878 protein-coding genes, 6 tRNA genes and 12 pseudogenes (2 of these 896 cut by a window edge) are annotated in these 885,396 nt (G+C 63.1%); 454 read left to right on the forward strand and 442 right to left on the reverse strand.

The window, feature by feature from the left end; translation table 11 throughout:
• The 4 genes from AC0NIL_RS10915 to AC0NIL_RS10930 all read right to left on the reverse strand — a co-directional run.
• A protein-coding gene (locus AC0NIL_RS10915; RefSeq protein ID WP_473573577.1) for a hypothetical protein crosses the window boundary here: on the reverse strand, window positions 1–857 show its 5' portion. Its footprint begins 289 nt before the window's first position; 857 of the gene's 1,146 nt are visible here — the first part of the coding sequence; the start codon lies at window positions 855–857; its stop codon lies off the left edge, out of view.
• A 31-nt stretch (window positions 858–888) separates the two neighbouring features.
• Window positions 889–1,977 carry a hypothetical protein gene (locus tag AC0NIL_RS10920; protein WP_473573576.1) on the reverse strand — a complete coding sequence of 363 codons (1,089 nt, stop codon included), beginning with the start codon at window positions 1,975–1,977 and terminating at the stop codon, window positions 889–891.
• 311 nt (window positions 1,978–2,288) lie between these two features.
• Window positions 2,289–2,678, reverse strand: coding sequence for a c-type cytochrome (locus AC0NIL_RS10925; protein ID WP_473573575.1), 390 nt, complete (start codon window positions 2,676–2,678; stop codon window positions 2,289–2,291).
• 89 nt (window positions 2,679–2,767) lie between these two features.
• The gene (locus AC0NIL_RS10930) at window positions 2,768–3,379 is read right to left on the reverse strand and encodes a thymidine kinase (RefSeq protein ID WP_013529955.1); all 612 of its coding nucleotides are present in this window, start codon (window positions 3,377–3,379) and stop codon (window positions 2,768–2,770) included.
• A 237-nt stretch (window positions 3,380–3,616) separates the two neighbouring features.
• On the opposite strand from AC0NIL_RS10930, the gene AC0NIL_RS10935 reads away from it, so the two are divergent.
• The 3 genes from AC0NIL_RS10935 to choV all read left to right on the forward strand — a co-directional run bounded on the left by AC0NIL_RS10935 (window position 3,617) and on the right by choV (window position 6,719).
• Entirely contained in the window at window positions 3,617–4,552 is a 936-nt protein-coding gene (locus tag AC0NIL_RS10935) for a choline ABC transporter substrate-binding protein (RefSeq protein WP_013529956.1), read from the forward strand.
• A 134-nt stretch (window positions 4,553–4,686) separates the two neighbouring features.
• Window positions 4,687–5,541, forward strand: a complete 855-nt coding sequence (choW, locus tag AC0NIL_RS10940) for a choline ABC transporter permease subunit (protein ID WP_013529957.1) — start codon at window positions 4,687–4,689, stop codon at window positions 5,539–5,541.
• Window positions 5,538–6,719 carry a choline ABC transporter ATP-binding protein gene (gene choV, locus AC0NIL_RS10945; protein ID WP_024504539.1) on the forward strand — a complete coding sequence of 394 codons (1,182 nt, stop codon included), beginning with the start codon at window positions 5,538–5,540 and terminating at the stop codon, window positions 6,717–6,719. The genes choW and choV overlap by 4 nt, the downstream gene beginning before the upstream one ends.
• Window positions 6,720–6,771: 52 nt before the next feature.
• Here choV and AC0NIL_RS10950 read toward each other — a convergent pair whose 3' ends face one another.
• Together AC0NIL_RS10950 and AC0NIL_RS10955 are read right to left on the reverse strand one after the other, a co-directional pair.
• Window positions 6,772–8,178, reverse strand: coding sequence for an ATP-binding protein (locus tag AC0NIL_RS10950; protein WP_024504540.1), 1,407 nt, complete (start codon window positions 8,176–8,178; stop codon window positions 6,772–6,774).
• Complete coding sequence (locus AC0NIL_RS10955; protein WP_013529960.1) at window positions 8,175–8,891, reverse strand: response regulator; 717 nt, start codon at window positions 8,889–8,891, stop codon at window positions 8,175–8,177. Before AC0NIL_RS10955 ends, AC0NIL_RS10950 begins: the two co-directional genes overlap by 4 nt.
• 253 nt (window positions 8,892–9,144) lie before the next feature.
• Between AC0NIL_RS10955 and AC0NIL_RS10960 the strand changes: the two genes are divergently transcribed.
• From AC0NIL_RS10960 to clpS, 4 genes are all read left to right on the forward strand, one after another.
• Window positions 9,145–9,447, forward strand: a complete 303-nt coding sequence (locus AC0NIL_RS10960) for a hypothetical protein (protein WP_024504541.1) — start codon at window positions 9,145–9,147, stop codon at window positions 9,445–9,447.
• 39 nt (window positions 9,448–9,486) lie between these two features.
• The gene (locus AC0NIL_RS10965; protein WP_013529962.1) at window positions 9,487–9,720 is read left to right on the forward strand and encodes a hypothetical protein; all 234 of its coding nucleotides are present in this window, start codon (window positions 9,487–9,489) and stop codon (window positions 9,718–9,720) included.
• A 215-nt stretch (window positions 9,721–9,935) separates the two neighbouring features.
• Window positions 9,936–10,301, forward strand: coding sequence for a hypothetical protein (locus AC0NIL_RS10970; protein WP_013529963.1), 366 nt, complete (start codon window positions 9,936–9,938; stop codon window positions 10,299–10,301).
• 139 nt (window positions 10,302–10,440) lie between these two features.
• Complete coding sequence (gene clpS, locus AC0NIL_RS10975; protein WP_224621525.1) at window positions 10,441–10,746, forward strand: ATP-dependent Clp protease adapter ClpS; 306 nt, start codon at window positions 10,441–10,443, stop codon at window positions 10,744–10,746.
• A 54-nt stretch (window positions 10,747–10,800) separates the two neighbouring features.
• Here the strand turns inward: clpS and AC0NIL_RS10980 are convergent, their stop codons facing one another.
• The 4 genes from AC0NIL_RS10980 to AC0NIL_RS10995 all read right to left on the reverse strand — a co-directional run bounded on the left by AC0NIL_RS10980 (window position 10,801) and on the right by AC0NIL_RS10995 (window position 17,728).
• Complete coding sequence (locus AC0NIL_RS10980) at window positions 10,801–12,879, reverse strand: membrane protein (RefSeq protein WP_027162170.1); 2,079 nt, start codon at window positions 12,877–12,879, stop codon at window positions 10,801–10,803.
• A 63-nt stretch (window positions 12,880–12,942) separates the two neighbouring features.
• Complete coding sequence (locus AC0NIL_RS10985) at window positions 12,943–15,765, reverse strand: DUF4159 domain-containing protein (RefSeq protein ID WP_473573574.1); 2,823 nt, start codon at window positions 15,763–15,765, stop codon at window positions 12,943–12,945.
• Window positions 15,762–16,724: a DUF58 domain-containing protein gene (locus tag AC0NIL_RS10990; protein WP_013529967.1), complete on the reverse strand. Its 963-nt coding sequence runs from the start codon at window positions 16,722–16,724 to the stop codon at window positions 15,762–15,764. Before AC0NIL_RS10990 ends, AC0NIL_RS10985 begins: the two co-directional genes overlap by 4 nt.
• Window positions 16,724–17,728: an AAA family ATPase gene (locus AC0NIL_RS10995; RefSeq protein ID WP_013529968.1), complete on the reverse strand. Its 1,005-nt coding sequence runs from the start codon at window positions 17,726–17,728 to the stop codon at window positions 16,724–16,726. The genes AC0NIL_RS10990 and AC0NIL_RS10995 overlap by 1 nt, the downstream gene beginning before the upstream one ends.
• 154 nt (window positions 17,729–17,882) lie before the next feature.
• Between AC0NIL_RS10995 and AC0NIL_RS11000 the strand changes: the two genes are divergently transcribed.
• Genes AC0NIL_RS11000 through AC0NIL_RS11010 form a run of 3 tightly spaced genes read left to right on the forward strand, consistent with a single transcriptional unit; the run spans window position 17,883 to window position 20,409 of the window.
• Window positions 17,883–18,512 (forward strand): DUF1285 domain-containing protein, encoded by a 630-nt coding sequence (locus AC0NIL_RS11000; RefSeq protein ID WP_473573573.1) that lies wholly within the window; start codon window positions 17,883–17,885, stop codon window positions 18,510–18,512.
• The gene (locus AC0NIL_RS11005) at window positions 18,512–19,147 is read left to right on the forward strand and encodes a CoA pyrophosphatase (RefSeq protein ID WP_027162168.1); all 636 of its coding nucleotides are present in this window, start codon (window positions 18,512–18,514) and stop codon (window positions 19,145–19,147) included. The genes AC0NIL_RS11000 and AC0NIL_RS11005 overlap by 1 nt, the downstream gene beginning before the upstream one ends.
• Entirely contained in the window at window positions 19,144–20,409 is a 1,266-nt protein-coding gene (locus AC0NIL_RS11010) for a CCA tRNA nucleotidyltransferase (protein WP_337123830.1), read from the forward strand. The genes AC0NIL_RS11005 and AC0NIL_RS11010 overlap by 4 nt, the downstream gene beginning before the upstream one ends.
• A gap of 1 nt (window position 20,410) precedes the next feature.
• Here the strand turns inward: AC0NIL_RS11010 and AC0NIL_RS11015 are convergent, their stop codons facing one another.
• The 3 genes from AC0NIL_RS11015 to hemF form a co-directional block, all read right to left on the reverse strand.
• The gene (locus AC0NIL_RS11015; RefSeq protein ID WP_013529972.1) at window positions 20,411–20,596 is read right to left on the reverse strand and encodes a DUF1059 domain-containing protein; all 186 of its coding nucleotides are present in this window, start codon (window positions 20,594–20,596) and stop codon (window positions 20,411–20,413) included.
• A 233-nt stretch (window positions 20,597–20,829) separates the two neighbouring features.
• A complete protein-coding gene (locus tag AC0NIL_RS11020; RefSeq protein WP_013529973.1) occupies window positions 20,830–21,090 on the reverse strand; it encodes a DUF1344 domain-containing protein in 261 nt (86 codons plus the stop codon).
• 311 nt (window positions 21,091–21,401) lie between these two features.
• Window positions 21,402–22,316, reverse strand: coding sequence for an oxygen-dependent coproporphyrinogen oxidase (hemF, locus tag AC0NIL_RS11025; protein ID WP_473573572.1), 915 nt, complete (start codon window positions 22,314–22,316; stop codon window positions 21,402–21,404).
• Between the two features lie 114 nt (window positions 22,317–22,430).
• On the opposite strand from hemF, the gene AC0NIL_RS11030 reads away from it, so the two are divergent.
• The gene (locus AC0NIL_RS11030) at window positions 22,431–22,688 is read left to right on the forward strand and encodes a hypothetical protein (RefSeq protein ID WP_013529975.1); all 258 of its coding nucleotides are present in this window, start codon (window positions 22,431–22,433) and stop codon (window positions 22,686–22,688) included.
• Between the two features lie 102 nt (window positions 22,689–22,790).
• Here AC0NIL_RS11030 and soxR read toward each other — a convergent pair whose 3' ends face one another.
• Both soxR and AC0NIL_RS11040 read right to left on the reverse strand, forming a co-directional pair.
• Window positions 22,791–23,264 (reverse strand): redox-sensitive transcriptional activator SoxR, encoded by a 474-nt coding sequence (gene soxR / locus AC0NIL_RS11035; protein WP_013529976.1) that lies wholly within the window; start codon window positions 23,262–23,264, stop codon window positions 22,791–22,793.
• A gap of 132 nt (window positions 23,265–23,396) precedes the next feature.
• Window positions 23,397–23,855: a tRNA (cytidine(34)-2'-O)-methyltransferase gene (locus AC0NIL_RS11040; protein WP_127365779.1), complete on the reverse strand. Its 459-nt coding sequence runs from the start codon at window positions 23,853–23,855 to the stop codon at window positions 23,397–23,399.
• Between the two features lie 443 nt (window positions 23,856–24,298).
• Between AC0NIL_RS11040 and AC0NIL_RS11045 the strand changes: the two genes are divergently transcribed.
• Genes AC0NIL_RS11045 through AC0NIL_RS11065 form a run of 5 tightly spaced genes read left to right on the forward strand, consistent with a single transcriptional unit; the run spans window position 24,299 to window position 29,301 of the window.
• Complete coding sequence (locus AC0NIL_RS11045; RefSeq protein ID WP_013529978.1) at window positions 24,299–24,694, forward strand: hypothetical protein; 396 nt, start codon at window positions 24,299–24,301, stop codon at window positions 24,692–24,694.
• A gap of 29 nt (window positions 24,695–24,723) precedes the next feature.
• Window positions 24,724–26,610, forward strand: a complete 1,887-nt coding sequence (locus tag AC0NIL_RS11050; RefSeq protein ID WP_473573571.1) for an ABC transporter ATP-binding protein — start codon at window positions 24,724–24,726, stop codon at window positions 26,608–26,610.
• 10 nt (window positions 26,611–26,620) lie between these two features.
• Window positions 26,621–28,504, forward strand: coding sequence for an ABC transporter ATP-binding protein (locus AC0NIL_RS11055; protein WP_473573570.1), 1,884 nt, complete (start codon window positions 26,621–26,623; stop codon window positions 28,502–28,504).
• Between the two features lie 4 nt (window positions 28,505–28,508).
• Window positions 28,509–28,988, forward strand: coding sequence for a GNAT family N-acetyltransferase (locus tag AC0NIL_RS11060; protein ID WP_473573569.1), 480 nt, complete (start codon window positions 28,509–28,511; stop codon window positions 28,986–28,988).
• Window position 28,989: 1 nt separating this feature from the next.
• A complete protein-coding gene (locus AC0NIL_RS11065) occupies window positions 28,990–29,301 on the forward strand; it encodes a DUF6665 family protein (RefSeq protein WP_473573568.1) in 312 nt (103 codons plus the stop codon).
• Between the two features lie 3 nt (window positions 29,302–29,304).
• Here AC0NIL_RS11065 and AC0NIL_RS11070 read toward each other — a convergent pair whose 3' ends face one another.
• Complete coding sequence (locus AC0NIL_RS11070) at window positions 29,305–29,649, reverse strand: cupin domain-containing protein (protein ID WP_127385022.1); 345 nt, start codon at window positions 29,647–29,649, stop codon at window positions 29,305–29,307.
• A 374-nt stretch (window positions 29,650–30,023) separates the two neighbouring features.
• On the opposite strand from AC0NIL_RS11070, the gene petA reads away from it, so the two are divergent.
• From petA to AC0NIL_RS11100, 6 genes are all read left to right on the forward strand, one after another.
• Window positions 30,024–30,524, forward strand: coding sequence for a ubiquinol-cytochrome c reductase iron-sulfur subunit (petA, locus tag AC0NIL_RS11075; RefSeq protein ID WP_244483027.1), 501 nt, complete (start codon window positions 30,024–30,026; stop codon window positions 30,522–30,524).
• 17 nt (window positions 30,525–30,541) lie between these two features.
• Complete coding sequence (locus tag AC0NIL_RS11080) at window positions 30,542–31,843, forward strand: cytochrome b (RefSeq protein ID WP_473573567.1); 1,302 nt, start codon at window positions 30,542–30,544, stop codon at window positions 31,841–31,843.
• A 27-nt stretch (window positions 31,844–31,870) separates the two neighbouring features.
• Window positions 31,871–32,743 carry a cytochrome c1 gene (locus tag AC0NIL_RS11085; protein ID WP_013529986.1) on the forward strand — a complete coding sequence of 291 codons (873 nt, stop codon included), beginning with the start codon at window positions 31,871–31,873 and terminating at the stop codon, window positions 32,741–32,743.
• A 127-nt stretch (window positions 32,744–32,870) separates the two neighbouring features.
• A complete protein-coding gene (locus tag AC0NIL_RS11090; protein WP_013529987.1) occupies window positions 32,871–33,566 on the forward strand; it encodes an acid phosphatase in 696 nt (231 codons plus the stop codon).
• Window positions 33,567–33,740: 174 nt separating this feature from the next.
• On the forward strand, window positions 33,741–34,886 hold the full coding sequence (locus AC0NIL_RS11095; RefSeq protein WP_473573566.1) for an alpha-hydroxy acid oxidase: 1,146 nt from the start codon (window positions 33,741–33,743) through the stop codon (window positions 34,884–34,886).
• A gap of 9 nt (window positions 34,887–34,895) precedes the next feature.
• The gene (locus AC0NIL_RS11100) at window positions 34,896–35,441 is read left to right on the forward strand and encodes an adenine phosphoribosyltransferase (RefSeq protein WP_013529989.1); all 546 of its coding nucleotides are present in this window, start codon (window positions 34,896–34,898) and stop codon (window positions 35,439–35,441) included.
• A 165-nt stretch (window positions 35,442–35,606) separates the two neighbouring features.
• On the opposite strand, the gene AC0NIL_RS11105 is transcribed toward AC0NIL_RS11100, so the two are convergent.
• From AC0NIL_RS11105 to AC0NIL_RS11135, 7 genes are all read right to left on the reverse strand, one after another.
• Entirely contained in the window at window positions 35,607–36,077 is a 471-nt protein-coding gene (locus AC0NIL_RS11105) for a MaoC family dehydratase (protein ID WP_063168842.1), read from the reverse strand.
• Window positions 36,074–36,550, reverse strand: a complete 477-nt coding sequence (locus AC0NIL_RS11110; protein ID WP_224621482.1) for a MaoC family dehydratase — start codon at window positions 36,548–36,550, stop codon at window positions 36,074–36,076. Before AC0NIL_RS11110 ends, AC0NIL_RS11105 begins: the two co-directional genes overlap by 4 nt.
• A gap of 123 nt (window positions 36,551–36,673) precedes the next feature.
• The gene (gene corA, locus AC0NIL_RS11115) at window positions 36,674–37,648 is read right to left on the reverse strand and encodes a magnesium/cobalt transporter CorA (RefSeq protein ID WP_275952427.1); all 975 of its coding nucleotides are present in this window, start codon (window positions 37,646–37,648) and stop codon (window positions 36,674–36,676) included.
• Window positions 37,649–37,887: 239 nt separating this feature from the next.
• Window positions 37,888–38,991 (reverse strand): redox-regulated ATPase YchF, encoded by a 1,104-nt coding sequence (gene ychF, locus AC0NIL_RS11120; RefSeq protein ID WP_024505635.1) that lies wholly within the window; start codon window positions 38,989–38,991, stop codon window positions 37,888–37,890.
• A gap of 88 nt (window positions 38,992–39,079) precedes the next feature.
• Window positions 39,080–39,805: an aminoacyl-tRNA hydrolase gene (gene pth / locus AC0NIL_RS11125; RefSeq protein ID WP_027162157.1), complete on the reverse strand. Its 726-nt coding sequence runs from the start codon at window positions 39,803–39,805 to the stop codon at window positions 39,080–39,082.
• A gap of 23 nt (window positions 39,806–39,828) precedes the next feature.
• Window positions 39,829–40,470: a 50S ribosomal protein L25/general stress protein Ctc gene (locus tag AC0NIL_RS11130; protein WP_013529995.1), complete on the reverse strand. Its 642-nt coding sequence runs from the start codon at window positions 40,468–40,470 to the stop codon at window positions 39,829–39,831.
• 249 nt (window positions 40,471–40,719) lie between these two features.
• Window positions 40,720–41,754: a methyltransferase gene (locus tag AC0NIL_RS11135; RefSeq protein ID WP_013529996.1), complete on the reverse strand. Its 1,035-nt coding sequence runs from the start codon at window positions 41,752–41,754 to the stop codon at window positions 40,720–40,722.
• 295 nt (window positions 41,755–42,049) lie between these two features.
• Between AC0NIL_RS11135 and AC0NIL_RS11140 the strand changes: the two genes are divergently transcribed.
• Complete coding sequence (locus AC0NIL_RS11140; RefSeq protein ID WP_032808605.1) at window positions 42,050–44,056, forward strand: putative bifunctional diguanylate cyclase/phosphodiesterase; 2,007 nt, start codon at window positions 42,050–42,052, stop codon at window positions 44,054–44,056.
• Between the two features lie 43 nt (window positions 44,057–44,099).
• Here AC0NIL_RS11140 and AC0NIL_RS11145 read toward each other — a convergent pair whose 3' ends face one another.
• Window positions 44,100–44,528, reverse strand: a complete 429-nt coding sequence (locus AC0NIL_RS11145) for a MarR family winged helix-turn-helix transcriptional regulator (protein WP_013529998.1) — start codon at window positions 44,526–44,528, stop codon at window positions 44,100–44,102.
• Window positions 44,529–44,679: 151 nt separating this feature from the next.
• Between AC0NIL_RS11145 and AC0NIL_RS11150 the strand changes: the two genes are divergently transcribed.
• Window positions 44,680–45,537: an alpha/beta fold hydrolase gene (locus tag AC0NIL_RS11150; RefSeq protein WP_275952428.1), complete on the forward strand. Its 858-nt coding sequence runs from the start codon at window positions 44,680–44,682 to the stop codon at window positions 45,535–45,537.
• A gap of 68 nt (window positions 45,538–45,605) precedes the next feature.
• Here AC0NIL_RS11150 and AC0NIL_RS11155 read toward each other — a convergent pair whose 3' ends face one another.
• Window positions 45,606–46,847 (reverse strand): MFS transporter, encoded by a 1,242-nt coding sequence (locus tag AC0NIL_RS11155; protein ID WP_063170320.1) that lies wholly within the window; start codon window positions 46,845–46,847, stop codon window positions 45,606–45,608.
• Between the two features lie 151 nt (window positions 46,848–46,998).
• Here AC0NIL_RS11155 and AC0NIL_RS11160 point away from each other — a divergent pair, with 151 nt between their 5' ends.
• Window positions 46,999–47,883 carry an AraC family transcriptional regulator gene (locus AC0NIL_RS11160; protein ID WP_013530001.1) on the forward strand — a complete coding sequence of 295 codons (885 nt, stop codon included), beginning with the start codon at window positions 46,999–47,001 and terminating at the stop codon, window positions 47,881–47,883.
• A gap of 12 nt (window positions 47,884–47,895) precedes the next feature.
• Here the strand turns inward: AC0NIL_RS11160 and AC0NIL_RS11165 are convergent, their stop codons facing one another.
• The 6 genes from AC0NIL_RS11165 to lgt form a co-directional block, all read right to left on the reverse strand.
• Window positions 47,896–48,831, reverse strand: a complete 936-nt coding sequence (locus tag AC0NIL_RS11165) for a ribose-phosphate pyrophosphokinase (protein ID WP_013530002.1) — start codon at window positions 48,829–48,831, stop codon at window positions 47,896–47,898.
• Window positions 48,832–49,068: 237 nt separating this feature from the next.
• Window positions 49,069–49,698 carry a hypothetical protein gene (locus AC0NIL_RS11170; protein WP_063168841.1) on the reverse strand — a complete coding sequence of 210 codons (630 nt, stop codon included), beginning with the start codon at window positions 49,696–49,698 and terminating at the stop codon, window positions 49,069–49,071.
• 43 nt (window positions 49,699–49,741) lie between these two features.
• The gene (locus tag AC0NIL_RS11175) at window positions 49,742–50,893 is read right to left on the reverse strand and encodes a M24 family metallopeptidase (protein ID WP_013530004.1); all 1,152 of its coding nucleotides are present in this window, start codon (window positions 50,891–50,893) and stop codon (window positions 49,742–49,744) included.
• Window positions 50,893–51,687, reverse strand: a complete 795-nt coding sequence (gene pgeF, locus AC0NIL_RS11180) for a peptidoglycan editing factor PgeF (RefSeq protein WP_063172937.1) — start codon at window positions 51,685–51,687, stop codon at window positions 50,893–50,895. The genes AC0NIL_RS11175 and pgeF overlap by 1 nt, the downstream gene beginning before the upstream one ends.
• Window positions 51,688–51,792: 105 nt before the next feature.
• Window positions 51,793–52,881, reverse strand: a complete 1,089-nt coding sequence (locus AC0NIL_RS11185; RefSeq protein WP_027162150.1) for a class I SAM-dependent methyltransferase — start codon at window positions 52,879–52,881, stop codon at window positions 51,793–51,795.
• A complete protein-coding gene (lgt, locus tag AC0NIL_RS11190; protein WP_013530007.1) occupies window positions 52,878–53,732 on the reverse strand; it encodes a prolipoprotein diacylglyceryl transferase in 855 nt (284 codons plus the stop codon). The genes AC0NIL_RS11185 and lgt overlap by 4 nt, the downstream gene beginning before the upstream one ends.
• Window positions 53,733–53,901: 169 nt before the next feature.
• On the opposite strand from lgt, the gene AC0NIL_RS11195 reads away from it, so the two are divergent.
• From AC0NIL_RS11195 to AC0NIL_RS11205, 3 genes are all read left to right on the forward strand, one after another.
• Window positions 53,902–54,204 carry an accessory factor UbiK family protein gene (locus AC0NIL_RS11195; protein WP_063168840.1) on the forward strand — a complete coding sequence of 101 codons (303 nt, stop codon included), beginning with the start codon at window positions 53,902–53,904 and terminating at the stop codon, window positions 54,202–54,204.
• A 344-nt stretch (window positions 54,205–54,548) separates the two neighbouring features.
• Window positions 54,549–55,049: a type III secretion system chaperone family protein gene (locus AC0NIL_RS11200; RefSeq protein WP_013530009.1), complete on the forward strand. Its 501-nt coding sequence runs from the start codon at window positions 54,549–54,551 to the stop codon at window positions 55,047–55,049.
• A gap of 27 nt (window positions 55,050–55,076) precedes the next feature.
• Window positions 55,077–55,436 carry a tRNA-binding protein gene (locus AC0NIL_RS11205; protein ID WP_473573565.1) on the forward strand — a complete coding sequence of 120 codons (360 nt, stop codon included), beginning with the start codon at window positions 55,077–55,079 and terminating at the stop codon, window positions 55,434–55,436.
• A 115-nt stretch (window positions 55,437–55,551) separates the two neighbouring features.
• Here the strand turns inward: AC0NIL_RS11205 and AC0NIL_RS11210 are convergent, their stop codons facing one another.
• The 5 genes from AC0NIL_RS11210 to AC0NIL_RS11230 form a co-directional block, all read right to left on the reverse strand.
• On the reverse strand, window positions 55,552–57,126 hold the full coding sequence (locus AC0NIL_RS11210; RefSeq protein WP_275952429.1) for a hypothetical protein: 1,575 nt from the start codon (window positions 57,124–57,126) through the stop codon (window positions 55,552–55,554).
• 288 nt (window positions 57,127–57,414) lie between these two features.
• A complete protein-coding gene (locus AC0NIL_RS11215) occupies window positions 57,415–58,437 on the reverse strand; it encodes a glycosyltransferase family 4 protein (protein ID WP_027162148.1) in 1,023 nt (340 codons plus the stop codon).
• A gap of 220 nt (window positions 58,438–58,657) precedes the next feature.
• Window positions 58,658–60,073: an ATP-binding protein gene (locus AC0NIL_RS11220; protein ID WP_013530013.1), complete on the reverse strand. Its 1,416-nt coding sequence runs from the start codon at window positions 60,071–60,073 to the stop codon at window positions 58,658–58,660.
• A gap of 49 nt (window positions 60,074–60,122) precedes the next feature.
• Window positions 60,123–60,842 carry a response regulator gene (locus tag AC0NIL_RS11225; RefSeq protein WP_013530014.1) on the reverse strand — a complete coding sequence of 240 codons (720 nt, stop codon included), beginning with the start codon at window positions 60,840–60,842 and terminating at the stop codon, window positions 60,123–60,125.
• On the reverse strand, window positions 60,829–61,362 hold the full coding sequence (locus tag AC0NIL_RS11230; protein WP_024505623.1) for a MarR family winged helix-turn-helix transcriptional regulator: 534 nt from the start codon (window positions 61,360–61,362) through the stop codon (window positions 60,829–60,831). Before AC0NIL_RS11230 ends, AC0NIL_RS11225 begins: the two co-directional genes overlap by 14 nt.
• A gap of 246 nt (window positions 61,363–61,608) precedes the next feature.
• Here AC0NIL_RS11230 and AC0NIL_RS11235 point away from each other — a divergent pair, with 246 nt between their 5' ends.
• The 3 genes from AC0NIL_RS11235 (at window position 61,609) to AC0NIL_RS11245 (ending at window position 63,741) form a co-directional block, all read left to right on the forward strand.
• Window positions 61,609–62,502 carry a branched-chain amino acid aminotransferase gene (locus AC0NIL_RS11235; protein ID WP_013530016.1) on the forward strand — a complete coding sequence of 298 codons (894 nt, stop codon included), beginning with the start codon at window positions 61,609–61,611 and terminating at the stop codon, window positions 62,500–62,502.
• A 145-nt stretch (window positions 62,503–62,647) separates the two neighbouring features.
• Window positions 62,648–62,965: a hypothetical protein gene (locus AC0NIL_RS11240; RefSeq protein WP_013530017.1), complete on the forward strand. Its 318-nt coding sequence runs from the start codon at window positions 62,648–62,650 to the stop codon at window positions 62,963–62,965.
• Window positions 62,966–63,102: 137 nt separating this feature from the next.
• Window positions 63,103–63,741 carry an MBL fold metallo-hydrolase gene (locus AC0NIL_RS11245; RefSeq protein WP_063168837.1) on the forward strand — a complete coding sequence of 213 codons (639 nt, stop codon included), beginning with the start codon at window positions 63,103–63,105 and terminating at the stop codon, window positions 63,739–63,741.
• 127 nt (window positions 63,742–63,868) lie between these two features.
• Here the strand turns inward: AC0NIL_RS11245 and AC0NIL_RS11250 are convergent, their stop codons facing one another.
• From AC0NIL_RS11250 to AC0NIL_RS11260, 3 genes are all read right to left on the reverse strand, one after another.
• Entirely contained in the window at window positions 63,869–64,300 is a 432-nt protein-coding gene (locus AC0NIL_RS11250; protein WP_013530019.1) for a BA14K family protein, read from the reverse strand.
• Between the two features lie 183 nt (window positions 64,301–64,483).
• Window positions 64,484–64,696, reverse strand: a complete 213-nt coding sequence (locus AC0NIL_RS11255; protein ID WP_013530020.1) for a cold-shock protein — start codon at window positions 64,694–64,696, stop codon at window positions 64,484–64,486.
• Window positions 64,697–65,016: 320 nt separating this feature from the next.
• The gene (locus tag AC0NIL_RS11260; protein ID WP_006202520.1) at window positions 65,017–65,229 is read right to left on the reverse strand and encodes a cold-shock protein; all 213 of its coding nucleotides are present in this window, start codon (window positions 65,227–65,229) and stop codon (window positions 65,017–65,019) included.
• A gap of 501 nt (window positions 65,230–65,730) precedes the next feature.
• Here AC0NIL_RS11260 and AC0NIL_RS11265 point away from each other — a divergent pair.
• Window positions 65,731–66,150, forward strand: a complete 420-nt coding sequence (locus AC0NIL_RS11265; RefSeq protein WP_013530021.1) for a Kazal-type serine protease inhibitor domain-containing protein — start codon at window positions 65,731–65,733, stop codon at window positions 66,148–66,150.
• 45 nt (window positions 66,151–66,195) lie between these two features.
• Here the strand turns inward: AC0NIL_RS11265 and AC0NIL_RS11270 are convergent.
• A pseudogene (locus tag AC0NIL_RS11270) lies at window positions 66,196–66,621 on the reverse strand (EAL domain-containing protein); the annotation flags it as partial.
• A 195-nt stretch (window positions 66,622–66,816) separates the two neighbouring features.
• On the opposite strand from AC0NIL_RS11270, the gene AC0NIL_RS11275 reads away from it, so the two are divergent.
• Window positions 66,817–68,439 carry a tetratricopeptide repeat-containing sulfotransferase family protein gene (locus AC0NIL_RS11275; RefSeq protein WP_244514230.1) on the forward strand — a complete coding sequence of 541 codons (1,623 nt, stop codon included), beginning with the start codon at window positions 66,817–66,819 and terminating at the stop codon, window positions 68,437–68,439.
• A 145-nt stretch (window positions 68,440–68,584) separates the two neighbouring features.
• Here the strand turns inward: AC0NIL_RS11275 and AC0NIL_RS11280 are convergent, their stop codons facing one another.
• Together AC0NIL_RS11280 and AC0NIL_RS11285 are read right to left on the reverse strand one after the other, a co-directional pair.
• Window positions 68,585–68,938, reverse strand: coding sequence for a DUF1428 domain-containing protein (locus AC0NIL_RS11280; RefSeq protein ID WP_224675182.1), 354 nt, complete (start codon window positions 68,936–68,938; stop codon window positions 68,585–68,587).
• A gap of 74 nt (window positions 68,939–69,012) precedes the next feature.
• The gene (locus tag AC0NIL_RS11285) at window positions 69,013–69,441 is read right to left on the reverse strand and encodes a VOC family protein (RefSeq protein WP_013530024.1); all 429 of its coding nucleotides are present in this window, start codon (window positions 69,439–69,441) and stop codon (window positions 69,013–69,015) included.
• Window positions 69,442–69,678: 237 nt separating this feature from the next.
• Here AC0NIL_RS11285 and AC0NIL_RS11290 point away from each other — a divergent pair, with 237 nt between their 5' ends.
• On the forward strand, window positions 69,679–70,293 hold the full coding sequence (locus tag AC0NIL_RS11290; protein WP_275952434.1) for a glutathione S-transferase family protein: 615 nt from the start codon (window positions 69,679–69,681) through the stop codon (window positions 70,291–70,293).
• 16 nt (window positions 70,294–70,309) lie between these two features.
• On the opposite strand, the gene AC0NIL_RS11295 is transcribed toward AC0NIL_RS11290, so the two are convergent.
• The 9 genes and pseudogenes from AC0NIL_RS11295 to AC0NIL_RS11335 all read right to left on the reverse strand — a co-directional run bounded on the left by AC0NIL_RS11295 (window position 70,310) and on the right by AC0NIL_RS11335 (window position 80,817).
• Entirely contained in the window at window positions 70,310–70,468 is a 159-nt protein-coding gene (locus tag AC0NIL_RS11295) for a hypothetical protein (protein ID WP_013530026.1), read from the reverse strand.
• A gap of 143 nt (window positions 70,469–70,611) precedes the next feature.
• On the reverse strand, window positions 70,612–70,911 hold the full coding sequence (locus AC0NIL_RS11300; RefSeq protein WP_027039367.1) for a HigA family addiction module antitoxin: 300 nt from the start codon (window positions 70,909–70,911) through the stop codon (window positions 70,612–70,614).
• Window positions 70,912–70,923: 12 nt separating this feature from the next.
• A pseudogene (locus AC0NIL_RS11305) lies at window positions 70,924–71,202 on the reverse strand (type II toxin-antitoxin system RelE/ParE family toxin).
• Window positions 71,203–71,330: 128 nt separating this feature from the next.
• Complete coding sequence (locus AC0NIL_RS11310; RefSeq protein ID WP_063172929.1) at window positions 71,331–72,857, reverse strand: ABC-F family ATP-binding cassette domain-containing protein; 1,527 nt, start codon at window positions 72,855–72,857, stop codon at window positions 71,331–71,333.
• A gap of 294 nt (window positions 72,858–73,151) precedes the next feature.
• Window positions 73,152–73,631 (reverse strand): hypothetical protein, encoded by a 480-nt coding sequence (locus AC0NIL_RS11315; RefSeq protein ID WP_164919876.1) that lies wholly within the window; start codon window positions 73,629–73,631, stop codon window positions 73,152–73,154.
• 183 nt (window positions 73,632–73,814) lie between these two features.
• Window positions 73,815–74,150 (reverse strand): hypothetical protein, encoded by a 336-nt coding sequence (locus tag AC0NIL_RS11320; protein WP_013530030.1) that lies wholly within the window; start codon window positions 74,148–74,150, stop codon window positions 73,815–73,817.
• Window positions 74,151–74,213: 63 nt separating this feature from the next.
• Window positions 74,214–77,384, reverse strand: coding sequence for an excinuclease ABC subunit UvrB (uvrB, locus tag AC0NIL_RS11325; RefSeq protein WP_027162143.1), 3,171 nt, complete (start codon window positions 77,382–77,384; stop codon window positions 74,214–74,216).
• Between the two features lie 125 nt (window positions 77,385–77,509).
• Window positions 77,510–79,114, reverse strand: a complete 1,605-nt coding sequence (locus tag AC0NIL_RS11330) for a DUF2778 domain-containing protein (RefSeq protein ID WP_027162142.1) — start codon at window positions 79,112–79,114, stop codon at window positions 77,510–77,512.
• A 437-nt stretch (window positions 79,115–79,551) separates the two neighbouring features.
• Window positions 79,552–80,817 carry a hypothetical protein gene (locus tag AC0NIL_RS11335; RefSeq protein WP_127384777.1) on the reverse strand — a complete coding sequence of 422 codons (1,266 nt, stop codon included), beginning with the start codon at window positions 80,815–80,817 and terminating at the stop codon, window positions 79,552–79,554.
• Between the two features lie 107 nt (window positions 80,818–80,924).
• On the opposite strand from AC0NIL_RS11335, the gene AC0NIL_RS11340 reads away from it, so the two are divergent.
• Entirely contained in the window at window positions 80,925–81,980 is a 1,056-nt protein-coding gene (locus AC0NIL_RS11340; protein ID WP_473573563.1) for a CapA family protein, read from the forward strand.
• Window positions 81,981–82,063: 83 nt separating this feature from the next.
• Window positions 82,064–83,014 carry a DUF3137 domain-containing protein gene (locus tag AC0NIL_RS11345; protein WP_164747158.1) on the forward strand — a complete coding sequence of 317 codons (951 nt, stop codon included), beginning with the start codon at window positions 82,064–82,066 and terminating at the stop codon, window positions 83,012–83,014.
• A gap of 13 nt (window positions 83,015–83,027) precedes the next feature.
• Here the strand turns inward: AC0NIL_RS11345 and AC0NIL_RS11350 are convergent, their stop codons facing one another.
• Entirely contained in the window at window positions 83,028–83,522 is a 495-nt protein-coding gene (locus tag AC0NIL_RS11350; protein ID WP_473573593.1) for a YegJ family protein, read from the reverse strand.
• Between the two features lie 13 nt (window positions 83,523–83,535).
• On the opposite strand from AC0NIL_RS11350, the gene AC0NIL_RS11355 reads away from it, so the two are divergent.
• The 5 genes from AC0NIL_RS11355 to AC0NIL_RS11375 all read left to right on the forward strand — a co-directional run bounded on the left by AC0NIL_RS11355 (window position 83,536) and on the right by AC0NIL_RS11375 (window position 87,288).
• Entirely contained in the window at window positions 83,536–83,676 is a 141-nt protein-coding gene (locus AC0NIL_RS11355) for a hypothetical protein (protein WP_224621472.1), read from the forward strand.
• Between the two features lie 290 nt (window positions 83,677–83,966).
• A complete protein-coding gene (locus AC0NIL_RS11360; RefSeq protein ID WP_027162139.1) occupies window positions 83,967–84,209 on the forward strand; it encodes a DUF1344 domain-containing protein in 243 nt (80 codons plus the stop codon).
• A gap of 187 nt (window positions 84,210–84,396) precedes the next feature.
• Window positions 84,397–86,019, forward strand: a complete 1,623-nt coding sequence (locus tag AC0NIL_RS11365; RefSeq protein WP_473573562.1) for an FAD-binding oxidoreductase — start codon at window positions 84,397–84,399, stop codon at window positions 86,017–86,019.
• Window positions 86,020–86,036: 17 nt separating this feature from the next.
• A complete protein-coding gene (locus AC0NIL_RS11370; protein WP_473573561.1) occupies window positions 86,037–86,669 on the forward strand; it encodes a hypothetical protein in 633 nt (210 codons plus the stop codon).
• A gap of 88 nt (window positions 86,670–86,757) precedes the next feature.
• Window positions 86,758–87,288: a dihydrofolate reductase family protein gene (locus tag AC0NIL_RS11375; protein ID WP_224675173.1), complete on the forward strand. Its 531-nt coding sequence runs from the start codon at window positions 86,758–86,760 to the stop codon at window positions 87,286–87,288.
• Between the two features lie 33 nt (window positions 87,289–87,321).
• On the opposite strand, the gene AC0NIL_RS11380 is transcribed toward AC0NIL_RS11375, so the two are convergent.
• From AC0NIL_RS11380 to AC0NIL_RS11390, 3 genes are all read right to left on the reverse strand, one after another.
• Window positions 87,322–87,843, reverse strand: coding sequence for a hypothetical protein (locus AC0NIL_RS11380; RefSeq protein WP_473573560.1), 522 nt, complete (start codon window positions 87,841–87,843; stop codon window positions 87,322–87,324).
• Between the two features lie 150 nt (window positions 87,844–87,993).
• Window positions 87,994–89,124, reverse strand: coding sequence for a hypothetical protein (locus AC0NIL_RS11385; protein WP_473573559.1), 1,131 nt, complete (start codon window positions 89,122–89,124; stop codon window positions 87,994–87,996).
• 6 nt (window positions 89,125–89,130) lie between these two features.
• Window positions 89,131–89,565 (reverse strand): hypothetical protein, encoded by a 435-nt coding sequence (locus AC0NIL_RS11390; RefSeq protein ID WP_473573558.1) that lies wholly within the window; start codon window positions 89,563–89,565, stop codon window positions 89,131–89,133.
• A gap of 858 nt (window positions 89,566–90,423) precedes the next feature.
• Between AC0NIL_RS11390 and AC0NIL_RS11395 the strand changes: the two genes are divergently transcribed.
• Window positions 90,424–91,362 carry a diacylglycerol/lipid kinase family protein gene (locus AC0NIL_RS11395; RefSeq protein ID WP_275952439.1) on the forward strand — a complete coding sequence of 313 codons (939 nt, stop codon included), beginning with the start codon at window positions 90,424–90,426 and terminating at the stop codon, window positions 91,360–91,362.
• A 79-nt stretch (window positions 91,363–91,441) separates the two neighbouring features.
• Here the strand turns inward: AC0NIL_RS11395 and AC0NIL_RS11400 are convergent, their stop codons facing one another.
• From AC0NIL_RS11400 to AC0NIL_RS11410, 3 genes are read right to left on the reverse strand one after another with little or no spacing between them, the layout of a single operon-like run.
• Window positions 91,442–92,359 carry an NAD(P)-dependent oxidoreductase gene (locus AC0NIL_RS11400; protein ID WP_275952440.1) on the reverse strand — a complete coding sequence of 306 codons (918 nt, stop codon included), beginning with the start codon at window positions 92,357–92,359 and terminating at the stop codon, window positions 91,442–91,444.
• On the reverse strand, window positions 92,356–93,567 hold the full coding sequence (locus AC0NIL_RS11405; RefSeq protein ID WP_224675170.1) for a mandelate racemase/muconate lactonizing enzyme family protein: 1,212 nt from the start codon (window positions 93,565–93,567) through the stop codon (window positions 92,356–92,358). The genes AC0NIL_RS11400 and AC0NIL_RS11405 overlap by 4 nt, the downstream gene beginning before the upstream one ends.
• Window positions 93,564–95,180, reverse strand: a complete 1,617-nt coding sequence (locus AC0NIL_RS11410) for a GMC family oxidoreductase (RefSeq protein ID WP_473573557.1) — start codon at window positions 95,178–95,180, stop codon at window positions 93,564–93,566. The genes AC0NIL_RS11405 and AC0NIL_RS11410 overlap by 4 nt, the downstream gene beginning before the upstream one ends.
• Window positions 95,181–95,418: 238 nt before the next feature.
• Between AC0NIL_RS11410 and AC0NIL_RS11415 the strand changes: the two genes are divergently transcribed.
• Together AC0NIL_RS11415 and AC0NIL_RS11420 are read left to right on the forward strand one after the other, a co-directional pair.
• Window positions 95,419–96,360, forward strand: coding sequence for a phosphoribosylaminoimidazolesuccinocarboxamide synthase (locus AC0NIL_RS11415; protein WP_275952442.1), 942 nt, complete (start codon window positions 95,419–95,421; stop codon window positions 96,358–96,360).
• A 369-nt stretch (window positions 96,361–96,729) separates the two neighbouring features.
• The gene (locus AC0NIL_RS11420) at window positions 96,730–97,125 is read left to right on the forward strand and encodes an acyl-CoA thioesterase (RefSeq protein ID WP_013530049.1); all 396 of its coding nucleotides are present in this window, start codon (window positions 96,730–96,732) and stop codon (window positions 97,123–97,125) included.
• A 14-nt stretch (window positions 97,126–97,139) separates the two neighbouring features.
• Here AC0NIL_RS11420 and AC0NIL_RS11425 read toward each other — a convergent pair whose 3' ends face one another.
• From AC0NIL_RS11425 to AC0NIL_RS11440, 4 genes are all read right to left on the reverse strand, one after another.
• Window positions 97,140–100,922: an autotransporter domain-containing protein gene (locus AC0NIL_RS11425; RefSeq protein WP_473573556.1), complete on the reverse strand. Its 3,783-nt coding sequence runs from the start codon at window positions 100,920–100,922 to the stop codon at window positions 97,140–97,142.
• A 116-nt stretch (window positions 100,923–101,038) separates the two neighbouring features.
• Entirely contained in the window at window positions 101,039–102,793 is a 1,755-nt protein-coding gene (locus AC0NIL_RS11430; protein WP_164755432.1) for a sensor histidine kinase, read from the reverse strand.
• A 50-nt stretch (window positions 102,794–102,843) separates the two neighbouring features.
• Entirely contained in the window at window positions 102,844–103,581 is a 738-nt protein-coding gene (locus AC0NIL_RS11435; protein WP_275952445.1) for a response regulator transcription factor, read from the reverse strand.
• A 574-nt stretch (window positions 103,582–104,155) separates the two neighbouring features.
• Window positions 104,156–104,524 (reverse strand): winged helix-turn-helix transcriptional regulator, encoded by a 369-nt coding sequence (locus tag AC0NIL_RS11440; protein ID WP_024504168.1) that lies wholly within the window; start codon window positions 104,522–104,524, stop codon window positions 104,156–104,158.
• A gap of 89 nt (window positions 104,525–104,613) precedes the next feature.
• Between AC0NIL_RS11440 and AC0NIL_RS11445 the strand changes: the two genes are divergently transcribed.
• Entirely contained in the window at window positions 104,614–105,219 is a 606-nt protein-coding gene (locus AC0NIL_RS11445; protein WP_473573555.1) for an NADPH-dependent FMN reductase, read from the forward strand.
• A gap of 60 nt (window positions 105,220–105,279) precedes the next feature.
• On the opposite strand, the gene AC0NIL_RS11450 is transcribed toward AC0NIL_RS11445, so the two are convergent.
• Window positions 105,280–106,176 (reverse strand): MBL fold metallo-hydrolase, encoded by an 897-nt coding sequence (locus AC0NIL_RS11450; RefSeq protein ID WP_473575084.1) that lies wholly within the window; start codon window positions 106,174–106,176, stop codon window positions 105,280–105,282.
• Window positions 106,177–106,368: 192 nt separating this feature from the next.
• Between AC0NIL_RS11450 and AC0NIL_RS11455 the strand changes: the two genes are divergently transcribed.
• Entirely contained in the window at window positions 106,369–107,295 is a 927-nt protein-coding gene (locus tag AC0NIL_RS11455) for a DMT family transporter (RefSeq protein ID WP_127366204.1), read from the forward strand.
• A 10-nt stretch (window positions 107,296–107,305) separates the two neighbouring features.
• Here the strand turns inward: AC0NIL_RS11455 and AC0NIL_RS11460 are convergent, their stop codons facing one another.
• Complete coding sequence (locus AC0NIL_RS11460; protein WP_473573554.1) at window positions 107,306–108,214, reverse strand: alpha/beta fold hydrolase; 909 nt, start codon at window positions 108,212–108,214, stop codon at window positions 107,306–107,308.
• Between the two features lie 118 nt (window positions 108,215–108,332).
• On the opposite strand from AC0NIL_RS11460, the gene AC0NIL_RS11465 reads away from it, so the two are divergent.
• Window positions 108,333–108,929, forward strand: a complete 597-nt coding sequence (locus AC0NIL_RS11465; RefSeq protein ID WP_473573553.1) for a CGNR zinc finger domain-containing protein — start codon at window positions 108,333–108,335, stop codon at window positions 108,927–108,929.
• Window positions 108,930–108,983: 54 nt separating this feature from the next.
• On the opposite strand, the gene AC0NIL_RS11470 is transcribed toward AC0NIL_RS11465, so the two are convergent.
• Entirely contained in the window at window positions 108,984–110,492 is a 1,509-nt protein-coding gene (locus tag AC0NIL_RS11470) for a winged helix-turn-helix domain-containing tetratricopeptide repeat protein (RefSeq protein WP_275952448.1), read from the reverse strand.
• A gap of 139 nt (window positions 110,493–110,631) precedes the next feature.
• On the opposite strand from AC0NIL_RS11470, the gene AC0NIL_RS11475 reads away from it, so the two are divergent.
• Window positions 110,632–110,874 (forward strand): DUF1127 domain-containing protein, encoded by a 243-nt coding sequence (locus AC0NIL_RS11475; RefSeq protein ID WP_127366201.1) that lies wholly within the window; start codon window positions 110,632–110,634, stop codon window positions 110,872–110,874.
• A 28-nt stretch (window positions 110,875–110,902) separates the two neighbouring features.
• On the opposite strand, the gene AC0NIL_RS11480 is transcribed toward AC0NIL_RS11475, so the two are convergent.
• Both AC0NIL_RS11480 and AC0NIL_RS11485 read right to left on the reverse strand, forming a co-directional pair.
• On the reverse strand, window positions 110,903–112,213 hold the full coding sequence (locus AC0NIL_RS11480; protein ID WP_024504164.1) for a hemolysin family protein: 1,311 nt from the start codon (window positions 112,211–112,213) through the stop codon (window positions 110,903–110,905).
• A 75-nt stretch (window positions 112,214–112,288) separates the two neighbouring features.
• A complete protein-coding gene (locus AC0NIL_RS11485) occupies window positions 112,289–113,203 on the reverse strand; it encodes a LysR family transcriptional regulator (RefSeq protein WP_027162120.1) in 915 nt (304 codons plus the stop codon).
• A gap of 127 nt (window positions 113,204–113,330) precedes the next feature.
• Here AC0NIL_RS11485 and AC0NIL_RS11490 point away from each other — a divergent pair, with 127 nt between their 5' ends.
• Window positions 113,331–114,353, forward strand: coding sequence for a zinc-dependent alcohol dehydrogenase family protein (locus AC0NIL_RS11490; protein WP_275952449.1), 1,023 nt, complete (start codon window positions 113,331–113,333; stop codon window positions 114,351–114,353).
• An 11-nt stretch (window positions 114,354–114,364) separates the two neighbouring features.
• Here the strand turns inward: AC0NIL_RS11490 and AC0NIL_RS11495 are convergent, their stop codons facing one another.
• The 4 genes from AC0NIL_RS11495 to AC0NIL_RS11510 form a co-directional block, all read right to left on the reverse strand.
• Window positions 114,365–115,072: an LssY C-terminal domain-containing protein gene (locus AC0NIL_RS11495; RefSeq protein WP_063168816.1), complete on the reverse strand. Its 708-nt coding sequence runs from the start codon at window positions 115,070–115,072 to the stop codon at window positions 114,365–114,367.
• Window positions 115,073–115,146: 74 nt separating this feature from the next.
• Window positions 115,147–115,953, reverse strand: a complete 807-nt coding sequence (locus AC0NIL_RS11500) for an extensin-like domain-containing protein (RefSeq protein WP_027162117.1) — start codon at window positions 115,951–115,953, stop codon at window positions 115,147–115,149.
• A 116-nt stretch (window positions 115,954–116,069) separates the two neighbouring features.
• Window positions 116,070–117,209 carry an extensin-like domain-containing protein gene (locus AC0NIL_RS11505; protein ID WP_473542508.1) on the reverse strand — a complete coding sequence of 380 codons (1,140 nt, stop codon included), beginning with the start codon at window positions 117,207–117,209 and terminating at the stop codon, window positions 116,070–116,072.
• Window positions 117,210–117,341: 132 nt separating this feature from the next.
• On the reverse strand, window positions 117,342–117,767 hold the full coding sequence (locus tag AC0NIL_RS11510; RefSeq protein WP_013530064.1) for a DUF3775 domain-containing protein: 426 nt from the start codon (window positions 117,765–117,767) through the stop codon (window positions 117,342–117,344).
• 143 nt (window positions 117,768–117,910) lie between these two features.
• Between AC0NIL_RS11510 and AC0NIL_RS11515 the strand changes: the two genes are divergently transcribed.
• Together AC0NIL_RS11515 and greA are read left to right on the forward strand one after the other, a co-directional pair.
• On the forward strand, window positions 117,911–118,444 hold the full coding sequence (locus AC0NIL_RS11515) for a tetratricopeptide repeat protein (RefSeq protein WP_024504159.1): 534 nt from the start codon (window positions 117,911–117,913) through the stop codon (window positions 118,442–118,444).
• Between the two features lie 271 nt (window positions 118,445–118,715).
• Window positions 118,716–119,189, forward strand: a complete 474-nt coding sequence (gene greA, locus AC0NIL_RS11520) for a transcription elongation factor GreA (RefSeq protein ID WP_013530066.1) — start codon at window positions 118,716–118,718, stop codon at window positions 119,187–119,189.
• A 239-nt stretch (window positions 119,190–119,428) separates the two neighbouring features.
• On the opposite strand, the gene waaC is transcribed toward greA, so the two are convergent.
• From waaC to rfaD, 3 genes are read right to left on the reverse strand one after another with little or no spacing between them, the layout of a single operon-like run.
• Window positions 119,429–120,403: a lipopolysaccharide heptosyltransferase I gene (waaC, locus tag AC0NIL_RS11525; RefSeq protein WP_337121383.1), complete on the reverse strand. Its 975-nt coding sequence runs from the start codon at window positions 120,401–120,403 to the stop codon at window positions 119,429–119,431.
• On the reverse strand, window positions 120,400–121,407 hold the full coding sequence (gene waaF / locus AC0NIL_RS11530) for a lipopolysaccharide heptosyltransferase II (protein WP_473542393.1): 1,008 nt from the start codon (window positions 121,405–121,407) through the stop codon (window positions 120,400–120,402). The genes waaC and waaF overlap by 4 nt, the downstream gene beginning before the upstream one ends.
• Window positions 121,380–122,336 (reverse strand): ADP-glyceromanno-heptose 6-epimerase, encoded by a 957-nt coding sequence (gene rfaD / locus AC0NIL_RS11535; RefSeq protein ID WP_063170316.1) that lies wholly within the window; start codon window positions 122,334–122,336, stop codon window positions 121,380–121,382. Before rfaD ends, waaF begins: the two co-directional genes overlap by 28 nt.
• On the opposite strand from rfaD, the gene AC0NIL_RS11540 reads away from it, so the two are divergent.
• The 6 genes from AC0NIL_RS11540 (at window position 122,308) to AC0NIL_RS11565 (ending at window position 126,661) form a co-directional block, all read left to right on the forward strand.
• Window positions 122,308–122,721: a type II toxin-antitoxin system Phd/YefM family antitoxin gene (locus AC0NIL_RS11540; RefSeq protein WP_224675156.1), complete on the forward strand. Its 414-nt coding sequence runs from the start codon at window positions 122,308–122,310 to the stop codon at window positions 122,719–122,721. The two genes, rfaD and AC0NIL_RS11540, sit on opposite strands and share 29 nt — an antisense overlap.
• On the forward strand, window positions 122,714–123,127 hold the full coding sequence (locus AC0NIL_RS11545) for a hypothetical protein (protein ID WP_236382885.1): 414 nt from the start codon (window positions 122,714–122,716) through the stop codon (window positions 123,125–123,127). The genes AC0NIL_RS11540 and AC0NIL_RS11545 overlap by 8 nt, the downstream gene beginning before the upstream one ends.
• Before the next feature lie 36 nt (window positions 123,128–123,163).
• Window positions 123,164–123,796 (forward strand): LysE family translocator, encoded by a 633-nt coding sequence (locus AC0NIL_RS11550; protein ID WP_473573552.1) that lies wholly within the window; start codon window positions 123,164–123,166, stop codon window positions 123,794–123,796.
• 139 nt (window positions 123,797–123,935) lie between these two features.
• Window positions 123,936–125,429: a D-glycero-beta-D-manno-heptose-7-phosphate kinase gene (gene rfaE1 / locus AC0NIL_RS11555; RefSeq protein WP_473573551.1), complete on the forward strand. Its 1,494-nt coding sequence runs from the start codon at window positions 123,936–123,938 to the stop codon at window positions 125,427–125,429.
• Window positions 125,430–125,436: 7 nt separating this feature from the next.
• Window positions 125,437–126,009, forward strand: a complete 573-nt coding sequence (locus tag AC0NIL_RS11560; protein WP_024504153.1) for a D-sedoheptulose-7-phosphate isomerase — start codon at window positions 125,437–125,439, stop codon at window positions 126,007–126,009.
• Window positions 126,002–126,661, forward strand: a complete 660-nt coding sequence (locus tag AC0NIL_RS11565; protein WP_027162110.1) for an HAD family hydrolase — start codon at window positions 126,002–126,004, stop codon at window positions 126,659–126,661. Before AC0NIL_RS11560 ends, AC0NIL_RS11565 begins: the two co-directional genes overlap by 8 nt.
• 4 nt (window positions 126,662–126,665) lie before the next feature.
• Here the strand turns inward: AC0NIL_RS11565 and AC0NIL_RS11570 are convergent, their stop codons facing one another.
• Together AC0NIL_RS11570 and AC0NIL_RS11575 are read right to left on the reverse strand one after the other, a co-directional pair.
• The gene (locus AC0NIL_RS11570) at window positions 126,666–127,460 is read right to left on the reverse strand and encodes a glycosyltransferase family 2 protein (RefSeq protein ID WP_027162109.1); all 795 of its coding nucleotides are present in this window, start codon (window positions 127,458–127,460) and stop codon (window positions 126,666–126,668) included.
• A gap of 252 nt (window positions 127,461–127,712) precedes the next feature.
• The gene (locus AC0NIL_RS11575; RefSeq protein WP_023809735.1) at window positions 127,713–128,192 is read right to left on the reverse strand and encodes an Lrp/AsnC family transcriptional regulator; all 480 of its coding nucleotides are present in this window, start codon (window positions 128,190–128,192) and stop codon (window positions 127,713–127,715) included.
• Window positions 128,193–128,441: 249 nt separating this feature from the next.
• Here AC0NIL_RS11575 and trxB point away from each other — a divergent pair, with 249 nt between their 5' ends.
• Window positions 128,442–129,416 (forward strand): thioredoxin-disulfide reductase, encoded by a 975-nt coding sequence (trxB, locus tag AC0NIL_RS11580; protein WP_013530078.1) that lies wholly within the window; start codon window positions 128,442–128,444, stop codon window positions 129,414–129,416.
• A gap of 79 nt (window positions 129,417–129,495) precedes the next feature.
• Window positions 129,496–130,392: a LysR family transcriptional regulator gene (locus tag AC0NIL_RS11585; protein WP_013530079.1), complete on the forward strand. Its 897-nt coding sequence runs from the start codon at window positions 129,496–129,498 to the stop codon at window positions 130,390–130,392.
• A gap of 66 nt (window positions 130,393–130,458) precedes the next feature.
• Here AC0NIL_RS11585 and AC0NIL_RS11590 read toward each other — a convergent pair whose 3' ends face one another.
• Both AC0NIL_RS11590 and AC0NIL_RS11595 read right to left on the reverse strand, forming a co-directional pair.
• Complete coding sequence (locus tag AC0NIL_RS11590) at window positions 130,459–130,956, reverse strand: methyltransferase family protein (protein WP_013530080.1); 498 nt, start codon at window positions 130,954–130,956, stop codon at window positions 130,459–130,461.
• A gap of 721 nt (window positions 130,957–131,677) precedes the next feature.
• A complete protein-coding gene (locus AC0NIL_RS11595; protein WP_013530081.1) occupies window positions 131,678–133,729 on the reverse strand; it encodes an elongation factor G in 2,052 nt (683 codons plus the stop codon).
• Window positions 133,730–134,039: 310 nt separating this feature from the next.
• On the opposite strand from AC0NIL_RS11595, the gene AC0NIL_RS11600 reads away from it, so the two are divergent.
• Both AC0NIL_RS11600 and AC0NIL_RS11605 read left to right on the forward strand, forming a co-directional pair.
• A complete protein-coding gene (locus AC0NIL_RS11600; protein WP_064994525.1) occupies window positions 134,040–134,435 on the forward strand; it encodes a (R)-mandelonitrile lyase in 396 nt (131 codons plus the stop codon).
• Between the two features lie 178 nt (window positions 134,436–134,613).
• Window positions 134,614–136,131, forward strand: a complete 1,518-nt coding sequence (locus AC0NIL_RS11605; protein WP_275952456.1) for an MFS transporter — start codon at window positions 134,614–134,616, stop codon at window positions 136,129–136,131.
• A gap of 59 nt (window positions 136,132–136,190) precedes the next feature.
• Here AC0NIL_RS11605 and AC0NIL_RS11610 read toward each other — a convergent pair whose 3' ends face one another.
• Window positions 136,191–137,393, reverse strand: coding sequence for a pyridoxal phosphate-dependent aminotransferase (locus tag AC0NIL_RS11610; RefSeq protein WP_473573550.1), 1,203 nt, complete (start codon window positions 137,391–137,393; stop codon window positions 136,191–136,193).
• Window positions 137,394–137,600: 207 nt separating this feature from the next.
• Here AC0NIL_RS11610 and AC0NIL_RS11615 point away from each other — a divergent pair, with 207 nt between their 5' ends.
• The 3 genes from AC0NIL_RS11615 (at window position 137,601) to AC0NIL_RS11625 (ending at window position 140,060) form a co-directional block, all read left to right on the forward strand.
• Window positions 137,601–138,494, forward strand: coding sequence for an EAL domain-containing protein (locus AC0NIL_RS11615; RefSeq protein ID WP_224675152.1), 894 nt, complete (start codon window positions 137,601–137,603; stop codon window positions 138,492–138,494).
• Window positions 138,491–139,339 carry an EAL domain-containing protein gene (locus tag AC0NIL_RS11620; RefSeq protein ID WP_027162105.1) on the forward strand — a complete coding sequence of 283 codons (849 nt, stop codon included), beginning with the start codon at window positions 138,491–138,493 and terminating at the stop codon, window positions 139,337–139,339. The genes AC0NIL_RS11615 and AC0NIL_RS11620 overlap by 4 nt, the downstream gene beginning before the upstream one ends.
• A 112-nt stretch (window positions 139,340–139,451) precedes the next feature.
• Entirely contained in the window at window positions 139,452–140,060 is a 609-nt protein-coding gene (locus AC0NIL_RS11625) for a glutathione S-transferase family protein (RefSeq protein ID WP_013530087.1), read from the forward strand.
• A gap of 19 nt (window positions 140,061–140,079) precedes the next feature.
• On the opposite strand, the pseudogene AC0NIL_RS11630 reads toward AC0NIL_RS11625, so the two are convergent.
• From AC0NIL_RS11630 to AC0NIL_RS11640, 3 genes and pseudogenes are all read right to left on the reverse strand, one after another.
• A pseudogene (locus AC0NIL_RS11630) lies at window positions 140,080–140,333 on the reverse strand (type II toxin-antitoxin system RelE family toxin).
• 41 nt (window positions 140,334–140,374) lie between these two features.
• On the reverse strand, window positions 140,375–140,530 hold the full coding sequence (locus AC0NIL_RS11635; RefSeq protein WP_473573549.1) for a hypothetical protein: 156 nt from the start codon (window positions 140,528–140,530) through the stop codon (window positions 140,375–140,377).
• 271 nt (window positions 140,531–140,801) lie between these two features.
• Window positions 140,802–141,014 (reverse strand): cold-shock protein, encoded by a 213-nt coding sequence (locus AC0NIL_RS11640; protein ID WP_010910991.1) that lies wholly within the window; start codon window positions 141,012–141,014, stop codon window positions 140,802–140,804.
• A gap of 274 nt (window positions 141,015–141,288) precedes the next feature.
• On the opposite strand from AC0NIL_RS11640, the gene AC0NIL_RS11645 reads away from it, so the two are divergent.
• On the forward strand, window positions 141,289–141,618 hold the full coding sequence (locus AC0NIL_RS11645; RefSeq protein WP_027162103.1) for a hypothetical protein: 330 nt from the start codon (window positions 141,289–141,291) through the stop codon (window positions 141,616–141,618).
• A gap of 26 nt (window positions 141,619–141,644) precedes the next feature.
• Here the strand turns inward: AC0NIL_RS11645 and AC0NIL_RS11650 are convergent, their stop codons facing one another.
• Entirely contained in the window at window positions 141,645–142,535 is an 891-nt protein-coding gene (locus tag AC0NIL_RS11650) for a LysR substrate-binding domain-containing protein (protein WP_473573548.1), read from the reverse strand.
• A gap of 149 nt (window positions 142,536–142,684) precedes the next feature.
• On the opposite strand from AC0NIL_RS11650, the gene AC0NIL_RS11655 reads away from it, so the two are divergent.
• The 3 genes from AC0NIL_RS11655 to AC0NIL_RS11665 are packed head-to-tail and all read left to right on the forward strand — an operon-like array spanning window position 142,685 to window position 144,493.
• Entirely contained in the window at window positions 142,685–143,587 is a 903-nt protein-coding gene (locus AC0NIL_RS11655) for an MBL fold metallo-hydrolase (protein WP_063172900.1), read from the forward strand.
• A gap of 1 nt (window position 143,588) precedes the next feature.
• Window positions 143,589–143,978, forward strand: a complete 390-nt coding sequence (locus AC0NIL_RS11660) for a nuclear transport factor 2 family protein (RefSeq protein WP_013530093.1) — start codon at window positions 143,589–143,591, stop codon at window positions 143,976–143,978.
• 26 nt (window positions 143,979–144,004) lie between these two features.
• Window positions 144,005–144,493 (forward strand): nuclear transport factor 2 family protein, encoded by a 489-nt coding sequence (locus tag AC0NIL_RS11665; RefSeq protein ID WP_013530094.1) that lies wholly within the window; start codon window positions 144,005–144,007, stop codon window positions 144,491–144,493.
• A gap of 30 nt (window positions 144,494–144,523) precedes the next feature.
• On the opposite strand, the gene AC0NIL_RS11670 is transcribed toward AC0NIL_RS11665, so the two are convergent.
• On the reverse strand, window positions 144,524–145,093 hold the full coding sequence (locus tag AC0NIL_RS11670; RefSeq protein ID WP_013530095.1) for a methylated-DNA--[protein]-cysteine S-methyltransferase: 570 nt from the start codon (window positions 145,091–145,093) through the stop codon (window positions 144,524–144,526).
• Window positions 145,094–145,274: 181 nt separating this feature from the next.
• On the opposite strand from AC0NIL_RS11670, the gene AC0NIL_RS11675 reads away from it, so the two are divergent.
• The 5 genes from AC0NIL_RS11675 to AC0NIL_RS11695 all read left to right on the forward strand — a co-directional run bounded on the left by AC0NIL_RS11675 (window position 145,275) and on the right by AC0NIL_RS11695 (window position 150,063).
• Entirely contained in the window at window positions 145,275–146,180 is a 906-nt protein-coding gene (locus AC0NIL_RS11675; protein ID WP_013530096.1) for a lytic transglycosylase domain-containing protein, read from the forward strand.
• Between the two features lie 5 nt (window positions 146,181–146,185).
• Window positions 146,186–146,674: a GNAT family N-acetyltransferase gene (locus tag AC0NIL_RS11680; protein ID WP_473573547.1), complete on the forward strand. Its 489-nt coding sequence runs from the start codon at window positions 146,186–146,188 to the stop codon at window positions 146,672–146,674.
• A 284-nt stretch (window positions 146,675–146,958) separates the two neighbouring features.
• A complete protein-coding gene (locus AC0NIL_RS11685; protein ID WP_473573546.1) occupies window positions 146,959–148,227 on the forward strand; it encodes an ABC transporter substrate-binding protein in 1,269 nt (422 codons plus the stop codon).
• 46 nt (window positions 148,228–148,273) lie between these two features.
• The gene (locus AC0NIL_RS11690; RefSeq protein WP_473573545.1) at window positions 148,274–149,251 is read left to right on the forward strand and encodes a carbohydrate ABC transporter permease; all 978 of its coding nucleotides are present in this window, start codon (window positions 148,274–148,276) and stop codon (window positions 149,249–149,251) included.
• Complete coding sequence (locus AC0NIL_RS11695; RefSeq protein ID WP_473573544.1) at window positions 149,239–150,063, forward strand: carbohydrate ABC transporter permease; 825 nt, start codon at window positions 149,239–149,241, stop codon at window positions 150,061–150,063. Before AC0NIL_RS11690 ends, AC0NIL_RS11695 begins: the two co-directional genes overlap by 13 nt.
• 28 nt (window positions 150,064–150,091) lie before the next feature.
• Here AC0NIL_RS11695 and AC0NIL_RS11700 read toward each other — a convergent pair whose 3' ends face one another.
• The gene (locus AC0NIL_RS11700) at window positions 150,092–150,427 is read right to left on the reverse strand and encodes a hypothetical protein (RefSeq protein WP_013530101.1); all 336 of its coding nucleotides are present in this window, start codon (window positions 150,425–150,427) and stop codon (window positions 150,092–150,094) included.
• Between the two features lie 145 nt (window positions 150,428–150,572).
• Between AC0NIL_RS11700 and AC0NIL_RS11705 the strand changes: the two genes are divergently transcribed.
• Window positions 150,573–151,316: a DUF899 family protein gene (locus tag AC0NIL_RS11705; RefSeq protein WP_473573543.1), complete on the forward strand. Its 744-nt coding sequence runs from the start codon at window positions 150,573–150,575 to the stop codon at window positions 151,314–151,316.
• A gap of 133 nt (window positions 151,317–151,449) precedes the next feature.
• Window positions 151,450–152,004, forward strand: a complete 555-nt coding sequence (locus AC0NIL_RS11710) for a DUF4142 domain-containing protein (protein ID WP_473573542.1) — start codon at window positions 151,450–151,452, stop codon at window positions 152,002–152,004.
• A 160-nt stretch (window positions 152,005–152,164) separates the two neighbouring features.
• Here AC0NIL_RS11710 and AC0NIL_RS11715 read toward each other — a convergent pair whose 3' ends face one another.
• Window positions 152,165–152,485 (reverse strand): DUF1476 domain-containing protein, encoded by a 321-nt coding sequence (locus AC0NIL_RS11715; RefSeq protein ID WP_473573541.1) that lies wholly within the window; start codon window positions 152,483–152,485, stop codon window positions 152,165–152,167.
• A gap of 211 nt (window positions 152,486–152,696) precedes the next feature.
• Here AC0NIL_RS11715 and AC0NIL_RS11720 point away from each other — a divergent pair, with 211 nt between their 5' ends.
• The 5 genes from AC0NIL_RS11720 to AC0NIL_RS11740 all read left to right on the forward strand — a co-directional run bounded on the left by AC0NIL_RS11720 (window position 152,697) and on the right by AC0NIL_RS11740 (window position 155,617).
• Window positions 152,697–153,080 (forward strand): DUF6152 family protein, encoded by a 384-nt coding sequence (locus AC0NIL_RS11720; protein ID WP_063172893.1) that lies wholly within the window; start codon window positions 152,697–152,699, stop codon window positions 153,078–153,080.
• Window positions 153,081–153,542 carry a hypothetical protein gene (locus AC0NIL_RS11725; RefSeq protein ID WP_473573540.1) on the forward strand — a complete coding sequence of 154 codons (462 nt, stop codon included), beginning with the start codon at window positions 153,081–153,083 and terminating at the stop codon, window positions 153,540–153,542.
• Window positions 153,543–153,766: 224 nt separating this feature from the next.
• Entirely contained in the window at window positions 153,767–154,159 is a 393-nt protein-coding gene (locus tag AC0NIL_RS11730; protein WP_063172891.1) for a Rid family hydrolase, read from the forward strand.
• 172 nt (window positions 154,160–154,331) lie between these two features.
• Window positions 154,332–155,030, forward strand: a complete 699-nt coding sequence (locus tag AC0NIL_RS11735) for a DUF5343 domain-containing protein (protein ID WP_473573539.1) — start codon at window positions 154,332–154,334, stop codon at window positions 155,028–155,030.
• Window positions 155,027–155,617, forward strand: coding sequence for a Swt1 family HEPN domain-containing protein (locus AC0NIL_RS11740; RefSeq protein ID WP_127368183.1), 591 nt, complete (start codon window positions 155,027–155,029; stop codon window positions 155,615–155,617). Before AC0NIL_RS11735 ends, AC0NIL_RS11740 begins: the two co-directional genes overlap by 4 nt.
• 4 nt (window positions 155,618–155,621) lie before the next feature.
• On the opposite strand, the gene carB is transcribed toward AC0NIL_RS11740, so the two are convergent.
• The 4 genes from carB to AC0NIL_RS11760 all read right to left on the reverse strand — a co-directional run bounded on the left by carB (window position 155,622) and on the right by AC0NIL_RS11760 (window position 161,651).
• Entirely contained in the window at window positions 155,622–159,128 is a 3,507-nt protein-coding gene (gene carB / locus AC0NIL_RS11745; protein ID WP_473573538.1) for a carbamoyl-phosphate synthase large subunit, read from the reverse strand.
• Window positions 159,129–159,430: 302 nt separating this feature from the next.
• Complete coding sequence (locus AC0NIL_RS11750; RefSeq protein WP_473574084.1) at window positions 159,431–160,333, reverse strand: SH3 domain-containing protein; 903 nt, start codon at window positions 160,331–160,333, stop codon at window positions 159,431–159,433.
• Between the two features lie 122 nt (window positions 160,334–160,455).
• Entirely contained in the window at window positions 160,456–161,220 is a 765-nt protein-coding gene (locus AC0NIL_RS11755) for a metallophosphoesterase family protein (RefSeq protein ID WP_473574083.1), read from the reverse strand.
• 68 nt (window positions 161,221–161,288) lie between these two features.
• Window positions 161,289–161,651 (reverse strand): ArsR/SmtB family transcription factor, encoded by a 363-nt coding sequence (locus tag AC0NIL_RS11760; RefSeq protein WP_013530112.1) that lies wholly within the window; start codon window positions 161,649–161,651, stop codon window positions 161,289–161,291.
• Between the two features lie 208 nt (window positions 161,652–161,859).
• On the opposite strand from AC0NIL_RS11760, the gene AC0NIL_RS11765 reads away from it, so the two are divergent.
• Window positions 161,860–163,038, forward strand: coding sequence for an MFS transporter (locus tag AC0NIL_RS11765; protein ID WP_013530113.1), 1,179 nt, complete (start codon window positions 161,860–161,862; stop codon window positions 163,036–163,038).
• Window positions 163,039–163,059: 21 nt separating this feature from the next.
• Here AC0NIL_RS11765 and AC0NIL_RS11770 read toward each other — a convergent pair whose 3' ends face one another.
• A complete protein-coding gene (locus AC0NIL_RS11770) occupies window positions 163,060–163,518 on the reverse strand; it encodes a MarR family winged helix-turn-helix transcriptional regulator (protein ID WP_024504123.1) in 459 nt (152 codons plus the stop codon).
• A 210-nt stretch (window positions 163,519–163,728) separates the two neighbouring features.
• Here AC0NIL_RS11770 and AC0NIL_RS11775 point away from each other — a divergent pair, with 210 nt between their 5' ends.
• Complete coding sequence (locus AC0NIL_RS11775; protein WP_013530115.1) at window positions 163,729–164,523, forward strand: SDR family NAD(P)-dependent oxidoreductase; 795 nt, start codon at window positions 163,729–163,731, stop codon at window positions 164,521–164,523.
• 233 nt (window positions 164,524–164,756) lie between these two features.
• Here the strand turns inward: AC0NIL_RS11775 and AC0NIL_RS11780 are convergent, their stop codons facing one another.
• Complete coding sequence (locus tag AC0NIL_RS11780; RefSeq protein ID WP_473574082.1) at window positions 164,757–165,356, reverse strand: LysE family translocator; 600 nt, start codon at window positions 165,354–165,356, stop codon at window positions 164,757–164,759.
• A gap of 98 nt (window positions 165,357–165,454) precedes the next feature.
• On the opposite strand from AC0NIL_RS11780, the gene AC0NIL_RS11785 reads away from it, so the two are divergent.
• Entirely contained in the window at window positions 165,455–166,324 is an 870-nt protein-coding gene (locus AC0NIL_RS11785) for a LysR family transcriptional regulator (protein WP_024504120.1), read from the forward strand.
• Window positions 166,325–166,435: 111 nt separating this feature from the next.
• On the opposite strand, the gene AC0NIL_RS11790 is transcribed toward AC0NIL_RS11785, so the two are convergent.
• The 3 genes from AC0NIL_RS11790 to AC0NIL_RS11800 all read right to left on the reverse strand — a co-directional run bounded on the left by AC0NIL_RS11790 (window position 166,436) and on the right by AC0NIL_RS11800 (window position 169,489).
• A complete protein-coding gene (locus AC0NIL_RS11790) occupies window positions 166,436–167,086 on the reverse strand; it encodes a dihydrofolate reductase family protein (protein ID WP_473574081.1) in 651 nt (216 codons plus the stop codon).
• 102 nt (window positions 167,087–167,188) lie between these two features.
• Entirely contained in the window at window positions 167,189–168,037 is an 849-nt protein-coding gene (locus AC0NIL_RS11795) for a protein-L-isoaspartate O-methyltransferase family protein (protein WP_164919884.1), read from the reverse strand.
• A gap of 87 nt (window positions 168,038–168,124) precedes the next feature.
• Window positions 168,125–169,489, reverse strand: a complete 1,365-nt coding sequence (locus tag AC0NIL_RS11800; RefSeq protein ID WP_013530120.1) for an Nramp family divalent metal transporter — start codon at window positions 169,487–169,489, stop codon at window positions 168,125–168,127.
• A 235-nt stretch (window positions 169,490–169,724) separates the two neighbouring features.
• On the opposite strand from AC0NIL_RS11800, the gene mntR reads away from it, so the two are divergent.
• From mntR to AC0NIL_RS11825, 5 genes are all read left to right on the forward strand, one after another.
• Entirely contained in the window at window positions 169,725–170,174 is a 450-nt protein-coding gene (gene mntR, locus AC0NIL_RS11805) for a manganese-binding transcriptional regulator MntR (RefSeq protein WP_024504117.1), read from the forward strand.
• Window positions 170,175–170,263: 89 nt separating this feature from the next.
• Entirely contained in the window at window positions 170,264–170,452 is a 189-nt protein-coding gene (locus AC0NIL_RS11810; RefSeq protein ID WP_013530122.1) for a hypothetical protein, read from the forward strand.
• A 198-nt stretch (window positions 170,453–170,650) separates the two neighbouring features.
• Entirely contained in the window at window positions 170,651–171,571 is a 921-nt protein-coding gene (gene ypfJ / locus AC0NIL_RS11815) for a KPN_02809 family neutral zinc metallopeptidase (protein WP_013530123.1), read from the forward strand.
• Between the two features lie 156 nt (window positions 171,572–171,727).
• Complete coding sequence (locus AC0NIL_RS11820; protein ID WP_027162079.1) at window positions 171,728–172,993, forward strand: TCR/Tet family MFS transporter; 1,266 nt, start codon at window positions 171,728–171,730, stop codon at window positions 172,991–172,993.
• Window positions 172,990–173,907 (forward strand): aldo/keto reductase, encoded by a 918-nt coding sequence (locus AC0NIL_RS11825; RefSeq protein ID WP_063172883.1) that lies wholly within the window; start codon window positions 172,990–172,992, stop codon window positions 173,905–173,907. The genes AC0NIL_RS11820 and AC0NIL_RS11825 overlap by 4 nt, the downstream gene beginning before the upstream one ends.
• Before the next feature lie 176 nt (window positions 173,908–174,083).
• Here AC0NIL_RS11825 and AC0NIL_RS11830 read toward each other — a convergent pair whose 3' ends face one another.
• Together AC0NIL_RS11830 and carA are read right to left on the reverse strand one after the other, a co-directional pair.
• Window positions 174,084–174,275 carry a hypothetical protein gene (locus tag AC0NIL_RS11830; RefSeq protein ID WP_063172882.1) on the reverse strand — a complete coding sequence of 64 codons (192 nt, stop codon included), beginning with the start codon at window positions 174,273–174,275 and terminating at the stop codon, window positions 174,084–174,086.
• Between the two features lie 42 nt (window positions 174,276–174,317).
• Window positions 174,318–175,535, reverse strand: coding sequence for a glutamine-hydrolyzing carbamoyl-phosphate synthase small subunit (gene carA, locus AC0NIL_RS11835; RefSeq protein WP_013530125.1), 1,218 nt, complete (start codon window positions 175,533–175,535; stop codon window positions 174,318–174,320).
• Between the two features lie 276 nt (window positions 175,536–175,811).
• Here carA and AC0NIL_RS11840 point away from each other — a divergent pair, with 276 nt between their 5' ends.
• Both AC0NIL_RS11840 and AC0NIL_RS11845 read left to right on the forward strand, forming a co-directional pair.
• Window positions 175,812–176,261, forward strand: coding sequence for a GatB/YqeY domain-containing protein (locus AC0NIL_RS11840; protein ID WP_473574080.1), 450 nt, complete (start codon window positions 175,812–175,814; stop codon window positions 176,259–176,261).
• Between the two features lie 127 nt (window positions 176,262–176,388).
• Complete coding sequence (locus AC0NIL_RS11845) at window positions 176,389–176,679, forward strand: hypothetical protein (RefSeq protein ID WP_275952469.1); 291 nt, start codon at window positions 176,389–176,391, stop codon at window positions 176,677–176,679.
• Window positions 176,680–176,740: 61 nt separating this feature from the next.
• Here the strand turns inward: AC0NIL_RS11845 and AC0NIL_RS11850 are convergent, their stop codons facing one another.
• Window positions 176,741–177,313 carry a TetR/AcrR family transcriptional regulator gene (locus AC0NIL_RS11850; protein WP_275952470.1) on the reverse strand — a complete coding sequence of 191 codons (573 nt, stop codon included), beginning with the start codon at window positions 177,311–177,313 and terminating at the stop codon, window positions 176,741–176,743.
• A gap of 136 nt (window positions 177,314–177,449) precedes the next feature.
• On the opposite strand from AC0NIL_RS11850, the gene AC0NIL_RS11855 reads away from it, so the two are divergent.
• The gene (locus tag AC0NIL_RS11855) at window positions 177,450–178,154 is read left to right on the forward strand and encodes a DUF4336 domain-containing protein (RefSeq protein WP_275952471.1); all 705 of its coding nucleotides are present in this window, start codon (window positions 177,450–177,452) and stop codon (window positions 178,152–178,154) included.
• Here AC0NIL_RS11855 and AC0NIL_RS11860 read toward each other — a convergent pair.
• A complete protein-coding gene (locus AC0NIL_RS11860; protein WP_275952472.1) occupies window positions 178,117–179,082 on the reverse strand; it encodes a LysR family transcriptional regulator in 966 nt (321 codons plus the stop codon). The two genes, AC0NIL_RS11855 and AC0NIL_RS11860, sit on opposite strands and share 38 nt — an antisense overlap.
• 101 nt (window positions 179,083–179,183) lie before the next feature.
• On the opposite strand from AC0NIL_RS11860, the gene AC0NIL_RS11865 reads away from it, so the two are divergent.
• The 3 genes from AC0NIL_RS11865 (at window position 179,184) to AC0NIL_RS11875 (ending at window position 180,779) form a co-directional block, all read left to right on the forward strand.
• The gene (locus AC0NIL_RS11865) at window positions 179,184–180,086 is read left to right on the forward strand and encodes an alpha/beta fold hydrolase (protein ID WP_224620598.1); all 903 of its coding nucleotides are present in this window, start codon (window positions 179,184–179,186) and stop codon (window positions 180,084–180,086) included.
• A 174-nt stretch (window positions 180,087–180,260) separates the two neighbouring features.
• The gene (locus tag AC0NIL_RS11870) at window positions 180,261–180,506 is read left to right on the forward strand and encodes a hypothetical protein (protein ID WP_224620597.1); all 246 of its coding nucleotides are present in this window, start codon (window positions 180,261–180,263) and stop codon (window positions 180,504–180,506) included.
• A gap of 57 nt (window positions 180,507–180,563) precedes the next feature.
• A complete protein-coding gene (locus tag AC0NIL_RS11875) occupies window positions 180,564–180,779 on the forward strand; it encodes a hypothetical protein (RefSeq protein WP_013530133.1) in 216 nt (71 codons plus the stop codon).
• 62 nt (window positions 180,780–180,841) lie between these two features.
• On the opposite strand, the gene AC0NIL_RS11880 is transcribed toward AC0NIL_RS11875, so the two are convergent.
• Entirely contained in the window at window positions 180,842–181,282 is a 441-nt protein-coding gene (locus AC0NIL_RS11880; RefSeq protein WP_027162072.1) for a DUF2267 domain-containing protein, read from the reverse strand.
• 224 nt (window positions 181,283–181,506) lie between these two features.
• On the opposite strand from AC0NIL_RS11880, the gene AC0NIL_RS11885 reads away from it, so the two are divergent.
• Window positions 181,507–182,199: a hypothetical protein gene (locus AC0NIL_RS11885; RefSeq protein WP_473574079.1), complete on the forward strand. Its 693-nt coding sequence runs from the start codon at window positions 181,507–181,509 to the stop codon at window positions 182,197–182,199.
• A gap of 33 nt (window positions 182,200–182,232) precedes the next feature.
• Here the strand turns inward: AC0NIL_RS11885 and AC0NIL_RS11890 are convergent, their stop codons facing one another.
• From AC0NIL_RS11890 to AC0NIL_RS11900, 3 genes are all read right to left on the reverse strand, one after another.
• Window positions 182,233–183,150: an NADP-dependent oxidoreductase gene (locus AC0NIL_RS11890; RefSeq protein WP_013530136.1), complete on the reverse strand. Its 918-nt coding sequence runs from the start codon at window positions 183,148–183,150 to the stop codon at window positions 182,233–182,235.
• Between the two features lie 212 nt (window positions 183,151–183,362).
• Window positions 183,363–183,719 (reverse strand): SPW repeat protein, encoded by a 357-nt coding sequence (locus tag AC0NIL_RS11895; protein ID WP_027162069.1) that lies wholly within the window; start codon window positions 183,717–183,719, stop codon window positions 183,363–183,365.
• A 579-nt stretch (window positions 183,720–184,298) separates the two neighbouring features.
• The gene (locus AC0NIL_RS11900) at window positions 184,299–185,276 is read right to left on the reverse strand and encodes a murein L,D-transpeptidase catalytic domain family protein (RefSeq protein WP_224674923.1); all 978 of its coding nucleotides are present in this window, start codon (window positions 185,274–185,276) and stop codon (window positions 184,299–184,301) included.
• A 583-nt stretch (window positions 185,277–185,859) separates the two neighbouring features.
• Between AC0NIL_RS11900 and AC0NIL_RS11905 the strand changes: the two genes are divergently transcribed.
• Window positions 185,860–186,573 carry a DNA helicase gene (locus AC0NIL_RS11905; RefSeq protein WP_013530139.1) on the forward strand — a complete coding sequence of 238 codons (714 nt, stop codon included), beginning with the start codon at window positions 185,860–185,862 and terminating at the stop codon, window positions 186,571–186,573.
• A 20-nt stretch (window positions 186,574–186,593) separates the two neighbouring features.
• On the opposite strand, the gene AC0NIL_RS11910 is transcribed toward AC0NIL_RS11905, so the two are convergent.
• Complete coding sequence (locus tag AC0NIL_RS11910) at window positions 186,594–187,547, reverse strand: hydrogen peroxide-inducible genes activator (RefSeq protein ID WP_224674924.1); 954 nt, start codon at window positions 187,545–187,547, stop codon at window positions 186,594–186,596.
• Window positions 187,548–187,812: 265 nt separating this feature from the next.
• Here AC0NIL_RS11910 and katG point away from each other — a divergent pair, with 265 nt between their 5' ends.
• Entirely contained in the window at window positions 187,813–190,008 is a 2,196-nt protein-coding gene (gene katG / locus AC0NIL_RS11915) for a catalase/peroxidase HPI (protein ID WP_224674925.1), read from the forward strand.
• Between the two features lie 182 nt (window positions 190,009–190,190).
• Window positions 190,191–190,748 (forward strand): GNAT family N-acetyltransferase, encoded by a 558-nt coding sequence (locus AC0NIL_RS11920; protein WP_473574078.1) that lies wholly within the window; start codon window positions 190,191–190,193, stop codon window positions 190,746–190,748.
• 8 nt (window positions 190,749–190,756) lie between these two features.
• Here the strand turns inward: AC0NIL_RS11920 and AC0NIL_RS11925 are convergent, their stop codons facing one another.
• A complete protein-coding gene (locus AC0NIL_RS11925; RefSeq protein WP_013530143.1) occupies window positions 190,757–191,173 on the reverse strand; it encodes a MerR family transcriptional regulator in 417 nt (138 codons plus the stop codon).
• Window positions 191,174–191,278: 105 nt separating this feature from the next.
• On the opposite strand from AC0NIL_RS11925, the gene AC0NIL_RS11930 reads away from it, so the two are divergent.
• Window positions 191,279–193,492, forward strand: a complete 2,214-nt coding sequence (locus tag AC0NIL_RS11930) for a heavy metal translocating P-type ATPase (RefSeq protein WP_473574077.1) — start codon at window positions 191,279–191,281, stop codon at window positions 193,490–193,492.
• Between the two features lie 61 nt (window positions 193,493–193,553).
• Here AC0NIL_RS11930 and AC0NIL_RS11935 read toward each other — a convergent pair whose 3' ends face one another.
• Window positions 193,554–194,738 carry an MFS transporter gene (locus tag AC0NIL_RS11935; protein ID WP_024505485.1) on the reverse strand — a complete coding sequence of 395 codons (1,185 nt, stop codon included), beginning with the start codon at window positions 194,736–194,738 and terminating at the stop codon, window positions 193,554–193,556.
• A gap of 278 nt (window positions 194,739–195,016) precedes the next feature.
• Window positions 195,017–196,681, reverse strand: coding sequence for a Na/Pi cotransporter family protein (locus tag AC0NIL_RS11940; protein ID WP_013530146.1), 1,665 nt, complete (start codon window positions 196,679–196,681; stop codon window positions 195,017–195,019).
• Window positions 196,682–197,068: 387 nt separating this feature from the next.
• Here AC0NIL_RS11940 and AC0NIL_RS11945 point away from each other — a divergent pair, with 387 nt between their 5' ends.
• From AC0NIL_RS11945 to AC0NIL_RS11975, 7 genes are all read left to right on the forward strand, one after another.
• The gene (locus AC0NIL_RS11945) at window positions 197,069–197,440 is read left to right on the forward strand and encodes an RcnB family protein (protein WP_013530147.1); all 372 of its coding nucleotides are present in this window, start codon (window positions 197,069–197,071) and stop codon (window positions 197,438–197,440) included.
• 141 nt (window positions 197,441–197,581) lie between these two features.
• Entirely contained in the window at window positions 197,582–199,519 is a 1,938-nt protein-coding gene (dnaG, locus tag AC0NIL_RS11950) for a DNA primase (protein ID WP_473574076.1), read from the forward strand.
• A 426-nt stretch (window positions 199,520–199,945) separates the two neighbouring features.
• Window positions 199,946–201,967, forward strand: a complete 2,022-nt coding sequence (gene rpoD, locus AC0NIL_RS11955) for an RNA polymerase sigma factor RpoD (protein ID WP_013530149.1) — start codon at window positions 199,946–199,948, stop codon at window positions 201,965–201,967.
• Window positions 201,968–202,148: 181 nt separating this feature from the next.
• Window positions 202,149–202,442: a GYD domain-containing protein gene (locus AC0NIL_RS11960; RefSeq protein ID WP_013530150.1), complete on the forward strand. Its 294-nt coding sequence runs from the start codon at window positions 202,149–202,151 to the stop codon at window positions 202,440–202,442.
• A gap of 131 nt (window positions 202,443–202,573) precedes the next feature.
• A complete protein-coding gene (locus AC0NIL_RS11965; RefSeq protein WP_027162060.1) occupies window positions 202,574–202,942 on the forward strand; it encodes a thiol-disulfide oxidoreductase DCC family protein in 369 nt (122 codons plus the stop codon).
• Window positions 202,943–203,101: 159 nt separating this feature from the next.
• The gene (locus AC0NIL_RS11970) at window positions 203,102–203,797 is read left to right on the forward strand and encodes a PadR family transcriptional regulator (protein ID WP_013530152.1); all 696 of its coding nucleotides are present in this window, start codon (window positions 203,102–203,104) and stop codon (window positions 203,795–203,797) included.
• A 111-nt stretch (window positions 203,798–203,908) separates the two neighbouring features.
• Complete coding sequence (locus AC0NIL_RS11975; RefSeq protein ID WP_024505488.1) at window positions 203,909–204,208, forward strand: HlyU family transcriptional regulator; 300 nt, start codon at window positions 203,909–203,911, stop codon at window positions 204,206–204,208.
• A gap of 147 nt (window positions 204,209–204,355) precedes the next feature.
• On the opposite strand, the gene AC0NIL_RS11980 is transcribed toward AC0NIL_RS11975, so the two are convergent.
• The gene (locus AC0NIL_RS11980) at window positions 204,356–205,126 is read right to left on the reverse strand and encodes a COG3904 family protein (RefSeq protein WP_224674928.1); all 771 of its coding nucleotides are present in this window, start codon (window positions 205,124–205,126) and stop codon (window positions 204,356–204,358) included.
• On the opposite strand from AC0NIL_RS11980, the gene AC0NIL_RS11985 reads away from it, so the two are divergent.
• Entirely contained in the window at window positions 205,116–205,388 is a 273-nt protein-coding gene (locus tag AC0NIL_RS11985) for a hypothetical protein (protein WP_145923780.1), read from the forward strand. The two genes, AC0NIL_RS11980 and AC0NIL_RS11985, sit on opposite strands and share 11 nt — an antisense overlap.
• A 48-nt stretch (window positions 205,389–205,436) precedes the next feature.
• On the opposite strand, the gene AC0NIL_RS11990 is transcribed toward AC0NIL_RS11985, so the two are convergent.
• The 6 genes from AC0NIL_RS11990 to AC0NIL_RS12015 all read right to left on the reverse strand — a co-directional run bounded on the left by AC0NIL_RS11990 (window position 205,437) and on the right by AC0NIL_RS12015 (window position 209,305).
• Window positions 205,437–205,646: a hypothetical protein gene (locus tag AC0NIL_RS11990; protein WP_013530154.1), complete on the reverse strand. Its 210-nt coding sequence runs from the start codon at window positions 205,644–205,646 to the stop codon at window positions 205,437–205,439.
• 92 nt (window positions 205,647–205,738) lie between these two features.
• Window positions 205,739–206,374: an outer-membrane lipoprotein carrier protein LolA gene (locus tag AC0NIL_RS11995; protein WP_063168774.1), complete on the reverse strand. Its 636-nt coding sequence runs from the start codon at window positions 206,372–206,374 to the stop codon at window positions 205,739–205,741.
• 56 nt (window positions 206,375–206,430) lie between these two features.
• Entirely contained in the window at window positions 206,431–206,694 is a 264-nt protein-coding gene (locus AC0NIL_RS12000) for a YMGG-like glycine zipper-containing protein (RefSeq protein ID WP_013530156.1), read from the reverse strand.
• Window positions 206,695–206,812: 118 nt separating this feature from the next.
• The gene (locus AC0NIL_RS12005) at window positions 206,813–207,421 is read right to left on the reverse strand and encodes a hypothetical protein (protein ID WP_224674929.1); all 609 of its coding nucleotides are present in this window, start codon (window positions 207,419–207,421) and stop codon (window positions 206,813–206,815) included.
• A 96-nt stretch (window positions 207,422–207,517) separates the two neighbouring features.
• Entirely contained in the window at window positions 207,518–208,720 is a 1,203-nt protein-coding gene (locus AC0NIL_RS12010; protein WP_027162053.1) for an MFS transporter, read from the reverse strand.
• Window positions 208,721–208,846: 126 nt separating this feature from the next.
• Window positions 208,847–209,305 (reverse strand): Lrp/AsnC family transcriptional regulator, encoded by a 459-nt coding sequence (locus AC0NIL_RS12015; RefSeq protein WP_063168771.1) that lies wholly within the window; start codon window positions 209,303–209,305, stop codon window positions 208,847–208,849.
• 170 nt (window positions 209,306–209,475) lie between these two features.
• On the opposite strand from AC0NIL_RS12015, the gene AC0NIL_RS12020 reads away from it, so the two are divergent.
• Together AC0NIL_RS12020 and AC0NIL_RS12025 are read left to right on the forward strand one after the other, a co-directional pair.
• The gene (locus AC0NIL_RS12020; protein ID WP_224674931.1) at window positions 209,476–210,210 is read left to right on the forward strand and encodes an AzlC family ABC transporter permease; all 735 of its coding nucleotides are present in this window, start codon (window positions 209,476–209,478) and stop codon (window positions 210,208–210,210) included.
• On the forward strand, window positions 210,207–210,506 hold the full coding sequence (locus tag AC0NIL_RS12025) for an AzlD family protein (RefSeq protein WP_473574075.1): 300 nt from the start codon (window positions 210,207–210,209) through the stop codon (window positions 210,504–210,506). The genes AC0NIL_RS12020 and AC0NIL_RS12025 overlap by 4 nt, the downstream gene beginning before the upstream one ends.
• A gap of 54 nt (window positions 210,507–210,560) precedes the next feature.
• On the opposite strand, the gene AC0NIL_RS12030 is transcribed toward AC0NIL_RS12025, so the two are convergent.
• Complete coding sequence (locus AC0NIL_RS12030) at window positions 210,561–211,196, reverse strand: FMN-dependent NADH-azoreductase (RefSeq protein ID WP_224674932.1); 636 nt, start codon at window positions 211,194–211,196, stop codon at window positions 210,561–210,563.
• A 113-nt stretch (window positions 211,197–211,309) separates the two neighbouring features.
• Here AC0NIL_RS12030 and AC0NIL_RS12035 point away from each other — a divergent pair, with 113 nt between their 5' ends.
• Window positions 211,310–212,266 (forward strand): LysR family transcriptional regulator, encoded by a 957-nt coding sequence (locus AC0NIL_RS12035; protein WP_024505493.1) that lies wholly within the window; start codon window positions 211,310–211,312, stop codon window positions 212,264–212,266.
• Here AC0NIL_RS12035 and AC0NIL_RS12040 read toward each other — a convergent pair.
• On the reverse strand, window positions 212,199–212,825 hold the full coding sequence (locus AC0NIL_RS12040; protein WP_024505494.1) for a TetR/AcrR family transcriptional regulator: 627 nt from the start codon (window positions 212,823–212,825) through the stop codon (window positions 212,199–212,201). The genes AC0NIL_RS12035 and AC0NIL_RS12040 overlap by 68 nt on opposite strands.
• A gap of 66 nt (window positions 212,826–212,891) precedes the next feature.
• Between AC0NIL_RS12040 and AC0NIL_RS12045 the strand changes: the two genes are divergently transcribed.
• Window positions 212,892–213,317: a VOC family protein gene (locus tag AC0NIL_RS12045; protein WP_224674933.1), complete on the forward strand. Its 426-nt coding sequence runs from the start codon at window positions 212,892–212,894 to the stop codon at window positions 213,315–213,317.
• A 9-nt stretch (window positions 213,318–213,326) separates the two neighbouring features.
• On the opposite strand, the gene AC0NIL_RS12050 is transcribed toward AC0NIL_RS12045, so the two are convergent.
• Entirely contained in the window at window positions 213,327–214,277 is a 951-nt protein-coding gene (locus AC0NIL_RS12050; protein WP_013530167.1) for a S1C family serine protease, read from the reverse strand.
• Between the two features lie 226 nt (window positions 214,278–214,503).
• On the opposite strand from AC0NIL_RS12050, the gene AC0NIL_RS12055 reads away from it, so the two are divergent.
• From AC0NIL_RS12055 to AC0NIL_RS12065, 3 genes are all read left to right on the forward strand, one after another.
• A complete protein-coding gene (locus AC0NIL_RS12055) occupies window positions 214,504–215,376 on the forward strand; it encodes a S1C family serine protease (protein ID WP_127369560.1) in 873 nt (290 codons plus the stop codon).
• A gap of 8 nt (window positions 215,377–215,384) precedes the next feature.
• The gene (locus AC0NIL_RS12060; protein ID WP_024505497.1) at window positions 215,385–216,014 is read left to right on the forward strand and encodes a helix-turn-helix transcriptional regulator; all 630 of its coding nucleotides are present in this window, start codon (window positions 215,385–215,387) and stop codon (window positions 216,012–216,014) included.
• Between the two features lie 110 nt (window positions 216,015–216,124).
• Window positions 216,125–216,991 carry an SDR family oxidoreductase gene (locus tag AC0NIL_RS12065; protein WP_013530170.1) on the forward strand — a complete coding sequence of 289 codons (867 nt, stop codon included), beginning with the start codon at window positions 216,125–216,127 and terminating at the stop codon, window positions 216,989–216,991.
• A gap of 133 nt (window positions 216,992–217,124) precedes the next feature.
• Here the strand turns inward: AC0NIL_RS12065 and AC0NIL_RS12070 are convergent, their stop codons facing one another.
• Both AC0NIL_RS12070 and AC0NIL_RS12075 read right to left on the reverse strand, forming a co-directional pair.
• Window positions 217,125–217,640 (reverse strand): TIGR00645 family protein, encoded by a 516-nt coding sequence (locus AC0NIL_RS12070; protein WP_013530171.1) that lies wholly within the window; start codon window positions 217,638–217,640, stop codon window positions 217,125–217,127.
• A 305-nt stretch (window positions 217,641–217,945) separates the two neighbouring features.
• Complete coding sequence (locus AC0NIL_RS12075; protein WP_474048636.1) at window positions 217,946–220,177, reverse strand: OmpA family protein; 2,232 nt, start codon at window positions 220,175–220,177, stop codon at window positions 217,946–217,948.
• A 197-nt stretch (window positions 220,178–220,374) separates the two neighbouring features.
• On the opposite strand from AC0NIL_RS12075, the gene AC0NIL_RS12080 reads away from it, so the two are divergent.
• Window positions 220,375–220,821, forward strand: a complete 447-nt coding sequence (locus tag AC0NIL_RS12080) for a YcgN family cysteine cluster protein (RefSeq protein ID WP_013530173.1) — start codon at window positions 220,375–220,377, stop codon at window positions 220,819–220,821.
• 256 nt (window positions 220,822–221,077) lie between these two features.
• Window positions 221,078–221,434, forward strand: a complete 357-nt coding sequence (locus AC0NIL_RS12085) for a hypothetical protein (protein WP_013530174.1) — start codon at window positions 221,078–221,080, stop codon at window positions 221,432–221,434.
• A 213-nt stretch (window positions 221,435–221,647) separates the two neighbouring features.
• On the opposite strand, the gene AC0NIL_RS12090 is transcribed toward AC0NIL_RS12085, so the two are convergent.
• A complete protein-coding gene (locus AC0NIL_RS12090) occupies window positions 221,648–222,361 on the reverse strand; it encodes an SIMPL domain-containing protein (protein ID WP_013530175.1) in 714 nt (237 codons plus the stop codon).
• A 134-nt stretch (window positions 222,362–222,495) separates the two neighbouring features.
• Between AC0NIL_RS12090 and AC0NIL_RS12095 the strand changes: the two genes are divergently transcribed.
• Window positions 222,496–222,571 (forward strand) — tRNA-Ile (locus AC0NIL_RS12095).
• A 128-nt stretch (window positions 222,572–222,699) separates the two neighbouring features.
• Here the strand turns inward: AC0NIL_RS12095 and AC0NIL_RS12100 are convergent.
• The 4 genes and pseudogenes from AC0NIL_RS12100 to AC0NIL_RS12115 form a co-directional block, all read right to left on the reverse strand.
• Window positions 222,700–223,890: a tyrosine-type recombinase/integrase gene (locus AC0NIL_RS12100; protein WP_473572442.1), complete on the reverse strand. Its 1,191-nt coding sequence runs from the start codon at window positions 223,888–223,890 to the stop codon at window positions 222,700–222,702.
• A gap of 16 nt (window positions 223,891–223,906) precedes the next feature.
• On the reverse strand, window positions 223,907–224,116 hold the full coding sequence (locus AC0NIL_RS12105; protein WP_473572441.1) for a helix-turn-helix domain-containing protein: 210 nt from the start codon (window positions 224,114–224,116) through the stop codon (window positions 223,907–223,909).
• A gap of 71 nt (window positions 224,117–224,187) precedes the next feature.
• Window positions 224,188–224,433 carry a helix-turn-helix transcriptional regulator gene (locus tag AC0NIL_RS12110; protein WP_027047251.1) on the reverse strand — a complete coding sequence of 82 codons (246 nt, stop codon included), beginning with the start codon at window positions 224,431–224,433 and terminating at the stop codon, window positions 224,188–224,190.
• A gap of 763 nt (window positions 224,434–225,196) precedes the next feature.
• A pseudogene (locus tag AC0NIL_RS12115) lies at window positions 225,197–225,369 on the reverse strand (transposase); the annotation flags it as partial.
• 698 nt (window positions 225,370–226,067) lie between these two features.
• Here AC0NIL_RS12115 and trxA point away from each other — a divergent pair.
• The 3 genes from trxA (at window position 226,068) to AC0NIL_RS12130 (ending at window position 232,455) form a co-directional block, all read left to right on the forward strand.
• Window positions 226,068–226,388, forward strand: coding sequence for a thioredoxin (trxA, locus tag AC0NIL_RS12120; RefSeq protein WP_151046549.1), 321 nt, complete (start codon window positions 226,068–226,070; stop codon window positions 226,386–226,388).
• Window positions 226,389–226,686: 298 nt separating this feature from the next.
• The gene (locus tag AC0NIL_RS12125) at window positions 226,687–231,741 is read left to right on the forward strand and encodes a shikimate kinase (protein ID WP_473572440.1); all 5,055 of its coding nucleotides are present in this window, start codon (window positions 226,687–226,689) and stop codon (window positions 231,739–231,741) included.
• A gap of 132 nt (window positions 231,742–231,873) precedes the next feature.
• Entirely contained in the window at window positions 231,874–232,455 is a 582-nt protein-coding gene (locus AC0NIL_RS12130) for a DUF192 domain-containing protein (RefSeq protein WP_473572439.1), read from the forward strand.
• A 219-nt stretch (window positions 232,456–232,674) separates the two neighbouring features.
• On the opposite strand, the pseudogene AC0NIL_RS12135 reads toward AC0NIL_RS12130, so the two are convergent.
• From AC0NIL_RS12135 to AC0NIL_RS12150, 4 genes and pseudogenes are all read right to left on the reverse strand, one after another.
• Window positions 232,675–233,066, reverse strand: a pseudogene (locus AC0NIL_RS12135) (Tn3 family transposase).
• Window positions 233,067–233,184: 118 nt separating this feature from the next.
• Window positions 233,185–234,465: a tyrosine-type recombinase/integrase gene (locus tag AC0NIL_RS12140; protein WP_473572437.1), complete on the reverse strand. Its 1,281-nt coding sequence runs from the start codon at window positions 234,463–234,465 to the stop codon at window positions 233,185–233,187.
• 211 nt (window positions 234,466–234,676) lie between these two features.
• Window positions 234,677–234,752, reverse strand: a tRNA-Phe gene (locus AC0NIL_RS12145).
• Between the two features lie 319 nt (window positions 234,753–235,071).
• The gene (locus AC0NIL_RS12150; protein ID WP_024504770.1) at window positions 235,072–235,965 is read right to left on the reverse strand and encodes a helix-turn-helix domain-containing protein; all 894 of its coding nucleotides are present in this window, start codon (window positions 235,963–235,965) and stop codon (window positions 235,072–235,074) included.
• An 85-nt stretch (window positions 235,966–236,050) separates the two neighbouring features.
• On the opposite strand from AC0NIL_RS12150, the gene AC0NIL_RS12155 reads away from it, so the two are divergent.
• From AC0NIL_RS12155 to AC0NIL_RS12175, 5 genes are all read left to right on the forward strand, one after another.
• Window positions 236,051–237,322 (forward strand): extracellular solute-binding protein, encoded by a 1,272-nt coding sequence (locus tag AC0NIL_RS12155; RefSeq protein WP_024504771.1) that lies wholly within the window; start codon window positions 236,051–236,053, stop codon window positions 237,320–237,322.
• Between the two features lie 207 nt (window positions 237,323–237,529).
• Entirely contained in the window at window positions 237,530–238,390 is an 861-nt protein-coding gene (locus tag AC0NIL_RS12160) for a carbohydrate ABC transporter permease (RefSeq protein ID WP_013530184.1), read from the forward strand.
• Complete coding sequence (locus AC0NIL_RS12165; protein WP_013530185.1) at window positions 238,387–239,223, forward strand: carbohydrate ABC transporter permease; 837 nt, start codon at window positions 238,387–238,389, stop codon at window positions 239,221–239,223. Before AC0NIL_RS12160 ends, AC0NIL_RS12165 begins: the two co-directional genes overlap by 4 nt.
• Window positions 239,224–239,231: 8 nt before the next feature.
• Complete coding sequence (locus AC0NIL_RS12170; protein ID WP_275954027.1) at window positions 239,232–240,326, forward strand: ABC transporter ATP-binding protein; 1,095 nt, start codon at window positions 239,232–239,234, stop codon at window positions 240,324–240,326.
• Window positions 240,327–240,361: 35 nt separating this feature from the next.
• Window positions 240,362–242,389 carry an aldo/keto reductase gene (locus AC0NIL_RS12175; protein ID WP_275954026.1) on the forward strand — a complete coding sequence of 676 codons (2,028 nt, stop codon included), beginning with the start codon at window positions 240,362–240,364 and terminating at the stop codon, window positions 242,387–242,389.
• 27 nt (window positions 242,390–242,416) lie between these two features.
• Here AC0NIL_RS12175 and AC0NIL_RS12180 read toward each other — a convergent pair whose 3' ends face one another.
• Window positions 242,417–243,292: an AraC family transcriptional regulator gene (locus AC0NIL_RS12180; protein WP_013530188.1), complete on the reverse strand. Its 876-nt coding sequence runs from the start codon at window positions 243,290–243,292 to the stop codon at window positions 242,417–242,419.
• A 247-nt stretch (window positions 243,293–243,539) separates the two neighbouring features.
• On the opposite strand from AC0NIL_RS12180, the gene melA (AC0NIL_RS12185) reads away from it, so the two are divergent.
• From melA (AC0NIL_RS12185) to melA (AC0NIL_RS12210), 6 genes are all read left to right on the forward strand, one after another.
• Entirely contained in the window at window positions 243,540–245,006 is a 1,467-nt protein-coding gene (gene melA, locus AC0NIL_RS12185) for an alpha-glucosidase/alpha-galactosidase (protein ID WP_063172851.1), read from the forward strand.
• A gap of 146 nt (window positions 245,007–245,152) precedes the next feature.
• Window positions 245,153–247,237 (forward strand): ABC transporter substrate-binding protein, encoded by a 2,085-nt coding sequence (locus AC0NIL_RS12190; protein WP_013530190.1) that lies wholly within the window; start codon window positions 245,153–245,155, stop codon window positions 247,235–247,237.
• Between the two features lie 111 nt (window positions 247,238–247,348).
• On the forward strand, window positions 247,349–248,356 hold the full coding sequence (locus AC0NIL_RS12195; RefSeq protein WP_275954025.1) for an ABC transporter permease: 1,008 nt from the start codon (window positions 247,349–247,351) through the stop codon (window positions 248,354–248,356).
• Window position 248,357: 1 nt separating this feature from the next.
• Window positions 248,358–249,497, forward strand: coding sequence for an ABC transporter permease (locus tag AC0NIL_RS12200; protein WP_064994576.1), 1,140 nt, complete (start codon window positions 248,358–248,360; stop codon window positions 249,495–249,497).
• A 9-nt stretch (window positions 249,498–249,506) separates the two neighbouring features.
• The gene (locus AC0NIL_RS12205; RefSeq protein ID WP_275954024.1) at window positions 249,507–251,174 is read left to right on the forward strand and encodes an ABC transporter ATP-binding protein; all 1,668 of its coding nucleotides are present in this window, start codon (window positions 249,507–249,509) and stop codon (window positions 251,172–251,174) included.
• Between the two features lie 19 nt (window positions 251,175–251,193).
• Window positions 251,194–252,564, forward strand: a complete 1,371-nt coding sequence (gene melA / locus AC0NIL_RS12210; RefSeq protein ID WP_473572435.1) for an alpha-galactosidase — start codon at window positions 251,194–251,196, stop codon at window positions 252,562–252,564.
• A 5-nt stretch (window positions 252,565–252,569) separates the two neighbouring features.
• Here the strand turns inward: melA (AC0NIL_RS12210) and yacG are convergent, their stop codons facing one another.
• The 9 genes from yacG to AC0NIL_RS12255 form a co-directional block, all read right to left on the reverse strand.
• Entirely contained in the window at window positions 252,570–252,767 is a 198-nt protein-coding gene (gene yacG, locus AC0NIL_RS12215; RefSeq protein WP_013530195.1) for a DNA gyrase inhibitor YacG, read from the reverse strand.
• Window positions 252,764–253,393, reverse strand: coding sequence for a Maf-like protein (locus AC0NIL_RS12220; protein WP_013530196.1), 630 nt, complete (start codon window positions 253,391–253,393; stop codon window positions 252,764–252,766). Before AC0NIL_RS12220 ends, yacG begins: the two co-directional genes overlap by 4 nt.
• Before the next feature lie 21 nt (window positions 253,394–253,414).
• Window positions 253,415–253,633: a translation initiation factor IF-1 gene (gene infA / locus AC0NIL_RS12225; protein ID WP_006200926.1), complete on the reverse strand. Its 219-nt coding sequence runs from the start codon at window positions 253,631–253,633 to the stop codon at window positions 253,415–253,417.
• A gap of 87 nt (window positions 253,634–253,720) precedes the next feature.
• Complete coding sequence (locus AC0NIL_RS12230; protein WP_024504779.1) at window positions 253,721–254,131, reverse strand: arsenate-mycothiol transferase ArsC; 411 nt, start codon at window positions 254,129–254,131, stop codon at window positions 253,721–253,723.
• 47 nt (window positions 254,132–254,178) lie between these two features.
• Complete coding sequence (locus tag AC0NIL_RS12235) at window positions 254,179–254,664, reverse strand: UPF0262 family protein (RefSeq protein WP_013530198.1); 486 nt, start codon at window positions 254,662–254,664, stop codon at window positions 254,179–254,181.
• 6 nt (window positions 254,665–254,670) lie between these two features.
• Window positions 254,671–255,963 (reverse strand): histidinol dehydrogenase, encoded by a 1,293-nt coding sequence (hisD, locus tag AC0NIL_RS12240; protein WP_275954015.1) that lies wholly within the window; start codon window positions 255,961–255,963, stop codon window positions 254,671–254,673.
• Window positions 255,964–255,970: 7 nt separating this feature from the next.
• Entirely contained in the window at window positions 255,971–256,405 is a 435-nt protein-coding gene (locus AC0NIL_RS12245; RefSeq protein WP_013530200.1) for a DUF2948 family protein, read from the reverse strand.
• Between the two features lie 205 nt (window positions 256,406–256,610).
• Window positions 256,611–257,903, reverse strand: a complete 1,293-nt coding sequence (gene murA / locus AC0NIL_RS12250) for a UDP-N-acetylglucosamine 1-carboxyvinyltransferase (protein ID WP_013530201.1) — start codon at window positions 257,901–257,903, stop codon at window positions 256,611–256,613.
• A 130-nt stretch (window positions 257,904–258,033) separates the two neighbouring features.
• Window positions 258,034–258,294 (reverse strand): hypothetical protein, encoded by a 261-nt coding sequence (locus tag AC0NIL_RS12255; protein WP_024504781.1) that lies wholly within the window; start codon window positions 258,292–258,294, stop codon window positions 258,034–258,036.
• 94 nt (window positions 258,295–258,388) lie between these two features.
• Here AC0NIL_RS12255 and AC0NIL_RS12260 point away from each other — a divergent pair.
• Window positions 258,389–258,463: transfer RNA gene (locus AC0NIL_RS12260), tRNA-Thr, on the forward strand.
• 320 nt (window positions 258,464–258,783) lie between these two features.
• Window positions 258,784–260,358: a peptidoglycan L,D-endopeptidase MepK gene (locus tag AC0NIL_RS12265; protein WP_473572434.1), complete on the forward strand. Its 1,575-nt coding sequence runs from the start codon at window positions 258,784–258,786 to the stop codon at window positions 260,356–260,358.
• Window positions 260,359–260,663: 305 nt separating this feature from the next.
• Here the strand turns inward: AC0NIL_RS12265 and AC0NIL_RS12270 are convergent, their stop codons facing one another.
• The 3 genes from AC0NIL_RS12270 to AC0NIL_RS12280 form a co-directional block, all read right to left on the reverse strand.
• On the reverse strand, window positions 260,664–261,188 hold the full coding sequence (locus AC0NIL_RS12270) for an OsmC family protein (RefSeq protein ID WP_013530204.1): 525 nt from the start codon (window positions 261,186–261,188) through the stop codon (window positions 260,664–260,666).
• Between the two features lie 110 nt (window positions 261,189–261,298).
• Window positions 261,299–261,835: a carboxymuconolactone decarboxylase family protein gene (locus tag AC0NIL_RS12275; protein ID WP_024504783.1), complete on the reverse strand. Its 537-nt coding sequence runs from the start codon at window positions 261,833–261,835 to the stop codon at window positions 261,299–261,301.
• An 87-nt stretch (window positions 261,836–261,922) separates the two neighbouring features.
• Window positions 261,923–262,960 carry an RNA polymerase sigma factor gene (locus tag AC0NIL_RS12280; RefSeq protein WP_473572431.1) on the reverse strand — a complete coding sequence of 346 codons (1,038 nt, stop codon included), beginning with the start codon at window positions 262,958–262,960 and terminating at the stop codon, window positions 261,923–261,925.
• A 271-nt stretch (window positions 262,961–263,231) separates the two neighbouring features.
• Between AC0NIL_RS12280 and AC0NIL_RS12285 the strand changes: the two genes are divergently transcribed.
• Window positions 263,232–264,137: a MurR/RpiR family transcriptional regulator gene (locus tag AC0NIL_RS12285; protein WP_013530207.1), complete on the forward strand. Its 906-nt coding sequence runs from the start codon at window positions 263,232–263,234 to the stop codon at window positions 264,135–264,137.
• 57 nt (window positions 264,138–264,194) lie between these two features.
• Window positions 264,195–265,511, forward strand: coding sequence for a M20 family metallopeptidase (locus AC0NIL_RS12290; RefSeq protein ID WP_063170048.1), 1,317 nt, complete (start codon window positions 264,195–264,197; stop codon window positions 265,509–265,511).
• Window positions 265,512–265,535: 24 nt separating this feature from the next.
• On the opposite strand, the gene AC0NIL_RS12295 is transcribed toward AC0NIL_RS12290, so the two are convergent.
• Genes AC0NIL_RS12295 through AC0NIL_RS12315 form a run of 5 tightly spaced genes read right to left on the reverse strand, consistent with a single transcriptional unit; the run spans window position 265,536 to window position 270,159 of the window.
• Window positions 265,536–266,570, reverse strand: a complete 1,035-nt coding sequence (locus AC0NIL_RS12295) for a branched-chain amino acid ABC transporter permease (protein WP_027162307.1) — start codon at window positions 266,568–266,570, stop codon at window positions 265,536–265,538.
• Complete coding sequence (locus AC0NIL_RS12300; RefSeq protein WP_063170049.1) at window positions 266,567–267,442, reverse strand: branched-chain amino acid ABC transporter permease; 876 nt, start codon at window positions 267,440–267,442, stop codon at window positions 266,567–266,569. The genes AC0NIL_RS12295 and AC0NIL_RS12300 overlap by 4 nt, the downstream gene beginning before the upstream one ends.
• Before the next feature lie 12 nt (window positions 267,443–267,454).
• Complete coding sequence (locus AC0NIL_RS12305) at window positions 267,455–268,168, reverse strand: ABC transporter ATP-binding protein (protein ID WP_473572429.1); 714 nt, start codon at window positions 268,166–268,168, stop codon at window positions 267,455–267,457.
• Window positions 268,165–268,902, reverse strand: a complete 738-nt coding sequence (locus tag AC0NIL_RS12310; RefSeq protein ID WP_473572427.1) for an ABC transporter ATP-binding protein — start codon at window positions 268,900–268,902, stop codon at window positions 268,165–268,167. Before AC0NIL_RS12310 ends, AC0NIL_RS12305 begins: the two co-directional genes overlap by 4 nt.
• A gap of 3 nt (window positions 268,903–268,905) precedes the next feature.
• Window positions 268,906–270,159, reverse strand: a complete 1,254-nt coding sequence (locus tag AC0NIL_RS12315) for an ABC transporter substrate-binding protein (RefSeq protein ID WP_027035742.1) — start codon at window positions 270,157–270,159, stop codon at window positions 268,906–268,908.
• A 190-nt stretch (window positions 270,160–270,349) separates the two neighbouring features.
• Here AC0NIL_RS12315 and AC0NIL_RS12320 point away from each other — a divergent pair, with 190 nt between their 5' ends.
• Both AC0NIL_RS12320 and metH read left to right on the forward strand, forming a co-directional pair.
• On the forward strand, window positions 270,350–271,168 hold the full coding sequence (locus AC0NIL_RS12320) for an alpha/beta fold hydrolase (protein ID WP_473572425.1): 819 nt from the start codon (window positions 270,350–270,352) through the stop codon (window positions 271,166–271,168).
• Between the two features lie 130 nt (window positions 271,169–271,298).
• On the forward strand, window positions 271,299–275,108 hold the full coding sequence (gene metH, locus AC0NIL_RS12325) for a methionine synthase (RefSeq protein WP_473572423.1): 3,810 nt from the start codon (window positions 271,299–271,301) through the stop codon (window positions 275,106–275,108).
• Window positions 275,109–275,193: 85 nt separating this feature from the next.
• Here the strand turns inward: metH and AC0NIL_RS12330 are convergent, their stop codons facing one another.
• The gene (locus AC0NIL_RS12330; RefSeq protein WP_013530216.1) at window positions 275,194–275,598 is read right to left on the reverse strand and encodes a VOC family protein; all 405 of its coding nucleotides are present in this window, start codon (window positions 275,596–275,598) and stop codon (window positions 275,194–275,196) included.
• A gap of 102 nt (window positions 275,599–275,700) precedes the next feature.
• Here AC0NIL_RS12330 and AC0NIL_RS12335 point away from each other — a divergent pair, with 102 nt between their 5' ends.
• Both AC0NIL_RS12335 and AC0NIL_RS12340 read left to right on the forward strand, forming a co-directional pair.
• A complete protein-coding gene (locus AC0NIL_RS12335; protein WP_024504795.1) occupies window positions 275,701–276,333 on the forward strand; it encodes a TetR/AcrR family transcriptional regulator in 633 nt (210 codons plus the stop codon).
• Between the two features lie 164 nt (window positions 276,334–276,497).
• Window positions 276,498–277,892 carry a multicopper oxidase family protein gene (locus AC0NIL_RS12340; protein ID WP_473572421.1) on the forward strand — a complete coding sequence of 465 codons (1,395 nt, stop codon included), beginning with the start codon at window positions 276,498–276,500 and terminating at the stop codon, window positions 277,890–277,892.
• Window positions 277,893–277,928: 36 nt separating this feature from the next.
• Here AC0NIL_RS12340 and AC0NIL_RS12345 read toward each other — a convergent pair whose 3' ends face one another.
• The 3 genes from AC0NIL_RS12345 to AC0NIL_RS12355 all read right to left on the reverse strand — a co-directional run bounded on the left by AC0NIL_RS12345 (window position 277,929) and on the right by AC0NIL_RS12355 (window position 280,223).
• Window positions 277,929–278,216 carry a PTS sugar transporter subunit IIB gene (locus AC0NIL_RS12345; protein ID WP_023809203.1) on the reverse strand — a complete coding sequence of 96 codons (288 nt, stop codon included), beginning with the start codon at window positions 278,214–278,216 and terminating at the stop codon, window positions 277,929–277,931.
• 19 nt (window positions 278,217–278,235) lie between these two features.
• Window positions 278,236–278,697 carry a PTS sugar transporter subunit IIA gene (locus AC0NIL_RS12350; RefSeq protein ID WP_027162299.1) on the reverse strand — a complete coding sequence of 154 codons (462 nt, stop codon included), beginning with the start codon at window positions 278,695–278,697 and terminating at the stop codon, window positions 278,236–278,238.
• A 119-nt stretch (window positions 278,698–278,816) separates the two neighbouring features.
• A complete protein-coding gene (locus tag AC0NIL_RS12355; RefSeq protein ID WP_013530221.1) occupies window positions 278,817–280,223 on the reverse strand; it encodes a PTS galactitol transporter subunit IIC in 1,407 nt (468 codons plus the stop codon).
• A gap of 339 nt (window positions 280,224–280,562) precedes the next feature.
• Between AC0NIL_RS12355 and AC0NIL_RS12360 the strand changes: the two genes are divergently transcribed.
• Window positions 280,563–281,879 carry an NAD(P)H-dependent oxidoreductase gene (locus tag AC0NIL_RS12360; RefSeq protein ID WP_127384497.1) on the forward strand — a complete coding sequence of 439 codons (1,317 nt, stop codon included), beginning with the start codon at window positions 280,563–280,565 and terminating at the stop codon, window positions 281,877–281,879.
• Between the two features lie 4 nt (window positions 281,880–281,883).
• Here the strand turns inward: AC0NIL_RS12360 and proC are convergent, their stop codons facing one another.
• Genes proC through AC0NIL_RS12375 form a run of 3 tightly spaced genes read right to left on the reverse strand, consistent with a single transcriptional unit; the run spans window position 281,884 to window position 285,061 of the window.
• Window positions 281,884–282,699 (reverse strand): pyrroline-5-carboxylate reductase, encoded by an 816-nt coding sequence (gene proC / locus AC0NIL_RS12365; RefSeq protein ID WP_473572419.1) that lies wholly within the window; start codon window positions 282,697–282,699, stop codon window positions 281,884–281,886.
• A 60-nt stretch (window positions 282,700–282,759) separates the two neighbouring features.
• Window positions 282,760–284,094 carry an O-antigen ligase family protein gene (locus tag AC0NIL_RS12370; RefSeq protein WP_027162296.1) on the reverse strand — a complete coding sequence of 445 codons (1,335 nt, stop codon included), beginning with the start codon at window positions 284,092–284,094 and terminating at the stop codon, window positions 282,760–282,762.
• On the reverse strand, window positions 284,063–285,061 hold the full coding sequence (locus tag AC0NIL_RS12375; protein WP_027162295.1) for a glycosyltransferase family 2 protein: 999 nt from the start codon (window positions 285,059–285,061) through the stop codon (window positions 284,063–284,065). The genes AC0NIL_RS12370 and AC0NIL_RS12375 overlap by 32 nt, the downstream gene beginning before the upstream one ends.
• Window positions 285,062–285,233: 172 nt before the next feature.
• On the opposite strand from AC0NIL_RS12375, the gene AC0NIL_RS12380 reads away from it, so the two are divergent.
• Genes AC0NIL_RS12380 through AC0NIL_RS12390 form a run of 3 tightly spaced genes read left to right on the forward strand, consistent with a single transcriptional unit; the run spans window position 285,234 to window position 288,117 of the window.
• The gene (locus AC0NIL_RS12380; RefSeq protein WP_275953977.1) at window positions 285,234–286,406 is read left to right on the forward strand and encodes a glycosyltransferase family 4 protein; all 1,173 of its coding nucleotides are present in this window, start codon (window positions 285,234–285,236) and stop codon (window positions 286,404–286,406) included.
• The gene (locus AC0NIL_RS12385; RefSeq protein WP_063170060.1) at window positions 286,403–287,197 is read left to right on the forward strand and encodes a WecB/TagA/CpsF family glycosyltransferase; all 795 of its coding nucleotides are present in this window, start codon (window positions 286,403–286,405) and stop codon (window positions 287,195–287,197) included. The genes AC0NIL_RS12380 and AC0NIL_RS12385 overlap by 4 nt, the downstream gene beginning before the upstream one ends.
• Complete coding sequence (locus tag AC0NIL_RS12390) at window positions 287,194–288,117, forward strand: DUF6492 family protein (protein WP_063172833.1); 924 nt, start codon at window positions 287,194–287,196, stop codon at window positions 288,115–288,117. The genes AC0NIL_RS12385 and AC0NIL_RS12390 overlap by 4 nt, the downstream gene beginning before the upstream one ends.
• 80 nt (window positions 288,118–288,197) lie before the next feature.
• Here the strand turns inward: AC0NIL_RS12390 and AC0NIL_RS12395 are convergent, their stop codons facing one another.
• Window positions 288,198–289,493 carry a lipopolysaccharide biosynthesis protein gene (locus AC0NIL_RS12395; protein WP_063172832.1) on the reverse strand — a complete coding sequence of 432 codons (1,296 nt, stop codon included), beginning with the start codon at window positions 289,491–289,493 and terminating at the stop codon, window positions 288,198–288,200.
• 198 nt (window positions 289,494–289,691) lie between these two features.
• Here AC0NIL_RS12395 and AC0NIL_RS12400 point away from each other — a divergent pair, with 198 nt between their 5' ends.
• The 4 genes from AC0NIL_RS12400 to AC0NIL_RS12415 all read left to right on the forward strand — a co-directional run bounded on the left by AC0NIL_RS12400 (window position 289,692) and on the right by AC0NIL_RS12415 (window position 296,377).
• Complete coding sequence (locus AC0NIL_RS12400) at window positions 289,692–292,235, forward strand: GumC family protein (protein ID WP_275953976.1); 2,544 nt, start codon at window positions 289,692–289,694, stop codon at window positions 292,233–292,235.
• A gap of 180 nt (window positions 292,236–292,415) precedes the next feature.
• Window positions 292,416–293,315, forward strand: a complete 900-nt coding sequence (gene folD / locus AC0NIL_RS12405) for a bifunctional methylenetetrahydrofolate dehydrogenase/methenyltetrahydrofolate cyclohydrolase FolD (RefSeq protein ID WP_013530231.1) — start codon at window positions 292,416–292,418, stop codon at window positions 293,313–293,315.
• A gap of 56 nt (window positions 293,316–293,371) precedes the next feature.
• Window positions 293,372–294,334: a GlxA family transcriptional regulator gene (locus AC0NIL_RS12410; RefSeq protein WP_013530232.1), complete on the forward strand. Its 963-nt coding sequence runs from the start codon at window positions 293,372–293,374 to the stop codon at window positions 294,332–294,334.
• A gap of 378 nt (window positions 294,335–294,712) precedes the next feature.
• Window positions 294,713–296,377 (forward strand): vWA domain-containing protein, encoded by a 1,665-nt coding sequence (locus tag AC0NIL_RS12415; protein ID WP_063172830.1) that lies wholly within the window; start codon window positions 294,713–294,715, stop codon window positions 296,375–296,377.
• Between the two features lie 68 nt (window positions 296,378–296,445).
• Here AC0NIL_RS12415 and edd read toward each other — a convergent pair whose 3' ends face one another.
• The 3 genes from edd to zwf all read right to left on the reverse strand — a co-directional run bounded on the left by edd (window position 296,446) and on the right by zwf (window position 300,509).
• Window positions 296,446–298,269, reverse strand: coding sequence for a phosphogluconate dehydratase (gene edd, locus AC0NIL_RS12420; protein ID WP_473572415.1), 1,824 nt, complete (start codon window positions 298,267–298,269; stop codon window positions 296,446–296,448).
• 72 nt (window positions 298,270–298,341) lie between these two features.
• Window positions 298,342–299,058, reverse strand: a complete 717-nt coding sequence (gene pgl / locus AC0NIL_RS12425) for a 6-phosphogluconolactonase (protein WP_027162288.1) — start codon at window positions 299,056–299,058, stop codon at window positions 298,342–298,344.
• Complete coding sequence (zwf, locus tag AC0NIL_RS12430) at window positions 299,040–300,509, reverse strand: glucose-6-phosphate dehydrogenase (protein WP_013530236.1); 1,470 nt, start codon at window positions 300,507–300,509, stop codon at window positions 299,040–299,042. Before zwf ends, pgl begins: the two co-directional genes overlap by 19 nt.
• 315 nt (window positions 300,510–300,824) lie before the next feature.
• Here zwf and AC0NIL_RS12435 point away from each other — a divergent pair, with 315 nt between their 5' ends.
• Entirely contained in the window at window positions 300,825–301,571 is a 747-nt protein-coding gene (locus AC0NIL_RS12435; RefSeq protein WP_027162287.1) for an SDR family oxidoreductase, read from the forward strand.
• A gap of 93 nt (window positions 301,572–301,664) precedes the next feature.
• Here AC0NIL_RS12435 and AC0NIL_RS12440 read toward each other — a convergent pair whose 3' ends face one another.
• From AC0NIL_RS12440 to AC0NIL_RS12455, 4 genes are all read right to left on the reverse strand, one after another.
• Window positions 301,665–302,516, reverse strand: coding sequence for an SH3 domain-containing protein (locus AC0NIL_RS12440; protein WP_275953974.1), 852 nt, complete (start codon window positions 302,514–302,516; stop codon window positions 301,665–301,667).
• Between the two features lie 262 nt (window positions 302,517–302,778).
• Entirely contained in the window at window positions 302,779–304,065 is a 1,287-nt protein-coding gene (locus AC0NIL_RS12445) for an NAD(P)/FAD-dependent oxidoreductase (protein ID WP_275953973.1), read from the reverse strand.
• Between the two features lie 96 nt (window positions 304,066–304,161).
• The gene (locus AC0NIL_RS12450; RefSeq protein ID WP_063170070.1) at window positions 304,162–304,530 is read right to left on the reverse strand and encodes a four helix bundle protein; all 369 of its coding nucleotides are present in this window, start codon (window positions 304,528–304,530) and stop codon (window positions 304,162–304,164) included.
• A 54-nt stretch (window positions 304,531–304,584) separates the two neighbouring features.
• Complete coding sequence (locus AC0NIL_RS12455; RefSeq protein ID WP_027035719.1) at window positions 304,585–306,021, reverse strand: glutamine synthetase family protein; 1,437 nt, start codon at window positions 306,019–306,021, stop codon at window positions 304,585–304,587.
• Between the two features lie 145 nt (window positions 306,022–306,166).
• On the opposite strand from AC0NIL_RS12455, the gene AC0NIL_RS12460 reads away from it, so the two are divergent.
• Window positions 306,167–306,880 (forward strand): HAD family hydrolase, encoded by a 714-nt coding sequence (locus tag AC0NIL_RS12460; RefSeq protein ID WP_013530243.1) that lies wholly within the window; start codon window positions 306,167–306,169, stop codon window positions 306,878–306,880.
• Window positions 306,881–306,962: 82 nt separating this feature from the next.
• Here the strand turns inward: AC0NIL_RS12460 and AC0NIL_RS12465 are convergent, their stop codons facing one another.
• From AC0NIL_RS12465 to aceA, 3 genes are all read right to left on the reverse strand, one after another.
• Complete coding sequence (locus AC0NIL_RS12465) at window positions 306,963–307,367, reverse strand: ANTAR domain-containing protein (protein ID WP_245265430.1); 405 nt, start codon at window positions 307,365–307,367, stop codon at window positions 306,963–306,965.
• Window positions 307,368–307,645: 278 nt separating this feature from the next.
• Window positions 307,646–307,888, reverse strand: coding sequence for an SMc00767 family acetate metabolism repressor (locus AC0NIL_RS12470; RefSeq protein ID WP_006202762.1), 243 nt, complete (start codon window positions 307,886–307,888; stop codon window positions 307,646–307,648).
• A gap of 58 nt (window positions 307,889–307,946) precedes the next feature.
• Entirely contained in the window at window positions 307,947–309,236 is a 1,290-nt protein-coding gene (gene aceA / locus AC0NIL_RS12475; RefSeq protein ID WP_275953972.1) for an isocitrate lyase, read from the reverse strand.
• A 228-nt stretch (window positions 309,237–309,464) separates the two neighbouring features.
• On the opposite strand from aceA, the gene AC0NIL_RS12480 reads away from it, so the two are divergent.
• The 6 genes from AC0NIL_RS12480 to AC0NIL_RS12505 all read left to right on the forward strand — a co-directional run bounded on the left by AC0NIL_RS12480 (window position 309,465) and on the right by AC0NIL_RS12505 (window position 316,477).
• The gene (locus AC0NIL_RS12480; RefSeq protein ID WP_275953971.1) at window positions 309,465–310,907 is read left to right on the forward strand and encodes a helix-turn-helix domain-containing protein; all 1,443 of its coding nucleotides are present in this window, start codon (window positions 309,465–309,467) and stop codon (window positions 310,905–310,907) included.
• A 150-nt stretch (window positions 310,908–311,057) separates the two neighbouring features.
• Entirely contained in the window at window positions 311,058–312,008 is a 951-nt protein-coding gene (locus AC0NIL_RS12485) for a DMT family transporter (RefSeq protein WP_013530247.1), read from the forward strand.
• 340 nt (window positions 312,009–312,348) lie between these two features.
• The gene (locus AC0NIL_RS12490) at window positions 312,349–313,446 is read left to right on the forward strand and encodes a polyamine ABC transporter substrate-binding protein (protein WP_013530248.1); all 1,098 of its coding nucleotides are present in this window, start codon (window positions 312,349–312,351) and stop codon (window positions 313,444–313,446) included.
• Window positions 313,447–313,530: 84 nt separating this feature from the next.
• Window positions 313,531–314,670 carry an ABC transporter ATP-binding protein gene (locus tag AC0NIL_RS12495; protein WP_013530249.1) on the forward strand — a complete coding sequence of 380 codons (1,140 nt, stop codon included), beginning with the start codon at window positions 313,531–313,533 and terminating at the stop codon, window positions 314,668–314,670.
• A 9-nt stretch (window positions 314,671–314,679) separates the two neighbouring features.
• Complete coding sequence (locus tag AC0NIL_RS12500) at window positions 314,680–315,654, forward strand: ABC transporter permease subunit (RefSeq protein ID WP_063170075.1); 975 nt, start codon at window positions 314,680–314,682, stop codon at window positions 315,652–315,654.
• A gap of 4 nt (window positions 315,655–315,658) precedes the next feature.
• Window positions 315,659–316,477, forward strand: a complete 819-nt coding sequence (locus tag AC0NIL_RS12505; protein ID WP_013530251.1) for an ABC transporter permease — start codon at window positions 315,659–315,661, stop codon at window positions 316,475–316,477.
• 23 nt (window positions 316,478–316,500) lie between these two features.
• Here AC0NIL_RS12505 and AC0NIL_RS12510 read toward each other — a convergent pair whose 3' ends face one another.
• Complete coding sequence (locus tag AC0NIL_RS12510) at window positions 316,501–318,354, reverse strand: AsmA family protein (RefSeq protein WP_275953969.1); 1,854 nt, start codon at window positions 318,352–318,354, stop codon at window positions 316,501–316,503.
• 253 nt (window positions 318,355–318,607) lie between these two features.
• On the opposite strand from AC0NIL_RS12510, the gene AC0NIL_RS12515 reads away from it, so the two are divergent.
• The gene (locus tag AC0NIL_RS12515; RefSeq protein ID WP_275953968.1) at window positions 318,608–320,566 is read left to right on the forward strand and encodes an acetoacetate--CoA ligase; all 1,959 of its coding nucleotides are present in this window, start codon (window positions 318,608–318,610) and stop codon (window positions 320,564–320,566) included.
• A gap of 325 nt (window positions 320,567–320,891) precedes the next feature.
• Here AC0NIL_RS12515 and AC0NIL_RS12520 read toward each other — a convergent pair whose 3' ends face one another.
• The gene (locus AC0NIL_RS12520) at window positions 320,892–324,674 is read right to left on the reverse strand and encodes a PAS domain S-box protein (RefSeq protein WP_473572460.1); all 3,783 of its coding nucleotides are present in this window, start codon (window positions 324,672–324,674) and stop codon (window positions 320,892–320,894) included.
• A gap of 248 nt (window positions 324,675–324,922) precedes the next feature.
• On the opposite strand from AC0NIL_RS12520, the gene AC0NIL_RS12525 reads away from it, so the two are divergent.
• Together AC0NIL_RS12525 and AC0NIL_RS12530 are read left to right on the forward strand one after the other, a co-directional pair.
• Entirely contained in the window at window positions 324,923–325,381 is a 459-nt protein-coding gene (locus tag AC0NIL_RS12525; protein WP_275953967.1) for a phasin, read from the forward strand.
• 369 nt (window positions 325,382–325,750) lie between these two features.
• Window positions 325,751–325,827 (forward strand) — tRNA-His (locus tag AC0NIL_RS12530).
• Between the two features lie 413 nt (window positions 325,828–326,240).
• Here the strand turns inward: AC0NIL_RS12530 and lhgO are convergent.
• The gene (gene lhgO / locus AC0NIL_RS12535; RefSeq protein WP_198032110.1) at window positions 326,241–327,431 is read right to left on the reverse strand and encodes an L-2-hydroxyglutarate oxidase; all 1,191 of its coding nucleotides are present in this window, start codon (window positions 327,429–327,431) and stop codon (window positions 326,241–326,243) included.
• Between the two features lie 26 nt (window positions 327,432–327,457).
• The gene (locus AC0NIL_RS12540; RefSeq protein WP_064994603.1) at window positions 327,458–328,144 is read right to left on the reverse strand and encodes an ABC transporter ATP-binding protein; all 687 of its coding nucleotides are present in this window, start codon (window positions 328,142–328,144) and stop codon (window positions 327,458–327,460) included.
• 81 nt (window positions 328,145–328,225) lie between these two features.
• Here AC0NIL_RS12540 and AC0NIL_RS12545 point away from each other — a divergent pair, with 81 nt between their 5' ends.
• Window positions 328,226–329,572 (forward strand): NAD(P)/FAD-dependent oxidoreductase, encoded by a 1,347-nt coding sequence (locus AC0NIL_RS12545; protein WP_473572412.1) that lies wholly within the window; start codon window positions 328,226–328,228, stop codon window positions 329,570–329,572.
• A 56-nt stretch (window positions 329,573–329,628) separates the two neighbouring features.
• Here the strand turns inward: AC0NIL_RS12545 and AC0NIL_RS12550 are convergent, their stop codons facing one another.
• From AC0NIL_RS12550 to AC0NIL_RS12600, 11 genes are all read right to left on the reverse strand, one after another.
• Window positions 329,629–330,897: a D-tagatose-bisphosphate aldolase, class II, non-catalytic subunit gene (locus tag AC0NIL_RS12550; protein WP_473572411.1), complete on the reverse strand. Its 1,269-nt coding sequence runs from the start codon at window positions 330,895–330,897 to the stop codon at window positions 329,629–329,631.
• Window positions 330,897–331,883, reverse strand: coding sequence for a tagatose kinase (locus AC0NIL_RS12555; RefSeq protein WP_473572410.1), 987 nt, complete (start codon window positions 331,881–331,883; stop codon window positions 330,897–330,899). The genes AC0NIL_RS12550 and AC0NIL_RS12555 overlap by 1 nt, the downstream gene beginning before the upstream one ends.
• A gap of 37 nt (window positions 331,884–331,920) precedes the next feature.
• Window positions 331,921–333,138: an ROK family transcriptional regulator gene (locus tag AC0NIL_RS12560; RefSeq protein WP_337122733.1), complete on the reverse strand. Its 1,218-nt coding sequence runs from the start codon at window positions 333,136–333,138 to the stop codon at window positions 331,921–331,923.
• Between the two features lie 171 nt (window positions 333,139–333,309).
• A complete protein-coding gene (locus AC0NIL_RS12565; RefSeq protein ID WP_013530261.1) occupies window positions 333,310–334,323 on the reverse strand; it encodes a substrate-binding domain-containing protein in 1,014 nt (337 codons plus the stop codon).
• A gap of 44 nt (window positions 334,324–334,367) precedes the next feature.
• Window positions 334,368–335,336, reverse strand: a complete 969-nt coding sequence (locus tag AC0NIL_RS12570) for an ABC transporter permease (RefSeq protein WP_063172820.1) — start codon at window positions 335,334–335,336, stop codon at window positions 334,368–334,370.
• A gap of 31 nt (window positions 335,337–335,367) precedes the next feature.
• Window positions 335,368–336,891 (reverse strand): sugar ABC transporter ATP-binding protein, encoded by a 1,524-nt coding sequence (locus AC0NIL_RS12575; RefSeq protein WP_337122732.1) that lies wholly within the window; start codon window positions 336,889–336,891, stop codon window positions 335,368–335,370.
• A 61-nt stretch (window positions 336,892–336,952) separates the two neighbouring features.
• Window positions 336,953–337,840: a sugar phosphate isomerase/epimerase family protein gene (locus AC0NIL_RS12580; protein ID WP_473572408.1), complete on the reverse strand. Its 888-nt coding sequence runs from the start codon at window positions 337,838–337,840 to the stop codon at window positions 336,953–336,955.
• Between the two features lie 416 nt (window positions 337,841–338,256).
• The gene (locus tag AC0NIL_RS12585; protein WP_473572458.1) at window positions 338,257–338,886 is read right to left on the reverse strand and encodes an HAD family hydrolase; all 630 of its coding nucleotides are present in this window, start codon (window positions 338,884–338,886) and stop codon (window positions 338,257–338,259) included.
• The gene (locus AC0NIL_RS12590; RefSeq protein WP_275953962.1) at window positions 338,886–340,406 is read right to left on the reverse strand and encodes an FGGY-family carbohydrate kinase; all 1,521 of its coding nucleotides are present in this window, start codon (window positions 340,404–340,406) and stop codon (window positions 338,886–338,888) included. The genes AC0NIL_RS12585 and AC0NIL_RS12590 overlap by 1 nt, the downstream gene beginning before the upstream one ends.
• Window positions 340,407–340,569: 163 nt before the next feature.
• Window positions 340,570–341,370: a BtpA/SgcQ family protein gene (locus AC0NIL_RS12595; protein ID WP_024502261.1), complete on the reverse strand. Its 801-nt coding sequence runs from the start codon at window positions 341,368–341,370 to the stop codon at window positions 340,570–340,572.
• Between the two features lie 39 nt (window positions 341,371–341,409).
• The gene (locus tag AC0NIL_RS12600; protein WP_013530268.1) at window positions 341,410–342,270 is read right to left on the reverse strand and encodes a DeoR/GlpR family DNA-binding transcription regulator; all 861 of its coding nucleotides are present in this window, start codon (window positions 342,268–342,270) and stop codon (window positions 341,410–341,412) included.
• A 166-nt stretch (window positions 342,271–342,436) separates the two neighbouring features.
• On the opposite strand from AC0NIL_RS12600, the gene AC0NIL_RS12605 reads away from it, so the two are divergent.
• The 6 genes from AC0NIL_RS12605 to AC0NIL_RS12630 all read left to right on the forward strand — a co-directional run bounded on the left by AC0NIL_RS12605 (window position 342,437) and on the right by AC0NIL_RS12630 (window position 348,419).
• Entirely contained in the window at window positions 342,437–343,237 is an 801-nt protein-coding gene (locus tag AC0NIL_RS12605) for an SDR family NAD(P)-dependent oxidoreductase (protein WP_024502263.1), read from the forward strand.
• Between the two features lie 175 nt (window positions 343,238–343,412).
• Complete coding sequence (locus AC0NIL_RS12610; RefSeq protein ID WP_063170085.1) at window positions 343,413–344,588, forward strand: ABC transporter ATP-binding protein; 1,176 nt, start codon at window positions 343,413–343,415, stop codon at window positions 344,586–344,588.
• Entirely contained in the window at window positions 344,585–345,415 is an 831-nt protein-coding gene (locus AC0NIL_RS12615; protein ID WP_013530271.1) for a carbohydrate ABC transporter permease, read from the forward strand. Before AC0NIL_RS12610 ends, AC0NIL_RS12615 begins: the two co-directional genes overlap by 4 nt.
• Window positions 345,416–345,510: 95 nt before the next feature.
• Window positions 345,511–346,806 (forward strand): ABC transporter substrate-binding protein, encoded by a 1,296-nt coding sequence (locus tag AC0NIL_RS12620; protein ID WP_473572406.1) that lies wholly within the window; start codon window positions 345,511–345,513, stop codon window positions 346,804–346,806.
• A 69-nt stretch (window positions 346,807–346,875) separates the two neighbouring features.
• Window positions 346,876–347,826: a carbohydrate ABC transporter permease gene (locus AC0NIL_RS12625; protein ID WP_473575002.1), complete on the forward strand. Its 951-nt coding sequence runs from the start codon at window positions 346,876–346,878 to the stop codon at window positions 347,824–347,826.
• A gap of 59 nt (window positions 347,827–347,885) precedes the next feature.
• Window positions 347,886–348,419: a hypothetical protein gene (locus AC0NIL_RS12630; RefSeq protein ID WP_473572404.1), complete on the forward strand. Its 534-nt coding sequence runs from the start codon at window positions 347,886–347,888 to the stop codon at window positions 348,417–348,419.
• A 15-nt stretch (window positions 348,420–348,434) separates the two neighbouring features.
• Here the strand turns inward: AC0NIL_RS12630 and AC0NIL_RS12635 are convergent, their stop codons facing one another.
• From AC0NIL_RS12635 to AC0NIL_RS12680, 10 genes are all read right to left on the reverse strand, one after another.
• Window positions 348,435–349,025, reverse strand: coding sequence for a hypothetical protein (locus AC0NIL_RS12635; RefSeq protein ID WP_473572403.1), 591 nt, complete (start codon window positions 349,023–349,025; stop codon window positions 348,435–348,437).
• Window positions 349,022–349,612, reverse strand: coding sequence for a L,D-transpeptidase (locus AC0NIL_RS12640; RefSeq protein WP_473572401.1), 591 nt, complete (start codon window positions 349,610–349,612; stop codon window positions 349,022–349,024). The genes AC0NIL_RS12635 and AC0NIL_RS12640 overlap by 4 nt, the downstream gene beginning before the upstream one ends.
• Complete coding sequence (locus tag AC0NIL_RS12645; protein WP_473572400.1) at window positions 349,596–350,759, reverse strand: CpaE/TadZ family protein; 1,164 nt, start codon at window positions 350,757–350,759, stop codon at window positions 349,596–349,598. Before AC0NIL_RS12645 ends, AC0NIL_RS12640 begins: the two co-directional genes overlap by 17 nt.
• Complete coding sequence (locus AC0NIL_RS12650; RefSeq protein WP_473572398.1) at window positions 350,756–351,391, reverse strand: TadE/TadG family type IV pilus assembly protein; 636 nt, start codon at window positions 351,389–351,391, stop codon at window positions 350,756–350,758. Before AC0NIL_RS12650 ends, AC0NIL_RS12645 begins: the two co-directional genes overlap by 4 nt.
• Window positions 351,385–351,879 (reverse strand): TadE/TadG family type IV pilus assembly protein, encoded by a 495-nt coding sequence (locus AC0NIL_RS12655; RefSeq protein ID WP_473572396.1) that lies wholly within the window; start codon window positions 351,877–351,879, stop codon window positions 351,385–351,387. The genes AC0NIL_RS12650 and AC0NIL_RS12655 overlap by 7 nt, the downstream gene beginning before the upstream one ends.
• Before the next feature lie 7 nt (window positions 351,880–351,886).
• Window positions 351,887–353,410 (reverse strand): TadE/TadG family type IV pilus assembly protein, encoded by a 1,524-nt coding sequence (locus AC0NIL_RS12660; protein WP_473572394.1) that lies wholly within the window; start codon window positions 353,408–353,410, stop codon window positions 351,887–351,889.
• 71 nt (window positions 353,411–353,481) lie between these two features.
• The gene (locus AC0NIL_RS12665) at window positions 353,482–353,754 is read right to left on the reverse strand and encodes a hypothetical protein (protein ID WP_473572392.1); all 273 of its coding nucleotides are present in this window, start codon (window positions 353,752–353,754) and stop codon (window positions 353,482–353,484) included.
• 4 nt (window positions 353,755–353,758) lie between these two features.
• Window positions 353,759–355,204 carry a type II and III secretion system protein family protein gene (locus AC0NIL_RS12670; RefSeq protein WP_473572390.1) on the reverse strand — a complete coding sequence of 482 codons (1,446 nt, stop codon included), beginning with the start codon at window positions 355,202–355,204 and terminating at the stop codon, window positions 353,759–353,761.
• Between the two features lie 51 nt (window positions 355,205–355,255).
• Window positions 355,256–356,278 carry a Flp pilus assembly protein CpaB gene (gene cpaB / locus AC0NIL_RS12675; RefSeq protein WP_473572389.1) on the reverse strand — a complete coding sequence of 341 codons (1,023 nt, stop codon included), beginning with the start codon at window positions 356,276–356,278 and terminating at the stop codon, window positions 355,256–355,258.
• 89 nt (window positions 356,279–356,367) lie between these two features.
• Complete coding sequence (locus tag AC0NIL_RS12680) at window positions 356,368–356,580, reverse strand: Flp family type IVb pilin (RefSeq protein ID WP_473572387.1); 213 nt, start codon at window positions 356,578–356,580, stop codon at window positions 356,368–356,370.
• A gap of 529 nt (window positions 356,581–357,109) precedes the next feature.
• On the opposite strand from AC0NIL_RS12680, the gene AC0NIL_RS12685 reads away from it, so the two are divergent.
• From AC0NIL_RS12685 to AC0NIL_RS12705, 5 genes are read left to right on the forward strand one after another with little or no spacing between them, the layout of a single operon-like run.
• On the forward strand, window positions 357,110–358,498 hold the full coding sequence (locus AC0NIL_RS12685) for a CpaF family protein (RefSeq protein WP_473572385.1): 1,389 nt from the start codon (window positions 357,110–357,112) through the stop codon (window positions 358,496–358,498).
• Window positions 358,498–359,469: a type II secretion system F family protein gene (locus AC0NIL_RS12690; RefSeq protein WP_473572383.1), complete on the forward strand. Its 972-nt coding sequence runs from the start codon at window positions 358,498–358,500 to the stop codon at window positions 359,467–359,469. The genes AC0NIL_RS12685 and AC0NIL_RS12690 overlap by 1 nt, the downstream gene beginning before the upstream one ends.
• Window positions 359,470–359,487: 18 nt before the next feature.
• On the forward strand, window positions 359,488–360,438 hold the full coding sequence (locus AC0NIL_RS12695; RefSeq protein WP_473572381.1) for a type II secretion system F family protein: 951 nt from the start codon (window positions 359,488–359,490) through the stop codon (window positions 360,436–360,438).
• A 51-nt stretch (window positions 360,439–360,489) separates the two neighbouring features.
• Window positions 360,490–361,032, forward strand: a complete 543-nt coding sequence (locus AC0NIL_RS12700) for a tetratricopeptide repeat protein (protein WP_064994625.1) — start codon at window positions 360,490–360,492, stop codon at window positions 361,030–361,032.
• 1 nt (window position 361,033) lies between these two features.
• The gene (locus tag AC0NIL_RS12705; protein ID WP_473572380.1) at window positions 361,034–361,573 is read left to right on the forward strand and encodes a prepilin peptidase; all 540 of its coding nucleotides are present in this window, start codon (window positions 361,034–361,036) and stop codon (window positions 361,571–361,573) included.
• Window positions 361,574–361,760: 187 nt separating this feature from the next.
• Here the strand turns inward: AC0NIL_RS12705 and AC0NIL_RS12710 are convergent, their stop codons facing one another.
• From AC0NIL_RS12710 to AC0NIL_RS12735, 6 genes are all read right to left on the reverse strand, one after another.
• Entirely contained in the window at window positions 361,761–362,696 is a 936-nt protein-coding gene (locus tag AC0NIL_RS12710; protein WP_013530291.1) for a nucleoside hydrolase, read from the reverse strand.
• 8 nt (window positions 362,697–362,704) lie between these two features.
• Window positions 362,705–363,718, reverse strand: a complete 1,014-nt coding sequence (locus AC0NIL_RS12715; protein WP_082826727.1) for a nucleoside hydrolase — start codon at window positions 363,716–363,718, stop codon at window positions 362,705–362,707.
• Between the two features lie 11 nt (window positions 363,719–363,729).
• A complete protein-coding gene (locus tag AC0NIL_RS12720) occupies window positions 363,730–364,716 on the reverse strand; it encodes an ABC transporter permease (protein ID WP_013530293.1) in 987 nt (328 codons plus the stop codon).
• Complete coding sequence (locus tag AC0NIL_RS12725; protein ID WP_082826652.1) at window positions 364,704–365,744, reverse strand: ABC transporter permease; 1,041 nt, start codon at window positions 365,742–365,744, stop codon at window positions 364,704–364,706. Before AC0NIL_RS12725 ends, AC0NIL_RS12720 begins: the two co-directional genes overlap by 13 nt.
• Window positions 365,741–367,318, reverse strand: coding sequence for an ABC transporter ATP-binding protein (locus AC0NIL_RS12730; RefSeq protein ID WP_063170102.1), 1,578 nt, complete (start codon window positions 367,316–367,318; stop codon window positions 365,741–365,743). The genes AC0NIL_RS12725 and AC0NIL_RS12730 overlap by 4 nt, the downstream gene beginning before the upstream one ends.
• A gap of 88 nt (window positions 367,319–367,406) precedes the next feature.
• Window positions 367,407–368,411, reverse strand: a complete 1,005-nt coding sequence (locus tag AC0NIL_RS12735) for a BMP family lipoprotein (protein ID WP_013530296.1) — start codon at window positions 368,409–368,411, stop codon at window positions 367,407–367,409.
• 253 nt (window positions 368,412–368,664) lie between these two features.
• Between AC0NIL_RS12735 and AC0NIL_RS12740 the strand changes: the two genes are divergently transcribed.
• Window positions 368,665–369,249, forward strand: a complete 585-nt coding sequence (locus tag AC0NIL_RS12740; protein ID WP_063170103.1) for an amino acid synthesis family protein — start codon at window positions 368,665–368,667, stop codon at window positions 369,247–369,249.
• The gene (locus AC0NIL_RS12745) at window positions 369,246–369,830 is read left to right on the forward strand and encodes an amino acid synthesis family protein (RefSeq protein ID WP_063170104.1); all 585 of its coding nucleotides are present in this window, start codon (window positions 369,246–369,248) and stop codon (window positions 369,828–369,830) included. The genes AC0NIL_RS12740 and AC0NIL_RS12745 overlap by 4 nt, the downstream gene beginning before the upstream one ends.
• A gap of 3 nt (window positions 369,831–369,833) precedes the next feature.
• Here AC0NIL_RS12745 and AC0NIL_RS12750 read toward each other — a convergent pair whose 3' ends face one another.
• The 3 genes from AC0NIL_RS12750 to AC0NIL_RS12760 are packed head-to-tail and all read right to left on the reverse strand — an operon-like array spanning window position 369,834 to window position 372,316.
• Window positions 369,834–371,027, reverse strand: coding sequence for an amidohydrolase family protein (locus tag AC0NIL_RS12750; protein WP_063170105.1), 1,194 nt, complete (start codon window positions 371,025–371,027; stop codon window positions 369,834–369,836).
• A 44-nt stretch (window positions 371,028–371,071) separates the two neighbouring features.
• Window positions 371,072–371,623 (reverse strand): MarR family winged helix-turn-helix transcriptional regulator, encoded by a 552-nt coding sequence (locus AC0NIL_RS12755; protein WP_024502291.1) that lies wholly within the window; start codon window positions 371,621–371,623, stop codon window positions 371,072–371,074.
• A 48-nt stretch (window positions 371,624–371,671) separates the two neighbouring features.
• Entirely contained in the window at window positions 371,672–372,316 is a 645-nt protein-coding gene (locus AC0NIL_RS12760; RefSeq protein ID WP_024502292.1) for a cysteine hydrolase family protein, read from the reverse strand.
• Between the two features lie 232 nt (window positions 372,317–372,548).
• Between AC0NIL_RS12760 and AC0NIL_RS12765 the strand changes: the two genes are divergently transcribed.
• Window positions 372,549–373,403, forward strand: a complete 855-nt coding sequence (locus AC0NIL_RS12765; protein ID WP_024502293.1) for an NAD-dependent epimerase/dehydratase family protein — start codon at window positions 372,549–372,551, stop codon at window positions 373,401–373,403.
• Entirely contained in the window at window positions 373,400–374,206 is an 807-nt protein-coding gene (locus tag AC0NIL_RS12770) for an SDR family NAD(P)-dependent oxidoreductase (RefSeq protein ID WP_024502294.1), read from the forward strand. Before AC0NIL_RS12765 ends, AC0NIL_RS12770 begins: the two co-directional genes overlap by 4 nt.
• 107 nt (window positions 374,207–374,313) lie before the next feature.
• On the opposite strand, the gene AC0NIL_RS12775 is transcribed toward AC0NIL_RS12770, so the two are convergent.
• Window positions 374,314–375,099 carry an SDR family NAD(P)-dependent oxidoreductase gene (locus AC0NIL_RS12775; protein WP_063170106.1) on the reverse strand — a complete coding sequence of 262 codons (786 nt, stop codon included), beginning with the start codon at window positions 375,097–375,099 and terminating at the stop codon, window positions 374,314–374,316.
• A gap of 99 nt (window positions 375,100–375,198) precedes the next feature.
• Here AC0NIL_RS12775 and uxuA point away from each other — a divergent pair, with 99 nt between their 5' ends.
• The 4 genes from uxuA to AC0NIL_RS12795 all read left to right on the forward strand — a co-directional run bounded on the left by uxuA (window position 375,199) and on the right by AC0NIL_RS12795 (window position 380,422).
• A complete protein-coding gene (gene uxuA, locus AC0NIL_RS12780) occupies window positions 375,199–376,383 on the forward strand; it encodes a mannonate dehydratase (RefSeq protein WP_063170107.1) in 1,185 nt (394 codons plus the stop codon).
• 316 nt (window positions 376,384–376,699) lie between these two features.
• Entirely contained in the window at window positions 376,700–377,719 is a 1,020-nt protein-coding gene (locus AC0NIL_RS12785; RefSeq protein WP_013530313.1) for an isopenicillin N synthase family dioxygenase, read from the forward strand.
• A 335-nt stretch (window positions 377,720–378,054) separates the two neighbouring features.
• The gene (locus AC0NIL_RS12790; protein ID WP_063170108.1) at window positions 378,055–379,377 is read left to right on the forward strand and encodes an LLM class flavin-dependent oxidoreductase; all 1,323 of its coding nucleotides are present in this window, start codon (window positions 378,055–378,057) and stop codon (window positions 379,375–379,377) included.
• A gap of 25 nt (window positions 379,378–379,402) precedes the next feature.
• Window positions 379,403–380,422 carry an NADP-dependent oxidoreductase gene (locus tag AC0NIL_RS12795; RefSeq protein ID WP_024502301.1) on the forward strand — a complete coding sequence of 340 codons (1,020 nt, stop codon included), beginning with the start codon at window positions 379,403–379,405 and terminating at the stop codon, window positions 380,420–380,422.
• A 186-nt stretch (window positions 380,423–380,608) separates the two neighbouring features.
• On the opposite strand, the gene AC0NIL_RS12800 is transcribed toward AC0NIL_RS12795, so the two are convergent.
• The 4 genes from AC0NIL_RS12800 to AC0NIL_RS12815 are packed head-to-tail and all read right to left on the reverse strand — an operon-like array spanning window position 380,609 to window position 384,277.
• Window positions 380,609–381,376 (reverse strand): N-formylglutamate amidohydrolase, encoded by a 768-nt coding sequence (locus AC0NIL_RS12800; RefSeq protein WP_024502302.1) that lies wholly within the window; start codon window positions 381,374–381,376, stop codon window positions 380,609–380,611.
• Complete coding sequence (locus AC0NIL_RS12805) at window positions 381,376–382,698, reverse strand: type I glutamate--ammonia ligase (RefSeq protein WP_013530317.1); 1,323 nt, start codon at window positions 382,696–382,698, stop codon at window positions 381,376–381,378. Before AC0NIL_RS12805 ends, AC0NIL_RS12800 begins: the two co-directional genes overlap by 1 nt.
• Window positions 382,695–383,342 carry a cysteine hydrolase family protein gene (locus AC0NIL_RS12810; protein WP_013530318.1) on the reverse strand — a complete coding sequence of 216 codons (648 nt, stop codon included), beginning with the start codon at window positions 383,340–383,342 and terminating at the stop codon, window positions 382,695–382,697. Before AC0NIL_RS12810 ends, AC0NIL_RS12805 begins: the two co-directional genes overlap by 4 nt.
• A complete protein-coding gene (locus tag AC0NIL_RS12815; protein ID WP_063170109.1) occupies window positions 383,339–384,277 on the reverse strand; it encodes a MurR/RpiR family transcriptional regulator in 939 nt (312 codons plus the stop codon). The genes AC0NIL_RS12810 and AC0NIL_RS12815 overlap by 4 nt, the downstream gene beginning before the upstream one ends.
• Window positions 384,278–384,422: 145 nt before the next feature.
• On the opposite strand from AC0NIL_RS12815, the gene AC0NIL_RS12820 reads away from it, so the two are divergent.
• The 7 genes from AC0NIL_RS12820 to AC0NIL_RS12850 are packed head-to-tail and all read left to right on the forward strand — an operon-like array spanning window position 384,423 to window position 391,959.
• Window positions 384,423–385,589, forward strand: coding sequence for an NAD(P)/FAD-dependent oxidoreductase (locus AC0NIL_RS12820; protein WP_473572373.1), 1,167 nt, complete (start codon window positions 384,423–384,425; stop codon window positions 385,587–385,589).
• Window positions 385,589–387,445: a branched-chain amino acid ABC transporter ATP-binding protein/permease gene (locus tag AC0NIL_RS12825; RefSeq protein WP_275953940.1), complete on the forward strand. Its 1,857-nt coding sequence runs from the start codon at window positions 385,589–385,591 to the stop codon at window positions 387,443–387,445. The genes AC0NIL_RS12820 and AC0NIL_RS12825 overlap by 1 nt, the downstream gene beginning before the upstream one ends.
• Before the next feature lie 41 nt (window positions 387,446–387,486).
• Window positions 387,487–388,653, forward strand: a complete 1,167-nt coding sequence (locus AC0NIL_RS12830) for an ABC transporter substrate-binding protein (protein WP_275953939.1) — start codon at window positions 387,487–387,489, stop codon at window positions 388,651–388,653.
• Between the two features lie 4 nt (window positions 388,654–388,657).
• Window positions 388,658–389,362 carry an ABC transporter ATP-binding protein gene (locus AC0NIL_RS12835; RefSeq protein WP_275953938.1) on the forward strand — a complete coding sequence of 235 codons (705 nt, stop codon included), beginning with the start codon at window positions 388,658–388,660 and terminating at the stop codon, window positions 389,360–389,362.
• A gap of 5 nt (window positions 389,363–389,367) precedes the next feature.
• Window positions 389,368–390,249, forward strand: coding sequence for a branched-chain amino acid ABC transporter permease (locus tag AC0NIL_RS12840; RefSeq protein WP_027035600.1), 882 nt, complete (start codon window positions 389,368–389,370; stop codon window positions 390,247–390,249).
• A 4-nt stretch (window positions 390,250–390,253) separates the two neighbouring features.
• Complete coding sequence (locus AC0NIL_RS12845) at window positions 390,254–390,883, forward strand: FMN-binding negative transcriptional regulator (protein ID WP_063170114.1); 630 nt, start codon at window positions 390,254–390,256, stop codon at window positions 390,881–390,883.
• A 29-nt stretch (window positions 390,884–390,912) separates the two neighbouring features.
• Window positions 390,913–391,959, forward strand: a complete 1,047-nt coding sequence (locus tag AC0NIL_RS12850; RefSeq protein WP_063170115.1) for an ornithine cyclodeaminase — start codon at window positions 390,913–390,915, stop codon at window positions 391,957–391,959.
• A 12-nt stretch (window positions 391,960–391,971) separates the two neighbouring features.
• Here the strand turns inward: AC0NIL_RS12850 and AC0NIL_RS12855 are convergent, their stop codons facing one another.
• The 4 genes from AC0NIL_RS12855 to AC0NIL_RS12870 form a co-directional block, all read right to left on the reverse strand.
• A complete protein-coding gene (locus tag AC0NIL_RS12855) occupies window positions 391,972–393,075 on the reverse strand; it encodes an alcohol dehydrogenase family protein (protein ID WP_063170116.1) in 1,104 nt (367 codons plus the stop codon).
• Between the two features lie 8 nt (window positions 393,076–393,083).
• Window positions 393,084–394,463 (reverse strand): aspartate aminotransferase family protein, encoded by a 1,380-nt coding sequence (locus AC0NIL_RS12860; protein WP_063170117.1) that lies wholly within the window; start codon window positions 394,461–394,463, stop codon window positions 393,084–393,086.
• A 32-nt stretch (window positions 394,464–394,495) separates the two neighbouring features.
• Window positions 394,496–395,989, reverse strand: coding sequence for an NAD-dependent succinate-semialdehyde dehydrogenase (locus AC0NIL_RS12865; protein ID WP_063170118.1), 1,494 nt, complete (start codon window positions 395,987–395,989; stop codon window positions 394,496–394,498).
• A gap of 130 nt (window positions 395,990–396,119) precedes the next feature.
• Window positions 396,120–396,611: an Lrp/AsnC family transcriptional regulator gene (locus tag AC0NIL_RS12870; RefSeq protein WP_013530324.1), complete on the reverse strand. Its 492-nt coding sequence runs from the start codon at window positions 396,609–396,611 to the stop codon at window positions 396,120–396,122.
• 82 nt (window positions 396,612–396,693) lie between these two features.
• Between AC0NIL_RS12870 and ehuR the strand changes: the two genes are divergently transcribed.
• From ehuR to AC0NIL_RS12925, 11 genes are all read left to right on the forward strand, one after another.
• A complete protein-coding gene (gene ehuR, locus AC0NIL_RS12875) occupies window positions 396,694–398,079 on the forward strand; it encodes a MocR-like ectoine utilization transcription factor EhuR (RefSeq protein ID WP_013530325.1) in 1,386 nt (461 codons plus the stop codon).
• 126 nt (window positions 398,080–398,205) lie between these two features.
• Complete coding sequence (gene ehuA, locus AC0NIL_RS12880; protein WP_027162225.1) at window positions 398,206–398,997, forward strand: ectoine/hydroxyectoine ABC transporter ATP-binding protein EhuA; 792 nt, start codon at window positions 398,206–398,208, stop codon at window positions 398,995–398,997.
• A gap of 87 nt (window positions 398,998–399,084) precedes the next feature.
• Window positions 399,085–399,936 carry an ectoine/hydroxyectoine ABC transporter substrate-binding protein EhuB gene (ehuB, locus tag AC0NIL_RS12885; RefSeq protein WP_013530327.1) on the forward strand — a complete coding sequence of 284 codons (852 nt, stop codon included), beginning with the start codon at window positions 399,085–399,087 and terminating at the stop codon, window positions 399,934–399,936.
• 157 nt (window positions 399,937–400,093) lie between these two features.
• On the forward strand, window positions 400,094–400,753 hold the full coding sequence (ehuC, locus tag AC0NIL_RS12890; RefSeq protein WP_013530328.1) for an ectoine/hydroxyectoine ABC transporter permease subunit EhuC: 660 nt from the start codon (window positions 400,094–400,096) through the stop codon (window positions 400,751–400,753).
• Between the two features lie 34 nt (window positions 400,754–400,787).
• Window positions 400,788–401,447 (forward strand): ectoine/hydroxyectoine ABC transporter permease subunit EhuD, encoded by a 660-nt coding sequence (gene ehuD / locus AC0NIL_RS12895; RefSeq protein ID WP_013530329.1) that lies wholly within the window; start codon window positions 400,788–400,790, stop codon window positions 401,445–401,447.
• A 3-nt stretch (window positions 401,448–401,450) separates the two neighbouring features.
• Window positions 401,451–402,227 (forward strand): ectoine utilization protein EutA, encoded by a 777-nt coding sequence (gene eutA, locus AC0NIL_RS12900; RefSeq protein ID WP_063170120.1) that lies wholly within the window; start codon window positions 401,451–401,453, stop codon window positions 402,225–402,227.
• Between the two features lie 9 nt (window positions 402,228–402,236).
• Window positions 402,237–403,229: a hydroxyectoine utilization dehydratase EutB gene (gene eutB / locus AC0NIL_RS12905; protein ID WP_164745816.1), complete on the forward strand. Its 993-nt coding sequence runs from the start codon at window positions 402,237–402,239 to the stop codon at window positions 403,227–403,229.
• Window positions 403,226–404,218: an ectoine utilization protein EutC gene (eutC, locus tag AC0NIL_RS12910; protein WP_473572367.1), complete on the forward strand. Its 993-nt coding sequence runs from the start codon at window positions 403,226–403,228 to the stop codon at window positions 404,216–404,218. The genes eutB and eutC overlap by 4 nt, the downstream gene beginning before the upstream one ends.
• A 129-nt stretch (window positions 404,219–404,347) precedes the next feature.
• On the forward strand, window positions 404,348–405,526 hold the full coding sequence (doeA, locus tag AC0NIL_RS12915) for an ectoine hydrolase DoeA (RefSeq protein ID WP_063170122.1): 1,179 nt from the start codon (window positions 404,348–404,350) through the stop codon (window positions 405,524–405,526).
• A 5-nt stretch (window positions 405,527–405,531) separates the two neighbouring features.
• Window positions 405,532–406,530, forward strand: coding sequence for a N(2)-acetyl-L-2,4-diaminobutanoate deacetylase DoeB (doeB, locus tag AC0NIL_RS12920; protein WP_024502317.1), 999 nt, complete (start codon window positions 405,532–405,534; stop codon window positions 406,528–406,530).
• 471 nt (window positions 406,531–407,001) lie between these two features.
• Complete coding sequence (locus AC0NIL_RS12925; protein ID WP_013530335.1) at window positions 407,002–407,256, forward strand: DUF768 domain-containing protein; 255 nt, start codon at window positions 407,002–407,004, stop codon at window positions 407,254–407,256.
• 70 nt (window positions 407,257–407,326) lie between these two features.
• On the opposite strand, the gene AC0NIL_RS12930 is transcribed toward AC0NIL_RS12925, so the two are convergent.
• From AC0NIL_RS12930 to AC0NIL_RS12940, 3 genes are all read right to left on the reverse strand, one after another.
• The gene (locus tag AC0NIL_RS12930; protein ID WP_063170123.1) at window positions 407,327–408,445 is read right to left on the reverse strand and encodes a DmpA family aminopeptidase; all 1,119 of its coding nucleotides are present in this window, start codon (window positions 408,443–408,445) and stop codon (window positions 407,327–407,329) included.
• A 4-nt stretch (window positions 408,446–408,449) separates the two neighbouring features.
• Window positions 408,450–410,081 (reverse strand): exodeoxyribonuclease VII large subunit, encoded by a 1,632-nt coding sequence (gene xseA / locus AC0NIL_RS12935; RefSeq protein ID WP_063172775.1) that lies wholly within the window; start codon window positions 410,079–410,081, stop codon window positions 408,450–408,452.
• Window positions 410,082–410,164: 83 nt separating this feature from the next.
• A complete protein-coding gene (locus tag AC0NIL_RS12940; RefSeq protein ID WP_013530338.1) occupies window positions 410,165–411,121 on the reverse strand; it encodes a LysR substrate-binding domain-containing protein in 957 nt (318 codons plus the stop codon).
• Window positions 411,122–411,299: 178 nt separating this feature from the next.
• On the opposite strand from AC0NIL_RS12940, the gene AC0NIL_RS12945 reads away from it, so the two are divergent.
• Window positions 411,300–411,590: a DUF1127 domain-containing protein gene (locus tag AC0NIL_RS12945; protein ID WP_013530339.1), complete on the forward strand. Its 291-nt coding sequence runs from the start codon at window positions 411,300–411,302 to the stop codon at window positions 411,588–411,590.
• A gap of 160 nt (window positions 411,591–411,750) precedes the next feature.
• Here the strand turns inward: AC0NIL_RS12945 and AC0NIL_RS12950 are convergent, their stop codons facing one another.
• The 4 genes from AC0NIL_RS12950 to AC0NIL_RS12965 form a co-directional block, all read right to left on the reverse strand.
• Complete coding sequence (locus AC0NIL_RS12950; protein ID WP_024502320.1) at window positions 411,751–412,797, reverse strand: DUF937 domain-containing protein; 1,047 nt, start codon at window positions 412,795–412,797, stop codon at window positions 411,751–411,753.
• 100 nt (window positions 412,798–412,897) lie between these two features.
• Window positions 412,898–414,271: a glutamate--cysteine ligase gene (locus tag AC0NIL_RS12955; RefSeq protein ID WP_013530341.1), complete on the reverse strand. Its 1,374-nt coding sequence runs from the start codon at window positions 414,269–414,271 to the stop codon at window positions 412,898–412,900.
• A 144-nt stretch (window positions 414,272–414,415) separates the two neighbouring features.
• The gene (locus AC0NIL_RS12960; protein ID WP_013530342.1) at window positions 414,416–415,150 is read right to left on the reverse strand and encodes a 16S rRNA (uracil(1498)-N(3))-methyltransferase; all 735 of its coding nucleotides are present in this window, start codon (window positions 415,148–415,150) and stop codon (window positions 414,416–414,418) included.
• Window positions 415,151–415,181: 31 nt separating this feature from the next.
• Window positions 415,182–415,829 (reverse strand): hypothetical protein, encoded by a 648-nt coding sequence (locus AC0NIL_RS12965; protein ID WP_224675444.1) that lies wholly within the window; start codon window positions 415,827–415,829, stop codon window positions 415,182–415,184.
• 88 nt (window positions 415,830–415,917) lie between these two features.
• Between AC0NIL_RS12965 and AC0NIL_RS12970 the strand changes: the two genes are divergently transcribed.
• Together AC0NIL_RS12970 and AC0NIL_RS12975 are read left to right on the forward strand one after the other, a co-directional pair.
• Entirely contained in the window at window positions 415,918–416,616 is a 699-nt protein-coding gene (locus AC0NIL_RS12970; RefSeq protein ID WP_473572363.1) for a type 1 glutamine amidotransferase, read from the forward strand.
• Window positions 416,617–416,909: 293 nt separating this feature from the next.
• On the forward strand, window positions 416,910–417,041 hold the full coding sequence (locus tag AC0NIL_RS12975) for a hypothetical protein (RefSeq protein ID WP_013893872.1): 132 nt from the start codon (window positions 416,910–416,912) through the stop codon (window positions 417,039–417,041).
• A gap of 38 nt (window positions 417,042–417,079) precedes the next feature.
• Here AC0NIL_RS12975 and AC0NIL_RS12980 read toward each other — a convergent pair whose 3' ends face one another.
• Genes AC0NIL_RS12980 through AC0NIL_RS12990 form a run of 3 tightly spaced genes read right to left on the reverse strand, consistent with a single transcriptional unit; the run spans window position 417,080 to window position 419,849 of the window.
• Window positions 417,080–417,853, reverse strand: coding sequence for a metallophosphoesterase (locus AC0NIL_RS12980; protein WP_063172771.1), 774 nt, complete (start codon window positions 417,851–417,853; stop codon window positions 417,080–417,082).
• 27 nt (window positions 417,854–417,880) lie between these two features.
• Window positions 417,881–419,026, reverse strand: coding sequence for an alpha-hydroxy acid oxidase (locus AC0NIL_RS12985; protein ID WP_013530347.1), 1,146 nt, complete (start codon window positions 419,024–419,026; stop codon window positions 417,881–417,883).
• A 19-nt stretch (window positions 419,027–419,045) separates the two neighbouring features.
• The gene (locus tag AC0NIL_RS12990; RefSeq protein WP_032808722.1) at window positions 419,046–419,849 is read right to left on the reverse strand and encodes an FCD domain-containing protein; all 804 of its coding nucleotides are present in this window, start codon (window positions 419,847–419,849) and stop codon (window positions 419,046–419,048) included.
• 206 nt (window positions 419,850–420,055) lie between these two features.
• On the opposite strand from AC0NIL_RS12990, the gene AC0NIL_RS12995 reads away from it, so the two are divergent.
• The 4 genes from AC0NIL_RS12995 (at window position 420,056) to glcF (ending at window position 425,768) form a co-directional block, all read left to right on the forward strand.
• On the forward strand, window positions 420,056–421,378 hold the full coding sequence (locus AC0NIL_RS12995; RefSeq protein ID WP_013530349.1) for a DUF3422 family protein: 1,323 nt from the start codon (window positions 420,056–420,058) through the stop codon (window positions 421,376–421,378).
• A 128-nt stretch (window positions 421,379–421,506) separates the two neighbouring features.
• Window positions 421,507–423,003 carry an FAD-linked oxidase C-terminal domain-containing protein gene (locus AC0NIL_RS13000; RefSeq protein ID WP_064994790.1) on the forward strand — a complete coding sequence of 499 codons (1,497 nt, stop codon included), beginning with the start codon at window positions 421,507–421,509 and terminating at the stop codon, window positions 423,001–423,003.
• Window positions 423,004–423,226: 223 nt separating this feature from the next.
• The gene (locus AC0NIL_RS13005) at window positions 423,227–424,432 is read left to right on the forward strand and encodes an FAD-binding protein (protein WP_473572361.1); all 1,206 of its coding nucleotides are present in this window, start codon (window positions 423,227–423,229) and stop codon (window positions 424,430–424,432) included.
• A gap of 10 nt (window positions 424,433–424,442) precedes the next feature.
• Window positions 424,443–425,768, forward strand: a complete 1,326-nt coding sequence (gene glcF, locus AC0NIL_RS13010; protein WP_473572360.1) for a glycolate oxidase subunit GlcF — start codon at window positions 424,443–424,445, stop codon at window positions 425,766–425,768.
• Window positions 425,769–425,786: 18 nt separating this feature from the next.
• Here the strand turns inward: glcF and AC0NIL_RS13015 are convergent, their stop codons facing one another.
• Both AC0NIL_RS13015 and AC0NIL_RS13020 read right to left on the reverse strand, forming a co-directional pair.
• Window positions 425,787–426,707: a bifunctional 5,10-methylenetetrahydrofolate dehydrogenase/5,10-methenyltetrahydrofolate cyclohydrolase gene (locus AC0NIL_RS13015; protein ID WP_473572358.1), complete on the reverse strand. Its 921-nt coding sequence runs from the start codon at window positions 426,705–426,707 to the stop codon at window positions 425,787–425,789.
• A 260-nt stretch (window positions 426,708–426,967) separates the two neighbouring features.
• Window positions 426,968–427,705 carry a L,D-transpeptidase gene (locus AC0NIL_RS13020; protein ID WP_127371127.1) on the reverse strand — a complete coding sequence of 246 codons (738 nt, stop codon included), beginning with the start codon at window positions 427,703–427,705 and terminating at the stop codon, window positions 426,968–426,970.
• 214 nt (window positions 427,706–427,919) lie between these two features.
• Between AC0NIL_RS13020 and AC0NIL_RS13025 the strand changes: the two genes are divergently transcribed.
• Window positions 427,920–428,558, forward strand: a complete 639-nt coding sequence (locus tag AC0NIL_RS13025) for a DNA-3-methyladenine glycosylase I (protein ID WP_127385346.1) — start codon at window positions 427,920–427,922, stop codon at window positions 428,556–428,558.
• Window positions 428,559–428,560: 2 nt separating this feature from the next.
• Here AC0NIL_RS13025 and AC0NIL_RS13030 read toward each other — a convergent pair whose 3' ends face one another.
• Window positions 428,561–428,812: a hypothetical protein gene (locus AC0NIL_RS13030; protein WP_024502332.1), complete on the reverse strand. Its 252-nt coding sequence runs from the start codon at window positions 428,810–428,812 to the stop codon at window positions 428,561–428,563.
• Between the two features lie 247 nt (window positions 428,813–429,059).
• Between AC0NIL_RS13030 and hisS the strand changes: the two genes are divergently transcribed.
• The 5 genes from hisS (at window position 429,060) to AC0NIL_RS13055 (ending at window position 435,716) form a co-directional block, all read left to right on the forward strand.
• On the forward strand, window positions 429,060–430,562 hold the full coding sequence (hisS, locus tag AC0NIL_RS13035) for a histidine--tRNA ligase (protein WP_473572355.1): 1,503 nt from the start codon (window positions 429,060–429,062) through the stop codon (window positions 430,560–430,562).
• A gap of 60 nt (window positions 430,563–430,622) precedes the next feature.
• A complete protein-coding gene (locus AC0NIL_RS13040; protein WP_027160985.1) occupies window positions 430,623–431,744 on the forward strand; it encodes an ATP phosphoribosyltransferase regulatory subunit in 1,122 nt (373 codons plus the stop codon).
• The gene (hisG, locus tag AC0NIL_RS13045) at window positions 431,741–432,439 is read left to right on the forward strand and encodes an ATP phosphoribosyltransferase (RefSeq protein ID WP_275953932.1); all 699 of its coding nucleotides are present in this window, start codon (window positions 431,741–431,743) and stop codon (window positions 432,437–432,439) included. Before AC0NIL_RS13040 ends, hisG begins: the two co-directional genes overlap by 4 nt.
• Window positions 432,440–432,770: 331 nt before the next feature.
• Window positions 432,771–434,543, forward strand: coding sequence for an AMP-binding protein (locus tag AC0NIL_RS13050; protein ID WP_275953931.1), 1,773 nt, complete (start codon window positions 432,771–432,773; stop codon window positions 434,541–434,543).
• A gap of 69 nt (window positions 434,544–434,612) precedes the next feature.
• Window positions 434,613–435,716, forward strand: coding sequence for a calcium:cation antiporter (locus AC0NIL_RS13055; RefSeq protein WP_275953930.1), 1,104 nt, complete (start codon window positions 434,613–434,615; stop codon window positions 435,714–435,716).
• A gap of 199 nt (window positions 435,717–435,915) precedes the next feature.
• On the opposite strand, the gene AC0NIL_RS13060 is transcribed toward AC0NIL_RS13055, so the two are convergent.
• The 6 genes from AC0NIL_RS13060 to AC0NIL_RS13085 form a co-directional block, all read right to left on the reverse strand.
• Window positions 435,916–437,322, reverse strand: coding sequence for a M24 family metallopeptidase (locus AC0NIL_RS13060; RefSeq protein ID WP_275953929.1), 1,407 nt, complete (start codon window positions 437,320–437,322; stop codon window positions 435,916–435,918).
• A gap of 33 nt (window positions 437,323–437,355) precedes the next feature.
• A complete protein-coding gene (locus tag AC0NIL_RS13065; RefSeq protein WP_275953928.1) occupies window positions 437,356–438,243 on the reverse strand; it encodes an ABC transporter substrate-binding protein in 888 nt (295 codons plus the stop codon).
• 33 nt (window positions 438,244–438,276) lie between these two features.
• Window positions 438,277–439,101: an ABC transporter permease gene (locus AC0NIL_RS13070; RefSeq protein ID WP_473572351.1), complete on the reverse strand. Its 825-nt coding sequence runs from the start codon at window positions 439,099–439,101 to the stop codon at window positions 438,277–438,279.
• Window positions 439,098–440,117 (reverse strand): ABC transporter permease, encoded by a 1,020-nt coding sequence (locus AC0NIL_RS13075; protein ID WP_275953926.1) that lies wholly within the window; start codon window positions 440,115–440,117, stop codon window positions 439,098–439,100. The genes AC0NIL_RS13070 and AC0NIL_RS13075 overlap by 4 nt, the downstream gene beginning before the upstream one ends.
• Window positions 440,114–441,175: an ABC transporter ATP-binding protein gene (locus tag AC0NIL_RS13080; protein WP_473572349.1), complete on the reverse strand. Its 1,062-nt coding sequence runs from the start codon at window positions 441,173–441,175 to the stop codon at window positions 440,114–440,116. The genes AC0NIL_RS13075 and AC0NIL_RS13080 overlap by 4 nt, the downstream gene beginning before the upstream one ends.
• A gap of 128 nt (window positions 441,176–441,303) precedes the next feature.
• Window positions 441,304–442,440: an extracellular solute-binding protein gene (locus AC0NIL_RS13085; RefSeq protein ID WP_275953925.1), complete on the reverse strand. Its 1,137-nt coding sequence runs from the start codon at window positions 442,438–442,440 to the stop codon at window positions 441,304–441,306.
• A gap of 331 nt (window positions 442,441–442,771) precedes the next feature.
• On the opposite strand from AC0NIL_RS13085, the gene AC0NIL_RS13090 reads away from it, so the two are divergent.
• Window positions 442,772–443,506, forward strand: a complete 735-nt coding sequence (locus AC0NIL_RS13090) for an aspartate/glutamate racemase family protein (protein ID WP_063172757.1) — start codon at window positions 442,772–442,774, stop codon at window positions 443,504–443,506.
• Window positions 443,507–443,649: 143 nt separating this feature from the next.
• Window positions 443,650–444,372: a GntR family transcriptional regulator gene (locus AC0NIL_RS13095; protein ID WP_063172756.1), complete on the forward strand. Its 723-nt coding sequence runs from the start codon at window positions 443,650–443,652 to the stop codon at window positions 444,370–444,372.
• Between the two features lie 229 nt (window positions 444,373–444,601).
• Here AC0NIL_RS13095 and AC0NIL_RS13100 read toward each other — a convergent pair whose 3' ends face one another.
• Complete coding sequence (locus AC0NIL_RS13100; RefSeq protein WP_013530368.1) at window positions 444,602–445,279, reverse strand: MIP family channel protein; 678 nt, start codon at window positions 445,277–445,279, stop codon at window positions 444,602–444,604.
• Between the two features lie 181 nt (window positions 445,280–445,460).
• Here AC0NIL_RS13100 and AC0NIL_RS13105 point away from each other — a divergent pair, with 181 nt between their 5' ends.
• The 5 genes from AC0NIL_RS13105 (at window position 445,461) to AC0NIL_RS13125 (ending at window position 451,340) form a co-directional block, all read left to right on the forward strand.
• Window positions 445,461–446,750, forward strand: coding sequence for an RsmB/NOP family class I SAM-dependent RNA methyltransferase (locus AC0NIL_RS13105; RefSeq protein WP_473572347.1), 1,290 nt, complete (start codon window positions 445,461–445,463; stop codon window positions 446,748–446,750).
• Window positions 446,751–446,890: 140 nt separating this feature from the next.
• Complete coding sequence (locus AC0NIL_RS13110) at window positions 446,891–447,349, forward strand: PaaI family thioesterase (protein WP_013530371.1); 459 nt, start codon at window positions 446,891–446,893, stop codon at window positions 447,347–447,349.
• Between the two features lie 141 nt (window positions 447,350–447,490).
• Window positions 447,491–448,159, forward strand: a complete 669-nt coding sequence (locus tag AC0NIL_RS13115) for a 5'-methylthioadenosine/S-adenosylhomocysteine nucleosidase (RefSeq protein ID WP_013530372.1) — start codon at window positions 447,491–447,493, stop codon at window positions 448,157–448,159.
• A 48-nt stretch (window positions 448,160–448,207) separates the two neighbouring features.
• On the forward strand, window positions 448,208–449,770 hold the full coding sequence (guaA, locus tag AC0NIL_RS13120) for a glutamine-hydrolyzing GMP synthase (RefSeq protein WP_063170137.1): 1,563 nt from the start codon (window positions 448,208–448,210) through the stop codon (window positions 449,768–449,770).
• A 316-nt stretch (window positions 449,771–450,086) separates the two neighbouring features.
• A complete protein-coding gene (locus AC0NIL_RS13125) occupies window positions 450,087–451,340 on the forward strand; it encodes a tyrosine-type recombinase/integrase (RefSeq protein ID WP_473572345.1) in 1,254 nt (417 codons plus the stop codon).
• Here the strand turns inward: AC0NIL_RS13125 and AC0NIL_RS13130 are convergent.
• On the reverse strand, window positions 451,321–451,689 hold the full coding sequence (locus AC0NIL_RS13130; protein ID WP_473575004.1) for a helix-turn-helix transcriptional regulator: 369 nt from the start codon (window positions 451,687–451,689) through the stop codon (window positions 451,321–451,323). The genes AC0NIL_RS13125 and AC0NIL_RS13130 overlap by 20 nt on opposite strands.
• 862 nt (window positions 451,690–452,551) lie before the next feature.
• On the opposite strand from AC0NIL_RS13130, the gene AC0NIL_RS13135 reads away from it, so the two are divergent.
• The 5 genes from AC0NIL_RS13135 to AC0NIL_RS13155 all read left to right on the forward strand — a co-directional run bounded on the left by AC0NIL_RS13135 (window position 452,552) and on the right by AC0NIL_RS13155 (window position 458,024).
• Window positions 452,552–453,949 (forward strand): hypothetical protein, encoded by a 1,398-nt coding sequence (locus tag AC0NIL_RS13135; protein ID WP_473572343.1) that lies wholly within the window; start codon window positions 452,552–452,554, stop codon window positions 453,947–453,949.
• Between the two features lie 93 nt (window positions 453,950–454,042).
• On the forward strand, window positions 454,043–454,201 hold the full coding sequence (locus tag AC0NIL_RS13140) for a hypothetical protein (RefSeq protein ID WP_473572341.1): 159 nt from the start codon (window positions 454,043–454,045) through the stop codon (window positions 454,199–454,201).
• A gap of 11 nt (window positions 454,202–454,212) precedes the next feature.
• A complete protein-coding gene (locus tag AC0NIL_RS13145; RefSeq protein WP_473572455.1) occupies window positions 454,213–455,622 on the forward strand; it encodes an anti-phage deoxyguanosine triphosphatase in 1,410 nt (469 codons plus the stop codon).
• A 901-nt stretch (window positions 455,623–456,523) separates the two neighbouring features.
• The gene (locus AC0NIL_RS13150) at window positions 456,524–457,840 is read left to right on the forward strand and encodes a hypothetical protein (protein WP_473572339.1); all 1,317 of its coding nucleotides are present in this window, start codon (window positions 456,524–456,526) and stop codon (window positions 457,838–457,840) included.
• Window positions 457,827–458,024, forward strand: a complete 198-nt coding sequence (locus AC0NIL_RS13155; protein ID WP_473572338.1) for a hypothetical protein — start codon at window positions 457,827–457,829, stop codon at window positions 458,022–458,024. The genes AC0NIL_RS13150 and AC0NIL_RS13155 overlap by 14 nt, the downstream gene beginning before the upstream one ends.
• A 131-nt stretch (window positions 458,025–458,155) precedes the next feature.
• Here the strand turns inward: AC0NIL_RS13155 and AC0NIL_RS13160 are convergent, their stop codons facing one another.
• The gene (locus AC0NIL_RS13160) at window positions 458,156–458,476 is read right to left on the reverse strand and encodes a helix-turn-helix domain-containing protein (protein WP_473572336.1); all 321 of its coding nucleotides are present in this window, start codon (window positions 458,474–458,476) and stop codon (window positions 458,156–458,158) included.
• A 134-nt stretch (window positions 458,477–458,610) separates the two neighbouring features.
• On the opposite strand from AC0NIL_RS13160, the gene AC0NIL_RS13165 reads away from it, so the two are divergent.
• The 4 genes from AC0NIL_RS13165 to AC0NIL_RS13180 are packed head-to-tail and all read left to right on the forward strand — an operon-like array spanning window position 458,611 to window position 460,683.
• Complete coding sequence (locus AC0NIL_RS13165) at window positions 458,611–458,850, forward strand: DUF2188 domain-containing protein (RefSeq protein ID WP_473572335.1); 240 nt, start codon at window positions 458,611–458,613, stop codon at window positions 458,848–458,850.
• A 16-nt stretch (window positions 458,851–458,866) separates the two neighbouring features.
• Entirely contained in the window at window positions 458,867–459,136 is a 270-nt protein-coding gene (locus tag AC0NIL_RS13170) for a multiubiquitin domain-containing protein (protein ID WP_473572333.1), read from the forward strand.
• Window positions 459,111–460,289: a ThiF family adenylyltransferase gene (locus AC0NIL_RS13175; protein ID WP_473572332.1), complete on the forward strand. Its 1,179-nt coding sequence runs from the start codon at window positions 459,111–459,113 to the stop codon at window positions 460,287–460,289. The genes AC0NIL_RS13170 and AC0NIL_RS13175 overlap by 26 nt, the downstream gene beginning before the upstream one ends.
• The gene (locus AC0NIL_RS13180) at window positions 460,282–460,683 is read left to right on the forward strand and encodes a ubiquitination-like system serine protease family protein (protein ID WP_473572331.1); all 402 of its coding nucleotides are present in this window, start codon (window positions 460,282–460,284) and stop codon (window positions 460,681–460,683) included. The genes AC0NIL_RS13175 and AC0NIL_RS13180 overlap by 8 nt, the downstream gene beginning before the upstream one ends.
• Window positions 460,684–461,001: 318 nt before the next feature.
• Here AC0NIL_RS13180 and AC0NIL_RS13185 read toward each other — a convergent pair.
• The 8 genes and pseudogenes from AC0NIL_RS13185 to AC0NIL_RS13220 form a co-directional block, all read right to left on the reverse strand.
• Window positions 461,002–462,190, reverse strand: a pseudogene (locus tag AC0NIL_RS13185) (helix-turn-helix domain-containing protein).
• Window positions 462,191–462,322: 132 nt separating this feature from the next.
• Window positions 462,323–462,605 (reverse strand): annotated as a pseudogene (locus tag AC0NIL_RS13190) (tyrosine-type recombinase/integrase); the annotation flags it as partial.
• Between the two features lie 82 nt (window positions 462,606–462,687).
• Complete coding sequence (locus tag AC0NIL_RS13195) at window positions 462,688–463,050, reverse strand: AraC family ligand binding domain-containing protein (protein ID WP_164747152.1); 363 nt, start codon at window positions 463,048–463,050, stop codon at window positions 462,688–462,690.
• A gap of 2 nt (window positions 463,051–463,052) precedes the next feature.
• Complete coding sequence (locus AC0NIL_RS13200) at window positions 463,053–464,486, reverse strand: NAD(P)/FAD-dependent oxidoreductase (protein WP_127385397.1); 1,434 nt, start codon at window positions 464,484–464,486, stop codon at window positions 463,053–463,055.
• On the reverse strand, window positions 464,486–465,664 hold the full coding sequence (locus AC0NIL_RS13205) for a M20 aminoacylase family protein (RefSeq protein WP_063168762.1): 1,179 nt from the start codon (window positions 465,662–465,664) through the stop codon (window positions 464,486–464,488). Before AC0NIL_RS13205 ends, AC0NIL_RS13200 begins: the two co-directional genes overlap by 1 nt.
• Window positions 465,661–466,470 carry an ABC transporter permease gene (locus AC0NIL_RS13210; RefSeq protein WP_082826529.1) on the reverse strand — a complete coding sequence of 270 codons (810 nt, stop codon included), beginning with the start codon at window positions 466,468–466,470 and terminating at the stop codon, window positions 465,661–465,663. The genes AC0NIL_RS13205 and AC0NIL_RS13210 overlap by 4 nt, the downstream gene beginning before the upstream one ends.
• Window positions 466,467–467,642: an ABC transporter permease gene (locus AC0NIL_RS13215; protein WP_473572327.1), complete on the reverse strand. Its 1,176-nt coding sequence runs from the start codon at window positions 467,640–467,642 to the stop codon at window positions 466,467–466,469. The genes AC0NIL_RS13210 and AC0NIL_RS13215 overlap by 4 nt, the downstream gene beginning before the upstream one ends.
• 55 nt (window positions 467,643–467,697) lie before the next feature.
• On the reverse strand, window positions 467,698–468,753 hold the full coding sequence (locus AC0NIL_RS13220; RefSeq protein ID WP_473572326.1) for an ABC transporter substrate-binding protein: 1,056 nt from the start codon (window positions 468,751–468,753) through the stop codon (window positions 467,698–467,700).
• 121 nt (window positions 468,754–468,874) lie between these two features.
• On the opposite strand from AC0NIL_RS13220, the gene AC0NIL_RS13225 reads away from it, so the two are divergent.
• Genes AC0NIL_RS13225 through AC0NIL_RS13245 form a run of 5 tightly spaced genes read left to right on the forward strand, consistent with a single transcriptional unit; the run spans window position 468,875 to window position 473,461 of the window.
• The gene (locus AC0NIL_RS13225; protein WP_127368868.1) at window positions 468,875–470,209 is read left to right on the forward strand and encodes an aspartate aminotransferase family protein; all 1,335 of its coding nucleotides are present in this window, start codon (window positions 468,875–468,877) and stop codon (window positions 470,207–470,209) included.
• Window positions 470,209–470,946, forward strand: a complete 738-nt coding sequence (locus tag AC0NIL_RS13230) for a GntR family transcriptional regulator (protein WP_063168757.1) — start codon at window positions 470,209–470,211, stop codon at window positions 470,944–470,946. Before AC0NIL_RS13225 ends, AC0NIL_RS13230 begins: the two co-directional genes overlap by 1 nt.
• Complete coding sequence (locus tag AC0NIL_RS13235) at window positions 470,946–472,052, forward strand: ABC transporter ATP-binding protein (protein WP_063168756.1); 1,107 nt, start codon at window positions 470,946–470,948, stop codon at window positions 472,050–472,052. The genes AC0NIL_RS13230 and AC0NIL_RS13235 overlap by 1 nt, the downstream gene beginning before the upstream one ends.
• Before the next feature lie 31 nt (window positions 472,053–472,083).
• Window positions 472,084–473,019 carry a 3,5-dioxohexanoate:acetyl-CoA acetone transferase gene (kce, locus tag AC0NIL_RS13240; protein ID WP_063168755.1) on the forward strand — a complete coding sequence of 312 codons (936 nt, stop codon included), beginning with the start codon at window positions 472,084–472,086 and terminating at the stop codon, window positions 473,017–473,019.
• A complete protein-coding gene (locus AC0NIL_RS13245; RefSeq protein WP_473572324.1) occupies window positions 473,003–473,461 on the forward strand; it encodes an acyl-CoA thioesterase in 459 nt (152 codons plus the stop codon). The genes kce and AC0NIL_RS13245 overlap by 17 nt, the downstream gene beginning before the upstream one ends.
• A gap of 66 nt (window positions 473,462–473,527) precedes the next feature.
• Here the strand turns inward: AC0NIL_RS13245 and AC0NIL_RS13250 are convergent, their stop codons facing one another.
• The gene (locus AC0NIL_RS13250) at window positions 473,528–474,097 is read right to left on the reverse strand and encodes a helix-turn-helix domain-containing protein (RefSeq protein ID WP_127368492.1); all 570 of its coding nucleotides are present in this window, start codon (window positions 474,095–474,097) and stop codon (window positions 473,528–473,530) included.
• Window positions 474,098–474,287: 190 nt separating this feature from the next.
• On the opposite strand from AC0NIL_RS13250, the gene AC0NIL_RS13255 reads away from it, so the two are divergent.
• The 5 genes from AC0NIL_RS13255 (at window position 474,288) to AC0NIL_RS13275 (ending at window position 479,641) form a co-directional block, all read left to right on the forward strand.
• On the forward strand, window positions 474,288–475,304 hold the full coding sequence (locus AC0NIL_RS13255; RefSeq protein WP_474048687.1) for an arginase family protein: 1,017 nt from the start codon (window positions 474,288–474,290) through the stop codon (window positions 475,302–475,304).
• A gap of 207 nt (window positions 475,305–475,511) precedes the next feature.
• A complete protein-coding gene (locus AC0NIL_RS13260; RefSeq protein WP_473572320.1) occupies window positions 475,512–475,955 on the forward strand; it encodes a transporter substrate-binding domain-containing protein in 444 nt (147 codons plus the stop codon).
• A gap of 14 nt (window positions 475,956–475,969) precedes the next feature.
• The gene (locus AC0NIL_RS13265; protein ID WP_473572318.1) at window positions 475,970–476,308 is read left to right on the forward strand and encodes a type 2 periplasmic-binding domain-containing protein; all 339 of its coding nucleotides are present in this window, start codon (window positions 475,970–475,972) and stop codon (window positions 476,306–476,308) included.
• A gap of 21 nt (window positions 476,309–476,329) precedes the next feature.
• Window positions 476,330–477,052 (forward strand): amino acid ABC transporter permease, encoded by a 723-nt coding sequence (locus AC0NIL_RS13270; RefSeq protein ID WP_063168752.1) that lies wholly within the window; start codon window positions 476,330–476,332, stop codon window positions 477,050–477,052.
• A 123-nt stretch (window positions 477,053–477,175) separates the two neighbouring features.
• Window positions 477,176–479,641 (forward strand): GcvT family protein, encoded by a 2,466-nt coding sequence (locus tag AC0NIL_RS13275; protein ID WP_473572315.1) that lies wholly within the window; start codon window positions 477,176–477,178, stop codon window positions 479,639–479,641.
• A gap of 195 nt (window positions 479,642–479,836) precedes the next feature.
• Here AC0NIL_RS13275 and AC0NIL_RS13280 read toward each other — a convergent pair whose 3' ends face one another.
• The 7 genes from AC0NIL_RS13280 to AC0NIL_RS13310 form a co-directional block, all read right to left on the reverse strand.
• Complete coding sequence (locus AC0NIL_RS13280) at window positions 479,837–481,126, reverse strand: NAD(P)/FAD-dependent oxidoreductase (protein WP_473572313.1); 1,290 nt, start codon at window positions 481,124–481,126, stop codon at window positions 479,837–479,839.
• Entirely contained in the window at window positions 481,119–481,868 is a 750-nt protein-coding gene (locus AC0NIL_RS13285; protein WP_473572312.1) for an ABC transporter ATP-binding protein, read from the reverse strand. The genes AC0NIL_RS13280 and AC0NIL_RS13285 overlap by 8 nt, the downstream gene beginning before the upstream one ends.
• Window positions 481,792–482,622, reverse strand: coding sequence for an ABC transporter ATP-binding protein (locus tag AC0NIL_RS13290; protein WP_063168748.1), 831 nt, complete (start codon window positions 482,620–482,622; stop codon window positions 481,792–481,794). The genes AC0NIL_RS13285 and AC0NIL_RS13290 overlap by 77 nt, the downstream gene beginning before the upstream one ends.
• The gene (locus tag AC0NIL_RS13295) at window positions 482,619–483,614 is read right to left on the reverse strand and encodes a branched-chain amino acid ABC transporter permease (RefSeq protein WP_024504006.1); all 996 of its coding nucleotides are present in this window, start codon (window positions 483,612–483,614) and stop codon (window positions 482,619–482,621) included. Before AC0NIL_RS13295 ends, AC0NIL_RS13290 begins: the two co-directional genes overlap by 4 nt.
• Window positions 483,614–484,564 (reverse strand): branched-chain amino acid ABC transporter permease, encoded by a 951-nt coding sequence (locus AC0NIL_RS13300; protein ID WP_224620706.1) that lies wholly within the window; start codon window positions 484,562–484,564, stop codon window positions 483,614–483,616. Before AC0NIL_RS13300 ends, AC0NIL_RS13295 begins: the two co-directional genes overlap by 1 nt.
• Window positions 484,565–484,714: 150 nt before the next feature.
• A complete protein-coding gene (locus AC0NIL_RS13305; RefSeq protein ID WP_164752001.1) occupies window positions 484,715–485,830 on the reverse strand; it encodes a branched-chain amino acid ABC transporter substrate-binding protein in 1,116 nt (371 codons plus the stop codon).
• Between the two features lie 138 nt (window positions 485,831–485,968).
• Window positions 485,969–486,742 carry a GntR family transcriptional regulator gene (locus AC0NIL_RS13310; protein WP_473572308.1) on the reverse strand — a complete coding sequence of 258 codons (774 nt, stop codon included), beginning with the start codon at window positions 486,740–486,742 and terminating at the stop codon, window positions 485,969–485,971.
• Window positions 486,743–486,852: 110 nt separating this feature from the next.
• Between AC0NIL_RS13310 and AC0NIL_RS13315 the strand changes: the two genes are divergently transcribed.
• On the forward strand, window positions 486,853–487,605 hold the full coding sequence (locus AC0NIL_RS13315; protein WP_473572307.1) for a pyrroline-5-carboxylate reductase family protein: 753 nt from the start codon (window positions 486,853–486,855) through the stop codon (window positions 487,603–487,605).
• 28 nt (window positions 487,606–487,633) lie between these two features.
• On the opposite strand, the gene AC0NIL_RS13320 is transcribed toward AC0NIL_RS13315, so the two are convergent.
• The 7 genes from AC0NIL_RS13320 to AC0NIL_RS13350 form a co-directional block, all read right to left on the reverse strand.
• A complete protein-coding gene (locus tag AC0NIL_RS13320; RefSeq protein WP_473572305.1) occupies window positions 487,634–488,383 on the reverse strand; it encodes an SDR family oxidoreductase in 750 nt (249 codons plus the stop codon).
• 87 nt (window positions 488,384–488,470) lie between these two features.
• Window positions 488,471–489,397 (reverse strand): 3-hydroxyacyl-CoA dehydrogenase NAD-binding domain-containing protein, encoded by a 927-nt coding sequence (locus AC0NIL_RS13325; RefSeq protein ID WP_473572303.1) that lies wholly within the window; start codon window positions 489,395–489,397, stop codon window positions 488,471–488,473.
• Entirely contained in the window at window positions 489,394–490,263 is an 870-nt protein-coding gene (locus tag AC0NIL_RS13330; protein WP_473572301.1) for a hypothetical protein, read from the reverse strand. Before AC0NIL_RS13330 ends, AC0NIL_RS13325 begins: the two co-directional genes overlap by 4 nt.
• Window position 490,264: 1 nt before the next feature.
• Window positions 490,265–490,588, reverse strand: coding sequence for an NIPSNAP family protein (locus AC0NIL_RS13335; RefSeq protein ID WP_063168741.1), 324 nt, complete (start codon window positions 490,586–490,588; stop codon window positions 490,265–490,267).
• 63 nt (window positions 490,589–490,651) lie between these two features.
• Window positions 490,652–491,968, reverse strand: a complete 1,317-nt coding sequence (locus AC0NIL_RS13340) for an acetoin dehydrogenase dihydrolipoyllysine-residue acetyltransferase subunit (protein WP_473572300.1) — start codon at window positions 491,966–491,968, stop codon at window positions 490,652–490,654.
• Between the two features lie 14 nt (window positions 491,969–491,982).
• Entirely contained in the window at window positions 491,983–492,957 is a 975-nt protein-coding gene (locus AC0NIL_RS13345; RefSeq protein ID WP_473572298.1) for an alpha-ketoacid dehydrogenase subunit beta, read from the reverse strand.
• A 1-nt stretch (window position 492,958) separates the two neighbouring features.
• Entirely contained in the window at window positions 492,959–493,930 is a 972-nt protein-coding gene (locus tag AC0NIL_RS13350) for a thiamine pyrophosphate-dependent dehydrogenase E1 component subunit alpha (RefSeq protein ID WP_158515799.1), read from the reverse strand.
• A 103-nt stretch (window positions 493,931–494,033) separates the two neighbouring features.
• Here AC0NIL_RS13350 and AC0NIL_RS13355 point away from each other — a divergent pair, with 103 nt between their 5' ends.
• Window positions 494,034–494,780 (forward strand): SDR family oxidoreductase, encoded by a 747-nt coding sequence (locus AC0NIL_RS13355; protein WP_473572296.1) that lies wholly within the window; start codon window positions 494,034–494,036, stop codon window positions 494,778–494,780.
• Window positions 494,781–494,820: 40 nt separating this feature from the next.
• Here the strand turns inward: AC0NIL_RS13355 and AC0NIL_RS13360 are convergent, their stop codons facing one another.
• From AC0NIL_RS13360 to AC0NIL_RS13375, 4 genes are read right to left on the reverse strand one after another with little or no spacing between them, the layout of a single operon-like run.
• Complete coding sequence (locus AC0NIL_RS13360) at window positions 494,821–496,560, reverse strand: cobalamin-dependent protein (RefSeq protein ID WP_127369683.1); 1,740 nt, start codon at window positions 496,558–496,560, stop codon at window positions 494,821–494,823.
• A gap of 4 nt (window positions 496,561–496,564) precedes the next feature.
• Window positions 496,565–497,362 (reverse strand): alpha/beta fold hydrolase, encoded by a 798-nt coding sequence (locus AC0NIL_RS13365; RefSeq protein ID WP_473572294.1) that lies wholly within the window; start codon window positions 497,360–497,362, stop codon window positions 496,565–496,567.
• On the reverse strand, window positions 497,362–498,138 hold the full coding sequence (locus AC0NIL_RS13370) for an aspartate dehydrogenase (protein ID WP_473572292.1): 777 nt from the start codon (window positions 498,136–498,138) through the stop codon (window positions 497,362–497,364). Before AC0NIL_RS13370 ends, AC0NIL_RS13365 begins: the two co-directional genes overlap by 1 nt.
• 11 nt (window positions 498,139–498,149) lie before the next feature.
• Window positions 498,150–498,686, reverse strand: coding sequence for a cupin domain-containing protein (locus AC0NIL_RS13375; RefSeq protein ID WP_127370337.1), 537 nt, complete (start codon window positions 498,684–498,686; stop codon window positions 498,150–498,152).
• A 150-nt stretch (window positions 498,687–498,836) separates the two neighbouring features.
• Here AC0NIL_RS13375 and AC0NIL_RS13380 point away from each other — a divergent pair, with 150 nt between their 5' ends.
• Window positions 498,837–500,441 (forward strand): FAD-dependent oxidoreductase, encoded by a 1,605-nt coding sequence (locus AC0NIL_RS13380; protein ID WP_473572290.1) that lies wholly within the window; start codon window positions 498,837–498,839, stop codon window positions 500,439–500,441.
• Between the two features lie 226 nt (window positions 500,442–500,667).
• On the opposite strand, the gene AC0NIL_RS13385 is transcribed toward AC0NIL_RS13380, so the two are convergent.
• From AC0NIL_RS13385 to AC0NIL_RS13470, 18 genes are all read right to left on the reverse strand, one after another.
• A complete protein-coding gene (locus AC0NIL_RS13385) occupies window positions 500,668–501,480 on the reverse strand; it encodes an NAD-dependent epimerase/dehydratase family protein (RefSeq protein WP_127368980.1) in 813 nt (270 codons plus the stop codon).
• Between the two features lie 3 nt (window positions 501,481–501,483).
• Window positions 501,484–502,686, reverse strand: coding sequence for a pyridoxal phosphate-dependent aminotransferase (locus AC0NIL_RS13390; RefSeq protein WP_024503266.1), 1,203 nt, complete (start codon window positions 502,684–502,686; stop codon window positions 501,484–501,486).
• Window positions 502,683–504,302 (reverse strand): hydantoinase B/oxoprolinase family protein, encoded by a 1,620-nt coding sequence (locus AC0NIL_RS13395; RefSeq protein ID WP_024503265.1) that lies wholly within the window; start codon window positions 504,300–504,302, stop codon window positions 502,683–502,685. Before AC0NIL_RS13395 ends, AC0NIL_RS13390 begins: the two co-directional genes overlap by 4 nt.
• Entirely contained in the window at window positions 504,299–506,395 is a 2,097-nt protein-coding gene (locus AC0NIL_RS13400) for a hydantoinase/oxoprolinase family protein (RefSeq protein WP_473572287.1), read from the reverse strand. The genes AC0NIL_RS13395 and AC0NIL_RS13400 overlap by 4 nt, the downstream gene beginning before the upstream one ends.
• Window positions 506,392–508,062: a thiamine pyrophosphate-binding protein gene (locus tag AC0NIL_RS13405; RefSeq protein WP_473572285.1), complete on the reverse strand. Its 1,671-nt coding sequence runs from the start codon at window positions 508,060–508,062 to the stop codon at window positions 506,392–506,394. Before AC0NIL_RS13405 ends, AC0NIL_RS13400 begins: the two co-directional genes overlap by 4 nt.
• 98 nt (window positions 508,063–508,160) lie before the next feature.
• Complete coding sequence (locus AC0NIL_RS13410; protein WP_064992568.1) at window positions 508,161–509,585, reverse strand: FAD-binding oxidoreductase; 1,425 nt, start codon at window positions 509,583–509,585, stop codon at window positions 508,161–508,163.
• 60 nt (window positions 509,586–509,645) lie between these two features.
• The gene (locus AC0NIL_RS13415) at window positions 509,646–510,404 is read right to left on the reverse strand and encodes an amino acid ABC transporter ATP-binding protein (protein WP_027161621.1); all 759 of its coding nucleotides are present in this window, start codon (window positions 510,402–510,404) and stop codon (window positions 509,646–509,648) included.
• 12 nt (window positions 510,405–510,416) lie between these two features.
• Entirely contained in the window at window positions 510,417–511,496 is a 1,080-nt protein-coding gene (locus AC0NIL_RS13420; protein WP_064992567.1) for an amino acid ABC transporter permease, read from the reverse strand.
• 3 nt (window positions 511,497–511,499) lie between these two features.
• A complete protein-coding gene (locus tag AC0NIL_RS13425; protein ID WP_013530399.1) occupies window positions 511,500–512,663 on the reverse strand; it encodes an ABC transporter permease subunit in 1,164 nt (387 codons plus the stop codon).
• A 79-nt stretch (window positions 512,664–512,742) separates the two neighbouring features.
• Window positions 512,743–513,777 carry an amino acid ABC transporter substrate-binding protein gene (locus tag AC0NIL_RS13430; RefSeq protein WP_013530400.1) on the reverse strand — a complete coding sequence of 345 codons (1,035 nt, stop codon included), beginning with the start codon at window positions 513,775–513,777 and terminating at the stop codon, window positions 512,743–512,745.
• 86 nt (window positions 513,778–513,863) lie between these two features.
• Entirely contained in the window at window positions 513,864–514,814 is a 951-nt protein-coding gene (locus AC0NIL_RS13435; protein ID WP_013530401.1) for a LysR substrate-binding domain-containing protein, read from the reverse strand.
• Between the two features lie 70 nt (window positions 514,815–514,884).
• On the reverse strand, window positions 514,885–515,634 hold the full coding sequence (locus AC0NIL_RS13440; protein WP_473572283.1) for an SDR family NAD(P)-dependent oxidoreductase: 750 nt from the start codon (window positions 515,632–515,634) through the stop codon (window positions 514,885–514,887).
• Window positions 515,635–515,646: 12 nt separating this feature from the next.
• Window positions 515,647–516,357 (reverse strand): SDR family oxidoreductase, encoded by a 711-nt coding sequence (locus tag AC0NIL_RS13445; protein WP_013530403.1) that lies wholly within the window; start codon window positions 516,355–516,357, stop codon window positions 515,647–515,649.
• A 286-nt stretch (window positions 516,358–516,643) separates the two neighbouring features.
• Complete coding sequence (locus AC0NIL_RS13450; protein ID WP_473572281.1) at window positions 516,644–517,432, reverse strand: FadR/GntR family transcriptional regulator; 789 nt, start codon at window positions 517,430–517,432, stop codon at window positions 516,644–516,646.
• Window positions 517,433–517,482: 50 nt separating this feature from the next.
• Window positions 517,483–517,830 carry a RidA family protein gene (locus tag AC0NIL_RS13455; protein ID WP_013530405.1) on the reverse strand — a complete coding sequence of 116 codons (348 nt, stop codon included), beginning with the start codon at window positions 517,828–517,830 and terminating at the stop codon, window positions 517,483–517,485.
• A gap of 95 nt (window positions 517,831–517,925) precedes the next feature.
• Window positions 517,926–518,732, reverse strand: a complete 807-nt coding sequence (locus tag AC0NIL_RS13460) for an SDR family NAD(P)-dependent oxidoreductase (protein WP_473572279.1) — start codon at window positions 518,730–518,732, stop codon at window positions 517,926–517,928.
• On the reverse strand, window positions 518,725–519,537 hold the full coding sequence (locus tag AC0NIL_RS13465; protein ID WP_013530407.1) for a shikimate dehydrogenase family protein: 813 nt from the start codon (window positions 519,535–519,537) through the stop codon (window positions 518,725–518,727). Before AC0NIL_RS13465 ends, AC0NIL_RS13460 begins: the two co-directional genes overlap by 8 nt.
• Before the next feature lie 5 nt (window positions 519,538–519,542).
• Window positions 519,543–520,433, reverse strand: coding sequence for a 2-hydroxy-3-oxopropionate reductase (locus AC0NIL_RS13470; RefSeq protein WP_473572277.1), 891 nt, complete (start codon window positions 520,431–520,433; stop codon window positions 519,543–519,545).
• A 118-nt stretch (window positions 520,434–520,551) separates the two neighbouring features.
• Here AC0NIL_RS13470 and AC0NIL_RS13475 point away from each other — a divergent pair, with 118 nt between their 5' ends.
• Together AC0NIL_RS13475 and AC0NIL_RS13480 are read left to right on the forward strand one after the other, a co-directional pair.
• Window positions 520,552–521,316 carry an HpcH/HpaI aldolase family protein gene (locus AC0NIL_RS13475; protein ID WP_473572275.1) on the forward strand — a complete coding sequence of 255 codons (765 nt, stop codon included), beginning with the start codon at window positions 520,552–520,554 and terminating at the stop codon, window positions 521,314–521,316.
• 15 nt (window positions 521,317–521,331) lie between these two features.
• Complete coding sequence (locus tag AC0NIL_RS13480) at window positions 521,332–522,549, forward strand: NAD(P)/FAD-dependent oxidoreductase (protein WP_013530410.1); 1,218 nt, start codon at window positions 521,332–521,334, stop codon at window positions 522,547–522,549.
• Window positions 522,550–522,728: 179 nt separating this feature from the next.
• Here the strand turns inward: AC0NIL_RS13480 and AC0NIL_RS13485 are convergent, their stop codons facing one another.
• The 8 genes from AC0NIL_RS13485 to AC0NIL_RS13520 all read right to left on the reverse strand — a co-directional run bounded on the left by AC0NIL_RS13485 (window position 522,729) and on the right by AC0NIL_RS13520 (window position 532,003).
• Window positions 522,729–523,460: an ABC transporter permease gene (locus AC0NIL_RS13485; RefSeq protein ID WP_063170307.1), complete on the reverse strand. Its 732-nt coding sequence runs from the start codon at window positions 523,458–523,460 to the stop codon at window positions 522,729–522,731.
• Between the two features lie 5 nt (window positions 523,461–523,465).
• Complete coding sequence (locus tag AC0NIL_RS13490) at window positions 523,466–524,173, reverse strand: ABC transporter permease (protein ID WP_063168719.1); 708 nt, start codon at window positions 524,171–524,173, stop codon at window positions 523,466–523,468.
• 77 nt (window positions 524,174–524,250) lie between these two features.
• Window positions 524,251–525,048: a transporter substrate-binding domain-containing protein gene (locus tag AC0NIL_RS13495; RefSeq protein WP_224674940.1), complete on the reverse strand. Its 798-nt coding sequence runs from the start codon at window positions 525,046–525,048 to the stop codon at window positions 524,251–524,253.
• Between the two features lie 71 nt (window positions 525,049–525,119).
• Entirely contained in the window at window positions 525,120–527,084 is a 1,965-nt protein-coding gene (locus AC0NIL_RS13500) for a DUF2817 domain-containing protein (protein WP_473572452.1), read from the reverse strand.
• 67 nt (window positions 527,085–527,151) lie between these two features.
• Entirely contained in the window at window positions 527,152–528,678 is a 1,527-nt protein-coding gene (locus AC0NIL_RS13505) for an FAD-binding oxidoreductase (protein WP_473572273.1), read from the reverse strand.
• A complete protein-coding gene (locus tag AC0NIL_RS13510; RefSeq protein ID WP_473572271.1) occupies window positions 528,675–529,796 on the reverse strand; it encodes an aminotransferase class I/II-fold pyridoxal phosphate-dependent enzyme in 1,122 nt (373 codons plus the stop codon). The genes AC0NIL_RS13505 and AC0NIL_RS13510 overlap by 4 nt, the downstream gene beginning before the upstream one ends.
• Before the next feature lie 42 nt (window positions 529,797–529,838).
• A complete protein-coding gene (locus tag AC0NIL_RS13515) occupies window positions 529,839–530,966 on the reverse strand; it encodes a 2Fe-2S iron-sulfur cluster-binding protein (protein ID WP_473572270.1) in 1,128 nt (375 codons plus the stop codon).
• Window positions 530,963–532,003: an aromatic ring-hydroxylating dioxygenase subunit alpha gene (locus AC0NIL_RS13520; protein WP_013530418.1), complete on the reverse strand. Its 1,041-nt coding sequence runs from the start codon at window positions 532,001–532,003 to the stop codon at window positions 530,963–530,965. The genes AC0NIL_RS13515 and AC0NIL_RS13520 overlap by 4 nt, the downstream gene beginning before the upstream one ends.
• Window positions 532,004–532,125: 122 nt before the next feature.
• On the opposite strand from AC0NIL_RS13520, the gene AC0NIL_RS13525 reads away from it, so the two are divergent.
• Complete coding sequence (locus tag AC0NIL_RS13525; protein ID WP_013530419.1) at window positions 532,126–533,043, forward strand: LysR substrate-binding domain-containing protein; 918 nt, start codon at window positions 532,126–532,128, stop codon at window positions 533,041–533,043.
• A gap of 400 nt (window positions 533,044–533,443) precedes the next feature.
• On the opposite strand, the gene AC0NIL_RS13530 is transcribed toward AC0NIL_RS13525, so the two are convergent.
• Window positions 533,444–534,841 (reverse strand): YcaO-like family protein, encoded by a 1,398-nt coding sequence (locus AC0NIL_RS13530; protein WP_127371106.1) that lies wholly within the window; start codon window positions 534,839–534,841, stop codon window positions 533,444–533,446.
• A 165-nt stretch (window positions 534,842–535,006) separates the two neighbouring features.
• On the opposite strand from AC0NIL_RS13530, the gene AC0NIL_RS13535 reads away from it, so the two are divergent.
• Complete coding sequence (locus AC0NIL_RS13535; RefSeq protein ID WP_473572267.1) at window positions 535,007–536,917, forward strand: hypothetical protein; 1,911 nt, start codon at window positions 535,007–535,009, stop codon at window positions 536,915–536,917.
• A 35-nt stretch (window positions 536,918–536,952) separates the two neighbouring features.
• Here the strand turns inward: AC0NIL_RS13535 and AC0NIL_RS13540 are convergent, their stop codons facing one another.
• The 6 genes from AC0NIL_RS13540 to AC0NIL_RS13565 form a co-directional block, all read right to left on the reverse strand.
• Entirely contained in the window at window positions 536,953–537,354 is a 402-nt protein-coding gene (locus tag AC0NIL_RS13540) for a hypothetical protein (RefSeq protein WP_013530422.1), read from the reverse strand.
• A gap of 54 nt (window positions 537,355–537,408) precedes the next feature.
• Window positions 537,409–539,076, reverse strand: coding sequence for a peroxidase family protein (locus AC0NIL_RS13545; RefSeq protein ID WP_473572265.1), 1,668 nt, complete (start codon window positions 539,074–539,076; stop codon window positions 537,409–537,411).
• Window positions 539,077–539,212: 136 nt separating this feature from the next.
• On the reverse strand, window positions 539,213–540,088 hold the full coding sequence (locus tag AC0NIL_RS13550) for a DMT family transporter (RefSeq protein ID WP_164755109.1): 876 nt from the start codon (window positions 540,086–540,088) through the stop codon (window positions 539,213–539,215).
• A 138-nt stretch (window positions 540,089–540,226) separates the two neighbouring features.
• A complete protein-coding gene (locus tag AC0NIL_RS13555; RefSeq protein WP_063172726.1) occupies window positions 540,227–540,925 on the reverse strand; it encodes an LOG family protein in 699 nt (232 codons plus the stop codon).
• Between the two features lie 38 nt (window positions 540,926–540,963).
• Entirely contained in the window at window positions 540,964–541,734 is a 771-nt protein-coding gene (locus AC0NIL_RS13560) for a hypothetical protein (protein ID WP_473572262.1), read from the reverse strand.
• Between the two features lie 362 nt (window positions 541,735–542,096).
• Complete coding sequence (locus AC0NIL_RS13565) at window positions 542,097–542,237, reverse strand: hypothetical protein (protein ID WP_473572260.1); 141 nt, start codon at window positions 542,235–542,237, stop codon at window positions 542,097–542,099.
• A 347-nt stretch (window positions 542,238–542,584) separates the two neighbouring features.
• On the opposite strand from AC0NIL_RS13565, the gene AC0NIL_RS13570 reads away from it, so the two are divergent.
• Window positions 542,585–542,782 (forward strand): hypothetical protein, encoded by a 198-nt coding sequence (locus AC0NIL_RS13570; protein ID WP_013530427.1) that lies wholly within the window; start codon window positions 542,585–542,587, stop codon window positions 542,780–542,782.
• 145 nt (window positions 542,783–542,927) lie between these two features.
• On the opposite strand, the gene AC0NIL_RS13575 is transcribed toward AC0NIL_RS13570, so the two are convergent.
• Window positions 542,928–543,446 (reverse strand): YciE/YciF ferroxidase family protein, encoded by a 519-nt coding sequence (locus tag AC0NIL_RS13575; protein WP_013530428.1) that lies wholly within the window; start codon window positions 543,444–543,446, stop codon window positions 542,928–542,930.
• A gap of 406 nt (window positions 543,447–543,852) precedes the next feature.
• Between AC0NIL_RS13575 and AC0NIL_RS13580 the strand changes: the two genes are divergently transcribed.
• Window positions 543,853–545,451, forward strand: a complete 1,599-nt coding sequence (locus AC0NIL_RS13580) for a GMC family oxidoreductase (RefSeq protein WP_474048696.1) — start codon at window positions 543,853–543,855, stop codon at window positions 545,449–545,451.
• Between the two features lie 37 nt (window positions 545,452–545,488).
• Here the strand turns inward: AC0NIL_RS13580 and AC0NIL_RS13585 are convergent, their stop codons facing one another.
• The 3 genes from AC0NIL_RS13585 to AC0NIL_RS13595 form a co-directional block, all read right to left on the reverse strand.
• Complete coding sequence (locus tag AC0NIL_RS13585) at window positions 545,489–546,799, reverse strand: aldehyde dehydrogenase family protein (RefSeq protein ID WP_474048697.1); 1,311 nt, start codon at window positions 546,797–546,799, stop codon at window positions 545,489–545,491.
• A 103-nt stretch (window positions 546,800–546,902) separates the two neighbouring features.
• Complete coding sequence (locus AC0NIL_RS13590) at window positions 546,903–547,235, reverse strand: pyridoxal-phosphate dependent enzyme (RefSeq protein WP_224674946.1); 333 nt, start codon at window positions 547,233–547,235, stop codon at window positions 546,903–546,905.
• A complete protein-coding gene (locus AC0NIL_RS13595) occupies window positions 547,225–548,292 on the reverse strand; it encodes a succinylglutamate desuccinylase/aspartoacylase family protein (RefSeq protein WP_473572255.1) in 1,068 nt (355 codons plus the stop codon). Before AC0NIL_RS13595 ends, AC0NIL_RS13590 begins: the two co-directional genes overlap by 11 nt.
• Window positions 548,293–548,422: 130 nt before the next feature.
• On the opposite strand from AC0NIL_RS13595, the gene AC0NIL_RS13600 reads away from it, so the two are divergent.
• The 15 genes from AC0NIL_RS13600 to AC0NIL_RS13670 all read left to right on the forward strand — a co-directional run bounded on the left by AC0NIL_RS13600 (window position 548,423) and on the right by AC0NIL_RS13670 (window position 565,037).
• Window positions 548,423–549,208, forward strand: coding sequence for an IclR family transcriptional regulator (locus AC0NIL_RS13600; protein WP_013530438.1), 786 nt, complete (start codon window positions 548,423–548,425; stop codon window positions 549,206–549,208).
• 130 nt (window positions 549,209–549,338) lie between these two features.
• The gene (locus tag AC0NIL_RS13605) at window positions 549,339–550,088 is read left to right on the forward strand and encodes a GntR family transcriptional regulator (RefSeq protein ID WP_473572253.1); all 750 of its coding nucleotides are present in this window, start codon (window positions 549,339–549,341) and stop codon (window positions 550,086–550,088) included.
• A gap of 131 nt (window positions 550,089–550,219) precedes the next feature.
• Complete coding sequence (locus AC0NIL_RS13610; RefSeq protein WP_474048783.1) at window positions 550,220–551,689, forward strand: putative N-acetylmannosamine-6-phosphate 2-epimerase; 1,470 nt, start codon at window positions 550,220–550,222, stop codon at window positions 551,687–551,689.
• A gap of 82 nt (window positions 551,690–551,771) precedes the next feature.
• Window positions 551,772–553,067, forward strand: coding sequence for an ABC transporter substrate-binding protein (locus AC0NIL_RS13615; RefSeq protein WP_473572249.1), 1,296 nt, complete (start codon window positions 551,772–551,774; stop codon window positions 553,065–553,067).
• 55 nt (window positions 553,068–553,122) lie between these two features.
• The gene (locus tag AC0NIL_RS13620; protein WP_473572247.1) at window positions 553,123–553,989 is read left to right on the forward strand and encodes a carbohydrate ABC transporter permease; all 867 of its coding nucleotides are present in this window, start codon (window positions 553,123–553,125) and stop codon (window positions 553,987–553,989) included.
• A gap of 2 nt (window positions 553,990–553,991) precedes the next feature.
• The gene (locus AC0NIL_RS13625) at window positions 553,992–554,813 is read left to right on the forward strand and encodes a carbohydrate ABC transporter permease (protein WP_473572245.1); all 822 of its coding nucleotides are present in this window, start codon (window positions 553,992–553,994) and stop codon (window positions 554,811–554,813) included.
• A gap of 502 nt (window positions 554,814–555,315) precedes the next feature.
• Window positions 555,316–556,305 (forward strand): ABC transporter substrate-binding protein, encoded by a 990-nt coding sequence (locus AC0NIL_RS13630; protein WP_013530444.1) that lies wholly within the window; start codon window positions 555,316–555,318, stop codon window positions 556,303–556,305.
• Window positions 556,306–556,453: 148 nt separating this feature from the next.
• Window positions 556,454–557,320: an ABC transporter permease gene (locus AC0NIL_RS13635; RefSeq protein ID WP_473572243.1), complete on the forward strand. Its 867-nt coding sequence runs from the start codon at window positions 556,454–556,456 to the stop codon at window positions 557,318–557,320.
• 13 nt (window positions 557,321–557,333) lie between these two features.
• Window positions 557,334–558,137 (forward strand): ABC transporter ATP-binding protein, encoded by an 804-nt coding sequence (locus AC0NIL_RS13640; protein ID WP_013530446.1) that lies wholly within the window; start codon window positions 557,334–557,336, stop codon window positions 558,135–558,137.
• Window positions 558,138–558,232: 95 nt separating this feature from the next.
• Entirely contained in the window at window positions 558,233–559,837 is a 1,605-nt protein-coding gene (locus tag AC0NIL_RS13645; RefSeq protein WP_473572242.1) for a GMC family oxidoreductase, read from the forward strand.
• Window positions 559,838–559,989: 152 nt separating this feature from the next.
• Window positions 559,990–561,264, forward strand: coding sequence for a flavin-containing monooxygenase (locus AC0NIL_RS13650; protein ID WP_473572240.1), 1,275 nt, complete (start codon window positions 559,990–559,992; stop codon window positions 561,262–561,264).
• 56 nt (window positions 561,265–561,320) lie between these two features.
• Complete coding sequence (locus AC0NIL_RS13655; RefSeq protein WP_013530449.1) at window positions 561,321–561,737, forward strand: RidA family protein; 417 nt, start codon at window positions 561,321–561,323, stop codon at window positions 561,735–561,737.
• 5 nt (window positions 561,738–561,742) lie between these two features.
• Complete coding sequence (locus AC0NIL_RS13660) at window positions 561,743–562,417, forward strand: DUF1028 domain-containing protein (RefSeq protein ID WP_013530450.1); 675 nt, start codon at window positions 561,743–561,745, stop codon at window positions 562,415–562,417.
• Between the two features lie 21 nt (window positions 562,418–562,438).
• On the forward strand, window positions 562,439–563,929 hold the full coding sequence (locus AC0NIL_RS13665; protein ID WP_024503970.1) for an aldehyde dehydrogenase: 1,491 nt from the start codon (window positions 562,439–562,441) through the stop codon (window positions 563,927–563,929).
• Window positions 563,930–564,080: 151 nt separating this feature from the next.
• A complete protein-coding gene (locus AC0NIL_RS13670; RefSeq protein WP_275952517.1) occupies window positions 564,081–565,037 on the forward strand; it encodes a LysR family transcriptional regulator in 957 nt (318 codons plus the stop codon).
• Window positions 565,038–565,044: 7 nt separating this feature from the next.
• Here AC0NIL_RS13670 and argE read toward each other — a convergent pair whose 3' ends face one another.
• Window positions 565,045–566,205, reverse strand: a complete 1,161-nt coding sequence (gene argE, locus AC0NIL_RS13675; protein WP_275952518.1) for an acetylornithine deacetylase — start codon at window positions 566,203–566,205, stop codon at window positions 565,045–565,047.
• A gap of 276 nt (window positions 566,206–566,481) precedes the next feature.
• Here argE and AC0NIL_RS13680 point away from each other — a divergent pair, with 276 nt between their 5' ends.
• From AC0NIL_RS13680 to AC0NIL_RS13725, 10 genes are all read left to right on the forward strand, one after another.
• Window positions 566,482–568,551: an oxidoreductase gene (locus AC0NIL_RS13680; RefSeq protein ID WP_024503968.1), complete on the forward strand. Its 2,070-nt coding sequence runs from the start codon at window positions 566,482–566,484 to the stop codon at window positions 568,549–568,551.
• A gap of 83 nt (window positions 568,552–568,634) precedes the next feature.
• Window positions 568,635–569,237, forward strand: coding sequence for an ANTAR domain-containing response regulator (locus AC0NIL_RS13685; RefSeq protein WP_013530455.1), 603 nt, complete (start codon window positions 568,635–568,637; stop codon window positions 569,235–569,237).
• A gap of 2 nt (window positions 569,238–569,239) precedes the next feature.
• Entirely contained in the window at window positions 569,240–570,478 is a 1,239-nt protein-coding gene (locus AC0NIL_RS13690) for a CmpA/NrtA family ABC transporter substrate-binding protein (RefSeq protein ID WP_275953153.1), read from the forward strand.
• A gap of 356 nt (window positions 570,479–570,834) precedes the next feature.
• Window positions 570,835–572,151, forward strand: coding sequence for a CmpA/NrtA family ABC transporter substrate-binding protein (locus tag AC0NIL_RS13695; RefSeq protein WP_013530457.1), 1,317 nt, complete (start codon window positions 570,835–570,837; stop codon window positions 572,149–572,151).
• 65 nt (window positions 572,152–572,216) lie between these two features.
• Window positions 572,217–573,107, forward strand: a complete 891-nt coding sequence (gene ntrB / locus AC0NIL_RS13700) for a nitrate ABC transporter permease (protein ID WP_013530458.1) — start codon at window positions 572,217–572,219, stop codon at window positions 573,105–573,107.
• Window positions 573,108–573,118: 11 nt separating this feature from the next.
• Window positions 573,119–573,916: an ABC transporter ATP-binding protein gene (locus tag AC0NIL_RS13705; RefSeq protein ID WP_013530459.1), complete on the forward strand. Its 798-nt coding sequence runs from the start codon at window positions 573,119–573,121 to the stop codon at window positions 573,914–573,916.
• A 4-nt stretch (window positions 573,917–573,920) separates the two neighbouring features.
• Window positions 573,921–576,371 (forward strand): nitrite reductase large subunit NirB, encoded by a 2,451-nt coding sequence (gene nirB, locus AC0NIL_RS13710; RefSeq protein WP_275952519.1) that lies wholly within the window; start codon window positions 573,921–573,923, stop codon window positions 576,369–576,371.
• 5 nt (window positions 576,372–576,376) lie between these two features.
• Window positions 576,377–576,706, forward strand: coding sequence for a nitrite reductase small subunit NirD (gene nirD / locus AC0NIL_RS13715; RefSeq protein ID WP_224674961.1), 330 nt, complete (start codon window positions 576,377–576,379; stop codon window positions 576,704–576,706).
• A 4-nt stretch (window positions 576,707–576,710) separates the two neighbouring features.
• A complete protein-coding gene (locus AC0NIL_RS13720) occupies window positions 576,711–579,572 on the forward strand; it encodes a nitrate reductase (protein WP_473572236.1) in 2,862 nt (953 codons plus the stop codon).
• Window positions 579,573–579,672: 100 nt separating this feature from the next.
• Window positions 579,673–579,939, forward strand: coding sequence for a BrnA antitoxin family protein (locus AC0NIL_RS13725; protein ID WP_024503962.1), 267 nt, complete (start codon window positions 579,673–579,675; stop codon window positions 579,937–579,939).
• Between the two features lie 17 nt (window positions 579,940–579,956).
• On the opposite strand, the gene AC0NIL_RS13730 is transcribed toward AC0NIL_RS13725, so the two are convergent.
• From AC0NIL_RS13730 to AC0NIL_RS13770, 9 genes are all read right to left on the reverse strand, one after another.
• A complete protein-coding gene (locus AC0NIL_RS13730) occupies window positions 579,957–580,313 on the reverse strand; it encodes a cupin domain-containing protein (RefSeq protein ID WP_473572234.1) in 357 nt (118 codons plus the stop codon).
• A gap of 55 nt (window positions 580,314–580,368) precedes the next feature.
• Window positions 580,369–581,751: an NAD(P)/FAD-dependent oxidoreductase gene (locus tag AC0NIL_RS13735; RefSeq protein WP_473572233.1), complete on the reverse strand. Its 1,383-nt coding sequence runs from the start codon at window positions 581,749–581,751 to the stop codon at window positions 580,369–580,371.
• A gap of 28 nt (window positions 581,752–581,779) precedes the next feature.
• Window positions 581,780–582,889 carry an ABC transporter ATP-binding protein gene (locus AC0NIL_RS13740; RefSeq protein WP_024503959.1) on the reverse strand — a complete coding sequence of 370 codons (1,110 nt, stop codon included), beginning with the start codon at window positions 582,887–582,889 and terminating at the stop codon, window positions 581,780–581,782.
• Between the two features lies 1 nt (window position 582,890).
• Window positions 582,891–583,679, reverse strand: coding sequence for an ABC transporter permease (locus tag AC0NIL_RS13745; protein WP_027160917.1), 789 nt, complete (start codon window positions 583,677–583,679; stop codon window positions 582,891–582,893).
• Window positions 583,676–584,584 carry an ABC transporter permease gene (locus tag AC0NIL_RS13750; protein WP_473572232.1) on the reverse strand — a complete coding sequence of 303 codons (909 nt, stop codon included), beginning with the start codon at window positions 584,582–584,584 and terminating at the stop codon, window positions 583,676–583,678. The genes AC0NIL_RS13745 and AC0NIL_RS13750 overlap by 4 nt, the downstream gene beginning before the upstream one ends.
• 24 nt (window positions 584,585–584,608) lie before the next feature.
• Window positions 584,609–585,688, reverse strand: coding sequence for an extracellular solute-binding protein (locus AC0NIL_RS13755; RefSeq protein WP_023809407.1), 1,080 nt, complete (start codon window positions 585,686–585,688; stop codon window positions 584,609–584,611).
• A 3-nt stretch (window positions 585,689–585,691) separates the two neighbouring features.
• Complete coding sequence (locus AC0NIL_RS13760) at window positions 585,692–586,384, reverse strand: helix-turn-helix domain-containing protein (protein WP_024503956.1); 693 nt, start codon at window positions 586,382–586,384, stop codon at window positions 585,692–585,694.
• 133 nt (window positions 586,385–586,517) lie between these two features.
• Window positions 586,518–587,612, reverse strand: coding sequence for an ROK family transcriptional regulator (locus AC0NIL_RS13765; protein WP_013530471.1), 1,095 nt, complete (start codon window positions 587,610–587,612; stop codon window positions 586,518–586,520).
• Window positions 587,613–587,669: 57 nt separating this feature from the next.
• Window positions 587,670–588,320 carry an SGNH/GDSL hydrolase family protein gene (locus AC0NIL_RS13770; protein WP_064992538.1) on the reverse strand — a complete coding sequence of 217 codons (651 nt, stop codon included), beginning with the start codon at window positions 588,318–588,320 and terminating at the stop codon, window positions 587,670–587,672.
• A 353-nt stretch (window positions 588,321–588,673) separates the two neighbouring features.
• On the opposite strand from AC0NIL_RS13770, the gene AC0NIL_RS13775 reads away from it, so the two are divergent.
• From AC0NIL_RS13775 to AC0NIL_RS13795, 5 genes are all read left to right on the forward strand, one after another.
• The gene (locus AC0NIL_RS13775; RefSeq protein WP_395316698.1) at window positions 588,674–589,720 is read left to right on the forward strand and encodes a substrate-binding domain-containing protein; all 1,047 of its coding nucleotides are present in this window, start codon (window positions 588,674–588,676) and stop codon (window positions 589,718–589,720) included.
• An 81-nt stretch (window positions 589,721–589,801) separates the two neighbouring features.
• Window positions 589,802–591,313: a sugar ABC transporter ATP-binding protein gene (locus AC0NIL_RS13780; protein ID WP_473572230.1), complete on the forward strand. Its 1,512-nt coding sequence runs from the start codon at window positions 589,802–589,804 to the stop codon at window positions 591,311–591,313.
• Window positions 591,314–591,322: 9 nt separating this feature from the next.
• Window positions 591,323–592,285 (forward strand): ABC transporter permease, encoded by a 963-nt coding sequence (locus AC0NIL_RS13785; protein ID WP_013530475.1) that lies wholly within the window; start codon window positions 591,323–591,325, stop codon window positions 592,283–592,285.
• A 3-nt stretch (window positions 592,286–592,288) separates the two neighbouring features.
• The gene (locus AC0NIL_RS13790) at window positions 592,289–593,242 is read left to right on the forward strand and encodes an ABC transporter permease (RefSeq protein ID WP_013530476.1); all 954 of its coding nucleotides are present in this window, start codon (window positions 592,289–592,291) and stop codon (window positions 593,240–593,242) included.
• 90 nt (window positions 593,243–593,332) lie between these two features.
• Complete coding sequence (locus tag AC0NIL_RS13795) at window positions 593,333–594,016, forward strand: SGNH/GDSL hydrolase family protein (RefSeq protein ID WP_473572228.1); 684 nt, start codon at window positions 593,333–593,335, stop codon at window positions 594,014–594,016.
• A 147-nt stretch (window positions 594,017–594,163) separates the two neighbouring features.
• Here the strand turns inward: AC0NIL_RS13795 and AC0NIL_RS13800 are convergent, their stop codons facing one another.
• Window positions 594,164–594,532 (reverse strand): hypothetical protein, encoded by a 369-nt coding sequence (locus tag AC0NIL_RS13800; protein ID WP_275952528.1) that lies wholly within the window; start codon window positions 594,530–594,532, stop codon window positions 594,164–594,166.
• Window positions 594,533–594,637: 105 nt separating this feature from the next.
• Complete coding sequence (locus AC0NIL_RS13805) at window positions 594,638–595,741, reverse strand: histidinol-phosphate transaminase (RefSeq protein WP_473572226.1); 1,104 nt, start codon at window positions 595,739–595,741, stop codon at window positions 594,638–594,640.
• A 130-nt stretch (window positions 595,742–595,871) separates the two neighbouring features.
• Here AC0NIL_RS13805 and AC0NIL_RS13810 point away from each other — a divergent pair, with 130 nt between their 5' ends.
• From AC0NIL_RS13810 to AC0NIL_RS13845, 8 genes are all read left to right on the forward strand, one after another.
• A complete protein-coding gene (locus AC0NIL_RS13810) occupies window positions 595,872–596,645 on the forward strand; it encodes an SDR family NAD(P)-dependent oxidoreductase (protein WP_275952530.1) in 774 nt (257 codons plus the stop codon).
• 207 nt (window positions 596,646–596,852) lie between these two features.
• A complete protein-coding gene (gene hisD / locus AC0NIL_RS13815; RefSeq protein WP_024503949.1) occupies window positions 596,853–598,175 on the forward strand; it encodes a histidinol dehydrogenase in 1,323 nt (440 codons plus the stop codon).
• 15 nt (window positions 598,176–598,190) lie between these two features.
• Entirely contained in the window at window positions 598,191–599,216 is a 1,026-nt protein-coding gene (locus AC0NIL_RS13820) for a zinc-dependent alcohol dehydrogenase (RefSeq protein ID WP_275952532.1), read from the forward strand.
• Between the two features lie 32 nt (window positions 599,217–599,248).
• Window positions 599,249–599,980 carry a histidine utilization repressor gene (hutC, locus tag AC0NIL_RS13825; protein WP_027160906.1) on the forward strand — a complete coding sequence of 244 codons (732 nt, stop codon included), beginning with the start codon at window positions 599,249–599,251 and terminating at the stop codon, window positions 599,978–599,980.
• Window positions 599,981–600,009: 29 nt separating this feature from the next.
• Entirely contained in the window at window positions 600,010–601,308 is a 1,299-nt protein-coding gene (locus AC0NIL_RS13830; protein WP_473572449.1) for a hypothetical protein, read from the forward strand.
• A 200-nt stretch (window positions 601,309–601,508) separates the two neighbouring features.
• Window positions 601,509–602,516, forward strand: coding sequence for an ABC transporter substrate-binding protein (locus AC0NIL_RS13835; RefSeq protein WP_013530486.1), 1,008 nt, complete (start codon window positions 601,509–601,511; stop codon window positions 602,514–602,516).
• A 28-nt stretch (window positions 602,517–602,544) separates the two neighbouring features.
• Window positions 602,545–603,393 (forward strand): ABC transporter permease, encoded by an 849-nt coding sequence (locus AC0NIL_RS13840; protein ID WP_013530487.1) that lies wholly within the window; start codon window positions 602,545–602,547, stop codon window positions 603,391–603,393.
• Window positions 603,394–603,403: 10 nt separating this feature from the next.
• Window positions 603,404–604,183, forward strand: a complete 780-nt coding sequence (locus AC0NIL_RS13845; protein WP_063168688.1) for an ABC transporter ATP-binding protein — start codon at window positions 603,404–603,406, stop codon at window positions 604,181–604,183.
• Between the two features lie 26 nt (window positions 604,184–604,209).
• On the opposite strand, the gene AC0NIL_RS13850 is transcribed toward AC0NIL_RS13845, so the two are convergent.
• The 4 genes from AC0NIL_RS13850 to AC0NIL_RS13865 form a co-directional block, all read right to left on the reverse strand.
• Window positions 604,210–606,102 (reverse strand): ABC transporter ATP-binding protein, encoded by a 1,893-nt coding sequence (locus AC0NIL_RS13850; protein WP_473572224.1) that lies wholly within the window; start codon window positions 606,100–606,102, stop codon window positions 604,210–604,212.
• A complete protein-coding gene (locus AC0NIL_RS13855; RefSeq protein ID WP_275952534.1) occupies window positions 606,102–607,961 on the reverse strand; it encodes an ABC transporter ATP-binding protein in 1,860 nt (619 codons plus the stop codon). The genes AC0NIL_RS13850 and AC0NIL_RS13855 overlap by 1 nt, the downstream gene beginning before the upstream one ends.
• A 291-nt stretch (window positions 607,962–608,252) precedes the next feature.
• The gene (locus AC0NIL_RS13860) at window positions 608,253–608,693 is read right to left on the reverse strand and encodes a cupin domain-containing protein (RefSeq protein ID WP_245459329.1); all 441 of its coding nucleotides are present in this window, start codon (window positions 608,691–608,693) and stop codon (window positions 608,253–608,255) included.
• A 168-nt stretch (window positions 608,694–608,861) separates the two neighbouring features.
• Window positions 608,862–610,670, reverse strand: a complete 1,809-nt coding sequence (locus AC0NIL_RS13865) for a dipeptide ABC transporter ATP-binding protein (protein ID WP_275952535.1) — start codon at window positions 610,668–610,670, stop codon at window positions 608,862–608,864.
• Between the two features lie 191 nt (window positions 610,671–610,861).
• On the opposite strand from AC0NIL_RS13865, the gene AC0NIL_RS13870 reads away from it, so the two are divergent.
• From AC0NIL_RS13870 to AC0NIL_RS13910, 9 genes are all read left to right on the forward strand, one after another.
• Window positions 610,862–612,220, forward strand: coding sequence for an LLM class flavin-dependent oxidoreductase (locus tag AC0NIL_RS13870; protein ID WP_024503940.1), 1,359 nt, complete (start codon window positions 610,862–610,864; stop codon window positions 612,218–612,220).
• A gap of 14 nt (window positions 612,221–612,234) precedes the next feature.
• Window positions 612,235–613,011 carry a DUF427 domain-containing protein gene (locus AC0NIL_RS13875; RefSeq protein WP_024503939.1) on the forward strand — a complete coding sequence of 259 codons (777 nt, stop codon included), beginning with the start codon at window positions 612,235–612,237 and terminating at the stop codon, window positions 613,009–613,011.
• Between the two features lie 34 nt (window positions 613,012–613,045).
• Complete coding sequence (locus AC0NIL_RS13880; protein WP_275952536.1) at window positions 613,046–614,683, forward strand: ABC transporter substrate-binding protein; 1,638 nt, start codon at window positions 613,046–613,048, stop codon at window positions 614,681–614,683.
• 7 nt (window positions 614,684–614,690) lie between these two features.
• A complete protein-coding gene (locus tag AC0NIL_RS13885) occupies window positions 614,691–615,650 on the forward strand; it encodes an ABC transporter permease (RefSeq protein WP_473572222.1) in 960 nt (319 codons plus the stop codon).
• A complete protein-coding gene (locus tag AC0NIL_RS13890) occupies window positions 615,647–616,534 on the forward strand; it encodes an ABC transporter permease (RefSeq protein WP_473572220.1) in 888 nt (295 codons plus the stop codon). The genes AC0NIL_RS13885 and AC0NIL_RS13890 overlap by 4 nt, the downstream gene beginning before the upstream one ends.
• A 69-nt stretch (window positions 616,535–616,603) precedes the next feature.
• Window positions 616,604–617,626 (forward strand): LLM class flavin-dependent oxidoreductase, encoded by a 1,023-nt coding sequence (locus AC0NIL_RS13895; protein WP_224675031.1) that lies wholly within the window; start codon window positions 616,604–616,606, stop codon window positions 617,624–617,626.
• A 41-nt stretch (window positions 617,627–617,667) separates the two neighbouring features.
• A complete protein-coding gene (locus tag AC0NIL_RS13900) occupies window positions 617,668–618,315 on the forward strand; it encodes a ThuA domain-containing protein (protein ID WP_013530499.1) in 648 nt (215 codons plus the stop codon).
• Window positions 618,316–618,341: 26 nt separating this feature from the next.
• Window positions 618,342–618,719 (forward strand): hypothetical protein, encoded by a 378-nt coding sequence (locus AC0NIL_RS13905; RefSeq protein ID WP_224674977.1) that lies wholly within the window; start codon window positions 618,342–618,344, stop codon window positions 618,717–618,719.
• A 94-nt stretch (window positions 618,720–618,813) separates the two neighbouring features.
• Window positions 618,814–619,227: a hypothetical protein gene (locus AC0NIL_RS13910; protein WP_063168681.1), complete on the forward strand. Its 414-nt coding sequence runs from the start codon at window positions 618,814–618,816 to the stop codon at window positions 619,225–619,227.
• A 10-nt stretch (window positions 619,228–619,237) separates the two neighbouring features.
• On the opposite strand, the gene AC0NIL_RS13915 is transcribed toward AC0NIL_RS13910, so the two are convergent.
• Entirely contained in the window at window positions 619,238–621,262 is a 2,025-nt protein-coding gene (locus AC0NIL_RS13915; protein WP_275952539.1) for an amidase, read from the reverse strand.
• Window positions 621,263–621,405: 143 nt separating this feature from the next.
• Between AC0NIL_RS13915 and AC0NIL_RS13920 the strand changes: the two genes are divergently transcribed.
• Window positions 621,406–621,681 (forward strand): hypothetical protein, encoded by a 276-nt coding sequence (locus tag AC0NIL_RS13920; protein WP_013530503.1) that lies wholly within the window; start codon window positions 621,406–621,408, stop codon window positions 621,679–621,681.
• Window positions 621,682–621,748: 67 nt separating this feature from the next.
• Here AC0NIL_RS13920 and AC0NIL_RS13925 read toward each other — a convergent pair whose 3' ends face one another.
• A complete protein-coding gene (locus AC0NIL_RS13925) occupies window positions 621,749–622,738 on the reverse strand; it encodes a Gfo/Idh/MocA family protein (RefSeq protein ID WP_275952540.1) in 990 nt (329 codons plus the stop codon).
• Between the two features lie 203 nt (window positions 622,739–622,941).
• On the opposite strand from AC0NIL_RS13925, the gene AC0NIL_RS13930 reads away from it, so the two are divergent.
• From AC0NIL_RS13930 to AC0NIL_RS13945, 4 genes are all read left to right on the forward strand, one after another.
• Window positions 622,942–623,175, forward strand: a complete 234-nt coding sequence (locus tag AC0NIL_RS13930; protein WP_013530508.1) for a hypothetical protein — start codon at window positions 622,942–622,944, stop codon at window positions 623,173–623,175.
• 120 nt (window positions 623,176–623,295) lie between these two features.
• Window positions 623,296–623,493, forward strand: coding sequence for a hypothetical protein (locus AC0NIL_RS13935; RefSeq protein WP_013530509.1), 198 nt, complete (start codon window positions 623,296–623,298; stop codon window positions 623,491–623,493).
• 395 nt (window positions 623,494–623,888) lie between these two features.
• Window positions 623,889–624,572, forward strand: a complete 684-nt coding sequence (locus AC0NIL_RS13940; RefSeq protein WP_156949269.1) for a hypothetical protein — start codon at window positions 623,889–623,891, stop codon at window positions 624,570–624,572.
• Window positions 624,562–626,145, forward strand: coding sequence for a GH3 family acyl-acid amido synthetase (locus AC0NIL_RS13945; protein WP_275952541.1), 1,584 nt, complete (start codon window positions 624,562–624,564; stop codon window positions 626,143–626,145). Before AC0NIL_RS13940 ends, AC0NIL_RS13945 begins: the two co-directional genes overlap by 11 nt.
• 71 nt (window positions 626,146–626,216) lie before the next feature.
• Here AC0NIL_RS13945 and AC0NIL_RS13950 read toward each other — a convergent pair whose 3' ends face one another.
• Complete coding sequence (locus tag AC0NIL_RS13950) at window positions 626,217–627,419, reverse strand: cytochrome P450 (RefSeq protein WP_275952542.1); 1,203 nt, start codon at window positions 627,417–627,419, stop codon at window positions 626,217–626,219.
• Between the two features lie 74 nt (window positions 627,420–627,493).
• Here AC0NIL_RS13950 and AC0NIL_RS13955 point away from each other — a divergent pair, with 74 nt between their 5' ends.
• From AC0NIL_RS13955 to AC0NIL_RS13965, 3 genes are all read left to right on the forward strand, one after another.
• Window positions 627,494–628,555: a hypothetical protein gene (locus AC0NIL_RS13955; RefSeq protein WP_275952543.1), complete on the forward strand. Its 1,062-nt coding sequence runs from the start codon at window positions 627,494–627,496 to the stop codon at window positions 628,553–628,555.
• A gap of 208 nt (window positions 628,556–628,763) precedes the next feature.
• A complete protein-coding gene (locus tag AC0NIL_RS13960) occupies window positions 628,764–629,522 on the forward strand; it encodes an SDR family NAD(P)-dependent oxidoreductase (RefSeq protein WP_063168676.1) in 759 nt (252 codons plus the stop codon).
• Window positions 629,519–630,454 (forward strand): sigma-70 family RNA polymerase sigma factor, encoded by a 936-nt coding sequence (locus AC0NIL_RS13965; protein ID WP_013530511.1) that lies wholly within the window; start codon window positions 629,519–629,521, stop codon window positions 630,452–630,454. Before AC0NIL_RS13960 ends, AC0NIL_RS13965 begins: the two co-directional genes overlap by 4 nt.
• Before the next feature lie 118 nt (window positions 630,455–630,572).
• Here AC0NIL_RS13965 and AC0NIL_RS13970 read toward each other — a convergent pair whose 3' ends face one another.
• Window positions 630,573–631,142, reverse strand: coding sequence for a TetR/AcrR family transcriptional regulator (locus tag AC0NIL_RS13970; protein WP_013530512.1), 570 nt, complete (start codon window positions 631,140–631,142; stop codon window positions 630,573–630,575).
• Window positions 631,143–631,245: 103 nt separating this feature from the next.
• On the opposite strand from AC0NIL_RS13970, the gene AC0NIL_RS13975 reads away from it, so the two are divergent.
• Together AC0NIL_RS13975 and AC0NIL_RS13980 are read left to right on the forward strand one after the other, a co-directional pair.
• Complete coding sequence (locus tag AC0NIL_RS13975; RefSeq protein ID WP_127368836.1) at window positions 631,246–632,061, forward strand: oxidoreductase; 816 nt, start codon at window positions 631,246–631,248, stop codon at window positions 632,059–632,061.
• Window positions 632,062–632,126: 65 nt separating this feature from the next.
• Window positions 632,127–633,128 carry an NADP-dependent oxidoreductase gene (locus tag AC0NIL_RS13980; protein WP_024503923.1) on the forward strand — a complete coding sequence of 334 codons (1,002 nt, stop codon included), beginning with the start codon at window positions 632,127–632,129 and terminating at the stop codon, window positions 633,126–633,128.
• Between the two features lie 20 nt (window positions 633,129–633,148).
• Here the strand turns inward: AC0NIL_RS13980 and AC0NIL_RS13985 are convergent.
• The 3 genes and pseudogenes from AC0NIL_RS13985 to AC0NIL_RS13995 all read right to left on the reverse strand — a co-directional run bounded on the left by AC0NIL_RS13985 (window position 633,149) and on the right by AC0NIL_RS13995 (window position 635,410).
• A pseudogene (locus tag AC0NIL_RS13985) lies at window positions 633,149–633,621 on the reverse strand (VOC family protein).
• A 43-nt stretch (window positions 633,622–633,664) separates the two neighbouring features.
• Window positions 633,665–634,813 carry an amidohydrolase gene (locus AC0NIL_RS13990; protein WP_013530516.1) on the reverse strand — a complete coding sequence of 383 codons (1,149 nt, stop codon included), beginning with the start codon at window positions 634,811–634,813 and terminating at the stop codon, window positions 633,665–633,667.
• A gap of 153 nt (window positions 634,814–634,966) precedes the next feature.
• Window positions 634,967–635,410, reverse strand: a complete 444-nt coding sequence (locus tag AC0NIL_RS13995; protein WP_013530517.1) for an SRPBCC family protein — start codon at window positions 635,408–635,410, stop codon at window positions 634,967–634,969.
• A 435-nt stretch (window positions 635,411–635,845) separates the two neighbouring features.
• Here AC0NIL_RS13995 and AC0NIL_RS14000 point away from each other — a divergent pair, with 435 nt between their 5' ends.
• A complete protein-coding gene (locus tag AC0NIL_RS14000; protein ID WP_013530518.1) occupies window positions 635,846–635,989 on the forward strand; it encodes a hypothetical protein in 144 nt (47 codons plus the stop codon).
• A gap of 97 nt (window positions 635,990–636,086) precedes the next feature.
• Here AC0NIL_RS14000 and AC0NIL_RS14005 read toward each other — a convergent pair whose 3' ends face one another.
• Window positions 636,087–636,779 carry a DUF2270 domain-containing protein gene (locus tag AC0NIL_RS14005; RefSeq protein ID WP_013530519.1) on the reverse strand — a complete coding sequence of 231 codons (693 nt, stop codon included), beginning with the start codon at window positions 636,777–636,779 and terminating at the stop codon, window positions 636,087–636,089.
• A 475-nt stretch (window positions 636,780–637,254) separates the two neighbouring features.
• On the opposite strand from AC0NIL_RS14005, the gene AC0NIL_RS14010 reads away from it, so the two are divergent.
• The 3 genes from AC0NIL_RS14010 to AC0NIL_RS14020 all read left to right on the forward strand — a co-directional run bounded on the left by AC0NIL_RS14010 (window position 637,255) and on the right by AC0NIL_RS14020 (window position 639,981).
• Complete coding sequence (locus AC0NIL_RS14010; protein ID WP_013530520.1) at window positions 637,255–637,776, forward strand: Hsp20/alpha crystallin family protein; 522 nt, start codon at window positions 637,255–637,257, stop codon at window positions 637,774–637,776.
• Window positions 637,777–637,898: 122 nt separating this feature from the next.
• The gene (locus AC0NIL_RS14015) at window positions 637,899–638,633 is read left to right on the forward strand and encodes a gamma-glutamylcyclotransferase (protein ID WP_063172682.1); all 735 of its coding nucleotides are present in this window, start codon (window positions 637,899–637,901) and stop codon (window positions 638,631–638,633) included.
• Between the two features lie 196 nt (window positions 638,634–638,829).
• Window positions 638,830–639,981 carry an acyltransferase family protein gene (locus AC0NIL_RS14020; protein ID WP_063168671.1) on the forward strand — a complete coding sequence of 384 codons (1,152 nt, stop codon included), beginning with the start codon at window positions 638,830–638,832 and terminating at the stop codon, window positions 639,979–639,981.
• On the opposite strand, the gene AC0NIL_RS14025 is transcribed toward AC0NIL_RS14020, so the two are convergent.
• The 5 genes from AC0NIL_RS14025 to AC0NIL_RS14045 form a co-directional block, all read right to left on the reverse strand.
• On the reverse strand, window positions 639,968–641,947 hold the full coding sequence (locus AC0NIL_RS14025) for a glycoside hydrolase family 127 protein (protein ID WP_473572215.1): 1,980 nt from the start codon (window positions 641,945–641,947) through the stop codon (window positions 639,968–639,970). The genes AC0NIL_RS14020 and AC0NIL_RS14025 overlap by 14 nt on opposite strands.
• Window positions 641,948–641,961: 14 nt before the next feature.
• A complete protein-coding gene (locus AC0NIL_RS14030; protein ID WP_013530524.1) occupies window positions 641,962–642,819 on the reverse strand; it encodes a carbohydrate ABC transporter permease in 858 nt (285 codons plus the stop codon).
• On the reverse strand, window positions 642,819–643,742 hold the full coding sequence (locus AC0NIL_RS14035; protein WP_024503911.1) for a carbohydrate ABC transporter permease: 924 nt from the start codon (window positions 643,740–643,742) through the stop codon (window positions 642,819–642,821). The genes AC0NIL_RS14030 and AC0NIL_RS14035 overlap by 1 nt, the downstream gene beginning before the upstream one ends.
• Window positions 643,743–644,016: 274 nt before the next feature.
• Window positions 644,017–645,264, reverse strand: coding sequence for an ABC transporter substrate-binding protein (locus AC0NIL_RS14040; RefSeq protein ID WP_013530526.1), 1,248 nt, complete (start codon window positions 645,262–645,264; stop codon window positions 644,017–644,019).
• A 63-nt stretch (window positions 645,265–645,327) separates the two neighbouring features.
• Window positions 645,328–646,371, reverse strand: coding sequence for a LacI family DNA-binding transcriptional regulator (locus AC0NIL_RS14045; RefSeq protein ID WP_275952548.1), 1,044 nt, complete (start codon window positions 646,369–646,371; stop codon window positions 645,328–645,330).
• A gap of 458 nt (window positions 646,372–646,829) precedes the next feature.
• Here AC0NIL_RS14045 and AC0NIL_RS14050 point away from each other — a divergent pair.
• From AC0NIL_RS14050 to AC0NIL_RS14065, 4 genes are all read left to right on the forward strand, one after another.
• Window positions 646,830–646,905: transfer RNA gene (locus AC0NIL_RS14050), tRNA-Cys, on the forward strand.
• A gap of 202 nt (window positions 646,906–647,107) precedes the next feature.
• Window positions 647,108–647,311 (forward strand): hypothetical protein, encoded by a 204-nt coding sequence (locus tag AC0NIL_RS14055; RefSeq protein ID WP_027160879.1) that lies wholly within the window; start codon window positions 647,108–647,110, stop codon window positions 647,309–647,311.
• A 5-nt stretch (window positions 647,312–647,316) separates the two neighbouring features.
• Window positions 647,317–647,508 carry a hypothetical protein gene (locus tag AC0NIL_RS14060; protein WP_027160878.1) on the forward strand — a complete coding sequence of 64 codons (192 nt, stop codon included), beginning with the start codon at window positions 647,317–647,319 and terminating at the stop codon, window positions 647,506–647,508.
• A gap of 53 nt (window positions 647,509–647,561) precedes the next feature.
• A complete protein-coding gene (locus AC0NIL_RS14065) occupies window positions 647,562–647,783 on the forward strand; it encodes a DUF6500 family protein (RefSeq protein WP_127367757.1) in 222 nt (73 codons plus the stop codon).
• 31 nt (window positions 647,784–647,814) lie between these two features.
• On the opposite strand, the gene AC0NIL_RS14070 is transcribed toward AC0NIL_RS14065, so the two are convergent.
• Window positions 647,815–648,081, reverse strand: a complete 267-nt coding sequence (locus tag AC0NIL_RS14070) for a DUF1488 family protein (RefSeq protein WP_013530531.1) — start codon at window positions 648,079–648,081, stop codon at window positions 647,815–647,817.
• Complete coding sequence (locus AC0NIL_RS14075) at window positions 648,078–648,326, reverse strand: hypothetical protein (protein ID WP_275952549.1); 249 nt, start codon at window positions 648,324–648,326, stop codon at window positions 648,078–648,080. Before AC0NIL_RS14075 ends, AC0NIL_RS14070 begins: the two co-directional genes overlap by 4 nt.
• Before the next feature lie 250 nt (window positions 648,327–648,576).
• On the opposite strand from AC0NIL_RS14075, the gene AC0NIL_RS14080 reads away from it, so the two are divergent.
• From AC0NIL_RS14080 to AC0NIL_RS14090, 3 genes are all read left to right on the forward strand, one after another.
• Window positions 648,577–648,939, forward strand: coding sequence for a co-chaperone GroES (locus AC0NIL_RS14080; protein WP_275952550.1), 363 nt, complete (start codon window positions 648,577–648,579; stop codon window positions 648,937–648,939).
• 33 nt (window positions 648,940–648,972) lie between these two features.
• Entirely contained in the window at window positions 648,973–650,604 is a 1,632-nt protein-coding gene (gene groL / locus AC0NIL_RS14085) for a chaperonin GroEL (protein WP_013530534.1), read from the forward strand.
• 250 nt (window positions 650,605–650,854) lie between these two features.
• A complete protein-coding gene (locus tag AC0NIL_RS14090) occupies window positions 650,855–651,352 on the forward strand; it encodes a GAF domain-containing protein (RefSeq protein ID WP_013530535.1) in 498 nt (165 codons plus the stop codon).
• Here the strand turns inward: AC0NIL_RS14090 and AC0NIL_RS14095 are convergent, their stop codons facing one another.
• From AC0NIL_RS14095 to AC0NIL_RS14110, 4 genes are all read right to left on the reverse strand, one after another.
• Complete coding sequence (locus AC0NIL_RS14095; protein ID WP_473572213.1) at window positions 651,353–652,411, reverse strand: YeiH family protein; 1,059 nt, start codon at window positions 652,409–652,411, stop codon at window positions 651,353–651,355.
• 141 nt (window positions 652,412–652,552) lie between these two features.
• Complete coding sequence (locus AC0NIL_RS14100; protein ID WP_024501791.1) at window positions 652,553–652,930, reverse strand: ester cyclase; 378 nt, start codon at window positions 652,928–652,930, stop codon at window positions 652,553–652,555.
• Window positions 652,931–653,039: 109 nt separating this feature from the next.
• Window positions 653,040–654,485: a sensor histidine kinase gene (locus tag AC0NIL_RS14105; RefSeq protein WP_013530540.1), complete on the reverse strand. Its 1,446-nt coding sequence runs from the start codon at window positions 654,483–654,485 to the stop codon at window positions 653,040–653,042.
• Window positions 654,486–654,606: 121 nt separating this feature from the next.
• A complete protein-coding gene (locus AC0NIL_RS14110) occupies window positions 654,607–655,506 on the reverse strand; it encodes a LysR family transcriptional regulator (protein WP_063172673.1) in 900 nt (299 codons plus the stop codon).
• A gap of 151 nt (window positions 655,507–655,657) precedes the next feature.
• On the opposite strand from AC0NIL_RS14110, the pseudogene AC0NIL_RS14115 reads away from it, so the two are divergent.
• Both AC0NIL_RS14115 and AC0NIL_RS14120 read left to right on the forward strand, forming a co-directional pair.
• Window positions 655,658–656,054, forward strand: a pseudogene (locus AC0NIL_RS14115) ((R)-mandelonitrile lyase).
• A 14-nt stretch (window positions 656,055–656,068) separates the two neighbouring features.
• Entirely contained in the window at window positions 656,069–656,353 is a 285-nt protein-coding gene (locus AC0NIL_RS14120) for a hypothetical protein (protein ID WP_063172672.1), read from the forward strand.
• A gap of 97 nt (window positions 656,354–656,450) precedes the next feature.
• Here AC0NIL_RS14120 and AC0NIL_RS14125 read toward each other — a convergent pair whose 3' ends face one another.
• Window positions 656,451–657,041 (reverse strand): cation efflux transmembrane domain-containing protein, encoded by a 591-nt coding sequence (locus AC0NIL_RS14125; RefSeq protein WP_063172671.1) that lies wholly within the window; start codon window positions 657,039–657,041, stop codon window positions 656,451–656,453.
• Window positions 657,042–657,358: 317 nt separating this feature from the next.
• Here AC0NIL_RS14125 and AC0NIL_RS14130 point away from each other — a divergent pair, with 317 nt between their 5' ends.
• From AC0NIL_RS14130 to arsK, 11 genes are all read left to right on the forward strand, one after another.
• Window positions 657,359–657,838, forward strand: coding sequence for a GNAT family N-acetyltransferase (locus AC0NIL_RS14130; protein WP_013530544.1), 480 nt, complete (start codon window positions 657,359–657,361; stop codon window positions 657,836–657,838).
• Window positions 657,839–657,853: 15 nt separating this feature from the next.
• Window positions 657,854–658,237 carry an ACT domain-containing protein gene (locus AC0NIL_RS14135; RefSeq protein WP_063172670.1) on the forward strand — a complete coding sequence of 128 codons (384 nt, stop codon included), beginning with the start codon at window positions 657,854–657,856 and terminating at the stop codon, window positions 658,235–658,237.
• Window positions 658,238–658,397: 160 nt separating this feature from the next.
• The gene (locus AC0NIL_RS14140; protein WP_473572210.1) at window positions 658,398–659,831 is read left to right on the forward strand and encodes an aldehyde dehydrogenase family protein; all 1,434 of its coding nucleotides are present in this window, start codon (window positions 658,398–658,400) and stop codon (window positions 659,829–659,831) included.
• Window positions 659,832–659,974: 143 nt separating this feature from the next.
• The gene (locus tag AC0NIL_RS14145) at window positions 659,975–660,397 is read left to right on the forward strand and encodes an antitoxin Xre/MbcA/ParS toxin-binding domain-containing protein (protein WP_473572209.1); all 423 of its coding nucleotides are present in this window, start codon (window positions 659,975–659,977) and stop codon (window positions 660,395–660,397) included.
• The gene (locus tag AC0NIL_RS14150) at window positions 660,391–661,092 is read left to right on the forward strand and encodes an RES family NAD+ phosphorylase (RefSeq protein ID WP_473572207.1); all 702 of its coding nucleotides are present in this window, start codon (window positions 660,391–660,393) and stop codon (window positions 661,090–661,092) included. Before AC0NIL_RS14145 ends, AC0NIL_RS14150 begins: the two co-directional genes overlap by 7 nt.
• Window positions 661,093–661,162: 70 nt before the next feature.
• Window positions 661,163–661,495, forward strand: coding sequence for an ArsR/SmtB family transcription factor (locus AC0NIL_RS14155; RefSeq protein WP_013530549.1), 333 nt, complete (start codon window positions 661,163–661,165; stop codon window positions 661,493–661,495).
• Between the two features lie 47 nt (window positions 661,496–661,542).
• Window positions 661,543–662,652, forward strand: a complete 1,110-nt coding sequence (gene arsB / locus AC0NIL_RS14160; protein ID WP_473572205.1) for an ACR3 family arsenite efflux transporter — start codon at window positions 661,543–661,545, stop codon at window positions 662,650–662,652.
• Window positions 662,649–663,071, forward strand: a complete 423-nt coding sequence (gene arsC / locus AC0NIL_RS14165; RefSeq protein ID WP_063172667.1) for an arsenate reductase (glutaredoxin) — start codon at window positions 662,649–662,651, stop codon at window positions 663,069–663,071. Before arsB ends, arsC begins: the two co-directional genes overlap by 4 nt.
• 63 nt (window positions 663,072–663,134) lie before the next feature.
• Window positions 663,135–663,455, forward strand: a complete 321-nt coding sequence (locus AC0NIL_RS14170; RefSeq protein ID WP_013530552.1) for an ArsR/SmtB family transcription factor — start codon at window positions 663,135–663,137, stop codon at window positions 663,453–663,455.
• A gap of 44 nt (window positions 663,456–663,499) precedes the next feature.
• A complete protein-coding gene (locus AC0NIL_RS14175) occupies window positions 663,500–664,921 on the forward strand; it encodes an NAD(P)-binding domain-containing protein (RefSeq protein ID WP_474048720.1) in 1,422 nt (473 codons plus the stop codon).
• Window positions 664,914–666,158, forward strand: coding sequence for an arsenite efflux MFS transporter ArsK (arsK, locus tag AC0NIL_RS14180; RefSeq protein ID WP_473572203.1), 1,245 nt, complete (start codon window positions 664,914–664,916; stop codon window positions 666,156–666,158). Before AC0NIL_RS14175 ends, arsK begins: the two co-directional genes overlap by 8 nt.
• Window positions 666,159–666,168: 10 nt before the next feature.
• Here arsK and AC0NIL_RS14185 read toward each other — a convergent pair whose 3' ends face one another.
• The 7 genes from AC0NIL_RS14185 to AC0NIL_RS14215 all read right to left on the reverse strand — a co-directional run bounded on the left by AC0NIL_RS14185 (window position 666,169) and on the right by AC0NIL_RS14215 (window position 671,983).
• Entirely contained in the window at window positions 666,169–666,927 is a 759-nt protein-coding gene (locus AC0NIL_RS14185; RefSeq protein WP_081714189.1) for an amino acid ABC transporter ATP-binding protein, read from the reverse strand.
• Window positions 666,928–666,953: 26 nt separating this feature from the next.
• On the reverse strand, window positions 666,954–667,628 hold the full coding sequence (locus tag AC0NIL_RS14190) for an amino acid ABC transporter permease (protein WP_127368920.1): 675 nt from the start codon (window positions 667,626–667,628) through the stop codon (window positions 666,954–666,956).
• A complete protein-coding gene (locus AC0NIL_RS14195) occupies window positions 667,625–668,296 on the reverse strand; it encodes an amino acid ABC transporter permease (RefSeq protein WP_013530557.1) in 672 nt (223 codons plus the stop codon). The genes AC0NIL_RS14190 and AC0NIL_RS14195 overlap by 4 nt, the downstream gene beginning before the upstream one ends.
• A gap of 105 nt (window positions 668,297–668,401) precedes the next feature.
• Window positions 668,402–669,208 (reverse strand): ABC transporter substrate-binding protein, encoded by an 807-nt coding sequence (locus tag AC0NIL_RS14200; protein ID WP_013530558.1) that lies wholly within the window; start codon window positions 669,206–669,208, stop codon window positions 668,402–668,404.
• Between the two features lie 110 nt (window positions 669,209–669,318).
• Window positions 669,319–670,482 (reverse strand): saccharopine dehydrogenase family protein, encoded by a 1,164-nt coding sequence (locus AC0NIL_RS14205; protein ID WP_275952555.1) that lies wholly within the window; start codon window positions 670,480–670,482, stop codon window positions 669,319–669,321.
• A complete protein-coding gene (locus AC0NIL_RS14210; RefSeq protein WP_024501775.1) occupies window positions 670,479–670,979 on the reverse strand; it encodes an Lrp/AsnC family transcriptional regulator in 501 nt (166 codons plus the stop codon). Before AC0NIL_RS14210 ends, AC0NIL_RS14205 begins: the two co-directional genes overlap by 4 nt.
• A gap of 131 nt (window positions 670,980–671,110) precedes the next feature.
• Complete coding sequence (locus tag AC0NIL_RS14215) at window positions 671,111–671,983, reverse strand: LysR substrate-binding domain-containing protein (RefSeq protein WP_275952556.1); 873 nt, start codon at window positions 671,981–671,983, stop codon at window positions 671,111–671,113.
• 137 nt (window positions 671,984–672,120) lie between these two features.
• On the opposite strand from AC0NIL_RS14215, the gene AC0NIL_RS14220 reads away from it, so the two are divergent.
• Window positions 672,121–672,327 (forward strand): hypothetical protein, encoded by a 207-nt coding sequence (locus AC0NIL_RS14220; protein WP_275952557.1) that lies wholly within the window; start codon window positions 672,121–672,123, stop codon window positions 672,325–672,327.
• Between the two features lie 21 nt (window positions 672,328–672,348).
• Window positions 672,349–673,098, forward strand: a complete 750-nt coding sequence (locus tag AC0NIL_RS14225) for a sulfite exporter TauE/SafE family protein (protein ID WP_473572199.1) — start codon at window positions 672,349–672,351, stop codon at window positions 673,096–673,098.
• A 35-nt stretch (window positions 673,099–673,133) separates the two neighbouring features.
• Here the strand turns inward: AC0NIL_RS14225 and AC0NIL_RS14230 are convergent, their stop codons facing one another.
• From AC0NIL_RS14230 to AC0NIL_RS14240, 3 genes are all read right to left on the reverse strand, one after another.
• Complete coding sequence (locus AC0NIL_RS14230) at window positions 673,134–673,628, reverse strand: GNAT family N-acetyltransferase (RefSeq protein WP_275952559.1); 495 nt, start codon at window positions 673,626–673,628, stop codon at window positions 673,134–673,136.
• Window positions 673,625–673,915 carry a type II toxin-antitoxin system TacA family antitoxin gene (locus AC0NIL_RS14235; protein ID WP_013530564.1) on the reverse strand — a complete coding sequence of 97 codons (291 nt, stop codon included), beginning with the start codon at window positions 673,913–673,915 and terminating at the stop codon, window positions 673,625–673,627. Before AC0NIL_RS14235 ends, AC0NIL_RS14230 begins: the two co-directional genes overlap by 4 nt.
• A gap of 85 nt (window positions 673,916–674,000) precedes the next feature.
• Complete coding sequence (locus AC0NIL_RS14240) at window positions 674,001–674,450, reverse strand: universal stress protein (RefSeq protein ID WP_473572198.1); 450 nt, start codon at window positions 674,448–674,450, stop codon at window positions 674,001–674,003.
• A gap of 207 nt (window positions 674,451–674,657) precedes the next feature.
• Between AC0NIL_RS14240 and AC0NIL_RS14245 the strand changes: the two genes are divergently transcribed.
• A complete protein-coding gene (locus tag AC0NIL_RS14245) occupies window positions 674,658–675,239 on the forward strand; it encodes a histidine phosphatase family protein (RefSeq protein ID WP_275952560.1) in 582 nt (193 codons plus the stop codon).
• A gap of 29 nt (window positions 675,240–675,268) precedes the next feature.
• Here AC0NIL_RS14245 and AC0NIL_RS14250 read toward each other — a convergent pair whose 3' ends face one another.
• Window positions 675,269–675,670, reverse strand: coding sequence for a VOC family protein (locus AC0NIL_RS14250; protein ID WP_013530567.1), 402 nt, complete (start codon window positions 675,668–675,670; stop codon window positions 675,269–675,271).
• Between the two features lie 120 nt (window positions 675,671–675,790).
• Window positions 675,791–676,543 carry a pseudouridine synthase gene (locus AC0NIL_RS14255; RefSeq protein WP_275952561.1) on the reverse strand — a complete coding sequence of 251 codons (753 nt, stop codon included), beginning with the start codon at window positions 676,541–676,543 and terminating at the stop codon, window positions 675,791–675,793.
• A gap of 158 nt (window positions 676,544–676,701) precedes the next feature.
• On the opposite strand from AC0NIL_RS14255, the gene AC0NIL_RS14260 reads away from it, so the two are divergent.
• Complete coding sequence (locus AC0NIL_RS14260) at window positions 676,702–677,148, forward strand: SRPBCC family protein (protein ID WP_063168649.1); 447 nt, start codon at window positions 676,702–676,704, stop codon at window positions 677,146–677,148.
• A gap of 41 nt (window positions 677,149–677,189) precedes the next feature.
• On the opposite strand, the gene AC0NIL_RS14265 is transcribed toward AC0NIL_RS14260, so the two are convergent.
• The gene (locus AC0NIL_RS14265) at window positions 677,190–678,032 is read right to left on the reverse strand and encodes a helix-turn-helix transcriptional regulator (protein ID WP_032898616.1); all 843 of its coding nucleotides are present in this window, start codon (window positions 678,030–678,032) and stop codon (window positions 677,190–677,192) included.
• A gap of 78 nt (window positions 678,033–678,110) precedes the next feature.
• Here AC0NIL_RS14265 and AC0NIL_RS14270 point away from each other — a divergent pair, with 78 nt between their 5' ends.
• The gene (locus tag AC0NIL_RS14270; RefSeq protein WP_024501766.1) at window positions 678,111–678,995 is read left to right on the forward strand and encodes an SDR family oxidoreductase; all 885 of its coding nucleotides are present in this window, start codon (window positions 678,111–678,113) and stop codon (window positions 678,993–678,995) included.
• Between the two features lie 112 nt (window positions 678,996–679,107).
• Here the strand turns inward: AC0NIL_RS14270 and AC0NIL_RS14275 are convergent, their stop codons facing one another.
• Window positions 679,108–679,809, reverse strand: a complete 702-nt coding sequence (locus AC0NIL_RS14275; protein WP_013530572.1) for a RibD family protein — start codon at window positions 679,807–679,809, stop codon at window positions 679,108–679,110.
• A gap of 56 nt (window positions 679,810–679,865) precedes the next feature.
• Here AC0NIL_RS14275 and AC0NIL_RS14280 point away from each other — a divergent pair, with 56 nt between their 5' ends.
• The 5 genes from AC0NIL_RS14280 (at window position 679,866) to AC0NIL_RS14300 (ending at window position 686,154) form a co-directional block, all read left to right on the forward strand.
• Window positions 679,866–680,498 carry a dienelactone hydrolase family protein gene (locus AC0NIL_RS14280; RefSeq protein WP_411970106.1) on the forward strand — a complete coding sequence of 211 codons (633 nt, stop codon included), beginning with the start codon at window positions 679,866–679,868 and terminating at the stop codon, window positions 680,496–680,498.
• 307 nt (window positions 680,499–680,805) lie between these two features.
• Complete coding sequence (locus AC0NIL_RS14285; protein WP_013530574.1) at window positions 680,806–681,753, forward strand: substrate-binding domain-containing protein; 948 nt, start codon at window positions 680,806–680,808, stop codon at window positions 681,751–681,753.
• Window positions 681,754–681,996: 243 nt separating this feature from the next.
• Entirely contained in the window at window positions 681,997–683,565 is a 1,569-nt protein-coding gene (locus AC0NIL_RS14290; RefSeq protein ID WP_275952562.1) for a sugar ABC transporter ATP-binding protein, read from the forward strand.
• On the forward strand, window positions 683,562–684,578 hold the full coding sequence (locus tag AC0NIL_RS14295) for an ABC transporter permease (protein ID WP_013530576.1): 1,017 nt from the start codon (window positions 683,562–683,564) through the stop codon (window positions 684,576–684,578). Before AC0NIL_RS14290 ends, AC0NIL_RS14295 begins: the two co-directional genes overlap by 4 nt.
• Before the next feature lie 286 nt (window positions 684,579–684,864).
• A complete protein-coding gene (locus AC0NIL_RS14300; protein WP_473572194.1) occupies window positions 684,865–686,154 on the forward strand; it encodes a hypothetical protein in 1,290 nt (429 codons plus the stop codon).
• A 27-nt stretch (window positions 686,155–686,181) separates the two neighbouring features.
• Here the strand turns inward: AC0NIL_RS14300 and AC0NIL_RS14305 are convergent, their stop codons facing one another.
• The 4 genes from AC0NIL_RS14305 to AC0NIL_RS14320 all read right to left on the reverse strand — a co-directional run bounded on the left by AC0NIL_RS14305 (window position 686,182) and on the right by AC0NIL_RS14320 (window position 688,415).
• The gene (locus tag AC0NIL_RS14305; RefSeq protein ID WP_473572193.1) at window positions 686,182–686,751 is read right to left on the reverse strand and encodes a hypothetical protein; all 570 of its coding nucleotides are present in this window, start codon (window positions 686,749–686,751) and stop codon (window positions 686,182–686,184) included.
• A complete protein-coding gene (locus tag AC0NIL_RS14310; protein ID WP_063168643.1) occupies window positions 686,748–687,377 on the reverse strand; it encodes a hypothetical protein in 630 nt (209 codons plus the stop codon). Before AC0NIL_RS14310 ends, AC0NIL_RS14305 begins: the two co-directional genes overlap by 4 nt.
• Window positions 687,374–687,955, reverse strand: coding sequence for a hypothetical protein (locus AC0NIL_RS14315; protein ID WP_024501759.1), 582 nt, complete (start codon window positions 687,953–687,955; stop codon window positions 687,374–687,376). Before AC0NIL_RS14315 ends, AC0NIL_RS14310 begins: the two co-directional genes overlap by 4 nt.
• Window positions 687,956–688,046: 91 nt before the next feature.
• Window positions 688,047–688,415 (reverse strand): hypothetical protein, encoded by a 369-nt coding sequence (locus AC0NIL_RS14320; protein ID WP_473572191.1) that lies wholly within the window; start codon window positions 688,413–688,415, stop codon window positions 688,047–688,049.
• Between the two features lie 187 nt (window positions 688,416–688,602).
• On the opposite strand from AC0NIL_RS14320, the gene AC0NIL_RS14325 reads away from it, so the two are divergent.
• The gene (locus tag AC0NIL_RS14325; protein ID WP_275952567.1) at window positions 688,603–688,905 is read left to right on the forward strand and encodes a hypothetical protein; all 303 of its coding nucleotides are present in this window, start codon (window positions 688,603–688,605) and stop codon (window positions 688,903–688,905) included.
• Between the two features lie 64 nt (window positions 688,906–688,969).
• On the opposite strand, the gene AC0NIL_RS14330 is transcribed toward AC0NIL_RS14325, so the two are convergent.
• Entirely contained in the window at window positions 688,970–689,674 is a 705-nt protein-coding gene (locus AC0NIL_RS14330) for an XRE family transcriptional regulator (RefSeq protein ID WP_013530583.1), read from the reverse strand.
• 309 nt (window positions 689,675–689,983) lie between these two features.
• Between AC0NIL_RS14330 and AC0NIL_RS14335 the strand changes: the two genes are divergently transcribed.
• Together AC0NIL_RS14335 and AC0NIL_RS14340 are read left to right on the forward strand one after the other, a co-directional pair.
• Window positions 689,984–690,133 carry a hypothetical protein gene (locus AC0NIL_RS14335; protein ID WP_473572190.1) on the forward strand — a complete coding sequence of 50 codons (150 nt, stop codon included), beginning with the start codon at window positions 689,984–689,986 and terminating at the stop codon, window positions 690,131–690,133.
• 112 nt (window positions 690,134–690,245) lie between these two features.
• Window positions 690,246–690,914, forward strand: a complete 669-nt coding sequence (locus tag AC0NIL_RS14340) for a GcrA cell cycle regulator (protein ID WP_063170293.1) — start codon at window positions 690,246–690,248, stop codon at window positions 690,912–690,914.
• Window positions 690,915–691,163: 249 nt separating this feature from the next.
• On the opposite strand, the gene AC0NIL_RS14345 is transcribed toward AC0NIL_RS14340, so the two are convergent.
• Complete coding sequence (locus tag AC0NIL_RS14345) at window positions 691,164–691,472, reverse strand: DUF982 domain-containing protein (protein ID WP_032898671.1); 309 nt, start codon at window positions 691,470–691,472, stop codon at window positions 691,164–691,166.
• 108 nt (window positions 691,473–691,580) lie between these two features.
• Window positions 691,581–691,862 carry a DUF982 domain-containing protein gene (locus AC0NIL_RS14350; RefSeq protein ID WP_473572189.1) on the reverse strand — a complete coding sequence of 94 codons (282 nt, stop codon included), beginning with the start codon at window positions 691,860–691,862 and terminating at the stop codon, window positions 691,581–691,583.
• A gap of 251 nt (window positions 691,863–692,113) precedes the next feature.
• Here AC0NIL_RS14350 and AC0NIL_RS14355 point away from each other — a divergent pair, with 251 nt between their 5' ends.
• Window positions 692,114–692,716 carry a DUF6456 domain-containing protein gene (locus AC0NIL_RS14355; RefSeq protein WP_127370037.1) on the forward strand — a complete coding sequence of 201 codons (603 nt, stop codon included), beginning with the start codon at window positions 692,114–692,116 and terminating at the stop codon, window positions 692,714–692,716.
• 55 nt (window positions 692,717–692,771) lie between these two features.
• On the opposite strand, the gene AC0NIL_RS14360 is transcribed toward AC0NIL_RS14355, so the two are convergent.
• The 4 genes from AC0NIL_RS14360 to AC0NIL_RS14375 all read right to left on the reverse strand — a co-directional run bounded on the left by AC0NIL_RS14360 (window position 692,772) and on the right by AC0NIL_RS14375 (window position 696,579).
• Window positions 692,772–693,077: a hypothetical protein gene (locus AC0NIL_RS14360; protein WP_027160843.1), complete on the reverse strand. Its 306-nt coding sequence runs from the start codon at window positions 693,075–693,077 to the stop codon at window positions 692,772–692,774.
• Between the two features lie 111 nt (window positions 693,078–693,188).
• Window positions 693,189–695,159 carry an acyltransferase family protein gene (locus AC0NIL_RS14365; protein ID WP_064994078.1) on the reverse strand — a complete coding sequence of 657 codons (1,971 nt, stop codon included), beginning with the start codon at window positions 695,157–695,159 and terminating at the stop codon, window positions 693,189–693,191.
• A gap of 217 nt (window positions 695,160–695,376) precedes the next feature.
• Complete coding sequence (locus AC0NIL_RS14370) at window positions 695,377–695,670, reverse strand: hypothetical protein (RefSeq protein ID WP_013530594.1); 294 nt, start codon at window positions 695,668–695,670, stop codon at window positions 695,377–695,379.
• A 162-nt stretch (window positions 695,671–695,832) separates the two neighbouring features.
• Window positions 695,833–696,579 carry a helix-turn-helix domain-containing protein gene (locus AC0NIL_RS14375; protein ID WP_127367426.1) on the reverse strand — a complete coding sequence of 249 codons (747 nt, stop codon included), beginning with the start codon at window positions 696,577–696,579 and terminating at the stop codon, window positions 695,833–695,835.
• Window positions 696,580–696,807: 228 nt separating this feature from the next.
• On the opposite strand from AC0NIL_RS14375, the gene AC0NIL_RS14380 reads away from it, so the two are divergent.
• Window positions 696,808–697,095 carry a hypothetical protein gene (locus tag AC0NIL_RS14380; RefSeq protein WP_473572187.1) on the forward strand — a complete coding sequence of 96 codons (288 nt, stop codon included), beginning with the start codon at window positions 696,808–696,810 and terminating at the stop codon, window positions 697,093–697,095.
• Here AC0NIL_RS14380 and AC0NIL_RS14385 read toward each other — a convergent pair whose 3' ends face one another.
• Window positions 697,096–697,839, reverse strand: coding sequence for a Crp/Fnr family transcriptional regulator (locus AC0NIL_RS14385; RefSeq protein WP_224621894.1), 744 nt, complete (start codon window positions 697,837–697,839; stop codon window positions 697,096–697,098).
• A 519-nt stretch (window positions 697,840–698,358) separates the two neighbouring features.
• On the opposite strand from AC0NIL_RS14385, the gene AC0NIL_RS14390 reads away from it, so the two are divergent.
• Entirely contained in the window at window positions 698,359–698,601 is a 243-nt protein-coding gene (locus tag AC0NIL_RS14390) for a hypothetical protein (protein ID WP_198032077.1), read from the forward strand.
• Window positions 698,598–698,804 carry a hypothetical protein gene (locus AC0NIL_RS14395; protein ID WP_473572185.1) on the forward strand — a complete coding sequence of 69 codons (207 nt, stop codon included), beginning with the start codon at window positions 698,598–698,600 and terminating at the stop codon, window positions 698,802–698,804. Before AC0NIL_RS14390 ends, AC0NIL_RS14395 begins: the two co-directional genes overlap by 4 nt.
• A gap of 80 nt (window positions 698,805–698,884) precedes the next feature.
• Here AC0NIL_RS14395 and AC0NIL_RS14400 read toward each other — a convergent pair whose 3' ends face one another.
• From AC0NIL_RS14400 to AC0NIL_RS14415, 4 genes are all read right to left on the reverse strand, one after another.
• A complete protein-coding gene (locus AC0NIL_RS14400; RefSeq protein WP_013530600.1) occupies window positions 698,885–699,004 on the reverse strand; it encodes a hypothetical protein in 120 nt (39 codons plus the stop codon).
• A 109-nt stretch (window positions 699,005–699,113) separates the two neighbouring features.
• Window positions 699,114–700,145, reverse strand: a complete 1,032-nt coding sequence (locus tag AC0NIL_RS14405) for a hydroxyacid dehydrogenase (RefSeq protein ID WP_063168637.1) — start codon at window positions 700,143–700,145, stop codon at window positions 699,114–699,116.
• Window positions 700,146–700,569: 424 nt separating this feature from the next.
• On the reverse strand, window positions 700,570–701,760 hold the full coding sequence (locus AC0NIL_RS14410) for an FAD-dependent oxidoreductase (protein WP_473572184.1): 1,191 nt from the start codon (window positions 701,758–701,760) through the stop codon (window positions 700,570–700,572).
• 118 nt (window positions 701,761–701,878) lie between these two features.
• On the reverse strand, window positions 701,879–703,375 hold the full coding sequence (locus AC0NIL_RS14415; RefSeq protein ID WP_473572183.1) for a glucosamine inositolphosphorylceramide transferase family protein: 1,497 nt from the start codon (window positions 703,373–703,375) through the stop codon (window positions 701,879–701,881).
• A gap of 250 nt (window positions 703,376–703,625) precedes the next feature.
• Here AC0NIL_RS14415 and AC0NIL_RS14420 point away from each other — a divergent pair, with 250 nt between their 5' ends.
• Together AC0NIL_RS14420 and AC0NIL_RS14425 are read left to right on the forward strand one after the other, a co-directional pair.
• Window positions 703,626–705,728: a GumC family protein gene (locus tag AC0NIL_RS14420; RefSeq protein WP_063168635.1), complete on the forward strand. Its 2,103-nt coding sequence runs from the start codon at window positions 703,626–703,628 to the stop codon at window positions 705,726–705,728.
• A gap of 1 nt (window position 705,729) precedes the next feature.
• Entirely contained in the window at window positions 705,730–707,076 is a 1,347-nt protein-coding gene (locus AC0NIL_RS14425) for a VpsF family polysaccharide biosynthesis protein (protein WP_013530605.1), read from the forward strand.
• On the opposite strand, the gene AC0NIL_RS14430 is transcribed toward AC0NIL_RS14425, so the two are convergent.
• Window positions 707,039–708,301 (reverse strand): glycoside hydrolase family 5 protein, encoded by a 1,263-nt coding sequence (locus AC0NIL_RS14430; RefSeq protein WP_224621891.1) that lies wholly within the window; start codon window positions 708,299–708,301, stop codon window positions 707,039–707,041. The two genes, AC0NIL_RS14425 and AC0NIL_RS14430, sit on opposite strands and share 38 nt — an antisense overlap.
• A complete protein-coding gene (locus tag AC0NIL_RS14435) occupies window positions 708,298–709,467 on the reverse strand; it encodes a DUF1972 domain-containing protein (protein ID WP_064993987.1) in 1,170 nt (389 codons plus the stop codon). The genes AC0NIL_RS14430 and AC0NIL_RS14435 overlap by 4 nt, the downstream gene beginning before the upstream one ends.
• A 336-nt stretch (window positions 709,468–709,803) precedes the next feature.
• Between AC0NIL_RS14435 and AC0NIL_RS14440 the strand changes: the two genes are divergently transcribed.
• The 11 genes from AC0NIL_RS14440 (at window position 709,804) to AC0NIL_RS14490 (ending at window position 723,085) form a co-directional block, all read left to right on the forward strand.
• Window positions 709,804–710,973, forward strand: a complete 1,170-nt coding sequence (locus tag AC0NIL_RS14440) for a glycosyltransferase (RefSeq protein ID WP_473572180.1) — start codon at window positions 709,804–709,806, stop codon at window positions 710,971–710,973.
• The gene (locus tag AC0NIL_RS14445) at window positions 710,970–712,277 is read left to right on the forward strand and encodes an MATE family efflux transporter (protein WP_473572179.1); all 1,308 of its coding nucleotides are present in this window, start codon (window positions 710,970–710,972) and stop codon (window positions 712,275–712,277) included. Before AC0NIL_RS14440 ends, AC0NIL_RS14445 begins: the two co-directional genes overlap by 4 nt.
• Before the next feature lie 8 nt (window positions 712,278–712,285).
• Window positions 712,286–713,515: a GNAT family N-acetyltransferase gene (locus AC0NIL_RS14450; protein WP_013530610.1), complete on the forward strand. Its 1,230-nt coding sequence runs from the start codon at window positions 712,286–712,288 to the stop codon at window positions 713,513–713,515.
• Between the two features lie 12 nt (window positions 713,516–713,527).
• Entirely contained in the window at window positions 713,528–714,751 is a 1,224-nt protein-coding gene (locus AC0NIL_RS14455) for a GNAT family N-acetyltransferase (protein ID WP_275952579.1), read from the forward strand.
• Window positions 714,752–714,851: 100 nt separating this feature from the next.
• Entirely contained in the window at window positions 714,852–716,033 is a 1,182-nt protein-coding gene (locus AC0NIL_RS14460) for a glycosyltransferase family 9 protein (RefSeq protein WP_346016425.1), read from the forward strand.
• A gap of 224 nt (window positions 716,034–716,257) precedes the next feature.
• Complete coding sequence (locus AC0NIL_RS14465; protein ID WP_027160830.1) at window positions 716,258–716,482, forward strand: hypothetical protein; 225 nt, start codon at window positions 716,258–716,260, stop codon at window positions 716,480–716,482.
• A 45-nt stretch (window positions 716,483–716,527) separates the two neighbouring features.
• Window positions 716,528–719,020 carry a DNA ligase D gene (gene ligD, locus AC0NIL_RS14470; RefSeq protein WP_275952580.1) on the forward strand — a complete coding sequence of 831 codons (2,493 nt, stop codon included), beginning with the start codon at window positions 716,528–716,530 and terminating at the stop codon, window positions 719,018–719,020.
• Between the two features lie 419 nt (window positions 719,021–719,439).
• Window positions 719,440–720,345 carry a non-homologous end joining protein Ku gene (gene ku, locus AC0NIL_RS14475; RefSeq protein ID WP_024501732.1) on the forward strand — a complete coding sequence of 302 codons (906 nt, stop codon included), beginning with the start codon at window positions 719,440–719,442 and terminating at the stop codon, window positions 720,343–720,345.
• A complete protein-coding gene (locus AC0NIL_RS14480) occupies window positions 720,342–721,457 on the forward strand; it encodes a tetratricopeptide repeat protein (RefSeq protein WP_275952582.1) in 1,116 nt (371 codons plus the stop codon). The genes ku and AC0NIL_RS14480 overlap by 4 nt, the downstream gene beginning before the upstream one ends.
• A gap of 208 nt (window positions 721,458–721,665) precedes the next feature.
• The gene (locus tag AC0NIL_RS14485) at window positions 721,666–722,310 is read left to right on the forward strand and encodes an alpha/beta hydrolase family protein (RefSeq protein ID WP_275952583.1); all 645 of its coding nucleotides are present in this window, start codon (window positions 721,666–721,668) and stop codon (window positions 722,308–722,310) included.
• Window positions 722,311–722,314: 4 nt separating this feature from the next.
• Complete coding sequence (locus AC0NIL_RS14490; RefSeq protein WP_013530618.1) at window positions 722,315–723,085, forward strand: exodeoxyribonuclease III; 771 nt, start codon at window positions 722,315–722,317, stop codon at window positions 723,083–723,085.
• An 11-nt stretch (window positions 723,086–723,096) separates the two neighbouring features.
• On the opposite strand, the gene AC0NIL_RS14495 is transcribed toward AC0NIL_RS14490, so the two are convergent.
• Entirely contained in the window at window positions 723,097–723,240 is a 144-nt protein-coding gene (locus tag AC0NIL_RS14495) for a hypothetical protein (RefSeq protein ID WP_013530619.1), read from the reverse strand.
• A gap of 38 nt (window positions 723,241–723,278) precedes the next feature.
• Between AC0NIL_RS14495 and AC0NIL_RS14500 the strand changes: the two genes are divergently transcribed.
• Window positions 723,279–724,475 carry a hypothetical protein gene (locus AC0NIL_RS14500; protein ID WP_473572176.1) on the forward strand — a complete coding sequence of 399 codons (1,197 nt, stop codon included), beginning with the start codon at window positions 723,279–723,281 and terminating at the stop codon, window positions 724,473–724,475.
• 34 nt (window positions 724,476–724,509) lie between these two features.
• Here the strand turns inward: AC0NIL_RS14500 and AC0NIL_RS14505 are convergent, their stop codons facing one another.
• On the reverse strand, window positions 724,510–724,605 hold the full coding sequence (locus tag AC0NIL_RS14505) for a putative RiPP precursor (RefSeq protein WP_127255804.1): 96 nt from the start codon (window positions 724,603–724,605) through the stop codon (window positions 724,510–724,512).
• 204 nt (window positions 724,606–724,809) lie between these two features.
• Window positions 724,810–724,899: a hypothetical protein gene (locus AC0NIL_RS14510; protein WP_081714185.1), complete on the reverse strand. Its 90-nt coding sequence runs from the start codon at window positions 724,897–724,899 to the stop codon at window positions 724,810–724,812.
• Between the two features lie 35 nt (window positions 724,900–724,934).
• Here AC0NIL_RS14510 and AC0NIL_RS14515 point away from each other — a divergent pair, with 35 nt between their 5' ends.
• Both AC0NIL_RS14515 and AC0NIL_RS14520 read left to right on the forward strand, forming a co-directional pair.
• Window positions 724,935–725,138: a hypothetical protein gene (locus AC0NIL_RS14515; RefSeq protein ID WP_024501727.1), complete on the forward strand. Its 204-nt coding sequence runs from the start codon at window positions 724,935–724,937 to the stop codon at window positions 725,136–725,138.
• A gap of 111 nt (window positions 725,139–725,249) precedes the next feature.
• Window positions 725,250–725,801 (forward strand): isochorismatase family protein, encoded by a 552-nt coding sequence (locus AC0NIL_RS14520; RefSeq protein WP_275952585.1) that lies wholly within the window; start codon window positions 725,250–725,252, stop codon window positions 725,799–725,801.
• 303 nt (window positions 725,802–726,104) lie between these two features.
• Here the strand turns inward: AC0NIL_RS14520 and AC0NIL_RS14525 are convergent, their stop codons facing one another.
• The 3 genes from AC0NIL_RS14525 to AC0NIL_RS14535 all read right to left on the reverse strand — a co-directional run bounded on the left by AC0NIL_RS14525 (window position 726,105) and on the right by AC0NIL_RS14535 (window position 727,946).
• The gene (locus AC0NIL_RS14525) at window positions 726,105–726,317 is read right to left on the reverse strand and encodes a hypothetical protein (protein ID WP_013530624.1); all 213 of its coding nucleotides are present in this window, start codon (window positions 726,315–726,317) and stop codon (window positions 726,105–726,107) included.
• Window positions 726,318–726,394: 77 nt separating this feature from the next.
• A complete protein-coding gene (locus tag AC0NIL_RS14530) occupies window positions 726,395–726,694 on the reverse strand; it encodes a DUF1236 domain-containing protein (protein ID WP_013530625.1) in 300 nt (99 codons plus the stop codon).
• A gap of 964 nt (window positions 726,695–727,658) precedes the next feature.
• Entirely contained in the window at window positions 727,659–727,946 is a 288-nt protein-coding gene (locus AC0NIL_RS14535) for a hypothetical protein (protein WP_275952586.1), read from the reverse strand.
• Between the two features lie 327 nt (window positions 727,947–728,273).
• Here AC0NIL_RS14535 and AC0NIL_RS14540 point away from each other — a divergent pair, with 327 nt between their 5' ends.
• Together AC0NIL_RS14540 and AC0NIL_RS14545 are read left to right on the forward strand one after the other, a co-directional pair.
• Window positions 728,274–728,492 (forward strand): exopolysaccharide production repressor protein, encoded by a 219-nt coding sequence (locus AC0NIL_RS14540; RefSeq protein WP_224674556.1) that lies wholly within the window; start codon window positions 728,274–728,276, stop codon window positions 728,490–728,492.
• Window positions 728,493–729,111: 619 nt separating this feature from the next.
• Window positions 729,112–729,414 (forward strand): DUF1236 domain-containing protein, encoded by a 303-nt coding sequence (locus AC0NIL_RS14545; protein ID WP_013530629.1) that lies wholly within the window; start codon window positions 729,112–729,114, stop codon window positions 729,412–729,414.
• An 84-nt stretch (window positions 729,415–729,498) separates the two neighbouring features.
• Here the strand turns inward: AC0NIL_RS14545 and yghU are convergent, their stop codons facing one another.
• Entirely contained in the window at window positions 729,499–730,365 is an 867-nt protein-coding gene (gene yghU, locus AC0NIL_RS14550; RefSeq protein ID WP_013530630.1) for a glutathione-dependent disulfide-bond oxidoreductase, read from the reverse strand.
• 195 nt (window positions 730,366–730,560) lie between these two features.
• On the opposite strand from yghU, the gene AC0NIL_RS14555 reads away from it, so the two are divergent.
• Both AC0NIL_RS14555 and AC0NIL_RS14560 read left to right on the forward strand, forming a co-directional pair.
• Entirely contained in the window at window positions 730,561–731,466 is a 906-nt protein-coding gene (locus AC0NIL_RS14555) for a S1C family serine protease (protein WP_013530631.1), read from the forward strand.
• A 15-nt stretch (window positions 731,467–731,481) separates the two neighbouring features.
• Window positions 731,482–732,456: a LysR family transcriptional regulator gene (locus AC0NIL_RS14560; RefSeq protein ID WP_275952587.1), complete on the forward strand. Its 975-nt coding sequence runs from the start codon at window positions 731,482–731,484 to the stop codon at window positions 732,454–732,456.
• A 16-nt stretch (window positions 732,457–732,472) separates the two neighbouring features.
• On the opposite strand, the gene AC0NIL_RS14565 is transcribed toward AC0NIL_RS14560, so the two are convergent.
• On the reverse strand, window positions 732,473–733,201 hold the full coding sequence (locus tag AC0NIL_RS14565; protein WP_275952588.1) for an SDR family oxidoreductase: 729 nt from the start codon (window positions 733,199–733,201) through the stop codon (window positions 732,473–732,475).
• Between the two features lie 129 nt (window positions 733,202–733,330).
• A complete protein-coding gene (locus tag AC0NIL_RS14570) occupies window positions 733,331–733,792 on the reverse strand; it encodes a MarR family winged helix-turn-helix transcriptional regulator (RefSeq protein WP_275952589.1) in 462 nt (153 codons plus the stop codon).
• Between the two features lie 65 nt (window positions 733,793–733,857).
• On the opposite strand from AC0NIL_RS14570, the gene AC0NIL_RS14575 reads away from it, so the two are divergent.
• Window positions 733,858–734,331 (forward strand): cupin domain-containing protein, encoded by a 474-nt coding sequence (locus tag AC0NIL_RS14575; protein ID WP_027160820.1) that lies wholly within the window; start codon window positions 733,858–733,860, stop codon window positions 734,329–734,331.
• A gap of 21 nt (window positions 734,332–734,352) precedes the next feature.
• On the opposite strand, the gene AC0NIL_RS14580 is transcribed toward AC0NIL_RS14575, so the two are convergent.
• Complete coding sequence (locus AC0NIL_RS14580; protein ID WP_275952590.1) at window positions 734,353–734,964, reverse strand: hypothetical protein; 612 nt, start codon at window positions 734,962–734,964, stop codon at window positions 734,353–734,355.
• A gap of 264 nt (window positions 734,965–735,228) precedes the next feature.
• Here AC0NIL_RS14580 and AC0NIL_RS14585 point away from each other — a divergent pair, with 264 nt between their 5' ends.
• Together AC0NIL_RS14585 and AC0NIL_RS14590 are read left to right on the forward strand one after the other, a co-directional pair.
• Window positions 735,229–735,828, forward strand: coding sequence for a YdeI/OmpD-associated family protein (locus AC0NIL_RS14585; protein WP_275952591.1), 600 nt, complete (start codon window positions 735,229–735,231; stop codon window positions 735,826–735,828).
• A 240-nt stretch (window positions 735,829–736,068) separates the two neighbouring features.
• Window positions 736,069–737,202, forward strand: coding sequence for a transporter substrate-binding domain-containing protein (locus AC0NIL_RS14590; protein ID WP_275952592.1), 1,134 nt, complete (start codon window positions 736,069–736,071; stop codon window positions 737,200–737,202).
• Window positions 737,203–737,292: 90 nt separating this feature from the next.
• On the opposite strand, the gene AC0NIL_RS14595 is transcribed toward AC0NIL_RS14590, so the two are convergent.
• Window positions 737,293–737,580 carry a hypothetical protein gene (locus AC0NIL_RS14595; RefSeq protein WP_275952593.1) on the reverse strand — a complete coding sequence of 96 codons (288 nt, stop codon included), beginning with the start codon at window positions 737,578–737,580 and terminating at the stop codon, window positions 737,293–737,295.
• A 282-nt stretch (window positions 737,581–737,862) separates the two neighbouring features.
• Between AC0NIL_RS14595 and abc-f the strand changes: the two genes are divergently transcribed.
• The gene (gene abc-f / locus AC0NIL_RS14600; RefSeq protein ID WP_473540409.1) at window positions 737,863–739,485 is read left to right on the forward strand and encodes a ribosomal protection-like ABC-F family protein; all 1,623 of its coding nucleotides are present in this window, start codon (window positions 737,863–737,865) and stop codon (window positions 739,483–739,485) included.
• A 3-nt stretch (window positions 739,486–739,488) separates the two neighbouring features.
• On the opposite strand, the gene AC0NIL_RS14605 is transcribed toward abc-f, so the two are convergent.
• Window positions 739,489–739,929, reverse strand: coding sequence for a lipid-binding SYLF domain-containing protein (locus tag AC0NIL_RS14605; RefSeq protein WP_024501715.1), 441 nt, complete (start codon window positions 739,927–739,929; stop codon window positions 739,489–739,491).
• A gap of 257 nt (window positions 739,930–740,186) precedes the next feature.
• Between AC0NIL_RS14605 and AC0NIL_RS14610 the strand changes: the two genes are divergently transcribed.
• From AC0NIL_RS14610 to AC0NIL_RS14625, 4 genes are all read left to right on the forward strand, one after another.
• Complete coding sequence (locus AC0NIL_RS14610; protein ID WP_024501714.1) at window positions 740,187–740,543, forward strand: hypothetical protein; 357 nt, start codon at window positions 740,187–740,189, stop codon at window positions 740,541–740,543.
• Window positions 740,544–740,575: 32 nt separating this feature from the next.
• On the forward strand, window positions 740,576–740,722 hold the full coding sequence (locus tag AC0NIL_RS14615; protein ID WP_263499075.1) for a hypothetical protein: 147 nt from the start codon (window positions 740,576–740,578) through the stop codon (window positions 740,720–740,722).
• Window positions 740,723–740,996: 274 nt separating this feature from the next.
• On the forward strand, window positions 740,997–741,986 hold the full coding sequence (locus AC0NIL_RS14620; protein WP_013530643.1) for a TAXI family TRAP transporter solute-binding subunit: 990 nt from the start codon (window positions 740,997–740,999) through the stop codon (window positions 741,984–741,986).
• 86 nt (window positions 741,987–742,072) lie between these two features.
• Window positions 742,073–744,130 (forward strand): TRAP transporter permease, encoded by a 2,058-nt coding sequence (locus AC0NIL_RS14625; protein ID WP_224674550.1) that lies wholly within the window; start codon window positions 742,073–742,075, stop codon window positions 744,128–744,130.
• A 306-nt stretch (window positions 744,131–744,436) separates the two neighbouring features.
• On the opposite strand, the gene AC0NIL_RS14630 is transcribed toward AC0NIL_RS14625, so the two are convergent.
• The 5 genes from AC0NIL_RS14630 to AC0NIL_RS14650 form a co-directional block, all read right to left on the reverse strand.
• Window positions 744,437–744,682: a MoaD/ThiS family protein gene (locus AC0NIL_RS14630; RefSeq protein WP_013530645.1), complete on the reverse strand. Its 246-nt coding sequence runs from the start codon at window positions 744,680–744,682 to the stop codon at window positions 744,437–744,439.
• Entirely contained in the window at window positions 744,670–746,940 is a 2,271-nt protein-coding gene (locus tag AC0NIL_RS14635; protein ID WP_013530646.1) for a xanthine dehydrogenase family protein molybdopterin-binding subunit, read from the reverse strand. The genes AC0NIL_RS14630 and AC0NIL_RS14635 overlap by 13 nt, the downstream gene beginning before the upstream one ends.
• 1 nt (window position 746,941) lies before the next feature.
• Window positions 746,942–747,418 carry a (2Fe-2S)-binding protein gene (locus AC0NIL_RS14640; RefSeq protein WP_275952595.1) on the reverse strand — a complete coding sequence of 159 codons (477 nt, stop codon included), beginning with the start codon at window positions 747,416–747,418 and terminating at the stop codon, window positions 746,942–746,944.
• Window positions 747,418–748,278: an FAD binding domain-containing protein gene (locus AC0NIL_RS14645; protein WP_027160812.1), complete on the reverse strand. Its 861-nt coding sequence runs from the start codon at window positions 748,276–748,278 to the stop codon at window positions 747,418–747,420. Before AC0NIL_RS14645 ends, AC0NIL_RS14640 begins: the two co-directional genes overlap by 1 nt.
• Window positions 748,279–748,461: 183 nt before the next feature.
• Complete coding sequence (locus AC0NIL_RS14650; RefSeq protein ID WP_275952596.1) at window positions 748,462–749,487, reverse strand: GlxA family transcriptional regulator; 1,026 nt, start codon at window positions 749,485–749,487, stop codon at window positions 748,462–748,464.
• 252 nt (window positions 749,488–749,739) lie between these two features.
• On the opposite strand from AC0NIL_RS14650, the gene AC0NIL_RS14655 reads away from it, so the two are divergent.
• Window positions 749,740–750,966: a flavin-dependent oxidoreductase gene (locus AC0NIL_RS14655; protein WP_275952597.1), complete on the forward strand. Its 1,227-nt coding sequence runs from the start codon at window positions 749,740–749,742 to the stop codon at window positions 750,964–750,966.
• A gap of 23 nt (window positions 750,967–750,989) precedes the next feature.
• Here the strand turns inward: AC0NIL_RS14655 and AC0NIL_RS14660 are convergent, their stop codons facing one another.
• Window positions 750,990–751,883, reverse strand: coding sequence for a LysR family transcriptional regulator (locus AC0NIL_RS14660; RefSeq protein WP_275952598.1), 894 nt, complete (start codon window positions 751,881–751,883; stop codon window positions 750,990–750,992).
• A 103-nt stretch (window positions 751,884–751,986) separates the two neighbouring features.
• Between AC0NIL_RS14660 and AC0NIL_RS14665 the strand changes: the two genes are divergently transcribed.
• Window positions 751,987–752,724: an SDR family oxidoreductase gene (locus AC0NIL_RS14665; RefSeq protein ID WP_024501705.1), complete on the forward strand. Its 738-nt coding sequence runs from the start codon at window positions 751,987–751,989 to the stop codon at window positions 752,722–752,724.
• Between the two features lie 69 nt (window positions 752,725–752,793).
• Window positions 752,794–753,006: a tautomerase family protein gene (locus tag AC0NIL_RS14670; RefSeq protein WP_013530653.1), complete on the forward strand. Its 213-nt coding sequence runs from the start codon at window positions 752,794–752,796 to the stop codon at window positions 753,004–753,006.
• A gap of 52 nt (window positions 753,007–753,058) precedes the next feature.
• Here AC0NIL_RS14670 and AC0NIL_RS14675 read toward each other — a convergent pair whose 3' ends face one another.
• Window positions 753,059–753,970, reverse strand: a complete 912-nt coding sequence (locus AC0NIL_RS14675; protein WP_013530654.1) for a transcriptional regulator GcvA — start codon at window positions 753,968–753,970, stop codon at window positions 753,059–753,061.
• Between the two features lie 217 nt (window positions 753,971–754,187).
• Here AC0NIL_RS14675 and AC0NIL_RS14680 point away from each other — a divergent pair, with 217 nt between their 5' ends.
• The 3 genes from AC0NIL_RS14680 to AC0NIL_RS14690 all read left to right on the forward strand — a co-directional run bounded on the left by AC0NIL_RS14680 (window position 754,188) and on the right by AC0NIL_RS14690 (window position 756,955).
• Complete coding sequence (locus AC0NIL_RS14680; protein WP_013530655.1) at window positions 754,188–754,370, forward strand: YjiS-like domain-containing protein; 183 nt, start codon at window positions 754,188–754,190, stop codon at window positions 754,368–754,370.
• Window positions 754,367–755,257, forward strand: a complete 891-nt coding sequence (locus AC0NIL_RS14685; RefSeq protein WP_275952599.1) for an NmrA family NAD(P)-binding protein — start codon at window positions 754,367–754,369, stop codon at window positions 755,255–755,257. The genes AC0NIL_RS14680 and AC0NIL_RS14685 overlap by 4 nt, the downstream gene beginning before the upstream one ends.
• A gap of 141 nt (window positions 755,258–755,398) precedes the next feature.
• Window positions 755,399–756,955, forward strand: coding sequence for a serine hydrolase (locus tag AC0NIL_RS14690; RefSeq protein WP_275952600.1), 1,557 nt, complete (start codon window positions 755,399–755,401; stop codon window positions 756,953–756,955).
• A gap of 28 nt (window positions 756,956–756,983) precedes the next feature.
• On the opposite strand, the gene AC0NIL_RS14695 is transcribed toward AC0NIL_RS14690, so the two are convergent.
• The gene (locus AC0NIL_RS14695) at window positions 756,984–757,919 is read right to left on the reverse strand and encodes a hypothetical protein (RefSeq protein WP_275952601.1); all 936 of its coding nucleotides are present in this window, start codon (window positions 757,917–757,919) and stop codon (window positions 756,984–756,986) included.
• Window positions 757,920–758,078: 159 nt separating this feature from the next.
• Here AC0NIL_RS14695 and AC0NIL_RS14700 point away from each other — a divergent pair, with 159 nt between their 5' ends.
• The gene (locus AC0NIL_RS14700; RefSeq protein WP_275952602.1) at window positions 758,079–759,191 is read left to right on the forward strand and encodes a KamA family radical SAM protein; all 1,113 of its coding nucleotides are present in this window, start codon (window positions 758,079–758,081) and stop codon (window positions 759,189–759,191) included.
• A gap of 9 nt (window positions 759,192–759,200) precedes the next feature.
• Here the strand turns inward: AC0NIL_RS14700 and AC0NIL_RS14705 are convergent, their stop codons facing one another.
• From AC0NIL_RS14705 to AC0NIL_RS14715, 3 genes are read right to left on the reverse strand one after another with little or no spacing between them, the layout of a single operon-like run.
• A complete protein-coding gene (locus AC0NIL_RS14705; RefSeq protein WP_275952603.1) occupies window positions 759,201–759,806 on the reverse strand; it encodes a 4'-phosphopantetheinyl transferase family protein in 606 nt (201 codons plus the stop codon).
• A 47-nt stretch (window positions 759,807–759,853) separates the two neighbouring features.
• A complete protein-coding gene (locus AC0NIL_RS14710; RefSeq protein ID WP_198032076.1) occupies window positions 759,854–760,303 on the reverse strand; it encodes a GNAT family N-acetyltransferase in 450 nt (149 codons plus the stop codon).
• On the reverse strand, window positions 760,300–764,412 hold the full coding sequence (locus tag AC0NIL_RS14715; RefSeq protein ID WP_473572169.1) for a Pls/PosA family non-ribosomal peptide synthetase: 4,113 nt from the start codon (window positions 764,410–764,412) through the stop codon (window positions 760,300–760,302). The genes AC0NIL_RS14710 and AC0NIL_RS14715 overlap by 4 nt, the downstream gene beginning before the upstream one ends.
• A 249-nt stretch (window positions 764,413–764,661) precedes the next feature.
• On the opposite strand from AC0NIL_RS14715, the gene AC0NIL_RS14720 reads away from it, so the two are divergent.
• The 3 genes from AC0NIL_RS14720 to AC0NIL_RS14730 all read left to right on the forward strand — a co-directional run bounded on the left by AC0NIL_RS14720 (window position 764,662) and on the right by AC0NIL_RS14730 (window position 766,487).
• Window positions 764,662–765,267, forward strand: a complete 606-nt coding sequence (locus AC0NIL_RS14720; RefSeq protein WP_473572167.1) for a BA14K family protein — start codon at window positions 764,662–764,664, stop codon at window positions 765,265–765,267.
• 97 nt (window positions 765,268–765,364) lie between these two features.
• Window positions 765,365–765,706 (forward strand): DUF2934 domain-containing protein, encoded by a 342-nt coding sequence (locus tag AC0NIL_RS14725; protein WP_024501694.1) that lies wholly within the window; start codon window positions 765,365–765,367, stop codon window positions 765,704–765,706.
• Between the two features lie 631 nt (window positions 765,707–766,337).
• Window positions 766,338–766,487, forward strand: a complete 150-nt coding sequence (locus tag AC0NIL_RS14730) for a hypothetical protein (RefSeq protein WP_086081318.1) — start codon at window positions 766,338–766,340, stop codon at window positions 766,485–766,487.
• A gap of 83 nt (window positions 766,488–766,570) precedes the next feature.
• Here AC0NIL_RS14730 and AC0NIL_RS14735 read toward each other — a convergent pair whose 3' ends face one another.
• The gene (locus AC0NIL_RS14735; RefSeq protein ID WP_473572165.1) at window positions 766,571–767,521 is read right to left on the reverse strand and encodes a DMT family transporter; all 951 of its coding nucleotides are present in this window, start codon (window positions 767,519–767,521) and stop codon (window positions 766,571–766,573) included.
• A gap of 162 nt (window positions 767,522–767,683) precedes the next feature.
• Here AC0NIL_RS14735 and AC0NIL_RS14740 point away from each other — a divergent pair, with 162 nt between their 5' ends.
• Window positions 767,684–767,833: a hypothetical protein gene (locus tag AC0NIL_RS14740; protein ID WP_473572164.1), complete on the forward strand. Its 150-nt coding sequence runs from the start codon at window positions 767,684–767,686 to the stop codon at window positions 767,831–767,833.
• 149 nt (window positions 767,834–767,982) lie between these two features.
• On the opposite strand, the gene AC0NIL_RS14745 is transcribed toward AC0NIL_RS14740, so the two are convergent.
• The 4 genes from AC0NIL_RS14745 to dsr1 all read right to left on the reverse strand — a co-directional run bounded on the left by AC0NIL_RS14745 (window position 767,983) and on the right by dsr1 (window position 773,853).
• Window positions 767,983–768,633 carry a hypothetical protein gene (locus tag AC0NIL_RS14745; protein WP_473572162.1) on the reverse strand — a complete coding sequence of 217 codons (651 nt, stop codon included), beginning with the start codon at window positions 768,631–768,633 and terminating at the stop codon, window positions 767,983–767,985.
• A gap of 3 nt (window positions 768,634–768,636) precedes the next feature.
• Window positions 768,637–769,584, reverse strand: a complete 948-nt coding sequence (locus AC0NIL_RS14750; RefSeq protein ID WP_473572160.1) for an MvdC/MvdD family ATP grasp protein — start codon at window positions 769,582–769,584, stop codon at window positions 768,637–768,639.
• Entirely contained in the window at window positions 769,585–769,926 is a 342-nt protein-coding gene (locus AC0NIL_RS14755) for a hypothetical protein (protein WP_473572159.1), read from the reverse strand.
• Window positions 769,927–770,097: 171 nt separating this feature from the next.
• A complete protein-coding gene (gene dsr1, locus AC0NIL_RS14760; protein ID WP_473572158.1) occupies window positions 770,098–773,853 on the reverse strand; it encodes an anti-phage defense-associated sirtuin Dsr1 in 3,756 nt (1,251 codons plus the stop codon).
• Window positions 773,854–774,207: 354 nt separating this feature from the next.
• On the opposite strand from dsr1, the gene minC reads away from it, so the two are divergent.
• The 4 genes from minC to AC0NIL_RS14780 all read left to right on the forward strand — a co-directional run bounded on the left by minC (window position 774,208) and on the right by AC0NIL_RS14780 (window position 777,997).
• Window positions 774,208–775,008: a septum site-determining protein MinC gene (gene minC, locus AC0NIL_RS14765; protein ID WP_473572157.1), complete on the forward strand. Its 801-nt coding sequence runs from the start codon at window positions 774,208–774,210 to the stop codon at window positions 775,006–775,008.
• 67 nt (window positions 775,009–775,075) lie between these two features.
• Window positions 775,076–775,891 carry a septum site-determining protein MinD gene (gene minD, locus AC0NIL_RS14770; RefSeq protein ID WP_013530671.1) on the forward strand — a complete coding sequence of 272 codons (816 nt, stop codon included), beginning with the start codon at window positions 775,076–775,078 and terminating at the stop codon, window positions 775,889–775,891.
• Window positions 775,888–776,160, forward strand: coding sequence for a cell division topological specificity factor MinE (minE, locus tag AC0NIL_RS14775; RefSeq protein WP_024501686.1), 273 nt, complete (start codon window positions 775,888–775,890; stop codon window positions 776,158–776,160). The genes minD and minE overlap by 4 nt, the downstream gene beginning before the upstream one ends.
• A 370-nt stretch (window positions 776,161–776,530) precedes the next feature.
• Entirely contained in the window at window positions 776,531–777,997 is a 1,467-nt protein-coding gene (locus AC0NIL_RS14780; RefSeq protein ID WP_275952612.1) for a coiled-coil domain-containing protein, read from the forward strand.
• Between the two features lie 287 nt (window positions 777,998–778,284).
• Here AC0NIL_RS14780 and AC0NIL_RS14785 read toward each other — a convergent pair whose 3' ends face one another.
• The 6 genes from AC0NIL_RS14785 to AC0NIL_RS14810 form a co-directional block, all read right to left on the reverse strand.
• On the reverse strand, window positions 778,285–780,069 hold the full coding sequence (locus tag AC0NIL_RS14785) for an ABC transporter ATP-binding protein (protein WP_275952613.1): 1,785 nt from the start codon (window positions 780,067–780,069) through the stop codon (window positions 778,285–778,287).
• A 9-nt stretch (window positions 780,070–780,078) separates the two neighbouring features.
• A complete protein-coding gene (locus AC0NIL_RS14790) occupies window positions 780,079–781,113 on the reverse strand; it encodes a glycosyltransferase family 2 protein (RefSeq protein WP_473572154.1) in 1,035 nt (344 codons plus the stop codon).
• 3 nt (window positions 781,114–781,116) lie between these two features.
• A complete protein-coding gene (locus AC0NIL_RS14795) occupies window positions 781,117–782,223 on the reverse strand; it encodes a glycosyltransferase family 2 protein (RefSeq protein ID WP_275952615.1) in 1,107 nt (368 codons plus the stop codon).
• Window positions 782,220–783,389 (reverse strand): acyltransferase family protein, encoded by a 1,170-nt coding sequence (locus AC0NIL_RS14800; RefSeq protein ID WP_024501681.1) that lies wholly within the window; start codon window positions 783,387–783,389, stop codon window positions 782,220–782,222. The genes AC0NIL_RS14795 and AC0NIL_RS14800 overlap by 4 nt, the downstream gene beginning before the upstream one ends.
• Before the next feature lie 571 nt (window positions 783,390–783,960).
• Window positions 783,961–785,202 carry an ATP-binding protein gene (locus tag AC0NIL_RS14805; protein ID WP_473572152.1) on the reverse strand — a complete coding sequence of 414 codons (1,242 nt, stop codon included), beginning with the start codon at window positions 785,200–785,202 and terminating at the stop codon, window positions 783,961–783,963.
• Window positions 785,199–785,927 (reverse strand): response regulator, encoded by a 729-nt coding sequence (locus AC0NIL_RS14810; RefSeq protein WP_275952617.1) that lies wholly within the window; start codon window positions 785,925–785,927, stop codon window positions 785,199–785,201. The genes AC0NIL_RS14805 and AC0NIL_RS14810 overlap by 4 nt, the downstream gene beginning before the upstream one ends.
• A gap of 239 nt (window positions 785,928–786,166) precedes the next feature.
• Here AC0NIL_RS14810 and AC0NIL_RS14815 point away from each other — a divergent pair, with 239 nt between their 5' ends.
• The 15 genes from AC0NIL_RS14815 to AC0NIL_RS14885 all read left to right on the forward strand — a co-directional run bounded on the left by AC0NIL_RS14815 (window position 786,167) and on the right by AC0NIL_RS14885 (window position 803,994).
• Complete coding sequence (locus tag AC0NIL_RS14815) at window positions 786,167–786,847, forward strand: hypothetical protein (protein WP_275952618.1); 681 nt, start codon at window positions 786,167–786,169, stop codon at window positions 786,845–786,847.
• 160 nt (window positions 786,848–787,007) lie between these two features.
• Window positions 787,008–787,214, forward strand: a complete 207-nt coding sequence (locus AC0NIL_RS14820) for a hypothetical protein (RefSeq protein ID WP_275952619.1) — start codon at window positions 787,008–787,010, stop codon at window positions 787,212–787,214.
• Between the two features lie 245 nt (window positions 787,215–787,459).
• Window positions 787,460–788,731, forward strand: coding sequence for an efflux RND transporter periplasmic adaptor subunit (locus AC0NIL_RS14825; protein WP_275952620.1), 1,272 nt, complete (start codon window positions 787,460–787,462; stop codon window positions 788,729–788,731).
• A 3-nt stretch (window positions 788,732–788,734) separates the two neighbouring features.
• Window positions 788,735–791,878: an efflux RND transporter permease subunit gene (locus AC0NIL_RS14830; protein ID WP_275952621.1), complete on the forward strand. Its 3,144-nt coding sequence runs from the start codon at window positions 788,735–788,737 to the stop codon at window positions 791,876–791,878.
• Window positions 791,879–791,890: 12 nt separating this feature from the next.
• Window positions 791,891–793,381 (forward strand): efflux transporter outer membrane subunit, encoded by a 1,491-nt coding sequence (locus AC0NIL_RS14835; RefSeq protein WP_275952622.1) that lies wholly within the window; start codon window positions 791,891–791,893, stop codon window positions 793,379–793,381.
• A 143-nt stretch (window positions 793,382–793,524) separates the two neighbouring features.
• Window positions 793,525–794,610 (forward strand): sensor histidine kinase, encoded by a 1,086-nt coding sequence (locus tag AC0NIL_RS14840; protein ID WP_275952623.1) that lies wholly within the window; start codon window positions 793,525–793,527, stop codon window positions 794,608–794,610.
• A gap of 226 nt (window positions 794,611–794,836) precedes the next feature.
• On the forward strand, window positions 794,837–795,967 hold the full coding sequence (locus tag AC0NIL_RS14845) for an ROK family transcriptional regulator (RefSeq protein WP_275952624.1): 1,131 nt from the start codon (window positions 794,837–794,839) through the stop codon (window positions 795,965–795,967).
• Window positions 795,964–796,767, forward strand: a complete 804-nt coding sequence (locus tag AC0NIL_RS14850) for an ABC transporter permease (protein ID WP_275952625.1) — start codon at window positions 795,964–795,966, stop codon at window positions 796,765–796,767. The genes AC0NIL_RS14845 and AC0NIL_RS14850 overlap by 4 nt, the downstream gene beginning before the upstream one ends.
• A gap of 11 nt (window positions 796,768–796,778) precedes the next feature.
• Window positions 796,779–797,537 (forward strand): ABC transporter ATP-binding protein, encoded by a 759-nt coding sequence (locus AC0NIL_RS14855; RefSeq protein WP_032898659.1) that lies wholly within the window; start codon window positions 796,779–796,781, stop codon window positions 797,535–797,537.
• Between the two features lie 27 nt (window positions 797,538–797,564).
• The gene (locus AC0NIL_RS14860; RefSeq protein ID WP_473572446.1) at window positions 797,565–798,533 is read left to right on the forward strand and encodes an aliphatic sulfonate ABC transporter substrate-binding protein; all 969 of its coding nucleotides are present in this window, start codon (window positions 797,565–797,567) and stop codon (window positions 798,531–798,533) included.
• 91 nt (window positions 798,534–798,624) lie between these two features.
• On the forward strand, window positions 798,625–800,121 hold the full coding sequence (locus tag AC0NIL_RS14865) for a sulfatase (protein WP_275952627.1): 1,497 nt from the start codon (window positions 798,625–798,627) through the stop codon (window positions 800,119–800,121).
• Window positions 800,122–800,247: 126 nt separating this feature from the next.
• On the forward strand, window positions 800,248–801,129 hold the full coding sequence (locus AC0NIL_RS14870; RefSeq protein WP_275952628.1) for an EamA family transporter: 882 nt from the start codon (window positions 800,248–800,250) through the stop codon (window positions 801,127–801,129).
• Window positions 801,130–801,334: 205 nt separating this feature from the next.
• Window positions 801,335–802,294 carry an AraC family transcriptional regulator gene (locus AC0NIL_RS14875; protein WP_024501671.1) on the forward strand — a complete coding sequence of 320 codons (960 nt, stop codon included), beginning with the start codon at window positions 801,335–801,337 and terminating at the stop codon, window positions 802,292–802,294.
• Between the two features lie 216 nt (window positions 802,295–802,510).
• Window positions 802,511–803,206 (forward strand): outer membrane protein, encoded by a 696-nt coding sequence (locus AC0NIL_RS14880; RefSeq protein ID WP_275952629.1) that lies wholly within the window; start codon window positions 802,511–802,513, stop codon window positions 803,204–803,206.
• Window positions 803,207–803,277: 71 nt separating this feature from the next.
• A complete protein-coding gene (locus AC0NIL_RS14885; RefSeq protein ID WP_224674522.1) occupies window positions 803,278–803,994 on the forward strand; it encodes an outer membrane protein in 717 nt (238 codons plus the stop codon).
• A 69-nt stretch (window positions 803,995–804,063) separates the two neighbouring features.
• Here the strand turns inward: AC0NIL_RS14885 and AC0NIL_RS14890 are convergent, their stop codons facing one another.
• The 6 genes from AC0NIL_RS14890 to AC0NIL_RS14915 all read right to left on the reverse strand — a co-directional run bounded on the left by AC0NIL_RS14890 (window position 804,064) and on the right by AC0NIL_RS14915 (window position 811,850).
• Window positions 804,064–806,361 (reverse strand): xanthine dehydrogenase family protein molybdopterin-binding subunit, encoded by a 2,298-nt coding sequence (locus AC0NIL_RS14890; RefSeq protein ID WP_473572149.1) that lies wholly within the window; start codon window positions 806,359–806,361, stop codon window positions 804,064–804,066.
• Window positions 806,358–807,341 (reverse strand): FAD binding domain-containing protein, encoded by a 984-nt coding sequence (locus AC0NIL_RS14895; protein WP_275952631.1) that lies wholly within the window; start codon window positions 807,339–807,341, stop codon window positions 806,358–806,360. The genes AC0NIL_RS14890 and AC0NIL_RS14895 overlap by 4 nt, the downstream gene beginning before the upstream one ends.
• Window positions 807,338–807,817: a (2Fe-2S)-binding protein gene (locus AC0NIL_RS14900; RefSeq protein WP_275952632.1), complete on the reverse strand. Its 480-nt coding sequence runs from the start codon at window positions 807,815–807,817 to the stop codon at window positions 807,338–807,340. Before AC0NIL_RS14900 ends, AC0NIL_RS14895 begins: the two co-directional genes overlap by 4 nt.
• 232 nt (window positions 807,818–808,049) lie before the next feature.
• A complete protein-coding gene (locus AC0NIL_RS14905; protein ID WP_275952633.1) occupies window positions 808,050–810,308 on the reverse strand; it encodes a xanthine dehydrogenase family protein molybdopterin-binding subunit in 2,259 nt (752 codons plus the stop codon).
• Window positions 810,298–811,356, reverse strand: coding sequence for an FAD binding domain-containing protein (locus tag AC0NIL_RS14910; RefSeq protein WP_063168585.1), 1,059 nt, complete (start codon window positions 811,354–811,356; stop codon window positions 810,298–810,300). The genes AC0NIL_RS14905 and AC0NIL_RS14910 overlap by 11 nt, the downstream gene beginning before the upstream one ends.
• A complete protein-coding gene (locus AC0NIL_RS14915; protein ID WP_013530705.1) occupies window positions 811,353–811,850 on the reverse strand; it encodes a (2Fe-2S)-binding protein in 498 nt (165 codons plus the stop codon). The genes AC0NIL_RS14910 and AC0NIL_RS14915 overlap by 4 nt, the downstream gene beginning before the upstream one ends.
• Window positions 811,851–812,137: 287 nt before the next feature.
• Between AC0NIL_RS14915 and AC0NIL_RS14920 the strand changes: the two genes are divergently transcribed.
• On the forward strand, window positions 812,138–812,758 hold the full coding sequence (locus AC0NIL_RS14920) for a TetR/AcrR family transcriptional regulator (RefSeq protein ID WP_024501664.1): 621 nt from the start codon (window positions 812,138–812,140) through the stop codon (window positions 812,756–812,758).
• Window positions 812,759–812,814: 56 nt separating this feature from the next.
• Window positions 812,815–813,813, forward strand: coding sequence for a bestrophin family protein (locus AC0NIL_RS14925; protein WP_063168584.1), 999 nt, complete (start codon window positions 812,815–812,817; stop codon window positions 813,811–813,813).
• 62 nt (window positions 813,814–813,875) lie between these two features.
• Here AC0NIL_RS14925 and AC0NIL_RS14930 read toward each other — a convergent pair whose 3' ends face one another.
• The 3 genes from AC0NIL_RS14930 to AC0NIL_RS14940 form a co-directional block, all read right to left on the reverse strand.
• Window positions 813,876–814,880 carry a zinc-dependent alcohol dehydrogenase family protein gene (locus AC0NIL_RS14930; RefSeq protein ID WP_013530708.1) on the reverse strand — a complete coding sequence of 335 codons (1,005 nt, stop codon included), beginning with the start codon at window positions 814,878–814,880 and terminating at the stop codon, window positions 813,876–813,878.
• 40 nt (window positions 814,881–814,920) lie between these two features.
• A complete protein-coding gene (locus tag AC0NIL_RS14935) occupies window positions 814,921–815,181 on the reverse strand; it encodes a hypothetical protein (RefSeq protein WP_024501661.1) in 261 nt (86 codons plus the stop codon).
• Window positions 815,182–815,263: 82 nt separating this feature from the next.
• The gene (locus tag AC0NIL_RS14940) at window positions 815,264–816,016 is read right to left on the reverse strand and encodes a DUF899 domain-containing protein (RefSeq protein ID WP_013530710.1); all 753 of its coding nucleotides are present in this window, start codon (window positions 816,014–816,016) and stop codon (window positions 815,264–815,266) included.
• 300 nt (window positions 816,017–816,316) lie between these two features.
• Between AC0NIL_RS14940 and AC0NIL_RS14945 the strand changes: the two genes are divergently transcribed.
• The 3 genes from AC0NIL_RS14945 to AC0NIL_RS14955 all read left to right on the forward strand — a co-directional run bounded on the left by AC0NIL_RS14945 (window position 816,317) and on the right by AC0NIL_RS14955 (window position 819,195).
• The gene (locus tag AC0NIL_RS14945; RefSeq protein WP_127385327.1) at window positions 816,317–817,537 is read left to right on the forward strand and encodes a helix-turn-helix domain-containing protein; all 1,221 of its coding nucleotides are present in this window, start codon (window positions 816,317–816,319) and stop codon (window positions 817,535–817,537) included.
• A gap of 33 nt (window positions 817,538–817,570) precedes the next feature.
• Window positions 817,571–818,203, forward strand: coding sequence for a Vgb family protein (locus AC0NIL_RS14950; protein ID WP_024501659.1), 633 nt, complete (start codon window positions 817,571–817,573; stop codon window positions 818,201–818,203).
• Window positions 818,204–818,346: 143 nt separating this feature from the next.
• Window positions 818,347–819,195 (forward strand): aldo/keto reductase, encoded by an 849-nt coding sequence (locus AC0NIL_RS14955; protein ID WP_473572146.1) that lies wholly within the window; start codon window positions 818,347–818,349, stop codon window positions 819,193–819,195.
• A gap of 96 nt (window positions 819,196–819,291) precedes the next feature.
• On the opposite strand, the gene AC0NIL_RS14960 is transcribed toward AC0NIL_RS14955, so the two are convergent.
• The gene (locus tag AC0NIL_RS14960) at window positions 819,292–819,597 is read right to left on the reverse strand and encodes a hypothetical protein (RefSeq protein ID WP_013530714.1); all 306 of its coding nucleotides are present in this window, start codon (window positions 819,595–819,597) and stop codon (window positions 819,292–819,294) included.
• Window positions 819,598–819,805: 208 nt separating this feature from the next.
• Here AC0NIL_RS14960 and AC0NIL_RS14965 point away from each other — a divergent pair, with 208 nt between their 5' ends.
• Window positions 819,806–821,308: an ATP-binding protein gene (locus AC0NIL_RS14965; protein ID WP_013530715.1), complete on the forward strand. Its 1,503-nt coding sequence runs from the start codon at window positions 819,806–819,808 to the stop codon at window positions 821,306–821,308.
• 133 nt (window positions 821,309–821,441) lie between these two features.
• Here the strand turns inward: AC0NIL_RS14965 and AC0NIL_RS14970 are convergent, their stop codons facing one another.
• Both AC0NIL_RS14970 and AC0NIL_RS14975 read right to left on the reverse strand, forming a co-directional pair.
• Window positions 821,442–822,224, reverse strand: coding sequence for an SDR family oxidoreductase (locus tag AC0NIL_RS14970; protein ID WP_063172588.1), 783 nt, complete (start codon window positions 822,222–822,224; stop codon window positions 821,442–821,444).
• A 163-nt stretch (window positions 822,225–822,387) separates the two neighbouring features.
• On the reverse strand, window positions 822,388–822,666 hold the full coding sequence (locus AC0NIL_RS14975) for an usg protein (RefSeq protein ID WP_084015824.1): 279 nt from the start codon (window positions 822,664–822,666) through the stop codon (window positions 822,388–822,390).
• Between the two features lie 336 nt (window positions 822,667–823,002).
• On the opposite strand from AC0NIL_RS14975, the gene groES reads away from it, so the two are divergent.
• From groES to AC0NIL_RS15030, 11 genes and pseudogenes are all read left to right on the forward strand, one after another.
• Entirely contained in the window at window positions 823,003–823,317 is a 315-nt protein-coding gene (groES, locus tag AC0NIL_RS14980; RefSeq protein ID WP_013530718.1) for a co-chaperone GroES, read from the forward strand.
• Window positions 823,318–823,372: 55 nt separating this feature from the next.
• Window positions 823,373–825,004 carry a chaperonin GroEL gene (gene groL, locus AC0NIL_RS14985; protein WP_024501656.1) on the forward strand — a complete coding sequence of 544 codons (1,632 nt, stop codon included), beginning with the start codon at window positions 823,373–823,375 and terminating at the stop codon, window positions 825,002–825,004.
• A gap of 70 nt (window positions 825,005–825,074) precedes the next feature.
• Window positions 825,075–825,299 carry a hypothetical protein gene (locus tag AC0NIL_RS14990; RefSeq protein ID WP_473572144.1) on the forward strand — a complete coding sequence of 75 codons (225 nt, stop codon included), beginning with the start codon at window positions 825,075–825,077 and terminating at the stop codon, window positions 825,297–825,299.
• 98 nt (window positions 825,300–825,397) lie between these two features.
• Window positions 825,398–825,691: a DUF982 domain-containing protein gene (locus AC0NIL_RS14995; RefSeq protein WP_013530721.1), complete on the forward strand. Its 294-nt coding sequence runs from the start codon at window positions 825,398–825,400 to the stop codon at window positions 825,689–825,691.
• Between the two features lie 337 nt (window positions 825,692–826,028).
• Window positions 826,029–826,914: pseudogene (locus tag AC0NIL_RS15000) on the forward strand (helix-turn-helix domain-containing protein).
• A 248-nt stretch (window positions 826,915–827,162) separates the two neighbouring features.
• On the forward strand, window positions 827,163–828,251 hold the full coding sequence (locus tag AC0NIL_RS15005; protein ID WP_013530723.1) for an ABC transporter substrate-binding protein: 1,089 nt from the start codon (window positions 827,163–827,165) through the stop codon (window positions 828,249–828,251).
• 96 nt (window positions 828,252–828,347) lie between these two features.
• Window positions 828,348–829,169, forward strand: a complete 822-nt coding sequence (locus AC0NIL_RS15010; RefSeq protein ID WP_024501653.1) for an ATP-binding cassette domain-containing protein — start codon at window positions 828,348–828,350, stop codon at window positions 829,167–829,169.
• Entirely contained in the window at window positions 829,166–830,425 is a 1,260-nt protein-coding gene (locus tag AC0NIL_RS15015; RefSeq protein WP_024501652.1) for a sugar ABC transporter permease, read from the forward strand. The genes AC0NIL_RS15010 and AC0NIL_RS15015 overlap by 4 nt, the downstream gene beginning before the upstream one ends.
• Before the next feature lie 22 nt (window positions 830,426–830,447).
• Entirely contained in the window at window positions 830,448–831,176 is a 729-nt protein-coding gene (locus AC0NIL_RS15020; RefSeq protein ID WP_473540362.1) for an SDR family oxidoreductase, read from the forward strand.
• 141 nt (window positions 831,177–831,317) lie between these two features.
• The gene (locus AC0NIL_RS15025) at window positions 831,318–832,919 is read left to right on the forward strand and encodes an FGGY-family carbohydrate kinase (protein WP_473572143.1); all 1,602 of its coding nucleotides are present in this window, start codon (window positions 831,318–831,320) and stop codon (window positions 832,917–832,919) included.
• A gap of 140 nt (window positions 832,920–833,059) precedes the next feature.
• Window positions 833,060–834,091 (forward strand): cupin domain-containing protein, encoded by a 1,032-nt coding sequence (locus tag AC0NIL_RS15030; RefSeq protein ID WP_473572142.1) that lies wholly within the window; start codon window positions 833,060–833,062, stop codon window positions 834,089–834,091.
• 9 nt (window positions 834,092–834,100) lie between these two features.
• Here AC0NIL_RS15030 and dinB read toward each other — a convergent pair whose 3' ends face one another.
• Both dinB and AC0NIL_RS15040 read right to left on the reverse strand, forming a co-directional pair.
• On the reverse strand, window positions 834,101–835,348 hold the full coding sequence (gene dinB / locus AC0NIL_RS15035; RefSeq protein ID WP_473572140.1) for a DNA polymerase IV: 1,248 nt from the start codon (window positions 835,346–835,348) through the stop codon (window positions 834,101–834,103).
• A gap of 121 nt (window positions 835,349–835,469) precedes the next feature.
• On the reverse strand, window positions 835,470–835,886 hold the full coding sequence (locus tag AC0NIL_RS15040; RefSeq protein ID WP_473572139.1) for a winged helix-turn-helix transcriptional regulator: 417 nt from the start codon (window positions 835,884–835,886) through the stop codon (window positions 835,470–835,472).
• 103 nt (window positions 835,887–835,989) lie between these two features.
• Between AC0NIL_RS15040 and AC0NIL_RS15045 the strand changes: the two genes are divergently transcribed.
• Window positions 835,990–836,589: a dihydrofolate reductase family protein gene (locus tag AC0NIL_RS15045; RefSeq protein WP_027160767.1), complete on the forward strand. Its 600-nt coding sequence runs from the start codon at window positions 835,990–835,992 to the stop codon at window positions 836,587–836,589.
• A gap of 24 nt (window positions 836,590–836,613) precedes the next feature.
• On the opposite strand, the gene AC0NIL_RS15050 is transcribed toward AC0NIL_RS15045, so the two are convergent.
• From AC0NIL_RS15050 to ada, 4 genes and pseudogenes are all read right to left on the reverse strand, one after another.
• The gene (locus AC0NIL_RS15050) at window positions 836,614–837,357 is read right to left on the reverse strand and encodes a 2OG-Fe(II) oxygenase (protein WP_473572137.1); all 744 of its coding nucleotides are present in this window, start codon (window positions 837,355–837,357) and stop codon (window positions 836,614–836,616) included.
• Window positions 837,354–837,908: a methylated-DNA--[protein]-cysteine S-methyltransferase gene (locus AC0NIL_RS15055; protein ID WP_027160765.1), complete on the reverse strand. Its 555-nt coding sequence runs from the start codon at window positions 837,906–837,908 to the stop codon at window positions 837,354–837,356. The genes AC0NIL_RS15050 and AC0NIL_RS15055 overlap by 4 nt, the downstream gene beginning before the upstream one ends.
• 151 nt (window positions 837,909–838,059) lie before the next feature.
• Window positions 838,060–838,287, reverse strand: coding sequence for a hypothetical protein (locus tag AC0NIL_RS15060; protein WP_024501644.1), 228 nt, complete (start codon window positions 838,285–838,287; stop codon window positions 838,060–838,062).
• Between the two features lie 12 nt (window positions 838,288–838,299).
• A pseudogene (gene ada / locus AC0NIL_RS15065) lies at window positions 838,300–839,410 on the reverse strand (bifunctional DNA-binding transcriptional regulator/O6-methylguanine-DNA methyltransferase Ada).
• A 130-nt stretch (window positions 839,411–839,540) separates the two neighbouring features.
• Between ada and AC0NIL_RS15070 the strand changes: the two are divergent.
• Entirely contained in the window at window positions 839,541–839,837 is a 297-nt protein-coding gene (locus AC0NIL_RS15070) for a type II toxin-antitoxin system HigB family toxin (RefSeq protein WP_013530736.1), read from the forward strand.
• Window positions 839,837–840,235, forward strand: coding sequence for a helix-turn-helix domain-containing protein (locus tag AC0NIL_RS15075; protein ID WP_024501642.1), 399 nt, complete (start codon window positions 839,837–839,839; stop codon window positions 840,233–840,235). The genes AC0NIL_RS15070 and AC0NIL_RS15075 overlap by 1 nt, the downstream gene beginning before the upstream one ends.
• Before the next feature lie 15 nt (window positions 840,236–840,250).
• Here AC0NIL_RS15075 and AC0NIL_RS15080 read toward each other — a convergent pair whose 3' ends face one another.
• Window positions 840,251–840,943 carry a winged helix-turn-helix transcriptional regulator gene (locus AC0NIL_RS15080; RefSeq protein WP_024501641.1) on the reverse strand — a complete coding sequence of 231 codons (693 nt, stop codon included), beginning with the start codon at window positions 840,941–840,943 and terminating at the stop codon, window positions 840,251–840,253.
• Between the two features lie 176 nt (window positions 840,944–841,119).
• Between AC0NIL_RS15080 and AC0NIL_RS15085 the strand changes: the two genes are divergently transcribed.
• Together AC0NIL_RS15085 and AC0NIL_RS15090 are read left to right on the forward strand one after the other, a co-directional pair.
• Window positions 841,120–841,446, forward strand: a complete 327-nt coding sequence (locus AC0NIL_RS15085; protein ID WP_013530739.1) for a DUF1330 domain-containing protein — start codon at window positions 841,120–841,122, stop codon at window positions 841,444–841,446.
• 121 nt (window positions 841,447–841,567) lie between these two features.
• Window positions 841,568–842,104 carry a hypothetical protein gene (locus AC0NIL_RS15090; RefSeq protein WP_174564969.1) on the forward strand — a complete coding sequence of 179 codons (537 nt, stop codon included), beginning with the start codon at window positions 841,568–841,570 and terminating at the stop codon, window positions 842,102–842,104.
• Between the two features lie 60 nt (window positions 842,105–842,164).
• Here AC0NIL_RS15090 and AC0NIL_RS15095 read toward each other — a convergent pair whose 3' ends face one another.
• Entirely contained in the window at window positions 842,165–842,614 is a 450-nt protein-coding gene (locus tag AC0NIL_RS15095; protein ID WP_473572134.1) for an ester cyclase, read from the reverse strand.
• Between the two features lie 255 nt (window positions 842,615–842,869).
• Here AC0NIL_RS15095 and AC0NIL_RS15100 point away from each other — a divergent pair, with 255 nt between their 5' ends.
• Window positions 842,870–842,971 carry a putative RiPP precursor gene (locus AC0NIL_RS15100; RefSeq protein ID WP_473572132.1) on the forward strand — a complete coding sequence of 34 codons (102 nt, stop codon included), beginning with the start codon at window positions 842,870–842,872 and terminating at the stop codon, window positions 842,969–842,971.
• Window positions 842,972–843,109: 138 nt separating this feature from the next.
• Window positions 843,110–845,227: an EAL domain-containing protein gene (locus AC0NIL_RS15105; RefSeq protein ID WP_473572130.1), complete on the forward strand. Its 2,118-nt coding sequence runs from the start codon at window positions 843,110–843,112 to the stop codon at window positions 845,225–845,227.
• A gap of 54 nt (window positions 845,228–845,281) precedes the next feature.
• Here the strand turns inward: AC0NIL_RS15105 and AC0NIL_RS15110 are convergent, their stop codons facing one another.
• Window positions 845,282–845,476 carry a hypothetical protein gene (locus AC0NIL_RS15110; protein WP_024501638.1) on the reverse strand — a complete coding sequence of 65 codons (195 nt, stop codon included), beginning with the start codon at window positions 845,474–845,476 and terminating at the stop codon, window positions 845,282–845,284.
• A gap of 207 nt (window positions 845,477–845,683) precedes the next feature.
• Here AC0NIL_RS15110 and AC0NIL_RS15115 point away from each other — a divergent pair, with 207 nt between their 5' ends.
• Window positions 845,684–846,415 (forward strand): 3-keto-5-aminohexanoate cleavage protein, encoded by a 732-nt coding sequence (locus tag AC0NIL_RS15115; protein WP_127369119.1) that lies wholly within the window; start codon window positions 845,684–845,686, stop codon window positions 846,413–846,415.
• Window positions 846,416–846,450: 35 nt separating this feature from the next.
• On the opposite strand, the gene AC0NIL_RS15120 is transcribed toward AC0NIL_RS15115, so the two are convergent.
• Entirely contained in the window at window positions 846,451–847,353 is a 903-nt protein-coding gene (locus AC0NIL_RS15120; protein WP_473572129.1) for a LysR substrate-binding domain-containing protein, read from the reverse strand.
• A gap of 127 nt (window positions 847,354–847,480) precedes the next feature.
• Here AC0NIL_RS15120 and AC0NIL_RS15125 point away from each other — a divergent pair, with 127 nt between their 5' ends.
• Together AC0NIL_RS15125 and AC0NIL_RS15130 are read left to right on the forward strand one after the other, a co-directional pair.
• Window positions 847,481–848,185, forward strand: coding sequence for an SDR family oxidoreductase (locus AC0NIL_RS15125; protein ID WP_024501629.1), 705 nt, complete (start codon window positions 847,481–847,483; stop codon window positions 848,183–848,185).
• A gap of 49 nt (window positions 848,186–848,234) precedes the next feature.
• Entirely contained in the window at window positions 848,235–849,293 is a 1,059-nt protein-coding gene (locus tag AC0NIL_RS15130; RefSeq protein ID WP_064993918.1) for a Gfo/Idh/MocA family protein, read from the forward strand.
• A gap of 273 nt (window positions 849,294–849,566) precedes the next feature.
• Here the strand turns inward: AC0NIL_RS15130 and AC0NIL_RS15135 are convergent, their stop codons facing one another.
• Window positions 849,567–850,166 carry a DUF922 domain-containing Zn-dependent protease gene (locus AC0NIL_RS15135; protein WP_275952647.1) on the reverse strand — a complete coding sequence of 200 codons (600 nt, stop codon included), beginning with the start codon at window positions 850,164–850,166 and terminating at the stop codon, window positions 849,567–849,569.
• A 118-nt stretch (window positions 850,167–850,284) separates the two neighbouring features.
• Here AC0NIL_RS15135 and AC0NIL_RS15140 point away from each other — a divergent pair, with 118 nt between their 5' ends.
• Window positions 850,285–850,779, forward strand: coding sequence for a hypothetical protein (locus tag AC0NIL_RS15140; RefSeq protein WP_224621167.1), 495 nt, complete (start codon window positions 850,285–850,287; stop codon window positions 850,777–850,779).
• Window positions 850,780–850,850: 71 nt separating this feature from the next.
• On the opposite strand, the gene pdxR is transcribed toward AC0NIL_RS15140, so the two are convergent.
• Entirely contained in the window at window positions 850,851–852,287 is a 1,437-nt protein-coding gene (gene pdxR / locus AC0NIL_RS15145) for a MocR-like pyridoxine biosynthesis transcription factor PdxR (RefSeq protein ID WP_473572127.1), read from the reverse strand.
• 35 nt (window positions 852,288–852,322) lie between these two features.
• Here pdxR and AC0NIL_RS15150 point away from each other — a divergent pair, with 35 nt between their 5' ends.
• From AC0NIL_RS15150 to AC0NIL_RS15160, 3 genes are all read left to right on the forward strand, one after another.
• Window positions 852,323–853,075, forward strand: a complete 753-nt coding sequence (locus AC0NIL_RS15150) for a pyridoxamine 5'-phosphate oxidase family protein (RefSeq protein WP_063168570.1) — start codon at window positions 852,323–852,325, stop codon at window positions 853,073–853,075.
• Between the two features lie 64 nt (window positions 853,076–853,139).
• Window positions 853,140–853,592, forward strand: coding sequence for a GNAT family N-acetyltransferase (locus AC0NIL_RS15155; RefSeq protein ID WP_275953156.1), 453 nt, complete (start codon window positions 853,140–853,142; stop codon window positions 853,590–853,592).
• A 176-nt stretch (window positions 853,593–853,768) separates the two neighbouring features.
• Window positions 853,769–854,968, forward strand: a complete 1,200-nt coding sequence (locus AC0NIL_RS15160) for an aminotransferase-like domain-containing protein (RefSeq protein WP_032807972.1) — start codon at window positions 853,769–853,771, stop codon at window positions 854,966–854,968.
• On the opposite strand, the gene AC0NIL_RS15165 is transcribed toward AC0NIL_RS15160, so the two are convergent.
• Window positions 854,945–855,247, reverse strand: a complete 303-nt coding sequence (locus AC0NIL_RS15165) for a hypothetical protein (RefSeq protein WP_275952649.1) — start codon at window positions 855,245–855,247, stop codon at window positions 854,945–854,947. The two genes, AC0NIL_RS15160 and AC0NIL_RS15165, sit on opposite strands and share 24 nt — an antisense overlap.
• A gap of 318 nt (window positions 855,248–855,565) precedes the next feature.
• Between AC0NIL_RS15165 and AC0NIL_RS15170 the strand changes: the two genes are divergently transcribed.
• The 6 genes from AC0NIL_RS15170 (at window position 855,566) to AC0NIL_RS15195 (ending at window position 861,361) form a co-directional block, all read left to right on the forward strand.
• Complete coding sequence (locus AC0NIL_RS15170; protein WP_275952650.1) at window positions 855,566–855,994, forward strand: VOC family protein; 429 nt, start codon at window positions 855,566–855,568, stop codon at window positions 855,992–855,994.
• A gap of 188 nt (window positions 855,995–856,182) precedes the next feature.
• Window positions 856,183–856,698, forward strand: coding sequence for a hypothetical protein (locus tag AC0NIL_RS15175; RefSeq protein WP_013530757.1), 516 nt, complete (start codon window positions 856,183–856,185; stop codon window positions 856,696–856,698).
• Window positions 856,699–856,931: 233 nt separating this feature from the next.
• Window positions 856,932–857,549: a C39 family peptidase gene (locus AC0NIL_RS15180; RefSeq protein WP_024501618.1), complete on the forward strand. Its 618-nt coding sequence runs from the start codon at window positions 856,932–856,934 to the stop codon at window positions 857,547–857,549.
• A 24-nt stretch (window positions 857,550–857,573) separates the two neighbouring features.
• Window positions 857,574–858,662: a D-alanine--D-alanine ligase family protein gene (locus tag AC0NIL_RS15185; RefSeq protein WP_473572125.1), complete on the forward strand. Its 1,089-nt coding sequence runs from the start codon at window positions 857,574–857,576 to the stop codon at window positions 858,660–858,662.
• Window positions 858,663–858,814: 152 nt separating this feature from the next.
• The gene (locus AC0NIL_RS15190; protein ID WP_275952652.1) at window positions 858,815–860,800 is read left to right on the forward strand and encodes an AI-2E family transporter; all 1,986 of its coding nucleotides are present in this window, start codon (window positions 858,815–858,817) and stop codon (window positions 860,798–860,800) included.
• Between the two features lie 246 nt (window positions 860,801–861,046).
• Window positions 861,047–861,361 (forward strand): GNAT family N-acetyltransferase, encoded by a 315-nt coding sequence (locus AC0NIL_RS15195; RefSeq protein WP_473572123.1) that lies wholly within the window; start codon window positions 861,047–861,049, stop codon window positions 861,359–861,361.
• Window positions 861,362–861,418: 57 nt separating this feature from the next.
• On the opposite strand, the gene AC0NIL_RS15200 is transcribed toward AC0NIL_RS15195, so the two are convergent.
• The 4 genes from AC0NIL_RS15200 to AC0NIL_RS15215 form a co-directional block, all read right to left on the reverse strand.
• On the reverse strand, window positions 861,419–862,420 hold the full coding sequence (locus AC0NIL_RS15200; RefSeq protein WP_127388351.1) for an aldo/keto reductase: 1,002 nt from the start codon (window positions 862,418–862,420) through the stop codon (window positions 861,419–861,421).
• 98 nt (window positions 862,421–862,518) lie between these two features.
• Window positions 862,519–862,764, reverse strand: coding sequence for a DUF982 domain-containing protein (locus AC0NIL_RS15205; protein ID WP_013530762.1), 246 nt, complete (start codon window positions 862,762–862,764; stop codon window positions 862,519–862,521).
• Window positions 862,765–862,894: 130 nt separating this feature from the next.
• The gene (locus AC0NIL_RS15210; RefSeq protein ID WP_473572121.1) at window positions 862,895–863,074 is read right to left on the reverse strand and encodes a hypothetical protein; all 180 of its coding nucleotides are present in this window, start codon (window positions 863,072–863,074) and stop codon (window positions 862,895–862,897) included.
• 110 nt (window positions 863,075–863,184) lie between these two features.
• Window positions 863,185–864,069, reverse strand: a complete 885-nt coding sequence (locus AC0NIL_RS15215; RefSeq protein WP_013530764.1) for a LysR family transcriptional regulator — start codon at window positions 864,067–864,069, stop codon at window positions 863,185–863,187.
• Window positions 864,070–864,172: 103 nt separating this feature from the next.
• Between AC0NIL_RS15215 and AC0NIL_RS15220 the strand changes: the two genes are divergently transcribed.
• A complete protein-coding gene (locus tag AC0NIL_RS15220) occupies window positions 864,173–865,042 on the forward strand; it encodes an SDR family oxidoreductase (RefSeq protein ID WP_473572119.1) in 870 nt (289 codons plus the stop codon).
• Window positions 865,043–865,122: 80 nt separating this feature from the next.
• On the opposite strand, the gene AC0NIL_RS15225 is transcribed toward AC0NIL_RS15220, so the two are convergent.
• Complete coding sequence (locus AC0NIL_RS15225; RefSeq protein WP_013530766.1) at window positions 865,123–865,440, reverse strand: hypothetical protein; 318 nt, start codon at window positions 865,438–865,440, stop codon at window positions 865,123–865,125.
• Window positions 865,441–865,718: 278 nt separating this feature from the next.
• Here AC0NIL_RS15225 and AC0NIL_RS15230 point away from each other — a divergent pair, with 278 nt between their 5' ends.
• Window positions 865,719–865,961, forward strand: coding sequence for a hypothetical protein (locus AC0NIL_RS15230; RefSeq protein WP_013530767.1), 243 nt, complete (start codon window positions 865,719–865,721; stop codon window positions 865,959–865,961).
• A gap of 91 nt (window positions 865,962–866,052) precedes the next feature.
• Here AC0NIL_RS15230 and AC0NIL_RS15235 read toward each other — a convergent pair whose 3' ends face one another.
• The 4 genes from AC0NIL_RS15235 to AC0NIL_RS15250 form a co-directional block, all read right to left on the reverse strand.
• Complete coding sequence (locus AC0NIL_RS15235; protein WP_013530768.1) at window positions 866,053–866,259, reverse strand: hypothetical protein; 207 nt, start codon at window positions 866,257–866,259, stop codon at window positions 866,053–866,055.
• Window positions 866,260–866,456: 197 nt separating this feature from the next.
• Window positions 866,457–866,642 carry a hypothetical protein gene (locus tag AC0NIL_RS15240; RefSeq protein WP_013530769.1) on the reverse strand — a complete coding sequence of 62 codons (186 nt, stop codon included), beginning with the start codon at window positions 866,640–866,642 and terminating at the stop codon, window positions 866,457–866,459.
• Between the two features lie 317 nt (window positions 866,643–866,959).
• A tRNA-Gln gene (locus AC0NIL_RS15245) sits at window positions 866,960–867,033 on the reverse strand.
• A gap of 84 nt (window positions 867,034–867,117) precedes the next feature.
• Window positions 867,118–867,411, reverse strand: a complete 294-nt coding sequence (locus AC0NIL_RS15250) for a hypothetical protein (RefSeq protein WP_063172570.1) — start codon at window positions 867,409–867,411, stop codon at window positions 867,118–867,120.
• 545 nt (window positions 867,412–867,956) lie between these two features.
• On the opposite strand from AC0NIL_RS15250, the gene AC0NIL_RS15255 reads away from it, so the two are divergent.
• Window positions 867,957–869,024, forward strand: a complete 1,068-nt coding sequence (locus tag AC0NIL_RS15255; RefSeq protein ID WP_013530772.1) for a sensor histidine kinase — start codon at window positions 867,957–867,959, stop codon at window positions 869,022–869,024.
• 33 nt (window positions 869,025–869,057) lie between these two features.
• Here AC0NIL_RS15255 and AC0NIL_RS15260 read toward each other — a convergent pair whose 3' ends face one another.
• The 3 genes from AC0NIL_RS15260 to AC0NIL_RS15270 form a co-directional block, all read right to left on the reverse strand.
• Window positions 869,058–869,774 (reverse strand): helix-turn-helix transcriptional regulator, encoded by a 717-nt coding sequence (locus AC0NIL_RS15260; RefSeq protein ID WP_224621165.1) that lies wholly within the window; start codon window positions 869,772–869,774, stop codon window positions 869,058–869,060.
• Between the two features lie 45 nt (window positions 869,775–869,819).
• On the reverse strand, window positions 869,820–870,752 hold the full coding sequence (locus AC0NIL_RS15265) for an NAD(P)-dependent alcohol dehydrogenase (RefSeq protein WP_473572117.1): 933 nt from the start codon (window positions 870,750–870,752) through the stop codon (window positions 869,820–869,822).
• Between the two features lie 102 nt (window positions 870,753–870,854).
• Window positions 870,855–871,517, reverse strand: a complete 663-nt coding sequence (locus AC0NIL_RS15270; RefSeq protein ID WP_473572116.1) for a nuclear transport factor 2 family protein — start codon at window positions 871,515–871,517, stop codon at window positions 870,855–870,857.
• Between AC0NIL_RS15270 and AC0NIL_RS15275 the strand changes: the two genes are divergently transcribed.
• Window positions 871,516–872,064: an MgtC/SapB family protein gene (locus AC0NIL_RS15275; RefSeq protein ID WP_473572115.1), complete on the forward strand. Its 549-nt coding sequence runs from the start codon at window positions 871,516–871,518 to the stop codon at window positions 872,062–872,064. The two genes, AC0NIL_RS15270 and AC0NIL_RS15275, sit on opposite strands and share 2 nt — an antisense overlap.
• Here the strand turns inward: AC0NIL_RS15275 and AC0NIL_RS15280 are convergent.
• Window positions 872,044–872,982 carry an alpha/beta fold hydrolase gene (locus tag AC0NIL_RS15280; protein WP_473572113.1) on the reverse strand — a complete coding sequence of 313 codons (939 nt, stop codon included), beginning with the start codon at window positions 872,980–872,982 and terminating at the stop codon, window positions 872,044–872,046. The genes AC0NIL_RS15275 and AC0NIL_RS15280 overlap by 21 nt on opposite strands.
• A 146-nt stretch (window positions 872,983–873,128) precedes the next feature.
• Here AC0NIL_RS15280 and AC0NIL_RS15285 point away from each other — a divergent pair, with 146 nt between their 5' ends.
• Both AC0NIL_RS15285 and AC0NIL_RS15290 read left to right on the forward strand, forming a co-directional pair.
• Window positions 873,129–873,437, forward strand: coding sequence for a hypothetical protein (locus AC0NIL_RS15285; RefSeq protein WP_013530773.1), 309 nt, complete (start codon window positions 873,129–873,131; stop codon window positions 873,435–873,437).
• Between the two features lie 91 nt (window positions 873,438–873,528).
• The gene (locus tag AC0NIL_RS15290) at window positions 873,529–873,663 is read left to right on the forward strand and encodes a hypothetical protein (protein ID WP_263484935.1); all 135 of its coding nucleotides are present in this window, start codon (window positions 873,529–873,531) and stop codon (window positions 873,661–873,663) included.
• A 42-nt stretch (window positions 873,664–873,705) separates the two neighbouring features.
• On the opposite strand, the gene AC0NIL_RS15295 is transcribed toward AC0NIL_RS15290, so the two are convergent.
• The 5 genes from AC0NIL_RS15295 to AC0NIL_RS15315 form a co-directional block, all read right to left on the reverse strand.
• A complete protein-coding gene (locus tag AC0NIL_RS15295; RefSeq protein ID WP_013530774.1) occupies window positions 873,706–873,951 on the reverse strand; it encodes a DUF982 domain-containing protein in 246 nt (81 codons plus the stop codon).
• A 13-nt stretch (window positions 873,952–873,964) separates the two neighbouring features.
• Complete coding sequence (locus tag AC0NIL_RS15300) at window positions 873,965–874,201, reverse strand: DUF982 domain-containing protein (protein ID WP_013530775.1); 237 nt, start codon at window positions 874,199–874,201, stop codon at window positions 873,965–873,967.
• Window positions 874,202–874,295: 94 nt separating this feature from the next.
• Entirely contained in the window at window positions 874,296–874,739 is a 444-nt protein-coding gene (locus AC0NIL_RS15305) for a GFA family protein (protein ID WP_473572111.1), read from the reverse strand.
• A 171-nt stretch (window positions 874,740–874,910) separates the two neighbouring features.
• Entirely contained in the window at window positions 874,911–875,090 is a 180-nt protein-coding gene (locus AC0NIL_RS15310; protein WP_013530777.1) for a DUF3606 domain-containing protein, read from the reverse strand.
• Window positions 875,091–875,581: 491 nt separating this feature from the next.
• The gene (locus AC0NIL_RS15315) at window positions 875,582–875,773 is read right to left on the reverse strand and encodes a hypothetical protein (protein WP_013530778.1); all 192 of its coding nucleotides are present in this window, start codon (window positions 875,771–875,773) and stop codon (window positions 875,582–875,584) included.
• Between the two features lie 199 nt (window positions 875,774–875,972).
• On the opposite strand from AC0NIL_RS15315, the gene AC0NIL_RS15320 reads away from it, so the two are divergent.
• The gene (locus AC0NIL_RS15320) at window positions 875,973–876,401 is read left to right on the forward strand and encodes a DoxX family protein (protein WP_473572109.1); all 429 of its coding nucleotides are present in this window, start codon (window positions 875,973–875,975) and stop codon (window positions 876,399–876,401) included.
• 49 nt (window positions 876,402–876,450) lie between these two features.
• Here AC0NIL_RS15320 and AC0NIL_RS15325 read toward each other — a convergent pair whose 3' ends face one another.
• Window positions 876,451–876,756 (reverse strand): hypothetical protein, encoded by a 306-nt coding sequence (locus tag AC0NIL_RS15325; RefSeq protein WP_013530780.1) that lies wholly within the window; start codon window positions 876,754–876,756, stop codon window positions 876,451–876,453.
• A 73-nt stretch (window positions 876,757–876,829) separates the two neighbouring features.
• The gene (locus AC0NIL_RS15330) at window positions 876,830–877,099 is read right to left on the reverse strand and encodes a hypothetical protein (protein WP_063168562.1); all 270 of its coding nucleotides are present in this window, start codon (window positions 877,097–877,099) and stop codon (window positions 876,830–876,832) included.
• Between the two features lie 365 nt (window positions 877,100–877,464).
• Between AC0NIL_RS15330 and AC0NIL_RS15335 the strand changes: the two genes are divergently transcribed.
• From AC0NIL_RS15335 to AC0NIL_RS15350, 4 genes are all read left to right on the forward strand, one after another.
• The gene (locus tag AC0NIL_RS15335) at window positions 877,465–877,659 is read left to right on the forward strand and encodes a hypothetical protein (RefSeq protein ID WP_337121667.1); all 195 of its coding nucleotides are present in this window, start codon (window positions 877,465–877,467) and stop codon (window positions 877,657–877,659) included.
• Between the two features lie 318 nt (window positions 877,660–877,977).
• A complete protein-coding gene (locus AC0NIL_RS15340) occupies window positions 877,978–878,385 on the forward strand; it encodes a hypothetical protein (RefSeq protein ID WP_473572107.1) in 408 nt (135 codons plus the stop codon).
• Window positions 878,378–878,803, forward strand: a complete 426-nt coding sequence (locus tag AC0NIL_RS15345) for a hypothetical protein (protein WP_224675499.1) — start codon at window positions 878,378–878,380, stop codon at window positions 878,801–878,803. The genes AC0NIL_RS15340 and AC0NIL_RS15345 overlap by 8 nt, the downstream gene beginning before the upstream one ends.
• Window positions 878,724–879,419 carry a terminase large subunit domain-containing protein gene (locus AC0NIL_RS15350; RefSeq protein WP_245459088.1) on the forward strand — a complete coding sequence of 232 codons (696 nt, stop codon included), beginning with the start codon at window positions 878,724–878,726 and terminating at the stop codon, window positions 879,417–879,419. The genes AC0NIL_RS15345 and AC0NIL_RS15350 overlap by 80 nt, the downstream gene beginning before the upstream one ends.
• A gap of 235 nt (window positions 879,420–879,654) precedes the next feature.
• Here the strand turns inward: AC0NIL_RS15350 and AC0NIL_RS15355 are convergent, their stop codons facing one another.
• Entirely contained in the window at window positions 879,655–879,918 is a 264-nt protein-coding gene (locus tag AC0NIL_RS15355) for a hypothetical protein (RefSeq protein WP_063172565.1), read from the reverse strand.
• A 246-nt stretch (window positions 879,919–880,164) separates the two neighbouring features.
• Between AC0NIL_RS15355 and AC0NIL_RS15360 the strand changes: the two genes are divergently transcribed.
• From AC0NIL_RS15360 to AC0NIL_RS15380, 5 genes and pseudogenes are all read left to right on the forward strand, one after another.
• Window positions 880,165–881,280 (forward strand): phage terminase large subunit family protein, encoded by a 1,116-nt coding sequence (locus tag AC0NIL_RS15360; RefSeq protein WP_473572105.1) that lies wholly within the window; start codon window positions 880,165–880,167, stop codon window positions 881,278–881,280.
• On the forward strand, window positions 881,277–881,492 hold the full coding sequence (locus AC0NIL_RS15365; protein WP_063168557.1) for a hypothetical protein: 216 nt from the start codon (window positions 881,277–881,279) through the stop codon (window positions 881,490–881,492). Before AC0NIL_RS15360 ends, AC0NIL_RS15365 begins: the two co-directional genes overlap by 4 nt.
• 218 nt (window positions 881,493–881,710) lie before the next feature.
• Complete coding sequence (locus AC0NIL_RS15370) at window positions 881,711–881,896, forward strand: hypothetical protein (protein WP_063168556.1); 186 nt, start codon at window positions 881,711–881,713, stop codon at window positions 881,894–881,896.
• Window positions 881,896–882,218 (forward strand): annotated as a pseudogene (locus tag AC0NIL_RS15375) (hypothetical protein). Before AC0NIL_RS15370 ends, AC0NIL_RS15375 begins: the two are co-directional and overlap by 1 nt.
• 363 nt (window positions 882,219–882,581) lie before the next feature.
• A complete protein-coding gene (locus tag AC0NIL_RS15380) occupies window positions 882,582–882,896 on the forward strand; it encodes a hypothetical protein (protein WP_013530790.1) in 315 nt (104 codons plus the stop codon).
• 85 nt (window positions 882,897–882,981) lie between these two features.
• Here the strand turns inward: AC0NIL_RS15380 and AC0NIL_RS15385 are convergent, their stop codons facing one another.
• Window positions 882,982–883,689, reverse strand: coding sequence for a hypothetical protein (locus tag AC0NIL_RS15385; RefSeq protein ID WP_224675513.1), 708 nt, complete (start codon window positions 883,687–883,689; stop codon window positions 882,982–882,984).
• 299 nt (window positions 883,690–883,988) lie between these two features.
• Here AC0NIL_RS15385 and AC0NIL_RS15390 point away from each other — a divergent pair, with 299 nt between their 5' ends.
• Window positions 883,989–885,396 carry the 5' portion of a glycosyltransferase family 39 protein gene (locus tag AC0NIL_RS15390; protein WP_013530792.1) on the forward strand. The gene runs 140 nt beyond the window's last position, so the window shows 1,408 of its 1,548 coding nt (coding positions 1–1,408); it begins with the start codon at window positions 883,989–883,991; its stop codon lies beyond the right edge, outside the window.

The raw sequence follows: 885,396 nt of genomic DNA on the forward strand, positions 1-885,396 counted from the left end.
CGCACCTTGGCCAGAACCTCGGTCACCGTCGAATTGTTGTCGGTAATCCCCACCGAATAGAACGGGCCGAGCACGACGCGGCGCAGCTGCTTGGGGTGCAGCGGTTCGAAATCCTTGTCGAGGTTGACCGCGATGGTCGCCGGCGACAGCGTATAGGCGGAGTTCTTCTCGGTGAAATCGTCGAAACGATGGGCAAGCTCGGGATTGAGCAGGCCGTCGACCGGCAGCGGAATGTCGACCGTCTCGTTGAGTTTGCCGTTTCTGTCGACAAGCTGGCGGATCATCGCGTCGGAAGAATCCTCCACCGTCACCATGTAGACCAGAGGCAGGTTGGCGCTGCCGTCGAACGTCGCCCAATGGACGAGATAATAGGGCCGTCCCGTCTTCGGATTGACCGAGACTTTGGCGGTTTGCGCCAGCGTGAAGGGACCGAAGGTGTTCTCGCTTTTCACGTCCTCGAGATAGAGCCGCTCGGCCATCGATTTCTGCAGCGCCTCGGGGAATTCCTTGTGGCGCAGGATGAAGTCGGCCATTTCCTCGCGCAATTCGCCGGCGAGCGGGATGTTGGCAAGCCGCGCGTCGGCCTGGCGGCGGTCGTTTTCCAGTTCGAGCAGGTTCTGGAACACCGGGAATCCGCTTTCGGCCCGCGAAATGCGGAACGTATCCATGAAGCCCAGCCGGTTGCGCCAGCAGGAAAACGACTTGTCGAGCCGGGCGATGTATTCGGCGACGATCTTGGCGACGATGCCGTGCCGGTAAAGCGGCGAGCGATCGTCGCGCATGAACACTTCAAGGCCGCTCAGCGCGGCCGTGATGGCGGAGAAATATCGTGCCGCCGCTTCGTTTTCGGGGGTCATGCCTGTGCGCTCGCGGGCAGTCCTATCACCCCTAAGACTGCACGTAGTTTGCCGAATTGTGCTTCTTCAGCACCTCGTTGAAGCGGCGGGCAAAGGCATCGTCGGCCAGCTTCTTGCGGCGCTGGATGTCGGCGGTGGCGACCATGTTCTTCTCGTGCATCTCGAGTAGGTCGCCGATGTGTTTTTGCGAAGCAGCACCGATGCCGGCCATGGTTTCCTCGGCGGTGTTGTCGACCTGGCTGCCCAGCGTGTTGATCTTGTGGGCGACGTCCTGCTGGGCGGCGGTCTTCAGCGAATCTTCCAGCGCCTTGTAGAGCACGATGCGCTGCTCGGTATCGATGGTCAGCTTGTTGATCAGCGTCGATTGCGCGGCGATCTGGTTGTTGAGCGAATCGACGAAGGTCTGGAACATCGAGGTGTAGCGCTCGAGCGTCTGGCTCTCGGCCAGCAGCTCCTGCTCCTTGGCCTGCTTTTCGTTGTATTCCGTCGCCAGCTTGGAGCGTTCGCCTTCGAGCTGCGTGCGGTCCTTCTGGCTGGTCGAAGCGGCGATCTTGTTTTCGATGTCGAGCAGCATCGGGTTGAGCTCCTCGATGCGCTTCTGCACGGCTTCGAGGTTGGTCATGGTGGTCTTGCGGCGCTCGATCACCTGCGACAGGCTGGTTTCCGAGGTCTTGTAGCGCTGGTCGAGGACCTCTTTCTGCGCCTTCAATATGCCGACGATGGTGTCGGATTTGACCAGCAGTTCCTGCAGGTTGCCCGCCAGCGACATGTTGCGGACGCGGTCGGTGCGCATGCGCTGCTTGCTCTGGCTGGAGAAGATACCGATGAATTTTTCCCAGCCGGTGTAGTTCTTCATGCTCTCGAACTCGGAGCCGAAGACGTTGGTGGCGTCCTCCAGGCCGATGATCAGGTCGGCAATGTTGCCTTCCATCACCTTTTGCTGCTTCAGCACATCCTCGATGCGGGCGTTCTCGAGGTCGAAATTGGCGTCGCCGATCTTCTTGTCCGATGTGGCGAGCGTATCAAGCATGGTGCCGGACTGCTCGATCTTGGAGCGCATGTCCTGCACGACCTGCTTGGTCTTGGCAATTTCGGCGTCGAAATTCTGCAATGTCGCCATTGGGGCCTCCCGCTTCGGCATGACGTCGCTGGTCGCGAACAGCGGCGAATATATGTGGGGCATCGGGGGATTGAAAGACGTGAAGACAAGGGCGGCGTGAAAACAAAAGAATCCATCAGGGTCTTGAAAACCAGTGAAGGCGGGGGCCTGGCGTGATTAGCTTGCCTGCCAGCCGTAGTTCAGCTGTCATTGAACTTTCATGCGGCAAGCCGATGGCGCACGGATGCCTTTGTATTCGGCAAATCACTGAAGCAATCGCGGCCGCGATATGCGACGGGAAAGCCGGTTTTACAGAGCTGACGAACAGCGGATCAGGGCTTGGGATCGGCCTTCAGATAGGCGATGACATTGGCGATGTCGTCGTCATTGGTCAGGCCGCCGAAGGCCATCTTGTTGCCCGGCACCTTCAGCTTTGGGGCCTTGAGATACTCGGCGAGATTGGCTTCATCCCAGACCAGGCCGGCGGCGCCGGCACTCTTCATCGCCTCGGAATAGTGGTCAAGAAAGCTCTCGGCGCTGCCGGCGGTGCGGCCAACGACGCCCAACAGATGCGGACCGACCTTGTCGCGGTCGGTGGCTGCGTCATGGCAGGCCATGCATCGGTTGAAGACCTTCTTGCCCAGGGCAGGATCACCGCCGGCATGGGCTACGAGCGAGCTGGCAAGGAGAAGGATACTGGCGAACGAAGCGGCTCGAAGCATGGCTGACCCCGGGGAGCTCTGGCTGGCTGCGTTATAGTACCGAGGCCTTAAGAAACGCTGCATAGGACCGGGGTCAAGGCCGCCGACCGTCAGCCCTTGATAAAGCCGATGAAGTCGTCTGGCGCGGCGCGGCCCATCTCTTCCTCCCAGTGGCGGCGGCAGAGCGAGACATAGACATCCTTGCCGATCGCCACCTGCTCGCCCTGGCGCGCCACCTTGCCATCGGGGCCGAGGCGCACGACCATCGTCGCCTTGCGGCCGCATCGGCAGATGGTGCGCACTTCGCGCAAATCGTCGGCGATGGCCAGCAGCGCGCGCGAGCCAGAAAACAGCTTGCCCTGGAAATCGGTGCGCAGGCCGTAGCACATGACCGGGATGTTCAGCCGGTCGGCGATGCGGGCGAGCTGCCAGACCTGCTCTTCCTCGAGGAACTGCGCCTCGTCGACGAAGACGCAATGCACCGACGTATGCGCGTGATGAGCGGCGACTCGGGCGAACAGATCGTCGCCGTCGCGAAACATCTCGGCTTCCGTCTCCAGGCCTATGCGCGACGAGATCAGGCCTGTATCGCCCTTGCGGTAGTGGCCGGCGACGAACAGCATCGTGCCCATGCCGCGCTCGCGGTAATTGTAAGAGGCCTGCAAGAGCATCGTCGTCTTGCCGGCGTTCATCGTCGCGTAGTGGAAGTAAAGCTTGGCCATGCCGCTCTTTTAAGCCGACTTGGCCTGACACGGGGAGGGGCCAGAGCGGCATTCCCCTGAAAAAGCCGGCTGGCCAGACAAAAGCGCCTGATGTGTCGCTGATTGGCCAGCCCGCGCCGTTGATCGTGATTGTCTTAATGCTTGAAACCACACCAGAATGGTGTTTGGCTGACGAAACAAGGCGGGCATAGAAACCGTAGCTACGCTTCGCCAAAGAATCACAATGGGAGACTGTCTATGTCGCGTATGAACTCTTTCGTCGCCGGCCTCGGCCTGGCGGCTTTTTTGTCAACCAGCGCTGCCTACGCCGGTGATCCGGCAAGCTGCAAGGCGGTGCGCCTTTCCGACGTCGGCTGGACCGACATCCAGGCGACGACCGGCGTCGCCTCCGTGCTGCTGACCGCGCTCGGCTATGAGCCGCAAACGATCCAGCTGTCGGTGCCGGTGACCATGGCGTCGCTGAAGAACAAGGATCTCGACGTGTTCCTCGGCAACTGGATGCCGTCGATGACCAACGACATCAAGGACTATACAGCCGACGGTTCGGTCGAGACGATCAGCACCAACCTGACCGGCGCCGGCTACGGCATCGTCGTGCCGACCTATGTCGCCGACGCCGGCGTCAAATCGCTGACCGATATCGGCAAGTTCAAGGACAAGTTCAACGGCAAGATCTATGGCATCGAGGCCGGCAATGACGGCAACCGCATCATCCTCGACATGATCAAGAACCCGAAGGACAATCTCGAAGGCTTCGAGCTGGTCGAATCCTCGGAAGCCGGCATGCTGACGCAGGCCGAGCAGTCGATGAAGAACAATGAATGGATCGCCTTCCTCGGCTGGACGCCGCATCCGGTGATGGGCGCCATGAAGATCACCTATCTCGACGGCATGGGCGACAGCGGCTTCGGCGCCGCCACCGTCTACACCAATGTGCGCAAGGGCTACACCACCGAATGCCCGAACGCCGGCAAGTTCATCGCCAACCTGAAGTTCAACCTGGACATGGAAGGCGAGATGATGGACGCGATCCTCAAGGGCGGCGACGCCAATACGGTTGCAACCGACTGGCTGAAGAAGCACCCGGATGCCGTTGCCCCGTGGATAGCCGGCGTGACTACCTTCGACGGCGGTGACGCTGCCGCCGCCATCAAGACCGCGCTCGGAAGCTGAGCCGACTGAATTCGGCAAAGCCGAACCAGGAAGGGCAGCCATCTTAGAAAAGGCTGCCCTTTTTCATATCCTGTGACAAGATGACGACGGTCGAGGCCGAGGGGCAGGGCGGTCTCCTGCACGAGAGGGGCGATATGGATCCGATTTCGAAATTCATGGTCGATCACAAGATTCCGATCGGCGCCTGGGGAAAGGCCTTCTTCGGTTTCCTCACCGACAATTTCGACACTGTGTTCAGGGCCTTTTCGAATGGCCTCAATTTCCTGCTGGATGGGCTGGTCGGCATCCTCTTGATGGTGCCGCCGGTGCTGCTGGCGCTGATCATCGCTGTTATCGCCTGGCTGCTGCAACGCTCGCGACCGCTTGCCATCGGCGTCTTTCTCGGCCTGATCTTCATCATCAACCAGAACCTTTGGAAGCAGACGGTGCAGACGCTGGTGCTGGTCGTCGCGGCCGCTGCCATGGCCATGGCCATCGGCGTGCCGCTCGGCATCTGGGCAGCGCACAAGCCGAAGGTCTACCGCGTCATGCTGCCGGTGCTCGACCTGATGCAGACGCTGCCGACCTTCGTCTACCTGATCCCGGTGCTGACGCTGTTCGGCCTCGGCAACGCGCCCGGCCTCATCGTCACCATCATCTTCGTCATTCCGACCGCGGTCCGGCTCACGCATCTGGGCGTCGTCTCGGTGCCGAAGTCGATCGTCGAGGCCGGCGAGGCTTTCGGCGCCACCAAGAGCCAGCTGCTGTGGAAGGTGGAACTGCCGTCGGCGCTGCCCACCATCATGGCCGGCCTGACGCAATCGATCATGCTGTCGCTGTCGATGGTGGTGTTTGCCGCATTGATCGGCGCCGGCGGGCTCGGCACCGAGATCAACCGGGCGCTCGGCTCGCGCCGCATCGACCTCGGGCTTGAGGCGGGGCTTGCCATCGTCGTTTTGGCCATCGTGCTCGACCGGATGACCCGCATCGCCGTTGGAGGCAAGAAATGACCGTCGCCGTCGATTTCAGGAACGTCGATATCGTCTTCGGCGCCGACCAGGCCGGATCGCTGAAGATGATCGACGCCGGCGCCAGCCGCGCCGAGATCCTCGAAAAGACCGGCAATGTACTGGGCTGCGCCGGCGCCAGCCTGACCGTGAACGAGGGCGAGATCTCCGTTCTGATGGGCCTCTCCGGTTCGGGCAAGTCGACATTGCTGCGGGCGGTCAACCGGCTCAACGTGGTGTCGCGCGGCCAGGTGCTGGTCAAGGATGGCGACAAGACCGTCGATGTCGTCACCTGCGACGAGGCGACCTTGCGGCGCCTGCGCCAGAAACAGGTGGCGATGGTGTTCCAGCAGTTCGGCCTTTTGCCCTGGCGCACGGTGGAGGAGAATGTCGGTCTCGGCCTCGAACTGGCCGGCGTCCCGGAAGCCGAACGCAAGGAGCGCGTCCAACGCCAGCTCAAGCTGGTCAATCTCGACCAGTGGTCGAAGAAATATGCGCATGAGCTTTCGGGCGGCATGCAGCAGCGCGTCGGCCTGGCGCGGGCCTTCGCCACCGAGGCGCCGATCCTGTTGATGGATGAGCCGTTCTCGGCGCTCGACCCGCTCATCCGCACCAAGCTGCAGGACGAATTGCTGCAGCTGCAGGCTGAATTGAAGAAGACCATCATCTTCGTCAGCCACGACCTCGAGGAGGCGCTGAAGATCGGCTCCCACATCACCATCATGGAGGGTGGGCGCATCGTGCAAACCGGCGCGCCCGAAGACATCGTGCTGCGGCCCGCCAACGACTATGTCCGAGACTTCATCGCCAATGTGAACCCGCTGTCGGTGCTGACCGCCTGGAACGTGATGCGCGACCGTCGCGATCTGGAGCACGGCAAGGACGGCTGGGTCTGGCTCGACCGCCGCAAGACGACGCGCTTCAAGATCGACGATCACGGGCTGGTGGCGGCGGCTGAACGCGACGGCAAGCCGGCGGTCTGGGTGTCGTGCGCCGACGTTGAAGGCCAATCCGAGGAAGCCGCGCAAGTGTTCTGGGCCAACCCGGGCACCTCGCTGAAAACCGTCATGCTGGCCATGCACCGTTCGCAGACCGCTCCGGTAGCGCTGTTTGACGACCAGTCGCGCTTCGTCGGCGCCATCGGCATTCGCGACGTGCTGAGCGCGGTGTTGCGGCGGTAGTTTCTCCGGAATCCAACGGCGGCGAGGCGCGGCGACCGGGCGCGCCTTGTTTTTATGCCGCCAGCGGCAGGCGCAGTTGCGTCAGCAGGCCGCCGCCGGGATTGTTGGACAGGCGGATCTCGCCACCTGCGGCGCGCGCGATGTTGCGGGCAATGGTCAGGCCGAGACCAAGACCGCCGGTCTGGCGGTTGCGCGATTGTTCGAGGCGCACGAACGAGCCGAACACGGCGTCGATCTGCGCCTGCGGTATGCCAGGCCCTTCATCGCGGATGGTGAGCAGGATCATGTCCTCCGACCGGCGCAGCGAAAGATGCGCCTTCTTGCCGTAGGTGACCGCGTTCTGCACCAGATTGGTGACGCAGCGCTTGAGCGCGACCGGCCGCGCCATGCAGATCAGCCCGCGCGAACGGGTCTCGTCGTCGAACGATACGTCGTCATAGCCGTCGGCGATCGATTCCACGAGCGACCAGAAATCGATGCGTTCGTTCTTTTCCTCGGTCACTTCGAAGGTGGCAAAGTCGATCACCGAACTGGCAATGCTCTCGACATCGGCGAGATCGTGGGCCAGCGCCTCGCGGACCGCCGATTTGCGCAACAGCTCCAGGCGCAGGCGCATCCTGGTCATCGGCGTGCGCAGGTCATGCGCCAGTGCCGCCGCCAGATGTTCGCGGTCCTCGACATATTCGCGCAATCTCGCCTGCATGGCATTGATCGCCTTGGCGGCGGCACGCACCTCGCGGCTGCCGCTCTCGGCGATCGGCGGGCTCTTCAGATCCTTGCCGATCCGGTTCACGGCGGTTTCCATCATCCGGTAGGGCGCCGTCAGCCGGCGCAGCGACCAGATCGACATGATCACCACCAGCCCTGCGATCAGCGAATAGAGCGGCAGGCTGTCGAAGCTCAGGATCGGGCCGACGGGCGTGATCGGTTCGGTGAAATTCAGCCATTGGCCGTCGGCGAAGCGCAGCGATGCCGTCAGCTTGTCGCTCTGGGCGAAGTCGGCGGCCAGCACCAGAAGGTCGCGCTCGACCTGGCCGATGTCGGGTCCTGGCGTCGTGCCGTCCGCGTCGTCGGCCTCGCGCGTCGCCGGATCGCGGCGCACGCGTGCATCGGTGATGCCGAATTTGGACAGCCGGCCGACGAGGATGTCTTCGAGTTCGGCCAGTTCGTCATCGCCGGCGATCGACGAAGTGACCGCCGGCGTGTCCGAAACGGTGAGCGCGTAGGTGGAGTTGAACAGGCCGGTCGCCGTCGCCTTGCGCTCGTCCGGACTGGCGTCATGCATGAGCTGCACCAGCGAGAAGGCACGGTCGTTGAGCCGGTAGAGGTCGACGACGTCGTTGGCGGCAGCGCGGTCGCGCGAGACGATGTAGAGGGTCGCGACCTGGCTGATCAGCAGGCCGGCAATGACGATCAGCAGCACCCAGACAGGCAAGGTCTGCGGCAGGAAACGTCTCATTCGGAGGTCGTCTCGGGCAGGAACTGGTAGCCGCCGCTGCGTACGGTCAGGATCAGCTTGGGCGTCTTCGGGTCGTCCTCCATCTTGCGCCGCAACCGGCTGACCAGGATGTCGATGCTGCGGTCGAAGGAATAGTCGCTGTCGCCGCCGGACAGTTCGATGAGCTGGTCGCGGGTCAGCACACGCTGCGCACTCTTGACGAAGGTCTGCAGCAGGTTGAATTCGGCCATGGTCAGCTCGACCCTGACATCGTCGGGTGCGATCAGCCGGCGCCGGGCACAGTCCATCGTCCAGCCGGCGAAGCGGTAGATCTGCTTGGTGGTGGCGCGCTTCGGCTCGGCGGCGCCATTGCGCCTGAGCACGGCCCGGATGCGCGCCAAAAGCTCGCGCGGGTCGAAGGGCTTGGGCACATAGTCGTCGGCGCCCATTTCCAGGCCGACGACGCGGTCGGTCGTCTCGGTGACGGCGGTCAGCATGATGATCGGCGTCGAATACTGGGCGCGCAGGTCGCGGCACAGCTCCAGCCCGCTTTTGCCGGGCAGCATCACGTCGAGGACGATGAGGTCCACCTGGACGCGCCGCAGGATGGTCTCCATCTCGATGCCGTCGGCGGCAACCGAGGTGTGCAGGCCCCGCTTCTGGAAGAATTCCTGCAGCAGGTCGCGGATGCCCTTATCGTCGTCGACGATCAGTATGTGTGCATCGGATTTCACAGCAGCCCTGTCATTGTTGCCAAGCCCTTCTGTCTTTGATTGCCAAGCCCTTCGGTCGCAACCCACACGATAGAATTCAGGCCATATGTTGGCCAGTGGCTATGATGGGGTTCACACCGGCTTTCTCAGACACACTCCAGAAACAAAATTCTACAGTTCAGAAAAACTCCTGAAAAATTTCAAAGGCATAACTGATCTCGTGGCGGTCAGGTCATCGGCTGCGACGCTAGTCTCCGGGTTTACGGATAAACCGATGCCAAGGTTGTCGATCAGTTTGTTGGGTGCGTTGCTGGGCTTCTGCCTGGTCACTGCCGCTGTCGGACAATCGGACGCAAAGGCGACGCTCACAACCCGGAGCGAACGGTGCGCCAATCTCAGCCACCAATTTGATGAAGCCCTCGAAACCCATGCCACGGCAACGCAGGTCACCGCGGCAAAGGCACTTCAGAGAAAGGGCAACCGGTACTGCGCCGCCAAGAAACAGGCACAGGGCATCCGGATGCTCGCCAATGCTTTGAAGCTGCTTGGAGTGACGCCGAACGACCCGGTTCAGTAACGCTCCGAAACTTGACCCGCATAAAAAGGAAACGAAGCCATGAAAAAGTCCATCCTCTCCGCAACCGGTCTCGCCGTCGCTCTCGCTTTCGCGATGCCGGCTCTCGGCAACGCCGCCGCCACCACGACCGCTGCTCCGGCTGCTTCGACGACCACCGCTCCGGCGACTGCCGCTCCGGCCAAGGCTGCTCCCAAGAAGGTCGTCAAGAAGACCGTCAAGAAGCACAAGAAGGCTGCTGAGAAGGCCGTCAAGAAGGACGCCCCGAAGACCTGATAAGGTCCGGCATAAAATGCCGGCCTGTTGACCAAGGCCGCTCCAGCTGGTTTCGGTTGGAGCGGCCTTCTTCCTGTCCGAGCCGCTGAAGCCCTGACATTGGCGATGCAGCGGTCGATGGGTTCAACTGATCTTTGGCGAAGTCTGGCACCGGCAGCTTCCGCCTTGACTGACACTTAACCCGTTTGCAACGCCGGCCGTGTAGGACAATCCGCATGAAGAAGCGGCTTTCGTCCATTTTGCGCTCGATGGTGATCGGCGGTCTGGTTGCCACCGGCCTCGCCAGAGTGCTTATCCTGTTCACCGCCAGCCCGGTCCCCGATCCGGCCAGCGGACGCACCGAGCCTTCGCTGTTCGCGCCGGCGATTTCCACCAACTGGGACTACATAACGCCGGCACAGACCTGGCTGCTGGTCGTGCTGACCGGCGCGACGTTGATCTGCGTCGCCGCGTGGCCGATCGCGACCTGGCTGGAACGCCGGGCGGATGCCGGCGGAAACCGTTTTCGGTCCGATATACCGCCCGCTGCGGCCGTGCGGCAGATTCCCGGCCGTCGCATGTTCGGCCGCCAAGGCCGTTGAACGGCAACCGACACCTTCCCACATGATTGTGAATGGCCGCGTCGGCGGACACCGGTTTCGCGCGTCGATCAAAATGGACGACCGGTTTCACCGGTGCCAGAATGGCGGTCACATCGCTTACGCAAAACTGTCGGTTCCGATGCCCGAAATCACCACAAAACCGCGTACCCAGATCAAGCCGCAAGTCGAACGGCCAAAACTCTACAAGGTCATCCTCATCAACGACGATTTCACGCCGCGCGAATTCGTGGTGACGGTGCTGAAGGGCGAGTTCAAACTCAGCGAGGACCAAGCGCACCGGGTGATGATCACTGCGCATCGGCGTGGCGTCTGCGTCGTCGCCGTGTTCACCAAGGATGTCGCCGAGACCAAGGCGACGCGCGCCACCGAAGCCGGCAAGGCCAAGGGCTATCCGCTGATGTTCACGACGGAGCCGGAGGAGTAGAGCAGGGGGCTTTCCCTTCTCCCACAACAAGGGAGAAGGAAAAAGAGCGCCGCGCTACCGTCCCTCGCGGTACCACATCGAACCCATTGCCAGAAGCAGCAGGCCGAGGCCGAGGAAGCCGCCGAACAGCGGCACGCGCGAGACGGCTTTGAGCACGCTGTCGTCTGTCGTGCGCAGGCCGATCCAGTCGCTGCCGGATGCGGCACCAGCCGAGCGCACCGGCACGATGGAAGGCAGCGTCACGTCGCTGCCAAGGGCTGTGGAAGACGCCAGCCGGCGCACGCTGCCGCCGGTGGCTTCCGCCGGCGCCTTCAGCCGGTTTTCGGTGGAAATGACGTCGGCGAATTCCGGTGCGTTGACCGGCCCGACATGGGCGAGCGCGGTGAGGTCGCCATTGGCGACCTGGTAGAGCCCGATCTCGCTGGTCTCGACGCTGCCGAGGAAGACCCCGGGCTCGGCTTTGTCGAGCTTGACGGTCAAGGTTTTGCCGGACGGGGTGATGATCTGCGCGGCGCCGGGATCGTCGGCCATCGTCTGGCGGCGGATTTCCAGCACCATGCCACGACCATCGGCGGTCAGCCGCTCCTCCTCGAGCTCCGGCTCCTTCATCAGCCAGTGCGCGATGCGCCGATAAAGCTGGACATGCGGGCCGCCGCCCTCGAAGCCGCGCGCCCACAGCCAGCCCTGATCGGACAGCAGCATGCCGACGCGGCCTTCTCCCTTGCGGTCGAGCAGCAGCAGCGGCCGGTTGTCGGCGCCCTTCATGACCACTTCGCCTTCCGGGTTCTGCACGCCTATGGTGCGGAACCAGCGGCTCCAGTGCGGCGGCTCGGTGGCCGAGCCATCGAGCCCACGCGTCACCGGATGGCGCTGGCCGAGTTCGGTGAGGCGCGGATAGAAGGCCTTGTCGACAACTTCGCCGGTCGGCATCGCCGGCAGGGCGGCCATCAGCGGCGTGCGCGCGATCGAGCTTTCGCCGGCATATTCGGGGCCGGCCGCGATCAGCAGCGCGCCGCCCTTTTCGACATATTCGGAGATGTAGTCGTAATAGAGGATCGGCAGCACGTCGCGGTGCTGGTAGCGGTCGAAGATGATGAGGTCGAAATCCTTGATCTTCTCGACGAACAGTTCGCGGGTCGGGAAGGCGATAAGCGACAATTCGTTGATCGGCGTGCCATCCTGCTTTTCCGGCGGCCGCAGGATGGTGAAATGGACAAGATCGACCGAGGCGTCGGATTTCAGCAGGTTGCGCCAGGTGCGCTCACCGGCATGCGGCTCGCCGGAGACGAGCAGCACACGCAGGTTCTCGCGAATGCCGTCGATCAGTGCGATGGCGCGGTTGTTGGTGTCGGTCAGTTCGCCCGGCTCGCGATCGATGGCGAGTTCGACGATGTTGCGGCCGGCACCCGGAATGGTGACCTGCAGCGGCATGGCCTGGCCAACGGTGGCGTGCTCGACGGCGACCTGCTCGCCATTGACCGAGACGCGCACATCGACTGGGCCAGTCTCGTTTTCGGTCGAGATGACGCGGTAGGTCATGTCGAGCGGCTTGCCAACAAGGCCGAAGCGCGGCGCGTTCTCGAAGCGGATGCGGCGGTCCTTTTCGTGGTCGTTGCCGGTGATCAGCGCATGCAGCGGGGCGTTGAAATCTGGCGCGCCCGGCGGCGCGTCATGGACCTCGCCATCGGTGATCATGATCGCGCCGCCGATGCGTGACGGCGGCACGTCGCGGAAGGCGCCTTCAAGCGCGCCGAACAGCCGTGTCTCGGTGCGCTCTTCGGCGGCCTCGGATTTGCCGGCCTCGACGACCCGCACGTCGAACTGCTTGAAGCGGCCAAGCCGCTGCTGCAGCCCGGCCAGCGCCTCGTCGGTCTGCTTGGTGCGATCGCCGATATCCTGGCTCTGGCTGCGGTCGACGACGAGGGCGACAACGCTTTTCAGCGGCTCGCGCTCCTCGTTGAGGAACACCGGGTTGAACAAAGCGGCGGCGAGCGCCAAAAGGGCGATGAAGCGGAAGACCGAGCCGCGCTGGCGAAACCACAGGCCGACAAGCGCCAGCAGCGCCAGCGGCACCAGCGCCAAGGCCAACAGGGGCCAGGAGATCAGCGGTTCGAAGGAAATCGACCAGTTCATTCCTTACCCTCCTCTTTTTGGGGAGGGTTTATCCGCGACCGGAGGGCACCAAACAAACTCATCTTACTGCCCCAGCCGTTCGAGCAGTATGGGCACGTGCACCTGGTCGGATTTGTAGTTGCCGGTCAGCATGTACATCATGATGTTGACGCCGGCGCGCAGCGCGTAGACGCGCTGCATCGGGTCCGCCGGTACGGTCGGCAGCAGCGGATCGCCATTCTCGTCGACTGCCCAGGCGCCGGCAAAATCATTGGCGGTGATCATGATAGGCGAGACGCCGTCGCCGGTGCGCACCGGCCGGTTCTCGGCATTGCTGGCGTCGAGCGACGCCTCGACCCACAGTGGGCTGCCGGCGAAGCGGCCGGGGAATTCGGGCAGGATGAAGAAGGATTTGGTCAGCACGTGGTCGGACGGCACCGGCTCCAGCGGCGGCACGTTGAGGTTGCCGAGGATGTCGCGCAGCCGCTCCGTCGCCGGGCTGATCGAATCGGCGCCGATGCCGTTGGCGAACTGGTCGCGGGTGTCGAACAGCACCGTGCCGCCCTGCTGCATATAGGCGTCGATGCGGGCGATGGCGGCCTGGCTCGGCATCGGGGCGGCCGGATCGATCGGCCAGTAGATCAAAGGATAGAACGACAGCTCGTCCTTCGAAATGTCGACACCGGCTGGTGCGCCCGGTTCAAGGGCCGTCTTTTCAACCAGGAAGCGGGTCAGGCCCTCGAGCCCGGCACGGCTGATCGAATCGTCGCCCGGCACACCGGTCAGCACATAGGCGATGCGGGTCTTCGAAATCGCCTCGATGGCAATTTCGTCACCCGGCTTGGCGTCGTCGGCGCGGGCAAGGTCGGCATGACCGAACAAGCTACCCAGCGCAATCAGGACCGCGGCGGTGGTTGCCATGGCACCGGCGCGGCGCGGTCGGCGTGAGAACAGGCCGCCCATCCAGAACACTGCCAGCGTATCGAGCAGCATCAGCACCAGGGCGGCCGCGACCAGCGCGCCCTTCAAATTGCGCGATTCGTCAAAGGCATACTGGATCGAGGTGACGGGAACAGTGATTTGCGGGCGCACCAGCGGGGCCAGCGTGCTGTCGGCTTCAAGCAGATTATGGGCAAACACACCCGTCTCGGAACCATAAAGGCCGGGCGGGTTTTCAAAAGTCACCGGCAGCGCGCCGGCGCCCGGTACAAGCGGCCGTGCATCCGGCGTCGGCGGCACCAGCGAGCCGTCGGCTGCAATCATGCGATAGGGCGCCAGCGACGCCGCGGCGGCTTCGGCATTGGCGATGGCCGCGCCCTGGTTGCGCGACAGCTGCACGATGCGGCGCAGCATCTCGACGAAGCTGCCGGAGATCGGCAGGTTCGACCAGGTTGCCTCAGGGGTGACGTGGAACAGCACCAGCGTGCCCTTGCCTTTCTTCAATCCGGTGACCAGCGGCGTGCCGTCGGCAAGGGCCGCCCAGGTGCGCTCGACGATATCGGGTGTCGGCTCGGCCAGCACCTGTCTGCTGACAGTGACCTCGGTCGGCGGCGCCAGATCGGCGAACGGGCCGGCCTTGGGGAATTCGGTGACAGGCTGCGGCGACGTCCATGACAGCGCGCCGCCGAGCGAACGCTCGCCGGTGCGCAGGCGGACCGGCAGCAAATCGTCGTCATCGCCTGCGGTGGCCAGCCGCGAACCGGCGAAACGCACCAGCGTGCCGCCATTGTCGACCCAATCGACAAGTCTCTGCCGGACCTGTCCGGGAATGGTGCCGATATCGGCCATGACAATCATCGCGGGCTTCTGGTCGAGGATCTGCGGGATGGCGTCGGCGAGGTCGGCGCTGGAGGGTTCGACCAGATCGGCGAAGGGCTGCAGCGCCCGCCTGATGTAGTAGAGCGGCGACAAAAGCGGCTGCGCCTGGTCGGCCTCGGCCTGCGACAGCAGCCCGACGCGGCGACGCTTGGAGCTTTCGTCGAGGACGCGCACCGCACCGGCCTGCCGCTCGCCGTCGAGCGCGATCGAAGCGAAGTCGTTGCGCAATTCGAACGGCACCGCCATGGTGCCGGTGGCGGTGGTTTCGCCAGGCGAAAAGGTCAGCGTCGCATCGGCGATGCGGCGGCCCTTGTCGTCGAAGGCGCCGGCGGTGACCTGCGCCGGGGCAGGGTCGCCCGGCGCGCGGATGGCGGTCAGCGCAAAGCCGTCGACCTGGTTGTCGGCGGCGGTCAGGCCCGTCAGCGACAGCCTGTCGGCGGTTGCCCAGACGACACGGGCGGCATTTTTCGACAAAAGCGTGTTGAAGGCGGCTTCATCGCCTTTTGCCGCCAGGCCGTCGGCAAGCACGGCGACACTGGCCCCGGGCAAGGTCTCCAGCACGCCGGCGACGCGGGTATAGACGGCCGGCCGGTCGGTCGGGATCGGCCGCGGCTTGGCGGCGCGCAGCCGGTCAAGGGCGGTGGCGGCATCGAACGGGCCGATCTCGGCATTGGCCTTTTCGGCAGTGAAGGCGATGACGACCGGCACGCCGTTGGAGCCGGCGTCGTTGATCAGCCGCTCGGCGGTGGCGACGCGTTTGCCCCAGTCGGCGGCACTTGCCCAGTCATTGTCGATGACCAGGGCAAGGGCGGCTCCCTCGGCCGGCAGCTTTTCGCGCGGATTGAAGACCGGGTCGGCCAATGCCGCGACGATGAGGGCCGCCATCAAGAGCCTGAGCAGCGTCAGCCACCACGGACTCTGCTGCGGCGTCTCCTCGCGCTTCAGCACGCGCGCCAGGATCTTCAGCGGCGGGAAGATCTCGGTCTGCGGCTTGGGCGGCGTCAGCCTGAGCAGCCACCAGATCACCGGCAGTGCCAGCAGGCCCCACAGCACCATGGGGGCGCCAAAGGAGAGCGGCAGCCAACTCATGCGACAGCCTTTCCTGGCCGATCGCCACCAGCGATGCCTGCACGACCGCCAGCGGTCGGCCTGACCGAGGGGCCATCAGTGGTCATCGCCATGTGCAGCCGCACCAGCGCGTCGGAGGCGAGCCGATCGGTGTGGTTGACGGTAAAGCTCCAGCCAAGCCGCTTGCACCAGGCGGCCAGTTCGTGGCGGCGGGCGGTGTAGAGCAGGCGATACTCATCACCCAGCATTTCGGCGCGGCCGGCGGTCAGCTTGTCGCCGGTCTCGGGATCGGTGAATTCGGTGCGGCCGGCATAGGGGAAGGTCTCCTCGGCCGGGTCGGCGACCTCGATCAGGTGGGCACGCACGCCGTGGCGGGCCAGCACGTCGAGCCAGGCCATCGTCTCCTCGACAGGATCGAGGAAGTCGCTGACGATGACGATGTCGCAGAAGCGCCTGATGTCGGACAGGTCGGGTTTTGCCGGCAGCTCGCCGGCATGCATCAACTGGGCGGCAATGCGTTCGGCGCCGTTGCGGGCGGTGAACGGGTCGGTGAGGCCCGGCCAGGCGATGCGTTCGCCGCTGCGCGACAACAGCTCGGCCATGGCCAGCGCCAGCACCAGCGCGCGCGATTGCTTGGAAACGCTGGCGCCTGTCGATTTGTAGAGCATCGACGGCGAGGGGTCGGCCCACAGCCAGACGGTATGGGCGGCTTCCCATTCGCGGTCGCGCACATAGGTGTGATCGTCGCGGGCCGAGCGGCGCCAGTCGATGCGCGAGGAATCACCCTCGACGTAGGGGCGGAACTGCCAGAAATTTTCACCGATGCCGCGCTTGCGGCGGCCGTGCCAGCCGGCGATCACGGTGTTGACGATGCGCCGCGCCTCGACCAGCAGGTCTGGCACAAGCGAGGCCCGCAACCGGCCACGGGCGAGCGCGTCGCGCGTCGCTGCCGGAGCCTGGACCTCGCCGATGCGCGGCATCAAATCCCTTTCACGAGTTTCGCCACCACGTCACGCACGCTGGTGCCTTCGGCGCGGGCGGCGAAGGTCAGCGCCATGCGATGCTGCAGCACCGGCTCGGCCAGCGCACGGACGTCGTCGACCGAGGGCGCCAGCCGTCCGTCGTAAAGCGCGCGCGCCCTTGTGCACAGCATCAGCGCCTGGCTGGCGCGCGGGCCGGGACCCCAGGCGACGTTCTTGTCGGTCTCGGCATTGCCTTGGCCGGGACGCGCCGAGCGCACCAGCGTCAGGATCGCCTCGACGACGCTTTCAGGCACCGGCATGCGGCGGATCAGCGTCTGGATCTCCTTCAGCCGCACCGGCTGCAGCACGTTTTGCGCTTTCGCGTCCTCGATGCCGGTGGTTTCCAGAAGGATGCGGCGCTCCGCCTCGATTTCGGGATAGAGGATGTCCACCTGCATCAGGAAGCGGTCAAGCTGTGCCTCGGGCAGCGGATAGGTGCCCTCCTGCTCCAGCGGGTTCTGGGTTGCCAGCACGTGGAAGGGCGCCGGCAGGTCATGGCGGGCGCCGGCAATGGTGACGTGGTATTCCTGCATGGCCTGCAGCAGCGCCGACTGGGTGCGCGGCGACGCGCGATTGATCTCGTCGGCCATCAGCAGCTGGGCGAAGATCGGCCCGGAGATGAAGCGGAAGGAGCGTTTTCCGGTCTCGTCCTGCTCCATCACTTCGGAGCCGAGGATGTCGGACGGCATCAGATCCGGCGTGAACTGGATGCGACGCGAATCGAGGCCGAGCACGATGCCAAGTGTTTCGACCAGCTTGGTTTTGGCGAGACCCGGCACCCCGACCAGCAGCGCATGGCCACCGGCCAGCAGCGCCACCAGCGTGCGCTCGACGACGCTTTCCTGCCCGAAGATGACCCGGCCGACCCCGTCGCGGATCCGGGAGATGTCGGCAAGCGCCTTTTCGGCCTCGGCGATCATGTCCTTTTCGCTGATCGGGCTTTCCTTGACCATCACGCTCATGCCGCATCGATCCTTGTGGTTGGAATACCATGGCTGGAACAACGGCTGCACCATACCATAAGTTGCCGCGATTCGGCCTCGCGTGGCGCCTACATCGAAACTTAAATCACAGACTTAGGCTGACAAGCGGAACAACAGTGACTATTTCGTGACCATGACGGGACCCTTGGGACATCGTGAAGAAAGCCTGACTGATGCCACCGAGGTGCGTGGTCTCGAGGCGCTGATCTCGCGCGCCGCCCGTGCCGGCAAGGGCGCGGCACCTGTCGAACGCTGGAATCCCGACTTCTGCGGCGATCTGGACATGGAGATCAAGGCCGACGGCACCTGGTTCTATCTGGGCACGCCGATCGGGCGCATGCCGCTGGTGCAGCTTTTCTCCTCGGTGCTGCGCAAGGACGCCGATGGCAGGACCTATCTGGTGACACCGGTGGAAAAGGTCGGCATCCGCGTCGCCGATGCGCCGTTCATCGCCGTCGAAATGGACGTTTCGGGCAGCGGCGAGGCGCAGACAATCACCTTCCGCACCAATGTCGGCGACGTCGTCGAAGCCGGGCCGCAACGGCCGCTGCGGTTTGTCGACGAGAACGAGACCGGCGGGTTGAAGCCCTATGTGCTGGTGCGTGGCCGTCTGGAGGCGCTGGTGGCGCGGCCGGTGATGTATGAACTGGTCGGGCATGGCGAGGAGATCGAAATCGACGGCGAGACGATGTTCGCGGTGCGCTCCAAGGGCGCCGTGTTCTCGATCATGCCGGCGGACCAGTTGAAGCGGTTGAGCGCGTGATGGACCAGGCGACGCCGGCGCCGTTTTCATCCGCGGATTTTCGCGCGCGCTTTGCCGTGCAGCCCGATGCGCATGCAGGCGACGACGACTATGGCGACCATCGCTTCAACCCCGGCCATCCGCGCCTCAACCAGGGCAAGGCGCTGCGCAATGCCGCGGTGCTGATCCCGGTGGTCGATCATGAGGGCGATGCGACGGTTCTTCTGACCAAACGGGCCGAAAAGCTGCGCAGCCATTCGGGGCAGGTGGCCTTTCCCGGCGGCACTATCGATCCGACCGATCCGAGCCCTGAGGCGGCGGCGCTGCGCGAGACCTTCGAGGAGATCGGGCTTGGCCGAGATCGCATCGAGATCATCGGCCGCATGCCCGACTATGTCGCCGGCAGCGGCTACCGCATCGCCCCGGTGCTTGGCATCGTGCGGCCCGGTTTCCAACTGACGCTCAACGCAGACGAGGTCGATGCCGCTTTCGAAGTGCCGCTGCGCTTCCTGATGGACCCGGCCAACCACAAGCGCGACAGCCGTATGTGGAACGATCTCGAATGGTTCTTCTACGACATGCCTTACGGCGACCGGCGCATCTGGGGCGTCACCGCCGGCATCATTCGTACTCTCTATGAAAGGCTCTATGCGTGAGTGTCTCGATCGCGGGCAGGGCCGATTGGCTCACCGACAAGCATCTGCAGCGCCTGCTGTTCGCACTGGCCGAAGGCGGTGAAGAGGCGCGAGTCGCCGGCGGCGCGGTGCGCAACACACTGATGGGCCAGCCGGTCGCCGACATCGACATCGCCACCACCTGCTTGCCGCAGGAAACCCTCCGCCGCGCCGAAGCGGAAGGGTTCAAGGCGGTGCCAACCGGTATCGAGCATGGGACAATCACCGTGGTTGCCGGTGGAAAGCCCTATGAAATCACCACCTTGCGCGCCGATATCGAAACCGACGGGCGGCGCGCGAAAGTGTCGTTCGGGCGCGACTGGAAGCTCGATGCCGAGCGGCGCGACTTCACCATCAACGCGCTCTATGCCGTGGCCGATGGCAAGGTGGTCGACCTGGTCGGCGGCATTGCCGACATCGAGGCGCGCCGGCTGCGATTCATCGGCGACCCGGAAGCGCGCATTCGCGAAGACTACCTGCGCATCCTGCGCTTCTTCCGCTTCTTCGCCTGGTACGGCGACGGACGGCCGGACGCCGAGGGGCTGAAAGCCTGCGCCCGTCTGAAGGAAGGGCTGGCCCAGCTTTCGTCCGAGCGAATCTGGTCGGAACTGAAGAAACTTTTGTCGGCGCCCGATCCGTCACGGGCGCTGCTTTGGATGCGGCAGGCAGGTGTCTTGACCGCGGCGCTGCCGGAAAGCGAGAAATGGGGCATCGATGCCATCCATGGGTTGGCCAAGGCCGGCAAGGATCTGGGCTGGGCACCCGACCCGCTGCTCAGACTGGAAGCGATCGTGCCGCCCGATGCCGCTCGCATGAAGTCGCTCGCCGAGCGGCTCAAACTCTCGACCGCCGAAGCGGATCGCCTGCGCCACTGGGCGCTCGCCACCGCCGTCGAGCCGAAGACGACCGAGGGCGAACTGGCAAAAAGGCTCTATCGCGGCGACCGGCAGGGGTTTGTCGACCGTCTGCGGCTGTCGCTTGCGGCAGCCAGGATGCGCGCCGTCGAGGACAATGAGGCGCTGCTCGAAGCCGGTGGCTTTTCGCGCCTGCTTGGCTTCGCCACCAAATGGGAAGAGCCGTTGTTTCCGCTGAAAGGTGCCGATCTGACGGCGCTCGGCGCAATTCCAGGCCCGAAACTCGGCGAAATCCTCAGGAATCTCGAAGCGGAATGGGTCGAAGCCGGGTTTGCCCCTGATCGCGACGCGCTCCTCAAGCGCGCCGCCGAAGCCTTGCAGGCCGGGTAGATCAGGCCGCGTCGCGGGTCTTTTCGATGCGCGAACGGATCGCCTCGATCATCGTCTCGCGGATGACCGTCTCGCCATGTGTCTCGCGCATGTGCTCGACGGCACGGCGCATGACCTCGGCTTCCTCGTCGGCACGTGTGTGCCAGTCACAGCCGGGCACGAGCGACCCGCAGTGAAATTCCTTCATGAGATTTCTCCTTTTCCTCCGTGGAGCCTGGTCGAGGCTCCGGCACTTTTTTTGGCTCATGTCCGGTTCCAGGGTTGAAACCGCGGACCGCGAACGGGTGAGAAGCATAACACAGATGGGGTGGTATTGGTTGCCGTCAACGGCAAAAGGGCGGAGCAGCATCGCTCCGCCCTCTAAACACTACCCCGAAACAGGGCCAGACATCGTCTCGTCCCGTTTTGGCGGGCAGGCCTTCACTTGGCGATCTTGACAGCCTCGGCAATCTTTTTCTTGCCGCTCATGTCCCATGAGACACGGACCTTTTCACCGACCTGCAGGCCAGGATCCTTGAAGGTCTTGGGAAGCGTAAAAGACGATCCATCGTCGAGGACCAGGCTCATGGCCGTCGTGTCAAAGGTCTTGATCGTCCCGGTGGTGTGCTTGACGGCGGCGAACGCCACCGAACCGGAAGCGAGAAGGGCAGCGGCGGCCGCCGAAACAATGATCTTGCGCATTGCGAAGTACTCCTGGAAAGGCGGGTATCTTTTTGACGAAGATGTCCCGCGTCGTCTTGGGCCGTCCGGTCGCGTCGGGTCGCGGCTCGCTTTGTCATGACGCAATTCCGGTCGGAAAGCCGTTTCGCACTTTCCTGAACTTGCGCGCAGGCGAACCGCCGGCGCTTCCCGACCCCGCGCCACAAATAGACCAGTCTTTTCAAGAACCTATTAGACGAAAAAGAAATTTTTCGCCGCACCGTGTGCCACATTCCATGCCCATTTCGAGCGAATGGGACATCAATGCGGCTCACGTCGGGCTCACCATTTTGTTACGGCCAGCGGACCTCGGGCGGCAGGCTGGAGAGGATGGCGGCGACATTGCCGCCGGTCTTCAGTCCGAATATGGTGCCGCGATCGTGAAGCAGATTGAATTCGACGTAGCGGCCGCGGCGGATGAGCTGTTCGTCACGGTCGCCATCAGTCCAGTTCTCGTTGAAGTTGGCGCGCACAAGGTGGCCGTAGACGACGAGAAAAGCGCGGCCGACATCCTGGACGAAGTTGAAATCGGCATTCCAGCCGCCCTTGTCCTCACCCGAATGCAGCCAGTCGAAGAAGATGCCACCGGTGCCGCGCGGCTCGTTGCGGTGCGACAGATAGAAGTACTCGTCGCACCAGGCCTTGAATTTTGGGTAATCGGCCACCGCGACATTCTTCTCGCAAGCGAATTGCATGGCGCGGTGGAAGGCGACCGTGTCGGGGTCGTCCTGGGTGCGGCGGCGATCGAGCACCGGTGTCAGATCGGCACCGCCGCCGAACCATTGGCTGGATGTGACCACCATGCGCGTGTTCATGTGCACGGCCGGAACGTTGGGATTCCATGGGTGCGCGATCAGCGAAATGCCGGATGCCCAGAAGCGCGGGTCTTCCTCTGCACCGGGCATCTGCTTCCTGAATTCGGGTGAGAACTCGCCATGGACGGTCGATGTGTGGACGCCGACCTTTTCGAAGACGCGACCGTGCATCATCGACATGGTGCCGCCGCCGCCGCGCCCCTCGTCACGTTCCCATGACGTCTTTTCGAAGTGGCCGGGCGACCACGAGGCCAGCGGCCCGCCAAGATCCTGCTCGATCTGCTCGAAGGTGGCGCAGATGCGTTCGCGCAGCGCCTCGAACCAGAGGCGCGCCTTCATCTTCTTCTGTTCGATGTCGGCGGGCAGGCCCGCCGGTATTTCTGGTCGTTCCAAATGCCGTCTCCGGTTGGGGCGGCGAGTCCCACAAATGACTCGTCTTTTGCCGGCGCGATCCCTAATCTCTTAGGGGACAGGGTCAAGTGTCATTACGGTGCAAGGAGTTGTTTCGTGCGCACCCCGGCAAGACCGCCGCTGGATGGCCTAAAGAAAAGGCTCGACCAAAGCCGTGCCGAGCGCGTGCGTATGCCGCGCGACGGTTTCCTGCGCGAGACCTTCGTGCTGCCACGCTCCGATGCCCGGCTCAAGGCCAAGGAATGGTTCGAGCGCTTTCCCAAGCAGGCCTACTGGACCGAGATCGAAAGCTGGTTCGAGCGGCCGGGCGACCTGATCGAGTTCACCATCAGGCGGTTGCCTGCGGCCGACTAGGATTTCGTCGTCCCGTTTACGGGGAGAGGGTGCCGGCAGGCAGGTGAGGGGCTGCGCGAACCTCTCAATGCTGGCGCCGCCCCTCATCCGCCTTCACTGCGTTCAGGCACCTTCTCCCCGTGAACGGGGAGAAGGAAGAGCGACCAGCCTCCTTGCCCCCGTTCCCTCGCGTGCCAGCCGGTCACCCTTGTTGCGCAGCGGGCATTTGTCGATCGACATGCAGCCGCAGCCGATGCAGTCGGTCAGCCCGTCGCGAAGTTTCTTCAACTGGGCGATCTTGTGATCGAGCCCGTCGCGCCAGGCGGTCGACAAAAGGTTCCAGTCGTCGCGCGTCGGCGTGCGGCTTTCGGGCAGTGATTCAAGTGCGGCACCGATTTCGGCCAGCGAGATGCCGACCTCCTGTGCAACCTTGATGATCGCCACGCGCCGCAGCACGTCGCGGCCGTAGCGGCGCTGGTTGCCCGACGTGCGGTGGCTGCGGATCAAGCCGCGGGCCTCGTAGAAATGCAGCGCCGACACCGCCACCCCGCTGCGCATGGCCACCTGGCCAACCGTTAATTCCGTTACAGGCGCCATGTCTGATTTTCCGTCCCGATTTTTCTGCTTGACCTCAAGTCAAGTTGAGCTTGTAGCGAAGAAACCCTGGATGTGCAAACGAAGGAGAAGGCGATGTGCGCCTGGGTCGAGATGTCGGGAGACGGAGTGCCGTTATCCGAGTTGCCGGATGGCTTCGCCCACCACCATGGCGACGGAGAGCGCCACGTTGATGCTGCGCGCCGTACCCTGCATGGGGATGGTCAGGCGCGCATTCGCCGCCTGATGGACAGGATCCGGCACGCCTGCGGATTCGCGGCCGAACAGGAGGACGTCACCGTCCGCGAAGCTGAAGCTGGTGTAGGCCGTCGTGGCTTTGGTCGACAGCAGCACCAGCCGGTGCGAACCAGCCTTGCGCCATTCCTCGAAGGCGTGCCAGTCGACATGCCGGGTCAGGGCAGCCATTTCGAGGTAGTCCATGCCGGCTCGCTTGAGCGCCTTGTCGGAGAGCGGAAATCCGGCCGGTTCGATGATGTCGACACCAAGTCCGAGGCACGCGGCGAAGCGCAGGATTGTTCCGGTGTTGCCGGCAATGTCAGGCTGGTAGAGCGCGATGCGGAGACGACGGTTCATTTCCGCGTCCTTCTAATAAGTGGCGGATCGGCCACAGCGGCTTGGCGGTTTTGGAAATTGCTGGACCTGCGGGTGGCCATTTTCTGCGAAGTCGGGTATACAACCAGCATTGTCAACCCGAACCGATGGAGGGGTAATTCATGATGACCATGCACATCCAGCGCCCCTCTCGTGGGCTTACCTGCCTGCCGGCGGTTTCGGTACGACGATTCTCCTGACTCTCTAAGACTTGATCGCACCGATTCCCGCCGAAACGATTTTTCGGCTCTCGAAGGAATCCTGCGATGTTTTTCAAAAAGTCAAAAGGGCTGAACGCCCCAACTGAAGCTGTCCGGACCGACACTCGTCATGTCCGGACCGATGCAATGCGTGCCTCCGGGCGAATGCCGGCGGACGATATTGCTTCGCCTTTTTATCTCGATTTTCACACGGAGGACGGACCGATGTTCGATCCCTACAGAATACCGGGCTCGAGGAGCCTGCATATCCACCGACTGCCGACCTGGGCGCTGCTGATCGGCGACACCTATTCGTCGGCGGTTCACGCCGAGGTTCGCCGCCGGCCGCATCGCGGCATGCTGCCGGATGTCGATTTTTCGCGCGCGGTTCCCGATCCCGGGCGGCCGTCGCTGGTGCGCCGGATCATCCGGCTGATCCGGCCTGGCGCGAAAAACCGGGCTGGCGGCACCGTGTCGTCAGGATCGTCTGGCGCAGCTGTCGGCGAAAAGCCCGCGAGCCCCTATATTGCGCGAAGCATTGCCGACGGTCCGGGTGATTCCGGACCGTCGGCACTCGACGCCATGGGTTCCGGGGACTTCGTACGCTCACGTGCCGCGTAAGCGGCAAACACATTTCACAGGCATGACCTATGTTGTTGTTTAGCTGGTTTGAAAAAAGGCTCGATCCGTTCCCCGCGGCGGAACCGGTCGAGCCGCCCAAGACGCTGGTTGCCTTCTGCGTGCATTATACGCGCGGCGCCTGGCCCTATATCCTTTTCGACGCAGTGCTGGTGACGGCCATCGCGATCGCGGAAGTGTGGATGTTCGGCTTCCTCGGCCGCATCGTCGACTGGCTGTCGGGGCAGAATCGCGAAACCTTCCTGCAGACGGAAGCCTGGAAGCTTGCCGGCATGGCCTTCATCGTGCTGTTCGCACTGCCGGGCACCGTATGGCTGCATTCGCTCCTCAACCAGCAAACGCTGATGGGCAACTATCCCATGCGCATCCGCTGGCAGGTGCACCGCTATCTGCTCAAGCAGTCGATGAGTTTCTACCAGGACGAGTTCGCCGGCCGCATCGCGACCAAGCTGATGCAGACGGCTCTCGCCGTGCGCGAATGCGTCATCAAGGTGATCGACGTCCTGAATTACGTTATCGTCTACTTCCTCGGCATGCTGCTCATCGTCGGCTCGGCCGACTGGCGGCTGGCCGCGCCGCTCGGCGTCTGGCTGGTCGGCTATATCCTTTTGCTGCGGTTTTTCATTCCCCGGCTGGGCAAGGTCGGCGAGGAACAGGCCAATGCGCGCTCGATCATGACGGGCCGGGTCGTCGACAGCTACTCAAACATCCAGACGGTCAAGCTGTTCAGCCATGCACGCCGCGAAGCGTCATTCGCCAAAGACGGTATGTCCGGCTTTCTCGAAACGGTCTACCGGTCGATGCGCCTGGTGACAGTGCTTTTCGGCTCGCTCTACATACTGAACGCGCTGCTCTTGTTCTCGGTGACCGCGATGGCGCTGTGGCTGTGGCTGGGGCAAGCAGTGACGATCGGCGCGGTCGCCGTGGTCATCGGCCTTGTGCTCAGGTTGTGGGGCATGTCGCAATGGATCATGTGGGAAATGTCGGGCCTGTTCGAGAACATCGGCACGGTGCAGGACGGTATCGCCTCGATCTCGCTGCCGCGCCTTGTCGAGGACCGGCCGGACGCGAAGGAGATCAGCGTCTCCAGGGGTGAGATCCGCTTCGAGGACATTCGCTTCCACTACGGCAAGCAGAAGGGTGTGATCGAGGGCCTGTCGCTGGCGGTGAAGCCGGGCGAGAAGGTCGGCATCGTCGGCCGTTCCGGCGCCGGCAAGTCGACGCTGGTCAACCTGTTGCTGCGCTTCTACGACCTCGAAGCCGGGCAGATATTGGTCGATGGCCAGGAAATCGCCGCTGTGAAGCAGGATTCGCTTCGTGCGCAGATCGGCATGGTCACGCAGGACACCTCGCTGCTGCATCGTTCGGTGCGCGAGAACATCCTTTATGGCCGGCCCGATGCAACCGACGAGATGCTTGTCGAGGCGGCGCGGCGCGCCGAGGCGCTGGACTTCATATCAGGGCTTTCGGATGCCAGCGACCGCAAGGGCTTCGATGCCCATGTCGGTGACCGCGGCGTCAAATTGTCCGGTGGCCAGCGGCAACGCGTCGCCATTGCTCGCGTTATGTTGAAGGATGCACCTATACTTATCCTTGACGAAGCGACCTCGGCGCTTGATTCCGAAGCCGAGGCGGCGATCCAGGAGAATCTCTACAAGCTCATGCAAGGCAAGACCGTCATCGCCATCGCGCACCGGCTGTCGACCATCGCGGCGATGGACAGGCTGGTGGTGATGGACAAGGGCCGTGTCATCGAGGAAGGTTCGCACGAAGAACTCGTCGCCAAGGGCGGGCTCTACGCGCAGCTCTGGCAGCGCCAGTCGGGCGGGTTCCTGCTTGAGGACGGTCCCGCCGACGCCGCCAACGACGCACTTGCAAAGAGGCAAGCCGCAGAATGATGGCCGCCGCATGATGACAGCCGTCTATCGCTGGTTCGAGAACTGGGTCTATCCGTTCAGGGAGCCGGCGAATCTTCGGCCACCGATCAGTGTCGGCGGCTTTCTCTGGCACTATGTCGGCCAGGCGAAGTTCGCCTTCTTCGCCATGCTGGTCATCGGCGGCATCGCGCCGCTGGTCGAGGCCGGCCTGTTCTACTTCGTCGGGCGGCTGGTCGATATTCTCGACCAGCTTCCCGCCGAGCGCAGCTGGCACGCACTGTGGGCCGCCGCCGGCCCTGAACTGGTTTTCATGGCCGTGGTGGTGCTGGTCATCCGCACCGTCGTCGTCGGCTTGTCGGCGCTGGTCGACGAACAGACGATCACGCCGGGCTTCTACAATCTGGTGCGCTGGCAGGCGCACCGGCATGTCTCGCGCCAGTCCTACGCCTTTTTCCAGAACGATTTCGCCGGCCGCATCGCGACGAAGGTCTGGCAGGCGGGCCAGGCGACCGGCGACTTGATGGAAAGCTTCATCGAGGTCGTCTGGTTTATGATCGTCTACACGGTGACGACGCTGGCGCTGGTCGCAGGCCTCGATCTCAGGCTGGCGGTTCTGGTGGTGATCTGGATTTCCGCCTTCGGCTGGCTGGCCAAGCTCTATTTGCCGGCAATCCGCAAGCATGCCGAGGAAACAGCCGAGGCCGGCTCGATGATCACCGGCCGCATCGTCGATTCCTATTCCAACGTGCAGACGCTGAAACTGTTCTCGGCCGATGGCGACGACCGCTACATCAGGAACGGTTTCGACATCTATCTCGACGCATTGCGCCCGTTCACCCGCCGGCTGACCGGCGTGCGCATGGCGCTGACCACGCTGTCAGGCATCATGATCACGGCGATCGGCTGCTTTGCCGTCTATCTCTGGGTCGAGGGCTCGATCACCGTCGGCGCGGTCGCCTTCACCCTGTCGCTGGTGCTGCGGCTCAACATGCTGCTCGGCCGGCTGATGATGCAGCTCAACAGCATCTTGCGAAACCTCGGCGTGCTGGAGAACTCCAAGGCGCTGATTTCGCAGCCGCTCGGCCTCACCGATGCGCCCGACGCCAAGGAACTCGTCGTGGCAGGCGGCCGTATCGCGGTGAAGAACGTCGAGTTCCACTACGGCAAAGGTTTCGGCGTGCTGAACGGCATCGACCTTGTCGTCAGGCCAGGCGAGAAGGTAGGGCTGGTCGGACCGTCCGGCGCCGGCAAGACGACCCTCGCCAATCTGATCCTGCGCCTCTACGATCTCGAGAGCGGGTCGATCACCATCGATGGCCAGGATGTCGCCAAAGTTACGCAGAATTCGCTGCGCGCCAATATCGGCGTCGTCAGCCAGGACACGGCGCTGTTCCACCGTTCGCTGCGCGACAACATCAAGCTCGGCATGCCTGACGCGACCGATGAGGAGGTGATCGCGGCGGCGAAAAAGGCCGAGGCGCACGAGTTCATCCTGACCTTGCGCGACAACAGGGACCGCGCCGGCTACGAGGCGTTTGTCGGCGAGCGCGGCGTCAAGCTGTCGGGAGGCCAGCGCCAGCGCGTGGCGATCGCCCGCGTCTTCCTCAAGGATGCGCCGATCCTGATTCTCGATGAGGCGACCTCGGCACTCGATTCCGACATCGAGGCGGCGATCCAGGAGAATCTGACGCGGCTGATGGAAAACAAGACGGTCATCGCTATCGCCCACCGGCTGTCGACGATCGCAGCACTCGATCGTCTGGTGGTGCTCGACGGCGGCCGCATTGTCGAGCAAGGCACGCATGACCAATTGGTGGCGCTCGACGGGCTCTATGCGCGGCTGTGGAAGCGGCAGTCCGGCGGTTTTCTCTATCACGAGGACAGCGTGCTCGAAGAGACGCGCCCGGCGGAGTAGCTCCATGGGTGGATCGACAGGCGCCATCCCAGAGGTCGGCTACGTGCTCAAGCGGCTTCGGCCGACCATGCCGGCCTTCGACACGCTGAAGGAAGAGAGCCGGCTGGAAGGCTACTGGATGCTGGTGCGCCTGGCTGATGGCTGGGCAAGCGGCCGCAACAAGTTCCTGAAGCGCGGCGAGGCGCTGTACGGAGCCTGGCAAAGCCGGGAACTCGTCGGCGTGTGTGGGCTGAACATCGATCCTTATTTCGAGGGCAGGGACCACGGCCGGGTCCGGCACCTGTTCGTCAGTGCGCGCCACCGTCACACCGGCTTTGGCCGGATGCTGGTCGAGACCGTTATCGACAGGGCACGTCACCATTTCGCCGTGCTGAACACCCGCGCGCCGCAAGAAGCCTTCGGTTTCTATGAACGGCTTGGCTTTCAGCGCGTGGCAGGCGAAGAGTTCGTCACACACCGCATGGTTTTCGGGAAAGGAGGCTGAAATGTCCTTGCGTCCGCCATCTCATCTTGCCGGCGGCTCGGCCGCCGAAGCCGCCTTCGACGCACTCGGCCATGAAATATTGGCGGAAAAGGCGGCAGCACTTGGCCGCGCCGGCCAGCGGGTAGAGGAAACGCTGGCCAGGCTGCGCGACAATGCCGACGAGCAACTGCGCCCCCTTCTGCTCAAGGATGCCGCCGAGGCGGTGCATGGCTATTTCATCCAGCGCGAGCTGTGCGGCTTGCGCAAGCACGATGCCGTCATTCGTGAATACAACATCCCGAAAGCGGTGCTGGCCAGGCTCGGCGCGAAATAGGGATCACTCCAGCCATTCGGTGATGAAGCTGCCATTCTCGTGGATGTCGGTCGTTTCCAGCGGGCCTGGGCCGAGATTAGTGAATTTGTGCGGCGTATTGGGGGGCACGATCAGGATCTGGCCGGCGGATGCCTCGATCTCCTGGTCGCCGACGGTGAACAGGCCGGCGCCCTGGCGGATGATGAAGATCTCCGCGTAGGGATGCGTGTGCAGCCGTGGACCGCCGCCGACATCAGGCAGATAGTTGAAGATCAGGCAGGAGTTGGAGCCGTAGGCGCCACATTGCAACTCGCCCTTCCAATGGTCGGAGCGAACGGCCCAGGTGTCGCGGTCTATGACGTGTGCCATGATGACAAGGATAGACCCGGCTGGGGCCTTGTGTCGAGCCGAACAAGGGCGTCGGATTTGCGGTTGTTTCCCGGTTGTTTAGTGATGGTTGGCGGCTATCCGGCGTCGTGTTGACCGGCGGCGGATTTTGTCCCCGCGACAATCTGCCCTTGTGCCTTCACCCGTCTGGACAAAAACGGGCTTCACGCATAAACCGAAGTCCAAATGCCGGAGGAATTCGCAAGCCTGTTCGCCATGCGCTGTCGGGTTGGCGTAATTGAGCGGGGAACAAGGCTCAACCACCGGCACGGAAGAGGCGAAAGGATCAGGCACCCGTGAGCGCAACCGACACCCAGGATCCCAACCGTCGTGATTTTCTCTACGTCGCCACCGGCATGGCCGCAGTGGTCGGCGCGGGTGCTTTCGCGTGGCCGTTCATCGACCAGATGCGCCCTGACGCCTCGACGCTGGCGCTCGCCTCGGTCGAAGTCGACGTCGCCTCGCTGACGCCGGGCATGTCGCTGATCGTCAAATGGCGCGGCAAGCCGGTCGTGGTCCGCAACCGCACCGAACAGGAAATGAAGGACGGCGAGGCGGTCAAGCTGGCCGATCTCAAGGATCCGATCGCCCGCAACGCCAATCTCCCGGCCGACGCACCGGCGACCGACGCCAATCGCACCACGCCCGGCAAGGAAGCCTGGATGGTGATGGTTCAGGTCTGCACGCATCTCGGCTGCATTCCGCTTGGCCAGGAAGGCGATTTCGGCGGCTGGTTCTGCCCTTGCCACGGTTCGCAATACGACACCGCCGGCCGCATCCGCAAAGGCCCGGCGCCGGAGAACATGGCGGTTCCGGTATTCAAGTTCATTTCCGATACCAAGATCCTTATCGGTTGAGGCAGGGGGATATTTCGATGAGCGAGGGACACTCGACCTATACGCCCAAAACCGGTCTCGGACGCTGGTTCGACGCCCGCATGCCGCTGCCGCGGCTGGTCTATGACAGCTTCGTTGCCTATCCGGTGCCGCGCAACCTCAACTATGCATGGACCTTTGGCGGCATCCTGTCGATCATGCTGGTGGCGCAGATCCTGACCGGCATCGTGCTGGCCATGCATTACACGGCCGACACCAATCTGGCCTTCGGCTCGGTCGAGAAGATCATGCGCGACGTGAATTCGGGCTGGCTGCTGCGCTACATGCATTCGAACGGCGCCTCGTTCTTCTTCGTCGCCGTCTACATCCACATCTTCCGTGGCCTCTATTACGGCTCCTACAAGGCGCCGCGCGAACTGCTGTGGATCCTCGGCTGCATCATCTATCTCCTGATGATGGCGACCGGCTTCATGGGCTACGTGCTGCCGTGGGGCCAGATGAGCTTCTGGGGCGCCACCGTCATCACCGGCTTCTTCAGCGCCATTCCGCTGGTCGGCGACTGGATCCAGCAGCTGCTGCTCGGCGGCTTTGCCGTCGACAACCCGACGCTGAACCGTTTCTTTGCGCTGCACTATCTGTTGCCGTTCATGATCGCCGGCGTTGTCGTGCTGCACATCTGGGCGCTGCATGTCGTCGGCCAGTCGAACCCGACGGGCATCGAGGTCAAGTCGAAGACCGACACCGTGGCCTTCACCCCCTACGCGACCATCAAGGACGCGTTCGGCATGATCGTGTTCCTGTTCTTCTTCGCCTATTTCGTCTTCTACCTGCCGAACTATCTCGGCCATCCCGACAACTACATCGTCGCCAACCCGCTGAAGACGCCGGCCCACATCGTGCCCGAATGGTACTTCCTGCCGTTCTACGCGATCCTGCGCGCCATCACCTTCAATGTCGGGCCGATCAACTCCAAGCTCGGCGGCGTGCTATGCATGTTCGGCGCCATCGTCATGTTGTTTCTGGTGCCGTGGCTCGACACTTCGAAGGTGCGCTCGGCGGTTTACCGCCCTTGGTACAAGCTGTTCTTCTGGCTGTTCGTGGCCGATGCCATCCTGCTTGGCTGGCTGGGCTCGCAGCCGGCGGAAGGCAGCTATGTGTTCATGGCGCAGATGGCGACATTGTTCTACTTCGCCTTCTTCCTGATCGCGCTGCCGGTGCTCGGCCTGATTGAGACGCCGCGACGGGTGCCGAACTCGATCACCGAGGCGGTGCTCGAGAAGAACAAGGGCGGCAGCGGACATCCGGCGGGCGCTACGGCGGCTCCGGAAACCAAAGGCTGAGCGGTAGAGAATCTAAGGGGATTTGGCATGAAAAAGATTCTCACCTCGCTGGCGCTGATCGGCCTTGTGGCCGTCGCCGCTGGGGCCGCGGGCACTCGGGCGATCGCCGCCGAAGAGGCACACAATGTGGCCAATCCGACGCATTTCCCGATCGACGAGCCGAAGGAAATGGACTGGAGTTTCACTGGCCCATTCGGCACCTATGACAAGGCGCAGCTGCAGCGCGGCCTCAAGGTCTACAAGGAAGTCTGCTCGGCCTGCCATTCGATGAACCTGGTGGCGTTCCGCACGCTGTCGGACCTCGGCTATTCCGATGCGCAGATCAAGACGCTGTCGGCCGAGTACACCATCCACGACGGTCCCAACGATGCCGGCGACATGTTCGACCGTCCCGGCAAGCCGTCCGACCACTTCCCGCCGCCCTTCGCCAATGAGGAAGCCGCCGCTGCCTCCAATGGCGGTGCTGCTCCGCCAGACATGTCCCTGCTGGCCAAGGCTCGCGGTGTCGAACGCGGTTTTCCGCAGTTCGTCTTCGATATCTTTACTCAGTACGACGCGGGCGGCCCCGACTATATCCACTCGCTGCTGACCGGCTACGACCAGACGCCGCCGGCCGGCATGGTCATCCCGGAAGGCACCCACTACAATCCGTACTTCATGTCCGGCGTGTCGCTGAAGATGCCCAAGCCGCTCTCCGATGGTCAGGTGACCTATGATGACGGAGCGCCGCAGACCATCGACCAGTATTCCCGCGACGTCTCCGCCTTCCTGGCATGGGCGGCCGAGCCGCATATGGAAGACCGCAAGAAGACCGGTTTTCGCGTTCTGGTGTTCCTGCTTTTGTTCGGCGCGCTGGTCTATCTCACCAAGCGCAAGGTGTGGGAAGGCGTGGCGCATTAAGCCACACGATCAAGTGATCACGAAGGGCGCCGAGAGGCGCCCTTTTGCATTTCCAGAAGCCGGCCATGTCACATGGCCGTCACCGCATCCGGCGATCCTGTGCTGCTCTCATCAAAGGATCGCACCCATGAAAAGATACGCATCGCTCGCGGCAGGCCTGTTGCTGCTCATCGTCGGCTCGGCCGCGCAAGCGGAAGACGCCCAGCCTTTCGTCACCAACAAGGATGTCGACCTGACGATGATCCTGCCGCCGCCGCCGGCAAACGATTCGGCGCAGACCAAGGCCGAACTCGGCGAGGTGCTGATGCTGCAGGTGACACGCACGCCCGAGATGGTAGCCAGCGCCGTCGCCGATGCCGACGAGAATGTCTGGCGCTTCGCCAACGTCATGGGGCCGAAATTCAACAAGGAAACGCTGCCCAAATTCAGCGCCTTCTTCGACCGCGTCGTGGCCACCGAAGGCGCCGTCGTCGATCCGGCCAAGGATATCTGGAAGCGCCCGCGTCCGCACCAGCTCAGCGACCTCGTCAAGCCGGCGGTCAAGCTGTCGAGTTCGGGTTCCTGGCCGTCCGGCCACGCCACCGTCGGCACCATGATGGGCATCATCCTGTCCGATATGGTTCCGGAAAAGCGCGCCGAGATCATGGCGCGTGCGGCCGAATACGCCCACAACCGCGAGGTCGGCGGCATCCACTATGCGTCCGACGTCGAGATGGGCAGGATTTCCGGCAGCGTCATCGCCGCGGTCCTGCTCAACCGGGACGACTTCAAGGCCGAATATGAAGTGGCCAGGGCCGAGCTTCGTTCGGATCTCGGCATGTAATCTTCGTCAATCGGATCAGACCAGAAAGGGGCGCTTCGGCGTCCCTTTTTGCTCATGGCCATGTCCGAAGGGCGGTTCGAAAAATAGTCCGTTGGCACGCCGACAACAGGTTGATATTCGATGCATCGAACGGTGGCGAGAAACTTGTCCCGCCATGGCCTTTGGAATTCGATGATGCGGCTCAGCGACTGTCACAACTTTTCCGATTTCCGCCGCATGGCGCAGCAGCGGCTGCCGGGACCGATCTTCAACTACATCGACGGCGCGGCGGACGACGAGGTCACCTATCGCCGCAACACCGAAAGCTTCGAGACCTGCGACCTCGTTCCCAACGTGCTGCGCGGGGTGAGCGTGGTCGACATGTCGGTGACGGTCATGGGCCAGAAGCTGGCGATGCCGTTCTATTGCTCGCCGACCGCCTTGCAGCGCCTGTTCCATCACCAGGGCGAGCGCGCGGTCGCCAAGGCCGCCGCCAAATACGGCACGATGTTCGGCGTGTCGTCGCTGGGCACTGTCAGCCTCGAGGAGGCGCGCAGCATCAGCAGCGGCCCGCAGGTCTACCAGTTCTATTTCCATCGGGATCGCGGTCTTAACCGGGCGATGATGCAGCGCGCAAAGGCGGTCGGCGTCGAGGTGATGATGCTGACCGTCGACAGCATCACCGGGGGAAACCGCGAGCGCGACAAACGAACCGGCTTTGCCATTCCCTTCAAGCTCAACCTTACCGGAATGGCGCAGTTCGCGCTCAAGCCGGCCTGGGCGATCAACTATTTCATCCATGAGGGCTTCAAGCTGCCGCAGCTCGACGAGCATGTCGACATGGGCGGCGGCACGATGTCGATCAGCCGTTACTTCACCGAGATGCTCGATCCGTCGATGACATGGGACGATGTCGCCGAGATGGTCAAGCTCTGGTCCGGTCCGTTCTGCCTCAAGGGCGTCATGTCGGTGGAGGATGCCAAACGCGCTGTCGACATCGGCTGCAGCGGCATCGTGCTGTCGAACCATGGCGGGCGGCAGCTGGATGGCTCGCGGGCGGCGTTCGACCAGCTTGCCGAGATCGTCGATGCCGTTGGCGACAGGATCGACGTCATCATGGATGGCGGTGTGCAGCGCGGCACACACGTGCTGAAAGCGCTGTCGCTCGGCGCCAAGGCCGTCGGCGTCGGCCGCTACTATCTGTTTCCGCTCGCGGCGGCCGGCCAGCCCGGCGTGGAACGGGCGCTCGAACAGATGCGGGTCGAGATCGAACGCGGCATGAAGCTGATGGGCTGCAGCTCGATCGAACAATTGTCGCGCAACAACCTCCGTTTCAGGTAATCTCGCCCCATGAAATCCTCGCTCGAAGACACGCTGCTTGCCGCGATCCGCACCATTCCGGACTATCCCAAGCCCGGCATCCTGTTTCGCGACATCACCACGCTGCTTGGCAATGCGCGCGCCTTCCGCCGCGCCATCGACGAACTGGTGCATCCCTATGCCGGCCAGAAGATCGACAAGATCGCCGGCATCGAGGCGCGCGGCTTTATCCTTGGTGGCGCCGTCGCCCATCAGCTCTCGGCCGGTTTCGTGCCGATCCGCAAGAAGGGCAAGCTGCCCTACGAGACGGTGCGCGTCGCCTACAGCCTGGAATACGGGCTGGACGAAATGGAGATGCACAAGGACGGTGTTGCTCCGGGCGAGAAAGTGATCCTGGTCGACGATCTGATCGCCACCGGCGGCACGGCTGAAGCGGCGGTCAAGCTGCTGCGCCAGATAGGTGCCGACATCCTCGCCGCCTGTTTCGTCATCGACCTGCCGGACCTCGGCGGCCGTGCCAAGCTGGAGGCGCTTGGCGTGCCGGTGCGGACGCTGATTGGGTTCGAGGGGCATTGAGGGGCAGTTCTTCCTTCTCCCCTTGTGGGAGAAGGTGGATCGGCGCGCAGCGCCGAGACGGTTGAGGGGTGGGTGACGGAGTGCCGTCGGCGCCAAGCTGGAGCACCCCTCATCCGACCGAGCTTCGCTCGGCCACCTTCTCCCACAGGGGGAGAAGGAAGAAACCTACTCCACCTTCACCAGCACGGCGCTTTCGAACTCGAGCACCTTGGCGCCGGTCGAATCGAAAGCTTCCGAACGCAGCGCCAGCAGCCGCCAGCCGGGGCGTGAGGCAATCGGGCGGTGCGACAGCGCGGTGCGCGTGAAGGTGATGGTTTGCCCGGCATAGACCGGCTTGAGCCATTTCAGGTTCTTGAAGCCAGGCGAGGGGCCGAATTCCGGCACCGGACCGGGGCCGCTCCACGCAGCGATCTCGGCGTCCATGCGGTTTTCGAGATTGAGTTTCATCCAGGTGGCGGCGGTGTGCCAGCCGGATGCGCAGAGCCCGCCGAGCACGCTTTTCTTCGCGGCCTCCTCGTCGGTATGGAAGATCTGCGGGTCGTATTTGCGGGCGAAGGCCTTGATCGCCTCGGGCTCGAATGTGTGCGAGCCGAGCGTCACCGTGGTGCCGATACGAAAGAACTCGTCCAGTGTCATGCTTGGCTCCCCGCGGCATCGCGCGTGAGGAACATGACGGAGTTCTCGAGCTCGAAGACGCTTTCGCCGCGCTGGTTGAACAGTTCGCTGCGCATTGTAACGAAGCCGAGTTGCGGCTTCGATTTGGACAGGCGCTTGGCAACGACCACCAGGGTGCCGGTCAGTTGATCGCCGGCCAGGACCGGCTTCTTCCATTTGACCTGATCGACGCCGGGCGCGCCCTGGCAGGTCGAGTCCAACAGGAAGGCATCGCACAGCATGCGCATGAACATGGCGCAGGTGTGCCAGCCCGACGCCGCCAGCCCACCGAGGATGCTGGCCTTGCCGGCTTCCTCGTCGAGATGCATCGGCTGCGGGTCGAATTCTCCGGCGAATTCGACGATCTCAGCGGCACTCACGAGCTTCGAGCCGAGGTCGATCGATGCACCCTCGATGAAGTCCTCATAGGCCCATGTTTTTATCTCTGCGGTCATGGTCTGGAATCCGGCTTGTCGACCCACGATCCCCAGGATCGGGGTTTCCGGATGCAGGCCGGCGTTCATTTGGTCAAGCGATTTCTACTGCGCCAGCCTGTGGCAGCCGATCGACAGGCCCACTCAGAGCCAGCCGCGGCGGCGGAAATACCAGAAGGGCAGGATCGCCGACAGCACCATCATGGCGATGGCGAAGGGATAGCCAAGTTCCCATTTCAACTCGGGGATGGCGTCGAAATTCATGCCGTAGATCGAGGCGACCAAAGTCGGCGGCAGGAAGATGACGGCGGCGACCGAAAAGATCTTGATGATGGCGTTCTGCTCGATCGAGATCATGCCGAGCGTCGCGTCGAGCAGGAAAGAGATCTTCTGCGATAGGAAGGTGGCGTGGTCGGCGAGTGACAGCACGTCGCGGGACAGCGTCTTGATGCGCGCCTTGGTGTCCTTGCTCATCTTGGTGCGGGTCGAGGCATGGGCGAAAAAGCCCGCCAGGCGCTGCAGCGAGATCAGGCTGTCGCGGATCGAAGACGCGATGTCCTCCTTGCGGCCGATGGCTTTCAACAATTCCTGGAAGTCGCGATTGCGCTTGGAAACCTTGGTCGATCGCGCCTCGAAGATATCGCGCGAGATCGCCTCGATGTCACGGCCGGCACGCTCCAGAATGTCGGCGAGACGGTCGACGATCGCCTCCAGCAAGCCGATCAGGATGGTGTCGCCGCTGGTGCAGCCGGTCGCCACCTTCTCGGCGCGCTGCGGAAAGGTCTTGAAGGCCTTCGGCTCATGGTAGCGCACAGTGATCAACCTTGTGCCGGCGAGCACGAAGGTGACCGGCGACATCAAGGGATCGTCGACCTCGGTCTGCGCGGGCAGGGTTGCGGTCATGAAGTAGGCGCCGTCCTCGACATAGAGGCGGCTCGAAATCTCGATCTCCTCCATCTCCTCGCGCGTCGGAATGGCAACGCCGAGCCAGCTCTCGATCGTCGCTTCCTCTTCCTTTGTCGGGTTGAAGAGGTCCGCCCAGACGATGGTCTCGCTGTTTGCCAGGAGATCGTCGACGACGCGCAGGCGATCATTGTCCACGACGAAGGCCTTGATCATCGCCGGATTCCCTTGCTGGGGCCAAAGGGTGCGTTCGGATTGACGCGTCGTGTTGGATTGCACGGTTCCCGGCGCCAGCGCCGACCGTGCGTCTGCCGCTTAGACCTGTGACGTGACAAAATCAAGACAAGTGGCTGTCCCGGGCGGCCCGCCGGATGGCCGCCGGCCGAGTCGGAAAATCACGCCTGAAAGTTTCGTCGGTTACCCCGTCGGATGTCTGGATGCTCGATAGACCAGCCTCAGGTGTTGAATTTGAACAGCAGGATGTCGCCGTCCTGGACGACATATTCCTTGCCTTCGTCGCGGGCCTTGCCGGCTTCCTTGGCCGCCACTTCGCCGCCCAGTGTGACGAAGTCATTGTAGGCGATGGTCTGGGCGCGGATGAAGCCGCGCTCGAAATCGGTGTGGATGACGCCGGCGGCCTGGGGGGCCTTGTCGCCCTTATGGATGGTCCAGGCGCGCGTCTCCTTCGGCCCGACGGTGAAGTAGGTGATGAGGTGCAACAGATCGTAGCCGGCGCGGATGACCTTGTTGAGGCCGGGCTCGTCGAGGCCGAGCGAGGACAGGAATTCCATTTCTTCCTCATCGGAGAGCTGTGCGACCTCGGCTTCGATAGCGGCCGAGATCACCACGGTGCCGGCGCCCTGGGCGGTCGCCATCTTTTCCACGGCCCTGGTGTGCTCGTTGCCGGTGGCTGCGTCGGCCTCGGCGACGTTGCAGACATAGAGCACGGGATGCGAGGTCAGAAGGTTCAGGCCCTGCAGGATGCGCAAATCTTCGGCCGAAATATCCTTGAGCAGGATGCGGGTCGGCTTGCCGGCCTGCAGCAGTTCGAGCGCTGCCTCCATCATCGGCAGCACTGACGTCGCTTCCTTGTCCTTGCTGCCGGCGCGCTTGCGGAATTGCACGATGCGGCGCTCGAGGCTGTCGAGGTCGGCGAGCATCAGCTCGGTTTCGACCGTCTCGGCATCGGCCACCGGGTCGATGCGGCCCTCGACATGGGTAATGTCGTCATCCTCGAAGCAGCGCAGCACATGCACGATGGCGTCGACCTCGCGGATGTTGGCGAGGAACTGGTTGCCCAGCCCTTCGCCCTTCGAGGCGCCGCGCACCAGACCGGCAATGTCGACGAAGGAGATGCGGGTCGGGATGATCTCCTTTGACTTGCCAATCGCCGCGATCTTCTGCAGGCGCGGATCGGGCACCGCGACCTCGCCGGTATTCGGTTCGATGGTGCAGAACGGATAGTTGGCGGCCTGCGCCGCAGCTGTTCTGGTCAACGCGTTGAAAAGCGTCGACTTGCCGACGTTGGGCAAGCCAACGATGCCGCATTTGAAACCCATTTTGTCCGGTCCTATCGGGAAATAGAAATTTGATCAGGGCTATGGCGATAGGGGTGATCAACGTCAAGCCCTTCGGTTCCCTTGATGCTCAGTCCTTGCCGCCGAACAGCTTCTTCAGCATGGCGGCCATCGGACCGCTTTCCGGCAGCTTGGCCAGGGGCTGTTGGGGCCGTGCCTGGCGGACGTGACTTTGCTGCTTCTGCGCCGGCTGCTTAGGTGCCGATTTTTCGGGCTCCGGCCCGGCCTTGCCCTGGACGGCGAGACTGGCTTTGTTCATGAAGCCGGATTCGTCGCCTTTGGCGATCATGGCGGCGTTGTCGGCGATCGCGTCGAGCAGCGGGTCAAGCCATTCGCGGTCGGCCTTGTCGAAATCGCCGAGCACATGGTGCTGGACCATTTCCTTGACGCCTGGATGGCCGACGCCGATGCGTACGCGGCGATAGGCGTTGCCGACATGGCCATCGATCGAACGGATGCCGTTATGGCCGCCGGCACCGCCGCCGGTCTTTATGCGCAGCTTGCCTTCGGCAAGATCGATCTCGTCATAGAAGACGGTGAGCGCGGAAAGCTCGAGTTTGTAGAAGCGCAGCGCTTCGCCGACCGACTGGCCGGACAGGTTCATGAAGGTCTGCGGCTTGATCAGGACGACTTTTTCGCCGCCGAGCGAGCCCTCGGCGATCAGGCCCTGAAATTTCTTCGACCAGGGCGAAAAGGAATGGCGGCGGGCGATTGCGTCCGCCGCCATGAAACCGACATTGTGCCGATTGCCGGCGTATTTCGCGCCCGGATTGCCGAGACCTGCAAACAGCAGCATCGCCTGCTCCGGGCGTGAAAGAGTTACTTCTCTTCGGCGGCAGGAGCCGCTTCAGGTGCAGCCGCTTCAGCCGTCTCTTCCGTCTCCGGCTTCATCGCCGACGAACCGGCAATGGTCGCGATGGTGAAGTCGCGGTCGGAGATCACAGGCTTGACCCCAGCCGGCAGCTTGACCGCCGAGATGTGGATCGAATCGCCAATGTTGGCGCCGGTGAGATCGACGGTGATGAATTCCGGGATCGCATTGGCCGGGCAGTGGAACTCGACTTCGTGACGCACGATGTTGAGCACGCCGCCGCGCTTGATGCCGGGCGACTTGTCCTCGTTGATGAAGTGGACAGGCACGTCGACATTGACTTCGGTGTCCTTGCCGATGCGCAGGAAGTCGACATGGACAGGGAAATCCTTGACCGGGTCGAGCTGGAAGTCCTTCGGCAGGACCTGGATCTTCTTGCCGTCGACATCGATCGTGGCGATCGTGGTCAGGAACCCGCCGCCATGGATCTTGTAGTAGATGTCCTTGTAGGTGAGCGCGATAGCCAGGGGAGGCTGCTTGTCACCATAAATTACTGCAGGCACTTTACCGTTGCGGCGAACTGCACGGGCGGACCCCTTACCGACCTGTTCGCGTGCTTCGGCCTTGAGCTCGTAAGTGTCGTGGCTCATGGCATTTCCTTTCGGTTTGTTCTGGAGCGCTCACGGTGGGCAGAGTGCCTGGACCGTAAACGTCGAAAGCCGACATACCCATGCATGATCTGGTCCGAAAACCGGAATCCACTTTTCGGGATCATGCGGGAAGGCGGCCTTCCGCCGCGTTGCCTCCAAGGGTGTCTACGCGGGTGGCGGCTCTATAGCGGAAGGCGGCCGGAGGTGCAAGCCAAAGGCACGACCGGCCTGGTGCAGCCCAGACGGCCGCTATCCGCGCTTTTCGATGACGGCATAGAGCACGTTGCGGTTCTCGCCGAAGAATACCTGCGCCTCGACGGTGTTGCGGTCGACGCTGGCATTGACGATGTTCCACATATCGACCTCCGATCGCAGCAGCAACACCCAGTCCATGAACGTCTCCCGATACCCCGCGTCGGGGGTGCCCTCGGCGTAGTTGGCGAACAGGAATGTTCCGTTCGGCTTCAACATCTGCAGGCAGGTCTTCGTGAGTTTCACCGCGACGTTGTGGGCGAGGTAGTCGTAAAGGCCGGAGGCGTAGATGAAGTCGAATTTGCCGAGCTTGTGGCCCCGCGTGAGCACGGTTCGCACCGAGCCGTCGATGGCTTCGACGGCGGTGCCCTGGAAGTCGCGCGAGATCAGCCCAACGCTCTGGGGATCCTGGTCGAGCGCAACCCAGCGCTTGAGACGGCCCTCCGTCAGGGCGACCGAACGATTGGCTTCCCGCAAATGGCCGGCCGCGATCGCCAGAACCTCGGTTTCCGGTCCGTTCTTGGCCGCGATCTCGTCGACATATCGGGTCAGGAGGTCGCGTCGTTCCCGGGCCGCGACGCATGACGGTACGTTCTGGGTATGGCTATAGAGTGCTTTGCCGACCTCCGAGGCGTTCGCCACGCTCTCTGCCACGTGCGGATCACAATAGATGTAGTCGAGCAACTGCGCGTCGCCGGAATAGCCCCTGGGTTTGGTGAAGGACCAGTGCGTCAGTGGATCCTCGAGAAAATACTTCAGGATCGGATGGTTCTGCGCGACCGGTATCAACGCATGCCAGACGTCGGGATGAACCTTGGAATGCAGGCCATTGAGGAAGGACAGCAAGCGGCCGACGATCTCGGCCGGGTTCTTGTCCTGTTCGACCTGCTGCTGTGTCGCGTGGAGAATGAGGGCAAGCTCCGCGCGCGCGGTTTCGAACGCTTCGCCATGATGCTCGATCTTTCCCCGAGGCAGCGTGCCGGCGAGCATCTCGGCAGTAATCAAGCTTTTGCCATCAAGAACGGTCTGCACGCCATCACTCCATAGTTAACAGTCGGTTAACTTATTGCGTAGAATGCTCCCTTTGCCAATGTCGGGCCGACGGCATTTTAGGTTTATGATTAATTTCCCGCCAACCATGTTCGTTGGTTAATCAGCTTCCGAGCCGGATTCCGGGTTCGAGTTAACGGAAACTTGTCTTGCGCGATTGCATTTGTTTGCCCGGCGTTCGCAATCGCCGTCGCGTCCCAAGGAGCCGGCCCGCGTGGGGGCAGAAGCTGGAAATGAGTTCGGAAAACAAAATCCCTTTCAAAAGGGGTCGATTGTGATGAACGAACACGTGTCATCCGCATTGGCCGATACGGTTGATGCGGAGCCGTACGAGCCGCGCTACGAACTGGGGGCCGACGAACTTCGCGCCCTCTACCGCACCGAAGCCCGGGCGACGCGAAGAGGGGAAGCCAGGCCAGGGCTTTGGATCGCAGTTGCGATCTATCTCTTGTTTTCGGCAACGGATCTGCTGCTGATCCCGGATGTGGCCGCCTATACGATCACGGCGCGCTTCGCGGTCGGCTTGAGCGCGCTTTTGATCCTGGAAGCGCAGCTTCGCCACGGCGTCGGGACGGAATGGCTCGACGTGACCTGCGCCGGGGCCATCATCTTTGGCTATGTTGGTTGGCTGTGTCCGGCGATTATGGGCGCGGACAAGGAAAGCGTCTCTTACTATATGGTCTTTGGGACCATATTCATGATGAGCGCCAATCTCTTCTTTACATTCAATTTCAAGCTTTCTATCGTAACCTCGACAATAATCTTATGTATACTTTATATCGTAAATTACTTTGTTCCCTCAACTCTCATATACAAAATGGTATTTGGGGCTTTCTATGTTTCTTGTTTCACGTTCACCTCATATGTGAACTGGAAACTGAATGAGGAACGCTACAACGTCTTCCTGAACGCCCTGGAAGCCAAGATCCAGCACAATGAGGCGACCGAACGCGGCAAGGCCCTGCTGAGGTTGTCGCGGACCGATCCGCTCACGGGTCTGGAGAACCGGCGCGCGATCGACGAGAAGCTGCGAGACTACTGGAACGATTGGCAAAAGGTCGGCACCAGCTTTGGGGCGATCCTCATCGACGTGGACTTCTTCAAGAAGTTCAATGACTGCTACGGCCATCAGGAAGGCGACCGCTGCCTGATCCATGTCGCCAATGCCCTTAGCGATATGATCAAACAGTATAATGGCTCCATCGGCCGCTATGGCGGCGAAGAGTTCATCGTCCTGGCTCGCATGGAGAAAAAGGAGCAGATCCTGGACATTGCGGAAGCCATTTGCAGCACGGTGGAGAACCTGGCTCTGACGCACGAACTGCGGCGCGACGGCGTCTCGATCGTAACGGTAAGCGTTGGCGCCGCATTCACCCGGACGCAGACCGGGGCCAAGCTGGAGAAAATCATTCACGAGGCCGATCGCGCTCTCTATCTGGCAAAAGCCGGCGGCCGAAATTGTGCCCGGCTGTTCGATCCAACCGACCCGCAAAGCAGTGACGAGAGCGAGAACATTGCGGCTTTGCTGAAGATCGCGATCGGCCAGAATCTCGTTTCACTCGTTTACCAGCCTATCCAGGATGTCAAATCGGACCGGGTTGAAGCGGTGGAGGCTCTGATGCGCCTCAAGATGCTCGACGGCACATCGGTTCCGCCGAGCCTGTTCATTCCGGTCGCCGAACGGACCGGTGCGATCCTGGAACTCGGGCGCTGGGCGATAAGGACAGTGTGCGCCGAACTGCTGGCGGACGACCACGTCCGTGTCGTCAGTGTCAACGTCTCCCCGATCCAGCTCAAGACACCGGGCTTCGCGACGTCGGTCGCGACAATTCTGGGCGAGACCGGTGTCGCAGGCAGCAGGCTGGCCTTCGAGATCACCGAAGGGCTGGAGATGGAGATGCACTCCGACATCCTGCGCTGCATCAGCGATCTGAAGCTGCTCGGGATCAAGATCTGGCTTGATGATTTCGGGACCGGCTTTGCGGGCCTTTCGTGGCTTCGCCTGATCGATTTCGATACGGTGAAGATCGATCGCTCGTTTCTGCATGACTGCAGCTCCCCGAGCGGCAAGGCGATGCTGCAGGACATTATCACCCTGGTTCGAAATCGCGGCCACAAAATCCTGGTCGAAGGGGTGGAGACAGACGAGCAGATGGCCCTCATGCGCGAATTCGGCATAGACAAGATCCAGGGCTTCCATGTCGGCCGTCCCGCTCCCGCCGTCAGTTTCCAGGCAAAGCGAGCCATGCGCAAACGGCCATTTGCCGTGCTTAAGTCCGCATGATGGTGGCCTCTTCCGACGTTTGGCTAGCCGTCGTCAAGCCGTGCTAGCGGTCGCCGGTCAACGCGGCGCGTAACGCCTGGATCTGCCGGTTCAGCGCATCGAGCTCAGTCAGCGTCATGCCCGAGCGTTCGACCAAGGCTTCGTTCAGGCAGTTGCATTGGACAAGCAGTGCGCGCCCGGCTGATGTCAGATCGACCTGCACCTGGCGTTCGTCGGTCTGGCTGCGCTGGCGGGTCACCAGCCCGGCCTGCTCCATTCGCTTCACCAGCGGCGTGACGGTGCTCGATTCCAAAGCGAGCCGATGGGCGATGGTGCCGACCGACATGCCGTCGGCCTCTCCAAGCGCGTTCAACACCAGGTACTGCGGATAGGTGATGCCCATCTCGTCCAGCATCGGCTTGTAGGTGCGGTTGATCGCCATGCTGGTGGCATAGAGCGTGAAACAGAGCTGATTGTCCAACGGGAGAGGCACGGCGCATTCCTTTTGCCAATGTGGGCATCATTTCGATACCACGAAAAATGATATCGCGATACCTATTTTTGTGGACAAGGGTTTTAGGCCGCGTTAGCTATGTCGTTATCGCGATATTGTTTATCGCGAAAATAACCAGAAGGAGATTGAGATGACCTCGCAAACCAAACCCAGCTCCGGCAGCGGTACGATCACCACCAAGGACGGAACGCAGATTTACTACAAGGACTGGGGGACCGGGCAGCCTGTCGTCTTTCATCACGGCTGGCCGTTGAGCAGCGACGATTGGGACGCCCAGATGCTGTTCTTCGTGTCACAGGGCTACCGTGTCATTGCCCATGATCGCCGAGGCCATGGCCGCTCGACCCAGACGGATATCGGCAACGAGATGGACACCTATGCCGCCGACGTCGCGGAACTCGCAGCCCATCTGGACCTCAAGAACGCCATCCATGTCGGCCATTCGACCGGCGGCGGCGAAGTGGCGCGTTATGTCGCCAAGTATGGCGCCGGCGGCCGTGTCGCCAAGGCGGTGCTGATCGGCGCGGTGCCGCCAATCATGCTCAAGACTGCCGCCAATCCCGGCGGCCTGCCGATCGAAGTGTTCGACGGCTTCCGCTCCGCGCAGGCAGCCAATCGCGCCCAGTTCTTCCGCGACGTTCCATCAGGTCCGTTCTACGGCTTCAACCGCCCGGGCGCAGAGGTATCGCAGGGCGTCATCGACAATTGGTGGCGCCAGGGCATGATGGGCGGCACCAAGGCGCATTATGATTGCATCAAGGCCTTTTCGGAAACCGACTTCACCGAGGATCTGAAGGCGATCGACGTGCCTGTGCTGGTCATGCACGGCGACGACGACCAGATCGTTCCCATCGCGGACTCGGCGCTGCTGACGATCAAGCTGCTCAAGAAGGGCGAGCTCAAGGTCTACAAGGGCTTCCCGCACGGCATGGCCACGACCCATGCAGACATCGTCAACGCCGACCTGCTGGCCTTCTTCAAAGCATAGGCCGTTGGAACGAAAAAAGCACCCGCCGTCCGGCGGGTGCTTTTCCTTGCGTGGGTTTCAGGCCTGATCTAGGCGGCCGCCTGCGCCTTGCGCGCTTCCTTCATGTTGGGCAGGAACACGGTCAGCAATCCAAGGAACGGCAAATAGGAGCAGATCTGGAAGACGAAATCGATGCCCTTCATGTCGGCGACGACGCCGAGCACGGCCGCCGCGATGCCGCCCATGCCGAAGGCGAAGCCGAAGAAGATGCCGGCGATCATGCCGACGCGGCCCGGCACGAGCTCCTGCGCAAAGACGACAATGTTGGAGAAGGCCGAGGAGAGGATCAGCCCGATCAGCACCGTCAGCACCATCGTCCATTCCAGATTGGCGTAGGGCAGGGCGAGCGTGAAGGGCAGCACGCCGACGATGGAGAACCAGATCATCGCCTTTTGCCCATAGCGGTCGCCGAACGGGCCGCCGAGCAGGATGCCCAGCGCCGAGGCACCGAGAAACAGGAACAGCATGACTTGGCTCATCTGCACAGAAACGCCGAACTTATGCATGGAATAGAAGGTGTAGTAGCTGGCGAGGCTGGCGATGTAGGCATTCTTGCTCAGAACCAGCAGTGTCAGCACGATCAATGCATTCATCACCTTGCGGCGCGGGAAGGGCGAAACGAAGCTCGCCGCCTTGCGGGTGCCCTGCGCGGCACGCAGCCGGCTGTACCAGCCGCCGACCTGCCACAAAACGATGATGCCGATCAGCGAGCCGACGGCGAACCAGGAAATGCTGGTCTGGCCGAACGGCACGACGATGAAGGCCGCCAGCAGCGGCCCCATGGACTGGCCGAAATTGCCGCCCACCTGGAACAGCGACTGCGCCAGGCCGAAGCGGCCGCCGGAAGCGAAGCGGGCGATGCGCGAGGATTCCGGGTGGAAGATCGCCGAGCCGATGCCGATCAGCGAGGCGCCGATCAGCAGCAGCGAATAATGCCCGGCATAGGCGAGCACGATCAGGCCGATCAGCGACGACGCCATGCCATAGGGCAGCGAATAGGGCATCGGCCGCTTGTCGGTGATCATGCCGATCAGCGGCTGCAGCAAGGATGCGGTCACCTGGAAAGTGAAGGTTAACAAGCCGATCTGCCAGAAATCGAGGCCATAATTCTCTTTCAGGAGCGGGTAAATGGCCGATAGCAGCGACTGCATGATGTCGTTGATGCAGTGGCAGAAGCTCACCGCCAGGATGACGGTGAAGGCCGTCGCCTGGGCTGAGGCGTGACTGGCGCTCGCCGGTGGGGCGACGCTGGCTGCTGTCGTATCGGTCAAGGTAGGCTCCGTGGTCTTTTTGGCGGGCACGCCCGCAGGCAACTGGCGGACGCTCCTTGCGGCCATCCTAGGGACGGTGCCTTATAAGCCGCTTGCGAGACGACTTCTTTCGTGGTTTGGTCCAATAGTTTCGCAAGTGGGCCATAACTAGATGCCGCACGGCAAAGAAGTCTTTCACGCTGGCAATGCCAATCTCGGCCAGTTGCACGAGAGCCGCTGGCAGTGGCTTGAGCAAGTGGCCGGGCCGGCGGTGGCATTGCCGACCGAATATCCTGACGGCTACCGCGTGCCACAGCACCGCCACAGCCGCAGCCAGCTCTTGCATGCGCTTGTCGGTGTGGTGCTGGTGACGACCCGCTACGGGCGCTGGATGGTGCCGCCCGACCACGCGATGTGGATTCCAGCCGGCACCGAGCATTCCGTCGAGATGCTGGGCGACGTCTCGATGCGTTCGGTTTATGTCATGCCACAGGCGATCCCCGGGCTGCCCGAAGGCTTGCGCGTCGTCGGCGTCACCGACCTGATGCACAGCCTGATCGTGGAATCGGAGAAGCTCCCGCAAGGCGGCGTTCTGGAAGGACGCGGTGGGCTGATCATGAACCTTTTGCTGCACGAAATCCCGACCTTGCCGGAACGGCCTCTTGGGCTACCATTTCCGTCGGATCCAAGATTGTCGGCGCTGTGCCGACGCTTCGTCGCAGCACCGTCGCCGCATGCGACCATCGACGAGTGGGCCGATGCAGCCGGCATGAGCCGCCGTTCCTTCACGCGCGCCTTCCAGCGCCAGACCGGCCTGTCGCTGTCGACATGGCGCCAGCAGGCCTGCCTGTTCGCGGCGCTGCCCAGGCTGGCGGACGGCGAGCCGATCACCAGGGTGGCGCTTGATCTCGGCTATGACAGCGTGCCGGCCTTCATCACCATGTTCAAGCGCATGCTGGGGACCTCGCCGCGCGGCTATATGCGCGGCGCACGCGAGAACGTCGAGGTCGCTCGTCGCCTGATCGGCCCGGTTCGGTTGGAAAGCTCCGCGCCTTAAGGGCAGGCGGGTTTAGTCGAACAGGCTGGACACCGATTCCTCAGTCGCCGTGCGCGAGATGGCTTCGCCCATCAGGTCGGCGATCGAGATGACGCGGATGTTGGGCGCGTCGAGCACGCCCTGGGTCGGCTGGATGGAATCGGTGATCACCAGTTCCTGCAGCTTCGAGCCGCTGATGCGGGCAACGGCACCGCCCGACAGCACGCCGTGGGTGATGTAGGCGGTGACGCTGGTGGCGCCGTTGGCCAGCAGTGCATCGGCGGCATTGCACAGCGTGCCGCCGGAATCGACGATGTCGTCGATCAGCAGGCAATCCTTGCCGGCGACCGCGCCGATGATGTTCATCACTTCCGATTCGCCCGGCCGTTCGCGGCGCTTGTCGACGATGGCCAGTTGCGCATCGAAGCGCTTGGCCAGCGCACGAGCGCGGACCACGCCGCCAATGTCGGGCGAAACCACCACGACGTTGCCGAGTTGCTTGTATTTGGCCTTCACGTCGCGGGCCATGACCGGCACGGAAAACAGATTGTCGGTCGGGATGTCGAAGAAGCCCTGGATCTGGCCGGCATGCAGGTCGAGCGTCAGAACGCGGTCGACGCCGGCGCGGGTGATCATGTTGGCAACCAGCTTGGCCGAGATCGGCGTGCGGCCGGAGGCGCGGCGGTCCTGCCTGGCGTAGCCGAAATAAGGGATGACCGCCGTGATGCGCTTGGCCGAGGAGCGCATGAAGGCATCGATCATGATGAGCAGTTCCATCAAATGATCGTTGGTCGGAAACGAGGTCGACTGCAGGATGAAGACATCTTCGCCGCGCACGTTTTCCTGGATTTCGACGAAGATTTCCTGGTCGGCGAAGCGCCTGACCGTGGCTTTGCCCAGCGGGACATTGAGGTACCGGGCGACTGCTTCGGCCAGCACCCTGTTGGAATTGCCCGCGAAGAGTTTCATGCACGGTTCCTGGTGGAGGATGATGAGGCCTGACGGACTCGCTTGCGCCCTTTAACCGGGCTTTTAGCGGCCCGCGCTGGTATTGCAAGCGCCGAGATCGGGAATCCGCCGGCTAAACTCAAGAAAGCTCCGCGCCATCGCCGGACTGCAACACGGAGCAGGGGATTTGTGCTGGTTCTTCTTCTCATTGGGCATCGGATTTTCCCAAAACCGTCTCCACTTTGGGGTCCGATGCCTCTAGCCCGCCTTGCCGCCGAGCCAGGCGGCGAACTGGTCGATGGTCTGGTCGGCGATCGCCTGCATGGTGGCCGGCGAGATCCCCTTCCAGCTGTCGCCGCCCGCGCTGGCGCCGGAATTGACCGACGGAGCCTTCTGCTGGCCATTGATGCGGTGCAGCCGGTTGCCAGCGGGGTCATAGACGTCCCAGACATAGATGACGGTGGTGTCGGCGCCTTCCGACATCGTCGAGAAATAGCCCTTCAGCACATGTGTCACGGTCTGGTCGGCGCTGCCGGCGAGAGTGATGCCGCGCTGCCTGGCACGGGTCTGCAACTCCGCCGTCAGAGGTGTCGCAGCTTCCACCGAAGCGCCTACGATCGGCGCGATCTGCAAGCGGGTCTTCGACAGGATGGCAGCGCTTTGGGCCGATGTGACCGGTGCGGCGGCGGTTGCGGGAGCGCCAGACGTGCTGGTGGCGGGTCCGGCCGGAACCGTTGCCGCCGTGTTGCCTGACGTTGCGGGCAGCGTCTGGGTCGACGTCGCCGGCGGGGTGATCGCCGACGGTTCGAGCACGTCCTTTGCGTTGGTGCAGGCGGCAAGAGCCAATGCCACAAGCAATGACACGGTCGTCACATGCGATCGTCTCATTTGCCTTCTAACTCCTTGGCGAAGAACGCCTCCCACTGTGGATTCACTTTACGATCAAGTCGAGATCATGGCGGGACAGCGGCCTGGGCTGGGATTCGGTGGTCAGGTAGGTGCGGCCAAGCGTCATCGCCGTCTCGGTGTCGGAGTCCATGATGATCATATGGGCGAACAGCGTCATGTTGGGCGCGATCGGTTCGGGATTGCCCTGGTAGAACATCGGCATGTCCATCCAGGACGGGGTGAAGCGGGCGCCGACCGAATAGCCGCAGGCGTTCAGCCGGTGCTTGGTCAGGCCGTGTGCCTCCATGGTGCGGGCATGCGCATCGAAGACGTCGCCGAAGCTGTTGCCCGGCATCATCGCCTTCTCGACAGCCAGGAGTGCTGCGCGGGCGGCGTCGAACAGTTCCTGATGGCGCTTCGACACCTTGCCGGTCAGCACCGTGCGCATCATCGGCGCATGGTAGTGGTTGAAGACGCCGGCCCATTCGAGCGTCAGCTGGTCGTTCTTGGTGAGCTTGCGGCGGCCGGCCTTGTAGCGGCACAGCAGCGCATCGACGCCGGAGCCGATGATGAACTCGTTGGCCGGATAGTCGCCGCCGCCGGCGAAGATCGCGCCCTGCATGGCGGCCAGGATCAGAGCTTCGTCGCCGCCTTGCTTGATCAGCGGCAGTGCCGCGTCGAGCGCATCGTCGGAGAGATTGGCGGCCTTCTCGGCCTTGGCTATCTCGGCCGGGCTCTTGAACAGGCGCAGCCGGCCGACAATGCCGGACGCATCGGCGATCTGGCCGAAGGTCTGCAACTGCTCGTCCAGGCGGCGGCCGTTGAAGGCGGTCAGGCCGTGGGTGTCGTATTCGACGCCGATGCGGGCGCCGAGCAGGTCGAGTTCGTTGAGCAGATTGCGCAGGTCGACCGCGGGATTGGCGCCGTTGCGGTCGGTCCACAAGACGATGTTGTCGATAATCGAGGTCTGACGTGCCTGGCGCAGGTCGGCCGAGCGGGTCAGAAGCACCATCGAACCGTCGGCCTTGACCACCAGGCACTGGAAGAAGCAGAAGCCGAACGTGTCGTAGCCGGTCAGCCAATACATGCTTTCCTGCGCGAACAGCAGGATGGCGTCGAGCTTCTTTTCGGCCATCTCGATGATCAGCCGGTCGCGCCGCGCGTCAAATTCAGATCGTTCAAAATGCAGCGCCATTATTCCCTCTCCAAGACAATTGCCGAAACCTGCCGGCCGTAATCGGGCTCCTTGCGATGCGTGGTGCGCCGATAGGAGTAGAACAGGCCTTCCTCGGCGTAAGTGCAGCGGTCTAGGCCCTCAGCCGTCACGCCTGCCTTGGCCAGCCGGTCAACCGTGTAGCGGTTGAGGTCGAACATCGCATGGCCGGCATTGGCGGACGGAGCGAAATAGAGGATGTTTTCGGCGTCGGCTTCGACAAAGCGGGCGACGAATTCCGGGCCGACCTCGTAGTTTCGCGGGCCGATGGAGGGGCCTAGCACGGCGACGATGTTTTGGCGCCGGGCGCCGAGGCTTTCCATCGCCAGGATGGTGTTTTCTAGCACGCCGGTGAACGCGCCTTTCCAGCCGGCATGCGCAGCGCCGATGATGCGCGCCTGCGCATCAGCGAACAGCACGGGACCGCAATCGGCGGTCGAGGCGCCGATGGCGATGCCCGGCCGGTCGGTGACGATGGCGTCCGCCTTGGGGCGCTCGCCGGCAAAGGGCTCCCTGGCAATGACGACATCGGGCGAATGGATTTGCCAGGCGGTCAACAGATGGCTTGCCGGCACGCCCATCCAGGCAGCGACACGGGCGCGGTTCTCGGCAACCAGCGCCTGGTCGTCATCCGATCCGGTGCCGATGTTGAGGCCCTGATAGATGCCGCCGGAAACACCGCCGACGCGGGTGAAATAGCCGTGGCGGATGCCTTGTGCCTGCGCCTTGTCCAGCAGCGGCGACCGAACGGGATCCGGTTTGGTCTGATTCAGCATGCGGGCGTTGTTGTCCGTGTGGGCGGTTTCGTCAAGAAGAAGGTGCTTGGTCGAGAACAGGCTGCAAAGCGCGGACGGGAGATTGGGAGGGGCGGCGGTAAAAAGTCAATCCGCCTCGGCAAAGGGCCGAACCGCCACGCCGCGAGGCAGCACCGCAAGCACCTTGAACAGCTCGCCCATGGCTTGCGGCCCGGCGAGGCGCTCGACGTCGCCGGCGATCCTTTCGCGCGCCGCCTGACCGGCATCGGCGCCAAGGCGGCCGGCGCGCTCGAGGATGCCCATGCCGAGCAGGAAGTCGCCCTGTGTCGTCAGATGGGCTTCGAGGCCATGTGCACGCGCGATCGCGGCAAGGGCGGCGAAATCGACGTGGGACGTGAGGTCGGCCTCACCGGGATTGGCCAGCACATCTTCGTGATCGTGGCTGCGCAAGGCCTGCAGCGTGTCCCCGACACCCGGCTGGAAATGGCCGTAATCGAGAAACAGGCCGGCGCCGCCATGCCTGGATATGCGCTCGGCGATTGTTGCCATCAGCGCGGTGCGGGCAGGTGCCACTTCGGCGATCGCGCCTTGCGGCGCGTGAGCGGCATCGGCGGGCAGCAGCGTCGGGTCGACCGAGCCGGCGCCGGCGAAGAAGCAAAGGTCGTTGGTCTCGTCGAGGCCGACCATGCGCTCGCGCCAGCCGGCGCCGGCGCGGATGAACTGGCGGATGGGAACGGCGTCGAACAGTTCGTTGCCGACGATGAACAGCGATTGTTGCGGCAAGGTCTCGATGGTTTCGTGCCAGCCAACCGCGAAGGGTGTGACGCCAAGCGTCTTTTTTTGCACCTCGGTCAGGCGCGGGCTTGTCTCGATCATGGCGAAGGTGGCGCCGTTGGCCAGGTCAGGATCGAGCCGCGACAGCGTGCGCAGCATGTCCTTCATCAGCGTGCCGCGGCCGGGTCCGATCTCGGCGATGGTGGCCGACCGCGACCGGCCGCCCGCCAGCCAGGCTTGATAAAGCCACACGGCGACCAGTTCGCCGAACATCTGGCTGATTTCCGGCGCGGTGATGAAGTCGCCGCCCGCACCAAAGGGCTCGCGCGTCGTGTAGTAGCCGTCCGCCGGGTCGAACAGGCAGAGCGCCATGTACTCGTTGACGGGAAGCGGCCCCAGGGCCTCGATCAGGTCGACGATGCGGGTCTTCAGCCGTGTCATGCCGGCTGCGGCTGTGCCACCGGCTTGGCGGTCAGCATCGCCCAGATGCCGGCCAACACCATCGGCGACGACAGGATCATGCCCATGGTCAACCAGTTGGTGCCGAGGAGATAGCCGAGCTGCTGGTCGGGTTCGCGGAAGAACTCGACGAAGATACGCGACAGGCCGTAGCCGCAGATGAAGGCGCCGCCGACGAAGCGCGGCGTCTTCAGCCTGAGGCGCGAATGGGTGAGGATGCGCAGCACGAGGAACAGCACCACGCCCTCCAGAAGCGCCTCGTAAAGCTGGCTCGGATGACGGGCAAACGGCCCGCCATTGGGGAATTCGAACGCCCAGGGCACGTCGGTTGGCCGGCCCCACAGCTCGGAATTGATGAAGTTGGCGACGCGCACCAGGCCAAGGCCGACCGGCACGCCGGCCGCCACGACATCGAACAGCGACCAGGTGCGGATGCCGCGCTTGATGGAAAACAGCGTCATGGCGAGGATGACGCCGAGCAGGCCGCCATGGAACGACATGCCGCCCTGCCACACGGCGAAGATATCGAGCGGGTGCGCGATGTAGCGCGCCAGATCATAGAAGAGCACATAGCCGGTGCGGCCTCCGAGCACGACGCCGATGGCCGCCCAGACGATGAAATCGTCGAGATCCTCCGGCTTCATCGGCAGGACGCCGTTCGGCCACAGCCTGGCATTGGCGGCGAGCCGCTTGGCATACCACCAGGCGAACAGGATGCCGACGATATAGCCGACGCCATACCAGTGCACCGCCAGCGGCCCGATCTGGATGAGGATCGGGTTGATGTTGGGGAAGGGCAGGGAGGCCAGCGGCAGCAGGAAATATTCGTTCAACGGGGAACTCTCGATTGCGAACGTGTTTCGGCGCGGACCATGCGGCAGGGTTTTGGCAGGGTCAAGGCAAGGTGGGCGCACTCGACTTGATGCCGCAGCAAGGTGCAACAAGCTTGCATTCGACGCGCGGCGCCACTACGTCAATTTTGTGCAAGCGCGAGGATTTGCCATGTCGACCGGACCGAACCGCATTCTCGATGAATTCGCCAAGCTGATGACCGACGCCGCCGGCGCCGCCCAGGGCGTGCGCCGTGAGGTGGAGACCGCCTTCAAGGGGCAGGCCGAGCGCATTCTCAACACGATGGACGTGGTGCAGCGCGAAGAGTTCGAAGCCGCGCGCGAGATGGCCGCCAAAGCGCGGGAAGAGAATACCCGCCTTGCCGCCCGCATCGAGGCGCTCGAGGCGAAGCTTGCAGAACTGGCCGGCGACGCCACATCAGCGACGGCCGCCAAGCCGCGCACAAAAAAATAATCGTTAAACTTTTCCACATAGCCCGATCCTGAAAAGCGCTTTGCCGTGAATCGCTTAACGGCATTGCATGAATCTTTGTGACAGCGGCTTTCCACATGCGAATGACGCAGTGCGAAAAATTGGGCTGTTCACGCGACTCCCGATCAATAGACTGAATTTGTTGCATGATTCGGAGCAGGATCATGCGACCGGGCGGTGGGGTCCGGTCTGGGGTCTTTGCGTCGAGAAGTCGTCTTTGCGCGAGGAAAGTCCTGGCCGTCCGAGTTCTAGACAAGATTGTTCGTTGTGTGTGCCCTCCCGCGGAGCGTGTGGCGGCGCTCGTACAGAACGACAGGAAGCATTCCATGGAACTTCTCGAACTCGAATTCTCCCGCGAAATCCATCCGGTGGATGTTATCGAGCAGGTGGCCCACAACAACGACTGGTCTTTCGAGCGGGCCGGCGACGACGAGATTTCGATCTCGGTTGCCGGAAGCTGGACCGACTATCACGTCTCCTTTTCGTGGATGGAGGATTTCGAGGCGCTGCACCTGGCCTGCGCCTTCGATATCAAGGTGCCGGAGACCCGCACGCTGGAAGTGATGCGGCTCTTGTCGCTGATCAACGAGCAGATGCTGTTTGGCCATTTCGACCTCTGGGAGCAGGAGGGCGCGATCATGTTCCGCCAGTCGCTGCTGCTGGCCGGCGGGGTCGAGCCGTCGAGCCAGCAGGTCGAAGTGTTGCTGTCGTCGGCGCTGGAAGCCTGCGAATGCTATTTCCAGGCATTCCAGTTCGTCGTCTGGTCGGGAACCTCGGCCAAGGATGCCCTGGCCGGTGTGCTGTTCGAGACCTACGGCAACGCCTGAGTCCCCGTTAAGGCAGACAAGACCAAGATGAGTTCGAACACCGAGCGCAAGCCCGAGATCAGTTCTGCCGATTTCGATCGTGTCGACATCCGCGCCGGCACGATCGTCGAGGCCGAGCCGTTTCCCGAGGCGCGCAAGCCCGCGTTCAAGCTGAAGATCGATTTCGGCGCCGGCATCGGTATCAAGAAATCGTCGGCGCAGATCACCAAATACTATACACCGGAGACGCTGATCGGCCGGCAGGTGTTCGCGGTGGTCAATTTCCCGCCGCGCCAGATCGGTCCATTCATGTCGGAAGTGCTCACTCTCGGCTTTCCCGACGAAGAGGGCGCCGTGGTGCTCGGCGCGATCGAGCGTAAGGTGCCGGATGGCGGGCGGTTGTTTTAGGGTCTCAACTGGGGATCGGAATCCCCCGCGAACCGGGATGGATTGATAATCCTTTCGGCAGATGCTTCAGCATGAATTTCATGCCATGTCGTGACAGGAGTGTCGCGCGTGGACATCATCCGCTTTTCCTGTCCGCGTCGACCAATTTCCTTATTCTGTAAAATTTGAACTGTTTGCCTTCGGCGATTAATTCAAGGTTGCCGTGTCGTGGCGGGCTGCGCTCCGGCGCGATTACCAGCAGATAGTCAAAGTCACGGGTCCAATGCGCTGCATACGCTGCCTCGACCGGTGGTAAAGCACCGGCGGCGTAGGCCTCCAGCTCAGACATCGGGATAGGCCCGCCTTGCGGTACGGTCAGGTTTGCCACTTCCGGCCGGGGCCTCACCGGCTGTTTTCCCGGATAGGTGAACAGCGTTGGCATCAGTGCATTGCGTGTGACTACAGCCAACGCGGCAGCATTGTACATTGGATAAAGGAGCAGATTCGTTGGCGGGTCGTCTGGGAGGCCATTCTGGCCGGTAAGGATTCGCGAACCCATTGGAATGGCGTCGAACGCGGTCATAAGGGCACGATATTCGCCGCGGCACGACAATTGGGCCCAGATCGCGATGCCACTGTTTGCAAGCCCGGCGCCAAACGCCAGCGCGACGAGAAGTGTTCCACGCGAGCCTTGCGGACGCTTGATCGTGACGAAGGCTGGCAGGATCAGAACAAGCGCCAGAAGGACGCGCCCGTCGACAAAGGCCGTGTCCGCAACGCGAAACGGCATGAGAATGAACAGGCACAAGAGCCCAAAGCCTATCCAGCAGCCGACGCGAGAGACCGCCACCATCCTGTGCTTCACCGCAAGGTAACTGAGAATGACCAGCACCACGGTCACGGCTGAGGAAGTGTATCTGCTGAAGCCGTTGACTTGAACCAGCGCCAACAATTTCGCCGACAGGGCCCATTCGGTTCCTTCGCCACCCACTTTGCCGCCGTAGGCGAGCGCCAGGGCGCCAACTGCGACGACCGGAGCAGCCATTCCGGCAACCAGCAAGATCGTGCGTTTCCAATTCTCAATATGGTCTGGCCAGCGGGAGAGTTCGTACAGCCCCACCACAATGCCATACAGGCCGAGGGCAAATAGGTGAGAGATATACAGAACCACGACGAAGACGGCGTGGATCGCAAGGCGCAGCGGCAAAGGTCTTTCCGCAAGCCAAATCCAAACCGCGATGGACCAAAGAACGATCCCGAGTCCAAATTCAAAATTCACGAATCCGAAAGCGAAAGGCATGGCGTAGAGGAAGAGCGAAGCGACGAAGCCGCTGAGGATCACACGCCCCTGTGCGGCCGCTCCGACGGCCATTGCCCCGCTGACGACCAGCATTTGCGAGACTAGATAGAAAAGCTTTGATGCCAGCTCGATCCCGATCAAGCGCCCAGCGAACGGGACGACGAGATCCATGGCTAGATTAGGGTAGGGTGCCCACGCGGCTTCATAGTAGGGATGGGCTTCGGGCGTACCGGCGCGCATCAGGATCGACATTCTTGCGAGATGATTTGGATAGTCTGCCATAGCGGGTATGTCGACGAGCAGTACGGGCAAGAAAGCCACCACCAGCAGAACTATCAGCAAGGTACCTTCGGGCCTGATGAAATGGTTCGTGTAACTGTTGATTTTGTTGCTGACTGTTGCTTCGAGCATGCCGCAATGTAGGTAGAAATGGTAAATTTTGAGTCGCCGACAATTGCCAAGGATTCTCCATGTCGTTGGGAGGGCGAGATGACGGCGCGGCTCAAGTATGGATGACTACGCAGCCCTGAACTGCGTTGTCAATCTGACTTGGTCATGGCTTCGAAGTCGCACAATACGTCATGCCGAACATCCCTTTGAAACAAGGTGCCGTGGCAGACTAACGGTTGATTGTGCGTCGCCGCGCTTTGTCATCCGTGGCGGTGTGTCAGCTTCGCCCTTGGATAACGAAAAGCACGATCAGGCCGCCAGCTTTCGCGGTGTGCCCAGTGCTTCCTCGACCGTGTCGAGGAACATTTCCGCACAGGCCTTCCAGCTGTAGCGCATGGCGCGTTCGCGGGCCTCGGCACGGTCGACGTTGAGCGCGGCGAGTGAGGCCTCGCGCAAATCGTTGGAGACCGCGCCGCCAAAACCATCGCCGACAATGTCGATCGGCCCGGTCACCGGATAGGCGGCAACCGGCGTGCCGCTGGCCAGTGCCTCGATGATGACGTTGCCGAACGTGTCGGTGCGGCTCGGGAAGACGAAGACGTCGGCCGAGGCATAGATCTCGGCCAGTTCGTCGTTGGGGCGATGGCCGAGGAAATGCGCTTGCGGATATTTCGCCTTCAGCCTGGCAAGCTCGGGGCCTTCGCCGACGATCACCTTGCTGCCGGGCAGGTCGAGGTCGAGGAAAGCACCCAGGTTCTTTTCGATGGCGACGCGGCCGACGCAGAGGAAGATCGGGCCGGGGAAGCCGAGGTCCTTCTTCCTGTCCGGGCGGAAATGGTCGGTGTCGACGCCGCGCGTCCATGGCCGCAGCTTGGTGAAGCCGCGCGCGGAAAGGTCGTCGGCGAGCGACTGGGTGGCGACCAGCGTGCCCTGGCCGGAATTATGGAAATCGCGCAGCCAGCGATAGGCCCAGCTTTCCGGCACCGGCAGGCGGGCGCTGAGATATTCGGGAAAGCGCGTGTGATAGCTGGTGGTGAATGGACGGCCGGCATTGCGGCAATAGCGCCGCGCCATGATGCCCAGCGGTCCTTCGGTGACGATGTGGATGTGGTCGGCCTTGCCGGCGTCGATCAGGCGCGCGACATGGCCGGGCGTGGTCAGCGCCAGCCTGATGTCGGGATAGGTCGGCAAGGGCAGGGTGCGAAAGATATTGGGCGTCAGGAAATCCACCGCGACGTCGAAGGACTTCAGCGTCTCGGTGAGCCGCTCCAGCGTGTGGACGACGCCGTTGACCTGCGGGCGCCAGGCATCGGTGACCATCAGTATGCGCATGGCGGCCCTTTGCTTGAAAGGTCGACGGTTGCCTTGAGACGATGCCGGAACGGCGACCAGCCTGCTGCTCTCGCTTCGCTCCAGCGCACCCGGACAGGTACGGGGTCGAAGTGAGGCGGCAAGGCCGAATCAATTGAGGTCGCGCGCTTCATGCGCGCTCTTGATCATGGTTTCATGACGGGCGGATGAAGCCGTTTCCACTTTTCGGAATCGTGCCCGGTTATGCCGGAACCTTGATGATGGCGCGCAGTCCGCCGAGCGGGCTGTCTTCAAGAGTGATGTCTCCGCCATGGGAGCGGGCGATGTCGCGGGCGATCGACAGGCCGAGCCCGGTGCCGCTGGCATCGAGGTTGCGGGCCTCGTCGAGCCGCACGAAAGGCTTGAACACGTCTTCGCGTCGATCGGCGGGAATGCCCGGACCATCGTCATCGATGGTGACCAGCAGCGAGCCGCGGCCATGGGTGGCGTTGACCTCCACCGTCTTGGCATAGCGGAAGGCGTTGCCGATGACGTTGGACATCAGCCGGGCAAAGGCATTGGGCCGCACATGCACATCGTGATCGCCGGCAAGCGTCGTCGACAGCTTACGCTTGCGCAGCCTGGCTTCCTCGTCGAGCTTTTCGAAATAGGCCTCGAGATCGAACCGTCCGGCGTCTTCCGAAGCTTCGCCGCGGGCAAAGGACAGATAGCCTTCGAGCATCGACTGCATGTCGTCGATGTCCTGGTCGAGCGCTGCCTTGGTCTCGGCCTTGCCGCCGGAAAGCGCCAGCTGCAGCTTGAAGCGAGTGAGGATGGTTCTGAGGTCATGGCTGACGCCGGTCAGCATGGCGGTGCGCTGTTCGATCTGGCGTTCGATGCGCTCGCGCATCTGCATGAAGGCAAAGCCGGCGCGGCGAACCTCCTCGGCGCCGCGCGGCCGGAAATCGCGCGGCATCGGCCGGCCTTTGCCAAAGCTTTCGGCGGCTTCGGCAAGCATCAGGATCGGCCGGATCTGGTTGCGCAGGAAGGGAATGGCGATCATCAGCAGCACCAGCGAGGTGCCGACCATCCAGATCAGGAAGATGTGGGTGTTCGAGGCATAGGCCTGGCTGCGGCGCACGAAGACGCGCAGCACCTTGCCCTCGAGCTGCACGCGCACCTCGACGATGTTGGAGTTGCCGACCGTGTCGATCCAGAACGGGCGGTTGATCTGGCGGGTGATCTCGGACGAGAGAACATCATCCAAAATCGAGAAAAACGGCTTTGGACCGGGCGCGGGGAGTGGGTCGGGCGGCAAGAGGTCGACCTTCAGCTGCATGCGGTCCTGGGCGATGCGGATTATGTTGGTGTAGTCGGCATCGCGCGGATAGGTCTCGATCAGGTCGATGATGGCGGCGATGTCGCGCACGGTGGCCTGCGACAGGCGCTGCGTCACGGTTGCCCAGTGACGTTCCATGAAGACGAAGGCGACGACCGATTGCAGCAGGATCATCGGCGCGATGACGATGATCAGCGAGCGGGCATAGAGCCGCTTGGGCATATAGAGCGAGACGAGGCGCCAGAAGCGGTTCCAGGCGCGCGGCACCGCCTTCAGCGTCCGCGCGGCGCGTGCGCTCAAGCCGCCATTGCCCGGCTGTTCCAGTTCCGTGGTTGCCATTCGCTCTTTTCGCTTGCCCGCAGCCGTTCAGCCGGCCGCAGGCGGCATTCTATTCCACGCTGAGCCGATACCCAATACCGCGTACGGTCTGCAGCCAGACCGGATTGGACGGATCGCGCTCGATCTTGCGGCGCAGCCGGTTGATCTGGACGTCGATGGTGCGCTCGCCGACTTCCGAATCGTCGCCGACAAGCTCGTGGCGGGGTATCGTCTCGCCCGCCCGCGCGGCGAAGATCGCCAGGATCTCCTGCTCGCGATCGGTCAGCTTCAACGCCTCGCCGCCACGCTTCAATTCGCGCCGGGCGATCTGGAAGGTATAGGGGCCGAAGACCAACTGCTCGACCTTGGGCGTGGTCGCCGGGCCACCGCGGCGCAGGATGTTGTTGATGCGCAGGATCAGCTCGCGCGGATCGAACGGCTTTGGCAGATAGTCGTCGGCGCCAGCCTCCAGCCCTGAGATGCGGCTGTCGGTCTCCGACAGCGCTGTGAGCATCAGGATCGGTACGTTCTTTTCGGCCCGCAGCGACTTGGTCAGGTCGACGCCCGTCTCGCCGGGCATCATGACGTCCAGCACCAGAAGGTCGAAGTCGAGGCCGGCAAGCTTGCGCCTGGCTTCGCCGGCATTGCCGGCAACGGTGACGCGAAAGCCATTTTCGGTCAGATACTGCTTGAGAAGATTGCGGATGCGGGTGTCGTCGTCGACGACAAGCAGATGCGGCGCGTCGTCGTCCGGCGCGGCCGCGTGATCGACCCGTTCAGTGCTCTCCATGGCTTTTCCCTGACATTTTTGCGGACCCAACGTCGATCTGCGCCCTCAGTTCCGGATTGACCATCGCTTCGAGGAACCGTTCCACCAAGGTCCGTTCGGTTACTCCGGAATCCCCCAATGCAGCATGGATGCGGCGCGACTGTGGCCGCGCCAGCGCCAGCGCCAGCGCACGGCCCTTGGCTGTCGGATAAAGTTCGCGCTGGCGGCGGTCGCGCGGACCTTGCAACTGCACGATATGGTCGGTGTCGATCAGTTGCTTGAGCACACGGGCCAGGCTCTGCTTGGTGATCTTCAGCACGTCGAGCAGTTCGGCGACCGTCAGGCCCGGCCTGCGGTTGACGAAATGCAGCACCCGGTGGTGGGCCCGGCCGAAGCCGTAATCGGCCAGGATCTGGTCCGGATCGGAGGTGAAGTCGCGATAGGCAAAGAAGAGCAGCTCGATGATGGCGAAGTCGATGCCGTCCTCGACCGACATTGCGGTCCTGATCGGTTTTCCGGCGGCTGGGCTTCGATCCGTCATTATTTCTCCGTGGGAAAGAGAGATTATGTCAGTACTATTGACGTAATTTCCCTGCAATGGTAATTTTTGACAAGCTTTTGGGCGGATTGCGAACGAAAAGGCAAGGGAAGCCGGTTTTTCCGGAATTTCCTAAGTTTGCCAGAGCGCAATTATCCGCCTACGCTCCACCATAAAAGCCGCTTTGGGCGGCCGACACGAAACACACAACGATACAACTATCCGGGCTGCCGCCCGTGGGAGGTTACCATGGCATCCGTTCCCTTCGATCAACTCGATGGCTTCATCTGGATGAACGGCGAATTCGTCCAATGGGGTGACGCCAAGATCCATGTGCTGACGCACGGGCTGCATTACGCCAGCGCTGTTTTCGAGGGAGAGCGCGCCTATGGCGGCGAGATCTTCAAGCTCAACGAACACACCGAGCGCCTGCATGAATCGGCACGCCTGCTCGGTTTCAAGATCCCGTATTCGGTGGCCGAACTCAACGACGCCTCTTCCACGCTTCTCAAGAAGCAGGGTTTCCAGGACGCCTATGTCCGGCCGATCGCCTGGCGCGGCAGTGAGCAGATGGGCGTCTCGGCGCAGAACAACCGCATCAACTGCGCCATCGCCATCTGGCAATGGCCAAGCTATTTCGATCCTGCGCAGAAGCTGAAAGGCATCCGTCTCGATGTGGCGGAATGGCGCCGGCCCGACCCGCGCACCGCGCCTTCCAAGTCGAAGGCCGCCGGGCTCTACATGATCTGCACCATGTCCAAGCACGCCGCCGAGGCCAAGGGCTATGCCGACGCCATGATGCTCGACTGGCGTGGCCAGGTCGCCGAAGCGACCGGAGCCAACATCTTCTTCGTCAAGGACGGCAAGATCCACACACCCAAGCCCGACTGCTTCCTCGACGGCATCACCCGCCGCACGGTCATCGGGTTGGCCAAGGATCGCGGCCTGGAGGTAATTGAACGCGCCATCCTGCCGGAAGAGCTGGAAAGCTTCGAGCAGTGCTTCCTGACCGGGACGGCAGCGGAAGTGACGCCGGTTTCGGAGATCGGGCCTTACCGATTCGAGGTCGGCGAAATAGCCAAGAATCTTATGAATGACTATTCTGCGGCCGTTCAGCCCAAGCACGCGATCGCCGCAGAATAACGAAAGCCACAGCTTTTTTAAGAAGTAGGGGCGGTTTTCGGGCCGCCCCTTTTATTTCAGCGTTTCTGCATTTGACTTTCGTCCAATTCGGCGTCTCATGATGGTGTCGGCCCGGGAGGCTGACAGCTATGGAGGGACTAATCATATGGACATGAACACGCTTCTTCCGATCATCATACAGGTGATTACTGGCATCATCGGTGGTCAGGCGGTCGGTGCGGCGCTCAAGACGGCGGCGATGGGTCAGCTTCCCAAAATCCTGGGCGGAGCCATTGGCGGCGTCGGTGGTGCGGCGATCCTCGGCAGCCTGCTGGGTGGCGGTGCGGTCGATCCGGCGGCTGCGGCAGCAGCAACGAGCGGTCTCGGCAGCGCGCTGAACCTGCAGAACATCGTCGGCGGCGCCGGCGGCGGCGCGATCCTGACCGCCATTCTCGGCGCGGTCATGGGCGCCATGAAGAAGTAAGCAGGCCGTTTCGGTCTTTTCAAATGGGCGGCTTCGGCCGCCCATTTCCGTTTTGGGGCTACTGACTGTTCGTCTTTCGAGGGTGGACGCCCTTTGTCCGCGCCTCTACATCACCCGTGAACATCGAAAGGACGATCATGGGTCAGCTCAATGCCGGCATCGTGCCGGTCACACCGTTCCAGCAGAATTGCACCATCCTGTTCGACATGGATGACAAGCATGGCGTCGTCGTCGATCCGGGCGGCGATATCGACAAGGTACTGGCGGTGCTGAAGGACAATGCGATCTCAGCCGGAGCTATCTGGATAACGCATGGCCACATCGACCATGCCGGCGGTGCAATGGAGTTGAAGGAGGCGCTCGGCGTCGAGATCATCGGTCCGCATGAGGCCGACAAGTCGCTGCTCGACAATCTGGAAAACCAGGGCAAGCGCTACGGCATCGCCGGAGCGCGCAACTGCGTGCCCGACCGGTTCCTGGCCGAAGGCGAGACCGTGTCGTTCGGCGGCCATGTGTTCGAGGTGCTGCACTGCCCCGGCCATGCGCCCGGTCACGTCGTCTACTACAACCGCGCAGCCAAGTTCGCCCATGTCGGCGACGTGCTGTTCCGCGGCTCGGTCGGCCGCACCGACCTGCCGGGCGGCGACCACACGGCGCTGATCGCTTCGATCAAGGACAAGCTCCTGCCGCTCGGCGACGACATCGGCTTCATCTGTGGCCACGGTGCCGGCGGACGTTTTGGCGAGGAGAGGCGGACCAATCCTTTTTTGACTTGAACCAGGCTCGGAACCGTAGCTGTTTTTCATCAGCCTCAAGCAGACCGTTGACATTGTAGAGACCACAACAAAAAAGCGCTGGCCTTGCGGTCAGCGCTTTTCTGTTTTGGGGCAGGGAAGCCCTTGGTTAGTTGGCAGTGCAGAAATGCTGTTCGCCGTCATTGCCGGTGAACGTGCCGGTACGGGAATTGAAGCTGCGGTAGCGGTCCGAGCAATATTCGTACCAGTCACGCGTCCACGGTTCGGCATAACGATTGGCGTAGACCACCCGCGGCTCCGCATAATAGCGGCGGACCGGGGCCGGGCGCACCACGACGTCACGATCGTAGTAACCGTCATCGTAGTAGCGGTCAGCGTCGGGCGGCGGGCGGTCATTGGCCAATGCGCCACCGATCAGCGCCCCGGCCGCGAGGCCGAGCACGCCGGCGGCAATGGCATCGCCATTGCCGTGATGGCCATGATGACGGCGCCAGTCGCGCGCATTGGCGGCGGGCAAGGCCGTGAGCGTGGTGGCGGCCACGGCAGCGGCCAGGACGGCGGTTTTGAAAATTCGGTTCATGTCGGTCTCCTTCGTTCCGGCCCGTGCAGTTTCGGGGATGCGGTCCGGCTTTACCGAAGACTAATATGCGACCGTGGCTGAACGGGGGCTGAACGGATTTTAACGTGTTTATTCAAAACGGACGTCAAAAATCACAGGCTCTCAAGGGAGCGATCTGCCCGGGAGCGCCGGTTCGAAGCCGGCTCAGCCGACCGACAGGTTGACGGCCTTGGGACCCTTGCCGCGCTTATCCGGCTCGGTATCGAACGACACTTTCTGCCCATCCTCGAGGCCGGGAAGACCGGACGCCTGCACAGCTGAAATATGGACGAAAACATCCTTCGCGCCATCATCGGGCGTGATGAAGCCGAAGCCCTTGGCATGATTGAAGAATTTGACGGTGCCGGTCTGCGGCATGGGAAGCTCCTTTGTCCCATAAACTCCAGTCTCGGGCCGGCAAATGCCCGAGTGGAAATTTGTCCTTTATTTTAGCGTCATCGGCAAGAGAAAGTTTTGCGGGCGTCTAAAGCACGTTGCGGCATGCTTCGGGTCTTTGTTTTTATGCAAGTCGTTGCCCAGAACCCGGCCGCTTGGGCGACATCACTGGCCCGCGCCTTCGATAAGGAAAAGGCGCGACGAAGATCGCCGCGCCTTTCAAAATTCAGATCCCTCTCCAGGCCAGGTGCAGGCATGGAGCCTCCGTCGCACGTCTGAGTGACATGCGGCGCGCCGATGGCTCAGGCTGCGCGGAGGTTGACGGCCTTGGGGCCCTTGCCCATGCGGTCCGGCTCGACGTCGAAGGTGACCTTCTGGCCGTCAACGAGCGTGCGCAAGCCGGAAGCTTCGATCGCGGAGATATGGACGAACACATCCTTGGCGCCACCATCGGGCGTGATGAAACCGAAGCCTTTGGTCGCGTTGAAGAATTTAACGGTGCCGGTCTGGGCCATTGGGGAAACTCCTTCACCCGTTCAGTCTTTGGTGGTCCCGCCCGCCGCCTGGCGCAAAGGGCAGTTCCCGGTGGTTGCTTCGGCAGTCATGCATTGGCGCATGGTCAAACCCCCCGCCGAAAACGGGGCCGTCAGAGATTCACAGTATCGGGGAAAGGTCGTCCAAAACGTTCCGCTCTCCGGGTCGCAAATGCCCGAACACGGAATTTATCGCACGGAAACGTGATGGTTGCAAGATACCGCCGCGGGCCGCCGTACTGGCGCGTCCCGACGCATCAATCGACTGACCTGAGCATCGATGGGCTCGGCATAGGCTTGCTTGCCGGCCGGGTCATCGGCCAGAACCGGGCCACGAATGGGCCAGATGTCGAGGTGGCCGAGGAAGTCGACGCCGCCTACAGCCCCAGCGCGTTTCCGACTGAAAGGGCTGCAAACGGGGATTGCATTTGGCAAGGGAATGGCGAGGATCGGCAACCGGGGACGCGATCGTGGGAGATCATCATGAAATATCTGGCGGCAATCTTTTCGCGGCAGGGTTTTGTCATCCTGTTGCTGTCGGCACTTCTTGCCGCCTGCACCGTCGTCGTCGATGACGGACCAGGGCCGCGTCCGCGTCCGCCCCGGCCGGAACCGCAATATTGCAGCAAGCAGTACGAGCCGGTCTGTGCCCGGCGCGGCGGCGATCGCCAGACCTTCGCCAATGCCTGTCTTGCCGACCGGGCCGGCTACCGCATCGTGCGCGACGGTCCGTGCCGCGACGGTGGCGGCGGTGGCGGCGGCGGCGGTGGTGAAGAGCAGACGTTCTGCACCCGCGAATATGCGCCGGTGTGCGCGCGCCGGCATGGCGAGATGCGCACCTTCCCCAATTCCTGCGAAGCCCGTGCCGCGGACTATCGCGTCGTTGGCGACGGGCCGTGCTGAGAACGCTGCGCCTCGTTGAGGAAGACAATCATCAAGCCGTCGGTTTCACCGGCGACAGTCGGCGACGAACTCGGACGCGGGCATGGGTCTGGCAAACAGCCGGCCCTGGCCGTAGTCGACGTCGCGCGCCGCGAGGTAGTCGGCCTGCGCCTGCGTTTCCCCGCCTTCGGCAACGATCTTCAGCTTTAGTGTCTTGGCCATGTCGATGATATGCGCGGTGACGGAATTGGTGGCGGAATTCGTGCTGATCGTATCGATGAACGATTTGTCGATTAGGAGCGCATCGAGCGGCAGCCCCTCGAGATAGGACAGGCTGGAGTAGCCGGTGCCGAAGTCGTCGATTGCCACTGCGTGGCCAAGTTCGCGGGCACGAACGAGCGTTGAGCGGGCCGAGTTGATATCGATGAACGCGCGCTCCGTGGCCTCGAGCCAGATTTGCTGGGGCCGGATCGCGGTGTGCTGATTTGATCTTTCCGCACCGACGAAAGGACGAGACAGCAAGCGAAGCCTTGAACCTGCGGCGCCGATGGCCTAGATCGCCACAGGCGGATAAAACACGGCAGGTTTCCCATCAACAGAGATCAAAGACGAGCGGCGGGTGCGGGAGCCAGGTCTGGCGCAGGCGGACAGCCGCCGCTGGGCCTCGACCAGTATGTGCAGCAGGCGTTGCAACTGCATCAGGCCGGGCGCCGGCAAGAGGCTGAGACGATCTACCGGCAGGTGCTGGCGCGTCAGCCCAAGCACGCGGCCGCGGCGCATTTCCTGGGACTGCTGCTCCACCAGACCGGGCGCAGCGAAGAAGGGCTGGATCTCATCGAACGGTCGGTGAGCCTGCAGCCGACGAATCCCGATTTCCTCAACAATTTCGGTACGGTGATGCGCGACCTCGGCCGCCCTGCTGCGGCCATCGATTTCTTCCGCGGCGCAGTGGATCTGCGGCCGGACCAACTCGCGGCGCGCGACAATCTCGGCTCATCGCTGAAACAGGTCGGCCAGTTCGAAGAGGCCGAAGAGATTTATCGCGGCACGGTTGCACGCAACCCATTTCATGTGCGCGCCCGCATCGGGCTTGCCGAAACCCTGCAGGAAGCCGGGCGGCTGGATGAGGCGCTGGCTGCCTTCCGCGAAGCGCTGGCGATCCGACCCAAGGATGCCGACCTGCTGCACGGGCTCGGCGTCGGGTTGATGGAAAAGGGCAAGCTCGACGAGGCGGCCGACCTGTTCCGGCAGGCGTTGGCGATCAACCCCGCCATGGCCACAGCCTGGCTGATGCTGACGCAGGTCAAGCGCCAGAAGGAGCGCGACAGCGAGCTTGGGGGCATGGAAGCCCAGCATGCCAAGGCGCCGCAGGACAGCCTAGCGCGCATGCAACTGTCCTTCGGACTCGGCAAGGCGAATGACGATCTCAGGGATTATGGCCGGGCCTTCGACTATTTCGCCGAGGGCAATGCGATCCGCCGCAAAGGCATCGACTACGACCAGGCCAGGACGCGGGCCGAGTTCGAGGCGATGAAGGCCACCTTCGATGCCGGCTTCTTCGAGAAGCACAGGCCCAGCTCAATCAGCGACGACACGCCGATCTTCATTGTCGGCATGCCGCGTTCGGGCACGACGCTGGTCGAGCAGATCATCGCCAGCCATCCGCAGGTCTATGGCGCAGGCGAGCTCAGCATCTTGAAGAAGGCGGTCGGCAGGCAGTTCCCGGCGACTATGCCGGGTGGCTTCCCATGGGGCGTATCGGATACGGGCGATTCGGATTTTGCCGAGGCAGGCCAAGCCTATCTCGACATGCTCCATGCCCGCTATCCGAACATGCGCCACGTCACCGACAAAATGCCGGGCAACTTCCTGCTTGTCGGCTTCATCCACATGATGATGCCGAAGGCCAGGATCATCCACTGCGCGCGCGATGCGGCGGCCACCTGCCTGTCGATCTACAAGGTGCATTTCCGCGGTGACAGCCATCGCTATGGCTACGATCTCGGCGAGCTCGCCGATTTCCACAATCTCTACACCGACATCATGAAGCATTGGCACACGGTGCTGCCAGGCGTCGTGCACGATGTACGCTACGAGGATTTTGTCGCCGACCAGGAAGGCCAGACGCGGGCATTGATCGCCCATCTCGGCCTGCCCTGGGACGACGCGGCACTATCGTTCCACGAGACCGACCGACCGGTGCGCACGGCTTCAGCCGCACAGGTGCGCCAGCCGATGTATCAGGGATCGGTCGATCTATGGAAGCGCTATGGTGACCGGCTGAAGCCGCTTCTGGACAGGCTGGATTAGCGCAACGCTCTCTAGCTGATCGTGGCCTTAGAGATTGGCCTAAGCACCCGCGTCGTCATCCTAAGGCCTTCGCGACGGAGCTTCGCTCCTGCTTCGTCCTAGGATGACGAAGCTGAGGGGCTTCTGCCAATCTGCTACCGGCTGCTCAAAGCTCTATGAATGGCTTGAAGCCACCGAAGATCATGCGCTTCCCGTCGAACGGCATGTCCGCCCAATCGGCCTTCAGGCGCGGATCTGCCATCACTTTGGCCATGACGGCATCGCGGCTCTCCCGCGACTCATAGACGGCCCAGGCGAAGACGACGATCTCGTCGTCCTTGGCCTGCACGGCGCGTGGGAACGAAGTGACCTCGCCATAGGGCACGTCGTCGCCGATGCATTCGACATAGCCGAGCGCGCCGTGTTCCATCCATATAGGGCCTGCGAGGTTGGCCAGCCTCTTGTAGTCATCGAGATTTACCTTGGGCACGGCAAGCACGAAGCCATCGACATAGGACATTGTGGGTCTCCTCCTGGAAGTTCACAATCCCTCACCGACGCCAGCCGGTGAGGGACTTCGCCATTTGCGATAGATCAGGCTTTCTTGACCGGCGCGTTCATCGCCCATTCGACGCCGAACGGGTCGCGCATATTGCCCCACTGGTCACCCCAGAACATGATCTGGAGCGGCACGGCGACTTCGCAACCCGCATCGACGGCGCGCTTCCACCAGGCTTCGATGTCGTCGCTGCCGAGGTGAAGCTGCATGGTGTAACCCTGCGGCTTGACGGCAGGCATGCCGTTTTCGGGATAGAAGTCGGAGAGCATCAGCGTCGAGCCGTTGATGTGGAGGTGGATGTGCATGGTGCGGCCTTTTTCGTCCGCCGGATAGGCAAAGACCTGCTCGGCACCAAAGGCCTTCTTGTAGAATTCGGCAGCCTTGAAGGCGCCATCCAGCTGCAGATAGGGGGTCAATCCGCCGAGCACTTTGGCCGCGGGCTGAACGGGGGTCTGATCGGTCATCTGTTGTTCCTCTTTGCGTTTGGCCTTGCGAGCCAAAGGACGGATGAGGTGCCGGCGTTCCTACATGGCCGGCAGATTTTTTTGGCCGACCGGCCCTGGACAGTCCACGCAGCCGCAGTTGGACGAGAGGCGTGAAACGAACTTGCGTCGACCGCGCCCAATCAGAGCGCAATTCTCTCGGCTCGCAGGCTAGAACAGATGGATCAGGCGAACGCCTCTTCAAATCCTGGGACGACAATGATCCTCTACTATCAGACCCACTCACCCTTCGCGCGCAAGGCGCTCGTCTTCGCCCACGAGGTTGGCATTGCCGATCGGCTGGAGGTCATTCATCACGAGACCAGTCCGACCTTGCGCAATGCCCGCGTCTACACCGAAAACCCGCTCGGCAAAGTGCCGGTGCTGTTGCGGCCCGACGCGTCGCCGATCTTCGATTCCGATGTCATCTGCGCCTATCTCGACACGCTGCATGACGGTCGCAAGCTGCTGCCGCACGACGGCGAGGCGCGCTGGCAGGCATTGCGGTTGCAGGCGGTCGCCCAGGGCCTGGCGCAGACGGGTATAGCCTTGCGCTGGGAGACGGAAAGGAGACCCGAAAAGTTGCGCTATGGTGCTCTCGCCGACGGATACCGGGAAAAGATCGAGGCGAGCTACGACTGGATCGAGAGCACGCTGGACGACGAGGCGCCGCTCCATATCGGCCACATCGCCTTGGCCACCACGCTGTCCTGGATGGCGTTCCGTCACCTTCCGCCTTTTCGCTCACGGGCACTGCTGACGCGCTGGTTCGAGGCTTTCGAAAAACGCGTATCGATGCAGGCGACGCCGCTTTCGGGCGATACGCATGACTGACTGGCGCCCCGCGAGGTCAGGGGCGGCGGCCGTTTTGCGCATCGAAGACGTCCGGAAACCCGATATCCTTGCGCAGCGAGGCAGGCAGTGAACGCAGGACGCGTTCGCTGCGGTGACGAGCGCGCGCTGCCGCATACCGGGTTGCGATGCGACCGATGGACGAAAGAACCGACATGATAATTCTCCCTGGGTTGGGCCGGCATCATCGTGTCGGCATCCCAAGGACGCGACGGGCTGAGGCTATCCGACAGACCGTCGAGATTTTTTATCGCTAGCTCCGTAGCCTGCTTGAAGCGGGTTGTTGCTAACGCGATTACTTCAGGCCGCGGTTTGTAGACGTTCGATTGTTTCAAGATCGGCCTTCTTCGCCTCTCCCTCTACGGCGAGGTCGTAGCTCGCCTGCATATTCATCCAGAACTGCGGCGTGGTTCCGAAGAACTTCGCAAGGCGCAAAGCGGTGTCGGGCGTTACCGGTGTCGTCTCGCTGGCCAGGCGCTCGATGCGTGTGCGGGGCACATGCAGCTTTTTGGCCAGCGTGTAAGGCTTCAGATTGAGCGGCACGAGATATTCCTCACGGAGAATTTCTCCGGGATGGATAGGTGGGTTGATGTTCAGCATTTTGAACCCTCTTCAATGATAGTCGGTGATTTCAACATCCTCCGCTTGCCCTTCCACCCACCTAAAGCAGAGGCGGAATTGATCGTTGATGCGGATCGAATGCTGGCCCGCACGGTTACCTTTCAGCGGCTCCTGTTGCCGGGAGGCGTCTTCAGATTCGACAGTTCGGCGGCGTTGTCGATCATGAACAGCTTCCGCTGGGCTGAGCGGACAAAGGTCCGATGGGAAGCCCTTCGAAGCCTTGCCGTTCGAAACGGCTTCGCTGGTCTTGTCTTTGGAGGAGCTTATCACCTTGCCGACCCGAGTGGCGTACCATGGCATGATACGCTTCGGAAGTCAAGAAGACGTCTCGTAACATGATACGAAACTCCGGCCTGCGCTCGACAGGCCGGAACTTCATCGGCAGTTTTGTTCACCGATTAGCCAGCGCCCTCCGCCACCGAGCGGAAGAAATCCTCTGGGTCTTCGACTTCGGTCAGCCGCCGTTTCTCGATCAGCCAGAAGCGGTTGCCGATGGCGCGGATGAAGGAGCGGTCGTGCGAGGCGAGCACACAGCTTGCCTGATGTGCCAGCAGTTCCGCTTCCAGGGCTTCCTGGCCGTCGATGTCGAGATGGTTGGTCGGCTCGTCCAGCAGATAGAAGTTGGGATTGGCGAGCCTCAGCGCCAGCATCATCAGCCGCGCCTTCTGGCCGCCGGACAGCGCACCGATCTTTTTCTCCTGCATCTCGATGACCACGCCGGCGCCTGCCAGCAGCGAGCGGGCACGCTGCTCGCCGACATCGTAGCGGCGCGAGACCAGCATCAGCGGCGTGTCGTCGCCGCTGATGCCCGACAGCGCCTGGTCGCTGTAGCCTAGCACCGTCGACGGCGTCACCTTCACATTCGGCACCGTGTCCGGTTCGACAATGGCATTGCGGATCAGGGTGACGAAGCGCGACTTGCCGACGCCGTTGCGGCCGAGCAGCACGATGCGGTCGCCCTGGCAGATATGGCGCTTGCCGGTTCGAAACAGCGGGGTGCCGTCGGGTGTTTCCACAGCCGCGTCGTCGAGCGTGATCAGCACCTTGGCGTGGGTGCCGCGATTGGCCAGTTTTATGGCACCCGCCGACTTTTCGCGGTGCGCCGGTGCGGCCGCTTCTTCCAGTTTTTCGGCCCGCAGGTTGAGCTGCTTGGTCTTCACCGTCAAAAGGTCGCTGCCCGAATTGATGCCGATGTTGTTGAGCTTGGCCGCCTGCCGGCGCAATTGCTGCGCCACCTTCATGTCGCGCTGGAACTTGCGCTCGGTCGAAGCATCGACCTCGTCGAGCGCCTGCCTGGCGCGGGAGTAGGGCAGGGCAAACACCGGCGACTGTTCCGGGCGCAGGAATAGGGTCCGGTTGGTGGTGGCGTCGAGGAAGGCGCGGTCGTGGCTGGCGATGACGACGGGCACCTCGCGCGGCAGCGTGTTCAGCCAGGTTTCGAGCTGGCTGATGCGGACAAGGTCGAGATGGTTGGTCGGCTCGTCGAGTAACAGCACGTCCGGATCGGTGACCCAGACGCGTGCGATTAGCGCAAGCCTCTGCCAGCCGCCACTTAGCGCCTGCATTGGCCGCTCGCGCATCGGCTCGGGCACGTCGAGTGAATCCAGAACCACGTCGACACGCCACATCTCGCTTTCGGCCTGCTCGGACGGCAAGGCATCCGCCACCACCTGCCGGAACGTACGGGTGAGAAGGGCCTGGGCAACCGACTGTTCGACATGACCGACGCGCAGGCCGCGCGTGCGGGTGATGTCACCGGAGGTCGGCTCAATCTCGCCGGTCAGGCATTTCAGCAAAGTCGACTTGCCGCGGCCATTGGCGGCGACAATGCCGAGCCGGTCGCCGGTGCCGATGGTGAGGTCGAGATTGGCAAACAGCGGCGCACTCATGGTGACGCCGAGGGATTTGAGGCTGATCAGGGCCATTTTGATTTCTCTGGTCTTGCCGGAGCTACTCCGGTCCACTTTGACGGTGCGCTTTCCGGCCATCAGGCTCGGCATTACGCACCACGAAGGGCAGACCAAAAAATCGAAGCGGGAAAAACCCGGACCGTCCCTGGTCAGCCCTGCAAGCAAGCTCGCAGGGCAGAAATCGGGCCACGCTGACGATGGTGACGATGAAACGTAAACACGTGAGCCCTCCTTTCGAGACGTTCGAGTGTGGGGAGCGATTACACCAAAGGCGGGGCGGATGGCAAGTAGATGCTCTGCGGGCAGGCCTTAATCTCGCGGGCGGATTACCCAGTCACCCTTAGTTCGCTGGATTTCCTGCGGTGTCAGGAAGTGAAACTCCATCAGGATCGGTTCTTCCGGTCCCTTGAAGAAATGAAGCTCGGCGTGGGGGAGCACGAGCCGGCGGACAGTTTCAGATACGCTTTCCACCTTATATTCCTCGGCTTGCAGTCCTAGACCTGCGAGGAGCGTCCTGGCGGCCGAAATCGTCATTGCCGGGCCAAAGCCATCGAGATCGATTTGGCTGTTGCCGCTCCATTTCAAAGGCAAAGGCTTGGGGACATCAGGCATGTGCCAAAGTTTGATGCTGATGCGATGGACGCGTGCTCGATTGCGCCTGGTCAAAATGTCGATTTCCAGATCGCCATAACCTAGAAGAAAGCCGCACGGCTGATCCTGATAGACATATAGCCATTTAGGAAAGCCAAGATGTTTCTGGACCCGACCGAGATCAGCTCCGGCCCGCAAAGGCGTGTCCTTGCTGCCTAAGATTAGGGGGAGGATATGGAGTTTGCCTCGCTGTCGCATCGATCAAACCTTGGTTGGCTGGATATCCCGTCGCGGGAGCATATTCCGCCTGCCCTGACCATTGTGCTACCCAGCTGATTGGGCCCAGCGGATTAATTGAGCTTCACAGGTCAAGGGGCCGGATCAGACAGGTCTCAAGTAGCCGCCGCTTAGTCCATATTCTTTGTTGAGATCGAGTAGGAAATGCCCGAACACCGCGCTTCTGCCGAGATCGACAACGATCACAAGCAGGGCGTTGAACCTGCCGGTGCCAATCAAAACTTGATCAAACCGGTTTTGAACGTCCCGGTAAACATAATGGACGTCGTTCAAATAGGGCACGCCGACTTCGTCCAGATTTAGCGCGTCGACATAGGACCATATGTCTACGACAGCATTCGCCGTCGCGGTGATATTCGTCATCGGCTCGGCAAAGCAAGCCTTGAACTCCTCTTCATCAAGTCTGCGAACGACGACCATCACTCATTCTAAGCGGCGGCATCTGAAATCCGCAACCGATCGCAGGCTCGATGCTGCAGCTTCCTACCGTCCCGGCCGTCCCGTCTTCCCCGGCCGGCGTTTGTCGCGGCGGGCGTCGCCTGGATCCTCGTATGAGCCGATGCCGGCGCGCTGGCGAACGATTGGCTTAGCGGAATCGTCGCGTTCCTTCGCGCCTGTCCTGCCGGGCATCTCCCCCACTTGGGGGGAGATTGACTGCGGCTTGGCCGGCACTTTTCCTTCGACCGGCTTTTCCGTCCGCCGTACAGTCATTTCATCGAGCGAGTTCTTCTTGAACAGTGGCTTGGTGACGTCGCCGGGAATGCCGAAGTCGGAGCCGTGCGCCTCTTCGGCCGACTGTTTCTTGAACAGCGAGCGTGACACCGCGCCGGCCGGCGTCGGCATGTCGGTACCTGGACCCATGTCGTCGATCGAGGGTTTCGAAAACAGCGGCTTTTTCACCGGCACAGTGCCATCGGCGCCCATCTCGTCGAGATCAGGCTTGCGGAAGAGGTTGGGCCGGGCAGCCTTGGCTGCCTCTTCGGCGGCACGCGCTGCGTCGAGCTTGCGAAAACGCTCCTGTTCCTCTGCTGTACGATGTTTGGCCACGCCCTTGTTGTGCTTGCCCTTTTCGCGGCCGGAGGCCGGGCTTTCCATGTCGGCGTATTTGGCCAGCGGGTCTTCGGAGATGGACAGTTCCATCTCACGCAGGCGCTTGATTTCGTCGCGGATGCGGGCCGCCTTCTCGAAGTCGAGATTGGCCGCGGCATCGCGCATCTGCTTTTCCATCGCGTCGAGATGGGCCTTGAGGTTGTTGCCCATCATGGCGCCGGCACCGTCGGTGAACTGCGAGATATCGGCGCGGACGTGGTCCTTCTCGTAGACCGAATCGAGAATGTCGGAGATGCGCGACTTGACCGATTCCGGTGTGATGCCGTTGGCCGCGTTCCACTCCATCTGCTTTTCGCGGCGACGGTTGGTTTCGGCCATCGCCCGTTCCATCGAGCCGGTCACCTGGTCGGCATAGAGGATGACCTTGCCGTCGACGTTTCTGGCGGCGCGCCCGATGGTCTGGATCAGCGAGGTTTCCGATCGCAGGAAACCTTCCTTGTCGGCGTCGAGAATGGCGACGAAGCCGCATTCGGGAATGTCGAGGCCTTCGCGCAGAAGATTGATCCCGACCAGCACGTCGAAGGCGCCGAGGCGCAGATCGCGCAGGATCTCGATGCGCTCCAGCGTATCGATGTCGGAGTGCATGTAGCGGACGCGGATGCCCTGTTCATGCAGATACTCGGTCAAATCCTCGGCCATGCGCTTGGTCAGCACGGTGACCAAGGTGCGGTAGCCGGCCTTGGTGGTATCGCGAATCTCGCCGACGACATCGTCGACCTGGCTCTTGGCCGGGCGGACCTCGACCGGCGGATCGATCAGGCCGGTCGGACGGATGACCTGCTCGGCGAAGACGCCGCCGGCCTGTTCCATCTCCCAGGCGCCAGGGGTCGCCGAGACCGCGACCGAAAGCGGACGCATGGCATCCCACTCCTCGAAGCGCAGCGGCCGGTTGTCCATGCAGGACGGCAGACGGAAGCCGTATTCGGCCAGCGTCGCCTTGCGGCGAAAGTCGCCGCGATACATGCCGCCGATCTGCGGCACGGTGACATGGCTTTCGTCGATGAAGACCAGCGCGTTGTCGGGGATGTACTCAAACAGCGTCGGCGGCGGATCGCCCGGCTGGCGGCCGGTGAGATAGCGCGAATAGTTCTCGATGCCGGCGCACGAGCCGGTGGCTTCCAGCATTTCGAGGTCGAAGCGGCAGCGCTGTTCCAGCCGCTGTGCCTCAAGCAGGCGGCCGGCCCGCTCCAGTTCGACCAGCCGGTGCTTGAGCTCTTCCTTGATCGACTTGATCGCCTGGTTCAGCGTCGGGCGCGGCGTCACATAGTGCGAATTGGCGTAGATCTTGACGCTTTTCAGCTCGCCGGTCTTCTGGCCGGTCAGCGGGTCGAATTCGGTGATCTGCTCGATCTCGTCGCCGAACATCGAGATGCGCCAGGCGCGGTCTTCCAGGTGGGCCGGGAAGATTTCGATGGTGTCGCCGCGCACGCGGAACGAGCCGCGGACAAAGTTGATGTCCTGCCGCTTGTACTGCTGGGCGACGAGATCGGCGAGCAGCGCGCGCTGGTCGAGCCGGTCGCCGATCTGCATCTGGAAGGTCATCGCCGTATAGGTTTCGACCGAGCCTATACCGTAGATGCAGGACACAGAGGCGACGATGATGACGTCGTCGCGCTCAAGCAGCGAACGCGTCGCCGAGTGGCGCATGCGGTCGATCTGCTCGTTGATCGAGGATTCCTTCTCGATGAAAGTGTCGGTGCGCGGGACGTAGGCTTCCGGCTGGTAATAATCGTAGTAGGAGACGAAATACTCGACGGCGTTTTCCGGGAAGAATTTCTTGAACTCGGAATAGAGCTGCGCGGCAAGCGTCTTGTTCGGCGCCAAGATCAAGGCAGGCCGCTGCGTCTCCTCGATCACCTTGGCCATGGTGAAGGTTTTTCCTGAGCCGGTGACGCCGAGCAGCACCTGGGTGCGGTCGTGGTTATCGACGCCTTCGACCAGATCCTTGATCGCGGTCGGCTGGTCGCCGGCCGGCTCGAACTCCGACACCATCTTGATGGCGATGCCGCCTTCGGATTTTTCGGGGCGGGCAGGGCGGTGCGGCGTCCACAGCACGCCGTCCTTGTGCAGCGGATTGCCGGATTCGATTAGCGCCGACAGTGCCGCCACCGTCGCGGTGACGCTGCCCGAGGCCATGGTCTCGGCGTCCTCCAGCGAAATGTCGAGGCCGGCGACCGGATTGAGCCCGGCTGCCGTGCGCTCCCTGGCTGACGCCGCGCCACCCATCGAGGTGCCGCGCGAACTGCGCCCCGGCGAGCTTGAGCGCTCGGGTATCTTCTTCGACGGCTTCGGCGATTTGCCGCCGTCACCCTTGGCGACAAGACGTCCTTCGTTTTCGGCTTCCTGCTCGATCTGCTCGGCCCAATCCGCGATCGAACCGGTCAGCGGCGTGCCAGAGAGTTCCGGCTGCGGCATCTCGGCGAAGCCGCCTTTGTGCAGCGGCTCGGAGGCGTCGAGGAAATCGGTCAGCGGGCTGCGCCGCTTCGGCGCGGCGCGGTCGTCGTTCGCCGTCGGCGGCGTTTTCTGATCGGGAGATTTGGCCATGTCCCGAATATGGGATTTCCTGGCCAAAATGGAAAGAGCGCGGTGGGGAGAGGCGTGCCGGACAGCGCTGCTCCTGACAGCAGGCTGTCAGCAGCAGCGGGAAGGCGCCCGAAAGCCTCTTGTCGTTACACGCCCCTGGCGGCTGATGCGACCTGCGTCGCCGACCCGTTCAGGCGCGGCACCACGACGAGGCGTTTGATTTTGCCCTTCTTGAAAGCGGCGAGGAAGCGCGCATAGTCCTTGAAGGCGACGCAGCCGCTCGACTGGGCGTAGCGGCCCCGGAGCAGGTAGGTATGGGCCAGCAGGCCGTTGCGATTGTATTTGTTGCGGCCATCGACCGGTGTCAGGCGCAAGGCCTCCACTCCGTGGAAGCGCGACTCGCGCATCGACAGATTGTAGGTGTTGGGCGGCGTCGGTCCGCGATTCTTCTGGTCGGCATAACGCGGCTGGTCCGCCATGGCGCCGATGCCTGAATGCGCCTCGAGCCTCGAGCCGTCAGGCATGTAGACGGTCGCGCTGCTGATGTCGTACACGGCGACGCCATTGCCGGCTCCGCTCCTGGCGGCTGGCGAGTTGAAGAGGTTCCTGAACGCCTTGCCAAGGCCGCCCGAGGGCGTGTCGGGCTTGGCATAGGCCAGCACATCGCCGCCATCGGCCGGCCGGCCTTGCCGCGTCGGTTTTGCCGGCTGGGCCTGCTGGACCGTCTCGCGTGCCGGCTTCGGCTGCTGAACGGATTTCGGCTGCTGGACGGACTTAGGCTCCTGCTGGACCACTTTGGGCTGCGGCGCGTCGAATTGCGGACGCCGGGTCGGCAACGGCACGTCGTCGGTCAGAGCGTCCGGCAGGGAGGCGGCATCGCCGGGTTGATCCTGCTGGGTTTCGACGGGTGAAACCACGACATCGGCTGACGATTCCTCGATCGGCAGCGGTGAGGCGAACGCCTCGTCATCGGCCGGCAGGGACTGCACCAGAGCAAGCGCCAACTGCGAATTGTCCGGCGTACCGGATTGGGCAAAGCCCATCGGAGGCGGTGCGGTCTGAACGACCACCGAGTCGGTATCCAGCCGGGCGAAACGTTCGGCCGCCGGAACTGGCATGCTATCGGACAGGCTGGCTGTGACCTGGACGGAGGGCACCAACGACGCCTCGGCAATTCGCGGTGCGACTGTGGAGATCACCGGGCGGGTGTTGGCACTGGCGGCAGGCTTTCCGGCGTCGGCAAAGGCAGCGGCCAGCTTCATCGGCGAAAGCGACGCTTCCATGCGTTCGAAGCGCTCCTGCGCCTTCGACTTCACGGCGGCGGGCATCGGCTTTGCCTGCGCTACAAGACGTTCGGATTTTTCCGCCCGCGCGCTTACCCTGGCCAGCTTGAAACAGCTGGCGCCGCACTGCACCGAATGATCATGCAGGGCCTGAGTGCCGCCATTGGCGTTGGCCAGCACGAAGGGTGCTTTCAAAAAGTGCTGCTTCAGCGGATCGGCAAGTGCGAGCGATCCCGGTGTCGACAGTGTCTGGGGCAGGCCAACCGAAGTTGCCGATAGAGAGGCGCCGACGGAACTGAGGCCAGCCATGGTGCCGATCAACCAAAGGCCGATGGCGGTGCTGACGCAAGGCAGCGCGACCCAGCGGGCCACCCGGCCAGCGTTGAAGGAAGGGGAACGTGGAGCATCGACGAACTCGCCGCCCTCACGCTGTCCCCGGTTTTTTTTGTGTGTACTCAACAACGCCATGCAACCAATCTCGCTTCAATCGGTTTCCCCGTACGTGGCCTTGAGAGCCGCGACGACCATTCTGTGAGTGATCCCAGGTGGTCCCCGACGCGTTTGCCGCGTCTGTAGTTGGTTGCCGATTGCTTCAAAATATGGACAAAGTTGGTTAATCAATTCCTCTCAAAACCAACGACGAGATGTGGATTTTGGCCAAATCAGCCTTCGTCCACGGCCAGGAAAGTGGTGTTGTCGCCCTTCCGACCTGGTTTTGCTGCCTGTTTTTGGCGGCCGAGTCAAGCAAAACAGCCACTGCTAATTTTTACGCAGCGCCTCCGCGCGGTGTATGCAGCGAACCGACTGTCGGCAGACCTGCCTACAAAAGGCGCGCGTGTTTCCGGTAAAACTGTTGCCTGCCATGCTAGATTTCTCGCGGGAAGGCGGCCTCAAACGGCCCACCCTCAGTTGAACCAAAGCGCAAACGTCAAAAACCCGCCGCCGCCGAACTGGCGCTGGATCTGGTCGAAATCGTCGCTGGTCGCGAGCTCGCCGCTTTCGAGGTAGGGCGCGATGGCCGGGCCGGTGATCGACAGCACGAGATCGAAGTTTTTTGGCTCGTCGAAGAAGCGCTTCATGTTGATGCCAAGCCCAGTACTGGCGGTGACGCGGAAATGCGGCAGCAGCTTGCGGCCCTCCAGGAGATCCTCGGCCATGGTCAAGGCGGCGAGCCAGGCCTGGACCTGCTCCTCGCCGACTTCGAGGCCGGTGAGCGGGTTCTCGCCCTTCTGCTGCGGTCCAGGCAGCCATTCGCGGTCATTGTCAGTCTCGGCGCGGATCGCCTTCCAGTCCTCGCGCGACAGCCGGATCATTTCCAGCAGGTGGCGGCGCGCTGCTTGCCGGCGCTCCGGTTCGATCACCGGCCAGTTGACGAGATGCACCATCGAGATGAAATCGGCGATGCGCCATTCCGAGGAGAAGATGCTCGAGCCCATGTCGCCGGCCGGCGGCACCAGAATATCCTGCAGCGGCAATTTGGCGCGCGGGAACAGCATGTGAAACGAGCCGTCGAAGGTGCTCCTGAAATCATGCGCCAGCCAGAAATCGGCCTGCGCCATCAGGAACTCGGCATAGCCCTGCAGCCAGTAGCCGTCGGCGCGGTCGAAGCGGAAGGTGAGCGTGGGGGCGGCGGCGTCCGACGAGATACCGCCGCGCGAGAGTGAGGCGATGATCGCCGCCATGCTCTCGTCCGGCGCGATGGTGCCGTCCTCGTTGAGGTCGATGCCGGCATGGGTGAGATCGATGACCATGCCGATATCGGCATCGGGCGGCACCGAGGCAAACGTGGCTGCGGATTTCTCCAGCCGGTCACGGAAGCCGACCAGGATGGCGCGGAACTGCTCGTAAGTGAGCGGCTCGGGATTGGGATTGTCGGGCACCGGCAACCGCATCAGCGGCAGCATGAAGGATTGCGGGCTTTCGAAACCATGACGGTGCAGGCCGGTGGCCAGGATCTCCAGTGCGGTAAAGAACTCGCCCGCCCCGGCCGCATAGGCGGATGCCGGGTCTTTTGGCGCGGCAGCCTCCAGCGTCGAGAGAGCGGTGTCGCGCGCGGCCACGGTCTTCGCCTCAAACAATGTGGTTGCCGCTTCTGGCATTGCCGCCGACGCGGAAGACAGCGGCAGGAGCAGAATGAAAGCGGATGTCAGCAGGCCTGCCAGTCGTGTCATCTTTTCCCCCCAATGTTTGTCGCGCAGTGCAAACATACACCATTTGCAGCGCCGCGCTTCAACCCGCCCGGCGGACGGTCTACACAGGGCAAACAATTGGGCATCGCGTGTCGAATTATCCGTTTTCCTACAAGCTGTCCTGGCTGCCGCGTTTCCTGAAGCCGTCATTGGCCGGCGACGCTCAAGACTTTGCGCCGATGGCCGGGACGCTGATGGATCCACCGCCGAAGCAAGCGGTGCGGCTTGCCTTTGTCGGCGACATCTCGGCGGTGGCCAACCGCAGCGCGCCGGATTGCGATCCGGCGATCAAGGCGCTGCTCGGCGCTGCCGATCTGGTGATCGGCAATTGCGAAAGCCCTGTTGTGGACAGGCCAAGCGCGGTGCTGGGCACAAGGCTCGGCACGCATCATGCGATGAGCGAGCCGTTCCTGGCCGAGGCGCTGACGGCGGTTGGTGTTGCGCGCGAAAAACTCGTGCTGTCGCTGGCCAACAACCATGTGCTGGATCAGGGCATCGCCGGTTTCGACGAGACAATCGCGGCGTTGCTGCGGCTCGGCATCCGCACGATCGGCCTGGCCGACGGTCCGGTTGTGCCGATTCAGGTTGGATCGCTTGATATCGGCTTCGCCGCCTTCACGCTGTGGCGGAACGCCGATGAAAAACTGTTTGCCGGGCGCGTTTCGATGGACAGCGATCCGGCGAGCTGGCCACCCGCTGGCTTGGACCTTCTCTGCGCCGTGCCGCATTGGGACTGGGAGTTCCGACATTTTCCGCGCGACGGGACGCGAGCGCTGGCCAGGCGGCTGGCCGGGCAGGGCGCCGGGCTGATCGCGGGCCATCATGCCCATGTCGTGCAGCCGGTGGAAAAGATTGACGGGACGATCGTCGCCTATGGGCTCGGCGATTTCCTCGGTACCGCCTTTGCCCGGCAGCCATGGCCGGGCCGCATCGGCTCTATCCTCGTTGTCGATGTCAGTGCCGATGCCGGGACGCGCGGCAGGATCGCGTCTTACCGGATGCATCCCTTCATGCGCCTGCGCGCTGGCGACCACGAGCGGCTGGTGTTGGTGGAGGCTTTGGAGGGCCGAATGCGTGACAGGGTCGCGGAGCGACTGAAAGCGATCTTTCCTTCTCCACCAACCGATGAAGGCGTTCCCGCTTAACCATCTGGCGGCCCTTGCAAAACCAACTATCATGCTCCCGCAGAGGCAGGCTTGCGGGGGTAGCGGTGGAATCAGCGGATTTCATGCCGAGCGAAACGGTCATCGCCGGCATCCGGAAAGACATCGAGGCCTATGAAGCGGCGAGGGCTTCGGCGGTCCGGCAGGTGCGCTGGCGGGTGCCGGTGTTCGTGGGGCTGGTGCTGGTGGCCGTGGTGCTGGTCGCCTGGCTGTTCAACAAGGTCGCCGACCCCAACGAGCAATGGGTCTCGACGCCGCATGTATTTCTCTATGTGATCGGCTTCGCGGCTTCGATCCTGCTCTATTTCCAGGCCAGGAAACCGGCGACGCGGCTGCAGCAATCGTTCCGCGAGACGCTGCTGCCGATCATCTTCGGCTTCATCGCCGACATGCGCTACCAGCATGGCGTGACGCCGAATTCCTTCGACCGGTTGCCGCGCACGGCGGTTGGTCCGTTCAACCGGCAGGCGTTCGACGACATCGTGGCGGGCCGCTATGAGGGGTTTCCGTTCGAGCTGTACGAGGCGCATCTGCGGGAAGGGTCGGGCAAAGGCTCCTCGACCGCCTTCCAGGGCGTCATCGTCGCTTTCGAGACCATCGCGCCGTTTCCCGGCATATTGGTGGCGACGCGGCGGACCAACGCGGTGATCAGCTTCTTTCGCGGCATATTCGCCAGCAAGCTGCAAGAGCTGTCCAGCGGCGACGCTTTGCTCGACGCCGCCTACGAGTTCCGCACCGACAATCTCGGGGCGGCACAGCCATTGGTGAGCGGCCGGCTGGCGCAGGCGCTGAAATGGCTTGGCGAAACCTGGCCGGACGACCCAGCCCGCGTCGCGCTCAACGGCAGCGATGGTTTCCTGCTGTTGCCGCAGACGAAGAACTTCTTCGAGCTGCCGGATATTTCGGTGCCGCTGGACTACAGCAGGCATGTCGCGCCGATGATATCAGACATGGGCGCGATGCTGGCGACGGCGGCACTTGTGCGCAAGATCGGCGCGAAGGACGAAGCGGGTTGATCGGGCTGCGCTTTCAGCACTCGAAGCCGTATTTGTCACGCATGTAGTCCGCCTCTTCTTTCGACATTTTGTTGAACATGACGCACACGGTGAAGCTGCCGACCTGACGTCCGCCGCGTGTGTATCCCCAGTCGGAAATATCGTCCCTGGTGAATTCTATGTTCTGGCCGAGGACGACGTTGTGCACTTCCTCCGGCTGGTTTGCCAATATGCCGACAAATCCGGTTTCGGTGCGGCGGAACGGTATGACCCAGAAGTGTTCGGTGACGTTGCCGTCCCGTACCTTGACCTTCAATTTGAACCTCTCTGTGACGGCGGGAGGCGCCTCGGACAGTGCCAGGAAGTCGTCCAGGCTGGCGAGCGCCTGCGCGGTCGCCGCTGCCATCTCTGGGTCGCCGGGAGTGAAGATAATTGTTTTGTCGTCGCCCGGATCCGTGGCTTGTGCGCCGGCCAATCCTGGAGCAAGCGCCAGCATCAGGGACATCGCAGTCCGGACTGCAAGCTTCATGGAAGGCCCCTTCATGTCAACGGTCGACACCATCCCGCATTCGACGTCGGTTTGCAACCGTAGCGCGAGTTTGATCAGCGTTGGCGTGGCGGTTTTTGAACTGATCCGCGAAACAAAATGTGTATCGACGATCGGTCAGCGCTCTGTTTCGTGATGCCGCCCGAGATGGATTGCGGCGGCTGCGTGGTGATCGAAAGCCGCCCGTCACAATCGGCCAAGTGACTCTTTTCGCGGACAGAAGTGCGTTCATTGGGGGAGCCGAAGCGGCCTGAAATGATCTCGGTCGCAGATAATGTGTCGGAATTAAGCCTATGATATTGTTTGCGAAAATTCACCCAATGTGATTTGCGGAGGGTACGCTTTCCGTCCAGTTTCAGGCCGTCCGGTGCTGTCGTTTCCCAAGGCGGCGGTCCGGAAAAGTGAAACAGCACGGAGTGCTTACCAATGAAGAAGACCCTCGCAACCAGCGCTGCTCTGCTCGCCTTCCTCGGCACCGCTTATGCCGCGACCGTTCAGGGCACCATCCAGGCCGTCGATCCGACGACCAAGTCGATCACCCTCGACGACGGCAAGATCTACCAGCTGTCGCCCGAAGCGACGATCGGGAAACTGAAGGTCGGCGCCAAGGTGGCGGTGACCGTCGATGACAAGACCGGCATCGTGACGTCGATCAAGAAGGCCTCGTAAGGCGTCAGCGTCGTTCGTCGGCAGACCTGCTGACGCAATTTCAGACCCTGTTCCATTCTGGCCGGTCCTCAGGGGACCGGCCATTTCGTGCCCTCCACCCTCGACGCCAGGCAAACCGCCGTCCCGGCGGCGCCGCTATGGTTTTTGCCAAAGAGCCGCGCTATCCCTTGGCCAGCGGGGGATAGTCATGGCCGACGAGCAAAAAGGGTTTCGCCTGTCGCGGCGATTGCTGCTGGGTGCGGCTGTCGTCGGCGGCGCGGTGCTGTGGGGCGGCAACACGGTGGCGCGGCTGGCACGCGGACCTTCGGGGCCGAAGAACGCAGGACGGATAGCCGATATAGACGGCTTCGCGCTGCCTCTGAAGCCGCTGGACAATGCGCCGGCCTTCGATGCGTCACTGCCCTGGTCGGCAAAGGGTGGTGACATCAACGATGCCAGCGGCCTGTCGATGACGCCGGTCTACGGCGTGGTCGAGGTCAGCGGGGACGAGCACATCGCCAAGGCCCTGGCCTTCGCTCGTGCCAATGGGCTGAAAATATCGCTGGCCGCCATCCGCCATTCCATGGGCGGGCATGCCTTCGACGACAACGCGCTTGTGCTCGACCTCAGAAAGTTCAACAGGGTCACCGTCGATGCGGCGGCCAAGACCATGACCTTGCAGCCGGGCGCGCGCTGGCATGACATCCAGAACCTTCTGCATCCGCACTTCGCGGTGAAGGCGATGCAGTCGACCGACATCTTCTCGGTCGGCGGTTCGCTGTCGGTCAATGCGCATGGCATGGACCACCAGGCGGGTTCGGTGGCGGGCTCGATCCGCTCGATGCGGGTGATGCTGGCCGACGGTTCGGTGACGACCTGCTCGCCGACCGAGAACACCGATCTGTTCCGCCACGTCGTCGGCGGTTACGGCCTGTTCGGCGTGGTGCTGGAGGCGACGCTCGATATCGTCGACAACGCCGTCTACCGCACCTCGCGCGAAATCATCAAATCGGACGATTTTCCGGAATTCTTCGCCAAGGTGCTGGAGCCGAACAAGGATATCGGCCTGTTCTACGGCCATCTGTCGACGGCGCCCGGCAATTTCCTCGAGGACATGATCGTCTACCGTTACGACAAGGTGGCCGAGCGGCCGCCGGCCGATCAGCCCGAGATCGGCGAACCGGGATCGGTCGGGTTGAAGCGGGTGATCATCAACCTGGCGAAATGGGGCAGCCTGTTCCAGGAATTGAAGTGGTTCACCGAAAAGACACTGGAGCCGAAATTCGAAAGCTGCACGGTGGCGCGCACCTCGGCCATGGCCGAGGGCGAGGCCTGTCTCGTCACCCGCAACAACCCGATGCACGATTCGGTGCCCTATCTGTTCAACGATCAGATGGAAGAGACCGACATCCTGCACGAATATTTTATTCCGCGTGCCGCCTATGTCGAATTCATCGCGGAAGCGCGCGAGATCCTGCGCAACCAGACGCTGCCGGTGCTCAATGCTTCGGTGCGCATCGTCCACAGGGAGGATGTGGCGCTGACCTACGCGCCGGAGCCGGCCTATTCGCTGGTGCTCTACGTCAACCAGCCGACCGATGCCGACGGCAATGCCAGGATGCGGGCGCTGACGCGGGCGCTGATCGACGTGACGATCAAGCATGGCGGGCGCTTCTTCCTGCCTTACCAGCTGCATTATACGGCCAGGCAGTTGCTGGCCTCCTATCCCGAACTGCCGGCCTTCCTGGCGGCGAAGCGGCAGCATGACCCAACGGAACTGTTTTCCTCGACCTTCTACCGTGCCATCAAGGCGCTGAGCGGGGTGTCGTAAGAAGCAGGAGAACAGCCATGCGGATGGTATCGGCGGCGGCACTCACCCTCATCGCGCTGTGCGCCGGACCGGCCGGAGGCGAGGATCTCAAGGCCTTCAAGCTGACCATCGACGGCGTGACGGTCGATATCGATCCCGGCGAGAGCGCCGATGTGACGCTGCCCGGCGGCAAGCAGAGCAAGGTGACGCTCGAGCGCAACGACTTCGCTACCTTTTCCGGCAGCGATTTTTCCTTCGTCCACCCCAGCGGCATTTCGGTGACCAAGACCGATCTCGGCGATGACATCACGCAGTATCTGATGGCCTCGGCGCTGGGCACGATCGTCGTCGTGCAGGAATATGGCGCCATGAATCCGGTGTCGCTCAACCAATTGATGCTGCAGGAGATGACCAGGGAATCGGTGCAGGCCGGCGCCAAGCTGACGCAGGGGCCGACCACGCGCAAACTCGCCGACGGCAAGGAATTGACCGGGATCCGGGCCGAGGTGAAGACACGCACCGACACCGCCGATTTCGAGATCGTCGGCTTCGGCCTGGCCGATCGGGGGCTGCTGTTCATCACCCGCATTGCCGGCGAGGATGCAGCGACCGAAAAGCCGCTTGTCGAGAAGTTCTGGCAGAGCCTGAAAGTCAGGTTCAGGCCGGACTAGGATCGTGTCTCAGTTTGGATTTCGGCTGGGGTTTTGCGTAACGGCGGCTCAAGTTATTCTGAAGACCCCGGGTTGGAGATCCTGCAGCATGGCGAAGCTCATTTTCAGAATGAACCAGTCACTCGACGGTTATGTCGACCACCAGAAAATGCCGTCGGGCCCGACGATCTTTCGTCACTGGATAGAGCAAGTGCGCAATTTGAGCGGCAGTGTGTACGGGCGCGGCATGTACGAGGTCATGCGCTATTGGGACGAAGACCATGCTGAGTGGAGTGCGGAGGCGCATGAATTCGCGGCGGCGTGGCGGAGCCAACCGAAGTGGGTTGTGTCGCGCTCTCTGAAGTCGGTCGGCCCCAACGCAACACTTGTCGCGGATGACGTCGAGGCGGTGATACGCGGGCTTAAGGCTGAGCTCGTCGGGGAGATTTCAGTTTCTGGACCAGGCCTGGCACGAAGCCTGACCGACCTTGGTCTTGTCGATGCGTACCAACTCTACCTCCATCCGTTCGTGCTTGGTCATGGCAAACCATTCTTCGCCGGCCCCCGGCCGCCGCTTCGCTTTGTGGCCAGCGATTTGATTGGCGACGACGTGATCAGGTTGACCTATGTGCCTGCCTGATCACGCGGTCGTCGAACTGAGACGCCAGCGGGCCTACAGCCCCTTCGGCATCAGGCCAGCCAGCCAGTTCACAGAGCGCTTCGCGGCGTCGGCGGTTGCCGAGGCGGCGCGGCCGAGATCGGTCTTGACCACGGCGTAGCCGTTCTTGGTGCGATAGAGCACACCGGTTCCGCCATCGACCACCTGTTCATAGGCAACGGGCCGGGCGGCGTCGGCTTCCATGGCGGTCGTCGGCGAACCGACCGAGACGCTCGGCCGGTGGCTGAGTTCCGGCGGCAGCGGGCTTTCGGTTCTGACGACCCGGCTGGCGGGCTTCAATTCCGGGCGCGATGCGGTCTCGGCCAGCTGCGAGGAGGACGACGAACCCTTCGTGCGGCAAATGCCGGAGACGAGCGGATAGTTGAAATTGCGCTCGTGCAGCATCTGGCTCTTCATCGCGGCTTCGCACTCGGCGACGGTCGACCATTTGGCCGGCGTCTCGCCGATATATTCGCAAAGCTTGGCGTCGCAGTCGCAGCCGACAATGGTCATGGCGACAAGGGCGGTCTTGATCACGGTCTTGTCCCTTCGAGATGCCCCCCGGCAGCCCTTCCATTTCTTCCCATTCCTTCGCGCGCGAACAAGGCGGGATTTGGCCGCGATTGTGGAATGGGCGTGGCGGAGGCCAGGAAATGCCTAATCTTGGCCGGGCGTGACCGAAAGGCCTCAGTAATCGTAGACGTGTTCGAGCCTGGCGCCGGACTTGACCAGCGCCGGCAGCACGAGATGCAGCTTACGCACGGCGACGACCATGCCGGTGCGGCGCGTGGATTGATCGGCCGGCAGCGGATAGCTGAACAGGATGCGCATGCCTTCGGGAACGGCGATCGTATCGGTGGAGAGCACCGTGACCATGATCTCGTCATTGCCGCCGATCTCGACGAAGGAGACGCCCTTGTCGATCAGGCGCGGGATCATTTCGGTGAAGACCTGATAGCGCCTGGTGACGAAGACGGTGCCGTCAGCGCCCATGTCGCGTTCGAGCAAGGTGTCGGGCTCGTTGCGCGTGGCTTCGCCGACGGGTCCCTTGGCCCAGACATGGATGTCGAGCAAGGCGGGGTCCATCGTGGCAGCGAGGGCCTTTTTTATCAGGTCGGCATAGCCCTGCTTGATGGTGTCGGCGAGGCCGAACGCCAGCTTGCGTTCGCTGGTGCGGATCGAGCTGTCGCCCGGCGCCGGCTGCACGGCAAACAGGCCGGCACGCTTGTCGGCATACGGGAACTGATACCAGGGCACCTGGTCGAGAAACGCGGCATAGTCCGCCGCGACCTTGGCCTGATAAATGTCGGCGGCAGTGCGCTTGGCCGTCGTCGCCTCGGTGATGCGGCCGACCGTGTTCTCATAGGCCCACTGCAATATATGCTCGATCGAGTGGCTGGTGCCGATGATGACCAGCATCTGGTGGTTGGCGTAGTTGAACTTGTAGGGAGCGCTGGCGCGGATCACCATGGCGTAGTCCTGCCAGAAGCGGCCGATATAGGACCAGTAGGGGAAGCCGCTCGGCTGGTCCTTGTCGACGAAGCCGGCATATTCGCGTGCGGCGTAGACGATCGCCCATTCCGGATAGGTGAGGAAGGTCGATTCCTCCGGCCGCTGGTAACCCGGAATCTCGGCGCGGACCTTGTCGGCCAGCGCCTTGGGCGGGGCGCCGTCGGCAATGCCGGGCAGCGGCGTCTTCTCGAGCGACGACGTCGTCAGGAAGCCGTAGCTCAGCCCGGCGATCGGGATGAGGATGACGACGACGATCAGCCAGAGGATCGTCTTGATGATGCGCTTCAGCCAGCGGAACAGGAACATGCCTGGTCAGGCCGTGGCGAAGTGGTCGTGTACGCGCCTGGCCAGCCGGAAGCCGACATAGACGGCCAAGCCGCCAATGACGATGTGCGGCAGGTTGGCGAAGAAGCGGGCCGGGAATTCGATATCGTTGAGGGAGCGGAAGCCGTTGATGAAGATACCGGCATCGAGGCAGCCGGAACCGGTGACCAGCCCGAGCACGCCGTCGAAAAGGTAGACCGAGCCGAACAGCTTGAAATAGAACACTGCCTGGCGGTGCGAGATGAAGGCGGCGGCCAGCGCCCAGACGCCGGAGAAGGCGTGCAGCAGATCATCGTACCATTGCAGCGAGAACAGGCCGAACAGATTGCCGTCGGCATCGTTGAAGGCCGGTATGTAGCCGATGGCGACGACGCCGAAGAACAGGAAGGCATAGGCAACGGCAAGCTTCTGGACGAGCGTCATGAAGTATCCCCCTTCTACGAGCCCATTTGTAAACGCTACTCTGCCGGCCGCCTGACGCGGTTTTCTGCGCTTCCGATGCTCACGGACCCAAAGGTCCGCTGCGCTTCGGTTCTCGAAAACCACGCCATCCGACTCGGCAGAGCGCGTTTTCAAACGGGCTCTGACCAGGCGATACTAACCGATTTTAGCGCGTGGAGAAGCGGCGCTCGCAAGATCGCCGCCAAAGGGCATCGGGAGGCCAAAAGACAGTCGGCGCCGGGATTTCTCCCAGCGCCTCCCTGTCAGATCAGGACACGGTCGCGGCAGCAACTTCCGTAAAGTCGTCGCGCCTTGCCGGCCTTGATTTTGACGGTCCTGCCAGTCCGCCGCCCGAGAGCAGCGTCCGTTCGGGACCACGCCGGTCTCCACCCTTGCGAGCTTTGCCCTGCGCACCATCGAAGGTTTTTGCCGTCCTTCATGGCAGCATCGGTCCGCCGTAGGCGTTGGCACGCTTTCCGCGGCCCCGTAGGTCTCGGCTCCGTCCCTCGAAACAGGCAAGCCTGCTCTCGCTTCGGGCCGTACGGGCCTCAGGAAATCCGCCTTTCACTTCGCCTTTCGGCTTGATGATCGGTAGCCGCCTGAGATGGGTTTAACGTACGCCGAGTAAGGGTCCTGGGGAATGGCCGCTGCCCTGTGGATAGCGGGATTACCGGGGATCGTTAGCCACAAATCGGGGAATTCGAGCGCCGGCTGCTTTAGACAGCCCGCCCGCTTTTTTGCGTACGAGCCGACAGCGCCCCTTGCTCCGCCGGTGGTCGCGGGCTTCAATGCCGGCAAAGGATCGGACCTGCATGTCCGGCGCCGGGGAGGGCGGGTATTTTGAAAGTCGGAGTGGTTCTCAACCCGATTGCCGGTGGCGGCCGGCTGAAACGGCATTGGCCTGATGTTGCCGTGTCGCTGAAAAAGCATTTCGGCGAATTCGAGCTGCGCGAAACGCAGGCCGAAGGCGATGCCGAAAGGCTGGCAATCGATCTCGCAATGATTGGCTTCGATCTGGTGATTGCGGCCGGCGGTGACGGCACCGCCAGCGAAGTGGCCGACGGGCTTCTGCAGGCGGCCCAGGAGAGCGGCCGGATCACTGAACTTGGCCTGTTGCCGTGCGGCACCGGCATCGATTTCGCGCGCGGGCTCGGCCTGCCGAAAGAGGTGGATGCCGTGCTGAAGCGGTTGGCCGAAGCCAAGGGCCGCAAGGTCGATGCCGGGCGCATCGGCTACATCGACGATCACGGCGCGCTGGCCAGCCGGCACTTCATCAACATCGCCAGTCTGGGACTTTCCGGCGCCACCGACCGCGCCGTCAATGCCGACAAGCGCAAGGGCAGGATGTCGGCCAAGGCACTGTTCCTGTGGCGCACCGTGGTGGAGTTCATCCGCTACCGTTTTCAGGACGTCAGGATCACGGTCGACGACGGCGCACCCGTCGAAGCGCGCATGGCGCTGGTGGCGGTCGCCAATGGAAAGTTCTTCGGCGGCGGCATGATGATCGCGCCGGATGCCGAAATCACCGACGGGCAGTTCGACATCGTCATCCTGCGCGCCGCCGGCAAGCTGAAGCTGATCTGGGACATCCGGCTGCTCTATGGCGGCCGGCACCGCAACCATCCGGCGATCACCATCCTGCGCGGCAGGAAAGTGGTGGTCGAGCCGCTCGGCGATGCGTCAGAGAATGGCGCCCTGGTCGATATAGACGGCGAGTCGCCGGGACGCATACCCGCGACCTTCGAGATCCTGCCGGGTGCATTGACGCTCAGAGACTGAATCAAGCCGTTGACAGATTGATTCAGATGAATCCGCCCATCAATCCAACGTCCTGAAATCGCTTGGTAACTGGCTGATGTCAGAGTTCCAGCTTGGCCGGAAACCCGGGCGCGCGCAGGTCGGTATCGACGGCATCCTCGAGCAATTTGACGATCTGGGTGGACCAGGCGCTGCCGCCATATTCCTGTTTGCCCATCTGGAAAATCTCACTCACAAGCGGCGCCAGTTGGAGCGGCAGTCTGAATTCCCTGCCCATCGCCAGCGCGAAGCCGAGGTCCTTCAGCGCCAGGTCCATGGTGAAGCCGATGTCGTAGGAGCCGTTGAGGATGAGCTGGCTTTCGGTCTCGTGGACGAAGCTGTTGCCGGAGGAGGCTGAGATGGCATGGTAGGACTGGGCGAGGTCGAGCCCGCCCTGTTTCGCCAGCATCAGCGCCTCGCCGGCGGCGACGAGATGGATGAAGGCGAGCATGTTGGTGATCACCTTGATCACCGCCGCCGAGCCGACCGGACCCATCAGGAACGACTTTGCGCACATCGCCTCGATGGCCGGCCGATGACGTTCGTAGAGCGCTGGATCGCCGCCGACCAGCGCGGTGATCTTGCCAGCCGCCGCCAGATGCACGCCACCGGTGACCGGGCATTCCAGCGTCTCGACGCCCCTGGCCGAGGCGAGGGCCGCAAGGCGAAGAATCTCGTCGCGGCCGTTGGTCGACATCTCGATCCAGGTGCCGCCCTTGGGAAGGCCCTCCAGCAATCCGCCGGGTCCGGCCAGCACCGCTTCGCTGACCTTGGGCGAAGGCAGGCACGTGATGGCATTGCCGGCCCGGGCGGCGGCCTCGGCCGGGCTGCTCGCGGCAGTGGCGCCGAGCGCCACCAGGCGCTCGACGGCGGCGGGATCGCGGTCGAAGACGGTGACGGCAAAGCCGTTGCGGATCAGGCTGGCGGCAAGGTTGCCGCCGAGATGGCCAAGGCCGATGAAGGCGTAGCTCTCGCTCACGGCATCAGCGGGGTCTGCATCATCTGCAGATGCAGGTCCTTGCCCGTATAGGGATGCGCGTCGCAGACCGCTTCGTTCAATTCGACGCCGAGGCCGGGCTCCCTCGAGGGGATGACATTGCCGTCCTGCCACTCGATCTTCTTCTTCAAGAGCGTGGCATGGAAACCGTCCCACTGCTTCAGCGATTCCAGGATGAGGAAGTTGGGCAGTGTCACCGCCAGCTGGATGTTGGCCGCACCGACGATCGGCCCGCAATAGCAGTGAGGGGCGACCTGGATGTGGTAGGCCTCGGCCATCGCCGCGATCTTCTTGGTTTCGAGAATGCCGCCGGAGCGGCCAAGGTCCGGCTGCAGGATGGTCGCGGCGCGGTTCTCGATGACGCGGGCGAACTCGAACTTGGTGGTCAGCCGTTCGCCGGTGGCGATCGGGATCGAGGTCGCGCGGGCCACTTGCGCCATGACTTCGGGCATGTCAGGCGGCACCGGCTCCTCGAACCACAAGGGATCATAGGGCTCGATGGCGCGCGCCATGCGCAGCGCGCCGGACGCTGTGAACTGGCCGTGCGTGCCAAACAGGATGTCGGCGCGGGTGCCGACCGCCTCGCGGATCGCCTTGATCATGCGGGTGGACAGGTCGATATCGACAAGACGCGGCTGGTGGCCGTCGAAGGCGGTGTAGGGGCCGGCCGGGTCCAGTTTGACGGCGTTGAACCCCTGTTCGACATATTCGAGCGCGCAGGCGGCGGCGAGATCGGGGTCGTTGTAGACGTTCTTGCCGTGCGCATCCTCGGAGTGGACGCTGCCGGTGTGCGGATAAAGATAGGTGTAGGAACGCAGCGTTTCGTGCACCTGGCCGCCGAGCAGTTTGTAGACCGGCTTGTCGGCCTCCTTGCCGATGATGTCCCAGCAGGCCATTTCCAGCGCCGAGAAGCAGCCCATGCCTGACACGTCGGGCCGCTGGGTGAAGCCGGACGAATAGGCGCGGCGGAAGAAGTTCTCGATGTCGTGCGGATCGCGGCCGACGAGATAGCGCTCGGCCATGTCCTCGACCATCCGGGCGGTAACATGGGCGGAGAAGGTGGCGTTGTAGGCCTCGCCATAGCCGACCACGCCGCCATCGGTGGTCAACTTGACGAAGATGAAATACTTGCCGCCGATGCCGGGCGGCGGATTGTCGACAACCCAGGTCTTGACGTCGGTGATCTTCATTTTTGGTCCTCCAGAACCAGTTCGGCGCCCTTCCAACCGGTCATGATCGAGGCGGCGTTGGTGTTGCCGGTGATGTTGTCGGGGAAGATGGAGGCGTCGATGACGCGCAGGCCGTCGATGCCGTGCACCTTGAGACGCGGGTCGACGACGGCGCGCGCCGGATCGGGCCCCATGCGGCAGGTCGAGACCGGATGATAGACGGTGCCCGAGCGCTTCCTGAAATCCTGAATCAGGTCTGCATCGGAAGTGATTGACGGGCCTGGCAAAACCTCTTCCTCGATGATCTCGGCCATGGCAGGCATCGAGGCGATCTTGCGGACGAATTTCACCGCCGCCAGCATCTCCTCGACATCGGCATTGGTGGAGTAGGCATTGGCCGTTATCCTGGGGTACTCGCGCGGGTTGGCCGAGCGGATCATGATCTCGCCACGGCTCGACGGGCGGCAGTTGGACAGGCCGATGGAAAAGCCCGGCCATGGGTCCGGCGTCAGGATCGGGCGCTCGCCGCTTTTGGGAATGACGGTCGAGAACGCCTGGAAATAGAGCTGCATGTTGGGCCGCGTCGCCGCCGGGTCGGTGCGGAAGAAGCCACCGGCATTGTTCATCGACAGCGACAGCGGGCCCGAACGGGTCAGGATATATTGCATGCCGACCAGCAGCTTGCCCCACCAGGGACGCAGCGTCTGGTTGAGCGTCGGCAGCTTGCCCTTGAAGGTGTAGTTGATGCCGACATGATCCTGCAGATGCGCGCCGACATTCTCGTTGGCGTGGACCATCCGGATGCCCAGGCCTTTCAGCAGCGCGGAAGGCCCGACGCCGGACAGCTGCAGCAATTGCGGCGAGTTGACCGAGCCGCCCGACAGGATGACTTCGCGACCGGCACGCGCCGACTTCGTCTCGCCGTTCTGCTGGTATTCGACACCGACGGCGCGCCTGCCCTCGAACAGCACCCTGGTCGCCAGCGCCTTCATCTCGACGCGGACGTTGGCGCGCTTCATCGCCGGGCGCAGGAAAGCGCGCGCCGCCGACATGCGGCGGCCGTTGCGGGTCGAGATCTGGTAGACGCCGACGCCTTCCTGGGCAGCGCCGTTGAAATCCGGGTTGAGGGGCAGGCCGGCCTGCTGGCCGGCGGCGAGATAGCGTTTGGTCAGCGGGTGGACGGCGCCCGAACAGTCTGTGACATGCAGCGGGCCGCCGACGCCGCGCCATTGGTCCGCGCCGGCCTGGTTGTCCTCGAGCGCCTTGAAGGCGGGCAGCAGATCGTCATAGCCCCAGCCGGGATTGCCGGCGGCGGCCCAGGCATCGAAATCCTCGCGCGCGCCCCTGATCCAGACCATGGCGTTGATCGAGCTCGAACCGCCGAGCAGCTTGCCGCGCGGCCAGTGGTCGGCATTGCCGGCGAGCCCCGGGTCTGGCTCGGCCTTGTAGTTCCAGTTGACGCCGGGATCGAAGAAGGTCTTGCCGTAGCCGAGCGGCATCTGCACGTAGAAGCGGCGGTCGCTGCCGCCGGCCTCCAGCACCAGCACCGAGAAGCGCCCCGAGGCCGACAGTTTTTCAGCCAGGACCGAGCCGGCCGAGCCGGAGCCGACGATGATGAAATCATAGGTCTGCATGATGGAAATGGGAGGCTCCGAAAAATTGGCTGCAGCCTAGACGCGACGGCATTCCGAAGTCGCCGCGCCATCCGGCATCAGTTGTGAAAAAAGCGACCGTCGAACCGATCAGGTTTGCGGGGATTCCCGACAATCGCGCTTGATAACTATCGTCCCGACAGCCTATGCGATGGCACTATCTTGGCGCATAACTTTTCGGAATTATGCTCTGGCCACTCTGCGGAAGGCAGGAAATCATATGCGGACCCTCCCTGACGCGTTCATTCCCGAACTGCCGGGCCACTACAGCGGCAAGGTCCGCGAAAACTACGATCTGGCGGATGGCCGGCGCATCATCATCGCCACCGACCGGCTCAGTGCCTTCGACATCATCCTGACCTCGATCCCCTACAAGGGAGAGATACTGACCCAGACGGCGCGCTACTGGTTCGAGGAAACCGCCGATATCTGTCCGAACCATGTTCTCGAATACCCCGACCCGAACGTCGTCGTCGGCACGAGGCTCGACATCCTGCCGGTCGAGATCGTCGTGCGCGGCTATCTGGCGGGAACCACCAGCACCTCGATCCTGACGCGCTACAAGCGCGGCGACCGCGACATGTACGGTATCCGCCTGCCGGACGGTCTGCGCGACAATGAAAAGCTGGCCGAGCCGATCATCACGCCGACCAGCAAGGCCGCGCATGGCGGCCATGACGAGCCGCTGTCGAAAGCCGAGATCCTCGAACAGGGTCTTCTCACGCAGGCGCAGTGGGACACCGTGTCCGGCTACGCTTTGCGGCTGTTCGCCCGCGGCCAGCAGCGCGCCACCGAGCGCGGCCTGATCCTGGCGGACACGAAGTACGAATTCGGCACCGACAGGAACGGGACCATCATTCTTGCCGATGAAATCCACACCCCGGACAGCAGCCGGTACTGGATCGCATCGAGCTACGAACAGGCGCTCGCCGACGGCAGCCGGCCGGAGAGTTTTGACAAGGATTTCGTCCGGTCGTGGGTCTCGGCGCGCTGCAACCCCTACAGCGACCCGATACCTGAGATACCGGCCGAGATCGTCGAACAGGCGTCGCATGTCTATGCGCAGGCCTATGAGGCGATCACCGGCAAGGAGTTCTCTCCGGACCTTTCCGGGAACAGCGTGCTCGATCGCATTCGCACGAACCTCAGGCGCTATTTCTGATCGATCTTCGCCGGGTGATGCGAACTGCCGTCCCATGGCCATGCCCAGGGTCTACGAACTCGGGGTTAACCGGTCCTCGGAAACCTTCGCCGGTGTGTTGGCTGACGGAGCAAACGAAAAAACCGCCTGTGCGGCGGGTCACTGGCGCAAATCAGCACCATAGGCAAAAAATGTACCATAGCTGAGGGCACCCAGTCAAGAAAAAATTCCTATCGTGAAAAAGCTGCCCGGCAAAAGGCTGCCGACACCGCGCGCCGGCTGTCGCAGGTCTTTTGCCAGTCCGAGCCTGTGGCCATGCCGTGGCTCGTTGACCTTCTGGCGCCGTGACGATACGGGATCGAGGGCAGCCAGTCTCGAAGGATTTCTCGCATGGTGCACTACGCTGAAGGACGGCCGCTTGGCGATCTGACGCTGCGCACCCTGGCCATGCCTTCGGACGCCAATGCGGCGGGCGACATCTTCGGCGGCTGGGTGATGGCGCAGATGGATCTGGCCTGCGGCATCCGCGCCGCCGAGCGCGCCAAGGGCCGCGTCGTGACGGCGGCGGTGAAAGAGATGTCGTTCGCCAAGCCGATGAAGATCGGCGACACGCTGTGCATCTACACGCATGTCGAGCGCGTCGGCCGCACCTCGATGACGCTCAAGGTCGAAGCCTGGGCGCAGCGCTACCTCTCCGACCTGATGGAGAAGGTCACCCATGCCGATTTCGTCATGGTGGCGCTGGATGGCGAGGGCAAGCCGAAAGCGGTTCCCGCCGAAGGCTGACGCAAGCCGAAAAATCAGAACCGCACTTCCATCGTGGCGCGGACGCCCTGGTCGGCCGCCTTCTTCCCGAACTGACCGGAGTAGCTGATCCCCAGCGTGGTGCTGTCGGCGATCCGGAAATCGAGCCCGGCCCCGACGATGGCTGTATCCCTAGCGATCGGCACGCCGGCAATGGTGAAGAGGTCGCCACCGGCGAAGGCCATGTCTGCGGTCGGCGTGGTGTCGCCGAAGGCATGACGCCAGCCGAGCGTACCCTGCGCGGTTGCTTGCATTCCGCCGAGGTCGAAGCCGGCCGAGGCCCGCAAGCCGAGCGTGGTGAAGGTGGTCTCGGTGGTCGAGGCAGCGGATGTGAGTGCGGCGGCGCCCCCCTTTTCCGTGAAGCTGTCGGTGTGGAGGTTGACATAGGCGAGACTGGCGAAGGGCTCGAAGGCAGCCATGCGCGTCTCGAGGCGATAGCCGGCCTCACCGAAGACCTGCGCGGTGCCGGCATCGTATTTCGCCGTCAGCGCATCGACGAAGCCTGGAACGACGACGTTGCGGCTGGTGTCGATCCGGTTCCAGCTGTAGGCGACGCCGCCGCGCAGGCCGAGGCCGTCCCACTGTCTACCGCCATAAAGGCTGATGTGATAGGTGTCGCTGGAGCCGGAAGAGGCATGATCGTCGACGTCGAAACTGGCGTGGCTGTAGCCGGTCAGCAGGCCGACCCGCCAGGCTTCGCCGATCACGGTGTCGGCGCCGGCGAGGAAGCCGCCGGTGGAGCGGTCGAGGCCGGCGGCATTGCCGTCGCCGCTCGCCGTGCCCCAGGAGCCGAAAGCCTGCCCCCACACGACGAAACGGCTGGTGTCAGCCTCGACCAGCTCCGGGCCGCCCTCGCCATAAGCCATCACTGGCATGGCGGGAGCGGCGACGTCGCCCATGGCCGCCCGGACGCGGGCGGTTGCGGCATCGGCGACGAAGCGGCTGTCCTCGATCAGCATCCCCTTGGCTGAGGCATGAACCTCGCCCGACGCGGCATCCAGCGCCAGGCGCGCTGCGTCCTTGTCGGTCATGAGCAGCATGGCCCATGCAAGCGCATTGCCTTCGCCCAGCCGATCGAGGGCTCCGGCGGTCGCGAACTGGTTGCGGGTGGTGGCGACGTTGGCGACCGCGACGTCGTTGCGCGCCAAGGCGAGGGTGATGTCGTTGCCGTCGCCGCCCTTGTAGTTGATGAGATGGTCGAGGAAGAGAAGGTCGTTGAGGTTGCCGACGGAGGCGAAGGTGCCGGCGACATCGGCAGCGCCATTGTTCTGGATGATCGTGTACGGCCCGTTGCGCAGGTTCCAGCTCTCGGCTGTCGCCGGCGTCAGGACCAGGTTGAGCGTGGCGCCTGATATGTCGACCGTGCCGCCGACGATCAGCCTGTCGGCGCCGGATGGGGTCGCCTCGACCTCCAGGACGCCATGATTGACATAGTTGCCGCCGACCGCCTGGACGCCGATGGAATTGCCGACGCCGTGCGTGCCGAGGATGGTGACATTGCCGCCCATGGTGCCGATGCCGCCAAGGCGCGCGCCGGAATCCACCGTGACATCGCCGGCGAGGCTCGCTGTGCCATGGCTGGCGTCGCCCACCACCAGCGTTCCCATGTCGACGGTAGTCAGGCCCGCATAGCTGTTCTGTCCGTTGAGCGTCAGCTTGCCCGCGCCGGTCTTGGTCAGAGAGCCGTTTCCGGAAATGGTGCCGCCGATGACGTCGTCATGACCGAGCGCGCCGAGCGAAAGCTGCGGCGCCAGCTGTGAATCGTCGATTAGTATGGCCCCGTCGCCAGACAGCGAACCGACATCGAGCACGGAGTCCTGGTTGCGGAAGCGAACCAGCACGCTGCCGCCGGCGCCGTTGAGGATGGTTGCATCAGCCGCCTGCGATGCCTGCTGGAAATCGAGCGTGCCGCCGGCCTCGTTGACCAGCGTCGCCGTTCCGCCGTCCGAATGTCCGTAGAAAATGGTCGAGCCGCCATTCCGGTTGGTTATCGTGGCGTCCCCGGCGGAGGAAGATACATTGCTTGAGTAATCGTCGTCGAAGGTCGTCCTGCTGAAATAATACGGTATGCCCAGGCCGTCATTGACGATGGTAGCATTGGCGGCGCTTGCTCCTGTGAAGGTGACCGAGCCGCCGCCCTGGTTGATGATGCTGGCCGTGCCGGCATCGGTTCCGGTGCTGAAATTGAGCCCGCCAGTGCCGTCCTTCGCCAGAATGATGGTGGCCGCGCCGGCGGTCGCATTGCGCAGGAAGTTGAGGTCGCCCAACCCGACGGTGATCGAGAGATCCTCGGCACTGACCGGATTGGCGGCGTCGTTGCCCGAGAAATAGAGCTTGGCCCATCCCCCGCTTCCGTTGGAGTTTATGGCGACCAGTCCGTCGCCGAGCGCGCCTGTCGCCGTCACGACAAGGCCGCCGCCGCGCACCGCCGTGCCGCCCGAATAGCTGTTGGCGCTGTTCAGCGTCAGCATGCCGGCGCTGGTCTTGGCGAGTTGCCCGTCACCCGAAACGACGCCGTCGAGGATGAGGTTCTTGCCGGCGCCGACATCGAACGTGCCGCCGCTTGCGCCGAGGATTATCTGGCGCTCCAGCGTGAAGTTGAGCGGATTGCCGGTCACCTGCAGCGCGCCGCCGTTCAAGGTCAGGGCGCCCGAGACATCGCCCAGCGACCAGTCGCCGCCGATCCTCAATGTGCCCTGGTCGACGGTCCACGACGTCACCGCGCTGGTGCTGCCGGTCAAGGTCCATGTGCCGTTGCCGGTCTTTTCGTAGATGCCGAAACCCTGGTATTGCTGTCCGACGCCTGAGACGTCGAAGCTGCTGTCGACGTTCCCGCCGAGCCTCAACGTGTCGGCCGCGCTGAAGGCCTCCACAGTGCCGCTGATCGCCGAGCCGGCCCGCAGCTCCAGCGTATTGACGCCGCCGCTGAACCGGATCGCATCAGCCTGGGGGCCGTTGCCGTCGATCGAGAATCCACCGGCGATGGTGCCGCTGTTGGTCACGGTGAGGCCAGCCCCGGCAATGCCGACCCCTCCGGATCCGGCAAGGTAGCGTTGATCGGAATAGCCGCTGGCGCCACCTGTGCCGCCCTGCACGGTGCCGCTGTTGTCGATCGTGCCGCCACTCGACATGACGATGCCGCTGCCACCACCACCGCCGGTGCCACGCGAATAGCCGCCACCACCGCCACCACCACCCGCAATGGTGCCTCTGTTGATCAAGGCAATATGGGCTCCAGAGAACATGGCGCCGCTGCCGCCGTCGCCTCCGCCGCCGCTATCGGCAACACCGGCACCGCCGCCGCCGCCGCCGCCGCCAACGATACGACCGCCGCTGTTGGCGAGAGAAGCATCGTCTACGGATGAGGCGACGCCATTGCCGCCATTGCCGCCGACACCTCCGTTGCTGCCGCCGCCACCGCCACCGCCGCCCGTGATGAAGCCGCCATCGTTGATCAGGGTGGCAGCGGAACTGCCGACGCCACCGTCGGCACCGTCGACGCCGACGGTTCCGCCGGAACCGCCGGAACCGGCCACACTGCCATTGCTGCCGCTGCTGCCGCCGTCGCCCAAAACTCCCCCGGTGCCGCCGGTTCCGGCTGCGCCTGCGCCGCTCCCGCTACCACCCTGGCCGCCGCCCCGGCCCGCGGAGTTGGTCGCGCCATGTCCGCCAGCACCGTCGGCCATGGCGGGGCTCCAGGCCAGGGGGGCCAGGAGGCAGGTCGCGAGAGCGGTCGAGCGCAGCAGGCTTCGCTTCGAGACGATGGCAATTCCTGTCAAGGCCAAGCTCCCCAGATCAGCACCGACGCAGTCGTGCATGTCCCCGGGCATAGCACCCGAGACCAAGGGCGGGTATCGTTGAAACTAGCTATGCCCGCCGCGCCGGGATCGGCCGGTCAGGCCGCGGGCACATGCAAGGCCAGCACGGTTTCGCCGCGCCGCGACCGCGTGTCGAGCGTACCGCCCAGCCGTCCGGCCCGTGCCCGCATCGAGCGCAGGCCGGTGCCCGGGACGGGCGCTTGCGAGGCGGCATCGAAGCCGACGCCATTGTCGTTTATGGCCAGGCTCAGCGTCTCGCCGCGCCGGTGCAGGTCGATGACGACGCGGCTTGCCTGGCTGTGCTTGAGCACGTTGGTCAGGCCTTCCTGCAGGATGCGGACGAGATCGAGGCTTCGCGCGAGCGACAGGTGGCAGTCCTCCAGCCCGGTCAGGTTCCACACGCAATCGATGTCGCGGCTTTCGCATGCCAGCGTGTGGCGGCGGCGCAGCGGCGCGATCCACTCGGCCAGCGACTGGCCGCCCGTCTGGTCGTCGGCGGCGGTGTCGATGATGACCCGCAACTCGTCGCGCAGTTCCTTGAGGACGGACAGGAAGCGATCGGCCGGCAGGTTCTGCGGCGCATGCTCCAGCATGGCGATCGAATTGACCAGGGTGCCGCCCATGCCATCGTGCAGATTGTGGGAAAGGGAGACGCGCTCGGCCAGCCTGGTGTTGGCCAGGGTGACCTCATGCTGCTGATGCAGCGTGAGGCCGAGTTCTTCCCTGGCGGTTTCGATCTTGGCCGTGAGCTCATCGTTGAACCCCTCGATGCGGCGCATATTGGCGACGAAGTTCCAGGCCAGCACCAGCGCCATGCCGACCATCTGAAAGTGGGATGTCAGCGTGACGTAGTAGACATTGCCAAGAAGGATGCCGAGATAGGTCATCAGGTCATGCAGGATGGCCACGATGGTAAGCGCGTTGACGATGTGAAGGACGATGTGGTCCAGCCGATTGCTGCGCCAGGTCAGGCCGATCGACAGGAAACAGGCGCCGATGTAAAGCAGCGACCAGAACAAGGCCAGCAGGTTGAGCATCGGGCCGAGTTGGGAATGCGGCGTGGCAAACAGGGCCGCGGCGCCGATCGCCAGCGCGGCCCACAGCACGGCTTCCCCCCTGGGAAAGCGGCGCTCGGCAAAGCGGATGACAAACAGCACGAAGGCGGCGGCCATGACCATGAAGGAGAGCATGATAAAACGCTGCCAGGTGTCGGTCGCCCCGAACGGCCAGGGGCTCGTCACCACGAAATTGAGCGAATAGCAAAACCACGCAATCGTCATCAGGGCGAACCAGCCATAGGCCTTCAAGCTTCGGCGCAGCAGCCAGACGACGAAGAAAAAGGTGCCAAGCGCCGCGGTGACGCCGAGATAGAAGACCGGCAGTTCGCGGCGAATCCAGAATTGCTGGACAAAATGGGCACGCGTCGCCGAAGGCGGGCCGATCAGGACCGGACCAAGGCCTGGCTGGTACGGCGCTAGGCCCGAGACCCTGATCAGCAGCGTGTTGGTGCCGGCATGCAGGACCGGGGAAGCGAGCTGCCAGTAGCGGGGCACGTTCCATGAGCGCGTCAACGGCTCGACGAGGAATTCGTCGCGGCCGAGTTCCGCGCCGTTGACAGAGATCGATCCGGCCAGTGTCCAGTAGTTCAGCGCGAGGCCTAGCGGCTCGGCCGCGTCGGGCCTGTCGAAGGTGAGGCGATACCAGACCACGCCGTCGAAACCGGGCCAGCGCGTCGCCCAGTCATCGGGCAAGGTCACGCTGGTCCAGCCGGCGGCCGGCGGCGCGGCGGCGTCCCAGCCGGATCGAACGGCCTCGATCGTCTTGAACGGCACGGCCCCGTCGGCGCCGAGGGCGATGCCGCCCGGCGCGAGGAGCAGGAATATCAGGGCAAGAAGCCTTGCGACCGCGCCTCGAAAATCGCTTCCGTCCGGGATTTGACCGACAGCTTCTTGTAGATGTTGCGAATGTGGCATTCGACCGTGAACCTGGAAAGGGAAAGGACCCCCGAAATCTCTCGATTGGTAAGCCCCTTGGCAACGAGGTTGAGGATCTCGACCTCGCGCGGCGTCAAGGGAGGCGGCGGCGCAAGCGCGGGCTTGCCGCGCCCCGGCCTGTCGGTGGAGGAACGGGCGCGCCCGGATGACGCCGGCGCCGACACCAGTTCCAGGATGCGCCGGGCGATGAAGGGATCGATCGGCGCGCCGCCGCGAATGGTGCTGCGGATCGAAAGTGACAGCTCGACGTCGTCGCGCTCCTTCAAGAGATAGCCGGTCGCTCCGGCATGCAGGGCTTCGAGGATGGTGTTTTCGTTGCTCCAGGCCGAGATGACGAGAATCGGCAGCGCCGCGTCGTGCTCGTGCAGGGAGCCGATGAGGTCGATGCCGTTGCCATCGGGCAGGCCGACATCGACCAGCGTCATGGCGAAGGGTTGGTCGACGAGCAGGGCCTTGGCCTGCGCGATCGACCCGGCGAAAAACAGCTCCTCCTGAGCGTAGCCAAGGCCCCTCAGGATCGAGCGCAACCGCACCTGCATCATCGGCTCGTCCTCGACGACAAGCAGCGGGCTCGGCAGCAGTGCTTCCGATGGCAGGTCGATGGCGGGATGTTCCTTGGACGACATGAACCTCGACGCGAATGGCGGCTTTCACCTGTAGCAGCCGGGCGGAAAATACCCAACCGATCGTACCCAGTCTGCCATGGATCGGTTGCCGCCGACATAGCTGGGATCAGGTAGAGCGAGCCGGGTATGGCCGTTTGTAACAGGGGCCATGTGGCGGACCTGTTTCGTGACATCCAACGGTTGCCTCCATGCCCGATCCTGCTGCAATCGGAGGAGAGACAATGCGTCAACATCTGCTGAACGGTTGGCTCGTGGCGGCCCTGGTCGCGACGACCTGCCTGCTCGGCGTGACCGCTTACGCGGAGGTGAAGGAAGACATCTCGCGCGTCGCCTGCACGCGTGGAGGACAGGCTCCTGGCGAGCGGGGCGCACGGTGTGATACCTGTGCCGCCGCGCGATGTGATGTGCGCGCATCAGGAGCCTGAGCGGCAGCCGTCAGGGGACCGCATGAGCGGCAAACCGCCAGCCAAAACGGCGCTTGCATTCGGGCACAATCCGCGCAGCCGAGATAGAATTTCCGATCAGACAAGCCGGATGTTGCGTGCGGGGTTGAATCCCTTGCGGCGAAAGGGTTTCAGACGCGGGCGCCGTCGAATTTTTCGCGCGCCGCCTTGACGCGCATGGTGTTGGCGCGCGCCCATTCGCTCAGTGCGCTGACGGGGATCAGCAGCTCGTGGCCGAGCTCGGTCAGCTCATAATCGACGCGCGGCGGAATGGTTGGAAACACGGTGCGGGTGACGAAGCCGTCACGCTCCAGCCCGCGCAAGGTGGTGGTCAGCATCTTCTGCGAGATGCCGCCGACGGCAGCGCGCAATTCGTTGAAACGCAGCGGTCCGTCGCCCAGCTTGCCGACGACCAGAACGGTCCATTTGTCGCCGACGCGCTGCAGGATTTCCGAGATGGCGCGGCAGTCTTCGGAGCGGTGTGGGTGCCTCGGTAACAAAAAAGTGCCTTCTTGTGCATCGCGTTTGCAGTATCTCATATAGCGCAGGTATCCAAATGATACCAGTACTTCGTGCAAGGAGAGCCCTTATGTCCAAACCCAAAATTGCCATCGTCGTCGGATCGACGCGCGCCGCTCGTTTCGCCGATGTGCCAACCCATTGGATCGCCAAGATCGCCAAGTCGCATGCCGACATCGATGTCGAGATCGTCGACCTTCGCGACTTCCCGCTGCCGTTCTTCGACGAAGTCGCATCCTCCGCATGGGCGCCGTCGCAGAACGAAGTGGCACAGCGCTGGCAGAAGAAGGTCGCCGAATTCGACGGCTTCATCTTCACCGCCGCCGAATACAATCATGGCCCGACCGCCGTGCTGAAGAATGCCATCGACTACGCCGCCAATGAATGGAACAAGAAGCCGGCCGGCTTCGTCGGCTATGGCAGCGTCGGTGGCGCTCGCGCCGTCGAACAGCTCCGCCTTCATGCCGTCGAATTGCAGATGGCGCCGGTCAAGTCGGCCGTCCATATCGCCTGGGGCGATTTCCTCGCCGTCCGCCAGGGCGAGAAGAAGCTGGAAGACCTCGAGCATCTGAACCAGGCCGCCACGGCGCTGGTCAACGACGTTGCCTGGTGGGCCAAGGTGCTCAAGGCAGCGCGTCAGGCCGACGCCGTCGCCGAGGAAGTCAAGGCGGCCTGACCGCCGGTTCGATTTATCCTCCCAAGGATCCGGGGCGGCGCTTGCGCCGCCCTTTTTCAATTATAGCGGCTCAAACCGAAAGCTGGCGCCGGATCGGACGACGCGGCCGATACCGGGCGAATCCAGATGCGCGCCGGCGACGAAACAATGATCGTCGGCAGCAAGCGCCAGCAACCGCAACCGGCTTTCGCGCGCCTGGTCCTGATCGGCATCGAATTCCCACGTCACCTCAGGTCGATCGAACTGGAGCGATGGGACGTGAACGGTGTCGCCCCAAATCAGAATGCGTTCGCCACCGCTCGAAACACGAAAGCAGCTGTGTCCCGCTTCATGGCCATGAGCGTCGACAATGTCGACATGTGTCCCGATACGGTCTCCGGCCTCGAAGGGTTCCGCCATGCCGTGAAATCGTTCGAGCCGCGCTTCGGCGCGAAAAAAGCCGAGTTCTTCCCCGGGAACGAGCAAGCGCGCCAGGCGCGGGAAAGCGTCGCGGCCGTCGGCAAGCACAAGACCATGGATGTGGTCGAGATGGGTGTGGGTGAAACAGACGGCACGGACTCGTCCGGCATCGATGCCAGCTTCGTCCAGCGCCTCGGGAAGTCGGCCCATGGTGGGATGCCAGGCGTTCGAGGCACCGGTATCGATCAGGATGATTCCGTCTCCATCGTCAATCGCGAAGGCATTGACGGACAGTCTGAGTTGACCACCAACCAACGCCACTTGTTGCGGCAATTCATCGCCAAATGGCTTGTCGCCGGGTTGCCGAAGCCGTCCGATCGGCATGTCGACATAGCCATCGCGCAAGGAGGTGATGCGCAAGTCACCAAGATCGTAGGTCTGATAAAGGTCGCCCGAAGCCATGCGGTGCATTTTTTCCGATCCGTTCTGCAGACAACCGGCAACATGCGACGGGCCAGCTGCGTCGGCAACCCGCCCCGTCAATTCGATCTGTGCCATGGGTGCGTGCGTCGCCTGCCGTGGCCGGATGATGCAGTCGGCGAGGCGGTCCGTTTCGTTCAACTCGCCGGCATGGTGCTGATACCCTGATGTCACGATAGCCTCGGCCCAATCGGGGTTGGACTGCTACATCGACCGGGCTGCCATCTGGTCGCGCCCTTTGCCCTGATATATCCGGCTGCGATCCGTCACATGAGTGAAGCCGTGAAGACATCCAGCCTGACCGGCGCCGTTTCCCCGATGATCCCGGTGCTCGTATGCGCGCTTGCGATCTTCCTGCTGTCCGGGATGGATGCGGCGATGAAGATCCTGGTCATCGCGGTCGGGGTCTACAACACCTTGCTGTGGCGCAGCATGGTCGCGGCCGTGGTCGCGGGCGCAGCCTGGTTGGCGGGACCACGCTTAAAGCCGACCATTCCGGTGCTGAGGCTGCATGCGCTGCGTGCCGCAATTGTCGGCGTCGTGCTGATATCCTTCTTCTGGGGCTTGGCCAGGCTGCCGCTCGCGGAGGCGATCGGGCTCAGCTTCGTGGCGCCCTTGTTTGCGCTGTTTCTCGCCGCGCTGCTGCTGGGCGAACGGATCCGACGCCAGGCTGTCTGGGCATCGTTGGCCGGCATCGCCGGCGTCGCCATCATCATGGCCGGCCAGTTCGGGCAGGCAGACTATTCGCAGGACGCCATGCTCGGCACGGCAGCGGTGCTCGTGTCGACGGTGTTCTACGGATACAATCTGATCCTCGCCCGGCAACAGGCGCAGTTGGCCAAGCCGATCGAGATCATGCTGTTCCAGAACCTTTGCGTTGCCATCCTGCTCGGCCTCGCGGCACCCTGGCTTGCCGTCGCCCTGCCGAGCGATCTTTGGCTTCCTTTGGCCGGGGTGACGGTGCTGTCGCTCGCCGGGCAATTCCTGATGAGTTGGTCCTACGCCCGCGCCGAAGCGCAATATCTGATCCCGACGGAATACTCGGCCTTCATCTGGGCGGTCGCGCTTGGCTGGTTCTTCTTCGGCGAGGAGGCGACCTGGACCACGCTGACGGGAGCGTGCCTGATCGTCGCCGGCTGCCTGATCGCCGCGCGGGCCAATCCCAGGCTTGCCGAGCCCATCGAAGTGACGGTTTGAACGTCGACGTTCAACGCCCCGCAGGATCGCGAAATACCCCAGTCTCCACCTCGTGCATGAAGTGAGCGATGAGAGCCGCGCATTGGCGATGATGCGTTTCGAGAAGCATGTGCCCGCTCTCAAAGACATGGATTTCGACGGCGTCGAGATCGCGGCTGTAGGCCATGATCTCGTCCAGCGCGAAGAAGGCGTCGTGGCGCCCCCACAGCACCAGGCATGCTGGCTTTTGGTCGCGGAGATAGGCCTGGATGGCCGGGAAGCGCGCGATGTGCGAACCATAATCGGTGAAGAGTTCGAACTGAATGTCGGTGTTGCCGGGCCTCGCCAGGCGCTCCGTATCGAGATACCAACCCTCGGGCGGAAACAACACTTTCAGACGCTCGGGGAGACCACCGATATACTGATTTCGGGTCCCCTCGAAATTCATCCAGTCCGGCAGTCTGGCGCGGTTTTCTTCAGTCGGTTCGGCGAAGAACGCCTTCGGCGCGTCCCATTCCGGTCCCAGCCCCTCGTCATGAGCGTTGCTGTCCTGGGCGATCAGGCCGAGGATGCGATCCGGACGCCGTGTGGCGAGATGATAGCCGACGGGCGTGCCGAAGTCAGTGATGTGGAGGAAGAATCGCTGGAGGCCGAGGGCCTCGATGAAGGCTTCGATCGTGCTGGCCAGGTTGTCGAACGTGTAGTCATAGGCATCGATGGAAGGGGCGGACGAAAAGCCGAAACCGGGCAGATCCGGCGCCACCACATAGGCTGTCTCCGCCAGCGGTTCGATGACATTGCGATAGACGTGCGACGAAGTCGGATATCCGTGCAGCAGCAGGATTGCCGGTCTGCCGGGATCGCCGGCATGACGGTAGAAGATGTCGAGGCCGTCGACATTGATGGTTTCGTGGCGGGTCTTGTAACGATTGCTGCACATCCTCTCCCTCCCAGGGGTTCCGCGCCGATCTGGCGACGCGCTGGCTTTGACACCACGTATCCGTATGATAGTGGTTACATCATGTAACCGTATAATCCGGTTAATGAGGTTATGTTCCATGGGCGATGCATACACCGAATGGGTACCGGATCACTTCATAGGCGGGCATCCCGCTTTGGACCTGTCGAACGCCGTGTTCGACCGGCGGGCGCCGGCAGCAGACAATGAACTCTTCAAGTCCGTCCGGGATGTTGCGAACTGGTTCAGCGCCTCAGGGCTTGCCGACGATCGCCAGGCGCAGGCCGTTGCCGAGATAGCGGATGGGCGGTTCGTGGAAGGGGTCCGCGAAATGCGGGAGGCGTCATTTCAGGTTTTCGATCCAATCGCCGCGGGCAAACCGTCTGCGGTCGAACCGCTCGGCGCGTTGTTCTCGCGCACGGCAAGCTCGCTTGCCGCCGGGTCTATCGAGCTGGATGGCACCAGGCCGGAGCTTGCCCTTGGCCGGTGGCGCGATCCGGACGCCGTCACCGCGTTGCTGGCCATGCTGTCCATCCAAGCGTTCTTCACCCTGCCGCGCGACAGGCTGCATTCCTGCCCTCGCTGTGGCTGGCTTTTCCTCGATACGTCGCGAGGTGGCAAGCGGCGCTGGTGCAGCATGCGCACCTGCGGCAACCGCGAGAAGGTGTCGCGCCACCGAGATCATACCGACGTCTAGACTGGGTTAGCGCACCACGTCGCCTTTGCTGCGGGTGGGCCGGATGCCGGCGCGTCACTCCGGAAGACCGGCCTTGCGAAAACCATCGACGAAATGCTCGAGCGTAGCGGCGTCGCGGAATGGCTCGGTCGTCGCCCAGTGATGGGTTGTGAAATGCGGGTTGCCGACGAGGAACAGTTCAGCCTCTGCGCGCGCCTCGTCGAGCCGGCCGAGTTGGGCCATGCTTGCCGCCAGGAAACGGCGTGAGCTTGTGCGATAGGTCTCGTCACGGCGCAACGTCTCGATAGCGGCTTGGTAGTCGCGCGCCGCATATTGCGCCTGGCCGAGCGTCAGATAGTACCAGCTCGCCGGAAACGGGTTCAGCCGGAACGCCTTGCCGATGTGCTCGAGGCCCTCTTCGACCCGTCCGGCCAGGACCGCGATGTCGGACAATGCCGCCCAGGTGTCGGCCTCGTTCGGGTCGAGCTCGATCGCTTTGGCGAATTCCGCATCCGCTTCAGTGAAGCTGCGCTCATAAGCAAGCAGATAAGCCAGGATCCAGCGACAACCGGCGTCGTTGGGATCGATCGCCACCGCCTTGCGCGCCAGCTCCAGGGCAACGCTGCGGGCAGCCTCGGTTGGTCCGCCCCAATGCACCTGTCCCATCCAGTGGTTCATGGCAAGCCAACGATAGGGCTCGGCATAATCAGGATCGAGCGACACCGCGCGCGTCAGCATCAGATGCGCTTCCTGCGCCATCTGCGGCGAGTCGTCGATCAGCTTTCGCGCCCGCACGCAGAGGTCGTAGGCCTCCAGATTTCGCGGCCGATTGCGCGGCGGCGGCGCGCGCAGCCGGCCAAGCAGCGCTTCCACGATCTTGGCTGTCACCTCGTCTTGAACGGCAAAGATATCCTCCAGGCCGCGATCGAAGCGTTCCGCCCACAGATGATCGCCACTCATGGCGTCGACCAGCTGTGCGTTGATGCGCACGCGCCCCGCGGCGCGTCTTGCACTGCCTTCCAACAGGTAGCGCACGCCAAGATCCCCGGCGATCTCGCGCACGTCCATCGCTTTTCCCTTGTAGGCAAAGGTCGAGTTGCGGGCGATGACGAACAGGCCGGAGATTCTGGACAGGTCGGTGATCAGGTCTTCCGTCAACCCATCCACGAAGGGATCCTGCTCGGGATCGTTGCTGAAATTGACGAAGGGCAGCACGGCTATCGACGGTTTGTCGGGCAGCGGCAAGGGTTTTCGCCTGGCCTCGCCCAGCTGTTCGACGGCCCCCGTGAAACGGTAGCCGACGCGCGGAACGGTGGATATCCATTCGCCGTTGTCGCCGACGGGGTCAAGCAGCTTGCGCAGCTGCGCGATCTGGACGGTGAGATTGCCTTCCTCGACGGCCGTGCCCGGCCACGCGGCGTCCATCAGTTCGGCTTTTCCGAGGATTTCGCCGGGCCGCCCGACGAGTGCCGCAAGCAGGCTCAGCCCGCGATAGCCGACGGCAACGGGGACATCGTTCCGAAGCAGCGTTCCCGCACGCGGATCAAGCACGAACGGACCAAAGGCAAAACGCGATCCCTGCATAGGCGCATCTATAGGGCCGCTCTGGCTCGTTTGGAAGTTTTGGGAACTATTTGGGAGGGCTTAATTACGGCGCCGTCCGTATCGCGCAGAATTCAACCTCATCGAGAGCCCCAGGCCCTCAAACCATATGGAGGTTGCCATGACCAATACCCTCACTTGTGCAGCGCGGCCGGGAACGCCCGTGCGGCCGGCATCGCGCCGGCTCCTGAAGACCCTGCGAAGCATCATCGCGAGCTGGCACGATCGGACCTGGCGCGAGCGCATACGCTTTCGCTGGCAGCTCAGGCAAATGTCGAAGGACAATCCGCATCTGATCGACGATATCGGCCTGACGATACAGCAGGTCGAGGAAGAGATCGCCAAGTCCTTCTGGGAACGATAGAGCGAAATGCCGCAAATCGCGTCGACCGTCAGCGCACCGCCTCGCGAGGGGCGCCGGCCAGGCGGGTGGCGATCAGCTTGTCGATGCGGCGGCCGTCGAGATCGACCACCTCGAAGCGCCAGCCCTGCGCGTCGACGCACTCGCCAGTCGCCGGCAGATGGTGCATGTGCGACAGCACATAGCCGGCGACGGTTTCGTAATCGCGGTTTTCCGGCAGGTCGATGCCGAGAATGTCGGCCATCTCGTCGGCCTGCATGTAGCCGGCGAGCAGCCACGAGCCGTCCTCGCGCTTGACCGCGTTTTCCTCGTCGCCGGCGTCGGTGTCGGCGCGGAACACGCCGGTGATGGCTTCCAGAATGTCGGCCGGGGTGACGATGCCTTCGAAATGGCCGTATTCGTCATGCACCAGCGCCATCGGCACGTCGGATTCCTTTAGCTTCTGCAGCACATCGAGCGCGTCGGCCTGGTCGTAGACGATGGGGGCTGCGCGCACATGCCTGCGCGGATCGAGCACGCGGCCGGCAAGCAGTGCGGCCAGCACATCACGCGTCTGGACGACGCCGACCATGACGTCGACGCCGCCGTCGCCTGCCGGCAGGCGCGAATGCTGGGTTTCCATGAGCAGCTTGCGGATGGCCGCCTCGTCGGATTGCAGATTGATCCAGTCGACTTCGGTGCGCGGCGTCATCACCGCGCGCACGGCGCGGTCGCCAAGCCGCATGACGCCGGCGATCATGCGCCGCTCGTCGGATTCGATGGTGCCGTGATGCTCGGCCTCGGCGACCAGCATCTTGATCTCCTCGTCGGTGACCTTTTCCTCGCTTTCGCCGCGCTGGCCGAGCAGCCACAATATGGTGCGGCCGGAGAAGTCGAGCAGGAAGACCAGCGGCGCCGAGACCGTGGCGAGGATGGTCATCGCCGGAGCGACCCTGGCTGCGACCCGCTCGGGATCACGCAACGCGATCTGCTTGGGCACCAGCTCGCCGACGATCAGCGAGAAATAGGTGATGATAGCAACGACGATGCCGACGCCTAGCGGGTCGGCGACAGTCTCGCGGATGCCGGTCGAAGCCAGGAACTGCGCCAGCCGTTCGCCGAGCGTGGCGCCGGAAAAGGCGCCGGAGAGGACGCCGACCAAGGTGATGCCGATCTGCACCGAGGACAGGAACTTGCCGGGATTTGAGCCAAGATCAAGGGCGCGGCCGGCGCCATTGGTGCCGCGGTCGATCATCGCTTTCAGCCTGGCCGGGCGCGACGAGACGATGGCGAGCTCGGACATCGACAAAAGGCCGTTCACGCAGATGAGGACGACCACGATAGCGATTTCGACGTATAACATGAGCGGTCAATAGCATTGTGGCGCGGTCTTCGAAAATAGTCCGGCGTGATTTTTGAGAAATGACCGGTATTTCGCTCACGCGGCATCCCAGGGCGGCGCCGAAAAATGTTCGACGAGGGCGTCGACGACAACCCGCACCTTTGGCGTGAGCGCGCGCGTCACCGGCCAGACGGCATGCACGACGATGTTCTCGACCAGGCATTCCGACAGCACCATTTCGAGATCGCCGCTTTTGAGGCTGTCGGCGGCCAGCCATGTCGGCAGGAAGGCGATGCCGCAGCCGGCGAGCGCCGCATCCAGCATCGGTTCGCCATGGCCGAGAACGAGCCGCGCCTTGGGCACGAAGGTTGCGAGGTGGCCGTCGGAATGTCTGATCACCCAGGGGCGGACGATGCCCTCGCGACCGTAGCCAATGACGCTGTGATCGGCGAGATCCTCGACCGATTGCGGCCGGCCATGCCTGTCGAGATAGTCGCGAGCCGCGCATATGGCCGAGCGCTGAGCGTAGAGGCGCCTGGCCGCTAGCGACAGGCTGTCATCGAGTTCGCCCATGCGGATCGCCAGGTCGATGCCCTCCTCGATCAGGTCGACGCGGCGGTCATTGAAGGAGACTTCCACCGTCAGGTCCGGAAATTTCCTCGAAATCTCGAACAGCACCGGGGCGACGCAACGTCGGCCGAAGGCCAGCGGCACGTCGACCCGAAGCCGGCCAGACGGGACCTGCCGACGCGAGGCGAGCAGCGACTGTGCGGCTTCGATCTCGGCCAGGGCCCGGACGCAGGCTTCATAGTAGCTGATGCCTTCGCTGGTCGGACTGAGACTGCGGGTGGTGCGGTTCAGCAAGCGAACGCCGAGCCTCTGCTCCAGCTGCGCGATCGATTTGCCGATCGCCGACTTCGTCACATGCAGCCGCTCGCCGGCGCTAGTGAAGCTGCCGGCCTCCACCGCCTGAACAAACGCAACGGTGCCTTGCAGGTCGGCCGTTTCCATGGCAATTTCCTATTGTCGACTTTTAGTCCGCAATCAGTGTCAAATTATACCGCACGGAAGCACTATTTTCTATAGTCGAAAGGCATAAATGTCTCGCCTGGCATCAATGCACGGAGCGCGAGACGACATGAGCACCCCAATCAACAGATCCTGGCAGATGAGCGGTTTTGGCCTGTCGAGGCTAAGCCAGGTGGAAGGCAAGGTGGCCGAGCCAGGGCCGCACGATTTGCTGGTGCGGACCAAGGCCGTATCGCTCAACTACAAGGACAAGATGATCGTGGACGGCGTGCTGATCCCCGACCTTGCCTTTCCCTTCGTGCCGACATCCGACGCGGTGGGCGAAGTGGTGGCCGTCGGCAGTGCGGTCAGCCGCTTTCAGGTCGGCCAGCGCGTGCTTGGCCAGGTGATCGCCGATTGGCCGGATGGCGACGCACCGCCGGTGCTGCATAAGCACACGCTGGGGTCGTCGCTGTCGGGCATGCTTTCCGATCATGTCATCTTCGGCGAGGACGCCGCGGTGCTGGCGCCGCCGTCGCTCGGCGACATCGAGGCCGCGACATTGCCGATCGCGGCGCTGACGGCCTGGTTCGCCATGGCCGAGGCGACCAAACCGGTGCCGGGTCAGACCATTCTGATCCAGGGCACCGGCGGCGTGTCGCTGTTTGCGCTGCAGTTCGCCACTGCGTTCGGCCTGCGCGCCATCGTCACCTCAAGCAGCGATGAAAAGCTTGAGCGGGCGAGAAAGCTTGGCGCCTGGCAAGGGATCAACTACCGCACGCAACCGGCCTGGGACGATGCCGCGCGTGAGCTGACGAACGGGCTGGGCGTGAACCACGTGCTGGAAATGGTCGGCGGCGACAATGCACGGCGATCTCTGAACGCGCTGGCCGCCGACGGCCGGCTGTCGATCATCGGCCTGCTGGGCGCGATGGAGCTCAGCTTTCCCATCCTGCCCTTCATGCGCAACCGCATCACCGTGCAGGGCCTGTCGATCGGCCATCGCCGTGCTTTCGAGCGCATGAATCAGGCGATCGAGGCGCTGGCGATCAAGCCGGTCATCGACAAGGTCTTTGGCTTCGATGAGGTGCCGCAGGCCTTGCAACATCTGGAGAAAGGGCCGTTCGGCAAGATCGTGATCACCACGACCTGACTTTTGCGATGTCATGGCAACTGCTTCAACACGCCGACAATTGCCTCGCCGTCCGTAAAATAGGGATCGCCGCCGCCATTGCGTCCCGCCTTGGTGGCGCCGACGCCCGATATGTCGCTGGTCGAGAGCAGCATGCCGGCAGTGGCCAGGTCGCGCATCAGGAAATCGCGCTCGGCGTCGATGTCGGGGCCGATATGGTGGGTGACGGCGCCGGTGTCGTGGCTGAAGCCGACGCCGCGATCGAAGCTGGCCGAGCCCAGCCACAGCGGCCGGCCATCGTCGCCGCTTGCATCGGTCTGCCAGAAGCGGACATGATGCCGTCGATCGGCGCTGATGCCCTCCGGCTTTTCGAAGGCGAGATCCTGGGCACGGCCATCGAACAGCAGCCTGCTGACCGGCGCATCGGGATAGGGGTGGTCGAACAGCACGCTTTCACCGATCTCGATCGCGGTCTTCAGGGTGACGGCGTCGGCGGTGTCCCAGCCGGCAACGGCAAAGGCGTGGACCACCTCCTTCTGCGTGCCGACAAGGCCGACATTGATCGGGTCGCCCGGAATGCCTTGCGGCGTGTGCGTCAGCATCTCGAAGCGATGCGTGCGAAAACCTCGATCGCGGAACGTCCAGAATTCCGGTGCGGCGAAATAGGCGAGCGCCAGATACGCGGCCAACAAGGTCGCCGCCCAGATCATAATGCGTCGCCGAACGCTTCGTTGACCCATGAATGCCGCTCAAATGTTCCTGCATCACATTAGGCGTTGTCATGGCATTCAGGCAAAGGATACCCGGCACCGATCTAACGGCAGGCGCGATAACCGTTCTTGCGGTTCTTGATGTCGAAATGAAAATGGTTGCGGTGGTCGTAATTGTAGCCGGGGCCGAGCACGGTGGTGAAGTACTGGCAGCCGTCGGCGCGCACATTGTTGAGGAAGCCACGGGTGCGGAAGGCGAACAGGCCGGGCTTGCGCACGTCGATGTCGTCGCCATTGTTGAGCTCGATGCTCATGACGTCGAGCGCATTGCCCTTGCCGTGTTCGGACAGGACGCCTTCGCCGGCAATCCGGCGGCAGGAATAGCTGGAGCCCTGGTGTATGGTCCTGACGCCGGAGAAATAACGCCAGCGGGCGGAGGGAACGAGTTCGTTCTTCGTCCAGCCGGCAAAGGTAGCTGCCATGTCGCAGGTCAGGGTTGCGGCGGGTTTCATCTGGATGTTGCCGATGGCCGAGACCTTGACCGGATAATCGATGCCGCACTGGCCTTCATGGATCGGCGCCAGATCGGTGTAGGCGACATCGAGGCGCTTCAATTGCTGACGGCAGTCGGTTTCGCTGGCCGGCATCTGCTCGACGGGCGACATCGGCTCGTCCATGCGCGGATAAGCGGCCTGCGTCATGTACGGATTGGAAGGGACAAGCTTCTGCATGCCGGCATATTGCGGCACGGCAGCCGTCTGCGCGCCGACGTCGACGGCCGGCTGCAGCGACAGCACACTGCCGGTGTTGCAGGCGGAAAGCGCCGCCAGCGCCAGACCGGCGGTCAGCATTGCTGCATATTTTGACTGGCGCGCGGTGGCGAAAAACACGGCCCGAAATTTGCCGGCCATTGGCGGAATCCCGTTGATGGATATCCGGCATTTTAACGATCAAGGGTAAAGGAAAACTCAGCGTCCGCGTTCATGCCTGCGGCCGAATTGCGGCACGCGGCCTGGATCAGCCATGATCACTGGCAGAACGTTCCGCCATGACGGCGCGGTTCGAGATCGAGATGGAAATGCAGGGAATGATCGGCGTCGGCGCCTGGGCCGAGCACCGTCTTGAAGGGTCCGCAGGCGGCCTTGCGAACATTGTTGAGGAATTTGGCGTCTTTCTCCGGCGGCGCCGGGCCGACCTCGATCTTCTTGCCGTCCGACAGCGTGAAGCTGGCGATGTCGAGCGCGTTGCCGAACGCGTGTTCCGACAGTTTTCGTGTGCCGTTGCGTGGCCGGCAGACAAAAGCCGATGCCTGGCCGATCGATTTCAGGTCCGCACCGAATTCGGCCTTTGCCGCCGGCTGGATGACATCGGCGGCAAAACGCGCCGTCGCCTCGGCCATCTTGCAGTTGAGCTCGGTGCCTGGGGCAATCGCGATCGACTTTCCAAGGGTCTTCAGCACGATGGGGTAGGGAATCGAACAGCCGATTTCGGGCTGGCTTTCCGCCTTGTGCTCTTCGAATTCGACGCCGAGCGTCTTTAGCCGTTCGCGGCATGCGACTTCCTCGGCCGGCATTTTTTCATCTGGCACGTCGGCCGAGCGCGGATCGGGCAGCATCTTCTCCTCGTCCGCGTCCGCCGGCTTTTGCGGTGGCTGCGGGGCGACGGTTGGCGGCTGGGCCTCGGGTTCTGCAATGTCAGGCTTTCGTGTCGGCGTTGGCGCGACGTCCGGCGGCTCCGGCTCGTTTTCCCCGGTTGATGGCTCCGGAGCCAATGGCTCGGGACGTGCCTGCTTTTCCTGGCGGGATTTTTCTTCCTTGAAACGGTCGGGCGCTTCCGCGGCCTTCGGCCCTACGCGCTTTTGCTCCTCGGTCTTTGCAGCTTCAGCCTTTGGTGCGTCCGCCGGGCGTGGTTCGGGCACCGGAATGCCGGGTTGGGTTATCGGAGTGCCGGGTTCGGGCACGGGCACGGGAACATCGGCAGGCGAGGGCAGCGATGTCTGCGTTTTCTGCTGTGTCTGCTTTGGCGTGACCTGCCGGTGGCGCCGTGGTTTCAAACGCTTTCCGCCCCTTGGTTTCAGGGGCTGGTCGGCTCGTGGTGTCAGCGGCTGCTCGACCCGCGGCGTCGGGGGCTTATGATGCCGATGGCGATGTCTCGCCTCGACCGGCATCACCAGCAAGGCCGTGACGGCCACGGTCAACGCAATCCTGCATATTCGGGAAAAGACGATCGACCCCATCGCCCTCAACGGCGCCGACGCAAGGTGGTTGCCTTGGCCGCATCACGAACGGTAACCGCTCCGTTACGCACCGATCGCTTCCAGCCCTTCCTCCAGCCAGTCGGCGAGCAGCGGCATGCCAAGCAGGTATTTCGCGGTGCGCTTGTTGGCGCGTTCGCGCGCGGCGGCCAGCGCGTCCGCCCATTCGGTGGCGTCGTAGTCGCCGCGACCGACCCAGGCCAACGCGATCAGCTCGGCTGCTTCATCGACATTGAGGTCGTTGATCAGCTCGCGCAGCTCCTCTTCGGTCAGGTTCTCGGAGCTTTCCTCGGCAAGGCCGTCATGGTGATGGTTGACATGGGACTCGCCGTCGAGTTCGACCTCGTGCTCGGCGCCATCGGCATAGTCTTCATTGACGGCCGCACTCAGTGCCTTGGCCTTGAGGATGAACAGGCGCACCGTGTCGGGGCCGATCGAAAGCTCCCAGTCCTTTTCAAGCCGCCGCTGCAAGGGCCGTCTCCCTCAGGTCGTTTGCCGGATGATAGCGGATTTGCGGCATCCGTCACCTGATGTTCTCCCGCCCGCATTTTTCCGGGATGAAACGCAAGCCGACCGGCGTTAGTATTGCATTCTCACCCCTCCAGGAGGTTTCGATGCATAAAAGAATGCTGATCCAGGCTGCGACCGCGCTTCTCGCGCTGCAGTTCCTCGCTGTTCCCGTGTACGCCGCCGGCAGCGGCGGCAGTGACGAAACCGTCACCCAGTGCAAGAAGGGCCAGGTCTGGGACAAGAAGAAGAAAAAGTGCGTCGCGCCCCAGGAAGGCATGCTCGACGACGACAGCATCTATGATGCAGGCCACGCGCTGGCGATGGCCGGGCGCTATGACGAGGCGATTGCCGTGCTCAGCCTCGCCGCCAACAAGCAGGATCCGCGCATCCTCAACTATCTCGGCTATTCGCACCGCCATTCCGGCCGCGTCACCGTCGGCCTCGGCTATTACGAGGAAGCGCTGCGCATCGATCCGAACTACACGCTGGTGCGCGAATATCTCGGCGAAGCGCATCTGCAGATCGGCGATCTGGCCGGCGCCCAGCAGCAGTTGATGGAAATCGAGAAGCGGACCGGCAAGGGTTCGCGTGAATATGGCATGCTGGCCGAGCAGATCGACCATTTCATGAGAAGCTGAAAAGATCCCAGGGCTCTTCCAAGCGGCCGCGAGCGATCGCGGCCGTTTTTTGTTGCCCCCGGTCTCATTCATCGCCCCCGACTGATGAAAACGGGGATGATTTTAGCAAAACCGATTTTTGGGCGTGAAAAACCCGCTGACATTGCTATATTCAGGGAAATTGCGGTGAAACGGTTCCGTAAGCTCGAGGCTGCCGGACCCGTTTTCTTTTTGTACCCATCGACAAGGCTTTCCCCGATACGCGGGGGTGGCAGCAGGAAAGGCAGGCATCATGAACAAGGTCCCGATGACAGGCGAGGGGTTCGCGTCATTGAAGGAAGAACTGCGCTGGCGCCAGCAGGAAGAGCGGCCGCGCATCATCGAGGCGATCTCCGAAGCGCGCTCGCATGGCGACCTGTCCGAAAATGCCGAATATCATGCCGCCAAAGAGGCGCAGAGCCTCAACGAGGGCCGCGTCAACGAGCTTGAAGATTATATTGCGCGCGCCGAGGTGATCGACGTCAGCAAGCTCAGCGGCGACAAGATCAAGTTCGGCGCCACCGTGGTGCTGGTCGACGAGGACACCGAGGAAAAGAAGACCTACCGGATCGTCGGCGACCAGGAGGCGGACGTGAAGTCCGGCCGCATCTCGATCTCCTCGCCGATCGCGCGTGCGCTCATCGGCAAGGAAGTCGGCGATGCCATCGAGGTCAACGCGCCTGGCGGCGCCAGGGGGTATGAGATCGTCCAGGTGCAGTTCATCTAGGACCTTTGATAATTCTACTCTGGCGGCCGACTACAGCGCCGCGCGTCCTCTCGGACGCGCAAAGGACGCTGTAGGATTTTCAGTTAGCGCATGATCCCTTTCCGAAAATCAATTACGATTTTCGGGGGCATGCGCGGGCGGTTTTCTGCGCTTCCGGTGCTCACGTACTTTAAGTACGCGCCGCTCCGGTTCTCGAAGAACCACGCTATTCGACTCGCCAGAGCGAATTCTGAAAGGTCCTATGCCGGCGCTTGTAGTTTAAGTGCCAATAGCTTTTCTGCTTCCGCCACTACCTGCACCGGCACAACACGCCCCCCATGCGAGGCCAGCAGTGTCGATGCGTAGCGTCCGCGCGGGCCGGTCAGACCCGGCTCTGTTGCCAGGAAAATTGCGACCGTCGGCAGGCCAAAGGCACTGGCAAGATGGGTCAGCCCGGTGTCGGCGCCGATAACCAGCGTCGAGCCGCCGATAGTCGCGGCGATTTCGGACAGCGGCGATTTCGGTACCACGATCGTTGACGGCACGGCGCCTGCGATTGCCTCGGCCACGGTTTTCTCACGCTCGTTCGACCAGGTCGTGACCGGCGTCATCCCCCGCTCAATCAGGAGGCGGGCGGTTCCGATCCAGTCTTCGGCCGGCCATTTCTTGTCTTCGCGGCTGGTTCCGTGCAGCAGGAAGGCGGTTTTTCCAGAAGTGCCCGCCAGGGTGCCGGCGGGCGGCACGATGCCGGAGTCCAGCGTCGAAAGATCGGGCTGATAGGCGAGCGCCAGGCCAAACAACCGCCGCGTCCGTTCGATGGCGTGGAGATCGCGCGGGACGGCATACGTGGCATCGTAGAACAGCGTCGCCGAGGGTTCGCGCGCGCTCGAACGGTCGAAGCCGGCAATGGGTGAGCCCGCCTGTCTTGCCACCAGGGCCGATTTCAGCAGGCCTTGCGCGTCGATGACCAGATCGTAGCGGCAATTGCGCAAGGTGCGGCGCAGGGCGGCCGCCTCGCGCCAGGTGGCGCCGTCAAGCAGCGCCTTGCGCCAGCGCCGGATCGCCACCGTATGAATCTTGTCGATCGCCGGGTGAAGCGCGACGATTCCGGCGAATGCCTCTTCGACGCACCAGTCGAAGGTCAGGTCCGGGCGGTGGCGACGGGCATCCTCGACCGCCGGAAAGGTGTGGATGACATCGCCCATCGACGACGTCTTGACGATCAGCACCTTCATGCCGCGGCCGGAATTTCCAGCAGCCGGTCCGCCGCTGCCGCGACCTGGCCGACTTCCAGCGTCTTCAGGCAGTTGAGGTGGCCGAGCGGACAGACCTTCTGGTGGCAGGGCGAGCACGACAGGCCGAGCCAGACCAGCTCGCGGCGCTCCGCCAGCGGTGGCGTGTTTTCGGGCGAGGTCGAGCCGTAGACGGCGACGATCGGCGTGCCGACGGCGGCCGCGACATGCATCAGTCCGCTGTCATTGGACACAGCCAGCCTGGCGGCGGATATCAGGTCGATGGCGTCCTCCAGCCGCGTCTGTCCGGCGAGGTCGACGACGCCGGGGGCCAGGGCTGCGATCTCCGCCGTCACGTCGCGGTCGTTCTTCGAGCCGAACAGCGCAACCTTCAAGCCTTTGCCCATGAAACCGCTGGCAAGCCCGGCATAGCTTTCGCTGGGCCAGCGCTTGGCAGGGCCGAATTCCGCACCGGGCATCAGGGCCACGAATTTCTGCGGCGCCAGCCCGAAACGGCCGAGCAGGTCGACCTGGTTTTTCGTGTCCACGCTAAGCCGTGGCGCCCGGAAACTGCCGCCTTGGGCAAGGCCGAAATAGGCCTGCGCGGTGCGTCGTTTGATGCTGTCGGGCAATGGCACGATGTCGGTCAGCAGGCCATAGCGCATCTCGCGCAGATTGCCGACACGGCGCGGAATGCGGGCAAAGAACGGAATCAGCGCCGACTTCCAGCTGCCCGGCAGGATATAGGCCATGTCGTAGCGGCCGCGCAGCAGGCGGCCGAAGCGGCGGCGATGGGTGAATTCGAGCGCGCCGGGTTTGAGCGGAAAATCGATCTGCTGGCGGATTTCGGGCATGCGCTTGACCAGGGGTGCTGCCCAGGCCGGAGCCAGCACATCGATGGCGGCGTTGGGATGCAACTCCTTCAGCGCCGAAAACAGGCACTGCGCCATCACCATGTCGCCCACCCAGCGTGGGCCGATCACGAGGATCGTTGGGCTTTCAGCCATTCGACATAGTCTCTGACACCGGTTTCCACTGTCCGGAATTGACCATTGTAACCGGCCGCGCGCAAACGGGACATATCAGCTTGCGTAAAGCTCTGGTAGCTGCCCTTGAGATGGTCGGGAAAGGGGATGAATTCAATCTCCCCTTTACCCAACGTGTCGATCACCGTTTCGGCGATGGCGCGGAAGGGCTGGGCACGGCCGGTGCCGCAATTGAAGATGCCGCTTGAGCCCCGTTTCCACAGCCACAGATTGACGTCGGCGACATCGCCGACATGGATGAAGTCACGGCTTTGTTCGCCGGGTCCGAACCCGTCATAGGCGCCGAACAGTTTCGGGTTCTCGCCTCGCTCGACCTGGTTGAACAGATGGAAGGCGACGGAGGCCATGGCGCCCTTGTGCGCTTCGCGCGGGCCATAGACGTTGAAGTAGCGCAAGCCCACGACCTGTGAATGGTCGGCCTGCCCGGCGAACACGGTTCGCCTGACATAGTCGTCGAACAGCTTCTTGGAATAGGCGTATACGTTGAGCGGCCGTTCCAACGCGGGATCCTCGAGGAACTCCGAGCCGCCGCCATAGACGGAAGCCGAGGAGGCATAAAGGAAAGGCACGCGCAAACTCTGGCTTGCATGCAGCAACCGTTTCGAGAAGGCGTAATTCACCTCCATCATGAATTTGCCGTTCCACTCGGTGGTGGTCGAGCAGGCGCCCTGGTGGAACACGGCCTCGATGCGGCCGAGCGAGCCGGCCTCCATGCGGGGCAGGAAATCGTCCTTGTCGAGATAGTCGGCGATCTTGAGATCGGCAAGATTGACGATCTTGTGACCGTCGGTAAGGTCGTCGACGACGAGGATGTCGTCATGCCCTTCGGCATTCAGCGCGGCGACGATGTTGGAGCCGATCATGCCGGCGCCGCCCGTGACGATGATCATGAAGGACCTCTGGTTGCTTGCGATTCCGGTCCTTATAGGGGAGGCTAGCCGGGCTGTCGACAAAGCCAGGTGCATGCGCCTGTCCTGCCATTTTATGCGCTTGTCTGTTTTGTCCATTTTGTCTATTATGGACAAAACAGGGTATCCCATGAAAAACTATCCGTCGACCGATCTGAAACAGAATCTTGGAGATGTGCTTGCAGCTGCCAGCCAGCAGCCGGTCTCCATCACTCGCCACAACAAGCCGAGATACGTCCTGATGAGCATCGAGGCCTACGAAGCGCGCTTCGGCAACGACAGCCGCCGCGTCTACGCTGCGAAGGACGCCCCGACCGAACATGTCGAGATGCTCGAGGAGTACGCCGCGGAATTGGACCGTGATTAAACCCGCTGCTGCGGACGTCTGGCGATATCCATATCTTTGGCATCGCCAACACGGAGACGGCGAGACCGAAGGCCGGAAGTCACGGCCTGTGGCCTTTGTGGCTGTCCTTCCTGGGAAAGCCGGGGGTACCAACCTCTTCATACTTGCAATCACTTCCACACAGCCGGGTCGTGATCGCGTTGCAGTCAGCATCCCGGAAATTGAACGCCACCGTGCGGGCCTCGATCCTATGCCCCTTTGGGTCATGGTCGATGAGTACAATCATGATATCCTGGAAGCGTCGGCCTATTTCGAGCCGGGTGCGCGAATTGGCGCGTTCAGCCCGTCATTTCACAAGAAAATTATGTTCGCTTTTACTGCGGTTGTCCGCACGGGTCAGTCCAAAGCAATCCCGCGCGCGGACTGAATCGACAGGGCAGAGCACGATCGTGAGGGACCAAAAATGCCATCGACCGAACTGCTCATCGCGTTTTTCGCCACCACGGCGATCTTCGCCTACATTCCAGGCCCGGCCATGCTCTATGCCGCCGCGCAGACGATGGCGCGCGGCCGCTGGTCCGGCCTGACGGCGGCGCTGGGCATTCATCTGGGCGGCTACGTGCATGTTTTCGCCGCGGCCGCCGGGCTGTCGGTGCTGTTTCATGCCGTGCCGACGCTCTACCTGGCGGTCAAGCTGGTCGGTGCGCTCTATCTGATCTGGCTTGGCATCTCGCTGTTTCGCAAGCGCGCGGACGGCGATGCGGGGCTGCCCGCGATCGAGCGCAAATCGGCGCGGCGCGCCTTTTTCGAGAGCATCACCGTCGAGGTGCTCAATCCGAAGACAGCGATCTTCTTCATGGCGTTCCTGCCGCAATTCATCGACGCCTCGGCGGCGTTTCCGGTCTGGCTGCAGTTCGTCGTGCTCGGCACGATAGTCAATCTGATGTTCTCCTCGGCCGATATCGTCTGCGTGTTCCTGGCGGGCGCCGTGATCGGCCGCCTGCGGCGTTCGAGCCGCGCGCAGCGGCTGATGCAGCGGGCGGGAGGGGCGGTGCTGGTCGGCCTGGGCGTCCATGTTGCCCTGCAGAAGAGCTGACGCATCGGACAGTCGCGGGTCATGTCCTGACGTTGCGCTGCGTGGATTTGCGGTATATCGGCAGGCATGAACGATCCGGCCCGTAAATTGACAATTTCATCACGATTGAGATTTGCCTCACCCTCGCGTTGCCAGTGACATGATCAAGCACAATCCGCTTTCTCCAGAACCATTGCACCGCGCCATTGCGCGGTTCGGCCAAGCCACCGTGCTGGTGGTCGGCGACTTCATCCTCGATCGTTTCGTCAACGGCGTCATCGAGCGGATCTCGCCGGAAGCGCCGATCCCGGTGCTGCATGGGCGCGGCGAGACCTCGACCATGGGGGGCGCCGGCAATGTCGTGGCCAACATCGTTTCGCTCGGCGCTGCCGCTGTCCCCGTTTCCGTAATCGGCGCCGATCTGGCGGGCGACAGTCTGGTGCGGATGCTGCGGGAACTTGGCGCCGATACGGCGGGCCTCGCGCAGGAGCCTGGTCGCATGACATCGTCCAAAAGCCGCTTCAGCGCGCTCAACCAGCAGGTGCTGCGTTTCGATGAAGAGGAGATCAAGCCGCTCGGCGCCGCGGAGCGAGCCGGCCTGATCCGGCATTTCCGCGCCGCGCTGGCGCACGCCGACATCGTCATCCTGTCCGATTACGGCAAGGGCATCCTGCTCGACGGCGTCGCCGGCGACTTGATCGCCATCTGCCGCGAGGCTGGAAAGCCGGTGCTGGTCGACCCGAAGGGCCGCGATTACGCGCGCTATGCCGGGGCGACCGCCATCACCCCCAACCGCAAGGAACTCGGCGAGGCCGTCGGCCATGCGGTGTTCGCCGATGACGAGATCGTGGCTGCCGCGCGCCAGCTGATTTCGGCACATGGTTTCGATTTCGTCGTTGCGACGCGCAGCGAAAAGGGCATGAGCGTGGTCGGCCCCGACGAGGCGCGCCACATCGCCACTCAGGCGCGCGAAGTGTTCGACGTTTCGGGCGCCGGCGATACGGTGATCGCGAGCTTCGCGCTGGCGCTGGCCGTAGGCGCCGATACGGTCATGGCCGCTTCGATCGCCAATGCCGCTGGTGGCGTCGTTGTGGGAAAACGCGGCACAGCGCGGCTGACGGTCGAGGAACTCACCGGTGCGCTGTTCCGTTCACATGGGCCGACCGCCCACAAGGACGCCATCCTCGACGCCACATCGGCCGCCCGCATGGTGGCGGCGTGGAAGGAAGAGGGCCTGAGCGTCGGCTTCACCAATGGTTGCTTCGACATCCTGCATGCCGGCCATGTCAGCTTGCTGCACGCGGCGCGAAGCCAGTGCGACCGGCTGGTGCTCGGCCTCAACAGCGATGCCTCGGTGCGGCGCCTGAAGGGCGCCGGCCGGCCGGTCAACAACCAGCACGACCGCGCCTGCGTGCTGGCAGCACTCGCCTCGGTCGACGCGGTCGTGGTGTTTGAGGAAGATACGCCGCTGGCGCTGATCGAAGCGCTGCTGCCCGACATACTGGTCAAGGGCGCCGATTACACGGTCGATACCGTGGTCGGCGCCGATGTGGTGCAGAAGGCCGGCGGACGCGTCGTGCTGGTCGATCTCGTCGCTGGAAAGAGCACCACCAACACCATTGGCAAATTGCGCGCCGGCGGCACCACAAACTGAGGGTTTCATGTCCGACTTGAACGATTACCTTGTCCGCTCGGCGGCTGCCATATCAGCCATGGTCGAACGGGACCTGACCGGTGAGATGGAGCGGGCAGCGAGCGCGGTGGTGACGGCGCTTTCGTCGGGGAAGGCCTTGCTCATCGCCGGCAATGGCGGCTCGGCCAGCGACGCCATCCACATTGCCGGCGAACTGGTCGGCCGCTTTCTCAAGGAGCGCAAGGCCTACAATGTCATCGCGCTGCCGGCCAATGCAGCGGTGCTGACCGCCTGGGGCAACGACTATGGCTTCGACACGGTGTTTTCGCGCCAGGTCGAGGCGCATGGCGCGGCCGGCGGCGTGCTTCTGGCAATCTCGACCAGCGGCAATTCGCCGAGCATCCTCGCCGCCGCCGAACAGGCACGGAGGATGGACATGACGGTGATCGGCATGACCGGCGATACCGGCGGCAAGCTGAAACCTCTGTCCGATATCCTGCTCAACGTTCCGTCGACCTCGACGCCGATCATCCAGCAGGGGCATCTGTGCCTTTATCATCATCTGTGCGAGGTGGTCGAAGCGCGCCTCAGCAATGGCTGATCCCACGACCTCTGGCCGCTATCCGCTGGCTGAGCCGGGCCTGTGGGTCGAGCAGGTCGGCTCAAAGGTGTTCGCCGCCGGCTCGCCGGCGCTGTTCCTCGATCGCGACGGCACCATCAATATCGATACGGGCTATCCGGATGATCCTGCCGAAATGGTGCTGCGCGCGGATATAGCCGCGGTGATAGCCGCCGCCAACGGGGCCGGCATTCCCGTCATCGTCGTCACCAACCAGTCCGGCATCGCGCGCGGCTATTTCGGCTGGAGCGATTTCGCCGCCGTCAATGGCCGCGTGCTCGAACTGCTACGCGCCGACAATGCGTTCGTCGACATGGTCCTTGCCTGCGCCTATCACGAGGCGGGCTCCGGCCCGCTCGCGGCCGCAGATCATCCGATGCGCAAGCCCAATCCGGGCATGCTGCTGGAGGCGGCCAGGCGCCTCGGGCTCGATCTGCGGCGTTCGCTGATCGTCGGCGACAAGGAGGCCGACATGGAGGCGGGACAACGCGCCGGCCTCTCGCAGGGCTGGCTGGTAGACGGGCAAGCGGCTGTCCGACGGGGCTTCACAATTCGGCCTTGGTGCGACCGCGCGGACTTCGACGGCCTGCTCGCCGCAATAGCTGCACTTGGGGCCGCCTCGGGCGCGCCCTAACGGTTTATACCCGATCGTTGTCCCGCCAGGCTTCATAGAGCTTGGCCTCGGTGGCGAACGAATACACCATCACCAGCATCGAATAGACGAACCCGTGCCGGCCGCACAGGAAGTAGCGCTTGGCCAGGTAAAACTTCAGGAAGTTGCCAAGCGGCGACAGCACCAGTCTTATCAGGCCAGGCTTCTTGGCTCGTTCGACCAGCGTGGCGACCTTGAGGCTGGAGTAGGTGTTGGCTCTCGCCAGATCCTCGGCAATAGTCATTTCGCGGCGATGCAGCAGCACGCCATTTTCTATGGTGCCGGTTTCGCCCGGCACCTCGAACGACTCATGGACCCGCAGATTGAGGTCCATGGTCGCCTTGTCGCGCCGGAAAAGACGCAGCAGCCTGTTGTGAAGCACCCAGCGGTGCGCATAACCATAACCCTTCAGCTTGTCGCGGCGCCTGATGTACCATCCGTCGAAAGCATCGTTCCCAAGCTGCGTCACACTCGTGATCGACTGCCTGAGAACGTCATCGATGGCCTCGTCGGCTTCAATCGAAAGGCACCACGGTTGGGTGGCCTGATCGAGCGCGAATTGCCGCTGACGAGGAAAGCCCGGCCAATCATTGTGAAACAGCCTTATCGGGTAGCCCTTGGCGATGAACGCATTGACGACGTCCAGAGTGCTGTCCGTCGAGCCTGAATCGACGACGATGATCTCGGCGCAGAAGTCGACGCTCTCCAGGCATTCGCCGATCATGTCGGCCTCGTTCATACAGATGACCAGCGCCGAAACCGGGCTAGAAAATCGAGTCATCGTCCCACCCCACGGCACACTGTTCTCGGAATTGGGCTGCCCTGCGCCACCTGTATTATGCAATCCCGAAAGCGCTATGCGCTTTTCCCAGGAAAACCGTTACACACTTTTTCTGGAATTGCTCTAGGAAACCAGCAAGGCGGCTACGGCAGGACATCCGGCTTCACAGAAGTGCCTATCGAACGCCAAAGCGGCGCTGATATGGCGAGGCGTTCAAGCCGCATCGGCGAAAGCCGGTTGCGGTTCACCGGCTCAAGGCTGTGCGAACGAGACCAAGCCTTCGTCCTTGACCCGGCGGATGGTGAGCGCTGTGCGCACCGTGTCGACATTCGGGGTCGAGGTCAGTTCCTCGATGACGAAGGTCTGGAAGGCGCCGAGGTCGCTCGCCACGCAATGCAGGAGGAAATCGGATTCGCCCGACACCATCCAGGCGTCGCGTACGATCGGCCAGCCGCGGGTGCGCTCGGCAAAGATGCGCAGCTCGGCATCGGCTTGATGATGCAGGCCGACCAGGCAGAAGGCAACGACATCAAGGCCGAGCGCTGGTGCGTTGAGCAGAGCGCGGTAGCCACGGATGATGCCGGCTTCCTCCAGGCGCTTGACGCGGCGCAGGCATGGCGGTGCCGAAATGCCGACGCGGTTCGACAGTTCGACATTGGTCATGCGGCCGTCGCCCTGCAATTCGCGCAGGATCTTCCAGTCGATGGCGTCGAGGTCGGCCTTGAGCGGCATGGGGGCTCTCGATCCTGAGGGGCAATACGCAAGAATCTTGCGTGATTTTGTAATTAAACGACTTCGCTGTCCATTCCATCCTTCGCCCGGAATATTTCGCGGGATCCGCAGGCGACAGGGTGTGACAAAGCTTTCCGGGGACGAACTCCAACTTGCCTTGCTGGCGTCGTGGGCAACACTTACATTACGCGCGACAATGATCGAGTTTTCCATGCCGCAATTGCCGGCAGCCCTCCGCAGAGGCTTTAGATGACCACCAAGCACGCGCCCGTTCTCATCATCGGTTCCGGCCCGGCCGGCTATACGGCGGCGGTCTACGCCGCCCGCGCCATGCTGAAGCCGATGCTGGTCGCCGGCCTGCAGCAGGGCGGGCAGTTGATGATCACCACCGATGTCGAGAACTATCCCGGCTTCGCCGACCCGATCCAGGGTCCGTGGCTGATGGAGCAGATGCTGAAACAGGCCGAGCATGTCGGCACCGACATCATCAACGACATCATCACCGAGGTCGACCTCAACGTGCGACCGTTCCGTGCCAAGGGCGATTCCGGCACCACCTACACCGCCGACGCGCTGATCATCGCGACCGGCGCGCAAGCGAAATGGCTGGGCATCCCGACCGAGCAGGACTTTATGGGTTTTGGAGTCTCGGCCTGCGCCACCTGTGACGGCTTCTTCTACCGGGGTAAGGATGTCGCGGTGATCGGCGGCGGCAATTCGGCGGTGGAAGAGGCGCTCTATCTGTCCAATCTCGCCAAGAGCGTGACGGTCATCCACAGGCGCAGCGATTTTCGCGCCGAACGTATCCTGCGCGAGCGGCTTCTGAAGAAGGACAATGTCCGCGTCATCTGGGACACGATCGTCGACGAGATCACCGGTCGGCCCGGCAAGACGCCGCTGCCGCCCTCGGTCGAAGGGCTGAAGCTCAAGCATGCGGTGACCGGCGAGGTGTCGCACCTCAAGATCGACGGCGTGTTCGTGGCCATCGGCCATGCGCCGGCGGTTGAACTGTTCGCCGGCAAGCTCAAGCAGAAGCCGAACGGCTATCTGTGGACGGCGCCGGATTCGACCCGCACCGATGTGCCGGGCGTGTTCGCGGCCGGCGATGTGACCGACGATATCTACCGCCAGGCGGTGACGGCAGCGGGGCTTGGCTGCATGGCCGCACTCGAGGCGGAGAAGTATCTGGCCGGCATCGAAGTGCATCGCGAAGCGGCCGAGTAGAGAGTTCAGAGAGCGGCTTAGAAACGCCGTGTAAAAGCCTGATTTTTCATTCAGACGCCAAAACAGAACGAGGGGAATCATGGCGTTGGACTGGGACAAGCTACGCGTGTTTCACGCTGCGGCGGAGGCGGGGTCGTTTACCCATGCGGCCGAGACATTGCATCTGTCACAATCGGCGATCTCGCGGCAGGTCAGCGCGCTCGAGCATGATGTCGGCGTGCCGCTGTTCAACCGCCACGCCCGCGGGCTGGTGTTGACCGAGCAGGGTGAGATGCTGTTTCGCACGGCGCATGACGTGCTGATGAAGCTGGAGACCATCAAGTCCCGGCTGACCGAGACCAAGGATCGCCCGTCGGGCGTGCTGCGGGTAACGACGACGGTGGGGCTGGGCGCCGGCTGGCTAACCGAGCGGGTGCAGGAATTCATCGAACTCTATCCTGAAATCAGCCTGCAGTTGATCCTCGCCAACGAGGAGCTCGATCTCACCATGCGCCAGGCCGATTGCGCCATTCGGCTGCGCCAGCCGCAGCAGCCGGACCTGATCCAGCGCCGCCTGTTCACCGTGCATTTCCACCTCTACGCGGCCCCATCCTATGTCGCCAAGCATGGCAGGCCGTCTTCCGTCGCCGAGCTGAAGGCCCATCGCATCGTCACCTTCGGCGTGCCGGTGCCGTCGCATCTGTCGGAGCTGAACTGGCTGGAAACGGTCGGTGATTTCGAAGGCGGGCAAAGGGTGCCGACGCTGCAGATCAACGACATATTGTCGATCAAGCGGGCGGTGCAGGGCGGTGCCGGTATCGCCATGCTGCCCGACTATGTGATCAGCAAGGACTCCGACCTCGTGCAGCTGCTGCCGGAGACCGAGGTGCCGTCTTTCGACACCTATTTTGCCTATCCGGACGCGATGAAGAACCAGGCCAAGCTGCACGTGTTCCGGGACTTTATCATCGCCAAGGCGAGAAGCTGGTCATTCTAAGGACATGTCGATTGCCTGGCCCGACCTGAGCCTCAACATGCCCTGAGACGGCGCTGCCGGTTTCACCTACCCCCGCCAGGGCGACAGTCGAGGCAACCAGCCCGGTACGTTGCGGCGGTAGGCGTCGTATTCGGCGCCGTACCGGTGAGCCAAAGTCGGCTCCTCGTAGAACCGCACGAAAGAGCCCATGGCGATCGCGCCGATGACCGCATAAGCGGCCAGCGTCCAGCTCGAGAACAGCAATGCCTGGCCGAGGATGATCGACAGCACGGCGACATACATCGGGTTGCGGACATGACGGTAGATGCCGCCGATCACCAGCCTCTCGGTTGGCGCGACCGGAGCGGGCGTGCCGAGGCCCTCAAGCGCGAATCGACCGAAGGCATGCAGCAGTGCTGCGATCGCGACGGCGATCAGAAGCCCGCCGGCAGGGACAAAGCCCGGCAGACCAGACCACGGCAAGCCCCAGCGATCGGTCAACAGCCAGGGCACCAGCCCGGCAACCACGCAGGGCGCCGCGATGAAGAAGGCCGCACTGCCGGCGATCGCCGAAAACGTCCGCATTGGCTGCTTCCTCCCCGATTGCCTTAGAAATGCACGCCTGCTGCCTGCTTCCACATCATTGCCCGGTTTTGGCATTTTGAGCCGAAAGCCAGCCGAGATCGGCGATTCTGTAGTTGCAATTGCCCGATTCGGCGGCCCATTTCGACGATTCTGCTGGTCCTATTGGCTTCTGGAATGGGTTAGACCACAGCCTGCGTCTTTTTGCATGCATGTGTTGCAAAATAGATGCTTGTTTCTTGGGCATGATGAGCACATATATAGATCATCTCCTGGGCGCGTTCTCCTCCCATTAGCGCCCTCGAGTGTTCCCCTCTGGAGGTTAGCCTTAACAGGCACTCCAATCAAACTCAGCCGGATCTTCATTGATCCGGCTTTTTTGTTGCCTGTGCTCTGCTGGGCCGGCAAAAAATTCCATCACAATTGCCACGTAACGGTGACATGTAACCTCTGGTAACATAGCCCGGGCGCCCGCGACCTGCTATGTGGATCATAGGACGCGGTGTGGTTCGGACGGGAGATGGGGGCATCACTCGTACGGCCCGGGCTCAGGCGGCTACCGCGTCCGAACCGTTTTTCCGCCGAACTCGGCGGCACCAAATGCGGCGGACCTGCCGTTTTACCTCCCAAGGAAACGGTCCGCGAACAAAACGACGTCCGGTCCCCGCCGGACGTCGTTTTCTTTTGTCCCCCTCGAATCAGGTTCGAGAGGAACGCTACGCCATCAGGCAGCCTTGCCGTTGGTGTTCATCGCCTCGTCGGCCAGACGGCCGGTGAGTTCGGCCATGTGGTCGAAGACGGCACGGTAGCTGGCGACGCCCGCGGTCGCCGAGCGCAACTCGATGATCAGGTCGCCGATCTCGGCTTGCGGCATGGTTGCCTCGACGACATCCCATCCTGGCCAGCCAGGCCGCGCGTCGTAGCCGAGTATCTGGCCGCGCCGTTGCGGGATGAGAGCGATGATCTTCGAGGTGGCGTCGGAGGGTGTGACGATCTCGACCTTCATCACAGGCTCCAGGAGCACCGGCAAGCACGCGGCCATGCCTTCCTTCATTGCCAGCCTGGCCGCCATTTGGAAGGCCATGTCGGAGGAATCGACCGCATGGTAGGAGCCGTCCGACAGGTTGACTGCGACATCCACGACCGGAAAGCCCAGCGGCCCGGATTTCAGATAGTCGCGCACCCCGGTCTCGACCGACTGGATGTAGGTCTTGGGCACGACGCCGCCGGTGATGGTGTCGGTGAACTGGAAGCCGGAGCCGCGCGGCAGCGGCTTGATCTCGATCACCACGTCACCGAACTGGCCATGTCCGCCGGACTGTTTCTTGTGACGGCCGCGCTGTTGCGCCGATTTGCGGATCGTCTCGCGATAGGGCACCGCCGGCGGATGGCCTTCGACCGGTATCTGGTTCTTGCCTTCCAGCCGCTCGCGCACCACGCGCAGATGCATCTCGCCATGGCCCGACAGCACGGTTTCAGCCGAGTCCTGGTTGTGGCGCAGGCTGAGCGAGGGGTCCTCCTCGGCCAGCCGCTGGATGGCAGCCGACATCTTCACTTCGTCCTTGCGCTCCTTGGGACGGAGCGCGAAGGCGAAGACCGGCTGCGGCGGCTCGAACTGGACGAGCGGCTTGATGCCGCCCTTGGCCGAACTCAGCGTCTGGCCGGTCTTGACCTCGTCCAGCTTGCCCAGCGCGACCGTATCGCCGGCCTTTGCGATGGAGAGCTTGGACTGGTCCTTGCCGAGCATCCGGTAGATGCCGGAAACCTTGGCCGTGTCGCCGCCGGGCAGCCAGAGTTCGGAACCGTCGACGACCTGGCCGGAGAGGATGCGCGACACCGACAGCTTGCCGCCATGCGAGGTGTGGATAGTCTTCATCACCTGGACCAGGGTAGCCGCGCCGTCGGGTGCACCGAGCCGCTTGCGGGTCGCCTCGATGTCAGGCGCGTCGTGGCGGATCGCCTTCAGGAGACGCAGCACGCCGTTGCCTTTCTCGGCGGTGCCGATCAGCACCGGGGTCACCGCGCCGTCGCGCAGGTCGGCGGCGAGATCGTCGAAGATCGCGTCCTTTGGCGGTTCGATCTCCTCGAGCAGCTGTTCCATCAACTGGTCATCATGGTCGGCCAGCGTCTCCAGCATCGAGAAACGCGCTTCGAGCTCGCGCGCCTTCTCGTCGCCGGGAATCTGCGCCACCTCGCTTTCGGCATATTCGCGATAGATGTAGGCGCGCTCCAGCGCCAGGTCGATCGAACCAATGACGACGCCGTCCTTGCGCAGCGGAATCTGGCGCAGCAGCAATGGCACGGCACTGGCCGGCTGCAGCATCTTCAGCGTGTCGCGCACGCCGGTGATTGCCTTGTCGACCTTGTTGAGAAACAGGATACGCGGCACGCCAAGATCGTCGAGCTTGCGCATGATCAGTTGCAGGGCAGGGATCTTCTTTTCATCGGCCTCGGCCACGACCACTGCGAGGTCGCAGGCGGCCAGCACCGGTTCGGCTTCGAAAGAGAATTCGATGGAGCCGGGACAGTCGACGAAGGTGATCTGCTCGCCCATGAATTCGGTGGTGGCGATCGTCGCCTCGACGCTCATGGCGTGGGCGCGCGCCTCGGGCGAATGATCCGAAACGGTGTTGCCTGATGAAACGGGATTTTGTCGGGGAATTGAGCCCGTACGGGCCAATATGGCTTCGAGAAGTGTCGTCTTACCGCTTGCGAAGGGACCGACTATGGCAATGCATTTCGGTCCCGTGCGTCGTCCTCCGGCGCGAGTACCCATGACTGACCTCCACTCAGGCGTTTCCCGTAGGACCGACTGGCATGCATGGTTCAGGCGTGGTCAATCGGTCCTGAGCGGCGGCCGGCCTGTTCGACCGTCGCGGGCGGGGTTCTTTTCAAGTCCACCTGCCCAAAGCCATCGTCCCACTTGTTTGCCGGCAGGGCAAGGAAAATAGAAATCCTTTGCTCGGCCGTGGACCCGTGCTGGCCATATAGGGGGCTGGCAGCCGGAAGCTGTTGCACGTCGGCCGATATCGGCGGAAACTGAAGCAGGCGACCCGTCGCCCGCTGTTTTGAAGGACCATCGACCCATGAAGATCATTGCCTGCGGCAGCGTGCCGACCGTCATCGCGCCGGAAAAATACTTCACCGGCCGGGTGCTGCAGACGCCGATCATCGAGAAAGAGGCGCCGGCGCGGCTGCGAGCCACGCTGGTCAGCTTCGAGCCGGGCGCGCGCACCCACTGGCATACGCATCCGCTTGGCCAGACGCTCTACGTGACGGTGGGCGCCGGGCTTGCCCAGACGTGGGGCGGCCCGGTCCAGCAGATCAGGGCGGGCGACGTCATCTCGTTCGCGCCTGGCGAAAAACACTGGCATGGCGCGGCGCCGAAATCGGCGATGACGCATATCGCCATGCAGGAGGCGCTCGACGGCGTCCATGCCGACTGGCTGGAAGCGGTGACATCGGAACAATATGACGGCTGAATGCTCAGTCCGCAGGAACCCGGCTTCTATTCAGCCGCGATATTATTAGAAGAGGGCGACTCGCGGCGAGTCTCGTACCATGGCGCAGGCCATACTCAATCGCCGGATCGACAGCGCCATGTCGCCCGTTCAACTGACCGTCGGTCAGTAATTTGCGAAACTCACGTCCGGACTAGCCATGTCAAAGCACCGTTTGCCCCTGGTCGCCGCTGTCTATCTTGGTTCGTTCGTGGCTCTGCTCGACGTCAGCATCGTCAATGTCGCGCTGCCGACCATCCAGCAGGCGTTGCAAACCGATTTCGGCGGCCTGCAATGGGTGGTCGACGCCTACACGCTGTGCCTGTCGGCCTTCATGCTGTCGTCCGGCCTGATCGGCGACCGCTATGGCCGCAAGCGCTCATGGCTGGCCGGCGTCGGCATCTTCGTGGCCGGCTCGCTGATCTGCGCCGTCGCGCCCAATTTGTCGGTGCTGCTGGCTGGCCGGGTCGTACAGGGCATCGCCGGCTCGCTGCTCATTCCAGGCGCGCTGTCGATCCTGACGCAAGCCTTTCCCGATGCGCGCCAGCGCGCCGGCGTCATTGGCGGCTGGGCGTCGTTCGCCGCCATCTCTCTGCTCGTTGGTCCCGTCCTCGGTGGCATCCTGGTCGAGACCGTCGGCTGGCAAAGCATCTTCCTGATCAACCTGCCGCTTGGTCTGATCACGATCGCGCTCGGTGCTGCTTCGATCAACGAGACGGCGCATCCCGAACATGCCCATCTCGATCTCGTCGGCCTGGCTCTCAGCATCCTGTGGCTGGGGGCGCTGACCTTTGGCCTGATCTCGGCCGGCGAGAATGGTTGGGGCGAGCCAAGGACGGTCACGGCGCTCATCGCAGGGGTCGTCGGCCTGGCTGCTTTCCTCGGCTTCGAGGCGCGCACGGCACGGCCGATGCTGCCGCTTGGCCTGTTCCGTGACGTCCGCTTTGCCGTCGCCAATGTCGCTTCGTTCGCGCTCGGCTTCACCTCCTATTCCAGCGTCTTCTTCTTCTCGATGTTCCTGCAGCAGGTGCAGGGCTGGTCGCCGACGCAGACCGGCCTGCGCATGGCGCCGGCCTTCATCGTCCAGATCGTGGTGTCGCCGTGGATCGGCAGGCTGAGCGCGCGCTATGGTCACTCCGCGCTGATGACCATCGGCTATGTTGCTATCGGCCTGTCCATGCTCGGCATGTGCTGGGCCGGTCCTTCGACGTCCTACGCGACGCTGTGCCTTCTGTTCGCCATCGGCGGCCTCGGCAATGCGCTTGCAATCCCGACCGGCAGCGCTGCCGCCATGTCCTATGCGCCGCGCGAACGCTCGGGCATGGTGTCGGCGGTCATCAATGCCACCCGCCAGAGCGGTCTTGCCATCGGCATCGCCTTGCTCGGCGCCTTGATGAGCATGCGGGCAACCAACCTTTTGACCGGGTATCTCGGCGATGCCGGTGTCGCCAACGCGGAAGCGGTCGCCCGTGCTGCAATTTCGCGGCATGATTTCGCAACCGATGCGGCGATGGGCGAAAGCGGCGTGCATGAACTCTATGCTGCCGCCTATGCCGGCGGCTTCCATGCCGCCATGCTGACGGCAGCGATCGGCGCGTTCCTCACCGCCGCACTGCTGGTTGCCGTGCTGGCGCCGGCCGAGGCGCGCTCGGCCAAAGAGACCAAGCACGAGGCGTGAGGCTGACGGCCCATTGAAAACCGGCAGTGAAGCCGGGTTCTGCGTTCAAAGCGCGCCGCTCAGGTCAGCGAAGCCGTAAAGCGCTGGATGCGCGTGCAGGCTTCCTCCAGAAGCGTCTCCGAGGTGGCGTAGGAGATGCGGAAGTTGGGGCCGAGGCCGAAGGCCGAGCCGAACACCACCGCGACGCCCTCGGCTTCGAGCAATTCCGAGCAGAAGGTTTCGTCGGTGTCGATCGGCTTGCCGGCCTTGGTCTTCTTGCCGATCAACTGGGCGCAGGAGGGATAGACATAGAAGGCCCCTTCCGGCGACGGACAGGTGATGCCGCGCGCCTGGTTGAGCATCGAGATGACGAGGTCGCGACGGCCTTGAAAGATCGCCTTGTTTTTGGCGATGAAATCCTGCGGGCCATTCAGCGCCTCGACGGATGCCCATTGCGCGATGGTGCAGGCGCCCGATGTCTGCTGACCCTGGATCATGTCCATCGCCTTGATCAGTTGGACCGGGCCCGCCGCATAACCGATGCGCCAGCCGGTCATTGCATAGGCTTTCGACACGCCGTTCATGGTCAGCGTGCGCTCGTAGAGCTTAGGCTCGACCTCGGCGATGGTCCTGAAGACGAAATCGCCATAGGTCAGGTGCTCGTACATGTCGTCGGTCAGCGTCCAGACATGCGGATGCTTCAACAGCACGTCGGCCAGCGCGCGCAGTTCGGCCTCGGTATAGGCGGCACCCGACGGGTTCGACGGCGAGTTCATCAGCAGCCATTTGGTCTTCGGCGTGATCGCCTTTTTCAGCACGGAAGCGGTCAGTTTGAAGCCGTTGTCGATCGAGGTGTCGGCAAACACGGAGGTGCCGCCGCAGATCGCCACCATCTCGGGGTAGCTGACCCAGTAGGGGCGAGGAATGATGACCTCGTCGCCGGGGTTCAGCGTCGCCATGAAGGCGTTGAACAGGATCTGCTTGCCGCCCGTACCGACGATGGTCTGCTCGGGCTTGTAGTCGAGATTGTTCTCGCGCTTAAACTTTTTTGCGATCGCCTCGCGCAGCGGCACGATGCCCGAAACCGGCGGATACTTGGTTTCGCCGCGGCGGATCGCCTCGATTGCCGCATTCTTGATGTTGTCGGGCGTGTCGAAATCCGGTTCGCCGGCGCCGAGGCCAATAATGTCACGGCCGGCATTTTTCAGCTCGCGCGCTTTCTGCGTGACCGCGATGGTGGCGGAAGGCTTCACGCGCGAAAGGGTGTCGGCAAGAAAGGCCATGAGCTTGACGTCTCCATGGAAGATCGGCGCGGCCAGGAGCGACCGCGGCGCTTCTCATGTCGCATGATTTCGCGCAACGCAAGCATTGTCGGCTGATCCAGGTCTCAAGGAGCTGTGATCGGACCAGTGGTCGGCAACAATAAATTCATTAACGAGCGGTAGAGGCTTGAGTGGCAGGATCGCAGACCAATTGCGGAGCGAGGAACCGTGTCGCGCAGCGTCGGGCTTGCCCACATCATCCGTCAGGACGACGGCACCTCCACCGGTGTCTGGGGCATCTACACGTTGCAAAGCGCTTTCCAGCCGATCTTCGCCTTCAAGGAAGGCAAGCTGTCGGTGGTCGCGTTCGAAGGGCTGATCCGACCGTTCCGCGACGGCGAGCCACAATCGCCGATGAATTTCTTCTCGACCTGTCCGGCCGCCGACCGGCTGCATATCGAGGCGCTGACCAGGACGCTGCATCTTCTCAACGCCGGTGCCTGCCTGCCGCGGGAAGCGTCGATCTTTGTCAATTTCGACCCGTCGGTGTTCACCGAACGCACTGTTGCCGACGCTGCCTTGCGCGAGATGCGGCTCGTGCTGCACGAGGCCGGCATCGACCCGCGTCGCGTCGTCTGCGAGGTGACCGAGCAGCGGTCGGCGTCGCAGGAAGCCTTGCACGGCTTCGTCGCGGCACTGAGAGCCAACGGTTTCCGCATCGCCGTCGACGACTATGGCGCCGACGATTCCGACATCAACCGGGTCAAGGAGTTGAAGCCGGATATCGTCAAGTTCGATGCCTACTGGATCACGCAGCTGATGGAGTCCGGCGCCGGCTTCGCGTTGCTGACCACCATGGTGAAGAACTTCGAGGAGCAAGGCATCCATACGGTGTTCGAAGGCATCGAGGAGGGCTGGCAACTGGAGCTCGCCGAGAAATCGGGTGCGTCGATGGTGCAAGGTTTCGTGCTGGCGCGGCCCGAATTGGCGCCGACCAGCTTTGGCGTCTTCGACAAGGCCGGGCAGGCGCCTGTCGCTGCTGCCGTCGACACGTCGGCTGCTGCCGTGGCAACGGCTTCGGCGCGGCCGGTCAAGGCCTTCGGGCGCCGCGTCGCGACATGAGAGGTGATCGGCGGCGCAATGTCGGCGATGCGATCCGGGTCGACGAAGTCGGCATCGAATACGGCATGTATGGCGAGTTCCGGCTGCGCAGCGCCTATCAGCCGATTTTCGCGCCGCGCGGCCGGTTCCTTCACGCGGTCGCGGCCGAAGCCCTGATCGAGCCGCACCGTGCGGGCCGCCCCGGCGCGCCAAAGATGTTCTTCGAAAGCGTTGCCGTCTCGGACCGGCTGTTTGTGGAAACCATGTGCCGGGCGCTGCATCTCAGGAATTTTCGCAACATCGGCGTCGACGGGCTCGACCTGTTCTTCAACTACAATCCGTTGATCAACGACCATGCCGGGCGGGCACTGGCCGAGATTCGCCTGATGACCAGGCATCTCGGCGAGTTCGGCCTGGCGCCGGCCATGCTGGTCTGCGAAATCACCGAACAGGCGGCGGACGACGCGCTTCTCGCGCGGCTGGTGCGCGAAATGCGGCGCGACGGCATCCGCATCGCCATCGATGATTTCGGCACCGGGCACTCGACCGAGGAGCGGGTGAGCCTGCTCAAGCCCGACATCGTCAAGATCGATGGCACCTGGTTCGCGGAGTTCTGTCGCCACGCTGCCGCTGAACGGTTCTTCCGCCCGCTGGTTTCCAGCTTGCATGACCGCGGCGCCAAGGTGCTGGTCGAAGGCATCGAGCAGCCCACCCATCTGCGCGTCGCGCTCGAAGGCGGCGTCGACCTGCTGCAGGGTTTTCTCCTCGCCCGCCCAGCCTTGGCGGGGACCGTTTTCGAGGAAGAGCCACTGAACATCGACACGCTGCTGGGTACCGGCGGCAATGTCGTCCCGCTGTTCGGCTAGGGGCGCCACTATTCACACATCAGCGGCGCTGATCGTCGCGACAAAACAAATCATTGGTTGAGTCCGCCGCCGCTGCGATAATCGCGCGGAGAGAGTGCTCGGGGGAACAGCCATGATACTTTACGGCATGATCGACAGCGGCAATTGTTACAAGCCGCGCCTGCTGATGGCGAAGCTTGGCCTGGCCTTCACCAACGTCGAGGTGAGTTCGCACACAGGCGACACACGCAAAGCCGACTTTGTCGCCAAGAACCCGAACGCCATGGTGCCGCTGCTCGAGTTCGACGATGGCCGGCGGCTGGCCGAATCCAACGCCATCCTGCTCTATCTCGCCGAAGGCACACGCTTCCTGCCGGCGGACAGGTATGAGCGTGGGCTCGCGTATCAATGGCTGTTCTTCGAACAATACAGCCACGAGCCCTACATCGCCGTGCGCAAGGCGCTGCTGACCTTTCCCGAACGTGCTGGGGATGCGACCCCGGAGCGGCTGGCGGTGACGCTGGAGCGCGGCAACAAGGCGCTCGGCGTGATGAACAGGCATCTGGAAAACAATGCCTTCTTCGCCGGCAGCGCGCTCAGCGTCGCCGACATCGCGCTCTATGCCTATACGCATACGGCGGAGCAGGGCGGTTTCCAGCTCGACGCCTATCCGGCGGTGTCGGCATGGCTTGGCCGCGTGGAAGCGGATCCGGGGCATGTGCCGATCGAGTGGGTGGGGTAGCCTTCTCCTCCTGGAGGGGCTATTTCAACAAATGGTCGTAGTCGGCGTGGGTGCCGACCCAGAACCAGATCACATCTTCATTGTTGCGTATGGCAACAGCCCGATAGTTTTCGTCAACTCGCGCCGACCAATAGCGACCGACCTGTTTGAAATGCAGTGAGGGATGAAAAGGATCGAACGCAGTCGGGCAAAACGCCTGTCCGCCTTTGCTCTGATTGACGATGGCAGTTTTTCATAAGCCTCCCAGAACGATGGAGAGGCGACGTGGTTCACAGAGGCCGCGTCCGACCAGCGCGATGGTCAGCCAGCGCCTGTTAGGCAAGCCTGTCCAAACGGCCCGCCTTCGCGTCGGCTTCCATCTGCCGGTCCCACATATCCGCCTGGAGCGCCTCGAACCAGGCGGCAAACGCCTTCAGTTCCTCGGGGCTCAGTTTGGCGACGGATTTTTCGATCTGCTCAAGTTTGGTCATGGCCGAATGGTACCACTACTGGGCTAAAAGTACCACAAGTTGGAACCATAGTGCGGGCTGCGCCACCTAACCCAGACAGCAAAAAAGGCGGGATAAATCCCGCCTTCCCATGCTTGGTAGCCTGATCGGGAGCGTCCGGTCCGGGCTGGCAGCTATCTGCTGATCCAGCTTGTCGGGTCTTTCCGCTCCAGCGCGCTTCTCGCGCGACTGTCAGTACATCCGTGACTTGCCGCGCGCCCCGAACTCTCGCCCGGCGCGCGCTATCGCAAAATCAGGCTGCCTTGCTCAGAGATCCAGCGGACGACTTGCCAGTGCGGCGGTCCTGCTCGATCTCGAAGTTGATCTTCTGGCCTTCGACCAGGGTCGACAGTCCAGCACGCTCGACAGCGGAGATGTGGACGAATACGTCCGCGCCGCCCGCGTCAGGCTGAATGAAGCCGAAGCCCTTGGTGGCGTTGAACCACTTGACCGTTCCAGTTGCCATTTAGATAGTCCTTCACATTTGCTTTAGATTGACCGGACCGAGGTCCAGCCGGTGTGCATCGAGATTTTGGAGATAGACGTCAGCAAACGCGATTATCGCGAGGCCCGGATCGATCGGCCGAAATATCAATGGAAGGCATATAGGCTGCTTTCGCACAAAAAACAAGACTGTGTGAGAAAGCCGTGATCAGGGCGCTGCCCAATGGCCGCCCCAATCGCGTGAGAGCGTCACGACGGATCGCGACGTCCCTGGGCGGCGGATCAGGGAGAGGACCATGAAAACCATTCTGCTTGCCGCCTGCCTGACGCTTGTCGCCGCTCAGGCTCAGGCGATCTCGCGCTACGACCCGACGCGTATGAGCTGCGGCAAGGTTCAGGCGACGATCGCCCGGCAGGGGGCGGTCATCCTGCGCTACCAGTCGAAGCGGGTGCCGGGACTGCCGCTCTACGACCGCTATGTGCAGAGCCAGCGATTCTGCAGCATGGGCGAGGTGAGGACACGAGCCTACGTACCGAGCGCCGACACAAAGTCCTGCCCGGTCTACAACTGCAAGCGGCCGGATAACGACCGGCATTTCCGCCGGCGGTTCTTCCATAACAACTAGCGCTTGTCGACCGGCAGCCATTGCTCTCAATCCCGGATATGCTCCGTGAGCATGGATACGAATTGCGTCACCTTTTGCGGGCGAAAGCGCGCCGCCGGATAGACCACGTGAATGCCGCCGGAGGGCAGCGCCCAGTCGGGGAGCACGTGGACGAGGCGCCCCTGCGATAGATAGTCGACGACCAGATAGTCCGGCAGAACTGCCAGTCCGCCGCCGGCGAGCGTCGCTTCCAGTACGGCGGGCGTCGAGTTGATGGAGAACGCCTCGCGCAGGGTGATGGTGCGCGGCTCGGAATCGCCTCGGGTGAAGTTCCAGGTGAACGGCTTGCGAAGCACGGCATTGGCAACGAGCGGCAAGGAAGAAAGATCTTCCGGCTTGTCCACCCTGATCCCGGCCGCGAAATCCCGCGACGCGACCAGGATTTGCCGGAAGGTGCCGATGCGTCGCGCCTGCTGGCTGGAGTCATCCAGCCAGCCAACCCGGATGGACAGGTCGATCTTGTTGCCGATCAAGTCAATTATGGCATCGGAAATGACCAGTTCGACGCCGCAGGCCGGAAATCTCTGGCGAAAGCGGGCGGCGATCGGGGCCAGCACGATCGCGCCATAGTCATTGGACGCGGAAACACGCAGCACACCGGCCACCTCGGCGTTGGCCTCGCCAACCTCGGCGACCGCTTCTTCGACATCCCGCAGGATCAGAACGCCGCGTGCATGCAGAAGACGGCCTGCTTCCGTCGGCTCGACCCTTCGCGTCGTGCGCACGAGAAGCGTGGTCCGCAGCTCAGCCTCGAGGCGAGCGACTTGTTGGCTGACGACTGTTTTCGTGATGCCAAGCCGCTCGGCCGCGCGGGTAAAGGAACCTGCGTCGACCACGGTGGCAAAATAGGCGAGGCGATTGAGGTTTATCGATTCCACCACGAAGGCTCATTGTAAGCTTTCAACATACAGTTTGTATTATTACGGCCAATTTATTGATTAATCCAGAGGGCTTACCGTGCCGTCTACCGTCCGCCCTGCGGGCCCGTAGCCGCACCCGATCCCCTTTCATTCAACGGAGATATTCCATGTTCACGAGGAGACAGATCATGAAGACCTCATTGGCCCTCGGCGCAACCGCCGTTTTCGCGCCCATCGACAGCGGCCAGGCCGCCGGCGCCAAGCTTGGCTGGAAACACTTCCCGGCGGGTCCAAACGGTTTCTTCCGTGCGCCGGTGCTGCTGTCGGGGCCGAGCGAAGCCCTGTTGATCGACGGCGGCTTCACCTATCCGGACGGCAAGGCGCTCGCCGATGCCATCAAGGCCACCGGCAAGAAGCTGACCTCCATCTATGTCACTCAGTCCGATCCCGATTACTACTTCGGCCTGAAGCCGGTGCGGGACGCCTTCCCTGAGGCAAAAGTCATCGCTGCCTCCGCCACGCTGGAAGCCATCAAGGGCAATGTGGAGAAGAAGCTCGCCGTCTGGGGTCCGCAACTGAAGGAAAATGGTCCGCAGGCGCTGTCCGACATCGTTCTCCCCGAGGCATTCGACGGCGCAACGCTGACCGTCGATGGCCAGACCGTAGAGATCGTCAATGCGGAGGAAGGATTGGCCAACCGCCGCTATCTGTTCGTGCCGTCGCTCAATGCCGTTTTCGGCGGGGTGATGATCTTCTCGGGCGTTCACGTCTGGACCGCCGACACGCAGACCAGGGAAAGCCGCGCCGCCTGGATCAAGACGCTGGACGCGATTGCCGCCCGCAAGCCCGCTGTCGTGGTGCCCGGCCACATGGCCCCCGATGCCGCGATCGGTCCTTCGGCGGTGGAGTTCACCAAGTCCTATCTCCTCACCTTCGAGGAAGAACTGGACAAGGCGGCAGACAGCGCCGCGTTGAAGGCCGCCATGGAGACCCGCTTCCCCGGCCTCGGTATGGGCGTCGCCCTCGATGTCGGATCCAAGGTCGCCAAGGGCGAGATGAAGTGGGGCTGACATGGCGACGAACCTCGATTTGATCCGTGGAACCTACGAGGGAACTTCCGAGGAGAACGGCCGCAATCTGCTGGCCGTTCTTTCCGCCGACATCGAATGGACCGAGGCGGAAGGATTCCCCTATGCCGGCACCTATGTCGGCATCGAGGCCCTGATGCAGGGGGTCTTCAAGCGGCTCGGCTCGGAGTGGATCGGATACCACGCCGACGTGCACAGCTTCATTGCCGATGGCGACCGGGTGGCGGCCTTCGGCGTGTATTCCGGTACATACAAGGCGACGGGAAAATCCATGACGGCCCCCTTCGCTCATCTCTACGAACTGCGGGACGGCAAGATCATCCGCATGCGGCAGTATGTCGATACGGTGCTCGTTGCGCGCGCACTGGCCTGACACCGAAGCAACCGAGGGAGACATCCGTGCTGCAACTTAAATCCTTCGCGGCGGCCGCTTTCGCGGTCGCGGCGCTCACCGCCGCGGCGCATGCGGGAAACACCAAGCCGGTCAAGCAGGTGCTGCAACAGCATGAATTGACTCAAAAAAACAGGACGCTTGTCCTGAAAGCCTATCAGGCGCTGTTCGGCGACCATGACCTTGCCGCGCTGGACCGCTATTGGGCCGAGGCTTACATTCAGCATAACCCGACGATGACGGATGGCCGAGACTCGGTCAAAAAGCTTCTCGAAAGCATGGGTGTCGCCAATTGGCCAAAACAAAAAGTCGACTTCAAGCGGGTGATCGCCGAAGGCGACCTCGTCATGACCCAGGTCGTTCAACCGAAGGCAGGCAACATGCCGGAGACCGTCATCGTGGACATTTTTCGCGTTGAAAACGGCAAGATCGCCGAGCATTGGGACGTGATGCAGCCGGTGCCCGCCAACCCGGTCAATAAGCGACCGATGTACTGATCCAGGCCTTCTGCCAACGCCGGCCGCCGCTCAAAACCCGAACGATACCTGCGCCGGGGGCGGCGGGCCGACGCGCACGCCTTCCATGGCCAGCATCTTCTCCTTGGTGACCGAGCCGCCCGGCGCCGAGAAGCCGCCGATCTTGCCGCCGGCGGCAAGGATGCGATGGCAAGGGATGACCAGCGGCACCGGATTGGCGCCAAGGGCGGCCCCGGTTTCGCGGGCGAGCCCGGCATGGCCGGCGGTCTTGGCCAGCTCGCCATAGGTGGTGGTTTCGCCGAAGGAGAGTTTTCGCGCCGCGTCGTAAATGGCGAGGCGGAAATCGTCGACGCCGTCGAGATCGACCGGTACGGCGGAGAAATCGACATCCTCGCCCGCCGCATAGGCCTTGATCGCTGCGATCAGCTCGACCACCCATGGCGGCTGCGCCGTGGAAGCGGAAACGCCACCGTGACGCAGCAGGCGCCGTTCCACCGCTTCGCGGCTGCGTTCGGGCAGGCAGAGCCGGATCAGGCCCTTTTCGCTCCAGGCAATGCCCATGAAACCGATCACTGTTTCTAACACTGCGTGGCCGGCCGTGATCGAAGCTGTCGTGACCATGATGCGTTCCTTCCCGCAAAGTGGCGAAATCCGGGATTCGTCCCAGTACATATCCGGAACAATATGGCATCGCCGCCCGCGTCTCGCCACCCGAAAACCACCTGATCGCCCCGATTGCCCGGCCTGAATCGCTGGTGTAAGGGATTTCTTAACAACCCGACAAACCGGACCCGAGCGCGGCTTGCCAGCAAAACTCAACCTTATCGCGATCGGCGTGATCCTGGCCGCCGCCGGCATCAGCGGCTGCACGTCGACCTCGCAGATGAAGTCCGCGCCTGCTCTCACCGAAACAGCGACCGCCGCCGGCGCTGATGCCGGCTTCACCGTGCCTCTGCCGGAGACGGTTTCGGTGCTGCCGGAATCATCGGGGATCGCCCCCGTTCAGACGGCCGAGCTGCCGCCCGATCCCGCCGCACAGCCGGCTGCGGCGACCGCCGCTTTTGCCGGATCGACACCGGCGGCACCAGCCGTGCCTGCGGTTATGACCGCCAATGCCTGGCAGGCGCCGCCGCCGGCAAATGCGAACGAACCGGTCAAGGCGGCCGAGACTTATACGACCGCGGGGCTGATCGTGCCGGCAACCGCCAAGGGCGACCGCATGCCCGGCGTCCAGCAGGTCGCCTATGTCGTGCCGCAGAACCCGGCGGCCCTGGTCCAGTTTCCGGCAGGGCCCGTGCAAGAAGAACACGCGACGGGCGTGCGTGGCGATGTCGAGCGGCTGATCGAGAAATATGCGGCGATCTACCAGGTGCCGGTGGACCTGGTGCGCCATGTCGTCAACCGCGAGAGCACCTTCAACCCGAAAGCCTACAACAACGGCCATTGGGGACTGATGCAGATCAAGCACGCGACGGCACGCGGCATGGGCTATGACGGACCGGCCAAGGGACTGTTCGACGCCGAAACCAATCTAAAATACGCGGTCAAATATCTGCGCGGCGCCTGGCTGGTGGCCGGCGGCAACGCCAAGAAGGCCGACTGGCTCTATCAGACCGGCTATTATTACGACGCCAAGCGCAAGGGCCTGCTCGAGGCGACCGGCCTTGGCCGCGACCGCCAGCGCCGTCGCCTGCAACCCGACGCCTGAGCGCGATGCCTGAACCGCGCCCGCCGGCCCTGAACGACATCCGGCTGCGCAAGATCCTCGACGAGACGCTGGTTCCGCCGCACTGGCCCGACGGCTTTGTCATGCGCAGTTTCGAGCCTGGTGACGCGCTCGCCCTGCATGCGCTTTTGACAGAAGTGTTCGATGACGGCGCCGATGGTCCGTTCGACGAGTGGTGGCCGCGTATCGCGGACGATCCCGAATTCGACCCGGCGCTGTGCTTCCTCGTCATCGACGCCAAGGGCCGGCTGGCGGCGGCGGCGCTGTGCTGGACCCGCGCCTTCGTCAAGGATCTTGCCGTTCATCCCGAGGCGCGCGGCAAGGGTGTTGCCGAAGCGCTGATGTGGCACGCCTTCGCCGTTTTTCGCGAACGCGGCGCCGACCATGTCGACCTCAAGACCAACACGGTCGAGAATCCCGCCGCCGTCCGGCTCTATGAGCGGCTGGGTATGATGCCTGTCGCCTGGGAAGGCTAGGGTGTGCTGATATTCAGGTGATGCCGGCCCGCAAATGATGGCTTCCTGCGCTTCCGGTGCTCACGTACCCAAAAGTACGCTCCGCTCCGGTTCTCGGAAACCACCATTTTCGACTCGGCCTGACCTGAATCTCAACACCCCCTGATGGGTGTCGCCTCACGCAGGAACGGCGCGATTTGGGAACCCAAAGCGCCGCTTCGCATTCAATGGGAGGTGAGGGCCTGACAAGCTGCCGGCGCGCGGGAGGATTTTCTGTGGCCGGCCGCGGAGGGACGTCCATCACCATGAAGTTTTCTCACGCATTCCTGGCGCTCGGCATCGCCGCCATGCTGGTTGGTACGCCGGCGCGGGCCGTCGAGCTGTCGATGGTGTCGGGCGATACCGGCGACGGCATCAAGGTGCTGCGCGAGATCCTCGACCGTTACGAGAAAGACAGCGGCAACAAGGTCAACATCGTCGTCATGCCGACGTCCGGGACCGACCAGTTCGGCCAGTACCGGCTGTGGCTTGCCGCCGGAAACAGCGACATCGACGTCTACCAGACGGACGTGATCTGGGCGCCGCAGCTCGCCAGCCAGCTCGTCGATTTGACCGCAGCGACCAGGGACATCGTGGCCGAGCATTTCCCGTCGATCATCCGGTCGCAGACCGTCAACGGCAAGCTGGTCGCCTTGCCGATCTTCACCGATGCGCCGGCGCTCTACTACCGCAAGGATCTCCTCGACAAATATGGCGCCAAGGTGCCGGCCACCTGGAAGGAACTGGCGGACACCGCCAGGCTGGTCATGGATAAGGAACGTGCAGCCGGCAATCGGGATATCTGGGGCTTCGTCTTTCAGGGCAACGCCTATGAGGGGCTGACCTGCGACGCGCTCGAATGGGTGATGTCGAATGGCGGCGGCCAGATCATCGAGCCGGACGGCTCCATCTCCATCAGCAATCCAAAAGCGGCGGCGGTGCTCGATATGGTCAAGGGCTGGGTTGGGACCATCGCGCCGCCCGGCGTGCTCGCCTACCAGGAAGAGGAATCGCGCGGCGTCTGGCAGACCGGCAACGCGGTGTTCATGCGCAACTGGCCCTATGCCTATGCGCTCGGCAACGGCGAGGGCTCGCCGATCAAGGGCAAGTTCGACGTGGCGCCGCTGCCGGCCGGCACCGGCGAAGGCGCCCGACCGGTCGCGACGTTGGGTGGCTGGAACCTCGCGGTCTCCAAATATTCGAAGCATCCGGATGCCGCGATCGAGCTGGTCAAGTTCATTGCCTCGCCCGCGATGCAGAAATACCGCGCGCTGAAGACGTCCAATCTGCCGACCATCCAGGCGCTGTATGACGATGCCGACATCGCCAGGCAACACCCGATTATTCCGCGCTGGAAGCAGATCTTTCTCAATGCGGTGCCGCGCCCCTCGGCCGCCACCAGGATCAAATACAACGAGGCGTCGAGCCAGTTCTGGAACGCCGTTCACAACACGCTCTCGGGCGACGGCACTGCCGCCGACAATCTAGCCGACCTCGAAGCGACGCTGACCAAGCTGAAGGGCCGAGGCTGGTGACGATACCGGGACAGCCGGCCGGCGGGACCGCAGCGAGCGGAGCGAGATGACAGGGATGAAACCGGAAACAGCCAAGGCCGCGCACGCGCCGTTGAGGGCACAGCGCGTTCGCTCGGCGTGGCTTTTCCTGGCGCCAATGCTTCTGGTGCTCGCCGCGGCGGCCGGCTGGCCGCTTGCCCGCACGGTCTATTTCAGCTTCACCGACGCCTCGCTGGCCGATCTCGACGCGCGCCAATGGGTCGGCTTCGCCAATTACTTTTCGGTACTTCACATGCCAAGCGGCCGGACCCTCTATGACGGGTTGCTGGTCGACCCTGTCTGGTGGCGTGCCGTCTGGAACACGGTGCGCTTCACCGTGATTTCGGTGACCTGCGAGACCATCCTCGGCACCATCGTTGCCCTGGTTCTCAACGCCGAATTCAGAGGCCGCGGCATCGTCAGGGCGGCGATCCTGATCCCCTGGGCGATCCCGACGATCGTCTCGGCGAAGATGTGGCAATGGATGCTCAACGACCAGTTCGGCATCATCAATGTGGTGCTGCTCAATCTTGGCCTGATCAGCACCAAGATCGCCTGGACGGCCAACGCCGACACCGCGATGGCGGCGGTCCTCATCGTCGATATCTGGAAGGCGACGCCATTCATGACGCTGCTCATCCTGGCCGCGCTGCAGATGCTGCCGAGGGAGATCATCGAGGTCGCCAGGCTCGACGGCGCCAACCCCTGGCAGATCTTCTGGCGGGTGACCTTGCCGCTGATCCGCCCCGCGCTGTTGGTGGCGGTGATCTTCCGCGCGCTCGATGCACTGCGCATCTTCGACCTGATCTATGTGCTGACGCCCAACAATGTGCACACCAAGTCGATGTCGGTGTTCGCCCGCGAGAACCTGTTCGAGTTCGACAAGTTCGCCTATGGCTCCGCCGCCTCGACCCTGCTCTTCCTCATTCTCGCTCTGCTTACCATCGTCACCATCCGGATCGGCCGGATCAGCCTGGACGGGGGACCGCTGAGATGTGGATCGTAAAGCGCACGGCCTTTTACCTGCTGGTCGCGGTCATCGTCTTCGTCGCGGTGTTCCCGTTCTATTACGCGATCGTCACCAGCCTGAAATCCGGGACCGATCTGTTCCGGGCTGATCTGTGGCCAACGACGATCAGTTTCGCCAATTACCGGAACGTGCTGATCGAGGGCGCCTTCGTGCGCAACCTCGCGAACTCGCTCTTCGTCTCCGGCGCAGTCGTCGCGCTGTCGCTGTTGCTCGGCGTCACATCAGCCTACGCGCTGGCGCGCATTCGATTCCGCGGCCGCTCGGCCCTGCTGTTCATCATCCTGTCGGTGTCGATGTTCCCGCAGGTGGCGCTGCTGGCCGGGCTGTTCGAACTGGTCCGCATCTTCGGCCTCTACAATTCGCTGTTCGCGCTGATCTTCTCCTACATGATCTTCACCTTGCCGTTCACCGTCTGGGTGCTCACCACCTTCGTCCGCGACCTGCCGGTCGAGGTCGAGGAGGCGGCGATCCTCGACGGCGCGACGCCGTGGATCATCGTCACCCGGGTCTTCCTGCCGCTGATGTGGCCGGCGCTGGCGACCACCGGACTGCTGGCCTTCATCGGTGCGTGGAACGAGTTCCTGTTTGCCCTGACCTTCACCTCCAACAACGTACAGCGGACCGTGCCGGTGGCGATCGCGCTGCTCTCCGGCAACTCGCAGTTCGAGATCCCGTGGGGCAACATCATGGCCGCCTCGGTGATCGTCACGGTGCCGCTGGTGGTGCTGGTGCTGATCTTCCAGCGCAAGATCGTCTCCGGCCTGACCGCCGGCGGTGTGAAGGGGTGAGGAGCGGTCAGCGTAGTGCGGACCGTTGTCAGATGTCCGGCGCGTTGCCGATCTTCTGCTTGAGATCAAGCGCCCAGGTGCGGCCTTCATCGCCGCCCCACAGCAGCCAGGCGATGTAGCCGGCCGAAGGGTTCTGCTCATTGCCGTAGTTCCTGCCGCGCTTGTCGACCTCGTGGCGGGCGAAATAGCTGACCATGCGGCGAATGGTGGAGGGCGCGAGCTTTTCCCGGTTTTTCAGTTCGGTGGCGCGGGCGACGCCGATCTCGGTGCCGCCGCGGCCGAATTCTCCGCGCAGTCTGAGGCCCTTGGCGGCATTGTCGGCCACCACTTGCGGGCAGCGCAGATCGATCTCGTCGTCGTGCATTTCGTCCCCCGGATCACGCTGCCCGAACAGGGATTACGACATATCACCATGCGCAATAAATGTCGGAGCCGATCACCGCCAAACGTCCTTGGGTCGCAGAGCAACCGCGCCGGGACGCCGGCGCCGCGACTTGAAGGAGCCGATCATGATCACCTTTCCCAACGAATCCGCGAAATACCGCACCGCGCGCGAAAAATTGCTGAAGAAGGAAATCGAGCTGCGCCGCGCCATGGAAGAGGTCGCCGAGGCCCGGCGCGCGCTGCCGCCGGGCGGGCTGATCCGCCAGGACTATGAATTCGACGCACTGGATGCCCACGGCAAGCCCGCGAAGACAAGGCTGTCGGAGCTGTTCGCGCCCGGCAAGGACAGCCTGATCCTCTACAACATGATGTTCCCGCGCCACCCGCAGGAGAAGCGCGATGTGGCGACCAGCGGCGGCACGGCGAAGCTCGCCCGACCGGACCAGCCATGTCCGTCCTGCACGGCATTGCTCGATCAGTTCGACGGCGCGGTCGGGCATCTCCAGGCGGCCGGCTTCAATTTCGCGGTGGTGGGCAAGACCGCGCTCGAAAACCTGGTCACGCTCGGTCGAGATCGGGGCTGGCGCAACATGCGGCTGGTGTCTTCGGCGGCCAACAGCTTCAAGCGCGACTACAATGCGGAGGCGGCCGACGGCTCACAGATCCCGCTGCTGTCAGTGTTTCACCGCGACGGCGACGGCATACGCCATTTCTGGAGTTCGGAACTGGATTTCGCACCGACGGAGCCCGGTCAGGATCCGCGTGGCCTCGGCACCTGCGAAACGCTGTGGAACCTGATGGATTTCACGCCTGAAGGCCGCCCGAACTGGAACGAGCAGCTGCAATATGGCGAGGCTTGCTGCCACTGAAAGGCAGCTCTGGTCAGCCGCCGCGGTTCGGGTAATCGAGGCGACACGCGCAGGCTTCTTCCTCATGACCTGCAACCGGAGTGCCCAAGCGACGTTGGATTGTCCGAGGGACAATGCCAACCGGAGACATGCCATGAAGACGCTTACCATTCTGACCGCAGCAGCATTGCTTGCCGGCGCGCCCGCCTTTGCCCAGTCGAACACGACCGCCACGACCACGCCGCTCGCCGCCACGACGAAGGTCGACACTTCGACCTTCATCAAGACGGTGCCGAGCGCCAATGAGTTCGAGATCGAGTCCAGCAAACTCGCCGAGCAACAGGCAACCGACGCCGACGTCAAGGCGTTCGCCAAACAGATGATCGCCGATCACACCAAGGCCGGCGAGGAATTCAAGGCGGCGCTTGCCCAGGGCCAGACAACCTCGGCCACCGCACCGTCCGGTCCGGCCCTGCAGCCCAAGGAGCAAAAGATGCTCGATGAGCTGAAGGGCGCCAGCGGCGATCAGTTCCAGGCCAAATACATCGAGATGCAGACCAACGCCCACAAGGAGGCCGTCGCGCTGTTCAGCGGCTATGCGAAATCCGGCGACGACCCGGCAATGAAGGAATTCGCCAAGAAAACCCTGCCGACGCTGCAGATGCACGAAAAACACGTGAAGGAACTGGCCGCCGCGCATCAGGGGTGAGGGCGGTTCACTATGGCGCCCCCTCTGTCCTGCCCGGCAGGACAGAGGGGGCGCCGTAGAGCGCTACGATGGAAGCCAGCCCGCTTGGCCAACCAACACCACAATGTGGCCCTGTGCCTTAAGCACGGCACGCCCTATACCGATCAAGGCTGAGCGATGCTCAGGTCGATCTGATCTGCTCGACCGCGGTCACCAGCAGGGTTTCCATGGCGGTGCGTATCTGGCCATCCGACTGGGCGATGCCCGCCGCGTCGAAGTCGGCGCGGACCTTGCGGAACACATCGTTGTCGCCTGCCTCTTCGAAATCCGCGTGCACGACTTCCTTGGCATAGGCGTCGGCGTCAGCACCGGATTTGCCGAGCTGTTCGGCGGCCCACAGGCCGAGCAGCTTGTTGCGGCGCGCCATGGCCCTGAACTTCGTTTCCTCGTCCATCGCAAACTTCTTTTCGAAGCCTTCCTGACGGTCTCTCATGCTGCTCATGTTCGCCTCGTTTCCGATGGGAGTCCGATCTTCAGCCCAGGGGAAGAACGGCCAGGAAAGAGAGAGTGGCGCGCATGGGTGTCATTAACAAGGCGTCATGCCGGCGATTGGGCGGGCGCTTGGCGGTCCGGTCTTTCGCTCGATATGATTTGACGTTGCCGCGCCGTGTCCTACTCTCAAGTGCCTGCGGGATGAACCGAGGAGACGAGCGATGCAGTTCAAGGCAATTCGCAGCGTCGCGCTGACGGCGGCCGTGATGCTTGCCGCCGGCACCGCGGCCTATGCCCATCACGGCTGGTCGTGGACACAGGATGGGTTTTTCGAACTCAAGGGCAAGATCACGGCCATCTATATCGGCAATCCGCACGCCACGCTGGATGTCGACGCGGAGGGTGAGGCCTGGCGGGTGGAGATGGCGCCGCCATCACGCACGATCGCCGCCGGCTTCACGGAGGAGGTGGCCAAGGTCGGCGACGAGGTGACCGCGATCGGCAACCGCTCGCTCGAGGCGACCGAAAAGCGCATGAAAGCGGTGCGCGTCATCGTCGGCGGCAAGACGTATGACGTTTATCCCGACCGTGTGCCGCCGGCCTAGATGACGGAGCTTCTCGCCGGCATCGAGCAACTCGCCTTGGCGCGGTGGCTGAAGGCTTCCTTCGTCGCCTATCCCATAGTCAATGCGCTCCACATCATGTCGATCGGTGCGCTGCTGACCAGCGTCGTTCTCATGGACCTCAGGATCTGCGGCGCCTTCCGTTCGCTGCCGCAAGCCGCATTCGTCGCGCTGCTGCGCCGCATTGCATTAAGTGCGTTCGCGGGTGCGCTCGTCACAGGCTCGCTGCTGTTTTCGGTCAAGGCGGGCACCTATGCGGCGATGCCGGTTTTCCTCGCCAAGATGGCACTCATCCTTCTCGCCGGCGGCAACTTCCTCGCCTTCATGCGCTTGCGCCGCGCAACAGGCGGTGGCGAGCCGGCAGGCGGAACCGCTCTCGCCGTGCTCTCGATGCTGCTGTGGACGTCCGTGCTTTTCGCCGGACGGTTCATTGGTTTTCTTTAGCGCCGCATCTTCCTTCTCCCCCTGTGGGAGAAGGTGGCCTCGCGAAGCGAGGTCGGATGAGGGGTGTTCCAGGAAACGCCGACGTCTCACTCCGCTGGAACACCCCTCAACCGTCTCGGCGCTAACGCGCCGATCCACCTTCTCCCACAAGGGGAGAAGGGAAGAACGGCGCTGGCGTTCCGCCAGTGCGGGGATAAGCTCCCTGCAAACAAGGGAGATTTGCCATGAAGAAAGAAATCATCGAAGTGCCGGTCATGTCGGACAAGGTGCGGGCGCTCGGCCTGCCCTGTTCGACGGCGGTCAAGGCCAACGGCTTCGTGTTCATCTCGGCGACGCCGCCGGTGGACATGGTGACCGGCGAGATGGTGCGCGGCGACATCGAGGTGCAGACCGAGGCGTCGCTGAAGGCGCTGAAGCATTGCCTGGAAGCGGCCGGCACCTCGCTCGACAATGTGGTGATGGTGCGCATCTACGCCGTCAATTCCGGCTTCTACAACGCCATCAACCGGGTTTATGCGAGGTACTTTAGCGTCAACCCGCCGGCGCGCAGTTTTGTGCCTGTGGCGTCTTGGCCGATGGAGTTTGATATCGAGATCGAGTGTGTGGCTGTGGCTTGAGGGGCTTCACCAATACGGCGTGGGCGATTCGCCAAGAAGATGCTGCAGGCACTCAATATGTACAAAAAACAGATGAAGGAGCTGCCGGTGTCGGGCGCAGCGATAGAGTGGCCGGAGGATTGCATGTAATGCCAGTCAGTTTATAATATTTCGAATAGGGCAGGAGGGGAAAGTGGCAGAAAAAGAAACTGGTTCAAACGCAGCCGTGGCCGCTGTGAAAGACGAAAAGAAGGCAGTACCCAATCGAGAGATACCCGGAAACATGCCATACACGTCTAGTGTTGGCGTGTTTAAAAGGGCGATTCAGAAAATACCTGTCAGCGAGAGACCGCCAAAATTTAATAGAGACTTCCTGAACACTGTATTTGAGATAACTGGTGGAAGTTCAATACCAGTTATACCTATTTTGAAAAGGGTTGGATTCTTAACTAGTGATGGCACACCTACCAACTACTACTCTGAATTTCAAACTGACGGAGGCAGGGCTTCAGCTGCACTCCACGCGTTGAAGACGGGCTTTTCCGAAATTTTTAAACGGAATCAGTACGCGCACAAGGCCGATCGCGACAAGATTATCGACGCAATCGTCAGCATCACTGGGCTAAATCGTGCGGACAAAGTTGTTGGCTATATTTACGGTACTTTCAGTGCGTTCCAAGAGTATGCGCAAGGAGCTGATGAGAATAAGGCTGCTGCCGTAAACGCCCCCGCGAACTCAGATTCGATGAGTTCTACACCGGATCGCATTAGCGCCCCTCAGCTAAGCCTTAACGGTATCTCATATCAGATTAATTTGGTTCTACCTGCGACTACAAACATAGAAATATACAACACAGTATTTCGAAGCATCAGGGAAAACCTGATAAAATGATAGACCTTCATAAATTGGAGCTATACATTCTGAAATGCGCTGTAATCCAGGCGGAAGTGGAGAAATTTGATCAGGCTGACGGCTCTCCCTTAGGCATGAATCGTACGGATGCTGCTGCGGTTTACGACGAGCACCTGGCGCAATTTTCTAGGGAGAGCCGTTCTCGTGCTTCGAAGATGGCATCATACTATGAATTATTCTATCTCGTAGAGAACGAGATTAGAAGAATAATCCAAGAGACATTAGAGGAATCTTATGGCCGATCCTGGTGGGATACTTGTGTCGATCAGGTGATTAAAGACGAGGTTGATAAGAATCGTAAAAGAGAACTGGAGCTGGCTCTCTCGATCCGCTCCGAGCGGGAAATAGACTATACTACTTTTGGACAGCTTGGGGACATAATAAGAAAAAACTGGGCGAATTTCGCCGGCATCATGAGTAACCAACCAGCCCTATCAAGGGTACTGCATCAGCTTAACGTGTTACGTGGTACGATCGCCCATTGTGGTTTTTTGGCCGAAGACGAAGTCGACCGTCTTCATCTTACTATCAAAGACTGGTTTCGGGTGATGGCAGGCCCACGCTAGCTCCTCACGCAAAATACTCCTGCAGCGGCCGCACTTCCAAACTCCCCGCCTTCAGCGCCGCAATAGCCTCCGCCACCGCGGCCGCTCCCGACAGCGTCGTATAATACGGCACCTTCTGCATCAGCGTGGCACGGCGGAGCGACTTGGAGTCCGACACCGCCTTCTGGCCATCCGTGGTGTTGAAGACGATCTGGACCTGGCGGTTGCGGATGGCGTCTTCGATGTGGGGGCGGCCTTCCAGGACCTTGTTGATTTTTTGGGCGTCGACGCCGTTTTCGGCGAGGAAGCGGGCGGTGCCTGAGGTCGCCAGCACCTTGAAGCCGAGGCCGGCGAGGCGCTTGACCGCCGGCAGGATGCCTTTCTTGTCCTCGTCGCGCACCGAGACGAACAGCGTGCCGGAGCGCGGCAGGTCGACGCCGGCGCCCAACTGGCTCTTGGCGAAGGCCAGCGCAAAATCGCGGTCGAGGCCCATGACCTCGCCGGTCGAGCGCATTTCCGGGCCGAGCAGGATGTCGACGCCGGGGAAGCGGGCGAAGGGGAACACGGCTTCCTTGACCGCGATGTGGCCGGGGTTCCTGGGATCAGGCATCGCGCCGTAATGGGCGAAGGCGTCTTCCAGTTTTTCGCCGGCCATGATGCGGGCGGCGATTTTCGCGATCGGCCGGCCGATGGTCTTGGCGACGAACGGCACGGTGCGTGACGCGCGCGGGTTGACCTCCAGCACATAGACCGTGCCGTCCTTGATCGCGTATTGCACGTTCATCAGGCCGCCGACATTGAGCGCGCGGGCAAGGGCTGCCGTCTGGCGCTCCAGCTCGTCGACCAGTTCGGAAGGCAGCGAGTGCACCGGCAGCGAGCAGGCACTGTCGCCCGAATGGATGCCGGCTTCCTCGATGTGTTCCAGAATGCCGGAGACGAAGGTCGACTTGCCGTCGCAGAGGCAGTCGACATCGACCTCGATGGCGCCACTGAGATAGGTGTCGAACAGCAGCGGGTTCTTGCCCAGCAGCGTGTTGATCTGGCCGGTCTTGTCGTTGGGGTATTTCTGCTTGATGTCCTCCGGCACCAGGCCGGGCACGGTGTCGAGCAGGTAGGTCTGCAGCATGCCCTCGTCATGAATGATCTGCATGGCGCGGCCGCCCAGCACATAGGACGGGCGCACCACCAGCGGGAAGCCGAGCTCGCCGGCAACCAGGCGGGCCTGCTCGACCGAATAGGCGATGCCGTTCTTCGGCTGGCTGAGGTTCAGCTTGTGCAGCAGCTTCTGGAAGCGGTCGCGGTCTTCGGCGAGATCGATCATGTCGGGCGAGGTGCCGAGGATCGGGATGCCGGCCTTCTCCAGCGCATCGGCGAGCTTCAGCGGCGTCTGGCCGCCGAACTGCACGATGACGCCGACCAGCTCGCCCGACGCCTGTTCGGCGCGCAGGATCTCCAGCACGTCTTCCGCCGTCAGGGGCTCGAAATAGAGCCGGTCTGAGGTGTCATAGTCGGTCGAGACCGTCTCGGGGTTGCAGTTGATCATGATCGCCTCATAGCCGGCATCGCGCAGCGCGAAGGCGGCGTGGCAGCAGCAATAGTCGAACTCGATGCCCTGGCCGATGCGGTTCGGCCCGCCGCCGAGGATGACGACCTTCTTGCGCGACGAGACCTGCGCCTCGTTGGCCAGCGCGCCGGCGAACGGCACTTCATAGGTCGAGTACATGTAGGCGGTGGGCGAGGCGAACTCGGCCGCACAAGTGTCGATGCGTTTATAAACAGGATGAACGTCGAGCTTTTCGCGAGCTTTCTGAATCACTTCGGCGTCGGTCTTCGTCAGCGACGCGAGGCGGGCATCGGAGAAGCCCATGGCCTTCAGCATGCGCAGATTGACGGCATCCTCGGGAATGCCGTGCTCGCGGATGCGGGCTTCCATGGCGACGATGCCGGCGATCTGTTCGAGGAACCACGGGTCGATCTTGCACATGGCGTGCACGTCCTCCAACGAGGTGCCCATGCGGATCGCCTGCGCCACCATGCGCAGCCGGTCGGGCGTCGGCGTGCCGAGCGCTGCACGAATGGCGTTGCGGTCGTCGGCATGGTTGGCGGAACCGAGGCCCCCATGGCTGAGACCGGGGATCTCGATCTCGTCCAGACCAGTCAGGCCGGTTTCCAGTCCACGCAGCGCCTTCTGGAGCGATTCCTGGAAGGTGCGGCCGATGGCCATGACTTCGCCCACCGACTTCATGGCGGTGGTCAGCACCGGCTCGGCGCCGGGGAATTTCTCGAAGGCAAAGCGCGGGATCTTGGTGACGACGTAATCGATCGACGGCTCGAAGGAGGCCGGCGTGGCGCCGCCGGTGATGTCGTTCTCCAGCTCGTCCAGCGTATAGCCGACGGCGAGTTTTGCCGCGATCTTGGCGATCGGGAAGCCGGTCGCCTTGGAGGCAAGTGCTGACGAGCGCGAGACGCGCGGGTTCATCTCGATCACCACCAGGCGGCCATCGGCCGGGTTGACGGCGAACTGCACGTTGGAGCCGCCGGTCTCGACGCCGATCTCGCGCAGCACGGCGATCGAGGCGTTGCGCATCATCTGGTATTCTTTGTCGGTCAAAGTCAGGGCAGGAGCGACGGTGATCGAGTCGCCGGTGTGCACGCCCATCGGGTCGATGTTCTCGATCGAGCAGACGATGATGCAATTGTCCGCTCTGTCGCGGACGACCTCCATCTCATACTCCTTCCAGCCGAGCACGCTCTCCTCGATCAGCACTTCGGTGGTCGGCGAGGCGTCGAGGCCGGACTGGACGATCTCGTAGAATTCGGCCCTGTTGTAGGCGATGCCGCCGCCGGTGCCGCCCATGGTGAAGGACGGGCGGATGATGGCCGGCAGGCCGACATGGTCGAGCGCCTGGGCGGCGATCGCCATGCCATGGCTGATATAGCGCTGCTTGCGGTCGCCTTCGCCGAGGTTCCAGCGGGTTTCCAGCGCATCGAGCGCGGCGTCGAGATCGGCCGGCTGCTCGGCCTTGAGCGCCGCGCGCTCGGCCTCATGCGTCTTGCGGTCGGTGTTCTTGACGTCGGTGGCGTTGGCCAGCATCGACTTCGGCGTTTCCAGGCCGATCTTCTTCATCGCCTCGCGAAACAGCGCGCGGTCCTCGGCCTTGTCGATGGCGGTAGCATCGGCGCCGATCATCTCGACATTGTAGCGCTCGAGCACGCCCATGCGGCGCAGCGACAGAGCGGTGTTGAGCGCGGTCTGGCCGCCCATGGTCGGCAGCAGCGCGTCGGGCCGCTCCTTGGCGATGATCTTGGCCACCACTTCAGGCGTGATCGGCTCGATATAGGTGGCGTCGGCCAGTTCCGGATCGGTCATGATGGTGGCCGGGTTGGAATTGACCAGGATAACGCGGAAGCCTTCCTCCTTCAGCGCCTTGCAGGCCTGGGTGCCGGAATAGTCGAATTCGCAGGCCTGGCCGATGACGATGGGGCCGGCCCCGATGATCAGGATCGACTTGATGTCAGTGCGTCTTGGCATGTCAAAGGTCCGTTCGGCGGGCGGCTTGCACAAAAAACCGGGACGGGAAGACCCGGCCGGTTGTGCTCGCGATTCTGGTATCAGGCTAGGAGGGCCTTATAGGGAAGAGTTTTGACTGATGTAACCCCGAAAATGCGAGGTAGGGGAATAGGGGAATAGGGGAATAGGGGAATAGGGGAATAGGGGAATAGGGGAATAGGGGAATAGGGGAATAGGGGAATAGGGGAATAGGGGAATAGGGTGGGTTCGAGAGAATTCCAAACATACTCCCTTTTTCCCCTGCTCCCTTACTCCCCTGAATTCTAATTCCCCAGCGCCAACTGATCCGTGATCTCAAACCGCTCCGAGACGCCGACACGGATCATGTTGAGGCTGCCTTCCCTGGTGAAGCGGAAGTCGCCGGGCGCGTCGGAACCGGCCGGCTGGCCGGCACGGAAGGAGATGATGCGCGTGCCGCCGTCGGGCCAGGTCACAGTGATGTTCGCCTTGTCGGCGCTGTGCACCACGCTGACCTTGCAGCGCTCCATCGGCTGGCCGACATAGCGGGCGCAGGGAATCTCGGGGCCAGAAGCCGGCGTCGGAGCGGAATCAAGCGGGACGTCAGGCGCCGCCAGCGCCAGTAGGTACGCATCCTGCATGGCGGCGTGGCCGATTTCCTCTGGCGATTTCGGCGTGCTTTCTGCTGCCGGACCGGCGCCGCCAAGCCGCGCCGTCAGGTCGGGCGGTGCGACCTGAGGGCTGTTGGCCGAGCCGATGGCCTGCGATTTATCTGGCGCCGAGGCCTGCTCGGCCCCACTGCCGGTGGAGGCAACCACCGGCGCACCGGCCGGTCTTGGCTCACCTTCGACATAGGGGTTCGGATTGAGGGGGATGAGATAGCGCGCCGGCGCCCAGCCGCTCAGCTTCTCCTTGCCCGTGCTCTCGACCTTGCACCATTTGTAGCCGTTGATGTCGTTGCAGCCGAGATTGGTGACCATGTCGCCACTGCTCAGCCGCGCCTCGACCGTGGCGACCGGCGATGCGGTGGTGCGGACCTTGAGAAGGTCGTCCGGCGCCAGGCCGGTGACGACGGAGATGACGAGCTCCGGCGCCGCTTGGGCCATCTCTTCAGCCATAGCGGGGGCAATCACCGGCCACGCCGTCATCAGCAGCGGAGCAGCAATCAGCGCATGGAGGATTGTTCGGAGCGTAACTGTGCGCCTCATCGTTTGGCCGTGCGCTGATACCGTGCCGCGGCGGATCGAGCCCGCTGCAAGCCCGGCCGGTTTTATAAGGGACGACGCGGCGCTATGTAAGCCCGAAAATCGGGCCGCCGTTTCGCCAGCCTTCAGCCGGGCAGGGCCATGAACCCGGTTCTGAGCGCGTGAGCCCATTCCGGCCGGTCCGCTTGTTCGGCCTGCCTGGCGGCCGCCTCGTGGTCGTAGTCGACGGCGATGGCCTCGAAGCCGTCGGGCTGGCCGTTGCTGCCCGAGGTGACGATGCCGTAGCGCGCATGCGGCGAGCCCTGCTCGGAGACATGCGCCGGCGGCGTGGAATCGTCATAGGCAGGGCAGCCGATGCTGCCCGGATTGAAGATGACGGGACCGTCGGGGACGCGGATCAGTTCCGCGCGGTGGCTGTGGCCGCACAGCGCGACGCGGCAAGCCGGGTCGAGCGCCTTCAGCCGCCGCCGGATCGCCGTCAGCGGCGCGCGCACCAGCTGGCCATTGACGATGGTATCAGTGAGATATTTCTCGTCATGGTCGGGACGGGCGTGGAAAGCGATGATTCCGGGTGCGATCTCCAGCGTCAACGGCTGGGCGAACAGCACCTGGCACTGTGCCTCGGTCAGCCGCTCCTGCGCATAGACGTCGGAGGGCCACATGGTGTCATCAGCGGGGTCGGCGGCAACACGGCGGTCGTGGTTGCCGCGCACCGTCGGCAGGTTCAGCGCCTGCAGCCGTTCCATCGTTTCGCGCGGCCATAGCGGGCCGGAAACGCTGTCGCCGAGATTGACGGTCAGCTCGGCGCCGCCGCGCCGGCGCAGGTCGTCAAGCACGGCGTCGAGCGCCAGCACATTGCCGTGGATGTCGGCGAGGACGGCGATGCGCATTTCGGGAAGCTCCTGTGTGACGCCGCTTTTCCTTTTCCCCACGTTCGTGGGCGAAGAACCCAAGTCCTTCAGGGTCGGGCGTGCACTTCGATATCGTGGCCGCCAACCGCCGGCAGTGCGGGATCGTCGCCGGCGGCGGCGATGACGCTGTCGAGCAGGCCGGGGAAGCGGGCGTCGAGATCGGCCCGGCGCAGTGTGATCATGCGGTTGGTGCCGACCACCTCGGCGCGGGTGACGCCGGCCTCGCGCAATTTGGCGAGGTGGTAGCTCAGATTGGTCTTCGAGCCGAAATCGAGGAACTGGCTGCAGTTCAGCGGCACGCCCTGCTTGCTGGCGAGATAGCGCACGATGGCAAGCCGCGTCGGGTCGCCGAGCACGCCAAGCACGATCGGCAGGCTGATCTGGTCCGTATTGGGGTGTGGCAAGGTCATGGCTCGAAACTAAGCACAGTCGGGTCCGATTTCAACGCATCCATCATTGTTGGCTCCACGTGGCCTTTCTCCGTCTCGCGCGAACCCCGCCCGGCCTGTGCTGACACAGGGCTGTCAGGAAGGTTCAGCTATTTTTCCCTGGCTTCATTGACATGATGCCCTGTTATGTCCAATTGTTCAATAACTTTTGAACTAAGGACATCCCGCCATGGACAAGCGCCTCTTCTGGCTCGCGCTCGGATCGTTCACGATCTCGACCGAAGGCTTCGTCATCTCCAGCCTTCTGCCCGACATCGCGGCGGATGCCGGCATCTCCATTCCGCTGGCCGGCACGCTGATTACCGCCTTCGCGCTCGCCTATGCGGTCGGCACGCCGATCCTGGCGACGCTGACCGGCGAATGGGACCGGCGCCGCGTCATCCTGTGGACGCTGGTGTTCTTCGTCATCGGCAACATCGCCGCCGCCTTGAGTTCCTCCTTCGAACTGCTTCTGGTCGCGCGCATCGTCATGGCGCTGTCGTCGGGCCTGTTCGCCGCAACCGCGCAAGGCACGGCGGTGGCGCTGGTCGATGATCATCACCGGGCGCGTGCCATCGCCGTCGTCGTCGGCGGCACCACTGTGGCCGTTGCGCTCGGTGCGCCGCTCGGCGCGCTCGTTGCCACCGTCGCCGGCTGGCGCGGCACCTTCTTTGCCATCGCCGGCCTTGGCGCGCTTGCAGGCGCGATCCTGTGGTACCGGCTGCCGCAGGGCATCGTTGGCACCAGGCTGCCCTTGAAGCGCAGGCTGGCGGCAGCGCTGCGTCCAGGCGTGATGCCGATCCTGTTGACGACAGTGCTGGCGCTGATCGGCGCCTTCACCGTCTTTGCCTATGTCGCGCCGCTTGCCATCGAGGGCGGCGGTCTCAGCCAGATCGCGCTGCCCGGCATGCTGCTCGCCTTCGGCGTCGGCGCCGTCATCGGCAACATTGGCGGCGGCCAGGCCGCCGACCGGTTCGGCGCGACCCGCACCGTCGGCTGGTCGCTGGCGCTGAGTGCAGCCATGCTGGTCTTATTGTCGGTCATCCCGACCTTCCTGCCGCACCATATTGCCGGGCCGGCGCTGATGGCGATGATGGTGCCGTGGGGCATCGTCGGCTGGGCGTTCCCGCCGGCGCAGGCGAGCCGCATCATCAAGCTGGCGCCCGATGCCGCCCCGATCGTGCTGTCGCTCAACGCCTCGGCGCTCTATCTCGGCGTGGCGCTGGGTGCCGTGGTCGGTGGTGCCGTGCTGCGCTACGGCGCGCCGGCCGATCTCGGCCTGGTCGCCGCGATCTTCCCGATCGTCGGGCTTGGCGTCGTGGTCGCCGGCCGCTGGGCGGCTCGGCCTGTAGAAATGCCTGCCGAGTAGAGTCTTTGGCAAACGCTGGCCTTAGGGCGTGGCCGGCGGCAGATCAAAATCCAGCGCGGCGATCTCATCCAGAGCCGCGCGCAAATCTTCGGCCTTGTCCTTGCCGACGACATCCTCGAAACGCTGCTGGGCGATTTGCCACAGTTTCATCGCTTCCTCGATCTTGTCCAGGCCCTTTGGCGTCAGTCGTACACGCTTGACGCGGCGGTCCTCCGGGTCGGCGAAGGTCTCGACATAGCCGTCGCGGATCAGCGGTTTCAGCGTATGGCCGAGCGCCGACAGGTCCATGATCAGCGACGTGGCGATGGCGCCCATCGCCGGCTCATCGCCCATATGGATCTGGTAAAGCAGGCCCTGCTGCGTCGCCTTGAGGCCTGACGGCTCCACCACATCATCATAAAACTTGCCGAGCTTGCGCGCCGCGCGGCGCAGGGCGGCGTTGTTGCAGAGCGTGAGGCCGGGCAGGCTGTCCTTTGACATGATGGTCCCTGGCGCCGGGGAATGAGGCCCGGCTGCTCCCCTCAAATAATCCCCGCCCGTCTCATTGACAAGATAGTGGCATATGCCTACTTCACGATTAGTGGTATATGCCACTAAATCAGATCAAGCGGCTTTCCGACAGCGCGGCAGATGCCACGGTGCCGGGGGTCATTCGAAACGAACAAGATCAGTTGAAGAAGGAACAGGACAATGAGTGGACAGGGCAACAAGGGCACGGCGGTCGTCACCGGTGCTTCGTCGGGCATCGGCGCGGTCTATGCCGACCGGCTGGCGGGGCAGGGCTACGATCTGGTGCTGGTGGCGCGGCGCGCCGACCGGCTGGAGGAACTGGCCGGGAAGCTGCGCCAGACCTATAGCCGCAAGGTCGGCGTGATCAGCGCCGATCTTGCAAACGACGATGATGTGCGCCGCGTCGAGCAAGCTGTAACAGCCGACGAGAGCATCACACTGCTGGTCAACAATGCCGGCATCGGCGGCCAGGCCGTCGTGGCCACCGCCGATGTCGACGCGGCCGAGCGCATGATCAAGGTCAACACCATCGCCTTGACGCGTCTAACCCGCGCCGTGCTGCCGGGGCTTTTGGCACGCAACCGCGGCGGCATCGTCAACATCGCCTCGGTGCTCGCCTTCGACACCTCCTTCGGCGGCATCTACAGCGGCACCAAAGCTTATGTGGTCAACTTCACCGAAGCCCTGCACCGTGAGGTCGAGGGCACCAATGTGAAGGTGCAGGTGGTGCTGCCGGGCGCGACCCGGACCGATTTCTGGGAACTTGCCGGCACCGATATCGCAAACGTTCCGAAGGAGATCATCATGACCGCCGACGACATGGTCGATGCCGCACTTGTCGGCTTGGCCAAAGGCGAGGCGGTCACCGTGCCCGCGCTTGCCGATGCGGCCAAGCTCGACACATTCCTCGGCGCCCGGCAAGCCTTCTACGGCAGCCTGCACGCCGACAAGCCGGCGGCGCGTTACGGGGTTTGACGGTTGAGAGGCTGGTTCGCTTTGCGAACCAGGACCCCAGCCCGCTGCTTCGCAGCGACTTGCCGGGGCGAGCCACGGGTCTGCCCGCCTTCGGACCCCCACAAGGGGGAAGGTTAGGGGCGCGCGCCACCCTCCTTGAGGCTTGGAAAAGGCGCGCTCCCTACCTCCCCCTTGTGGGGAGGTCGGACCGAAGGCCCGGGTGGGGGGCTGGCGCGGGTTTTGGCTTGAGCGCTTTACACCGACCGCCACATCGGAATGATCGAGGCGGCCAGCACCAGCGCCAGCACGACGTTGAGCGCGCGCCATTGCCACTCGGTCTTGAGCAGCCGCGCCAGCACCATGCCGGCCACGCACCACAGTGAAAGCGAGGCGGCGGCCGCGAGGCCGAAAGTGGCGCCGAGCAGCAGCGCGAGCTGCATCGGTCCGCTGGCCAATGCCGCGAACGACGCCGCGGCGCCCAGTCCCATCGCCCATCCCTTCGGGTTCATCCATTGAATGCCGGCGCCGCCGAGAAAGCTGTTCGGCCTGGCCATGGTTACATCCAGATTAGGCGGTCCGCCGCGGCCGATCTTGATCGCCAGCCAGACGAGATAAAGTGAGCCGGTGACCTTCATCGCCAGTTGCAGCGAGGGCACGGCGAGCAGCAGGCCGGCGAGCCCGGCGGCGGCGGCGCTCGTCACCGTGGCGAGGCCGGCGGCGCTGCCGATCAGCAGGGGTACGGAACGGCGAAAGCCGAACTGTGCGCCCGATGCCGTCGACAGGGTCGTGGCGATGCCGGGCGTGGTGGTGGCGACGATGGCAAACAGGATGAGCGGGAAAATGGGCTCGAGCATGCGGCGTCCTCGGTGGGAGGGCTGCCATCGTAGCTGCGCACGAACTTCAGTAAATGCAATGTTTGCTATGGTTGACATTAGCAAGCATAATGCCAACCATGATCCGAAATCTCGACATGGCGCTGATCCGCACCTTTATCACCGTCGCCGACAAGGCCAGCATGACAGCGGCGGCCAATGCACTGCACCTGACGCAAGGTGCTGTCAGCCAGCAGGTCAAACGGCTGGAGGAGGCGTTCGGCTCGAGCCTCTTCGAGCGCGACCGGCGCGGCTTGCGGCTGACGCGCGCCGGTGAACAGCTGTTCGGCAGGGGCAAGCGGCTGCTGGCCTTGAATGACGAGATTTGGGCCGAAATGGCTGGGACACCGGTGGCCGGCCAGGTGCGGCTCGGCGTGCCCTACGACCTTGTCGGCACCTTGCTGGCGCCGGTGCTGAAGACCTATGCCGAGACCTATCCGCAGGTCGAGATATCGCTGGTCTGCGCCTCGTCGCCAGAATTGACTGCTGCCCTTGCGGCCGGGACCATCGACCTTGCCGTGATCGAGGAATGCGCCGGCCCGTCGGCCGGCGAATGCCTCGTCGTTGACCGGCTGGTCTGGGTCGGTGCCAAGGGCGGCGTTGCCCGCGCCAAGCGGCCGCTGCCGGTGTCGATCGTCGCCGACACCTGCGCTTTCCGGCCGGCTGTGCTGGCGGCGCTCGGTGAGCATGGGCTGGAGTGGCGCACCGTGTTCGAGAACGGCAACATCGACGCGACGACCGCGACGGTGCGCTCCGACCTCGCCGTCACCACCTGGCTGGCCTCCACGGTGCCAGCCGATCTCGACATATTGCCATCGGAGTCCGGCCTGCCGCCGCTGCCGAATTTTGCCATCAACCTGCATCTGCCGAGGCATGGGGTAGGGCCCGCGGCGCAGGAATTCGCACGGCATATACGGGAAGGGCTGGCGCGGCGACCAGTCGCTGCTTGAAGCTTCTCAGAACTTGGGTTCCTCTCCCCCGTCGATCGGGGAGAGGTGTCGAGCGAAGCTCGACGGAGTGGGGGTCGATCTTTCATCGTGGGGCGAGGAACCCAGGTCCTGCTACTTCCAGTTCTTCCGCCGCTCGAGCTCGGCTTCCGACGGCTCTCCCGTGACAAACGACCCGACCTTGACCTCGCCCGCGCGTTCGTAGGTCGCCATGATGACGCCGGTGCCGGTTGCCTGCGACTTAATGAGCTTGAAGGCGGCCGGGATCGCGCTGTCGCCGAACAGCCGCTTGCCGTTACCCAGCAACAGCGGGAAGACCATCAGCCGGATCTCGTCGATCAGCCCGTTGGCGAGCAGCGTTTGGATCAGGTTGCCCGATCCCTGGATGAGCAGGTCGGGTCCATCCTCCTGCTTGAGGCGGCGCAACTCCGCAACGATATCAGGCCCGAGCGATTGCGTGTTCTGCCAGGTGAGGGTGTTGGGCCGATGCGTCGCGACATATTTGGTCGCAGGGTTGAAGGCATCCGCGATCGGATCTTTCTGATATGGCCAGTAGGCGGCGAAGATATCGTAGGTCCTGCGGCCGAGAAGCAGGGCGAAAGGCTTGGAGAACAGTTCATCCATCGCCGCGCCCCCCGCCTCGTCGAAGTAATGGAAGGTCCAGCCGCCGAACTTGAAGCCGCCGACCGGATCCTCTTGCGGGCCGCCGGGCGCCTGCATGACGCCGTCGAGGCTGATGAATGTCGCAGAGATGATCTTTCTCATTCCAATGCTCCCGTTCTTCGGTCCACGCCGTCGTGGCGGACTTCAGCCCAAGGACGGGCGACGAGCCACCGGTCCGACAGGACAGGACGAAATTTTGGAAAATCACCGTTGCTTGCGAGGCTCGGTGTGGAGATTTTCCGACGAGAACCAGACATCGCCTGATATGGCGGTGGCGGTGTCGTCCGGCGCCCTGTCCTGCGCCAGCCAGATCGAGCGGCTGCGCGCGGCCTGCTCGCCGGTGGGGATCATCGCCGCGGGGTCCGCGACCGAGGCGCCGACACAGGGAATGAACCACGACCGCATGAACGGATCGCAGGCGAAGCCTTTTTGCGTGCGTGTCACCATCACCGCCAGCGGGACGCGCTCGGCCGGCCGCCAGGGAAAGATCATGCGGCCGCCTGGCCGCAGCGCCTTCAGCCATCCGGCCGGGGGCGCTGCGACCCCGGCATTGACATAGATGATGTCGGATGGCGGCAGGGGCGTCGTCACGGCATCGCCATGTACCACCGTCGCATTGCCATAGGCTTCGAGATTTTGACGCGCCAGATCGGCCAGCTTCTCGTCGAGTTCGAAAGCGGTGACGATGCCGCCTGGCGAAACCAGCCGGGCCAGCACGGCGGTGTAGTAGCCGGTGCCGGCGCCGATATGGCAAACCGCCTCACCGGGTTTCGGTTCAAGCTTTCCAATCCACATGGCGTGCAGGAATGGCTCGCCATTGTTGATGCCCTTGTCGTCGTCGAGCGCCACCAGCACGTTCTGATAGATATGAGCCGGATCGGCGCTCGGTGTTGTGACCTTGCCGTTGCCGGCGACGACCGTCCACGGCCCGGGACCGAGAAACGCTTCGCGCGGCACGTCGGCGAAAGCCGCTTCCAGACGTGGGTCGGGCGAGCCGGCATTGGCGGCCAGCAGCCGCGCGTAGAATTTCCTGATGTCTTCGATCCGGGTCATGATGCCGGAAAACATAGCGCGGATTGCCGATTTGTCGCGAGGCTGCCCCCTGCGCAGAGGGCAGCCGGTTTCCAGGCGAAGCGGAACTCAGCCGACCCCGAACATGGTGTCGTAGAGCAGCTTGAAGTTGAGCACCAGGATGATCGCGGCGACCACCCAGGCAAGGGCTGCGACGCCGCGCGGAATGGCGAGATTGCCCATCTTCTTCTTGTCGGAGACGAACTGCACCAGCGGGACGACCGCGAAGGGCAGTTGCATCGACAGGATGACCTGGCTGAACACCAGCAACTGGCCGGTGCCCTTTTCGCCATAGAGCGCGGTGACGACCACCACCGGGATAATGGCGAGGCCGCGCGTCAGCAGCCGGCGTGCCCAGTTGGGGATGCGCAGGCGCAGGAAGCCTTCCATAACAATCTGGCCGGCGAGCGTGGCCGTCACCGTCGAGTTCAGGCCGGAAGCCAGCAGCGCCACCGCGAACAGGATCGAGGCGATGCCGAGGCCGAGCAGCGGCGACAGCAGCTCGAAGGCCTGGCCGATCTCTGCGACGTCCTGGTGGCCGGTGTTGTGAAAGGCGACCGCGGACACGATCAGGATCGAGGCGTTGACGAACAAAGCCAGCATCAGGGCGATGGTCGAGTCCGTCGTTGCCCATTTGATGGCGTCGCGCTTGCCCTTGTCGGTGCGTTCATAGGCGCGGGTCTGCACGATCGAGGAGTGCAGATAGAGATTATGCGGCATGACGGTGGCGCCGATGATGCCGATGGCGATGTAGAGCATCGCCGGATTGGTGACGATTTCCGACGACGGCACGAACATGGCATGCAGGATCGAACCGGCCGGCGGGGCGGCGACGAAGATCTGGATGGCGAAGCAGCTGAAGATGATGATCAAAAGCGCGATGACGAAGGCTTCGAGATAGCGAAACCCCTTGTTCATCAGGAGCAGCACGAGGAAGGCATCGAGCGCCGTCAGCATGGCGCCGCCGATCAGCGGAATGCCGAACAGAAGCTGCAATGCGATCGCGGTGCCGATGACTTCGGCCAGGTCGCAGGCGATGATGGCCAGCTCGCAGGCGATCCACAGCACGAAGTTCACCGGCCGGGGATAATAGGCCCGGCAGGCTTGGGCGAGATCGCGGCCGGTGGCGATGCCGAGCCGTGCCGCCAGCGCCTGCAAAAGGATCGCCATCAGGTTGGACAGCATGATGATGAACAGCAGCGTGTAACCGAACTGGGCGCCGCCGGCGAGGTCGGTCGCCCAGTTGCCGGGGTCCATATAGCCGACCGAGACCATGTAGCCGGGACCCATGAAGGCGAACAGGCGACGGAACCAGACGCCCGAGTTCGGCACGGCGATAGAGGAATTGACTTCGCGCAGGCTGGGCTGCTCGTCCTCGTCGGGCCTGGCGAACCGCCATGAGGAACGGGAGGCTGTGGCTTCGGCTTCAGACATGAAGGAGGGCTTTCCGCGAGACTGGACGATGTTGGCTTAAGCTATGCCATGGCTCAACATTATGCAATATGCTATATTTCATTGTCGTTGCTTTTTATCCGGCTGGCGGTCATCGGGTGAAACGGCAATCGGAAGCCCCGGTTGCACCTGTTGCGGAATGCAAATAAACGGCCTGAAGAATCAGAGCCCGTGCTATGAAAGCATGGATGGCAAATAGTCCTGGGAGGAGCGCGTATTGGTGCTGAAGAACAGACCAGTTCCGCGCGAGCCGCTGCTCGACGCCGAAATTCATTCGGAGGGCTTCCGGCAGCAGCGCGAAGCGCGCCGCAGTGCGTTGGTCGAGGATTATGTCGAACTGATCGCCGACCTGATCGAAGACGGCAACGAGGCGCGTCAGGTCGACATCGCCGCACGGCTCGGTGTCGCGCAGCCGACAGTGGCCAAGATGCTGACCAGGCTGTGCGCCGACGGTCTGGTGTCGAGAAAACCCTATCGTGGCGTGTTCCTGACCGAAGCCGGCCGCAAAGTCGCGGAGGAAAGCCGCATCCGCCACCAGACGGTGGAAGCTTTCTTGCGCTCGCTCGGTGTCAGTGCGGAGACGGCGCGCATCGATGCCGAGGGCATCGAGCACCATGTCAGCGCCGAGACGCTGGAAGCCTTCCGCAAGGCGATGACGGCGCGCTGAGCGCCAGAGTTCCCGCGTCGCCGGAACCGTCGCACGCCAGACACGTTTGCACCAGATCCGTGCGATTGGCGCGCGAAAGGGAGGAAACGATGGGCATCGAACAAACGCCGGCGGCAAAGGGCAAGCAGGCAGCCGAGGGACTGAAACAGGCGGCGGCCAGGGATGAGCGCAAGACCGAAGCCGAAACCGGCCATCCGCTGAAAAAGGGCGCGGCGCGTTTCGAGGAGCGTTCGAAGAGCTCCGACGGCAAGAGCGCCGGCGCCAAGCAGGAAGATTAGCTCTCTGTCGGGCTTACGTGATCGGCGTAGGCCACGGGGACGATTGCAACGCCGAGCCGCTCGCCACAACGAACTTGGCCGCAAGGCGACCCGTGTGGCCAAAAAGGCCATCGAAAAATGCTGTGACTTGGCGCAACCATTGGGATAATTGTCTGGTGCCCCGGAGCAACGGGGAGGTTTGCTGCACGAGGAGTTGCCATGCTCTGGAAGGGCCGTCGTCAGAGTGACAATATCGAGGACGACCGCAGCGACAGCGGCGGCGGCGGACTCGGCGGCGGCGGTGGCCAGTTCCGCATTCCGATCGGCGGCCGTACCGGTGGCGGCGGCAGCATCTTCCTCGTCATCCTGGTGGTGCTGGCCGGATGGTATTTCGGCTTCGATCCTTCGACGATCCTGGGTGGCGGCGACGGCGGCCTGCTGCCGGGCGGCGGCGGCCAGATCACCGACAACAGCGGCCAGGACAACGGTGCCACACCGGCCAATGACGAGATGAAGCAGTTCGTGGCGACCGTGCTGGCCGAGACCGAGGACACCTGGACCGGCATCTTCAAGTCGCAGGGATTGACCTACGAGGATCCCAAGCTGGTGCTGTTTTCCGGCCAGGTCCGTTCGGCCTGCGGCTTTGCCTCCGCGGCGGCCGGACCGTTCTATTGTCCCGGCGACCACAAGGTCTATCTGGACATGACCTTCTTCCAGCAACTCGACCAGCAGTTCGGCGCTTCGGGCGAATTTGCCCGCGCCTATGTGATCGCGCATGAAATCGGCCATCATGTGCAGAACCTGACCGGCATCATGTCCAAGTTCAACCAGATGCGGCAGAGCATGGGCGAGGTCGAGGCCAACCAGATGTCGGTGCGAATCGAGCTTCAGGCCGACTGCTTTGCCGGTGTGTGGGCCCACTACACCGGACAGAAAGGCATATTGGAGCAGGGCGACATCGAAAGCGCGCTGAACGCCGCCAAGCAGATCGGCGACGACACGCTGCAGAAGAAGATGCAGGGCTATGTCGTGCCGGAAAGCTTCAACCACGGCACCTCGCAGCAGCGGCAGACCTGGCTGGCGCGTGGTTACAAGAGCGGCAAGCTGTCGGATTGCAACACGCTGAGTGGGCCGATCTGACCAGACCGTTGTCGAGCTTCACCTGCCGGCGATGCTGCCGTCAGGTGGTGTCAGGATGAATAGATTCGGCCTGTTCCTGCATTGTTCCTTTCCGCGAGCTCGCCTATAAGGTGCGTCCGCCTGCGCCTGAGGGCGAGCAGAGGAGCTTGATCCTGCATGATCGACCCCAAAACCGCCAGACGGGGCCTTGCGCTCGTCTTCACCACGCTGCTGCTCGACATTATCGGCTTCGGCATGATCATGCCGGTGCTGCCGGCCTATCTCCGGGAATTGACCGGGGTCAGCATCAGCGGCGCGGCGATCGAAGGCGGCTGGCTGTTCTTCGTCTATGCGGCGATGCAGTTCTTCTTCGCGCCGATCATGGGCGGCTTGAGCGACCGGTTCGGGCGGCGGCCGATCCTGCTCGCATCGGTGCTGACCTTCTCCATCGACAATCTGATCTGCGCCGTCGCCTGGTCCTACCCGATGCTGTTCATCGGGCGCGTGCTGGCCGGCATTTCGGGCGCCAGCTATTCGACGACATCGGCCTTCATCGCCGACATCTCGAACGATGACAATCGGGCTAAGAATTTCGGCCTGCTCGGCATCGCATTTGGCGTCGGCTTCGTCATCGGGCCGGTTCTGGGCGGGCTGCTCGGCACGTTCGGGCCGCGCGTGCCGTTCTATTTCGCCGCCGGGCTCGCCTTCGTTAATTTCCTCATCGCGTTGTTTTTCCTGCCGGAAACGCTCGATGACAAGCACCGCCGCCGCTTCGAGTGGAAACGCGCCAACCCGGTCGGCACGCTTCTGCAGATGCGCCAATATCAAGGCATCGGCTGGATCGGGCTTGTCTTCTTCCTGATGACGCTCGGGCATATGATGTATCCGGCGGTCTGGTCGTTCGTCTCCAGCTACCGCTATGGCTGGAGCGAGCAGCAGATCGGCTTCTCGCTCGGCGCCTTTGGCCTGTGCGGCGCGATCGTCATGGCGACGGTGCTGCCGCGCGTCATCCCTAGGCTTGGCGAGTGGAAGACCGCAGTCATCGGCCTGACATTCACGGCAGCCAGCGCCTTCGGCTACGCCTTCGCGTCGCAAGGCTGGATGATCTATGCGGTGATCGTCGTCGGCTGCCTGGAAGCGCTGGCCGACCCGCCGCTGAGGAGCCTCGCCGCCGCCAAGGTGCCGCCTTCGGCGCAAGGCGAACTGCAGGGCGCGATGACCTCGATCTTCTCGATCACCTCGATCATCACGCCGCTGCTCTACACGGCGATCTTTTCCTGGTTCACCGGGCCAAGCGCGCCGGTGACCTTCGGCGGCGCGCCCTATCTGCTGGGAGCGTGCTTCCTGACGCTGGCGGTCATCGTCTTTGTGACGAAAGTTGCGAGGCCGGCAGCGCGCACGAATGTCGCCACCGATGTCGCTGAGGATGGAGCACAGGTGTGAGTCACAGCCGCATTGCGCTCACCAGGGATGGACCATCGCTGTCGCGACTGGTCTTCGGCGCCTCGCGGCTGCTCGGCAGCGCCGCCCGCCCGGATGCCGATCATGTCGCACGGCTGATCGGCACCGCCGTCGATCTCGGACTGACCAGCTTTGACCATGCCGACATCTATGGGCACTATGAGGTTGAAGCGGCCTTCGGCGCCGGGCTGGCGCGCTGGAAAGGCAAGCGCGACGGCATCGAGTTGATCTCGAAGTGCGATATCATGAAGAAAGCGCCAAGCCGGCCGGACAACCGGCTGAAGCATTACGATACCAGTGCCACCCATATCGCAGCCTCCGTCGACCGCTCGCTCGCCAATCTCGGCACCGACTATCTCGACCTGTTGCTGCTGCACCGGCCAGACCCGCTGATGGATGGCGACGAGACGGCGGCAGCCCTTGCCGGGCTGGTCACATCGGGCAGAGTGCGGACGATCGGCGTCTCCAATTTCACGCCGTCGCAGTTCGATTTGCTGGCCTCGCGGATGCCGTTCGCGCTCGCCACCAACCAGATCGAGATGTCGGTGCTGAAGACATCAGCGCTGACCGATGGCAGCCTCGACCACGCGCAGCGCCTTGCCTATGCGCCGATGATCTGGTCGCCGCTCGGGGGCGGCTCGCTGTTCACCTGCAAGGAGGGGCGCGAGGCGCGGGTGCGGACAGCGCTTGCCGAGGTGGCAGCGGAAATCGGTGCCGGCGATCTGGCTGCCGTCGCGATCGCCTGGCTACTGCGCCATCCGGCCCGATTGGTGCCGGTGCTGGGTTCGATGAAGCCGGAAAGGCTGGCGGCCATGGTCAGGGCGCTGGACATCGTGCTCGACCGCCAGCAATGGTTCGCCATCTTGGAGGCCAGCGAAGGTCGGCCGGTGGCGTGAGGGCGAGGCTTGTGCCGCTTGGAGATCTGCCTGCGGCGCTATCGACCATTCGCTTTGCGGAGTCCGCCGTGAATGACGACGGGAGGCAGGTCTCAGCCAAATGTCGAAGTCACGCGATTTGCCTTCGAATGATCAAAGCTTCCTCGTCGAGGATTTAATGCTCAATTCAATCCATTTCACTCGGAATGCCGAATATTGATCTGCGCCAGTTCGGCGTGCGTGAGCCGGCCCCGCAAAATCTCCATGGTCGCGTCAGCGGGCAGTGCTTTTTCGGTTTTCAGCTGAGCCTTGCGTTCGTCGTAGATCGCCACATCTGCGGCGTCTTCAAGGGCTTCTTCAGCGGCATGCAGGTCCGTATTCTTACGCATGTCTTTGCCCCCAAAACTGCGCCGCGCCGTCGCGGCGGTCCGCTAAGCCCGTTCGGCCAGCAATTCCTCACCGCGCTTTTCGCGGATCAAATTGACGAAGCGGCGGAACAGGTAGTGCGAATCCTGCGGGCCGGGCGAAGCCTCGGGGTGATGCTGGACCGAGAACACCGGCCGGCCGGTCAGCGTGATGCCGCAATTCGAACCGTCGAACAGCGAGACGTGGGTTTCCTCGACGCCTGATGGCAGCGAGTCGGCATCCACGGCAAAGCCGTGGTTCATCGAGACGATCTCGACCTTGCCGGTGGTGTGGTCCTTGACCGGATGGTTGGCGCCGTGATGGCCCTGGTGCATCTTGGCGGTCTTGCCGCCCAGCGCCAGCGCCAGCATCTGGTGGCCAAGGCAGATGCCGAACACCGGGATGTCGGTCTTCAGCAGATCCCGGATGACCGGAACGGCATAGTCGCCGGTGGCTTCCGGGTCGCCGGGGCCGTTGGAGAGAAAAATGCCGTCCGGCTGCATGGCGAGGATTTCCTCGGCGCCGGACTTGGCCGGCACCACGGTGACCTTGGCGCCGAGGCCGGCGAGCAGGCGCAAGATGTTGCGTTTGACGCCGTAGTCGATGGCGACGACGTGCATTGTCGGTTCGATCTGTTCGCCAAAGCCTTCGTTCCACACCCAGGGCGTCTCGCGCCAGACCGAGGACTGGCCCGAGGTGACCTCCTTGGCGAGATCCAGCCCGATCAGGCCCGACCATGCGGCGGCGCGGCGCTTCAGATCGTCGATGTCGAACACGCCATCGGGCGCATGCGCGATGACGGCGTTGGGCATGCCCTTTTCACGGATCAGCGCGGTGAGCGCGCGGGTGTCGATGCCCGACAAAGCGACGATGCCGCGCTTCTTCAGCCACTGGTCGAGACCAGTGCCGGCACGGTAGTTGGACGGGTTGGTGACATCGGCCTTGAACACGGCGCCGACGGCGCCGGCGCGGGCGACCGGATTGAGATCCTCGATGTCCTCGTCATTGGTGCCGATGTTGCCGATATGCGGGAAGGTGAAGGTGACGATCTGGCCGGCATAGGACGGATCGGTGAGGATTTCCTGATAGCCGGTCAGCGCCGTGTTGAAGCAGACTTCGGCGACAGCGGAGCCGGTGGCGCCGAGACCGCGACCTTCGATGACGGTGCCGTCGGCCAGCACCAGAAGGGCGGTCGGCTTTTCCGTGGCCCAAGCGGGGGTCAAGGCGGGCGTCATCTCGGCCATGCGGCACTCCTGTCAGGCCGCGCGCTGCAACCGGCCCGGCGGGCCATCTGCGCGGCAAACGGCGCGAAGCGGCGATTTCGCGGCTTCCACGCAGTCAAATTTCCGTTCATGCAAGGCCCAGTACATAGGGGAAGGGGGCAGGGCGGTCAATGATCATGCGAAATGCCGCCATATTTTATTTCGCCTAGCAAAATCAGTGGCTTGCCTCGGCACATCAGAGTTTGCCTTGGCTCGCCCGCGGCGCTATTGTCCGCGCCGATCGAAGGAGAATGCACCATGCGCGGCAAAATCGCCGAATCCCTGAAGAGCGCGATGAAGGCGCAGGACAAGCACCGGCTGCCGACATTGCGGCTGATCCAGGCCGCCATTCACGACCGCGACATTGCCAATCGCGGGTCAGGCAAGGAGCCGGCCAGCGACGAGGAGATCCTGCAGATCCTGGCCAAGATGGTGAAGCAGCGCGAGGAATCGGCCAAAGCCTTCGATGACGGCAAGCGGCCGGAACTGGCCGCGCAGGAGCGCGGCGAGATGGAGATCATCCGCACCTTCCTGCCGACGCAACTGGACGATGCGGCGGTAACCGCGGCGGCGGGCGAGGCGATCGCCGCGACCGGTGCGGCCAGCCAGAAGGACATGGGCAAGGTGATTGCCGCGCTGAAACAGAAATATGCCGGCCAGATGGATTTCGGCAAGGCGAGCGGCATCGTCAAGGGTCTGCTGCAGTAGGGTGCTGCTCATCTCGTCGCTTGGGTGGCCGACCGGGCGGAATCCAGATCCGTCCGGAATCCAAGTCCAGGAATTGGAACCCGGATAGCGCCGAGATGTTTATCCGTCATGCAACTGGAGAGATGCCATGACTGAGAACGAAACCCGCTATGAAACCGGTGCGACGAAATATCCGGCAAAGACCGATGCCGACGCTTCCGATGAATTCTCCCAGGATGCGGCCGCCAACGAGAAGCCTGCCGGCGGAATAGGGCTCACCCGCCGGATGGGCGAAGTGGAAGACCGCACCCGCCAGTCGGAGGGACAAAACCCGCCAAGACAAGTCACGCCGAGCGCCGCAACCGAAAAGACGTCCGGGGCCGGCCCCGCTATCGCGGAGCGTTCAAAGGACGCCAAGGCTCCGAAGAGCGGCCAATGAAGCGAAGGCCGGGAGCACTCCTGCGGCGCTTTGGAGATCGGCGGACAAGTGGTTCGCGTAGTTAGCGTTTGCCGATCCCTTCAACGACGATGCGGATGAGGTGCCTGATCTCGTCCTCGCTGAATGACCCGGCCGAAAGCGCCGAAAGCATCGCCTGGCCGTATATTCCAAGCAGGACCAGCGCCATGAAATTGGCATCGTCATCCCTGCGAATGACACCTTGCCGTTGGCCGAGCACCAGAAGGTCCCGGACCAGGCGCTGGAATGAGGGCCGGTCGGGCGGCGGCTGTAGGGACGGACGCTCGGCGGGGGCAAGAGCCAGCCTGGCAAGCGAGGGATTGGCCAGGCACCAGCCGGCGCTGTCGAGAAAGACTGTCTCGAGCATGACGAATACCTCTTCGTTCGCCGCCATGCGGGCGCGGTAGGCGGCATCGCCCGCCTCCACGCGGGCGATGAGCCGCAACGCGATTTCTTCTTTCGAACTGAACAGATTGTAGACCGTTTTGCGGGTCAAGCCGGCGCGCGTCGCGATCTCCTCGACCGAGGTGTTGGCAAACCCCATCTCCCGAAACGCCAGTTCGGCGGCATCGAGGATGAGGCTTCGCGACCGTTCGGTCCGCTTTGGGGTTGTCATTTTTATACCCTAGTGTAAATTTACACATATGTAAATTTTTGCTGCGTGACCGCCGCATTGCGGCAGCCGCCAATCCCGCGAAGGGTCGACCGTGGCGCATCGGAATTCAAGCGGCTCTATGGGAAGCAATGTGCAAATGGCTGGTAGTCTCAAGGAATTCGGCCTTGGGATCTGGATTGCGGATGATCCGATCGTCACGGCGGCCGCCGGCTTTCACTATCCCACGCGTATGGCCGTTATCGGATTGTCCGGGGGCGGTTTGTTCATCTGGTCACCGGTAGAGCTCACGAACGAGCTGCGTGCCGATGTAGACGCTCTGGGCGTGGTGCGCTTCCTGATCCCGCCCAATTCGCTTCACCACGTGTTTCTCGCTGACTGGCAGCGCGGCTATCCCGATGCCAAGGTCTATGCGCCACCCGGCCTGCGGGAAAAGCGCCGAGATATCCTCTTCTGCGGCGAGCTCGGCGATACGCCTGCCGCCGACTGGGCGGACGATCTCGACCAGGTCGTCGTGCGCGGCAACAGGATCACCACCGAGATTGTCTTCTTCCACCGCGCAAGCAGGACAGTGTTGTTCACCGATCTGATCCAGCATTTCCACGCCGGATGGTTCAAGGGCTGGCGGGCGCTCGTAGCCCGGCTGGATCTGATGGTGGCCGCAGAGCCCTCAGTGCCGCGAAAATTCCGCGCCGGCTTTACCGACCGGCGCGCCGCGCGTGCCGCTCTTCAACGCATACTGGCATGGCCGGCCGAAAGAGTGCTGATGGCGCACGGCGAACCAGTGACGGAGGACGCTCAAACGTTCATCCGTCGCGCTTTTCGCTGGCTGGTTGGCCGCTGACTTCCTCGGCGGATTTCGGCGCTTCGAGCACACGGCGCAATGCCGGCGCTTCCTGCTGGATATGATCCCACAGCCGGTTCGCGATCGGCCCATGCGGCCGGTCGCGGCGGCGCGCCACCACCAGTTCGTCGGTGCGGCCCGGCAGATGACGGCCGGCAATGGAGTGCAGGCGTCCGTCCTGCAGTTCTTCCTCGATCAGGAAGCGGGGCAGGTGGCCCCAGCCAAGGCCCTGCAGGATGATCTCCTTCTTCATGCCCTGGTCGGCGACGAGGCATTGCGGCGCGCCTTCGATCAGCGAATAGTTTTGTTGTGGCGAATGGCGGGCGCTGTCGCGCATGACGCATTGGGTGAGTGCCTGCATCTGGTCCGGGGTGATCGGCTGCTCGATACGCTGAGGCAGAAAGCCCGGCGCCACCACGGGAATGAAGGACACCTTGCACAAATCGACCCATTCCACCCGCGCATTGCCCTTGTCGACCCAGTGCAGGATCAGGTCGGCTTCGTCGTCGAAGAGACGCTCCCATGGGCCGCCCACCGCTTCGAAATGCAGATGCAGGCGCGTGCCGGGCAACTGTGCGAAGAATCGCCCGAGCATGCCCAGCACCTGCGGGCGCGGGCACAGGTCGCCGATCACCACATGGATCTCGCTTTCCTCACCCATCGCCAACTGGGCGGCATGGACGCGCAAACCGTCCAGCTCGCGCAGCAGCGATAGCGCTCGGCGGTGGAACGACAGCCCGGCCTCGGTCGGACGCACGCGATAGCCGCTGCGATCCAAAAGGACGAGGCCGAGCTGTCGCTCCAGCTTGGCGACGGCGGCGAACACCGCGGGGTGCGAGCGATACAGCATGGCCGCCGCAGGCTGAAAACCGCCGGTGCGGACCACCGCATCGAAGCATTGCAGATCGTGCAGGGTGAATTCGGCCATGTCAGTTTTTGTTACAGAGATTGTCTTATCTTTGTAATATCAACAAAATCGCTCCACAGCTAGGCTCTGTCTCGTTCAACGTTCCAGAAGGAATCTTCATCATGAATGAGCTGAATTTCGTCACAACGGGCGACGGCACGCGCATCGCCTACCGCTTCGACGGCGAGGCAAGCAAGCCGGTGCTGGTGCTGTCGAATTCCATCGGCACCACGCTGCACATGTGGGATGGGCAGGTCGGCGAATTGTCGAAGCATTTTCGTGTCCTGCGCTACGACTTTCGCGGCCATGGCGGATCGAGCGTTCCGGTCGGCGCCTATTCGCTGGACCGGCTTGGCCGCGACGTCATCGAGTTGCTCGATGCGCTCGACCTGCAACGTGTACATTTCCTTGGCCTGTCGCTCGGCGGGTTCGTCGCGCAGTGGCTCGGCATCCACGCGCCCGAGCGGATCGACCGGCTGATCCTGAGCAACACCTCGTCGCATCTGGCGCCGGCAAGCTATTTCGACGAGCGGATCGCTGCGGTGCGCCAGGCGCCGGACATGTCGGAAACCGCCGAGACGTTCCTGAGCAACTGGTTCCCCGCGTCGCTGGTTGCCGCCAACGAGCCTGTGGTCGAAGACTTTCGCGCCATGCTGCTGGCTATCGACCGGCAGGGCCTGGCGGGTCTGTTCGCGGCGGTTCGCGACGCGGACCTTCGCCGCACCGTGGCACTGATACCCCGGCCGACGCTGGTGATCGCCGGTCGGCACGACACGGTGACGGCAGCCAGCCACAGCGAGCTGATCGCCGCGACGGTGCCCGGCGCGAAGCTGGTTGTGCTGCCTGCGGTCCATCTGTCGAACATCGAATATCCGGCAGAGTTCATCCAGGCTGTCATCGATTTCTGCGCGGAGCCGAGTGCCGCGACGGCAAAGGCATCCGGCACCAGCCCGGCGGTTGCCGTGCGTTCAAAGGACGCTGCGGTTCACAAGGGCGGGCGCCAGCCGGAGCCTGCGTCAATGTGAGCGCCGGGCCGAGCCGAGCCATCTGGCGAGAAGCTTTTCAACGCCTTTCGGAACGATCCCGTCACCTTGCCATTATCAGCACGAAGGCAGGCTCGGCCAGGCAAACGCCGACCTTAGAGACGGTCGGCGACGCACCACTTTCGGGCGCCGACACGAACACGCCGGAGGAAAGCGATGACTGGACGCAAAACCCACGATCAACAAATTCGCATCATTGAAGAGCGGGAAAACACAAAAAACGCCGGCAAGGATTTTGATGCCGAGGCGGATCTGAAACGATCAGCGGCGGAACGCGAAGCACTGCGCAAGGGAGCGGACATGAGGACCGATACACCGGACCTCGTCGATCCAGACGACCGCAACATGCTTCGCGGCAAGAATCAGGAAAGCGCCCATCACAAGAACCCTGCCGACGACTAAAGCGCGTCACGGACCAGCAACGCTCCTGGAACATTCGTCATAGATTGGAGGCAGCCCATGGCACGCGGCAGCAAGAAGCACATCGGAGCAGGTTCACAAGGAAAGGGTTCCGGCACAGGCGCCATGACCGTGACGCCAAAAGACAAGCTCGAAGAAAACAAGGTTCTGTCCAATCGCGACAAGGCACAGCATTCCAAAGAACGCGGTTTGGACTCCAGGCAGGTCGCGACCGAGCAGCATCAGGATCATGCCGCCAACCGTTTGCGGGACTGACGCCCGACAGGGGCGCCAGCCTCGGCCTGGCTGTCCGGGGAGCCGTCAGATTCGTACCATCTCTATTTGACACCGAGGCTTTCGGGCCAGAGCGCCTGGATTTCCTTCGGCAGCGCATCGCGCACCTTAGCCGATTGGCCAAGATCAACATGCCGTGCAAGAACTCGGAATACCGAGCGTGCTGCATCCTCGGGATCGACGGGGCGGATCGATTTCAATTCCTCGCCGATGTGCTGCGAGAAGTTTTCCAGGGAGCGCGTTTTGTCCGGCTCGGCTGCGGGCCGGTAGTGGTCGTAATAGGCGCCGCGCACCAGGAGCGGCAGTTCCGCCCCAAGTTTGGCCGCAAGCCCGATCTGCAGCCTGTCCCTTACGGTCCGCAGGACCGCGCCCAATATGTGCCATGCAATTCGCCGATCCGGACCATGATCGTCCATGATCTCGTCGAGCCAGATGTTGGTTGTCTGCAGCGTCCTGTCAAAGACATCCAAACCGGTAGCGCTCATCATCGCCTCCTCATCAAATTCATGTCTGGTTTCGAAACGATGCTCAGGGACAATCGTTTCGCTATCTGTCGACAAAATTGGCTCGGCCTGTGATCCGGCTCTGCCCCGGGATCCACGGTAGCGGTCTTGGTTGCGCCGGAACCCCGTCCGAAGCAGTTCGTTCCTGGGTGGGCGGCGTTGAGGAGCTGGTTGGGGGGAGCGCGTCCTGCAACGGGTTTTTTGCGATGCCTGCAAGGAAGACAAAAATCACTGAAGGCGAGAACCGACAGCAACTCCTGCAGATGATGACGACGGAGCATTTGGTGCTGGGGACCGCCAGGGCGGCGACTATTCAGGAGGCGAATCAGCGCGCAAATTTGTTCCTGACTTCGGTATCCAGCGCCACGATCGCCCTTGCTTTCGTGGCCCAGGTGACGAGGATGGGGCTTCCTTTCATGCTGTTCAGCCTGATCCTGTTGCCGTGCCTCTACTTCATTGGGCTGGTGACATTCGTCAGGGCTGTGCAGGTGGCCATCGAAGACATGGTCCACGCCCGCGGCATGGCACGCATCAGGCACTGCTACACCGAGCTCACCCCTTCGATGGCGCGCTATCTGGTTCACTCCACCCATGACAACCAAACGGCTCTGCTGGCCGATGTCGGCCTCAAGCCAAGGCCCTGGCAAGCGTTCGCCGGAACCGCAGGGATGGTGAATGTCGTCAACGGTGCCATCGCCGGTGTCTTTGCCGGCGTGATGCTCAAGGTTGTCGTTGGCTCGATGGTCAGTCTCGCCGTGACTGTCGGCATTCTAGCTTTTGCGGTGAGCAACTGGTGCCTGTGGCAACATCACAGGCGCAGTTGGGCAAGCGCGGAACACAAGCTGAAGGTGCTGTTTCCAAACGTGCCGGACAGCGACGGCGAGGCGAGGATCGGATAACCCGTTCGAGAGGGGCAGGAGCATCAACTCGCGCTAGGCGGAAACCTCAAGCACGATCTTGCCACGCACATGCTCATTTTCCAGCCGTTCTTCCGCTTTGGCGACCTCTCCAAGCGGGTAGGTGGCTTGCACGAAGGGGGTGACCTTGCCGGCCTCGATGAGGCGGCCGATCTCGGCAAGATGCGCCGCATTCGGCTCGGCCAGGTAGGAGACGCCACGCGCCCGACGCAAGTTTGCCTTTTCCTGCGACGGTTGGGAAAGCGTGGAAACGAGCGTCCCGCCAGGCTTGAGCACCTCCCAGGAGCGCTCCTGCGTGTCGCCCGCGACAAGATCGAACACCAGGTCGACCGCATCGACGACCTCTTCGAAACGCTGATTCTTGTAGTCGACCGTCTGATCGGCGCCAAGCTCACGCACGAAAACGACGTCCTCGGCGGAAACGGTTGTCGCGACGAACGCGCCCGCGGCCTTGGCCAGCTGGATCGCCAGATGACCGACGCCGCCGGCGCCGCCATGGATGAGAACCCGTTGTCCGGATTTGAGGCCGCCATGATCGAAAAGGCCTTGCCATGCGGTGATGCCGGCAAGCGGCACCGCCGCGGCTTCGACATGGCTTAGACGATCCGGTTTGGCAGCCGCCTCCGTCGCCTTGACCACGACATATTCGGCATTGCCGCCCCGGTCATGACCAAGCATCGCAAACAACGGGTCGCCCTTCTTCAACGTATGCGCTCGCGTACCGCATATTTCCACCGTGCCGGATACGTCGCGCCCGAGCGTGACCGGCAGGGTCTCGCTCACCGACCCTTCGCGGGTCTTGTAGTCGATCGGATTGACGCTTGCGGCGCGGACCCTGAGCACAACCTCGTCGTCAAGCGGCTGAGGCGAGGGGACCTGATCGATCGAAAGGACCTCAGGTCCGCCAAAAGCGTGGATGCGGATTGCTTTCATGTCGGCATACCTCCTGTTGTCTGGCTTTCGGCGACGCTGTCTGCAGGGCTGTCGTCAGCGGCTGTGCAGCCGAGGTTGCGGCGGCAGGCACGCTGGCCTCCCAGGGGGCCACCGTCAGATGATTTTCCTCCATCATCGGCGACCCAGCGGGATGCCAATTTGTCGGCGGCCAATCCGTCACGATCAGGCCGCCGCAAGGACGCCCAGTCCTGCTAGGCCGTAGACTGCGTCGGCGGGTTCTGGTTCATCATCCACAGCTCGATCGCAGCCAGAACCGCGACCAGAACGCCGATTACAACATGCACGCCCATGGCTGTGGTTGCCTGGAATCCAAGCACCCAGGGAGACACAACTACCCAAAGACCCACAACGAGGTTTAGCCATTCCTCCCAGACAGCAAAGGCGAAGAGGGCGGCAACCGAAAGCACGACAATCACGATGCCGCTGCCCATGGCATTCTGGGACTGTGTCCCCGCCGCGAAGGCGAATATCCATGGAGAGAAGAAGAGAATTGCTCCGAGGACCAGATTTGCTACGTCACAGAGCTTGGCGTTTGACCATTGGTTCATGATTTTCTCCATCAAGCGTGCTCTCCACGCTTCCGAAGCTCAATCGGCGGCCTTGAAACCGTCGGTCACATGGCGGCAAGGCTACAACCAGACTTGCTGGCTTTCTAACTGGAGAGCAGGCCGTTGGTTCCAACCAATCGGCCTGGCACGGCACCGGGAACTCTCCTCGCCGGGAGCATTCAGCCACTCCCGATCCGTTCGCGACATACAACGCGGCGGGAAGGTGCGAGGCGCAGTCGATTACCCATGTGATCGCCTCTCGATCATAGTCGTCACCCGGAGCGCCAGTCCTCGAAGAAGACGTTCAATGTAAGCGTGATGTGTTCGCGTTCTGGCAGCCTTCTGTGCCGCTTCCTTCCTGCCGCGGGTACCCTTGGTCCGGCGGCGGCCGCCCGCGCCATGGGCGCGCGTTGTCTCTGGGGACCATCGCGCCGAGGTTACAAATGAACCTATCCCAGCCTTTGGCTACCGACATCGACGACGCGCGGGGAGTCAGACGCTGCCAAACCTCGGAGATCGGGATCGATACCGGTTCACGACGGCTGATCAATGCGCATGGTTCGCATGCCGAAGCGGACGTCACGGCTGCGTGCAAATCGGCACTGGCTGCGGCGGCGGTGCCGGATGATCCTTCCTGTATTGGGCGATGATCGGCTCGAGGGTCTTTCGCGGCCAGAATTTCGGTGTGCCGATTTCCTTCAGGCAGGACGCGTTCCAATAGGTGCCCGGCTGTGAATGGTTGGCTGCGACCGCGGCGATGTCGCGCGATTCCGGGTAGATGTAGAGCGTCGTCGGATTGTCCTTGACCATCGGGATAATCTGCTGCGCATCCGCCGGCGACCAACTGGTGCAGCCATTGCTGCGACCGCCGGCATAATCCACCAGCTTGCCGAACGGTACGAAGCCGTCATGGTCGGCATGCGAGCTGTTCGGATTTTTGCGCAGGCACAGGCCGTGCAGCACCTGGGCCGCGTGGCCGCCGATCACCCGCTGCCTGGCGTTCGCGGCTTCGCCTTCGCCGTCGAACTGGATGAAGGTGCGCTGGAAAGCCACGTCCCGTTTCGCACCAGTGCGGTAATAACCCTTGAACGAGGTTTTCGCCTCGCGGGTCATATAGGCGCCGCCGGCCGTCAACGATGAATCCATCGCATTGCCGAAGTTCCTAGCGCACCGCTTGCCGTTCGAAAAATCGACGACGCCCTTCAGATTCCGCCCGCTGCCATGACCCGACGAAATCGCGCGGAAGGACTCGCTGGCCTCGCAGATGACGTAGTAGCGGCGGCCGAGCACGCCATTGCCCAGATCGCTGGGGCGTGTGGCATCCATGGCGAAGTAGCAGGGGTTCTTGACGGCCCCTTGGGCGACCTTCTTCCGATAAAGCGCGCGGGCACGTTCGAGGACAATTTGTGAGATCTGGCCGTCGCTGTTGCCGACATGGGCCTGCAGCCAGGCCGGAACGTCAGATGATGCGGCAAAAGATCGAGCCGACACCGTCACGGCGATGACGGCGACGAAAAAGCTGGCGACGACGCCCAGACAAACAGATCTCAACCGCACCGGATCAATTCTCCTGTCGAAGCGAATGGCTATTTCTTGCGGTATTGCCGCGAGAATCGATCATAGATGGCCTCGCATTATCAGGCGAAACACATCTTGTTTAGCGTGCCCGCATGAAGATCCGTAAAGCAGGTCGATGCATGCAAACGCCTACGCCGACATGCTGGCTCCAGGCTTGCGGCGGACGTCTTCGCATCCTTGAAGCAGGGCAACGAACTCGGGTTGGCGGGTTCCTTCGAGCTCGTCGGCGCGTTGGCTGACGGAGCATCAAACGAAAAACCCGCCTGTGCGGCGGGCCATTGGCGCAAATCAGCACCATGGACAAATATGTACCATAGCTGAGTGCAGGGAGTCAAGAAAAAATTCCTATCGCGAAAAGCCGCGAGTTCGGAACCTGATCTCTTGAGTTCCGCGATTTTCGATACGCAGGGATTGAGCTATCATCTGATTCTGGCGTGGCTCACGCCTCCTCCCTCCGCCGGGAAAGCATCATCCATGCAGGGCTCTCTCATCACCGAACCAACTGTTCGAGCGCTTGGCATAAGGAGGGGTTGCGAAAACGGCTCGCACCAGGAGGTTTGTCATGAAGCTGTCCGCGCCCATCTATCATCTGAAGCGTCAAGCCAGGCTGTTGTCCCGCGAGGCCAAAATTCCGCTCCACGAAGCGCTTGATCGCGTTGCAGTACGGGAAGGCTTCGCCAGTTGGAGCCTGCTTGCGGCCAAGGCAGCCGGGGCGGCGCCTGCCGGCACACTGTTTGCGCAACTTGCGCCCGGCGATCTGGTCCTGGTGGGTGCACGACCCGGCCACGGCAAGACGCTGATGAGTCTCGAACTGGCAATCGAAGCCATGAAGTCCGGCAGTCGGGGCGTGTTCTTCACGCTGGAGTATACGCAGCGGGATGTGCTCGACCGGTTTCGAGCCATCGGGGCAGACCCGGTGCAGTTCAACGACCGGTTCGTGTTCGACAATTCCGACGCCATCAGCGCCGACTACATCGTCAAGGCATTGGGCTCGGCGCCGCGCGGCACGCTGGTGGTGATCGACTATCTGCAACTGCTCGACCAGAAGCGGCAAAATCCGGAGCTGATGGCGCAGGTTCGCACGCTGAAAGCGTTTGCCGGCGACAGGGGATTGATCCTCGTCTTCATCTCGCAGATCGACCGGTCCTACGACCCGGCGCAGAAGCCGGTTCCCGATATCGGCGATGTGCGGTTGCCGAACCCTCTGGATCTGTCGCTGTTCAACAAGACCTGCTTCCTGAACAAGGGCGAGATCCGGTTCCACGCGGCAGGCTGACGATCGGGTCAGCCAAGCCTTCATTGGGCGGCTGCCGGCAGATTCACGGGCTGCGCAAGCAATGCCGAGCCGTGCTGCGCCCGCAACGTATCGGCCGCCTGGCGAACCACTTCGGATATAAGCATCAGCTGTTTGGCGATCGGGCTTGTCTTGCGCCAGATCATGCCGATCGTCCGCGACGGTTGGGGGTTGGCAAAGTGGGCGACAGACACCGCCGCCGAGCGCGTCTCCACCGGCACGGCCATTTCGGGAATCAAGGTGACGCCGACACCGGCGCCGACCATTTGCACCAGGGTCGACAGCGAGCTGCCGTCCAGCAACTCCCTTGGCCGCGCCGAATGCATGTTGCAGAACGACAGCGCCTGATCGCGAAAACAATGGCCTTCCTCCAGCAGAAGCAGCCGCATCTCGCGCAGCATTTCGCGGTTGGGGACCGACTTTCCCTCGTCCTCGCCGGGCCGGACCAGCACGAAGTTCTCGGCAAACAGCACGATTTCCGTCAGCGAGGGTTCCGACACCGGCAAGGCGACGATGGCCGCGTCGAGCCGGCCGTCGGCCAGTTCCTGGATCAGCTTCTGCGTTTGCGTTTCGCGCACGTGGATATCGAGCCCGTCATGCATGCGGGCGAGGTTGCCGATGATGGCAGGCAGGAGGTAGGGTGCGATCGTCGGGATCACGCCGATGCGCAACCGTCCCACCAGCCGGTCGCGCGAGGCGCGGGCCAGATCCGTCAGCTCATCCACCGAGCGCAGGATGTCGCGGACGCGCAAGGCGAATTCCTCGCCGAAATTGGTCAGCCGGACCTGGCGTGGGCCTCTTTGGAAAAGCTCCGTGCCCAGCGTTTCCTCCAACTCCCGGATCTGCACCGAGATGGCGGGCTGCGAGATCGAGCAGGCATCGGCGGCGCGGCCGAAATGATTGTGCCGGGCCAGCGCCTCGAAATAACGCAGCTGCTTCAGCGTCAGGTTTGTCATAATGTCATCTTATCGCTGCAATCAGGAAATCCAACTTAAATTAATCAAGCGGCTTTGCTATAGGAGTCGTAACGAAGATGAGGAGCAGCCGGGACCGCCTGGTGAGGCGCATGCCCGCAGCAACAGGACATCCAACATATTCGGTCGCGTATCGGGCTCAGGTCATCGCGCCAGCCATGAAACGGACCGCCTACAGGGACATTTTTGTGTCCCTGTTCACGCAGCAGTTGAACAGCTCAACTCAGCCACGATCGGAGAGAAGAACATGGACGCACAGACCGATGATCCCAGTGCCGGCAAATGCCCCGTTGCGCACGGATCCTCCAGCAGGACGAACCGTGACTGGTGGCCGAACCAACTGGACCTTGGCGTTCTGCATCAGCAGTCGAACCTTTCGGACCCGATGGGCGAAGAGTTCGACTATGCCGAGGAATTCAAGTCGCTCGATCTCGATGCGGTGATCAAGGACCTGCACCAGGTGATGACGGATTCGCAGGATTGGTGGCCGGCCGACTTCGGCCATTACGGGCCGCTGTTCATCCGCATGGCCTGGCACAGTGCCGGCACCTACCGCATCGGCGACGGCCGTGGCGGCGCCGGGGCCGGCCAGCAGCGTTTTGCTCCGCTCAACAGCTGGCCGGACAATGCCAATCTCGACAAGGCGCGCCGGCTGCTGTGGCCGGTCAAGCAGAAATATGGGCGCAAGATCTCCTGGGCCGACCTGCTGATCCTCACCGGCAACGTCGCGCTGGAATCGATGGGCTTCAAGACCTTCGGTTTTGCTGGCGGCCGCGCCGACGTCTGGGAACCCGAACAGGACGTCGATTGGGGTTCGGAAACCAAGTGGCTCGACGACAAGCGCTACTCCGGCGACCGCGAACTCCAGGGCCATCTCGGCGCCGTCCAGATGGGTCTGATCTATGTCAATCCGGAAGGGCCGAACGGCAAGCCGGATCCGCTGGCCTCGGCACGCGATATTCGCGAGACGTTCGGCCGCATGGCCATGAACGACGAGGAGACCGTGGCGCTGATCGCCGGCGGCCACACCTTCGGCAAAACCCACGGCGCCGGCGATGCCTCGCTTGTGGGTGCGGAGCCGGAAGGCGCCGGCATCGAGGCGCAGGGCCTCGGCTGGTCGAGCAAGCATGCCACGGGCATCGCCGGCGATGCCATCACCTCGGGCCTCGAGGTGACCTGGACCACGACGCCGACCAAGTGGAGCAACAACTTCTTCGACAATCTGTTCAACTTCGAATGGGAGCTGACCACGAGCCCGGCGGGCGCGCATCAGTGGACGCCGAAGGGCGGCGCCGGCGCCGGAACCGTGCCGGATGCCCACGATCCGTCCAAGCGCCGCGCGCCTGCCATGCTGACGACCGATCTCGCGCTGCGGGTCGATCCGGCCTACGAGAAGATCTCGCGGCGCTTCCATGAGCATCCGGACCAGTTCGCCGACGCGTTTGCCCGCGCATGGTTCAAGCTGACCCATCGCGACATGGGGCCGGTCGTTCGCTATCTCGGCCCGCTCGTGCCGAAGGAAGAGCTGATCTGGCAGGATCCGATCCCCGCGGTCGACCACGAACTGGTCGGCGAGCAGGACATTGCGTCGCTGAAGGCGAAGATCCTGGCATCGGGCCTGTCGGTTTCCGAATTGGTCTCGACGGCGTGGGCCTCGGCCTCGACGTTCCGCAATTCCGACAAGCGCGGTGGTGCCAATGGTGCACGCATCCGGCTGGCGCCGCAGAAGGATTGGGAGGTCAACCAGCCGGCGGAACTGTCGAAGGTGCTGGCCAGGCTGGAAGCCATCCAGAAGGAGTTCAACGCGGCACAGACCGGCGGGAAAAAGATCTCGCTGGCCGACCTCATCGTTCTCGGCGGTGTCGCCGCTGTCGAGAAGGCGGCGAAGGATGGCGGCCACGAGGCCAAGGTGCCGTTCACGCCCGGTCGCATGGATGCTTCACAGGAACAGACGGATGTCCATTCCTTTGCCGCGCTCGAGCCGAAAGTCGATGGCTTCCGCAACTATGTCAGGGGCAAGCAGCCGATGTCGGTCGAAGCCATGCTGGTCGACCGGGCGCAATTGCTGTCGCTGACCGCACCCGAAATGACGGTGCTGGTCGGCGGTCTTCGTGTGCTCGGCGCCAACACGGCCAACTCGAAGCACGGCGTGTTCACAGACCGGCCGGGTACGTTGACCAACGACTTCTTCGTCAACCTGCTCAGCATGAACACGATCTGGGATCCGGCCGCCGGCTCCGACGAAGTCTACGAGGCGCGTGACCGCAAGACCAAGGCGGTCAAGTGGACCGGCACCCGTGCCGACCTGATCTTCGGCTCGCACGCCCAATTGCGCGCGCTTGCCGAGGTCTACGGGTCGGCGGACGCCAAGGCGAAATTCACCAGGGATTTCATTGCGGCATGGACCAAGGTGATGAACGCCGACCGCTTCGACATCGCCTGAGATCGCTAAAGGTGCTCCGGCGCGGCCGCGCCGGATCGCCGGTCCTCCCAAGGACACAACGCCAGGGCCGCGTTTCCAGTGATGGGAGCGCGGCCTCTGTCGTATAGGGCCGCGCTTTGGTGGACCGTGCCTCCCTGGTCAAGCATGCTATTTTGTGGGCATCGCGTCTGCACCGGTGCACCATGATCGAAATCGTCAAACCCGCGCTCGAACATCTGCCGTCCTACAAGGCGGCACTCGAACGCGGCTGGTCGCCGGACAATGTGCGATTGCTGGAAGCGACGCGCGAGCAGCTTGCGGCAATCGAAAGGGATCCCGTGGCTTTTCTCGCCGACCTCGATGATCCCCAGGCCGGGGGCGGTCCGATCACCTTGCCCGACGGCAAAAAGGTGCCGCGCCTGCCGGGCTTCCGCCGCTCGATCTGGGACGGCGAGGCGTCGGGCTCGATCGGCTTTCGCTGGCAGAAGGGCACGTCGGACCTGCCGCCGCATGTGCTCGGCCATATCGGCTATGCGGTGGTGCCGTGGAAGCGGCGGCGCGGCTACGCTACACAGGCGCTGCGCCTGATGCTGGAGGAGGCGAGGGCGGTCGGCCTGACTCACGTCGAGATCACCGCCAAACCGGGCAATCCGGCCTCGCACAAGGTGATCCTGGCCAATGGCGGCAAGCTCGTCGAACGCTTTTTCGAGGACGCCGCCTATGGCGGAGCAGAAAGCTTGCGGTTCCGGATCGAGCTGTAGGATGTATCTCAACCATGCTCATCGGCGCACAGCGCATGATCCGACAGCGCGCGGATGACGTAGCAATCGCCGACCGTCTGGCCATTGCAGCACGTGGCGATGCGTTCGAGCTCGGCCTCGAGCCGCTTCAACTGGGCAATCTTTTCCCGCACCGAGATCAGTTGCTCCTCTGCGATCTTGTCGGCGTGGCCGCAGGGTTGCTCGGGGTGGCCGCTCAAATCGATCAGAGAGCGGATGTCCTCGACGGCGAAACCGAGATCGCGGGCGTGGCGGATGAAGGCCAACCGCTCCAGCTCCTGCCTGGAATAGCGGCGCTGGTTGCCTTCCGAGCGCTCGGGTGCGGCAACAAGGCCCATCTGCTCGTAGTAGCGGATGGTCGGCACCTTGACCCCGGTGCGGCGCGAGAGATCACCGATCGAAAACATGAATTGCCTCTTGAAGCTCTAGTGACTAGAGCAATTACAGTGCCTGACATCAGCGTTCAAGACCCATGCGGCGACGCCGCGCGGGCAAGACAGACAGGTGATGTGATGACGGCGCCCTTCGACCAGGTAAAAATCAGGCAGACGCGGTTCAAGATCGGCGGCATGGATTGCGCCTCTTGCGCAACCAAGATCGATACGGCGGTGCGTCGCCTAGACGGCGTCGCCGATGTCTCGGTTTCGGTGACCGGTGCCAGCATGACGGTCAGCCATGGCGGCGCGTTGCCGGAAGACAAGGTGCTGCAGCAGGTGGCTCGGCTCGGCTACGGCATCGTCAGGGCCGAGGCACATGTATCGCCGATGTCAAACAAGGCGCACGCCGATCACGTCCACAATGACCATGAAGGCCACGATCATGCGATCCACGATCCCGATCCCGATCATGGCCATTCCGAGACGGGGCAGGCGTGGTGGCGTTCCCGCCGGGCGGTGCTGACGCTCGCCTGCGCGGCAGCGCTTCTCGCCGCATACGGCATCGGCCATCTGTTCCCGGTGGCGGAACGCGGGGTGTTCCTGGCCGCGCTGTTGGTCGGCCTGGTGCCGATCGCACGGCGCGCGCTGATGGCGGCATTGGCCGGCACGCCGTTTTCGATCGAGATGCTGATGACCATCGCGGCGATAGGCGCCGTGATGATCGGTGCCACTGAAGAGGCCGCCGCCGTGGTGGTGCTCTTCCTGATCGGCGAGCTTCTGGAGGGTGTCGCCGCCGGCCGGGCGCGGGCGAGCATCCAGGGACTTGCCGATCTGGTGCCGAAGACGGCCTTGGTCGAGCGCGCAGGCGGCACATCGGAGTGTCCCGCCGAAGACCTTGCGGTCGGCGACATCATCCTGGTGCGGCCGGGCGACCGCATCCCGGCCGATGGCGAGATCATCGAGGGCGCGAGCGAAATCGACGAGGCGCCGGTGACCGGCGAGAGCACGCCGAAGCGCAAGGGCGTTGCGGACGCCGTCTTTGCCGGCACGATCAGCACCGATGGCGTGCTCAAGGTGCGGGTGACGGCGGCCGCTTCCGACAACACCATCGCCCGAATCGTGCGGCTGGTGGAGGAGGCGCAGGAGGCCAAGGCGCCGACAGAGCGCTTCATCGATCGCTTCTCGCGCACCTACACGCCGGCGGTGCTGGCGGTCGGTGCGCTGGTGGCATTGTTGCCGCCGCTGCTTGCCGGCGGCGACTGGAACGAATGGATCTACAAGGGCCTTGCGATCCTGCTGATCGGCTGCCCGTGCGCGCTGGTCATCTCGACCCCGGCGGCGATCGCCGCGGGCCTGGCGACCGGTGCGCGGCGTGGCCTGTTGATGAAAGGCGGTGCGGTGCTGGAAGGCTTTCGCCGGATCACGGCGGTCGCCTTCGACAAGACCGGTACGCTGACCGCAGGCAAGCCTGTCGTCACCGACATCGTGGCGTATGGAAGGGATGAACGCACCGTGCTGGCGCTGGCGGCAGCACTGGAGCAGGGCTCCAGCCATCCGTTGGCGATGGCGATCCTGGACCGGGCCAAGGCCGACAAGGCGCCGGTGCCGCCGGCTCTCGCAGCGAAGGCAATCTCGGGCAAGGGTGTCGAGGGCAGCGTTGGCGGCGTCGCCGTCTTCCTCGGCTCCGGCCAGGCGGCGGGCGAACGCGCCGACATGACGCAAGCGCAGCGCCTCGCCGTCGACAGCTTCAACGGCCAGGGCAAGACGGTGTCAGTGCTCGTCGCCGATGGCGTGGTGGCCGGGCTGATTGCCATGCGCGACGAGCCGCGGCCGGATGCTGCGGCCGGGATCGCGGCGCTGAAGGCCGAGAGCATCCGCGCAGTGATGCTGACCGGCGACAACCGCCGCACGGCGCAAGCCATCGCCGCTTCGCTCGGCATCGAGGCGCGGGCGGAGCTGTTGCCCCAGGACAAGCAGCGCATCGTCGGCGAATTGCAGCGCGAGGGTTTCAAGGTTGCCAAGGTCGGCGACGGCATCAACGACGCGCCGGCGCTCGCGGCCGCCGATATCGGCATTGCCATGGGCGGCGGCACCGACATGGCGCTGGAGACCGCGGACGCGGCGATCCTGCACGGCCGCGTCATGGACGTCGCGCGTATGGTGAAACTGTCGCGGGCGGTGATGGCCAATATCGGCCAGAACATCACCGTGGCGCTGGGGCTGAAGGCGGTGTTCCTGGTCACCACCATTTTGGGCATCACCGGCCTGTGGCCGGCGATCCTGGCCGATACCGGCGCGACCGTGCTGGTCACCGCCAACGCCATGCGCCTGCTGCGCTGGCGCGGGTGAAGTGTTTTTGGTTGATCACGATCTTTTCGGAAAACCGGCGTCCACTTTTCCGGATCGTGATCTACTCGGCTGGGGCTGTCAGCGGCGGCGTGGCGTTGCTGCGCCCTTCCCAGACATAAGAGGCGAGCGCCACTGCCACGGCGACCAGCATGGCGATGGCGCCGAGCAGCGGCAGGCTGCGGTAGCCATAGCCGCTGTTCAGCATCGCGGCGCCCAACGAAGCGGCCAGCGCGATGCCGACATTGAAGCCGGACGGAATGAGCGACGAAGCGAGGTTGGAAGCATCTGCCGTCCAGGCCAGGATGCGGGTCTGGATCGGCGTGCCGATGGCGAAGTTGAGACCGCCCCAGATGACGATCGCCACAACCATCGGCAGGGGATAGGGGCTGACGGCATAGATGACGCCAAGCGTCACCGCCTGCAGGGCCAGCATGGTGATCAATGACGGCATCAGCTTCCAGTCGGAGAGCTTGCCGCCGAGGAAGACGCCAAGGGTTGCGCCGACGCCGTTGAGCAGCAGCACCCACGGCACCAGGTTCTCGTCGAGACCGGTGACTTCCAGCAGTGTCGGGGTGATGTAGGTGAACAGGCCGAACTGGCCGATCATCAGCATCAGCATCAGGATCAGCGATGTCCAGACCTGCTGGCGGGCCAGCACGCGGACCTCGCGGGCGAAACCGGCGGGCTTGGCCGATGAGCCGGTGGTGCGCGGCAAAAGGGCTGCCATGGCAAGCGTTGCCGCGACACCCAGCGCGCACATCACCCAGAAAGTCGCACGCCAGCCCCAGATGTTGCCGATCGCGGTGCCGGCCGGCACGCCGATGACGTTGGAGACGGTGAGGCCGGACAGGATGACGGCGACAGCCATGCCGCGCTGGTCCTCGCGCACGAGACCGACGGCGACGACCATGGCGACGCCGAAATAGGCGCCATGCGCGACCGCCACGGCAATGCGCAACAGAAGCATCGAGGTGAAATCGGGCGCCAGCGCGCAAGCCGCCTGGCCAATGGTGAAGGCGATGGCGAGGCCTAGCAGCAGGCTCTTGCGCGACAATGACTTGGTGGCGAGCGCCAGCAGCGGGCCGCCGATGGCGATGCCGCCGGCATAGCCGGAGACGAGATAGCCGGCGGAGGGAACCGAGACGCCCAGGCCTTGCGCCACCTGCGGCAGCACGCCGGCAATGACGAATTCGGTGGTGCCGAAGGCAAAGGCGGCGATGAACAGGGCGATGAGCGGAAGCGACATGGGGAAGCCTTAGCTGGAAGCGCCTCAAACCACGGATGGGCTTTGCGGGCAATCCAGAAATTTTTGTCGCGAGTTTAGGTTTTCTTCAGTGGGGGCGAGGCGGTGAAGCGCCAATCTCCCCCTTGTGGGGGAGATGGCCGGGGTAAAGGAAGCGCGCGAACCTATCCAAGCGCGCTCCCTTCCTCTCCCCCGACCGACGGGGTAGAGGAAGGGCGCGATCTTATTTCAACTAGCGCCCTTCCTCTCTCTCCGGAGGCCTCGTGGGGGATTGCTATTCTTCAGCTCGCCTTCAACCGCGACCCCGTCAGCAGGCCGCGCTCTTCAAGCACCGGATAGGCCATCGAGGCCAGCAGCGAATTGATCTGCTTCAGGTCGCGGATGGTGTCGAGATGGATCGAGCTGGTTTCGACGCTCTTGGCGGTGCCGTCGCGCAGCCGCACGAAATGGCTGGCGCTGGTTTCCTTTTCGCGGTCGCGCAGCCGGTCCTTTTCCAGCACCAGCTGGCGGGCGGTCTCGGGATCGCGCGACACCAGAACGTTGAAGGCAAGCCGCGCATTGGCCAGAACCGAGCCATGGAAGGCGCACAGCTCGGCCCAGCCCTCGTCGGTGAATTCCAGTCCGCGCTCGAACTTCTTCTTCACATGCACCAGCATGTTGCGCACGATGATGTCGCCGACCTGCTCGAGCTTGACGCAGGCGCCGATCAGTTCCTGGCAGCGCAGCGCCTCGTCCTCGGTCAGCGGGTTCCTGGTCAGTTTGGCGAGGTAGAGCTTGATCGCGGCGTGCTTGCGGTCGACGCGGTCGTCGAGTGCGGCCAGCGCCTTGATCTTGTCGGCGTCGGCACTTTCATAGAGTTCGATGATACGCTTGAGCATGATCTCGATCGTCTCGCAGACCCGCACCACCTCGCGGGTGGCATTGGCCAGCGCCTGGCTCGGCACGTCGAGCGCGCTTTCGTTGAGTGCGGACAGCTCGACGACGTCAAGCGAGGCGGCCGGCACGGGCTTGGTGCCAAGTGCGACGATCTTCTCCGAAGCGCGGTAGACGAAGCCTGCCAGCGGCAGACCGGCGAGCAGGATCAGCACATTGAACAGGATGTGGGCATTGACGATCTGGTCCGCCGCCGTCGAACCGAGAAAGGCGAAGTGCGGCCTGAAGATCATGACCAGGATCAGCATGACCAGCGAGCCAAGCCCGCGCATCAGGAGATTGCCGATCGGCACGACGCGCACCTCGGGGCTCGACGAACGGGTCAGCATCGGCGCGATGATCGAGGAGCCGAGGTTGACGCCAAGGATGAGAACGACGCCAAGTTCGGGCGTGATCAGGCCACGGCCTGCCAGCGTCGCCATCAACAGCACCGCCGCGATGCTCGACTGGAACAGCCAGGTGATCAGTGCCGCCAGCAGATAGGCGGTGATGGAATCGGTCGAGAAGTAGTTGATGATGACCGGCATGAGCTGGCTGTTGCGCAGGGGCTCCGATGCCTGGCCGATCATCTCCAGCGACAGGATCAGAAGGCCGATGCCGACCAGGATGCGGCCGGACTGGCGCCAGTCGCGCCGCTCGGTGGCCATGAACATGACCGTGCCGGTGATCAGGCACAGCGGCACCAGCAAGGTGAGGTCGAAGGTCAGCAGCTTGACCACCAGCGCCGATCCGATTTCGGCGCCGCGCACCGCCAATTGCCCCGCGGCGCCCGAGACGATGCCAGAGCCGGCGAAGGAGCCGACCAGCAGCGTGACGGCGGTGGAGCTCTGCAGGGCGATGGCAAGGCCGGTGCCGGCCAGCACCGCCATGATCGGATTGCGCATGGTGGCGCGGAGGCGATGGCGCAGCACGTCGCCATAGGCGCGTTCAACGCCGGTCTTCACCATGCGGGTGGCAAACAGCATCAGCGCCACGGCGCCGGCCAGATGCAGAAGGACGACGGACCCGCTCATTTCGTCCCCCGCATGCAAACAGGGCGCCCGCCCTGTTTTGCGTGGCGATCAGAAGGAAAAACGAGGGAACGAATCATGTTCATGGCGGTGACTTATAATAGCTCGAATATTTTAGCCGGATAATAAAATCTTGTCGATTTCAAGGGCCGTTGCCGCGCGACAGGCGGTGTCGGAGAATGGACGGACGCGCAAATGGTTGCATTGCGGGGCGGGCGCGAAGCGGCGGATAGGCCGAGTTTGCGGTGCGACTGGCTCCTGCCTTTGCGATCATGTTCAGCTTCCTTGGGTAAATCAAGGAATCCATTACATAATTGTAATGCGTGCGTTCAGTTTCGGTTCATCGATGGGCAGCTACTGCTTCGATATCGACAACCAAGGAGACTTCTCATGAAACGCATCGTCCTTTCCGCACTCGCTTTCTCGATGCTGGCCGCTACGTCGCTCACCGGCCAGGCCGCACCGCTGAATGCGCCGAACGCGCCGCAGTCGAACTACAGCCAGGTCGACTGGCAGAAGCCCGGCCACCACAGCGATGTGAGGAAGCGCGTTTACAAGAAGAAGGTCGTCGTCGTGAAGCGCAACAACTGGCGGCATGGCCAGAAATATTCCGGCTGGAAGCGCCATCAGCCGATCCGCGACTATGGCCGCTACGGCCTGCATCGCCCCGGCCGCGGCCAGGAATGGATCCGCGTCGGCAACGACTATGTGCTGGTCGGCATCCTCTCCGGCGTCATCTTCGGCGCGCTTGCCGCGCATTAATCGGCACCTTGCCGGACATTGAAAAGGGAGGCGGCCCGCTACGGCCGCCTTTCTTTTTGCCTGTGGAAACCGGGTATGGCCCGCATTAAGGGTCGTCGGATTTCGCGGGCGTGATTATATAATCGGGAAACGAGTTCCCCGATGCGCTTTCCACCCGCCTTCCTCGACGAGATACGCGACCGCGTGCCGATTTCATCGGTGATCGGCCAGCGAGTCGTGTGGGACCGCAAGAAGACCAACGCGCCGCGCGGCGACTATTGGGCCTGCTGCCCGTTCCATGGCGAGAAGAGCCCTTCCTTCCACTGCGAGGACAAGAAGGGCCGCTACCACTGTTTCGGCTGTTCGGTCTCGGGCGATCATTTCAAGTTCCTCACCGAACTGGACGGGATGAGCTTTCCCGAGGCGGTCGAGAAGATCGCCGACATGGCCGGGGTGCCGATGCCGGTCCGCGACGCGCAGGAGGAGCGGCGCGAAAAGGAACGCGCCAGCCTGACCGACGTCATGGAGATGGCGACCGCCTTCTTCCAGGAACGGCTGCAGGGACCGGAAGGCGCCAAGGCGCGTGCCTATCTGCGCGACCGCGGCCTGACGCCGGCGACGCAGCAATCGTTCCGGCTCGGTTTTGCGCCCGACAGCCGCAATGCGCTGAAGGAGCATCTCGCCGCCAGGGGCGTGCCGAAAGCCGATATCGAGGCCTGCGGACTGGTGCGCCACGGCGACGACATCCCGGTTTCCTATGACTGGTTCCGCGACCGCATCATGTTTCCGATCCCGGATTCCAGGGGGAAGATCATCGCCTTTGGCGGCCGCGCGCTGCAGCCCGATGCGCTGGCCAAATACATGAACTCGCCCGACACCGAGCTCTTCCACAAGGGCAACGTGCTTTATAATTTCGCCCGCGCCCGCAAGGCCTTGGCCAAGGGCGGCACGGTCATCGCCGTCGAAGGCTATATGGATGTCATCGCGCTGGCGCAGGCCGGCTTCGAGAATGTCGTGGCGCCGCTCGGCACCGCGCTTACCGAGAACCAGCTCGAGCTGCTGTGGCGCATGGCGCCGGAGCCGATGTTATGCTTCGACGGCGACAAGGCCGGGTTGAAGGCCGCGTGGCGGGCCGCCGACATGGCGCTGCCGTCGGTGCAGGCCGGCCGCTCGGCGCGTTTCGCGCTGCTGCCGGAAGGCAAGGATCCCGACGATCTGGTCAAGGCCGAAGGACCGGATGCGTTTCGTAGCGTTCTGGCCGAGGCGCGGCCGCTGGTCGACCTTTTATGGATGCGTGAGACGGCGGGCGGCGTCTTCGATACGCCGGAGCGGCGGGCCGAGCTCGAGAAGACGCTGCGCGAACTGACCAGCCGCATCCGCGATGAAAGTCTCCGCTACCATTATCAACAGGAGATGCGCGAGCGCGTGTTGAGCTTCTTCGGCTCTCAGCGCAGTGGGCGTCAGGATGGCGGCCGGCCAGGTCAGCGCGGCCAGGGCAAGGCAGCCGCTCCCGGCGGGCAGTTCGCCAAGAGCGGTGGCGGCCGCATTGCGATCACCGAAAGTCTCGGCCAGTCGGCTTTGGTCAAACGCGGCGGCGAGGGGATGTCGGTGCGCGAGGCGACGATCATCGTCGCATTGGTCAACCATCCGGCACTGATCGACGAGAATTTCGCCCATATCGAGTTTCTCGATCTTGCCAACTCCGATCTGAGGCGGCTGCATGCGGCAATCCTCGATGCAATGGCGCATGACATGGCCAATGACCGGCAGGCGGTGATTGCGACGATCGAACGCGCCGGCTGCGCCGAGATCTGGGAGCGGGCCGTCGGGTTGATCCGGCGGATGCGGCAATGGCCGGCGCTGGAGACCGCCGCCCTCGAAGATGCCCGCGATGCTTTCAGCCAGGCGCTGCACTTGCAGCGCAGCGCGCGCACCTTACATAAGGAACTGAAACAGGCGGAAGCGGCGCTCGCCACCGATCCCACAGACGAAAACTACCGGCACCTGATCGAAATTCAGGCGCAATTCCAGGATGTGCAAGCCACGGAAGCGCTGATCGAAGGGTTTGGCGTCTCCTCGGGCAGGGCAGGGCGAGCTTAGTTGGAAGCGAGTGAATTGAGAAAGCGTCGTTGCGCGTCGAAATGGCGCGTAACGGGCTAAGTCGGGTAATTGATTCGCTTTTTTCATGCGAATCATGCGAGAGGCGCTTGACCTTCTGGCAGATTGGCGGAATCAGGACGATTCGAAACGTTAACCCGAACCCGCGTCGACGGGAAATAAGCGATGTGAGGTACTGGTCACTGGACAGGCAGCCCGCCTGCCACAGATATCAGGGTTAATCTGGACTTAATGGATGTCGCCCAAAAAGGGGAAACCCGGTTTTGGGGCAACGACATACACCAAACGAAACGAGTTGATGCAGTTACTGGCCCGGTGAAGCGCGTTTCATAAGCGAGCGCATCCGATTTGACTGGTCCGACAGCTTACGCGGCTTTGAAGTTCGGCCGCTAGGAGAAGATAAAGACTATGGCGACAAAGGAAAAGGAAGAGGTCGAAACCGAACGCGAAGGCGCCACCGATGGCCCTCTGCTCGACCTTTCCGATGATGCTGTCAAGAAGATGATCAAGGCCGCCAAGAAGCGCGGCTATGTCACCATGGACGAGCTGAATTCGGTGCTGCCCTCAGAGGAAGTGACCTCCGAGCAGATCGAGGACACGATGGCGATGCTGTCCGACATGGGCATCAACGTGGTCGAGGACGACGAGCAGGGCGAGGAGCCCGAGGCCGCCGACACCGCGGCCGATGCCGAGGAAGACGCCAACGAGCTGGCTGAGCAGACCGGCACCGCGGTCGCCGCCACCACCACCAAGAAAGAACCGACCGATCGCACCGACGATCCGGTGCGCATGTATCTGCGCGAGATGGGCTCGGTGGAGCTTTTGTCGCGCGAGGGCGAAATTGCCATCGCCAAACGCATCGAGGCCGGCCGCGAGACGATGATCGCGGGTCTGTGCGAAAGCCCGCTGACCTTCCAGGCCATCATCATCTGGCGCGACGAACTCAACGAATCCAAGATCCTGCTGCGTGAGATCATCGATCTCGAAGCCACCTATGCCGGCCCCGAGGCCAAGCAGGCGCCGGTGGTCGAGCGCGTCGAGGAAGCTAAAGTCGAGGACAAGCCCCGCCGTTCGCGCGACGACGAAGACGACATCACCAATGTCGGCGCCGATACGCGTGGGCTGACGGATGACGACGACGAAGACGAGGACGAAGCGAGCCTGTCGCTGGCCGCGATGGAAGCGGAACTCCGCCCGCAGGTGATGGAGACGCTCGACGTTATCGCCGACACCTACAAAAAGCTGCGCAAGCTGCAGGACCAGCAGGTCGAGAACCGTCTGGCCGCGGCCGGCACGCTGTCGCCCAGCCAGGATCGCCGGCTGAAGGAGCTCAAGGACCAGCTGATCAAGGCGGTGAAGTCGCTGTCGCTCAACACGGCGCGCATCGAGGCGCTGGTCGAGCAGCTCTACGACATCAACAAGCGCCTGGTGCAGAACGAAGGCAAGCTGCTCAGGCTCGCCGAAAGCTACGGCGTGCGTCGCGAAGAGTTCCTGAAGGAATATCAGGGTTCCGAGCTCGACCCGAACTGGACGCGCTCGATCGGCAACCTGACCTCGCGCGGCTGGAAGGAATTCACCAAGAACGAGAAGGATGCGATCAAGGACCTGCGCGCCGAGATCCAGAACCTCGCCACCGAAACGGCGATCTCGATCCTGGAATTCCGCAAGATCGTCAACCAGGTGCAGAAGGGCGAGCGCGAAGCGGCGATCGCCAAGAAGGAAATGGTCGAGGCCAATCTGCGCCTCGTCATCTCCATCGCCAAAAAATACACCAATCGCGGCCTGCAGTTCCTCGACCTGATCCAGGAAGGCAATATCGGCCTGATGAAGGCGGTCGACAAATTCGAATACCGCCGCGGTTACAAGTTCTCGACCTACGCGACATGGTGGATCCGGCAGGCGATCACGCGTTCGATCGCCGATCAGGCGCGCACCATCCGCATTCCGGTGCACATGATCGAAACGATCAACAAGATCGTGCGCACCTCGCGTCAGATGCTGCACGAGATCGGCCGCGAGCCGACGCCGGAAGAACTGGCCGAAAAGCTTGCCATGCCGCTCGAAAAGGTACGCAAGGTCTTGAAGATCGCCAAGGAGCCGATCTCGCTCGAAACGCCGGTCGGCGACGAGGAGGATTCGCATCTGGGCGATTTCATCGAGGACAAGATGGCGATCCTGCCGATCGACGCGGCGATCCAGGCCAATTTGCGCGAGACCACCACGCGCGTGCTGGCCTCGCTGACGCCGCGCGAGGAGCGCGTGCTCAGAATGCGCTTCGGCATCGGCATGAACACCGACCACACGCTGGAAGAAGTCGGCCAGCAGTTCTCGGTTACCCGCGAGCGTATCCGCCAGATCGAAGCCAAGGCGCTGCGCAAGCTCAAGCACCCGAGCAGGTCGCGCAAGCTGCGCAGCTTCCTGGATAGCTGAGACTTACCGATGCAAAGAGTTCAAGGGCGCCGATGGCGCCCTTTTTTGTTTGTGGGGCGCACTCTTGCGGGCCAGGCCCTTCGGGAGGATAATTTCGCTGTCGGATGCATTTCTGGGCGATAAGCCGGATGCCCGCCCCGGCGAAGCCGCCGTGCTCCGTGGCCCCGGAGGGAGGTGTGCCATGACAAGCTACATCGTGCTGATGAACTGGACGGAGCAGGGTGCCAGAAACGTGCGCGAGTCACCGAAGCGGCTCGACGCCGCCAGAAAGCAGCTGGGAGACATGGGCGGATCGTTCAAGGCGTTCTACCTGACCATGGGCGAATACGACATGGTGGCGGTGGTCGAAGCGCCCGACGACGCGGTGCTGGCGCGCTTCTCGCTGATGCTGGCGGCGGCCGGCAATGTCAGGACGCGGACGCTGAAGGCCTTTCCCGAATTAGCCTACCGCGAGATCGTCACCTCGCTCGGATAAAGCCCGTAGCGGAAGGGCCGGACCGGCTGGCCCGATACATTCTCCTTCGCGCGAGCGACCGAGCGACGTCTTGACGGCGCCCGATCGTTCGTGGTCCTTCAAGTTTGCGCTACCAACCAAATGCCGGAACTATGCTGACCGTCTGGTACAATACGCGCTGCCCGGTCTGCGATGCCGGGATCAGCAGGCAGAAGCGGCGGCTGATCGAAGCGATCAAGGCTGGGCGGATCAAGTTCCGAGACATCAATCTTGAACCGGCAGCGCTAGCCGGATTTGGCGCGTCGCTTGAGGATATCCGCCGCCGGCTGCACGCCACCGATGCCGAGGGCCGACTGCTGGTCGGCGCCGATGTCGCCATCGCGGTATGGAAGGTCACGCCGGGCGAGGGCTGGTTGGCGACGCTGTTCGGCAATCCGGTTGCCTTGCCGCTGACACGCTTTGCCTACGATCGCTTTGCCGATCTTCTCTATGCCTGGAACCGGCGCATGGGGCGCTGGTAGCCGAATTTATCGGTGGCCGCCGTTCGCAACGAAGCGGCCGAGACTGGAAAATCGAGCCCGCTGGTGCTGCATTCAGATACATCGTAAGATATATCTTGACTCCATCGATTGACTTGCCTAATTAAGATATATCGTAAGATACAACTCAAGGAGCAATCAATGCACAAACACAATCATTTCGGGCGCGGTCATTTCGGCGAGCGCATGTTCATGCACATGGCCGGCAAATTCGGTGGCAGAGGGGGCGGCGGCTTTGGCCCGTTCGGCCACGGCGGCCGTGGTGGCGGGCGCGGCGGTCCGGGCGACATGTTCCGCGCCGGACGCATGCTGGCCGACGGCGACCTCAAGCTGATCACGCTGTCGCTGCTGGCCGAAGCGCCGCGTCACGGCTACGACATCATCAAGGCCCTGGAAGAGCGCACCAGCGGCATCTACAGCCCGAGCCCGGGCGTGGTCTACCCGACGCTGACCTTCCTGGAAGAGGCCGGCTATGCCGCCTCCGCCGCCGACGGCAACAAGAAGGTGTTTTCGATCACCGAGGCGGGCCAGGCGCATCTCGCCGACAACCGCGAGATGATCGACGGCGTGCTCGACCATCTCGAACGCTTCGGCCGCAAAATGGCCAAGGCGCGCGACTGGTTCGGCTGGAACGACGAGAGCGAAGAGGGCGGGCGTCGTGGCGGCCGCGGTGGCCGCGGGGATCGTTCGGAAGCGCGCGACGAATTCCGCGCAGTCCGTCACCGGCTGCGCGCGGCTCTGGGCGACTTCGTCGACGCCCCGGCCGACAAGCAGGCCGAGGCCATCGCCATCCTCGAAGCCGCCGCCGAGGCGCTGGAAGCGCTGTCGCACAAGTAAGCTCGTCCGCCGATGGGACGCCGCCCTTGCCCGCTGGGCCAAGGACCGATAGTGAAATTCATCCCGCGTCACTCTACATGGTGCGGGATGAATGCTGTTGGAGGAAGTCCGATGTCTTTTCTGAAGCGTCTTTTCGGCGGTGGCGGCGGCGGAACCCAGACGGCTGAGCCGACGAGTGCAGCGCCAGCCAAGCAGGTCGAGCACAAGGGCTTTCTGATCAGCGCCACGCCCTACAAGGCCGATGGCCAGTACCAGACCTGCGGCGTCGTCTCCAAGGAGATCGACGGCGTGGTGAAGGAACACAAATTCATCCGCGCCGACCGCTTTGCCGGGCTCGACGACGCCGTCGACATCTCGATCAAGAAGGGCATCCAACTGGTCGACGAGCAGGGCGATCGGGTTTTTGGATAGGCAGGACCGGTCGAGGCGAAAATCTTCGGCATCTCGCAATGAGCCCAACCGATCAGCGTGAAGATGCTGTCAAGCGTGTTAGGAACGCCAAACAAGGCCTGGTCTCCGCAATGCCATCAAAGCCGGCTCACTCTACAGGCCGCCTTGCTATGGCAGTAAATGCATGAGTTCGTCCGGCATTGTGGTAACCGCCGGCACTGGAGTAGCCGCCGGCGTGGGATCGGCCGGATCGGCAACATTCGTTCCACCGATGACGTAGCCCGGTTCTTCCGAGTACGAGTAGACTTTCGTTATGATGCCTGATTTGAGCGCTTCAGCGTCCCAGACGTTATAAAGGCCCTGCGGCGTTGCCAGCCCCATCATGGCGAACACATCGGCGCTGTTGACGCCCATTTCGTCGAAATAGTCGGACAGCAACTGCTTCAGCGCCGGATCAGGCACCGTCGAAATCTCATCAAGGCTTCTTCTGCCGTTGTGCATTCGGGGTGTCTTCCGGCCGTTCGTTATCTGATGGACGGCGATCCGGGCATTGGCAGCTGCGGCGCGGACCTGGCCCCCAGCCAAGGCCCATGGGCAGGCCGAGAAACAGTACGCCCCACCAGAATGAACTTCCCCTTCCGACCAGCCGTTCCTGACCATCTTTTGCGGACAGCGTGGCACCAGCATCGGGCAGCCGTTCAACTGCGTCCTGCCTATCGCAGTTTCGAGGCCGGCGGCGCGGATCATGTGTCCCATTTCGAGCGCCGCATCCACGTTCCCGCCGCCAGACTGAAACACGACAGGAAGCCTTTCTCCCTTCAGTTTCCGCAGAAATTTCTCAAATTGCTTGGCGGTATCAGGTTTTATTATGCCCTCGGCAGATATCCATTGGACGCAGTTGACGTTGCAATCGCCGTTCCGAACCAGAATGAAGTTCATCGGCCATTCTTCGGGCGCTTTCTGCTTTGCGACGGCCGATGCAGTTGCAGTCAAGGCGACAAAGGCGATCAAGCAAAAGGTTACCAGCGGACCCAGGCGAGTTGTCACGATGAAAAGCCCCACTTACCGACGAATAACTACTATCGCCTTAGGTCTGTCTGATACAACCTTCTTTAACTCTCCGCTCGACGACGCCGTGGACATCTCGATCAAGGAGGGCATCCAGTTGGTCGACGAGCAGGGCGATCGGATTTTTGGGTAGGCAGGACCACCTCTCCGCTGGAGGTCGCAGATCGCGACCGCCAGCGGGTCAATTCGTCCTGGCGGGATCGATCGTCATCAGGCGTGCCCTTGCCTCGATCAGGTGCCTTTGCGCGGCCCTTATCCGGCTGCACAATGCCAAATTGAGGGCGACGCCACCTTCCTCATCCAGCAAGTCGTTCGCGCACTTCAAAGAGTGCTCAGCTCTCCTTATACGCAGTCTGGCTTTGGCCGCTTCCATGCTGTGAATTTCAATCATTGCGCCGCGTCCTTTGCGGTTCCGGTCCCTTCATGGACTAAACCGCTGGTGATCGCATTGGTTCCGGCCAGGGAATATGCCCGCGGCTTCGGCTATTTCGTTGTCGTGTTGAATTCACGGTTTGCCGTGTAATCGATCACGAAGGTGCCCTCGGGAGCGCGAACGCCCTGCTTCACATTTGATATAGTCACCGTTGTGGTAAGTCCCTTCTCGTCGGTGAGGCTCCATCTGCGCAGATCGAGAGATTTACTGTCGAACACCATGGAGATGCTCGAATTGCCGAAGGTCGATCTGTCGGCCAGCTTGACGGTAACTTGGGCGCCATCGTCCCTGATGCTTTTCACGCGATTGCCGGAGAAGTCGACCTTATTGTCGAGCAGCAGCTTAAGCGGCGTCTTCGAGAGAGCATAAAGCCGCGATGTCTTCAGCTTTCTGTTATAAACCACCAGGGATTTGCCATCTGCAATCACGCTGATCCCTGATTGGCCTGCATAGTTGAATCGGATCTTGCCGGGGCGTTGTAGAAAAAACCTGCCACGGGTCCTCTCCGCATTTGGACCCGACTGGACGAAGTCCCCGGACATGGACTTTACCGATGAGAGGTGATCGGCAATCGTCTTGCCATCAACAGGCGCGGCGGAGATCGCGGCGGTGGATGCCGCATACATCGCGGCAGCGCTGGCAACGGCGAACCAGCAACCCAGCAGTACTTTGATCCGATAGCCCATCGCTTATCCCACCTCCGGAGCAGGCGCGTGATCGAAAGAGATCACGCGCCTCCAGGTCAGTAACCCTCCGGGCATCGTGCAACGTAAACCCGGCCATACTGATCGCGATATCTGCACTGGCCGGCTTCGCTGGCGTGCCCGATGACGGCCCCGGCTATCGCGCCAACCGCACCGCCAACAACCGCCCCTTGCACAGGATCGCCGGCCACCGCGGCGCCTACCGCTGCGCCACCCAAGCCGCCGACGGCAGCGCCTTGTTCTGTACGGGAGCACGCCGAGAGCGGAATGAGCAGGCTCAAAATGAGCAGCGTCTTTTTCATTGGTTCTCTCCTGGGCTACTATTAGCCAAAGCTTAAATGCTCAAGAAAGCTTTTCGATCCATCGTGGGTTGCCTGTCCGTCAAGCGCCGGGCCGTGGCGGACCCGTGTGCCCTCCGGCTCAAACGCCTGCAATCGCCAAAAGCCAGGCCAGGATATCGAGCAGCAGAAACAGCAGCGCAATCTGCAGCGCCACCCGCAGCCGCTGGATAATTCGCCAGTTGCCGGCCATGTCCGCTTTGATGCGAAGCGCAAGCGCGCGGCGCATGGCCGACATCGTCGTCGGCCTGTCGCCGTCGACATATTGATCAAGCAACTCTTCGGGATCGAAGCGGAATGTGTATTGGTGGTAGGGCCAAAGCATGAAGACGATCAGCCCGCCAATGCCGAACAGCAGGGCCACCGCAATCCAGTCCCAAGGCCCGAGCCCGTTGGAAAGGGCCGCACCGCCAAGCAACGAGTTTGCGAAGGCGGTGGCGAAGACAAGGCTGCCGGCGCGGCTGCTCATGTTCTCCACAAGGGTTTGCTGTTGCGTGAGACCTCTCACTGCTTCCTGATAAATGAATGCAAGACGCGGATCGTCGTCGGCAACAGCGCTTGCGGCAATTCTGTTGCTTTCGCTTCCACTCGGATGTTCGACCATCAGGGTGTCCTCTCTGGCGTGGACTGGATGCGCGAGCTCAGTCGAGATCGCTTGGTGCAAACGTTGCCCGTAAACTGCCTCGCGCAAGGGGGAACGGATGAAACAGGGGACAGGATCCGCAGTGAACCGAACGGGCCAGGCTGATTGCGCGCCCGGCCAGCAAGGTGTGGAAATCGACGCGGACTAAGCCGGCTGCAACTCCCTGCGCGGCAGCGGCGGAAACGCGATGGCGATGCCGACCGCCCCGAGCCCGATAAGAGCCGAGCCGATGAACAGCCAGGAATAGTTGGCGTAGGCGTCGAACACCATGCCGCCGGCAAGCGGGCCCAGCGCCATGCCGAGGCTGGACAGCATGGTGGCGGCGCCGAACACGGTGCCGAGGATGCGCTGGCCGAAATATTCGCGCGCCAGCACCGCATAGAGCGGCATGACGCCGCCATAGGTGGCACCGAAGATAACGGCCAGCATGTAGAACTGCTCAAGCCGGCTGATCGAGAGATAGGCGGCAATGACGATCGCCTGGATCGCCAGGCCCGCGATCAGCACCGGCTTGACGCCCAGCCGGTCGGCCAGCACGCCGTAGAAGAGCCGGCCGCCGAGGCCTGCCAGGCCTTCGACACTGTAGATCGAGACCGCTGCCATGGGGGCGACGCCACACAGCATGGCATAGCTGACCATATGGAAGATCGGGCCGGAATGCGCCGCACAGCAGGCAAAGAAGGTCAGCCCCAGCACGATGAACTGCGGTGAGCGCAGCGCCTTGCCGACCGTCAGGCCGGCGCCTTCGGCAACCGGCGCGGAGCCGGTATCGGCCATGACGGGCTTCGGTGGTTGGCGCACCAGCAGCACCGCCGGCAACAGCAATACCCAGGCGGTAATGCCGATGTCGAACATGGCGGTGCGCCAGTCATAGGCGGAGATCAGCCAGCGGGCGAAGGGCGAAATCGTCATCGGCGCCACGCCCATGCCGGCCGAGACCAGCGAGACGGCGAGGCTGCGGTTGGTGTCGAACCAGCCTGTGGTCAGCGCGATCATCGGCGCGAAAAAGGCGCTTGCCGCGAGGCCGACCAGCACGCCATAGGTAATCTGGAAGCTCAGCAGCGAACCGGCCCGGCTGGCCAGCACCAGCGCCAGCCCGAGCAGAACCGCGCCGGTCATCACGACGATGCGGGCGCCAAAACGGTCCGATATCGCGCCCCAGGCGAAGCCGCCAAGGCCCATCACCAGGAAGTTGAGCGTCATGGCGCTCGAAATGCCGGCGCGCGACCAGTTGGTGTCGATCGCCATCGGCTCGAGAAAGATCGCCAGCGAAAACATCGTCCCGATGGCGACACAGGACATCAGCGCGCCAGCCGCGACGATGACCCAACGATAGGAAAAGCTCATTCAAATCTCCCATGCCAGAGGGCAGCGCTCAGCGCTGCTTGCATCCGAAGGACGCCGGCAGCGAGGCTGATCCTACAATCCGGTTGCATTTTTTATCCAGTCTGGCCCGACGCAGTTTTCAGCAGATCAGACCGGCAGTTCCGACGTGTATTTGATCGTCTGGCTTGGGACGTCGGTCTTGACGTTCTGCACGCCCTTGATGCGGCTCAGATGCTCCGACTGGAAGCGGCGGTAGTCGTCGATGCCGGCCGCCACTACGCGCACCATGGCGTCGCAATCGCCGAGCATCAGATAGCACTCCATCACCTGCGGCAGCTTGGCGACTTCGGTGGCGAAATGCTCGATCGTGTCCTCGTCCTGCGTCTTCAGCCAGATACGGGTGAAGAAGGTCAGACCCTTGCCGATGCTGGCCGGGTTGAGCACGGCGACGTAGCGGTCGATGACACCGGCTTCCTCCAGCAGCTTCACGCGACGCAGGCAAGGCGATGGCGACAGCCCGACCTCATTGGCCAGATCATTGTTGGCCATGCGGCCGTCGCGCTGCAGCGCCCGCAGAATCCGCTTGTCGATCTCATCCAGCTTCATGGCTACAGATTCCATCTATTCGAAAATTTGTAACATAAAATGCCAGAATTGGGCGAAATACAACAATCTCCGCAACCAAATTGCGGACCGATTTCGGTATGTTTGCTGCCGACATCAGTTGATTTCAAACGCAGGGAAGCGGCGGCCGCGAGGTCAGCCGATGAAGACACATGAGCATTTCACAGGCAGTCGAGACGGTGGCAGATGGTTCGAAATCCGAATTCCGCCGTGGCGTGGCGTCCTGCGCGCCGGTGCTGTTCGGCACCATCCCTTATGCGCTGGTGCTTGGCGCCCAGGCCACGCAGAAAGGCTTGAGCACGGTCGAACTGTCTGCCATGACAGGGCTGAACTTCGCCGGCGGTTCGGAGTTCGCGGCGATCCAGTTGTGGACGTCGCCGCCGCACATCGTGCTCATCGTCGCCATCACCTTCCTGGTCAACAGCCGTCACCTGCTGATGGGTGCGGCACTGGCGCCGTTCCTGCGCGACCTGCCACGGCGCAAGGTGTTTCCGGCGCTTTTCCTTATGTGCGATGAAAGCTGGGCGCTGGGCTTGGCCGATGCCAAACAGCGTACTGCTGCCGGCATTACGCCGGCCTTTAGCCCGCGCTACTATATGGGCGCGGCGCTGGCGATGTATCTCACCTGGGTGGCCTTCACCACGCTGGGTGCCTTGCTCGGTCCGATGCTCGGCCATGTCGAGACCTATGGTTTTGACATGGCGTTCCCGGCTGTCTTCCTGGTGCTGATGCGCGGCATGTGGACGGGTATGGCGGCGGCGCGGCCCTGGCTGGTCAGCCTGGTCGTTGCAGCACTGGTCTATCTCTTCGTTCCCGGTGCCTGGTATGTCGCCGCCGGCGCCATGTCGGGTCTGGTCGCGGCCTGGCTGATGGCGGGTGATGCATGATCGATGCAACGACCCTTTTCACCATCGTGCTGATGGCCGGCGTCACTTACCTGACGCGGATCGGCGGCTATGTCGTCCTGCGCAACCGCACGCTGGGCGCCCGTGCCACGGCTGTGATGGAAGCTGCGCCCGGCTGCGTGCTGATCTCTGTCATCGCACCGGCCTTTGTGTCGCGGAATCCTGCCGACCTTTTAGCGCTGGCCATTACCTTGGTCGCAGCCACGCGATTTTCCATGCTGCCGACCGTGCTGGTCGGGGTCAGCGCCGCTGGTCTGCTGAGGCACCTCATCGGCTAGAACGCAAAAGGCAGGCGCGAACGCCTGCCTTCGATGCGGACAAATCTCGGCTGTTTACGCGGCAGCCGCGACACCCTGGCTGGCGGCCACAACGGCGTCAACCTTGGCGGTCGCCTTGGCGAGCGCTGCTGTCACCGCGTCAGGACCCATGCCAACGCCTTCGATGCGGATGACATCGACATCGGTCATGCCGAGGAAGCCGAGCACGCCACGCAGGTAGGGAATGGCGTGATCGAACTGCACGGCCGCACCTTCCGAATAGATGCCGCCGGAAGCTAGCACGATATAGACCTTCTTGCCGGTGACCAGACCCTTGGGGCCGTTCTCGCCATAGGAAAAGCTCTTGCCGGAGCGGGAGATGTGGTCGACCCATGACTTCAGGGTCGAGGAGATGTTGAAGTTGATGAAGCCGGTGGCCAGGATCACCGTGTCGGCGGCGAACAGCTCGTCGAGCACGACATCGGAGACGCCGACGACTTCAGCCTGGCGCGGGGTGCGCGCTTCGGCCGGGGTATAGATGCCCGTCGCATAGTCGGCATCGATGTGCGGCAACGGATTGGCGACGAGGTCGCGCACGACGAGCGTGTTCGACGGATCGGCGGCGACGAGCTTTTCGGCGAATTCGGTGGCGATGCGGGTCGAATGCGAGGCAGCGCCGCGCGGGCTCGAAGTGACAAGAAGAATGGACATTTTGGGCTCTCTCCAGCGGTTGGAATGATTTGTCCCGCCAGATATGGGGCTTTCGATCCATTCAATAAACTGGTATATTTTCTATACGATCCATCCATAAATTGGATATAACGATGCAACCCAACCCGACGCTCGATCAACTTCAGATCTTTGTGACAGTCGCCGAAGCCGGCAGCTTCTCGGCCGCCGGCCGCAAGCTCAACCGGGCACAGTCCGTCATCAGCTACGGCATCGCCAATCTCGAGGCGCAGCTTGGGCTGAAACTGTTCGAGCGCGAGGGCACGCGCGAGCCGCAATTGACGGAGATCGGCCGGGCGATGCTGGAGGACGCACGGCGCATGATCGGCGTGCTGCAGCGCATCCGCTCGCGCGTCGACGGCCACCACCAGGGGCTCGAGGCCGAGGTCGCGCTGTCGGTCGACGCGACGCTGCCGTCACCGGTGCTGGTTCGGGTGCTGAAGGCATTCGAGGCGCAGTTTCCGACCGTGATGCTGCGGCTGCACATCGGCACGCTCGGCCTGATTCCCGACCATGTCGTCAGCGGGCAGGCCGACCTTGGCATTGGCGGCCTGCTGGGCGATGTCGACGTGAACCTTGTGCGCATCGGCTTCATGTCGATCGTGCTGGCCGCCGCGCCCACCCACCCGCTGGCCTTGCTGCCGAAACCGGTGGCGATCGAGGATGCACGCGAACACACCCAACTTGTCGTCACCGACCAGTCGGAGCGCACCAAGGGGCGCGACTTCGGCGTCTATGCCTACCGTACCTGGCGGCTGACGGATGTCCGCACCAAGCATATGCTGATGCGCGAGGGGCTGGGCTGGGGCGGGCTGCCGCGCTGGCTGATATCAGACGACCTAGCGAGCGGCCGGCTGGTCGAGATCGACCTCGAATCCTTCAGGGAGGTGAGTTCGCCGCTGTTTGCCATGCATCGCAGCGATCGCAGCCCGAAGCCGGCGGCGGCCTGGCTGATCGACCAGTTCAAGCGCCAGCTCGGCTGCTTCAACGAGTTCGAGCCGGGCGAGGTGCCGGATGAGGAGCACGAGACAGCCCATCGATCAGCGCCATGAGCACGGCGCGGTAATCTTGCGCTGAGGCGCCGGCCTCGATGGCCAGGGCGGCACGGTCGAAGGCGGAGCCGAGCAGTGCGGTCAGCGCGTCGGCCGGCAATCTCGTCATCGTCTGCGCCCGCATCGCCGCGACCAGCCCTTCGCGCAGAGAGCGGTTGCCGTGGCGATTGTCGATCGCGTCCATGGCGGCGCGGCCAAGCACGGCCGGGCCGTCGAGCAGCAGCAGCCGCGTGCGTCCGGGCGCGCGCATGGCGGCGAGATAGGCGTCGGAGCCGGCAATCAGCGCGTCATGGGCAAACAGCGATGGCGGCGAGGCGCGCTCGATCTCCTCGGCGACCGCTGCCGCCTCCTGCTCGACCACGGCAGCAAACAGTGCCTGCTTGTCGGCAAAATGATGGTAGAGCGCGCCGCGCGTCACGCCGGCGGCGGCGACGATCTCCGGCGTGCCGGTCTCGGAATAGGATTTCTCCGTGAACAGCTTTCGCGCCGCGGCAATCAGGTGGGCGCGCGTCGCTTCGGTGCGGTCGCGGTTGGAACGACGCGCGAAATCGTGTTGCATACATGCAGCCTGTATGTTAATTCGGTTTACATGCAGACTGTATGTTAATTGACGGGAGAAGGAAAGATGAAGACCACGAGCTATTACCCGGTGCTGATGACCGGCGACGTCGCCGGCACGGCGGCCTTTTATGTGAAGCATTTCCGCTTCCAGCCCCTGTTCGAAAGCGACTGGTATGTGCATCTGCAATCGGGGGAGGACAGAAGAGTCAATCTCGGCATCGTCCAGGGCGGCCATGAGACCATCCCGGAAGAGGGGCGGGGCCGCGCTTCGGGCCTGCTGATCAATTTCGAGGTTCGCGACCCGGACGCTGTCTATGAGCGCGTCGTCGCCGCCGGCCTGCCGATCCTGCGCTCGCTGCGCGACGAGCCCTTCGGCCAGCGCCATTTCATCACCAAGGACCCCAATGGCGTGCTGATCGACGTCATCAAGCCGATCCCGCCGAGCGAGGCGTTTCTGGCGCAGTATGCGGAAGGGGTGGCGGGAGCCTGAGCGCCCGCCTCAACTGGCCCTTGCCACCGGCGTCACCGTCACCTGGCTGACACCGGTGCGGCGCACGACGGTGCACAGCGTCTCGCGGCCGATGCGTTCGGCGTCGAGCATGCGCACCAGGTCGTCGACGCCGGTGACAGGACGGCCGTCGATGGCGGCGATGATGTCGCCTTCTTTCAGGCCGGCCTTGGCCGCCGGGCCGTCCTTTTCGACGCTGCGCAGGCGAACCGCCGTGCTGGTCGAGACTTGCGACAACAAGGCGGCGCGGCGCGGCAAACTGGCAGTGTCGGCCGAGACGCCGATGAAGGCGCGGCGGACACGGCCGAAGCGGATGATCTCCGAAATGACGAAATTGGCGGTGTTGGAGGCGACCGCGAAGGCGATGCCCTGCGCGCCATGGATCATGGCGGTGTTGACGCCGATCACCTCGCCGGCCGACGAAACCAGCGGCCCGCCGGAATTGCCGGGGTTGAGCGCTGCGTCGGTCTGGATGACGTCGTCGATCAGCCGGCCGGTCGAGGCGCGCATGGAGCGGCCGAGCGCCGAGACGACGCCGGAGGTGACGGTCCATTCAAAGCCGAGCGGATTGCCGATGGCGATGGCGATCTGGCCGCGCCGCAGCCGCTTGGAATCGGCGAGCGGTGCGACATCGGCAAAGCTGCCGTCGGCGCGCACCAGCGCGATGTCGGTGTCGGGATCGCGGCCGAGCACGCGGCCTTCGCGGGAGGCGCCGTCCGGCATCGAGACGCGCACTGTCCTGGCATCGCCGACGACGTGGAAATTGGTGACGACCAGTCCGTCCGGCGCGATGACGAAGCCGGAGCCGTGGCCGCCCTGGCCGCCGACGCGTTCGATGCGGCAGACGGCCGGGCCGATGCGGTCGACGGCGTCCGCAACGGTCGTCGAATATGCGTCGAGCAATGTATCGTCAGGTTCGAATTTGGCTGCGGCGAGGGCCATGGAAGGGCTCCGTATTTTCGGGCGAAAGGATGATTTTTTTCCTGTGCGTGTCGTTGTCCCAAAACCGCTGAGCACTTTTGGGCGACACGCACTATATGTGCGGAGCGGCTGGAACCGCCGCGACCTGACCAGATGGCCAGTCAAACCGGCAACTAGCCGTCAGGCGAGTACCTCTGAACGCGCTGTCGAGCGATATCTGGGGCATGGATGAACCCAGGAGACCAATATGAGCGATTTCAATCTGAGTGCGTTTTCGCAAGCCATCGCCGATCTCGCCGCCCAGGCGGCACCGGCAACGGCTGGCTTCGCCACGCATCATCACCGCACGGCAAGCGCCTTCCACTGGCGTGACGGTTATTTCGTCACCGCCGAGGAGGCTGTCGAGGCCGGCGAGGAGATCGAACTGACGCTGGCCTCGGGTGAGGCGGTGAAGGCAGAACTGGTCGGCCGCGATCCGTCGACTGGCGTTGCCCTGCTGAAGCCGGCTACGGCCATCAACGCCGTGCCGTTGGCCAGGGCTGACGCGGTGCGGCCAGGCAACATTGCCATCGCCATCGGCAATAGCAACGGGTCGGCTCTGGCCGTTTCGGGCTCGGTAGGCGAAGTCGGTCCGGCCTGGCGCTCGATGCGCGGCGGCACCATCGACCGGCGCATCAATCTGGCCGTCGGTGCCGGCGGCCGTTTCGAGGGCGGCCCGGTTCTCGACGCCAAGGGTGCGCTGATCGGCATGCTGCTGTTCGGGCCGCGCCACCGGGCGCTGGTCATGCCTTACGAGACGATCGAGCGGGCGGTTGCGACGCTGCGCGAAAAGGGCCATGTCGCGCGCGGTTATCTCGGCGCCGGCCTGCATCCGGTACGCGACCGCGACGCGCATGGCGCGATGGTGATGAGCCTCGATGACGATGGTCCCGCCAAGGCCGCCGGTCTCTCTCTCGGCGATATCATCGTGGCGTGGAACGGTGAGGCGGTGCATGGCCCGCGCGACCTGATCCGCAGGCTCGGACCAGACAGTGCGGGCGCTTCGGTGACGCTCGGCGTGGTGCGCGGCGGCGAACAGCGCGATGTCGGGCTGACCATCGGCGAAAAGCCGCTGAGCTGAGGGCATCCATGGACACGCTCACCAGCGACCGGATCATGCATGACGGTGCCGTCTCGCGGCGGCTGGTGGTGCTGATTGCGCTTGGCGATGCGTCGCGCGCCGAGCGCCTGGCGGCCTCGCTGGCCGCGAGCGATGACCTGCTGCCGGTGGTGGCCGGCAGGGCTGACGTCGCCATCGTTGACGACAGCAGCGGCGGTGCTGTGCCGGCCGCCATTCCCCGGGTTCTTCTATCGGGAGGCGCCAATGGCGAACGGCCCGCGGGCGAGGTGTTGGCCGTCCTCGAAACGGGCGCGGACGATTTGTTGATCGCTGCGGCGGCGCGGCTGGCGGCGGCCGGCTATCGGGTATCGGGCGAGCGCAGAACCGGACGCCATGAGGATTTCCATACTGGCGATGGCGAGCCGTTCGAAGATGAAGCCTCCGACGAGCATGCCGTCCGTCCTTCGCTGTCGCCGCGCGAGGCGGAAGTGCTGGCGCTGCTGGCCGAGGGCGCACCCAACAAGGTGATCGCGCGGCGGCTGAACATTTCCGTGCACACCGCGAAGTTCCATGTCGCCGCAATCCTGATCAAGCTCGGTGCCGCCAACCGCACCGACGCGATTGCCACTGCGATGCGGCAGGGGCTGGTGCTGGTATAGTCATAAACCCTACGCTGCGTAACGCGGTGTCCGGCGTGTAGGGTCTTGCGCTGTGGTCGCCCGCCGCGCAAAGCTTGGCGTCTGACGTGTTGCAAGGGAGGCGCAAGGAAATGTCGCTCAAGGGAAAGACGCTGTTCATCTCCGGCGGATCGCGCGGCATCGGGCTGGCGATCGCGCTGCGCGCGGCGCGCGACGGCGCCAATGTGACGATCGCGGCCAAAACCGCCGAACCGCATCCGAAGCTGCCCGGCACAATCTATAGCGCGGCAGAAGAGATCGAGCAGGCCGGCGGCAAGGCGCTGCCCGTGCTGTGCGACATCCGTGAAGAGGCACAGGTGGCCGAGGCGGTCGCCAGGACCGTGGAAAAGTTCGGCGGCATCGATATCTGCGTCAACAATGCCAGCGCCATCCAGCTCACCGGCACGCTGGAAACCGACATGAAGCGCTACGACCTGATGCATCAGATCAACACGCGCGGCACCTTCCTGGTGTCCAAAATGTGCATTCCGCACCTGAAGTTGGCCAGCAATCCTCACATCCTGAATCTGGCACCGCCGCTCGACATGAAGGCCAAGTGGTTCAAGAACCATGTCGCCTACACGATGGCCAAGTTCGGCATGTCGATGTGCACGCTGGGCATGAGCGCCGAGTTCGCCAAGGACGGCATCGCCGTCAATTCACTGTGGCCGATTTCGACCATCGACACGGCAGCCGTGCGCAATCTGCTGGGCGGCGCGACGGTGGCGGCAATGAGCCGTTTGCCCGACATCATGGCCGATGCTGCGCATGCCATCTTCATGCGGCCGGCGCGCGAAGCGACTGGCAACTTCTACATCGACGAAGAGGTGCTGCGCGCCGAGGGCGTCAGCGATTTCTCGATCTATGCGCCTGATGCGACCGGGCCGCTGGCCGGCGACTTTTTTGTCCCCGACGAGGTGTTTGCCCGCACGGACAGCAAGATCAGGAATATTTACTAGAGCTCTTTGTTTTGACGCGACGGGCGTCGAGCCAAGCCCTTCGCCACCCGCAGAGTCATGGGAAAGCCCTGCTCGAACAAGGCGGTAGGGCATCGTTCCTGCGGGATTGATTCAACGTCCGGCAGGCGCAGGCTCACGCCTCGTCCTTCTTGCCTTTGCTCAGGCCCATCAGCCGGTCGATATAGGCGAGCATGAGCGCCGAGACGACGAAGGCGAGATGGATGATGGTCAGCCACATCAACTGGTCGGTCGTGTAGGACGATGAGTTCAAGAACACCTGCAAGAGGTGGATCGACGAGATGGCGACGATGGTCGAGGCAACCTTGACCTTCAGCGAACCGACATCGATGGTGCCCAGCCAGTGCACACCGCCGTCCTGGTCGTCGAAGCGGCTGACGAAATTCTCGTAGCCCGAGATGATGACCATCACCACCAGCGAGGCAACCAGCGCGGCATCGATCAGGCCGAGCATCTTCAGGATGGTGTCGGTGTCACCGAGCGTGAACGCCAGGCTAATGAACTCATAGAGCTTCTTGCCGAAGGACAGCGCATAGACGGCCAATGCCAGGGCCAGGCCTATATAGAAAACGACGAGCAGCCAGCGTGAAGCGAGAATGATCGATTCGATGGCGAGTTCGAGACGCTTCATGGGATGATTCCGGCTGGTTATCTCTCAGACAATGGCTGTATTCGACGAGGCCGCCACCGTTTGCAAGACAAAAAACCCCGCCGAACAAGGTCCGGCGGGGCTCAATGCGTCCCGCTGGAGTCGGGACGGGGCAGGGAACGCCCAGCACCGAATCTGGGGTGGCTGCGCTCGCGATTCAATGAGCCGTGTCTAACGCCCGTACAATTCTTCTTGAACCCCGCACATCCATCCACCCCCGGCTGTGCCGGGGGTGGATGCTTCTCTTGCCGATTCCACAAACCGGGTCATGATTTTGAAATCATGACCTAATTGTTGCTGGCGACCGGTGCCACCAGCGAGGTGATGCGGCGGATGGCGACGCGGCGGTTCTCGCGGTTGGGCGCCGCCGTGTTGACCTTCAGATACTCCTCGCCATAGCCCTGTGTCGTCAGGTTTTCCGGCGGGATGCCGAAGGCATTGGTCAGAGCCTCCGCCACCGCTTCCGCGCGGCGATCGGAAAGAGCGAGGTTAGCCTCCGGTGTGCCGACCGCGTCGGTGTGACCTTCGATCAGGAAGGTCTCGGCCGGGTTCTTCTTCAACAGCTTCTCCATGGCGGTCGCTACGCCCTCGAGCTTCTGCACCTCGGTGTCGGAGATGGAGGCCGAACCGAATTCGAAGTTGAGCGTGTCGAGATCGACGCGACGTGCGATGTCGCGCACGCGGGCCGAACGCTTGACCTCGTCGATCGAATAGAGGCGCTGGACCTTCTCGACCGGGGGCTGTTCGAGGAACTCGTAGTAGTCATCGGGGCTCTCGACGTCCTCGGAATCGAGGATGTATTCCCGGCGCGGGATGGTCAGCCGCATCGGCGGCAGGTCGTCGCCGGGATCACGCCAGTCGCTGTCATCTTGATAGTGCCGCTCGTCGACATAGCTCAGCACATATTCGCGTCCATCCGGCGCGATGCGCGAACGCTGGATAACGTCGCCATAGCGGTTGCGGATGGTGACGATCCGGACACCGTTGTCACGCTCGACGATTTCCCGGGTGCGATCGCCCGACAGATCCTCATAGTAGACTTCTTTGGCACCGCGGGTGACGCGCGGGGCGTCATTGCTCTGGACAAATGTCTGGTTGTTGAACTGCAGGATGACGCGATCGCCGAGTTTCCTGACGACGTCGACGCCTTTCGGACGCCGACGATCGCGGGCGATCTCATCGGGCGCACGCTCTACGCGCGTACCCTTCTCCTCGGTCACCGGGACGATCTTCTCGGGCTTGATCTCCTGCTGTGCGGCCCTGTCGTCGGTGGGCGGCGGACCCTGGTCGATGGGAGCAGCCACCGGCTTGCGGCCCTGATCGCCACCTTGCTGGGCATTTTGTCCGCCATTCTGCTGCTCGCCATCCTGCTGAGCATTCTTGTCGCCACGTTTGCGGCCGCCGCCCCTGCGCTCGGCGTCCTTCTGGCTGTCCAGGATGGGAGCGGCGTTTGGATCGGTCGGTGCTTCGCCCTGCACCGGGTTTTCGCCCTGTGCCGGTGCTGCCGTCTGACCATTGGCCGGTTGTTCGCCGGTGGCGGGTTGTTCGGCCGTCGCCGGCTGCTCGCCAACAGGTTTCCTGCCGTGCTTCTTCGTCGTGTCCTGGGGCTGCTCGCCTTGGGCCGCCGGCTGCTCGCCGGCAGGGGCCGTCGCCTCTCCAGCGGGAGCTTCCTTCGGCGCCGGGGCGACTTCAGGTTGGGCTTGCTGATCCTGCTTGTTCTTCTTGCGCGGCTGGGCCTGCTCGCCGGGCTGATTGTCGTTGGCCGGCGCGACCTGTTCGGCCGGCGTCTGCTCAGTCTGCTGCTGCTGATCACGCTTCTTTCTGCGCGGCTGCTGTTCCCCTGCGGGTGCTGCCTGTTCGGCCGGCGCCTGCTCGGTCTGCTGCTGCTGGTCACGCTTCTTTCTGCGCGGCTGCTGTTCCCCTGCGGGTGCTGCCTGTTCGGCCGGCGCCTGCTCGGTCTGCTGCTGCTGGTCACGCTTCTTTCTGCGCGGCTGCTGTTCCTCTGCGGGTGCTGCCTGTTCGGCCGGCGCCTGCTCGGTCTCCTGCTGCTGATCACGCTTCTTCCTGCGCGGCTGCTGTTCTTCGGCGGGAGCGGCCTGTTCGGCGGGCGCCTGCTCGGCCTGCTGCTGCTGATCACGCTTCTTCCTGCGCGGCTGCTGTTCCTCGGCGGGAGCGGCCTGTTCGGCGGGCGCCTGCTCGGCCTGCTGCTGCTGGTCGCGCTTCTTCCGGCGTGGCTGCTGCTCCTCGGCGGGCTGCTCGCTCTGGGCAGGCGCGGCCTGCTGTTCAGGCTCGGCCTTCTTGCGCTCGTGTTTCTGTTCGGGTTCCGCCTGCTGCTTCTGCGCGCAGGCCTCGGCCGATTCGCCCTCGGCGCATGCTGCTTGCGCCAGGATGAATGGGGTTGCCGTGCGCTGGGCAAGACCGGACGCGACACTTCCCTGAAGCGGGAACGCGCCCAACGGCGCGGATGCCATCAACAGGCCAAGTGCGGTGCCTGCCAGAATCCGTGGTTGGCGTTTCATCGAAATTCTCCTTGTGGGGTCCCATCCTTGCCGAAACCGATCTTGTGCCGATTGGTTCCAGTCTGGCACGGATAGAGGCCGTACGGGGCGATTGACCGACCTTTTGAAGGCAACTTCATGTCATTCACCTAGCGATAGCCGCAATTGCGACCATTGCCGCGCTTGACCTTGCCCGCGGCCGGGGCCACATCCGGGAAATGGAAACGCCATTCTGGAAAACCAAGGCGCTGGAGGCGATGAGCCCGGCCGAGTGGGAATCGCTGTGCGACGGCTGCGGTAAATGCTGCCTGTCAAAGCTTGAGGACGAGGACACCGGCGAGATCTACTGGACCAGCGTCGGCTGTCGGCTGTTCGACGCCGAGACCTGCCGCTGTTCGGACTACGCCAACCGGCTGGCGCGCGTTCCCGACTGCGTCGGGCTGACGCCGCAGAATGTGCGAACCATCAGTTGGCTGCCCAGTACCTGTGCCTATCGGCTGGTTGCCGAGGGCCGCGACCTCTACTGGTGGCACCGGCTGGTGTCTGGCAGCGCCGAGACCGTGCATGAAGCCGGCATCTCGATGCGCGGCCGGGTCAAGGCGAGTGAAACCGATCTTGCCGAGCCGGAAGACTATTTTGACTATGTGCTGGACGAGGAGCCGTAGGACCAGCCGCGGCGAGCAACAGCCCTACGTTCGAAGGCATTTGGCCAATCCGCGGGGGGTCGGAATCGGGCGCCGATTCAGGCATTCCGGCCTTCACCAAGGGCTGGGGAGGATGGCGAATGGCCGGAACTTTCCTTTTCCCGCCATATGAACCGGAGATGAACGGCAGGTTCGTAAAGAGTTCAGACAGGCAGGCGCATTCTCCCCCCATCGGTTCACGAGGACGGGCGAAGGCCCGCAAAAAGGAGAGAAGACGATGTTCAACACGATCAAGACGGCAGCCCTTTCGGCCCTGGTCGGTCTCGGCACGCTGGCGGCCGTTCCCGCCCACGCCGACAGCCTCTATCTCGGCTTCGGCAACAACAACGACCCGCGTTTCGGCGTCTATACCGGTGACGACGGTTATCGCCATCGCCGTGATGAACGCCGCGGCGACTGGCGCCGTGGCTGTTCGCCGGACCGCGCCCTCGACAAGGCCGAACGCATGGGCCTCCACCGGGTCCGGATCGTCGACGTCAACCGGCGGACGGTGAAGGTGGCGGGCCGTCAGGACGGCGACCGTGTCGTGGTGGTGTTCGCCAACGAGCGCGGCTGCCCGGTTATCTATCGCTGAGGTTCGACAATTAAGGCCGACCCCTCTTTGAGGGTCAGCCTGGCAGCATGATCTTTAGCAAGATCAGCTGGGACTAGCGGAGCCCCTTTCCGTTTGAAGGGTGTGGCTCGAAAAAACCCCGCGGGAGCAATCCCGCGGGGTTTTTCATGCGCGCTATTGGCTGGTGATGCATCGGTGGCTGGGCAAGACCCAGCCACGGATCCTCAGAGCCGCTTACTTCAGTTCGAAGGTGACGGTCACCTGGACATTGTAGGAATTCTCGCCGGCCTGCACGGGAGCCGCGCCACCCGCCGCGGCATCGAAGGCCTTGGCGTTGATCGGCATCGGCGCCGGCGCAATGTTCTGATCTGATATCTCGAGCACCCGGCCGAGGCTGGCGCCTGCGGCCTCCGCCAGCGTCTTGGCCTTGGCCATGGCGTTGGCGACCGCCTTCTTGCGCGCCTCGGTGACCGTGGCTGCCGGGTTGTCATTGGTGAAGGCGATGCCGCCACCCTGGTTGACGCCGAGCGACACCGCCTTGTCGAGGATCTCGCCGGTCTTGTCGACATCGCGCACCCGCACCGAAAGCGTGTTGGTCACCTGATAGGCGACGAGTTCGGCTTCCTGGCTGCCGTCCGGCTTGTTGGTGTAGTTGTAGCGCGGGTTGATCTGGATGCCGGCGGTCTGCAGGTCCCGGTCCTTGATGCCGGCGGACTTCATCGCCGCGATCACGGCGGCCATGGCGTCATTGTTGGCGTCGAGCGCGGCGCGCGCGGTCTTGGCCTCGCGCATGACGCTCAGCGTCAGGACCGCCAGATCGGGGGCCACGGTTGCTTCGCCTTCGCCCGACACGATGATGCGGGGCGGCGTCGGCAGATCGGTGGCTCCAGCCATCGCCGGAAAAGCGATTGCAGCGGCGAGCGCGAGAGGCAAAAGATGTCTGGTCATGAAAATCTCCTTGGTCTGCGATCAAGTCGCAGACGTCGCGTAGAGCGCGATTATGGGTTGATTTGGGCGATCTGGGGAAGCCCGTCGGGAAAGCCTTGTGCCGCGATGCGAAAAACATTAATCCAGCCCGCGTGGGGCCTGTAGCTCAATGGTTAGAGCCGGCGGCTCATAACCGCTTGGTTGGGGGTTCGAGTCCCTCCGGGCCCACCATAACATTTGATTTTGTTGAGGAAAATTGCCCTTTGCCCACGCCTTGCCCACGCTTTGCCCACGGCACTTTGGCAGCAAAAAAATCCTCTTAACGGGCGCGCTTGGAACAGTTCGCGATTCTTCGTGCTTCATTGTGAGCCGACGATGCTCAAATTGGCCCGCCGCTTCGCCTGATCGCGCTTTTCTTCGCGCTGGTTTATCGCTCTAGCAATGTCGACGGCAATGCGCTTCTTGTTCGCCTCACGGACGTATTCGTCGGTCACCGTCATCGACGAATGTCCCATCGCCTCCATTATGGCACGCGCTTGGATGTTGCACTCGGCGAGGTAGGTTCCAAACGTGCGGCGCAGGCCATGAAGCGTATAGCCATCCGGTATTCCAGCCTGCCGGGTCCAATGCCGCATCATGCCGGTTAGGCTCTTTTCCGAGAAAGTGCTGCCATAAGCAGTCTTTAAAACGGTGCCGCCTTTCGATCGGTCGAGAGGTTCAAGCGCGGCTGCCAGCTTGTCTACGACCGGAATGAACATCTCTCGACCCCCGTGGCGATTGCGGTTTTTCTTCTGCCGAAAGTCAAAGGCTTCGATCAACACCAGCGAGCCGTCGAACAGCTCGATCTCCTCGCTCACCAGATCGCACCATTCAAGAGCGGCGATATCGCCGCGCCGATTGCCGAGCCAGAAACCGAGTGCGTAGCAGGTCCGAGCAGGCGTACCGATTGGATGCCGCTCTTCGTACTTTTCTCTGATCCCGATTGGCCAGGCCGGGTTCTTGGTGGACCTGGGCACGCGTACACGAATGGAGAGCGATGGGTCGTCCTGCGGCTTGATCCATTTCTCCACTTGGATTGCCACCCACAGCAGTTTTTTGATCGCGACGAGAAGGTGCTTGGCAACCGTCCGGTTGGCAAGAAAGATGCCCTCGATTATCGCGCGCAGACGATCGGCATCGAGATGTTCCACCGGGGTATCGCGCCACGTCAGTGGATAGTCAGGGTCGACCTGCATCTCAAGGAAGCGTTCAATGAGCCGCAGGTTCTTCCGCTGCGTCGCCTCGTCCAAGTCCAGCCATTCCATGGTACTTTCGAGTCGCCGTGCTGCATGCCCAAAAGTACGCGGCAAGGCGCGCCCCGGCATGTTGATAATTTCCGCGCTGCCAGCACGACCTTCAACGGCACGCCGGTAGGCGATCTCAAACGCTTCGTCGCCGGGCTGGCCGGGTAAGGTTATTTGCCGAGCATGGCGATTAGCTCGGAAGCGCCAGTACTCCTTGCCACTGACGAGGCGCGAAGATGCTCCAGGGTAGTCAGGATGTTTGGCCATTGAATTAGTGTCCGCGCTACAAGTCCTCGCGTTGGGGCTTCTGCAACAAGTCCTCACTTTTCATGGCAGCACGCAGCAGGACTGGGTAAGGAAAGCCTCTGCCTTGCTCTATGCCTTCAAAGGTGCGCTTCGGTATTCCCAGCACCTTGGCGGCGGCTTCGGCAGTGAACCCTTCCTTGGCCCGCCATGCCTTCACATCTCGCGCAAGTTTCTCATTCTCGTTCACGTCATCCCTTCCGCGCCGGCCATCATCATACTACGCCTGCAGCGCATACGCAATCAGCGTAGTTGCTATCGTTATTCTACGTCCCGTTTGCTTCGTTGCAACAGCTCTTGAAGGCCGCTATCTTTGTCCGGTAACGAGGTGAAAGCGATGTCCAGGGCTACACGATCCCAGACAGCGCGGCTGTTGATGCGCTTGGGCTTCGGCATGCGCCCATCGGCAACCATCTCGTCAAAAAGCGTCGATCCGACACCGATGTAACGAGCTGCTTCCTCACGAGATAGCCCTCGTGGGGCATACGAGATTGCGTCACTCTTCATGGACGCTGCCTCGGTCCTGATATTCCGGGCGTGGTGGTATCGAAGCACAAAGCCACATCCTAGTTGCCATTAGCGGGAGATCGTGTTGGCGTAAAATAAGAAGGGCCTCGTTAAGCGGAAGCGGCCTGAGTAGTTCGTTCGGCGTGAACTGGCAGCAACGTGTGAATGGGGGCATCCCGGCAGGGTAGCAATCCGTGCGGCCAGTCGGCGGGGCGGCATTTCGCTGAGCTGGCGATTGGTGAGCCACTACTCAGACGTCGCATTCGAGGCCGAAAGCTGACAGGCATATCGGACGTTGAGGTCGTCAATCTCGCAACACCCTGGCGAATTTTTTTTGGTCGAGACTGGGCTGGTACAGTCAGTCTGGCTATGGCGCTTACGCCGCACGAACTTCACAGCTGATGTGTCAACTTGCTTCCCCGTCGTTGATGGAGGAGGTAGTTGTGGCCAAGATTGCGCGGATCGCATGGGTAGTCATGACTAAGCCCGGCGCAAGCTAGGAACGGCGAAATCCGGCCTTTAGCTGATCCCGTTTGTTCCAGACTGCGAGGCTCGTGAAAGTGATGATGAGACAGTCGATCGGCGCGCCGTAAGCCCTGTGCAAAAAAGCAGGTTGTGAGCCCGGACCATTTATCTGGGAACGGCACGCGCGGATCTCATCATGGCCCGACCGCAACAGCTGCCCACTTGCGAGAGGCCGGATACATTTGTGCAGACTGCATCGTCCTGATCGAAACGACCCTTGCACGGGCGGGGCGGGTCATACATTTTTTGAAAGCAGCTCGCGAAGGGCGGCCGCGTCGAGCATCTGCTCGGCCAGAAGCTTCTTCAGCTTCGCGTTCACCTCTTTCAAGCCCTCAGCCGCTTCGCCTCGGAAACTTCCATGCCGCCGAATTTGGTCTTCCAATTGTAGATCGTCGCTTCCGAGATCCCATGCTAGCGAGCTAGGTCCAGCATGTCCGATCTTCCCACATTACGATTGTAACCCGTTTCGACGTTGACGCTTCAGAACTTTGGATCTTCATTAAAGGACACGCTCCAATCAGCGCATTCGATATTGAACGGAGGTCCATTTGCCGCTCCGAAAACTTACATCATCTCACTCGGGGCTCAGTCAAAGTGGAAACAGCGTTCGGCTATCACGTTCGAAGGCCAGACTGGCCGACTGCCGGAGCCAAAGCCGATTACTCAGCAAGTCGCCGCATCCGCTACGCCATTGCAGTGCGAGCAGAAGGGAGAAGAGATCGAGGGCACAAGCAACGGCGGGTATTTTGCCGCTAATGAAGCAGATACTTTCCCACCGGATCCCATTGCTCTCGGTCACGGCGAGAATATCTCGATCTTGCCGATCAGGATCAGTGTCGGGTCCAACATGAAGCCGGAACTTCAACTCCGTAGAGGAAGCGCAAACTGAACCGGCCGATGAGAAGGCAGTAAGGCAACGGCGCGAGCGCGAGGTCGAAGACCATACGTTCGAGGGCGCAAAAGCCTGTCAGATAGAACCTGTGCTGAAGCCGGAAGAAGGCGAGGCCGTGGCGCTCCCTATGTCCCAAAGAGCGTCGGGTTGATAATTGAAGATTCTGCACCGCACCGTCACATGTGGTTCAACATCTTCTTCGGTCAAAGGAGCAGCCATGGCTACCGTGAAAGTCGATATCAATAACTTCCAGTCGGAAGTTCTGGAATCCGCAGCACCCGTCGTCGTCGATTTCTGGGCCGAATGGTGCGATCCCTGCAAGATGATTGCTCCGAGCCTCGAGGAAATCTCCGTCGAGATGGAAGGCAAGATCAAGGTCGCCAAGCTTAACATCGATGAAAACCCAGAACTCGCCGCCCAATTGGGCGTGCGCTCCATTCCGACGCTCGCGATCTTCAAGGGCGGCGAAGTGGCCGATTTCTCGGTCGGCGCCAAACCGAAGACAGCTCTTTTGGACTGGATTTCGAACGCTGCCTGATCGATATCGCTCAATCTGTACCGCAATGAAAAACCGTAGATCCGCCCCGTAAAGCGGTAGGGTTCATAGCGATTTATGGGGCGTTTTGTACAGTGCTCAGCTCTTTGAGCTTCAGCCTGATGCCGGAGCCATCGAGTGGCGAAGAAGTTTTTCATTGCGGCGTTGTCGAGGCAGTTGCCGCTGCGTGAATGCTGCGGCTTTCAAGCATGCCGTTGCCGGGTCGCGTGACCGCACTCAAACCAATGATGCCTGTTGTTGACAGGCTTTAGGCGATGCGTTTTGCTGGATCGGAGAGGGAATGGGCAGCACCGGAGAGTTGGTCGGACAAGCAGGGCGTCCTGATAGCGAAGGAGGCCCGCACCGCATCTCCGACGCAATGTCGGACCAGCAGAAGGCGCGCGAAGCGACGCTTTCCATCGCCGGCGCGGTGGCTGCCCGCGACGGCAATCTCGACGGATATTCGGATTCGGAGTTGGCCGATTGGGTGAACCGCTTCAGGAGATGGCCGGACCAGCAGAAGACGCGTGAAGCGACGGTTGCCATCGCCGGCGCGGTGGTTGCCCGCGCCGGCAATCTCGACGGATTCTCGAATCAAGAATTGGCCAATCTGGTGAACGGTTTCGGCAAGTGGCCGGAAGAAGAAAAAGCACGCAAGGCGATCGTTGCCATCGCCGGCGAGCTCGGTTCCAAGGGCCGTCGCTTCAGTACTTTCAGCACGCCTGCGCTAGTCAGGGTCGCCAACGGTCTGTCGCGGTGTATCGAGGAGGGAGAGACCGTCGGCGAGGTCGCCGAACCCGCCTTCCTGAAGGACCGGCTGAAGCTGCTGGCGCACTACCTCCAAGCAGCCGAGGATCGGCTGCCGCAGGCTGATGTCCATGCCATCGCGAGTATATTCAAGGCGTTGGGCAATGCGCAGTTGTTGGACGATCTCGGTGCGCTGGCACGGCCGGGGCTGGACAGGCTCGAGGTGTTACGTGCCGCTCCCGAGTTTAAGCTCGACAACAACCTGGAGACGATGGGGAATCTTTGCGCCTCCCTGCTGCCACTAGCTCGCAGCCCGAAGCCGGTGTTGCGCTGGCACCGCACGTCGGCGCTGAACCTGCTCAACGCCATCCAGCCGGTGGTGGAACACAAGATCGATGCCCATCTCAAACTAGGCCAGGCCGAGCGCACCAGCGGCGCCAATGCAAGCCGCTGCTCGGCGCTTTCGATCTATCAGGTGCTCAAGACCCGGGCGGTGCTGGAGAGGCACTACCGGCTGCCCTATGTCGACGGCGACAAGCTCGCCTTGCAGGCCAGGCAGCAAGAGCTGCACGGCAAGACCAGGCAGATCCTGGACAGTGCCCGCGCCCTCATCTACGCCGACCTTTCCTACAGGAGCTGGAGCGTGATCGCCGAGATCGAGGCGAAGGAGCCGTTCGAAGCGCTCGACACCTTCATGGCGCAGAACGCATCGATGATCCAGGCCCAGCATACAGCCGCCAGCTTCGATGTCCATCGGGTCCTTCAGGCCATGGACCACGAGCCGAGACCGCCGCAAGGCGATGCCGGACTGATGCGGCTGCCGGTGGTCGACATCCAAGGCCGGCCGCTGAGCAGCGAAGCCGAGCTGCGTTATTCCATTTTCCACCGCTTGACCTCGGGCGCGGTGAAGGTGGTGGCGGTGCAGCTAAACGGAACTCCGACTGCCGCCATGCTGACACGCACGTTCACCGTGGAGGGCGTGCCCTACCGCATGGACCTGTTCGGCGGCAGCAAACTGAAGCCGCCGAAAAAGAGCCTGAACCAGCTTGCCTCTCAGCTGCCCTTGGCGGCCGAAGAGGCCCCAAGCGCTAAACTTTTGGCGATCCCCTATGCCGAGACGGCTCCGGGTACGGCCTTTGAGCAGCTGTCGCGGGACTGGGCGCCGTTCAAGGAAGCCTATTACTATACCCAGCGCCGCGGATTTGCTGCGCCGCCGGGCATCCCCGACATTGGCCCGCATGATTATGCGCTGGAAGGGTGCTTCAAGCTGTCCCTTCTGCCCGACCGCCCCGCAGGCGCAGTGCATCCCTTCCGGTTCGAGGGGCGAGACGGCGAGATCGCCTTGCGGCCGCATGACGGCTGCGGCTTCATCAGGGCCTCACTGGCCGAGCGCATGCCGTCCATTGCCCGGGCTCGCCACGACGCTCCCGAGCGGATGCCCGCCTTTGCCGATAAAAGGCAATCGGCGGTACCGCCCTCGGCGCTGCAACATTATCCGCGCAGCGTCGAGGTGGCACAGGAGACCCGCGAGAAGGCTCTGGCTTGGCTCGAAACCCATCAAAGCCTCACCGCCGAGCAGCTGTTCCGGACGGTCACGGGCGGGCATATCGAAGGTTCGGGCGCTATCGCCGTGCCGTCCAGCGACGAATGCCTGCATGTGCCGACGGGCAAGAGCAAGACCTTGACCCGTGACGCTGGCGTGCTTGTCGGACGCTCCCCCTATGACAAGCCCGACCTGCGCCCGTTCGCCGCCGACCGGGTCAGGTCGGCGCGCGATGGCGATCGAACCGCGGCGTTCCTGGATCGGTGCGTGGCCTTCCAATACAGCTTCAACGTCGCGCACAGGTCGGGGGCTGGGCTTGCCGCCGACGATCCGACCTTCTTTGCCAAAGGCATCTTGATCGTTGTGCCCGACGAAATGTGGCCGGCGGACTTCGCCGAGCGCGGGGTGGTGATGTCTGCCGAGGACGTAAAGTGCCATTCGCGCTGGCTGGAGGAAAAGGACCGGGTCACGGCCGACACTGCGCTCGAGTGCGTCGGCATCCTGCAGGCGACGGAGGTGTTCGCGCCCGGCTCTTTGGTTGCAGTTCCGTGCGCCGAACAAAAAATGCTCGACGGCGATTTTGACGGCGACGCCGTCGTCATCATCGGCGACCGGCCTCGCCTTTACGAGCATGTGCGCCAGTTCGACGCGCAGCTGCAGGCGCGCGGCATCACCTCGATGAAGCCGCCGAAGTCGCACACGCCGGCCATTGAGAAAGGCGGCTACCAGTTCAGCCGGTCCAAGCAGATCCTGTCGGCCACCGGGCCGGTGCTGGAGACCTACAGCTGCCTGCAGCGCAACATGCTGGCGCAGCCGCTGGAGGCGCAACGCTGGTTTGCCGAGCGTGCCATCTTCGGCACCTACGAGGGCATTCATCAAGAGCTCAAGGCCGACATTCGCGCACTGTTGCAGGAAGATCGGCCGGATGGCCAGGCCCTCCATGAGCTCATCGCCAGGGCGGGGGAAGACAGCAAGGACGCCAAGCATCCGGTGGCCCGCGAACTGGCCGCGTTGCTAGTGGCCGAGCTCAAGGACTGGAACCTGCAGCTCAATAGCGAGCAGGCTCATGAGCAGTCGGACGTCAAGCAGCAGTTAGCGCGATCCGTGGCCTCAACCGGCGCGAAGCCTGCCGTCAGCGCCGACGTCGGCGCGCTCTTCCCGAAACTCAGAGAATCCTATCCGGCAACCGCTGACGCCAGGAAGCGCATCGACTTCCTGCTCAACCGCTACCAGCCGCGCATTTATCCGCGGCCCGACGGCTACAAACCGGACGATCTGCATGAAAGCGCCATCAATCTGTTGAGCGTCGGCATCAAGGTCGGCACGGACGCCTACAAGTCCGATACCGGTGCGCTGGTGTTCAAACAGAAAACCGCCGAATTGCAGCGGCTCTTGGAGGGGAGGCCGGGCTTCAAGGCGGCGCCCTATGTCAAGGCGCAGGCGGCAAAGCTCCACCAGGGCCGGTTCGACGTCGATCGCAGCCTGGCGCATCTGGAGGACAACCCCACTCTGGCGGCCTCGGTCATGGAGGCCTCGATCAGACTCGCCGTCGAAACCCGCATTCTGCCCAGCGCCATAGCAATCTCGGCCGACGACGACCCCGCCAGCAGGATAACGCTGAGCAGCGAACAGGCCCTGGAGCGCGCCAGGCTCGAAGCCGCCCCCGCCGAAGCGCAAGAAAGCGCGATTACCGAAACTGTGCATGCGGTTGCCGAGCTTTTGCGGCAGGACGGCATTGAGGTGAAGGTGCAGCATCTTGACCAACGGTCGGGCGGGCAGGGCTGGATAGCCGACGAGTTGACCGGCCAGAGCGTGAGCGCGGCGCCAGAGACCCAACTGGTCACCAATGCCGTGCGCCATGTCTTCGAGATCCCAGACGAGGCTTTTACACGCGCCTTCAGGAAAGCGGCACTGGCCTTCGAGGAGCGGGACTGCAGCGAGGTCGAGACCACCAACTGGTTCACCAAGATGGACACGCGGCGGTTACGCGGCGTTCACACGGCGTTCAGAACCGCGCAGAACTATCGCTTCGAGGTCGAGTTCCATACGCCGGCCAGTTACCGGGCCGAGCTCGCCCAGCGCGCGCAGAGCGAATGCAAGCCGGTCCCCATTCCCCGTGGTGCCTTTGAGATATTACAGTGGGGCTCGTCAGGAGACAGCAGGTCGAGGGTGGCAGGGACCTCCAGGCCGCGCGGCGTCGCAAGACAACAGGATAGGGTCGCTCGATCGCCGAAAGCCGGCGAGATCCGCGCGGCCCTCGGCACGCAGCCGGTAGTGTTCGTCGGCATGCCGGCGAGCGGCAAGGGGAGCATCGGCGCCCAGCTTGCCAAGGAGTTGGGGTTGGACTTTCTCGACATCGATAAGCGTATCGCCGCCGCGCACGGCGATTTGATAGAGATGTTCGCCGAGCACGGCGAGGGGCACTTCAGGGACCTGGAGGCCGAGGAGCTCGCCAAGTGCCTGGAGAGAGGACCCGTCGTCATCGCAACCGGCAGTGGCTGCTTTGCCGAGGAGTCGAATCGAGCCCTGATCCTTAATAAGGCGCGCTCGATCTGGCTCGACACCGACCTGAAAGAGCTCAAGAAGCGCCTCACGAAAGACGACAGCCAGCCGCTGCTGCAAGGCGAAAACCGCGAGGAGAAGGTTGACCAGCTGTACGAAAAGTGCAGTCCGTTGTACCAAAAGGCCGATATCAGATTGCCCCTGGTCCCTCCCTTTCAAAAAGACAAGAAGGACGCGCGCATTTGCGTGGACATACTCTACGATCTCCTGTGCAGCAACAGAGAAGCCGCGCTGCCAGCTGCCGAGATATCACATGTCCCCGGTTCTTCCGGCACCGCCACCAGCATGTCCCCAACAGCACAGTGCATGCACGATGATCATCCCAATTGCGGGGAGGGCGTCGCGGAAACCATCCAGGCGCCGGCGGCACCTTTGAGTGAAGCGGAACGGCCGCCGCCCCTCGACTCCACCGCCGCCCCGCAGCCTTTGCTAGCCGGCAGTAACGCACGAGCGGATTTAGCGTCTTCCCCGAGAAGCAGAGAACGCTCAAGTCGAGGTCGATAAGCTTTCGGCGGCAACAATCAGGGTCCTTTCGCAGGTTTGGTGCAGGGGGTGGGTTAGCGCCGAATGCTAACAAAAGGGAATCGCATGCATAAAGTCGTCAGAAGTAGGACGATTTCCGGCCGAGGATTCTGAATGACTTACAGGAACTGGCTGACAACGGGCGTAGTCTGCGCCGCGATCGCCTTTGTCATTGCCGCAGGCGCTTTCTTCCATTCGCAGCGACCGGCTTGCCGGGCGATGATCCTTGCCGTCGACCCGCAGCCGCTGGTCGCGGTGACGAAAGGCGGCGAACGCTCTTTCTCCGTCGAAATCGCCGACACCTCGGCCGAGCTCGAGGCCGGCCTGATGTTTCGCCAGGAGATGGCCGACGATCATGGCATGCTGTTCGTGTTCGAGGAGCCTCGGGATGTCAGCTTCTGGATGAAGAACACGCCGATGCCGCTCGACCTGATCTTTGTCGGTCAGGACGGCAGGATCCGGGCGATCAAGCAAGGCGAGCCGCAATCCGAGGCGATGATCTCGCCCGGCGAGCCGGTTCGCTTCGTGCTCGAGCTCAAGGCAGGCACGGCAGCCAGGAGCGGCATCGCGGACGGCGATTTGTTACGTCACCCGGCAATCGGCACTGCGCACAACTCAACGCGCAGGATCGATCGCAGATGCAGTTTTTCTCCCATGACGGGGTCGGAACAAGAACTTTTCCCAGCGACACGCTAAGATCGAACGGAGCATGAACGTCATGCGGCGTGGCGTAACCGAGCCGGGGTCTGAGCGACCGGAAGCCTTCAGGCCGCTGATGTTCTGTATCCCAGGTGTAGATGCCGGTCAGATTGATGTGTTCCCAGCTCAGCGGCGAGACGTGATTGAGCAGCTGATCCGGAGTCTCGCGATGCATTTCTCGCAAGCGGGTGACGGCCCGTTCGATATAGACCGTGTTCAATTCACGATCGCGCTAACGAGGCCGGAGGCGCGGAAGGCCTGGCTTTCGAATGATCGGTCGCGGATTTCGCCGCGCTCGTGGAAGAAGACGGCGCGCTTCAGCTTATGCGCAGCTTCGCCCTTGTTGAGCCCAGCTCGGCAGTGCCGATGCAATATCGGACTTGAGTACCATTCGAACATGAAGAGCGAGCGCTCGATCTGACCGAGTTCCCGTAGCGCCCTTGCGAGCTGGACGCGGACAGTTTCCTCGGGATCGTAGACGGCACCACGGACCGCGTGGTGATCGACGCCGCCAGATGGAGCAGATCGTCCCATTGGTCGAGAATCAGAGTGGTGTTGATCGGCGCCCCGATGTGGTTCGACAGCGCCGGATATGCATCGCCCTTCATCTGGAACTTCCGATCTTTAAGTTGCGCAGCCGCGGTGCGAACCGCTTGCCGATCAGAGCGAACAGCCCGACGACGGTGGCGGGATGACCTACGCCGATCTGGTCGTGCGGTTGGAGATTCATCTCGGTGATTGGTGTGCCGTCGCTGTTGGGTTCAAAGTGGACGGTCGCGATGGTGTATGAACGGCAGGCTTGCCGCGTCGCCCGATCGAGTTCACTAGCGCGCTTTTGCTCTCGAGTTCATCCAAATAATCTGCCCACCACTGCATCATCTTGACACGCTCTTCCCAATGCTCAGCCCGGGCGTATGCACGACGAACGTCGTTGTTTTCGATGTGGGCCAGTTGCCGCTCTATGGCATCCGAATGCCAATTTCCGCATTCGTTTAGCAGAGTCGATGCCGTTGCTCGAAAACCGTGCGCGGTAGCTTCCTCTTTGCCATAGCCCATACGGCGAAGGGCGGCGTTAAGCGTGTTGTCGGAAATCGGGCGCGAACCCGATCGAACACTGGGAAATAACAGCGATCCACCACCGGAGATTTCTCTAAGTGAGGTCAGGACGCTGACCGCCTGCCTGGAAAGAGGTACACGGTGCGGCCTTCGCATCTTCATGCGTCCTTCAGGGATGCTCCACACCGATCTTTCAAAATCGAACTCGTCCCATCCGGCCGCGCGCAGCTCGCCGGGGCGGGGAAACAGCAGGGCCATCAGCTTCAGGGCGGCTCGGGTTGTTGGCTGTCCATCAAACGCATTGATCGCCCTCAGCAAGCCTCCCAAGGCCTTAGGATCGGTAACTGCGGCACGCGGCGTGACCGTCGGACCGACGAGTGCCCCCCTCAGGGCGATCGTCGGATCTACATCGGCGCGTGCGGTTGCGATTGCATATCGAAACACGCTGCCGATGGTGGAGCGCAGTCGTCTAGCCGACTCGTATCGACCGCGAACCTCCACGCTGCGGAGAGCGGCAAGAATTGTGGCCGGATCAATCTCCCTTATGCTTTTGTCCCCAAATGTTGGATAGGCAAAGTCGAGCAACCATTTGACCTTGGTGATGGTCCGATCGGCACGTCCCTCCTTCTTCAGCTTGTCGACATAGTCCTCCGCGATTGAGCGAAAGGTGTCCTCTGCCGAAGCCTTTTGCGACTTGCGCTCCTGTGCGGGGTCGATGCCACGTAGGAGAAGACGTTTGGCGGTATCGCGCGCCTCGCGTGCCTCAGCGAGGGAGATGAGGGGATAGCTGCCCAATGCCAGAAGCTTCTGCTTGCCCCCAAAACGATAGGCGAGGCGCCATAGCCGAGATCCGGTCGGCTGCACCCAAAGCTGGAGCCCGCCACCATCAGAAAATTTCACGAGCTTGGAAGCGGGTCGGGCATTTCGGCATTTCACGTCTGACAGTGCCATTTTCGGGAGCTCCATTTGGCTGCATCGATACCATCAGGATCTCCAATACCACCGAAAATACCAGCCCTCCGCCTCGTTGGACCAACTACGCCGAAATTCCACAAAACACGACCAACCGCGCCTTGCGTGCGAAATCACCAGGGATTTCAGATATTTGCCGAGACAAAAGCGTAGATGCTTCGGCGAAAGAGACTGTCGGGAGAAGGGGGGATGGTGCCCAGAGGCGGATTCGAACCACCGACACGCGGATTTTCAGTCCGCTGCTCTACCAACTGAGCTATCTGGGCCTGTTCCGGCAAACGAAAACTCGCAGGCCGGAATTCATCGAGGCGCCGTGGGCGCCCCTTGAAAGCGCGTGGGTTATAGCACGGGAATTCGGCCTGTCCAGCGCCTAGGTGGCGATTTCAGGCAGGAAAAGCGATGCCGTGCGGTGCCCCGGTTTCCATGCTGCTTGCAGGCCGGAATGGCGCACGGCATGGCACGATCCGGCCTTCGCCATTCTTGTCCGTGCCGCTATTGCAGGCTGAAACGCCGTGACATGTCTTTTAGCCGGCGGTCGAGGCGCAGCAATGCTCGCGGCACTGGGCGCCCGCAAGTCGCCATCGCCTATCTGGCGCCGGTCACGCCGCGCCGAAAATCGGAAGGCGACATGCCGGCGAGCTTGCGGAACGACTTGTTGAAGGCGCTGAGCGAGCCGAAACCCGAATCCATGGCGACACGCAGCACATTGGCGTCCTGATGCATCAAAAGCGCCTGCGCATAGCTCAGCCGCAACAGGTTCACATACTCATTGAGCGTCATGCCGGTGGATTTCTTGAACAGGCTCATGGCGTATTTGGGATGGATGTCGGCGGCCGCGGCGATGTTCACGCAATCGATGTCATAGAGGAAGTTTTCGGCGATGAAATCGCACATGCGTCCGACATTCCGCGACGATTGCTGGTCAAAGGGGCTGCCTGTTTCCTGGTCGGTCGGAGTTGCGGATACCAGCCGATAGGGCTCGAACCGCACTCGCTCCAGCCGCAGCAGCAATTCGTTGACGGCATGTTCGGCCTTGGCCTGGTCGCCGGACCGGGCGTAGCGGTTCCAGCGCTCGAAATTATGGTTGTCGGACTGGTCGGTGGCTGATGTCACCAGTGTTGCGCCCGTCATCAGCCGATGCCTTATATCCGTGGGCAGGTGCAGCCGGAAGAAATGCACCAGCGGCAGATGCGCTCCGGCATAGATGGCGTCGTCGGACAAATCGTCCATCTGGTGCGGCAGGCCACCCCAGAACAGGCACATCTCGCCGGCCGAAAGCGAAATCTCGTGGTCGTTCATGCGGTAATGCACGCTGCCGCGCACGATGAAATTAACCTCGACTTGGGCGTGCCAATGCGGCTTGAGCATCACCAACGGATTGGTGTGAAACATCTGCAGGAGCAGCGGCAGGCCTTCCACGCTGCTGGCCCCAGGCTGGTAGAACGGCCGTTCAGGCATCTTACTTTCCGCCAATTTCATATTCCCTTTGACGGCGACAGGCCTTGCCCGGTGCATAATCTAGCCACGCTCACAGTGAGAGAGCAAATGAAATGGGAGGATTTCAATGCGCATCACAATGACCTGCGCCGCGCTCGCGCTTGCCCTGGGCTCAGCCCCGGCCTTCGCGCAATCCGGCGAAATCACCATCTGGAGCTGGAATGTCGCGGCTTCATCGCTGAAAGCGACCATTGCCGGCTTCAACAAGCAATTTCCCGACGTCAAGGTCACGGTCCAGGATCTCGGCAACCAGCCGACTTACGACAAGTCGATCGCCGGCTGCGCCGCCGGCGGCGTCGGGCTGCCTGATGTCGTCACCATCGAGAACGGCGAGGCCGAGAATTACTGGAGCCAGTTCCCCGACTGCTTCGTCGACCTGCATACGCTCGGTTACACAGCCGACGACCAGAAAAAATTCCCCGATTTCAAGCGCACCGAGTTGGAAGTGGGCGACAAGGCCTACGCGATGCCGTGGGATTCCGGCCCGGTGGCCGCCTTTTATCGCCGCGATTTCTACGAAAAGGCCGGCGTCGATCCGGCTTCGATCAAGACCTGGGACGATTTCGTCGCCGCCGGCAAGAAAATCCAGTCCGCCAATCCTGGCGTCTCGATGACCAATGCCGATTTCAACGGCGACTCGGAATTCTTCCGCATGATCTCCAACGAACAGGGCTGCGCCTATTTCTCCGAGGACGGACAATCGATCACGGTCAACCAGCCCAAATGCGTCGATGCCATGACCAAGGTCAAGGAGATGAAGGACGCCGGCATCATCTCGTCGGCCGACTGGGGCACCAAGATCACCAACAACACCGCCGGCACCGTCGCCACCCAGATCTATGGCGGCTGGTATGAGGGCACCATTCGCACCGAATCTGCCGGCGAAAACGGCAAATGGGGCGTCTATCTGATGCCGAGCCTCACCGCCGACGGGCCGCGCGCCGCCAATCTCGGCGGGTCCTCGCTGGCCATCACCTCGGCTTCCAAGAACAAGGAGGCTGCCTACGCCTATCTGAAATACACGCTCGGAACCAATGAAGGCCAGATCACGATGCTGAAGGAGTTCGGCCTGGTACCGTCCCTGGTCTCGGCGCTCGACGATCCCTATGTCGCGCAAGGCCTGTCTTACTGGGGCGGCCAGGCGGTATGGAAGGACATTCTCGGCACCTTGCCGAAGGTTGTTCCGAGCCGCGGCACGCAGTTCCAGAGCGACGCCGAAATCATCGTCCGCGCCGTGCAGACCAAGTATCTGGCCGGCGGCTATCCTGACGCCAAGGCGGCGCTCGACGATGCCGCAAGCCAGATCGCGGCGGCGACCGGACTGCCCGTCAAATCTTGATTACCGCTTCTCCTTCTCCCCTTGTGGGAGAAGGTGGATCGGCGCGATAGCGCCGAGACGGATGACGGGTGCTCCAGCGGAGTGAGACGTTTGCGTTCCCTGGAACACCCCCTCATCCGTCGCCTTCGGCGACACCTTCTCCCACAAGGGGAGAAGGGAAGACCCAGGCAACGGCGTGAAACAACAAGCGGTAGAAGGAGGAGCAAGATGCGCAATCGTAACGCCACGGCCTATCGCTTCCTCACGCCCTATCTGCTGATCTTCGCGATCTTCTGGGTGTGGCCGATCATCAGCTCCTTCATGATCTCCTTCCAGGCGACGCGCACCGTGCCGTGGCGGTTCGCTCCGAGCTTCAACTGGGGCCGGTTGATCGGCGATCCGGCCTTCTTCAACGCCCTGAAGAACACGCTGCTCATCCTGGTCATCCAGGTGCCGGTGATGATCTCGCTGGCGCTCGTCATGGCGGTGCTTTTGAACTCGCCGCTCTTGAAGGCGCGTGGCCTCTACCGCTTCGCCTTCTTCGCCCCGGTCGTGGTCGGCGAGGTTGCCTATTCGGCGGTGTTCCGGCTGATGTTCAACCTCGATTTCGGCATCATCAACAAGCTCCTGAACAGCGTCGGCCTGCCCAAGATCGACTGGTTCTCCAACGTCACGCCGGCGATGGCGCTGATCATGATCGCGGTGACCTGGCGCTGGGCCGGTTACAACGCCATCATCCTGCTCGCCGGCATGCAGTCCATTCCCGAAGACGTCTACGAGGCGGCGACGCTCGACCGCGTCAGCAAGCTCAAGCAGTTCTTCTACATCACCCTGCCGCTGCTGAAGCCGGTCATCGTGTTCTGTCTCGTGCTGTCGATCATCGGCACCATGCAGCTGTTCACCGAGCCGTTCCTGATCACCGAGCGCGGCGGGCCGGGCGGCGGCACGGAGACGCTTGGCCTGCTGCTTTACCGCCAGGGCTTTCGGTCGCTCAACTTCGGCTACGCCTCGGCCGTCGCCTACACCATGGCCGGGCTGGCGATCGCCATCACGCTGGCGCAGCTGTGGCTGACGAGGGAACCGAAATGAGTTCGCGCTCCTCCGCCAGGCTGGGACGCAGCATCGCTCTGCATCTGTTCCTGACGCCGCTGGCGCTGATCTGGCTGTTTCCGCTGTGGATGATGGTGGTGTTCTCGACCATGCCCGACAACGGCATCTTCAGCCCCGGCATCGAGCTTTTGCCGCACGGCAATTTCATCGACAATTTCAACAATCTGCAGCGCGACACGAACTTCGTCGGCGCCATCGGCATTTCGGTCTCGGTGGCGGTGACCTACACCATCCTGTCGGTGCTGCTGACGTCGATGGCCGGCTGGGCGCTGGCCCGATACCAGTTCTTCGGCAAGGGCGCGGTTGTCGCCATCATACTGGGCACCATAACACTGCCCTATGCGGTCGTGCTGATCCCGCAGTTCATCATGGTGGCGCGCGACTTCAAGCTCGCCAACACCTGGGTGGCGCTGATCGTTCCGCCGCTGTTCAATTCGCTCGGCGTGCTGTTCATGCGGCAGAGTTTTTCGATGATGCCGGACGACCTCTTCGATGCGGCGCGCGTCGAGGGCGTGAAGGAGTGGCGCATCTTCCTCTTTGTCGCGCTGCCTTTGGCGCGGCCGATGCTGGCCGCACTCGCCATCATCCTGTTCCTCGCCTCCTGGAACAATTATCTGTGGCCGCTTTTGATCAACAGCCAGCCCGGTTCGATGACGGCGCCGGTGGCGCTCGGCACGCTGATCGGCCTCACCAAGGTGTCATGGGGCGGCATCATGGCGGGCGCTGTAATGCTGACGGTGCCGATGCTGGTCGTCTTCGTGCTGCTGCAGCGCCATTTCATCGCCGGCATTGCCGCCGGCGCGGTCAAGTAAGGGGCAGCATGGCAACGGTCACGCTCACCAATGTCGTCAAGCGCTTCGGCGTCTTCGAGGTCGTCCATGGCGCCAGCATGGACATCAAGGACGGCGAGTTCGTCGTCTTTGTCGGCCCCTCCGGCTGCGGAAAATCGACGCTGCTCAGGATGATCGCCGGGCTCGAGGACATCAGCGGCGGCGAGATCGCCATCGGCGGCAAGGTGGTCAATGATGTCGAGGCGGCCGACCGCGGCATCGCCATGGTGTTCCAGTCCTACGCGCTGTATCCGCATATGAGCGTCGAACAGAACCTCTCTTTCGGCCTGCGCATGACCGGCAATCCAAAAGCCGACACCGAACGGCGGGTGAAGCGGGCGGCCGAGATCCTGCGCATCAGCGAATTGATGGACAGACGCCCGAAAAAACTCTCAGGCGGTCAGCGCCAGCGCGTCGCCATCGGCCGCGCCATCGTGCGCGAACCGCAGGTGTTCCTGTTCGATGAGCCGCTCTCCAATCTCGACGCCGAATTGCGCGTCCAGATGCGCGTCGAGATCTCCCGGCTTCACAAGGAACTGGGCACGACAATGATCTATGTCACCCACGACCAGACCGAGGCGATGACGCTCGCCGACAGGATCGTCGTGATGCGCGCCGGCCATATCGAGCAGATCGGCCGGCCACTCGATCTCTACGACAACCCCGACAATCAGTTCGTCGCCGGCTTTGTCGGCTCGCCGAAGATGAATTTCATCAAAGGCCGGGTTGTCGGGCACGATGTACGTGGCGTCGTGGTCGAACTGGCGGGCCAGGAGAAGACCCGCATCACGCAACCGCTGACTGGCACTGCGCCCGAAATAGGCAGCCCAAAAATCGGCAGCAAGGTCATTGTCGGTGTGCGGCCCGAACATTTCGGCAATGCCGGAGAAGGCGACGCCGACCTTGTGGTTGCCATCGACGTGATCGAGCACCTGGGCGGCACAAGTTTCCTCTATGCCAGAACGGCCAACGGTGACGACGTGGTGATCCAGCGCGACGCGGCAAAGGTCCCCGACACGTCCGAGATCACCGTTTCCATCCGCAAATCCTACCTGTTCGACGAAAAAGGACTGCGGCTGCGCTGACCGCCAGCCCTTCCCAGCCTTCAAGGAGAATGACAATGACCGCAACCACGCCCATTCGCTGGGGCATTCTCGGCCCGGGCAGCATCGCCCAGTCCTTTGCCGGTGGCGTGGCCGCTTCGGACACCGGCAAGCTGGTCGCCATCGGCGCACGCAATCCCGCCAAGCCGGGGCTTGCCGAGCGTTTTCCCGGTGCCCGTATCCTCGACGGCTACGACGCGCTGCTCGCCGACCCCGACATCGACGCCGTCTACATTTCGATACCGCATCCAGGCCATGCGCAATGGGCGATCAAGGCGGCCGAGGCCGGAAAGCATGTGCTGTGCGAAAAGCCGCTGGCGCTGACCGCCTTCGAGGCCGACGCCATGATGCATGCCGCGCGCAAGGCCGGCACATTCCTCGGCGAAGCCTTCATGTACCGGTTGCACCCGCAGACCAAGAAGCTGGTGGAGCTGATCAGGTCCGGCGTCATCGGCGAGATCAGGATGATCAAGTCGAGCTTCGGTTTCGCCATGCCGGGCTTCATGCCGCAGCACCGGCTCTATGCCAACGATCTCGCCGGCGGCGGTATTCTCGATGTCGGCGGCTATCCCGTCTCGATGGTCCGGCTGATTGCCGGTGCGGCCGTCGGAAAGCCCTTCAGCGAGCCAGACAAGGTGGTAGGCACCGCCCATCTGGGCCAGTCCGGCGTCGACGAATGGGCCTCCGCGCTGCTGCATTTCCCCGGCGGCATTGTCGCCGAAGTCTCCTGCAGCATCTCGCTCAGCCAGGACAATGTGCTGCGCATCCTGGGCACAAGGGGCCGCATCGAAGTGCCGGACTTCTGGTTCGCCGGCGGCAACCGCGATGTCGGTCTCGGCCGGATAGACGTCATCGCCTCCGATGGTACGCGCCAGACCATCAGCGTCGACGAGAAGCGCCATGTCTATTCCTTCGAGGTCGACGCAGCCGGCGAGGCGATCCGCGCCGGCGGCCAAGAATTCGCCTGGCCGGGCATGGCGTGGGCGGAAAGCCTCGGCACCTTGCGTGTGCTGGACAAATGGCGGGCGGCAGCCGGCCTCGAATACGGTATCGAGAAGGCCGAGCAACGCACCAACACCATCTCCGGCCGGCCTTTGCGGTCCGGCGGCACGGCGATCGCCAAGCGCACCATTCCTGGCCTGTCGAAACCGGCATCGGTGGTGGCGCTCGGCTTCGAGGATTTCCGCACGTTTTCCTCAGGTTCGATCCTGCTCGATGCCTTTTTCGAGGCCGGCGGCAATCTCTTCGATACCGGCTATGTCTATGGCGGCGGCTATACCGAGAAGCTGCTTGGCGAATGGTTGAAAAACCGTGGCGTGCGCGCGAAATCGGTGGTCATCGCCAAGGGCGCGCACTCGCCGCTGTGCTATCCTGATGTGATCGGCAAGCAGCTCGACCAGACGCTCGAACGCCTGCAGACCGATCATGTCGATGTCTACTTCATGCACCGCGACAATCCGGATGTGCCGGTCGGCGAATTCGTCGATGCGATGGATCGCGAGGTCAAGGCCGGCCGCATCCGCGGCCCGTTCGGCGGTTCGAACTGGACGATGGAACGCCTGGATGAGGCAATTGCCTACGCCGAACGCACCGGCAAGCAAAAGCCCGGTGCGCTGTCCAACAATTTCTCGCTGGCCGAAATGCTGGAGCCGATCTGGGCTGGCTGCGTCACGTCCTCCACGGATGCGTGGAAGGCCTGGCTGACATCCAGGCAGATGCCGAATTTCGCCTGGTCGAGCCAGGGGCGCGGCTTCTTCACCGATCGGGCGGGTCGCGACAAGCAAGACAATGAGGAGCTGGTGCGGGTCTGGTACTCCGAGCGGAATTTCGGCCGCCGCGACCGGGCGATCGAACTTGCCGCGAGACTGGGCAAGAGCCCGATCCATATTGCGCTGGCCTATGTGCTCGCTCAGCCCTTCCCCTCCATCCCGCTGATCGGGCCACGCACGTTGGATGAACTGGACGACAGCCTGCGCGCTCTCGACATCACGCTTTCGCAAGCCGATCTCGAATGGCTGGACGGCGGCAGCCTGCGCGCTGCCTAGTTGGCTGCCTGTTTAACCGTGGCGGCGTCAGGCCTCGTCATCGAACGCCCTGACGCCGCGCCTGGCCGGAGTCCGCAAATTCGCGTACATGCCTGTGGTGCGGAACTGGCTCGGTGTGATGCCGTAGCAGCGGCGGAAGACCTTTGAAAAATAGTTCGCTTCCTCGAAGCCGCATAGGATGGCGACCTCCTTCACCGGCAAAAAATCCGCTTTGGTCAGCAGCTTCGCCGCGCGTTGCAGGCGCTGCTGCAGCACGAACTCGGCCGGAGGCAGGCCTTCGCTCTCGGCGAAACAGCGTGAGAAATGGGCTCGGCTGAGGCCGCTGATCTGGACCAGGTCCGCCACCGGCAGCGGCTTGTCGAGATTGGCGTTGATGTGATCGATGACCGGCTGCATGGCGCTTAGTTTTTCGGCGAAGGCATGGGAACCGAAGACATCGTCATAGAGCGCCATCGCAGCCTCGTAGGCTATCGCGGAAGCAGCACCCGGCGAAGCGGCGCCTTTGATCAGGCGCAGGCTGCAATCGGCAAGATGATCGATTGTCGCCGGCTGCAGCCGAAATACAGGACCCGAGACGCTGAGGATCGACTTGTGGATGCGCAGCGCTTCCTCGCCGTTCATCGAAATCCAGAAATATTCCCAGCGCTCATCTCCAGCCAGCCAGTAGCGGTGGTTGTGCGGCACCAGCACCAGCAATGTGTCGTTCTTCTGCAAGCGGTAGTTGCGGTTTTCGTAGCGCAGCCGGCCAGTCCCGCTGATCGTGTGCTGGAGCACGGTGAACGGTGTCTGACCGCGCTTGCGGCCGTCCCAGTCGTAGATTTCGTCCTCGCGCACTTCGTAGCCCGTGCTCGTCGGCATGGCGTGCAGGCGCTGGCGGCCGCGCGGCAGCGAGATCGTGCGCATGGACTGTCCGTGTTCTATCAAATTATGCAGCACAAAATTACCCCTGAAAGCATAATCCTTCTCTGGTCGCGCTCGCGAATAAGCGCATAATCCCCATCGAAAAGCGAGAGAGATCCGCAGTCAAGGAGCGGACAGGGAGGTTGGCGAGCCGGATTCCGGCTTGTCCTGCATACATGTCGCGGCATGTGGCTAGAGCCTCCCATTGTCATTCCTTGCCTGCAATTTAAAATGGAATGAGGTGCGGCTGATGAGTTTCAAAATCGCTATCATCGGTGCCGGCAGCGTCGGCTTCACCAAGAAATTGTTCACCGACATCCTGTGCGTGCCCGAATTCAAGGACATCGAATTCGCGCTGACCGACGTCAGCGAGCACAATCTTCAGATGATCAAGGCGATCCTCGACAGGATCGTCCAGGCAAACAGGTTGCCGACCAGGGTGACGGCGACCACCGACCGCCGCAAGGCGCTCGAAGGCGCTCGCTACGTCATCAGCTGCGTGCGGGTCGGCGGCCTCGAAGCCTATGCCGACGATATCCGCATTCCCTTGAAATACGGCATCGACCAGTGCGTCGGCGATACGATCTGTGCCGGCGGCATTCTCTATGGCCAGCGCAACATTCCGGTGATCCTGGATTTCTGCAAGGATATACGCGAGGTCGCCGAGACGAACGTCAAATTCCTGAACTACGCCAACCCGATGGCGATGAACACCTGGGCGGCGATCGAATACGGCAAGGTCGACACTGTCGGGCTCTGTCACGGCGTCCAGCACGGCGCCGAGCAGATCGCCGAGGTGCTTGGCGCGAAGTCCACGCAGGAGCTCGACTATGTCTGTTCCGGCATCAACCACCAGACCTGGTTCATCGATCTGCGCCTCAACGGCCGCCCCATTGGCAAGGATGAACTGGTGGCCGCTTTCGAGGCGCATCCGGTCTATTCCAGGCAGGAGAAGCTGCGCATCGACGTCCTGAAGCGCTTCGGCGTCTATTCGACCGAAAGCAACGGTCATCTTTCCGAATATCTGCCCTGGTACCGCAAACGTCCCGACGAGATTACGCGCTGGATCGATATGTCCGACTGGATTCACGGCGAGACCGGCGGCTATCTCCGCTACTCCACCGAAACCCGCAACTGGTTCGAGACGGAATATCCGCAGTTCCTCGAAGCGGCGTCCAAGCCGATCGACCGCGAGAAACGCTCCAACGAGCATGCCAGCCACATATTGGAGGCGCTGGAGACCAACCGCGTCTATCGCGGCCACTTCAACGTCAAGAACAATGGGGTGATCACCAACCTGCCGCACGATGCCATCATCGAGTCGCCGGGCTTCGTCGACCGTTTCGGCATCAACATGGCCGCCGGCATCACGTTGCCGGAGGCTTGCGCCGCCACCTGCATCGCTTCGATCAACGTCCAGCGCATGTCGGTGCATGCCGCGATATCAGGCGACATCGATCTTCTGAAGCTCGCCGTGCTGCATGACCCGTTGGTCGGCGCGGTTTCGACGCCGGAGGAGGTTTGGCAGATGGTCGACGAAATGGTCGTCGCCCAGGCAGCCTGGCTGCCGCAATACGCCCATGCGGTTCCGGCCGCCAGGGAGCGGCTGTCGACATCCAAGGTGAAGACCCGCGAGTGGGCGGGCGCCGCACGGCGCAGTGTTCGCTCGATCGAGGAATTGCGCGCCGAAAAAGCCGCGCTGAAGCAAGCCGGCTGAAACGGGCCGGCTGAAACGGGCCGGCTGGAAATTCATGCGGTGATGGTGGATCCATGGGAGGCGGATCCACTGCCACGAAGCCGTTTGAATTCGAGGAGAGGCGGAGCGGGTGCAAACGCTCCGGACCAACAAGAGGGAGAGAGACAGTGAGGAATTTACGCAATATCGGCCTTGCTGCCGGACTGGCGCTGAGCGTCTCGGTCTCGGCACTCAGTGCATACGCTTCCGAGCCGACGGTTCCGCCGGCGCCGACACCGTTTCCCGCCGAAGGCAAGATCAATTATGTCGCGCGCGACTCCATTCTGGAGTTCAAGGCGCTTCCCGAATATCACGAGCCCGACTGGGTCACCGAGAAATACGTCAAGACCGGCAAGCTTCCGCCGGTGAAAGACAGGCTGCCGAAGGAGCCGCTGGTCTTCAAGACGGGCAATATGCAAGACGGCATCGGCGTCTATGGCGATACGATGCGCCACGTCATCGGCGGGCGGCCGGAAGGCTGGAACTACGGCGCCGGTCAGACGCAAGGCTGGGGCGGCATCGACATCGGCCTCTCCGAATGCCTGACGCGTACCGCACCGCTGTTCCAGGTCGAGGCCAAGGACACCGAGCCGCTGCCGAACCTGGCCAGGAGCTGGGATTGGTCGAGCGATGGCCACAAGCTGACCATGCACCTCATCGAAGGCGCGAAGTGGTCGGACGGCGTGCCGTTCAATGCCGACGACGTCATGTTCTACTGGGACGACGAGGTCGTCGATCCCAACGTCTCGCCGCTGAACGGCGCCACGCCGGAAACCTTCGGCGTCGGCACGACGTTGAAGAAGATCGACGACTACACCGTCGAATGGACCTTCAAGGACGCCTTCCCGAAGCAGTACCTGTATGCCATGGCCTACGGCACCTTCTGTCCTGGTCCCGCGCACATCCTGAAGCCGCAGCATCCGAAATATTCGAAGAACACCTATGACCAGTTCAAGAATGCCTTCCCGCCGGAATTCATGAACATGCCGGTGATGGGCGGCTGGGTCCCGGTCGAATACCGGCCGGACGACATCATCGTCATGCGCCGCAATCCCTATTACTGGAAGGTCGACGAAAAGGGCAATCAACTGCCCTATCTCAACGAACTGCACTACAAGCTGTCGACCTGGGCCGATCGCGACGTCCAGGCGGTGGCCGGCGCGGCTGATTTTTCCAATCTGGAGCAGCCGGAAAACTTCGTCGCCTCGCTGAAGCGTGCGGCGGAGGCGAACGCGCCTGCCCGTCTTGCTTTCGGCCCGCGGCTCATCGGCTACAATCTGCGCTTTAATTTTTCCGCCAATGGCTGGGGCAATCCGGACGAACGCGGCCAGGCGATCCGCGAGCTGAACCGCAACGAGGATTTCCGCAAGGCCGTCACCATGGCGCTCGACCGCAAGGCGCTCGGCGACTCGCTGGTCAAGGGGCCGTTCACCGCCATCTATCCCGGCGGCTTGTCGTCAGGAACCAGCTTCTACGACCGCAATTCGACGGTCTACTACCCCTTCGACCTCGATGGCGCCAAGGCTGAACTCGCCAAGGCCGGCCTCAAGGATACGGACGGCGACGGCTTCGTGAATTTCCCTTCCGGCACCGCCGGCGGCAAGAATGTCGAGATCGTGATGCTGGTCAACAACGACTACACGACCGACAAAAGCCTTGCCGAAGGCGTCGTCGCCCAGATGGAAAAGCTCGGGCTGCGGGTCGTGCTCAACGGCCTCAACGGCACCCAGCGGGACGCTTCGCAATACTCCGGCCGCTTCGATTGGCTGGTCCGGCGCAACGAACAGGAACTGACCTCGGTGGTGCAGAACACCGTGCAGCTTGCCCCTGTCGGCCCGCGCACCAGCTGGGACCATCGTGCGCCGGAAAATGGCGAGGTCGATGTGATGCCGTTCGAAAAGGACCTCGTCGACATCGTCAACAAGTTCGTCTCCACGCAGGACAATGACCAGCGCGCCAGCTTGATGAAACAATTCCAGAAGATCTCGACGGAGCACGTCTACAATGTCGGCCTGACGGAATATCCCGGCGCGCTGATCGTCAACAAGCGCTTCTCGAACATTCCGCAGGGCACGCCGATCTTCATGTTCAACTGGGCCGAGGATTCGATCATCCGCGAACGGGTATTTGTCGCCGCAGACAAGCAGGCGAAATATGAATTGTTCCCCGATGAGCTGCCCGGCAAACCCGGAGAGAAGGGGCTGATGAATTAGGTTTACCTCCCTGACTGAGAGACCTCCGGCCGCGCCGCTGGCGCGGCCGGACAAACCAACCTCCGGACGCAACCAAGGGCGCGATCGGCGAGACAAGGAAACGAACCGTCCATGCTGCGATTCCTGCTCACGCGCATAGCGTCGGCAATCCCGGTCCTCGCCATTTTGAGCCTGGCCACCTTTGCCATCATCCAGGCGCCGCCGGGTGACTATGCCGACTACATCCGCTCGCAGGCGATCAACCAGGGTGGAGCTTCCTTTGCCGAGGCCGACGCGCAGGCAAAGGCCTATCGCATCGAGCATGGCCTCGATAAGCCGCTGCCCGTGCAGTATCTCAACTGGATCGTCGGCATCGTCACTCGAGGCGATTTCGGCTACAGCCTGTACTACAACAAACCGGTCGCCGATGTGGTCGGAGAGCGCCTGCCGCGCACGCTCTTTCTGGCGCTGGTCTGCCATCTGCTGGCCTCGGTGCTGGGCATCACATTCGGCATATGGGCGGCGACAAGGCAATACACCTGGATCGACTCGACACTGTCGGCCATCTCCTTCCTCGGTATGACGGTGCCGCGCTTCCTGATGGCGCTGATCATCGTCTATCTCCTGGTCTTCCAGTTCAACGTGTCTGAGATCGGCTCATTCTTCTCGCCGCAATATGGTGGTGCGCCGTGGTCGTGGGCCAAATTCGTCGACCTCGTCAAACATGTCTGGCCGGTGGTGGCGATCGCCACTTTCGGCGGCCTCGCCTACAATATGCGCGTCATGCGCGGCAATCTGCTCGATACGCTGAACGCGCAATATGTCGAGACGGCAAGGGCCAAGGGGCTGACGGGTGCTGCTGTCGTCATGCGCCACGCCGTGCCCAACGCGCTGCATCCGCTCATCATGTATCAGGGCGTGGTGCTGCCCTATATGCTGACCGGCGAGATCGAGACGGCGATCATCTTCGCACTGCCGACCGTCGGCCCGGCGATCGTCGGCTCCATGGCTGTCGGCGACGTCTATGTCACTGCCACCTTCATGATGGTTCTGTCGGCGACGCTCATCGTCGGCAACATCATCGCCGACATGCTGCTCGTGCTGCTCGATCCGCGCGTGCGCCAGTTCGGGGAGCGTTGAGATGCTGGCGCGCGATCCATCCCCTCCACCGCTGCCTGCCGAAGGGCCCATCGTCGCCAAACCGGCGCATGGCAACGAAAGCTACATGGCGCTTGTCTGGCGCCGGCTGAAGCGCTCCTGGACCGGCATGGCCGGGCTCTGGCTCGTCGTGCTGCTGCTGGTGATGGCCGTATTAGCCGAATTCATCGCGCCAATGGACCCGAAGGTCACGGATGTCGGCTTCGCTCCGCCGCAGGTGCCAAGCTTCCATGACAGAGACGGCGGTTTCACCGCACGGCCGAGGGTCTATGCGCTGGCCGATTCGGCGGACCTCGATCCGGTCACTTTCCAGCCCGTCGTCGGCCCCGACTATGATCATCCTAGGCTGCTCGGTTTCTTCGTGCATGGCGCGCCCTACAAGCTGTTTGGGCTGCTGCCGGCGGACCGGCATCTGTTCGGCTCGCTGGACGGCCAGCCGGTGCATTTCCTGGGCACCGACAAGTTCGGCCGTGACGTGCTGTCGCGCGCCATCCACGGCTCGCGCGTCTCGCTGATGATCGCCCTGACGGTCGTCTTCATCATCACCGTCATTGGCACCACCGTCGGCATGGTTTCCGGCTATTTCGGCGGCAGGTTCGATGTCTGGATGCAGCGCTTCGTCGAACTGGTGCTCGCCTTCCCGCAGCTGCCGCTCTATCTGGCGCTGACGACACTGATCCCGGTCACCGCTCCCACCAACGTCTTCCTCGCTTTCGTCATCATCGTCATGTCGGCCTTGGGCTGGGCGCAGATGTCGCGCGAAGTGCGCGGCAAGACGCTGGCGCTGGCGCGGATCGAGTATGTGCGCGCCGCCATGGCGGTCGGCGCCACCGACCGGCGCATCATCATGCAGCACATCTTCCCCAATGTGATGAGCCATGTGATCGTCGCCGTGACGCTGGCGATCCCGACCGTGGTGCTGCTCGAATCCTTCCTCGGTTTCCTCGGCTTCGCCGTCAAGCCGCCGCTGATCTCGTGGGGCCTGATGCTGCAGGACACCGCGACCTATTCCGTCATCGGCACCTATCCCTGGATCCTGTCGCCGGTCGGTTTTGTGCTGGTCACCGTCTTTGCCTTCAACGCGCTTGGCGACGGCCTGCGCGACGCCGTCGACCCTTATTGAGGTGCTGAGATGACCGTCGCGCTCGCCGAATCCTTCGCACCGATCGTCCGTCACGACCATGACGGACGCCAGGACCAGCCGATCATCGATGCCCGCAACGTCGCCGTGGCCTTCAAGGTGGAGCATGGCGTCGTCGAAGCGGTCAAGGACATCTCGTTCCAGCTCTATCGCGGCGAGACGATCGCCATCGTCGGCGAATCCGGTTCGGGCAAGTCGGTGACGGCGCGCACCGTCATGGGCCTGCTGTCGCGGCGCGCCACGGTGTCGCCCGGCTCGAGCGTCTGTTATGACGGGCAAAACATCCTGAAATTTCCCGAGAGCGCCCGGCGCAAGCTGCGCGGCAACCGCATCTCGATGATCTTCCAGGAGCCGATGAGTTCGCTCAACCCGATCTATACGGTCGGCAGCCAGATCGTCGAGGCGATCCGGGTGCATCGTAAGGTCAGCCGCAAACAGGCTTGGGCGCGAGCGCTCGAACTTCTGCAGCACGTGCAGATTCCCGATCCTGCCGCGCGGCTCAGACAATACCCGCATCAGCTCTCGGGCGGGCAACGCCAGCGGGTGATGATCGCCATGGCGCTGGCCAACAATCCCGACGTGCTGATCGCCGATGAGCCGACCACGGCGCTCGATGTCACCGTCCAGGCGCAGATCCTGAACCTGATCCGCAGCCTGCAGAAAGAGCTGCGCATGGCGGTGATCCTGATCACCCACGACCTCACCGTGGTGCGCCAGTTCTCCGACTACGTCTATGTCATGCAGCATGGCGAAATGTGCGAGCACAACGCCACCGAACGGCTGTTCGGCGATCCGCGGCATCCCTATACGAGGCGGCTGCTGGCTTCAGAGCCGCACGGGCAGCCGAAGCCGCTGCCGGAGGGCTGTGGCACCATTCTCGAGGCCAGCGGCGTGCGCGTCTCATTCATGCTGCGCCACGGCACCTTTCTGAAACCCGACTGGCGCGAATTGGTCGCCGTCGACGATCTCAGCCTGAAACTCTGTCGTCATGAGACGCTGGGGCTGGTCGGCGAGTCCGGCTCCGGCAAGACCACCTTCGGCCAGGCCCTGCTCCGGTTGATCGACGCCAAGCGCGGCGAGATCCGTTTCGACGGCAAGCCGATCCACGGCCTGTCGCGGGCCGAGATGCGGCCGTTGCGCTCGCGCATGCAGATCGTCTTCCAGGATCCGTTCTCCTCGCTCAACCCGCGCATGACGATCGGCCAGATCATCGAGGAAGGGCTGATCGTCAACAGCATAGGGGCGACGCGGCGCGAGCGGGTCGAACGGGTGCGCGACGCGCTGGTCAGCGCCGGCATGCCGGGCGATATACTGTCGCGGTTTCCGCACGAATTCTCCGGCGGCCAGCGACAACGGATCGCGATCGCCCGCGCCATAGCGCTCGAACCAGAATTCATCCTGCTCGACGAGCCGACATCGGCGCTGGACCTCTCCGTCCAGGCGCAGATCATCGACCTCCTGCGCAAGCTGCAGGACGAGCGCGGTCTCAGCTACCTCTTCATCTCGCACGACCTCAAGGTGGTGCGCGCGCTATGCCATCGCGTGATCGTCATGCAGAACGGCAAGATCGTCGAGCAGGGCCCCGTCGACGACGTCCTGTCCAATCCCAAGACCGCTTACACCGAACGGCTCGTCAGGGCCGCTTTCGATGTGGCCTGAACATATGCCGGAGGTTAGCATGGCAAGAAATCCCAAGATCACGTTCATCGGCGCCGGCTCGACGGTGTTCATGAAGAACATTGTCGGCGACGTGCTGCAGCGCCCGTCGCTGTCCGGCGCGACGATCGCGCTGATGGACATCAATCCGCAGCGGCTGGAAGAGAGCGCCATTGTCGTCAACAAGCTGATCGCGACGCTTGGCGTCAAGGCGAAGACCGAGACCCATTCGGATCAGCGCAAGGCGCTGGCCGGCGCGGATTTCGTCGTCGTCGCCTTCCAGATCGGGGGCTACGAGCCCTGCACCGTCACTGACTTCGAGGTGCCGAAGAAATACGGCCTGCGCCAGACGATCGCCGACACGCTCGGCGTCGGCGGCATCATGCGGGGTCTGAGGACCGTGCCGCATCTGTGGAAGGTGTGCGAAGACATGCTCGCCGTCTGCCCCGATGCGATCATGCTGCAATATGTCAACCCGATGGCGATCAACACCTGGGCGATAGCAGAGAAATACCCTGCGATCAGGCAGGTCGGCCTCTGCCATTCGGTGCAGGGCACGGCGATGGAGCTGGCTGAAGACCTCGACCTTCCCTACGAAGAGATCCGCTATCGCTCGGCCGGCATCAACCACATGGCGTTCTATCTGAAGTTCGAGCATCGCCAGCCGGACGGTTCCTACCGCGACCTCTACCCAGATCTCGTGCGCGCCTATCGCGAAGGCCGCGCGCCCAAGCCCGGCTGGAACCCGCGCTGTCCCAACAAGGTGCGCTACGAGATGCTGACCAGGCTCGGCTATTTCGTCACCGAGAGCTCGGAGCATTTTGCCGAATATACGCCCTATTTCATCAAGGACGGCCGCCCGGACCTGATCGAGAAGTACGGCATCCCGCTTGATGAATATCCCAAGCGCTGCATCGAGCAGATCGAGCGCTGGAAGGGGCAGGCTGAAGCCTATCGCTCGGCCGATCGCATCGAGGTAGAGCAGTCCCCGGAATATGCCTCCTCGATCATGAATTCAGTCTGGACCGGCGAGCCGTCGGTGATCTACGGCAATGTCCGCAACAATGGCTGCATCACCTCGCTGCCTCGGGATTGCGCCGCCGAAGTGCCGTGCCTGGTCGATGCCTCCGGCATCCAGCCGACCTATATAGGCGACCTGCCGCCGCAATTGACCGCGCTGATCCGCACCAACATCAACGTGCAGGAACTGACGGTGCGGGCTCTGATGACCGAGAACCGCGAGCACATCTACCACGCGGCGATGATGGATCCGCACACCGCGGCCGAACTCGATCTCGACCAGATCTGGTCACTGGTCGATGATCTCTTGGCCGCTCACGGCGACTGGCTGCCGGGCTGGGCGCGGGTGGCGCGCAAGACCGAGGCCGCCTGACGACCTCATTTCGGAGCGTCGGGATCCGTCTCTTCCTCGTCATCGCGGGCCTTGATGACATAGGCGCCCTTCAGCCAGCGGTTGAGGTCGATGTCCTTGCAGCGCGTCGAGCAGAACGGAAAGCTGTCGCGCGCCGAGGGCTTGCCGCATTCGGGACAGGGGCGCTTTGGGCGCAAGGGCGTGACTTTGGGATCGGAATTCACAGCCGGGTTCCCGCCAGCCAGCCGCCATGCACCTTGAAGCCTTCGCCGCTCAGCAGCGCGATGGTCTCATAAAGCGGCAGCCCGACGATGTTGGTGTAGGAGCCGACCAGCTTGACGACGAAGGCGCCGGCGAGGCCCTGGACGGCGTAGCCGCCCGCCTTGCCGCGCCATTCGCCCGAGGCGATATAGGCGTCGATCTCTTCGCGCGGCAGCCGCTTGAAACGCACCCGCGTCTCGACCAGGCGCTGGCGCAGCTTGCCACCCGGGGTGATAAGGCAGATGCCGGAATAGACCCGATGCGAACGGCCCGACAACAGCCCGAGACAGTTGGCAGCGTCGTCGAGGGTTTCTGCCTTGGGCAGGATGCGCCGCCCGACGGCAACCACCGTGTCGGCGGCCAGCACGAAACCCGGCGCATAGTCGGCTTCGGTCTTCAGTGACGCAAACGCCTTTTCGGCCTTTTCCTTCGACAGCCGCTTGGCCAGCGAGCGCGGATGCTCGGCACGCAGCGGCGTTTCGTCGATATCGGCCGGCAGCACGCGGTCCGGCTCGATCCCGGCCTGCTGCAAGAGCTCGATTCGGCGCGGCGAACCCGAGGCAAGCACCAGCTTCTGCAAAATGCTCATCGCGGACCAGTCGGGCTTTGCTTACTTGAAACGATAGGTGATGCGGCCCTTGGTCAGGTCGTATGGCGTCATCTCGACCAGAACCTTGTCGCCGGTCAGCACGCGGATGCGGTTCTTGCGCATGCGGCCGGCCGTATGGGCGATGATTTCGTGTTCGTTTTCGAGCTTTACCCGGAACATCGCGTTCGGCAACAATTCCGTCACGACACCCGGAAACTCGAGGACTTCTTCCTTCGGCATTCGATACCTTTGCTTGGATGGTAGTTCCAGCACCCTGGCCGGAATTTCGGCGGAACCTATATGATAATCGTCCGCTTGTGAACACGCTTAATCCGTCGCGTTTTTTGCCTCTGGAAGCAAGAAACGTCGGCCTATGCGCACCTTCAGCCGCTCGCGGACGTCCCGGTACGCTGCCATGATCTGTTCGCGCGTGCCACCGGCGTCGGTCGGGTCCGGCGTCGGCCAATATTCGACCTCGACGGCGAGCGAGCGGGTGAGTTCGAGTGCGGCGTGGTGCGCTTCGGGTGCCAGCGTGACGATCAGGTCGAAATAGTCGTCCTCGAGATCGTCCATCGTCCTTGGGTGGCGCTCGCCCAGCGTGAGATCTTCTTCGGCCAGCACCGCATCGACGAACGGATCGCGCTCGCCGGCGCGAACGCCGGCCGAAGCGACAAAGACGGTGGCGGGCAGCATCCGGCGCGCCAGCTGCTCCGCCATTGGCGAGCGCACGGCATTCATGCCGCACAGGAACAGGATCGAACGGGGCAGGGCGCCGGGCGACAGGGCTAGCCCCGCCAGTGCAGCACGCAGACCAGCGTGAACAGCCGGCGCGCCGTATCGAAGTCGATGTCGATCTTGCCGGACAGCCGGTCCATCAGCGTCTGCGAACCTTCATTGTGCAGGCCGCGGCGGCCCATGTCGATCGCCTCGATATGGCTCGGCGTCGAGGAGCGGATGGCGTCGTAGTAGCTTTCGCAGATCATGTAGTAATCCTTGACGATGCGCCGGAGCGGCGTCAGCGACAGGATATGGGTGACGACGGCGGTGCCATCCTCGCGCGCCACGGCAAACACCAGGCGCTGCTCGGCCAGCGACAGTTTCAGCCGGTAAGGGCCGTCGCCGCTGTCATTGACGGGCTGGAAACTGTTCTCCTCGATCAGGTCGAAGATCGCCACTGCACGTTCATGCTCGACATCCGGCGTTGACCGGCCGATCGATTCATCGAGTTCGACATCGATCAGCCTGGCGCGGGTTTGATCGGGGCCAGACATCGCCGCCTAAATGTTCAACCGTATGGCGACGGAGCGTCCATGCGCGTCAAGACCCTCCGCCTTGGACAGCGCAATCGCCGCCGGCGCCAAGATACGCAACTGCTCCGGTCCAAGCTTGAGGATCGACGTGCGCTTGACGAAATCGAGCACGGACAGGCCGGACGAGAAACGCGCCGAGCGCGCCGTCGGCAGCACATGGTTGGAGCCGCCGACATAGTCGCCGATGGCTTCCGGCGTGTGGCGGCCGAGAAAGACCGCACCGGCATTGCGCATCCGCGACAGGAAGTCCTCGGCGTCGTCGATGGCCAGTTCGACATGTTCGGCGGCGATGCGATCGACCAGCGGCAGCGCGGCGTCGATGGTCGACACCTGGATCACGGCACCAAAATCGCGCCAGCTCGCCGCTGCCGTTTCAGCGCGTGGCAGGCTCTGCAACTGGCGCTCGACCGCCTGTTCGACCGCGATGCCGAAAGCCGGATCGTCGGTGACCAGGATCGACTGTGCCGAAGCGTCGTGTTCGGCCTGGGCCAGCAGGTCGGCAGCGATCCAGTTCGGATCGTTGCTGCCGTCGGCCACGACAAGCACTTCCGATGGCCCGGCGATCATGTCGATGCCGACGGTGCCGAAAACCTGGCGCTTGGCTGCCGCGACATAGGCATTGCCCGGGCCGACGATCTTGGCGACCGGCCGGATTGTCTCGGTGCCATAGGCGAGGGCGGCGATCGCCTGCGCGCCGCCGACGCGGTAGATTTCGGAAACGCCTGATATGTCCGCTGCCACCAGCACCAGCGGATTGATGATGCCGCCCGGCGCAGGCACGACCATGACGATGCGCTCGACGCCGGCCACTCTGGCCGGCACGGCGTTCATCAGCACCGAGCTCGGATAGCTCGCCGTACCGCCCGGCACATAGAGCCCGACGGCCTCGATCGCCGTCCAACGCCAGCCGAGCTCGACGCCGGCGGCATCTGTATAGCGATCGTCCTTCGGCCGCTGCCGTTCATGATGCGAGCGGATGCGGTCGCGCGCGAACTCCAGCGCCTCGATCGTCTTTGGGTCGGCCGTTTCGTAGGCGGTTGCGATGTCTTCCTTAGACACGGCAATGCCGAGGCCGGTCAAATCGGCGCGATCGAATTTCCGCGTATAGTCGATCAGTGCCGCGTCGCCCTCGGCGCGCACGCGCGCGATGATGTCGCGCACCGCGGCATCGACATCGGCGGAGACCTCCCGCTTGGTCGTGAGGAAGGCGGCGAAACGTTGCTCGAAATCGGCATCGGACTGACGAAGCGTGATGGCCATCGGACGCTCAGGCCTTGTGGATGGGGCGCGAGGTGGCTTCCCACGCGCCGCCGATGTCGGCAAGACGGGCCTCGATGCACTCGACATCGAGCATGATCGCACCGCCGCCCGAGAAGATCAGCTCGACGATGCCGGCCGGCTTGCTGATCTCGATGAAGCTGATCGCCAGCAGCGACAGGACTTCGGCAGGCTTGTCGCGGTCAATACCGCTGGTCTTGGCGCCGAGCACGCGGTCGAAATGCAGCACGGCCTGCCGTCGCTCATTATGCTGGCGAAACAGGCCGGATTTTGCCTCCCAGACGAAACGGTTCATGGTCAGCAGGAAACGCTTGGCCGCGGGGAGGAATTCGAGGTCGCTGACTTTCAGCACGGCATCCTGGACATGAGCCGAAACGATGCTCAGATCCTGGTCGTCGAGCGCGATAAGCTTAAGGGCGGTCATACGGATTTCGCACCTGAAGGTTGATTGTTCAGCCTTCTGTTAGGCGGTCTTGGCGATCGGTGCAACCGCACCAACAGCTGCAGCTCTGCGCTGCCCCTCATCGCCCTGCCGGGCACTTCTCCCCGGATAGTGACGGGGAGAAGGACGCTGCCGCGAAGGATTTCGCCAATCTCCTGCGTTGCTAGAGAGGAGCCGAGGTCGCGGGCTACGCCGAAATCCGTTCGATCACCGCGCCGCAGTTGGACAGCTTTTCTTCCAGCCGCTCGAAGCCGCGATCGAGGTGGTAGACGCGGTTGACCGTGGTCTCGCCTTCCGCCGCCAGGCCGGCGATGACCAGCGAGACAGAGGCGCGAAGATCGGTCGCCATGACCGGCGCGCCCTTCAGCTTCGGCACGCCGTCGACGATCGCCGTCTGGCCCGAAAGCGTGATGTGAGCGCCGAGCCGCGCCAGTTCCTGCACATGCATGAAGCGGTTCTCGAAGATCGTCTCGGTGATGCGCGACTTACCCTTGGCCATGGTCATCAGGCCCATGAACTGCGCCTGCAAATCGGTCGGGAAGGCCGGGAAGGGTGCTGTCGTCACGTCGACCGGCGAAATGCCGGCGCCGTTGCGCCTCACCCGGATGCCGGAATTGGTCGGCGTGATCTCCGCACCCGTCTGGGCGATCACGTCCAGTGCGGTCTGCAGCAGGTCCGCACGCGCGCCTTCGAGCACGACGTCGCCGCCGGTCATGGCGACGGCCATCGCATAGGTGCCGGTCTCGATGCGGTCGGGAATGACGCGCACGCGCGCACCGGAGAGCGATTCGACGCCGTCGATGGCAATGGTTGGCGTGCCGGCGCCGGAAATCTTCGCGCCCATGGCGTTGAGGCACTCGGCCAGATTGACGATCTCGGGCTCGCAGGCGGCATTTTCCAGCACCGTCTCGCCCTTGGCGAGTGCCGCGGCCATCATCAGCACATGGGTGGCGCCGACCGAGACCTTCGGGAAGATATAGCGGTTGCCGACAAGGCGGCCATTCCGGGTCTTGGCGATGACATAGCCGGTGTCGACGTCGATATCAGCGCCCAGCGCCTGGAGGCCCTCGAGGAACAGATCGACCGGCCGCGTGCCGATGGCGCAACCGCCCGGCAGCGACACTTTTGCTTCGCCCATGCGGGCCAGCAGCGGGCCGATCACCCAGAACGAGGCGCGCATCTTCGACACCAGCTCGTAGGGCGCTGTGGTGTCGACGATGTTGCGGGCGGAGAAGTTGATGGTGCGCGAATAGCCCTCATTCTGCTTCTCGCGGCGGCCATTGACCGAATAATCGACGCCGTGATTGCCCAGGATGCGGATCAGCTGCTCAACATCGGCCAGATGCGGCACGTTTTCCAGCGTCAGCGTGTCATCGGTCAAAAGCGAGGCGATCATCAAAGGCAGCGCCGCGTTTTTCGCGCCCGAGATCGGAATGCTTCCGGAGAGCTTGTTGCCCCCGACAATTCTGATGCGATCCATGGAAGAACGTCCCTCTCGGCCAAAAAAGGGCCGGTTCAATCGTTTGAGTAGCGGCCCGTCTAGACCATTGGCCAATCTGGTTCAAGAAATAGGATTTCGCCCACCCCAGGCCAAGAGTGACCTATTTGAGTTAATCTTTTTGTATTTTCTTCGATGCAGCGAGCCCGTCCGGACGCAGGTCGGCCTCGCCGGTCCGCCGCGAGCGCGACTGCGCCTTGCGCTTCTGCAGATTGGCGCGCAATTGCTCGGCGAGCCGATCCTTGCGGATTGTTGCGCTGCTTTTCGGTGGACCATCCTTTTTCACTGGAATTGTCTTGTCGTCCATCGCCCCATCCCGCCGGCGACCCACCAGCTTGCTGTTCAGGGATAGCCAACATTGTGGCACTGCCATGTCATTAAAAGCCATCCGGCAAAGCCTTTCACAGAAGCGTTGCACTTGGCCTTGCGCTTGCCGGTTCGATATGGCAGAAGCCCCGCCATCAGCGGCTGCGGTAGCTCAGTGGTAGAGCACTCCCTTGGTAAGGGAGAGGTCGAGAGTTCAATCCTCTCTCGCAGCACCAGTTTCCAACATCCCTGTTGCCGCACGATCGTCCTCTGCATTTGCGAGGGCGAGGCGGGTACATGGGATGGCGCGGCCCTCGTGCTGGCGGACCCGATCAGCGGTGCATTGCTTCAGAAAATGGCTGCCACAGGCAAATCCAGCCGAAGCGCATTCCGGCAAGACACGATTCATTAACCAAGATGCTATTCATCGACATGACGTATTGTGGCATGGATGCCCGTCTTCGCCGGTCAGATCCATGCTTGTCAGGAAGAGGGCCGAAAGGCTCCTGATCTGGGCGGAAATCTAAATCGCCCGTAACAAAAGAACGTGCAAGGCATGAACGTGAGCGAAAACGTACAAAACGCCCCCGGTGCTTCCCGTCTTTGGACCCTGCCTGCCATCATCGCAGCGTTCCTTTGCCTGTGCGCTACCGGCGCGTTCGCGGAGACGCGTGCTTTGAAGATTCAACATCTCCATACGGGAGAGAAGGCTGAAATCGTCTTCAAGCGCAATGGGCGCTATGATCCGGCGGGATTGAAGAAGATCAATCTCATGCTGCGCGACTGGCGTCGCAACGAACCGACGAAGATGGATCCGCGCCTGCTCGATCTTGTCTGGCAGGCCTATCGCGCCAGCGGCTCGACAGCCTATATCCATGTGGTCAGCGCCTATCGTTCGCCGGCGACGAACGCCATGCTGCGCAGCCGCTCGAAGGGTGTGGCCCGGGAGAGCCAACACATGGTTGGCCGCGCGATGGACTTCTTCCTGCCGGATGTGCCGCTGAAGAAACTGCGCGACATCGGCCTCAAAATGCAGGGCGGCGGCGTGGGTTATTACCCCACCTCCGGTTCGCCTTTCATACACATGGATGTCGGCAATGTGCGGCATTGGCCGGGCATCAGCCGCCAGGAACTCGCCAGGGTATTTCCGAACGGCAACACACTGCATGTGCCGAGCGACGGCAAACCGCTGCCCGGCTATGAGCAGGCGTTTGCCGCCTACAAATCGCGCAAGGGCGCCGGCACGCCCGACATCGAGCTGGCAAGCGTCGACGGCGGCCAACGCAGGCCGCGTGGCCTGCTGGCGACGCTCTTGGGCGGGGGCGGCGCAGACGAGTCCGATGATGTCGCCGAAGCGGTGCCGGCGCCACGCAAACCGGCGAGGTCCGTCGAACCCAGACCGGCCGGACAGGGTATCGCTATCGTGCCGCCGCAGGATGCCCAGCGGGCGGACATCCAGATTGCTGCCAGCGATCCAGGCGAAGAACCGCTTGCCGGGCAGAAGGGGAAGACGCCTGAAGCGATCGTCATGGCGATGGCGCCGGGCTCAGTGCCGCTGCCGGCCTTCGCACCGCGCGCCGAGTTCACGGCACCCGTTCCCACCCCGGAAACCGCACCGTTGGCAATCGCCGGCGCGTCCACGGCGCAGGCCGAGCTGGCCGTTGCCAAGCCGGACGCCGCGAATGCCGATGCCGCTGCCACGAGCGTCGCGCCGGAGATGATGGCGCTCAACGTCCCATTGCCGACATGGCGGCCGGAAAGCCAGTCAAGCCCGACGCGCCAGCTGGAAGCAGCCAAATCTGGCGATGCCATCGGTGTCTTGCTGGCCATGCATCACCCCGACGAGGGGCTGGCCGGCGAGCGGATCGCGGCGCCTGCGTCAAAGCCAGAAGATCGCGTCAGGACGAACCCCAAGGCCGACCGTGTCCAGCGGCGCCCCGATTCCGAGGCAGATCGCGCTATTGCCGGTGGGGCCGCATCAACAGGGGCGCCCATGATTGCCGCCAATTTCATCCGCACGGCGCCGGAGCATGTCTATCTCGATGGATTCCAACCGCGGGGACGGACGTCCGATCACCGCCGCTTCACCGGCTCCGCGGTGAAATTCCTGCCCATCGCCAGTTTCAAATAGAGGGCGAAAGCACCGTTCGATCCAGTATCGAAATGTGTTGCGCCATATCGATGGCCGGGGCGGTCACGGGATTCGCAATGCCGAACCCTTCCGCGCTATAACACTTGGTGAGCAGCGCGCTACTGCAGCGGGCAGTCGGCTCGTTGCTGTCGGCCGCCATCCGTTGCCTTTCGAGCAGATCGCCCCGCGAACTTGCCAGGATCGTGGTGGCGGCGCAAACGTGCACGAGGCATATTTGGCCCCGCCGGCCGCAACCGGCGGGACTAAGCCACAGGCCGCCCAGCGGGCGAGTTCTGCGAAAAGGATCACGCCTGGTGAATCACCAATTCGCTGGTCATGGGAATTCCTCTAAGGGCGCCAAGCACCATGTTGTGCGAGATCGCGCGTTCATGAATTTTCTCCAGATCGGCGCGGGGCGCCGAAGAACACACGGTTGCGCTGAGGTGCAGGGACACGTAGCAATGCCGGGCGTCCACGGGCGCCGTGAGCCCATCAAGTCCGTCGAACTCGCCACGCGGGTCGAACACGCCTTCCGCGATGAAATCGACCGAACGAAGATCGACCCCCGCATGCGCTGCCAGCATCGGATAATCCGAGCCGGCGCACACAGCCGCCGCGGCAAAGATCTGCTCCCAGGGAAAGACGGCGGTCGGCGAATTGTCCTTGAGGCTCGCCGGTCGCTCCAGTAGCGGTGTTGTGTAAGGATCGCCTGATTGCGGGTCGAAGCGGTAGCGGGCACGATAGGTGCCACGCACCGCGTCACCGTGTTTCTTTAGCACGGACACGATATCTTTGACTGTGCTGACGGTTTCTCCGAAGACTACTGGCATCTTTACCTCCCTATAAAATGAGAATTCCACTCCCTATTCCGGTCCGCGGATGCCGACGACGGTTGCCGCGGCCTGGCCCCAATCCCGACAATGTGCCGACAAGGCTCGCGCTACTTGGCAGGCGCGGCAGCCTGAGCGTCGCCGCCGAGATCCTTCTTGAAGGTCTCAAAGTCGACCTGCATGCCGTTGAAGATCGTGCTCCAGTGCCGTGACAGAGCGGCGATAGCGACGGCCTCTTCGATCTCGTCCTCCGTTGCGCCCGCCTGTTTTGCGCTCTCGGTGTCTTCCCAGATGCAATACTGGCAGGGAATTTGTGCGGAGACGGCGAGCGAGATCAGAGCCTTGACCTTCGGCGGCAGGGCGGTTTCGCTGGAGAACTGCAGAGCCTTCACCTCTGCCCAGGCGCCCGGCAGCGCTGCTTTTGAAACCTGATGGAGAAAGGTCGGCACCGAGCCGAGCGTCCGCTCGACGTCCTTATAGGTGGCGTCGACCTCAGCCTGACCGGCCCAGCCTAAGCCTGATGACAACAATGTGGCGCAGACGACAGTCGATGCGAACGCCGTGTGAAGGAGGCGGCGCGAGCGGCTGGGCCCGAGCTCGCCGTGGTGTGCGATGGAAGCAACATGGGAAACTGCGAAGGCGAACATGATCTCTCTCCTCTTTGGAACCATTTGCATCCGGGCCAGATGATGCCCGCGTGCTGTAAGGAGTCACGGACGGGAGAAAAAGTTCGATCAGTCGTCGTCGATTCTAGGCGGACGCGGCGAAAGATGCAGATGCAAGCGTCGGGCCTTGCCGTCTCGCTGAAAGATCACCAGGACGACACCCGGCGGGCAGTGGAAAGGGTCTTCCGGCGGATTGACGAATAGTCCCTCGATCACAGTGACCTGGCTGGCGCTGAGAATGCGCTGCGGTTCCAGGCGGACGCCGGCTTCCGTGTCGGCGTCGACTTCCCAGGCAAGGAATGAGCGACCCAGCACTGGTTTGCTCGTCCCGCGGACAAGATGCAGGTCCTCTGCAAAGTGCCCAAGGAAGCGGTCACGCTCGCCATGCTGGTTGAGCCCATTGAAAATTTCGGAGTAGAATCGCTGGCTCTCGCGAGACTGCGAGCGAGCCTCTGCGTCGGCAAGGCCCGCCGTTTCCAGCAGCATCTCGGCAAGCTTGCGTTTGGCTTGCGACAAACGACTGCGAACCGTCCCAATCGGGACACCCAGAATGGCGGCCAGTTCCTCGTAAGACTGATAGCTTCCGAAATAGCGCAACATGGCGGTAGCCTGCAGCGGCTCGGGAAGCTTGCGTAGCGCGTCCCAAACCCATTCGCGAAGCGCGACTTTCTCCAGCCGCTCCTCAATGCTTGCGCGTTCGTCTGGGCGGTCTGGAATGTCGGCGGTCAAGATCTCGCGTCGTCTTCGACGCAATTGTTGCAGGCAACAGCGGTGCAACACAGTGCGAAGCCAGCCACCGACGGCTTGCGGATCCTTGAGTTCGCCGATGCGCCTCAGCGCGATCAGGAAAGTCTCATGCACAGCATCTTCGGCGTCCGACCCATAGCCGAGCATGTTCAGCGCTATCGCATAGAGCCGTGCGCGATGACGTTCCAGCAGCAGGCCGAGGCAACCACAATCGCCGCCCCGAGCGGCAAGGGCCAGTTCGGCATCACTCGGCACGATATGAGTTTCGTAGCCCATGGACTTAAGATGCATCAACTGGCGAAAAAGTTCGAATGCCAGTTCAGCTTCGTCACGATCCGTGTTCGGCGGGCACCAGTTCACCAATGACGCTTTGATGGGTTTTGGATTGAGGTTATGACCCTCACTTCACGTCCGTAACAACCGGCCCCGGAACGGGGTCCGTGAGAACCAGGCTCGCCGCCAAGATACTCAAGCGAGATCGAAAGTGCATATGGCAGTGAGCAAGGATTGGATTCTGGCGGATGCGGGCGATCTACGCGGCTAGATTCAATCCTGTAAAACTTTTTCCAGATTTGACACCATTTCACAAAATTGTAAGATAATCATCTTCCGTCAGCGATAGGCGATGACCATGTCGATCCGCGAAGAACTGGCCAACACGACCGTGGCGTTCACCTCCGCGGAAGAGAAGATCGTCCAGGTCCTGCTTGCCGATTACCCGATGTCGGGGCTGGGCACCGCAACCCGGCTGGCACGGCGCGCCGGCGTCAGCGACCCGAGCGTGACGCGGCTGATGACCAAGCTTGGCTATGTCGGCTTTGCCGATTTCCAGGCACGCCTGCTCACCGAAGTCGAATCCAGGCTGCATTCGCCGCTTTTGATGATGGAGGCCAAGCGTCCGGGCGGCTCCAGCGAAGGCACCGCACTTGCCTATTTCCATTCGGTTTCCGACAGCCTGGAGCGTACGCGCACGGCTGTGCCGGTGCAGGCCTACACGCGCGCTGTCAACATGCTGCTCGAGAGCAAGGGCCAGGTCGTGCTGCTGGGCGGCCGGTTCAGCCGGCATATCGCCTCCATGCTGGCCGGCTATCTCCTGCAGTTCCGCTCCGGCGTGCGCGACATCGGTTCGTTGAGTCCCGCCGATTTCGACCTGTTGATCGACCTTGGCAAGCGCGACCTCCTCGTCGTGTTCGATTACCGGCGCTACCAGTCGGACGTGGTGAGCTTTGCCCAGCAGGCCAAGGAGCGCGGCGTCTCCATCCTGCTGTTCACCGATGTCTGGCTGTCGCCGATATCTGACATCGCGGACCTGACCATGGTCGCGGCGATCGACGCCAACTCGCCGTTCGACACGCTGGCGACGGCCGTTGCCCAGATGGAAACCGTCTTTGCCCACGCGCTGGAGGGCCATGGCGCCGGGGTGCGCAAGCGCATCGAGGACATCGAGAAGATCCGCAGCGCCAACGCGGTCACGCTCGATACCGTCCTATCGTCATCGGCCGACGACGCCGCCAAATCCAAAGCCACAAGGAAATAGTGTCGTTGCGCTCAGTGCAGCGATGCAAAGCGCCGCGACGCAGAAAAGGAAGCGACAATGCCCGACAACCAGACCATCATCGACGCCGTGCAGGCTGAGATCGAGACCGATCGCGACTGGTTGATCGGCCTGACCCGCGACATGGTCCGCATCCCTTCGGTCAACCCCAAATTCGAGCCCAATCCGGCGATCAACCGCGAGGCGGATGTCCAGGCGCTGCTCGAACCGATCCTCAAGCAGGACGGGTTCAGGACAGAGCAATGGGATGCCTTGCCCGGGCGGCCCAATCTGGTCGGCGAATGGGCGGGAGACGAGAGCCGCAGCCTGATCCTGTGCGGCCATATCGACGTCGTGCCGGTCGGCGCGATGAAGGACTGGTCGGTCGATCCGTTCGGCGGCGAAATCACCAATGGCCGGCTCTATGGCCGCGGCGCCGTCGACATGAAGGGCGGCGTCGCCGCTTGCATCGCCGCCGCGCGCGCGATCCGCAAGGCGGGCATCACGCTGCAGGGCCGGCTCGCCATCCACTCGGTCGTCGACGAGGAAGCCGGCGGCTTCGGCGCCATGGACGCGGTGAAGAAGGGCAAGCTCGCCAAGGCGGTGCTGGTCGCCGAACCGACCTGGGGCGATGTCCTGCCGGTCGAAGGCGGGCTGGAATGGGCGCGGGTGACGATCCGTGGCCGCAACGCCCATTCGGCGCTGCGCTACAACGAGATCTATCCGCAGCGTCACGACAAGGACCGGCTGGAGCCGGGCGTCAATGCGATCGAGATCGCCGCCCGCTTCATTGCCGCCGTGCGCCAGTATGAGCTGGACCGGACGCGAGCAAAATCCCATCCGCTGCTGCCGCTCGGCATGAACACCATCAACATCGGCGTCATGCATGGCGGCACCGGCCTTGGCGAACACGGCCTGCCGACCGTCATGACCAACCCGGCCATCATTCCCGATGTCGCGGTGCTCGATCTCGACATGAAATTCCTGCCCGACGAGAATTCGGCCGACTACCGCCGCGATTTCGAGGCGTTCGTCCACCATTTCGCGCAGACCGATGCGTGGCTGCGCGACAACCCGCCTGCGATCCAATGGGAGCTCGGCGGGCTGCATTTTCCGCCGATGAACACGCCGGTCGACCATCCGCTGGTGAGATCGCTGATGAAGCGCAAGGCCATGGTCGGCAAGGCGCCGCAGGCGCGTGGCTTCGTCGCCGTGTGCGATGCCGCGCACTATGCCGGCGCCGGCGTCGACGGTGTCATTTTCGGCCCGTCAGGCGACGGCTTTCACGGTTCCGACGAGTATGTCGAAGTCGAATCGGTGGTCGAGACCGCCAAGGTGATCGCCGCTTCGGTCATCGATTGGTGCGGCATCCGCTGAGGCGGAGCCGCCAGTCCGAAACGGTCAGGCCGGGCGCTTCAGGCGTCCGGCGACGGCGCCCCATGAAGCTTTGATCATACCGACCAGGCCGCTCGGGTAGGCCAGCATCACGCCGATGATCAGCACCGCCGTGATCATCGGCCGCCACGCGCCGAAATCGGCCATCCATTCGGCGAAGATCGTCAGCACGAAAGAGGCGATGATGGCGCCGTAAATAGTGCTGGTGCCGCCAAGCAGCACCATCGACAGGATGATGGTCGCAAGGCTCATGCCGAAGACGTCGATCGAGGCATTGCGCTGGTAGGCGGCGTAGAAGGCGCCGGCGATGCCGGTGAAGAAGGCGCTCGCGGCAAGCGTCAGCATGCGCTGGCGCACGATCGAGACGCCGCGGCTGATGGCGTATTCCTCATTGTCGCGCAAGGCGACGATGCTGGCCCCGGTGCGTGAGCGCACGAACACGCGCAGGAACAGGGTGCTCGCCACCAGCAGCGCCAGCGCGATGTAGAAATAGGCTGATTTGCCGTCACGGACCATGTTGTGGTCGAACACGTATAGCCCGGGAATGCGCACCAACCCTTGCGTGCCGCCGGTGATGGCGGACTGGCTGATGATCACCTGCATCACCAGCTGCGCGAAGCCGAAAGTGACCAGGATGATGTAGATGCCCTTCAGCCGCAGGATCGGGATGGTCACCAGGATCGCCGCCAGGGTGGCGATGACACCGCTGGCAAACAGCGCGATCCACGGATCGAATTCGGCCAGCTTGGTAAGCAGGCTGTAGGCATAGACGCCGATGCCGAACAGCGCCAGATGGCCGAAATTGAAGACGCCGCCATAGCCGAGGCTGAGGTCCCAGTTCGAGGCGACGATCGCATAGATGAAGGCCATGATTAGGATGTGGCGGGCATAGGTGTCGCCGAAGATCAGCGGCAGCAGTGCCAGAAAGGCGAAGCCGAGCACGAAGCCGATGGCCTCCTGCTTCCACGGCGTGCGGCCGGGAGCGATCGGGGTTGCCGCTTCTGTGTGGCTAAGGGTGATCGGCGATGTCGTGTCGGTCATGCTAGGCCTCGGGAGCGGCTGGCAAAGATGCCCTCGGGGCGCACCATCAGGGTCAGGATCAGCACGCCGAACAGCAGCGCCGGCGTCCAGTACAGGCCGAAATAATAGCTGCAGGCGGCCTCGAAGAAGCCGATCAGATAGGCGGCGAAGATCGGTCCCGAGATGCTCGATATTCCGCCGAATACGACGACGATCAGCGCCTTGAGCAGCGGGTCGCTGCCCATCACCGGCGACATGAAACGATAGCCGCCCATGAAGATGCCGGCGAGGCCTGCAAGCGACGCGGCAATGGCGAAGGCCAGCCCATAGAGCGCGGTGACGTTCAGCCCGACCAGATGGCTGGCATCTTCATTCTGCGCCACGGCGCGCAGCGCCAGCCCGAGCCGCGTGCGGTTGAGGAACATCCAAAGTGCGGCCAGGATCAGCGGCGTGATGACGATGATGGCGATCTGGTGCAGGGAGACGCCGACGCCGCCGATGGTGGTGTTGCCGGTGATCAGCGCCGGGATCTGCTTCGAGCGCGGTCCCCAGATGGTCAGCGCGCCGTTCTCGATCAGCGACCCGGCTGCCAGCGTGGTGATGACGACGACCAGCACGATGTTGGGTCGGCCGATCAGCGGCCGCACGACACTCGCCTGCAGGATCCAGCCGACGCCGGCCATGACGACGACGGCGATGGGAAAGGCGACCGCCGCCGGCAGGCCGAGTTCGACCAGCTGCCAGGCGATGTAGGCGCCCAGCATCATGAACACGCCATGGCTGAAATTGAACACGCCGATCGTCGTCCAGACCAGAGCCAGCCCGACCGCCATCATGGCGTAGAGCGAGCCCTGGAACAGGCCGCCGAACAGGATTTCCGCCAATGCGCTCATCTTCGGATTTTCCTAATGGCCAAAATACATCGACATGATCTCGCCGTGGTCGAGGCTTTCGCCCGGCTTGATCTCGGTCGCAACGGCGCCATGGTTGACGAGGTAGAGTTGCTGCGTCAGTTCCAGCAGGAATTCGATGTCCTGCTCGACGACGATGAGCGGTACGCCGCCGCGCGAAATGTCCATGACGGAGGCGCAGAGCTCGTCCTTGATCTTGGGCGCCAGCCCCAGCGTCGGCTCGTCGAGGATCAGCAGGCGCGGATGGTTCATCAGCGCCGTGCCGATCGACACCATCTGGCGCTCGCCGCCCGACAGCGTGCGCACGCGCTGGCGCCAGCGTTCCGCCAGTTTCGGGAACAGCTTGACCACCTTTTCGCGGTTTTCCGCCTCATGCGGCCGGGCCCGCGGCGAATAGGCGCCGAGCGCCATGCAGTCGGCGATCGAGAGATCGGGAAACAGCCGATTGCCTTGCGGCACATGGATCAGGCCGGCGCCGACGATGGCGCGTGCGCTGTGGCCGACAATGTCTTGCCCGTCGAACAGGATGCGGCCGCTCTTCGGCTGCAGAAGCCCGGAGATCGCACGCAGCAGCGTCGTCTTGCCATGGCCGTTGGGGCCGAACAGGCCGACATTGCCGAAACGGCCGGCCTCCAGCGAGATATCGTGCAGCACGGTGACGCGGCCATAGCCGGCGGTGACGCCTTCGACGCTGAGAATGGGATTCACGCCGCCGACCTCCTCGTGCCGAGATAGGCCTCGATGACGTGCGGATCGGCGATCACGCCTGCCGGATCGCCGGCGGCCAGGACGCGGCCATTGTTGAGCACCAGCAGATGCTGCGAAAGGCTCATCAGGAAGGTCAGCACGTGCTCGATCAGAAGGATGGTGATGCCGCGTTCGGCGGTGCGGCGGATCAGGCCGATCGACGTCTCGATCTCGGGCTTGGTCAGGCTCGATGCCGGCTCGTCGAGCAAGAGCATGCGCGGCTGCATGGCAATCGCCGTGGCAAGCATCAGGCATTTGCGCTCGAACACGGACAATTCGTCGGCAAGCCGGCCGAACGACTGGGATCCCAGGCCGACGAACTCCAGCGCCTCGGCGGCGGCATTGCGGGCCGTGGCCGCTGTCTTTTCCTGCTTGCCGTAGCTGGCGCCGATCAGCGCGTTCTCGAATACGGTCAGCCCGTCGAAGCTGGTCTCGCGCTGAAAGGTCCGGGCAAGGCCGAGGCGCGCGATGGCGTGTCCCGATTTGCCGTTTATGGCAATGCCGTCAAAGCGGATCTGGCCCCGGTCGGGCCCGAACGGGATGCCGGTGATGATGTTGAACAGCGTGCTCTTGCCGCTGCCGTTCGGGCCGGCGATACCGAAGATCTCGCCGGCCTCGACCTTGAACGACACGCCATCGACGGCCTTCAGCGAACCGAAGGCCTTCGACACGCCGTCCAGTTCAAGCAGGGCCATTCCCTACTTCATCCAGGGCTGGAGCTTGAAGGCGCCGGTGGCATATTTCTCAGGCGAGATCAGCGTGCGCTGGCCATCCCAGATCTGGAAGAAGGTGATCGGAATATAGTCGTCGCCCTGCGTGGCAAGGTGGGTGGCGGGATCGAATTTCAGCCGCCCTTCCGCGACCTGCTTGTCGGTCTCCGACAGCGCCTTCATGATCGCCGCATGGTCGGATGCGCCGCCGACCTTCTTGACCGCGTCGAAATAGACATTGGTCATTTCGTAGAGGCCGACGCCGTAGGTGCCGCTCTCGACGCCGTATTTTGCCTTGAACTTGGCTGCCACCTCATCGGCGCGCGGGTTCTTCGGCGTCGTCAGCGCGCCGCCGAGCAGGTTGTAGATGACGCCATCCGATTTCTTGCCGGTCAGCTCGACGAATTCCGGAACGCTCGGCGCGTATTGCAGGAAGACGAGGCTCTTGGTCGGCTGCTCGAGGAACTGGTTGAGGAACGACGCCGAATTGCCCGGCAGATAGTCGGTGTTGATGACGACATCGGGAACGTTCTCGCGCACCTTGGCGAGGATCGAACGCCAGTCGGTCACTTCGCCGAAGGGTACGATCTCGTCGACGGTGATGGTCCAGCCCTTCTCCTTGAACGTCTTCTTCATGCCTTCGGAGATGGTCTTCGAATAGGCATTGTCGGACGAGATGATGGCGACCTTCTTGGTCGGCAGGGTGATCTTGCCGTCGGCCGCGAGCTTCTCGACGAACAGGGTGACGTCGGTGTTGTAGGCGTCGAAGGAAGGCGTCAGTGACCAGCAGCACATGTATTTGTCGGGGCTCGGCGCGATGATGTCCCTGGTCTGCTGCGAGGTGGCCGCCAGCATGTAGGGCATTTCCGCCTCGGCCATGTTGTCGATCTCGAAATTGGTCAGGCTGGCATAGCCGGTCAGCATGAAGTGCACGCCCGGATCGCCAAGCAGGCGTTCGACGGCGCTGGTGACGTTGCCGGCGGACTGATCCTTGACGTCGCCGACCACCAGTTCGAACGTATCCCCGGCAACGCCGCCGGCTGCGTTCGCTTCGTCGATGGCCATCTGCACGCCGCGCTGGAATTCCTGGCCGTCCGCCGCGGCAGGGCCGGTGAGCGGCGCAAGCAGGCCGATCTTGACGACGTCGGCAAAGGCGGGGGCGGCTGATGCGGCAAACATGCCGATCAACGTCGTGCTCATCAGCATATGGCGGATTCGACTTGCGGCGGATTTGGGCTTCATCGTGCTGTTCCCTGTTTTCCTCCCGTTCATCGGGAGTTGGATAATTGACAATCTACGCATAATTGTTCTTATTTGAAAAGGATTTTTCAACGCAACCTGGCCGGGAACAAGGTTCCCGCAAAGGTATGGAAGCCGTGGCGCTTTGCTGCGCAACTGCATTAAAACAGGGCAATTCCCGACGGAGCGGACAATGACGATCTCGCAGAAGACCCTTGAAACCAGCCATGGCAAGATCGCGGTGCGTGAGACCAGCGGCCAGGGAACCGCTGTCATGCTGATCCACGGCAATTCATCTTCCAGTGCCGTTTTCCGCAACCAGTTGGACGGCCCGTTGGGCGAGCGATATCACCTCATCGCTCCCGACCTGCCCGGCCATGGAGCGTCCGGCGATGCGATCGATCCGGAGCGTTCCTACAGCATGGAAGGTTATGCCGATGCCATGACCGAAGTGCTCGGGCTGCTCGGCATCGACAAGGCCATCGTCTTCGGCTGGTCGCTCGGCGGCCATATCGGGCTTGAGATGATCGACCGCTTTCCCGGCCTGCTTGGCTTGATGATCACCGGCACGCCGCCTGTCTCGCCCGAGGAGGTCGGCAGCGGATTCAAGCCGAGCCCGCATATGCATCTCGCCGGGCAGGAGACCTTCACCGGCGCCGACGTGGAGGCCTATGCGCGCAGCACTTGCGGCGAGCCGTTCGAGCCGTTTCTCATCGACACGGTGGCGCGCACCGATGGACGGGCGCGGCGCCTGATGTTCGAAAAGTTCGCGGCCGGCACCGGCCGGAACCAGCGCGAGATCGTGGCCGGCAAGACGCCGCCGATCGCCGTTCTGAACGGCATCGACGAGCCATTCGTCAACACCGATTTCGTCTCGGCTGTGAAATTCTCCAATCTATGGGAAGGCAAGGCGCATCTGCTCGACAAATCCGGCCACGCGCCGTTCTGGGATTCGCCCGATCGCTTCGATCCGATCTTCGCCCGCTTCCTGGCGAGCGTCGACAGAGCGTAGGTCCGTCGGAAAACCGGCGCCACGGACCCGCCTTCGCGTTGGGTGGGTGACAATCACGCGCATCTGCCGTATATTGACATAAAGATATCCTTATGTGACATGAAAAGGCCTGTCGCCAAAGGGATAAAAAATGTCGCAGAATTCTGCCTCGCTGGACGCATTGTTCGGCCCCGTCGCGGCAAAACCCGACGGCTCGGAGGTGCTTGCTGCACTCACCGCGGCGGCGCGCGAACGCATTCTCATTCTCGACGGCGCCATGGGCACGCAGATCCAGGGCCTCGGGTTTAACGAGGACCAATTCCGCGGCGAGGCTTTCGCAGGCTGCGCCTGCCATCAGCAGGGGAATAACGACCTCCTGATTCTGACCCAGCCCGGGGCGATCGAGGAGATCCATTATCAATACGCCATCGCAGGCGCCGACATCCTGGAGACCAATACTTTCTCCTCGACCTCGATCGCCCAGGCCGACTACGGCATGGAAGATGCCGTCTATGCGCTGAACCGCGATGGCGCGCGGCTGGTCAGGCGCGCCGCTGTTCGGGCCGAGCAGCAGGACGGCAAGCGAAGGTTTGTCGCCGGAGCGCTCGGGCCGACCAACCGCACCGCCTCGATGTCGCCCGACGTCAACAATCCCGGCTATCGCGCCGTGACCTTCGACGATTTGCGCCTCGCCTATGGCGAGCAGCTGCGCGGGTTGATCGATGGCGGCGCCGACATCATCCTGATCGAGACCATCTTCGACACGCTGAACGCCAAGGCGGCGATCTTCGCGGCGGAAGAGATCTTCATCGAGAAGGGCGTGCGCCTGCCCGTGATGATTTCGGGCACCATCACGGACCTCTCCGGCCGCACGCTGTCGGGCCAGACGCCGACCGCCTTCTGGCATTCGGTGCGCCATGCCAACCCCTTCACCATCGGCCTCAACTGCGCGCTCGGCGCCAACGCCATGCGAGCGCATCTGGCCGAAATATCCGGTGTCGCCGACACCTTTGTCTGCGCTTATCCGAATGCCGGCCTGCCCAACGAATTCGGCCGGTATGACGAAAGCCCGGACTTCATGGCCGCCCAGATCGAGGATTTCGCGCGTGAGGGACTGGTCAATGTCGTCGGCGGCTGCTGCGGCTCGACGCCGGAGCACATCCGCGCCATCGCCGAGGCGGTGCGGAAGTATCCGCCGCGCGCCATTCCGGACATTGAGCTCAGGATGCGCCTGTCCGGGCTGGAGCCATTCACGCTCACCGACGAGATCCCCTTCGTCAATGTCGGCGAGCGAACCAATGTCACCGGCTCGGCCAAGTTCCGGAAACTGATCACGGCGGGCGACTATGTCGCCGCGCTCGACGTCGCCCGCGACCAGGTCGCCAACGGCGCGCAGATCATCGACATCAACATGGACGAGGGTCTGATCGATTCGAAGAAGGCCATGGTCGAATACCTCAACCTGATCGCCGCCGAGCCGGACATCGCCCGCGTTCCTGTCATGGTCGACAGTTCGAAATGGGAGATCATCGAAGCCGGCTTGAAATGCGTGCAGGGCAAGCCGCTGGTCAACTCCATCTCGATGAAGGAGGGCGAAGAAGCCTTCCTGCATCATGCCAGGCTGGTCCGCGCCTATGGCGCCGCCGTCGTCGTTATGGCCTTCGACGAGGACGGCCAGGCCGACACCAAGGCGCGCAAGGTCGAGATCTGCACCCGCGCCTACAAGCTCCTCACCGAGCAGGCCGGCTTCCCGCCCGAGGACATCGTCTTCGATCCCAACGTGTTCGCCATCGCCACGGGCATCGAGGAGCACGACAATTACGGCGTCGACTTCATCGAGGCGGCCGGCGAGATCACCGCCACGCTGCCGCATGTCCACATTTCCGGCGGCGTGTCGAACCTGTCTTTCTCGTTCCGTGGCAACGAGCCGGTGCGCGAGGCCATGCATGCCGTATTCCTTTACCATGCCATCCAGCGCGGCATGGACATGGGCATCGTCAATGCCGGCCAGCTCGCCGTCTACGATACGATCGAGCCTGATCTGCGCGAGGCCTGCGAGGATGTCGTGCTCAACCGCGCGCCCAAGGCCGGCGGCACCGCCACCGAACGCATGCTGGAGATCGCCGAACGCTTCAAGGGCACGGCCGGCAAGGAAGCGCAGGAGCGCGATCTCGTCTGGCGCGAATGGACTGTCGAACAGCGGATCAGCCATGCGCTGGTCAACGGCATCACCGAATTCATCGACGCCGACACCGAGGAAGCACGGCTTGCCGCCGAGCGGCCGCTGCATGTCATCGAAGGTCCGCTGATGGCCGGCATGAACGTCGTCGGCGATCTGTTCGGTGCGGGAAAGATGTTCCTGCCGCAAGTGGTGAAGTCGGCGCGGGTGATGAAGCAGGCGGTGGCTGGACTGCTGCCGCACATGGAAGCCGAGAAGCTGGCAAACGCCGCCAACGGCATCGACAATGGCGAACGCAAAACGGCCGGAAAAATCCTGATGGCGACGGTCAAGGGCGATGTCCATGACATCGGCAAGAACATCGTCGGCGTGGTTCTCGCCTGCAACAATTACGAGATCATCGATCTCGGCGTCATGGTGCCGGCGGCCAGGATCCTGCAGACGGCGCGCGAGCAAAATGTCGATATCATCGGCCTGTCCGGCCTGATTACGCCGTCGCTGGACGAGATGGCGCACATGGCCGCCGAGATGGAGCGTGAAGGCTTCGACATTCCGCTGCTGATCGGCGGCGCGACGACCAGCCGCGTGCACACGGCGGTGAAGATCCACCCGCGCTACAGCAAGGGGCAGACGGTCTATGTCACCGACGCCAGCCGCGCGGTCGGCGTGGTCTCATCCTTGCTGTCCAACGAGAGCAAGGGCGGCTTTGTCGATACGGTGCGCGCCGAATACAAGAAGGTCGCCGATGCGCATGCCCGCTCGGAAGCCGACAAGCAGCGTTTGCCGCTGGCCAAGGCGAGGGCCAATGCGCATCGGATAGACTGGTCCGAATATGAGCCGCCGAAGCCGTCCTTCACAGGCGTCAAGGTGTTCGAGAACTGGGACCTGACCGAGCTCGCGCGCTACATCGATTGGACGCCGTTCTTCCAGACCTGGGAGCTGAAGGGCCGCTATCCCAAAATACTCGAAGACGAGGCGCAAGGCGCCGCCGCGCGCCAGCTGTTCGAGGATGCGCAGGCGATGCTGAACAAGATCATCGCCGAGAAATGGTTCGCGCCGCGCGGCGTCATCGGCTTCTGGCCGGCCAACGCCGTCGGCGACGACATCAGGCTGTTTACGGACGAGAAGCGGTCGCAGGAACTGGCGACGTTCTTCACCTTGCGCCAGCAACTGACCAAGCGCGACGGCAAGGCCAATGTTGCACTGGCGGACTTCGTCGCGCCGGCGGAGTGCGGCAAGCCGGATTACATCGGCGGCTTCATCGTCACCGCCGGCATCGAGGAGGTGGCTATCGCCGAACGGTTCGAGCGGGCGAACGACGACTATTCCTCGATCATGGTCAAGGCGCTGGCCGACCGCTTCGCCGAAGCCTTTGCCGAGCGCATGCATGAGAAGGTGCGCAAGGAATTCTGGGGCTACGTGCCAGACGAATCGTTGGCGCCGGACGAGCTGATCGGCGAACCCTATCGCGGCATCCGACCGGCGCCCGGCTATCCGGCTCAGCCAGACCATACGGAGAAGGCGACTTTGTTCCGGCTGCTCGACGGCGAAGGCAATGCCGGCGTGAGACTGACCGAAAGCTATGCGATGTGGCCGGGTTCATCCGTCTCGGGGATCTATCTGGCGCATCCCGAAAGCTATTATTTCGGCGTCGCCAAGGTCGAGCGCGACCAGGTTGAGGATTATGCACGCCGCAAGGCGATGCCGTTGACCGAGGTCGAGCGCTGGCTTGGCCCCATCCTCAACTACGTGCCGGCACACTATGCCGAGGCGGCTGAATAGCCGATGCCGGCGCGCCTGACGGAAGCGACAGGCGAATGCCGGTCGCTTCTCCAGTGTCATCCTGGCCCGCTTCGATTCCTGTGGGCTATTGCATGGCCGACGGGTTCATCCACAGCAGCTCCCAGACGTTGCCGTCCGGATCTTCGATGTGGCGGTTGAACATGAAACCAAGATCCTGCGCCGGGTTGGGATCGGCGCGACCGCCTGCCGCCACGCCCTTCTCGATTACGACATTGACCTCGTCCTTGCTGTCGACGGTGAGTGCGATCAACATCTGGCTGTCCCGCTTGGGGTCGCCGATCGGGCGCGCTGTGAACTGGCTGTAATGCTGGTGCGTCAGCAACATGACCCCGATCGAGTCTGAGAACATGATCGAGCTGGACTGGTCGCTTGAGAACTGCGGGTTCAGCGTGCCCCCGATCGCGAGATAGAACTTGGTCGCCGCCTGCAGATCGCGTACCGGTAGATTGAGGAAGATCATTTTGGTCATCGGTCTAAGCCTTGCTGCCGTTGATGGGTACTAGCCAGTCTAGTACTGTGACCATGGCTACCATGCGGGAACGGTACCGTCTAGTACTGGTTGAGAGGCGCTATGAAAATTGATGGTGAGACCAGGTCGGCTCGCAAGGATCGTGAAATCATTGAAGCGGCTACGGCCGCCTTCATCGCCAAGGGCTATGATGGAACCAGCATGGAAGAGATCGCCACCAAAGCAGGCGCATCCAAGCAGACTGTCTACAAGCATTTCACGGACAAGGAGACGCTTTTCGGCGAAGTCGTCGAGTCCACCGCCAGCCAGACCAACGATGTCGTCGAGTCCGTGACGATGCTGCTTTCCGAGGCGAAATTCATGGAGGGTGGGCTACAGCAGCTTGCCCGACGCATGACAACGACGCTGATGGACGAAGAGCTGCTGAAGCTGCGGCGTCTGATTATCGCCAACGCGGATCGGATGCCGCAGCTTGGCCGGAGCTGGTATGAAAAAGGTTTTGAACGCATGCTTGCCTCGGTGGCATCATGCTTTCAAAAGCTTACCAGTCGAGGCCTGTTGCAGACCAGCGATCCCCGTCTGGCGGCCAGCCATCTCTTCGGAATGCTTCTCTGGATCCCAATGAACGAAGCCATGTTCACCGGAAGCAACCCGCGTTCGAAGGCGGACCTCGAGCGGCACGCCGATGCTTCGGTCGAAGCATTCCTTGCCGCCTATGGGGCGCGGCCGAAATAGTCGCGCGCCGCTCCGCCAGCGATGCTTATTGTGGTCGATTGTCCGTCCACGCCAGCATCTTTTGCTTAAGGCCGGTGGCGGAGTCGGCTTAGGCACAGGGTGCTCGCTTACGATCCAAGGCTGCGATAAACCCAGGGCAGCCGTCTTTGCAGCTGGAGCGTCAAATGACCGTACTCACCCGACGCCGGCTTTTGAAAACGGCAGCGATTGCCGGCGCAGGCGGGGTCGGGCTTTCGGCCATGGGCCGGCTTGGTGGCTGGGCCGCTGCCACGCCTGAGCCGGTGGTTTTGCAGACGGCAAAGATCCAGGCGAAGCTGATGGATATCGGCCGGACCAGGGATGTGCTGACCTATGGCAACGCCGGAATGCCGCCCGTGCTCAGAATGAAAAAAGGCCAGCCCTTCGCTGCACGCCTTGTCAACGCGATCGACGATCCGACGACGATCCACTGGCACGGTATTCGCGTTCCAAACAAGATGGACGGCGTGCCGTTCCTGGTCCAGCCCTACGTCTACACCGGCGATCATTTCGACTACGCCTTCACGCCGCCCGATGCCGGCACCTTCTGGTACCACCCGCATTGCAACACGCTGGAGCAGATGGGCCATGGCCTGACCGGCGTGATCGTGGTCGAGAATCCCCACGATCCGAAATTCGATGCCGAAATCGTCCTCAATTTGCGCGACTGGCGCCTCGGCGACGACGGTCAGTTCATCGACCAGTTCCGGCCGCGCGATGCCGCGAGAACCGGCACTTACGGCACGGTGCGCACCGCAAACTGGCTCGACCAGCCGCAATATGATGCGCCGGCCGGCGGACTAGCGCGGCTGCGCGTCGCCATCACCGACGTGACGCGCATCTACGCTTTTCGCGTTGACGGTGCGGAGGCGAGTGTCATGGCGCTCGACGGCAATCCGGTGCCTGAGCGTTTTTCGCCCGATGCCTTGCTGCTTGGACCCGGCCAGCGCATGGAGCTGGCCATACGCATGCCCGACGAGGAAGGCGCGATCGTCAGCTTGAGGGACGTCAGAGGCACCAAGCCAAAAATCCTGGCAACCCTGCGCGCGACAGGAAACTCCCTCAAACGGGACATTCGCGATGTTGCTCCACTGGAGCTCAATCCGGTGGCGGAAGTGGATCTCGCCAGTGCCAGGCATATTTCCCTGGCGCTCAGCGCCACGGCGGAAAATGTCCCGAGCGATGGCATCTGCGGCTCGCTGGGCTACAGTTTCTGGGCTATCAACAAAGTGCCGTGGCCCGGCGACACCAAGGATCCGACCGCGCCTCTGGCCGAACTGAAGCTTGGCCAAAGCTACGTCATCGACATGGAGAACCTGACGCCGCAATCCCATCCGATGCATCTGCACGGCATGAGCTTCAAGGTGCTGTCGTCCTCGACGCGCCAGGTTCAGCCCGTGATTTCCGACACCTATCTCATCCAGCCCAACGAGAAGGTTCAGCTCGGCTTCGTCGCCGACAATCCCGGCGACTGGCTGCTGCACTGCCACATCATCGAACACCAGAAATCGGGAATGACGAGCTACGTCAGGGTGGTGTGATCCAGTCAACGGAGGCGTCGCCGGCCCGTGTGACTGTCACTTGCGCAATTGCGCCTCGATCTCGTCGAGCACTTTGTCCTTGCCGATGCCGGTGAGGAAGGCGAGGCCCTTGATGACCGGCTTGGTCACCGAAGCGGAGATCGGGGTGGTTGCGACGATGAAGTCGACATTGTCGGCCAGTCCGGGCACTTCGGTGGCCTTTGCCTGCTGGGCATTGAAGGTGAGGCCGCGTTTCTTCATTTCCTCGGTGACGGCGACGTTGACCGCGGTCGAGGTGGCGATGCCCGTGCCGCAGGCGAAGAGAATGGTTTTCTGTCTGGACATCTCTGCTTCTCCTTGGTTATCAGCCGAGTACGGCTCGCACGTCTTCGAGGGTTCTGGCCGACCTCAAATCATCCAAGGCTTGCGGGTTCTGGATGGTGGCCATGACGGCCTGCAGCGCCTCAATCTGCTTGTCCTTGTCGTTGATGGCAAGCAGGAAGACGAAGCCGACCGGCAGCATCTCGTCGGGATCCTCCATGTTGGCGAAGATCACCGGTTGCTTCAATGTGCCCATCGCGATGCCAGGCTTCAGCACATGTTCCGGATCGGTGTGCGGCACCGCGACATTGTCGGAGCGTTCCAGCGGCAGTCCGGTCGGGATGGTCAATTCGCGGCGCACGACCGCGTCGGCATAGGAGCTTTTGACATATCCAAGTCTCTCCAGCCGGCCCGCCAGGATGCGGATGATCTCCTCATTGGTCGAGGCATCGGATCCGAGCACGATCGCGTCGGGATCCAGAAGCTGCATGAGGCCGTCGGACATTCTTTGCTCCGTCGATGAAATCGTGCGCCCCGAGGAGGGCGCACGATCGGGCTCCGTCGATGAAATCGGGCGCCCCGAGGAGGGCGCACGATCGGTTTGAAGGGTGGACCCTATCAGGTTCAGGCCGTCTCTTCGGCCGGCTCGTCTTCGGCGCCCGCGGCCCGCTCCCAGCCGAGCGGATTGCGGCGGTAGAGGACAAACAATGCCGCGATGACCACCGCGATCACGATGATGCCGACAAGTCCAAGCCCCTGGATCGCCTCGATGACCACGTAAGGCACCCACAGGAAGCCGTCGACCACCGAGGTGATCTGCAGCGCATCCGCCGGCAGCTTGAAGCCCGATGCGACGGCAGCACTTGTGAACAGCGGCGCCAGCGCGTTGGCGACGTAGAAGCCGATGGCCAGCGTCACCGTGCCGATCACCACCATGCGGAACACGTTGCCTTTGACCAGCGGCGCGGTCATGGCGACGATGAAGGGAATGACCGCAAGGTCGGCGAACAGGATGACGCGGTTGCCCGGCAGGATGATGGACAGGATGATCGCGATCGGCACCAGGATCAGCGACGACGAGATCGCGGCCGGATGGCCGATCAGGATCGCGGAATCGAGGCCAACAAGAAGCTCGCGATCGCCCGTGCGCTTGCGCACGAATGCCTGGGCTGCGTCGGAAACCGGCAGCAGGCCTTCCATCAGGATCTTGACCATGCGCGGCAGCAGCAGCATCACCGCGGCCAGCGTCATGCCGGTGCCCAGAACCTTGGCCAGCACCACGCTGAGATCACCCGCATTGTAGAAGGCGATCGCACCAAGCACGAGGCCGATGATGAGGCCCATCACGACAGGTTCGCCGAACACGCCGAACCTGCGCTCGATCGTATCGGTGTTGATGTTGATGCGGTTGATCCCGGGAATGCGGTCCATGATCCAGTTGAGCACAATGGCGATCGGCAGGATCTGCGCCGAGGCGAGATGCGGCACGGAGATGCCGGGCACGCCGTAGAACTGCTGTACCGCGCGCGCCGACCAGTCGGCGAACAACAGCGAGAGTGCTGCGACAAGTGCTGCGACCGCGATGCCATAGGCCAGGTTGTCGGTTGCGGCGACCACCAGCGAGCCGACAAAGGCGAAGTGCCAGAAGTTCCAGACGTCGACATTGAGCGTGCGCGTCATGCGTGTCAGCAACAGCACGATGTTGACGAGGATGCCGACCGGAATGACCCAAAGGCCGACCGATGAGCCGAAGGCGATCGCGGCCGCGGAGGGCCAGCCGACATCGATGATGTCGCGATGGATGCCGGTGTTGGTGACGATGGCCTTGGCGACGTCGCCAATCGACGTGAACATGAGGCCAAGCACCAGATTGATGCCGATGAAGGCGACGCCGATGGTGACGGCGGCGCGAAAAGCCTTGCTGACCTTGGCGCCCAGAACCACGGCGATGACGAAAATGACAATTGGCAGCAGGATCGTCGGGCCAAGCGTATCGATGGCCCCTTTTAGGCCCGCGAGAACAGTATCCATTTTTCCTCCCCTGGAGCCGCGAGCCTTCGCTCGACGCCTCGCAATGATGCTCCATCCAGCCTTTGACGCCGTGGCGCAAAGACACTCCCCAATTTGCCCAGAGGCGAATGCTTCCCGACTGTCGCGTCGGTGAACATTTGCCTTTGTTGACAAACGAATGTTTTATTGGGGTTGTCCGCTGCAATGTCAATTGGTTGGGCTTCGGCGAATCGAGCCCCGGCGGACGTGCCTTCCGAGACGATTTCGTGGGAAATTGCCGGTCGCGACCGGGTTTCGTTGGCAAATAGAACCCATTCCCTGCTATCCGACCCCAAATCACGAAGCTGTGGACATTCCTGCATGACCAACGTCGCCCTGACCGGGCTTGCCCGTGATCTCGCCAAGCGTGCCGCCGAGAACCGCCCGGTGCGCATCGGTGTCATCGGTTCGGGCGAAATGGGCACCGATCTGGTCACGCAGGGCATGCTGATGCCGGGCATTTCGGTCTGCGCCGTCTCGACGCGCCGCCCGCACACCGCGCGCGACGCTATCCGTATCGCCTATGGCGACGAAGCCATGGCGGTCGAAGCCGACACCGCCTCGAAAGTCACCGCGGCAATCGAGGCGGGAAAAATCGCCGTCACATCCAACGAGATGCTGGTCACCAATCCGCTGATCGACGTCGTCATCGACGCCACCGGCAAGCCGGGCGTCGCCGCCGATTTCGACCTCATGGCGATGGAGCACGGCAAGCATCTGGTGATGATGAACGTCGAGGCCGACGTCACCATCGGCTGCTATCTCAAGCAGCAGGCCGACCGGCTTGGCGTCGTCTATTCGGTGGGTGCGGGCGACGAGCCGTCGAGCTGCATGGAACTGATCGAGTTTGCGTCGGCGCTCGGGCTGACCATCGTGTCGGCCGGCAAGGGCAAGAACAACCCGCTCAACCACGATGCCGTGCCGGACGACTATCGCGCCGAAGCGATCCGCCGCAACATGAACCCGCGCATGCTGGTCGAGTTCGTCGACGGCTCCAAGACCATGGTCGAGATGTGCGCCATCGCCAACGCCACCGGGCTGGTGCCGGACGTCCCCGGCATGCACGGCCCCAAGGCCGATCGCGACGACCTCGCCAAGGTGCTGATCCCGCGCGAGGATGGCGGGCTGCTGTTGAAGAAGGGCGTCGTCGACTACACGGTCGGCAAGGGCGTCGCGCCCGGTGTCTTCGTCATCGTCGAAGCGACGCATCCGCGCATCATCGAGCGCATGGACGATCTTCATATCGGCCACGGCCCCTATTACAGCCTGTTCCGGCCATACCATTTGACCTCGCTGGAAGTGCCGCTGACCGCCGCCCGCATCGTGCTTTTCGGCAAGCCCGACATGGTGCCGCTGCCGCGGCCGGTTGCCGAAGTGTGCGCCGTTGCCAAGCGCGACCTTGCCCCCGGCGAGACCTTCGATGCGATCGGCGAGACTTGTTACCGCTCCTGGACGATGACCGTCGGCGAAGCCCGCGCCCAGCGCGCCGTGCCGGTCGGCCTGCTCGAGGGCGGCAAGGTGCTGAAACCGGTCACGAAAGGCGAATTGCTGACGGCGGATAATGCGTCGCCCGACCAGACGACGAGGCTGTTCGCCTTGCGCCGGCTGCAGGATGAGATGCTGTACGGGACAAACTGAGGATTTATCTCCCCAGTTCGACCGACCGCAGCCGCGCAGCCTCCACCGCTTGCGTCAGCAGATTGGTCAGCCGGTCCTCGCCCATCAGAACGGCCAGCGCCGCGGCCGTCGTGCCGTTGGGGCTGGTGACCTGCCGGCGCAGCACGCCCGGTTCCTCGCCGCTTTCGGCGGCGAGCGAGGCGGCGCCATAGACGGTCTGCATGGCGAGCAGCTTGGCGGTCGCCGTCGGCAGACCGGCCTTCTCGGCGGCAACCGTCAGCGCTTCGATGAAATGGAAGATATAGGCCGGCCCCGATCCGGACACGGCGGTCACCGCATCCATCAGGCCCTCATCGTCGATGGTGGCCACTTCGCCGCTCGCCGACAAAAGGTCGGCGACGAAACGCTTGGTGTCATCGGACACGAGCTTGTTGGAGAACACCACCATCATGCCCTTGCCGATCGCCGCGGGCGTGTTGGGCATGCAGCGCACGATCGGCGCGCGGTTGCCGAGGATTTCCTCGAAGGTGGCGGCAGGCGTGCCGGCGGCGATGCTGACGAAGGTGGTGCGGCCGTCGCCGAAGCGCTTGTAGGCGGCCGTGACGTCGCGGATCACCTGCGGCTTCACCGCGATGACGACGAGATCGGGCAGGGCATCGGCCGGTATGTTACCGGCATCGGCTGATGTCGCGCAGCCCAGCGTTGCCGCGCGATTGCGCAGATCGGCATTGGGCTCGACCACGAAAACCGCCGACGGCGCGAGCTTGCCGGATTTCAGCCAGCCCGAGAGCATGGCGTAGCCCATATTGCCGCAGCCGGCGAGAACAAGCCTGATCGTCATCGAAAGCCCTCCAGAGGAAGGCCTTCACATAGACGCTGGCGCTTCCCTGGGGAAGCCCCATCAGGATCGCGAGCCACGATCGGGATCGCGCACCGCGATTGGCCGCAGCGACACTTGCCTGAGGCCGAGCACGCCGAGCACGAAGAACAGCCAGACCGGGTCGCCGCGATGGAAGAAGAAGCTTTCGAGGAAAGCGTTAAGCGCCGTGAACAGCACCACCATCATGAAGAAGTCGCCGAGAAAGATGTTTTCCCTGCGCAACGGAATGCGCATGTAGTCGCGCAGCGGCGCGATGAGGAAGGTGTAGACCGCCACGCATAGTGCCGGAATGCCCATCAGCACGGCGATGTCGAGATAGCCGTCATGGCCGTGCACGATGGTCCTGATGTCCCAGGGCCGGTCGAAGGGCTGGTCCTGGTTGAGCAAGAGCGGCGTGCCCCAGAAGCTCTCATAGCCGTAGCCGGTCCATGGCTTCTTCGCCAGCATGCTGCCGGCGAACTCCCACAGCGTCGTGCGGCCGGTATAGGTCATGCCGGGGAAATAGATCGCCGCCAGATGTTTTACAGGCGGCAGGAAGACGATGCCCAGCGTGCCGACAGCCGTGGCGATGATGGCCAGCGCAAACAGGATCGGCGTGCCGAGCCGCATGCCTATCAGGCTCGGGAACATGACGATCAGGATCGAGAACGGCACCAGGCCGGCTGTCGTCTTGGAGCCGGTGTGCAGCATGAAGATCATCGCCGCGAAGAAGATCCCGGCGCCCCAGTAGCGCTGCCCGCGCCGGTAGAGATAGAGGCCTGCGAAGCTGAGGCAGGCCATGACCGGCCCGGCAATGTTCTTGTGGGTGAACACGCCGCGCCACAGTCCGGCATGTTCGGGCTCCTGCGAGTCGGCTGTGTGCATCGCCTCGTGCGGAAAGACGATGAGGCCGAGATAGGAAAGGCCCATGACCACGACGGCGGTGAAGATGATCACCTTCGAGAAGGCTTCGGCGTCGCGCGGCAGCACTAGGATCGTCGCCATCGTCAGGATGCCGATCAGGGTGAAGGAGGCGGCGCGCATCGCCGAAGGCGGATCGGTCGACAGGATCACCGAGAGGAAAAAGAAGCCCAGCATCAACACCCAGGATGGGCTCAGCAGCGAGCGCACCACGCGCGGATCGGCAAAGGCCATCAGCGAGAAGATCGACATGGCGCCGAGCGAACCGAAGCCAAGCTGGTTGACGATGTCGCCGCCTTGACCGGTGAGTTCGGCGCCGCCCGGCTGGAACGGCCGGAACGACACCATGATGACGGTGAACAGCAGCGCGGCAATGGCGGTGGCCACGCCTTCGCGCGTGAACGCGTCGCCGAGCGGCGCGCGCTCAGTTTTTCTCAGGCTGGCGGTACTGCTCATTGGCATATCCGAATTCGGCCAGCACGCGGCCCAGCGCCACATGGACGGGGTAGATGGCGATCGCCGGCGATCGGGTCCGCGCCAGCCGGATCATGCCGCGAAACGGCGAGGCGGCAAGCAGTGCCAGGCTCTTCAGCAACACTTTGGCGCCGGCCATTGGCGTGCCGGCGCGCTTCTTCTTTTCGACCAGTGTCGAGATGACGCCGTTGCGCAGGCTGCGGGCGCGGATCCAGTCGGCTTCGATACGCCGCGCCGGAACGGTTTCCAGCACCTTGGCCTCGGCGCACCAGCCCAGCACAAAGCCCTTTTGCACCGACCGGCTGAGAAAGTCGGAATCGCCGCCGCCCATGAAATTGAATCTGAGATCGAGAAAGGGCGGACCCATGGCGATCAGCACGTTGCGCCCGACCAGAAGATTGCCCGACGAATAGAGCGCCGGCACGCGTCCGGTTTCCCGGTAAGGCGGCGCGAACACCGGATGGTCTGCCCATCGCGCATGGGCGGGGTCGGCAAACACGGGCACCTGCGGGCCGCCGACAATGTCGGCGCCGAGCGTTTCGGCAGCCAGGCACATCCGTTCCAGCCACTGCGGATCGGCGATCTCGTCGTCGTCGATGACCAGCAGATGCCTGAAGTTCGGGAATTGCAGGATGGCTGTCTGCCAGCCGGCATTGTAGGCGCTGCAATTGCCGCGCTCATGCGCGATGATCACCAGGCCCGGCATTTCGCCCCGCTCGAACAGCGGCAGCACCGCCTTGGCGCCGGCCCGCGCCTCGGCTTCGTTCTCCATGACGATCACGGCAAAGCGCCTGCCGGTTTGCTGCGCGCGCAGCGACGCCAGCGTTTCCAGCACCTGCTCCGGACGCTTGAAGGTCGGCAAGGTGACGACGGCTTCGACGGCCTCGACGTCAAGCCGCGGCGTGCGTCCCGCGACCGATACCGAACCGTCCGATGGCAAAGGGATCATCCGTGTCCAGCCACATGGTGAGTTGGGCTCTGGTAGCACCACGGTTGATAAGGTTTCGTTAATCACCTTGTACGGAGAAGCCCGCCAGGCAGCGGCTTTCGGCCGTCGAATGTGCAGGCTTAATCAAGGGTTCACCGCACTTTGCTACCGGCTACACCACTGGATAGGTAAGATGCATCTGCTGTTCGCCACATCGATCGTGCCCGACGGCGCTCTCGCCTCGGGCTACGAGATCGCCAACGCTGCGATCATCGCTGCCTTGCGGCGCGCTGGCGCGCGCGTCACCGTCATCGGCTTCACCTGGCCGGGGAAGCCCGCGGCCGACCCCGAAAACACCGTGGTGCTGGGTGCGATCGACGTGCGCACGGACAATGCCTCCGCGCGGCAAAAGCTGGCCTGGGTCGGCAAGGCGCTGCTTTCGGGCCTCACCTTCGCGTCGGTCAAGCTGCGCGCCGTGTCCGACAGCGATGTTCTCGCTGCCATTGAGCGTGCCGGACCGTTTGACGGCTATGTCTTGAATTCCGTGCAGTTCGCTGGCGCCTTCGAAAAGCTGTTCGCTGAGCGGCCTTCGATCTTCGTTGCCCACAATGTCGAGCATCTTTCGGCGCGGGAGAATGCCGCTGCCGCCGGCAGCCTCTTCCAGCGCCTGCTGTTTCGCCGCGAGGCGAGGCTGCTCAAGACTATGGAAGAGCGTCTCTGCCGCCGGGCGCGCTTCGTCTTCACCCTGGCCGAGGAAGACCGCGCCGCGCTCGGTGTCGCCTCCGACAACCGCTCGGCGGTGCTGCCGCTGGTGACCGGTGCCCAGGCGCCAACCCTGAAAAGCCCGCGCCGCATCGACTGCGACGCCGCCCTGATCGGCACCTGGACCTGGCAGCCGAACCGCATCGGCCTCGACTGGTTCCTGGGCAAGGTCGTGCCGCATCTGCGGCCCGATTTCCGCATCCGCATTGCGGGCCACATGCCTTCGGGCGTCGCGTCGAAGCACCCGGGTGTCGAATTTGTCGGCCGCGTGCCCGACGCGCAAGCTTTCGTGCGCGGTGGTGCCGTCATCCCGCTGATCAGCACCGCCGGCAGCGGTGTCCAGTTGAAGACCATCGAAACCTTCGAGCTCGGCCTGCCTTCGGTCGCCACCAGCCGTTCGTTGCGCGGCATCGACCACCGTCCTTCCAATTGCGTCGTCACCGACGATCCCGTTGCCTTCGCCAGGGCGCTCGAGGCTGCGGCGGCCGACATCCGCGACGTTGACGGCAGCGCGTTCCGGGGCTCGCAGGTCAAGGCGCTCGACGCTGCCATCCGGCTCGGCCTCGAAAAGCTCGCACCTCTCAGGCAGGAGGCGTTTGCATGAACATGCATTCCGCCCGCGCCGCGTTCGGGCTCGACACGCTGAAGACGATCCTTGGCATCCCGGTGGTTGCGGTCCGCTGGAACGATGCCATCGCCCTGCTGAACCGGCTGATTGCCGAGCGGCGCTTCACCAAGGTCAGTTTCCTCAACGCCCACAATGCCAACATCGCCTATACCGACCCGGTGTTCGCCGAAGCACTCGATGATTTCCTCATCCTGCCCGACGGCATCGGCATCGATCTGGCGGCGAGGCTCCTCTACGGGGCGCCGTTTCCCGACAATCTCAATGGTACCGATTTCGTCCCGGCCTTCCTGCAGGCCTCGACGACGCCGCTGACCGTCGGGCTGCTCGGCGCGACGCGCGTCAACGCAGAAGCGGCGTCGGTCAAGCTGGCGGCACTGGCCGTGCAGCACCGGTTCGTGGTGATCCATGACGGCTATTTCCCCCCTTCGCAGGAGCAGGAAATCGTCGACCGGATTGCCGCGCTTCGGCCCGACGTGCTGCTCGTGGCCATGGGCGTGCCGCGCCAGGAATTGTGGATCGAACGCCATATCGACGCGCGCCATTGCACGCTGCCGATCGCCGTCGGCGCGTTGCTTGATTTCCTGAGCGGCGCGGTGCCCCGCGCGCCCTTGTGGATGCGCCGGCTGCGGCTCGAATGGCTGTTCCGGTTGGCTGTCGAGCCGGGCCGCCTGTGGCGCCGCTATGTGGTCGGCAACCCGCTGTTCCTGCTGCGCGTCGTCAGGCAGAAATTCTCGCTTGCGCCCGAAGCCGCGGGAGATACCAAATGAACAGCAGGTTCGTGCCAGGTGCCGCTGTCGAGCCAAGCCCGCTCCGGCAGACACCGACGGCGGCCATCGTGACGGCAAGCTATGCGCCCGATTTCGAGCGCTGTCGCCTGCTGTGCGAGACACTTGATCGCCACGTTTCTGGCGCGGCGCACCATTACATCCTGGTCGAGCATCGCGATGTCAGTCTGTTTCGCCAATTGGAGACCGGCCGCCGCACGGTGGTCGACGAGCGGGAATTGCTGCCGCGCTGGCTGCACGCCTTCGACGATCCGCTCAGCCTGTTTCGCCGGCGCGTCTGGCTCAGCCTGAAGACGCAGCCGCTGCGCGGCTGGCATGTGCAGCAGTTGCGCCGCATCGCCATCTCGGCGCATGCATCTCAAGACGTGCTCATCTTCTGTGATTCCGATGTTACGTTCCTGAAACCTTTCGACTGCGGCGCCTTCTGGCGCGACGGCAAGGTGCGCCTGTTCCGCCGCGACGCTGTGCTGGCGGACGAAGGTCATGAGGAGCATCGCATCTGGTCGCGCAATGCGGGATCGGCACTCGGCATCGACCCGTCCCGGACGTCGATCCATGACTACATCTCGACGCTGATCGCCTGGCGGCGCGACACCGTGCTGGCCATGTGCGGCGAGATCGAGAAGGTCCATGGCCGCAACTGGGTCGAGGTCGTCGGTTCGGCGCGCAAATTCTCCGAATGCATGATCTACGGCCGCTATGTCGACGATCTGCTGGACGGAGCCGGCCACTTCCACGGTTCCGAAGAGTTCTGCCGCGTGCACTGGACCGGCGAAGCGCTTTCGGATGACGAGTTCCGCCGCTTCGTTGCCGCCATGGCGCCGGAGCAGGTGGCGATCGGCATGCAATCCTTCATCGGCACCGATATCGGCCGCATCCGCCGCCTGATTGGGCTGGATTAGATCATCCCGAAAAGCGGAAACCGGTTTTCTCGGACAAACGATTTCCGTTTGTCCAGAAGTCATGCACAAATGAGAAAGCCCTAGACGGGCTTTGCCGGCTTGCGCATCGCCGAATAGGTGAGCAGCGTCGAGGCGAGATACAGAAGCAGGAAGACGACATTGAGCGACAGCACCAGCTTCGGCGTGTCGAGGATGGTCGTCAGCACATAGGTCAGCAACAGCGCCTTCAATCCGGCGAGCAGGCCGAGATTGAGCGCCCGCACCAGCGTCTGGCCGCGTGCGAACAAAAGCTCGGCTTGGTATTCGACCAGATTGCGCAATCCCGGCACGCAGATTGCCAGCACCACCAGCGGGGCAGCCTCGGCGACATTCTTGCCGAGTGCATTGGGGAAGAAATGCAGCACGATGCCAAGTGTCAGCAGCGCCAGCGTCGAAACCGCGAACACACCGCCTTCGATGCCGCTCTTGACCGCCAGACGCGACAACAGTTCCGGCGCGCGCATCATGCGCTGCACCAGCATCATCGAGAAGGTGCGGATCGGAATCGCCGTCAGGTCTACCAGCCGCATGATGATGGCGTAGATGCCGGCCAGATGCGGGCCGCCGATCGCCAGCACCAGCAGCTTGTCGAACTCCATCTGCAGGTAGAACAGCACTTCGGCGCCGGCCACATAGATGGAATCGGCCAATCGCCGAAGATACAGCTCGACGCGCAGCCGCAGCCTCTGGCGCGGGTAGAAGAAGCCGAAGGCGATCAGCAGCGAGGCGGCATTGGCGCCGATATAGAACCAGGACCATATCCAGACGCTGTGTTGCGCTGAGAACATGAACAGCACCGCGCCGAGCGCCCGCAGCGCGGTCGCCAGGATGGCCAGCAGCGCGGCACGGCCGAACTTGCCCAGGCCGTTGTTGACGATCAGCGCCGCCTCCACCGGCCGCCACAACAGCGCCTCGGCAAAGACGATTGCGGCAAACACCGACAGCGGCACGGTGTCGGCGAAGAAAAGCAGATAGACGCCGAACGAGGCCACGGCCAGCAGCGGCAGCGACAGCACGCCGAGCAGCAGGAAGCCGGCGGAAAAGGTGCCGATCAGATTGGGGCGGATGGTGGCGGTGCGGTAAAGCGCCGAGATGAACCCGAAAGCGAGGATGCGCGACAGCATGACGCCGGCCGCCGACGCGGTGGCGAACATGCCGAATTCGGATATCGACAGCGTGTTGGCCAGCGCGATGAAATAGGCCAGCGAAAACACCAGTCGCCCACCGGCACCGCTGATCGCTGAGAAATAGTCGCGAAGCAGCCCCCGTCGTTCGGCCAAAAAGCTGCCGATCCGGGCGAGGGGCCGCCTTTGCGGTATGTCACTGGCCTGCGTCATGTCTCAAGGAGAGCCTAGGCCGGAAAACTTAACGTGCCGTTCTGGCGGCTGGGCTTGTGTCGAAAATAGATGCAACCGAAACGAGAAACCGACGCTTCGGCGCGGGAAAATTAACCTTTTGTTTTCCATGCCTGTTTAGCGTGGCTTAACGACTGGCCAATCTCCGTTCGCAGGTCGCCAAGGGTAAAGTTCCAGACGATGGTCGACAGGGAAAACCGCGAAGACTGGAAGCGCGAGCGCTCATTGCTGGCGCTGGGCCAGGCTGTGCGTGGCGACGAACCCGACGCGTCGCTGGTCTCGATCGGCGACCGGGCAGACCCGTCATGGCGCGAGGACGCCGCCACGCGTCATCGCCTCGCCCGCTCGCAGCGCGAGGCGCGCAACCCGAAACTGTCGGGGGATCCGGTCGCGGCCGACGGGGATCATGAGCAAGCTTACCGCGCGCAAACCACGCCACGGACACAGCCCGGTGCCGCCGAAACCGCTGGCGCACGTCGCGCCGATCATACATCGGAACCTTACGCTGCAGGCGACGCGTCGTTATCCCGAAACGACGGCACGGACAGCCAGCAGTGGAAGCCGCTGATCGATCCGATGCAGGTGGTGCGCGGTGTCGGCAAGTCGAAGCTGCTGATCGTGACGACGACACTGCTGGGCGCCGCGCTCGGCATCACCGTTGCGCTGTCGACGCCGAAGAAATATGAGGCCACCACCGAACTGATCGTCGACCCGCGCGACCTGAAGCTCACCGACCGCGATCTCACCCAGTCGGTCGTCGCTTCCGACGCCACGCTGGCCATCGTCGAGAACCAGGTTCGGGTGCTGACATCAGGCACTGTTCTCAACAAGGTCGTCGACAAGCTCAATCTGGTCAACGATCCGGAATTCAATGGGCAAGGCGGCGGCGGCCTCAGCGTCATGTCGCTCATTCGCTCCGTCCTGTCCCGCAATGATGGGCCGGGGGGTGTCGACGACAGCCGTCGCCGCGCGCTTGCTGTCGGCAACCTGGCTGAGAGCCTTTCGGTCGAGCGCGGCGGCAAGACCTTCGTCATCACCGTCAGCGCCACCACGCAGAATGGCGAGAAATCGGCCCTCATCGCCAACACGATGACGGATGTCTTCCTGCAGACTTTCGGCCAGATACAGTCGGACACCGCAGGCCGCGCCACCGACGAACTGACGGCCAGGCTCGACGAGTTGCGCAAGGGCGTCGAGGCAGCCGAGCGCAAGGTCGAGGATTTCAGGGCCACGCACGATCTCGTTGACGCGCAGGGCCATCTCATCAGCGACGATGAGATGCTGAAACTCAACGAGCAGCTGTCGGTCGCGCGCGCCCGGACCCTGGAACTCAACGCCCGGGCGGCCTCGGCGCGTTCGGTCGACGTCAATTCGGTTCTCACCGGTACCTTGCCGGAGGAGATCAACTCCAACACGATGAGCGATCTGCGTTCGCAATATGCGTCGCTCAAGCAGGAAGCTGACCGCGCCGCCATCCGGCTCGGGCCGCGTCACCCCGAACTCCAGGCGATCAATGCCCAGATTGCCGGCGCACGCGACCGCATCGCCTCGGAGCTGCGCCGCATCGGCTCGTCGCTGCAGGTCGACCTCAAGCGCGCCGTCCAACTCGAACAGGATCTTGCCTCTCGCCTGGCGCAGCTGAAGGTCCGCAGCGGCGACGTCAACAGCGACCTCGTGTCGATGCGCGAACTGGAGCGCGAGGCGACCGCCAAGCGTTCCGTCTACGAACAGTACCTGCTGCGCGCCAAGGAGACCGGCGAGCAGAAGGACATCAACACCGCCAACATCAATGTGATCTCGAAGGCCTTCGCGCCGCTCGAGCCGAACGGGCCGTCGCGGGTCGTGGTCGCGCTCGCCGGCCTGTTGCTGGGTTTCGCCTCCGGCATTGGCCTCGGAGCCATGCGTGGCGCCTATGAGAGCCTGCGTGACACCGCCAATTCGCGCTCGCGTCGCGACCATGGCGCGGACGAACGCCGGACGCCTTACGAAGACAAGGCATATCGGGCAGCGCCGCCGCCGGCGCCGCCATTACCACCAGCGCCGCAGCCATCGACACCCCCGCCTGCATCACCACCGCCGGCCGCGCCACCGCCTGTCCAGCAAGCCGAGGTCTCGCCGGCAGAAAGTCCCGGCCGGATCGGTGCCTTGCTGTCGAGGCTGCACAAGTCCGTCTCGCGCAGGCCATCCCGGGAGGAGCCGTTCGATACCGTCGAATGGGCCTCTGCCGAAAACGAGGAGCCAACGCAGGATCCGCAATACCGCGCCTATCCCCGGCCGGCGCCGGCCTTCGAGCCGCGGCAGGCGGTCGCGACAGCATACCCGGCACCACCTTTCCAGCCCGGCGGCCATCCGCAGCAGACGGCGCAGCCGCCACTGCCGCCTCCCATGATGACGCAGCGGCCATATTCCGGGCCGCAGCTCTATCCCTACGCGCAGCCATTGGGCTACGCGCAGCAGCCGGGCTATCCCTATCCGCAATCGATGCCGGCCGCCAATGCCGGGCAGCAGTCCGATCCGGCTCAGCCCGCTTCCGAGTCTTATCCACAGCCGCCCGTCGCGCAGCAGCAGGCGCCTCAGCCTCATCAGCGATCGGCGGAGCCGTCGCGGGCCGTGGAGGATGCCGAGCAGCAAGCGCCAATCGAGGAAATCCGCGCCAGCCTGCGCGAATTCCGCGAAGCGGTTCGCGAACTGACCGAGAGCCGCACGCGCCGCCGCTACTTCTGAGCCACAAAAATCTGCGCGGTGCCGTACAAAAACATGCCGGTTTCGCGTAAACGGCATGGGACGGCGCTTTGGCGGGATTGCATGTTGGATTTTTCGTGAAGATGCCACGCTGTGAAAGATCGAAAAGCGCGTCGCTTCCGGAAGCGACGCGCTTGGGCATTCTGGTGTTGAGGGTGGTCCATGGCTGAAGTGATTGATGGCAAGAGCGTTGCCGGGGACGTTGTGGGGACGGTCAAGACCCTGACGGCTGAACTTGTCGCCAAGGGCAAGGCCAAGCCCGGTCTTGCCGTGGTCATCGTCGGCGAGGATCCGGCCAGCCAGGTCTATGTCGCGTCCAAGTCGCGCACCGCCAAGGAATGCGGCTTTCATTCCGTCCAGCATACGCTGCCGGCCGAAACCTCCGAAGAGGCATTGCTGAAGATCATCGGCGACCTCAACGCCGATCCGGCCATCAATGGCATCCTCGTGCAGCTTCCTCTGCCGGCCCACATTGACGCCGGCAAGATCATCCAGACCATCGCGCCGGAAAAGGATGTCGACGGCTTCCACTTCATCAATGTCGGCAAGCTCGGCACCGGTGAACTCGAAACAGCGTTCGTGCCTTGCACGCCGGCCGGCTCGATGCTTCTGATCGAGCGGGTGCGCGGCAAGGACCTGTCCGGCCTCAACGCCGTCGTCGTCGGCCGCTCCAACATCGTCGGCAAGCCGATGGCCAACCTGCTGCTTGCCGCCAACTGCACCGTCACCATCGCCCACAGCCGCACCAGGGATCTGCCGGCCTTGGCCCGCACCGCCGATATCCTTGTCGCGGCCGTCGGCAGGCCGGAGATGATCAGGGGTGATTGGGTGAAGCCAGGCGCCACCGTCATCGATGTCGGCATCAACCGCATCCCGGCGCCGGAAAAGGGCGAGGGCAAGTCCCGCCTCGTCGGCGATGTCGCCTATGCCGAAGCGGCCAGGGCCGCCAGCGCCATCACACCGGTGCCCGGCGGTGTCGGCCCCATGACCATTGCCATGCTGATGGCCAATACGTTAGCCTCCGCCTACCTTGCGGCCGGATTGAAACGGCCGTCCTTCTGACCCGCCAGAAAGCTGCAGCTTTGCCGAACCCCAGTGTTCCCTCAGAACGGCCGGTCATGACTGACCCCGTTCAAGGCGGCCGGCAGTTCGCATTCCTGCTGGTAGACAAGTTCTCCATGTTCTCGCTGGCTGCCGCGATCGATACGTTCCGGTCGGCGAACCGGTTGCTTGGCCGCGACTTCTACGGTTGGACCACGGTGTCGGCCGATGGCGATCCGGTGATGGCTTCCAATGGCCTGCCGCTCAAGATCGACTACGCCGTTGCCGACCTGCCGCCGGTCGATATCCTTTTCGTCTCGGTCGGGCTGACGACCGAATTCCCCGGCAAGAGCAAGGTGCTGGCGGCTTTGCGAAGCTGGGGCCGGCGCGGCAATGCGCTGGGTGCCCTGTCGGTCGGGTCCTACCTGCTGGCCGAGGCCGGCCAGCTCGAAGGCTATCGCTGCACCATCCATTGGGAAAACCGTGCCGGCTTCGTCGAGCGATTCCCCGACATCAACTGCACCGGCAACGTCTTCGAGATCGATCGCAAGCGCTACACCTGTGCCGGCGGCACCACTTCGATCGACCTGATGCTGGAGATCGTGCGCGGCGATTTCGGCTCGAACCTGGCCAATGGCGTCGCCAACCAGTTCCAGCACGAACGCATCCGCTCGGCCGGCGACCGTCAGCGCGTCGGACCCGAACGCGACCTGACCGGCAAGTCGGAGAAGCTCAGGCGCATCGTCGAACTGATGGCCGACCACCTCGACGAGCCGCTTTCGGCGGTACAGCTGGCCAAATCCGCCGGCCTTTCGGTGCGCCAGGTCGAGCGCCTGTTCCTGCGCCATCTCAGCGTCACGCCCGGCCGTTACTATATGCGATTGCGGCTGGAGCGGGCGCGCGAACTGCTGCGCCAGACCAACATGCCGATCCTCGACGTGGCGATCGCGACGGGCTTCACCTCGCATTCCTACTTCGCCCAGAGCTACCGGCTGCAATTCGGCAGGCCGCCTTCGGAAGAACGCCGCACGACTTACTAAGCTGGTTTTCGTTTTCGTTGAGAGTTCGGCATTCGGCCCGGCGCATCGGGCCAAGGCCATGAATTCGGGTTAATGGGTTCTTTCGGAGCCTTCGCCGCGCGTAGGCTGACGGGTGCAACAAACGAAAAACCCCGCCTATTGCGGCGGGTCACCGGCGCAAATCAGCACCATAGCCAAATATGTACCTTAGCTGAGGTCATGGTGTCAAGAAAAAATTCCTATTACCGGGGAAAAGGCTGCCGCCGCCGCCGAACTGGCTGTCGTCAGGACTTTTGTTAAGCTGGGTCCGCAGCCCTGCGCACCGGCGCCCGGACTTGTGTCCCGGCGCCGCGTCAAATAGCTTGCCGCCCGGATCAGGGGCGGATTTAGGAGATTTCGATGGCGGGACTTGCACGGGGCGTCGCTGCGGCGATCCTCCTTTTGTCGATGACGACGTTCGGCTTCGCCGCAAACAAGGTCATCATCATTCTCGATGCGTCCGGCTCGATGTGGGCGCAGATCGACGGCAAGCCCAAGCTCGAAATCGCCCGCGAGTCGCTTCGAACCGTGCTTCAATCGGTCCCCACCGACGACGAGATCGGCTTCATGGCCTACGGCCATCGCGAGAAGGGCAGCTGCGACGACATCCAGCTGATCGTGCCGCCGCAGGCAGGTTCGGGCAGCGCCATTTCGGCCGCCGCCGACAGCCTGAAATTCCTCGGCAAGACGCCGCTGACGGCGGCGGTCAAACAGGCGGCCGAGGCGCTGAAATACACCGAGGACAAGGCGACCGTCGTGCTTATCACCGACGGGCTCGAAACATGCGGCGGCGACCCCTGCGCGCTTGGCAAGGAGCTCGAGGCATCCGGCGTCGACTTCACCGCCGATGTCGTCGGCTTCGGCCTGACCGCCGACGAGGGCAAGCAGATCGCCTGCCTCGCCGACAACACCGGCGGCAAATACATCCAGGCCTCCGACGAGAAGGCGCTGCAGGAGGCGCTTGCCGAGACCGTGGCGGCGCCGGCACCTGCTCCTGAACCGGCTCCGGCACCTGCGCCGGCACCCGCGCCCGAGCCGGCCAAACCGGACTTCAATTTCCTGCCGATAGCGGTGCTTGCCGAGGGCGGCGATCCCGTCACTGACGGCAATGCCTGGGAGATCTACAAGGCGAAACCCGACGGCACGCGCGGCGACTACGTCAGTACCGAATACGGCGCCTACAAGGCCAATCTGGAACCGGGCGACTATATCGTCGTGGCCAGCGACGGCCAGGCCAAGACCGAGCAGAAAGTCAAGATCGAGGCGGGCCAAGTCTACGCGCCTCTCTTCAACTTGAATGCCGGCACGCTCATCATCCATCCGCGACCGAGCGAGGGGGCAGATGTCGTCGATGGCGCGGCTATCGTCATCGATTATCCGGGTGCTGACATGCCCGCCACCTTCTATGGGACCACGAAAGCCGTGTTGCCGGCCGGCGACGAGAAAGTGACGGTCACGATCGGCCAGGGCGTGGCTACCGAAACGATTCCGCTGGCTGCCGGCAAGACCGTGGAAAAGGACATGATTGTCGGTGTCGGCCATGTCGTTGCCAATGCTTATTATGCTGCCGGCGGCGACAAGGCGGACGGTTCAGGCATCGGCTTCAAGGTGCTCAAGGCAAAAAAGAAGATCGATGGAACCAGGGACGAGGTGACCTATGCCTACGGACCCGACAGCAAATTCGATCTGCCGGCCGATGACTATGTCTTGATTGCGACGGTTGATCTCGCCGTTGTCGAGCAGCCGTTCACCGTCAAGGTCGGCGAATTTCAGGATCTGAAAATCGCAATGAATGCCGGCGTGCTGGCGATCACCGCGCCGGGAGCCTCGAAGATCGAGATTTTCGAGGCCAAAAAGGACATCAACGGCAACCGCAAGTCGCTTGGCTATGCATTCGACCAGAAGTACCAGGCAGCGATCCCGGCGGGCGACTATGCCGTCGTCTCGGAGAAATCCGACAACAGTTCGAAAGAAGGCAACGTGACGGTCAAGGCCGGCGAGCGAGCCGAGCTAACCGTGCAATAGAATCGTATGCACAACCGCAAGAGGGCGGCCAAGTGCCGCCCCTTTTCATGGGTTGCGCAGAACTGCCGTCAGGCCGTGCCGAAGGCGCTGGCGCCATGATCGGCGCGGCCGACCAATTGCCGGAAGCCGGCAAACAGCTCGCGGCCGAAACCGAACTCGTTGCCGATGAGGTCGGCATCCGCCGTCCGGCGCAGCGCGAAATCGCCGGCCGGCACCAGCACTTCCAGCGTGCCGGCATCGGCGTCGAGCCGGATGATGTCGCCTTCGTGGATCCTGGCGATAGGACCCTCCTCGACCGCTTCCGGTGTGACATGGATCGCCGCCGGCACCTTGCCGGAGGCGCCCGACATGCGCCCGTCGGTGACCAGCGCCACGCGCTGGCCGCGATCCTGCAGGATGCCGAGCACGGTGGTCAGCTTGTGCAGTTCCGGCATGCCGTTGGCCTTCGGCCCCTGGAAGCGGATGACGGCGATGAAATCGCCGGTCAGCGTGCCTGCCTTGAACGCATCGTTCAGCCCTTGCTGGCTGTCGAAGACCCTGGCCGGCGCCTCGATGACACGCCGCTCCGGCTTCACCGCGGAAGTCTTGATGACGGCGTGGCCGAGATTGCCTGACAGCACCTTTAGGCCGCCGGTCGCCTGGAACGCCTTGTTGAAAGGCGCCAGCACCTTCTCGTCGCCGCTTGTCCGCGGCGAGGCTTCGCGCACCACGCCTCCGTCGGCGCCGAGCTTTGCCTCGACCGCATAGGGCCGCAGGCCTTCGCCCCACACCGTCTGCACATCCTCATGCAGGATGCCTTCGTCGAGCAGTTCGCGGATCAGGAAGCCGAGCCCGCCGGCGGCGTGGAAATGGTTCACGTCGGCGAGGCCGTTCGGATAGACCCGCGCCAGCAGCGGCACCGCTTCCGACAGGTCGGAAATATCCTGCCATGTGATGGCGATGCCGGCCGCCGCCGCCATGGCGATCAGGTGGATGGTGTGATTGGTCGAGCCGCCGGTGGCATGCAGGCCGACGACGCCGTTGACGATCGAGCGCTCGTCGATCATCCGCCCGACGGGCGTATAGGCGTTGCCAAGCGCAGTAATCGCCAGCGCCCGCTTGGTCGCCTCGCGGGTCAAAGCCTCGCGCAGCGGCGTGCCTGGATTGACGAAGGACGCGCCCGGCGTGTGCAGGCCCATGATCTCCATCAGCATCTGGTTGGAATTCGCCGTGCCGTAGAAGGTGCAGGTGCCCGGTCCATGGTAAGATTTGGACTCGGCCTCCAGCAGTTCGGCGCGTCCGGCCTTGCCCTCGGCGTAGAGCTGGCGGACCTTGGCCTTTTCGTCATTGGGCAGGCCTGATGTCATCGGTCCGGCCGGAATGAACACCGCCGGCAGATGGCCGAAGGTGAGGGCGGCGATCACCAGCCCCGGCACGATCTTGTCACAGACGCCGAGATAGACGGCGGCGTCGAACATGTTGTGCGACAGGCCGATCGCGGCGGCCATGGCGATGACATCGCGCGAAAACAGCGACAGCTCCATGCCGGGCTGGCCCTGGGTGACGCCGTCGCACATCGCCGGCACGCCGCCTGCCACCTGGGCGATGCCGCCGGCTTCGCGGGCTGCATCCTTGATCAGCGCGGGGAAGCTCTCGAACGGCTGATGCGCCGACAGCATGTCGTTGTAGGAGGTGATGATGCCGAGGTTCGGCACCTTGTCGGCGCCCAGCGCTAGCTTTTCCGAGGGGCTGCACACCGCAAAGCCGTGAGCGAGGTTGCCGCACGACAAAACGGCCCGGTTGGCGGCGCGGTTCGACGCCTCGGCGATGCGGCCGAGATAACGCTCGCGGCCGGGCTTAGAGCGCTGGCGGATGCGTTCGGTGATGGCTTCGATGTCGCGTCTGGCGGTCATGGTATCGGTCCTTTCAGGCGAGGTCCCGGAAACATCCTCCCGCCGTTTGCCGGGCCCGGTGTAAATCGAGAATCAGGGTGCCCAGAAAACCTCTACGGGCTTTTGCGCTGCGTCGAGCACGGCGCGGATTGGCTTTCGCGGCCCGGGCGCCACCGCGCCGTCGAAGGCGATACGCTTGTCCTCACCCTCGATGTGCAGCGCGATGAAGCCGGCTTCGACGATGCGGGCCAGCGACAGGGTCAGCCGCGGCTCGCCCGCACTTGCCGCATGAACCGGCAGCACGATCCTGTCGGAAGACGGGTCGAGCAGTGTTGCCAGTTCGGCGGCATCGGGAAAGAACGAGGCGGTGTGGCCGTCCGGCCCCATGCCGAGCACGACGACATCGAGCGGCCAGGGCAAGGATCGGAGCGCTGCATCGTCGGACGAGGCCGCATCCTCGATGCTGGTGGCTTCGTGATAGAGCGGCACGAAACGAGCCGCCTTGGCCGCGTTCTGCAACAGATTGGCGGCCACCAGCCCGGCATTGGAGCGTGGCGAGGAGGCCGGCACGAAACGCTCGTCGACCAGCGTCACGATCACCTTGTCCCAGGCGATGGGTATCGCTGAAAGGGCGGCGAAGAATTTTGCCGGCGTGGTGCCGCCGGAGACGGCGAGCAACCCCGTGCCGCGCTCGGCGATCGCCTTGGTCAGTCTGCCTGCAACATGGCCGGCCAGGGCTGCCGCCAGTTCCTGGCGCCCGCTGAAGCCGTTCCAGCTGTAGGCGGCGCTGTTCAATTGCTCTCGTGCCATGTCCGCCCGTCACGTTCGATCAGCGCTATCGAGGCCGATGGGCCCCAGGTGCCCGCCGTGTAGCCCTGCGCCTCCTGCCTGGCACTTTCCCAGGCATTCTGGATCGGGTCGATCCATTTCCACGCCGCCTCGACTTCGTCACGGCGCATGAACAGGGTCTGGTTGCCACGGATGACGTCCATGATCAGCCGCTCATAGGCGTCCGGTGCGCGGCCGTCGAAGGACTGCGCGAAACTCATGTCGAGCGAAATCTGGCGCAGCCGCATGCCGCCCGGGCCCGGATCCTTGATCATGATGAACTGCTTGACGCCTTCGTCCGGCTGCAGCCGGATGACAAGCTGGTTGGCGAAGATCGGTCCGGCGCTGTCGCCGAAGATCGAATGCGGGATCGGCTTGAATTCGATGACGATTTCCGAAACCCGCGTCGCCAGCCGTTTGCCGGTACGCAGATAGAACGGAACGCCCGACCAGCGCCAATTGCCGATCTCGGCCTTGATGGCGACGAAGGTCTCGGTGTTGCTGTCCTTGCCGAGTTCCTCGACATAGCCTTTCACCGGTCCGCCGGCCGAAGCCCCGGCGCGATACTGCCCGCGCACGGTGTGCTTCGGCGCTTCGTTGCCGTTGATGCGCTTCAGTGCCCGCAGCACCTTCAGCTTTTCGTCGCGCACGGCGTCGGCATCCATCGACGACGGCGCTTCCATGGCGACGAGGCACAAGAGCTGCAGCATATGGTTCTGCACCATGTCGCGCAACGCGCCGGCCTTGTCGTAATAGGTGACGCGGTCCTCCAGGCCGACGGTCTCGGCCACGGTGATCTGGACATGGTCGATATGGGCTGAATTCCACAACGGTTCGTAGAGCGCGTTGGCAAAGCGCAGCGCCATCAGGTTCTGCACCGTCTCCTTGCCGAGATAATGGTCGATGCGGAAGATCTGGCTTTCGTGGAAGTCGTCGCCGACCAGGTCGTTGAGCTTGCGTGCCGAATCGAGATCGCGGCCGATCGGCTTTTCCAGCACGATGCGCGAGTTCGGCGTGATCAGATTGTGCTCTTTCAGCTTGTGCGAGATGTCGCCGAACAGCGCCGGCGCCACCGCCAGGTAGAAGGCGCGGATGCGGTCGCTGTCGCCGATCGCCTTCTTGAGCTTGTCGAAGCCGGCGCCGCTCGTCGCATCGGCGGAGACGTAGGACAGCCGCGCCAGAAAGGTCTTCAGTTCCTTGGCGTCGATGTCGGCCGGTTTGACGTGGTCCGAGATCGCCTGCTTGGCGAAGGCCTGGAATTCTTCGTCGCTCATCTTCGAGCGCGAGGTGCCGATGATGCGTGTCGGCTCCGAAAACTGATGGTCGCGCTGGCGATAATAGAGCGACGGCAGAAGCTTGCGCTCCGACAGATCGCCGGTGCCGCCGAAAATGATGAAGTCGAAAGGATCGACGGGGATGATCTGGCTGGTCATGGTCTGTCCGCTCTGACGCCGGTCGCTGTGACGCGGCTGATATAATCTAATCGATTTAAATTTTCCAGTGCCATGGTGTCACATCTGGGTGTATGCGCCTGCCCCTTGACAGTCCGATGACCCGGAGGCTTGTCGACAGGCGCGGCACCGGAAGCCTTCGCAGTTGCAGCATAGAGCGGGATCGACGCGAAAGCCAAAGGAGAAATCGGCGATGGCCGCACATCTTTCGAGCAATCCGGCCAGAAGCCACGGGTTCGCGCGGATGTGCGCTATCGGCGCGCCGGTTGATCGTCATCAATCATGAGCGGGAAAAACATGCGTCTGGAAAACAAGGTTGCCGTCATCACCGGTGCTGCGTCCGGTTTTGGCGAGGGCATCGCCAGGCGCTTTGCGCAGGAGGGTGCCAGGGTCGTTGTCGCCGATCTCAACGCCAGGGGCGCTGAGCGCGTCGCCGGCGAGATCGGCGAAGCGGCGATCTGGACCCAGACCGATGTCTCGCTGCGCTCCGAATTCGACGAGATGATCTATGCCGCCAAAAGCGCCTTCGGTCGCATCGACATCATGGTCAACAATGCCGGCTACACCCATCGCAACGGCGACATGCTCAATGTCGACGAGGAGACCTTCGACCTGATAACCGCCGTCAACATGAAGGCGATTTATCACGCGGCACTCGCCGTGGTGCCGATCATGGAGCGGCAGGGCGGCGGCGTCATCCTGACCACGGCCTCCACCGCGGGTCTGCGGCCGCGCCCCGGCCTCACCTGGTACAATGCGTCGAAAGGCTGGGCGATCACCGCCACCAAATCGATGGCGGTGGAACTGGCGCCGAAGAACATCCGCGTCAACTGCCTCTGCCCGGTTGCCGGCGAGACCGGCATGCTGGAGAAATTCATGGGCGCCGACACACCCGAAATCCGCGAGAAGTTCCGCGCATCGATCCCGCTCGGCCGGCTCTCGACGCCGCTCGACATCGCCAACGCCGCACTCTGGCTGGCCTCGGACGAAGCCGCCTTCATCACCGGCGTGGCGCTGGAGGTCGACGGCGGCCGCTGCATCTGAACGCCTGGTGCATGTCGTCCAAAAGCGCACAGCGATCTTGGAGCGACGGCATGCATCGGAAAGGGAGACGGACCTGTCGTTGAGCGGCGGGCGTCAGGCGCCGGTCTTGATGTAGCTCTTGTAGATCCAGCCGGTCTTGCCGTTGTAGGTGATCTGGCACCATTTCTTGCAGCTCATCACCTGCACCGAGGTTTTGGCTGGCACCGTACCGATGGCGGCGGCATTTTTCTTCGGGCCGCTTCGCATGGTCACGGCCCTCAGGATGCGTCCTGTTCCGGCGGCTGCGGCTTTCCTTGGCTTCGCCTTGGCCTGGCTGTCATCACCTTCTGCCGCTGGCTCTTGAGCCGGCACTTGCGGTTGCACCTCGGGAATGGCGGCGGTTTGTGCGCCGTCGGGATGGTTGCCCGCGGTTGCGCCGGGCGCGGCTACCTTGGCAAGTTCGGTGGCGGCATCGGTATCGGCTGCCGGCTGCGCGAATGCCGCCGTTTGCTTGTCGGGTGCCTTGTGCGCCACCTGGCTGGGAGCAGTCGAATCGGACGCGGATGCGGCCTTCAGCTGGGAACCGGTCCAGCGTGGGTCATTGGCGGCGAGTGCGGGAATGTTGTCTTGCGCGGCCGCCACAGTTGTTGGAATTGCGTCGGACTTGCGCGCCTGCGGCACGGCTGCCGCAGCGACCGCGGCCCCAACCGGGGTTATTTTCGTCGTCTTCACCGGAACCGTTGGAATGGTCTGTTCGGGGCTCGCTGCCGCTTGCCTGTCGCTGGCCGGCAGCGCCAGCCACAGCGCCACGGCGGCGACGCCAAGCAGTGCGGCGGTGCCGATCGCGGCGATCACCAGATGCGAGTTCGAACGGACTTCCTGCCAGAAGGACGGCCGCATGTCGTATCCGAACTGCATGGCAAAGCGCCGACGTTCCGGCGTACCGAAACTGAAGGGCTCTCTCACTCTTGCCACCTCCATAAGCGGGCCGACGTTCTTTCGATCGGTGCCGGAAGTCCGGCGTCTGATCCGCATCGGTCCCAAAAACAACGCGGGCAGGCCCGCAACAATCCCCGAACAATCGCCCAGAACCGGCAGCTTTCGCCTGCGATTGTGGCATCAGTACGCCAACATAGAGGATTCTGCGCCTTTGCGGGAAATTGCGCAATGCGTCGCACGGGCAACAAATGTTACAACAAATATTACAATATTACATCAGGCCGGCCGGCTAGATCCTGTCGCGCAGCGCAAACCAGTTGAGCGCCAGGAACAGCAGCGGCGTACGGAAACGCCGGCCGCCAGGGAAAGGCGGGATTTTCAGATCCTCGATCAGCTTCAGCCGGTCGCGGTTGCCGGCAACGGTTTCGGCATAGAGTTTACCGAAGTAGTTCGACAGCATGACGCCGTGGCCGGAATAGCCGCCGGCCGAGATCACATTGGGCATCACTTCGCGCACGAACGGCTTTCTTGGCACCGTGATGCCGACATAGCCGCCCCAGCCATGCGTGATCTCGACATCCCCGAGCGCCGGATAGAGTTCCGCGATCTGGCGGCGGATGTGGATGTGGATATCCCGGGGATCGTTGACGCCATAGACCTCGCGTCCGCCAAACAGCAGCCGTCCGTCCTTCGATTTGCGGAAATAACGCACGACGAAGCGGGAATCGTCGACCGCCTCGCCGCCCGGCAGCACGTCCGAGTGCGTATCCAGAGGCACCGTCGCGCCGATGAACGAACCGATCGGCATGACGTGCGCGGCACTCACCGGCTCGAGCGTGCCGCCATAGGCGTTGACCGCGATCAGGCATTTCTGCGCCGTCACCGTGCCTCTCGGTGTCGAAACCTTGACCTTGCCGCCACTGGAAATGATGCCGGTTGATTGAGTCCCCTCGAACAGCTGCGCGCCTGCAAGCGCTGCCACCCGCGCCGTGCCGATCACCAGCTTCATCGGATGGATGTGCCCTGTGCCGGTGTCGCGCGTGCCGCCGAAATAGGCGGTCGAGCCCAGCCGCTCCGCCGTCTCCCTGGCATCCATGAACGAGATATGCGGGTAGGAAAAACGGCTCGCCATGATCTCGGCATGCGCCTTGTAGTCATCGACATAGCGCGGCTTGTGCGCCACCGAGAGCTGGCCCGGCATATAGTCGATATCGATCTGGTTGGCGGCAGTGAATTCGAGGAGATGCGCCTTCGCCTCTTCGGCAAGATCAAACAGCGCCTTGGCGCGGGACAAGCCGTACTCGGCTTCCAGGTCCTCGGCCCAGGCGCGCTGGCCGGTGCCAAGTTGGCCACCATTGCGCCCGGAGGCGCCATCACCGAAGCGATACGCCTCGATCAAAACGACATTGGCGCCCGCCTTGGCCAGATGCGCTGCCGCCGACAGGCCGGTAAAACCGCCGCCGATGACAACGACGTCGCATGTCCGGTCGCCATCCAGCGCCGGGTATTCAGGCCGCGGGCCGGCCGTGTCCTCATACCAGGAACGGCCGGGGGAGATCGGGGATTGGTAGGGCATGATGCTCGCAGGGAGTAGGGGAGTAGGGGAGTAGGGGAACAGGGGAACAGGGGAATAGGGGAATAGGGGAATAGGGGAATAGGGGAATAGGGGAGGCTATTCGGCTGTAAGTTTACGGATGAGAAGTCGAAGAAGCTTTCCCACACTTTCGGTACTCGCCAACAATGGGCCGGACGTCGCTTTCGGCGCGATGCCAATACGTTCAGCAATCAGAAGCTGAGTTTCCAGTTCCTTCAATGATCCTTGGGCAATACGGAGAAACTGCAGATAGGAGCCTCGAATTTCCCTGCCATACCCCTCGGCTATGTTCGCCGGCACCGACGTTGCAGAGCGCCGCACTTGGCTGGTCAGTCCATAAAGTTCTTCTTTGGGCCAGGATTTCGTAGCACCGTAGACCGCCACCGCAAGATCCATCGCCTGCTCCCAAACCAGCAAGTCCTTGTAGGACCCTGTTTTTTCGGTCATCCGTCCCTACTCCCCTACTCCCCTACTCCCCTACTGCCCCACTCCCCCACTCCCCTACACATTCAGCAACAAATACTCCCGCTCCCACGGACTGATCACTTCCATGAAGGTCTCGAATTCCGCGCGCTTGATCGCCGCATAGGTCGCGGCGAACGACTTGCCCAGATGCGCGCAGAGTTCCTCGTCGCCCTCGAACAGGTCGACGGCTTCGAGCAGACCGCGCGGCAGGTCGATCTCGTCGGCATTGGCCGTTGTCAGGACCGGGGGCTCGGCCTTGATCTTGTTGGTGATGCCGATCAGCCCGCAGGCAAGCGATGCCGCCAGCGCCAGATAGGGATTGGCATCGGAGGACGGGATGCGGTTTTCGACGCGCCGTGCCGCCGGATCCGAGCGCGGCACGCGAAACGCCGTGGTGCGGTTGTCATAGCCCCATTTGTTGTTGACCGGCGCCGACGCCGCCTGTGTCAGCCGGCGGTAGGAATTGACATAGGGCGCGAACATCACCAGCGCGTTCGGCACATGCTTCTGCATGCCGCCGATAAAGTGGAAAAAATCGTCGGTTTCCGAGCCGTCAGCGGCCGAAAAGATGTTCTGTCCGGTCTTCTTGTCGATGATCGACTGATGGATGTGCATGGCGGAGCCGGGTTGCCCCTGGATCGGCTTGGCCATGAAGGTGGCGTAGATCTCGTGCTTCAGCGCCGCCTCGCGAATGGTGCGCTTGAACATGAACACCTGGTCGGCCAGTTCGATCGGGTCGCCATGGCGCAGATTGATCTCCAACTGGCCGGCACCTTCCTCGTGGATCAGCGTATCGATCTCCAGGCCCTGGCTTTCGGAGAAATGGTAGATGTCGTCGATCAGTTCGTCGAATTCGTTGACGCCGGCGATCGAATAGCCGGCGCCGCCGCCGATCGCGCGTCCCGACCGGCCGACCGGCGGGGTCAGCGGATAGTCCGGGTCGGGATTCTTGCGCACCAGGTAGAACTCGATCTCGGGCGCCACCACAGGCTTCAGGCCGAGCTTGTCATAGGCGGCCACCACACGCTTCAACACGTTGCGCGGCGTGAACTCGACCGAGCGTCCGTCCTGGTGGACGAGGTCGCAGATGACCGCGGCCGTCGGGTCTTCTTCCCAGGGCACCACCGTCAGCGTCGACAGGTCGGGCATCAGTTTGAGGTCGCCGTCGTCTTCCGGGTAATGGAAGCCGTTGCCATCCTCGGGGTAGCCGCCGGATATCGTCGTCATGAAGACTGCCGACGGCAGCGCCAGCGAGGTGTTGGAGGTGAATTTCTTCGATGGCATCATCTTGCCACGCGCGACGCCTGCCTGATCGGGCGTGATGCACTCGATGTCCTCGATGCCGCGCCATTCCAGCCAGGCGCTGACTTCCTTCCAGTTCTTGACGCCTCGTTGATTTTTCACGAAGGCAGGCGTGCGGGCGCGTCCTCCGCGGCTCGACGGACGGACTTCCTTTTTTGCAGGCGGCATCATTCACCAGATTGGGTTGCGGATTGTGGAGTATAGCCGTGCCCTCCTATGGAAGGGAAGGGGAGCCGCGTCGGGCATTGCCCGGTGCGGTTGAAAAACACGCCAATCGGCTTAGTTTCGGCCGTCCCAATTCCAATCGAGGCGTTCAATGCGGCGCAATGACAAACTGACGACGATCGGCTTCGACGCCGACGACACGTTGTGGCAGAACGAGCAGTTCTTCCGGCTGACGGAAAAGCGCTTTGCCGCCATGCTCGTCGACCATGGCGAAGCGGAGCACATCTCGGCACGATTGCTGGAGGCCGAAAGGCGCAACCTCGCTGTCTATGGCTTCGGCATCAAGGGATTTACCCTGTCGATGATCGAGACGGCGATCGAGGTCACGCAAGGCCGCGTGCCGGGCTCGGTCATAGCGGAGATTCTCGATGCCGGCCGCGAGATGCTGAGCCATCCGATCGAGGCCTTGCCGCACGCCCGCGAGACGGTCGAAAAGCTTGCCGGCGCATTCCGCCTCGTGCTGATCACCAAGGGCGACCTCTTCGACCAGGAGCGCAAGCTGGCTGGCTCAGGCCTTGGCGATCTGTTCGACGCGGTCGAGATCGTCAGCGACAAGAATGCTGCCACCTATAGCAGGCTCTTCAAGCGCCACGGCGATGGTCCGGCGAAAAGCATGATGGTCGGCAACTCGCTGAAGTCGGATGTGGTGCCTGCCATCGAGGCCGGCGGGTGGGGTGTTCATGTGCCGCATGAACTGACCTGGGTGCTGGAGCATGTCGAAGCGCCGGTAACCGAATCGAGGTTCCGCCAGATATCCGATCTCGGACAACTGCCCGGACTGATCGAAAGCATCATCGATCCCTGATCGCCGGGCGATCCGTGGTCGCCCGGCCTTACCTGGTTCGATTCCGGACGGAAAAACCGCTACACACTTTCCCGCAATTGCCTCAGCGGCCGATCAGGCGATCGATCACCGGTTGCAACCGTTCGGGCGTGATCGGCTTGGCGATCACCACGTCGATGACACCAGGCAGGCCCAGGCTTTCCGTGGTGCCATTCTTGGTTGACAGCAGGATTACCGGTGGCAGCGATTTGCCCGAGGCGCGGCGCAACGCGTCGATGCTGGACATCAGATTGTCGCAGTCCTTGTTGTCGGCGCCGCCGTCAAGGACAACCGCGCCGGGAATGAGTGACCGCAAGATCCTTGCCGCCGTGTCGGGAGATTCCGAAATCGGCTTGAGCCCGGATCGCTCGACGATCTTTGAAATCACCACGCGATTGATTGGCGACCTGCCGACGACAAGCACCTGCGACGGATCACGGATCGCCTCGGTGGTTGAGCCGCGGGTCACCAGATTCGGATGTCTTGGAGTCTCGCCTTCGCGATTCACCGGGCACACAAGTCAGCCAAGAAGCTCGCCCCTATTTCAATGCAGAGTTGAATCCGGAGCGCAATTGGCGTGAGATCGCAGCCTATGTCAAGTTGAAATAAAAGTGCCCGAAATCATCGCCGGGACAGTGAATTTCAAGCAACGCTACTGTACTCGACTGTCCACACATGCATTTCATAAAAAGAAAATTCACCTGCGCAGGGGCTGCGCAGGTGAAGAGTCGGTTGCATGAATTTCAGTCAGCCGTGGCTCTGCTGCGTGACGATCACCGGGATCAGCAGATCGCCCCAGTTGCCGTCGCCGCCGTGATGTCGTGCCGAGCGCACGAGTTCCACCGAGACGCCCGCCTCGACCGCCTTCATAACCGACTGGTTGAGGCGGTGCAGGTCGTTGGCCAGCATGCGGATCGTCGCCTGCTGGTCGACGCTCATCGTCGTCGACTGTTCCTCGGCGCGTTCCTTGACGCGGCTTATCGATGCCATTGGTTTTCTCCTTGTGTCCCAAGCCCTGTCGGGCGTTTCCTCTGAGTTCTTCTGTTCGCTATTCGGCGGCCGGTTTGAACTGCGCGTGCTCCGTCGATTCATGCATGGCGGTGGTCGACGACTGGCCGCCGGTGATCGCCATCGACACGGCGTCGAAATAGCCGGTGCCGACCTCGCGCTGATGCTTGGTCGCGGTGTAGCCATCGGCCTCGGCCGCGAACTCCGCTTCCTGCAACTCGGAATAGGCCGCCATCTGCCGCGCCTTGTAGCCGCGCGCCAGTTCGAACATGCCGTAGTTGAGCTGGTGGAAGCCGGCGAGCGTGATGAACTGGAACTTGTAGCCCATGGCGCCGAGCTCCTTCTGGAACTTGGCGATCGTCGCGTCGTCGAGGTTCTTCTTCCAGTTGAACGACGGCGAGCAATTGTAGGCGAGCAGCTTGTCGGGATGATGCTTGCGCACGCCGTCGGCGAATTTCCTGGCCTGTGCCAGGTCCGGCTTCGAGGTCTCGCACCAGATCAGATCCGCGTAAGGCGCATAGGCGATGGCGCGGGCAATGCAGGGCTCGATGCCGTTCCTGACATGATAGAAACCCTCAACCGTGCGCCCGGCGTCGTGGTCGACGAAAGGCTGGTCGCGCTCGTCGATGTCGGAGGTGAGCAGCTTGGCGGCTTCCGCATCGGTGCGCGCGACGACCAGGGTCGGCGTGCCCATCACGTCCGCCGCCAGGCGCGCGGCGTTGAGGTTGCGGATGTGCGCCGCAGTCGGGATCAGCACCTTGCCGCCGAGATGGCCGCATTTCTTTTCCGACGCCAACTGGTCCTCATAGTGGACGCCGGCGGCGCCCGCCTCGATGAAGGCCTTCATGATTTCGAAGGCGTTGAGCGGCCCGCCGAAGCCAGCTTCGGCGTCGGCAACGATCGGCGCGAACCAGGTTTCGACCGAAAGCCCATTGCCTTCGGAGGTCTCGATCTGGTCGGCGCGCTGCAGCGTCCGGTTGATGCGCTTGACCAGTTCAGGCGCCGCATTGGCCGGGTAGAGCGACTGATCCGGATACATCGCGCCAGCCGTGTTGGCGTCGGCGGCAACCTGCCAGCCCGACAGGTAGATCGCCTTCAGCCCGGCGCGCACCTGCTGCATCGCCTGATTGCCGGACATGGCGCCGAGCGCGTTGACGAAGTCCTCCTCGTGGATGAGCTTCCACAGCCGATTGGCGCCCATTTCGGCAAGGCTCTGGCGGATCTGCACCGAACCGCGCAGACGCTTCACATCCGCCGCCGAGTAGGGTCGTTCGATACCGTCGAAGCGACCTTCCGGCGCCGATGGGACGAGGTTGTAAAAATCAGTCATTGGTCACTCCGAGGAATTGCTGATCTGTGTCAAGGCGTCAATCATTTGGGGGTAGTTGGGTATGACTGGATTTACATTTCTGCGCGAAATCAGCCACAAAAATCAGGTAAACTGAGAGGATATAAGAGAAAACCTGTGTTGCGTTTGACAGAAGTGCGTTGTAAATTTGTCATTATTGTAAAAGGCCCGTGCCCAGGAATTCGTGTAAATTGCTGTAAAGGACAGTCCATGGCTGACCAGAAGATCTTCGCCGGGCCGCGCATCCGCCGCATTCGCAACGCCAAGGGCCTGACCCAGACGGCGATGGCCGAGGGTCTCGGCATTTCGCCGTCCTACCTCAATCTGATCGAGCGCAACCAGCGGCCGCTGACGGTGCAGCTGATCCTCAGGCTGGCCTCCGTCTACAAGGTCGATCCACACGAGCTGCAGGGCGAGGCGAGGGGATCTGTCGCTGCCTTGAAGGAAGTGTTCACCGATCCCCTGCTGGTCGGCGAGTTGCCGGGTGATCAGGAACTGATCGAGCTTGCCGAGGCGGCGCCCAATGCGTCCGCGGCCGTGATAAAGCTGTTCCGCGCCTATCGCGAGCAGGCCGAGCGCCTGTCCGACCTCAACGAATTGCTGGCAGGCGAGGGTCGGGCGACGGCGCTCTCCGGCGCCCGCCTGCCGATCGACGAGGTGCACGAGATTTTCGAGCGCCGGCCGAACCATTTTGCTGCCCTCGAGGAGGAGGCCGCGGCGTTCACCTCGGTGCTCGATCCCGGCGACGATCTGTTCGGCGCGCTGAAGGCCTGGCTGAAGCGCGAATATGGCATCGTGGTCAAGGTGCTGCCGGTCGCGACCATGCCGAACTGGCGCCGCCGTTATGATCGCCATTCGCAGCGCCTGTTCCTGTCCGAACGCCTGTCGCCGTTCGACCAGTTGCGCGAAGTCGCGATGGAGGCCTGCCTGATCCGCATGACGGTCGCGGTCGCCGGCGAGATCCAGGCGCTCAAGCTGAGCACCGACGAGGCGCGCCGCCTGGCCCGCTTCGAACTTGGCCGTTATGCGGCGCATGCGCTGATGATGCCCTATCAGGCCTTTCACGCGGCTGCCGTGCGCGCCCGCTATGACATCGATGTCCTGCGTTCGCGCTTCGGGGTCTCCTTCGAACAGGCGGCCAACCGGCTGACCATGCTGCAGCGGCAGGGTGCCTCGGGCGTGCCGTTTTTCATGCTGGAGGTCGACAATGCCGGCAACCGCTTCCGCAAGGCCGGCAGCCAGGGCTTTCCTCAAAGCCGCTTTGGCGGCGGCTGTCCCAAGCTGCCCGTGCATGTCGCCTTCACCCAGCCCGGCCAGGTCTTCGTCGAGGCAGTGGAAATGCCCGACGGCGCCGAGTTCCTGTGCATCGCCCGCACGCTGGAAGGGCCGCAAGGCGCATTCTCGGAACGCCCGCGCCGCACCGCGCTGCTGCTCGGTTGCGACATCGGCTTTCGTGACGATATCGTCTATGGCGCGGCATTGCCCGGTGCGGCAATCACCGCAAAGGCCGGCACCGTCGCGGCGACGCCGGTCGGGCCTGCTTGCCGGCTTTGCGAACGCGTCGGCTGCCTGGCGCGGGCAGAACCGCCGGTGACGCGCCCGCTCGGCCTCGACGAGATGGTGACGGGCCTGAGTGCTTTCGATTTTCAGTGACGCCGTGTTCTTCTGAAATGGAGCAAGGTGCCACAATTGTCGGCGGCCGCTGGCTCAGTTCCGGCCTGCGCCTTTGCGTTACGCCAACAGAGCATCTTTTTGTCGTCCCTTGCGCATCGTCCCGTCCACAAGAGCCCGACAGTGGCAGCCATGATCGATACCGCATCGCCGATCGTCGCATCGCCAGCCGTCTCGCCGCGCGAGGAGCGCGTCGGCATGCTTTTGGTCTTCCTGTCGGCGCTGATGTGGAGTTTCGGCGGCGCCATCGCCCGCTTCATCACTGTCGGTGACAGCTGGACGGTCATTTTCTGGCGATCCGTGTGGGCGGCCGCCTTCCTGGTCTGCTTCATGGTTTGGCGTGACGGCTGGCGTGGCATGCTGAAGCTGTTCCGTGACATGGGGTTGCCCGGCCTTGCCGTCGGGATCTGCTTTGCCACGGCATCGACCGCCTTCGTCGTGGCGCTCGCCTACACCACCGTCGCTAACATCCTTTTGATGCAGGCAGGCGTGCCGTTGCTGGCGGCGCTGTTTGCCTGGGCATTGTTTCGCGAAAGGGTTGGTGTCGCGACCTGGGTGGCAATCGCCGCCGTCATCACCGGCGTCGCCATCATGGTGTCGGAATCGCTCGATGGCGCCGTCTCGCCCATAGGCGATGGGCTGGCGCTGTTGATCGCGGTCATGTTTTCGGTCGCCACCGTCATCACCCGGCGGTTCTCCGGCGTGCGCATGACGCCGGCGACGTGCCTCGGCACCATGCTCGCGGCCGGCTTTGCCGTCTCGCAGGCATCGACCCTCGCCGTATCTGTCAGTGACATGGGCTTTCTGTTTGCCTTCGGCGTGGTCAATCTCGGCCTCGGCCTGGCCTTCTTCGCCACCGGCGCGCGACTGATCCCGGCGGCCATCGCGGCGCTGCTCGGCACGTTCGAGCCGATCCTCGGCCCGATATGGGTCTGGCTCATTCATTCCGAGGTGCCGTCGGGGCGCACCATCATCGGCGGCGCGGTTGTGGTCACGGCGCTGCTCGTCCATATCGGGCTCGAATTCAAGCGCCAGGCAAGGCCCGAACGCGCAGGGGTCACCGGGGTGCCGTCACCTAATTGAAGCGGCCTGCAGCTTTGCCATTGACAACGTCGCTGCGGCACGGGCAGGCTGGGAATACGGCAACAACAAGACAGGCGTATCTTGCCAAGTCTCCCAGCCGGTCCGATCGGGACCGGACCATATCGTCGTATCTCTGCCCGCGCCATGGCGAAAGCCTCTGACGGTATTGGCACGCCTCCCAGGCCGCCTCAGGGGCATCCAGCCATCTCATCGAACCGCCTGCATGGTCTCGGCAGTTCGCGCTTGTCGCCCCTTGGAAAGCTCAATAGTCTGAAGAAAATGCCGGTCGCGCTGATGTCGCGACGAGCCGGTGAAGGAACACTCATCAAAGGAGAATAGCATGATCCGCAAAGCGCTCTGGCTTTCGGCAACGTCGGCATTCCTGACATTTTTCACCGTCGGCGGTCACGCTGAAGATCGTGTCGTCAACGTCTTCAACTGGTCGGACTACATCGACAGTTCGATCATCGACGATTTCACCAAGGAAACCGGCATCAAGGTCGTCTATGATACCTTCGATTCCAACGAAATCCTTGAGACCAAGCTGCTTGCCGGCGGCAGCGGCTATGACGTCGTCGTGCCCAGCGGCAATTTCCTTGCGCGCCAGATCCAGGCCGGCGTGTTCCAGAAGCTCGACAAGTCGAAGCTGCCCAACATTTCCAACATGTGGGATACGGTTTCGGAACGCACGGCCAAGTACGACCCCGGCAACGAATACTCGGTCAACTACATGTGGGGCACGGTTGGCATCGGCTACAACATCAAGAAGGTGCAGGCGGCGCTCGGCACCGACAAGATCGACAGCTGGGATGTCTTCTTCAATCCCGACAGCCTGGCCAAACTGAAGGACTGCGGCGTCTACGTGCTGGACTCGCCGGCCGACATCATTCCGGCTGCACTGAAATATCTCGGCCTCGACCCGAACAGCACATCGCCCGACGATATCGCCAAGGCCGAGGAGACCTTGCTCAAGGTCCGACCTTATATCAGGAAGTTCCATTCCTCCGAATACATCAACGCGCTCGCCAACGGCGATATCTGCCTGGCCGTCGGCTGGTCGGGTGACGTGTTCCAGGCCCGCAACCGCGCGGTCGAGGCCAAGCAGGGCGTCGAGATCGGCTATTCCGTGCCGAAGGAGGGTGCGCAGATGTGGTTCGACCAGATGGCGATCCCTGCCGACGCGCCGCATGTCGCAGAGGCGCTCGAGTTCATCAACTACATGATGAAGCCGGAAGTTATCGCCAAGTCGTCGAACTACGTGCTCTACGCAAACGGCAACAAGGCTTCGCAGCAATTCGTCGACAAGGCACTGTTGGAGGATCCTTCGGTTTATCCCGATGCCGAGACCATAAAGAAGCTCTACACCGTCTCGCCGTACGATCCCAAGACACAGCGCGTCATCACGCGCACCTGGACCAAGATCGTCACCGGCCAGTAAGCAATCCGACACGGTCCCGGCAGTCACCTGCCGGGACCGTTTTTACCTGGGGCAAGAAGCAAGAAAATCAGGACGGAGTGGGACATGAAATCGCTTGGCAGCATCCGCAGGGATTTTGCACCGTGGAACGACCCGAACGCCAAGCCGTACATCCAGTTCGACAACGTCACCAAGAAGTTCGGTGACTTCACCGCCGTCAACAATCTGTCTCTGACCATCTTCGAGCGCGAGTTCTTCGCGCTGCTCGGTGCTTCCGGTTGTGGAAAGTCGACGCTGCTCAGGATGCTCGCCGGCTTCGAGGAGCCGACAGCCGGCCGCATTCTGCTCGATGGCCAGGATCTGCGCGGCATCCCGCCCTACCGGCGGCCGGTCAACATGATGTTCCAGTCCTATGCGCTGTTCCCGCATATGACGGTCGAGAACAACATCGCCTTCGGCCTCAAGCAGGACGGCATGCCGAAGCCCGAAATCGCATCGCGCGTCGCCGAGATGCTGAAGCTGGTCAAGCTCGAGCAGTTCGCCAAGCGCAAGCCGCATCAACTGTCCGGCGGCCAGCGCCAGCGCGTCGCGCTCGCCCGCTCGGTCGCCAAGCGGCCCAAGGTGCTGCTGCTCGACGAGCCGCTCGGCGCGTTGGACAAGAAGCTGCGCGAAGAGACGCAGTTCGAACTGATGGACCTGCAGCAGAATCTCGGCCTGACCTTCGTCGTCGTCACCCACGACCAGGAAGAGGCGATGACCATGGCCGATCGCATCGCCATCATCGACAAGGGCGAGGTGATGCAGGTGGCAACGCCGGCCGAAGTTTACGAGGCGCCGGGATCGCGTTTCGTCGCTGGCTTCGTCGGCAACGTGAATATGTTCGAGGGCAAGATCGCGCGTGGCGAGGCGGGCAGCGCCAGCATAGACGCCGGCAACGGCATCACCATCCGCACCGACAATGCCGGCACCGCCGGGGCTGGGACGGCCGTCACCTTCGCCATCAGGCCCGAAAAGATCAAGGTGTCGTCGAAGAAGCCGGCCGAGGCCGTCAACGCCATCGAGGGCGAGGTCTACGACATCGCCTATCTCGGCGACATGACCGTCTATCATGTCAGGCTGGACGACGGCCAGGTGGTGCGCGCCAGCACCATGAACGCGGCCCGCATCACCGAGGATCCGTTGAGCTGGAACGACCGCGCCTGGGTTTCCTTCCGGCCCGACGCCGGCGTCGTGCTGACGCGGTAGGGGGCGACCATGTCGAGCGCCGCCGTCACCACAGCATCAGCCTCTCCGGCATCCAATGCCGGCAGATCCATCCTTGCCAGGCTGGGTGCTGCCTTCGTTGGCCGACTGGTCATCATCATCCCGTATGTCTGGCTGCTGTTCTTCTTCCTCATTCCGTTCGTCATCGTCTTCAAGATCTCGCTGTCGCAGACGGCGATCGCCATTCCGCCCTATACGCCGGCGCTCGATTTCAGCGGCGGTATCTCAGGGTTCCTGGCTCAGCTGAAACAGCTCAGCCTCGACAACTACACCTGGCTGACGCAGGACGCGCTCTACTTCAACGCCTATGTGACCAGCGTCATCATCGCCGCGGTCTCGACGGTCCTGACATTGCTCGTCGGCTACCCCATCGCCTACGGCATGGCGCGCGCGCCGGCGACGATCCGCCCGACCTTGCTGATGCTGGTCATCCTGCCGTTCTGGACCTCGTTCCTGATCCGCGTCTACGCCTGGATCGGCATTCTCAAGCCCGAAGGGCTGCTCAATCAGCTGCTGCTCGCCACCGGCATCATCCACCAGCCGCTGATCATCCTCAACACCTATACGGCGATTTTCATCGGCATCGTCTATTCCTACCTGCCGTTCATGGTGCTGCCGCTCTATTCCGCGCTCGAGAAGATGGACTATTCGCTGATCGAGGCGGCCAAGGATCTCGGTTGCCCGCCGACCAGTGCGTTCTGGAAAATCACCTTCCCGCTGTCGCTGCCCGGCGTCATCGCCGGTTGTCTGCTGGTGTTCATTCCGGCCGTCGGCGAATTCGTCATTCCCGATCTGCTCGGCGGATCGCAGACGCTGATGATCGGCAAGACGTTGTGGAACGAGTTCTTCGCCAATCGCGACTGGCCGGTATCGTCGGCCGTGGCCGTCATCCTGCTGTTGCTGCTGATCGTGCCGATCATGCTCTTCCAGCGGGCTCAGGCGCGCGCTCAGGAAATGGACAGGTGACCTCATGAACGCCACCTGGAGCCGCTTCAACATCACCTCGATCGTGCTTGGCTTTGCCTTTCTCTACCTGCCGATCGTGCTGCTCATCGTCTTCTCGTTCAACGAATCGAAACTGGTCACGGTCTGGGGCGGTTTCTCGACCAAATGGTACGTCTCGCTATTCCACAACCAGGGTCTCATGGACGCGACCTGGGTGACGGCGCGTGTTGGCCTGATCTCGGCCACGGTTGCGACGGTGCTGGGCACCCTGGCGGCACTCACCTTGACCCGCTACACGCGCTTCAAGGGCAGGGTGCTGTTTTCCGGCATGGTCTTTGCGCCGCTGGTCATGCCGGAAGTCATCACCGGCCTGTCGCTGCTGCTGCTCTTCGTCGCCGTCGGGCTCGACCGCGGCTTCCTCACCGTGACGCTCGCCCACATCACGCTGACCATGTGCTTCGTCGCCGTGGTCGTGCAGTCGCGGCTCATGACTTTCGACCGCTCGCTGGAAGAAGCCGCGATGGATCTTGGCGCAACGCCGGTGAAGACCTTCTTCCAGATCACATTGCCGGTCATCATGCCGGCGATCGTCTCCGGCTGGATGCTGGCTTTCACCCTTTCGCTCGACGATCTGGTCATTGCCAGCTTCACCTCGGGGCCGGGCGCGACGACGCTGCCGATGAAGATCTACAGCCAGGTTCGCCTCGGCGTGACGCCGGAAATCAACGCCGCCTGCACCATCCTGATCGCCGTCGTGGCGATCGGCGTCATCATCGCCTCGCTTGCCAACAAGCGGCGTGAGGTGCAGCGCCAGCTCGACGAGCAGGCCGCGCAGCGCGGGTGAAAGATAGGAGGCGCGGTGGCGGCCTATTCCCCGGAAACGCCGCGGCTGATCGGGGAAATGAACGGCGTGCTCCAGGTTCCGCCGACGAAGAACGACGACTGGTTGGGGCCTTGCTGGCCGTTGGCCTGCGTTGCCGCCTGATCCGGCTGAATGACGCCGCCGGACAAGGCCAGTCCGCGCCCGGCGTAGGACGCGATGCCGGACAGCCAGATCTTGTACTTCGCTGAATTGGCCTCGGCCTTGTCGATTCGCGCCACGCCCTTCGAAATGGTTGCCTTGATCTCGGCACCGTCGATCGGCAACGTTCCGTCGGAGACATCGTCGAGCGCGAAGAAGCCGCCCTGTTCGGTATGTTTGAGGAAGGCCGGCAGGTTGAGCTTGCTCAACGCACCCGGCCCGAAGGTCGCCGAGACCGAGCCGTCGGCATTGTCGAAGATGGAATCCCAGGTTCTGCCCGGCCCCTTGAGGATCACCGAGACGGTGCCCGTGCCGACCGGCACCAGCCGCGTCATCCCCGCCGCCGTGCCGAAAGCACCGCCGTCGATGTCGGACGCCAGAAGGCGGATTTCGACCTGCGAGCCTTCCGGCTTGCGATCGAAGCGAAGGCTGGTCTGGATGTTGCCGCCGAAGGCCGAGGCATCGGAGATGTCGAAGACGGACAGACCATCCTTGACCTGTGCGGTGGCGGCGACGTCGGCGAGCTGGATCGGCCCCGCCGTGGCGTGCGCCGCCGACAGCCTGAGATCGAGATTGATCTTGTCGGCGAAACTTGTGTCGATTTCGCCAGGCCCCGCTCCTCCGGTCGGCACCAGCGGGGTGAAGGCCGACAGAAACGATCTGAGGTCGAGCGTGTCGAAGGCGAGCGTGCCGGAGATCACAGGTTGTGCTTCACCAAGCGAGAGGTCCAGCGCACCCATCCCCGGATTGTTGTCGAGTGCAATCGCCGTGTTGTCGAACTTGACGCGCCCGCCGGTCGCGGTGATCTTGCTCGAAATGCTGACCGAGCCGATCGCCGCACCCGGAGCGATGCCGGCCTGCGACCATTCCAGGACACGCCGCAGCGAGGGTGCCGAGAACTTCGCTTGACCGTCGAAATAGGTATTTTCAGACATGCTGGCCGTGCCGTCGAACGAGAAGGTGGCGGGCGCCGCCTTGAAGGACAGTGTCAGCGGCGCCGTGCCGCCGGCAAACAGCACAAGCGGTTTGGCCGAGGCGACGTCCAGCGCGACGCTTTCGCCCCGCCAGATGCCGGTTGCCGACAGCGTCGCATTGCTGTTCATCGCCGCCCAATTTGCCTGACCGTTCAAACTGCTCAGGATCTCGACGTCCTTGCCGCCGATGGAGGCTACCACGCGGCCGTCACGAAACTCGACCGTGCCGAAGGTGTCGGTAGGCAGCTTGTCGAGGTCCGGTTTGGCGGGGTCGGCGTTGACCAGGCCGCGCGCCGTGTCGATGGAGCGCGTGATGCGCCCGCCGGTCGGGACAGCAGGCAGGAAAAGGCCGGCAGGCGTGCGCTGGACCCGGATCGTCGGCCGCACCAGCCGCGCCGTCGAAAACACCACGTCGCCGCGCAAGGCCGCCATGGCGGAAAGGTCGACCTCGACCCGTTCTGCCTCGACCACCGGCGGCGCCTCGGTGTCGGTCCATTGTGACAGCGTCACATCGGTCAGGATGGCGCGGAATGTCGGCCAGACCTCGATACGCGGCGAACCGTCGATGGCGACACGGAAGCCGCTCCACGCACTCATTTCCCAGGCGATGCGGTCGCGCACGATACGGGTGGAGGCAATCAGCGGCAGGGCGGCAACGACCAGCGCGACGACGATCACGGCAGCGCCGATCGCCCATATTCCGCGCCGGATCATAGATGATGGCATATGGCCCCGTATGCTTCCATTCCGACAATCGCCCGACGGGTGTAACCCCGGTCGTCACCACGGCCCCGGTCGTCACCAGGACTTCCGGCCGTCACTACGACTTCAAGTTGTCACTACGACTTAGGGCTGAGGCATTTCAAGTCTTTATGGCCCGGCGATGGCATTTGCGCACATCTGGTCGCATCAGCCGAACAAAATCTTGCTCTGCTGCGCTGCGATATGCATAAGCGATGGCGACCGTGGAGGAACGATCATGGCTGCCGAACAACCGCTCTGGACACCGACGCAAGACCAGATTGACGCAGCACCCTTGACCGCCTTCACCAAGGCCGCCGGAGTCAAAGCCGGCGTAGCGTTTTCCTCGTATTCGCAGCTTCACGCCTGGTCGGTCGAGGACCGTGAAGGGTTCTGGAGCCTGGTCTGGGATTTCTGCGGCATCGTCGGCGACAAGGGCGACAAGCTGCTCGTCGACGGCGACAAGATGCCCGGCGCTTCTTTCTTTCCCGATGCGACACTGAATTTCGCCGGGAATCTGCTGAAGAAGACCGGCTCAGGCGACGCAATCGTGTTTCGCGGCGAAGACAAGGTCGAGCGCCGGCTGTCCTGGAACGAGTTGCATGCGCTGACCTCGCGGCTGCAGCAGCTTTTCCTGTCGCTCAAGGTGAAGAAGGGCGACCGCATTGCCGCCATGATGCCCAACATGCCGGAGACCGTCGCCGCCATGCTGGCAGCCGCCTCGATCGGCGCCGTCTGGTCGTCCTGCTCTCCCGATTTCGGCGAGCAGGGCGTGCTCGACAGGTTCGGCCAGATCGAGCCCGTCGTCTTCATCGCGCCGGATGGCTATTGGTACAATGGCAAGGCGATCGAAGTCGCCGACAAGATCGCCGCGGTCGCGGCCAAGCTCGGCACTGTCCACAAGATCCTGGTCGTCGACTATCTCGGCACATCGAGCGATGTTGCCGGGACTATCGACAAGGCGGTAGCGCTGGAAGAGGCGCTGTCGCCCTTCGCCGACAAGCCCGTCGCCTTCGAGCCGCTGCCGTTTTCGCATCCGCTTTACATCCTGTTTTCGTCGGGAACGACCGGCATTCCCAAATGCATCGTCCATTCGGCCGGCGGCACGCTGATCCAGCATGTCAAGGAACACCGGCTGCATGCCGGTCTCACCGACGGCGACCGATTTTTCTACTTCACCACCTGCGGCTGGATGATGTGGAACTGGCTGGTGTCGGGGCTCGCTTCGGGCGCCACGCTGCTGCTCTATGACGGCTCGCCCTTCTATCCCGACGGCAATGCGCTGTTCGATTTCGCCGATGCCGAGAAGATGACTTTCCTCGGCACCTCGGCCAAGTTCATCGATTCCGTGCGCAAGGCCGGCCTCAAGCCGATCCGCACGCATGATCTGTCCACTGTGCGGGCAATCTCCTCCACCGGCTCGCCGCTGTCGCCGGAAGATTTCCGCTTCGTCTATGACGGCATCAAGAAGGACGTACATCTGGCCTCGGTCTCCGGCGGCACCGACATCGTCTCCTGCTTCGTGCTCGGCGTGCCGACGCAGCCGGTCTGGACCGGCGAGATCCAGGGACCCGGCCTCGGCCTGGCCGTCGATGTCTGGGACGACGACGGCAGGCCGGTCCGACAGGAGAAGGGCGAGTTGGTCTGCGCAAAAGCCTTTCCGGCGATGCCGATCGGCTTCTGGAACGACCCCGACGGCAAGAAGTACCGGGCGGCCTATTTCGAGCGCTTCGACAATGTCTGGTGTCATGGCGATTTCGCCGAATGGACCGAGCATGGCGGCCTCATCATCCATGGCCGCTCCGACGCCACGCTCAACCCGGGCGGGGTGAGGATCGGCACGGCGGAGATCTACAATCAGGTCGAGCAGATGCCTGAGATCCTGGAAGCATTGTGCATCGGACAGGACTTCGACAACGACGTGCGCGTCATCCTGTTCGTGCGCCTGGCCGCCGGCGTGCAGCTCGACGAGGATCTGGAAAAACGCATACGGGCAAAAATCCGTAGCGGCGCGAGCCCGCGTCACGTGCCGGCAAGGATCGTCGCCGTCACCGACATCCCACGCACCAAGTCGGGCAAGATCACCGAGCTTGCGGTGCGCGACGTGGTGCATGGCCGCGCCATCAAGAACAAGGAGGCGCTCGCCAATCCAGAGGCGCTTGAGCTGTTCAAGAACCTGCCGCAATTGGCCGAGTAGCTGCTAATGCATGTCGCTCAAAAGTGGCCCGGTTTTGAGACAACGACATGCATGAAAAAAGACGTTCCGGCATGGTTAACGAAATATCTCGCTAGAATTTACCTAGATTTCATGAGTGGTACACATTCGTAAATTTTCCGGCGCCCCGGTAAGGAGTTGTTAAGGTCCGGCGTCGATAGTCGCAGGTAACTTGAGGGAGAAATCCCGTTCCTCAGCCCCGAGGATCCGAATTCGCTCAAGCCCCCGTTGTGACAGCAATCCCATCTCTTAAGGCGCCTTTGGGCGCCTTTTTCTTTTTATCGGGATCGAAGCGTGGAGGGCTGATCTATTCCGCGAGCACACGGGTCGATGGAAAAGCGACCTCGACCAAGGTGCCTTCGCCCGGGGTCGAATTGATGGTGAACCGGGCACGGTTGGCTTCCACCATCGCTTTGGTCAAAGGCAGTCCAAGCCCGGTGCCGTCGCCGCGTCCGCGCTTCAGCGCGTTGATCTGCTTGAACGGCTTCAGCGCCTGCTCGATCTCGGCATGGCTCATGCCGATGCCGGTGTCGCGCACCCGCATGACGACGTCGCCCGACGTCTCATAGGCGGTCGAGACGATCACCTGGCCGCCGGCCTGGGTGTAGCGGATGGCATTCGACAGGATGTTGAGCGCGATCTGGCGCACGCTGCGCAGGTCCGCCACCACTTCCGGCAGCCGCGAAGCGAAGCTGGAGCGGATGATGACCCGTTCGCGGTTGGCCTGCGGCTGCATCATCGCCACCGTCTCGGCCAGCGTGTCGTTGAGCGACACCGCCTCATAGGCCATCTCCTGCTGGCCAGCCTCGATCTTGGAGATGTCGAGCAGGTCGTTGACCAGGTCGAGCACATGATTGCCCGAGCGGTTGATGTCGCGCAGATAGTCGCGGTAGCGGTCGTTGGCGACAGGTCCGAACTTCTCGTCGACCATCAGTTCGGAAAAGCCGATGATGGCGTTGAGCGGGGTGCGGATCTCGTGGCTGATGCGGGCGAGGAAATCGGTCTTCTGCGAGGACGCGCGCTCGGCCACCGCACGTGCCTGCGTCAAGTCCTCTTCGGCCCGCTTCCACTGCGTGATATCGCGAACGACGGCGCAGAAGCCGCTGTCGTTGGGCAGCCGGCCGATGGTCATGAACAGCGGAATGAAGCGGCCTTGCGATTCGCGACCGATCACCTCACGGCCGTCGTTCATGACACTCGCCACGCCGGGCTCGGACAGTCCGTTGAGATAGTCGCGTGCCGCGCGCTGACTTTCGATGGCAAACAGCGAGGCGAACGGCTTGCCGGTCACATCGTCGCTGTCGAAGCCGAACAGTGCTTCGGCCGGCCGGCTGATCGATCGGATGGTGCCGTCACGGCCGATCAGCACGACGCCGTCGGTGGCGGTGTCGATAATGGTGCGCATCTCGGCGATGCGCGCCTTGAGCTCGGAAATATCCGGCTGCGTCTGCTCGTCGCCAACCACATGCAGGCTCGCCGGCGCATCATCCTCGCCGGAGCGTCGCACGACCAGCATCAGCGCCTTGCCGTCGCGCCAGGGGACAGAGCGCAAAATGGCCTCGATCGGGAATTCCTGTCCATCACGCGTCTTCAACCGCAGCGCGCGATCGGTGCCGTCGGAAACGCCGTCGTCGGCATAGGGGTCGGCAAACAACGCGCCGAGGCCGCCGGCATCCGCCAGATCGTCGAGCGCCTCGTAGCCGGTCAGGCTGAGGAATTCCTCGTTCGCATAGTGCAACTGGTCTCCGGAATGGATGAGCAGCGGCACGGGCAGCTTACCGAGCAGCGACGTGTCCGGGGCCTTGTGTTCATCTCCCGCGGAAAACGCCGACGGCACGAACCCTTCGGCCTTGAGCGGCGGAACCTGCAGGCGAGGGCGCTCGACGCGTATTTCCGCAGCGTCGCCTGCATTGACGGCTTGCTCGGCAACCGCCTGCTCGTCAGGCGATGCGGCTTCCTCGTCGGGCTGCGCCCAATCCTCGCTGTCTTCGGCATCGCGAAAATCTGCTGACGTCATGCTGTCGTCATCGAGGACGTCATGTGTCGCGTCAGTGGCTTCAGGCTCTTCGCCGGGCGAAACCGCAGCGGTGTTTTCTGGTTCCGCCGCCACGGGGCCACGTTCGTCATCTTGGCCGGCATAGTCCAGCAACGAGCCCGTCACATTCATCCCAGGGGGGGCTTCACGAGCCGCTTCGTCCGGGTGACCGTCAAGCCGTGCCAGATCCTGCTCGTCTTCGGCATCGACATCGGTCTCGGATGGCTCGACCGGTTCGTTCTCTGGCCCTGACGCAGGGATGCCGCCGGCGCGCATCGGGTCGTCGGACGCCTTGACCGGAGCCTCGGTCTCCGCTGCCGACGTCTCCGTAGTCTCGGTCTCTGGTGGCTCGACCGGAGCACTCTCCTTCTTCAGCCGCTCGCCGATTTCGCGGAAGGCGCTGCGTTCCAGGGTCGAGAGGCCCTTGTCGTTGGCTGGCTGGCGATGTTCGGCGAGCCGGATCACCTTGTCGGCAAAGCGCCGCTCCTGTTTCGGCACGATGGTCAGCGCCGGCACCTCGCCCTTGAACGGATCCGATGCCTGAGCGTCCTCGGCCCTGGGCTCCTCAGCGTTCGGCTGTTCGGGCGCGGGTTGGATGACTTGCGGTTCCGGCGTTGCCGGCGCCCGGCCATTGGGCACCAGCGCCATGCCGATGGCCTCCGGATCGACGACCGCGTCGCTGGCGCGGGCGACGCCGAAGCCGCGGAAACCCTCGAAGGCGCGGCTGCGCCCATAGACAGGCAGCGCCGCCAGGTCGACGGGTATCTTCAGATCGGTGCCGACGACCGGCCACAGCACGGAGCGTCCGGACCAGGTATCGCGCCGTTCGAGGAGCCCCGATATCTCGCCCGAGGGGTCGAGGCCGAATGTGGCGGCGACATCCCTGAAGCGTCGGCCAATCACGTCGGCCGCCGGCTTGCCGACGATGTCGGCGAATTCCGGCGACAGCGCGCTGAACTTGCCTTCGGCATCCGTGCGCCAGACGAAGCGCACCGGCGCCGCTGCGCGGTCTATCGCCGAGACGGTCGTCGGCGTGGCCGCGGAGGTGGACTGGACTTCCAGGGCCGCCGGCTCTTGAGGCGCTTCAGGTCCGGACGCAGTTGGTCGCGGCGCCTGTTCCCCTCCGTCCTCGCCGGCGTTGAAGTACCAATGGTCGTGTTGCGCCGGTGTGGGCTCTGCTGCCGCCTGATCGCTGTTGGCAGCCGTCGGCGGCTGCCCGATCGCGTCGGTGATCGCATGCGGCTGCGATGCGGCGACGTCCTCGGTCGGCAGTGCGGCGCCTGGTTCCTCGGTCGGCGTCTCGCCACCCTGTTCCGGCTGCGAAGCCGCATCGCCAGCTGGTGCCGCCTCGGCAATGGTTTGCGTGAGGTGTTCGCCCGCAGGGGCTGTGTCGTCGAGCTGGTCCTCGTCGATCACCACCAGCAGATGCCGCTCCTCGGTCAATCTTGCCAGCCCCGCCGGGTAGGAGGCCGTGCCGCCCGGGACAAGGCGCTTGACGATGCGGTCGCTCTCGGCTGCGACGTCGGCAACCAGTGCTGCCAGCGTCTCCGGCAGGATGCCCAGTGCCGAAAATCCTTCCGAGGCCGCCTCGACGTTGCCCCTGGCATCGACAAAGGCGATGAAATGACCATCCTCGGTGAAGCCGCTAATGGCGCGCGCGGCGATTTCGCCGGCACTGCGTGACCCTGTCTGAGCCGCCGGCACTGCCAGCATGATCGCCTTCTCGGCGTCCGGCATGGTCACCGCACTGGCCAGGAAGCCGACGGCGCGGCTGGTCATGCCGGTCGCCAGCCGCACCATGATGGCGCGGTCGCTGCCAATCTCGGGAAATCCGCTGGTCGCCATGATCTGGCGCCTGGCGATCACGGGCAACTGCGCCGAGGCGCCTATGATCGCCTCGATGTCGGGATAACCGAACATCGCGGCTCCTGGCCCATTGGCCCAGATCACCTGCTCCAGATCCGCCGACAGGATCGCGATCGCGTCGCCTGCGGCAAAGCGCTGGCGGACCGCGTCGAGCACGGCGACATCGAGGAAGGAATATTCGGACGGCATGCGCTTGGCGGACCTCACGGAGCGGCGATTTTGCAGTTAACGCTTTGTTAATAAAAGCCGGAGGCGCGAAGGTCCACAAGCCAGAACGTGCAAAGGCTGGAATCTGGGCTCTTGGTTAACGGCCCAAAAGAAATTTATGGTGCACTGCAACAAAGATATTGCAATGCACAAAATTTGCCTTTATATTGCCATCATACATGAACGAGACGGCTTTCTGTCAAAGCCGCTGCCGCTGAAAAGGATGGAAAATGTCCAGGACCAAGACCGCCGAGACGATCGAAAACGTTGAATTCCCGAGCTTCGACGCTTCCAAGGCGACTGACCAGATTCGCGCTTTCGCCGAAAAGGGCGTTGAGCAGTCGAAAGAGGCTTATGCCAAGCTGAAGACCGGCGCCGAGGAGACCCAGAAGGCTCTGGAGTCGACCTACGAGACCGCCAAGACCGTTTCCAACGACCTGTCGCTCAAGACCATCTCCGCTTTGCGTGCCAATGCCGAGGCCGGTTTTTCCCACCTCGAAGCCCTGATCGGCGCCAAGTCGCTGTCGGAAGTCGTCGAGCTGCAGACCGCCTTCCTGCGCAAGCGCGTCGAATCGACCGTCGAGCAGGCCAAGGACTTCCAGGCCGTTGCCTCCAAGGCCGCCGAGGACGTCTCCAAGCCGATCAAGACCGCCTTCGAGAAGGCGTTGAAGGAAATCAAGGTTGCCTAACATTTGCGCATGATCTGAAGATGCAACAAAAGGTCGCATTTTCTTAAAAACGATCAGGTGTATGATGGCAGCCATCAAGGAATACCCGGTGAGTGGAACCTCCTCCCTCTGCTCCCCGGGGTGACCAGCCAGCACCTCCTCCCGCTGGCTCGTAACAGGAAAAGGCCGGCACCTCCTCCCGCCGGCCTTTTTCTTTGTCCGTCGCCTGGTCCTTGCCTGCGCCTTCTTGCTGGGCGAATGCCGCGCCGATGTGGGGAAGTGACCTTTGCTTTCCAAAAGCCTTGAATTAGAATCCATAAGCCCGTAAGGACGCATCGCCGAACGACAGAGCGGCGGATGAGTTTCTGTTTCGATCCGCTCAGGCAACGTGCCGTTGTAGCTCAGATGGTTAGAGCGCCGGATTGTGGATCCGGAGGTCGCTGGTTCGATCCCAGCCAACGGTACCATAAATAGCGACATAATTTCAAAGACTTAAAGGCTTCTGGTTAGCTAGGCTGGCTTGGGTGTCGGTGCGTCCTATGGACGTGTACCATTCTGGTGCCATAGGGAGGCCGTCCAGCTATGACGGTCAACAAAATGGCGGTTAGCCCGGAGCGAACCCTGCCAATGACGTCAGCCGTCGTTTCGCCTGAGATCTTTGCGCAGCCAAAAAAGCCGTCGTCCACACGGAACCTTTGCTTGCGGAAACCGCAGGCCAAGTTGCTACCCTCTCGCCGGGAGCGGCATTGCTGGCCTGGTGGTGCGCCGATCTGGTTCCGACGCAAAAGCTGCGTTGGCCGCGGCCGGTGCCCTAATTCCCTTCTTGGCCAAGACAGATACTCCAGCGTTCAGTTGGGCTCCAGTGCGTACCGCCTCATTTTCAGCAGCCCTGTATGAGGCGATCTCGAATCATCTCTGCAATCGGGATCGCCGAGGTGGCGGCGGGGGAAGGCGCGTTGCAGACGTGCAGCATGCGGTCCGTTTGTGCGAACAGGAAATCATGGATGAGGGCACCGTCCTTGCGCACGGCTTGCGCGCGGATGCCTGCTTCGTGCGGGAGCAGGTCGGCGAGCTCGAGGCTCGGACAGTATTTCCGGCACTCCTCCAGATAGCCTGGCTTCCAGAGCGAGTTGCGGAGTTCCGTTACCGCAGATCCGCGGTTGGCGAACACGGTTTTCCAGAAGCCGGGAAACAGCGCGTAGTCGGCCATGTCCGAAACGTTGAACGAAAGCCGTGGATAGCCTTCGCGGGCAAAACCGATAACGGCATTCGGCCCGACCGTGACGCTGCCGTCGATCATCCGCGTCAGGTGCACGCCAAGGAAGGGCAGGGCTGGATCCGGGACGGGATAGATCAGATGGCGGACAATGTCGTTCTTCGATGCGGGAAGGCGATAGTATTCGCCGCGGAAGGGAACGATGCGATGCTCGATCGAAAGCCCGGCGAGCACGGCCAGCCGGTCCGATTGGAGACCGCCGCAGACCACCAGTTTTTTCGCCTGCCAGTTTTCGCCGGCCGACGCGATATCGACGGAATCGATGACTTCGCGAATGCCGGTGACGCGCGTCGACAGGCGGATCTCGCCGCCAAGCGCCCTGATGCGCCGCCCCATGGCTTGGCAGACATCGGCATAGCTGACGATGCCGGTCGAGGCCACGAAAAGCGCGCCGAGACCGCGGATGTTCGGTTCCCGCTCCTTCAATTCCCCCTCGCTGACGCGCCGGACTTCGATCGTGTTCTGCTTCGAGCGTTCGTGGAGCGCCTCCATGCGCTGCACTTCGAGTGCGGAGGTGGCGACGAGCAGTTTGCCGCAGACATCAAAGCGGATGCCGTTCTCCTGGCAGAAGGCCTTGGTGGCATCCGCGCCCTTGCGGCAGAGCTCGGCCTTCAGGCTGCCTGGCGGATAGTAGATGCCGGCATGGATGACACCACTGTTGTGGCCGGTCTGGTGCTTGCCGAGAGCCTCCTCTTTCTCCAACAGGATCAGGCTGCAGCCGGGATATGTTTCCAGCAGCCGCATGGCCGTCGCCAGGCCGACGATGCCGCCGCCGATGACGCAGTAGTCGAAAATCATTGTTGTAGTCCTTGCCTGCCCGATTATGCGTGCGCCGTCTGACGATCGCCATAGCCGAAATAGGCCTTTTCCAGCGCATGCCCGTCGGCAAGCTCGCTTGCCGAACCCTCCAGCGCGTTATGGCCGTTGCGCGGCACGTAGACGCGGGAAGCGAGGTCGAGAATGCGAGCGGTGGACCGTTCGACGACGAGCAGGGTCAGCCCGCTGGCGTTAAGCTGGCGGAGGCTTTCGTAGACCTGGTCGATCACCAGCGGCGCAAGGCCAAGCGACGGTTCATCGATCATCATCAGCGACGGGCGCTGCAGGATGGCGCGGGCGATGGCAAGCTGCTGCTGCTCGCCGCCGGAAAGGTGGCCGGCAACGCCGCGGTAGCGGGTCCTGAGGATCGGAAGATTCCCAGAACCCGTTCCCAGATCGGCGGCCGCTTCGGCCTTGTCCTTGCGGATCATGCCGCCGAGCAGCAGGTTTTCCCGCACCGTCAGTGTCCGGAAGATACTGCGGCCTTCCGGCACCGGTGCCAGGCCCTTCCGGCATAGCTTTTCCGGCGCCTGGCCGGCGATCGACTCGCTGTTGAAGGCAAGCGTGCCCCCGGTCGGCGCCATGGCCCGGAAATTGATTTCAGAAGCGTGGATTTGCCGGCGCCGCGATCTGGCCTCGTCGTTCCCGGCAAGCAGCAGCTGACGATCAATCTCCTCGCGTGGTATCGACATCTCACGGCGGCCAGATATCGCTGCCCTGATATCAAGTGCGTAGACCGGACGCCGCTGCGGAATGCCAAAGGATAGTGCTCTTTGACAATCTTCCCCTTCACTGAAGCCACCCCGATCCAGTTCCAGCAGCCCCTGCCGAGGACCTCGGACGTCGTGATCATCGGCGGCGGGGTCATTGGCGTGACCACGGCACTGTTCCTGGCGCGGCGGAACGTCTCGGTGACGCTGCTGGAAAAGGGACGCATCGCCGCCGAGCAATCCTCGCGCAACTGGGGCTGGATCCGGCAGCAGGGCCGCGATGCCGACGAACTGCCGATCGTCATCGAAGCGCAGCGCCTCTGGCGGCAACTGGCACAGGAATGTGGCGAGGACATAGGACTGAAGCAGACGGGCGTTACCTATCTTGCGCGAACAGACAAGGAGATGGCCGGTTTCGCGAAATTCCTGAAGATCGCCCAGGCTCATGGCGTCGACACGCGTCTCCTCGACCAGGGTGAGCTGGCAAGCCTGATCCCGGCCATGTCGCGACTGTTCAAAGGCGCAATGATCACTCCATCGGACATGCGGGCAGAACCTTGGGTCGCCGTGCCCGCGCTTGCTCGCCTGGCGGCCCGCGAAGGCGCGACGATCATCGAGAATTGCGCGGCACGTATGCTCGACATCTCCGCGGGACGCATCAGTGGCGTCTGGACCGAGAAAGGGCTCATCGCGGCCTCGAGCGTCCTCGTCGCCAGCGGCGCGTGGACGTCGCTGTTCCTGCGCGCCCACGGCATCTCGATTCCGCAGCTCAGCGTCAGGGCGACCGTCGCTGCGACAGCGCCGATGGCGGAAATCCACGCCGGTGCCGCCGCGGACGAACGCATCGCTTTCCGGCGCAGGCAGGATGGCGGGTACACGCTCGCATCGGGAGGCAGCAGCCAACTCTACATAGGGCCGGATGCATTTCGCCATGCGGGCAAATATGTCAGCGCCCTGATGGCCAATCCGTTCGGCACACGCTACCTGCCGGTGGCGCCGCGAGGCTACCCGGACGGCTGGTCGACCCCGCGCAGATGGAACGCGGATGAAGAAAGCCCTTTCGAACGGATGCGCGTCCTCAATCCAGCTCCCGAGACGTCGGCGCTCCGCGCCATCGACGGCGGGTTCAGGGAGCTTTTCCCTCAGTTCACGACCGTACCGCTCAAGGCGAGCTGGGCGGGCATGATCGATGCGATGCCTGATGTCGTGCCCATCGTCGATCGCGCCGCTGCGTTCCCAGGCCTCGTTGTCGCGACCGGGATGAGTGGCCACGGCTTCGGCATAGGACCCGGAATGGGCCGCATCCTGTCCGATTTGATCCAGGGCAACGAGCCCGGGCACAATCTCCACAGGTTCCGTCAATCCCGTTTCAGCGACGGCAGCCCGATCCGATTGGGACCATCGCTGTAAGTATTTCTGCCGCCCGCCAGCCCATCCGCACTGGCCTTGAAGAACCGGACGAGGGCTCAGGTGCTGCATGCCCGGGCGTAGATCTCGATGCTTCGCTGGACGTGATCGATCGCGATCTCCTCGACGTCGCAGCCGCGGGCGGCCCAAGCGAGCGCCGAAGGCAGGTGCTGGAGAAACAGCGTCACCGGCACCTTGCGGCCCTTCAACGCGTCGAAGAGCCGGTCGCAGGCGGCACGGGCTTGCGGGGTCGCCCAATAATATCGGATGCGATCGGAATAGGAGTAGTGGCGCAGCGTCCGTCTGTCGGCATCGCTGCCATGATAGTGGCTTGCCCAGTTCTTGGGCGCGGCTTGCATCAGCTCTTCCATGGCGTGGTAAAGCGGCCGCTCGCCATAGAAAGGCACCAGATCGGAAGCGATCAGGTCGAGCGCGTACAGCGCCTCGCGCAGTTTGAAGGTCAGCTCGGGGCCGACCTTGAGGATGGCGAAGCCGTCCTCGACGAGTTCACGCAGCGGCCTTTCGCCCTGATAGTCCGTCGAATGGGCTTCGAAAATGAGCGACGGCAATGTGTTCAGAGTTGCCGCCAGATCGCTGGCCTTGGTCCGATCGTAAAAAATCACATTCTGGTTGCCGAACTCCACGCCCGGCTGCACGACAAGCCCGATGACGCGGGAAAACGCGCTTTCAAGCCCGGCGGCCTGGAATGCTTTGGCGTGAATGGCATGTGTCTGGCGAGCCGCCTCCGGACTGGTCGGGGTGATCGCATCCAAAGCGTGATCGGCGCCACCGGGAGGCGGCACCTCCGTCCCGATGATGTAGACCGGGCTTGCCCCGCCGCTCTGCGCGGCCGCCTGTTCCGCGACGCCCGCCATTCTGGCTGCGCGCTCGGCCACCGTATGGTCGTCTAGCGCCGCCGGTTCACCCGCGCAGCCCATCGATGCATCGAGATGGATCTTGCGGAAGCCGGCGCGGACATAAGCATCGACCATTGTCCCGGCCTGCGCCATCGCCTCCTCGGCGGGCCGGTCTTTCCAGGGATTGGGACCGAGATGATCCCCGCCAAGCACGATCAGCTCTGTCGGGCACTGCTCGACTGCCGCGAGCGCTTTCACCATCGCCGCGAAATCGGACGGCGTCATGCCCGTATAGCCGCCCAGATGATTGACCTGGTTGCACGTCGCTTCGATCAGGACGGTGGTGCCCGTGTCCCGGCCGTGCCGCAGTGCGGCTTTCAGCACCAGGGGGTGCGCCGAGCACACCGAGGTCACCCCGATTTTCTTTCCTTCCCTGTGCAGGCCCGGCACATCTTCGATCGCCACACGCATCAGCTTCTTCTCGCCGTTCTTGCCATGAAATCTTCCAGTTCGGCCCGCGTGCCGGCTCCCTCCATGGGGCCGAGGCGTGTGACGTTGCGCGCCCCTGCCGCATTGGCGAATTTGAGCGAAGTCCGCAGCGGCATCCCCAACCGCCGGCATGCGACATAGGCTCCGCCGAAACAGTCGCCGGCGCCGGTGGGGTCCATTTCCTCGACGATGAGGCCGGGACAATCGGCACTGGCGCCCGTGCTTTGACGGGCTGACGCGCCACGTTCACCGCGCTTCACGGCGATCTCCTTGACCCCTCGTTTGAACAGCGCCTCGATTGCGCGTTCCTCGCCATCCATGCCGGCGGCCAGGAACAATTCATTGCCCGACGGCAGCAGCAGGTCCACTTTGTCCACCAGGCTCGCGAATTTCTCCTCGGTCTGGCCGTGCGCCAGCAATTCCTTGCGCAGGTTCGGATCGAGCGACATGGTGCCGCCGCGTGCCTTGATCAGCGGGATCGCGCGTTCGGTGATCGCCCAGGCTGCGGGGCTTGCGAACACCGTTCCCATGACGTGGATATGCCCGCAACGTGCGATCAGCGCCTCGACCTGCGGGGTCCATTCCAATCGAGCGGCGGCGGATTTGGCGATGTTGTAGACGAAATCGCGGCTTCCGTCCGTGCGGTAGCGGACAAAGGCGCTGCCCGTCGGATAATCCGCGGAAACAGCGATGGCGGAAGTGTCTACGCCGTCTCGCTTCAGGCGCTCCATGTTGACCGCGCCGAAATCGTCGTCGCCCACCACGCCCACCATTGCCGCCGCTCCGCCCATACGCGCGCATTGATCGATGAAGATGGCGGGCGCGCCGCTCGGAAAGGGACCAATGAGGTCGATCGGTTCCCGGAAGCCGGTGCCTGTCTGCCTCGCGACGATCTCTACCAGGATTTCTCCAATCGTCACGGTTGGCCCGAGCGAGTCCGGTGCAAGCGTTTGGGGGAGGTCGTTCATCAAGCGTCCAATCCTGGGTGTGGTGTCGTTTGCGGTTTCACGACGCCGAGGCGTCTGGACCGGAAACCGCGTCCTTGTTGAGCATCTGGTTGTCGAGCGACATGAAGCGTTGATGCATCATGCAAGCGGCTCCGAAGGCAGCTCCATAGATGGCGCTCTCGTTGAAAACGATCTCGGGGATAGGAAAGGTCGCGGCCTGGAGCTCGCGGATATGCGCGTCGACCCGTGCGGCGACCAATGGATACAATTCCGCGACGGACCCGCCCAGCACGATGCGGTTCGGGTCGATCAGCCGCGAGATCTGCACGACTGCAAATGCGAACAAGACAGCCCATTCTTCGGCGAGCTGCACCGCTTGAGGAACACGATCGCGGACGTCACGCAGGAACAAGTCCAAGTCGGCGTCCGGCCTGTACTGGCGATAGGATGACAGGATGCGGTCGCGCCCGAAGGCCTGCTCCAGATTCCGGTATGTCGGGTTCCGTGTCTTGAGGTGGCCGACTTCTCCGGCCAGGCCATTGCCGCCGCGGAACAACTTGCCGTCGATCACAATTCCGCCACCGACGCCGTTCTCGATGACCATGAAGAAGGTGACGCCGCTCGCCGCTTCCGGCTGGCTGTATGTGATGCCGATGCCGAATGCGTTGCCGTCATTTTCCGCGGATACCGGAATCTCGGCCGGAAGAAGGCTGCGGGCAAGGCCTGTGAGATCGACATTGCGCCACCCCAGGATCGGTGCGACGTGGATGAAACCGTCCTGGTTCATTTGTCCGGGCACCGCGATGCCGATGCCCTGACATCGCGCCAGGCTATCCTTCCGCATCTCGAGAAACACCTGTTCGATCGCCATGTGGACCGCGGCCTCCGGATCGCTGTCGTGTCCTTCGAAGCGCGTCATGGCGCTGCGAACGATCTTGCCCGCGAGATCGATCTCGATGCATGTCATATGTTCGACACCGATCTCTATGCCGGCGAAGAAAACGGCTTCAGGCACGATTTCCACGAGGATACCCGGTCTTCCGGCCCTGGGCTGGCCCGCCGGATTCGCGATATCGTTCTCCGCCACTTCGCGAACGAGTCCGGCCTCGACCAACTCCAGGACGATATTGCCGGCGGACGAGCGGTTGACCCCCATATGCCTGGCGAGATCGGCCCGGCTCAAAGGGCCGAAGCGGTGGAGCGCGTTCAGCGTCGCTACCGAATTGCTCTGGCGGATCCTGCGAGGCGAGCTGCTGGCGAAGGTTACATGGTTCATGGCGGACTCCGCATGTTCGTTCCCAGCCTATACTTCACCCGAGCTTGTTTTTCCTCCGGCAACGCAAAGTCCTCAAAAGAATGAACCGCCTGATGTCGGAAGCAAGCAATTCCCGTTGCGCCGGACGCGAAGGAGAATGCCGCGAGCGAGCGGCATCCTCCTGTTGGAGCGTCAATTGCCGACAAGCACCTTGTCGACATTCTCGGAGGTCACCGCCAGCCACGGCACGTAGTAATGCTGGTCCTTGCCGTCGTTCCAGGCGAGCTTGCCGCCGTTTACGTCCCAGACAGCCGCGCGCGGCTTGTAGCTGTCGCCGACGATCTTGTGCAGCGCGAGGTCGATCGCCCCTTGCGCCTGTCCGTTGGCATCCTGGAGGATGGACATCGACTGTTCGCCACGCTTGACGGCTTCAAGCGCGTCCTTGATGCCGTCCACGCCGGCGACCGGAACCGTCTTGGGATCCAGGCCGTGGTTGCGGATGCCCTCGATGGCGCCGACGGCCATCTCGTCGTTTTCGGCCAGGACGCCCTGGATCGCATCGCCATGCGAGGTCAGAAAATTCTCCATCAGCGTGATGGCCTCGGCGCGTGACCAGTTGGCGGTGTTCTGCTCCAGGATGGTCACTCCGGGATTTTCCTTCAGCACCTTCTGGATCCCTTCAAGCCGCTGTACCTGGGCCGACTGGCCCAGCATCCCTTCCAGGATCACGACCTTGGCCTGTGGGCCGGCCTTGTCGATCACCGCCTTGGCCAGCATTTCGCCGGCCTCGACATCGTTGGAATTGATGTAGGCGTCGTAGAGTGCGGTGTTGGAAACCATCGTGTTGGAGCCGAACACCGGGATGCCGGCTGCCTTCGCGCGCTCGATCGGTTCATTGCCGGCGTCGATGTCGACCGGGATGAAGATGATCGCGTCATATTTTTCGGTGATGGCTGTGTCGAACAAGTTCGACTGCGTCAGCACGTCCTGGCGACCGTCGAGAACTGTCAGCGTGGCGGTACCGTCCGCAAGCGCGGGGTGCGCCTTGGCGGCATCGGCCCACAGAACATTGTACTCGGTGTTGAGGCTCTGGACGATCGCCGCGATCTTCAACGTCTTGGCGTCGGCCGAACTCCCCCCGAACACCATGCCTGCAAGGGCAAGGCCGGCCGCTGCTCCCATCAGGAAGCGTCTTGTCGTTTTCATGTGCATTTCCTCCATGTTGCGTGCGGCCGCGCCGCTTGCGCCTGTTACTCTCTCCCGGCTCGGGAGCGGTCGATCAGCACCGCGAGGACGATGATCGAACCCTTGATGATCTGCTGGTAGTATGAGGACACCCCCATCAGATCGAGACCGTTGCTGATCATGCCGATGATCAGCACGCCCACCAGCGTATAGCCGATGCGGCCGATACCTCCGGTGAGGCTTGTTCCGCCGATGACCACCGCCGCGATGGCATCGAGTTCGTAGCCGATGCCCGCCTGTGGCAGGGCGGACGTGGTGCGGGCCGTCAGCATGACACCCGCGAGACCGGCCAGCGCGCCCATGATGACGTAAACCGAAAAGATGATGCCGGTGGTGTTGATGCCGCTCGTCTTTGCACTGCGCGGGTTTCCGCCCACCGCATAGACCCGTCTTCCGTAAATGGAGTAGCGCAGGACGATCGCCGCGACAGCGAAGACGACGGCGAAAATGATCACCGGTACCGGTATGCCGAGCACGAGACCCTGGCCGAGCCAGCGGAATTCGAGGCTGAGATTGGGAATCGGGCGGCCGCCGCTGTAAAGCAGCGTCGCGCCGCGCGCCACGCTCAGCATTCCGAGCGTGGCGACGAAGGCCGGCACCTTGAAGTAGGCGATCAGCCCGCCATTGACGGCGCCGCAAAGCGCGCCCACGGCGACGCCGGCTGCGACTGCTAGGAGCGGATTGAACGCATCCGCGCCGGTGACCAGGCTGGCCGCCACGGCGCCGGCCAGCGCCAGGAGCGAACCGATGGAGAGATCGATGCCGGCCGTCAGGATCACGAAGGTCATGCCGACAGCCAGCACACCGTTCATGGAGACCTGCCGCAGAACGTTCAGCAGATTGTTGGTGGACAGGAAGTTCGGCGACGCCAGCGACAACATGACGAACAGCAGGATAAACGAGATGACGATGCCATAACGGGCGATGAACTTTCCCAGGCTCATGCCGCTCATGCTTTGACTGGCGGATACCATTGGATTCTTCTCCACGAAATGGATCGTCTGGCTAGGAAGCCAGATGAACGAGGGTTTCCTGGGTGGCCTCGGGTCCGGCGACCTCGCCTGCGATGCGGCCCCGGCGAAAAACAACGATGCGATCCGCATTGGCGAGGATTTCGGGCACCTCGGACGAGATCATCAGCACGGCGTTTCCCGCCTTCACGAAATTGCCGAGGAAGGCGTAGATCTCGCGCTTGGCGCCTTCGTCGACGCCGCGTGTCGGCTCGTCGCAGATCAGGATCCTGGGGTTGGTATCGACACAGCGCGCAAGGACAACCTTCTGCTGGTTGCCGCCGCTCAGGGATTGGACGGGCAGGTCCGGCGACGCCGTCTTGATGGAGAAGCGCTTGATGTGCTCGACCACGCTCCTGGCTTCCGCCGATCCGTTCATGAAGCCCTTGCGCGCATAATGCGGCAGGTTGGCCACGGTGATGTTGTGGGCGACCGACGCGGTCAGTGACAGGCCCGTCTGCTTGCGGTCCTCCGTGACCAGCGAAATGCCGGCGCCGATGGAATCGGCGGGCGTCTTGAGATCGATGGGCTTGCCCTCGATCAGCACCTGGCCGGAATCCCGCGGCTCGTTTCCGTAGAGCGCATTCACGAACTCACTGCGACCGGAGCCGAGAAGCCCGTATATGCCGACGATCTCTCCCGCATGAACGGTCATGTCGATGTCGGCGAACTTTCCCTTCGATGCAAAGCCGCGGGCTTCGAGCAGGGGTTTCTGCGGGCCGGTATCCTTCGGTTCGCGATGATGGTCCAACAGGTCGCGGCCGACGATCGACCGGATCAGGCCCTTGCGGTCGATTTCGGAAATCGATCCGCCGCCTACGAAACGGCCGTCGCGGAAGACCGTATAATCGTCGGCGATCTCGAAGATCTCGGTCAGGCGGTGCGAGACATAAATGATGCCTACGCCCTCCGCGGTCAGAGTGCGGATCGCGTCGAACAGCATCTGCGCCTCGCGCTCGCCAATGGCCGAGGTAGGCTCGTCCATGATCAGGATGTCGCTGCGGCGGCTGATTGCCTTGGTGATCTCGACGAGTTGGGCCTGCGCGATCGAAAGATCGCGCAGCCGCGCACCAGCGGGGATGTTGAATTTCAACCGCGCCAGGATCGCCTCCGCGTCGCTTAGCATGCACTTGTCGTCGACGAAGAAGCGGCCGCGCCGCTGTTCCCGGCCGAGATAGAGGTTCTCGGCGACGGTCATGTCCAGGAAGGGGCTAAGCTCCTGGGTGATGATGGCGATACCCGCATCGAGCGCCTCGGCGGGGGAGGAGAAATTCACCTCCCGGCCTCTCACCGTGACGGATCCGGCGTCGCGCCGCAGCATCCCCATCAACACGCCGAGGAAAGTCGACTTGCCGGCACCGTTGCCACCGCACAAGGCATTGACCGTCCCGGCGCGCAACCGAATCCGCCCGTCGACCAGGGCGGGAACGCCTGCAAAGCTCTTCGCGACATTTTCGGCGCCGAGGAGAAGCGGCGCGGTGGCGCCGTTCTCGTTGGTGATAGCTTCGTTCTGCGTCATCTTCCCGTCCTCCTCGGGATGAGATGGCGCGGGCGCTTGTCGGCCCGCAGCCCTTTCGTCTTCAGGCAGCCTTGTTGATCTCGGCCCGGCGCACGGCTTCTTCCCAACGGCTTTCGATGAAAGCCTTGGCATGCGCGGCGAGCGGATTGTTGTCGGTCCAGGTGTCGCGCCAGATGCCGCACACACGCGACAGGGCTTCATCGACGATGGCGCTGGAGAAGCTCTCGAAGGTGACGTCGCGATTGTGGAAGCCAATGTCCACCAGCGCGGAAAAGATGCTCGCGAAATCGATCGTACCGGTGCCGAGATAGCCGCGGTAGTTCTCGTTGAAGTGGAAATAACCGAGCTTGTCCCCAGCCAGACGGATCGCCTCGGCCTGGCTCGCCTCCTCGATGTTCATGTGGAACGTGTCGAGATGCAGGAAGACGTCGTCGCGGCCGGTGTCCTTGATGAACTTCAGGCCTTGCGCGGTCGTGTTCAAGAGGTTGGACTCGAAGCGGTTCACCAATTCCAGAACGATCTGCACGCCGCTATCCCTGGCCACCTCGGCTGTCGCGGCGATGGCGTCGGCGCTGTTCATCCAGCCGGTTCGCGTGGGCAGCCCGTCATACTTGCCGTGCATCGAATAGAGAATGCCGCCCAATCGGATGCCGCCGATGTCGCGGACCGCCTTGACCGCGTCGGACAAGAGCGCCTTTCCCTTGGTGACCACGGCCTTGTCCTCGCTCGAGACGTCCGCATCCGCCGACAGGCCCATGGTGACCACGATCTCGATGTCCAGTTCCTTGGCTTGCTTCGCCAGGCGGTCGAGGTCGAATTTCTCGGGCCGCAGATAAGCGAACTCGATCAGCCGGTAACCATGCTCCGCCGACTTGGCGAGCGCCATTTCCAGGCCCTCCTGGGTCAGGCCGTTTGTCCAGACAAATGAATGGATACCAAGACGCCGCATTCAGATCCTCCGATAATTAGGTTTGCATGTTAAAGATACAAACTTGATCCTGAATGCCTAAAATTCAGCTTCGGCGCAAGAGGAATTCTGGCATTGGTCGGCGCGAGCCAATCATGCCGGATTAAAAAAATGCTGGAAAACAGACAGTTGAGGGGCGTCATGGAGGTGCGAGAAAATTTTCTCTGACCCATGCGAGAAACAGGATATGCAGCTTTTGACAACAAATATCCCGTCACTTGCGCAGACCGAGCGGCATGGACCGCTCGCTCGGCGAGATGCACGGCGAATGCGGAACGAGCGGAACCCGGTCCAACGTTCGTCAGTTCCTGCCAAGGCATTCGCTTGGGACCAGCCGGCGGACGCCCGATCCTCCGGCTTGCCCAAGCGCGCACCCGGACGCGGCGACGCGAAAACCCTCAGCCGGGAAACAGGTCCAGGATCGACGACAGACGGTTGGCACTGAGATCGATGTCGCTGAGCGGGCCGCCGCTGGGGAGATAGGCAACCACGAACAGACCGGCGGCCCGTGCGGCCTTGGTGCCGGTGCGGCTGTCTTCCACAGCGACGACGGATCCCGGAGCTATGGCGAGCTGCCGGCAGGCCTCGCGATAGGGCGTTGGGTCGGGTTTGCCGACCGTAACGTCGTCGAGGCTGATTGTGAGGCTCATATGGTCGAGCACGCCGAGCGCATCGAGATTGGCATTGACGACTTGCCGGCCGGAATTTGACACGCAGACCTGCGGGATGCCGCGGTCAGCCAGGGTCCGGATCGTCTCGACCGCCTCGGGGATCGGGATGGCGTCCGCCCGGTTGGCGACGTAGTGGGCATTGATGGCGGCGAGCCACTCCGCCTGGTCAAGCCCGACTGGGAGGCGCGGACGCAGCATTGTCCAGACGTCGCCCATATGGATGCCGCGAAAGGCTTGGTCGGGCAGGTCGTCAAGATCGACGTTCCAGTTGCGGCAGCCGGCGAGGAGAGATTGATGATGCAACGGCTCGCTGTCGATCAGCGTTCCGTCGATGTCCCAGGCGACGGCGCGATACATCACGATGGCGATCCCGCTTTGGTCGCGCCAGGAGCCGATAGGCGTGTATAGAGATCGCGATAGCGGCGGTAACCGTCGCGGTAGATGTCGGCCTTTCGCGGGTCGGGATGGAGCCGGTCGGCGAAGCTGACGAAACCGGAAACGCCCGACCAGTCGTCGGTCAGGCCGGTGCCTATCGCCGCCGTCCAGGCAGCGCCGATGCAAGAGCCGGGGTGCCCGGTCAGGCGTTGGACCGGCTTTTGCAAGACATCCGCGACAATCTGCATCCAGACCTTGCTGCTTGAGCCGCCGTCGGAGGCGAGATAGCGCTCGGTCCGATGGCCCATGTCGTTGAGCACCTCGACATGATGCGCGATGGCAAAGGCATAGGCCTCGAGCAAAGCGCGCCAGACATGGCCGATATCGTGCGAAAGCGTCAGGCCGTCGATCACGCCGCGGGCCGCTGGATCATGGATCGGCGTCTTCTCGCCAAGGAAATAGGGCAGGATGATGAGGCCGTCGGCACCGGCGGGACGCTCTGCCGCCAGTGCATCGAGCCGCTGGTGTACGGAAATACCCTCGGCCTGTGCCGCGGCCATCTCGCCGCCGGCGAAATTGCGTACGAACCAGTTGAGGGCCGAGCCGCCTGTCGACATGCAGCCATTGGGCATGAACAGGCCCGGCACCAGGTGATAATCGAGATACATGCGCGGATCGGGCTTGATCTGATCGGTAGCGATCAGGATATCGACCGAGCCGCCGAATTTCAGGAGGACATCGCCCGGCTTGGCGACGCCGGCGCCAAGCGCGGAGGCGATCATGTCGGCTGCACCGCCGACGACCGGTGTTCCCGCCATCAGGCCTGTCTCATCGGCGGCCTTCGCCGAGACGGAGCCGAGGATCTCATGCGAGGCGATCTTTCGTGGCACGGCCGAGCGCGGTATGTGCGCGAGCGCCACCAGATCGTCGTCGATCCGGTGCGTCGAAACGTCGACGAAGCCGGCCTCCAGCGCCCAGTTCTGCTCGACCGCACGTTCGCCGGTGAGGCGCCAGTTGATATAATCGTAGGAGCCGAAAACGGTGGCGATGCGGCTGAACACCTCCGGCTCGTGACGCTCAATCCAGCGCAGCTTTGCGGTGACGAGCTGTTGGTTGATGCCGTTGCCGGCCTTGGCGATGAAAGCCGTCTCATCGCATTCGGTCCGCAGTTCGGCCACTTCGGCGCCACAGCGGCCGTCGCTCTGCTGGATGCTCGGCCGCAGCACTTCGCCCTTCTCGTTCAGAAGAACGACCGCCGGCAGCATGCCGGTGGTGCCGACCGCCACGATTTCCTCGGCCTTGATGCCGCTGGTCCTGAGCAACTCCTGCACGATGTCGCGGACATTGGTCCACCATTGCGCGGGATCTTCCTCGGCCCAGCCCGCATGCTCGGAATGCAGCGTGACGGGGCGCGAGGCGAGGCCCAGCACCTGATCGGGAAGCCGGATCAGGATGCCGATCGTCGAGGTGGTGCCGATATCGAGACCGAGAACGAACGCCATGTCGAATCCATTGAAATGCTGGGAAGGGCAGGCGGGCGAAACCTGTCTGCCTCGTTGTGTCGCACTGCTCGATACCAGTCGATCATTCCGGACGCCGGCCTGCAACGATCGATATGATCACCGCGAGCCGGCGCGATGGCCGGCATCGCCGTGGAAGCCGTCCTCAGCGCAAAGTGGCGACAACATCCATGAAGCGCTTGACCCGATCGCCGTCGACGGCGTTCCAGGTATTGCCACCGATCTTGAAATGGGTCCCGATCACGACGCCGCTCGCCAGCGAAAGGACGTCGCGGACATTGTCGATGTTCACGCCGGTGTTGGCGAAGACCGGCACGTCCTTGATCGTCTCGCAGACGCTGCGCAGGTGGGACTGGTCGGCCGGCTGGCCGGTGATCGGACCGGAGACGAGGATCGCGTCTGCCATCGACGAGAACACCGCGCTCTTGGCACGCAATTCAATCGGGCGCTGGTCGAGCGAGTGTGCGAACTCGGCATTGATGTTGAAGAGAAGCTTCATGTCGTCGCGACCAAGGTTGTGCCGCAGGCGCGAGGCGGCGGCGCAATCGGGCTCCCACAAGCCCATATCGGAAGCGAACAGGCCGGTGAAGATCTCGCGCACGAAACGGGCTCCGGTGGCAGCTCCGATCGCGACGCTGGCAGTCGGATCCCAGAGATAGTTGACGCCAAACGGCACTCTCAGCTCGGGCTTCACCGCCTGGACGATGGCAGTCATGGCGGCAATGCCCTCGGGCGGCGCCTTGAAGACATAGGGGCGGTCGTTCTCGTTGCCGAACATGATGGCATCGACGCCGCCGTTCTGCAGCTTGCGGATGTCGGAGAGTACGCCATCGATCAGCTTGTCGAGGCCGCCATCGGCATCATAGAGGGGCGTTCCCGGCAGGGCACCGATATGTGCCATCGAGATGACAGCCTTCTTCTTGTCGCCGAAAAATTCAAATACCATCGAGTCTTCTCCTTGGGGATAAAGTGAAAATGGCGCGCCTCAGTCGCGCGTCAGTGGCGGCGCGATGCGCAGGTCGACCTTGGCCGCGGCGAGCGCCGCGACGATCTTGGCCGGCGGCTCGGCATCGGTGATGAGGATGTCGATGTCCGACAGTGGCGCTATCCGCACCAGCGACATGCGCAGGAATTTGGCGGAATCGCACAGGACGATCTTGGTGCCTGACCGCCTCAGATAGGCGCGCTTCATATCGGTATCATCGAAGGAATAATCGAAGAGGCCGTCCGCTGTGATACCGGAGACGCCGATCACGGCGACATCGAACCACAGCGCCTCGAACTGGGCGATGGCCGCAGGCCCGCCGGTCGACATCTCGTCGGCCCGTACGCGGCCGCCGGCAACATAGACTTCGGGCACACCGCCATTCAGCGCCGCCGCGATCCTGAGGCTGTTGGTGAACACCTTGGCGTGCGGAAGGTCCCTGAGGTGCTCGGCCATCAGATAGGTGGTGGTGCCGACATCCAAAGCGATCGTGCGGTATCCCGAAACCAGCGCGGCCGCGGCCGCGGCAATCGCGGCCTTCGGGTCGCGGCGCTGGCGCAAGCGCGAATCGAAACTCGGCTCTTCGCTGTCCATGGCGACCAGCGGCGGGTTGTCGGCCTCGATCGCGCCGCCATGGATTCGGACCAGCCTACCCTCGCGTTCCAGTTCGACGAGATCGCGGCGGATCGTCATGTCGGAAACGGCAAGTTCGGCCGCTGCCGCGGCGACGGTGAGCGACCCCGTCCGGCGCAGCAAAGCCAGGATGCGTGCCTGCCGGTCGTGCGCGAGAAGGCGCTGACGATCGGCGTCGCGCGGTGCGCCATGCGGCGATGTCTCAGGAAGGGTGGTGTCGTCTGCCATCGATGTATCCGGTGGGTAAGCCGCCGACGAAGCGGTCTGCTGATCTTCACACTACCGCATGATCAAACATTTTCAAACAAAAATATGTTTGCAGTGTTCGATTTTATTGGTATGCATCTCGATATCAACAAAATGCGTTCCGCCATCAAGCAGAGAGAATACGACCATGCCGGCTGTCTCCGTCACGCCTCCCGTGCTTGCCGAACTCGCGGGCAAGCGAGCCTTCGTGACGGGCGGTGGCGCGGGGATCGGCCGGGCGATCGCGACCGCCCTGACGCGGCAGGGCGTCGCCGTGGCGATCGGCGATCTGGATCCCAAGGCGGCACGTCAGGCGGCTGAGGAAATTGGTGGCGGTGCCGCCGCCGTCACGGTCGATGTCCGCCGCCGCGATTCCGTCGAGGCGGCCTTCTCCACCGTACTGGAAGCGCTTGGCGGCTGCGACATCCTGATCGCCAATGCCGGCGTGTCCACCATGCAGCACGCGCTCGATCTGACCGACGAAGAGTGGGACTTCAACTTTTCGGTCAATGCCCGCGGTGTATTCCTGGCAAATCAGATCGCTGGACGGCATTTTGTCAAGCAGGGCACGGGCTGCATCGTCAACACCGCCTCGCTTGCCGCGAAGGTCGGTGCGCCGCTCCTGGCGCATTATTCGGCATCCAAGTTCGCCGTGCTCGGCTGGACGCAGGCCTTTGCCCGCGAGCTCGCGCCCAAGGGGATACGCGTTAATGCCGTCTGTCCGGGGTTCGTCAAGACCGGCATGCAATCGCGCGAAGTCGAGTGGGAGGCGCATCTGCGGCAAGTCACGCCCGAACGGGTGGTCGCCGACTATATCGCGCAGACGCCGCTCGGCCGGCTCGAGCTGCCGGAGGATGTCGCCGACGTCGTCGTGTTCCTCTGCTCGGATCAAGCCCGCTTCATGACCGGCCAGGGCGTCAACGTGACCGGCGGCGTCTACATGACCTGACGGCCTTTCGGCGGCTGTAGCCGGATACTGATGCGGGCACGCGCCTATCCAAAAAAGTGAACACATATGATCAGAAGTTAGGCTTTTAATGTTATATTTTGTTCTCTAAGATGACCGTTCGCTCGACTTCGGCCTTCGGCGTCAGCCGGGTCAGACGGGTTCATGAGGAAAGTCTATGGCGTCTATCGAGCTCGATCGCGTTTCCAAGCTCTACGGCAATGGCAATTACGGGGTGCATGAGGTCGATCTCACCATTCCCGATGGTGAATTCGTGATCTTTCTCGGTCCGTCGGGATGCGGCAAGTCGACGACGCTGCGGATGATTGCCGGTCTGGAGAGTATCTCCTCCGGCGATCTCCGCATCGGTGGCAAGAGCGTCGCCAATGTCGCCCCGCGCGACCGAAACGTCGCCGTGGTGTTCCAGAGCTACGCGCTCTATCCGCATATGTCGGTGCGGCAGAATATGGCCTTCGGGCTGAAGATGCGCGGCACCGACGCGGCGGTCATCGATGCCAAGATTGCAGACGCCGCTAACCTGCTCGGTCTGCAGAATCTTCTCGGCCGCAAGCCGGCAGCGCTTTCGGGTGGCCAGCGGCAGCGTGTCGCGCTCGGCCGGGCGATCGTTCGCGAACCGGCGGCCTTCCTGCTTGACGAACCGCTGTCCAATCTCGATGCGCAACTGCGTGCCGAGATGCGGCTCGAACTCGTGAAGCTGCACCGGCGCCTCGGCCGCACCATCGTCCATGTCACCCACGACCAGGTCGAGGCGATGACCATGGGCGATCGCATATGCATCATGCGCGATGGTCGCCTGATCCAGGCCGGCCGGCCGCTTGAAGTCTATGCCGACCCGGTCAACACCTTCGTCGCACGCTTCCTGGCGACGCCGCCGATGAACCTCATTCCGGCCACGCTTCAGGCCGCACCTGGCGAAGGGCTCTCCGTCCTGACCGACAGCGGTGCCGTGCTTGCCGTCCCCGCCCGCCACCGCAACGCTTATGGCGAGCGTGCCGGGCGCCGCGTCATTCTGGGCGTGCGGGCCGAGGATTTCCACGAAAGCCCCGACAAGCCGGACTGGCAGAAGATTGCCGTACGGGTCGTGGCCGTCGAGGCTCTCGGCGCCGAGAACGTCCTGATCGGCCAGATTGCCGGTCACGCCACCGGCAGGGATGATGCTCACCCCGCGGGGGGCGACAAGCCGTTTGAGATCGCCGCCCGCCTCAGCCGTTATTTCACGGCGCCCGTCGGCTCGATGGTCGAACTCTACATCGACCCGCTGCCGATGCACCTCTTTGATCCCGAAACCGAACTGGTCATCGCGCGGCCGAGCCTCATGGGGGCCACGCGATGACCAGCATGGACAGAAACGAACGGCCGGCCTTTCGTCGCCGCTTCGGCTTGCATTTCGGGCTGATTGTCGTCTGCGCCATCGTGCTGCTGCCGCCGCTCTGGGTGCTGCGGACAAGCTTCGTCCCCGAGCAGTTGTCCTACAGCAACGAGCTGATGCCGGCCTTTACGACGGACAATTATTCGGCGCTGCTGTCGAGCCGCTTCGGTCAGTCGTACCTCAACAGCCTGATCGTCGCGCTCGGCTCGGTTCTGCTCGCATTGCCTTTTGCCGCCACCACCGGCTATGCCTTCGCCCGCTTCCGCACGGGCGGTCGTTGGGCGCGTTTTGCCGTTCTGGCGACGCAGATGTTGCCGCCCGTGGCGCTGGTGCTGCCGACCTTCACGCTGTTCCGAAGCCTGGAGCTCAGCAATTCGCTGACGGGGCTGATCATCGTCTATGCCGCGCTCAACCTGCCTTTCCTGACCTGGATCCTGATGGGCTTCTTCGAGGGCATTCCAGTCGATCTGGAATGGGCGGCGATGACCGACGGCGCGACCGCCTGGGGCGCCTTCTGGCGTATTGTCCTGCCGGTGTCGATGCCCGGTATCGCGGCCGCCGGCGTGCTCGGCTTCATCCTGGCGTGGAATGAGTTTTTGTTTGCCCTGGTTTTGAGCGGGCCGAAGACGGCAACCATACCGGTTGCGCTTGCGGCGTTGCAGACCTCGAACGGCGTCCAGATCGCCAAGGTTTCTGCCGGCGTCGTCCTTGCCATCCTGCCGCTGGTCGTGGCTTCCCGCTTCATCCAGCGTTTCATCGTCCAGGGCTTGACGTTCGGCAGCGTGAAATAGGCCGGCCGCTCCGAGAGCCGACATGGCTCGCTAGCCGGTTATGAAATCGTGGCGGGATCACCGCCGCGTCCAGAGGGAAAGAGGAGTAGAGAGTTATGACTTGGAACAAGCAGACCTTGATCAAAATGCTGATGACGGCCGTGAGCGGGGCAGCTGTTGTCGGCGCATCGCTTCCGGCCAGGGCGGCTGAGCCCATCACCTTGCACGCCTTGATGGAGGACGTGCCGGAAACCAAGATCATTGAAGCGCTGTTGCCCGAATTCGAGAAGCAGACCGGCATCAAGGTCGAGTTCGAGAAGATCGGCTATCCTGACATGCACGACAAGCTGGTGTCGCAGCTGACCGCGCCGCAGAGCTATTACAATGTGCTCGAGGTCGACTTCCTGTGGGCCGGCGAATTTCCGGCGGCCGGCTGGCTGGCCGACCTGAAACCCTTCGTCGAGAAATCCAAATACGATCTGAGCCCCTTCATTCCCTCGACGCTTGACCTGCTCGGCCGAACCAAGGACCAGCTGTTCCTGGTGCCCATGTACAACTACTCGATGGGCCTCCTCTACCGGAAGGACCTGATCGGCGATGAGAAGCTCAAGGCCGCCTACAAGACGGCAACCGGCAAGGAGCTCGCTTTGCCGACGACGCTCGAAGATTATGTGGCGATTTCCAAATTCATGAAGGCCAATGCCGGTGTCGCCGGGGCCGCGATGCAGGGCCAGCGCGGCGATCCCAACAGCATGGAATTCTCCAACTATCTGTTCTCCGCCGGCGGCAGCTATCTCAATGCCGACGGCAAGGCGGGCCTCGACACGGCAGAGGCCAAGAAGGCGCTCGATCTCTATGTCGACAACATCCAGCATGGCGCCCAGCAGGGTGCCGTGTCGGCGACGCTCGATGACACCATGCGCCTGATGTGCAGCGGTTCGGCCTTCAGCATGGTCACCTATTGGTGGATGCTGCCGCAGATGGACGATGCCGTGAAGTGTCCGACGGTCGCCGGCAAGGTCGGCCTGTCGGTGATGCCGGGTGGCCATGGCGAAAGCGGCGGTTGGGGCTGGGGCATTCCCAAAAACACGTCGCCGGAAGAGCAGGAAGCCGCCTGGACCTTCATCCAGTGGGTGCAGAGCAAGGAGGTTTCGGTGAAGCGCGCGCTCGAGGGCCACGCGCCCGTGCGCAGCGATGTCTATGCCGATGCGGCGGTGCTGGCGAAATATCCCTTCTACAAGACCGCCGAGGATGTGGTGGCGACCGGCAAGTCGTTCCCGATCTTCACCTATTCGGCGCAATACGAGGATCTGCTCGGTACCCAGCTCTCGCTGGCGGCTGGCGGCCAGGCGACTTCGGAGGCGGCGCTGAAGGCGGCTTCCGACGGCCTGCAGGGGCTCCTCGACAAGTAGTGGTCCGGCTCTGCCAGGAGATCCGGCGCGGCGGTGTCAGCCGCGCCGGATCTTGTCCAGACCCGGATCTTGACGAGATCAGCAACCGACCAAGGCTCGGCCACGATGCACAATGCGATCAAAAAAGGATGGGCTGCCCGTGGCCGCGAGTGGCGGACCGGCTGGGCCTTTGCCTTGCCCGGCCTCCTGCTGCTGGCGATCGTGATGGGCTTTCCGCTGGCCTATGCCTGCATCCTCTCGATCTCCTCGATGACCTTGATCAAGCCGCAGCTTCTGCCGCTTGTCGGGTTCAAGAATTTCGCCTCGATGATCGGCGATGAGCTGTTCTGGAACGCGCTCTGGCTCACCGTGCGCTATTCGGCGGTGACGGTGGTCGGTGAATTCGTGATCGGGCTCGGCATCGCCCTGATGCTCAACCGGACGGTCCGGATGAAGCCGGTCTATTTCGCGGTTCTGACCATTCCCATGGCGATGTCGCCGATCAGCGTTGCCCTGATCTGGCGCATGCTGCTCCAGCCCAATCTCGGCATCGCCAATCATCTCATGGAGATATCAGGCCTGCCGCGCCTCGACTGGCTAGGCACGCCAGGCATGGCGCTCTGGACGATGGCGGCGATCGACATCTGGCAGCAAATGTCCTTCGTTGTGCTGATCCTGGCCGCTGGGCTCGCCGCTCTGCCGCGCGATCCCTATGAGGCGGCTGAAGTGGATGGTGCACGCGGCTGGCAGCAATTCGTCTACATCACGCTGCCGATGCTGCGGCCGGTCGCGGCGATCACCATCATCATCCAGCTGATCAACGAGTTCCGGACCTACGATCTGCCCTACGTCCTGACCAAGGGCGGGCCGGGCAACGCGACCGAAGTGCTGAGCTTCTTTGCCTACCGCCGTGCCTTTCTCGGCCTTTCGCTCAACGAAGGCGCTGCCGCCGCGTTCGTGCTGCTGCTGATCGTCCTTCTGCTCACCGTGATCTTCTTCGCCGTCCTCGAGCGCTCGCAATCGGGGGAGGGCCGGAAGTAGGGCGTTAAGCCTTGAGCAATCTATGCGGCCTATCCTGGCTTGCAGATTGTCGAGGGAACATGAAACGCCAGCCGCTTCTGCTTTTCGCCTTTCCGTTTCTCATTCTGGCGGTCCTGGCAGGGGAGCGCATGGCGACCTTGTTGCTGGGCACCTATCCGGCCAGCCCCACCGCATGGTGGCTATGGCTTGAACTGCGCCCTCTGTCGACGGTGCTTTGGCAGCAGGTCGATGTCTGGCTTGGTGGCTCCATGGTTATCGACGCCGTCATTCTTGCCGCGGCAGCGATCGTCTGCTGGGTGGCGTGCCACGCCAAAAGGTCGGCATTCTCGTTCCTCGCCAACCATGTCGCCTTGATTTTCGCTGGCCTGATGATCGCCGTCGGCAGCCATTCGGAAACGGCGAGCACGATTGCCGAATTCACCTCGCCCAAGGGTCTTCCATATTCGCTGGCCGTCGATTTCACCTTGAAGAACAGCCTGGTGCTGCTTTTCGGCATCGTGGCCTGTGCCTACTGCCACATCGCCTTCCTCACCGAGGCTCGGGAGCGGTCCGTCCGGGCCATCCGCATCCTGGCGCTGCAGCGCGATCTCTAGAGCAATATATGGCGTCTAGTTGATCCTGCGATAATAGACCTTGCCGTCGGGCTGCTGGATGCGCTGGTAGTTGGAGCTTGGGGCAGGGGGCGACGCCGATGCGATTCTCCTCCTGGGTGCGGGCGCTTCGATGACGCCGGGTTCGCTCGCGCTCTCGCCGCCGAGGGCTTCGGGCGCTTGCGCCAGCGTGCTGGTAGCGATCTCGGACGGTTCTTGCGCACCCGGCATGGTCTCGCCGCCGGCGACCGGCACATTGCGCCCCAACCGGGCAATGCTGGCATCGATCTCGTTGAAGCTGCCTTGCAGCTGGCTGTCCAGTTTCTCGAACCGGCTCTGGAAACCATTGTTGACCGTGTCGAGCCGGGCCGCGATCCGCTGCTCGAACGCGCCGAGCTGCTCCAGCCGCGCCTCGACGAAACGCAGGTCGCTCATGCCCCGATAGAGATAGACCGCGGCCGCCATGTTGACCGCGGTGATCAGAAGCGCGCCGCCGGCGACGATGACGCCGATCGTCTTTGCCTTGCTGGGTTTCTCGGTGGCCGGTTCGCGCTGTTCCTGGTTTCCGATATCGATCGCCGGCATGTCCGGTTCGCTGATCATCGTCATTGGACCACCACCTTTGCGCCGACCGCGACGCGTTTGAAAAGATCGATCACATCCGTGTTGGTGAGACGAAAACAGCCCGATGTCCCATCGAAGCCGACACCCGACGGGTCGTTGGTGCCGTGTATGCGGTAGAGCGTGTCGCGCCCGTCCCGCGACAGGTAGAGCGCCCTTGCGCCGAGCGGATTGTAGGGGCCGGCGGGCACCATTTTCGGCAGCTCCGGCTGGCGGGCGCGCATTTCCTGCGGCGGGCGCCACTCCGGCCATTCGGTCTTCGCCCCGACCTTGACGATGCCGGTCCAGCCGAACCCGTCGCGCCCGACGCTGATCTGGTAGCGCAGTGCCTGGCCCTGGCGGGTCACCAGGTAAAGCGCCTTCTCGTCCTTGCGGATGACGATCGTTCCCGGCTGCTCGGCGGTTCTAAAGGCAACGGCCTTGCGCAGGCTGGGTCCCATCGCCGGCAGCGGCGGCCGCTCCGAAAGTGCTGATCGCGCCTCGGCGAAACCGTGGACGGACAGCGCCAGCGCCACGCCGAGCACGCAGGCGCCGGCGAGCTTCGGGGCGATCCGATATCTATCGGGCAGCGTCATCGAGCCGCTCTTTGAACATCCGCTTCAGATCCTTGTTGAAGCGCGCCCGCCCATCCACTTCGGAAGGCGGGATGGCCCTGTTCAGCGCATCGGTCAAAAGCGCGTTGTCCAGCGCCACCGACTTGATGTGCGGTGCCTTGAAGATCTTTTCGAGCTCGCTGCGCGAAAAATGGTTCCCGAACCATTTGCGCTTGTGCTTGTTGGCGACCAGCGTGATGCTGACCGCATTGCCGCGCAGCTCGCGGATCTTCTTGTAGAGCCGCTTGCCCTGCCGCAGCGAAGCGACATTGAGTTCGAAGACGATGAAGATCTCGTCGCTCGTCGACAGCACGGAATTGTGCCAGGGCGTTTCGAGGTTGGGCAGGTCGATGACGATGTCGTCGAAGCGGTAGGCGACGAGGTCGAGCAGCCGGAAGACGAAATCGCTGCCATGCGGCTCGAACGGCAGTTGCGGCCGCTCGAACGCGTAGAGGGTAAGGCCGGACGGGCGCGACAGCTTGATGACGTCCATCAGCTCGACATCGAGCCGTTCCGGCTGGCCGATGATGCCGGCAAGGTCGAACTGGTTGAACAGATTGAGATAGGCGCCGCAATTGGCGCTCTGGAAATCGAGGTCGACGAGACAGGTGGACGCCGCGCGCTCAGCTGATTTCGACGCCAGGAATTCGGCCGCCGACAGCGCCAGCGTCGTGGCGCCGGCGCCGCCGCTGGCGCTGATGAAGGTGATGATCCGGCTCTTCGTTCCCTGGTTGCCGGTGTCGTGGAAGGTCACCGCATTGAGCAGCTCCTTGCCGTCGAGCGGCTTGTGCAGCCAGTCCGAGGCGTTCATGCGCACCAAAACGCGCGTATGTTCCGAGCTCAGCTCGTCGGAAACCGCAATCAGCGGCACGCTGGCCCACAGCGCGCGCGCTTCGACGATGCCGGGCCTGCCGAGCAGCTCGCCATTGCCGAGATCGAGGATGACGATGCCCGGGCGCGTCTCGGCCGGCGGCCCCTTGAGGAAGTCGCTCGTCTCGGAGACCCTGACGTCATAGATCGCCAGCGCATCGAGCCGCGTCGCCACATCGCGCTTGAAATTCGCATCCGACGAGAACAGCGCCACCTGCTTGCGCTTGGTCGGCGTAACCTTGGTGTTCATGGCATTCATGGGAAGGTGCTCTTCAAATCTTCGCCTGTGACCGTGCTCAGCATGGAGGGCATGGTGATGTTTCTGAATCCGAGCAGTCCGCCCAGGAAGAAGAACTGGAAGGGATGATTGGTGATGCTGACCGTGATGGTCGGCACCGGCCCGCTGGGCCGCGTCCAGTAGCCGAGGCCGGAGGCCTGGTATTGAATCCTGACTTCAGACTTCGCCAGCAGCGGCAGGAATGTCTTCATTCCGGCCCGGCTGCTGTTGCCGCTGAAAATGAAATCAAAGGCGGCTTGGCTCACATTGAGGTTCTGACATGTAGCGCCTGTGCCACAAGTGCAAGTGACGCTTCCCGCGGTGTTGGCGGTGCAGATATAGTTGTAAGTGTTTGCGGGTACCGCAGTGCCGACTTTGGTTACATCGCTCTGCGTTATCGTCTCGGCCAGAAGCCCGCTGGCGACAGGTGTAGAAATCTGCGCCAGCCTTGCGCCGGCTTGCACCGCCTTATTCCCGGCATTCCATTGGTAAAAGGCGTAGCCGAAATCGACAAAGCCAAGCAGGAGCGTCAACAGCAGCGGCATCGCAATGGCCATTTCGACCATTGCCGCACCGGACTGGTTAGCCCAAAACTTGGTGCGCTGCGTCACCATCCAATGACTCGTTCCTGATGGGATACGCTAAGGGTCAGAGCCCCAAAGCCGAGATACGACCAGAATCCAACGCCCGGATAAGAATAGGACGTGCTGACGTTCACGACATCGACATTGGCCGTGCTGCTAAGATAAAGCTGTGTGCCCGTGGCCACATCGACCGCCGGCGTGGACAAAGCCTTGGTGATCAAAACTGTGGCTGGAAGCCATCCGGTCACCCTGGCGCTGCCGCCAGCGACCGCCCCATTGGCGGCAAGGTTTTGAGCCCGCGCCTTGCAAGTCTCCCAGTCACTGCTGCATCGTGCCATGTAGCGACCCGCATCCTCAACGCCGGCTTCGAGAAGCAGGCGCGTGTTCAGGATGTTGGAGAACTCGAACACACCGGCCGATAACAGCAACACGAGTGGTGCGGTAATCGCGACTTCCACCAAAGCGGCGCCACTATCGTCGCCTCGGAACCGCCGGATGATTTTGCCGAACCTGGTCATGTCGACTCTACCGATACAGCTGGGCTTCGTTGCGGAACGCTTTGTCTAGAAGGGTGTTGTTCGCAAACCCTCCATCGACGTCGACGATCTCAAGGCTGATAGGTTTCTCACCAGCCGTGGTGTCCTCATCGTCCTTGCTGTTATCCTGCTTCTGGATGGGGCTGTTTATGAAGACGCTGGCATAGCCATCAGGCTTGAGCTGAGTATGGCCATTGATCTTGGCTCGGTTGGCGATGCAGTTGACGATGGCCATGTTGAGCAGCCGGCGATCGGGATCCAGGGTCGGCGTCGCGCCTTTGAAGCATGCCGGAACGCCGGTTTCCTTGGTCGGCGCCAGGGACTTGTCCGCGACGCGTCCATTCGCAATCTCGTATTTGTAGACGTCATATCTGGAAGCCGGCACAGAGGCGCCGGTCGGATTGGTGGTGCTAGGAACGGAGGGATATGCGGCACCATGATTGATCTGCCAATAATTGCTGCGGTCCCATGTCGAATTCGTCATGCCCGTGGCGGAATCGAAGCTATTGCCCGGCGGCAGCGCCATGGCCGTTCCGTCTGTGTTGGGAGTGTATTTGTTGCAATTAGCGGTCTTGTCCACGCCCTTGCGCACATTGGTTGCCGGCCGATATGCCCAGTCCTTGTCATGTGACTTAAGCGAGGAACTGTAGATGTCGAAGCGGACGTTGAGCCCAGCGTTGACCTGGCCCAAGGTGACGCCGGTTTTCGTGATGAGCTTGTCGCGTTGATAGCAAGTGCCTGCGGTACCGGTAGCCAGGGCGTCGCGCAGCGAGGCCAGGCTGTTGTCGATCAGCCCGAAATTGCCAGGGCCAGGATTCGAGTCAACCTTGAGGATACGGTATTCGCGGCTATAGGTGAGGCCGGCGGCAAAAGCCTGCTGGATGGTTTTGCTGGTTAGCGGGTCGGTCGTCTCGAACGGATTGCACATGAAGATTGGCACCGTTTCGCAGATCGACTGGACAAATCCGGCCACAGCCTGGGGCCGGATATCGAACGTATTGTTGCTGCCGACAAAGCTGGCCGGAAAGATTGTCGCGAAAGCGCCGGGACCATCCGCCAGGCCGGAAGCGTTCACCGTCACCAGAGAGAATGTCACCGCTTTGGGGTCGGTGCTTGCCCAGTTCACGCCATTGGCGTCAACACCGGCGGCATTCAACCCGATGCTGTCGTCGGCAGGTATTCCGGTAAGATATGTGACGGTCACATCAGCCACGGCAAGCGTGTGATCGTGAGAAGTGGGATCGTCGGAGGTAGAGAACTTGGTTTTGTTGGTAAGTAGGGTGGTCTTCGCCAAGTTGGCCCGAGTGATCGAATCTGCTCTGCCATCCAGTTCCGCAGCGGTCGCAAGCGCGAGCGCATCGACACCTTTCTGCAGGTCGTTATGCAGTCCGTTGGCCCGGCTCATATCGATGGCCAGCAGTGCGAAGCCGATGATCACCGGCAGCATGATAGCCACGAGGATCATCGCGACGCCGCGTTGATCGTTCCAGAAGGCTCGAATGGTCCCCAACATGACCCTACTCTCTGCTTTCCTGCGCCAGAGCCCCTCGCAAGCCCGGTGCCCTCCGCATCCTTCCGTTCAGTTTACTGCGTCACACCCGACCCACCGACATTGACTGTGATCGCCGGCGGCGGCGGCGGTGGCGGTGGATATTTGTAGGCTTGAGCAACGGCAGCAGCGCGCGCGCCATCGCCTTCGATCTTGGTATTCCTTGAGTTCGGATTGAGCGGGTCGACCGTCTGCAGCATCGAATTGAACTTCTGCGTGTCGCCGGCGGCCAGGGTCACCGAATCGTAGTGGTTCAGATAGTCCGCGGCACAGCCCGATAGCGCACCGGCGCACAGAATGAGGATCAAGCCGCTATTTCTTGACATAGAGCATCTTGTCCTTCGATTTGAAGTCGAGCATGTGGCCATAGGGGCCGGTGACGCCTTCGCCCAGTTCATATTTGCGAACCATGTCCTTGGTCACTTCAAGCTGGCCGAGCACGAAGAATTCGGGATCGTTGGCGGGCCGTGTCTTGTCGAACGGCGTCGCCAGTTGCTCGCCGGGCTTCACCGGCCGCACGATGTGCGGCGTGACGATAACCACCAGTTCGGTCTCTTCCTTCTGGTTGCTCGAACTGCGAAACAGCGTGCCGATGACAGGCACCTGGCCGAGCCAAGGCACCTGGTCCTGGAGCTTGGTGGTCTTGCTCGACAGAAGCCCGCCGACCGCGAAGCTCTGGCCGTCGCGCAATTCGACGACGGTCGACAGTTTGCGGTTGGTGAAGATCGGGTCGCCGGCGGTGGTGAAGCCGGTCAGGTCGCTGACCTCCGGCGCCAGCTGCATATGGATCTTGCCGTCGTCGAGTACGACCGGCGTGAACAGCAGATTGACGCCGAATTGCTTGTACTCGATGCTTATCTGACCATCCTTGTCGAGAGTGCGGATAGGCACTTCCCCGCCGGCGTTGAAGCTGGCCTGCTCGCCGGAAAGCGTGGTGAGGTTTGGGTTCGCGAGCATGCGCACTGCGCCTTTGGACTCGAGCGCCTCGATGATCAGATCGACCTTGATGTTGCTGTCGATAACGCGGGTGATCAGGGCTCCGAAGGGACTGGAGGTCGACAGAAGGCCGCTGAGCAGACCGCCCGGTCCGAGCACCAGTCCGTCTTCGTCGACGGCAGCAACACCGGTACCGGTACGGGTCGTGCCACTGCCGTTCGTGCTCTTGATCGACACGCCGAGGTCGCGGCCGGTGTTGCGCTTGGCTTCCAGCACGCGCACTTCCAGATTGACCTGCTGGCTGTCGTCGACGATGACGGAGTTGATGACGGCGTCGGGGCCATATTGCTGCGCAACCGCCATGATCGCCGCCAGCGTGGCGCCGTCCTTGACATGACCGGCAAGCCTGACCCTGCCATTGACCGAGCCGACCTCGATGCGCGACTTCGGCGCCACCTGTCGGATCGCCTGCGCCATGTCGCTGACGTCGACGCCGACCTCGATCTGGAGCGCGCCGAGCGAGCGCTTGTCCGTGGAGAACAGATTGACCGTTGTGGTGCCGGCGCCCTTGCCGATGACATAGAGTGTGCGATCGGTCATCGGCTGGGCATCGGCGATCTTCTCGTCACCGACGACGATGTCGCCCAGATTGGCACTCACCTGGATCGTCACCGATTGCGACATCGGCAGGAAAATCCGATGCACGGCGGGGGTCGACACATCGATGAAGCGATCAGCCGCACCGGCCGCAAGGCCAGACAGCAACAGCGCCGCCAGACAGGGCAACACGGCCGCCGCTATCCCTAACCAAGAACCCCGCATCCCCATCTCCCCACTCGCTGCCGGTGACAGCATCCGTTTCGCCGCACTCAGCTATTGTTGTCGCGGTACGTCATATGTCTCGAGCTTCACACCTCGGAACACGCCGATCGTGGCGCGTGCCGGCGGCTCCGGCTGCACGTATTTGACCACTTCCTTGGTCGCCGGTGCCGCGACAGGAACCGGTTTGGCCCGGCCCAGTTCGTCGAGACGGCTTCCCACCCGCTCCACGGCCTGTGTCAATCCGGCAATTCGGTCCTCGGCGCGCTTGCGCTCGGCCGCAGCCTCCGCTTCCGCCGCTGCCTTCTTGTCGAGCTCCGCCTGCCTAGCGGCGACGTCTGCCGGCGTTTCGCCGGTCAGGTCGGAAAGTGTCACCCGTTCTGTCGTCTCGCCTTTGTTGGCGGCGGCCTGGCGCAGCGCCAGCGACAATTGGCCGGCACCTGCCGCCAATGTCAGCTTCTGCGCATCCCTGGTGCTGGCCTCCAGCGTCACGGACTTCACTACCGTCGGGCTGTCCTTGCTTTCGTCGGCCACCTGGTCGATGGCCAGCACCTTTATGCTCTGCAGCAGCACGTCGACGAAACTCTTGTCCGTGCCATCATCGCCGCGCGCCGTGCGGGTGAGTAGAATATCGACTCGATCGCCCGGGAAAACGAAGCCGGCGACGCCGAGCACGTCATTCACCCTGATGGAAACGGCTTTCATGCCTTCGCCAAGCACCGCCGAAAGCGTGGCGCGTTGGCCGGGGCCGGTAATCTTGGTAGCAAGAATCGGCTCATTGACGCCGATCGCTTGCAGTGCCTGCTTGGCGCCGTCACCGGCTAACAGGTCTTTCGTTGTCTTGAACGCCCCGGCCGGAACCGCACCCGCAGGCCATGCGACTTCGCGTAATTTATCCGCGCTCAGCGCATCGCCGAACTTCAGCGGCATTGCCGCAACGACGACGGTGCTGCTCTGGATGGCGCCCGTTTGCGCAATGGCGCTTCGCTGACCAGCGAGCCATACGTTGACAAGTACGACCGCGAGAACGCCGAACACGCCGGCGAGCACGATCATGATCAGTGTGTTGGCGCGCATGAACCCCAAGCCCCAGCAGACGCGGGAATTCGCCCGCGGCGATTTGAACCCAGGCCCGGAAGGTCAATTCCGGGCCTGGGAAATATCGATCAGGTACCGACGCCAGTAGCGCAGGTGCCGACGCCGCTAGCCTGCATCGCCGTGCAAAGACCGGTGAAACGGCCCGTTACCCATCCGCCAATGCCGATGATGAAACCAATCGCGGCGACCGCAATGATACCGATCAGAATGGAATATTCGACCATGGCAGCGCCGTTTTCATCGTCGCGGAACTGCCGGGTCATCGTCATGAGCTTCTTCATGTCAATTTCTCCCTTTGGAGGTTGAACCCGACGAGACAGAGCAAAGGATGAAATCCATACCCAAGCATCCCCCGTCATCTCGATCCTAGGTCCCGAGAAAACGCAGAGTCAAACGACATTAAGGGTTCCTTAACTTTCATATACGTGATTCGGTAAGAAGATTGCAAAGTCAAATCTTACCAAGGGATTGATTCTTTTCATTTTTCGGACATCCTTAACCATTCGTTCACAATTTGGCCGCTCATGTGGCGAAACCAAGAAAGCATTAGCTATAATGCATATTCCTTTATATCTAATGGTTTAGGGGATTTTTTGGCCATTTTGGCGGTGCGGTCGGATGAGCCCGAGAGCCGCAGACAAATTTGGAGAACCCTACATGCCTTTCGTATCAAATAACCGAGGGATTTGTGGCCTGTGATCTTAACTATGCCGAAAGTAATGGCTATGCGCAGGGCATCCAGGCGCTTGTGCGCTCGTTGGTTAACGTTTAGTTTCCGCTAATGCGTGTCCGAGGGGAGTATAAGCAATTATGCTGGGGCGGTTCATCAAGGGGCCAAGCGAACAGCAGGCGGTGATCAAGGTCGAGGCGCTGGCGGTGCAGCCTGTTGCTCCGGCTCTTCTGCCAGCCGCTGATATTCAATCGCATGGTGACGATTTCCTGACGATCAAGGTCGAGTTGCATCGCCATTTGATCGACCGGTTCAACCTGACCGCACTTGAAAGTGCTTCTAAGGATGAGATTCTGAATGAGATCCGTCCGATCGTGCGCGAGTTCGTTCGCGCTCGTGCGGTCCCGCTGAATGCGCGCGAACTCGATCAACTCACCAGCGATACCGCCGACGAGATGCTGGGTCTCGGGCCGATTGAACCGCTGCTCAAGGATGATTCCATTACGGACATTCTCATCAACACCCATAAGCGCGTTTTCATCGAGCGGCGGGGCATCGTCGAAGAGACGCCAATCCGGTTTCGGGACGAGGCGCATCTGCTGCGCGTCATCAACAAGATCGTTTCGGCCATCGGCCGGCGTGTCGATGAATCGTCGCCCATGGTGGACGCACGGCTGGCAGACGGCTCTCGCGTCAACATCGCGGTGCGGCCTGTCTCGGTCGACGGCCCGCTGGTGTCGATCCGCAAATTCTCAAAGAATCCCTATTCGCTCGAACGTTTGATGGCATTCAATTCGATCCGTCCGCCGATGATCGAACTGCTGCGGATCGCGGTCCAGGCGCGCAAATCGATCCTGGTTTCCGGCGGCACCGGCAGCGGCAAGACCACCTTACTGAATGCGCTGTCGAGCTACATCCCCTCGAAGGAGCGGCTGATCACCATCGAGGATGCGGCGGAACTGCAATTGCAGCAGCCGCATGTCGGCCGGCTGGAGACCCGTCCGCCCAATGTCGAGGGTCGGGGCGAGGTGCGCCAGCGTGAATTGCTGAAGAACGCGTTGCGCATGCGGCCGGACCGCATCATCGTCGGCGAGGTGCGCGGCGAGGAAGCCTTCGACATGCTGCAGGCGATGAATACCGGCCATGAAGGCTCGATGACCACAATCCATGCCAACACGCCGCGCGATGCGATCTCGCGGCTGGAGCAGATGGTCGGCATGGCCGGTATGCCGATGACGCATGATTCGATCCGGGCGCAGATTGCCTCCGCCATCGATATTATCGTGCAAACACAGCGTCTCTCTGACGGCGGCAGGCGCGTCACCTCCATATCGGAACTGACCGGCATGGAGGGTAATGTGGTGCAGCTCCAGGAGATCTATCATTTCGTCCGCCGTGAGGTCACAGCCGAGGGCAAGGTCATCGGAGATTTTCGCGCAACCGGTGTCCGTCCGCGTTTCGCTCCGGAGGCCGCGACGCTTGGCCATCATTTCGCCAAGGACGCCTTCAACCCGCAGGTTGCCCTCTGATGCCGACCGGTCAAGCTCTCCTGTACTTCATTTATGTGCTAGCAGCGGCCTCGGTCATTCTCGCCGGAGAAGCCCTTTATCTTTCCTTTGCCGGTCGCCGCTCCCGGTCTCTGGCAGTCAATCGCCGGCTGAAACGGCTCGCCGGGGATGTGCCTGCCGAACAAACGCTACAGGGTTTGCTGCGAGAGCGCGGCCTAACGGACTCCGGCGACTTTCTTTTCGGAATGGTCTGGCTGAACAGGCTCTATACCCAGTCCGGTATCACCGGGAATCCGCTGACCTTCGCCGCAACGTTCCTGCTTGCGGGGCTGGCAATAGCGTTGCTGCTGGCGTTCCTTTTCAATGTCTCCACCTTGGCATCGTTCATTGTCTTTCTGATCGTAGGGCTGGTCTTGCCGCTTCTCGTCCTCCGGCGTGCGCGCAACAAACGAATCCAGAAGTTTGCCAAACAGCTGCCGGATGCGCTCGACATGATCGTCCGTTCGTTGCGCGCCGGACACCCGGCTTCGGTCGCGATCGGTCTGGTCGCGCGCGAGATGCCGGATCCGCTCGGGACGGAGTTCGGCATCGTCTCCGATGAGATCACCTTCGGTCTCAGCATTGAGCAGGCCGTGCGAAAGCTTTCGCAGCGTGTCGGCTTCGAGGGCCTTCAACTGCTGTCGGTGTCGCTGTCGATCCAGGCCAAGACCGGCGGTAATTTGACTGAAATTTTGTCCAACCTGTCCTCTGTACTTCGCGAAAGGCAGAAGCTTCGGATGAAAATCCGGGCGCTTTCCGCCGAGGGGCGCATGTCGGCCTGGGTCATATCACTGTTCCCCCTCGTTATGTTCGTGATCCTTCAAATAATTTCTCCATCTTATTATGGGGGTGTTTGGCACGACCAACTAATATTCCCGATCTTTACATTATTCGGGATGCTGGCTTTGCTAGGAGATTTTATCATGTATCGAATGGTGAATTTCGATTTCTGACAGGAGCGAAGAATAAACTTGTTTTCAAATATTCAGGATATTGGCTTCTTGGTGTCTATCGTCGTATTTGCGGCGGCGGCGTCCTTTTTCCTGTTCGGTGCCCTTGTCTTCTTGCCGGCTCTGCAAACACGAAAGCTTGTCGCGCGGAGCTTGATAGGGGAGGGAATTACAGACCGCCGGTCCATGCTTGGACAAGACGTGCTTGCCAAGGTAGCGGCGCAGCGGCCGGTCGACGCATATTTCAAGTCGATCGAGAAGGAACGCGACGAACCAAATGCTTTGGAGGCGAAGCTCTTTCGCGCCGGCTTTTATAAATCAAGCGCACCACTGGTTTATACGCTGTCCCGTCTGGTCGCGGTCTGCCTTGGCTTTTTGGTCATCTACGCACTTTTGTCTCGGATACTTCCACCACAACTGCCCAGTTTCATAACCTTTGCTGGCTCTGCTCTGTTTGGTCTGGCCTGCATGGTGATTCCGAGCATAATGCTCGATCGCTTCGAGAACGGTCAGAAACGAATCTATCGCCGTGCCTTTCCCGACTTCATGGATATGATGATCACTTGCGCCGATGCCGGTATGAGCCTGGAGGCGGCGGTCGAACGTGTCAGTCATGAAATGGCTGCCACCCACAAATGGCTGGGAATACAGCTGTCGATCATGAATTTGCAACTGCGCGCCGGCAAACCGTTGCGGGAAGCGCTACGTGAACTCGCCGATCGCATCGGGCTTGACGAGGCGCGGGCACTGGCCGTGCTGTTCCGGCAATCGGAAGAACTCGGCACCAGCCTTACCGATGCCTTGCGTGTTTATAGCGCCGAAATGCGCAGTCAGAGAATTCTGAGTGCCGAGGAGCGCGCCAATGCGCTCCCGGTGAAGATGATGATTCCGTTGGGCCTCTGCATCTTCCCGGTCGTGATGATGGTCATCATGTTGCCGGTCATCATTCGCATGAAGGGCATTTTCTTCTAGTTTGGTATATGATTTGGTCCTAATGTGAGTCGGGGCCCCAGGGGACACGTTATGAAGAGGGTTATCGCGGCCGCGGCCTGTCTGCTCATGGCGGTGCTTGCCGGTTGCCAGACGGCGGACACAACCGATGGTGTCGTTCGCACCAACGAGCCGTCGAAGGGCGACGTGACGTCTTTTGGCGATGCTTTCGACGGGCTGAAGACGGTCAGCGACGTCGAGTACTATGCCTCGGACCAGGCTGTCGCCGAAGCCAAGAACCAGTTCCGTGCCGAGAATTATGGCAATGCCGGCGCGCTGTTCTTCAAGGCGACGCAACTGGCGCCCAATGATGGCAACGCCTGGATGGGGCTGGCCGCCTGCACCGACCGGATCCACCGTTTCGACCTGTCCGACAAGGCCTATGCCAGGGCCTTCAAGCTGGTCGGCGCAACGCCCGAATATTACAACAATGTCGGCTATTCCTACCTGCTGCGCGGCAAGCTGCAGGATGCGCGCTCGAACTTCCTCAAGGCTTACGAGCTGGCGCCCAACGACCCGACCGTCGCCAACAATCTGAAGCTTTTGTCGTCAAGCGTGCAGAACGTCGAGCGCTAGCATGCTGCTCATCGAAGCGCTGCTGCTGAAGGTGCTCGCCATCCCTCTGCTGGCAAGGATTGGCTGGCTCGATTTCAAGACGCAGAAGATTTCCAATCGCGACGTGCTGCTGCTGCTCTGCCTGGGGGCCGGGGGCTTGCTGCTGCTGTCGCTCCAGTCCGGCTCGTGGTGGGACATGGGGCTGAGCGCTCTCGCCGGACTTCTGCTGTTCGTCGCGCTCTTCCCCTTCTGGGCCTTGCGCAAGATCGGCGCCGGCGACGTCAAGCTGCTGGCAGTCGTGCCATTCCTGATCAGCGGCGGCTCTCTCGCGGTGTTCTCGGTGCTGCTTCTGGTTTTCGCCTTGGCCACAGCGGCGATCGTGAAAAACCCGCTCATGCTGCCGGCGGGCGCTTTTCGGCTTGTCGTCCAGCATCTGGACCGCAAGGGCGTGGTGCCATTCGGCGTGCCGATCTCGCTCGCCGCGATCTGTACGCTGGCGTTCCTGATCTACAGGAGTTTGATGGTCGCGAGCAGCTCTGGAATCCTCAACCAGCTCAACTGACCCTGACATCTCACGCGGCCGAATTTGTCTCGCGGGAGATTTGACGGAGCATCAAACGAAAAACCCGCCTGTGCGGCGGGTCACGGCGCAAATCTGCACCATAGGCAAAAATGTACCATAGCTGAGTGCAGCGAGTCAAGAAAAAATTCCTATCGTGAAGCGCTGCCAGGCGCAGCTTGCGCTCCGTTCAGTCCCGCAGCAGATCGAACATCAGCTTGAAGAAGCGGTCCGCGTCGACTTCATGGGCGATGCGGGCATTGTCCTTTTCACCGCGCTCGCCCCAGTAATCGGCGATGGTCGCGCCGAAGGCGTAGGTGCCGGACAGGTCGACGCCGATATGGGCAGGGCGCGTGCGCACCAATGTCGGGTCGATGGCCAGCGCCAGCGCCAGCGGATCGTGCATGGCGCCGCCGACGCCCATCGAGTTGCGGTGCAGCTTCTCGTAGAACAGCAGCCAGTCGTTGACGAGCCGGCCGAGCGGCGTGTCGATGGTGGCGAGTTCGGCATATTGCGGCGCCTCGATCAGCACCTGCATGGTGACATCGAGGCCGACCATCAGGATCGGCACGCCGCTGTCCAGAACGATCTTCAGCGCTTCGGGGTCGCAGAACGCGTTGAACTCGGTCGGCGTGATGATCTCGCTCTTGCGATAGAACACGCCGCCCATCCAGATCAGTTCCTTGATCTTGGGCAGCACGTCGCGGTGCTTGAGGATCATCAGGCCGATATTGCTGAGCGGGCCGGTGGCGACGACCAGGATCGGTTCGGGCGCGGCGCGCAGCCTGTCGGCCAGGAAATCGACGGCATGCTGGTCAACCGGCTTGATCGTCGCCTGCGGCAGGTAGGGCGAGCCCTCGAGCCCGCTCGGGCCATCGGCGGTGCCGAGCACCAGCGGGCGCGCCAGCGGGCGGTGACAGCCCTGCGCGACAGGCACGTCGCCGGCGCCGATATACTCCAGGATGCGCAAGGCATTGGCGGTCGTCTTCTCGACTTCCGCATTGCCGCAGGTCGTGGTGACGCCGATGAGTTCGATGGCCGGCGAGCGATGCGCCATGACCAGCGCGATGGCGTCGTCGTGGCCGGGGTCGCAGTCGAACAGGATAGGAGTTGGCTTGGTCATCATGTCGTCTTTCACGCCGCCCGCTCGTAGCGCGCTATGGTTTTCTTGAAGCCGTCGAGGAAACGCCGGCCGTCCAGGCCGGTGCAGATGCGGGTGGTCTTGGGCCCGCCGCCGGGCAGCAATTGCCGGCCGCGATAGGCGACGGTCTGGCCGCGCGCCAGCCTGCCGTCGAGCACGACGTCGGCGAACAGCGGCTCGGTCATCGTCGCCAGGCCGGGATCGAAAGCCAGCGCCACGGTGATCACGTCATCCATCGGGAACCCGACGAGGTCGAAGAATTCGCGCCAGATGTCGATGTAGATCGGGAAGCTGTCGGCGATCATCTCAAGGACGGGATTGTCCTTGGCGACGGCCTGCATGTCGGCGATGTCGTCGCGCGTCAGCATCGAGTCGGCGACGCGGTTGTCCTCGCAGATGTCGAGGGGGACGAGGATCTTCTCGACATCGGCGTTGAGCACGATGCGCGAAGCCTCCGGATCGGCCCAGATGTTGTATTCCGACAGGGGTGTGATGTTGCCCGGCGTCTGGAAATTGCCACCGAGCACGATCAGCCGCTTGAGTGCACCGGTCAATCGCGGCTCCTGCAACAGCGCCATCGCCGCGTTGGTCAGCGGGCCGGTCGTCACCAGCGTGATCTCGCCCGGATTGGCCATGACCGTCTCGATGATGAAATCGACCGCATGTCCCGACGTGGCCTGCCGCACCGGCGTCGGCGCCGGCGGGTTGAACTTCTTCAGGCGATCGCCGAAGCGGGCGACAAGCCGTTTTTCGAAATGCACCGGCGCCTCCATGTCGGCCTTGGCGTTGCCGACGATCGGCCGCCACGCGCCGGCGTGAACCGGGATATCGTCACGCCCGGCGAGCGTCAGCGTGTTGAGGACGACGTTGGTGACCTGTTCGATCGGGCCGGCCGCACCGGTCACGGTGGTCACGCCCTCGAGCCGGAGTTTGGGATTGACCGCTGCAAACAGCACGGCGAGAATATCGTCGCCGGCTGAATCCACGTCGAGGATTATGCGTTCCATAAAGGCTTCCTTCACTGGGGATTTTTGCCGCCGGGTTCGGTGTTCCTGTCTACCGACAGCAGTTTCCGCATCGATTCCAGCGTCTCCGCGATGATCCTTGGACGCGCCCGGTAGGACAGCGCGAACAATGCGATCAGCGCAACGACATAGGGGACGGTGAGAACCAGGTAGGACGGATAGCCAAACGTCTGCAGGCGCAACGAAAAGGCATCGGCGAAGCCGAACAGCAGGCAGCCGGCCAGCACCTTCAGCGGATCGCCGTTGGAAAAGATCAGGATCGCCACCGCCATGAAACCACGGCCCGACGACATGTTTTCGGTGAACATGGTGATGTAGCCGAGGGACAGATGCGCGCCGGCGAGGCCCGCCAGCAATCCGCACAGCAGGGATGCGATGTAGCGGACGCGGGTGATCGAGATGCCAAGCGCCTCGGCGGCTTCCGGCTTTTCGCCGACGACGCGGATATAGAGGCCGAGCCGCGTCCTGTTGTAGCAGACGACCAGCAGCGGCACGGCGATGAAGGCGGCATAGACGAGCGGCGTGAAGCCGGAGATCAGCGGCGCCCAGGAGCCGAGAAGGTCGCGGGCGCCGGGCAGCTGGACTTTCGGCAGGCCGACGATGCCATGACCGACGATCGAACCGCGCGTGCCGAAGATCGCTTTCATCAGCGAGATCGTCATGCCGCCGGCCAGGATGTTGAGCGCCAGCCCGACGACAACTTCATTGGCCTTGAAGCTCACCACCAGGACAGCAAAAACCAGGGCGAAGACGAGCGCCGCCGCAACGCCGCAGGCGACGCCCGCCAGTGCGGAACCGGTCCAGATCGAACCAAGGACGGCGAAGAAGGCGCCGACCAGCATCTGCCCCTCGAGGCCGATGTTGAAGATGCCGGCCTTGGTGGTGAACGAGCCGCCAAGCGCGACCAGAAGGATGGGCGCGGTGGTGCGAAGCGTCGCCGCGATCAGCGCGACGTTGATGAGCTTGTCTAGAATTTCCATCGCCGCTCCCCTGCCTGGCTGTCGCCGCGCTTTCTCACCAGCACCTGGGCCGACACGCTGAGGATGATCAGCGCCTGGATCACGGTGATGATTTCGCGCGACGCGCTGGTATCGACCTCAAGCAGCAGCGATCCGTTGCGCAGGGCGCCGAAGAACAGTGCGGTGAAGATGGTGGCGACCGGCGAGCCATTGGCGAGCAGGGCGGCGATCAGCCCGTCGAAGCCGAAACCGGGAGCAAATCCTTCCATGAAGCGGTGGTGGACGCCGAGCGTCTCGACGCCGCCGGCCAGCCCGCCGACGGCCCCCGAAAGCAGCAGGACCAGGAAGCCCTGCCGTTTCACGTTGACGCCGCCATATTCGGCGAATTTCGGCGCCGAGCCGACCATCGTGACGCCGTAACCCCATCTGGTGTAGCGGAAGACAAGGGCCGCGCCGACCGCCAGCACCAGGCCAATGACCAGGCCCCAGTTCAACCGCGAAAAAGTGAAGATCTCCGGCAGATAGGATGTCGCCAGGATCGGCGGCGTCTCCGACCAGCCGCCCGGCCGCTTGAACAGGAAGATGGTGAAATAGGATGTGAGCAGCACCGCGACGTAGTTCGACAGGATCGTCGAGACGACCTCGTTGGTGTTGTAGCGGGCGCGGAAATAGGCGGGGATGGCGACCCAGGCCGCGCCTGCCACGATCGCCAGCGCCAGTGCTGCCAGCGTGTGGATGCCCGCGGGCAGGGGCATGGCAAAGCCGACCCAGGCGGCGGCGAAGCCGCCGAGGAACAGCTGGCCCTCGATGCCGACGTTGAACATGCCGCCGCGCAAGCCGATGCAGGCAGCGACACCGCAGATCAGGATCGGCGTCGTCTGCAGCAAGGTCCCGGCAATCTTCTCCTGATCGCCGAAGGCGCCGCGCAACAGTGTCATGAACACACGCACCGGGCTTTCGCCGACCATGAGGATGATGATCGCGCCCATCAGCAGTGCCACGCCGATGGCGATGACCTGGCCGGAAACGGCATGCAAATGGTCTTTCATGATGCGGTCTCCGCGGCGAATTCCGGTGCGGCCACGCCTGCCATCATCATGCCGATGCGCTCCTCGTCGGCGTCATCGCCAGAGACCTCGCCCATGATCCGCCCGTTGAACATCACCAGGATGCGGTCGGCAAGGGCGGCCAGTTCGTCGAGTTGCACGGAAATCAGCAGGATCGCGCGGCCGGCGGCGCGCTGGCGCATGATCTCGTCATGAATGGCCTCCTGGGCGCCGATGTCGACGCCGCGCGTCGGCTGGTCGATCAGCAGGAAATCGGCGCCATTGGTGAATTCGCGTGCCAGAACGACCTTCTGGATGTTTCCGCCCGAAAGCCGCTTGACCGCATCGCTCGGTCCGCGCGCGCGAATATCGAAGCTCTTGATCAGCGTTTCGGCGTTTTGATTTATGGCATTCCAGTTGAGCATGCCGCCACGACTCCATGGTGCACGATGCTGGCGGCCCATCAGGGTGTTGGCCGCTATCGAAGCGTTGCGATCGACCCCGCGTACCATGCGGTCGCCTGGAACATGGGCGAGGCCTGCCTGGCGGATCGCGGCGGGCGAGAGATCGGTGAGATTCTGGCCCTTCAGCCAGGCCCCGCCATGGCTTGCCGGCCGCAGGCCCGAAAGCACTTCCGCCAGCTCCGTCTGTCCATTGCCGGCCACACCCGCGATCCCCACCACCTCGCCGGAGCGGACCGTGAAACTGGCATCGCGAAGGGCCGGCAGCAGGCGATCGTCGCGCGCCCACAGATCCTTCACTTCGAGCACTACGTCGCCGTGCAGCGAAGCGCGCGGCCGGCGGTCGAAGCTGACCTCGCGGCCGACCATCATGTGCACCAACTGGTCCTTGCTGAGCTCGGCCGTCGGCCGGGTCGCCACCTTCCTGCCGTTGCGCAGCACCGTCACCGTGTCGGACACTTCCATCACCTCTTCCAGGTGATGCGAAATGAAGATCACCGTCATGCCCTCGGCCACGAAGCTGCGCAGCGTCTGGAACAGTTCGCGGCTTTCCTGCGGCGTCAGCACCGCGGTCGGTTCGTCGAGGATGATGGTGCGCGCGCCGCGCACCAGGACCTTCAGGATTTCGATGCGTTGCTCTATGCCGACCGAGAGCAGCCCGACGCGCTCGGTCGGATCGACCTGCAGGCCGAAGCGCTTCGACAGGTCGCGCGTTCGCGCCACCTGCGCAGCGTGGTCGATAAGTCCATGGCGACGGATTTCCATGCCGAGAAAGACGTTGTCGGCAACCGAGAGCGAGGGAACCAGCTTGAAATGCTGGTGAACCATGCCGAGGCCGGCCTTTATCGCGACGGACGGATCGGCGATCACGATCTCTTCACCGTTCAGCCGGATCGAGCCTTCGTCCGGCTGCAAGAGGCCGAACAGGATGTTCATCAGCGTCGTCTTGCCGGCACCGTTCTCGCCGATGATGGCGTGGATCTCGCCGCGGCGGACCGCAAGGTCGATGCCGTCATTGGCCACGAATGCGCCAAAACGCTTGGTGATGCCGGTCAACTCGACGGCCATCGCGGCATTGCTGTGGAGGGTCGGCGACCCCGGCGTGTTCGACAACATGGCTCTCGCAGATTGGACACTGATCCGCCGCGGCAAGCCGCGGCGGATCAGTCTAGCGCTTTCTTGGGAGGGAGGCGCTGGTGTTGGCTTATTTCGCCTTGGCGATCACGATCTTGCCGTCGACGATGCCCTTTTTGATCTCGTCGAGCTTGGCGGTCATCTCTGCCGGGATCTTGGCGGCGATGTCATCGCAGACCTTGACCTCGACACCGCCCGAGGCGAGGTCGAAAGTGCGGGTGCCGGCGGTGATCTTGCGGCCCTCGACCTCGTCCTTGATCAGCGTATAGACGGCGATGTCGCCGCGCTTCAGCATGCTGGCGAGCACATTTCCGGGGGCCGAGCCGCACATGTCGATGTCGACGCCGATCGAATATTTGTCGACCGCGGCACTTGCCTGCATCACGCCTTCACCCGTCGGGCCGGCGACGTTGTAGACAATGTCGGAGCCTTGGCCGTAAAGCGCCTGGGCAAGTTCGCTTCCCTTGGCCGGGTCGTCGAAGGTTCCGGCGAAGACGGAGTTCACCTTGACGTCGGGCGCGGCATATTTGGCGCCTTGCTCGTAGCCGCCCAGGAAGTTGCGGATCACCGGGATATCGCGGCCGCCGACAAAGCCGATGGCCTTGCCGTCGCCGATCTTGTCGAAGGCGGTGCCCTTAGCTTCGATCATGCCAGCAAGCGCGCCGGCGACGAAGGATCCCTGCTCCTCGGCGAAATTGGCGTAGATCATCTTGGGGTTGTCGAGGACGCCATCGATGAACACGAAGCGCTGGTCGGGATATTCGGCGCTGACCTTTTGCAGCGAGTCCACCAACTCCCAGCCCATCACGAAGATGAGGTCGTATTGCTTGCCCTTGGCGAGATTCTCGAACTGCTGCTGGTAGTCGAGCGCGCGATTGCCGGTGTCGACCAGCTTGAGGTCGATGCCGAAATCGGTCTTGGCCTTGTTGAGGCCGTTGACGATCGAAACGCCAAAACCCTGTGCGAAATATCCCGAGATCGCGGCCACGGAAACCTTGGCCTGTGCGGCGGCCGGTCCGAACGAAATGGCAAGCATCGTGCCGGCCAGAAATAAACTCTTGAGCGCCCTTTTCATGTCATTCCCCTTCAGCTTTTTTCAGCTTTTGAAGCCACGCTTTGACCATCCCCCACACATCGCCGGGACAACGGCGAGTTCGTTGATGGTCATATGAGTTTAGGAGCGGCTTAACAGGCTGTCAATCGTCATCCGATGCAGTTTTCTTGGCCCTTCGCCCGCTTGCTCGACGTCTGTGCTTGACAAATGTCGATAGGCATAATTGTTGATACTCTAACGAGTTTTATGAACGACGGGATGAAGGAAGAGAACAATGCCGGCTGTGGTGGTCAGGAAATTTCTGGTTCAGATCGAAGAGATATTCCATGAGGGCGGACCCCACGCGGCACGTCCGCTCAAGCGAGGCGCGATCGTCGCGCTCATCGCCAACCCTTTTGCCGGACGCTATGTCGAAGAGATCACCGGCTTCATGGAAGACCTGAAGCCGCTCGGTCTCGATATGGCTCGGCGCCTGATCGACTCCATTGGTGAGGGCGGCCAGGCCATCGAAGGTTATGGCAAGGGTGCCATAGTCGGCGCCGCCGGCGAGCTTGAACATGGCGCGCTCTGGCACAATCCGGGCGGCTACGCGATGCGCGAACTGCTCGGCAATGCCAAGGCGATCGTGCCTTCGACCAAGAAAGTCGGCGGCCCCGGAACGCGCATCGACATCCCGATCACGCACATAAACGCCTCCTATGTGCGCAGCCATTTCGATGCAATCGAGATCGGCATTGCCGATGCGCCGCGCAGCGATGAAATGGCGGTCATCCTGGCGATGACCACCGGCGCACGCGTTCATGCACGGGTCGGCGGCCTTGCCGCCGCCGACATCAAGGGTGAGGACGGACTGCGATGAGCCCGGAAATCCGCCGTATCATCACCATCGTCGAGGAAACCCGGATCGAAGGCGGGCGGCCCGTCGATCCGCCGACGCGGCGTGCCGCAGCCATTGCGGTCATCCGCAACCCCTATGCGGGTACCTACGTCGAGGATCTGTCGGCACTCAGCGCCATCGGCGAAGCGTTGGGAGATATCTTGCCCAGGCGCGCCGTCGCTGCTCTGGGCATTGCCGGCAACCGGGTCGAGAGCTTCGGCAAGGCGGCCGCCGTCGGCGCCGATGGCGAGCTCGAACATGCCGCCGCCATCCTTCATCCAAAGCTCGGCGCCCCGTTCCGCGACGTGCTCGGCAAGGGCGCCGCGCTCATTCCCTCATCGAAGAAGCGCGGCGGCCTCGGCGTGCCGCTCGATATTCCGCTCGGCCACAAGGACGCGGCGCGGGTGCGCAGCCATTTCGACGGCATGGAGGTTCGTGTTCCCGACGCACCGCGTGCCGACGAGATCGTCGTCGCTATCGCCGTCACCGATTCCGGCAGGCCGCACCCGCGCGTCGGCGGGCTGACCAAGGACAAGATTGTCGGCATTGACGGCGTCGGCTGACCGTCAGGCCGCCAGGACTTCCGGCACCCGCATCGCCGGAGGCGTATTTCTGCTCCGGCCTGTCCGCACCTCGCCGTCGATCACGACCATGCCAATGCCTGGAAGATTGCCGAGCGCCACGCTGTCGAGCAGCCCGTCGCCGGCACCGCCGATCGCTTGATCCATGAAGATCAGGTCGGCGGCGCGCCCCACCTCGATGATGCCGCGATCATCCAGTCCGCGCACGCGCACCGTGTTGCCGCTGGCAAAACAGAACGCCACTTCCGGCGCGATACCACCAAGCGAAGCCAGCATGGTCAGGGTCCGCAGGATGCCGAGCGGCTGGACGCCGGATCCGGCCGGGCTGTCGGTGCCGAGGATGACGCGCGAAAGTTCGCCGCGCTGCCTTGCCAGGTCGAGCACGAACAGTCCGGTGCGCAGATTGCCGTTATGGACGATTTCAAGCGCCCTCGAACCCTTCTCGCAGATCTGCCGTATTTCCGCCTCGGGCAGGGCGGTTGGCCCGCCATTGACGTGGGCGACGATGTCGGCGTCGACCTCCAGCACGACATCCGCGCCGATGCGGCCGGAGCCGGGCAGCGACGGGCCGCCTGTGTGGGTCATCGAGGTCATGCCGTATTTGCGCGCCCAGGCGATCATCTTCCGGCCGGTCGGCCCATCCTTGACGCCGCCAAGCCCGACCTCGCCGACAAGCGTCACGCCGGCCTCGGCGAGACTGCGGAAGTCTTCCTCGGTAAGGCCGGGTTCCAGGATCGGTGCCCCGGCCAGGATCTTCATGCCGTTCGGACGGAAGTTGGAGAAGGTGCGCTGCGCCGCGATCGCCAACGCCTTCAGCCCGACAAGATCGCGCGGTCGGCCCGGCGTGTGGACTTCCCCCGCCGAGATCATGGTGGTGACGCCGCCATGCACGGTCGAATCCATCCAGCCGATCTGGTTCTGCCGGGGCGTCCAGTCGCCGGCCACCGGATGGGCGTGGTTGTCGATAAGACCCGGCGCGACCGCACAGCCCATCGCATCGATGATCGTCGCCGCGCTGCCGCCATCAATGTCGCCTGCCTTGCCAATGCCTGATATGCGTCCATCGCTCACGACGATGGTGTCGGCGTCGATGATCGGTTGTGCGAGATCGCCGCTCAGCATGAGACCGATATTGCGGACGACGAGCGTGTTGGCAGACGACTGGAGGTCGGACGACATCGGTTCTCACTTTTGCTGTTATGGAAAAAAGGACTGGACGCGGCTTATTTGCCGCCGTCGCCATTCGTTGGGTCGTCGTCATTGATGCGCTGGAGCAGGCGAAGCAGCGTCGCCTGCTCAGCCGGGGAGAGCGGCGACAGGAACCGCCGCCCGACCTCGACGCTGCGTTCGAGCCGTTCCAGCGTATAGTCGGTCCCTTTGCTGGTCAGCGCGATCATCGTCAGGCGTTGGTCGGTTTCGGAGGCGCTGCGCGTGATCAGCCCGTGTTTGAGCAGTTTGCGCATGACGATGCTGATGGTCGACGGGTCCATCGCCGTCAGCCGGCCGAGATGGTTCTGCGAGACTTCGCCATGCTTGAGGATCGTGGCGAGCGCCGCGAATTGCGTTGGCGAAAGGTCTTCGCCGGCCATGACCTGCTGGAAGCGCAGTGTCGCGCGCTGATGCGCCCGGCGGATGACGTGCGCCGGGTGACGGTCCAGTTCATAGCCGGTCTCGGCGTATTGCTGCAGCACTTGCTCGCGGCTCGGGGGTGCATCGCCGCTCGGCGTTTTCGAGGTCGCGCCTTTTTCGGATTGCGGTTTCTTTTCAGTCGTCACACCGGACTCCTATCGCCGCTGTCTCGGATGTCGCCGGTTTGGAAAAGCTCAAGCCGCGACCTCCGCTGGTTGAAGCGACGTCCCGTCGCGGAGGGCTGCGACGACATCAGCCGAATCGCTGACCACGCCGAAATGGGTCGCTATGTCGTAGAGCGAGCTTTCCTGCTCGCGTGGTCCCGTTGCCGCGCAGCAATCGCTTGGCACCACCACCTCATAGCCCTGGAAAAAGGCATCATGGACGGTCGAGCGCACGCAGATGTTGGTGACCACGCCGAAAATGACCAACTGATCGACCTGCATGTCTTTCAGCGTCAGGTCCAGGTCGGTTTGAAAGAAGGCCGAGTAGCGCCGCTTGATGACATGGATCTCATCATCGCGGGCGCCGAGATCCTCGATGATCTCCGGCCCCCAGCTTCCATCCAGGCAATGCGGTGTGCGCTTCAGCCATTCGCGCTCTCGTCGCATGCCCGGTCGGTGGCTGTCATGGACCCAGATCACCGGCACGCCGGCGGCGCGCGCAGCCTCGATCACGGCCAGTTGCGGCGCGACCAGCGTCTCGTACCCAGGCAGGACCATGGCCCCGCCGGGCTTGCAGAACTCATTGACCATATCGATGACGATAATGGCCGCACGGCGTGGATCGAGGCGCACCGCATCATCGTGCCGATGTGAGGAAAAACTGTCCACGGACATGGCGAGCTCCTTTGACCGATCGTTGATGCTCATACAAAAAACCCTAGTGGATGCCAAGTCAATCCCGTTCGACGCAAAGCGTGCTGGTCGGCCTTGCGCACCGCGCTCCGACAAGCGTATGCGCTATTTGCCCATCGCGAAATGGCCTTGACAACGCTTGTCAGGCATGTGCTCGATTTGTATGACCATCAATGATATTCAAGCCGCTGAATTGCGGAGCCGAGGCCGAGATATGAAAACCATCGTCACCGGAGCCAGCGGCCTGCTTGGCCGCCATGTGGCCGAGGCTCTGGTTGCGGCCGGCCACGATGTGCTTGGTGTCGATGCCGTGGTGCCGGGTGAGGTCGCATGGCGCCACGCAACCGCCGATTTGACCGATCTGGGATCGACACTGCAGCTGGTGCGCGATTGCGATGCCGTTGTGCATGTCGCGGCCATTCCGCGGCCGACCGGCCGGGCCGGCGGCGAGGTGTTCAAGACCAACATCGCGACCGCCTACAATGTGGTCGAGGCAGCCGCCATGGCCGGCGCCAGGCGCTTCATCTATGCCTCATCCTTCAGCGTCTTCGGCTATCCCTTTTTCGAAAAACCTGTGCGACCGCCCTATCTGCCGGTCGACCTGGACCACCCGGTCGGCGCGCAGGACCCGTACGGCCTGTCGAAATGGCTGGGCGAGGAAATCGTCGACGCGGCGGTGCGCCGCGGCGCCTTTTCGGCGGTCAGTATCCGCATGCCGTGGATCCAGACGCCGGGTTCATTTTTCGAGGGCGTCGGGCCGCGCCGCGCCACGGCCGACAGTGCCCGCGACCTGTGGGCCTATCTCGACGCGCGCGACGCCGGGCAGGGGTTCCTGCGGGCGCTTGAATGGCAAGGCGACGGCCATCTGCGCGTCCTGCTCAGCGCCGCCGACACCTTCATGGAAGAGGAAACCGAAGCGCTCGTGCGCCGGGTCTATCCCGATGTCGCTCTATCGCGGCCGATCGCCGGCTTTGGCGCCGTGCTCGACACGGTCCATGCGCGCGAAACGATCGGCTTCGAACCACAATATTCATGGCGTTCCTATCCAAAGCCGGAGACCGGGGGATGAAACGATTCGACCAGAAGAAGATCCTTGTCACTGGCGGCGCCGGCGCGATCGGCGGCGCGGCGGTGCGGCGTTTCCTTGACGAAGGCGCGCGCGTCGCCATTGTCGATCGCAATGGCGCGGCGGCGCAGCAACTGGCTCGCTCACTGGGTGAAAACGCCATTGCCATCGAAGCCGACGTCACCGATGAAGCGGATGTGCGGCGCGCCGTCGAGGCGACCGTCGAGACGTTCGGCGGCCTCGACGTGGTGTTCAACAATGCCGGCATTTCCGGCGTCGTCGCTCCCGTTCACGACCTGCCGGTCGAGGACTGGGATACGACCATCCGTATCAATCTGCGCGGTATCTTCCTCGTCCTGCAGGCATCGCTTCGGGCGATGATCAAGGCGGGGACCGGTGGCTCGATCGTCAACATGGGCTCATCCATGGCCGGTTGGGACGTCCTTTCGGGCGGTGCCGGCTATGTCGCTTCCAAACACGGCGTGGTCGGCCTGACGCGGGTTGCGGCGCTCGATGCTGCGCCCTACGGCATACGCGTCAATGCCATTTGCCCCGGCGTGATCGAGACGACGCTTGGCGTGCCGGCTTCCGGTGACGGCGAATTCAAGAGCAGCGTCCAGCATTTCGCCGACCGCATTCCATTGCGCCGCATCGGCCAGCCGGACGATGTCGCGGCCGCCGTGGCTTTCCTGGCCTCGGACGAGGCGAGGCACGTCACGGGCGTGGATTGGCTGATCGACGGCGGCCAGACCTTGCAGAGCTGGGCCAACGCCCCTGATGGCGGTGCGTTTCCGAAATTTCGCTAAAGCTCAATTTCGCTGCTCGATTTGCTTGAGCATTGATCTGCAAGAATTCGGCAAACCAATTGTCGGATGCCGGCCGCTCCCGCTAAAGGCCAGGCCCCATTCGCGATCTACTTCACGCCGATGCCGGCGGTCAGGCCGCCATCGATCTTGTAGTCCGCGCCAGTGCAGAAGCCGGCCTTCGACGAACACAGGAAAGCGATAAGTTCGGCCACCTCCTCCGGCTCGCCGATGCGCCCGATGGGGTGCGCTTCGCCGAAGCGCTTGTAGGCGGCCTCGACATCGGCGTCCGTGCCGTTCTCGCCGCGGGCGGCCTTCTCCAGGATCGGGGTGCGGATCGAGCCGGGGCTGACGGAATTGACGCGGATGCCGGAGCGCGCATGGTCCAGGGCCAGGGCACGCGTCAGCGTGTGGATGGCGCCCTTGGTGGTGGCATAGGCGGCGACGTTTTGCTGGCAGGCAAAGCCCTGCACCGAAGCGACGTTGACGATGGCGCCGCCGCCCCTGCGGACCATTTCCGGGATGCCGAAATGCGCGGTCAGATAGATCGACCCGACATTGACCGCCATCGCCTTGTTCCAGGTCTCGAAATCGGTGCTGACGGCGGTTCCGTACGGATGCACCGCCGCCGAATTGACGACGATATCGAGGCCGCCGAACCGCTCCACGCCGGCCGCGACCGCGTCGCGAACCTGATCGGGCACGGAGACGTCGGCGCCTATGACCAGCGCCCCGGCTGCGGAGCTTTCCAGCTCCGCTTTCAGTAGAGCGTTGGCCGCGCGGTCGATGCCGCAGGCGATGATCGCAGCGCCCCCTGCAGCGAGGCGTCTGGCGGTTGCGAGGCCAATCCCGGTCGTCCCCGTCACCAAGGCAACCTTGCCGTCGAAATCCTTCATTGGGAAAACTCCTTCATTCGCTGTCCGAAACCGGTTCCTAGTTTGACACCCATTGTGGTCCAACAATAGGTTGCCATCCTCTCGCAGAAGGAAGCGGCAATGGAACAGTGCTGGCGCTGGTATGGACCAAACGACCCGGTAACGCTCGATCATGTCAGGCAGGCCGGTGCGACCGGCGTGGTGAGCGCCTTGCACGATATCTATGACGGGCGCGCCTGGCCGCTCGAGAGCATTCTGGAGCGCAAGCGTGTCATCGAGGCCGCCGGCCTGACATGGTCGGTGGTCGAGAGCATTCCGGTCCACAACTCCTTCAAGGTCGGCGCGCCGGAACGCGAGCGCTACGCCGGCTACTATCGCGACTCAATCCGCGCGCTCGCCAAGGCCGGCATTGCGACGGTCTGCTACAATTTCATGCCGGTGGTCGACTGGACCCGCACGGATCTCGCCTATCGGCTGCCGACGACGGGCTATGCGCTGCGTTTCGACGCCATCGATTTCGCAGCCTACGACCTGTTCGTGCTGAAGCGCGTCAATGCCGAAGCCGGCTATACCGCTGCCCGTATCGCCGAAGCGGAAGCGCGGCTGAAGGAATTGAGCAGCGAAGCGATCGACAGGATCGAACGCAACCTGATCGCCGGCCTGCCGGCGACCGAGCGCAGCTATGACAGGGACAGTTTTCGCGAGGCCCTGGCGGACTACGATGCGATCGGACCAAAGGAGCTGCGCCAAAACCTTGCCTGGTTCCTGCGCGAGATCATTCCGGTGGCCGAAGAGGAGGGGGTGCGCATGTGCATCCATCCCGACGACCCGCCCTTCTCGCTCTATGGCTTGCCACGCATCGTTTCGACAGCCGAGGATGCGCGTTTCATCCTTAACGCCGTCGACAGCCCCGCCAACGGCCTGACGTTCTGCACCGGCTCTTATGGCACGCGCGCCGACAATGACATCGTCGCCATGGTCAAGGAATTCGCCGACCGCATCCACTTTGTCCACCTCCGCAACATCACCATCGAGGATGACGGCTCGTTCTACGAAGCCGAGCATCTCGAAGGCGGCACCGACATGGCGCATGTTATCCTCGCTCTGATGCAGGAAGAGGCGCGCCGTCGCAGGGAAGGCCGTGCCGACTGGCGCATTCCGATGCGACCAGACCATGGCCATCTGCTTGCCGACGACATCGGCAAGACCAGGATCAACCCCGGCTATTCGCTGATCGGCCGGCTGAAGGGCCTCGCCGAGCTGCGCGGCATCATGCGCGCCATCGAGCGGTTCGAGCTGGCTTGAAGCCGTCTTGCCGGTCGGCTGGCGGGATTTACAGACGATCACGCGCGATTGCGCTTCCGCTGCGACTTATACGCTGTCGCACTGGAAAGTGCGGTCCACGAGAGGCATGGCGGGTAAAGCACTTGTCGGGAAATTATTTGCCGACAGGTCATAATATGCAGCGCTGACGTTCTTCCATCCGGCCCGGATTGGACTTCCTGTTGCTTTGATCGGCACGCCTTGCGTGTCACTTTGAGATGCATTCATGCTCGAAGCTCTTGCCGGTGGTCGCTTCTACTTCTCCTAAGCCAGGGCAGAGAAAAGAAGGAAGCTGAACATGCCCAGAATTGTGCCGGTGCTTGACCTGAGCCGCCTCGAACAAGGTGCGTCCGAGTATCGTACCTTTCTCCTGGACCTGCGTACGGCAGCCCGGGACGTTGGCTTCTTCTATCTCAGCGGCCACGGAATTTCCGCCCCGGAGATCGACGACGTGCTCGATGCCTCGCGACGGTTCTTCGCGTTGCCGGAGGCCGACAAGCTGGCCATCGAAATGGTCAAATCCCAGCAGTTTCGCGGCTACACCCGCGCCGGCGGCGAACTGACCAAGGGCGCGGCCGACTGGCGTGAGCAACTCGACATCGGCGTCGAGCGCCAGCCCATAGCGCAGGGACCTGGAATTGCACCGTGGACACGGCTGCAGGGGCCGAACCAGTGGCCGTCTGCACTGCCGGAGCTCAAGCCGGCACTGCTTGCATGGCAGGCCAAGGCGACCGCGGTGGCCATTCGGCTGCTGAAAGCCTTCGCACTATCGCTCGATCAGCCCGAGGACGCCTTCGACGCGATCTATCGGGACTCGCCCAACCATCGCATGAAGATCGTCCGTTATCCCGGCCGTGACGCGACCGAAGGCGACCAGGGCGTCGGCGCGCACAAGGATGGCGGTTTCCTCACCCTGCTGCTGCAGGACGACAACAAGGGCCTGCAGGTCGAATATGACGGAAGCTGGGTGAATGTGGATCCGCTCCCTGGAACGCTGGTCGTCAACATTGGCGAACTGCTCGAACTGGCATCGAATGGGTATTTGCGTGCCACCGTTCACCGCGTCGTGACGCCGCCTGCCGGCGTCGAGCGGATCTCCGTTCCCTTCTTCTTCAGTGCGCGGCTGGACGCGACCATACCGCTTCTGACCCTGCCCGAGGAATTGGCGGCCGAAGCGCGCGGGCCGGCAAGCGATCCGGACAATCCGTTGTTCCGCGATGTCGGCACCAATGTGCTCAAAAGCCGACTGCGTTCACATCCCGACGTGGCACGCCGCCACTATGCCGATCTTCTCCAGGCCGGAGCGGCGGGTTCGTGAACTCAGCTCTGCACGAATTTTTGCCGTTTCATATGTTTTTTGGAATGCCATTCGTCGCCAAGGCTTCGAGATAGGCGCAAAAAGGTAAAATCGTTTAGCGGTTTCCTCCCATTCCGCTGGACGGTGTTCCCCTCTGAAGGTTCAAACCTTCTTTTGGCCGGGCCGCATTCGAGCCCGGCCATTTTTTGTCCTGGTCCCGGACAGCGCAAAACCTATGCTGCAAAAGGCCGGTGTGGAGGAACAGGATATCTTCCCGAGTTGCGCGGACCGTCCGATCCTGAGTTTAGGATTCGAGCGCTAGTGCTCGACTGTATCGATCGGTCGAAACGACTTTCATGACACAAAAACAATTGCACCTCGGCGCCTTCATGCGCCCCGTCAGCCTGCATACCGGCGCCTGGCGCTATCCGGGCGCCTATGCCGACGCCAATTTCAATTTCGCGCATCTGAAGCGCTTCGCCCAGACCTTGGAGGCGGCGAAGTTCGACGCCTTCTTCATGGCCGACCATCTGGCCGTTCTCAACATGCCGATCGAGGCGCTGCGGCGCAGCCACACGGTCACCTCGTTCGAGCCGTTCACGCTTTTGTCGGCGCTCGCCGCCGTCACCGACCATATCGGGCTGGTCGCCACCGCATCGACGACGTTCGACGCGCCCTATCATGTTGCCCGCCGCTTCGCCTCGCTCGACCATATCAGCGGCGGACGCGCCGGCTGGAACATCGTCACCACGTCCAATCCGGATGCGGCGCTCAATTTCGGCCTCGACGAGCATGTCGAGCATGACGAGCGCTACCGGCGGGCCCGGGAATTCTACGATGTCGTCACCGGCCTGTGGGACAGCTTTGCCGACGATGCCTTCATCCGCGACGCCGAAAGCGGGTTCTATTTCGACCCGGCCAGGCTGCATGTGCTCGACCATAAGGGTGAGCATCTCTCGGTGCGCGGCCCACTCAACATCGCGCGGCCAATCCAGGGCTGGCCGGTCATCGTGCAGGCCGGCGCCTCGGAGGCAGGACGCCAACTGGCGGCGGAGACAGCGGAGGTCATTTTCGCCGCCCATGCCGATCTCGCGGCGGGGCAGCGCTTCTTCGCCGACGTCAAAGGCCGTGCGGAAAGGCTTGGCCGGTCGCGTGACGACATCAAGATCCTGCCCGGCGCCTTTGTCGTTGTCGGTGACAGCGTCGAGGACGCGCAGGCCAAGCGGGCGAAGCTCGACAGTCTCGTCTACTACGAGAGCGGCATCGCCTCGCTGTCGATCGCCATCGGACATGACGCGTCCGGTTTTGATCCCGACGCGCCCTTGCCCGAAATCCCCGAGACCAATGCCTCGAAGAGTGGCCGCGAGCGCGTCATCGAACTGGCACGCGAGGAGAACCTGACCGTCAGGCAGCTTGCGCAAAGGCTGGGCGGCTATTCCGGCCTTGCTTTTGTCGGCACGCCTGAAACAATCGCCGACGAGATGGAGGAATGGCTGATCGGCGAGGGTTCCGACGGGTTCAACATCATGTTTCCATACCTGCCCGCCGGGCTCGATGATTTTGCCGAGAAGGTGGTGCCGGAATTGCAAAGGCGAGGGATCTTCAGGCGGCAATATGAAGGGTCGACACTGCGCGAGAATCTCGGCCTGAAGCGTCCGCCCAACCGGTTTTTCGAGTAGAGCCTTCTTCGCAGGGAGATTTTCGATGTCGATCCAGTCCAACACCCGCATCGTGCTCGCGGCGCGGCCACAAGGCCGGCCAAAGCCGGATGATTTCCGCATCGAGACGGTTGATGTCGTCCAGCCGGGAGAGGGCGAACTGCTGCTGCAGATCCTCTATCTGTCGCTCGATCCCTATATGCGCGGGCGCATGAACGCTACGAAATCCTATGCCAGGCCCGTCGATGTCGACGGCGTGATGGAAGGCGGTACCGTTGCGCGCGTCGTGATCTCTCGCCACCCGGAATTTACCGAAGGGGATATCGTGTTGTCCCATTCCGGCTGGCAGAGTTTTGCCTTGTCCGACGGTGTGGGGCTGCGCAAGCTGGATCCCGCTGCGGCACCCATCACGACGGCGCTTGGCGTGCTCGGCATGCCGGGCTTCACGGCCTATGCCGGTCTGCTCACCATCGGGCAGCCGAAGCCTGGCGAGACGGTCGTCGTGGCGGCCGCCAGCGGCGCGGTCGGGTCGGCCGTTGGCCAGATCGCGCGCATCAAGGGCGCGCGTGCCGTCGGCATTGCCGGCGGTGCCGACAAGTGCGCCTTCGTGCGAGACGAACTCGGCTTCGATGCGGTCGTCGATCACCGTGCCGATGATTTTGCCGAGCAGTTGAAGGCAGCCTGCCCCGGTGGCATCGACATCTATTTCGAGAATGTCGGTGGTCCTGTCTGGGACGCGGTGTTTCCGCTGCTGAACGAATTTGCGCGTGTGCCGGTCTGCGGGCTGATCGCGCAGTACAACGTCATCGCGGATGCCGGCGTCGACCGCTTGCCGGTATTGATGCAGCAAGTGCTGCACCGCAGCCTGACGATCAGGGGGTTTATCCAGCGTGAATTTGTCGACCAGCGCCCGGCCTTCTATCGTGAGATGGCCGAATGGATATCGTCCGGCCGCGTCCGCTACAGGGAAGATATCGTCGATGGCATCGAAAATGCACCACAGGCCTTTCTCGGCCTTCTCGATGGCAAGAATTTCGGCAAGCTGATCGTGCGTATCGCGGAATAAATGCCGCGCAACGATCAGGCGGGGCTGCTTGGGTAATTTCTGCCGCAGCCGTGGCCGCGGGGCGTGATTGCCAGCAGCCGCCGATCAGCCGGTTGCCCCGGCTGCCGATGACGCCGAGCGGCGAGAAACGCAACTTGCCGATCTGGGCGATGGTCGCGGCGTCGCGCTCGCGCAGGCTTGGATTGCTCACGGCACGGTTTCTGTCTCGAGTGCCGGCAGTGCCGCCGCCAGCCGGTCCGCCCATTCCTCGATGCCGGACCGTGTCGACAAAAGATCCTGCCGGATCTCGACGAGGACGGCGGCGATGCCGCGATCGTCGCCATGGATGGGCACGGCGTAGTCGGCGTCGCGGCTGATCACATAGGGTACATTGGCCGCAACATTGAGCGCCGCATCGGTGCGCAGGCCCGAAAGGATCGCTTCGGCGAGACCTCTTGCTTGGTCATGCAGCACGCCGGCATGCCAGGGCCTGCTGACGCCGAGGAAGACCGGCGTGAAAGAATGGATCGTCACGATCCGCGTCTGCCGGCCTGCTTGTGCCCGGCGGTCGAGATAAGCGGTCACCCGGTCATGGAACGGCGAAAAGATGATCTCGGCGCGCCGGGTCCGCTCCGCCGCATCGATGCCGACATTCCCGGGAATGTCGGTGTCTTCCGACAGTACCGGAATGCTGCCTGGCGTGCCCAGTGGCCGGTTGAGGTCGATCAGCAGCCGCGAATAGCCGCTGAGGAAGGCCGGAGCATCGAGCTTCGACGACAGCAGGCGGGTCACTTCGGCGGCGCCGATATCCCAGGCGATGTGGCGCTGCAGATGGTGGGCATCGAGGCCAAGCTGTCGATACTCGACCGGCATGTGGTTGGACGCATGCTCGCACAACAGCACGATATCGGAACGGCCGTGCTCGTTGAGGGCCTCGACGGCCTCGGGCCAATCTTTTTTTGTCACTGCGGTCATCAATAGAGCGTCCGGTAGAGATCGCAGATGGAGGCCGGATCGAGACCGGCAAGACGCTCGGCTTCATGTCGCTTGAGGCCGACGAAGGTTTCGATGAAGACGGGCGCGAACCATCCCGTCACGGTGCCGTCGGCCAGCAGCGCGTCCAGTGCCGCGGGCAGGGTTTCGGGCAGGCGCACCAGACCAAGACTTGCCCGCTCCGCCTCGCTCATCAGTGTCGGGTCGCCGGTGACCAAAGGTGGCGACGGCAGGCCCGCCTCCAGCCCCTCCAGCCCGGCGCGGATGATCGCCGCCAGCGACAGATAGGGATTGCCGGTGGCGTCGGCGGCCCGGTATTCGATGTTGTATTGCCGCGCCGGATCCCGTCCGCCGATCGTCACCGTCGGGCAGATGCGCAGCGACGCCTCGCGGTCGCGGTCGGCAAGCCAGGTGTAGGAAGAACTCCAGCTGTGCGGCTTCAGCCGGTAGAAGGACGACACGCTCGACGCCGTCATGGCGGTCATCCCAGGCAGATGGCGCAGCACGCCGGCACAGAAGGCGCCCGCTTTGGCGGAAAGGCCGCCCGCCAGTGCCGGATCGTAAGTCATCGGCTTGCCGGCCTCGTCGACGAAGCTGAAATGGATGTGGACGCCGTTGCCGACGGCGGTTGGCGCTGTCTTGGGGGCGAAGCTCGCACGCCAGCCGGCATTGCGCGCCAACTCGCGCGTGATTTCGCGGATGGCGACGGCGCGGTCGGCCGCCGTCAGCGCGTCCGCCGGCTCGTGCGTCACCTCGAACTGCTCGTCGCCGAATTCGGCGATGACCACCTCGGGCGCGACGCCGGCTTCCTCGAGCGCCGCCATCAGATTGGGCGCGAAAGGGTCGGCGCGGCGCAGTGCGGCGAAAGACATTGAATGCGCCTGTGCGAAGCCGCCGTCGGCAACGTTGAATTCGTGCTCGAAAGCGGCGATGACCGACAGGCCGGTTGCGGCTTTCAAATCGGCCAGCGCGTCTTTGAGCATCGTGCGGGTGCAGCCGAGCCATGGGCTGCCGTCGAGCTCGACGATGTCGCCGGCGACCATATCGAATGGCGTTGCCGATCCGGTGCGTGTCGTGCGAAAGCGCGCTTCGAGATCGGGGATCAGCCGCAGGTCGCCCGACGAGCCCCAGGGGTTGGGATCGACGATCGAGTTGAACGGTGTCAGCGACAGATTGGCCTGCAGCCAACCGACGCCGGTCGTGGCGGTCTTCTGCAACTTGCTTTCGGCAACGAAACGGCCCCGCGTGACGGCGGAGAGATCCGTGGTGACGACGGCAACCAGAGGCTCGACAGTCGACGTCATGCCGGTTTTCCCAAAGCGTTGAAGCGGTCGACGACCGTGTCGGTGTCAGCCACCCAGCAGTAGCCGCCGAAGGCCTTGAGCGCGATGTCGTGGCGTTCCTGGGTGATGGTGGCGCAGGCATCCGATACGCAGGTGACAAGATAGCCGCGGTCGGCGCCGTCGCGCACCGCCATGTCGACGCATTGATCGGTCAGCACGCCGACCACGACGAGATAGCGGATGCCGAGGTTCTTGAGGAGATAGTCGACATTGGTCGAATTGAAGATGCCCGACGACGTCTTCGGCAGCATGATCTCGTCGCCAACCGGCGCCAGCGATGCCACCGGCAGTCCTTCGGGGAGACTGGGCGCAACATGGATCGGTGTCAGCTTGTGGTCGAGCGAGCGCTCACGGCCGTCTTCGGTCAGGCTCTGAATGATGGTGTGCAGCACCTCGACGCCATTGGCCCGCGCCGCCGCCAGCAGGCGCTCCTGGTTGGGGATCGTCTGCGAGGATGTCTGCCGGTAAAAATAATGATCGGGGCCACGTTCCGGATGCGACGGATCGGCGCCCGGCTCCAGCCAGATGCGCTGCATGTCGACGAGTAGCAGTGCCGTTTCGCCGGCACGGAAGGCTTCGTCTCGTTTGGGTAGGGCCTGGGTCATGCTTTGTCGTCCTGCTTTGCTGATTTGGGTCCCGGTGTCTTGCGGGGGCCGGGTGTCTTGCGCGCGCCGTTCTCTTGCGGTTCGCTGTCGAGCGTCACGGCATTGGCATGCCGCACCTTTTCGAGTCGCTCGATGCGGGCGCGGGCCTCGTCGCCCAGCGTCGAAACGATATGGGCGACCAACGCTTCCATCTGTGCGATCGCCGGCGCCAGCGTGTCGTAAGGTGAGGCGACTTCGAGCGGGCTGACGATGGTGACTTCGGCGAGATCTGATATCGGCGACAGCCATTGGTCGGTGAACAGGACGATGCGCACATCGAGCGCCGCCGCTTGTTTTGCATAGGCCATCACATCGAGTTGGTAGCGGCGGTAGTCGAAGACGACGAGCACGTCGCGCCGGCCGAGGTCGGCCAGCGTGTCGAAGATCTGCGGAGAGAGCACGCCGAGATCGCGAACCCCGGAGCGGAACTGCACGAGATAGCCGGCCAGCATGCCGGCGATGTGGCGGCTGAACCGGCCGCCAACCATCACGATCTCGCCCTTGGCCTCCATCAGCAAGCGGGCCGCCCGCTCGTAAGTCTGGACGGGTGTCGCGGCGGTGGCTTTCTGCAAGGCCGTGGTGACGCTATCGAGATAGGCCAGCACGGCGCTGTCGTTGGAACCGCTCTGCCGCTTGGCCTCCATCATCAGCAGCGGCGAGTGCAGTCTTGCCTCGACTTCGGCCAGAAGCCTCGCCTGGAAATCCGGAAACCCTTCATAGCCGAGCTTCATCACCAGCCGCACCACGGTTGGATCGCTGACGCCAGCGCGCCGGGCGAGCGATGAGGCGGTGCCGAGGCCGGAGGTCGGATAGTCCGTCAACAGCAGTCGAACGATCTTCTCCTCCGACGGCGTCAGCGCAAGATCCCCGCGCATCAGAACATCGCGTATCGCCATGGGCCTCCCCGGAATCCGTGTTCTCTTGTTTTGTCGAGTTTATTACAGAGATTTAAATATCGGTCAACAATGAAGAGATGTTGACATTGCGCGATCGCTGGCCCTACCTTGTCGAAAAGCAGCCAAGAGACTGTGGGGAACAGCCATGCGAAATGGAAGCGACGTCATCGTCGTCGGTGCCGGTATTGTCGGATCGAGCGCGGCCTATGATCTGGCCAAAGCCGGTGTGAAGGTCACGCTGGTCGAGCAGACCCATCCCGCCGGCGGCCCGTCGGGCAAATCGTCGGCGCTGCTGCACGCCTTCTACCTGATGCCGGAACTGTCGCAGCTATCCATCCGTGGCCGAGAGATCCTGGTGTCGCTGCCCGAAATCGCGGGCGAAGGATCCTTTGTCACCGAAATCGGCATGATGTGGGTCTGCGGCAACGACAACAAGGCGAGCTGGACGTCGGCAGCCGAACGCATCCGCGGCGAGGGCGCGCGCATCAAGACATTGTCGCCGCAGGCCTTTGCCGATGCCGCACCGGGCTTTGCCCTGGACAATGTCGCGCTGGCGCTGTGGGAACCCGAGTATGGCTATGCCGATGCCTTCGGCGCCACCAATGCTATTGCCCGTGCCGCCCGCGCCAGTGGTGCCAGGATCATGCAGAACACGTTGGTCGAGAGCCTCCAGCGGCAGGGCGACCGCATCACGGGTGCCATCTTGACCGATGGAACGATGCTGGAGGCCGATACCGTCGTCCTGGCCGCCGGGCCGTGGACGCGCCGGCTGCTGGCGACGGTCGGCCTCGATCTGCCGCTGCATGTCGAGCGCCATCCGATGGCCGTGCTCGACGCTGCCGGCAAGGCAAGGCAGGTCATGCCGTTCGCCTGGTGCGACGACATTTCCTGCAACTATGCGCGGCCAGACAATGACGGCGTCATCCTCGCCGGGACCTGGGCCGGCGGCGGCACCGGCCTGCGCCACGAACATGCAGGCCGTCCACGCTTCGTCGAAAATCCCGATGATTACATGGAAGGTGTCGAGGAGCAGGAATCGGTCGAGATCCTGGAGACCTTCGCCAGCCGCGTGCCGGCCATGGCCGAGCTTGGCATCCGGCCGGGCTATGCCGGTCTCTACGACATGAGCCCCGACGATCTGCCGGTCATCGGCGCCATGCCTGATGTCGAAGGGCTGGTCGTTTCGGCGGGGTCTTCCGGCCACGGCTTCAAGACCGGGCCGGCAGTCGGCGAGGCGGTGGCCAGGCTGGTCACCGAAGGCGCGCAACCGATCCTGGCCCCGTTTTCACCCGATCGCTTCAGGGCCGCGTGATGGCGTCGGTGACGACGAGCGAGAGCAAGAGTTCCGGCTTCATGCCGGCCGCGTTCCGCAACGCCACGGCCGATGCCCTGTGCATGGTCGCGGTGCTGTTGCTGGTGGCGCTTGCCGCCTTCATCTTCGGCGGCGCCGCCATGCAACGCGTCGTCACCTATGCCGCGATCATGCTGACGGCGGTGCTCGGCCTGCAGATATTCTCCGGCAACAGCGGCATCGTCTCGTTCGGCCAGGCGGCCTTTGTCGGCCTCGGCGCCTATGCGACAGGCATCCTCACCATGCCGACGGCACTGCAGCGAACGGCGCTGCGCGACCTGCCGCAATTCCTCGCCGGCCATCAACTCTCCTTCGTCGCAGCGCTGGCCATCGTCCTGGCTCTGGCGGTCGTCGTCGGCCTGCTGACCGGTGCGCCGCTGCTAAGGCTTTCCGGATCGAGCGCCTCGATCGCCACGCTGGCCATGCTGATCATCGTCTACACGCTGCTGGTCGCCGGGCGCGAGATCACCCGCGGCAGCCAGCCTTTCTACGGCGTGCCGCGTGAGGTCGGGCTGTGGACCGCTGCCGCAGTCGCTTCGGTGGCGCTGGTGGCGGCGAGGCTGTTTCGCGAAACCTCTTTCGGCCTTGCCAGCCGAGCCGCCGCCAATGACGAGCGTGGTGCGGCCGCCGTCGGCGTCGACCAACGCACGGCGCGTCTGGCCGCCTGGGTGGCGGGTGTCGTCGCCGCCATGGCTGCCGGCGCCATGATGGCGCAGTTTCTGGGTGCGTTTTCACCGCGCGATTTCTATTTCGACCTGGGCTTCACCATGCTTGCCATGCTGATCGTCGGCGGCATGACCTCGTCGCTCGGCGCTTTCGCCGGCGTCATCGTCACCATCGTTTTGGTCGAAGTGGTACGCCGCTTCGAAGGCGGCGGCGAAGTGCTCAGCCTGCATCTGCCTGTCCTGTTCGGCTTGACCCAGGGCGTGCTTGCCATCGCCATGATCCTGGTCATCTGGCGACGCCCGACCGGCCTGTTCGGCGAGCGTGAGCTGAACCTGCTGCGCCGGCCCGGACGTCAGGCCGTGACGGCTTCGGCGGCACCTCCGCAGCGTGTCGAGAGTGACCGGCTCTCCGCCGAGCGTCTGTCGCGCCGTTATGCCGGCGTCGTTGCTGTCGACGACGTCAGCCTGAGTTTCGAAACGGACAGCATCACCGGTATCATCGGCCCCAATGGCGCCGGCAAGACGACGCTGCTCAACATGCTGGCCGGTGATGTCAAGCCAAGTGCCGGTACCGTGTCGGTGGGTGGCGCGGTGCGGCAGGCTTCTGCCTTCCGCTTCGCGCGCTCCGGCGTTGCCCGCACCTTCCAGAACATCCGCGTCTTCCCGCACATGACGGTGCTGGAAAACGTCGTCGTCGCCGCACGCCAGGTAGAGCCTGATCTCGTCCATGCCGAGGCGGCGGCAATGGGTGAACTTGCGCGCATGGGGCTGGAGAGATTTGCCGATCAGCCGGCCGCCAGGCTTGCCTATGGCCAGCGACGCCGGTTGGAAGTGGCACGTGCGCTGGCGTTGAAGCCGCGCTTCCTACTGCTCGACGAGCCGGCCGCCGGCATGAACGCCGTCGAGACCGCCGAACTGGTTTCCATCCTGTCGACGGTCCGCACCGAGCGCCGCATCGGCGTCGTCCTGATCGAGCACGACATGCGGCTGGTGATGAACCTGTGCGAACGCATTGTCGTCATCGATCATGGCCGCGTCATCGCCGACGGCACGCCGGGCGACGTTCAGAAGAACCCTGCCGTGATCGCAGCCTATCTCGGCAGCCGCACGGCGCGCGCCAAGACCGCAACGCCTGAAAACCAGACCGCATAGACCGCAACGATCAACGACAAAAATCCAGAAGGAGAACCGACATGCCAAGCCTCTATCGCCTCCATCGCGCCGCCTTCTGCGCTGCCGTGTTCGGCATCGCCACCATTTCGACGGCCAGCGCCGAAGAGATCATCATCGGTGCCGCGACCGCGCAGACAGGCGGTCTTGCCCCTTACGACCAGCCGGCACTTGCCGGCCTGCGCATGTCGCTCGACGAACTCGACGCCAAGGGCGGGTTCGGCGGCAAATACACCGTCAAGCTGCTGATCAAGGACACCCGCTCCGACACCGCGCAGACCGCCACGGTCGCGCAGGAGCTGATCGATGCCGGCGCCAAGATCATGATCACGCCGTGCGATGCCGATCCCTCGATTTCCGCCGGCCAGCTGACCCAGCCTCTCGGCATTCCGACCCTGACGCTGTGCGGCTCCGCCCCGGTGCTCACCGGCGCGGTCGGCGATGTCATGTTCGGCACCTATCCCGCCGACAATGTACAGGCGACGGCGGTTGCCGACTTCGCCGTCTCCGAAGGCAAGAAGAAGGTGTTCCTGCTGACCTCGCCGGACTCCACCTACACCGCCAATCTGCCGGAATATTTCGGCAAGGTGTTCGAGAAGAAGGGCGGCACCATTGTCGGCCGCGGCACTTTCAGCATGGGCCAGCCCGACTTTTCCGCCGAGATCACCAACATCAAGGGCTTGGCCGATAAGCCCGACCTGATCATGACGGCGGCCTATGAGCCCGATTTCCCAGCCTTCATCCAGCAATTGCGCGGCGCCGGCGTCACCATCCCGGTCTATGGAGCCGATGCCATCGGTACGCCGACCATCAAGGCGCTCGGCAAATTGGTCGACGGCGTCGTCTACACCGCGGCCGGCTATGCCGAGCCGGGCAGCAAGCTCGAAGCCTTCAACGCCGCCTTCACCAAATATGCCGGCCATGCGCCGGAATCGACCTATGAGGTCAATGGCTACGAGATCGGCCTGATCCTCGACCAGGCGGTCAAGACGGCCGGCTCCGACGACCCGAAGGCGATCCGCGACGCCATCGCCGGCCTCAAGGATTTCGAGGGCATCACCGGCAAGATCACCTATGCCGGCACGGACCGCATGCCGCTGCGGCCAGTGGCGCTGATGCGCTACGAGGGCGGCGAAGGCAAGCATGTCGAGACCCTGATCCCCGAAGCCGCCGACGTTCCGGCGCCGTGATGTCATGCTGAGCGTTGAAGCCCTGAAAATCCGGTACGGCGAGGTCGAGGCGGTGCGCCGCGTCGACCTCGCCGTCGGCAGCGGCGAGATCATCGCCCTGGTCGGCGCCAACGGCGCCGGCAAGAGCTCGACGCTCGGCGCCGTCGCCGGGCTGGTGCCGGCGGCATCCGGCAAGGTGGTCTTCGACGGTGTCGACATCACCGGCCTGGCGCCGGAGGCGATCGCCCGCAAGGGCGTCGCGCTGGTTCCGGAAGGCCGCCGCATCTTCGCCAGCCTGACGGTGGCCGACAATCTGCGTCTCGGCGGCGCGGTGCATCAGCCGGCGGCCGAGGCGCGGCTGCGCGAAGAGGAGATGCTGGAGCTGTTCCCGATCCTGCGCCGCTACCACCGCGTCAAGGGCGGCAATCTGTCGGGCGGCGAACAGCAGATGCTGGCCATCGCCCGCGCGCTGATGGGCAAGCCGCGCATGATCCTGCTCGACGAGCCCTCGCTCGGCCTTGCCCCGCAACTGATCGACACCGTCTTCGACCTGATCGCCGAACTGCGCCGCAAGGGCCTGACCATCCTTCTGGTCGAACAGAATGTGGCGCTGGCGCTCGAAATCGCCGACCGCGCCGTCGTGCTCGCCAATGGCGAAGTGGTGCTGTCGGGCAGGGCAAAAGAACTCGCCTCTTCGGACCTCGTCCGCCAGGCCTATCTAGGAGCTTAAGAAGCATGATCGCGCAGCAGATCATCAATGCGGTGAGCCTCGGCGGCGTCTATGCGCTGCTGGCGCTCGGGCTGGCGATCGTCTTTTCCATCGTCGGCCTGATCAACTTCGCCCATGGCGAACTGATGACGCTGTCGGGCTATGCGCTGCTGGCCTCGCTGGTGCTTGGCTTTCCGTTCCCGGTGGCGGTGCTTGTCGCCGTGTCCTGCGGCGCGCTCGCCGCTGTCGCCATGGAGCGCATCGCGTTCAGGCCGATGCGCGGCGCCAGCGTCACCAGTCTGTTGCTGACCAGCTTCGCTGTCTCCAGCCTGCTGAAGGTCGTCTTCCAGAACGGCATTTCGGCGCGGCCGCAGGCTGTCGCCATGCCTGGCTGGATGACCGGCGCTTTCTCCTTCGGCGATTTCACCATCGGCGTCGGTCCCAGCATCTCCATCGTCGTCTCCGCACTGGCGCTGATTGCGCTGGAAGTCTTCCTGCGCCGCTCGGTGACCGGGACGGCGATGCGTGCCGCAGCGGAGGATTTCGACGTCGTGCGCCTGATGGGCATTCCGGCCAGCCGCATCATCGCCACCGCCTTCCTGCTCTCCGGCCTGCTCGCCGGGCTGGCGGCCATGCTGTGGGTGGCGCAGCGTGCCTCGGTCGACCCGCTGATGGGTTTCACGCCGGTGCTGAAGGCGTTTATCGCCGCCGTCGTCGGCGGGCTCGGCAGCTTGCCCGGTGCTGTCGCCGGCGGCTTCCTGCTCGGCATCATCGAGGTGCTGCTGCAAGCGACATTGCCGGGAGCGATCGCGCCCTATCGCGACGCCATCGTGCTGTCGGGCGTCATCGCCGTGCTGCTGGTTCGCCCGCAAGGCCTGATCCCGGCGGTTCGCGCCCAGCGAAGCTGACCTGATGTATACCAAGCCCGAGTTCGCGCCACTGTCGCGCGACGAGGTGTTCGGCCTGATCGAGGCCGCGGCCTTTGCCACGGTGGTGACAGCGGGACCGCAGGGCCTTGTCGTCTCTCATCTTCCCTTCGTGCTCGATCGCGCGCGGGGTGAAAACGGAACGCTGATCTCGCATCTCGCCCGGGCCAATCCGCACAGCACCTTGATCAGCGAAGGCAGGGAGACGATCACTGTCTTCCACAGCCCGCATGGCTACATCTCGCCGTCCTGGTATCCGCGCAATCCGGTGCGCGACAGCGCGCCGACCTGGAACTTTGCCGTCGTGCATTGTCATGGGCATCCGGTGCCGCTCGACGATCACGGCACCGCCCGGCATCTCCTGCAGCTTGTCGACGTGCTGGAGAAGGATCGCGACGATCGCTGGGGCATGCGTGAGCTCGGACCAGGCGGCATGGAGCGGCGCATACCTGGTATCATAGGGTTTGACCTGCCGATCGGGCGGCTCGAAGCCAAGTTCAAGATGGGCCAGGATGAGCGCCTCTACGACACAGGCGGAGCCATCAGGGTGCTGGAGCAAAACGATCCGGCGCTGGCAACAATGATGAAGGCACACAACGCGCATCGCCAGGACTGAGCGCCTGCATGCGGCAAGGATAAGAAAAAATGATCCCCAATCTCAACATCGTGCCCTTCGTCAGCGTCGATCATATGATGAAGCTGGTGCTGAAGATCGGCGTCGAACGCTTCCTCGTCGAACTCGCCGGCTACATCGAGAATGATTTCCGCCGCTGGGAGCTGTTCGACAAGACGCCGCGCGTCGCCTCGCACAGCGCCGAGGGTATCATCGAACTGATGCCGACCAGCGACGGCGAAGTCTACGGCTTCAAATATGTCAACGGCCATCCCAAGAACATGCGCGAGGGACGCCAGACCGTGACCGCCTTCGGCATGCTCGCCGACGTCCACAATGGCTACCCGGTATTGCTGTCCGAAATGACCATCCTGACGGCGCTGCGCACGGCGGCGATGTCGGCTCTGGCCGCCAAGTACCTGGCGCCGGCCGGCTCCAGCTGCATGGCGCTGATCGGCAACGGCGCCCAGGCCGAATTCCAGGCGGTGGCCTTCAAGGCGCTGCTCGGCGTCGACAGGCTGAGGCTTTACGATATCGACCGCTCGGCCACCGAAAAATGCATCCGTAATCTCGCCGGTCTCGGCTTCGACATGGTCGCCTGCGGCACCGCGCAGGAGGCGGTCGAGGGGGCTGACATCATCACCACCGTCACCGCCGACAAGCAGTACGCCACCATCCTCACAGACAACATGGTCGGCTCCGGCGTGCACATCAACGCGGTCGGCGGCGACTGTCCCGGCAAGACCGAATTGCATCGCGATATCCTGCTGCGCTCAGACATCTTCGTCGAATACCCGCCGCAGACCCGCATCGAGGGCGAGATCCAGCAGCTTGCGCCGGATCATGAGGTGATCGAGTTGTGGCAGGTGATGTCAGGCGCCGTGCAAGGCCGGCGCGATTCCGGCCAGATCACGCTGTTCGATTCGGTCGGCTTCGCCATCGAGGATTTTTCGGCGCTGCGCTATGTCAGGGATCAGCTGAAGTCGACCGGCCTCTACCAGGAACTCGACATGCTGGCCGACCCCGACGAACCGCGCGACCTGTTCGGCATGCTGTTGAGGGCGGCCCAGCAGGGTTGAGGCATAGAGTGTTCAGCCAGCCGAACCCCACATGGCATCCGGCACCACCACCAGCTTGCCGACGAAATCCTTGGCAATGAAATCCGCCTGCGCATGGTGGAAATCGGAGAGCTTGTAGACGCCACCGACCAGCGGCCGGATTTTCTTCGCCTCGATGTAACCAACGATGCGACGGAAATCCGCGCGCGTGCCCTGGCTCGAACCATGCAACTGCAACTGCTTGAGATACATGGTCCTGAGATCGAGTTGCACGACCGGACCGGCAATCGCGCCGGCGGTCGTGTAGCGGCCTTCGGGCCTGAGAATACGCAAGAGGTCGTTGAAGATCGCGCCGCCGACCAGGTCGGCCACCACGTCGATCGGTTGGCCGCCGGTCGCTTCAATCACGGCTTGCGGCAGGTCTGCGACGCCACGGGTGATGACCGCCTCGGCGCCGATGTCCAGCACCGCCTGTTCCTTGCCCTTGCCGACGACGGCATAGGGAATGGCGCCGCGCGCCCGTGCCAGTTGCACGATGCCGGAACCGACGCCGCCCGAGGCGCCGGTGACCAGCACGCGCTCGCCGGCCTTCAAGCCGGCGCGCTCCAGCATCTGTTCGCCGGTCAGGTAAGCGCAGCAGAAGGTGGCGAGTTCGACGTCGCTCATGTCGGTATCGACGACATGCGTATTCTCGGCCGGCACGGCCTGGTATTCGGCGTAGCCGCCGTCGCGGCCATGGCCCATATAGTCGATGTCGGCGAGCGAATCGTCGTCGCGATTGTAGATGGAGAAATCGACCATCACCCGTTCGCCGATACGCTCCGGCGACACGCCTTCGCCGACGGCGGCGATGGTACCGACGGTGTCGGTGCCCTGGATGCGCGGGAAAACAAGCGTGTTGCCCTGGCGCCGCCATGTCGACACGGCGGCAGCGTCCTCCTCCGTGCCATAGGCGCCCTGGCGCACCCAGACATCGGTGTTGTTCATGCCGCAAGCGCTGACCTTGACCAGCACTTCACCTGGCGCAGGCGCGGGCACTTTCACATCGCTGCGGTAGACGAGTTTTTCCGGCCCGCCGTGCCCGACAAGCAGCACGGCGGCCATGGTGGCGGGGAGGGTTCTGGTCATGGCATTCATAGTCGATCTCAGAGATTGGCAAACACGCTCTTGACCGCATCGGCGGTCTTCGACACGACGATGTCGGCTTCCTCGCGGGTCAGGCAGAGCGGCGGCGCGAAGCCAAGAATGTCGCCCTGCGGCATGGCGCGGCCGATGACGCCGCTTGCGGCAAGCGCTGTCGCCACCTGCGGTCCGATCTTCTGCGAAGCGTCGAAGAACACCCGGTCGTCCTTGTCGGCAACGAATTCCACCGCTGCCAGCATGCCGTCGCCGCGGACGTCACCGACATTCTTGTGGCCGCCGACCGCCTTGGCCAGCTCGGCGCGGAAATAGGCGCCGGTCTCCTTGGCATTTGTCACAAGATCCATCTCGTCGATCAGCTCGAGATTGGCGACGCCGGCGGCAACGCAGATCGGATGTGCCGAATAGGTCCAGCCATGGCCGAGCGAACCGAGCTTGTCGGAGCCCTCAACCAGCACCTGCCACATCTTGTCGGCGACGATGACGCCCGACAGCGGCGCATAGGCCGAGGTCAGGCCCTTGGCGATGGTGATCAGGTCCGGCTTGATGCCGTAATGGTCGGAGCCGAACATGGTGCCCAGTCGGCCGAAGCCCGTCACCACTTCGTCGGCGACCAGAAGCACGTCGTACTTCTTCAACACCGCCTGGATCTTTTCCCAATAGCCGGCCGGCGGCGGCACGATGCCGCCAGTGCCGAGGATCGGCTCGCCGATGAAGGCAGCGACGGTTTCCGGGCCTTCGGCCAGGATCATCTCCTCGAGCTTGTCGGCACAATGCTGCGAAAACTGCTCCTCGCTCATCGAACGGTCGGCGCGGCGGAAGTAGTAGGGTGCCTCGGTGTGCAGGATCGGCGCGCGCGGCAGGTCGAAGGCGTTGTGGAACAGGTCGAGCCCGGTCAGCGATCCCGTCATCACGCCCGAGCCGTGATAGCCGCGCCAGCGCGAAATGATCTTCTTCTTCTCCGGCCGGCCGAGCACGTTGTTGTAGTACCAGATCAGCTTGATGTTGGTTTCGTTGGCATCCGAACCGGAGAGGCCGAAATAGACCCGCGACATGCCCTGCGGCGCGCGATCGATGATCATCTTGGCCAGCGTGATCGAGGCCTCGGTACCGTGGCCGACATAGGCGTGGTAATAGGCGAGGTTCTTCGCCTGGGCGGCGATGGCGTCAGCGATCTTCTGGCGGCCGTAGCCGACATTGACGCAATAGAGCCCGGCGAAGGCATCGAGGCTCTTCCTGCCATTGTTGTCCCACACGGTGACGCCTTCACCGCCGGCCATGATGCGTGTCGGGCTTTCGCCCCGCGCGTGCGTGCCCATATGGGTCGAGGGATGGAAGAAGTGGTCGCGATCCCAGGCGGCGAGTTCGTTGGACTGGTCGAGCATTTTTTAACTCCTTGAGGGATGGCAGGACGAACCTAGGCGACGTCCAGACAGAGATACTTCAGATCGGTGAAGGCTTCGAGCCCGTGGCGCGAGCCTTCGCGCCCGATGCCCGATTGCTTGACGCCGCCGAACGGGATCGGCGCGCCGGTGATCTTGACGCGGTTGATGGCGACCATGCCGTAGTCGAGCGCGCGGCCCATGCGCTGCTGCCGGCCACCATTCTCGGTCACGACATAGGCGACGAGGCCATACTCGGTGGCGTTGGCGCGGGCAATCACGTCATCCTCGCTGTCGAACGGCGTCACGGCGGCAACCGGGCCAAACGTCTCCTCGCGCATGATCAGCGCTTCGTCACTGACATCGGCCAGCAGCGTCGGCTGGTAGAACAGCGGGCCGGCCTGGTGCCGTTTGCCCCCGGTGAGGCAGCGCGCGCCGTGAGCGATGGCATCGGCGACCTGTTCCTCCACCTTCTTGATGGCGCGCTCATGCATCAGCGGCCCGATGTCGATCTTCTCGGCTAGGCCATTGCCGGTCCGCAGCGTCTCGATGCGCTTGGCGAAGGCGGCGCAGAACCGATCGTAGATCGGACGCTGGACGTAGATGCGGTTGGCGGCGAGGCAGTCCTGGCCCGACGTGGCGAATTTGGCGTCGATGGCGATATCAACCGCTTTGTCCAGATCTGCATCGGCAAAGACGATCAGCGGGGCATGACCGCCAAGCTCCATCACCAGCCGCTTCATGGTCGGCGCGCTCTGGGCGGCGATCAGCCGGCCGATCTCGGTCGAGCCGGTGAAGCTCATGGCACGCACGCGCGGATCTTCGCACATCCGGCCGACGATCGTCGAAGCCTTGCCGGTGACGATGTTGAAGACGCCCACGGGCAGGCCGGCGCGTTCGCCGAGTTCGGCCAGCGCCAGCGCCGACAGCGGCGTTTCCGAGGACGGATGCGCGACGATGGTGCAGCCGGCGGCAAGGGCGGCGGCCGCCTTACGGGTCAGCATGGCCGACGGAAAATTCCACGGCGTGACAACGCCGACGACGCCGAGCGGCTCGCGCCGCACCATCATCTCGGCGTTCGGCAGATGGCTGGTGACGCTCTCGGCGTTCGGGCGTTTTGCTTCTTCGGCATACCATTCGACGAAGGAGGCGGCGTAGTCGATCTCGCCCAGCGATTCCTGCAGAGGCTTGCCCTGTTCAAGCGTCATCAGCAGAGCCAGATCATCCTTGGCGCCGACGATCAGCTCGAACCATTTTCGTAAAATTTTCGAGCGCTCCTGCGGCAACAGCGCCCGCCAGGCCGGGAAGGCGCGCGCCGCGGCATCGATCGCCTTTGTCGTCTGCCGGCCATCGAGCGCGGCGACGAAAGCGACGGTCGTGCCGGTGGCCGGATCGGTGACCTCGAAGCTTTCGGCAGCCTCGCTTGCGGTCCAGTGGCCATCGACATAGGCCAGTTCGCGCAGCAGCCGGCGGTCGGCGAGGCCGTCGAGCGCTTCATGGCGATGCGAGCGGGCGAAATGCGCGGACATGGTCAAAGCCTCCCGGTTCGGACTGATAAGGGAAGACTATCCGCCCGATGCAGATAGAGAGGCTGTTTGGAAGTCCTGACGTAGAGAGACTCTCTCTATCGGGTTGCCCGGCGAGAGAATCTCTCCGCTCCTATGACGACGCCGGCAAAAGCTCTGCGATGGGCAGCGCCACCTCGTCCTTCACGGTCTTGATGACGATGTAGGTGAAGTAACGATCGATGCCGATCTCGCGGTCCAGCAAGCCATCGACCAGCCGCTGATAGGCGTCGATGTCGCGCGCCATTACTTTCAACAGATAGTCGACGCCGCCGCCGACAGACCAGCAGGCGACGATCTCGGGAACATCGCGTATAACGCGCTCGAAGCGGTCGAAATCGGCCTGGCGGTGGTTTGCCAGCGTCACCTCCATCAGCACGGTGGCAACGGGTGCCACGACGCGCATGGCGATCCTGGCGTGATAGCCCGAGACGATGCCGGCCTTTTCCAGCTTGCGCAACCGCATCCAGCACGGCGTCGGAGACAGGCCGACCTGCTCGGCCAGCGCCAGCTTGGTGATGCGTCCGTCGCGCTGGATGGCGTCGAGGATTTTCAGGTCGATCGGGTCGAGTTTCGCTGATGTCATCAGGGCTCACTTTTTCGTCCGAGTACCATGACGGCGCATTATTTCGATTGTCAATTGCACTGATTTCGATCTCTAATAAGTCATGACATTGTGGCAACCCGATCCCGCGCTTATCCGGCGGCCGGCCTATCAGTCGCTGGCCGACCAGTTCGCGCGCGCCATCCATGACGGACGCCTTGCCAATGGCGCGCGGTTGCCGACCCATCGCAGGCTGGCCGACGACCTCAAGCTTTCGGTGCAGACGGTCAGCCGCGCCTATGAGGAACTGATCCGGCGCGGCCTGATTTCGGGCGAGATCGGCCGCGGCAGCTTCGTCCAGACGCAGCGCCGCGAGCCCGAGCCGCCCTATCTGCCGGAGCGGCTCGGTGAAGTCATCGACCTTTCGATCCTGAAACCGGTCTGCGAGCCGATGCATCTTGAGCGGCTGAAGCAGGCACTGGGATGGCTGGCTGAGAACCTGCCGTCGAGTTCAGCACTTTCGTTCCGGCCCAACATGGTGTTTCCCCGCCACCGCGCCGTCGCCGTCGAATGGTTGAGACTGTGCGGCCTCGATGCATCGCCGCAGAACGTCAGCCTGACCAACGGCGCCACCGCCGGCATGACAGTGGCGCTGATGAGCGTCGCGCCGCCGGGCTCTACGGTCGCCACGGAGGCGATCGGCCACCATACGCTGGTGCCGTTGGCACGCTATCTCGGCTTCAACCTGGAAGGCCTGCCGATCGACGACAACGGCCTGATTCCGGAAGCGCTGGACGAGGCCTGCCGGCTTTCCGACATCCGCGCGGTCTTCGTGCAGCCCTCGGTCATCAATCCGACGGCGACGCTGATGGATGCGCGGCGGCGAGAAGAGATCGCCGCGGTCGCGCGCAAGCACGATATCGCCATCATCGAGAACGATGTGCTGGGTCCGCTGGTCGAAGACCGGCCGCCGCCGGTTGCCGCGTTCGCGCCGGAGCGCACGCTCTACGTCACCTCCTTCACCAAGATCACCGTGCCCGGCCTGCGCATCGGCTATCTGGCCGCACCCGACCGCTACGTCGCCGCCGTCGCCAACCGGCATCTGGTTTCGAACTGGATGGCGACGCCGCTGGTGGCCGAGATCGCCACCAAATGGGTGACCGACGGCACGGCGATGGAGCTTGTCCACTGGCAGCGCGCGGCTTTGCGGCGCCGGCAGGATATTGCAGCGCAGGTGCTGGCGGGGGTCGACTATCGCGCCCGGCGAGACGGGCTGCATGTCTGGCTTCAACTGCCCGCGGACCGTGCCGAGGAAAGCTTTGTCGCCCAGGCCCGCCTGCAAGGCGTGGCTATCGCGCCCGGAACATCCTTCCGTATTTCGGGTGCGCCCTGGCACCCGGCGGTGCGTATCTCGCTGGGTTCGACCACCGAGGGGGAACTGCGCGCCGGCCTCGGCGTTGTCACCAAGCTGCTGCTTGGCGATCCGGAGCATCTGCTGCTCGCAATCTAGGTCCGGTTTGCCCGGAAATTGTGGGGAATCAGAATAATTGTCATGATATTATTTTCCCAATTGACATGATTTGGCGCGTTCCGCATCGTTAAGGGGCATAGGCTTCTCCAGCACGGGGAAATACATTTGTCCGCACCAGCGCCCATCATCAAGATCGACAGCATCTCGAAAAGCTTCGGCAGCTTCAAGGTGCTGGACGGCCTGTCGATGCAAGTCATGCCCGGCGAGAAGCTGGCACTGATCGGCCCATCGGGTTCGGGCAAGACGACGATCCTGCGCATCCTGATGACGCTGGAGCGCATCGATGGCGGTCATATCCAGATCGACGGCGAGCAGCTCTATCACATGGAGCGCAATGGCCAGCTGTTGCCCGCCGATGAGCGGCATCTGACAAGGATGCGCCAGAAGATCGGCATGGTGTTCCAGCTGTTCAACCTGTTTCCGCACAAGTGCGTCATGGACAATGTCACGCTGGCGCCGATGCTGACCAAGGGCACGCCGCGTGCCGCCGCCGAAAAGCGGGCGATGGAACTGCTCGAAATGGTCGGCATGGCCGACAAGGCCAAGAACATGCCGGCGCAGCTGTCCGGTGGACAGAAGCAACGCGTGGCGATCGCTCGGGCGCTGGCGCTGTCGCCGAAGATCATGCTGTTCGACGAGGTGACGTCGGCGCTCGATCCAGAGCTGGTCGAGGAGGTGATGAACGTCATGCGCAAGCTCGCCGCCGAGACCGACATGACCATGCTGCTGGTCACCCACGAGATGGGCTTTGCCCATGATTTCGCCGACCGGGTGCTGTTCTTCGATCGCGGCAGGATCGTCGAAGAAGGCAAACCGGACGAGATTTTCCGCAATCCCAAGCAGGAGCGCACGCAAGGTTTCCTGAAGAAGATCATCGCGGCCGGACATCGGGTCTGACCGCAATGCCCAGGGCGACGAAGTCGTCCCGAGGCGGCGAGGGCCGCCATGCAACAAAGCAAGACAAGAAACAAGGAGTTGGGAACAATGAACAAACTTGGCATTCTGGCCGGCGTTGCCGGTCTTGCACTGACGGCGGTGCTGGCCGCCTCGATCCCCGGTTCGGCCGATGACAGCAAGCTCGAGCAGCTCAAGGCGCAAGGTTTCGCCCGCCTCGCCATCGCCAACGAGCCGCCCTATACGGCGGTCGCCGCCGACGGCAAGGTTTCGGGTGCCGCGCCTGATGTGGCCCGCGAGATATTCAAGCGGCTCGGCGTCGCCGACGTTGCCGCTTCGATCTCCGAATATGGCGCCATGATCCCCGGCCTGCAGGCCGGTCGCTTCGATGTCGTCACCGCCGGCCTGTTCATGAAGCCGGAGCGCTGTGCTGCGGTCGCCTATTCGGAACCCGTGCTGTGCGACGCCGAGGCGATGCTGGTGAAGAAAGGCAATCCAAAGGGTTTCAAGAGCTATGAGGATGTCGCCAAGGATACGACTGCGACCATCGGCGCGCCGGGCGGCGGCACCGAGGAGAAGCTCGCGCTCAATGCCGGCGTGCCACGCGATCGCGTCATCGTCGTGCCGGATGGCCAGAGCGGCGTGAAGATGCTCCAGGATGGCCGCATCGACGCTTATTCGCTGCCCGTCCTGTCGATCAATGATCTGGTCAAGAAGGCCAACGATCCGAACCTCGAAGTCATCGCTCCGGTGCAGGGCGCACCGGTCTATTGCGACGGCGCCGCTTTCAAGAAGGGCGACGAGGCACTGCGCGACGCCTTCGATGTGGAACTGGCCAAGATGAAGAAATCGGGCGAGTTCGCCAAGATCATCGAGCCCTACGGCTTCTCGGCGGCAGCCGCGATGTCGACCAGCCGCGACAAGCTCTGCGCGGCGAAGTGATCCTTCCTTCTCCCCGTTCAACGGGGAGAAGGTGTCACGAAGTGACGGATGAGGGGCGGCGCCAAACCTTCGCAAGTTCGCGCCGCCCCTCATCTGCCTGCCGGCATCTTCTCCCCGTGAACGGGGAGAAGATGCTAAACCCAACGTTGGAAACCGAATGACCCAGTGGTCCGGCTATTTCGGCCTGATATTGCAGGGAGCGCTTGTCACCATCGAGCTGACGCTGATGGGGTCGGTGCTGGCGCTGATCATGGCCTTCCTCGCCGGCATGGGGCGCGTGTCGCGCTTCTTTGCGCTGCGTTGGTTGGCCACCGCCTACATCGAGTTCTTCCGCGGCACCTCGATCTTCGTGCAGTTGTTCTGGGCCTATTTCGTGCTGCCCTTCATCGGCATTTCGCTGACCCCGTTGCAGGCCGGCGTGCTGGCGCTCGGCCTCAATGTCGGCGCCTACGCCGCCGAAGTGGTGCGCGGTGCCATCCAGTCGATCGGCCGCGAACAGTATGAGGCCTGCACAGCGCTCAATCTCGGCCGCTGGCAAGGCATGCGCCACATCATCCTGCCACAGGCGCTGCTGGTGATGCTGCCGACCTTTGGCAACAATGCCATCGAATTGCTCAAGGCGACCGCCGTGGTGTCGCTGATCTCGCTCACCGACCTGACCTTCCAGGCGCAGGTGGTGCGCGCCCAGACCGGCAACACCCTGGTGCCGTTCACCACCATCCTGATCATCTATTTCATCCTCGCCCTGCTCATCTCGTGGGGCGTGCGCTCGCTGGAACGACGCATGGCGCGCGGCCTCGACGGGGTGCGTGCCTGATGGCCAACTCCCTTCTGATAAATTGGGCCTACTGATGGAATGGGATTGGAATTTCGTCTGGGAAATCATGCCAACGCTGATCCAGGGCGTGAAGATCACCATCCTGGCGACGCTGCTCGGCTCGGTGCTGGCGGCGATCGTCGGGCTTGGCATTGCGCTGGCGCGCCGCTCGCCCAACAAGGCGTTGTCGCGCACGGTCGGCTGGGCGGCTGAATTCATCCGCGGCACGCCGCTGCTGGTGCAGCTCTATTTCATCTTCTACGTGCTGCCCGACATCGGCATCCTGCTGCCGCCGCTGGTCGCCGGTGTCATCGGGCTCGGGCTGCATTACGGCACCTATACGGCCGAGGTCTATCGTGCCGGCATCGACAATGTGCCGCGCGGCCAATGGGAGGCCGCCAAGGCGTGCAATTTGAGCGCCAGTCAGACCTGGACCCACATCATCATTCCGCAGGCTATCCCACCGATGATTCCGGCGCTCGCCAATTACTTTATCGCCATGTTCAAGGAAACGCCGCTGCTGTCGGCGATCACCGTGCTGGAACTGATGAACCAGGCCAAAAGCGTCGCCAACACCTACTATCGCTATATCGAGCCGATCACCCTGGTCGGTGCTTTCTTCCTGGTCATCAGTCTGTTTTCGGTCGTGTTGCTGCGCTGGCTGGAACGCCGCTACGGCAAGATCGAGAGGTAACCGATGAAACCCTTGCCCGAGATCAAGGTGTATCCAAAACGGCCGGCACTGGATGCGCGTCCGCTGGAGCGGCGCATCGGCCTGATCATCCTGGCCACCGACCACACCAGCGAACCGGATTTCCGCCGCATGGTGGCGAGCGAACGCGTCGGCGTCTATGTCGCGCGCATTCCCTATGCCAACCCGACGACGCCCGAAAACCTGCGCAAGATGCAGCCGGCGCTGACGGCGGGCGCGGCCCTGATCCTGCCGGATGAGCCACTCGATGCCGTCTGCTATTCCTGCACTTCGGCCTCGGTGGTGATCGGCGATGCCGAGATCGAGGCGGCGATCCAGGTCGCAAAGCCCGGCGTGCCGGTAATCACCCCGCCGATGGCGGGCGTGCGCGGGCTGCGTGCGCTGGGCGCAAGCAAGATCAGCATCCTCACTCCCTACACGGTCGAGACATCCAGGCCGATGGCCGCCTATTTCGCGGCGCACGGCTTCGAGATCGCCAGCTTCACCTGCCTCGGTTTCGAGGACGACCGCGAGATGGCGCGCATCGCACCGGCGGCCCTCGTCGAACTGGCGCGTGAGGCGACCGACACCAGCGCCGATGCGCTGTTCGTCTCCTGCACGGCGCTGCGTAGCGCCCTCGCGGTCACCGGAATGGAAAAAACTATTGGACGTCCCGTGGTGACCAGCAACCAGGCGACCGCCTGGAATTGTCTGCGGCTGTGCGGAGATGACACGCCGCGTCCCGAATTCGGCCGTCTGATGACGCAGCCATTTGCCGCCTGATTGATGATCATGACACAGGTCACTCTTGAGCACATTCGCGCCGCGCATGAGCGCATTGCCGGCAAGGTCGAGCGCACGCCGACCGTGCTGTCCCAAAGTCTTTCCGAAGGGCTGGGCGTCCCCGTCCACCTCAAGCTCGAACACCGGCAGACCACCGGCAGCTTCAAGCTGCGCGGCGCCTCGAATGCCGTCGCTTCGCTCAGCACCGCGGAGAAGGCGCGTGGCGTGGTCGCGGCCTCGACCGGCAACCACGGCCGCGCGCTGGCGCATGCGGCGAAGCTTGAGGGCATGCGCGCGGTGATCTGCATGTCGCGGCTGGTGCCTGAAAACAAGCTCGACGAGATCCGCCGGCTGGGCGCGGAGGTTCGCATTATCGGCAACAGTCAGGACGATGCCCAGCAGGAGGTCGATCGGCTGGTGGCGCAAGAGGGGCTGGTTATGCTGCCGCCCTTCGACCATCCCGACATTGTCGCCGGGCAAGGCACGCTCGGGCTTGAGATGATCGAACAGGTCCCGGATGCTGCCCTCGTCCTGGTGCAGTTGTCGGGTGGCGGGCTCGCCTCAGGCGTTGCCGCGGCCATCAAAGGCGTCAGCCCCGGCACAAAGATCATCGGTGTCTCGATGGCTCGTGGCGCGGCGATGAAGGCCAGCCTCGATGCCGGCCGCCCGGTGCTGGTGGAGGAATTGCCGACGCTGGCGGATTCGCTCGGCGGCGGCATCGGCCTCGACAACCGGCTGACCTTCGCCATGTGCCGCGACCTGCTCGATGGTATCGTCCTGCTTAGCGAGGACGAGATCGCCGCCGGCATCCGTCACGCCTATGCGCGCGAACGCGAAATCGTCGAGGGCGCCGGCGCGGTCGGCATCGCCGCGCTGCTCGCCGGCAAGGTCAGGTCGGACGGGCCGGTGGTCGTGCTTCTCTCCGGCCGCAACATCGATATGGACGCGCACCGCAGGATCGTCTGCGGCGAGGCGCCATCGCTCAAGGAGCACGCCGCATGAGCCGGATGACGATCCTCACCGAACAAGAATTGCGCGCGATCGTGACACTCGATCTCGATGCAGTCGCCTGCGTCGAAAACGCCTTCCGTGCGCTTGCCACCCTGCCGGTGGCGATGCCGCCGATCCTGCGGCTCGACATTCCCGAGCATCGCGGCGAGGTCGACGTGAAGACCGCCTACGTGCCTGATATCGACGGTTTCGCCATCAAGATCAGCCCCGGCTTCTTCGACAATCCGAAGCTCGGCCTGCCCAGCGTCAACGGCATGATGGTGCTGCTGTCGTCCAAAACCGGGCTGGTCGAAGCACTGCTGCTCGACAACGGCTATCTCACGGATATCCGAACCGCTGCTGCCGGCGCCGTCGCCGCCAAACATCTGTCGCGGCAGGACTCGTCAGTTGCCGCGATCTTCGGCGCCGGCGTCCAGGCCGGGTTGCAATTGGAAGCCCTGATGCTGGTGCGGCCGATTTCCGAGGCGCGCATCTGGGCGCGCGATGTGGCAAAGGCCGAGGCAACCGCCGCAGCCCTGCGCGAAAAGCTCGGCATTCTCGTGCATGCCGAGCCCGACGCGGCAAACGCAGTTGTCGGCGCCGACATCATCGTCACCACCACGCCTTCGACCGAGCCGCTGATCAAGGCGGGTTTCGTTTCCGCCGGCCAGCACATCACGGCGATGGGCTCCGACGCCGAGCACAAGAACGAGATCGCGCCGGCAATCCTGCGCATGGCCGACCTCTATGTCGCCGACAGCGCCCGTCAGACGCGGCGGCTGGGTGAGCTGCATCACGCCATCGCGGCGGGCGTGATGGCCGCTGACGAAGAGGTGACCGAACTTGGCCAGATCATCGCCGGTAAACGGCATGGTCGGCGCTCGGCCAGCGACATCACCATCGCCGATCTGACCGGCACCGGCGTTCAGGATACGGCGATAGCTACGTTCGCCCGCGATCGGGCGCGGGTGGCCGGTTCCGGGGCCATTTTCGAAAGCTGATGCTGGCCAAGGCGTGATCCGGAAAAATGGGAACCGGTTTTCCGAAAGATCACGCCCAAACAAGAACGACGGGCCGGTTTCAACGAAGTTGAAACAGGCTCAAGGCCCAACAAACGAGGACCAAGAACAATGCAACCGAACCTGAGATTCTCGCGCGGCGAATATGCGGATCGCCTCGCCAAGACACGCAAAGCCATGGAGGTGAAGGGCGTCGATCTTCTTGTTATCAGCGACCCGTCCAACATGGCCTGGCTGACCGGCTATGACGGCTGGTCGTTCTACGTGCATCAGGCGGTTATCGTGCCGCCATCGGGCGAGCCGGTCTGGTACGGCCGTGGCCAGGACGCCAACGGTGCCAAGCGCACTGCCTATCTCGCGCATGACAACATCGTCGGCTATGCCGATCACTATGTGCAGTCGACCGAGCGCCACCCGATGGATTTTTTGGCCAGCGTGCTTGCGGATCGCGGCTGGGGCAAGCTGACAGTCGGCGTTGAGATGGACAATTACTGGTTCTCGGCCGCCGCCTTCGCATCGCTGCAGAAGCATTTGCCCAATGCCCGCTTTGTCGATGCCACCGCGCTGGTCAACTGGCAGCGCGCGGTGAAGAGCTCGACCGAGATCGACTATATGCGCAAGGCGGCTCGCATCGTCGAGGCGATGCACCAGCGCATCTTCGACAAGATCGAGGTCGGCATGCGCAAATGCGATCTCGTTGCCGAAATCTATGATGCCGGCACGCGCGGCGTCGACGGCATCGGCGGCGACTATCCGGCGATCGTGCCGCTGCTGCCGTCGGGTGCCGATGCCTCGGCGCCGCATCTGACTTGGGACGACAGACCGATGAAGCGGGACGAGGGCACCTTCTTCGAGATCGCCGGCTGCTACAACCGCTATCACTGCCCGCTGTCGCGCACCGTCTTCCTCGGCAAGCCGACGCAGGAATTCCTCGATGCCGAGAAGGCGACGCTGGAAGGCATGGAAGCGGGGCTGGCCGCGGCCAAACCCGGCAACGCCTGTGAGGACATCGCCAACGCCTTCTTCGCCGTGCTGAAGAAGTATGGCATCGTCAAGGACAACCGCACCGGCTATTCGATCGGACTGTCCTATCCGCCGGACTGGGGCGAGCGCACGATGAGCTTGCGTCCCGGCGACCGCACCGAACTCAAGCCCGGCATGACCTTCCATTTCATGACCGGCCTGTGGCTGGAAACGATGGGACTGGAGATCACCGAGTCCATCCTGATCACCGAAACCGGTGTGGAGTGCCTGGCCAATGTGCCGCGTAAGCTGGTGGTGAAGGATTGAGCCCGATGTCGAATCTACGCTCATCACCGGTCGCGCCGACCGTCGATTTCGACCGCGACGGCGTCCAGCACGGCTTCCTGCGCTTGCCCTACAGCCGCGACGATTCCGCGTGGGGCTCGGTGATGATCCCGATCTGCGTCATCCGCAACGGCAACGGACCGGCAGCTCTGCTGTCCGGCGCCAACCATGGCGACGAATATGAGGGGCCGCTGGCCCTCTACGATCTCGCCAGGACCCTCGATCCCAGGCAAGTCAGCGGCACGGTGATCATCGTGCCGGCAATGAACTATCCGGCCTTCCGCGCCGGCACGCGCACCTCGCCGATCGACAAGGGCAACATGAACCGCAGCTTTCCCGGCCGGCCGGACGGAACGGTGACCGAAAAGATCGCCGATTACTTTCAACGTGAGCTGCTGCCTCGCGCCGACATCGTGTTCGACTTCCACTCCGGCGGCAAGACGCTGGACTTCGTGCCGTTCTGCGCGGCGCACACTTTGCCCGACAAGGCGCTGGAACAGAAAGCCTTTGACGCGGTCGCGGCCTTTGCCGCTCCGTTCTCGATGCGCATGATCGAGATCGACGCCGTTGGCATGTACGACACGGCAGCCGAGGAGATGGGCAAGGTCTTCGTCAGCACCGAACTTGGCGGCGGCGGCACGTCGCGCGCGCAAACCGTGCGGATCGCGAGGCGCGGCATTCTCAACGTGCTGCGTCATGCCGGCATTGTAGATGGTGCGGTCGAGAAGACTCGAACCCAGTGGCTCGACATGCCGTCGGGCGATTGTTTCTCGTTCGCCGAAGACGACGGCATGATCGAAACCATGGTCGATCTCGGTGAGCCCGTCAAAGAAGGCTCGGTGCTGGCGCGCATTCATTCCACCGGCCGCACCGGCGTCGCTCCGCAGGAGATCCGGGCAAAAATGTCGGGCATGCTTGCGGCGCGGCATTTCCCCGGGCTGGTTAAGGCCGGCGACTGCGCGGCGGTGGTGGCTGTGCACGTCTGAGCGGCTCCGCCGGGGCCTGCTCCACCCGGTTCGGGTCCATCGTCACTTGTTCTGCGTCCGTCGCGGAGCCCTTCGGCGCGGCGGAAAGAAGCAGGATAGCGGGCGGAGTCGACATTGCAGGAGGATGTCACTATATAGCGGCGGCTTCGACCCGCGCGCCCGAGGGCAGCACCTCGAAGCAACTGTGAATGTGTAGTGTTTTGCGCCATCTATTGTGACGGAAATCGGCTCGGAAACCGGAAAAAAGCAAATAGAAACAGTGGCGCAGCGCTGGGTGTGACCCAGCCAACGGTACCGACCCCTCCAGAATCAGAAAATGCCCTTGACCCCTCGATTTCCTATGGCTCTGTGGACCTTGGACGGCATTGGCTTGCCGGCTGACCGCGACTCGGCTGGAATGGGGACATGCATCCTTTGCGGGATGTCGACGTTTATGATTACCAACCGGCTTTGCCGCCAGGGAACAGCAGTATGAGCGAACACGCCATCGAATTCTTGCGGGGATGGATCGGCGAAAAGGTCCATTGCCAATCCTCCCAGGCAAGGATCGACAAGCAGGCCGAAACCTTGGCCAAGGAGTGCGCCGCCGAGGCGGCCGAGGTCGGCATTCCGCTGGAGGATATCCAGGAAGAAGTCGGCGATATCCAGGAACTTATCGCATCCCGGCTTGAGGAAGCGGCCGAGGCCGAAGAAAGCCAGCAGGCCCCCAGAAAAGCCGCGGAATGATCAAAGCCGCCGAATGATCGCATAGCGGCGACATTGTTGCAGCGCGGGCTTCTGGCCCGCGTTTTTGTCTTCAGCCAAAGGTCTCCTTCAGCCACGTCTTCGGCAGCGCCGGCACGAAATTCCCGTCCCGTCCGGTCATATCGTCATTGGCAACCAGCGCGTTGAGGATTGCTTCCTCTACGGTCTGGATCACCGCATCGAAAAACGGATCGATGTCGGTATCGGGAATAAAATCGGCACTGGCGATGCGGCCGGATGGCGCCCGCGCGGCGCTCGCATTGGCGGTCGAGAAGGCGATGAAAATGTCGCCTGAACTGTGATACCCGAAGCCTCCGGTCATGGCGACGCCAAGCGGCACCCGTCGGGCCAGCCGCTTCATCTGATGCGGCAGGAACGGTGCGTCGGTGGCGATGACGGCGATGATCGAACCCTTTTCGGCGCGCGGTGTGCCTTCGCGGACAGCCGGTTCGACGAGTTGCGGCCCGGCGCGCAGGCCGCGAATGGTTATATTGCGCCGTTTGCCAAAATTGGACTGCACGAAGGCGCCGACCGTATAGGCACGGCCGTGCCATTCGACGATGCGCGATGCCGTGCCGGAGCCGGCCTTGAAGCCGAAGGTGATCATGCCGGTGCCGCCGCCGACGCTGCCTTCCTCGATCGGTCCGCCGGCGGCACCGTCGAGGGCCTGCGCAACATGCTCCGACGTCAAATGGTGGCCGTTGATGTCGTTGAGGAAGCCGTCATAGGTCTCCGCCGCCACCGGCAGTCCCCAGCCGCTGTCGAGCGCCGCCGGCAGCACGCTTTGCATCCAGCGCAGCGTGCCGTCGCGGGAAACACCGCAGGAATGCGTGTTGGTGATGGTGATCGGGAAGTTGAAAGCGCCGGTTTCCTCGACGATGTGCGAGCCGGTCAGTTCGCCGTTTCCGTTCTGGCTGAAGATCCCGGCGAAGACCGGGTTGGCGAGGTCGGCAAGCGGCCTGGGCAGGATCGCGGTCACGCCGGTGCGCACCGGTCCCTTGCCAACGACAAGCGCGCCATCGCCCGAGATCAGCGTCGCATAGCCGACCGCGACGCCGGGCACATCGGTGATCGCGTTGAACGGTCCAGGCCGTCCGTCGAAGCCGATGCCGAAATTTCGCGCGCGCGGTTTGCCTGAGGGCGTTGCCAGATGATGCGGATTGTCGGTCATGGTGTCAGAATAGGGATCCCTGATTGCCAGGCTCTTTGGCCTTGGCCGCCGGCTTGGCCACGGCTTTCGGTTTTGCCGTGCCGCTGATTGCCACCGCATCGGCGGTCCCGTCGGCGAACTCGAGCGAAAGCGCCATTCCCGACGCCACGTCGGCAGCCTGCTTGACGACGGCGCCGTCCGCATCTCTCACCAGCGCAAAGCCGCGGGCCAGGACGGCCTTGTGCGACAGCGACGCCATCAACCTGTCGGCCTGGACGACGCGGCCGCGCAGGCGCTCCAGCCTGAGCACCACTGCTTGCGTGCCGCGTCTTGTCAAAGCTGTCAGCAAATCCCTCTGCACGCGTTGCCGCCGTGCCGTCGGCTCGATCGTGATGCGGCCTTGCAGCATGGCCAGTTGCTGCTTGTGCCGCTGCAGCGAAGCCCTGGCACATTTTGGCAATTGATCCGCCGCTCGGTTAAGCTCCGCACGCCGGGCTCTTGCCATCGCACGCAGTGCCCCTTGTGCTCGCAAAAGATTGCGTTCGTTGGTGCGCCGGGCCTCTGCAATGCGCTGCGACAGCATTGCCGGTGTCAGTTTCACGGCAAAAAACCTTGCACGCTTGCGTTCGGTGGAGACCAACAGGCCCCGGCCCAGCCTGGATGTCGCCTCATCGAGGCGCCGGCGCGGCAGCGCCAGCAATTGATCGGGCGAGGGCAGAGCCCGGGCGGCGGCACGGGCGGCCTGCCGCTTGCGCTCGAAATTGCGCAGCACCGCCGCTTTCAGCCGCGCACCGAGGCTGGCAAGCGTTGCCTCGAGGTCGGCCTTCACCGGCACGGCGATTTCGGCCGCGCCTGTCGGTGTCGGCGCCCGCACGTCGGCAACGAGGTCGATCAGCGTCCAGTCGGTCTCGTGGCCGACAGCCGAGATCACCGGAATGCCGGAAGCGGCAACCGCGCGGGCGAGCGCCTCGTCGTTGAACCCCCAGAGGTCTTCGAGGCTGCCGCCGCCACGCGCCACGATCAACAGATCGGGCCGCTGGATGGCGCCATCCCATGCCAGCGCGTTGAAGCCGTTGACCGCGGCAGTCACTTCCGCGCCTGACGTCTCGCCCTGAACACGCACCGGCCAAACCAGGATGTGCAGCGGAAAGCGGTCCTTGATGCGGTGGATGATGTCTCGGATGACGGACCCTGTCGGCGAGGTGACGACGCCGATGACGCGCGGCATGAACGGCAGCAATCGCTTGCGGCCGGTGTCGAACAGACCCTCGGCCTGTAGCCGCCGCTTGCGCTCTTCCAGCAGCGCCATCAGGGCGCCGGCGCCGGCAGGCTCCAGATTGTCGATGACGATCTGGTAGTTGGATTTGCCGGGATAGGTGGTGAGCTTGCCGGTGGCGATCACCTCCATGCCCTCTTCGGGACGGAACTTCAGCCGGCTCATCGTGCCTTTCCACACCACGGCGTCGAGCCGCGCGCGGTCGTCCTTCAGCGCGAAATAGGCATGACCTGAGGAATGCGGCCCGCGATAGCCTGATATCTCGCCACGCACCCGCACATTGCCGAAAACGTCCTCGACCGTGCGCTTCAGCGCGCCGGAAATCTCGCTCACCGTATATTCGGCGGCGTTGGTGCGTGATTCGGATGCTGCTTCGCTCATCCGTCGATTGGGGAACGGTTGGGCGCCCGCGTCAAGGCGGTTGCGTCGGGCCAGCCGTTCATAACCCGCACACCTGGACCTGCCTACCAGCCGGGCAGGATCTGGTTCGGCTTGGTTCGCCGCAGCTTGGTGAAGGCGAGCGCTGCGAAATCGAACGTTCCGGGGTCTTCGCCGACCGGCACGGAGATATTGTCCAGGCTTTCCGAAATATGGCGGGCGAGCGCATCGACGATCTCCGGCCGCGACGTCTGGCCGCGCATGATGCCGATGCGGCAATCGGGCAGGGCGCCGAAGCCGTCGGCTTCGCCCAGCACCCGCATGCCGGGCCTGAGCGCGCATTCCGGCAGCACCGAGATTGCCAGCCCGGAAAGCACCGCTGCGGTGATGACGGTGGCCGAGAAACTGGTGAACAGGATGCGATAGTCGCGGTTCTGCTGGTCGAGCACATCGACCGCGGCGCGCCGCCAGATGCAGTTCGGCCGGCCAAAGGCCATCGGCAGCGTTTCCTGCTCATGCGTCGCATGGTTGGCCGAGGTGACCCACAGCAGCGGTTCACGCCGCACCACCTCCGACTGGCCGCGTACGTCGTTGTGCGTCACCAGCGCGAGGTCGAGATTGCCGCGCTTGATATGCTCGACCAGCCCCGGCGTCGGCTCGCAGATGACGGTGAGTTCGACGCGCGGATTGGAGCGGGTGAACCGGGCCATGATCTCGGGCAAGAAACGATCGGCGTAGTCGTCGGGCGTGCCGATGCGGATCGTGCCTTCGAGCCGCCGGTCGTCGAAGGCCGCCAGGGTCTCGCGGTTGAGATAGAGCAGCCGCCGCGCATAGGAGAGCAGCTTGTCGCCTTCCTCGGTCAGCCTGTTGGTGCGCCCGTCCTTTTCGAACAGCGGCTTGCCGATCCGCTCCTCCAGCCGGCGCATCTGCATCGACACCGCCGACTGGGTCCGGTGCACCTCTTCGGCTGCCCGCGTGAAGCTGCCGGTATCGGCGATCGAGATGAAGGTCTGCAATTGATCGAGATCGAGCGGCGATTTCATCGATATGATCCATCACTGGTGTTGATGGTAAAGATTAGAAACATTCGTTGGATTAATCAATCGGCCGATGGCAAATTGGCATTGTCCACATGAAGGCATGTGAATTGGGACCGGAACGGCCGCTGACGCCAGCGCCGATTGCTTGGTCTCGCCCGTTCGAGTCTGAAGGAGACCGACAATGACCACGTTCGATTTCGCCACCGAGACCTCGCGCATCACCTCGCGTCCGGCCGTTGCGACGCGCGTGGCCAACACCGTCTCCAACATCTACCGCGCCTGGAAAAACCGCCGCGCCTTCTATCGCCTTGGCGAGATGTCGGACGCCGAACTCGCCGATATCGGCCTGACGCGCGCCGACCTGCATGTCGCCATCGACGTGCCGTTTGGCCGCGACCCGACGGCGATGCTGCGCGAGATCGCCAGTGATCGCATCGAAACGATCGAGGATTTCGCTCGCAAGGTGGCCTGATCGGTTGCTTGTTGTTTAGGTTGCCGTGAACCTTTTCAGGGTTCGACGCGACTGACGAGTATGCAGGCTCCCACTCCCTGCCGGATCCCCCCGGCCCGCCTGCACTCTGCCCGGTCCTCCCAGGACCGGGCTTTTCTCTTTCTACCTCAGCGAAGACCGCCTACCGCCGGTCCATGTCCCGCTTAAACTGGTCGAAGATCGTCTCCACGCCCTTCTGGTAGTCGTCACGCTGCTGGGCGCCGGTTTCGAACATCTTGCCGAACAGGTCGTCGAACGGGTTTTTCGGACGGCCGCTCGGATTGGCCTGTGGCTGCGGTGCCTGACGTTGCGGGGGCGCTTGAGGCTGTTGCGGCGCCGGCTGTCCGCCAGGGATGCCGCCTAAGCCACCGCCACCTTGCCGCAGCATCTCCTCGAAGATTTTCCCCAGCGGATTGTCTCCGTAGGGGCTTTGCGTCTGCTGGGGCTGCGGCTGCGCCCGCCCCTGCGGCTGCGGCTGAGGCGCGCCACCGCCGAACATGTCCTGCAGCACCTTGCCGAGCGGATTGTCGCCGTAGGGATTGGGTGCCGGCTGCGTCTGGCTTTGCGGCTGTGGCTGAGCCGCGCCGCCGCCGAACATGTCCTGCAACACCTTGCCGAGCGGGTTGTCCATCGGGTTCTGGGGCGGCGGCGCCTGGCGCGGCTGCGGCGCCGGGGCCTGCATGCCGCCGCCTTGCCGCATCATCTGCTCGATGATCTCGCCGAGCGGATTGTTGCCGCCGCCGCCAAAACCACCGGCGGCCTGCATCTGGTTTGCCGTCTGCTTGAACAGCCCGCCCATGACCATCGAGGCGATCGCCGGCAGCATTTGCTGCAGGATCTGCTGATTGACGCCGCTGGCTTGCGCCGCCTGGCTGGCCACGGCGCGAGACAGATCCTTCGAACCGAACAGGTGCCCGAGAATGCCGTTGCCCTCATCGACGCCTTGCGGCGAGAAGGCCCGGGTTGCGTCCTCGAAATACTTGGCGTGCTGGCCGCTGGCCATCGCCGTCATGAAGGCGCCGAGCCCATAGGGGTCGGCGGTGTTGCGTTGCAGCCCCTGCGAAAAGGCCGGCAGCAATGCAGCGACCGCGGCCTGCGTCTGCTGCATCGAAAGCCCGTATTGCTGGGCAAGGGCCTGCATGCCATTGCCGTTCTGGGCCTGCGTCAGCATGTCGAACAAGGTGGGCATCGGCGTCTCCTCCGGAAATCCTCGCCGAAGAAGCCTAGTTTGTTTCCACTTCCGATTGAAGCGACTTTTGCCGGCCGGTCAGCTTTGCCAAATCCGAGGGTTAATAGGCGTATTCCATGAAAACCGGCTCGATCGAGCCGCCCCAGCGCGTGTGATAGGCCGACAGCATCTCCTCGGCGCTGGTGGTGCCCCGCGCCACCACTTCGTCCAACGTGTTGAGGAAGGAGGTCTCGTCGTAGCCGTCGCGGTTCTTCTTGCCACGGTTCTTCAGTCCCATGCGGGAAATGACCATCACGTCACGCGCGATCTCGCGCAGCGTGGTGTTGCGGAACGGTGCGGAGATGCCTTGTTCCGGCACGGCATTGCGCATCGCCAGCGTTTCTTCATACGTCCAGCTCGAGGTCAGCGCCTCGGCGGCATCGAGTGCGGCCTCATCATAAAGCAATCCGACCCAGAAGGCCGGCAGCGCGCAAATGCGCCGCCATGGCCCGCCATCGGCGCCGCGCATCTCGAGGAAGCGCTTCAGCCGCACATCCGGGAACAGCGTTGACAGATGGTTCGCCCAGTCGCCCATTGTCGGCAGCCCGTCCGGCACTTCATTGCGCGCGGCCCCGGCCATGAACTGGCGGAAGGTGATGTGGGTCATGTCGTGATAGCGGTCGTCGCGGATGACGAAATACATCGGCACGTCGAGCGCCCATTCGACATAGTCGGCGAAACCGAAATCGGGCGAGAAGCAGAATTCGAGCAGGCCCGAGCGCTGGTTGTCGGTGTCACGCCATATGTCGCCGCGCCAGCTCTGCAAGCCGTTCGGGTGGCTTTCGGTGAAAGGCGAATTGGCGAACAAGGCCGTCGACAGCGGCTGCAGCTTCAACGACACCTGCATCTTGCGGCGCATGTCGGCCTCGCTCTCGAAGTCGAGATTCACCTGGATCGTGCAGGTGCGGTACATCATGTCGAGGCCCTTGGTGCCGACCTTGGGCATGTAGCGCGTCATGATCTCGTAGCGCGATTTCGGCATTTTCGGCGTCTCGGCAAGCGACCATTTCGGGCTGCCGCCGAGGCCGAGGAAGCGGATGCCCATCGGTTCGGCGATCTCTCGCACCTGCGCCAGATGGGCATTGCCCTCGCGGCAGGTCTGATGGATCGTCTCCAGAGGTGCGCCGGAAAGCTCGAACTGGCCGCCGGGTTCCAGCGAAATCGCACCCTGGCCGGTCGGTTCGACCAGGCCGATGATGCGGCCGTCATCGACGATCGGGTCCCAGCCGAGCTTTTCCTGCATGCCTTCGAGGATGGCGCGGATGCCACGCTCGCCGCCATAGGGGACCGGTGCATTGCCGTCGACATAGAAGGGGAATTTCTCGTGCTCGGTGCCGATGCGCCATTTGTCGCGCGGCTTGTTGCCTTCGGCCAGGTGCTCGACGAGTTCGTCGACACCTTCGATCGGGCGGAAATCGGTCGTATCGCGCGCCATGATGGTACCCTCAGAGGCGGCCGGATGACCGCCGGCGGTAAATGGACGAAATGTCAGCAGACGATCAAGCGAAAAATCCTGAGCCACAGGTCAACAGGAATTGAACGTTGCTGGAACTCTGCGTCCCTTGCAAGGGATGACGTCTCACCAGTCTCCGACCGTTGCCTGCATCACCGCGAATGCGGCCACCGCCGCCGTATCGGCGCGCAGGATACGCGGGCCGAGCGGAATGGCGGTGACGAAGGGCAGGGCGCGCAGCATCTTGCGCTCGTCGTCGGAAAAGCCACCCTCCGGCCCGACCAGCAGCCCAAGCTTCTTTTCCTTGACCGCCTGCAGCGCGGCCAGCGGATTGTTGGTCGAAGCATCCTCGTCGCAGAAGATCAGCCGTCGCTCTGTGTCCCAGCCGGTCAACAGGCGGTCGAATTTTTCGGCTTCGCGCACCTGAGGCACCGCCAGGATGCCGCATTGCTCGGCGGCTTCGACGACATTGGCGCGCAGGCGATCGATCGACGGCTTGGCCACTTGCGTGTGCTGGGTAATGACCGGCTGCAGGATGCCGGCGCCCATCTCGACCGCCTTCTGCACGAGATAATCGAGCCGGCCCTGCTTCAGCGGCGCAAAGCAGTAGACGAGATCGGGCAGAGGCGGCTGCGGCCGCTGCAGCGCCGACACCTTCAGCCGCACCGCCCTTTTCGTCTTCGCCGATATGGCCGCCGACCACTCGCCGTCGCGGCCATTGAACACCAGGATTTCGGCGCCTTCGCCAAGCCGCAGCACATGCAGGAGATAGTGGCTCTGCTGTTGGCCGGCCTCGAATTCGATGTCCGGCGCGAGATCGTCGGTCACGAACAGACGTTGCATTTTGTAATTGGCGCGCATCGCCGAGGAATGAGCGAGCCGGCCGCCGGCGTCAAGCCTCGGCGGTCGGATGCCACACCGGCCGAAAGCCGTGCCGCAGCACGCAGAGCGTCGTGGCCGGCGTCAGTAGCGAGAGTGTCTTGCTTTTGAGCATGTCGAAATCGTTGGGGTGCTCATATCCCGCAAAGGACCAGCGCAGTGCCTTGCCGCTACGCAGGGCATAAACAGTGCCGCCATCCGCAACCACGACGCCGTCCGGCAGGCCGGCAAGGTCTTCAACCGCAATCACCGGCGGCTTGCCGCCTGACGCCAGCCGCTCCTTGTGCAGCCGCTTGTCGACCATCGGCGCGCGCGGTTCGGCGATGCCGAAGGCTTCGCCGAAGCGGCCGACGAAATCCCTGGCCCGTTCGCGCTGGCAAAAGAAGCAGGGGCGATGCCCGGCCGCCAGTGCGGTCACCTCGTCGAGGAAGAACAGCTCGGTCCAGCCCGCTTTACCGCCCTTCCTGTTGCGGCCCATCGGTTCGCGCCGCACATTTCGGAATTGGCAGACGCAGATGATCCAGGCTTGAAGCGCCCAGCGCTTTTTCTTGAGCGTCTTCGTCTCGGGGTCGTGGATGATGCCGCGATTGCCTGTGAACATGCCGCGATCGGGCACCGCGTGGATGATACCGAACGGATCGACCCGGTTCTGCAGTGGCATAGTTTTCTCTCCGGACACGCATCTTGGCTGCAATGCGAGCGGCATGATATCGCTCGTCGCAGCTTTTTCATGTCAGCAGGGTTTTGCGATGCGGGTGCTGGTGGTCCAGAACTACGACAATACCGGCCTCGGCCAGGTCGGCGCAGCACTTGCGGAAGCGGGCGCCGATCTCGACCTGCGTCTCCCTTACAGGGGCGATCCCCTGCCGGATGACGCGGCCGGGCATGATGCCATGGTGGTGCTCGGCGGGGGCCAGAATGCGCTGGCCGATGATGAGTATCCCTATTTTCCGGCACTGCTCGAACTGACCCGCGACTTTGCCGACAAGGATCGCGCCGTGCTCGGCATCTGCCTGGGCAGCCAGCTCGTCGCTCGTGCCTTTGGTGGCGAGAACCGTATCGGCGGCGCCAATGAGTTCGGTTGGCACGGCGTGTCGCTGACGCCTGACGCCAAGGCCGATCCGGTGCTGGGCGCTCTGCCGGCAAAGTTCCCGATCTTCCAATGGCACGACGACACCTTCGTGTTGCCCGAAAACGCCGTGCGGCTTGCCGGCAACGATCTCGCCGAGAACCAGGCGTTTCGCGTCGGCCGCGCCGTGTACGGTTTCCAGTTTCACTTCGAGGCCGACCGGCCGATGGTCAAGGACTGGAGCGCGTCCTTTGCCCCGACCATCGCTGCGCGCCATCCCGACTGGGCCGGCAAGCTCGATGGCGAAATGGCCCGCAACGGGCCCGATGCGGATGCCGCTGGCCTCGCCATTGCCCGGGCCTGGGTAGCGACCATCTGAGCGTTGGTCTCTCCGTACCCTCCAGCGTGACATAATTGGCACGCGGCGGTGAAACCGCCTGGGGAAAACGGTTTCATTCTTGGCTTGTGTCCGCCCGCCATCCTAGAAGGCGCGCGCTCTGCATCTTCTGTGCAACGGCTATGAACCTTTTGTGTGGCCCGCGCGACACACCGTTGATACAGAACATGCCTAGAAGCGCAAAATCGTCGAAACTTTGAAGCGAATTCTCCGTTTCAACGCATTGGTAACCGCCTGGTGCACAGATGCAGAAAGCTCAACAAGAGATGACCTCCGTGAAAGCAGCGCTTCTGTCCTTTGCCATGTTGTCCGCCATCGTGCTGTGCGGTCTCGGCATCTATGCCGCCGACGCAGCCAACAACCACAACGCCGTCGACGGTTACGGCGTCACCGCCTCGCTGCGCTAAAGCGGGAAGCGTCTTTCGCGTCCTCCGACGCGCGGCGCTCAAGCTTCCTTGATCGTCATTGTCAGGATGCGTTTGTCCGCGCCGTCGACGACGAGCGCGCTCAGCATGCCTGATTGCCAGGCAAGCGTGTCGACATTGACGCGGTTTGCCATCACTTCCGCCTCCGGTACCGGCGTGTGGCCGTGCACCACGATCTTCGGATAGAGGTCGGGGTGGTTGTGGAAGACGTCGCGGATCCAGATCAGATCCTGCGGGTTTTGCTTCTCCAGAGGAATGCCCGGCCTGATGCCGGCATGGCAGAAGAAGAAGTCCCCGAAAGTCACGGAAAACGGCAGCGATCGCAGGAAGTCGATGTGGCTTTGCGGCACGGCCTCGACCAGTGCCTGATGTCCTCTGCGCACGGCCGATTCGGCCTTGCCGAACCACACGCTTGTGCCTTCACTGATCGTTACGCCGTAAGACTGTGCCGTCTGGATGCCGCCGAACCGGATGAAAAGCCCTTCCGGGTCAGGGGTCTTGAGAAAATCGAGAAAGCCGATGTCGTGGTTGCCGGCCAGCATCAGGTGACGAGGGTCTCGCTCTTGCGCTTCGATCAGGAAATCGATGACGCCCTTCGAGTCCGGCCCGCGGTCGACATAGTCGCCAAGATGGATGACGCGCCAGTCGGCAGGCGCCTCCTGCTCGATCTCGGCCCTGATGCGCAGATGCATGGCGGCCAGCAGGTCGAGCCGGCCGTGGACGTCGCCGATCGCATAGAGACGGATGCCGTCCGGCCCATGCGCGTCGAGAAAATGGATGCCGGATTCTGCCAATTCTTCGGTGTCTCCGTGGTCAGGCGGTCACGGGACCTGGCGCCGGAGCTGGTCCTTGCCCATGTCGGTGACAAGACGCTTTCCGCACAGCGCCAGCGTGATGTCCATCTCCTTGCGGATGATTTCCAACGCCTTGGTAACCCCTTCCTTGCCAAGCGCCCCCAGGCCGTAAAGAAACGGCCGGCCTATATAGGTTCCCTTGGCACCGAGGCAAAGCGCCTTCAGGACATCCTGGCCGGAGCGGATGCCGCCATCCATATGCACTTCGATCGTGTCGCCGACCGCGTCGGCAATCTCTTCCAGCACGCCGATCGACGACGACGCACCATCGAGCTGGCGCCCGCCATGGTTGGAAACGATGATCGCGTCGGCGCCGGTCTTGGCCGCCATCAGCGCGTCCTCCTTGTCGAGAATGCCCTTGAGGATCAGCTTGCCGCCCCAGCGCTCCTTGATCCAGGCGACGTCCTTCCACGACAGATGCAGGTCGAACTGCTCCGTCGTCCACGATGCCAGCGAGGCCATGTTGCCGACGCCCTTGGCGTGGCCGACAATGTTGCGGAAGGTCCGCCGCTTGGTGCCGGCCATGGCGGCGCACCAGCGCGGGCGGATGGCCATGTCGACGATGTTGGTCAGCGTCAGCTTGGGTGGCGCCGAAAGCCCGTTGCGGATGTCCTTGTGGCGCTGACCGAGAATCTGCAGGTCGAGCGTCAGCACGAGCGCCGAGCATTTCGCCGCCTTTGCCCTGTCGATCAGGTTGAGCACGAAATCCTTGTCACGCAGCACATAGAGCTGAAACCAGAACGGCTTCGTGGTAACCGAGGCGACATCCTCGATCGAGCAGATGCTCATCGTCGACAAGGTAAACGGCACGCCGAATTCCTCCGCCGCCTGCGCCGCCAGCATCTCGCCATTGGCGTGCTGCATGCCGGTCATGCCGGTTGGCGCCAATGCCACCGGCATAGACACTTTTTCGCCGATCATCGTCGATGCCAGCGAACGGTTGTCCATGTCGACGAGGACGCGCTGGCGGAACTTGATCTTCTGGAAATCCTCTTCGTTGGCCCGATACGTGCTTTCGGTCCACGAACCGGAATCGGCATAGTCGAAGAACATCTTCGGCACACGCCGGCGTGCGAGGTCCTTGAGGTCGGCGATGGTCAGGATCTGGCTCATGGGCTTCCCGTTTCGATAGCTAGGAGCGTTTGCGTGCTGGTTCTGTATCGGTGGCGTCAACGCGCTGTTTCAACCTCAGCCGCGAGACGCGCTGCCAGTCGCCGCTGCGCTCGGCCTCCGCCATCGACCGTTCGACATAGGTGATGTGGTCCATCGCCGCCTGGCGGGCGGTGGCCGGGTCGCCGGCCTTCACCGCCGCATGGATCGCCCGGTGCTGCGCGAGCAGGGCGTCGCGCGCGCCGGGCACGGTGAACACCAGCAGCCGGTTCTGGAACACGCCCTCCGACAGCAGCCGATAACAGGAGCGCAGCGTGTGCAAAAGGATGATGTTGTGCGCGCATTCGCAGATCGCGTGGTGGAACTCGACGTCGATCTCGGCCTCGTCGTCGAAGTCGCCGGTCCGGTGCGCATCGTCCATGCGTGCCATGATCTTATCGAGCAGCGCCATGTCGTCTGGGGTGGCGCGCCGTGCCGCATATTCAGCCGCAACCCCTTCGATCTCGCGGCGGTATTCCAGATAGTCGGTCACTGCCTTGCGGTGCATCGAGATCAGGTCCGTCACCGGTTTGGTGAAGAGCTGGCCGATGACATCGGCGACATGCGTGCCGCCGCCGGGCCTTGTCGTCAAAAGGCCGCGTCCTTCCAGTGCCTTCAGGGCGTCACGCAGGATCGGCCGCGATACGTCGAACTGGCGTGCAAGCTCGCGCTCGCCCGGCAGCCGGTCGCCGGTGCGCAGCACGCCTTCGAGGATGAGGCTCTCGATCTGCTGCACCACCTCGTCGGCGGTGCGCGAATGCTCGATCCTGGAAAAAATGTCGCTCAACAGAATGCCTGGAAGGTGAACCGATGCCGCAGAATAGAGCCTGCCTCGCCAACTGGTCAAATTATTTATCCAATTGACAAAAAGCTGGCCGATTTCCCGCCCGATCCCGTGATCTTCGGCTAACTTTGCCGTTTGCGTCGTCAGGCCATTGGCACTAGAGGGACGCGAGTGCAAGCGGGTTCAAGGAAACCCCCGGGGAACAAGCCGTGTCAGACGACCCGTCCGATCTCGAATTCCAGCCGCGCGCCAAGGGCAGCGTCATGGGCTTTCCCGCGCATGAGGGCCGGCCCGGCGCACTCGGCGAGGTTCATGCCCGGCCGCATCCGCTGATCGAAAAGCCACGCGTCCTGATGCAACTCGCCTTCATGACGGAGGGCGGCTCCGGCGTCGACCACGCGGTGCTTTCCGAACTGTCACGGCGCCTCGGCATCGCCGCGCCCGATCGCCAGGCCCGCCACCATGCCATGAAATGGGGCAAGGGCTCGCTGCGCTGGGAGCGGCACACCGAATTCTCGACCTATTTGTGGGAAGGGCCGCTTTCCGAAAGCGGCAGGACGCAGGAGGACTCACCCTTCGGCAACGGGTTTTCCCCGCCGGGAACCTGCATCTCCGGCATCAGGCTCGAAATCCGCAAATGGACGCAAGCAAGCGAGCAACTGATAGCCGGTTTCGATCCGACCAGCCTGTGCTACTCGCTGGTCGAGCGCGGAAACGCCGCCATCGTCACCGATTTTCGCCAGGATGGCGATGGCCTGACGCGCATGCTGCTGCTCGATCGCGGCTTGACCCCGGCGCGCACCGGCGCGTTGTCACAGCGGCTTATCGACATCGAAACCTATCGGACGCTGGCCATGCTCGGCCTGCCGCTGGCATTGACCTTGTCCGGCCGCGCCCGCCGCATCGAAGACCGGCTGGCGCAGACCACGCTGGAGATGAAGGTCGCCGGGACACGGGACAGCCAGACCTTGCTGGCCGATCTGACCGAACTTGCGGCGGAGCTGGAGGCGGACGCGGCGTCGAGCCTTTACCGTTTCGGCGCCAGCCGCGCCTATGACGGCATCGTCGGCGAACGGCTGGACGCACTCGAGGAAGAGGCTGTGCCCGGCTATGACACATGGCGCGGGTTCCTGCAGCGCCGTGTGGCGCCCGCAATGCGCACCTGCCGCTCGGTCGAGGAGCGGCAGGAAAATCTATCGCGAAAACTGACCCGCGCCACGACGCTGCTGCGCACCTGGGTCGATGTCGAGGTCGAGAAGCAGAACCGCGACCTGCTTGCCTCGATGAACAACCGCGCCCGCCTGCAATTGCGCCTGCAGCAGACCGTCGAGGGGCTCTCTGTCGCCGCCGTCTCCTATTATGTGGTCGGCCTTGTCGGCTATGTCGCCAAGGGCGCCTCGATCTTCGGCCATGCCTTCGCCCCGGAGATCATTACCGCTGCTTCGGTGCCTGTCGCCATCCTGCTGGTCTGGTGGGGCGTGCGCCGCGTGCGCCGGATGCACTCCGAACCCGGCAAGCCGCCCGGCGAATAGCAGCGGCAGATTGCCGCTGCGTAAGCCTGTCTCTGCCTTGAAGTTGGATTCGCCGCCATTACAGGATTTGCACCCAACGCGCTTCACTGGTAAAAGATTTTGACCAGTCAAGCGAAATGAGGCTGCTGATGTCCGGCCTGGCCATGCCGAAACCAGACGATGCCACGATGCGCCGGCGCGACGAGATCGTCGCCGACATGCGCATCATCGTGCCGGGTGAGGGCGTTGTCGACGCCGCCAATTCCATGCGCGCTTTCGAGAGCGACGGCCTGACCGCCTATCGGCAGCTGCCGCTGGTTGTCGTGCTGCCGCAAACGGTGGCGCAGGTTTCGCGCGTGCTGAGATACTGCAACGACCGCAACATCCGCGTCGTGCCGCGCGGCTCCGGCACCTCGCTGTCGGGCGGGGCGCTGCCGCTCGAGGACGCGGTGCTGCTGGTCATGAGCCGTTTCAACCGTATCCTCGGGATCGATTTTCCCAATCGCGTCGTCGTTGCCCAGCCGGGCGTCACCAATCTCGGCATCACCACCGCCGTCGAGCAGGAGGGCTTTTACTACGCCCCCGATCCATCCTCCCAGATCGCCTGCTCGATCGGCGGCAATGTCGCGGAGAATTCCGGCGGCGTGCACTGCCTGAAATACGGCCTCACAGCCAACAATGTGCTCGGCATCGAGATGGTGCTGATGAATGGCGAGGTGGTGCGGCTGGGCGGCAGTCACCTCGATGCGGAAGGCTACGACCTGCTCGGCGTCATGACCGGGTCCGAAGGGCTGCTCGGCGTCGTCACCGAGGTCACCGTGCGCATCCTGAAGAAGCCGGAGACGGCACGTGCACTGCTGATCGGCTTCCCGACCAGCGAGCAGGGCGGCCAGTGCGTTGCCGACATCATCGGCGCCGGCATCATCCCGGGCGGCATGGAGATGATGGACCGGCCGGCGATCCATGCGGCGGAAGATTTCGTTCATGCCGGCTATCCCCTCGATGTCGAGGCGCTGCTGATCGTCGAGCTCGACGGGCCGGGCGTCGAGGTCGATCATCTGATCGGCCTTGTCGAGGCGATCGCCTACAAGAACGGCTCGACCACCTGCCGCATTTCGCAGTCCGAACAGGAACGGCTGAGCTTCTGGGCCGGCCGCAAGGCGGCGTTTCCGGCCGTCGGCCGCATCTCGCCCGACTACTACTGCATGGACGGCACCATCCCGCGCAAGGAGTTGCCGCGCGTGCTCGCCGGCATGCGCGAGCTGTCGGAAAAATACGGTCTCGGCGTCGCCAATGTCTTTCATGCCGGTGACGGCAATCTGCATCCGCTGATCCTCTACGACGCCAACGTACCGGGCGAACTCGACAAGGCCGAAAGTTTCGGCGCCGATATATTGCGGCTCTGCGTCAAGGTCGGCGGCGTCTTGACCGGCGAACACGGTGTGGGCGTGGAGAAGCGCGACCTGATGCCGGAGATGTTCACCCAGATCGATCTCGACCAGCAGATGCGGGTCAAATGCGCCTTCGATCCCAACCATCTGCTCAACCCGGGAAAGGTGTTCCCGCAGCTGCGGCGATGCGCCGAGCTTGGGCGGATGCATGTGCACCGCGGGCAGGTGGCGTTTCCGGACATTCCGAGGTTTTGAGGGTGATGACGGCGCGTGAACACCCCCCTCTGTCCTGCCGGACATCTCCCCCTCAAGGGGGGAGATTGGCAGCTTGCGCGCCTCGCCCTTCCGTCATCATTGAAGATTGGCGAAGCCATATGCGACATCCGATCTCCCCCCTTGAGGGGGAGATGTCCGGCAGGACAGAGGGGGGCGCCAGGGAACTCGGCATATCCGAACTCGCATCTGGCGCGGTCTCTTCATGACCACCTTCACCCCGACCACCCCATCCGAAGTCCTCTCCACCATAGCCTGGGCCGTGGCGGAAGAGGCGCCGCTCGAACTCCTCGGCCATGGCTCCAAGCGTGGCATCGGCCGGCCGCTGCAAACCGAACACACGCTCGACCTGTCGAAATTATCTGACGTCACGCTCTATGAACCGGCTGAACTGGTGCTGTCGGCCAAGGCAGGCACACCGTTGGCCGAGATCGAAAAACTGCTGGCGGAAAACGGCCAGCAGCTCGCTTTCGAGCCGATGGATTACGGCCCGCTGCTTGGTGGCGAACCGGGCAAAGGTACGATCGGCGGTGTGCTCGGCGCTAACCTCTCCGGTCCGCGCCGGCTCAAGGCGGGGGCCGCGCGCGACCATGTCCTGGGCATCAATGTGGTGTCCGGTCGTGGCGAGGCCTTCAAGTCGGGCGGTCGCGTGGTCAAGAACGTCACCGGCTATGACATGTCGAAGCTGATGGCCAACAGCTGGGGCACGCTGGCCGTCTTCACCGACGTCACCTTCAAGGTGCTGCCGGCAGCCGAGACCGAAGTCACGCTCGCCATCCGTAGCCTGCTCGACGATGCCGCGGCCGCCGCCATGGCCCTGGCGCTTGGCTCGAGTGCTGAAGTATCGAGTGCCGCCCACCTGCCGGAGCGGATCGCCGCGCGTGTCGCCAGCGGCAGTCTCGGCAGCGAGGCCGCCACGCTGCTGCGCGTCGAGGGTTTCGGCCCGTCGGTCGCCTACCGCATCGCCGCGCTGAAAACGCTGCTCGGCAATGCCGGCCCGCTGGAGGAGATTGGCGGCGAGGCTTCACGGCTGATCTGGCGCGACGTTCGCGATTGCAGGCCTTTCGCCGACGGCAGCGAGAAGCCGGTCTGGCGCATCTCGATGACGCCTTCTCAGAGCCACCAGATGGTCCAGACGCTGCGCATGCAGGCCGCCGTCAGCGCCTTTTATGACTGGCAGGGCGGACTGGTTTGGCTGCGCATGGAACAGGGCGATCCGGAAGCCGCTCTGCTGCGCGGGCTGTTGAGGAAACATGGCGGCGGCTATGCGACGCTGGTGCGCGCCGCACCCTCGCATCGCGCCGCTCTACCGGTGTTCGAGCCGCAGCCGCCCGCTCTTGCTGCACTATCGGCGCGCCTGAAACAGGAATTCGACCCCAAGAATATCTTCAATCCCGGCCGCATGGCCTAGGACATCAGCGATGCAGACCAATTTTTCGCTTGCCCAGCTTGCCGATCCGCATGTCGCGGAATCGGAAAAGATCCTGCGCAAATGCGTGCATTGCGGCTTCTGCACCGCGACGTGCCCGACCTATGTGACACTCGGCAACGAGCTCGATTCACCGCGCGGGCGCATCTATCTGATCAAGGACATGCTGGAAAACGGCCGTCCGGCCGACAAGCAGATCGTCACCCATATCGATCGCTGCCTGTCGTGCCTTGCCTGCATGACCACCTGCCCGTCGGGCGTCAACTACATGCATCTGGTCGACCATGCCCGCGCCCATATCCAGGAGACCTACAAGCGGCCACTGCTCGACCGCCTGACCCGCGCCATGCTGGCCTTCGTGCTGCCCTATCCCCAGCGCTTTCGCGCCGCGCTCAAGCTGGCGAAGCTGGGCAAACCGTTCATCGGCCTGTTCGACAAGGTTCCGGCGCTGAAGCCGCTCAGTGCGATGCTCAAGCTCGCGCCGGCGTCGATCCCGGCAGCGTCGCCGATGGGCTCGCCGGGCATCCATGCCGGGCAGGGGACCAAAAGGGGCCGCGTCGCCATCCTCACCGGCTGCGCGCAATCGGTGCTCGATCCCGCCATCAACGAGGCGACGATTTCGCTGCTGACACGGCTCGGCGTCGAGGTCTTGGTGCCGCCGGGCGAAGGCTGTTGCGGTGCGCTGGTCCATCATATGGGGCGCGAACAGGCCGCGCTTGCCTCGGCGAGGCAGAATGTCGACGCCTGGACACGCGCCCTCGACCAGGGCGGGCTCGATGCCATCGTCATCACCGCCTCGGGCTGCGGCACGACGATCAAGGACTACGGTTTCATGCTGCGGCTCGACCCGGCCTATGCCGACAAGGCCGCGCGCGTCTCGGCACTGGCCAAGGACGTTACCGAATATCTCTCGACCCTCGACCTGCCCGAACCGGTTCGCAAGCCGGGCACTGTCGTTGCCTATCACTCGGCCTGCTCGATGCAGCACGGCCAGAAGATCACCCGCCAGCCGAAAGAACTGCTGGCCAAGGCCGGCTTCATCGTGCGCGAGCCGCGTGAAGGGCATCTCTGCTGCGGCTCCGCCGGCACCTACAACATCCTGCAGCCCGAGATCTCGGCCAAACTGCGCGACCGCAAGGTGAAAAACATCGAGGCGACGGGGGCTTCGATCGTTGCCACCGGCAACATAGGCTGCATCACGCAAATCGCTTCCGCCGCGAAGATGCCGGTGGTGCACACGATCAAGCTACTCGACTGGGCTTATGGCGGGCCGAGGCCGGAAGGTGTTCTGGAAGAGACCCTGATCGCGGCGGAATAGGACGACCTTGGCGGGCGCTTACTCCGCCGCGAGCCTGTCCGCCGTGCCGTAAGTCGCCTCGTAGAGCGCGCGCTGGCGGCTGAGCGCGACCATGGTGTTGCGCAGCAGGATGGCGACCGTGATCGGGCCGACGCCGCCCGGCACCGGGGTGATCCAGGAGGCGACCTCGCGCACGCTTTCAGTGTCGACGTCGCCGACGATGCGGCTTGAGCCGTCGGGGCCGATTTCGGAATTGATGCCGATGTCGATGACGGCAGCGCCCGGCTTGACCATGTCGGCCTTGATCAGCCGCGGCTTGCCGACGGCGACGAACAGCGCATCGGCGCGCCTTGCATGGGCGGCGACCGATCGCGTCATGTGGTGGCAGACCGTCACCGTCGCGCCCTCGCTCATCAACAGGAAGGCGATCGGCTTGCCGACGATTTCCGAATGGCCGACGATGACGACTTCCAGTCCCTTGAGGTCGAGGCCGGTTTCCTTCAGCAGCTCGACCGAGGCGGCCGCCGTGCAAGGCGCGAGATCGAGCTGGTTGTAGACGATGTTGCCGATCGAGGCCGGATGCATGCCTTCGACATCCTTCAGCGGATGCACCGCCGCTTGCAGCGTCTTGATGGGGATATGCGCTGGCACGGGCCGCTGGATGATGATGCCGGTAACGCGCGGATCGGCATTCAGGCCGTGGATCGCAGCTTCCAATTCGCCTGCCGTGATAGTGGCGGGAAAGCGCCGTTCTTCGAAATCGATGCCGGCGAGCTCAGCCTTGGCGCGCTGGTTGCGCACATAGACGTCCACCGCATCGGTGTCGCCGACGGTGATCGAGATCAGCTTGGGCGGAAAACCCTCGGCTTTGGCGATCGCTGCGTCCTCGCGAACGGCGGCGATGATGCGCTGGGCTACCGGGCCGCCCTTGAGATAACGGCTGTCTTCGGACAGAGGCATGGGTGAACTCTTTTGTGGAACTTGCCACCCAGATAGCAAAAGAACGCGGCAAAGGGCAGCATGAAAGCGAACCGCTATGCCCGTTGCGCGACGCGTGGGTGACCTTTTGCCCTCGATTTCTGCTCAAAACGGAAAGGGCAGCGCGGTTTCCCGTGCTGCCCTTCCTGACCGGCCGCATCCCCATACGGCCCGTCCCCCGTATCCCTAAACTGGCCTCGAAACGCGGACTGCTTTGCCGGCCAGGTGATTCGCAAGGACTATTATATCACCTCGACCGTGGTTCCGACATTGACCCGCTCATAGAGATCGACGACGTCCTCGTTGCGCATGCGGATGCAGCCCGACGACACCGCGCCGCCGATCGTCCACGGCTGGTTGGTGCCATGGATGCGGTATTCGGTGGTGCCGAGGTAGAGCGCACGGGCACCAAGCGGGTTCTCCATGCCGCCGGCAAGATAGGTCGGCAAATAGCGGCCCTTGGCGGCTTCGCGCTTGATCATCTGCGCCGGCGGGCGCCAGTCCGGCCACTCGCGCTTGTTGGTGATCTTGTGCGTACCCGACCATTCGAAGCCCGGCTTGCCGGTGCCGACGCCATAGCGCCTTGCCTTGCCGTTCTTCTCGACCAGGAAGAGGAAATTCTGCGTGGTGTCGATGACGATCGTGCCCGGCTTCTGGCCTCCGTCATAGTCGACTTCCTGCGGCAGGTAGATCGGGTTGATCTGGGGACGCGCGACCATGCGCTTGGCCGGCGGCTGCACCGCCGCCGTCTGCACCCGGTCGGGCTGCGCCGGGCGCAGATGTCGCTGCTGCTGCACCACCTGCCGGTTCTGGCGCACGATGCCGGGCGCATGGCCAAGCTGCAGCACCCAGGGTGCGGAAAGGTCGGGGCTCACCATCACCGGCGGCCTGTCGGCATAGCGGTCGCCGGCGGTTGAGGGTGTGACGCCGGCGGCAAACACAGCCACGGCGCCGAGCACGGGAAACAACACTGTCTTCATCGTAACGCACCTTGATCGTCTGATACAAACGGGTGGAAACGTCCTCCCGGTTCGGCGATCATTGGCGCGCAAGCAGCAACCGAAACATGAATCGGAATGCGTAAAATGCGGCTTTGTCAGTAAACCTTTTGGTGTGGTTACCGCCGGGTTCAGGAATCTGGTAAAGCCGCAGTAAATGCCGCGCAAAAGCGCGTTAACGAACGGATTTTGGCCTATGGACAAGGAAAACACCGGCCTGCTCGCTGGCCCCGACGGTGTCGCGCGCTGCTTCTGGCACGGCAATCTGCCCGACTATCTGCACTACCACGATCATGAATGGGGCCGGCCTGTGGCCGACGACCGCAGGCTGTTCGAAAAGATCTGCCTGGAAGGCTTTCAGTCGGGCCTGTCGTGGCTGACCATACTGCGCAAGCGGGAGAATTTTCGCGAAGCCTTCGCCAATTTCGAATTCGACAAGGTAGCAAGCTTCACCGACAAGGATGTCGAGCGCCTGCTCGGCAATGCCGGCATCATCCGCCATCGCGGCAAGATCGTCTCGACCATCAACAACGCCAGGCGCGCCCGCGAAATGGTGGACGAATTCGGCTCACTGGCCGCCTGGTTCTGGAAGTTTGAACCCGGCAAGGACGAGCGGCCGCAAATCGTCGACCTCGCCCATCTGCGCGCGAACCCGACAACGGCCGTCTCGGTGCGGATCTCGAAGGAGCTGAAGAAGCGCGGCTGGAGCTTTGTCGGCCCGACCACGGTCTACGCTTTCATGCAGGCCATGGGCCTGGTCAACGACCACCTCGAGGGCTGCGCCTGCCGCCAAGAGGTCGAGAAGCAGCGGAAGGCTTTCAGGCGGCCGAAATAGGCTCAGGTGCCGTTGGCGCTGGCCAGCACCAGGCCGGCGACGATCGCCACCACCGTGGCCAGGGTCGGATAGATCACCAGCAGGCCGGTCATCAACGCGTCGCGCATGGATGGTCCCTTGCCGGTGTCGGCGGGTACTTCGAACGGTCCGGCAGCCTGGCTGACCATTTTCGGGACGTTGATGTCGGCCGGGCGCAAGCGTGCGGACAATCCGGCATCGCTGTCGATGGCATGGAATCTTGCTGTGCTGGTCATGGCCGCGAACCCCTCATTCCCGCGCTTTATCGGCGGCGATTGTGTCGGCACGATGCCGCACGCATGGCGGGATTGTTTCATTTGCGGTCCGGATTGGTTTCAAGGAGGTGCGGCGTCGCCTTCTCTCATCGGCAGCGCCAGAGGTCTGACCCTTGCCGCATCCGACCTCTTCGGTTAGGACACCCGCGTTGCGAAAATCGCAACATTGCCGACCTGCAAGCATCATAAAACGCCGAGCAAACACCCCATGGCCGATAAATCGGAAAAGACGAAAGCGCGACTGCCGCGCGGCTTTGCCGACCGCAGCGCCGAGGACATCCGCGCCGTCGAGAAGATGATGGCGACGATCCGCTCGGTCTATGAGCTTTACGGCTTTGAGCCGGCCGACCAGCCGCTGATCGAATACACCGATGCGCTCGGAAAATTCCTCCCCGACCAGGACCGGCCGAACGAAGGCGTGTTCTCCTTCCAGGATGACGACGACCAGTGGCTGTCGCTGCGCTACGACCTGACCGCGCCGACGGCGCGTTATGTCGCCGAGAATTACGAGCGGCTGCCAAAACCTTACCGCAGCTATCGCTCAGGCTGGGTGTTCCGCAACGAGAAGCCCGGCCCCGGCCGCTTCCGCCAGTTCATGCAGTTCGATGCCGACACGATCGGCACGCCGGGTGTGGCCGCCGACGCCGAAATGGCCATGATGATGGCCGACGTCATGGAAGCGCTGGGCATCAAGCGCGGCGACTACGTCATCCGCGTCAACAACCGCAAGGTGCTGGATGGCGTGCTGGAGGCGATCGGCCTTGGCGGCGAGGAGAATGCCGGCCGCCGGCTGACGGTGCTGCGTGCGATCGACAAGCTCGACAAGCTCGGGCCGGAAGGCGTGAAGCTTTTGCTTGGCCCGGGCCGCTGGGACGGCGGCAAGGAGGGCGAAGGCGACTTCGCCAAGGGTGCCGGGTTGAACAACGGGCAAGCCGAGGCGGTTCTTCTCGCCACCGCGAGGACTATACAGTCCGGCCAGGATTCCATGGTCAGTTCGAACGCCATCTACCAGGAAGGCGTCGGCGAACTCGCGACCATTGAAGCGCTGGTCAGGGCGGCAGGATATGGCGAGGACCGTATTGCCATGGACCGCTCGGTCGTGCGCGGCCTCGAATACTACACCGGCCCTGTCTTCGAAGCCGAGCTTCTGGCCGAAATCCCCAACGAAGACGGCCAGATCGTGCGCTTCGGTTCGGTCGGTGGCGGCGGGCGCTATGATGGCCTCGTCTCGCGCTTCCGTGGCGAGCCGGTGCCGGCAACCGGTTTTTCCATCGGCGTCTCCAGGTTGATGACCGCGCTGAAGAACCTCGGCAAGCTCGATGCCTCGGACGTGATTGCGCCGGTCGTCGTGCTGGTGATGGACAAGGACACCGACAGCCTCGGCCGCTACCAGAAGATGGTGGCGGAGCTGCGCGCCGCCGGCATTCGGTCCGAAATGTATCTCGGCGGCGCCGGCATGAAGGCGCAGCTCAAATATGCCGACCGCCGCGGCTGTCCGGTCGCCATCATCCAGGGCGGCGACGAGCGCGCCAAGGGCGAGCTGCAGATCAAGGATTTGATCGAAGGCGCGCGCATGTCTGCCGAAATATCAGACAACGCCGAATGGCGCGCCGCACGCCCGGCGCAGGTGACGGTGGCGGAGGGCGAGCTGGTCGTCGAGGTGAGGAAGATATTGGCGGCGCAGGCTGAGGAGAGGGCGCGTGGCAAGTAGAGGCCGCGTTGGCGCCTCTGGTTTGGGACCAGAGGGTCGTGCAGCACTGAGGTCAGCAAGTTGACCTCCCGCACCCCCGCCATCTCCACCGACATCACCAACCTTTTCGCCACGCGCAACACGCATGCGGTCGAGGTCGCCATATTGCAGCCGGCGGACCCGTTCCTCGACATGGCCGGCGAGGATCTGCGCCGCCGGATTTTCCTGACCGAAAGCGAGACCGGCCAGACATTGTGCCTGCGGCCGGAATTCACCATCCCGGTCTGTCTCGACCACATCAGCTCGCAGGCCGGCACGCCGCGCCGTTATTCCTATCTGGGCGAGGTGTTTCGCCAGCGCCGCGAAGGCGGCAACGAGTTCTTCCAGGCCGGCATCGAGGATCTCGGCGACCGCGATACCGCGCAAGCGGATGCCCGCTCGGTGGCCGACGCGCATGCGCTGCTGTCGCTGGTGCTGCCTGGCCAGGCATTGGCGATCACGCTTGGCGACCAGACCATTTTCGAGGCGGTGCTGGCCGCCCTTGGGCTGCCGCGCGGCTGGCGCATGCGTCTTGCCCGCGCTTTCGGCTCGGCGCCGATGCTTGAGGCGGCACTCGCCGATCTCGCCAACCCGCCGCGCAACAGCCAGCTCTCAGGTCCGGTCGCCGCTCTGGTCCTCGACGGTGATCTGGACGGTCTTTCCGCCCATATCGCCAGCGGCATGGAAGAGGCCGGCCTGTCGGCGTCCGCCGGACGCTCGCCGTCCGACATTGCCCGGCGGCTGATCGAGAAAGCCGAATTGCGCAGCGTTCGGCTGTCGAGCGAGGCGTTTTCCGCGCTGAAGGATTTTCTGGCGATCGACGTTCCGCTTGATGGTGCGGCCCAGGCACTGGAGACCTTCGCCACCGGCGCAGGGCTGTCGCTCGATGTCGCGCTGGAAAAGTTCGCTGCCCGCGCCAAGGCGATCGAAGCGCATGGCTTGCCGGCCGATAAAATCCGCTACGACGCCGCGTTCGGCCGCCCGCTCGACTACTACACCGGCCTGGTTTTCGAAATCGCGGCGGACAATGGCGACCGGCCGCTGGTCGGCGGCGGCCGCTATGACCGGCTGCTGACCTTGCTTGGCGCCAAGACGCCGATCCCCGGCGTCGGCTTTTCCGTCTGGCTCGACCGCATCGAGGCATTGCGGGAGACGGCGCCATGATCACGCTGGCGATCCCGTCGAAAGGCCGCCTGAAAGAGCAGGCGCTGGACGTGCTGGCCAAAGCCGGGTTGGCCGTCAGCCTGCCCGGCGACGAGCGCAAATACCACGCCCGCGTCGAGGGCCTGGACGACGTCGAAGTGGTGTTCCTGTCGGCTTCCGAAATATCAGGCGAGATCGGCCAGGGTGCCGTCGATCTCGGCATCACCGGCGAGGACCTGGTGCGTGAAAACCTTGCCGACTGGGAGAGCCGCGCCGAAATCGTCGCCCGTCTCGGCTTCGGCCATGCCGATGTGGTGGTTGCCGTGCCGGACATCTGGCTCGACGTCGACAGCATGGCCGACCTCGACGACGTCGCCGCCGATTTTCGCCAGCGCCATGGCCGGCGGCTGCGCATCGCCACCAAATACTGGCGGCTGACCCAGCAATTCTTCTCGCAGAAGCACGGCATCCAGGTCTACCGCATCGTCGAGAGCCTGGGGGCCACCGAAGGTGCGCCGGCGGCGGGTCTGGCCGATGTCATCGTCGACATCACAACCACCGGCTCGACGCTGCGCGCCAATCATCTCAAGGTGCTGGGCGATGGCCTCGTCCTGCGCTCGCAGGCTTGTCTCGTGGCGTCCAGGAAGACACGGGCGGCGGCCGATGAAGCGGTCCTGCGCGACATCGCGGCGAAGATGGCGACTGCGGTCGGATAGCGGCGGGCCTTCGCCCGCTGCCCCTCAGGGCTCCGAACCGGCTTGAAAACCCTCACGGCGGCCGTCCCGCGGTGTCGGTAGCCTTGCGCCGGGGCCTTCCTGTATAGGAATTATTTCCTTGACTGGTGAGGGCAGCTATGCTACATTTTTGCCCATGGTGCTGATTTGCGCCAGTGACCGCCGCCCAGGCGGGTTTTTGCGTTTGATGTTCATCAACCAACGAAGGCCCCGAAGCGTCGTGGGCCGGATCGTTGCCCTGCCACGACTATCGGCGGGATTTTCACCACCCCCTCAGGCTGATAGGCTCGGCCAATCCCGGGAGGAGAGAGCGATGCCGGTCAATCTCGACGAGCTGAAGAATGCCAGCAATCTGCGCGGACGCGGAGCGCGAGCGGGCGGTGTCTTCGTCGCACCCGTCGATGGTAGGGCGCATGTCTCTGGCGAACGCAGCGTGCCGCTGCTCGACAAGACCATCCCCGCGCTGTTTTCCGACACGGTCAGCAAATACGGCACGCTCGACGCCGCCGTCTTCGTCGACCAGGACAAGCGCTTCACCTGGAGTGAACTTTCGGACACGGTGGATGCGCTGGCCGCCGGCTTCCTGGCACTGGGCTTGGCAAAGGGCGATCGCGTCGGCATCTGGTCGCCCAACCGCTGGGAATGGCTGGTGACGCAGTTCGCCACCGCCCGCATCGGCCTGATCCTGGTCAACATCAACCCGGCCTACCGGTTGACCGAGCTCGACTATGCGCTGAACAAGGTCGGCTGCAAGGCGCTGGTCACCGCTGCCAGGTTCAAGACGTCAGATTATCTCGGCATGATCGAGACGCTGGCACCCGAGATCGCCAAGGCCACGCCGGGCAAGCTCAAGGCACAAAAACTGCCGGCGTTGAAGATCGTCATCCGCATGGGTGACGAGAACTCGCCCGGCATGTTCAATTTCGGTGATGTGCTGGCCATGGCCGGGCGTGACGAGCATGACAGCCTCGACCGCATCTCGGAGAAGCTGAAGCCGGGCGAAGCCATCAACATCCAGTTCACCTCAGGCACCACGGGAGCCCCCAAGGGCGCGACGCTGACCCACGGCAACATCGTCAACAACGGCAACTTCGTCACTTCGGCGATCAAGCTGACCGCCGACGACCGGCTCTGCATACCAGTGCCGCTCTACCACTGCTTCGGCATGTCGATGGGCACGATGGGTTGCGTCTCGAAAGGCGCCACCATGGTTTTCCCGGGAGAAGGGTTCGACGCCGGCGCCACGCTGAAGGCGGTGGCTCAGGAACGCTGCACCGGGCTCTATGGCGTACCGACCATGTTCGTTGCTCTGCTGGATCATCCGGATTTTTCCGCCTTCGATCTCTCCAGCCTGCGCACCGGCATCATGGCCGGTTCGCCATGCCCGATCGAGGTGATGAAAAAGGTGGTGTCGCTGATGCATATGGAACAGGTGACCATCGCCTACGGCATGACCGAGACCAGCCCGGTGTCGTTCCAGAGCGGCGTCGACGACCCCCTGGAAAAGCGCGTCTCGACCGTCGGGCGCATCCACCCCCATGTCGAGGTCAAGGCGGTCGATGCCGATGGCGCTACAGTTGCGGTCGGCGTACCGGGTGAGCTTTGCACGCGCGGCTATTCGGTGATGAAGGGTTACTGGGACGACGACGACAAGACCCGCGAGGCGATCGACGCCGACGGCTGGATGCACACCGGCGACCTCGCCACCATCGACGCCGGGGGCTATTGCAACATCGTCGGTCGGGTCAAGGACATGGTCATCCGCGGCGGCGAGAACGTCTATCCCAGGGAGGTCGAGGAATTCCTCTACCGCCATCCAAAGGTCAAGGAGGTGCAGGTGTTCGGTATTCCCGACGCCAAATATGGCGAGGAGCTGTGCGCCTGGATCGTGCTCAAGCCCGGCCAGATCGCCACCGAGCAGGAGGTCAGAAACTTCTGCGCCGGCCAGATCGCCCATTACAAGATCCCCCGCCACATCCGCTTCCGCACCGAATTGCCGATGACGGTGACCGGCAAGCCGCAGAAGTTCCTGATGCGCGAGGCGATGGTGGAGGAACTGGGCTTGGTGACGCAGAAGACGGCGTGAACGGGTGAACGCTTCGATCTGTCGGTGCGCGAATGCAGCCACGGTTCGCAGCAGCGCGCAGGGGCTTGCATGAGCGGTTTCGGACGTTCGGTGACTTCATATGCGATGCCGCTGGCCGCCTTGGTCATGGCTGTCGCCGTCAGGGCAGGCGGGCTGTCGGCGGACGAAGGTTCGCTGGGCGTCAGGATACTCGTCGGAGCGCTTTCGAGTGCGATCATGTTCACCACCATTTTCGTGGTGCTCGACCACGCCGAGGCGGTGGCTCGGCGTGTAGGAGAGCCCTACGGCACATTGGTGCTGACTTTTGCCGTGACGGCAATCGAGGTGTCGATCATCGTTTCCATGATGCTGCATGGAGAGAACAACCCTACGCTTGCACGTGAGTCCGTCTTTTCAACGGTGATGATTGCATCTACCGGCGTCGTCGGCACGTGTCTCGCGCTTGGCGGCTGGCGCCATCGCAAGCAGGCAATTGTTCGACAAGGGACCAGCGCATATTTGGCGGTTCTGATCGCGCTGACCATCATGACGCTTATTCTGCCGACCTACACACAAGCTACGGGGCCGGGCACATTTTCGGCAGCTCAACTTGGCTTTGTGAGCGTGCTTTCGGTGCTGCTTTATGCAAGTTTTGTGTTCGCGCAGACTGTCCGCCACCGGGAAGACTTTGTCGAAGGGCAGGCCCACGGCGTTTCGCTGCGGACTGCTCCGCACGAAAGCGTCTTTGCCGGCGCATTGCTGCTTTTGATCGGCCTGATCGGCATTGTCATGCTCGCCGAGCAGGTCGCGGCAAGCGTCGAAGATACGCTCGTTGCCTACCAGGTGACCCAGGCTGACAGCATTGTGGGGGCAATGATCGCCGGGCTGGTGTTGATGCCGGAGGCCATTTCGGCGGTTCGCGCTTCACTCAACAATGAGCTGCAACGCGGTTTGAATGTCGCGATGGGTTCCGCTTGCGCCACAATCGGTTTGACAATACCGGCGGTCGCAGCCGCCAGCCTGCTGACGGGCAGAGGGTTAACCCTGGGGCTTCCAGCGACTGACACAGTGCTTTTGATTTTAGCGCTCTTCATATGCAATGTGAGCTTTAGTACTGAAAGAACAACATTCTTGACGGGTGCTGTCCATATCGTGGTATTTCTTACATATGTATTTCTTATATTTGTGCCATGAACTCTGGCTCAGGTTGGCGCTTGAGGGCTGGCTCGCGCTGCGGCTGGGCAATGGCCGACGTCGGCCGGGTCAAGGACATGGTCATCCGCGGCGGCGAGAACGTCTATCCTAGGGAGGCCCGAAAAATCGGAGGCTTTCGCATACGCTGTCAGCTTCAGGGGAACAACCATCGACCTGAGGGCAATCCCGGTCCCATATCTCAAACGGAGACTCTGTGGGTTTCAACCGGAGTGTATCGGGTTAGATTCTCCACGCCGGTCGATGTGACGACGAAGCAATCCCCCAGGTTGGCACCTGCGACCGAGGGCTCTAGCCACTGCGAGTGCAACACAAAGACCATTCCCGGTTCCAAGCGATCAAAATTGTTCGAAGATATGTTGTAAAGAGGCATGCCTGGCATAGAAACCTCGTGACCTAGGTTGGGGTTGTGCGGCCCCCTTTGCGCCGGATAGATATGGTCCAGGCGACGACCCTGACGTTCCCAGTCAGCATCCGGAACATACTGCCGCAGGATCTCCCTTGCCGACCCGTCTGGCATCGACTCCCAGTTGAAGGGCATCGTTCTAGCCTCTGCGTCAGGGAGATATCCGAGTTCTATGAATGGGGAGAACGAGGCCTCGTTGATATCGCGCAACAGAACACCAGGGCGAGCCATAGCGGTGGCGCGTCGAACGCCTTCCGCGCACATCTCCAGGACCTCCTCCTGCTTGGCGCTGATCTTGCCAACGGCAATCATCCGGGAGGATTGCGCGAAGTAGCCTCGATACGTGACATTTGAAACGTAAAGATTTATCAGATCGCCTGGAGCCACAATATGTCCGTAAGGTCGCCCGCAGTGGGTGCCAAACGGGTTGATACCAATCTGATAGCCGTCGCCCGTCTCTCCCCCTCGAGACAACTGCGCAAAGGTAAAGGCGGCATAGATTTCGTAGTCTGTCACCCCGGGCCGGATGACATGATACGCGGCCTGGATGCCGATATCGATGAGTTGCCCTGCTGCGCGAAACAGTTCGATCTCCCTGGGGGATCGAACACGCTGCATTCGGTCGACAATGCCGTTCTCGGCTGAGAACTCGACATCGGGACATGCGGCGCCCAGTTTTGCCCAGTAAGGCGCGGATGTGTGGTCGCCGATCAGCCCAATTCGTCCACTATCCAGTCCCATCTTGGCCAGGATGTCGCGAACCGAGGTCACTGCCTTCTGAATCGGCACCCCTGGCCTGTCCGCATATTCGCGGCCCCAGCAGCCGACCTGCCATATCTTGTCTACCAGCAGAGGTTCTCCAGCCGGCGGAAGCACGACCGAGTCACTGAAGAAGGATACGAGCTGCAGGCCCTTGTCGATATCGGTCGGAATGATCAGAAGGCCTTCGCGCGACCAATCGCAGATGTAGCGCAAATACGAGTTCGAGGTGTGATACCAGCCGACATCGTCGGTATGGACGATGAGCGCGTCATACTCACCAACGACCGCCGCACGCCGGATGCGTCGCAACCGGTCGACGAATTCAGCTTCAGGCAAGGGATCGACGGGTATGAAATCGAAACTCGGCTCGAACCCCTCGAGCAGCTTTTCTGTCCTGTTTGAAAATGCATAATGTCCCATCGATCCCTCAGACGCTTGGCACGTGAAACAGCATCAGATGCTGATGGTGTCGATGATGTCGTTGTAGGCGACCGGCGCATCGATGAGCCCGTACGCGGCAATCATACCCTGATAGCGCATGAACGGTTCGCGCCTCACCGACATATCGGCGGACCAAGTTTGGTGTGAGCGCATTCGCTGCACTGCTGCGGTTAAAACGGGGATCGGTATGGTTTGAAAATCAGGAGAGATCAGGTTCGCGATTTCCTCCGGCGTATGCGCGCCGATCCACTCGCTGGCTTCGGATAGCGCACGAACGAAACTGGTCAGTTCCGTCCTGTTTCCTGCCAGGAACCGGGGGGTCGTGTAGTAAACGCTCCAAGGCACCTCCCCGGCAACCACCGATAGGTCTGCGGCCAGGTGGAACCCCTCCATGAGAAGCGCGTCGGCAAGCGGCGAATAGGTCAGATAGAAATCGGTAAAGCCACCCCGCCATAGCCGGGTTGTGGTGGCTTCATCGAGGTCGCGGATGAACTGAATACGGCTGAGATCGATACCACTTTCGCGCAGCACACCTTTTAAAAACATCCACTGACTCGTCGAGCCGGCGGGAAGAAGGACTTTCTTCTCGTAAAGATCGCTCCATTGGAAATTGAGATATGGCTCGCGCGCGATCAGTACTTGAGTGTTGAATCCGCAGAGTTGGGTGAAGATGCGCAACTCTTCCAGCCTGCCGCGATACATCAACGGAATCCACACGCCGCCCCGCGCGATGTCTGCCTTGCCCTCGGCCAACACATCGGCAAGCCACGAACCGCCCGGACCGGAATCGTAGTTTACCTCGATCGCAAGCCCCTGACGTTCGAACAGACCCAGATGCTCGGCAACGTGGTGAGGAACATATGTGAGGTGTTCTTCCGCGATCAGGCGAATGGTCTTCATTCTGGAACTCCTTGGGGTTCTGTGTGTCAGCAGCTATCGGCGCGAACTGGTTGCCTCGACGCGTCGGCTGGCGATTTCGTAACCAACGGCAATGAGCAGGGTCAGCGCGACAATCACCACGGCCAACGCACTGATTTCTGGAGTCAAGCCCACGCGTATGCGGCCGGCCAGTACGGTCGTGAGCGTTTTGTCGGCCAGGATGGTGAATGTCGTGGCGTTGAATTCCTCCACCGAAGACAACAGCGCGAGCACGGCCGATGAGGCAAGTGCCGGACGAAGGAACGGCAGTGTGATGCCAAAGAAAATCTGCAGTGGAGTTGCACCGAGATCCAGGGCGGCTTCCTCTTGGCTTCGGTCAAAGCGCTGCAGTCGAGCGAGAACAATCAGCATGCACAGGCTGGAGATGAAGGTGGTCTGCGCGATGACGCTGAGGAGCAGCCCGTTATAGAGATAGCTTAGCCCGGCCTGACGGGTGATCTCCCGCCAGAAGACCACGGTGGCAACCCCGGTAATGATCCCGGGCGTCAGCATTGGGGAAATAACGACGAGGTAGTAGATCGATCGGAATCTCGCCTGGAGCTGATTCATGACGATCGCCGCCGCGAGACCGATAGGCACTGACAGAGCCGTGACGGCGACGGCGATGATGATGCTGTTGCGCAACCCTTCCAGCAGATCGCTGCTGGTCGTGAGCTTGCGGAACCAAGCCAAGGTAAAACCCTCGATCGGCCAGGCTTGCGGATAGCTCGGAGTGTTGAAGGCCGAGAGGCCCATGACCGCCAGCGGCGACAAGAGCAGCAGCATGAACAATCCCAGGTAGATGCGGAAAGCTACGCGATGCATCGGTTCGGCTTTCATCGCGCGATCTGCCCTAGTCTCAGCCTGAACAGCCGCAGGGTCACCAGGACGAAAATCACGCAGCTCACCAGGAGAATGAACGCGTAGGCGGCACCTTGAGGCCAGTTCAGGGCCTGATAGAACCGGTTGTAGATGACGGGAGTGAACCACAAGGTCCGTGGGCCGCCGAGCACGAGCGGTGCCGCCAGTGATCCGACGCAGAACATGAATGTCAGCGAGCAGCCGGACGCAATTCCAGGCTTCGCATGCGGCATGGCGACGAATGCGTGAACATGCCACCACGGCGCGCCCAGATCCCTGGCAGCCTCTATCTGGCTCTTCTCCAGGCTCTCCAGCGCATTGTAGAGCGTGAACACCATCACCAGGATGCAGGAATAGCTGAGGCCCCAATACAGACCGACATTGTTGCCGATGAAATCCACCGGCTCCGTCAAAATACCGGTGCCGATCAGGACGTTGTTGACGATGCCGGAATTGGACAGCAGCAGGCGTATCGCGAATACGCGCAAAACCTCGTTCACCCAATATGGCAATATCAAAAAAGCAATGAGGCGGCGAAGCGTGCGCGGATACGCGGACTGCGCCATGAAATATGCAATCGGATAACAGAGTAAAAAATTGAATATGGTTATGCAAACGCTCGCGACAATAGTCGCGACATAGGCGTTAAGGTGTAGAAAATTGAACAAATCGGTGCTGCCTGGCGGCCCGAACAAGAAATACCGATAGTTATCCAAAGTATAATGATCATCCGGGCCGCCGGCCTGCCTGGGCGGCAGATTTGGGCGGAAAGACAAATCCACCATGGCAATCTGGGGAAAAATAATGGTGACGAATATCCATATGAAAGTGGCAAGGACCAGGTAGGTGGCGACAATGGCGCCGTTTCGCTCCAGGAATCCCTGGCCCCGCACCGTGCCCGACCGGCGGTCGTACCGGCTGCTGCCCAGGATCAGCAGGACCACCGTAGTCAGCGGCAGCAGAAAAATCACATACAGGACGACCTGGCTCCTCATGAGCCGCTCCCGTCGGCAGCCATGATTATCCCATCAGCCCGATCGAGGCCGACATGGATCCGTTCGCCCGCGACAGGCGCAAATGTCCTGCTCGTGGTCGCGCGCGCCAGCATGCGCTGGCCAGCGTCCGTTCTAAGCACTATTTGCGAGGTGCTTCCTTCGTAGGACACCTCGGTGACCTCCCCCGAGAAACTGAAATCACATGCTGAGTCTTGCAACCTCAGAGTCTCCGGCCGAATGAAGAACGCGGCCTGATCTCCTTGCCGCAGTGTTCCCGTGGTTCGACCCGCAAGATTCCCCAGTGGCGTCGCTATCACTGCCTCGGCGCCCGACACTTTTTTGACCCGCCCGTGGATCACATTGTTCTCGCCCACGAACGACGCGACGAAAGGGGTCTTCGGGTCGCAATAAACAGATCTGGCCGTTCCGACTTGTTCGATGCGACCGGCATTCATGACGGCGATGCGATCCGACATGGCCAACGCTTCGCCTTGATCGTGCGTTATGTAGATGAAGGTTATGCCGATCCGCTGCTGGATCGCTCGCAGTTCTGCCCGCATGTGCTGACGCAGTTTCAGATCCAGTGCCGAAAGCGGCTCGTCCAGCAAGAGGACCGACGGTTCCACCGCAAGAGCTCGTGCGATAGCCACACGCTGCTTCTGCCCTCCCGACAACTCGGCAATCATTTTCTTGCCCTGGCCAGGCAAGGAAACGAGATCGAGCAGGCGCTCGACGGCGGCATCTCGTGTCGGCCGGGGAACACCGCGAACACGTAGGCCATAACCGATGTTGTCGGCGACCGTCATCAAAGGAAACAAGGCCAGATTCTGAAAGATCAATGCGGTCGGCCGCTTGTTGGGACCGCCGCCTTTCATGTCCACCCCCCCGATCTTGATCTGTCCGACGGTCGGCTCCATGAAACCCGAAATGGTTCGCAGCAGGGTGGTTTTTCCACATCCCGAAGGCCCGAGGAAACTGAAGAACTCGCCGGATTCAATTTTCAGATTTGTGCGGTGGACTGCCACGAAATCGCCGAACCGGACCTCCAGTTCCGACAACTCGACAGATCCTCGTCCCGGTGCGGCATCGGACACGCCAGAAATGTGCAACACAGTCCCTCTGCTTTTGAGTCTAGCTGTAGTCAGGTTGCCGGCCCGCCCCGGGCCGATCAACCCGCCCTTGGTTGCTAGGCTGCCTTGAACTTTTCGGCGTACTCGTTGCGCGCCGCCCCATACCAGCCGGGCTCTTCCGGGCGGCTCCAAAGTTTCGACAAGGCATCTTCAGGATAGGCCTCGGCAAAACTCTTCTTGGTTTCGGCCGAAAGAAAAGCATCAGCTCCCTTCATGACACCATTATAGCCGGAACCCTCCGCCACCATGGCCGAGACCTCGGGCGTATAAAGGAATTTGAGAAACTCGTAGGCCTGTTCAACATTTTTGGACGCGGCGACCACGGACAGCCCGTCTATCCAGGATTGAGCCCCTTCCTGCGGAGCCATGTACTGAATTGGCTTGCCTTCCTTCTTCAATGAAAGTGCCGGCCCGTCCCACACTTGGCCGATGACGCATCCATTCTCCATGAAACCGGACTTGACCAAGTCGGACGTGTCGAAAAACTGCTTGATCTGCGCTTTGTGAGCGACGGCAAACTTCAGAATTTCATCGAAAATCTTCCTCATCGTCGGCTCGTCTTTGTAGCTGTCGAGCATACGATTTGACGGCAGCTTTCCCGATGCATCGAACCAAAGGCCAATTCCAAGCAGCAGCGTGTCCGGCTTGCCTTGCACTTTGCCGACATATTCTTCCCGCCACAGGGTACCGTAGCTCAGCGTCTTGTAGTCGAGCTTCGTCAGGTCGCTACGCCAACCGATGGCTTCCGTGCCCCAGCAATGCGGCAAGCTGAAAAGTCCTTCCGCAGACTGCCAGGCTTTCATTCCCTGCATTACGGCCGGCAAGATATCGTCGATGGGGATCTTGTTTGGGTCGATCGGCGCCAATACCCCAAGATCCTTGAACTGCGCAGCCCGATCGACCGTGGGTTGGCATAGATCGAAACCCTCACCCTCGGTCGCCATGAGCTTGTTCATCTGCTCCTCGTTGGACGAGAACGGCGTGATTTTGATCTCGATGCCGGTTGCGGCCGTGAACTTCTTGGTGACCGAGTCGGGCAACTCCTCGGCCCAACCGAGCACATTCACCTGACCGGACGATGCCCTTGCTCCGCGAATGAAGAGGGGCGAGGCCAATGCGGTGGCTCCCGCGGCGACAATCCCGTTCAATACGGTGCGTCGGCTCACCTGGTTCGCGGCCAGCAGGGTGGCCATAGTTGAGTTTGCGACAGGATCTCTGTTCATTGTTACCCTCTTTTGGTTGAAGCGATCTCGTTGGAGTCTGGATCGTATCGAACATTGTGAACAAAATTTTCCACTCACGTCAACAATCTTTTTCCACAATCGAGAAAAGGCGTGATCTACTGATAACGAAACGTAGGCCGGTGAAGAGGGCTCCGGGTAGGGAAATAGCCCAAAAAGCGATCCCAATCAGGCAACTCGCTTGACAGGCGGTACAATTGTTTACAATCTAGCATGAGATTGTATTCGATTTTCCCTTTCCGGCCGCACCTTCCGACGCATCCAAGTTTCCCTCGAAGGCACAATGAAAATTCTCATCATCAATCCGAACACGACAGCCTCGATGACGGCAACGATCGATATAGCGGCGCGACGGGCGGCGAGCGTGTCGACGACGATCGTGACCGTCAACCCGCAAGATGGGCCACCAAGTATCGAGGGTTATTATGATCAGGCCTTTGCCGTTCCCGGCCTCATCGGCGAGATTATTCGTCATCGCGGCACCGCCGATGCGGTGATCATTGGATGCTTCGACGATACCGGGCTCGATGCGGCGCGGTGCACGACCAGAGCACCGGTGCTGGGGATTGGCGAGGCCGCATTCCACATGGCCAGCCTGATTGCCGGGCGCTTTGGAGTTGTAACCACACTCCGGCAGTCCATTCCCTCGATCGAACAGAACCTCATCCGGTATGGACTATCGGTCCGTTGTACGGGCGTCCGGGCGTGTGATGTTCCTGTCCTGGAGCTGGAGCGTCCGAATTCCAACGCGCACGATCGCATTGCGAAGGAAATCAAGCGGTCGATTGACGAGGACGGGGCCGAGGCGATCATCTTGGGCTGCGCAGGAATGGCCGACCTTGCTCTGGCGCTTACCCACCAGGTGGGCGTTCCGGTTCTCGAAGGTGTATCTTGCGCTGTGCGGCTTTGCGAAGGTCTTGTCCATCTGGGCCTATTGACGGCCGTGCAAGGCGGATATCAACGACCTCGGCCCAAATCGTTCGCCGGGATGTTTTCTCCTTTCTCTCCGGTCGGCTAGCTCGGGCGTGGTGGAAGAACTGGTATTTCGGCATGCAAGATCTTACGTGCTACGCATGAATTGTGCACATCCCAGGCCATGATTGTGGATTTTTGCACTCACTCATGATAGCCAGACAAAATCTGAGAGATCGCCAACCGAGCATGAAGTCACCAAATCAAGGTCAACAATCTGGGGATGCGCAACTCGCGCGCTGGAGCCCGGTATACCGAGCACTAAGCGAAGCGATCATCAGCCATCGTATCCCCCCTGGGACGAAGCTTCCCGAGGACGAGCTCTCGTCGATTTATTCCGTAAGCCGGGCCTTGGTTCGTCAGGCATTGCAGGCCCTTTCTCATGATCGGCTTGTTCGTCTGGAGCCGAACCGTGGTGCTTTTGTCGCCCAGCCGACAAAACAGGAAGCACGAGAGGTATTCGAAGCTCGCGCGCTTATAGAGCCAAAGGTGGCCGCGCTTGCCGCTGAAGTGGCAAAGCCGGCGGCCATCAAGCAATTGCGGCACCATCTGACCATGGAGCACGAAGCCCTGCATGCCAATCAGGACGGCGAAGCGATCGTTCTGTCCGCGAGGTTCCACCTCGCGATCGCCGACATCGCTGGGCACGCCACCCTTGCGGGTTTTGTCAAGGATCTCTTATCGAGATCTTCTCTGATTATAGCCCTTTATTGGAAGCGTCGGGACACAACCTGCGAAAGCCATGCCCATCACGCCCTTGTTGACGCCATAGAACGCCATGACGCCAAGGCCGCGGCAGACTTGATGAGAAGTCACCTTGTCGATCTGCTTTCCGGCCTGGACCTTGCGTTCACAGGCCAGCAGGAGCGAAGCCTCTCGGAAATGCTGCAAACAGTGCCGACGGGGAGATAGTTTGGCTCCTCAGCCTGTCCTATTTGGCGCAACCGCGACCGCAGGCGATGTCCGTTCTCGGGCGCCGCAAAATTCAGTTCCAGGACCGACATGAGGCGTGAAGCTGCCGTCTAGGGCCGAGCCTATTTAAGTCGTCATCGGGAATAGAAGACTTACCGCGTCTATCGTGCCAATCGCGAAGGCGCGGGCCATGGCCCGCGCCTTCGCATATTCAGCCTTCCAAAAAAGCTCAGTCCTTCTCGAAGATGCGCGCCTTGGCGACAACGCCGGCAATGGCGCCGCCGATCAGCGGTGCCACGATGAACAGCCAGAGCTGGCCGATCGCCGCAGTTCCCGAAAACAGTGCCGGACCGATCGAGCGGGCCGGGTTGAGCGACGTGCCGGTCACCGGGATGATGGCGAAGTGCAGCCCTGCCAGCGTCAGGCCGATGACCAGTCCGGCGAACGCCGTCGAGTGCTTTTCGGCCGTGACGCCAAGGATCACGGTGACGAAGGTGAAGGTGCCGATCACTTCCCACAGGAAGGCCGAACTGACACCCCATTTCGTCACATCCCAGCCATTGGCGCCGAAGCCGGTGGTGTGTCCGCCAACCTGGCCGGAGACGATGATCCACAACGCCAGTGAAGCAAGGACGCCGCCGATGACCTGCGCGATCCAGTAGGGGATGACGTCCTTGGCCGGCAGCCGGCCGGCAAGGAAGACGCCGAGCGTCACCGCCGGATTGAGATGCGCGCCCGAAATGGGGCCGATCGCATAGGCCGCGGCGATGAGGCCGATGCCGAACGCCAGACCGATGCCTTCCTGGCCAAGCGGCAGCGCGCCGCCGAAGCCGCCCGTCACCACAGAAGCCGTACCGATGAACACCAATAGAAATGTGCCTAGAACTTCCGCCAGATAAGTCTTCATTGCCCTCTCCTCGTGTCGATCCGCCGGTTCACCTTTTCGCGCCGCGAATCACAATCGGAAGAGTATTCGCAACCAGAAAAGTTGGAAAGCAGAGCGGTTGTGCCGGCCGACCTGCTTGTGCGCGCCGGTTGCGCGCTCTAGAGCAGGGCCGGAATAATTTTCTGCGTGACGGAACAAGACAATGCGACTGGGCGGAAGGCTGGCTGCGGCCATCGAAGTGCTGGAAGACATCGGCCGGCGCCACCGGCCGGTGGCGGACGCGCTGAAGGATTGGGGCCTGTCGCATCGCTTCGCCGGCGGCGGCGACCGTGCGGCCATCGGCAACATCGTCTATGACGCCTTGCGCCACAAGCGTTCCGCGGGCTGGCTGCTGGGGCAGGACACGCCGCGCGCCATTGGCTTCGGCGCCCTGCTGCTCGAATGGGGGCAGACGGCCCAGTCGCTCAACGAGGCGCTGGATGGTGACAAGTTCGCACCGCCGCTGCTGACCGCCGCCGAGCTTCAGGCCATCGCCGACGGTCGGCTCGCCGATGCGCCGGACGCGGTGCGGGCGGATGTTCCCGACTGGTGCGCGCCGCTTTTCGAGCGAGCCTTCGGCCCGAGTTGGGCCGACGAGGGCGCTGCACTGGCGACGCGCCCGCCGCTCGACCTCAGGGTCAACACCTTGCAGGCCAACCCCGACAAGGTGCTGGCCGAACTGACGGGAACCGGCGCCAAACCCGCGGCAATCGCCCCGCACGGCATCCGCATTCCACCGATCGACGGCGATGGCCGGCACCCGAATGTGCAGGCCGAACCGGCCTTCCAGAAGGGCTGGTTCGAGGTTCAGGACGAAGGCTCGCAGATCGCGGCCGCCCTTGCCGGGGCCGAAGCCGGCATGCAGGTGCTGGATTTCTGCGCCGGCGCCGGCGGCAAGACGCTGGCACTGTCGGCTTCGATGGAAAATCGTGGCCAGATCTTTGCCCACGATGCGGAGAAAGCACGGCTGGCGCCGATCTTCGACCGCATCCGTCGTTCGGAAAACCGCAATGTGCAGGTGGTCACCAAGCCCACGGAACTCGCGCCGCTCGGCAACCACATGGACATCGTGCTGGTCGACGCGCCCTGCACCGGCAGCGGCACGTGGCGGCGCCGCCCCGACGCCAAATGGCGGCTGACGCAGAGGCAGCTCGATACCCGCAAGGGCGAACAGTCGGCGATCCTCGATGCGGCCAAAGCCTATGTCAAACCGGGCGGCCTGCTGGTCTACATCACCTGCTCGGTGTTTGATGAGGAGAATGGCGAGCAGATCGCGGCCTTTCGGGACCGTAACAGCGGCTTTGTTCCCGTCGACCACCGCCAGCTCTGGGACAGCCGTTTTCCCGGCCATCCGGCAGCCGCGCGCATCGGCGCCAAAGGCGACATCTCGCTGTCGCCGGCGCTGAGCGGCACCGACGGGTTTTACTTCTGTGCGTTGCGCAGGTCGGCCTGAATCCGATCGGATGTCGCCTATTCCTGGCGGATGCGTTGCGCCAGCCGGCAGGCCAGGCCGATTGTGCAGTGCAGCAAAAGCATTTGCCTGCCGTCCATGCCTCTGCAATAAGCTTATCCGCATAAAGGAAGGCAGCGGCCATGGCAGCAAAGATCGTACCCGCCCCGGACTATGAGGATCGCGTCAGGACCTCCTTCGCACGCCAGAAGGCGATGGCCACGATCGGCGCCGAACTGACGCTGGTGACGCCCGGCATCATCGAGATCGAGATGCCCTATTCGGCGGCACTCACCCAGCAGCACGGCTTCCTCCATGCCGGCGTCATTTCGACCGCGCTGGACTCGGCCTGCGGCTATGCCGCTTTTTCGCTGATGCCGGAAAATTCCGGCGTGCTGACCATCGAGTTCAAGGTCAACCTGCTGGCGCCGGGCAGGGGCGAGCGCTTCCTGTTCCGCGGCTCGGTGACCAAGCCAGGCCGCACCATCATCGTCGCCGACGGCCAGGCCTACGCCTTTGCCGCCGACGGCGAGGCCAAGCTGATCGCCACCATGACCGGAACGATGATGACGGTGGTCGGGCGTGATGGGATAGAAGGGTGAGTGGCCGGTTCGCCGCAGGCGAATTCATCGTGCCGGTGGCACGATGAAAGGCCACGGACGCCGGGAGCTGCCGGAGGCAGCGGGTCCCGGCGAGCGGCGGCGCAGATAAGCAGGTGATCGGGCGGAGAGGAGCAAATCATCATGACCGATAAAATTCGCCGCCTGTCGGGCAAGGACGTCCTCTTCGTCATGGCGGCGCAGGCCGAATACGGTCCGCATCTCAAGCAGCTGTTCACGCCATTGATGACAGGTGTCGGTCCGGTCGAGGCCGGCGTCAGGCTAGGCGCTGAACTCTCCTGGCTGAAGTCGCAAAAAACCCTGCCCGACCTCGTCGTGTCGCTCGGCTCAGCCGGCAGCCGGACGCTGGAGCAGACGGGAATCTACCAGGCGGTTTCGGTCAGCTACCGTGACATCGACGCTTCGCCGCTCGGCTTCGAGAAGGGTGCCACACCCTTCCTCGACCTGCCGGTGACCGTGCCATTGCCCTTCAAGATACCTGATATCAAGCAGGCGACGCTATCGACCGGCGGCGCGATCATCACCGGTGCGGCCTATGATGCTGTTAACGCCGACATGGTCGACATGGAGACCTTCGCCTGCCTGCGCGCCTGCCAGTTGTTCGACATTCCGCTGATCGGGCTGCGCGGCATTTCCGACGGGGCGGCGGATCTCAGGCATGTCGGCGACTGGACCGAATATCTTGAAGTCATCGATGAGAAGCTGGCGGAGGCCGTCATGCGGCTCGAACAGGCCATCGGTTCGGGCACGCTTCTGAAAGATTCGCCGCATGAAGACGCCAGACCGCTCTGAAACTCGCAACCCATTGCGTCGACTCATTTCTTTCTCTAAACGCTCGCCATGAAAACAGCCAATCATCCCGATACCGTCCTGATTGTCGATTTCGGCAGCCAGTTCACCCAGCTCATCGCCCGCCGCATCCGCGAGGCCGGCGTGTTTTCCGAGATCGTGCCGTTCCAGTCGGCCGAAGCGGCATTCAAGCGCATCAATCCGAAAGCCGTGATCCTGTCCGGCGGCCCGGCTTCGACCGGCGATATCGGCAGTCCGCGCGCGCCGCAGATCGTCTTCGACGCCGGCGTGCCGGTGCTCGGCATCTGTTACGGCCAGATGGCCATGTGCGTGCAGATGGGCGGCGTCGCCGAAAGCTCCGACCATCGCGAATTCGGCCGCGCCTTCGTCGAGATCCAGAAGGACAGCCCGCTGTTTGAGGGCCTGTGGGCGCCCGGCCAGCGCCACCAGGTGTGGATGAGCCATGGCGACCGCGTCATCTCCTTGCCCACCGGCTTCGAGGTGTTCGGCAAATCGGAGGGCTCGCCCTTCGCCATCTTCGGCAACATCGAGCGCAAGATGTACGGCATCATGTTCCACCCCGAGGTGGTGCATACGCCCGACGGTGCCCGGCTGCTCAGGAACTTCGTCCACAACATCGCCGGCATCGAGGGCGACTGGACCATGCGCGCCTACCGCGAGCACGCGGTCGAGGCGATCCGCAAGCAGGTCGGCAAGGGCAAGGTCATCTGCGCGCTGTCGGGCGGCGTCGATTCCTCCGTTGCCGCGCTGTTGATCCACGAAGCGGTCGGCGACCAGCTGACCTGCATCCTTGTCGACCACGGCCTGATGCGCAAGGACGAGGCCGCGGGCGTGGTGGCGATGTTCCGTGAGCACTACAATTTGCCGCTCATTCTGGTCAACGCGTCGGACCGTTTCATCGACGCCCTCGAGGGCGAGTCGGATCCGGAGAAAAAACGCAAGACCATAGGCCGGCTGTTCATCGAGGTGTTCGAGGAAGAGGCCAAGAAACTCGGCGGCGCCGAATTCCTGGCGCAAGGCACGCTCTATCCCGACGTGATCGAAAGTGTCTCCTTCACCGGCGGCCCGTCGGTGACGATCAAGTCGCACCACAATGTCGGCGGCCTGCCGGCGCGCATGAACATGCAGCTGGTCGAGCCGCTGCGCGAGCTGTTCAAGGACGAGGTCAGGGCGCTGGGCAAGGAGCTTGGCCTGCCCGAGAGTTTCATCGGACGCCATCCATTCCCCGGCCCGGGCCTCGCCATCCGCTGCCCCGGCGGCATCACCCGCGAAAAGCTGGAGATCCTGCGCGAAGCCGACGCCATCTATCTTGACGAGATCCGCAAAGCCGGCCTCTACGATGCCATCTGGCAGGCATTCGCCGTGCTGCTGCCGGTGCAGACGGTCGGCGTGATGGGCGACGGCCGCACCTACGAGTTCGTCTGCGCGCTGCGCGCCGTCACCTCGGTCGACGGCATGACGGCGGATTTCTACCACTACGACATGGCCTTCCTGGGGGCTGCTGCCACCCGCATCATCAACGAAGTCCGCGGCATCAACCGCGTCGTCTACGACGTGACGTCGAAGCCGCCTGGAACAATCGAGTGGGAATAAAGCTCGGTCGTTCGCCAGCATTCGGCGACTATCGCCGAAACGTCATTAAGCGCTTGAATTTAAGCTGCTTTGGTCTCTACGTCTATCGCTGACTATCGCCCCTAAGCGGAATCATTTGGCGGTAGATCTGACGGCATTCCTTTTCGCGCCATCTTCCCTACAGACTGATGCCGTCACTGCGCCGGATTCAAGCCTGTTGGCGTCTTTCGAGGCAAAGTATTGAATTGAATGGGCTCTCGCAGAGCCTTGACGGTAAAACGAATGACGGTAAAACTAGGCATGAACAACCCTAGATGCGCCCCACCCTTCTCCTCCTATGCTCACCGACATCGCACTTAAGAAGCTGAAATCAAAAGATAAAATATACAAAGTCACCGATCGTGACGGTATGTACGCGACCGTGGCTCCCACGGGGCAAATATCGTTCCGATACGACTACCGAGTGAATGGTCGGCGAGAGACAGTGACGCTGGGCCGCTATGGTGAGGGAGGCATCACGTTAGCAGAGGCGCGTGACCGCTGTCTTGCCGCACGAAAAATGGTGGCCGCCGGAAAATCACCAGCCCAGGAAAAGCAGCGTCAAAAGCGGCGCCTGTCTGAGACTGGCACGTTCGGCGATGCGGGCAGAAGATGGTTTAAAGAGGCGAAGATGGCGGACAGCACGCGCTCCATGCGCAAAGCCGTCTTCGATCGAGACATCTTGCCGGTTTGGGATAAAAGGCTCCTCACAGAAATAACAGCGGACGATTTGCGGGCGCTCTGTGCAAAGGTCAGGGGCCGGGGCGCACCAGCAACGGCAATTCATGTCCGGGATATCATTAAGCAGGTCTATGGTTATGCCATTCTGCAAGGCGAGAAGATCGCCAATCCGGCGGACGAGGTAGGACCGGCGTCGATAGCCACCTTCGAGGCGAAAGACCGCGCGTTGTCACCCGTAGAAATTCGAATCATGCTCAAAGAGTTGGAAAATGTGCCGACTTTGCCAACCATTCGGCTGGGGCTAAGGCTGATCCTGCTCACGATGGTTCGGAAAAGTGAGCTTCTGGACGCGACGTGGGATGAGGTTGACTTCGAGAACGCCGTATGGAGCATTCACAAAGAGCGAATGAAGCGGAAGAAGCCACATAACGTCTACCTCTCCCGCCAGTCCCTCGATATCATGATTGCGCTGAAGACCTGCGCTGCTACCTCTCGATATGTGCTTCCATCTCGCTACGACGCCGACGAACCCCTGTCGCGCGCGACTTTCAATCGGATTACCATGGCGATTGTAGACCGCGCAAAAAAACAGGATCTGCCGCTTGCTCCCTTTACGGTGCACGATCTACGGCGGACCGGCTCCACCCTACTGAACGAGATCGGATTCAATCGCGACTGGATCGAAAAATGCCTTGCCCACGAAGACAGTCGCTCCTCCCGCGGCGTCTATAACAAGGCTGAATACGAACCGCAGCGGCGCCACATGCTGCAGGAATGGGCCGACATGATTGAAGCGTGGACGGCTGGCAATAAACACGCACCAACACTGCAGCCGATTTCCGGGGCAGCCGTCATCCTCGATCCGATTTGACGGGTCTCGTCTTTCGTGACCGCACGTCTGGTCCCGGGGCCAGTTCGATTGAACCAGCAGAGGACGCGTTCCGCCGTTCCTGAATCCAGGCTTCGACTTCTCCTAGGTCCCAAACGACGCAGCGGGGGGCCAGATTGAAACGTCGAGGAAACTCGCCTCGTTGTTCCATTTCATAAATGGTCGTGTCCGATAGCGGGACGATTGCTCGCAATTGCGATCTTCGAACAGTTCGCACGACCTGTCGCTCCTCAATGTGCGGTAGAACCGGAAGGGGGCGACCCGCTGGCGCGGCCTCTATGTCCTGGCAGCTTTCGCTTTGAGTTTGCTTCTGCCGTTTGACCATTTGCATACCGAAGGGCTCCTTCCGGCCAATGATCGCGCATCTGCTCCAATCTGAGTATACCTCTCAATTACGAGCACATCGTCTCCTTCGACCAACCGGCGAGCTTTGCGATGAAGCCTAGGTCTTGCTCACGAGCACACCGACTTCGCGACTGTGTCCCAAATGCGTTCTGTCTCTTGGGCCGTTTGGACCGGTCGTCTTCGCTCAGGGTCAACCCTTTGCATAGCTCCACGTCGGGTGGATTCATGTAGCCCCGGAATCCAGGTCCTCATCGCTCCGATTCTCGGCTTGCGGAATGAACCTGATCGTCGCGGCGCGTGATAGTCCCGATGATCGCGCCGCCATCTCTCATACTGCCTCGCCGTTCGAGGACGGGACGGAGCACCGTGCCATCCATTGCGGGTTCGATCACGCGAGCTCAAACGTGCTCTGCTCGACGACGGCACCCCTTAGCATAACTGTTTTGCGCCCTCATAATGGACATTCAGCAATAGCAAAGTTTCGAACACGACCGGGCAGATGTGCCGGCCAGATCGCGTCGGCAACGTCCACAAATAAGCGATCTTGAGGAGCGAGGCGCGCAATTTGAATATGGTGCTTGGGGCCTTGGGCGTGAGAGCTTGACACAAGGTCAGATGTTCTCTATTTGTTCCGCAGACCTAGTGAAAAAAGAGTAGCTTTCTGGTTTTGCTATCGCGGCGGCTTGAGCCGTCCATTGCCCATCCGCACAAGTTGGCCGCCTTTCAAAGTTGGGGAGATTACGGGGGCGTGAGCCAACGTCATTTGGCCATTGCGAAACTTGCGGATAGGATAAACAAGACAGGCACGCACGGCGTGTTGAGGCGTTGTGGATTCAAAGGAAAGTGACTTGGGCGGTTCGCATAACAAGCCTGATCAACCTGACGTAGCGGTCTTCAGAAAAGATGAAACATTGGACCGGCTAGCGGAAACGTTTAACGTGGCGCAGTTCGTAAGCTTCGCGCCGGCAGTCGGCGGACCCGCGCAGCAGTTCTGCCGCATCGCCGGTTTCGAGGCAAACCATCAGTTCGAATCCGTCGCCGATGCCATACAGTCTCTTTTCGAGCGCAGTTCCGAAGGCACGGTAAACGTTCGCAGCTTTAGCGCTGATCAATCCCAAAGCCGCGAGTTTGTCTACGGCCTGGACACTGCCGCTGCTGCGGTGACCGCGGTCGAGCGCATGGCCGACGAGGGGGCCTTCACGATTGTCAACGAGACGATCGATGTTTCGGACGGTGGTATCTCGGGCGTCGTGATGGGTGATGTAGTCGAGTTCCGCCCCGACATGACGCCTCGCGGAGTAGAAAATCCCGGGTTCGCGCGCCTTCCCGCGGACAAGGCTGTCCAGCTCTTCAAGACAGTCTACGGAGTGGAAGTCGATTTCGCCGACGGCCGAAACGGACGCCTTGAATTCAGTCTGCATCCCAGACCTCGGGGCTGGAAGAAGGGCAACGTGATCTTCTGGGAGCATTCCGAGGACTTCTTCTCGGCCGGGTTGGTCAAGGCCGAGTGGCCCAACGATTTCAGCCGCATGATCGGCGACAAGGCTTATGGGCTTCTGATCGCGGATATAAGCGGGTTTCCCGTTCCGAGAACCACGGTCATAGGCCGGCGAGTCGCACCCTTTTCATTTGGCCGGGCTACGGGTCTTGAAGAGGTATGGATACGAACTAGCCCACGGGAGCAGGTGCCCGGCAAGTTCACCACCGCACGGGGATGGCAAGATCCGTTCGCCTTGCTCCAAGCTGAGGATCCTGACGGCACCGCCATCTCTTCGGTGCTTTCGCAGAAGGGCGTCGCGGCGCAGTGGTCAGGTGCGGCGATCGAGACATCGACTGGTGTTCTCGTGGTCGAGGGGATCAAAGGAACCGGAGACCGCTTTATGGTCGGACTGGCAGATCCCGAACCGGTTCCCGATGGCGTTCTTGCACGGGTACGTGACGTCCATGCCAGGCTAGTCGGTGCTCTTGGCGCGACCAGATTCGAATGGGTCTTCGACGGAGCGGAGCTTTGGATCGTCCAGTTGCATAGCGGGGCCAGCGTATCGGACGGTGACGTCATCGTGCCCGGCGATGCAGGCGAGTGGGTGGACTTCGACGTCTCTCAAGGATTGGAGGCACTTCGGTCGCTCTCCTCCAGCCTGAAGCCAGACACAGGCATTAACCTCGACCGTAGAATCGGCCTGACTAGTCACCTGGCGGATGTTTTGCGGAAAGCACGGGTTCCGGCGCGCGTAGGCGCCCGGTAGTCTTTCTGAAGACGGGTATTCGAAAAACTGGACTTAAACCAACAAGGCGCATGCTCGTTATACCTCGTTCGCAGCGCTCACAGGAGGAAGAATATGGCATACACGGCAGTAATCGAAGCCCGAAAGGCTGCAGAAGCTAAGCAGGAGAGTGTTCGTGAAGCCGTACGGCTCGGGATGCAGCTCAAGCGCGAGGTGGAAGCGAAGAAGGCTGCACAGGAGTTGGTGCGCGCGCAGGCCCAGGTGCGCCGATAGTGCGCGTGAAGATGTACAGCGATGAGGACCGGCAGCGCCAGAATGGCGAGGCCGGGGACTCGGACCCCTGGAGACCACCCTTCGTTAGGGATTTCGGCAGGATTATCCACAGCGCCAGTTTTAGACGGCTGCAAGGGAAGACGCAGGTCTTTCCCGGACACGAGTCCGACTTCTTCCGAAACCGGCTGACGCACTCGCTCGAAGTCTCGCAAATTGCGGAAGGTATCGCGGACCGCCTGAATCATCTATACGACGAAGCTCTAGGTGATCGGAAGATCGACAGCAGGCTGTGCGCGGCGGCTGGTCTTGTTCACGACATCGGACACCCTCCTTTCGGCCACAACGGCGAGCGAGCGCTAGATGGGAAGATGAGGATGTATGGTGGGTTCGAGGGGAATGCCCAGACGCTACGCATCTTGAGCCGCCTTGAGAAGAAGGCGAAGTACGAACAGCCTGTAGATGGTGACGTGCGTGCCGGCATGAACCTGTGTTTTCGTACACTGGCTGCCGTCTTGAAATACGACGTCGAGATAGAGACAGAACGCCCGGAGGCTACCAAGCCGAAAAAGGGGTATTATGCGTCCGAGGCAAAGATTGTCGCGGACATTAAACAGAAGGTCCTGGGTGGAACGCAGGTTCCGGCTAACACGAAGTTCAAGACTGTCGAATGCGCGATCATGGATATCGCGGACGACATCGCCTACTCCGTTTACGATCTGGAAGACAGCCTCAAAGCGGGTTTCCTGACACCGGCGTCAATCTTAGGAACTGATGACGAATTGCTCGGGAGGGTCGCAAAGGACGTAACGAAAGAGCTGAAGGACGAGATCGGCGAGACCATCTCTATGCAGCAGGTCCAGGCGACGTTCGTAGCCATGTTCAGTGACATCTTCGCGACAGGCGAAACCAAGACGTCGGATGTTGAGGATGAACGGCAGCAGGCTGATATAGCCAATTTCATCAATGCGATAAGGGCTTCCCGTGATCTAAACATGGACGCAGGGAAGAGAATGAAGCTTTCCTCGGAACTGGTCCACGAATTCATCAACGACGTGGAGCTAACGATCAACGAAGAGTTTCCGGCGCTTTCGACGGTGAAGCTGGTCAAGAGTACGCGCATCAAAGTCGAAATCCTCAAGCAGTACACGTATCTGTCGACGATCTACTCGAACCGGGTCAAGCTCGGCGAATACCGCGGCACCCAGCTGGTGGAAGATATTTTCGACGCGCTTGAGAAGGAGAACGGGCATCTGCTCATGCCGGACGACGTGCGCAAGCAGGTTCAGGATGCCGATAAAGACAAGGCATTGAAAGCCCGCCACATATGCGACTTCGTCGCCGGGATGACGGACAGGTATGCTGTGGAATTCTGGGCACGGCTTCGGTCCGATACAGCGGAAAGCATCTTTAAGCCGATCTAGTCGAATGACTGCGCAATCGAGGAGGAGCGGCGCTCGCTGTCTACCGCCGTATCTGACGGAACATCGGGTGGCGATGAGGCGCGCTAATGCTTCAATGATTTCCAGTCAAAAGGCAAACACTAGCTGGGGGTTCGATACAGACGCCTCCCGCCTCCATAGCCACGCGTCGAATTCCCGGCGGGAGACGGACAGCAGATCAGCGGCGTAGCAGAAGACCGATCTAAGGAAATCGTAGTCCTCCTCGACGACGCCAAGCGCAACCCGCGTCCCAGCTGTACCTGTGCAAGAGACGAACGCCATTCCTGTCACAGGTGTGTCACTGCAATCCTGACGAGTAGGCGGAATTCGTTCGAAATGATGTAGTGATCGTAAGCGTCAAGCAAGCTCGCGTCTTCGTTTGCGACTCAAGTCGCGTAGCCGATGAAACTCGAGAATTTTGCGATGAGTTGGAGGTCAGTGAGGGAGGGGTCCTCCGAACCCCACCTGGTGGGTGGAGTAGCCTGACGGCCGACTGCGTCCCATCTGCTCGGTGGCATACAAAATCAATGCTGACATTCCGCTCCCGGCCCTTAGCTGCCAGGACACTGCGCCTCAACTCGGTCTTTCGAGCCGGGCAGCGTGGTTTCTGGAACCCGCATTCGCCGAGTTCAATTTGATGCGCGGCCGTCTGGGGCGTTTATTACTCTAGGAGCACGCCAAGACACGCTGTCACAGCTTGGCGGCAATTTTGTTGAAGAATAGTGAAGTAACCACTTCCCTTGCCAGCAAAGCAGCGTAATCTCACGAAAGATTCGAGCTGAATTATGGGGAGTGGGCGGCTTTTGATGTGGGCACGTTTTCAGTCTGAGGCCGACCCGGCTTCAGTATTTTTCAACATAAGGCCAATTGACGCTGTAGCGCCATGACAGCGGAAATCGCGATCTTAAATAAATCCGCAGTGGCCTTGGCCGCTGATAGCGCCGTCACGATTTCGGCGGCTGATGTCGAGGAAAAGACCTACGATTCCGCCGAAAAGCTGTTCGATTTGTCCCATCGGGACCCTATAGGGATCATGATTTACAACGGCATGCAGTTCATGCAGGCGCCGCTGCAGATTCTGATCAGCGACTATCGACGCGACTGCAAGTCCTTCCCTAGATTGCAAGATGCGGCACTGGATTTCTTGACGTATCTCAACGCGTGGGGAAACGATGCCTCGGTGAAGGTCCAGACAGCTGCGGTCGAATCAATCCTCATGCCGTTGATCCGCCAGATCAACGAGCGCATCACGACAAGGCTTGAACGTCTGCTGAAGGACTTCAAGAAAAGCATGCATCTGGAGACCGAACTCAACAGAATTGTTGATCTCGTGCTGGCGACGTTCGAGCAGATTTACCGGCGTGTCAGGCCCGCCAGCTTCATCGGCGGTCCCGCTCCGAGGATTACAAAAGGTCGTGAGACTCAAATCCGAGAAATCGTTGGACAGAGCTTTATGCGTGCGGACGATCGGGGTTTTACCGATCGCGTTGTTGCTCTGGCCAAGCGCGCGGTTTTGAGCGAGACCAGGACGGGCTCGCAAACGGGCATCGTCATCGCCGGGTTCGGGTCTAGGGACCTCTTCCCTTCACTGATCTCCTTCGAAATCGATGGCGTGGTGTTCGGAAAGTTGAAATACGCGCGGACCAACTTCGTCGACATTGATCGCGACGGCGAGCGGTCGCGTGTCCTGCCGTTTGCGCAGAGGGAAATGGTCGAACGGTTCCTGTACGGCCTCGATGAGGGTATCGAGAGACACATAACGACCTTCGTGAACAACACGATTTCAAGCATCTCGAAAGATATCATTGCTCAACTGGATATGCCCGAGGCGGAGCGGCGATTACTGATCCGGCAAGCTGGCGAGGCTGAGACAGCCTTCAAGAAAAGGTTGCGTGAGGAGGAATTTGAGGAAATCCGTTCACAATCCCGTAAGGAGATTGAGGACATGGTCGAATTCATGCCAAAATCCGAGCTGGCCTCGATGGCGGAGGCCCTCGTTAACCTGACGTCATTGAAGCGTCACGTCTCGCGTGGCATGCAGACCGTTGGTGGCCCGATCGATGTCGCGGTCATTTCGCGGGCCGACGGCTTCATTTGGGTGAAGCGGAAACATTATTTCGAGCCCGAATTGAACCTTCGGTACGTGCACCGCGTTCGATCAAATCTGATGATGACAGAGAGCCGCGATGATGAAGCGTAATTCTGCATTCAAGCGTCTGATCAATCGTGAAGAGGAGAGGCAGGGCCTGGCACCTGAGCCTTTGCCGGAAAAGCTGGCCCGCAGCATTGCGGATACCCAAAAGGAGATTCGCGACGTCTTCAAAGGGTCCTCCAAGATACGGGCGACGCTTAAATCACATCGTTCTGGCAACCACGGGAGCTGAGTTCGCCCAGAACAGGTCGTCGTCTCAGAAACGGCGGCCCGGCACTCTGAGACGACCCGCCGAACATCGATGGATGCGAACCACGCGTTGAGAAGTGCCGCAACTGCAATTGCCGCAGCGTTCGGACCCGCTTACTGCTCATCGTCCTTGATGACCGCGAACATCTGGCGCAGGCGTGCCTTGGTCTTCGGCCGCTGCGCTCTGTACTCCCTGTAGAACGCCTGATCTGCAGCGTCCTCTAATTCGACATCGTCGGTCAGGAAATAATCGGTGGTGACGCCGAGCGCCGTGGCGATCTTGCTGATTTTGTCGCCGGACGGTCGGGGCGGCTCCTTGTTCTCGAGCTCCCAGATATAGCTCTTGCTGGAGTCAGCGAGCTCCGCAAGCCTGTCCAGGGTGTAGCCTTTGCCTTTGCGCAGTGTGCGAATCTTGTTGCCTAGCGGCGTGGTCACGGTTGCCTCTTTCTCTCGCGTTCCTCTGTTCAGAGTAGCAGTACAGAGAGTGCTTGACAACCGACATGCTAAACGTCATATCTGTTCGGAGTAGACATACTTCTGATACCGAAACAGACGAAAGGATACAAGATATGGCGCCACACAAGGCGGCCGGTACGCATCACGTGGTGCCCAACCACGATGGCGGCTGGGACGTGAAGAGGGGCGGAGGCCAGCGGTCGTCCGGTCACTTCGACACCAAGAAGGAGGCGGTCGACTTCGGCCGCGGCGTCAGCCGCAACCAAACGACCGAACTCAAGATTCACAACCGGGACGGCAAGATCGCGCAGAGCGATAGCCACGGCCACGACCCCAATCCGCCACGCGGCTAAGCGAAAGGACAGCACAATGGCGCAGGAAGATGATAACAAAGGCCACGACAAGTCCATCACGATCGTGGTGAACGGCACGCCGCACGAGGTGCCGAAAAAAGACGAACTGACTTATGTCGAGGTCGTTACCAATGCCTATCCGGACTATCCCCAAAATCCGGGCGCGACTTATTCGGTCACCTACACCCGGGGCCACAACGACCGAGACGGAATCCTCTCCCCCGGAGGCTCCGTCAAGGCAAAAGATGGGATGGCGTTCCGTGTTAATCGCACTAGCGAATCATAATCCCGACATAAAACGGCTGCTTGACCGGGGCTTCGCGCTCCGGTTCGACAGCGGATATTTGGTTGTGCGCGACATCCCCTACCTAAACGCGCAGCTGGAGCTGTGCACGGGCGCTTTCGTGACCAAGCTTGTCTTCGTCGACGCAGAGAAGGTCCAGCAAGACGACCATCAGGTCTTCTTCGCTGGCGGGGTTCCTTATGAGGCCGACGGGCGACCGATCCCCAACCTGGGCGGTGGTCCGAGGACTCTGCCCCTGTCAAAGGACGACCTAGTGGTCGAGCGTTCGTTCTCGAATAAACCGCCGAGCGGCTTCCCGGATTTCTATGAGAAAATCGAGCATTACGTGGCTCTGCTGTCCGGTCCCGCTATGAGCCGCTACCAGCAGGCGACTCCCCTCACTTTCGCAGTCGACCACGATGTGGTCGCAGACAGTGTCTTCACGTACCAAGACACGCTGACGAGCCGTGCGGAAATCGGCGATCTGGCAGCGCGGTTCAAGGACGAGGTCGTCGCGATCATAGGACTCGGGGGAACCGGTGCGTATGTGCTCGACTTCATGGTTAAGACGAATGTGCAGGAAATCCGCGGGTTCGATGCCGACGTGTTCCACGTCCACAACGCCTATCGGTCTCCCGGTCGACTTCAGGAAGTCGATTTTAAACGGGCCAAGGCTGAGCTTTACCAGGATCGCTATGACAACTTTCGGAGCGGGTTGAAGCTTGAAAGGAAATTCATTGACCAATGGTCGACTGCCGATTTGGAAGGCGTCACCTTTGCCTTTGTCTGCGTCGACAAGGGATCGGCCCGCGCCGGAATTTTCGACCTGCTCATTGGTCTGAAAATCCCATTCATCGACGTCGGCATGGGTTTGAACCGACAGCAGGGCGCGCTGGCAGGCATGCTCCGCGCGACTGTCTATCTGCCTGAGAACGCCGAAGCGATCAGGGCCAAAGCTCTAGCTGAGACCGTTGATCAGGCTGGCGATGAGTATCGCACCAACATTCAGATTTCCGAGCTGAATGCGATGAACGCCTGCATTGCGGTGATCCGGTACAAGCAATACCGGGGATTTTACGTCGAGGAGCATCCGGCTTATCACATCTTGATGGACACAACCCTGCCTCGTTTTTTCGTCGAGCCGCGCTATGAATAATATCCGGCTTCAAAAGGTCCATTTCGTACCCAGGGAGCTGGATCAAGGGGTCCTGTATGTGTCTGATGAATATCAGGTTGCAGTGCACTTGTGCGCCTGCGGCTGCGGGGGCAAGGTTGCCATACCTCTCGGACCTGCAGAGTGGCGGTTTAGCGAATGTGATGGACGGCCGTCGCTCCAGCCGTCAATCGGCAGCGGGCAACTGCCCTGCAATTCCCACTACGTCATCCGCGACGGACGCATCTTATGGGAGCCCAAAATGACGGCCGCCCAGACAGTCGCAGGCATGCTGAGGGATGACAGGCGTAGGCAGGCCTACTATGAGGCCCATAGACCAGCGCCTGGCTTCTTCGCAAATATATGGCAGCTTGTCAGGCGCCTGTTCGGATTATAGCCGCCTCGGTGAGCCTCAGTGTGACATTTTTCTTGTGCACTGAGGCTCTGATCGTGCCGTACTTTTCCTACGGACAGAGCGTGACTAAACGCGGCTTTTTCGCAATCATATTTTCCTAATAAAGCTGCCTGTCCGCAGTCGTGGAGGCTTCGGTCATTCTGGAGCATCGCTCTGGACGTTGCGCCACGGGAGTATACGGGACGATACGGGAAGATTTCTTATTTTGGCCCACGAAAAACTCAGTAAATTCATCGATTTTGATAGATCCTCCGGGCCCACCATTATCGTTAGGTCCGTTCCGGACACATAGGTTACGGTTTATACCGGAGACATGGGTAACACTTTTGGCCCGAAGGGGTTTTGGAGTGGTTCGAGCCTGCATGTCTCATCGTCGAAATATCCCAAATCATAGTCCATGAAGCTAGCCAGCCAGATATGGTCCTCGACCTGTTTGATTCCGACGGTCTGGCCGGCAAAGACAAGGCTGAGGTTGATCTTCTTGCGGTTATAGCAGATGCGGCCGCAGGTGGTGACGGTGACGGCCTTGTCGTGAAACGGGTAGTCGAGATCGGGCAAGCGGGTGTAGGGACGCGTTGAGGGGGTGTAGCGCTCGGCCGGGCAGTCCATGTCGAGCGCCTGGTGCGGGCGTTGTGAGTTGAACTCGTCGATGAAGTCATCGAACCTGGCCTGCTGTTGAAGGAAATTGGCGCCGGCCGGTTTGGTGGTCTCCTTCTTGAGGGTGAGGTGCATGCACTCATGGCGGCCATTCTGCTGCGGACGGCCCGGCTTGATGCGCTCGATGTCGATGCCCAGGCGCAGCCACCAGACCGACAGTTTGCTGAGATTGAACAGCGCGTTGGGGGCTGGCGAAGGGAACGCCATTGTCGGTCCTGATCGCGCTGGGCAGGCCGAACTCTTTGAAAACGCTTTCGAACACGGTGAAGGCATAGGCTTCCTTGGTGGTCGAGAGCGCCTCGCAGGCGATGAGATAACGGCTGGCGAAGTCGGTGATGGTCAGCGGATAGCAATAGCGCCGATCGGCGAGCATGAACTCGCCCTTGTAGTCGGCACACCAAAGATCGTTAGGGCGACAGCCGTTTGAAAATGGTGTCCCCGTCGCCCTGTTGCGCCTGCGCTTGCGGCGCTCGACCATGCCGTGGCGGTCGAGCACGGCATGCACCGTCGAGATCGCGGGCCGGTGCACATCCGGATACAGCCGGGCCAGCCGCTCGCGTATCTTCGGCGCACCCCATGTCGGCTTGTCTTGCTTGAGGCGCACAATCAGCTTCTCGATTTGAAACGGAAGCTGATTGGCGTGGCGATAGGGCCGCCGCGATCGGTCCGTCAGCCCCTCCAGGCCGCTGTCGTTGTAGCTCGTGAGGATCTTGTAGCCGGTCTTGCGCGAGATATCGAACTTCCGGCAAAGCATCGCCATCTTCTCGCCGTCCAGCAGCCGGGCGACGAACTTCAGCCGCTCTTCCATGACGTTACACTCCCTCCAAGGCACCTTGCTCTCCTTGCAAAGGGCCGAAAGTGTAACCCATCTATCCGGAATGAACTGTCACCCATCTCTCGGGAAGGGCATTATTATCAATGGGTTTATTGACAGGTTCGCCACGAGGTTCGCCAAGCGCGTTACCAGCCGTACGACTCGGTCCATGCCCTGCACAGCCAACGCACCTGCGACGCTTCCCGGGAATAGAGTTCGGCATGGTCAATGTCGTCATGGCCGAGACATCCAACATCTGCCTGGTGGATGCCTCCGCTTCGGCGAGATAGACCCCAAGTGACTTCCGCAGACCATGCAGCGTAAGGCCCTTCGGCAATCCCGCGAGAGCGCACCAGTGGGTCATAGCACCGGTCAGAGATTTCGGCGAGAAAGGTTGGCCATATTCCGTGACTAGAACTGTTTCGCCGCGCCGGTCGGCGCGGAGATGCCAAAACAGCAGTTTCGCTACCCCGGAACTGCGCCGTGAAAGGCCAATCCATGATATGCCTGCCACTTCAAGGTTCTACCGTCCCTTGCCGTGCTGCCCAGTCGTATGGGTACAGACAGTAAAAATAGCCGGTACGCTCGGTGGCGATGTATTTGAGGTGGGTGCCGTTGGGCAGCCAGACGATGTCGCCAGGGCGGCATTCGTGGCGGCCGTCATCCAGTTCGATCGTCAGCGTGCCTTCATGGATGAACAGCACCTCGTCATAGGTCACGGTCCAGTCGATCGAGGCGTTCTCCAGATACTCGATGCCGCCGCCCATGGTCCGGCTGATCTCGGCATTGATCACGCGCGCGATCGAAGACGTTCCGGTCGGCGTGACCGATGGCTTTAGGGTCAACTCGCTGTGCTTGAAAATCTTGGCCTTGGACATCGTCATCCCTTTTTTGCGCGAAGATTGGCTTTGGAGGGAGTGACGCCGGACGGAGCCAGCCCGGCGAGCCATCTCGTCACCGGATCGAGCTTGCGCCCGGCATGTTCGAAATCGTCACGCCGACGCACAGCGCCGCGGACAAAATGTGCACCGACAAAGCGAAAGGGTTCGGGCGGGAAACCGCGCGTTACCGGACGAACCAGCGCCGAATGCGTCAGTTCCGATTCACCGTCAGTCAACAGGCCGGTGAGGATCTCGCCGCCGATATAAGCCATTGTCGTGCCATTGCCGGAAAAGCCATAGCCGTAAACGACATCGCGGTTGGCGCGCAAAGCGCCGAAAAGTGGCACGCCGCTCACCGTCCGGTCGATCGGGCCGTTCCATGATGTCTCGAGCGGAAAATCGGCGAGCGCCGGGTGGCCGTCCCGCAGCGCGCGACGCATTTCGGCGACACGGGGGGACTGGCCATGGAAACGCTGGTCGACGATGCCGCCGAAGCCAATAACGCCACCGCTGACGCCGACGGACAGCCGACCATCGCGCGTCGGAGACCAACCGCCAACGAAGACGCGGGAATCGATCATCAGCGGCGCCCGGCGGTAGCCGATCTTGTCGAGAAGGTCTGGAATGGGCTGTGACATGGCGTCGTCGCTGGAGATGTTGAAGATCGCAGGGGCCAGTTCCGGAATCGCGCCGGACCAGGCATTCATGGCAAGCACGACCTTGCCGCAGGATACAGTTCCTTTCGCCGTTTCCACCGTGAGCTTGCCCCGTCGTGAAAACCGCTTCATCGGCGACTTTTCATAGATCCGAACGCCGCGCTTTAGCGCTGCACGACGCAGGCCGCGCACCAGGAATCCGGGATGCACTGTTGCCGACGAAGCGTCGAACGCGCCGCCGAGGTGGCTCGTCGTGCCTGCCATCGCCGCGATCTCGTCGCGCGAAACGCGTCGCGCAGGCACGTAGCCATGCGCCGCCAGCTTGTTCAACGCGTCGTCCCAGGCGCCAAGCTGTGCTTCGCACGTCGCGCCCCAGATCCAGCCGATGCGATCGAACCAGGCGTCGATCGCCTCGACCTTGCAGAAAGCCTCGATGCCGCCGATCGCGGCTTCGGATGCCTTGATGATCGAAAGCGCGTCGGTTCCGTCGCGCAGGGCGACAAGCGCGCTGTATTTGGTCCATGCCGAAAGCACCATTCCGGAATTGCGGCCGCTCGGGCCACCACCACAAATGTCGCGCTCTAAAATGACAACATCGAAGCCTGGATTGTGCTCCTTGAGGCGGATGGCGGTCCACAATCCAAGATACCCGCCGCCGACGATGCAGATGTCGGCCTGCGTTGCCTCTTCGAGCGGAGGCGAAAGGTCTGGGTCCCCGGGCAGGACCTGCCGCAGCCAATGGCTTCGCCAAACAATGTCCTTTTCCGTCAGTTGCATCACGATGCGCCTCTGGCCGACAGGCGGCGCTCCACCAGCCTGACCCAAAGGCTGGCGCCAATCGGCAGGATTGCGTCGTTGAAGTCGTAGTTGGTGTCGTGAGCCGCAGCCTGATGCGCATCGTCGGCCTGGCCGAGCAAGAAATAGCAGCCCGGCCGCTGTTCCAACATGTAGCAGAAATCTTCCGAGCCCATCTCGGGAGGCGGATCGACGACGAGACGTTCCGGTCCCATCACCTCGTTCGCAATCGCGATCATCGCATCGGCTTGCGCCGGGGTGTTGATCGTCGGCGCGAAGGGCGTTTCATAGAGAATGTCGACGCTGGCGCCAAAAGCTTCAGCCTCGTTTTTCGCGATGCGGCGGATTGCCGTCTCCAGCGTCTTTTGAACCTGATGGTCGAAGGTGCGCACGGTGCCGGTCAGAAACGCCGTATCGGGGATGGTGTTGAAGGCTTCGCCTGCGCGCAGGCTGCCAACGGTGACGATTGCCGGAGCGTGCACATCGGTCAGGCGGCCGGGCAGGGCTTCGATTGCGAGCAGGATGCGCGCGGCGATGGGGAGTGGATTGATCGCCAGATGCGGTGTCGCCGCATGGCCGCCCCTGCCGTGGACGACGATCTCGAAGCGATCGGCCGCCGCGGCCACCGTTCCGCGGTGGACGGCGATCTCGCCGAGCGGCCGTTCGCAATTGTGCAGCGCGTAAACTTCATCGCAGGGGAAACGCTGGAAAAGGCCCTCATCCAGCATGGCAAGCGCCCCACCTCGACCCTCCTCGGCCGGCTGGAAGATGAAATGCACCGTGCCGGCGAAGTCGGGCGAGCGAACAAGTGCTGACGCTGCGCCGAGCAGCATTGTCGTGTGGCCGTCATGGCCGCAGCCATGCATCCTCCCGGGGACGCGGGACGCATGCGGCAGCGGCCGCGCCTCGGTCATCGGCAGGGCGTCCATATCGGCGCGAATGCTCAGGCTGCGACCAGCGCCGAGCCTGCCCCTGAGCGTGCCGACGACGCCTGTGCGGCCGACACCTTCGGTCGTCTCGATGCCCCACGAGCGCAGTTTGTCCGCCACGAAACGTGCCGTCTCGAACTCTTCGAAGCCGAGTTCTGGATTGGCATGCAGATGCCGCCGCCAGGCCGTCATCTCTGTCTCTAGTTGCTGCACCGAGGGTACCAGTCTCATGCCGATGCCTTTGCGCGAAGAGTTTGTGAGCGGCTCTGCAGGATGGCGATGACCACAAGCAGGATTGCCGAGAAAGCGATCAGCAGCACGGCGACGGCCGCGATGGCGGGACTGATGGACTCGCGCACCCCGGAGAATATCATGCGAGGCAAGGTTCGCTCTGCGCCCGTCGAGAGGAAACTTGCGACGACGACTTCGTCGAAAGAGATGATGAAGGCGATGATGGCCCCTGTAATGACGCCCGGCGCTATCAGCGGCAGCACTACCTTGAAGAATGTGCGCATGGTGCCGGCGCCGAGCGATGCCGCCGCGCGAACCAACGTCCGGTCGAAGGTCGAAAGGCTGGCGACGACAGTCGTCAGCATCACAGGCACGGCCATGGCCGTATGCACCAGAATGATCGATAGCTTGTTGCCAACGAGTCCCAGTGTGGCGAAGAATGAAAAGGCCGCGACGCCGACAATGACGACCGGCGTCACCAAGGGCGCGGCGATGATCGCATAGAGGATCCGTTTGCCGGCAAAATCGCCCCAGGCGAGCCCGATCGCCGCCGGTATGCCGAGCAGCAGCGCCAGAACCGTGGTGGACAGCGCGATGACGACCGAGTTCCACAGCGCGGTCGGCCAGCGCTGGTCGACCCACAGTTCGGCATACCAGCGCAGCGACCAGCCCGGCGTCGGAAACGCCAGCGAGTTGCTCGAGGTCAGCGACATGGGGATCACGATCAGCAGGGGCAGGATGATGAACGCCAGCAATGTCGCCGCATAGGCATACATCAGCCATTTCCGGAAGCGGTCGGCGCTCATGCGACATGCGCCTTGCGGCGGAAGAGGACGGACGCCGTCCAGAACAGGAATGCAAACAGGACGAGGATCATCAGCAGTTGCAACGAAAGCGCTGCACCCATGCCCCAGTTCAGTGTGCTGTTCGTGTAGAACGCTATGTAGCTGGAGATCATCTGGTCGGTCGGCCCGCCGACAAGCGTCGGGGTGATGTAGTAGCCGAGTGCGAAGACAAAAACGATCGCCCCGCCGGACAGGATTCCTGGCAGGATCAACGGCAACTGCACGCGGCGCCACGCTGTGAGCCACGGCGCGCCCAGTGACAGTGCCGCGCGCATATAGGTGGTCGGAACCCGCCGCATGACGGCGACGACGGAGAGCACCATCATGGGCAGCAGAACCTGAACCATTGCCACGTAGAGTGAAAAGCGTGTGTAAATGAGATTGAGCGGCTCGCTGACGATGCCGAGGCCAAGCAGCGTGGAATTCACGGGTCCGTTCTTCTGCAGCACGATGATCCAGATGACGGTGCGCACCAGCAGCGATGTCCAGAGCGGAAACAGGATCAGCGCGAACATGAGCTTCGACCAGGCCGGCGGCGCGCTGACAATTGCCTGCGCCAGCGGCACGGCGAGCACCGCGCAGATCACGGTCACCACGATGCTGATCCAGATCGTACGCAGCAGCGCGTCGACGAAGATGGCGCGATCGGCTGAAATGGCTTCGATCGAATTGTCCGCGCCTCGCTTCAGGTCAAGGCTCGCAAGCAGATAATAGTCCGTTCGCGCGCTTTGCTGACGCGCGATGACCTGCCAGAGATCGATATTTTTCCAGCCGGCCTGTTTGGAGAGCACCTCGTCGCGCACGGGACGCATAGTCAGCTTGCCGTCGGCCGCATCCTTTGCCGTCTTGATGACGAGGAAACGGCTGCCGACGACGCGCTGGTTCACGAGTTGCGCCAGTACGCCTTCCTTTCCGGCGCGCCGCGCGTCGGCCAGGTCCTCGACGAGTGCTGCAAAGACGGGTTCGCCAGGCAGGCCGCTATCTGCTTTCCAGCCTGCCAGAGCGGCAATTGTGCGCGGCAGGTTGTTCGAAAAATCCGAGTTGTCGACGGCCAGAGCGAGGAAGCGCGCCACCGGCCACAGAAACAGAATGACGACGAACAGGATAAGCGGGGCCGTCAACAGGGCGAGCATGCCGCCCCGTTGGCGCCGCTTTATAGCCGGCTTTGTCCCGACCAACATGCCTGGGTTACTTCGCGAGCCAAGCCTTGAAGCGTTCTTCCAGCGCTTCCTTGTGCTCGGTCCAGAAGTCGTTGTTATAGGCGGCGCCGTACCGGAGGTGCTCCGGCGACGTCGGCAGGTTGGCCTTCCAATCCGCGGGAATGAGGTCGGCGGCTTCCTTGCGGCCGGTGCCATAGGCATAGAGTTTCGAGAAGCCGGCCTGATTTTCAGGGATGGAGAACCACTTGAGGAGATCCAGCCCGCCCTGCTGGTGCGGTGCGCCCTTCACCACGGCCCAGTAGTCGGTGCCGTAGAAGAAGCCTGCGTCCCATGCGATGGCGTAGGGCTTTTTCTCGTTAATGGCTTCGTTGGTGATGCGTGCATTGAACGCGTCGCTGAGCGCCACTTCCCCGCTGTCGAGGTTCTGGATGCCCTGCGTCGTGGTGGACCACCAGACGACGTTCGGCTTGATCTTGTCGAGCATGGCGAAAGCCCGGTCGATACCTTCCGGCGTGGCCAGCACCTTGTACATGTCCTCGCGCTTAACGCCGTCGGCCATCAGCGCGTTTTCCAGCGTGAACTGCGCCTGCTGGTAGAGGCCACGCTTTCCCGGAAATTTCTCGACGTTCCAGAAATCCGCCCAGCTCTTCGGCGCGGCGTCGCCCTTGTAGACATTTGTGTTGTAGGCGAGGACCGTGGCCCAGGTATCGGACGCGACGCCGCATTCGTGCAGGGTGCCCGGCAAATAATTGGCCGCGTCGCCTGTGATTTCTGGCGTCAGCGGAATGAACAGGCCTTCGGCGCAGCCGACTTCCATGGCGGGCGCTTCGACCGAGACGACGTCATAGGTGATGTTGCCCGCCTGCACCTGGGCACGCACCTTGGCGACCTCGCCGCCCCACTCTTCCATGACGATCGGGACGCCCGTCTTTTCGGTGTACTTGTCCCAGACCCCATCCTTGTAGGCCTTGTCCCATGTACCACCCCAGCCGACTACCGTGACGGGGTCGGCCGCGGACGCGACCAAAGCCGAGGTCGCGAGGCAGATCGCGGCGGCAGATACGGCTTGCAGATAAGTCCTCATTGCAGTTCCCCTTTCTTATCGTTGTAGATTTGATCAAATTTCAAACGCAAAATTGATTGATTAGCAACAGGAATTTACGGTACGGTGTAAAAAAGTGAAAAAGCCAAAGGGATTTGATCGAATGCTGCAAGGCACTAGAGACGTGCGCGCCAATGTCAGTCTCGCTGCTGTTCTGGACGAGGCGCGACAGCGTTTCGCTGACGCCAACCCGAACAGCCGGGCGCGTCAGAACGAGGCCGCGGCATCGTTGCCGGGCGGCAATACGAGGGCTGTTCTATGGTATCGGCCATTCCCCGTATCGTTTGTTTCCGGTGAAGGCTGCAGGGTGACCGATCTGGACGGCCATACCTATGTCGACCTGGTCTCGGAATACAGTGCCGGTTTTTACGGCCACTCCGACAAGGCGATTTCGGCGGCCCTTGTGGACGTCATACAGGGTGGCATCATGTTGGGCGCACCCAACCGCTATGAGGCGCGCCTGGCTGCCGCGGTGGTCGACCGTTTTCCGGCCATCGAGCGCGTGCGCTTCTGCAACTCGGGCACCGAGGCGAACATCATGGCGATTTCGGCGGCTCGCGCCATCACGCAGCGCTCGAAGATCCTCGCCTTCCGCGAGGGCTATCATGGCGGCGTACTCACCTTCGCGCATGGCGGCTCACCGCTCAATTTGCCTTTCCCCTTTGTCTTCGCCGACTACAACGATAGTGCAGGCGCCGTGGCGCTCATCAAGGAACAGGGCGACGAACTTGCCGCGGTGATCGTCGAACCGATGATGGGCGGCGGCGGCTGCATCCCGGCGACGCGTGAGTTCCTGGAAGCGCTGCGCGCCGCGACGAAGGAGACCGGCGCGCTGCTGATCTTCGACGAGGTGATGACCTCGCGCCTCGACTACCGCGCGCTCCATGGCGCACATGAAATCTTTCCCGATTTCGTGACGCTCGGAAAGTACATCGGCGGCGGTGCGAGTTTTGGCGCATTCGGTGGACGCGCGGATCTCGTCGACCGCTTCGATCCTGCTTTGCCTGGTGCGTTTTCGCATGGCGGGACGTTCAACAACAATATTCTCAGCATGGCTGCTGGTTTCACCGGTCTGACGCAGGTGCTGACGCAAGAGGCGAGCCGCGCCATCAATTCGCGCGGCGATCGCTTGCGTGAAGCGATGAACGTCTCCCTTGAGCGGTATGGCGTCGAGGGCATCGTCATAGGGCGCGGGTCGTTGATGAACCTGCATTTCGTCAGGGGGCCGGTGGACACGCCGGCGCGGCTCGACGATGCCGATCCATCGGCGATTGCGCTTTGGCATATCGAGATGCTGTTGCGAGGGTACTACGTGACGCCGCGCGGCATGCTGGCGTTGTCACTGCCATTTGGCGACGCAGAACTCGACGGCTTCGCCGCCGCATTCGACGATTTCCTGTCGAGCAACCTCAAAATACTGCCGCGCCGGACAAACTGATGCTCGATCGCAAGGATGCCACTGCCGGCTCGGCCGCGCAAAAGACAGCTCATGTTCGTGTACATACGGGCTTGAAGGAGGCACTGATGAACGGTGACTTCCTGCCCGGCCAGAGACTGGTCGTACGACAGCTTGCCGAACAGTACCGGACCAGCGCCATGCCGGTGCGCGAGGCCTTGCGGCAACTCGTCAGCGACGAGGCGATGTTCGACCACCCAAATCGGGGCGTCATTGTCCCTGAGGCCACGGTGGCGCGTATTTCGGATCTGGTGCGTGTGCGCTGCAGCGTCGAAGGGACGGCGGCCGAGTGGGCCGCGACGACCATCACGCCCGAAGAACTCGATGAATTGGCGAAGCTGAACGGGCTGATGCGCGAATGCGTCGAGAGCAATGTCATGGCTAATTATCTCGGCCTGAACAGGCGCTTCCATTTCACGATGTACCATGCCGCGCGTTCACCTCTCATCCAGCAGATCATCGAGAAATTGTGGCTGCAGGCAGGACCGTTTCTGAACATCGTCCGCTCCGACGTGACCTACGGCCTGGGCCTGGACCATCACGACGAAATGCTCGCGGCGCTGCGTCGCGCCGATGGCGCGGCTGCGCGCAAGGCGCTGGTTGCCGATCTGCGCGAGGCCGCCGACATCATTCTTCGCGCCGCGGCGGCGGCTGAGGCTCAACCTGCGCGCAAACGCCCGGCTTCGGTACGCCGTGATCCGAAGGCGCAGGCGCGGTGATGGGCGGATCCCCGCATGGCCCGGTTCATGTCGAGTTTCGTGGCGTCAGCAAGCGCTACGGGCAGACCGTCCAGGCGGTGCGTCAGCTCGACCTGGAAATCATGCGCGGCGAATTCCTGACGCTGTTGGGGCCTTCGGGATCCGGCAAGACGACGGCGTTGATGATGCTTGCCGGATTCGAGGATACGACCGAGGGCGAAATCCTCATTGACGGTCAGCGCATCGACAACGTTCCCGCCAATCGTCGCGGCATCGGCATGGTGTTCCAGAACTACGCGCTTTTCCCGCACATGACGGTCGCCGAAAATCTGGCTTTCCCACTCGAGGTCCGCAAACTTGGCCGCGAGGAGGTGACGCAACGTGTCAGGAACGTTCTCGACATGGTCCAGTTGCCCGAATTCGGCAACCGGCGTCCGGCGCAGCTTTCGGGTGGGCAGCAACAACGCGTCGCGGTTGCCCGCGCCCTGATCTTCGAACCAAATCTTGTCCTGATGGACGAACCGCTCGGCGCCCTAGACAAGCAACTGCGCGAGCAGATGCAGTTCGAAATCAAGGAAATCCATGCCCGGCTTGGCGTCACGTTCGTTTATGTGACCCACGACCAGACCGAGGCGCTGACCATGTCCGACCGGATCGCGGTGTTCAGCGCCGGCCGCATCGAGCAGCTTTCGACACCACGCGAACTGTATGAGCGTCCGACGGGCAGCTTTGTGGCGAGCTTCATCGGCGAGAACAACCGCATGTCCGGCACCGTGCTTGCCGGCGGTGAAAATGGTGGCGTGGCCGTCCATCTCGACGATGGCGATCTGGTGTTGAACGCCATTTCCCCTGGCGCGACGCCCCCTACGGGCGCCAGGGTGACGCTGTCGATCAGGCCCGAGCGCATGTCCTTATTGCACGAAGGCTCCACCGCCCTCAACGTGATCGCGGCAACCGTCGTTCAGTCCGTCTATGTCGGCGATCACATCCGGCTCGTCGCTGTGACGGCGGGCGGCCTGAAATTCATTGTCAAGCTTGCCGCATCGTCGTCTCGGTCCGAACTCAATGCGGGCGAGGCGGTTCGATTGGGCTGTGGTCGTGAGGATTGCCTCGCTCTCGATAGATAACAACAAAAGGCAGACAAGGGAGAGTTCAACCATGAAGAAATCGCCGAAAGTCGTCATCACCTGTGCGGTCACCGGCTCGATCCACACGCCGACGATGAGCCCGTATCTGCCGATAACGCCGTCCGAGATCGTCGACGCCGCTGTCGGAGCAGCCGAAGCCGGGGCGTCGGTGATCCATCTGCATGCCCGCGATCCGGAGACCGGCAAGCCTACCCCTGATCCCAGGCTGTTTATGGATTTCCTGCCGCGCATCAAGCAGCAGACCGACGCCGTGATGAACATTTCCACCGGCGGCGGGCTGAAGATGACCCTCGAAGAGCGCCTTGAAGCGGCGCACGCTTCGAAGCCGGAACTCTGCTCGCTCAATATGGGATCTATGAATTTCGCCTTGCACCACATCGCGCCGAAATACACCGACTGGAAGTACGACTGGGAGAAGGGCTATCTGGAAGACACAAAGAAGGGCATCGTCTCCAACACGTTCGAGCAGATCGAGCGGATCATCGTCGAGGTCGGCCAGGCTTATGGCACGAAGTTCGAGTTCGAGTGCTACGATGTCAGTCACCTCTACACGCTTGCGCACTTTCTCGACCGCAAGCTGCTGAAGCCGCCGCTTTTCGTCCAGACGATCTTCGGGCTGCTGGGCGGTATCGGCGCCGACCCAGAAGACATGATGCACATGCGCAGGACGGCTGATCGGCTGTTCGGAGACGACTATCTCTGGTCGATCCTTGCCGCGGGCAAGCACCAGATAAATCTCTGCACGATGGGCGCGATCATGGGCGGCAATGTACGGGTCGGTTTGGAAGACAGCCTCTATGTCGGCAAGGGCACGCTCGCCAAGAGCAATGCCGAACAGGTGGCCAAGATAAAGCGCATTCTCAACGAGTTGTCGCTCGAAATCGCGACGCCCGACGAAGCCCGTCAACTGCTGGATCTCAAGGGCGCACATGAGGTCGGGTTTTGACGCCCCCGGCATCGAAACCTATGTCGGCGTCGTGCATCCTTGGATGTGCGACGCGATGGGCCATCTCAACGTTCGTCATTATGTGGCGATGTTCGATGACGCCAGTTTCCAGTTGCTGGGCAGGATTGCCGATCCTCGTTTGACGCCGACCCTCGGCTGGGCGGATGTGAGGATGGAGATCGACTACGTGCATGAAACCGCGGTGGGAACTCTGGTCACCGTTCGCAGCGTTATAGAAAAGCTTGGGAAATCGTCGCTGACTTATCTGCATGAAATGCGCGGTACGCTGGACGGAGTCCTGCATGCGCGCATGCGCACCGTAACGGTGCGCTTCGATCTTCAAGCGCGGAGCAAGATCGAGATCGAAGGCGAGGCCCGGCAGGCGAGCGCGAAACTCCCGAGGGGTGAAGCCGGCAGCTTTGCGCCTCAAGTCGGTCGTTAAGACCAGCTTCGCCGTTTCCCGAAAGCCGACGTCATCGGACTACGCTGGCTTAAGATGACTGCGCCTCTAGACGGACGGCGGCGACAGGATGAAAAGCGCTTGCGCCTGCTTGGTGGCGGAACTGTTGCGGAAGGTGTGGAGGCGTCTTGGGTCGAAAGTCATGGCGTCGCCTTCGAGCAGGACGAACTCCTCGCCTTCGAGCAACACGGTCACGCTGCCCTCGACGACGAACACGAATTCCTCTTCCGAACGCCAGCTGTAGAGCTTGTCGCCGCCGGTGCCGCCCGGCGCCATGATCGACAGGATCGCCTGCGTCCGAACCGCGGATTTCGGGCTGAGCAGGAAGTCTGAAAGGTCGGTGCCGCCGAGCACCGCCGGAGTGCGCGCGTCAACGCGGACGACAGCCGTGTTGTCATGCTGGAACAGGCTGCCGATCGTAATTCCAAGAATGTCGCACAGGCGAACGAGCGTTGCCACCGAGGGCGAGGCCTTGTCGCGTTCGACTTCGCTGAGAAAACCCTTGCTGACTTCAACGCCATCCGCCACGGCCTGGAGGGTAAGGTCCAGTTCGCGCCGTCGATTGCGCAGGGCATCACCGATGCGGGCCGTGGACGGCCTCTGGGTGCCACTCGTCATGATTGCGCTCTCAGCATGTTCAATCCCATACCGTCAGCTCGGTCCGCCGTACAAGCCGGAATTTTATGTGTTCTGTATAGAACAACTTTGTTGACTTATACAGAATTCCCCACCAGCATCCAGATGAATTTCGAGGAGGCGGCGGTGCCATAAGGCGAGCCTTCCCCGCCAGCATACGGATGAAGGAGCGATGATGAGCCAAGACGATATTGCCGAAGCCAGGCGCAGTTCGCAGAGTTGGTACTGGTGGGGCATCGCGACGTTTTTCCGCTGCCCGGTAGCGGAGACTCCGACCGATGTGGATATCGGCCTGGTCGGCGTGCCGCACAGCTCCGGAAACGGCTCGACGGAGCGCGACCAACATCTTGGCCCGCGCGCGGTCCGCAACGTGTCGGGCTACTATCGCCGCTCGCACGGGGTGCACGGCTTTTCGCCATGGGATGCCGCCAAGATCAGCGATCTTGGCGACGTTCCCCTGCCCGAGGCCATGAACAACGAGGCCTGTGTCCGCGACATCGAAGCCTTCTACGCCCGGCTCGACGCCGCCGGCACAAACCCGGTTTCCATCGGCGGCGATCACTCGATCACCGGGCCTATCATCAAGGCCATCGCCGGACCGGGCCGGCGCCTGTCGGGAGGCCAGCCCTGCTCGCTGATCCATTTCGACGCGCACACCGATTCCTACGACAACATGCCCCACTGGCTTGGCGCGAAGCGTTCGGCGGCGCACTGGGCGGCCTATACGGCAAAGGAAGGTGCGGTCGACCCGGAACGCAGCATCCAGATCGGCATGCGCGGTCATCCGGCGGCGGATATCCACACCGGCGGCGTTGGCGGCTCGAGTCGCGCTCTGGGCTATCGGGTTGTTACGATGGACGAGTTCGAACGCTTGGGCATAGAGCGCATGGTGGAGATGATCCGCGAGCGGGTTGGCGATCGCCCCGCCTACATCACCTTCGATCTCGACAGCCTCGACCCCTCCGTCGCTCCCGGGGTTTCGAACCTCGAGCCGGGCTTCGGCGGCCTGACCATCCGCGAGGCGACGCGCCTTCTGCAAGGATTGAAGGGGCTCAACATCATCGGTGGGGACGTCGTCTGCCTGATGCCGACCAAGGACAGCCCCAACCAGATCACGGCGCAGGTCGCCATGGTGATGATGTACGAACTGATCTGCCTGATCGCCGCAAAGAATGCCGAGACGCACTGACGCGTGGCCTTGGCCGCTACAGGAGCGCGCCGACGCCATCGGTGATGGCGTCGCGGCTCGCGGCTCCGGACTTTCGATGCCGGTTGCCGATGCGGTGGCGCCATTCTTTCGCTGTCTCCTGTTCTCTTAAATGAATTATGTTGACTATTGATGAACTTTCGGCAAGCGTTCCTTGAGGCCGCCAAGAGCCCAAACTAGAGGTGAACCATGAACCGCAAGATCCTTCTACTCATCGCCCTCGCGGCCGCCACGCCGGCGGCAGCACAGCCGCCGAGCTTCGCCGCCGACGGTAAACTGCAAGCCTGCGTCGATCCCACTTTCCCGCCGATGGAATTCATCAAGACGGCGGGCGAGGCTCCCGTTGGCGTCGACATCGACGTCATCAAGGCGCTGGCCGCGCACTGGAAGGTCGACGCCAATATCACGACGATGGACTTCAGCGGCCTGCTTCCCGGCCTGGAATCGAAGCGCTGCGACATCGTCATCAGCGGCGCCTTGCTGAAACCCGAACGGCTGGAGAAGCTGAGCGGCGTGCCTTATCTGAAGACCGGCGTCGTCATGATCGGCAAGGCCGACGATGCGTCCGCCTCCAAGAGCTATGAGGATTTCTCCGGCAAGACCATCTCCGTCCAGTCCGGCACTTCCCCATAGGCCTGCTGGAAAAGGTGAACGAGGACCTGGCCAAGGCCGGCCGCGACAAGATCACCATGCAGACCTATCCCAAGCAGACCGATGCGATGCAACAGGTGGTGCTGGGTCGCGCGGTCGCGACGATCAGCCAGGACACCGAATTCGCCTACCGCGACTTGCAGCAGCCCGGTGAGTTGAAGATCGTCTACTCGGCCGGCGCGCAGGATCAGTACGCGGCCTATTTCCGCAAGGATGAGGCTGACGCGGCGGCGGTCGCCGCTACTGTCAAGGAGCTTGCCGCGAACGGCACCATGAAGACCATCGCCGAGACGTGGAAGCTTCCGATGTCGACCATCAGTGGCATCGGTCAGTAACGGCGCGATCGGCAGGGTTCCGTGAGCTTTGACTTTGGCTTGTTCTGGTCGACACTTTTTTCCGGGACGTTCTTCAGGGCGGCGCTGGTAGCGCTCGCCCTGACAATACTCGCGCATGCGGCGGCGATCCTCCTGTCGCTGCCGCTTGCCTTGGCGCTCAACGGGCAAAACAAGGTGCTGCGCTGGGGAGCGACGGCCTATATCGCTGTTTTCCGCGCACTGCCGGCGCTTCTGCTGCTGCTGTTCGTCTGGAACGGCCTGCCGCAAATATGGCCGATCTTCCGCGAGACCTGGTTTTCGCCCTTCATCGCGGCCCTCCTGGCGCTGACGCTGAACGAGGCCGCCTATCAGGTCGAGATCAACAGGGCGGCGCTCAGCGCCGTCGAAGAAGGGCAGTTTCAGGCCGGCGCCGCACTTGGCCTGCGCAAGCCGCAAGTGTTCTTCCTGATCGTCGTGCCGCAGGCGCTGCGCATCGCCCTGCCGCCGACCGTCAACGAGTTCATCACGCTGCTCAAGACCACGTCGCTGGCCTCGGTGATCTCATTGACGGAACTGATGGCGGTCACCCAGCAAAGCGTCGCCTCAACGTTCCGCTATGCCGAGTTCTACGCCGTCACCTCCCTCTACTACCTGGCGATGGTCTATGTACTGATGATCCTGCAGAAGCGGATCGAACGGCGCTTCGCCTGGGCCAAGCCCCACGCGGCCGGAAACGATACCGACAAAGTGCCCCATCACGCATGACGGGCACAAAACGGTGGGCCGCAGCGTGCGGCACGCCATTGACATCCATCGACGCGACGGCATGACGCTGCTCCGAAAGGGCGCCAGATGCCTGAGCCGCGCAGCAATTCAGGGGGACGCGTAATGTCAGGGGCTAGTTCAGAACAGATGCCGGAACAGGCTGATGTCGTCATCGTCGGCGGCGGCATTGCCGGATGTTCGGTCGCCTATCACCTCACCAAGCTTGGCATCACCGACGTCGTACTGTGCGAGCGCAAGCAGCTGACATGCGGCACGACATGGCATGCCGCCGGCCTGGTGACGCAGTTGCGGGCGACGCGACAGATGACGGAGCTGGCGAAATACACCGGTGAGCTGTTCGGCCGCCTCGAAGCCGAAACCGGACAGGCCACCGGCTTCATGCAGCGCGGCTCGCTGCGTGTCGCCAACACCGAGGCGCGCTTCGAGGAGCTGGCACGCGGCGCCTCGATGGGGCGCAATTTCGGCCTGCCGGTCGACATGGTCACGCCCGGCGAGATCAAGGAACGCTGGAGCCCGGTCAACATCGACGGCATCGTCGGCGGCTTCTGGTTCCCCAATGATGGACAGGTCAACCCCACCGACGTCACCATGGCCTATGTCAAGGGCGCGCGCACCGGTGGCGCCTGCATTCTCGAAAACACGCCGGTCACGAAAATCCTGGTCGAGAACGGCCGCGTTTGCGGCGTGGTCACCGACAAGGGCGAGATCCGCGCCGACAAGGTGGTGATATGCGGTGGCATGTGGTCGCGCGATCTCGCGGCACAGATCGGCGTGACGCTGCCGCTGCACGCCGCCGAGCATTTCTACATCGTCACCGAGACCATCCCCGGCCTGCCCGCCAATTTGCCGGTGCTTTTCCTGGGCGACGAGTGCTCCTACTACAAGGAAGACGCCGGTAAGCTGCTGCTCGGCTGCTTCGAGCCGGTGGCCAAGCCGTGGGGCCATAACGGCATCTCGCCCGATTTCTGCTTCGACAGCCTGCCCGAGGACTTCGAGCATTTCGAACCGATCCTCGAAATGGCAATCAGGCGGGTGCCGCTGCTGGCGGATGTCGGCATCAAACTGTTCTTCAACGGACCGGAAAGCTTTACGCCGGATGACCGCTATCTGCTGGGCGAGACGGCTGAGGTCTCCGGCCTGTTCTGCGCCACTGGCTTCAATTCCGTCGGCATCCTCTCCTCGGGCGGCGTCGGCAAGGCGCTGTCGGAATGGATCCGCGACGGGCGCCCACCGGTCGATCTCGCCGATGTCGACGTGCGCCGCACCATGTCGTTCCAGTCGAACAAGAAATATCTCTACGACCGCACCACCGAAACGCTTGGCCTTTTGTTCGACATGCACTGGCCATACCGCCAGTTCGCCACGGCGCGCCACATCCGCAAGAGCCCGTTCCACGACCGCCTGATGGCGGCGGGTGCCTGCATGACCGAGGCCGCCGCCTACGAACGCCCTGGCTTCTTCGCTTTGCCCGGCATGAAGGCCGAGATCGACTATTCCTACGGCCGCCAGAACTGGTTCGGCGCCTGCGGCGAGGAAAGCCGCAACACGGCTGACAACGTTACGCTGTTCGACCATTCCTGCTTCGTGAAATACTGGATCGAGGGGCGTGACGCCTGCGCGGTGCTCAACCGCATCTGTGCCAACAATGTCGACGTACCCGCCGGCCGCGTCGTCTACACGCAATGGCTGAACGAGCTAGGCGGCATCGAAGCCGATGTCACGGTCACCCGCATCTCCGAAACCGCCTACATGGTCGTGACCATCGCCGTGTCGCAGCGGCGCGACCTGGCCTGGCTCAAGCGCCATATCCCGGCGGACGCGCATGTCTTCGTGCAGGATGTCACCTCCGGCCTGCCCATGCTGGCGCTGATGGGGCCGAAATCGCGCGATCTCCTGCGCGCCGTCTCGCCCGATGACTTCTCGGAGGCGGCGTTTCCCTTCGGCACCAGCCGCGAGATCGACCTTGGCTATGCGCGGGTGCGCGCCAGCCGGCTGACCTTCGTCGGCGAGCTTGGCTGGGAGCTCTACATGCCCGCCGAGTTCGCCGCCCATGTCTTCGACAAGCTGGCCGAGGCGGGCGCCGATTTCGGCCTGCGCCAAGGCGGCTACTTCGCCATCAATTCGCTGCGCATGGAGAAAGGTTACCGCCACTGGGGTCACGACATCGGCGAGGAAGACAGCCCGCTGCAGGCAGGGCTTGGCTTTGCCGTGGCGTTCGACAAGCCAGGCGGCTTCATCGGCCGTGATGCGCTGTTGCTGCAGAAGGAGGCGGGCAAGCCGCGCCGCCGCTTGGTGCAGTTGCGGCTGCAGGCCGAAGATGCGCCTCTCCTCTATCATCACGAACCGATCTGGCGCGGCGGCAAGATCGTCGGTTCGGTCACCTCCGGCGCCTACGGCCACCGCATCGGCGCCTCGCTCGGCATGGGCTATGTCGAATGCGAGGGCGGTGTCGACGATGCCTGGCTGGCAGCCGCCCCTCTGGAGATCGAAATCGCCTGGAAGCGATACAAGGCCATTGCGCAGCTCAAGCCGTGGTACGATCCGAAGGGGGAACGCCTGAGACCGTGACAGAACCTCCTTTTGGATCAGTCGGAGGCCCTAAGTCCCAGCCACGCTGAAGGTCCGCTTCGGCTTCCGCTGACGCCTGAAGCTACCAGTCCGCTTTCGGCCCAGTCGTGACCGAGCATGGGCTGTCTGATTGAGACTTCTGCCTCGGCCAGCTAGCCGCCGGCACAAAATCAGCATCGTCGGCCTATAATGTCATCAAGAGCTTCGATCCTTGAAGCGGTTCCAGAGATGTATGCGGTTCGCGACCTGCACGGCGACCGGATGGAACGGAACCGGTTTCATGTTGGTGACCGGCAAAGGCATCTGCTCGTCCCGGCGCCGGCCTGCCGCCCAGCGGCCGATTTCCTGGCCAAGAGACATTGCCAATGCCACGCCGCGGCCGGAATAGACGCCGCCAAACACGAGGCCGGGTGCCAGGCGATAGAGGCGAGGTCTGCGATCAGGCACCACGGCAAAGGTGCCATGCCAGTATTCCACGATCGGCGGTTCGCCGCCGAATGCGCGAAAAGCCTTGCCCAGCATGCTCGAGACCTTGGCGCGACCGCGGTCGGCCTCGTCAAACCAGAATGTATGCGTGCCGCCGCTCACCAGCCGGCCGTCGACGTCGTAGTGGAAATAGCGGATGTCGTTGCGCATGTCGGACACCGCGGGGTTGCCGACAAGGATCTGGGTGCGCAGGCCTTCCGGCAGCGGGTTTGTCGCGGCCTGGAAGACCTTGAACGGCATCAGTGTCTTCTTCAGCCCAGCCCAGAGGTCGCCGGTAAGCGCATTCGTGGCAAGCACCACTTCTGGCGCCGTGACGCTTCCCGTTGCGGTGAAGACGCGCCAGCCGCCTTCCACCTTCTCGATGCGAGACGCCGCGGCGTTCTCGAAGATGGTCACGCCTTCGCGCTCAAGGGCGCCGGCAAGGCCAATGGTCATGGCGAACGGATTGATGTGGCCGGAATTGTGCACCATCCAGCCGCCGAGATAGGGGCTGCCGATGCGCGCGCTGGCTTCGGCCCGGTCAAGCCAGGAGACATTGGCGCCGAAGGCTTTCCACTCTTCGTAGAACTGGCGCGCGCGGGCAAGCGTGGTGTCGGTGTGAGCGGGCTGGATCCAGCCTTCCTGAACCTGGTGGGCGTCTATGTTGAAGCGCTGCATCAGGCCGAAGGCTACGCCGGCCGCATCCGCAACCATGCGATTGTAGCGCTCACCGATCGTCTTGCCGTAGACCGCCTCGAACTCCGCCGGCGAGGCCTTGGAATGGTGGGAGATGACAAGGCCGTTGTTGCGGCCCGACGCTGCCGATCCGATCTCGTTGCTCTCAAGCAGGATGACATTGACGCCGCTGTCGCGCGCGCCGAGTGCCGCGGCCATGCCGGTGAAGCCGCCGCCGACCACCAGCACGTCCGTCTTCAGGTCGCCTTGCGGTGCCGGTGCGGCCGGGCGCCTGTTCGCGGTCTTGCGCCACAGATGCGGCGTCTTCCAGTCGACCTCAAACATGAAGGACGTCCTCGCTGGCGCCGCCGAGATAGTGTTCCCTCAGGGCCGAATGCGCGGCCATTTCCTGCGCCGGGCCATGCAGCTTCACCTTGCCGGTGTTGAGCAGGTAGGCGTAGTCGCCGCATTCAAGCGCCAGCTGAACGTTCTGCTCGACGAGCAGGATCGAAATGCCGTGGCGCGACAGGTCGAGGATGATGCGGAAGATCTGGTGGACGATCTTCGGGGCAAGGCCGAGAGACGGCTCGTCGAGCATCAGAAGCTTCGGCTCGGCCATAAGCGCGCGCCCGATCGCCAGCATCTGCTGCTGGCCGCCGGACATGCGGCTTGCCATGCCGTTGCGCCGTTCCTTGAGCACAGGAAACAGCTCGAACACCTCGGCGCGCAATGCCTCGAAACTCTTCCCGCCGCGACCGATATGGGCCGCGACCAAGTTTTCCTCCACCGTCAGGCGCTGGAAGATCTGGCGGCCTTCCGGGCAGTGGGTGATGCCGAGACGCACGACCTGTTCGGGGCGCATCCCGGTGATGTCGCGGCCCTCGAACGCGATGCTGCCTGCGGTGGGCCGCGCCACGCCGGAAACGGAATTGAGCAGCGTCGTCTTGCCGGCGCCGTTCGGACCCAGGATGACGACGATCTCGTGCGGATCGACGTCAATGCTGATGGCCTCAAGAACGCCGACGCGCCCGTATCCCGAGCTGAGCCCGGCGATTCTGAGCAGCGGCCCGGATGTCGTCGATGTCATTGGCGGTTCCCAGATAGGCGAGTTGGACGTCGGTGCTTGCCTGCACTTCGGCGGGCGTGCCCCGGAAGAGCAGTTTCCCATGATGCATGACGATGATGCTGTCGCAGAGTGTCATGACGAGATCCATGTCGTGCTCGACGACGATCATGATCCGGTCGGGCGAACGCAACGCGGTGAGTTTTGCCGTCAGTTCCGCCGTCTCGTGGTGGTTCAATCCGGCGGCGGGCTCGTCGAGCAGCAGGACGCGCGGATTGGCGACCAAGGCGCGGGCGATCTCCAGCATGCGTTGTCGGCCATAGGGCAGGCCCCCGGCATCGACGTCGGCGTAGCCCTGAAGGTCAAAAAACCGCAGGATTTCCATGCATTTCTCACGCCGGCGCCGGCGCTGGGCGTTGGCATAGGGTGGCCAGATCACTTCCCTCCAGGCGGCCGCAACCTCGGCGGGATAGAAACAGACTTCAAGGTTCTCGATCGCCGACATCTGGTCGAAGAGGCGGATGTTCTGATAGGTGCGGGCAATTCCCGAATTGGCGATCTGGTATTTCTTGAGTTTGTCGAGACGCTTGCCGTCGAGCGTGATCGAGCCCGACGACACTGTGTAGGAACCAGCCGTCATGTTGATCAGCGTCGACTTGCCGGCGCCGTTCGGTCCGATCACGCCGTGGATTATGCCGGGAGCGAAGTCGGTCGACACGCCGTCGATGGCGACGACCTCGCCATACACCTTGCGAAGGCTCTGAAAGACCAGCGTCATTTTCCGAAAAGCCCTCGGATCAGTTTCTCCGGCCCGAAGCTGCGCGGCACGATGCCGGCCGGGCGCGCGATGATCAGCGAGATCATCAAAAGACCGAGGAAGAGGATGCGCCATTCGGCGAATTCGCGCAGCAGCTCCGGCAGCAGGATCAGTATTGCCGCGCCGGCGACGATGCCGAAGATGTTGCCGATGCCGCCGACCACGATCATCAGCACGATCAGCACCGATTCCTGCAGCGTGAAGCTTTCCGGGCTGACGAAACGCTGCGATGCGGCGAAGATCGCGCCGGCTATGGAACCGATCGTGGCCGAGGTGGCGAAAGCGGCAAGCTTGGCATTGGTGGTGTTGATGCCGATGCCGCGCGCGGCATCCTGGTCCTCGCGGATCGCCGCCCACGCCTTGCCGAGGATGGAGCGCTCGAGCCGCCAGACCACGGTGCCGACGATGAGCACGGTGATCAGCAGCAGCCAGAAGAAGTCGATCGGCCGGGCAATCTGTATGCCGAGGATCGACGCCTTGTCCAGCCGGGCAATGCCTTGCGGCCCTCCGGTCAGCCAGTCGAGATTGTTGATGATGATGCGGATGATCTCGCCGAAGCCAAGTGTGACGATGGCCAGATAGTCGCCGCGCAATCGCAACACCGGAATGCCGAGCAATATGCCGGTGACCGCACCCAGGCAGGCGGCGACGAGCAGGATGAGCAGGAACGGCATATGCAGGCCGAGCTGCGGGCTTGCCAGCAGCCCATAGCTGTAGGCGCCGACCGCGTAGAAGGCGACGAAGCCGAGATCCAGCAGCCCGGTATAGCCGATCACGATGTTCAGGCCGATGCCGAGCAGGATGTAGATCAGCAGGCTGTTGAGGACACGGACATGGTAGTTGGGCAGGAAGGGCGTGGCCATGATCAGCGCGATCGCGATGGCGAAGACGAGCCAGGAGATGGTCCGGTTCGCACGCGGCCGGGCCGCGGCGAGAGTGTCGGCGGCGGCCATCAGAATTCCCTCTTGTACACGATGCTTTCCTCGGAGACGGCCTCGCCGAGTATACCGGCAGGACGGACCAGAAGCACGAGTATGAGGATCGCAAAGGCGAGAACGTCGCGATACTCGGTGCCGAGCACGCCGTTTGTGACAATGGGCAGCAGCGCGGTTCCCCACACTTCGATAAAAGCCAGGATGAAGGCGCCGAGCATGGCGCCGGGGATTGAACCGATGCCGCCGAGGATGGCCGCGGTGAAGGCCTTCAGCCCGATGACGGCGCCCATGCTGGGCGACATGATGCCATAGTAACTGGAATAGAGGATGCCGCCGGCAGCGCCGAGAAGCGGCCCGACGAAGAACACCATGGAGATGGCGCCGTTGACGTTGATGCCAAGCAGCTGTGCGGTCGGTCGGCTTTCCGATACGGCGCGCACGATGATGCCGATACGGCTCCGGTTGACCAGGACATGCAGGCCGAACATCAGCACGAAGGCGGCGATCAGGATGCCGATCTGCATCAAGGTGATGGTGCCGCCCATCACCTGATATCGGACGACGGGGAAGAAGCTGGGAAAGGCGACTGGCTGTGGGCCGGCCAGGATCTGCACCCCGGTGACGAGCGACAATGAGACGCCGAGCGAGGACAGCATCGGCGCGAGCCGGGTGGAGCTTCTCAGCGGTTTGTAGGCGACCCTTTCGATGCCGACTCCAATGAGGCCGACGAGGAAGATCGCCACGAGAAAGGCCGCGGTAAGCGCCAGCGCGCCCGACATCCCGACATCGCCGACCAGCAGGCTGAGCGCCAGAAACGCTACATAGGCGCCGAGCATGAACATCTCGCCATGGGCGAAGTTGATCATGCGCAACACGCCGTAGACCATGGTGTAGCCGAGCGCGATCAGGGCGTAGATCGAGCCGATGGTCAGGGCATTTACCGTTTGTTGGATAAGATTTCCCAGCATGGGCCGGCGTCCTGTGCCTGCAACCCCATGGACCGGTCGAACCGGGAAGGGGAATCGTCGACGTGGCCGCCCGTACTTGCGGCAGGCACGCCCGTCAACAGGTGAAGGAGCCGCTTCGCGCGTAGCGATGCGGCTCCGGCGGTCTGGCTGCTATTTCGAACCGACGAGATGGAAGCCCGTTCCCTCCACCTTGTAGAGGTAGGATGGGGCGACTTTGAGTTCGCCGGTTTCGTCGAATTCCAGCTCGCCGACGACGGTCTTCGCCTTAACTGCATGCAATGCCGCGTTGAGGTCCTCACGCGTGAGGCCTTTCGTCGTTTTCAGCACCTGTTCCAAAATCTGGCCCTGTACATAGCCGTAGATCGAATACGGGCCGGCTTCCTCACCATACTTCGCCTTGTAGAGTTTGGCGAAATCGGCGATCTCGGGGGAGGCATCCATCGGCGGCACCTGGATCGCGACAAGCGTGCCCTGGACATTGGCTTCGCCGGCCTGTTTGATGAGGTCCGGCGTGTAGCCGCCGTCCGGCACCATTAGCACGGCGGCGATACCTTGCTCGTGCATCTGCTTGGCAAACAGCGCAAGCTGCGGCATGACGGCGCCGAGATAGATCGCATCGGGCTTCTTGGACTTGATCTGGGCCAGCACAGCGGTGAAGTCCACGTCGGATGGCGCCACGGCAATGGTATCGAGGACCTTGCCGCCGCCGGTTTCGAAGTTCTTGGCGAAGATTTCGGAAATGCCCTGGCCGAAGACCTGCTTGTCGTTGACGATCACGGCAGTCTTGGCGCCGAGCTTGCCCAGCGCATATTCGGCTGGCAACAATGCGCCGGCCAGATCGTTGGCCACCGGGCGCACCATGAACTTGTAGCCCTGCTTGGTGAGAGACGGATTGGAGCCGAAGGTCATGGTTGGCAGCGTGCAGTCTTCATAGATCGGCAGCGTCGACTGGGCGACGCCGGAATTGAAGTTCACCAGGCCAAGCACGACCTTGTCATTGTCGCAGAATTTCTGGGCGACGAGCGTTCCCTCGCGCGGGTCGGCCTTGTCGTCCTGCTGGTCATAGGCAATGGTGACGCCATTGACGCCGCCATCGGCGTTCAGCCTGTCGACGTAGAGCTTGAAGCCATTGTGCCAGGTGCTGCCGAAATAGGCCTGCGCGCCCGAGAGCGGCGCGGACATTCCGACGGTAATCTGCTCGGCCATGGCCGGCGCTGCAAAAAGCGAGGCGCCGAGAAGAAGTGTGGCGATAGATTTTTTCATCATGGTTCCCCTTAGCTGCTGACTACGACAGGGGAGGCCGTTGCGGTCTTCTTCCCCGTGTAAGCCCATCGAAGCAGACAAAGGGATCGTCGTCAAGAAAGTGTCGACACTATTGCGTTCAATTTTGTGCTCAGATATCGACTATGCGTCGCGAGCCCTTCGGCGACGCTTCAGCTCGGCGCCATTGTCGGGCGCGAAAACCTTGAGCAAGGCGTCCTTGAGCGCTTGCTGCGTGGCGGAGACGGTCATTTCGATATGTTCGCGCAACAGTTTCGCGCCGTTCTCGGCATCGCGCTTGACGGCAGCCTCGACGATGGCCGAATGGGAGGTGATCTGCGCCTTGTCATGCGAAGGATGTTCGATCTGGATGCGGCGGATGAAGCGGATGCGTGCATTGATGGAGCTGAGCTGGCCGACAAGTTCCGGATTTCCGGAGAGTTCGGCGATGAGCAGATGGAAGCCTTCGTCCTCGGCCAGGATGACATCCGGCGGCTGGTCCGGGTAGGCGTCGACGATCGCTTCCCAGTAGCTCCGCAGCCGGTCGATTTCGCTGTCGTCGGCGCGCTCGCACATCAGTTTGAAAGCAGCGCACTCGATGATCGAGCGGAACTCGTAGAGGTCGAGCAGGCCCTCGGTGCTGAGGCTCCTGACGAAAAAGCCGCGATTGGGCGTGAGCGAAACGAAACCCTCGGAGGCGAGCCGGTTCAGCGCCTCGCGGATCGGTGTGCGCGAAACGCCGAGGCTGCGCGAAAGCTGGACCTCATTGATGCGTTCCCCGGGCTTCAGCTTGAACTCGACCAGAAGCTTGCGGATGGTGTTGTAGGCGCGTTCGCTGCTGTCGGCTGCGCGGCGCGTTTCGGCCTCGTTGGCAAGGGACGGATCGCTATCGGCACTGGTATCGGCTCGTTCGGTCACGGCGATTCTCATCTGATTTGTATGCAGGCTGTGTCTACACTTTGTAGAGCGCCTTTCTTTCCCAAACTCGTCTGAATGGCAAGCAGCAGGTTCAAATCCGGGGGACAACAATGATTGTAGGCATTCTTGGTGTCGGGCATCTGGCAACGTCCATGCTGGCTGGTTTCCTGCGTTCCGGGCTCGATCCCGCAGCAATCGTGCTGTCGCCGCGCGGCAAGGCAGCGGCACTCTCCGCCCGGCACGGTTTTCGGCTGGCGATCGACAATCGCGATCTCGTCGAACAGTCCGATGTCGTCATTGTCGCCGTGCGGCCAGCGCATGCGCCGGACGCGGTCGCCGGCCTGCCATGGCGCACGGATCAAACAATGGTTTCGGTTTGCGCCGGCGTAGCGCTGTCGCGGTTTGCTGTCGCGCCTGCGCGCCCGGTGCGCGCCATGCCGTTCACGGCTTCCGAAATCTGTGCCAGTCCGACGATCTATTTCCCCGACATTGAGCAGGCGCGGGCGGTTCTCGACCGGCTCGGCCCCTCGATTGCGCTCCCCAGCGAAACGGACTTCGAGGTGGCGACGGTCAATGCAGCCGTCTATGGCTGGGTGCAGGATCTGATCCGCAAGACGGCGGAATGGTCGAGCACGCAAGGTCTCGATCCGGCAATCGGCCGCCGGCTGACGGCGATGACATTCGTGGCCGCAGGGCGGCTGATTGAGGAGAAAGACCAGCCGATGGATCAGATGCTCGAGGAGCTGGTGACACCGGGCGGCATCACCGAGCGGGGTCTACAGGTGCTTTCGGCGCGCGGTGTGCCAGCCGCCTGGGAGGAGGCTTGCAGGGCCGTGCTCGACAAACTGACCGAGCCGGACTGAGGCGCGGCGTCGCTGACGCCACGCGCGCTCATCGTTGCGGCGCGGGCGGATAGGTGTGGCCGCCGGGTGCCTGTTCGCTTGGCGCAACGACCAGCTCGGCGATGTCGACATGGTCCGGCATCCGCAGCGCTGCAACAAGCACGGCGGCAATATCGGCCGGGCCGAGCGGCCGCTGTTGCGAGTACATGCGCTTGCGTAGGCCCTCGCGGTCGCCGTCGAAGGCCTTCAGATAGAAATCCGTTTCCACGCGGCCGGGGGCGATCTCGGTCAGCCGCACGCCGGTGCCCGCGAGATCATAGCGCAGGATGCGGCCGGCCTGGGAAAGGCCGGCCTTTGCCGCACCATAGGTCGCCGTGCCGGGAAAGACGCCACTGGCTGCCGTGCTGGTCAGGTTGAAGATGTGGCCACGCTTGCGCGCGATCATGCCCGGCAGCAACAGGCGGATAAGTTGCAAGGGCGCGGTGAGGTTCAGCGCCACCACCTCGGCTGTTTCCTCCGCGCTCTGCTCATGCAGAGGGCGCACTGTCGCCAGACCGCCGGCATTGTTGACCAGCACATCGATTTCCGCCGCACCGAGCGCAGCGGCGATCGCTTCGTGGTCGCGCACATCGGCGACAAGCGATTTTACGTGTGGCCCCAGCTGTGCCTGCAGGGCCTGCAGCGCGTCGCGGTTGCGCGCCAGCGCATGGACGGTCAACCCTTCCGCGATCAAGCTCTCGACGATCGCTGCGCCGATGCCTTTCGAGGCGCCGGTGACGAGGGCGGTGCGATAGGTCATGACCATTCTCCTGAGCCGTGATGATCAGAGCAATTCCAGGAAAAGTGTGAGACGGTTTTCCGTCCGGAATTGCGTCAAAACAAAGAGTTAGAGCGCGCCGTGTTCGGCCACCGTTTTCAAAATGCCGACAAGGCCTGCCTCGCGCGCGGCCTTCAGGTCCTCGTGGCTGCGCCCGTCCACCGCCGCATTTGTCGAAGCTGTGATCGAGCGGATGGTCTCGCTGTCAAGCTTTGCGTCGAGCAGCGTGTCCCAGATCGCCTGATAGGTCGGGCCATATTTGCGCAGGAAGTCCTCGATGCCATCGGCGTTGAGGCTGTTGGAGATGAACGAACCTTGCAGGGTCCATTTCGGGCCCGGCCCATACATGAAGGCACGATCCACGTCCTCGACCGAGGCGACGCCGTCTCGCACCAGAGCGATCGCCTCGCGCCACATGGCGCCCATCAGGCGCAAGGCGATATGGCCGGTCACCTCCCGGTTGAGCGTTACCGGCTTCTTGCCGATGGCTTCATAGATGGCGCGTGCGCGGGCGATCGCTTGTGGATCCGATGTCTTGCCGCCGACGATCTCGACCAGCGGCATCAGATGCGCTGGATTGAAGGGATGGCCGAGCACGACGCGGCCGGGCAGGCGGCACTCGCCCTGCATGTCGGACACCAGCAGGGCCGAGGAGGAGGAGGCGATGACGACCTCGTCACCGACATGATCTTCGATCTCGGCGAGCAGCCGGCGCTTGAGGGCCAGGTCTTCCGGACCGTTCTCCTGCACGAAATCGACGCCTTGGAGCGTCTCGGCGAGCGTCGGAAAAAGATGGATCTCGCCGGGCGAGGGCGAGGATCCCTTCAACGCGTCTAGGTCGGCCATGAGTGCAGGCAGCACCTCGTTGAAAGCCGCTTCGCGCCGCTCTGTCGGGTCGAACACGCGCACCGCGTGGCCGGCATGGGCAAAGCAAGCCGTCCAGCGCTGCCCGATGACGCCGAAACCGACAATGCCGATGGTCAGTTTTTCCATCATCCGGCCCTCCTGCCGTCAAGCGCAGCGCGGAAGGCCTCGTTGAGGTCGTTCCACGGGATGAGAAGATCGATCCAAGCGCCGACCCGCCCGGTAGCCAGGATCGCCTCGTCGATCAGCGCATCGAACGGATAGTCGTCTTCCATCGCCGCCTTGAGCCGGAAAAGCAGGGCAGGCGTTTCCTCCATGTGGCAGAAATCGCGCAGCCGGGTCGCGGTCTTGTCGAGCGCGATTGCTGCCGCCTGGCGCAGCACCAATTCGTCCTTCCGGCCGCGCTCGGCGCGGATCCACCAGAGGAATTCGTGCAGCACCCGCGCTTCTGATTCCGCGGTGAAGACAGGCCCTGCCGGGTGCATGATGGCGCGTGACGCGGTGACCCGGCTGATGTCGGCGGGACAGGCCGCCCACAGCGCCTTTCGCGCGGCGATAATGTCCTGTGGCAGCGGCGACGGCGCCCACGGCTCGGACACGCCGCCATCCGACCGGACAAGCGTGCCTTCCAGGATGCGGCGGCCCTGGTCCTGTTTCAGTGTCGCGGCAAGTTCGGCAATGCCTTCCACCGGCGCGTCGAGATGGCCGAGAACGGTGATCTCGGCATTCTCCGCCTGAAGCGGCGCGAAGGTGATTTCGAGGAACTGCCGCACCGGCCAGTAGATGAATGCGCCGGCGGTCGCGGAAAGCACATGCGTAGCACCCTCGATATCCTCGACGAAGGGAGCATGCCAATAGATATGGCTGCCGGCGATCTTCGGCGTGTGCAGCTGCAGACGCATCGGCAAGGCCGAAAGCAGCGCGCGGCGCGTGCGCTCGGCATCGCCAGTCAGGCGCAGCGGCCAGCTGCGCCCCTCGGTCGAGAAAGTCAGGTCCATCTTATTTTCCCGGATTGAAGAACGAGACGGGTTTGAGGATCTGGTTGCGCATGTCGAGCAGATAGTCGGTCTCGATCACCTTGCGCCGGTAGGCCTGCCATTCCGGGTCTGCCTCCATGCGGTCGCGCCGCTCCTCCCGGTCGGCAAGGCTTTCATATCTCCACAGATGCACGGTGCGCGAGAGGTCGCCGATATGCGTCTGGAAGAAGCCGAAGGGCTCGCCCAGATAATGCCGCTGCATCGGCAGGCCGACGTCCTCGTAGAGTTTGAGGAAATGCGACAGCTTGTTGGGGCGGGCGGTGTAGGTGCGATGGTCGAAGATCATATCGGCACTCCTTCTGACATTCTGTCGTGGCGCCCTTGACGCGGGCGTGATGGTCTTGCCGGCTCAGCCGGCACTTCGCACCGTCTCGGCGATCAGCCGGGCGGTGAGCGCCGGTGCCTCTATCTGCGGTGCATGGCCGATGCCATCGAGAAGATGAACGGCAGTGAAGCCCGGCGCGCGGGCCGCATGGGCGACCGGAATGACGCGGTCGAGCCTGCCCCAGAGGAGCCGGGTCGGCACGGCAAGCTCTGCAAGCGCGCCCGCGAGATCGAACCCCTGCGTGCCGTCCGGGAACAGGCTTTCGGCCATCGCAGCGAGCGCGTCGCGATTGCCGGTCTTTTCCATCTGTCTGAGCGCGGCCTGCGCATAGCCGGTCGGTAAGGCTGAGGGGTCGCCGACCATCACCGCCAGCCACCGCTCCAAGGCCTGCACCGTGGTCGCGCGGGCAAGACCGGCGATGAAGCCGGCATTGATCTCGGGGCCAAGCCCGCCAGGGGCAAGGAGCGTCACAGAGCGCACCGTAAGACGGCCCAGCCGGGCGAGCGCGAGGGCCGCCGCACCGCCCAGGGAATGGCCGACGAGATGGGCATTGCCGACGCCCATCTCCTCCAGTTGGTCGCAGAGGAGGAAGGTGATCTCCTCGATGCTGCTTGCAGGTCTTACCGCTTCCACGCCATGGCCGGGCAAGTCGAGGCTGATCGTCTCGGTCTCCGGACCGAGCAAGGGCACGACCTGCCGCCACACCGAGCGATCCGCCCCGAAGCCGTGGATGAGGACCACGGGCGCCGGCTGTCGGGTCAGCGTTGGCGCGGCAATGGATGGCGTCTGGGCCGTCGCCGGCGTTCGCTGGGCTGCGCTGTCATGTTCATTGGAGAGGGCGGCTAGGGTGGCATCGATGTCGCGCTTCTTGATGCGCCCGCGCGGGCCGCTTCCCGCAATGGCGGCAAGGTCGAGCCCGGCCGCAGCGGCAAGCCGCCGGGCCAGCGGGCTTGCGACTGCACGGCTGCCGGGCGGCCGGATGGAGGAAGGCGCTTCGCTGGTCACAGGATCGCGCGGATTGGTTTCGGCAGCCGTCGCCGTGGCCGGCGCGATCGAAGCGGATTGGCCAGCGATCAGCTTCTCGCCAACTATCGGTTTCTCGTCCGCGATCGTGCCGAGCACGGCGCCCACCGGCGCTTCCTGTCCCTCGGCGAAGAAGATCTCAGCCAGCCAGCCGTCGCGGTCGGCTTCGATTTCGGTCGCGGCCTTGGCCGTCTCGACGGTGACGACCAGATCGCCGGCCTTGACCGGATCGCCTGGCTTCACGGCCCAGGCGATCACCAGCACGGCTTCCATGTATTCGCCGCCGGCGCTGTCGATGCTGATCGGATGGGTCGCCATCGCCGCCGCCTCCGTCACTTCAGCGTCTTCAGCGCGGCGGTGCGGATCTTCTCGGCACTTGGCAGCATCGCCGTTTCCAGCGGCTCGGAATAGGGGATCGGCATGTCCGGCAGCGTGACGCGCGCGACCGGCGCGTCCAGCTCGTCGAAGGCGTGATCCATGATCGTTGCCGAAAGCTCGGCGGCGTAGCCGCAAAAGCGCCAGCCCTCGTTGACCACCACGGCATGGTGCGTTTTCGCGATCGAGGCGACGATGGCGTTGACATCCAGCGGGCGCAGCGACCGGAGATCGACGATCTCGGCCGAAACACCGTGGGCTGCGAGAAGATCCGCGGCTTTCAGTGCCTCGACCACCATCTTGGAGGTGGCGAATATCGAGATATCGCTGCCTTCGCGCAGGGTTGCCGCCTTGCCGAGCGGCACGGTCACATCGCCTTCCGGCACCTCGCCGCGGGTGTTGTAGAGCAGCTTGTGCTCGAGGAAGACCACCGGCTGGTCGTCGCGGATCGCGGCCTTCAGCATGCCCTTGGCGTCGGCGGGCGTCGAAGGAGCAACGACCTTGATGCCGGGTATGTGGGCAAGCATGGAATCGAGCGACTTGGAGTGCTGCGCGCCGGCGCCGGCGCCGCCGCCGCCCTGCGTACGCAGCACGAACGGCATCTTGACCTGGCCGTTCCAGATGTAATTGTAGATCGATGCCTGGTTGACCAGCGCATCGAGCGTCAGCGGCACGAAATCCGCATACATGATTTCCAGCACCGGCCGCGTGCCGGTCATCGCGGCGGTCACGGCCATGGCGGTCAGCGCCTGTTCGGAGATCGGCGTGTCGCGCACCCGCGTTTCGCCGAATTCCTCCATCAGCCCTTTCGTCACCTTGAAGACGCCGCCATAGCGTCCGATGTCCTCGCCAAAGACGAAGACGGAGGGGTCGGCCTGCATCTCTTCGCGCAGTGCCGCATTGAGCGCTTCGGCATACCGCATCATGGCCATGTCAGTGTGCCTCGCTGTAGGGGTTGCAGGCTTCGTCGAGCGAGAATTCGGGCATCGGGTCGGAGAGGGCCGCCGCGAATGCCTCGTCGACCTCAGCTCTGGCCGCCACCTCGATTGCCGCGAGTTTCGCCTCGCCGACGTCGCCCAAAAGCGCCTTGCGCGAGACGAGCAACGGGTCACGTTCCTTCCAGGCCGCAATATCCTCCGGCTTCTGATAGCCGCCCATGTCGGAAGTGGAGAAACCTTCGACGCGGTAGGTCTTGCATTCGACCATGCCGGGGCCTTCGCCGCGCCTGGCGCGCTCGACCATGGCCGACACGGCGCGGTAGACAGCCACCGCGTCATTGCCGTCGACGATCTCGGCCGGCATCGCGTAGCCGGCGGCGCGGATCGACAGGTCCTCGACCGGCGACTGGACTTCTGAGGGAACGGTCAGGCCGAACTGGTTGTGTTCGAGCACGAAGACGACCGGCAATTTCCACAGCCCCGCCATGTTCATGGCTTCGTGGCAGATGCCGGTTTGCGCGGCGCCGTCGCCAAAGACGCACATGGCGACATTGCCGGTGCCGAGGATCTGCATCGACAGCGCCATGCCGGTGGCGGCTGGAATGCCTGCGCCGACAATGGCATTGCCGCCGATCACGCCCTTTTCGGCATCGGCCACAAGCATGTGGCCGGCGCGCCCGCCGCAGGCACCGGTGGCCCGCCCGAAGATCTCGGCCACCACCGGGTGTACGGCCATGCCCTTGCCGATATAGACCGCGTGGCCACGATGGGTGGTGGCGACCTTGTCGCCGGCCTCCAGCACGGCGGTCGCGGCGACGCCGACGGCTTCCTGGCCATCGCAGCGATGGATCGGACCGCGCGTGCGTCCTTCCTTGTGAAGCGCCCCAAGGCCCTCTTCGAGATGCCGCACCAGCAGCATCCGGCGATAGATTTCCAGATGTTGTTCGACGGAAGGAGTGTTTTTCACCGATATCCCCGAGTTCGTGCCGAAATTAAATACAAAAGTGTCGACACTTTGCAAGCGCTTCTGCAAGATAGGGCAAAACAAGTTTGTGAAAAGGGGATCGATCATGCGTTTGGAGGGCAAGGCGGCCATCGTCACCGGAGCCGGCGCCGGTATCGGCGCGGCCGTCACGGAACTGTTTGCGAAGGAGGGCGCGCGCGTTCTGGTCGTCGATCGCGACGGCGCGCGGGCCGGCGAGGTGGCCGGCAGGACCGGAGCGCTGGCCTGGGAGGCGGACGTCTCGGACGAAGTCTCCGTGGCGACGATGGTGCGCCGCGCGCAAGAGGCCTTCGGCCGGGTGGACATTCTGGTCAACAATGCCGGTTACGGCATACGCGGTTCGGTTGTCACCACCGCGGCGGCGGATTGGGACGCGCTCATGGTCGTGAACCTCAAGGGCGTCTTTCTCTGCTCCAAATATGTCATTCCCGTCATGGCCGCGGGCGGCGGCGGGGTGATCGTGAACACCGCTTCCAACGTGGCCCATGTCGGACTTGCCGATCGGGCGGCCTATGTCGCCTCCAAGGGCGGCGTCGCGGCGCTGACGCGTGCCATGGCGCTTGACCATGTTGCGGACAAGATCCGCGTCAACGCCGTGGCACCGGGTGTGACCTGGTCGAGCTATTTCGAAACCATGCTGGAAACCCATCCCGATCCTCAGGGGTTTGTCGCGGCATTGAACGCGCGCTCACCGATGAATCGCGTCGCGCAGCCGGTTGAAATCGCAAATGCAATCCTGTGGCTCGCCAGTGACGAATCCTCTTTCGCCACCGGCTCGATCCTGACGGTCGACGGCGGCATGACCGCCTGGTAAGGCACGCCCCTGTCGTTGCGTAAGACGAAGCCTGCCCGTTTCAGGCAACGGGCCGGATGGAACGCAGGGCACGCAGCATCTCGTCGAGGTCGGCGCAGGGCAGGCAGCCTAGGTCTGCTATATCCTTGGTCACGTCGACCGGCAGGCCCGAATTGGACTCCTTGGGCACTTCGTTCAATCGTCCGCCGATGAGCACCGGCAAGGCAAGTCCGCGTGCCGCCATCGCTGCTTTCACCGCCTGTGCATAACGCAGCGCCACGCCATTGTAAGTGCTGACGGCGATCGCATCGGCCCCGGTTTCGGCGGCGCGGGCGACGAGTGTTTCCGGGTCGACGGCCACACCGGCATCGGCGATGACGATGCCCAGGCCTTCAAGCGCCTGTTCGACGAGATATTTTCCGTGCTCATGCACGTCGGTCGTGCCGATGCAGACGGTCAGGGGTCTAGGGCTTTCCAGCGGCTTTTGCGTCGCGACCCAGGCGACGGCCTTGTGGTTGAGCTCGCGCGCCCATTCGGCATGGATCAGCGGCGTGCGTCCGCGGATGCCGTCCGCGCCCGGGCCGAACAGCGCCTCCATGCGCTTCGGCCCCATGCGGCGGATGGCGAACATCAGCGCGGCCGGGTCTTCGGTATCCACCCCGCGCTCGGCCAGCCCTTTCATGACGGCACCGGCAAAGCGACGCCCGCCTTCGACCAGCACATCGGCCATCGCCTCCACCCTGGCCCAGTCGAAGACGGGGTCGTAGAAGGGGGCGTGCAGCGTGAGCCGGTGCGCGAAGGTTTGTGCGTCGATGATCTCGTCGACATCGGGAATGCGCTGGTTCTCGGTTACCGGTACCGGATTGATCGCATGGCCGGAGGGCCATCGCCCGACAGCCAGTATGTCGGCCAGGAGATAACTCGCCAGGGTTGCGTAATTGCCTGCCGGGGTCGACTGGTAGGAAACGGTGTTGCCGAAGATCATGGTGCCCGGCGTATCGCTGACCCGCACCAGCGCGGCATGGAAGGCAGCGCGCGACAGTGGATCGCTGAAGTGGTGGCCGTAGCAATGGCCGAGCCGCGCGCCGATCAGATCCTCGACGATGTGCTTTTCGACCAGCACCATGCCGAGCGCGCAGGCCATGTCGATGAACAGTCCGGCGAAGCCGTCGTCGAGATTGGAATGGACAAGGATTTCGGCATCCTGGGCCGCGATCAGGCCGAGGGCGGTGACGGTCGCTTCGGTGGTCGCCACATCATCGTCCCAGTAGGGCAGCCGGAAGGTGAAATACTGCCCCAGATTGCCGATGGCCGTTGCACCGGCGGCGATGGCGGCGCGGGTGTTTTCCACAGCACCCGGCAGGCCGAGCATGAAGTCGCCGAAATGCGCGGCAGCGGGCGCGGCGTTGGTGATGCGGGCGAAATCCTCTGGGCCGGTGAGCACGATGCCGGTACCGCGCGCAGCCTTTGCACGCATGGCTTGGGGATATCCCATCGACCAGTCGAGTGTGATGCCGAAACGGTCGACCGTTACCCCTGCCTTGCGGCATTGCTCATGCACCTCGCCGATCGCGGCCACGGTGCGGTCGACGCTTCTGAAGCCGATATGGGCGTGCTGCATGACTCGCTTTTCGGCCGCTGCCTTGCGCTTCCATGCGGCTTCGGACGACATCCCAGTCTCGGTAAGGAAGCGGCAGCCGCCGAGGCGCCACTCGCGCGCCATGGCGCGCCCTTCGGCGAGGAGATCGACGCCAGGCTTGAGGCGCAGGTCGAGGAGGGCGGGAGCGATTTCAGCGGTCATGATACTAGCTGTCGGCCTTGGCAATGAAATGGCGAATGATGGCGGCAAAACCTTGGGGGTCGGCGAGGGGATGAAAATGCGCACCAGGAACTGAAACAAACCGGGCATCCGGTATCGAAGCGGCGATCGCCTCTGAAAGGGCTGATGGCGTCAGGATATCGCCGGTGGCCGCAATCACTTGAACCGGGGCGTCGATGCGCGGCAGATCGGCGAGGCGATCATGGTCGAGCAACATGCGAACGCGCGCAGCACTGACTGTCAGCGGCGCCAGGGTGCCAGGGGCGGCGGCGACGGCTGCGTCGAGTTCCCCGGCATGCGTTTCGAGGTAGGACGGTTCGTGGCAGAGCACATGGCCGAGGCGCTGATAGGTCTCGGCCAGGCCGGCCTCCAGCAGTTCGGCGCGAGCGCTGAAGAGCGTGCGGAAACGGCTGTCGGCTCGCGCCCAGGAACTGCTGATCGTGAAGCTCAGGCCAAGTTCCGAATGATCGAGCGCCAGCACCTGCGCGATGGCGCCACCAGTGGAATGCCCGACAATATGGGCGGGACCGCCCGTCTGCGCCAGCAGGCCGGCAATGTCGCTGGCGATCAGGGGAATGGAATAGGGGCGTTCGGGGCGATCGCTGCGACCGGCGCCGCGATGGTCGGTGACGATGACGCGATGGTCGGCCTCGAGAAGGCGTACCACGCCGGCCCAGAACCTTCCGTCACCGCCAAGTCCGGGGATTAGGATGAGGCGCGGGCCGGCGATTCCCGATGTCTGGTAGTGGATGCGGCAGCCATCGGCGGCGGTGAAGAAGGGCATCAGCTGAGGCCCTCCCTGTCGAGCAGCTCGCCGAGCGCCGCGACGAGACTGTGCGCCGTGAGCATCGAGGTCTTCGGATTGCTGGCTGAGGGCGTGTTGACGAGGCGGAAGGAAGCCGTGCCGGCGGTGCTCTCGACCTCGATTTCATGTGTGTTGCCGGCAGCCTTCGGATCGGCAACCACGCTTACGGTGACCTTGTCGATACCTGAAGCGAGCGCCACCGCGAAGGCGGCGTTGAGGTTTTTCGGATAGAGCTTTGCCGCTTGCGCGGGCGTGCCTTCGAAGAGGGATACCGCGTCGTCCTCGGCTGACAGGCCAAGGGTGGCAAGCTCGGTTATCCAGGCTGCCGGCGGCTTGCGCGAGGTGTAGCGCACTCGCGCTTCGGGAAGCGCGGCTATCGCCCTGAGGTAGTCGAGGCCGCCCAACGCGCCTGACGGCAGGACCAAGCGTGCGCCGCCGTTGCGTGAAGCATCGGTCAGCCTCGCGGCAAGGATCGGATCGGCGAACGCACCGATCGAAGCGATGATGGTCGGGATGCCGGCGTCGAGAAGCGCGGGCACATAAGCGGCCACCGCCTCCTGGCTTGCCGCCTCCACCACCGCCCGGGGGCGCGGACCGATCAGCGCGTCAAGCTGCGTGACAGTGCTGACATTCGCCGGCAAGTCGCGGCGGGTACCTTCGCGCATCAGCGCCACCCAGCAAACCGAGTCCACTGGGAAAGCTGAGACGATCTCGCGCGCGATCGTGCCGAAGCCGATGAGGCCGAGCGTCACCATCCGAGGCTTCTTCAGGGATTCTGCTTCAGGGGATCGAACTTGTCGGCGAGGTCTGCCCCGAACACCGTCTTGCGCTCGATTTCCAGGACGTTTTCGGGGCGCGGGAAATTGGACGGCACACGGTCACCTGGCTTGCGCGGCTTGCCGATCAGGCGAAAGAAATCCTCGAGCCCGTTCGGCACGATCAACCAGATCCAGCGCAGGCGCGTGTCGCCGTCGTTGATGAACATGTGTCGGACATTCTTCGGCAGGAACACCACGCTGTCCGGTTCCAGCGGATATTCCTTGCCGTCGATGACGGCGCGGCCATGGCCTTCGATGACATAGACCGTCTCTTCGTTGCGGTCATGCGTGTGTTCGCGCACATAGCCGCCGGGCGCTACCGACTGCGTGCCCAGCGCGAAGGGGTGCTCCATGCCGACGATGTGCGGCGCGAGCGCCACGTCGATATGGCCGTTTGCGGGAACCGGCTGCCAGTAGCTTTCGCGCGTTTCGGTTCCGGAAACATGGATGCCAGAGGGCGCGGGTGGAAGGTTGGTGTCGTCCATGGCTCTGCCTGTCGAATGGAGCTGCGAAGGTCGTTCGGGCGCGTTGCTGACCTGGAGAGGGTACAGCGCAAAAAGTGTCGACACAATAGTAGACAGATTAAATTTCGTGCCTCTATATAGTGCTGTGTCGATGATGGCAGGGGAATGCCGATGGGCGAGTACGATGTTCTGGTGATCGGTTCGGGATCGGCGGCCTGCTCGGCAGCGCTGCGGGCCGCCAAGGGTGGCTTCAGGGTGCTCGTCATCGAAAAGAGCGAATGGTTGGGCGGCACCTCGGCCATGTCCGGTGCCGGGGTCTGGATACCCGCCAACCATGTCGCGGCCGAAGCCGGCATCGCCGACAGCCGCGAGGATGCGCTCGCCTATCTGCGTGCGGTCGCGCCCGAAGGATGGGAGCAGAAGGAAGATGCGCTCTGGGGCGCTTTCGCCAAGGCCGCGCCGGACATGCTGCACTTTCTGTCCGTCAACACGCCGCTCGATTTTCGCTTGATCAACGAGCCCGATCCCTTTGCCGAAGCGCCGGGCGGGAAACTCTATGGCCGCATGCTCTCGCCGAGGCCGCTCAGCCGCCGTCTCCTCGGCAAGTTTGCGCGGAGTCTGCGCCGCTCCACCTTGCCGCACAGCTTTACCTACCAGGAGATCGTCGACCTCGATCTCTATCACCATCCCATCCGCGCCGGGTTCAAGGTCTGGCCGAAGCTTCTATGGCGATGGCTGACGAATTCCGGCGGCCAGGGCACGGCACTGATGACCGGGCTGATCAAGGGCTGCCTCGATGCCGGCGTCACCTTTCAGCCGGGAACGCGCGCCGTCACCCTGCTTCAGGATCCGGACTCACGCATCGCCGGCGCGGAGGTGGAGAGCAAGGGCCGGCGCACGAAGATCGTCGCGCGCCGCGGCGTCGTCATCGCAACCGGCGGCTTCGAATGGGACGCCGAGATGCGCGCACGCCACTTCCCCGGCGCCTTCGACCGGATCGGCAGCCCGCGCGGCAATGAGGGCGACGGCCAGAAGCTTGCGGCTTCCGCCGGCGCGCAATTGGACCGCATGGATCAGGCGAACGTCTATCCCTGCCTGCCGACGCGCTACCAGGGACAGTCGCACGGCTTGCCGATGACCTTCCAGGCCGAGCCGCATTCGATCGTGGTCGATCGCGAGGGAAAGCGCTTTGTCAGCGAAAACGCCTTCAACATCGGCGAGGCGATCGATGCGCGCGGACCGGATGGCGAGCCCGTCCATCTGCCCTGCTATCTCGTTGGCGATAATCGTTTCCTCAAAACCTCGCTGCCTTTCCGCTGGTATGCCTCCTACGAGCGCGACTGGATCAAGAAGGCCGATACCATCGCTGGCCTTGCCGCCAAGCTCGGGTTGCCGGCGGCGGCGCTGGAGGAGACGATCGCGCGCTGGAACGGCTTTTGCGAGAACGGGCACGATGCGGACTTCCACCGCGGCGATAATGGTTGGGAGGCATACAAGGCGCATGGCCCCGAGAACCGGCTGAAGCCGATCGACAAGGCGCCCTACGTCGGCATGACGATCAATCGCTCGATCCTCGGCACCAAGGGCGGGGCCCGGACCAACGAGCGGGCGCAGGTGTTGAGACCGGACGGCTCGATCATTCCCGGCCTTTATGCGGCAGGGCTTGCGATGGCCAACCCCATCGGCACGCGCGCCGTAGGGGCCGGCACCACGCTCGGCCCGAACCTGACCTGGGGCTTCATTGCGGCCGAGACGATCCTGCATCAGAACAGGTGATCGCGGAAGCCTACATGGCAGACGTCACCGAACCCCAGAAGCACACCGGAGGCATGGGGGTGATCGCCGGAGCCTACGGTCTTGCACGATCGCCGGTGTCGCCCTGGCCTGAACGTCCCGGAAGCGCTTCATGATTATTATCCGGCTGTCGCCGTGAATTGCAGGGAGCCGTAGGGGTGTTGGTGGATGTTTCATCTTCGCCATCTAGCGGATTGGTTTTTGATAGTTACGCCCGCTTGTCGTCCGGATGGCCAAGCTCGCAGAACCATCCGCCCAGATACTTCACCGATGGCGCCTTGGGATCCGGAATCTGCGTCTTCGCCTCGACCGCTGCGCGGAATGGCTCGGCGCTGTCTTGCGGGATGAACCCCAGATGGTTGGCGCCGCTGTTGTCGACCATTTTCAGCTTGTTGTCGGATATGCCGAACGAGATTGTGTGCCCGACGCGCGGCGCCGTCAGTGCTGCTTCGACCAGACGAACGCAGTCGGCGAAGGAAAGATACGACCACAGCATGCGTCGGTCGGCCGGTTCGGGAAAGGACGAGAAGATACGCAGGCAAGCCGTCTCAATGCCGAACTTGTCCCAGTAGAGCCGGCTCAGGCTTTCGACGAAATTCTTCGACACGCCGTAGAGGCTGTCGGGGCGCACCGGCGCATCGACGCCGATATGGGCTTCGACTTCATGATAGCCGATGGCATGCACCGAGGAAGCATAGATAATCCGCTTCACGCCGTGTTTCCGGGCGCCTTCGTAGATATGGTAGGATCCGCGAATGCTGGAATCCAGGATCGTTTGCCATTCGCATTCAAGCGGCGCACCGCCGAAATGCACGATCGCGTCGCAGTCCTTGGTGGCCGCGATTGTCGCCTCCATGTCGGCGAGATCGAAGACCGCTTCTTCCTCGTGAGGAGCAAGATCGCCGAACGGTTCGCGACCCGCAAGGCGGATCGTTTTTGCCAGCGGCACCAGCCCCTTTCGCAGTTCCGAGCCAAGCCGGCCGGCGGCGCCGGTGATCAGGATGCGTTCGTAATGCGGCATGGTCTACTCCACTTGCGCGACGGCGGCGTTGATCCGCGCGATCGCCTCGGCAAGCACCTCCTCGCTGGTGGCGGTGGAGATACGAAAATAGGGTGAAAGTCCGTAGGCAGTGCCCGGCACCGAGGCCACGCGGCCTTCGTTCAGAAGATAGGTCGCCACCGCCGTATCGTCCTCCAGCATGACGCCTTTTGGGGTCCTGCGGCCGATCAGGCTGGCGCAACCGATATAGGCATAGAAAGCTCCTTCCGGCGGCGGCAGCGTCAGGCCGTTGATGCGCCTTATGCCATCGACGACCAGGTTCCTGCGCGCCTCGAATGCATCGCGGAAACGAGCCACCTCGTCCTGCGGGCCGTTCAGTGCGGCGACCGTCGCCGCCTGGGCAATCGAGCAGACCGAAGTGACCGACTGGCTCTGGATGATCGACATCGCCTTGACGAGTGGTGCCGGGCCGGCTGCATAACCGACACGCCAGCCGGTCATCGCATAGGCCTTGGCCACACCGTTGACGATGAGGCTTCGGTCCTTGAGGTCAGGGCAGGCCTTGCCGAAGGATACGAATTCGCGGTTATCGAAGATGATGTGCTCATAGATCTCGTCCGACAGGATGAGCACCTGCGGATGCCTGGCAAGGACAGCGCCAAGCGCCTTGAGATCGTCGCCCGAGTAGACCGCTCCGGATGGATTGCCGGGCATGTTCAGGAACAGCCACTTGGTTCTCGGCCCGATCGCCTTTTCCAAGAGTTCGGGCGTCAGCCTGAAGCCGCCGCTTTCCCTGCATTCGACCGTGACGGGCGTGCCGCCTAGCAGCTTCACCATCTCAGGATAGGAGACGAAATAGGGCGCGGGCAGGATGGCCTCGTCGCCGGGTTCCAGCGTCGCCATCAGCGCGTTGAAGATGATCTGCTTGGCGCCGTTGGCCACGACGATGTCGTCGGCCGTGTAGTCCAGCCCGTTCTCGCGCCTGAACTTCCCGGCCACGGCCTCGCGCACTTCCGGCGAGCCGGCTGCGGCGGTGTAGAGGGTCTGGCCCGCTTTGGCGGCTGCATAGGCCGCTTCGATGATGTGGGCAGGCGTCGGAAAATCAGGTTCGCCAAGGCCAAGGTCGATGACGTCGACGCCTTTGGCCCGTAGCGCCTTGGCCGCCTGCGAGGCGGCCATCGAAGCCGACGGCTTGACCACGGACAGGCGCGAGGAAATGTAGCTCATCGGCTTTTCTCCGAAATATAGCCCCTGGACACGTCCTGTGCCCGCGCCTCCGTACTGCGCCTGGAGGGATCGCCATAGCCGCCACCGCCAGGAAGTTCCAGCACCAGGCGACGCCCTTCCGGAACGTGCTGCCAGCCCTTGGGGCGCATCAGCGTGCCATCGTCGAGCCTGACGATGCCGGCGGTTCCGTCCTTGCCGCCATCGCGCCCCTTGGCTGGATGCCTGACCCGGTCGAACATGGCGGAAAAATCGAACTCGTGGCCTTCAGTGGCCGCGATTTCGAGGATCTGGCCGAGGCCGCCGCGAAATTCCCCGTCGCCGCCGGAATCGGGACGCAGTTCCTTGCGCCAGATGACGATCGGCCCGGTGTGCTCGGTCGCCTCGATCGGCATGGTATGGACACCGGACGGAAAGGCGGTGGCGGACAGCCCGTCCAACGTCGGGCGGGCCCCCATGCCGCCGGAATTGAACATCAGCACCTCGGCGCGGCGTCCATCGCTCCCGGCGACCGGCCTGACCGAGATGTGGATGTTCCACAGTGCCGCCGCCCCTTCGGCAAGGATTTGGCCCGGCAGCGCCTTGGCCAGCGCGCCCAGCACCAGATCGGGCACCATATGGCCGATGACGTGCCGCAGGGAGACCGGCGCCGGCCGCGGGGCGTTCAGGATGTTGGTCGGCGACGATATAGTGAACAGAGCAAGCGAGGCCGCATTGTTCGGGATCTCCGGCGCCACGACGCATTTCAGGGCGTAGCAGGCATAGGCCTTGCTGTAGATGATCGGAACGTTGATGCCCCATCGGCTTGTCGGATCGGTGCCGGAGAAATCGACATTCAAATGGTCGTCCTCAATCGAGACAGCTGCCACCAGCTTGACCGGCGTATCGTAGCCGTCGGTCACCAACTCGTTCGACCAGGTGCCTTTCGGCAGCGCCTTGATGCGCTCCAGCGTCGCGTCATGCGTGCGCGTGAAGATGAACTCTCCCAGCCTGTCCAGCGATGCCAGGCCGATCTCCTTCATCATGTCGACCAGGCGGCGATGGCCGACCTCGTTGCAGGCGGCCAGCGAATAGAAGTCGCCGACGACCTGGTTCGGCTCGCGCACATTGGCGCGCAGGATCTTCACCAGATCGAGGTTCACCTTGCCGCGCTCGGCGAACTTCATGATCGGGATCTGGATCCCTTCCTCGTAGACTGACTTGCCGTCGGCGCCGAAGCCACGTCCGCCAACATCGACCACGTGCGCGGTGCAGGCGAAGAATGCCACCAGTTCGCCGTTCAGGAACGAGGGCGAGACCATGGTGATGTCATGGAGATGGCCGGTGCCTTTCCAGGGATCGTTGGTGACATAGGTGTCGCCCTCGTACATCTCCTCGCGCGGGATCTCGTTCATGAACTGCAGCACGGCCTCGGCCATGGTGTTCACATGCCCTGGCGTACCGGTCACGGCCTGCGCCAGCATCTCGCCGCGCGGATTGAACACGCCGGCCGACAGATCGCCCGATTCACGCACCGACGTGGAGAAGGCCGTACGCAACAGGGTCAGCGCCTGCTCCTCGACCACCGAAATCAGGCGATTCCACATCACCTGCATGCGGATTTCCAAGATGTCGCTCATGCCTGGACCCCTTTGCGGATCAGGAGGATCGAACCGTCGCTCTGTAGCGCGGCATCGAAGAGAGTGGTGACGACCGTCGACGTCTCACGCTCGACGATCACCGCCGGGCCGCTGATGCGATCCCCTGGCGAAAGGTCGGCGCGTTCGATGATGGCTGAAACCTGGACCGTTCCGGTCGCCGGATCGAAAACCTCGCGCGTTTGCGAAGCGGCGACGGTCCTGGTCCCCATGGTGATCTCGTGCCTTGCGGGCGCCGGCCGCACGTCCTGCGCCTTGACCGACCAGGTGACGATCTCGATTTCCAATCCGTCGAGGCCATCAATGGCACGGCCGAAGAAGCGCGCATAATTGTCCCGGAAGGCGTCCTTGAGGCTCACCTCGTCGCCGGGCTTGAACGCCCTGTCGGGCAGCGGCACCGGGATTTCCCAACCCTGGCCGGCATAGCGCATGAAGGCGGTGATCTCGCGGGTGATGGCATTGTTCGTGCCGGCTCGCACGAAGCTCTCGGCAGTCGTCTTCAGCCCGTCGAGCAGCGCATTCACCTCGCATGCATCGAAGCGCGACAGCCGCATCAGCTTGGAAGCCAGCGCCTCGTAGCCGAACGGCGCCTTGAGGAAGCCGATGGCCGAGCCGACGCCGGCGCCTTGCGGGACAAGGCACTGTTCGACGCCAAGCTTCTCGCACAGCCGCGCCGCATGCAGGGGCGCTGCACCGCCAAAGGCGATCATGACATTGTCGGAGATGTTCTTGCCGTTTTCCACCGCGTGGACGCGGGCGGCATTGGCCATATTCTCGTCGACGACCTCGCAGATGCCGAAAGCGGCGGAAACGGAATTGAGCGAAAGCCGGGTGCCGACATCGCGGGTGATCGCCTGCTCGGAAGCCTGCGTGTCGAGCCTGATGGCGCCGCCGGCGAAATTGTCGGGATCGAGCTTGCCCAGCACCAGGTCGGCATCGGTGATGGCTGGGCGGCTGCCGCCACGCCCGTAGCAGGCGGGACCGGGTTCGGACCCGGCACTTTCCGGGCCGGTCTGGATGCGGCCCATGGCGTCGACCCAGGCGATCGAGCCGCCGCCGGCGCCGATCTCGATCATCTCGATGACCGGGATCGAGATCGGCATGCCGGAGCCTTTGCAGAAGCGATAGGTGCGGGCGACCTCGAAGGTCCGCGCCGTGCGCGGCGAATAGTCCTCGATCAGGCAGATCTTCGCGGTCGTTCCGCCCATGTCGTAGGAGACGACGGAGTCCAGGTCGAAGCGCCGCGCCACGTCGGCCGCAAAAATGGCACCGCCGGCCGGACCGGACTCGACCAGGCGCACCGGAAATTCGGACGCGGTTTCCACCGAGATCAGTCCGCCGCCCGAGTGGATCATGAACACCGGACAGTTCGCCCCCATCTCCTTCAGCCGCACCTGGAGGCGCACCAGATAGTCGGCCATCTGCGGCCGGACATAGGCATTGGCGCAAACCGTGTTGAAGCGTTCGAACTCGCGCATCTGCGGCGAGACCTCAGCGCTGATGGAAATCGGTATGTCCAGCTTTCTGGCGAGGATCGCGCGTGCCCGCTGCTCATGCACCGGGTTCATGTAGGAATGGATGAAGCCGATGGCGACGGCGCCGAAGCCGCCCGCGGCGATGCCGTCGGCGATCTCGTCGAGCGCTGCTTCGTCCAGCGGCTGCAATTCCTTTCCGTCCGCGCCGATGCGCCCCTTGACCGTATAGCGATGCTCGCGCGGGATCAGCGGCGGCGGCAGCTTCAGGTTCAGATCATACTGTTCGAACCGGTTTTCCGTGCGCATCTCGATGACATCGCGAAACCCTTCGGTGGTGACCAATGCCGTCTTGGCGCCACGCCGTTCGATGAGCGCGTTGGTCGCCAGCGTGGTGCCGTGAATGACGATGTCGAGGTCCGCCAGCGTGATGCCGGCGTCGCGCACGACGATCTCGATCCCGTCGAGGATAGCCTGTTCGGGGGCGGCATAGTTGGTCAGGATCTTGGTGGAAAAGATCGTGCCGCGCACATCGACCACAATATCGGTGAACGTGCCGCCGATATCCGCGCCGAGACGGATGTCATTTGCCGTACTGGTCATGCGTTGGCCTTATGCGAAGCGAGCGCTGCGTCGCGCATTTGGGAAAGGGTTTGACGCGGCGTGATCGCCTCCGGGGAAATATCCAGCTCCAGGACCGCGCCGGTCGCGGATGCCAGCGCCCTGCCGAAAGCGCCGGCGAACTCCCCCGTCGCGCCGACCCGCTCGGCGTGGAAGCCATAGGCCCGGGCGATGCCGACAAAATCCGGGTTCTCGATGTTCGTTCCCGACACGCGCGCCGGATAGTGCCGCTCCTGATGCGCGCGGATGGTCCCGTAGATGCCGTTGTTCAGGATGAGGACGATCGGCTGCGCCCCGGCCTGCATCGCCGTCCCCAACTCCTGGCAGTTCATCTGGAAATCGCCGTCACCGGCAAAGCAGACCACCGTGCGTGAGGGAAAGGCCACTTTGGCCGCGATGGCCGCCGGCAGGCCGTAGCCCATGGCGCCGGATTGCGGTGCAAGCAGCCGCGCCTTCTGTCCGAATTTGAAGAACTTGTTTGGCCACACGGTGAAATTGCCGGCGCCGTTGGTCAGGATGACGTCGTCGGGCAGCGTTTCGCGCAGCCAGCGGCTGACTTCGACCATGTCGACCGGGCCCGGCTGGGCAGGCGCGGTGAACGTGCCCTCATAGCTTTGGCGTGCCTGCGACCGCCACGCGGCCCAGTCGCCCTTGACCGGCGAGAGCGCCTTGGCGAAGGCGTTCGGCCCGGCATGGATGCCAAGCGCCGGCACATAGATCTTGCCGATCTCGCGATCCGAAGCATGGACATGGATCAGCTTCTGCTTCGGCTCGGGCACGGACAGCAGCGTGTAGCCATCCGTGGTCATCTCGCCGAAGCGCACATTGATCGCCAGGATCACATCGGCGTCCCGGATCAGCTTCTTGACATGCGGGACCATGCCGACACCGGCCTCGCCGACGAAGACCGGTGAGCCATTGTCGAACTGATCCTGGAAACGGAACGCCGCGACCACCGGAATGTCGGAGGTTTCGGCGAAAGCCTGGAGCCCGGCACGCCCGTCAGCTGACCAGTTGGCACCGCCGATCAGGATGACCGGTCTGCTGGAGGCGGCCAGCATGGACCGGGCCTCGGCCAGCGCATCGGCATCGGCCGCGGCCTCGAACACCCTGGCAGGCCCGCTGAGCGCCGCGACATCGGTCGGCGTGGTCAGCATGTTCTCGGGCAGGGCGATCACCACCGGGCCGGGCCGCCCGGTGAGCGCCGTGGTCCAGGCCCGGGCAATGATTTCCGGCAGGCGCTCGACAGCGTCGATCTCCACCGCCCATTTCGCCATCGTGCCGAACACCGCGCGGTAGTCGATTTCCTGAAACGCTTCGCGGCCGCGCATGTCGGTGCCGACCTGGCCGACGAACAGGATCATCGGCGAACTGTCCTGCATCGCCGTGTGCACGCCGATGGACGCATTGGCGACACCCGGTCCGCGCGTCACGAAGCAGATGCCCGGCGAACCCGTCAGCTTGCCATAGGCCGAGGCCATGAATGCCGCGCCGCCCTCGTTGCGGCACAGCACGTAGTCCAGCTTTCCACGAGTGTCGTGCAGCGCGTCCAGCACGGCCAGATAGCTTTCGCCCGGCACACCGAAACTCTTGGTCGCGCCGAGCGCGATCAGGCATTCGACAAGAAGGCGACCGCCATTGCGGATCATGCTGCGACATCCTTCATTCAGGCGGCAAGCGGATCGAGCCTGCCTTTCGGATTCATACGTGCACGCTGGCGCATCGAGACGAAACCAAGAAATGCCGTCTATTCGAAAGTTTTTCTTTCCCGAGAGGCGCGCACCAGGACGTCCGGGTTCATCGTGCCCAGCGGATCGAACGCGCCTTTGAGCCGCGCCATGAGCTCTCGCTCCACCAGGCCGCGATTGCGGTCGGCCATGACCACCTTTGCCCGGCCAAGCCCATGCTCGGCGGCAAAGCTGCCGCCCATCTGAGTGGCAAGAGATGACAGCGCCTCTGCGAACAGCTCGGCCTTGCCGTCGAAATCGGCACGACCTTCCGGCGGAGACAAATTGTAATGGATGTTTCCGTCGCCGAGGTGCCCGAACGGGTTTATCCGCACACCGGGAAGAATGCCGCCGCAGATCTTCGCGCCAGCCTCGACGAAACGGGCGATTGCACCTGGAGGGACGGAGATGTCGTGCTTGAGTTGCTCGCCTTCCAGCCTTTGTCCCTCCGGTTGCTCCTCGCGCAGCCGCCAGAATTGTGCCCGATGCGCACCTGTCGCCGCCAGCGCGCCGTCGCTAACCAGGCTCTGTTCCATGCCCCATTCCAGAGCCGAAGCCAGGATCTCGTCCAGGGGAACGCGTGACGACCCCGATGCCAGTTCGACCAGCAGATAGACGTCGCCCCGTGTCTCCAGTTGGTAGGCAAGGTCGGGCACGTGCTTGAGCGCCAATCGCAGGCCCACATCGGAGAAGAACTCGAGGCCAGTCAGGAATTCCCCGGCCTCGCCGCGCAGGAAGGCGCCGAACGAAACGGCGGCTGCAAAGCCGGGCAGGACCAGAAGGGCGCTCGCTTGCTGCCGAGGCTTGGGGTAGAGCCGCAGGATCGCGCGCGTGACGATGCCGAGCGTGCCCTCAGCGCCACAGAACAGCTTGCGCAGTTGATAGCCGGCATTGTCCTTCTGCACCGCGCGCAGTCCGTCCCAAATCCCGCCATCAGGCGTCACGACTTCGAGACCCAGGGCGAGATCCTGCATCATGCCGTATCGGAAAGCCTGGCTGCCGCCCGCATTGGTGCCGATCAGGCCGCCGATCCTGGCGCTGCCTTCTGCGCCCAGACGCATTGGAAACATCAGGCCATTCGGTTCCAGCGCCTCGTGCAGCGTTGCCAGCACGACACCCGCCTCGACGACGATCGATCCGCTGTCCAGATCCGGCTTCCCGATCGCCGTCATGCGTGACAGCGAGACGATCACCGCATTCGGCTGCTCGGCGACGGCGGCGCCGCAAAGCCCGGTGTTCCCGCCCTGTGGCACCACCGCCAGCCCTGCCTCGCGACATAGCTTGACGACACTGGCAACCTCCGGCGTATTCGCGGGCCTGGCAACGCCCAGAGGTGCGACGCCGTAGCGATTGAGCCAATCGCGCCGGTAGGGCTCGGCATCCCGGCCCGAAAGCCAGCCTTTCGGCCCGAGAACCTCGTGCAGCGCGGTGGCGGGATCGGTCATTGATTTACCCGAGTTAGCTGAGGGCGTGCCGTCCGACACGTCCCGGATCGTTGCTTCCAATCAATGACCCAGCACCTGCGACAGGAATTGTCGAGTGCGCTCGTTGCGGGAAGAGGTGAAGAACTCGTCCGGAGGCGCTTCTTCGAGGATCTCGCCGCCGTCCATGAAAAGCACCCGGTCCGCCACGCGACGCGCAAAGCCCATCTCATGCGTCACGCAGATCATCGTCATGCCTTCCGAGGCAAGCGTGACCATGACGTCAAGCACTTCGGAAACCATTTCCGGATCGAGCGCCGAGGTCGGTTCGTCGAACAGCATGATCTGCGGCTGCATGCAAAGAGCGCGTGCAATGGCGACGCGCTGCTGCTGACCGCCGGACAATTGGCTGGGATATTTCATGGCCTGCTCGGGAATGCGCACCTTCTCCAGGTAGTGGCGGGCGGTTGCCTCGGCTTGCGCCCGCGGCTGCTTGCGCACGATCATCGGGGAGATCATGCAGTTCTCCAGCACCGTCATGTGCGGGAACAGGTTGAAGTGCTGGAACACCATGCCGACTTCACGCCTGATCTCGTCGATATTGCCGACATCGTCGTTGAGCTCGGTCCCGAGCACCGCGATGCGGCCGCCATTGTGCTGTTCGAGGCGGTTGATGCAGCGGATCATCGTCGATTTGCCGGAGCCGGAGGGTCCGCAGACGACGATTTTTTCGCCCCGTTGTACGGAAAGGTTTATCCCGCGCAGTGCTTGGAACGTGCCGTAGTATTTGTCGAGGTTTTCGATGCGGAGCGCTGGCTCACCGGTCGAATTGGTTGAGATCACCTGCACGCCTCCTTACCGTTCGCTGACCGACATGCGGCGCTCGAGAAAGGCGCCATAGCGGGATAGGCTGAAGACGAAGATGAAGTAGATGAAGGCGATGAAGGCATAGACTTCGACATAGGCGAAGCGCCATTCGCCGGTGCCATAGGCGGCATTGCCGGAAGCCAGGATCTCGAAGAAACCGACGATGACCACCAGCGAGGTCTCCTTGAACGAGATGACGAACTGGTTGATCGTGGCCGGCATCGCGTTGCGCATTGCCTGAGGCAGGAGGATGCGGCTGATGCGTTGCCAGTAGCGCATGCCGAGCGCCATGGCAGCCTCCTCCTGTCCTGTCGCAACGCCCTGCATGCCGCCTCTCACGATCTCAGCCTGATAGGCGGAGAAGAACAGAGCGGAGCCTAGGATCACGCGGTAAAGCTTGTCGCCCTGCAGCCATTGCGGCAGCGCGAACGGCAGAACCACTGCAAAGGTGAAGAGGATCGATATCAGCGGAAGCGACCGGACCCCGTCGATGATGAGGCCGGTGGTCCGCGAAATCCAGGGCAGCTCCGACCGGCGCAGCAAGGCCAGGCAGATCGCCAAGGGGAAACCGATCAGGCAGGTGGTCACGAAGATGAACAGGGTCAGCGCCAGCCCGCCCCAGGCTTCCTCGCCGACATGGGCAAGGCCAAGCACGCCGCCTTTCATCAATACGTAGAAAAGGCCTGTTCCGGCTCCCCATACCAGCGCGATCCGGCGGCCCGTCCAGAACGCCGGGATACAGCTCAGCACCGTCATCACCACAACGGCGACGCAGGCCAGCGCCGAGCGCCATTGTTCCTCGTAGGGATAGAGGCCGAAGAAGATGATCCGCCATCTCGCTGCGATGACCGACCAGCAGGCTCCCGCTGCCGCCTGGCAGGCTTCCGGCCCGCCGCTGGTGGTGAAGACAGCCGAGAAAACCGCCCAATTCAGCAGCTTCCAGACCAGGAAGACCATGATCGTCAGACAGGCCAGCGACACCACCGCCTGAAGCGGCGTCGCGAAGAAGCGTCGCCTCAGATCCTCAAGCCTGCCGGGAGCGGGTGGAGCGACAATGACCATCTCCATCTCTCAGCCCCTCAGTTGATTGCCCTTGAGGGCAATTGCCTTGTTGATGCGGTTGAAGACGGCGGCAAGGCTGAGGTTGATGGCGAGGAAGCCTGCCATCAGGATGCCGATCGCTTCGAGGGTTTGCCCGGAATGGTTGATCGTCAGCGCCACAATCATGAAGAAGTCGGTGAAGCCCACGGCGATGCCCATCGTCGTCGCCTTCATCAGCCAGACATACTGATTGGCAAGGATCGGCAGCATGGCACGCAGCGCCAGCGGCAGCCGCACCAGCGTGAAGACCCGCCAGGGACTAAGGCCCAAGGAAAGAGCTGCCTCGACCTGGCCGGTGCCGACAGATTTGAAGCCTCCGCGCACGATCTCCGCAATGTAGGAGCCGCCATAGATGGCGATGGCGATGGCGAGGGTGGCGAACTCCGGAGGGATACGCAGGCCGCCTCTCAGATTGAGGCCTTGCAGGGCAGGGAAGTCCAGCAGCGGCGTATCCGGCAGACGTCCGAGAGCCAGAATGATGGTCGCGCAGGCCAGTGCCGCTGCGGCGGCGGCAAACTGGATGGTGCGCCGCTGGCCGATCGGCTGAGCAAGGAGCGACGTCCTGCCCAGCCAGGCCGGCAGCACGATGGCCGCGATCACAGCCACTGTGGCTGCGGCAAACGCGGCACTGCCGACGTTCGGGAATGGGATGTAGAGTCCTCGGCTGGTGAGCAGGAAGCCCCAGGCTTCGTGCGCGCTGCGCGGCGTCGGCAGGTGCGTGATGATCGCATACCAGAAGAAAACCTGGAGGATCAGCGGAATGTTGCGGAAGATGTCCACATAGGTACGGCCGAGCAGCCGCGCCAAATCGTTCGAAGACGTCCGCGCCAGACCGACGATCGTTCCCACGATCGTCGCCAGTATCAGGCCGACGCTCCCCAGGAACAGCGTGTTGATGATGCCGATGAGGAAGTACCACCAATAGGGATCATTGGCCGTGGCGGGCAGCAGCGAGAAATTCACATCCCAACCCGTCGACTTGAACAGAAAGTCGAATCCGGAGGTGATCCCCTGATCAGCCAGGTTGCGGCGGGCGATCACGATGCCGGCAAGCACCATCGCGGCGATCGAGCCGACATAGAGGACCTGCAACAGCGCGTTGCGGACCTTTTGATTTCTCAGCAGGCTGACCATCCAAAGATCCTTGCCGAATTGTCGCCGACCCCGCCCGGCTGTGCCGGGCGGGGCCTGGAGCGGGTGAGTTAAGGACGGATCAGTCGATCACCAGCGGGAACAGGACACCGCCATTGTTCCAAAGGTTGGTCAACTCGCGGTCCATCTTGTAGGGCGAGTCCTTGCCGAGGTCGCGCTCGAAGATTTCGCCGTAATTGCCGACGTTCTTGATCACCTTGTAGGCCCAGTCATCATCGAGACCGAGACCCTTGCCCATGCCTGGCGTGACGCCGAGGAACTTGGCGACTTGCGGCGAGGTCGGCTTGGCCTTGACCTCGTCGACGTTCTTGGAGGTGATGCCTTCCTGCTCGGCGAAGATCAGCGTGCTCAGCGTCCAGTTGGCGATGTCAACCCAATTGTCGTCGCCTTGGCGCATGATCATGACTTCAGGCTCGACGGCGAGCACGTCGGGCAGGATGACATGGTCGTCGACCTTGCTCTTGGCGATGCGCGCAATGGCGAGCGTCGGGCCCCACTGCGCATAGAGATCGCAGCGTCCGGAGAAATAGGCCTGCTCGAGCTCCTCGGTCTTTTCGATGAGCACGGGTTCGAGCTTGATGCCAAGCTTGGCCGTATAGGCCGCGACCTGCTGTTCCTGCGACGTGCCGGCGGGAATGCAGATCGTGCCGCCGGCCGCATCCTTGAGCGACTTGAGGTTTAGCTCCTTGTGCGCCATCACCTTGGTCGTTCCGAGGTAATAGGACATGGAAAATTGCAGCCCGAGCTCGGTGTCGCGGCTGAGCGTGCCGCCCGACGCCTTGATGATGATGTCGACATCGCCCGATTGCAGGGACGGCCAGCGCTGCGCCCAGCTGATCGGAACGACCTTCAGTTTTGCCGGGTCGCCGAGCACGGCCGTGGCCACCGCCCGGCAGAGATCGATGTCCATGCCCTTCCAGTTGCCCTTGTCGTCAACTTCGGCGAAGCCGAGGTAAGACCCGTCATGGCCGGTGCAGTTGAGCACGCCGCGCGCCTTGACGGCTTCCAGCGTCTTGCCGCCGGCGGCTTCTGCCGGCGCTGCAAAATGCACAAGTCCAAGGGCCATGGCTGCGGCCCCCCATTTCATCGTCTTCATGTTCCGTCTCCACTGTTGAGGTTGTTTGGTTTCTTGTTGTTGGAGGCCCAAAAGTTCTTTTTCGGAGCTCTGTCTCAAAGCCGCTCCTAATCGGAAAGCGGGGTCGGTTTCGGCACGGAGGAAATCTTCAGATCGCTGCCCCAGTCCTGCTGGGCGAGCCATCGATGAAGGGCGGCGACCGCCTTCACGCGCAGGTGCCCGCGCGGGACGATCAGGTAGAACCCAGGAACTTCTTCCGGCCGCATATCGGCAAGGGCGTCGCGCCCGACCGGCGCGACCAGCGCGCCCGACCTCAAATCTTCCTCGGCATCGATGACGGAGACGAGACCGACGCCGATGCCTTGCAGGGTTGCACGGCGCATGGTCGCGGCATCGTCGAAGCTGATGCTTCGGTTGCCGTCCGTCTGCTCGATGGCAAGGTGGCGTAAAATGTCTGGCCAAAGGCGCTTCGACTTGACGGTGTCCAGCAACGTGAACAACGTCAGGTCCTGCGCCGACTTGATGCTCTCGCCGATGGCCGGAGTGCAGCAGATGACCTTCGGATCAGGCACCAGCAGTATGGTCTCGTAGTCCGGCCAATTGCCGTAGCCCCACTGGACGGTCATATCGATGTCGTCGCGTCCGAAATCGGGCAGATCGACCATCGTCGTCAGGCGCAGATCCGCACCGGGCAATATCTCCCGGAACAGAGATAGGCGAGGCAGCAAATAGTGGGTCGCGAAATAGGGGCTCGCATTCAGGTTGATGCGGTCCCGGTAATTCGACTTGGTGACGCGGCGAACACCTTCGGAAAATTCATCGAACCCAGCTTTGACATAGTGCGAGAGAAGGATGGCAGACTCGGTCAATTCGACCGACCGCCCCTTGCGTTCGAACAGTGTCACCTGAAGCGTGTCCTCCAGTAGCTTGATCTGCTGTCCGACGGCCTGCGGCGTGACCAGCAATTCATCCGCCGCCTGCCGAAAGCTCTTGTGCTGCGCGACGGCGTGGAAGACGCGAAGCGCATTCAGCGAGGGAAGGCGAAGCTTGCCGGTCATCGTCTATTCCACCTCCTTTCGCTTGCGTTCCTGTTGGACAATTCAGCGCCGCCGGCGCCGCGAAAATAGCTCAGGCGTATATATAACCACCTGAAACAATTACGTTTTCTCCGGTCATGTAGGTATTCTTGGGGCCGCCGGTCATGAGAACCCACTCGGCAATCTCCGCAGGCTCGGCGCCACGACCCAGCGGGCTCGCCTTGGCCAGTTCCTCGAGGAAGCCGAGGGCCTTGGCCCGCTCCGTGGCCATGCCTGCGGGGGCCACCGAATTGACCAGGATCTCGTGTTTTGCGACGTCATGGGCAAAGGAGCGCGTCAGGCTGACCACGGCGGCCTTGGTTGCCGCATAGTGGGCGTTCTGCGGATGCGCCTTGAAGGCATCGACAGAGGTCAGGTTGACGATCCGGCCACGCACATGGCTCTTCGGCTCCTGCGATTGCATGTGGCGAACGGCTGCCACCATCATGTGATAAGTGCCCTTGATGTTGATGCCATTGGAGGCATCCCAATCGGCGTCGCTGATCTCGAGGAGCGGGCGGCGAGGGTAGATCGCGGCGCAATTGATCAGCGTGTCGATACGCCCGAGCTTCGAAACGATGGCGTCGAAGGCGGCGTGGCACTGAGGGCCGACCTGGATGTCGCACAGGGCGGCCGCGGTCGGCAGGCCGTTGGCCTTTGCCGGTGCGAGAGCGGCTTCGGCGGCGTCCTGGTTGATGTCGATGATGCCGATCTTTGCAGCCCCGGCCTCTACAGCCATCCTGGCCAAAAGCGCGCCGAGGCCAGCGCCGCCGCCTACGATCAGAACGGAAAGATCCTTCATTCCAGTTTTTCCTTACTTGGTGCCGCTTGGCGAGGTTGGCCATGTCGGCATGATGTCGAAACGGGTAACGTCGGCCCATGCGGGCAGGCCGAGCACCGCGACCACCATTCTGGCCACGTCATCCGGCTGCACCACTTTGCTGGCGTACATGGCCGCGCGCGCCTTTGCGTCGAGGATGTCCTGGTAGAGCTGCGTCTCGACACGGCCGGCGACGATCTCGGTGACACGGACGCCTGATGGGGAGAGGTCGGCGCGCAACGCGGCGGCAAAGCCTGATATCGCCGCCTTGGTGGCCGAATAGACGGCAATGTTGGAATATGCCGCGTGGCCCGCGGTGGAGCCGGTGAACAGGATGTGGCCAGCCTGCCGCTCGCGCATCTGCGGAACGACGAGGCGGGTAAGCAGGATTGCCGCGCTGAGGTTGACCTCCAGCGTGGTGTCGATGTCGGAGATTTTCATGTCGGCGAAATTGCCCAACGGTGGCATGATCCCGGCATTATTGATCAGCACGTCGATGGTCAGATCCGCCAGAACAGCTTCCAGCGCCTCGCGATCGGTCACGTCGACGGCGATGGGCACGATGCCGGATCGCTCGGCCTGCAACGCCTTGAGCGCGGCCTGGCTGCGCCCGACCGCATAGACATCGTAGCCGGCGTCGCTCAGTGCGATCGCCATGGCCCGCCCTATGCCGCTTGTTGCACCTGTGATGAAGGCTGTCGTCACGTTGGCTTCCCTGATTGCCTGATTCAGTCTGCGGCCTGGGCCGATGCCGCGAAACCAAGAAAACCAGCAAAAAGGAAAGATAAACTTTCGAATTCTCTTCTCCCGCCCGAAACCTGGACAGGTGGTGACCTCGGCGCCGAGGCTGAAAACCGAAGGAAACGACGGGAAAACGATGTTCTCAGCCTGTGGGAAACGGTTCAGGTCAGCTGGCGGAGCAAAAACATGGCTTTCGCAATACGTGGCTAATTTGAGTGAGTGCGAATGCCTGGGTGATCGAAGCCGGGGCCTATCCGCCGGTCGAAACAGGTCTTTTCATATCGGTAAAGAGCGAGGCCGCAGCCGCCTGATGCTCTGCCTCTGTCGCCGCGACGCCCGAAGCCCGTGCCAAAGCGCGCACACGCCCGAGGCTGTTGTGCAGATGCTTGCGCATGGCCTGGCGAGCAGCACGACCGTCCTGCCTTTCGATGGCGTCCACGATGGTTTTGTGCTCGTTGTGAATGCGTGCGTAGTAGCTGTCCTTGAGCGCCGGCGTGACCACGTAGCCCAGTTGAAGGCGCGGAACGATCATCGGCCTGAGATAGCTCAGGAAGCCATGGATGAATTCGTTGCGCGCGGCTTTGGCGATCGCCAGATGGAAATCATAGTCGTAGTGGATCTGGACCACAGCGGGATCCGCTTGCTGGGCGTCGACCTGTTCCATCAGGGCTCGGATTCCGTTCGCCTCCGCATCGGTGCGCCGTTCCGCGCATAGCCCGGCGGACTCCACCTCGACACTCAATCTCAGTTCGAGCAGGGCAATGGTTTCCGGCAAGGTCCTCAGCGCCTCGTCCGGTATCGAGAAATTGCGCGGCGCCGGCGTTTCGCTGACGAACATGCCGCGGCCCTGCTGCGGCACCACCATCCCTTCGGAGCGCAATCGCGCCACCGCTTCCCGCACCACCGTCCGGCTGACGTCGTACTCGGCACAAAGCTCCGCCTCGGTCGGCAATTGCGCGCCGGGAAGCAGAGATCCGGAACGGATCTTTTCGGACAGACTCTCCGCCACGACAGTGGAAAGCGGTTTGCGCTTCGTCATCAGTCTCCCCTTAGCCAGATTCGCGATGATGCCCGAACCGGCAAGGCCATTCAAACCGCCGCGGTGACGATCAGCTCGACCAGCATTCCAGGCTTGGCCATCCGTCCTTCGCCGGAAGAGCGCGCGGGTGCATGCTCCTTCGGCATCCATCCGTCCCAGACCGTGTTGACCTCGTCGAAATCCCTGATGTCGTCCAGCCACATCTGCACGTGAAGGATGCGTGTCTTGTCCGTACCGGCCTTGGCAAGCAGGACGTCGACCTTGCCAAGCGCCTCGCGCATCTGGTCGGCTGCGGACTGACCCGGCTTTGCGACCTGGCCGGTGAGGTAGAGGGTGCCATTGTGGATGACCCCGTGGTGGATGCGGGTGTCGAAGTCGAAGCGCTTGATGTCACTCATTGGATTGTCCTTGTCAGATTTCCGGCCTCCGCCGGATGGGTCAGATTTCCGGCCTCCGCCGGATGGGTCAGATTTCCGGCCTCCGCCGGATGGGCTCAGATTGCCGGCGTCTGGCGGATGGGGTTTCCCTGCAGATATTGTGCGTAGGGCGCCTGAATGAGCCAGCCGGCGTCGACGGGCAGGGTGACGCCGGTTATCGATGCGGCCCGGTCGGAGCAGAGGAACAGTGCGGCCTCGGCAACGTCGCGCGGCTCGACGAAGCGGCGCAGCGCGGTGGTCGCCTGGATGGCTTCGGGGTTGCGCTCACCCTTGGCGATCCTGGCTTTCAGCCCGTCCGAAAGCGTGTAGCCGGGTGCCACCGCATTGACGCGTACGCCGTGCGGACCGAGCTCGGCGGCCAGGATCTGGGTCAAGGCCAGGACGGCATGCTTTCCGGGCGTGTAGGCGGGCAGGGACAGCGGCGCGAAGGAGGCAAGCGAGCCGACGTTCAGGATCGCGCCTCGCCCGGCAGCCGACATCAGCCGGCCGAACACCTGGCAACCCAGCAAGGTGCCGCGATAGTTCACTCGCCACATCCTCTCGTCTTCGTCCAGATCCTGGTCGAGGACGTGCTTGCCACTCTGCAGGATGCCGGCGCAATTGACGACGACGTGCGGGGCACCGAACGCGTCGCAGACGGCCTGCGCCAGCGCTTCCACCGAGCCGGATTCGGAGACATCGGTCTGGACAAACAGCGCGCGCGGTGCGCCGACCGCCGCGCAGGCGCCAACCGCCTCATCGCCCCGTGCCGCATCCCTGCCGGCGACCACCAGATGGTAGCCGTCCTCGGCGAAGCGCAGCGCTATCGCGCGTCCGATGCCGGAAGTGCCGCCGATGACGACGGCCGTCAATGTCTCAGCCATTGCCGCGACCTTTGCCTTCGATGTCGAAGAATTCGGACATGGCCCGGACCTGGAAATCCATCATCGGGCGCCCCGGCTGAATGCGGCAGCCAATCTCTTTCGCCGCCTTTAGCAGGGGGGTCTCGGCGGGCTCCATGATGATGTCGACGACCGTCATGTCCGGGGTCAGCCGGCTCACATCCAGCGGCAGCGGGTCGCCGGCGTGCATGCCGACCGGCGTGGCGTTGATCGCCATATGCATGCCGGAAGGCTCGGCCTCTCCAACCTGGATGCGGCATTTCGGGAAGACCTGCGCGACCAGCGCCGCCAGTTTTTCGGCGCGACCGGTATCGATGTCGGCCAAGCGGATTTCCTCGGCACCGGCTTCGGCGAGACAATAGGCCAGGGACGCGCCGGCGCCGCCGGCGCCGACCTGAAGGATGCGGCGGCCGGCAATCTCATGTCCGCCTGCCTTGAGGCCATCGATAAAGCCGACGCCGTCGAAATTGTCGGCGTACCAGCTGCCATCGGGCAGCCGGCGCACGGAATTGGCGCTCTGCACCCTCGCGGCGCGGTCGTGAGCGGCGGTGCATTTGTGATAGACCGCAACCTTGTACGGCACCGAGATGATCACGCCCCTGATATTCTCGGCTGCCGTAATGCCAGCCCAGAAGGCCTCGAAATCCTCCGGGCGGCAGCTCAAGGGCACCATGAGGCTGTCGAGGCCCTTCTGCTCGAAGATCTCGTTGAATATGCCGGGGCTCTTGGCATGGGCCACGGGATGGGCCAGCATCACGAAGATCTCGGCCTTGCCGGTTCCGCGCATCGGTTTTACTCCTTTTCTTTTGACAGTTCGTGGCCGCTGAGGATCTCCAGCGCCTGGACGAGGGACGAGTGGTCGGCCTCCGCGCCGCCTGGTCGGGCTGAGCAGGCGCTCATCAGTTGTTGCGCCATAGCGGTGTTCGGCAGCGAGACGCCAAGCGCGCGGGCGCTTTCGAGCGCGAGGTTGAGATCCTTCTGGTGAAGCCGCATGCGAAAGCCCGGGGCGAAGGCCCGGGCGATCATGCGCTCGCCATGCACCTCCAGCACGCGGGACGAGGCAAAGCCGCCCATCAGCGCGGCGCGCACCTTTGCCGGGTCGCAACCGGCCTTGCTGGCAAAGACGAGCGCTTCCGCCACGGCCTCTATGTTGAGCGCGACGATGATCTGATTTGCGATCTTGCAGGTCTGGCCGGCGCCATTGTGCTCGCCGATCAAGGTGATGTTCTTGCCCAGCGTCCGAAAGATCGGCAGCGCGCGCTCGAACTCTGCGGTCGGCCCGCCGACCATGATGGTGAGGCTCGCCGCCTTGGCGCCGACCTCACCGCCCGAGACCGGGGCGTCGAGGTAGCCGGCTCCCGCTTGCCGCAGTTTCGCTGCGAATTCCGCAGTGGCGATAGGGCTGATCGAGCTCATGTCGATGACCAGCTTATCGGCCGACAGCCCCTCCAGGACGCCGTTTCCTCCAAGCAGGACACGCTCCACATCTGGCGTGTCGGGCAGCATGGTCACGATGATCTCGGACATCCGCGCCACATCGCCAGGAGAGGCGACGACCGATGCCCTAAGGTCCTTCGGCAGAGGGGAGCGGTTCAGGACCGTGAAGATCTCATATCCCGCGTCGACGAGATGGTGCGCCATCGGTGCTCCCATCACACCGAGCCCGATGAACCCGATCTTCATTCTTGAACCCCTGTACGAAGGTTGGTGCGTATTACATCTTGCAGCAAATTATTGCCGTATGATATAGGACATCATACAAATTTCAACGTCCTTTCGCTCATCGGAGACCGACCGCAAAATGCAAGAGCGCCTCAACACGCTGAAGGCTGCCGTGTCGGCCGGCCGGGCCCATATCGGCATCTGGTGCTCGCTGGCTTCGGCCCTGACGACGGAAATTGTCGCGGGCTCCGGCGCCGGCTGGCTGCTGATCGATGGCGAGCATAGCCCCAATCATCTGCGCAGCATCATGGCCCAGTTGCAGGTCATGGGCGGCTTCGACAGCGAGGCCGTCGTCAGGCTGCCTTCCGACGATCCCAATCTGATCAAGCAGGCCCTGGATATCGGTGCGCGCAGCCTGATGATCCCCAATGTGCAGACGGCCGATCAGGCCCGCGCCATTGTCGCGGCTATGACATATGCGCCTGGTGGATTTCGCGGCTTCTCGGCCGGTCACCGTGCCAACGGCTTCGGTCGCATCGCCGGTTACCACGCCAAGGCGCGTGAGCAGCAGCTTCTCGCGGTACAGATCGAGGATGAATTGGGCGTCGCCAATGCCGCGGAAATTGCGGCAGTGGACAGCGTCGACGTTCTCTTCGTCGGGCCCGGCGACCTTTCCACCAATATGGGTGCGATGGGTAATCCCGGGGCCGCACACGTTCAAGAAGCGATCGCCTCGGTGCGCAAGGCGGCAACGGCGGCAGGCAAGGCCAGCGGGATCCTGGCTCCCGCAAAGACCGATGCCGACCGCTACCTCGCCGACGGCTTCACCATGGTTGCCGTTGGTTCCGACCTCGGCCTGCTGGCGCGGGGCTCGGATGCCTTGGTCGCTTCGTTCAATCAGTAGACCGGAGATACAGCCATGCCGATCCCCCGGTACAAAGCGCCGTCACGCACCGCCTACGACATCGTCATCGTCGGCGGCGCCGTCATCGGTTCGTCCACGGCCTACTGGCTGAGCCAGGCGCTGGGCAGCGGCGCCTCGATCCTCGTCGTCGAACGCGACTCGAGCTACGAATTCTCGTCGACGGCGCTCTCCACCAGTGCGATCCGGCAGCAATATTCCAATCCGATCAATGTGAAGATCAGCCAGTTCGGCATCGAGATCATCCGCGGATTTCAGGAGCGTATGGCACCTTTCTACAAGGACGAACCGGCGCCCGACCTCGGCTTCAAGGAGCATGGGTACCTTTACTGCTGTTCACCCGACGGCGTCAAAGCGGCCCGCGAGCGCGTCGATCTGCAACGCAGTTTTGGGGCCCACACGGTGTTTCTTGAGCCGGGCCCGCTGAAGGATCGCTTCCCCTGGCTCAATGTGGAGGATCTCGGTGGCGGTTCCTGGGGGGCCAGGGAAGAGGGCTGGTTCGATTCCGTGGGGCTGATGAACGGTTTCCGCCGCGCAGCCCGCGCCAGCGGCGTCGAGTATATCGACAATGCCGTGACAGGGCTGGACATCGCCGATGGGCGGGTCATCTCGGTGCGCCTCGCGACCGGACAGACGGTTGCCTGCGGAACATTGGTCAACGCCGCGGGCCCGCGCGCTCAGCAGGTGGCCGCCATGGCCGGCCTGTCGATCCCGGTCGCGCCCTACAAGCGCTACAGCTTCGTCTTCGCCAGCGCCAACCCGATCCCCGGCCGGATGCCCAATGTCATCGACCTTTCCGGAACATTCGTGCGTCCCGAAGGCGAGCTTTTTCTCACCGGCAACACGCCGCAAGGCGACGGACCGGCCGGCTACGACGACTTTGAAATGCACCATGAAGAGTTCGACGACTACATCTGGCCGGCACTCTGGCACCGCATTCCGTCTTTCGACGCACTCAAGGTCCAGACCAGTTGGACCGGCCACTACGAGTACAACATGCTCGACCACAACGGCATCGTCGGCTTCCACCCGCAGGTGACCAATTTCATGTTTGCCAACGGCTTCTCGGGGCACGGGCTGCAACAGTCGCCAGCCGTGGGCCGGGCCGTTTCAGAACTTATCGTTCACGGGGCTTTCCAGACGCTCGATCTTTCGCCGTTCTGTTACGAGCGCATAGATCGCAACGAGCCGTTTCTCGAGGAAGCAGTGATCTAAAGCGAGACGATCGGTCCCCCATTTTATCTCGGGCATTCAGCGTCCAATGAAATTGCATCTTAGTCAGAGACGTCGTGAAAACTACTCGCTTCTCGCCGGGCCTGTTTCCAACGACTGACGAGTAGCCACTCGACTGTCAGTGACAATTGGTTTGGGATCGCTCTATCTTAGCAGGGGCGTCACGAACCCACGGTCGATCGATTTGGTTGCGGCGCTGCCAGATCTCGGCCAGAGGAGGCCTCGTGGCGCATGAGGAAACGCTCTATGGCGCGGATGATGGCGATCAACAGCAGATTGATCACAAGGTAGAGCACGCCGGCAATGGCGAAGATCTCGAAGATTGCGAAGGTCTGGCTCATCAGCCGCTTGGCGTAGCCGGTGATCTCGAGCACCGTGATCGTCGAGGCAAGGCTGGTCCCCTTGACGACCAGGATGAGCTCATTGCCATAGGCCGGCAGCGCCTGGCGGATGGCGAGCGGAAACTCGATGCGCCGGAACCGCAGCATGCGCGACATGCCGCATGCCTGCGCCGCTTCGACGAGGCCAACCGGAACCGACATCAATCCGCCGCGCAGGATCTCCGACGTGTAGGCAGCCGTGTTCAGCGCAAGCGCCAGCACGGCGCAGCGCGCGCCGTCGCTGATCAACCACCACAAAGCTGCGTTGTCCTTGATCGAGGAAAGTTGGCCAAGCCCGTAATAGAACAGGAAAATCTGCACCAGCAGTGGCGTCCCGCGAAAGACATTGGAATAATATTTGGCAAAGCCTGACAGGAAGCGGTTCGACGACAGTCGCATCAGCGCCAAACCGAGGCCCAGATTGAAGCCGATCAGCACCGAGACGAACGTTAGTGCCGCTGTGACCCACAGGCCCTTGAGCAGGACGGGAACCGCTAGCTGGATGAGATCCATCATAACTACTTTCTCGTCCTCACCCTGAGCAGGCGTTCGATGCCGTCGAACCCGGCCTGGCTGACGAGCGTAATGGCCAGATAAACCACAGCCGCGATCAGGTAGAAGATGAACGGGTGGCGGGTGGAATTGGCGCCAATGAAAGAAATGCGCATCAGCTCCTGAAGGCCGACCACCGAGACCAGGGCCGTGTCCTTGATCGTGGTCTGCCAGACGTTGTTGATTCCGGGAACCGCGATGCGCAGCATCTGCGGCGCGATGATGCGGCGAAAGATCCGGCCGCCCGATAGCCCGAGCGCGCGCGCGGCCTCGATATGCCCATTGGGGATCGCGCCCAGGGCCCCGCGCACGACCTCGGTCGAATAGGCGCCGGAGATCGCGCCGATGGCGATGACCGCGATGACGAACGCATAGCCGCTCTCCGCGACCCCGGCATAGCCGAAAGCGGTCACGACCTTGGTCACGAATTCAACCGAACTGAAAAACAGGAGGTAGATGATGAGCAGCTCGGGCACGCCGCGCACCAGCGAGGTATAGGCATCAACGAGCAGCGAGAGCGGAAATATCCGGGCCCATTTGATCAAGCCGCAGACAATGCCGATCACCAGCCCGGCCGCCATGCTGACGAGACCCACCAGGATCGTTATCGACGCGCCACGCAGGATGGCGGTCACCCAACCCGCTTCCCAAACCTGCCAGAGACCGAATTCCATCTGAGTTGCCCTAGTCTTGTCGTGCCAGCGAAGCGCATGCGCCCGGCGCTCCGGGCGCATGCGAGGGTTCCAAGGCGTTATTTGCAGGGCCGGGAAATGTCCGTCTTGAACCATTTCTCGCTTGCCTTGCCGACCGAGCCGTCCGCGATCAGCTCGCAAAGCGCCTTGTCGATCTTGGCCTTGAGTTCGGTGTTGTCCTGCGCGATACCGACGCCGATGCCTTCGCCAAGCGTCGGGTCGTATGTGCTCTTGATCTCAACACCGACCAGTTGGAAGTTCTTGCCGTCAGGCTTGTCCAGAAAATCCTGCAAGGCGGATTGATCGGCGAAAGCCGTGTCGATACGGCCGCTCGCCAGGTCGATCTGCATCTGGTCAAGCGTGTCGTAGGTTTTCAGGTCGGCATTCGGTGCACGCTTCTCGAGGAAATGCGCGTGGGTCGTGCCAGCCTGCACGCCGACCTTCTTGCCGTCGAGCGACTTCAGCAGCGTGTCGACGTCGGTGATCGCGGCCAGATCAGAACCCTTGGCCGCTACGAACATGTTGGCCAGTTCGGCATAGCCGACGCTGAAATTGATCTCCTTCTTGCGATCGGCGGTGATCGACATGCCCGAGATGATGACGTCGAAGCGCTTGGCCTTCAGCGCCGGGATCAACCCGTCGAACGCCTGCACGACAAAATGGCAGGTCACCGCGAGTTTGGTGCACAGCAACGCGCCGACATCGGCGTCGAAACCGGTGACGTTGCCACTGGCGTCGGACATGCTCCATGGCGGGTAGGCGCCTTCCGTTCCGATGGACAACTCGCCTTCGGCCGCCAATGCGCTTCCCATGCTTCCCGCGAGACATGCGAGCAGCGTCAAGACTTTCAGTTTCATATCAGTTCCCCTTGTTGTTGGTCTTCATTGCCGTTGTCCGGTACGAACCGGACGCTTCGAGAATGCTTCCCTCACAGTGTCCGTGCCAGGAATTGGCGCAGACGCTCCGAGCGCGGGTTGCCGAACAGCTCCGCGGGCGCACCCTCTTCCTCCACCTTTCCCTGGTGGAGAAACAGAACCTTGTGGGAGACCTCGCGCGCGAACTGCATCTCGTGCGTTACGAGGATCATGGTGTTGCCTTCCTCCGCCAGTTGACGGATCACGCGCAGCACCTCGCCGACCAACTCGGGATCGAGCGCCGATGTCGGTTCGTCGAAGAGGATGACTTTGGGACGCATCGCGAGCGTTCGGGCGATCGCGGCGCGTTGCTGCTGGCCGCCTGATAACTGGCCCGGATAATGAGCGTGCTTGTCGGCGAGCCCGACCTTCTTCAACAAGGCGTGCGCATGTTCGATGGCCTTCTCGCGGGGCTCCTTCAAGACGTGCCGGGGCGCTTCGATGATGTTCTCCGCCACCGTCATGTGCGGCCACAGATTGAAGTTCTGGAACACCATGCCGACGCGGGCGCGGATGCGTTCGACCTGCGCCATATCGGCTGGCCCAAGACGGCCGCTCGACAGCGGCTTCATCTTGATCACCTCGCCATTGATGGCGACCTTGCCGCCATCCGGCTGCTCCAGAAGATTGATGCAACGCAGGAACGTGCTCTTGCCCGAGCCCGACGAGCCGATCATGGAAATGACCTCACCGGCATGGGCGGTGAGATTGACGCCCTTCAACACCAAAAGCGAGCCGAAGCTCTTGTGAAGCTCGTCGATCTGCACGGCCGGCGTGGTGATCTTTGCCTTATCAGCGGGCGCCGGATCGGCCGCGACGGCAGGAAGGGTTGGCGGCGTCTGTTCGCTGCTGGTGTCCTGGGTTATCTCGACGGTTCGCAGGTCCGCCAGCGCACGATCGAAATAGCGCAGGCTGCTGGACAGGCAGGTGCGTTGCCAGTCTGGGTCATCCGGGATGAAGGCGCAACGCAGAGTGTCGCGGATCCGCTTGCCCAACGGCGAATCGAGCTTGCCGAACAGATGCAGCCAGTTGTCGGCCTGGACCGCTTCCATGACAGCCGGCCCATCCAACGTGCCGCATTCAACGACAAGCGGCAGCACGCGCGCGTTCGGCATCGCCTTGCGGACGGCATCGGAGACATAGCCGGTCGCCGTTGCCGTGATGCCGGTATCGGTCTTGGCGCCCTGGCCTGTCAGGACTGTCGCCAGCGCCGGCCCGAAGATGGATTTGCCCCAGGCAAGGCCGTCATGCTCGGAACTCGCCACAGAAAGCAGAGCCGGATAACCGTAAGGCCCGGCGCCGGTATGCAGGTCGAAGACGATGGCCTGGCGCGCCGCGCCGGCAAAGGTCTTCAGAATTTCGTTCAAGGTGCGGTTCGACCAGACCGGGCCGCCACCGCCGTAGAACATGCCGTCGGCGAACTCATACTGGCCGGCTTCGACGATCGCCGCCAGCCCGGCATGCCCAAGCCTTTTGCGCGCCACGGCGAGCTTCTCGTCGGCCGCTATGCGGTCCGGTCCCTCCCACTCGCGATACGCCATGGCGTCGTGCAGGCCGGCATAACCGTTGTTGACGGGAGCACTTGAAGACCAGTCGATGAAGTTGCGGTTGAGGTCGACATTGTCCTCGTTGACGCGCCGCGACCAAGCCGTACCCCAGGGATTGATGAGGTGAATGGCAAGGATGGCTGTGTCGCCGGGCAGACGCCGCAGGTTCTTCCGGCCGAGCCAGGCGGTCTGGCAAGTCGAGCCGAACGGGCCCTCGACACCATGCGTACCGGAAATGAGCACGATCAGTTTGCGCGCATCGCGGCGGCCAAGCAGCGCCACATCCGTCGCCAGCGTCTCGCCATCGGGGCCGTTCAGCGGATGAACATATTCAGACAGTTCCGCGCCGGCCCGCTCGGCGGCTTCGCGAAATCTCCTGCGAAGGACGGCGAAATCACGGGCATAGGCGGGGGCTGGCTCATCATGGCGCATGGTCGATCCCACCGGATCGCTGGCGGTTGCGGTCAATCCGTTCATTCCCTGTCGTTCCACCGTGGGGCTATTCATCGTTGTGATCGCTCGTGTTCTGAGGTGGCAATCGGCGCTCATTGCCGGAAAGGAGCGGCCTGGAGGACCGGACAAACCAGGCGTCGGAGGGAAGCACCTTGTCGGGGTTCATGATCGACTGATCGTCCAGCGCTCGTTTCACCCGCTCCATCGCGGCGAGCTTCGTCGGGTCAACCGTCGCCAGCAGCGAATGGATGCGCTTGGACCCAACACCGTGCTCGGCGGAAAAAGAACCGCCAATCTCCCGCAGTTGTTGGTACAGGACGCTCTCGGCAGCCTCCGCTACGTCAGGCGCCAGCGGACCCTGACGGTTGAGGATGATATGCAGGTTTCCATCGGCCAGGTGACCGAATACATAGGGCGCCAGACCCGGTTCGATCGCTGCGAGCCGGGGCAGGATTCTGTTGAGATAGGCCGGAATTTCCGACAGAGGCACCGACACGTCGAAGGAAGGCGCTTGGGGATGGGCGCGATAGAGCACGCCGGTGTCTTCGCGCAACCGCCACAGGTCTTCCTCTTGCCGCCGCGAGCCGGCAATGATGCCGGTGGCTTCAGGATAGCGCTCCATCACTTCCGAATAGATACGCTCGAAATCTTCGCGCAGCGCCTCTTCGCGCGCGCCGCCAAGCGACAGCAGCAGGAACAGTGTCTGGTCGAGCGGCACGCTCGGTTCGGACCATTCATGCGCGGCTGCGGCCAGGCTGAAATACGAGGTCCACATCGCCTCCGCCGCGCGCAAAACTCCGGTATCCGATTCAAGCGCCAGATGAATGACTTGCAGCGCCGCTTCGACAGACGGCAGCCCGAAAAGCGCGGTGGCGGTGGCTCGGGGCGAAGGGTCGAGCTTGACGACCACGCGGGTCACGATTCCAAGCGTGCCCTCCGCACCGATGAAGAGATGCTTCAGATCGTAGCCGGCGGAATTCTTCACCACCCGCGTCAGATCGGAATAGACCGATCCGTCGGCCAGCACGGCCTCCAGGCCAAGGACGCGGTGGCGCATGACCCCGTTGCGAAAGGCCATCACGCCACCCGCATTCGTGGACACCATGCCGCCGATCGTCGCCGAGCCGCGCGCGGCAAGATCGATACCGGGCTCCAGCCGGTGCTCAAATGCGGCAGACTGCAAAGCTTCGAGGGTAACACCGGCACCGACGATCGCCACGCGCTCGACCGGATCGAGCCGCTCGATCCGGTTCATGCGTGCCAGGGAAAGAACGATGTCGCCCGGCCGCGAGACACTTCCGCCGACCAGGCCGGTCCGCCCGCCCTGCGGCACGATCGGAATCTCATTTTGACTGCAGATGCGCACCACCGCCGCGACCTCACCGGTCGATGAAGGCGCAACGACGATGCCGGCGGCGCAATCCGTCCCGTTCGAACCAAGGTCGATCGCCCCGGTATCATCACTGGTCCGCACATTCGAGGCGCCAACGACACGGCGGATCGCGTCGACAACCGACAACGGCACCGCTTGCTCGATCCAGTTCGTTTGCCTGGGAGACGCGTGGCCGCTCATCGCCCCGCCAATCCCTGAAGCGCCGTGATCAGCCGGTCGTTGTCGGCCGGCAAGCCGATGGTGGCGCGCAGATAGTGCTCGTAGCCGGTTTCGCGCCACGCCTTGACGATGATCCCCTGCTTCAGGAGACCGGCGGCAACGCTGGAGCTGTCGCCCTTGCAGTCGAAGAACAGGAAGTTTGTCTGCGACTGGGCAACCCGGAAACCAAGGCCCTCAAGTGCGGCGGCGGTGCGCACGCGCTCGGCTCTGACGCGGCCCGCCGACGCCTTCATCCAGCTTTCGTCGGCCAGTGCCGCAATAGCGGCGACCTGTGCTGCTGCATTGACGTTGAACGGCGTCTTGGCGGCCGCGATCACTCTTGCCAGTTCGAAGCCCGAACAAACGGCATAGCCAACGCGCAGCCCCGCCAGGCCATAAGCCTTCGAAAATGTGCGCAGCACGACATGGTCGATGCTGCTGTTGCGCAGGACCTCGATGCCGTCGGGCGCGCCGGGATCGGCGAATTCGAAATAGGCCTCGTCCAGGACAAGAAGCGTGCCGGGCCGCACGGCGCCGATCAGCCGTCGCAGGCCAGCGTGGTCGAGACCCGGCCCGACCGGATTCCACGGCGAGGATATGAAAACGATCCGTGGCCCAACGGCGATCGCCGCTTCGAGCGCGGCAAGATCGAACCCCATCTCGGGTGTCATCGCAATCTTGACGACATCGGCACCGGCAGCCAGCGGCTCTATCTCATGCAGCCCGAAGCTCGGCACCGTGGTGACGACCGAGGCGCCCGGCACCAGGACGGCGCGCGAGATGGCGGCGATCATCTCCTCGGAACCATTGCCGGCAACGATCATGCCAGGATCGATCGCCAGTTTTTCGCCAAGCGCCGCCCGCAGCGCCGTGCAGGCCGGGTCGGCATAGCGCCATGGCTCGAAGGATGAGGAGGCCAATGCGGCCATGACGGCGGGAGAACACCCATCCGGGTTCTCGTTGCTGGCCAGCCGGGCGACATCGTTGCGGCCACTCAGCGCCCGCGCCATCGCGATGTTCATGCCGGCATTGTAGGGCGGCAAGGCGGCGATATGCGGATTGAGCGGCAGGCTCGACGCTGGTTTGACCGACTGTTCCAAATCCCGACTTCCGTTTCCCCGCGCCCACGCGCGGCAATCTTGTCAAATATCGAGGACGACTGATCCGCGCGGCTTGGAGCAGCACAACAGCACTTCGCCGCTTCCAAGCTCGTCCAGCGGTTCCTCGAAATAGGCGATGTCGCCCGAGATCAGCCGCGACTTGCATGTGCCGCAGATGCCGGCCCGGCAGCTGAATTCCGGCAACAGACCTTGGTTCTCGGCGAAGTCGAGCAACGATACGGCCGAGCCATCCCAGACGGCCGTCAGGCCCGACTTCCGAAATTCCACGGTTGTCGCTTCCCCGGCCGGCTCGATCCTTGCCGGCTGCGCTGGAACCGCGGGAACTCGCACTGCATCGGGCTCAAGCAGCGTCGCCGGGCCGAAGAATTCGTAGGCAATGCGATAGCTTGGCGCGCCAAGCTCGCGCAGCATGACGTAGATCGCCTGCATGAACGGCGGCGGGCCACAGAGGTAGAAATCATAGTCATCGATCGGCAGCAGACGCTGCAGCACGTCCCGCGAAATCATGCCTTCGCTATGGAAGCGCTGCTCGGCCTTGTCGCGCTCGGACGGGTGCCGGTAGCAGAAGTGTGCGGTCAGGCCGGGACGGGTCGAGACCAGGCCGGTCACCTCATCGCGCAAGGCATGCACATCGCCGTTGTCGCAGGCGTGAATGAAGACGGCACGGCGGTCCGGCAACGAAGCCAACGCATGCAGCATCGACACCATCGGCGTCAGCCCGACGCCGCCGCTGAGCAGCACGACTGGACGGTTGCTGGCCTTGTCGAGCACGAAATCGCCGCGCGGCCCTTCCGCCTGAAGCACATCACCGACGTCGATACGGTCATGCAGGAAGCACGAGCTTATCCCATCGGGGAGCCCCGGCCCGGGTGCTGCCTCACGCTTCACACTGATCCGATAGGAAGCGCTGTCTGGGGAACAGGAGATACTGTAGTTGCGCAGCACATATCCCCTTTCGCCGGCGGCCTCCCGCGCTACCGGAATCCGGAACACCAGGAACTGGCCCGGCTGGAAGTCGCGCCAGTCCTGTGGATCGACCGGCTCGAGATGGAATGAAGTGATGAGGGCGCTTTCGCGCACCTTCGCGACCACTTTCAGGTCGCGAAATCCGCTTCTTGCGATGGTGTCGCGAGCGGTGAATGCATTCATTCGGCAGCTGCCAATTGCTGGCTCTCGCTGGCGATCAGCTTGGCCAGGTTCCGGCGAAAGCGCAGCGGTCCGACATCTATCTTCAGATCGAGATTGGGCGTGCGCTTGTTTGCCATGCCCTTGTGCACGGCATTGAGCACGGTGCGGTCCTCGTCGAAGGCGCCGCGCACAGAGGTGGCGAACTGGCGGGAAACCTCCAAATCGTCGGGGGCGAAATTGCGCATCTGGAACCAGTAATATTTCGTCTGGTTCTCATCGACCGGCGTCATGAAGTTGTAGCTGTCCATGAGGAACACGTCCTCGTGCAGCGGCTTGCCCTCGCCGCCGGTGCGGGCCGGCACGAAGATCGCCTTGATGATGGCGTTGGAGGGGTAGCGCACTTCGTAGTGCTGCTTGCGGTCGCAATTGCCTGAGAATTTGAGGAAAGGCGCATAGAAGGGCGCCGGCGCGGCATCGACCACCCAGCGCCACACGGTCACGCCGTCCGCGCCTACGGTGGTTTCGAGTGGCGCATCCTCCATCGCCTGAACGCCGCCGAAGGAGGACTGGTGGACCCAAGACACATGCGAGGGGTCGAGCAGGTTGTCGGTCATGTAGAGGTAGTTGCAATCGAGCGCCATGGACTCGCCGCGATTGACGCCCCATGCCGGATCGCCCCAGTGGTCGACCGCGAAAATCAGCGCGGGGTCGGCCTTTGCCGCTTCGCCCATCCATATCCACAGCAGCCCGTAACGTTCGGCGATCGGATAGGAACGAACGCATGCCACATGCGGTATCTTTTCAGCACCGGGCACGCGCGTACAGGTTCCGGTGCTGTCGAAGGTCAGCCCGTGATAGCCGCATTCGACAGTGTCGCCCTTGATGCGGCCCATGGACAGCGGCAGCTTGCGGTGGGGACAGGCATCCTCGAGCGCCGCCACCACGCCATCGGTCCGGCGGTAGAGGACAATATCCTCGCCAAGTATCCGGGTCGGCACCAGCCTGTCGGCGACCTCATGGTCCCATGCGGCAACGTACCAGCAGTTTCGAAGAAACATGGCGTCCTCCCGAGCTTGTGACGCCTAAACGAATATCTTGCGGGCCTGGGACGACATAGGGCTTGCATCTGCGTTCTATTTTAGAAAAACTAAATCAAGCTGACCCCAGGATCGTTGCCCAGGTGAAGAAGACGCCCCCACTGCGTGCGATACAGGCCTTCGAGGCTTTCGGGAGGCGTGGCAGTGTGACGGCGGCCGCCAACGAACTCGGCGTCTCCGTCGGCGCGGTCAGCCAGCAGATCCGCAAGGCCGAAGACGCCCTGGAGGCGCGGCTTTTGGAACGGCGCGGCAGGAGTGTCGCCCTTACCGCGCTGGGCCGCGTTTACCACGCAGCGGTTGCCGTCGGCTTCGAACACATTCGCGACGCCCAGGATCTCATCGAACAGGCCCGGTCCGCGGACACTTTGACCATCTCCTGCCTGCCGTCGTTGGCCAGCAAATGGATCGGCCCGCAGCTCCTGGATTGGCAGGTCGACCACCCCGGCGCGACCGTGCGGCTGGTGGGCGCCGAGACGGAGCCAAGGCTGGGCGCCGAACAAGTTGACTTCCGTATTTCGTACGGCACGAAATATCGTGATTTCGAGCACTACACCGAACTGTTCACCGACTGGGTGGTGCCGGCCTGCTCGCCGACGCTGCTGGCGAAACATCCGGTCGGCAAGCCCGCCGATATTCTCGATCTGCCGCTTCTCAGCATCGAATGGGCCCGCGATCACCGCTCGCCGCCGACATGGGCGGAATGGGCCGCAAGCATCGGCGCGGTGCACCGCAGAACATCCGGCGAAGTGGCCTTTTCCCTGTCGAGCGCGGCGATCGATGCGGCGGCCAACGGAAGGGGCTTTGTGCTGGCGCAACTGTCGATGGCTGCCGACGATATCGCGTCGGGCAGGCTCGTCGCCCCGTTCGACAAGCGGATCAGGCTGCCGGAACCTTATTTTTTGGCTTGGGATCGGGCCATTCTTGAGAAGCCTTTTGGTCCTGAGCTGCGAGCCTGGATTGTTTCGATTTCCAAGCGACTGGGCGCAACCTTAGCCGGATAGTCGAACACCGATCTGGAGACACAAGTTTGCATCTGCCGAGTTCGCGCGCACCAGCGTCTTAAGAGATCCAGACATTGGTCGGCGGTGTGCGGTCCCACGGATTGCTTCAGTTTGCCCTAGATATCTCGACAAAAGTCCGCTTTTTTCGCCCTTCTTGCACCGCTAGCCGTCGGGCGGCTTTGCGACCCAAAACAGCAGCGTTCGCGCCCTCAAGTCAACAGGGGTTCACTCAACTTCCCTGCTGTACGAGATCCCGGCGAACTCGGAGCCCCTGCTTGAGCAAATCCCGACGTACACGAAGTCCTGGCCCCGCCCACAATCGTAACGCCGGCTTCCTCATCAGCGTCCTGTAACCGGCGGCGGGTCTCCAACGTGACCGTGTCGTCATTGCCTGTAACAATTAGATCAAAAGTTTTCTGGCCTGCGAGAGGCGGCCTGCTGTTTTGCTCGAATCACTTGCGATGGAAGGTGCGGCGTTTCGGTGGCAGCCCCAGCGCGCTTTGAAATGGGATAATCCCTCGCAGATCGCCTTTGCAACGGGGATACCAATCTCGGATCGCGAAAGATCGGCGAACCAGACCTGCGAACCACAAACTTCGCCGATTTCATTCAGCAGGTCGGTGACGTTGCTTTCGCCAGCGCTTTCCAGGCCGTCGGCAGGCTTGCCGATGGCGAAACGAAAGTTGCGCACGTCAGCGAAACGCTTCCAGCGGGTCATCCGACAATCGTCATCGCTCATCGTTTTATTACGGGGCCGTTCTGCCCTTTCGGCATGGGCCTGCATTGCAGCTTCGGATTGTATCAATTCCAAAAACGCGGACCGGGCGGCAGCAACCATATCGAAGCTGCACCCGAAACCCACCGCCATATGCTCGCCACTGTCTTCGCAGCTGATCGCCGCCGTCACGATGGCCGTGCGGAAGGACGAGATATCGAGAAGCCAGAGCCTGCGTCCCGTTTCTTGGCGATGCTGCTGGATGTGAGACGCCAAGCCTTGGTCATCAAGCCGCGCGATATCCAGCCGCTTTCTCAGGGAGCCTCGGTGCCACCATATCCCTGTGGCGTCTCGTTCGACGAGTTCAAGCAAGGCGCGGGTTCTTGCATCGGCCCGCGTTGTGCCAGCGGCGCAACCATTGGTGTCGACGTTCAAGCTGCAATCGCCATATGCGACGTCACCAAAGCGGCCATAGCAGAGAAACGCCGGACAAAGCGCGACCCTATCGTCATGGAAGCTGCGAACGGACGCCCATAGCTGGGGATTGTTCAGATGATCCGTTGAAGGGATACTGTCCCAGCCACGCCACACTCTGTTGAGCCGATCGCGATGTCGGATCTGTTCCAGCGAAAAGCCCAATACCTGAATCGCATCGATCCTCATTCCATCGCCTGGAGAGCCGATGCGTGCTGACGCCGTGACGTCTTCGGCTCTGCAGGCCCAGCTGGAAATCTCCGCGGCCTCTCCGAGGCAAGACAGCACGGCCGTGCCGGCATCAAAGCCTTTGCCACTTGCTGTGAATCGTTTCTCATTCCCTTCGAATGGAGCAATGTTGGACATAGCCAGGAATCCACCCGGAACATCGAACACTTCAACGCCAATGTCGTAGCGTGTCGCGAAGTGCAAAAGGGGCAGCCCATTCTCGGGCGCAGCGACAAGGGTCGCAGCCAGATTCTCCAAAACATCCAAATCATCTTCACTCGACTGGCGGTCCCAGGTCGGGTCGTCTTGGTTCACCGTCATCGGCCGGTCGTGATGCATCAGCAGAGCAAGCGTTGTCCAATGCGACCCGCGCAACAGCATGTTGGCTCTTTCAATATCTTGGCTTCTGCTGTTTACGTAGGGTAAGCGGTGGGCGCCCGTTGGCGACCGAGACGATAGCCGGCGGAGTTGACAATTTCCACAGACGGTCTGGCGATTAGGCTAATCGGCGGTTTCGAGCTTCGCAAGGGCTCGGAGACGTTCTCGTTGGGCAAGCGGAAGGCCTGCGCGATTCTCGCCTATCTGTTACTGAGCGGCAGGTCACGCGAGACGCGCGGGCGACTGGCGGCATTGCTTTGGAGCGAGCAGGACGAGGAGCATGCGCGCGGATCACTGCGCCAGTGCATAAAGGATCTCCGACGCCTGGCAAGCGAGACCAGGCTTAATTACCTCGCGGTCGACAAGCTCGTCCTGGGAATCGATCCGACTGCAATCCATTCCGACATCGATGAGCTTGAACGTGCGCTCGACGACCGCAATTATGACGGTGCGCTGCTCCTGCTGGCCAAAGCCAGGGATGGACTTTGCGCCGGGTTGGACGATTGCGATCCTGTCTTCGACAACTGGCTGAGAATGCAGTCGACGATGATAACCGACAGGCTGGTGACACGGCTCGCAGCGTGGCTGGCGGCCGAGACAGACCCGAGACAGCGCAAATCCATCGCTGCGTGCATCCTGCAACTTGATCCGTTTTTCGACGATGCCGTGGTGGAGACCATTCGGAGGGTCTGTGAGGAAAGCGGTTATGCCCGCGCCCTAGCGTTCTTCGACCGCTACGCGGCCGAACTCAAAGCGGACATGGATCTGCGACCACCGGCAGAAATCCTCCACCTTCTAGAGGCGCTCAAGCCGGGCAACGACGGTGAAAAGCGGGCGGCTGACCCCGACCTTGCGCAAAGCGATCACGACAGCCGCATCCCAGGGAAGCCGACAATCGCCATCATCATTGCCAGGCGCGAAGCAGAGAACGAACACCTGCAATTTGCCTTGGCGACAGAGCTTCTGGCTTCGATTTCCCGATTTAGGCATTGGACAGCCGTGTCAACGGAGTTGCAAGCCGGTGAATTCTCACTGGATCAGATGCATCAGGCGGCAGGCGAACACGTGGATATCGGCGTCCTCATCCGTCTGATCGACACGGATGGACCAGCAGTATTCCAAATTACCTGCTATGACTTCCTGCAAGAAGAAGAAGCCTTCGTTCTCACCGTTCCGTCGGATCCGTCTTCCTGGCGCTCGGCCTTCAATGAAGTTTGCGCACGCTTTTCCGCGCGCCTGCAGATTGCCTTGTCCAGTGCCAGGCTGCATCGCATATCGCAAGCTTCCCCGAACCATTTCTCGGCCTATGATTGCTGGCTGGACGGACAGCGGCTTTCGATCATGTGGCGAAAGGACACCGAAGAAGCTGCCATCGCCCGCTACGAGGAAGCCATCCGGCTTGATCCCGATCTGTCCTGCGCCTATTCCAGCCTCGCTGCGGTGCTCAACTCGCGTTGGATCGTCGTTCCGGGTGCATCGTCGATCGAGCAGGATCTAAAGCGCGCATTCGAACTGGCCAAGCGTTCGGTCCTGCTCGACCCATTCGACCACCGCAACCAGGTAAATCTGGCCTGGAGCCACCTTCTGGCGCGACGCTGGGAGCTGGCCGATTTTCACTTCAGCCTTGCACATGAGCAAAATGCCGGGAACCCCGCGACGTTGATTGCCTACGCGCTGGCCAGCTCCTTCATGGGTGATCATCAACGGGCATCGGAGCTTTCGAAGCGCAGTTTCGACCTCAATCCCATGCCCGACGCTCACTATCATGGCTACCAGGCGACCATTGCCTTTCTCGCCAATGATCTGGAGGGGTGCGTGGCCGCTGCGGTCAAGAGCGATCAACTGTTCGCCGACATCCACGGCTGGTCGGCGGCGGCACTTGCGTTGCTGAAACGCAACCGCGAGGCCGGGGATGAGTTCAGACGTTTTCTACGCAACCTAACGGCGGCGTGGCAAGGGCCGGGTAGGCTTGACCGCGCTGTCGCCGTGGAGTGGTTCAAGACCGCTTTTCCGATCCGGTTACCAGTCGATCAGGAGAAGCTGGCCCGTGGCATCGAATTGGCAGCCCAGTCGGGCTGACACGGCCGAACCGTTGCTCGCAATTGCGCCGGGTTTCACTTGCAGCGTGACATCACGTAGTCGCCGAGGCGCTTATGATATGCGCTCAAACGGTTTTTCTTTATTTGATCGGGCGGGCCGGCGTTCGGGTCGAGATTGTAGTGATCGGGAAATGTATAGTCCTCACCGGGTCCATCCGCCGGCGCAATGGTGGCGATCGTTTGCTCGACGTCGCCGGTGAAAGGAAAGGCGATGTTCACGATCAGGTCTTGGTCGAAGTATGGTTGGATGGTGATCTCCTCCCAGGTTTTGTCCCTGGGCGTCATGAACCCACGCAGTAGGTCCTTCATCGCCTCCTGATCTCCACTTCTGAAGATCGCTTGCTTGGCCGGATCCTTGATCAGGTCTCGGATGAATTCGCCAAGCGCCTCGAACTGCACATCTTTGAACTTCACCATGTCCACTTCCCCCGCTAAACCAGATTGAGCACTGTAGCGCTGCCGTTATCAGCGCTATTGAAAACCCTGACTGCCGAGCAGGCCGCCAAGCACTTCATCCGATACCTTCGCAGTATCATTGAGATCGAGCAGTCCTGCCAGCGTTTTTGGCTCTACGTCCGGAATGAGCCTGCGAGAGGTGATATCCGTATCGGCAGCCTTGAACAGTGCGGATGCGATCGTGGCGGCCACCACATAGGAGCCAACTGGGCCAAGATGGCTGCCGTCATTACCAAGAACGGACGCCTCCTGGATGATATAGTAGGAGAGAGGTGTTTGCCTCAGGAACTCCGGGTACCGTTGCAAAGCGGTCCGAAGTCGGCCGGCGTTGTAGACGTAACGTTTGGCGCAGGCGGCCGTGGGAAGCATGTCATTGCCCGTCAGGACCGGCACATCGATACTGTTGTCGCCCAGGGCGGTCTTCACCGCACCGGCCACGTCCTGCCCGGATGGCAAACCAAGGTCGTAACAGCGCCAGCAATCCATGAAGGCAACCGGCCGGACTGTGCCGTTCAATTCCGCACTCAGGCCGGCAATCGTCAGTTCTTTCGACAGGAATGGTCCTATGCGCCGGGCACTTTGAGCTTTCGACGGGGTGTCGGTTGAGGCAAACCGGCTCCAGTCGACAATCCAGTTCTCGGGTATTGGAATCTCCCCACCCGGGCGCAGGCTGGAAAAGGACAGCATTTTGCGCAGATTGGCTGGTTCTTCGACCGACCTGTCGTTCACGACATAGAACTGCCGGACCATGGCGTGGGCAAAGCGCGACGCACCGAAGGTGAATTCCAAAGGCAGCGCATTGAAAGTTTCAAGTGCCGAGACTCCGGCGCCAAGAAAATCGTCACTGGCGAAAAAATGGTCCCATATTTCCGGAGCCAGAACTTTTCTCAGATAGTCGTTGATGATCACAGTGCGGTAAACCGAGGTCAGATAGATCCTGGCACGCTTGTAAGCTTCTGCTGGGTCGGTGCCGATGCCAAGCAGTAGATCCACGATCCTGTTGTGGATACCCATGAGTGTGCAGAGCAGTTGCGACAGGACAAGATTGTCGTCGTTTCGCGGATCCGCCACCAAGGGCCGATAAGGCGATCGCCGACCCTCGACACTGATAAACTTGCCCGAGAAGTCGATGCGCGGCAAATCACGGCCTTGCATGGTCTTACCGTCGACCGGAAGCATACTGCCTTTCATGCAAGGCAAGCCGATCGGAAAGCGGCAAGCCGACAGGTCCGCCCCATCCGCAACATCGTAGAGATGGGCGTCGACGATTGGCCCCCGCCCATAGAGCCCCGAAAGGTCAAGGCCTTGCGAGGACGCGTTCTTCAAATGATGGGTTTTGCCTGTCGGCTTGGGCAATCCGAATATTTGGCTGAAGACGATGTCATGGAACACGAATTGACCGAAATAGGTAAAGCCGGCTGGTGTAGGGCTGAGATCACTGCCTTCAAGTCCATCGGTCGGGCCGACCATTTCCGCCGTGATGTCCAGCAAGCCCGCCTTGGTGCGGTCGATGGCGCTCTCGTCTTCGGTTGCGTCAAACAAGGCGATCGGCATGTCCGCCAGGGACGGGAAGAGCCTGATGCCTCGCAAGGTCGGCTTGTCGTTGAGGCCGTCGTCTGAATTCTGGTTTGACCGGTTCGGTATGTTGGCGGCTTCGAAGGAGGACGTTTCGCCGTGGAGCATCGAAGTAGACCTCGTTTTCCAGAAGGATGAATGCGGCCAGGCGAGTAGCTTGGCATGAATCCGGGAGTAGAAACAGACTTGCCCGTCGGTGGTTTGAATGGCGCGGCCCCAGAGCAGAACGACATTGCCGAGGCGATCATGACACTGACGGATCGAGCTTCGGGCCCGCCGAGACGGCGGTGAACAGCACACAGGACAGAATGACGCCCGCACCCAGAAGGCCGTCGGGCGAAAGCCGTTCACCAAGCAGAGCGGCAGCGGAAATGGCGGCGAACACACCCTCTCCGCTGCAAATCACCGCCGCATGGGACGAAGTGGTGTAGCGCTGTGCAGAAGTCTGCAGGCAAAAGCCGACAGCGGTCGAGAACACACCAAGCATGATGAGTTCTGGCCATGCTGCCATAATTGCCTGAAATGTCATTGTGCCCTGCAGGGCGAAAGGTAGCGTGGCAACGGCCGTGCCGATGAACTGTGCGGCCGCCGTCGCGAAGGGGTGGCCATGTGCCTGCACATGCCGCCCGAGTTCGACCGTCCACACTGCAAAACAGATTGCAGTCAGGACGGCGAAAGCGTCGCCGGCGGTTGCCGAACCATTGAAGCCGCCCGCCAGGAGAGCCGATCCCACGACCGTCAGAATTGCGACGAATAGGATCAGTGCACTTGGACGCTCCCTCATGATCAGCCACGCGGCGATCGGCGTGATAACAGTGGAAGCGCTGATAAGGAGGCTCGAGTTCGTCACCGTCGTGCTGACATAGGACAATTGCTGGACCACACAGCCGAGGGCAAAAAGCAGAACCACTCTCGCCACACTTGGAAACCAGCCGGTGTTGGTTTCGGGGTCGCGCTCCCGCACCGCGAATGGCAACGTCACCAGTCCGGCGATCACGCTGGTCAGGAAAACAACCGCCATGGGATCGAGGTGGGCCAGTATGGTCTTGTGGGACACATTGCCCACTCCCCAAATGAGCGCAGCAAGCATTAGCAAGGAATTTGCCTTGAATCTGGACATGATTGATCGCATCACCACAGCGGGCAATGGCTCCAACGGTTTGTGATCGGGTTTGAAAGCGATGATCGGGGCCGATGGACCCCGTCATCGTCGAGGTGGCTGGTGTTGCGCGGAAGAACGCGTCTTTTGGTTCGCGATCTATCCGGGGCCAGCACTCGATATATGTGATCTGCGCAAGACGGGGATGGTGGGCAGCAGGACGGGCTTTGGCGGTTCGTTCTGCTCGAAACTGACGCTGCGCTGAAGAAGCGGAAGGATGGCCTCCGGGGTTGCCGAAACCATTTGCGTGCATCGGGTTGACGAGTTCATGAAGCCAGCCTCGGACATGCTCTCGAAGACGCCGAGAAGTGGTGACCAGAAGCCTTTGAAATTCGCCAGGACCAGCGGCTTGCAGTGCCTTTCCAGCTTGCGAAGCGTCATGACCTCGGTCAGTTCCTCAACGGTTCCGATGCCGCCAGGCAAGGCTACAAATGCATCCGCGTAGTCGAACATGAGCTGTTTGCGGATACTCATGTCGGGAACTGAAATCGTCTGGCATCCCGATAATAGCATTCTCATCCGCTCGATCAGGAACTGCGGGGTGATCGCGATCACGGTTCCACCCCCTTCTGCTGCGGCAATAGCCACCTGGCCCATCAGGCCGTCACAGCCACCGCCATAGACCAGGCGAATACCTGCTGCGGCTATCGTCTCGCCAAGGATGGTGGCGCAACGGGCGTGGTCGGGATCGTTGCCAAGCATGGCGCCGCCGAAAACGCAGATCGTGCCGATGCGTCGCTGCAAGGGATAGGAGCGGCCGATCTGTTCTGCGGAATTGTCGGATGATGATCCAAACATGGTGTCTCTCCAAATGAGGTTGGAATAGCGAAGCTTGATCAGCCGGCGGAATGATCGCGGGCTGCGCGAGGTTGGCTCGATCGGAACAAAAGCAGGTCAGCCCAGGACCAGAGCAGGTAACAAACGAGAAGGCTGGCGGGCGTAGACCAATGCTGTGGCTGTTCGACTTCGAATTTGAACAGCGATGCACAGAGTTCTGTCCCGGCGGCGATGAGGGCCGGCAGCCGGCTGAGAAGGACCATGACGCGAAACGGGTCGGGGCCGTATTCCGACAAGTTGAGGATCCGGACACCGGGTCGGTGGCAAGCACTGCCGAATTTTCCAACGGAATGAAGCAGGCCCGATGTCAACGCCAGCAACGGATGGCCAAGTTCAAACAGGGCCAGGCCAAGGCAAACGGCACCAACGCCGGACAGGAAATCACCCAGGCGGTTGAGATTTTCCCTAGGCTTGAGACGCCCGTTCCAAGCGCGATGGTAGATCTCGCCGCTGGCGAAGAAGATCGCCGTCGCCGAGGTCATTGCGATCGCAGCGAAATTGCCGGTCAAATAATGGCTGATGGCGGCCGGCGCGCCTGTCCAGAGGAGTTGGTTCAGATCGCCGGATACGAGAATCTGCGCCGCAATCCCCTGACAAAGACCAATGAGGTTGCCGACATTGTAGGCTCCCCCAGGGCCAGACATCCGTGCCGTTAACGCGCTGCGCCAAGCAAGGAGGCGCGGAGACCGGACCGTGAAGGATGAGGCTGTTTCGCGAGCTGAAATCTCGACTGGGGCTACACGCAGCGGCTTATTGATGTTGAGCGTCATGTCGGGTTCCTCCCTTATGACGCATGCTTTGCAGTGCTCCGCGTGATCTCAACGTGAATTGCGCTGGAATGGGTCCGTCCAGGCTAACAGGCAGATCGCATTGGCGGTTCCTGCAAGGTGACGGTTGATCTACTTCTCTCAATTGCCTCGGCCAGCCTTATCCCGCGGCGAGCTTCTGTGTCGGCGGGGCCTTGCAGCCCTGGCCGACGACATTGTCTAAGCGGGTCGCCTGCCGAGCCTCCATTGACAGCCATCCGGATGCACGGACCGCGAAGACCGGAAATCATCTCTCGACGATCATGCGAAGACACCGGGGAACGATGATCGTTATTTCACGCTGAATTACGCTGAGTTGCCCAATATCACAGCCGCAACGCCAGACTGACATCCGCAAAGGCTGAGCGGTCGAACCTGAACCTCAACTGAATCCAAGGATGGAATTCGATCATGCTACGCAGCTTGACGAAAACATTCACCGCCATCTCGACAATCGCCGTTCTCATGGCACCTCTGATGACTCCCAATGCGGCCTACGCGAACAGCACCACCGTTCCGCGCAAATGCATAAACGGCGTTTGGGGTTCGGTGAAATATTATGGTGGCAAGGTGCGCATCTCGCTATTCCAGCAAGCTTTCGAGACCACCCATTTCAATTCAGCGGGACAGTGCAACGCACCTTACTTCCGAGGTTGGCGCAATGCTCTCCGGGTCGGCATCCATCTCAAGCTCCTTCGAACGCCCGGCTTGTCTGAGGGTCTTCACAAAATGTTACGTAAGGGAACGTTCGCGCCTGACTCTTCTTAGGCAATCGAGGCGGTTGTCGCCTCGTGCATTGTGAAGGAGAAGAAGAATGCCCAATCAAGGTGGTAGCCACGAACAGCATGTGAAGGCAGGCCAGCAGAGCCACAAGAATGCCGACAATAAAAACCGTCAGCAACAGCAGGCCGCTGGTGGTGGTCAACGGCAGCAGGGCGATGGATCCGGCATGCGTGGTGGAACCCACGAACAGCACGTGAAAGCTGGCGAACAAAGTCACAAAAACCGCTGATCGCGGGTGATTTCAGCAGACCCACCCCGAAGTATCGGGGTGGGTCTGATTGCATCTGAAAGAGGTGCTATCGACGACGCCGCGGTTGGGGTCGCGAAAGTCGCCCCGGCGGCTTCGCCGGGGCGACATCAGTCAGGACGCCCAGTCAGGCAGCTTGCTCCAGGGCGCGCTCATTGACACCGCCTTCGCCCAGCCCGGAAAGCGCTTCGTCCGTCGCGACCTCCTCTTTCAATGTCTCGTTGAGGAGCTTGACCACGTCGCTCTTGCCAAGCTGTTCAGCCCACGCGACCAACGTGCCGTAGCGCGCGATTTCATAATGTTCGACGGCCTGTGCCGCGCCGACCAGCCCAGCATCCAGGGCTGGGTCGCCCTTGTATTCGTCGAGAATTTCCGACCCTTCCTCAAGAATGCCGTCGATCGCCGGACAGGTTTTGCCGCGAGCCGGTTTGTCCATAAGTTCGAACACTTGCTCGAGCCGATCGACCTGGCCTTCGGTTTCCATGCGATGTTTCTCGAAGGCCGCAGCCACCTCCTCGGATTCGGCGCCCTTTGCCATCTTCGGCAAGGCCTTGAGTATCTTCTTTTCAGCGTAGTAGATGTCCTTCAGCCCATCGAGGAACAAAGCCTCCAGTCCCTTGGTCGTCGCTCTTTTTGCAGTCGCCATGATTTGTCTCCCTTGGATCGTCGTGAAAGCTCACCGGCGGTGTAGCCATGGACTAACTTTCCATGGAAGCAGTTGTTCCCTGGGGGCGACGTGGAAGGGCAGCGCGTCGAACACCGCTTTTATCGAGGGCCGATCGACATCAAAAGGCGATGGACGATGACGGTGTGAGAACCGCCGGCAGGGGGGACGGAAAGCACCGGGGTTCGTCGCGCCGTATGGAGTAGATGGTGAAAAGAGATACTTCCGATGGGTTCATATACGAAATCATATTTACATATAAAACAAATCATGATGATCTTGCTGTCGTGCAACGGCGGCTAAGGTGGTCGGTTCCGGCGTCCGTCGCCGAGCCTGAATGCCAGCAGACGGTCGTGCACAATGAAATCAAAGATGATGTCGCGGTCGAGTGAGCCGTGCATTGGTCGGATGTAGGGAGTGCGGCATGCCCTTTGATGTCATCGTTGTCGGAGCCGGCGCAGCCGGGGCTGTCCTTGCCGCCCGGCTCACCGAAGATGCGGGCACGAACGTGCTTTTGCTGGAAGCGGGGCCGGACTACCGGAGCGGCGAGCAACCTGCCGAGATGGCGAGTCCAAATCCCTTCAACCTGCTGCTTCCCGATCATTTTCAGCAACAATACATGTACCCCGATCTGATGGCTCGTCGCACCAAGCGGCAGGAGCATCGGGTCTACTGGCGCGGCAAGGGGCTTGGCGGTTCGACGGCCGTCAATGGGCAGATTGCCATTCGCGGCGTGCTCCATGCCTTCGACCGCTGGGAGGAAATCGGATGCAAGGGCTGGTCCGGAGCCGACGTGCTGCCCTTCTTCTGCCGCCTGGAGGATGACCCGATCGCGGCCAATTTTCACGGCAGCGATGGTCCGATTCCGATCTACCGCGCGCCTGTCGAAAGCTGGGGAAGCGTCGACAAGGCCATGCGCCAAAGCGCGATGGCTCTCGGCCATCCCTGGCATGACGATCTCAATGCTCCGGATGCCGAAGGGGCTTGCACCTATCCCATCAACAGTCGAGCCGGCAAGCGCGTGTCGGTCAATGACGGCTATCTGGAAGCTGCCCGCGACCGGCCGAACCTCACCATCATCGGGCAGGCGACGGTGGACAAGGTGCTTTTCGATGGCAAGAAAGCGATCGGCGTTTTGGCCATCGTGGCCGATCAGGTTCGCAAATTCGAGGCGCCACTGGTCATCGTCTCGGCCGGCGCCATCCACTCTCCAGTCATCCTGCAGCGCTCGGGCATCGGTCCGGCGGCTCTCCTGAATCGAAAGGACATCGAGGTGCTTGCCGACCTGCCGGTCGGCGAAGGTTTCTTCGACCACCCTTATTGCCGCATCGAACTGAAGCTGAAGCCGGAATTCAAGGCGACCGATGTCGACGCGCGGCATACCAACTGCTGTGTGCGGATGAGTTCCGGCGTGCCGGGTGCCGAGCGCGACGACATCCTCTACGTCGCCATGAACCATGGCGGTATCGGCGTGGAGTCCGACAGCGCCCAGTTCGGCGAGGCCATGGTCAATCTGATCCTGATGGAGGCCAAGAGCCGGGGCACCGTGCAGTTGCGCTCCGCCAATCCCTTCGACCAGCCGATCGTGGAAGAGAACATGCTGGACGATCCAATGGATCTTCAGCGCATGCGTATCGCCTATCGCCACCTTGGCGAGATTGCCCGGCAGGCGCCGATCCAGGCGATCGCCGAGCGCGTCCTGCTGGGGGATTCCGATCTGCCTTTGTCATGGCTCGAAACGGCAAGCGACGAGGAGGTCGACAATTTCCTGCTGGCGCAGTCTTCCGATGCGCAGCATGGGATCGGCGGCTGTTGCATGGGTAGGCCCGGTGAGGCCGTGGTCGATCCGGAATGCCGGGTCTACGGTTTTGAAGGGCTGCGGGTTATCGATGCGTCGATCATGCCGCTCGATTGCCAGGCAAACACCAACCTGACCTCGATCATGATTGGCGAGAAAATGGCCGACAGCCTGCGCCGGTCCATCTGACAGCTCGAAGGCAAGCCCGCGCACTAGGCCTTGGATGTCAGCGGGTGATATCCACCGTAATCGTCTTCAAATCGCACATTTCCATCAGCGTGTGCCGCCCCCCGGTGCGGCCGAGGCCGCTCTGCGTCCCGGCGGCGCCGCCGGCAGGAATATGCGGTTCCCAATAGCAGCTCATCTCATTGATGTTGACGATGCCGACCCTCAGGCTTTCAGCAAAGGCAAAGGCGTTCTTGATGGTGCTGGTGAAGACCGCGGCCGACAGGCCGTAAGGGCTGGACGCCGCAAGTTCCATCGCCTCCTCGTCGGTCTCGAAGGTCAGCACGGGTGCAATCGGCCCGAAGGATTCCTCGACGTTGAGCAGGCTTTCCCGGGTCAGTCCTGTGACGATCGACGGCTCGAAATAGAGATTGGTGGCAAAACCCGACGCCACATTGCCGCCGGTGACGATCTCGGCGCCACGAGCGCGGGCGTCCGCAATGTGGCTGAGCACCTTGTCGACGGCGACCGCATTGTTGATCGGCCCCATCGTCGTCGCGGGATCGAAAGGGTCGCCCATTTTCACCTTCGCGGCCGCTTTCACCAGACCTTCGATAAACCGGTCATGGATGGATTTATGCACCAGCACGCGTTCGGTGGCCGTGCAGATCTGCCCGGCATTGGCAAAGCAGCCGGCCCCCACCTGGGCGGCGGCCATGTCGATATCGGCATCGGCTAGCACGATGGTCGGGCCGTTGCCGCCCATTTCGAGCAGAAGCGGCTTGCCCGCGCCACGCCGGGCGATCAACGCGCCGGTGGCGGAACTGCCGGTGAAGCCGATGGCATGGGTGCCCGGATGAACGACGGCCTCGTCGCCCACCTCCGCACCATCTCCCAGAACGAGATTGATGGCGCCGTCCGGCAAGCCCGCCTCGATGAAGCATTCGACAAGTGCCGTGGCAATCAGCGATGTCGTCGGCGCCGGCACCCAGACAACGGTGTTGCCCGTTGCGACGGCCGGTCCGAGATAGTAGAGGCAGGGCAGGGCGAGCGGGAAATTCCATGGCGTGATGATGGCAAAGATGCCCTTCGGCTGCAGGAAGCTGAAGGCGCGCTTGTTGGCATCGGCCAGGGGAAACGCCGCCGTCTCCAGCCACTTCATCTGCTCTGCCGCATTGCGGAAACCGAGAGCTGCCGCCGATGCTTCGGCCTTTGCCTCGCTGTGGAAGGGCTTACCCTGTTCCAGGCAGAGCAGGTGGGCAAGCTCTTCGGCGCGCCTGTCGATCGCGTCGGCGATGCGTATGCACAATTGAGCGCGTGCGAAGGTTCCCATCTTGCGCATGGTCTCGCGTGCGCCTTCGGCGGCTTTCACCGCGCGACCGACATCGGCGCGGGTGGAAAGGGAGAGATAGCCGAGATGCTCGCCCGCGCCGAGGGCAGCCTGGAAAAACAGGTCAGCATCATCGAGAATTTCATCAATCAGGGCGCGCCTTCAGCGGGCTTGCATTGTTCGGCAGGTAGATGGTGGCGGGAGCGCCGGCCCGGGCAGCCACATAGGCGGTGGCCAGGCCGTGATTGCCGCCGGATGCGGCGACCAGTCCGTTTTCGATCCGGCCCGGCTCGAGCGTTTTCACCCGGTTCGTGGCGCCCCGGATCTTGAAGGAGCCGCTCACCTGGAGGCATTCGAGTTTCAAATAGACATCATTTTGGAGGTTCGCGCCCGTGGCATGGTCGAGCTTGACGACCGGGGTGCGCCGTATGAAGGGGGCAATGCGCCGGGCAGCCGCCATGATGTCTTCATGGCTCATCGGTCAGTGCCTCCGGATATTCGTTGGCCAGCACGAAACAGCAATTCCCCGGGCGCACGCGGCCGGGTTGACGCTTGGCGAAAACGATGCCGTCGATGGGGTGAAGGAGATCGATGGGCGCGCGCGACGGCGTGTGGAGGAAGTGAATGCGTCCGGCAAGGTCGCCTTTGCTGACGGCACTGCCGAGCGGGCTCAAGGGTTCGAAGACACCGTCCTCCTCGGAAAGCAGATAGCCTTCGCTTCCGGGCACCTTGAGCACGCGTGCGTTGGCGCCAGGGGCAATGTCAGGCGCGCCCTTCAGGACGCCTGCATGTTTCAGCACATTGCGGATGCCCCTGCGGCAGATGGCCAACGCATCCGGACTGACAAGGCCGCCGCCGGCCATCTCGCTGCCGATGACGATCAGCCCCTGGTGATTGGCGGACGCGGTCGAGGTCCGGGTTTCACCGAGATTGTCGACCATGACAACGGTCGGCGCCCCGAAGGCGAGCGTCGCCTTGATGTTCTTGCGATGCCCCTGCGCGGTCGGGGAGGGCTCGATGATCGCGCTCGGCAGGATCATCAGGGACGAACCGCCGGAGTGGAGATCCAGGAAATAGTCGGCCTTCGGAAACAGGATGTCATGCACATAGGCCGCTATCTGGCTTGTCAGCGTGCCGTTGAAATCGCCTGGAAAACTGCGGTTGAAATTCAACCCGTCGATCGGGGAGGTGCGGGTGCCGGCCTCGACGGCCCGAATGTTGATGGCCGGAATCGCGATGATGCGACCGGCTATATCCCGTGGATCGATCTCGCGCAGAAGCTCGCCGAGCGCGATCGGCCCCTCATATTCGTCGCCATGGTTGCCGCCCTCGATCAGGACCGTCGGACCGTCGCCGTTCTTGATGACGGCGAGCGGAACGCGGACCGTGCCCCAGGCATCGTCGTGCGGCGATTGGGGCACATGGAAGAAGCCGATCTGCTTGCCCTCGCGATCGAAATCGACCGACGTGTAAACACTGTTGTTCCGGGGCGTGATGGTCGCGCGGACAGTGTTTGCTGGTCTCTGTACGGTCATTGGTCGGCCTCGAAATTCATTGTCCCCGTCATCATGTCAGTTTTATATATGGTGTCAAGTTTGGATATAAAACCAATGGCAATTCCGATTTCTTGTCTCTATCGTGCGTGGACCACCGGGGATTCTTCGAATGGCAGATGACGCAAAAGAGAGTGGCAAACCGACCTATTCGGCCCCGGCGCTGACGAAGGGTCTGGATGTCCTGGAGCTGCTGGCGGAGGCGCGGGCGCCCTTGACGATGAAGGAGATCGCGGAAGGCCTCGGTCGTTCGAAGAATGAGATTTTCCGGATGCTGATCGCGCTCCAGGAGCGTCAATATATCGAGCGCAACGCCGAGACCGACGCCTATTCGTTGACCGACAAGCTTTTCAAGCTGGGGCTGCACACGCCGAGCGCTCAGGATCTCATGTCCGCCGCAATGCCCGAGCTGACGCGGATTGCCGGGGACTCAAATCAGTCGCCGCACCTGGTCGTCTTCAATCATGGCTTGACTGTCGTGACCGCGGCCGTTCCCGGCGGCGAGGACATGGCGTTCACGCTGCGCCTCGGCTACGGCCGCCTGGCCACCGACGCGACCTCCGGCCATGTGATCCTTGCCTTCCAGCCGCCAAAGGTCGCGACGCGGATGATCGACGAATGTGCGGCACATTCGCCGGCGCCGCTGGATCGAGAGGCGCTGGAAAAGCAGCTTCGTACCATCCGCGCGGACGGTTACTGGATGCGCGAGAGCCGTGATTTCGTCGGCATCACCGATATCTGCTGTCCGGTCATCGGACCGGACGGCAGCGCCGTCGCCTCCATTATCGTCGCCTATATCAATCGCCATACGCGTGAAAGCCGCCATGCCTTTACTCTGGAGGTCCTGCGTGCTGCCTGCGATCGCATCTCCATGAAGCTGTCACCGCGGGTTCGCTGAGGGGTCGTGGTGCGCTGACGGCGCAGACGAGGCACCGCCCGCGGGACGTTTGCACCGGATTGATAATACCAGTATGGGTCCAGTCAGGAATGTTTTGATCCTGGATGCTTCTCGCGCGGGAGGAAGAGCAATGACAACCGTGAACCTGATCGGGCTTGTCAGTCGGGAGATGGAAGCGACAGCCTGCGATGTGCCGCTTTACCGACGGTTGAAATCGGCGATCGAGGCAGCGATCCGTTCCAATGCGTTGAAGGCCGGCGCGGTTCTGCCGGGCGAGCGGGTTCTGGCGGAAGCCCTGTCGATCTCGCGTGTCACTGTGAGAAAAGCTCTGGCGTTGCTCGAAGAGGAAGGGCAGCTCAATCGCCGGCATGGTTCCAAAACCGAGATCGGGTCGCGGGTCGAAAAATCGCTTTCGACGCTGACGAGCTTTTCGGAGGACATTCTGGCGCGCGGCCTGAAGCCTGGATGCCTATGGCTTTCCAAACAGATAAGCCGTCCATCGCCAGCCGAAATGATGGCTCTTGGTATTGCCGCAAACACCAATGTAATCCGCATGCGCCGTGTGCGGACGGCCGATGGCGCGCCGATCGCCGTCGAGGTCTCGGCCGTGCCGGTTCGCTTCCTTCCTTCGCCCGAGATGGTTCAGGATTCCCTCTATGAAGCGCTAGATGCACGCGGCTTCCTGCCTCAGAGGGCAATCCAGCGCATGCGCTCGCGCGGCGCGTCGCTGGAGGATGCAAGACACCTTCATTGCGAGATGGGCGCACCGCTGCTGATGACCGAGCGCCGCTGCTTTCTCGCCGACGGACAGATCGTGGAATACTGCGAGACACGCTACAAGGGAGACGTCTACGACTTCGTCTTCGAGCTGCAAAGATAATACCAGTTATGAACTGGTTGTAATCTGGTATTTTCCATTTATCGTGATGGCGACAGGGGAGTGCCGACGTGCAGCGACAAGACATCGCCAACAGTCTCATCGTGTCCTGCCAGCCGGTTCCCGGCGGCCCGATGGACAGTGCGCAATTCGTGACGGGCTTTGCCAGGGCCGCTCTTGAAGCCGGAGCCAAGGCCCTGCGCATCGAATCCGTGCCCTATGTCGCGGCCGCCCGCCTGGCCGTCCGCGAGCCGATCATCGGTATCGTCAAGCGCGATCTGACCGACAGCCCCGTGCGCATCACGCCCTATCTGGCCGATGTCGAGGCGCTGGCCGAGGCGGGCGCCGATATCATCGCTTTCGATGCGACGGACCGTGTCCGTCCCGTTCCTGTCGAAGCGCTTGTGAAAGCCGTCAAGGCCAGGAACAAGCTGACCATGGCCGATTGCTCTTGCCTTGACGATGCGCGCCGGGCCCTTGCCGCGGGTGTCGATTTTGTCGGCACGACGCTTTCCGGCTATGTCGGCGGGCCGGAGCCGGAGGATCCGGACATCGCCCTCATCGCTCAGATGCGAACCCTGACCCCCTACGTCATCGCCGAAGGGCGTATCCGGTCGCCGGAGCAGGCGGCCGCCGCCGCGCGCGCCGGCGCCTGTGCCGTGGTTGTCGGATCGGCGATCACCCGTACCGAGCACGTCACCTCGTGGTTCCACCAGGCGATTTCCGAGGCCTATGCGGCAAGAGGCACGCAAACCGTGCTTGGCCCAACCGTGCTGGGCATCGACATCGGCGGAACCAAGACCATGGCCGCGCTGGTCAGCGGCGGCAAGGTGATCGAGGACATGATCGTGCCGACGGCGCGAGAGGCTGGACCCGACGCCTGGCTGGCATCCCTTGCGCAAAGCACGTCGGCCTGGTCGAGCCGCTTCAGTCGTATCGGCATTGCGGTGACGGGACTGGTGCACGATGGACGCTGGTCGGCGTTGAACCCGGCGACGCTTGGCATTCCCGACGGCTACCCGCTGGTCGAAAGGGCATCCGCTGTTTTCGGCAAGCCCGTCTGTGCGTTCAACGATGCCCAGGCAGCCGCCTGGGGCGAATACAAATTCGGCGCCGGGCAAGGTCGCGACATCGTCTTTCTGACCATCTCGACCGGAATTGGCGGCGGCATCGTTTGCAACGGCCGATTGCTGTCCGGTCTTGCCGGTCACTTCGGTCTGATCCGTGGTTTGTCTGCAGACCATGCCCCACTCGAAGACAGCACCTCTGGCCGCTGGATCGCTTCGCAGGCCCTCAAGGCCGGCTTCAAGGCCGATGCCGCCGATGTGTTCGGGCATGCGCTGAAGGGCGAGGCCTGGGCCGACGCCATCGTCTCGCGGAGCGCCTCGCGGGTCGCGACGCTGTGCCGGGACATTCAGATGATGTTCGATCCGAAATCGATCGTCATCGGCGGCAGCATCGGTCTTGCCGATGGCTATCTCGACCGGGTGCGCGCGCATCTGGGCGAGGTTCCACCGCGCCTTTCCTCCAATCTCGTTGCGGCGAAGCTCGCGGGCCACGCCGGCGTCATCGGTGTTGCCGATCTTGCCGAATGGGCAAGGTAGCGGCGCCGCCGGTCATGCCATGCAAAAATCATCAAAAAAGAAGGGAACGATCATGAAATTGAGCAGGACGTCTTTTGCGCTTATGGCCACCCTCCTCGCGGGGACAGCTTTGCCGACCTCTGCCAACGCAACCGTGACCGTGCTCGGCTGGCCTGGCGGGTCCGAGGAAACCGCACTGCGGGCAACCGTGGAAACCTACAACAAGCAGGCAAGTGATGCCGACAAGGTGGAGCTGCTGTTCTTCAACCGCGAAGGCTTTTACGACAAGCTGCAGGCCGACATGGCGGCCGGATCCAACGCCTTCGACGTGAACCTCGTCGCCACCTACTCGCTCGGTCGCTACGCGCCCTATATGGAGCCGGTCGATCTTGGCGCGGATGCGGCCAAGGTTTTCGGCGAATCCGTTCTCAAGACGATGCAGTTCGACGGCAAGCAATACGGCGTGCCGACAGACCTTTCGCTGCACTTCATGTACTACCGCAAGGATCTCGTCGACGCCTTGAACAGGGATGACGCCGCCAAGAAGACCTTTGGTGAAATCGCCCAGAAATATCTCGGCAAGCCGCTGCAGCCGAAGGACCCGGACAGCTGGACCTGGGACGACTGGGCGGCCACCGCCCTCTATTTCACCAAGCAGGTGAACCCCGACAGCCCGGTGCGCTACGGCACGGTCCTGCAGATGAAGAACCTGCTGTTCAACATGATGGTCTTCCAGTCGCTGCCGCGCTCCTACGGCGGCGACTGGATGGACAAGAACGGCAATGTCACGGTGGATTCCGATGCCTACAAGACCGGCCTCGAGCTCTACAAGAAACTCTATGATGCCGGGTCATCGCCCAAGGATTCGCTGAGCTACGAATATGCGGAAACCAACGCGGCCTTCGCATCCGGTCAGGCCGCGACGGCACTGCAGTGGAATGCCGCGGCGGCGGATCTGACCAGCACCGAAAAATCTCCGGCGGTCGCCGAGGTGACCGGGATCGTCGCGCCGCCGGCAGGTCCCGACGGACGCGCCGATCATATCCACGGCCTTGGTTTGGGCCTCAACAAGAACGCCAAGAACAAGGAAGGCGCCGTCAAGTTCCTGAAGTGGCTCGCCACCGAGGATGCGGCCTTGCTCTATGCGCGCAGCGGCGGTTCGCCGGCATTGTCTCCCGATGTCGTCGCCAAGGTTGCGAAGGAACGTCCCGATCTCGTCAAGCTCGGCGAATTCGCCAGCAAGTACGGCTATGTCATGACCGGAGCGACGTCCGCGAGTGCGCTCCCGGTCTATGAGCTGCAGGCAAAGGAGTTTACCGGCTACTGGTCCGGCCAGCAGAGCCTCGAGGATGCGCTCGCCCACACCAAGGCGGGCATGCAGGACCTTCTCAAGAAATGAACCATTTGCCGGACGCCGGGTCGAGCTCGGCGTCCGGCGCGTTTGGCGGATCGACATGGCCCTTGTGACACGTGCCGAAGGCAGGATGTATCTTACGCCGCTGGTCGGCTTCCTGCTGCTGTTCCTCGGCTTTCCGGCGATCGTCAATCTGATTTATTCCATTTCGGCCGTCACATTCGAGACGCTGCGCAGTCCGGTGTTGAGCGGTTTCAGCAACTATGTCGCGGTGTTGAACGACCGCGAATTCTGGAGCTCGGCCTGGTTCTCTCTGCGCTTCGGTATTCTTACCGCATCAGCGGAATGTCTGATCGGTCTTTTCCTTGCCATCTTCCTGGCACCGCTTCTGAGCAAGCGACCAGTCCTGATGGCGCCGTTGATGCTGCCGCTGATGGTCGCGCCGGCCATGGTCGGTCTCATGTACCGGCTGGTGCTGCATGAATTCGTGGGACCCGTCCCCTACTATCTCTTCCAATGGTTCGGTGACAGCCCGGCCTTCCTCGACATCAACAATGCCTTCCGCACCCTTGTCGTCGTGGAGACGCTGCAATGGACGCCTTTCGCCTTCCTGCTCTTCTACATGGCCTATTCGGCCATACCGCTCGACGTGCGCGAAGCCTCCTCGCTCGATGGCGCATCACCGTTTGAGATCGTCCGGTGGATCGACCTGCCATTGATGAAGCCGACGCTGGTCATCGCGTTTTTCGTCCGTTTCATCGACGGTTTCCGGGTGTTCGACAATGTCTATGCATTGACCGGCAGTGGTGCAGGAGGTTCAACGACGTCCTTGTCGATCTACATCTACCAAGCCTTCTTCAAGGAAGGGGCTATTGGCAAAGCGGTCGCCGCCTCGGTTGTCCTGTTCATGGCGTCGTTCATCGTTCTCCACTGCCTTAACCGGCTTGCCGGCCGCAGGAAGCGTTGACGATGGCCGGGGCACTGCGCTGGATCGTTTTTGCCATCGCCGTGCTGGCGATGAATTTCCCCATTATCGTGACGCTGATCACATCGCTCAAAAGCCAGCGCGAGCTTTCGACGAACCCCGGTTTGTGGATCAGCCAGCCGACGCTCGACAACTATCTGGAGGTCCTGACGCAGACCAGCCGCTTCAACATCTATGCCTATCTGCTGAACAGCACCGTGGCGGCGCTGATCGGAACCGGCCTTGCGATCGTGCTCGCGTTCCCGGCTGCCTATGCGATCGCGCGCAGCGAGGCGGGAAAGCGCTTGGTCCTGCCGATCGTCATCAATCTTCGCGCCGTGCCGCTGATCATCTTCGCGATCCCGCTTTACATGATGTACCAGTGGCTGGGCCTGCTCGATACGCGGATCGGGCTCGGGCTCATCCTGACCATCGTCAACGCGCCGCTTGCACTCGTCATCCTGGTAAACGCGATTTCAGATGTACCAGTCGAACTCGACGAGGCGGCGAAAGTCGATGGCGCAAATTCCTTGCAGGTGATGATGATGATCGTCCGGCCCGTCATCCGACCGGCGCTCGTCACAACCTCCATCTTCGGCTTCATCACCGCCTGGAACGAATTCCTCTTCGGCCTCATGCTGACAACCAGTCGTGCCGTGCCGATGACGGTCGGCGCATCCTTCTTCTTCGCCGCGAGCGGCGGTGGCGTAAAATGGGGAACCGCTTCCGCCGTCATGATGCTGGGCGCCTTGCCGCCGGCACTGCTGGGTCTTGTGATGTATCGGCAGATATCGGGATCCATGACCGCTGGGGCGGTCAAGGGCTAAAGCAAGAAGAAGTTCGTCTTTCCGACAAATTGGACAACCCAATCCGACAGCGCCAGCGCACTTGTCAGGCCAGGTGACTCGATTCCGAAAAGACGGATCAGCCGTCCGGACGGATCTGCCAGAATGTCGAAATCGCCGAACTGCAACCCGTTCGTTAGGCCGTAGCCCACAATAGCTCGGCTCCAGTTCCCCCTCTCTCAGCCCCGGCCAATAGATGGCGCGTAAAATGGTGTGGCCTCGGGCTGGCCGAGGAAGGAAGAAATGGTGCAGCTTGCTGATGGCGAAATCGCGATGGCGCAGACGCAACGCAGTCTGGTTAGGTCCAGCCTAAGCCGAACTACTGAAAATCATAATTTGTGCAGCGCACCCAACGTGCTTTGCTCCGCCATCGGCTGAAAGAAAACAAGAAAAGAATGTCAGGCGACAGGCTTCGGCGATGCCTCCGGAGCGGGTTTCGTTCGGGCCGGGATAACGCCCGACTTCAGAAAAACAGGGGAACGTGATGACGACAATAATCTCGAAGTTTCGCCGGGCCGCGCTGGTGGCCGGCATTGCGCTCAGCGCCATATCGGTGAGCCTCCACGCCGAAGCTGGCAGCTTGAAACTGGGCATGACGACCTGGGTGGGGTACGGACCGCTCTTCCTTGCCCGTGACATGGGCTACTTCAAGGAAGGTGGGCTCGATGTCTCGCTTGAGATCATCGAGGAAGCATCGCTGTATATGGCGGCTGTTGCCGCCGGCGAGCTCGACGGCAGCGCCTCGACCGTCGACGAGATCATGAAGTATCGTTCGAAGGATGTTTGCTTCAAGTCGGTCTATGCGCTGGATGACAGCCATGGCGGCGATGGCGTGCTCGCGCCCAGCGGAGTCAAGAGCATCGCCGACCTCAAAGGCATGGACGTAGCGCTGAACGAGGGTTCAGTGTCGCAGTTCTGGTTCAATATCCTGCTCAAGCAGGCCGGTCTCACCCAGGCCGATGTGAAGATCACCAACATGACGGCAGACGATGCCGCCGCCGCCTTCATGGCCGACCGCATTCCCGTTGCCGTCACCTGGGAACCGCATCTGACGCTGGCCAAAAAGGAAAACAAGGGACAGGTGCTGATCGACTCCTCCAAGACACCCGGCTTGATCGTCGATGTGGTGGCGCTCAACTGCGACTACATCACGAAGAACCCCGGAGATGTCGAGGCGCTGGTGAAGGGCCTCTACAAGGCCAACGAGTTCATCAAGGAGAATCCTGAGAAGGCGTATGAGGTGATGGCCAAAGGCGTCGGCGGCTGGCTGAAGGATCCGAAGGACTTCGCTTCCTCGGCCGCTGGCGTGAACTTCTACGGTAAGCAGCGCAATGCCGAATTCTTCGCCGGTGGCGAGACTGGCGAAGCCGGCAAGCTGATCAAGCTGGGCGGCGATATCTGGGGCGGCTTCGGCAAGCTCAAAATGGACGTCAAGTATGACGACCTCGTCGATACATCCTTCCTTGGGAAGTAGCTTGGCCTTGGAAAGTAGCTTGGCCTTGGAAGTAGCTTGGCCTTGGAAAGTAGCTTGGCCTGCGAAGTAATTTGACCTTGCAAAGTGATTTGGCTGAACCGGAGGCGGACCTCGCGCCTCCGGTCCAAGCGGCCCAAAAGGGTATCCCGTGACACTAGCACCGAACACGAGCTCTCTGGTCAGCAATGGCGTGACCGCGAGAGTTGAAGAAGGTCAGGCCGGTCGATCCGTCCTGAAAGTCATCGCCACACCGTTTCGGGCTGTGCCGCGCTCTCTCTCCATTACGCTCGGCTTCATGGTCTGGATCGCCGTCATCGGCGGCTGGTTCGCGCTGACCTATTCCGGAGCGGTCAAGGAAATGTTCCTGCCTCGCCCCGAATCCGTGTTGTCCACCACCATCAGCATGGCGCTTGACGGGTCGTTGTGGGAGCATGTTTTCGCCAGCGTCCAGGTGGTGTTGATCGGCTTCGTCCTTTCGAGCATCGTTGCGGTGCCGCTTGGATTGACGATGGGCACCTATCGCATCGCCCAGGCCGTTCTCGAACCGTTGGTCAATTTCATACGCTATCTGCCGGTGACGTCCTTCGTGCCGCTTTTCATCCTGTGGATCGGCATCGGCATCGAGCAGCGCGTTGCCGTCATCGTCTTCGGCGTCTTCTTCCAGCAGCTCGTCATGATCGCCGACAGCGCTCGCAGCGTCCAGCGCGACCTTGTCAACGCAGCCTATACGCTCGGCACGAAACGAGGCGACACGGTCTTCCACATCGTCTTTCCGGCCACGCTTCCGAGCGTGCTGGATGTGCTGCGCGTCACCATGGGCTGGGCCTGGACCTATCTCGTCGTGGCCGAACTCGTCGCCGCCCGCAGCGGACTTGGCTACATCTCGCTCAAAGCCATGCGCGGCTTTCAGGTCGACGTGATCTTCATGGCCATCGCCATGATCGGCATCCTTGGTCTTTGCACCGACCAATTGTTCCGGGGCATCCGCCGCCTCGTCGCTCCCTGGGCCAATTGAGGAACACGCACACATGGACGCCCTGAATCTTACGACGAAACCAAAGAGTTCCGACATAGGCATCGACAATGTGGTCCTGCGCTACGGCAAGGGTGACAATGCGGTGCTGGCGCTGGATGGCATTTCTTTTCACGTCGTGCCCAACGAATTCTGTGTGATCGTCGGCCCATCCGGCTGCGGCAAGTCGAGCCTGCTTTATCTCGTCGCCGGTCTTGAGGAGCGCACCGGCGGCATGATCGTAGTCGGCGGCAAGCCTGTTACCGAGCCGGGCCCGGATCGCGGCATGGTGTTTCAGGCATATACGCTGTTTCCCTGGCTTACGGTGGCGCAGAACGTCGAATATGGCCCGAAGCGGAAGGGCATTGCGCCGGCCGAGCGCAGGGTCATTGTCGAGCATTTTCTCCACGAGGTCGGTCTGGCAAAGTTCGCCAACCATTACCCGTCTCAGCTGTCGGGCGGCATGAAGCAGCGCGTTGCGATTGCGCGCGCGCTCGCCAATGATCCGGACGTGCTGCTGATGGATGAGCCTTTTGGAGCGCTCGACAGCCAAACCCGTCACAGCATGCAGAAGCTTTTGCTGAGGATCTGGGATCATTCCAAGAAGACGGTCCTATTCGTTACCCATGACATCGACGAAGCGATCCTGCTGGCGGACAGGGTGCTCGTCATGTCCGGCCGGCCCGGTCAGATCAAGAAGGAAATCCGCGTAGGCCTCCCGCGTCCACGCAGCATGGATCTGGTCATGGAGCCGAACTTCATCGCCATGAAGCGGGAGATCCTCGAGCTCCTGAAGAATGACGAAGACGACGAGCACTAATGCATGTCGCTCAAAAGTGACCTCGGTTTTGGGCAGACGACATGCATGAAACAGACATCGGCAGTCTTCGGTGTGGATGACGAAACGGGCAAGGCATGAGCATCGAGGCGGCGGAATTTGACTATATCGTCATTGGCGCGGGCTCGGCCGGCTGTGTCTTGGCAAACAGGCTGAGCGCAGACCCGGCAGTTCGTGTCTGCCTGATCGAGGCGGGCGGCAGCGACGACCGCACCAGGGTGCGCGTGCCGGCCGGCATTCTCTCGCTCTACGGCAATCCGAACTTCGACTACGGCTACAAGGGCGTGCCGCAGCCGCTGCTCAACAACCGCCGCATACCGGTCAACCGGGGCAAGGTTCTTGGCGGGTCGAGTTCGATCAACTCGATGGTCTATATTCGTGGCGCCGCGCAGGACTACGATGAATGGGCAGCGCTTGGCTGTGCCGGGTGGTCCTATGCCGATGTCCTGCCGGTCTTCAAGAAATTGGAGCGGAACTGCCTGTTGCAGAGCCCCGCCTATCACGGATTCGACGGCGAATTGCTGGTCGACAATCCGCGCGATCCCAACGTGGTATCCAGCCTGTGGGTTGAGGCGGGCAGAGGCGTAGGCCTGCCCGAGAACCGCGACTTCAATGCCGGTGGCCAACTCGGCCTCGGCATCTACAACGTCACCCAGAACAGAGGCGAGCGCTTCTCGGCCTACAGCGCCTTTGTCCGGCCGGTTCTCGGCCGATCGAATCTGCGGATATTGTCAGGCGTCGAGGTTCTTGATCTGGCGATTGAACGCGAGCGCGTCACCGGCGTCAACGTGATCAGGGCAGGCGCAACCCAACGGTTGGGGTGCCGAGCGGAGGTCGTCCTCAGCGCGGGTGCGATCGGATCGCCGCGCATTCTGCTTGCTTCCGGCGTCGGCCCGGCCGGGGAGCTGAAAGCAGCGGGGATTGAACCGGTCGCGAACCTGCCAGGCGTCGGTAAGAACTTGCGCGACCATGTCGATGGCATGATCACGGTGCGATCGAACAGCCGCAAGACGCTCGGCCTTTCACTTGCCAATCTTCCGGCGATGCTGGCGGCGCCGTTCCAGTATTTCGCCCGGCGCAAAGGCATGCTGACGACCAACTATGTCGAAGCCGGCGGCTTTGCCAGGACGAAGTATGCCGGGAGCATACCCGACATTCAGTTCCACTTCGTGCCGGGCTATCGCAGCCATCGCGGTCGGCTCGTCGAATATGGCCACGGCTATGCCGTGCACACCTGTGTGTTGAGACCCGGGAGCGTCGGCGAAATCACACTTCAACGCGACGGCACTCGCCGCAATATGCTCATAGACCATCGCTTCTTCAGTGACGAACAGGATGCCCTGACCCTCGTCGAGGGCATAAAGGTCGCGCGTTCGATCCTGGCTTCGCCGGTTTTCGGCGGCATCCGCGGACCGGAAATCCTGCCTGGGCCCAACGTGAACACCGATGACGAGATTCTCGCCTATCTGCGTGCCGAGGCTCTCACAGTCTATCATCCGGTTGGCACGGCCAGGATGGGCAACGACGCCATGGCGGTGGTTGATCCCGCCGGTCTCAAGGTGCGCGGTTTCGACAATCTGCGCGTCGCTGATGCCTCCGTCATGCCGACATTGATCGGTGGCAACACCAATGCGCCATCCATGATGATTGGCGAAAAGGCGGCTATGGCAATACTGGCGTAACCGTCTGCGCGCGGCCAATTCAGCATTTAGGAACAAGCTAACCACTGCCACATGAAATCGTAATTTTCGCTGCCCGGTCCCTCCAGTAAACCAACGATCAGACCCCGCCGCATGCGCAGAAACTCTCGGGGAGAGCCAGAAAGGGCCGCTGAATGCCAGTCGAAACAGTAGACACGCTTGTTGTTGGCGGCGGCCAGGCGGGGCTGGCGATGAGCGAGCATCTGAGCAAGTGCGGCGTGCCCCATCTCGTCCTAGAGCGGGACCGCATCGCCGAACGCTGGCGTAGCGAAAGATGGGACTCGCTGGTCGCCAATGGTCCCGCCTGGCATGACCGTTTTCCCGGCATGGAATTTCCCAATGCCGGTCCGGATGCCTTTATCGGCAAGGAGAAGGTCGCCGACTATTTTGTCGCTTACGCCGACATGATCGCTGCCCCCATCCGCTGCGGCGTGGAGGTCAGGAAAGTGGAAAGGCTTGTCGGCCGTCCCGGCTTCCGGATCGAAACCTCGGATGGCGTGATCGAAGCCAGGAGCGTGGTTGCCGCCACCGGCGCTTTCCAGCATCCGGTCATCCCGGCCGTCGTTCCCGGGGACGCCGGACCTATACAGATACATTCCAGCGCCTATCGCAATCCCGGCCAACTGCCCGCAGGCGCGGTGCTGGTGGTCGGCTCCGGGTCTTCGGGGGTGCAGATCGCCGACGAACTCCAGCGTGCGGGACGGCGGGTTTATCTCTCGGTCGGGCCGCACGATCGGCCGCCGCGGGCCTATCGCGAACGTGACTTCTGCTGGTGGCTGGGGGTTTTGGGCAAGTGGGACGCGCAGGCGCCTGCGCCCGGCACCGAACATGTCACCATCGCGGTCAGCGGCGCGCGTGGCGGCCAGACGATCGACTTCCGGCGCCTTGCCGCGCAAGGGATGACGCTGGTTGGCCGGACCGAATCCTACAGGCACGGTGTGATGACCTTCGCACCCGATCTGGCCAAGAATATCGCGCGCGGCGATGCGAATTACATATCGGTTCTGGACGAGGCAGATGCCTATGTCGCCCGCAACGGCCTCGACCTTCCCCCAGAGCCCGAGGCCCGCAAGATCGGCCCGGACCCGCGATGCATGACCGATCCCATTCTCGAGCTGAGCCTGTCGGAAGCCGGGATAGGTTCGATCATCTGGGCGACGGGATTCACCATCGACTACAACTGGCTGAAGGTCGATGTGTTCGACGAAAGGGGCAAGCCGAAGCACCAGCGCGGTGTGTCGACCGAGCCCGGCATCTATTTCCTCGGACTGCCTTGGCAATCGCGCAGGGGGTCGAGCTTCATCTGGGGCGTCTGGCACGACGCGCAGCATGTGGCCGACCATATTTCCACGCAGCGCAAATACCTGGCCTACCATGCGTCCGCGAAGCGCCAGACCAAGGTGGCATAGACACGGCACCTCAAACGGGATGCCCCGACCTCGAGCCTGATCCGACGGAGACCAAGATGGCGCATACAAGAATTCGAAAGTTCAACACCAAGGACACTTATCCCGAGCAGAAGCTCGACAATGATCTGTGCCAGGCGGTCGTTACGCGGGGCGGCAGGACCGTCTATCTGCGCGGCCAGTGTCCGCAGGACCTCGACACGGCCAAGAACATCGACAGCCATGATCCGGTCGAGCAGACGCACAAGGTCATGCAGAACATCCGCCAGCTGATCGAGGAGTGCGGCGGCACCATGGAGCACCTGGTCAAGGTGGTGGTCTACATCACCGATGTGCGCCATCGTGAGGCGGTCTACCGTACCATGGGCGAGTATATCAGAGGCGTGCATCCCGTCTCGACCGGCCTTGTCGTGCAGGCCCTGGCGCGGCCGGACTGGCTGGTCGAGATCGACGGCACCGCCGTCATTCCGGACTGATTGCGATGACCTTTTCCATTGTCGCGCGGTGCGGCCGCACCGGCATGTTCGGGGTCGCGGTGTCCTCCTCGTCGCCTGCTGTTGCGGCGCGCTGCGCCTATGCGCAGGCGGGCGCCGGGGCCATTGCCAGCCAGAACGTCACCGATCCTACGCTTGGACTGCGCGGTCTCGAATTGCTGGCGCGCGGCGCGTCCGCGGCGGAGGCGATTGCCATATTGAAGCGCACCGGTGCCTATCCCGAATACCGGCAGGTGCTGGCTGTCGACGCCGCTGGAGCGACCGCGATCCATTCGGGTCCCAAAGCTCTTGGCATCTGGGCGGAGGCGCGAGCTGACAATGTCGCCTGCGGCGGCAACATGCTGGCCCATGATGGCGTGCCGCAAGCGATGGTCGAGGCCTTCCTGGCGTCGGAGGGGCATCTCGGCGACCGCCTCATCGCGACTATGCGCGCGGCGCTGACAGCCGGCGGCGAGGCTGGCCCTGTCCATTCCGCCGGCATGAAGCTGGTGCGTGAGGTGGCGTGGCCGGTCGCCGACCTGCGCTGCGACTGGACCGACGATTGTCCTATCGAGCAACTGGCGGCGCTGTGGCAACTCTACAAGCCACAGCTCGATGCCTATGTGACCCGCGCGATCAACCCATCCGATGCGCCGAGCTACGGCGTGCCGGGCGACGAATAGTCAAGACAGGGGTCACCTGCGATGAGTGAACTCAGCCACAAGGACTGGATCGGCAAGGCGTCCGCGATCCGTTTTCGTGACAAGGCGTTCATCGACGGCAAGACGGTCGCGGCGCGTTCGGGCCGGACCTTTGCCAGCGTCAATCCGGCAACCGGCGAGGTGCTGGCCGAAGTGGCGTCCTGCGGCGAGGAAGACATCGATCTGGCGGTTGCCGCCGCTAGGCGCAGCTTCAACGCCGGCGTCTGGTCGCGCACCAGCCCGGCGCACCGCAAGGAGGTGTTGCTGCGGCTGGCGCAGCTGCTGCGCGACAACCTGCATGAACTGGCCCTGCTTGAATCGCTGGACATGGGCAAACTGGTCAGGGATGCGGCCTCGGTCGACGTCCCCGGTTCGGCGGCGATCTTCCAATGGTATGGCGAGGCCATCGACAAGATCTATGGCGAGGTGGCGCCGACCGGCGAAGGCGATCTGGTGCTGGTGCGGCGCGAGCCGCTTGGCGTGGTCGGCGCGGTGGTGCCGTGGAACTTCCCGCTCGACATGGCGACCTGGAAGTGCGCGCCGGCGCTGGCGGCGGGCAATTCGGTGGTGCTGAAACCCGCCGAGCAGTCGCCTCTGTCGGCCCTGCTCCTGGCGGAGCTGGCGATGGAGGCGGGCCTGCCTGCCGGCGTGCTCAATGTCGTGCCCGGCCTTGGCGAAACCGCCGGCCAGGCGCTTGGCCGCCATATGGATGTGGATTGCCTCGCCTTCACCGGTTCGACCGCGGTGGGCAAGATGTTCCTGCAATATTCCGGGCAGTCGAACATGAAGCAGGTCTGGCTGGAGACCGGCGGCAAGAGCCCCAACCTCGTCTTTGCCGACTGCGGGGATCTCGATGTGGTGGCCGATATGGCGGCCTTCGGCATCTTCTTCAACCAGGGCGAGGTCTGTTCCGCCAATTCACGCCTGCTCGTCCAGCGCGGCATCAAGGATGCCCTGGTGGAGAAACTGGTGCAGCGTGCGGCGGCCACGCAGCCCGGCGATCCGCTCGATCCGATTTCGAAAATGGGCGCGATGGTCGATAGTCGCCACGCCGCCAATGTCATGCGCTTCGTCGAGGCCGGTAAAAAGACCGCGCGCCTGGTCGCGGGCGGCGACATGGTCACGGTCAATGGGCGCGGCAGCTTTGTCCAGCCCACCATTTTCGACGATGTCACGCCTGCCGATCCGATTGCCCGCGACGAGATCTTCGGGCCGGTGCTTTCGGTCATTGCCTTCGATGACGAGGCCGACGCGATCCGCATCGCTAATGACAGCCCCTACGGGCTCGCCGCATCGCTGTGGACCGACAGCCTGTCGCGCGCGCACCGCATCGCCGGGCGGCTGCAGGCCGGCACAGTTTCCGTCAACAAGGTCGACGCTCTGAGCCCGATGACGCCGTTCGGTGGTTTCAAGCAATCCGGCTTCGGCCGCGACCTGTCGCTGCATGCGCTCGACAAGTACACCGCGCTCAAAACGACATGGATCAAATATTGATGGGCGCCTAAAGCGCATCGCGATCGAACGGATTCAAGTGATGCGCTTTAGGCCTTTGCTCCATGCATGTCGTTTGCGCAAAACCGGGGCCACTTTTGCGCGACATGCATTAGGCTTGATCGAAGCCCTCAAACCGGCAACATAGCCAGCCATGCCGCTACGCTTCACGCTCAGACAGCTGGAATATTTCGTTGCCGTGGGCGAAGCCGGCTCCATCGCCAAGGCGGCCGAGCAGGTCAATGTGTCGCCGCCATCGATTTCGGCCTCGATCGCGCAGTTGGAAACCGAGTTCGGTGTCCAGCTTTTTGTCCGCAAGCATTCGCACGGCCTCTCGCTCACCGCCGGTGGCCGCATCTTCCTCAAGGAAGCCGCCCGGCTGCTCAACGATGCCGATGCCTTGCATGACGTCGCCGGCGATTTTGCCGAGAAGGTGCGCGGCCCGCTGGCGGTGGGATGCCTGCTGACCTTTGCGCAGATCGTGCTGCCGGCGCTGCGCATGCGGTTCGAGCGCGCTTATCCCGATGTGCACGTGCGCCAGTTCGAGCGCAATCAGGGGCAATTGCTTGAGATGCTGCAGCGCGGTGAAATCGACCTTGCCCTGACCTACGATCTCGAACTGTCGCAGGATATGACCTTCGAGCCGCTGATGTTGGTGCCGGCCTATGTCATGCTGCCGGCGGGCCATCGTTTCGCGACCAAGGCGTCGATCACGACGGAGGAACTGGCCGACGAGCCGATGGTGCTGCTCGACCTGCCGTACAGCCGCGAATATTTCCTGTCGGCATTCCACCAGCGAGGGATCCGGCCCAATATTGCCGAGCGCACCGGCGACATTGCGGTCATGCGCTCCATGGTGGCCAACGGCTTCGGCTACGGCATCGCCAACATGCGGCCGCTCAACACGCTGGCGCCGGACGGCAAGCCGCTGGTCTTCGTGCCGTTGGACGGTGACCTGCGGCCGCTGACCATGGGCGTCGCCTTGCCCAATTCCGAACATCGTACGCAATCCGCCCAGGCGTTCATCGACCACTGCCGGCATTTTGTCGTCGAGCAAGGTGTGTTCGGCGCCGAGCGGGCCGTCGGCCAGGCAGCGCTTCCGCAGAAGTAGCGCCCGGTTACGCCAGTTGCTGGTCGGCAAGCCGCTTAAGCAATTTTTCCAGCATGTCGTCGCAGCGGCGCATCTGCTCGACGCTGACGAATTCGTCCGGCTTGTGCCCTTGCGCCATCGACCCCGGTCCGCACACGACCGTCGGCGTGCCGAGATCGCGGCTGAACAGGCCGCCTTCCGTGCCGAAGGCCATCTTGATGGTATTGTTGGCGCCGGTCAGCGATTTGACGAAGGCGACGGCTTGCGAACTGGCTGGCGTGTCCAAGCCGGGATAGGTGTTGGTGATGTCGATGTCGATTGCTGCCTCGGGCGCGATGGTCGAGGCTTCGGAAGCAATATGAGCAGCCTCCTTGCGCAGGCGGTCGAGAATCTCGTGCGGGTCGTCGGCTGCGACATTGCGGATCTCGAAGTCGACCTGGCAAAGGTTCGGCACGATGTTCAGCGCCGCGCCTGCGTTGATCTTGCCGACATGGACGGTCGTGTATGATATGTCGTAGTCGCCGTCGCGGGCGCCATCGCGCATCAGCCGGTCCTGTTCGCGGCGCAAGGCGGCGACGAAGTCGCAGCCGAGATGGATGGCGTTGAGCGCCAGCGGGGCCAGCGCCGAATGGCCTTCGCGCCCCTTGCAAAGCGCGCGTGCGGCAAGCTTGCCCTTGTGCCCCGTCGCCACCTGCATATCGGTCGGCTCGCCGACAATGCATAGCAGCGGCCGATGCGGGGCCGCTTGCAGCATGTCGATCAGGCTGCGCACACCGATGCAGCCGATCTCCTCGTCGTAGGAGAGTGCCAGGTGCAGAGGCGTCTTCAGCGTCATTTTCGCGGCCTTGAGGCACGCGGCGAGCGCGCAGGCCACAAAACCCTTCATGTCGGCCGCGCCACGTCCGTAAAGCTTGCCGTCACGGTTCGTCATCTCGAAGGGCGGCAGCGTCCAGGCCTGGCCGTCGACGGGAACGACGTCGGTGTGACCGGACAGCATGATGCCGGAAGCATCAGTCGGTCCGATGGTGGCAAAGAGGTTGGCCTTGTGGCCGTCCTCGCTGTGGATGACCCGGCTGGCAATGCCGTGCGCGTCCAGCAGGTCCGCCACGTAGCCGACGAGGGCGAGGTTCGAGTCGCGGCTCACCGTCGGGAATGCGAGCAGCTTTTCAAGGATCTGGATGCTGTCCATGCGTCTTGTGTCTCATTGGCCGTCGGTACTTCTAGCATCGCGTGGCCGGGGCCTTGAAGTCGCATTTGGCTCAGTCGGGATTTAGCGGATGCTAATCCGGATGTGTGCGATTAGGCGCGGCCTAACCGGCACAGAAGAAATCTGTTGTTTTCCGGCGCTTGCCGCAACTTATGAATGGTCTCACGGCATCAACCCACTGGGCTGGCCGGCTTGCGTCACGCCTCGAAACCATGATCGGGCGTGCTGCAGGGCGACGCTGGCAGGAAGGCACGTTCCATGCGCGATCCGCGCTATGATATTTTGTTCGAGCCCGTGAAGATCGGTCCGGTGACCGCCAAGAACCGCTTCTATCAGGTGCCGCATTGCAATGGCGGCGGCTATCGCGACCCTTCGGCCGCGGCCGAGATGCGCCGCATCAAGTCGGAAGGCGGCTGGGGCGTCATCTTCACCGAGCAAACCGAGATGCACCACACATCGGAGATCACGCCCTTCATCGAGCTCAGGCTGTGGGACGATGCCGATATTCCGGCGCTGGCGAAGATGGCCAAGGCCATGCACCAGCATGGCGCGCTGGCCGGCATCCAACTGGCCTACTCAGGCATCAACGGGCCGAACCTCTACACCAAGGAAGTGCCGCGCGGGCCGTCGGCCCTGCCGATCCGCACCTTCACCAACGATCCGGTGCAGGCGCGCGCCATGGACAAGCAGGATATTCGCGACCTGCGCCGCTGGCATCGCAATGCTTTCAAACGGGCGAGGCTCGCGGGCTTCGATTTGGTGTGCCTCTACGGCGCGCATGGCTTCGGCATCATCCAGCACTTCCTGTCCACGGCCACCAACCAGCGCAGCGACGAATATGGCGGCTCGCTGGAGAACCGCTCGCGGCTGATGCGTGAGCTGATCGAAGAGGGCAGGGACGCTATCGGCGACACGTGCGGCCTGACGCTGCGGCTGTCGCTGGACGAGATGATCGGTGAGCTCGGCTTTGCCAATTCCGAAGTGCGCGACATGATCGAGATGCATGCCGATCTGCCCGACCTCTGGGACCTGGCGCATGGCGCTTGGGAGGATTGTTCGGGGCCGTCGCGGTTCAAGGAGGAGGGCGCGCAGGAGAGCCTGGTGTCCGGCATCAAGAAACTGACCTCGAAGCCGGTCGTCGGCGTCGGTCGCTTCACCTCGCCGGATGTGATGGTGAAGATGATCAAGTCCGGCACGCTGGATTTCATCGGCTGCGCGCGCCCATCGATTGCCGATCCCTTCCTGCCGAAGAAGGTGGAGGAGGGGCGCATCGAGGACATTCGCGAATGCATCGGCTGCAACATCTGCATCACCGGCGACATGACCATGTCGATCTCGCGCTGCACGCAGAACCCGACCTTCATGGAGGAATGGCGCAAGGGCTGGCATCCCGAACGCATGCAGGCCAAGGGCGATAGCGACAGCGTGCTGATCGTCGGCGCCGGCCCGGCCGGGCTGGAGGCGGCGCGTGCGCTCGGCCTGCGCGGCTATCAGGTGGCCATCGCCGAGGCCGGCACCGAACTTGGCGGCCGCGTGGCGCGCGAGTGCCGCTTGCCTGGTCTCTCGGCATGGGGACGCGTGCGCGACTACCGCCAGTACCAGATCAGCCAGATGTCCAATGTCGACGTCTATTTCGAAAGCCGATTGTCGGCGCAGGAGATACTGGACTTCGGCTTTCAGAACATTGCGCTTGCCACCGGCTCGACATGGCGCCGAGACGGCGTGGCGCGCGCGCATGTCGTGCCGATGCCGATCGACCCGGCCATGCCGGTCTACACGCCGGACGATCTGATGGCCGGCACTGTGCCGACCGGCAGTGTCGTGCTGTTCGACGACGACCACTACTACATGGGTGGCGTTCTGGCCGAGCTGATGGCGCGCCAGGGTGCGAAGGTGACGCTGGTGACGCCGTCAGCCTATGTGTCCGACTGGACCCGCAACACGCTGGAGCAGGGCGCCATCCATCGCCGGCTGGCCGAACGCGGCGTCGAGATCGTGCTGAACCGGACTGTGACGCGCATCGTGCCGGGCGGTGTTGCCACGGCGTGCGCCTATACGGGCAGCCAATTTGACATCGCCGCGGACGCCGTGGTGCTGGTCACGTCACGCCACCAGGACGATAGTGTCTGGCAGGAATTGAAGGCGCGGCGGGACGAATGGGCCGATAGCGGCATCCGCTCGGTCAAAATCATCGGCGACGCCGAGGCGCCGGGTCCGATCGCCTGGGCAACCTATGCCGGCCACCGCTTCGCGCGCGAGCTGGATGAAGCCGATATCGGCGACGCACTGCCCTTCCGGCGCGAGGTCACAGCGTTGGCCGCGGAATAGGGCGCCTGCGGCGCGGTCAGCGAATATCGGATTGTTCAACCATACCGCATTGCACAATTCCTTCGCTTGGTCACAATGCAGGCATGGTTCGAACCGCACTCGCCGTCCTGGTGATCGATGAAAACCGCATCCGCGCCGCGATCATCGAGGCGGGGTTGCGCGAGGCCGGCCATGAGCGGGTCACTGTCATCCATGATGTGACCGGCATTGCGCGGCGGATCGCCGAGATCGAGCCCGATGTCATCGTCATCGATCTCGAAAACCCGAATCGCGACATGCTGGAAAACATGTTCCAGCTGTCGCGTGCCGTAAAACGGCCGATCGCCATGTTCGTCGACCGCTCCGACCAGGCCTCGATCGAGGCGGCGGTCGATGCCGGCGTTTCGGCCTATGTCGTCGACGGTCTGCGGCAAGAGCGCGTCAAGCCGATCCTCGACATGGCGGTCAGCCGCTTCAACGCTTTTTCGCGCATGGCGCGCGAACTGGAAGAGGTTCGCGGCGAGCTCGAGAGCCGCAAGGTGATCGACCGCGCCAAGGGCATCCTGATGAAATCGCGCGGCCTCTCCGAAGAGGCCGCCTACACGCTGCTGCGCAAGACGGCGATGAACCAGAACCGCAAGATCGGCGACATCGCCCAAAGCCTGGTGACTGCCGCGGGGCTGCTGGGACCGGCGGAGGACGAATGAGCATGACTGCCAAGCACCAGATCACCGCCGGCTTCATGCCGCTTTTCGACAGCGCCGTGCTGGTCGCGGCCGGCGAGCTTGGCTTCGCCGCGCAAGAAGGCATCGATCTGAAGCTGCACCGCGAGACATCCTGGGCCAACATCCGCGACCGCATCGCCATCGGCCACTTCCATCTCGCGCATATGCTGGGACCGATGCCGCTCGCCTGCAATCTCGGGCTGACGCCGCTGGCCTCGGAAACCATCGTGCCGTTCTCGCTCGGCCTCGGCGGCAATTGCGTCACCATCTCCAATGCCGTTTGGGCCGGTATGGCGGCACACGGCGCCGAGGCCGACCTAGACCCGGCGCGCGCCGGTGCCGCACTTGGCGCGCTCATTCGCGAGCGCGCTGCGGCCGGTGGCGATCCGCTGCGCTTTGCCGTGGTGCATCCGCATTCCGGGCACAATTACGAATTGCGCTATTGGCTCGCCGCCTGCGGCATCGATCCGAGCCAAGAGATTGAGATCGTCATCGTACCGCCGCCCTTCATGGCCGATGCGCTGGCCGCCGGCCGTATCGACGGCTACTGCGTCGGCGAACCCTGGAACAGCGCTGCGGTGGCCGCCGGCACCGGCCACATCGTCACCGTCAAGGCGCGGATATGGCGCAACAGCCCGGAGAAGGTGATCGGCGTGCGCAAGGCTTGGGCAGACGAAAACCCCGAGGCCTTGGCGGCGCTGCTGCGCGCGCTGCATCACTCGGCGCGCTGGTGCCAGGATCCGGCCAACCATGGCGAACTGGCCGGGGTGATGGCGCAGGCCGGCTTCCTCGGCCTGCCGCCGACCGTGCAGATGCCGATCCTGACCGGCCATCTCCAACTGGGCGGCGGTGCGGAGCGGACCATCGACGACTTCTTCCTCCCCTTCGATAAGGCGGCGAACTTTCCGTGGAAGAGCCATGCGCTGTGGTTCTACACGCAGATGGTGCGCTGGGGGCACGTGGCGCACACGCCTGAAAGCCTTGCCATCGCCCGCGACTGCTACCGTCCCGACCTCTACCGTTCGGCGCTGAAGCCGCTCGGCGTCGCGCTTCCCGGCGCCAATTCGAAAGTCGAGGGTGCGCTCCAAATTGCCACCGCGGTCGGCGCGACAGGCGCCGGCCTTGTGCTCGGTCCGGACGGTTTCTTCGACGGTCAGATCTTCGATCCTGACGAGATCGATGCGTACATTACCGGCCAGAAATCTGCCGAGATCCAGGCCTGATCATTTCCGCGCCATCCTTGTGCATTGCACAAAAATTGTGCGCGCGATTGCCCTAATGAACAATCTTTGGCCTTCCGGCCATAGGGTTCGATGCGCCGGCGATCAGCGCGGGCTGCTGATTTCATTGGCCTTTTTCACCTCTCTCAAAACTGGCACGGTTCCTGCTTTGAAATAGACAGGCCCTTCGCGGGTCACGGAACAGGCGTCCAATGGCGGGCGCCACAGGCAAAGCTGCCGCTCAGGTTAAAGCGCGCTCCCGGTCACCCGGACGCGAAGACCTGGCTGGCGGCTTTTTTGTTTTGATCAACACGCAATCGACGACGCGGATCCCAAGCCGCGCCCAACCGGAGACGACGATGACGAAACGGATCAGGACTGGAACGACCCTCAAAGACATGACGCGCCGCGATTTTCTGGTCAGCAGCGCGATGACGGCCGGCCTGTTCGTGGCGGCCCGCAAGCTCTTCCCTTCCGGCGCCTATGCCGCGACCGCCACTCCGGAGGTCACCGGCGCCAAGCTCGGCTTCATTGCCCTCACCGATGCGGCCCCGCTGATGATCGCCAAGGAGAAGGGGCTGTTCGCCAAGTTCGGCATGCCCGATGTCGAGGTGCTCAAGCAGGCCTCCTGGGGTGCGACACGCGACAATCTGATGCTCGGCGGCGCGGCCAACGGCATCGACGGCGCTCATATCCTGACACCGCTGCCTTACCTCATGCACACCGGCAAGGTGACGCAGAACAACCAGCCGATGCCGATGGCGATCGTGGCTCGGCTCAACTACGACTGCCAGGGCATTTCGGTCGCCCAGGAATATGCCGGCACCGGTGTCGGCCTCGACGCCTCGAAGCTGAAAGACGCGTTCGCTGCCAAGAAGGCGACCGGCAAGGAAATCAAGGCCGCCATGACCTTCCCGGGCGGTACGCATGATCTGTGGCTGCGCTATTGGCTGGCCGCCGGCGGCATCGATCCCGACAAGGACGTCTCGACCATCGTCGTGCCGCCGCCGCAGATGGTGGCCAACATGAAGGTCGGCAATATGGACGTGTTCTGCGTCGGCGAGCCGTGGAACGAGCAACTCGTCCACCAGGGCGTGGGCTTCACCGCCGCCACGACAGGCGAATTGTGGAAGGGCCATCCCGAAAAGGCGCTCGGCCTGCGCGCCGAATTCATCGAGAAATATCCGAACGCCACCAAGGCGATCCTGATGGCCGTCATGGAAGCGCAGCAATGGTGCGAGGCCACCGAGAACAAGGACGAGATGGCCGCTATCATCGGCAAGCGGCAATGGATGAACGTGCCCGTCGCCGACATCATCGGCCGCCTCAAGGGCGACATCAACTATGGCAATGGCCGCGTCGCCAACGGCACCGATCTCTCCATGAAGTTCTGGAAGGGCGGCGTCTCCTATCCGTTCAAGAGCCATGATGCGTGGTTCCTTGCCGAGAACATCCGCTGGGGCAAGTTCGCACCGACCACCGACATCAACGCGCTGGTCGACCAGGTCAACCGCGAGGATCTGTGGCGCGAGGCGGCCAAGGATCTCGGCGTCGCGGCAGCCGACGTTCCGGCGTCGTCGTCGCGCGGCGTCGAGACCTTCTTCGACGGCAAGATTTTCGATCCGGCCAACCCGTCCGCCTATCTCGACAGCCTGAAGATCAAGGCATCGGCGTAGCCTGATCGCAAGCGGTGCATGCGCCGCTTGCGATCACTACCTGCCCCAAGGAGTTTTCCCCAGACATGTCGATCCAGACTATCGAGGACACCAAGGTGAAGGCCTTTCCCGCCAAGCCGGCGGAGGTCATCGCCTTCACTGCCAAGGCACGGCGCCGCTTCGAGCCGCTCGCCATCGCCGGCAAACTGGCGAGCGCGCTGGTGCCGCCCATCATCGTCATCGCGCTGATGCTGGTCGTCTGGCAGATCGCCTGTTCGTCGCCGACATCGAGCCTGCCGCCGCCGACCCAGGTTTGGAACGAGGCTTACGACCTGATAGCGCATCCGTTCTTCGACAATGGCCCGCAGGATATAGGTCTGGCCTGGCGCGTGCTGATCTCGCTGCAGCGCGTCGCCGTCGGCTTCGGCCTGGCGGCGGTCGTCGGCGTCGCGCTCGGTGCGCTGGTCGGCCAGTCGATCTGGGCGATGCGCGGCCTCGACCCGGTGTTCCAGATCCTGCGCACGGTGCCGCCGCTGGCCTGGCTGCCGCTGTCGCTGGCGGCGTTCCGTGATTCCAGCCCGTCGGCGATCTTCGTCATCTTCATCACCTCGATCTGGCCAATCATCATCAACACCGCGGTCGGCGTGCGCAACATTCCCGAGGACTACCGCAACGTCTCGCGCATCCTGCGGCTCAACCAGTTCGAATTCTTCGTCAAGATCATGGTGCCGGCCGCCGCGCCTTACATCTTCACCGGCTTGAGGATCGGCATCGGCCTGTCCTGGCTCGCCATCGTCGCCGCTGAAATGCTGACTGGCGGCGTCGGCATCGGCTTCTTCATCTGGGATGCGTGGAACTCGTCGCGGCTGCCCGACATCATCGTCGCGCTCGCCTATATCGGCGTCACCGGCTTCTGCCTCGACCGGCTGGTCGCGGCGGTCGGCGCCTTCGTCACCCGCGGCACAACGGCAAAGTGAGGAGAGGGGCGATGACGGCCTATCTGAAGCTCGACCATATCGACAAATCCTTCACGCGTGGTGCCCAGGTCAGCGAGGTGTTGAAGGACATCAGGCTGACCATCGACAAGGGCGAATTCGTCTCCATCATCGGCCATTCCGGCTGCGGCAAGTCGACCCTGCTCAATCTGATCGCCGGGCTGACCAAGGTGTCGGCCGGCGCCGTGCTGCTCGAGGACAAGGAGGTTGACAGCCCTGGACCGGAACGCGCCGTGGTGTTCCAGAACCACTCGCTGCTGCCGTGGCTGACCGTCTACGAAAACATCAACCTGGCGGTGTCGAAGGTCTTCGGACGTTCGAAGAGCAAAGTTGAGCGGCATGACTGGATCATGCGCAATCTCGACCTCGTGCAGATGGCGCATGCCAAGGACAAACGCCCGGCGGAAATCTCCGGGGGCATGAAGCAGCGCGTCGGTATCGCCCGGGCGCTGGCGATGGAGCCGAAGATCCTGCTGCTCGACGAGCCGTTCGGCGCGCTCGATGCGCTGACGCGGGCCCATCTGCAGGACGCGGTGATGGACATCCATTCCAGGCTCGGCTCGACGACGATCATGATCACCCATGACGTCGACGAGGCGGTGCTGCTCTCCGACCGCATCGTCATGATGACCAACGGTCCGGCGGCGACCATCGGCGAAGTGCTTGCCGTGCCGCTGGCGCGGCCGCGCCGGCGCGTCGAACTCTCTTCCGACCGGACCTTCCTGCGCTGCCGCGAGGCGGTTCTGAAGTTCCTCTACGAACGCCACCGCTTCGTCGAAGCCGCGGAGTAGCACCATGAGCGAAAGACTTGTCATCATCGGCAATGGCATGGCCCCCGGGCGCATGCTGGAGCACCTGCTGGAACAGGCTCCGGGCCGCTACACCGTCACCATCTTCAACGCCGAGCCGCGCGTCAATTACGACCGCATCATGCTGTCGCCGGTGCTGTCGGGCGAGAAGGCCTATGAGGAGATCATCATCCATGGCGACGGCTGGTACATCGCCAACAACATCACCCTCTACAAGGGCCACAAGATCGTTGCCATCGACCGGACGGCGAAGACCGTCACCTCCGATCATGGCGTCACCGAACCCTACGACAAGCTCGTCATCGCCACCGGCTCGGTACCGTTCATCATTCCGGTGCCGGGCCATGATCTGCCGGGCGTGCTGACCTATCGCGATCTCGATGACGTGCAGGCGATGATGCTCGCTGCCCAGTCGCGCGCGAAGGCGGTGGTCATCGGCGGCGGCCTGCTGGGTCTGGAGGCGGCGGCGGGCCTCAACGCGCAAGGCATGGACGTCACCGTGCTGCATGTCATGCCGACCTTGATGGAGCGCCAGCTCGATCCGGCCGCCGGCTATCTCTTGCAGCGCGCGGTGGAGCAGCGCGGCATCAAGGTCATCACCAAGGCCAACACCCAGGCGATCACCGGCAACGGCAAGGTCGGGCAGGTGGAACTTGCTGACGGCACCATTATCCCAGCAACGCTTGTGGTGATGGCCGTCGGCATCAGGCCGAATTCGGCGCTGGCCAAACAGGCCGGCATCGCCGTCAACAGGGGCATCGTCGTCGATGCCGGCATGCGCAGCAACGATCCCGACATCTACGCGCTCGGCGAATGTGCCGAGGTCAACGGCCAGGTCTATGGTCTCGTCGCGCCGCTCTACGAGATGGCGCGCGTGACAGCCAGCCAGCTTGCCGGCAACGAAGCGGCGGCCTTCGTCCATATGGACACGCCGACCAAGCTCAAGGTCACCGGCATCGACCTGTTCTCGCTCGGCGACTTCGCCGATGGTGACGACCGCCAGGAGATCGTGCTGCGCGATGCTTCGGCCGGCGTCTACAAGCGGCTGGTGCTGAAGGACGACCGCATCATCGGCACCGTGCTCTATGGCGAGACGGCCGACGGCGCCTGGTTCAACGACCTGAAGAAGAAGCAGACCGACATATCGGAGATGCGCGATACGCTTATCTTCGGCCAGTCCTACCAGGGGGGTGCCCCGCTGGACCCTATGGCGGCCGTTGCAGCCTTGCCGGATGATGCGGAGATCTGCGGCTGCAACGGCGTTTGCAAGGGGAAGATCACCGGCGCGATCACGGCCAAGGGCCTGACCTCGCTCGACGACGTGCGCGCCCACACCAAGGCGTCGGCCTCCTGCGGCTCCTGCACCGGGCTGGTCGAGAAGCTGATGGTGCTGACCATCGGCGACAAATACAATCCAGCGGCGGTGCAGCCGATGTGCGGCTGCACGACGCTCGGTCATGACGAGGTCCGCCGGCTGATCATCGCCAAGCGCCTGAAGACCATTCCCGCCGTCATGCAGGAACTGGAATGGACGACCTCCTGCGGCTGCGCCAAATGCCGGCCGGCGCTCAATTACTATCTCGTCTGCGACTGGCCGGACGACTACGCCGACGACTACCAGTCGCGCTTCATCAACGAGCGCGTCCACGCCAACATCCAGAAGGATGGCACCTATTCGGTGGTGCCGCGCATGTGGGGCGGGGTGACCAATGCCGCTGAACTGCGCGCCATCGCCGACGTTGTCGACAAGTTTGAAATCCCGATGGTCAAGGTCACCGGCGGCCAGCGCATCGACATGCTCGGCATCCGCAAGGAAGACCTGCCGGCGGTGTGGGCCGATCTCGGCCAGGCCGGCTTCGTCTCCGGCCACGCCTATGCCAAGGGGTTGCGCACGGTGAAGACCTGCGTCGGCTCGGACTGGTGCCGCTTCGGCACGCAGGATTCGACGGGCCTCGGCATCCGCATCGAAAAATTCATGTGGGGCTCGTGGACGCCGGCCAAGGTCAAGATGGCGGTGTCGGGTTGCCCCAGGAATTGCGCCGAGGCGACCTGCAAGGATGTCGGCGTCATCTGCGTCGACTCCGGCTACGAGATCCATTTTGCCGGCGCGGCCGGCCTCGACATCAAGGGCACCGAAGTACTCGGGCTTGTGAAGACTGAGGACGAGGCGCTGGAGCATATCGTGGCGCTGACGCAGATGTACCGCGAGCAGGGCCGCTACCTCGAGCGCATCTACAAATGGGCCAAGCGCATCGGCATCCCCGAGATCAAGCGCCAGATCATGGACGATGGCGACAAGCGCAAGGCCTATTACGAGCGCTTCGTCTTCAGCCAGAAATTCGCCCAGGTCGACCCGTGGTCCGAACGCGTTTCCGGCAAGGACAAGCACGAATTCCGGCCAATGGCCTCGGTCGGTTTTGCGCAGGCGGCGGAGTGAGCGGGATGAACTGGATATCGATAGGCTCTCTCTCCGACATCCCTCGCCGCGGCGCGCGCTGCGTCGCCACGCCGGAAGGAAAAATCGCGGTCTTCCGCACCCAGGACGATCAGGTCTACGCCATCGACGATCGTTGCCCGCACAGAGGCGGACCGCTCAGCCAGGGCATCGTGCACGGCACGGCGGTGACCTGTCCCTTGCACAACTGGGTGATTTCGCTGGAAACGGGCAAGGCGCTCGGCGCCGACGAGGGCGCGGTGCGCACCATTCCGGTGCGGATCGAAGGCGAGCATCTGTTCATTGCGCTGGAAGCGCTGGCCAGCCGCGCGGCCTGACCCCATGGAGATCGATGAAGCGCGCGAGGTGAGGACCACCTGCCCCTATTGCGGGGTGGGCTGCGGCGTGCTGGCGAAGGTCGCCGCGGACGGGCAAGTGTCCGTGCGCGGCGACCCCGACCACCCGGCCAATTTCGGCCGGCTCTGCTCCAAGGGCTCGGCACTGGCCGAGACCATCGATCTCGACGGCAGGCTGCTTCATCCGGAGATCCACGGCCGCCGCGCCGGCTGGGACGAGGCGCTCGACCTCGTCGCCTCGACCTTCTCGCAAACCATTGCCGAGCACGGGCCCGATGCGGTCGCCTTCTATGTCTCCGGCCAGTTGCTGACCGAGGACTACTACGTCGCCAACAAGCTGATGAAGGGCTTTGTCGGCTCCGCCAACATCGACACCAATTCGCGCCTGTGCATGGCCTCTTCGGTCGCCGGCCACCGCCGCGCTTTCGGCTCCGACACCGTGCCCGGAACCTATGATGATCTGGAGCTTGCCGACCTGATCGTGCTGGTCGGCTCCAATCTCGCCTGGTGTCATCCGGTGCTCTACCAGCGCATCGCGGCGGCCCGGGAAAAGCGGCCGGAGATGAAAGTCGTTCTGGTCGACCCGCGCCGCACCATGACCGCTGACATTGCCGATATGCATCTGGCGATCGCGCCCGATGGCGACGTCGCTTTGTTCACCGGGCTGCTCGCCTATCTCGGCCGGCACAACGCGCTCGACCGCGCCTACATCACGACGCACACGACCGGCTTCGGGCAAGCGCTTTTCGCCGCATCGGCGCTCGACCTGGTCGGCGTCGCCGCCGCCACGGGCCTGAGCGAGGACGAGCTTGACCGGTTCTACAGCCTGTTCGCGGCGACCTCCAAGACCGTGACCGTCTACAGCCAAGGGGTGAACCAGTCGTCTTCGGGCACCGACAAGGTCAATGCCATCATCAACTGCCATTTGGCCACCGGCCGCATCGGCAAGCCAGGGGCAGGGCCGTTTTCGGTGACCGGCCAGCCCAACGCCATGGGCGGGCGCGAGGTCGGCGGCATGGCCAACATGCTGGCTGCCCATATGGAGATCGAAAACCCCGATCATCGCGACCGCGTGCAGCGCTTCTGGAACGCGCCGGCCGTTGCCGGAAAGCCCGGCCTGAAGGCAGTCGAGATGTTCAAGGCGGTTGCCGACGGGCACATCAAAGCGCTGTGGATCATGGCCACCAACCCGGTCGATTCGATGCCGGACGCCGATGCCGTCGAAGCGGCGATCAAGGCGTGCCCGTTCGTGGTGGTGTCGGACGTGCTGGCCCGGACCGATACCGTCCGCCACGCCCATGTCCGGCTGCCCGCCGCCGCCTGGGGCGAGAAGGATGGCACCGTCACCAATTCCGAACGCCGTGTGTCGCGCCAGCGCGCTTTTTTGCGCGTGCCCGGAGATGCGCTGCCTGACTGGCGGATTATTGCCGAGGTGGGCAAACGGATGGGGTTTGGTGAGGCGTTTTCCTACGCGTCGCCGGCGGAGGTGTTTGCCGAGCATGCCGCGCTGTCGGGTTTCGAGAATGATGGTGCGCGGGATTTCGACATCGGGGCTTATGCCGAGGTTGATGCGGAGGGATATGAGGCGCTTGAGCCGTTCCAATGGCCAGCGCCGAGCCAAGGCGCTCCCCTCTGGCCTGCCGGCCATCTCCCCCTCAAGGGGGGAGATCGGCTGTCATGGCCGTCTTCGCCAATTCACAACGTCGCAAAGCGAAAGCAGTCGGCGAAGCTGCCAATCTCCCCCCTTGAGGGGGAGATGGCCGGCAGGCCAGAGGGGGGCGCTCAAGCTGGAGGTTGGCCAGAAGGGGTCGGCACGACTGGGCTCCAGGCTCGCTTCTTCGCCAACGGCAACTTCTTCACACCCGACCGCAAGGCGCGCTTCATCGCCATCCGTCCCACCACGGAAATCCGCACCAGCCCCGATTATCCGCTGATCCTCAACACCGGCCGGATCCGCGACCATTGGCACACCATGACGCGGACGGGGAAAAGCCCGCGTTTGTCGCAGCATATCGCCGAGCCCTTCGTCGAGATCCACCCGGCGGATGCGCAGCGCTTCGGCATCGGTGACGCCGACATAGCGCGCGTTTCCAGCCCGCGCGGTGATGTGCTGGTGCGCGCGCTGGTGACGGCGCGCCAGCGCCAGGGCAGCCTGTTTGCGCCGATGCACTGGACCGATCAGTTCTCGGCAAAGGGCCGGCTCGACACGCTGACCGCGCCGCTGACCGATCCCATTTCCGGTCAGCCGGCGCTGAAACATGTCGCCGCCCGTATCGAGAAATTCGCGGCCAAGGCCTTCGGCTTCGCGGTGACGCGGCGCAGGCCTGAGCCCGATACCGCGGCCTACTGGGCCGTGGCCAAATGCAAGGGCGGCTGGCGGGTCGAACTTGCCTTTGCCGAAGACGACATCGACTGGGCCGGCTTTGCCGGATCACTGTTCGGCGCGCCAGTGGGCGCCGAAATCCTCGCCTATCATGACCGCGACGCCGGCCAGCACCGCATCGCCGCCTTCGACGGCGACCAACTGTCAGGCGCCTTGTTCGTCGCGCCCGGCCCGGTCGCCGTGTCGCGCGGCTGGGCGGCGGAACAGTTGAGTGTCGATCATGTCGACCGGCGCGACAGGCTGGCGATCGTGGCCGGGCGGCCGGGCGGGATCGACGTCGATCGCGGCGCCATCGTCTGCTCCTGCTTCGGCGTTGGCGCCAACCAGATCGCGGAAGCGGTACGCCGCGGCTGCGGCAGCGTTGCGGCAATCGGCGCGGCCCTGAATGCCGGCACGAATTGCGGCTCCTGCCGCGCCGAGATCAGGGTCATCATCGACGCACAGAGCCTCCAAGCAGCCGAGTGATCGTCCTGACCAAAAGGGGCCTGCGCGACGGTGCTGGTTGGGCTATGGTGGCTCAGGCGTGCTACGTCGCGCACGAATCATCCTCAGTCAGGGTCATCCAATGGCAAATCCTCCGCGCCGACCGACAAATCCGATGGCGGCCGCCGAGGCGGCTTTCAAGCCGGTGAAGAAGCCGGCTGCCCCGGTCCGAGAGCCCACGGCCGCTCCAGGCGTCAGGGAGCTTGTTTCGATCCGAATCGACCGCGCCGTGCTGGACCATTTCCAGGAGGATGGACCCGGCTGGCAGGACCGCATCAACGACGCCTTGCGGCGTGTGATAGAAGGCAAGCCGATCGTTACCGGGGGTGATCGTTCAGACGACGAGTAGCGGCTGTTCCAGCCGGCTCACGCTTCGAAGTGCAGGATGTAGAGCTTCCGCGTCTTCTCGTGGATCGTCCATTCGCCTTTCCAGCCTTTCGGCAGCACCAGCATTTCGCCCGGACCAACGTCCTCGCTGCGGCCATCGGGACCATGCAGCGAGACCCGGCCTGACACGATGTGGCAGGTTTCGGAATTGGTCTCGCGCGAGGCGGTGAAGCGGCCCGGCGTGCACTCCCAGACGCCGACTTCCAGCATGCCGTTCGGCGAGGTCCACAGCGTCTTCGAGGCTTCGAACTGATCGCCGCTGATCGAGGTCGGCTTGGGCTCGGGCTCGCCGAGATCGATGGAGGCGAGGTGGGCGAAGGTCTGGAAGTCGGTCATGGCAGTCTCCGGGCAGGCACTGAAAATGCAGAAAGTTTTGGGATCGCTCCGAGGCTCAATGCCCGGTGATCCGGTCGGCGATTGCGGCCAGTTTCGACGTGTGCTGGAGGCCAGCTTCCTCGCGCTCGTCGGCGACGCGATAGAGCTGATACATCGAGTGGACGCCGAGCCAGCGCATCGGCTCGGGCTCCCATTTGCTGACCTGGCGGTTGACCCAGGGCAGGCGGGTCAGTTCGGTGTCGCGGCGCAGGATAAGGTCGCGCAGCGTGCGGCCCGACAGGTTGGAGCTCGACACGCCGAGCCCGACATAGCCGCCGGCCCAGCCGATGCCGGTTTGCGGATCGAGCCCTGCTGTCGTGCACCAGTCGCGCGGCACGCCGAGCACGCCGCACCAGGCGTGGTCGATGCGAAGCCTGGCTGTCTGCGGCAGCAGCCGGGTGAGGATGGCGTGCAGGCTTTCGATCGTCGCCTGCTGCGTCTGGCCGCGTACATCCGTTTGCGAGCCGTAGCGATAGGGTACGCCGCGTCCGCCCATGGTGATGCGGCCTTCCCTTGTGCGCTGCGCATAGCAATAGGCGTGCGCGGAGTCGCCCAGAAGCTCATGGCCCTCCCAGCCGATCTCGTCCCACAGTGATTGCGGCAGCGGCTCGGTGATGATCTGCGCGCTGTTGAGCGGCAGCCAGAGCCGTTCATTGCCTGGTATGCCGGCCGTGAACCCTTCCGTGGCACGGATGATGATCGGCGCGCGCACGGTGCCGCGGTTCGTCGTGACCTTGCCCTTCTCGATGCCGGTCACGGTGGTCTGCTCGTAGATCGGCACACCGAGCCGCTCGACGGCTTCGGACAGGCCGCGCACCAGCTTGGCCGGCTGCACACGCGCGGTGCCGTGGTGGATATAACCGCCAAGCACATTCCTGATGTTGATGCGGGCCTTGGCCTCTGCCTGGCCGATCAGGCTGACACGCTCGCTCGGCACGCTCCAGCCGATCGCATCGGCATAGGCGGCGTTGATCCGTTCGAGCTGCGGCGGGTTGGTCGCCACCGTCAGATTGTCGACGCGGCGGATGTCGGCATCGATGCCTTCGGCTTCGGTCACCTTGATCACTTCGTCGACCGTGCCATGCATGGCCGTTTCCATGTCGATGACAGCGCCGCGCGTCGAGGTCTGCAGATATTTCTCGCGCGACCAGCTGAAGCCGCCGGACAACCAGCCGCCATTGCGGCCCGACGCGCCGAAGCCGGCGAACTCCCGCTCGACGATGGCGATGCGGATCGATGGATCGGCCTTCTTCAGGTAATAAGCGGTCCACAGGCCGGTGTAGCCGGCGCCGACGATGCAGACATCGGCTTCGAGATCGCCCGGAAGCGGCGCGCGATAGGGCGGCAGGCCGATGTCGGCATACCAGAACGAGACGTTGCCGTTGACTTTGGCGTCCATGTCTAAAAATCCTGCGGGGAAAGAGCGATCAGGTCATCGTCATGTCGGCGCGGTCGTCGTCGGCAAGAAGTTTTGCATCGACGACCGACCAGCGCAGATCGACCGTGTCACCAATCGAGAACGGTGTGGCTTCCAGCGACGCGCGTACGATGGCGACCGAGCCGTCGCGCAACGTCACCTGGTATTTCGAGCCGGAGCCCAGATAGATCGCCTCGCTGACTTGACCGGTGAGGCTGTTCTGCCCGGCGGCGGGAGGCGTGTTGGTGCCGGCAAGCGAAAGCTTCTCCGGCCGCAGCAGGACCACCGGTTTGCTGCCGCTGGCGAGCTTGCCGTTGGCCACGATCTTCTGGCCGGCGATCGTCAGGCTGGTTTCGTTTCCGGACGTCAGGGCGGTGCCACGCAAACTGGTCGATTCGCCGATGAACTTGGCCACGAACAGGGTCGTCGGCTCGTCGTAGAGCTGGCGGCCGGTTCCGACCTGTTCGATGCGGCCCTGATTGAAGACGGCGATGCGGTCGGACAGGACCAGCGCTTCTTCTTGGTCGTGCGTCACATAGACGAAGGTGGTGCCGAGTTCGCGGTGGATGCGCTTGATCTCCAGCTGCAGCCATTCGCGCAGTTTCTTGTCGAGCGCGCCGAGCGGTTCGTCCATCAACAGCAGCGGCGGATCGAAGACGATGGCGCGCGCCAGCGCCACGCGCTGCTGCTGGCCGCCGGAAAGTTCGGAGGGATAGCGATGCGCGAAGTCGGCCATCTTGACCATGTCCAGCGCGCGCACGACGAGACGGTCGCGCGCCTGCTTGTCCATGCCGCGCAAGGTGAGGGGATAGGCGACGTTCTTGCCGACCGTCATATGCGGAAACAGCGCGTAGTGCTGGAAGACAACGCCGATGTTGCGCTTGTGCGCCGGCAGGGCGACGATGCTTTTGCCGCCAACGGCGAGGTCGCCGGAGGTGAGGTCGGTGAAGCCCGCCACGACGTTGAGCGTCGTGGTCTTGCCCGAGCCGCTGGGGCCGAGCAGCGTCATGAACTCGCCCGGCTCGATATGCAGGCTGACATCGTCGAGTGCGGTGAAATTGCCGTAGCGCTTGGTTGCGCCCTTGATGTCGATGGCCGCGCCGCGTTTCCTCGCAGTCATCTCAACTCCTCGTCGATTTCGAGCTGATGATCAGCCCGGCGCTGATGATCAGCGTCGTGGCAATGAAGATGATGGTTCCGACGGCCGTCACCGTCGGATCGGCGTCGCGGGTGATGCTGGTGAAGATCTGCACCGGCAAGGTCTTCAGGTAGGGACTGGTGATGAACAGCGCGACGATGATCTCATCGAAGGAGGTGACGAAGGCAAACAAAAGCCCGGACAGGATGCCGGGCGCGATCAGCGGCAAGGTCACGGTGCGGAACGTGGTGAAGCGGTTGGCGCCGAGGCTTGCCGCCGCCGTCTCCAGCCGCGCGTCGAAGACTTCGAGGCTTGCCGACACGGCGATGATGACGAAGGGGATCGCCAGCATCGTATGTGCGATGACGAAGCCGGTGGTGGTGCCGACGAGCTGGTAGTCGAGATAGACGGCGTAGATGCCGATGGCCAGCACCACGCCGGGCACGATCATCGGCGTGATCAGGATGGCGCGCAGCAGGCCGGCGCCGGAATGTTTCATGCGGCTGAGGCCGAGCGACGCCAGCGTGCCGATCAGCGTGGCGGCGACGGCGACGAGGCCCGCGACCCTCAGCGAATTGAAGAAGCTCGACAGCCAATCGGGGTTGGTGAAGAAATTCTCGTACCATTGCCAGGAGAAACCGGACGGCGGGAAAGCGAGCGACTTCTTCTCGTTGAATGACATCGGGATGATGACCAGCGTCGGCATCACCAGCCAGACGGCGACCAGCAGGCAGAACAGACCGAGCAGAAGGCGGGATGGTGCCAGTCTCATGATCTGGACACCTGCTTGTGGCGCTGGCGCATCAGCGGGGCGGCGAGCGCCAGAAGCACGAAGGTCGCGACCAGCAGCACGACGCCCATGGCGCCGCCGCGGCCCCAGTTGAGCAGGCTGAGCACCTGGCTCTGCACCAGCGTCGACAGCATGGTGCTGCGCGGGCCGCCGAGCAGGGCAGGCGTGATGTAGAAGCCGAGCGACAGGATGAAGACGATGATGGCGCCGGCGAAAACGCCGGGCAGCGACAGCGGCAGATAGATTTGCAGGAAGGCGCGTGCCGGGCGCGCACCAAGGCTGCGCGCCGCCTGCACGAGGCGCAGATCGATGCCGCGCATGACCGAATAGAGCGGCAGGATCATGAACGGCAGCAGCACCTGCGCCATGCCGATGACGACGCCGGTCTGCGTGCGGATCAGCTTCACGCCGTCAAAGCCGAGCAGCCTGATGACCGAATTGATGATGCCGGAATCCTGCAGCAGGATGACCCAGGCCAGGGTGCGCACCACGCCGCTGACCCAGAACGGCACCAAAACGCACAGGATGAGGACCAGCCGCAGGCGCGGTCCGACCGCCGTCATGAGATAGGCATAGGGGTAGGCGGCGATGACGCAAACGATGGTGACCCAGGCTGCGATGGAAAAGGTGCGCCACAGGACGGTGACGTTCACCGGGGTGGAAAAGAACCAGACATAGTTCTGCAAGCCCCAAGATGGGTCCGAGAAGCTGCGCAGCGTGACGGTCAGTAAGGGATAGCCCATCGCGGCGATGAGCAAAGCCAAGGCGGGCATCGCCAGCAGCGAAGGATAGGCAGCAAGGTGCGGGCGCCGCTGCGGCGCCCGCACGGCACCTGGCGGCCGAGGATGATCACCCCCGGCCGTCGGCGTATGCGATGTCTGGCTCACGCCGTCACCTCAGCGGTAGCCGGCTCAGTTGCCGGCCATCAGCGCTGTCCACTTGTCGGACGCGGCGGCGAAGTTGGCGACCCAGAACTTGATGTTCTGCTGATAGCCGAGCTTGGCGTGGTCCGGCGTGTTGGTCAGAAAGGCGGCGACGGATGCGTCGACCTTCGGCTGTGCCTCGTTGTTGATCGGCGAGTAGGAGGTCTGCTCGGTCAGGATCTCCTGCGACTTCTTGCCGAGATAGGCGTTGATCAGCGCGTAGGAAGCGTCGGTGTCCTTGGCGCCGACCGGGATGGTCAGCTGATCCATGACGACCAGCCAGTCCTTCCAAACCGGCGTATAGGCAGCGCCATTCTTGACCGCCGTCATGGCGCGGCCGGTCCACATGATGATCATGTCGGCCTCGCCGGATTCGGCGAGCTGCTGGGATTCTGCGCCCGTCTTCCAGAAGATCGTGTCGGGACCGATCGCCTTGATCTTGGCGATGCCCTTGTCGATGTCGGCCGGCGTCATGGCGTCGACCTTGCCGCCGTCTGCCAGGATGGCCTGTTCGATCAGGCCGCCGAGCGGGCTGCCGCTGCCGTCGATGGCGCGGGTGCCGGGAAATTTCGCGGTGTCGAAGAAGTCCTTCCAGTCCTTCGGCGGATTGTCCTTGTACGTGTCGTTCTTGTACATCAGGACCATGCCGTAGTTCATCGCCGGCACGCTGCACTCGCCGACCTGTCCGGGCGGGATGTGCGAGATGTCGAGCTTGGTCAAATCCAGCTTCTGGAACAGTTTTCCGCAATGCACGAAGGGCGGAAAATCGTCCGTATCGACGACATCCCAGGTCACATTGCCTGATTCGACCTGCGCCTGAAGCTTGGCGATTTCGGTCGGCCCATCGTTCAAAAGCTTGACGCCGCTCTTGTCGACGAATTCCTTGAGGGCGGCGACCTGGCCGTCCTGGTAGATGCCGCCATAGGAGACGAAGGTCAGCGTCTTTCCCTTCAGCGAGCCGTCCACCACGGTCCCGGCCGGCGGCGCGTTCTGCGCGTGAGCGGCGGCCGCAAGCAAGGCCAGTGCGGCGGCGCCGACGAACCCGGCCAATCTTGATCTGCTTCCCATTTTCTAACCCTCCGATGGCTCGCTGTTTGATTTTGGTAGGCCGGGCGCGAGCGTTTTCCGGGCTACATATTGGTCGAGGTCGACGGCGCCGCTGGTCGGCGGCGCAATGATCCACAGCACTTCGGCCACCGTATCGCCGACATTGATCGTCCGGTGGGGCGTCGAGGTCGAATATTCGATGCTATCGCCCTCTTCGAGGGTGAAGCTCTCCTCGCCGAGCGTCAGTTGCACGCGTCCGCGCAGCACGAGGAACATCTCGCTCGCGTTGCCGTGCGTGTAGGGCACGTCGCCGGTCGAGCCGCCGACGGCGAACTCGCCGCAATAGACTTCCATCTCGCGGATCGGCCGGCGCGACAGCAGCGTCTTGCGGTAGCCTTCGCTGGTCGGCAGCGCCGGCCGCTCGCTGCGTGTCAGCACCGCGTGCGGCGACACTTCGCATTCGTCGAAAAGATCGGCGAGGCTGATGCCGAGTGCATTGGCAATCAGCATCAGCGTGCTGGTGTTGGCGCCGGAAAGGCCGCGCTCGAGCTGGCTCAGGAAACTGGCGGTGGTGCCGATCATGTCGCCGAGCTGGCGCAGCGTCAGGCGCCGCGTCGTGCGATAGGCCTTGATCCGATCGCCCAATACCGTCGAGCGGCGCGCTTCGGCGCTGGTCGCGGCATTGTCGTTGAGTGCGTGATCCGCAGCGATTTTCATGGCGATCTCAGGGTTCACTTAACATGCTATTAAGTGGGGCGTCCTGGCAAGCGGATTCGCCTGGTCACCTGAAAATCATCGATGGACCTGCAGAGGGGCATGATCGGCCGACCGGCAACTCGGTTCAGCTCGATCACTGGATCATGAAGCGCGAACTGAATGGCAGGCTTGCCGCGCCGACGGCCTTCGGGCTGATGGTGACGCGCGCCGGCAGCGCTTCGATGCCGGGGAATTCCCGGCCGATGTCGTCGCACAAGGCCTCGGCAATCTTTTGCGGCGCATAGCTGGACAGGACGACCGTCCTGAACTCGACAAACTGGGTCAGCGCGGAGATCGACGCTTTCAAGCGGTCGGAACACTCGCCCAGCCATGCGCTGTAGGCCTCGCCCAGATCGGGCCACTCAGGGCTGCTGCTCCAGATGATTTCGGACGGGCGCCCGCGCATGGCCAGTTCGCTCTCCAGGCGCATCAGGCCGTGATCGAAGCTGGCGCTGGAGTTTCCCTTGTAGATCTGGTGGTTGAGGATGAGCCTGCTCTGCAGCCGTGCTCCGAGATAGAAGAACAGATAATCGTTGAGCGGCTTTGCGACGCCGAACATGCTCTCGCCGCCGGCCGCAGCGGTGATGTCGTTCTGCACGAAAACCGGCAGCTTGATCTGTTCCTCGATTTCAGCCTGCAAGGCCTTGAGCGAGGTGCTCGATCCGTTGCGGGTTGCAGCCATCGTGTCGACATCGTCGGGAACCGCCAGGCCGATGCCGGCAACCCGGCTGCGCGCCTCGACCGGCAGGCTGGTCATGGCTTGCCCGATCGCGCCGAACAGATCGCTGCTTTGCGGAAACGGATTGGCTTCATCCGCCGGCAACTGCGTGTGGAAGCGCACCGTGCCGATAAAGTCGATAAGCGCGATGTCGATCCTGCGCCGGCTGAAGCCGACGCCAACCGCATAGGCGCCCTCCGGGTTGAGCGAAAGCGGGATCGTCGGCGGCCCGACGCGGCCGCGCTGCGCCTCGCCCTGCGAGACCAGGCCTTCCTGCTCGAGCGAGCGAACGATGACCGAAGCCGTCTGCGCCGACAGGCCGGTCTTCTCGCCGATTTCCATCCGCGAAATGCCTTCGTTCTGAAGCAGCAGGGATAACACCAGCCGCTCGTTGTAGCTGCGGACGCTCAATGCATTCAGCCCGCTCGCACGATCGGCGATGCGCAAGGGATTGGGTGGTGCGAATCTCATGTCAGGCAAAGGTCGCCCCGTCGGTAAGAGCGCGTTGCCTGGCGGCGGTATGGTTGCTCATGTCGAGCGGCTCCAGCCGATGGCATCGACCGCGCGGGCGAGCGCGGCGCCCAGCAATCTGTGCGCCTCGGCATCGATGTGAAAGCCGTCCGCCTCGCTGCACGACACCACCGAGCCGGCATCGAAAAAGTGCAGTTCGAGCGAGTCCGCCAGAACTTCGAATTCGAGCGCCAGCAGGCGCGATTTCTCGGGTGCGCCGGCGAAGATGGACTTCCATTCCTTGACGTCGTCCTGCATCGGCGGCGGCGCCACGATCATGATCTCGGGCGTCGAGCCGCCCGGACCTGGCGCCAGCTCCTTGATGTCGTAGACGAGGCAGCCGATGCCCATCGCCACTTCCGACGGCGGCTTGTTGAAGCGGATCTTCAGATCGTTGGTGCCGAGCATAATGATGACGAGGTCGAGCGTCGCATGGCTCTGCAGGCAAGGACGAAGATAGGTTCGGCCGTTCTTGTGGGCGCCCTCGATCGGGTCGTCATGGACAGTGGTTCGGCCGCTCAATCCTTCCTCGATGACATACCAGTCAGGGCCCAGCTGAGAACGCAATATGCCCGGCCAGCGTTCACCCGGACCATAGCGCTCGAGCGGCCCCCTGCCGGGGATCTGGCCGTGCGTGTTGGAGTCGCCGTAGCACAAGACTGATCGCATGTTTTTCCCGCCGGGACAGACTGCGCGCCGAAGCCGGCGAGCGCCATTCATGATGGATAGTGGAGCGGTGAAAGGCAAGCAAGGGAATAGTCATTCAACCTGACTAACTATTGACAGGGCGAATCCGCTGTGCTTCTAAGGTGCCCGGAGGAGTTCTCGACCGTCATCATCGTCCAGCAGAAGTTGGGCTTCGACACGCATGTGTTCGGGGGCGGGAGAATTGCGCGCATCGGTCGGTTTGTGACGGGGGCATGCATTGGGAGAGCGTCTCGTGGCCATACGAATTTGTAGGCCGGAGCAACCACAAGGAGGAGTGTTCAATGTTAGGATTGCTGAAAACCGTCGGCCTGGGGATGCTCGTTGCGTCCACGCTTGCCGTGACGTCCCTGGCGCATGCGCAAGACGTCAAGCTGATGGACGGCGTGGCGCCGCGCCCCGACGACACGCGCATGACCGCCGCCGGTGCGTTCAAGAAGGACCCGCCCTGGGTCATCGGCATGAGCGACTTCGGTGTCAACGCAAACACCTGGACGGTGCAGGTGGCGCATGAGGCGGAGAACGCCGCGGCCAAGGACAAGCGCATCTCGAAATTCATCCTGCTCGATGCCGGCTTCGACCAGAAGAAGCAGGTGGCCGATATCGAGGACCTGATCGCACAGCATGTCGACGCCATCATCGTTCAACCGGTGACCAGCACGTCGGCCAATGCCAGCATCGCCAAGGCGGTCGCCGCCGGCATCCCGGTCATCCTTCACACCGGGCGTATCGATTCCGACGCCTACACCACCGAAATCCAGGGCGGCGCCGAGCACTTCGGCAAGGTCATGGGCGACTGGCTGGTGAAGACCGTCGGCGACAACGGCAAGATCTGGGTCCTGCGTGGCCTGGCCGGCCATCCGGAAGACACCAACCGCTATAACGGCCTCCTGGAATCGCTCAAGGGCACGCATGTGCAGATCATTGCCGAGGAGCATGGCGACTGGCAGTACGACAAGGCCAAGAAGCTGTGCGAGACGCTCTATCTGAACAATCCGCAGGTCGACGGCATCTGGTCGTCCGGCGCCGACATGACGCGCGCCTGCGTCGATGTCTTCAAGCAGTTCGGCACACCCATTCCGCCGATTTCGGGCGAGGGAAACAATGGCTATTTCGGCCAGTGGATTACGGATGGGTTCAAGTCGATCTCTCCGGAATACAGTCCCGCCCAGGGCGCTGCCGGCGTGCGCGCTGCCGTTGCCCTTCTGGAAGGCAAGCAGCTCTACAAGCGCTATGTCTACAATCCCGACGGATGGGACCAGGACAAGGCCAAGAAATACTATCGCGACGACCTGACCGCCAATGTCTGGTGGCCAAGCGAACTGCCGGAAGACAAGCTCAAGGAATACTACGGCAAGAAGTGACGGCGCCGTGGCTGGCGGGGAGTGGACAAACATTCCCCGCAGGCCGTTCCATGTGTTGAATCCGGTTCGTTCGAGGGTTTCGTGACCAATCTTGTCGAGATGTCCCACATTTCGAAGGCGTTCGGAGGGAGCAAGGCGCTCCACTCCGTTTCCCTCGACCTCAAGGCGGGCAGCGTCCACGCCCTGATGGGCGAGAACGGTGCCGGCAAATCGACGTTGATGAAGATTCTGGCGGGCGTGCATCAGCCCGATTCCGGCGAGATCTTCATGAGCGGCGAGAAGCTCGATCTGAAGTCGCCGCGCGCCGCGCTCGATGCCGGCATTTCGACCGTTTTCCAGGAGCATTCGCTGCTGCCCAATCTGTCGATCGCCGAGAACATGTTCCTCGGCCGGGAGCCGACGACCCGGTTCGGCTCGATTGACTATCCCGCGATGAAAAGCCAGACCGCCAGGGCGCTTGGCGAACTCGGCCTCACGCTCGACCCGTCGCAACTCGTTTCCAGCCTGACGATCGCCGAGCGGCAATTCGTCGAGATCGCGCATTGCATCCAGGCCGACGCCAGCGTGCTCATCCTCGATGAGCCGACGGCGGCTCTCAACGCGGCCGATGTCGATGTGCTCAACCGCAACATCCGCCGGCTGCGCGACAAGGGAAAAGCCATCGTCTACATCTCGCATCGCATGGAGGAGATCTTCGAGTTGTGCGACACGGTGACGGTGCTGAAGGATGGCGCACTGGTCGGCACCAGGACGGTGTCCGAGATCACCACCGACGAACTCATCGCCATGATGGTCGGACGCGAACTCCAGGACCTTTTTCCCGATCATACGGGCGATGTAGGCGATGAGATCCTGCGCGTCGAAAACCTCAAGATCACCGAGACATCGCAGCCGCTGTCGCTGACTTTGCACAAGGGCGAGATCGTCGCCCTGGCCGGGCTGGAAGGGCAGGGCCAGCAGCGCTTCCTGCGATCGCTGATTGGCCGCTACCATCCCTTCGCCGGGACGATTTCCATCAACGGCAAGGCGCTGAAGATGCCGCTCCCGGCGTCGGCGGGCGTTCGGTATTTGCAGCAGCTGAAGGTCGGCTTCGTTCCCGAGGACCGCAAGGAAGAGGGGCTCTTCCTCGCTTTGCCGATCGCCCACAACATCGCCATCGGATTGCATTCGAGGCGCCCTGAACTTGCGCCGGCGCGGCCATATCGAAACGTCATCGCCCGCATGATGGAGGTCATGAACATAAAGGCGGCGGGCCTGTCGGCTGCGGTCGGTTCGCTGTCGGGCGGCAACCAGCAAAAGGTTCTGCTCGGCCGCTACCTTGCCGCCGATCTCGATCTTCTGCTGGTCGAAGAGCCGACGCGCGGCGTCGACATCGGCGCCAAGTCCGAGATCTACCATCTTCTGCGGGACTTCACCGCGAAGGGCGGCGCGGTGCTGGTGCTCTCGCGCGAGACGATCGAGCTGATCGGGCTCTGCGACCGCATCTACGTCGTCCATCACGACACGATCGTGGCCGAAATGCCGGCAGCGCAGGCGAGCGAACACAAGATTCTCGACGCGGCCCTCATGGGCGGCCCCACGCGCCAGCATTAGGGGCCTGCCATGGTTCGTTCGGTTTTCAACATCCTGAATGGCCGGAACACGCGGCAGGGCCTGTGGGGCCTGCCGCTGCTGGTCGCGTTGCTCATTTCGCTGTGGCTGACTGTCGAGACGACGCAGTTCGCCACGGCCGAAAACCTCTTCAACCTGGTTGCCCAGGCGATGCCGCTGATCATCGCGGCGATCGGACAGCTCGTCGTCGTGCTCATCGGCGGGCTCGACCTGTCGGTCGGCTCGGTCATCAGCTTCACCACCGCGGTGCTGGCGCTCGACCAGCCAGCGATTGTGTTGATCCCGGCGGTCTTCGTGCTGGCGGCAGTCATCGGGCTGATCAACGGTCTGGCGATCACCCGTTTCAACGTCCATCCGATCATCGCGACGCTGTCGACGCAGTACATCGTGCTCGGCATCACGCGCATCCTGCGGCCCGTCTCCGGCGGCACGGTGCCGGAGATCGTCATCGATGCCGTCTCGGGCAGTTTCCTCGGCATTCCCTATCCGGTTTTCTGGGGCATCGTCGTGATCCTGGCAGCGTGGAAACTGCTCTACGGATCCCGGTATGGGCTGCATCTGTTTGCGATCGGCGGCGGCATCGCGTCCGGCGCCGAGAGTGCTGCCCGCAATTTCGGCGTCTCCGACCGCCGCAACATCATCCTCGCCTATGTGATCTGTTCCTGTTTCGCAGCCGTTGCCGGTGTCTTCCTGGCCGGGCGCATCGTGTCGGGCGATCCGAATGTCGGGCTGCTTTTCGAACTCGATACCGTCACCGCCGTGGCGCTTGGAGGCACCCAGCTTTCCGGTGGCATAGGCAGCCTGCACGGCACCGTGATCGGCGCGCTGGTCATGGCGCTGCTGGCCAATGGCATGAACCTCGCCAACGTCTCGCCGTTTGTCCAGACCGCGATCAAGGGCGGCATCCTGCTGGCGGTGGTCGGGCTGCAATCCCGCAAGAAGATGGGGCTCTGAAAGATGGCTGCCGTTCTCGCAAATCCGATCGCCCGGCGCCTGCTGCGCATACCGCCGTCCTATTTTGTCTTCCTCGTGCTGCTGGCCACGCTGTGGGTCGCACGGCCGAACATGCTCAACCTCAACATCATGGGTATCTTCGTCAGGCAGATCGTCCCGCTCGGCATCCTGGTTCTGGGGCAGCTCGTCGTCATGCGGGTGAAGTCGATCGACCTTTCCGGCGGCGGCATCATCCTGCTCATCAACTATTTCATTTCGTCGGGCACTTTCCCCGGCGCGTCGATGCCTTTCTTCGTCGTGCTGGCGCTCGGTACCGGCCTCGTCATCGGCCTGTTCAACGGCTTCATGATAGGGAGCCGGCGGGTGTCGGCGGTCATCGTCACGCTGGCGGTCAGCATCATCCTGGTCGGGCTGGTGCAGTTCCTATCGAGCGGCAATCCGCCCGGCGATGTGCCGAAGCTGTTCAACGACCTCTACAACACGAAATTCCTGTCGGTTCCGACGCCGGTGCTGTTCTGGGTCCTGCTGACCGCTTTGGTGTGGCTGCTGCTGTCGCGGACCGTCTTTGGCCGCTACGTCGCCTCGGTCGGGGAGAATGCCGAAGCCGCGCATTTTTCCGGCGTGCCGGTCCAGCGCACGGTGATCCTTGCGCACACGCTCGCCGGCCTGATCGCGGCGATCGCGGCCCTGGTACAGACCGGTTCGATCGCCGTCGGCAGCGTCCGTGTCGGCCTCGACCTGCCGATCCTGGCGGTCGCGGCAACGATCCTCGGCGGCGTCGTCTTCGGTCGCGGCGACGGTGGCGTCTGGGGACCTTTCTTCGGGGCGTTGTGCTTTGCGCTGCTGTTCGTGGTGATGACCGTGCTCGGCATCGACGAGCCCGGCAAGCTTATCGCGCAGGGCGTCATCATCCTGGGTGCCGCGATCTTCTACGGAGTGCGGGTGCGAAACCCCTGACCTGAGACGGCGAAAAGCAAGCCGACCGGCGTTCGCCGGGACCGACAAATCCACGCGTTCAGACAATTGCAAACAGATGGAGAAACATGGATGTCACCGCCAAAAAACATCATGTGCTACGGCGACTCGCTGACCTGGGGCTGGGTTCCGGTCAAGGAGGGGTCGCCGACCTACCGCTACCCCTATGACCAGCGCTGGACCGGTGTGATGGCGGCGGCGCTGGGAGGGGGCTACCACATCATCGAGGAAGGCCTGAGCGCGCGCACGACATGTCTCGACGACCCCAACGATCCGCGCCTGAACGGGGCGAACTACCTGCCCTCGGCCATCGCCAGCCATCTGCCGCTGGACCTCGTCATCGTCATGCTCGGCACCAACGACACCAAGTCCTATTTCCGCCGGACGCCTTATGAGATCGCCAATGGAATGGCGAAACTGGTCGGCCAGATCCTGACCAGTGCCGGCGGCATCGGCACCCCTTATCCGGCGCCGAAGGCGCTGGTCATTGCGCCGCCGCCGCTGACCCCGATGCCCGATCCATGGTTCGAGGGCATGTTCGGCGGCGGCCACGAAAAATCCAGGGACCTGGCCAGGCAGTACAAGGCGATGGCGGATTTCATGAAGATCGATTTCCTCAATGCCGGCGATTTCGTCACCACGGACGGTGTCGACGGCATCCATTTCACCGCCGCAAACAACGCCGATCTGGGGCGCGCGATCGCCGACAAGGTCAAGTCGATCCTCGAGCCGGGCCAGGTCAGCACCGCCGCTTGAAGCCGCCACGCCCGTCGGCTTGCGGCACACAGGCCTACGGCGCAGGTGTGTCGCAGGTTCCTCCGGCGATGCACATCGATGCGGGGCCGAACGATGCGTTTGGCCCCGCGTTGATATGGCGCCTGGCGCCGGCAGATGTGCGTCGATCTAGGGGCTTGGCCTCGGAACATCATCGGCCGATGCTTTGGTTTGACGATCGAAGACGACCGCCAGGCCGTTCTTGACGGCAAGTGCGGCGACCATGTCGTCGAGCTCGCGATCGGGAATGGCGGGTTTGAGGACCTGCCGGATGGCCCGATAGGCCTGCTCGGTCGACACATAGTCATAGCGCTTTTTACGCGCTTCCACATATTGCTCGATGAGAATGCCCAATCGGCGGGCGGCTATGTCATCTGGCTGCTGCAAGGGAGCCTCCTCAAGCGTCGATCGTTTGCAGACCCCTCGGATGTAAAAACCCACGCTGCGAAAGTTAAGGCCTGCGGCTGGTCCGAAGCCAAATAAATACGCTGTGGTCATCGACGATCCGCACGGCAGCCAAGCCAAGCGTCGGTCAAAGCCTTGGGCGAAATAGGGCGGCAGCGATCGGCTCCCAAGCGCGGAGCGATCCGCCCAGACGTGCATTCACAACAGCGCCGACAGAGCGGCCATGAAGTGGTCGTTTTCCGAAGTCGAGCCGATGCTGACACGCACATAGGTGTCAAAGCCCTGCTGCTTCCAAGGTTTGACGATGACCCCTTGCCGCAGCAGGCCTTCGACGAAGACGGAGGCATCTTGCCGGCAGTTGAAGAACAGGAAATTGCCTCTGGAGGCGGCGACGTCGAGGCCCTTGCTCGCCAGGAAAGTCTCGACGCGTTTTCTCTCCGCCCTGGCCAGAGCTACGACCCTGGCGAGGTGTTCGTCATCGGCCAGCGCCGCGAATGCTGCGGCCTGGGCCATGCCGTTGGCGTTGAAAGGCGTGCGGACGCGGTCCAGCAGCGCGCGCAGCTCCGGGTCGCCGACGATGCCGAAGCCGATCCGCAATCCGGCCAGGCCGAACGCCTTGGAAAAGGTCCGAAGCACGATCCAGGGCCGGTCGAGCTTTCCCAGATAGGGCAGGGATGACGCATAGTCGTCGCCCTTGGCATATTCGGCATAGGCTTCGTCGATGACGATCAGCGTCTCGTCGCTCGTCGCATCCAGAACCCTCGACAGATCGCCGCCGGAGAGCCAGCTGCCGACCGGGTTCATCGGGTTCGAGAACAGCAGCATGCGCGGCCGTTCGCGCACCGCCTCGACCAGCGCATCGACATTGATGGTCAGATCGTCGTTGACGACAACGCGCTTGACGGTAGCGCCCATCAACGTCGTGTAGTCCTCATGCAGCGGAAACGACGGATAGAGCGTGACGACGGCGTCGCCCGGCCGCAACACGGCGCGGCTGATGACGGAGAGAAGATCTTCGGAACCATTGCCGAGGATAATCTGGTCCTCGGCGACGGCATATTTGTCGCCGATCGCCTGGCGCAGCTTGCGCCCGGCAGGGTCCGGATAGAGGCGGAACATCTCGGAGCCGGCATGCATCGTCGTGGCGAGGGTCGGGCTGGGCCCGAGCGGGTTTTCGTTCGAGCCCAGTTTGGCGATTCTGGCCGGTGCGTATCGTTTCCGCACCTCGTCAATGGTCAGTCCGGAATTGTAGGGCGACAGGCGGTTGACTTCGGTGCGGACCATATCCGAGGCTTTCGACACGGGCTGGCTCCTCTGCGGTGGATTTCGTCATCCGTACCGCAGCTGAAATGCTTTGTATATGCTTGTATATGTAAGCTGACCTGATAGTCTCTACGCCGAAGCGGAAACCGACACCGACCAGGAGGATCATATGCGCAACGCTTCTCTCTTCGATCTCTCCGGCAGGAAGGCGCTTGTCACCGGCGCCAGCCGTGGCATCGGGCGCAGCATCGCCGAAGCGCTGAGCGCTGCCGGCGCCGACGTCGCGGTCACGGCGCGCAGCCTGGCCGCGCTGGAGCACACGACGGTCGCCATCCGCGCGGCCGGTGGGGTGGCGCATGCCGTCGCTCTCGACGTCACCGATGTCGGCCGCTGCCGCGCAGCCACCAACGAGGCTGCCAGCCTGCTTGGTGGTCTCGACATTCTCGTCAACAATGCCGGGACGGAGGAGGTGCGGCCCTCGCTCGATGTCGACGAGGCGCTGTGGGACAGGATCGTCGACACGAATCTGAAGGGAGCGTTCTTCTGCGCCCAGGCCGCCGCGCGGCAGATGCGCGACGCCGGCCGTCCCGGCACCATCATCAACCTGTGCTCGCTGACGTCGGAAGTCGGAATCCCAACCGCGGTGCCGTATGGCTCGTCGAAGTCCGGCCTGCTCGGCATGACGCGGGCGCTTGCGGCCGAGTGGGCGGAGCTTGGCATAAGGGTCAACGCCATCGCGCCGGGCTATTTCAGGACGGCGATGACGGACGTTTTTTACAACAACGAGGCATGGCAGCACTCCATGCTGGCCAAGATCCCGCAGCGGCGTTTCGGTGATCTCTCCGATCTGCATGGCATCGCCGTGTTCCTCGCTTCGGATGCGGCGGCCTACATAACCGGCCAGTCCATTCCGGTCGATGGCGGCTTTCTCGCCTCGATCTGATGAGGCAGGTTTATCTCGGTAGTTTCGACGGGAAGGATGATGGAAAAATCGCTGGCGACCATCACATAGACATGTATATACTTTTGGCCGAGTGAAGCCTCTCGACGGCTTTGATCCTTGTTCAGGGTCGACCTGTCGGCCCGCAGCATATGGCCGGCCTGCGCCAGCCGTCATTGCGTTCCAAGAGTTCCAGGAGAACGAGCAGCCATGTCCGACATCAGCTTCCACGATTTGTCATCCATCGATGCCGACCAGCGCGCCAGTCTGCTGAAGCGCGCCGAGGCCGATCTGACGGTCTTCGTCGAGAAGGTCCGGCCGATCATCCAGGCCGTCAAGGACGAAGGCGACGCCGCCTTGATCCGCTTCGCCAGGGAACTCGACAAGGCCAATGTCGCCGAGGGCGAGCTGCAGGTGTCGGAAGCCGAGTTCGACGCGGCGTTCGACAAGGTGGAAAAGGACGTCGTCGAGAGCATCCAGTTCGGCATCGACAACATCAGGCATTTCCATGAGGAGCAGAAGCCGGAAACGATGTGGCTCAAGGAAGTCCGGCCGGGCGCCTATGCCGGCGACCGGTACACGCCGATCGCTTCCGTTGCGCTCTACGTGCCGCGCGGCAAGGGTGCTTTCCCATCGGTGACGATGATGACGTCGGTGCCGGCGGTGATTGCCGGCGTGCCGCAAATCGCCATCGTGACGCCGCCGACATCGGATGGTTCGGTGGACGCGGCAACGTTGGTCGCCGCACGCCTCGCCGGCGTCGGAACCGTCTACAAATGCGGCGGCGCTCAGGCAGTTGCCGCCGTCGCCTACGGCACGGAGACGGTGAAGCCCGCGCTCAAGATCGTCGGCCCCGGCAGCCCCTGGGTGGTGGCGGCCAAGAGCGTGCTGTCGTCGGTCATCAACACAGGCCTTCCGGCCGGGCCGTCCGAAGCGATCATCTTTGCCGATGACAGCGTCGACGGCGGGCTTGCTGCGCTCGACCTGTTGATCGAAGCCGAGCACGGGCCGGATTCTTCGGCCTATCTGGTGACGCACAGCCGCAAGGTCGCCGAAGCCGCATTGGCTGCAATCCCGGAGCACTGGTCGCGGATGACCGAGCAGCGTGTCGAGTTTTCACGCGCGGTGCTGACCGGCAAGCGCGGTGGCATCGTGCTGACCGCGTCGCTGGAAGACAGCTACCGCTTCATCAACGACTATGCGCCCGAACATCTCGAGATCCTGTCGAAGGAGCCGTTCGCGCATCTCGGGCGCATCACCGAGGCGGCTGAAATCCTGATGGGGCCGCACACGCCGGTGACGCTGGCCAATTTCGTGCTTGGACCCAATGCGGTGCTGCCGACCAGCCGTTGGGCGCGGACCTACGGGCCGCTTTCGGTGACGGATTTCGTCAAGCGCTCGTCGGTCGGCTATGTCACCTCGGTGGCCTATCCGGAACTCGCTCTGCACGCCCGCAGGCTCGCCCGCTACGAGGGCTTCAGCTCGCATGAGAACGCGGTCTCGGAGATCCGCGACCGCTATCTTGCCGGCTGAGCGGAACCGATCGAGATGAAGGCGGCACGACTTTACGGGCCCGGCGATCTGCGCGTCGAGGACATCGCGACGCCGGGCGCGCCGGATGCAGGCTGGGTGAAGCTCAGGGTCGATGCCGCCGGCATCTGCGGTTCGGACCTGCATAATTTCCGCACGGGACAGTGGATAAGCCGGTCGCCTTCGACGGCCGGCCATGAGCTGACCGGCACGGTGACCGCCACCGGCGAGGGCGTCGACGCCTTCGCTATCGGTGACAGGGTTGTCGCCGATTCCCGCTTCTGGTGCGGAGACTGCGCGCAATGCCAAGCCGGCAGGCATCATCTCTGCGCGTCACTGGGCTTCGTCGGAGAGGTCTGCGACGGCGGTTTTGCCGAACAGGCGGTGCTGCCTGCACGGCTTTTGCATATCATCGGTGCCGGGCTCGACGAGCGGGTCGCGGCAATGGCCGAGCCGCTGGCGGTGGCGCTGCACGCGGTGCGGCGCCTGCCGAAAACGACAGGCTCCGTGCTGGTCGTCGGCTGCGGGCCTATCGGCGGTCTTGCCGCCCTGCTGTTGTCGCGGACCTTCGCCGGCACCGTGCTGATCGCCGACCGCAACCAGAGCCGCTGCGCCCGGGTGGCGCGGGTGACGGGTGCCCGGATCGTCGATCTGAGCCGGGACGCCGTTGCCGCCGCAACTGCCAATGCCCCGCTGCTCGCGGCCATCGAGGCGACCGGCAGCGTCGCGGCGCTCAATCAGATGCTCGGCGTTCTCGATCCCGGCGGTACGATCGCCATGGTCGGCATCTTCCACGGCCGCCTCGACATTGATCCCAATACGCTGGTCGAACGCGAAATCGGGTTGCTGGGATGCCATGCCTTTGCCGACGAACTGCCCGAGGCCGTGCGGATGCTGGGTGAATTGAGCGAACCGCTGCTGGCGCTGATCGACCAGGAGATCGGCCTGGATGACATTCCGGCTGCCTATGAGCGGCTGTTGGCGGGGCGCAGCGACGGCTTGAAAACAATCATCCGCATGCGGCAACCTGTCGAGCAGTCGTGATTTCCGATGAATCGCCGGAAAGGACTTTTGAAATGATCACTTTGCCCGACACCGCCAGCCCTCTTTACGAGAAGGTGAAGGACTACATCCTGGCAAACATCGGAACGGGCCGGTGGGGCAAAGATCGCAAGCTGCCGTCCGAGAATGAGTTGGTCGCTTCACTCGGCGTCTCGCGGATGACGGTTCACCGGGCACTCAGAGAATTGACCTCGGCCGGGTTTCTGATCCGCCTGCAAGGTGTGGGGACCTTCATCGCGCCGCCTAGGCCACAGTCGACGCTGATCGAGATCAACAACATCGCAGCCGAGATCGTCGAGCGCGGCAACAGACATCGTTCCGAAGTCCTCGTCCTCGAAACCATCATGCCGACAAAAGAGCTGGCGCTGTCGTTCGAATTTCCAAAGCGCGTCTCGATCTATCATTCCGTCGTCGTCAATTTCGAGAACGATCTGCCGGTGCAACTCGAAGAGCGCTTCGTCAATCCGAGCCTTATCCCCGACTATGACAAGCAGGATTTTTCGAAGACGGCGACCTATGACTACCTCATGCAGAAAACCCCGGTGACCGAGGTCGAGCATATCATTTCCGCCGTCCCGGCGGATGCCGAGACGGCGCGGCATCTGGGCATCGATGTCGGCGCCTGCTGCCTTTTCCTGCACCGCCGGACATGGACGGGTGCGGTGGTGGCGACGATCAGCAAGCTGACTTATGCCGGCAGCCGCTACTCGCTCGGCAGCCGCTATTCCCCTTCAAAAAGCAGCTGACGGAAGCAGGTCGAATGCAAGAGCGACAGATGACGCCGGCGCCGAGCCGCACGGCGCGGATCCGGGCACTCGCGCAGCATGATGTTGCCGAAGCACAAAGCGCGCTGGCGGCATTGCTGGGCGACCTGTTCGCGATGCGCCCCCGCGATGTCCGCATCAACTTCGATAAATACAGCCTCAATTCGTTGAACGGCTTCTTCGAGGACGACGGCAAGGCCTACTTCTTCAAGTTCCATCAGGAGGAGCGGGAAGAGGCGATGACGGGCGAGTATTACCGCGCCGAGATTCTGTCGCGCGCCGGCCTGCCGGTTGATCAACCCGTGCATATGTCGGCCCAACCGGGCGAGCAGATCCTTGTCTATCGGCGGCGCACGGATCCGAGGTTTTCGGATGTGCTGTTCGCGCTGGATGCGCAGGACGATGCCGGCAAACGGCGAGAAGCCGTTCTTGCCGAGCGCGACCTGTCGGCCAGGCTGCTCAAGGTCTATCTCGAAACGCTGCATCCGGTAGCCGTCGAGGAGGTGGCGGCGGAACCGATCCACAGGCCGTTTCATGAGCGGCTGATCGATGCCGAGACACGCTTGTCGCCAGGCGGCCGGCTGGCCGATTTCTATGTCGGCAAGCCGTTCGTCTTTCCCGGTGCCGAGCTGGATTGGGATCGGTTTTCCCGGCTGAAATTCGTCATCAACGGCCAGCAGTACACCGACAGCGTCGGTGAGCTTTTCGATGCCGCCGCAGTGCGCTTGCGGCCGGACCGGCTTGCCGATGCAGGCGGCGTGGTCGCGCATGGCGACGCCCACAACGCCAATGTCTGGTACACGGCGAAGGCGGGGAGGGCGGAGCTGTCCTTCTTCGATCCCGCCTTTGCCGGCTCGCATATCCCCACGCTGCTGGCGGAGGTGAAGGCGACGTTCCACAACATCTTCGCCCACCCGTTCTGGCTCTATGATCCGGCGACCGCGACCGAGGCTTTTCGCGCCCATGCGCGGCTGGACGGAAACCTGCTCCATGTCGACACGGACTGGGACCTGAGCCCCGTCCGCCGCGACCTGCTGGAGGTCAAGGCCACAGCGCTGTGGCGGCCATTGCTGCTTGAGCTCAAACGGCGCGGCATGCTGCCGGCCGATTGGCGCGCGGTGCTCCGGGCCGGTCTCTTCCTGTCGCCGACGCTGGTCATGAACCTGCGCACCGGCGTGCGCAGCCACACGCCGGTTTCTTCCCTTATTGCCTTTTCGGTGGCGGTCATGGTCGGCAGCGAACCTGTCGCCGGAACCGATCGGGTGACCGATTTTCTAGACCGGATCGATCCCGGAGAGCGTAAAAATTGAGTCTTTCCAACTTGTATATGCATGTATGTATTTTAGCCTTGACATCCGCTCCCGCTGACGCTGAAATATCCGCGCACTTCACCATGAAGTGGCAGGTAAGACGCCGAGGCACAGTGCCGCAAGAGCAGAAACCCGCAGTCTCACCGGACCGGCTACCTCCGTCAGAAAAAGCGGTCCGATCATCAAGGGGAACAAGGATGATGCGTAACCTAACAGGACAATTTCGCGCGCTCGTGATGGCCGCCGCCATCGGGCTCGCCGCCGCCCCGGCGGCCTACGCGGCCGATGCGGCCATTCCCACCACGCCCGAGGCAGGAGCGTTCAAGATCGGCATCGAGCCCTGGCTCGGCTATGGCCAGTGGCATGTCGCCGAGGCCAAGGGCCTGTTCAAGACGAACGGGCTGAGCGACGTCCAGATCGTCAACTTCGCCGAGGACAAGGACATCAATGCAGCACTTGCAAGCGGCCAGCTCGACGCCGCCAACATCGCCACCCACACGGCGATGGGCATGGTTGCGGCCGGCCTGCCGGTGAAGATCGTGCTGCTGCTCGACGTCTCCATGACCGCCGACGCGATCATCGCCGGCAAGGACGTCACCTCCATCGCGGACCTCAAGGGCAAGCAGGTGGCCTTCGAGGAAGGCACGACGAGCGACATCCTGCTCAAATACGCGCTCACCAGGAACGGCATGTCGATCGACGATGTGAAGCCGGTTCCGATGCCTGCGTCCGACGCCGGCAGCGCCTTGATCGCCGGCCAGGTGCCGGTCGCGGTGACCTATGAACCGTACCTCACCGTCGCCATGGCGCAGAACAAGGACCTCAAGCTGCTGTTCACCGCCGGCGAGGATCCCGGCCTGATCAGCGACGTGCTGGTGGTGCGTGACGAGGTGATCAAGTCGCGGCCCGGCCAAGTGCTGGCCATGATCAAGAGCTGGGACGCAGCGCTCAAGGACTACAATGCCGATACGCCCGGTGGGCGCGCCATCATCGCCAAAGCTGTCGGTTCGGACGTCAAGGACCTCAACACCGCCTTTGACGGCGTGCGTTACTACTCACTCGCCGAAAACAAGGCGGCGCTGACCGGTGATTTCACCACCAAGACCTTCGCCGATGTCGAAGCCGCCGCCAAGAACGCCAAGCTGCTGCAGGCCGATGTGACGCCGGAGCAGATGATCGACCCGTCATTCGTCAAGGCGGCGGAATGACCAAGGCCGGATCGCGGTGGTGACGCAGATGCCCGGGGAGCGTCCCGCTCAAACGGATCCGGCTCGCCCCACGAAACAGGCGAGGCGTCGCCGATCCTCCGGCATCGGCGTGCCCATCGCCAGGTCGCGCTTCCTGGTGATCGCGGTGGCCGTGTTCGTCGGGCTCGGCCTTGCCTGGTGGGCGGCGACCGGACTGGGGTTGGTAAAGCCGATCTTCCTGCCATCGCCGGGCAGCGTCGCTATGCAGATCGCCAAGCTCGCGGCCGACGGCACGTTGTGGCTGGACCTCAAAGCCTCGATGTACCGTATCTCCATCGGCTTCCTCATCGCCTCGGCCCTGTCGATACCGATCGGCGTGCTGATCGGCAGTTTCCGTTCCTGGGAAGCGGCCATCGAGCCGCTGGTGGATTTCATCCGCTACATGCCGGTCGTCGCTTTCGTGCCGCTCTCCATCCTGTGGGCCGGCACCGGCGATTCGCAGAAATTCCTGATCATCTTTATCGGCACGTTCTTCCAGCAAGTGCTGATGATCATGGACAATGTGAAACGGGTTCCAGCCGATTTCATCGGCCTTGGGCGCACGCTAGGCCTGCCGGATCGCAAGATCCTGACGCGCATCGTCGTGCCCAGTGCCTTGCCGGGCATCTGGGATACGCTGCGCATCAGCTTGGGCTGGGCATGGACCTGGCTGGTGCTGGCCGAACTCGTCGCCGCCACTTCGGGGCTCGGTTATCGCATCACCGTGTCGCAGCGCTATTTCCAGACCAACACCATCATCGGCTACATCCTGCTGCTCGGCCTGCTTGGCCTCATCACCGACCAGGTGATGAAGGCGCTGGAAAAGGTGCTGTTCAAGCAAGAGGGCCGCTCGCAATGAGGTCCAGCCGATGAGCCCCAAATTGCGGATCGCCGGTCTCCACAAGAGCTTCGGCACGGGCGAGCGGCGCACGGAAGTACTGCGCGGTATCAACCTCGATCTTGCCGACAACGAGTTCGTCTCCCTGGTCGGCACGTCGGGCTGCGGCAAGAGCACGCTGCTGTCGATCGTGGCCGGACTGCAGGACTTCGACGCGGGCGATCTCAGCATCGATGGCGCGCCGATCCTGCAGCCTGGTCTCGACCGTGGCGTCGTCTTTCAGTCCTACACGCTGCTTCCCTGGCTGACGGCGCGGCAGAACATCGAGTTTGCCCTCAAGGCCGCTGGTTACGATCGCCCGACCTGCCGCAGGATCGCGCTGGAGCATCTCGAACTCGTCAAGCTGTCTGGTAGTGCGGACCGCTATCCGGCCGAACTCTCGGGCGGCATGAAACAACGCGTCGCCATTGCGCGCGCGCTTTCCTACCGGCCCAAGATGCTGTTGATGGACGAGCCCTTCGGCGCGCTCGATGCCTTGACCCGGCATCAGATGCAGGAACTGCTGACCCAGATCTGGGAGGAACACAGGTTGACCGTCCTGTTTGTCACCCATGATGTGGAGGAGGCCGTCTATCTGTCGGACCGCATCGTCGTCATGGGCATCGGCCCGGGACGTATCACGCAGACATTCAACGTGGATATCGAGCGCCCGCGCCGCGAAGAGGTGATGGAAAGCCCTGTATTCATGGATCTGCAACGCGGCGTGCACAAGGCCATCCGCGAGGGTTCAAAACGCCCCGAAATGGCCTAGGCGCCTGCGGTCGTTTGCAGGTCCAATCAGGTCGCCTTGCCGACTGCCGCGTCCAGTTCCAGCTCGCCTTCGGAAATGTCGTCGAACGAGGCGTAGTTCATGTTGTAGAGGCGGGCGTAGAGGCCTTTTCTTGCCATCAGCTGTTCGTGGTTGCCGCTTTCGACGATCTCGCCGTTCTGCAGCACGATGATGCGGTCGGCGCCGCGGATAGTGGCCAGACGGTGGGCGATGACCAGCCCGGTGCGGCCTTCCAGCAGCGTGATCAGCGCCTTCTGGATCAGCATCTCGGTGTAGGAATCGATGCTGGCCGTGGCTTCGTCGAGCACCAGGATCTTTGCATCCGCCACCAGCGCGCGCGCAAAGCTGATCAGCTGGCGCTGGCCCAGCGAGAGATTGCCGCCGCGCTGCTCGAGTTCGGTATCGTAGCCATCTGGCAGGTTCTCGATGAAATCGTGCGCGCCGACGGCTTGTGCGGCGCGGACCACCTCCTCGCGGCTGGCTGATGTCTTGTGGTAGCGGATGTTTTCCAGCACCGAGCCGGAAAACAGGAACGGCTCCTGCAGCACCATCGCGACCTGATCGCCGAGCGAATCCTGGGTCAGGTCACGCACATCATGGCCGCCGACCAGAACCTCACCCGACCAGACATCGTAGAAGCGGTGCACCAGCGCCATCGAGCTCGACTTGCCCGATCCGGTCGGGCCGACCAGGGCCACGGTCTCGCCCGGGTTGACGCGGAAGGAGATGTTCTTCAGCACCGGCTGGTTCGGCCTATAGCCGAAGGTGACGTTCCTGAACTCGACCGAGCCGTCCATGTCGCGCGACAGCGCCACGGCACCGTGCCTGTCTCTGATGTCGACCGGCACGTCGAGCACTTCGGAGATGCGCTGGCCCGAAGCCATGGCTCGCTGCATGACGCTGTATTGCATGGTCAGCGAGCGGATCGGGTCGAAGAAGCGCTGGATGTAGAACAGGAACGCCACCATGACGCCGATGTCGAGGCTGTGCGAGAGCACCATCGACCCGCCGACGACGATGACAGTTGCCATGGCGATGCCGGTCAGCGTGTCGACGATCGGCACCATTACCTGCGCGTATTTCGCCGACCTCAAATGGGCATTGAGGTTGGCCAGCACCTTTTCGTCGTAGAGGTCGAAATTGACGTGCTGGCGCTCGAGGCTCTGCACCGTGCGCACGCCATGGATGCCTTCGGCCAGTGCGCCGTTGGCGATCGAGTTGGTTTCGTGCGCGGCCATGAAGGCGACCTTGGCGCGCGGCAGCCAGAAAAGGCGCACGATGAACAGCACCGGCATGGTCGACAGCGTCAGCAGGCCCAGTCGGAAATCGAGCCACAAAAGCACGCTGACAATGCCGAACAACAGCACGATGTCGCCTACCGACATCACCGATGTTTCGAGGAATTCCTGCATCGAATTGACGTCGCCCTGCAGGCGCGACATCAGCCGCCCGACCTCGGTCTTGTCCATGAAGCTCAGCGAGACCCGTTGCAGATGGCTGAACATGGCGCGGCGCAGGTCCGACAGCACGTTTTCGGCCACCTTGCCGACGACGCTTTCCTGCACATAGCTGGCGGCATAGTTGATCAGGATGATCACGGCGAAAGCGCTGATCGCGGCGATCATCACCGATTGGTCCAGCTTGCCAGCCGTCATGCCGTGGTCGATGGCGTAGCGGATGACCAGCGGGATCGCCAGTTGCGTCAGCGTGAACACCAGCACCGCGGCGAGTGAGATGAAAATCCGGTTCTGATACGGCCTCACGAAGCTCCAGATACGCCGCACGATGCGCGGGTCATAAGCTTTGCCGAAGACCTCTTCGTCGTCGCGGTGCGAGCCCACGACCGCCTTTGTCGGTGGCCCGCTGGTGTCTTCCTTCTCGTCGTCGGCCGGTGTCTGCATCACGCGGCTCCCGCCACGGGCCGCTCATCGTCCGGCCGCAACTGCAGGTCATGGAGCGCGCGGTAGCGTCCACCGAGCGCCAGCAACTCCTCATGCGTGCCGCGCTCGACGATCCGGCCGCCCTCGACGAACAGGATCTGGTCGGCATGCATCAGCGAACTCAGCCGGTGCGAGATGATGAGTGTCACGCGATCCCTGGCGAAGCGTTTCATCGCTGCCCGGATCCGCTGTTCGGTGCCGGCGTCGATGGCCGCGGTGGAATCATCGAAGACCAGCACGGACGGCCGCAGCATCAGGCTGCGGGCGATGGTCAGGCGCTGCCGCTGGCCACCGGAAAGCGACGCGCCGCGTTCGCCGACGACCGTGGTGTAACCGGCTGGGAGGCCCATGATGTAGTTGTGCAGCTGCGCGTACTCGGCTGCCTGCCCGATGCGGGTCTCGCGCGCCCAGGGATTGCCGTAGGCGATGTTGTTCTCGATCGAGGTGGTGAACAGGAACGCGTCCTGCTGCACGACGCCGACGGCCTTGCGCAACGATTGCAGCGTCACCTTGCGGATGTCCTGGCCGTCGATGGTTATCGCGCCTGAGGTGACGTCGTAGAAGCGCGGGATCAGGTGCGCGATGGTCGACTTGCCGCTGCCTGGCGGGCCGACGATGCCGATGGTCTCGCCGGACCTCGCCTCGAAGGAGATGCCCGACAGAGTCGGCCGGTCGCCCGCGCCCTCGTAGCGGAAGCCGACATTGTGGAAGCGCAGCACGCCATCGGTGACGACGAGATCCTTGGCGCCGGGCGCGTCCTCGATGTCGAGTTCGGCGTCGAGCAGTTCGAATAGCCGGCTGCCGCAGGTCGAGGCGCGCGCGAAGGAATTGACCATCAGCCCGAGCTGGCGCACCGGCATCTGCAGGATGGTCATGAAGGTGAGGAACTGGGCGAGCGTGCCGACGCTGATCTGACCCGCGATCACCTTCTGGCCGCCGAACCAGAGCACCAGCCCCATGGCGACCAGGAAGGAAAAATTCATGGCGCTGGTGTTGGAGACGCGGATGTCGACGCGCCGATTGGCAAGCTCCAGCGCCGACAGCTTGGCGCGGTCGAATTTGTCGAGCTCATGCCGCTGTGCCGCAAAGGCCCGCACGACGCGGATGCCGCCGAGGTTCTCATCCATCACCCGGCTCAGCACAGACAACCGCTCCTGCAACGTCAGCCAGGTGCTGCGCAGTTTGAGCTGGGTGACCGAGGACCGCCAGGCAACGAACGGCACGAAGCTCAGGCTGAGCAGCCCGAGCATGAGATCGGTGCTGATCAGGAGATAGGCGCCGACGCCGATCAGCACGCCGAGCAGGACGACGCGCAGGATGCCGGTGGAGAAGAACATGCGCACGCCGTCGAGATCGAGCAGGCCGAGCGTGATCAAATCGCCGGTGTGGACCCTGTCGTGGTAGGCGAAGCTCAGGCGCTGGATCTTCTCGTAGAAGGCGAGCCGCAGTTCATAGCCGGTGCGATGACCGACGGCCTCGCCATAGTAGTTCTGCGCCATGGTGAAGAGGCCGCGCAGGATCGAGACGACGAGCAGCGTCAGCGCCGTGTTCCACAGCGCCTGTTCCGCCGCAGCGCCGGCACCCGCGGCCATCACACCTTGCGCCTGGTCGATGGCGCGTCCCAGCAGGCGTGGAATGAAAAGCTGCAGCGTCGCGGCAATGAAGGTCGAGACGATGGTGATGGCGACCTGCCAGGGATGGCGCAGTGTCATGCGCACGATGCGAAGCAAGGTGCTGAGGCCCTTGCCCCAGGACGCTTCCGCGACGTGAGCAAACGATTTGCCGCGCTCCGGCGCGCTGCTGGTTGCTTGCGTGTTCAAGGAAAATATCCAAACCAATCCGGACGTTAGTCCGGACTAATAAAGCAGACTCAATGTGAGCGGTTGACTTGGCGCTATGTTACGCGGGTCTGGCTTGGCCCTTCAAGAGCCAATGCCGGCATCGCACTGTGCCTGAAGGAAAGCGAACATGCGGCTGTGACCCGGCTGGCACCAGCGGCGGAATCCTGCCGATCTTGCCGAAGGGCGTTGGCCGGACGAGGCCAGCACTTAGCTGTACGCAAGCGCCGGCCGGACGGCATGCGACCTTCCATCCGGCCGGAATCCGGTTTGCTAGGCAGGTATCAGGATGGCGATCCGATGCACGCCGACCTCCTTGCTTGTATTTGTCGCCTCGTCGGTCTTGCCTTTGGCGCAGGTGTACATGTCACCCGTCTTGAGCTTGAATTCCTTGTCGGCCTTCTTGATCGTGAACGCACCTGAAGCAATGGTGCAGACCATATCGTTGTCCATCACCATCTGAGGCGCGTGTGCGCCGGGCTGAAATACCACGTCGACAATTGCGATGCTCTTGTAGGCGGGAATGTCGGAGTTGCCGGTGCTGACCTCAACCACCCTGACACCGGGCGCAATCTCCTTGCCTTCCTTCGGGCCGTATTTCTTCGCTGATGCCGCCAGGGTGAACAGAGGCGTTATCGCGGCAGCCGTCACACCGAGAGCAATTGCAGACCTGCGATTCATGGTTTTCATTGCATCCTCCCACGTCTTCGTCACGAACGAATGTGCATGACAGTTATATATTAGCACAAATGAATGTACTTGTATGCGAGGAAGCGGCCCAACCACGGCGGCAGGAACTCCGCAGCAGCCGTCGGAGAGGTTCCAGACATCGACGATCTGCTTGCCGCTAAAACCCTGCCACTGCTGCGGACCTTCGGGCGCTCAGACACCCTTGCCGTGCCGCCAGCAGGCGATCAGATGCCCTGCCGCGGTCTCTCGGGCCGGCGGCTCCGCCTTTCGGCAGTCGGGCAGGACCAGCGGGCAGCGGTCGGCGAAGGAGCACCCCGTATTCGGGACACCGGCTGCCTCGATCTCGATTGGAGCGGATAGTCTCGGCGCAGCTTCGTCGGAGGACGCAGCCAAAAGCAGGGCCGTATAGGGGTGGTTGGGGCCGCGAAAGATCTGGTCGGATGTGCCGGTTTCGACCAGGCGTCCGCGATAGAGCACGCCGATCCTGTCGGCCATGTAGCGCACCACCCTGAGGTCGTGGCTGATGAACAGATAGGTCGTGTCCTTGTCGCGCTGCAGGTCGTTGAGCAGGTTGAGAACGGTCGCCTGGACGGAGACGTCGAGCGCGGAGGTCGGTTCATCGAGCACGACGACCTTCGGCACGCCGGCGAAGGCGCGCGCGATTGCCGCCCGCTGCCGCTGGCCGCCGGACAGCGAACGCGATTTCTGCTCGGCCGTGGCGCCGGCGAGGCGAACCGATTGCAGCAGGTCGCCGACGCGGGCTCTCACCTCGCTGCGGCGCAGGCCGGCGAGCCTGCGCAGCGGGCGGCCTAGGATCGTGCCGATCCGCTGGCGCGGATTGAGCGTGCGATCCGGCGACTGGAAGACCATCTGCACGTCGCGGCGTTCGGCAAGGTTTCTCTTCTCGACGCGCGGCGCGACCGTCCTGCCGAACAGTTCGACCGATCCGGCGCTTGGCGTCTGCAGGCCGGTGACGATCCGTGCCAGGGTCGACTTGCCAGAACCGGACTCGCCGATCAGCCCGAAGGTCTCGCCCTGGCCGATGTCGAGATCGACGTGGTGCAGCACTGGCTGGCTGCCGAAGGCATGACTGATGCCTTTGCAGGCGATCGCGATGCGGCGTTCTTTTGGCAGGCCGGCGTCTTCGCCTTGGGCTGTTGGGTGCGCTGGCACGCCGTCCGTCTCCGCCAGTCTTCCGTCCCGCTTGGTGTAGTTGAGCGCCGGGATCGAGGCGATGAGCGCCTTGGTGTAGGCGTGAGAGGGGTTGTCGAAGACATCGCTCGCAACGCCGCTTTCGACCACGGTTCCCGCCTGCATCACTGCCACCCGGTCGCAGGAGCGGCGGATCATATTGATGTCGTGGCTGATCAGCAGGATGCTGGTTTTGTGATCCTTGCGTAAGTCGGAGAGGATGGCGATGATCTCGGACTGGACGCTGGCGTCGAGCGCCGTCGTCGGCTCATCCAGCACCAGCAGCGATGGGTCGAGCGCAATGGCAATGGCGATGTTGGCGCGCTGCTGCATGCCGCCGGAGAGTTCGTGCGGATAGAGATCCAGCACCCGCTCCGGATGGCTGACCCGGACGCGGCCCAGCAGTTCGGCGGCGCGCCCGCGCGCCTCTTCGAGGCGAACCGGGCGATGCCGCATGACCGTCTCGGTGATCTGGCGGCCGATCGTCATGCTTGGATTGAGGGCAGCACCGGGATGCTGGTAGACGGCGGCGATATGATTTCCCCTGAGCCGGCGCAGCTGCTCGGCGGAAAGGTCGCGGATTTCGCGGCCGTGGAATTCCAGCGCCGACGCAGCGATGCGGGCGTTTTTCGGCAGATAGCGCAATATGGCGAGCGCCACCGAGCTTTTGCCCGATCCTGACTCGCCAACCAGGCCGAGCGCTTCGCCTTCGCCGATGTGCAGTGACACGCCGCTGACGGCGGGATGCGATCCCTTGCGCCCGTCATAGGCCACGGACAGCTGGTCTACGTTCAGAACCGAGGAGGACATGGGGACTTGAAACCACTTTCTTCCAGCGCCGCCATCGAGGGCAATCGCTTCCGCTTTCGCAATGTATTATCTCTATAAAATTACTCGAATTAAGCCGGAGCGCAATCTACCTTTCTCGCATCAGCAGAGATTGTCGCCGTCTGCCGAGGCAGCGCGACGGTCTCCGGAGCAGATCTGGAAGGAGGCCCGGCATGGCTCGAGACCACATGATCCTCAGCGCATTCTTCTTCAACCCGCAGGGCGATCATCGGATGTCGTGGCGCCACCCGAGGGCGCCGGGGCGGGAGGTGCTGGATTTCGAATTCTACCGCGATCTCGTGCAGGCGGCCGAACGCGCCAGGATCGACACCATCTTCGTCGCCGACCACGTGTCGATCTGGGATTCAGTCAAGAGCGGCGTCGCCCATTACGCCAATGCCCGCCTCGAACCGCTGACGCTGCTATCGGCGCTGGCTAGCGTGACCAAGCATATCGGCCTGATCACCACGGCGTCGAGTTCCTACAGCGAGCCGTACAATGTGGCGCGCATGTTCGCCTCGCTCGACCATATCAGCAAGGGCAGGGCGTCGTGGAACGTCGTCACCTCGGCCATGGATGAGGAGGCGCGCAATTTCGGCCGCGACGGCAATATCGAACATGCTTTCCGCTATGAACGCGCGGCCGAATTCCTCGATATCGTCAAGGCGCTGTGGGACAGCTGGGAAGACGAGGCGCTGCTGATCGACAAGGCGTCAGGCCATTTCGCCGACCCCGACAAGGTCCATCCCATCGATCACAAGGGCAAGCACTTCAAGGTGCGTGGGCCGCTCAACGTCTCGCGGCCGCCGCAAGGCCATCCGCTAATCGTCCAGGCCGGCTCGTCCGAAGATGGCAAGAACTTCGCCACCGCCCAGGCCGATGCGCACTTCGCCATCTACAGCACCAAGGAGGATGGCATCAAATACCGTCAGGACATCAACGAGCGGCTGGCCCGCCACGGCAGGCGGCCGGAGAGCTTCAAGATCCTGCCCGGCATCCTGCCGATCGTCGCCGCCTCCGAAGCGGAAGGCCGGGAAAAGCAGGAATACCTGCAGACCTTGCTGCCGGATCAGGTCGGCATCGACCTTCTGTCGAGCTGGAGCGGGTTGGACCTGTCGCTGTTCCCGCCGGACGGGCCGCTGCCGCCGCTGCCGGACGAAAGCACGTTCAATGGCGGGCGCACATCGCTCAACCGGGTCAAGCAGTGGGCGAAGCAGAATCTCAGCCTGCGCGAGATCGCGCGCAAGCTCGCCAACAGCGGTTCGGTGCCGACGGTTGCCGGCACGCCGGTACAGATCGCGGACCAGTTGCAGGACTGGTTCGTTTCGGGTGCCGCTGACGGCTTCAACCTGATGTTCCCGCTGCTGCCAGAAGACTGGGTGAATTTTGCCGAACAGGTGGTGCCGGAGCTGCAGCGGCGCGGCGTCTTCCCGACCGAATACGGGCCGGGAACGTTGCGCGACCGTTTCGGCCTGGCGCGGCCCGCCAACCGCTTCGCCGAGCAGCGCGACAATGCGCGTGCCGTGTCCTGACCAGAAGAACGATCATGACCGTCGCACCAAGATTGCAGCCGCGCGAAGCGACCGCGCCGCAGCTCGTCAATGTCCTGCACAGCCCCAAGCGTGTGCGCGTCAAATTCGGCGGCCGCACCATCGCCGACAGCCGCAACGTGCTGGTGCTGCGCTCCAATCATTTCCTGCCGATCTATTTCTTCCCGCCGTCAGCGGTCGACCCATCGGTGCTGAAACCTTCGCTGCATCGCGAGCCGCATCCGGTCGGTGGCGAGACCGCCTATTGGGATATCGACAGCGGCGACAGGCGCAGCGCCAACGCGGCGTGGTCGTTCGTGTCGCCGCCGGATGAAAACCTGGCGCCGCTGGCCGGCCGCATTGCATTCACCTGGAAGGCCGTCGACCAGTGGTTCGAGGAGGAAGAGGAAGTCTTCGTCCACGCCCGCGATCCCTATGCACGCATCGATGTTCTGCAAAGCTCGAGCCATTTGCAGATCTGGTTCGACGGCGAGCCGATCGCCGACAGCCACCGCCCGGTGCTGCTGTTCGAGACGCATCTGCCGACGCGTTTTTATCTGCCCGCGGAAGACATCCGGCTGGAGCGGCTGACGGCGTCCGTCACCACGACGCGATGTCCCTACAAGGGCATCGCCTCTTACTGGTCCGGCCTGCTGAGCGACGGTTCGGTGCGCCCTGATATCGCCTGGAGCTACCGGGATCCCATTGAGGAAATGCCGAAGATCAAGGGCCTCATCGCCTTCTATCCGCAGGCCGTCGACCGCATCCATCTCGACGGCGAGCCCGTCGCATAGATTTTCAATCTTCATTTCAAAGCAGGGTTTCAAAATGACCAGACGCAGAGATATCGACGCAGTTCGCAATCTGTCGGGGGACATCTGGAATGTCGCCGTCGACGAACATCAGGGCGGCTTTCTCAAGCGCCGCGATCTCCTCAGATATGCCGCACTGCTCGGCCTGACCGGCTTTGCCGCCTCGCAGGGGTTGGGAGGCGCACGCGCCGCGGCTGCCGGCGGCGGCACGGTTCGCGTCGGGCTCGGCCAGCCGACCAAGGCGATCGATCCGGTTTCGGTCACCGATCCGGCCAGCATCGGGGTGATCAGCCAGGTCGGCGAGTATCTGATCCTCGACGATCCGAAGGATGGTCTGCAGCCGAAGCTGGCTCTGTCCTGGGAGGCCAACGAGACGGCCAGCCGCTGGACCTTCAAATTGCGGCAAGGGGTAAAATTCCACGATGGCCGCGCGGTCACCGCCAAAGACGTTGTGGCGAGCTTCGAGCGGCTGGTCGATCCGGCCAGCGGCTCGTCGGCGTTGTCCGCCTACAAGGGCATCCTGTCCAAGGGCGGCGCCAAGCTGGTCGACGACGAAACCGTCGCCTTCGATCTCGACGGTCCGAACAGCAACTTCCCGTTCTATGTCTCCTCCGACGTCTACAATGCCGTCATCCTGCCTGCCGACTATGCCGGTGATTTCGAGAAGACTTTCAACGGCACCGGTCCGTTCAAGCTCGAATCCTTCCGCCCCAAGCAAGGCGCCAGCTTCGTGCGCAATGAGAATTACTGGGGCGACAAGGCGCTGCCCGACCGGATCGAGATCAAGTTCTTCGACGACGAGCAGGCACAGGTGCTAGCTTTGCAGGCCGGCCAGCTCGACGTGATCCCAAGCACGACGCGGCTGGAGCTGGCGATCGAGGGCAATCCCAACTTCAAGCTGCTGAGCGTGCAGGCGAGCTCGCACGACCAGGTGCATCTCAGGACCGACCAGGCGCCGTTTACCGACAAGCGCATCCGCCGCGCGCTGGCGCTCACGATCGACCGAGAGGCTGTGGTCAAGGGCCTGCTCAAGGGCCGCGCCATCGTCGGCAACGACACGCCGTTCGCGCCGATCTTCCCCTCGGCCGATCCATCGGTGCCGCAGCGCAAGCAGGACACTGCCGAGGCCAAGCGGCTGCTTGGCGAGGCGGGCGTGCCCAACGGCTTCGAGGTGACGCTGACCACCGAACGCGCCTATGACATTCCCGACTATGCGGTCATCATCCAGAACTTCGCCAAGAAGGCCGGCATCGACGTCAAGCTCAATGTCCTGCCGCAGGACGCCTATTACGGCTCGGCGACGTTTGGCAGTTCGCCATGGCTGGATTCGGTGCTCGGCATCACCGACTATGGCCACCGCGGCACGCCCGACATCTTCCTCAACGCCACGCTAAAGAGTTCGGGAGCTTGGAACGCGGCACATTTCAACAACCCGGCCTATGACGCGCTGCTGCTTGACTACTCGAAGGCGCGCGACCTGCAGGCACAGCGCCTTGTTGCCCGCAAGATTCAGACCTTGCTGCTCGACGAGACGCCGGCGATCATCAGCTACTTCTCGCAATACAGCCGCATCGTCAGCTCCAAGGTCGAGGGCGTGCGCTTCACCGCGATTTCGCATCTCCTGCTCGACCGCGTTTCCTTCGTCCAGGCATGATCGCGACATGCTGACCGGTCGCATTCTGTCAACGCGTGTGGGCACACTTGTCCTCACCCTGTGGCTGGTCAGCATTCTGGTGTTCTTCGCCGGGCAGGTCCTGCCCGGCGATGTGGGCCGTGTCATGCTCGGGCCTTTTGCCGACGCGCAAGCGGTGGCGGAACTGAACAAGCGGCTAGGCGCCGACCAACCGGTTCTCGTCCAGTATTGGCTCTGGTTCAGCAAAGCGGTCACCGGTGACTTCGGCACCTCGCTGTCGATGCGCGGGCCGGTGGCGCCCTTCGTGCTGGAAAGCCTCAAGCGCTCCGCGGCGATTGCCGGGATTATTTTGCTCTTCCTCGTTCCGCTCGGCGTTGGTGCCGGCGTCATCGCCGGTCTCAATGCCGGCCGCCTCATCGACCGGCTGATCGTGATGGCGGGCGTCTCCTTCGGCATTGTGCCTGATTTCGTTTCCGGCCTGATGCTGCTCATCGTTTTCGGCCTGTGGCTGAACTGGTTCCCGATCTCCGGCGTTGCGCCCGATGGCGCGGGCTTCTGGACGCATGGCTATTATCTGATCCTGCCGGCGCTGCCGCTGGTGCTGAACCTTTCCGGCTATATCGCCCGGATGACGCGAGCAGGCGTGATCGAGGCGATCGCCGCCGATTACACGCGCACCGCCGTCCTGAAAGGGCTCGAGCGGCGCGAGATCATCTTTCGGCACGTGCTGCGCAATGCGCTGACGCCGACCGTCGCGGTGCTGGCGACGCAGACCGGATACATGCTGGGTGGGCTGGTGGTGATCGAGGCGTTGTTCGGCATCCAGGGACTTGGCAATCTGGTCCTGAACGCGGCCAAGGCCCGTGATTTCCCGATGCTGGAGGCAGGCGTATTGGTGATGGCGGCCATCTTCGTGCTGTCGGCGGCGGCCGGCGACCTCTTGCTGGCGCTGCTCGATCCGCGGCAACGCCGCCGGACCTCGCCATGACGGATCTGGCCGAGTTTCCCGCACCGCAGCGCGCCGTGGCGGGCTTTTCGACAATGCGCCGGATTCGCAGTGCTTTCGCCGGATTGCCGCCGTCGGTCGTGGTCGGATTGCTGCTGCTTTTGTTCTGGGTCGCTTGCGCCATAGCAGGCAACCTCTTCGTTCCCTACGATCCCTATGCCGAGGATTTCCTGGCGACGCTGACGCCGCCCGATGCGCTGCACTGGTTCGGGACCGATCAGCTCGGCCGCGATGTGCTGTCCCGCATCATCGTCGGTTCGCGCGACATCCTGCTGGTTGCGCCGCTGGCGACGCTGGCCGGGGTTGCCGCCGGCAGCATCATCGGCCTGGTGCTCGGCTATTTCGAGGGCCTCACTGATGCCATCGGCGCGCGGCTGCTCGATACGCTGATGGCGTTTCCGTTCATCGTTCTCGTCACCATGACGCTGGTGGCGATCGGCCCGTCGAACCTGACCGTCATCCTGGTGATCGGCATCGCCTACGCGCCGCTGGTGGCGCGCACCGTTCGCGCCGCCGTGCGTGAGCAGAAGCAGCGCGACTATGTCAGCGCCGCGCGCCTCGGCGGCGAGGGCGCGCTCGCCATCATGTTCCTGGAGATCCTGCCCAACATCAGGGAAACGATCCTCATCGAGCTCGTCACAAGGCTGGGCTACGCGTTCTTCTCGATCGCGACGCTGAGCTTTCTCGGCCTCGGCATTCAGCCGCCATCGGCCGACTGGGGACTGGCCGTCGCCGACGGCTATGGCTTCCTGACCGGCGGAAAATGGTGGGTCGTCGTCTTCAATTCCGGGGCAATCGTCTCGCTGGTGATGGCGACCAACCTGATCGCACAAGGCATTGGCGCCTTCGAGAATAGCGATGCATGAGCCTTGATCCGGGCGCCAAAAAATCTCTTTTGCATTGAAGCCTGACGCGCATCCTTATATCGCATGACTATGAAGAAAATCGGTTTCCTGTCGTTCGGGCACTGGACGCCCTCGTCGCAATCGCAAGTGCGCTCGGCTTCGGACGCGCTTTTGCAATCCATCGACCTCGCCGTCGCCGCCGAGCAACTGGGCGCGGATGGCGCCTATTTCCGCGTGCATCATTTCGCCCGCCAGCTCGCTTCGCCGTTCCCGCTGCTGGCGGCAGTCGGCGCCAAGACCAGCCGCATCGAGATCGGCACCGCGGTCATCGACATGCGCTACGAGAACCCGCTCTACATGGCCGAGGATGCCGGTGCCGCCGACATCATCGCCGGCGGGCGCCTGCAACTCGGCATCAGCCGTGGCTCGCCCGAGCAGGTGATCGATGGCTGGCGCCATTTCGGCTACGCGCCGCCGGAAGGCAAAAGCGACGCCGACATGGCGCGGCATCATGCCGAGGTCTTCCTCGAGACGCTGCGGGGCGAGGGGTTCGCCCAACCCAATCCGCGGCCGATGTTCCCCAATCCGCCCGGCCTCTTGCGCCTCGAGCCGCATTCGGAGGGTCTGCGCGAGCGGATCTGGTGGGGTGCGGCCACCAACGCCACGTCGGAATGGGCAGCCAGGCTCGGCATGAACCTGCAGAGCTCGACGCTCAAATTCGACGAGAGCGGCAAGCCGTTCCACATCCAGCAGGCCGAGCAGATCCGCATCTATCGCGAGGCCTGGAAGGCAGCCGGCCACAAGCGCGAGCCGCGCGTCTCGGTCAGCCGCAGCATCTTCGCGCTGGTCGACGATCGCGACCGCGCCTATTTCGGCCGCGGCAATGAGAGCCGCGACCAGATCGGCTTCATCGAGGAGAACACCAAGGCGATTTTCGGGCGCAGCTACGCGGCCGAGCCGGATGTGCTGATCAAGGAATTGGCGCAGGACGAGGCGATCGCCGAAGCCGATACGCTGCTGCTCACCGTTCCGAACCAGCTCGGCGTCGACTACAATGCGCATGTCATCGAGGCGATCCTGACCCATGTCGCTCCAGCGCTGGGCTGGCGCTGACGCCGGATCGATCAGGGCCGAGTTTTCCAGGGAGGTACACAATGCCAAAGAAGGCCTTGATCGCCTGGGGCGGCTGGGAGGGCCATACGCCGGAGCAGAGCGCGAAGCTCGTTCGCACCTTGCTTGAGCGAAACGGCTTCGACGTCACGCTCGGCGAAGGCACGGCGATGTTCGCTGGTCCGGAGCTTGCTTCCTTCGATCTCATCGTGCCCGTCATCACGATGTCGACGATCGAAAAGGCCGAGTTGCAGAACCTGACGCTTGCGGTTCGCGGGGGAAGCGGGCTCGGCGGTTTCCACGGGACGATGGGCGACAGTTTCCGCAATGAGCCCGACTATCAGTTCATGACCGGCGGCCAATGGGTGGCGCATCCCGGCAACATCATCGACTACACTGTCGCGATCACCCGGCCGGACGATCCGATCACAAAAGGCATCAGCGATTTCGCCTACCGGTCGGAGCAATATTACATGCATGTCGACCCAAGCAATGAGGTGCTGGCGACCACCACCTTCACCGACGCGCATTTTCCGGGGATAGGCGGCGTTGTCATGCCGGTCGTCTGGAAACGGCGCTATGGGGCGGGGAAGGTTTTCTACAGTTCCCTTGGTCACACGGCGGATGAGTTCGCGGTGCCGGAAATGGCGCTGATGGTGGAGCGGGGTTTGCTTTGGGCGGCGCGGGGGTAGAAGCAGGCGAAGTTCGTGAAAATCTGATGGAATTCACAGGAAATCTACGGAGATATCCAATGAACGATTCCAGTTGGTCCGCTTCCGAAAAGAAGCTCGCCCGCCACGCCTTCGATAAGGCTCTTGAGGCGGCCCTCGCAAAGACGATGGCCGAATTCAAGAGCAAGGCCAGTGCGGTGACGGTTCCCTCCCAGATGTGGGAGCTGGAAGCCTATTTGCGTGAACAGCGGCGGGATATCGATCGGACGTTCGACTACCGCTATTCGCAGCTCCTTTATGTCTTCACTCATCTCATCCGAGCAGGCTGCCTCGATGAAAAGCTGCTTGCCGGTCTGTCGCAAGACAAGCGGGATGTCATTCGGCGGGACCTTGCCTTTGCGGCGGGACGCTCGGCCAGCGGATGACGACGGCAGGGAGTGCGGCCGCGTCCCAATCCCTGCCATGCTGGAAAGCGGCCGTTGTCGTACTACCATCCCGTCACATGGCGAGGGGGATGAGATGGACCATCAGCGTACTGTTTTTCTGATCGGAGCAGGTTCCGTTGGTGACGACGAGCAAGCCGTGTTCACGCTGCACGTGAACGGCGCTGCCTGCAATCTGAAATGCAGTTATCGGGACAAGGTGATCGAGGCAGAAGAGGAAGACTTTTTCGAGGCTCTGTTCCAAATCCGTCAGGCACTCGAAGTCGATGGCCTGCTACCCTTCTGTTACGGAGCAAGCGCCAATGTTTATCCGGAAAATACCGTGATGGAGAAAAGTCGCGGATTGATAGCCTGCAAGGTGAAGACGGGGCAATTTCCGCAAGAGAGCGATCTGGTCGACATATTTGATGATGGCGTCGACGTGGTTCCGGTTTTCGTCCATATGCAGCAGGAATTTTGGGAAGAATGGCTGACTTCGCTGCCTTCCTAGCTGCTGGCGTTCATCCAATCCCGCCCGTAACCAGATAGGCGCCGGCGCTGCGCCCATCCTCCAGCCGCACAATAGCCGTCACGATCGAGCCATACGAGCCACGCCAGACGCTGTGGAACCGCTGGTGCTCTGCGGCCGGAACCAATGCCTGTCCACAGCAGCGCGCTCCGCTTCGCTGGATGGCGACAGGCTCGCCGTTGACATGCACCTTGACGCTGGCGTGTTCCGCCTCGGCGTCGATCGGCAGGTCGAGGGTGATGGTGATCTCGTCCTGATCGCCGGTCGTGCGCGTCTCGGCGGCAAGCGCAATGACGAGCGGAGGTGCCTTGCCGTTACCGGTTTGCGTGGGCCGGCGGGAAAATACATCTTCAGTCAGTTCCGGCGTGCGTGGGGGCAGGGTGCGGCGCCGGGTCGACTGTTCGTAGTCGCCGGCCATGCGCAGCAGCCTTTCGTCGTCATAGGCCTTACCGGCGAAGGTCAGGCCGACCGGCATGCCGATATCGGCCATGGTTCCCATCGGCACGGTGACGGTCGGGATGCCGAAATGGCGCCAGACCAGATTGCCGTTGGCGACCCAGGTGCCATTGCGCCAGGCAAGGGCGGCGGATGCCTCGTCGATGTCTGCATCGGCCGGTCCGACATCGGCGGCGGCGGGCAGCACCACGGCGTCGATGTCTTGGCCGTCCAGCCAGACCTCGAAATCGATCCGCCTTGTTGCTTCGAGGCCCTTCAGTCCGTCTTCCAGCGTTGGAATGTCTGCGAACGGCGTGACGCCGGACCGGGCCCGTTCCACATATTCTCTCAGATCGAAGCCGCCCTCATAGCGGTCGGGCAGCGTGCCGGGCGGCTGCGGGAAGATCTTTGGGCCGTCGACGGAGACGAGATCGGGCACGGCCGGGTCGGCATTGGCGCGCAAAAAGTCGTCCCAGCCCCAGATGCTGAGATCCCAGAGTTCGCGCTCGGCGAAGTCCTGCGGCACCAGCCCGCGCTCGACCATGGTGCGCGCCCCGGGGCGGTCGCGCTCGTAGTTGGAGACGACGGGGAAATCGACCTCGATCACCTCGGCGCCAAGCCGCTTGAGATCGGCCGCTGCCTGTTGCCACAGGGCAAGCACCGAGGCGCGGGTTTCGATCGGCGCATCGGCCTCGCTGTCGCGGCCGATATACATTCTGGGCACGCCGAGCCGCTTGCCTTTCAACGACCCCGCCAGTGCGAGATCGGTATAACGGGGCGGCCGCACATCGGAGCTTTTCGGCAGCTTGACCCAAGGCTGCGCGCGCCAGAAATCGCCTCGCGCCTCGGGATCGTCGGAAACGATCACATCGAGCAGTTCGAGCATGTCGAGCACGCTGCGCGTATGCGGCACGACGACATCCATGGTCGGCACCAGGGGCCAGTTGCCGCGCACAGAAATGACGCCGCGCGACGGCGTGTAGGCGACCAGCGCATTGTTGGTGGCCGGCGCGCGGCCGGACGACCAGGTTTCCTCGCCAAGCCCGAAGGCGCAGAAGCTGGCCGCTGTCGCCGTGCCGGAGCCATTGGACGAACCCGATGCGAAGGCGGCGGTGAGATAATCGCCATTGTACGGACTTTCGGCGCGGCCATAGACGCCGCGCTGCATGCCGCCATTGGCCATTGGCGGCATGTTGGTCAGCCCGATCAGCACCGCACCGCCGGCGCGCAGCCGGGCTATGGTGAAGGCATCCTCATTGGCAATGAGATGCTCGAAGGCCGGCGAGCCGGCGGCCACCGTCAGGCCTGCAACCTTGTAGCTGTCCTTGGCGGTGTAGGGGATGCCGTCGAGCGGTCCGAGCACGGCGCCGTTGCGGCGCCGCTGGTCGGAGGCCGCCGCCTGCTCAAACATGTCAGGGTTGAGCACTGGGACGGCATTGAGGCTGATGCCGTGCCGGTCGAAATGCGCGATGCGCCTGAGATACGCCCCGACCAGTTCGACGCTGGTGACGGTGCCGTCATCGAGCGCGCGGCGCAGTTGGTCGATCGTCGCTTCGACGAGGTGAAGGCTGGCGTCGGTCATCACGGATCCCACATTTCCACGCACCATGGATGAGCGAGGCCGCAGGCTTCGGCAAGAGCCTATCGCGGTCTTCTCGGAACTTTTGTCCGGCTGGCGGTTTTGGATGTATGGTGCGATTCCGGAATGGCCAGAAGGGTGTGCCGATGACCACGAAATGCGTTGCGATCCTAGCTCTCGCGGTTGCTACGGGCGCGAGTCTTTGCGCCCCGGCCTTGGCTGGCGACCGGCATCACGACCGCCGGGTCCACTCCGAACGCTACGTTCCCGCCGAAGGCGATCTCATCGATATCCTGTTCGGCGGCCCGCACTACTACGATCAGCAGTTGGTGACGACGGCGGCTGGCGCGTGCTCCTACCATCGCGTTGGACCCGACGCGAATGCATTGAACAAGATCAACGATCATCACTGCGGGAAATAAGGCAGTAGGGCAGTAGGGCAGTAGGGCAGTAGGGCAGTAGGGCGGCAGTAGGGCAGTAGGGAGCGCCTCAACGCTGGCCGCTCTCCTTCATACGCTCGATGATTTCGGCCATCAGCGCCAGGTCGCGGCGGGAATCGGCGAGGTCGGTCAGCGGCTTTGTTCCTTCGGCGATGTGGCGGTGGAAAATCTCGAGTTCATTCGAGAAAGCATCGCCGTAGAGAGGGCCGAAGGCTTTCGTCACCGGGCCGAGCGGGCCGGCATCGGTGACCTCCAGCCGCGTCGGCAGGCTGCGGATGTAGGGCGTGTCGTAGATGATGCGCACGCGCCTGGTGTTGGAGCGCACCTCGATCATTGCGTCGAACAGGCCGAGATCGTCGACCACCGCGTCGTAGAGACAAGCGAAATGGCCATAGTCGAAGGTGACCGATGTGTTGGCGCCGCCATTGGTGCGGTGCGCGGCCAGCACGCGCGCCGGCTCGCCGATCAGCCCGCGCATCGCCGAAATGTGGTGCGAGGAAAGCGCCGTCAGCCCGCGATAGGCGCGCACCAGGTCGGCCGGCGCGTCGGCACCGACGACTTCGCGGATCAGCGCGTCGCGCTCCTTGGCGCCACGCGCCAGCAGGGCCGGGTCTATGTCCTTGGGATAGAGGACGTTCTGGCTCTTCTTGAGGAAATGCCGGCCCTCCGAGATCAGGTCGAAGATGCGGACATGGGTGATGTCGGCGAAGGCCGGCAGCTCGTCCCTGGCGGCCAGATATGCCGGCGCGTAGCGGCGCATATAGCCGACGAACAGGGTCTTGTCGTAGTCCGGCATCAGCGCCAGCAGATCGTCGATCTCGCGCACCGTCAGACAGGCGGGCTTTTCCAGCAGGATGTGCTTGTTGGTGGCAATCGCCGCGTGCACGAAGCGGCTGTGGGTGTCGTCGGATGACAGCACGAACACCGCGTCGATGTCGGGTGACGCTATTAGCGCCTCGGCCGTCTCGAAGGTTCTTGCCGTCGGGTGTTGCGAGGTGCACAGCGCCACCAGGCTGGGCGACACGTCGTACACGCCCATGCCGACGGTTGCGCATGTTTTATAAAAAATTTACACGCGTCAAGATTTAAAATGTGCGTAGCGATTTTTGACTGCGCGCCCTGCGGGCATGACTGTCCTGCCGGCATGCGCTACAACCAAGGCGCGAAAAAAACTGCCGGCCTAGGGAACCACTAGGGGGATGTCCGCGTTGGTCGCTACTTTTGTGCAGAGGGAGGTTTGGGGTGGGGCGTTTCGAAATCGTGGAAGAGCCAACGGGTACGTTTTCGATTTTCGACACCGTCACGGAATTGCCGGCAACGGCCAAAGGGGGCGTGTGCATTGGGCTTTATCGGCACGAAGTGCCTCTGGCACTGCTTGCAGCGGTTGAAACGGTCCAGCCCGGCCATTTTTCGCTCCTGCCCTCATTGTCGGTGTTGAACGACTGGCGGGCTCATCGAGACGATCTGCTGGCATGAGCAAAGCTGCCCGATGTCGCATCAAAAATCATACGGTATGGGAAATCACGCCCTGTTGTCGAAAGCGGCGGTGAGGCATGGAAAGCAAGGGGAGGTTGCAGTGCGTTGGGAGGTGAAGCAATGTCTGATCAGGACGACCTGATCCGAGCTGCCATCGGACGGCTGCTCGCCGAGAAGACAGGCGCCGCCGTCATATCGATGAGAGAGAGCGTCACCGAGCTTCTGGCGCTGACCGGTGCCGCACTCGACGAAAGACTCCAAGACCTGCTGCTGGAAATGGCCGAAGTCCGCGGCATGATGGTCGCTCTCGACTTCTGAACATATCCGGCTGGGATGCCGCAGCATGGACCGGCAGCGCTTTCATCGCCGGCAGCCTCGGACAGGCAGCTTTGGACTTCCGATGAAGATAGCTGACCAAAGCCGAGAGTAGCGGTCGAACAATTTCGCGGGCGACCGGCAGTGTGATCGCCGGCCGCCGTCCAATGCACTATGCCACGGCGGCCAATGCGGCCGCTTTGACCGACAGGGTCGGGTGGACCATCACCCCGAATGCCGAGACAAATGCTCGTAAAGATTCGGGTTGGTGCGGGTTGAACTACTGAGCCCATGACTGATATTCGATTGTTGGGGTCTGACATGGGCGGCAAGATTGCGTGCGAACTACTGCGGATGAAATCGGTTCCATTGGCTCGACAACGACGCCGGTGCGGGAATTGACGCCTGCCGAGCGCGACCGGATGTTTGCCTTGTATGAGACCTACTACGAGGCAGTCGATCGCAATGTCTTCGAACGTGATCTCGCTGAAAAGGATGCTGTCGTGATCATCCGGTGCGACCGGGAGATAATCGGCTTTTCGACTTACCTTGTCAGACCACAGACCGTCGGCGGGGAGACTGTTCACTATCTCTTCTCCGGCGATACTGTTCTCCATTCCGCGCGTTGGGGCGACCCCGTGTTGCTGCGCGGTTTCTTTCGCGCGGCCGGCGCCGCCAAGGCCGGGGTGGCGGGCCGGTTGTTCTGGTTCTCCATCATCGGAGGGCATAGGACGTTCCGCATTCTCCCCAATTTTTTCTGCGACTTCGTTCCAGCCGTCGATGGTCCGGTTTCGGCCCGCCTGCAGACGATCCGCGATGCCATCGCAACTGCCCGATACGGGCGTCAATTCGAGCCGTCGACCGGACTGATAGACTTCGGCCTGTCGCAAGGCCACTTGCGGGAACAGTGGGCAGATGTCGAGGAAACAGCATTCCGCAACCGTTTTGCCGCCTTCTTTCTCCAGGCCAATCCCTTCTACTTCCGAGGTGTCGAACTTGCCTGCCTCGCGGAATTCGAACTCGGCAATCTGAAGCGCTACGCCGCCGCGAGTTTCGCCGAAGGGCTGCAAGATGGGCGCTGAAGCCTGGGCACGGATTGCCGGCGCGACCGCTGCCGGGGATGCCGGTTTTCGGGCGCGGCTCGATCAACTTGAGGCCACGCAGCGCTCCCTCTTGCGGCGGCTCCTAGAAGCCAATCCTGCGACTGTGTTTGGTGGTGACCACAACTTCGCCAACGTCGCTTCGGCCGAGTCCTTTCGCGATCTCGTGCCGATCCGCGGCTACGAGGCCTTGTCGCCATACATCAATCGTGTCGTCGCCGGAGAGGAAAATGTGCTGACTGCCGAGCCGGTCCGGTTTATCGAGCAAACCGGCGGCAGTTCCGGTGGCGCGAAATACATCCCTTATACCGACACGGGCCTGCAGGCCTACACCGATTGTCTCTATCCCTGGATGTCGGAACTGATACGGCGCCGGCCGGGCGTTGCGCAAGGGCACAGCTATTTCGCGCTAAGCCCGGTAGGCCGCGGCGCAAGCGAGCGCGTCGGTGCGCGCAGGTTGGGCAGTCCCGTTCCTTTTGCTTATTTCGGCGCCTTGCGCGACAGCCTGATCCAAGTTTCGGCGGTGCCGATGGATTTGAGGCTGCTCAGCGATTTCGCCGAGTGGCAAAGGCAGACCTGCCTGCACCTGCTGGCGGCCGAGGATCTGAGCCTGATCTGGGTCTGGAGCCCGACCTATCTCACCGAAATCCTGCGCGCGATGCAGCGCGATGCCGAGAGCCTGTTGCCGGAGCTCGCGGACAGGCTGGGCGCCGTGCGGCCGGCGGACGTGGTGCGCCGCCGCATTGCTGCGCTGGAGGGCGCGCTTGGAAGTTCGCAGCTGTCGGCGATCTGGCCTCGCCTCGACACGATCAGCTGCTGGACAGACGCTTCCAGCAGTGGCTTTGCCGCCGCATTGCAGGCGCAATTTCGGCATGTCTTCATCCAGTCCAAAGGGCTGATGTCTACCGAAGCTGCCGTTTCATTTCCCTATGGCGACGGGTCCGGGTGCATCCTGGCATCGCAAAGCGGGTTTTTTGAATTTGTCGATGACAGCGGTGCCAGCTATTTCGCGTGGCAGTTGGAGGCAGGCCTGACCTACCGGCTTATCGTGACCACCGGCTCCGGCCTCTATCGCTACGATACGCAAGACATGGTCGAAGTCACCGGGTTCACCGGCGACACGCCGCGCCTGCGTTTCAGCGGGCGTATCGGCATGGTGTCCGATCTCTGTGGCGAAAAGCTCACGGAAGCCTTTGTCGTGCGGTCGCTGGCCGAGGCCGGTCTCGATCATCGTACCTATTCGCTGCTGGTGGCGGTCGCGACGCCGCACCCGCACTACCGGCTTTTCGTCGAGACCGGTCCGGGGCCGGCCGTTGAGGTGCTTGGCGGTGGCCTCGACCATGCGCTCAAGGCCAACCCGCAATATGAGTATGCCCGCCGCATCGGCCAGTTGGGGCCGCTGCGGACGACCGGCGTGGACGACCTCTATGGCAGGCTGAAGCGCCACCGCATGAAGGGCGGCACGAGCATTGCCGGAATGAAGGCGCCGGTTCTGCTCACTCGATCGGACGCAGCGCTTCTCGCGGCGCTCGGGGCGGACAAGGAGGACGCTTAGGATGATGCGGCATCCCGTGTCGCGGAAATGGGTCGCGCAAAGGCATGAAAACCGGACAAGCGACCATCCGGTCAGGCTGTCAGCCGCAACGCCAGCGCATCCAGGCCGCGGATCGAGGAATTGTCCATCCAACGTGCAGCAACAGGCTCGATGGCTCTCCAGTGGGTGAGTGCGGCTTCCAGCACCGCGACACCTTCCATTTCGGCCAGCGCCCTGCCGATGCAGACATGCGCGCCCCGGCCGAAGGCCAGGTTCTGCCTGCCGGCCCGGCCGAGGTCGAAACGCGATGCGTCGGCAAACTGGGCCGGGTCGCGGTTGGCAGCGCCGACAAGCAGCACCATCAGCCGGTTCTTTTCGATTTCCTGGCCGCCGATGATTACAGGCTCGAGCGGCCAGCGGCAGATCTTCTGCACCGGGCTTTCCAGCCGCAGAGTTTCGGCAACGGCACTGGCAGCAAGCCGGCGGTCGGCCCGCAGGGCCGCCCACTGGGCGGGCTGGTGAGCAAGATGGAACAGCATGTTGCCGATGAGGTGCACCGTGGTCTCGTGGCCGGCGAAGGCCAGGAAGGCGATGTTGCGACCGGCAGCCGTCAGCCCCAACGCATCGACGAGGCCGGCCAGCCCGGTCAGCAGCGGCGGCATTCGCCCAGCGGCAAGCAGATGGCGCAGATGCTCGACGAAGTAGCAGGACATCTCGTCGGCGGAGTTGGCGCCGCCGAACGCATCATCGAAACCAGTGTCGAGAAGGGCGCGGATCGAACCCGACCATGCCCGGACCATCGGCATGTCCTGGTCCGGTACGCCAAGCAGGCGGCAGATGACACGTTCGGGCACGGCGCGCGTGAAGGCGGCCACGACTTCGGTCGTCCCGGACAAGCCGGAATCGCCCATGAGGTCTTCGATCGTTTCAGCTACAATGAGACGCAAAGCCGGCATGCCCTTGCCGACAAAGGGCTGCTGCAGGGCCTGGCGCAGGGCGGCGTGAGCGCTGCCCTCCTGATAGATCAGCCAGTCGCGGATCGCGGAATCCGAATCCGCCATTACATCGGCCGGCGGCACGTGCGAAAGCTTGCGATTTGCGAGGCTGCTCGAAACGAGATCGTAGCCGGTGAGATAGACATCGCCCCACGGCGCCTGCCAGACCGGAGCGTGCCGTCGCATTTCATCGTGGATAGCATAGGTGTCCGTGGCACCTTCGAAAGCACCGGCGCGAATCACTTGCCAGGGATGCCGGCCGGATTTGAACAGAGCATTGGAGGGGAATTCGGTATGCATTGCGTTGGGGGAAGTCCAATCTTGTCGGCTAAGACAGTCGTGTGTCATGCATGCCAGGATATCGACGCCCGGCCATGACCAACAATCAGGGGCCGATCTACTATTTCTGCACACGCCAACACGCTTACACGATGGGCGTACTGCTTGGCTATTACCAGCATGGGCTTGGTGATCTTGTTCGGATCATTCCCTACGAGCTGGCCGCGAGGCTCGGGCCCCTCTCTCCGGGCACCTTCGTCTTTACGGATTTTGAACGGCTGGCGCCGGCGCAATTGCAGGCGGCGGTCTCACTTCATGAGCGCATCGCCTCGCTCAATCCAGGCCTGTTGCTGCTCAACGATCCAGCAATCGTGCCAAGTCGCTTTGACTTGCTGAAACGCCTGAAGGCCGCGGGCCTCAACCATTTCGATGTGCATCGGCTGGGTGAGCGCAAGTCCGTACGCCGCTTTCCAGTTTTCGTGCGCTGGGAAAGCCAGCATGAGCCGCCGCTGACCGGGCTGATCGACGCCGCGGATGCGCTGGAAGCAGCGATTGCCCGTCTGCCGGGCCATGTCCGTCAAGACCCGGACCTGATGATCGTCGAATACGGCGCGGCTCCCTCGGCCGATGGGCGGTTCCGCAAATACTCGGCTTACAAGGTCGGCCCAACCGTCTATCCGCAGCACTGCTTCATCAATGAGAACTGGTACATCAAGTTTCCGAGCACCCGCTTCACCGAAGCCGATAGGGCCGAAAGCCGCGCTTACGTGGACGACAATCCGCATGCCGAGCAGATCGGGCGTGTCTTCGCCCTGGCCGGCATCGACTATGGGCGCATCGATTACGGCATCGTCGACGGCCAGGTCCAGACCTTCGAAATCAATAATAACCCGTCCGTTCTGACGCGGCCGCCTGGCTGGGACGCGGGGGTGGATTACAGCCGCTACGCCGAGATGCACGAGCGGGCTCTGCGTGGCATCATGCGCCCGGTCTCGGGCCCCGACCTTTTACTCGGCAACGGTACCATGAGCGTCGATGCCATCCACGCCGATGCCATGCATGCGGTGCGGCAGAGGATTGCGGGATTCTCCCGGCGTCGGCGCCTGTCCCTGCGACCGCTCAAGAAGCGGCTGGCGCGGCTGTTTGGCTGGGGGTGACATGAGCGCAATTGGGCTTCACATTTAATGCAATGCAGCCCCTAATCGCTCCACTGCCCACGCGGCGCGGCATCATGCTTCTTCCGCCCTATCGCCAACATTGCCGGCATGTCGCGGATCGTCGCCGCGACAGCGCGCCTCGCCAAACCTTGGCTCTTTTTCCGACCCTCAAACGTCTTAGCTACAGTGAAGCTAAGGAGCAGGGTCGATGAGCCTCAGGAATAAAGAAATCGTGGTCACCGGTGGCAGCCGTGGGCTTGGCCTCGGATTGGTCGAGGCGCTGGTCGAACAGGGCGCCAGCGTGACCGTCGTTGCCCGTGGCGTCGAGGCGCTGGATGCGGTCGGTGCGCGGCTTGGGGTCGCCACTATCCGCGCCGACGTTGCGGAGGAGGGCGCGGCCTATCGCATTCTTAGCGAGGTTCGTCCTGACGTCGTGGTCCTGAATGCTGGTGCCACGCCCCGGATGGGCCGGTTGGACCAACTGAGCTGGGAAGATTTTTCAATCGCCTGGGAAACCGACGTCAAGGCCGGGCTATACTGGCTGCAGGCGGCGCTCAACCTGCCGCTCAAGCCGGGCAGCCGTGTTCTGGTGGGATCGAGCGGTGCCGCCGTCACCGGGTCGCAGTTGTCGGGGGGCTATGGCGGCGCCAAGCGCATGCTGTGGTTCATGGCGAAGTACGCCAATGGCGTTTCGCTGGAGAAGAAGCTCGGCATCCGCTTTCAGGCGATCGTGCCGCGGCAGATGATCCTCGGCACCGGAACAGGCGATGCGGCGGCCGGCGCCTATTCCGGATCCATGGGCATCACGCCCGAACAATTCGTCACCCGCTTCGGTGCGCCGATGCCGCCCCGGACCTTCGGCGACAGGGTGGTTTCCGTGCTGGAAGACCCGCAATATGCGGAGGGCATCGTCTTCGGCCTCAATGGCGACGCGGGCGTAACCGTGATGGAGGGGGCTGCGGCTTGAGCGAACGAGATCCTGCCGTGGACCGCGACCGACGGGAAGGGCTGCTTGCCCTTGCCGCCGCGATGCGGCCAGAGCTGCACCGCTATTGCGCGCGCCTGATGGGCTCGGTCATCGACGGGGAGGATGTCGTGCAGGACACGTTTGCGCGAGCCTTCGTTGCGCTGAATGAGCTGGGCGAGGTGCCGCAGCTCAGGCCCTGGCTGTTCCGCGTCGCCCACAACCGTGCGCTGGACCTGCTGCGCAGCCGCGCGATCCGCGCGGCGGAGCCTATCGAGGCGGCGCTTGAAATTGCCGACGACACCAAAGCCGACCCGGTGGAGATGCTGATGCGCAGGCAAGCTATACAGACCGCAGTGTCGCGCTTCGCGGAGCTTCCGCTGCTCCAGCGCAGCGTCGTCATCCTCAGAGATGTGCTCGACGAGCCGCTGGCCGAGATCGCTGCTTTGCTCGGCATCACGGTCGATGCGGTGAAAGGGCACTTGGCGCGCGGCCGCGCCCGGCTTAGGGAAGTCAGTGCGCAGGCCAGCTCGGCTCCCGATGCGCGTATCGCGTCGGCCGCCGTGGTCCGTTATGCGACCCTGTTCAACCAGCGCGATTGGGACGGCTTGCGCGCCCTGCTTGCCGACGACGTCAGGCTTCATCAGTCCCTGCATGCGACGCGCTCGGGTGCGGCGGATGTCGGCATGTTCTTCACGATCTACGCCAAAAGCGACCGCGTGTGGCTGACGCCGGCCTGGCTCGACGGCCGCGAGGTGATCGCTGTGTTCGAAAGCCATGCCGACCAGAAACCGCATCATTTCATGTGGCTGGAGTGGCGGGAAGGTCAGATCAGCTTCATCCGCGACTATCGCTATGTCAGCTATGTTACCGACGATGCCGAGCTGGTGCTGGCCAAGGACGCCAGGTCCTTCGGTCGCGGCACCGGGCACTGAAGAGCGGGCGCGCATCTGACCATCATACGGGCGGTGCTGTTCCTGCCAAGGGGCCGATGCGGGGCTGGGCGTCACACCGCATGAGAATAACTTTGACGTGCCCACGCGTGGTACGCCCTTAACTCTGCTCGATCAGCGCGCGCGCCGCAGCTTTCCCTGCCGCAAGGATACGATCCGACAATTCCGTTCCCTCCACGGCACGGGCCAGCTGAAGCGTGCCAATGAGGGTCGCAAAGATAGCGAACGCAACGCCCTCCGGATCAGGAGTTTGCGGCGGCAGCTCTACCGACACCTGGTGCACCTGGGTCAGCAAACGCTCGGTATAAAGCTGACGCGTTTCGGGTGGCTCACGGGCGATTTCCGCCAGCAAGGCGGCAGAGGCGCAGCCCTTCCCGGGGTTATCCCGATGCGCCGCCGACAGATATGTGTCTATGGCCATTGCCAAGCCGCCGGAGGCCAATGCTTGCCGTATCTCGTCGGACTGATCCTCGAGAGCTGCAGCGACCGTTTCACGGACAAGCGCCGCCTTTGATTGAAAGTGGGGATAGAAAGCCCCGTTCGTCAGCCCGGCGTCGCCCATGATGGTTGCCAGTCCGGACGCCGCTATGCCGTTTTTCCGAAAGCGTTCCGCGGCGACCTCCAGGATCCGGCCGCGCGAGGCGTCCTTCCTGCCCTTTTCGTAGCGCATGGCTGCTATTCCTTTCTGCTATTGCATTATGATCATAATCTGATATTACGACTGTAATTTAACAGATGCAAAAAAGCTAGCCCCCATGAGTTTGGAGCACGAAATGAAAACGAATGCCGGAAAAACCGCTGTTGTGACCGGAGCCTCTTCGGGCATCGGCCGCGCCAGTGCCGAAGCCCTTGCGCGGGCCGGGTTCACCGTCTTCGGAACCAGCCGGCGCAAGGCCGGCAACGATCCGGACGGGGTGACCATGCTGATCTGCGACGTGACCGACAGTGAGGCCGTTGCCGCACTCGTTTCGACGGTGCTCTCGCAGACCGGCCGGATCGACCTCTTGGTCAATAATGCCGGGGTCGGCCAGCTTGGAGGCGCCGAGGAATTCTCGATTGCCCAGGTGCAGGCTCTGTTCGACGTCAATCTGTTCGGCGTCATCCGCATGACCAATGCGGTGCTGCCGTCGATGCGGCAGCGTGGCGAGGGGCACATCATCAATATCGGCTCTGTGCTGGGACTGGTGCCGGCGCCGTATTCAGCGCATTATTCGGCGGTCAAGCACGCGCTTGAGGGCTATTCGGAATCGCTCGACCACGAGGTTCGCGCCTTCAATATCCGCGTTTCGGTCATCGAGCCGGCATTCGTTCGTACTGTCTTCGACCAGAACGGGATCCAGCCGGATTCGCCGTTGCAGGAATACGATCAAGCCCGAGCTACGCTGGAAGCGCTGCTTCGCGACGTGATGCCTGTCGCCGACCGGCCGGAAGTGGTGGCGCAAGTGGTCGTCAAGGCAGCGACCGATGCCCGTCCGCAACGGCGCTACACCGCCGGCAAGGCTGCGCGCCAGGTCAGCCTGCTGCGTCGCTTTGCTCCCGCTGGGATATTCGACAAGAGCCTGCGGAAACAATTCCGCCTGCCCGTTTGAACGCAGCGAGCAGAGGATTTCACGCACATGCGACACACCAAAATCACTCTCAGAAAGTCACTGCCATGAAGGCATTCGTCGTCGACAAGTACAGCAAGAACGGCACTCTGCGGCTAGCCGAAATGCCGGAGCCGAAACTCGGGGACAGCGATGTCCTGGTCGAGGTCCACGCAGCGGCGGTGAACCTGCTCGATTCCAAGGTCAAAACCGGAGAGTTCAAGCTGATCCTGCCCTATCGCCGGCCCTTCATCCTGGGTCACGACGTGGCCGGGAGGGTTGTGCGCGTGGGATCGAAAGTCCGCAAATTCAAACTCGGCGACGACGTCTATGCGCGGCCGCGCGATGGCCGGATCGGGACGTTCGCCGAGTTCATAGCCATGGATGAAGCCGACGTGGCCCTGAAACCCGGGAACCTCAGCATGGAGGAGGCGGCCTCGATCCCGCTGGTCGGCCTGACCGCCTGGCAGGCGCTCGTCGAAAGGGCCAAGCTGAAGAAGGGACAGAAGGTCTTCATTCAAGCCGGTTCCGGCGGCGTGGGGACATTCGCCATCCAACTGGCAAAGCATCTCGGCGCGACCATTGCGACCACCGCCAGCGCGGCGAGTGCCGGTCTGGTCAAGGGGCTCGGCGCCGATATCGTCGTCGACTACAGGAAAGACGATTTCGAGAAAGTCCTTTCGGGCTACGACGTCGTCTTGAACAGCCAAGACGCCAAGACACTTGAAAAATCACTGAATGTGCTGAAACCGGGTGGCAAGCTCATCTCCATCTCCGGCCCACCGGATCCGGAATTTGCCAGGGAAAAGGGACTGAACGTGGTGCTGAGGCTGGTGCTTCGCCTGCTGAGCCGCGGTATTCGAGCGAAAGCCAAGCGCCGTGGCGTGACGTTCTCGTTCCTTTTCATGTGGGCGCAGGGCGAGCAGCTGAGCAAGATCGCATCGCTCATCGAATCCGGCGCGATCCGCCCGGTCGTCGACCGGATATTTCCCTTCGAGGCGACCAATGAGGCGCTGGCCTATGTCGAAACAGGACGCGCCAAGGGCAAGGTCGTCATCAAGGTCAGATAGCAACTCAGCCGCGATCGAGGTCAGCCGCGCCGGGCTGCGTCGATCGCCGCGACGTCGATCTTCGTCATCTCCATCATCGCATCAAAGGCGCGTTTGGCTTCCTCGCCGCCGGCCGCCATGGCCTCGGTCAGCGTGCGCGGCGTGATTTGCCAGGACACGCCCCATTTGTCCTTGCACAGCCGCACACGCTCTCCTGGCCGCCATTGCCGACGATGGCATTCCAGTAGCGGTCGGTTTCCTGCTGATCGTCGGTGGCGATCTGGAACGAGAAGGCCTCGTTCTGCTTGAATGTGGAGCCGCCGTTCAATCCGATGCAGGGAATGCCGGCGACGGTAAATTCGACCGTCAACACGTCGCCTTTCTTGCCGGACGGAAAATCGCTCGGCGCACGGTGAACGGCGCCCACGCTGGTGTCGGGAAAGGTCTCTGCGTAGAAGCGCGCCGCAGCCTCGGCGTCCTTGTCGAACCAAAGGCAAATCGTGTTCTTCGGTATCTTTGGCATTGCATGTTCCTTTCGGCGTTGGAGTTGGCGGAGGTCAGCCCAGGAGATTGCGTGCCGTGCGCATGAAGATCCTCGACCCGATCGGGATCAGGTCGTCGGGAAAGTCATAGTCGGGATTGTGCAAGGCGGGGTGCCGCTCGCCCGCACCGAGGAAGAACATCGCCGACTTGGCACTATGGCCGAACAGGCCGAAATCTTCCGAGGCGCGCATCGGCAGGGCCTCTTCGCCGTGCGATACGCCCTCTTCATCGAGCGCGCGCCGCAGATGCTCCACCGCGTCCGGCGCGTTGACGCTGGCGACGAAGATCTCGTGATAGTCCCAGCGGGCGGTAAGGCGATGCTCGCCGGCGATCCTGGCGACCAGTGCTTCGGCAGCAGCGCAAAGGTTCGCCATGCGCTCGTCACGCCGGGTGCGCAGCGTTGCCCACACCTGCGCATGAGCAGGCGCGATGCCGAACACGGCCTCGCCCATCGCGGCATGGGTGACGGTCAGCATGGAGAAGTCGTCGTCGGCGAAGGTTCCGCGCCCGAGCGCCGGCAGCGCCGGCATCAGCTCACTGATCGCCAGCATCGGCGAGGTGCCGGTCTCCGGCATGGACGAATGGGCGGTCTTGCCCTCCAGCACGATGCGCATGCCGCGTGACGCACAGTTGACCACGCCGGGCTTGAGCCGCACCTCGCCGAACGGCACGCCAGGCAGGTTGTGCAACGAGAAAGCGAAATCCGGCGCGATCTCGCCGAAGCGGGGATCGGCAACGACGCCGGCTGCGCCATTGCCGGTTTCCTCCGCCGGCTGGAACATCAGCACGACGCGGCCGCTTGCAGGCCGCTCGCGCCCCAACTGCCGGCCGAGGGATGCCAGGATGGCGGTGTGTCCGTCATGGCCGCACATATGCGACTTGCCCGGCACGCGCGACGCATGCGGCACGCCTGAAAGTTCTTCGATAGGCAAGGCATCGAGTTCCGAACGGAACAGCACCGTCGGCCCTGCTTTGCCGCTGTCATATGTGACCGCGACGCCGTGCCCGCCGAGCTGTGTCAGCACCTTGTCCGGCCCCGTATCGGCGAGGAAGGCGACGACCTCCTTTGCCGTCTTCTCCTCTTCATTCGAGATTTCCGGATACTGGTGCAGCTGGCGCCGCCACGCCGTCAACTCGACGATGTCTCGGTTGGTCAGAGTCATGCTTTTTCAACCTCCGCTGCATTCTTCATCGACACGTCCAGGCACAGGGGTGCCGCAATGATGAATTGCTAGCGACAAAGGGCAGTTCCCGCCACAGTCCAAGTTTCAGGCTTCGGCAGGCCAGAAACGGCCGTTCTCCCGGCCATCCGCAGCCTATTGATTGATCTCGGGCTCGACGAGCTTTGCCAGATTTCTGAGCGATTCCTGCCAGCCGAGATAGCAGGCCTCGACCGGAATGACGTCCGGAATGCCGGCCTGGGTGATGTCGATTTCAGTGCCGACCGACACTTTTTTCAAGACCACGGTCACCCGTATCTCGCCGGGCAGGTTCGGATCGTCGAACCTGTCGGTGTAGAGCAGGCGCTCGCCCGGAACGAGTTCAAGGTATTCGCCGCCGAAGGCGTGGCTGTCGCCGGTGGTGAAATTGCGGAACGACATCTTGAACGTGCCTCCGACCTTTGCCTCGAAATTATGGACCGTGCAGGTGAAGCCGTTTGGCGGAAGCCACTTGGCCAGCGCGTCCGCTTCAACGAAGGCGCGATAGACCTTTTCAGGGCTGGTCGTCAGAACGCGGTGCAAACGTACGGTGCCGGGCATTGCTGGATCCTTTCATGAATGCCTGTTCGATACCCCAAGGACGGACGAAGCCTAGCCAGTCCGACATTGGTTTGCGAATTTTTTGACGGGAGGCGGCCTGCCTACGCCGCGGACATGCGTTCGACCCCGAGCTATCAACACGAAGCTCGGGCGAGGCGGCGGATGAACTGCACCGGCTTCGGAGCTGGCGCTCACCTGCTAAATCGAGCTCCTGAGCCATCTTGTTGTTCGGGCGTGTTTTTGTCGATTGCCGCGAACGGCCGCGCGTCCCCGTCAATGCTTCGAACGCCGCCAAATAGGGCAGCGCGTCTTTGCCGTCCATGTGCCGATCATTAGAATTTGCATCTGATCAGAGTTGATTTCCTATCAAGCCGTTAATGCGGCCATGCTGTTAATCAGCATTTGCTAATGAGTCTTTCGAACCTGAGGCAAGCAATGACCAAGAATCTCGGCAATGCACGTCATACGCCGGCGAAGGACCCGCAGGTCTCCCTTCTGGGCAAAGCCGCGCCGGCGCTGTTTCCGCTGGTCGTGGCGGCACTGGGTTACATGGTTGGCAAGCAGTTCTTCGGCATCTAGGCGCGAAGTTCCGTTCCCTCAAACGTCTCGGCGGACCGACCATCTCAGCGCGCGGGCCGCCGTTTGCGTTGCAGCGGCGTGTTGCCGGGCATCAACGTCAAACATGCACGTCGCCAAAGGACAGTTCGCCGTCGTTATCGGCCGTGAAAAAGACGATGGCAAGCAACCCGACATAGAATGCGGCCACGACAACCACGATCGCCACACCGGGAACGGGGCCAAGGGCGGCGCTGTCTACGGCTTCGCGAAGCGAACCGGCAAAGCCGGTCCTGACGCCCACGGTTTGAAGGCTGGGCGTGGATATCTTGAGCACCCATGCCAGCAAGAGGATCAGGAACAGGTAGATGTAATTTCGCCGCAGCCGACGGGCTAGCGCGACGCGCTGCGACAGCAGGAACTTCGGCGCGCGTAGGCCTTCCCCGACGATGAGCAGCCAGTCCGAGGCAAAGTCGGGCTGTGGGGAAAAGATCTGCGCGAAATAGTGGCGCTCGAACTGGCGTACGCGCGCCCTATAGAAATCGAAGAACCGATATCGGCGGGCCTCGATCCATAGCAGCAGCAGGATCAGCAACATGGCGAACAGCAGAACGCCGTGATGCGCACTGGCCGTCGACAGCGATACCGAAAGCAGCGCCGCCACCACCGTGATTGCCCAGTTGGTTGTCCTGTCCAGCCGGTCGCGCCATCCCGCCATGCGAGCGATCTCGGCGCGGTGAAAATGCGACAGCGTGTTGACGCGCTCCGCCGATGAAAGGACGGGGCCAGCGGGCTGTGCCGACGCGTCGTTCATGGCATCCTCCGGCAAGGAACAGAACGGCCTGCCAGCGGCATTGTTCCCTGTCCTCGAGACCGCCGATCCAGCCGACCAGCCGCGCGTTGAGGCCGAGGCGGCTCCGGTCCAGCAGACATCAAGCTGGCGGTTGACCACTGTTTCGCGACATGCCGATCGAAGGGCACGGCTGATGTGGACAGCACCGGTGACGCAGGCACCTGCATGCACCAATCACATTACATTACGAGGTCTTGACCCACCCGCGACGGAGTCCAAAATCCTCCGCACCAGTGCCGACGAGGCGCCGGCTTCACGGGCGCCGCGCGGGTCAGGGGCGGTGGCCCTCGGGCAGGCTCAGGTGCGCGAGCCCCGCCACTGATCCAGGCGTTCTCAACTGGACCGGAGCGCCAATGGCGCAGACGTGCATCGTCCGAGCATGGCAACCAGAGCATGCAAACGAACGATAGACAGGATCAAGAAAGGAGCAAGTGCAATGACCATTCGTGATCTGATGCCATGGGGTCGCGATCCGAACCAGGTTCAGACCCTCTCAGGCGACCGCGATCAGGACCCATTCATGAGCCTGCATCGCGAGATGAACCGCCTTGTTGACGACATGTTCCGCGGTTTCGGTTCACGTCTCCCATCCTTGGGCAGGCTCTCTTCAGCGGGCGGTGGCTGGCCTAGCGTGGAAATCTCGGAAACGGACAAGGAAATCCGCGTGACCGCCGAAATACCTGGCATGGAGGAAAAGGACATCGAGGTGTTGCTCGATGACGGCGTCCTGACGTTGCGCGGTGAAAAACACGCCGAAACCGACGACAAGGAACGTCAGTTCTCCGAGCGATTCTACGGCCGCTTCGAACGTCGCATTCCGATCGGCTTCGAAGTCGAAGAAGACAAGGTCGCTGCCGATTTCCGCAACGGCGTGCTGTTCGTCACCTTGCCGAAATCCGAGAAGGCACAGAACAAGATGAGGCGCATCCCCATCGGCGGCAAGAGCACCAAGCACTAGAATGATTGGAGCCGGGCGGGAGGGTCACCCGCCCGGCATCGGCCGAATTTTGCGCCGGTCACATGGACCCTTGAGAATCCCTCTGCCTTCGGCAACATGACGGCGACGGTAGAGGGTATGAAATGAACCAGCCGATTTCTGCCATATCGCCGCGCAAGTCCGTGCCGCGCAACACGCCGATGGCGCTGACCGAGGCGTTGGTCGCGCGCACTATGCGTGCTGTCGAGGATGCCGGGCCGACGCCGGGCATGGTTCACATGACCGACGCCGACTATGCGCGCATCCGCGACGAGGTGCTGGCCGGCGCTCCGGCCGGGCCGCTGAAACTATTTGCCTATGGCTCGCTGCTGTGGAAGCCCGCCGGCGAGGTGAGGGGCGGAGAACGCGCGGTGGCCAGCGGCTGGCATCGTTCGTTCTGCTTCACGGTGCAGCGTTTTCGCGGCACGGTCGAGCAGCCCGGCTTGATGATGGCGCTCGATCGCGGCGGCCAGTGCCAGGGCGTGGTGTTCGAGATCGCGGAACCGGTGGCGGCCAACCTCGAAGCGCTGCTGCGCCGCGAAATGACCATCCTGCCCGCCGTCAACGTGCCGCGCTGGCTGCAGGTCAGGACCGAAGGCGGCCCATGTCGCGCGCTTGGTTTCGTCGTCGATCCCGCCAATCCGCGTTATGCCGGCAAGCTCGACAAGCAGGCGATCGCGGCGACGCTGGTGACAGCCGTCGGTCATTGGGGCTCGGGCGCGCAATATCTATTCGAGACGATCCGCCACCTCGAAGCCTGCGGCATCCGCGACCGCAATCTGTGGCGGCTGCAGGAACTGGTGGCGGAAGAGATCGGGCTGACCGTCGCCCAGAAGTGATCCGCCCAGAAGTGATCCGCTCAGACGCGGCACGCTTCAGTCGTGTTTGGCTCCGGATGCTTGCAGGCCACAGCACCTTGCGAAGCAAATCTCTGATTTCGTAAGTCTCCGCAGTGAAGGTTTAATGAATTGAAAACAGTTCTGGGCCAACGATGACCTGAACACCGGCGCAGGACACGGTGCGCGTGGACCAATCATGAAATCCTCGACCGGAGAGCACTACCCAGCGCTGGATCATGTTCGTGGCCTGGCGGCCTTTCTTGTCTTTACCTGGCATTTCCTTCATGCTTCTCCTGAAGGCCCCGTGCCTTATGATTTCGTGCCGGCTCTTCCTATCTTCAGCGTTCTGGATGAAGGGCATACTGGCGTTTCCCTGTTCATGGCGCTTTCCGGCTACCTGTTCGCCAAGCTGCTCGATGGAAAGCAGATCAACTATCTGCCCTTCTTTGCCAACAGGGCCCTCAGGCTGCTTCCGCTTCTCCTGGTCGTGCTATGCATCGAGGCCTGCCGCAGGTACGTGGCCGGCCAGTCCCTCGACGGGTATTTCACGGGCGTCGGATTGGGGTTTCTTTTTCCCACCCTCCCGAATGGCGGCTGGTCGATAACGATCGAAGCGCACTTCTACCTGTTGCTGCCGTTCTTGCTGATGGTATCCAGGCGGTTTGTGTTCGCGCCCTTGCTGTTCATCGCGGCAGCCATTGTGCTGAGGTCCGTCCTGTATGTGCAGATCGGCGAAGTGCAGTCGGCGGCGTCCGCAACCATCATAGGCCATGCGGATCAGTTCCTGGCCGGCATTCTTGCCTTTCACCTGCGTGCCCACGCGAAGAACCAACACTGGCTGGCGCTGGCCGTTCTCATGGCTTTTTCGGGGTTCTTCTGGTGGTTCGATGCAGCCGGCGGATTTTACCAACTGGGCCGCTATCCGTCGCCTCATTGGATATGGATCATCCTGCCGACCCTGGAGGCGGCAGCCTATTCATTCGGCATCGCCTACTACGACACGAGCTTTTCGAGAAAGCGAACAAGCCCGCCGTTCAGGGTACTGGAGAAGGCTGGGGCCTACAGCTATTCGATCTATCTTCTGCACCTGTTCTTCGTCATGCAATTGGCAGCGTTCATAGACACGAATGTCATGAGCATCAGCAATTTCTACGTCGCATGCCTCTGGTCCGCATTGTGCTTCGTGGCGACGATCCCGATCGGCTATCTCAGCTATACCTGCGTCGAGGCGCCATTCCTGCGCCTGCGTCTGCGCTATATGGACCAAAAGCCCGAAACCGCGGCATCGACCGCGGCTGAGCTTGGATCGGTCATCGCCGATACACCGACCTCGTTCAGCCGTCCCTGAGCCATACCAGCATCTCGCCGGGCTCGCGGTTGTTCCAGGCGAAATAGGGAATGGCGGTCAGTCGCGTCTCGGCGGTGGCCGGCGGCTCGGGCCTGTAGAGCCCGTCCTGCCAGCCGTCGGAGACATCGGCAAGTGCCGCGGTCGACAGCGTCACCACGCCGCCGAGAAGTTCCGGCCGGTGCTGCGCTTCGATGGTGGCCGTCCGCGGCAGCGTCAGGCGATGCGGCTGGCTGTCATTGTCTGATGCCTCGACGCAATAGATCAGCGGGCCGCGTGACAGCGCGACGCGGCCAGCATCCTGGCGCACCTGCGGGTTGGCATAAAGCCGCTCGATCGGCATTTCGAGATCGAGCCGGACATTGTCGCCCTTTTTCCATGTCCGCTTGATCGCGGCGTAGCCGTCGCTGGTGATATCCGCCAGCCTGATGGCTTCGCCGTTTATCTTCAACCCGGCACTGGCGCTCCAGGCGGGAATGCGCAGGTGCAAAGTGAACTCGACCGGCGCCCGCGGTTCGAGCATGATGTCGACGGCGCCGTCCCAGGGATAGCTGCTGACCTGCGTCAGGCTCACCGGGACGCCCGATATATCGAAGCGCGCGGTCGAGTCGCCATAGAGGTGGACGGCCAGCGCATCGTCGGCCAGGCTGTAGAAATAGCTGCCGATCGAGGCGACCATGCGCCCGATATTGGGCGGGCAGCACGGGCAGCGGTGCCACTTCCACCTGTTGTGCTTGCCCAGGCTTTCCAATGGATTCTCGTAGAAAAACAGCGAGCCGTCGAGCGACAGGCCCGAGATCGAACCGTTGTAGAGGGCGCGTTCCATCATGTCGGCGTAGCGCGCGTTCGGCCCCATGCCGAGCATGCGGCTGGCCCAGAACACCAGGCCGACCGCCGCACAGGTCTCGGCATAGGCGCTTTCGTTGGGCAGGTCGTAGTCGCTGGTGAAGCCCTCATTGTGCGCCGACGGCCCCAGTCCGCCAGTGATGTAGAGACTCTTGGTGGTGAGATCGTCCCACAGAAGGTCGAGTGCTGCTCGCAGCGTATCATCGCCATATTCGGTCGCGATATCGGCCATGCCGGAATAGAGGTACATCGCCCTGACAGCATGGCCGACGACCTTGTTCTGTTCTCGCACCGGGATATGCGACTGGCTGTATTCATAGGTTTTGAAATGATAGGCCTTCGGGTCGGCGCCGCGGGCGCGGGCCTCCTCGTCGAAATAATGCGGCTGCTGACCGCGCTGGTCGATGAAGTATCTGGCCAACTCCATATATTTCCGCTCGCCGGTCACCCGTGCCAGCTTGACCAGCGCCAGCTCGATCTCCTCGTGGCCGCAATAGCCCTTCTTCTTGCCGGGCTCCGGGCCGAGTACCGACGCGATGTGGTCGGCATAGCGGCACATGATATCGAGCAGCTTGCGTTTTCCCGTCGCCTGGTAGTAGGCGACCGCGCCCTCGATCAGATGGCCGGCGCAATAGAGCTCGTGGCAGTCGCGCAGATTGGTCCAGCGCTTGCCGGGCTGGATGCGTTGGTACCAGCTGGAGAGATAGCCGTCCTCCTGCTGCAGCCTGCCATACATGTCGATGACGGCGTCGATCTTCTTCTCCAGTTCGGGATTCTTGCGCCGGTACAGCGAATAGGCCGCGGTCTCGATCGTCTTGCCGAGATCGGAATCCCAGAACATCTGCGTGGTCACCGTCGATCCGGTGAATTCCGCGCCTTGGCGGTCGGCTTCGTCGGGAGAGGGCGAGTGGAAGGGGATGACTATGCCGGGCGAGGGACGGTCCGGATCGATCTGCTCCAGCATGCGGGCCTCCACGCAGCGCTCGTAAAGGATATCGGCGGTGCGGGCGGCGACAGCGTCGGCGCGATCGCCCCAGAAGCCGTGCACGTCGACCTGCGGCACCGGCAGCGGGCGGAAGGCGAGCTTCGGTTTCCCGGTTTTTGCGGATGGCGATGCGGTCATGAATTTACTCCATTCTATTTGACGGCCCCGGCCATCAGGCCGCGGATGTAGAAGCGCTGCAGCGCCAGGAACAGGATGAGGCACGGCACCATCATCACGGTGACGCCCGCCTGCACCGCGCCCCAGTCGATGGCGCCGAAGCGGCCCGACTGCAGTGCGGTCATCATCACTGGCAGCGTGAATTTGGATTGGTCGGTCATCAGCACGAGGGCGGCGAGGAATTCGTTCCAGGCGCCGAGGAAGGCAAACAGGGCGATGGTCACGACGCCCGGCCAGACCAGCGGCAGCATCACCTTCCAAAGCATGGTGAGATTGCCGGCGCCGTCCATGCGGGCGGCTTCCTCGATCTCGCGCGGCACCGCGTCGAAGGCGTTGCGCATCATGAAGATCGAAAACGGCAGTTGCAGCGTCACATAAACGCCGACCAGGCCGGTCAGCGTGTTGTGCAGGCCAAGCTTGGTCAGCACCAGGAAGATCGGCGTCAGGATCGACTGGAACGGGATCATGATCGTCGACAGGATGAGGATGAAGAACAGGTCCTTGAACGGAAACCGGAACCGCGAAAAGCCGTAGCCGGCCAGCACGCTGACGGCGACCGACAGCACGACGGTCATCACCGAGACGTAGATGCTGTTTTGCGCCGAGACCCACAGCCCGTCGCCGAAGCTGTTGAGCGTGGCGTAGTTCTCCAGCGAGAAGCCTGATGTCGGCCAGGGCGGCAGCGGCGGCAGGCGCGCTTCGGCCGCCGGCTTGAACGCCGACAGCACCGCCCACACGATCGGCGCGGCAAACAGCACCGAGGCGACGATGCCGGTCGAATGCTCGCCGATGCGGCTCAAGAGCCGGCGGTTGCGGGAAGCGGCCTGCGCCATCAGTCGAGCCCCTCCGGCTTGCGCAGCAGCCACAGCTGGACGAGGCTGAGCGCCACCAGGATCACCAGCAGCACCATCGACAAAGCCGCGCCGTAGCCGAGCTTGAACGACACGAAGGACTGGTTGAAGATCCAGTAGACCGCCGTCAGCGTCTGGTTGCGTGGGCCGCCGCGCAGGATGATGTAGAACTGGTCGAAGGCGAGGATCGAGCCGGCGACCGACAGGATCAGGGCCAGCGCCAGCGTGCGGCGCATCAGCGGCAAAGTGATCGCCCTGAACCTGGCGAACGGACCGGCGCCGTCGATGACGGCCGCCTCCTGCAGATCCTGCGGGATCGATTGCAGGCCGGCCATCAGGATGATCATGGTGAAGCCGGCGACCTTCCAGACGACCATGGCGATGATCGACCAGAAGGCCGGCTGGAAGGTGGCCAAGAGGTTGAACTTCCTGTCGATCAGGCCAAGGTCGTAGGCGGCCGGGCTGAACAGGCCGGAATCGACGTTCAACAGCCATGACCAGAGCAGGCTGGCCGAGGCAAAGCCGACAACCGCCGGCATGAAGAACATCGTCCGGTAAAGATTGGTCAGCGGCCGCGGCCGCTCGACGAACAGCGCCAGCGGAAACGCCACCACGAAGATCGCGATGGTGACGATCACGGTGTAGTAGGCGGTGAAGCGCAGCGCGTTCCAGAACCGGGTGTCGCGCAGGATGGCGACATAGTTGCCGAGGCCGATAAAGCTGTGCTCGCCCATCAGGGGCCAGTTGTGCAGCGACATCCACGCCGTCATGCCGAGCGGGATCAGGAAAAAGACGACGACCAGCGCGACAGCCGGCGCGACATAGAGCAGGCCGATCCATTGGTGGCGGCTGGCGACCTTGCGGGCGCGGGGCGGGGCAGGGGTTGCTGCGGTGATGACGGTCATGGCTGCGCGCTCGGTGCTATTGGGACATTGGCAAAGAACCCTCTCACCCGGATTGCCAACCGAATTGAAGAGAGCAATTCGGGGCAATCCGACCTCTCCCCGAGGGGAGAGGAGGTTGCCGGGGATGGTGCCAGCCTCTTCTCCCCGGCGGGGAGAAGGTGGCCGCGAAGCGGCCGGATGAGGGGGTCTTTTCTCAACGTGATAGCCCTGCCGTTGGCGATGCGGTATCCGGCCAAGCGCCCAGGGAGACAGGCGGGCGGCCGGCAGGCGTCCGCTACTTCTGCGGCGCCTGGTCGATGATCGACTGCATCGTTTCCTGCGCATTGGCTATCGCGCCATCGACATCGTCGCCGAAGAAGACCTCGTTGATCATCTGCGTCCACGGGCCGTTGGCGGAGTTGATCAGGTCGTTGAACACCACCGAATAGGGCGTCTTGCCCTTGGCCATGGCTTCGGCGGCGATCTGGTAGCGCGGATCGAGATCCTTCAACGCGTCCTTGGCGATGTCGCCGCGCACCGGCAGGCTTCCGTATTTGGCAAGGATGGTCTGGCCCTCGAGCGAATAGGCGAAGTCGAGGAACTCCTTCACCACGGGCAGTTTCGTGGTGCCCTTGGTGACGACGAAATTGTCGCCGCCCGCAAAGGACGACCAGCCGCTGTCCTTGCCCGGCAGGAAGGTGACGCCGTAATCGATGTCGGGATACTGGGTGTTGAGCGCGCCGATGGCAAAGGCGCCGGACGGCGAGATGCCGATATTGCCGGCGGCGAAGGCGGCAAAGAAATTGGCGCCGGTGTCGGTCTGTGCGCCTGCCGGTACCAGATCCTTCTTGACCATCGAGCGGTAGAGATCGATGGCGCCGCGCAGCTGCGGGCTGTCCAGCGTCGCCTTCGAGCCGTCTTCGCTCAGGATGTCGCCACCAGACGCCCAGATCAGGGGCGTGAAGGTGAAGATGTTGCAGCCGCCGCAATTGCCCGAGAAGTAGAAGCCCTTGATGTTGCCGCCGAGCGCGTTGACCTTCTCGGCATCGGCCGCGATCTCGGCCCAGTTGGCCGGGCCTTTTTCGGGATCGAGGCCGGCCTGCTTGAACAGCTTCTTGTTCCAGATCAGCACCGAGGCGTCGGCGGAGAAGGGCAGGCCGTAAATGTGGTCCTTGTAGGTGCCGGTCTTCACATGCGCCGGCGACAGGCTGGCAAAATAGGGCAGGGACTTTGCCCAGTCGGTGATGTCCTCCAATTGGCCGGCTGCGGCGAAGGAGGGCGTGTAGATCAGGTCGAGCGACAGCGCGTCGGGCGCTGTGCCGCCGGCGGCCGCGGCACCGTATTTGGGGATGATCTCGGCATTGGGGATGATATCGAGCTTGACCTGGTTGGTGTGCGCCTTGTTGTAGGCATCGACGATCCTCGGCATGAAATTCGAACCGTCGGCGCGCACCCATATGTTGGCCGTCTCGGCGGCGGCAGTGCCGAGACCGCCGCCCAGAACGGCAGCGGCCAGGGCCAGTTTGGCAATCAGGTTCCTCATGTTCTCCTCCTCCAAGGTTGGCCGCGGTCCGCGGCTTGGCGCCGATTGCGCGGCGCTTCGTTTTCAGCCACCCGGCGGATGGCCGCATGACTGCCGCACCACCAGCCGGCACGGCAGTTTTCGAATGCCGGGCGCGGCGGGCTTGCCGCCGACCAGCGAAAGCAGGGTCAACCCGGCCTCGCGCCCGAGCGCGACCAGGTTCATGTCGACAGAGGTCAGCGGCGGGCGCGTCGCCTCGGCCACGATCTCCCAATTGTCGAAACCGATGACGCCGACATCCCTGGGTACGTCGAGGCCGCGTTCGCGCAGAGCATCGATGATGCCGCGCGCGATCTGGTCGTTGCCGCAGAAGACCGCGTCCGGCCTTTCGCTTTTGCCGTCGAACAGTTGCGCAACCGCCTGGTGACCCCAGGCTTCCGACCAGGAGCCGAGCAGCGGCTCGCTGACCGTCAGGCCGTTTTCGGCGAGCACGTCGCGGTAAGCCTGGACGCGCGCGTGTACCACGGCAAAGCTCGCCGGCCCGGTGACGTGGGCGATGCGCTTGCGGCCAAGCCGGCAAAAATGCTCGACGGCCAGCCGGGCGCCGCCAACATCGTCCGAGACGAAGGCAACGGCGTCGGGGTCGGGCTGCGTGAAGGCATAGATCACCGGGACGCGCAGATTGGAGAGGTCGACGGGCAGATGACGATCGATGCGCTTGCCAGTGGCGATGATGCCGTCAACGCGCTTGTCGAGCATGGCGTCGACATGCATCTGGCCCAGCCGCGGATCCTCCTCGACATTGCACAGGAACACCGAGACGCCATTGTCGACCAGCGCGTCCGAAATGCCCGACATCAGCGGCAGCGAGAAGCGGCCATAGGTATCGTTGGTGAGCAGGCCGACGGTGAAGCTGCGGCGTCGGAGCAGGCTTTGCGCCAGGCTGTTGGGCCGGAAGCCAAGCCGCCGGGCGGTCTCGCGAATGCGTTCGCGCGTCTCGGCTGTCATCCGGCCCTGGCTGTTGAGCGCCTTGGATGCGGTAGCGACGCTGACTCCGGCCTGCGCGGCCACGTCACGCAAGGTGACTGGCTTGGAAAAGATCGGAACAGGCAGATCGTCCGATGGCATCGCGCCGAGAGTCCTTAGTTGGAAAAAGGTTTTCTCTTACCGATCTGAAAGAGGCCCGGCAGGTGGCCGAGCCCGACTGAAATTGTTTGAGAAAACCTTTTCTCAGCTGAGGCTAGACCAGATTGGATCGCCGTTCAAGGGAAAAGCTGGTTGGGCCTCTGCTCTCTTCCTTCGAATGCAAACGCGGGTTAAAGCAGCGCCGGCAGCACTTAGCTCAGGGGAAGAGCGCCAGTCGCAGTACTGGAGGCCCTCGGTCGAGACGGGGCGGGCTGCCGCTTGAGGCGTGAAGGATCGCAGCGTGCGCGGGATGCGAGGTCCGGCAAAGGGTTGGCGCTGCCGGGCAGCAAACCTGGCCGCAATATGTGCTGGCGGACGGTCTGAAGATCGTGCCGAAAATTCTGAACAGTCCCTCGGGATTAACCTTTCCGTAAATATTTGGCCGCTACTTCAACAGCCATGGCCTCGTGGCGGAGCGGCTACGCTGGAGACGGCAAATCTCTGAAGCCTCGGTTCGATTCCGAGGCGAGGCCTCCAAAATTTCGCGTCGAACAGCAGTCCCAATCTGCCCCAAGGGCAGTCAGTCCCCACGAATAGATTTGTGCGTTACGAAGGCGGTGCGGACCGGACGTTAAAGCAGTCCTGTCTTGCATTTGGCATGCCGGCACGCGCGAAAAGAGTGGTATGGAAGGGAGTCGAGCGTTCTTGCTTCGCTTTTTCCTGACATTCGAGGCCTTTCGTGCGTGAACCGTCGCTGCTGCCCGTCTTTGGAAAACTTGGCCTCAAGGCTCCTGCTGCCCTGGCGGCGGCACCGGCCTCGTCGGCAGGTGTGTCGCACCTGCGGAAGCTTCTGGCCGTGCATGGCGGCATGGTGCTGAAACTGTCGGTCGTCGCCTGGACGGTGCTGATCCTGGGCGCCGTGTTTTTCACGATGCAAGGCTGACCGGCATGGCCAACCGCTACACGCTGCGTATGGAGCTTCCCCAGAGCTGGAGCATCATCGATGTCTTCACCGGCCAGCCTGCGGTGGTCCGGCAAAAGGTGATGGTCGGGATGGGGCCGCGCGAGGCCGAGGACATGGTCGTGCAGATGAATGTCCGCGATGTCAAACGCCGCGAACGGGCCGAGCGCAAGGCCTGATCCGTAGCGGCCCGCCGGCGGAAGCCTGCCGCACCGCAAATCAAGGGATTCCCGTGAGAGCCAGCCTGAAGCAGAAGATACTGGAGGTTTGCGACCGCAAGATCTCCGAGAAGGGGGCCGGCGTCGGCGTGTCGTTCTATGCGTTTTTCGCCAACAGAAACGACAACCCCGAACTCCTGATGGAAGCCGCCGAATGGTGGATCAGAACCCACCGCCTCGACCATTTCGAAAAGGCTGCGAAGATACGCGCGATGGTCGAGGAGATGGATCTTTAATCGTCGTTTTGAGCGACATGCAATGGACTGATCAGCCGAAATCGGACGCCGTCAGAACATACATGCTCTTGTGGGTGCGGTCGTAGGCCTTCGACGCGACCTCGCGGATGGCACTGCTCTCGGTGTCGAATGTCTGGAGATAACCGGCTTCATCGGCCGCGGTTCCCGGCCGCATCTTGGCCATGGCGTCGGCGGCGACGGAAAACGAGATCTGGAACATGCCGTCATGGCCGACGAAACGAATGCGCTGGCCCGCCTCGTCATAGCTGCGGCTGCGGTTGGGGAAGGTGAGGCTCATGTGTTGGCCTCCGTGACTTTCTTGGTCACCCGCTTCTTCTTCGGCGTCGGATTGAGGGCCTCGGCGACACGATCAGCCTCTTCCTTGGCCAGCCGAAGCTCCCTCAGCCTTGCCGTCTTGATCTCCCTGGCTCTTGCCTCGGACATATATTCAGCGGTCGCCTTGTTTTTCTCCGCTGTCTTCTTCTGCTTGTCGACAAAGCGGGCTTCAGCTTTTTCCATGATCGTCTGATTGCCTTCGGCCATCGAAGAAATCTCCCTTGTGCCTGAAACCGTGAAAGTGAACTTGTCCGATAAATAGGCACTCGATCGGCAAAATTCAATCTTTTGAATTATTTGACATTCTGCGGATATCACGAAACGGCCAGCCGAAATAATACTTTTGAATATTTAATGTGGCCGCGAATAATTTTTGGCACTCCTATCTATCGAGTGCCAACGCGTCTATAGAGGAGGGGCGTGGCCGCCTGTGCCGGCCCCCAGAAAGAAAGTTCCCATGAAATTTCGGCCACTCCACGACCGCGTCGTCATTCGTCGCGCCGAAGGCGATATCAAATCCAAGTGCGGGATCATCATCCCCGACACTGCCAAGGAAAAGCCGCAGGAGGGCGAAGTCATCGCTGTCGGCCCTGGCGCACGCGACGAAAACGGCGTGCTTGTTCCGCTCGACGTCAAGGCCGGCGACTTCATCCTGTTCGGCAAATGGTCGGGCACCGAGGTCAAGATCGACGGCGAGGACCTTCTGATCATGAAGGAAGCCGACATCATGGGCGTCATCGACAAGGACGAGACTGGCATCATCGACAAGGGCGAGACCGCTGCAACCGACAAGACCGTGGCCGCCAAGAAAGCTGCCTGACCTTATTTTCTCCGAACGTACTGGATAAAAATCATGTCTGCCAAGGAAATCAAATTCTCCACCGACGCGCGCGACCGCATGCTGCGCGGCGTCGAGATCCTTACCAATGCTGTGAAGGTCACGCTCGGCCCCAAGGGCCGCAACGTCATCATCGACAAGGCCTACGGCGCGCCGCGCATCACCAAGGACGGCGTCACCGTCGCCAAGGAAATCGAGCTTGCCGACAAGTTCGAGAACATGGGCGCCCAGATGGTGCGCGAAGTGGCCTCGAAGACCAACGACCTCGCCGGTGACGGCACCACCACCGCCACGGTGCTGGCCGCCTCGATCCTGCGCGAAGGCGCCAAGCTGGTCGCCGCCGGCATGAATCCCATGGATTTGAAGCGCGGCATCGACCAGGCGGTTTCCGCCGTGGTCAAGGAAATCCAGGCGCGCGCCAAGAAGGTCAAGTCGTCGGCCGAGATCGCGCAGGTCGGCACCATCGCCGCCAATGGCGATGCCAGCGTCGGCGAGATGATCGCCAAGGCTATGGACAAGGTCGGCAATGACGGCGTCATCACCGTCGAGGAAGCCAAGACCGCAGAGACCGAACTCGACGTCGTCGAAGGCATGCAGTTCGACCGCGGCTATCTCTCGCCCTATTTCGTCACCAATGCCGACAAGATGCGCGTCGAGCTGGAAGAGCCCTACATCCTCATCCACGAGAAGAAGCTCGGCAATCTGCAGGCGATGCTGCCGATCCTCGAAGCGGTGGTGCAGAGCGGCAGGCCGCTGCTGATCATCTCCGAGGACGTCGAGGGCGAGGCTCTGGCGACGCTGGTCGTCAACAAGCTGCGCGGCGGCCTCAAGGTCGCGGCCGTCAAGGCGCCTGGCTTCGGCGATCGCCGCAAGGCGATGCTGGAAGACATCGCCGTGCTGACATCAGGCCAGATGATCTCGGAAGATCTCGGCATCAAGCTCGAAAACGTCACCATCGAGATGCTCGGCCGCGCCAAGCGCGTGCTGATCGAGAAGGACACCACCACGATCATCGACGGTGCCGGCACCAAGGCGACCATCCAGGCGCGCGTCGCTCAGATCAAGGGCCAGATCGAGGAGACGACGTCAGACTACGACAAGGAAAAGCTGCAGGAGCGGCTGGCCAAGCTCGCCGGCGGCGTTGCCGTCATCCGCGTCGGCGGCGTCACCGAGTCGGAAGTCAAGGAAAAGAAGGACCGCATCGACGATGCGCTGAACGCCACCCGCGCGGCGGTCGAGGAAGGCATCGTGCCCGGCGGCGGCGTCGCTCTGCTGCGTGCCCGCTCGGCGCTTGGCGGCCTGACCGGCGCCAATGCCGATGTCACGGCCGGCATCACGATCGTGCTGCGGGCGCTCGAAGCGCCGATCCGCCAGATCGCCGAGAATTCCGGCGTCGAAGGCTCAATCGTCGTCGGCAAGCTCACCGACAGCAAGGACCACAATCAGGGTTTTGACGCCCAGAACGAGGTCTATGTCGACATGATCAAGGCAGGCATCGTCGATCCGGCGAAAGTGGTGCGCACCGCACTCCAGGATGCCGGCTCGATCGCAGCCCTTCTGATCACCGCCGAAGCGATGATCACCGACGTTCCGGCCAAGGATGCAGCACCTGCGGGTGGCGGCGGTGGCGGCATGGGCGGCTACTAAAACCCAGGATTTGTCCGATCTGTTGGAGATGTGAATGGCGGCCCCGATCGGGGCCGCTACGATTCTCAAGATGATCATCGCAAAGTTTACGCAGTCGCCCGGCTCAATCCCGGGAGGCAATCATGATCTTGCGGCTTTCGAAGGGGACGCAATCCACGCTAGACTGTCCAGGCGGCCGTCTGGTTGCGGAGCTCGCCGGACTTTGGCAAGCGATCGGACGAACCGCCATCCCCGACACGGAGACACGTTCATGTTTGCGGCCAAGGCCATCGACACCTCAGACAAGCCCACGTTCTACCGCGACCTCGCCACCCAATTGAAGGCGCTGCTCGAGGGTGAGCGCGATTCGATCGCCAACGCCGCCAACACCGCAGCACTCATCTTCCAGATGGTGCCGGACCTCAACTGGGCCGGTTTCTATTTCCTGCAGTCGGACGAGGAAATGGTGCTCGGGCCGTTCCAGGGCAAGCCGGCCTGTGTGCGCATCGCCGTCGGCAAGGGCGTGTGCGGAACGGCGGTCGAACTCGGCACCTCGATGCTGATCAAGGACGTGCATGATTTTCCCGGCCACATCGCCTGCGATGCCGATTCGCGCTCGGAACTGGTGGTGCTGCTCGAGGACGATGAAGGCGTCTTCGGCGTGCTCGATCTCGACAGCCCGCTGCCCGGCCGCTTCGACAAGGCCGACCAGGCCGGCATCGAGACGCTGGCGGCGATCTATGCCGCGGCGAGTTCGTTCGAGGACTGATCAGCCTACGAACTTCACCAGCATCAGGCTGAAGCAGCCGATGAACAGCAAGGCCGAGAAGGCGAGCGCCAGCGGGCGCAGGCCGCGCGAGCGCAACTGAGAGATGTCGGCCTGCAGGCCCATGGCGGCCAGGCCCATGGTCAGCATGATGGTGGTGGCGAGCGCCATTGCCGATTTCACCTGGATGGGCACCGTGACCAAGCTGTTCAACGCCACGACAGCGACGAAGGCGGCGACGAACCACGGCATGGGCGGCCGCGCCGCCACCTCACTGCTGCTCCTGCCGCGCGCCATCAGGCCGAGCGCGACGACCATCGGCGCCAGCATGGCAACGCGGGTCAGCTTGGCGACGGTGGCGATCTCGCCGGACTGGGTGCCGTTCTGAAAGCCGGCGCCGATGACTTGCGCCACCTCGTGGATCGAGGCGCCGGCCCACAGGCCGAAAGCGTGCTGGTCGAGGCCGAGCATGGGCGCCATGAGCGGGAAGCCGAGCATGGCGACGGTGCCGAACAAGGTGATCGAGGCGACGGCGTAGGTGACGTCCTCGTCGCGCGCATCGGTGACGATGTTGGTGGCGACGATGGCCGAAGCGCCGCAGATCGAGGTGCCGGCGGCGATCAACTGCGCCAGCTTGGCGTCGACGCCGATCAGCCGGCCAAGCGTGATGGTGAAAACGAAGGTTGCGCCAAGCGTCGCCGCGACAATGCCGACGCCGCCGGCGCCGATCGAGACCACCTGGCCGAGCGTCAGCTGGAAGCCGAGCAGCACGATGGCGAAGCGCAACAGGCGCTTTTGCGAGAATGCGATACCGGCTTTGGCGTGCACGGGCGTGCCGAGCACGTTGGAGTAGATCATGCCGGCGACGACGGCGAGGATCATTGGACTGAACAGCGCGAAGCCGGAAACATTGCGCGCCGAGAAGGCGACGGCAGTGATCATCGTGACCAGCACGATGCCGGGGACGATGCCATTCCAGCTAAGGGATTTTCGCCCTTGCGCGACATCGGCAGGAAACGCGCTTTTTGGAATATCGTTCGCGAAGTGGGAAACGGAAGACAATGCAATGCTCCAGGCGGGTATGCCGGGAGAATGCCATTCCTAAACCAATCTTTCCAACGAATTATTTTCGTTAGAATGATCGATTTTTACGAACGATCCACGGACGCTGCCGCGCAGACGTCGCTTTCTGGGCGACTTGGACTAAAGCTGCGCCTCGATCGCGGCCTTGTCGATCACCGACCAGACGTTCCTGATCCGGTCGTCGAGGAATTCATAGAAGACGTTCTCGCTGAAGGACACCTTCCTGCCGTTTATAGGGAGCCCGAAGAAGGTTCCCTTCGGCGTGCAGTTGAACTGAAGCCGGCTGGCTAGGAACGGCGGTTCGGCGATCAGCAACTGGATATCGAAATAGAGGTCTGGGATTTCCCGAAAATCGCGCTCCAGCATGTCCTGGTAACCCGACAGTCCGACGCGGTCACCATTGTAGTGCACCTCGTCATGAACGAAGCGATGCAGCTTCTGCCAGTCCTGATTGTTGAGGCAGGCGATGTAGCCTCGATAGAGGTCGGTCACGGTCACGGCGATGGCTCCGGTGCTGATGCCCGCCATATTGCGACAGGGCTGAAGGCCAGGACGTACAATAAAAGCAACACATAGCGGGCCGTAGTCCTGTTGCCAGTGCCCAAGTTCAGGGAACAATTCCGAATTCGTGTCCGCTCATCACCTGGTCCAACGCACGCTGATCAACGTGCTCGCTGTCAACCGAGGCCTCAAGTTGGGTCAACGGTGCTTGCAGCGTCCAGGTGACACCGTGGCTATCATGCTCGAGAACACCGGTGCCGCTCACCGCGGCTGGAGCGACGCGCCGCAGCACCACGCTGCCGAAACCACCATGGCCGATCGTCTGTACTTCAGGACCATCTCTCTCTTTCCAGATCAGCTGGAACTGTTTCTGGCCGACCAGTCCGGTTACCTTCCATTGCACCGTTATCGTTCCCTCTGCGGCCGAAAGGACGCCGTATTTAGCGGAATTGGTCGCGAGTTCATGAAACGCTATGCCGAGGTACTGGACGGCATTGGGGCTCAGCGTCAGGGAAGGGCCCGACATTGAGATCCGCTCCTCGTTGCCGAACGGTTTGGCCTGCGCAAGCAGCAGTTCGAAGATCGTGGCGCCCTTCCAGTCGCCGGAAACCAGAAGGTCATGCGAGAGCGACAACGCCATGATGCGCTCGCGCACCTGACGTTCGAACTGGGCCGGCGTCGATGACCGCTTGCTGGTCTCCCGGATCATCGAGATGATGACGGAATACTGGTTCTTCACCCGGTGGTTGACCTCGCGCATCAGCATGCGGATGCGATATTCGTTCTCCTTGGCTACTGATATGTCGCGGGCGATCTTCGAGGCGCCGACGATCTGCCCGACGGCGTTGCGCACCGGCGAGATTGTCAGGGATACGGGCACAAGGCTGCCGTCCTTGCGGCGGCGGATGGTTTCGTAGGTCTCGACCTGCTCGCCTTTGCGGATGCGCTCCAATATGCGCGGCTCTTCGTCCAAATGGTCGTCCGGTATCAGCATAGTTACCGACCTTCCGATTGCTTCGTCGGCGGTGTAACCGAACAGACGTTGGGCGGCTGAGTTCCAGCTCCTGATGACTCCGTTCAAATCCTTGCTGACGATGGCATCGAAGGAAGACTCCACGATGGCTGACAGATGATGCCTGGCCTCGTCGGCATGATGGCGGTCAGTGAGATCGAACAGCATATTGACGGCGCCGACCAGTCTGCCCTGCTCGTCATGAAGCGGTGTGGGATAGGGAAGGAACGGCACACGCGTGCCGTCCGGGCGTTGGGAGATAGCCGACTGGTTTCTGACCGGCCGGTTCTCCTTTAGCGCGACAGCCATCGGGCATTGGTCATGCGGCAACACTTCACCGTCGGTCGTGAACAGCTTGTGCGTCACACACCATTGGTCTTTTCCGAGCTCGGGTTCGCGCCCAGCGAAATCTGCCGCGGCCCGATTGAAATAGGTGATCTTGCCTTCGGTGTCGGTGGTGTAGATTGCTACGGGAAGATTATCGAGGATTTGGTGGGGCAGATCAAAGGTCGAGCTCGAGGTTTTCGTCACTTGCGCCACGTATAGGAGTTCCAGTTAACCGCAGTGAACGCGGTGCCGCGGAAATGGTTCCGCGACCATTTCCGGGGATAGTCACCGCAGGCGGCGGCGAGTCAAAGCCGGGTGGAAGCTGCTCACCGACTTACTCCTTGCCCCGGTAGCGCAGCGCTTCGACCAGCAGCGAGAAGGCCGGCGTGGCTTGCCGGCGGCTGGGGTAATAGAGATGGTAGCCGGGGAAGGGCCCGCACCAGTCGGCGAGCACACGCACCAGCCGGCCGTTGGCCAGATGGGCCGTCACCTGCTCCTCAGGCAGATAGGCAAGGCCGAGGCCGGCGAGCACCGCGTTCATGCGCAGCGCGGCCGTGTTGAACACAAGCTGGCCTTCGACCCGAACCTTCAGCTCGCGTCCGGCCTTCTCGAACTCCCAGGCATAGAGCCCGCCATAGGTGGGCAGCCGCAGATTGATGCAATTGTGGGTGGTCAGGTCCTGCGGCGTGCGCGGCTTTGGTCGGGTAGCGAAATAGGTTGGCGAGCCGACCACCGCCATGCGCATGTCGGGGCCGATGCGCACCGCGATCATGTCGCGCGCCACCTGTTCGCCCAGCCGCACGCCGGCGTCGAAGCGCTCGGCGACGATGTCGGTCAGTCCATAGTCGACGATGATCTCGACCTTGATGTCGGGATAGTCGGGCAGCAGCGGGGCGATCGCCGGCCACAGGACCGCATCGGCGGCGTGCTCACCGGCGCTGATGCGGATGGTGCCGGCGGGTTTTTCCCGCAATGCGCTCAAGGCAATGAGCTCGGTCTCGATCTCGTCCAGCCGCGGCCCGACGGTGCGAAGCAGCCGCTCCCCGGCTTCGGTGGGCGACACGCTGCGCGTGGTGCGGGTCAGGAGCCGTACACCCAGCCGCTCCTCCAGCGCCCGCACCGTGTGGCTGAGCGCCGATTGGGAAACCCCGAGCTTGGCCGCCGCCCTGGTGAAGCTTTCCTCGCGCGCCACAGCGAGGAAGGCGGTTAGCTCATTCAGGTTGTCACGTGGCATTCATGAGCCCCCTTCATAAGATCATGCTGGATATAGCACCTAATCGGCACCAATCGCAGACCCTAGATAGGCGTTATCACACCGGGCACCTCCGGCCGTCTTTAAAGCCGGGCGGGTCGTGTCATGGCTGTTGCCAGGAAGGGACAAAACCATGGACATCACGCGAAACGGCTCTCAGGCATCGGCCAAGGGATCGGCCGACTATTTCACCGGTGCGGTGCGTATCGACGCGCCGTTCAAGGGCAGCGAGCCCGCCCGGGTCGGCGGCGCCACCGTGACTTTCGAGCCCGGCGCGCGCACCGCCTGGCACACGCATCCGCTCGGCCAGACGCTGATCGTCCTGTCGGGCGCCGGCCTGGCGCAGCGCGAGGGCGGCCCGATCGAATCGATCCAGCCCGGCGACATCGTCTGGGTTCGCGCCCGGAGAGAAGCATTGGCATGGCGCCGCGCCGACCACGGCGATGAGCCACATCGCTATCGCCGAAGCGCTCGACGGCAAGGTCGTCGACTGGTTGGAGCATGTCAGCGACGAACAATACGGGATTTGACCAGGTATCGGCGCGTGGCGCCGAGTTCAACGCCCGAACTCTACGAAGGAGACCACCATGACCGATGTTCCAAGGCTGAAAAGCCCATTCTCCGATATCGCTCCCGCGCTTGGCAGATACAGCCCTGGATCGTTCCGATCCCCGGCACCACCAAGCTCAATCGCCTCGAAGAGAACATCGGATCGGTCACTGTCGCGCTGACGGCGAACGATCTTGCCGACATCGAGGACGCGGTCTCGGCGATCGCCGTACAGGGAGCGCGCTATTCTCCGCAACAGGAAGCAAGGATCGATCGCTAGAGCCAGGCGCAGGCTGAGGGCACTCGACGACCGGGTAGCCATTCCGGCCGACGGCGCAGGAGTTGAGGGGATCGTGCGCGGATCGGGCGGCAGCGTTTCAGTTTGAAATTTGGCCTTCTGCGAACTCGCGTCTTGCGGCCGTGAAAACCTCGCGGGCAGCATCCGCATTCATGATGGCGATTGCCAGCCCAATGACAATATCTGGCCAGGCCGAATTCCACACAAATGCCGTGACCAGGCCGGCGACAATGATTGCCACATTGGCCAGGACGTCGTTGCGCGCCGACAGGAAGGCGGCGCGGGTGAGGCTGCCGCTGTGATGGCGATAGCGAGCGAGCATGAGCGCGCACGACAGGTTGACGAGCATCGCGCCAGCCGCCGTGAGCGTTAGCGGAACGGGAGCTGGCGGAATTGGAATGTTGAATTTCTCCCAGGCTGTCCAAAGGGTCGCCAAAGCGGGGATCAGAAGTATCCCGGCCAGCGCCATTCCGAGCCGCGCTCGATTGCGGACGGTCCAGCCCAACGCGACCATGATCAGGAGATTGACGGATGCGTCCTCCAGAAAATCGATGCTGTCCGCGAACAGCGATACCGATCCGATCCAAACGGCTACGGCAAATTCGATCCCGAAATAGGCCAGGTTCAGGATGGCCACCATCCGCACCGCTTTGTTCAGCGTCCCGGTCATAGTTCGCCCATCGATTAGCTGCCGTTGGCACAAAGCATATAGCGATTCTATGCCCTGCGGGCGCGGGGACCAGAACCTTGTCGCCATGCGAGACACTGTCGATCGAGCGGTCGCCTTGACATCGCCGCGCTTCCTGTTCCAACTTGGCGCCATGTTCGTTTTCGCGCCCGCCAACACCAAGCGACGTCGCCCCTGCACAGTGCGGAGCGGCAAGCTGATTGCGCGACGACAAAGACCGGCAGGATAGACCCGGTTCTTTCGTTTCCAGCCCCGCCCGCGAAACCGCCGGCGGGATTTTTCATGTCTGGAGCAGTTTGATGACCAACAATTCGTCCATCCGGCTTCGGCCGGCCGCGCCCGCTGACGCCGCCGCGATCCGGGATATCGTGCGCGCCGCCTATGCCAAATGGGTAGCGGTGATCGGCCGCGAGCCTCTGCCGATGCGCGCCGACTACGAGAAGGCTGTTGCCGAGCATCCGTTCGATCTCGCCGTCGAGGATGATCGGATCGTGGGACTGATTGAAACCATGCTGGCCGAGGATCACCTGTGGATCGAGAATGTCTGTGTCGCACCGGATGCGCAGGGCAGGGGGATTGGCCGGCTGTTGCTGGAGTGGGCCGAGCGCAAGGCGATCGAGTCGGGCCGCGACGAGCTTCGCCTGCTGACCAATGGCGCGTTCGAGGCGAACGTATCGCTCTACAAGAGGCAGGGCTATATCGTGGATCGGGACGAGCCGTTCATGGGCGGCATGACGGTCTATATGAGCAAGAGGCTAGCGGGATCACCGGCGATCTGAGGAAGGATTTCGATAATGGCTGCCAAGGTCAGGCTTAAGCAACTCCCGGGGTCTTACGCGGTTTCCCGGCTGGCGGCGGGCGAAACCATTCCCGGTTGGGCGGACGGACCAGGCTTCGTCAGCATCACAAGGACCGACGACGAGCTTTCGATCGTTTGCCTGCAGGACCGCGTGCCGCATGCCGTCAAGCAGGATATCGACTGGGTGGCCTTCAAGCTCCTGGGCCCGTTCGCCTTCGACGAAACCGGTATCGTGCTGTCGGTCATCAGGCCGTTGTCGGAAAACGGGTTGGGCATCTTCGTGGTGTCCACTTTCGATGGCGACCATCTCCTGGTGAAAGCCACGGATCAGGCCGCGGCGAGGCGGTTTCTGGTCGAGGCCGGGCATACCTTGCTGTAGTCCATCCTCACCAAGCCGGTTGCTGCCCAACCGCTCTGGCTCAATCACTGCCGCACTGGCTCAACCACTTCGGGGGTTGTGTTTGACAGCGGCGTTTGTGCATCGTTATCTCCAGCCAGATATGACGGCCCGGCGCGACCATGCGGCCAAGGAGAAAACCATGTCACACAATCTGCAGTTCTACATCGATGGCGCGTGGGTCGATCCTGTTGTGCCCAACACATTGGACGTCATCGATCCCTCGAATGAGGACGCTTTTGCGCAGATTTCGCTCGGCTCAAAGGCCGATGTCGACAAGGCGGTGGCTGCCGCCAAGCGCGCCTTCAACAGCTTTGGTTTCACCGAAGTTAGCGAGCGGCTCGACCTGTTGAATCGCATCATCGCGGTCTACAAGAAGCGCAGTGGCGATCTTGCGGTTGCCGTGTCGCGCGAGATGGGCGCGCCGCGCCAGATGGCGTTGGACAGCCAGGTCGGCATTGGGCTGGCGCATCTGACCAAAATGGCCGAGACGCTGAAGGCTTTCGAATTCCGCCACGTGAAGGGCAATCATCTCGTGGTCAAGGAGCCGATCGGTGTCGTCGGGCTGATCACGCCGTGGAACTGGCCGCTCAACCAGATCACCTGCAAGGTGGGTCCGGCGCTCGCCGCCGGCTGCACCATGGTGCTCAAGCCATCCGAGATCGCGCCGCTCGACGCCATCATCTTCGCCGAGATCCTCGACGAGGCCGGCGTGCCGAAGGGCGTCTTCAACCTCGTCAATGGCGACGGACCGGGCGTCGGCCAGGCGTTGTCCAGCCATCCTGACATCGACATGATGTCGTTCACCGGTTCGACCCGCGCCGGCATCCTGGTGGCCAAGGCCGCCGCCGACACGGTCAAGCGCGTGCATCAGGAGCTTGGTGGCAAGTCGGCCAACATTCTGTTCCCCGACGTCGACCTCGCAAGCGCGGTCAGCAAGGGCGTGGCCGGTTGCTTCAGCAACAGCGGCCAGTCCTGCAACGCGCCAACGCGCATGTTCGTGCCGCGCGAGCGCCATGACGAGGCGGCCGGCTATGCCAAGGTTGCGGCGGAAAAATTCACCGTCGGTTCGGCCGACGCTGCCGGCACCAAGCTCGGCCCGGTCGTCAGCCAGGTTCAGTTCGACAAGATCCAGGACCTGATCCAGGCCGGCATCGACGAGGGTGCGACGTTGGTCGCCGGCGGCCCCGGCCGTCCGGCCGAACTCAACCGCGGCTACTATGTCAGGCCGACAGTGTTCGCCGACGTTACCCACGACATGCGCATCGCGCGCGAGGAGATCTTTGGGCCGGTACTGGCGATCATGCCCTATGACAGCGTCGACGAGGTGGTCGAGACCGCCAACGACACCGTCTATGGCCTCGCCTCCTACATCCAGGCCAAGGACATGAAGAAGGCGCGCGAAGTCGCGGCGCGCATGCGCACCGGCAATGTCTACATCAACTATCCCCAGTGGGACGCCGGCCTGCCGTTCGGCGGCTACAAGCAGTCGGGCAATGGCCGCGAATATGCCGAATACGGACTTGAGGATTTCCTCGAGATCAAGGGCATCGCGGGATATGAGGCGGCTGAGTAGGCACCGTACAGTGTGATGCAATAAAGGGCGCGGCCTGCGGTGTGGCCGCGCCTTTTCATTTTGCAGCCAAGCCTTGCCATCTCCGCATTCTTGCCAATTGGCAAATACATGCTATATATCTGCCAATCAGCAAGGTGAACGCAATGCAGCTTCAATCCATCGTCACCACGCCGGCCACGTTCGGAGCCGCTATCTCGGATGAAGAAGCGGGCGCGCTGGCGCGCACCACGGTCAATCTGTTCAAGGCCTGGAACCTCACCGACCTGGAGGCCTGCATCCTGCTTGGCGGTATGTCGGCGCGCACCTGGGCACGCTGGAAGACTGGGGCGAAGGAAGGTGGCATCGGCAGGATCGACCGCGACCTGCGCACCCGCATGGCGCATCTGATGGGCATACACAAGAGCCTGCGCTACCTCTTCACGGAACCGGCGCGCGGCTATGCCTGGATCCGCAAGCCCAATGCCACCTTTGGCGGCCAGTCGGCGCTCGACCTGATGCTGCGCGGCGAAATCTCCGATCTCTCGGCGATGCGCGAATGGCTCGATGCGGAGCGTGGTGCATGGTGAGTGGGCTTGCGGTCCGTCGCCGCGTCGACTGGCACCAGACCTTCCGCATCATCCGTTCCATCCACCCACCGATCGACCTGTTCGAAGACATTGCCGACCCGCGCGACTGGGAGGCGCTGGCCGCCGTCGAGGCGAAGACCAACCCGCGCGTACGGTTCGAGATCGGCGACCTCGGCAAGGTGGCTGCCGCAAGGCGGGTTTCCGGCCCCGGCGCCAGCTTCGTGATGGCGCCCTTCGTGCATTGCTCGACGCTCAGACCAGGCCGCTTCTCGGATGGCAGCTACGGGATCTATTATGCCGGCGACAGCGAGGACGTCGCGCTTGCCGAGACCATCCACCACCATCAGAAATTCATGCGCGCCACAGACGAAGGGCCGGGCTGGACGGCGGATTTCCGCGTGCTGATCGGCAACGTCGACCGCGATCTCGATGACGTCAACGCCGTGCCCGGCGTGCTCGACCCGGACGACTATTCCGCCTCGCAGGCGGAAGGGCGGGCGCTGCGGGCAGCAGGCAGCGACGGGCTGGTGTGGAACAGCGTGCGCATGCCGGGCGGTGGCTGCATCGGCATCTTCTGGCCCGACGTCATTGCCGTTCCAGTGCAGGGCCGCCACTACAGCTACCACTGGGATGGTGCCCGGGTGGACTTCGTGCGCCAGCACGATACGGGAAAGGTGCTTGCCGTCACATCATAGCGGCGGACACCCTTTACAGATCGCGGGGGAGTCGATATTCACGAATCCATAAATCCAAGGATTCGGATATATGAATAGGAAGGGCACTTTGAACGCGCTGGCCGCACTTGGCCAGGAGACGCGGCTGGATGTCTTCCGGCTGCTCGTGCGTGCCGGTCCGGAAGGCATTCCAGCCGGCGAGATCGCAACGAGGCTGGACACGGTCCAGAACACCATGTCGGCGCATCTGAAGGTGCTCGCCCATGCCGGGCTGATCCGTCCCGAACGCGACGGAAGGACCGTGCGCTATGTCGCCGACATGACCGGCTTGCGCGACCTGCTGGCCTATCTGATGGAAGATTGCTGCAATGGCGCGCCGGAGCTCTGCCGCCCGGTCATCAATGCCGTGACCTGTGACTGCTGAGGGGCTTGTGACTGTCCGCCGCGCGCCGTTCGAACAAGGAAGCCATCATGACCGATCATGCTCTGAACGCAGCTGAGGCGGTGCGGCCCGGCATCGGCTTCGTCGAGAAATATCTGACGGTGTGGGTGGCACTGTGCATCGTCGCGGGCATCGCGCTTGGCCATCTGCTGCCGGGCGTGTTCGGCGCCATCGCGTCGGCGGAGATCGCCGGGGTCAACATTCCTGTCGCCGTGCTGATCTGGCTGATGATCGTGCCGATGCTCTTGCGCGTCGATTTCGCCTCGCTGGCCAAGGTCGGCACCTATTGGCGCGGCATCGGCGTGACGCTGTTCATCAACTGGGCGGTGAAGCCGTTCTCGATGGCGCTGCTGGGCTGGCTGTTCATCGGCTGGTTGTTCCGGCCGTGGCTGCCCGCCGTGCAGATCGATTCCTACATTGCCGGGCTGATCATCCTTGCCGCGGCACCGTGCACGGCGATGGTGTTCGTCTGGTCGAACCTGACGCGCGGCGAGCCGAATTTCACGCTGTCGCAGGTGGCGCTCAACGACGCGATCATGATCGTTGCTTTCGCGCCAATCGTCGGCCTGCTGCTCGGCCTGTCGGCGATCACCGTGCCATGGGGCACGCTGATGCTGTCGGTCGCACTCTACATCGTCGCGCCGGTGATCGTCGCGCAGTTGGTTCGTGGCCGGCTGCTGGCAGCGAGGGGACAGGCCGGGCTTGAGGCCCTGCTTGCCACGCTGCAGCCTCTGTCGCTGGTTGCCTTGCTGGCGACGCTGGTGCTGCTGTTCGGCTTCCAGGGCGAGCAGATCATTGCGCAGCCGTTGGTGATCGTGCTGCTGGCAGTGCCGATCCTGATCCAGGTCTACTTCAACTCCGGTCTTGCCTATCTGCTCAACCGCCTCAGCGGCGAACGGCACTGCGTGGCTGGACCATCGGCGCTGATCGGCGCGTCGAACTTCTTCGAGCTGGCGGTGGCCGCCGCGATCGCGCTGTTCGGGCTGAATTCTGGCGCGGCCCTTGCCACTGTGGTCGGGGTGCTCATCGAGGTTCCGGTCATGCTGTCGGTGGTGTGGATCGTGAACCGCAGCAAGGGCTGGTACGAGATGAGCGGCGCCGTCCGGAATACCATGTCGGCTGAGAGGACCTCGAAATGACCATCACCATCTACCACAATCCCGATTGCGGCACGTCGCGCAACACGTTGGCCATGATCCGCCAGTCGGGCGAGGAGCCGGAGGTGATCGAATATCTGAAGACGCCGCCATCGCGCGAAAGGTTGGTCGACCTGATCGCGGCGATGGGCATCACACCGCGCGCCCTGCTGCGCGAGAAGGGCACACCCTATGCCGAACTCGGCCTTGCCGACCCGAAATGGTCCGACCAGCAGATCCTCGATTTCATGCTGGCACATCCGATCCTGATCAACCGGCCGATCGTCGTCAGTCCGCTCGGCGTCGTGCTGGCGCGGCCGTCGGAAAAGGTGCTGGACATTCTGCCCAATCCGGACATCGGCACGTTCACCAAGGAGGATGGCGAGGTGGTCATTTACGCCTCGGGCAAGCGCGCCGGCTGATGCTATTTCCATAATTTTTGAAATTGGGTTGACGGCGCGAAAAGTGCCGCGTAGCTTATTTCCATGAAACTCGAAAAAGCAGCCGCGCAGCTTGAAGCGCTCGGCAATCCGACGCGGCTTCAGCTCTATCGCATCCTGGTGCGGGCCGGTGATGACGGGCTTGCCGTCGGCAGCGTCCAGGGCAGGCTCGACATTCCGTCCTCCACGCTGTCGCATCACCTCAAACGGCTGGTCGATACCGGGCTTGTCACGCAGGAACGGCAAGCGACGACGCTGATCTGCCGCGCCAACTATCCCGGCATGAATGCGCTGATCGGCTATCTCGCCGACGAGTGCTGCGCGGATGCTGTCTGCGCGCCCGCCGTCGGCAAAGCACTGGCCTGATTTTTTTGCGCTTATAATTCGAACATACCGGAAGGATCGAATCTATGGACATGATGGCAAACCTTCCCGTCGCGGTAATTGGCGCCGGCCCGGTCGGCCTTGCCGCCGCGGCGCATCTGGTCGAGCGCGGCATCCGTCCGCTCATCCTGGAGCGCGGCGAAAGTGTTGGGGCCGCACTGCTCGAATGGGGCCATGTGCGGGTGTTCTCGCCTTGGGAATACAACATCGACGCGGCGGCGCGGGCGCTGCTCGACCGCTCCGGCTGGACGGCGCCGGACAGCCAGGGCCTGCCGACCGGCGGCGAGATCGTGCGCGACTATCTGGCGCCGCTTGGCCGGCTTCCGGCGATCGCCGCCAATCTGAAGCTCGGCGCCGAGGTCACCGCGATCACCCGTCAGGGGCACGACAAGGTCGCCAATGAAGGCCGCAAGGACGCGCCCTTCGTCATCCGCCACCGCGATGGCGGCGGTGAGCACCGCTTTCTCGCACGCGCCGTCATCGACGCATCCGGAACATGGTGGCGGCCAAACCCGATCGGCATCGACGGGCTGCCGGTTGCCGGCGAAGGCGCGGCGTCGGCGCGCATCGCCTATGGCATTCCCGACGTGGTCGGCAAGGCGAGAGAAGATTATGCGGGCAAGCGCGTCCTGGTCATCGGCGGCGGCCACTCGGCCATCAACGTCGCCCTGGCGCTGATGGAACTGCAGGATGGCGCGCCTGGCACCGAGATCTTCTGGGCGCTGCGGCACGCCAGCATCGAGAGATTGCTCGGCGGCGGGCTGAACGACCAGTTGCCGGAACGTGGTGCGCTCGGGCTGGCCGCCAGGCAGGCGATGGCGGACGGCAGGCTGAACATGCTGACGGGCTTCGCCGTCGACCGCATCGAGACGCAAGGCGAGAAGCTTGCCGTCGACGCCCACCTCGCCGGCAAGCCGTTCAGCATGGCCGTGGACCGCATCGTCGTCACCACCGGCTTCAGGCCAGACCTGTCGTTCCTCGGCGAAATCCGCATCGCGCTCGATCCCGTCGTCGAAGCGCCGCCGGCACTGGCGCCGCTGATCGATCCGAACTTCCACTCATGCGGCACGGTTCCCGCGCATGGCATTGCGGAACTCGCGCATCCCGAACCCGGTTTCACCATCGTCGGCTCGAAATCCTACGGCCGTGCCCCGACTTTCCTGATGGCGACCGGCTACGAGCAGGTCCGCTCGGTGGTGGCCGATATTGCCGGAGACCATGCCGCGGCCCGCGAGGTGCGGCTGGTGCTGCCGGAGACCGGCGTGTGCAGCGCCGTCGGTGTCGCGACGGTATCGGAAAGCGCCGGCTGCTGTGGCGGGCCTGCTCCCGCCGCTGTCGATGCCTGCTGCGTCAGGGATGCGGCCGCCAAGACAACGGGCGCGTCGGGTTGCGGCTGCGCAACCGATGCCGAGCCGAGAAGAGCCGTATCGGCCGGCATCGATGCCTGACCGATCCGTCCTGCGCAAGGCAATCTGGGCGCTTGGGCTGACCCAGATCATCGGCTACGGCACGCTCTATTACAGCTTCTCGATCCTGGCGCCGGCAATGGCACGCGAGTTCGGGCTCACGGAAGGCTGGGTATTCGCAGCCCTGTCGGCCTCGCTGTTTGCCGGCAGCCTGTTCGCGCCGACTGCCGGGCGGTGGGCCGACCGCTTCGGCGCCGGCCGCATCATGACCGTCGGCTCGGTCGCGGCGGCTGTGGCGCTGGCGCTGTGCGCCGTCGCACCCGGCCGCGTGAGCTTCGTTCTGGGATTGCTGGCGATGGAACTGGCCTCCAGCTTCGTCCTCTACAGCGCTGCCTTCGTGGCGATCGTGCAGGTCGGGGTTCCCCGGCCGCAACGCAGCATCACCCATCTGACGCTGATCGCCGGGTTTGCCTCTACCCTGTTCTGGCCGCTGACCTCGGCGCTGCATGCGCATCTCACATGGCGCGAGGTCTACCTTTTGTTCGCCGCTCTCAATCTCGGCCTATGCCTGCCGATCCACGCCTGGCTGATGCGCCTGTCGCGTCGCCACGCAACGGTCACGCCGCATGAGCGCGGTTCCGCCCCCGATGAAGCGGGAATGCCGCTCGATGCGCGGCGCGGCCGGGCCGCATTCCTGCTGATGCTGGCGGGGTTCGCCACCGAGGGCTTTGTGCTGTCGGCGATCCTCATCCACATGGTGCCGCTGACGGCGGCCCTTGGGCTCGGCACCGCAGGCCTCTTCGTCTCGACCCTGTTCGGGCCGGCGCAGGTCGCCAGCCGGTTGATCAACATGCTGTTTGGCGGGCGGCTGCAGCAGACGCACCTTGCCGTCATTGCCGCGTCACTGCTCACGGCCGGGCTGTGTGCGCTGTTGCTGACCACGCCATGGCTGCCCGGCGCCTTCGTGTTCGTGTTCCTGTTCGGCCTCGGCTCCGGCCTCACCAGCATCGTCGGCGGCACCTTGCCGCTCGAACTCTTCGGCCGCGAAGGCTATGGCGCGCGGCTGGGATGGGCGAGCGCCGCCCGTCAGTTCACCTCGGCCTTTGCGCCGTTCGCGCTCGCCTTCATGATGGCGCGGACATCGGTCGCCAATTCCCTGTGGGTGCTGGTGGTCGTCGCCGCGAGCGGCGTCATCGCCTTCCTCGCCATCGCGCTGCTCAGGCGGCGCGGCGGCCCGGCAGCGTTTGCGATTGGCGGCAGCGCGGAAGAGGCGACCTGACCGCCCGCCTTTAGTGCCGCAGAATCTTGCTCAGGAAAGCGCGGCTGCGGTCGGTCTTGGGGTGTGAGAAGAACTCGTCGGGCGTGCCGCTTTCGACGATGGCGCCGGCGTCCATGAACACCACGCGCTGGGCGACCTTGCGGGCAAAGCCCATCTCGTGCGTCACCACCATCATGGTCATGCCTTCCTCGGCGACCGCCACCATGACGTCGAGCACTTCGGAAATCATCTCGGGATCAAGCGCCGAGGTCGGCTCGTCGAACAGCATGATCTTGGGCCGCATGCCGAGGCAACGCGCGATCGCCACGCGCTGCTGCTGGCCGCCGGAGAGCTGTGCTGGATAGGCATTGACCTTGTCGGCGAGGCCTACCTTGGCCAGCAATTCGCGGCCTGCTTTTTCAGCCTCGGCGCGCGGGATCTTGCGGACATGGATTGGGGCGAGCGTGACGTTTTCGAGTGCCGTCTTATGCGGGTAGAGGTTGAACGACTGGAAGACGAAGCCGATCTCGGTGCGCAGCTGGGTCATGTTGGTGGCGGGGTCGCCCAGGCGCTGGCCGTCGACGACGAGATCGCCGTCCTTGATCGCCTCCAGGCCGTTGACGCAGCGGATCAGAGTGCTTTTGCCCGAGCCGCTCGGGCCGCAGACGACGACCACTTCGCGCGGTTCGACGCTGAGCGTGATGTCCTTGAGCACGTTGAGCGAGCCGAACCACTTGTTGACGCCGCGAAAGTCGATCATGCCGGTTTTGGCAAGGCCCGTTTTGGTCATGTTTTCTGGACCTTTGGGGTTGGAAGTCACAACTGCACCTCGCCATGCGCCGCGCCCATGCGCTGCTCCAGCCGGCGGGCCAGCATGATCAGCGGATAGCAGACGATGAAATAGCCGGCGCCGACAAGGAAGAAGACCAGCAGGCCGTTGGGCACACGCTGCACCACCAGCCAGCCGACGCGGGTGAGGTCGGTGAGGCCGATGGCCGAGACGACGGAAGAATCCTTGATCAGCAGCACATATTGCCCGACCAGCGGCGGCAGCACGATGCGCATCGCCTGCGGCAGCACCACCTGGCGCATGCGCTGCCAGCGCGACAGGCCGGACGCCAGTGCCGCCTCGACCTGGCCTGTCGGCACCGAGCGGATGCCGGCGACGACGATCTCGCAGATGAAGCAGGCAGCCAGATTGGTCAGCGCGATGATGCCGGCGGTGAAGGCGTCGAGCTCGATGCCGAACTCCGGCAGGATGAAGAAGATCAGGAAGATCTGCACCAGGAACGGCGTGCCGCGGATCAGGTCGACCCAGGCGCCGATCAAGCCCGAGATCAGCCGGTTGCCGCCGGTGCGCAGGATGCCGAGGCCGAAGCCGAGCAGCGTGCCGAGCACCAGGCTGATCAGCGACAGCAACACGGTCATGCCGAGGCCGCGCAGGGCCAGTGGATAGGAGCCGGCGAGGCTTTGCAGTTGTTGCCAGATCATGTCCGCGCCCCCGCTGTGCCGAGCCAGCGGCTGGAGAGCCCAGCCAGTCCTTTCAGGCCGTAATAGAGCAGCAGATAGAAGGCGGCGATGGTGAGGAAACCTTCCGCCGGCATGAAGCGGTCGGAGGCGAGCAATTGACCGGCGCGCGTCAGTTCGGAAACCGAGATCAGCGACAAAAGGGCGGAATCCTTGACCAGCACGATCGCTTGGCCGAGCAGCGGCGGGATCGTCACCTTGAAGGCTTGCGGCAGGACGACAAGGCGCATGCGCTGGACATAGGTCATGCCCGAAGCGACGCTGGCCTCGACCTGGCCGCGCGGGATCGACAGGATGCCGGCGCGAATGATTTCAGCGATATAGGCGCCGCTGTTCAGCGACAGCGCGAGGATGCCGACGACGAGTTCCGGCAGAACGAAGCCGAGCCGGGGCAGGCCGAAATAAAGAAAATAGAGCTGCGCCAGCAAGGGCGTGGCACGCACCGCATCGATATAGGCCTTGGCTGGGGCGCGAAACAGCCAGCCGCGCTGCAGATTCATGGCGCACAGCACGATGCCGACGATAAGCGCGCCGACAAAGGACAGCGCCGACAGCCAAACGGTCGTGACCAGGCCCTGTCCGAACAACGGCAGGTATTCGACGATGGTGCGGAAACTGAAATTTTCGAGCATCGTTGGGTGAAATCCCCAGAGCGCAGGCAACGACAGATGAAACGAAATTCCGGGCGGCTTCGCGGCGTTTAAGATGCGCGCGAAACCGCCTGGATTTATCGCTGCTTAGTGATCCTTCTTCCAGGCGTCGGAATTGACCCAGTAGTCGAGGTTCTTCTGCAGGCGGCCGTCGATAGTGACCTGGTTGAGGAACAGGTTCATCCAGATCAACAGGTCCGGCTCATCATAGCGGGTGGCGAAGGCAAGCGGCTCCTTCGACAGAAGGTCCGGCATGATGGTGAAGGTGCCGGCCGGATAGGCGGTCGACTGGCCTTTGACCGCCGAGACGTCGTTGACGCCGCAATCGGCCTGGCCGTTGTTGACGGCGTCGAGCAGCAGCGGACCGCCACCCTTGTAGCTCTTGATGTCGGCATCGGGGAAGGCGTTCTTGGCTTCCTTCTCGCCGGTGGCGCCGAGCAGCACGGCGATCTTGGTGCCCTTGGCCTTGCAGTCCTCGGTGGTCTTGAACTTGCTGTCGGCCTTGGTGAAGACGGTGCTGCCCGTGTACATGTAAGGCGTGGTGAACGCGACCTTCATGCCGCGCGCCAGCGTCGGTGTCATGTCGGCGACCAGCAGGTCGGCCTTGCCCGACAGCAGCGCCGGGATCAAACCATCCCAGTCGAAGTCGAGGAAGGTGATTTTCACACCCATTTCCTTGGCCATCAGTTCGGCCAGTTCGACCGAACTGCCGGTGCGTTCGCCATTGGCGCCGACCAGCGAGAAGGGCGGTCCCTGGGTCTGCACGGCGACGCGCAATTCGCCGCGCTTGGTGATGTCGTCGAGCGTACCCGCACTGGCCGCAGCGGTGAGCCCGGCGAGCGCAAGCCCGGCGATGAAAAGTCTTCCGGCGATGAAAAGTCTGGCAATCTTCATTTCGGTATTCCTCCCTGTTGTCGTTAATGTGTGCCCGCGGTTCTCCTTGGGCTCCTTTTTGAGCGGCAGCGCCGTTGCCGGCGGCAGCCACCGTTCGAAAATCTTTCGCCTCAGTCCCGTGCCACCGTCTCGGAAACCGTGATGCCACGCCTGGCCAATTCATCGAAGAACCTGATGTCGGGCACATCCAGCAGCGGGTTCAAAAAGCCGGGTCTGGTGATCTCGCCCCTCGCCAGCATCTGCGCCACGATGCTGGCGGGATAGCCGACGCCGAGGCTCATGCCGAACAGGCCGGAAACGAGATCGCGTTCGATGATCAGGTCCGACGTCACCGTCTTGGCGCGGCCGCCTTCGAGGCCGGAAAAGACATTGCGCATCACGCAAAGATCCTTTTCGCCGGGGCCGTATTGCAATTGCGGGCCGAGCAGCCGGCCAAGGAATTCGCGCGGGCTGTTGGAGGTGCCGGGCACCTTGTCCTCAGAGAGGAAACCGAGTTCCTTCAACGGCGCCCAGAAGGCCGACCATCCCGGCCAGCGCAGTGTGTAGCGGCCGGAGCGGCGCAGCCCTTTTGCGGCGTCCAGCATCTCGACATAGTGCAGCGCGTCGCCATTGGGGAAGGCTTCGAGCCTGCCGAGACCGGCAACCTCGATTTCATGGATGAACGGATTGTCGTGCTGCTGGCCGGCAGGCACCGCGACACGGTTCCCGTCCTCGATCATCACGCTGTCGCGGTTCTGGCTGACCAGGACCATGTCGAAATTCCAGCTCACCTTGTAGCACAGCGGCTTGGCCATCGCCTTCGGCTCGGGGATGCCGCCGCAATAGGAATCGATCGAAGAGATCGAGTCGAACTGCCTGGCGGCGCGCGCGTAGAGCACGAGGTCGATGCCGGGGTCGAGCCCGCATTCGGTCATGATCGAGACACCGGCCTGTTCGGCGGCCGGCGCCAGGTCGGCGATCGACTTGGCGTAATTGGTGGTGACCAGCGGCGTGCGCGTGGCGATCGCGGCCTGCACCGCCTCGCGCATCAGCGGCTGCGGCAACAGGTCGATGACGGCGTCGACATCATCAAGCACAGTGGCCAGCGCCTGGCCGATCGCGCCCTCAGGCACGACGAAGCGCACGCGGGCAAGATCGGTCAGGCCGGCAAGCCGGGCAGGGCCGTCCGGCGCGGTGTCGACGCAGACAATTTCCTCGACGCCGTCGCTGGCGACGAGGTCGGCGATTGCCGCCCGGCCTTGCAGGCCGAGGCCGCCGAGAACCGCGATCTTCATGCCGGCTCCTTGCGGTCGTCCGACCAGCAGCCTTCCGGCAGGCTGACCCATTTGTTGCAGGACGCCATCACGACGAATGTCTCGCTGCGCACGACTTCGCCTGGCTCGCCGGCGCCGGGGATCAGTTCGCTGGTGACGCGGTAGAGATCGGCGACGTCACCGGCCACCGTCACGTCGACGATGATATCGAAGCGCCCGGTGACCACCGAAGCCGAGTTGACGAAGGGCAGTTCGGCAATGCGCTGCGCCAGTTCGCGGGCCCGGCCGCGCCCTTGGGCATTGATGCCGACAATGGCGGAGATCAGCTCGGGGCGCTCGGTCAGGTTCAGCAGCCCGACGATCTTGAGCAGGTTGCGGTCGAGCAGGTTGCGCAGCCGCGAGCGCACCGTCGGCACCGAAATCGCCAATATCTCGGCGATCCGGTTGATGCCCGGCTGGGCGTCCTGCGACAGCTGTTTGACCAGCCGCCGATCGGTCAGATCGAGATGTTCCCGCAAAGTCCCCGTCTTTCACAAAAGGAAAAAAGTTTGGCGATTTTTTTGCCAATGTGCAAACAAGCTACGTCACGAACATTTGAAAAGCAAGGCAATGATTCAGCGCTGATGAGGATAGGTGCTCGCTGTCCGGCTCACGCCAGCGCTGTCGCGAGCAATTTTGCCTGCGGTGTCAACTCGTCGAAGCGGCGGGCGCAGAGGTTGAGCTGGCGCGTTGCCCAATCATCGGTCAGCCGCAGTGTGCGTAGCGTCCGCGCCGAGCGGCGGGCGGCACTTTCCGGCACGATGGCGATGCCGGCACCTTGCGCGACCAGCCGGCAGACATTGTCGAGGCCGGGAACGTGGATGCGGATATGCAGATGGCCGCCAAGGCGGGCCGCCTGGCGGGCGATGTGCTCCTGCAGCGCATGGCCGGTGCTGAGGCCGACGAAAGATTCGCCGAGAAGCTCAGTGAGGTTGACGGTGCGGCCTTCAAGGCCGGGCCGGTTTCGCGCGGCGATCACCACCAGCCGGTCTATGAAGAACGGTTTCTGCTCGAGGTGCGCAAGGCCGGCCCAGGTGGCGGCGATGCCGAGATCGGCCGCACCACTGGCCACGGCTTGCGCGATCTCATGGCTGGGGCGCTCGTCGAGCTCGATGTCGATGCCGGGGTGCGCGACAAGGAAGGCGGGCAGGATCTCGCGCAGCAACTCGGCTGTGGCGGCGGTGTTGGCCATCAGCCGGACGCGGGCGCGCAGGCCGGTGGCATAGGCGGCGAGGTCGCCGGCCATCGCCTCGATCTGGTTCTGCACCGCGCGCGCATGATGCAGCAGCGCCTGTCCGGCCGCCGTCGGCACCACCCCACGGCGCCGGCGCTCCAGCAGCGGCGCGCCGAGCCGCTCCTCCATGCCCTTGATGCGGGCGCTGGCCGACGCCAGGGCCAGTCCGGCAAGCTCGGCGCCATGGGTGATGCTGCCGCGTTCGGCGACCAGCAGGAACAGGCGGAGATCGACCAGATCGAAGCGCATTCTCTTGCTCCTGCGAATATTCAGCGCCGGGAAGGCGGTCGGCCAACCAGCCTTCGTCGTGGCCGAAGGCTGGCAGCGCAACTTCCACATTGTGATCGGCCAGGATTTTCGTCAAACAGTTTCGAAGGAGAATTGCGATGAACGAACGAACATCAGGGCGGCTCGGCATTCTTGAAAGCACGGCGATCGTGCTGGCCATTGCCGTGGCCGGCCTTGCCATGGCGCGAGCGGGATCAGGCGTGCGGGGATGCGCGGCGACGGTCGTATCCACCGGCCGCGATGCGGCGCCGGCAAAGGCCGCCAGCCCGGATGCCGACGCAACCGATATGCTGCTGCATGACTGATCCGGCCCTGAAGATACGATCATGCTGAGCGCCGGCATCCTCGCCTGGATCGGCGCCGTGTTCCTCGCCGCCGGCTTCGTCAAGGGTGTCGTCGGCATGGGGCTGCCGACCGTGGCGATGGGCCTGCTGGCGGTAACGATGCCGCCAGCACAGGCCGCGGCACTGCTGCTGATCCCGTCGCTGGTTACCAACCTCTGGCAATTGCTGACCGGCCCGTCCTTCGGCCGGCTGTGCAAGCGGCTGTGGACGATGATGGCCGGCGTGATGCTCGGCACCGTTGCCGGCGCCGGCCTGCTGACCGGCACACACTCTGGCGTTGCCTCGGCCGGGCTCGGTGCGGCGCTGGTGCTTTACGCCATTCTCGGCCTGCTCAAGCTTGGCTTCACCACGCCGGCGCGCCGCGAAGCCTTGATGTCACCGCTGGTCGGGGTGGCGACCGGGCTGGTCACCGGCGCCACCGGCGTCTTCGTCATCCCGGCGGTGCCCTATCTGCAGTCGCTGCGGCTGGAGAAAGAAGACCTGATCCAGGCGCTCGGCCTGTCCTTCACCGTGTCGACGGCGGCTCTTGCCTTCGGGTTGTTCAGGACCGGCGCCCTGGCGTCGCCGAGTGCGCAACTGGTGGGGTCGGTCGCAGCCCTTGTGCCGGCGCTGGCCGGCATGTTCGCCGGCCAGGCGCTGCGCCAGAAGATGAGCGTCGAGACCTTCCGCAAAGTGTTCTTCGCGGGGTTGCTGGCGCTTGGGGTCTATCTCGTGGGGGAGTTGGTGTTCTAGGCGCCGGACTTCCCCAGAGCACTGGCAGGAAGTCGTCAGCCAATGCTTTCGCTGAGATCAGCGAGCGTGACCATGAGTGTCAACGGCTCGACCGGCGAGGGCTCGAACCCGATGGTGATGTAGAAAGCTCGCGCATCGTCGGAAATCGCATGCACCACTATGCCTTTGATGCCCAGTATTTCAGCAGCCTGGAGAACTCGTAGACCGGCATCCCTTACCAGCGCCCGACAGATGCCCCGACCGTGATAGGCTTGGTCTACGGCCAACCTGCCTAGCACTGCGACGGGGATCGGATCGGGCATGTTGCGCCGGAAACGGCTGGAAGCTTCGACCATTTTCACGGCGCCGCTGGCAACGGCATAGTAGCCAATCACACGGTTGCCTTTGCAAGTCACATAGGTCCGGGATGCACCGCCCGCTTGATTGGTGCGAGCACGTTTTTTCAACCAATCGTCGAGCGCTGTAATGCCCGACGAAAATTCCCCGAGTTCGTGATGATCCGCGAGTGGAACCGGGACCGACAGCGTCACGCAGCTTCCCACGGAGCCTTTGTCGTCATCGTGCGGCGCAATCGGTCGTTGGGCTGCGGCGGCGCGTCGAGGCGTGCCAGAAACGCAGCGTAGACATCTGGTTCGACGGTAAACACGAGACGGTTGAGCAACGCTTCCTCAGCGGCGCGTTGCGAGGCTTCAAGCATGAAGTCGGTGCGATTCTTACCGAGCAATTCGGCTGCGCGGTCGATCAGATTGCGAACTTCCGGCTTGACGCGGATGTTGAGCGGAACGCTCTTCGGCACCGGATGATGTGACGTTGGCATGGACGGCTCCTTCGTTGCGCATATCTAGCACAGCGTAACGACATTGTCATTACCCGTTCGATGGAGCATGCGATCCGTAGTAGCCCTACCGCACGACCAGCACCGGGATCTCCGTGTAGGACAGCACTTCCGCCGTCTGGCTGCCGAGGAGCAGCTTGCCTAGTCCGCGGCGGCCGTGCGAAGCCATCACGATAAGGTCGCAGTCCAGCGCCTGCGACAGTTCCAGGATCGCCTCGGCGGGCCTTTTGTCCTCGACATGCACGACCTCCGCCGAGACGCCGGCGGCGTCGGCCGATGCCTTGCACTTGTCAAGAACTTCCTTGGCGTATTTGCGCGCCTCTTCCTGATAGGCGGCCAGTTCATCGCCGGCGGCGTAGCCGGCCATGGCGCCGCCCCAGGCGAAGATCGGGAATTGTTCGGAGACGGTGATGAAAGTAACAGAGGCGCCGAGGCCCTTGGCCAATGTCAGGCCGTGGGTAACGCCCTTGTCGGCCAGTTCCGATCCGTCCGTGGCGATGAGCAAATGTTTGTACATGATGACATGACCTGTTGCGCAAGGGCCGATGCCCTTGAGGTGGCGGGAGCCTGTGGAGGGCTGGCCTTGATATAGTTGCGGCCTCGGGCCGATCACAGGGCCGGCCCCGCCGCGGATCAAGGCCAGGCGACCACGCAGTCTTGTACCAAGCGGATTCCCCTTTGCCGCATCGTCGCCTAAGGTGCCGGTGACATTGAAAGGCAGTCCATGAGCAACCCGTATCCGCAAATCCATCTGGTCCGGCATGGTGAAACGGCGTGGAGCCTTTCGGGGCAGCATACCGGCCGCACCGACATGCCGTTGACCCCGGTTGGCGAGGCCGCCGCGCGGGGTCTCGCGGACAGGCTCGAGGGCCTGTCTTTTTCGGCGGTATGGTCGAGCCCGTCGCAGCGCGCCTACAACACCAGCGTACTGGCCGGCTTCGGCGCGCAGAGCGTCAAGAAGGACGATCTGCAGGAGTGGGACTATGGCGCCTATGAGGGGCTGACGACAAAACAGATCCTGGCCGAGCGCCGCGGCTGGAGTGTGTTTCGCGATGGGTGTCCAAAGGGCGAGATGGCGGCCGATGTCGGCGCGCGGGCCGACAGGATTATCGCTGGGCTGCGCGAGGCCAATGCCAGCATATTGGTGTTTTCCAGCGCACATTTTCTGCGCGTGCTGGCGGCGCGCTGGATCGGGCTGCCGCCGGAGGGCGGCGCGCTGCTGGTGCTCGATACGGCCAGCATCAGCGTGCTCGGCTACGAGCATGATTTGAGCGAGCCGGTCATCCGGAAATGGAACCAGAAATAGAGCAGCTTCGGCAGCGGCGCCGCTTACGCCTATCTGTCGAATTTCCTGATCGCCTCAGCGGTTACCGGCGTGAAGAAATTCACCAGATTGCCGTCAGGGTCGCGAAACAGCAGCGAGCGGTTGCCCCAGGGCATGGTGGTCGGCTTCTGCACAGTGATATTCCTGAGGAGGTCCGAGAGCCTGGCGAATTCAGCATCGACGTCGCCGACGCGGAACTCGATGATGGCGGTGTGGTTGTCGGCGGGGCGGGCGATGTCGCCGCCGAACAGCATCAAGGTGCGTGTGCTGCCGATTGCCAGCGTGCAGGTCGGCGTCGCCAGTTCGGCGAAGTCTTCCGTGTACACCGTCACGGGCATGCCGGTGATCTCACCGTAGAAGTGAACGAGACGCTGGACGTCCGACGTGATGATGCGGACGGAGACGAAATTCATTGCATTGGCTCCCTGATCGTTGAAGCCGTGGCCGGCTCCCATCCGACCTATAGGCCAGGCCTGCTGACAGCTTTCCGTCAGGAGGGATCGCCGTGCGCCTGCACCAGCGGCACGCCCTGCTTACCCCCTCAGCAGCGCCAACTCTTCTGCTGTCAAATGCCGTGCCGTACCCTTGGCGAGGTCGCCGAGCGGCAGGCGGCCGATGGCGATGCGGATGAGGCGCAGGACCTCGACGCCGTGCGCGGCGAGCAGGCGACGGATGTGGCGGTTACGGCCTTCGTCGAGCATGATCTCCAGCCAGGCGGTGCGGCCGCCACTGCGCAAAAGTTCGATCGCGTTCGCGGTGAGCACCTCGCCGTCGACGATCACGCCGGCGCGCAACGTCTCCAGCATCGGAGCATCCGGTACCGTGCCGATCTGCACGTGATAGGTTTTCGGCAGATGCGAAGCCGGGTCCATCAGCCGGTTGGCAAACCGGGTGTCGTTGGTCATCAGCAGCAGGCCTTCGCTCGCCTTGTCGAGGCGGCCGACCGGGGAGACGAAGGGCAAGTCGAGCCCTTCGAGGCAGGCATAGACGGTGTCGCGCTGCTGCGGGTCGTCGCGGGTGGTGACCAGCCCGCGCGGCTTGTTGAGCATGAGGTAGACCTTGCGCTCGGCAACCACCGGCCTGTCGTCGACGACGATGCGGTCGCGGTCGAGGTCGACGCGCAGCGCCGCATCGCGCACCACCTTGCCGCCGACGCGCACGCGGCCTTCGGCGATCAGCACCTCGGCCTGCGTGCGCGAGCACAGGCCGAGCTTCGACAGCGCCCGGTTGAGACTGACGCCGGGCGCCCCCTGCCTGCCGCTCTGCCGTGTCTGCCGTGGTGTCATGGTGCCGCCTGCGCTGGTGGAGCCGACAGATGCCACGGGCTGCAATGGCTTCGCAAGCGTGGTGCTGTCTTCCTATACAGGGCAAGGGGCAATGGCGGCATCCGTACCGCCTGGAACAGCGATATTGTCGCCGCCGCATCCGCTATAATCTGCACCCCATGAGTGAGTCCGCTGCGCCGATAACCAAGACCGTCGTCATCGGTGCCGTGCCGGCCAAGGTCTGGCGGATACTAACGACGCCAGAAATGATCCCGCAATGGATGTCCGACGAGGAGTTGACCGTCAGCCTGCAAGGGCAGGCCGGCGGCGCGATCGTCATGCGCGGACTGCTGCACGGAATACCGTTCGAAAACCACGGCACCATCCGCACTTTTGAGCCGGGAATGAGCTTCGCCTACAGCTATTGGAGCACGCTGTCGGCCTCGCGTCTGGCGGACGTGCCCGAAAATCACACCGTGGTCAGCTTCGACCTGGCGCCGGCGGATGGGGGAACACTGTTGACACTGACGCTCAGCGACTTCGCCGAACCGGCGATCCGTCCGCACGCCAATCTCTACTGGGGACCGACCTTGCAGATCCTGAAGGCGGTCTGCGAGCGCGCTTGAGAGCGGGCGGGAGTCATCGCAGCGGATAGGTCGTCCCGCCCTTACTCTTTGGGGTATCGGGCGAGAGCCAGCGCGCGGATGCGGTCGGCGACGGCGCTGTCGACCGGGTTGTAGACGGTCAGGCTCAAATCCGGCCGGCCGTCGACCGCGAAGCCCGAATATTCCAGTTCGATATCGCCAAGTTCCGGGTGCTTCAGGCGCTTTGTCCCGTCGCCATGGCTGAGCACGCCGTTTTCCCGCCACAGGGCGGCAAACTCGGGGCTGGCGCTGCAGAGTTCGTCGACGAGTTCACGCACCTCGGAGACAGCGCCGGCGCGTGCCGCATCGGCCCGGAACGCGCCCACCACGAAACGGGCGAGGTTTTGCCAGTCGTGCTGCCTGGCGCGGATATGGGGACTGAGGAACATGAAGCGCAGAATGTTGCGCTCGCCCTCGGGCAGGGTGCTGTAGTCGGTCAGAACGACCCTCGCGGCACGGTTCCAGGCAACGACGTCCCAGGTGGCGGTCCTGACTATGGCGGGGCTGGCATCGAGCGTGTCGATGAGGCGCTGCAGCCGGGGGCTGACGCCTTCGACGCCCCTGTAGCGGACCTCGGGCGGGCGCCCCAGCCCGAGCATGAAAAGATGTTCGCGCTCCGCCTCGGTCAGCAGCAGCCCCTTGGCGATGCGGTTGAGGACATCGGCCGAGGGTGCGCCGCCGCGGCCCTGTTCCAGCCATGTGTACCAGGTCGGGCTGATGTTGGCGCGCTGCGCGACCTCTTCGCGGCGCAGCCCCGGCGTGCGTCTGCGTCCGGAAAACCCGAATGATGCGGGATCAAGCCGGGTGCGCCGGTCTTTGAGGAACGCTGCTAGTGAGCCGGAATTGGAGGGCATCCTGTTAGCCATTATACCACGATAAGATCACTACTTTAATAGAATAATAGACCGGCAATATTATGCAGGCAACTGTACAGGAGATTTTGCATGCGTATCTTTCTCACCGGCGCGACCGGTTTCATCGGTTCGGCGATCGTTCCCGAACTCATCAAGGCAGGCCACCAGGTGGTCGGCGTGACCCGCTCCGACGCCGGCGCCGAGGCGCTGGCCGCCGCCGGTGCTGAAGTGCATCGCGGAACGCTCGAGGAGCCCGAAGGGCTGTGCGATGGCGCGGCCAAGGCGGACGGCGTGATCCACACGGCATTCGACCACGACTTTTCGCGGTTTGCCGAGAATTGCGAAAAGGACAAACGCGTCATCGCCGCACTGGGCGCCGCGCTCGCCGGCTCCGACCGGCCGCTGGTGATCACCTCCGGCGTCGGCATGGGCAGCCCCGGACATGGCCAGTTGGCGATCGAGGACGTCTTCAACGCCAGCCATCCCAATCCGCGCATCGCCTCGGAGCTGGCCGGCAATGCCTTGCTGGACGCCGGCATCAATGTGTCGGTGGTGCGGCTGCCGCAGGTCCACAATCCGGTCAAGCAAGGCCTTATCACGCCGCTCATCGAGATCGCGCGTGAAAGGGGCGTCTCGGCCTATGTCGGCGAAGGCCGCAATCGCTACTCCGCGGGCCACCTCCTCGATGCGGCGCGGCTTTACCGGCTCGCCGTGGAAAAGCGGCAGCCGGGCGCGCGCTATCACGCGGTCGGCGAGGAAGGTGTCGAAGTGCGCGCTATCGCCGAGGCGCTCGGCCGGGGTTTGAAATTGCCGGTGGTTTCCATTGCGCCGGAAAAGGCGGCGGAGCATTTCGGCTGGATGGCGATGTTCGCGCCGATGGATCTGCCGTCCTCCAGCGCTCTGACCCAGGCACGGCTCGGCTGGCACCCCACCGGCCCGACGCTGATCGCCGATCTCGACGCCATGCGGTATTGATGCGCTTAGCAACGCTCGAGGTGAGCCGAAGTCTCTGACTTCGTCATCCCTGGACGAAGCAGGAGCGCAGCTCCGTCGCGGAGACCCTGGGCCACGCCGCGACCTTTCGGGATTATGCTCCAGGGCTGACCGCGTAGCGCAGATGGACGAGCCCATGCGCCAGCGCCTCGCAGCTCTTCAGGGACAGCTGCGTCTTGCCCGCCAGGCCGCTCTCGCCGAACTCGACGAAACCCTGATTGGCGGCCCGCCCGTCGATCGCGGGTGCAACGAGAAGGCTCAATTCATCGACGAGCCCGGCGGCGAGGAAGGAACCGTTGATGCTGGCGCCGCCCTCGAGCAGCAGCCGGCTTATGCCGAGTTCGCGTCCGAGGACCTCAAGCATGGCGGCGAGATCGATATCGCCGGTTTCCGCGACGATATAGGACACGCCGTCGGCGGCAAGCTCTGCCAAATGGCTGTCGGCAACGTCGCGCCCAAGCAGCACCACGACATGGTCGCCACCGATGTCGGGTTTGGAAAAGTGAAGCTTGCCCGAGGCATCGAGCGCCACGGCATAACTGCCCGCACCTATTTGCGCGAAATGATAGGGCCGGTCGACCTTGCCGGCATTGGCCGGCGGATGCGCGCCGGCCTTGCTCATCTCGGCCATGGTGACGCGCCCGACGATCCAGGCATCAGCCGCGAGATCATTATGGATATGCTCGTAGAGGCTCGACCACTCGGCCCGGGTGCCATCGGGGCTCGAGGTATAGCGGCTGGGGTGGAGGCTGCCGTCAAGGGATGCCAGCATATGGCAGATGATTTGCGGCTTCATGTTGTTCTCCAGTCGAGTGCTTTGGGTTCAGTCCAAAGTAGTGCCACGCCGGGAGAATGGAAGCCGCACGCCTCATGACGTACCCAGCCGTTGAGACGGCATGTGCCGGCAGGTATCATGACCGGATGTCCGCGAACATAATCCTGTTTCATTCGGTTCTGGGGCTGCGCGAGCACGAGCGGCATCTCGCTGGAAAGCTGGGCGCCGCCGGTCACGCCGTTTCGCTGCCGGACCTCTATGCGGGCGTGGCGACGGACGATCTCGAGCAAGGCTTCGCGATCAAGGCGCGGATCGGCTGGGAGGTCATTTGCCAAAGGGCGCGCGATGCCCTGGCCTCGACGCCCGGCGATACGGTGCTGGCGGGGATTTCGATGGGTGCAGGCGTGGTCGCGTCAGTCTGGGCCTTGCGGCCGCTGACGGCCAAGGTGCTGCTGTTGCATGGGCTGGCAACCGTGCCTGCGAACATCCGGCCCGGCCTGCCGGTTCAATTGCATGTCGCCGACACCGATCCGTTCTTCCCCGAGCCGGATGTCCGCGCCTGGCAGCACGCCGCCGAGGCCGCGCAAACCGATGTGCGGATCTTCCGCTATCCAAACTCGGGACATTATTTCTCGGATCCAGCTCTGCCCGACTACAACGACACAGCCGCGGCGCTGCTTTGGCAGCGTGTTCTGGCGTTCCTGGATTGAGAAGCAGAAGGGCGGCCTTGCAATGGAAGGTCTTCCGACAAAGCGGCTCCCACGCCGGAAATCCAAAATCCGACAATTCCGATAATTTGCCTGGCACCGCTGTTATATCGATGTTGCACAAATGGTTGGCCCTGGGTTAGCATCCCTGCGCAGGCGTCGGTGGGAGGCTCTTTTTACAGCGGCGGCCAGCTGGAGCGGCATGCGTTTTCGGGCGCAGGGAGGATGCTCCACACTTTGAACCGACGCATGATCCTTCCTGAAACCGATCCCGGTTTTCGGGTCGTGCGTTCTTGTGGAGGAGGATCCCATGAACAGACGTGAATTCCTGCTGTCGTCCGCGGCTTTCGGCGCCATGATGGTTGCCGCGCCTTCTGTGTTTGCGCAGGACAAGCTCACCATCCTTGGCTCGGTGCCCAGTCTCGGCTTTCCGTTCTTCGTGCACATGCTGAACGAGATCAAGGCGGAAGCCGCCACGCAAGGCGTCAATCTGACCGAAAGCGACGGCCAGAACTCGGCCACCAAGCAGACCGCCGACATCGAGGCCGCCCTGGTGCAGAAGGTCAACGCCATCGTCATCTCGCCGCTCGACGTCAACGCCCTGGCGCCGGCCATCGAGGAAGCGGTCAAGGCCGGCGTTCCCGTGGTGACGATCGACCGCCGCGTAGACGGCGTCGAGGGCATCCTCGCCCATGTTGGCGCCGACAATGTGAAGGGCGGCGAGGCGGAAGCCAACGCCGTGGTGGCGGCGTTTCCCAACGGTGCCAAGCTGTTCCATCTGCAGGGCCAGCCCGGCGCCGGCCCGGCGATCGACCGCAACAAGGGCGTGCACAATGTGCTCGATCCTCTGAAGGACAAGTATCAGATCGTCTTCGAGCAGACCGCCAACTTCGCCCGCGCCGAGGCGCTGTCGGTGACCGAGGCTGGCCTTGCCGCCAACGGCAAACCCGACGCCATCGTCTGCGCCAATGACGACATGGCGCTGGGCGCCATGGAGGCTTGTGCCGCGCGCAACTTCACCGACGTCAAGATCTACGGCTTCGATGCACTGCCCGAAGCGCTGGTCGCCGTACGCGACGGCAAGCTTGCGGGCACGGTCGAGCAATTCCCCGGCGAGCAGTCGCGCACTGCGGTGCGCATCGCGGTGGCCTTTGCCAAGGACAAGACCGAGCCGAAGGAGAAGCTGGTGCTGCTGACGCCAATCGTCATCGGCAAGGACAATCTCGACAAGGCGGAGCGGATTGGCGAGACGAAGTAGGGTTTGGCGGGGATCGGCCGATTGGCAAAGCCGGCGGGACAGCGCCCCCCTCTGTCCTGCCGGACATCTCCCCCTCAATGGGGAGATCGACTGTTCCTCCTGCTTTCGCCAGTTCCCAAATGTTGAAAGAAAAGGTGTCGCCGGTGACACAGCCAATCTCCCTTGAGGGGGAGATGTCCGGCAGGACAGAGGGGGGCGTTCAAGCGCTGACAGGCGACATCAACTGCATGGAAGGAGCCACCCTTGCCGCCAGCCGCTGAAGCCGCCTCGCCCGAACCCATCCTGCTTGCCGTCGAAGGCATCACCAAGCATTTCTCGGGCGTCACCGCGCTCAGCGATGTCTCGCTCGATATCCGCCCCGGCGAGATCCTCGGCCTGCTGGGCGAAAACGGCGCCGGCAAATCGACGCTCTTGAAAATCCTGTCGGGTGTGATGCCGCCATCGGGCGGCCGCATCACTTTCGACGGTGCCGATTATCATCCCTCCAGCCCGCAGGATGCCAAGCGGCTTGGCATCGTCACCATCTATCAGGAACTGAGCCTGATCCCGACGCTGACTGTGGCGGAGAACATTTTCATCGGCCGCGCGCCGATCGGCCCGCTCGGGCTGGTGAGTTGGCGCAAGATGGAGGAAGATTCCCGCACGATCATCGCCCGCGTCGGTCTCTTCATAGACCCGATGACGCCGGTCTCGGCATTGTCGGTGGCCGAGCAGCAACTGGTCGAGATTGCTCGGGCGCTGTCGCTGGAAAGCCGGCTGATCATCATGGACGAGCCGACTTCGGCGCTGACCGAGACCGAGGTGCAGCGGCTGCTGTCGATCATGGACCGGCTGCGCAAGGACGAGGTCGCCATCATGTTCGTCACCCACCGGCTGGAGGAAGCGTCCGCCATATGCGATCGCATGACGGTGCTGCGCGACGGCAGGCTTGCCGGCCACCTTAACCGTGAAGGCGGGCCGATCGCGCTGCCCAAAATCATCGAGAAGATGGTCGGCCGCGCGGCGTCCGAGCTCTACGCCCGGCCGGCGCAACGCGCGGTGGCCGGCGATGTCGTGCTGTCGGTGCGCGGCCTGCGCACTGTGCGCGACCCCGAGGCGCCGCACGCCATCGTGCTCGACGGCGTCGACATAGACCTCAAGGCTGGTGAAATCCTCGGCGTTGCCGGGCTTGTCGGCTCAGGCCGCACCGAACTGGCGCGCGCTATCTTCGGCGCCGACCGCATCGCGGCCGGCACCATCACGCTCGACGGCAAGCCGATCGCCCCGTCATCACCCGCGGACGCCATTGCGCTCGGCATCGGCCTGGTGCCGGAGGACCGCAAGCACCAGGCGATCTTTGCCGCGCTGGGCATCCTGCCGAATTTCTCCATCGCTTCGCTGGGCAGCTTCAGCAACGGTTTCGGCTTCATGGCCGAGCGGCGCGAGCGCGATGCGCTGTCCGGGTTTCGAAAGATGCTGTCGATCCGCATGGCTTCGGCCGAGCAGGCGATCGAGGGCCTGTCGGGCGGCAACCAGCAAAAGGTGATCCTGGCGCGCTGGCTCGCGCGCGATCCGAAAGTGCTGATCGTCGACGAGCCGACGCGCGGCGTCGATGTCGGCGCCAAGACCGAGGTGCACCAGATCCTGGTGCAGCTTGCGGCGCGCGGCATTGCGGTGATGATGATCTCGTCCGAACTGCCCGAGGTGCTGGCGGTTTCGGACCGCATCGTCACCATGCGCCGCGGACGCATCACCGGCCAGATGCCGGGCGTCGAAGCAAACGAGGAAAGACTGATGGAACTGATGGCACTCGACCGCAAGGAGACACTATGAGCGTGGCGGGGGAGCAGGATCAGCGCGGCGGCATCAACTTCGCGCGGCTTTTGATGAGCTTCGGGCCGCTGCTGTTCCTGGTGGCGCTGATCATCGTCTTCACGGTGCTGAAGCCGAGCTTCATGGACCCGATCAACCTGTTCAACATCACAAGGCAGATCTCGATCACCGGGCTGATCGCGCTCGGCATGACCTTCGTCATCCTTACCGCCGGCATCGACCTGTCGGTCGGCTCGCTGCTCGCCTTCTGCGGCATGGTCGCCGCCGTGGTCGCCAAGGGCGGCACGGCCAACACGCTGTCGCTGTCGACGAGCGGCACGCAAGGGTTCGGCTGGTTCGCCGCGCTGCTGGCCGCCATCATCGTCGGAGCCGCTGCCGGCGGCGTGCAGGGACTTGTCATCACCCGGCTGAAAGTGCCGCCCTTCGTCGTCACGCTGGGCGGGCTGACGGTGTTTCGCGGGCTGACGCTGACCATCTCCAATGGCGGCCCGATCTCGGGCTTCGACGCCTCGATGCGCTGGTTCGGCACCGGGCTGATCGGCCCGGTGCCGGTGCCGGCGCTGATCTTCGCGGCGGCCGCCATCCTGTGCCACATCGTGCTGCGCTACACGCGCTATGGCCGCGCCGTCTATGCCGTCGGCGGTAATGCGGAAGCAGCGCGGCTGTCGGGCCTGCGCGTCGACCGCATCCTGGTCTCGGTCTACGTCATTGTCGGCTTCTTCGCCGGGCTCGCGGCCTTCGTGCTGTCGGCCAGGCTGAACTCCTCGGAAGCGGTGGCGGGCATCGGCTACGAACTAACCGTCATTTCGGCCGTCGTCATCGGCGGGACCTCGCTGTTCGGCGGCATCGGCTCGGTCGGCGGCACGGTGGTGGGCGCGGCGCTGATCGGCGTGCTGCAGAACGGGCTGCAGTTCAACAATGTCTCGTCCTACACGCAAAGCATCGTCATCGGGCTCATCCTGATCCTGGCGGTGGCGTTTGATCGGTGGCTGAAGTCGCGGGTGCGACGGTGAGGGGCGAAGGGAGATGTTAACGCCCAGGCGCCCCCCCCTCTGTCCTGCCGGACATCTCCCCCTCAAGGGGGGAGATCGGATGTCATGACTGCTTTCGCTAATTTTCAACGTTGAAGAGAAAGCGGCGAGGACGAAGCTGCTGATCTCCCCACTTGAGGGGGAGATGTCCGGCAGGACAGAGGGGGGCGCCTCGCTCTGCCCCCTGGCAGGAGACCCCACCCCATTCCTTGCAAAACAATCATGCTTTGCTAGAAAGATTTGGCGGGTGGCATCGTGAGAGAACCTCATGTTTGCCGATATCATCAGACCGATCACCCTAGGTTTTTCGCTGCTGCGGCGGTTCTGGCCGCAGCTCATGGCACTCGTGCTGGCCGGCGTGATGGTCGGCGATCTCCTCATGCTGCTGGCGGCGAAGGTGGCGCTGGCCAATCACTTCGCCGGGTTGGCGATGCTGACCCTGGTGGCGCTGGCGCAGCTGGTGGTGACGGTGGCGATGTTCCACGTGCTGCGCCCCGGCCTGCCGCATGTGCTGGCCGCGCAGCGCGGCGCCGACAAGGCCGCAACCACCGAGGCGCAAACGAAGCCGGGTGCCGAGGCTGACCGGCGCGGCTCGCGGCTGGTGCGGATGATCACCATCGCGCTTCTGCCGTTCTTCGCCTATTATGCCGCCTGGGGATTTCTGGGCGACATCGTGCGGCAATATTCGCGCGAAACACTCGACCAGGCCGATTTCGGCCAGAGCGCTGATGTGCTCGACGTGCTCGACTCGCGCTGGCTGCTGATCTCCGTGGCGGTGTCCTGGCTGATCCGCCGGCTGGCCAAATTCATGCAGGCTAGGACAGGTGCCGAGTCGTTCTGGCAGATCGTGGTGGTGATCTGCGAGACCAACTGGATCTTCGTCGGTCTCTACGTGATCAGCCGCTGGAAGGATTCGGCCCTGCAATGGCTGATGAGCCGCAATTTCTGGTCGGCCCTGCAGGCATCGGTGGACGGGCTGGCAAACCCGGTGCCGATGGCCTCGGCCGCACCCATGGTGCCGGTCGAGATCTCCTCGATCGCGCCGTCGACGGCTGCGATCAACCTGTTCTTCTTCATGCTCCTGCCGCTGATCTGGCTGGTGATGACGGCGCTGATCTACGGCTATGACGTGCGCGACGATGCTGCCCTGATGCGCGTGCACGGCCGGCTGGAGCGTGTCGGCCGGCGCTATGCCGGGCTGCCGAAATTCCTGCGCGATTTCGTCGAGCATTTCATCGCCGGCTACCGCTCGCGCTATCTGCCGATCGCCAACGGCGTGCGGCTGACGGTCAGCGCCAGCCTGGTGCTGTTGTGCACGCTGGTGGTCGGCTACCGGTTGCTCGACTGGGGCGCGGCCTGGCTGTGGCTCGGCGCGACGCGGCTGATCGGTCCACACGAGCTCGATATCTGGCAGATTTTTTCGCATGCCGTGACGCTGCTCTTCGGCAGCCCGTTCCAGGATTCCTCCACCGGCATCCTGATCGAGCCGCTGCGCATATGCTTTCTCGCCGCCGTGCTGGAGACGGCGTTTTCGATGGCGAAGCGGGCGGGGAAATGAGCTTTCTTTACGGGGAGAAGGATGCTGTCACTTCGGCGGCCGCTGAAAACGCAGGAACCAGGGGCGCTCGCTGCCCAGGCCAATGGCTGGGCGGATGGTCTCGATGGCATCCTCGGGCACGATGAAGGTCCCGCCGACGCTGATGATTTCGCCCTTTTTGGCGCCGGAGAAGATCGCCGAGGTGCAGTTCATCACGCCGTCCGGCAGGCTGACGCCGGGGATGAAGTCGGGCAGCCAGCGGCGGCCGGCGGCGTCGGTCAGCATCACCTTGCAGCTCAGCCACTGCTTTTGCAGATCGGGATCGCCGACCGTGACGGCGAAGGTGGCGATGACGGCCATGGCATGGTCGGGCAAGCGGCCGGCCTTGCCGCCGCGCAAATCGGCCAGCCGCCATTCGCTGCCGCCGAACGGCGCGCCTTGGCCAAACTCGACATCCCTGGCGATGAGGTCCTCGCCATGCAGCCATTCACGGATGCTCTCGTAGCTGGTTTCGGCCAGCGTCAGCGGCAGCAGGATAGCGAGCGCGGCAAGACCGCGCCGTCGCCATTTTTTCTCGCCACCGCCGGCTGGGTCGATGTCGGTTGAAACCGCGCTCATGTCTTGCCCTGCCGTGTCTGGCCCTGCCGTGTCTGGCCCTGCGGCGGTGCAGGAGCGTCGAGATCGTATAGCGGCAAGACATCCGCCGGTTGACCATCGGCACCGGTCGGAACGGCATCGAGGCTGATGCGAGCCTGGGCGTCGAGCGGGCCGAACTGACGTGCGGCGATAAGCAGGCTGGCGCCTCGGATCTGGTCGGCCGGCAACTCGAAGACGAACAGGCCGCTTCTCTCCAGCCCTGGATCGACGGCATGTGGCGGCATATCCTGGCGATAGCTGAGCCGCTCCGTCTGGCGGTAGCGCAGGCCGGTCGGGCCTTGCCAGGTGCCGTCGGCGACCGTGGTGGAGGTGCTGGTGGCGGTGAGATTGGTCGCTGCCACCGCCCACAGGCCGCTGGTGGTCAGCAGCCTTTCCTGGCCGAACTGGTTGGTCTTCAGCGTGCGCGCAAAGACCATTCTGTCGAGGCGGACATCGAAGCTGCGCGCCCGCACCGTGTCGTGCATGGCGCCATCAATGGGGATCGGCGCGGTGAGTTCGGCATAATGCGGCTTCGACACCTGCATGCCGTAGCTGAGCACCACGGTGGCGGCGACGATCAGGAGATTGCCGATGGCGCGGATCCTCATGAGCCGCTCTCGGGCAGGTCGGCGACCGGCATGGTGACGGTGCCGAGCCGATAGGGATTGAACCAGCCCGGCGTGCCGTAAAGATTGTCGCGCGGCTTGAAGATCTCGGCGGTGACGCCGAAGCTGAGATTTGCCGGCACGGCGGCGTTACCGGCAAGCGGCCAGACATAGGCCATGCGTTCGGTCATGCCGGGATGCAGTTCCGGCGTCAGCGTCGAATCGCGGGCCAGCGCGATCATCGGCGTGGAATCGGGCAGGTCGATCCCGTCCGGCTTGAAGACGTTGAAATAAGCCTTGTCGGATTGCGCCGTGCGATTGGTCAGATCGGCCTCCAACACCAGCGCCTTCTGGCCTGGTTTCAGCGCCACGCCATAGAGTTTGGCGCGGCTGACATAGGCGCGCGCGGGCTGGACCCGCCAGCGCCCGGCATCGATGGCGGCATCGGGCGGCAATTGCGGCGGGGCGTGGGCGGGCAGGGCGCCGAACGCGCCCATCAGGCCGGCGACGAGCAGGGCGGCGATGGTTCCCGCGCCGGCCGTTATCCAGGTTTGAAATTTTGAGCGGGCAGTCTTGAACATTCCAAACTATGCACGTCGAACGGTCAGCCACCCCTGCGCAGTCTAGAAAGAAAAAATGGCTGATGGAACCCGCAAATGGCTGGTCCAGTCCTCACACCGCTTCCCTTGCCCAGAGCCTGTGGCTATGGCGGCGGAAATAGCGCGCCACCAGGCGCTGCTGCTTGGCCCTGATCAGGTCGGGCAGGCGCCGCTCCTGGCGCCAGCGCGGTATGTTGCGCCAGCAGGCTATGAAGCGGGCGGCGTCCTCGATTACCTCCTGCGCCGAGAGTGCCGGACCGATAGCGGCCAGGAACAGCGCCTCCGACGGTTTCAACTCGTCGATCACCGCCTTGCGCCTGACGTGATCCTGACGGGCGTGGGCGATGCCGCTGCGACGGATTGCTTCGAAGGCTTCAAGCAAGGCCAGGCTGTCGCCGGCGTAGCCGCAGGAACGGGCAAAATCGGCGGCAAAAGCGTCCATTATCGCTCCCGGGTCTGATGCAGTGGGCAGGTCCGTGCCCGACTCACATTTTCATACATTTATGAAAGCATAACTCAAATTACGCCAGAAGAAAAACTTCTGGGAAAGTTTGAAAACTGCGACTCGACTCCCGGCGTAAAACACAGGAATATGCGAACAAATCAGGAACAAAGACGAGGCAGGGGCGATGGCATTGCCGGGCAAGGAACCAACGATCGCGCATGTCGCCTCGATCTCGGTCGAGTGCGCCGATTGCGGCCGCAATAGGTGGTGGCGACCCGATCAGCTGAAGCGGTTCGGGGTGACGGGGAATACGCCGCTGTCCACTCTGTCGGGCCGCATCGTCTGTTCGGCCTGCCGCGCCGACGGACTGCCGGGGACGGCGATTTCGATCCAGGCGGCGTTTATCGACGAGCGCCAGCGCGTGCGCAGCGAAGCGCGGATGCTGAGCGACAGGGATGTGCCGCTGGAGGGATCGCGGCGGGCTTGAGTGGGAGGGTGCCAGCGCTGGTTCTTCCTTCTCCCGCAGGGGGAGAAGGAAGAGCGTCCCTTGCTCAATACCCCAGCAATTCCTTCAGCGGAATCACGCGCCAGACATGTTTGATGGCGTAGCGGTTGAAGGTCAGCGTCTTCGGCGGGTTGTACTGCTCGACGACCAGCTCGCCCGCCGTGCGCTTGACCAGCTTTTTGATGAAGGCCTTGCCGTTGCGCTCGTTTTCCTCCGGGAAGGTCTCGATCACCACATGGTCGCCCGGTACGGCGTCGCGGCCGCCGCAATAGATCAGGTCGCCGGGCTCGTAACGCGGCACCATGGAATCCGAGAGCACGTGCAGGGCGAACACCTTCGGCAGGTTGCGCACGCCCGGCGGGCGCTGGACGTAACCCGCCGGCTCGCCGTTGAAGGTGAAATCGCCATCGTCGCCACCGACGGCCGCGCCCAGCACCTCGATGTCCATCGAGCTGGCGGGTAGCGGACCTGCATCGGTGACGATCTCCGCATCGGCAACCGGTCCGGCATCGTCGAGAAACACGACCTGCCCCTGGCCCAGCGCAACCGGGTCGACGCGCAGGAAGGCGGCAGTCTTCAGCAGGTTCTCGGTCTTGGGCAGATTGCGGCCGGTTTCCCAGTTGCCGACGGCGGCGACATCGGTGTCGTTGTGCTCGGCGATGTGGCGCATGACCAGGCCGCGCTGCTTGCGCGCCTTGCGGATCGCCGCTCCGACCTTGATCGACAGTTCCGTTTTTGCCATGGCGCCCATGTGAGGGATGAAAGCCGCTCTCGTCTATGAAAGAATGGCTTGCATCTATTTTCGAGTTATGCTTATATCCGGTCATGCAAAACCTGTCCAGCTTTGATGGCGCCGAGTCGCCGGCCTCACGCGACGCGCGCCCGGCGGTCATAACCGCCCATTCCCTTTCATCCCGGCCGTCCTCCTCCCCGGCCCGGATGAAGCCCGAGGCCCAGTGCCTGACCGCACGAGCCTCGGGTCCGGTCCGCCGCCTGTCTCCGGCGACCGGAACGGCCGGAGCCGCCGCTCCCAGCGGCTTCGGCCCCCAATTCGGCCGGCATGGCGCCGGCGCTGTTTTTGCGGCAGGCCGACGGCACCGTCATCCTGTTCGACAGGCTGACGGGCAGGGCGGTTTCCGCCCTGGACAGAAACACGGCCGAAGCGCGGCTTCTGCACCTTGCCGGCGGGAAATCGGTCCAAGCCGGCTGAGGCTGGCCGGCTGAGAGCCGGCTCTTGAAAAACAACTGACTGCGGCCTGGCGACCGGGTCGAACCTTGACGCTGCCCGACGGCGCGCGGCCGAACTTTGGATGGAGCTGGATATGGCAAGCTATAGCGACGCGGAATTGCACGAGATCGCCCGCTGGCTGAAGGATGGGTTCTCAGCCTCCAGGATTGCAGTCGCGTTCAGCGCGTTGCGCGGCAGTCCGGTGTCGCGCGACGCCATCATCGGCATCGTGCACCGCAACGCCATGCTCGGCGCGATCGGCTTTGCCAATGGCAAGGGGCCGCCGCCGCGATCCAGGCAGGCCGTGGGCAAGCGCGCTGGAAGCAAGCGGGCGAGTGGCGCGTCGGCGAAAGCGACGCCTGTCGTCGGCAAGATGGAGGGCGTGCTTGCCGCCAAGGACATCCATGCGCGTGAAGTGGCCCGGCCCAGGCGCGCGCATTCGTTCGTGCGCGAGGTGGGCGTGCTGATCGCCGACGGCGTGGCCTATCGCCTGGAGGCGCCGGCGCCGCCGCGCGCGGCCATCGGCCGGCAGCCGCATGGCGTGGCGATGCGCTTCATCGATTGCCTGTTTTCACGCTGCCGTGCGCCGCTGGATCTGACGGTGGAGGGGGATCCGGACATTTCTATTGCCGAAGAGGGGGCGCCAGGCAGCCGCCCAGGTGCCGACATGCTGTGCTGCGGCATGCGCACCGGGGCGCTGAAAAGCTATTGTACCTACCACCAGGCGCGCTTCCAGCGCCGCGTATTTGTTGCGACGGGGTGAGGTTTGATCTCTTCTCCCCCGTTCACGGGGAGAAGGTGCCGGCAGGGCAATGAGGGGCAGCGCTGACGAGGCAGGATGGAAGCTGACATGAAATTCAAGCATCCGATTCAGATGCCACTTACCGAAGCGCTGGCGCCGCCCCTCATTGCCCTGCCGGGCGTTCGCTGTTCGAAAAGCCAAGCAATTGGCTTTTCGTCCGCTGCGCGGATCACACCTCACCCCCGTAAACGGGGAGAAAGAAGCAAAGCCCTATTTCGGCATCTGCCGGCCTTGCTTGGGCGTGCGGCTCTGCATGCTCCTTGCGTCCATCGCCATCGGCGGGTTGCCCTCGCCGACCAATATGCCAGTCACCCGGGCAAAGCCGGTAAACACCTTCATGGCGTCGGCTTCGGAAATCTGGGCGGCGATCGCCGCGCTGCAGGCGTTCAACGCGCTGCGGTAGACATGGCCGCGCCGCTCCAGCGGCCAGCGCTGGAGAAAATCGGCGGCTTCGCTGACGCTTTCGATCTCTTCGATCTCATCTTCCACCCGCACTTTGAGCGGCACTCCGGTTTTCATCGTACCCACGGCGTTCACCTTCGCTTTGCGCGCGGCTCCAGCTACCGCACCCATAAACGCGCCCCGCTGGGGGCCGGTTGCATCAATTTTTCGGCCGGCGCCCGCTCCTCACGGGCTAGCCACCGCATCCAGCCAGGCATGGGCGCGGCTTTTGGGTCTGTCGACCAGTATGTTCTGCTGCTTGGCCGCCCTGGTGAAGGCGTCGAACGCGATGCGCTGGCAGCAGATGCCGTCCACGGCGAGCGTAACCAGCCGGGAAGCCTCGAGATAGCCAGGCGCTGTCTTGTCGGGCCATTGGTGGCGCAGTGCCTCGGCGGCTCCGGCCACCGAACTGACCAGCATGGTTTTGTTGTCGCAAAAGCGCACGGTAACCGGCATGAAGGCTGTCATCGGCGAACCTCCCCTTGGCATGGACGCGACATAACGTCGAAAACTCGCGCCGGTTCCATCAGCCTGGATGCCGGACGGCAGGGATGCTGGCGCGGCGGCGAAGAGGCGACGACCTACGGTTCATTGAAGGCCAACCGAGCAGCGCTCCGCTCCGCTCTGCCACCGCGTGGGGAGATGCCCGGCAGGGCCGAGGGCGCGCGAAGGATCGCCACTTGCCGGCCTCCACCACCCATCCCAACCAGGAGCCTCCCATGAGCAAAAAGACCAGACCCGCAAAACCGCAGGCGCCGAAATTGCCGAAGGGCGAGGCCGAGCAGGTGCGCATACGCCGCGAGATCGGCCATGATTTCGCGCTCAGGGATGACGCCTTCGGCCGCAAGCGGCTGGCAGCGGGCACGCTGGAGGCTGCGCGTGTCTACGAAGTGTCGAATGACGGCTACGCCGCGACCGGCGGCATCGTGCGGCTGCGCGCCATCGATGCGCTCGTCGGCATCACTTCGCTGTCGCGCCAGCAGCGCGAGGCAGGCCTGCGCTACCGCGAGGATTTCCGCTGCAGTCAGCAGGCTGATGTCAAGCCGATGCGCTGGACCGAGCGCATCGACGGCGGCCGCGAGGGCGGCGGCATCGCCGACAGCGTTCTCGACGCCGGCAGGGCCTATGCCGCCGCCACAAGAGCGTTAGGCCATTGGGAGGTGGCCGCCGTGGTACGACAAGTCTGCTGCGCGGACGGTTCCCTCAAGCGCCTGTCCGAGCAGACCGGCGAGGGCCGGAACGTGGTGACGAAGCTGCTGAAGGTGGGGCTGGATCTGCTGGCGGTGCATTATGGGATGATGATGAGGAGGCGGGTGGGGTGAGCGGCGCAAATATCCGGCCGGCGGCGCCGGCCGGATCATTTTTCACAGGATCAGATCATCGGCAGACGCGGATTTCCTCGACGATCCTGTGGTGATGGCGCCAATGCTTGACCAGTGCGATGTGGCAACGGTGGTGACGGTGGTAATAGCGCGGCCTGTAGCCGTTGTCATAGGCGTCGTACTGGTAATAAGGGCGATAGTAGCGATCGCCATAGTCGTAACCATTGTAATAATCGTCGCCGTAATAGTCGTCTGCATAGCCGCCAATGCCGATACTGATACGGCTGCGGGCGTCGGCGGGGGCGATCATCGCCGCCGCCGAAGCAATGGCGATAACCGAAACAAGCAGGAGCTTTTTCATAGCTGCCTCCTTTTCAAGGTTAGGCTAATATAACTGCCGAGTTGCAGCCTCGTTCCACAGATTCGTAAGATGTGACGAACAATGCAGACCGGGGCGCAGATGCCCAGGCGTCTAAAACAAGGCCCTCTCCAATGGCCCCGCCAGTGTCTCGGCAAAGCCCGTCGCCAGATGGTGCCTGTCACGAAACGCCAGCTTGCCTGATATGACGACGTGGCAGGTGGTCGGGCCGCAGAATTGGTTGGTGAGGTCGATGTAGCGGGTGTCGGGCACGCTGGTCACCACGGCGCGCTCGGTGGCGGCGGTGCTGTCGTTGGCGGCTTCGGCCCTTGGCGTGTCGCAGTGCGGCGAGGGTGCCTCGCGCCACCACAGGGTGCGCGCCACGCAGGAGCCGGCGAAGCTGGCGTTGATCGGCGTGTCGCGGATGACTGCCGTCTCGACACCGGCCCGGCTGAAGGCCTGCAAGGTCGAGCGCAGGCCGGCCTGCCAGCGCGCTACTTCGGCGGTGCGTTCGGCGGCGGGCAGATCGCGGGTCAGATTGCCGATGGAAAATTCGGAGATCACCACCAGGCGCGGCTTGCGGCGGATGATCTCTGATATGGCCTGCTCGCGCCAGGCGTCGCATTCGGTGTAGTCGCGCTTCAGCACCGTGTTGAAGGTGGAGAGCCGCGAGGCGCGGCACGATGATTTGAGGTAGGTGACCACCTTGGTGTCGTTGCGCCTGGCTGCTTCGATCAGCGGCGTCGACCAGTGGTCGGCGTGCGAATCGCCAAACAGCACGATGGTGCGGGTGGCATCGGCCGGGCCGAATGTGCAGGGTTTCGGCGTCACCGTTTGGAAGTCGGCCAGGCAGTTCTTGTCGACGGCCCGCGCGATGGAAGGTCTTTCGGCCGCCTGCTCGATGCCGCGCTGCTCGGGACCGATGTTGCGCGTGGCCAGATGCGCATTGGCGTAGGCGACCGCCACGCCGGCACCGGTCAGCGCCAGCGCGGGTGCGAGCGCGCGAGCGCCCACCGTCAGCCAGGCGCCGCGTCGTGCCGGGTTCTCGATGAGGTGATAGGTGAGCACCGACAGCGCCAGCGCCAGCACGCCGCAGCCCAGCCGCTGCGGCACCGTAAGATCGGGCGTCAGCATCCCGGCGTAGACGATGACCGGCCAGTGCCAGAGATAGAGTGAATAGGAGAGCGTGCCGATCCATTGCAAGGGCGGCAGCGACAAAGCGGTGGCCGGGCCAAGGACGTGCCGGTCGGTCCGCCCGTTGGTCTGTTCCCCGCAGCCGCCGCTCAGCAGCACCAGCACGGTGCCGGCAACCGGCAGCAGTGCATACCAGCCGGGGAAGGGCAGGTCCTCGCTCAACAGGCGATAGGCCGTCGCAATCAGCGCCAGGCCGAGCCAGCCAAGGGCTGGCCGCAGCCAGATGCGGTGCTGCAGCAAAGCCATGGGGACCAGCGTCGCCAGGCCGCCGGCAGCGAACTCCCAGGCGCGCAGCGGCGAGAAATAGAAGGCCCAGGCCGGCGCCGCGCTGGTCAGCCACAGGCAGGCGGCGAAGGAGGCGAGGCCGACCACGCCGATCATGGCTGCGGCCGTTCGCCGGCCCGGCCGCAGCCAGGCGGCCAGCAGAAGCAGCGCCGGCCAGGCTAGATAGAACTGCTCCTCCACCGACAGCGACCAGAAGTGGATGAAGGGATTGCTGGTGGCGTCGGCGGCGAAATAGTCGAACGACCAGCGCAGCAGCCACAGGTTGATGGCATAGGCGGAGGCAAACATGGCGCCGCGCGAATAGAGCGCCTGCTCCTGCGGCGCCAGGATGAAGTAGCCGGCGGCCAGCGTGACCAGGATGACGAACAAAGCTGCCGGCAGGAGCCGCCGCGCGCGCCTGGCATAGAAGCGCCAGAGGTCGAGCCGGCCGGTCTCGCCGAGCTCCTGCATGAGGTGGGTCGATATCAGCCAGCCCGAGATGACGAAGAAGATGTCGACGCCGGCAAAGCCGCCGGGGAGCGCGGTGAGGCCGAAATGGTAGGCGACGACGCCGCCGACGGCGAGCGCGCGCAATCCTTGTATGTCCGGCCGGAACGATGCTGCCACGACGGCTCCCTCGTGCAAGCCCAGCCCCTGTGCAATGTCGGCGGTGCAGGCCGATATCGCAATGCAACAAATTTATCGCAGTGCAACATGGCAGAAATGGGGAGATGGGCCGGGTGCCGGCCGGGCCCGATCCTTGCGTGGCTGGCTTGTCTGCACACCTGCGGCAGACGCAAAACAGCCCCGCGCGGGGCTGTTTCTCATTCGGGTTGCTGGACTGCTACTTGCTGCCGCCGTTCGCTTTCACGCTGCTGCAGAATTCGGGATGGCTGTTGGCCGCAGTGGCGTCCTTCGCCTCGTCCTCGCAGGCCTTCATCATCGCGGTCTGGTCGTCCGGCGTAAGGGCCTTCCAGGCTTTCACGAAGTCGTCGTTGCTGACCATCGTCTTCATGCTGCTATCGGTGTAGAAGGGCTGCATCTTGGCTGGATCGTCGAGAGCCGACGTTTTGGCAAACGCCGCGCCGCCGACCATCGAAAGTGCCATGGCGCCCAAGCAGATCATCTTGATGTTCATGGGTACTCTCCTGTTGCTTTGGGATCGTCGAAGCAACGATCCATTGGAAAACGACAGGTTTGGGTGAAAGTTCCGGCATTTTTTGCGCAAAAAAGCCGAAACGAGGAAAAATATAGCCGAAAAACTTGAAACTTTCCCCGATTTTTCCCGTAGGGGGCGAGTTTATCGGGTCTCTCGTGCGAGACTGACCACCAGTCGATCGACGCTGGGGTCGTCGAGGCTGACGATATGGGCCATCTGCAGCGCCCGCTTCATGCTGACCCTGGTGACGTCCTGCCGCATGATGACCGGCACAAAGGCCGGCCCCGATCCTGTGAGGACGATCGCCTTGCCGACCAGAACCGGTTCGGAGATGGGAGCCCACTGTACGGTCATGATCGAGGGCTCGCTTGTCTGGCGGCGGTTGATGCCTGTGAAATAGATCCAGTTCAGGCGCGAGATCGCTACGCCGTAGTGGTTGCCGGGCATTCTGGCGCCACCCTGGCCATCGCCCGGGGCCCACCGCGTCACCCGCCGGAAGGTGACCAGCTCGGCCTCACGTCGCAGGAAGGTGACCGAGCGCATCAGAAGGTCGGGGCGGCCGGGAACCGAAAAATAGGTGAAATAAGTGCCGCCGGCGATGGCGGGCGACGGCGGCCGCACCATGTTTTCGTACAGTGCCTCGCGCAGCGATGCGTTGCCGTCGCCCTTGGCTGGGGGAATAGCCGGCTCGCGATACAGCTCGTTTTCGTCGATCTTGAAATAATCGCAGATCAGCCTGGCGGTGGTTTTGTTGGGCACCGCCTTGCCTTGCAGATAGCGCTCGAACTGGGTGCGATTGATGCCAAGCTCACGGCACACCGCGCTGACGGAAGCGTGGCGCTGGACCAGCCGCCTGAGATTGGCGGCGAGATTCTCGCGAATTGGCACGACATCTCCCCGACAGACGTACGGACCAGTATTCAAGCGATAGCTTATATACACTTGCATGCCGTGGCGCTGGCGCGAAGATGGACCTTTGGCCAATAGGCAACGATCCCGTAGAGCGTAGGCTGTACGATTCTGACAGTCCGGCTATGCAAGCCGCGTAAATGGGCGTATTTCGGTGGCAAGAGCGACCTCGGATCGGCCTCTCGACATCCTGTAATGGAGGGCGGTTTGGATCATACCGACCTGGTCGAGCTTCTGGACTACACGCAGGCGCAATTGACGAAAATCCGCCAGGCGGTCGCGGCAAGCGATCACGCCGGTGCCATGTTCACCATTGATTGCCTTGTCGGAGCGGCGGCCGAGCAGACGAAGTGCAAGCTTGCAAGCCTGGAGCATGCCGGCTTGCCGATCAGCAAGGATGGGCCGATCGGCAGGGATGGGCCCATAGAAGGCGGTGCGGCACCGCCCGGCAAAGCGACATCGGGCAAGCCGGATGCCGGCAGCAGCCGCTCCTGATCAGGCCGCGCCGATCTCGCCGATCAGCCTTGCATATTCGGCCTCGGCTTCGCCGTAACTGCCATTGGCGAGTTCCAGCAGCCCGGCGCGGTCGCGAATGACGATCTCGCCCCGTCTCGAGCGAATCAACGCGCGGCCTTCGAGCAATTGAAGCGCGACGGTGACGCCTGGCCGCCTGACACCAAGCATGATGGCCAGGAATTCGTGGGTGATGGCGAGATGTTCGCCGGGCACCCGGTCGTCGCACATGAGCAGCCATCGCGCCAGCCGCTCCTCGAGCTTCAGCCGCGCGTTGACGAGCGCGGTGCAGCCGGCCTGGGTTTGTAGTGCGTTGACGAAGCGCAGCAGGAACATGCGCAAGGTCGTACTTGCCGCCAAAGCTGCCTTGAAAGCGCCGGCTTCGATGCGGATCGCTTCGCCTTCGAGTTGGACATAACAGGCATGCGGCGCACGGTCGTCGCCCATCACCAGGGAGTATCCCGTCATGCCTTCGAAGCCGATGAAGCCCACTTCGGCCTCTTGGCCGCTTGCCGTGCTGGCGACCACCGAACCAATGCCCTGTTCGATGAAGTAGACGGCCTCGATCGGAACATTCGGGGTCACCAGCATCATGCGCAATGGCAAGTCGCAGCGCTGCATGTGCGGCTCGAGCAACGCCAGATCATCCGCAGGCATGCGCCGCAGCAGTTGGTTTCGGTACGGATGGTTCCCGTCGGGATCAGAGTTTTTGTTGGGATCAGACATGGCGTGGCCCAATGCAGGGCAAGAGCCATCCAATCTCCCAGCCGTCCGTGCCCGTAAAAACGTGAGGACGATGGCCTATGCTTAGGGGCTCTGAACGCAGAAAGATATCAATGCGATATGAAATTCGAAGCACGGCGCCCCCCAACGCCTGTTCGCATATGAAAAGATCGGCCTGAATGTTAGTGTCGGAAACGTACCAAACGCCATTTGGTACAAAACCGACATATTTCACGAGAGCGCCGGATCACGCCGATAAAATCCGCTGGCCAATGAAAAGCGCCATGTCGCGCTGGGCCTGGGGACCGTTCGAAGAAGGGGGAGGACCGGGGGGAGAATTGTACGATAGTTACTGTGATGAAGGCCGATGTTGACTCTTGCTCAGCCCGATTTCATTTTTTGACCCACAGCGTCTAAAGCGCATCGCGTTTGATCCGATTTATGCGATGCGCTTTAGGGTCTTTGTTTATGCATGTCGTTCTCCCAAAGCCGAGGTCACCTTTGGACGACATGCATTAGAAAGTGGCGCTGCTCCGAAAGGGGCTTCTTATGTCGAGCCTTCGTAAGCGCAATCCCGGTCTCCATCCTTCCGATCTGCAACTGTGCCAGCGCGTCTTCGATCGGGTCTGCCTGGAGCGCAAATTTGATCGCATGTCGGGGGAGTCGGACGTGCAACTTCTGGCAGCCACGGTGTTTTCGCTGTTCCAGAATGGCTGCCGCAATGAAGGCGAGTTGCTTGAGAGTTTCAGGCGGACCCGCCAATGACCAAGGCCAGGATCACGTCCGCGGCACCGGCCGAAAACGAACCTTACGACGCTGCGGTCTTCGCCCGGAAATACGGCATGTCGCGGAAGGCCGCGAAGGTCGTGCTGTCCGCGAATGGACCGTCCAGAACAGCCTGTGACGCTGCCGCCCGCTCTTTTATGGAAGCGGTTGCCCGCAGAGCGAAGAGCAGCCATAAACACTGATGCTGCGCCTGGAGCGATTGCCGTCTCGCCGCCGACCCGCGGGCGCCTCCAATGCTACCTTCATCGAACACCGTGAGGCGTCAGCCTGCCGGGCCTGTCGGGCCGATCGGACCGGTCACTCCTGAAGTGGCTTGCTGCGCCGTCACGGCGGAGAGTTTCTGCCGTTTGAGCAGCATCGGCTTTTCATAGATCTTCTTCATGGTCACGGCCTCCCTCCGCAAAGTTCGATTGCGGTAGCGTCATCGCCGGCCGCGCTCCTGTCAAGCCGACCTGGTCGAGGGCCGGCCAACCCGAACGAAAATCCACGCCTCAATTCCTGTCGGCCGGCTTGGAACGCATGCGCGAAACCGTCTCGCGCTCGGCGCGTTTGGAGCGCAGCGGCGGCAGGTCGCGGTCGATCAGGTCCATGTCCTCCAGCACCATATCGCCCATGCGCTTGAAGGCGATGTCGAGCGCGCCGGCGCGGTGAGCCGAGCGCAGGAAGCCGGGCAGGGCGCGCACCGGATGGTCCCGCGCCAGCGGTTCTTCGGGGAAAACGTCGCTGGCGGCGACGATGTGGCCGCTCTTCACCGCCGCCATCAGCGCCGGGAAGTCCACCACGCCGGCGCGGCTGAGCAGGATGAAGGCAGCGCCCTTGCGCATGCCGGCAAAGGCGTCGGCACCGAGAAAACCCTGGTTCTCGCTGGTCACCGAGGCAACGACGAAGATGAAGTCGCTGGTCGACAGCACCTCGTCGAGGGAGGCCGGCTCGACGCCATTGTCGATGAGGATCGATGGCGGCAGCCATGGATCGAAGACTTTGGTGCGGGTGCGGAAGCCCGACAGCAGCCGGTTGAGCGCCCGGCCGAGATCGCCGAAACCGATGATGCCGACATCGGCGCCGGACAAGAGCCGCGCCGTCTGGTTGCCGTCGCCGCCCCACAGTTCCTGTCCCTGGCGGAAGGCGAGGTCGGCATCGACGATGCCGCGGGCGAGATTGAGTGCCATGGCAAGGCCAAGCTCCGCGACCGGCTCGGCGAACACCAGGCCGGTGGTGACGACATGGATGCCGCGCGCGAACAACGTCTCGTAGGGCATATTGTTGATGAGGTTGGTCTCGACATTGAAGACGCAGCGCAGTGTCTTCATCCGATCGAGCGTTTCGGGCGATATGGGCGGCTGGCCGATGATATAGCGCGCCTCGGCCAGCACGTCGGCCGGCAGTTTCGCGACGCCATCAGCGGTCGTCTCGACGATGCGATAGTGCGCCTTGAGCCGCGCCAGCTGCCGGGCTGTGAAGATCAGGTCGAGCGTGCGTGGTTCAGGCGCACTGATGACCAGCGGCAAGGCGCTGTTGGACATGACTATTCCCTCTGTTCCCCAATGGCCAAAATACCTTGGATGAAACGATTTACAACATCGCGCGGCCGAGGAGAGCGGGATTGGCGCTGGGGATGAGGTGCCCTGTCGGAGCCGATATGTGCCGGCAATGCAACAGTGAAGAATCGTTTGACCGCGATGGCGTGGATACGACGTAAGAACCAGTAATGGCACAATTGACACGGGGCAGGGAATTGGTTCTGCTGGCGCCGTATCAATTCGGAGGGCACTTTACAGTGAAGAAATACGAGAAACCAACCTTGCAGAAGCGCGACAGGCTTTCGGGTGTCACGGCCCAGACTGCCCCATCGACACCTCCGCCGACGGCAACCTGAGCGGTTGGCGACTGACGCCTTCGCCCTATAAGGGCAATCAATATCGGCGATAGGGCGCCACTGGTCGCGCCCTATCGCATATTGGCCACGGGTGCCCGCCGTTGTCCCAGATGCCGGACCTTACGGCCGATGATCATCAGCTGGCGCGCGGTGTTGTTGCGCAGGCGCCGCACGCGCCATTCCAGCCCGGTGTCGGCGGTAATCGACTTGGCATAGTAACTGACCCGCATGCCATCCTCATCGGCAGCCACCTTGACCGGGTCGTCATAGAAGGCGTTGATCTTGTCAGCCGCCATGCCTGGAGTTTCGAGCCAGCGTGGAATGTGAACCGAATGGAGCTGATCGACATCGGTCATCACGCGGCCGATGCCGACGCCCGGCGTCGGACACGTGGTACAGAAAGCATCGCCGATGAAGATGACCCCGTCGCGGCGATGGCCTTGCGTCGTGCTCAGACTGATCTGCCTGACCTCGACAGGACTCGCGACTTCGAAGTTGCCGCATCGCACGGCTATTTCGGGCATCAATTCGCAGAGCATCTTTTGCGGCTCCTGGCGGAACGCCCGCGTCCACGGCTCGGCCACATTGCGATAGAGGAACATGTTCGCCCGCATCTTGTCGCCGAGGGGAAAGATGCTGATGTAGGCGATACGGTCGGCGGCCCGCCTGCTGTAGCAGGTGACGGACTGATGACCGAAATCGCTGGGCGAGATGGCGAGGTCGAATCCCATCGACAGTGAATGCGCCTTCGATTGCTCGATACGCTCGACGCCGACGGCGCGCCGCACCGCCTCGCCGTGACCGGTTGCCACCACCAGCAGGCGGGCATCGATGGCGGTGCCGTCGGCCAGCACAAGCCGCTGCCGGTCCGGTCCAGTCGAGACTTCGGTTACCTTGCCGACCGTCAGCGGCACTTGCGCAGGCAAGGCGTCGCGCAGGCCATTGATCAGCGCGCCATAGGAGAATGTGAATTCAGCCTTCTTCTCATGCGCGAAGAACTGGCCGAGGCGAAAGACATGCGTGTCGGTCGTGGAGGTGACGAGACGCTTGAGTGTCGCATCGAGGCCGAGCTTTTCGAACAGCAGCATCTGGTCCATGCCGATCTTCTCGGCCCGGAATTCCTCGTGGTGGACGCGGTGCGGATCGATCAGCGCCACCTTGCGGCCGGCTCGTCCCAACAGAATTGCCAAGGTCGTGCCGGCCATTCCGGCACCGACGATCGCCACATCGACTTGGGCCGGGCCAGCCTCTGAGATACTCATTTTGCTGCTCTTTCTGATGGCAACGGCGCGTTTCACAATCTCCGGTAGAAAATATCTTCCGGACCTAAATCAACCGCAAGCAACCGGCGCGCGTGCTTGGTAGTAACCAATGTTTAGGTTAATCGCGGGCCCGCTGCTTCCAGCGCGGTGCGATCGCCGAGCCATCGATGAACTCAAAGCCGCCAGCCTCGTTGAGCGTGTGAAGTTTACGCCCACTCCATAGCGCACCTGGATTTAAGATGGTTTCAACGACCTGCTCCATGCCGATCAAATCAAGGTGAGAAATGCGTGCGATGCCAAGCGCCGCGCCGTAGCTCCTGCGGCAGTCCTGGACCGGGCGCAGCAGGTCGTTGCCGCGCCTGACCATGCGGCCGGCCGGCCGCGCCGAGGCGATATCGATCAGCACGGGATTTTTGGGGTGCGGCGTCCAGGGGCCGCGAAAATCCGGCGCCGACCACAGATGCAGCGCGTCGGAGAAGGCGCCGCCGCCGTCGCGGACGGTGGCGAACAGCCACCAGGCGCCGCCATGCTCGACAAGCGTGGCGTCGCTGGCGACGACACCGGACAGAAGCGTCGCCTCCTTGACCCATCCGCCGGGAAAAGCTGTGGCCCGGTAGAGATCGACCGTGCCGTTGGCGCAGCTTTCCGGCACCATCCAGACCTCGCCGTCGCGCTCGAAGACGAAGGGGTAGGAGAGATGGTAGGGCAGCTCCAACACCGGTTCAGGCCTTCCGAGCGGGCCTGCCGGGCCGAAGGGAACGGCGGAGATGATGGCTTTGCCGAGCCGATGGATATAGTCCTCGACGAACAGGGTCAGCTGGCCCTGGTAGAGGATGGGGAACGGATCGGCGTAGAAGCGGCTGCCGTCGTCCGGCAACTCTTGCCAACCCGACGCCGGATGCGCGCGCAGCTCGAACAGATCGCGGCTCCCGGTTTGCCGCCAGCCGACCTTCCAGTGCGGCGCGTTGTAGCAAAGGTGATAGATCTTCTGGATGATCCGCCGCGCCAGCGCCTTGCCGGCCCTGACCCCAAGCTTGCCCGCCGAGGGCATTGGCGGCGGGCCGCCCACCTGCGCCGGTTCGGGCAGATCAGGCACGGACTTTGCCGCGCCTGACATGGCAGCTATGATCAGGCTTGCTGTGCGCGCCAGCATATCCTGGAAGGACGCCAGCGCGATGCCGCCATATTCGGTGCCCAGACGCCCGGCGGCGATCGCAACGCCGTTCTCCTCGATGCGGGCAAGCGGCGTGCGACCTGCGAGGATCAGGGCCAGCAAGGCCGCTTCGCCGCTGGCGCCGTCATAGGTGACGCGCCAGATCCGTGTGTTTTCCAGCCTGACATCGCCGCAGAGGTCGATGACCAGGTCAGGCGAAGCGGGGGACTGCCGGTAGGGCGCGAGCGCCGAAAGCGGCACACGCTTGGCCAGTCCATCGTGGGACAGTCCGTGGATCGCCGTTTCGAGTTGAAACAGGGCCGCGGCGCTGCGCGGAATGCCGCCGCCCGCCGGCCTGACATCGACGGACAGTTCGACGTCTTCGAGCGCGGCGAGGCGCTCCAGCAGCGTGACGTGAAAGGCGCGGACGCAGTCGCCGTCCAGGCGGAGGCTTATCTGCATGTTGGAGGTCCGAAAAGGCGGTGCCCGGCCTTGCCGGCCAGACCGGTCCGGTCAAATTGTAACCCCATTTGCATTCGTCTCCGCTCGCTGCGTAGCCAACATCTCGAGTATGTATATTTTTAAGCAAACCGCGTGCCAAAATTCACGTCACCTCTCAACATAATTAACAATGTTTTAACAGTTGGAGGAATAGCTAGGTTAGCGCCGCAAACTGATCTTGCCGGCATATGGAGTATTGTCGGAGGCAGCCATGCAATCATCCCTGCCCATGGTTCCTCAGCAACACTCCCCGGATCCGGCACGCGCGGGATCATATGCAGCCTCCACTGTCGAACTGGGCGATCTGAAGCGCATCCTGGTGCGCCGCCGGTTCTGGATCTTCGGCACCGTCGCACTGCTGACGCTGGTCGCCCTGCTCTACGGCCTATTCACACCGGCGCTCTACAGCTCGGCGGCGGAAATCCTGATCGATCCGCAGGACCTGCAGGTGGTCACCAACGACGTCAATCCCAGCCGTATCTCACCCGATGGCGGCATCACGCAGGTCGAGAGCCAGGTCAGCGTGGTCCAGTCGACAGGCGTGCTGATGCGGGCGATCGCGGCGACAAACCTGACGCAGGATCCGGAATTCAATGGGCAGGGCTTGCTGTCGCGCCTGCTCGGTTCGGCATCAGCCGAAGGCGACAGGTCGGTGCAGACACTCGACGCACTGCGCCGGCGCCTGGCGGTGAAGCGGGCCGACAAGGTCCTGGTCCTCGACGTCATCGTCACTGCCAAGAGCGCCGACAAAGCCGCCCTCCTGGCCAACGCCATCGCGCAGGCCTACCTGGTCGACCAGGCGAGCGCGCGCGCGAAAATGGCCAAGGACGCTTCCGAGTCGATCACCGCGCGGCTGGACGAGCAGCGCAAGCGCGTCCAGCAAGCCGAAAACGCCGTCGAAGCCTACAAGTCCGCCAACAACATGGTGATGGCGGCAGGCAATCTGGTCAGCGACCAGGAACTGACCGAGATCAACACGCAGCTTGCGGCGGCGCAGAGCCGCACCGCGGCGCTGAAGGCGCAGGTCGATCAGATGCGCCGGCAGAGCGGCACGCCGGACGCAACTTCGGAAGCAATGCGCTCGGCGGTGATCTCGAGCCTGCGGGCGCAAGAGGCGACGTTGGTCGACCAGGTCTCGCAGCTCGGCACGGAGTTGGGGCCGCGTCATCCCTCGCTGATCGCAGCCCAGCAGCAACTGCGCGACACGCGCCAGCTGATCGCGCGCGAACTTGGCCGCATCGCCACCGCCACCGAGACCGACTACGAACGGGCGCTGGCCAACCAGCAGGCGCTGGAAGCCAAGGTCGCCGGCATGAAGAGCAAGTCGCTCGACACCGATCAGGCCTCGGTGCGGCTGCGCGAATTGCAGCGCGACCTCGAGGCGCTGCGTTCCGTCTACTCGAACTATCTCCAGCGCGCCCAGGAGACGCGCGAGCAGATCAATGTCGACAGCACCAATGCGCGCATCATCTCCAACGCCATGCCCGCCTTGAAGAAGAGCTGGCCGCCTCTGCCGCTGCTGTTGCTGGGCGCGATATTCGGCGGCCTTGGGCTCGGCACCGGTCTGGCGCTGATCGCCGAATATTCCTCGCCGACGGTGCTTTCCAGCGCCCAGATGCAGTCGGCCATCGACGCGCCGGTGCTGGGCGTGGTGCCGGCAAAGTCGGACACAGGCCGGCGCTGGTGGCCTTTCGGCGGGGCGCGCGCCGCCGCCTCCAGCCAGAAGACCGATGCCGTCGTCGGCCTTGCGCTGAGGCGCATGTTCAGTTCGGGCCAGCGTCCGGCGGACTGGCCGCTGGTGCCTTCCATCTTGGTGACATCGTCGCCGGGCGAGGGCGCGCAGCGCAGCCGGGTGGCGCGGCTGCTGGCCAATGCCGCGGCATCCAGGGGCAGCCGTGTGCTGTTCATCGATGCCAATGCTGGCGGCGGCGGCCAGAAGGATCCGCAGCCGGGGATCCTCGATGTTCTGCGCGGCGAGTACGCGTTCGAGGCCGTCAGCCATTACGCCGCCGGCAGCAACGTTGCCGTGCTGGGCAGGGGCCGCTCAAAGGCGGTCTTCCAGGAAGCGCATGGCATCTATTTTGCGCAGCAGATGCTGGCGCGGGCCAGCCGGAGCTTCGAGCTCGTCGTCATCGACGGTGGCGCGCTGGCCGACAATCTCAATGCCTCGCCGCTGGTCGCCATGGCCGACGAGATCGTGCTCGTCGCCACGCTGAACGCCACCCCGATGCGCGACGTCACGACGACTTCGCAGGCGGTCTCCGTGATGGGGCGCCTGCCGACAGCCGCCTTGCTGGTCGACGAGGCCGCCTGATATGGCGGCCAGTTGGAGCGCAAGCGCTTCGAACCATGGTGCTGCCGCACCCCGCGCCGGCACGCCCATCTCCGGCACCTCGGTCGATGCGCTGACGCGCTTCGGACTGATCGCGGCGGTAGCGGTGCTGTTCAGCATCTCGGGGGGCATGCTGTGGCTGGTCGGCTACAATTATGATGGCCTGTTCGGCAACCCGGCGACCAAGATCCACCCGTCCACCTATCTCATCGTCCTGCTGCTTGCCTGGCGCTCCTGCGCATCAGGCAATCCGGTCGGCCATATCGTCCATCTCGCTGACAGGCGGCCGGCCAGCGCGCTGATGGCCGCCATATCGATCGTGCTTCTGGTCGTTGTCATCGCCAGGCAGCGGCCCGGTATGGCCGGCATGATCGATACGTTCGTGGCTGCGGCACTTCTCGTGCTGATGCTCAGCGAGGACGACGAACGGACCTTCGCCGGGCTGCAGACCGTCGTCCACGTGGTCATGACGGCGAATGCCTTGCTTGCCCTTTTCGAGTTCGCCACCAAGACGCTTATCTTCCCCTATCGCCTCGACGGCGTGGCGTTTACCACCGATCTGCGCTCGAGCGCGCTGCAGGGGCATCCGCTTGCCAATGCCATGGTGACGTCGATCTATGTGCTTGCGCTGCTCTCCGGTGCCAGATCCCTGTCGATGCCTGTGCGGATAGGGTTGATCGGCTTGCAATGCGCGGCACTCGTCGCCTTCGGCGGCCGCACGGCGATGGTGACGACGGTGGTGCTCGGCGGCTGCTACCTGCTTTTTCAGGGCATCACCAAATTGCGCCAGGGCCGCGTCAATCTCCTGGGTGCGGCACTCGGTTTCATGCTCGCCGCCCTGCTGCCGGTCGTCATCATCGTGGCGGCATATCTGGGCTTTTTCGACGCGCTGCTGGAGCGTTTCGTGTCGGACAGCGGCAGCGCCAATGCCCGGGTCGAGATGTTCGAGCTCTTCAAGCACCTGGAATTGCGCGATCTGATCGTGGGGCCGGATGTCGACCTGATCGACAGCCTGCGCCGCATCAACGGTCTCGAACAGGGTATCGAGAACCCGATCATCCGCACGGTCCTTTATCAGGGCGCCTTCTTCACCCTTTTGCTGACGTTCGGCTTCGTGCTGTTCCTGTTCGAGGTGGCGCGCCGCTGCCATCCCGGCATCTGGCTGCCGATGCTGGGCTGGGTCATCCTGATCAACACTTCGGAAAGCGTCGCGTCGAAGACGACGCTGCTGACCAAGTTCGTGGTGCTGGCATTGGTGCTCTACCGGCCGGCGCGGGCAGCGTTCAGGCCGGTCAGTCCGCCGGCATGGTCAGGCCAAGCGCCGCGATGATATCGGGGTCCAGCGCCCGGGTGGTGTCGTCCATCATGCCCATGCCATCGAAGAGATCCCACAGTGCCCAGGCGAAGCCGAGTTCCTCGGCGCTCCGCCTGACATCGGCGATGTAGCGCCCGCGATCCGGGTTGGGCGCGGCGACATAGCGGGCGTCGGTGCGCAGCGCGCCGAACTCACCCATGATGATGCGTTCCGACGCCAGGCCATGGCCGTCGGCCCAATCGCGGACCTGGCGAAGATATTTGTCGACAAACCAGCGGTCGGGCTGGGCGTCGAAATAGACTTTCAGCACACGCTCGGTCTCGGCATAGGCTGCTTGCTTGGCGTCTTCAGGGGTTTCGGTGTCCTGCGCCATGCGCGCCCTGACCGATGCCAGCGTCTGTTGCAGCGAGCCGGCGGATGCCGGCCACGGCACATTGTTGAGCGACCGATAGACCGGCTCGCGCATCCAGGGCGCGCCCTGATGGCTGAACAGATAGGGCTCATAGAAGTGGAAGGTGAACAGGATCGGCTCGAAGGGCGACAGCGGGCCCGGATCGAGCGCGGTCAGTCCGCTCACCATCGAGCCGCAGCCTCCGGTGACGACCAACGGCAGGGTCGCTGCCGATGCCCTTGCCGCGGTCAGAAGCGCGAGCTGGATTTGCAACCAGACGTTCGACGCGCAGGCCTGCGCCGGTTCGTTGACCGGCTCGAGCGCCACCCTGCCGGGCTGGAACCGCGCCAGCCTGCCGGCAAGCTCGCCGACCAGCCCGCGATAGAGATCGAAAGCGGGTGCGGCGGTGCTGGAGACCATGCGGTCGGGGTTCCAGTAATGGGTGGCAGCGTTGGCCTGGATGTTGACGATGATGCCAAGATCGGCGTCGAGGGTGGCGGTGACGGCGGCGTCCAGCATGTCCAGCAACTGACTGCGCGTCTTGGCGTCGGCGGCCAGGAAAGGGCCGGGATCGACGGGCAAGCGGATGAAATCGAGCCCGGTCTCGCGCAACCGACGCAGGTCGTCTGGGGTCGGCACCGGCCGTTGCGACTGGAAGGGCGGCCAGCCGTAGTCGGTGCGGGGTGCGGGAAATTCACGCGTCAGCGAGAACCAGGGCCAGGCGTTGACGCCGCGCCGAAACCGCGTCCCGGCGGCGGCGCGAGCGATTGGTGCGACCGGGAGCGAGCCGAGAGCCGCTGCAGTGGACAGCGCGGTCCGCAGCACCCGCCGGCGCGACCAGCCTATCATACGGTTCCTGGCGATGCGTGATCCATCGCAGTGGTCTTGGCGGCGGTCATGCCGAGCAGATGATAGGCCTCGTTTTCATAGGCGAGCAGGACATCGTCCCAGCGAAAGGCTTCGCGGGCCCGCGCCCTCGCGGCAACGCCGCAGGCCTTGACCAGGGCATCATCGTCCAGCGCCTGCTGCATCCGCTCGGCGCAACTGTTCTTGTCGGTGAAGTAGATCGCCGCAGCCCCTGCGGTCCACCTGTTGTAGGGATTGTCATGCGCGATCACCATGTTGCCGGCCGCCAGCGCCTCGACCAGCGACGGGTTGGTCCCGCCCACCGTGTGGCCGTGCAGATAGGCGCGGGCGTGGAAGCGCAGGGCCTTCACCGTTGCCTGGTCGTAAATGGCGCCCGGCAGCACCACCGAGCCGTTCGCCGCCTTGCGGATGGCGGCATGGTAGGGGATGTCGTCGGACAGCGTTCCCAGCACCACCAGCTTCATGTCGCGCTTGGTGGAGCAAAAGGCTTCGACAATCGGCAGGATGTTGTTGTCGGGTTCGATGCGCGCGATCGAGATGAGATAACGCCCGGGCTCGAGGCCGAGCGCCCGGACCGGCGCCTCGGGCGCTGATGCCACCGGATCGGCGCCATAGGCGATGGTGGCGATGGCGCTGCGCGGCCGGCGCGTCGCCAGGTGATCGGCGATGGCGGGATGATCGGCGACCAGCCGATGCGAGGCCCAAGCGCCGATCCATTCGTTGAGCCAGAACCAGGTTCGCGCCGCCATCCCCCATTTGGGGCGACGCCACTCGATGCCGTCCATGTTGGTGAAGATCTTGCGCCGCTTCAGCCTGAGCCAGGTCAGGAAGACCGCGCCATTATAGCCGAGCACCAGGCAAACGCCCTGTCGCCTGGCAGCATCGCGGGCGCATTGCCAGTCGAATTCCAGGGTCGCGCGCGGTCCTTTGGAGGCGACCTGGATGTGAATGAGCTCGATGCCGCGCCAGGTTTCGCTGCGCACCCGCTGGTCGATCCGCTCGACCTCATCCTGGCAATAGACGCCGACCTTCCAGCCGCGCCCGACAAGAAACAGCGCCAGTTTTTCGGCAAAGGTTTCAAAGCCGCCATGGGCCGCGGGTATGCCGCGGGTCCCCAGGATTAGAATGGCGGGCTTTTCTGGTTTCATGGCCGGCGGCACTTTCACACATCTCATATATTAGATATTGCTTAATTTATAATGAGCAGACCGCAACTTTCGTGCCATCTTCCGATTTCGGTATCCTGGGAGGGGATCATGGCGCGGGGTTGTAAAAAAACGGTGTTGAACCCGGTGGTTGTTTCATTCTCGGTCAACCCTTCTGTGCGTAGCTGTATCGAAACGAAGCAATGCCAGGGGCGTACGGCCGGCAGTCGGACATATCGAACCGATAGTCGGACATATCGAACCAGGCATGATTCTTGCGGACGGGGTTCTGCCACAATCGCCCAGCGCGATGGTTGTAGCACCCGGCGGGGAACAAAGATGCGGATTGCCTGCGTTCATCAGGGTTATGAACTCTATGGTTCTGACCGCAGCTTCGCGGAGAGCGTGGCTGCGCTGCGCGCCGCGTTTCCGTCGGCCGACATCGAGGTGGTCTTGCCGCGCAGCGGGCCGATCGTCCAGATCCTGGAAGCGCATGCCAGCCGGATCGTCTTCGAACCGCTCTGGGTATTGAGGCGCCAGGCCATTGCGCGCCTTGCGACAGTCGAGATGGCGCGATTGCCGGTTGCCGTGTTCAGGGCGTGGCGGCGCCTCAAGGCCTGCGACCTCGTCTATGTCAACACCTCGATCGTTGCCGACTATGCGCTGGCCGCGCGCTTGCTGCCTTACAAGGCCGTCCTGCACATCCACGAAATCCCCGAAGGCGCCATGCGCAGGGTACTTGTCGGCCTGATGCGCTGGAGCCATGCGGATCTGATCTTCAACTCGCGCGCGACGCGCACCGCGTTTGGCGATCCCAAGGCGGCGCGCGCATATGTCGTCTACAACGGCGTTGCCGGGCCGGCGGCGGTCGAACCAATGACGTATGACGGCAAGCGCCCATTGCGGGTGCTGCTGCTCGGCCGCATCAACCGGATCAAGGGGCAGGAGGTCCTGCTGGAGGCGATCGCCTCGATGCCGGCAGAACTCCAGGCGAGGGTCGAGGTCAGGCTGGTCGGCGGCGCCTTCGAAAGCACCGAGCGCGAGCGTGCGCTTGCCGAACTGGTCGAAACCATGGGGCTTGCCGGGCGCGTCGGAGTCCTGCCTTTCATTCCCGATCCCTCGGAGCATTATCGCTGGGCCGACATCGTCACCGTGCCGTCGCGGCGTCCGGAATCGCTGGGCCGCGTCGCCATCGAGGCGATGGCTTATGGCCGGCCGCCGCTTGTGTCGGCGATCGGCGGGCTGGTGGAAGTGGTCAGCGACGGGCAGACCGGCTGGCATGTTCCGCCCGGCGACGCAGTAGCTCTTGGCGCGAAATTGCAGGAGATCATCCTCGCCCCTGAGGCCTGGCGCGGGTTTGTCGCTGCCGGGCGCGCGCGCTACGAGGCGATCTTCAGCGAGCCGGTCGCGGCCGCGGCGATCACCGCGATCGCCGCCGAAAAGCTGAAGACGACCATCGCGCGGCCGGCCAGGGCGCCCGCTGCCCGCGCAGCGGAGACACGGCCGTGAAGTTAGCGTTTCCGAGCCATCTGGTTCGACGCCTCGTGCTGATGATCGGCGGCGAGGCGATGCAGAGCGGCTTTCATTTCGCCCTCAACATCATGCTGTTGCACATGCTGTCGGCGCAGGGCTACGGCCTCTTCGCCATCGGCATGGTGATGGGCGGGGTCGGCCTGTCCTATATCAGGTCGCTCACCGCTGTTCCCGCCAGCATCTGGATGAGCAAGAGCACCAACAGCGCCGGCGTCGATACCTATGACGTGGCGTTCGGAACGGCGGCGCTGATCGTGGCGTTGCTGATGGCCGTCGGCACGGCTGTTCTGATGCATGTCCTTGGAGATCCAAGCGGAATTGCCGCCGGCTGCTTCGTCGGTGCCTGGTCGTTGCGCAGCCATATGCGCACGGCTTTCTTCGCACGGCGCCAGCAGGTTGTCGTCTCCATCAGCGATGGCGCTTTTACAGTCGCCGGCTGTGTCCTGACCGGGCTGTCGATCTGGTTGGTCCAGGACCCGCTGCAGACCGTATTCTATGCACTTGCAGCCGCAAATGTGTTCGGCATTTTCGTCCTGGTCCGCCTGGCTCGGCGCTCGCTTCGCATCAGCTTCCGCATGCCGACGCGCCGACGCTATGTCAGGCTCTGGCCCCAACTGCGCTGGTCGGCATTCAGCGCGACCACCACCAACATCCAGGGTCAATGTCTGGCGCTGCTGGTCGCCGGCATTGCCGGGCCAGCCGCCTACGCACCGCTGGCGGCGGTTCTGGTGCTGTTTGCTCCGCTGCGCATCATCAGCCTTGCGTTCGTCAACATGACGCAGCCGGATCTCGCCAGGCTGATGCGGAACAATGAAACAGGCCGTGTCTGGACGCAGGCCAAGATCTGGGCGCTCGTCATGGGGCTCGGCGGCCTTGCTTATGGATGTGCGATCATGTTCGTCCTGCCGATGATAAAATCCCAGGCTCTCCAGGACGCTTCGACCTGGTTCATCGGGCTTTTCGTGATCGCGAATTTTGTCCCGATCATGCTCTATATCATGCCCCGCATCGTGCTTGAGATACTCGGCGATTTTCGGATCGTCGCGTTCATCACCACGGGCGGCGCGGTCGTCGGGCTGGCGCTGATCGCGGCCCTGCTGGCAATCGCGTCTCCGCCGTGGGCGTTGTTGGGTTCCGCCGTCTCGGAGATGTTCGTACTCGTGGCATCGTGGTATTTCGCGCATCACCGCAGGTGGAATATCGAGCATCCCGATGAGGCGCGCGACAGCCGGTTGGGCGCGTGGCGGCGGACCTTGCCGTTCGCTACGGCAAAGCGATAGGAAAAAACATGGCAGTCCAGGCGGTGCAAATTGCTGCGGTGACCGGCTCGCCCGATGGCCAGTCCTCCCATCCGGCCACCGTCGTCGCCATCGATGCCTACACGGCGCGGCTCCACACCAGCTTGGAAGCGGTGAGGCCGCTCTGGCTGCGCCTCCAGGCGGACGGTGTGTGCACCGCCCACCAGAATTATGCCTGGGCCGAGGGGATCGTCGCGCGGCTAATGCCGGAAGGTGCGGAACTGCTCATCGTGGAGGTAAACGATGCCGTGACGGGCGCGCCGCGAATGCTGGTGCCGCTGATACGGCGGCCGGCCTTCCGCCATCGGGTGATCGAATGGCTGAGCTGTGGCGTTTGCGACTATTCGGCACCGCTGCTGGCAGATGCCAGCCCGTGGACGATGCAATCGGCGCAGGCCGCGTGGGCTGCGGTGCGTTCCGTGCTGCCGCCGGCGGACCGCATCCAGATCACGGGAATTCCGCAATCGATCAGCGGCGTCGCCAACCCTCTGGCCTTGCTCGCAGCCACGCGCGATTCCCTGCATACCAGCTTCGGGCTCGCCATCGACGGCGACCCGGAAACCGTGCTCAAGCGCCTATGCCGGCCATCCTTCGTCAAGGCCTTCAACAAGGACTGGCGCCGCCTCGAACGGCTTGGCGACGTGGAACTGGTCGAAGCCAACACGCCGGCCCTGGTGGAGGTCATCTTCGGCGGCCTGGTCCGGATGCGGCTCAGCCGCTTTCGCGAACTGGGCCGCTTCGACCTGCTGACGCAGGCGACGGCTGTCGACTTCTATCGAAACGCCGCTCTCGAGGGCCTGTCGGATGGATCGGTGCGGCTCTTCGGGTTGCGTGTTGGTGAAGCTCTGATCGCCGTACAATACCTGCTGATCCATCAAGTCACCGTTCATGCTCTGCTGATCTCAATCGATCAGGGCGCGGTGCCCAATGTCTCGCCGGGACTTCTGATCATGGGCAAGTTGATGAGCTGGGCGCGCGGCCGCGGTTTCGATTATTTCGACCTGTCGGTCGGCAACCAGAGTTATAAGGAACATATGGGTGCCGTGGGTTCGGGCCTGCGCGAGCTTTGCCACGGGATTACGGTGCGAGGCAGCGCCGTGAGCGCAGCCATCGAGGTCCGCAACCGGACCGAGGTGTTCGTGCGCTCCAAACCTCGGCTGCTGAAGAGGCTCCAGGGACTGATGCGGGACTTGCGGCGCCTGCGTGGGGGATCGGAATGACGGGAGAAGCATGTGGCAAGCTACGCGGCGCGAACGACTCCGATAAGGGATTTGCCCGGTGGGCGGCTTTCCCCGACTGTCGCCAACGCTGATGCAACCGCGCACTTCACGGCTCGGCTGCACACCAGTTTCGACACCGTAAGGCTGCTATGGCTGCTGCTTGAGGCGCACGGCGTCTGCACTGCCCATCAGCACTATGCCTGGGTCGAAGGAATCGCCGCACGGCTGATGCCCAAGGACGCGAACCTGGTCGTCATCGAGGTGAGTGACGCCGTGACCGGCGCGCCGGCCATGCTGCTGCCGCTGATGCGGCGCCGGGCCCTCGGCCACCACGTCATCGAATGGCTGAGCTGCCGCGTGTGCGACTACTCGGTGCCGCTGCTGGCGGATGGGAGAGCGTGGACCAGGCAGAGTGCCGACGCCATGTGGGCGGCGGTCCGTGCCGTTCTGCCACCGGCGGATCGCATCCATATCGCCGGGATCCCGCAGCAGATCCACGGCCTGGTCAATCCGCTGGCACTGCTTTCGGTGGCGCGCGACTCCATCCAGGTCACCTCCGGCCTCGTCCTGCATGGCGACCCGGAGACGCTCATCAAGCGGATCTGCAAGCCGTCCTTTGCCAAGGCCTTCCGCAAGCATTGCCGCGGCTTCGAGCAGCTTGGTGGCCTCGCTCTGGTCGAGGCCGACACGCCTGATCTGACCGAGGAGCTCCTGGATGTGCTGCTGGAATTGCGGCTGAAGCGTTTTCGTGAGCTTGGGCGTTTCGACCTCCTGACGCAGGTCCCGGTCGTCGATTTCTACCGCGCCGCGGCGCTGCAAGGCCTGTCCAATGGATCTGTGCGGCTCTTCGGTCTACGCGTCGGTGAAGCCTGGCTCGCCTCCATCTATGTGCTGGTCAGAAAAGGCACACTTCACGCCCTCCTGCTGGGCATCGACCAGAACGCGGTCGCCAATGTCTCACCCGGCCTGACGACGATGGGCAAGCTGATGATGTGGGGATGCGAGCGGGGCTTCGACTATTTCGACCTGTCGGTCGGCGGCCAGGGCTACAAGCAACATATTGGTGCCGCGAGTTCGGTTCTGGCCGAGATCTGCGAACCGGTGACGGTGCGGGGCAGGGCTGCGAACGCAGCCATTCTGCTGCGCAGCCGGGTCGAAGGCATGACGCGGTCGCGCCCCCGGCTGCTCAAAGCCGTTCAGGGCCTGACGCGCCGCTTGCGGCGATTGAAGGACTGAGGACGAGCGTTTGCCGGTCCTGCCGACGACCGATGCAAAGAGGCACCAAGGCCGGCAAGGTTGTTGACAGGGTTGGTTGGCTCTATATTTGAAAGCGCGCTTGACGTTCAGAAATGAGTGTCGTCGGCAGATTTTCTCAAATTGGCGTTTTCGGCAGATCATCTCGATGAATGCAAGTTTAGGAGATGGGATTCGTTCCATCCTCATTATTCAAACGAAGTACATTGGAGATGTCGTTCTGACATCTGCTTTGGTTCGCAATCTGCGTCTTTCTTATCCACAAGCATCGGTAACCATGCTTTGTGCGCCGGGACTCAAGCAGTTCATCGTCGCGCAAGGGATCGCCGATGTTGCCGTTGGCTTTGAATCCCGCGGCAGAGGAAGGACTCTGCTCAAGCGTTTGAGCGACTATCGTGGCGTCATCTCTGATCTGCGGCGTCGAAAATTCGATCTTAGCATCGACCTTACCGATTCAAAAACCTCGCGGATAATGCATCGTTTGATCGGCGCTCCACTTCGCGTCGGCTTCGATCCTTCCGAGCATCCGATGAAGTTCTGGGAAATCCAGCTTGCAAACGTTCTCGCCGCGACTTTCGGACAGGGTGGCCCCCATTATCTCTACAGGAACCTGTCTCCACTCCACGCGCTTGGGTTGGATTGTCAGGACCCAACGCCTCGGCTGCAGCCGAACGGGACCGCCCAGGAAGAGTGTGCCAGGATTCTTGCGGAAAACGCTTTGGCAAAGAAGTCATATGTGGCCGTGCATGCCGGCGCTAGGTTCGAAGGGCGTTGTTGGCCGCCGCAACATTTTGCTGCGGTCATCGACGAGGTATACGCCAAAACCGGGTTGCGATCTCTGCTCGTTGGTGGGCCGGACGAGGGGCTTGCCGCGCAAAGGATCCTTGAAGTGGCAGCGTCGCCGGTCGCCAGTGTCGTCGGAAAGGCCTCGCTTGAAGTCCTGACGGCATTGTTGGCCGAAGCATCAATCTTTCTAGGCAATGAGAGCGGCCCGATGCACATCGCGGCATCTGTCGGAACTCCAGCGGTGGGGTTGTACGGCCTGACGTCGCCTGAGCAATGGGGCCCGTTCGGTGTCCCGAACCGGACGCTCCAGCCGGTCATGCCCTGTCCATGCATCGCTCCAGGTGTTTGTAAAGAAAACAACCCCGGTGGGGTCTATTGTGTGCAGCGGCTTCAGGTTGCCGAGGTCGCGGCAGCGACACTCGATCTCATCGGGGAAGTCCGGAAATCCACTCATTCGGGTATGCCGGCCGCTTCGTAGGCTGGCGGTAACAGGCACGATCACGCGCGGCTACGTCTTCGCGCGCTTTACATCGTGATTCAGGCCGAGACCCGAGCATCTTCAAAAGACTGCAAAAATTAACCGGACTGCAACCTGCACTGCCACGAAATTGACAGGACACCTCGTCTCCGGCATCCTTGGAGCCAGTCGCAAGGCCGCCGGCAGCGGCCGCGTTGCGTGTCAGGGCGACCGAGGGCAGTGTCATGTTCAGTCCCGTCACAGGTCAGAATTCCAAACGCGCCGCGGTGCGCAAAGCGCTCGATCGTCACAAGGTCTACATCACCGAGCAGCGTTTTTCGGAGGGCACCTACCAAGCCCGGGTTCTGGTCGATGGCGAGGCCTATTGGGTCGACGAATTCCGGCTGAGCCAGTTGCAGCAAGGGCTGTCGCCGGCGGAGCTCGAGTTGACGCCGGCCGCTGACGATTGAGAGCGTGACTGGCTTGTTCCTGGCCGCCGTGCTTCGATCTTTGCGATGACAACTCCACCAAAGCTCAAAGCCTATCGCGCCAAACGCGAATTCGCCAAGACGCCGGAACCGGTTGGCGGGCTCGTCAGCAGCGACGGTAACCGCTTCGTCGTGCACAAGCACCACGCCACCGCAGACCATTATGATCTGCGACTGCAGGTCGGCGATGTCTTGAAGAGCTGGGCGGTGCCGCGCGGGCCTTCGCTCAATCCGGCCGACAAAAGGCTGGCGGTCGAGACCGAGGATCATCCGCTCGAATATATCGACTTCGAGGGTGTCATTCCCGAAGGCGAGTATGGCGGCGGGCCGATGATCGTCTGGGACACCGGCAGCTGGGCGCCGATGGACGATGTCGAAAAGAGCTTGCGCACCGGCGCCTTCAAGTTCCGGCTGGCCGGCGCCAAGCTCAATGGCGGCTGGATGCTGACACGGCTGAAACCGAAACCCGGCGAGGACGAAAACAAGAAGAACTGGCTGCTGTTCAAGGAGCGCGACCTCGCCGCCGACACCGCGCTTGACATCCTCACGGCCCGGCCGGAGAGCGTCAAATCCGGATTGCGCATCGAGGAGCTGGCGGCGCCGGCAAAGCCCGCCGCCAAACCCGCGCCCAGACAGGGATCGCTGAAGCCCGGCACGCTGCCGGGCGCCTTCAAGGCCCCCATGCTTGCCCGTATCGAGCCGCAGCTGGCGACGCAGGTGCCAAAACCGCCCGATGGCGAAGACACCAAACAAGTCTGGCTGCACGAGATCAAATTCGACGGCTACCGCACCATGGCGCATCTCACTGACGGCGTGGTCAAGCTGATCACCCGTGGCGGCATCGACTGGACGAAGCGTTATGGCGACCTGCCGCATGCGTTCGCCAAACTGCCGTGCCGCGACGCCATCATCGATGGCGAGATCGTGGTGCTCGACGCCCGGGGCATCAGCCGTTTCGCGCTGCTGCAGGATGCGCTGGCGGAGGGCGCCGGCAGCAAGCTCCATTTCTACGCCTTCGATCTTCTCCATCTCGACGGCTGGGACCTGACCAAGGCGCCGCTGGTCCGGCGCAAGGCGCTGCTGGCGCAGATGCTATCGGGCCTCGGCGCCAATTCCGCCATCCAGTTCTCCGACCATGTCGAGGGCTCGGGGCAGGGGCTCTACGACCAGGCGTCGGAACTGGGGCTGGAGGGTGTCGTCTCCAAGCGCGCCACGGCCATCTATCAGAGCGGCCGAAGCAAAAGCTGGACCAAGACCAAGGCGCTGCAGTCGGGCGACTTCGTCATCGCCGGCTTCACCATCTCCGATGCGGCCGAAGGGCTGGCGGCGCTCGGCATGGCAGAGTTCGAGGATGGTGAATTGCATTATCGCGGCAAGGTCGGCACCGGTTTCGATGCCGCCACCGCCGGTGAGTTGCTCGCCAGGCTGGAGCCGCTGCGGGAAGGCGCCACCGCGCCCGAGGGCGTTCCGCGCGAGGTCATGCGCGAGATGAACTGGGTGCGGCCGCTGCTGTCGGCGCGCATCCACTACGCCAACCGCACAGCGGACAACGCACTGCGCCACGGCGTCTTCCGCGGTTTGAGGGATGTCGGCCTGTCGACGCCGGTATCCTCGACACGCAAGCGGCTGATCGCCGAGGCTGACCTTGCCACCATCTGGGTGACCAACCCGACGCGCCGGCTGTTCGGCAAGACCGGCCCGACCAAGCTCGACATCGCTGTCTATTACGCGCTGGTCGGCGATTTCATGCTGCCGCACATTCTCGGCCGGCCGGTGTCGCTGGTGCGCTGCCCGACCGGCCTGCCGAAGGATTGCTTCTTCCAGCGCCACGCCTTCACCGGCATGCCGCCCTCGGTGGTGACATTCGAGGCGACAAATTCCGAGGGCGAAACCAAATCCTATCTCTCGGTCGAAGGCGCGAAAGGGTATCTGGCGCTGGCGCAGTTCGGCGTCGTCGAGTTCCACACCTGGGGCACCCACCGCGCCAGCCTCGACAGACCCGACCAGATCGTCCTCGATCTCGATCCGGGCGAGGGGATCACCTGGCGCGAGGTGGTCGAGGCCGCCGTGCACATCAAGGACGAATTGGAGCGCCTGGGGCTGGTGCCGTTCGCCAAGACCTCCGGCGGCAGCGGCATCCACATCACGGTGCCTGTGACAGGCAAGCAGAACTGGAAGAAACTGCACCAGGCAACCAGCGCGATCGCCACGCATCTGGCGATAACGGCGCCTGATACTTTCACCACCACCATGGGCAAGGACAACCGCAAGAAGCGCATCTTCATCGACTACCACCGCAATGCGCGCGGCCACACCTCTGCAGCACCTTACTCCTTGCGCGCCCGCACCAATCTGCCGGCCTCGACGCCGGTCAGCTGGAGCGACCTCGAATCCATCGATGCGCCGCAGGATCTGAATTATTCGTCGCTGCCGGGGCTGTTGGCGACGTCGGGCGATCCGTGGGCGGAGATTGATAAGTTTGCGCGGGATCTGCCGGTGGTCTCGGGGGCGACGAAGTAGTTGCAGAAGACGAAGTAAGTAGTTGCAGAACAAGGACCGCCGCGATCCGTGGCGCCCCCCTCTGTCCTGCCGGACATCTCCCCCTCAAGGGGGGAGATTGGCCACTACCCGGGCTTCCGCTAATCTGCAACGCTGCTGAAGTGGGCGAGACGCCGAAGCTGTTGATCTCCCCCCTTGAGGGGGAGATGTCCGGCAGGACAGAGGGGGGCGCTGTCCCGCCAGCGTTTCAAATTCCAGTCCATCGACGCTTCCAACAATTTGAATTATTCTCTGTCCACGACCTCAAATGCATGGCGGAAGATTTCGTCAGGGATTTGCCGGTATTGTGTGCGGTCGGTGTAGGATTTGCTCAGCCTCAATCGTCCTCGGACGAAAGCGCTGCAGGTCTTTGTCAGTGCATGACCGCGTAGGAGTGTTTCATGGCGCCCAGGGCAAGTTGGAAAGGTTACCTCAAACTCAGCCTCGTGAGCTGTCCGGTGCGGTTGTATCCCGCCACCAGCGCCAGCGAGCGCATCTCGTTCAACCAGTTGCACAAGAAGACCCATAACCGCATCAACATGAAGCCGGTCGACCCCGAACTAGGGCTCGTCGAGCGTGCTGATCTGGTCAAGGGTTACGAATACGAGGACAAGCAGTACATCATCATCGATGATGCAGACCTCGACGCGGTGCGCATCGAATCCAACCATACGATGAACATCGAGGCTTTCGTCGACGAGGACGAGGTCGACGTCATCTACCAGGACGCGCCCTACTACATGGCGCCCGACGGCGCGATGGCGGAGGAAACCTTCGCCGTGTTGCGCGAAGCGATGCGCAAATCCGGCAAGCTCGCCATCGCCCGCCTTGTGCTGTCGAGCCGCGAGCGCGTGGTGACGATCGGCGCGCGCGAGAACGGCATGTTCGTGTGCACCTTGAGGAACCCGAACGAAGTGCGTGGAACGGCTGAATATTTTGGCAATATTCCAGCTGGCAAGCCCGACCCCGAAATGCTGCAGCTCGCCGAAGCGCTGATCAAGCAGAAGGAAACCACCTTCGATCCGAAGAATTATGAGGACCGCTACGAGGCGGCGCTCATGACGATGATCCGCGAGAAGCTGAAAGGCCACAAGCCGATTATTGCGGCGGCACCGGAGCGCGGCAATGTCATCAACCTGATGGATGCGCTGAAGGCGAGCCTGTCGCAATCGAAGCCGCCAGCCAAGTCGAAGAGCAAGGCCGACGAGGTTGCCAAGCCAGCCGCAAAGAAAGCGGCAGCGGGTGGTGCTGCTGAAAATCCGCTGAAGGCCAATCTGCTGAAGGCGGTCGGCAAGAGCAAGAAATGACGGCACCGGCCGGCGCTGTTTTCGGCACCATAGGCGCGCTGGCGGCGTTTCCGCTCAGACTGGCCGCGCGTGAAGTCGAACGTCAGCACGGCCAGCTGCGGCGCGGCGTCACCAGGCGCACCACGCATGTCGTGTGCGGCCGCACGCTGCTCGCTAAGGCCGGGCTCTCCAGGAACGGCGATGCCGAGATCGAGCGCCGTGTCGCCGCCGAGCGCGCGGCCGGGCACAAGGTCCTCAGCGAGAACGGATTCCTGCGCCTTCTCGGACTGATGAAGACACCGGAAGCGTCTTCGTTGTCGCGGCAATCGCTGATCGAGCAATCGCGGCTATCCGGCGCCGACCTCGATTTGTTGTCACTGTTCGATGCGTTCGAGCATGACGCAGAACCCTATTCCTTCCGCGACCTGATCCTGGCGCGCAAATATGCCGGGCTCGTCGCCGGCGGCGCGACATGGGGGGCGATCGCGCGCTCCGTCCACCGCTCCGGCCCGGTGGCGTCGCTGACCGCCAAGTCGCTCAATGTCGGCTCGCAGCATGGGCGCGCCGATGCGATCTATCTCGAAGGCGGCCAGAGCGAACTCGACGGACAGCTTCTGTTCGATTTGGGCAGCGCCGGTTCGGCAGGCGACGACACACTGGAAGAGTTGTTTGCCGAGGCCGAAGCGGCGGAGGAGGGTGGCGACCATGATGGGGCAGCCGCACTCTACCAGCGCTGTCTCGCCATCGATCCGAGCGATGCGATTGCCGCCTTCAACCGCGCCAACTGCCTGCGCGCCGGCGGCCACGCGGCGGACGCCGCGCACGATTATATCAATGCGATAAAACTCGATCCGGCCTTCGTCGAGGCCTGGTTCAACCTCGCTGGGCTGATGAGCGAGCAGGGCCGCGAGGCCTCGGCGCGAAGGCACCTGCAGAAAGCGATCGCGCTCGACAAAAACTATGCCGATCCGGTGTTCAACCTCGCCCGGCTCGAATTCGACGCCGGCGATCTGCCGGAGGCGCGGCGGCTGTGGGTGCGCTATCTCGAACTCGATGCGGAGTCCGAGTGGTCGCGGGTGGCGGCCAAGGGCGTGCAGTTCGTGGATCTGCAGTTGGCGCGTACGGCGGGGTGAGGGATGCTGGCGCTTGAACACCCCCCTCTGGCCTGCCGGCCATCTCCCCCGCAAGGGGGAGATCGGCAGCTTGGGCGTCCCGTTCCTGCTTGCAAAGTGGGAGATTGGCGAAAGCGGTTGAGCGCGCAATCTCCCCGCTTGCGGGGGAGATGTCCGACAGGACAGAGGGGAGTGTGACGGAACTCGACCTCTCCAGCGAGACCGCTCCATGACCACCTTTCTCTTCGACGGTCCCGACACCGCGCCCATCACCATCCTGCTCGCCCATGGCGCCGGCGCGTCGATGGATTCTCCCTCGATGACCGCCACCGCCAAGGCACTGGCCGAAGCCGGCTTCCAGGTCGCCCGCTTCGAGTTCCACTATATGGCTGCCCGCCGCTATGGCCACCGCAAGCCGCCGCCGCGGGCCGAGACGGTCAACCCGGAATATATCAAGGCGATAGCCGACCTCAGGGCGAAGGGCGTGACCGGCCCGCTCGTCATCGGCGGCAAGTCGATGGGCGGGCGCGTCGCCTCGATGGTCGCCGACGAGATGTTTGCCAAGGGCGAGATTTCAGGCCTGCTGTGCCTCGGCTATCCCTTCCATCCGCCGGCCAAGCCCGATCAATTGCGGACCAAACACCTCGCCGATCTCAAGACACCGACGCTGATCTTCCAGGGCACCCGCGACGAGTTCGGCACCAGGGACGAGGTTGCGACTTATGACCTTTCCGATCGCGTCGAGGTGATCTGGCTGGAGGACGGCGACCACGATCTCAAGCCTCGCAAGAGTGTTTCGGGGTTTTCGACCGCCGATCATCTGAAGACGCTGGCCGAGACGGTCAAGGCGTGGTCGGGTCGGATCGCTTCCTGAAGCGATGAAGATCGCCTCCTTCAACATCAACAACATCAACAGCCGGCTTGAAAACCTGCTGACATGGCTGGCTGTGGCAAAGCCCGATGTCGTGTGCCTGCAGGAGTTGAAGGCACGCGACATGCAGTTTCCGCGCTCGGCATTGGCGGCGGCCGGCTATGGCGCGGTGTGGAAGGGCGAGCCGACCTGGAACGGCGTTGCCATCCTGGCGCGGAGTGCCGAGCCCGTGTTGACCCGCGATGCCTTGCCCGGCGACGAAGCCGACAGGCAGAGCCGCTACATCGAGGCGGCGGTGAATGGCATTGTCGTCGCTTGCCTCTATGCGCCGAACGGCAATCCCCAGCCCGGCCCGAAATTCGCCTACAAGCTCGCCTGGCACGCGCGGCTGGAGGCGCATGCCGAACAGTTGCTCGACACCGGCCTGCCGGTGGTGCTGGCCGGCGACTACAACATCGTGCCCGAGCCGCGCGATATCTACGCCACCCGCTCCTATGACGACAACGCGCTGGTGCAGCCGGAAAGCCGGGCGTCGTTCCGGCGCCTGCTCGACCAGGGTTGGCTTGATGCCCTGCGCAAGAAGCATCCGAAGGAAACGCTTTACACATTCTGGGACTATCGCCGCAACCGCTGGCCGCGCGATGCGGGCCTCCGGCTCGATCACATCCTGCTGTCGAAGAAACTGGCACGCCGCCTGACCGCCGCCGGCATCGATCGCGACGTGCGCGGCGAGGACGGTGCCAGCGACCATGCGCCGGTGTGGGTGGAATTGAAGTAAGGCGACTACTTTCATGCGTCGCGCTTGAACGGATCCATGCAACGCGCTTTAAGTCTTTTGTCTTGATGCATGTCGCTGTCCCAAACCGGGGTTCGCTTTTGGCCGACATGCAATAACCTGTCGGCAAAGTATTCCAACGCAGCCGGATCGCCCATGAACGCAATCCTCCACGAGATCTGTGAAAGGAGGCTCCATGCCTGACTTGGGCGCTGTCGAGATACTGTTCGCCGCCATTGTGGTGCTTGCGGCAGCTGTCGTGTCCTGGCGGCTGTGGCGGAAGCGCAGCCGCCGCAAGGGACGGCGGCAGACCAATCCGGCTGCCGACTATGCCGTCCGCACCGACTGGAGCGGCCGCGGAGGCATGCTCAATTACTCGTCCTTCGTCTATTTCGATGTCGATCGCGACGGCAAATACGGCGCCGGAGACCGGCCGATGGCCGGGATCATGGTGCGGCTGTATGATAAAGCCGGCAAGCTCGCCGCGTCCGCGCGCACCAACAATGCCGGCTTTGCCAATTTCCCCATGTCGGTGAAAAGCAGAAAGGCCGTGATCCGCAAGCCGGGCAACTGGCGCTTTGTGGTTTCGGTGCCGCCCGGCTGGCAGGCGAAAAGCGAAAACGACATTCAGTCCCGACACTTCCTGCCGCTGCCGGGTTCGCCGGCCGGGATGGTATCACAGGAGATGCTGCTGCCGGTCGGTCTGGCGCCGCCGCGCCGCGTCAGCGGGCGCGTTGCCGGCGATGGACCCGCGACCCTCTCCGTGTCGGGGGACGGGCACGTCCTGGAGACGCGGACACTGGCGCCGGGTGCCGTCTTCAGCTTCGACCTGGCTGAAGAAGCCGACACGGTCAGCATCAGTGGCGAAGGCTTGGAGCGGCGGCTGACGCTGTCGCCCTACTCGGCGGATCTCGGCCTGCTGTCCGCGCAACGCGCCGGCATTGCCACTGATGCCGTTCTCGAAACGATCGGTTTCGACGATGTGACGTCGCGCACCTTCAGGAAAATTCCGGCCGGTCATGCCGGATTGGCGTGGCGCAACCTGAATGCGATGGCGCGCGACTACACCAAGGACAGCCAGGGCTATGTCAATGGCAACGTCTCCGGTGACCATGTGCTCTACACCAGCAGCGGGCTGCCTGCCGAATTCAGCTGCGAACGGCCGTTCGGCTTTCACTCGGTCATGCTGAGCGCCGCCTGGCTGGCGTCGGAAGGGGAGGTGGCGCTGATCGAAAGCTGGCTTGGCGAGCAGCTGATTGCAAGCGATCAGATCACGCTGTCGGCGCTGACGCCGTTGCACTATGCCCCGATGCTCAAAGCTGTAACGCGTGTTCGCCTGTCGACGAAGCACTATTGGCAAATGGTCGTGGACGATTTGGTCCTGACACGCTGAGATTTGGAAGCGTCAGGCTCAGGCGGTGCTGGAATTATTGTGGCGTCGGATTGGAGGCGCCGTTTAACGCTGTGATCGCTGAAAGACGGCCTTTTTTCAAAAATGTCGGCTTTGCATAGGTTTTCTTCATTTTCAGACTCTCCTAAAATCCCAGCCTGATGATGCCATACTGCGGCCATCTGTCAACCATGCGAGCTGAAAGCAACAAACAATAAACCCAACAATGCGCGACAAGGGGCCAGGGTCCCTATTCTTTGTTTCGGGCCATCCCAAAACCCATTGCACCTGGAGTTTGCTCTCCAGCGCCGGCGCGATCCGCCAGAGATGCGCCGGATTAAAGCGTGACGCTGCTCGGGGCGTTTGCCGTGACGGCGGAAAGCTTGCCCTTCTTGACGAAGGTCGGCTTCGCGTAAGTCTTCTTCATCGTGATCTCTCCTGAATCCTCGGCGAGCATGGCAGATGCGCGACATGTGTCAACCAAGCCGGGCGCCGACGGCGGCCCTCCTGGCGCTATCGGCTGGCGGCCAGCGCCTGGCCTCCGGCTCGCTCGACGGCACGGCCCGGCTATGGGGCATGGACACCGGCCACCAGATCGCGCTGTTCGACAGCAAGACCGGCCCGATCTATGCGGGCGTCCGCCGCGGTGCTGACTGGCGGCAATGATCGCACCATCCGCGACTGGCCGCCCGATGGCGGTGACGGCGTCGTGCTGTTTGCCGGCGCGTCGGAATGAGCAAATCTTGATCACCTTGTCCGCCGTGCTATGTAAAGCCCATGCCAGCATCCAGCCTCCCAGACAACGCGCCGCTCATCGTCATCGATCTCCAGACCGGTATGTTCGACGGCGTGCACGAACCGCCGATCCATGATGCGCCAGGCATAGTCGAGCGCACCAAAGCGGTGATCGACTGGGCGCGGGGCGGCGGGCGCAAGGTCGCATTTGTCAGGCATGATGGACCCGAAGGCGATCCGTTGGCACCGGATCAGCCGGGCTGGCCGGTTTGGCCCGCACTTGGCCAAGCTGCGGACGAGCCGACCTTTGCCAAATCCGTGCGCGATGCTTTCAGCAATCCCGCCTTCGGCGACTGGGTTGCCGGGCAGGGTGCGGGTGCTGTCGTGCTCCTGGGCGCGCAGACCGATTTTTGCGTAGCCGCGACGGTCAAGGGCGCGATCGCCAGAGGGCTCGGCGTGACCGTGGTGTCCGATGCGCACAGCACGCTGGACAATGCCAGCGAGAGTGCCGAGCAGGTCATCATCAGGCACAATGGCGAATTCGCCGAGGCCGGCGTCAATCTGGTGACCACAAAGGCGCTTGTCGGCGGCTGAGCCCGAACGTCGCCGCAGGCCGCATTATCAGGCAGGCCGGCTTGAGGACTTCGCGAGGGAAGACAGCGCCGGGCGCCTGCCGTGGTCGACGCGGACGGGGGGGCGCATTGTTGGGATGGCTCGGGCGCCCGCGTCAACCAGGGCGGCTCGTACCGCCGCATTAGCAACATTGCACATTGCGTGCCGCTCGAAACTTCCGCGAAAGCGGAATAGGCCGGAGCAAAAGGGCGGATTCGGCTGAGACTTTCGGCGCGCTTTCCCGGTCCGGGAGTCAAAAAGCCTGCTGGTTATTGGGAATGTCGTTCAAGGCGTTTGCCGGTGCTGCACCGGATCGGCGAGGAACGACACCGCAATCAGGTCGTCGCCATCGATCCGGCCGTGACGATCTTCCATGATGGCCGCGACCTTTTGAAAGGTTTTCATTTCGGCATCCGTCACCCGCGCATCGCGCATCCGGGCTTGGAGATCGGCCAGGCGAACGCCCAAAGCAGGGGATGTCACAGCTTTGCTTATCATCTTCACTCGTCCTGATTGGAAACTGACATGGGCAACCCGCCGCCATGGCTGGCGGCGGGTTTGGGACAATTCCAAGTTCAGTCGTAGACCTTGACGATCTTGCGGGTGCCCGGATCCACCAGGACGGTGCGGTTGTCGACCACTACGTAGCGGTATTTGACGTCGGGGATCTCATGAAGCTCGACCGTATCCGGCAACGCGCTACCAACATTCAGTTCCACGCCGGGAATCTTGACCGAAGCGAGGGGCTGCTTCTTCACATACTCGCGGATGACCGTGTCCTGTTCAGGCTGGATGACAACGTCCTGAGCGGCAACGGCGCCCACTCCGGCCAACAGCAACAGCGCCGCTGCGGCGCCCGTTAGGTGCATTTTCATACTGTTTCTCCTTGCGAGTCAGCATGACAAGATCGTCCAACGCTGACGGCAACTGAACTTGAGCCAACTGAAAATGTTCCTCAGATTGGGCTTCGGTCGGATGCTGTCTGCGACTTAAGTCTGGCCCGAGAGCGCATTGGTCTTACCGACGGGAACGGCTCTCTGTTCACGGCTGTTTGTCTCCCGGAATTCGGAGAAACAGATGGACAAAAGTGTTGGCCAAGCGCGCTGGTTGCTCGCACCGATTTTCGCGACAGCCGTTACCTTTCTGGTGATGGGAATAGTCCTTGGCTGACATGTCGTCGATCGGCGCAGCAACGTCCCTTCCTGCGCTGAGAGGGTTCGCAAGCCGCTTCGGCGCCTGGCGAACCCTCTATCTTCACCATACGCCGGCCTGCTCGTCGCTATCGTCCAGCAGTTGCTCATCCAGTTTGCCGCTCGGTTATCGGGCCGTGTGTATCGATCGAGCCGGCGGCGAAGACAAGACACGTTGATCCGTAGGCTGCTCGCTGAAGTAAAGCGAACTGCCGAGAATGAGGAACACGATGCCCACCGCCGTCAATCCAACCATGAGCACGGCAATCGCCGTTCCTGGGCCATAGCCTGTCTTGATGATGGTGGATCGGTGGGCCATCGCGGCGTTCTCCAGACACCCGGCGGTGCCGAGTTCTGCGACAAACGACAAGCGAGGCCCGATGTTCCCTCATTGGAAGCCTCAATCGGTCACTTTGGGCTTTTGCTTTTTCCTGTAGGACCAAGGTCTTATCTGCCGAGCGCAAAGGTCCAAGGGGCCTTGTTCAGTTCCGATAATGTCCCTTGGATGTTCCGTTACTTTAGGTAAACCTGATATATTGCCTGGGCGGAAAACTTAGCTGGCCAAGCAAAATCGCCCGCGAACCGGGCATAGAAAATGTGGCTTTGGCAAGTTCAACAACAGGCAGTCATGTCTCGGGCGACGAATAGCTCACGTCTCGTCGAATCCGTCCTCTCGGGTCTGATCGTGCGTGATTGCGGCTTCTTCCTCATCATCGGGGAGGGCGTCGTCGCTGTCCTGGTACGCGTTATCGTCGTCCTCGTCCGGCAGATCGCCGTCTTTTTCGACGCCGTAACGCATGTCGCCGTTTTCCGGCGCGGACTCTGGCAGGATCTCGCCGCCCTTGATTGCATCCCAATCCTGCTGCTCGATGGTCGGCCCATCCGCCCGCGGTGCGTCATCTTCGATATCGGCGCTTGGTTTGTTGCGAGGTGCCATGCTGGCCTCCAATCGTTGAAGAACTGGAGGCGAAACTCGGCGTGCCGGCGTTTGTTCCGGACCCGAAGTGCAAAGACCGGGCGTGCTCCTGGATTGTCGACGGCTGGCGTGTCAGCCCAGCCCCGCCAGCACCGCGGCCGCGGCCCGCACGGTTGCCAAGTTGCCGTGCAAATGGAGAACGCATTGCGGCGACTGACCCCTTACTTGCGAAGTTGCTAAAATAATGAAATGTTGTCCGCGGGAAATGAAATGAGGCAGGGACTGGTTGGAACCGGCGCGGTTTCGACGGTTTTGGAAACCATGTATTTTGGACAGTTTCTGGTAGGAATGTCAGCCACGGCCGTCATCGTCGCGGTCTGGACCTATATGACCACCGGCTCCTTCTGGGAGGCATTTGCCTGGACGATAGCGACGCTGCTTGTCCTGCAGGTCGGCTACTTCGTGCTCGTCGTGAGGCTGATCTTCAGGCGCGCACATGACATCGTGCCGAGCCAGGATCCGGTAGACGCCTTTCCGCCATTGCATCGCGACGGTGTCCAGCTTTGAGACCGGGTGACCAGGACCGGTCAGGAATGGCGTTTCCATACCAGGCCGTCCACTCGAGCGCGTTCGCCCGGGCAAACTCGGGGAACGTCGCCACCAGCGCGATCACGACCGACGGCAAGGTGTTTGGTCGCTGAGACGGCGCCTTCTGAGCATATCCCTGCTGGAGATTTCGGCCCAGCGTTATCATGGGAACAGGATGCATGCGCGACCGCTCCGCATTGTGCTCAGGCCGACAGGTTGGGAACAAGTGCTGATGCTTCGCGTTCTCTGGCAGTGTCGATGAGGTTGCCGCCTCCATCGGTACTGTTATGGCTCGCTCTGCTCCCGGCGGGGCGAGCCCTTTTCGTGCCGGAGCCTTTCAAATCGTCCAGATGAAGAGGCGGATGCGCGGCCGATTTGGCGCACTGGTGCTCAGATTGAATTTTTTCCCTCTAAATATCCGTATATATCTGTGCAAGTTTTCAAACTCTTGAACGCTGTCTGCCGAACGTTTGATCAGCAACCAATCAATATCCAGTCTGCAATCGTAATATCTCCAATTCTGAAGTTACGATGGAACCGCATGGCAGCGGTGGAGTTTTTATGGAGGGCGGAATTCAGTTATCACTAGGAGATGGCCATGAGACTTTATCTTACGAGCGCGGCGACCGCCGTCGTCCTGATGGGTGGGATTGGTGCGGCGCTGGCGGAAAACGTCGTCGTCGTCCAGCCGGAGCAGGAGACAGTCGTTCGCGAATACATCAAGAGAGAACCGCTTGCCTCGGTGAACCTTCTGGGCGTCGAGCTCAAGCTCGGCTCGTCGGTGCCGGATACGGTCGAACTGCGTGAGGTGCCCGACGTCAAATACCGCGTCGCGGTGATCAACGACCAGACGGTCCTCGTCGATCCGGAGACCCGCCAGATTGTTGAAGTGCTGCACTAGGGATTCCCGCAGTACTGGACCTTGGGAAAAACCCGCCCCGACGTCGCGTCGGGGCGGGTTTCCTTTGCCGCGACCCGCGATGGCCTATTCGGCGGCCAGTCTATCCTGCGTCTTGGTCTCGAAATCGCTGGCGTCGTGGCGTTCATGCAGTTGCATGGCAGGCTCACCGAAGGCGCGGTTGACCATGCGGCCGCGCTTGACCGCCGGGCGGGCGTCGATGGCCTTCGCCCAACGCTGCACATGCTTGTACTCGTGCACGGACAGGAACTCGCCGGAATCATTGTACATGCGGCCGAGTGCCAGCCCGCCATACCAGGGCCACACCGCCATGTCGGCGATGGAATAGTCCTTGCCGCCGAGATATTCAGTCTCGGCCAACCGGCGGTCGAGCACGTCCATCTGACGCTTCACCTCCATCGAGAAGCGATCGATGGCATATTCGAACTTTTCCGGCGCATAGGCGTAGAAGTGGCCGAAGCCGCCGCCCAGATACGGCGCCGAGCCCATCTGCCAGAACAGCCAGGACAGCACCTCGGCGCGGGCCGGCTGTTCGGTCGGAAGGAATTCGCCGAACTTTTCGGCGAGATAGACCAGGATCGAGCCGGATTCGAAGATGCGCACCGGTGTGGTGCCACTGTGGTCCATCAGGGCCGGAATCTTGGAGTTTGGATTGACCTCGACGAAGCCGCTGCCGAACTGGTCGCCATCGTTGATCCGGATCAGCCAGGCATCGTATTCGGCACCCTTGTGGCCGCGCGCCAGAAGCTCTTCCAGCATGACGGTGACCTTGACGCCGTTCGGCGTCGCCAGCGAATAGAGCTGCAACGGATGCTTGCCGACAGGCAGTTCCTTGTCATGCGTCGGCCCGGCGATCGGCCGGTTGATGCTGGCAAAGGCTCCGCCGCTCGGCTTGTTCCAGGTCCATACTTTCGGCGGTGTGTAGTCGGTCATTTCGTGGCCTCGTGTCGGGGAAGGATGGCAGGTCGCCATTAACTAGGGCTGCGGATGTGTAAGTTCAACTTGCGTTGAACTATTATCGCTGCCCGCAGTGCCAACATCGGCAATTGGGCTCTTCCTTACCCTTGCGCCTTCTCCTGCGTGGCATACCTATAGAAGATGTCGCCAAAGCCCACCCAGGACAAAAGCATGACCATCAATCCCAATCCGCGCTCGGTCGTTGCCGTGCGGGCCACTGTTCCCGAAGATGCCTTTACGGCCGGGGCGCTCGGCACGCTCAGGGAAGGCAGCGGCGTCGTCATTCGCAATGACGGGCTGGTGCTGACCATCGGTTATCTCATCACCGAAGCGGAAGAGGTCTGGCTGACCAGCCATGACGGCCGCGTCATCCCCGCGCACGCGCTGGCCTATGACCAGGAATCGGGCTTCGGCCTGGTGCAGGCGCTGGCGCCGCTCGGCCTGCCGGCGGTGGCGCTGGGCGATGCCGGCAAGGCCAGGATCGGCGACGCCGTGGTGCTGGCCGACGGCATCGGCCAGTCGGTGCAGGCCAGGATCGTCACCAAGCAGGAATTCGCCGGCTATTGGGAGTATCTGCTCGACGAGGCGATCTTCATTGCGCCGGCGCACCCGTCCTGGGGCGGTGCCGGGCTGTTCGGCGCCGATGGCTCGCTGCTCGGCATCGGTTCGCTGCGTCTGCAGATGAGCCGCAATGGCGAGGTCGCCGATATCAACATGGTGGTGCCGATCGATTTGTTGCCGCCCATACTCGACGATCTCCTGACGCGCGGCCAGGTGGCCAAGCCCCCGCGTCCATGGCTCGGCGCCCTGTCGGCCGAAAGCGATGGCAGAGTGGTGGTGATGAGCGTGACCGAAGGCGGTCCGGCGGCCAAGGCTGGCCTGCGCCAGGGCGACATCATCTCGGACATCCGCGACGGCGCGGTCGATGGACTCGCCGATTTCTATCGCAAGCTGTGGGAGAGCGGCTCGGCCGGTGCCGAGATTCCGATGCGGGTGCTGCGCGACGGCCGCGAAACCTGGCTGCGCGTCAAGTCCGCCGACCGCGGCAGTTTTCTGAAGAAGCCGCAGCTGCAATAGCGCGTCAGCCACACGATGCATCCAAGACTGCTCAAAACCTTCCTTGCGGTGGCGCGGAGCCGCAACATCACGCGCGCCGCAGAAGTGGTCCACCTCGCGCAATCGAGCGTCAGCGACCAGATCCTGGCGCTTGAGGCCGAGCTTGGCGCTCCCCTGTTCACGCGCGCGAAGTCCGGTCTCGAGCTGACGCCGGCAGGCCTAGCGCTGAAGCCGATCGCCGAGGATTTGTTGCGGCTCGACGGCGAGGCGCGCGCGGCCGTGCAGGCGGCGGCAGGTTCGACAAGCGGGCACCTGACTATCGGCGCGCTGGAGACGATCGCGTCGGCCAGGCTGGCGCCTTGGCTGCCCGGGTTCCAGGCCGGCCACCCCGACATCACCGTGCGGATGAAGGTGGCGGGCAGCGGCGCGCTGCTGCGCCAATTGGAGGATGGCGACATCGATGTCGCTTTCTGCTTCGACCGCCGTGATTTCGCGAAGGGCGCGTCGGATAAACACTTCGCCAGGCGCACGATAGCAGCCGAACCGCTGGTGCTGGTCGCGGCTCCCGGGCAGGGCAGCCTGCCAGGCGACCTTGCCGCGCTTGGCGAACTGCAGTTCGTGGCAACGGAGGCCGGATGCATCTACCGACACATGTTCGACACGGCCTTTGCCGAGGCGGGCGCTGCCGCACCTAGACTTGCCAACGAGGTCGGCAGCATCGGCGCCATTGCGCGGCTGGTGGCGGCCGGCGCGGGGCTCGCCCTCGTTCCACGCCTGGCCGTCACCGATGCGCTCGCACGCGGCGACATTGTCGAAATGCGATGGCCCGGCCAGATGCGGACGGCGCCGCTGGTGATGATCTGGCGCCGCCGGCGCGTCCAGCTGCCGGCGCTTAAGCAATTGCTCACTGCCGCGCGCGACACGCTGGTGCCGGCCCTGCAGCCCGCCAAGGCTGGTTCAGGACTTGAATCGTCGAACCGCTCCAAGGCCTTGTTTGCAAACAACTCCTGACGGAAGCAGCGGCGGTTCAGATCAGGCGGTGGCCGCCCTCGACATGCAGCGTCGTTCCCGTGGTAAAGCCATTGCCGATCAGGAAGGCGATGGCGTCGGCGATATCATCGGGTTGGCCAATCCGCCCGACCGGCAGCCGCTTGGCCATCGCGGCCAACGTCTCGTCCTTCCTGTCGCCGGCCACTTGCGCCCAGATCGTGGTGTCGACCCAGCCGGGTGACACGGCATTGACGCGGATCGGCGCCAACTCGACCGCCAGCGCCCGCACGAGGCCTTCGAGCGCTGCGTTGACAGCAGCAACGACGGAGCCGCGTGCGGCTGGGCGATAGGCGGCGATACCGGAGACGAAGGTCATGGAGCCGGATGCTGCCAGCCGCGGCGCACCGTGCTTGGCGAGCAGCAGCGGGCCATACAGCTTGCTCTCCACCACCTTTTGCGCCGCCATCAGGTCAAGCTCCGGCAGCAGCCGGTAGGCGCCTTCGATGTCGGCTGCGGTGCAGACGATGTGGTCGAGTCCGCCAATCGCTGCGAACAGCGCCGAGACCTGGTCTTCGCGCGCGATGTCGACGACGGCCGTCTCCAGCCCGGCGGGATTGCCGAGCGCCTCGCGCGCCTGCCGCAGCCGGTCTTGGCCGCGCCCGGCGATGACAACCGCCGCACCGGCCTCCACGCAATGCCGGGCCAGCGCCAGACCCATGCCGGAGCCGCCGCCGACGATCAGGATTTTCTGTTTCGAAATGCTCATTTCGCTCTGCCTTTGCTTGGATGGACAAGGGCAGGAATTGGCAGTTCGGCGCGACAGAAGGAAACGGAAGAAACCGATAGTGCCATCGGAAAGGCCGATGGAGCAGGGCGGACGAGCGCCGTCTCTGGCTCAGCGCACCAGCGGACTTTCCCAGACGACAAACAGCAGAGCTTTCAGCTGGGCAAAGCGCTCCGGCCCAAGTTCGGTGCGCCATTCCTCCTCGATGTCGCGCAGGATATCGACCATTTTCCAGGACGCGGCATGACCGCGTTCCGTGGATCGCACCACGCGCGCACCGCCATCGCCGGGAATGTCGGAGCGGACGAGGTAGCCGTACCCTTCGAGACTGCTGAGCAGCTGGTTGATGGCCTGTTTGCTCATGCCGGCACGCTCGGCGATGGTGCCGGGCCGCGCGCCGTCCGGTCCGGGAAACTGCAACACCGCCATATGCGGCAGGCGCAATTCGTCGAAACCGGCGGCGTTGAGCTCCTTGATCAGCCGCCGCTGGATCGCTTGTGCCGGCACGCGCAGCAGGGCGCCGATCAGCAGGTTCTCGGTCTTGGTCTGTAGAACTTCCGTTGAGGTAGGCATTGACGATCCGGTAAATTGAGTTTACTGATAGCGAGTAAATGTAATTTACCGGAGGGCTTTGCGCAATGTCGGTCATGAATCTTCAGGTCAATCCAGCCAATGAGACCATCGGCGACAAGGGGCTGTCGATTCGCTTCCTGGTGACGGGCGACAGTTCGAACGGCAGCATCGCCGCCTTTGAGTTGAGGGTTGCCAGCGGACTGCGCCTGCTGGCGCCGGCGCACAGCCATGATCACTACGAAGAGACGATCTACGGCATTGAGGGGGTGCTGACCTGGACCGTCGACGGCAAGCCGATCGAGGTCGGACCGGGAGAAGCGCTGTGCATCCCGCGTGGCGCAGTCCATCGCTTCGACAACAATGGCAGCGCGGATGCGAAAGCGCTGTGCGTCGTCACACCAGCGGCGATCGGTCCGGACTATTTCCGCGAGATATTCGCCATGTTCCACGCCGCCGCCGGCGGTCCGCCGGACAAGGCTGGGATGATGGATATCATGCGCCGCCACGGGCTGACGCCGGCAGCGCCGCCGCCAAGCTGAAGTCGGTCGAAGAGGCGTCGATCACGCGCCGCAAGCGCTGAAGGTGGTGCCGGGGTTCCAGTCCTTGAAGGCGATGGTCTGGCCTTCGACCGAGACGTTCCTGTGCTTGGTGCTGCCGTCCGGCTGCTTTTCGCTGCTGGTGCCTTTGCCGGTCAGCACATTGTACGCGCAGGCGCTTTCGGCATTCTCCTTCAAATAGTCATAGTGGTCATAGGCGAAGCCGGCGACGATGAAAGCATCATTGCGCCAGGCGATGGTCAGCGTCATGTCGGTCCGTTCGCTGCCGATCTCCATCGCTGGCAGGTAGAATTTGATCGAGCCGTTGGGCAGCATCGTCAGTTCCGGCTCGGTGTCGGAGTTCTCGTAGCCCGCCCGCTCGTAGCCGTTCCATTCCCCTTGGATCTGCTCGTGCACGATCTCGACGGGTTTGAGGTAATTGTGCTCCTTGTCCCTGAGGAAGAAGTGGACGTCCATCGGATGGCCGGGTTCGGTCTCCACCACCATGGCAAGATCGACGGCGCCGTCGCCATTGAAATCGCCAGTCACAGCCGTGATGATCTTCCGGGTTTCGATCGGCTCGGCGAGGGTGGCCGTGGGGAGAAACAACACGAAGGCGAGCAACAGAGATTTCATGGCGTATTCCCCCGGGAGCGAGACGGCGTGCCCGAGCACGAGCATGGCAGGTATTCCGGGACTTTCTACAGGGGGGCGGGAAGAAAAATGTTCGGGCCGAGGGGCGCGAAGGAACGCCGTCCGCGCCTGCCAAGTCTGCTGCCGGAAACTGACAGCAATTCATGCCACGATGCTGGCCAATGACGATGGGCATGATGCCGGAGGCAGGACGACAGTGAGAGCGATGACGCGAGCGGCAACAGCATCGAACGGGCAGGCCGACTGATGGCGCCGATCAAGGTCGATCCCGCCAAGGTTCACGAATTCGCGGATCCTGCCGGCTTCTACGCCTGGCTGAGCAAGCACCACGCCACGGAAGCCGAAGTCTGGATCAAGATGCACAAGGTGGGGTCCGGATTGAAATCGATCACCCCCAAGCAAGCCATCGACGTGGTGCTGTGCTTCGGCTGGATCGATGCGGTGCGCAAAGGGTTGGACGACAAGAGCTTCCTGCAGCGCTACACGCCGCGCGGCAGGAAGAGCATCTGGAGTCTGATCAACATCGACAATGTGGCGCGGCTGGTCGAGGAGGGCCGCATGACCGAGCATGGGCTCAAACAGGTCGAAGCGGCGAAGGCGGACGGGCGCTGGGCGCGCGCCTATGGCAGCGGCAAGGAGATGAAAATTCCCGATGATTTGCAAGCAGCCATAGACGCCGAACCCGCTGCGAAGGCGATGCTTGAAAAACTCAACGCGCAAAACCGCTTCGCGCTCGCCTTCCGCATTCACAACATGAAGACCGAGGCTGGGCGCAAGAGGAAGATCGAGACGTTTGTGGCAATGCTGAAGCGTGGTGAGACGATCCATCCGCAAGGCAGGAAGTGAGGTTGGCGCGAATTCGTCTTCGGCGCCGCAAGCCTGTCCTCACGGGATCCCTCGTTGCGCGAAGCGCTTCAGGATTTGAATCGCGAAATTGTTCCAACTGCTTGTTTTCGCGCAATTCGGGGTCGGTGTGGCGCGGCCGCTTCAGCAACGACATCGCTGGTGGACGGAGGAGGGCACGGCGGCTACCCTTCGAAAGCCGCGACGATCGAGCGGCGGACCGGTCGCTGGGAGTCGTTGCCGTTGAGAAGAGTTGCTTCGTGGACGATGGCGCTGGGTCTCATTGTCATCGTCGCGTGTGTGGGAGCCGGGGTCACGCTTGCCCAGACTTCGCCCGATCAGCCTTCTCCCGACCTGGCTTCCCCCTCGGCCTCGCCGGCAAAAGAGATCTCGGTCGGGATAAAACAGGCGCCGCCTTTTGCGTTCAAGCTGCAGGACGGCAGCTGGTCGGGATTGAGCATCGACCTCTGGCAGAAAATAGCCGGGCGGCTCAACCTGCGCTTCCACTATGTCGAAGTGCCTGCCGTGCAGGACCAGATCGATGGCGTGGTCAGCGGCAGATTCGATGCGGCGATGGCCGCGATCACGGTCACGGCCGACCGCGAAAAGGCCGTCGACTTCACGCAGCCCTTCTTCACGACCGGGCTCGGCATCGCGACGCCGCTCAACAACCAGCCGTCATGGCGGCCGGTGCTGCATGCCCTGACGTCGTTCGGCTTCCTGCAGGCGGTGCTGGCGCTGGTCATCATATCGGTGGTGGTCGGCGTCCTGATCTGGATGTTCGAACGCCGGCACAATGACGATTTCGGCGGCGGCGTCGCCAAGGGACTGTTTTCCAGCATGTGGTCGTCGACCATCGCCGCGACGCAGGCCAGCACCGGTGATTTCGGCCCGCGAACCGTGCCGGGGCGCGTGCTGGCCGCGCTCTGGATGATGGGATCGATCATCGCGATCGCGGTGTTCACCGCGGGTGTCACATCGGTGCTGACGGTGACGCAGATGGAAGGCATGGTGCAGGGCGAAAGCGATCTCGCCGCGGTCAGGGTCGGCGCGGTGCAGAGCTCGTCGACGGCGTCCTATCTGGATTCGACCCAGATCCGTCATCAGGACTTTGCCTCGATCCAGCAAGGCCTCAACGCGCTTCGCGCCGGCAAGATCGACGCGCTGGTGCACGACAAGCCGCTGCTTGGCTGGCTGGTCGGGCAGAATTACGCGACAAGCCTGCAGGTTCTCGATGCGACGTTCGACCAGCAGCAATATGCCATTGCGCTGCCGCTCGGCAGCCCGTTGCGCAAGTCTCTCGATGTCGCCCTCCTGCAGACCATCGAAAGCGATTGGTGGAAGCAGGCCGTCTTCCAGTATCTGGGCGAGAAGTAGCCGGCAGGAACTTCCGCAGTGCGGTGCGCTGGAAGAACCGCCCTCGCTATCCGAGAGTGGCGGCCTATCTTTCAGGGATTGGTGTTGCTGTCACTGGTCCAGGTCGACCGGTGTCACGCCAAGAAGTTTCAGGGCGTTGGCATAGGTCCGGATGCCTTGGGCCTGCTTGCGCTCGGCACAGAACTGGTTCGCCTTGTCCTGGAGTGCCGTTGCCTCGGCGATCTGGCTCGCACTGGCACCGGGTTTGGCTTTGGTCTGGATGGCTCCGTCGAGTTGAAGACCGAGCCGGTTGCAATATTCGCTCCGGGTGACCGCTGCTTCCGCCCCCGATTGTGCGACGGCCAGCATGGCGAGCGAAATGCCTGTCAGGGCACCCATCCATCCGGTCGAACGTCGTTGCATGTTTCGGGACCATTTCTTCGCGTTGTGCCGCAGGCCGCGTGACCGCCGCGAGGGTGGTTATGACAGGCGATGTTTTCGCGATTTTTTCCCGGATGTTGAATCTTGTTTCTGGAGTGTGTCTGGCGGTGAAGCTGCCAATCTCCCCCACGAGGGGGGAGATCGGCGGAGTGCGGCGCTTGCGCCTCTTCCTTTGCGGCTATCCTTCGCGTAAGGCGCCGGGCAAATCGTTTCACGCAAGCAAAATTCCCCGGACACCGCATGATCAGACTTGAAAGCATCAGCAAGCAGAACGGCCGTCAGCTTGTCTTCGTCGAAGCGTCGGCGTCCCTGCAGAAGGGCGAGAAGGTCGGCCTCGTCGGGCCGAACGGCGCCGGCAAGACGACGCTGTTTCGCATGATCACCGGCCAGGAGCAGCCAGACGAAGGCCAGGTGCAGGTCGATCGCGGCGTCACCATTGGCTATTTCAGCCAGGATGTCGGCGACATGGAAGGCCACAGCGCTGTCGCCGAAGTGATGAACGGCGCCGGGCCGGTCAGCGAAGTCGCGGCCGAGATGGCAGCGCTCGAGGCGGCCATGGCCGATCCCGAGCAGGCCGACCAGATGGACGAGATCATCGAAAAATACGGCGAGGCGCAGCACCGCTTCGAGGAACTCGACGGTTATGCGCTGGATGGCCGCGCCCGCGAAGTGCTGGACGGTCTCGGCTTTTCGCAGGAGATGATGGACGGCGATGTCGGAAAGCTGTCCGGCGGCTGGAAGATGCGCGTGGCGCTGGCCCGCATCCTGTTGATGCGGCCCGACGCCATGCTGCTCGACGAGCCGTCGAACCATCTCGACCTGGAGAGCCTGATCTGGCTGGAATCCTTCCTGAAGAACTATGACGGCGCGCTGTTGATGACCTCGCACGACCGCGAGTTCATGAATCGCATCGTCAACAAGGTGGTCGAGATCGACGCCGGTTCGCTGACCGCCTATTCCGGAAACTACGAATTCTACCAGCAGCAGCGGGCGATCGCCGACAAGCAGCAGCAGGCTCAGTTCGAGCGCCAGCAGGCGATGCTGGCCAAGGAGATCGCCTTCATCGAGCGCTTCAAGGCGCGCGCCTCGCATGCCGCGCAGGTGCAGAGCCGGGTGAAGAAGCTGGACAAGATCGACCGCGTCGAGCCGCCGAAGCGCCGCCAGACCGTGTCCTTCGATTTCCTGCCGGCGCCGCGCTGCGGTGAGGATGTCGTGACGCTGAAGAACGTCCACAAGGGCTATGGCAGCCGCAGCATCTATGAGGGGCTCGATTTCCAGGTCCGCCGCCGCGAGCGCTGGTGCATCATGGGCGTCAACGGCGCCGGCAAGTCGACGCTTCTGAAGCTGGTCGCCGGCGCTTCCGAGCCCGATACCGGCACGGTCGCGCGGGGCCCAAGTGTCAAGATGGGATATTTCGCCCAGCACGCCATGGAGGTGCTGGAAGGCGAGCGCACTGTGTTCCAGACACTGGAAGACGCGTTCCCCCAGGCCGGCCAGGCGCCGCTCAGGGCACTCGCAGGCTGCTTCGGCTTTTCCGGCGACGAGATCGAGAAGAAATGCCGTGTGCTGTCAGGCGGCGAGAAGGCGCGGCTGGTGATGGCGCTGATGCTGTTCGACCCGCCCAACCTTTTGGTGCTGGACGAGCCGACCAACCATCTCGACATCGCCACCAAGGAGATGCTGATCACGGCGCTGTCGCAGTACGAGGGCACCATGCTGTTCGTCTCGCACGACCGGCATTTTCTGGCGGCGCTTTCCAACCGCGTGCTGGAACTGACGCCCGAAGGCATCCACACCTATGGCGGCGGCTATACGGAATATGTCGAGCGCACCGGGCAGGAAGCGCCGGGCCTGAGGAGCTAGCCCTTACCGCAGCGAGATGCTCATGCCACTGAGGTCGGCGTTGACCTGCAGGCCGACCTGCCTGCCTGTCAATTCGAGCTGGGCGCCCTTGTCATTGGTCATGACGATCACCTGAGCCCCTTTGCCAAGCGCGCCGCCACCGCCCGCCGCACCATAGACCCCGGTCACATCCCGCGCACGTTTGATGTGGCGCACGGTACCTCGGAAATAGGTCTTGGAAACGCCGAAGGCGAGACCGCCCGAGACGCCGCCGACCGAGATGGGATAGCGGCGGCCATGGAAGGTCAGCGTTCCTTCGCCTCCGGAGCCACCGACGAAGAAGGCCGCCTTGTAGACGGCGAAGCGGATGGTGCCGCTGTCGGCATGCGCGGCGCTGGCAAAGCCGATGCTTGCGGTGGCGATGGCGGCAACCGCGATGGAACGAAATCCGGATGAAATCTTCATGGTGAGAACTCCTCAATGTCGCCGCTTTGCCGGCCGGGATGTCAGCGTGGGATCAAAGTTACAACTGAACAGTCTCGCCCGTGGTTTGGTTCCAGGCCCCGTGATTTGGTTCCAGGCATCGTTCGAATCCGGCTGCGGGAAGGCCGGGGAGAGGGCGGCGGGTTGCGGAGGGTGGGGAGGGCACCTGACCGCAGCTATCGCCTTGTGGGATGAACAGGTCTATGCAGGCCCTTCACAAGGCTTAGGAGAGGCTTCGGATGAGAAACGCAATCTGCCTCGCATTGACTGCGGCAGTGGCTGGGTGCGCGACCTCCCCGGTCGACTATGAGGCGTCGCTTTCGCAGCAGGACCAGAAATGGGCCTCCCCGGCATGCCAGCAGGCCCGCAGGGCGGCTTCGGATTACGAGGCTCGCGAGAAAGAGCATCCGGGATGGGGTTTCGGCGTCCTGCTTGGTCCATACTCGATGGGGCTCGTAGCAGCCATCAAGGAGCATGAGCAGAAGCAACGAAAGCTGTTCGCCCGCGAAGTGCACCTGCAATGCTCAAGCCTGCCGCTGCCGAAGGAACTGCAGGGCGATTTGAACCCTGCCGTACCGCCGACCAAGTATCCATAGACTGCCGCGCCTTCCGGGCGGAAGGCGCCGGGGTGGCCGCCGTCATTGGCGGCACCTCGATCTTCGGGGGCCGCGGTGTCTACACCGGCACCATCCTCGGCGCCCTGATCCTGACTGTGCTGACGACGCTCTTGACCATCCTGCAGATGCCGGAGGGGGCAAGGCGACGGCTTATTTGAGGGTTGTGGAGGGAGAGATAGGGGCGGGTTGAGGTGAATGGCTGCGTTTGGGCCGAATTCAGACAGGCAGCTTTTTGGCGCAAGGATGCGAACTACTGCCGTTCAACCAATGATAAAGGCTCAGATCGAATTTTGGTGCTTCTTCAAAATTTGCACCTATTGAGGATGCGCCACGGCCAGCCCGCGAGGACCGATCCGCTCTCAAAAAGCGTGTACAGGTTGACAACACCTTGGCCGCTGCAACATCCTGCCGGTTTTTAGACTGGGAGGTAGCATGACTATTTCGATCAACCGCCGCACCTTTTCCATAGGCGCGGGCGCTCTGGCTTTGGCTGCGGCCGGATTTTCGCCGGCACGCGCGCAGCAGGCGTTTTTCCGCATCGGCACGGGCGGAACGTCCGGCACCTACTATCCGGTGGGCGGCCTGATCGCCAACGCCATCTCGGCAACCGGGGCGGCCGGCGTCGAAGGCTTGGTCGCCACCGCCACGTCCTCCAACGGTTCGGTGGCCAACATCAGCGCCATCCAGTCGGGCGCGTCCGAATCGGGCTTCACGCAATCCGACGTCGCCTACTGGGCGCATTCGGGCACCGGCCTCTATGAGGGCAAGCCCAAGATTGACGACCTGCGCCTCATCGCGACGCTTTATCCCGAGACGATCCATTTGGTCGCGCGTGCCGACGCCGGCATTAAGTCGGTGGCGGATCTCAAGGGCAAACGCGTCTCTCTTGACGAGCCGGGCTCCGGCACCATCGTCGATGCGCGACTTGTGCTTGGCGCTTACGGTCTGGCTGAAAAGGACGTGCAGCCCGAATATCTCAAGCCTGGCCCGGCCGGAGAGCGGCTGCAGGATGGCGCCATGGACGCTTATTTCTTCGTCGGTGGTTATCCGACCGGCGCAATCGTTGAGCTTGCCACCACCAACAACATCACGCTGGTGCCGATCACCGGCCCCGAGGCCGACAAGCTGCTGTCCGAGCAGAAGTTCTTCTCCACCGATACCGTGCCGGAAGGCACCTACAAAAATGTCGGCGAAACCAAGACCATTTCCGTCGCCGCTCAATGGGTGACCAGCGCCAAGCAGACCGACGACCTCGTCTACAAGATCGTCAAGTCGCTTTACAGCGACGAAACCCAAAAGGCCCTGCAGGCAGGCCACGCCAAGGGCAAGCTGATCACGCTCCAGAACGCGGTTACCAGCGCTGGCATTCCGTTTCATCCCGGCGCAGAGAAATTCTACAAGGAAGTCGGCACCCTGAAATAAGAGCCATTTGGACCGGCTGACAACAACGAGGCGGAAGGGATGCTTTCCGCCTCTTTTGTCTGGAAATTCAGGACACGGAACCGGCCATGAGCGATGACGACAAGATCAAGCTTTCCGCAATGGAGTTCGATGAGGAGAACGCTCGCGAACTGGAGGAGAAATTCGACTCCGAAATCCGCTTCCGGCCACTGACCCGTGTCGCGGGCTGGCTGGTCGGCTTCCTCCTGGTGGCGCTGTCACTGTTTCACTACTACACCGCCGGTTTCGGCCTGCTGCAGGAAATGCTGCACCGGGGCATCCACCTGTCGATGGTGCTGGCGCTGATCTTCCTCGTCTTCCCGCTGGTGAAGAAAAGCTACGACCAGCCCGCGCGGTCCAGCCTCCTGCGGCCGCTCGGCATACCCCTTTTCGACTGGCTGCTGGCGATCGCTGCGGTCGTCGTCGTCATGCACGTGCCTATGATCCCGCTCGACGACCTTGCCTTCCGCGTCGGCAATCCCACGGCGCTCGACGTGGTGTTCGGCCTTATCCTCATCCTGCTTCTGCTGGAGGCGACGCGCCGCTCCGTCGGCATCCCGCTGCCCATCATCGCCGTCGTCTTCATGGCCTACGCGCTGTTGGGGCGGTACATGCCGAGCATTCTGGTGCACCCCGGCGCGTCCGTCTCCCAGCTTGTCGATCACCTTTATCTGACGACGCAGGGCATCTACGGCATCGCGCTCGGCGTCGTCGCCACCTACGTCTTCCACTTCGTGCTGTTCGGCGTCTTCGCCACCCGCATTGGCCTCGGCCAGCTCTTCCTCGACTGCGCGGCGTGGGTCGCCGGCCGCTACGCCGGCGGTCCCGCCAAGGTGTCGATCTTCGGCTCGGCGCTGTTCGGCATGATTTCCGGCTCGTCGGTCGCCAACACCGTTACCGTCGGCTCCCTGACCATCCCGGCGATGATCAAGCTCGGCTACAAGAAACATTTCGCCGCAGCGGTGGAAGCGGCGTCCTCGACCGGCGGTCAGGTGACGCCGCCGATCATGGGCGCAGCGGCCTTCCTGATGATCGAATTTCTCGAACTGCCCTACACGACCATCATCCTTGCCGCCATCGTGCCCGCCTTCATGCACTTCTTTGGCGTGTTCATGCAGGTGCATTTCGAGGCCAAGCGAACCGGCCTCAGGGGGCTCAGGCCGGACGAGATGCCCGATGTCGTCGAGGCGCTGAAGCGGGACTGGCCGACGATCATCCCGCTCGTCGTTCTCATCGGCGTGCTGCTCTCGGGCTACACGCCTTACATGGCCGCCTTCTGGGGCATCACCTTGTGTATTCTCGTCGGCTTGCTCAATCCGCGCCGGCGCATGTCGGTCGCCGACATCGTGACGTGTCTGCGCGACGGCGCCAAATATGCGCTCGCAGTCGGAGCCGCTGCCGCAACCGTCGGCATCGTCGTGGGCGTCGTCACCCTGACCGGAGTGGGCTTCAAGCTGTCCTACATCGTCACATCGACGGCCGGACACCTTTCCCTTCTCTTCGGCACCTTCATCCCCGAGGCGATCTTCTCGGCCCAGGGCCTGACCCTATTGTTCACCTTGATCATGACTGGCGTCGTCTGCATCCTGATGGGCTGCGGCATCCCGACGACCGCGAACTACATCATTATGGTGACGATCGCGGCGCCGGCGCTTGTCATGCTCGGCACCGAGCCGATCGTCGCTCACTTCTTCGTGTTCTACTACGGACTGCTGGCGGACATCACACCACCGGTGGCGCTGGCGGCGTACGCCGCCGCTGGCATGGCGGGGGCGGACCCGTTCAAGACCGGCAACACCGCCTTCCGGCTGGGGATGGGTAAGGCACTGGTTCCTTTCGTGTTCGTCTTCTCACCGTCCCTGCTGCTGGTGACGAAGGATTTCACCTGGCCGAACTTCTTCCTCGCCTTTTTCGGCTGCGTGCTGGGCATCACCTGCCTGGGCGCCGCGCTATCGCGCTATCTTCTGGTGCGCACACGCCCATGGGAAAACGTGCTGCTCGTGTTCGCCGCCCTGCTTCTGGTGGCACCCGAACTCTATTCCTCGCTACTCGGCGTGGCGCTTTTGGTCCCGGTCCTGCTGCGCCATTGGAACGCACGCCACACTGAAGAGGCGCAACCAGTCTGATCAGCGCCGCTCCAACGCAATCCTTCTCGGGGTTTTCGACGTCGCGCATATGCGGTGGGCGGACGGAAAGATGAGAGGGCCGACCATCGAGTCCATGACATTCCGCTGCGGGTTCTCGGCGCCGAGCGAGCTTCAGCCTAGTCGCGAAGATGTCCGCTCGTGAGAAGAGGCGATGAGCCGTGGCGATGACCGGCATGGGGCGCAAATCAGACCCTCCTCCCGGTCGAATCCAACAGCGGTTTTTGGCCTTCTTAGAATTACGGGAATTACGGTGACAGTGCACCTTTTACCCTGCCATGTGTCCGCCTATCCCCCCGCCAGCCGCGGCAGCAAAAAAATCTCCGCCCCCTGCGGCAGCTTCTTCGACCACGTATCGCGATAGATCGTCCCGTCGATGGCAACCGCGATGCCCTTGTCGATCAAGGGCTCGAGGCCGGGATACTGTTCAGCCAGCTTCCTGAACAGCTCCCTTATGTCCTTGGCCTCGATCTCGACCTTGCTGTTGCCTCCGGCGGTCGCGGCGAGCGAGCCCCAGAGCGTTACTTCGACCATTCCCGTTCCGCCTCGATCGCCGCCAGGATGCGCGGCGGCGACATCGGGATGTGCGTCATGCGCACGCCCGCGGCGTTCGACACCGCATTGGCGATCGCCGCCAGCGGCGGCACGATCGACGTCTCGCCGACACCGCGCACCCCGTAGGGATGATTGGGGTTGGGGATTTCGAGGATCTGGGTGTCGATCATCGGCAGGTCCGAACAGACCGGGATGCGGTAGTCGAGGAAGCCGGCGTTCTGCAGCCGCCCGTCCTTGCCGTAGATATACTCCTCGTTGAGCGCCCAGCCGATGCCTTGCGCGGCACCGCCCTGGTACTGTCCCTCGACATAGGTCGGGTGCACCGCCTTGCCGGCGTCCTGCACGACCGTGTAGCGGATGACCCTGGCGGCGCCGGTATCGGGATCGACCTCGATATCGCAGATATGGGTGGCGAAGGAGACGCCGGCGCCATCGGCGACGAGCTCGCTGTGGCCGGCGATCGGCCCGCCGGTCTTGCCCGACTCGACCGCGATCTCCTTCAGCGACAGCTTGCCGAGATTGCCGTGCTTCTCGCCCTTGGCGATCGCGTGGCCCTTTTCCCAGACCACGTCGTCGACGGCAATGTCCCACATCTGCGCGGCGCGCTCGCGCAGGATCAGAATCGCATTGCGGGCGGCCGAGATCGTCGCCATGGAAGAGGAGAAGGTGCCGCGGCTGCCGTCCGTCATGTCGTTGTAGCCGAGGCTGGACGTGTCGGCGACGATCGCCTTGACCTGAGAATAGTCGATGCCCAGTTCCTCCGCCGCCACCAGCGACAGCGACGCGCGCGAACCACCGACGTCGACTGTGCCGACGGCAAGCGAGACCGAGCCGTCCATGCCGATGTTGAGGTCGGTGCAGGTCTGGCCGCCGAAGTTGAACCAGAAGCCGCAAGCCATGCCGCGGCCCTGGTTCTTGCCCAGCGGCGCCTTCATGTGCGGATGGCTCTTCACCGCCTCGAGCGTCGGGCCGATGCCGATCGGGCCGTAGACCGGACCGTAGGAGGACCGTGTGCCTTCCTGCGCGGCGTTTTTGATCCGGAAGTCGACCGGGTCCATGCCGATCTTCTTGGCCAACTCGTCGACGGCGCTTTCCACCGCGAAGGCTGCCATGGGTGCGGAAGGCGCGCGATAGGCCGCGGTCTTCGGCCGGTTGACCAGCACTTCGTAGCCGACCGTCTTGACGTTATCGAGCTTGTAGCAGGCGAACGCGGTCATGGCGCCGATCTCGGCCCAGGAGCCGGCATACGGGCCGCAGCTGTAGCGCAGCGTCGCTTCGGCGGCGGTGATCGTGCCGTCCTTGCGGGCGCCGATCTTGACGTCGATCGAGGTGGCGCTGGTCGGGCCCGAGGCGCGGAACACCTCGTCGCGGGTCATCACCAGCTTCACCGGCCGTCCTGCCTTGCGCGACAGCGCCAGCGCCACCGGCTCGGCCCAGACATGGGTCTTGCCGCCAAAACCGCCGCCGATCTCCGAGGAGGTGACGCGCAGTTTCGAGGCTTCCATGCCAAGCAACTGGGCGCAGTGCTGGCGGTAGACGAAATGGCCCTGCGTGCACACCCAAAGGTCGGCGGTGCCGTCGGAACTGAAATTCGCCACGCAGGCATGCGGCTCGATATAGCCCTGGTGCGTCTGCTCGGTCTTGAAGGAGCGCTCGACGATGAAGTCGGCCTGCCCGAAACCCTGATGGACATCGCCATGGCCAAACTGGCTGCGCTTGGTGACGTTGGAGGGTTTTACCGGTTTTTCCTCAAGGCCCTCGGTGAAGATGGCATCATTGATCAAGGGCGCCGTGTGCTTCGCCGCCTCGTCGACATCGGTGACGTGCGGCAAAAGCTCGTACTCGACCTCGATGAGCTTCAGCGCCTGCCTGGCGGTGCGGGCGTCGATCGCGGCGACCGCGGCCACCGCGTGGCCGTCATAGAGCGCTTTCGTGCGCGCCATGCAATTGTCGAGGACGTCGTACATGGCGGCATCGCCATCGGTGAGGTCGGGCAGGTCGGCCGCGGTGATCACCGCCTTGACGCCGGCGAGCTTTTCCGCTTTCGACGTGTCGATCTTGACGATCCTGGCGTGGGCGTGCGGGCTTCTCAGAACGCGCCCGACCAGCTGGCCGGCCATGTTGAAGTCGGCGCCGTAGCGCGCGCGGCCCGTCACCTTGTCGATGCCGTCGGGACGGATCGGACGTGTGCCGACGGAGGCGAATTTACGTCCGGAAAAACGTGGATCGAAATTCATCTCAGGCTCCCTTCATCACGATGGCCGCATCCTGGACGGCGCGCACGATCTTGTCGTAGCCGGTGCAGCGGCAGAGGTTCCCGGCAAGGCCGAAGCGGATTTCCTCCTCGGTCGGGTTGGGGTTCTTGGCCAGGAGGTCCTTGGCCGCGATCAGGAAGCCCGGCGTGCAGATGCCGCATTGCAATGCGGCGTGCTCGAGGAATTTCTGCTGCAGCGGGTGCAGCGTATCGCCATGCGCCATGCCCTCGATGGTCTCGACGCGACGGCCTTCAGCCTCGGCGCCGAGCACCAGGCATGAGCACACCAACCGGTCGTCGAGGATGATCGAGCAGGCGCCGCAGTCGCCGGTGCCGCAGCCTTCCTTGGCGCCCGTCAGCCCCAGCCGATCGCGCAGGACGTCGAGCAGCGTCTCGTCGGGCTGGCACAGATACTCGACAGCATCGCCGTTGATTGTCGTTGAAACTGCAATTCCAGCCATCATTTGCCTCCTGCACGTGCATAGGCTGATGTGGCGGCCCGCTGGGCCAGCACACCCGCAACTTTTCGTCTGAATTCGATAGTGCCGCGCTTGTCGTCGATGGGACGGCAGGCGCCCGCACAGACCTTGGCGAGCCGCTCCAGCGTCGCCTCGTCCAGCCTGGAGCCGACGAGCACCTCCGCGGCCTCTTCAACCAGAAGCACCGTCGCCGCCACGGCGCCCAGCGCCACGCGGGCCGATTTGACGACACCGTGCTCGTCGAGCGTCAGGTTCACCCCGGCGCTGACCACCGCGATGTCCATCTCGGTGCGTGGAATGAAACGCAGATAGGCATCGCCAGACCGCGGCTCGCGCTTGTCGAGCAGGATCGCCTCGATGATCTCGCCTTTGGCCAGCGACGTCTTGCCCGGCGCGGTCGGCACGCTCTGGACGGGGATCGTGCGCCGGCCCGCCGGCCCGACGACCACTGCCTTGGCGCCGGCGGCAACCAGCGCCGGCACGCTGTCGGCAGCCGGCGAGGCGTTGCAGAGATTGCCCACGATGGTGCAGCGGCCCTGCACCTGCTTGGAGCCGATCAGCTTGGCCGCCTCGACGACACCAGGCCATGCCTTCTTGAGGGCGGTGTTCTCTCCCAGGACGGCGCAAGGGACCGCGGCGCCGATGCTGAAGCCTTCAGCCGTCTCCCGGATCTCGCTCAAGCCATCGATCGCCTTGATGTCGACGATCAACTCTGGTTCGGCAAAGCCGCCCTTCATCCTGACCAGGAGGTCGCTGCCTCCCGCGAGGATGGCGGCCGTACCAGCCGACCCGGCCAACTGGCCAACGGCATCTTCTATTGAAAGCGGACGTATGTAGCGCATCGTCTCCCCTTGGTCATCGCGATTTCAGCGACCGTTATAAACAGTCTCCTCATAATGGCTATCCGGTTCGTCATCTGCGGCGATTAGGCCAGGCGCCGCAATATCCAGTCCAACAGGCCGAAAGTGGCGCACTGAATGGCAGCAACCGGCTTTGGGTCGATTTTCGTGAAACTTCGGTCTGGATCAAGTGCGCTCATTCGCTTTTGTCCGCTTTTGGACCGGAACGGCCCTTAAGCCGGCAGAGCCGCTGCTTGGCCGCCCCGGCTGAAGCTCCCTGTGTTCGGCGGCCGCCCGAAACGCCTGCGGCGGCTGGCCAAGGGTACGCAGGAAGGCGCGCCGCATGCGTCCGGGATCGCCAAAACCGGCGGCTTCGGCGATGCGCTCAAGCGGGAGATGGCTGGTCTCGATCGCCGTGCGGGCCGTCTCGAGGCGCATGCGCTCTACCGCCTTTGCCGGCGTGAAGCCGGTCTCGGACTTGAAGGCGCGGGCGAAGTTGCGGGGACTCATGGCCGCGTGATCGGCCAGGCATTCGACGGTCAGCGGTTCGGCCAGGTTTGCCCGCACCCACTCGATCAGCGCGGCGAAGCGGCCGGTTCGCCCGCCCAGCTCGACGAAGGCCGAGAATTGCGACTGGCCGCCCGGCCGGCGCTGGTGCATGACGATCTGCTGTGCGGTGCGGCGCGCCACTTCAGCGCCAAGGTCATCTTCGACGAGGGCAAGCGCCAGGTCTATTCCGGCCGAGATGCCGGCCGACGTCCAGATGTCGCCATCCCTGATGAAAATACGCTCGGCATCCAGCCTGACCTTCGGGTAGCGGCGGTGGAAGTCGTGACTGCTGGCCCAGTGCGTGGTGGCGCGGCGGCCGTCGAGCAATCCCGCCCGTGCCAGCAGGTACGCGCCGGTGCAGACGCTGGTGGTGCGCCGCGCCGGCACCCGCCTCAACCAGGCGACGATCTCTTCCATCGCCTCGATGGAACGGATGATTTCGCCGCCCGATACGATGACGGTGTCGAAAGGGCCGTCGCGCAGAGGTCTGGTGAGAAGCTTCAGGCCAGAGGAGCTTTCAACGTCGCCGCCGCCGGGCGACAGCAAAACCAACTCATAGCTGTCCGGGCGGCAGCGCTCCGCAATCTCGAAGACGGTTGTCGGCCCGGCCGCATCCAGAAGCTGGAAACCGGGGTGAACGACGACGGCAACGTGCCTGCGCATGGCAGTATTCGCCCGATTTATGTCATTTCGGACGAAACCTAACGCCGGTAGCCTCGTCGTCAAGCCATCTGGAGACCGGCAAAAGTCCTGGACGAAACGCTGCGTGCCATCGCTGCCCGCCATGGTGCCCGCACGGCAGACTTCGTCGCCATGCAACTCGAATATCCCCGGCCACGCGCATCGCCGTGACGTCGCGAAGTCGACGGGCATCTGACCGGCTCGGGGGGACTTTTCACGGCAAGGGAGTGACTGATGAAAGCATTGATCGCCGGGGCCGGTATCGGCGGCCTCACCACTGCTCTGTTCCTGCATGAGACAGGCATCGAGGTCGAACTTTTCGAGCGGGCCGACGACATCCGCGAACTTGGCGTCGGCATCAACATGCTGCCTCACGCTGTCAAGGCGCTGGCCGGGCTTGGGCTGATGCCGGCGCTCGACGCGGAGGGGGTGAGGACACGCGAGCTTGTCTACACCAACCGCTTCGGCCAGATCGTATGGCAGGAATTGCGGGGCATCGATGCCGGCTATGAGGTTCCGCAAATCAGCATTCATCGCGGCCGGCTGCTGGGGCTGATTCACCGGGCCGTGGTGAACAGGCTTGGCGGCGACGTCATCAGCACGGCAAGCCGTGTCGATGCCTTCGAGCAGAACGAGGGCGAGGTCGTGGCGCATTTCCGCCGGCATGACGGCTCGCGCGGCGAGGCCCATGGCGACCTGCTCATAGGCGCCGACGGGATTCATTCCGCCGTCAGGGCCGTGCTCTATCCCGAAGAAGGGCCGCCGATCTGGAACGGCACGATGCTGTGGCGCGGCGCCACGCCATGGCCGGTGTGGCGCGACGGACGCACCATGGCGGTTGCCGGCGGCAATTTCGCCAAGTTCGTCTACTATCCGATCGAGCCGGATCGCGAAGAGACCAGGCTGACGAACTGGGCGGTGATGGCCAATACCGGCGATAGCGGCACATCACCGCTGCGTCCCGGCGACTGGAGCCGCCCGGGCGTGATCGACGATGTGCTGCCCTTCGTGCGTGACCGGTTTCAGCTTGATTTTGTCGACCCTGCCTCGATCATCCAGGCAACGGATGGCTTCTACGAATATCCGAACTGCGACCGCGACCCGCTGCCACGATGGTCGTTCGGGCGGGTGACGCTGCTCGGCGATGCGGCGCATCCCATGTACCCGGTGGGGTCGAACGGAGCCAGCCAGGCAATACTCGACGCTGGTTGCCTTGCGATGCATCTGGCCGCAGGACCGACCGTCGAAGCCGCGCTAACACGGTATGACGGGGAGCGGCGGCCGGCCACATCGGCCATCGTGCTCGCCAATCGGCAAGGCGGACCGGAAGCGGTCATAGACATGGTCGAGGCCCGGGCGCCGCATGGTTTTGATGACATCGACGCCGTCGCTTCGCGCGAAGAACGCAAGAGCGTGGTACGCGGCTATGCGTCCCTGGCCGGGTTTGCAAAGCCGAGTTGATCGCGAGTGGCGCGTTTTGCAGCCTACAGGTTTGCCTCGGCGAAGATGCGCGAGGCCCAGTCGAGGAAGACGCGAAGGCGCGGCGAGAGCTGACGGTTCTGCGGGTAGAGCGCCGACAGCGGCGTCGGCGATGGCGGATAATCAGCCAGCACCTCGACCAGCGTCCCATCGGCAAGATCCTTCTCGAAACGATAGCGCGGCGCCTGGATGAGGCCGAGGCCAAGCCGCGCCAGGTCGGCGGCGGTATCGGAATTGTTGGCGGTGACGCGGCCGGGCAGCCGCACCTCACGGATATTGCCGGCGACAGTGAATTCGAACGGAAGGGTCTCTCCGGTGCGCGACGAGACAAAGCCCACCGCCTGGTGACCGTCGAGCGCATCGGGGGAGGCGGGCGTGCCGTGGCGCTCGAGATAGGCGGGGCTGGCGCAGGTGATCTCGCGGATCATCGCGAGCCGCCGCATGATCATGCCGCTGTCGGGCGGCTCGCCGACGCGGATCACGCAGTCCACGCCTTCACGCACGAGATCGACCAGCCGGTCGCTCTGGCCGATCTGCAGGTCGATGCGGGGATAGCGGTCGAGAAACTCCGGCAGGCGCGGCAACAGGAATGTGCGGGTGAGCAGCGTGCTGGCGTCGATGCGCAGCAGGCCGAAAGGCTCGGCGTTGCGGAAGGCGGCCTCGGCATCCTCGATCTCGGCCAGGATCGACAGGCAGCGCCGATAGTAGGCTTCACCATCCTGGGTGGCGTTCACCTGCCGCGTCGTTCGTTCCAGCAGCCGCGCGCCGAGTTGCTCCTCCAGCCGCCGGATGGCTTCCGTCGCGGTTGAGCGCGGCAGGCCGAGATCGGCCGCGGCAGCGGTGAAGCTGCGCCGCTCCAGAACGCGAACAAAGAGCCGCATCGTGTCCAGCCGATCCATGCTCTTTGTTCGCAGTTCCCGAATAGTGATGTCAATGGGTGGATGATTATCCGGAATTCGGCTTGGCCTATATCCGTGTCACCAACAACGCGGAGAGACTTCGATGACAAATCAAACCAGAACCGCGATCGTGACCGGCGCCTCCAAAGGCATCGGCGCCGCCATCGCACAGCGGCTCGCCCGTGACGGCGTCGCCGTTGTCGTCAACTATGCACGGGGCCGCGCGGAGGCCGAAGAACTGGTCCGCGCGATCGAGACCGGCGGCGGCAGGGCGATCGCCGTGCAGGCCGATATCGCCAATCCGAACGGCATCGCCGTGCTGTTCGACGCCGGCGAGAAGGCGTTCGGCGGCATCGACATCCTCGTCAACAATGCCGGCATCATGAAGATTTCGCCGATCGCGCAGACCGACGATGCTTCGTTCGACACCCAGATCGCGATCAATCTCGGCGGCGTGTTTCGCGGCATGCGGGAAGGTGCGCGCCGGCTTCGCGACGGCGGCCGCATGATCAATTTTTCCAGCAGCGTCGTCGGTCTCTACCAGTCGGGCTACGGCGTTTACGCCGCCACAAAGGCGGGTGTCGAGGCGATGACCCACATCCTGGCCAAGGAGCTTGGCGCGCGCCGTGTCACCGTCAACGCGGTGGCGCCCGGACCGATCGAGACCGCGCTGTTCACGGACGGCAAGAGCGAGGCGCAGATCGAGGCCATCGGCAAGATGATCCCGCTCGGCCGGCTCGGCCAGCCCGACGACATTGCCGGGCTGGTCTCGTTCCTGGCCGGTCCGGACAGCTTCTGGGTCAACGGGCAAATCATCCGCGCCAATGGCGGCGTGGTCTGAGGCGGCAACCAGGCCGGCTTGGCTCTCCTGACTGCCTGACTTCCACACTCGAAAAGCTAAGGAAACATCATGCCATTCGCCAACATCAAGCTACCGCAAGCGGCCCTCTCCAAAGCGCAGAAGGAAGACCTCATCCATCGAACGACCGCGATGTTCGTCGACTTTTTCGGTGAGGGCGTACGCCCCTACACGATGGTGCTGGTCGAGGAGGTCGCCGACGGAGGCTATGGCCGGGCCGACGAAGTGTTCGTCGTGCCGGAAGTTTTTCGCGCGAAGGAGTAGTGCAGGGCTAGACCTCGAAGAGGTGCCTTTCACAAATTGAACCTTTGCCGCATCAGCCATCCTTCGTCGCACCGACCCAGTCGGCGGCCACTTCGGCAAACAGCCAGTCGCGGAACGCCTTGATCTTTTTCTGGCGCAGCGCGCCGTCACGGTAGACGACGTAGTAGCGCGAGGCGGATTTCAGCGCGAGATCGAAGGGACGAACCAGCCGCCCCGCAGCGAGGTCGGCCGAGACCAGCGCGCTTCGGCCGAGCAAGACGCCTTCGCCATGCACCGCGGCTTCGACGGCGAAGGTGGCGGAATCGAAGCGCACGCCGCGCTTGGGATCGATGCCGTCCACGCCGGCCTGTTGCAGCCATGTTGCCCAGTCGATGCGAAAGGCGTCGTGGATCAGCTTGTGATGCCGGAGATCCCCGGGCTGGCGCAGCGGATGTTCGCCTTGCAGCAGTTCCGGGCTGCAGACCGGGAAGACCTCTTCATCAGCGAGAAACTCCGCCGTCACCCCGGTATAGCCGCCCTTGCCATAGCGGATGGCGATGTCGATGCCGTCGCTGACGAAATCGGAAAGCACGCCCGAGGTCGACAGCCGCACGTCGATGTCGGCGTTGGCGCGGTGGAAGCGATGCAGCCTCGGCACCAGCCAGCGGCCGGCAAAACCGTCCGATGTGCTGACATTCAGGATGCCTGCCGTGCGGTCGGGCGTGGCGGCGATGGTGGCGGCGGCGATCTGGTCCAGCGCCGTCCTGACTTCCGATGCGTAGGCCGCGCCGACCGACGTCAGGCGCACGGACCTCGTTCCCCGATCGAAAAGTTGGATGCCCAGTCTGTCCTCGATGTTGCGGATGGCGCGGCTGACCGCGCCATGGGTGACGTTGAGCTCACCCGCAGCCTTGGAGAAGCTCAGATGCCTGGCGGCAGCCTCGAAGGCGGGCAAGGCAGTGAGGGGCGGCAGTCTGCGCGGCATGGTCCACCTGTGAGCGTTGCTCACAAATCATGCACAAAGAGTCGTTTGTCGTCCAGCCCGGAAATGTCCAATCTATAGGGGTAGCAGCGGATCTTGATCGGCTTTCCCACCTCGCCGCTGCGCTGAACGACCAGAAACAGTGTGAGCAATCGTCATGCTTGTCCCCTTGCGGACGGCGTCGGCACGCTTGCGCCTACTGAACCACAGGAGACGAACCATGAAACCGATTCTCGAATCCATCAGCGCCGCGACGAGCGGTCTTGCACTCAGAGCCTCTGCAGTCGTCGAGCGCCGCCGCATGCTGCGCCAAGTTTCACGTTTCTCGAACCATCGCTTGCACGACATCGGATTCGAGCGCGACTGGGACGGCTCCATCCTGCGCAACGGGAGGTCGATATGACCAGCACCCTGATCATCGGCGCGACGGGGCTGCTGGGCAGCGAGATGGCGAAGGCCAGCGCCCGCAATGGCGATCGCCTGCACGTTCTGGTTCGTCCGGCAACACCCGGCGATGAAGAGCGCCTGCGTTCGCTGAAGGAGCTCGGCGCCAAAATCCACGTCGGCGATCTCGACGACTATGACAGCCTTGTCCGCGCCGCCGGTGCGGTGGACCGCGTCATCAGCTCGGTGCATGTGCATTCGGCCAGCGAGATGACGCTGGTGCGGGCGCTGAGCGATGCCGGCGTTTCCCGCTATGTGCCTTCCGCCGGCTTCGGCCTCGACCTCGCCGCCGCCGCACCGGGCTCGATCCCGCCACTCGACCTCAAGCGAGCAGTGTTCGACGCGATCAAGGAGGCCGATCTGCCCTATACGGTGATCTACACCAATGGCTTCTTTTCGACATGGGTGGCGACGCTGGGCGATCTGATGCGCTTCGGCTCGTCGCCCTTGCCGCCCGAAGAGGTGACACTTTATGGCGACGGCAATGTGCCGGCGACGTTCGTCAGCGAGAAGGACATCGCCGCCGTCACCTTGCGCGCGCTGAACGACCCCAATGCCATCCGCAGCGAGATCCGCATCGCCCGAAACAAGATCACCCAGAACGAAATGATCGATCTGTGGCGCCGGGTGAGCGGCCGCTCGCCGCATATCGTGCCTCAGAGTGCGGCGGAGCTTGAGGCGATGATCGCGTCAGCCCCCTGGCTCGGACTGCTGCGGGCATTCTGGATACGCGGCGAGACCGCGCTCGAGACGGCCACGCCGGAAGCCGGAGTGCTGTATCCGGAGCTGGCTTTCGAGACCATCGAGAGCGCCTTTGTTGCGATGGCGGGCGCCACTGGGCGGTAGGAACAGGAGCGCGGCGCTGAAGCTGACGTCGTCGGCGCGGCCGATGAATCCGGCTCGCGGCGTGAGCCGCCCGAGAAGGGCTGGCCTCACCCGTGCGGGCCTGTATCATGGTCATGTGAATTCCTGGGAGGAGGCTTGTGCATGCGGCTGAATCGGAATCTCTGTCAGTGGAGGGTTTGGGTCTTCATCGCCGCAATGGCGCTTTGGCCGCACGCGGCGCCGGCCGATACCCTCACGCCCGAGCGCATCACTGCTGCCCTGTCGAAGCTCGAAGCGCTTGCCGAAGCCGCCGTCGCAGACGGTGCCGTGCCCGGGCTCGCCATCGGCGTCGTGCGCGATGACGAGGTGATCTTCCTCAAGGGTTTTGGGCATCGCGAGGCCGGCAAGCCTGAGACCGTCGACGCCGACACGGTGTTCCAGATCGCCTCCCTTTCCAAGCCGGTTTCCGCCACCGTCGTAGCGGCGTTGGTTAGCGACAGGATCGTGTCCTGGGATTCGAAGATCGCCGATCTCGATCCGGCCTTCAGGTTGGCCGATCCTTATCCGGCAAGCCAGCTCACCGTCCGTGACCTGTTTTCGCATCGCAGCGGGCTTCCAGGCACCGCCGGAGACGACCTCGAGGACATTGGCTACGACCGCGTCGAGATCCTGCATCGCCTGCGGTTCGTGCCGCCATCGTCGAGCTTTCGGGCCGGGTATTCTTACAGCAATTTCGGATTGACAGAGGGTGCCGTGGCAGCCGCGACACCGACGGGAAAGCCCTGGGAGCAGGTCGCCGAGGAGAAGCTCTACCGTCCGCTGGGCATGGCCTCCACGAGTTCCCGCCATTCGGACTTCGTCAAGCGAACCAACCGCGCCGCGCTTCACGTCAAGGTCGATGGCGCCTGGGCAGCGAGGATAGAGCGCGATCCGGATGCGCAGGCGCCCGCCGGCGGCGTCAGCTCTACGGCACGTGACCTCTCGCAATGGGTGCGCCTCATCCTCCACAATGGCGTTTATGCCGGCAAGACACTGATTGCCGCCGATGCGCTAAGCCAGACGCATGTTCCGCTGATAGCGCGCGGCAACAACCCCGTCTCCGGCGGCGCATCGTTCTACGGCCTCGGCTGGAATGTCGAATTCGGCCGACACGGCCTGAGCTGGGGCCACGCCGGCGCTTTCAGCGTCGGCGCGCGTACCCTGGTGACAGTCTTCCCAAAGGAGAGGTTGGGCATAGTCATCGTCGCCAACGCCTTTCCGACTGGCCTGCCGGAGGGATTGTCCGACAGCTTCGCCGATCTCGTCTTCGACGGTAAGGTCGAGAAGGACTGGGTCAAGGCGTGGAATGATATCTATGCGGGCCTGTTCGGTCCGGCGGTCGCGGCGGCCAAGGCCGCCTATGCCGCGCCGCCGTCTCCGTCACGGCGAGCCGGGCCGGGCAGTGTCTATGCTGGCCGGTACGCCAACGACTTCATCGGCGACGCGATTGTGTCGAAAGCGGGAGACGACCTTGTACTCAAGGTAGGCCCGGCCGCCGGCCGGTCCTATTCATTGAGGCATTTCGACGGTGATCTTTTCCTGACCTTCCCCGACGCGGAGACGCCGGACAGCCCCTCGGGTGTAAGTTTCGTGGTCGGCGCTGACGGCAAGGCGTCGGCCATGACTGTAGGTTTTCTCGACGACAATCATCTCGGCACGCTGCAACGTGTGGGGGACTGACTTCCAAATCGACCGGTCCCGCCGGGAGTCAGGATGCCGGGCCGTATCGGAGCAGTTTGAAGCAATCGCCGTTGCCCGATTTCGTCTGTGCCAGCAAGGGCTTAGATCTGTCGATCCATTCCTGATGTGACGTCGCGTCGGCTTCGATCGCGTCGACCGGCGCAAGACTGACAAAGCTGCGTCCGTGGCTGAGAAGCCAGCACGCACGGCCGAGAAAACGCCTGCTGCGCTGGCGCAAGAGGTCGGCATCGTAGAAGATGTCGAGCACCTCGTGCTTGATCTTGCGCTCGGTTTCAGGATTGGCGATCGCAACCTCGATCGGCTCGCCGCCGATCGCATCCTGCAGGTCCTTGTAGTCGAGGGTGAGTTGGGTGATGGCATATTTGATCTCGCTCTCGTCGCGCACGATGTCGAACCATAGCGTCGGATCGAGCTCGTTGACGACGAACGACGACTCGAAATCGCGCGACAGGTTGAGGATGTCGAAGTCCCGGATGTCGACGTCGCGCTCAACCAGCAGGATTTCGCGGATCTGCTTGCCAAGCTCCGCTCCCTGCGCGCCGATGGCGGCGTTGGTTCCACCAAGTTCGGGACTAACGTAGGCCCCGCCGTCATCCAGCAGCGCGTCGAATTCGCCAAGTGACTCGACGAGGGGAGCGCCGCGAGCGATGCGCGCCGCCAGCTTGGCCAGAACCTGCTGGAGATCCGTTTCGCGTCTGCGCTGGTCCTGGTAATTCTGCTGGAAAAAGAAGATGAACAGCGACACGCCGATGCCGATCAGGATCACGCCCAACTGCGAGAAGATGTTACGGTAGTATTCCAGCAGCTTTTCGCGATGACGCACGTCGTCGCGCACACTGTGGGCGACGCGCAGATTGACGATCAGCGACAGGATGAGCAGCCCAGTACCGACGAGGATGAGGCCGCCGATGAGCAGGTAACCATGGCCTGTGCTGAAGTCCATTCGTTTTCCCTGAAGCCCAGACTGCGCAGAATAGTGCCATTTTGGCTAAATACCTACGGATTTGCAGGCGGTGGATTTGATGGCGGCGACCACCCCAGAAGGTTGACCCGCCTGGCCATCCGGCCGATAGCTCCGCCAGAAACTGCCCCGAGAACCCTGATGACTTCAGACACGAACCTCCACGATGCACGCTCCGCCGATCCTGACACCGCCTGGCAGGCGGACGTCCGCGCCGGCGTGCGCCACGTCCGCGACCTTGACCGCCTCCCGCTGTCGTCAGCCGAGCGCGCAGCCGCCCAGGCCGCGGCGGCGAACCACAAGGTGCGCGCGCCCAAAGCCTATCTCGACCTGATCGACTGGAACGACCCGGCTGATCCGATCCGGGCGCAGGTCATCCCCTCTCCGCAAGAACTGCAGGAGGTGGAAGGCGAACTCGACGATCCGATCGCCGACCATGACTTCAGCCCGGTGCCGCGCTTGACGCATCGCCATGCCGACCGGGTGCTGCTGTTCCCGACCTATCAATGCGCGGTCTATTGCCGGTTCTGCTTCCGCAAGGAATCTCTGACCTCGATCGGCAGGGGCTATACGCGCGAGGCGCTGGAGCCGGCGCTGGCCTATATCGCCAAGCATCCCGAAATCCGCGAGGTGATCCTGACCGGCGGCGATCCGCTGTCGCTGCCCGACAAGGCGCTGGCCGAAATCCGCGCGCGCATCGAAGCGATCGCGCATGTGCGGCTGCTGCGCATCCACACGCGCGTTCCGGTGGCGCTGCCGTCGCGCATCACGCCGGGGCTGGTTGCGGCCCTGCAGGGCCGGCTGATGGTCACCATCGTCACCCATTTCAACCACGCGCGGGAAATCACTCAGGCCACGGAAACCGCCTGCCGCACGCTGCGGCAAGCCGGCTTCGTGTTGCTCAACCAGAGCGTTCTGCTCAAAGGCGTCAACGACAGCGTCGAGGCGCTGGAGGAGCTCTGCCGCGAGCTGATGTATCGCCTCGGCGTCAAACCCTATTACCTGCACCATGGCGACCTCGCGCGCGGCATGGCGCACCGGCGCACGACTATTGCGCAGGGGCAGGCGCTGGCTGAAGCGCTGCGCGCGCGGCTGTCGGGCATCTGCAACCCCGTCTATGTGCTCGACCTGCCGGAAGGCGGCGGCAAGGTGCCGATCGGACCTTGCCATGTCGAGGGACGGGACGGCGAGAACTGGCGGCTGCGCGGGCTCGATGGCGAGGTGAGGGCGTATACGGAGATCGTTGGCGAATAGGACTGCGCGCTAACCCCTGTCTTTCTCGACAAACGCCAGCACCACCACGCGCGGGGCAACGCAGTAGGCGAGCCTGGCCTTGCGGCCTGTCTTCGTCGTCGCACAGCCTGCGTTCAGGTCGACGGTGATGTCCTCATAGCCCAGCACCTCGCGATCGAGCGGATAGACGGCCTTGTAGACGGCTTCCTTGGCGGCAAAGAGGATGCGGCCGGCAAGATGCCGGTCGGCTGCGTCGGTGCGGTCCGCGGGTGTTGTCACGAGCGCCAAAATGTCATCCGGGAGAGGCTGCGCGGGCTCGACGTCGATGCCGAGCGAGGCGATATCGCCAACCGGTGCAACCGCCGCTACCGCCATGTCGTCGTCGTGCGCGAGCGAACCCATTATTCCCTCGGGCCAGACAGGCGCGCCGGACGGCGTGCGCAGGATGGCGGCGTCGCCGACGCCAAGCTCCGCCAGCAGTCCGTGCGCGATCCAGCGGGCCGCGCCGCTGGCGCGCCGCATGCCAGGCTGGCGCGCGGCGATGGAATGCGCTTCCCCAGGCAGCAGATGGGCTTCATCGCCTTCGCGGATCAGGCGGCATCCGATCCGGACACCGCTCGGCGCGATCGCGGCCATAGCCTCCAACAGGGTCGTTTCCTCCGATGAATTCGCAGCGGGCGGCGTCAACGATCGACCATCGGCAGGACGGCGATCATTTCTCCGTCCTCGTCGATGCCTTGTTCCACGAAGCCGGCGCCGCGATAGAGGTGGCGCGCGGCCTCGTTCTCGGGCTCGTAGCAGATCGAAACCTCCCTGATATGGTCGAGATTGCCGATCTCGTCGAGCAAGGCGCGCAATGCGGCCTTGCCATAGCCTTTGCCCTGGTGGGCGCGGTCGATCATGAAGCGGTAGACCAGCGCCTCGTTGTCCGACGCATCGTACATCAGGAAACCGACGACACGGGTCCCGGCCATGATGGCGCGCGGCCGCGCGTCTTCGTCGGTTTCGGCTTCTTCGAGGGACTCCGAATTGCTGGCGACGAAATCCCTCTGCTCCGGAGCCAGTTCCAGGGCCGCGACCAGGGCGCGGTTGGCCCTGGTCACGGCAACGAGACGGATGTCCTCGGTGTTCAAGCCGATGCCTTGGCCGAGGACTCGGTGATCGGCTCGACGAAGCGATGCAGCTTGGCCGGGTTGCCGCGCCAGATCGAGTTGGGCTCCAGCTCTTCGCCCTTCATGACGAAGGAGTCGACATCGACCACCGAGCCTTCGCCCATGACGACGCCGTAGTGGACAAACGCGGAGGGTCCGAGCGTGCAGCCCTTGCCGATGCGGATGAAGTCGGACTTGAAGGCGCCTTCCTCCAGCGAATGGGCCTGGATGACGCAGCCCTCGTTGAGGGTGGCGTCGTCGCCGATCTCCACCAGCGAGCGTTCTGTCAGATTGCTGCCGCCGTCATAGACACGGCTGCCGATCTTGACGCCCAGCATGCGCAGGATCATCGGCCGGAATGGCGTGCCGGCGAACAGCCGCACGATCGGCGAATCCGCCAGCTTCCAGTGGCGTTCATGACGCCAGAACGCGACGTCATAGATCGTCGTCATCTGCGGCTTCAGCCTGCCGAAACCAAGACTTGCCCGTTCCACGAAGATGTAGAACGGAATGGTGATCGCCGAGGTCAGCAGCACGGCGACGAACAGTGCGACTTCAGCCCATTCGGTGTAGTAGTTCAGCGCCCGGTCCCAGATCGCCAGCGTGGCGAACAGCATGACCCATTGCGTTGCCACGAACAGCAGGATCGTCACCAGATTGTGGCGGTTCTTCAACGGGATGCGCCGGCGCCGGTCGTCCTCGTCGATGCCGGCGATGAGTTCCTTGTCGCGGTTCACCATGCGCGGGATTTCAAAGGCAGGCGAACCCAGAAGCCCGACATTCTCGCGCAGCGGCCCGTCGATGGGGATCATCACCTTGGTGCCGAGCAGGACGTTGTCGCCGGTGCGGCCGTCCGGCGGATAGTAGATGTTGTTGCCGAGATAGTTGCGCTCGCCGATTCTCGTCGGCTCGAGCCTGAAGGCGGCGGCGGATTTGTGCATGTTGATCATGAACAGCCCGTCCGACACCATGGTCTCGGTGCCGATCTCGCACAGAAGCGGGTTTTCGTGCTGCTGGTTGGAGCCGAAATTGGAGCCGGTCTGCACCACTTTGTTGAGGTTCCAGCCGATCGCTCGCATGTAGTGCACGATGGCCGAGCTGTCGCCGGCCAGCAGGCCGAGCACGCGCGAGTTGCTGGAGAATTCAGCGACGGTCTGCAGCCAGTAGCGGAAGCCGTACAGCGTGTAGGTGCGGCCTGGCTTCAACAGCAGGCTGACCAGGCGCGGCACCAGCGTCGCCGCCAGGAAGGATGCGGCCATGTAGCCGATCAGCGTCACCGTGGTGCCGATCGCGACGACGCCGATGGTTTCCTGGTAGTCGTCGCCGACATTTTCCCAATAGCTGTGGAACAGGAGCGGCAAGGGGGTGACGATGGCAAACAGGCCGATCAGCTGAACCGCTTCGAACAGGAAGCGCCGGATGTTGGACGGATCGACATTGCGCACCTTGCAATAGTCGGCCGTGGTCGGCACGGCCGGCGAGCCATGCCAGCGTTCGCCGTCGGGGATGCTTTGGCCGCGGTGCAGCGAGGACGAATGGCCGAGCTGGGCGCCGTCGCCGATCCTGGTGTCGATGTCGAGCGTCGAGCCGACGCCGACAAAGGCATCGCGGCCGATGGTCAGCGGCCCGGTGTGGATATAGCCGGACTGTGCCCGGAAGCCGAGGATCATCGATTCCTTGCGCAAGATGGTGTTGGCGCCGATCGAGATGAGATCCGTGCAGACGGGCACGGATTTCGATTCGATGACGGCGTTCTTGCCGAGCCTGGTGCCGAGAAGCTGCAGGTAGATGCTGTAGAGCGGGCTGCCGCGGAACAGCACGACGGGCGCGGTGCGGATCAACGTCTTGACCACCCAGAAGCGGAAATAACGCACGCCCCAGATGGGAAACTCTTCCGCCTTCCAGCGGCCGACCAGCACCCATTTGGCGAGGACGGCAAAACCCGACATGCCGAAGAACACGGCGGCCGAAAGCGCCACGCACCTGATGTAGAGCTGCAGCGGATCGTCGAGCGCGTCGTACATCCAGTTGAGGCCGCCATTGATCGCCCACAGGGCGCCATAGCTGTAGAGCCCGTAGAACATCAGCTGTGCGGCGCCGCAGGTCCAATAGGCAAGATTGGAGGCCCGCCGCGTGAGGACGGGTTCGTTGGTGGCCGTCGTCATCTCGTCCACTACGCCCAGATGCAGCGCCAGCCGCGCCACGGTCGGGTGGAGATAGATGTCGCGCATCGACGCCGTCGCCCATTCCTTCCTGGTGCGCACACGGGCGCAGAAATGCGCCATCAGCAGCGAGTTGGCGCCGAGATCGTCGAAGAAATTGTCCTCGACGGACACTTCGTCGAATTTCAGCACCGCGGCCAGCGCGTCGGCCAGGAAACGCTCGTCGTCATTGTTGGGCGCGACCATGGCGCGATCGCCCGAAAGCCGCACGCTTGTCGGCTTCGGCAGCTGGCGCAAATCCACCTTGTTGGAAACGGTCATCGGGATCGCCGGCAGCTCCTCGAGATAGGAGGGCACCATGTAGTCCGGCAGCCGCCGCTTCATCGTCCTGGCGAGGTCCGCGCGCGAGATCGCCGTCTGGCCGGCCTTCGCTGCGAAATAGGCGACGAGTTCGACGCGGCCGGGCTCGATCTCCCAGGTGGTGACGGCGGCTTGAGCGATCTCGGGCTGGTCGAGCAGCACCGCCTCGATCTCGCCGAGCTCGATGCGGTAGCCGCGGATCTTCACCTGGGTGTCGATGCGGCCGTTATACTCGATCTCGCTTTGGTCGTTGATGCGGCCAAGGTCGCCGGTGCGGTAGATGCGCTTCGACGGGTTGTTCGGCAGGCCGACGAAATCGGCGATGAATTTCTGTTCGGTCAGGTCGGGCCGGTTGAGATAGCCGACCGCGAGCCCGATGCCGGCAATGCCGATCTCGCCCAGTTCGCCGGGTTCGGCGAGCTGCGGCAGCGAAGCGTCGAGGATGACGATCGAGTAGGTCGGCAGCGGTGCGCCGATGGTGACGGGACTGTCCGGCGTCAGCGCGCCCATGGTGGCGGTGACGGTCGCCTCGGTCGGGCCATAGGTGTTCAGGATCTGCCGCCCCGGCTTCGACCAGCGCACCACCAGATTGTGCGGACAGGCCTCGCCGCCCACCAGCAGCGTGCGCAGGCTGGGCACATCCGATGTCATCGACGACAGCAGCGTCGGGCTGCAGGCGATGCAGGTGATGTCATGGAGCCGCAGGAAATCGGCGAGTTCCTCGCCCACCAGCGGCATCTGGCCAGGAGCGGGCACCACCGTCGCGCCGGCGACGAACGGCACCCAGATTTCTTCGGAGGAAAAGTCGAAGGCGATCGTCATGCCCTGGTAGACGCGGTCGCCCGGCCGGTAGCCGTAGGAGGCGGCGGCGACGCGGATGAAATTGACGAAACTCTGGTGCTTGATGACGACGCCCTTGGGCTTGCCGGTGGTGCCCGACGTGTAGAGGATGTAGCAGGTGTCGTCCGCTGAAGCGGCCTTCGCATGCGGCTTCAGCGGCGCGTCGGACTGTTTGGTGATTTCGGCAGCAGTGCTGTCGATCAGCAGATGCGGGACCGGCAGCTGGCCGGCGCGCGACGCATAGGCGGCGATGGTGACGATCAGGCTGACGCCGGCGTCTTCGATGATGAGCGCCATCCGCTCCTCAGGGAACGCGGTCGCCAGCGGCACGAAGGCAGCGCCCGCCTTCATCACGGCGAGCAGCGCGACATAGGTCTCCGCCGAGCGGTCGAGGATGAGCCCGATGCGGTCGCCCGGCTTCACGCCGCGCTTGACCAGCAGGCGGGCGAACTGGTTGGCCCGCCTGTCCAGTTCACGATAGGTCCAGACACGCCCGTCGGAGATTACCGCCGGCAGCGCTGCGAACATCTCGGCAAGCTGTTCGAAGACGGTGTCGAGCCGCTCGCCGGGCAAGCCTTGGCGGGCAAAGTCGGCGCCCGTCAGGATTTGCCCGCGCCTGGCTGTCGCGGGAGCCGTTCTTACCAGCGCATCGACACCTGCCGGGCCGCTTTCCAGCCCCGATCGTTCCGCGTCCAGTTCGGCGACATCGACACCGTGATCCATTTCCATACTTTCCCGTCCAGGCCGGGCATTGCCCGGCACGGCCATTTTTCCAGTTGTTGTGGGATGCTTATGCCATCCGATCTTTTCGGCAGTTTTTCCGAACTGTTGAATATTGTTTCTGAACTGTGTCTGGGCGGGGTTTTGAGCCTCCCTTGGCGGCTGCGCCCGGCGGCAACGCCGGCGCGCGCGCCAGCGTTTTTCTGGAACCAGCCTTGAGGCCCCGCATTCTATGAGCAGGGACTGAAGGAGCGTGTCGTGAAAGCGGTTTTGGGACTGGTCTGCGGCTTCGTGCTGACCCTTGCGGTCTTCGGCAGCGGACTGGGCTTCGCCGCCTGGCTGCTTGCCGCAAAGCCGCCGCGCCAGGCAACGGCCACCGTCAGCGTGGCGGAGCTGTGGACCAAGAAGGCGCGGCCGGTGAACAAAGCCGGGCAGGGCCTCGAACGCCTGCCGGCCGCCCAGCCGGCGCCGCCCGACATCCCCGCCAAACCGCCGGAAACGCCGCCCGACCCGACGGTCACCGGCGCCATTGCGCCCAAGGCAACCGACCTGCCGCGTCCGCATCTCGCCTGGTGCGCCAGCCGCTATCGCTCCTACCATCCGGACGACAACAGTTATCTCTCCTACAGCGGGCAGCTGCGCCCCTGCATCTCGCCCTATCTCGAAGCCGCCGGTCAGGCCGGCCAGCCGGCCGCCGATGGCGGGGAAAACGGCGCTGGCCTTGGCGTCTACCTTGCCGACGATGACGGCGAAGCGCTTTCGGCCGACCATGTCGATTCCTGCTTCAGCCGTTACCGCTCCTACCGCCCGGAAGACAACTCCTACCAGCCCTATTCCGGCGGCCCGAGACGGCAATGCCAGTAGCCCCCGCGCGCCGCCGGCATGGCGATCCGATCGCGCGGATTTTCCGGAGCGTCCGCATTGGCGCGGCGTTCAACCCTGACCCCAAGGAGGACTGACCATGAGCGACGACCGGGACGACAGAATTCGCGAGCGCGCCTACCAGATCTGGGAACGGGAAGGCCGCATGCAGGGCGACCCCGAGCGGCACTGGCACCAGGCCGAGGCCGAGATCGACCGCGAGGGAGCCCTGCCGCTGACGGCGGACGATGCGCAAACCGGCGAGATCGCCAGCTCCGACGTGCTGGAGGTCGAGGCGCTGGCGGTGCGCACCGGCATCTCCGGCGACGAGGCACAGGAACTGCTCGACCGCCTGGGCAACGACCGCGCCGCGGTCGAGCAAGCCGCGCGCAGCCTCAAGGCCAAAGGGCGGCGAAACCCCGATGAGGGACTGGCGAAATAGTCGGAGGACGAAAAATGCCGGCTAGGCTGCGACGGCTGATCGGCACGAAAAGCCCGCGCCTCTGGCGGAGGACGCGGGCCGATCGGAGGGCCGATCTTCGGCAGGCGATGGAGGGCACCACCTGCCGCATCCACTAACAATTAGCTTTGGCTAATGTTCCGTCAAGTTGGATCTGAATTTACTGCGTTGAATGTCGGCTGCCACCGCAATTGCGCCGCTGGCCTTGGTGGCCGCCGGCAGGCAGCTTGCATCGATGGATAGGAATTTTTTCTTGACGGGTGAGGGCAGCTATGCTACATTTTTGCTTATGGTGCTGATTTGCGCCAGTGACCCGCCACCCAGGCGGGTTTTTGCGTTTTGGCTGGCGCTCGCCGAATTTCGACGTTGCCAGAAAGCGCCGACGCCAAAGCTGCCAATCTCCCCACTTGTGGGGGAGATGGCCGGCAGGCCAGAGGGGGGGCGCCGTAGAGTGCCGCCTTCGAACGGGTGGATCATTTGGATCGGAACGGCGTTGATCCCTGACACAACCGGGGGATGAGCATGGCGACAAGGCGCAGGCGCTGGTCGGCAGGCCGGGCCGCCCGGCAAGCGGAAACCTCGATCAGGGCCAATCCTAGCCAGGGAGAGCGAGATGATCCGAAAACTCAAGGACGGCAAATACCGGCTGTATTCGCGCAAGAAGGACGACAAGACCGGCAAGCGGCGCAACCTCGGAACGTTCGATACGCGCGAGGCGGCGGAGAAGCACGAGAAGGAGGTGCAGTATTTCAAGCGGCATTGAGAGGGGGCCTCTGGCTGTCGCGATGGTGACTCACCAAACGCCAATGCGGCCGGCGCTGAATATAGCCGTCACCCGCAAGATGTCTACGCCACGCGTGGTTGAGCTGGCCTGACCCCGGTGGCAAGGACGATGCCGGCGACGATGAAGGCCGCACCGACCAGATCGTAATCGTGCAAGCCCTCGCCGAGCAGCAGATAGGCGAGCACGGCCACGAACACCGTCTGCAGGTAGAGCAGCATGCTTGCCCGGCTCGCACCCAGCGTTTGCACGCTTTTGTTGTAGAGATAGTACATCAGGGCGCCGCCGGGGCCTGCCAGATAGGCGAGCGCGAGAAGGCTGTGGAGGTTCATGGCGGAGCGTTCGTCGTTGAACAATTCCCACAGATGGAAAGGCAAGGCGACCAGCGCACCGGCGCCGAGCAGCAGCACGACCATCGGCAGAAGTTCGATGCTGAATTTGGCACGGCGCAAAAGCACGGTGTAGAGGCCCCAGCAGAACGCGCTGCCGACGATCCACAGCTCGCCCGCGTTGACCTTGAGTTGCAGCAGCGCCGTCAGGTTGCCGTGGGCAACGATGAAAATCATCCCGGCAAGCGCAACCAGCGCGCCAAGCGACTTCCACAGGCCGAGCGGCTCGCCAAGCACGAAACGGGCGAGCACCATCGTCATGACCGGCGACAGCGCCATGATGATACCGGCCGTGGTGGCGTCGGTGTGGTTGAGGCCGTGGTAGATCATACCCTGGCATAGCGTCAGGCCGATCGCCCCCACCGCGACGACCTCCACGGCGCGCGTTCGCAAAAGCCTGATCATCGCCTCGTGATGACGGTGCACGATCGGCAGCAGGATGGCGCAAGCCAGCGTCAGCCGCCAGAAGCAGAGACCCCAGGGCGGCATTTCAGGCGCCACCCATTTGGCCGCGATATAGACACCGGCCGAAAGCAGCCAGCACAGGACGGCGGCCGGATAGCCGGCCAGGGAGGATATGGGGCGCACGGGTTGCGCGGCTTGATGCGCTATCGGCATTGCCTGCATGTCATGCCCCCTTCGATGATTTCGGCCAGACGGGGCAACATAACCTGTGTCGTGGGATCGTGCATCCGTTTTGAAAGGGTGAAAAGGAACTGGGCAGCCGCGCGGACCTCAATGGCAAGGGGAAATCCTGATCAGGGCCAAATCCTAGCCAGGGAGAGCGAGATGATCCGGAAACTGAAAGGCGGAAAATACCGGCTGTATTTACGCAAGAAAGACGAGAAGACCGGTAAACGGCGGAATTTTGAGACATTCGATGCGCGCGAGGCGGCGGAGAAGCATGGGCGGGAGGTGCAGTATTTCAAGCGGCATTGAGGGGGTGGTGACGCGCCTCGTCGCTCTCGGCCCGTTCATCGTCGGCGCCGGCGTGATCTCACTCAGCGGGTGGCTGGCTACATGCCGATGAAGCCGACGGCATATTGACAGCTCAGTCGCCAGGTGATGGCCAGGTAATTCCCTAAGGCTTAGCCGCAAACCAGCGGTCGGAGATAGCTCGAAAAAGAGGCCGCGATCTTAGATCCCAACTCCCATGACATAGGCAACAGCAAGAACGCTGAAAAGACCAATATTGCCCGCCACACAAACATATGAGCTATCGTAATGCAGGTGATCTTTAAATTATTGGCGTTGCGGTTTTTAACGACTGACTGTAGAATATGACGCAACAAATTCTGCTTAACTTCCGTCTTTTCCCATATATCCACAATATCGCTAACGTGCACGTCGTGATAAACGCCAACTTGAATCGTCTTTAAAGACCATCTTCCCGCCGAGAACAGATAGCAGACACCGATAAACAGCAAAACAAAAGCCGTCAATTTAAGGGCGGAATCACCTCCCGTCATCCATGAAAACCCACCTAGAAATGTTACCACAGGAGTCAATGCCCCGATCAGTAACAGAAATGTTGTGGCGCGCCCCTCGGCTGTCCGACGTCGCGCATCATCTGAATCGACCAATCGGCGGGCCTCCACTAGAGCGGTATCCGTATCGCTGCCCCAATCCATCTGACCGATATGGTCTATTTGCTCTCCGAGTCTCTGCGCCGCCTGCTGCTGCTCCGCAGGAGTAAAACGTTCCAATGTCGGCCAGAAAAAATCTAACACTTTGCGCATTATTTACATACTCATGAGTTCATTTGCTATGGCAGAAGTTATTGGATGCCCAACCCGCTTTTCTAACCAAGCCCATTGCCCGTTTGGGTTTACTTCAAGGAACCAGTACTCGCCATCCTCATCTAATATCAGATCAATAGCGCCAAACCGAAGGCCGAGCCTCTTTACAAGACTGCGACATTTATCTGCCAATGTTTCTGGAATCTCATGAATTTCATGGGCTATATCCGACATGTGGCCCTTCCGCCAGTCGACCACTGAATCCTTCTCAGATTGTGATTCTATAGCCGTTGCGAATACTTTCTCGCCAACGACGGTTATCCGTATATCGCACCGCTTAAAAATTTCCCTTTGATATATTGCAGGGCAGAGTTCAATCGATGGTGAATCGTATTCGGTGACGGCATCGACGCGCGTGGTAAATATAACCCATTCTGATACTGAGTCTTGTAGGTGGCCTGAAGCAAGTGGCTTAGCAATCGAATCTCCGTCATCCAGGAATCTTCGTACGTTTTCGAAGGTGTTTGATATCAAAGTATTTGGAACCGAAAACCCTGCAGCGATTGCATTGGAAAGCTGCTTGGGCTTGTCCTCGGCGCTCCAAATAGCATTAGGGTCTGAGAACCATTTCCCCTCAAGGGCGGCGCACATGCTTCTAATAAGCGCCGACCATTCACCAGCAAAATGTCGTGCGTCAGCCTCAAGAATAGCTGGAGGAACGGCGGGGCGCCCCGGCCTTCGAAAATAAGCCGCCTTAACGTCGGCCAGATTAAAACGCCTGCGGCGAACCTTAAGGTGCCAAGATAGACGATTGTCTAATACTTCGCATTCGACAGCTAAATCCCCTACAGATTCGAGGTTAACTCGGGCAAAAGTTGCTCCCCTGCGGCGGAGCTCTTCGACCAAAAAATCAGTTGTCAGGTCTCTTCGATTTGAGAAAAGCAATATCAACTAATCGTCCTTTTCCGACTTCACTTCGGTCAAAGTAACAATAGATAACATTGCGAGGCTCATTTCTGTATCGTCTGCCTCATTTCTAACCGCTGTGTGTGTCCCCGGCATGTTCCCTTCATCGTCCTGTTCATTGCTCACTTTAGTTTTTGTGACGAGTTCTGCAACCTCCAAGTCTGCTTTTATGAGAGCGACTTCAATCCCCGCCTGGTTCACGACCCACAATTCTTTATCTTCAGCGTATCTTCCGGGGATCTCATTGCTGCCGGTTCGCTCAACCGCGAAACGTGAAAGGAATGGTCGCAATGGAGTACTTTCTTGGCTCTTGGGATTCAAAGACATACGGGACCTCCATAAACGCTTTATTTGGCAATGCTAGTTGGGCGATGGTGTGCACTCGCTGCTTTCAAGTCGCAAGTGGTCAGGTCGTAATTTCTCACCCCAAGGGTTTTAAAAACGCAGCCCTGTGGCGTTGGGAGGGCGTATACGGAGGCAGTTTGCGATTAGGTTATATCAAGGCCAAGATAAGTTTTTCTGTTGCAATAGCGTCACGAGGCGCTGAAAACGACCATCTTGCTCAAGTTCCGCATTCGCGGTTCGAATTTCCTTCAGGCAGTCTTTAAAATCTTCAGACAGCCATTGAACATTCGTCGGAGTGATCAGATTGAGAAAAGCCAAAGCATCGTTCGGGAACAGGGTGCACAATCCCGCCTGGTGCAGCAAATGAGTAACGTAGCTGACATCATCGATAGGCTGGAGCCAGTCACTAAACAGAGCCAACGCCTCAGGAAATGCATCGCCCGCTGCCGAACAGAGCTTGGCAAAATTTGCTGAGACTGCAGGTGTCCTAGCTTTCAATGTGTTTGGCCAGATGCGCTTCATATAAAGCGTGATACGATTTCGGAAAAACTCTGCGCGTTTTTCGCCTGCCCCCTCTAAAGCGCGGAATAAGGTTTCTGCTACCTCGGCTAGCGCCGATGGCGGCAGTGCTTCGGTCGTTTTTTTGAAATCCTTGGTTGTGAATGTCCCTCCTGGCTCAAGTGTCGCGTACGTTAGAAAGGCCGCATACTGCCGCGCGTATGTTTTCCCTAACGTCTCGTAGTGCTGTGCAGTCGAAAGGAAGTCACTCTTTAGTGTATCCAAAAGGGGCCAGTGTAGCCGTGGCGAACGCAGAAAATTCTGCCACATACCTACAACGTAATCCTCGGGTTCTTGCCACCGGAAATAGGGAACGAGATGTTGCTCGGTCCAGTCAGGATCAACACGGTAAAGGACGATGACGCTACCAGCAAGCGTGATCCGGCCATACTGCATGCCGGGAGCGGTGGGGTCGCAGATCAAGTCAAGAAGCGGTATCATTTCGCGCCGCAATCCTTGGCCGTCTTCAATATTTTGCCTGAACCACCAGCGCAAGATCGCATTGGTAGAGAGTCCGACTGGGTGGTTGAGAGCGCGGCTAACGGCATCATCCAGGTGCTGAAGGCTCTCTTGCCGGTAAGCAATGAGTATTCTTTCGATTAAATTAAATAGTACTTGTTCGTTAGATGTAAGTATTTTTGCGGCTTCATCCAGCCACCATGCTATCGAGCGGGCGAGCTCTGCTAATTCAGATTTTGGCATAGCAGCCAATGTACAGGCGACGTACCTCCATGATCGGGCGATCATATCTTGGCTGGACCATGCCTGTAAGGCTTGACGCCAACGATCAACGGGCCAAAATGATTGTTTGGCAAGACCGAGCAAGGCGGATGCTGTACGCGAAAAATCTTTTGTGCAGCGCTCTGACCAATTGTCGGACTCATGAAGGTCATCGACTAAAGGGTAGTCACGCAGCCAAGTTTCCAAGTCTCTGCGAAGCTTGGGGGTTGGGCGGTATGTTCGCCACTCTTCTCCGCTGCCCGTCCAATAGGGAAACTCGTCTCGCTCGTCGGAGGCCAATTGCCAATCCGGATATGTTCTGACGAGAGCCTGAAGGCGATTGGTTGCTTCGGCAGTCAAGTCGGCGCCGGATGAGTGGATTTTCTCCAGAGCTAGCCAAACCTCTCTGTCGCTAGCCCGTTGCAGAGTTTCCGGCTCCATGTCGTCGCGCAACATATTGCGAGGAGGCCCTTGTAGAATAGCCGCTTGCAGAAGCTCGCTCTGCACTAACGTCAGGCGCGTCGACAAAGAAACGAGAAGTCGCATGGTTTCGCGCTGTGTCTCAACCGTCCAAAGCCACCATCTATTGTCTGCGAGCAGCCACGAGAGCGCTTCGTCGGCAGAAATTAGGTCGGGTTCATGGGCAGCCGCAAAGAACGCGAGGCGGCGAAAGACAGGATATCGAATTGTGAGCCATCTCTCGAGTTCAGCTCTCGCTGCTTCCGGGTTCGTCTTCGCGGTCGCTAGCCACGCATCGCGCGCAAGTTCGATTAATGCCGTCCAGTCGTTGAAATCCGTGTTTTGCACATGATTGCCAATTGACGGTTGATGGATGTAAGAACTGTCATAACGGTCATCGGCTCCGTCCAATTCCTTCATCAAATCGAGGGCATCTCGCAGCAGCGCTGTGGCATCGGGCAGCAGCTGTGGCAAGATTGCCGACCATTCCGATTTCTGGCGAAGACTGTCTAGAACAGAGTGGACGTGATCGGCGGCGAGGACAATCTCCCATCGCACCAGATTTGAGACTGAGCGAGATTCATTCAAACTCGATCTCTGCTCTTCTTCAACTTCGTTGTCGAATCCACGAAAAGGCTCACTTAGATCGACGCACGGTGTTAGCGCGGCTCGAAGCCGAAACCTCATGGTTGGTGAGAAGCCGTGGCGAATAAAGTTTTGTTGCCACGAGTAGAGATCGTGCGACCGTGCCCCGGATTTTAGACGTTCTGCGATCACCAAGTTCCATAGCTTTTGCACCGATGAAGGCGGAGGATTCTTCTCAAATTCTCGCGTCAGGTAGAACTCAAAGCTAGGGTGCAGTTTGCCGCCCCTTGCTGCAACCCATAACAGCAGTTTGGGATCGTGGGCATGTCTCGCGAGCCAACGCGCGATTTGCTCCATCACATTGTCCCAGTTGCCGAGGCTTCCAAAGGCTCGCCGAACGGGAGTCATCCATGGTGCGTGGACATAAGAGGTCGGCCTGTCCAAGACGCTAAACAAAAGCTTCTTGTCTTCATCTTGATTGACCTGGATCCCAAAACGGGAAAGATCCTGATGTCCAAAGCGCCTTTCGGTTAGCGGTTCGAGCCAATCCAGTGAAGGGACGGGGTCGAAATCAGCAAAACGTTTTGCTGGAAGTCCGGTGCTATCGCTTAGCGCCCATAGCATTCGGCGAACGAAATCGTCTTGCTTTGTGCTCCCGATCGGCTTGATGGCTCCATATCGAGTAACGATTGATTCTTTGCCTCTAACACCATCTCTGTAAGTGCCAGCCCAAACGCGCAATGTTTCATGAAGATAGAAGTGCCGCCGAAATTCTGGGTATAGAATTGGCGTTACGTTCTTGGCCTCCCATTCTTGCGCAGCTACAGTCTCCTTTCCCATTGCATAGCTGCCGAATGCAAACGCCTCTGCAGGAGCTTCGCCCATCAACCTGTCAGCAGCCAGCGCATCCATCATGTAGCGCATGACCGGGTCATTGATGCTGTATCCAACGAAGCAGACAGTGTAGGCACGGAACAATTCACTTACGAAACGCGCTCCCCAGCGCTCTGTCAGATAGGCAAGCCCGAAGTCACCACTCGCCACAACCAGCCGATTTAGATCATCGTCGGTTGGGGACTTGGGCAATAAACCGTGGAGATAGACAAGGCCGCTCCAACGGTTCTTCGGGACAGGCAGTAAGGGAGCCTGAAACGTTGGGATTTCAAGCTTCTGGTCAGCGATCACCGCTTCGAAAATGCGGTCAAAGTTGGTTGTTACCAGTCTGAGTTGCCCTCTTCGGTTCTGACTCAAAACGATCAGCGCTTCATGAGCTTGTGTCGCGCGTGGCAGGGTTAGATCGGGTGTTAGGACGGCGGCCAATTGCCTTCTAACTGCCGCACGACCTCCAGTAATCCTCCCCTCTAAGAGGCCGATAGTCGCGTCGTGCAGCCCTGTTTTCTTGGCGACACTCTCGACTGGCGTTGGCGCCGCGCCCAGCCCAACGTAGAGTTTGTCAACCAATCCCCCAAACCCCGGCAACCCAGCTGGGTACGATATTCCCGCTCCACAAAAGAATACGACATGCCCTTCTTCGTGCAGCTGAAGCAATCGGTCAGGTATGTCCGGGCCATTCTTTATGAACTGCATGGAACCTGATCCCCCATTTCGATTTGTCTTCTTCGCCGAATTGCGATCGATTCGGCAACCTAGGAATGTCATTCTCTGAATTGGCGGGCAGAATAATATTCTGTGATCTTCGTTGAGCAGCCGAGGTACAAGGATGGCGAATAGTCCTAGGTCGTACCTAGACTGTAGCCAGCGCCCCCGACGCCGCCTCACCCGCACGGTCAACAAGAATTCGTAGAAGCATCGCTGGTTTGGCGTATGAAGCCTCCGGGGGCTCTCAGGAACCTCCGTTCCGCCCCTCATCTATCCCACCCATTAACCATTCATTAACCATTCCCTCGCTAGCGTTTACCTCTCAGTAAGGATTCGCCAGCCGTGACCTTTGCCGCCCCCCTCGAGGCCAAATCCATTCGCTTTCGCGCCCGCTCTTTCGTCGCTTTCACATTGACGCCGGAGGCGCCTTTGGACGTGTGGCTGGAGGGGCTGGATCACTGGATCGGCAACTCGCCGGGCTATTTTGCCGGCCGCCCGGTGGTGCTTGATCTCAATACGTTGAAGCCCGATGTCGCCGCGATCGAATCGCTGGTCGGCGTGCTTGGCCATCGCGGCATCCGCGTCTACGCCATCGAGCTCGACGGCCACGCCGCACTCGCGCCTAACCTGCCGCCGGTGCTGGTCGGTGCCAAGGAGGCGACGACGGATGGGCTGCTGCCCCGCAAGGCGCGGGAGGATGTTTCCGGAGAGGGCAAGGCCGAGGGCAGGGCGCCTGAAGCCGGCCCGGACAAGGTCGCCGACGGCAAGGCTGGCGCAAGCAAGGCGGGCGATAGCGAGCCGCAGGTTGAAGCTTCGGGCACGCTGATGATCAAGGCGCCGATCCGCTCCGGCCAGGCGATCGTGCATCCGCATGGCGATGTCATTGTGCTCGGCTCGGTCGCCTCCGGTTCGGAGATCATCGCGGCGGGCTCGATCCATGTCTATGGCACGCTGCGCGGGCGCGCTTCGGCGGGTGCGCTGGGCAACAGGGGCGCGCGCATCTTCTGCCGCAAGAACGAGGCCGAGCTGCTGGCGGTGGACGGCTGGTACGTCACCGCCGAGGAGATGGAAGGCGTTTCGCGCGGCAAGCCGGTGCAGGCGTTTCTCGACGGCGACGCGTTGCGGGTTTCGACGCTGAGCTGACATTCGTTTCGATATTGGGGCGGCCGATGGCCGCCCGACCAAGAACAACAACAACGGAGGCTTTTCAATGGGCAAGGTAGTGGTGGTCACCTCGGGCAAGGGGGGCGTCGGCAAGACGACCTCGACGGCGGCCCTCGGGGCGGCCGTGGCCAAGACCGGCAAGAAGGTGGCGCTTGTCGATTTCGACGTCGGCCTGCGCAACCTCGACCTGATCATGGGCGCCGAGCGGCGCGTGGTGTTCGACCTCGTCAACGTCATCCAGGGCCAGGCCAAGCTGTCGCAGGCGCTGATCCGCGACAAGCGGGTCGAGACGCTGTTCCTGCTGCCGGCCTCGCAGACGCGCGACAAGGATGCGCTGACCGAAGAGGGCGTCGGCGAAGTCATCGACAAGCTGCGCTCGGTGTTCGACTACGTGTTCTGCGACAGCCCGGCCGGCATCGAGCGCGGCGCGCAGCTCGCCATGCGCTTTGCCGACGAGGCGGTCATCGTCACCAATCCGGAAGTGTCGTCGGTGCGCGATTCCGATCGCATCATCGGCCTGCTCGATGCCCGCACCTTGCGGGCCGAGCAGGGCGAGCAGATCGCCAAGCATGTGCTGGTGACGCGCTACGACGCGGCACGCGCCTCGCGCGGCGAGATGCTGTCGATCGACGACGTGCTGGAAATCCTGTCGGTGCCGCTGCTCGGCATCATTCCGGAAAGCCAGGACGTGCTGCGCGCCTCCAACCTCGGTTCGCCGGTGACGCTGTCTGAGCCGCTCAATTCCGCTGCCAAGGCCTATATCGACGCCGCCAGGCGGCTGGAGGGCGAGGAATTGCCGGTCATCGTGCCCTTCGAGCGCAAGGGCTTCCTCGATCGTCTTTTGGGAAGGAGGGCGGCATGAACCTGCTCGACATCTTCAAGCGGCGCTCCAGCGCCCCGGTGGCGCGCGAGCGGCTGCAAGTGCTGCTCGCCTATGAGCGCCGCAACCGCAGCCAGCCCGACCTCGTCTCCATCCTGCGCGAGGAGATCATGGCCGTCATCGCCAAGCATGTGCAGATCGACCAGGACTATCTGCAGGTCTCGATGGACCGCGGCGAGACCATGTCGACGCTGGAAATCGACATCCAGATCCCCAACAAGAGCGCCGTGCCGCTGGCCATGGCGGGGTGAGGGCAACTTAGGGGGAGCCGCGATCCTTCGCGCCCCCCTCTGTCCTGCCGGACATCTCCCCACAAGTGGGGAGATTGGCAATTTCTGCGCTTCAGTTCTTCTTGCAACGTTGGCGATTGGCGAAAGCCCGCATGACGTCCAATCTCCCCCCATGTGGGGGGAGATGTCCGGCAGGACAGAGGGGGGCGCTGTCCCGCCGGCAGAACCGGCTTCGCACCCTCGCACCGCATCGCTCGCAGCGTCCAAACCCCTAAAATGTCCCAAATTTACCTTTGTGCCGACGGGGCTTCCCCTGCGCAAGCAGCGGATGTAAGGATATATTAGCAATTTGTTAAGTTCTAAGCGAGGTATGCGTAAGGGGAGTTTGGCGATGAACTTCAGAGGCCTGATCAAGCGTGCTGAAGACGTGGATAAAGCAATCCAGGACCTGCAGATCGATTTGGCGGACGCGCTGGATGCAAGTCTCGACGCCGACGACCTGGCGCCGCCAGAGAGCGACGATGTGCCGGATGCCCAGGCGGCACCCGATGACGGGCCACCCCAGGCCGATGCGGCAAATGACGACAATGCCGGGAATGCCGAGGATGCGGGCGCTGCGGACAGTTCCGAAACCGCGCCAAGACTGACCGCCCATACACAGACCCGGCTGGCTGCATTGAGCGCCTTCGAGGGGCTCTTCCACGACGCCAGGGACTATCTGGAGGAGATCAACGACAAGCTGTCGGAGATCGGCACCTCACACCATCTGACGCGCGAATTCCTCAACATCCTGCACAGCGACATCCTGCGCGCCAACGAGCTGGAGGTCGCCAATGCCGCCCTGGCCGCCGAACAGAGGGCGCTTTCGGAAAAGCTGCACGACGCGGTGAAAAAACTGCGCGAGCGTGACGGCGCGTTCGAAGCGCTGCAGCAGCGCGAGACAAGCCTGGTCCAGGACCGGGAGACGCTTCGTGCGGCACTTGCCGCGGTCAGGCTGGAACTCGTCGAGACAGCCAATGCGAGCGCCAAACGCGAGGCGGAGTTCGGCGACATCGCCAAGCGGCTGACCGCCAGGACGGTCGAGGCCAACAGGCGCTTGCGCGAAAGCAAGATGCTGCGCGAAAAGCACGTCAACCTGTCGATCGAACTCGACAAGGCGCTGAAGCGGGAATCGCAGGCGCGCCACAGGCTCGACGAGCTGTCGGCGGTCCATGCCACCGAAGCAGCGCGGCTGGCGGAGCTGCTGGCGGCGCTCGGCAAGAGCGAGAAAGAGGAGATGCGGCTGCAGAAGTCGCTCGAGGCGGCACAGGCGAAACTGTCGGAAACGACCGAAGCGGCCCGCATGATGGAAGGCGACAAGGAAGCCGAGCTGGCTCGCAGCCAGGCGGAAATGCGCGGGCTGAGCTCGGAGATCCAGAACCTGCAATCGCGGCTTGAGCAAGTGTCGAGCGAAAACGGCGAAGCCGCGGGCGAGATCGCCAGGCTCAAGAGCGAACTGAACGATGCCCTGGCCGAAAAGAAGATCGCCGATGAAAGATTGTCCGCGCTGAGCCAGGAGAGCGAAAGCGACAAGATGAGTCTTTCCAAGGTGAACGCCAACCTTTCTCAGCTGACGCTGCAACAGGCGTCCGAACAGATACAGTTCGACGTGCAGAGGCAGGAGTGCGAGGACCTCAAGGCCGAAATCGCCTCGCTCAATGCCCGGATCAAGGAACTGCTGCCCTATGAGCGGCTCCACAAGGCCACCAATGGCAGGCCGCGCGAGGACGGCGTGGTCGAGATGGCCGGGGCGATGGCGAAGAAAGCACGGACGACGGGCAGGCGGCGCATGCGCAGGAATGTCGGCGCCGCCACCTGAAGCGTGTCGCGCCTGAAGGATTCAGGCGACCCGCTTCAGATCTTTCTTTTGTGCATGGGAGGCCGGCACCTCACCCGGAGAGTAAGTCCAATGGGGCACCGGCCAGGCGGATCGACAGGTCCGCCGCACAGGCAAGGTAGCGCGCCTCGGTCCCGCACGGCATTGGTGCGATCACGGAAGGTGCCAGCGGCAATTCCCCTGGCTTGTGATTCGAACCCTTGCGACGACCCGCCGGCCGGAGGCTGCAGACACGCCCGGAAACGATCGCGGGCCGGCCCGGCGCCTTCTCAGTCGAGCGGTTCGTGCTGGTAAAGCTCGTCCATGCTGAGCGAGGCCAGGGCGCCGAAAGGGGCCTGCTTTTTCACGCGGCCGCCGCTCAGGATGACCACGTCGTCGCAGAACGAGATGGTGCTGTGGTGATGGCTGATGACGATGGTCGTGCGGCGGCCGGCTCTCGACTTCAGGGTCTCGACGATGGCCGCTTCCGACAGCCCGTCCACGGCATTGGTGGCCTCGTCCAGGATGAGGAGATCGGGATCGCGCACCAGGGCTCTCGCCAGGGCGATGCGCTGCCTCTGTCCCGCCGACAGATTGACGCCCCTGTAGCCAACCAGGGTCTCGTAGCCCTGAGGCAGCCTTTCGATGAATTCATGCGCTTCGGCCAGTCTTGCGGCGGCCTCGGCATCGCCGGCTGTCGCGGCATCCTGGCCGTAGATTATGTTTTCAAAAATGCTGCCGTCGACCAGTTCCAGTTCCTGGCTGGCCAGGGCGATGTGCCGGCGCCACTGGCTGGCGTCGATCCGGTCGAGCGGCGATCCATCGACGAGGATGCTGCCGGTGTCCGGTTCGACGAAGCGGCACAGGAGATTGACGATCGTCGTCTTGCCGGCGCCCGAGCGGCCGATCAGCGCCGTCGAGCGGCCGCCGCGGATTTCGAATGTCGCCGCATGCAGCACCACCTCGCGCCGGTCCGTGCCGGAATAGGTGAATGTCACATCGTCGAACTTGATGCCCTGGCGCAGGCCGTGGAACGGCCCGGCGCCTTGCGGCGGTTGCGGCTTGCCGGCGGGATCCAGCAGCCATGTCACCTCTTCAAGCGATCCGCTCAGGCCCTGCAGCTGGCTCCACGACCCCTGCAGGGCCCGCATATGCGGCTGCAGCCTGTAGAGCAGGATGACGAAGGCGATGATCAGCGGGAAACTCACCTGCGCCAGCCAGGCGCCGATCACCACCGCCAGGAACAGCATGGCGTGGAGAACCTCCGTCAGCGGCGGCAGCGCTCCCTGGCGCACGAGCAGCGCGAAGGAAGCGCGGCGAACCGCATCCGACGCCGTGTCGAATATCGCCTTTTCCCGGTTCTCCTGTCCGAAGATGCGGATCAGCCGTCCGGCATGCACAAGGTGAAGCATCTGCGAGGCGAGGTGGCCGTTGCGCGAGGCGACGCTGCGGCTTGGCTCCTTCAGATTGGCTGAGAGGATGGCGTGCGCGATCTGGACGAGCGCCAGTCCGAGCGTGACCAAAAGCGTCATGCGCCACGAAAGCAGCAGCAGGAAAGCCAGGAGGATGATGGCGGCCGATGCGCTGACGATGGCCGACAGCATGATCTGGATCGCATCGGAAGCCCGCCAGGATTCGTTGGAGATGATGTTGAGCAGGCGTCCGGGGCTCTGCCGCAGGAAGAACGGGTAGCCGACCCGCAACAGCTGCTCCGACAGGGCGCTGCGGATGGAATGGCTTGCCTTGCCGGAGATGAAGGTCGTCAGCAGCGTGTTGGCGAAGGCGAAGACGTTCTTCAGGATGATCGAGCCGAGGATGGCGGCCGAAATGACGATCAGCCGGTCGCGCTCGCTCAAGCCCGATCCGACGTGCTGGAGGACAGCGGAGAAGCCTGCCATTCCGGCGGCATCCCCGTGTCCCATGATGATGCCCAGCAACGGGATGATCAGGCCGATGCCGAACCCTTCGAGGACGGCGCTGACCAGGCCGAGAACCACTACCGCCGGAAGCAGGCGCAGTTGCCGCTTTCCGAACGCCCGGAACAGCATCGGCAGGTTTGGCGGCAGCATTGGCATTACAGCGTTTCACCTCGCCTGGGCATTGGCTTGTTGATCTTGGCGCACCGGTTCGGCTCGCGGCCGTCTGACCAGCAGGAGAACCGCGAACCTGGCCGCGCCGAGCAAATTCATGGCGACGATCGGCCAGTGCGACAGGTTGAGTTCACGATCGAAGGCGGGTCCTCCCGCCAGTTCCCGGAAAGCCCCTCTTGCGGCCCAGTAGAAATGGCGAAGCAGCCAGGGCGCGTGGCGAACATGCTTCAGGCAGAGCCCGCCATTGCCCAGGCTGTAGTCGCGATGCAGCTTTTCGATGGCTTTGCGATCCCGCCGGCCGTGATGATGGAAAATCGTCATGTCAGGCACATACTCGACCGCGATGCCGAGCAGCATCGCGCGCACGAGGTAATCGGTATCCTCGGCCGACCGCAATGGTCCGCCGGCGCCGAAGCGTTCGTCGAAATAGCCGATGCGGGCCGCGACATCGCGGTGCATCGTCATGTTGCAGCCCAGCACGAAACCGCCGGGATGAACATCTGGCGTCAGCCGCTCGCGCGCCCACGACCGCTTGATGGTGAACGGCAAATCCCGGGGATCGCCAAGCTCGACACGGCCGCCCCGGATGAGCCATTGTTCCCCGGACGCATAGTGTCGCTCCAGATCGCGCAGATAGTCGCGATGGACCGCGCAGTCGTCGTCGACGAAGACCAGCACACGGCCGCGCGCGCGCCTCAGCCCGGCGTTGCGCGCAGCCGCCAATCCGGGGCGCGGCTCGCAAACGGGCGTGAACGGAATGTCCGACGCAGCCGCGATGCTGGCCAGGCGTTCGGCCGTGCGGTCGCTCGAACCGTTGTCGACGACCACGAGTTCGGCGGCGAAGCCGGCATGTGCGCGGCATGCGGCTTGCACCGACTTGATGCAGGCATCGAGCACGGCGACGCGGTTGCGCGTGCAGATGATGAAGCTGACTTCCGGCGCCGCTCGTTCCGGGCGGGGACCGGCCGGGGCGGGGCCAAGCGCCGTCGAACGATCGCGCTGCAGGGGTTGGTTGGCTTTGACGATCATGCCTCAGCCCGCCTGATAAGGTGCCAGAACCGCCGCGGCGGGCGCGGATTTGAAGAAGTATGCCATGGCATCGGCCTGCCTGGCGGCCGACAGCGAAGCGCGGCTGAGCCAGGGCGCCCAGGCGCCGGGCCGCAGCGCATATTGTTCGCGGCGCCGGATGACGTTCCATTTGGCGGTCCGCGTCAGCAATTCATGGGTGAGCGCGGGCTGCTTTTCGTCGGCGACGAGCTGGTAGAGGAAATAGAACAGGTTCAGCGCGCCGGCCTCGAAGCTCGGCCGCGTCGCCGCCGGCAGCGAGGAAATCTCCTGCTCCAGCGCGACGATGAAGTCGGCCGCACGGGCGACGGTGCCGTGGCCGACCGCATCGCCAATGTCGCGCAGGTCCCGCGTGGCCTGCGCCAGGTCCTCGCGCTCGAGGTTCTCGGCCACGATCCGCAAATGCGTCCTGCGCATCTCCTTGACGTGCCGGCTCGTCACGCTTGCCTCATGGACGCGGTAGACGACCAGGTTTTCGGGCATCATGGCTGCCGGGTAACGGCCGGCCAGCCGCCTGAAAAGATCGAAGTCCTCGGCATGCCGGTAGGCCTGGTCATAGTGCAGGACGCTGTCGTCGATGACCTTCCTGTTGTAGACGACCGTCGGGTGCATGAAGATCGTGAAGAACATCGCCAATACGGGGATGCGGCCGAACTGGAAGACCGGATCGGGCCTGCCCCTGGCGATGCGGCCGCGGATCAACATGTCGACGCCGGCGCCGCAGAAGCCCAGTTCGGGCCGCCGCTCGAACAGCGCCACCTGGCGCGACAAACGCCAGGGATAGGCGACGTCGTCGGCATCCATCCGCGCGACCAGTTCGCCCCGGGCGATCGCCAGCCCTTCGTTGAGGGTCGCGACGAGGCCACGGTTTTCGCGCGAGATGATCGAAATGCGGCTGTCGGCCTTTTGGCATCGCTCGAGTATCTCGAGCGAATTGTCGGTCGAACCGTCATCGATCGCGATGATTTCCAGGCGACTGTGATCCTGCCGCAGGATGCTTCCCAGCGCGGTGGCGAGATAGGGACCGGCATTGTAGACCGGCAACAGGACGGAGACGAGCGGTGCGGCGGTCATCGTCTTGCATCCGTGCGCTGGAGTTCGAGCGCCGGTGTGCGGCCATCGGGCGATCCGCCAGCCGCCGTCGCGAGCCAGCCGCCATGGCTGCCCTGTGCGGAGCGGGTGCGCGCGACATAGGGGAAGTGGCGCTTCAGGCTGTTGAGCGGCCTCTCGAAAACCACCCAGGAAATCGAGGCCGCGACAATCGTGGCGGCACTCGCAACCAGGAAACGCCCTGGCCCTTGCTCCGAGACGTTGAGCGGAATCCAGGGTTGCGCCTTGACGGCGAGCGACAGCAATATCGGATGATAGAGATAGACGCCGTAGCTGATGCGGCCGAGGCCAAGCAGCGGCGGCAGTTCGGCAAGCTTTCCCAAAGTGCCGCCAAGGCCGCGCGAACAGGCTGCGACGATGACCATCAGCGGCACCAGCGGCAGGACTTGCCGCACCAGCCAATGGGTCCATTCGAGCATCGGATCGGCGGGCGCAGGCACAAACCACTCGATGACAAGGAATGCGGCCGCGAAGGCAGGCCAACTGAGCCGCATCCAGTGCGGCAGGGCCGCGCCCCTGGATCGCCAGCAGGCAAGCAGCGCGCCCGTCGCCAGCGCATCCATGGATGCCGGCGGCAGCAGGTCGCGCGCCAGCGTCGTGTTGGCGGTGAGCGGCCAGTAAAAGCGATAGGCCAGCGACAGTGCGATGACGCCGATGCAGATCTGTTCGAAGCGGCGGCGCGGGGCCAACAGGACGACCAGCGGCCAGGCAAGATAGAACTGCTCCTCGATGCTCAGGCTCCAGAAATGGCACAGCACCCAAGGGTTCCAGTCATTGCGCAGCGCATACCAGAAATTCGACAGGTAAAGCGCATGCCAGACCAGCGATCCCCTGGATTGGTCCAGGTCGACCAGCCAGACGAAACCCAGCACGGCGAAATAGGGCGGAAATATCCGCAAGCCCCGCCTGATATAGAAGGATCGCAGCGCGGGGCCGGTCTCGAATTCGGCGGCCGAACGCGCTTCCAGGAGCAGGCGCGTGATCAGGAAGCCGCTCAGCACGAAGAACAGCCGCACGCCGATATGGCCCCAGAATGAAGATCCTCCAGCGGCGAAGAAATGGGAATACAACACCATCGTCACGGCGATGGCTCTCAACGCATCCAGTTGGATGTCGCGTGCGCTTCCCATCAGCGGCATCCGCCAGCGTGATGGTCGCGACCAAGCCGCCAGCCGGCCGTTTCGAGCGGCAGGCCAAGGCGGACGAGACCCGCCAGAGCGCAGGCATCGTCGAACCTACGCCCGAAATCGACGGACGGGTGGCTCAAGCTGGTCAACCTGGCGGGATCCTCCACGGCGCATATCCAGTCGCAAACGAGTCCCCCAGGAGATCGTTCGGCTACGGCATTGTGCGGCGCAACACAAAAAATCTACCCAGCTGAAATACTTATGTGAGCAAGCGCTAAAAAATTGAGAAAACCGAGCGTTTCTCGTCAATTCTGGCGATTTTTCTCAGAACTTAAACGCTGTGGTTTAAATTTTGCCGATGTTCCCGCCTCGGTTGATTTGCGAGCTCGTGGCTTGAGAGCCTAGTTCTTTGTTAGATCACAGGAAATTCCGTAATCTATATTTTATCTATATGGATCCGGCCCTGGCTCCGTGAAGAAATGATTTGGAACCATTAGCTTTGCGCGGTGCAGCATCGTCTCTGTTTTTCGTCGTTGCCACGCGCAACGCCCATTACTCGGCTGACCGCCAACCCTCACACCGCGTCGAACACCACCGTCTGCTCCAGCCCGCCGCCCCGGCGGTTTTCCAGTGTTACCGTGCCTCCGTAGCGCTCGATGATTTCCTTGGCGATGGCGAGGCCAAGACCAGCTCCGGGGATCGATTGCAGGCGGCCGGGGTCGACGCGGAAAAAGGGCTCGAACGCCTTGTTCAGGAGTTCCGGGGGGATGCCCGGCCCATGGTCCGATATGGTCAGCACGGCGCGATTGTCGGTCGCGGCCAGGTCGATGCGGCACGCCTTGCCATGGGTGGCGGCGTTGACGATCAGGTTGCGCAAGGCGCGGCGCAGGCCGAGCGCGCCGGCGCGCACGCAAACCTTTTCCAGGTGCCCGATCGAGACGGCATGGCCGAGCGACACCATCTCGGCTTCGATATCGCGCACCGTCTTTGCCAGGTCCACCGCTTCGACGGCGTCCTGGTTGACCTCTTCGCGCACTAGGCGGATGGCGCTGTCGGCGATGCGATCGAGTTCCTCGAGGTCGTGAAGCCATTTGTCGCGTTCGTCGTCCAGGAATTCGGCGCGCAGCCGCATGCGCGTCATCGGCGTGCGCAGATCATGGCCGGCAGCCGCGACCAGCCGCATGCGGCTTTCCATGGCGGTCCGCAGCCGCGACGAGAGCTGGTTCAGCGCATGCGCGGTGGCCTTGACCTCGGCCGAACCCACTTCCGGCACCGCCGCCAGCACGCCGTCCGATCCGATCTTGGAGACGGCGGCCTCCAGCATTTCGAGCGGTCGGATCAGCACCGAGGTGAAATAGACCGATACCGCCGTGGCGCCGGCGACGATCAGCGAGATCCAGCCGGCCAGAACCAGCCATTCTCGCCGCGGCGGCTTGAGGTGCGGCACCTCAATGATCGCCCATCGGCTGTCGGGCAGGTGCATCGATGCGATCTGGCCGGGTTCGTCCGGCTTCTCGTTGACGACCGCGGGAAAGTCGAGGCCACGGCGGTGCAGGATGTCGTTGAGCATCGCCGTTTCCGCACGAGCCACCTTGCCGCCCGCTGGATGGTCGGCGAATTGAACCCGCAGGACGTCGGGGATCGGCCCCGGCAAGAGCCGCACCACCAGTTCCATCTGTTGGGCAATCCAGGGCACGGTCAGTTCCGGCGGCGGTCCGCCACCGCGCACGCTGATGACGGCGGCCGTCGCCAGGCCGACGACGCCGACGATCGAGGCGACCAACAGCAGGATGAGACGGCGGCGCAGTGAATTCACGCGTGGCTCTCCACGGTCTCGACACGCGCCGTGAGCTGGTAGCCGCCATTGCGCACGGTCTTGAACAGCGGCCCGTCGCCGGTGTCGGAAAATTTCCGGCGCAGCCGGCTCACCAGCACATCGACGGAGCGTTCGAGCGGATCGCGTTCGCGGCCCTGCGTCAGGTCGAGAAGCTGGTCGCGCGACAAAAGCCGGCCGGGACGGTCGAGAAACACCTGCAAAAGAGCGAACTCGGCGCCGGTGAGGTCGACGGCCACGCCTCGCGCATCCGTCACCTTGCGGGTCTCCGGTTCCAGCCTGTAACTGGCAAAGCGGTAGATGCGCGCGCGCGGCGGCGCGGGCGCTTCCTCGGGCGTCGAGCGCCTGAGCACGGCGCGGATGCGGGCAATGAGCTCACGCGGGTTGAACGGCTTGCCGAGATAGTCGTCGGCGCCGAGTTCCAGGCCGATGATGCGGTCGACATCTTCCTTCAGCGCGGTCAGCAGGATGATCGGGGTGTGCGGCTTGCGGTCGCGCAAACCGCGGCAGATATCGAGCCCCGAGCCGTCCGGCAGCATCACGTCGAGCACGATCAGGTCGAATTGGCCGGAGCCAAGCCGTTGCTCGCATTCGCGCCGGTCCGCCGCCGCCGTGACGCGAAAGCCCTGGCTGTCGAGGTAACGCTGGAGAAGCGTCCTGATCTCGCGGTCGTCGTCGACGACGAGGATATGGGGTTGTGACTGCATGACCGTGCCGTTGCCGATGAATATTGGGACCCGTGATTGCAGGGGCTTGCCGCGATTATAGGAGAGCCGCGCCCGAGCGGCGTGGAAAATTGCAACCGAACGTTTCCGGCGGGCCATGGGAAACATTCGGAAACAAATTGCCCTTTTGCGGAAACCTTCGGCAACACGCCGACGCGAAGCGGACAAAGACGCTTCCTATCCTCTGAACCGTCCGAAGCATGAGAGAAAGGAACATCTTTATGCCAAGCAGACTTCTTGCGCTCGGCCTGTTTTCCGTCGCCGCAATTCACCCCGCGCTGGCGGCGCAGCCCGACCCCGGCGCCGGACCCGGTGAGCCGCCCCCTGTCATGGCCATGCAGGATGGGGCAGGCCACGGCCGGAATGGACCCGGCCCGCATGGACCGATGCGACCTGGTTCGCAGGGTTTCGGCCCGCAAGGCTTTGGCCCCCGCCGCATGGGTCCGCCGCCGGAATTCATGCTGGCCGCCCGGCTCGCCGCGCTGGAGACCCGCGTCGGCATCCGCACCGAACAACTCGACGCCTGGCGCGACTACACCAGCGCGCTGCAGGCGGTGCTTTCGCAGCCTCGGCCTGACCGCGGGCGGCCCGTTGGTGCTGAAGCGAAGGACCCCGACGCAGCAGGCCCGGGCGGCAAGCCCGATCCCTTCGCCTTCCAGGAAAAGCTGGCCGACGACGTTACCGCCCGCGCGGTTTCGGCCGGCAGACTGAAGGAGGCGATCGCTGAACTGCGCGCCAAGCTGACGCCCGAACAACTCGAACTCCTCGCTTCGGCGGAACGTCCCCATGGATCACCCCCCGGTCCCTGGGGCGGTCCGCCGAACGATGCAGCCGGCCCCAGAGGTCTGCCCAACGATGGCAGGCAGCTCCCGCCCCAGCCCGGGAACGACGAGCAACTCTGACCGACTGCACCGGCCGGCCCGGTACCCAACCCGTTCTCGGGTCGGCCGGTTCTCCGGGGATGGCGGGCGTATCTCCGCCATCCTCGTTTCGATCACGCCCAGTTCGAATCGCGCCAATTCGAACCATGCCCAATTCGAACCCTGCAATGGAAGCACGACAATGTGGGAAGCCATGATCATGCTGCGGCTGCTCGCGTCCGCCAGCCCGAGGCTCTCGTTCGGTCCTGTCGGGCGAGGCATGCCGCTGGCCCCGCCGGCCGACACGCTGAAGGGCGCGATCCGCCTGAGTTTCGCCGGCTGGCGGTTGTCGCTCCCGCTGTCGCAGCCGCTCGACAACCATGGGCATCATGACCGCAAGATCGCGTGAATTCCGGCAAGGCGCTTGGCATGTCCTCGCTGATCGGCATAATGATGTTGGTGGGCATCGCGGCCGGCTACTCGACCTTCGAGCAGCTCTGGCCGCCGAGAAGGAGCGCGACATGAGCCGCTTCGAAGCATTGCTCGTCGCCGCCCGCAGACCGGCGCGGCCCACCATCAAGATATCGGCCGGCATGCCTCGACCAAGCGGTCGATTGCCCGCGCCCGCAACTCCAGCGAAAGATCATTCAGTCCATGTCTATCCAGCCTAGCCCGTCTTTGCAGCCGGCACGCCGTCTGGCGCCCTGGGCCGCGATGTTCGCATCCGCCTTTCTGCTGGCGGCCTGCTCGCAGGAGAGCAGCGCCCCCGCAGGCATGGGCGCGCCCGGCAAACCGGAAGTCGGCGTCGTCACCCTGCATCCGCAATCGGTGGCGATCACCGCCGAACTGTCGGGACGCACGGCGGCCTCGCTGGTTGCCGAAGTGCGCCCGCAGGTGAACGGCATTATCCAGCAGCGCCTGTTCAAGGAGGGCAGCGAGGTGGCGGCTGGACAGCCGCTCTACCTCATCGATCCGGCGAGCTACAAGGCGTCCTACGACAGCGCGGTCGCCGCACAGCAGAAGGCGGAAGCGGCGGTGCCTACGGCGCAGGCCAAGTTCGACCGTTATGCCGGCCTGTTGAAGCAGAACGTTGTTTCCAAACAGGATTATGACGATGCCGCCGCCACGCTGGCGCAGGCGCAAGCCGATGTCGCCTCGGCCAAGGCCAGTGCCGAGACGGCGCGCATCAGCCTCGACCGGACCTCCATCACGGCACCGATCGCCGGGCGCATCGACAAGTCCACGCTGACGCCGGGCGCGCTGGTGACCGCGAACCAGGACACGGTGCTGACCACCATCCGTGCCCTCGATCCGATCAATGTCGACGTCACGCAGTCGAGCACCAACCTGCTCAATCTGCGGCAGGCGATCTCGGAAGGGCGGCTGAAGTTCAGCGGGCCCAATGTCAGCGTGAAGCTGAAGCTCGAGAACGGCACCATCTACACGCAGACCGGCAAGCTGGAATTCGCCGGCGCCAATGTCGACCAGACCACCGGCACCTTTGCGCTCAGGGCCGAGTTCCCCAATCCGGACCGCCTGCTTCTGCCCGGCATGTATGTGCGGGCACTGGTCGAGGAGGGCGTTGCCCAGAACAGTTTCCTGGTGCCGCAGCGTGCCGTCAGCCGCAACGCCAAGGGCGAGGCCACGGCGATGGTCATCAACGCGCAGGGCAAGGTCGAGACGCGCGTGCTCGCCGTGCGCAACAGCGTCGGCAACAACTGGCTGGTGGATTCGGGTGTCGGCGACGGCGACCGCGTCATCGTCGAGGGTATGCAGCTGGTGCGCCCCGGCGGCGATGCGACGGGCGTCGAAGTGACGATCGACGAGACGACCGGCGAGGTCAAGGACCGCGGGCAGAGCACGTCCGCCGCACCGGCCGCGTCCAATGCGGCGAAACCGGCGCCTGCCGCCGCGACCGGGAACTGAGCGATGTCACTATTCTTCATCAACCGGCCGATCTTCGCCTGGGTGATCGCCATCGTGATCATGCTGGGCGGTCTCCTGGCGCTCACCTCGCTGCCGATCTCGCAATATCCGCAGATTGCGCCGACGACAGTTAACATCAGCGCCACCTATCCGGGCGCCGACGCGCAGACGGTCGAGAACTCGGTGACCAAGGTCATCGAGCAAGGCATGACCGGTATCGACAATCTCGACTACATGACGGCGACGTCGACCTCGACCGGTTCGGCCTCGATCACGCTGACCTTCACCACAGCGGCCGATCCCGACACCGCCCAGGTGCAGACGCAAAACAAGCTGCAGCTGGTGCAATCGCAGCTGCCGCAGGTGGTGCAAAGCAACGGCATCACCGTCTCCAAATCCTCGACCGGCTTCCTGATGGTCATCGGCTTCGTCTCGACCGACGCCAAGATGAACTCGACCGATCTCGCCGACTATGTCGACGCCACCGTCAACGACACGCTGAAGCGCGTCGAAGGCGTCGGCTCGACGCAGCTGTTCGGCTCCGGCTATGCCATGCGCATCTGGCTCGATCCTGACCAGCTCGCCAAATACGCCTTGATGCCGAGCGACATTGCCTCGGCGATCGAGGCGCAGAACACGCAGGTTTCGGCCGGCCAGCTTGGCGGCCTGCCGGCGCGCAAGGGCCAGCAGCTCAATGCCACGGTGACGGCCAAGAGCCGGCTGCAGACCGCCGAACAGTTCCGCAACATCATCCTGAAGAGCCAGACCGATGGCTCTCTGGTCCGCCTCAACGATGTCGCCACCGTCGAGCTCGGCGCCGAAAGCTATACGACGCAGGCCAATTACAATGGCAAGCCGGCGGCCGGCGTCGCCGTCAATTTGGCGACCGGCGCCAACGCCATCAACACCGCCGAAGCGGTGCGTTCGACGATCGCCCGGCTGAGCTCGACCTTCCCGCAAGGGGTCGAGGTCGTCTATCCCTACGACACCTCGCCTTTCGTGCGGCTGTCGATCGAGGAGGTGGTCAAGACGCTGGCCGAAGCGATCGTGCTGGTGTTCCTGGTGATGTTCATCTTCCTGCAGAATTTGCGCGCCACCATCATCCCGACGATCGCGGTGCCAGTGGTGCTGCTCGGCACGTTCGGCGTGCTGTCGCTGTTCGGCTATTCCGTCAACACACTGACCATGTTCGCCATGGTGCTGGCCATCGGCCTCTTGGTCGACGACGCCATCGTCGTCGTCGAGAATGTCGAACGCGTGATGCAGGAGGAAGGCCTGTCGCCGAAGGAGGCGACGCGCAAGTCGATGCACGAAATCACCGGCGCGCTGATCGGCATCGCCACGGTGCTTTCGGCCGTGTTCGTGCCGATGGCTTTCTTCGGCGGTTCGACCGGCATCATCTACCGGCAATTCTCGGTGACCATCGTCTCGGCGATGGTGCTGTCCGTGCTGGTCGCCCTTGTGCTGACGCCCGCACTTTGCGCCACCATCCTGCGGCCGCCCAAGGACCATGCGACGCAGACCGGCCCGTTCGGCTGGTTCAACCGTGTCTTCGATCGCGGCACGCTTGCCTACCGCGACGGCTCGCACGGCATCATCAACCGATCCTGGCGCTTCCTCGTCGTGTTCCTGGCCATCGTCGTTGCCGTGGGCTGGATGTTTGCCCGGCTGCCGAGCTCGTTCCTGCCGGAAGAGGACCAGGGCATCCTGATCACCAGCGTGCAGCTGCCGGTCGGCGCGACGCAGGATCGCACGGAGCGCGTGCTGGCAGAAGTGACCGACCATTATCTCAACCAGGAGAAGGACGTCGTCGACGGGGTGTTCACCGCCTCCGGCTTCGGCTTCGGCGGCGCAGGGCAGAATGTCGGCATCGCTTTCGTGCGGCTGAAGGATTTCGACCTGCGCAAATCGCCGGCTTCCGCCGCGCAGGCCATCGCCGGCCGGGCGATGGGCGCGTTTTCGAAGATCAGGGACGCGCAGGTCTTCGCGCTCGCGCCTCCCGCCATCCAGGGCTTCGGCAACACCAACGGCTTCGACTTCTACCTGCAGGACGTCAACGGCGCCGGCCATGACGCGCTGATCCAGACGCGCAACCAGCTTCTGGCCCTGGCCGGGCAGAGCAAGGTGCTCGCCAACACAAGGCCCAACGGCCAGGAAGACCAGCCGCAACTCTCGGTCGACATCGACCAGGAGAAGGCCAGCGCGCTGGGCGTCAGCCTGGCCGACATCAACAACACGCTTTCGACCGCCTGGGGCAGCGATTACGTCAACGACTTCATCGATCGCGGGCGGGTGAAACCGGTCTATCTGCAGTCGGACCCGAACTTCCGCATGCAGCCGGAAGATTTGGACAAATGGCAGGTCCGCAACGCCAGCGGCGCCATGGTGCCGTTCTCGGCCTTTGCCTCCAGCCACTGGACATTCGGCTCGCCCAGGCTGGAGCGCTACAATGGTTCGGCGGCGGTCGAGATCCAGGGCGCGGCAGCCACGGGCGTCAGCTCGGGTGCCGCCATGGACGAGATCGACAAGCTCGTCGCGCAACTGCCCGCCGGCTATTCGCACGAGTGGACCGGGCTGTCGCACCAGGAGAAGCTTTCCGGCAACCAGGCGCTGTCGCTCTACGCGATTTCGGCGCTGGTCGTGTTCCTGTGCCTGGCCGCACTCTACGAGAGCTGGTCGATCCCGTTCGCGGTCATGCTGTCGGTGCCGATCGGCATCTTCGGCGCGCTGCTGGCGGCCAGCCTGTTCGGCCAGTCCAACGACGTTTATTTCAAGGTCGGCCTTTTGACCACGATCGGTCTCGCCGCCAAGAACGCCATCCTCATCGTCGAGTTCGCCATCGAGCGGCAAGCCGCCGGGATGGGGCTGGTCGAGGCGACGCTGGAGGCGGCGCGACAACGGCTGCGGCCGATCCTGATGACGTCGCTGGCCTTCATCCTGGGTGTGCTGCCGCTGGCGATCGCCAGCGGTGCGGGCTCGGGCGCGCAGAACTCGGTCGGCATCGGCGTGATGGGCGGCATGATCGCGGCGACGGTGATCGGCGTCTTCCTGGTGCCGCTATTGTTCGTCACGGTGCGGCGCATCTTCAAGGGCAGGGCGGCCAAACCAGATACGGGCGAGACGCCGGTGACGGCCACCCAGCAATAAGGAAAACTTCACATGACAGGTTTGGAACGTGGCTCGGTGGCCGCGAGGCGGCTTCTTGCGCCTATGCTCACCGCTGTCCTGCTCGCGGGATGCGTCGTCGGTCCGGATTATCAGACACCGATACTGGCAATGCCGGCGAATTGGAGCGGCCAGAAGCCGACAAAGCCTGCCCAGCCGGCACGACTGTCAAAATGGTGGCAGCGGCTACGCGATCCCGAGCTGAACACGCTTGTCGAGGAAGCGGTTGCCGGCAATCTCGATGTCGCCACCGCCAAGGCAAAAATCCGCGAGGCGCGCGCCAGCTATCGCCAGAGTGCCGGCACATTGCTGCCTTCGGCCGACGGCTCCGGCTCGGCCTCCCGCAACAAGTCGGCCGAGACCACATCAGGCTCTGACGCCACCTACAGCGAGTACCAGGCCGGCTTCGATGCAAGCTGGGAGCTCGACCTGTTCGGCGCCAACCGGAGGGGCGTAGAGGCCGCGCGCTACGGGCTGAACGCCTCGCAGGAGGAACTGCGCTCGACGCTTCTCACCCTGGTCGGCGATGTCGCTTCCTATTATACCCAGGCGCGCGGCTACCAGGCCCGCATCGCGCTCGCCCGTCGTTCGGCCGCGTCGCAAAGACAGACCGCCGAACTTACCCGCACCATGGCGCAGGCGGGCACGGCGACCGCCGCCGATGTCGCCAAGGCAATGGGTCAGGCAGCGAGCACCGAAGCCGCCGTTCCGACGCTGGAGGCAAGTTATGCGCAGGCCGTGCATCGTCTCGCGGTGTTGGCCGGCCGGCCGCCTGCCTCGCTCAACGAGCGGCTGAAGCGGGTCGCGCCCATTCCTGCACCGCGCCTGCCGATGCCCACCGGAATTCCCGCCGACCTCCTGCTGTCGCGGCCCGATTTGCGCATGGCGGAGCGCCAATATGCGCAATATACCGCCAAGATCGGCCAGGCCGAAGCCGCCCGCTATCCCTCGGTCAGCCTGACGGGAGACATCAGCACGGCGGCGCTGAAGCTTGGCGATCTCGGCAAGAATTCGTCGATCGGCTGGTCGTTCGGGCCGACGCTGAGTGTGCCGCTGTTCAATGCCGGCCAATTGCAGGCGGCCGTCGAGGTCGCCAAGGCGCAACGCGATCAGTATTTCATCGCTTACCGGTCTTCGGTGCTGACGGCGCTCGAGGATGTCGAGAACGCGCTGGTGCTGTTGTCGCAGGAGCGCATCCGGATCGGCAAGCTCGCCTCGTCCGCGAAGTCCTATGGCGAGGCGGCAAGTCTCGAAGGCACTCTCTACAAGGCCGGCGAGACAAGCCTCCTCGACGTGCTCGACGCCCAGCGCTCGCTCTATTCGGCCGAGGACTCGCTGCTGCAAAGCCGCGTCCTGCTGGCGACCAACTACATCGCCCTCAACAAGGCGCTCGGCGGCGGCTGGGATGGCGCGGTCGACAGCGCCAAGCCGGAGATCGTCGACGTCAAGACCGGTCCACGGCTGGCGTCGAAGCCGGCCTCCTGAGGCACTCTCAGGCAGCGGCGTCAATTCGGCAGACACGCCGCCATCGCCGATGCGGGGCGTGAAAATGCGGACTCCATGTTTGGCGATGGCGGGGTGATCGCATCGCTGTTATTGATGGTGCCCACACAGCACAGGCGCCGCAGATGACATCCGATACACAGAAGGCCGAAGCGGTCGGGCAGTTGCTCGAAACGCCGGACCTTGCCAGCGCGCTCGAAAGCGAACAGTTCAAGAAGTTCCTCGACCAGGTACCGATCGCCATTGCCGTCTCGGACCTGGGTTCGAAGGAGCGTGTCATCTATGCCAATCCGGAATTCGAGAAACTGTCCGGCCTCAAGGCGGCGACGCTCGCCCGGCAACACTGGGCGGCGCTTTCCGGCACCGGCCTGCACAAACAGAAGGACCGGCCGCTGTTCGAGGCCGTGGTCGAGGACACCGATTTCATCGGCACGTTCCGGCTGGAGCGGAAGGAAGGCCAACCGACTATCGTCGACGTCTATTCCAACGTCATCGAGGACGACAATGGCAAGGCCTGCTTCCGGCTGGTGGCGCTGGTCGACGTTTCGGCCCATGGCGAAACCGAAGATGCGCGATCGATCGACGAGCGCATCCGTGAGAAGGACACGCTGCTGCGCGAACTGCAGCACCGGGTGAAGAACAATCTGCAGATGATCACCGCGCTGATCCGGATGGAGACGCGCAACGCGGCCGAACCGGACCAGAAGCGTTTCGAGAGGCTGGCGGGGCGCGTCGATGCGCTGGCGATCCTCTACCAGACGCTGTCGGGGGACGATGGCAAGGATGAGGTCGATCTTGGTGTCTATCTCAGCCAGATCGCGTCGGCGGTCATGAACTCGCATGCGGTCGAGGGCATCCGCCTCGACATGAAGGTCGACACCTATCCGGTGTCGATCAATGTCGCCATGCCGACCGGGCTGGTGGTGAACGAACTTTTGACCAATGCGCTCAAGCATGCCTTCCAGGGGCGCGACGGCGGTACGATCACGCTGCACAGCATCGTCGACGGCGATGGCTGCCGCATCGTGGTCGCCGATGACGGCATTGGCCTGCCGGACGGCGAGAGCTGGCCCAAGCGCGGCAAACTCGGCGCGCTGATCGCCCGCTCGCTGACCGAGAATGCCAAGGCGGAGTTCGACGTGACGTCGAGCGCCGGCGAGGGCACGCGGGTGACCATCCTGTTCAAGCGCTCGGCTGCCACCGCAGCTTAGCGCGCGCGGGAGCCAAGCGGCATAGGTGGCCGTCTCCGCTTGGCTGATCTTCGACCTACTCATGCCGGCCTTGCCTTCCCCGCTATCTCCCTTCGCGTCAATGCCCCTACTCCAGCGGCAGGGTAGGGTGAAACCCAGGTGCATCGATGCCAGTCGCAAGCCGCGCTTTGCCGTGCTTGACAGGCTTAATTAATTTATTAACATTAGAAAATAATAGGGAGGAAGAATGGGCGCGCACCACGGAGCGATCCTGCGAATCCTGCGCGACGACGGTCCGCAGTCGCGCGCCGAACTGGCGCGGCGCACCTCGCTGTCACCCACCGCCCTGACCCATCTGACGGCCCATCTCCTGCGGGAAGGCACCGTGGTCGAGCTCAACCAGGCCACTGCCGGCGATGCACCCGTCGGCCGGCCGGCGATCGGCGTCGCGCTGGTGCCCGACGCCCTGTCCGTGGTTGGCGTGCACATTGGCGCGGGAACGATCGACGCGACCATCACCGACCTCAGGGCCGCCCCGAAAGCCATGGCCTCGCAGCATTTCGACACCGCCACCAGCGAACCCGCCGCGGTGATCGGCATGGTGGTGCGGATCGTCGAGCAATTGATCAAGAAGACCGGCGTCGACCGTTCGCGCCTGATCGGCCTGGGGCTCGGCGTGCCGGGACCGGTGGACACCAAGCGCCGCCGCAACCTGCAGTCGGTCAATTACGACTGGAAGGACGTGCCGTTCGCCGACGAGCTCGAAACGGCGCTGCGCATGCCGGTGGTGGTCGAGCACAATGTCAGCGCGATGGCGCTGGCGGAATCGCGCTACGGCATCGGGCGCGACACGACCGCGCTGCTCTACATCTATCTGCGCACCGGCCTCGGCGCCGGCCTGGTGATCAACGGCATGCCGTTCCGTCCCGGCGGCTACGGGGCCGTCGAGCTCGGCCATGTCCAGGTGGTCGAGGATGGCGAGCGTTGCGCCTGCGGCAATGTGGGCTGCCTGGAGACATTCCTGTCCGAACGCGCGCTGGCCCGCGCCGCCCATATCGACACGCCTCATCCCAGGCGCCTGCTGGCCGCGGTGGAGAAATATCCCGACGTCTGGAACGCGGCGCTCCGGCATCTGACGACGGCCATAGCGACGGCGACCAATTTGCTCAATCCCGATCTGATCGTCTTTGGCGGTCACCTGGCCGAAGCCCCGGAAAGCTTCATCGATCATATAAGGCGGGGCGTTCCGCCACGCGTCCTGCCGCCGATGCGCGACGTGCTGCGGGTCGAGCGGTCGAGCCTCGGTCCTGGTGCCGGCGCCATCGGTGCTGCTGCGGCGGCGCTCGACCATTTTTTCTATTCGGGAGTGTCGCGATGAGCGAAGCGTCGAAGACGACACGCTCCGGCGGCGGCTCGAACGAGGATCGGGGTATCGACTATCGCGGTCTCGCGCTCAATCTCTGCGGTCTCGTCGCCGGCATCGCCATCTGGTGGGTGTTGACGGCGGGCGGCGCGGTGGGCCTGCCGCCACCGCCACAGGTTGCGTCCAGGTTTATCGATCTGATCGCAAACGGGCAGCTCGTCACCGACATCACGTCGAGCCTTGCTCGGGTGATGACCGGCTTTCTCCTCGGCGTCATCCTGGCGATCCCGGTCGGCTTCGTCATGGGCTGGTACAAGGTCGCGCGCTCGCTTATCGAGCCGTATCTGCAGTTCTTCCGCATGATCCCACCGCTGGCCATCATTCCGCTGGCGATCGTAACGATGGGCATCGACGAGACGCCAAAGGTCTTCGTCATCTTCCTGGCCTCCTTCCTGGCCAGCGTCGTCGCCACCTATCAGGGCGTCATCAGCGTCGACAAGACGATGATCAACGCCGCGCGCGTGCTCGGCGCCAAGGACATGACCATCTTCCTGCGCGTCATCATTCCCGCATCGACGCCGTTCATCCTGGTCGGCGTGCGCATCGGCCTCGGCTCGGCCTGGGCGACGCTGGTGGCCGCCGAACTGATCGCCGCGCAGACCGGCCTCGGTTTCCGCATGCAGCAGGCGCAACTCTACTACGACCTGCCGACCATCTTCGTCAGCCTGATCACCATCGGCCTTCTCGGCCTTGCCATGGATCGCATCCTTTTGGTGATCGAGCGCCGGCTGACCGTCTGGCAGGAGCGCGTGTGATGCCGCCCAGGATCGCCCCAAAGATCGTCTTCGACAAGGTCACGCGCCGGTTCGACCTCAAGGACAATGCCTTCGTCGCGCTTGACCGGCTGTCGCTCGACATCGCCGACGGCGAGTTCGTCACCGTCGTCGGTCCGTCCGGCTGCGGTAAGTCGACCGCGCTCAACATCGCGGCCGGCCTGCTGAAGCCGAGCGAGGGCACCGTGCTGGTCGATGGCAAGGCGGTCGAGGGGCCGGGTCCGGAGCGCGGCATGATCTTCCAGCAATACGCGCTGTTTCCCTGGCTCACCGTACGCCAGAACGTCGAGTTCGGGCTGCGCATCAAGGGCGAGGAAGCTTCGCGCCGCCGGCAGATCGCCGAGCGTTTCATCGATCTCGTCGGCCTTGGCGACTTCGCCGACGCGCTGCCGAAGACGCTTTCGGGCGGCATGAAGCAGCGTTGCGCGATCGCCCGGGCCTATGCGGTCGATCCCTCGATCCTTTTGATGGACGAGCCCTTCGGGGCGCTCGACGCACTGACCCGCGTGCAGCTCCAGGACCAGTTGCTCGACACCTGGAGCCGGGAGCGGCGCACCGTGATGTTCATCACCCACGATGTCGACGAGGCGGTCTACCTCGCCAACCGCGTCATCGTCATGGCGGCGCGGCCCGGCAGGCTGAAGGAGATCATCGACGTCGGCCTGCCTTACCCAAGAACCGAGGAAATCCGGCTTTCGGCGGAGTTCATGAGCATCCGCAACCGCGTCTGGCAAGCCGTTTACCACCAGTAACAGTGACAGGAGGAGAGTATGGTGACACTGACAAGACGTAACCTCATCGCATCATCGGCGGCACTTGCCGCGTTCGCTGCCTCTGGCATCCGTGCCGGAGCGGCGGGAACGGCGGCACGCATCGGCTACAACGGCGATTTCTGGGGCGCCAGCGTTGCCGGCGTTGCGGCCGACCAGGGCTTCTATGCCAAGCACGGCGTCGATGCCAATATCAAGGTCTTCACCAACGGCCCCATCCAGGTCCAGGCGCTTGGCGCCAACAGCCTGGAATTCGGCTATCTCGGACCGGGCGCGCTGTGGCTGCCGGCGAGCGGCAAGGCCAAGATCATCGCCGTCAACGATGTCGGCTTCTCGGACCGGGTGATCGCCCAAGCCGGCATCACGTCCATCGCCGACCTCAAGGGCAAGAAGGTCGCGATCGCGGCCGGCACCTCGGGCGACATGCTGTTGCGGCTGGCGCTGCGCAAGGCCGGTATGGCGATGACCGACCTCGACATCGTGCAGATGGACCCGAGCACCATCGTGGCGGCCTTCGCCTCCAAGCAGGTCGACGCGGCCGGCATCTGGTATCCGTTCGTCGGCATCATCCAGAAGAGCGTTCCCGATCTGGTGGAGCTGGCCAAGAACGACGACTTCTATCCGCAGACCACATTTCCGAGCGTCTTCATTGCCCGCAACGATTTGGTGGAGGGCAATCCCGATCTCGTCCGCAACGTGGTGCGCGCCATCAAGGACGCGCAGGATTTTCGTGCCGCCAACCAGGACAAGGCGATCGAGATCACCTCCAAGCTGCTCGGCATTCCGGCCGACCAGTTGAAGACGGAGGCCGGCTATGGCCGCTTCATGACCTCGGCCGAACTGATCAAGCTGACCAAGGACGGCACCGTGAACGGCTGGTTCTCGACGATGAACGACCTGTTCAAGACCTTCGGCAAGCTCGAGACCTCGCTCGATCCCAAGGACTATTATCTGGGCGATCAATACATTTCGGCCTGACGGCCATCTTGAAATCGCCCCTTGCAAACCGCAAGCCCCGGCAGCGAACCGGGGCCTGTTTCCTGACAATCACAGCAGCGACGAGCCATCCATGAACGTTCTCTATATCGACATCGACAGCCTCAGGCGCGACCACCTCGGCTGCTACGGCTATCATCGCAACACCTCTCCCGTCATCGACAGCCTTGCCGGCGAGGGCATCCGCTTCGAGAACGTCTATGTGTCCGATGTGCCTTGCCATCCGTCGCGCACGGCGCTGTGGAGCGGCCGCCACGGAATGCGGACCGGCGTGGTCGGCCATGGCGGCACCGCCTGCGAGCCGTTCCGCGAAGGCGCCGAGCGAGCCTGGGCCGGCACCTTCTACGAGGAAGGCTGGATGCGGGCGCTGCGCGATCTTGGCTACCACACCACGACCATCAGCAGTTTTGGCGAACGGCATGGCTGCTGGCATTGGTATGCCGGCTTTAACGAGATCATCAATCCCGGCAAGGCCGGCATGGAGAACGCCGACGAGGTTTCGGGCCTGGCGATCGACTGGCTGAAGCGCAATGGCTCGGCAAAAAAGTGGTTCCTGCATGTCAATGTCTGGGACCCGCATACACCCTATCGCGCGCCGGACGCTTTCGGCGACCCCTTCGCCGACCAGCCGCTTCCCGACTGGATGACCAGGGCGGTGTTCGAGAAGAGCCATGCCGGCTACGGCCCGCACAGCCCGCAGGAACCCTCGGGCTTCGACGTCGAGCCGGGGGGATCGAAATACCGGCGCATGCCGTCGCCGATCAGCGACATGGACACCGTCAAGGCCTGGTTCGACGGCTACGACACCGGCGTGCTCTATGCCGATCATCATGTCGGTCTCATCGTCGAGGAGTTGAAGCGGCAAGGCCTGTTCGACGACACGATCATCGTCATCGGCGCCGATCATGGCGAAAACCTCGGCGAGCTCAACGTCTGGGGCGACCATCAGACGGCTGACGAGTTCACCTGCAACGTGCCGCTGGTCATCCGCTGGCCCGGCGCCGAGGACATGCGCGGCGTCAATGGCGGCCTTCATTATCATTTCGACTGGGCCGCCACGCTGATCGACCGGCTCGGCGGCAACGTTCCGGCGCTTTGGGACGGGCGCTCCTTTGCACCGGCGCTCGCCGCGAAGGAGGAAGGTGGCCGCGATTTCCTGGTGCTGAGCCAGGGTGCGTGGGCGGTACAGCGCGGCGTGCGGTTCCGGCTCGGCGGGGCCGACTGGCTGATGCTGCGCACCTATCATGACGGCTACAAGGATTTCGGCCCGGTCAGCCTGTTCAATCTGAGTGAGGATCCGCATGAGCAGCATGATCTCTCAGGCTCCCGAAGCGATGTGGTCGATCATGCCAGCCGGCTGCTCGAGGACTGGCGCAGCGCCATGGCCATCCGCAGCGACAGCGATGTCGACCCGCTGGTGACGGTGATCCGGGAAGGCGGGCCGTTCCATTGCCTTGGCGAGTTGCCGGCCTATCTCGAAAGACTGCGCCGGACCGGCCGCACCGATGCGGCTGCGGCCCTCGAGCAGCGCCACCCGGCACCGCCGCCACGGCGCAAATCCCTGAACTGACCGGCCGGCGGCACTTGGCCGTGCCCTAGCAGCCAGTTGCCGCTGCCTCACGACAGGCCGGCCGGTTCGCCCTATCTCCATGCCGCCGGTCGGGTTTGGACCCGGCGATATGGAGGATGGGATCACGTGACATCGACGCCGATTGCCCGTCGCGAAGCGGCGCCCTTGCCTGTCGCGGCACTGATGGGCGCCATGGTGTCGATCCAGATCGGCGCCACCTTCGCCAAAGGCCTGTTCCCGCAGATCGGCGCGCAAGGGACGACGACGCTCAGGCTGGTCATCGGTGCGGCGATGCTGATCGCGGTGCTGCGGCCCTGGCAGATGCGGCCCTCGCGTGCCACCATGCCGTGGCTGGTCGCTTATGGGGTGACGCTCGCCGCCCTCAACCTCCTGTTCTACGCAGCGCTGGCCAGGATTCCGCTCGGCATCGCGGTGGCGCTGGAGTTTACCGGCCCGCTTCTGGTGGCGACCTTGACTTCGCGGCGCGCCAGCGACTTTGCCTGGATCGCGCTGGCGGTGGCCGGCATCCTGCTGTTGTCGCCCTTCGTTCGTTCCCTCGCGCCGCTTGATCCGATCGGGGTGATGCTGGCGCTGGCGGCCGGCGGCTTCTGGGCGCTCTACATCGTGCTGGCCCAGAAGGCCGGCGCGGAGCTTGGCACCCGCACCACCGCCTACGGCATGGCCATCGCCGCCGTGCTGGTGCTGCCCTTCGGTGTCGCCCAGGCGGGATCCGCGCTGCTGGCGCCGTCGATCCTGGTCAGCGCGCTGCTCGTCGGCCTGTTTTCCAGCGCATTGCCGTTCTTCCTGGAGATGGTGGCGCTGACCCGCATGCCGGCGCGCATCTACGGCACGCTGACCTGCCTGGAGCCTGGGCTGGGTGCACTGGCCGGCTTCCTGTTCCTGCATGAAAGCCTGACCGCGACGCAACTGGCCGGGATCGCTGCCGTTGTTGTCGCCGCCTTCGGCACGGCGCTGACATCACGGCCGCCGGTTCCATCGCCGGAGTAGGGGAACGATTCGTCGGCACTGGGTATTTTCGAGTAATCCGAAATTCAGCCAGCCAGATCCGCGAAATCAGGCCAATCCTTGTCCAGGACGGCACTGAAATTGTCGCCTGGCGCACAAGTATTTCCGGCTCTGGACAGACCGTGATCTGGTCCAATACGGTGCGTGTCGAAATGAAGACGCGATTGTAGAAAAGGCCGGTCGTCCCTTGCAAAAGAACGTCTTCTCATCGGCGGATCTGCCGCCGCATCTGGATCATCGCGCACGCTTCGCGCTCTGGCAGGACATCCATGTCGCCGAGATATGGTCGGTCGAATACACGATTTCGGAAAGACTGTCGTTCGAAGCCGCGATCGAAGCCACCGCTGTCGGGTCGCTTGTGCTTGGGCAGATGGCCGGGACGATACGTCATGCCAGCCGCAAGGCGGGCAATATCGCTGCCGACGGTCGCGACGGCTATCTGCTGCTGGTCAATAATGGCGATACGGTGCTCAGCGGCACGCAGATTGGCCGCGATTATCACGTCGGCAAAGGCGAGGCCGCCCTGGTCTCGGCTTCGGAAGCGTTGCAGATGACCGGCGGCGACAGCAATGTCTGGGCCAATGTGGTGCTTCCCCGTGCCGTGCTGGAAAATGCCTTCGCCCATATAGAGGATCGGCTGGCGTTGACCGTCGGAGCCGACAATGAGGCGCTCGGCATGCTCAAGCGCTATTGCAGCTTCCTGGAAGCAGGCCCGGCCCTGGTCTCGCCCGACCTCATCGGCCACGCCACCGAAACGATCGTCGACCTGATCGGCCTGGCGACCGGTGCCAAGGGCGAAGCGGCCGAACTGGCGGGCCTGCGCGGTCTGCGCGCGGCAAGGCTGCAGGCCATACTGCAGAAGATGCGGGACAATTTCGCCGATCCCGCCATTTCGGCGCAGGGCGTTGCCGGGCAATTGCGGCTCTCCGTTCGCTATGTCCATGACCTGCTGCAGGAAACCGGGGTGAGCTTTGCCGAGCGCATTCTCGAACTGCGCTTGCAAAGGGCGCATCGGATGCTGTCCGATAGGCGCAACGACCGCATGCGGATCAGCGAGATCGCGCTGCTCAGCGGCTTCTCCGACGTGTCCTATTTCAACCGCTGCTTCCGCCGCCGCTTCGGCTCGACGCCGGGCAGCGCCAGATAGTTTCCGACAGCCACCGAATGCACGGCGCGCCGATCGACTGAGGCTGAAAAGCCACACCGACCGGGAAAGCGCCGTGGTGCTTTCCCCGACAATTCGGGTGCGGCCCAGCCCAAGACGCGGCCGGCGGACAATGCAACACCGGATTTCTCGACAACAGCTGGTCCTCCGCTGGCATCCGCGGCGGCGACCACGACAATTTTGGGGCGGCAGACAACAATGAAAATTCTTCTTCTCGCAACGGCATTGATCCTCGCGCCGGCCGGCATGGCGTGCGCCGCAGATATCAGCGAGGCTTCGCCCGTCGCCTCCTCCTACGACTGGTCCGGCCTCTATGCCGGCGCTCACTTCGGCTATGCATCCGGAAAGTCCAATCTGTTCATCGGCGGCGCTGGCCCCGGCGGCACCGACATCAACGCTCCCCTCGATCCGAGCGGTTTTGTTGGCGGCGTGCATATCGGCGTCAACCAGGAATTGGCGAACAGCTTCGTGCTCGGTGCCGAGGCTGACATTGCGTACAGCAATGTAGACGCGGTGGGCACCTTCGCCGGTGCCGGCGCGCTGTTCAAGAGCGAAGTCAAATGGTCGGGCTCGGCGCGGCTGCGGGCTGGTTATGCTTTCGATCGCACCTTGCCTTACATCACAGCAGGCGTGGCGGCTGCCAAATATGAAGTGAGCGTGATGACCACCGGCCCCGGCGGTACAATACCGGTCCATGACGAAACCCATCTTGGCTGGACGGCTGGGGCTGGCGTTGAGCACGCCTTCACCGACAGGTGGATCGCGCGGGTCGAATATCGCTACTCCGACTTCGGCAAAAAGGACGTTTCGGTACCGCTTTTTGGTCTTGGAACGGTTGCGAACTTCGATCTCAAGACTCACGATGTCAGGGTCGGGCTCAGCTACAAGTTCTGACCTAGCGTCGCTGAACAAACCCCCGCGCTTTTTTCGCGCGGGGCGAGGCAATAGTTTCGGGATAGCAAACGATGAAAACCATTCTTCTCGCCACGGCCTTCATCCTCACGCCTGTCGGTATGGCGTCCGCAGCGGACACCAGTGAAGCCTTGCCTGTCGCGGCCACCTACGACTGGTCCGGCGGCTATATTGGCGCGCATGCCGGATATGCCTGGGGGAACGCAAGGGCAGGGCAAGTCTTTGCCCCGGACAGCTTCGACAATTACGGCTGGGGCTACAGTCCGTCCGGTGGTTTCGGCGGTCTTTACGCCGGCTACAACAAGCAGTTCGACGGTGGGCTGGCTCTCGGCATCGAGGGCGACTACAGTTTCGCAAGCGTGAAGGACACGACGCTCTATCGGGCGCTCGGCATCGATGACCCGGCCTTTGGCGGCGAGCTCAAGATGGAGTCAGTTGGCTCCGTGCGCCTGCGGGCCGGCTATGCGATGGATCGCTGGCTTCCCTTTGTCACCGGCGGCCTGGCTGTGGCAAGCTACAAGCACACCACCACCGACATTCCGGGCGGTCCCTATGCCGACGTGAAGGATACCGTAACGGGCTATACGCTGGGCGCCGGCGCCGAATACGCCGTCACCGACAATTGGGTGGTTCGCGGTGAGTACCGGTTCGCCGATTTCGGCCGCCACAACTCCCTGCGTCACGCATTCGTCAACGGCGCTCCCCTCAATCCCGACGAGATTGAACTGACGACGCATGATGTCCGGATCGGCGTCGCCTATAAGTTCTGACCGTTGGAACTGCCGAACTCCTCCAAGCGGGCTCCGAGGGGGAGTTCGGCAGCTTCGGTGCCACCGCCCTTAAATCAGCTTCTCCAGCGTGATCGGCAGATCCCTGATCCTCTTTCCCGTCGCATGGAACACCGCGTTGGCAATCGCCGGCGCCACGCCGACAATGGCCAGTTCGCCAACGCCCTTGCCGCCGAGCACCGAGGAATGCAGGTCGGGGATGCCGACCGAGATCACCTCGATGTCGGGGATGTCGGCATTGGTCGGCACGAGGTAGTCGGCGAGGTTGTCATTGACGATGCGGCCGTGGCGGCGGTCGACGATGCCTTCTTCCAATAGCGCCTGGCCGATGCCCATGATGATGCCGCCCTTCCATTGGCTTTCGGCAAGTTTCGGGTTGTAGAGCCGGCCCGAATCCAGCGCCGACACCACGCGCGATACACGCACCGTGCCAAAGTCCTCGTCGACGCGCACCTCGATGAAATGCGCGCACCAGGAGTGGCGGGAATAGTCGCCCTCGGTGTGCGGCACCGACATGGCGATGGTGGTGTAGTTCTTGTAGCGATCCTCTGGCGTCGAATTGGCCGGCATGGTGTCGCCGGTGGCTTCGATGTGGTCGCGGCCGACGCTCTTGAGCAGTTCGGCGACGGAGACATCGGGGCCGTCGCCGCGCGGCGAAGCGATACGGCCATTGGCGACGACCAGCGTGTTGGCCTGCAGCGCGTGGAAGGGCGAGCGTGGATCGCTGATGGCGAGGCCCACCAACTGGTCGAGGGCCGAGGTTGCCGCTTTGTAGACCGCACCCGTCATCACGCCGGCCAGCCGCGAACCGCCGGTGACGCCGGCGCGCGGAAAGCGGGAGTCACCGAGCTTCACCACCACGTCGTCAGCTCGTACGCCGAGCGTTTCGGCGGCGGTCTGCGCCAGGATGGTGTAGGTGCCCTGGCCCATGTCAATCGAGGAGCTTTCGACCTCGACCGAACCATCGGCCAGGATGCGCACGAGCGCCTCGCCATAGGCGCGTCGCACCGGATAGGTGCCGGCGGCGACGCCCCAGCCGATCAACTGGTTGCCGTCGCGCATCGAGCGCGGTTCGGGTGTGCGCCTGGACCAGCCGAAGCGTTCGGCGCCTGCAGCAAAAGCCTCGCGCAACTGCCTGGTCGACCAAGCTTTTTTGGCATCTGGATCCTGCTCGGCATAGTTTCGGAGCCGGATCTCCAGCGGATCGATGCCGACCTCGTAGGCAAGCTCGTCGATGGCGCTTTCGATGCCGAAGGCTGAGGGGTTTTCGCCCGGCGCGCGCATGGCGCCCGGCACCACCGAATTGACCCGTACGACATTCTGCTTCGAGGAGAAATTCGGCGTTGTGTACATGATCGAGGTGACCGATCCGAGCGGCTCGACCCACATGCCGTCGATGGATGTTTCATTGACGCCGCGATGCACGATCGACTGGATCTTTCCCTGCACGTCGGCGCCGATCGTCACCGTCTGGCGCGTCGCCGCGCGGCCGCCATAGCCGGTAAAAGTCTGCGGCCGGGTCATCACCAGCCGCACCGGCCGGCCGAGCATTTTGGCCGCACAGGCGGCCACCGCGCCATGGCTGAGCGCCAGCGCCTTGGAGCCGAAGCCGCCGCCAATATAGGGCGACACCAGCCGCACGTTCTCGAACGGCACACCGAACCATTCGGCATAGGTGCGCGCCATGCCGTCCAGCCATTGGCTCGGCTCCCACACGGTGAGGTGGTCGCCCTCCCAGCGGGCGATCAGGCCATGCGGCTCCATCGGCGCCTGGTACTCGCGCGGCGTGTTGTAGGCGGCGCAGATGCGGACCGGCGCCGAGGCAAACGCACCTTGCGCGTCGCCCCACTCCTTGGTCATGGCATCGATCGCGATGCCATCGCCGGCCTTGCCGTCGCTGAGGTCGACGATGGCAGGCGTTTCCTCATAGCTGACCTTGACCAGTGCTGCCGCCGCGACCGCCCGCTCGAAGGTCTCGGCGACCACGGCGCCGACATGCTGACCCGAAAAGGTGATGTCGCGCGCGAGCGGGCAATACGGCTTGTCGGGCGGCGGCGTGCCGAACCAGTCCGCCGCGGTTTTCAGGCTGATGATGGTGTCCGGCGTCAGCACCTGCAGCACGCCGGGCGCAGCCTCGGCTGCCTTGGTGTCGATCGCGAGCACCTTGCCCGATGCAATCGTGCTTTCGACCAGCACGGCGTAGGCGAGGCCTTCGAGCTGCTGCTCGACGGCGTATTTCGCCGCACCGGTGATCTTGGCCGGGCCGTCGATGCGCGACAGCCGGCCGCCGACGGCTTCGGCAAAAGCGCCGTCGGACGCATCCCCATGCCTGATGTTGTGAACGGTCATGCCGTCTCTCCCAATTTGCGGATGGCGCGGGCGACGACGCGCGGCGCCAGTTCGACCTTGTAATGGTTGGCGCCATGGTCGACAGAGCCTTCGACGGCGAGCAGGCTGGCGGCGCGCACAGTGTCCGGCTCAAGCACCTTGCCCTTCAGCGCGTTTTCCACGGCCCGCGCACGCCACGGCTTGGTCGCGACGCCGCCAAGCGCGACGCGCAAATCGCGGATCGTTCGGCCGTCAGGTTCGAACTCAATGCCGACCGCTGCGCTCGCGGCGGCAAACTCATAGGATTGCCGGTCGCGGATCTTGAGATAAGTCGAACGCCGGGCAGGGGCCGAGCCGGGGATCTCGATCGCGGTGATCATCTCGCCCGGTTCGATCGCATGTTCCCTGTCCGGCGTGGTGCCGGGCAGCAGGAAAAAGTCGTCGACCGGGACGTGGCGCTCGCCCAGATGCACGATCGCATCGAAGGCGACCAGCGCCACGGCGAGGTCGCCCGGATACATGGCGATGCACGCGTCGCTGATGCCAAGCACCGCATGGCCACGGGTAACGCCGCCGATCGCCGAACAGCCAGAGCCGGGCTGACGCTTGTTGCAGGCTGGGAAATTCGCAGGATCGCGGAAATAAGGGCAGCGCGTGCGCTGCATCAGATTGCCGCCGATAGTCGCCATGTTGCGGATCTGCGCGGAAGCCGCCTGCCACAGGGCTTCCGATACCGCAGGAAAGCGGCTTTTGATGTCGGCATGGTCGGCGACATGGCTCATCCTGGCCAGTGCGCCGATGGTGACGCCGCGCTCGTTCACCTCGATCCTGCCCAACCCCTTGAGATGGGTGATGTCGACCAGCGTCTCGGGCTCGGCGACGCCGCATTTGGCGAGGTCGATCAGCGTGGTGCCGCCGGCCAAGAGCATGGCGCCGGGCAGGGCGGCCGCCTGGCGTGCTGCATCGAGCGAATTGGCGCGCACATACGAAAAATCCCTCATGATGCGGCCTCCAATGCTGCCTGGCGGACAGCGGCGACGATGTGCGGATAGGCGCCGCAGCGGCAGAGGTTGCCGGCCATATACTCGCGGATTTCTTCGTCGGAGCCGGCATGGCCTTCGCGGATGCAGGCGACCGCCGACATGATCTGGCCCGGCGTACAATAGCCGCACTGGAAGGCGTCCTGTTCGAGGAAGGCAGCCTGCACGGGATGCATTTCGCCCTCCCGTGCAAGCCCCTCTATGGTGGTGACGGTGCGGCCCTCGACTTGTGCGGCCAGCGTCAGGCAGGCCAGCACGCGCTCGCCGTCGACATGCACGGTGCAGGCGCCGCACTGGCCGTGGTCGCAGCCCTTCTTGGTTCCGGTCAGGCCGAGGCGATCGCGCAAGGCATCGAGCAGCGTGACGCGCGGTTCGAGTTGCAGATCGTGATCACGGCCGTTGATGTCGAGATGAACTGGGATCGTTGTTTTGGTCATGGGCGTCGGGCTCCAGTTGCTTGACGCGAAGTCGTTGATTTCATCTTTGGCAGCCGGCGGGGACCTGGCGCCGGCTGTGCGGCCCTTCGCTGCCGCTCCCCGCCTTCGGGCGTTCAGCCCCTTAGAAAGGTCCACTGGACCTTTTGGTGCGCCCGAAGGCGGACCGGGCTTTCACCGTTCGTCGTTCGGGAAGCCAAGCAATTGGCTTCCCATCCGCTAGGTGGACCACTCCTCACCCCAGCAGGTCCTCGATGCGGACCGGAAAGCGCCGCGGCCGCACGCCGGTCGCATGCCAGACCGCATTGGCGACGGCGCCGGCCGTGCCGGTGATGCCGATTTCGCCGACGCCCTTGATGCCGAGCGCGTTGACGTGAGGGTCGTCCTCGTGGACCAGCAACGCCTCGATCGATGGAACGTCGGCATTCACCGGGACATGATATTCGGCGAGGTTGGCATTCTGGATCCGGCCAGAGCGCCGGTCGGTGATGGCTTCCTCATGCAGCGCGAACGAGACGCCCCAGATCATGCCGCCATAATACTGGCTGCGCACCAGCCTGGGATTGATGACCCGTCCGGCGGCGAACGCGCCGACCAGCCTTGTGACACGGATCTGGCCAAAATCCGGATCGACCTTCACCTCGGCAAACACGGCGCCGTGCGCGTGCTTGGCATAGGCCTCCTGAGACGCCGGGTCGGGAGCGCCCTTGCCGTGGCCCTCGATCTCGGTGAGGCCCGCGCGCGTGAGGATCTCGGCGTAGCTTTCACCGCGGCTTTCATCGTCGCGCCGATAGAGGCGGCCGCCGCGCGCCAGCACGCCTTCATTGCCGGCGCCGTAGAGCGGCGAGCCCTCGTCGCCGGTGGCGAGATCGGCGAGCCTGGCGATGACGGCGGCGCCCGCATTGTGGATCGCCATGCCGGCCGTCGCCGTGTGGCCGGAGCCGCCGGCAATGCCTGCATTGGGCAGATCGGAACTGCCGGCCCTGAAATCGACCTGGTCGATATCCAGTCCCAGTCCGTCGGCGGCGATCTGGGCGAAGGCGGTCCAGGCGCCTTGCCCCATGTCCTGAGCGCCGGTCTCCATCACGCCGCTGCCATCGGCTCTCAGCACCGCCCGCGCTTCGGCCTGGAACATGATCGCCGGGAAGGTCGCCGTGCCCATGCCCCAGCCGGTCAGGAAACCGTCGGCGTCGCGCATCAGCCGAGGCTGAAGCGGGCGGCTCGCCCAGCCGAACGTTTCGGCCGCTTGCCTGTAGCATTCGCGCAGCGCCTTGGAGGAAAACGGCTTGCCGGTCATCGGCTCGACCTCGGCATAGTTCCGCAGCCGGAATTCCAGCGGGTCCATGCCGCAGGCGTAGGCTGCCTCATCGATAGCGCTCTCCAGCGCGATCGAGCCGGTGGCTTCGCCGGGCGCCCGCATGAACAGCGGCGTACCGGTATCGAGCCGCACCGCATCGTGCGAGGTGGCGATGGCCGGGCTGGCATAGAGCGTGTGCGAGGCATCCGCCGCCGGTTCGAAGAAATCGTCGAACGTGCTCGACGCGGTCTTGGCGTGATGGTCGAGTGCCGTCAGCCGCCCTTCGCCATCCATGCCCATGCGCAGCGTCTGGCGCGTCGGCGCACGGTGGCCGACCGGCCCGTACATCTGCTCACGCCGCAGCACCAGCTTGACCGGACGGCCGACGAGACGCGCCGCCGGGATGCCGAGCACCTGCGGTCCGGAGATCATGCCTTTCGAGCCGAAGCCGCCACCCAGGAACGGGCTGCGGATGTGGATGTTCTCCGGCGCGATGCCGAACAGGCCGGCGATGCGGCCCTGCGCCATGGCAAGGCCCTGGCTCGGTGTGTCGATCGACAGTGTGTCGCCTTCCCAGGCGACGACGATCGCATGCGGCTCCATGGCGTTGTGGTACTGGGCCGGCGTCTCGTAGGTGGCTTCGATCCGCGTCTTTGCGGATTTAAGGCCGACCTCGACATCGCCCTTGTGCTGCACGGCCGGACCGCCGACGCCGACAGCACGCGGCACGAAACTTTCGGCGCCGTCGAGGCCAACGCGCGCCGGCATCACTTCATAGCGCGGCGACAGCAGCGCCGCCCCCTCGGTCGCCGCCTCCAGCGTCTCGGCGATCACCACGGCGATGCTCTGATTGGGGTAGCGGACCCGGTCGTTCTGCAAGAGGTCGAGCCGGAACATGAAGGGATGGTCCTTGGCGTCCGGATCGGCGGCGAGCGCTGGCCGGTTCTTGGGCGTCATCACCTCGACCACGCCCTTGTGTGCCTTGGCCGCCTCGACATCCAGCGCAGCGACGCGGCCGCGCGCGATGCTAGAGACAGCGAGCACGGCGTAGAGCATGCCGGGCGGATGGTTGTCGGCGGCATAGCGCGCGGCTCCGGTGACTTTCAGAAAGCCGTCGCGGCGGGTCAGCGGCTGGCCGATGCTGGAGCCTTGCCGGGCATGGGCGGGTTGCTGGTTGAGGCTGAGTTCAAGCGTCATGGCGCGCTCCAGGAATGTTCGAGAACGGGGAGGCAGGAAGGGCCGGCAGACGCTCGGGCGTTCCCGAAAGCGCAGAGATCAGCGCCCTGATCACGATGCGGCGGGCAAGCTCGATCTTGAAGGCATTGTCGCCGGAGGGGCTGGCATCGGCCAAGGCAGCGTCCGCGGCGCTGGCGAAGGTCGCCTCGCTGGCATCCGCGCCGAGCAGGACGGCTTCCGCCGAGCGTGCCCGCCACGGCTTAGCCGCGACGCCGCCCAGCGCCAGCCTTGCGGCGCGGATCTTGCCGCCGTCGACGACGAGCGCTGCCGCGGCCGATACGACGGCAAAGGCATAGGAGGTGCGTTCGCGGACTTTGAGGTAGCGGGCATTGGCGGAGAAGGAGGCAGCCTCCGCCGGCAGGCGCACCGCCACGATCAGGTCGCCGGGCTCCAGCGCATTCTCCCGCTGCGGCGTTTCGCCGGGAAGCCGGTGAAATTCCTCCAGCGAAACATGGCGCCGGCCCTTCTTGCCTTCGATCTCGACCACGGCGTCGAGCGCCACCAGCGGCACGCAGAAATCCGACGGGTGGGTGGCGATGCAGGCGTCGCTCCAGCCGAGCACGGCGTGCAGGCGGTTTTCGCCTTCCAGCGCGTCGCAGCCGGTGCCTGGCTGGCGCCTGTTGCAGGCGCTGGCGGTGTCGTAGAAATAGCTGCAGCGCGTGCGCTGCAACAGATTGCCGCCGACGGTGGCGGCGTTGCGAAGCTGCGCCGAAGCGCCCGACAGCAGCGCCTCGGCCACCGCCGGATAGGATTTGGCGAACGCCGGATGGTAGGCAAGGTCGGCGTTACGCACCAGCGCACCGATGCGCAGGCCACCATCGTCCAGCCGTTCGATGCGGTTGAGTTCCGGCAGCCGGGAGATGTCGACGATACGCTCGGGACTGGTGATGCCGCCTTTCATCAGGTCGAGCAGATTGGTGCCGCCGGCGAGATAGGCCGAGCCCGGCTCGGCTGCCGCGGCGATGGCGTCGGGAATGGTGGCGGGCCTGATGTAATCGAAGTCTCTCATGCCGCGGTCCTCCGGTCGGCTTTGACAAGCTGTTGCTGGGCTTCCAGGACGGCCTCGACGATGCCGCCATAGGCCGCGCAGCGGCATATGTTGCCGCTCAGCCCCTCGCGGATGCGTTCGGGATCGTCGCCGGCCTGTCCCTCGGCGATCAGGCCGAGCGTGCTCATGATCTGGCCGGGTGTGCAGAACCCGCACTGGAAGCCGTCATGGGCGATGAAGGCGGCCTGCACCGGATGCAGTTCCTCGCCGTTGGCGACGCCTTCGATGGTCAAGACCTGGGCGCCGTCATGGCTGACCGCCAGCGCCAGGCATGAGTTGATGCGCTTGCCGTCGACCAGCACCGTGCAGGCGCCGCATTGGCCGCGGTCGCAGCCCTTCTTGGTGCCGGTGAGATCGAGCCGCTCGCGCAGCAGGTCGAGCAGGGTTACGCGTGGATCGACCTCCAGTTGGTGTCGGTGGCCATTGATGGTGAGGGTAATGGGAAGGCTGGTCATGGGCGTCTGGCTCCAGTTGCTTGACGCGGATGGGATTGAACTGGTGCCTTGCCGCAGAAGGGCAAGGTAACCGTTGGGTCAGGTCTTGACGGCGAAAGCGGAGATGGCGGATCTCCCGCGAGGCAGGCGGGCAGGGGAGATGTCGGCTTGCGTGTTCGAAAGACGTGACATACCGGTTCCCCTGATTATATGATAAAGGTGCTCCACTAAAACGGAGGCGCCTCCGTTTATTACGTGGTGGCTGACCCTGCCGGATTCAAGCCCCCTGACACGATGTGGAGAAAAAATTGGCCAGCGAGCCGTCCGCCATTGCTGAACAGAAGGCCGAGGCCGTAGACGCAAAGCCGCTGCGCGCCGATGCGCGGCGCAACCGCGACCGGCTGGTCGAGGTGGCGGTGTCAGTCTTTGCCGAGCGCGGCATCGATGGCTCGCTGGAGGAGATCGCGCGCCGCGCCGGCGTCGGCATCGGCACGCTCTACCGGCATTTCCCGACGCGCGAGCATCTGGTCGAGGTGGTCTATCGTCGTGAGGTGGAGGCGCTGTGCGCGGCCGCCGGCGAGCTTGCCCAAAAACATCCGTCCGATGTCGCGCTGGAACAGTGGATGCAGCGCTTCGTCGACTACATCGCCACCAAGCGCGGCCTGGCGACCAGCCTGCGCATTGTGCTCACCACCAATTCGACGCTGTTTTCCGACACGTTCGGCCGGGTGTCGCAAGCCTTGCGACGCCTGGTCGAGGCGGCGGTGGCCGACGGCACCATCCGCGGCGACGTCGACGCTTCCGACGTGCTGCACGCGCTGGGCGGCATCTATTCAGCGCCCGACACCCCCGAATGGCGCGACCGCTCGCGCCGGCTGGTCAAGCTGTTGATGGACGGGTTGCGGTTCGGGGCTGCAAAGGCACAATGAGGCGACCAGATTCCGGCCGTGCAAAACCAGACCTATCGATGAGTTGAGGGGATACGATGTATGTAGGCCGTTCCTACAAACTGATCGATTTCGCGCTGTGGTCGCGGCGCAGCGTCATCTACATGGTGGTGGTGAGCGGTCTGGCCGTGGCGGCCTACCGTCTTCCAGGCATCGCCGGGTTTTCGGTGCCATGGTCGGTGGTGCTGGTGCTTGGCACCACCGTGTCACTCGTCGCCGGGTTCAAGAATTCGCAGGTGTTCACCCGCAGCAGCGACGCGCTGCAGGCTTTTACGCAAATTACGGCCAGCAGCCGTTTGTGGTCCAATTTCTGCAGGGATTTCCTCGACGCGCCGACGGCCAGACAGCTCATCTATCGCCACATCGCCTGGATGACGGCATTGCGCTTTTCCCTGCGCCGGCCGATGCCATGGGAGTCCATGGCGCGGGCCGCCAATATCGAATACCGGCGGCGCTACCGTATCCATGAGGATGCGAGCTCGGTCGGCGACGAATTGCGTCCGCTGCTCGCCGAACAGGCCGAGGACGTCCTGAAATCGCCCCAGCCGGCGATAGCCCTGCTCGAACTGCAATCTGTCCAGGTCAATGCGCTGTTCAAGGACACAAAGCTCCCTCCTCAGATCTATGGCGAACTGACCAAGCTGATCCGCGACTTCCATGACCAGCAGGCGCGCTGCGATCGCATCAAGAACAATCCCTATCCCCGGCAATACGCCATCGTCAGTTCGATGTTCGTGATGATCTTCTGCACACTGTTGCCGTTCGGGGTCGTTCCCGTCTTTGCCGATATGGGCAAACTGGGTGGCGCGCTCGGGTCGATAGCGATCTGGCTGACGATCCCGTTCAGCACGCTGCTCGGCTGGGCCTACATGTCTCTCGACCAGGTCGGCGAAAGCAGCGCCAACCCGTTCGAGGGCAATGCCAACGACGTTCCGATCTCGCAGATTTGCCGCGACATCGAGATCGAGTTGCGTAGCGGGCTCGGCGAGAGCGACCTTCCCAAGCCCCTGCTGCCGGTCAACGACATCGCGACCTAGGCAGGATCACGACGAGGCGCGGCCCCGGCGGTCCCCTTCATCGTGCTGCTGGCGGAGGACGCTCAAACGTCAAGGCAGACCTTGCCGAAATGCTTTCGGGATTCGTAATGCGCGAAGGCGGTGGCGATGTCCTGCAGCGGAAAGTGGCGGTCTATGACGGGCTTCAGCCTGTTGGACTCTATCGCGCGGATCATATCCTCCTGGTCGGCCCGGCTGCCGATGGAAATGCCGCTGATGCGGATCTGGTTGGAAAACAGGGCTGGGATAGACACTTCCGCCGCAAAGCCGGTCAGGACGCCGACCAGCGCGATGTGACCGCCCGTGCGGCAGGCGACAATCGACTGCGCCAGCGTGGCGGGTCCGCCGACCTCGATCACGTGATCGACGCCGCGCCCGCCCGTCAGATCCTTGGCCTTGCGGCCCCAGTCCGGGACGGACTTGTAGTTGATGACGGCGTCGGCTCCGAGGCGCTTGAGCCTTTCCAGCTTCTGCTCGTCGGATGAGGTGGCGATGACCCGGGCGCCAGCGGCCTTGGCGAATTGCAACGCGAACAACGATACACTGCCCGAGCCGAGGACCAGCACTGCGTCGCCCGGCTTCACCTTGCCGCACACAACCAGGCCGCGCCAGGCAGTAACGCCCGTGCAGGTGAGCGACGCCGCCTCGACATGCGTATAGCCTGCCGGTGCCCTGGTGAAAGCGTGCGCCGGCATGCAGACATACTCGCTGGCGAAGCCGTCGAAACTGTCTCCCGGAATATCGCGCCGGGTGCAGGGCGTCATGTTACCGCCCAGCCACCAGGGATAGAAGACGCTGACGACGCTGTCTCCGGGCCTGAGTGCATCGACACCGTCGCCGAGGGCAATCACTTCGCCGGCGCCGTCGGAGAGCGGAACGCGGCCGTCGGCGAGAGGCATCTTGCCTTGCACGGCAAAGTCGTCGCGCATGTTCAGCGCGCAGGCCCGGATCCTGACCAGCACCTCGCCCGGCCCTGGCTGGGGCGGATCTTCCTCGACCAGGTCGAGATTGCCCAAGCCGCCCGGCGCTCTCAGCCTGACCAGTCTCATTGTCTTCTCCGATGTGTGGGGTGTCTAGAATTGGAATGGCCTAGCGGGCCTGCCGGCCGGAGATCACCCGCAGCCAGGGCGCCAGATGGAATGCGCTCATCAGCAGATACATCGCGGCCATGCCCGTGAGGGGCGAGGCGTCGGTGCCCATGCACTGCATGGCCGCATCGCCGCTGAAGATGCAGGTGAGCAGCGCCATCACGGCGAAGGTCGGTGCCGCGGCAAGGCAAAGCCAGTCGGCCAGCCCGAGGGTGGCGGCTTCTGGGATCGTGCTGCCGGCACCTGTGTGGATATCGCTCATCGCCTTGATCCTTGATGATCATGCCAGTCACGACAGGTTCCTCTCTCCACGGAGTGGGAGAGGAACCCAGACTGGACAACCGTTACTGCTCGCCCTTGTCGCGGAATGCAGCCTCGCCGGCAGCAGACACTTCTTCCCATTTCTTGTCGGCCCCGGCGTCGTAATTGTCGTGCCAGTTCCACCAGGAGTAGAGTGGAGTCTGCGGATAGCCTTCGGGCGAATCCTCCCAGATTTCCTGGCGGCCGAGCGGCGTCGCGTCGAGATAGCTCCAGACGGTGCCCATCGCTTCGTCGCCGCGGCTGTTAATCAAGTAGGTGCGGAAGATGCGATCGCCGTCACGGATGAAGACGTTGTGGCCGTGCCATTCGTCGACACCGAAGTCCTTGTCGAAACTGTCAGTGATTGTGTACCAGGGCATCTGCCAGCCCATCCGCTGCTTCAGCCGCGCAATGTCGGCCTGCGGGGCACGCGAAGCGTAGGCAAGCGTGGTGTTGCGGGCGTTGAGATGGGCGAGGTGGCCGACCTGGTCGGCGCCCAGCGAACAGCCGCGGCAGGCGTGATCGGGCCAGCCATGCACGCCGGGCTCGAAGAAGGCGCGATAGACGATCAGCTGGCGGCGGCCTTCGAACAGATCGAGCAGGCTCGCTCTGCCGTTCGGTCCCTCGAACACATAGGCCTTGTCGACTTCCATCCACGGCATGCGCCGGCGCTCGGCGGCCAATGCGTCCTTGGCGCGCAGTGTTGCCTTTTCCTTCACCAGCATCTGTTCGCGGGCGGCTTCCCAGTCCTGCCTCGAAACGATGGGCGGGGTCTTCATTGCGATGTGCTTGGTCATTGGTCGTCTCCTTTGCCAGTCAGTTGTCGCTTGCTGTCAGCCAGAATAGGGCGGTGAAGCGGGAGGGTGGGAGTTACAAGTGTGACGGGATTTGCAGGAGCCGGCCCGTCGCAGCAGGGGTGGCGCATCCTCACGGTGCCTTCGGCCGGGTGGAGAGGAGTGTCGGTTGGCATTGTCGGTTCTCCCTTGGCGTGCCGCGCGTTGCCGATAGTTGCCGATGCGGCTTGCCGGTTGACGGTACGGATTTAAGTTAGGGCGGCGACGCACAAGGGTGGGAGTTACAAGTGTGACGGGATTTGAATGGATTCGCTGATCACCGCGGCTGCGCTGGCACTGGCCGGAGGCGACCCGCTCGGCGCGCTGGATCGCGTCGCCTTGCGCGAAGACCCGCCGGCGCTGGCGCTGCGCGGCATTGCCATGGCGCAGCTCGGCGATCTCGATCGCGCCAAGGCGCTGCTGCGGCGTGCCGCGCGCGGCTTCGGCCCGAAAGAGGCGGTAGCGCGTGCCAGATGCGTCGTTGCCGAGGCCGAGATCGCGCTGGTCTCGCGGGATCTCGGCTGGCCGGCCAAGGCTTTGGATGCGGCGCGGGCGACGCTGGAAAAGCGTGGCGACCGGCTGAACGCAGCGCATGCCGGCCACCTCAAGGTGCGGCGCCTGCTATTGATCGGCCGTCTTGACGAGGCCGAAGACGTGCTGGCGGGGCTCGACCCGGCACCGCTTCCGCCGGCCTCGCGCGCCGCCCACGAACTGGCCGTCGCCGGCATCGCGATGCGGCGCCTCAAGACGAAGCCGGCGCGCAGGGCGTTGGAGTGGGCACGCCACGCCGCCCGCCAGGCCGGCATTGCGGGGCTCATCGCTGAAGTCGACCGCGCATTCCTGGCGCTGGACACGCCGGCGGCACGGCTGATCGCGGCTGGCGAGCAGCGCCCGTTGCTGCTTGAGGACGTCGAGGCGTTGCAGGCGTCGCCGGCGCTGCTGGTCGATAATTTCCGATATGTCGTGCGCCAACAGGAGAAAACGGTCTCGCTGGCCACGCGCCCGGTTCTGTTCGCGCTGGCCCGTACGCTCGCCGAAGCGTGGCCAGGCGATGTGTCCAGGGCGACGCTGATCGCGCAAGCCTTCGGCGGCAGGCACGCCGATGAATCGCATCGGGCGCGGCTGCGGGTCGAGATCGGTCGGCTGCGCACCGAATTGCGGAGCCTGGCCGACATCGGCGCCACCAGCCAGGGCTTCGCGCTGGCGCCGCGCCAGGCACGCGAGGTGCTGGTGCTGGCGCGGCCGATCGAGGAGCGGCACGCGGCGGTGCTGGCTTTCCTTGCCGACGGTGAATCCTGGGCGAGTTCGGCGTTGGCGCTGGCGCTTGGCACCGGCCAACGCAGCGTGCAGCGGGCGTTGGAGCAGCTTGGCGAGGCCGGCAAGGTGCAGTTTTTCGGTCACGGCCGGGCGCGCCGCTGGATGACGCCTCCACTGGTGGGATTCACGACCACCTTGTTACTCCCGGCCCCGCTGCCGAACGGTTAGGAAGTGACATCGGATCTCAGTGAGGACAAGGACATGAAACAGTCAACGGCCGAAATCCTGCGCGAATACGGGCCCTTTGCCGATGTGGAGAGGGTGCATGGGGTGAGCTTTGACGGCAACAATGTCTGGTTTGCCTCGGGCGAGAAGCTGAACGCCTTCGATCCGGAGAGCGGGCAGAACCTGCGCTCGATCGATGTCGCGGCGCATGCCGGCACCGCCTGGGACGGCCAGCATTTCTTCCAGCTTGCCAACGACCTGATACAGAAGATCGACCCTGATACCGGCCAGGTGCTGGCGACCATTCCGGCGCCCGGTGGTGGCGGCGATTCCGGGCTGACCTGGGCCGAAGGAACGCTCTGGGTGGGACAATACCGCGAACGCAAGATCCACCAGGTCGATCCGGAAACCGGTGCGATCCTGCGCACCATCGAATCCAACCGCTTCGTCACCGGGGTGACATGGGTCGAGGGCGAGCTGTGGCACGCCACCTGGGAAGGCGACCAGAGCGACCTGCGCCGCGTCGACCCGAAATCAGGCAAGGTTCTGGAGAAGCTCGACATGCCGGCCGGGATGGGTGTGTCGGGGCTGGAATCCGATGGCGGCGACCGCCTTTATTGCGGCAGCACATCCGCCGGGGTGGTGCGGGCGGTGCGCCGGCCGCGGTGAGGATGCGGCCGACGCCGAAGTCACACTTGCAGGCGCACTTCACACGGCAATTTGTCCGCTGTCGGCTGGCCGTTGCCCCTTGTCGGACCTAGATAGGCTGTGCGCCGGGCGGACGCCCGGCCCAGCTTTGCAAAGGATCCCTCATGCCTGAACAGCCCACCATGCCCGAACAGATTGCATTGAACGACGGCTCCGCCATTCCCCAACTCGGCCTCGGTGTGTGGCAGGTCGACCAGGACATCACCGCCGACGTGGTGGGTTGGGGCATCGAGGCCGGCTATCGCCTGATCGACACCGCCGAAGGCTATCAGAACGAGGAAGGGGTCGGAGAGGCGATCCGCAGTGCCGGCGTGCCGCGGGCTGAGCTGTTCATCACCTCGAAACTGCGCAACGGCGCGCATCAGCGCGATGCCGCGCTGCGGGCCTTCGACGAGACGATGGAGAAGCTCGGCGTCGAACAGATCGACCTGTTCCTGATCCACTGGCCTGTGCCCAGCCAGGACAAATATGTCGAGGCCTGGAAGACGCTGGTCGAACTCCGGCAGGCCGGCCGCATCAAGTCGATCGGCGTTTCGAACTTCAACCAGGACCATCTGGAGCGGATCATCGGCGAGACCGGTGTGACGCCCGTCGTCAACCAGATCGAGCTGCATCCCCAGTTCCAGCAGCGCCGTGTCAGGGACTTTCATGCCAAGCACGACATCCGTATCGAAAGCTGGAGCCCTCTGGGCAGCGGCCGGCTGCTCGGCGATCCGACCATTGCAGGCATCGCCAAAAAACATGGCAAGTCCGTCGCCCAGGCGATCATCCGCTGGCATCTCCAGGAGGGGCTGATCGTCATTCCAAAGTCGATCCGCAGGGATCGCATCGCCGCCAATTTCGATGTCTTCGATTTCGAACTGGATGCGCAGGACCTGCAGACGATCCGCGGCATGGATTCGCCCGAGGGCCGCAACGGACCCAACCCCGCCACAGCCGCGTTCCTGTTCTGAGAGGCAAGTTTTAACGAGCTGGCAACGAAACTGCCAATCTCCCCCACGAGGGGGGAGATTGGCAGCTTTGCGGCTTTCGCCAATTTCTTGCGCCCCTCAAATCCCGGACCCATCCAACTGCTGGGCGTCTTCGCCTTCCCAGGGCGCCGGCATCGACGCGCGGCTAAGGTTGGCGGTGGGCAGCGGCATCCAGCACTTCAGTTCCGGGTCGGCGTATTCGATGACGCGCCCGGGCGAAGAGTCCGACGCGCGCCAGCCTTCCGAGGCGAACTGGTCGGCACGCGACCAATAGGCAAGGTCGACTTCCGCCGGTCCCTGTTCGGACGGACGCACAGTGACCAGGATGCGGCTGCCGTCCTTCGGCGCCGTCGACATGTGGCGCCACCGTTCGGGCTCGTCCATCGCATTCCTCCTCGCACTCGTAGCGTTGGGAGGAGTGTCGCCTCGTGGTCCGAAGGGGTCAACCCAAAGTTTGCGCCAGGCATCGGCTGATGACCCCTCCAGACGGTGCCTGCACAGTTGTGCGCAACACGCCGCGGGCGGTCATGCACGCTCGACGGGCCGTGACCCAGTTGATAAGCCCGTCTGCGAAAGGAGCGCCTGAGTCGAGATGACCGTTGCGATCGAGATGGGACAGACGACCGCAGGCGCCCCGGCGAAGCTGGATCTCGAGGAACTGCTCGCGACGCGCCTTTTGGTGCAGGGCAATTCGGGCTCCGGCAAGTCGCATCTGCTGCGGCGCCTGCTGGAGCAGAGCGCGCCCTGGGTGCAGCAGACCATCATCGATCCCGAGGGCGACTTCGTTTCGCTGGGCGACCGTTACGGCCATCTGGTGATCGATGCCGAGCAGCATACCGAGCGCGGCCTGCAGGCGGCCGGCGAGCGGGCGCGCATGCATCGCGTCTCCACCGTGCTCAATCTCGAAGGGCTCGACGCCGAGAACCAGATGCGGCGTGCCGCCGCCTTCCTCGGCGGGCTGTTCGAGGTCGCCCGTGACCACTGGTACCCGATGCTGGTGGTGGTGGACGAGGCGCAGCTGTTCGCGCCGGCGGTGGCCGGCGAGGTTTCCGACGAGGCGCGAAAGCTCTCGCTCGGCGCGATGACCAATTTGATGTGCCGTGGCCGAAAGCGCGGGCTGGCCGGCATCATCGCCACCCAGCGGCTGGCAAAGCTCGCCAAGAACGTCGCCGCCGAGGCGTCCAACTTCCTCATGGGCCGCACCTTCCTCGATATCGACATGGCGCGTGCCGCCGACCTTCTGGGCATGGAGCGGCGCCAGGCGGAGGCGTTTCGCGACCTGGAACGCGGGCAGTTCATGGCGCTCGGCCCGGCGCTGTCGCGCCGTCCGCTGGGCCTGCGCATCGGCCCGACGGATACGAGCCCGCGCAACGGAACGCCGCGGCTGATGGCGATGCCGGAAGCAGCACTCGAGGATGCACGCGCGATCATCCTGGCGGCGCCGCCGCCCGAAACGGTGCGCACGCCGCGCCGCCCGGCGTCGCCGGACCTGCTCGACCAGTTGATGGCGGCGAAGTCGGCGGCCTTGGAAATCCGCCCCGAACCGGCGGAGCCGCAAGTCAGCGCCGAGGATCTGGCCGAGCGCCGCGAGCGCGTGGACCGTGTGCTGCGCGCCATCCTGGCGCAGCCCGACGCCGGTTTTCGCGTGATCGGCGTGCTCTATCAGGAGTTCGTGGTCCGCTGCCGCATCGAAGGCCTGGCCTCGGTGGTGCCAGATTTGCCGGAGTTCCGCCGCATGCTGACGCGCGCCCGGGCCGGCCTTGGGTCAGAGACGACGCAGGACGACGCATGGCGGGACGTTTCCGTCCGCGCGTCGCTGCTGCCCGACGACATGCAGGGCGTGTTCATGATGATTGCCCGCGCGGCGAAGGAGGGCTGGCCTTGCCCGAGCGACGCCGCGATCGCCCGCGCCTACGGCTCGCACTCGCTGCGCCGCGCCCGGCGCCTCTTGACCTATATCGAGGAGCAGGGCCTCATCGTCTGCCAGCTCGACGGGACAGGCCGGCGCACCGTGACACTGGTCGAATTGGCCTGGGCCACCGCACCGGGAGATCCGAATGCCGAGGAGGTGGAGCAGGGAAGCCTGGCGCTGTGAGGCGGCACGGGTGCTTTGAGCGAATGATGCGATAGGCTTTTTCAGTCACCGTCATCGCGACAAATTTCTGATGGCAACCGTGAAATCGCCGACGGCGAGATGCGTCATGCAGGCGCTTGCGTTTCGATGGCGCTCACCGGTTCGCCCCAATCACCCACTGTTCCTGATCGACGAGCGTGCCGGTCATCGGCCCGGCAGCATCCGAAAGCAGGAAGACGGCGAGGTTGGCGATATCGCTCGTCGAGAACAGGCGGCCGAAGGGTTGCGAGGCGTTGGCGGCATCGAGCCAGCCCGGCCCGTTGCCCAGCGTGTCGGCCTGCATGACGCGTTCGGCCGGCGTGTCGGTCCAGCCGACATTGATGCCGTTGACGCGGATGCGATCGAAGCGATGGGCGTTGGCGGCGTTTTTGGTCAGCGTGGCCAGCGCGCCCTTGCTTGCGGAATAGACGGCGAGCTCCGGCGAGCCGCAATGGGCGTTGATCGACAGGATGTTGACGATGGCGCCGCGCTCTCCGCGCTTCTTCATGTCGGCGATGGCCGCCTGCATGAGGAAGAACGGCGCCCGCGCGTTGACCGCGAACAGCGAGGCCCAGCCGTCGAGATCGGCATCGACGAAGGAGGCCCGGTCGGTCAGCCCTGCGGCGTTGACCAGCGCATCGATGCGGCCGAAGCGCTCGATGCAGGCTTGCGCCAAAAGGGCAGGGGCTGCCGGGTCGGCGAGGTCGGCGGCGACGAAAACCGTCGGCGTGCCGAGCCGCGAAAGCTCTTCCGCCACGGCATCGCCGCGCGTCTTCTCGCGCCCGGTGACGAGCAGGCCGCCGGCGCCGCAGCGCGCCAGCGTCTCGGCGATGGCGCGGCCAATGCCTTGCGTCGAGCCGGTGACCAGCGCCACCTTGCCGTTGAGTTGGAGCTCCATTCCTCTTCCCCGCCTCGCATCTGATTTCAGGCTAGCGCGGCGCGATCGTTTTACAATACGGAAATTGGAAATCTTGGAGTGGAGGTTGTTGGCTGTCGCGCTGCGTGGGGCCGGCGGGAGCCTGCCCCAATGTCGTGACGTAGCGGAGGCCGTCGCAAAGACCCTAGTGGACCGTGATTATGCCCTCGACGGCCCGCCATTCCGAAGGCTGGATGAGCCGGTGATGAGCAACGCGAACCGAGTGGAGCGGACCATCGAGTTCGCGCTCCCAATATTGGAGAAAACCCTTGAGTTCGGGAAAGGCTGGAGCGAGATCATAGTCCTGCCAGACATAGAGCTGAAGCAGGCTTGGATGATCGGGCAGGTAATAGTGGATTTCGGCCGTCGTCAGGCCATAACCTTCCATTTGCAGGCGGAATTCGTTGCTGACCGTATCGGCCATGTCTTTCTCCTTCTCCGCTGAGGCATCCAGCCGGCGGGCATTTGTGTTGAACCCGCCCAATGCCGGGCCGGGCCGATCGGTTCTGTCGGCCCTCTTCAAACAACGCCGCGAGAAGCTCGCGGGTTCCGAAAATAGCCACGCCATAACAGTGCCTTGGCGCTCATTCTTGTCGAATATAAAAATTTTTGCGCTGGTCTCTTGAAACCGAAAAACGGCAAAACTAGCTCGATATGCGCCGCGATGCCTGACGAAGGGTCGCGGCGTTCCGCACCGGTCCGATATTGCCGGTTCGGTGCGGAGGAACCTCAAAACCTGTTTGTCCACGAGGAGAACGACATGGCGTTCCGTCCATTGCATGACCGTATTCTGGTCCGCCGCCTTGAAGCCGAGGAGAAGACCTCCGGCGGCATCATCATCCCCGATACCGCAAAGGAAAAACCGCAGGAAGGCGAAGTGCTCGCCGTCGGTCCCGGCGCCCGCGACGACAGCGGCAAGCTTGTCGAACTCGATGTCAAGGTCGGCGACCGCATCCTGTTCGGCAAATGGTCCGGCACCGAGATCAAACTCGACGGCGAGGACCTGCTCATCATGAAGGAGAGCGACGTGATGGGGATCATCGATGAGATCGCCGAAGTGAAGAAGGCCGCCTGACGGCTTCTTGTATCCAACCAGTCAACGAATGCTGCCTAGATAAAGGAGTGATCCAATGGCTGCCAAAGAAGTGAAATTCCATACCGAAGCGCGCGAGAAGATGCTGCGCGGCGTCGACATCCTTGCCAATGCGGTGAAGGTGACGCTCGGTCCCAAGGGGCGCAATGTGGTCATCGACAAGTCGTTCGGCGCGCCGCGCATCACCAAGGACGGCGTCACCGTCGCCAAGGAGATCGAACTGGAGGACAAGTTCGAGAACATGGGCGCCCAGATGGTGCGTGAGGTGGCCTCCAAGACCAACGACCTTGCCGGCGACGGCACGACGACCGCAACGGTGCTTGCACAGGCGATCGTCAGGGAAGGGGCCAAGGCGGTTGCCTCGGGTATGAACCCGATGGATCTGAAGCGCGGCATCGACAAGGCGGTCGATGCGGTGGTCGCCGAACTGAAGACCAATGCCCGCAAGGTCACCCGAAACGACGAGATCGCGCAGGTCGGGACCATCTCCGCCAATGGCGATGCCGAAATCGGCCGCTTCCTCGCTGAGGCGATGGAGAAGGTCGGCAATGAAGGCGTCATCACGGTGGAGGAGGCCAAGACCGCCGAGACCGAACTCGAAGTCGTGGAAGGCATGCAGTTCGATCGCGGCTACCTCTCGCCCTATTTCATCACCAACCAGGACAAGATGCGCGTGGAACTCGACGAGCCCTATGTGCTGATCCACGAGAAGAAGCTCTCCAATCTGCAAGCGATGCTGCCCGTGCTCGAAGCCGTGGTGCAGTCTGGCAAGCCGCTCCTGATCATCGCCGAGGATGTGGAGGGCGAGGCGCTTGCCACGCTGGTCGTCAACAAGCTGCGCGGCGGCCTCAAGGTCGCGGCCGTCAAGGCGCCGGGCTTCGGCGACCGCCGCAAGGCCATGCTGGAGGACATCGCCATTCTCACCGGCGGCACCGCGATCTCGGAAGATCTCGGCATCAAACTGGAAAATGTAACGCTGCAGATGCTGGGCCGCGCCAAGAAGGTGGTGATCGAGAAGGAAAACACCACCATCGTCGATGGTGTCGGCCGCAAGGAAGAGATCCAGGGCCGTGTCGCACAGATCAAGGCGCAGATCGAGGAGACCACCTCCGACTATGACCGCGAGAAGCTGCAGGAGCGGCTGGCCAAGCTCGCAGGCGGCGTTGCGGTGATCCGGGTCGGCGGCTCGACCGAGGTCGAGGTCAAGGAGCGCAAGGACCGTGTCGACGACGCACTGCATGCAACCCGCGCGGCCGTCGAGGAGGGCGTGCTGCCCGGCGGCGGCGTCGCCTTGCTGCGGGCGGCCAAGGCGCTCGATACCGTGCAGACCGACAATGCGGACCAGAGGACAGGTGTCGACATCGTGCGCCGTGCCATCGAAACGCCGGTCCGGCAGATCGCCGAGAATGCCGGCGCCGAAGGCTCGATCATTGTCGGCAAGCTGCGCGAGAAAAGCGAATTCGGTTGGGGCTGGAACGCCCAGACCAATGAATTCGGCGATCTCTTCGGCCAGGGCGTTATCGACCCGGCCAAGGTGGTGCGCACCGCCCTCCAGGACGCGGCATCGGTCGCCGGCCTGCTGGTGACCACGGAGGCCATGGTGGCCGAGAAGCCGAAGAAGGAAGCCGCCGCCCCGGCAATGCCCGCCGGCGCCGGCATGGACTTCTGAAGTCGCGGCCCAATCCGCCCGCTCCCCTGGCGGGGAGCGGGCGTCAGTCGAAGAGAGAGTGGAGGCAAAGATGGATGCAATGGCTGGCCTCGGATCCGTACCGGCTCCTACGCATCAAGCGAAGGAATTCCTGGCCTATGAAACAGAATGCAGGAACGTGCTGAAGCCGCTGGCAGGGCTGCTCGACATGGCTGAAGCCGCCGGCTGGAACCGGCGAACCGCGGCGTCGGCGCTGATGTTCCTCGCGGCGCAGCAAGTGTCGGCAACATCCGAGGTATCCGCCGGCAGCGGCTGAACGGAAATCGGCCAGTCCCTTCACCTATCCGCGGCGGGCCGTGCTTCCCGGTGTTCGGCCCGCTGCAGGCCCTGAACAATCGAGAGGAGGCACAAGCCATGAATCGCGGGCAATTCGAAGAACCGGTCACACTTCTGGTCGGAATGGGCTTTCCGAGGAAGATCGACAGCGTGATGGAAGCCTATGCACTGCTGCAGGACTGGCCGAGCGCCGGCCGCAACGGCGCCCATGCCATCGCACTCAACGCTTGCAAGGCGGGCATCGTCGGCGAAATCGATCCGGAGACGGTGCGGGCCACGCTGGTCAGCTTCGCGCGCCGCCACGACATACTGGTGCCTGACATGGTTACGCCGCTCGCGACGGTGGCGGGTGGTGCGCTGCGCACCAGCTGAACTACGATGACGGCGCTGCAACAGCGCCTGAACACGCTGTTCTTGCGATAGGCCAGGCGCCCACCGGACACGTTGGAATTCCGTTTCGGGCGGTAGTGTTCTCGTTGGTCAGTCGAGCGAACGCGTCAGCAAGACTGACCTGTTCTGCCCGAATAGCGCCTCTGAGCGGCGCCCTTCCGGTTAAAAAAGTATCATCCGTTGTCTTGAATCGTGGTGGCGCCTGTTGTCACGAGCCGGTACCGTGGCTCTTGAAATGCAGAGCCGAAACCAATTCGGCCGGTTTAGGGAATTGGGCCGAACGCGGCAAATATCCGTGCCGGCCCGGGAGGAAACGGACATGGAACCGGACCTGGAAGTTGTCCAGATACGACGCGGTGAGTCCTTCAAGGCGTGGTCGCACGGCTACCCCTTCCACACGGTGCGCTGGCACTTCCATCCCGAATATGAACTGCATCAGGTGATCTTCACCAACGGCCGCTATTTCGTCGGCGACTTCATCGGCGAGTTCGAGCCGGGCAATCTGGTGCTGACGGGTCCGAACCTGCCCCACAATTGGGTCAGCGACATCCCCAAGGACAGCTCGATCCCGCTGCGCGGCCGCATTATTCAGTTTTCCGAAAGTTTCATCGGCGATGCCATGCATGTGCTGCCGGAGCTGGCGGGGCTTGCGGCTCTGCTCGAGGCGTCGCGGCGCGGCGTGCTGTTTTCCAACCGCACCAGCAAGGCGCTGGCGCCATTGATGGAAGAGATGATGCAGGCGCAGGGCGTGCGCCGCATCGAGCTGTTCATGATGATCGCCGGCCTGCTCAGCCGCGCCCAGGAATTCCAGCTGCTGGCCAGCGCCAGCTATCGGCCCGATCCGTCGGGCTACATGACCGCCGGCATGAACAAGGCGCTCGCCTATATCAGGGAGAACCTGACGCAGCTGTTCGACGAGGCGGATCTCGCCGCCATCGCCGGCCAGTCGACCGGGGCCTTCTCGCGCTCGTTTCGCCGCCACACCGGCATGTCGCTGGTGCAGTATGTCAAGCGGCTGCGCATCAATCTCGCCTGCCAGATCCTGATGAGCGATGAGCAGGCGTCGATTACCCGACATCTGCTACGAGGTCGGCTTCAACAACCTGTCCAATTTCAACCGGCAGTTCCTGGCGGAGAAGGGCATGCCGCCCTCGCGCTTCAGGCGCCTGCTGGCCGACAACATCAACGCGGGAAAAGCCGCTTAACGGAGGAGCCAGGGAGGAACCAAGGGAGGATTTTTCTTTTGCATGACGGACGTGAGCCGCGTTGAGCGGTTCGCGATGGAGAACGCTTGTCTCGAATTCCTTCGTCGGCGGAGGACGTCGGCGCGGCTCGAAAGTCCAGCGCCGGACCCTGGTTCCCCTGCAGTTGGGGCGAGGGTGGATGGGTGTCTTCAGACCACCAAAGCAGTCAACGACCTTCTTACAACATATCCAGAAACGGAGAAGACCGAATGACCAAACTTTCAATTTCATTGAAGTCCACTGGCAAGTCCGCCGGCATGGCAGCGCTTGCGCTGTCGCTGCTGGCAGGCACCGCCGCTATCGCCAAGGCAGCCGAAGTCACCGACGCCACCGTCGCCTTCCTGATGCCTGACCAGGCCTCGACCCGTTACGAACAGCATGATTATCCCGGCTTCGCCGCCGAGATGAAGAAGCTATGCCCGGGCTGCAAGGTGCTCTACCAGAACGCCGATGCCGACGCCTCGCGCCAGCAGCAGCAGTTCAACTCGGTGATCTCGCAGGGCGCCAAGGCGATTGTGCTCGACCCCGTCGACTCGACCGCCGCCGCCTCGCTGGTCAAGCTGGCGCAGAGCCAGGGCATCAAGGTCATAGCCTATGACCGGCCAATCCCGACAGCGCCGGCCGACTTCTATGTCTCGTTCAACAATGAAGGCATCGGCAAGGCCATCGCCGATTCGCTGGTCGAGCACCTGAAGGCGCTGAAGGTCGATCCGGCCACCGGCGGCGTTTTACAGATCAACGGTTCGCCGACCGACGCGGCGGCCGGCCTGATCAAGAAGGGCATCCATGCCGGCCTCGACAACAGCGGCTACAAGATCCTGGCCGAATACGACACGCCGGAATGGGCGCCGCCGAAGGCGCAGCAATGGGCCGGCGGCCAGATCACCCGCTTCGGCCCGAAAATCCTCGGCGTGGTTGCCGCCAATGACGGCACCGGTGGCGGCGCCATCGCGGCCTTCAAGGCGGCCGGCGTCGATCCGGTGCCGCCGGTGACCGGCAATGACGCGACCATCGCAGCCTTGCAGCTGATCATCGCCGGCGACCAGTACAACACCATCTCCAAGCCGAGCGAGATCGTGGCGGCGGCCGCCGCCAACATCGCCATCAAGCTACTTTCTGGCGAGACGCCTAAGGCCGAGATGACGCTGTACGATACGCCCTCGCAGCTGTTCACGCCGGCTGTTGTGACGCAGGAAAACCTGAAGGCCGAGATCATCGACAAGAAGATCAACACCGCGGCCGAGCTCTGCGTCGATCGTTACGCGGAAGGCTGCAAGAAGCTGGGCATCGGGAACTGACCGCGACCCTTGCCCGCTCCGCTGCCTGGCCACCCGCGTGGTGGCCAGGCAGCGCTCATGCGAAATTTTTGAACCGGTTTTGAAAGGCTTCCTGGCATGACCGATACCTCGGACGAACCGGTTCCGGCAGGCGAGCTGGTGCTCAGCCTGCGCGGCGTTTCGAAGAATTTCGGCGCCGTTTCGGCGCTCACCGACATCGATCTCGATGTCCATGCAGGCGAAGTGGTGGCGCTGGTCGGCGACAATGGCGCCGGCAAGTCGACCCTGGTCAAGATCCTGGCCGGCGTGCATCAGCCGAGCTCAGGCACGATCAGTTTTCGCGGCAAGCAGGTGACACTTGCCGATCCGAGTGCCGCGCTGACGCTCGGCATCGCCACCGTGTTCCAGGACCTGGCGCTGTGCGAGAACCTCGACATCGTCGCCAACATCTTCCTTGGCCGCGAACTCAGCCCGCTGCGGCTGGACGAGGTGGCGATGGAAGTGCGCGCCTGGACGCTGCTCAACGAGCTTTCGGCGCGCATCCCGAGTGTCCGCGAAGTGGTCGCTTCACTGTCGGGCGGCCAGCGCCAGACGGTGGCGATCGCGCGCTCGCTGCTGCTCGAACCCAAGCTCATCCTGCTCGACGAGCCGACGGCAGCGCTTGGCGTGGCGCAGACGGCGGAAGTGCTCAATTTGATCGAGCGGGTGCGCGACCGCGGCCTCGGCGTCGTCATCATCAGCCACAACATGGAAGACGTGCGCGCCGTCGCCGACCGCATCGTCGTGCTGCGGCTTGGCCGCAACAACGGCATCTTCTCGCCCGATGCCTCGAACCAGGAACTGGTCAGCGCCATCACCGGCGCCTCGAACAATTCGGTGTCGCGGCGCGCCGAGCGCAGGCAGGCCAGGCAAGACCAGACCCAGGAGCCACGCCCATGAGCCGCGAAGCCGAACAGGCCGCCCCTGTCCCGCCGCAGCTCGACCGCGCCGATGTGCGCGTCAAGCACGAGGCGGGGATCGGCGGCGCCATCCGCCGGTTCTTCGACCGGGTCCGCTCGGGCGATCTCGGCTCGCTGCCAGTGATTGTCGGGCTGGTCATCATCTGGACGGTGTTCGCCAGCATCAACCCGATCTTCCTGTCGAGCAGCAATCTGGTCAATCTGCTGTTCGATTGCTCAACCGTCGGCGTCATCGCGCTCGGCATCGTCTGCGTTTTGATGGTCGGCGAGATCGACCTGTCGGTCGGTTCGATCAGCGGCTTTGCCTCGGCCATGGTCGGCACGCTGTGGGTCAACCAGGGCTGGCCGGTGGCGCTCGCGATTCTGGCCGCTGTTGCCGTCGGCGGCTTCATCGGCGCCCTCTATGCGCTGCTGTTCAACCGGCTCGGCATGCCGAGCTTCGTCTCGACGCTGGCCGGCTTGCTGGCGGTGCTTGGCCTGCAGCTCTACATCCTCGGCTCGACCGGCTCGATCAACCTGCCCTACGGCTCGAACCTGGTGAATTTCGGCCAGTTGCTGATGATGCCCAAACTCGTCTCGTTCGCTCTGGCGGCCGTGCCGGGCATCGTCATGCTGATCACCGGCCTGCGCACCGTCGCGCGCCGCCGCGCCGCGAACCTGTCGGCGCCGTCGACCGGCGGGCTCGTCACGCGCGCGGTGGTGATTACGGTCATTCTCGAGCTCATCGTCTTCTATCTCAATCAGGCGCGCGGCATTCCGTGGATGTTCGGCCTGTTCGTCGGCCTGGTCATATCGATGCACTACGCGCTGACGCGGACCAAATGGGGCCGCTCTATGTCGGCGGTCGGCGGCAACCGCGAGGCGGCGCGGCGCGCCGGCATCAATGTGCGGCTGATCTATTCCAGCGCCTTCGTGCTGTGCTCGATGCTGGCGGCTTTCGGCGGCGTGCTGTCGGCGGCCCGCCTGGCCTCGGCCAGCCAGCAGGCCGGCACGGGCGACGTCAACCTCAACGCCATCGCAGCGGCCGTCATAGGCGGCACCAGCCTGTTCGGCGGCAGGGGCAGCGCCTATTCGGCACTGCTCGGCATCATCGTCATCCAGTCGATCGCCAGCGGCCTCACGCTGCTCGATCTGTCCTCGTCGCTTCGGTACATGATCACCGGCGCCGTGCTTGCCATCGCGGTCATCGTCGACTCGCTGGCACGCCGCTCGCGTGTCTCGCATGGCCGGGCCTGAACCCATCAACAGGAAGCAAGACATGAGCCAAGAACTGTCCGGAAAAGTTGCCGCCGTCACCGGTGCCGCGTCAGGCATCGGCCTCGAATGCGCCAGGCATATGCTGGCGGCCGGCGCCACCGTGGTGCTGGTCGACCGCGCCGAGGCGACGCTGAACAAACTGTGCGCCGAACTCGGCCCCAAAGCGATCCCGCTGGTGATCGACCTGATGCAGCCGGCAAGCGTCGCCACCATGATGCCGCAAATCCTGGAGAAGGCCGGCCAGCTCGACATCTTCCATGCCAATGCCGGCGCCTATGTCGGCGGCGAGGTGGCGACCGGCGATCCCGACGTCTGGGATCGCATGCTCAACCTCAACATCAATGCCTGCTTCCGTTCGATCCAGGCGGTGCTGCCGCACATGATCGAACGCAAGACCGGCGACGTCATCGTCACCAGTTCGATCGCCGGTCTGGTCCCGGTGGTCTGGGAACCGATCTACACGGCCTCCAAGCACGCCGTGCAGGCCTTCGTCCACACGGTGCGCCGGCAAGTCGCCAAGCACGGCCTGCGCGTCGGCGCCGTGGCGCCCGGCCCGGTGGTGACGGCACTGGTCGACGACTGGCCAAAGGCTAAGCTCGAAGAGGAACTCGCCGCCGGCGGCCTGATGCAGCCACGCGAAGTGGCCGAAGCGGTGATGTTCATGCTGACCCGGCCGCGCAATGTGACGATAAGGGATTTGGTGATTTTGCCGCAGAGCAATGATCTCTAGGGGGAGTAGGGGAGTAGGGGAGTAGGGCAGTAGGGCAGTAGGGCAGTAGGGCAGTATGATTGCTCTGCCGTTCAATGCCCGGGCCCGAGCCAAGCCACCATCTCCTATTCCCGTACTGCCTTAAACCGAAGGTTTCCCCCAATGTCCCACTTCCTCGGCATCGACGTCGGCACCGGCAGCGCGCGGGCCGGGGTGTTCGACCACATGGGAAACCTGCTTGCCTCGGCCAAACGGGACATCGAGGTCTGGCGCGAGGCCGGCGACATTGTCGAGCAGTCGAGCAACGACATCTGGCGGGCGGTTTGCGCGGCCACGCGTGAAGCGGTCGCGCAATCGGGCGTGGCGCCCGAGGCGATCGCCGGCATCGGCTTCGACGCCACCTGTTCGCTGGTGGTGCTGGGCGAGGGCGGCGTGCCGCTGCCGGTAAGCAAGTCCGCCAATCCGGAACGCAACATCATCGTCTGGATGGATCATCGCGCGGTCGAGCAGACGCGCGGCATCAATCGCAGTGGCGAGGCGGTGCTGAACTACGTCGGCGGCGTCATCTCGCCGGAGATGGAAACGCCGAAACTCTTGTGGCTGGCCGAAAACCTGCCCGCCACTTTCGACGCCGCCTGGCAGTTCATGGACCTCGCCGATTTCCTCACCTGGCGGGCGACCGGCAGCCTTGCCCGTTCGGTCTGCACGGTGACCTGCAAATGGACCTATCTGGCGCATGAGAGCCGCTGGGACGAGACGTATTTCCGCAAGATCGGCCTCGGCGCTCTGGCCGACGAGGCATTCACGCGCATCGGCACCGAGATCGTGCCGGCCGGTGCCGCACTCGGCGGCGGATTGACCGCGCAGGCAGCAGCAGACCTTGGTCTCAACCCCGGCACCGCGGTGGCGGCTGGGCTGATCGACGCGCATGCCGGGGGCGTCGGCACGGTCGGCGCGCGCGGCGATTTCGGCAGCGTGCTGTCGCGCATGGCCTATGTCTTCGGCACCTCGGCCTGCACAATGTCGTCGACCGCCGAGCCGGCCTTCGTCGACGGTGTCTGGGGTCCGTATTTCTCGGCCATGGTGCCGGGCCTGTGGCTGAACGAGGGCGGCCAGTCGGCAGCTGGTGCTGCGATTGATCATCTGGTGCGCATGCATCCTGCAGCCGGCGAAGCGACCGCCAAAGCGCAAGCCGAGGGGCTCAGTCTCAGCGCCTGGCTGTCGCTGCAGGCGCAAAGCCGCAATGGAGCCGCGGCCACGCCGGCCCTGGTCGGCGGCATCCATGTCGTGCCGGAGTTCCTCGGCAACCGCGCGCCCTTCGCCGACCCGGACGCGCGCGCGCTGATCGCCGGGCTCGATCTCGACACCAGCCTCGACAGCCTGGTCGGGCTCTATGTCGCCGGGGTCTGCGGGCTGGGCTACGGCGCGCGCCAGATCGTGCAGGCCGAACATCAGAAAGGCATTGCCGTCGACACCATCGTGGTCAGTGGCGGCGCCGGCCAAAGCCCGCTGGTGCGCCAACTGCTGGCCGACACCACAGGCATGGTGGTGGTGGCCTCGACCTCGCCGGAACCGGTGCTGCTCGGCTCGGCGATGCTGGGCGCGGTCGCCGCCGGTGCCTACAAGGATGTGGCGGCGGCGATGGCCGGCATGTCGGAACTCGGCGAGGTCTATCATCCTGACCCTACGTTGGCCGGCTGGCATGCCAAACGCTTCGCGGCGTTCGAATTGCTGCAGCAGGCGGGCAAGGCCATCCGAGGCTGAAGCGCGCGGCTCCTGTCGAGCCATGTCAGGAGCGTAGCGAACACCGCTTGGCGGTTTAGCCGGAAGCTGGCAGCTTTGTTCCGTCGTGGACCCTCCAGCAGCACGCGACGAGGGCAGGGCGACAGGATCAGGAGGCCCTAATGGTGGACGAAGCTAAACCGCCGCTACCATTCGCATCGGATGAGGTGCCGTGGACGGAATGGTCCGACGTGCCACGGTTCGGCCTGCGCTACCGGCATTTGTCGCTGGCCGCCCTTGGCGAAAAACACCGTGTCGGCGTGGCAATCGAGGAGCTTCCGGCTGGCAAGCAGTCCTCGCCGGCGCATTACCATATTTTCGAGGAAGAGCATGTCTTCATCCTCGAAGGGGCGCTTACCGCGTATGTCGGCGACGCGGCCTATGCAATGAAGGCCGGCGACTACATCTGCTTTCCCGCCGGTGCCGCGGCGGGGCATTGTCTGATCAATACCAGCGACGCACTGTGCCGCTATGTCATCGTCGGCGAGCGCAACCCGAATGAAGTGGTCGTCTACACCGCCTCCAACAAGGTGCTGGTACGCGCCCTGGGCCGCCGCGCGATCTTCGATCTCGCTGCAAACCGAAGCTACTGGGACGGCGAGAACACCGGCCTTGCCGCCGGCGATCCGCTGCCGTCGGATGTGACGGCCGGTGTCACCAAACCCCCAGCCGCGCCGATCCCGCCGATCGCCAGCGATGCTGTCGAATGGAAGGTCGAGGGCGAAGGTCCGCGGTTCGGCGGCCGGTCCAGGCACCTGACTTATGCCGCGCTGGGACGCTCCGACTATCATGTCGGCATGCTGATCGAAGCGCCGGCGCCCGGCATGCGCCTGGCGCCCCGGCACTATCACATGCTGGAAGAGGAGCATGCGCTGATCCTGGAAGGGGAGGTGACGCTGCTGCTTGGCGAGGAGCGCCACGAAATGAAAGCCGGCGACTATGTCTGCTTTCCGGCCGGCCTGGCGGTCGGGCATTCCTTCCTCAACAGCGGCACGGGGCCGTGCCGCTACCTGATGATCGGCGAGAAAAATCCCAACGAGGTCTGCGTCTATCCAGATTCCAACAAGATGGCGGTCGACGCCTTGCGCCGGCGCGACGGCATTTTCGACATGGGAGCGGTGAGGCGGTACTGGGACGGCGAAGAGATGGAGTAGCCCCCGGCTTCACAGCTCCTTCTCCGCCAACTCCCTGAATTCGTCGGGAACCGAGCGCGCCGCCTCCAGTGCCACGGTGCCGTAGCCGACCGCCTGTTTGCCGAAGCGCTCGCGGATCTTGTCGATGGCGCGATCGGCGTCGAAGCGTGCTAGGCCCTTCTTCGTGCCGGGCCGGCGCCTCTCGTCGGCGAGGCCAAGCGGCAGGTCGAGCTGCAACTCGAAGCTTTCCTCAAGATGCGAGACCGAGATCGCCAGCAGCGAGATCATTTTCTCCTGTGGATTGTCGGCAAGCACGCCGCGCACCAGATCGCCGGCGATCTCGGCCAGCATCGCGGTCGCCGAGATCGGCTGGTCAAGCGTGATCGAGCGGGTGACGGCTCTGAGATCGGCAAAGCGCACGCGTACCGTCACCGTGCGGCCGGGCCTTGCCTTGGCGCGCAGCCGACTGGCGACGCGGTCGGCCAGATGCAGCAGTGTCGGCACGATGACCCGTGCCATAGCCGGCTTCTGGCCAAGCGCCGATTGGGCGCCGGCCGAATGCGCGCGGCGCTTCGTCTCCAGCTTTCGCGGATCGCGGTTCCAGGACAGGGCGGCGAGCTTTTCGCCGGCGGCGGGACCGAGCAGGCGCGTCAGCGCGCCGCGATGCGTCCTGGCCAGTTGACCGATGGTCTCGACGCCGATCTCGGCCAGCCGCGCCCTGGTCGCCGGGCCGACGCCCCACATCAGTCCGACCGGCAGATCATGCAGGAAGGCGAGTTCGGTGCCGGGTTCGACGACCACCAGCCCGTCGGGTTTGGCGACCTGCGAGGCGATCTTGGCCAGATGCTTGGTGCGCGCCACGCCGATCGAGATCGGCAGGCCGAGTTCGGCCCGCACACGGCGGCGGATGGTTGTCGCGATCTCCTGCGGCGAGCCGAACAGATGCGTGCAGCCGGCGACGTCGGCAAACGCCTCGTCGATGGAAATGCGCTCGACTACAGGCGTAAAATCGTCGAGCACCTTGATCGCCGCATCGCCCAGCCGCTGGTAATGGCTGAAATTGCCGCCGACGAAGATCAAATGCGGGCAGAGTTCGCGCGCCTTGCGCCCCGGCATGCCGCCACGCACGCCGAAGGCGCGCGCCTCATAGGAAGCGGCGAGCACGACGCCGCCGCCCAACGCGATCGGCTTGCCGCGCAGCGACGGATCGAGCAACTGCTCGACAGAGGCGTAGAAAGCGTCGAGATCGGCATGCAGGATGGTGGCTGTCGTTTCCATCGACCGCACATCCGCAGTTGCTGATAGAATAGAACAAATAAAGAACAAAGATGGATGGTTGTCAAGCGAAGAGCGATTGGGTGCGGCAACAGCCATGCCGGTTCGGCTTGAACGCAACCGCCTAGACACTATGCTCCGTTCGCAGCGCCGCTTTCATCTTTTCCAGCGCTGCTTCGCCGCCTGCCGCCAACTGATCGGCAATCCTGGCCAATCTCTCGTCGGCCTTGCGGTGCCTGCTGCCCCAGGCGCCGAGCGTCGCCAGCACCGGCAATAGGTCGATGCCTGCTTCGGTCAGCCGGTAGACCGTTCTCAAGCCATGCGTCGGGTCGTCGCTTCTGGTGAGGATGCCTTCGTCCTGAAGCGTTTGCAGTCGCTCGGCCAGCGTGCGCGAGGAGATGCCTTCGTCGGATTGCAGGAATTCGCGAAAGTGCTTTTTCCCGGCGAAGACCATGTCGCGGATGATGAGCAGCGTCCAGCGGTCGCCGATGAGTTCGAGCGACAGGTTGATCGGGCAGTCGGATTTTTCGCGCGTCGCCATCTATGGTTCCATTTCTAAATCACTTTACTATTGACATCGTTTTGGCTTTGCGTCAACAGTTCCAAATGTAAACTGTTTTGCGATAGCCGTGAGGAGAATGACGGTGAAAAAGCTGGTCCTGCAGATGCAGATGTCGGTCGACGGCTTTGTCGGCGCCACCGAGGACCATTCCTGGCAGCTCTGGGAGTGGGGTGACGAGAGCGCTTGGGACGATGAGCTGAAGCAGGACTTCAACGCTGTCTTCACAGGCGTCGATACCATCCTGCTCAGCCGCAAGATGGCGCAGGAGGGCTATCTCACCCATTGGGGCAATGCCGCCAAGAAGTTTCCGCACGATCCGTTCTACGCCTTTGCGCAACGCATCGTCGACGCCCGCAAGGTGGTGCTCAGTGATAAGTTCAAGCAATCGGCCGGGGAGCCGGTCTGGGAGCGCACGAGCGTGGCCAGCGGCGACCTGCCGCGCGAAGTCAATGCGCTGAAAGCGGGCGAGGGCGGCGACATGGCCGTGTTCGGCGGCGCCGGTTTCGCCTCGGCGCTGATCGCGGCCGGGCTGGTCGACGAGTTTCAGCTTTTCATCAACCCGGCGGTGCTGGGTGCGGGCCGCCGGATTTTTGATCAGGGCGGTTTTAGAAACCTGCGGCTGCTCGGCTCGAAGGCCTATGACTGTGGCATGGTGGTCAGTCGCTATGCACCGGCGGGGTGAGGGGGACCTCCATCTTCTCCCTGCTCACTTCGCATCGTGAAAAATAATCCCGACCGTATGCCGCATGCCTGAGCGGAGCCGGCTGACGCCGTGGCGCAAATTGACGCGGTAGTTGCCCTTGGTTTCCTGTACCGGCCGGTTGTGGACGGCGAAGACAACGGCATCGCCCTGGCGCAGCGGCACCACTTCGACGCGGCTCTGCATGCGCGGCCGCTGCTCGGTCAGCGCGAACTCACCGCCGGTGAAATCCTGGCCCGGCTCGGAGAGCAGGATCGCCACCTGCAGCGGAAAGGCGAGGTCGCCATAGAGATCCTGATGCAGGCAGTTGAAGTCGCCAGGCACATATTGCAGCAGCAGCGGCGTCGGCCGCGTCTGGCCGGCGGCATGACACTGATCGAGAAACGCGGCATGCGTCGCGGGATAACGCATGGCCTGCCCCATCCGCTCGCTCCACCGGTTGGCGACCTCGGCCAGCCTGGGATAGAGCGCGCTGCGCAGGCCACCCAGCAGGTCGGGCAAGGGATAGCGGAAGTAGCGGTACTCGCCCTTGCCGAAGCCATGCCTGGCCATATGGATGTGGCTGCGGAAATGCTTCTCCTCGGGATAGAGGCCCGCGATCTGCCGGCACTCTTCGGGCGACAGCAGCTTTTCAATCACCGCGCAGCCGAAGCCGTCGAGTTCGGCGGCAAGGGCGGGCCAGTCGTAACCCGCGACACGCGTCTGAGCAGCTTCAACCGCCGATGCGGCAACCCTGGCATGGGCATTCATATCGTAGCCTCCTTGTCGATCAGAGCGCGCTTGCGCTCGACGCCCCAGCGGTAGCCCGACAGCGTGCCGTCGGCGCGGACAACACGGTGGCAGGGAATGCCCAGCGCAATCGCGTTGGCCGCACAGGCCGTCGCCACGGCACGGGCGCCGTCCGGCTGGCCGAGGCGCTGGGCCAGCGCGGCGTAGGTGATGGTGGCGCCGCACGGGATGCCTCGGAGCGCCTCCCACACGCGCTGCTGGAATGGCGTGCCGCGGCGCAGGTCGAGCGGCAGGTCGAGGCCGACGCCAGGTATTTCGACGAAGCGCGCGATTGCCGCGAGATCGTCGCGCAAGGTGGCCCCGTCTTCGACCAGTAGCTTGCCCGGGAAGCGATGGCCAAGATCCCGCTCCAGTGTGTCGGCGTCCGAGCCGATCAGGATGGCGCAGACGCCGATAGCGCTGCGTGCCGCCAGGATTTTACCGATCGGGGATTCGCCGATGGCGTAGGTTATGATATCGAGGGCGGCGAGCTTGGTGACTGTCGCCGGAATATTGGTTTGTACGAGGTTCATTGCCTTCACTCCTTTTGTCTGTGCCTGAACCCTAGCCACCTACCAGCCGTGTCTCACTCCGGTGCTTGCTTTCAAATTCGAATCCCCAAGGCAGGTGCTCTACGGCGCCGTAGAGCGCTGATTTGGATCATTGGCACTTGGCCTGAGGATGTCATGCGACACGGGTGACGGAAATTTCGCCCAGCATGAACACTTCGCCTGATGACAGGCGCAACTCAACCTCGCCGGTTGCGGTGCGGCTCCATTCGGCTTTGCCATCATCGACCATCTGGCCGATGGCGGTCATCACCCGTGATTTCGCGTCAGGGGCGCGGCGGCTGCCGGCAGCTTGGGTCTGGATGTTCGCATCGGTGGTGGGAGACCTTGCCATCGCGCGCATTGCCGGTCCTCGTCAGGCCCGCACCGACCGGTTGGCATTGTCGGACGCTGCCTCGCGGTCGAGCAGTGCGCGCTTGCGCTCCGCGCCCCAGGCGTAGCCGGAAAGTGCGCCGTCCTTGCGGATGACGCGGTGGCAGGGAATGGCGACGGCAAGATTGTTGGCGGCGCAGGCGGCGGCGATGGCGCGGGTCGCCTTAGGTGCGCCTATGCGATGCGCCATCTCGGCATAGGAAACCGTTTGGCCGGCGGGGATGGCGCGCAAGGCCTGCCAGACGCGCTGCTGGAACGCCGTGCCGCGGACGTCGAGCGGCAGGTCGAGGCCGAGCGCTGGAGCCTCGACGAAACCGACGACGCGGGCGACCAGCGCCTCGTAGTCGCGGTCGCCACCGATCAGCCGTGCCCTGGGGAAACGATCCTGCAGGTCGCGCACCAGCGCGTCGGGATCGTCTCCGAGCAGGATCGAGGCGACGCCCTTCTGGCTGGACGCGACCAGGATGGTGCCGAGCGAGGTCTCGCCAACGGCGAAGCGGATCTCTTCGTCGGCGCCACCGGCGCGATAGCGCGTCGGCGTCATGCCGAGCATGCCAGTGGATTTCTCGTAAAAACGCCCGCTCGAATTGAAACCGGCATCGTAGATCGCAGCCGTCACGCTGGTGCCGTCTTCCAGGCCCTGGCGGACCCTGGCGGCGCGGTGCGCGGCGGCATAGTCCTTCGGCGTCAATCCGGTGACCGCCTTGAAGATGCGGTGGAAATAACCGGCGCTGCGGCCGGCGGCATCAGCCAATTCAGCGAGCGAGGGTTCTTCCTCGCTCTGCTCGATCCTGCGGCAGGCAGCGGCGACCATCGCCGCGTTGCCGGCCTCGAGCGACGGGCCATGTGGATCGCAGCGCCGGCACGGGCGAAAACCGGTCGCCCTGGCCTGGTCCAGCGTGTCGTGCAACTGCACATTTTTCGGATTGGCGCGCCGAGACGGACAGGAAGGCCGGCAATAGACGCCCGTCGTCGCCACCGAATACCAGAATGCGCCGTCGGCGGATTTGTCGCGCGACGATGCGCGCCCAGCGCGGATCGTCGGTGATTTGCAGCGGCGCGGACTTCAGATTCTTGGCCAGGGTGATGAACATGACCGCATTGAAGCCACCACAAGCCGGCCCCGCCACCCGTTTCCTGACAAGTGCCTGGAGAACCTCACTTGCCTTTCCCAATTTGGGAAAAACCTCTTGTTCCCAATTTGGGAATTTGCTATATCAGGTCATGCAGATAATTGCCAAGAAGGCGCTGAAGGATTTTTGGGCAAAACACAATCAGGCCGAAGCTCCTTTGACGGCTTGGTATGTGGCTGTCGGGAATGCTGATTGGAAGACCCCGGCTGACGTCAAGGATGCGTTTGGAGCGACAGTCGATTTCGTCGGTGACAATCGCATCATTTTCGACATTAGCGGCAACAAGTATCGTTTGATTGTCCACGTCGCCTACAAGTTTCACCGCGTTCTGATCAAATTCGTCGGCACGCACAAAGAGTATGACAAGATTGATCCGGAGAAGGTGTGATGGAAAACATTCGACCCATTAAAACCGAAGCCGATTACGATTGGGCGATCGCCGAAATCACTAAATATTTCGAAAATGAGCCGGAGGTCGGCTCTCTCGATGGTGACCGGTTCGACGTTCTCGCAACCCTGATCGAGGCTTATGAGGATAAGCACTACCCGATTGAAGCACCGGATCCCGTTGAAGCCATTCATTCGCACATGGAACTGTTCAACCTGTCGCGGAAGGCGCTGGCCGAGGTGATCGGATCATCACCCCGGGCGACCGAGGTGTTGAACAAAAAGCGCGCACTCACCCTGGATATGGTCTTCAAACTGAACAAGGAATGGAAAATTCCCGCCGAAGTCCTCGTGCAACCCTATCACCTTGCAAATGACAGGGGCCGCAGGCGCGCCTAACATGCACCGATTCTCCTAAGCCGCGCGCTTGGGTTCCACCGCGAACGGGCTGAGGCCGAGCCAGGTCTGCATCTTCCTGCCGATGGCCTGGTCGCCGGTCAGGGCAACCCTGGCGCCGGCCTTCTCGACGGTCAGCACTCCCATCCAGATCGCCGTCATCGTGTGCAGGTCGGTCGAGACGTAGAGATCGACATCGAAGCCGGGATCGTACCAGCACAGATCGACTTCACCGTGCTTCTCGACGATCAGCCACCACGACCGTTTGGACGCCGGGAGATCCTGATACAGGAATTGTATCACCGTGCGCCCTTCAGGCAGCGGCGAGGGGTTTAGATTGCGCCGCATGTCCCACATCAGCAACGACGGATCGAGGTTCTTCAGCGACAGCCGGGACTCGACCCATTTCTGCCCCCAGAAGCCCATCGCCTCGACGACAGGACGCAAATCCCGGCCGGCTTCCGTCAGCCGATATTCGAAGATGCCTTTTTCGCCCGGCACTTCCTTGCGCTCGACGATCCCGGCGATCTCAAGTTCCTTCAGCCGTTGCGACAGAAGGGTCGGCGACATTTTGGGGACGCCGCGGCGAAGATCATTGAAGCGGGTCGAGCCGGCCACCAGTTCACGCATCAGCACCATGGTCCAGCGGGTGCACAGCACCTCAGCGGCCATCGATAGCGGACAGAATTGTTTGTATCCGTGCTGGCTCATGATTGGTGCCTCTCCCTCAAACCTGACCGAATATTAGGCCTTCATGAATGAAGCGGCCAGTACGGAAACTGTACTGCCCCGGTACAGATCGCGGACTGGTTGGCGAGGGTCCTGCCATGCGAGCCTTTTGGCCGGTTGCACGGGATACGCCTGTGCACCGCAACCAGGAGACCACCATGACCGCCTACGTTATCGCAGACATCAAGATAAACGACCCGCAGTGGGTGCCGGCTTACGCCGCCTCGGTGCACGATCTCGTCCACAAGCATGGCGGCAGATATCTGTCGCGCAGCGGCAATGTGAAAACGCTTGAAGGCAAGCCGCTCGATACCACGCTGATCGCGCTGATGGCGTTCCCGTCGGAAGCGGCGGCGCGCGCCTTCACCACCGATCCTGCCTACGCGCCCTTCGTCTCGGCCCGTCAGGACGGCAGCGACAGCCGTTTCCAGATGATCGACAACACCGATCTGGCCGGAACGATCCCGTATCTGCCGAAGGGATGATCCTTTTCGGTAGCCGTTACATCAATTTCGGGATCTCCAAGCAACAACAGCCACAGCGCTTGCCTGCCGGGCCTCCGTATTTTCGGCGGCCGGCCAGCTGTGCTTTTTCAAGAAGAATGGAATGAAGATGATATCAAACTTTCGCAGCGGACTTCTTATGGCAGGGACCATGCTGGCAATCTGCACCACCCTCGCGCAGGCGCATCAGGAGCCGGCTGAAGCTGCCTCCGGCCCCAACCCGCTGGCCGACAAGGTGCGGGCTGTCAACAGCCGGTTTGTCGACGTCAAGGCAGCGGTATCAGAGGGCTATGCGCCTATTCCTTGTGCCAGCGGCATCACCGGCGGCGCCATGGGCATCCACTATGTCAACGGCCAGTATCTGAAGGACGACAAGATCGACATCGCCCGTCCCGAAGCTGTGATGTACGAGCCGATGGCCGATGGCACGCTGAAGCTGGTGGCGGTCGAGTACATCACTTCGAAAGGACCGGCATCGTTGGACGGCCAGCTGTTCAACTTCAACAGCGCCCCCAACCGTTATGGCCTGGGTGAATTCTACGAGCTGCATGTCTGGGCCTGGAAAGGGAACCCGACAGGCACGTTCGCCGACATGAATCCGAAAGTGTCATGCGAGCACGCAATGGCGCCGAGCCAATAAGCAATGAGGCCAGGCGGCATTGACGCCGCCTGGCCCGAACGATCGTTTTGCCTGATCGCCTCAGGCGGTCTTGATCAGACCGAGCTGGGTGAGGACGGCGACGCCGTCATCGAGGCCGATTTCCTCGACGATCCTGCCGTCAACCACCTTCAGCACCGTGGTGCCGGTGAAGCGCATGGTGCGGCCGGTGGCGGCCGGCAGCGAACCGACGAGGAAGTCGCCGAAGGCTGGGCCGGTATGCGTGCCGCCGCCCTCCCACTGGCCGACGACATAGTCGCCCTCGGCAATCAGGTCGGCGGTGGCCCAGAAGTTGAGGTCCGGGAAGGCGGCGCGGAAGTCGGTCATGAAGGCCTTGATGTCGTCGCGGCCGCGGCGCGGCTCGTGCAGCGAATATTTCAGCAGCATGTCGGGTGCCGTGATCTCGTCGACGACGGACAGATCGCAACGTTCACCCCAGAAGTGGGTGAACCATCTGACGACGACGGCCTTGTTGTCTTCTTGCTTGGTCATTGGAAGGTCCTTGTTGTTGTCGTGCATGGGATCATCGGCGCCGCCGATGATCCAGGGGTCACCGGCTTGCGCCGCTGACCTGGGCAGCAGTAGGACGATCCGCCAGACACAAAACTCCGGTTCCTGCCGGCCAATCGAAAAGGCGGGTTCGGCGCCGGGCAGGGCCGCCTGGGCCGGAACCCGTTCCGCTGAGCCCAAGCATGGCTGCCCCGCCTCAGCTAGACCCTGGAAATCGGATGGCCACGGGAGAAGGCGATGGCAATGAAGAAGACCTATGAAAAGCGGAGGCTCGAGAAGCGCGAAAGACTGTCCGGCGTGACGGCGGGCAATGTCGTGTCGTCGACCTGGGGAAATTGACGGCTGCCTGGAGTAGTTCGGTACGGCCTTGATGAACAGGGGCTCCCAATCAGACGTCGACAACTCCGCCCGCGCGGTAACTGTTTCTTCTCTGGTTTTGCCGCAGATTGCGCCGCGGTGGAGCAGGCGAAGCAGACGATGGCGCGTCAGGGTAAGAAAAGTCGCAATGGAACGTTCTGGGCAAAAGCCCTGGAGCGCGCGCATCTTGGCGTCTGGGACTGGGATCTTGTGACCGGCGACTGCTTTTATTCCGCGACCTGGGCGCGGATGCTAGGCTACGATGAGAGCGAATTGGCCAACACCAGCGACCTTTGGCTGCAACTGACCCATCCCGACGACCGCGAGCGGGCGCTGGCCAGCGGCGACCGCCACATTGCCGGCCTGACCGACGCCATCGAGACCGAATTGCGGCTGAAGCACAAGCAGGGACATTGGGTGTGGGTGCTCGATCGCGGCGGCGTCGTCGAGCGCGACGCGATGGGAAAGCCGCTCAGGCTGATGGGTGTGCAGACCGACATCTCCAAGCAGAAGGCCGCCGAGGCCGAACTCGAGCAGGTCAATGTGCGCTTTCGCCTGGCGCTCGCCGCCAGCGGCACCGGCATCTGGCACCACGACCTCGCGGGCGGCAAAAGTTATTGGGACGAACGCACCAGGGAGATTTTCGGGCTCGTCTCCGACACCGCCGAAGTCGAGCGCGACCACTGGTTCGGCTATCTGCATCCGGACGACAAGGAGGCCGCGTCGCGCGCGCATCTGGTGCCGCTCGAAACGGACAAGGTCACCGCCGTGCAATACCGCATCGTGCGGCGCGACGGAGAGGTCCGGCACATAGAATCCCTGCTGCGTTTCATCGCCGACCCGCAAATCCGGGACCGCCGGCTGGCGGGGCAGATCCTGGGCACGGTGCGCGATATCACCGAAGACAAGCAGCGCGAGCAGGAGCTTGCCTATGCGGCCCGCCATGACGCGCTCACCGGTCTCTTGAACCGCGCCGCGTTCGACCGGCTGCTGGCCGATCATATCGCGGCCGCGCAGTTGCTGCCGCTTTCCGTGTTCTATGTCGATCTCGACTACTTCAAGGCACTCAACGATTTTGCCGGCCACGCGGCCGGCGACCTGGCACTGAAAAGCGTTGCGCAAGGCATTCTGGGCTGCCTTCCCGCGACGGCGCATGCCGCGCGCCTGGGCGGTGACGAGTTCGCGCTGCTGATGCCCAATTGCGATGCGGCGCAGGCCGGGCGGCTGGCCGACGCGGTACTTGCCGCGGTTCGCGATGCCGAACTTGGATCGACGGCCACGTCGCGCAAGCTGGCGGCCTCGATCGGTATCGCTTTCGTCGATGACGCCGACACGACGGTGGCCGACGCGCTGGCCTGTGCCGACGACGCCTGCTACGCGGCCAAGGCCGCCGGGCGAAACCGATTTGCCGTCTTCTCCACCGATACGGCATCGGGTTCGGGTGGCCTCAACGCGGCGCGCATCGTCGCCGATACGGTCGATGCCATGGAAGACGGCAGGCTGAATCTGTTTGGCCAGGAAATCCATCTTCTGGGCCGCCCCTGGCAGGAAAGCCGTCATGTCGAAGTCTTGGCCAGGCTCGCCGCACGCAACGGCCGGCTGGTGCCACCCGGCGAGTTCATTCCGGTGGCCGAGCGGTTCGGCATCGCGTCGCGGCTCGATCGCTGGATCATCCGCACCGCGCTGTCGCGGCATGGTGCCGCCTTGCGTTCGGGGGCGCTGACGCTTGGCTTCAATCTGTCGGCGCAGACGCTGAGCGATCCGCAGCTTTGGGACTTCGTCGACAGCGTCATAGAAGAAACCGGGGCGCCGCATTCGGGCATCGGCTTCGAGATCACCGAAACCGCCGCCGTCACCAATTTCGATGCCGCCGAACAGTTCGTGCGCAAGGCGCGCGAGCGGCGCTGCCGGGTCGGCCTCGACGATTTCGGAGCCGGCATGAGCTCGTTCGAATATCTCCGGCGGTTCCCCGTCGACACGATCAAGATCGACGGTTCCTTCATCGAGCACATCACGCAAAGCCGCTTCGACCGCGAGATCGTGCTGGCCATCACCAGCATTGCCCGTAGCCTCGGTTGCGACGTGGTCGGTGAGAAGATCGAACGGCAGGACACGCTGGCCATGTTGAGCGACATGGGGGTCGCCTTCGGCCAGGGATTTTTGCTGCACCGGCCGGAGCCGCTCGAGCGAATTGTCGCGCGCGCAACCAAGGGAGCGACGGCCCGCAAGGCATCGTGATCCGGGTGCGGCGAGTTTCAGGCCAGGCCGGACTGGCCTGAAACTCGACACTTTCTATCCGGTTCGCCGCGCCGTCGATTGCGGGAACTCCAGCACTCCAGCCTCGGGTCGCCTGTGCTGCGCCTCCGTCACCGCTTCGATCAACAGATCGAGCGCGTCACAGGCGGCACGGCTCGTCTCGTCATTGCCTTGCAGATAATGATAGGCGCGTTCGAGGTGGATGCGGGCGGCTGAAAAATCGCTGGTCAATGGTCCCTCCATGACCCCGCCCTAAAAAGAGCTTGCCGGAGACGAGGGAACGCCGGGTAAATATCCACAAGCGGCTTTTATTCAAATGCCGCCGAATGTTGTGAGCAGGCGCGCGGCGTTGAAGCTGCCGATCTCCCCTACGAGGGGGAGATTGGCAGTTTCAACGCCGCACAGCTACACTGCGGCCCCTTGCGCAAGGTGACATCGATGATCGTCCAGGCCTGCATCAACGGCGCGCGTCCGCGCGATTTCCACCCGAAGCTGCCGCTGACCGCCGAGGCAATGGCCAGCGATGCGGCAGCCTGCGTCGCCGCTGGAGCGGCCGAACTGCATATCCATCCGCGCGGCACCGACGGACGCGAAAGCCTGGCAGCCGTCGACGCCACGGTGCTGGCGGTGCGCCGGACCTGCCCGGGAACACTGGTTGGCGTGTCGACCGGCGCCTGGATCGAGAACGACGTCGAGCGGACCCGCGCGGCGATCGCCGGCTGGCGAGACCTGCCTGACTATGCTTCGGTCAACCTGTCCGAACCGGATGCGCCCGCCGTGATGGAGTTGCTGCGCCAGCGTGGTGTAGGCATCGAGACGGGGCTTGCCGTCGTCGCCGATGCCGAGCGCTTCGTAGCGCTTCCCGGCCACAACCAGGTGCTGCGCAATCTGATCGAGATCGACATCCCCGATCTGTCCGCTGCACTCGATGAAGCGCATGGCATCGCCGCCGTACTCGAGCGCGCCGGGGTACGGCAGCCGATCCTGCTGCATGGCGTCGACACAACTGTCTGGCCCCTCGTCGAGCTTGCGCATCGCCAGCGCTGGTCGACACGGGTCGGTCTGGAAGACGGCAAGACGCTCGCCGACGGCAGGACAGCCAAGGACAATGCGGAAATCGTCGCTGCCGCCGTGGCGATCTTTCGCGGTGCGCCCGTCGTTGCCTCATAGGCAAGCGGCTTGACGTCTCCGTGCGTGCGAAGGTCTCACGACAAAGGTCGTCGCTCTCCGGCATCCAGCAACCATTGCCGCACGGCTTGCGTCGGCTCGGGGTGGCGCTGTTTTCTCGGCATCACGACATAAAAATCCTGCGTGCCGCGCATTTCGCCGCTGACGGGCTGAACCAGACGGCCGGCGGCGAGGTCGGCGGCGACGAGAAAGCGGCTGGCCAGCGCAATGCCCTGGCCGGCGACGGCCGCGTCGATGGCGAGGCCGGTCTGGTTGAAGCGCATGCGTTTGAGTTCGGTCGTCATCTTCAGGCCGACCGCCTTTTCCATGAATTCCGGCCACAGATTGTGGGCATCGTGCAGCAGCACGTGGCGCTGGATTTCGGAGGCCGCGATCTCGATCGCGTCGGCCGGCAGCAGGGCCGGGCTGCACACGGCGACGATCTGCTGGGGAAACAACAGGTCGACGACCAGCCCGGCGCCGAAGGGTGGGCGGCCCTGCCTGACCGCGATGTCGACGCCATCGACCTGGAAGCTCGACAGGCTTTCGCTGGCCAGTACGCGCAGGTCGACCAGCGGGTTGTGCGCGACGAAATCGTGCAGCCTCGGGATAAGCCATTTGGTGGCGAAGCTCGGCGTCACGCTGATCGTCAGCCGCGCCGGCTCGGGACGAAGCAGCAGCGTCGCCTCCGAGATCAGGTCGAAGGCGCGGCGGATGTTGGGGACATAGGCGCGGCCCTCATCGGTCAGCGCCAGGCCGCGCGGCAGCCGCTCGAACAGCTTCGTGCCGAGATCGGCCTCCAGCCCGCGAATGTGCTGGGCGACCGCCCCTTGCGTGACGTTGAGCTCTTCGGCCGCGATGCGGAAGTTGAGATGACGCGCCGAGGCTTCGAAGGCGCGCAGCGCATTCAACGGCGGCAAGCTGAGGAAGGTTTCGGGCATGCAGTAGTTTTTCTACAGGTTGATTTCAGGCATTCTGGTTCGAACCGACGGGGAAAACCAGCTATATCAACGCTCAACTCCCGAAAACACCGCTTGCGGTGCCCGCAAACCCTGAGAGGGAAATCCGATGAGTGTAGAAAAAGTAGCTGTGGTGGTGGCCGGCGGCAGCGGCATGGGGGCGGCGGCGGCCAAGCGGCTGGCGGCGGACGGCTTCAAGATTGCCATTCTTTCCTCTTCGGGCAAGGGCGAGGCGCTGGCCAAGGAGCTTGGCGGGCTCGGCGTCACCGGCTCCAACCAGTCGAACGACGATCTGCAGCGCCTCGTCGACCTGACGCTGGAGCGCTATGGCCGCATCGACGTGCTGGTCAACAGCGGCGGCCACGGGCCGCGCGCGCCGATCCTCGAGATCACCGACGAGCAATGGCACACCGGCATGGACGTCTACCTCCTCAACGTCATCCGGCCGGTGCGCATCGTGGCACCCCAGATGGTCAAGCAGAAGGGTGGGGCCATCATCAACATCTCGACGGCCTGGGTGGTCGAGCCGAGCCCGATGTTCCCGACGTCCGCCGTGTTCCGAGCCGGCGTTGCCGCTTACACCAAGATCTTCGCCAACACCTATGCCGCCGACAATGTGCGCATGAACAATGTGCTGCCCGGCTGGATCGACAGCCTGCCGGCCACCGAAGAACGCCGCGACAGCGTGCCGATGCAGCGCTACGGGACTTCGGAAGAGGTCGCCGCGACCATCGCCTTCCTGGCGTCGGAGGGCGCCGGCTACATCACCGGCCAGAACATCCGGGTCGACGGCGGCATTATACGCGCTATTTGAGGGCGTCGGCCGGGAGGGGATTCCGGCATCTCACCCCAAGGAGCAAATAATGCGGCTTTTGATACTCGGCACCGGCTGGATGGCGCAGGAACATGCCCGGCGCTTCAGCGCCATCGAGGGCGTCGACATTGTCGGCGCGGTCGATGTCGATCCGGCGCGGGTCGGCGAGTTCGCCGACAGCTTTGACATTCCCAACCGCTTTACCGCGCTGGAGGAGGCGCTGGCATGGGGCGAGTTCGACGCGGTGGCCAATGTCACGCCCGACCGCATCCACCACCCGACCACCATGGCGCTGATCGCCGCCGGCAAGCCGGTGCTGTGCGAAAAGCCGCTGGCCGAAAACTTCGGCAAGGCGACCGAGATGGCCGATGCCGCCGAGGCTGCCGGCATCGTCAACATGGTGAACCTCACCTATCGCAATGTGGCCGCGCTGCAGAAAGCGCGCCAGATGGTGCAAGCGGGCGAGATCGGCACCGTCAGGCATGTCGAGGCGTCCTATCTGCAGAGCTGGCTGGTGTCGAAATTCTGGGGCGACTGGCGCACCGATCCGAAATGGCTGTGGCGGCTGTCGCGCGGCCACGGTTCCAATGGCGTGCTCGGCGATGTCGGCATCCACATCCTCGATTTCGCCAGCTATGGCGCAGCCGTCGGCATCGACCATGTCTTCTGCCGGCTGCGCGCCTTCGACAAGGCGCCCGGCAACCGCATCGGCGACTACGGACTCGACGCCAATGACAGCTTCGCCATGACGCTGGATTTTTCCAACGGCGCCTTCGGCGTGGTGCATGCCAGCCGCTGGGCAACAGGCCATCTCAACGAACTGCGTCTGCGCATCTATGGCGAGAAGGGCGGCATCGAAGTGGTGCACAACCTCGACGGTTCGACGCTCAAGGCATGCGTGGGGGAGAATGTCGAGAACGCCATATGGGAAGAGCGCGACCCCGGCACGGTGGAGACCAACTACCAGCGTTTCACTGACGCGGTGCGCACGGGCGTGCAGGCCGAACCGTCCTTCCGCCATGCGGCCGAATTGCAGAAGGTGCTGGATCTGGCCGTGGTGTCGGACGAGAAGCGGGCGGAGCTGCGGGCGAACGCGGAAACGCGGTGAGGGCTCGCACCTCGCGCCCATACCGCGGTAGCTGGAAGGGGCCGAGTTCTGTCAGACTCCCCTCTGGCCTGCCGGCCATCTCCCCCGCAAGGGGGAGATGGCAGCTTCAATTGCTGCGCCTGTCTTGCAACGCTGGAAATTTGCCGAAAGCAGAAATGAGAGCACAATCTCCTCCCTTGCGGGGGAGATGTCCGGCAGGACAGAGGGGCGCTGTCCCCCCGGCATTTCGTGGTAAGTCATCAGTGCCCGCCTCCTGATCCGTGTCAGGTGGCTTCAGGGGCCGGTCACGAGCGAAAAAACCAGTTTCTGCAAATTGCCGCCATTGCCGAATTCGATACGGTCGAAGTCGCGGCTTGCCTGCACCCGCGCCTTCGAGATCGCGTCGAGCCGCTTGACCACCTCGGCCCTGGTCTTGCTGCATTTGGGATCGTCGGCGACGGTCAGGCCGTCCGTCGCGGCTTGGATGTCGTGGACCATCTGGACCATGCTGGCGCCATGCACCTTCTCATGGGCGGCGACGCCGGCGATGAAGGTGTCCCAGTTCTTCTGGACGGCCGGCGGCAGGGAGCGGGAGGGTTTCGGCAAAGTGTAGGTGACGATCAGCTTCGGCCGCCCGGCCGTCAGCACGCAGTCCTTGCCGCTGGGCTTGTAATCCCTTAGCCCCCAGGTCAGCTTGAAATTGGTGTAGGCGATGGCGCGGGCAATGCCGAGCTTTGGCCCTTTCTCGCCGATCGAGCGGTAGAGTTCGGCGCCGGACTGGCCCGAGATCGCGTAGGGCTCGATCTTCTCGACCGGCTTCCACTCGGCATGAGCGGTGAGCGGCAAGGCCAGCAGGGCGACAAAGGACAGACACAGGCGAACGCAGGCTCTCAATCCAACTCTCCGCGAAACAGGACCGGCTGCCGCAAGGGGCAATGCCATCGGATCGCTTTTCCTATATGCTGGCGACGGGCGCTGCAAATGCCCTGAAGGCAGTCAATTGGGGGGAGCCATGAGAGTTGCACATCTCGTCGTCGCCGGTGCGGTAGCGGTCCTGCAGGCCGCGCAACCGGCGTTTGCCGCGTCGTGCGGCGGCTGGAGCGCCAGGATGGAGGAAGACGAGGGCGGCAGCGTGCTGACGGCCTCGGTCTGCGGCGGGCCGAAAGGCGATGCGTATCTGATGCTGACCTGTTTCGACACGCCGGTGCTGAGCTACGATCTCGGCGCCAACGGCCGGCAATTGGAGCCTGGCATCAGCGGTTCGTTCGCGTTCAAGGCCGACGGCAAGACGGTAACTAAGGCGCTGCAGCTGGAGGCCATGTACAACTACTTCGTGGTCAACCTGGCGAAAGCCGATCCGCTGCTCGACCTGTTGCGCGGCAAGGGCGATGTGTCGGTCAGTTCAGCCAAATATGGCGAGATCAGCTTTCCGCTGAAGGGTTCAAGCGCGGCCATCGGCAAGGTGCTGGCGCAGTGCGGCAAGGCCCAGCCCGCCGATGGGGATTGAGGACTTCGTCATCCGAAGGCCTCCGAGACGGAGCTGCGCTCCTGCTTCGCCCTAGGATTGTTTGAGCAGGATCAGGTAGTTTGGCGGCCGGGACTGGGGCCCATCACCCCACCCAGTCGTACCGTCGCGGCCATCAGTTCCTCGTCCGAAAACCCGGAAAAACCCAGCACCAGGCCTTGCCGGGACGCCCCGCCGATGAACATCGAGGACAAGGCCCTGGCGCCGACACCTGCCGCCTTCGCCGCCTCGACGATCGCCGTGTCCGGCCCGGCGTGCTTCAGCGTCGCCATCAAGTGCAGCCCCTGTTCGGGCACGGTTACTTCGAGGGCATCGCCGCAATGCGTCTCGAGGCCGGCGACCAGCACGTCGCGCGCGGCTTGCACCCGGCGGCGCACGCGCCTGAGATGCGCGGCGAAATGGCCCTCGTTCAACAGGTCGGTCAGCGCGCCTTCGGCAAGCGTCGAGGGGAAGCGATCGGAGCGCGCCCTGACCGCCATCACGGCATCGAGCAGCGCTTCGGGCACCACGACATAGCCGATGCGCAGGCCGGGGAAGAGGATTTTCGAGAAGGTGCCGAGATAGGCGACACGGCCCGAGCCGTCCATGCCCTGCAGCGAGGTCAGCGGCGGGCCGGCATAGCGGAACTCGCTGTCGTAGTCGTCCTCGATGATCCAGGCATCGTTGCGCCGCGCCCAGTCGAGCAAAGCGAGACGGCGGCGCATCGTCATCGTCACGCCGAGCGGGTATTGATGCGAGGGCGTGACATAGGCCGCGCGCGCCTTGGAGCACAGGCTTTCGCCGATCTCGGGATCGAGCCCTTCGGCGTCGACTGGTACGCCAAAAACCCTGGCGCCGCTGCCGGCCAGCACGGCGTGCGCCATGGGATAGCAGGGGTTTTCGATCCAGACGGCATCGCCGGGACGAAGTGCTGCACGCACCAGGAGATCCAGCCCCTGCTGCGTGCCCGACGTCAGCACGATCTGGCCGGCGTCGCAGCGCACGCCGCGTGCGGTCCTGAGATAGGTGGCAATTGCCGTGCGCAGCGGCAGGCCGCCGCGCGGATCGCCATAGCGGAAATGCTCCGGTCCGGGGCGGGTGAGGTGGCGCGACAGAAGGATGCGAAACATATCAAGCGTGCGCGGATCGGAGACCGCAACGCCAAGGCCGCAAGGTAGCGACGCCGCGACGTCGATCTCCGCTGGACGCGGCTTGATCAGCGTCAGCGGCAGATGCGGCACATCAGGCGCGACGAAGGTGCCGGCGCCGACCTTGGCGACCGCAAACCCCTCCGAGATCAGCATTTCGAAACAGGCAACCGCCGCCGAACGCGACAGGCCGAAGCGCTGTGCGAGATCCCGGGTGGTCGGGAGTTTCGCCCCGGTGGCCAGCGCGCCGGTCTCGATCAGCCGCCTGAGCGCCGCATAAAGCTCGCGGCTGCGCGGGCCGTCGCCCGGCAGGACCGGGATCAGCGCCGACCAATCCGGAAAATTGGTCTGGTTTTTCTTCATGGGATTGGTTCTTTTATCGACCAATGTCATGGCGCATGGTTGGCAGACGACAACCAAGGATGCAAGCCGTGAACGACACGCCAGCCAGTTTTCCGACCACCAGCCGCAACCGCGTCAAGCGCCTGCACGAGCGCGGCAGCTACGACCATGCGGCAGTCTTCGCGGTGCTGGATGCCGGGCTGCTGTGCCATGTCGCCTATACGTTCGATGGCCAGCCCTATTGCACGCCGACCATCCACTGGCGCGAGGACGACATGCTGTACTGGCACGGCTCGTCGGCCAGCCGCATGCTGCGCAATCTGCGCGGCGGCACGCCGGCCTGTCTCACGGTGTCGCATCTCGACGGGCTGGTGCTGGCGCGCTCGGGCTTCAACCATTCGGCCAACTACCGCTCGGCGATGTGTTTCGGCACGGCGCGAATCGTCGACGAGCCGCAGGAGAAACTGAAGGCGCTGGCCGGCGTCGTCGACCGTTTCTATCCCGGCCGGAGCGAGACCCTGAGGCCGATCTCGGCGCAGGAGGCCAAGGCGACGACGGTGATCGGCATGCGTATTGAAGAGGCATCGGCGAAGGTGCGCGCCAAGGGCGTCGGCGACGACGAGGAGGATTACGGGCATCCGGTTTGGGCCGGCGTCATCCCGGTGCGGATGGTGGTCGGCGCCGCCGAGCCGTGTCCGAGGCTGATGCCTGACATGGAGCGGCCGCGGAACCTGGCTGGATATGCCGAGGGCGCGCGGCTCGATGAGGCGCTGACGCAGGCGCAGCGGGTTTATGAGGGCGAAGTTTAGCCCGCGCCTAGTGGGAACGTATTCAAATCTTGCCGCTGCCGCCGCCTCGCGATATCTCGACACCATGATCACCTTCCGCCGTGCGCAGGCCTCCGACCTGCCTGATATCGTGGCCATGCTGGCCGACGATCCGCTTGGCGCCGGCCGCGAGGACGCTTCCTTGCCGCTGGCGCAAGGTTATGTCGACGCTTTCAACGCCATCGACGCCGATCCCAATCAGCTGCTGGCGGTGGCCGTGGGTGGCGGCGAGGTGGTCGGCACCTTGCAGATAACTTTCCTTGCCGGGCTCTCGCGCAAGGGCGCGTGGCGCGGCCAGATCGAGGCGGTTCGGGTCGCCGGCCACAGGCGCTCGGACGGCATCGGCAGGCAGATGATCGAATGGGCGATCGACGCGTGCCGCGCGCGCGGCTGCGGCCTCGTCCAACTGACCACCGACAAAGGGCGGGCGGACGCGCATCGTTTTTACGAAAGCCTCGGCTTCACCGGCAGCCATCTCGGCTACAAGAAGAGCCTTTAGGCGGTCGGAAAACGCTGCAACACTTTTGTGGAACTGCTCGCGGCGTTCGAGCAGTGCGCCAGCGCTGGCGCATTCGGGAAACCGTTCAGGCACACTTCAATTCGCAGCCAAGAGGGGATATAGGTCAGTCAAGTTGACCTATATTGCAGCGTCCGGGGAGGCGTGCCGTGACCCTTATGAACCTGTTGGCTTCGCGCTCGTCGCGCATGAAAGCGTCCGAAATCCGCGAGCTGCTGAAGCTGCTCGACCAGCCGGACATCATCTCGTTTGCCGGCGGTATTCCCGATCCGGCGCTGTTCCCAGCCGAGGCGATCCGCGACGCCTATGCCGATGTGCTGGGTGGCGCCGAGGCGGGCGCTGCGCTGCAGTACCAGGTCTCGGAAGGCTATCTGCCGTTGCGGCGCTGGCTCGCCGGGCAGATGGGCAAGCTCGGCGTCGCCTGCGACGAGGCCAACATCTTCATCACCTCCGGCTCGCAGCAGGCGCTGGATTATCTCGGCAAGCTGTTCCTGTCGCCGGGCGACACCGCGCTGGTGACGTGGCCGACCTATCTCGGCGCGCTGCAGGCTTTCAACGCCTATGAGCCGCGCTACGACCGGCTGACCCCGGCCGGCGGCAACATGACGCCCGATGCCTATCGCGCGGCGGCGGCCGCCAATGGCGGCAAGGCCAAATTCGCCTATCTGGTGCCGGATTTCGCCAACCCGACCGGCAACACGCTGAACCGTGAGCAGCGCGAGGCGGTGCTCGACCTTGCCGGCGAACTCGACATCGCCGTCATCGAGGATGCCGCTTACCGCGCGCTGCGCTATGACGGCGAGGGCGAGCCGCCGATCCTGGCGCTCGATTGTGCCCGGTCCGGCGGCATCGACAAGGCGCGCACGCTCTATTGCGGCTCGTTCTCGAAGATCCTGTCGCCGGGCATGCGGGTCGGCTGGGTGTGCGCGCCGCGCCACATTGTCGAGAAGCTGGTGCTGATGAAGCAGGCCTCGGACCTGCACAGCCCGTCGATCAACCAGGTGGTGATGCATCGCGTCGCCGAAGCCGTGTTCGAAGGCCAGGTGGAAAAACTCATCGACGCCTATCGCGAGCGCCGCGACGGGCTGCTCTCGGCACTGGAAGCCCACATGCCCGAAGGCGTGACCTGGAGCCGCCCGGAAGGCGGCATGTTCGTCTGGGTGACACTGCCGGAAGGGGCCGACGCCACCGAGCTTCTGGCTCGGTCGGTGAAGGAAGCGCGGGTCGCCTTCGTGCCGGGCAACGCCTTTTATGCCGATGGCACCGGGCGCAACACGCTGCGGCTGTCCTTCACGCTCGCCGACCGGCGCGCGGTGAGCGAAGGCATTCCAAGGCTAGCCGCCATCCTGAAGGGATAGGCCGGCGCTGGAAGCCGGCTTTTCCTCCGCCGTTACAGTCACCAGCCGCTCAAGCTTTGAAAGCCTGGTGCGAGCGAGCTTGCGGACCGGCCTTTCGAAACCTTCTTCGCCGTTTTCGACGACGAAGACCAAGGTCATGAAATCGAGCATGAATTCGTCGATGGCTGCCGCGACCTCGCGCGACCTGCCCTTGAACCGGCGCAGCAGAGCGGTTGCTTCCTCGATATCGTCGACAGCGGCGCTGTCGACCAGCGCTTCGAGCCTCTGAAAACAATCCAATCGCAATTCCTCCCACCGCGCCACCAAACCCGGTTGCGAGCGGAAAGTTCCAAACTGTGAGTGGTCTCGCGAAGAAATCGCCTCCATTGCTTGAATTCCGCGGACGGGCCATCGGCAATTTTTTTGTTCGGGTGGAACCTCCGCGGCCAACAAAGGTTCTTACCAGGTCTGATCCCCCCTCAGACCCCTGAAGGCTAGACATGCTTTCCAAAGGCCCGCCGGATCCCCTCCCGGCGGGCCCTTTGTTTGCTGGGAAGTATCCGCGTTGACGACGCCCTATCCCAACCTAAATTCGAACCCACACGAGGAGGCGTTTTCATGGAAACCCAGGAATTGCATCGCGGCCGGCTCATCGACCACATCCAGCTGGTGGTCAGAAACCTCGCGGCCAGCCGGCGTTTCTACGAGGCGGTCCTGCAGGCGCTCGATGTCCCGATCGGAGGTAGCGGCGCCGACTTTTTCTGGGCCGACGAGCTGTTTGTCTCCACTGCCGACAGCCGGGCCGCACAGAGAAAACTCACCGGCCGCCATCACCTGGCTTTCCAGGCAAGGGACCACGCCATGGTCGACGGCTTCTACAAGGCCGGGCTGGCGGCCGGCGGCACGGACAATGGCGCGCCGGGCGAACGGCCCTATCACCCCGGCTATTACGCCGCCTTCCTGCTCGATCCGGACGGCAACAACATCGAGGCCGTCCATCACGGCCCGCATCGTCGCAGCGCCGCTTCGGTGAAGATCACCTTCTAAGCTGCCGATATTCAGCCGGCCGGGATCGCGGGTGCATGGGCGATGCTGGAGAGAGGCTGCCTTGCGTTGCCAGATCGGTGGCCCCGATGCTAACCGTGCAAATGGCGGATGGGAATCGGTCCCGAAGCAACGTCCGCCACAAATTTTCAATAAAACTCCCCTTACCCCCCCGTGGAGATATTTTTTTTATGCAAAACCCAGCAAGGGCGATCTGTGCCGCCACGCTTCTATTTGCGATCGGGGCCGTTGGCCTCACAAGTATATCATCCTTTGCTTATATTTCATCGGCGCAGGCCCAGGAGGAATATCTTCCGACCGAGAAGGATTTTGTCGGCAAATGGAAACTCAACGGCGGAGCCATCCGGCCGCCGCGCGATATGAAGGATGCGCCGACACCGGAACAGGAAGCGGCCGCCAGTGAGTTCCAGCAGACGGTGACCGCGTTTTACGGGGCGTTCGATTATCTGGAGATCACGGCGGACGGCCGCTACAATTTTCACCAGCCCGGGGATCCGACGTCGGGGCCTTGCGTCTGGTGCGGAACCTGGTCGTTCAGCAAGAGTTCGGCGTGGCTCGAGCTGGATACGGCGCCCCGGCTGGATATCTACGCCAAGGACGGCGACATGCAGATGACCTACACTGTCGAACCCTACGAAAAATCGAAATATGCGTGGCTGGTTTTCGGCTGGGCGAAGGCCGAGTAGGCGGCGCGCAGCATTCACCACGTTCGTCATCCTCGGGTCTCCGCGACGGAGCTTCGCTCCTGCTCCGCCTGTGGATGACGAAGGCGGGAGAGGCTTCCGCTAACCCCGGATGTCAGCGATGGTTGACCGAAACGGAAGATGACATCTTCTGGGTCGCGCCACTGAATGTCACGGCTTTTCATCCATCTCGTATCCTCGTATACGAGATGGAACCAGCCGACCGAGGAGACCGCATGAGCCCGCCGCCTGAAACCGTGCCGTTTTTCAGCCAGTGGGAAACGCCTGACATGACGCTGGACGTGCTCGCCGACGGCGCGGATGTTGCGCTCAGGCGCGATCCGCTGTGGAGGCGATCCGGGGCGGAGACCCTCGATGAATACGCAATCTGGGCCGCCAACATCTGCGGCATGGCCTGCCTTAAGATGATCCTGGCCAGCCGCGGCGAGATCGTGCCGACGATCGAACTTGCCAGGCGCTGCACCTTATATGGCGGCTATGTCGTCAATGAGGGATCGATCAAGGGGCTGATCTACGCGCCCTTCGTCAGCTTCGTGAAGGAAGCTTTCGGCCTGCGCGCCGAGGTGATGACCAATGTCGCCACATCAGACATTCCGGCGATCATGCAGCGGACGCGCTTCTTCATCGCGTCGGTCAGCAGCTCGATCCGCTGGCCCGAGCGCGAGCCGCCCTCGAAGGGCGGCCATCTGGTGCTGATCACCGCGGCATCCGACGAAGGTTTCCGCTTTCACAACCCGTCCGGCCATGAGCCCGCCACACAGGCAGACGCAGTGTTGTCACCGGCCGATTTCGACCGCTTCTTTGCCAATCGCGGCATTGCCGTCGCCATTTGATTTTTTGACAGTCGAGGGATTTTGATGACCGACAAGACAAGAGTGGCCATCCTCTATGGCGGGCGTTCGGCCGAGCACGACGTGTCGCGCCTTTCGGCCGCCAATGTGCTGAAGGCGATCGACCGCACGCGCTACGATATCGTGCCGATCGCCATTTCGCGAGGCGGCAGGTGGCTGCTGCAACAACTCGATCGCGCCGCGGCGATCGGCGATGAGGCGGCAGGGGCGCCGGCCTCCGAAGACGGCCCGGAGGTTGCTTTGTTGCCCGGAGGCAAGGGCCGGCTGGTTGCGGTGTTGCGGGATGGTACGCAGCCTGAGCTGCCCCCCATCGACGTCGTGTTCCCGGTGCTGCACGGGCCGTTCGGCGAGGACGGCTCGGTGCAGGGCTATGCCGAGGTCGCCGATGTCGCCTATGTCGGCTGCGGCATTCTCGCCTCGGCCGCCGCCATGGACAAGGACGTCGCCAAGCGGCTGATGCGCGAGGCGGGACTGGCGGTTGCCCGCTCCATCACCGTGCATCGAAACGGCAAGCATTCCTTCCAGGAGATTGCCGGGACGCTCGGCCTGCCTTTCTTCGCCAAGCCGGCGCGCCAGGGCTCGTCCTTCGGGGTCAGCAAGGTGAATGACAGGGACGGCTTCGAGCAGGCCATCGACACGGCTTTCCGCTACGACGGCAAAGTGTTGATCGAGGAATTCGTCGAGGGCCGCGAGATCGAGTTCTCGGTGCTGGAGCGCGCCGACGGGTCGCTGACGGTGTCGCTGCCCGGCGAGATCATTCCGGCCGGCAAGCACGGCTTCTACACCTATGAGGCCAAATATCTCGATGCCGACGGCGCGCTGGTCAAGGTGCCCGCCGATGTCCCGGCCGATGTGGCCGAAAAGGCCAGGGATATGGCGCGGCAGGCGTTCCAGGCGCTTGGCTGCGAAGCCATGGCGCGCGTCGATTTCTTCCTGCGCGCCGACGGCAGCCTGCTTGTCAACGAGGTCAACACCATTCCCGGCTTCACCGACATCTCGATGTATGCCAAGGCGCTTGCCGCCTCAGGCATCGGCTACAGCCAGACCATCGACGTGCTGATCGAGCACGCGCTGGCCAGGCATGCGGCGCGCTGATCCGATCGGGCGAGCCTGACTTCCATTTAGCCCTTCGGGAGCGGCCGGTGCGGGCCGGATCATTGCCTGTGAGTGCGGCGTATTTCATCGTTGGCTAAAGTTGCACGTCCGCTCTATATGCCCGATCATGGCATTTGGCAGGGAGGCATCACGTGGCCAATCGTCGAAACGGCACGGCGTCTCCGGCTGATGGGCTGGGGGACGCCCTTTCAGCGGCCGCGCCCCATCCGCGAACCTCTTTGCCCAATGTGGCGGCCATCGTCACGACAGTGGCGGCACTGTATTTCGGGCGCGAGGTTTTCCTGCCGATCGCCATCGCGCTGCTGCTGACCTTCGCACTGGCGCCGCTTGTCGCAGCGCTAAAAAAGGTCGGCATTCCCCGGATTGCCGCCGTCATCGCCAGCGTGCTCGGCGCCTTCGCGGCGCTTGGCCTGTTCTCCTTCATCGTCGCCACGCAGGTCAGCGAACTGGCGCAGAACATCCCGGTCTACCAGACCAACATCCTGACCAAGATCCGCTCGCTCAAGGAGACCGGGGTCGGGGGCGGGATCCTTGCCAGACTGAGCAAGGTGGTCGAGCGGGTCGGCCAGGAGATCGACAGGCAAGACCCCTCGCTGCCGGCCGCCGCCCCGGAAAAGCCGCCGCGCGAGCCGGTGCCGGTCGAGATCGTCGCGCACGAAAGGCCGCTTCAGGTCCTGCAGAATGTCGTCGGGCCGCTGATCAGCCCGCTTGGGTCGGCCGGGCTGATCATCGTCGTCGTCATCTTCATGCTGCTCGAGCGGGAGGATCTGCGCGACCGCTTCATCCGGCTTGTCGGCTACGGCGACCTCCACCGCACCACCGAGGCGCTTCAGGATGCCGCCAAGCGGGTGGGCCGCTATCTCCTGATGCAATTGGTCGTCAACATCGTCTACGCCATACCGATCGCGATCGGGCTCTGGGCCCTCGGTATTCCCAATGCGCTGCTGTGGGGGCTGCTGGCACTGGCGCTGCGTTTCGTTCCCTATATCGGCCCGATCATAGGCATGCTTTTGCCGCTGTTCCTGGCGCTGGCCGTGGCACCGGGCTGGTCGCTCGTGCTGTGGACAGCCGCCCTGTTCGTGGTGATGGAACTGATCACCGGCAATGTCATCGAACCCTGGCTCTACGGTTCGCGAACGGGACTGTCGCCGCTGGCGATCATCGTCGCGGCGATTTTCTGGACGTGGCTCTGGGGGCCGCTCGGGCTGATCCTGTCGACGCCGCTCACTGTCTGCCTGGTGGTGCTGGGCAGGCACGTGCCGCAGTTTGAATTCCTGGACGTGCTGTTCGGCAACGAGCCCGTGCTCGAACCCCATGCGCGCCTGTACCAGCGGCTGCTGGCCGGCGATCCGGAAGAAGCCACCGATCATGCCGAGGAGATGCTGGAGGAGAAATATCTGGTCGAATTCTATGACAAGGTTGCCATTCCGGCGCTTCTGCTGGGCGAACAGGACCGTGTGCGCGGCGTCATGGGCGATTTGCAAAGGCGGCAGGTGGCGGCCAGTGCCCTGATGCTGGTCGCCAATCTCGACGACAGCGCGCAGGAGGAGGCAGGCGAGGAGGAGGGGCCGCCCGTGGCCGCAGAGGCGAGCGACGATGACGATCCCGGCGGGGAGGACGAGACCGAACTGCCCGATGGCACGGATATGTCCGTGCTTTGCGCCGGGGGGCGTGGCGAGCTCGACGACGCCGCTGCTGCGATGCTGGCGCAGGTGCTGGAGGTCCAGGGCGCGACGGTGTCGAAAGCCAGCTTTGCCGATATGGAACCCGCCGGCATTCGCCGCCTTGAGCTCGAAACCGTCGACACCGTCGTGGTCGGATTCCTGAACCGGGATTCCATCAAGCACGCCCGCTTTCTGGTCCGCCGGCTGAAGCGTGCGAAGGCCGCACTTCGGGTGGGAATCGTGTTCTGGTCGGAGGCCGACAGCGAGGACAAGGAGACGGCGGGCAAACTGGCGCGTGACATGAACGCGGATTTCGTGGCGCATGGCATGGTCGACGCCGTGCTGGGCGCGCTGTCAAACGAGCCGCCGGTCGCGCTCAAGCTTGTCGCCAAACGGCGCATGCGGCGACAGCGGGCCGCGTCCAAGAAGGTTACCGCGGCAGCGGCGGGTTGACCGAAATCGGCTGAAGGCCCATGGAACAAGGCGGCCCTCCGCGCGGCCTTACGGATTAGTTACCCGTCGGCGGTGAGAAATGCTCGAAATTCGCCCAGCCCAGGAAGCCGACCGGTCGGCGATCGTGCAACTGTGGCATCAGGGCTGGCATGATGCCCATGCGCATCTGGTTCCAGCCGAATCCTGGCGTACCGAACGCCGGCGCATTTTGCGCTGTGGCTGGAGCAATCCACCGATGCCTTCCATGTGGCGGCTGCCGATGGATTGCTTGGCTTCGTCTCGATAAACGGGGCGGAGCTGGTCAAACTCTATGTAAGCCCGCAAGCACGGGGAAGCGGAACCGCCCGCGATCTGCTGTCTTATGCCGAGCATCTCTTGTGCGAACAGGGCGTGGCAGAGCTTTTCTGCACGGCGGGAAATGTCCGCGCGCAGAGATTTTATGCCCGCGAAGGGTGGCGCTTGAGCCGCAGCTTCGAAGACGCACTTTGGCTGCCGGATGATGTCGCCGGCAGGTTCACCGTGGAAACCCACTGCTATCGGAAGCATCTGGGCTTTCGTTAGCGTCACTATTCGGAACGAGCTTGGCGAGATTGTCGCGGACGCTGGAGCAGGCGCCCCCTACCGGTCGACCATCGCCATGCCCCGCTCGGTGTAGCGCGGGCCGGAGATTTTTCCCGGCGCGAGCGCTTCGTTGAGCGCGGCCATCTCGGCGGCATCGAGTTTGATAGCGGCGCCGGCGACGTTCTCTTCCAGGTATTTTCTGCGCTTGGTGCCGGGGATCGGCACGATGTCGATGCCAAAGCCGTCGCCCTTCGCCAGCAGCCAGGCCAGCGCGACCTGGCCGGGCTTGACGCCGCGGGCAGCGGCGATGTCGCTCACCTTGGCGGCCGCCTCGACATTGGCGTCGTAGTTTTCGCCCTGGTAGCGCGGGTCGTTGCGGCGATAATCGCCGTCGGGATAGTCTTCCGCACGCTTGACCTGGCCGGTGAGAAACCCTCGGCCGAGCGGCGAGAACGGCACCAGGCCGATGCCGAGTTCGCCAAGCAGCGGGATGATCTCCGGCTCCAGATTGCGCTCCCACAGCGAATACTCGCTCTGCAACGCCGACACCGGATGCACGGCATGCGCCCGGCGGATGTTGGCTGCACCCGCTTCCGACAGGCCGAAGAAGCGCACCTTGCCTTGCGCGACGAGTTCGCCGACGGCGCCCGCGACATCCTCCATCGGCACCGCCGGGTCGACGCGGTGCTGGTAGAGCAGGTCGATACGGTCGGTTCCGAGGCGGCCGAGCGAGGCTTCCACCGCCTCTCGAATGTGCTCGGGCCGGCTGTCGGTTCCGGTCTGCTTGCCGTTTTCGATGCGGAAGCCAAATTTCGTGGCGATCGTCACCTGGTCGCGCTTGCCCTTCAATGCCCGGCCGAGCAGGGCTTCGTTGTCGTAAGGGCCATAGACTTCGGCGGTGTCGAGGAAGGTGCAGCCGAGGTCGATGGCACGGTGCAGCGTGGCGATGGATTCGGCCTCGTCGGCCGGGCCATAGGACTGGCTCATGCCCATGCAGCCGAGGCCGATAGCCGAGACCTGCAGCCCCTGGCTGCCGAGCTTGCGTGTTTTCAGGGTCATGGCAGGCGTTCTCCGGAGGGGGCGCAGCGATTATAGCGTCAGCAGGTTCAATCGATACGCCTATTCGATCACGATGTGGCTATTCGATCAGGATGTGGCTATTCGATCAGGATGTGGGCTTCGCGCGCTGCTTCGACGAGCGCCGCCCTGGCGACGTCGGGGGCAACATCGCCGCTCGTCGCCCGCTGGCAGGCGCGCAGTGCGGACCGATGCTTCGGGCTGCCTGCGTCACGCCAATGTGTGGTGAGCAAATCAATGGCCTGCTGTGTATTGGACAGATGATGGATGGAACCGGTGACGCCGACCGAAACCGCCACAGGTTTGGAGAACCATGCCGTTTGCATTGGAACCACCTCAATTGGGCTGAAGCAATAAACGCTTATGTCCGCTCAAGGTTTCGTCGCTACCAATCAATCTGGCGTGATAGATTGCCGATACCCCCAGCGGCATTGGGCCCCACATTGTCCGCGGGGCTCACATGTTCGAGGCGACGTCGCGGGTGGGCGGTGTTTTGGGTTTGTGGGCGGCGCGTTGCCGCGTCGCCTGGTGGGCAGGGCGGGGTTTGACCGTGTTCACGGTCGTGAGCGCCTGCGCCTTGCGGCGCTTGAGCCAGTTGGCTGACAGTTCGGCAAGGAGACTGCGCAAGTCTTTCACGACGTCCTCCTCTTGTAGGGCGACAAGGTAATTGCCGTCGCCCCAACTTGTTCCACCGCAAACTCCTTCCGCCAGAAATAAAAGTTCTTGCCGGCGAAAGCAGCCGGGCATCACCTGCCGATATAGGCGGCCAGTTCGTCCGGCGTCCCGTTCGGGAAGGCCTGTTTCAGAAAATCCAGGAACGCCGACACGCGCGGGCTGAGCAGCCGCCGGGAGGGGTAGAGCGTCCAAAGAGCGATCTCAGGGGCGTCGATGTCCCCCCAATTCACCAACGTGCCGTCAGCCAAATCGTGGGCCACCAACGAAATGGGAAGACGTGCCGCACCGACCCCCGCCCGCACCGCATCGCGCACCATAATGAGCGTTCCCAAAGCGAGGACCGGCTCGATTTTGATCGTCGACCGGCCACCCTCGGTCTTCACGTGCCATGTTTGCCGTTCGCCTTTCCCGCGCGCAACGGCAGGGGCCGGTCCACCGGTGCGAGGAAGGTGAGGGCTCGCCACGACGACCAGCCGGTCGCGGAGAAACGCCCGTCCGACCAAGCTTTCGTCGGGATCCGGGTTGACCCGGATCACCAGGTCGTAGCCTTCCTCGATCATGTCCACAGCCCGGTCCTCCGTCGTGACCTCCAGCCTCACCTCCGGAAATTTGAGGGCAAATCCCGCGGCGATCCTCCCCATCGCGGTCTGAGAAAAAAGCAGGGGCGCGCTGATCCGCAGTCTTCCCTTGGGTCTTTGACCGCCCGAGGCGATCGCCGCGGCCGTCTCGTCCAGTTCGGCAAGCAACGCCCCCGTCCGCTCGAAAAGCGCCCGTCCTTCCTCGGTCAGCTTCAGGTTACGCGCACCCCGTTCAAACAGGCGCAGGTCAAGGCTGCTCTCCAAGTCTCCAACGCGCCGCGACAGGGTTGCCTTGGGCCGGCCGGTGGCCCGTGCCGCCTTGCCGAAACCGCCATGGCGGGCAACGAGGTTGAAATCGGTGAGGGCCAGAATATCCATAGGTGTTCCACCAGTGAGACGGTGCGTCTAAAATTTCGGTCTGTTTGAGTGTTTGTGAGCCACACATATTGGGCCTGTCAAGCAACCCAACAGGAGAAATTCCATGACCATCCTCGTTACCGGCGCCACAGGCAATGTTGGCCGCCAAGTCGTCGAGCACCTCGTCAAGCGCGGCGCCGACGTCCGTGCTCTCGTCCGCGATCCGTCGAAAGCCAGCTTCCCGGCGGGCCTATCGGTCGCGCAAGGCGACTTTCTCGATGTCGATTCACTGCGCAAGGCCATGTCCGGCGTTTCCACCCTGTTCCTCTTGAACGCCGTGGTGCCGGACGAATTCACCCAGGCTTTGGTCGCGCTGAACGTCGCCCGATCGGCGGGCATCGAGCGGATCGTCTATCTCTCGGTGATCCATGCCGACGTGTATGTGAACGTGCCGCATTTCGCCGGCAAGTTCGGCGTCGAGCGAATGATCGAGCAGATGGGCTTCCAGGCTACGATCCTGCGCCCGGCCTATTTCATCCAGAACGACCTGATGATCGAAGACGTCATCACCGGCTACGGTACCTACACAATGCCGATCGGCGCCAAAGGCCTCGCCATGGTCGATGTGCGTGATATCGCCGAGATCGCCGCTCTCGAGCTGCTGCGCCGCGAACGGTCCGCGGAGCCGCTTGCGCTCGAGCGGATCAACCTCGTCGGTCCGCAGACACTGACCGGGACGGATATCGCGGCCATCTGGTCCGACGTGCTCGCCCGGCCGATCAGCTACGGCGGCGACAACACCGAAGGTTTCGAGCAGAATCTCAAGCAGTTCCTGCCGGCCTGGATGGCCTACGACATGCGCTTGATGGGCGAACGGTTCCTGACCGACGGCATGCTGCCCGAGGCCGGCGACGTCGAGCGCCTGACCGCGCTTCTGGGCCGCCCTCTGCGTCCCTATCGCGACTTCGCCTCACAAATCGCCGGCTCTGCCTGACGGAACGGCTCCGGTCATCACCCGGTTCAGAAACAGCAGGGCGGCCTTTTGAGAAGGCCCCCTGTTCAGCCGGTACCGTCTTACTGCAGGGTGGCCGGACCAGGCCCGTCGCGTTGGGCGATCATCCGCCCGCCATCGTCGCCACCGAGACCATCCACGAACAGGCCAGCCACGCCGTCGAAATTGGTGAGCCCGTCGAATTCAATTGCGGCGCCAATCAGCTGGGCTGCCTGGAAGACAAGGTATTCGACGTCCTCGAGGGCGATGTTTTCGGCCAGGTTCCTGACCCTTACATGTTCCGCCACCGCCGTGATACTGACGATGCCGGTCTTCCTGAAGGCGATCTGGACCGCTGAACGGACGTCATCGCGCAGTCGCGCCGAGTAATCATACCGCATCGAAACCTCCCAAAGGGAACGGTTTTCTGTTCAGGTTGCACAATGCGGCAGAGGCTTCGTCTTGGCAAGTCACGAATTAAATAATATCTAAACAAATCAGCTAGTTAGCATAGTTATGCAAGTATGCGCCTTACGCCGAATACCATCAGGCTCATCATGCGCATGAGAAGCAGTTCACTCATCCCGAGGTCTTGACGCGCTAGGAGCGCTTTCCTAACTATTAGGTAAGCGAGTTGAATACTCATTCGAGGTATCGGGATCCTGAGCGAGGGAGCGCGATGACTGAACTGGAACGCCCGGAACGGTTGCAGATCATGCTGACGTCAGACGAGCTGGCTGCGCTGGAAAACTGGCGCTTCGACAAGCGTATGCCGAGCCGTTCGGCAGCGGTCAGGGAATTGCTGCGGCGCGGGCTTGCCTCGGACGGGTTCCTGACGGCGGAGCAAGGGGCGAAGTCGCAAGACTTCGGCATCCTACCAACCGCCGGCGGCAACGGCATTTCCGAAAGCGGCAAGGAGTAGCGGGTCACCGCGCGTGAGCCGCTCGAGTCCTTTCAGGCTGCCGGTCGCCGCAACGCGGTGCCGGCCGGCCCAGCGGACCATAACTCTCGATTCAGAGGATGTTGGTCGTCACTTCGACGACGATCGCGGCACCTTCCAGGCTGCCATTGGTGACGTGCACGACACGCGATACCCGCAGATCCTGCGTGGTTCCATCGATCGACAGCGCAACGCTTTCGCCGATCCGCGGAACCGCCTGAAAAACCGCGTCCGTGGCCTCCGGCCGGTTGTCGATCGATATGCGGCAGTTGACGGTCATGAGATGTCTCCTGTGTCGGCCCGGTGGTCAACGCGGGGTCCGCGAAATGGTTTCAGGAGCCGGATGCAACTTGACGGCGCCCGGATCCGTAAAGCAGTAATTGCTCCATTGTTCATCGTAACGGAGCAACAGGGCTCGCCGGGGAGGGCGTTGGGGCTGCCCCGGCGAGCTTGATCCGCCTTACCAGGGGCGTGGCATCACCGGGGTATGGAGACGAGTTTCGGCGCCCGCAATTCCCCGGCCATCCTTGCCGCCTGGAAAATTGTCATCAAAACCAGGATGGGCTCACCCTCGGTCGGGTTGATGGTCAGCACGACGCGGCCAAGCTCGTCGCTCATGCCGCAAGACCAGTCCTTGACGGCTATCACCTTTCTCGCGGCCATATGCCGTTCTCCTGCACGGGAGGTTCTCTGCCGGCTACGCCGTCTGGAGTTGGTCGACAGAACCTTCGCCTGACATTGCAACCAGCCGAAATGCGGCAAATGCGGCCACTATCATGAAAACCGCCGTGACGTTCAGGGACATCGTCGACGCAAGGACGCCCCCGTCAAAGCAACTCAGTTCCATGCGCTGTACCCCTTCAAGCCACTGACGGCCTGGATGATGATCCTGCTTCGAGTGAAATACAAGCGCGCGCTAATGTGCTGAAGCCGGCTGGCCAGTCTGCGCGCGGCTTCGAACCAGCCAAGCGCTTGGTTGCTGGTTCCCGCTCAAGGGCTCGAACCTCGATTCACGCCTTCAAAGGGCGCTGTCCTACCATTAGACGAAGCGGGAAAATGCACGTTGCGCCCCACCCCTAGCCGGTTCGCGCGCCGGGATCAACGCACTGCGGCGGCAAAGCCGATTGGAAGCGCGGTGTCAGTCCGGAAAGTTGGTGACAGGTTCCTCGCAGCGGTAGACCGGGCAGCTGCCGTCACGGGTCGGGACATAGGCCGACATCGGCACCTCCGGCCAGTCGCATTCGTTGCCGAACTGCCTGACATAGCGGTCATAGGTGTTGGGGCCTGTGGTCAGCACCACGGCATGGCGGCTTTGGAGCAGTTGCCGGAGCTGGTCGCAACTCATCGTGCGGGTGTCGGGCCTGGCTTCGGCGAGGCCGGTCGCGGCCAGCAGGATCGCTGCCGTCATGAAGGCAATTCGGCGCATTGGCATGGCTGTTCCTCGAATGGACATATCGGCCGAAACTCGCATCCCGCCGGGTGGTTCCGCAACCGCCGGCTCGCCGTCTGTGGCAGCGCAACCAAATGGTCCGTCGTGCATTGCTGGGGATGGATGGCAGGAAGCCCTACAAAACTCCGCAATGGCGGCCCGGAAGCGGGGATCGCGAGGCCATGTGCTGTTCCTTCTGCGGCGGGCGCGACCACAGCTACGAGGACTGTCCGCAAAGGAATCCCGACGCCGATGCAGTGCCCGTTGCGCCGCCCAACGACGCCGGCTCCGAAGAAGCAGGCCGATGAGACGGACAGGGCGAAGCGGCCACCGGGCTTACAGCAGCTCGACTGGATCGGCATTTACGGCCGCAGAGGCATTGCCGAGATGGAGGGCCGGGCATTATCGTGACATGCGTGTCCGCGACCGCAAATGCGGAATGCTGCGCACCGACTGCAACCAAAATGCCCGGTCAGGCATTTCTGGCAGGAGGGGAATCCTCACGCAGACGCTGGCGGGAGGCGGCAAGGTGGGGCCACGACGGGGCAATGACAGAATTGGCAAGCGTCGATAGCCTGCTCGAAATCACTGCCCACGCTCGGCTGGCGGCGATTGTCGATTCGTCCTTCGACGCCATCGTCAGCAAGGACCTGAACAGCATCATCACCAGTTGGAACGCGGCGGCGCAACGCATGTTCGGCTACACCGCCGAAGAGGCCGTCGGCCGCTCCGTGCTCATGCTCATCCCCGATCATCTCAAGGATGAAGAGACCGACATCATCAGCCGGGTTCGCAAGGGCGAACTCCTGGCCAGCTATGAGACGATCCGCCGGCGCAAGGATGGCGGCCTCATCGCCGTGTCGCTGACCATTTCGCCGATCAGGAACGCGTCCGGCGAGATCATCGGCGCATCGAAGATCGCCCGCGACATCACCGCCAGCAAGGAGAGCGAGCGCCGGATCAGGCTTTTGCTCCGCGAGGTGAACCATCGCGTCAAGAACCAGTTCGCGGTGATCCTCTCGATGATCCGGGAGACCAGCAAACGCTCGACCGATCCGCGCGAGTTCGAGGAGATGATCCGTTCCCGCATCATGGCGCTGTCGCGGTCGCACGATCTGCTGGTGAACTCGGAATGGGCCGGCGCCAGCCTCTTCGACCTTGCCCAGGAGCAGCTCAAGCCGTTCGGCCACGAAGCGCGGGTATCGCTTTCCGGACCGCTTTTGACCCTGCAGCCGAATGCCGTGCAAAATCTCGGCATGGCGTTTCATGAACTCGGCACCAACTCTTCCAAATATGGCGCGCTGGCGAGCGAGGCCGGGCGGCTGGAGATCACCTGGCGGATCGTCGAAGGCGCTTCGGACAAGCTGGAAATCCATCTGCTCTGGGACGAGACGATGCCGGTGCGTGAGGGAGAGCGGCCCGGGGGGCGGCAAGACGAAAGCACGCGCAAGGGTTTCGGCACCGTCGTCCTGCAACGGGTCGCGCCGCAATCGCTGAACGGCTTGGCGGTGCTGGATCGCAGTCCGGGCCATCTCAGCTGGTCGCTGACGGCGCCGCTGGATTCGATCATCGTTCCGCAGTTGGGCGCCGACCTGCCTGAAACCGAAACGTCCTGAGCGCTTGAGGGTCGGGCTCTTGGCGGCCGCCAATTAAGCGCGGGGTTTGCCGTCGCGAGATGTGTTCGCGTTTTCGCTATCGACCTTTGCCCGCCATTGCTTGGCGAGATCACGACGGCGTCCCGGATAGCGGTCGATCTGTAGTTTCGCCCGGCCAACCCGATCCATGCGAAACAGCCGGAAGTCTTGCCGCAACTCGCACCAGCTGGCGATAAAGCGCTTTGTTTCGACGAAGCCGAGCACGATCGGCCAGATGATCCGTTCGGTCTCGGGCCCCTTCGGGTCATGATAGGTTATCAGCAGCTTGCGTTGCTCGCGCATCGCCTGGCGCACCATTTGCATATCGATCTCGTTTGCATGGTCTGGCGCGCGGCCGACATGGAAGGCGTTCTCATTCAGGATTGGGCGGAGCTCGACAGGGAGCACCGCGCCGATCTTGCCAAGCAAGTTTTCCGCGGCGCGCGCCAGTCCCGCATCTGTCTGCCGGCTCACCCATTGCGCCCCCAGCGTGAGCGCGTGCATTTCCTCCTCTGAGAACATCAGTGGGGGCAAAAGGAAGCCGGGCTTCAAAATGTAACCGAAGCCCGGCTCACCTTCGATTTGAGCGCCCAAAGCCTGCAAGGCGGCAATGTCGCGATAGATGGTCCGCAAAGAAACCCCGGCTTCGCGCGCAAGCTCCGTGCCCGGCACCGGGCGTTGGTGCCGTCGCAACATCTGCATAAGCTCGAAAAGCCGGTTGCTCTTGGACATGGAACTATCCTAGCACAGCTGGTGCCAAAATTTGGCAGCGAGCTGTCAGGCCATGGATACCAAGGCTTTTCCGCCCAGTTTGCGGCCTCCTTCAAGGGCGATCACCAAGGGGATCGCGTCCTGAAGCCGAACAATCTCGGCAACCGGCAGCTTGAGTTGCGCTTCCCCTGCGGCCCGGGCAAGGCCATCCAGGATGTCGGCCCCCGGTGTGCATATGATCGGCTTCAGCTGCCGCGTGAAAAGGGCACGGATGAACTTGGGCAGCGTCGGCTTGATGTCTAGATATATGCCATCCTTGCGCAGCAAACCGAGGCCCACGGCCACCGTCATGATGCCAGCGGTGTCGTAAACGACGTCGTAGCGGGCGCCGAGCTTGGACAGATCAATCGTGCGATAGTCGAATACTTTTTGCATGCCGAGGTCGACAGCCCTTTGCATCGCTTGCGCGCTGCAACTGCCCGACACCGTGGCGCCGAGCATACGGGCGATTTGAACCGCCGATTCACCGACGGCGCCGCTGCACCCGTTGATGAAGACCTGCTGCCCGCCCTTCAGGCGCGCCTTGTCGACGAGGCCATTCCAGGCTGTGATGCCGGGGGTGGCAAGACACGCCGCCTCCTCGAAAGAGATGGAGTTCGGCTTCTTGGCAATGAAGGTTTCCGGCACGATCACGGCTTCGCCGAGTGCGCCACCATCCTTGATTGGGGCGAGGCCAAACACGGCATCACCAACCTTGACGCGCGAAACGCCGGGACCAATGGCGGTGACGGTCCCTGAAAAGTCGCTGCCCAGGGCGCGCGGGAAGGTTTTCCCCGTCACCATCTTCAGCGCACCGTTGCGCACTTTCCAATCGATGGGATTGATGGCCGCGAAGCTGACCCTGATAGCAACCTCACCCTTTCCGGGGGTGCGAAGCTCGAAATCCCTGAGCTTCATCAATTCCGGGCCGCCGTAGCGGTCATACTGGATGCGTCTCATAGCAGGGCTCGGTGTGGAGGCGACCACCTCGGCCAAGGTGCCTAGCCGTTGTGTCGTAGGGGCAATGATAGTCATTGGGGGACTTCTTTCTGCCGGCGCGGCTCAGTGCGGTTGAACCGTTTTCATGTACTCGGCGAAGGGCGTGCCATCGTAAATCACGGTCGTCGATGCGATCTTGCCGTGCTTGACGATGATGTGCTCGGCCACGATCGCGTTCGGAACCGGATAGGTTTCCGCATCGTAGACAATGACGGCGTGCTCATCGTCGCCGAAGGCTGCGAGCAGGGTCAGCTTCTTGATCATCTTGGCGAAGCCTTCCTGAAAGCCACGGAATGCTTGCACGCCCTGAAGCTCGCCCACCGGAGAAATACAGGCCACGTCTTCGGCAGAAATAGAGACGATATTGCCGGCGTCCTTGTTTGCCATCGCTTCGAAATAGGCCTGCGCGATCGCCAGAGCCTTGCCGTTTGTTCCAGTCATCGTTCGTTCCTTTTGTTCGGTGTTGATGGCCAGCATATAGAGCAAGGCAGTGACAGATTTTGTCAGTATGATGCACGCAGCTTGGAATTGGCCCAAAGGCGAGGCCAACAGGCGAGGCGAGAGTGACGAGACCCGGCCACTCGACCCCGAACTACTTGCTGCACCTCTTTCAGCCGTCGAGAAGCCTGCCACGATCGTCGTGGCTCGGGCCACCTTGAAGACAATCCTGGGGGAACCGTGACCCGGCGGCCGCGTTGTTGGCGTCAGGCCTTCAGGGGACATCATGGAACAGCTCGTCGAGGAATTCGGCCATCCCACCTACACCTCGTTTCCGGTCATCGCGGCAAGGCTGTTGCTGGCGACGCTCTACGGCGCGGTCATCGGTTTCGAGCGCGAATGGCGTAACCGCCCGGCCGGGCTTCGCACGCATATTCTCGTCTGCGTCGCCGCCGCCACCTTCGGCATCCTGACGATCGAGATCGTGCATGCGCCGATGTTCGCGCGGGAAGCCGTCAAGGTCGATCCAATCCGGGTGGTCGAGGCGGTGACCGCCGGCGTCGCCTTCCTCGCCGCCGGCTCGATCATGTTTTCGCGCGGCGAGGTGCATGGGCTGACGACCGGCGCCGGCATGTGGCTGGCGGGCGCGATCGGCGTAGCCTGCGGCCTTGGTCTTTGGCAGGTGGCCGGGTTAGGCACGCTGATCGTACTGGTCGTTGCCGGCTTCCTGCACCGGTTCGAACGCGGACCCGGCCTTGCCGCCGGTGATGAAGGCAGTCAGGCCAAGGTGCAGAAGGAGGCGGCCTCGACCCCATCAAAGGGAAGGCGAAGGTAATTCCGATCGCGGGGAGATGCCGTGACCGGTCTCACTGAAGAAGCCGGCCAGCAGATCGGCCGTCCGCGCCGGGTCCTCCTCGGGGAAGAAGTGTCCGCCCGGCATCGGCTGGCCGCGCACGTCGTCGGCCCAGCCGCGCCACAGCGCCAGCGGCCCGCCTTCGCCGGCATACCAATCCGCCAACGCGCCCTGACCGCTCCATAGCGCCAGCAGCGGGCAGCGGATGCGCCGGCCGGCTGCCTTGTCGGCATGGTCATGCTCGCGGTCGAGCGTGGCTGCCGCCCGATATTCCTCGCAGATGGCATGGGCGTGGGCAGGCGTACGGAGGGCCTCGACATAGGCCTGACGCACTTCGGCTGGAAACGCCGATGGCTGTGAGCCCCAGCCGTTGAGCGCATTGTCGACGATCGCCTCGGCGGCGCCGGACAGGATCTTTTCGGGCAATGGCTCGGGCTGCGCCAGCAGCGACCATGGCCAATAGCCCAGCGCCAGCCTGGCGTCGGCGCGGTCCCAGGCATCGGCGGCCGGCACGATGTCGAGGACGGCGAGCCTGTCGATGCTGCCCGGATGGTCGAGCGCCATGCGGTAGGCGACACGCCCGCCGCGATCATGGCCGGCGACCATGAAGCTGCTGAAACCCAGCTTCTCCATCAGCCTCACCAAATCGTCCGCCATGGCGCGCTTGGCATAGGGTGCGTGGTCCGGAGTGGACGCCGGACAGGAGCTGCCGCCATAGCCGCGCAAATCGGCGCAGACGACGCTGAACCGGCTGGCCAGAGCGGGCGCGATGTCGCGCCACATCAGATGCGTCTGCGGAAAGCCGTGCAGCAACAGCAATGGCGGCCCGGTACCGGCACGCAGGCAGAATATGCCGGCATCGCCGGTGTCGATTTCCGCGCTTTGAAAACCTTCGAACATGACCGCCTCCGGCACGCGCAACGGCCGGCGAACGGGTTTGGTTGCAATGCCGCCCGGCGAGGCGGCCAACCTTTTTCGTCGACAGGCGTTGTCCCTGTGAAGGGAAGGTCGCCGCAGGCGACCGTGAAAGAAAGAAGGAGGCAGTGATGAGAACTCTCGCCATCATGCCATTCGGCCTGATGCTGGCGCTGGCAGTGCCGGCCGCAGCCCAGCAGCAGAACGACAGCCAGGCGCCGCAGGCCGACAAATGCAGGGCTCAGACCGGGCAAGAGGCAAAACAGCAGCCTGAAAAGCAAGCCGATGACGGCAATTTGACCGCGAAGCTCAACGACTGCGGCGGCGTGCTGAAACCGCCCCCGACGGGAGACCAGGGCATGGCGGCGCCGGCCCCCGACGAAGGCAAGACGCCGGTGATCAAGCCGGGTGAAGTTCCACCCCAGCCGCCGAAGCAATAAACGCCGGCTCCCTGGTATTATCGCACAAGCTAATGGAACCTCGTTTTCTCGGGAGCGTTTTTCTCACGACTTGGAATTTGGAGAGATTATCGTGAGAGATATTGCAGCCACAGCCACGTTGCTTGCATCGATCGCCATCGTGATTGCATTGATTCTTCTGGTGCCGAAGAGCTTTGGATTCGAAACCTCTCAGCCGATTGTCCAGGGCGAGCTTCCAACGAAATGACAAAGCAGGCGAGGCACGACGCCCCGTCTGCTTCTTTGACATCTACCGCACCAGTACGCCGGCGTGGCTGCAGAGCGCTGCGAACGCTTCCTGCGCCTCGGCGGCGCCTGTCTGGGTTTCCAATGCGGCTTCGATCTTCTCGCGCGCCGCCTGGTAGAAAGGGCCGCGCTTGGCCTGCGGCCAGTCGATCAGGATTTCGCTGGCGTCCCTGAGCGTGGCGACGTCGCGGATCGTGTCCGAGCCATGCGGCTTGATCCGCATCGGTGTGGGCAAAATGAGCTCGGACATGGCCCTGTTCCAACTACTGCAGGAGTTTTGCTTCGCGCGCGGCGTCGATCACCGCCCGCATCGCTTTTTCCGGCGGCGTCCAGCCATCCAGCGCATCGCGGCAGCTGCGCAACGCCGCCCGGTAGCGCCGTCCCTGGCCAGCCGGCCAGTCGCCGAGGCATTCCAGGCCTTCCCAGGCGCTGCGGACGATGCGCTCGCGCTCAGGCGCGAATTTCAGCCTGATGGGGCGGGGAAACATCTTGTCGTTCAACGGTCGTCTCCATGATTGCCGCAAGTCGCAGGGCGACATGCGTGAGAGGCGTCCGGTAACGTCGGCGGCAGGGCAGGGTTCCCTTGCCCGGAGATCAAATCTCTGCGTCGATGTCCGACAGCGATCTCGGCGTCGGCGCTTCGGCGTTGTACGCCGCTGGGCGGTCATGCTCGAACTGTTCGGCGCCGGGCAAAGCGTGCAGCCAGGTCTCGCGCCTGGAGGTCCACAATTCATATTCGGGCACGAGATCGGTCGGCGCGATGTCGAGGCTGCCGATTGCCACCTCGGCCTCGTTGTCGTCGACCCAGGCGACGCGGCCGCCGCATGTCGGGCAAAAGCTGCGCGTGCCATAGGAGCTGACGAGGCCGGTGGTCTCGAAGGCCTTGCGCGGCCAGATGGCAAAGGCCGAATAGACCGAACCGCCGGCCTTGCGGCAATCCTTGCAATGGCACAGGCCGACGCGCAGCGGCGCGCCGTGAACCTCGAACTGCACGCCGCCGCACAGGCAGCTGCCGGTCCTGCGTATGGTGTCGGACATGACAACCTCCCTCAATGCGTGGCGCTGCGGGCCGGGTGGGACAGATGCTCGTCTGCCGTTTCGTTGGCCAGGATGAGAAACCGGGAAAAAGACATCCTGTTCACCGTACCACCAGGCCCGGTTGACGCAGCCCGCAGCGTCTTCAACGCCGCCCAGGCGAAATGGTTTCGGCTAGCCGCGGGCCGCCATATGGGCGTCGAGCTTCTTGCGCGAGGGTCCGTAGCGCTTGATGATGGTCTGTGCCTCGCTTGGCGGAATGCCGTATTTGCGGGCAAAGGCGGCAACCTCGTAGGGCTCTTCGCCCGAGACCTGCTTGCGGTCCTGTTTCGTCTTCGACTTGTCGTCAGCCATTTCAGGCCTCGCTTTCTGTTGTCGGGGAAACGCGCAACCTTCGGCGCCCGCGATCAACACGACATAACACAGATCGGCGCCGCCGGTTCCACCAGGCGACACGGCCAGGCTGCAACCGGCCTGTATCAGGCCGATGGCCGCATCGGGTCGGCGTCGGCAGCGTGGTCGCCGTCGCATTCGGAGCATGCTGCGCTGAGGCCGGGGCAGCCGCGCCGGTGGGTGCCGGCAGGGCAACAATGGCCGTTGGAACTCGTCCAGCGCGGACATTGGAAGACCTGGCCAGCGCCGCCGCAGCCGCTGCATTCCAGCGTCGCCGACCCCACGCCACGAGGTATCGCCCCAAACCTGACGCTTGTTCGCAAATTTCAGCCCACCCAAAATTGCTGCACCGGCACACCGCTGCATTAGCCCCGGCTAACAATATCACATTCGTGATTACCAACAAGTTTTCAATCGCGATGCGCCGGAGAGCCGTTCGGGCCGGCGTGTCGTCAGGCCGGCTTCAGCCGCATCGCGGCGAGATACATGAGCGCCGAGGCGGCCTGCCCGCGGTCCCAGCCGGCAGCCTCGACCTTGCGGAGCAGGGCGTCGAGATGCGGAGCCAGCATATCCCTGCATTCCTGTTCGTAGGCGGTGCTCATCGCCGGATGCCGCGGTGCGCCGATGGTCAATGCCTTGGCCATGTCCGTTTCCCCCTTTGAGCGAGCAACGCTATACCGTCGGCCGACAAACCGAAGATCGCTCCCTGCCGTCGGTGTGAGGCTTCGAAGCCTGCTTCGACCCGCGGCAAGCGCCCTGTCGAGAAAAATTGGCCTGGCGTGTCGGATCTGGCTCCAGTCGCGCGTCCTAGGAGCGAGCAACCTGCAAAGCTGGAGAACGAGCATGTCGTCGCAAATCACTCAATCGCCGTGGCAGACCGCGGCCCTTCTCATCGCCCGGCTGATTTTCGCCGGCGTCTTCCTGATGGCCGTGACGTTCAAATTCATGGGCATGGCGGCCACCGCCGGCTATATCGCCGCCGCCGGCTTTCCGTTTCCGCTGTTTCTGGCCTGGTGCGCGGCGATCCTGGAAGTCGCGCTGATGCTCTGCTTCCTGACCGGCGCCTTCTTCACGCAGGCGGCCCTGGTGGCCGCCGCCTATGTGCTGTTCCTGGCCCTTGCCTTCCACGGACCCAGCCACTGGGCCGGCAACCAGGCCGAGTTCGGCTTCTTCATCGACCATTTTTCGTTCCTGGCCGGACTGCTGTTTGCGGCGGTACATGGACCGGGCAAGGTGCTTTCGCTCAATTTGGGATGGCCGGGCAGGGCTTGAGGCGAGGGCAGTGGGCCACCGCGGACGCATGCCGGCCCGCCGGCACCGTTCACAGCTGGTCGTTGTAGGGTTCCTTTATCTTGCCGACCATGCGGGCCAGCTTTGAGAAGGACGGCAGCTCCGCCTCCGGCTGGCACTGGTTGGCGAGTTCCAGCAGCCGGATCGGAAAGTTGACGGCGTCGCGGCTGGATGCGGACATGCCTTCGGATCGTTCCTCGTTGGTTTCGCCGGCCTCGGTCTTGCGCAGGGCCAGGTCGATTTCCTCCGCCGTCAGCACCCCCTTTTGAACCAGGAGACGATTGATCGAGGCGACGGCCATCAACAGGCCTTCGAGTTGCAGGTTGGCGACATTCATGGCGATTGCTCCCGTGGCTGGGGTTGAAACGCACGAGCGGCATTTCCGCTCCAGAGAGGCTGCGGGCGAATGCCTATTCCTGCGTCAGCCGTTCGCCATATTCGCGCCACAGCGCCTTGACCTCCAGGTTGCCGAGGCTGCCGATCGAAACATCCCCACAGCTGATGGCGACGGCGCCGACGTCGTATTGGGGGTAGGCGTTGGCGACGAAACGGATGGCTTCGCCCAGCGAACGCACGCGGATGACTGGATCGGCCTGACCCTGGCCGGTGCTGCACACGCCGGAAACCGTGGCTGGTGCATGCCGCATCCTGAACACGGATGCCATGGCTGGTCTGTCCATCGTCCTCTCCCACAAGGCCGTGCGACGGGAATCATTCCATGAGCTTCGACGAATGATTTCACACCTGCCGGCTTATGACCAGCCGCCGGCAAAAGCAGGGTTTTACGCGCTTTGCCAGCGTCGCTCAGCGCGGGAGTTTCGACCAGACTAGGAATTTTTTCTCAGAAAGTGGTTGACGGGGTGAGTGCAGCTATGCTACATTTTTGCCCATGGTGCTGAGTTGCGCCAACGACCCGCCGCCGAGGCGGGTTTTTTGTTTCTGGACCGGTTTCATTTGCGCCACATGGAAACGTCGGCGGGACAGCGGGGGCGCCAAGGAATGCCATCCTTCGCCCGATGACTCATTTCGCAATCCGAGAGACACCATGACCCGCTACGCCACCATCATCACCGATGCTGACGGCCAGGAAATCGTCAGCGCCATCGGCGAATTCGAAGGCACTGCGCCGCAGCCATGCCTGGGACGTGTCGAGCAGGTGGCACCCGGCGTAAAGATCGGCGTGGTGCGGGATGCGGCCGGGTTCGACCGAATTAGGAATTTTTTCTCAGAAAACGGTTGACGGGGTGAGTGCAGCTATGCTACATTTTTGCCCATGGTGCTGAGTTGCGCCACCGACCCGCCCCGAGGCGGGTTTTTTGTTTCTGGGCTAGACATGTCGGCGGGACAGCGCCCCCCTCTGTCCTGCCGGACATCTCCCCCACACGGGGGAGATTGGCAGTTTCAGCGCCCCGCCGGCCTTTGCAACGTTGATGTTGGCGAACCCGGCGTGACAGCCGATCTCCCCACCCGTGGGGGAGATGTCCGGCAAGACAGACGGGGGCGCCAAGGAATGCCATCCTTCGCCCGATGACTCATTTCGCAATCCGAGAGACGACCCATGACCCGCTACGCCACCATCATCACCGATGCTGACGGCCAGGAAATCGTCAGCGCCATCGGCGAATTCGAAGGCGCCGCACCGCAGCCACGCCTGGGGCGTGTCGAGCAGGTCGCACCCGGCATAAAGATCGGCATGGTGCGGGATGCGGCCGGCGGCTTTTGTTTTCCGCAGGCCGGCATTGCCGGACCCCTTCTCGTCATGGCGCGGCTCAAGGCGCGGGCCGGTGTGGCAAAGCCTGTCGGTGCGGCGAAGCCCGCCCAGGTGACAGGGCCGAAGCGCGCCAAGAAGGCAAAGAGGAAAACGGTTCGCTCGAAGAAGCGAGCCAGCCGGCCCGGACCGGCGGCGCCCAAGGTCGAAATGGTTTCCGCTGCCGGTGCCAGCGCCATGGGCCAGGTCCATGACTGATAAAACCGCAACCGGGCCGACGCGCCGCAAGCCGGCGAGACGCAGGCCCGCCGCCAAACCGGCCGCGACACAGAAGCCGCCCCGCAAGCGCGCCAAGAAAACACTGGGCGACGATTTCCTGGCCGCCGTGCGGGCCGATTTCCGTACACATGGCGCCGGCGTCATCGCCGAAGTGCGGGCCGACAAGCCGGACCAGTATCTGAAGATCGTGCTGTCGGTGCTGCCCAAGGATTTCGATGCCAAGATCAACCAAATGGACGGCCTGAGCGATGACGAAATCCGCAGCCGCATCCGCGCCCTCGAGGCCGTCGTCAAGCCGTTCCTCGAAGAGGCCGGTGATGTCCGTGAAGACGGAATATCTGGCGCTGCTGACGGAACTGGACAGACGGCGCCGGACCAATCAACTGGCGGCCTATAGACCGTATCAGCGCCAGGCCGAGTTTCATGCAGCGGGCGCCCAGAACCGCGAGCGCCTGTTCATGGCCGGCAACCAGCTCGGCAAGACCAGGGCAGGGGGCGCCGAATGGGCCATGCACCTGACCGGCCGTTATCCCCGGTGGTGGCAGGGCAAGGTGTTTGACTCGGCCGTCAGGCTATGGGCGGCCGGCGTCACCGGCGAAGGCACGCGTGACAATCCGCAGCGCGTGCTGGTCGGCCCGCCGCAACAGCAGGCGGCCTGGGGCACCGGCATGATCCCGGCCGACGCCATTGTGCAGACCTTCATGGGCCGCGGCGCACCGGGCGCGCTCGACAGCGTCGTGGTGCGCTGGGGTGGCGGTGGCGACGTGCAGGCCGATGAATCGGTGCTGTCGTTCAAGAGTTTCGAGAAGGGCCGCGAGAAATGGCAGGGCGAGACTTTACACGGCGTCTGGTTCGACGAGGAACCGCCGCTCGACATCTATTCCGAGGGCCTGACCCGCACCAATGCAACGGGCGGCATCACCATCGTGACGTTCACGCCGCTGCTTGGGATGTCGGACGTGGTGCTGCTGTTTTTGTCGGCGGCGCAAGTGGAGGGGATGGCGAAGGGGTGATGCGCCCGACTTCTCCCACAAGGGAGAAGAACCGTCGCGTTGATCCGAAAAACACCATCCGAACAATACGGTACAGTCGGCATCTCCCAGGCTGATTCAGGACCCCTTCATGTCCCGACACGTCACCTTCATGACCATGGACGATGCCGCGCACCACACGCCGCAGGAGCGAGCCGCAACCATTGCGGCTCGCTCGCTTTCTGGAATTGCACCCGTCAGGCAAGGAACTACCGTGTCAACATGTTGTTGGAAGACAAGCCCAGGCCCCGGTTTCGGTATTCACCCAGCATTTGTAGCACTGCACAGCGCCAAGGGTCTTCTCCTCCGCCCTCAGCATGATCGCTGGCTCGCTGCCGGACGACACGTCCGGGATTCCATTCTTCCATTTCACCAAAAATTCGCGGCCGTCGACTTGCATGATGACGTCGCCATCGCCACTTGCCGGGCGCGGCGGTGTATTCAACAGCATTACGGATGTGTTGCTCTGCATTTTTTTCATCTGTCGTACTCCGATTGGGTTGCAGGAAATTTCTGTCTGTTCACAAGAAAGGCCATAGGTTGGCATTTGACTGGTGTCGCGCTTGGCGGTTGCCGAGCGTCATGCTGCGGTCCTCCTTTCTGGTGTGTCTTTTGCGATACCCAGCGTGATGCCAGCGTGAATTGCACCGGTACGCCCCCGTCAAAGGTCGCAATGAATGGATGAGGTGCGGCGACAATGGTCGAACCGCGCAGAGGGAAATCCGCCATGTCCCGACACGTCACCTTCATGACCATCGACGATGCCGCGCACTACACGCCGCAGGAGCGCGCGGCGATCGTCGCCGCCTATCCCGAGCATGAGCGCGAGGCCCGCGCCCGCGGCATTCCGGTGCTGGGTTCCGGTCGCATCTTTCCGGTGGCCGAGGCGCTGATCGCCTGCGAGCCGTTCCGGCTGCCGCGCTACTGGCCAAGGCTCGGTGCGCTCGATTTCGGCTGGGACCATCCGTCGGCCGCGGTCGAACTCGCCTGGGATACGGAGGCTGATGTCGTCTATGTCACCAAGGCGGCGCGGGCCTCGCAGCAGACGCCGGCGATGCAGACGCTGACCTTGAAACCGTGGGGCGAATGGCTGCCCTTCGCCTGGCCGCGCGACGGCCGCCGCGAGACGCTGGAAGGGGCAGGCGTGGCGCTCGCCCGGCAATATTCGGCGCATGGGCTGAACATGCTGACCCGCCACGCGCAATTCCCCGACGGTTCGGTCTCGGTCGAGGCCGGGCTGATGGAGATGCTCGACCGCATGCAGTCCGGCCGCTTCAAGGTGTTCTCGACACTGGCCGACTGGTTCGAGGAGTTTCGGCTGTTTCGCCGCTTCTACTGGGACGCTGTGCTCGGCGCCGAGTTGCCCGATGGCGTCGATCACGCGGTATTCGATTTCGCCGTCAACAGCGGGCCTGGCCGGGCGGCCAAATATCTGCAGGCGGCCGTCGGCGTTGCGCAGGACGGCCGGATCGGACCGGTCACCGTCGCGGCGGCCAAGGCAAAGCCGGCCGGTGTGACCATCGATGCGCTTTGCGATGCGCGGCTGGCGTTCCTGAAGCGGTTGCCGACATGGGCAACATTCGGGCGCGGCTGGTCGGATCGGGTCAGGTCGGTGCGGGTTCAGGCCCTGCTGATGTCGGCGCAGCGCTCCGCCGCACCGGTGACCGCGGCGGCGCCGCCCAGGGTCGAAACATCGGCCAATGGGGCGCCGTCGGTTCGTCTCGAGCAGCCGACGCCCGGCGGCAAGACGGCTGCCGTGGCCGGCATCCTCGTTCTCATGGCCGGAGCGCTCGCGGCCGTCCGGTATCAGATCGCCGATTTTTTCGGGAGCCTGTTTCGATGACATGGTTCAACACCAATGCGCTGCACAATCTCCTCAACACGCTGATCGCCATCATCTGCGGCGGCGCGCTCGCCGGCTTTGACTGGACGCTGCTCGGCGTGAGCGACCGCACCGCCCTTCAGATCAGCGGCGCCATTGCCCTTGCCAAGATCATCATCAACGCGGTGCGTGACGGGCCGCGCGGCATGGTCGCGCCGGCCAAGGAGACATGAGATGGGAACACTCGCTTTCGCGCTGCTTGGCCAGGCCTGGCCGTATCTTCTGGCAATGGGCGCCGCGCTCGCCGGTGTCTGGACGCCTACGCCAAGGGCAAGGCCAACCAGAAGGCCAGGCAGGATGCCGCCGACGCCGCGGCGCGCACCGAAGCCCAGGAGATCGACGATGCCGTCGCCGGCCGGGCGCCGGACGACAACAGAGGGAGGCTGGCCAGATGGTCAAAATCATAGCGCTCTCGCTCCTGCTGGCCGGCTGCACCACATCAGGCGGATCGTTCTGCGCGGCCGGGCATCCCATCCGGCCGACAAGGGCAGAGGCGGCGGCCCTTTCCGACGCGTCGGTGGCGGCGATCCTGGCTCACAACGAAAAGGGCCAGAAATTTTGCGGCTGGAGGCCATGATGAACGATCTTTTCGACCTGCTCGGCATCAAGGGACCGGTCGTGGCGGCGGGTCTCGCCGGCGGCGTTCTGCGCGCGCTGTCGCGGCATCGCTACAAGCTGCGCGAAATGGTGGCCTCGCCGATCTGCGGTGCGCTTGCGGCAGCTTATCTGACGCTGCCGGCGGTTCCTACGCCAGGATCGCCGGCCTGCCGATGCCCGATCCCGCCGACGACACCACCACACTGGCGGCCGCCTTCCTGATCGGCGTCTGTGCGATGTGGATTTCGGACGTGCTGTTCGAGTTTGTGGTGCGGAGATTCAAGCCAGGGGTGGAGGAGTAGCTGTTGGCACCGCGTCGTCTGTTGGCTGCTGCCTGACGGAATTACCGAGACAGGTGGACCTGGCGCGGCGTGGCTCTCATTTCCAGGACCGACCGCTGCCCGCTTCGGCTCACGCCGGGGCGGGCTTTTTTGCATTTCCGATCGGCCATTGCTGAGCGGCATTCGAGTTGACCGGTCTCGTCGTCGTCCGTTGTGATAAGCAAGTTAATCATGTCGGTTATGCATAATGATTATTGTTAATTTTTGATTGAAGCACCGAAACTAGATAAAGACTTGAGCGGATGAAGTGTTCATATATTGTTAAGCAAGAGGTAGACCACAGAAGACGGAAGCCATCTCCATCATCAAACGGGAGTAGCTTTCATGAACAAGTTCACTGTTATTTTCGCAGCTGTTGCAGTTGCATCGTCCGTTGGAGCCGCCGAGGCAGGTTGTGGGTGCGGAGGTTCGGGCGGCTGGGGAGGCAATTCGAGCAGCCTGATCAATGTTTCGCCGTCCATCGACCTTGGCAAGATCACCGCGCTGAACGACGTGCTCAGCGGCAACAACATCCTGAGCGGCAATGTCGTCTCAGGCATTCTGAACGGCAACAAGACCGGCATCGTCGGTGGCGTTCTGAGCGGGCTCGGCGTGAACCTGCTGGGCGGCAACAGCTACAGGCTGGGCAAGCGCCACTAGTCCGGCGCTGCATTTCAACTGTCGAAGGCAACCCAAAATAGCCCGTTCCGGTGCGCCGGGCGGGCTATTTCGCGTGTCGGGCCGATCAAGCGAGAATGTTGACCGCGCGTGCCGCGACCAGCGCGATGGTCAGCAGCGAGATCATGGCCTCGGCCATCATCAGCAGCTTGGCGCGCTGGGAAAGGGGCAAGGTATCGGTGGGTGAAAACGCTGTCGCATTGGTGAAGGCGAGGAAGAAATAATCGACGAAACCGGGCAGCCAATCTCGGAGGTCACGGTCGTTCAACGTCATCTGCGCGAACAGGAAATCGGCCTGCGCAAGCTTGACGAGGCCGCAGGTCGGCGGGCCGCCGCGGTCGGTGCTCCAGAACCACAAGGCAAAGACGATGACGTTGGTGACCCAGATGTTGAGTGCGTCGATCAGCAGCGTCGTGCCGCTGTTGCCGGCATGGCCCTCCAGCAAGGCACGCACCAGCAGGACCAGCGAACCGCAGTTCATGATGCTGATGATGGCGGTCATGGTCAGGGCTGTTCTGCGGATCATGACCCGAAACTGGCCGATCGCATGCCACTCGTGGTTCTCGACCGCCTTGCGGGTGGCGGCCTGTGTCCAGGCGGTGGCCACCGACAAGGGCAGCAGCAGAGCGGCCTCCAGCGCGGGCGCTAGCCAGCGCGGCCCGAATGAGAGATTGTTGATGACCAGAAGCTGCAGGCAGATGATCACGAGAACGGCCGCACGGGCCATCCAGAAATCGAGCGCACGGTAGTGGATGACGGCATGGTGGTGGCGCATTTATCAAATCCTGGATGCTTTTTTGGGGACGGGAACCGGTCAGGCGTAGGCGACGCCTGCCGCGATCACGCCCGATCCGCCGTGCCCGGCATGTTCAGGGCGCCCCGGGACGGCGTGTTCCATTGTTGTCCTGCTGGCATGTGATGATGAGAGAGGCGGCATGGTGGCGCGAAACTCTGCCTCAATCTTGGTTTTGCCATGGTCGCCCAAGTATACATTTTCGTAAGCTTCGAGTTCTGGGCTGTTCCAAAAACCGTCCGGTGTGATTTATCCACCGCATGACGCGAATCGACGAACCCATGAACGGTTGGCTGCCGGTCGGCAGTTCTGTTCCAGGCGACTGGCGGCAGTCGTCGATCTGGCAGGGGCTGACGCGCTATCCAGAAGCCGGCCTAGCGCTTTTATGCCTGACACAGATCCTGTGCTGGACCGTGGCGCCCGCGCTTGTCGACGTGTCACCGCCCAACGATGTCGTCGAAGGCTTCATGTGGGGCCGCGAATGGGTGCTGTTGACCTATAAGCATCCACAGCTTCCCGGCTGGCTGCTCGAGATCAGCCATCTTCTGACCGGATCGTTCCGCTGGCCGCAATATCTCGTGGCTCAGCTAACGATCTCGGCCACTTTCGTGCTAGTCTATCTGCTGGCCCGCGACATGCTCGGGCGAACCCGCGCGCTGGCCGCCGTGCTTCTGATGCCGTCGCTCTATTTCTTCGGCTGGCCGACCCCACAGTTCAATCATGACTACGCGCAGATGCCCTTCTGGGCCGCTATCTGCTGGCTGTTGTGGCGTGCGGGCCGTGGTGGTGGGCCGGGCTGGTGGCTGGCGCTCGGGCTGGTGTCGGGCGTCGGGCTCTATGCCAAGCTTTCCACCGGCCTATTATTGCTTTTCGGGGCGATCTGGCTGCTGTCGGACACACGCGCACGCAGTCGGCTCGCCACGCCCTGGCCATGGCTCGGGCTCGCGGTTTTCGGCGCTGTCGCCGCTCCACTGGCCGCCGAACTCTGCCGCGTCGATTTCCTGCCGCTGACCTATGCCGCCTGGCGCGATCAGTGGGTGGTGGCTCATCGCTCCCGCTTTTATTATATCGGCGTCCAGATGGCCGGGCTCTGCGGCTTTCTTCTGGTGCTGGCGATATCAGGGCTGCTGCGGCGCTCGCCCGCGCCGCAAAAGCCCGTCGGGCGCGGCACGCTGGTCTATCTCTTGTGGATGGGGGTTGGCCCGGCGATCCTCGTCATGGTGGCGTCCCTGTTCACCGGCGCCGGCGAGGCCTGGGGCGCGCCGATGTACAATCTTGCTGGCGTTGTGGCGCTCGCCTTGCTGGGCCATCGCCTCGGCGCCATCGAGATGCGAAAGCTGGCGATCTGCGCGCTCATCTCCATTGTCGGCATATCCGGTGCCTATGCGGGCATCCGCTGGACGAAATGCAATCTGCGTGGGCGCATGGACGCCGTCTGCTGGCCGGCGCAAAAGATCTCGGATGAGGCAGAGGCTGTCTGGCACGCTGCGACGCCCGATCGGCTCGACATCGTCGGCGGCCATGCCCTTATTGCGCCGCTGGCGGGCCTCAATGCCTATGACAAGCCGTCGATCTTCACCGAACTGAACATGCAGTACGCCCCCTGGATCACCAAGGAGCGGCTGCGCGAGCATGGCATATTGCTGGTCTGGCCCGGGCGCGATGTGCCATCTTATCTGCAGGCGTGGG

This window comes from Mesorhizobium sp. WSM1343 (assembly GCF_055901535.1).

Excerpts from the sequence above, each read along its gene's own strand:
- AC0NIL_RS10920 (WP_473573576.1), bottom strand. The coding sequence starts at position 1,977 with ATGGCGACATTGCAGAATTTCGACGCCGAAATTGCCAAGACCAAGCAG.
- AC0NIL_RS10925 (WP_473573575.1), bottom strand. The coding sequence starts at position 2,678 with ATGCTTCGAGCCGCTTCGTTCGCCAGTATCCTTCTCCTTGCCAGCTCG.
- AC0NIL_RS10930 (WP_013529955.1), bottom strand. The coding sequence starts at position 3,379 with ATGGCCAAGCTTTACTTCCACTACGCGACGATGAACGCCGGCAAGACG.
- AC0NIL_RS10935 (WP_013529956.1), top strand. The coding sequence starts at position 3,617 with ATGTCGCGTATGAACTCTTTCGTCGCCGGCCTCGGCCTGGCGGCTTTT.
- choW (WP_013529957.1), top strand. The coding sequence starts at position 4,687 with ATGGATCCGATTTCGAAATTCATGGTCGATCACAAGATTCCGATCGGC.
- choV (WP_024504539.1), top strand. The coding sequence starts at position 5,538 with ATGACCGTCGCCGTCGATTTCAGGAACGTCGATATCGTCTTCGGCGCC.
- AC0NIL_RS10950 (WP_024504540.1), bottom strand. The coding sequence starts at position 8,178 with ATGAGACGTTTCCTGCCGCAGACCTTGCCTGTCTGGGTGCTGCTGATC.
- AC0NIL_RS10960 (WP_024504541.1), top strand. The coding sequence starts at position 9,145 with ATGCCAAGGTTGTCGATCAGTTTGTTGGGTGCGTTGCTGGGCTTCTGC.
- AC0NIL_RS10965 (WP_013529962.1), top strand. The coding sequence starts at position 9,487 with ATGAAAAAGTCCATCCTCTCCGCAACCGGTCTCGCCGTCGCTCTCGCT.
- AC0NIL_RS10970 (WP_013529963.1), top strand. The coding sequence starts at position 9,936 with ATGAAGAAGCGGCTTTCGTCCATTTTGCGCTCGATGGTGATCGGCGGT.
- clpS (WP_224621525.1), top strand. The coding sequence starts at position 10,441 with ATGCCCGAAATCACCACAAAACCGCGTACCCAGATCAAGCCGCAAGTC.
- AC0NIL_RS10980 (WP_027162170.1), bottom strand. The coding sequence starts at position 12,879 with ATGAACTGGTCGATTTCCTTCGAACCGCTGATCTCCTGGCCCCTGTTG.
- AC0NIL_RS10985 (WP_473573574.1), bottom strand. The coding sequence starts at position 15,765 with ATGAGTTGGCTGCCGCTCTCCTTTGGCGCCCCCATGGTGCTGTGGGGC.
- AC0NIL_RS10990 (WP_013529967.1), bottom strand. The coding sequence starts at position 16,724 with ATGCCGCGCATCGGCGAGGTCCAGGCTCCGGCAGCGACGCGCGACGCG.
- AC0NIL_RS10995 (WP_013529968.1), bottom strand. The coding sequence starts at position 17,728 with ATGAGCGTGATGGTCAAGGAAAGCCCGATCAGCGAAAAGGACATGATC.
- AC0NIL_RS11000 (WP_473573573.1), top strand. The coding sequence starts at position 17,883 with ATGACGGGACCCTTGGGACATCGTGAAGAAAGCCTGACTGATGCCACC.
- AC0NIL_RS11005 (WP_027162168.1), top strand. The coding sequence starts at position 18,512 with ATGGACCAGGCGACGCCGGCGCCGTTTTCATCCGCGGATTTTCGCGCG.
- AC0NIL_RS11015 (WP_013529972.1), bottom strand. The coding sequence starts at position 20,596 with ATGAAGGAATTTCACTGCGGGTCGCTCGTGCCCGGCTGTGACTGGCAC.
- AC0NIL_RS11020 (WP_013529973.1), bottom strand. The coding sequence starts at position 21,090 with ATGCGCAAGATCATTGTTTCGGCGGCCGCCGCTGCCCTTCTCGCTTCC.
- soxR (WP_013529976.1), bottom strand. The coding sequence starts at position 23,264 with ATGGCGCCTGTAACGGAATTAACGGTTGGCCAGGTGGCCATGCGCAGC.
- AC0NIL_RS11040 (WP_127365779.1), bottom strand. The coding sequence starts at position 23,855 with ATGAACCGTCGTCTCCGCATCGCGCTCTACCAGCCTGACATTGCCGGC.
- AC0NIL_RS11045 (WP_013529978.1), top strand. The coding sequence starts at position 24,299 with ATGTTCGATCCCTACAGAATACCGGGCTCGAGGAGCCTGCATATCCAC.
- AC0NIL_RS11050 (WP_473573571.1), top strand. The coding sequence starts at position 24,724 with ATGTTGTTGTTTAGCTGGTTTGAAAAAAGGCTCGATCCGTTCCCCGCG.
- AC0NIL_RS11055 (WP_473573570.1), top strand. The coding sequence starts at position 26,621 with ATGATGACAGCCGTCTATCGCTGGTTCGAGAACTGGGTCTATCCGTTC.
- AC0NIL_RS11060 (WP_473573569.1), top strand. The coding sequence starts at position 28,509 with ATGGGTGGATCGACAGGCGCCATCCCAGAGGTCGGCTACGTGCTCAAG.
- AC0NIL_RS11065 (WP_473573568.1), top strand. The coding sequence starts at position 28,990 with ATGTCCTTGCGTCCGCCATCTCATCTTGCCGGCGGCTCGGCCGCCGAA.
- AC0NIL_RS11070 (WP_127385022.1), bottom strand. The coding sequence starts at position 29,649 with ATGGCACACGTCATAGACCGCGACACCTGGGCCGTTCGCTCCGACCAT.
- petA (WP_244483027.1), top strand. The coding sequence starts at position 30,024 with ATGGCCGCAGTGGTCGGCGCGGGTGCTTTCGCGTGGCCGTTCATCGAC.
- AC0NIL_RS11080 (WP_473573567.1), top strand. The coding sequence starts at position 30,542 with ATGAGCGAGGGACACTCGACCTATACGCCCAAAACCGGTCTCGGACGC.
- AC0NIL_RS11085 (WP_013529986.1), top strand. The coding sequence starts at position 31,871 with ATGAAAAAGATTCTCACCTCGCTGGCGCTGATCGGCCTTGTGGCCGTC.
- AC0NIL_RS11090 (WP_013529987.1), top strand. The coding sequence starts at position 32,871 with ATGAAAAGATACGCATCGCTCGCGGCAGGCCTGTTGCTGCTCATCGTC.
- AC0NIL_RS11095 (WP_473573566.1), top strand. The coding sequence starts at position 33,741 with ATGCGGCTCAGCGACTGTCACAACTTTTCCGATTTCCGCCGCATGGCG.
- AC0NIL_RS11100 (WP_013529989.1), top strand. The coding sequence starts at position 34,896 with ATGAAATCCTCGCTCGAAGACACGCTGCTTGCCGCGATCCGCACCATT.
- AC0NIL_RS11105 (WP_063168842.1), bottom strand. The coding sequence starts at position 36,077 with ATGACACTGGACGAGTTCTTTCGTATCGGCACCACGGTGACGCTCGGC.
- AC0NIL_RS11110 (WP_224621482.1), bottom strand. The coding sequence starts at position 36,550 with ATGACCGCAGAGATAAAAACATGGGCCTATGAGGACTTCATCGAGGGT.
- corA (WP_275952427.1), bottom strand. The coding sequence starts at position 37,648 with ATGATCAAGGCCTTCGTCGTGGACAATGATCGCCTGCGCGTCGTCGAC.
- ychF (WP_024505635.1), bottom strand. The coding sequence starts at position 38,991 with ATGGGTTTCAAATGCGGCATCGTTGGCTTGCCCAACGTCGGCAAGTCG.
- pth (WP_027162157.1), bottom strand. The coding sequence starts at position 39,805 with ATGCTGCTGTTTGCAGGTCTCGGCAATCCGGGCGCGAAATACGCCGGC.
- AC0NIL_RS11130 (WP_013529995.1), bottom strand. The coding sequence starts at position 40,470 with ATGAGCCACGACACTTACGAGCTCAAGGCCGAAGCACGCGAACAGGTC.
- AC0NIL_RS11140 (WP_032808605.1), top strand. The coding sequence starts at position 42,050 with ATGAACGAACACGTGTCATCCGCATTGGCCGATACGGTTGATGCGGAG.
- AC0NIL_RS11150 (WP_275952428.1), top strand. The coding sequence starts at position 44,680 with ATGACCTCGCAAACCAAACCCAGCTCCGGCAGCGGTACGATCACCACC.
- AC0NIL_RS11160 (WP_013530001.1), top strand. The coding sequence starts at position 46,999 with ATGCCGCACGGCAAAGAAGTCTTTCACGCTGGCAATGCCAATCTCGGC.
- AC0NIL_RS11165 (WP_013530002.1), bottom strand. The coding sequence starts at position 48,831 with ATGAAACTCTTCGCGGGCAATTCCAACAGGGTGCTGGCCGAAGCAGTC.
- AC0NIL_RS11170 (WP_063168841.1), bottom strand. The coding sequence starts at position 49,698 with ATGAGACGATCGCATGTGACGACCGTGTCATTGCTTGTGGCATTGGCT.
- AC0NIL_RS11175 (WP_013530004.1), bottom strand. The coding sequence starts at position 50,893 with ATGGCGCTGCATTTTGAACGATCTGAATTTGACGCGCGGCGCGACCGG.
- pgeF (WP_063172937.1), bottom strand. The coding sequence starts at position 51,687 with ATGCTGAATCAGACCAAACCGGATCCCGTTCGGTCGCCGCTGCTGGAC.
- AC0NIL_RS11185 (WP_027162150.1), bottom strand. The coding sequence starts at position 52,881 with ATGACACGGCTGAAGACCCGCATCGTCGACCTGATCGAGGCCCTGGGG.
- AC0NIL_RS11195 (WP_063168840.1), top strand. The coding sequence starts at position 53,902 with ATGTCGACCGGACCGAACCGCATTCTCGATGAATTCGCCAAGCTGATG.
- AC0NIL_RS11200 (WP_013530009.1), top strand. The coding sequence starts at position 54,549 with ATGGAACTTCTCGAACTCGAATTCTCCCGCGAAATCCATCCGGTGGAT.
- AC0NIL_RS11205 (WP_473573565.1), top strand. The coding sequence starts at position 55,077 with ATGAGTTCGAACACCGAGCGCAAGCCCGAGATCAGTTCTGCCGATTTC.
- AC0NIL_RS11210 (WP_275952429.1), bottom strand. The coding sequence starts at position 57,126 with ATGCTCGAAGCAACAGTCAGCAACAAAATCAACAGTTACACGAACCAT.
- AC0NIL_RS11215 (WP_027162148.1), bottom strand. The coding sequence starts at position 58,437 with ATGCGCATACTGATGGTCACCGATGCCTGGCGCCCGCAGGTCAACGGC.
- AC0NIL_RS11220 (WP_013530013.1), bottom strand. The coding sequence starts at position 60,073 with ATGGCAACCACGGAACTGGAACAGCCGGGCAATGGCGGCTTGAGCGCA.
- AC0NIL_RS11225 (WP_013530014.1), bottom strand. The coding sequence starts at position 60,842 with ATGGAGAGCACTGAACGGGTCGATCACGCGGCCGCGCCGGACGACGAC.
- AC0NIL_RS11230 (WP_024505623.1), bottom strand. The coding sequence starts at position 61,362 with ATGACGGATCGAAGCCCAGCCGCCGGAAAACCGATCAGGACCGCAATG.
- AC0NIL_RS11235 (WP_013530016.1), top strand. The coding sequence starts at position 61,609 with ATGGCATCCGTTCCCTTCGATCAACTCGATGGCTTCATCTGGATGAAC.
- AC0NIL_RS11240 (WP_013530017.1), top strand. The coding sequence starts at position 62,648 with ATGGACATGAACACGCTTCTTCCGATCATCATACAGGTGATTACTGGC.
- AC0NIL_RS11245 (WP_063168837.1), top strand. The coding sequence starts at position 63,103 with ATGGGTCAGCTCAATGCCGGCATCGTGCCGGTCACACCGTTCCAGCAG.
- AC0NIL_RS11250 (WP_013530019.1), bottom strand. The coding sequence starts at position 64,300 with ATGAACCGAATTTTCAAAACCGCCGTCCTGGCCGCTGCCGTGGCCGCC.
- AC0NIL_RS11255 (WP_013530020.1), bottom strand. The coding sequence starts at position 64,696 with ATGCCGCAGACCGGCACCGTCAAATTCTTCAATCATGCCAAGGGCTTC.
- AC0NIL_RS11260 (WP_006202520.1), bottom strand. The coding sequence starts at position 65,229 with ATGGCCCAGACCGGCACCGTTAAATTCTTCAACGCGACCAAAGGCTTC.
- AC0NIL_RS11265 (WP_013530021.1), top strand. The coding sequence starts at position 65,731 with ATGAAATATCTGGCGGCAATCTTTTCGCGGCAGGGTTTTGTCATCCTG.
- AC0NIL_RS11280 (WP_224675182.1), bottom strand. The coding sequence starts at position 68,938 with ATGTCCTATGTCGATGGCTTCGTGCTTGCCGTGCCCAAGGTAAATCTC.
- AC0NIL_RS11285 (WP_013530024.1), bottom strand. The coding sequence starts at position 69,441 with ATGACCGATCAGACCCCCGTTCAGCCCGCGGCCAAAGTGCTCGGCGGA.
- AC0NIL_RS11290 (WP_275952434.1), top strand. The coding sequence starts at position 69,679 with ATGATCCTCTACTATCAGACCCACTCACCCTTCGCGCGCAAGGCGCTC.
- AC0NIL_RS11295 (WP_013530026.1), bottom strand. The coding sequence starts at position 70,468 with ATGTCGGTTCTTTCGTCCATCGGTCGCATCGCAACCCGGTATGCGGCA.
- AC0NIL_RS11300 (WP_027039367.1), bottom strand. The coding sequence starts at position 70,911 with ATGCTGAACATCAACCCACCTATCCATCCCGGAGAAATTCTCCGTGAG.
- AC0NIL_RS11310 (WP_063172929.1), bottom strand. The coding sequence starts at position 72,857 with ATGGCCCTGATCAGCCTCAAATCCCTCGGCGTCACCATGAGTGCGCCG.
- AC0NIL_RS11320 (WP_013530030.1), bottom strand. The coding sequence starts at position 74,150 with ATGGTCGTCGTTCGCAGACTTGATGAAGAGGAGTTCAAGGCTTGCTTT.
- uvrB (WP_027162143.1), bottom strand. The coding sequence starts at position 77,384 with ATGGCCAAATCTCCCGATCAGAAAACGCCGCCGACGGCGAACGACGAC.
- AC0NIL_RS11330 (WP_027162142.1), bottom strand. The coding sequence starts at position 79,114 with ATGGCGTTGTTGAGTACACACAAAAAAAACCGGGGACAGCGTGAGGGC.
- AC0NIL_RS11335 (WP_127384777.1), bottom strand. The coding sequence starts at position 80,817 with ATGACACGACTGGCAGGCCTGCTGACATCCGCTTTCATTCTGCTCCTG.
- AC0NIL_RS11345 (WP_164747158.1), top strand. The coding sequence starts at position 82,064 with ATGCCGAGCGAAACGGTCATCGCCGGCATCCGGAAAGACATCGAGGCC.
- AC0NIL_RS11350 (WP_473573593.1), bottom strand. The coding sequence starts at position 83,522 with ATGAAGCTTGCAGTCCGGACTGCGATGTCCCTGATGCTGGCGCTTGCT.
- AC0NIL_RS11355 (WP_224621472.1), top strand. The coding sequence starts at position 83,536 with ATGTCAACGGTCGACACCATCCCGCATTCGACGTCGGTTTGCAACCGT.
- AC0NIL_RS11360 (WP_027162139.1), top strand. The coding sequence starts at position 83,967 with ATGAAGAAGACCCTCGCAACCAGCGCTGCTCTGCTCGCCTTCCTCGGC.
- AC0NIL_RS11365 (WP_473573562.1), top strand. The coding sequence starts at position 84,397 with ATGGCCGACGAGCAAAAAGGGTTTCGCCTGTCGCGGCGATTGCTGCTG.
- AC0NIL_RS11370 (WP_473573561.1), top strand. The coding sequence starts at position 86,037 with ATGCGGATGGTATCGGCGGCGGCACTCACCCTCATCGCGCTGTGCGCC.
- AC0NIL_RS11375 (WP_224675173.1), top strand. The coding sequence starts at position 86,758 with ATGGCGAAGCTCATTTTCAGAATGAACCAGTCACTCGACGGTTATGTC.
- AC0NIL_RS11385 (WP_473573559.1), bottom strand. The coding sequence starts at position 89,124 with ATGTTCCTGTTCCGCTGGCTGAAGCGCATCATCAAGACGATCCTCTGG.
- AC0NIL_RS11390 (WP_473573558.1), bottom strand. The coding sequence starts at position 89,565 with ATGACGCTCGTCCAGAAGCTTGCCGTTGCCTATGCCTTCCTGTTCTTC.
- AC0NIL_RS11405 (WP_224675170.1), bottom strand. The coding sequence starts at position 93,567 with ATGAAGATCACCGACGTCAAGACCTGGGTTGTCGACAATCCGCCGCCC.
- AC0NIL_RS11410 (WP_473573557.1), bottom strand. The coding sequence starts at position 95,180 with ATGCAGACCTATGATTTCATCATCGTCGGCTCCGGCTCGGCCGGCTCG.
- AC0NIL_RS11415 (WP_275952442.1), top strand. The coding sequence starts at position 95,419 with ATGCGGACCCTCCCTGACGCGTTCATTCCCGAACTGCCGGGCCACTAC.
- AC0NIL_RS11420 (WP_013530049.1), top strand. The coding sequence starts at position 96,730 with ATGGTGCACTACGCTGAAGGACGGCCGCTTGGCGATCTGACGCTGCGC.
- AC0NIL_RS11435 (WP_275952445.1), bottom strand. The coding sequence starts at position 103,581 with ATGTCGTCCAAGGAACATCCCGCCATCGACCTGCCATCGGAAGCACTG.
- AC0NIL_RS11445 (WP_473573555.1), top strand. The coding sequence starts at position 104,614 with ATGTCCAAACCCAAAATTGCCATCGTCGTCGGATCGACGCGCGCCGCT.
- AC0NIL_RS11450 (WP_473575084.1), bottom strand. The coding sequence starts at position 106,176 with ATGGCACAGATCGAATTGACGGGGCGGGTTGCCGACGCAGCTGGCCCG.
- AC0NIL_RS11455 (WP_127366204.1), top strand. The coding sequence starts at position 106,369 with ATGAGTGAAGCCGTGAAGACATCCAGCCTGACCGGCGCCGTTTCCCCG.
- AC0NIL_RS11460 (WP_473573554.1), bottom strand. The coding sequence starts at position 108,214 with ATGTGCAGCAATCGTTACAAGACCCGCCACGAAACCATCAATGTCGAC.
- AC0NIL_RS11465 (WP_473573553.1), top strand. The coding sequence starts at position 108,333 with ATGGGCGATGCATACACCGAATGGGTACCGGATCACTTCATAGGCGGG.
- AC0NIL_RS11470 (WP_275952448.1), bottom strand. The coding sequence starts at position 110,492 with ATGCAGGGATCGCGTTTTGCCTTTGGTCCGTTCGTGCTTGATCCGCGT.
- AC0NIL_RS11475 (WP_127366201.1), top strand. The coding sequence starts at position 110,632 with ATGACCAATACCCTCACTTGTGCAGCGCGGCCGGGAACGCCCGTGCGG.
- AC0NIL_RS11480 (WP_024504164.1), bottom strand. The coding sequence starts at position 112,213 with ATGTTATACGTCGAAATCGCTATCGTGGTCGTCCTCATCTGCGTGAAC.
- AC0NIL_RS11485 (WP_027162120.1), bottom strand. The coding sequence starts at position 113,203 with ATGGAAACGGCCGACCTGCAAGGCACCGTTGCGTTTGTTCAGGCGGTG.
- AC0NIL_RS11490 (WP_275952449.1), top strand. The coding sequence starts at position 113,331 with ATGAGCACCCCAATCAACAGATCCTGGCAGATGAGCGGTTTTGGCCTG.
- AC0NIL_RS11495 (WP_063168816.1), bottom strand. The coding sequence starts at position 115,072 with ATGGGTCAACGAAGCGTTCGGCGACGCATTATGATCTGGGCGGCGACC.
- AC0NIL_RS11500 (WP_027162117.1), bottom strand. The coding sequence starts at position 115,953 with ATGGCCGGCAAATTTCGGGCCGTGTTTTTCGCCACCGCGCGCCAGTCA.
- AC0NIL_RS11505 (WP_473542508.1), bottom strand. The coding sequence starts at position 117,209 with ATGCCGGTCGAGGCGAGACATCGCCATCGGCATCATAAGCCCCCGACG.
- AC0NIL_RS11515 (WP_024504159.1), top strand. The coding sequence starts at position 117,911 with ATGCATAAAAGAATGCTGATCCAGGCTGCGACCGCGCTTCTCGCGCTG.
- greA (WP_013530066.1), top strand. The coding sequence starts at position 118,716 with ATGAACAAGGTCCCGATGACAGGCGAGGGGTTCGCGTCATTGAAGGAA.
- waaC (WP_337121383.1), bottom strand. The coding sequence starts at position 120,403 with ATGAAGGTGCTGATCGTCAAGACGTCGTCGATGGGCGATGTCATCCAC.
- waaF (WP_473542393.1), bottom strand. The coding sequence starts at position 121,407 with ATGGCTGAAAGCCCAACGATCCTCGTGATCGGCCCACGCTGGGTGGGC.
- AC0NIL_RS11540 (WP_224675156.1), top strand. The coding sequence starts at position 122,308 with ATGCCGGCGCCGCCCGTGACGATGATCATGAAGGACCTCTGGTTGCTT.
- rfaD (WP_063170316.1), bottom strand. The coding sequence starts at position 122,336 with ATGATCATCGTCACGGGCGGCGCCGGCATGATCGGCTCCAACATCGTC.
- AC0NIL_RS11550 (WP_473573552.1), top strand. The coding sequence starts at position 123,164 with ATGCCATCGACCGAACTGCTCATCGCGTTTTTCGCCACCACGGCGATC.
- rfaE1 (WP_473573551.1), top strand. The coding sequence starts at position 123,936 with ATGATCAAGCACAATCCGCTTTCTCCAGAACCATTGCACCGCGCCATT.
- AC0NIL_RS11560 (WP_024504153.1), top strand. The coding sequence starts at position 125,437 with ATGTCCGACTTGAACGATTACCTTGTCCGCTCGGCGGCTGCCATATCA.
- AC0NIL_RS11565 (WP_027162110.1), top strand. The coding sequence starts at position 126,002 with ATGGCTGATCCCACGACCTCTGGCCGCTATCCGCTGGCTGAGCCGGGC.
- AC0NIL_RS11570 (WP_027162109.1), bottom strand. The coding sequence starts at position 127,460 with ATGACTCGATTTTCTAGCCCGGTTTCGGCGCTGGTCATCTGTATGAAC.
- AC0NIL_RS11575 (WP_023809735.1), bottom strand. The coding sequence starts at position 128,192 with ATGCCGCTCAAGGCCGACCTCGACGCCATCGACTGGAAGATCCTGCGC.
- trxB (WP_013530078.1), top strand. The coding sequence starts at position 128,442 with ATGACCACCAAGCACGCGCCCGTTCTCATCATCGGTTCCGGCCCGGCC.
- AC0NIL_RS11585 (WP_013530079.1), top strand. The coding sequence starts at position 129,496 with ATGGCGTTGGACTGGGACAAGCTACGCGTGTTTCACGCTGCGGCGGAG.
- AC0NIL_RS11590 (WP_013530080.1), bottom strand. The coding sequence starts at position 130,956 with ATGCGGACGTTTTCGGCGATCGCCGGCAGTGCGGCCTTCTTCATCGCG.
- AC0NIL_RS11595 (WP_013530081.1), bottom strand. The coding sequence starts at position 133,729 with ATGGGTACTCGCGCCGGAGGACGACGCACGGGACCGAAATGCATTGCC.
- AC0NIL_RS11600 (WP_064994525.1), top strand. The coding sequence starts at position 134,040 with ATGAAGATCATTGCCTGCGGCAGCGTGCCGACCGTCATCGCGCCGGAA.
- AC0NIL_RS11605 (WP_275952456.1), top strand. The coding sequence starts at position 134,614 with ATGTCAAAGCACCGTTTGCCCCTGGTCGCCGCTGTCTATCTTGGTTCG.
- AC0NIL_RS11610 (WP_473573550.1), bottom strand. The coding sequence starts at position 137,393 with ATGGCCTTTCTTGCCGACACCCTTTCGCGCGTGAAGCCTTCCGCCACC.
- AC0NIL_RS11620 (WP_027162105.1), top strand. The coding sequence starts at position 138,491 with ATGAGAGGTGATCGGCGGCGCAATGTCGGCGATGCGATCCGGGTCGAC.
- AC0NIL_RS11625 (WP_013530087.1), top strand. The coding sequence starts at position 139,452 with ATGATACTTTACGGCATGATCGACAGCGGCAATTGTTACAAGCCGCGC.
- AC0NIL_RS11635 (WP_473573549.1), bottom strand. The coding sequence starts at position 140,530 with ATGACCAAACTTGAGCAGATCGAAAAATCCGTCGCCAAACTGAGCCCC.
- AC0NIL_RS11640 (WP_010910991.1), bottom strand. The coding sequence starts at position 141,014 with ATGGCAACTGGAACGGTCAAGTGGTTCAACGCCACCAAGGGCTTCGGC.
- AC0NIL_RS11645 (WP_027162103.1), top strand. The coding sequence starts at position 141,289 with ATGAAAACCATTCTGCTTGCCGCCTGCCTGACGCTTGTCGCCGCTCAG.
- AC0NIL_RS11655 (WP_063172900.1), top strand. The coding sequence starts at position 142,685 with ATGTTCACGAGGAGACAGATCATGAAGACCTCATTGGCCCTCGGCGCA.
- AC0NIL_RS11660 (WP_013530093.1), top strand. The coding sequence starts at position 143,589 with ATGGCGACGAACCTCGATTTGATCCGTGGAACCTACGAGGGAACTTCC.
- AC0NIL_RS11670 (WP_013530095.1), bottom strand. The coding sequence starts at position 145,093 with ATGGTCACGACAGCTTCGATCACGGCCGGCCACGCAGTGTTAGAAACA.
- AC0NIL_RS11680 (WP_473573547.1), top strand. The coding sequence starts at position 146,186 with ATGCCTGAACCGCGCCCGCCGGCCCTGAACGACATCCGGCTGCGCAAG.
- AC0NIL_RS11685 (WP_473573546.1), top strand. The coding sequence starts at position 146,959 with ATGAAGTTTTCTCACGCATTCCTGGCGCTCGGCATCGCCGCCATGCTG.
- AC0NIL_RS11690 (WP_473573545.1), top strand. The coding sequence starts at position 148,274 with ATGACAGGGATGAAACCGGAAACAGCCAAGGCCGCGCACGCGCCGTTG.
- AC0NIL_RS11695 (WP_473573544.1), top strand. The coding sequence starts at position 149,239 with ATGTGGATCGTAAAGCGCACGGCCTTTTACCTGCTGGTCGCGGTCATC.
- AC0NIL_RS11700 (WP_013530101.1), bottom strand. The coding sequence starts at position 150,427 with ATGCACGACGACGAGATCGATCTGCGCTGCCCGCAAGTGGTGGCCGAC.
- AC0NIL_RS11705 (WP_473573543.1), top strand. The coding sequence starts at position 150,573 with ATGATCACCTTTCCCAACGAATCCGCGAAATACCGCACCGCGCGCGAA.
- AC0NIL_RS11710 (WP_473573542.1), top strand. The coding sequence starts at position 151,450 with ATGAAGACGCTTACCATTCTGACCGCAGCAGCATTGCTTGCCGGCGCG.
- AC0NIL_RS11715 (WP_473573541.1), bottom strand. The coding sequence starts at position 152,485 with ATGAGCAGCATGAGAGACCGTCAGGAAGGCTTCGAAAAGAAGTTTGCG.
- AC0NIL_RS11720 (WP_063172893.1), top strand. The coding sequence starts at position 152,697 with ATGCAGTTCAAGGCAATTCGCAGCGTCGCGCTGACGGCGGCCGTGATG.
- AC0NIL_RS11725 (WP_473573540.1), top strand. The coding sequence starts at position 153,081 with ATGACGGAGCTTCTCGCCGGCATCGAGCAACTCGCCTTGGCGCGGTGG.
- AC0NIL_RS11730 (WP_063172891.1), top strand. The coding sequence starts at position 153,767 with ATGAAGAAAGAAATCATCGAAGTGCCGGTCATGTCGGACAAGGTGCGG.
- AC0NIL_RS11740 (WP_127368183.1), top strand. The coding sequence starts at position 155,027 with ATGATAGACCTTCATAAATTGGAGCTATACATTCTGAAATGCGCTGTA.
- carB (WP_473573538.1), bottom strand. The coding sequence starts at position 159,128 with ATGCCAAGACGCACTGACATCAAGTCGATCCTGATCATCGGGGCCGGC.
- AC0NIL_RS11750 (WP_473574084.1), bottom strand. The coding sequence starts at position 160,333 with ATGAGGCGCACAGTTACGCTCCGAACAATCCTCCATGCGCTGATTGCT.
- AC0NIL_RS11755 (WP_473574083.1), bottom strand. The coding sequence starts at position 161,220 with ATGCGCATCGCCGTCCTCGCCGACATCCACGGCAATGTGCTGGCGCTC.
- AC0NIL_RS11760 (WP_013530112.1), bottom strand. The coding sequence starts at position 161,651 with ATGACCTTGCCACACCCCAATACGGACCAGATCAGCCTGCCGATCGTG.
- AC0NIL_RS11765 (WP_013530113.1), top strand. The coding sequence starts at position 161,860 with ATGGACAAGCGCCTCTTCTGGCTCGCGCTCGGATCGTTCACGATCTCG.
- AC0NIL_RS11770 (WP_024504123.1), bottom strand. The coding sequence starts at position 163,518 with ATGTCAAAGGACAGCCTGCCCGGCCTCACGCTCTGCAACAACGCCGCC.
- AC0NIL_RS11775 (WP_013530115.1), top strand. The coding sequence starts at position 163,729 with ATGAGTGGACAGGGCAACAAGGGCACGGCGGTCGTCACCGGTGCTTCG.
- AC0NIL_RS11780 (WP_473574082.1), bottom strand. The coding sequence starts at position 165,356 with ATGCTCGAGCCCATTTTCCCGCTCATCCTGTTTGCCATCGTCGCCACC.
- AC0NIL_RS11785 (WP_024504120.1), top strand. The coding sequence starts at position 165,455 with ATGATCCGAAATCTCGACATGGCGCTGATCCGCACCTTTATCACCGTC.
- AC0NIL_RS11790 (WP_473574081.1), bottom strand. The coding sequence starts at position 167,086 with ATGAGAAAGATCATCTCTGCGACATTCATCAGCCTCGACGGCGTCATG.
- AC0NIL_RS11795 (WP_164919884.1), bottom strand. The coding sequence starts at position 168,037 with ATGACCCGGATCGAAGACATCAGGAAATTCTACGCGCGGCTGCTGGCC.
- AC0NIL_RS11800 (WP_013530120.1), bottom strand. The coding sequence starts at position 169,489 with ATGTCTGAAGCCGAAGCCACAGCCTCCCGTTCCTCATGGCGGTTCGCC.
- AC0NIL_RS11810 (WP_013530122.1), top strand. The coding sequence starts at position 170,264 with ATGGGCATCGAACAAACGCCGGCGGCAAAGGGCAAGCAGGCAGCCGAG.
- ypfJ (WP_013530123.1), top strand. The coding sequence starts at position 170,651 with ATGCTCTGGAAGGGCCGTCGTCAGAGTGACAATATCGAGGACGACCGC.
- AC0NIL_RS11820 (WP_027162079.1), top strand. The coding sequence starts at position 171,728 with ATGATCGACCCCAAAACCGCCAGACGGGGCCTTGCGCTCGTCTTCACC.
- AC0NIL_RS11830 (WP_063172882.1), bottom strand. The coding sequence starts at position 174,275 with ATGCGTAAGAATACGGACCTGCATGCCGCTGAAGAAGCCCTTGAAGAC.
- carA (WP_013530125.1), bottom strand. The coding sequence starts at position 175,535 with ATGGCCGAGATGACGCCCGCCTTGACCCCCGCTTGGGCCACGGAAAAG.
- AC0NIL_RS11840 (WP_473574080.1), top strand. The coding sequence starts at position 175,812 with ATGCGCGGCAAAATCGCCGAATCCCTGAAGAGCGCGATGAAGGCGCAG.
- AC0NIL_RS11845 (WP_275952469.1), top strand. The coding sequence starts at position 176,389 with ATGACTGAGAACGAAACCCGCTATGAAACCGGTGCGACGAAATATCCG.
- AC0NIL_RS11850 (WP_275952470.1), bottom strand. The coding sequence starts at position 177,313 with ATGACAACCCCAAAGCGGACCGAACGGTCGCGAAGCCTCATCCTCGAT.
- AC0NIL_RS11855 (WP_275952471.1), top strand. The coding sequence starts at position 177,450 with ATGGCTGGTAGTCTCAAGGAATTCGGCCTTGGGATCTGGATTGCGGAT.
- AC0NIL_RS11860 (WP_275952472.1), bottom strand. The coding sequence starts at position 179,082 with ATGGCCGAATTCACCCTGCACGATCTGCAATGCTTCGATGCGGTGGTC.
- AC0NIL_RS11865 (WP_224620598.1), top strand. The coding sequence starts at position 179,184 with ATGAATGAGCTGAATTTCGTCACAACGGGCGACGGCACGCGCATCGCC.
- AC0NIL_RS11870 (WP_224620597.1), top strand. The coding sequence starts at position 180,261 with ATGACTGGACGCAAAACCCACGATCAACAAATTCGCATCATTGAAGAG.
- AC0NIL_RS11875 (WP_013530133.1), top strand. The coding sequence starts at position 180,564 with ATGGCACGCGGCAGCAAGAAGCACATCGGAGCAGGTTCACAAGGAAAG.
- AC0NIL_RS11880 (WP_027162072.1), bottom strand. The coding sequence starts at position 181,282 with ATGAGCGCTACCGGTTTGGATGTCTTTGACAGGACGCTGCAGACAACC.
- AC0NIL_RS11885 (WP_473574079.1), top strand. The coding sequence starts at position 181,507 with ATGCCTGCAAGGAAGACAAAAATCACTGAAGGCGAGAACCGACAGCAA.
- AC0NIL_RS11890 (WP_013530136.1), bottom strand. The coding sequence starts at position 183,150 with ATGAAAGCAATCCGCATCCACGCTTTTGGCGGACCTGAGGTCCTTTCG.
- AC0NIL_RS11895 (WP_027162069.1), bottom strand. The coding sequence starts at position 183,719 with ATGAACCAATGGTCAAACGCCAAGCTCTGTGACGTAGCAAATCTGGTC.
- AC0NIL_RS11905 (WP_013530139.1), top strand. The coding sequence starts at position 185,860 with ATGAAGCTGTCCGCGCCCATCTATCATCTGAAGCGTCAAGCCAGGCTG.
- AC0NIL_RS11910 (WP_224674924.1), bottom strand. The coding sequence starts at position 187,547 with ATGACAAACCTGACGCTGAAGCAGCTGCGTTATTTCGAGGCGCTGGCC.
- katG (WP_224674925.1), top strand. The coding sequence starts at position 187,813 with ATGGACGCACAGACCGATGATCCCAGTGCCGGCAAATGCCCCGTTGCG.
- AC0NIL_RS11920 (WP_473574078.1), top strand. The coding sequence starts at position 190,191 with ATGATCGAAATCGTCAAACCCGCGCTCGAACATCTGCCGTCCTACAAG.
- AC0NIL_RS11925 (WP_013530143.1), bottom strand. The coding sequence starts at position 191,173 with ATGTTTTCGATCGGTGATCTCTCGCGCCGCACCGGGGTCAAGGTGCCG.
- AC0NIL_RS11930 (WP_473574077.1), top strand. The coding sequence starts at position 191,279 with ATGACGGCGCCCTTCGACCAGGTAAAAATCAGGCAGACGCGGTTCAAG.
- AC0NIL_RS11935 (WP_024505485.1), bottom strand. The coding sequence starts at position 194,738 with ATGTCGCTTCCGCTCATCGCCCTGTTCATCGCCGCCTTTGCCTTCGGC.
- AC0NIL_RS11940 (WP_013530146.1), bottom strand. The coding sequence starts at position 196,681 with ATGAGCGGGTCCGTCGTCCTTCTGCATCTGGCCGGCGCCGTGGCGCTG.
- AC0NIL_RS11945 (WP_013530147.1), top strand. The coding sequence starts at position 197,069 with ATGAAACGCATCGTCCTTTCCGCACTCGCTTTCTCGATGCTGGCCGCT.
- dnaG (WP_473574076.1), top strand. The coding sequence starts at position 197,582 with ATGCGCTTTCCACCCGCCTTCCTCGACGAGATACGCGACCGCGTGCCG.
- rpoD (WP_013530149.1), top strand. The coding sequence starts at position 199,946 with ATGGCGACAAAGGAAAAGGAAGAGGTCGAAACCGAACGCGAAGGCGCC.
- AC0NIL_RS11960 (WP_013530150.1), top strand. The coding sequence starts at position 202,149 with ATGACAAGCTACATCGTGCTGATGAACTGGACGGAGCAGGGTGCCAGA.
- AC0NIL_RS11965 (WP_027162060.1), top strand. The coding sequence starts at position 202,574 with ATGCTGACCGTCTGGTACAATACGCGCTGCCCGGTCTGCGATGCCGGG.
- AC0NIL_RS11970 (WP_013530152.1), top strand. The coding sequence starts at position 203,102 with ATGCACAAACACAATCATTTCGGGCGCGGTCATTTCGGCGAGCGCATG.
- AC0NIL_RS11975 (WP_024505488.1), top strand. The coding sequence starts at position 203,909 with ATGTCTTTTCTGAAGCGTCTTTTCGGCGGTGGCGGCGGCGGAACCCAG.
- AC0NIL_RS11985 (WP_145923780.1), top strand. The coding sequence starts at position 205,116 with ATGAAGTTCATCGGCCATTCTTCGGGCGCTTTCTGCTTTGCGACGGCC.
- AC0NIL_RS11980 (WP_224674928.1), bottom strand. The coding sequence starts at position 205,126 with ATGAACTTCATTCTGGTTCGGAACGGCGATTGCAACGTCAACTGCGTC.
- AC0NIL_RS11990 (WP_013530154.1), bottom strand. The coding sequence starts at position 205,646 with ATGATTGAAATTCACAGCATGGAAGCGGCCAAAGCCAGACTGCGTATA.
- AC0NIL_RS11995 (WP_063168774.1), bottom strand. The coding sequence starts at position 206,374 with ATGGGCTATCGGATCAAAGTACTGCTGGGTTGCTGGTTCGCCGTTGCC.
- AC0NIL_RS12000 (WP_013530156.1), bottom strand. The coding sequence starts at position 206,694 with ATGAAAAAGACGCTGCTCATTTTGAGCCTGCTCATTCCGCTCTCGGCG.
- AC0NIL_RS12010 (WP_027162053.1), bottom strand. The coding sequence starts at position 208,720 with ATGAGCTTTTCCTATCGTTGGGTCATCGTCGCGGCTGGCGCGCTGATG.
- AC0NIL_RS12015 (WP_063168771.1), bottom strand. The coding sequence starts at position 209,305 with ATGAAGCTGGATGAGATCGACAAGCGGATTCTGCGGGCGCTGCAGCGC.
- AC0NIL_RS12020 (WP_224674931.1), top strand. The coding sequence starts at position 209,476 with ATGAGCATTTCACAGGCAGTCGAGACGGTGGCAGATGGTTCGAAATCC.
- AC0NIL_RS12025 (WP_473574075.1), top strand. The coding sequence starts at position 210,207 with ATGATCGATGCAACGACCCTTTTCACCATCGTGCTGATGGCCGGCGTC.
- AC0NIL_RS12030 (WP_224674932.1), bottom strand. The coding sequence starts at position 211,196 with ATGTCCATTCTTCTTGTCACTTCGAGCCCGCGCGGCGCTGCCTCGCAT.
- AC0NIL_RS12035 (WP_024505493.1), top strand. The coding sequence starts at position 211,310 with ATGCAACCCAACCCGACGCTCGATCAACTTCAGATCTTTGTGACAGTC.
- AC0NIL_RS12040 (WP_024505494.1), bottom strand. The coding sequence starts at position 212,825 with ATGCAACACGATTTCGCGCGTCGTTCCAACCGCGACCGCACCGAAGCG.
- AC0NIL_RS12045 (WP_224674933.1), top strand. The coding sequence starts at position 212,892 with ATGAAGACCACGAGCTATTACCCGGTGCTGATGACCGGCGACGTCGCC.
- AC0NIL_RS12050 (WP_013530167.1), bottom strand. The coding sequence starts at position 214,277 with ATGGCCCTCGCCGCAGCCAAATTCGAACCTGACGATACATTGCTCGAC.
- AC0NIL_RS12055 (WP_127369560.1), top strand. The coding sequence starts at position 214,504 with ATGAGCGATTTCAATCTGAGTGCGTTTTCGCAAGCCATCGCCGATCTC.
- AC0NIL_RS12060 (WP_024505497.1), top strand. The coding sequence starts at position 215,385 with ATGGACACGCTCACCAGCGACCGGATCATGCATGACGGTGCCGTCTCG.
- AC0NIL_RS12065 (WP_013530170.1), top strand. The coding sequence starts at position 216,125 with ATGTCGCTCAAGGGAAAGACGCTGTTCATCTCCGGCGGATCGCGCGGC.
- AC0NIL_RS12070 (WP_013530171.1), bottom strand. The coding sequence starts at position 217,640 with ATGAAGCGTCTCGAACTCGCCATCGAATCGATCATTCTCGCTTCACGC.
- AC0NIL_RS12075 (WP_474048636.1), bottom strand. The coding sequence starts at position 220,177 with ATGAAACGCCAACCACGGATTCTGGCAGGCACCGCACTTGGCCTGTTG.
- AC0NIL_RS12080 (WP_013530173.1), top strand. The coding sequence starts at position 220,375 with ATGGAAACGCCATTCTGGAAAACCAAGGCGCTGGAGGCGATGAGCCCG.
- AC0NIL_RS12085 (WP_013530174.1), top strand. The coding sequence starts at position 221,078 with ATGTTCAACACGATCAAGACGGCAGCCCTTTCGGCCCTGGTCGGTCTC.
- AC0NIL_RS12090 (WP_013530175.1), bottom strand. The coding sequence starts at position 222,361 with ATGACCAGACATCTTTTGCCTCTCGCGCTCGCCGCTGCAATCGCTTTT.
- AC0NIL_RS12100 (WP_473572442.1), bottom strand. The coding sequence starts at position 223,890 with ATGGCCAAACATCCTGACTACCCTGGAGCATCTTCGCGCCTCGTCAGT.
- AC0NIL_RS12110 (WP_027047251.1), bottom strand. The coding sequence starts at position 224,433 with ATGAAGAGTGACGCAATCTCGTATGCCCCACGAGGGCTATCTCGTGAG.
- trxA (WP_151046549.1), top strand. The coding sequence starts at position 226,068 with ATGGCTACCGTGAAAGTCGATATCAATAACTTCCAGTCGGAAGTTCTG.
- AC0NIL_RS12125 (WP_473572440.1), top strand. The coding sequence starts at position 226,687 with ATGGGCAGCACCGGAGAGTTGGTCGGACAAGCAGGGCGTCCTGATAGC.
- AC0NIL_RS12130 (WP_473572439.1), top strand. The coding sequence starts at position 231,874 with ATGACTTACAGGAACTGGCTGACAACGGGCGTAGTCTGCGCCGCGATC.
- AC0NIL_RS12140 (WP_473572437.1), bottom strand. The coding sequence starts at position 234,465 with ATGGCACTGTCAGACGTGAAATGCCGAAATGCCCGACCCGCTTCCAAG.
- AC0NIL_RS12150 (WP_024504770.1), bottom strand. The coding sequence starts at position 235,965 with ATGAAATTGGCGGAAAGTAAGATGCCTGAACGGCCGTTCTACCAGCCT.
- AC0NIL_RS12155 (WP_024504771.1), top strand. The coding sequence starts at position 236,051 with ATGCGCATCACAATGACCTGCGCCGCGCTCGCGCTTGCCCTGGGCTCA.
- AC0NIL_RS12160 (WP_013530184.1), top strand. The coding sequence starts at position 237,530 with ATGCGCAATCGTAACGCCACGGCCTATCGCTTCCTCACGCCCTATCTG.
- AC0NIL_RS12165 (WP_013530185.1), top strand. The coding sequence starts at position 238,387 with ATGAGTTCGCGCTCCTCCGCCAGGCTGGGACGCAGCATCGCTCTGCAT.
- AC0NIL_RS12170 (WP_275954027.1), top strand. The coding sequence starts at position 239,232 with ATGGCAACGGTCACGCTCACCAATGTCGTCAAGCGCTTCGGCGTCTTC.
- AC0NIL_RS12175 (WP_275954026.1), top strand. The coding sequence starts at position 240,362 with ATGACCGCAACCACGCCCATTCGCTGGGGCATTCTCGGCCCGGGCAGC.
- AC0NIL_RS12180 (WP_013530188.1), bottom strand. The coding sequence starts at position 243,292 with ATGCGCACGATCTCGCTGCCGCGCGGCCGCCAGCGCCTGCACGCCATG.
- melA (WP_063172851.1), top strand. The coding sequence starts at position 243,540 with ATGAGTTTCAAAATCGCTATCATCGGTGCCGGCAGCGTCGGCTTCACC.
- AC0NIL_RS12195 (WP_275954025.1), top strand. The coding sequence starts at position 247,349 with ATGCTGCGATTCCTGCTCACGCGCATAGCGTCGGCAATCCCGGTCCTC.
- AC0NIL_RS12200 (WP_064994576.1), top strand. The coding sequence starts at position 248,358 with ATGCTGGCGCGCGATCCATCCCCTCCACCGCTGCCTGCCGAAGGGCCC.
- AC0NIL_RS12205 (WP_275954024.1), top strand. The coding sequence starts at position 249,507 with ATGACCGTCGCGCTCGCCGAATCCTTCGCACCGATCGTCCGTCACGAC.
- melA (WP_473572435.1), top strand. The coding sequence starts at position 251,194 with ATGGCAAGAAATCCCAAGATCACGTTCATCGGCGCCGGCTCGACGGTG.
- AC0NIL_RS12220 (WP_013530196.1), bottom strand. The coding sequence starts at position 253,393 with ATGAGCATTTTGCAGAAGCTGGTGCTTGCCTCGGGTTCGCCGCGCCGA.
- infA (WP_006200926.1), bottom strand. The coding sequence starts at position 253,633 with ATGCCGAAGGAAGAAGTCCTCGAGTTTCCGGGTGTCGTGACGGAATTG.
- AC0NIL_RS12230 (WP_024504779.1), bottom strand. The coding sequence starts at position 254,131 with ATGAATGCCGTGCGCTCGCCAATGGCGGAGCAGCTGGCGCGCCGGATG.
- AC0NIL_RS12235 (WP_013530198.1), bottom strand. The coding sequence starts at position 254,664 with ATGTCTGGCCCCGATCAAACCCGCGCCAGGCTGATCGATGTCGAACTC.
- hisD (WP_275954015.1), bottom strand. The coding sequence starts at position 255,963 with ATGGCCATCACGCTTCGTCAGTCCGATGCCGATTTCGAGCAACGTTTC.
- AC0NIL_RS12245 (WP_013530200.1), bottom strand. The coding sequence starts at position 256,405 with ATGACCGCCCTTAAGCTTATCGCGCTCGACGACCAGGATCTGAGCATC.
- murA (WP_013530201.1), bottom strand. The coding sequence starts at position 257,903 with ATGGATCGCATCAGAATTGTCGGGGGCAACAAGCTCTCCGGAAGCATT.
- AC0NIL_RS12255 (WP_024504781.1), bottom strand. The coding sequence starts at position 258,294 with ATGGCAGTGCCACAATGTTGGCTATCCCTGAACAGCAAGCTGGTGGGT.
- AC0NIL_RS12265 (WP_473572434.1), top strand. The coding sequence starts at position 258,784 with ATGAACGTGAGCGAAAACGTACAAAACGCCCCCGGTGCTTCCCGTCTT.
- AC0NIL_RS12270 (WP_013530204.1), bottom strand. The coding sequence starts at position 261,188 with ATGCCAGTAGTCTTCGGAGAAACCGTCAGCACAGTCAAAGATATCGTG.
- AC0NIL_RS12275 (WP_024504783.1), bottom strand. The coding sequence starts at position 261,835 with ATGTTCGCCTTCGCAGTTTCCCATGTTGCTTCCATCGCACACCACGGC.
- AC0NIL_RS12285 (WP_013530207.1), top strand. The coding sequence starts at position 263,232 with ATGTCGATCCGCGAAGAACTGGCCAACACGACCGTGGCGTTCACCTCC.
- AC0NIL_RS12290 (WP_063170048.1), top strand. The coding sequence starts at position 264,195 with ATGCCCGACAACCAGACCATCATCGACGCCGTGCAGGCTGAGATCGAG.
- AC0NIL_RS12295 (WP_027162307.1), bottom strand. The coding sequence starts at position 266,570 with ATGACCGACACGACATCGCCGATCACCCTTAGCCACACAGAAGCGGCA.
- AC0NIL_RS12300 (WP_063170049.1), bottom strand. The coding sequence starts at position 267,442 with ATGAGCGCATTGGCGGAAATCCTGTTCGGCGGCCTGTTCCAGGGCTCG.
- AC0NIL_RS12310 (WP_473572427.1), bottom strand. The coding sequence starts at position 268,902 with ATGGCCCTGCTTGAACTGGACGGCGTGTCGAAGGCCTTCGGTTCGCTG.
- AC0NIL_RS12315 (WP_027035742.1), bottom strand. The coding sequence starts at position 270,159 with ATGAAGCCCAAATCCGCCGCAAGTCGAATCCGCCATATGCTGATGAGC.
- AC0NIL_RS12320 (WP_473572425.1), top strand. The coding sequence starts at position 270,350 with ATGACGATCTCGCAGAAGACCCTTGAAACCAGCCATGGCAAGATCGCG.
- metH (WP_473572423.1), top strand. The coding sequence starts at position 271,299 with ATGTCGCAGAATTCTGCCTCGCTGGACGCATTGTTCGGCCCCGTCGCG.
- AC0NIL_RS12330 (WP_013530216.1), bottom strand. The coding sequence starts at position 275,598 with ATGACCAAAATGATCTTCCTCAATCTACCGGTACGCGATCTGCAGGCG.
- AC0NIL_RS12335 (WP_024504795.1), top strand. The coding sequence starts at position 275,701 with ATGAAAATTGATGGTGAGACCAGGTCGGCTCGCAAGGATCGTGAAATC.
- AC0NIL_RS12340 (WP_473572421.1), top strand. The coding sequence starts at position 276,498 with ATGACCGTACTCACCCGACGCCGGCTTTTGAAAACGGCAGCGATTGCC.
- AC0NIL_RS12345 (WP_023809203.1), bottom strand. The coding sequence starts at position 278,216 with ATGTCCAGACAGAAAACCATTCTCTTCGCCTGCGGCACGGGCATCGCC.
- AC0NIL_RS12350 (WP_027162299.1), bottom strand. The coding sequence starts at position 278,697 with ATGTCCGACGGCCTCATGCAGCTTCTGGATCCCGACGCGATCGTGCTC.
- AC0NIL_RS12355 (WP_013530221.1), bottom strand. The coding sequence starts at position 280,223 with ATGGATACTGTTCTCGCGGGCCTAAAAGGGGCCATCGATACGCTTGGC.
- AC0NIL_RS12360 (WP_127384497.1), top strand. The coding sequence starts at position 280,563 with ATGACCAACGTCGCCCTGACCGGGCTTGCCCGTGATCTCGCCAAGCGT.
- proC (WP_473572419.1), bottom strand. The coding sequence starts at position 282,699 with ATGACGATCAGGCTTGTTCTCGCCGGCTGCGGCAATATGGGCTACGCC.
- AC0NIL_RS12370 (WP_027162296.1), bottom strand. The coding sequence starts at position 284,094 with ATGAGCAGTACCGCCAGCCTGAGAAAAACTGAGCGCGCGCCGCTCGGC.
- AC0NIL_RS12375 (WP_027162295.1), bottom strand. The coding sequence starts at position 285,061 with ATGATCCCTTTGCCATCGGACGGTTCGGTATCGGTCGCGGGACGCACG.
- AC0NIL_RS12380 (WP_275953977.1), top strand. The coding sequence starts at position 285,234 with ATGCATCTGCTGTTCGCCACATCGATCGTGCCCGACGGCGCTCTCGCC.
- AC0NIL_RS12385 (WP_063170060.1), top strand. The coding sequence starts at position 286,403 with ATGAACATGCATTCCGCCCGCGCCGCGTTCGGGCTCGACACGCTGAAG.
- AC0NIL_RS12390 (WP_063172833.1), top strand. The coding sequence starts at position 287,194 with ATGAACAGCAGGTTCGTGCCAGGTGCCGCTGTCGAGCCAAGCCCGCTC.
- AC0NIL_RS12395 (WP_063172832.1), bottom strand. The coding sequence starts at position 289,493 with ATGACGCAGGCCAGTGACATACCGCAAAGGCGGCCCCTCGCCCGGATC.
- AC0NIL_RS12400 (WP_275953976.1), top strand. The coding sequence starts at position 289,692 with ATGGTCGACAGGGAAAACCGCGAAGACTGGAAGCGCGAGCGCTCATTG.
- folD (WP_013530231.1), top strand. The coding sequence starts at position 292,416 with ATGGCTGAAGTGATTGATGGCAAGAGCGTTGCCGGGGACGTTGTGGGG.
- AC0NIL_RS12410 (WP_013530232.1), top strand. The coding sequence starts at position 293,372 with ATGACTGACCCCGTTCAAGGCGGCCGGCAGTTCGCATTCCTGCTGGTA.
- AC0NIL_RS12415 (WP_063172830.1), top strand. The coding sequence starts at position 294,713 with ATGGCGGGACTTGCACGGGGCGTCGCTGCGGCGATCCTCCTTTTGTCG.
- edd (WP_473572415.1), bottom strand. The coding sequence starts at position 298,269 with ATGACCGCCAGACGCGACATCGAAGCCATCACCGAACGCATCCGCCAG.
- pgl (WP_027162288.1), bottom strand. The coding sequence starts at position 299,058 with ATGGCACGAGAGCAATTGAACAGCGCCGCCTACAGCTGGAACGGCTTC.
- zwf (WP_013530236.1), bottom strand. The coding sequence starts at position 300,509 with ATGACCAGCCAGATCATCCCCGTCGATCCTTTCGACTTCATCATTTTC.
- AC0NIL_RS12435 (WP_027162287.1), top strand. The coding sequence starts at position 300,825 with ATGCGTCTGGAAAACAAGGTTGCCGTCATCACCGGTGCTGCGTCCGGT.
- AC0NIL_RS12445 (WP_275953973.1), bottom strand. The coding sequence starts at position 304,065 with ATGCCCTACCAATCCCCGATCTCCCCCGGCCGTTCCTGGTATGAGGAC.
- AC0NIL_RS12450 (WP_063170070.1), bottom strand. The coding sequence starts at position 304,530 with ATGACCGAAAAAACAGGGTCCTACAAGGACTTGCTGGTTTGGGAGCAG.
- AC0NIL_RS12455 (WP_027035719.1), bottom strand. The coding sequence starts at position 306,021 with ATGATGCCGCCTGCAAAAAAGGAAGTCCGTCCGTCGAGCCGCGGAGGA.
- AC0NIL_RS12460 (WP_013530243.1), top strand. The coding sequence starts at position 306,167 with ATGCGGCGCAATGACAAACTGACGACGATCGGCTTCGACGCCGACGAC.
- AC0NIL_RS12470 (WP_006202762.1), bottom strand. The coding sequence starts at position 307,888 with ATGGCATCGATAAGCCGCGTCAAGGAACGCGCCGAGGAACAGTCGACG.
- aceA (WP_275953972.1), bottom strand. The coding sequence starts at position 309,236 with ATGACTGATTTTTACAACCTCGTCCCATCGGCGCCGGAAGGTCGCTTC.
- AC0NIL_RS12480 (WP_275953971.1), top strand. The coding sequence starts at position 309,465 with ATGGCTGACCAGAAGATCTTCGCCGGGCCGCGCATCCGCCGCATTCGC.
- AC0NIL_RS12485 (WP_013530247.1), top strand. The coding sequence starts at position 311,058 with ATGATCGATACCGCATCGCCGATCGTCGCATCGCCAGCCGTCTCGCCG.
- AC0NIL_RS12490 (WP_013530248.1), top strand. The coding sequence starts at position 312,349 with ATGATCCGCAAAGCGCTCTGGCTTTCGGCAACGTCGGCATTCCTGACA.
- AC0NIL_RS12495 (WP_013530249.1), top strand. The coding sequence starts at position 313,531 with ATGAAATCGCTTGGCAGCATCCGCAGGGATTTTGCACCGTGGAACGAC.
- AC0NIL_RS12500 (WP_063170075.1), top strand. The coding sequence starts at position 314,680 with ATGTCGAGCGCCGCCGTCACCACAGCATCAGCCTCTCCGGCATCCAAT.
- AC0NIL_RS12505 (WP_013530251.1), top strand. The coding sequence starts at position 315,659 with ATGAACGCCACCTGGAGCCGCTTCAACATCACCTCGATCGTGCTTGGC.
- AC0NIL_RS12510 (WP_275953969.1), bottom strand. The coding sequence starts at position 318,354 with ATGCCATCATCTATGATCCGGCGCGGAATATGGGCGATCGGCGCTGCC.
- AC0NIL_RS12515 (WP_275953968.1), top strand. The coding sequence starts at position 318,608 with ATGGCTGCCGAACAACCGCTCTGGACACCGACGCAAGACCAGATTGAC.
- AC0NIL_RS12520 (WP_473572460.1), bottom strand. The coding sequence starts at position 324,674 with ATGCCGTCCGAATATTCCTTCCTCGATGTCGCCGTGCTCGACGCGGTC.
- AC0NIL_RS12525 (WP_275953967.1), top strand. The coding sequence starts at position 324,923 with ATGTCCAGGACCAAGACCGCCGAGACGATCGAAAACGTTGAATTCCCG.
- AC0NIL_RS12540 (WP_064994603.1), bottom strand. The coding sequence starts at position 328,144 with ATGTCGATACCACGCGAGGAGATTGATCGTCAGCTGCTGCTTGCCGGG.
- AC0NIL_RS12550 (WP_473572411.1), bottom strand. The coding sequence starts at position 330,897 with ATGCGTGTGGCGATCGAAGATGTGCCGGGCCTGCACAGGGAAGGAAAG.
- AC0NIL_RS12555 (WP_473572410.1), bottom strand. The coding sequence starts at position 331,883 with ATGAACGACCTCCCCCAAACGCTTGCACCGGACTCGCTCGGGCCAACC.
- AC0NIL_RS12560 (WP_337122733.1), bottom strand. The coding sequence starts at position 333,138 with ATGAACCATGTAACCTTCGCCAGCAGCTCGCCTCGCAGGATCCGCCAG.
- AC0NIL_RS12565 (WP_013530261.1), bottom strand. The coding sequence starts at position 334,323 with ATGAAAACGACAAGACGCTTCCTGATGGGAGCAGCGGCCGGCCTTGCC.
- AC0NIL_RS12570 (WP_063172820.1), bottom strand. The coding sequence starts at position 335,336 with ATGGTATCCGCCAGTCAAAGCATGAGCGGCATGAGCCTGGGAAAGTTC.
- AC0NIL_RS12575 (WP_337122732.1), bottom strand. The coding sequence starts at position 336,891 with ATGACGCAGAACGAAGCTATCACCAACGAGAACGGCGCCACCGCGCCG.
- AC0NIL_RS12580 (WP_473572408.1), bottom strand. The coding sequence starts at position 337,840 with ATGCGGCGTCTTGGTATCCATTCATTTGTCTGGACAAACGGCCTGACC.
- AC0NIL_RS12585 (WP_473572458.1), bottom strand. The coding sequence starts at position 338,886 with ATGTATCGCGCCGTCGCCTGGGACATCGACGGAACGCTGATCGACAGC.
- AC0NIL_RS12590 (WP_275953962.1), bottom strand. The coding sequence starts at position 340,406 with ATGGCGTTCGTTCTCGGTCTCGATATCGGCACCACCTCGACGATCGGC.
- AC0NIL_RS12595 (WP_024502261.1), bottom strand. The coding sequence starts at position 341,370 with ATGGTATTTGAATTTTTCGGCGACAAGAAGAAGGCTGTCATCTCGATG.
- AC0NIL_RS12600 (WP_013530268.1), bottom strand. The coding sequence starts at position 342,270 with ATGGCAGACGACACCACCCTTCCTGAGACATCGCCGCATGGCGCACCG.
- AC0NIL_RS12605 (WP_024502263.1), top strand. The coding sequence starts at position 342,437 with ATGCCGGCTGTCTCCGTCACGCCTCCCGTGCTTGCCGAACTCGCGGGC.
- AC0NIL_RS12610 (WP_063170085.1), top strand. The coding sequence starts at position 343,413 with ATGGCGTCTATCGAGCTCGATCGCGTTTCCAAGCTCTACGGCAATGGC.
- AC0NIL_RS12615 (WP_013530271.1), top strand. The coding sequence starts at position 344,585 with ATGACCAGCATGGACAGAAACGAACGGCCGGCCTTTCGTCGCCGCTTC.
- AC0NIL_RS12620 (WP_473572406.1), top strand. The coding sequence starts at position 345,511 with ATGACTTGGAACAAGCAGACCTTGATCAAAATGCTGATGACGGCCGTG.
- AC0NIL_RS12630 (WP_473572404.1), top strand. The coding sequence starts at position 347,886 with ATGAAACGCCAGCCGCTTCTGCTTTTCGCCTTTCCGTTTCTCATTCTG.
- AC0NIL_RS12635 (WP_473572403.1), bottom strand. The coding sequence starts at position 349,025 with ATGACGATGATCAGCGAACCGGACATGCCGGCGATCGATATCGGAAAC.
- AC0NIL_RS12640 (WP_473572401.1), bottom strand. The coding sequence starts at position 349,612 with ATGACGCTGCCCGATAGATATCGGATCGCCCCGAAGCTCGCCGGCGCC.
- AC0NIL_RS12645 (WP_473572400.1), bottom strand. The coding sequence starts at position 350,759 with ATGAATGCCATGAACACCAAGGTTACGCCGACCAAGCGCAAGCAGGTG.
- AC0NIL_RS12650 (WP_473572398.1), bottom strand. The coding sequence starts at position 351,391 with ATGGTGACGCAGCGCACCAAGTTTTGGGCTAACCAGTCCGGTGCGGCA.
- AC0NIL_RS12655 (WP_473572396.1), bottom strand. The coding sequence starts at position 351,879 with ATGACCAGGTTCGGCAAAATCATCCGGCGGTTCCGAGGCGACGATAGT.
- AC0NIL_RS12660 (WP_473572394.1), bottom strand. The coding sequence starts at position 353,410 with ATGTTGGGGACCATTCGAGCCTTCTGGAACGATCAACGCGGCGTCGCG.
- AC0NIL_RS12670 (WP_473572390.1), bottom strand. The coding sequence starts at position 355,204 with ATGCGGGGTTCTTGGTTAGGGATAGCGGCGGCCGTGTTGCCCTGTCTG.
- cpaB (WP_473572389.1), bottom strand. The coding sequence starts at position 356,278 with ATGCGCGCCAACACACTGATCATGATCGTGCTCGCCGGCGTGTTCGGC.
- AC0NIL_RS12680 (WP_473572387.1), bottom strand. The coding sequence starts at position 356,580 with ATGAAGAAGCTCATGACGATGACCCGGCAGTTCCGCGACGATGAAAAC.
- AC0NIL_RS12685 (WP_473572385.1), top strand. The coding sequence starts at position 357,110 with ATGCTGGGGCGGTTCATCAAGGGGCCAAGCGAACAGCAGGCGGTGATC.
- AC0NIL_RS12690 (WP_473572383.1), top strand. The coding sequence starts at position 358,498 with ATGCCGACCGGTCAAGCTCTCCTGTACTTCATTTATGTGCTAGCAGCG.
- AC0NIL_RS12700 (WP_064994625.1), top strand. The coding sequence starts at position 360,490 with ATGAAGAGGGTTATCGCGGCCGCGGCCTGTCTGCTCATGGCGGTGCTT.
- AC0NIL_RS12705 (WP_473572380.1), top strand. The coding sequence starts at position 361,034 with ATGCTGCTCATCGAAGCGCTGCTGCTGAAGGTGCTCGCCATCCCTCTG.
- AC0NIL_RS12710 (WP_013530291.1), bottom strand. The coding sequence starts at position 362,696 with ATGATGACCAAGCCAACTCCTATCCTGTTCGACTGCGACCCCGGCCAC.
- AC0NIL_RS12715 (WP_082826727.1), bottom strand. The coding sequence starts at position 363,718 with ATGGAACGCATAATCCTCGACGTGGATTCAGCCGGCGACGATATTCTC.
- AC0NIL_RS12720 (WP_013530293.1), bottom strand. The coding sequence starts at position 364,716 with ATGGAAATTCTAGACAAGCTCATCAACGTCGCGCTGATCGCGGCGACG.
- AC0NIL_RS12725 (WP_082826652.1), bottom strand. The coding sequence starts at position 365,744 with ATGAAAGACCATTTGCATGCCGTTTCCGGCCAGGTCATCGCCATCGGC.
- AC0NIL_RS12730 (WP_063170102.1), bottom strand. The coding sequence starts at position 367,318 with ATGTTGTCGAACACGCCGGGGTCGCCGACCCTCCACAGCAATGCCGCG.
- AC0NIL_RS12735 (WP_013530296.1), bottom strand. The coding sequence starts at position 368,411 with ATGAAAAGGGCGCTCAAGAGTTTATTTCTGGCCGGCACGATGCTTGCC.
- AC0NIL_RS12740 (WP_063170103.1), top strand. The coding sequence starts at position 368,665 with ATGCCGGCTGTGGTGGTCAGGAAATTTCTGGTTCAGATCGAAGAGATA.
- AC0NIL_RS12745 (WP_063170104.1), top strand. The coding sequence starts at position 369,246 with ATGAGCCCGGAAATCCGCCGTATCATCACCATCGTCGAGGAAACCCGG.
- AC0NIL_RS12750 (WP_063170105.1), bottom strand. The coding sequence starts at position 371,027 with ATGTCGTCCGACCTCCAGTCGTCTGCCAACACGCTCGTCGTCCGCAAT.
- AC0NIL_RS12760 (WP_024502292.1), bottom strand. The coding sequence starts at position 372,316 with ATGTCCGTGGACAGTTTTTCCTCACATCGGCACGATGATGCGGTGCGC.
- AC0NIL_RS12765 (WP_024502293.1), top strand. The coding sequence starts at position 372,549 with ATGAAAACCATCGTCACCGGAGCCAGCGGCCTGCTTGGCCGCCATGTG.
- AC0NIL_RS12770 (WP_024502294.1), top strand. The coding sequence starts at position 373,400 with ATGAAACGATTCGACCAGAAGAAGATCCTTGTCACTGGCGGCGCCGGC.
- AC0NIL_RS12775 (WP_063170106.1), bottom strand. The coding sequence starts at position 375,099 with ATGAAGGATTTCGACGGCAAGGTTGCCTTGGTGACGGGGACGACCGGG.
- uxuA (WP_063170107.1), top strand. The coding sequence starts at position 375,199 with ATGGAACAGTGCTGGCGCTGGTATGGACCAAACGACCCGGTAACGCTC.
- AC0NIL_RS12785 (WP_013530313.1), top strand. The coding sequence starts at position 376,700 with ATGCCCAGAATTGTGCCGGTGCTTGACCTGAGCCGCCTCGAACAAGGT.
- AC0NIL_RS12790 (WP_063170108.1), top strand. The coding sequence starts at position 378,055 with ATGACACAAAAACAATTGCACCTCGGCGCCTTCATGCGCCCCGTCAGC.
- AC0NIL_RS12795 (WP_024502301.1), top strand. The coding sequence starts at position 379,403 with ATGTCGATCCAGTCCAACACCCGCATCGTGCTCGCGGCGCGGCCACAA.
- AC0NIL_RS12800 (WP_024502302.1), bottom strand. The coding sequence starts at position 381,376 with ATGACCGCAGTGACAAAAAAAGATTGGCCCGAGGCCGTCGAGGCCCTC.
- AC0NIL_RS12805 (WP_013530317.1), bottom strand. The coding sequence starts at position 382,698 with ATGACGTCGACTGTCGAGCCTCTGGTTGCCGTCGTCACCACGGATCTC.
- AC0NIL_RS12810 (WP_013530318.1), bottom strand. The coding sequence starts at position 383,342 with ATGACCCAGGCCCTACCCAAACGAGACGAAGCCTTCCGTGCCGGCGAA.
- AC0NIL_RS12815 (WP_063170109.1), bottom strand. The coding sequence starts at position 384,277 with ATGGCGATACGCGATGTTCTGATGCGCGGGGATCTTGCGCTGACGCCG.
- AC0NIL_RS12820 (WP_473572373.1), top strand. The coding sequence starts at position 384,423 with ATGCGAAATGGAAGCGACGTCATCGTCGTCGGTGCCGGTATTGTCGGA.
- AC0NIL_RS12825 (WP_275953940.1), top strand. The coding sequence starts at position 385,589 with ATGGCGTCGGTGACGACGAGCGAGAGCAAGAGTTCCGGCTTCATGCCG.
- AC0NIL_RS12830 (WP_275953939.1), top strand. The coding sequence starts at position 387,487 with ATGCCAAGCCTCTATCGCCTCCATCGCGCCGCCTTCTGCGCTGCCGTG.
- AC0NIL_RS12835 (WP_275953938.1), top strand. The coding sequence starts at position 388,658 with ATGCTGAGCGTTGAAGCCCTGAAAATCCGGTACGGCGAGGTCGAGGCG.
- AC0NIL_RS12840 (WP_027035600.1), top strand. The coding sequence starts at position 389,368 with ATGATCGCGCAGCAGATCATCAATGCGGTGAGCCTCGGCGGCGTCTAT.
- AC0NIL_RS12845 (WP_063170114.1), top strand. The coding sequence starts at position 390,254 with ATGTATACCAAGCCCGAGTTCGCGCCACTGTCGCGCGACGAGGTGTTC.
- AC0NIL_RS12850 (WP_063170115.1), top strand. The coding sequence starts at position 390,913 with ATGATCCCCAATCTCAACATCGTGCCCTTCGTCAGCGTCGATCATATG.
- AC0NIL_RS12855 (WP_063170116.1), bottom strand. The coding sequence starts at position 393,075 with ATGAATGCCATGACCAGAACCCTCCCCGCCACCATGGCCGCCGTGCTG.
- AC0NIL_RS12860 (WP_063170117.1), bottom strand. The coding sequence starts at position 394,463 with ATGCTCGACCAGTCCAACGAACTCGCCGCCTGGGATCGCGACCACTTC.
- AC0NIL_RS12865 (WP_063170118.1), bottom strand. The coding sequence starts at position 395,989 with ATGTCCGCGCATTTCGCCCGCTCGCATCGCCATGAAGCGCTCGACGGC.
- AC0NIL_RS12870 (WP_013530324.1), bottom strand. The coding sequence starts at position 396,611 with ATGACATCAGCGAAACTCGACCCGATCGACCTGAAAATCCTCGACGCC.
- ehuR (WP_013530325.1), top strand. The coding sequence starts at position 396,694 with ATGACATTGTGGCAACCCGATCCCGCGCTTATCCGGCGGCCGGCCTAT.
- ehuB (WP_013530327.1), top strand. The coding sequence starts at position 399,085 with ATGAACAAACTTGGCATTCTGGCCGGCGTTGCCGGTCTTGCACTGACG.
- ehuC (WP_013530328.1), top strand. The coding sequence starts at position 400,094 with ATGACCCAGTGGTCCGGCTATTTCGGCCTGATATTGCAGGGAGCGCTT.
- ehuD (WP_013530329.1), top strand. The coding sequence starts at position 400,788 with ATGGAATGGGATTGGAATTTCGTCTGGGAAATCATGCCAACGCTGATC.
- eutA (WP_063170120.1), top strand. The coding sequence starts at position 401,451 with ATGAAACCCTTGCCCGAGATCAAGGTGTATCCAAAACGGCCGGCACTG.
- eutB (WP_164745816.1), top strand. The coding sequence starts at position 402,237 with ATGACACAGGTCACTCTTGAGCACATTCGCGCCGCGCATGAGCGCATT.
- eutC (WP_473572367.1), top strand. The coding sequence starts at position 403,226 with ATGAGCCGGATGACGATCCTCACCGAACAAGAATTGCGCGCGATCGTG.
- doeA (WP_063170122.1), top strand. The coding sequence starts at position 404,348 with ATGCAACCGAACCTGAGATTCTCGCGCGGCGAATATGCGGATCGCCTC.
- doeB (WP_024502317.1), top strand. The coding sequence starts at position 405,532 with ATGTCGAATCTACGCTCATCACCGGTCGCGCCGACCGTCGATTTCGAC.
- AC0NIL_RS12925 (WP_013530335.1), top strand. The coding sequence starts at position 407,002 with ATGAGCGAACACGCCATCGAATTCTTGCGGGGATGGATCGGCGAAAAG.
- AC0NIL_RS12930 (WP_063170123.1), bottom strand. The coding sequence starts at position 408,445 with ATGACCGACAATCCGCATCATCTGGCAACGCCCTCAGGCAAACCGCGC.
- xseA (WP_063172775.1), bottom strand. The coding sequence starts at position 410,081 with ATGAGCGAAGCAGCATCCGAATCACGCACCAACGCCGCCGAATATACG.
- AC0NIL_RS12940 (WP_013530338.1), bottom strand. The coding sequence starts at position 411,121 with ATGAAATCGCCGCTCGATCTCGATCAATTGCAGACCTTCATCTCGATC.
- AC0NIL_RS12945 (WP_013530339.1), top strand. The coding sequence starts at position 411,300 with ATGACCACGTTCGATTTCGCCACCGAGACCTCGCGCATCACCTCGCGT.
- AC0NIL_RS12950 (WP_024502320.1), bottom strand. The coding sequence starts at position 412,797 with ATGCCCACCTTGTTCGACATGCTGACGCAGGCCCAGAACGGCAATGGC.
- AC0NIL_RS12955 (WP_013530341.1), bottom strand. The coding sequence starts at position 414,271 with ATGGCGCGCGATACGACCGATTTCCGCCCGATCGAAGGTGTCGACGAA.
- AC0NIL_RS12960 (WP_013530342.1), bottom strand. The coding sequence starts at position 415,150 with ATGCGCGCCAATTACAAAATGCAACGTCTGTTCGTGACCGACGATCTC.
- AC0NIL_RS12965 (WP_224675444.1), bottom strand. The coding sequence starts at position 415,829 with ATGCCACTGCAGAACCGGGTCGATCCGTTCGGTATCATCCACGCGGTG.
- AC0NIL_RS12970 (WP_473572363.1), top strand. The coding sequence starts at position 415,918 with ATGCGGGTGCTGGTGGTCCAGAACTACGACAATACCGGCCTCGGCCAG.
- AC0NIL_RS12985 (WP_013530347.1), bottom strand. The coding sequence starts at position 419,026 with ATGAGCCAGATCCTGACCATCGCCGACCTCAAGGACCTCGCACGCCGG.
- AC0NIL_RS13000 (WP_064994790.1), top strand. The coding sequence starts at position 421,507 with ATGTCCGGCCTGGCCATGCCGAAACCAGACGATGCCACGATGCGCCGG.
- AC0NIL_RS13005 (WP_473572361.1), top strand. The coding sequence starts at position 423,227 with ATGACCACCTTCACCCCGACCACCCCATCCGAAGTCCTCTCCACCATA.
- glcF (WP_473572360.1), top strand. The coding sequence starts at position 424,443 with ATGCAGACCAATTTTTCGCTTGCCCAGCTTGCCGATCCGCATGTCGCG.
- AC0NIL_RS13015 (WP_473572358.1), bottom strand. The coding sequence starts at position 426,707 with ATGCCTCTGTCCGAAGACAGCCGTTATCTCAAGGGCGGCCCGGTAGCC.
- AC0NIL_RS13020 (WP_127371127.1), bottom strand. The coding sequence starts at position 427,705 with ATGAAGACAGTGTTGTTTCCCGTGCTCGGCGCCGTGGCTGTGTTTGCC.
- AC0NIL_RS13025 (WP_127385346.1), top strand. The coding sequence starts at position 427,920 with ATGGACAAGGAAAACACCGGCCTGCTCGCTGGCCCCGACGGTGTCGCG.
- AC0NIL_RS13030 (WP_024502332.1), bottom strand. The coding sequence starts at position 428,812 with ATGACCAGCACAGCAAGATTCCATGCCATCGACAGCGATGCCGGATTG.
- hisS (WP_473572355.1), top strand. The coding sequence starts at position 429,060 with ATGGCCGATAAATCGGAAAAGACGAAAGCGCGACTGCCGCGCGGCTTT.
- hisG (WP_275953932.1), top strand. The coding sequence starts at position 431,741 with ATGATCACGCTGGCGATCCCGTCGAAAGGCCGCCTGAAAGAGCAGGCG.
- AC0NIL_RS13050 (WP_275953931.1), top strand. The coding sequence starts at position 432,771 with ATGCCGGTCAATCTCGACGAGCTGAAGAATGCCAGCAATCTGCGCGGA.
- AC0NIL_RS13055 (WP_275953930.1), top strand. The coding sequence starts at position 434,613 with ATGAGCGGTTTCGGACGTTCGGTGACTTCATATGCGATGCCGCTGGCC.
- AC0NIL_RS13060 (WP_275953929.1), bottom strand. The coding sequence starts at position 437,322 with ATGGGACATTATGCATTTTCAAACAGGACAGAAAAGCTGCTCGAGGGG.
- AC0NIL_RS13065 (WP_275953928.1), bottom strand. The coding sequence starts at position 438,243 with ATGAAGACCATTCGCCTGATCGCGGAAGAACACCTCACATATGTTCCT.
- AC0NIL_RS13070 (WP_473572351.1), bottom strand. The coding sequence starts at position 439,101 with ATGAAAGCCGAACCGATGCATCGCGTAGCTTTCCGCATCTACCTGGGA.
- AC0NIL_RS13075 (WP_275953926.1), bottom strand. The coding sequence starts at position 440,117 with ATGAGGAGCCAGGTCGTCCTGTATGTGATTTTTCTGCTGCCGCTGACT.
- AC0NIL_RS13085 (WP_275953925.1), bottom strand. The coding sequence starts at position 442,440 with ATGGCCACCCTGCTGGCCGCGAACCAGGTGAGCCGACGCACCGTATTG.
- AC0NIL_RS13090 (WP_063172757.1), top strand. The coding sequence starts at position 442,772 with ATGAAAATTCTCATCATCAATCCGAACACGACAGCCTCGATGACGGCA.
- AC0NIL_RS13095 (WP_063172756.1), top strand. The coding sequence starts at position 443,650 with ATGAAGTCACCAAATCAAGGTCAACAATCTGGGGATGCGCAACTCGCG.
- AC0NIL_RS13100 (WP_013530368.1), bottom strand. The coding sequence starts at position 445,279 with ATGAAGACTTATCTGGCGGAAGTTCTAGGCACATTTCTATTGGTGTTC.
- AC0NIL_RS13105 (WP_473572347.1), top strand. The coding sequence starts at position 445,461 with ATGCGACTGGGCGGAAGGCTGGCTGCGGCCATCGAAGTGCTGGAAGAC.
- AC0NIL_RS13110 (WP_013530371.1), top strand. The coding sequence starts at position 446,891 with ATGGCAGCAAAGATCGTACCCGCCCCGGACTATGAGGATCGCGTCAGG.
- AC0NIL_RS13115 (WP_013530372.1), top strand. The coding sequence starts at position 447,491 with ATGACCGATAAAATTCGCCGCCTGTCGGGCAAGGACGTCCTCTTCGTC.
- guaA (WP_063170137.1), top strand. The coding sequence starts at position 448,208 with ATGAAAACAGCCAATCATCCCGATACCGTCCTGATTGTCGATTTCGGC.
- AC0NIL_RS13125 (WP_473572345.1), top strand. The coding sequence starts at position 450,087 with ATGCTCACCGACATCGCACTTAAGAAGCTGAAATCAAAAGATAAAATA.
- AC0NIL_RS13130 (WP_473575004.1), bottom strand. The coding sequence starts at position 451,689 with ATGCAAATGGTCAAACGGCAGAAGCAAACTCAAAGCGAAAGCTGCCAG.
- AC0NIL_RS13140 (WP_473572341.1), top strand. The coding sequence starts at position 454,043 with ATGGCATACACGGCAGTAATCGAAGCCCGAAAGGCTGCAGAAGCTAAG.
- AC0NIL_RS13145 (WP_473572455.1), top strand. The coding sequence starts at position 454,213 with ATGTACAGCGATGAGGACCGGCAGCGCCAGAATGGCGAGGCCGGGGAC.
- AC0NIL_RS13150 (WP_473572339.1), top strand. The coding sequence starts at position 456,524 with ATGACAGCGGAAATCGCGATCTTAAATAAATCCGCAGTGGCCTTGGCC.
- AC0NIL_RS13155 (WP_473572338.1), top strand. The coding sequence starts at position 457,827 with ATGATGAAGCGTAATTCTGCATTCAAGCGTCTGATCAATCGTGAAGAG.
- AC0NIL_RS13165 (WP_473572335.1), top strand. The coding sequence starts at position 458,611 with ATGGCGCCACACAAGGCGGCCGGTACGCATCACGTGGTGCCCAACCAC.
- AC0NIL_RS13170 (WP_473572333.1), top strand. The coding sequence starts at position 458,867 with ATGGCGCAGGAAGATGATAACAAAGGCCACGACAAGTCCATCACGATC.
- AC0NIL_RS13180 (WP_473572331.1), top strand. The coding sequence starts at position 460,282 with ATGAATAATATCCGGCTTCAAAAGGTCCATTTCGTACCCAGGGAGCTG.
- AC0NIL_RS13195 (WP_164747152.1), bottom strand. The coding sequence starts at position 463,050 with ATGTCCAAGGCCAAGATTTTCAAGCACAGCGAGTTGACCCTAAAGCCA.
- AC0NIL_RS13200 (WP_127385397.1), bottom strand. The coding sequence starts at position 464,486 with ATGCAACTGACGGAAAAGGACATTGTTTGGCGAAGCCATTGGCTGCGG.
- AC0NIL_RS13205 (WP_063168762.1), bottom strand. The coding sequence starts at position 465,664 with ATGAGACTGGTACCCTCGGTGCAGCAACTAGAGACAGAGATGACGGCC.
- AC0NIL_RS13210 (WP_082826529.1), bottom strand. The coding sequence starts at position 466,470 with ATGAGCGCCGACCGCTTCCGGAAATGGCTGATGTATGCCTATGCGGCG.
- AC0NIL_RS13215 (WP_473572327.1), bottom strand. The coding sequence starts at position 467,642 with ATGCTCGCCCTGTTGACGGCCCCGCTTATCCTGTTCGTCGTCATTCTG.
- AC0NIL_RS13220 (WP_473572326.1), bottom strand. The coding sequence starts at position 468,753 with ATGAGGACTTATCTGCAAGCCGTATCTGCCGCCGCGATCTGCCTCGCG.
- AC0NIL_RS13225 (WP_127368868.1), top strand. The coding sequence starts at position 468,875 with ATGCTGCAAGGCACTAGAGACGTGCGCGCCAATGTCAGTCTCGCTGCT.
- AC0NIL_RS13230 (WP_063168757.1), top strand. The coding sequence starts at position 470,209 with ATGCTCGATCGCAAGGATGCCACTGCCGGCTCGGCCGCGCAAAAGACA.
- AC0NIL_RS13235 (WP_063168756.1), top strand. The coding sequence starts at position 470,946 with ATGGGCGGATCCCCGCATGGCCCGGTTCATGTCGAGTTTCGTGGCGTC.
- kce (WP_063168755.1), top strand. The coding sequence starts at position 472,084 with ATGAAGAAATCGCCGAAAGTCGTCATCACCTGTGCGGTCACCGGCTCG.
- AC0NIL_RS13245 (WP_473572324.1), top strand. The coding sequence starts at position 473,003 with ATGAGGTCGGGTTTTGACGCCCCCGGCATCGAAACCTATGTCGGCGTC.
- AC0NIL_RS13250 (WP_127368492.1), bottom strand. The coding sequence starts at position 474,097 with ATGACGAGTGGCACCCAGAGGCCGTCCACGGCCCGCATCGGTGATGCC.
- AC0NIL_RS13255 (WP_474048687.1), top strand. The coding sequence starts at position 474,288 with ATGATGAGCCAAGACGATATTGCCGAAGCCAGGCGCAGTTCGCAGAGT.
- AC0NIL_RS13260 (WP_473572320.1), top strand. The coding sequence starts at position 475,512 with ATGAACCGCAAGATCCTTCTACTCATCGCCCTCGCGGCCGCCACGCCG.
- AC0NIL_RS13275 (WP_473572315.1), top strand. The coding sequence starts at position 477,176 with ATGTCAGGGGCTAGTTCAGAACAGATGCCGGAACAGGCTGATGTCGTC.
- AC0NIL_RS13280 (WP_473572313.1), bottom strand. The coding sequence starts at position 481,126 with ATGTTTGAGGTCGACTGGAAGACGCCGCATCTGTGGCGCAAGACCGCG.
- AC0NIL_RS13285 (WP_473572312.1), bottom strand. The coding sequence starts at position 481,868 with ATGACATCGACGACATCCGGGCCGCTGCTCAGAATCGCCGGGCTCAGC.
- AC0NIL_RS13290 (WP_063168748.1), bottom strand. The coding sequence starts at position 482,622 with ATGACGCTGGTCTTTCAGAGCCTTCGCAAGGTGTATGGCGAGGTCGTC.
- AC0NIL_RS13295 (WP_024504006.1), bottom strand. The coding sequence starts at position 483,614 with ATGGCCGCCGCCGACACTCTCGCCGCGGCCCGGCCGCGTGCGAACCGG.
- AC0NIL_RS13300 (WP_224620706.1), bottom strand. The coding sequence starts at position 484,564 with ATGCTGGGAAATCTTATCCAACAAACGGTAAATGCCCTGACCATCGGC.
- AC0NIL_RS13305 (WP_164752001.1), bottom strand. The coding sequence starts at position 485,830 with ATGATGAAAAAATCTATCGCCACACTTCTTCTCGGCGCCTCGCTTTTT.
- AC0NIL_RS13315 (WP_473572307.1), top strand. The coding sequence starts at position 486,853 with ATGATTGTAGGCATTCTTGGTGTCGGGCATCTGGCAACGTCCATGCTG.
- AC0NIL_RS13320 (WP_473572305.1), bottom strand. The coding sequence starts at position 488,383 with ATGACCTATCGCACCGCCCTCGTCACCGGCGCCTCGAAAGGCATCGGC.
- AC0NIL_RS13325 (WP_473572303.1), bottom strand. The coding sequence starts at position 489,397 with ATGATGGAAAAACTGACCATCGGCATTGTCGGTTTCGGCGTCATCGGG.
- AC0NIL_RS13330 (WP_473572301.1), bottom strand. The coding sequence starts at position 490,263 with ATGGACCTGACTTTCTCGACCGAGGGGCGCAGCTGGCCGCTGCGCCTG.
- AC0NIL_RS13335 (WP_063168741.1), bottom strand. The coding sequence starts at position 490,588 with ATGATCTTCGACCATCGCACCTACACCGCCCGCCCCAACAAGCTGTCG.
- AC0NIL_RS13340 (WP_473572300.1), bottom strand. The coding sequence starts at position 491,968 with ATGGCGACCCATCCGATCAGCATCGACAGCGCCGGCGGCGAATACATG.
- AC0NIL_RS13345 (WP_473572298.1), bottom strand. The coding sequence starts at position 492,957 with ATGGCCATGATGCGGTATGCCGAAGCGCTCAATGCGGCACTGCGCGAA.
- AC0NIL_RS13355 (WP_473572296.1), top strand. The coding sequence starts at position 494,034 with ATGCGTTTGGAGGGCAAGGCGGCCATCGTCACCGGAGCCGGCGCCGGT.
- AC0NIL_RS13360 (WP_127369683.1), bottom strand. The coding sequence starts at position 496,560 with ATGACCGCTGAAATCGCTCCCGCCCTCCTCGACCTGCGCCTCAAGCCT.
- AC0NIL_RS13365 (WP_473572294.1), bottom strand. The coding sequence starts at position 497,362 with ATGCCCTTCTTCACCGCCGCCGATGGCTGCCGCATCCACTACCAGACA.
- AC0NIL_RS13370 (WP_473572292.1), bottom strand. The coding sequence starts at position 498,138 with ATGGTGACGCTCGGCCTCATCGGCTTCGGCACGATCGCGCGCGAGATC.
- AC0NIL_RS13375 (WP_127370337.1), bottom strand. The coding sequence starts at position 498,686 with ATGGACGACACCAACCTTCCACCCGCGCCCTCTGGCATCCATGTTTCC.
- AC0NIL_RS13380 (WP_473572290.1), top strand. The coding sequence starts at position 498,837 with ATGGGCGAGTACGATGTTCTGGTGATCGGTTCGGGATCGGCGGCCTGC.
- AC0NIL_RS13385 (WP_127368980.1), bottom strand. The coding sequence starts at position 501,480 with ATGCCGCATTACGAACGCATCCTGATCACCGGCGCCGCCGGCCGGCTT.
- AC0NIL_RS13390 (WP_024503266.1), bottom strand. The coding sequence starts at position 502,686 with ATGAGCTACATTTCCTCGCGCCTGTCCGTGGTCAAGCCGTCGGCTTCG.
- AC0NIL_RS13395 (WP_024503265.1), bottom strand. The coding sequence starts at position 504,302 with ATGAGCGACATCTTGGAAATCCGCATGCAGGTGATGTGGAATCGCCTG.
- AC0NIL_RS13400 (WP_473572287.1), bottom strand. The coding sequence starts at position 506,395 with ATGACCAGTACGGCAAATGACATCCGTCTCGGCGCGGATATCGGCGGC.
- AC0NIL_RS13405 (WP_473572285.1), bottom strand. The coding sequence starts at position 508,062 with ATGATCCGCAATGGCGGTCGCCTTCTTGTCGAATGCCTGATCGCGCTC.
- AC0NIL_RS13410 (WP_064992568.1), bottom strand. The coding sequence starts at position 509,585 with ATGACCGATCCCGCCACCGCGCTGCACGAGGTTCTCGGGCCGAAAGGC.
- AC0NIL_RS13420 (WP_064992567.1), bottom strand. The coding sequence starts at position 511,496 with ATGGAGATGGTCATTGTCGCTCCACCCGCTCCCGGCAGGCTTGAGGAT.
- AC0NIL_RS13425 (WP_013530399.1), bottom strand. The coding sequence starts at position 512,663 with ATGGTCAGCCTGCTGAGAAATCAAAAGGTCCGCAACGCGCTGTTGCAG.
- AC0NIL_RS13430 (WP_013530400.1), bottom strand. The coding sequence starts at position 513,777 with ATGAAGACGATGAAATGGGGGGCCGCAGCCATGGCCCTTGGACTTGTG.
- AC0NIL_RS13435 (WP_013530401.1), bottom strand. The coding sequence starts at position 514,814 with ATGACCGGCAAGCTTCGCCTTCCCTCGCTGAATGCGCTTCGCGTCTTC.
- AC0NIL_RS13440 (WP_473572283.1), bottom strand. The coding sequence starts at position 515,634 with ATGAAGGATCTTTCCGTTCTGATCGTAGGCGGCGGCGCTGGCCTCGGC.
- AC0NIL_RS13450 (WP_473572281.1), bottom strand. The coding sequence starts at position 517,432 with ATGACGAAGCGCAAACCGCTTTCCACTGTCGTGGCGGAGAGTCTGTCC.
- AC0NIL_RS13455 (WP_013530405.1), bottom strand. The coding sequence starts at position 517,830 with ATGAGTGACATCAAGCGCTTCGACTTCGACACCCGCATCCACCACGGG.
- AC0NIL_RS13460 (WP_473572279.1), bottom strand. The coding sequence starts at position 518,732 with ATGGCTGAGACATTGACGGCCGTCGTCATCGGCGGCACTTCCGGCATC.
- AC0NIL_RS13465 (WP_013530407.1), bottom strand. The coding sequence starts at position 519,537 with ATGCGCGGAACCGGCAAGGCCGAGATCTTCGTGATGCTGGCCCATCCC.
- AC0NIL_RS13470 (WP_473572277.1), bottom strand. The coding sequence starts at position 520,433 with ATGAAGATCGGGTTCATCGGGCTCGGTGTGATGGGAGCACCGATGGCG.
- AC0NIL_RS13475 (WP_473572275.1), top strand. The coding sequence starts at position 520,552 with ATGCAAGAGCGCCTCAACACGCTGAAGGCTGCCGTGTCGGCCGGCCGG.
- AC0NIL_RS13480 (WP_013530410.1), top strand. The coding sequence starts at position 521,332 with ATGCCGATCCCCCGGTACAAAGCGCCGTCACGCACCGCCTACGACATC.
- AC0NIL_RS13485 (WP_063170307.1), bottom strand. The coding sequence starts at position 523,460 with ATGGATCTCATCCAGCTAGCGGTTCCCGTCCTGCTCAAGGGCCTGTGG.
- AC0NIL_RS13490 (WP_063168719.1), bottom strand. The coding sequence starts at position 524,173 with ATGGAATTCGGTCTCTGGCAGGTTTGGGAAGCGGGTTGGGTGACCGCC.
- AC0NIL_RS13495 (WP_224674940.1), bottom strand. The coding sequence starts at position 525,048 with ATGAAACTGAAAGTCTTGACGCTGCTCGCATGTCTCGCGGGAAGCATG.
- AC0NIL_RS13500 (WP_473572452.1), bottom strand. The coding sequence starts at position 527,084 with ATGCGCCATGATGAGCCAGCCCCCGCCTATGCCCGTGATTTCGCCGTC.
- AC0NIL_RS13505 (WP_473572273.1), bottom strand. The coding sequence starts at position 528,678 with ATGAGCGGCCACGCGTCTCCCAGGCAAACGAACTGGATCGAGCAAGCG.
- AC0NIL_RS13515 (WP_473572270.1), bottom strand. The coding sequence starts at position 530,966 with ATGAATGCATTCACCGCTCGCGACACCATCGCAAGAAGCGGATTTCGC.
- AC0NIL_RS13520 (WP_013530418.1), bottom strand. The coding sequence starts at position 532,003 with ATGTTTCTTCGAAACTGCTGGTACGTTGCCGCATGGGACCATGAGGTC.
- AC0NIL_RS13530 (WP_127371106.1), bottom strand. The coding sequence starts at position 534,841 with ATGCTGTTGCGCGGGTCGCATTGGACAACGCTTGCTCTGCTGATGCAT.
- AC0NIL_RS13540 (WP_013530422.1), bottom strand. The coding sequence starts at position 537,354 with ATGGTGAAGTTCAAAGATGTGCAGTTCGAGGCGCTTGGCGAATTCATC.
- AC0NIL_RS13545 (WP_473572265.1), bottom strand. The coding sequence starts at position 539,076 with ATGCTCCACGGCGAAACGTCCTCCTTCGAAGCCGCCAACATACCGAAC.
- AC0NIL_RS13550 (WP_164755109.1), bottom strand. The coding sequence starts at position 540,088 with ATGTCCAGATTCAAGGCAAATTCCTTGCTAATGCTTGCTGCGCTCATT.
- AC0NIL_RS13555 (WP_063172726.1), bottom strand. The coding sequence starts at position 540,925 with ATGTTTGGATCATCATCCGACAATTCCGCAGAACAGATCGGCCGCTCC.
- AC0NIL_RS13560 (WP_473572262.1), bottom strand. The coding sequence starts at position 541,734 with ATGACGCTCAACATCAATAAGCCGCTGCGTGTAGCCCCAGTCGAGATT.
- AC0NIL_RS13565 (WP_473572260.1), bottom strand. The coding sequence starts at position 542,237 with ATGAGAACGGCGATTGTCGAGATGGCGGTGAATGTTTTCGTCAAGCTG.
- AC0NIL_RS13570 (WP_013530427.1), top strand. The coding sequence starts at position 542,585 with ATGCCCAATCAAGGTGGTAGCCACGAACAGCATGTGAAGGCAGGCCAG.
- AC0NIL_RS13575 (WP_013530428.1), bottom strand. The coding sequence starts at position 543,446 with ATGGCGACTGCAAAAAGAGCGACGACCAAGGGACTGGAGGCTTTGTTC.
- AC0NIL_RS13590 (WP_224674946.1), bottom strand. The coding sequence starts at position 547,235 with ATGAGCCATGAAGACATCATGGCGGCTGCCCGGCGCATTGCCCCCTTC.
- AC0NIL_RS13595 (WP_473572255.1), bottom strand. The coding sequence starts at position 548,292 with ATGACCGTACAGAGACCAGCAAACACTGTCCGCGCGACCATCACGCCC.
- AC0NIL_RS13600 (WP_013530438.1), top strand. The coding sequence starts at position 548,423 with ATGGCAGATGACGCAAAAGAGAGTGGCAAACCGACCTATTCGGCCCCG.
- AC0NIL_RS13605 (WP_473572253.1), top strand. The coding sequence starts at position 549,339 with ATGACAACCGTGAACCTGATCGGGCTTGTCAGTCGGGAGATGGAAGCG.
- AC0NIL_RS13610 (WP_474048783.1), top strand. The coding sequence starts at position 550,220 with ATGGACAGTGCGCAATTCGTGACGGGCTTTGCCAGGGCCGCTCTTGAA.
- AC0NIL_RS13615 (WP_473572249.1), top strand. The coding sequence starts at position 551,772 with ATGGCCACCCTCCTCGCGGGGACAGCTTTGCCGACCTCTGCCAACGCA.
- AC0NIL_RS13620 (WP_473572247.1), top strand. The coding sequence starts at position 553,123 with ATGGCCCTTGTGACACGTGCCGAAGGCAGGATGTATCTTACGCCGCTG.
- AC0NIL_RS13625 (WP_473572245.1), top strand. The coding sequence starts at position 553,992 with ATGGCCGGGGCACTGCGCTGGATCGTTTTTGCCATCGCCGTGCTGGCG.
- AC0NIL_RS13630 (WP_013530444.1), top strand. The coding sequence starts at position 555,316 with ATGACGACAATAATCTCGAAGTTTCGCCGGGCCGCGCTGGTGGCCGGC.
- AC0NIL_RS13640 (WP_013530446.1), top strand. The coding sequence starts at position 557,334 with ATGGACGCCCTGAATCTTACGACGAAACCAAAGAGTTCCGACATAGGC.
- AC0NIL_RS13645 (WP_473572242.1), top strand. The coding sequence starts at position 558,233 with ATGAGCATCGAGGCGGCGGAATTTGACTATATCGTCATTGGCGCGGGC.
- AC0NIL_RS13650 (WP_473572240.1), top strand. The coding sequence starts at position 559,990 with ATGCCAGTCGAAACAGTAGACACGCTTGTTGTTGGCGGCGGCCAGGCG.
- AC0NIL_RS13655 (WP_013530449.1), top strand. The coding sequence starts at position 561,321 with ATGGCGCATACAAGAATTCGAAAGTTCAACACCAAGGACACTTATCCC.
- AC0NIL_RS13660 (WP_013530450.1), top strand. The coding sequence starts at position 561,743 with ATGACCTTTTCCATTGTCGCGCGGTGCGGCCGCACCGGCATGTTCGGG.
- AC0NIL_RS13665 (WP_024503970.1), top strand. The coding sequence starts at position 562,439 with ATGAGTGAACTCAGCCACAAGGACTGGATCGGCAAGGCGTCCGCGATC.
- AC0NIL_RS13670 (WP_275952517.1), top strand. The coding sequence starts at position 564,081 with ATGCCGCTACGCTTCACGCTCAGACAGCTGGAATATTTCGTTGCCGTG.
- argE (WP_275952518.1), bottom strand. The coding sequence starts at position 566,205 with ATGGACAGCATCCAGATCCTTGAAAAGCTGCTCGCATTCCCGACGGTG.
- AC0NIL_RS13680 (WP_024503968.1), top strand. The coding sequence starts at position 566,482 with ATGCGCGATCCGCGCTATGATATTTTGTTCGAGCCCGTGAAGATCGGT.
- AC0NIL_RS13685 (WP_013530455.1), top strand. The coding sequence starts at position 568,635 with ATGGTTCGAACCGCACTCGCCGTCCTGGTGATCGATGAAAACCGCATC.
- AC0NIL_RS13690 (WP_275953153.1), top strand. The coding sequence starts at position 569,240 with ATGACTGCCAAGCACCAGATCACCGCCGGCTTCATGCCGCTTTTCGAC.
- AC0NIL_RS13695 (WP_013530457.1), top strand. The coding sequence starts at position 570,835 with ATGACGAAACGGATCAGGACTGGAACGACCCTCAAAGACATGACGCGC.
- ntrB (WP_013530458.1), top strand. The coding sequence starts at position 572,217 with ATGTCGATCCAGACTATCGAGGACACCAAGGTGAAGGCCTTTCCCGCC.
- AC0NIL_RS13705 (WP_013530459.1), top strand. The coding sequence starts at position 573,119 with ATGACGGCCTATCTGAAGCTCGACCATATCGACAAATCCTTCACGCGT.
- nirB (WP_275952519.1), top strand. The coding sequence starts at position 573,921 with ATGAGCGAAAGACTTGTCATCATCGGCAATGGCATGGCCCCCGGGCGC.
- nirD (WP_224674961.1), top strand. The coding sequence starts at position 576,377 with ATGAACTGGATATCGATAGGCTCTCTCTCCGACATCCCTCGCCGCGGC.
- AC0NIL_RS13720 (WP_473572236.1), top strand. The coding sequence starts at position 576,711 with ATGGAGATCGATGAAGCGCGCGAGGTGAGGACCACCTGCCCCTATTGC.
- AC0NIL_RS13725 (WP_024503962.1), top strand. The coding sequence starts at position 579,673 with ATGGCAAATCCTCCGCGCCGACCGACAAATCCGATGGCGGCCGCCGAG.
- AC0NIL_RS13730 (WP_473572234.1), bottom strand. The coding sequence starts at position 580,313 with ATGACCGACTTCCAGACCTTCGCCCACCTCGCCTCCATCGATCTCGGC.
- AC0NIL_RS13735 (WP_473572233.1), bottom strand. The coding sequence starts at position 581,751 with ATGGACGCCAAAGTCAACGGCAACGTCTCGTTCTGGTATGCCGACATC.
- AC0NIL_RS13740 (WP_024503959.1), bottom strand. The coding sequence starts at position 582,889 with ATGACTGCGAGGAAACGCGGCGCGGCCATCGACATCAAGGGCGCAACC.
- AC0NIL_RS13745 (WP_027160917.1), bottom strand. The coding sequence starts at position 583,679 with ATGAGACTGGCACCATCCCGCCTTCTGCTCGGTCTGTTCTGCCTGCTG.
- AC0NIL_RS13755 (WP_023809407.1), bottom strand. The coding sequence starts at position 585,688 with ATGGGAAGCAGATCAAGATTGGCCGGGTTCGTCGGCGCCGCCGCACTG.
- AC0NIL_RS13760 (WP_024503956.1), bottom strand. The coding sequence starts at position 586,384 with ATGAAAATCGCTGCGGATCACGCACTCAACGACAATGCCGCGACCAGC.
- AC0NIL_RS13765 (WP_013530471.1), bottom strand. The coding sequence starts at position 587,612 with ATGAGATTCGCACCACCCAATCCCTTGCGCATCGCCGATCGTGCGAGC.
- AC0NIL_RS13770 (WP_064992538.1), bottom strand. The coding sequence starts at position 588,320 with ATGCGATCAGTCTTGTGCTACGGCGACTCCAACACGCACGGCCAGATC.
- AC0NIL_RS13775 (WP_395316698.1), top strand. The coding sequence starts at position 588,674 with ATGCTCGTTGCGTCCACGCTTGCCGTGACGTCCCTGGCGCATGCGCAA.
- AC0NIL_RS13785 (WP_013530475.1), top strand. The coding sequence starts at position 591,323 with ATGGTTCGTTCGGTTTTCAACATCCTGAATGGCCGGAACACGCGGCAG.
- AC0NIL_RS13790 (WP_013530476.1), top strand. The coding sequence starts at position 592,289 with ATGGCTGCCGTTCTCGCAAATCCGATCGCCCGGCGCCTGCTGCGCATA.
- AC0NIL_RS13795 (WP_473572228.1), top strand. The coding sequence starts at position 593,333 with ATGTCACCGCCAAAAAACATCATGTGCTACGGCGACTCGCTGACCTGG.
- AC0NIL_RS13800 (WP_275952528.1), bottom strand. The coding sequence starts at position 594,532 with ATGACCACAGCGTATTTATTTGGCTTCGGACCAGCCGCAGGCCTTAAC.
- AC0NIL_RS13810 (WP_275952530.1), top strand. The coding sequence starts at position 595,872 with ATGCGCAACGCTTCTCTCTTCGATCTCTCCGGCAGGAAGGCGCTTGTC.
- hisD (WP_024503949.1), top strand. The coding sequence starts at position 596,853 with ATGTCCGACATCAGCTTCCACGATTTGTCATCCATCGATGCCGACCAG.
- AC0NIL_RS13820 (WP_275952532.1), top strand. The coding sequence starts at position 598,191 with ATGAAGGCGGCACGACTTTACGGGCCCGGCGATCTGCGCGTCGAGGAC.
- hutC (WP_027160906.1), top strand. The coding sequence starts at position 599,249 with ATGATCACTTTGCCCGACACCGCCAGCCCTCTTTACGAGAAGGTGAAG.
- AC0NIL_RS13830 (WP_473572449.1), top strand. The coding sequence starts at position 600,010 with ATGACGCCGGCGCCGAGCCGCACGGCGCGGATCCGGGCACTCGCGCAG.
- AC0NIL_RS13835 (WP_013530486.1), top strand. The coding sequence starts at position 601,509 with ATGCGTAACCTAACAGGACAATTTCGCGCGCTCGTGATGGCCGCCGCC.
- AC0NIL_RS13840 (WP_013530487.1), top strand. The coding sequence starts at position 602,545 with ATGCCCGGGGAGCGTCCCGCTCAAACGGATCCGGCTCGCCCCACGAAA.
- AC0NIL_RS13845 (WP_063168688.1), top strand. The coding sequence starts at position 603,404 with ATGAGCCCCAAATTGCGGATCGCCGGTCTCCACAAGAGCTTCGGCACG.
- AC0NIL_RS13850 (WP_473572224.1), bottom strand. The coding sequence starts at position 606,102 with ATGCAGACACCGGCCGACGACGAGAAGGAAGACACCAGCGGGCCACCG.
- AC0NIL_RS13865 (WP_275952535.1), bottom strand. The coding sequence starts at position 610,670 with ATGTCCTCCTCGGTTCTGAACGTAGACCAGCTGTCCGTGGCCTATGAC.
- AC0NIL_RS13870 (WP_024503940.1), top strand. The coding sequence starts at position 610,862 with ATGGCTCGAGACCACATGATCCTCAGCGCATTCTTCTTCAACCCGCAG.
- AC0NIL_RS13875 (WP_024503939.1), top strand. The coding sequence starts at position 612,235 with ATGACCGTCGCACCAAGATTGCAGCCGCGCGAAGCGACCGCGCCGCAG.
- AC0NIL_RS13880 (WP_275952536.1), top strand. The coding sequence starts at position 613,046 with ATGACCAGACGCAGAGATATCGACGCAGTTCGCAATCTGTCGGGGGAC.
- AC0NIL_RS13885 (WP_473572222.1), top strand. The coding sequence starts at position 614,691 with ATGCTGACCGGTCGCATTCTGTCAACGCGTGTGGGCACACTTGTCCTC.
- AC0NIL_RS13890 (WP_473572220.1), top strand. The coding sequence starts at position 615,647 with ATGACGGATCTGGCCGAGTTTCCCGCACCGCAGCGCGCCGTGGCGGGC.
- AC0NIL_RS13895 (WP_224675031.1), top strand. The coding sequence starts at position 616,604 with ATGAAGAAAATCGGTTTCCTGTCGTTCGGGCACTGGACGCCCTCGTCG.
- AC0NIL_RS13900 (WP_013530499.1), top strand. The coding sequence starts at position 617,668 with ATGCCAAAGAAGGCCTTGATCGCCTGGGGCGGCTGGGAGGGCCATACG.
- AC0NIL_RS13905 (WP_224674977.1), top strand. The coding sequence starts at position 618,342 with ATGGAATTCACAGGAAATCTACGGAGATATCCAATGAACGATTCCAGT.
- AC0NIL_RS13910 (WP_063168681.1), top strand. The coding sequence starts at position 618,814 with ATGGACCATCAGCGTACTGTTTTTCTGATCGGAGCAGGTTCCGTTGGT.
- AC0NIL_RS13915 (WP_275952539.1), bottom strand. The coding sequence starts at position 621,262 with ATGACCGACGCCAGCCTTCACCTCGTCGAAGCGACGATCGACCAACTG.
- AC0NIL_RS13920 (WP_013530503.1), top strand. The coding sequence starts at position 621,406 with ATGACCACGAAATGCGTTGCGATCCTAGCTCTCGCGGTTGCTACGGGC.
- AC0NIL_RS13925 (WP_275952540.1), bottom strand. The coding sequence starts at position 622,738 with ATGGGCGTGTACGACGTGTCGCCCAGCCTGGTGGCGCTGTGCACCTCG.
- AC0NIL_RS13935 (WP_013530509.1), top strand. The coding sequence starts at position 623,296 with ATGTCTGATCAGGACGACCTGATCCGAGCTGCCATCGGACGGCTGCTC.
- AC0NIL_RS13945 (WP_275952541.1), top strand. The coding sequence starts at position 624,562 with ATGGGCGCTGAAGCCTGGGCACGGATTGCCGGCGCGACCGCTGCCGGG.
- AC0NIL_RS13950 (WP_275952542.1), bottom strand. The coding sequence starts at position 627,419 with ATGCATACCGAATTCCCCTCCAATGCTCTGTTCAAATCCGGCCGGCAT.
- AC0NIL_RS13955 (WP_275952543.1), top strand. The coding sequence starts at position 627,494 with ATGACCAACAATCAGGGGCCGATCTACTATTTCTGCACACGCCAACAC.
- AC0NIL_RS13960 (WP_063168676.1), top strand. The coding sequence starts at position 628,764 with ATGAGCCTCAGGAATAAAGAAATCGTGGTCACCGGTGGCAGCCGTGGG.
- AC0NIL_RS13970 (WP_013530512.1), bottom strand. The coding sequence starts at position 631,142 with ATGCGCTACGAAAAGGGCAGGAAGGACGCCTCGCGCGGCCGGATCCTG.
- AC0NIL_RS13975 (WP_127368836.1), top strand. The coding sequence starts at position 631,246 with ATGAAAACGAATGCCGGAAAAACCGCTGTTGTGACCGGAGCCTCTTCG.
- AC0NIL_RS13980 (WP_024503923.1), top strand. The coding sequence starts at position 632,127 with ATGAAGGCATTCGTCGTCGACAAGTACAGCAAGAACGGCACTCTGCGG.
- AC0NIL_RS13990 (WP_013530516.1), bottom strand. The coding sequence starts at position 634,813 with ATGACTCTGACCAACCGAGACATCGTCGAGTTGACGGCGTGGCGGCGC.
- AC0NIL_RS13995 (WP_013530517.1), bottom strand. The coding sequence starts at position 635,410 with ATGCCCGGCACCGTACGTTTGCACCGCGTTCTGACGACCAGCCCTGAA.
- AC0NIL_RS14000 (WP_013530518.1), top strand. The coding sequence starts at position 635,846 with ATGACCAAGAATCTCGGCAATGCACGTCATACGCCGGCGAAGGACCCG.
- AC0NIL_RS14005 (WP_013530519.1), bottom strand. The coding sequence starts at position 636,779 with ATGAACGACGCGTCGGCACAGCCCGCTGGCCCCGTCCTTTCATCGGCG.
- AC0NIL_RS14010 (WP_013530520.1), top strand. The coding sequence starts at position 637,255 with ATGACCATTCGTGATCTGATGCCATGGGGTCGCGATCCGAACCAGGTT.
- AC0NIL_RS14015 (WP_063172682.1), top strand. The coding sequence starts at position 637,899 with ATGAACCAGCCGATTTCTGCCATATCGCCGCGCAAGTCCGTGCCGCGC.
- AC0NIL_RS14020 (WP_063168671.1), top strand. The coding sequence starts at position 638,830 with ATGAAATCCTCGACCGGAGAGCACTACCCAGCGCTGGATCATGTTCGT.
- AC0NIL_RS14025 (WP_473572215.1), bottom strand. The coding sequence starts at position 641,947 with ATGACCGCATCGCCATCCGCAAAAACCGGGAAACCGAAGCTCGCCTTC.
- AC0NIL_RS14030 (WP_013530524.1), bottom strand. The coding sequence starts at position 642,819 with ATGGCGCAGGCCGCTTCCCGCAACCGCCGGCTCTTGAGCCGCATCGGC.
- AC0NIL_RS14035 (WP_024503911.1), bottom strand. The coding sequence starts at position 643,742 with ATGACCGTCATCACCGCAGCAACCCCTGCCCCGCCCCGCGCCCGCAAG.
- AC0NIL_RS14040 (WP_013530526.1), bottom strand. The coding sequence starts at position 645,264 with ATGAGGAACCTGATTGCCAAACTGGCCCTGGCCGCTGCCGTTCTGGGC.
- AC0NIL_RS14045 (WP_275952548.1), bottom strand. The coding sequence starts at position 646,371 with ATGCCATCGGACGATCTGCCTGTTCCGATCTTTTCCAAGCCAGTCACC.
- AC0NIL_RS14060 (WP_027160878.1), top strand. The coding sequence starts at position 647,317 with ATGGCCAACCGCTACACGCTGCGTATGGAGCTTCCCCAGAGCTGGAGC.
- AC0NIL_RS14070 (WP_013530531.1), bottom strand. The coding sequence starts at position 648,081 with ATGAGCCTCACCTTCCCCAACCGCAGCCGCAGCTATGACGAGGCGGGC.
- AC0NIL_RS14075 (WP_275952549.1), bottom strand. The coding sequence starts at position 648,326 with ATGGCCGAAGGCAATCAGACGATCATGGAAAAAGCTGAAGCCCGCTTT.
- AC0NIL_RS14080 (WP_275952550.1), top strand. The coding sequence starts at position 648,577 with ATGAAATTTCGGCCACTCCACGACCGCGTCGTCATTCGTCGCGCCGAA.
- groL (WP_013530534.1), top strand. The coding sequence starts at position 648,973 with ATGTCTGCCAAGGAAATCAAATTCTCCACCGACGCGCGCGACCGCATG.
- AC0NIL_RS14090 (WP_013530535.1), top strand. The coding sequence starts at position 650,855 with ATGTTTGCGGCCAAGGCCATCGACACCTCAGACAAGCCCACGTTCTAC.
- AC0NIL_RS14110 (WP_063172673.1), bottom strand. The coding sequence starts at position 655,506 with ATGCCACGTGACAACCTGAATGAGCTAACCGCCTTCCTCGCTGTGGCG.
- AC0NIL_RS14125 (WP_063172671.1), bottom strand. The coding sequence starts at position 657,041 with ATGACCGGGACGCTGAACAAAGCGGTGCGGATGGTGGCCATCCTGAAC.
- AC0NIL_RS14130 (WP_013530544.1), top strand. The coding sequence starts at position 657,359 with ATGACCAACAATTCGTCCATCCGGCTTCGGCCGGCCGCGCCCGCTGAC.
- AC0NIL_RS14135 (WP_063172670.1), top strand. The coding sequence starts at position 657,854 with ATGGCTGCCAAGGTCAGGCTTAAGCAACTCCCGGGGTCTTACGCGGTT.
- AC0NIL_RS14140 (WP_473572210.1), top strand. The coding sequence starts at position 658,398 with ATGTCACACAATCTGCAGTTCTACATCGATGGCGCGTGGGTCGATCCT.
- AC0NIL_RS14145 (WP_473572209.1), top strand. The coding sequence starts at position 659,975 with ATGCAGCTTCAATCCATCGTCACCACGCCGGCCACGTTCGGAGCCGCT.
- AC0NIL_RS14150 (WP_473572207.1), top strand. The coding sequence starts at position 660,391 with ATGGTGAGTGGGCTTGCGGTCCGTCGCCGCGTCGACTGGCACCAGACC.
- AC0NIL_RS14155 (WP_013530549.1), top strand. The coding sequence starts at position 661,163 with ATGAATAGGAAGGGCACTTTGAACGCGCTGGCCGCACTTGGCCAGGAG.
- arsB (WP_473572205.1), top strand. The coding sequence starts at position 661,543 with ATGACCGATCATGCTCTGAACGCAGCTGAGGCGGTGCGGCCCGGCATC.
- arsC (WP_063172667.1), top strand. The coding sequence starts at position 662,649 with ATGACCATCACCATCTACCACAATCCCGATTGCGGCACGTCGCGCAAC.
- AC0NIL_RS14170 (WP_013530552.1), top strand. The coding sequence starts at position 663,135 with ATGAAACTCGAAAAAGCAGCCGCGCAGCTTGAAGCGCTCGGCAATCCG.
- AC0NIL_RS14175 (WP_474048720.1), top strand. The coding sequence starts at position 663,500 with ATGGACATGATGGCAAACCTTCCCGTCGCGGTAATTGGCGCCGGCCCG.
- arsK (WP_473572203.1), top strand. The coding sequence starts at position 664,914 with ATGCCTGACCGATCCGTCCTGCGCAAGGCAATCTGGGCGCTTGGGCTG.
- AC0NIL_RS14185 (WP_081714189.1), bottom strand. The coding sequence starts at position 666,927 with ATGACCAAAACGGGCCTTGCCAAAACCGGCATGATCGACTTTCGCGGC.
- AC0NIL_RS14190 (WP_127368920.1), bottom strand. The coding sequence starts at position 667,628 with ATGATCTGGCAACAACTGCAAAGCCTCGCCGGCTCCTATCCACTGGCC.
- AC0NIL_RS14195 (WP_013530557.1), bottom strand. The coding sequence starts at position 668,296 with ATGCTCGAAAATTTCAGTTTCCGCACCATCGTCGAATACCTGCCGTTG.
- AC0NIL_RS14200 (WP_013530558.1), bottom strand. The coding sequence starts at position 669,208 with ATGAAGATTGCCAGACTTTTCATCGCCGGAAGACTTTTCATCGCCGGG.
- AC0NIL_RS14205 (WP_275952555.1), bottom strand. The coding sequence starts at position 670,482 with ATGAAGATCGCGGTTCTCGGCGGCCTCGGCCTGCAAGGCCGGGCGGCA.
- AC0NIL_RS14215 (WP_275952556.1), bottom strand. The coding sequence starts at position 671,983 with ATGCGCTTCGATCTGGTCGATCTCCGCCTGTTCCTGCTGGTCGCCGAA.
- AC0NIL_RS14220 (WP_275952557.1), top strand. The coding sequence starts at position 672,121 with ATGAACGAACGAACATCAGGGCGGCTCGGCATTCTTGAAAGCACGGCG.
- AC0NIL_RS14225 (WP_473572199.1), top strand. The coding sequence starts at position 672,349 with ATGCTGAGCGCCGGCATCCTCGCCTGGATCGGCGCCGTGTTCCTCGCC.
- AC0NIL_RS14235 (WP_013530564.1), bottom strand. The coding sequence starts at position 673,915 with ATGCCAACGTCACATCATCCGGTGCCGAAGAGCGTTCCGCTCAACATC.
- AC0NIL_RS14240 (WP_473572198.1), bottom strand. The coding sequence starts at position 674,450 with ATGTACAAACATTTGCTCATCGCCACGGACGGATCGGAACTGGCCGAC.
- AC0NIL_RS14245 (WP_275952560.1), top strand. The coding sequence starts at position 674,658 with ATGAGCAACCCGTATCCGCAAATCCATCTGGTCCGGCATGGTGAAACG.
- AC0NIL_RS14250 (WP_013530567.1), bottom strand. The coding sequence starts at position 675,670 with ATGAATTTCGTCTCCGTCCGCATCATCACGTCGGACGTCCAGCGTCTC.
- AC0NIL_RS14255 (WP_275952561.1), bottom strand. The coding sequence starts at position 676,543 with ATGACACCACGGCAGACACGGCAGAGCGGCAGGCAGGGGGCGCCCGGC.
- AC0NIL_RS14260 (WP_063168649.1), top strand. The coding sequence starts at position 676,702 with ATGAGTGAGTCCGCTGCGCCGATAACCAAGACCGTCGTCATCGGTGCC.
- AC0NIL_RS14265 (WP_032898616.1), bottom strand. The coding sequence starts at position 678,032 with ATGGCTAACAGGATGCCCTCCAATTCCGGCTCACTAGCAGCGTTCCTC.
- AC0NIL_RS14270 (WP_024501766.1), top strand. The coding sequence starts at position 678,111 with ATGCGTATCTTTCTCACCGGCGCGACCGGTTTCATCGGTTCGGCGATC.
- AC0NIL_RS14275 (WP_013530572.1), bottom strand. The coding sequence starts at position 679,809 with ATGAAGCCGCAAATCATCTGCCATATGCTGGCATCCCTTGACGGCAGC.
- AC0NIL_RS14280 (WP_411970106.1), top strand. The coding sequence starts at position 679,866 with ATGGAAGCCGCACGCCTCATGACGTACCCAGCCGTTGAGACGGCATGT.
- AC0NIL_RS14285 (WP_013530574.1), top strand. The coding sequence starts at position 680,806 with ATGAACAGACGTGAATTCCTGCTGTCGTCCGCGGCTTTCGGCGCCATG.
- AC0NIL_RS14295 (WP_013530576.1), top strand. The coding sequence starts at position 683,562 with ATGAGCGTGGCGGGGGAGCAGGATCAGCGCGGCGGCATCAACTTCGCG.
- AC0NIL_RS14300 (WP_473572194.1), top strand. The coding sequence starts at position 684,865 with ATGTTTGCCGATATCATCAGACCGATCACCCTAGGTTTTTCGCTGCTG.
- AC0NIL_RS14305 (WP_473572193.1), bottom strand. The coding sequence starts at position 686,751 with ATGAGCGCGGTTTCAACCGACATCGACCCAGCCGGCGGTGGCGAGAAA.
- AC0NIL_RS14310 (WP_063168643.1), bottom strand. The coding sequence starts at position 687,377 with ATGAGGATCCGCGCCATCGGCAATCTCCTGATCGTCGCCGCCACCGTG.
- AC0NIL_RS14315 (WP_024501759.1), bottom strand. The coding sequence starts at position 687,955 with ATGTTCAAGACTGCCCGCTCAAAATTTCAAACCTGGATAACGGCCGGC.
- AC0NIL_RS14320 (WP_473572191.1), bottom strand. The coding sequence starts at position 688,415 with ATGGACGCTTTTGCCGCCGATTTTGCCCGTTCCTGCGGCTACGCCGGC.
- AC0NIL_RS14325 (WP_275952567.1), top strand. The coding sequence starts at position 688,603 with ATGGCATTGCCGGGCAAGGAACCAACGATCGCGCATGTCGCCTCGATC.
- AC0NIL_RS14330 (WP_013530583.1), bottom strand. The coding sequence starts at position 689,674 with ATGGGCGCCATGGCAAAAACGGAACTGTCGATCAAGGTCGGAGCGGCG.
- AC0NIL_RS14335 (WP_473572190.1), top strand. The coding sequence starts at position 689,984 with ATGGCGCCGGCGCTGTTTTTGCGGCAGGCCGACGGCACCGTCATCCTG.
- AC0NIL_RS14340 (WP_063170293.1), top strand. The coding sequence starts at position 690,246 with ATGGCAAGCTATAGCGACGCGGAATTGCACGAGATCGCCCGCTGGCTG.
- AC0NIL_RS14345 (WP_032898671.1), bottom strand. The coding sequence starts at position 691,472 with ATGAAAACCGGAGTGCCGCTCAAAGTGCGGGTGGAAGATGAGATCGAA.
- AC0NIL_RS14350 (WP_473572189.1), bottom strand. The coding sequence starts at position 691,862 with ATGACAGCCTTCATGCCGGTTACCGTGCGCTTTTGCGACAACAAAACC.
- AC0NIL_RS14355 (WP_127370037.1), top strand. The coding sequence starts at position 692,114 with ATGAGCAAAAAGACCAGACCCGCAAAACCGCAGGCGCCGAAATTGCCG.
- AC0NIL_RS14360 (WP_027160843.1), bottom strand. The coding sequence starts at position 693,077 with ATGAAAAAGCTCCTGCTTGTTTCGGTTATCGCCATTGCTTCGGCGGCG.
- AC0NIL_RS14370 (WP_013530594.1), bottom strand. The coding sequence starts at position 695,670 with ATGAACATCAAGATGATCTGCTTGGGCGCCATGGCACTTTCGATGGTC.
- AC0NIL_RS14385 (WP_224621894.1), bottom strand. The coding sequence starts at position 697,839 with ATGTCTGATCCCAACAAAAACTCTGATCCCGACGGGAACCATCCGTAC.
- AC0NIL_RS14395 (WP_473572185.1), top strand. The coding sequence starts at position 698,598 with ATGACCAAGGCCAGGATCACGTCCGCGGCACCGGCCGAAAACGAACCT.
- AC0NIL_RS14400 (WP_013530600.1), bottom strand. The coding sequence starts at position 699,004 with ATGAAGAAGATCTATGAAAAGCCGATGCTGCTCAAACGGCAGAAACTC.
- AC0NIL_RS14405 (WP_063168637.1), bottom strand. The coding sequence starts at position 700,145 with ATGTCCAACAGCGCCTTGCCGCTGGTCATCAGTGCGCCTGAACCACGC.
- AC0NIL_RS14410 (WP_473572184.1), bottom strand. The coding sequence starts at position 701,760 with ATGAGTATCTCAGAGGCTGGCCCGGCCCAAGTCGATGTGGCGATCGTC.
- AC0NIL_RS14415 (WP_473572183.1), bottom strand. The coding sequence starts at position 703,375 with ATGCAGATAAGCCTCCGCCTGGACGGCGACTGCGTCCGCGCCTTTCAC.
- AC0NIL_RS14420 (WP_063168635.1), top strand. The coding sequence starts at position 703,626 with ATGCAATCATCCCTGCCCATGGTTCCTCAGCAACACTCCCCGGATCCG.
- AC0NIL_RS14425 (WP_013530605.1), top strand. The coding sequence starts at position 705,730 with ATGGCGGCCAGTTGGAGCGCAAGCGCTTCGAACCATGGTGCTGCCGCA.
- AC0NIL_RS14430 (WP_224621891.1), bottom strand. The coding sequence starts at position 708,301 with ATGATAGGCTGGTCGCGCCGGCGGGTGCTGCGGACCGCGCTGTCCACT.
- AC0NIL_RS14435 (WP_064993987.1), bottom strand. The coding sequence starts at position 709,467 with ATGAAACCAGAAAAGCCCGCCATTCTAATCCTGGGGACCCGCGGCATA.
- AC0NIL_RS14440 (WP_473572180.1), top strand. The coding sequence starts at position 709,804 with ATGCGGATTGCCTGCGTTCATCAGGGTTATGAACTCTATGGTTCTGAC.
- AC0NIL_RS14450 (WP_013530610.1), top strand. The coding sequence starts at position 712,286 with ATGGCAGTCCAGGCGGTGCAAATTGCTGCGGTGACCGGCTCGCCCGAT.
- AC0NIL_RS14465 (WP_027160830.1), top strand. The coding sequence starts at position 716,258 with ATGTTCAGTCCCGTCACAGGTCAGAATTCCAAACGCGCCGCGGTGCGC.
- ligD (WP_275952580.1), top strand. The coding sequence starts at position 716,528 with ATGACAACTCCACCAAAGCTCAAAGCCTATCGCGCCAAACGCGAATTC.
- ku (WP_024501732.1), top strand. The coding sequence starts at position 719,440 with ATGGCGCCCAGGGCAAGTTGGAAAGGTTACCTCAAACTCAGCCTCGTG.
- AC0NIL_RS14480 (WP_275952582.1), top strand. The coding sequence starts at position 720,342 with ATGACGGCACCGGCCGGCGCTGTTTTCGGCACCATAGGCGCGCTGGCG.
- AC0NIL_RS14485 (WP_275952583.1), top strand. The coding sequence starts at position 721,666 with ATGACCACCTTTCTCTTCGACGGTCCCGACACCGCGCCCATCACCATC.
- AC0NIL_RS14490 (WP_013530618.1), top strand. The coding sequence starts at position 722,315 with ATGAAGATCGCCTCCTTCAACATCAACAACATCAACAGCCGGCTTGAA.
- AC0NIL_RS14495 (WP_013530619.1), bottom strand. The coding sequence starts at position 723,240 with ATGGGCGATCCGGCTGCGTTGGAATACTTTGCCGACAGGTTATTGCAT.
- AC0NIL_RS14500 (WP_473572176.1), top strand. The coding sequence starts at position 723,279 with ATGCCTGACTTGGGCGCTGTCGAGATACTGTTCGCCGCCATTGTGGTG.
- AC0NIL_RS14505 (WP_127255804.1), bottom strand. The coding sequence starts at position 724,605 with ATGAAGAAAACCTATGCAAAGCCGACATTTTTGAAAAAAGGCCGTCTT.
- AC0NIL_RS14510 (WP_081714185.1), bottom strand. The coding sequence starts at position 724,899 with ATGAAGAAGACTTACGCGAAGCCGACCTTCGTCAAGAAGGGCAAGCTT.
- AC0NIL_RS14515 (WP_024501727.1), top strand. The coding sequence starts at position 724,935 with ATGCGCGACATGTGTCAACCAAGCCGGGCGCCGACGGCGGCCCTCCTG.
- AC0NIL_RS14520 (WP_275952585.1), top strand. The coding sequence starts at position 725,250 with ATGCCAGCATCCAGCCTCCCAGACAACGCGCCGCTCATCGTCATCGAT.
- AC0NIL_RS14525 (WP_013530624.1), bottom strand. The coding sequence starts at position 726,317 with ATGATAAGCAAAGCTGTGACATCCCCTGCTTTGGGCGTTCGCCTGGCC.
- AC0NIL_RS14530 (WP_013530625.1), bottom strand. The coding sequence starts at position 726,694 with ATGAAAATGCACCTAACGGGCGCCGCAGCGGCGCTGTTGCTGTTGGCC.
- AC0NIL_RS14535 (WP_275952586.1), bottom strand. The coding sequence starts at position 727,946 with ATGGCACCTCGCAACAAACCAAGCGCCGATATCGAAGATGACGCACCG.
- AC0NIL_RS14540 (WP_224674556.1), top strand. The coding sequence starts at position 728,274 with ATGTCAGCCACGGCCGTCATCGTCGCGGTCTGGACCTATATGACCACC.
- AC0NIL_RS14545 (WP_013530629.1), top strand. The coding sequence starts at position 729,112 with ATGAGACTTTATCTTACGAGCGCGGCGACCGCCGTCGTCCTGATGGGT.
- yghU (WP_013530630.1), bottom strand. The coding sequence starts at position 730,365 with ATGACCGACTACACACCGCCGAAAGTATGGACCTGGAACAAGCCGAGC.
- AC0NIL_RS14555 (WP_013530631.1), top strand. The coding sequence starts at position 730,561 with ATGACCATCAATCCCAATCCGCGCTCGGTCGTTGCCGTGCGGGCCACT.
- AC0NIL_RS14560 (WP_275952587.1), top strand. The coding sequence starts at position 731,482 with ATGCATCCAAGACTGCTCAAAACCTTCCTTGCGGTGGCGCGGAGCCGC.
- AC0NIL_RS14565 (WP_275952588.1), bottom strand. The coding sequence starts at position 733,201 with ATGAGCATTTCGAAACAGAAAATCCTGATCGTCGGCGGCGGCTCCGGC.
- AC0NIL_RS14570 (WP_275952589.1), bottom strand. The coding sequence starts at position 733,792 with ATGCCTACCTCAACGGAAGTTCTACAGACCAAGACCGAGAACCTGCTG.
- AC0NIL_RS14575 (WP_027160820.1), top strand. The coding sequence starts at position 733,858 with ATGTCGGTCATGAATCTTCAGGTCAATCCAGCCAATGAGACCATCGGC.
- AC0NIL_RS14580 (WP_275952590.1), bottom strand. The coding sequence starts at position 734,964 with ATGAAATCTCTGTTGCTCGCCTTCGTGTTGTTTCTCCCCACGGCCACC.
- AC0NIL_RS14585 (WP_275952591.1), top strand. The coding sequence starts at position 735,229 with ATGGCGCCGATCAAGGTCGATCCCGCCAAGGTTCACGAATTCGCGGAT.
- AC0NIL_RS14595 (WP_275952593.1), bottom strand. The coding sequence starts at position 737,580 with ATGGGTGCCCTGACAGGCATTTCGCTCGCCATGCTGGCCGTCGCACAA.
- abc-f (WP_473540409.1), top strand. The coding sequence starts at position 737,863 with ATGATCAGACTTGAAAGCATCAGCAAGCAGAACGGCCGTCAGCTTGTC.
- AC0NIL_RS14605 (WP_024501715.1), bottom strand. The coding sequence starts at position 739,929 with ATGAAGATTTCATCCGGATTTCGTTCCATCGCGGTTGCCGCCATCGCC.
- AC0NIL_RS14610 (WP_024501714.1), top strand. The coding sequence starts at position 740,187 with ATGAGAAACGCAATCTGCCTCGCATTGACTGCGGCAGTGGCTGGGTGC.
- AC0NIL_RS14620 (WP_013530643.1), top strand. The coding sequence starts at position 740,997 with ATGACTATTTCGATCAACCGCCGCACCTTTTCCATAGGCGCGGGCGCT.
- AC0NIL_RS14625 (WP_224674550.1), top strand. The coding sequence starts at position 742,073 with ATGAGCGATGACGACAAGATCAAGCTTTCCGCAATGGAGTTCGATGAG.
- AC0NIL_RS14630 (WP_013530645.1), bottom strand. The coding sequence starts at position 744,682 with ATGGTCGAAGTAACGCTCTGGGGCTCGCTCGCCGCGACCGCCGGAGGC.
- AC0NIL_RS14635 (WP_013530646.1), bottom strand. The coding sequence starts at position 746,940 with ATGAATTTCGATCCACGTTTTTCCGGACGTAAATTCGCCTCCGTCGGC.
- AC0NIL_RS14640 (WP_275952595.1), bottom strand. The coding sequence starts at position 747,418 with ATGGCTGGAATTGCAGTTTCAACGACAATCAACGGCGATGCTGTCGAG.
- AC0NIL_RS14645 (WP_027160812.1), bottom strand. The coding sequence starts at position 748,278 with ATGCGCTACATACGTCCGCTTTCAATAGAAGATGCCGTTGGCCAGTTG.
- AC0NIL_RS14650 (WP_275952596.1), bottom strand. The coding sequence starts at position 749,487 with ATGCGCAGGCACGTTGCCGTCGTCGTTCACCCCGGTTTCCAGCTTCTG.
- AC0NIL_RS14655 (WP_275952597.1), top strand. The coding sequence starts at position 749,740 with ATGAAAGCATTGATCGCCGGGGCCGGTATCGGCGGCCTCACCACTGCT.
- AC0NIL_RS14660 (WP_275952598.1), bottom strand. The coding sequence starts at position 751,883 with ATGGATCGGCTGGACACGATGCGGCTCTTTGTTCGCGTTCTGGAGCGG.
- AC0NIL_RS14665 (WP_024501705.1), top strand. The coding sequence starts at position 751,987 with ATGACAAATCAAACCAGAACCGCGATCGTGACCGGCGCCTCCAAAGGC.
- AC0NIL_RS14670 (WP_013530653.1), top strand. The coding sequence starts at position 752,794 with ATGCCATTCGCCAACATCAAGCTACCGCAAGCGGCCCTCTCCAAAGCG.
- AC0NIL_RS14675 (WP_013530654.1), bottom strand. The coding sequence starts at position 753,970 with ATGCCGCGCAGACTGCCGCCCCTCACTGCCTTGCCCGCCTTCGAGGCT.
- AC0NIL_RS14680 (WP_013530655.1), top strand. The coding sequence starts at position 754,188 with ATGAAACCGATTCTCGAATCCATCAGCGCCGCGACGAGCGGTCTTGCA.
- AC0NIL_RS14685 (WP_275952599.1), top strand. The coding sequence starts at position 754,367 with ATGACCAGCACCCTGATCATCGGCGCGACGGGGCTGCTGGGCAGCGAG.
- AC0NIL_RS14690 (WP_275952600.1), top strand. The coding sequence starts at position 755,399 with ATGCGGCTGAATCGGAATCTCTGTCAGTGGAGGGTTTGGGTCTTCATC.
- AC0NIL_RS14695 (WP_275952601.1), bottom strand. The coding sequence starts at position 757,919 with ATGGACTTCAGCACAGGCCATGGTTACCTGCTCATCGGCGGCCTCATC.
- AC0NIL_RS14700 (WP_275952602.1), top strand. The coding sequence starts at position 758,079 with ATGACTTCAGACACGAACCTCCACGATGCACGCTCCGCCGATCCTGAC.
- AC0NIL_RS14705 (WP_275952603.1), bottom strand. The coding sequence starts at position 759,806 with ATGGCCGCGATCGCGCCGAGCGGTGTCCGGATCGGATGCCGCCTGATC.
- AC0NIL_RS14715 (WP_473572169.1), bottom strand. The coding sequence starts at position 764,412 with ATGGAAATGGATCACGGTGTCGATGTCGCCGAACTGGACGCGGAACGA.
- AC0NIL_RS14725 (WP_024501694.1), top strand. The coding sequence starts at position 765,365 with ATGAGCGACGACCGGGACGACAGAATTCGCGAGCGCGCCTACCAGATC.
- AC0NIL_RS14730 (WP_086081318.1), top strand. The coding sequence starts at position 766,338 with ATGATCCGAAAACTCAAGGACGGCAAATACCGGCTGTATTCGCGCAAG.
- AC0NIL_RS14735 (WP_473572165.1), bottom strand. The coding sequence starts at position 767,521 with ATGCAGGCAATGCCGATAGCGCATCAAGCCGCGCAACCCGTGCGCCCC.
- AC0NIL_RS14740 (WP_473572164.1), top strand. The coding sequence starts at position 767,684 with ATGATCCGGAAACTGAAAGGCGGAAAATACCGGCTGTATTTACGCAAG.
- AC0NIL_RS14745 (WP_473572162.1), bottom strand. The coding sequence starts at position 768,633 with ATGCGCAAAGTGTTAGATTTTTTCTGGCCGACATTGGAACGTTTTACT.
- AC0NIL_RS14755 (WP_473572159.1), bottom strand. The coding sequence starts at position 769,926 with ATGTCTTTGAATCCCAAGAGCCAAGAAAGTACTCCATTGCGACCATTC.
- dsr1 (WP_473572158.1), bottom strand. The coding sequence starts at position 773,853 with ATGCAGTTCATAAAGAATGGCCCGGACATACCTGACCGATTGCTTCAG.
- minD (WP_013530671.1), top strand. The coding sequence starts at position 775,076 with ATGGGCAAGGTAGTGGTGGTCACCTCGGGCAAGGGGGGCGTCGGCAAG.
- minE (WP_024501686.1), top strand. The coding sequence starts at position 775,888 with ATGAACCTGCTCGACATCTTCAAGCGGCGCTCCAGCGCCCCGGTGGCG.
- AC0NIL_RS14780 (WP_275952612.1), top strand. The coding sequence starts at position 776,531 with ATGAACTTCAGAGGCCTGATCAAGCGTGCTGAAGACGTGGATAAAGCA.
- AC0NIL_RS14785 (WP_275952613.1), bottom strand. The coding sequence starts at position 780,069 with ATGCCAATGCTGCCGCCAAACCTGCCGATGCTGTTCCGGGCGTTCGGA.
- AC0NIL_RS14790 (WP_473572154.1), bottom strand. The coding sequence starts at position 781,113 with ATGATCGTCAAAGCCAACCAACCCCTGCAGCGCGATCGTTCGACGGCG.
- AC0NIL_RS14795 (WP_275952615.1), bottom strand. The coding sequence starts at position 782,223 with ATGACCGCCGCACCGCTCGTCTCCGTCCTGTTGCCGGTCTACAATGCC.
- AC0NIL_RS14800 (WP_024501681.1), bottom strand. The coding sequence starts at position 783,389 with ATGGGAAGCGCACGCGACATCCAACTGGATGCGTTGAGAGCCATCGCC.
- AC0NIL_RS14810 (WP_275952617.1), bottom strand. The coding sequence starts at position 785,927 with ATGCAGTCACAACCCCATATCCTCGTCGTCGACGACGACCGCGAGATC.
- AC0NIL_RS14815 (WP_275952618.1), top strand. The coding sequence starts at position 786,167 with ATGCCAAGCAGACTTCTTGCGCTCGGCCTGTTTTCCGTCGCCGCAATT.
- AC0NIL_RS14820 (WP_275952619.1), top strand. The coding sequence starts at position 787,008 with ATGTGGGAAGCCATGATCATGCTGCGGCTGCTCGCGTCCGCCAGCCCG.
- AC0NIL_RS14825 (WP_275952620.1), top strand. The coding sequence starts at position 787,460 with ATGTCTATCCAGCCTAGCCCGTCTTTGCAGCCGGCACGCCGTCTGGCG.
- AC0NIL_RS14830 (WP_275952621.1), top strand. The coding sequence starts at position 788,735 with ATGTCACTATTCTTCATCAACCGGCCGATCTTCGCCTGGGTGATCGCC.
- AC0NIL_RS14835 (WP_275952622.1), top strand. The coding sequence starts at position 791,891 with ATGACAGGTTTGGAACGTGGCTCGGTGGCCGCGAGGCGGCTTCTTGCG.
- AC0NIL_RS14840 (WP_275952623.1), top strand. The coding sequence starts at position 793,525 with ATGACATCCGATACACAGAAGGCCGAAGCGGTCGGGCAGTTGCTCGAA.
- AC0NIL_RS14845 (WP_275952624.1), top strand. The coding sequence starts at position 794,837 with ATGGGCGCGCACCACGGAGCGATCCTGCGAATCCTGCGCGACGACGGT.
- AC0NIL_RS14850 (WP_275952625.1), top strand. The coding sequence starts at position 795,964 with ATGAGCGAAGCGTCGAAGACGACACGCTCCGGCGGCGGCTCGAACGAG.
- AC0NIL_RS14865 (WP_275952627.1), top strand. The coding sequence starts at position 798,625 with ATGAACGTTCTCTATATCGACATCGACAGCCTCAGGCGCGACCACCTC.
- AC0NIL_RS14880 (WP_275952629.1), top strand. The coding sequence starts at position 802,511 with ATGAAAATTCTTCTTCTCGCAACGGCATTGATCCTCGCGCCGGCCGGC.
- AC0NIL_RS14885 (WP_224674522.1), top strand. The coding sequence starts at position 803,278 with ATGAAAACCATTCTTCTCGCCACGGCCTTCATCCTCACGCCTGTCGGT.
- AC0NIL_RS14890 (WP_473572149.1), bottom strand. The coding sequence starts at position 806,361 with ATGACCGTTCACAACATCAGGCATGGGGATGCGTCCGACGGCGCTTTT.
- AC0NIL_RS14895 (WP_275952631.1), bottom strand. The coding sequence starts at position 807,341 with ATGAGGGATTTTTCGTATGTGCGCGCCAATTCGCTCGATGCAGCACGC.
- AC0NIL_RS14900 (WP_275952632.1), bottom strand. The coding sequence starts at position 807,817 with ATGACCAAAACAACGATCCCAGTTCATCTCGACATCAACGGCCGTGAT.
- AC0NIL_RS14905 (WP_275952633.1), bottom strand. The coding sequence starts at position 810,308 with ATGACGCTTGAACTCAGCCTCAACCAGCAACCCGCCCATGCCCGGCAA.
- AC0NIL_RS14910 (WP_063168585.1), bottom strand. The coding sequence starts at position 811,356 with ATGAGAGACTTCGATTACATCAGGCCCGCCACCATTCCCGACGCCATC.
- AC0NIL_RS14915 (WP_013530705.1), bottom strand. The coding sequence starts at position 811,850 with ATGACCAGCCTTCCCATTACCCTCACCATCAATGGCCACCGACACCAA.
- AC0NIL_RS14925 (WP_063168584.1), top strand. The coding sequence starts at position 812,815 with ATGTATGTAGGCCGTTCCTACAAACTGATCGATTTCGCGCTGTGGTCG.
- AC0NIL_RS14930 (WP_013530708.1), bottom strand. The coding sequence starts at position 814,880 with ATGAGACTGGTCAGGCTGAGAGCGCCGGGCGGCTTGGGCAATCTCGAC.
- AC0NIL_RS14935 (WP_024501661.1), bottom strand. The coding sequence starts at position 815,181 with ATGAGCGATATCCACACAGGTGCCGGCAGCACGATCCCAGAAGCCGCC.
- AC0NIL_RS14940 (WP_013530710.1), bottom strand. The coding sequence starts at position 816,016 with ATGACCAAGCACATCGCAATGAAGACCCCGCCCATCGTTTCGAGGCAG.
- AC0NIL_RS14945 (WP_127385327.1), top strand. The coding sequence starts at position 816,317 with ATGGATTCGCTGATCACCGCGGCTGCGCTGGCACTGGCCGGAGGCGAC.
- AC0NIL_RS14950 (WP_024501659.1), top strand. The coding sequence starts at position 817,571 with ATGAAACAGTCAACGGCCGAAATCCTGCGCGAATACGGGCCCTTTGCC.
- AC0NIL_RS14955 (WP_473572146.1), top strand. The coding sequence starts at position 818,347 with ATGCCTGAACAGCCCACCATGCCCGAACAGATTGCATTGAACGACGGC.
- AC0NIL_RS14960 (WP_013530714.1), bottom strand. The coding sequence starts at position 819,597 with ATGGACGAGCCCGAACGGTGGCGCCACATGTCGACGGCGCCGAAGGAC.
- AC0NIL_RS14965 (WP_013530715.1), top strand. The coding sequence starts at position 819,806 with ATGACCGTTGCGATCGAGATGGGACAGACGACCGCAGGCGCCCCGGCG.
- AC0NIL_RS14970 (WP_063172588.1), bottom strand. The coding sequence starts at position 822,224 with ATGGAGCTCCAACTCAACGGCAAGGTGGCGCTGGTCACCGGCTCGACG.
- AC0NIL_RS14975 (WP_084015824.1), bottom strand. The coding sequence starts at position 822,666 with ATGGCCGATACGGTCAGCAACGAATTCCGCCTGCAAATGGAAGGTTAT.
- groES (WP_013530718.1), top strand. The coding sequence starts at position 823,003 with ATGGCGTTCCGTCCATTGCATGACCGTATTCTGGTCCGCCGCCTTGAA.
- groL (WP_024501656.1), top strand. The coding sequence starts at position 823,373 with ATGGCTGCCAAAGAAGTGAAATTCCATACCGAAGCGCGCGAGAAGATG.
- AC0NIL_RS14990 (WP_473572144.1), top strand. The coding sequence starts at position 825,075 with ATGGATGCAATGGCTGGCCTCGGATCCGTACCGGCTCCTACGCATCAA.
- AC0NIL_RS14995 (WP_013530721.1), top strand. The coding sequence starts at position 825,398 with ATGAATCGCGGGCAATTCGAAGAACCGGTCACACTTCTGGTCGGAATG.
- AC0NIL_RS15005 (WP_013530723.1), top strand. The coding sequence starts at position 827,163 with ATGACCAAACTTTCAATTTCATTGAAGTCCACTGGCAAGTCCGCCGGC.
- AC0NIL_RS15010 (WP_024501653.1), top strand. The coding sequence starts at position 828,348 with ATGACCGATACCTCGGACGAACCGGTTCCGGCAGGCGAGCTGGTGCTC.
- AC0NIL_RS15015 (WP_024501652.1), top strand. The coding sequence starts at position 829,166 with ATGAGCCGCGAAGCCGAACAGGCCGCCCCTGTCCCGCCGCAGCTCGAC.
- AC0NIL_RS15020 (WP_473540362.1), top strand. The coding sequence starts at position 830,448 with ATGAGCCAAGAACTGTCCGGAAAAGTTGCCGCCGTCACCGGTGCCGCG.
- AC0NIL_RS15025 (WP_473572143.1), top strand. The coding sequence starts at position 831,318 with ATGTCCCACTTCCTCGGCATCGACGTCGGCACCGGCAGCGCGCGGGCC.
- AC0NIL_RS15030 (WP_473572142.1), top strand. The coding sequence starts at position 833,060 with ATGGTGGACGAAGCTAAACCGCCGCTACCATTCGCATCGGATGAGGTG.
- dinB (WP_473572140.1), bottom strand. The coding sequence starts at position 835,348 with ATGGAAACGACAGCCACCATCCTGCATGCCGATCTCGACGCTTTCTAC.
- AC0NIL_RS15040 (WP_473572139.1), bottom strand. The coding sequence starts at position 835,886 with ATGGCGACGCGCGAAAAATCCGACTGCCCGATCAACCTGTCGCTCGAA.
- AC0NIL_RS15050 (WP_473572137.1), bottom strand. The coding sequence starts at position 837,357 with ATGAATGCCCATGCCAGGGTTGCCGCATCGGCGGTTGAAGCTGCTCAG.
- AC0NIL_RS15055 (WP_027160765.1), bottom strand. The coding sequence starts at position 837,908 with ATGAACCTCGTACAAACCAATATTCCGGCGACAGTCACCAAGCTCGCC.
- AC0NIL_RS15060 (WP_024501644.1), bottom strand. The coding sequence starts at position 838,287 with ATGCGCGCGATGGCAAGGTCTCCCACCACCGATGCGAACATCCAGACC.
- AC0NIL_RS15070 (WP_013530736.1), top strand. The coding sequence starts at position 839,541 with ATGCAGATAATTGCCAAGAAGGCGCTGAAGGATTTTTGGGCAAAACAC.
- AC0NIL_RS15075 (WP_024501642.1), top strand. The coding sequence starts at position 839,837 with ATGGAAAACATTCGACCCATTAAAACCGAAGCCGATTACGATTGGGCG.
- AC0NIL_RS15080 (WP_024501641.1), bottom strand. The coding sequence starts at position 840,943 with ATGAGCCAGCACGGATACAAACAATTCTGTCCGCTATCGATGGCCGCT.
- AC0NIL_RS15085 (WP_013530739.1), top strand. The coding sequence starts at position 841,120 with ATGACCGCCTACGTTATCGCAGACATCAAGATAAACGACCCGCAGTGG.
- AC0NIL_RS15090 (WP_174564969.1), top strand. The coding sequence starts at position 841,568 with ATGAAGATGATATCAAACTTTCGCAGCGGACTTCTTATGGCAGGGACC.
- AC0NIL_RS15095 (WP_473572134.1), bottom strand. The coding sequence starts at position 842,614 with ATGACCAAGCAAGAAGACAACAAGGCCGTCGTCGTCAGATGGTTCACC.
- AC0NIL_RS15100 (WP_473572132.1), top strand. The coding sequence starts at position 842,870 with ATGGCAATGAAGAAGACCTATGAAAAGCGGAGGCTCGAGAAGCGCGAA.
- AC0NIL_RS15105 (WP_473572130.1), top strand. The coding sequence starts at position 843,110 with ATGGCGCGTCAGGGTAAGAAAAGTCGCAATGGAACGTTCTGGGCAAAA.
- AC0NIL_RS15115 (WP_127369119.1), top strand. The coding sequence starts at position 845,684 with ATGATCGTCCAGGCCTGCATCAACGGCGCGCGTCCGCGCGATTTCCAC.
- AC0NIL_RS15120 (WP_473572129.1), bottom strand. The coding sequence starts at position 847,353 with ATGCCCGAAACCTTCCTCAGCTTGCCGCCGTTGAATGCGCTGCGCGCC.
- AC0NIL_RS15125 (WP_024501629.1), top strand. The coding sequence starts at position 847,481 with ATGAGTGTAGAAAAAGTAGCTGTGGTGGTGGCCGGCGGCAGCGGCATG.
- AC0NIL_RS15130 (WP_064993918.1), top strand. The coding sequence starts at position 848,235 with ATGCGGCTTTTGATACTCGGCACCGGCTGGATGGCGCAGGAACATGCC.
- AC0NIL_RS15140 (WP_224621167.1), top strand. The coding sequence starts at position 850,285 with ATGAGAGTTGCACATCTCGTCGTCGCCGGTGCGGTAGCGGTCCTGCAG.
- pdxR (WP_473572127.1), bottom strand. The coding sequence starts at position 852,287 with ATGAAGAAAAACCAGACCAATTTTCCGGATTGGTCGGCGCTGATCCCG.
- AC0NIL_RS15150 (WP_063168570.1), top strand. The coding sequence starts at position 852,323 with ATGGTTGGCAGACGACAACCAAGGATGCAAGCCGTGAACGACACGCCA.
- AC0NIL_RS15155 (WP_275953156.1), top strand. The coding sequence starts at position 853,140 with ATGATCACCTTCCGCCGTGCGCAGGCCTCCGACCTGCCTGATATCGTG.
- AC0NIL_RS15160 (WP_032807972.1), top strand. The coding sequence starts at position 853,769 with ATGAACCTGTTGGCTTCGCGCTCGTCGCGCATGAAAGCGTCCGAAATC.
- AC0NIL_RS15170 (WP_275952650.1), top strand. The coding sequence starts at position 855,566 with ATGGAAACCCAGGAATTGCATCGCGGCCGGCTCATCGACCACATCCAG.
- AC0NIL_RS15175 (WP_013530757.1), top strand. The coding sequence starts at position 856,183 with ATGCAAAACCCAGCAAGGGCGATCTGTGCCGCCACGCTTCTATTTGCG.
- AC0NIL_RS15180 (WP_024501618.1), top strand. The coding sequence starts at position 856,932 with ATGAGCCCGCCGCCTGAAACCGTGCCGTTTTTCAGCCAGTGGGAAACG.
- AC0NIL_RS15185 (WP_473572125.1), top strand. The coding sequence starts at position 857,574 with ATGACCGACAAGACAAGAGTGGCCATCCTCTATGGCGGGCGTTCGGCC.
- AC0NIL_RS15200 (WP_127388351.1), bottom strand. The coding sequence starts at position 862,420 with ATGACCCTGAAAACACGCAAGCTCGGCAGCCAGGGGCTGCAGGTCTCG.
- AC0NIL_RS15205 (WP_013530762.1), bottom strand. The coding sequence starts at position 862,764 with ATGCAAACGGCATGGTTCTCCAAACCTGTGGCGGTTTCGGTCGGCGTC.
- AC0NIL_RS15215 (WP_013530764.1), bottom strand. The coding sequence starts at position 864,069 with ATGGATATTCTGGCCCTCACCGATTTCAACCTCGTTGCCCGCCATGGC.
- AC0NIL_RS15220 (WP_473572119.1), top strand. The coding sequence starts at position 864,173 with ATGACCATCCTCGTTACCGGCGCCACAGGCAATGTTGGCCGCCAAGTC.
- AC0NIL_RS15225 (WP_013530766.1), bottom strand. The coding sequence starts at position 865,440 with ATGCGGTATGATTACTCGGCGCGACTGCGCGATGACGTCCGTTCAGCG.
- AC0NIL_RS15230 (WP_013530767.1), top strand. The coding sequence starts at position 865,719 with ATGACTGAACTGGAACGCCCGGAACGGTTGCAGATCATGCTGACGTCA.
- AC0NIL_RS15235 (WP_013530768.1), bottom strand. The coding sequence starts at position 866,259 with ATGACCGTCAACTGCCGCATATCGATCGACAACCGGCCGGAGGCCACG.
- AC0NIL_RS15240 (WP_013530769.1), bottom strand. The coding sequence starts at position 866,642 with ATGGCCGCGAGAAAGGTGATAGCCGTCAAGGACTGGTCTTGCGGCATG.
- AC0NIL_RS15250 (WP_063172570.1), bottom strand. The coding sequence starts at position 867,411 with ATGCCAATGCGCCGAATTGCCTTCATGACGGCAGCGATCCTGCTGGCC.
- AC0NIL_RS15255 (WP_013530772.1), top strand. The coding sequence starts at position 867,957 with ATGACAGAATTGGCAAGCGTCGATAGCCTGCTCGAAATCACTGCCCAC.
- AC0NIL_RS15260 (WP_224621165.1), bottom strand. The coding sequence starts at position 869,774 with ATGTCCAAGAGCAACCGGCTTTTCGAGCTTATGCAGATGTTGCGACGG.
- AC0NIL_RS15265 (WP_473572117.1), bottom strand. The coding sequence starts at position 870,752 with ATGAGACGCATCCAGTATGACCGCTACGGCGGCCCGGAATTGATGAAG.
- AC0NIL_RS15275 (WP_473572115.1), top strand. The coding sequence starts at position 871,516 with ATGGAACAGCTCGTCGAGGAATTCGGCCATCCCACCTACACCTCGTTT.
- AC0NIL_RS15270 (WP_473572116.1), bottom strand. The coding sequence starts at position 871,517 with ATGATGTCCCCTGAAGGCCTGACGCCAACAACGCGGCCGCCGGGTCAC.
- AC0NIL_RS15280 (WP_473572113.1), bottom strand. The coding sequence starts at position 872,982 with ATGTTCGAAGGTTTTCAAAGCGCGGAAATCGACACCGGCGATGCCGGC.
- AC0NIL_RS15285 (WP_013530773.1), top strand. The coding sequence starts at position 873,129 with ATGAGAACTCTCGCCATCATGCCATTCGGCCTGATGCTGGCGCTGGCA.
- AC0NIL_RS15295 (WP_013530774.1), bottom strand. The coding sequence starts at position 873,951 with ATGTCCGAGCTCATTTTGCCCACACCGATGCGGATCAAGCCGCATGGC.
- AC0NIL_RS15305 (WP_473572111.1), bottom strand. The coding sequence starts at position 874,739 with ATGTCCGACACCATACGCAGGACCGGCAGCTGCCTGTGCGGCGGCGTG.
- AC0NIL_RS15310 (WP_013530777.1), bottom strand. The coding sequence starts at position 875,090 with ATGGCTGACGACAAGTCGAAGACGAAACAGGACCGCAAGCAGGTCTCG.
- AC0NIL_RS15315 (WP_013530778.1), bottom strand. The coding sequence starts at position 875,773 with ATGGCCAAGGCATTGACCATCGGCGCACCGCGGCATCCGGCGATGAGC.
- AC0NIL_RS15320 (WP_473572109.1), top strand. The coding sequence starts at position 875,973 with ATGTCGTCGCAAATCACTCAATCGCCGTGGCAGACCGCGGCCCTTCTC.
- AC0NIL_RS15325 (WP_013530780.1), bottom strand. The coding sequence starts at position 876,756 with ATGAATGTCGCCAACCTGCAACTCGAAGGCCTGTTGATGGCCGTCGCC.
- AC0NIL_RS15330 (WP_063168562.1), bottom strand. The coding sequence starts at position 877,099 with ATGGACAGACCAGCCATGGCATCCGTGTTCAGGATGCGGCATGCACCA.
- AC0NIL_RS15335 (WP_337121667.1), top strand. The coding sequence starts at position 877,465 with ATGACCCGCTACGCCACCATCATCACCGATGCTGACGGCCAGGAAATC.
- AC0NIL_RS15340 (WP_473572107.1), top strand. The coding sequence starts at position 877,978 with ATGACCCGCTACGCCACCATCATCACCGATGCTGACGGCCAGGAAATC.
- AC0NIL_RS15345 (WP_224675499.1), top strand. The coding sequence starts at position 878,378 with ATGACTGATAAAACCGCAACCGGGCCGACGCGCCGCAAGCCGGCGAGA.
- AC0NIL_RS15350 (WP_245459088.1), top strand. The coding sequence starts at position 878,724 with ATGTCCGTGAAGACGGAATATCTGGCGCTGCTGACGGAACTGGACAGA.
- AC0NIL_RS15355 (WP_063172565.1), bottom strand. The coding sequence starts at position 879,918 with ATGAAAAAAATGCAGAGCAACACATCCGTAATGCTGTTGAATACACCG.
- AC0NIL_RS15360 (WP_473572105.1), top strand. The coding sequence starts at position 880,165 with ATGTCCCGACACGTCACCTTCATGACCATCGACGATGCCGCGCACTAC.
- AC0NIL_RS15365 (WP_063168557.1), top strand. The coding sequence starts at position 881,277 with ATGACATGGTTCAACACCAATGCGCTGCACAATCTCCTCAACACGCTG.
- AC0NIL_RS15370 (WP_063168556.1), top strand. The coding sequence starts at position 881,711 with ATGGTCAAAATCATAGCGCTCTCGCTCCTGCTGGCCGGCTGCACCACA.
- AC0NIL_RS15380 (WP_013530790.1), top strand. The coding sequence starts at position 882,582 with ATGAACAAGTTCACTGTTATTTTCGCAGCTGTTGCAGTTGCATCGTCC.
- AC0NIL_RS15385 (WP_224675513.1), bottom strand. The coding sequence starts at position 883,689 with ATGCGCCACCACCATGCCGTCATCCACTACCGTGCGCTCGATTTCTGG.